At 64.0% G+C, this 709,397-nt stretch carries 598 protein-coding genes, 6 tRNA genes, 3 rRNA genes, 4 pseudogenes and 2 riboswitches (1 of these 613 only partly in view); of the genes and pseudogenes, 231 read left to right on the top strand and 380 right to left on the bottom strand.

The window, feature by feature from the left end:
• The 6 genes from AUR_RS18455 to AUR_RS18430 all read left to right on the top strand — a co-directional run.
• Positions 1-942: DUF6421 family protein (locus AUR_RS18455; RefSeq protein WP_128397230.1), on the top strand; the 942-nt coding region annotated here is incomplete at its 5' end.
• Between the two features lie 52 nt (positions 943-994).
• The gene (locus AUR_RS18450) at positions 995-2,095 is read left to right on the top strand and encodes a threonine aldolase family protein (RefSeq protein WP_241650948.1); all 1,101 of its coding nucleotides are present in this window, start codon (positions 995-997) and stop codon (positions 2,093-2,095) included.
• Positions 2,096-2,155: 60 nt separating this feature from the next.
• The gene (locus AUR_RS18445; RefSeq protein WP_021473089.1) at positions 2,156-2,815 is read left to right on the top strand and encodes a DUF3000 domain-containing protein; all 660 of its coding nucleotides are present in this window, start codon (positions 2,156-2,158) and stop codon (positions 2,813-2,815) included.
• A 59-nt stretch (positions 2,816-2,874) separates the two neighbouring features.
• Positions 2,875-4,200 (top strand): HRDC domain-containing protein, encoded by a 1,326-nt coding sequence (locus AUR_RS18440; RefSeq protein ID WP_062096194.1) that lies wholly within the window; start codon positions 2,875-2,877, stop codon positions 4,198-4,200.
• 157 nt (positions 4,201-4,357) lie between these two features.
• Positions 4,358-5,623 carry a thiolase family protein gene (locus AUR_RS18435; RefSeq protein WP_062096192.1) on the top strand — a complete coding sequence of 422 codons (1,266 nt, stop codon included), beginning with the start codon at positions 4,358-4,360 and terminating at the stop codon, positions 5,621-5,623.
• Positions 5,620-7,764, top strand: coding sequence for a 3-hydroxyacyl-CoA dehydrogenase NAD-binding domain-containing protein (locus tag AUR_RS18430; RefSeq protein ID WP_062096190.1), 2,145 nt, complete (start codon positions 5,620-5,622; stop codon positions 7,762-7,764). Before AUR_RS18435 ends, AUR_RS18430 begins: the two co-directional genes overlap by 4 nt.
• Before the next feature lie 77 nt (positions 7,765-7,841).
• Here AUR_RS18430 and AUR_RS18425 read toward each other — a convergent pair whose 3' ends face one another.
• The 8 genes from AUR_RS18425 to AUR_RS18390 form a co-directional block, all read right to left on the bottom strand.
• Positions 7,842-8,819, bottom strand: a complete 978-nt coding sequence (locus tag AUR_RS18425) for an aldo/keto reductase (protein WP_062096188.1) — start codon at positions 8,817-8,819, stop codon at positions 7,842-7,844.
• 43 nt (positions 8,820-8,862) lie between these two features.
• Positions 8,863-9,090, bottom strand: coding sequence for a helix-hairpin-helix domain-containing protein (locus tag AUR_RS18420; RefSeq protein ID WP_021473094.1), 228 nt, complete (start codon positions 9,088-9,090; stop codon positions 8,863-8,865).
• A gap of 32 nt (positions 9,091-9,122) precedes the next feature.
• Positions 9,123-9,683 carry a hypothetical protein gene (locus tag AUR_RS18415; RefSeq protein WP_021473095.1) on the bottom strand — a complete coding sequence of 187 codons (561 nt, stop codon included), beginning with the start codon at positions 9,681-9,683 and terminating at the stop codon, positions 9,123-9,125.
• Positions 9,680-10,225 carry a DUF402 domain-containing protein gene (locus tag AUR_RS18410; protein ID WP_375338553.1) on the bottom strand — a complete coding sequence of 182 codons (546 nt, stop codon included), beginning with the start codon at positions 10,223-10,225 and terminating at the stop codon, positions 9,680-9,682. The genes AUR_RS18415 and AUR_RS18410 overlap by 4 nt, the downstream gene beginning before the upstream one ends.
• Before the next feature lie 20 nt (positions 10,226-10,245).
• Complete coding sequence (dxs, locus tag AUR_RS18405) at positions 10,246-12,219, bottom strand: 1-deoxy-D-xylulose-5-phosphate synthase (protein ID WP_062096186.1); 1,974 nt, start codon at positions 12,217-12,219, stop codon at positions 10,246-10,248.
• A 186-nt stretch (positions 12,220-12,405) separates the two neighbouring features.
• On the bottom strand, positions 12,406-15,213 hold the full coding sequence (acnA, locus tag AUR_RS18400) for an aconitate hydratase AcnA (RefSeq protein ID WP_062096185.1): 2,808 nt from the start codon (positions 15,211-15,213) through the stop codon (positions 12,406-12,408).
• 218 nt (positions 15,214-15,431) lie between these two features.
• Positions 15,432-16,796: a class I SAM-dependent RNA methyltransferase gene (locus tag AUR_RS18395; protein ID WP_021473099.1), complete on the bottom strand. Its 1,365-nt coding sequence runs from the start codon at positions 16,794-16,796 to the stop codon at positions 15,432-15,434.
• Positions 16,793-18,769 carry an APC family permease gene (locus AUR_RS18390; RefSeq protein ID WP_128397229.1) on the bottom strand — a complete coding sequence of 659 codons (1,977 nt, stop codon included), beginning with the start codon at positions 18,767-18,769 and terminating at the stop codon, positions 16,793-16,795. The genes AUR_RS18395 and AUR_RS18390 overlap by 4 nt, the downstream gene beginning before the upstream one ends.
• A 137-nt stretch (positions 18,770-18,906) precedes the next feature.
• Between AUR_RS18390 and AUR_RS18385 the strand changes: the two genes are divergently transcribed.
• Positions 18,907-19,578: a potassium channel family protein gene (locus tag AUR_RS18385; RefSeq protein WP_021473101.1), complete on the top strand. Its 672-nt coding sequence runs from the start codon at positions 18,907-18,909 to the stop codon at positions 19,576-19,578.
• Positions 19,578-20,315, top strand: a complete 738-nt coding sequence (locus tag AUR_RS18380; RefSeq protein WP_062096184.1) for a potassium channel family protein — start codon at positions 19,578-19,580, stop codon at positions 20,313-20,315. The genes AUR_RS18385 and AUR_RS18380 overlap by 1 nt, the downstream gene beginning before the upstream one ends.
• On the opposite strand, the gene AUR_RS18375 is transcribed toward AUR_RS18380, so the two are convergent.
• The 4 genes from AUR_RS18375 to dut all read right to left on the bottom strand — a co-directional run bounded on the left by AUR_RS18375 (position 20,282) and on the right by dut (position 22,839).
• Positions 20,282-21,085 carry a DUF3159 domain-containing protein gene (locus AUR_RS18375; protein WP_021473103.1) on the bottom strand — a complete coding sequence of 268 codons (804 nt, stop codon included), beginning with the start codon at positions 21,083-21,085 and terminating at the stop codon, positions 20,282-20,284. The two genes, AUR_RS18380 and AUR_RS18375, sit on opposite strands and share 34 nt — an antisense overlap.
• Positions 21,082-21,462, bottom strand: coding sequence for a hypothetical protein (locus AUR_RS18370; protein WP_021473104.1), 381 nt, complete (start codon positions 21,460-21,462; stop codon positions 21,082-21,084). The genes AUR_RS18375 and AUR_RS18370 overlap by 4 nt, the downstream gene beginning before the upstream one ends.
• Entirely contained in the window at positions 21,455-22,177 is a 723-nt protein-coding gene (locus AUR_RS18365) for a DUF3710 domain-containing protein (RefSeq protein ID WP_021473105.1), read from the bottom strand. The genes AUR_RS18370 and AUR_RS18365 overlap by 8 nt, the downstream gene beginning before the upstream one ends.
• Positions 22,178-22,302: 125 nt before the next feature.
• Complete coding sequence (gene dut, locus AUR_RS18360) at positions 22,303-22,839, bottom strand: dUTP diphosphatase (protein WP_021473106.1); 537 nt, start codon at positions 22,837-22,839, stop codon at positions 22,303-22,305.
• A gap of 73 nt (positions 22,840-22,912) precedes the next feature.
• Between dut and AUR_RS18355 the strand changes: the two genes are divergently transcribed.
• Positions 22,913-23,410 carry a DUF3093 domain-containing protein gene (locus tag AUR_RS18355; protein ID WP_052474229.1) on the top strand — a complete coding sequence of 166 codons (498 nt, stop codon included), beginning with the start codon at positions 22,913-22,915 and terminating at the stop codon, positions 23,408-23,410.
• Here the strand turns inward: AUR_RS18355 and AUR_RS18350 are convergent.
• The gene (locus tag AUR_RS18350) at positions 23,407-23,706 is read right to left on the bottom strand and encodes a DUF4193 domain-containing protein (RefSeq protein ID WP_021473108.1); all 300 of its coding nucleotides are present in this window, start codon (positions 23,704-23,706) and stop codon (positions 23,407-23,409) included. The two genes, AUR_RS18355 and AUR_RS18350, sit on opposite strands and share 4 nt — an antisense overlap.
• 335 nt (positions 23,707-24,041) lie before the next feature.
• On the opposite strand from AUR_RS18350, the gene sepH reads away from it, so the two are divergent.
• A complete protein-coding gene (gene sepH / locus AUR_RS18345) occupies positions 24,042-25,409 on the top strand; it encodes a septation protein SepH (protein ID WP_062096182.1) in 1,368 nt (455 codons plus the stop codon).
• A gap of 9 nt (positions 25,410-25,418) precedes the next feature.
• On the opposite strand, the gene AUR_RS18340 is transcribed toward sepH, so the two are convergent.
• From AUR_RS18340 to AUR_RS18325, 4 genes are all read right to left on the bottom strand, one after another.
• On the bottom strand, positions 25,419-26,123 hold the full coding sequence (locus tag AUR_RS18340) for a thymidine kinase (RefSeq protein WP_021473111.1): 705 nt from the start codon (positions 26,121-26,123) through the stop codon (positions 25,419-25,421).
• On the bottom strand, positions 26,116-27,327 hold the full coding sequence (locus AUR_RS18335) for an alkaline phosphatase family protein (RefSeq protein ID WP_062096180.1): 1,212 nt from the start codon (positions 27,325-27,327) through the stop codon (positions 26,116-26,118). Before AUR_RS18335 ends, AUR_RS18340 begins: the two co-directional genes overlap by 8 nt.
• A complete protein-coding gene (locus tag AUR_RS18330) occupies positions 27,324-28,049 on the bottom strand; it encodes a DUF5998 family protein (protein ID WP_021473113.1) in 726 nt (241 codons plus the stop codon). Before AUR_RS18330 ends, AUR_RS18335 begins: the two co-directional genes overlap by 4 nt.
• Positions 28,050-28,139: 90 nt before the next feature.
• Positions 28,140-30,827: a bifunctional acetate--CoA ligase family protein/GNAT family N-acetyltransferase gene (locus AUR_RS18325; protein WP_128397228.1), complete on the bottom strand. Its 2,688-nt coding sequence runs from the start codon at positions 30,825-30,827 to the stop codon at positions 28,140-28,142.
• Between the two features lie 54 nt (positions 30,828-30,881).
• Between AUR_RS18325 and AUR_RS18320 the strand changes: the two genes are divergently transcribed.
• Complete coding sequence (locus tag AUR_RS18320) at positions 30,882-33,401, top strand: DNA gyrase/topoisomerase IV subunit A (protein WP_062096176.1); 2,520 nt, start codon at positions 30,882-30,884, stop codon at positions 33,399-33,401.
• A 59-nt stretch (positions 33,402-33,460) separates the two neighbouring features.
• Here AUR_RS18320 and AUR_RS18315 read toward each other — a convergent pair whose 3' ends face one another.
• Positions 33,461-33,844 carry a VOC family protein gene (locus tag AUR_RS18315; protein WP_021473116.1) on the bottom strand — a complete coding sequence of 128 codons (384 nt, stop codon included), beginning with the start codon at positions 33,842-33,844 and terminating at the stop codon, positions 33,461-33,463.
• A 128-nt stretch (positions 33,845-33,972) separates the two neighbouring features.
• On the opposite strand from AUR_RS18315, the gene AUR_RS18310 reads away from it, so the two are divergent.
• Positions 33,973-34,491 (top strand): DinB family protein, encoded by a 519-nt coding sequence (locus AUR_RS18310; RefSeq protein WP_021473117.1) that lies wholly within the window; start codon positions 33,973-33,975, stop codon positions 34,489-34,491.
• Positions 34,492-34,495: 4 nt separating this feature from the next.
• On the opposite strand, the gene AUR_RS18305 is transcribed toward AUR_RS18310, so the two are convergent.
• Genes AUR_RS18305 through AUR_RS18290 form a run of 4 tightly spaced genes read right to left on the bottom strand, consistent with a single transcriptional unit; the run spans position 34,496 to position 41,687 of the window.
• Positions 34,496-35,536: a GNAT family N-acetyltransferase gene (locus AUR_RS18305; RefSeq protein ID WP_062096175.1), complete on the bottom strand. Its 1,041-nt coding sequence runs from the start codon at positions 35,534-35,536 to the stop codon at positions 34,496-34,498.
• Positions 35,537-35,545: 9 nt separating this feature from the next.
• Entirely contained in the window at positions 35,546-38,983 is a 3,438-nt protein-coding gene (cydD, locus tag AUR_RS18300; protein ID WP_062096173.1) for a thiol reductant ABC exporter subunit CydD, read from the bottom strand.
• A gap of 7 nt (positions 38,984-38,990) precedes the next feature.
• Positions 38,991-40,067, bottom strand: a complete 1,077-nt coding sequence (cydB, locus tag AUR_RS18295) for a cytochrome d ubiquinol oxidase subunit II (protein WP_062096172.1) — start codon at positions 40,065-40,067, stop codon at positions 38,991-38,993.
• A 15-nt stretch (positions 40,068-40,082) separates the two neighbouring features.
• Entirely contained in the window at positions 40,083-41,687 is a 1,605-nt protein-coding gene (locus AUR_RS18290; RefSeq protein WP_062096171.1) for a cytochrome ubiquinol oxidase subunit I, read from the bottom strand.
• Positions 41,688-41,961: 274 nt separating this feature from the next.
• Between AUR_RS18290 and AUR_RS18285 the strand changes: the two genes are divergently transcribed.
• Together AUR_RS18285 and AUR_RS18280 are read left to right on the top strand one after the other, a co-directional pair.
• On the top strand, positions 41,962-42,342 hold the full coding sequence (locus AUR_RS18285; protein WP_031216740.1) for a BlaI/MecI/CopY family transcriptional regulator: 381 nt from the start codon (positions 41,962-41,964) through the stop codon (positions 42,340-42,342).
• 11 nt (positions 42,343-42,353) lie between these two features.
• Positions 42,354-43,352 (top strand): M56 family metallopeptidase, encoded by a 999-nt coding sequence (locus AUR_RS18280; RefSeq protein WP_021473123.1) that lies wholly within the window; start codon positions 42,354-42,356, stop codon positions 43,350-43,352.
• A gap of 18 nt (positions 43,353-43,370) precedes the next feature.
• On the opposite strand, the gene AUR_RS18275 is transcribed toward AUR_RS18280, so the two are convergent.
• Entirely contained in the window at positions 43,371-45,479 is a 2,109-nt protein-coding gene (locus tag AUR_RS18275; RefSeq protein WP_021473124.1) for a DNA gyrase/topoisomerase IV subunit B, read from the bottom strand.
• Between the two features lie 254 nt (positions 45,480-45,733).
• Here AUR_RS18275 and AUR_RS18270 point away from each other — a divergent pair, with 254 nt between their 5' ends.
• Positions 45,734-45,955, top strand: coding sequence for a DUF7455 domain-containing protein (locus AUR_RS18270; RefSeq protein WP_021473125.1), 222 nt, complete (start codon positions 45,734-45,736; stop codon positions 45,953-45,955).
• A gap of 329 nt (positions 45,956-46,284) precedes the next feature.
• Here AUR_RS18270 and AUR_RS18265 read toward each other — a convergent pair whose 3' ends face one another.
• From AUR_RS18265 to AUR_RS18250, 4 genes are all read right to left on the bottom strand, one after another.
• Positions 46,285-47,595 carry an RNA polymerase sigma factor gene (locus AUR_RS18265; RefSeq protein WP_021473126.1) on the bottom strand — a complete coding sequence of 437 codons (1,311 nt, stop codon included), beginning with the start codon at positions 47,593-47,595 and terminating at the stop codon, positions 46,285-46,287.
• A 267-nt stretch (positions 47,596-47,862) separates the two neighbouring features.
• On the bottom strand, positions 47,863-49,182 hold the full coding sequence (locus AUR_RS18260; protein ID WP_062096170.1) for a DUF4192 domain-containing protein: 1,320 nt from the start codon (positions 49,180-49,182) through the stop codon (positions 47,863-47,865).
• Between the two features lie 86 nt (positions 49,183-49,268).
• Positions 49,269-50,615: an MFS transporter gene (locus AUR_RS18255; RefSeq protein WP_062096168.1), complete on the bottom strand. Its 1,347-nt coding sequence runs from the start codon at positions 50,613-50,615 to the stop codon at positions 49,269-49,271.
• 36 nt (positions 50,616-50,651) lie between these two features.
• Complete coding sequence (locus tag AUR_RS18250) at positions 50,652-51,590, bottom strand: proteasome assembly chaperone family protein (RefSeq protein WP_128397227.1); 939 nt, start codon at positions 51,588-51,590, stop codon at positions 50,652-50,654.
• Positions 51,591-51,916: 326 nt separating this feature from the next.
• On the opposite strand from AUR_RS18250, the gene AUR_RS18245 reads away from it, so the two are divergent.
• The 5 genes from AUR_RS18245 to AUR_RS18225 all read left to right on the top strand — a co-directional run bounded on the left by AUR_RS18245 (position 51,917) and on the right by AUR_RS18225 (position 58,165).
• Positions 51,917-53,440: a leucyl aminopeptidase gene (locus AUR_RS18245; RefSeq protein ID WP_062096164.1), complete on the top strand. Its 1,524-nt coding sequence runs from the start codon at positions 51,917-51,919 to the stop codon at positions 53,438-53,440.
• 294 nt (positions 53,441-53,734) lie between these two features.
• The gene (gene lpdA / locus AUR_RS18240; protein WP_021473131.1) at positions 53,735-55,117 is read left to right on the top strand and encodes a dihydrolipoyl dehydrogenase; all 1,383 of its coding nucleotides are present in this window, start codon (positions 53,735-53,737) and stop codon (positions 55,115-55,117) included.
• 113 nt (positions 55,118-55,230) lie between these two features.
• The gene (gene sucB / locus AUR_RS18235) at positions 55,231-56,985 is read left to right on the top strand and encodes a 2-oxoglutarate dehydrogenase, E2 component, dihydrolipoamide succinyltransferase (RefSeq protein WP_062096162.1); all 1,755 of its coding nucleotides are present in this window, start codon (positions 55,231-55,233) and stop codon (positions 56,983-56,985) included.
• Positions 56,986-57,136: 151 nt separating this feature from the next.
• Positions 57,137-57,490 (top strand): hypothetical protein, encoded by a 354-nt coding sequence (locus AUR_RS18230; protein ID WP_021473133.1) that lies wholly within the window; start codon positions 57,137-57,139, stop codon positions 57,488-57,490.
• Between the two features lie 246 nt (positions 57,491-57,736).
• The gene (locus AUR_RS18225; RefSeq protein ID WP_021473134.1) at positions 57,737-58,165 is read left to right on the top strand and encodes an OsmC family protein; all 429 of its coding nucleotides are present in this window, start codon (positions 57,737-57,739) and stop codon (positions 58,163-58,165) included.
• A 115-nt stretch (positions 58,166-58,280) separates the two neighbouring features.
• On the opposite strand, the gene AUR_RS18220 is transcribed toward AUR_RS18225, so the two are convergent.
• Positions 58,281-61,829 (bottom strand): S41 family peptidase, encoded by a 3,549-nt coding sequence (locus AUR_RS18220; protein ID WP_062099124.1) that lies wholly within the window; start codon positions 61,827-61,829, stop codon positions 58,281-58,283.
• Between the two features lie 85 nt (positions 61,830-61,914).
• Between AUR_RS18220 and AUR_RS18215 the strand changes: the two genes are divergently transcribed.
• Positions 61,915-62,817 carry a TIGR01777 family oxidoreductase gene (locus tag AUR_RS18215; RefSeq protein WP_062096156.1) on the top strand — a complete coding sequence of 301 codons (903 nt, stop codon included), beginning with the start codon at positions 61,915-61,917 and terminating at the stop codon, positions 62,815-62,817.
• A gap of 44 nt (positions 62,818-62,861) precedes the next feature.
• Here AUR_RS18215 and AUR_RS18210 read toward each other — a convergent pair whose 3' ends face one another.
• On the bottom strand, positions 62,862-64,481 hold the full coding sequence (locus tag AUR_RS18210; protein WP_062096154.1) for a serine/threonine protein kinase: 1,620 nt from the start codon (positions 64,479-64,481) through the stop codon (positions 62,862-62,864).
• A 150-nt stretch (positions 64,482-64,631) separates the two neighbouring features.
• Here AUR_RS18210 and lipB point away from each other — a divergent pair, with 150 nt between their 5' ends.
• The 3 genes from lipB (at position 64,632) to AUR_RS18195 (ending at position 67,192) form a co-directional block, all read left to right on the top strand.
• A complete protein-coding gene (gene lipB, locus AUR_RS18205) occupies positions 64,632-65,300 on the top strand; it encodes a lipoyl(octanoyl) transferase LipB (protein ID WP_062096152.1) in 669 nt (222 codons plus the stop codon).
• Positions 65,297-66,304, top strand: coding sequence for a lipoyl synthase (gene lipA / locus AUR_RS18200; protein ID WP_062160001.1), 1,008 nt, complete (start codon positions 65,297-65,299; stop codon positions 66,302-66,304). The genes lipB and lipA overlap by 4 nt, the downstream gene beginning before the upstream one ends.
• Positions 66,305-66,430: 126 nt before the next feature.
• Positions 66,431-67,192: a DUF4191 domain-containing protein gene (locus tag AUR_RS18195; protein WP_021473339.1), complete on the top strand. Its 762-nt coding sequence runs from the start codon at positions 66,431-66,433 to the stop codon at positions 67,190-67,192.
• 128 nt (positions 67,193-67,320) lie between these two features.
• On the opposite strand, the gene AUR_RS18190 is transcribed toward AUR_RS18195, so the two are convergent.
• A complete protein-coding gene (locus AUR_RS18190) occupies positions 67,321-67,758 on the bottom strand; it encodes an RDD family protein (protein ID WP_021473340.1) in 438 nt (145 codons plus the stop codon).
• Positions 67,759-68,070: 312 nt separating this feature from the next.
• On the opposite strand from AUR_RS18190, the gene glnA (AUR_RS18185) reads away from it, so the two are divergent.
• A complete protein-coding gene (gene glnA, locus AUR_RS18185) occupies positions 68,071-69,495 on the top strand; it encodes a type I glutamate--ammonia ligase (protein ID WP_021473341.1) in 1,425 nt (474 codons plus the stop codon).
• Positions 69,496-69,575: 80 nt separating this feature from the next.
• Here glnA (AUR_RS18185) and AUR_RS18180 read toward each other — a convergent pair whose 3' ends face one another.
• The 4 genes from AUR_RS18180 to glnA (AUR_RS18165) all read right to left on the bottom strand — a co-directional run bounded on the left by AUR_RS18180 (position 69,576) and on the right by glnA (AUR_RS18165) (position 75,379).
• Entirely contained in the window at positions 69,576-69,929 is a 354-nt protein-coding gene (locus tag AUR_RS18180) for a hypothetical protein (protein WP_021473342.1), read from the bottom strand.
• Positions 69,930-70,491: 562 nt separating this feature from the next.
• Positions 70,492-71,028, bottom strand: a complete 537-nt coding sequence (locus AUR_RS18175; RefSeq protein ID WP_062096148.1) for a GNAT family N-acetyltransferase — start codon at positions 71,026-71,028, stop codon at positions 70,492-70,494.
• Positions 71,018-74,029, bottom strand: a complete 3,012-nt coding sequence (locus AUR_RS18170) for a bifunctional [glutamine synthetase] adenylyltransferase/[glutamine synthetase]-adenylyl-L-tyrosine phosphorylase (protein WP_062096146.1) — start codon at positions 74,027-74,029, stop codon at positions 71,018-71,020. The genes AUR_RS18175 and AUR_RS18170 overlap by 11 nt, the downstream gene beginning before the upstream one ends.
• A gap of 9 nt (positions 74,030-74,038) precedes the next feature.
• Positions 74,039-75,379 carry a type I glutamate--ammonia ligase gene (gene glnA / locus AUR_RS18165; RefSeq protein WP_021473345.1) on the bottom strand — a complete coding sequence of 447 codons (1,341 nt, stop codon included), beginning with the start codon at positions 75,377-75,379 and terminating at the stop codon, positions 74,039-74,041.
• 186 nt (positions 75,380-75,565) lie between these two features.
• On the opposite strand from glnA (AUR_RS18165), the gene panB reads away from it, so the two are divergent.
• Positions 75,566-76,468 carry a 3-methyl-2-oxobutanoate hydroxymethyltransferase gene (panB, locus tag AUR_RS18160; protein ID WP_062096144.1) on the top strand — a complete coding sequence of 301 codons (903 nt, stop codon included), beginning with the start codon at positions 75,566-75,568 and terminating at the stop codon, positions 76,466-76,468.
• Here panB and AUR_RS18155 read toward each other — a convergent pair.
• Entirely contained in the window at positions 76,465-76,629 is a 165-nt protein-coding gene (locus AUR_RS18155; protein WP_021473347.1) for a hypothetical protein, read from the bottom strand. The two genes, panB and AUR_RS18155, sit on opposite strands and share 4 nt — an antisense overlap.
• Positions 76,630-76,736: 107 nt before the next feature.
• On the opposite strand from AUR_RS18155, the gene map reads away from it, so the two are divergent.
• Positions 76,737-77,615 carry a type I methionyl aminopeptidase gene (gene map, locus AUR_RS18150; protein ID WP_062096142.1) on the top strand — a complete coding sequence of 293 codons (879 nt, stop codon included), beginning with the start codon at positions 76,737-76,739 and terminating at the stop codon, positions 77,613-77,615.
• Between the two features lie 72 nt (positions 77,616-77,687).
• On the top strand, positions 77,688-78,491 hold the full coding sequence (gene ppgK, locus AUR_RS18145) for a polyphosphate--glucose phosphotransferase (protein WP_062099121.1): 804 nt from the start codon (positions 77,688-77,690) through the stop codon (positions 78,489-78,491).
• Positions 78,492-78,545: 54 nt separating this feature from the next.
• On the opposite strand, the gene nrdR is transcribed toward ppgK, so the two are convergent.
• The 3 genes from nrdR to AUR_RS18130 all read right to left on the bottom strand — a co-directional run bounded on the left by nrdR (position 78,546) and on the right by AUR_RS18130 (position 81,142).
• The gene (gene nrdR / locus AUR_RS18140; protein WP_031216805.1) at positions 78,546-79,052 is read right to left on the bottom strand and encodes a transcriptional regulator NrdR; all 507 of its coding nucleotides are present in this window, start codon (positions 79,050-79,052) and stop codon (positions 78,546-78,548) included.
• Positions 79,053-79,214: 162 nt separating this feature from the next.
• Positions 79,215-80,588: a histidinol dehydrogenase gene (gene hisD, locus AUR_RS18135; protein WP_062096140.1), complete on the bottom strand. Its 1,374-nt coding sequence runs from the start codon at positions 80,586-80,588 to the stop codon at positions 79,215-79,217.
• Between the two features lie 5 nt (positions 80,589-80,593).
• A complete protein-coding gene (locus AUR_RS18130) occupies positions 80,594-81,142 on the bottom strand; it encodes a hypothetical protein (RefSeq protein ID WP_021473352.1) in 549 nt (182 codons plus the stop codon).
• A gap of 152 nt (positions 81,143-81,294) precedes the next feature.
• Here AUR_RS18130 and AUR_RS18125 point away from each other — a divergent pair, with 152 nt between their 5' ends.
• Positions 81,295-81,753 (top strand): flavin reductase family protein, encoded by a 459-nt coding sequence (locus tag AUR_RS18125; RefSeq protein ID WP_052474160.1) that lies wholly within the window; start codon positions 81,295-81,297, stop codon positions 81,751-81,753.
• Between the two features lie 21 nt (positions 81,754-81,774).
• On the opposite strand, the gene dnaE is transcribed toward AUR_RS18125, so the two are convergent.
• From dnaE to dinB, 23 genes are all read right to left on the bottom strand, one after another.
• On the bottom strand, positions 81,775-85,332 hold the full coding sequence (gene dnaE / locus AUR_RS18120; protein WP_062096138.1) for a DNA polymerase III subunit alpha: 3,558 nt from the start codon (positions 85,330-85,332) through the stop codon (positions 81,775-81,777).
• 56 nt (positions 85,333-85,388) lie between these two features.
• Positions 85,389-86,315: an RluA family pseudouridine synthase gene (locus tag AUR_RS18115; RefSeq protein ID WP_021473355.1), complete on the bottom strand. Its 927-nt coding sequence runs from the start codon at positions 86,313-86,315 to the stop codon at positions 85,389-85,391.
• Positions 86,308-86,898, bottom strand: coding sequence for a signal peptidase II (lspA, locus tag AUR_RS18110; RefSeq protein ID WP_021473356.1), 591 nt, complete (start codon positions 86,896-86,898; stop codon positions 86,308-86,310). The genes AUR_RS18115 and lspA overlap by 8 nt, the downstream gene beginning before the upstream one ends.
• Positions 86,899-86,994: 96 nt before the next feature.
• Positions 86,995-87,681 (bottom strand): DivIVA domain-containing protein, encoded by a 687-nt coding sequence (locus AUR_RS18105; protein WP_021473357.1) that lies wholly within the window; start codon positions 87,679-87,681, stop codon positions 86,995-86,997.
• Between the two features lie 148 nt (positions 87,682-87,829).
• Positions 87,830-88,117, bottom strand: coding sequence for a YggT family protein (locus tag AUR_RS18100; protein WP_021473358.1), 288 nt, complete (start codon positions 88,115-88,117; stop codon positions 87,830-87,832).
• Positions 88,118-88,225: 108 nt separating this feature from the next.
• On the bottom strand, positions 88,226-88,759 hold the full coding sequence (locus AUR_RS18095) for a cell division protein SepF (protein ID WP_021473359.1): 534 nt from the start codon (positions 88,757-88,759) through the stop codon (positions 88,226-88,228).
• Positions 88,760-88,844: 85 nt separating this feature from the next.
• Entirely contained in the window at positions 88,845-89,594 is a 750-nt protein-coding gene (locus AUR_RS18090) for a YggS family pyridoxal phosphate-dependent enzyme (RefSeq protein ID WP_021473360.1), read from the bottom strand.
• On the bottom strand, positions 89,587-90,312 hold the full coding sequence (locus AUR_RS18085; RefSeq protein WP_062096134.1) for a purine nucleoside phosphorylase YfiH/LACC1 family protein: 726 nt from the start codon (positions 90,310-90,312) through the stop codon (positions 89,587-89,589). The genes AUR_RS18090 and AUR_RS18085 overlap by 8 nt, the downstream gene beginning before the upstream one ends.
• A 25-nt stretch (positions 90,313-90,337) precedes the next feature.
• Positions 90,338-91,558, bottom strand: coding sequence for a cell division protein FtsZ (gene ftsZ / locus AUR_RS18080; RefSeq protein ID WP_031216808.1), 1,221 nt, complete (start codon positions 91,556-91,558; stop codon positions 90,338-90,340).
• 213 nt (positions 91,559-91,771) lie between these two features.
• Positions 91,772-92,743: a cell division protein FtsQ/DivIB gene (locus tag AUR_RS18075; protein ID WP_062096132.1), complete on the bottom strand. Its 972-nt coding sequence runs from the start codon at positions 92,741-92,743 to the stop codon at positions 91,772-91,774.
• Complete coding sequence (murC, locus tag AUR_RS18070) at positions 92,736-94,124, bottom strand: UDP-N-acetylmuramate--L-alanine ligase (protein WP_062096130.1); 1,389 nt, start codon at positions 94,122-94,124, stop codon at positions 92,736-92,738. Before murC ends, AUR_RS18075 begins: the two co-directional genes overlap by 8 nt.
• Positions 94,121-95,239, bottom strand: coding sequence for an undecaprenyldiphospho-muramoylpentapeptide beta-N-acetylglucosaminyltransferase (murG, locus tag AUR_RS18065; RefSeq protein ID WP_062096128.1), 1,119 nt, complete (start codon positions 95,237-95,239; stop codon positions 94,121-94,123). Before murG ends, murC begins: the two co-directional genes overlap by 4 nt.
• Complete coding sequence (gene ftsW / locus AUR_RS18060; RefSeq protein WP_021473366.1) at positions 95,236-96,561, bottom strand: putative lipid II flippase FtsW; 1,326 nt, start codon at positions 96,559-96,561, stop codon at positions 95,236-95,238. Before ftsW ends, murG begins: the two co-directional genes overlap by 4 nt.
• A 2-nt stretch (positions 96,562-96,563) precedes the next feature.
• A complete protein-coding gene (gene murD / locus AUR_RS18055) occupies positions 96,564-98,135 on the bottom strand; it encodes a UDP-N-acetylmuramoyl-L-alanine--D-glutamate ligase (protein ID WP_062096124.1) in 1,572 nt (523 codons plus the stop codon).
• Positions 98,117-99,226 carry a phospho-N-acetylmuramoyl-pentapeptide-transferase gene (mraY, locus tag AUR_RS18050; RefSeq protein WP_062096122.1) on the bottom strand — a complete coding sequence of 370 codons (1,110 nt, stop codon included), beginning with the start codon at positions 99,224-99,226 and terminating at the stop codon, positions 98,117-98,119. The genes murD and mraY overlap by 19 nt, the downstream gene beginning before the upstream one ends.
• Complete coding sequence (locus AUR_RS18045) at positions 99,223-100,713, bottom strand: UDP-N-acetylmuramoyl-tripeptide--D-alanyl-D-alanine ligase (protein WP_062096115.1); 1,491 nt, start codon at positions 100,711-100,713, stop codon at positions 99,223-99,225. Before AUR_RS18045 ends, mraY begins: the two co-directional genes overlap by 4 nt.
• A gap of 6 nt (positions 100,714-100,719) precedes the next feature.
• On the bottom strand, positions 100,720-102,357 hold the full coding sequence (locus tag AUR_RS18040) for a UDP-N-acetylmuramoyl-L-alanyl-D-glutamate--2,6-diaminopimelate ligase (protein ID WP_062099117.1): 1,638 nt from the start codon (positions 102,355-102,357) through the stop codon (positions 100,720-100,722).
• A gap of 103 nt (positions 102,358-102,460) precedes the next feature.
• On the bottom strand, positions 102,461-104,257 hold the full coding sequence (locus AUR_RS18035) for a peptidoglycan D,D-transpeptidase FtsI family protein (protein WP_128397226.1): 1,797 nt from the start codon (positions 104,255-104,257) through the stop codon (positions 102,461-102,463).
• A 41-nt stretch (positions 104,258-104,298) separates the two neighbouring features.
• Entirely contained in the window at positions 104,299-104,952 is a 654-nt protein-coding gene (ftsL, locus tag AUR_RS18030) for a cell division protein FtsL (protein ID WP_062096110.1), read from the bottom strand.
• Positions 104,949-105,947, bottom strand: coding sequence for a 16S rRNA (cytosine(1402)-N(4))-methyltransferase RsmH (rsmH, locus tag AUR_RS18025; protein WP_062096108.1), 999 nt, complete (start codon positions 105,945-105,947; stop codon positions 104,949-104,951). The genes ftsL and rsmH overlap by 4 nt, the downstream gene beginning before the upstream one ends.
• Before the next feature lie 164 nt (positions 105,948-106,111).
• Entirely contained in the window at positions 106,112-106,543 is a 432-nt protein-coding gene (gene mraZ, locus AUR_RS18020; protein ID WP_021473374.1) for a division/cell wall cluster transcriptional repressor MraZ, read from the bottom strand.
• Between the two features lie 710 nt (positions 106,544-107,253).
• Positions 107,254-107,622, bottom strand: a complete 369-nt coding sequence (locus AUR_RS18015; RefSeq protein WP_062096106.1) for a DUF3040 domain-containing protein — start codon at positions 107,620-107,622, stop codon at positions 107,254-107,256.
• 254 nt (positions 107,623-107,876) lie between these two features.
• Positions 107,877-109,061, bottom strand: coding sequence for a DNA polymerase IV (gene dinB / locus AUR_RS18010; RefSeq protein ID WP_062099115.1), 1,185 nt, complete (start codon positions 109,059-109,061; stop codon positions 107,877-107,879).
• 175 nt (positions 109,062-109,236) lie between these two features.
• On the opposite strand from dinB, the gene AUR_RS18005 reads away from it, so the two are divergent.
• Entirely contained in the window at positions 109,237-109,803 is a 567-nt protein-coding gene (locus AUR_RS18005; RefSeq protein ID WP_062096104.1) for a hypothetical protein, read from the top strand.
• The gene (locus AUR_RS18000) at positions 109,800-110,894 is read left to right on the top strand and encodes a polyprenyl synthetase family protein (RefSeq protein ID WP_062096102.1); all 1,095 of its coding nucleotides are present in this window, start codon (positions 109,800-109,802) and stop codon (positions 110,892-110,894) included. The genes AUR_RS18005 and AUR_RS18000 overlap by 4 nt, the downstream gene beginning before the upstream one ends.
• Positions 110,895-110,987: 93 nt before the next feature.
• On the opposite strand, the gene AUR_RS17995 is transcribed toward AUR_RS18000, so the two are convergent.
• On the bottom strand, positions 110,988-111,341 hold the full coding sequence (locus AUR_RS17995; RefSeq protein ID WP_062096100.1) for an Rv2175c family DNA-binding protein: 354 nt from the start codon (positions 111,339-111,341) through the stop codon (positions 110,988-110,990).
• 257 nt (positions 111,342-111,598) lie between these two features.
• On the opposite strand from AUR_RS17995, the gene AUR_RS17990 reads away from it, so the two are divergent.
• Both AUR_RS17990 and pknB read left to right on the top strand, forming a co-directional pair.
• A complete protein-coding gene (locus AUR_RS17990; protein WP_062096097.1) occupies positions 111,599-112,948 on the top strand; it encodes a lytic transglycosylase domain-containing protein in 1,350 nt (449 codons plus the stop codon).
• 78 nt (positions 112,949-113,026) lie between these two features.
• The gene (gene pknB / locus AUR_RS17985) at positions 113,027-115,078 is read left to right on the top strand and encodes a Stk1 family PASTA domain-containing Ser/Thr kinase (protein WP_062096095.1); all 2,052 of its coding nucleotides are present in this window, start codon (positions 113,027-113,029) and stop codon (positions 115,076-115,078) included.
• A 69-nt stretch (positions 115,079-115,147) separates the two neighbouring features.
• Here pknB and AUR_RS17980 read toward each other — a convergent pair whose 3' ends face one another.
• Positions 115,148-116,551, bottom strand: a complete 1,404-nt coding sequence (locus AUR_RS17980) for a class II 3-deoxy-7-phosphoheptulonate synthase (protein ID WP_021473383.1) — start codon at positions 116,549-116,551, stop codon at positions 115,148-115,150.
• Positions 116,552-116,617: 66 nt separating this feature from the next.
• Positions 116,618-117,421: a lysophospholipid acyltransferase family protein gene (locus AUR_RS17975; protein ID WP_031216821.1), complete on the bottom strand. Its 804-nt coding sequence runs from the start codon at positions 117,419-117,421 to the stop codon at positions 116,618-116,620.
• Between the two features lie 111 nt (positions 117,422-117,532).
• Between AUR_RS17975 and AUR_RS17970 the strand changes: the two genes are divergently transcribed.
• Genes AUR_RS17970 through AUR_RS17960 form a run of 3 tightly spaced genes read left to right on the top strand, consistent with a single transcriptional unit; the run spans position 117,533 to position 119,662 of the window.
• Positions 117,533-118,321: an alpha/beta hydrolase gene (locus AUR_RS17970; protein ID WP_021473385.1), complete on the top strand. Its 789-nt coding sequence runs from the start codon at positions 117,533-117,535 to the stop codon at positions 118,319-118,321.
• Positions 118,318-119,121: an alpha/beta hydrolase gene (locus tag AUR_RS17965; RefSeq protein ID WP_021473386.1), complete on the top strand. Its 804-nt coding sequence runs from the start codon at positions 118,318-118,320 to the stop codon at positions 119,119-119,121. The genes AUR_RS17970 and AUR_RS17965 overlap by 4 nt, the downstream gene beginning before the upstream one ends.
• Complete coding sequence (locus AUR_RS17960; protein ID WP_062096094.1) at positions 119,108-119,662, top strand: hypothetical protein; 555 nt, start codon at positions 119,108-119,110, stop codon at positions 119,660-119,662. The genes AUR_RS17965 and AUR_RS17960 overlap by 14 nt, the downstream gene beginning before the upstream one ends.
• A gap of 88 nt (positions 119,663-119,750) precedes the next feature.
• On the opposite strand, the gene AUR_RS17955 is transcribed toward AUR_RS17960, so the two are convergent.
• Positions 119,751-120,809, bottom strand: coding sequence for an ROK family protein (locus AUR_RS17955; RefSeq protein ID WP_062096092.1), 1,059 nt, complete (start codon positions 120,807-120,809; stop codon positions 119,751-119,753).
• Positions 120,810-121,006: 197 nt separating this feature from the next.
• On the opposite strand from AUR_RS17955, the gene AUR_RS17950 reads away from it, so the two are divergent.
• Complete coding sequence (locus AUR_RS17950) at positions 121,007-122,818, top strand: AMP-dependent synthetase/ligase (protein WP_128397225.1); 1,812 nt, start codon at positions 121,007-121,009, stop codon at positions 122,816-122,818.
• 115 nt (positions 122,819-122,933) lie between these two features.
• On the opposite strand, the gene AUR_RS17945 is transcribed toward AUR_RS17950, so the two are convergent.
• Entirely contained in the window at positions 122,934-126,329 is a 3,396-nt protein-coding gene (locus AUR_RS17945; protein ID WP_021473390.1) for a pyruvate carboxylase, read from the bottom strand.
• 302 nt (positions 126,330-126,631) lie between these two features.
• Between AUR_RS17945 and AUR_RS17940 the strand changes: the two genes are divergently transcribed.
• Positions 126,632-127,444, top strand: a complete 813-nt coding sequence (locus AUR_RS17940) for a ParA family protein (RefSeq protein WP_062096089.1) — start codon at positions 126,632-126,634, stop codon at positions 127,442-127,444.
• A gap of 69 nt (positions 127,445-127,513) precedes the next feature.
• Here AUR_RS17940 and AUR_RS17935 read toward each other — a convergent pair whose 3' ends face one another.
• The 6 genes from AUR_RS17935 to AUR_RS17910 all read right to left on the bottom strand — a co-directional run bounded on the left by AUR_RS17935 (position 127,514) and on the right by AUR_RS17910 (position 132,042).
• Positions 127,514-128,107: a MerR family transcriptional regulator gene (locus tag AUR_RS17935; protein WP_021473392.1), complete on the bottom strand. Its 594-nt coding sequence runs from the start codon at positions 128,105-128,107 to the stop codon at positions 127,514-127,516.
• A gap of 236 nt (positions 128,108-128,343) precedes the next feature.
• A complete protein-coding gene (locus AUR_RS17930) occupies positions 128,344-128,847 on the bottom strand; it encodes a bifunctional nuclease family protein (protein WP_021473393.1) in 504 nt (167 codons plus the stop codon).
• The gene (ftsR, locus tag AUR_RS17925) at positions 128,847-129,563 is read right to left on the bottom strand and encodes a transcriptional regulator FtsR (protein ID WP_062096087.1); all 717 of its coding nucleotides are present in this window, start codon (positions 129,561-129,563) and stop codon (positions 128,847-128,849) included. Before ftsR ends, AUR_RS17930 begins: the two co-directional genes overlap by 1 nt.
• Positions 129,564-129,586: 23 nt before the next feature.
• Positions 129,587-130,063: an FHA domain-containing protein gene (locus AUR_RS17920; RefSeq protein ID WP_069695341.1), complete on the bottom strand. Its 477-nt coding sequence runs from the start codon at positions 130,061-130,063 to the stop codon at positions 129,587-129,589.
• Between the two features lie 138 nt (positions 130,064-130,201).
• The gene (gene gcvH, locus AUR_RS17915) at positions 130,202-130,588 is read right to left on the bottom strand and encodes a glycine cleavage system protein GcvH (protein WP_021473396.1); all 387 of its coding nucleotides are present in this window, start codon (positions 130,586-130,588) and stop codon (positions 130,202-130,204) included.
• 185 nt (positions 130,589-130,773) lie between these two features.
• The gene (locus tag AUR_RS17910) at positions 130,774-132,042 is read right to left on the bottom strand and encodes an MFS transporter (RefSeq protein ID WP_021473397.1); all 1,269 of its coding nucleotides are present in this window, start codon (positions 132,040-132,042) and stop codon (positions 130,774-130,776) included.
• Between the two features lie 173 nt (positions 132,043-132,215).
• On the opposite strand from AUR_RS17910, the gene AUR_RS17905 reads away from it, so the two are divergent.
• Positions 132,216-132,662, top strand: coding sequence for a MarR family winged helix-turn-helix transcriptional regulator (locus AUR_RS17905; protein WP_021473398.1), 447 nt, complete (start codon positions 132,216-132,218; stop codon positions 132,660-132,662).
• A 53-nt stretch (positions 132,663-132,715) separates the two neighbouring features.
• Here the strand turns inward: AUR_RS17905 and AUR_RS17900 are convergent.
• The 10 genes from AUR_RS17900 to AUR_RS17855 all read right to left on the bottom strand — a co-directional run bounded on the left by AUR_RS17900 (position 132,716) and on the right by AUR_RS17855 (position 142,432).
• Positions 132,716-132,792, bottom strand: a tRNA-Pro gene (locus AUR_RS17900).
• A 141-nt stretch (positions 132,793-132,933) separates the two neighbouring features.
• Positions 132,934-134,484 carry a ribosome biogenesis GTPase Der gene (gene der, locus AUR_RS17895; RefSeq protein WP_128397224.1) on the bottom strand — a complete coding sequence of 517 codons (1,551 nt, stop codon included), beginning with the start codon at positions 134,482-134,484 and terminating at the stop codon, positions 132,934-132,936.
• A gap of 11 nt (positions 134,485-134,495) precedes the next feature.
• Positions 134,496-135,227: a lysophospholipid acyltransferase family protein gene (locus AUR_RS17890; RefSeq protein ID WP_062096083.1), complete on the bottom strand. Its 732-nt coding sequence runs from the start codon at positions 135,225-135,227 to the stop codon at positions 134,496-134,498.
• The gene (gene cmk, locus AUR_RS17885; protein ID WP_062096081.1) at positions 135,217-135,930 is read right to left on the bottom strand and encodes a (d)CMP kinase; all 714 of its coding nucleotides are present in this window, start codon (positions 135,928-135,930) and stop codon (positions 135,217-135,219) included. The genes AUR_RS17890 and cmk overlap by 11 nt, the downstream gene beginning before the upstream one ends.
• Entirely contained in the window at positions 135,930-137,036 is a 1,107-nt protein-coding gene (locus tag AUR_RS17880) for a prephenate dehydrogenase (protein WP_062096079.1), read from the bottom strand. The genes cmk and AUR_RS17880 overlap by 1 nt, the downstream gene beginning before the upstream one ends.
• Positions 137,037-137,039: 3 nt before the next feature.
• Positions 137,040-138,239 carry a pseudouridine synthase gene (locus tag AUR_RS17875; RefSeq protein ID WP_062096077.1) on the bottom strand — a complete coding sequence of 400 codons (1,200 nt, stop codon included), beginning with the start codon at positions 138,237-138,239 and terminating at the stop codon, positions 137,040-137,042.
• A gap of 151 nt (positions 138,240-138,390) precedes the next feature.
• Positions 138,391-139,044 carry an SMC-Scp complex subunit ScpB gene (gene scpB, locus AUR_RS17870; RefSeq protein WP_062096075.1) on the bottom strand — a complete coding sequence of 218 codons (654 nt, stop codon included), beginning with the start codon at positions 139,042-139,044 and terminating at the stop codon, positions 138,391-138,393.
• Complete coding sequence (locus tag AUR_RS17865; protein ID WP_241650968.1) at positions 139,037-139,840, bottom strand: segregation and condensation protein A; 804 nt, start codon at positions 139,838-139,840, stop codon at positions 139,037-139,039. Before AUR_RS17865 ends, scpB begins: the two co-directional genes overlap by 8 nt.
• A 116-nt stretch (positions 139,841-139,956) precedes the next feature.
• The gene (locus AUR_RS17860) at positions 139,957-140,856 is read right to left on the bottom strand and encodes a ParA family protein (protein WP_021473406.1); all 900 of its coding nucleotides are present in this window, start codon (positions 140,854-140,856) and stop codon (positions 139,957-139,959) included.
• Between the two features lie 238 nt (positions 140,857-141,094).
• Positions 141,095-142,432 carry a cation:dicarboxylate symporter family transporter gene (locus tag AUR_RS17855; RefSeq protein ID WP_021473407.1) on the bottom strand — a complete coding sequence of 446 codons (1,338 nt, stop codon included), beginning with the start codon at positions 142,430-142,432 and terminating at the stop codon, positions 141,095-141,097.
• Positions 142,433-142,572: 140 nt separating this feature from the next.
• Between AUR_RS17855 and AUR_RS17850 the strand changes: the two genes are divergently transcribed.
• From AUR_RS17850 to AUR_RS17825, 6 genes are all read left to right on the top strand, one after another.
• The gene (locus AUR_RS17850; protein ID WP_128397223.1) at positions 142,573-144,255 is read left to right on the top strand and encodes a sensor histidine kinase; all 1,683 of its coding nucleotides are present in this window, start codon (positions 142,573-142,575) and stop codon (positions 144,253-144,255) included.
• Positions 144,252-144,965, top strand: coding sequence for a response regulator (locus AUR_RS17845; protein ID WP_062096066.1), 714 nt, complete (start codon positions 144,252-144,254; stop codon positions 144,963-144,965). The genes AUR_RS17850 and AUR_RS17845 overlap by 4 nt, the downstream gene beginning before the upstream one ends.
• Positions 144,966-145,041: 76 nt before the next feature.
• Complete coding sequence (locus AUR_RS17840) at positions 145,042-145,683, top strand: GntR family transcriptional regulator (protein ID WP_062096064.1); 642 nt, start codon at positions 145,042-145,044, stop codon at positions 145,681-145,683.
• 23 nt (positions 145,684-145,706) lie between these two features.
• A complete protein-coding gene (locus tag AUR_RS17835; protein ID WP_021473411.1) occupies positions 145,707-147,227 on the top strand; it encodes an MmgE/PrpD family protein in 1,521 nt (506 codons plus the stop codon).
• Positions 147,228-148,133: a methylisocitrate lyase gene (gene prpB, locus AUR_RS17830; RefSeq protein WP_062096061.1), complete on the top strand. Its 906-nt coding sequence runs from the start codon at positions 147,228-147,230 to the stop codon at positions 148,131-148,133.
• A gap of 71 nt (positions 148,134-148,204) precedes the next feature.
• The gene (locus AUR_RS17825) at positions 148,205-149,344 is read left to right on the top strand and encodes a bifunctional 2-methylcitrate synthase/citrate synthase (RefSeq protein ID WP_062096060.1); all 1,140 of its coding nucleotides are present in this window, start codon (positions 148,205-148,207) and stop codon (positions 149,342-149,344) included.
• A gap of 122 nt (positions 149,345-149,466) precedes the next feature.
• Here the strand turns inward: AUR_RS17825 and AUR_RS17820 are convergent, their stop codons facing one another.
• Positions 149,467-149,958, bottom strand: coding sequence for an 8-oxo-dGTP diphosphatase (locus AUR_RS17820; protein WP_062096058.1), 492 nt, complete (start codon positions 149,956-149,958; stop codon positions 149,467-149,469).
• Positions 149,959-150,014: 56 nt separating this feature from the next.
• On the opposite strand from AUR_RS17820, the gene AUR_RS17815 reads away from it, so the two are divergent.
• Positions 150,015-150,812 carry a hypothetical protein gene (locus AUR_RS17815; protein ID WP_128397222.1) on the top strand — a complete coding sequence of 266 codons (798 nt, stop codon included), beginning with the start codon at positions 150,015-150,017 and terminating at the stop codon, positions 150,810-150,812.
• 20 nt (positions 150,813-150,832) lie between these two features.
• Here the strand turns inward: AUR_RS17815 and xerD are convergent, their stop codons facing one another.
• The 9 genes from xerD to AUR_RS20620 all read right to left on the bottom strand — a co-directional run bounded on the left by xerD (position 150,833) and on the right by AUR_RS20620 (position 160,143).
• Positions 150,833-151,840, bottom strand: coding sequence for a site-specific tyrosine recombinase XerD (xerD, locus tag AUR_RS17810; RefSeq protein ID WP_082694427.1), 1,008 nt, complete (start codon positions 151,838-151,840; stop codon positions 150,833-150,835).
• Positions 151,841-151,842: 2 nt separating this feature from the next.
• Positions 151,843-152,505 carry an NUDIX domain-containing protein gene (locus AUR_RS17805; protein ID WP_021473417.1) on the bottom strand — a complete coding sequence of 221 codons (663 nt, stop codon included), beginning with the start codon at positions 152,503-152,505 and terminating at the stop codon, positions 151,843-151,845.
• A gap of 26 nt (positions 152,506-152,531) precedes the next feature.
• Complete coding sequence (locus tag AUR_RS17800) at positions 152,532-154,277, bottom strand: CTP synthase (protein ID WP_062096054.1); 1,746 nt, start codon at positions 154,275-154,277, stop codon at positions 152,532-152,534.
• Positions 154,278-154,401: 124 nt separating this feature from the next.
• Positions 154,402-156,141, bottom strand: a complete 1,740-nt coding sequence (gene recN, locus AUR_RS17795) for a DNA repair protein RecN (RefSeq protein ID WP_128397221.1) — start codon at positions 156,139-156,141, stop codon at positions 154,402-154,404.
• Between the two features lie 3 nt (positions 156,142-156,144).
• The gene (locus AUR_RS17790; RefSeq protein WP_062096050.1) at positions 156,145-157,167 is read right to left on the bottom strand and encodes an NAD kinase; all 1,023 of its coding nucleotides are present in this window, start codon (positions 157,165-157,167) and stop codon (positions 156,145-156,147) included.
• A gap of 14 nt (positions 157,168-157,181) precedes the next feature.
• Positions 157,182-157,994 carry a TlyA family RNA methyltransferase gene (locus AUR_RS17785; RefSeq protein WP_062096048.1) on the bottom strand — a complete coding sequence of 271 codons (813 nt, stop codon included), beginning with the start codon at positions 157,992-157,994 and terminating at the stop codon, positions 157,182-157,184.
• 3 nt (positions 157,995-157,997) lie between these two features.
• The gene (locus AUR_RS17780; RefSeq protein ID WP_062096045.1) at positions 157,998-158,249 is read right to left on the bottom strand and encodes a hypothetical protein; all 252 of its coding nucleotides are present in this window, start codon (positions 158,247-158,249) and stop codon (positions 157,998-158,000) included.
• A gap of 9 nt (positions 158,250-158,258) precedes the next feature.
• Positions 158,259-159,245, bottom strand: a complete 987-nt coding sequence (locus tag AUR_RS17775; protein ID WP_062096043.1) for an HAD-IIA family hydrolase — start codon at positions 159,243-159,245, stop codon at positions 158,259-158,261.
• On the bottom strand, positions 159,238-160,143 hold the full coding sequence (locus AUR_RS20620) for a tetratricopeptide repeat protein (RefSeq protein WP_225740044.1): 906 nt from the start codon (positions 160,141-160,143) through the stop codon (positions 159,238-159,240). The genes AUR_RS17775 and AUR_RS20620 overlap by 8 nt, the downstream gene beginning before the upstream one ends.
• On the opposite strand from AUR_RS20620, the gene AUR_RS20615 reads away from it, so the two are divergent.
• Positions 160,123-160,731, top strand: a complete 609-nt coding sequence (locus tag AUR_RS20615; RefSeq protein WP_241650946.1) for a hypothetical protein — start codon at positions 160,123-160,125, stop codon at positions 160,729-160,731. The genes AUR_RS20620 and AUR_RS20615 overlap by 21 nt on opposite strands.
• Before the next feature lie 594 nt (positions 160,732-161,325).
• On the opposite strand, the gene rrf is transcribed toward AUR_RS20615, so the two are convergent.
• From rrf to AUR_RS17740, 6 genes are all read right to left on the bottom strand, one after another.
• A 5S ribosomal RNA gene (rrf, locus tag AUR_RS17765) occupies positions 161,326-161,442 on the bottom strand.
• A 148-nt stretch (positions 161,443-161,590) separates the two neighbouring features.
• A 23S ribosomal RNA gene (locus AUR_RS17760) occupies positions 161,591-164,752 on the bottom strand.
• A 560-nt stretch (positions 164,753-165,312) separates the two neighbouring features.
• Positions 165,313-166,841: ribosomal RNA gene (locus AUR_RS17755) — 16S ribosomal RNA — on the bottom strand.
• Together the 16S, 23S and 5S rRNA genes form the textbook arrangement of a ribosomal RNA operon.
• Before the next feature lie 702 nt (positions 166,842-167,543).
• A complete protein-coding gene (gene tyrS, locus AUR_RS17750) occupies positions 167,544-168,854 on the bottom strand; it encodes a tyrosine--tRNA ligase (RefSeq protein WP_062096039.1) in 1,311 nt (436 codons plus the stop codon).
• Positions 168,855-168,891: 37 nt separating this feature from the next.
• Positions 168,892-171,120 (bottom strand): helicase domain-containing protein, encoded by a 2,229-nt coding sequence (locus AUR_RS17745; protein ID WP_062096037.1) that lies wholly within the window; start codon positions 171,118-171,120, stop codon positions 168,892-168,894.
• Positions 171,121-171,239: 119 nt separating this feature from the next.
• Complete coding sequence (locus AUR_RS17740) at positions 171,240-171,899, bottom strand: DNA-3-methyladenine glycosylase (protein ID WP_062096035.1); 660 nt, start codon at positions 171,897-171,899, stop codon at positions 171,240-171,242.
• Positions 171,900-171,980: 81 nt separating this feature from the next.
• Between AUR_RS17740 and AUR_RS17735 the strand changes: the two genes are divergently transcribed.
• On the top strand, positions 171,981-173,474 hold the full coding sequence (locus AUR_RS17735; RefSeq protein ID WP_062096033.1) for an Ada metal-binding domain-containing protein: 1,494 nt from the start codon (positions 171,981-171,983) through the stop codon (positions 173,472-173,474).
• 155 nt (positions 173,475-173,629) lie between these two features.
• On the opposite strand, the gene AUR_RS17730 is transcribed toward AUR_RS17735, so the two are convergent.
• From AUR_RS17730 to argC, 9 genes are all read right to left on the bottom strand, one after another.
• Positions 173,630-174,373, bottom strand: coding sequence for a maleylpyruvate isomerase family mycothiol-dependent enzyme (locus AUR_RS17730; RefSeq protein ID WP_062096031.1), 744 nt, complete (start codon positions 174,371-174,373; stop codon positions 173,630-173,632).
• Positions 174,374-174,469: 96 nt separating this feature from the next.
• On the bottom strand, positions 174,470-175,945 hold the full coding sequence (argH, locus tag AUR_RS17725) for an argininosuccinate lyase (RefSeq protein ID WP_062096029.1): 1,476 nt from the start codon (positions 175,943-175,945) through the stop codon (positions 174,470-174,472).
• Positions 175,942-177,144: an argininosuccinate synthase gene (locus AUR_RS17720; RefSeq protein ID WP_062096026.1), complete on the bottom strand. Its 1,203-nt coding sequence runs from the start codon at positions 177,142-177,144 to the stop codon at positions 175,942-175,944. The genes argH and AUR_RS17720 overlap by 4 nt, the downstream gene beginning before the upstream one ends.
• A gap of 55 nt (positions 177,145-177,199) precedes the next feature.
• A complete protein-coding gene (locus AUR_RS17715; RefSeq protein WP_021474291.1) occupies positions 177,200-177,736 on the bottom strand; it encodes an arginine repressor in 537 nt (178 codons plus the stop codon).
• A complete protein-coding gene (gene argF / locus AUR_RS17710; protein ID WP_021474292.1) occupies positions 177,736-178,746 on the bottom strand; it encodes an ornithine carbamoyltransferase in 1,011 nt (336 codons plus the stop codon). Before argF ends, AUR_RS17715 begins: the two co-directional genes overlap by 1 nt.
• Complete coding sequence (locus AUR_RS17705) at positions 178,743-180,011, bottom strand: acetylornithine transaminase (RefSeq protein ID WP_062096024.1); 1,269 nt, start codon at positions 180,009-180,011, stop codon at positions 178,743-178,745. The genes argF and AUR_RS17705 overlap by 4 nt, the downstream gene beginning before the upstream one ends.
• On the bottom strand, positions 180,008-180,949 hold the full coding sequence (gene argB, locus AUR_RS17700; RefSeq protein WP_062099113.1) for an acetylglutamate kinase: 942 nt from the start codon (positions 180,947-180,949) through the stop codon (positions 180,008-180,010). The genes AUR_RS17705 and argB overlap by 4 nt, the downstream gene beginning before the upstream one ends.
• Positions 180,950-180,957: 8 nt before the next feature.
• Positions 180,958-182,124 (bottom strand): bifunctional glutamate N-acetyltransferase/amino-acid acetyltransferase ArgJ, encoded by a 1,167-nt coding sequence (argJ, locus tag AUR_RS17695; protein ID WP_021474295.1) that lies wholly within the window; start codon positions 182,122-182,124, stop codon positions 180,958-180,960.
• Positions 182,121-183,164, bottom strand: a complete 1,044-nt coding sequence (argC, locus tag AUR_RS17690; protein ID WP_062099111.1) for an N-acetyl-gamma-glutamyl-phosphate reductase — start codon at positions 183,162-183,164, stop codon at positions 182,121-182,123. The genes argJ and argC overlap by 4 nt, the downstream gene beginning before the upstream one ends.
• 164 nt (positions 183,165-183,328) lie before the next feature.
• On the opposite strand from argC, the gene AUR_RS17685 reads away from it, so the two are divergent.
• Positions 183,329-184,417: a fatty acid desaturase family protein gene (locus AUR_RS17685; protein WP_031217140.1), complete on the top strand. Its 1,089-nt coding sequence runs from the start codon at positions 183,329-183,331 to the stop codon at positions 184,415-184,417.
• An 85-nt stretch (positions 184,418-184,502) separates the two neighbouring features.
• Positions 184,503-185,468 (top strand): quinone oxidoreductase family protein, encoded by a 966-nt coding sequence (locus AUR_RS17680; protein ID WP_062096022.1) that lies wholly within the window; start codon positions 184,503-184,505, stop codon positions 185,466-185,468.
• 103 nt (positions 185,469-185,571) lie between these two features.
• Here AUR_RS17680 and pheT read toward each other — a convergent pair whose 3' ends face one another.
• A complete protein-coding gene (gene pheT, locus AUR_RS17675; RefSeq protein WP_062096015.1) occupies positions 185,572-188,115 on the bottom strand; it encodes a phenylalanine--tRNA ligase subunit beta in 2,544 nt (847 codons plus the stop codon).
• Between the two features lie 2 nt (positions 188,116-188,117).
• Positions 188,118-189,179 (bottom strand): phenylalanine--tRNA ligase subunit alpha, encoded by a 1,062-nt coding sequence (gene pheS / locus AUR_RS17670; protein ID WP_062096013.1) that lies wholly within the window; start codon positions 189,177-189,179, stop codon positions 188,118-188,120.
• Between the two features lie 163 nt (positions 189,180-189,342).
• On the opposite strand from pheS, the gene AUR_RS17665 reads away from it, so the two are divergent.
• Complete coding sequence (locus AUR_RS17665) at positions 189,343-189,786, top strand: hypothetical protein (RefSeq protein ID WP_021474302.1); 444 nt, start codon at positions 189,343-189,345, stop codon at positions 189,784-189,786.
• The gene (locus tag AUR_RS17660; protein WP_021474303.1) at positions 189,783-190,415 is read left to right on the top strand and encodes an SIMPL domain-containing protein; all 633 of its coding nucleotides are present in this window, start codon (positions 189,783-189,785) and stop codon (positions 190,413-190,415) included. The genes AUR_RS17665 and AUR_RS17660 overlap by 4 nt, the downstream gene beginning before the upstream one ends.
• A gap of 3 nt (positions 190,416-190,418) precedes the next feature.
• Here the strand turns inward: AUR_RS17660 and pcp are convergent, their stop codons facing one another.
• A complete protein-coding gene (pcp, locus tag AUR_RS17655; RefSeq protein WP_021474304.1) occupies positions 190,419-191,060 on the bottom strand; it encodes a pyroglutamyl-peptidase I in 642 nt (213 codons plus the stop codon).
• 75 nt (positions 191,061-191,135) lie between these two features.
• On the opposite strand from pcp, the gene AUR_RS17650 reads away from it, so the two are divergent.
• The gene (locus tag AUR_RS17650) at positions 191,136-192,227 is read left to right on the top strand and encodes an Rv2578c family radical SAM protein (RefSeq protein ID WP_043426296.1); all 1,092 of its coding nucleotides are present in this window, start codon (positions 191,136-191,138) and stop codon (positions 192,225-192,227) included.
• A gap of 38 nt (positions 192,228-192,265) precedes the next feature.
• On the opposite strand, the gene AUR_RS17645 is transcribed toward AUR_RS17650, so the two are convergent.
• Positions 192,266-192,700 carry a (deoxy)nucleoside triphosphate pyrophosphohydrolase gene (locus AUR_RS17645; protein WP_031217146.1) on the bottom strand — a complete coding sequence of 145 codons (435 nt, stop codon included), beginning with the start codon at positions 192,698-192,700 and terminating at the stop codon, positions 192,266-192,268.
• Positions 192,701-192,832: 132 nt separating this feature from the next.
• On the opposite strand from AUR_RS17645, the gene AUR_RS17640 reads away from it, so the two are divergent.
• Entirely contained in the window at positions 192,833-194,035 is a 1,203-nt protein-coding gene (locus AUR_RS17640; protein ID WP_062096011.1) for an MFS transporter, read from the top strand.
• 3 nt (positions 194,036-194,038) lie between these two features.
• On the opposite strand, the gene AUR_RS17635 is transcribed toward AUR_RS17640, so the two are convergent.
• The 4 genes from AUR_RS17635 to infC all read right to left on the bottom strand — a co-directional run bounded on the left by AUR_RS17635 (position 194,039) and on the right by infC (position 197,074).
• The gene (locus AUR_RS17635) at positions 194,039-194,950 is read right to left on the bottom strand and encodes a TrmH family RNA methyltransferase (RefSeq protein ID WP_021474308.1); all 912 of its coding nucleotides are present in this window, start codon (positions 194,948-194,950) and stop codon (positions 194,039-194,041) included.
• Positions 194,951-194,976: 26 nt separating this feature from the next.
• Complete coding sequence (gene rplT / locus AUR_RS17630) at positions 194,977-195,657, bottom strand: 50S ribosomal protein L20, sunset domain variant (protein ID WP_021474309.1); 681 nt, start codon at positions 195,655-195,657, stop codon at positions 194,977-194,979.
• 120 nt (positions 195,658-195,777) lie between these two features.
• A complete protein-coding gene (gene rpmI, locus AUR_RS17625) occupies positions 195,778-195,972 on the bottom strand; it encodes a 50S ribosomal protein L35 (protein WP_021474310.1) in 195 nt (64 codons plus the stop codon).
• 118 nt (positions 195,973-196,090) lie between these two features.
• On the bottom strand, positions 196,091-197,074 hold the full coding sequence (gene infC, locus AUR_RS17620; protein WP_021474311.1) for a translation initiation factor IF-3: 984 nt from the start codon (positions 197,072-197,074) through the stop codon (positions 196,091-196,093).
• A 363-nt stretch (positions 197,075-197,437) separates the two neighbouring features.
• Between infC and AUR_RS17615 the strand changes: the two genes are divergently transcribed.
• Complete coding sequence (locus tag AUR_RS17615) at positions 197,438-197,824, top strand: DUF1844 domain-containing protein (protein ID WP_031217149.1); 387 nt, start codon at positions 197,438-197,440, stop codon at positions 197,822-197,824.
• Positions 197,825-197,951: 127 nt separating this feature from the next.
• On the opposite strand, the gene AUR_RS17610 is transcribed toward AUR_RS17615, so the two are convergent.
• The 8 genes from AUR_RS17610 to AUR_RS17580 form a co-directional block, all read right to left on the bottom strand.
• Positions 197,952-199,262, bottom strand: a complete 1,311-nt coding sequence (locus tag AUR_RS17610) for an MFS transporter (RefSeq protein ID WP_062096007.1) — start codon at positions 199,260-199,262, stop codon at positions 197,952-197,954.
• 53 nt (positions 199,263-199,315) lie between these two features.
• On the bottom strand, positions 199,316-200,203 hold the full coding sequence (locus tag AUR_RS17605; protein WP_062096005.1) for an SseB family protein: 888 nt from the start codon (positions 200,201-200,203) through the stop codon (positions 199,316-199,318).
• On the bottom strand, positions 200,203-200,946 hold the full coding sequence (gene priA / locus AUR_RS17600) for a bifunctional 1-(5-phosphoribosyl)-5-((5-phosphoribosylamino)methylideneamino)imidazole-4-carboxamide isomerase/phosphoribosylanthranilate isomerase PriA (RefSeq protein WP_062096003.1): 744 nt from the start codon (positions 200,944-200,946) through the stop codon (positions 200,203-200,205). The genes AUR_RS17605 and priA overlap by 1 nt, the downstream gene beginning before the upstream one ends.
• A 31-nt stretch (positions 200,947-200,977) precedes the next feature.
• Entirely contained in the window at positions 200,978-201,136 is a 159-nt protein-coding gene (locus AUR_RS20350; RefSeq protein WP_021474316.1) for a hypothetical protein, read from the bottom strand.
• Positions 201,137-201,901, bottom strand: a complete 765-nt coding sequence (gene hisH, locus AUR_RS17595) for an imidazole glycerol phosphate synthase subunit HisH (RefSeq protein WP_021474317.1) — start codon at positions 201,899-201,901, stop codon at positions 201,137-201,139.
• Positions 201,898-202,524, bottom strand: a complete 627-nt coding sequence (gene hisB / locus AUR_RS17590; protein WP_021474318.1) for an imidazoleglycerol-phosphate dehydratase HisB — start codon at positions 202,522-202,524, stop codon at positions 201,898-201,900. The genes hisH and hisB overlap by 4 nt, the downstream gene beginning before the upstream one ends.
• A gap of 60 nt (positions 202,525-202,584) precedes the next feature.
• Positions 202,585-203,688: a histidinol-phosphate transaminase gene (locus tag AUR_RS17585; protein WP_031217151.1), complete on the bottom strand. Its 1,104-nt coding sequence runs from the start codon at positions 203,686-203,688 to the stop codon at positions 202,585-202,587.
• A 78-nt stretch (positions 203,689-203,766) separates the two neighbouring features.
• A complete protein-coding gene (locus AUR_RS17580; protein WP_062096001.1) occupies positions 203,767-204,123 on the bottom strand; it encodes a LysM peptidoglycan-binding domain-containing protein in 357 nt (118 codons plus the stop codon).
• 340 nt (positions 204,124-204,463) lie between these two features.
• Between AUR_RS17580 and lexA the strand changes: the two genes are divergently transcribed.
• Positions 204,464-205,210: a transcriptional repressor LexA gene (lexA, locus tag AUR_RS17575; RefSeq protein ID WP_062095999.1), complete on the top strand. Its 747-nt coding sequence runs from the start codon at positions 204,464-204,466 to the stop codon at positions 205,208-205,210.
• Here lexA and AUR_RS17570 read toward each other — a convergent pair.
• Together AUR_RS17570 and hflX are read right to left on the bottom strand one after the other, a co-directional pair.
• A complete protein-coding gene (locus AUR_RS17570) occupies positions 205,207-207,264 on the bottom strand; it encodes an ATP-dependent DNA helicase (protein ID WP_062095997.1) in 2,058 nt (685 codons plus the stop codon). The two genes, lexA and AUR_RS17570, sit on opposite strands and share 4 nt — an antisense overlap.
• On the bottom strand, positions 207,257-208,819 hold the full coding sequence (gene hflX, locus AUR_RS17565; protein WP_043426189.1) for a GTPase HflX: 1,563 nt from the start codon (positions 208,817-208,819) through the stop codon (positions 207,257-207,259). Before hflX ends, AUR_RS17570 begins: the two co-directional genes overlap by 8 nt.
• Positions 208,820-209,369: 550 nt before the next feature.
• On the opposite strand from hflX, the gene AUR_RS17560 reads away from it, so the two are divergent.
• Positions 209,370-209,984 carry a class I SAM-dependent methyltransferase gene (locus AUR_RS17560; protein WP_021472664.1) on the top strand — a complete coding sequence of 205 codons (615 nt, stop codon included), beginning with the start codon at positions 209,370-209,372 and terminating at the stop codon, positions 209,982-209,984.
• Here the strand turns inward: AUR_RS17560 and dapF are convergent.
• From dapF to AUR_RS17530, 6 genes are all read right to left on the bottom strand, one after another.
• Positions 209,965-210,933, bottom strand: a complete 969-nt coding sequence (gene dapF, locus AUR_RS17555; RefSeq protein ID WP_062095995.1) for a diaminopimelate epimerase — start codon at positions 210,931-210,933, stop codon at positions 209,965-209,967. The genes AUR_RS17560 and dapF overlap by 20 nt on opposite strands.
• Before the next feature lie 37 nt (positions 210,934-210,970).
• Complete coding sequence (gene miaA / locus AUR_RS17550) at positions 210,971-211,894, bottom strand: tRNA (adenosine(37)-N6)-dimethylallyltransferase MiaA (protein ID WP_062095993.1); 924 nt, start codon at positions 211,892-211,894, stop codon at positions 210,971-210,973.
• Between the two features lie 14 nt (positions 211,895-211,908).
• Positions 211,909-213,477, bottom strand: a complete 1,569-nt coding sequence (gene miaB, locus AUR_RS17545) for a tRNA (N6-isopentenyl adenosine(37)-C2)-methylthiotransferase MiaB (RefSeq protein WP_375338536.1) — start codon at positions 213,475-213,477, stop codon at positions 211,909-211,911.
• Positions 213,477-214,019 carry a regulatory protein RecX gene (locus AUR_RS17540; protein WP_062095992.1) on the bottom strand — a complete coding sequence of 181 codons (543 nt, stop codon included), beginning with the start codon at positions 214,017-214,019 and terminating at the stop codon, positions 213,477-213,479. The genes miaB and AUR_RS17540 overlap by 1 nt, the downstream gene beginning before the upstream one ends.
• The gene (gene recA, locus AUR_RS17535; protein ID WP_021472659.1) at positions 214,009-215,049 is read right to left on the bottom strand and encodes a recombinase RecA; all 1,041 of its coding nucleotides are present in this window, start codon (positions 215,047-215,049) and stop codon (positions 214,009-214,011) included. The genes AUR_RS17540 and recA overlap by 11 nt, the downstream gene beginning before the upstream one ends.
• A gap of 256 nt (positions 215,050-215,305) precedes the next feature.
• Positions 215,306-215,527, bottom strand: coding sequence for a DUF3046 domain-containing protein (locus AUR_RS17530; protein ID WP_043426191.1), 222 nt, complete (start codon positions 215,525-215,527; stop codon positions 215,306-215,308).
• Between the two features lie 41 nt (positions 215,528-215,568).
• Between AUR_RS17530 and AUR_RS17525 the strand changes: the two genes are divergently transcribed.
• On the top strand, positions 215,569-216,144 hold the full coding sequence (locus AUR_RS17525; RefSeq protein ID WP_052474103.1) for a MarR family winged helix-turn-helix transcriptional regulator: 576 nt from the start codon (positions 215,569-215,571) through the stop codon (positions 216,142-216,144).
• A gap of 85 nt (positions 216,145-216,229) precedes the next feature.
• Here the strand turns inward: AUR_RS17525 and AUR_RS17520 are convergent, their stop codons facing one another.
• The 7 genes from AUR_RS17520 to AUR_RS17490 all read right to left on the bottom strand — a co-directional run bounded on the left by AUR_RS17520 (position 216,230) and on the right by AUR_RS17490 (position 223,928).
• Positions 216,230-216,664, bottom strand: a complete 435-nt coding sequence (locus AUR_RS17520) for a helix-turn-helix domain-containing protein (RefSeq protein ID WP_021472656.1) — start codon at positions 216,662-216,664, stop codon at positions 216,230-216,232.
• A 137-nt stretch (positions 216,665-216,801) separates the two neighbouring features.
• The gene (locus tag AUR_RS17515; RefSeq protein WP_062095990.1) at positions 216,802-217,311 is read right to left on the bottom strand and encodes a CinA family protein; all 510 of its coding nucleotides are present in this window, start codon (positions 217,309-217,311) and stop codon (positions 216,802-216,804) included.
• Positions 217,308-217,910, bottom strand: coding sequence for a CDP-diacylglycerol--glycerol-3-phosphate 3-phosphatidyltransferase (gene pgsA / locus AUR_RS17510; RefSeq protein WP_031216628.1), 603 nt, complete (start codon positions 217,908-217,910; stop codon positions 217,308-217,310). The genes AUR_RS17515 and pgsA overlap by 4 nt, the downstream gene beginning before the upstream one ends.
• A 23-nt stretch (positions 217,911-217,933) precedes the next feature.
• Positions 217,934-220,801, bottom strand: coding sequence for an FtsK/SpoIIIE family DNA translocase (locus AUR_RS17505; protein WP_021472653.1), 2,868 nt, complete (start codon positions 220,799-220,801; stop codon positions 217,934-217,936).
• 90 nt (positions 220,802-220,891) lie between these two features.
• The gene (locus tag AUR_RS17500) at positions 220,892-222,583 is read right to left on the bottom strand and encodes a ribonuclease J (RefSeq protein ID WP_021472652.1); all 1,692 of its coding nucleotides are present in this window, start codon (positions 222,581-222,583) and stop codon (positions 220,892-220,894) included.
• A gap of 27 nt (positions 222,584-222,610) precedes the next feature.
• The gene (gene dapA, locus AUR_RS17495) at positions 222,611-223,522 is read right to left on the bottom strand and encodes a 4-hydroxy-tetrahydrodipicolinate synthase (protein WP_021472651.1); all 912 of its coding nucleotides are present in this window, start codon (positions 223,520-223,522) and stop codon (positions 222,611-222,613) included.
• Positions 223,523-223,583: 61 nt separating this feature from the next.
• Entirely contained in the window at positions 223,584-223,928 is a 345-nt protein-coding gene (locus AUR_RS17490) for a hypothetical protein (RefSeq protein ID WP_021472650.1), read from the bottom strand.
• Positions 223,929-224,046: 118 nt separating this feature from the next.
• On the opposite strand from AUR_RS17490, the gene AUR_RS17485 reads away from it, so the two are divergent.
• Entirely contained in the window at positions 224,047-225,282 is a 1,236-nt protein-coding gene (locus tag AUR_RS17485; RefSeq protein ID WP_062095988.1) for a heparan-alpha-glucosaminide N-acetyltransferase domain-containing protein, read from the top strand.
• On the opposite strand, the gene AUR_RS17480 is transcribed toward AUR_RS17485, so the two are convergent.
• The 9 genes from AUR_RS17480 to AUR_RS17440 form a co-directional block, all read right to left on the bottom strand.
• Positions 225,258-225,746, bottom strand: a complete 489-nt coding sequence (locus tag AUR_RS17480) for a hypothetical protein (protein WP_062095986.1) — start codon at positions 225,744-225,746, stop codon at positions 225,258-225,260. The genes AUR_RS17485 and AUR_RS17480 overlap by 25 nt on opposite strands.
• 4 nt (positions 225,747-225,750) lie before the next feature.
• Positions 225,751-226,509 carry a 4-hydroxy-tetrahydrodipicolinate reductase gene (gene dapB / locus AUR_RS17475; RefSeq protein WP_021472647.1) on the bottom strand — a complete coding sequence of 253 codons (759 nt, stop codon included), beginning with the start codon at positions 226,507-226,509 and terminating at the stop codon, positions 225,751-225,753.
• 79 nt (positions 226,510-226,588) lie between these two features.
• Complete coding sequence (locus AUR_RS17470) at positions 226,589-227,044, bottom strand: molybdenum cofactor biosynthesis protein MoaE (RefSeq protein ID WP_021472646.1); 456 nt, start codon at positions 227,042-227,044, stop codon at positions 226,589-226,591.
• A complete protein-coding gene (locus tag AUR_RS17465) occupies positions 227,034-227,537 on the bottom strand; it encodes a MogA/MoaB family molybdenum cofactor biosynthesis protein (RefSeq protein WP_021472645.1) in 504 nt (167 codons plus the stop codon). The genes AUR_RS17470 and AUR_RS17465 overlap by 11 nt, the downstream gene beginning before the upstream one ends.
• A complete protein-coding gene (gene moaC, locus AUR_RS17460) occupies positions 227,534-228,118 on the bottom strand; it encodes a cyclic pyranopterin monophosphate synthase MoaC (protein ID WP_021472644.1) in 585 nt (194 codons plus the stop codon). The genes AUR_RS17465 and moaC overlap by 4 nt, the downstream gene beginning before the upstream one ends.
• Positions 228,106-229,320, bottom strand: a complete 1,215-nt coding sequence (locus AUR_RS17455) for a molybdopterin molybdotransferase MoeA (protein ID WP_021472643.1) — start codon at positions 229,318-229,320, stop codon at positions 228,106-228,108. Before AUR_RS17455 ends, moaC begins: the two co-directional genes overlap by 13 nt.
• Positions 229,321-229,386: 66 nt before the next feature.
• Positions 229,387-231,000 carry a molybdopterin-dependent oxidoreductase gene (locus AUR_RS17450; protein WP_128397271.1) on the bottom strand — a complete coding sequence of 538 codons (1,614 nt, stop codon included), beginning with the start codon at positions 230,998-231,000 and terminating at the stop codon, positions 229,387-229,389.
• Positions 231,001-231,005: 5 nt separating this feature from the next.
• A complete protein-coding gene (locus AUR_RS17445; RefSeq protein WP_062095984.1) occupies positions 231,006-232,196 on the bottom strand; it encodes a sensor histidine kinase in 1,191 nt (396 codons plus the stop codon).
• A complete protein-coding gene (locus AUR_RS17440; RefSeq protein WP_021472640.1) occupies positions 232,183-232,917 on the bottom strand; it encodes a response regulator transcription factor in 735 nt (244 codons plus the stop codon). Before AUR_RS17440 ends, AUR_RS17445 begins: the two co-directional genes overlap by 14 nt.
• Before the next feature lie 165 nt (positions 232,918-233,082).
• On the opposite strand from AUR_RS17440, the gene moaA reads away from it, so the two are divergent.
• Complete coding sequence (gene moaA, locus AUR_RS17435) at positions 233,083-234,210, top strand: GTP 3',8-cyclase MoaA (protein WP_206616263.1); 1,128 nt, start codon at positions 233,083-233,085, stop codon at positions 234,208-234,210.
• A 4-nt stretch (positions 234,211-234,214) separates the two neighbouring features.
• Complete coding sequence (locus AUR_RS17430; protein WP_021472638.1) at positions 234,215-234,481, top strand: MoaD/ThiS family protein; 267 nt, start codon at positions 234,215-234,217, stop codon at positions 234,479-234,481.
• On the opposite strand, the gene AUR_RS17425 is transcribed toward AUR_RS17430, so the two are convergent.
• From AUR_RS17425 to truB, 8 genes are all read right to left on the bottom strand, one after another.
• Positions 234,478-234,933: a DUF1579 family protein gene (locus AUR_RS17425; protein ID WP_128397220.1), complete on the bottom strand. Its 456-nt coding sequence runs from the start codon at positions 234,931-234,933 to the stop codon at positions 234,478-234,480. The genes AUR_RS17430 and AUR_RS17425 overlap by 4 nt on opposite strands.
• A gap of 19 nt (positions 234,934-234,952) precedes the next feature.
• The gene (locus AUR_RS17420) at positions 234,953-236,296 is read right to left on the bottom strand and encodes a M16 family metallopeptidase (protein ID WP_128397219.1); all 1,344 of its coding nucleotides are present in this window, start codon (positions 236,294-236,296) and stop codon (positions 234,953-234,955) included.
• A 75-nt stretch (positions 236,297-236,371) separates the two neighbouring features.
• Positions 236,372-238,621, bottom strand: a complete 2,250-nt coding sequence (locus tag AUR_RS17415) for a polyribonucleotide nucleotidyltransferase (RefSeq protein WP_128397218.1) — start codon at positions 238,619-238,621, stop codon at positions 236,372-236,374.
• Between the two features lie 233 nt (positions 238,622-238,854).
• Positions 238,855-239,124, bottom strand: a complete 270-nt coding sequence (rpsO, locus tag AUR_RS17410) for a 30S ribosomal protein S15 (RefSeq protein ID WP_021472634.1) — start codon at positions 239,122-239,124, stop codon at positions 238,855-238,857.
• A gap of 156 nt (positions 239,125-239,280) precedes the next feature.
• Complete coding sequence (locus AUR_RS17405) at positions 239,281-240,264, bottom strand: bifunctional riboflavin kinase/FAD synthetase (protein WP_062095978.1); 984 nt, start codon at positions 240,262-240,264, stop codon at positions 239,281-239,283.
• Between the two features lie 83 nt (positions 240,265-240,347).
• Positions 240,348-240,812, bottom strand: a complete 465-nt coding sequence (locus AUR_RS17400) for a hypothetical protein (RefSeq protein ID WP_021472632.1) — start codon at positions 240,810-240,812, stop codon at positions 240,348-240,350.
• Position 240,813: 1 nt separating this feature from the next.
• On the bottom strand, positions 240,814-241,167 hold the full coding sequence (locus AUR_RS17395; protein WP_021472631.1) for a hypothetical protein: 354 nt from the start codon (positions 241,165-241,167) through the stop codon (positions 240,814-240,816).
• Positions 241,168-241,169: 2 nt separating this feature from the next.
• Complete coding sequence (gene truB, locus AUR_RS17390) at positions 241,170-242,135, bottom strand: tRNA pseudouridine(55) synthase TruB (protein WP_043426914.1); 966 nt, start codon at positions 242,133-242,135, stop codon at positions 241,170-241,172.
• Positions 242,136-242,169: 34 nt separating this feature from the next.
• Here truB and AUR_RS17385 point away from each other — a divergent pair, with 34 nt between their 5' ends.
• On the top strand, positions 242,170-243,324 hold the full coding sequence (locus AUR_RS17385; protein ID WP_021472629.1) for a pyridoxal phosphate-dependent aminotransferase: 1,155 nt from the start codon (positions 242,170-242,172) through the stop codon (positions 243,322-243,324).
• A gap of 31 nt (positions 243,325-243,355) precedes the next feature.
• Here the strand turns inward: AUR_RS17385 and AUR_RS17380 are convergent, their stop codons facing one another.
• From AUR_RS17380 to AUR_RS17365, 4 genes are all read right to left on the bottom strand, one after another.
• Positions 243,356-243,838 carry a nucleoside deaminase gene (locus AUR_RS17380; RefSeq protein ID WP_062095976.1) on the bottom strand — a complete coding sequence of 161 codons (483 nt, stop codon included), beginning with the start codon at positions 243,836-243,838 and terminating at the stop codon, positions 243,356-243,358.
• A gap of 78 nt (positions 243,839-243,916) precedes the next feature.
• Complete coding sequence (rbfA, locus tag AUR_RS17375; RefSeq protein WP_021472627.1) at positions 243,917-244,420, bottom strand: 30S ribosome-binding factor RbfA; 504 nt, start codon at positions 244,418-244,420, stop codon at positions 243,917-243,919.
• A gap of 78 nt (positions 244,421-244,498) precedes the next feature.
• Complete coding sequence (gene infB, locus AUR_RS17370; protein ID WP_128397217.1) at positions 244,499-247,381, bottom strand: translation initiation factor IF-2; 2,883 nt, start codon at positions 247,379-247,381, stop codon at positions 244,499-244,501.
• Between the two features lie 152 nt (positions 247,382-247,533).
• The gene (locus tag AUR_RS17365; protein ID WP_370583585.1) at positions 247,534-247,788 is read right to left on the bottom strand and encodes a YlxR family protein; all 255 of its coding nucleotides are present in this window, start codon (positions 247,786-247,788) and stop codon (positions 247,534-247,536) included.
• On the opposite strand from AUR_RS17365, the gene AUR_RS20860 reads away from it, so the two are divergent.
• Complete coding sequence (locus tag AUR_RS20860) at positions 247,708-247,926, top strand: hypothetical protein (protein WP_370583593.1); 219 nt, start codon at positions 247,708-247,710, stop codon at positions 247,924-247,926. The genes AUR_RS17365 and AUR_RS20860 overlap by 81 nt on opposite strands.
• Before the next feature lie 91 nt (positions 247,927-248,017).
• Here the strand turns inward: AUR_RS20860 and nusA are convergent, their stop codons facing one another.
• Positions 248,018-248,998, bottom strand: coding sequence for a transcription termination factor NusA (gene nusA, locus AUR_RS17360; protein ID WP_062095972.1), 981 nt, complete (start codon positions 248,996-248,998; stop codon positions 248,018-248,020).
• Complete coding sequence (locus AUR_RS17355) at positions 248,998-249,609, bottom strand: ribosome maturation factor RimP (protein ID WP_062095970.1); 612 nt, start codon at positions 249,607-249,609, stop codon at positions 248,998-249,000. The genes nusA and AUR_RS17355 overlap by 1 nt, the downstream gene beginning before the upstream one ends.
• A gap of 117 nt (positions 249,610-249,726) precedes the next feature.
• Between AUR_RS17355 and AUR_RS17350 the strand changes: the two genes are divergently transcribed.
• Positions 249,727-250,806, top strand: coding sequence for a DUF4439 domain-containing protein (locus AUR_RS17350; protein ID WP_164888697.1), 1,080 nt, complete (start codon positions 249,727-249,729; stop codon positions 250,804-250,806).
• Between the two features lie 58 nt (positions 250,807-250,864).
• Positions 250,865-251,872 (top strand): aminoglycoside phosphotransferase family protein, encoded by a 1,008-nt coding sequence (locus tag AUR_RS17345; protein WP_062095964.1) that lies wholly within the window; start codon positions 250,865-250,867, stop codon positions 251,870-251,872.
• On the opposite strand, the gene AUR_RS17340 is transcribed toward AUR_RS17345, so the two are convergent.
• Complete coding sequence (locus tag AUR_RS17340) at positions 251,869-252,663, bottom strand: sulfite exporter TauE/SafE family protein (protein ID WP_062095962.1); 795 nt, start codon at positions 252,661-252,663, stop codon at positions 251,869-251,871. The genes AUR_RS17345 and AUR_RS17340 overlap by 4 nt on opposite strands.
• Positions 252,660-254,471 (bottom strand): proline--tRNA ligase, encoded by a 1,812-nt coding sequence (locus AUR_RS17335; RefSeq protein ID WP_062095960.1) that lies wholly within the window; start codon positions 254,469-254,471, stop codon positions 252,660-252,662. Before AUR_RS17335 ends, AUR_RS17340 begins: the two co-directional genes overlap by 4 nt.
• Before the next feature lie 474 nt (positions 254,472-254,945).
• On the opposite strand from AUR_RS17335, the gene AUR_RS17330 reads away from it, so the two are divergent.
• Complete coding sequence (locus AUR_RS17330) at positions 254,946-255,707, top strand: ABC transporter ATP-binding protein (protein ID WP_062095958.1); 762 nt, start codon at positions 254,946-254,948, stop codon at positions 255,705-255,707.
• Positions 255,708-255,715: 8 nt separating this feature from the next.
• On the top strand, positions 255,716-256,459 hold the full coding sequence (locus tag AUR_RS17325) for an ABC transporter permease (protein ID WP_082694424.1): 744 nt from the start codon (positions 255,716-255,718) through the stop codon (positions 256,457-256,459).
• A 96-nt stretch (positions 256,460-256,555) separates the two neighbouring features.
• Here AUR_RS17325 and AUR_RS17320 read toward each other — a convergent pair whose 3' ends face one another.
• The 6 genes from AUR_RS17320 to dxr all read right to left on the bottom strand — a co-directional run bounded on the left by AUR_RS17320 (position 256,556) and on the right by dxr (position 262,346).
• The gene (locus AUR_RS17320; protein ID WP_021472616.1) at positions 256,556-257,296 is read right to left on the bottom strand and encodes a hypothetical protein; all 741 of its coding nucleotides are present in this window, start codon (positions 257,294-257,296) and stop codon (positions 256,556-256,558) included.
• Between the two features lie 89 nt (positions 257,297-257,385).
• The gene (locus tag AUR_RS17315) at positions 257,386-258,264 is read right to left on the bottom strand and encodes a GNAT family N-acetyltransferase (RefSeq protein WP_062099104.1); all 879 of its coding nucleotides are present in this window, start codon (positions 258,262-258,264) and stop codon (positions 257,386-257,388) included.
• Positions 258,227-259,393 carry a flavodoxin-dependent (E)-4-hydroxy-3-methylbut-2-enyl-diphosphate synthase gene (ispG, locus tag AUR_RS17310; protein ID WP_021472614.1) on the bottom strand — a complete coding sequence of 389 codons (1,167 nt, stop codon included), beginning with the start codon at positions 259,391-259,393 and terminating at the stop codon, positions 258,227-258,229. Before ispG ends, AUR_RS17315 begins: the two co-directional genes overlap by 38 nt.
• Before the next feature lie 43 nt (positions 259,394-259,436).
• On the bottom strand, positions 259,437-259,730 hold the full coding sequence (locus AUR_RS17305) for a YciI family protein (protein ID WP_021472613.1): 294 nt from the start codon (positions 259,728-259,730) through the stop codon (positions 259,437-259,439).
• A gap of 61 nt (positions 259,731-259,791) precedes the next feature.
• Positions 259,792-261,123, bottom strand: coding sequence for a M50 family metallopeptidase (locus tag AUR_RS17300; RefSeq protein ID WP_062095955.1), 1,332 nt, complete (start codon positions 261,121-261,123; stop codon positions 259,792-259,794).
• A 38-nt stretch (positions 261,124-261,161) separates the two neighbouring features.
• Positions 261,162-262,346: a 1-deoxy-D-xylulose-5-phosphate reductoisomerase gene (gene dxr / locus AUR_RS17295; protein WP_021472611.1), complete on the bottom strand. Its 1,185-nt coding sequence runs from the start codon at positions 262,344-262,346 to the stop codon at positions 261,162-261,164.
• A gap of 99 nt (positions 262,347-262,445) precedes the next feature.
• Here dxr and AUR_RS17290 point away from each other — a divergent pair, with 99 nt between their 5' ends.
• Positions 262,446-263,909: a lipase maturation factor family protein gene (locus AUR_RS17290; protein ID WP_062099102.1), complete on the top strand. Its 1,464-nt coding sequence runs from the start codon at positions 262,446-262,448 to the stop codon at positions 263,907-263,909.
• Here the strand turns inward: AUR_RS17290 and AUR_RS17285 are convergent.
• On the bottom strand, positions 263,869-264,999 hold the full coding sequence (locus AUR_RS17285; RefSeq protein WP_128397215.1) for a LacI family DNA-binding transcriptional regulator: 1,131 nt from the start codon (positions 264,997-264,999) through the stop codon (positions 263,869-263,871). The two genes, AUR_RS17290 and AUR_RS17285, sit on opposite strands and share 41 nt — an antisense overlap.
• A 209-nt stretch (positions 265,000-265,208) precedes the next feature.
• On the opposite strand from AUR_RS17285, the gene AUR_RS17280 reads away from it, so the two are divergent.
• From AUR_RS17280 to AUR_RS17250, 7 genes are read left to right on the top strand one after another with little or no spacing between them, the layout of a single operon-like run.
• Positions 265,209-266,537 (top strand): extracellular solute-binding protein, encoded by a 1,329-nt coding sequence (locus AUR_RS17280; RefSeq protein WP_062095953.1) that lies wholly within the window; start codon positions 265,209-265,211, stop codon positions 266,535-266,537.
• Positions 266,534-267,463, top strand: a complete 930-nt coding sequence (locus AUR_RS17275) for a carbohydrate ABC transporter permease (protein WP_062095951.1) — start codon at positions 266,534-266,536, stop codon at positions 267,461-267,463. The genes AUR_RS17280 and AUR_RS17275 overlap by 4 nt, the downstream gene beginning before the upstream one ends.
• A 1-nt stretch (position 267,464) precedes the next feature.
• Positions 267,465-268,370, top strand: coding sequence for a carbohydrate ABC transporter permease (locus AUR_RS17270; protein WP_062095949.1), 906 nt, complete (start codon positions 267,465-267,467; stop codon positions 268,368-268,370).
• Positions 268,371-268,400: 30 nt separating this feature from the next.
• Positions 268,401-269,603 (top strand): Gfo/Idh/MocA family protein, encoded by a 1,203-nt coding sequence (locus AUR_RS17265; RefSeq protein ID WP_062095947.1) that lies wholly within the window; start codon positions 268,401-268,403, stop codon positions 269,601-269,603.
• Positions 269,603-270,607 carry a sugar phosphate isomerase/epimerase family protein gene (locus AUR_RS17260; protein ID WP_062095945.1) on the top strand — a complete coding sequence of 335 codons (1,005 nt, stop codon included), beginning with the start codon at positions 269,603-269,605 and terminating at the stop codon, positions 270,605-270,607. The genes AUR_RS17265 and AUR_RS17260 overlap by 1 nt, the downstream gene beginning before the upstream one ends.
• A gap of 39 nt (positions 270,608-270,646) precedes the next feature.
• Positions 270,647-271,348 (top strand): ThuA domain-containing protein, encoded by a 702-nt coding sequence (locus tag AUR_RS17255; protein ID WP_062095943.1) that lies wholly within the window; start codon positions 270,647-270,649, stop codon positions 271,346-271,348.
• On the top strand, positions 271,333-272,454 hold the full coding sequence (locus AUR_RS17250; protein WP_062095941.1) for a Gfo/Idh/MocA family protein: 1,122 nt from the start codon (positions 271,333-271,335) through the stop codon (positions 272,452-272,454). Before AUR_RS17255 ends, AUR_RS17250 begins: the two co-directional genes overlap by 16 nt.
• Before the next feature lie 82 nt (positions 272,455-272,536).
• On the opposite strand, the gene AUR_RS17245 is transcribed toward AUR_RS17250, so the two are convergent.
• From AUR_RS17245 to AUR_RS17215, 7 genes are read right to left on the bottom strand one after another with little or no spacing between them, the layout of a single operon-like run.
• Positions 272,537-273,385, bottom strand: coding sequence for an HpcH/HpaI aldolase/citrate lyase family protein (locus AUR_RS17245; RefSeq protein ID WP_062095939.1), 849 nt, complete (start codon positions 273,383-273,385; stop codon positions 272,537-272,539).
• Between the two features lie 24 nt (positions 273,386-273,409).
• Positions 273,410-273,910: a MaoC family dehydratase gene (locus tag AUR_RS17240; RefSeq protein ID WP_021472600.1), complete on the bottom strand. Its 501-nt coding sequence runs from the start codon at positions 273,908-273,910 to the stop codon at positions 273,410-273,412.
• Positions 273,907-274,659 (bottom strand): CoA transferase subunit B, encoded by a 753-nt coding sequence (locus AUR_RS17235; RefSeq protein WP_062095937.1) that lies wholly within the window; start codon positions 274,657-274,659, stop codon positions 273,907-273,909. The genes AUR_RS17240 and AUR_RS17235 overlap by 4 nt, the downstream gene beginning before the upstream one ends.
• Before the next feature lie 2 nt (positions 274,660-274,661).
• On the bottom strand, positions 274,662-275,459 hold the full coding sequence (locus tag AUR_RS17230) for a CoA transferase subunit A (protein ID WP_062095935.1): 798 nt from the start codon (positions 275,457-275,459) through the stop codon (positions 274,662-274,664).
• A 20-nt stretch (positions 275,460-275,479) separates the two neighbouring features.
• Positions 275,480-276,643 carry an acyl-CoA dehydrogenase family protein gene (locus AUR_RS17225; RefSeq protein ID WP_021472597.1) on the bottom strand — a complete coding sequence of 388 codons (1,164 nt, stop codon included), beginning with the start codon at positions 276,641-276,643 and terminating at the stop codon, positions 275,480-275,482.
• Entirely contained in the window at positions 276,640-278,796 is a 2,157-nt protein-coding gene (locus tag AUR_RS17220; protein ID WP_062095933.1) for an acetyl/propionyl/methylcrotonyl-CoA carboxylase subunit alpha, read from the bottom strand. The genes AUR_RS17225 and AUR_RS17220 overlap by 4 nt, the downstream gene beginning before the upstream one ends.
• A 2-nt stretch (positions 278,797-278,798) precedes the next feature.
• Positions 278,799-280,409, bottom strand: coding sequence for a carboxyl transferase domain-containing protein (locus AUR_RS17215; protein WP_062095930.1), 1,611 nt, complete (start codon positions 280,407-280,409; stop codon positions 278,799-278,801).
• Positions 280,410-280,542: 133 nt separating this feature from the next.
• On the opposite strand from AUR_RS17215, the gene AUR_RS17210 reads away from it, so the two are divergent.
• Together AUR_RS17210 and AUR_RS17205 are read left to right on the top strand one after the other, a co-directional pair.
• Positions 280,543-281,178, top strand: coding sequence for an SACE_7040 family transcriptional regulator (locus AUR_RS17210; RefSeq protein WP_021472594.1), 636 nt, complete (start codon positions 280,543-280,545; stop codon positions 281,176-281,178).
• 218 nt (positions 281,179-281,396) lie between these two features.
• Positions 281,397-282,251: an NAD-dependent epimerase/dehydratase family protein gene (locus AUR_RS17205; protein WP_021472593.1), complete on the top strand. Its 855-nt coding sequence runs from the start codon at positions 281,397-281,399 to the stop codon at positions 282,249-282,251.
• Here the strand turns inward: AUR_RS17205 and AUR_RS17200 are convergent.
• The 3 genes from AUR_RS17200 to pdhA are packed head-to-tail and all read right to left on the bottom strand — an operon-like array spanning position 282,248 to position 285,722.
• Positions 282,248-283,549, bottom strand: coding sequence for a dihydrolipoamide acetyltransferase family protein (locus tag AUR_RS17200; protein WP_062095927.1), 1,302 nt, complete (start codon positions 283,547-283,549; stop codon positions 282,248-282,250). The genes AUR_RS17205 and AUR_RS17200 overlap by 4 nt on opposite strands.
• Entirely contained in the window at positions 283,546-284,556 is a 1,011-nt protein-coding gene (locus AUR_RS17195) for an alpha-ketoacid dehydrogenase subunit beta (protein ID WP_062095925.1), read from the bottom strand. The genes AUR_RS17200 and AUR_RS17195 overlap by 4 nt, the downstream gene beginning before the upstream one ends.
• Positions 284,556-285,722: a pyruvate dehydrogenase (acetyl-transferring) E1 component subunit alpha gene (pdhA, locus tag AUR_RS17190; protein ID WP_021472590.1), complete on the bottom strand. Its 1,167-nt coding sequence runs from the start codon at positions 285,720-285,722 to the stop codon at positions 284,556-284,558. Before pdhA ends, AUR_RS17195 begins: the two co-directional genes overlap by 1 nt.
• 195 nt (positions 285,723-285,917) lie before the next feature.
• Here pdhA and AUR_RS17185 point away from each other — a divergent pair, with 195 nt between their 5' ends.
• From AUR_RS17185 to AUR_RS17175, 3 genes are all read left to right on the top strand, one after another.
• Positions 285,918-286,388, top strand: coding sequence for an Lrp/AsnC family transcriptional regulator (locus AUR_RS17185; RefSeq protein WP_031216615.1), 471 nt, complete (start codon positions 285,918-285,920; stop codon positions 286,386-286,388).
• A 119-nt stretch (positions 286,389-286,507) separates the two neighbouring features.
• Positions 286,508-287,215, top strand: a complete 708-nt coding sequence (locus tag AUR_RS20610; RefSeq protein WP_225740047.1) for a hypothetical protein — start codon at positions 286,508-286,510, stop codon at positions 287,213-287,215.
• 19 nt (positions 287,216-287,234) lie between these two features.
• Positions 287,235-288,254 carry a PHP domain-containing protein gene (locus AUR_RS17175; RefSeq protein ID WP_021472587.1) on the top strand — a complete coding sequence of 340 codons (1,020 nt, stop codon included), beginning with the start codon at positions 287,235-287,237 and terminating at the stop codon, positions 288,252-288,254.
• 82 nt (positions 288,255-288,336) lie between these two features.
• On the opposite strand, the gene AUR_RS17170 is transcribed toward AUR_RS17175, so the two are convergent.
• Positions 288,337-289,944: a solute symporter family protein gene (locus AUR_RS17170; RefSeq protein ID WP_031216614.1), complete on the bottom strand. Its 1,608-nt coding sequence runs from the start codon at positions 289,942-289,944 to the stop codon at positions 288,337-288,339.
• A 5-nt stretch (positions 289,945-289,949) separates the two neighbouring features.
• Entirely contained in the window at positions 289,950-290,330 is a 381-nt protein-coding gene (locus tag AUR_RS17165; protein ID WP_021472585.1) for a DUF485 domain-containing protein, read from the bottom strand.
• A gap of 194 nt (positions 290,331-290,524) precedes the next feature.
• Between AUR_RS17165 and AUR_RS17160 the strand changes: the two genes are divergently transcribed.
• Genes AUR_RS17160 through AUR_RS17140 form a run of 5 tightly spaced genes read left to right on the top strand, consistent with a single transcriptional unit; the run spans position 290,525 to position 295,025 of the window.
• Positions 290,525-291,703: a histidine kinase gene (locus AUR_RS17160; protein ID WP_062095923.1), complete on the top strand. Its 1,179-nt coding sequence runs from the start codon at positions 290,525-290,527 to the stop codon at positions 291,701-291,703.
• A gap of 15 nt (positions 291,704-291,718) precedes the next feature.
• Positions 291,719-292,438 (top strand): LytR/AlgR family response regulator transcription factor, encoded by a 720-nt coding sequence (locus tag AUR_RS17155; protein WP_021472583.1) that lies wholly within the window; start codon positions 291,719-291,721, stop codon positions 292,436-292,438.
• Positions 292,435-292,794, top strand: coding sequence for a hypothetical protein (locus AUR_RS17150; protein WP_062095921.1), 360 nt, complete (start codon positions 292,435-292,437; stop codon positions 292,792-292,794). Before AUR_RS17155 ends, AUR_RS17150 begins: the two co-directional genes overlap by 4 nt.
• Entirely contained in the window at positions 292,791-294,266 is a 1,476-nt protein-coding gene (locus AUR_RS17145; RefSeq protein WP_062095919.1) for a sodium/solute symporter, read from the top strand. The genes AUR_RS17150 and AUR_RS17145 overlap by 4 nt, the downstream gene beginning before the upstream one ends.
• 39 nt (positions 294,267-294,305) lie before the next feature.
• On the top strand, positions 294,306-295,025 hold the full coding sequence (locus AUR_RS17140) for a hypothetical protein (protein ID WP_062095917.1): 720 nt from the start codon (positions 294,306-294,308) through the stop codon (positions 295,023-295,025).
• On the opposite strand, the gene AUR_RS17135 is transcribed toward AUR_RS17140, so the two are convergent.
• From AUR_RS17135 to rpsB, 6 genes are all read right to left on the bottom strand, one after another.
• Complete coding sequence (locus AUR_RS17135; protein ID WP_021472579.1) at positions 295,022-295,606, bottom strand: DivIVA domain-containing protein; 585 nt, start codon at positions 295,604-295,606, stop codon at positions 295,022-295,024. The two genes, AUR_RS17140 and AUR_RS17135, sit on opposite strands and share 4 nt — an antisense overlap.
• A gap of 22 nt (positions 295,607-295,628) precedes the next feature.
• The gene (locus tag AUR_RS17130; RefSeq protein ID WP_062095914.1) at positions 295,629-296,564 is read right to left on the bottom strand and encodes a phosphatidate cytidylyltransferase; all 936 of its coding nucleotides are present in this window, start codon (positions 296,562-296,564) and stop codon (positions 295,629-295,631) included.
• Positions 296,564-297,121 (bottom strand): ribosome recycling factor, encoded by a 558-nt coding sequence (gene frr / locus AUR_RS17125; protein WP_021472577.1) that lies wholly within the window; start codon positions 297,119-297,121, stop codon positions 296,564-296,566. The genes AUR_RS17130 and frr overlap by 1 nt, the downstream gene beginning before the upstream one ends.
• Positions 297,122-297,222: 101 nt before the next feature.
• Entirely contained in the window at positions 297,223-297,960 is a 738-nt protein-coding gene (pyrH, locus tag AUR_RS17120) for a UMP kinase (protein WP_021472576.1), read from the bottom strand.
• Positions 297,961-298,081: 121 nt separating this feature from the next.
• Positions 298,082-298,918: a translation elongation factor Ts gene (gene tsf, locus AUR_RS17115; protein ID WP_021472575.1), complete on the bottom strand. Its 837-nt coding sequence runs from the start codon at positions 298,916-298,918 to the stop codon at positions 298,082-298,084.
• A 123-nt stretch (positions 298,919-299,041) separates the two neighbouring features.
• Positions 299,042-299,881, bottom strand: coding sequence for a 30S ribosomal protein S2 (rpsB, locus tag AUR_RS17110; protein ID WP_062095912.1), 840 nt, complete (start codon positions 299,879-299,881; stop codon positions 299,042-299,044).
• Positions 299,882-300,291: 410 nt separating this feature from the next.
• Between rpsB and AUR_RS17105 the strand changes: the two genes are divergently transcribed.
• Positions 300,292-300,822, top strand: a complete 531-nt coding sequence (locus AUR_RS17105; RefSeq protein ID WP_062099099.1) for a M23 family metallopeptidase — start codon at positions 300,292-300,294, stop codon at positions 300,820-300,822.
• 70 nt (positions 300,823-300,892) lie between these two features.
• On the opposite strand, the gene AUR_RS17100 is transcribed toward AUR_RS17105, so the two are convergent.
• Positions 300,893-302,083 (bottom strand): acyl-CoA dehydrogenase family protein, encoded by a 1,191-nt coding sequence (locus AUR_RS17100; RefSeq protein WP_128397214.1) that lies wholly within the window; start codon positions 302,081-302,083, stop codon positions 300,893-300,895.
• 175 nt (positions 302,084-302,258) lie between these two features.
• Here AUR_RS17100 and AUR_RS17095 point away from each other — a divergent pair, with 175 nt between their 5' ends.
• On the top strand, positions 302,259-305,060 hold the full coding sequence (locus tag AUR_RS17095; protein WP_062095907.1) for an AAA domain-containing protein: 2,802 nt from the start codon (positions 302,259-302,261) through the stop codon (positions 305,058-305,060).
• Positions 305,061-305,147: 87 nt separating this feature from the next.
• Here AUR_RS17095 and AUR_RS17090 read toward each other — a convergent pair.
• The 5 genes from AUR_RS17090 to AUR_RS17070 all read right to left on the bottom strand — a co-directional run bounded on the left by AUR_RS17090 (position 305,148) and on the right by AUR_RS17070 (position 309,036).
• Positions 305,148-305,221: transfer RNA gene (locus AUR_RS17090), tRNA-Ile, on the bottom strand.
• An 83-nt stretch (positions 305,222-305,304) separates the two neighbouring features.
• The gene (locus tag AUR_RS17085; RefSeq protein ID WP_062095905.1) at positions 305,305-306,501 is read right to left on the bottom strand and encodes a glycosyltransferase; all 1,197 of its coding nucleotides are present in this window, start codon (positions 306,499-306,501) and stop codon (positions 305,305-305,307) included.
• 110 nt (positions 306,502-306,611) lie between these two features.
• A complete protein-coding gene (locus AUR_RS17080; RefSeq protein ID WP_021472569.1) occupies positions 306,612-307,514 on the bottom strand; it encodes a DMT family transporter in 903 nt (300 codons plus the stop codon).
• The gene (locus AUR_RS17075; protein ID WP_062095903.1) at positions 307,514-308,140 is read right to left on the bottom strand and encodes a CDP-alcohol phosphatidyltransferase family protein; all 627 of its coding nucleotides are present in this window, start codon (positions 308,138-308,140) and stop codon (positions 307,514-307,516) included. The genes AUR_RS17080 and AUR_RS17075 overlap by 1 nt, the downstream gene beginning before the upstream one ends.
• Positions 308,141-308,187: 47 nt before the next feature.
• Positions 308,188-309,036 (bottom strand): phage holin family protein, encoded by an 849-nt coding sequence (locus tag AUR_RS17070; protein ID WP_021472567.1) that lies wholly within the window; start codon positions 309,034-309,036, stop codon positions 308,188-308,190.
• Between the two features lie 172 nt (positions 309,037-309,208).
• Between AUR_RS17070 and AUR_RS17065 the strand changes: the two genes are divergently transcribed.
• The 5 genes from AUR_RS17065 (at position 309,209) to AUR_RS17045 (ending at position 315,023) form a co-directional block, all read left to right on the top strand.
• On the top strand, positions 309,209-310,438 hold the full coding sequence (locus tag AUR_RS17065; protein ID WP_031216611.1) for a multidrug effflux MFS transporter: 1,230 nt from the start codon (positions 309,209-309,211) through the stop codon (positions 310,436-310,438).
• Positions 310,439-310,473: 35 nt separating this feature from the next.
• Positions 310,474-310,653, top strand: coding sequence for a glycine zipper domain-containing protein (locus AUR_RS17060; RefSeq protein WP_021472565.1), 180 nt, complete (start codon positions 310,474-310,476; stop codon positions 310,651-310,653).
• An 83-nt stretch (positions 310,654-310,736) separates the two neighbouring features.
• Positions 310,737-313,265 (top strand): DUF2156 domain-containing protein, encoded by a 2,529-nt coding sequence (locus AUR_RS17055; protein ID WP_062095901.1) that lies wholly within the window; start codon positions 310,737-310,739, stop codon positions 313,263-313,265.
• Complete coding sequence (locus tag AUR_RS17050) at positions 313,262-314,545, top strand: alpha/beta hydrolase (protein ID WP_021472563.1); 1,284 nt, start codon at positions 313,262-313,264, stop codon at positions 314,543-314,545. Before AUR_RS17055 ends, AUR_RS17050 begins: the two co-directional genes overlap by 4 nt.
• A 70-nt stretch (positions 314,546-314,615) precedes the next feature.
• A complete protein-coding gene (locus tag AUR_RS17045; RefSeq protein WP_021472562.1) occupies positions 314,616-315,023 on the top strand; it encodes a hypothetical protein in 408 nt (135 codons plus the stop codon).
• Between the two features lie 46 nt (positions 315,024-315,069).
• On the opposite strand, the gene AUR_RS17040 is transcribed toward AUR_RS17045, so the two are convergent.
• From AUR_RS17040 to AUR_RS17000, 9 genes are all read right to left on the bottom strand, one after another.
• Positions 315,070-315,142: transfer RNA gene (locus AUR_RS17040), tRNA-Asn, on the bottom strand.
• Between the two features lie 115 nt (positions 315,143-315,257).
• A tRNA-Asn gene (locus tag AUR_RS17035) sits at positions 315,258-315,330 on the bottom strand.
• Positions 315,331-315,412: 82 nt separating this feature from the next.
• Positions 315,413-317,296 (bottom strand): DNA primase, encoded by a 1,884-nt coding sequence (dnaG, locus tag AUR_RS17030; RefSeq protein ID WP_062095899.1) that lies wholly within the window; start codon positions 317,294-317,296, stop codon positions 315,413-315,415.
• Between the two features lie 16 nt (positions 317,297-317,312).
• Positions 317,313-318,629: a deoxyguanosinetriphosphate triphosphohydrolase gene (locus tag AUR_RS17025; protein WP_062095897.1), complete on the bottom strand. Its 1,317-nt coding sequence runs from the start codon at positions 318,627-318,629 to the stop codon at positions 317,313-317,315.
• 62 nt (positions 318,630-318,691) lie between these two features.
• The gene (gene dusB, locus AUR_RS17020) at positions 318,692-319,873 is read right to left on the bottom strand and encodes a tRNA dihydrouridine synthase DusB (RefSeq protein WP_021472559.1); all 1,182 of its coding nucleotides are present in this window, start codon (positions 319,871-319,873) and stop codon (positions 318,692-318,694) included.
• 59 nt (positions 319,874-319,932) lie between these two features.
• Positions 319,933-321,399, bottom strand: coding sequence for a YibE/F family protein (locus AUR_RS17015; protein WP_021472558.1), 1,467 nt, complete (start codon positions 321,397-321,399; stop codon positions 319,933-319,935).
• Between the two features lie 19 nt (positions 321,400-321,418).
• Positions 321,419-322,381 (bottom strand): GNAT family N-acetyltransferase, encoded by a 963-nt coding sequence (locus AUR_RS17010; RefSeq protein WP_021472557.1) that lies wholly within the window; start codon positions 322,379-322,381, stop codon positions 321,419-321,421.
• Between the two features lie 2 nt (positions 322,382-322,383).
• Positions 322,384-323,769, bottom strand: coding sequence for a glycine--tRNA ligase (locus AUR_RS17005; protein WP_021472556.1), 1,386 nt, complete (start codon positions 323,767-323,769; stop codon positions 322,384-322,386).
• 70 nt (positions 323,770-323,839) lie between these two features.
• A complete protein-coding gene (locus tag AUR_RS17000; protein ID WP_052474257.1) occupies positions 323,840-324,844 on the bottom strand; it encodes a DMT family transporter in 1,005 nt (334 codons plus the stop codon).
• Positions 324,845-324,867: 23 nt separating this feature from the next.
• Here AUR_RS17000 and AUR_RS16995 point away from each other — a divergent pair, with 23 nt between their 5' ends.
• Entirely contained in the window at positions 324,868-325,098 is a 231-nt protein-coding gene (locus tag AUR_RS16995) for an RNA-binding S4 domain-containing protein (RefSeq protein ID WP_021472554.1), read from the top strand.
• On the opposite strand, the gene AUR_RS16990 is transcribed toward AUR_RS16995, so the two are convergent.
• On the bottom strand, positions 325,095-325,742 hold the full coding sequence (locus AUR_RS16990; RefSeq protein ID WP_021472553.1) for an alpha/beta hydrolase: 648 nt from the start codon (positions 325,740-325,742) through the stop codon (positions 325,095-325,097). The genes AUR_RS16995 and AUR_RS16990 overlap by 4 nt on opposite strands.
• Before the next feature lie 77 nt (positions 325,743-325,819).
• Here AUR_RS16990 and AUR_RS16985 point away from each other — a divergent pair, with 77 nt between their 5' ends.
• The 3 genes from AUR_RS16985 to AUR_RS16975 all read left to right on the top strand — a co-directional run bounded on the left by AUR_RS16985 (position 325,820) and on the right by AUR_RS16975 (position 328,844).
• Positions 325,820-326,635 (top strand): SGNH/GDSL hydrolase family protein, encoded by an 816-nt coding sequence (locus AUR_RS16985; RefSeq protein ID WP_062095895.1) that lies wholly within the window; start codon positions 325,820-325,822, stop codon positions 326,633-326,635.
• An 82-nt stretch (positions 326,636-326,717) separates the two neighbouring features.
• On the top strand, positions 326,718-327,818 hold the full coding sequence (locus tag AUR_RS16980) for an ATP-binding protein (protein WP_021472551.1): 1,101 nt from the start codon (positions 326,718-326,720) through the stop codon (positions 327,816-327,818).
• A 612-nt stretch (positions 327,819-328,430) separates the two neighbouring features.
• Entirely contained in the window at positions 328,431-328,844 is a 414-nt protein-coding gene (locus AUR_RS16975) for a hypothetical protein (protein WP_062095890.1), read from the top strand.
• Here the strand turns inward: AUR_RS16975 and metX are convergent.
• Together metX and AUR_RS16965 are read right to left on the bottom strand one after the other, a co-directional pair.
• Complete coding sequence (metX, locus tag AUR_RS16970; protein ID WP_021472549.1) at positions 328,831-329,970, bottom strand: homoserine O-acetyltransferase MetX; 1,140 nt, start codon at positions 329,968-329,970, stop codon at positions 328,831-328,833. The genes AUR_RS16975 and metX overlap by 14 nt on opposite strands.
• Before the next feature lie 15 nt (positions 329,971-329,985).
• A riboswitch (SAM riboswitch) is annotated at positions 329,986-330,101 on the bottom strand.
• A gap of 159 nt (positions 330,102-330,260) precedes the next feature.
• Positions 330,261-331,577 (bottom strand): bifunctional o-acetylhomoserine/o-acetylserine sulfhydrylase, encoded by a 1,317-nt coding sequence (locus AUR_RS16965; RefSeq protein WP_062095884.1) that lies wholly within the window; start codon positions 331,575-331,577, stop codon positions 330,261-330,263.
• A gap of 236 nt (positions 331,578-331,813) precedes the next feature.
• On the opposite strand from AUR_RS16965, the gene AUR_RS16960 reads away from it, so the two are divergent.
• Positions 331,814-332,452 (top strand): VOC family protein, encoded by a 639-nt coding sequence (locus tag AUR_RS16960; RefSeq protein ID WP_021472547.1) that lies wholly within the window; start codon positions 331,814-331,816, stop codon positions 332,450-332,452.
• A gap of 133 nt (positions 332,453-332,585) precedes the next feature.
• Here the strand turns inward: AUR_RS16960 and AUR_RS16955 are convergent, their stop codons facing one another.
• The 10 genes from AUR_RS16955 to tdh all read right to left on the bottom strand — a co-directional run bounded on the left by AUR_RS16955 (position 332,586) and on the right by tdh (position 342,942).
• Positions 332,586-333,341 carry a CPBP family intramembrane glutamic endopeptidase gene (locus AUR_RS16955; protein ID WP_062095882.1) on the bottom strand — a complete coding sequence of 252 codons (756 nt, stop codon included), beginning with the start codon at positions 333,339-333,341 and terminating at the stop codon, positions 332,586-332,588.
• Between the two features lie 43 nt (positions 333,342-333,384).
• Positions 333,385-334,185, bottom strand: coding sequence for a DeoR/GlpR family DNA-binding transcription regulator (locus tag AUR_RS16950; protein ID WP_062095880.1), 801 nt, complete (start codon positions 334,183-334,185; stop codon positions 333,385-333,387).
• 21 nt (positions 334,186-334,206) lie between these two features.
• Positions 334,207-335,061, bottom strand: a complete 855-nt coding sequence (locus AUR_RS16945) for a class II fructose-bisphosphate aldolase (RefSeq protein WP_062095878.1) — start codon at positions 335,059-335,061, stop codon at positions 334,207-334,209.
• Positions 335,043-336,011: a 1-phosphofructokinase family hexose kinase gene (locus AUR_RS16940; protein WP_062095876.1), complete on the bottom strand. Its 969-nt coding sequence runs from the start codon at positions 336,009-336,011 to the stop codon at positions 335,043-335,045. The genes AUR_RS16945 and AUR_RS16940 overlap by 19 nt, the downstream gene beginning before the upstream one ends.
• Positions 336,008-336,931: an ROK family protein gene (locus AUR_RS16935; protein ID WP_062095874.1), complete on the bottom strand. Its 924-nt coding sequence runs from the start codon at positions 336,929-336,931 to the stop codon at positions 336,008-336,010. The genes AUR_RS16940 and AUR_RS16935 overlap by 4 nt, the downstream gene beginning before the upstream one ends.
• Positions 336,932-336,941: 10 nt before the next feature.
• Positions 336,942-337,859, bottom strand: coding sequence for an SIS domain-containing protein (locus tag AUR_RS16930; protein ID WP_062095872.1), 918 nt, complete (start codon positions 337,857-337,859; stop codon positions 336,942-336,944).
• Between the two features lie 202 nt (positions 337,860-338,061).
• Complete coding sequence (gene hutI, locus AUR_RS16925) at positions 338,062-339,291, bottom strand: imidazolonepropionase (RefSeq protein ID WP_062095870.1); 1,230 nt, start codon at positions 339,289-339,291, stop codon at positions 338,062-338,064.
• An 11-nt stretch (positions 339,292-339,302) separates the two neighbouring features.
• Positions 339,303-340,388: an NAD(P)/FAD-dependent oxidoreductase gene (locus AUR_RS16920; RefSeq protein WP_062095869.1), complete on the bottom strand. Its 1,086-nt coding sequence runs from the start codon at positions 340,386-340,388 to the stop codon at positions 339,303-339,305.
• Positions 340,389-340,652: 264 nt separating this feature from the next.
• The gene (locus AUR_RS16915; RefSeq protein ID WP_062095867.1) at positions 340,653-341,852 is read right to left on the bottom strand and encodes a glycine C-acetyltransferase; all 1,200 of its coding nucleotides are present in this window, start codon (positions 341,850-341,852) and stop codon (positions 340,653-340,655) included.
• Positions 341,853-341,895: 43 nt separating this feature from the next.
• Positions 341,896-342,942, bottom strand: coding sequence for an L-threonine 3-dehydrogenase (gene tdh / locus AUR_RS16910; protein WP_021471366.1), 1,047 nt, complete (start codon positions 342,940-342,942; stop codon positions 341,896-341,898).
• Positions 342,943-343,050: 108 nt separating this feature from the next.
• Here tdh and AUR_RS16905 point away from each other — a divergent pair, with 108 nt between their 5' ends.
• Positions 343,051-343,983 carry a LysR family transcriptional regulator gene (locus AUR_RS16905; protein WP_062095866.1) on the top strand — a complete coding sequence of 311 codons (933 nt, stop codon included), beginning with the start codon at positions 343,051-343,053 and terminating at the stop codon, positions 343,981-343,983.
• On the opposite strand, the gene AUR_RS16900 is transcribed toward AUR_RS16905, so the two are convergent.
• The 9 genes from AUR_RS16900 to AUR_RS16860 form a co-directional block, all read right to left on the bottom strand.
• Complete coding sequence (locus AUR_RS16900; protein WP_021471368.1) at positions 343,972-345,174, bottom strand: Gfo/Idh/MocA family protein; 1,203 nt, start codon at positions 345,172-345,174, stop codon at positions 343,972-343,974. The genes AUR_RS16905 and AUR_RS16900 overlap by 12 nt on opposite strands.
• A gap of 26 nt (positions 345,175-345,200) precedes the next feature.
• A complete protein-coding gene (locus tag AUR_RS16895; RefSeq protein WP_062095864.1) occupies positions 345,201-346,244 on the bottom strand; it encodes a LacI family DNA-binding transcriptional regulator in 1,044 nt (347 codons plus the stop codon).
• A 53-nt stretch (positions 346,245-346,297) separates the two neighbouring features.
• Positions 346,298-347,956 carry a type 2 periplasmic-binding domain-containing protein gene (locus tag AUR_RS16890; RefSeq protein WP_062095862.1) on the bottom strand — a complete coding sequence of 553 codons (1,659 nt, stop codon included), beginning with the start codon at positions 347,954-347,956 and terminating at the stop codon, positions 346,298-346,300.
• Positions 347,957-348,038: 82 nt separating this feature from the next.
• Entirely contained in the window at positions 348,039-348,962 is a 924-nt protein-coding gene (locus tag AUR_RS16885) for a carbohydrate ABC transporter permease (RefSeq protein ID WP_062095860.1), read from the bottom strand.
• A 57-nt stretch (positions 348,963-349,019) separates the two neighbouring features.
• Positions 349,020-350,054: an ABC transporter permease gene (locus tag AUR_RS16880; protein WP_062095858.1), complete on the bottom strand. Its 1,035-nt coding sequence runs from the start codon at positions 350,052-350,054 to the stop codon at positions 349,020-349,022.
• A gap of 226 nt (positions 350,055-350,280) precedes the next feature.
• Complete coding sequence (gene gatB, locus AUR_RS16875) at positions 350,281-351,789, bottom strand: Asp-tRNA(Asn)/Glu-tRNA(Gln) amidotransferase subunit GatB (protein ID WP_021471373.1); 1,509 nt, start codon at positions 351,787-351,789, stop codon at positions 350,281-350,283.
• A complete protein-coding gene (gene gatA, locus AUR_RS16870) occupies positions 351,789-353,345 on the bottom strand; it encodes an Asp-tRNA(Asn)/Glu-tRNA(Gln) amidotransferase subunit GatA (protein WP_062095855.1) in 1,557 nt (518 codons plus the stop codon). The genes gatB and gatA overlap by 1 nt, the downstream gene beginning before the upstream one ends.
• Before the next feature lie 4 nt (positions 353,346-353,349).
• Entirely contained in the window at positions 353,350-353,646 is a 297-nt protein-coding gene (gene gatC, locus AUR_RS16865; RefSeq protein ID WP_021471375.1) for an Asp-tRNA(Asn)/Glu-tRNA(Gln) amidotransferase subunit GatC, read from the bottom strand.
• A 72-nt stretch (positions 353,647-353,718) separates the two neighbouring features.
• Positions 353,719-355,209: a CitMHS family transporter gene (locus AUR_RS16860; protein WP_062095853.1), complete on the bottom strand. Its 1,491-nt coding sequence runs from the start codon at positions 355,207-355,209 to the stop codon at positions 353,719-353,721.
• Positions 355,210-355,402: 193 nt separating this feature from the next.
• On the opposite strand from AUR_RS16860, the gene AUR_RS16855 reads away from it, so the two are divergent.
• Positions 355,403-357,130, top strand: a complete 1,728-nt coding sequence (locus AUR_RS16855; protein WP_128397268.1) for a sensor histidine kinase — start codon at positions 355,403-355,405, stop codon at positions 357,128-357,130.
• On the top strand, positions 357,123-357,782 hold the full coding sequence (locus AUR_RS16850) for a response regulator (protein WP_062095851.1): 660 nt from the start codon (positions 357,123-357,125) through the stop codon (positions 357,780-357,782). Before AUR_RS16855 ends, AUR_RS16850 begins: the two co-directional genes overlap by 8 nt.
• 70 nt (positions 357,783-357,852) lie before the next feature.
• Here the strand turns inward: AUR_RS16850 and AUR_RS16845 are convergent, their stop codons facing one another.
• Together AUR_RS16845 and AUR_RS16840 are read right to left on the bottom strand one after the other, a co-directional pair.
• Positions 357,853-358,245 carry a RidA family protein gene (locus tag AUR_RS16845; RefSeq protein WP_062095848.1) on the bottom strand — a complete coding sequence of 131 codons (393 nt, stop codon included), beginning with the start codon at positions 358,243-358,245 and terminating at the stop codon, positions 357,853-357,855.
• 54 nt (positions 358,246-358,299) lie between these two features.
• Positions 358,300-358,812, bottom strand: coding sequence for a GNAT family N-acetyltransferase (locus AUR_RS16840; protein ID WP_062095846.1), 513 nt, complete (start codon positions 358,810-358,812; stop codon positions 358,300-358,302).
• A 232-nt stretch (positions 358,813-359,044) separates the two neighbouring features.
• On the opposite strand from AUR_RS16840, the gene AUR_RS16835 reads away from it, so the two are divergent.
• Positions 359,045-360,412 carry an LLM class flavin-dependent oxidoreductase gene (locus AUR_RS16835; RefSeq protein ID WP_021471381.1) on the top strand — a complete coding sequence of 456 codons (1,368 nt, stop codon included), beginning with the start codon at positions 359,045-359,047 and terminating at the stop codon, positions 360,410-360,412.
• Between the two features lie 39 nt (positions 360,413-360,451).
• On the opposite strand, the gene AUR_RS16830 is transcribed toward AUR_RS16835, so the two are convergent.
• The 18 genes from AUR_RS16830 to AUR_RS16745 all read right to left on the bottom strand — a co-directional run bounded on the left by AUR_RS16830 (position 360,452) and on the right by AUR_RS16745 (position 396,781).
• Complete coding sequence (locus tag AUR_RS16830) at positions 360,452-361,294, bottom strand: inositol monophosphatase family protein (protein ID WP_021471382.1); 843 nt, start codon at positions 361,292-361,294, stop codon at positions 360,452-360,454.
• Positions 361,291-363,594: an NAD-dependent DNA ligase LigA gene (gene ligA / locus AUR_RS16825; RefSeq protein WP_031216190.1), complete on the bottom strand. Its 2,304-nt coding sequence runs from the start codon at positions 363,592-363,594 to the stop codon at positions 361,291-361,293. The genes AUR_RS16830 and ligA overlap by 4 nt, the downstream gene beginning before the upstream one ends.
• 44 nt (positions 363,595-363,638) lie before the next feature.
• Entirely contained in the window at positions 363,639-364,304 is a 666-nt protein-coding gene (locus AUR_RS16820; RefSeq protein ID WP_021471384.1) for a hypothetical protein, read from the bottom strand.
• Positions 364,305-364,403: 99 nt separating this feature from the next.
• Positions 364,404-368,852, bottom strand: coding sequence for an FtsK/SpoIIIE domain-containing protein (locus AUR_RS16815; RefSeq protein ID WP_128397213.1), 4,449 nt, complete (start codon positions 368,850-368,852; stop codon positions 364,404-364,406).
• The gene (locus tag AUR_RS16810) at positions 368,849-369,553 is read right to left on the bottom strand and encodes a hypothetical protein (RefSeq protein WP_021471386.1); all 705 of its coding nucleotides are present in this window, start codon (positions 369,551-369,553) and stop codon (positions 368,849-368,851) included. Before AUR_RS16810 ends, AUR_RS16815 begins: the two co-directional genes overlap by 4 nt.
• Positions 369,554-369,598: 45 nt before the next feature.
• The gene (locus tag AUR_RS16805) at positions 369,599-371,302 is read right to left on the bottom strand and encodes a serine/threonine-protein kinase (RefSeq protein WP_062095839.1); all 1,704 of its coding nucleotides are present in this window, start codon (positions 371,300-371,302) and stop codon (positions 369,599-369,601) included.
• On the bottom strand, positions 371,299-373,197 hold the full coding sequence (locus tag AUR_RS16800; protein WP_062095837.1) for an FHA domain-containing protein: 1,899 nt from the start codon (positions 373,195-373,197) through the stop codon (positions 371,299-371,301). The genes AUR_RS16805 and AUR_RS16800 overlap by 4 nt, the downstream gene beginning before the upstream one ends.
• Positions 373,187-374,083, bottom strand: a complete 897-nt coding sequence (locus AUR_RS16795; RefSeq protein ID WP_062095835.1) for a PP2C family protein-serine/threonine phosphatase — start codon at positions 374,081-374,083, stop codon at positions 373,187-373,189. Before AUR_RS16795 ends, AUR_RS16800 begins: the two co-directional genes overlap by 11 nt.
• Positions 374,080-375,576, bottom strand: a complete 1,497-nt coding sequence (locus AUR_RS16790) for an RDD family protein (RefSeq protein ID WP_062095833.1) — start codon at positions 375,574-375,576, stop codon at positions 374,080-374,082. The genes AUR_RS16795 and AUR_RS16790 overlap by 4 nt, the downstream gene beginning before the upstream one ends.
• Positions 375,566-378,061, bottom strand: coding sequence for a transglutaminase TgpA family protein (locus tag AUR_RS16785; RefSeq protein ID WP_082694425.1), 2,496 nt, complete (start codon positions 378,059-378,061; stop codon positions 375,566-375,568). Before AUR_RS16785 ends, AUR_RS16790 begins: the two co-directional genes overlap by 11 nt.
• The gene (locus AUR_RS16780) at positions 378,058-379,485 is read right to left on the bottom strand and encodes a DUF58 domain-containing protein (RefSeq protein ID WP_062095831.1); all 1,428 of its coding nucleotides are present in this window, start codon (positions 379,483-379,485) and stop codon (positions 378,058-378,060) included. The genes AUR_RS16785 and AUR_RS16780 overlap by 4 nt, the downstream gene beginning before the upstream one ends.
• Before the next feature lie 48 nt (positions 379,486-379,533).
• Positions 379,534-380,505 carry an AAA family ATPase gene (locus AUR_RS16775; protein WP_062095829.1) on the bottom strand — a complete coding sequence of 324 codons (972 nt, stop codon included), beginning with the start codon at positions 380,503-380,505 and terminating at the stop codon, positions 379,534-379,536.
• Between the two features lie 70 nt (positions 380,506-380,575).
• Positions 380,576-386,677 (bottom strand): Ig-like domain-containing protein, encoded by a 6,102-nt coding sequence (locus AUR_RS16770; protein WP_128397212.1) that lies wholly within the window; start codon positions 386,675-386,677, stop codon positions 380,576-380,578.
• A gap of 250 nt (positions 386,678-386,927) precedes the next feature.
• Positions 386,928-393,059 carry an Ig-like domain-containing protein gene (locus tag AUR_RS16765; RefSeq protein ID WP_062095825.1) on the bottom strand — a complete coding sequence of 2,044 codons (6,132 nt, stop codon included), beginning with the start codon at positions 393,057-393,059 and terminating at the stop codon, positions 386,928-386,930.
• Positions 393,060-393,188: 129 nt separating this feature from the next.
• Positions 393,189-394,361, bottom strand: coding sequence for an adenylate/guanylate cyclase domain-containing protein (locus AUR_RS16760; RefSeq protein ID WP_062095823.1), 1,173 nt, complete (start codon positions 394,359-394,361; stop codon positions 393,189-393,191).
• The gene (locus AUR_RS16755) at positions 394,351-394,950 is read right to left on the bottom strand and encodes a PH domain-containing protein (RefSeq protein WP_021471397.1); all 600 of its coding nucleotides are present in this window, start codon (positions 394,948-394,950) and stop codon (positions 394,351-394,353) included. Before AUR_RS16755 ends, AUR_RS16760 begins: the two co-directional genes overlap by 11 nt.
• Positions 394,943-395,857, bottom strand: coding sequence for a biotin--[acetyl-CoA-carboxylase] ligase (locus tag AUR_RS16750; protein ID WP_021471398.1), 915 nt, complete (start codon positions 395,855-395,857; stop codon positions 394,943-394,945). The genes AUR_RS16755 and AUR_RS16750 overlap by 8 nt, the downstream gene beginning before the upstream one ends.
• 57 nt (positions 395,858-395,914) lie before the next feature.
• Positions 395,915-396,781, bottom strand: coding sequence for an SDR family oxidoreductase (locus tag AUR_RS16745; protein ID WP_062095821.1), 867 nt, complete (start codon positions 396,779-396,781; stop codon positions 395,915-395,917).
• Positions 396,782-397,020: 239 nt separating this feature from the next.
• On the opposite strand from AUR_RS16745, the gene AUR_RS16740 reads away from it, so the two are divergent.
• The 5 genes from AUR_RS16740 to AUR_RS16720 all read left to right on the top strand — a co-directional run bounded on the left by AUR_RS16740 (position 397,021) and on the right by AUR_RS16720 (position 402,694).
• Positions 397,021-398,604, top strand: coding sequence for an acyl-CoA carboxylase subunit beta (locus AUR_RS16740; protein WP_062095819.1), 1,584 nt, complete (start codon positions 397,021-397,023; stop codon positions 398,602-398,604).
• 44 nt (positions 398,605-398,648) lie between these two features.
• On the top strand, positions 398,649-398,837 hold the full coding sequence (locus AUR_RS16735) for an acyl-CoA carboxylase epsilon subunit (RefSeq protein WP_082694426.1): 189 nt from the start codon (positions 398,649-398,651) through the stop codon (positions 398,835-398,837).
• A 50-nt stretch (positions 398,838-398,887) separates the two neighbouring features.
• Positions 398,888-400,570 carry a DUF885 domain-containing protein gene (locus tag AUR_RS16730; protein WP_062095815.1) on the top strand — a complete coding sequence of 561 codons (1,683 nt, stop codon included), beginning with the start codon at positions 398,888-398,890 and terminating at the stop codon, positions 400,568-400,570.
• Between the two features lie 113 nt (positions 400,571-400,683).
• Positions 400,684-402,117 (top strand): dicarboxylate/amino acid:cation symporter, encoded by a 1,434-nt coding sequence (locus tag AUR_RS16725; RefSeq protein ID WP_128397211.1) that lies wholly within the window; start codon positions 400,684-400,686, stop codon positions 402,115-402,117.
• 88 nt (positions 402,118-402,205) lie between these two features.
• Positions 402,206-402,694, top strand: coding sequence for a YbjQ family protein (locus AUR_RS16720; RefSeq protein ID WP_021471404.1), 489 nt, complete (start codon positions 402,206-402,208; stop codon positions 402,692-402,694).
• A gap of 22 nt (positions 402,695-402,716) precedes the next feature.
• Here AUR_RS16720 and AUR_RS16715 read toward each other — a convergent pair whose 3' ends face one another.
• Complete coding sequence (locus tag AUR_RS16715) at positions 402,717-404,060, bottom strand: HNH endonuclease (protein WP_062099095.1); 1,344 nt, start codon at positions 404,058-404,060, stop codon at positions 402,717-402,719.
• Between the two features lie 189 nt (positions 404,061-404,249).
• Between AUR_RS16715 and AUR_RS16710 the strand changes: the two genes are divergently transcribed.
• The 4 genes from AUR_RS16710 (at position 404,250) to AUR_RS16695 (ending at position 410,328) form a co-directional block, all read left to right on the top strand.
• Positions 404,250-404,969, top strand: a complete 720-nt coding sequence (locus AUR_RS16710; protein ID WP_021471406.1) for a TetR family transcriptional regulator — start codon at positions 404,250-404,252, stop codon at positions 404,967-404,969.
• Position 404,970: 1 nt separating this feature from the next.
• Positions 404,971-407,496 (top strand): MMPL family transporter, encoded by a 2,526-nt coding sequence (locus tag AUR_RS16705; RefSeq protein ID WP_062095810.1) that lies wholly within the window; start codon positions 404,971-404,973, stop codon positions 407,494-407,496.
• 228 nt (positions 407,497-407,724) lie between these two features.
• Positions 407,725-408,405, top strand: a complete 681-nt coding sequence (locus tag AUR_RS16700; protein WP_062095808.1) for a Maf family protein — start codon at positions 407,725-407,727, stop codon at positions 408,403-408,405.
• A 105-nt stretch (positions 408,406-408,510) separates the two neighbouring features.
• The gene (locus AUR_RS16695; RefSeq protein WP_062095806.1) at positions 408,511-410,328 is read left to right on the top strand and encodes an acetyl/propionyl/methylcrotonyl-CoA carboxylase subunit alpha; all 1,818 of its coding nucleotides are present in this window, start codon (positions 408,511-408,513) and stop codon (positions 410,326-410,328) included.
• 70 nt (positions 410,329-410,398) lie between these two features.
• On the opposite strand, the gene AUR_RS16690 is transcribed toward AUR_RS16695, so the two are convergent.
• Positions 410,399-411,808, bottom strand: a complete 1,410-nt coding sequence (locus AUR_RS16690; protein ID WP_021471410.1) for an MFS transporter — start codon at positions 411,806-411,808, stop codon at positions 410,399-410,401.
• A gap of 292 nt (positions 411,809-412,100) precedes the next feature.
• Between AUR_RS16690 and AUR_RS16685 the strand changes: the two genes are divergently transcribed.
• Genes AUR_RS16685 through AUR_RS16675 form a run of 3 tightly spaced genes read left to right on the top strand, consistent with a single transcriptional unit; the run spans position 412,101 to position 417,274 of the window.
• Positions 412,101-413,510 carry an MFS transporter gene (locus AUR_RS16685; RefSeq protein ID WP_021471411.1) on the top strand — a complete coding sequence of 470 codons (1,410 nt, stop codon included), beginning with the start codon at positions 412,101-412,103 and terminating at the stop codon, positions 413,508-413,510.
• The gene (locus tag AUR_RS16680) at positions 413,511-415,712 is read left to right on the top strand and encodes a molybdopterin oxidoreductase family protein (RefSeq protein ID WP_062095804.1); all 2,202 of its coding nucleotides are present in this window, start codon (positions 413,511-413,513) and stop codon (positions 415,710-415,712) included.
• Positions 415,709-417,274, top strand: coding sequence for an FAD-dependent oxidoreductase (locus tag AUR_RS16675; protein ID WP_021471413.1), 1,566 nt, complete (start codon positions 415,709-415,711; stop codon positions 417,272-417,274). Before AUR_RS16680 ends, AUR_RS16675 begins: the two co-directional genes overlap by 4 nt.
• 17 nt (positions 417,275-417,291) lie before the next feature.
• Here the strand turns inward: AUR_RS16675 and AUR_RS16670 are convergent, their stop codons facing one another.
• Complete coding sequence (locus AUR_RS16670) at positions 417,292-418,695, bottom strand: NAD(P)H-quinone dehydrogenase (protein ID WP_031216200.1); 1,404 nt, start codon at positions 418,693-418,695, stop codon at positions 417,292-417,294.
• Between the two features lie 144 nt (positions 418,696-418,839).
• Between AUR_RS16670 and AUR_RS16665 the strand changes: the two genes are divergently transcribed.
• From AUR_RS16665 to AUR_RS16640, 6 genes are all read left to right on the top strand, one after another.
• Positions 418,840-419,640, top strand: coding sequence for a purine-nucleoside phosphorylase (locus AUR_RS16665; protein ID WP_021471415.1), 801 nt, complete (start codon positions 418,840-418,842; stop codon positions 419,638-419,640).
• A 174-nt stretch (positions 419,641-419,814) separates the two neighbouring features.
• On the top strand, positions 419,815-421,101 hold the full coding sequence (locus AUR_RS16660; RefSeq protein WP_062095146.1) for a DDE-type integrase/transposase/recombinase: 1,287 nt from the start codon (positions 419,815-419,817) through the stop codon (positions 421,099-421,101).
• Positions 421,102-421,374: 273 nt separating this feature from the next.
• Positions 421,375-421,569 (top strand): hypothetical protein, encoded by a 195-nt coding sequence (locus AUR_RS16655; protein ID WP_071416641.1) that lies wholly within the window; start codon positions 421,375-421,377, stop codon positions 421,567-421,569.
• Positions 421,566-423,167, top strand: coding sequence for a glycoside hydrolase family 68 protein (locus tag AUR_RS16650; RefSeq protein WP_062095802.1), 1,602 nt, complete (start codon positions 421,566-421,568; stop codon positions 423,165-423,167). Before AUR_RS16655 ends, AUR_RS16650 begins: the two co-directional genes overlap by 4 nt.
• 101 nt (positions 423,168-423,268) lie before the next feature.
• Positions 423,269-424,894 carry a glycoside hydrolase family 32 protein gene (locus AUR_RS16645; protein ID WP_062095800.1) on the top strand — a complete coding sequence of 542 codons (1,626 nt, stop codon included), beginning with the start codon at positions 423,269-423,271 and terminating at the stop codon, positions 424,892-424,894.
• A 102-nt stretch (positions 424,895-424,996) separates the two neighbouring features.
• Entirely contained in the window at positions 424,997-426,778 is a 1,782-nt protein-coding gene (locus AUR_RS16640) for a phospho-sugar mutase (protein ID WP_062095797.1), read from the top strand.
• Here AUR_RS16640 and nirD read toward each other — a convergent pair.
• Positions 426,775-427,137: a nitrite reductase small subunit NirD gene (nirD, locus tag AUR_RS16635; protein WP_062095795.1), complete on the bottom strand. Its 363-nt coding sequence runs from the start codon at positions 427,135-427,137 to the stop codon at positions 426,775-426,777. The genes AUR_RS16640 and nirD overlap by 4 nt on opposite strands.
• 282 nt (positions 427,138-427,419) lie before the next feature.
• Between nirD and nirB the strand changes: the two genes are divergently transcribed.
• The 6 genes from nirB (at position 427,420) to AUR_RS16605 (ending at position 434,773) form a co-directional block, all read left to right on the top strand.
• On the top strand, positions 427,420-430,047 hold the full coding sequence (nirB, locus tag AUR_RS16630; RefSeq protein WP_062095793.1) for a nitrite reductase large subunit NirB: 2,628 nt from the start codon (positions 427,420-427,422) through the stop codon (positions 430,045-430,047).
• A gap of 9 nt (positions 430,048-430,056) precedes the next feature.
• On the top strand, positions 430,057-431,091 hold the full coding sequence (cobA, locus tag AUR_RS16625) for a uroporphyrinogen-III C-methyltransferase (RefSeq protein ID WP_062095791.1): 1,035 nt from the start codon (positions 430,057-430,059) through the stop codon (positions 431,089-431,091).
• Between the two features lie 10 nt (positions 431,092-431,101).
• Entirely contained in the window at positions 431,102-432,253 is a 1,152-nt protein-coding gene (locus AUR_RS16620) for a uroporphyrinogen-III synthase (RefSeq protein ID WP_062095790.1), read from the top strand.
• Between the two features lie 89 nt (positions 432,254-432,342).
• Positions 432,343-432,720: an ArsR/SmtB family transcription factor gene (locus AUR_RS16615; protein WP_021471424.1), complete on the top strand. Its 378-nt coding sequence runs from the start codon at positions 432,343-432,345 to the stop codon at positions 432,718-432,720.
• On the top strand, positions 432,717-434,423 hold the full coding sequence (locus AUR_RS16610; protein ID WP_021471425.1) for a SulP family inorganic anion transporter: 1,707 nt from the start codon (positions 432,717-432,719) through the stop codon (positions 434,421-434,423). The genes AUR_RS16615 and AUR_RS16610 overlap by 4 nt, the downstream gene beginning before the upstream one ends.
• Positions 434,420-434,773 (top strand): zinc ribbon domain-containing protein YjdM, encoded by a 354-nt coding sequence (locus AUR_RS16605; protein ID WP_062095788.1) that lies wholly within the window; start codon positions 434,420-434,422, stop codon positions 434,771-434,773. Before AUR_RS16610 ends, AUR_RS16605 begins: the two co-directional genes overlap by 4 nt.
• A gap of 4 nt (positions 434,774-434,777) precedes the next feature.
• Here AUR_RS16605 and AUR_RS16600 read toward each other — a convergent pair whose 3' ends face one another.
• Positions 434,778-436,226 (bottom strand): sugar porter family MFS transporter, encoded by a 1,449-nt coding sequence (locus AUR_RS16600; protein ID WP_021471427.1) that lies wholly within the window; start codon positions 436,224-436,226, stop codon positions 434,778-434,780.
• 138 nt (positions 436,227-436,364) lie between these two features.
• Between AUR_RS16600 and AUR_RS16595 the strand changes: the two genes are divergently transcribed.
• Entirely contained in the window at positions 436,365-437,372 is a 1,008-nt protein-coding gene (locus AUR_RS16595; RefSeq protein WP_062095786.1) for a LacI family DNA-binding transcriptional regulator, read from the top strand.
• 93 nt (positions 437,373-437,465) lie between these two features.
• On the opposite strand, the gene AUR_RS16590 is transcribed toward AUR_RS16595, so the two are convergent.
• Positions 437,466-438,242, bottom strand: a complete 777-nt coding sequence (locus tag AUR_RS16590) for an SDR family oxidoreductase (RefSeq protein WP_062095784.1) — start codon at positions 438,240-438,242, stop codon at positions 437,466-437,468.
• Between the two features lie 277 nt (positions 438,243-438,519).
• On the opposite strand from AUR_RS16590, the gene AUR_RS16585 reads away from it, so the two are divergent.
• The 10 genes from AUR_RS16585 to AUR_RS16540 all read left to right on the top strand — a co-directional run bounded on the left by AUR_RS16585 (position 438,520) and on the right by AUR_RS16540 (position 449,537).
• Positions 438,520-441,099: a GMC oxidoreductase gene (locus tag AUR_RS16585; RefSeq protein ID WP_062095782.1), complete on the top strand. Its 2,580-nt coding sequence runs from the start codon at positions 438,520-438,522 to the stop codon at positions 441,097-441,099.
• A gap of 7 nt (positions 441,100-441,106) precedes the next feature.
• Positions 441,107-443,113, top strand: coding sequence for a hypothetical protein (locus AUR_RS16580; protein ID WP_062095780.1), 2,007 nt, complete (start codon positions 441,107-441,109; stop codon positions 443,111-443,113).
• Positions 443,110-444,165 (top strand): alpha/beta hydrolase, encoded by a 1,056-nt coding sequence (locus tag AUR_RS16575; protein WP_021471432.1) that lies wholly within the window; start codon positions 443,110-443,112, stop codon positions 444,163-444,165. The genes AUR_RS16580 and AUR_RS16575 overlap by 4 nt, the downstream gene beginning before the upstream one ends.
• Complete coding sequence (locus AUR_RS16570) at positions 444,162-445,127, top strand: acetoacetate decarboxylase family protein (RefSeq protein ID WP_082694446.1); 966 nt, start codon at positions 444,162-444,164, stop codon at positions 445,125-445,127. Before AUR_RS16575 ends, AUR_RS16570 begins: the two co-directional genes overlap by 4 nt.
• Positions 445,124-445,606: a DUF1772 domain-containing protein gene (locus tag AUR_RS16565; protein WP_062095778.1), complete on the top strand. Its 483-nt coding sequence runs from the start codon at positions 445,124-445,126 to the stop codon at positions 445,604-445,606. The genes AUR_RS16570 and AUR_RS16565 overlap by 4 nt, the downstream gene beginning before the upstream one ends.
• A complete protein-coding gene (locus tag AUR_RS16560) occupies positions 445,603-446,058 on the top strand; it encodes a hypothetical protein (RefSeq protein ID WP_241650944.1) in 456 nt (151 codons plus the stop codon). Before AUR_RS16565 ends, AUR_RS16560 begins: the two co-directional genes overlap by 4 nt.
• A complete protein-coding gene (locus AUR_RS16555) occupies positions 446,055-447,401 on the top strand; it encodes a patatin-like phospholipase family protein (protein ID WP_062095776.1) in 1,347 nt (448 codons plus the stop codon). Before AUR_RS16560 ends, AUR_RS16555 begins: the two co-directional genes overlap by 4 nt.
• 179 nt (positions 447,402-447,580) lie before the next feature.
• Complete coding sequence (locus AUR_RS16550; RefSeq protein WP_021471438.1) at positions 447,581-448,456, top strand: FAD-dependent oxidoreductase; 876 nt, start codon at positions 447,581-447,583, stop codon at positions 448,454-448,456.
• 125 nt (positions 448,457-448,581) lie between these two features.
• On the top strand, positions 448,582-449,262 hold the full coding sequence (gene deoC, locus AUR_RS16545; RefSeq protein ID WP_021471439.1) for a deoxyribose-phosphate aldolase: 681 nt from the start codon (positions 448,582-448,584) through the stop codon (positions 449,260-449,262).
• 53 nt (positions 449,263-449,315) lie between these two features.
• Positions 449,316-449,537: a hypothetical protein gene (locus AUR_RS16540; protein WP_021471440.1), complete on the top strand. Its 222-nt coding sequence runs from the start codon at positions 449,316-449,318 to the stop codon at positions 449,535-449,537.
• 98 nt (positions 449,538-449,635) lie between these two features.
• On the opposite strand, the gene AUR_RS16535 is transcribed toward AUR_RS16540, so the two are convergent.
• From AUR_RS16535 to mfd, 7 genes are all read right to left on the bottom strand, one after another.
• Positions 449,636-450,451: a PIG-L deacetylase family protein gene (locus tag AUR_RS16535; RefSeq protein WP_241650943.1), complete on the bottom strand. Its 816-nt coding sequence runs from the start codon at positions 450,449-450,451 to the stop codon at positions 449,636-449,638.
• On the bottom strand, positions 450,452-451,591 hold the full coding sequence (locus tag AUR_RS16530; RefSeq protein ID WP_062095774.1) for a glycosyltransferase family 4 protein: 1,140 nt from the start codon (positions 451,589-451,591) through the stop codon (positions 450,452-450,454).
• Positions 451,592-451,593: 2 nt separating this feature from the next.
• Positions 451,594-454,677 (bottom strand): oligosaccharide flippase family protein, encoded by a 3,084-nt coding sequence (locus tag AUR_RS16525; protein WP_062095772.1) that lies wholly within the window; start codon positions 454,675-454,677, stop codon positions 451,594-451,596.
• Positions 454,667-456,112: a glycosyltransferase family 4 protein gene (locus AUR_RS16520; protein WP_062095766.1), complete on the bottom strand. Its 1,446-nt coding sequence runs from the start codon at positions 456,110-456,112 to the stop codon at positions 454,667-454,669. Before AUR_RS16520 ends, AUR_RS16525 begins: the two co-directional genes overlap by 11 nt.
• On the bottom strand, positions 456,109-456,903 hold the full coding sequence (locus AUR_RS16515; RefSeq protein WP_021471445.1) for a glycosyltransferase: 795 nt from the start codon (positions 456,901-456,903) through the stop codon (positions 456,109-456,111). Before AUR_RS16515 ends, AUR_RS16520 begins: the two co-directional genes overlap by 4 nt.
• A 125-nt stretch (positions 456,904-457,028) precedes the next feature.
• Positions 457,029-457,838 (bottom strand): metal-dependent hydrolase, encoded by an 810-nt coding sequence (locus tag AUR_RS16510; protein WP_082694444.1) that lies wholly within the window; start codon positions 457,836-457,838, stop codon positions 457,029-457,031.
• A gap of 5 nt (positions 457,839-457,843) precedes the next feature.
• Complete coding sequence (gene mfd, locus AUR_RS16505; RefSeq protein ID WP_062095763.1) at positions 457,844-461,467, bottom strand: transcription-repair coupling factor; 3,624 nt, start codon at positions 461,465-461,467, stop codon at positions 457,844-457,846.
• Positions 461,468-461,508: 41 nt separating this feature from the next.
• Between mfd and AUR_RS16500 the strand changes: the two genes are divergently transcribed.
• The 4 genes from AUR_RS16500 to nhaA all read left to right on the top strand — a co-directional run bounded on the left by AUR_RS16500 (position 461,509) and on the right by nhaA (position 465,366).
• Positions 461,509-463,146, top strand: a complete 1,638-nt coding sequence (locus AUR_RS16500; RefSeq protein WP_062095761.1) for an SDR family oxidoreductase — start codon at positions 461,509-461,511, stop codon at positions 463,144-463,146.
• A gap of 50 nt (positions 463,147-463,196) precedes the next feature.
• The gene (locus AUR_RS16495) at positions 463,197-463,694 is read left to right on the top strand and encodes a DUF2505 domain-containing protein (RefSeq protein ID WP_021471449.1); all 498 of its coding nucleotides are present in this window, start codon (positions 463,197-463,199) and stop codon (positions 463,692-463,694) included.
• A 1-nt stretch (position 463,695) separates the two neighbouring features.
• Positions 463,696-463,917, top strand: coding sequence for an SCO4848 family membrane protein (locus tag AUR_RS16490; protein ID WP_021471450.1), 222 nt, complete (start codon positions 463,696-463,698; stop codon positions 463,915-463,917).
• A gap of 156 nt (positions 463,918-464,073) precedes the next feature.
• On the top strand, positions 464,074-465,366 hold the full coding sequence (gene nhaA, locus AUR_RS16485) for a Na+/H+ antiporter NhaA (RefSeq protein WP_021471451.1): 1,293 nt from the start codon (positions 464,074-464,076) through the stop codon (positions 465,364-465,366).
• Here the strand turns inward: nhaA and sufU are convergent.
• The 10 genes from sufU to AUR_RS16435 form a co-directional block, all read right to left on the bottom strand.
• On the bottom strand, positions 465,363-465,818 hold the full coding sequence (gene sufU / locus AUR_RS16480; protein WP_062095758.1) for a Fe-S cluster assembly sulfur transfer protein SufU: 456 nt from the start codon (positions 465,816-465,818) through the stop codon (positions 465,363-465,365). The genes nhaA and sufU overlap by 4 nt on opposite strands.
• A gap of 37 nt (positions 465,819-465,855) precedes the next feature.
• Positions 465,856-467,181 carry a cysteine desulfurase gene (locus AUR_RS16475; RefSeq protein ID WP_062095756.1) on the bottom strand — a complete coding sequence of 442 codons (1,326 nt, stop codon included), beginning with the start codon at positions 467,179-467,181 and terminating at the stop codon, positions 465,856-465,858.
• A gap of 79 nt (positions 467,182-467,260) precedes the next feature.
• Entirely contained in the window at positions 467,261-469,684 is a 2,424-nt protein-coding gene (locus AUR_RS16470; RefSeq protein WP_062095754.1) for an ATP-binding protein, read from the bottom strand.
• Between the two features lie 469 nt (positions 469,685-470,153).
• A complete protein-coding gene (locus AUR_RS16465; protein ID WP_062095752.1) occupies positions 470,154-472,814 on the bottom strand; it encodes an AAA family ATPase in 2,661 nt (886 codons plus the stop codon).
• A gap of 41 nt (positions 472,815-472,855) precedes the next feature.
• The gene (locus AUR_RS16460; protein ID WP_031216216.1) at positions 472,856-475,594 is read right to left on the bottom strand and encodes a helix-turn-helix transcriptional regulator; all 2,739 of its coding nucleotides are present in this window, start codon (positions 475,592-475,594) and stop codon (positions 472,856-472,858) included.
• 127 nt (positions 475,595-475,721) lie between these two features.
• Positions 475,722-476,306, bottom strand: a complete 585-nt coding sequence (gene pth, locus AUR_RS16455) for an aminoacyl-tRNA hydrolase (RefSeq protein WP_062095746.1) — start codon at positions 476,304-476,306, stop codon at positions 475,722-475,724.
• A gap of 115 nt (positions 476,307-476,421) precedes the next feature.
• Positions 476,422-477,024 (bottom strand): 50S ribosomal protein L25/general stress protein Ctc, encoded by a 603-nt coding sequence (locus AUR_RS16450; protein ID WP_021471458.1) that lies wholly within the window; start codon positions 477,022-477,024, stop codon positions 476,422-476,424.
• 294 nt (positions 477,025-477,318) lie between these two features.
• Positions 477,319-478,299 (bottom strand): ribose-phosphate diphosphokinase, encoded by a 981-nt coding sequence (locus AUR_RS16445; protein ID WP_021471459.1) that lies wholly within the window; start codon positions 478,297-478,299, stop codon positions 477,319-477,321.
• Positions 478,300-478,301: 2 nt separating this feature from the next.
• On the bottom strand, positions 478,302-479,801 hold the full coding sequence (gene glmU, locus AUR_RS16440; RefSeq protein WP_062099085.1) for a bifunctional UDP-N-acetylglucosamine diphosphorylase/glucosamine-1-phosphate N-acetyltransferase GlmU: 1,500 nt from the start codon (positions 479,799-479,801) through the stop codon (positions 478,302-478,304).
• A 121-nt stretch (positions 479,802-479,922) separates the two neighbouring features.
• Positions 479,923-479,994: transfer RNA gene (locus AUR_RS16435), tRNA-Gln, on the bottom strand.
• A 287-nt stretch (positions 479,995-480,281) separates the two neighbouring features.
• Here AUR_RS16435 and AUR_RS16430 point away from each other — a divergent pair.
• Positions 480,282-480,881: a TetR/AcrR family transcriptional regulator gene (locus AUR_RS16430; RefSeq protein ID WP_031216219.1), complete on the top strand. Its 600-nt coding sequence runs from the start codon at positions 480,282-480,284 to the stop codon at positions 480,879-480,881.
• Between the two features lie 157 nt (positions 480,882-481,038).
• Positions 481,039-481,455 carry a VOC family protein gene (locus tag AUR_RS16425; protein WP_062095744.1) on the top strand — a complete coding sequence of 139 codons (417 nt, stop codon included), beginning with the start codon at positions 481,039-481,041 and terminating at the stop codon, positions 481,453-481,455.
• A 53-nt stretch (positions 481,456-481,508) separates the two neighbouring features.
• Here AUR_RS16425 and AUR_RS16420 read toward each other — a convergent pair whose 3' ends face one another.
• The 5 genes from AUR_RS16420 to AUR_RS16400 all read right to left on the bottom strand — a co-directional run bounded on the left by AUR_RS16420 (position 481,509) and on the right by AUR_RS16400 (position 487,623).
• Positions 481,509-483,338 carry an ABC-F family ATP-binding cassette domain-containing protein gene (locus tag AUR_RS16420; protein WP_062095742.1) on the bottom strand — a complete coding sequence of 610 codons (1,830 nt, stop codon included), beginning with the start codon at positions 483,336-483,338 and terminating at the stop codon, positions 481,509-481,511.
• Between the two features lie 54 nt (positions 483,339-483,392).
• The gene (locus AUR_RS16415; protein WP_021471464.1) at positions 483,393-484,385 is read right to left on the bottom strand and encodes a 4-(cytidine 5'-diphospho)-2-C-methyl-D-erythritol kinase; all 993 of its coding nucleotides are present in this window, start codon (positions 484,383-484,385) and stop codon (positions 483,393-483,395) included.
• Positions 484,382-485,263, bottom strand: a complete 882-nt coding sequence (gene rsmA, locus AUR_RS16410) for a 16S rRNA (adenine(1518)-N(6)/adenine(1519)-N(6))-dimethyltransferase RsmA (RefSeq protein WP_021471465.1) — start codon at positions 485,261-485,263, stop codon at positions 484,382-484,384. Before rsmA ends, AUR_RS16415 begins: the two co-directional genes overlap by 4 nt.
• Before the next feature lie 26 nt (positions 485,264-485,289).
• A complete protein-coding gene (locus tag AUR_RS16405) occupies positions 485,290-486,441 on the bottom strand; it encodes a resuscitation-promoting factor (RefSeq protein WP_021471466.1) in 1,152 nt (383 codons plus the stop codon).
• Positions 486,442-486,726: 285 nt separating this feature from the next.
• Entirely contained in the window at positions 486,727-487,623 is an 897-nt protein-coding gene (locus tag AUR_RS16400) for a TatD family hydrolase (protein WP_062095740.1), read from the bottom strand.
• 184 nt (positions 487,624-487,807) lie between these two features.
• Here AUR_RS16400 and AUR_RS16395 point away from each other — a divergent pair, with 184 nt between their 5' ends.
• Genes AUR_RS16395 through AUR_RS16385 form a run of 3 tightly spaced genes read left to right on the top strand, consistent with a single transcriptional unit; the run spans position 487,808 to position 492,906 of the window.
• A complete protein-coding gene (locus AUR_RS16395; RefSeq protein ID WP_062099083.1) occupies positions 487,808-488,929 on the top strand; it encodes an AAA family ATPase in 1,122 nt (373 codons plus the stop codon).
• Positions 488,930-488,938: 9 nt separating this feature from the next.
• The gene (locus tag AUR_RS16390) at positions 488,939-490,435 is read left to right on the top strand and encodes a DUF58 domain-containing protein (RefSeq protein WP_062095738.1); all 1,497 of its coding nucleotides are present in this window, start codon (positions 488,939-488,941) and stop codon (positions 490,433-490,435) included.
• Positions 490,432-492,906 carry a transglutaminase TgpA family protein gene (locus AUR_RS16385; protein WP_062095736.1) on the top strand — a complete coding sequence of 825 codons (2,475 nt, stop codon included), beginning with the start codon at positions 490,432-490,434 and terminating at the stop codon, positions 492,904-492,906. The genes AUR_RS16390 and AUR_RS16385 overlap by 4 nt, the downstream gene beginning before the upstream one ends.
• Positions 492,907-493,043: 137 nt before the next feature.
• Here AUR_RS16385 and AUR_RS16380 read toward each other — a convergent pair whose 3' ends face one another.
• Positions 493,044-494,525: an NAD-dependent succinate-semialdehyde dehydrogenase gene (locus AUR_RS16380; RefSeq protein ID WP_021471471.1), complete on the bottom strand. Its 1,482-nt coding sequence runs from the start codon at positions 494,523-494,525 to the stop codon at positions 493,044-493,046.
• 160 nt (positions 494,526-494,685) lie between these two features.
• The gene (gene rsmI / locus AUR_RS16375; RefSeq protein ID WP_062099081.1) at positions 494,686-495,516 is read right to left on the bottom strand and encodes a 16S rRNA (cytidine(1402)-2'-O)-methyltransferase; all 831 of its coding nucleotides are present in this window, start codon (positions 495,514-495,516) and stop codon (positions 494,686-494,688) included.
• Between the two features lie 175 nt (positions 495,517-495,691).
• Between rsmI and AUR_RS16370 the strand changes: the two genes are divergently transcribed.
• On the top strand, positions 495,692-497,488 hold the full coding sequence (locus AUR_RS16370; protein ID WP_062099079.1) for a dolichyl-phosphate-mannose--protein mannosyltransferase: 1,797 nt from the start codon (positions 495,692-495,694) through the stop codon (positions 497,486-497,488).
• A gap of 64 nt (positions 497,489-497,552) precedes the next feature.
• Positions 497,553-499,385: an AMP-dependent synthetase/ligase gene (locus AUR_RS16365; protein ID WP_062095734.1), complete on the top strand. Its 1,833-nt coding sequence runs from the start codon at positions 497,553-497,555 to the stop codon at positions 499,383-499,385.
• Between the two features lie 23 nt (positions 499,386-499,408).
• Here AUR_RS16365 and AUR_RS16360 read toward each other — a convergent pair whose 3' ends face one another.
• Together AUR_RS16360 and AUR_RS16355 are read right to left on the bottom strand one after the other, a co-directional pair.
• A complete protein-coding gene (locus tag AUR_RS16360; protein WP_062095732.1) occupies positions 499,409-500,599 on the bottom strand; it encodes a TIGR01906 family membrane protein in 1,191 nt (396 codons plus the stop codon).
• 139 nt (positions 500,600-500,738) lie between these two features.
• Entirely contained in the window at positions 500,739-501,734 is a 996-nt protein-coding gene (locus tag AUR_RS16355) for a stage II sporulation protein M (protein WP_170828525.1), read from the bottom strand.
• A 115-nt stretch (positions 501,735-501,849) separates the two neighbouring features.
• On the opposite strand from AUR_RS16355, the gene AUR_RS16350 reads away from it, so the two are divergent.
• The gene (locus tag AUR_RS16350; protein ID WP_021471477.1) at positions 501,850-502,653 is read left to right on the top strand and encodes an RDD family protein; all 804 of its coding nucleotides are present in this window, start codon (positions 501,850-501,852) and stop codon (positions 502,651-502,653) included.
• Positions 502,654-502,665: 12 nt separating this feature from the next.
• On the opposite strand, the gene AUR_RS16345 is transcribed toward AUR_RS16350, so the two are convergent.
• The 4 genes from AUR_RS16345 to AUR_RS16330 all read right to left on the bottom strand — a co-directional run bounded on the left by AUR_RS16345 (position 502,666) and on the right by AUR_RS16330 (position 506,211).
• Complete coding sequence (locus AUR_RS16345; RefSeq protein ID WP_021471478.1) at positions 502,666-503,883, bottom strand: L,D-transpeptidase; 1,218 nt, start codon at positions 503,881-503,883, stop codon at positions 502,666-502,668.
• A gap of 107 nt (positions 503,884-503,990) precedes the next feature.
• Entirely contained in the window at positions 503,991-505,469 is a 1,479-nt protein-coding gene (gene ahcY, locus AUR_RS16340; RefSeq protein WP_021471479.1) for an adenosylhomocysteinase, read from the bottom strand.
• A gap of 44 nt (positions 505,470-505,513) precedes the next feature.
• Positions 505,514-505,702 carry a Trm112 family protein gene (locus tag AUR_RS16335; RefSeq protein WP_062099075.1) on the bottom strand — a complete coding sequence of 63 codons (189 nt, stop codon included), beginning with the start codon at positions 505,700-505,702 and terminating at the stop codon, positions 505,514-505,516.
• Positions 505,703-505,833: 131 nt separating this feature from the next.
• Complete coding sequence (locus AUR_RS16330) at positions 505,834-506,211, bottom strand: DUF3499 domain-containing protein (RefSeq protein WP_228145582.1); 378 nt, start codon at positions 506,209-506,211, stop codon at positions 505,834-505,836.
• Positions 506,212-506,354: 143 nt separating this feature from the next.
• Between AUR_RS16330 and AUR_RS16325 the strand changes: the two genes are divergently transcribed.
• Positions 506,355-506,873: a metallopeptidase family protein gene (locus tag AUR_RS16325; protein WP_021471482.1), complete on the top strand. Its 519-nt coding sequence runs from the start codon at positions 506,355-506,357 to the stop codon at positions 506,871-506,873.
• 60 nt (positions 506,874-506,933) lie between these two features.
• Here AUR_RS16325 and AUR_RS16320 read toward each other — a convergent pair whose 3' ends face one another.
• Genes AUR_RS16320 through AUR_RS16310 form a run of 3 tightly spaced genes read right to left on the bottom strand, consistent with a single transcriptional unit; the run spans position 506,934 to position 512,450 of the window.
• Positions 506,934-508,565, bottom strand: coding sequence for a DUF5719 family protein (locus AUR_RS16320; protein ID WP_062095731.1), 1,632 nt, complete (start codon positions 508,563-508,565; stop codon positions 506,934-506,936).
• Positions 508,558-511,893 carry a glycosyltransferase family 2 protein gene (locus tag AUR_RS16315; protein ID WP_062095729.1) on the bottom strand — a complete coding sequence of 1,112 codons (3,336 nt, stop codon included), beginning with the start codon at positions 511,891-511,893 and terminating at the stop codon, positions 508,558-508,560. The genes AUR_RS16320 and AUR_RS16315 overlap by 8 nt, the downstream gene beginning before the upstream one ends.
• Positions 511,894-511,904: 11 nt before the next feature.
• Entirely contained in the window at positions 511,905-512,450 is a 546-nt protein-coding gene (locus AUR_RS16310; RefSeq protein ID WP_082694443.1) for a WhiB family transcriptional regulator, read from the bottom strand.
• Between the two features lie 368 nt (positions 512,451-512,818).
• Here AUR_RS16310 and AUR_RS16305 point away from each other — a divergent pair, with 368 nt between their 5' ends.
• On the top strand, positions 512,819-513,514 hold the full coding sequence (locus tag AUR_RS16305) for a TIGR03089 family protein (protein WP_062095727.1): 696 nt from the start codon (positions 512,819-512,821) through the stop codon (positions 513,512-513,514).
• A gap of 5 nt (positions 513,515-513,519) precedes the next feature.
• Here AUR_RS16305 and AUR_RS16300 read toward each other — a convergent pair whose 3' ends face one another.
• A complete protein-coding gene (locus AUR_RS16300) occupies positions 513,520-514,092 on the bottom strand; it encodes a GtrA family protein (protein WP_062095725.1) in 573 nt (190 codons plus the stop codon).
• Between the two features lie 237 nt (positions 514,093-514,329).
• Between AUR_RS16300 and AUR_RS16295 the strand changes: the two genes are divergently transcribed.
• Genes AUR_RS16295 through AUR_RS16275 form a run of 5 tightly spaced genes read left to right on the top strand, consistent with a single transcriptional unit; the run spans position 514,330 to position 520,017 of the window.
• Entirely contained in the window at positions 514,330-515,514 is a 1,185-nt protein-coding gene (locus tag AUR_RS16295; RefSeq protein ID WP_079941360.1) for a 5-(carboxyamino)imidazole ribonucleotide synthase, read from the top strand.
• A complete protein-coding gene (purE, locus tag AUR_RS16290) occupies positions 515,511-516,074 on the top strand; it encodes a 5-(carboxyamino)imidazole ribonucleotide mutase (protein WP_021471489.1) in 564 nt (187 codons plus the stop codon). The genes AUR_RS16295 and purE overlap by 4 nt, the downstream gene beginning before the upstream one ends.
• A gap of 11 nt (positions 516,075-516,085) precedes the next feature.
• Complete coding sequence (locus AUR_RS16285) at positions 516,086-517,756, top strand: LCP family protein (RefSeq protein ID WP_062095721.1); 1,671 nt, start codon at positions 516,086-516,088, stop codon at positions 517,754-517,756.
• A 45-nt stretch (positions 517,757-517,801) separates the two neighbouring features.
• The gene (gene manA, locus AUR_RS16280) at positions 517,802-519,052 is read left to right on the top strand and encodes a mannose-6-phosphate isomerase, class I (protein WP_062095719.1); all 1,251 of its coding nucleotides are present in this window, start codon (positions 517,802-517,804) and stop codon (positions 519,050-519,052) included.
• A 2-nt stretch (positions 519,053-519,054) separates the two neighbouring features.
• Complete coding sequence (locus AUR_RS16275; RefSeq protein ID WP_062095717.1) at positions 519,055-520,017, top strand: lipid II:glycine glycyltransferase FemX; 963 nt, start codon at positions 519,055-519,057, stop codon at positions 520,015-520,017.
• A 159-nt stretch (positions 520,018-520,176) separates the two neighbouring features.
• On the opposite strand, the gene glpX is transcribed toward AUR_RS16275, so the two are convergent.
• The gene (glpX, locus tag AUR_RS16270) at positions 520,177-521,199 is read right to left on the bottom strand and encodes a class II fructose-bisphosphatase (protein ID WP_021471493.1); all 1,023 of its coding nucleotides are present in this window, start codon (positions 521,197-521,199) and stop codon (positions 520,177-520,179) included.
• A gap of 200 nt (positions 521,200-521,399) precedes the next feature.
• Between glpX and AUR_RS16265 the strand changes: the two genes are divergently transcribed.
• From AUR_RS16265 to AUR_RS16255, 3 genes are all read left to right on the top strand, one after another.
• Entirely contained in the window at positions 521,400-522,086 is a 687-nt protein-coding gene (locus tag AUR_RS16265; protein WP_228145583.1) for a DUF4245 domain-containing protein, read from the top strand.
• A gap of 52 nt (positions 522,087-522,138) precedes the next feature.
• Complete coding sequence (locus tag AUR_RS16260; protein WP_031216233.1) at positions 522,139-522,753, top strand: carbonic anhydrase; 615 nt, start codon at positions 522,139-522,141, stop codon at positions 522,751-522,753.
• A gap of 87 nt (positions 522,754-522,840) precedes the next feature.
• Entirely contained in the window at positions 522,841-524,268 is a 1,428-nt protein-coding gene (locus tag AUR_RS16255; protein WP_062095713.1) for a class II fumarate hydratase, read from the top strand.
• A gap of 90 nt (positions 524,269-524,358) precedes the next feature.
• On the opposite strand, the gene AUR_RS16250 is transcribed toward AUR_RS16255, so the two are convergent.
• Complete coding sequence (locus AUR_RS16250; protein WP_062099069.1) at positions 524,359-524,904, bottom strand: prepilin peptidase; 546 nt, start codon at positions 524,902-524,904, stop codon at positions 524,359-524,361.
• Between the two features lie 61 nt (positions 524,905-524,965).
• Between AUR_RS16250 and AUR_RS16245 the strand changes: the two genes are divergently transcribed.
• Together AUR_RS16245 and AUR_RS16240 are read left to right on the top strand one after the other, a co-directional pair.
• Complete coding sequence (locus AUR_RS16245; RefSeq protein WP_062095711.1) at positions 524,966-525,685, top strand: hypothetical protein; 720 nt, start codon at positions 524,966-524,968, stop codon at positions 525,683-525,685.
• Positions 525,686-525,720: 35 nt separating this feature from the next.
• Positions 525,721-526,365, top strand: coding sequence for a GNAT family N-acetyltransferase (locus AUR_RS16240; protein WP_062095708.1), 645 nt, complete (start codon positions 525,721-525,723; stop codon positions 526,363-526,365).
• A gap of 109 nt (positions 526,366-526,474) precedes the next feature.
• Here the strand turns inward: AUR_RS16240 and AUR_RS16235 are convergent, their stop codons facing one another.
• Positions 526,475-528,064, bottom strand: a complete 1,590-nt coding sequence (locus AUR_RS16235; RefSeq protein ID WP_373325312.1) for a PhoH family protein — start codon at positions 528,062-528,064, stop codon at positions 526,475-526,477.
• Positions 528,065-528,138: 74 nt separating this feature from the next.
• Positions 528,139-528,900, bottom strand: a complete 762-nt coding sequence (locus AUR_RS16230; RefSeq protein ID WP_021471501.1) for an isoprenyl transferase — start codon at positions 528,898-528,900, stop codon at positions 528,139-528,141.
• Between the two features lie 191 nt (positions 528,901-529,091).
• Here AUR_RS16230 and trhA point away from each other — a divergent pair, with 191 nt between their 5' ends.
• Positions 529,092-529,733 carry a PAQR family membrane homeostasis protein TrhA gene (trhA, locus tag AUR_RS16225; RefSeq protein ID WP_062095705.1) on the top strand — a complete coding sequence of 214 codons (642 nt, stop codon included), beginning with the start codon at positions 529,092-529,094 and terminating at the stop codon, positions 529,731-529,733.
• Here trhA and AUR_RS16220 read toward each other — a convergent pair.
• The 3 genes from AUR_RS16220 to mca all read right to left on the bottom strand — a co-directional run bounded on the left by AUR_RS16220 (position 529,726) and on the right by mca (position 533,133).
• Positions 529,726-531,879 (bottom strand): thioredoxin domain-containing protein, encoded by a 2,154-nt coding sequence (locus AUR_RS16220; protein ID WP_062095703.1) that lies wholly within the window; start codon positions 531,877-531,879, stop codon positions 529,726-529,728. The two genes, trhA and AUR_RS16220, sit on opposite strands and share 8 nt — an antisense overlap.
• A complete protein-coding gene (locus tag AUR_RS16215; protein WP_062099066.1) occupies positions 531,857-532,129 on the bottom strand; it encodes a hypothetical protein in 273 nt (90 codons plus the stop codon). Before AUR_RS16215 ends, AUR_RS16220 begins: the two co-directional genes overlap by 23 nt.
• A gap of 101 nt (positions 532,130-532,230) precedes the next feature.
• Positions 532,231-533,133 carry a mycothiol conjugate amidase Mca gene (gene mca / locus AUR_RS16210; protein ID WP_062095700.1) on the bottom strand — a complete coding sequence of 301 codons (903 nt, stop codon included), beginning with the start codon at positions 533,131-533,133 and terminating at the stop codon, positions 532,231-532,233.
• 74 nt (positions 533,134-533,207) lie between these two features.
• On the opposite strand from mca, the gene AUR_RS16205 reads away from it, so the two are divergent.
• Together AUR_RS16205 and greA are read left to right on the top strand one after the other, a co-directional pair.
• Positions 533,208-533,666 (top strand): DUF4307 domain-containing protein, encoded by a 459-nt coding sequence (locus tag AUR_RS16205; RefSeq protein ID WP_021471506.1) that lies wholly within the window; start codon positions 533,208-533,210, stop codon positions 533,664-533,666.
• 152 nt (positions 533,667-533,818) lie between these two features.
• Entirely contained in the window at positions 533,819-534,313 is a 495-nt protein-coding gene (gene greA / locus AUR_RS16200; protein ID WP_021471507.1) for a transcription elongation factor GreA, read from the top strand.
• Positions 534,314-534,455: 142 nt separating this feature from the next.
• On the opposite strand, the gene AUR_RS16195 is transcribed toward greA, so the two are convergent.
• The 4 genes from AUR_RS16195 to AUR_RS16180 all read right to left on the bottom strand — a co-directional run bounded on the left by AUR_RS16195 (position 534,456) and on the right by AUR_RS16180 (position 538,638).
• Positions 534,456-535,091, bottom strand: a complete 636-nt coding sequence (locus AUR_RS16195; RefSeq protein ID WP_062095698.1) for a rhomboid family intramembrane serine protease — start codon at positions 535,089-535,091, stop codon at positions 534,456-534,458.
• Positions 535,092-535,100: 9 nt separating this feature from the next.
• Complete coding sequence (gene ilvA, locus AUR_RS16190; protein ID WP_062095695.1) at positions 535,101-536,339, bottom strand: threonine ammonia-lyase; 1,239 nt, start codon at positions 536,337-536,339, stop codon at positions 535,101-535,103.
• 3 nt (positions 536,340-536,342) lie between these two features.
• A complete protein-coding gene (locus tag AUR_RS16185) occupies positions 536,343-537,623 on the bottom strand; it encodes an AI-2E family transporter (protein WP_062095693.1) in 1,281 nt (426 codons plus the stop codon).
• A 64-nt stretch (positions 537,624-537,687) separates the two neighbouring features.
• Entirely contained in the window at positions 537,688-538,638 is a 951-nt protein-coding gene (locus tag AUR_RS16180) for an aldose 1-epimerase family protein (RefSeq protein ID WP_062095690.1), read from the bottom strand.
• Between the two features lie 94 nt (positions 538,639-538,732).
• Between AUR_RS16180 and galT the strand changes: the two genes are divergently transcribed.
• Genes galT through AUR_RS16165 form a run of 3 tightly spaced genes read left to right on the top strand, consistent with a single transcriptional unit; the run spans position 538,733 to position 542,319 of the window.
• The gene (gene galT / locus AUR_RS16175; protein ID WP_373325311.1) at positions 538,733-539,881 is read left to right on the top strand and encodes a galactose-1-phosphate uridylyltransferase; all 1,149 of its coding nucleotides are present in this window, start codon (positions 538,733-538,735) and stop codon (positions 539,879-539,881) included.
• Complete coding sequence (galK, locus tag AUR_RS16170) at positions 539,878-541,038, top strand: galactokinase (RefSeq protein ID WP_062095686.1); 1,161 nt, start codon at positions 539,878-539,880, stop codon at positions 541,036-541,038. Before galT ends, galK begins: the two co-directional genes overlap by 4 nt.
• 42 nt (positions 541,039-541,080) lie before the next feature.
• Complete coding sequence (locus tag AUR_RS16165; protein WP_062095684.1) at positions 541,081-542,319, top strand: acetyl-CoA C-acetyltransferase; 1,239 nt, start codon at positions 541,081-541,083, stop codon at positions 542,317-542,319.
• Between the two features lie 116 nt (positions 542,320-542,435).
• Here the strand turns inward: AUR_RS16165 and AUR_RS16160 are convergent, their stop codons facing one another.
• Complete coding sequence (locus AUR_RS16160) at positions 542,436-543,359, bottom strand: Bax inhibitor-1/YccA family protein (RefSeq protein WP_062095683.1); 924 nt, start codon at positions 543,357-543,359, stop codon at positions 542,436-542,438.
• A gap of 390 nt (positions 543,360-543,749) precedes the next feature.
• Here AUR_RS16160 and AUR_RS16155 point away from each other — a divergent pair, with 390 nt between their 5' ends.
• The 5 genes from AUR_RS16155 (at position 543,750) to AUR_RS16135 (ending at position 548,803) form a co-directional block, all read left to right on the top strand.
• Entirely contained in the window at positions 543,750-545,027 is a 1,278-nt protein-coding gene (locus tag AUR_RS16155) for a branched-chain amino acid ABC transporter permease (protein ID WP_021471516.1), read from the top strand.
• 9 nt (positions 545,028-545,036) lie between these two features.
• Positions 545,037-546,005: a branched-chain amino acid ABC transporter permease gene (locus AUR_RS16150; protein ID WP_021471517.1), complete on the top strand. Its 969-nt coding sequence runs from the start codon at positions 545,037-545,039 to the stop codon at positions 546,003-546,005.
• A 65-nt stretch (positions 546,006-546,070) separates the two neighbouring features.
• Positions 546,071-547,024: an ABC transporter ATP-binding protein gene (locus AUR_RS16145; protein ID WP_370583587.1), complete on the top strand. Its 954-nt coding sequence runs from the start codon at positions 546,071-546,073 to the stop codon at positions 547,022-547,024.
• A complete protein-coding gene (locus AUR_RS16140) occupies positions 547,021-547,791 on the top strand; it encodes an ABC transporter ATP-binding protein (RefSeq protein WP_021471519.1) in 771 nt (256 codons plus the stop codon). The genes AUR_RS16145 and AUR_RS16140 overlap by 4 nt, the downstream gene beginning before the upstream one ends.
• A 154-nt stretch (positions 547,792-547,945) precedes the next feature.
• The gene (locus AUR_RS16135) at positions 547,946-548,803 is read left to right on the top strand and encodes a phosphotransferase (protein WP_062095681.1); all 858 of its coding nucleotides are present in this window, start codon (positions 547,946-547,948) and stop codon (positions 548,801-548,803) included.
• 110 nt (positions 548,804-548,913) lie between these two features.
• Here AUR_RS16135 and AUR_RS16130 read toward each other — a convergent pair whose 3' ends face one another.
• The 25 genes from AUR_RS16130 to AUR_RS16015 all read right to left on the bottom strand — a co-directional run bounded on the left by AUR_RS16130 (position 548,914) and on the right by AUR_RS16015 (position 573,772).
• Entirely contained in the window at positions 548,914-550,275 is a 1,362-nt protein-coding gene (locus tag AUR_RS16130; RefSeq protein WP_021471521.1) for an ABC transporter substrate-binding protein, read from the bottom strand.
• A 220-nt stretch (positions 550,276-550,495) separates the two neighbouring features.
• Positions 550,496-550,569 (bottom strand) — tRNA-Leu (locus AUR_RS16125).
• A 37-nt stretch (positions 550,570-550,606) separates the two neighbouring features.
• The gene (locus tag AUR_RS20795; protein WP_338323862.1) at positions 550,607-550,969 is read right to left on the bottom strand and encodes a GNAT family N-acetyltransferase; all 363 of its coding nucleotides are present in this window, start codon (positions 550,967-550,969) and stop codon (positions 550,607-550,609) included.
• On the bottom strand, positions 550,947-551,528 hold the full coding sequence (locus tag AUR_RS20790) for an ACT domain-containing protein (RefSeq protein WP_321171940.1): 582 nt from the start codon (positions 551,526-551,528) through the stop codon (positions 550,947-550,949). The genes AUR_RS20795 and AUR_RS20790 overlap by 23 nt, the downstream gene beginning before the upstream one ends.
• 100 nt (positions 551,529-551,628) lie before the next feature.
• Entirely contained in the window at positions 551,629-553,080 is a 1,452-nt protein-coding gene (locus tag AUR_RS16115) for an NAD(P)/FAD-dependent oxidoreductase (protein ID WP_031216240.1), read from the bottom strand.
• A 34-nt stretch (positions 553,081-553,114) separates the two neighbouring features.
• Entirely contained in the window at positions 553,115-554,497 is a 1,383-nt protein-coding gene (locus AUR_RS16110; protein WP_031216241.1) for a S8 family serine peptidase, read from the bottom strand.
• Positions 554,494-555,447 (bottom strand): Ppx/GppA phosphatase family protein, encoded by a 954-nt coding sequence (locus tag AUR_RS16105; RefSeq protein ID WP_021471525.1) that lies wholly within the window; start codon positions 555,445-555,447, stop codon positions 554,494-554,496. Before AUR_RS16105 ends, AUR_RS16110 begins: the two co-directional genes overlap by 4 nt.
• Entirely contained in the window at positions 555,444-556,136 is a 693-nt protein-coding gene (locus AUR_RS16100) for a DUF501 domain-containing protein (RefSeq protein ID WP_021471526.1), read from the bottom strand. Before AUR_RS16100 ends, AUR_RS16105 begins: the two co-directional genes overlap by 4 nt.
• Before the next feature lie 69 nt (positions 556,137-556,205).
• On the bottom strand, positions 556,206-556,955 hold the full coding sequence (locus AUR_RS16095) for an FtsB family cell division protein (protein WP_062095679.1): 750 nt from the start codon (positions 556,953-556,955) through the stop codon (positions 556,206-556,208).
• Positions 556,956-557,123: 168 nt separating this feature from the next.
• Positions 557,124-558,404, bottom strand: a complete 1,281-nt coding sequence (gene eno / locus AUR_RS16090) for a phosphopyruvate hydratase (RefSeq protein WP_021471528.1) — start codon at positions 558,402-558,404, stop codon at positions 557,124-557,126.
• 120 nt (positions 558,405-558,524) lie between these two features.
• Positions 558,525-559,214 (bottom strand): MazG nucleotide pyrophosphohydrolase domain-containing protein, encoded by a 690-nt coding sequence (locus AUR_RS16085; protein ID WP_021471529.1) that lies wholly within the window; start codon positions 559,212-559,214, stop codon positions 558,525-558,527.
• Entirely contained in the window at positions 559,192-560,334 is a 1,143-nt protein-coding gene (locus tag AUR_RS16080) for an adenosine deaminase (protein ID WP_062095677.1), read from the bottom strand. The genes AUR_RS16085 and AUR_RS16080 overlap by 23 nt, the downstream gene beginning before the upstream one ends.
• Before the next feature lie 28 nt (positions 560,335-560,362).
• The gene (locus AUR_RS16075) at positions 560,363-561,049 is read right to left on the bottom strand and encodes a DedA family protein (protein WP_062099063.1); all 687 of its coding nucleotides are present in this window, start codon (positions 561,047-561,049) and stop codon (positions 560,363-560,365) included.
• A gap of 193 nt (positions 561,050-561,242) precedes the next feature.
• A complete protein-coding gene (locus tag AUR_RS16070) occupies positions 561,243-561,911 on the bottom strand; it encodes a DedA family protein (RefSeq protein ID WP_062095675.1) in 669 nt (222 codons plus the stop codon).
• Between the two features lie 11 nt (positions 561,912-561,922).
• Positions 561,923-563,233, bottom strand: coding sequence for a thymidine phosphorylase (locus AUR_RS16065; RefSeq protein ID WP_021471533.1), 1,311 nt, complete (start codon positions 563,231-563,233; stop codon positions 561,923-561,925).
• Positions 563,230-563,628, bottom strand: coding sequence for a cytidine deaminase (locus AUR_RS16060; protein WP_062095674.1), 399 nt, complete (start codon positions 563,626-563,628; stop codon positions 563,230-563,232). The genes AUR_RS16065 and AUR_RS16060 overlap by 4 nt, the downstream gene beginning before the upstream one ends.
• A 4-nt stretch (positions 563,629-563,632) precedes the next feature.
• On the bottom strand, positions 563,633-564,922 hold the full coding sequence (locus AUR_RS16055; protein WP_021471535.1) for an ABC transporter permease: 1,290 nt from the start codon (positions 564,920-564,922) through the stop codon (positions 563,633-563,635).
• The gene (locus AUR_RS16050; protein ID WP_021471536.1) at positions 564,919-566,286 is read right to left on the bottom strand and encodes an ABC transporter permease; all 1,368 of its coding nucleotides are present in this window, start codon (positions 566,284-566,286) and stop codon (positions 564,919-564,921) included. The genes AUR_RS16055 and AUR_RS16050 overlap by 4 nt, the downstream gene beginning before the upstream one ends.
• Positions 566,273-567,796: an ABC transporter ATP-binding protein gene (locus AUR_RS16045; protein WP_021471537.1), complete on the bottom strand. Its 1,524-nt coding sequence runs from the start codon at positions 567,794-567,796 to the stop codon at positions 566,273-566,275. Before AUR_RS16045 ends, AUR_RS16050 begins: the two co-directional genes overlap by 14 nt.
• A gap of 126 nt (positions 567,797-567,922) precedes the next feature.
• Entirely contained in the window at positions 567,923-569,029 is a 1,107-nt protein-coding gene (locus AUR_RS16040; RefSeq protein ID WP_021471538.1) for a BMP family lipoprotein, read from the bottom strand.
• Positions 569,030-569,255: 226 nt separating this feature from the next.
• Positions 569,256-570,278 (bottom strand): NADP-dependent oxidoreductase, encoded by a 1,023-nt coding sequence (locus tag AUR_RS16035; RefSeq protein WP_062095672.1) that lies wholly within the window; start codon positions 570,276-570,278, stop codon positions 569,256-569,258.
• On the bottom strand, positions 570,275-570,706 hold the full coding sequence (locus tag AUR_RS16030; protein ID WP_021471540.1) for an organic hydroperoxide resistance protein: 432 nt from the start codon (positions 570,704-570,706) through the stop codon (positions 570,275-570,277). The genes AUR_RS16035 and AUR_RS16030 overlap by 4 nt, the downstream gene beginning before the upstream one ends.
• A 48-nt stretch (positions 570,707-570,754) precedes the next feature.
• Positions 570,755-571,189 carry a MarR family winged helix-turn-helix transcriptional regulator gene (locus tag AUR_RS16025; RefSeq protein ID WP_031216243.1) on the bottom strand — a complete coding sequence of 145 codons (435 nt, stop codon included), beginning with the start codon at positions 571,187-571,189 and terminating at the stop codon, positions 570,755-570,757.
• 122 nt (positions 571,190-571,311) lie between these two features.
• The gene (locus tag AUR_RS16020; protein WP_031216244.1) at positions 571,312-572,517 is read right to left on the bottom strand and encodes an amidohydrolase; all 1,206 of its coding nucleotides are present in this window, start codon (positions 572,515-572,517) and stop codon (positions 571,312-571,314) included.
• Between the two features lie 121 nt (positions 572,518-572,638).
• Positions 572,639-573,772: a mannose-1-phosphate guanylyltransferase gene (locus AUR_RS16015; protein WP_062095670.1), complete on the bottom strand. Its 1,134-nt coding sequence runs from the start codon at positions 573,770-573,772 to the stop codon at positions 572,639-572,641.
• 252 nt (positions 573,773-574,024) lie between these two features.
• Between AUR_RS16015 and sdhC the strand changes: the two genes are divergently transcribed.
• The 5 genes from sdhC to AUR_RS15990 all read left to right on the top strand — a co-directional run bounded on the left by sdhC (position 574,025) and on the right by AUR_RS15990 (position 578,448).
• Positions 574,025-574,405 carry a succinate dehydrogenase, cytochrome b556 subunit gene (sdhC, locus tag AUR_RS16010; RefSeq protein ID WP_018777254.1) on the top strand — a complete coding sequence of 127 codons (381 nt, stop codon included), beginning with the start codon at positions 574,025-574,027 and terminating at the stop codon, positions 574,403-574,405.
• A 3-nt stretch (positions 574,406-574,408) separates the two neighbouring features.
• A complete protein-coding gene (locus AUR_RS16005) occupies positions 574,409-574,870 on the top strand; it encodes a succinate dehydrogenase hydrophobic membrane anchor subunit (protein ID WP_021471545.1) in 462 nt (153 codons plus the stop codon).
• A gap of 90 nt (positions 574,871-574,960) precedes the next feature.
• Positions 574,961-576,760 (top strand): succinate dehydrogenase flavoprotein subunit, encoded by a 1,800-nt coding sequence (gene sdhA / locus AUR_RS16000; protein ID WP_021471546.1) that lies wholly within the window; start codon positions 574,961-574,963, stop codon positions 576,758-576,760.
• Positions 576,760-577,542 (top strand): succinate dehydrogenase iron-sulfur subunit, encoded by a 783-nt coding sequence (locus tag AUR_RS15995; RefSeq protein ID WP_021471547.1) that lies wholly within the window; start codon positions 576,760-576,762, stop codon positions 577,540-577,542. Before sdhA ends, AUR_RS15995 begins: the two co-directional genes overlap by 1 nt.
• Before the next feature lie 120 nt (positions 577,543-577,662).
• Entirely contained in the window at positions 577,663-578,448 is a 786-nt protein-coding gene (locus AUR_RS15990; protein ID WP_021471548.1) for an alpha/beta hydrolase family protein, read from the top strand.
• Positions 578,449-578,522: 74 nt separating this feature from the next.
• Here AUR_RS15990 and AUR_RS15985 read toward each other — a convergent pair.
• A pseudogene (locus AUR_RS15985) lies at positions 578,523-579,826 on the bottom strand (ABC transporter substrate-binding protein).
• 113 nt (positions 579,827-579,939) lie between these two features.
• Here AUR_RS15985 and AUR_RS20855 point away from each other — a divergent pair.
• Positions 579,940-580,752: pseudogene (locus AUR_RS20855) on the top strand (glycoside hydrolase family 43 protein); the annotation flags it as partial.
• 102 nt (positions 580,753-580,854) lie between these two features.
• Complete coding sequence (locus AUR_RS15980; RefSeq protein WP_206616281.1) at positions 580,855-583,011, top strand: hypothetical protein; 2,157 nt, start codon at positions 580,855-580,857, stop codon at positions 583,009-583,011.
• A gap of 4 nt (positions 583,012-583,015) precedes the next feature.
• On the opposite strand, the gene AUR_RS20345 is transcribed toward AUR_RS15980, so the two are convergent.
• The 11 genes from AUR_RS20345 to glyA all read right to left on the bottom strand — a co-directional run bounded on the left by AUR_RS20345 (position 583,016) and on the right by glyA (position 592,474).
• On the bottom strand, positions 583,016-583,168 hold the full coding sequence (locus tag AUR_RS20345; protein WP_164888695.1) for a glycine zipper domain-containing protein: 153 nt from the start codon (positions 583,166-583,168) through the stop codon (positions 583,016-583,018).
• 19 nt (positions 583,169-583,187) lie between these two features.
• Positions 583,188-584,273, bottom strand: a complete 1,086-nt coding sequence (locus AUR_RS15975; RefSeq protein WP_031217093.1) for a YihY/virulence factor BrkB family protein — start codon at positions 584,271-584,273, stop codon at positions 583,188-583,190.
• Positions 584,200-584,877 carry a 2'-5' RNA ligase family protein gene (locus tag AUR_RS15970; protein ID WP_062095668.1) on the bottom strand — a complete coding sequence of 226 codons (678 nt, stop codon included), beginning with the start codon at positions 584,875-584,877 and terminating at the stop codon, positions 584,200-584,202. The genes AUR_RS15975 and AUR_RS15970 overlap by 74 nt, the downstream gene beginning before the upstream one ends.
• Before the next feature lie 4 nt (positions 584,878-584,881).
• Complete coding sequence (gene trpS, locus AUR_RS15965) at positions 584,882-585,991, bottom strand: tryptophan--tRNA ligase (protein ID WP_062095666.1); 1,110 nt, start codon at positions 585,989-585,991, stop codon at positions 584,882-584,884.
• A gap of 22 nt (positions 585,992-586,013) precedes the next feature.
• Positions 586,014-586,847 (bottom strand): exodeoxyribonuclease III, encoded by an 834-nt coding sequence (locus AUR_RS15960; RefSeq protein ID WP_062095664.1) that lies wholly within the window; start codon positions 586,845-586,847, stop codon positions 586,014-586,016.
• Between the two features lie 10 nt (positions 586,848-586,857).
• The gene (locus tag AUR_RS15955; RefSeq protein WP_062095662.1) at positions 586,858-587,424 is read right to left on the bottom strand and encodes a hypothetical protein; all 567 of its coding nucleotides are present in this window, start codon (positions 587,422-587,424) and stop codon (positions 586,858-586,860) included.
• 66 nt (positions 587,425-587,490) lie between these two features.
• A complete protein-coding gene (locus AUR_RS15950; RefSeq protein ID WP_021474135.1) occupies positions 587,491-588,324 on the bottom strand; it encodes an ABC transporter permease in 834 nt (277 codons plus the stop codon).
• Entirely contained in the window at positions 588,321-589,175 is an 855-nt protein-coding gene (locus tag AUR_RS15945) for an ABC transporter permease (protein ID WP_021474134.1), read from the bottom strand. Before AUR_RS15945 ends, AUR_RS15950 begins: the two co-directional genes overlap by 4 nt.
• A gap of 10 nt (positions 589,176-589,185) precedes the next feature.
• On the bottom strand, positions 589,186-590,115 hold the full coding sequence (locus AUR_RS15940) for an ABC transporter ATP-binding protein (protein ID WP_021474133.1): 930 nt from the start codon (positions 590,113-590,115) through the stop codon (positions 589,186-589,188).
• Between the two features lie 176 nt (positions 590,116-590,291).
• The gene (locus AUR_RS15935; protein ID WP_031217089.1) at positions 590,292-591,182 is read right to left on the bottom strand and encodes a bifunctional methylenetetrahydrofolate dehydrogenase/methenyltetrahydrofolate cyclohydrolase; all 891 of its coding nucleotides are present in this window, start codon (positions 591,180-591,182) and stop codon (positions 590,292-590,294) included.
• A complete protein-coding gene (gene glyA / locus AUR_RS15930; protein WP_206616262.1) occupies positions 591,176-592,474 on the bottom strand; it encodes a serine hydroxymethyltransferase in 1,299 nt (432 codons plus the stop codon). Before glyA ends, AUR_RS15935 begins: the two co-directional genes overlap by 7 nt.
• Positions 592,475-592,592: 118 nt before the next feature.
• A riboswitch (ZMP/ZTP riboswitch) is annotated at positions 592,593-592,678 on the bottom strand.
• Positions 592,679-592,713: 35 nt separating this feature from the next.
• Here glyA and purU point away from each other — a divergent pair.
• The 3 genes from purU to AUR_RS15915 all read left to right on the top strand — a co-directional run bounded on the left by purU (position 592,714) and on the right by AUR_RS15915 (position 594,917).
• A complete protein-coding gene (purU, locus tag AUR_RS15925) occupies positions 592,714-593,562 on the top strand; it encodes a formyltetrahydrofolate deformylase (protein ID WP_021474130.1) in 849 nt (282 codons plus the stop codon).
• A gap of 90 nt (positions 593,563-593,652) precedes the next feature.
• Positions 593,653-594,312: a class I SAM-dependent methyltransferase gene (locus tag AUR_RS15920; RefSeq protein ID WP_062095656.1), complete on the top strand. Its 660-nt coding sequence runs from the start codon at positions 593,653-593,655 to the stop codon at positions 594,310-594,312.
• Positions 594,313-594,395: 83 nt separating this feature from the next.
• On the top strand, positions 594,396-594,917 hold the full coding sequence (locus tag AUR_RS15915) for a gamma carbonic anhydrase family protein (RefSeq protein ID WP_021474128.1): 522 nt from the start codon (positions 594,396-594,398) through the stop codon (positions 594,915-594,917).
• A gap of 7 nt (positions 594,918-594,924) precedes the next feature.
• Here AUR_RS15915 and AUR_RS15910 read toward each other — a convergent pair whose 3' ends face one another.
• Positions 594,925-596,634, bottom strand: a complete 1,710-nt coding sequence (locus tag AUR_RS15910) for a flavin monoamine oxidase family protein (RefSeq protein WP_170828577.1) — start codon at positions 596,632-596,634, stop codon at positions 594,925-594,927.
• Positions 596,631-598,061: an amino acid permease gene (locus AUR_RS15905; RefSeq protein ID WP_241650965.1), complete on the bottom strand. Its 1,431-nt coding sequence runs from the start codon at positions 598,059-598,061 to the stop codon at positions 596,631-596,633. Before AUR_RS15905 ends, AUR_RS15910 begins: the two co-directional genes overlap by 4 nt.
• Before the next feature lie 195 nt (positions 598,062-598,256).
• Here AUR_RS15905 and alr point away from each other — a divergent pair, with 195 nt between their 5' ends.
• From alr to AUR_RS15890, 3 genes are all read left to right on the top strand, one after another.
• Positions 598,257-599,489, top strand: a complete 1,233-nt coding sequence (gene alr / locus AUR_RS15900) for an alanine racemase (RefSeq protein ID WP_205679725.1) — start codon at positions 598,257-598,259, stop codon at positions 599,487-599,489.
• On the top strand, positions 599,479-601,074 hold the full coding sequence (locus tag AUR_RS15895) for a PucR family transcriptional regulator (protein ID WP_062095650.1): 1,596 nt from the start codon (positions 599,479-599,481) through the stop codon (positions 601,072-601,074). Before alr ends, AUR_RS15895 begins: the two co-directional genes overlap by 11 nt.
• Positions 601,075-601,223: 149 nt before the next feature.
• On the top strand, positions 601,224-601,499 hold the full coding sequence (locus AUR_RS15890) for a hypothetical protein (protein ID WP_021474123.1): 276 nt from the start codon (positions 601,224-601,226) through the stop codon (positions 601,497-601,499).
• Here the strand turns inward: AUR_RS15890 and AUR_RS15885 are convergent.
• Positions 601,465-602,325: a nitrilase-related carbon-nitrogen hydrolase gene (locus AUR_RS15885; RefSeq protein ID WP_062095648.1), complete on the bottom strand. Its 861-nt coding sequence runs from the start codon at positions 602,323-602,325 to the stop codon at positions 601,465-601,467. The genes AUR_RS15890 and AUR_RS15885 overlap by 35 nt on opposite strands.
• Positions 602,326-602,555: 230 nt before the next feature.
• Between AUR_RS15885 and AUR_RS15880 the strand changes: the two genes are divergently transcribed.
• The 4 genes from AUR_RS15880 to AUR_RS15865 all read left to right on the top strand — a co-directional run bounded on the left by AUR_RS15880 (position 602,556) and on the right by AUR_RS15865 (position 607,921).
• Positions 602,556-603,743 (top strand): ROK family transcriptional regulator, encoded by a 1,188-nt coding sequence (locus AUR_RS15880; RefSeq protein ID WP_062095646.1) that lies wholly within the window; start codon positions 602,556-602,558, stop codon positions 603,741-603,743.
• A gap of 132 nt (positions 603,744-603,875) precedes the next feature.
• Positions 603,876-605,435, top strand: a complete 1,560-nt coding sequence (gene mmsA, locus AUR_RS15875; protein WP_062095644.1) for a multiple monosaccharide ABC transporter ATP-binding protein — start codon at positions 603,876-603,878, stop codon at positions 605,433-605,435.
• 47 nt (positions 605,436-605,482) lie between these two features.
• The gene (gene mmsB, locus AUR_RS15870; RefSeq protein WP_021474119.1) at positions 605,483-606,754 is read left to right on the top strand and encodes a multiple monosaccharide ABC transporter permease; all 1,272 of its coding nucleotides are present in this window, start codon (positions 605,483-605,485) and stop codon (positions 606,752-606,754) included.
• Positions 606,755-606,823: 69 nt separating this feature from the next.
• Complete coding sequence (locus tag AUR_RS15865) at positions 606,824-607,921, top strand: substrate-binding domain-containing protein (protein ID WP_043427207.1); 1,098 nt, start codon at positions 606,824-606,826, stop codon at positions 607,919-607,921.
• 96 nt (positions 607,922-608,017) lie between these two features.
• Here the strand turns inward: AUR_RS15865 and AUR_RS15860 are convergent, their stop codons facing one another.
• From AUR_RS15860 to AUR_RS15850, 3 genes are read right to left on the bottom strand one after another with little or no spacing between them, the layout of a single operon-like run.
• On the bottom strand, positions 608,018-609,199 hold the full coding sequence (locus AUR_RS15860) for an ABC transporter permease (protein ID WP_062095642.1): 1,182 nt from the start codon (positions 609,197-609,199) through the stop codon (positions 608,018-608,020).
• A complete protein-coding gene (locus tag AUR_RS15855) occupies positions 609,196-609,924 on the bottom strand; it encodes an ABC transporter ATP-binding protein (RefSeq protein ID WP_062095639.1) in 729 nt (242 codons plus the stop codon). Before AUR_RS15855 ends, AUR_RS15860 begins: the two co-directional genes overlap by 4 nt.
• 2 nt (positions 609,925-609,926) lie before the next feature.
• Positions 609,927-611,012, bottom strand: coding sequence for a permuted SH3 domain-containing protein (locus AUR_RS15850; RefSeq protein ID WP_062095638.1), 1,086 nt, complete (start codon positions 611,010-611,012; stop codon positions 609,927-609,929).
• Positions 611,013-611,208: 196 nt separating this feature from the next.
• Between AUR_RS15850 and AUR_RS15845 the strand changes: the two genes are divergently transcribed.
• The gene (locus AUR_RS15845) at positions 611,209-612,279 is read left to right on the top strand and encodes a Gfo/Idh/MocA family protein (RefSeq protein WP_062095636.1); all 1,071 of its coding nucleotides are present in this window, start codon (positions 611,209-611,211) and stop codon (positions 612,277-612,279) included.
• 157 nt (positions 612,280-612,436) lie between these two features.
• On the opposite strand, the gene AUR_RS15840 is transcribed toward AUR_RS15845, so the two are convergent.
• Positions 612,437-612,871, bottom strand: a complete 435-nt coding sequence (locus AUR_RS15840) for a DoxX family protein (protein ID WP_062095634.1) — start codon at positions 612,869-612,871, stop codon at positions 612,437-612,439.
• 223 nt (positions 612,872-613,094) lie between these two features.
• On the opposite strand from AUR_RS15840, the gene AUR_RS15835 reads away from it, so the two are divergent.
• Positions 613,095-614,204, top strand: coding sequence for an FAD-dependent oxidoreductase (locus AUR_RS15835; protein ID WP_062095632.1), 1,110 nt, complete (start codon positions 613,095-613,097; stop codon positions 614,202-614,204).
• A gap of 71 nt (positions 614,205-614,275) precedes the next feature.
• Here the strand turns inward: AUR_RS15835 and AUR_RS15830 are convergent, their stop codons facing one another.
• Positions 614,276-616,495 carry an NADP-dependent isocitrate dehydrogenase gene (locus AUR_RS15830; protein ID WP_062095630.1) on the bottom strand — a complete coding sequence of 740 codons (2,220 nt, stop codon included), beginning with the start codon at positions 616,493-616,495 and terminating at the stop codon, positions 614,276-614,278.
• A 345-nt stretch (positions 616,496-616,840) separates the two neighbouring features.
• Here AUR_RS15830 and AUR_RS15825 point away from each other — a divergent pair, with 345 nt between their 5' ends.
• Complete coding sequence (locus tag AUR_RS15825) at positions 616,841-617,839, top strand: trypsin-like serine peptidase (RefSeq protein ID WP_062095628.1); 999 nt, start codon at positions 616,841-616,843, stop codon at positions 617,837-617,839.
• A gap of 137 nt (positions 617,840-617,976) precedes the next feature.
• Here AUR_RS15825 and purH read toward each other — a convergent pair whose 3' ends face one another.
• The gene (gene purH / locus AUR_RS15820) at positions 617,977-619,647 is read right to left on the bottom strand and encodes a bifunctional phosphoribosylaminoimidazolecarboxamide formyltransferase/IMP cyclohydrolase (protein ID WP_062095626.1); all 1,671 of its coding nucleotides are present in this window, start codon (positions 619,645-619,647) and stop codon (positions 617,977-617,979) included.
• Positions 619,648-619,789: 142 nt separating this feature from the next.
• Between purH and AUR_RS15815 the strand changes: the two genes are divergently transcribed.
• The 3 genes from AUR_RS15815 to AUR_RS15805 are packed head-to-tail and all read left to right on the top strand — an operon-like array spanning position 619,790 to position 623,052.
• Positions 619,790-620,737 carry an N-acetylglucosamine kinase gene (locus AUR_RS15815; protein WP_062095624.1) on the top strand — a complete coding sequence of 316 codons (948 nt, stop codon included), beginning with the start codon at positions 619,790-619,792 and terminating at the stop codon, positions 620,735-620,737.
• Positions 620,712-621,662 (top strand): N-acetylmuramic acid 6-phosphate etherase, encoded by a 951-nt coding sequence (gene murQ / locus AUR_RS15810; RefSeq protein ID WP_062095622.1) that lies wholly within the window; start codon positions 620,712-620,714, stop codon positions 621,660-621,662. The genes AUR_RS15815 and murQ overlap by 26 nt, the downstream gene beginning before the upstream one ends.
• A gap of 37 nt (positions 621,663-621,699) precedes the next feature.
• Positions 621,700-623,052 (top strand): MFS transporter, encoded by a 1,353-nt coding sequence (locus AUR_RS15805; RefSeq protein WP_021474106.1) that lies wholly within the window; start codon positions 621,700-621,702, stop codon positions 623,050-623,052.
• 81 nt (positions 623,053-623,133) lie between these two features.
• Here the strand turns inward: AUR_RS15805 and AUR_RS15800 are convergent, their stop codons facing one another.
• Positions 623,134-623,835 carry an endonuclease domain-containing protein gene (locus AUR_RS15800; RefSeq protein WP_031217080.1) on the bottom strand — a complete coding sequence of 234 codons (702 nt, stop codon included), beginning with the start codon at positions 623,833-623,835 and terminating at the stop codon, positions 623,134-623,136.
• Positions 623,836-623,955: 120 nt separating this feature from the next.
• The gene (purN, locus tag AUR_RS15795) at positions 623,956-624,531 is read right to left on the bottom strand and encodes a phosphoribosylglycinamide formyltransferase (RefSeq protein ID WP_062095620.1); all 576 of its coding nucleotides are present in this window, start codon (positions 624,529-624,531) and stop codon (positions 623,956-623,958) included.
• Between the two features lie 11 nt (positions 624,532-624,542).
• Between purN and AUR_RS15790 the strand changes: the two genes are divergently transcribed.
• On the top strand, positions 624,543-624,992 hold the full coding sequence (locus AUR_RS15790; RefSeq protein ID WP_031217079.1) for a hypothetical protein: 450 nt from the start codon (positions 624,543-624,545) through the stop codon (positions 624,990-624,992).
• 30 nt (positions 624,993-625,022) lie between these two features.
• Here AUR_RS15790 and AUR_RS15785 read toward each other — a convergent pair whose 3' ends face one another.
• The 4 genes from AUR_RS15785 to AUR_RS15770 all read right to left on the bottom strand — a co-directional run bounded on the left by AUR_RS15785 (position 625,023) and on the right by AUR_RS15770 (position 628,321).
• The gene (locus AUR_RS15785) at positions 625,023-626,354 is read right to left on the bottom strand and encodes a cell division protein PerM (RefSeq protein WP_062095618.1); all 1,332 of its coding nucleotides are present in this window, start codon (positions 626,352-626,354) and stop codon (positions 625,023-625,025) included.
• A gap of 494 nt (positions 626,355-626,848) precedes the next feature.
• Positions 626,849-627,226 (bottom strand): hypothetical protein, encoded by a 378-nt coding sequence (locus AUR_RS15780; RefSeq protein ID WP_062095616.1) that lies wholly within the window; start codon positions 627,224-627,226, stop codon positions 626,849-626,851.
• Positions 627,223-627,663, bottom strand: coding sequence for a J domain-containing protein (locus AUR_RS15775; RefSeq protein WP_241650941.1), 441 nt, complete (start codon positions 627,661-627,663; stop codon positions 627,223-627,225). Before AUR_RS15775 ends, AUR_RS15780 begins: the two co-directional genes overlap by 4 nt.
• A gap of 232 nt (positions 627,664-627,895) precedes the next feature.
• The gene (locus tag AUR_RS15770) at positions 627,896-628,321 is read right to left on the bottom strand and encodes an Hsp20/alpha crystallin family protein (protein ID WP_062095613.1); all 426 of its coding nucleotides are present in this window, start codon (positions 628,319-628,321) and stop codon (positions 627,896-627,898) included.
• A 144-nt stretch (positions 628,322-628,465) separates the two neighbouring features.
• Here AUR_RS15770 and AUR_RS15765 point away from each other — a divergent pair, with 144 nt between their 5' ends.
• Positions 628,466-628,909 (top strand): MerR family transcriptional regulator, encoded by a 444-nt coding sequence (locus AUR_RS15765; RefSeq protein ID WP_241650940.1) that lies wholly within the window; start codon positions 628,466-628,468, stop codon positions 628,907-628,909.
• Between the two features lie 123 nt (positions 628,910-629,032).
• Positions 629,033-629,926 (top strand): hypothetical protein, encoded by an 894-nt coding sequence (locus tag AUR_RS15760; RefSeq protein WP_241650939.1) that lies wholly within the window; start codon positions 629,033-629,035, stop codon positions 629,924-629,926.
• A 158-nt stretch (positions 629,927-630,084) separates the two neighbouring features.
• Here the strand turns inward: AUR_RS15760 and AUR_RS15755 are convergent, their stop codons facing one another.
• The 5 genes from AUR_RS15755 to cspE form a co-directional block, all read right to left on the bottom strand.
• Positions 630,085-631,887 carry an FG-GAP-like repeat-containing protein gene (locus AUR_RS15755; protein ID WP_062095611.1) on the bottom strand — a complete coding sequence of 601 codons (1,803 nt, stop codon included), beginning with the start codon at positions 631,885-631,887 and terminating at the stop codon, positions 630,085-630,087.
• Positions 631,888-632,175: 288 nt separating this feature from the next.
• Entirely contained in the window at positions 632,176-633,435 is a 1,260-nt protein-coding gene (locus AUR_RS15750) for a plasmid pRiA4b ORF-3 family protein (protein ID WP_062095609.1), read from the bottom strand.
• Positions 633,436-633,771: 336 nt separating this feature from the next.
• Positions 633,772-635,022 carry an APC family permease gene (locus tag AUR_RS15745; RefSeq protein WP_062095607.1) on the bottom strand — a complete coding sequence of 417 codons (1,251 nt, stop codon included), beginning with the start codon at positions 635,020-635,022 and terminating at the stop codon, positions 633,772-633,774.
• 19 nt (positions 635,023-635,041) lie between these two features.
• A complete protein-coding gene (locus AUR_RS15740; protein WP_241650938.1) occupies positions 635,042-637,606 on the bottom strand; it encodes a LuxR C-terminal-related transcriptional regulator in 2,565 nt (854 codons plus the stop codon).
• Positions 637,607-638,005: 399 nt separating this feature from the next.
• Positions 638,006-638,209, bottom strand: a complete 204-nt coding sequence (gene cspE, locus AUR_RS15735; RefSeq protein WP_021472668.1) for a transcription antiterminator/RNA stability regulator CspE — start codon at positions 638,207-638,209, stop codon at positions 638,006-638,008.
• 288 nt (positions 638,210-638,497) lie between these two features.
• On the opposite strand from cspE, the gene AUR_RS15730 reads away from it, so the two are divergent.
• The 8 genes and pseudogenes from AUR_RS15730 (at position 638,498) to AUR_RS20600 (ending at position 646,569) form a co-directional block, all read left to right on the top strand.
• Positions 638,498-639,952, top strand: a complete 1,455-nt coding sequence (locus AUR_RS15730) for a DUF3375 domain-containing protein (protein ID WP_062095605.1) — start codon at positions 638,498-638,500, stop codon at positions 639,950-639,952.
• Positions 639,949-640,539, top strand: a complete 591-nt coding sequence (locus tag AUR_RS15725; protein WP_062095603.1) for a DUF4194 domain-containing protein — start codon at positions 639,949-639,951, stop codon at positions 640,537-640,539. Before AUR_RS15730 ends, AUR_RS15725 begins: the two co-directional genes overlap by 4 nt.
• Positions 640,540-640,541: 2 nt before the next feature.
• The gene (locus tag AUR_RS15720; protein ID WP_082694438.1) at positions 640,542-643,967 is read left to right on the top strand and encodes an ATP-binding protein; all 3,426 of its coding nucleotides are present in this window, start codon (positions 640,542-640,544) and stop codon (positions 643,965-643,967) included.
• Positions 643,957-645,213: a Wadjet anti-phage system protein JetD domain-containing protein gene (locus tag AUR_RS15715; protein WP_128397208.1), complete on the top strand. Its 1,257-nt coding sequence runs from the start codon at positions 643,957-643,959 to the stop codon at positions 645,211-645,213. Before AUR_RS15720 ends, AUR_RS15715 begins: the two co-directional genes overlap by 11 nt.
• A gap of 59 nt (positions 645,214-645,272) precedes the next feature.
• The gene (locus AUR_RS15710) at positions 645,273-645,644 is read left to right on the top strand and encodes a TfoX/Sxy family protein (RefSeq protein ID WP_062095598.1); all 372 of its coding nucleotides are present in this window, start codon (positions 645,273-645,275) and stop codon (positions 645,642-645,644) included.
• Positions 645,544-645,786: pseudogene (locus AUR_RS20785) on the top strand (hypothetical protein); the annotation flags it as partial. The gene AUR_RS15710 and the pseudogene AUR_RS20785, both read left to right, overlap by 101 nt.
• A 50-nt stretch (positions 645,787-645,836) precedes the next feature.
• The gene (locus AUR_RS20605; RefSeq protein WP_263885086.1) at positions 645,837-646,205 is read left to right on the top strand and encodes an SDR family NAD(P)-dependent oxidoreductase; all 369 of its coding nucleotides are present in this window, start codon (positions 645,837-645,839) and stop codon (positions 646,203-646,205) included.
• Positions 646,123-646,569: a Rossmann-fold NAD(P)-binding domain-containing protein gene (locus tag AUR_RS20600; protein ID WP_241650971.1), complete on the top strand. Its 447-nt coding sequence runs from the start codon at positions 646,123-646,125 to the stop codon at positions 646,567-646,569. The genes AUR_RS20605 and AUR_RS20600 overlap by 83 nt, the downstream gene beginning before the upstream one ends.
• A gap of 64 nt (positions 646,570-646,633) precedes the next feature.
• Here the strand turns inward: AUR_RS20600 and AUR_RS15700 are convergent, their stop codons facing one another.
• The 4 genes and pseudogenes from AUR_RS15700 to AUR_RS20595 form a co-directional block, all read right to left on the bottom strand.
• Entirely contained in the window at positions 646,634-647,311 is a 678-nt protein-coding gene (locus AUR_RS15700) for an ABC transporter ATP-binding protein (RefSeq protein WP_021472676.1), read from the bottom strand.
• A gap of 4 nt (positions 647,312-647,315) precedes the next feature.
• A complete protein-coding gene (locus tag AUR_RS15695) occupies positions 647,316-649,277 on the bottom strand; it encodes a hypothetical protein (RefSeq protein ID WP_062095595.1) in 1,962 nt (653 codons plus the stop codon).
• A 63-nt stretch (positions 649,278-649,340) separates the two neighbouring features.
• Positions 649,341-649,640, bottom strand: a complete 300-nt coding sequence (locus tag AUR_RS20850) for a lactococcin 972 family bacteriocin (protein ID WP_079941104.1) — start codon at positions 649,638-649,640, stop codon at positions 649,341-649,343.
• Between the two features lie 1,073 nt (positions 649,641-650,713).
• Positions 650,714-651,379, bottom strand: a pseudogene (locus tag AUR_RS20595) (transposase); the annotation flags it as partial.
• Between the two features lie 154 nt (positions 651,380-651,533).
• On the opposite strand from AUR_RS20595, the gene AUR_RS15675 reads away from it, so the two are divergent.
• The gene (locus tag AUR_RS15675) at positions 651,534-652,775 is read left to right on the top strand and encodes a flavin-containing monooxygenase (protein ID WP_062099051.1); all 1,242 of its coding nucleotides are present in this window, start codon (positions 651,534-651,536) and stop codon (positions 652,773-652,775) included.
• 17 nt (positions 652,776-652,792) lie between these two features.
• On the opposite strand, the gene AUR_RS15670 is transcribed toward AUR_RS15675, so the two are convergent.
• Complete coding sequence (locus tag AUR_RS15670; RefSeq protein ID WP_062095591.1) at positions 652,793-653,149, bottom strand: trypco2 family protein; 357 nt, start codon at positions 653,147-653,149, stop codon at positions 652,793-652,795.
• Between the two features lie 198 nt (positions 653,150-653,347).
• Here AUR_RS15670 and AUR_RS15665 point away from each other — a divergent pair, with 198 nt between their 5' ends.
• Both AUR_RS15665 and AUR_RS15660 read left to right on the top strand, forming a co-directional pair.
• Positions 653,348-653,968, top strand: a complete 621-nt coding sequence (locus AUR_RS15665; RefSeq protein WP_062159984.1) for a D-Ala-D-Ala carboxypeptidase family metallohydrolase — start codon at positions 653,348-653,350, stop codon at positions 653,966-653,968.
• Positions 653,969-653,994: 26 nt separating this feature from the next.
• Positions 653,995-658,290, top strand: a complete 4,296-nt coding sequence (locus tag AUR_RS15660) for a trypsin-like peptidase domain-containing protein (protein ID WP_128397206.1) — start codon at positions 653,995-653,997, stop codon at positions 658,288-658,290.
• Here the strand turns inward: AUR_RS15660 and AUR_RS15655 are convergent.
• On the bottom strand, positions 658,200-659,219 hold the full coding sequence (locus AUR_RS15655) for a GrpB family protein (RefSeq protein ID WP_082694433.1): 1,020 nt from the start codon (positions 659,217-659,219) through the stop codon (positions 658,200-658,202). The two genes, AUR_RS15660 and AUR_RS15655, sit on opposite strands and share 91 nt — an antisense overlap.
• 517 nt (positions 659,220-659,736) lie before the next feature.
• Here AUR_RS15655 and AUR_RS20750 point away from each other — a divergent pair.
• Positions 659,737-659,871, top strand: coding sequence for a hypothetical protein (locus AUR_RS20750; protein ID WP_277749649.1), 135 nt, complete (start codon positions 659,737-659,739; stop codon positions 659,869-659,871).
• Between the two features lie 123 nt (positions 659,872-659,994).
• On the opposite strand, the gene AUR_RS15645 is transcribed toward AUR_RS20750, so the two are convergent.
• The 3 genes from AUR_RS15645 to AUR_RS15635 form a co-directional block, all read right to left on the bottom strand.
• Positions 659,995-662,763 carry a PD-(D/E)XK nuclease family protein gene (locus tag AUR_RS15645; protein ID WP_062095581.1) on the bottom strand — a complete coding sequence of 923 codons (2,769 nt, stop codon included), beginning with the start codon at positions 662,761-662,763 and terminating at the stop codon, positions 659,995-659,997.
• A 4-nt stretch (positions 662,764-662,767) separates the two neighbouring features.
• Entirely contained in the window at positions 662,768-665,266 is a 2,499-nt protein-coding gene (locus AUR_RS15640; protein ID WP_164888693.1) for a UvrD-helicase domain-containing protein, read from the bottom strand.
• 844 nt (positions 665,267-666,110) lie between these two features.
• Positions 666,111-666,617, bottom strand: a complete 507-nt coding sequence (locus AUR_RS15635) for a hypothetical protein (RefSeq protein WP_062095577.1) — start codon at positions 666,615-666,617, stop codon at positions 666,111-666,113.
• Between the two features lie 454 nt (positions 666,618-667,071).
• Between AUR_RS15635 and AUR_RS15630 the strand changes: the two genes are divergently transcribed.
• Entirely contained in the window at positions 667,072-667,482 is a 411-nt protein-coding gene (locus AUR_RS15630) for a very short patch repair endonuclease (RefSeq protein ID WP_062095574.1), read from the top strand.
• Positions 667,483-667,489: 7 nt separating this feature from the next.
• Here the strand turns inward: AUR_RS15630 and AUR_RS15625 are convergent, their stop codons facing one another.
• The 4 genes from AUR_RS15625 to AUR_RS15610 all read right to left on the bottom strand — a co-directional run bounded on the left by AUR_RS15625 (position 667,490) and on the right by AUR_RS15610 (position 672,211).
• Positions 667,490-668,698, bottom strand: a complete 1,209-nt coding sequence (locus AUR_RS15625; protein WP_164888692.1) for an MvaI/BcnI family restriction endonuclease — start codon at positions 668,696-668,698, stop codon at positions 667,490-667,492.
• Positions 668,667-670,064 (bottom strand): DNA cytosine methyltransferase, encoded by a 1,398-nt coding sequence (locus AUR_RS15620; protein ID WP_062095572.1) that lies wholly within the window; start codon positions 670,062-670,064, stop codon positions 668,667-668,669. The genes AUR_RS15625 and AUR_RS15620 overlap by 32 nt, the downstream gene beginning before the upstream one ends.
• A gap of 534 nt (positions 670,065-670,598) precedes the next feature.
• Positions 670,599-671,636, bottom strand: a complete 1,038-nt coding sequence (locus tag AUR_RS15615; RefSeq protein ID WP_062095569.1) for a hypothetical protein — start codon at positions 671,634-671,636, stop codon at positions 670,599-670,601.
• Positions 671,633-672,211 (bottom strand): DUF6932 family protein, encoded by a 579-nt coding sequence (locus AUR_RS15610; RefSeq protein WP_062095567.1) that lies wholly within the window; start codon positions 672,209-672,211, stop codon positions 671,633-671,635. Before AUR_RS15610 ends, AUR_RS15615 begins: the two co-directional genes overlap by 4 nt.
• A gap of 903 nt (positions 672,212-673,114) precedes the next feature.
• On the opposite strand from AUR_RS15610, the gene AUR_RS15605 reads away from it, so the two are divergent.
• On the top strand, positions 673,115-673,354 hold the full coding sequence (locus tag AUR_RS15605; protein WP_241650937.1) for an SRPBCC family protein: 240 nt from the start codon (positions 673,115-673,117) through the stop codon (positions 673,352-673,354).
• Between the two features lie 30 nt (positions 673,355-673,384).
• Here the strand turns inward: AUR_RS15605 and AUR_RS15600 are convergent, their stop codons facing one another.
• Positions 673,385-674,281: an NYN domain-containing protein gene (locus AUR_RS15600; protein WP_062095564.1), complete on the bottom strand. Its 897-nt coding sequence runs from the start codon at positions 674,279-674,281 to the stop codon at positions 673,385-673,387.
• A gap of 510 nt (positions 674,282-674,791) precedes the next feature.
• Here AUR_RS15600 and AUR_RS15595 point away from each other — a divergent pair.
• Entirely contained in the window at positions 674,792-675,979 is a 1,188-nt protein-coding gene (locus AUR_RS15595; RefSeq protein ID WP_062095562.1) for a TerC family protein, read from the top strand.
• Positions 675,980-676,256: 277 nt separating this feature from the next.
• Here AUR_RS15595 and AUR_RS15590 read toward each other — a convergent pair whose 3' ends face one another.
• A complete protein-coding gene (locus AUR_RS15590) occupies positions 676,257-676,991 on the bottom strand; it encodes a hypothetical protein (protein ID WP_128397204.1) in 735 nt (244 codons plus the stop codon).
• 232 nt (positions 676,992-677,223) lie between these two features.
• Here AUR_RS15590 and AUR_RS15585 point away from each other — a divergent pair, with 232 nt between their 5' ends.
• The 4 genes from AUR_RS15585 to AUR_RS15570 all read left to right on the top strand — a co-directional run bounded on the left by AUR_RS15585 (position 677,224) and on the right by AUR_RS15570 (position 682,325).
• Positions 677,224-677,967 carry a DUF1648 domain-containing protein gene (locus AUR_RS15585; RefSeq protein WP_164888691.1) on the top strand — a complete coding sequence of 248 codons (744 nt, stop codon included), beginning with the start codon at positions 677,224-677,226 and terminating at the stop codon, positions 677,965-677,967.
• 235 nt (positions 677,968-678,202) lie between these two features.
• Positions 678,203-680,356, top strand: a complete 2,154-nt coding sequence (gene helR, locus AUR_RS15580; RefSeq protein WP_062095552.1) for an RNA polymerase recycling motor ATPase HelR — start codon at positions 678,203-678,205, stop codon at positions 680,354-680,356.
• A gap of 91 nt (positions 680,357-680,447) precedes the next feature.
• Complete coding sequence (locus tag AUR_RS15575) at positions 680,448-680,693, top strand: hypothetical protein (protein WP_062095549.1); 246 nt, start codon at positions 680,448-680,450, stop codon at positions 680,691-680,693.
• Positions 680,694-680,792: 99 nt separating this feature from the next.
• Entirely contained in the window at positions 680,793-682,325 is a 1,533-nt protein-coding gene (locus tag AUR_RS15570; RefSeq protein ID WP_148649968.1) for a SpaH/EbpB family LPXTG-anchored major pilin, read from the top strand.
• A 26-nt stretch (positions 682,326-682,351) separates the two neighbouring features.
• Here the strand turns inward: AUR_RS15570 and AUR_RS15565 are convergent, their stop codons facing one another.
• Complete coding sequence (locus AUR_RS15565) at positions 682,352-683,731, bottom strand: MFS transporter (RefSeq protein WP_062095545.1); 1,380 nt, start codon at positions 683,729-683,731, stop codon at positions 682,352-682,354.
• Positions 683,732-683,779: 48 nt separating this feature from the next.
• Complete coding sequence (locus AUR_RS15560; protein WP_062095542.1) at positions 683,780-684,517, bottom strand: ANTAR domain-containing response regulator; 738 nt, start codon at positions 684,515-684,517, stop codon at positions 683,780-683,782.
• Between the two features lie 267 nt (positions 684,518-684,784).
• Between AUR_RS15560 and AUR_RS15555 the strand changes: the two genes are divergently transcribed.
• On the top strand, positions 684,785-685,219 hold the full coding sequence (locus AUR_RS15555; protein WP_062095540.1) for a hypothetical protein: 435 nt from the start codon (positions 684,785-684,787) through the stop codon (positions 685,217-685,219).
• A gap of 118 nt (positions 685,220-685,337) precedes the next feature.
• Here AUR_RS15555 and AUR_RS15550 read toward each other — a convergent pair whose 3' ends face one another.
• Positions 685,338-686,027, bottom strand: a complete 690-nt coding sequence (locus tag AUR_RS15550) for a hypothetical protein (RefSeq protein WP_062095537.1) — start codon at positions 686,025-686,027, stop codon at positions 685,338-685,340.
• Between the two features lie 168 nt (positions 686,028-686,195).
• Between AUR_RS15550 and AUR_RS15545 the strand changes: the two genes are divergently transcribed.
• The 5 genes from AUR_RS15545 (at position 686,196) to AUR_RS20330 (ending at position 690,028) form a co-directional block, all read left to right on the top strand.
• Entirely contained in the window at positions 686,196-686,960 is a 765-nt protein-coding gene (locus AUR_RS15545; protein WP_062095534.1) for an SDR family oxidoreductase, read from the top strand.
• 36 nt (positions 686,961-686,996) lie between these two features.
• The gene (locus AUR_RS15540) at positions 686,997-687,428 is read left to right on the top strand and encodes a VOC family protein (protein WP_062095531.1); all 432 of its coding nucleotides are present in this window, start codon (positions 686,997-686,999) and stop codon (positions 687,426-687,428) included.
• Positions 687,429-687,564: 136 nt separating this feature from the next.
• Positions 687,565-688,902 carry an amidohydrolase family protein gene (locus tag AUR_RS15535; RefSeq protein WP_062095528.1) on the top strand — a complete coding sequence of 446 codons (1,338 nt, stop codon included), beginning with the start codon at positions 687,565-687,567 and terminating at the stop codon, positions 688,900-688,902.
• Positions 688,903-689,067: 165 nt separating this feature from the next.
• Complete coding sequence (locus tag AUR_RS15530) at positions 689,068-689,820, top strand: ArsR/SmtB family transcription factor (protein ID WP_062095525.1); 753 nt, start codon at positions 689,068-689,070, stop codon at positions 689,818-689,820.
• Between the two features lie 31 nt (positions 689,821-689,851).
• Positions 689,852-690,028: a hypothetical protein gene (locus tag AUR_RS20330; RefSeq protein WP_164888690.1), complete on the top strand. Its 177-nt coding sequence runs from the start codon at positions 689,852-689,854 to the stop codon at positions 690,026-690,028.
• 5 nt (positions 690,029-690,033) lie between these two features.
• Here the strand turns inward: AUR_RS20330 and AUR_RS15525 are convergent, their stop codons facing one another.
• The 3 genes from AUR_RS15525 to AUR_RS15515 all read right to left on the bottom strand — a co-directional run bounded on the left by AUR_RS15525 (position 690,034) and on the right by AUR_RS15515 (position 692,423).
• The gene (locus AUR_RS15525) at positions 690,034-690,318 is read right to left on the bottom strand and encodes an acylphosphatase (protein WP_062095523.1); all 285 of its coding nucleotides are present in this window, start codon (positions 690,316-690,318) and stop codon (positions 690,034-690,036) included.
• Positions 690,319-690,418: 100 nt separating this feature from the next.
• Complete coding sequence (locus tag AUR_RS15520; RefSeq protein WP_062095521.1) at positions 690,419-691,240, bottom strand: pullulanase X25 domain-containing protein; 822 nt, start codon at positions 691,238-691,240, stop codon at positions 690,419-690,421.
• 151 nt (positions 691,241-691,391) lie between these two features.
• Positions 691,392-692,423, bottom strand: a complete 1,032-nt coding sequence (locus AUR_RS15515; RefSeq protein ID WP_062095519.1) for an adenosine deaminase — start codon at positions 692,421-692,423, stop codon at positions 691,392-691,394.
• An 83-nt stretch (positions 692,424-692,506) separates the two neighbouring features.
• Here AUR_RS15515 and AUR_RS15510 point away from each other — a divergent pair, with 83 nt between their 5' ends.
• On the top strand, positions 692,507-693,412 hold the full coding sequence (locus tag AUR_RS15510; protein ID WP_062095517.1) for an MSMEG_6728 family protein: 906 nt from the start codon (positions 692,507-692,509) through the stop codon (positions 693,410-693,412).
• Positions 693,413-693,541: 129 nt separating this feature from the next.
• Here AUR_RS15510 and AUR_RS15505 read toward each other — a convergent pair whose 3' ends face one another.
• Positions 693,542-694,873, bottom strand: a complete 1,332-nt coding sequence (locus tag AUR_RS15505; protein ID WP_241650936.1) for a purine-cytosine permease family protein — start codon at positions 694,871-694,873, stop codon at positions 693,542-693,544.
• A gap of 190 nt (positions 694,874-695,063) precedes the next feature.
• A complete protein-coding gene (locus tag AUR_RS15500) occupies positions 695,064-696,536 on the bottom strand; it encodes a PucR family transcriptional regulator (protein WP_062095515.1) in 1,473 nt (490 codons plus the stop codon).
• A 91-nt stretch (positions 696,537-696,627) separates the two neighbouring features.
• Between AUR_RS15500 and pxpA the strand changes: the two genes are divergently transcribed.
• Genes pxpA through AUR_RS15475 form a run of 5 tightly spaced genes read left to right on the top strand, consistent with a single transcriptional unit; the run spans position 696,628 to position 700,914 of the window.
• Positions 696,628-697,392 carry a 5-oxoprolinase subunit PxpA gene (gene pxpA / locus AUR_RS15495; RefSeq protein ID WP_062095513.1) on the top strand — a complete coding sequence of 255 codons (765 nt, stop codon included), beginning with the start codon at positions 696,628-696,630 and terminating at the stop codon, positions 697,390-697,392.
• A gap of 48 nt (positions 697,393-697,440) precedes the next feature.
• A complete protein-coding gene (locus tag AUR_RS15490; protein WP_021472723.1) occupies positions 697,441-697,680 on the top strand; it encodes an acetyl-CoA carboxylase in 240 nt (79 codons plus the stop codon).
• A gap of 9 nt (positions 697,681-697,689) precedes the next feature.
• Entirely contained in the window at positions 697,690-699,042 is a 1,353-nt protein-coding gene (locus AUR_RS15485; protein WP_062095511.1) for an acetyl-CoA carboxylase biotin carboxylase subunit, read from the top strand.
• A complete protein-coding gene (locus AUR_RS15480) occupies positions 699,039-699,944 on the top strand; it encodes a 5-oxoprolinase subunit B family protein (protein ID WP_062095509.1) in 906 nt (301 codons plus the stop codon). Before AUR_RS15485 ends, AUR_RS15480 begins: the two co-directional genes overlap by 4 nt.
• Positions 699,934-700,914 (top strand): 5-oxoprolinase subunit C family protein, encoded by a 981-nt coding sequence (locus AUR_RS15475; protein WP_021472726.1) that lies wholly within the window; start codon positions 699,934-699,936, stop codon positions 700,912-700,914. Before AUR_RS15480 ends, AUR_RS15475 begins: the two co-directional genes overlap by 11 nt.
• A 102-nt stretch (positions 700,915-701,016) precedes the next feature.
• Here AUR_RS15475 and AUR_RS15470 read toward each other — a convergent pair whose 3' ends face one another.
• The gene (locus AUR_RS15470; RefSeq protein WP_062095507.1) at positions 701,017-703,413 is read right to left on the bottom strand and encodes a Tex family protein; all 2,397 of its coding nucleotides are present in this window, start codon (positions 703,411-703,413) and stop codon (positions 701,017-701,019) included.
• Positions 703,414-703,489: 76 nt separating this feature from the next.
• On the opposite strand from AUR_RS15470, the gene AUR_RS15465 reads away from it, so the two are divergent.
• The gene (locus tag AUR_RS15465) at positions 703,490-703,786 is read left to right on the top strand and encodes a hypothetical protein (RefSeq protein WP_062095505.1); all 297 of its coding nucleotides are present in this window, start codon (positions 703,490-703,492) and stop codon (positions 703,784-703,786) included.
• 77 nt (positions 703,787-703,863) lie between these two features.
• Here AUR_RS15465 and AUR_RS15460 read toward each other — a convergent pair whose 3' ends face one another.
• Positions 703,864-704,295, bottom strand: a complete 432-nt coding sequence (locus tag AUR_RS15460) for a CBS domain-containing protein (RefSeq protein ID WP_021472729.1) — start codon at positions 704,293-704,295, stop codon at positions 703,864-703,866.
• Positions 704,296-704,673: 378 nt separating this feature from the next.
• Here AUR_RS15460 and AUR_RS15455 point away from each other — a divergent pair, with 378 nt between their 5' ends.
• Positions 704,674-706,917 carry a hypothetical protein gene (locus AUR_RS15455; protein ID WP_062095503.1) on the top strand — a complete coding sequence of 748 codons (2,244 nt, stop codon included), beginning with the start codon at positions 704,674-704,676 and terminating at the stop codon, positions 706,915-706,917.
• A gap of 119 nt (positions 706,918-707,036) precedes the next feature.
• Here AUR_RS15455 and AUR_RS15450 read toward each other — a convergent pair whose 3' ends face one another.
• Complete coding sequence (locus AUR_RS15450) at positions 707,037-707,489, bottom strand: nucleoside deaminase (RefSeq protein WP_062095501.1); 453 nt, start codon at positions 707,487-707,489, stop codon at positions 707,037-707,039.
• A gap of 96 nt (positions 707,490-707,585) precedes the next feature.
• On the opposite strand from AUR_RS15450, the gene AUR_RS15445 reads away from it, so the two are divergent.
• Positions 707,586-709,397: the 5' portion of a TM0106 family RecB-like putative nuclease gene (locus tag AUR_RS15445; RefSeq protein WP_062095499.1), read on the top strand. It continues 1,767 nt past the right edge of the window; 1,812 of the gene's 3,579 nt are visible here — the first part of the coding sequence; its start codon is at positions 707,586-707,588; its stop codon lies off the right edge, out of view.

The following is a 709,397-nucleotide window of genomic DNA, read 5'->3' as shown; positions in this document are numbered from 1 at the left end:
GCCGGCCTGGAGGGCGGCGAGTACTCGAACAAACTGTTCGTCCCGATCCGTTTCGTCGATTTCACCGCGGGCTACGACACCAACTCCGCAGTCCTGTTCCCTGAGACAGTGGCAGTCCGCCAGACCCCGACGTTCACGTGGGGCGCCATCTTCGCCGACCGCGAGGCAGCACGCTTCCGCCGCGTGCTCAAGGCTGCCGCGGAAACGACGTCGCTGGAACTGCCGGAGGATGCCGCAGAGCTGCTGGAGGACCAGGAGCTGACCCAGCGCACGTTCGTGATGTGGGACCTGATCCATGACCGCACGCACATGCGCGGGGACCTTCCGTTCGACCCGTTCATGATCAAGCAGCGCATGCCCTTCTTCCTGTACTCCCTGGAGGAACTCCGCTGCGACCTGACGGCGTTCCGTGAAGCCGTCCGCATCGAAAAGGACGAGGAAGCAGACCCCGATGCCCGCCGGCACGCGAAGCTCGTGCAGTACGCGGTCATCTTCGACCGCATCTTCCGCTTCGCCATTACCGGCAGCCGCGTGCGCAACTACGACGGCCTCGGCGGCCAGCTGCTGTTCGCCTGGATGCACCAGCACCATGTCCTGCACTGGACCGACAGCAAACTCAGCATCGACTGGGCGGAAGCTGCCGACGTCGTGATTGAACTGGGCGCCCGCATCGAGGAACTGTACTGGCGTTCCATCGACCGCCCCAAGACGGCTCACTGGCTGGCCGCCTACCAGCTGATTTCCGAGACCGTCACTCCGCATCCGGCGTCGGTGTGGGCCAAGGGCCCCGAGGCCCTTCCGCTGGCGGGACCGCCGCGGGCGCTCACCGACCAGGTCCTGGACGACGAGTTCCCCCTGTCCATGTTCTATGAAGCCCTGGAGAAGAAGATGCGCCCCGTCATCGAGTCCACCACGGGCATCACCGGCGCGACCGCGGCCTGATGCCCCATACGCATCCTGCCGGCGAAATAGACTTGAAAGCGTGAATGAACAAGTGACGAGCACTACACAGGCTATCCACCTTGACGGCAGCACTACGGATCACAGCCGGCTGCATGACCCCTCCGTGCGTGGCTTCGCCTCGGACAACTACTCCGGCGTGCATCCCGAAATCCTTGCTGCCCTGGCCGCAGCCAATGGCGGCCACCAGGTTTCCTATGGCGAGGACATCTACACGGCCCGGCTCCAGGAAGTCCTTGAGCAGCAGTTCGGGACGGGGATCGAATGTTTCCCCGTGTTCAACGGCACGGGAGCCAACGTGCTGTCCCTCCAGTCCTTGCTCCCCCGCTGGGGCGCTGTCATCTGCGCTTCCACGGCCCACATCAACATGGACGAGAACGGTGCCCCCGAACGGATCGGCGGCATGAAGCTCCTGCAGGTGCCCACCGAAGGCGGCAAACTCACTCCCGCGTTGATCGACCGTGAGGCCTGGGGCTGGGGCGATGAACACAGGGCCCAGCCGCTGGTGGTCTCCATTACGCAGACCACGGAGCTTGGCACCTGCTATACCCCGGAGGAAGTCCGTGCGATCGCGGACCACGTGCATGCCAAGGGCATGAAGCTCCACATGGACGGGGCACGGCTTGCCAACGCAGCCGCCCACCTCGACCTTCCGCTCCGCGCCTTCACCCGCGACGCCGGCGTCGACATCCTCTCCTTCGGCGGCACCAAGAACGGCCTGCTTTTCGGTGAGGTAGTAGTGGCCTTGAACCCCGAGGCAGCCCACGGCCTGAAGTACCTCCGGAAAATGAACATGCAACTGGCCTCGAAGATGCGCTTCATCTCCGCCCAGTTCATAGCCCTGCTGGATGACGGCCTCTGGCTGCGGTCAGCCGCGCATGCCAACGCCATGGCAGCGCGGCTGCGGGCAGCCGTCGATCAGGTCGACGGCGTTGAACCCACCCAGGCAACCGAGTCCAACGGCGTCTTCGCCATCCTGCCCGAAGGTGTTGCCGACCGCCTCCGCTCACAGTTCGCTTTCTACGATTGGGACGCTGCACGGCGCGAGGTGCGGTGGATGTGTTCCTTTGACACCACTGAGGAAGACATCGACGCGTTCGTGGCAGCCATCAGACGGGAAGTGGCTGCGGGATAACGGCTGGGTTCCGGGGCGGCGAGCCTGCACAGAAACGCCGCCCCGGACGCATAATCTGCCATGGTGAACGCCCTCTCACAGGTTCCCGCGGACTTCCTTTCAGCCCTGGGAACGCTACGAAAAGCACAGTGCCGCAGCGAACTGCGACTGGATGAGATCCCCGCCCCGGCACGGCTCGCGCCGTACGCCGTGGCTTTGGGAGCCGAAGTCTTCCGGCCCACGGCAGCCACCCGCCGCGTGCCGGTGCACGGTCCCGTGGCCAAGGCCTTCATCGAGAAACAGGGACAGCACCCCGGCGACAACGAAGACGACGAACTCGCCACAGGCCGCTTCATCCTCCTCTACGATCCCGAAGGGTCGGCGGTCTGGGAAGGTGAGTTCCGGATCGTCACCTATATCCGGGCCCAACTGGACGCCGACATGGGCAACGACGCAATGCTCGGCTCAGTGGCGTGGACCTGGCTGGTGGAAGCCTTGGAAAACCACAACGCGCAGTACAAAGCGGCCGGTGGCACGGCCACGCGGATCCTTTCCGAGAGTTTTGGGACGCTGGCAGACCGGCCGGACACCATTGACATAGAACTGCGGGCCTCATGGACACCGGCCTCCTCCGATGTACAGGCACACCTGGAAGCCTGGTCGGACATGGTGTGCACCTTCGCCGGCCTCCCGCCCCTGCCGCCGGGAGTGACGGGACTGCCCAACAGGAGGCTCAACTGAAGCCGCACTGCACCCCCGATCCGGCCCCGGCGCGCCGGACTCGGTAAGCTTAAGCAATCATGACCCCTGAAAAACTGGAAAAAACCACAACCGGCGACCCGGTTGCTGATCCCACAACCCACATCAAGGTGGACGGCTTCGACAGCCACGTTCCCGAAATCATCGAACTGGATTCACCGCGCGAAGGCGTCCCTCCGGTCATCGACACCATGGCCGGACTGGAGCGCTGCGCCGCAGCGATTGCCGCCGGATCCGGGCCTGCAGGGGTCGATGCCGAACGCGCCTCGGGCTTCCGTTACGGCCAACGAGCTTTCCTCGTCCAGATCCGGCGGGAAGGATCCGGTACGTGGCTGATCGATCCTGAACCGTTTGAGAACCTGGCCATCATCAATGACGCCCTCCGCGGCGTCGAATGGATCCTCCATGCGGCAACGCAGGACCTCCCATGCCTGTCCGAGCTCGGCATGTGGCCGGACAAGCTGTTCGACACCGAACTTGCCGCCCGCCTCGCCGGATTGCCCCGGGTAGGCCTGGCAGCCGTCATCGAGCAATTGCTTGGCTTCGGCCTGGCCAAGGAACACTCCGCCGCCGACTGGTCCACCCGACCGCTCCCTGAACCGTGGTTGCGGTACGCAGCACTGGACGTCGAGGTCCTCGCAGAATTGCGCGAAGAACTCATCGAACTCCTGGAAGCCGACGGAAAGCTGGAATTCGCCGAACAGGAGTTCGCCGGTATCCTCGCCGCCGGGATCGCACTTCCCCGCGTGGATGCGTGGCGCAAGACGTCGGGCCTCCACCAGATCAGGGACCGGCGGCAACTCGCAGCCGTGCGCGAATTGTGGTTGGAGCGGGACCAGCTGGCGCGGAAGCGGGACGTGGCACCGGGACGGCTCATCCCCGATTCCGCACTGGTGGCCGCCGCAAAAGCCCTGCCCACCACGGTCCCCCAATTGTTGGCCACCAAGGGATTCCACGGCAGGTCGGCGCAGCGGGAAGCACCCAGATGGCTCCGCTGCATCACCGCGGCCCGTATGCTGACCGAGCTTCCCCCGCTGCATCTGCCCACCAACGCACCGCCGCCGCCCCGCGTTTGGGCAGACCGCGATGCTGAAGCAGCCGCCCGCCTCGCCACTGCCCGGCCTGCCCTCCAGGAAAAGGCGGACGAGCTGAAGCTGCCGGTGGAAAACCTGCTGACCCCGGACTACCTGCGGCGGGTACTGTGGCGGCCGCCGTCGGAAGTCTCGCACCAGACGGTCGCCGACGAACTGCGCGCCCTGGGAGCCCGCGAATGGCAGATTTCGTTCGCCGCCCCGATCATCGTCGAGGCATGCCTGAACCCACAGCCGCTCCCGGCCAAGGAGCCCAAGCCCAAAGATTCTCCGTAACCGCCTGAAGGCCCGCGTTCATGAACCCCGGTTCGTGGATGCGGGCCTTTGCCGTATACGGGCCTTGCACGCAAAGTTACTGGTGAGTAACATTGCAGCAATGCCCTCCGGATTCCGCCCAGCGGTTCCGGCACCGTGTCTCAGCGAGGAGTTTCACATGAGTCCATCACGCACTGCGCAAAGAACCGTCCGCGACGTCGTCTTCGTGGACGGCGTCCGCACTCCCTTCGGCAAGGCCGGAGACAAAGGCATCTACGCCGGAACGCGTGCAGATGACCTGGTGGTGAAGTGCATCAGGGAACTCATGCGCCGCAATCCTTCCCTCCCGGCCGAACGCGTTGACGAGGTAGCCATCGCAGCAACCACGCAGACCGGAGACCAGGGCCTCACCATCGGCCGTACAGCCGCGCTTCTGGCCGGGCTCCCCCGGACCGTGCCGGGCTTCGCGATCGACCGCATGTGCGCAGGTGCCATGACAGCAGTCACGACGACGGCGAGCGGCATCGGCTTCGGCGCCTACGACGTCGTGATCGCCGGTGGAGTGGAACACATGGGCAACCACCCCATGGGTGCCGGTGCTGATCCCAATCCGCGCTTCATGTCCGAACGCCTCGTCGATCCGGCCGCACTCAACATGGGCAACACGGCCGAGAACCTGCACGACCGGTTCCCCGCCATCACCAAGGAGCGCGCGGACGCCTACGCTGCGTCCTCCCAGGCGAAGCTTGCGGCGGCCTACGCCGACGGACAGATCCAGGGCGACCTTGTTCCGGTGGCCACCATGAAGCCGGGCCAGGGATGGACCGTGCACTCCGTAGACGAGCCTCCCCGCCCGGGAACCACCGTGGAGGATCTGGCCGGGCTCAAGACGCCCTTCCGGGCCCACGGCCGGGTCACCGCCGGCAACGCGGCAGGATTGAACGACGGCGCCACCGTAGCCCTGCTCGCGGCCGAAGACACAGCGGGCGAACTCGGCCTCCCCGTAAAGATGCGCATGGTGTCCTACGCCTTTGCCGGCGTGGAGCCGGAGGTCATGGGAATCGGACCGGTCCCTGCCACCGAAAAAGCGCTGAAGAATGCAGGCCTGGACATCTCGGACATCGGACTCTTTGAAATCAATGAGGCCTTCGCAGTCCAGGTCCTGAGCTTCCTCGACCACTTTGGCATCGCGGACGACGATCGCCGGGTGAACCGCTATGGCGGCGCGATCGCCGTCGGACATCCCCTCGCTTCTTCCGGTGTCCGGCTGATGACCCAGCTGGCGCGGCAGTTCGAACAGGACCCTTCCGTGCGGTACGGCATCACCACCATGTGCATCGGCCTTGGCATGGGCGCCACCGTGATCTGGGAGAACCCGCACCACGCAGACTATGGAGCCACTTCCACCACCGATTCCACCTCCGAAGAAGGAGCCGCCGCATGAGCGCCAACGATTTCCAGAAGCTTGCCGCCCTGTTTCCGGACGAAGTGGTGACGCACTCCTATGTGCAGGACATCGAGCTTCCCGACGGGGCCGGGACCTTCGCCCTCATCACCCTGGACAACAGACTGGACCATTCCAAGCCGACCACCCTGGGGCCCAATACCCTCGTCGAACTTGGCGGCGTCCTGGAAGCCCTAAGGGACCGGGCCGCCAAGGGCGAGATCGTGGGCGTAGGCGTCACCGGGAAACCCTACTTCCTGGTGGCGGGTGCAGACCTCTCCGCGGTCAAGACCCTCAAGGAGCGCGAACACGGCCTGTGGATGGCCCAACTCGGCCACGAGGTCTACGGCACGCTCGTCAACCTGGGTGTCCCCAGCTTCGCGTTCATCAACGGCCTCGCCCTCGGCGGCGGGCTGGAGATAGCGCTGCAGTCCACGTACCGGACGGTGTCCACCGGCGCAGGCGCCTTGGCGCTCCCCGAGGCGTTCCTGGGCCTGGTACCGGGTTGGGGCGGGGTTTATATCCTCCCCAGGCTGATCGGCCCGGAAAACGCCGTGCAGGTCATGATCGGGAACGCCCTCAACAACAACAAGACGCTGACGGGTCCCCAAGCCTTCGAGCTGGGAATTGCCGATGCCATGTTCGAACCCGCCGACTTCCTTGAGCAATCCCTGGCTTGGGCCGCCGGGGTGATCTCCGGCCGTACCGCCGCCGACCGGCAGAACGCCGTCGATCCTGCCGACCCCGCCGTGGCAGAGCGTTGGGCCGCCGCCGTTGCCGCAGGCAGGGACTTGGTGGAAGCAAAGATCTCCAACGCAGCGCCCGCCCCGGGCAAGGTGCTGGACATCATGGAGGCCAACCGGACCATGACCCAGGCGGAATCGGCTGCCCTTGAGTGCCGGACGCTGGCGGACCTGATGCAGTCGGACGAATTCCGCGCCACGGTCTACGCTTTCCTGGACCTCGTCCAGAAGCGGTCCAAGCGGCCGGCCGGTGCGCCGGACCGGAAGCTGGCCCGGCCGGTTACCAAAGTGGGAGTCGTCGGTGCAGGCCTCATGGCCAGCCAACTGGCGCTCCTCTTCGCACGGCAGCTGAAGGTCCCTGTGGTCATGACCGACATTGACCAGTCCCGCGTCGACAAGGGTGTGGCCTACGTCCACGCCGAAGTGGACAAGCTGCTCGGCAAGAAGCGCATCAGCCCCGATGCCGCGAACAGGACGAAGGCACTGGTCACCGGATCGGTGTCCAAGGAGGCCTTCAGCGACGCCGACTTTGTGATCGAGGCGGTCTTCGAAGAACTCAGCGTCAAGAAGCAAGTCTTCGCCGAAGTGGAGGCGATCGTCTCCCCCGAGTGCATCCTGGCAACGAACACGTCATCCCTGTCGGTGACAGCCATGGCCGAGGACCTCCGGCATCCCGAGCGCCTGGTGGGCTTCCACTTCTTCAACCCCGTGGCAGTCATGCCGCTGCTCGAAATAGTGCGGGCACCGAAGACCGATGACGCGGTCCTCGCCACGGCCTTCGAACTCGCCAAGGGGCTCAAGAAGACCGCAGTCCTCGTCAAGGACGCTGCGGCCTTCGTCGTGAACCGGATCCTCCTGAGGTTGATGGGCGAGGTCATTGCCGCGTTCGACGAGGGAACTCCCGCACAGGTGGCCGACACGGCGCTGCGCCCCATGGGCCTGCCCATGACGCCGTTCACCCTGAGTGCCATGGTGGGATTGCCCGTGGCACAGCATGTCCAGGAGTCACTCCACGCGGCCTTTGGCGACCGCTTCCCGGTGTCGCAGAACCTGCAGAAGCTGATCGACAACGGCGTGAAGTCCCTGTGGGTTGCAGGCCCCGATGGTGCGCCTGTCCTCCCCGAAGAGACACTCGCCATTCTGTCCTTCGGCCAGAGTCCGTCCACCGGGGAAGAGGTCCTGCGCCGGACCCAGGATGCCCTCGCCGAAGAGATCGGGCTCATGCTGGCCGAAAACGTCGTGGCAGGTCCTGAGGACATCGACCTCTGCATGATCCTCGGTGCCGGATGGCCCATGTTCCTCGGCGGAATCACTCCATACCTGGACCGGGTGGGGGCGTCGGAGCGGGTCAACGGGAAGCGTTTCCACGCACCGGGGGTCGCCTCAGCGGCGCTTTAACCGCAGCAACGTCAAAGGCCGTGGACCCGTGGTCCACGGCCTTTGGCGTAGGCATTGTCCTCTGGTCTACCCAAGAACTAGAAGAGTGCAACCTTCGGAGTTTTCGGGAAAATGTCATCGAGTTCGTCCCGGTCGCTCTGCGAGGGCACCCAGCGCACGGCCCCGGCGTTTTGGCGGATCTGTTCCGGCTTGGTGGCCCCTGCGATGACGCTGGCCACGCACGGCTGGGCGGCAAGCCACGAGAAGGCAAGCTCCACCTCTGTCAGGCCGCGCTCCTTGGCGAACTGTCCATACCGGCCCAGCTGGTCCCAATCCGCGTCATGGACCAGATGCGTGCGGGTGTGGCTCAAGCGGGATCCCTCCGGGGCCTTCCCCGCCGAGTACTTGCCAGTGAGGAGCCCGTTGGCCAGCGGGAAGTACGGCAGCACGCCCAAGGAGAAAGCTTCGGCCGCGGGAAGGATCTCCAGTTCCGCACGGCGGTCCAGCAGGTTGTAGTGGTTCTGGGTCGAGATGAAGCGGGATCCACCAAGCTGGCGTGCCACGTACTCTGCTTCCGCCACCTGCCATCCGGCAAAGTTGGAGTGCCCGATGTACCGGACTTTGCCGCTGGTCACCAGATCATCCAGGGCCGCGAGGGTCTCGTCCACCGGTGTTGCGTGGTCCGGGGTGTGGTACTGGTAAAGGTCGATCCATTCGGTGTCCAAACGGCGCAGGGAAGCTTCCACGGCCCGCACAATGTACCGCCGGGAACCCCGTGCCCCGAAGTCCTTGCCGTTGGCGCCCTTCATGTCCATGCCGAATTTGGTGCCAATGACCACGTCCCCCCGGTTTCCCTTGAGGGCTTTCCCCAGCATCGTCTCGCTGAGGCCGGCTTCCCGACCATACGCATCGGCAACATCGAAGAACGTCACCCCGGCGTCGAGGGCGGCGTGGACTACCGCGTCCGTGCCCTCCTGGGATTCCGTAGGCGTATTGGCGCGGCCTAGGTTGTTACAGCCCAGCCCCACGACGGAGACGGTCAGTCCGGAGCGGCCAAGGCGTCGATATTCAGTCATGGCCCCAGCCTAGTACGTGCGGCCGGGGCACCGGCGCGGGAACTCAGTCCCCCCGGACGGCTCCGTAGGAGATGCCGGATTCTTCCATCGCATCCTCCAACTGGGCTATGGCCACGGGGCCCAATCCATGCAGTTTCGAGGCCTCCAGCCCACCGAACGCTGCCAACTGTTCCAAGGTTTCGATGCCCTCGTGGGCCAACGCCCGCCTGGCCGGAGCTGCGAGGCCCTTTGGCAGCGGCGTATGTCCGGGCCAGTTGCTTTTCTGTGGCATGGAACGGTCCCTCCTGGTGCGGTCGCTAGTACTTAGAGCGTAAAGCCAGCACCCTTCCGGGGCGAGTGCTTCAACTTAAACCCGGTCGGTTCCCCATGCGGGGCCGCTGCGATGCTGAGCTTGGTGAAATCAAGGTCCTCATTGCGGATACAGACTTTGATGGCGTTGACAGCCTTATTGACGTCCGGGCAGAGGCAGAAGATGTTCAACCGCGAGTTCCCTACCTCTGAGCGTTCCACCGTCCCGAGGCCCCGCCAGGCGAGCTCCGTGGTGAGTGCAGCTTTGGCGTTCCGTTCCAAGTAGCGGTCGCGTTCGGTGCCGTCCTTGGTCTTCAACGCGAACTGCGCCACCACCCAGAACTGTTCGGATGGAGGAATCTCCGCGTAGCCGTCCTCTTCGCACTGCGCAGCGAACGCAGCCATCAGTCCGTCCACCGAGGTGTCCTCCCCGATTTCCGATTCTTCGGTCCGGCTTTGGTGGCCGACCACGCCGTGGTTGACCACAAAGTGCCGGTCCTCGTCGTCGAACCATGCTTCGCGGAAATGCAGGACTCCGTCCTCATCGCGCTTGTACATGCGGATGATTCCGCTCATGCCCGTCCTTTCGTCAACCATTCGGCGCTGACGCTTCCTGGTGAGGCAACATCAAAGGGTGCTTCCATGGTGCTGACTGCTGCCAGGAGAACCGCGCACTCAGCGCGCATGGCTGAGACGGTTTCCCCGGGATAGCCCATGTGTATGCGGTGCTCTTCGAACTCATCCTCATCGTCGACGAAGACGCCACGGACGCTTGACCTGATCACGTCAAGGTCCATGTCAATCAGGTGGAACTCCGTCACGCCCGGGCGGATGGTCTTCCATTCATGGGCGGTGGCAAGGTCCACATAGATCCGGAAGTCGCCGGGGTACGTGTCGTCGTAGAACGTAGCAACGTACTCCCCTGTTCGGGGCACCAGCAGCAAGGCATCCGAGGCTGTGTAGAAGGCAGCTCCCGGGCGGGCACAGAATTCACCCTTGCCTTGGAAGATCCACCATCCGTGAATATCCTCGCCGAGGTATCTTCCCGGTACTACCCAGTGGGCCCTCCCGTCCCACTTCCTGTTCCGTGCCACCACCAGGTCGCCAGGCTGCAGCACTCCGGGTTCGCGTCCCCCGCTCACAACGTGGGCAAGCTGCCGGTGGTGGGGTGGGCCTGGCCTGGCAAGGGCCGCGCAAAGGGGACCTTGGTGCCCAAAACCTGGGCAACGACGTCGTGGGTTATCTGTTGGGCCGTCAGGCCGACGCGCTCCAGCACTTGGCTGCGGGATCCGTGGACGAGGAACTCCACCGGCAACCCGACTTCGTTGAGGGCGGTGTCCACTCCAGCAGCACGCATTTCCTGCCGGATCCGCGAGCCCACACCGCCGGCACGGACTCCGTCCTCGATGCAGATCACCAAGCGATGCCGGGCAGCGAGGGCAATGATCGACTTCCGGACCGGCAGGACCCAGCGCGGATCCACCACCGTGGAGCTAATGCCTTGGGCACCCAAGCGGCCGGCCACGTCCAAGGCGAGTTCGGACATGGCTCCCACGCTGACGATCAGGACGTCGTTTTCCGTGGACCCTTCCGGACGGCGCGCCAGGACGTCGACGCCGTCCTTGAGCCGCTCGATCGCTTCGACCTCCTTGCCGACGCTGCCCTTGGAGAAGCGCACCACCGTTGGAGCGTCATTGATGGCCACGGCTTCCCTGAGTTCTTCGCGGAGCCGGGTTGCATCGCGGGGCGCAGCCAGATGCAGGCCCGGGACGATCTGCACCATTGCCATGTCCCACATGCCGTGGTGGCTGGGCCCGTCAGGACCGGTCACGCCGGCGCGGTCAAGGACCACCGTGACGCCGGCCTTATGAAGCGCCACGTCCATGAGCAACTGGTCGAAAGCGCGGTTCAGGAACGTGGCGTACACAGCCACCACGGGGTGGAGGCCGCCATAGGCCATTCCAGCTGCAGACGTCAGCGCGTGCTGTTCGGCGATACCGACGTCGATGACGCGTTCGGGGTGGCGCTCGGCGAACTTGTGCAGTCCCACGGGGATCAACATGGCCCCCGTGATCCCGACGATGTCCTGGCGTTCGTCCGCGATGTCCGCGATCTCCTCGGCAAAGACCGACGTCCATGAGCGCGCGCCGGGGGTCTCGGTGGACTCTCCGGTCTCCGGGTCGATGATCCCCACTGCGTGGAATTGGTCGGCCTCGTTGGCCAGTGCCGGGGCATACCCGTGGCCCTTCTCCGTCATGGCATGGACGATCACCGGACCGCCGTACGCCTTGGCGGTACTCAGGGCGTGTTCCAGCGCCTGGAGGTTATGGCCGTCAACAGGGCCGATGTACTTCATCCCAAGGTCCTCGAACATGCCCTGGGGCGCCCACCAGTCCTTGATGCCCTTCTTCATCGCGTGCAGGCTCTTGTACGTGAACTGCCCTACCGGACCGCCGTTCTGGAGGCGTTTCTTCCACCAGTCCAGCATGCCTTCATAGGCGGGAGCAGTGCGGAGGGAATCGATGGTGGGGCGCAGCGAGGCAAGGTAGTCTGCGAGGCCGCCAACGGTGGGTGCATAGGAGCGTCCGTTGTCGTTGACCACGATCACCACGCGCCGGCGCTTATCGGCAGCGATGTTGTTGATGGCTTCCCACGTCATGCCGCCCGTCAGCGCTCCGTCGCCGACGACGGCGACGACGAACCGGTCGCCCTCGCCCGTCAGCTGCCGGGCCCTGGAAATACCATCCGCCCATGACAGGGACGAGGATGCGTGGGAGCTTTCCACAATGTCATGCTCGGACTCGGCACGGTCCGGGTAGCCGGACAGACCGCCTTGCTGCCGCAGCGTGCTGAAATCCTGCCGGCCCGTCAGCAGTTTGTGCACGTAGGACTGGTGCCCTGTGTCAAAGACGATGCTGTCCCGTGGGGATTCGAAGGTCCGGTGCACGGCCATGGTCAGTTCCACAACGCCAAGGTTGGGCCCCAGGTGACCACCGGTTGCGGCTACGTTGGTGATCAGGAAGTCCCTGATCTCGCCGGCCAACTGATCCAATTCGGAGCTGGTCAGGCCGGCCAGGTCCTGCGGATCCTTGATGGTTTCCAAGAGTCCCAAAGGCCCTCCTTACGTGAATGACGTGCTTGTTAACTTTAGCGCGTTGCCCGCACCCTTGAAGCCCATGGACGCCACCGCCATGATCCGTGCGCGGCTGGACCGGCAATAAAAAGCAGGCAGCCCCTGCCGGTCGAGGACCAGCAGGGGCTGCCTGGCGGGTAATTCGGCGGTAGGCCGGCCGACTCCTTATGCGGAGATCTGGCGCAGCACGTACTGCAGGATACCGCCGTTGCGGTAGTAATCGGCTTCACCCGGGGTATCGATGCGAAGCACTGCGTCGAAGGACTTGGACGATCCGTCCTCGGCCGTTGCAGTGACCTTCAGCGTCTTGGGCGTGGTGCCGTTGTTGAGTTCGGTCACGCCCTCCACGGAGAAGGTCTCCGTACCGGTCAGGCCGAGGGTCGCAGCGGACTCCCCTGCGGGGAACTGCAACGGAAGGACGCCCATGCCGATCAGGTTGGAGCGGTGGATACGCTCGTAGCTTTCGGCGATGACTGCCTTGACACCCAGGAGCGCGGTGCCCTTGGCTGCCCAGTCACGGGACGAACCGGAACCGTATTCCTTGCCTGCCAGCACAACCAGCGGGGTGCCGGCTGCCTGGTAGTTCTGGGCTGCGTCGTAAACGTAGGCCTGGGGACCGCCGTCCTGGGTGAAGTCGCGGGTGAAGCCACCCTCGACGCCGTCCAGAAGCTGGTTCTTGATGCGGATGTTCGCAAACGTACCGCGGATCATGACCTCGTGGTTGCCACGGCGCGAGCCGTAGGAGTTGAAGTCCTTGCGCTCCACGCCGTTTGCCAGCAGGTACTGGCCGGCAGGCGTGTCCGACTTGAAGGAGCCGGCCGGGGAGATGTGGTCGGTGGTGACCGAATCGCCGAGCTTCAGCAGGACGCGGGCGCCAGTGATGTCCTGGACGGGGTCCGGCTGGGCCTTCATGCCTTCGAAGTACGGGGGCTTCCGCACATAGGTGGAGTCCTCTGCCCAAGCGAAGGTATCGCCGGCGGGGGTATCGAGGGCCTTCCAGCGCTCGTCACCTTCGAAGACACCCTCGTAACCCTTGGCGAACATGCCCTCGTCGATGGAGGAGTCGATGACTTCCTGCACCTCGGTGGGGTTCGGCCAGATGTCCTTGAGGAATACCTCGTTGCCTTCGGAGTCCGTGCCAAGGGCATCGGTTTCGAAGTCGAAGTCCATGGTGCCGGCCAGGGCGTACGCGATGACCAGCGGCGGGGAGGCCAAGTAGTTCATCTTGACGTCAGGGTTGATGCGGCCTTCGAAGTTGCGGTTACCCGACAGGACAGCCGTAACGGAGAGGTCGTTGGCCTGGATGGCCTCGGAGATTTCCGGCTCCAGCGGGCCGGAGTTACCGATGCAGGTGGCGCAGCCGTAACCGACGATGTAGAAGCCGAGCTTCTCCAGGTACGGGGTCAGGCCGGACTTCTCGTAGTAGTCCGTGACGACCTTGGAGCCGGGTGCGACGGAAGTCTTGACCCACGGCTTGGACGTCAGGCCCTTGTCCACGGCGTTGCGTGCCAGGAGCGCGGCAGCAAGCATGACCGAAGGGTTGGACGTGTTGGTGCAGGAGGTGATCGACGCGATCGAAACGGCGCCGTGGTCCAGCTCGAACTCGCGGCCATCGGCCGTCTTTACCTGGACGGGCGACGACGGGCGGCCGTTCGCACCGTTGGCCGCGGAGGCGGCGCGTGCGGTCTCGGTGGTGTGCGAGTCCGCGTGCGTGAAGGACGGAGCGTCCGAGGCCGGGAAGGACTCGTCAAGCGCCTCATCCACGCTGCCGTCTTCGATGGTGACGTAGTTGTGGATGTCCTTGCGGAACTGCTCCTTCGCATCGCTGAGCTCGATGCGGTCCTGGGGACGCTTCGGTCCGGAGATGGAGGGAACCACGGTGGAGAGGTCCAGTTCCAGGAACTCGGAGAAGCGGAGTTCGCGGGAAGGATCGTGCCAGAGGCCCTGTTCCTTGGCGTACGCCTCAACCAGTGCGATGTTCTCTTGGGAACGGCCGGTCAGGCGCAGGTAGTCGAGGGTGACGTCGTCGATCGGGAACATGGCTGCGGTGGAACCGAATTCCGGGCTCATGTTGCCGATAGTGGCGCGGTTGGCCAGCGGCACGGCGGCTACGCCTTCACCGTAGAACTCAACGAACTTGCCCACAACACCGTGCTTGCGAAGCATTTCGGTGATGGTCAGGACGACGTCGGTAGCGGTGGCACCGGCGGGGATGCTGCCGCTGAGCTTGAAGCCAACGACGCGCGGGATGAGCATGGAAACAGGCTGGCCGAGCATCGCTGCTTCGGCCTCGATGCCGCCGACGCCCCAACCCAGCACGCCCAGGCCGTTGACCATGGTGGTGTGCGAGTCGGTACCAACGCAGGTGTCCGGGTAAGCGCGGAGCGCGCCGTCCACTTCACGGGTCATGACGGTGCGTGCCAGGTATTCGATGTTGACCTGGTGGACGATTCCGGTTCCCGGGGGAACAACCTTGAAGTCGTCGAACGCGGTTTGTCCCCAGCGCAGGAACTGGTAACGCTCACCGTTGCGCTGGTATTCGATCTCCATGTTGCGCTCCAGCGCGCCGGCGTTGCCGAAGGCGTCGATCTGGACGGAGTGGTCGATGACCATTTCGGCAGGTGCCAGCGGGTTGACGCGCTTGGGGTCGCCGCCGAGTTCCTTCACGGCTTCACGCATGGTGGCAAGGTCCACTACGCAGGGCACGCCGGTGAAGTCCTGCATGATGACGCGGGCCGGGGTGAACTGGATTTCCGTGTCGGGCTCCGCATTGGGGTCCCAACCGGCCAGGGCGCGGACGTGGTCAGCCGTTATATTGGCGCCATCTTCGGTCCGCAGGAGGTTTTCAAGCAATACCTTGAGGCTGAACGGAAGGCTGTCTGCGCCCTCTACGGAGTTCAACCGGAAAATTTCATAATCGGTGCCGGCTACATTCAGTACGCCTTTGGAACCGAAGCTGTCCACAGTGCTCATGGCAGGACTCCTCTCGCAACAGTTTCATCTTTGTCGCGTGGTTGGCCGCAGGCCAGTTAGGCAGCCCTAACTTGGTCCCGCGGCACGTGCTCTTGATCACCCCGGCCCGAAGGCCGGGATCCAACCGCGGCACTGAACGGAGCGGGACTACTTAAAGGCAATCGTAGTGGCTCGAATCACTATTGCCCCACTACTGTGCGGGCCTGTTGCCCCCGGACCTATGCTCCGGGGATGAGCAAGCCCACGGTTTCCATGTGATGGGTGTGCGGGTACAGGTCGAACGCCCGCAGGTCCGACAGCTGCCAGCCACCCCGCTGGAAGTAACCCAAATCACGCGCAAACGATGCCGGATCGCATGACACATAGGCAATTGCACGGGGGCCGCTCTCCATGAGCTGCCGAACCACGGCCTTGCCCGCCCCTGCCCGGGGCGGGTCCAGGATGAGGGCATCAAAGTTCCTCTGCCGCTGGTGGAGTACGCGCTCAACGCGCCCCTGCACGATTTCGACCTGGCTTTGGCCATGGAGGTTCTTCTTCGCGTCGCGGCTCGTTCCCGGCGAACCCTCCACCGAAAGCACCGAACCGGTAATTCCCACGGCATCAGCGAGGGGTGCCGTGAACAGCCCGGCACCGGCATAGAGGTCCGCGACGACGGCACCGGGCTGGAGGTAGACCCCGCCCGAGAGGTAGTCGGTGACCGCATTGACCAACGTGGCGGGTGCATCCTTGTGGATTTGCCAGAACCCCTCCCCCGTCACCCGGTATTCGTGGCCCGCCGCCGATTCCTGCACCCAGGTCCTGCCGCGGAGCCGGACCACCTGTCCGTTGGGTTCGAAGCCGGCAACCGACACGTCCTCCGGCAAGGCGGACGCTATGGAGTGCAGGCGCTTGGGGCTTGTCCCTTCGCGGGGAGCCAAGAGCACCAGGGGCCTCGAACCGTTGGCAGGCGCGGCGACTTCCACGCGCTCGATCCCGGTCAGGTCCACCTCCCACAACCGCAGCTGATTGATGCCGGGGTGGGCAAGCGGCATCTCCCGCACCGGAACCACAACGTCCGAACGGTGGGCGTGCATACCCAGCCGGCCGTTGTCCGTGACCGCAAAGGCGGCACGCGTACGCCAGCCGAGGCCGCCGTCGTCGTCGTTTCCCACAGCCTCGACAGGCACGGACAGTTCCACTCCCGCCAACCGTTTCAACTGTTCGGCGAGAACCTCGGACTTAAGTGAGCGTTGCCGCTCCAAGGCAATGTGCCCGAGCTCAGCGCCGCCCACGGGCGGGCCACCGCGCCGCCAGGCGGAGGGTGAATCGGCGCTCTTCCAGATGTGCGGCACGCGGTCGGGTGAAGGTTCCAGGACGTCGACGACGTCGGCACGCCAGAAGCGCGATTCCGCACCGGAGTCGGTAAGCCGGATACGTGCCTTTTCGCCGGGTATTCCGTGGCGGACGAAGATGACCCGCCCTTCATGCCGTGCCACGAAGTGGCCCCCGTGGGCAATAGGACCGATGTCCACCACCAGTTCTGTGCCTGGAGCGCCCTGGCTGCCCGCTTCGTGGGACCGGGTGGAAGTTTCCTTGGGGGTCATTGGGTATCCTGCAGTGCCTTTGCTTCTTCGGAGGACTTCAGCTGCCACGGAACGCTGGCGACCATGACACCGGGTTCGAAGTGGAGCCGCGTCTTGATTCTCAGTTCGGTTTGGTTATGGACCAGCTGTTCCCACCATTTGCCCACCACGTATTCGGGGATGTACACCACGATCAGGTCCCGCGGAGAGTCTTTCCGCATGTTCTTGATGTATTCCATGATGGGCGTTACCGTCTCGCGGTAGGGACTGGCGAGGACAGTCAAGGGTACGGGAATTTCCAGCTTCTCCCAATCCCGGACCGTATGCTCAGTCTCTTCTGCGTTGATGTCCACCGTGATGGCGTCCAGGCGGGAAGGACGGGATGCACGGGCATAGGCAAGCGCACGAAGCACCGGTTTACGGACATGGGAGACCAGCAGGACTGCGTGCACCCGTGTGGGCAGTGCGCGGGGCGAAGAGTCTTCGTCGACGGCCAGTTCCTTGGCGACGTTGTCATAGTGGGCCCGGATGCTCCACATGATCAGGAACAGGATGAACATGGCCAGGAGGGCGATCCACGCGCCCTGTTCGAACTTGGTGATCAACACGATCACCAGCACCAGCGCAGTCATGCCGAAGCCCACCATGTTGATGGTGCGTGATTTGATCATCCTCCGCCGGAGGGCTTTGTCCCGGACGAGTTTCAACTCGCGGCCCCAGTGCCGCACCATGCCCAGCTGGCTCGCCGTGAACGAGATGAACACGCCCACGATGTACAACTGGATGAGCTTGGTGACATCGGCATCGAACGACAGGATCAGCACCAACGCGCCCGCGGCCAATGCCAGGACGCCGTTGCTGAACGCCAGCCTGTCGCCACGCGTGCGGAGCTGTCTGGGGAGGTATCCGTCCTGGGCGAGGATCGAACCGAGGACCGGAAAGCCGTTGAAGGCGGTATTGGAGGCAAACACCAGGATGATGCCGGTGGCTGCAACCACAATGTAGAAAGGAATCGACCCGGCGCCGAAGATCGTGTGTGCGATCTGGCTGATGGCAGGGTTCTGGATGTATCCCTCAGGGAGGGGCTTGCCGTCCACCAGGAACTCGGTTGCAGGGTCCAGGACGATGTGCACCTTGGTGGCATTGGCCAAATATAGGATGCCGGCCAGCATGGCTGCTGCGATGGCCCCCAGCAACAGCAGCGTCGTGGCTGCGTTCTTGCTCTTTGGCTTCTGGAAGTTGGGCACGCCGTTGCTGATGGCCTCGACGCCGGTCAGCGCAGCCGCACCGGAGGAGAACGCACGCAGGAGCAGGAAGGCGCCGGCGAGGCCCACCAGTCCTTCGTCGAATCCGGGCTGCGGAACAATGGTGAAGTTGGCTGAGGGAGCCTCGCCCAGCTGCCCGGTCAGCGCCTGGAAGATGCCAACCACCGTCATGCCCAGGATGGAGGCCATGAAGATGTAGGTCGGCACGGCAAAGACGCTGCCGGCCTCCTTGACGCCGCGCAGGTTCACCAGGGCAAGGACCACGACGCCGACACTGGCAATGAGGGCCTGCTGGCCGTGCAGTGAAGGGATGGCAGTCGTCAGATAAGTGGCCGCCGATGACATGGACACGGCAACCGTGAGGACGTAGTCCACCAACAGTGCCGACGCCACGGTGAGTCCCGCATACTTGCCCAGGTTCACATTGGCGATCTCGTAATCGCCGCCACCGGACGGGTAGGCGTGGACGTTCTGCCGGTAGGAAGCAACCACCGTGAGCAAGACCACCATGACGGCGAGTCCCACCAGCGGCGAAAAGGCAACGGCACTGACCCCGGCCAGGGCGAGGGTCAGAAGGATCTCATCCGGCGCGTAGGCCACGGAAGAAAGCGCATCCGAGGCGAAGACCGGCAGCGCAATGCGTTTGGGCAGCAGGGTATGGGACAAGCGGTCATTCCGGACCGGCCGACCCACCAATACCCGCTTGGCCGCATTCAGTATTGTCAGCACTCCGCAAAGCTACTCTGAATCCCCGGCGATGTCATGACGGCAAACCCCGGCGGTGTCATGACGGCGGTAACGTCAAGGCGACGTTCGCACCGGTAAAGTCATACGGAGCGGTTTGGATACATCAAAAAGGAGACACGGTGGCGCACTTCGTGATCATGGGTTGTGGCCGTGTTGGCGCAACCTTGGCACACACCTTGGAAGACTCCGGCCACTCGGTGGCCATCATTGACCAGGACGAGCGGGCCTTCCGCCGCCTCCGCAACACTTTTACCGGCCGCAAAGTAACGGGCGTCGGCTTCGACCGCGATACCCTCAAGCAAGCCGGCGTTGAAGAGGCCTACGCATTCGCGGCCGTTTCCAGCGGCGATAACTCCAACATCCTGGCCACCCGCGTGGCACGGGAAACGTTCCACGTCGCGCACGTTGTGGCCCGCATCTACGACCCCGGCCGCGCGGAAATCTACCAGCGCCTTGGCATCCCCACCGTGGCGGCGGTGCGGTGGAGCGCGGACCAGGTCCTGCGCCGCATCCTCCCCGAGCAACACCTTGCCGGTGACTACCGGGAACCGTCCGGCCGGCTGGTGCTGGCCGAAGTTGACCTCCACGACGGTTGGATAGGCCAGAACCTCGCCGCCATTGAGGCTGCAGCCGGCATCCGGATCGCGTTTCTCACCCGGTTCGGGGAAGGCCTCCTTCCCGGGCCCGGAACGTCCTACCAGGAGGGTGACACCGTCCACGCGATGATCAGCGTTGACAGGACAACCGAGATCAGCCGTGTCCTCGCCAAAGCACCTGCCAAGGAGTCGTAGTGAAAGTTGTCATCGTCGGCGCCGGCAGCGTTGGATCCTCCATTGCGCGCGAACTCCTGGCCCACAACCACCAAATACTCCTCATCGACCTGAAACCCGAGGTCATCGGCCGCAGCGGACTCCGCGGTGCCCGATGGCTGGTGGGTGATGCCTGTGAACTCAGCACCCTGCAGGACGCCAAACTGGAGGACGCCGACGTCGTGGTTTCCGCAACCGGCGACGACAAGGTGAACCTGGTGGTTTCCCTGCTAGCCAAGACCGAATTCGGCGTGGGACGAACCGTCGGCCGGGTCAACAATCCCAAGAACGACTGGATGTTCAACGACTCCTGGGGCGTGGACGTCGCAGTCAATACTCCGCAATTGATGACGGCGCTGGTTGAAGAGGCCGTCGAAATCGGGGACATCGTCCGGCTCCTGACGCTGCAGACGGGCGTGGCGTCGATCGTCGAGTTCACCGTGCCGCATGACTCGCACATCATCGGCAGCACGGTGGGAGACATCGAGTGGCCGGAGGATGCCACCCTGGTGGCCATTCTCCGTGATCAAGCCCCCATCACGCCGAGCCGCGACGACGTCCTGGACGGCGGCGACGAGCTCTTCTTCGTCACCACGATCGCGGCTGAAGACGGGCTGCGCGCACTGCTCTCCCCGGGATCAACGGACGGCAGCGACCATCGCGAGGGAGCAGTTCCGGTCCCGGATCAGTCCGTGGAGGACGACGGGTTCGACGGCTGAGGCGCAGGCTTGGTGACCAGCCAGGCAACCCATAGGCCCAAAATGTACAGCGGCGCGCCCATGAGGAGCCTCGTGGTGGCAAGCGCGGTCAGCCCTTCCTCACCCATGAGGTACAGCGGAACCTGCACTATAAGGCGCAGGGCCAGGACGGCCACCACAATCCATGTGCCCAGCTGATAGACCCGCAGGCGTTCGGGGTCCTTGCGCCAGTCCAGCCCTTCGTTCCGGACAAAGCCGAACAGCAGCCCGGCGAGGGGCCATTTGAGGATGATGGACAGGACCATGCCCGCTATGTAAGCGGCATTGGTCAGGAAACCCAGGACATAGAAGTCTTCGGCCTTCCCGGTGCTGTTGGCCAGCCACGCGGAAATACCGACGCCGACCACGCCGGCCAGCGCTTGGGTCAACGGCCGCTTTTGTACCAACCGCACCACCGTGAAGACGGCGGCAGCAGCCAGGGCGCCGACCAAGGAGAGGGGCAGGTCCCGGGTAATGGTAAAAGCCACCAGGAAGACCAGGCCGGGCAGGATACTTTCGGCAATTCCCTGGATTCCGCCGGCCGACTTCAGCATGTCAACATGGCCGGCGCTGTTGCGGTGCAGGCCCGCTTTTTGGGCGTAGCCCGCTGCAAGGTCCGCCACAGTAGGATTTGCGGTTCCGGATTCAGGGGCAACCCGCCGGTGATCGGCAGCCGGGCCGTCCGGAGTGCCTTCGGAGGGCGGCTGAGGCGGGTTGCCGTCTTTGGGATCGGATCCGTTGGCCACGGTCATTGGTTCTCCTGACGGGAAAGTATTTCGTACCGGGGGTTGAACATGGTGGGAAGCCCGCCGACCGGGGCCACCATGCCGTTCAAACGCAGCTGGACCCCGGCTTCGATGCCGGGCACCCGGGTGCGGCCCAACCACACGACGCGCAGCCGCTGGTAGGACTTCCGGGAACTGCCGCCCCTGCCCGCCAACAATGAGCCATGCTCCAACGCATCAACCACGATTGCGGAGAAGAACGGTTGCTCGCTGGGCGGCTGATGGGTGACGGACTCAATAAAACCCGTACAGGTGGCCCTGCCGCGGACCGGCAAGTCCTTAATGCCCTGACCGGAAGGCCCGGAGCGGCCTCCCCGGGCGGGCAGCCCTGGTGATTCAGCCAATCTGGGTGATCTCCGGGCCCCGTTCCGGACGCTGGACTCCGGGTCCACCCTGGGGCGCCGGCGGTTGGGCCGCGGCATCCTTGGGCAGGCGCAGCTGGAGCAGTTCCCTTGGCGGCATCGGGTTTCCACCGCGGACCACAACCACCTGGCGGAAGAGATCCTCCAGCGGGGCAGCAGCCTCGCGCTCCAGGGCCGCAGCTCCGCCAAGAACGCCCCGAAGGAACCAGCGCGGGCCGTCCACACCCATGAAGCGGGCAGCACGGTATCCGCGGCTGCCATCGGCGGCTTCGGCGGGAAGCTTGGCGACCAGTTCGATTCCGAAAGCGCCTTCGATCTCTTCCGATTCACCGCCCTGGCTGGCCACGGACTGGCTGATCTGCTCCCGGATCTCCTCCCAGAGGCCCTCGGAGCGTGGCGCGGCAAATGCCTGGAGCTGGAGGCTCGAACCGCCCAGGTCCATGGTGACTGCCACCACGCGCTGCGTGGCTTCCTCCACCTCGAGCCGCAACTGCAGGCCTTCGGTGGGAGCGATCAGGAGGGCGCCCAGGTCTACGTAGCCGTCGCGGTCCTCCACTTCGTCGATGTCCCACGGGCCCTTGCTCTGGCGGAGGTCGCCCTTGCCGGGTTCTCCCGCTGCGGAGCCGCCGGTGCTTTCCAGCTCGGAGTCTGCGGATTCAGGCCGGTCAGCCTTGGACTTCTTGCGCCCAAAAACCATGTGGGTTGTCTCCTTAGTAGTGGTCTATCCCCCAGTAAACCGCAACCGCGTCAAAGTACGGCAATGCCGGAGGGGCTGCTCTTTCACGCGTGAAATGTATGCCTTGGCGGGTCGCCTGCCCCGGATCAGGCGACGGGCGTGGCGAAGCCTCCGGTGGAACCGAAGCCACCGGCACCCCGTGCCGACCCGCTCAGTTCGTCGACGGCCACGAAGCGCGCGTACTCAACGCGCTGGATCACCATTTGGGCAATTCTATCGCCGCGCTTCAGTTCGATGGCCTTGTGCAGGTCCGTGTTCAGGAGCGTCACGGCGATTTCGCCACGGTAGCCTGCGTCCACGGTGCCGGGGGCGTTGACAACGGTCAGGCCGTGCTTGGTGGCCAATCCGGAACGGGGGTGGATCAGCGCCACGAAACCGTTGGGCAGGGCAATGGAAACGCCAGTGGGAACCAGCTTCCGTTCCCCCGGTGCAAGATAAACGTCTTCACGGGCGCGGAGGTCGGCGCCGGCATCACCGGGGTGGGCGTAGGACGGTGCTTCGAGTCCCTCGTCAAGCATCTTCAACCGGACCTCGAGCGTCGGAGCTCCATAGGTCCCATGGTTGTCGGTTCCCGCCCCGCTTGCGCCGGCGTCTGTGCTGAATACTGCGGTCTCGTTGCTCACAGTCGTCCATTCTACGTGGGTCCACGCCGACGGATAAGCTGGGTGCATGCCTACGCCTGACCAGTCCGCCTCCATGCCTGCCCGGAACGCTTCTTCGGCGCCGGAGTTCCTCTTCAAGGAAAAACTCTGGCCCTCGCCATGGATCTGGGTCATCTCCGTGGGGCTTTCGGGTGCGGGAATCCTGATGTTCTCCCCCATCAGCGCTGCCGCCGGCATCATCGCCGCACTGGTCCTGCTCACGATCATCGCCACGCTGCTGATCCTGTCGACACCCACTATCACCGTCTCCGGCACCAACCTGCGCGTCGGGCGGGCCAGCATCGAGCGCAAGTTCGTCGGGACCGTTGAATCCTTTCGGGGCGCCGAAGCCACCGCCGAGCGCGGCCCGCGCCTGAACGGACTCGCCTTTATGTGCTTCCGGGGCTGGATCGATCCCGTGGTGAAGATCCAGATCACCGATCCGGCCGACCGGACCCCCTATTGGCTCACGTCGTCACGCAGACCGGAAGAACTGGTGGCTGCCCTGACCGAAACCGGGGCCCTGACCGAAACCCGGGAACAGCGCCCTTAGCCCTCGCACTCCGTGCAGTAGAGGTGCCCGTTGCGCTCCGCAGCAATCTGTGAACGGTGCTTCACCAAGAAGCAGTTGAAGCACGTGAATTCGTCCGCCTGCGGCGGCATCACCTGGATGAGCAGTTCTTCGCCGGAAAGGTCCGCTCCGGGGAGTTCGAAGCCCTCGGCCAGTTCAGTCTCGTCGACATCCACCGCCGAGGATTGTTTTCCCGGCTGACGCGTCTTGAGCTCCTCGATGGAGTCCTCGCTGACGTCTTCCTCGGTCTTCCGAGGGGCATCGTAGTCCGTGGCCATGGTCCTTCTTCGTCCTTAATACAGGCAGTGGTTTTGGGCCGGGCAGTTCGCTGGGCGGCACGCCCGTATGTTCACATGTAACGCCGGGCACCGCGTTTTTGTGCCCGATTATCGGCCAGATTTTCCTCCTCCCGGCAGGCTTTGTCCATAGGGTCCGCAACCGGTCCGAGCACCCGGAAAAAACGGCGCACTTCGCCGCCAAGATCGACTCGATGGGCCGCCAATATCACCGCTTTGAGCGCCAATATCACGGCACGCCCTTTCTCCTAACAGGAAAAGGCCTGCTTGGGTGGCAGAGTTTCGAATGTCAGTTATGCCATGTGGTGGAGGGTGTTATGCAGGATCTACGGCTGGTAGGCGTCCACGACGACGGCGGGCATCTGCTCCTTAGCGGACCCGGCGGTGCGATGTTCCAGCTTCCGATCGACGAGGCCTTGCGTGCCGCGGCGAGCCGGACCCCTGCCCAGGTTGCCGCGCGGGCATCGATCACTCCCGTGGCCATGTCGCCCCGGGACATCCAGGCCCGGATCCGCAGCGGCGCCACTGCAGCAGAGGTCGCCGAACTTTCCGGCCTCCCCCTGGCCAACGTCCAGCGGTACGAAGGCCCTGTCCTCGCTGAGCGTGACTACGTGGCCCAGCAAGCCCGCAAGGTTGAAGTGGCTTCCCCGGTACCCGGCCACGACGCTTACCGCACTGCATTCGGGGACAACCCCGCCACCCTTGAAGAGATGGTCGGGCACCGGCTGTCGGCACACGGCATAGACCCCTCCACCGTTGAATGGGATTCCTGGCGCCGGGCAGACGGTTCGTGGACCGTCGTCGCGCGTTTCGAGGCCGTACCGGCCGCGGCCGGAAGCATCGGGGAGGAACCGCCGGCCATGTGGACTTTCAGTCCGCAACGGAAGGCACTGCAGAACGCCAACCGGTGGGCGCAGCAGCTCAGCGAACTCGAGCCCCTTGATGGCCCCGTCCCGGCCCGTCGCCTGACGGCGGTTTCGGACCGTCCGTTCGACTTCGAAGCCGATGCCCAGGCTGCCGGCCGCGCCGCGGCCAAGGATTCGGACAACCTCCTGGAAATGTTGCGCTCCCGCCGGGGGCAACGCCTGGGCGTGGACGAGGACGCGGACGACGCCCTGGCCGTGTTGCTCAGCAACGTGCCAGCGGCCCACCCGAGGCCCGAGGACGACGGGTCAGCCGAGGAAACCGGCCAGGACCCCGCCGTCGAAATCCCTGCCGAGTCTCCCCCTGCGCGCAAGGACAGCCGCCAGTCAATGTTGAGCAGGCTCAGCCTTGCGCCGCGGCATTCGGACGCGGACGACGCCGACGATTCCCTCCGGCTGCACGACGGCGTCAGTACGGAAACCCGCGAAATCACCGTGGTTGCCGGCCCCCTTCGTCCTGTGGCCCCTTTGGAGGGTCGCAAGGCCCCAAGCGAGCCGCACCCTGAAGAGGAAGCCAAGGACAGTGTCAAGCCTGCTGCTACGGTGAAGCGCCCCGGCCTGGATGAGCTGTTGGGTGGATCGGCCTCTGCGGAAAGCCGGACCTCACGCGTGCACACGGCAACAGAGCACCAGGACACCGAGGCGAAGGAACGCCCTGGAGCAAAAGGCGACGACGCACCCGTGGAACGGCAGCCCTCACGCCCCAAGCGCTCCAGCATCCCCAGCTGGGACGAGATCGTGTTTGGTGCCCGCGGCGACTAAGCGTGGCGACTAAGCCCGTATGTCGCCCGCGCCGGGCCACAGGCACGCGTCGACGTCGAACGGCAACGTCTGGTCCGAGCCGGCCATGAGGTTGGCACCATGGGCCGTAACCCTCCGCATGTAGTGCCGCCGGCACAGGGTCTCGTACCCCACCAGGCCAGCGGGTTCCACGTCGCTCCCGCTGGAAGCGACGTCACCTACCATCACCTGTTCGCCTTCCACCACCATGATGCCGTTGACTGTCCTGGCGTTCTGGGTAGCACGGCGGCCGCACCAGCAGAGAGCCTCTACCTGCAGGACCTGGACCCTGTCGGCAAGCTCGATCAGCCGCTGGGACCCGGGAAACAGCTTGGTCCGGAAATCGGCGGTGATGCCGAACGCGAAGACGTCCACGTCCATCTCGTCCACGAGGCGCGCCAATTGCTCCACTTGCGCGGGGGCATAGAACTGGGCTTCATCACAGATGAGGTAGTCGACGCGGAGCCCGCTGGTTCTGCGGATTACTACCTCGTCCCAGAAGTCTGTGCTGCCGTGCACTTCAACGGCATCCGTCTGCAGGCCGAGCCTGCTGGAGATGGTGGAGTCACCGGCGCGGTCATTGCAGCTGAACCTCACCCCTCCCCTGCCCCTGGCCCGGTGGTTGTAATCCATTTGCAGGGCGAGCGTGGATTTTCCGCAGTCCATCGTTCCGGAGAAGAAAACCAGCTCAGCCACGGGCGCCTTTTCTGCCCGTCGCCGTAAAGCAAAGGAACGGGATTTCCCTTTCGGCTTTGGTCAGGGAACCATGCTGGCCCACGACTTCCATGGCGGCAGGGCGCACGCGCCGGGCATCGTAAAGAGCGAGGGTGTCCCGGGCCGCGATCATGACATCACCGATCCGGGGAGCAACCTGGGCCTGGACCTCGCCGAAAAGCCCGGCCGCTATGGCCTGCTCGCGGGTGAAGACCCATACGCGCTCCCCGAAGCGCTTCCGCCAAGCAGCGATGAGCTCTTCCTTTACGGTGTTCCCGGCGTCCGGTTCGAGGTACAGATGGACCATGCGGGGTTCGCCGGCTGTGTGCCGGACACCTGCCACCAGCGCGGGCTCTGCCGAATAGTCCAGGCGCTGCGACTCCGGGACATCAAGCATCCCGTGGTCTCCCGTGACCACAATGGTGGTACCGGCCGGCAGGGACGCCGACAGCCGCTTCACGGTGGCGTCGAGTTCTTCGAGCTGATGCTCCCACCGTGCGGACTGGCAGCCGTAGCGGTGGCCTGCCTTGTCCAGTTCATTGACGTAGAAGTACATCAGGGACCGGGGGCTGCCGGCCATCGCCTCGCCTGCGGATGCGGTGCGTGCATGCAAGGTGGTCCCGCCGACGAAGCGGCTGCCCCGCAAAGCGGCCTGGGTCATGGGTGAATTGCCAAACTGGGGCAGGCTCACGGTAACGACGTCGACCTCGTTGGCCACTTGCTCAAAGACCGTGCGGTGCGGCTGCCAAACAGCGGGATCAACCAGGGCATCCCAGTTGCCCAGCAAATTGACAACCTTGTCCTGTGCCGGGTCCAGGACGTCGTACCCCACCATGCCGTGGTGGCCGGCCGGCCTGCCTGTGCCCAGGCTGGCGAGCGATGCTGCCGTGGTGCTGGGAAAGGCCGCGTCAATCCAGGTTGGGACGCTCCCTTGGCCGGCCGCCACGACTGAGCGGAGGAAGGGCGTGTGTGAAGCCTTCTGTTTCAGGAGCCCGCGGCCCAAGCCGTCCGCCAGGACCACGCAAACACGGTCCGCCGCGGGAAGCTTGAGGTGGTTGCTGAACCCCGGTAGGCCCAGGCTTGCCGCCGCGCTGGTGAAGACTTCCGCTATGGATTTACTGCCGAAAAGGGGCGGTGAGGGAAGATCGGGCGCCGCAAGGGGATCGGGTTGGGCAGCCACGCTCAACGCTGGTGCCCGCGGCTAAGCCGGTTGCTGAAGACACCTGAGCGTGGCCGCGGAGCGGGGATGCCGGCGTGCGGAACCGGTGTTTGCTGGCCTGTATTGACAGCGCGCAAAGCCCTCGCGAAAACTTTCGCGTCCTGGACTGCCTGGAGCCCGTCGGCCTCTGCACTGATGCGCAAGACAATGTCCTCCTGGGCGATGGTGCCCGTGTAGCCGTGGTCCGCTTCGCACTGCGGATCACCGCAACTGGCCGGCCCCATGTCCAATCGCTGTCCGCCGGACCAGGCGATGGACACGGTCAGTTCCCGCACGGGGTCCGACGGTTTGTAGTCCTGCGGCTGGGCGTAAATGTAGCTCAGCACCACGGACCGGATTTGCGCCACGGGCACGGACTCCGTGGAAATCTGCGCAACAATCTGCTCACCGGCTTCGTCCAGCTGCTGGTCGTCCACATGGGTGATGACCAGCATGTCCTCGGTGAGCACCAGAACGGTGATGTGGCGCCTGACCTCGGCACGGTCGAAATGGGTTTCCAGGTGCACCAGGTGTGACAGGCAGTCCCTGCCATCCAGGGCGTCGTTCACGACGTCGGCCACAAGGCGGGGGTAGAAGCCCGCCTGCTGCAGCGCCTGGTCCAGGCTTTGTCCCTGTGAGCTGTGGTTATGCCCGGAATGGTGGCCGGTGTTGGACGGACGGGACTGAGGCGTCGGGGACTGGGTGCTCATTCCCTTATTTTCACAGATCGCCTAAGGACTTCCTAACCGTTGTCCCCACCCCCCCTGGGCCCGCGCGTCTACCCGCGCATCAAGCAGCAGTCAGCCCCGCATCGCCCGGCGGGCACTGTCAGTGCGTTGGGCCGCGTTGGCGATCCACACATCGGCACCGAGGATGGTGGCACCTGTTGGGCCTGCAAGTACCGGGTTGAGCTCAACCAACGCGATCCCGGGATGGTCGTCCTTCAGCTTGGCCAGGCGGGCGGCGATGTCTTCCAGCGCGCCCACGTCCACGGGCGGCAGGCCTTGGTAGCCGAAGAGTTTCCGGGAGGCCCGCGGGGACCGGATGATGTCATGGAGGTCGGCGGCGGACAACGGGGGCACCCGGTGGGCCCAGTCTTCCAGGAGGTTCACCGCATCACCGGCCAATCCGAAAGACAGCACCGGACCAAGCAAGGGATCTTCCATGGCCCGGAAGGTGCACGCCTGGCCGACCGGCGCCATGGCCTGTAGTTCCAGGGACGGCGATCCGTAGGGCTTCAAAGCCCGGTGCATCTGGTCGATGTTCTGGCGGAGCGAGGCAGCGTCCTGAATGTCCAACCGGACGCCGCCGAGGTCCAGCCTGTGCCTTAGCGCCGGATCGGTCGTCTTGAGGACCACGGGCCAGCCGATCGATTCGGCTGCTGCCACGGCCTCCTCCGGCGTGCCAAACCCGAACGTGGGCACAACGTTGATGCCGTAGCCGGAAAGCAACGTTGCGGCAGCACCGGCGTCGAGCTTCCTCAGCTTTTCGCCTGTGACCCCTGACAGCATCGCGGCCAGTGTTTCCTGGGTCCCATCGGCATCGCACCCTTCGGGCTCGGCGAACAGGCCATGGTCCCTGCCCACCCACTGGGCATATTCGACGATGGCTGCCAGCGCTGCCACAGCCGAGCCCGAATTGGAGTAGCAAGGGAGCCGGGGCTTGCCGGGCCCGCCCACCAAGCCTTCCACATGGATGGAGGCGTCAAGGATTCCGGAGAACGCCGCGACCACAGGCTTGCCTGCCTCTTCGGCGCACTCCGCCAGGACACCGGCCAATGCTTCCACCGTCAATCCCCGCGCAGGCAGCAGCGCGGCCACCAGCGCATTGACGTGGTCGTCCGCCAGGACCTCCCGCACCCGCTCCCGGAAAGCCGGCAGCGCAACGGACATTCCGGCGTCGAGATCCACGTCCGTCACCGTCCGGACAATGTCCAGTCCGGCCGGAACGGCGGTATCGGCCACCACGGTGGCCAAGGCGACCGAATTGGAAAAGACCGCCACTCCGGGACCGTTGGGAAGGGGCTGCGTGGAGACCACTTGGGCAATGTCCATCAACTGTTCGATCGTGTCCACCCGGATGACGCCTGCCTGGCGCATCATGGCATCCAACGCGGCCGAGGGCGCCTGCGTAGTACGCACCTCATGACCCGGCGGGAGGCGGAGTCCGGTGACGTCCGACTTGGCGACGATCACCGGCTTGCTGCGGGACAACCGACGGGCCAGCCGGGAAAACTTGCGCGGATTGCCGATTGACTCGAGGTACAAGCCGACGGCGGAGGTATCGGGATCGTCTTCCCAGTACTGCATGGCGTCATTGCCGGAGACGTCGGCGCGGTTCCCCGCGGAAAGGAAGGAGGATATTCCGAGCCGCCTGCGGCTCGCCGCCGCGTACACGGCCACCCCGACTGCGGCCGACTGCGTGAACAGGCCCAAGCCGCCCCTTGGCGGCATGGACGGCGCCATGGACGCGTTGAGGGAAACATCCGGGTTCGTGTTGAGCATTCCGAGGGATTCCGGGCCGACCACGCGCATGCCGTTCGCCCTGGCCTGCCGGACCAGCTCGTGTTGCCGCGCGAGGCCCCGTTCGCCGTCGTCGGCGAAGCCTGCCGTGGCCACGACGAGCCCTTTGACGCCGGCGGCAGCGCAGTCCGCCACCACTGCGGGCACTTCCTCGTAGGGCACGGCGATGATGGCCAGCTGCACCGGATCGGGAATCTCGGACAGCTTGCCGAATGACAGCATGCCCGCCAGTTCGAATGCCTCCGGGTTCACCGCATAAACCGGGCCCTTGAAGCCGCCCTCGATGATGTGCTCCAGCAGTTGGTAGCCGACTGTTCCCCACTTGCGGCTGGCACCGACGACGGCCACCGACGACGGCGCCAGCAAGTCGCGTACGCTGCGCGCCTCCGCGCGGTGCTCACGGGACTCCATGACGGCCCGGGATTTTTCGGTCGGATCGATGTTGAATTCGACGCTGACCACGCCATCGTCGAACTGCCGCGTGAGGTCGTACCCGGCGTCGGCGAAGACCATGAGCATCTTCCGGTTTTCCGGGAGGACCTCGGCGGTGAACCGCCGGATGCCGTTCTCCCGCGCAGCCACGGCAAGGTGCTCCAGGAGGATGGATCCAATTCCCCGGCCTTGGTGCTTATCCGAGATATTGAAGGCCACCTCCGCTTCAGCGGGATCATCGAGCCGGTCGTAGCGGCCCACGCCCATGATTTCTCCACCGATGGTGATGACGAATGCCACACGATTGACGTGGTCGACTTCGGTGAACCGCCGGACTTCCTTGCCGGAGAGCTTGGGCTTGAAGGAGAAGAACCTCATATAGATGGAGGCCTGTGACTGGCCGGCGTGGAATGCCTGGAGTGCATCCGCGTCCTCGGGCCGAATAGGACGAAGGTGGGCGGTTCCGCCGTCACGCAGGACGACATCGGCCTCCCAATATTCCGGATAAATGCCGGCCCCGGGCTGATCCACCATAGGCTTAGCCTAGCTAAAACATCCGCAGTACACGTTTAAGGATCCACCTGCCCCATGGCCCGCAGCCAAACTTCCGCACGCAAAGGCGAGCCGCTCGGCGATTTCACCGAGACGATCGTCGACATTGACGTCACTTCCGAGATGGAGGGCTCCTTCCTGGAGTACGCCTACTCGGTCATCTACTCGCGGGCCCTTCCCGACGCCCGCGATGGACTCAAGCCCGTACAGCGGCGCATCCTCTACATGATGGCCGACATGGGCCTCCGCCCCGACCGCGGCCACGTCAAGAGCGCACGCGTGGTGGGCGAAGTCATGGGCAAGCTGCACCCGCACGGCGACGCGGCCATCTACGACGCCATGGTGCGCATGGCGCAGGACTTTTCGCTCCGGCTCCCCCTGATCGACGGCCACGGCAACTTTGGCTCGCTCGACGACGGCCCGGCGGCTCCCCGCTACACGGAAGCCCGGCTCGCGGCTGCGGCCCTGACGATGACCGACCACCTCGACGAGAACGTGGTGGATTTCGTTCCCAACTACGACAACCAGCTGACGCAGCCGGAAGTTCTTCCGGCGGCCTTCCCCAACCTGCTGGTGAACGGCACCACGGGCATCGCGGTGGGCATGGCCACCAACATGGCCCCGCACAACCTGGTGGAAGTGATCGCGGCTGCCCGCCACCTGATTGCCAATCCCGATGCCACCCTCGACGACATCATGCGGTTCATTCCCGGCCCGGACCTTCCCACAGGCGGCCGCATTGTTGGCCTGGACGGCATTCGTGATGCGTACGCCACCGGCCGCGGTTCCTTCAAGACGCGGGCCAAGGTGGAAGTGGAGCAACTCACGGCCCGCCGCACGGGCCTGGTGGTAACGGAGCTCCCCTACATGGTGGGCCCGGAGAAGGTGATCGAGCGGATCAAGGATGCCGTCAATGCCAAGAAGCTGACCGGCATCAGTGATGTGGTGGACCTGACCGACCGTAACCACGGGCTCCGCCTGGTTATCGAGTTGAAGAACGGATTCAACCCCAACGCCGTGCTGCAGCAGCTCTACCGCTACTCGCCGATGGAAGACTCGTTCGGCATCAACAACGTCACCCTCGTGGATGGTCAGCCCCAGACGCTGGGGTTGGTGCAGCTCCTCCAGGTCTACGTGGACCATCGCCTGGACGTCGTGCGGCGCCGGACCAGTTTCCGGCTCGGCAAGAAAAAGGACCGCCTCCACTTGGTGGAGGGCTTGCTCATTGCGATCGTGGACATCGACGAAGTCATCCAGGTCATCCGTTCTTCGGACGAAGCCGCGGCCGCGCGGGACCGTTTGATGTCCATTTACGACCTCACGGAAATCCAGGCCAACTACATCCTTGAACTGCGCCTGCGGCAGCTGACCAAGTACTCACGGATCGAGCTCGAAAAGGAACAGGAGGAGCTGCGCCGGGAGATCGAGGCCTTGGAAGCCATTCTTGGTTCCGACCAGCTCCTGCGTGAGCTCGTCTCGGGTGAGCTCGCCGACGTTGCCGAGAAGTACGGGACACCCCGCAGGACTGTGCTCTTGGAATCCGAGGCGGTCTCCCCCACGGTCGCGGCGTCGATGGCTGCGCCCGGCCCCAAGGGCAAGGCAGCAGCACTGCCCCTGGAGATACCGGATGATCCCTGCTGGGCGCTGCTCAGTGTCTCCGGGCAGATCGCCCGGACCTCCAACCAGGAACCCCTGGCCGAGGCCGGTCCGCGCACCAAGCATGATGTGTTCCGCTCAGTGGTCAAGACCACCGCCCGCGGTGAAATCGGTGCCGTCACGTCCCTTGGCCGCATGCTGCGCCTCCAGGTGATGGACATGCCCGTGCTGCCGCCTGTCAACGGGCTGCCCAACCTCGCCGGGGGCGTACCGGCCAAGGAATTCATTACCCTGCTCAAGGGCGAGACGCTCGTGGCGTTCGTCCCGCTGGATGCGGTCCTGGCCATCGGCACGGTGCAAGGCGTGGTCAAGCGCGTCCAGCCCGATTACCCGTTGAACCGGGAAGACTGGGACATCATTTCCCTCAAGGACAAAGATGCCGTCCTCGCCGTCGAGCCCGCGCCGGAGGACGACACCGACCTCGTCTTCATCACCAAGCAGGCCCAGCTCCTGCGCTTCAGTGCCGCCAACGTCCGGCCGCAGGGCAGGACTGCCGGTGGCATGGCAGGCATCAAGCTTGCCGCCGGGGACGAGGTCATCCACTTCGGCGCGGTCCGCGCCGGCGATCCTGCCGCCGTCGTGGTGACCATTGCCGGCACCAACGGCGCCCTGCCGGGAACCGCGCCGGGGACCGCCAAGGTGACGGCTTTTGAGGAATACCCGGTGAAGGGCCGGGCCACTGGTGGCGTCCGCGCGCACCGGTTCCTCAAGGGCGAGGACACCCTGCTGCTTGCGTGGGCCGGGCATGGTCCGGCGAAAGCTTCCTCGGCGGCAGGCGTAGCCAGGGCCTTGCCGGTGGAGCACGGACGCCGGGACGGTTCGGGAGTCCCGCTGTCCCAGCCGGTGGAAGCAATCGGGCCGAGCATGGCCGGGGCTGAATCAGGGGACGCCGCCCACTAGGGCCCGAAGGATGCATGACTGTGGGGCCGGCACATCGCCGGCCCCACAGTCATTTCCGGCTAGCCGGTTTGGTTGATGCTAAGGATGTTCCCCTCGCTGTCCAGGAACCAGGCCGCGGCGCTGCCGTCGGGCATGGTGGCTATGCCGTTTTCCGTTTTCAATCCCGGGAAATCGTAGTCTTCGAAGACCACTCCTTTATCACGCAACTCGGCCACTGTGGCCGCCACGTCGCTGACCATCCAGCCTATTTGCGTGTTCTTGGCCGTTCCGGCGTTCGGTGTTTGATAAACAAGGAAGCCGGTTCCGCCGCCGCACGTGTACTGAAGGTTGTCCTCCGCCTCCGGGTTGTCGGGGTCAAGACCGAGTTTCTCGCTGTAGAACGCGCGGGCCCGGTTCAGATCCTGTGCCGGGAGAACGGCAGCAACTTGTTGATCCTTGAGCATGGTTTTCTCTTTCCGGCTCTCCCCCCGGAACGAACTCTACTCCTGCGGCCACACGAAGCAATCGGCATTGGGCTTGAAATTTTCCGCACTGAAACACCCGGGGCGGGGAAGCCGCATAGACTGTCCGCATGCCGATCATTCCGGATGAAAAAGACTGGACCTGGGTAACGTCAAAGCCCTGCCCCGAGTGCGGCTTCGATCCCTCCACGGTCACCCCTGCCACCGTCCCGGGGAGCGTCCTGAACATGCTCCCCCGCTGGCGTGCCGTCCTCCGGCGAGGCGACGCCATGGTCCGTCCCGACGATCACACCTGGTCCCCGGTGGAATACGCCTGCCACGTGCGGGACGTTTTCAGCCTCTTTAGCCATCGCCTTGACCTCATGCTCACCCAGGATGGCGCGGCGTTCGACAATTGGGACCAGGATCAAGCGGCCCTCGACGGCGACTACGCCTCAGCCGACCCCGCGCAGGTTTCGGATGAACTCGTTTCGGAAGGGGAACAGGCGGCGGAGGCATTCGCCCGGGTCACCCAGGACGAATGGCAACGAACCGGAACCCGGAGCAACGGTTCCGTGTTCACGGTGCTGACGTTCTCCCAATACTTCCTGCACGACGTCGTCCATCACCTTCACGACGTGGACGGCTAGGCACCTACAACTGCTTTTCCCACGTCATGCTGCGGTTCACCGGGGCATAGCCCATCCCTGTGTACAAGGCGAGCGCACCCGTCGGATTGGCGGAGTCGACGTCAAGGGAGGCTACGTCCATTCCCGCCTCGGTGAAGCGGCGCATGGCTTCGGCCAGCAGAGCCTGGGCCAGTCCCTTGCCACGGTAGGCCCGCCGTACGCCCAAGAGCTCTGTATACCCTTCCTTGAAGCCGCGGTCCTTTGCGGCGTCGGGGTCGTAACTGGCCAACTGGTAGGCTGCCACCTCGCCCGTGGCGGCGTCCAGGATCACTCCGCTCCAGTCATGCCGTGCCGTGGGCTCGTGCATGGTGAAATGCCACGATTCCTCGTCCCGGGGCTCGCTCCCCCAGTGGTCCTGGAATGCCTCGTTATGGGCCAGTCGGACGGATTCGAAGAGCGATGGTTCCAAAACTTTGAACTCGAAACCGGGGGCAAGCCGGACGTCGGGCAGAGGCTGCGCCAGGGGTCTGTGCATCTCGTTGAACCAACGGATGGTGCCGTATCCCAGGCTCTCCAGGAGCCGCGCCTGATGGCTGTGCTGTTCCTCAGTCCGGATCCGCAACCGGGGGCGGCCAGTGGCGTGCCCGGCAGCCTTGTCCCGGTCAAAGCGTTTCCGCGTTTGCGCCTCCTGCCAGGCGATCACGGCCGTGCCGATTCCGCGGCGCTGCCACTCCGGGTCAACGCAGCCCATACCGGCTGCCTTGTCACCTTCCGGGTTTTTGGTGATGCGGCCATATGCCCTTGCCACGCCCTCGGTGTCGAGGCCGATCAAGGTATGGATCCTGGCCTCGTTGGTGGTGGACTCCAGGATGTGGACCAGGTCGCCGGGCTTTTCGAACCAGGAGGGATGCTCGACGGCGGCCGTCCGGGCGATGAGCGCGGCCCACGTCTCCAGATGCGCGGCGGAAGCAGGCTCCCAGCGCAGCCCGGTCGCGGCGGGGTCCGGAAAGGCATCGGCGGCAAGCTGTTGGTTGGGGACGGTCTGGGGCGAGGTCTCCTCGGGCATGGAAACAGGCTACTGACCAGTCGGGTGTCCCACCAGTTCCGCCGCGCTTTCACTGACGGTCTGCCGATCCGGCAGGTCAAGGCGGGCGTCGGCCGGATCGATGTCGGCCGGGTTATGGGTCACCAGAACCACGGTGATGTCCTTCAAACCCCGGCGCAGGGCAGTCATCATGGTTTCCGCGGACCCGGCGTCCAGGTGGGCCGTCGGCTCATCGAGCAGGAGGATCCTGGCACCGGTCAGGAGTGTCCGGGCCATGGCGAGCCGCTGCCGTTCGCCGCCGCTGAGGAACACGCCACCTGGCCCGATCCGCGTATCGAGTTTCCCGGGAAGGGTCTCCACGAGCGCATCCAGGCCAACATCCGCCAGCGCCCTGTACATTTCCGCTTCGCCGGGTTTGTTGGCGGCGGGCCTGCCGAGCATGAGGTTGCCGCGGATGGTGGAGTCGAAGAGATGTGCCTCTTGGGGGCACCATGCGACGGTCCCGGACAACCGGACAGTGCCTTCCGTGACAGGGAGGAAGCCGAGGAGCACGGACAGGAGCGTGGATTTGCCCGAACCCGACGGTCCGGTGACCGCAAGCCACCGTCCGGGCCTGGCCTCGGCCGAGACGTTGGAGAAGACCGTGGGCCCGTCGGGCCAACGGGCGGCAATGCCGTCCAACAGGAGTCCGGCGTGAGGAAGCAGGGCGGGCGCGACCGCGCTGCCGTCGTCGTGCGCTTTCCCTACTACTGGGCGCGGTTCCGTACCGGCCTCCGGCTCCTTGTCGAGTCCTCCCGCGGCGTCGAGTGCCCCCGCGGCACTGACCCGTTGAAGGACGGCTGCAAGTGCCGGGGCCTGCCGGACAGCCGTCACCACCCCGGCGTAGGGCTCAACAAGCGCCAACTGCATCAGGACGATCACAGCCACAAGTTCGGGCTGGACTGCTGTTCCGGCGGCAAGGGTTCCGGTCCACAGCGCGGCAAGGGAGCATCCAAGGACGGTGACCGCCTGTCCCAGCCCCTCGGCCCAGGCGGAGCGCTGCGCCGCTGTGGTGGCGGCCCGGTCCTTGTCGCGGAGAACCTTGAGCAGCGGTCCTGCTACGCGGTTGGCCGTCAGGTCTGCACGGGCGTCAAGGGCGGCGGCCACGCCACCAAGCACCTGTGACCGCAGCCTCTGCTCGGCTTTTGCTGCGTTCCTGTCAGCCAGAAGGGACAGGGCCGGGGCTGCCAACAGGCCGCAGAGCGCGGCAAGGATGGTGGCCGGCAGCGCACCCGGCAGCACTATGGAGGTTGCAATGACGGCGGCCGCGCCGACTCCGATTGCGGTCAGTGGCGGGAGGACCACGCGGGGCAGGAGGTCCCGCAGCGTGTCGACGTCGTCGACGATGGCGCCCAGGACGTTGCCTCCCTGCAGCAGGCGGCGGAGGGCAAGTGCCCGGCGGGACAGCGTTCCCCAGAGAGAACCCCGCAGCGTCGTCATGGCTGCGAAAATTGCGTCGTGGGTCAGCAAACGTTCACAGTAGCGAAGGACGGCCCTGCCGATGCCGAAGAACCGCACTCCCACAATGGCGCCCAGCAGGTAGAGGATGGGTGGCTGCTGGCTGGCCCTGATGATCAGCCAGCCGGAGAGGCCGGAGAGAGCCACGGCGAAGAGCGCGGCGAGGACACCTACCGCGGCCGCGGCGGTGAACTTCCAGCCGACCGGCTTCAGGACGGCTGCGAGCGCTGTGGTTGCGGCGAAGCGTCCGGAACCACCCGCGCCGAGAGCCGGGCTGGCCGGGGCGTCGTCGATGGCTGGGCGCGGAAACTCCGCCGGGGCAACCGGCAGGCCACCGGCGGGTGCGGCGGCGCCGATGTTCTCCGTCCCACGCTCACCGCCGGTTTGCCCGGACGGCCCCAGATGCACCGTGGTGTCTGCAAGTGCCTTGGTTGCTGCGTCGTGGGCAACAAGGATCACAGTCGCTGACCCGCGCAAGGACTCTATGGTGGTGCGCACCACCGAAGCGGTCAGGGGGTCAAGGTGGGCCGTTGGCTCGTCCAGCAGCAGGATGGAAGCGCCGGACCGGAGCCGGGCCAGTCCGCGCGCCAGCGCGACGCGCCGCAACTCACCGGGGCTGAGTTCGGCGGGATGCTTGGCCGCCAGATGGCCGGCGGCCACTGCTTCGAGGATCCGGGCGACGGCGTCGTCATCGTCGCTCGCGCCCAGGTACAGTTCGATTTCCTCCTGCACGGAATCGCAGGCGATCACCGGATGCTGTGGCACCAGGGCGACGTCGTCGGGACCTGCCCCGGCCAGTGTGCCCTGCACGCTGGCTGTGGCCCCATCCCCCACCAGTCCCGCGAGCACGCCCAGCACGGTGCTCTTTCCAGCACCGCTGGGACCGTCCAGGGCGGTCACCATCCGTGCAGGGGCGGTGAAGGACAAGGTCCCGACGGCGGCAGCGTTCCGTCCCGCGAAACGGACGGAGAGGTCTCTGACCACAACCTGGCCGGGTGCCGCGCTGTGGGCGGGGGCATCGGAAATTCGTGTGGACCGGGGCGCGGACAGGACTTCGGTGGTCGTTTGCAACGCCTCACGGCCGTCGTCGCTGGCGTGGTGCGCTGTTCCCAGTTCCCGGAGGGGCAGGTAGCAGTCGGGGGCCAGGATCAGGGCAAGGAGGCCTGCTTCGAGGGCCATGTCCCCGCCCACCAGGCGTACGCCGATGAAGACGGCTACCACGGCAACGGAAATGGTTGCGATGAGTTCAAGGGCGAGCGCGGAGAGGAACGCCGTCCGCAGCGTCACCATGGTCCGGTTGCGGTACTGTTCGGAGATTTCTTCCAGTGCTGCGCGTTGCTCGCTTGCCCGGCCCAGGCCAACCAGGACCGGCAGTCCCTTGGCGAGTTCGAGGATGTGCCCGGACAATCTGCGGAGCGTGCTTTGGGCGTCCTTGACATGGTCCTCGGTGTGCCGGCCGATGAGGACCATGAACAGCGGAACCAGGGGGACGGTCAGGACGATGACCGCTGCGCTGACCCAGTCCGCGAAGAGGATCCTGGTGCCCACCAGCAGGGGTATGGCTGCGCAGTTCACCAAGGCGGGCAGGTACTGCGTGTAGTAGTTGTCCAAGGCGTCCAGTCCCCTGGTCGCCAGGATGGCCAGGCCGCCGTCGTTGAGGCTGCCCGTGGTGGACCCGCCGTCGGACAGTGCCCGATCGATCAGCTGCGCCCGCAGTTCCTCTTTGACTCCCAGCGCCGCCCGGCGCGAGGCGATACCTTGGCCCCACACGGCGAGCGACCGGAGCACCGTGCCCGCCGCCCCCAGAGCCAAGCCACTCCTCCAGTCGGCACCGCCGCCGGCGATGCCGGCCAGCATCCCGGCCACAGCCTGGGCCATGAGGACCAACGCGAGGGCTTTGAGGGCGGCAAGCAGTCCTATGCCATACAGGGCTGACCGGGTTGCCTGGCCGGAGGGAAAAGCGGGTTTCATTGGCTTCCTACGCCCCGCTCCGCGGGGACTCGGGTCCCTTGTCTCCGGCAAGCACCTTTGAGGCGATGGCCGGAAGGAAACCGTGGGCTTCAGGGATGTGGGCGGCACTGACCCTGCGGCGGAAGACCCAATAGGTCCACGCCTGGTAGGCGATCACCAGCGGCAGTCCGAAGGCCGCAACGATGCTCATCAGCCCCAGGGTGTAGTCCGAGGACGAAGCGTTGGAAATGGTCAGATCGAAGGCAGGGTCGATCGTGGACGGGATGACCACCGGGAAGGCTGCCCCGAAGATCGACGCCGTGGCGCAGAGAACGAACGCACCTGTTGCCCCGAACGCCATGCCCTCCGAGCCGGCTTTCGCCGCACGCCACGCGATTCCGACGGCGACCGCAGCCGCTGCGACGAGGACCCACGTCCACGGCTTCCCGCTGAGGAACTGCACAGCCACCATCCAGCCCAGCATGGGCAGGACCGCGAAGGGAAGCAACCGCACAAACCAGCTGCGGGCACGGTGCCGCACATCGCCGTCGGTCTTCAACGCCAGGAACGCCAGGGCGTGGACGAGCGCAAAAGCGACTACCCCGAATCCGCCCAGCACGGCGTGCCAGCTGAACCAGGACAGCGGTCCGCCGCTCCTGTCGCCGTTGGCATCGATCGGCAGGCCGGTGGTGGTCAATGCCAGGGCGGCGCCGATGCCGAAGGCTGCAACGAAGGATCCTATGGCTATTGCCCAGTCCCAGTTATTGCGCCACTTCTCCGTATCCACCTTCCCGCGGTATTCGAAGGCCACGGCGCGGAAGATCAACGCCACCAGCACCAGGAGGAGCGGTACATAGAGCGTGGAGAACAGCGAGGCGTACCAGAGGGGGAAGGCCGCGAACGTAGCGCCCGCCGCCGTGAGCAGCCAGACCTCGTTCCCGTCCCAGACCGGCCCGATCGTGTTGAGCAGGACGCGGCGATCGGTGTTGTTGCGGGCGAAGAGCTTCATGAGCATGCCGACGCCAAGGTCGAATCCCTCGAGGAAGAGGTATCCGGTCCACAGGACCGCGATGGCCACGAACCAGATGGTGGGCAACAGTTCCATGTCAGGTCTCCCGTTCTAGTAGGCGAATGCCAGGACGTCGTCGGACGTGTCCGGACCGGAGCCGCCGTCGCCCTTGCCGGAGTCCGGATCGTTGTCCTTTGTCTTTGCGGCGTGCGTGAGCTCCGGCATGGCGGAGGCGACGCCGCCCCGGACGTACTTGACGAGCAGCTTGACCTCGACCACCAGCAGGACGGCGTAGATGGCAGTCAGGACCACCAGGGACGTCATCAGTTCGCCGGCTGTGACACCGGGTGAGACGGCCGCTGCGGTGAACATGAATACCTGGTCGATCCCGTTCATGTCCGGGTTGGGCGCCACGACGAAGGGTTGGCGTCCCATCTCGGTGAAGATCCATCCGGCGGCGTTCGCCCCGAAGGGTGCCAGGATCCCGAAGACCGCCAGGCGCATGAGCCACTTGGATTCGGGCACCACGCCCTTGCGGGTCACCCACAGGGCAAGGAGGGCAGCCAGTGCGGCAATACCGCCAAAGCCGATCATCATGCGGAAGCCCCAGTAGGTCACTTCCATGACCGGTACGTACTGGATTTCCTGGCCGGCCCGCTCGCCGTAGAGGGGGTTGTCCGGGAGGTGCGTTCCGTACTTCTCCTTGTACTCGCCAAGGAGGCTGTTGACGCCTTTGACTTCGGTGGTGAAATCGCCCTTGGCCAGGAAGGACAGGATGCCTGGAACTTCAATGACGGCAACAATGTCATCGCAGTTGCTGGCACCAAGGTTGCCGACGCTCAGCACCGAAAAACCGGTTCCGTCGTGGCAGGCAGCCTCCGCGGCCGCCATCTTCATGGGCTGCTGCTCAAACATCAGTTTTCCCTGCAGGTCACCGGTGATCGCGGTTCCCGCGAAGGACACCATGGCCACCACGGCGCCGATGCGGAGCGAACGCATCCATACCGTGTAGTCGGTCTTGTCGCGGCCGGCGATGGCGGCCTCTCCGGGAACCATGGTGCCGTCCGCGCGGACGACGTCGATGCCGTCGTGGCGGCGGCGCCAGAGGTGGTACCAGGCAATGCCCAGCAGGAACGCGCCGGCTACGCCTAGTGCGCCGAAGAGCGTGTGCGGGACCGCTACCAGCGCGGTGTTGTTGGTGAAGACGGCCCACGCGTCGGTCATGACGGGACGCCCGTCCACCATTTCCACGCCCACCGGGTGCTGCATCCACGAGTTGGCCACGATGATGAAGTAGGCCGAGAACACTGAACCGATCACCGCGATCCACAAGCAGGCCAGGTGTACGCCACGCTTGAGCTGCTTCCATCCGAAGATCCACAGGCCCAGGAAGGTGGATTCGACGAAGAAGGCAAGCAGGGCCTCGAGGGCCAACGGTGCGCCGAATACGTCTCCGACGAACCTGCTGTACTCGCTCCACGCCATGCCGAACTGGAATTCCTGAACGATTCCTGTGGCTACGCCCATGATGAAGTTGATCAGGAACAGCTTGCCCCAGAATTTGGTCATCCGGAGGTACTCCGGCTTGCCCGTGCGGTACCAGAGTGTCTGAATGATGGCCACCACCAGGCCGAGACCGATGGTGAGGGGCACCATCATGAAGTGGTAGACGGTGGTGATTCCGAATTGCCAGCGTGCAATTTCCAAAGCTTCCATGGCTGTCCTTCATACGGCGGCCCTTCGAGGGCCTGCATAGTTCTACATCTCGTAGAAAACTAACTTCTACAAAGTGTAGAACAACTGTGGGCGCGTCAGTCCAATTGTTCAAGTGGCGTTAGACACCCGCAAGGGGCCGGGTCGGCACGGTGGAACGCCGATAGTTCTACTTCGCGTAGAATGAAAGACTGAAAAGCGCTAAATTTATCGTGGAATGTTGGATCATCGCTCCCCGTCGAAAGATGAGCGGGGCGCGGAAGGTAGGGACGTACACATGGCGAGTCTTGGGGAACTGGAACGGGCAGTAATGGACCTGCTCTGGGCGGGCCAAGAGGCGGCTACCGCGAACACACTGCGTGATTTGCTTGCCAAGGACTCCGAAGCCGGCGACGGTTCGGCAGGCCACCAAGGCAAGGACCTGGCGGTCACCACCGTGCTGACCGTTCTCTCCCGCCTGGAAAAGAAGGGCCTCGTGGAGCGCGAACGCGGCACCCGCCCGCACCGCTACCAGGCCGTGTCCAGCCGTGCCGACCACACCGCGGAGCTGATGCACGAGGTTCTCGGTTCGGCACCGGACCGCGAAGCCGTCCTCGCCCGCTTCATCGGTTCCGTCTCGGAAAGCGAAGCTGCTGCCCTGCGCAAGATGCTCGGCTAAACTTAGCCACTATGTTCTGGACCTCATACTTCCTGGCGGTCCTGGCATTGATACTGGCGTGGCCTGTGCCCGTCCTGCTGTCGCGGGCGCACTGGCCGGCACGCTCGCCTTTCACGGCCATGGTGCTGTGGCAGGCCATCGCCCTGGCAGGTGGCCTGTCCATGATCGGCGCAATGCTGGTCTACGGCCTGGAACCCATCGGCAACAACCTCCTCGCCGGGCTCAAAAGCCTTGCCGGGATGGTCCTGAACGACGAGCCCACCACGGCGCTGGGATTTTGGCATCTGTTCGCTTTGTCCGCAGCTGCGCTGCTTACTGCCCATTTGGTCTTCACCCTGTTGCTGACCTATTACAAGATCGAACGGCAGCGCCGGCGCCACCGGGAACTCCTGGCGCTCCTTGCCTCACCGTCGTCCGACGGGTCAGCGACCATGGTCATCAACCACGACTCCCCCGTCGCGTACTGCCTTCCCGGCGGAGCCCGCTCGGTCACGGTACTTTCCGACGGGCTGATGGCGGCCTTGGAACCGGACGAACTCCGGGCCGTGGTCATTCACGAGAAGGCCCATCTTTCCCAGCGCCATGACCTGTTGCTGTGGGCGTTCGCCGCCTGGCGCCAGGCGCTTCCTTGGTTCCCCACCACCAAGCTCGCCCAAACAGCAGTGAACTCCCTGATCGAGATGCTCGCCGACGACGTCGCCCTGAGGACCGAAAGCAAAAGCACCCTCATCAAGGCCATCGCCATCGTCTCCAGCGGCTCAACCGCTCCGGCTCCAGGGTCCGCCCTCAATGCCTCCGCACTCCACACCGGAAGTGCCATCCTCGAGGGCGGCCGGGTCAGTGCCACCGGTGGAGCGGACTCGCCACGCACGACGGCGTCACGCGTCAGCCGCCTCCTCTCACCGGAGCCTCCCCTCAGCAAAGCACTGCGAAGCCTCGTCCTGGTGGCGTCCGCGCTTCTCCTGGCCGTCCCGACAGCCCTGCTGATCGTCCCCGGACTACTCGGCTAGCTCCGCCGACCCGGCTCCCTACGCGTCGATCCGCTCGCGGTCCAGCGTGGCAGCACCGGCGATGATGAACTCCTTGCGCGGCGCCACGTCCGATCCCATCAGGAGGTCGAACACTTCCTCGGCCCGCTGGGCGCTTTCGATCCCCACTTTGCGGAGGGTACGGTGCCTCGGATCCATGGTGGTCTCAGCCAACTGCTGGGCATCCATCTCACCGAGGCCCTTGTAACGCTGGATGGGCTCTTTGTAGCGTTTCCCTTCCTTGGCGAGCTTGGACAACAGCACATGGAGCTCCGCCTCGGAGTAGGTATAGATCATCTCGTTGGCCTTCTGGCCGGGGTTGATGACCTCCACGCGGTGAAGCGGCGGAACCGCGGCGAAGACCCTGCCGGCTTCAACCATCGGCCTCATGTAGCGGAAGAAGAGCGTCAGCAGCAGGGTACGGATGTGGGCGCCGTCGACGTCAGCGTCGGTCATGAGGATCACCTTGCCGTAGCGGGCAGCGTCCAGGTCGAAGCTGCGCCCCGAGCCCGCGCCCACCACCTGGATCAAGGCAGCACACTCGGCGTTGGACAGCATGTCTCCCACGGAGGCTTTCTGGACGTTCAGGATCTTTCCGCGGATCGGCAACAGGGCCTGGAAATCGGAGGAGCGTGCCAGCTTCGCGGTGCCCAGCGCGGAGTCGCCTTCCACGATGAAGAGTTCGGAACGGGCAACATCGTCGGTCCTGCAATCGGCGAGCTTGGTGGGCATCGACGACGTCTCCAGCGCATTCTTTCGCCGCTGCGTCTCCTTGTGGACGCGGGCCGAAATGCGCGACTTCATCTCGCTGACGATCTTTTCCAGCAGCAAAGCAGACTGCGCCTTGTCATTGCGGTTGGCCGAGCCGAGCTTCGCGGAGATTTCCTTCTCGACCACCTTGGCGACGATCGCGCGGACTGCCGAGGTGCCCAGGATTTCCTTGGTCTGGCCCTCGAATTGGGGCTCGGCCAACCTCACCGTCAGCACGGCAGTCAGTCCGGCAAGGACATCGTCCTTTTCGATCTTGTCATTGCCTGCCTTGAGCTTCCTTGCGTTCGCTTCCACGGTCTTGCGGAAGGTTTTCAGCAGGGCAGCCTCGAATCCGGCCTGGTGCGTCCCGCCCTTGGGCGTTGCGATGATGTTGACGAAGCTGCGGACAGTGGTCTCGTAGCCGATCCCCCAGCGCAGGGCGATGTCCACCTCGCAATCGCGCTCGACTTCGGCGATCTTGCTGTGGCCGTTCTCGTCCAGGACCGGAACGGTTTCCTTGAACTTGCCGGATCCGTGCAAACGCCAGACGTCCGTTACCCCGGAGTCCGAGGCGAGGAATTCAACGAACTCGGAGATACCGCCGTCGTGGTGGAAGACCTCCTCGTGCACGCCGTTCTCACCGGGTGTTCCTGCCAGCTTGCGTTCATCCCGGACGGTAATCCGCAGGCCCGGCACCAGGAAGGAGGTCTGCCGCGCCCGCGCCACGAGGTCGTCGTAGGAGAACTTCGCGTCCGGAGTGAAGATCTGGCGGTCCGCCCAATAACGCACGCGGGTTCCGGTCACCCCTCGTTTGGCCTTGCCGACGACATCAAGGACGGATCCTTCGACAAACGGTTCGAACGGCGAGTCGGGACCGGCCTTGCTGCCGGAGTCCTGGAAGCGTCCCGGCTCACCGCGCCTGAAGGACATCTGGTACGTCTTGCTGCCGCGGTCCACTTGCACGTCGAGGCGGCTCGAGAGTGCGTTGACAACGGAAGCGCCTACGCCATGGAGGCCGCCCGAGGCCGTGTAGGAACCGCCGCCGAACTTACCGCCGGCGTGCAGTTTGGTAAACACGACCTCGACGCCGGTCAGGCCCGTCTTCGGTTCAACGTCCACCGGAATGCCGCGGCCGTCGTCGTGGATCTCCACGGAGTTGTCCGCGTGCAGGATCACCTTGATGTCGTGGCCAAACCCGGCCAGTGCCTCATCCACCGCGTTGTCGATGATTTCCCAGAGGCAGTGCATGAGTCCCCGGGAGTCAGTGGAACCGATGTACATACCCGGACGCTTGCGGACCGCTTCCAGCCCTTCCAGGACGGAAAGATGCCGGGCGTTGTATTCAGAACTCGGTGCCACTCGCGGTGTGCTCCTTCGGGGTATAGCTCAGGGTGTTTCCAGCAGCTGTAAGCCAATGTGGTCAAGGCAAACACTGCCCATACTAGGTTAGTCGCGCGCGGCTGCCGGACCCGCCCGCCACACCCGAACGGGCGTCGAGGGCAAAGTTACGTTACGCACATGTGATACGCGGACAGCGAAAGTGACCCATCCTTGCCATGGTTCTGCCTCGAATGCTGGTTATATGGATGTACAGAACTACTAAGGAGGCCGACATGACAACAGCAGTTGCAGACCGCACGCTAAACGCAGCTGACCGATGCGATCGTTGCGGGGCTCAAGCATATGTCCGCGTTGTACTCGAGTCCTCCGGCGGTGAGCTGCTTTTCTGCGGCCACCACGCCCGCGCAGTCGAGGCCACGCTCCGGCCCCTGACCTCCGACTGGCATGACGAGACCGAGCGCCTCAACGAGAAGGCACCTGTTCCGGTCGACTGAGGGCACCACGCCTTGGTTGCGCAGATGAGTTGAGCAGATGAAAGAGCAAGGCCCCTCCCGGCGGGAGGGGCCTTGCTTCGTTAAGCACTCCCCGGTTCTTGGGCTCGGGGCCGGCACCGCACCCCTACCCGCCAACCGCACCCACTCCACGTCGACACCGCACCCCTACCCGCCAACCGCACCCACTCCACGTCGACACCGCACCCCTACGCGCCGACCGCACCCGTAGCCGGGGCGCCTGGGGCGGGTAGCGATGCGATGAGGCAGTGCCTGGAACGACATCAGCCCGGCAGGAAATTCCTGCCGGGCTGATCACCGTGCATACGGACTTAGTCCAGGTAGTCCCTGAGGACCTGCGAGCGGGAGGGGTGCCGCAGCTTGGACATCGTCTTGGATTCGATCTGGCGGATGCGTTCGCGCGTCACTCCGTAGACCTTGCCGATTTCGTCTAAAGTCTTCGGCTGGCCATCAGTGAGCCCGAATCGCATGGCGACCACGCCTGCTTCACGCTCGGAGAGCGTGTCAAGGACGGAGTGGAGCTGTTCCTGCAAGAGGGTGAAGCTCACGGCATCCGCGGGTACCACGGCTTCGGAGTCCTCAATGAGGTCACCGAACTCGGAGTCTCCATCCTCGCCCAACGGGGTGTGGAGGGAGATTGGCTCGCGACCGTACTTCTGGACTTCCACAACCTTCTCGGGAGTCATGTCCAGTTCGAGGGCGAGCTCTTCCGGCGTGGGTTCGCGGCCGAGGTCCTGCAACATCTGACGCTGGACACGTGCGAGCTTGTTGATGACTTCGACCATGTGCACCGGAATACGGATGGTACGGGCTTGGTCGGCCATGGCACGGGTAATGGCCTGGCGGATCCACCACGTGGCGTACGTGGAGAACTTGAAGCCCTTGGTGTAGTCGAACTTCTCGACTGCACGGATGAGGCCAAGGTTGCCTTCCTGGATGAGGTCCAGGAACAGCATGCCACGGCCCGTGTAGCGCTTGGCCAAGGAGACCACAAGGCGGAGGTTTGCCTCCAGCAGGTGGTTCTTGGCCCTCTTGCCATCGTGGATGATGAACTCAAGTTCGCGCTTGAGCTTGGGGTCCATGGAACCGTCGTCGGCAGCGATCTTTTCTTCGGCAAACAAGCCGGCTTCGATCCGCAGGGCGAGATCGACTTCCTGCTCGGCGTTGAGGAGCGCTACCTTGCCGATCTGCTTGAGGTAGTCCTTGACGGGGTCCGCAGTGGCACCGGCTGACATGACCTGCTGGACGGGGGCGTCGTCATCATCGGCGTCGGAGTAGACAAATCCGGAGCCTGAGGGCGCAGGCTTGTCCTTGGAAGAGGCGACCTCTTCCACGTCGTCGTCGCCGACTTCCACTTCTTCAGCAGCCGAGGGGTCGAATTCCTCGTCCTCAACCGACTCTTCGGCGTCCTCTTCGGTATCCGGGGACTTGCCGGCAGCCTCGGCCGCGGCCTTGCCACCGGGCTTGGGCCCGCGCTTCTTGGGGGCCGGCTTGCCGGAGTCACCCTCTGAAGCTTTGCTGGCAGCGCGTGTCGCCGCACGCTTGGCCGGTGCCGCCTTCTTTTCCTCAGCGGACAGTTCGGCCTGGGCGGCGGGTTCCTTCTCGACGGAAGACGGGGTCACAGAAAACCTTTCTAGCGGCGGTCTGTGGAATCACCATGTGGGCAACACCACTATGACCCTGTCAAGTCCGCGATTAATTTCAAACGCAATCGCCGCCTGCAGAGTCTCTAGGTACAACTGCCGGCGCCGCCGTATTGTTCCCTGATTAAGGGGGCAATACGGGCATTCAAACGCGGACCCAACCGGGTCTCGGCATCCATTGTCTCACGGATTTGCGAATCGTACGCCTTTGTGGAGAGCGAAAGCGTCAGCCACCGTACGGAGCGACTAGTTGCGCGAGGCTTTGTAGGTGCCCCATGCCGACTCAGGCCGCCGCGCCCAGCCGCAGATGGTGCCTTGCCCCAATACATCGTCCAGCAAGTCAGCCAATCGATAGCCCGGATGCGCCGCAGCGGCACGGAGCAGGCTGGCATGGGCCAACGACCCGTTTCCTTTGGCCCACGCGACCCATCCCTGGAGCGTGAGTGCCGCCGCGGCGAGGCCACCCTCCTCATCGTCGTAAGAAAGGGCGGACAGGATCCTTCCCAAGGAGTCCAGCAGGCGCCAGTCGGGTATTTCAGGTTCCTCGCCGAGCAGGACTCCGCCGTAAGAAGGCACCCCGGGCATCCCGTCCAACAAGGTATCTCCGGTCTCCTCGGGACTGCGGCCGTTTGAAGCGGCGCCCGCAGCGGCCGCCGGTGGCATGGCAAGCCCCAGGGCCAGGGGGTCGAAAGGAAGCGAGCTGGAGTTATCACCGGAGAAGAGATCGAAGGCACGTCCACCGGCCTTCGCGGAGGCCACGTCCGCGGCTGCCATGACAATAACGGCGTCCCGCCAGGCAGGAACGGCGAGTGTCGCCCGGAGGAACCCCATCAGTTCAGATCCGGCCGGTCCCCCGAAAACGGCCCCGGCAATGTCCGATGGACCCAGCCCATCAGCCCGGGGACATCTTTCAAGGACCTGGGCCCAAGCATCGAGTACGGCATCAAAACAGCACTCACTGCGCCCTGACTCCAACAGCTGGTCCTCGAATCGTTGCTCAGCTTCAAGGACATCAACGGCGGGCCTGCCGGGGAGGGCTAGTTTGGGCGGATCCACGGTGCTGTCCGGGGCGGCGCCCACTGTGCTTCCCCGGTACACCATCTCAGCGCTGATCCTGCTGTTGTGGATGCGCTCCAAAGGGAGACCGGGAACCGGGCAGCAAGAGAGATCGGTGCAGAATGCACTGCGCCAATAGTCGTCACCGATCAGCCAGGCGTCACGGACGGTCAAGTCCACCGGGGCCAGGGCCTCTTGCAGGATCCCCAGCAAGGGCATGGTCCAGTCCAGGACTGAACCGTCATCCCAACCTGCTGCCGAATACAGCACCAGCAGGACGCCGTCGGCGCGTTCGTCCGCCAGCAGCTGGTTCCGCACGTACGCGGCAAAATCGGCCTGGGCGTGGGGGTTGTCCGCCGGCGGCAAATCAACCCGCAGCGTTGCCCCCAGGGCCTTTCCCTGCAACGTGATTGCCACCAGGCTCTCCCGGGGCCAATAGCCCAGCAAGTGCGGGATATAGCCCAGGACGTCTTCGGGTTGATGGATGCTGAGTGTTTGCTTGATGGTCATGACTCAAGCTTGCTGTTGACCTGGAACGCCGGACAGTGGCTGTTGTGGCTATGTGGAAAAACCCCGGACTGCCAGGTGCGTGCGCGCTAGGTGCGCTCCTGGCGTGTAGCGCGCCTGCGCTCCATGCGTTCACGGCGTTGCTTGGCCAGGGTGACCACCAGCGGTGGCACATGCACTCCCTGGGCCGCCATTTGCGCCCGCACCTTGCGCCGCGTGGTGAGGATCATCAGCGTGCCAAATCCGAGCAGCACGAACTGCACACTGAGGGCTATCCGGAACGGTGCCAAACCATACAGGTTGCCTCCGGAGAATCCAGAGCCATTCAAGAGGTCCAGCACCAGGCCGATCAGATAGATGGCTACGAGTGCCGCAATGAAACCCCCAACGTTGACGATGCCGGTTGCCGTCCCGATCCGGTGCGAAGGGTTGAACGTCCGGGCGAAATCAAAACCGATCATGGAACCCGGACCGCCGACCGCCAGCACCACGACAAGCACCACCAGCAACCACAGCGGCGCCCGGTCCGGCAGCGACAATACGGCGACCCACACGATTGCGGTGGCAAGGACGATCAGCAGCACCATTGCCGAACGCCGCATCGGGTGCCTGGAGACAAAGCGTCCCACGCCGGGACCGGACACGATCGCAGTGGCAACAAACAGCGCCATGAGCCCGGATACTGTTGCCCCGTCAAGGCCTTGGGCAGAGAGCAGGAACGGATAGCCCCACGTCATGGCAAAGAGGTTGCCGCTGAATTGGACGGTGAAGTGGCTCCAGAGACCAAGCCGGGTCCCCGGCTGCTTCCAGGCACGCGACAGGGAGATGCCGGTCGCTTTAAGCCCCTGCGCCGCGTTTTGCGGGGAATGTCCCGGTGGGGCATCACGCAGGAGGGCAAGGACCAGGACGACGGCGAGGACGGACAGGCCTGCCAGGGACAGGAACGCCGGGGTCCATCCCGCGGATTGCAGCAACAACGCGAACGGGACGACGCTGAAGAGTTGGCCCAACTGGCCGCACATCCCCGTCAGTTGGGTCACGAGGGGCACCCGGGCGGGAGCGAACCACAGCGGTACAAGCCGGATGACGGAGATGAAGGTCATGGCGTCACCGGCGCCAACCAGCACCCTGCCCAGCACTCCCCCGGGGACACTGTCCGCGAAAGCCAGCTGTAACTGGCCCACCCCCATCAACACGGCCCCGCCTGCCACCATGACGCGTGAGCCGAAACGGTCCACCAGCACACCAACGGGTATCTGCAGTCCTGCGTAGACCAGCAACTGGAGGACCGTGAAGAAGGAAACAGCTGCGGCACTGGCGTGGAACCGCTCAGTGGCTTCAAGGCCCGCGACCCCGAATGATGTCCGCTGCGCCACGGCCACCAGGTAGGCGAACACGCCGATCGTCCAAATGAGCCAGGCGCGTGGAGAGTTCACCCTTTAAGTATGCCCGCCACAGGCATCAAAGCAGATTTATTGAGGCGCATCCTTGCGTGCGAGGTAGGCCTCCACGGCGGCACCGAGGTCCTCTGCATTGGGCAGCTCGTCATTCTCGTCGGCCAGCAGCGAGCGGCGGACCATGCCTTCGGACTTTTCGTCGTAGCGGGCTTCGAGGTTGGAAACTACCGCCTGCACTTCCTGGGAAGCTTCTATTTGTTCGGCGATCTGACGGACCACTTCCCGCCCGGACTCGCGCAGCCGGTCGGTCGGGAGCATGAGCGAGGTAGCAGCCCCGAGATATTCGAGCCCTGCCACCGCGGCCTGCGGATACTCGGCCTCGGAAAGGTAATGCGGAACGTGAATAACGTAGCCGGCAACATTGCGTCCGGCCTCTATGAGCCGGAGCTCCAGGATGTGCCCGATCGCGGCAGGCACTTCCACGGTAGGTTTCCAGCTCGAGATGCCGTCGATCAGTTCGGGCCTGTTTCCGTGGACGGTAACTCCCACCGGCCGCGTGTGCGGTACCGGCATGGGAATGGAATGGATCCATGTGACCAGGTTGACGTCCAGTTTCTCGACGATTCCGACGACGGCCCGCGAGAAACGTTCCCACTGCAGGTCCGGCTCAAAACCGGCGAGCAGGAGGAAAGGCTGGCCAAGCCCGTCCTTGAGCTTGTACAGCCCAAGCTGCGGGGGCTGGTAGTCCTGCAGGTGGTCCTCAACGAAGCTGATGTGCGGGCGGCGCGAACGGTAGTCGATGAGCTGGTCGGCGTCGAACATTGCCACCACCTCGGCGTCGAGCTGGTCCAGCAACTCCGCGTTGATCTGCCGCACTACTTGTCCGGCGTCGGCGAAACCGGTGAATCCCATCACCAGGTTCAAGCCCCGCAGTTCGGGGCTGTGGAAGATCTCGATGTTGCTGGCATAGAGCGCCTCGGGGTCCAGGAGGGAGCCGGATATCCGTTCAAACACGGCATGTTCCTTTCGCTGTGGCAAAGTTTCACGGGGTCGGCCGTGAGGGGAGACCCCAAGGCGGCCGAAGACCATTCCCCATGGTCCGTATTCATACAACGCCGCACGTCGGGCTGGCATTCCTGCCTGCCCGTGTGCCGCAGCTCTCATTTAATTGCCGTCCGCAGCCCGCAAGAGACTACGATCGAAACGGGCCGGCATCCTTTTCGTTAAGCTGGCCCTAGACCAAGGCCGCCGTCGCAAGAGGACGTCGGGCGCGTACCGGGGCAGGGCGCCAAACATGCGGTCCCGCCATGCAATGCAGAGAGAAGTGAGGAAACATCCTCGTGGTCAAGACTACTGACATCATCCTCGGCGTGATTGCCAAGGACCTCAAGAAGTCCCCCAGCGACGCCCTCGTGGTAGGCGTAGCGCAAGGTGCAGACGGTCCCGTGCTGCTCTCCAATCCCTTGAGCGCGAAGGCTGCCGAGTCCATCGCGGGTTCCTTGAAGGTCCTGGGCATTACGGGAGCAGCGGACCAGGTTCACCGCCTTCCGGGCCTGCCGGAGACGGGCTCGGAACTCCTCGTGCTCGCCGGGCTCGGCAAGCCGCAGGCAGACGGCAGCTTCACCGGCGAAGCACTGCGTCGTGCAGCCGGCTCCGCGGTCCGCCAGCTTGCGGGCCTGGCGTCGGTGACGTTGGCGTTCCCGACGACGGCCCTCGCCGACGTCGCTGCCGTGGCCGAAGGCGCAGCCTTGGGTGCCTACTCCTACACCGAGCACCGCTCCAGCAAGGACGGCTTGAAGGCGCCGGTAGCCAAGGTTTCGATCTTCACAGCCGTGGATGCAAAGGAAGCGCAACCGGCCCTTGACCGGGCGATCGTCCTCGCCCGGGCCGTCAACGCCACGCGCACGCTGGTCAACCAGCCGCCCAGCCACCTCTTCCCCGAATCATTCGCCGAAGCCGCGAAGGAACTTTCCAAGGGCCTCCCCGTCAAGGTCACGGTCTGGGACGAGAAGCGCCTGGAAAAGGAAGGATTCGGCGGCATCCTCGGCGTTGGCAAGGGATCCACCAGACAGCCGCGCCTCGTCAAGGTTGAATACGCCCCGGCCAAAGCTGCCCGCAAAATCGCACTCGTGGGCAAGGGCATCACTTTCGATACCGGCGGTATCTCCATCAAGCCGGCCCTCGGCATGGGCGACATGAAGAGCGACATGGCCGGTGCCGCCGTCGTACTTAATGCCGTCCTGGCCATCGCATCCCTTGGACTGCCCATCAAGGCAACCGCGTGGCTCTGCATAGCGGAGAACATGCCCTCCGGTGCGGCGCAGCGGCCCGCGGACGTCCTGACCGTCTACGGCGGGAAGACCGTGGAGGTCCTGAACACCGACGCCGAGGGCCGGCTGGTCATGGCCGACGGCATCGTGGCGGCCAGCGAAGAGAAGCCCGACGCGATCATCGACGTCGCCACCCTGACCGGTGCGCAATTGATCGCACTTGGCCTGCGCACAGCCGGCGTCATGGGGACCGATTCGGTCACCTCGGCACTGAAGTCCGCAGCCGACCGGGCCGGTGAATTGGTCTGGCCGATGCCGCTGCCCGAGGAACTGCGCCCGAGCCTGGACTCGCAGGTGGCAGACCTGGCAAACATTGGAGAGCGCAATGGCGGCATGATGACTGCAGCCGTCTTCCTGCGCGAATTCGTTGGCAAGAACGGCAACGGTGAACAGATCCCGTGGGCCCACGTGGACATCGCCGGGCCGTCGTTCAACAACGGCAGCCCGTACGGATACACCCCCAAGCAGGGAACCGGATGCACCGTCCGGACCCTCGTGGCGTACGCGGAAGACCTGCTGACCGCCTCCGCCTAGATCCGCTACCCGCTCCACCAAAGCTTCCGTGGGCCGGCCGGGAACACTCCGGCGGCCCGCGGAAGCCCGGAATCATGCGGCTGATAGCGCTGTGTCACACGCGAACGTGAGTCTCGACACAAGCGCTCCACATTCGCCCGCGGAGGGTGGAGCATGGGTAGGTGGTTCGCTAAGGTGAACTCGATAGTCACAAATGCAAGAGAACTTACGTGCTGGCATAATCGCGGCAGTACAAGTTCCAAAGACCAGATGGCACGCACACCCGTGTCATCATTCACGCGAGGGAGCGTTTTAGTGGCCGATCAGGCAACTGCGCAAGAATTCGACATCCTGGTACTCGGTGGCGGCAGCGGCGGCTACGCCACGGCCCTGCGGGCCGTACAGCTTGGGTTCACCGTTGGCCTTGTGGAAAAGGCAAAGCTCGGCGGAACCTGCCTGCACAACGGTTGTATCCCCACCAAGGCCCTCCTGCACTCTGCCGAACTGGCAGACCATGCACGTGATTCCGCCAAGTACGGCGTGAACGTGACGCTTGACGGCATCGACATGCCGGCCGTCAACGCCTACAAGGACGGCATCATCGCCGGTAAGTTCAAGGGCCTCCAGGGACTCATCAAGTCCAAGGGCATCACGGTCATCGAAGGCGAAGGCAAGCTCCAGGGCACCGACACCGTCGTGGTGAACGGTACCGCCTACAAGGGCAAGAACATCGTGCTGGCCACCGGCTCCTACTCGCGTTCACTGCCCGGCCTGGAAATCGGCGGCAAGGTCATCACCTCGGACCAGGCCCTCACCATGGACTACATCCCCAAGAGCGCCATCGTGCTCGGCGGCGGCGTTATCGGTGTCGAGTTCGCATCCGTCTGGAAGTCGTTCGGCGTGGACGTCACCATCGTCGAAGGCCTCCCCTCCCTCGTGCCGAACGAGGACGCCACGATCGTGAAGAACCTCGAGCGCGCTTTCAAGAAGCGCGGCATCAAGTTCAGCACCGGCATCTTCTTCCAGGGCGTCGAGCAGGACGAAAACGGCGTCAAGGTCACCTTGGTTGACGGCAAGACCTTCGAAGCCGACCTCCTCCTGGTAGCCGTCGGCCGTGGCCCTGTCACAGCAAACCTCGGCTACGAGGAAGCCGGCCTCACCATCGACCGTGGGTTCGTCATCACCAACGAGCGCCTCCACACCGGCGTGGGCAACATCTACGCCGTCGGTGACATCGTCCCGGGCGTGCAGCTCGCCCACCGCGGCTACCAGCAGGGCATCTTCGTCGCCGAAGAGATCGCCGGTTTGAACCCCGCAATCGTCGAAGACATCAACATCCCCAAGGTCACCTACTGCGAGCCCGAGATTGCCACCGTTGGTTACACGGAGAAGGCAGCCAAGGAAAAGTTCGGCGAAGACCAGGTCCAGACCCAGGAATACAACCTTGCCGGTAACGGCAAGAGCTCCATCCTGGGCACCGGCGGCATCGTCAAGCTCGTCCGCCAGAAGGACGGCCCCGTTGTGGGCGTCCACATGATCGGTTCCCGTATGGGTGAACAAATCGGAGAGGCCCAGCTCATTGTGAACTGGGAAGCCTACCCGGAAGACGTGGCCCAGCTGGTCCACGCCCACCCCACGCAGAACGAAGCCCTGGGCGAAGCCCACCTTGCCCTCGCGGGCAAGCCGCTCCACGGCTAAGTCCCCACCAAGACAAACGGAACGGGCGTCTGCGGCATCATTGGCCGCTCACGCCCGTTCCGGACCAGCAGAACTCATCCGCACAAAAGATCAATAAGGAGAACGGGGACGACATGTCTGAATCCGTTAACTTGCCCGCCCTCGGTGAGAGTGTCACCGAAGGAACCGTCACCCGCTGGCTCAAGCAGGTTGGTGACCGGGTAGAGATCGACGAGCCGTTGCTCGAGGTTTCCACCGACAAAGTAGACACCGAAATCCCTTCTCCGGTCGCTGGCGTTATCGAAGAAATCCTCGTCGCTGAAGACGAGACCGCGGAAGTCGGCGCCCCCTTGGTCCGCATCGGCGATGGCTCCGGTTCGGGCTCGACCGGGGAGGCACCTGCCCAGGAAGCTCCCGCTGCTGAAGCACCGGCTGAGCAGCCGGCCCAGGAAGCTCCCGCCGCTGAAGCACCGGCTGAGCAGCCGGCCCAGGAAGCTCCCGCTGCCGGCGGCGAAGGCCACGAGGTCACCCTCCCGGCCCTCGGCGAGAGCGTCACTGAAGGCACCGTTACCCGCTGGCTGAAGGCCATTGGCGACACCGTTGAAGTTGATGAGCCCCTGCTGGAGGTCTCCACCGACAAGGTCGATACCGAGATTCCTTCCCCCGTAGCTGGAACTTTGCAGGAAATCCGCGTCAGCGAGGACGAAACAGCTGAGGTCGGATCGGTCCTGGCCGTCATCGGTTCCGGCGCAGCCGCACCTGCTGCGGCTCCGGCACCCGCTGCGGAAACGCCTGCCGCAACCGAGGCTCCCGCCGCTCCTGCTGCCGAGGAAGCTCCGGCTCCCGCAGCGTCCCCGGCCCCGGAGGCACCGGCTGCCCCGGCTGCCCCGGCCCAGGAAGCTGCACCCGCTGCTTCTGCCCCTGCAGCAGCCCAGTCCGAGTCCGGCAGCTCCTCCGAGTCCGGCTACGTCACCCCGTTGGTGCGCAAGCTCGCAAACCAGCACGGCGTAGACATCGCCTCCGTCTCCGGCACCGGCGTCGGCGGCCGCATCCGCAAGCAGGATGTGCTCGCAGCTGCCGAAGCAAAGCAGGCTGCTGCAGCACCGGCACCGGCCGCTGCTCCTGCTGCCGCCCCCAAGGCTGCTGCTCCGGTTGTTGCTTCGTCCCTGCGCGGTACCACCGAGAAGGCACCCCGCATCCGTCAGGTCATCGCCCGCCGCATGCGCGAGTCGCTTGAGGTCTCCACGCAGCTGACGCAGGTGCACGAAGTGGACATGACCAAGATCGCCAAGCTTCGCCTCAAGGCCAAGAACAACTTCCAGGCCCAGAACGGCGTCAAGCTCACGTTCCTGCCGTTCATCGCCAAGGCTGTTGCCGAAGCCCTGAAGCAGCACCCCAAGCTCAACGCTGCCTACGACGAGTCCAAGCAGGAAATCACCTACCACAACGCCGAGCACCTCGCGATTGCCGTGGACACCGACAAGGGCCTCCTTGTTCCTGTCATCGCAGACGCGGGCAACCTGAACCTCGCCGGTCTTGCCAGCAAGATCGCCGACGTCGCAGGCCGCACCCGTGATGGCAAGATCGGTCCGGATGAACTGTCAGGCGGCACGTTCAGCATCACCAACATCGGTTCCGTCGGCGCGCTGTTCGACACTCCGATCATCAACCAGCCGCAGGTCGGCATCCTGGGAACGGGTGCGATCGTCAAGCGCGCTGTAGTGGTAGCTGACGAGAACGGCGACGATTCGATCGCCATCCGCTCCATGATGTACCTGTCGCTGACCTACGATCACCGCCTGGTGGACGGCGCCGACGCCGGCCGCTTCCTCCAGACCCTCAAGGCCCGCCTTGAGGAAGGTGCGTTCGAAGCGGACCTGGGCCTCTAAGCCCGGTCACAGCACACCATAGATAAGAAGAGGGGCAGGTTCTCCGGGTAGGCCCGGAAAACCTGCCCCTCTTCCGTGTTCCGGTCGCCACGCCCCCTGGACAAGCACGTTTCTGCTACGTGATGTAGAAGAAACTGGCTAAGCTTGGCTCATGAGTATCCTGTACAGCATTCTGGTGTTCCTGCACATCGTCGGCGCCGCCATGATCGTGGGCTACTGGATCGCCACCATGAAGACGCCCACTGTGCATCCCCGCCAGCGGGACGGTGCGTTCCTTCAGCTCCTCACCGGCATCGCCATGATGGGCCTTATTCCTTTCATGGATGACAAGGACCCGAACTACGTCAAGCTCGGTATCAAGTTCGCCATAGCGATTGTGGTGGCAGTCCTGGCAGTCATCGGCTCCCGCAAGGTCAAGAAGGGCGAGCCTGTCTCCACCGGCCTGGCTCACGGAGTCGGCGGGCTGGCGCTGGTCAACATCGCTCTAGCCACCCTCTGGAACTAAGGGTTCCGGAACCACCTACTGCGGAACCATCTACTGCACGTCCCAGTCGCGCCAAGCACCGACACCGGTCAACAGCCGTCCTGCCCATGGCAGGGCGGCTGTATTTTGTCCGGCGGCCTGCTGGCCGGGGGTCACAATCCACTGACAGCGGAATGTCCGTGCACGTCCTCCCCCGAATCCATAGGATTGGACACGGTGGCAACCCGCGAAGGCGGGTGCCGGCTCACAACTACCCAAGGAGTGGATATGGCAGCAGTACGCACCGCACACACCGTCTGGAACGGCAACCTGATGGAGGGCTCCGGCAACACCACGCTGGACAGCTCGGGACTCGGCACGTTCGACGTCACCTGGAAGGCCCGCACCGAACAGGCCGGCGGCAAGACCAGCCCCGAAGAACTTATTGCAGCGGCCCACTCTGCGTGCTTCTCCATGGCATTCAGCCACGCCTTGGCCGGAGCCGGTTACACTCCGGAAGAAGTCCAGACCAAAGCGGACGTGACCTTCGTTCCGGGTACCGGCATCACGGGCAGCCACCTGACCATGAGCGCCCGTATCCCCGGCATCTCCGAAGAAGAGTTCCGCCGTATCTCGGAGGAAGCCAAGACCGGCTGCCCCGTGTCCGGCGCGCTCTCGAGCATCGACATCACCCTGGATGCCACCCTCACCGCCTAAGCCGGCAAGTTTCCCCCACGGACTGTCCGCTTGAGGACATCCTTTCCGGAACAAACCATCCGGTAATACGGGAAAGGCCCTGCACTTGAAGAAGTGCAGGGCCTTTCCCGTATTCCTAGCGGGCCTGGGGGCGGGCCGGCAACGCGCCTGGCCGGACGCTCCTGTAGCCCTCCCGGAGCGGAGGCCGGTCCGTAGGCAACTCCTGGATCATTTCCTTGAGCGCGCCGATGCCGTACTCCAGCTGCGGATCAATGCCCGCTGCGTACGCGTGCGGAGGGAACAGTACCTCGATGTCCGGTTCCACGCCGCGGTTTTCCACGTCCCAGCCGATGCCTCCGCCGAACCATGTGGCGTACCGGGGCTGCGTAACGCCCGTCCCGTCAGCCAAGGCAAAGCGGTTGTCAATGCCGACCACCCCTCCCCAGGTCCTGGTGCCGATCACGGGACCGATGCCACGCAGCTTCGAAACCTGGGTGATGATGTCGCCGTCGGAACCGGCAAACTCATCGGCCAGGATGACCACCGGCCCCCGGGGTGCATGATGCGGATAGGTCCGCGGTTTTTCGCCCCGGGGCATGCTCCAGCCTGTGACTTTCCGGCCGATCAGCTCGGCCACCAACTGCGAGGTATGGCCGCCACGGTTCCGCCGAACGTCAACAATCAACCCGTCCAGGGCGGTTTCGGTATCCAAGTCACGGTGCAGCTGCGCCCATCCGTTGGCCATCATGTCCGGAACGTGCAGATAGCCGAACTTACCTCCGGACGCCTCGCGGACAGTGCGGCGGTTGCCGCGCACCCAGTCCTGGTACCGCAGCTGTTCCTCGTCCCGTACGGGCACCACGGCAACCCGCCGCTGGACCCCTGCTGCGATGCCATGGCCCGGGCCATTCACCAGGGTCAGCTCCACCGTGCGGCCTGCCGCACCGACCAACTGCATCGCCGGGGTCACGGCGGCAGAAAGCCCGACGCCGTCAATCGCCAGAAGCACGTCGCCCACCTTCGCGTCCGCTCCCGGACGTGTCAGGGGTGAGGTGGCGAGGGGATCGGAGGATTCGCCGGCCAGGATGGCGGTGATCTCCCAACCGTGTTCTCCCAGCTGGAACTCGGCTCCCAGCCGGCCCTGGCCGTTCCGGCCCGGCTCACTGACAGCAGCCGGCTTGACGTAAGCGTGCGAGGTCCCCAACTCCCCGTGGATCTCCCAGAGAAGATCCACCAGGTCATCATGCGAACCGAGCCGCTCCACGATCGGGCGATAGCGCCGATGCACGGACTCCCAATCCTGGCCTGCCATGTCCGGTGCCCAGAAGAAGTCCCGCTGGAGGCGCCAGGCCTCGTCGAAGGCCTGGCCCCACGCCGCGACGGGGTCCAGGATGACGCGGATCCTGTTGAGTTCAACCTTCACCAGGTCGCCGGACTCTTCGTCGACTTTCTTATCAGCCGGAACTGACGTCACCTGCTGGTCCAGCACGTAGACGATCCGTTGCCTGTCGCCGCTGAGCCGGTAACGGTCGGCGGCCTTGACCAAGGTGGTCTCCTGGCGCTTTGCAAGGTCGTAGCGGATCAGTGCCGGAGCGGGCTTCTTGTCCTGCAGCGTTCCTTTGCCCTCTCCCGTGACGCCGGACAACTCCGTGTCCAGCCAGAGGAGGGATCCCTCGCCCGCCGTCAACGCGGAGTAATTCCCTTGCGGCACAGGCACGGCAATGACGCGGTGGGCGAGTCCCTCCGCATCCACCCGCACGACGGGAGCGTCGCCGTCGTCGTTCTTCCCGGCGTCGGCGGGATCGTCTTCAAGGGTGTCGATGGAGGGCCCGAACGGCGACGGCGTATCCGCAGCCAACGCTACGAGGTACGGCTTGATGGGGCTTGGGAAGGACAGGTCAAAGGAGTGTCCGTCATAAACGGGGTCGAAGCTCCGGTTGGAAAGGAACGCAAGGAATTTGCCGTCCGGAGTGAAGTGCGGCGATTCGTCGCAGAACCGTCCGTCAGTGATGTCAATGATGTCGGTTGCATCCCCGTTGGGCTTGGCGATCCTCAGCTTGCTGCGCGTCCCGAACGACGTCACCGGCTCGGACCAGGCGAGCCACTGCGAATCCGCCGACCAGGCCAGCTGTTCGACGCTGCCTTCACCGATGCTGACCAGCCGGGACAAGGCTCCGGACGCCGCGTCCGCCACAAACACGTCACCGAACGCAGTTCCGATCGCCAACCAGCGGCCATCGGGGCTTGCTTCCAGCGCGCTGACCCTGGCAGGCGCCGGAAGTTCCACCCTGACTTCGCCGTGGTGCTTCGCTTCGGGGGCAGCAGTGGGCTCCGCCGCCGCAGCCGCCGTGTCCGGTGACGGAGCTCCGGTGTCCGCTTGCGCTGTTCCCGCGCTTGCCGACGCGGGGTCTCCGGCCTTGGGTTCCTGCGGGGCTCCCGCCGCTGATTCGGGTCGACCCACAACGCGGGATACGGCCACCGGCTTCGGGAGGACTCCGTCCGGCGCTTCGCTGGCTTCTTCCGGCGACGGCTCCGCGGCGGACTGGCCCGTCACGGCCTGTGCCGTCGCAGGCTTTGCGGGAGGGGCCAAGCGCGCGGCAATACGTTTGATGTAGAGGGCTTCGACGCCGTCGTGATCGGCTACGTAGGCAATCCTGCCGTCCGTCAGGGGACGCGGGAGGCGCGCACGCACGCCGGGCGTCGCTTCAACCACGCGCGACGGGCCGTCCTTATGGCGCAACCAATGGACCGTGCCGTGGGTTTCAACGGCGCTGGCGGTTCCGTTGATGTTGGGAACCACGTCACCGAGGTGGCCCGACACCTTCAAGGGGGCCGGGCGACGAGCCGGTGAAGCGGACCCGAGCGTGATCTCCAGTTTGGTGGCTACAGCCTCGGAATCCAGTGACGGAAGGATCCACAGCTCCCCCGCGGATTCAAACACCACCCTTGTACCGTCCGTGCTTGCGTGCCGGACGTAGAAGTCCTCGTGGTCGGTATGCCGGCGCAGATCGGAACCGTCCGGGCGGACCGAATACAGGTTGCCGTATCCCTCATGGTCGGAGAGGAAGGCAATGCGGTCCTTGATCCACAGGGGGTCGGTAAGGTTGCCGTCGAGCTCCGGGACCAACCGCTCGTACTCACCGTTGCCGTCAGCATCGATCCACAACTTCCCTGCCGTACCACCCCGGTACCGCTTCCACCACGCAGGTTCCCGGGACAGGACGCTCGCCAGGACAACCGGCCGCTCATCCCCAACCTCCGGGCCGAATGCGACACCCTCTACAGGTCCGAAAGGAAGTTCGACGGCGGCGCCGCCTTCCAGCGGCAGGCTATAGGCGTGGGTGTGCCGGCTTTCGGCCTTCTGGAAGGCGCTGGTCACCACGATGTGGCCCGATGGGTTGAACCCCTTGACTTTGGTAGTGCTGTGCCCGAAGTAGCTCAACTGTTTGTAACCGGCACCGTTGATATCGGCAGTCACCACTTCCGGCGCCGTTCCCACCACCGTTGTCCACACGAGTCGCTTGCCGTCCGGGGTGAACCTGGGATTCCGTGCCGGCAACTGCTGGGAGGAGACCCGCCAGGCGCGGCCGCCCGTGACGGGAGCAATCCAGATGTCGTCTTCGGCCACGAACGTGACAAGGTCGCCGTGCACATGCGGAAAGCGGAGGTAACTGGAAGAGGTCATTGTTCGATCATAGTCAGAAGGTGAAACACCGTCGCCGCTGTTCAGCGGCGTTTCCAGCATGCACCGGCCCATGGTGAGATGGGTCATGAGAATCGTGATGTCCGGAGCTTCCGGAATGATTGGCACCGCGTTGTCCAAGCTGCTGGAGTCCCGTGGGGATGAGGTGATCCGGTTGGTGCGCAGGCCTGCGGCCAACAACAAGGAGTGGTCCTGGGATCCGTCCGCAGGTGTCCTGGACGAAGCGGTCCTGGACGGTGCCGACGCCGTAGTGAACCTTTCCGGCGCGGGGATCGGTGACCGTCCCTGGACGAAGAACAGGATCCGGGTTCTGCACGATTCCAGGCTCCAACCTACCCGGACCCTGACGGCGGCAATGGGCAGGCTCGGTTCCCCGCCACGCACCTTCGTCAGCCAGTCGGCGTCGGGGTATTACGGAGCGTCCCGCCGGGAAGTCCTTCATGAGGACTCAGCCCCCGGCGAAGTCGGAGTGTTGGCGCCATTGTGCGTGCAGTGGGAGGAAGCGGCCAGGACGGCTCCCGACGGTGTCAGGGTGGTGACTCCCCGTACCGGCGTCGTGCTGAGCACCCAAGGCGGGGCGCTGGGTCCGTTGCTTCCACTCCTCAAAGTTGGCTTGGGCGGCCCCTTTGGCAACGGCCGGCAGTACTGGCCGTGGATCACCTTGGCCGACGAGGCCTCGGCGCTGGCGTTCCTTGTGGATTCGCAGCTTGAGGGCGCCGTGAACCTCTGCGCTCCGGGCCTCGCGGACGTCAACACAATCGTTGCCCGGCTGGCCGAGGGCTTCCACCGGCCGGCATTCCTGCGGGTACCCCGGCCGGCCCTCAGGCTTGTCCTGGGCGGACTTGCCGATGAGCTGGTTATGGCAGACCAAGCGATGTATCCAGGCAAGCTGGCCGGGGCGGGCTTTACGTGGCAGCATCCCGAACTGCGCCAGGCAGTGGCCTGGCTGACGAGCCGGCCTGGCCGGTAAGTTCAACAGCCTGCAAGCCCGACCCCCTCACCGGCCGGAAGCCCTCACTGGTCCGAAGCCAGGATTTCGACGATGCGCCATGCCCCTTCCGTCCGTTTCAAGACGAGCCGCAGGTCCTGGGGTTTGCCTGCCGGCTGCCGGTGCATGACCCGGCCCGCTGCGTCCCTCTCTTCGTAGTCGGAGGTGGTTGCTGTCAGTTCCACTTCGGCGCTGTTTCCATCCTTGCTTCGCAGGGAAACGTTGGCCACCTCGGTGGACAAGCCGCCCAGCCGGATGCCTTGCGAGGCGAGGTGCCCGGATAAGTCCTTATCTGCAGCCTCAGCCGGCGAGCCGGGACCATTGACCAGGGCCAGCAGCTCCGGTCGTCCTTCGCGCAATGCAAGGTCCCGCACTCGTGACAGGGCCGGGAGGGCGGCCTCGGGTTCGGTCGCCTTGAGAGCTTGGGCGAGGTCGGCCGGGAGGTCATGGCTGAATGGTGTGGTCCCGGCGACTGGAACAGCGGACCGCTCCCCCGTCGAAACAGCGGTGGCATCAGGGGTCTGCTGTGATGGGGATCCGTTGGGCCACAAGTAGGCCCCGGCCGCAAGGAGCGCCAGACCGGCTACGCCGATCGTTCCGGCCTTTATGATGCCTCCCCGAACGCCTTTGCCGGAGGACCGGCGGCCAGCGGCACGCAGGGTCCCGGAGGAGATTACATCACTTTCCCAAACCAATGGCGTGGCCCGCTTGCGGCGCCACGGGAGCCGCCGTCGTCGTGTATCCGCGTCCCGCCGGCGGGTCAACAGCTCTGGAATGACGGACGGGTGGACCGCCCCGGCAAGATCCACCGGATGCGCGGCCGCGCTTCGGTGCACGGCCGTACCGAACTCTTTGGCAGTGGGGCGGGCCTTCGGATCGGGATCGAGCCCGGCCTCGAGGGCCGCGGCAAGGCCGGAAGGAACCCCCGGAACCAACAACGGCAACGGGGGCCGTTCGGGGCCAGGCTCAGGAGCGTGGCCGGTGAGGCAAAACCAACCCAACGCAGCCAATGAGTACACATCGCGGGCAGGTTGGAGGATCCTCCTGCCCGCCCGGCCAGTGGAAAAACTGTCCGCGAAGCCTTCGGTCCCCGCCGGGTGGGAATCCTGGACTTCTCCCAGAAGGCTTGCCGTTCCCAGATCTGCCAGCAAGGGCTTGCCGTGGGAGGTGAAGAGGACGTTACCGGGCGAGATATCACCGTGCACAGTGCCCTCACCGTGCAGATAGGACAGTGCATGCGCCAGCGGAACCAGGACGGTCACCGCCTCGCCGATGCCGAGGCTGCCGCGTATCGCGACGAGGGCGGCCAGTGAGCCTCCGGCGGCGTAGTCGAGGACGAGTCCCACGCCGTCGGAACCGTTGCCACTGAACTGCACGACGTCGTGAACCCTCAGCAAGTGCCCGTGCCGGAGCGATGACATCACTGCCACCTCCCGGGACGCGCCGTCCACCATGGGTACGTTCCCGGCATCCTTCTCCGGGACGGCGATGCACTTGATGGCGAACCTTGAGCCGGCCCCGTGCCCCGGGCCGTGGTCCTTTTCAGCCAACCAGACTGTGGAGGATGCACCTCGACCCAGGAAACGGTGGACCCGATAGCCGGGAATGGCAGGCGGAGATGAAGGAGATTTATCCGGAGAACCCATGTCAAAGGTCTACCCCACGCCGGGTTTTCCTGCAGAAGTTATCCACAGGCTCCAAGGCCATCGCCCGATCCGCCCGACGCCGCACGGATGCGACTGAGAGGTTCACCACAAAACCATGGGCACCGTTCCACGGGGTCTAAGCTTGAAGTCATGACTCTTGAGTTCTCACAGCTGGGTCTTGCCCCTGATTTCGTTGACTACATGCAGGGCTGGGACCTGCAGCGCGAAATCCACAACAAAGTTGTTGCGGGCGAGAAACCCAGTACCGTCCTGCTTCTGGAGCACGCAGCCGTCTACACGGCCGGCAAACTCACCGAAGACCATGAGCGCCCCTTCGACGGTACCCCGGTGGTTCCAGTTGACCGGGGCGGCAAACTGACCTGGCACGGACCGGGACAGCTCATCGCCTACCCCATCCTCAAACTCAAGAACCGCGCAGGCATCCGCGACTACGTTGAGCGTCTGGAAGCCATCATGATCGCGGTCATGGAGGATTACGGGATCAAGGCCGTTCGGATCAAGGGCCGGGCCGGCGTCTGGGTCCTGGCGGATGACAAAGGACCGGACCGGAAGATCGCAGCGATCGGCATCCGCGTCCTGGATGGCGTCACCATGCACGGTGTTGCCATCAACTGCAGCAACGATCTCACCCCGTACGCACAGATCATCGCTTGCGGAATCACGGACGCCAGCGTCACCACCATGTCGCTGGAAACCGGCCGGACCATCAATCCGGCGGACATCGTTGACAGGTTTGTGGAAGAGTTCCGCAAGCATGAAGAAGCACTTGTTGCAACACCAGAAGGAGCACTCCAGTGACCCTGGCACCTGAAGGCCGTAAGTTGCTGCGCGTTGAGCAGCGTAACGCGGCGGTCCCGGTTGAGCGTAAGCCTGAGTGGATCAAAGCGAAGGTCCAGATGGGCCCTGAGTTTGTTGGGTTGAAGAACCTGGTGAAGAAGGAAGGCCTGCACACGGTGTGTGAGGAGGCCGGGTGCCCGAACATTTTCGAGTGCTGGGAAGACAAGGAAGCGACGTTCCTGATCGGCGGGTCCGAATGCACGCGGCGCTGTGATTTCTGCCAGATCGATACCGGCAAACCCTCCCCGCTGGACCGCTTCGAACCCACCAAAGTGGCCAGGAGTGTGCAGGCGATGCAGCTGCGCTACGCGACCGTGACCGGCGTGGCCCGTGATGACCTCGAGGACGAGGGTGTGTGGCTGTACGCCGAAACGGTCCGGAAGATCCACGAACTGAACCCCGGCACCGGGGTGGAACTGCTGATCCCGGACTTCTCCGGCAAACCCGAACACATCGCCGCGATCTGTGCGTCCAAGCCCGAGGTGTTCGCGCACAACGTCGAGACCGTGCCCCGGATTTTCAAGCGGATCCGTCCGGCGTTCCGGTACGAGCGTTCCCTGGACGTGATCACCCAAGGCCGGGATCTGGGCATGGTGACCAAGTCCAACCTGATCCTGGGCATGGGCGAGACCCGCGAGGAAATCTCCGAAGCCCTCCGGGACCTGCACGATGCCGGGTGTGACCTGATCACGATCACCCAGTACCTGCGCCCCTCCGAGCGGCACCTGCCCGTGGACCGGTGGGTCAAGCCCCAGGAATTCGTGGACCTCCAGCACGAGGCCGAAGAGATCGGCTTCCTCGGCGTCATGTCCGGGCCCTTGGTCCGCTCCTCCTACCGCGCCGGGCGCCTCTGGGCCACCGCGATGCGGAAGAAAGGCTGGGCCATCCCCGAAGCCCTGGCCCACATCGAATCCTCCGGCACCACCCGCCAGGAAGCCTCCACCATCCTCGCCGCCCACGGCTAAACCGGCCCCACAGCTAACCAACACAGAAGACGAACCAAACCATCGGAGCCTCCGGCGCCTGTAAGAACACTTACCGGTGCCGGAGGTTCCGGTGCTGGTGCATGCATCACGTAGAATTAAGGCACTATGGCGAAATCCCCTGACTCCAGCAACTCGACCCCTTCGGCCGACGCTCCCAAGCGTGGCCTGTTCCAGCGCAAGCCCAAAGAAGCCAAGGCCAAAAAGCCCAGCCAGCTGAAGCAGATCGCCGAAGTCTTCAAGATGACCCGGCGCAATGATCCACAGGTTGTATGGATCATGGTGTTGGCGTTCCTTGCCGTGGTAGCCGTTGCCTTCCTTATCGGCTTCCTTCTGGAAAACTGGGTCACCGGCCTCATTATCGGCATTCCGCTGGGACTGCTGGCCGCGGTCTTCATCCTTTCCCGTAGGGCTGAGCGCGCAGCCTTCGCCCAGATCGAGAACCAGCCGGGCGCCTCGGGTGCCGCATTGGGCACGCTTCGCCGCGGGTGGATCACTCAGGACCAGCCTGTTGCCGTGAACCCGCGCACCCAGGACGCCGTCTTCATGGCCATCGGTCGTCCCGGAGTTGTCTTGGTCAGCGAGGGACCCAGCCATCGCGTCAAGACCCTGGTGGACGGAGAGCGCAAGCGCCTGACCCGCATTCTCCCCAACGTCAGCGTCCACGTGATTGAGTCCGGCCGCGGCGAAGGCCAGGTGCCGCTGAACCAGATTGCCAAGACCATGGGCAAGATGAAGAAGGAACTGACCAAGGTGGAAGTGAACGCCGTGTCCAAGCGGATCAACTCCTTGGGTAACCGTCTTCCGATCCCCAAGGGCATTGATCCTTACAAGGCCCGTCCGGACCGCAAGGCTGCACGCGGCCGCTAAGATCCGAAACTAAAACGCCGCCCCGGCTCCGAGTGATCACGTCACGCGAAGCGCCGGGGCGGCTTTTTGTTGGGCAGGGTTTGGCTACATCCGGAGCAGGGTTTGGCTACATCCGGAGCAGGGCCTGACTACATCCGAATCAGGATGGTATTCATGGCTTTGTCATGGAGACCTCGCTGGTCCGGATCGAAGACCACCGCGGGAATAACCAGGCACAGCAGCACGGTGCGGACCAGTGCGGCCAAAGGGCCGGCCGGTTTCCCGCCGAGGCGTACAACATGGATTCCGGCCACCCTGTGGCCAATGCTGTATCCGAGGGTGCCGATAAGGAGTATCTGCTCTGCCGCGAAAACGGCCAGGGTGGCCCATTGGTTGCCACCGAACGCGAAGTTACTGATGACCAACGCTATGGTCCAGTCGATCACGATGCCCAAGATGCGCCGTCCGGCCCGGGCGATGGAGCCTGGCCCGGACTCAGGAAGTCCCAATCGTTCACCGGGATATTTGGAGATGCCGGATGTGTCCGGTCCACTGAGCCAGGAGCCTATGTCTTTGCGATCAACCACCCCATAAGCTTAACTGTTCAAACGTCCCCGGGATGCTCGCCGGCACCTGCACGGCGCTGTGGAATCCGTTGGCCGTGTTCAGCCAGCGGACCTGGTGGACCTGACACCCGCAAGCCGACTACCGTTTACACAACAGATGATTCTGTAACCTCCCGGAAACAATACTGACATTCCCGGGAAATCCCGTCTCCCTAAGGTGATAGGAGTTGCCAGCCACCGAGGCAAGGGGAGTTTCTGCGTCTCCAGATCCCCGGCCCGGGCTGCACCACGCGGCCTCCCCGGCCTGTTACTTGATATGCATAAGGAGCATAGATGTTCAAGACTGCGGACGAAGTCCTCAAGTTCATCAAAGAAGAAGACGTCAAATTCGTCGATATCCGCTTCACCGACCTCCCCGGTGTCCAGCAGCACTTCAACGTGCCGGCCAAGAGCGTCGACCTCGACTTCTTCGTGAACGGTCAGCTCTTCGACGGTTCCTCCATCCGCGGTTTCCAGGGCATCGCCGAATCCGACATGCAGCTCATCCCGGACGTGACCTCGGCCTTCGTTGACACGTTCCGCATCGAGAAGACCCTGGCTTTGAACTTCTCCATCGTCAACCCCCGTACGGGTGACCCCTACCACCGCGACCCCCGCGGCGTGGCGGAAAAGGCTGAGGCCTACCTGGCTTCCACCGGCATCGCCGACACCGCGTTCTTCGCACCCGAGGCTGAGTTCTTCGTTTTCGACAACATCCAGTACGAGTCCTCACCGCAGGGCAGCTTCTACAAGATCGACTCCGAAGAAGCACACTGGAACACCGGCCGCAAGGAAGAGGGCGGCAACCTCGGTTACAAGACCCCCGTCAAGGGTGGCTACTTCCCGGTCTCCCCCACCGACAAGCAGGCTGACCTCCGTGACGCCATGTGCGTTGAGCTGGACAAGGCAGGCCTCGAAGTTGAGCGTTCGCACCACGAAGTAGGTTCGGCGGGCCAGGCTGAAATCAACTACAAGTTCACCACGCTGACTGCTGCTGCCGATGACCTGCAGAAGTTCAAGTACGTCATCAAGAACACGGCTGATGCCTGGGGCAAGTCGGTAACCTTCATGCCGAAGCCGGTCTTCGGTGACAACGGTTCGGGCATGCACTGCCACCAGTCCCTGTGGAGCAACGGCGAGCCGCTGTTCTACGACGAGAAGGGCTACGCAGGCCTCTCCGACACCGCCCGCTGGTACATCGGCGGCCTGCTGAAGCACGCTTCGGCTGTCCTTGCCTTCACAAACCCGACCGTCAACTCCTACCGCCGCCTGGTCAAGGGCTTCGAAGCTCCGGTCAACATGGTCTACTCGCAGGGCAACCGCTCCGCCGGTATCCGTATCCCGATCACCGGTTCCAACCCGAAGGCAAAGCGCATCGAGTTCCGCGCGCCGGACCCCTCCTCCAACCCGTACCTGGCTTTCGCAGCCCAGCTGATGGCTGGCATTGACGGTATCCGCAACCGCATCGAACCCCCGGCTCCGATCGACAAGGACCTCTACGAGCTCCCCGCCGAGGAAGCCAAGGACATCCCCAAGGCTCCGGGTTCTCTGGAAGAAGCACTCGAAGCCCTTCGTGAGGACAACGAGTTCCTCCAGGCCGGCGGCGTCTTCACCCAGGACCTGATCGACACCTGGATCGAGTACAAGTACGAGAACGAGATCCGCCCGCTGTCCCTGCGCCCGAACCCCTACGAGTTCGAGCTCTACTACGGCGTGTAGTCTCTACGCAAACACGAAGGCCGCTCCCGGATAACCCGGGAGCGGCCTTGTGCTTGTTTCAGGAAGAATCCGGACGGAACCTACTCGGATTCCCTGTTCTGGTCCCGGTCACGGATGTTCCGGCCGAACTCGTCCAGTTTCTCCTTGACGGCTTTCGCAGCTTCGGCGAAGCCCTTCTCGGCGCTGCTCAGCGGATCCAGTTGCAGGTAGACCTCGTGATCGATCGTCAGATCGTACTCATCCTTCAAATGGGTGCCGCCGGACACCCCTGCCAGGGACAAGTACACCAAGGCCTCGGTCCGGGCAATGCCGGCAATGGTACCGAACACCACAGTGAAGTCATTCGGCTGGAAGCTCACCGATTGACCGACGTGGCGCCGATCGAGGTCACCCGCCCGCACGGCCCGCTCTGAAGGGCTTGCGTTGTAATCCATGTACTTCCCCTTTCCTTGAGAACATCTACCCGATGAGTCTATAAGGGGACTTATGAATTTGCCGCACTTCAGTGTTTGATGGTTGGCGACTTTCCCGGCTCTTCAGGGGCCGCACAGTCACTGCAGAACACCTTGTCCGTTTCCTCGCCGCAGCATTGGCAGCGGTGCACCAGGGCTGATGATTCGATCACGTAGGCTGTCATAGCCCTAATGCTGCCCAACGGCCACCAGCAGTGGCACGAGTAGCGTGTACTCGTTTTTTCAGCGGATCGGTGGTGCCGCTACTTGGTTTCGAAGACTTGCACGGGTTCCGGGACTGCGAGTCCCTGTCCAAGGACCGCGTGTTTGCTGCCCGCCGGTTCCACGTCCGCGAAGGTAGCAAAACAACGCCGGCAGGAATACTCCCCGGCAAGGGCGTGACCTGATTTCCAATGCGGCCCCGCCTGCGCGCAGCGGAAGCACAGGGCGTCGGAGTACCATGCTCCGTCCGGGTCTCGTCTGACCGTCACGGGATGAAGCATAGGGCAAAACGGGGCCGCCGAACAGCTGCTTCCGGCGTCGGTTATATCCTGCCCTCGTTCAGGAAATCTGCGTGCATGATCCTCTGCGGTCCGGCAGCTCCCCCGAGGTAGCGGCCGGAGTCAACAAAGCCGGCCCTGGCATACGCCGCCTGCGCTGCCGGGTTCCGTTCGTTGACGGAGAGTACGACGCCGGTTTGCCCGCCACGGTGCCGCAGCGTTAGTCTGCGCGCCTCCAGCAGGGCCGCTGCCGCCGCTTGGCGGCCAAGCCCCTTGCCCTGGCACCGTGAGTCTATGAGGAATCCCCTGAGCAGCCAGGCCGAATCCTCATCTTCCCACCCGGCAAGAGTGGCCGCTCCGGCCTGGAGGGTCAGGACCCCAACAGCTTTTCCGGCAGACTCGATGACATAGGGGAACCGCGAACCCTCATCCAGGGCGACGAGCATCATCCGCAGGGGATCCCCCACGAAGTCCTGTTGCTCCGGGAGGATGCGCAGCCCCGCTACTTCCGCCAACTGGATGGCCCGTGCGTCCTCATCCAGGAGTTTGAGGGGAATGAGCCATACAGAGCTAGTTGCCATAGAACTTTTTCTCGAAAACGCCGCGCGCCCTGCGGCTCAGGCGAAGGTAGTCCTCCTCGAACCGGCCCGCCGCTCCCGGCTCGTAACCGCACCACCGGGCCACGGCCTCAAGGTCCCGCCGCGAGGAGGGCAGCAGGTCGGAGGCGCGTCCGGTGACAATGACGTTGGCCGACCGGATCCGGCTGGCGAGCCGCCATGCCTGACGCAACAGTCCGGCGTCGTTCTTGTCAATGAAACCCAGCTGTTCAGCGGCGGCGAGTGCTTCCAGCGTGGACGTGGTCCGCAGTTCCGGATGCTTCCCGGCGTGCTGCAACTGGAGCAGCTGAACCAGCCATTCCACATCGCTCAACCCGCCACGGCCAAGCTTTACGTGCCGGGCCGGGTCTGCGCCGCGGGGAAGGCGCTCGGACTCCACCCGGGCCTTGATACGCCGGATTTCGCGCACGTCCGCGTCCGATAACTCCTCCGGGTACCGGATGGAATCGATCAAGCTCATGAAGTCGGCAGCCAACTCATCCGAGCCTGCCATGGGGCGTGCGCGCAGCAACGCCTGGGCCTCCCAGATCAAGGACCAACGGCGATAGTACTCGGCATAGGAGTCCAAGGAGCGCACCATGGCGCCATTCTTGCCCTCGGGACGCAGGTCGGCATCCACTTGGAGAACACGCTCGGCCATGATTGCCGGCTTCAGCGGCTGCGTCAGGAGGCTGGATATCCTTGCGACGATGGCGGCCGCCTGTTCCTGTGCCTCGACGTCGCTGAATCCGGGGCGGGCCCGGTGCACGTAGATGACATCCGCGTCCGACCCGTAGCCGATTTCGCGACCCCCCTGCCGCCCCATGGCCACCACCAGAACGTCGGTCTTCAACGGGCCGTCTTCCGCTATGGCGTTTTCGGCTACATGCAGGGCCCCCAGCACCGCAGCACGGTCCGCCTCTGCCAGCGCCAGCCCGACGGCGTCCTGGTCCAGCAATCCCGAACTGTCCGCAATGGCGGTTCGAAGGATCTCCCTGCGCCGGATGAGGCGGATCAGCCGCATGGCGCTGCCCGCGTCCGGGTGGCGGGACAGCTTGGACTTGATCTCCTGCCACTGCGCGGAGAACGGTACGGGCGCCAGATCCTTGTCGCTGCCCAACCACGCAACGGACTCCGGTGACACCTCCAGCAAATCCGAGATCAGGCGCGAATTGGCAAGGACGTGGCACAGCCTCTCCGCGGCGGCCTGCGAATCCCGCAGGAGTCCCAGATACCAGTGGGTGGTGCCCAACGCTTCGCTGACCCTGCGGAACGCAAGCAGGCCGGCATCGGGATCCACGCCGTCGGCAAGCCACCCCAACAAGATGGGCAGCAGCTGGCGCTGCAGGGCTGCCCGCCGACTGACCCCGGCGGTGAGCGCCTCGATGTGCCGCATGGCACCTTTGGGATCGAGATACCCGAGCGCGGCGAGTCTGCCCTCGGCTGCTTCCGGGCTAAGTTTTGCGTCCTCGGTGCTGAGCTTCGCCGCGGTGTTGAGCAGCGGCCGGTAGAAGATGCGCTCATGAAGTTCACGGACCGAGCGCTTGGTCTTCTGCCATGCGGCGATCAACTGGTCGGGGTGGGGCCGCCCATGCGAGAACGGCCCGAGGACGGCTTTGGCCAGGAACCGCTGCGCGTCCTCGGCTTCCGGCATCAAGTGGGTGCGCCTGAGTTGGAAAAGCTGGATGCGGTGCTCGAGCACGCGCAGGTAGCGGTAGGCGCTATCGAACGCTGCGGCGTCGGCGCGGCCAATGTAGCCGCCGGCAGAGAGTGCCGCGATGGCCGACGTCGTGTCCCGGCACCTTAAGGACTCGTCGGACCTGCCGTGGACCAACTGCAGAAGCTGGACGGTGAACTCAACGTCCCGGAGTCCGCCCCGCCCAAGCTTGATCTGGCGGTGTTCCTCGGCGGCGGGAATGTGCTCGGTCACCCGGCGCCGCATGGCCTGCACGGACTCCACGAAACCGTCCCGGCCGGCCGAAGCCCACACCAGCGGTTCGACGGCTTTTTCATAGCGCTGGCCCAGGTCCGTGTCCCCCGCGATGGTCCTCGCCTTCAACAGCGCCTGGAATTCCCAGCTTTCAGCCCAGCGGGCGTAATAGCTCAGGTGTGACTCCAACGTCCGCACGAGTGGACCGGACTTGCCTTCCGGGCGGAGGTTCGCATCCACTTCCCAGAGGCCCGGCTCGGGAGCCGGAGATGAAATCGCCCTGGAAATGCCTGATGCCAGCGCTGTGCCGATGGTCGAGGCGCGGGCGTCGTCAAGGTCCTGCGACTCGATCACGTAGATGACGTCGACGTCGGAAATGTAGTTGAGCTCCCGGGCTCCGCACTTGCCCATGCCAATAACTGACAACCCGACGTCGGCTACTTCCGCGGCGTCGAACTGGCCGGCCGCCTCTGCCCGGGACACGGCCAAAGCGGCCTCAACGGCAGCCCCGGCGAGGTCCGCCAGTTCAGCCCCGGCCATGGGCATGAAGTCCTGCGGCGAGGCGGCACACAGATCCTTGATAGCCAGCTCAGCCAATCCCCGGCGGTAGGCCGTACGCAGCGCCGTGTACGCCGGAACTCCTGTCAGCCCTGCAACGGGGCGATGCGCTCCGGGCTCCGCCTTGACCGAACGCAGCAGTGTTGCGCGCAGTTGCTCGCTGGAAGCCTGGAGGGGTTCCGGGCTGACTTTCCCTTGGAAGACATCCAAGTGCTCGGGCCGCCGCAGGAGGAATTCTCCAAGCGCTTCGGAGGCACCCAGCAACCGGTAGAGCGGCTCGCTGGTGTCCGGATCCGCAGCCGCCAACTCCTTGAGCCCGGGATTTTTCTCAATCAGGCGGACCAACGATTGCAGGGCAGTATCCGGACTCGCCGCCATCGACAGTCCGGCAAACAGTGCTTCCTGCTCGATGCCGTCCAGCTCCGGGGCAGAAAGGAACCGCTCGCCCTTTTCCAGGTCACTGAAGCCGGCCGAGATGAGCCGGCGCGCCAGGCTCACAGCGCCTCCCTAGAGAATGCCGAGGTTGCGCTGCAACTCGTACGGAGTGACTTGGAGGCGGTAGTCCTGCCACTCGGCACGCTTGTTCCGCAGGAAATGCTCGAAGACCTGCTCGCCCAGGATCTGGGCCACGAGTTCGGACTCCTCCATCGCGCGGATGGCGTCATGCAGGCTGGCCGGCAACGGAGCGTGGCCCATGGCCTTGCGTTCGGCCGTCGTCAACGACCACACATCGTCCTCAGCGGCTGCGGGAAGATCGTAGCCCTCCTCGATGCCCTTGAGTCCCGCGCCAAGCAGCACGGCGTAGGCGAGGTACGGGTTGGTGGCGGAGTCGATGCCGCGGTATTCGATCCGCGCCGACTGGCCCTTGCCCGGCTTGTACAACGGAACACGTACCAGGGCAGAGCGGTTGTTGTGGCCCCAGCTCAGGTAGCTGGGCGCCTCGCCGCCGCCCCAGAGCCGCTTGTAGGAGTTCACGAACTGGTTGGTCACTGCCGTGAATTCCGGGGCGTGCTTCAGGATGCCGGCAATGAATTGCCGGGCCGTCTTGGAAAGCTGGAACTCGGTGCCCGCTTCGAAGAACGCGTTGGTATCGCCCTCGAAGAGCGAGAAGTGGGTGTGCATGCCCGAGCCCGGGTGGTCCGTGAAGGGCTTGGGCATGAAGGTCGCGTACGTTCCCTGCTGCAGGGCAACTTCCTTGATCACGGTGCGGAACGTCATGATGTTGTCCGCGGTTTGCAGGGCATCGGCGTAACGGAGGTCGATTTCGTTTTGGCCCGGGCCGCCCTCGTGATGGCTGAATTCCACGGAAATTCCCACGGACTCGAGCATCGTCACGGCGGTCCGGCGGAAGTCCTGGGCAACGCCGCCGGGAACGTGGTCGAAGTACCCGCCCTCGTCAACGGGTACCGGGGCGCCGTTGGCACCCAGTTCCTGGGACTTGAGGAGATAGAACTCGATCTCGGGATGCGTGTAGCAGGTGAAGCCCATGTCGGCTGCTTTGGCAAGGGTGCGCTTGAGGACGTTGCGAGGATCGGCTGCGGACGGTTCACCGTCGGGAGTCAGGATGTCGCAGAACATCCGGGAGGTCTGTTCCGTCTCTCCGCGCCAGGGCAGGATCTGGAACGTGGAGGGATCCGGCTGCAGCAGCATGTCAGACTCGAAGACACGGGCCAGGCCCTCAATCGCCGAACCGTCGAACCCGAGGCCTTCTTCGAAGGCACCTTCAACCTCGGCAGGTGCCAGCGCAACAGACTTCAGGGAACCAACGACGTCGGTGAACCACAAGCGTACGAAGCGCACGTCACGCTCTTCGATTGTCCGCAGAACGAACTCTTGCTGGCGGTCCATGGGGCCTCTTTCCGTTCGGTATCCACGCAGCGCCTTCCACAGGAAGGAGCCGCAGCGTTCAGCCTTCACTCTACTAAGCAATCAGTGCGAATGCCGATGCTGCAGCGCCGCGTAACACAGCGTTTACAAATGGTGACGCTTGGCACACTGCTGGCAGCCGCTGTCGGCACGGCTTAGGCTCTAACCATGGCCCCAAGCAACCATCCCGAGTCCAGCATGCCCGCCGAAGTTCCCGCACCCTATGGTTCGGGGCCTGCCGATGCCGCGCACCTGCCGCCCACGGGAAAGAAACCGGCAGCCAAAGTCCGCATCCACCACTTGCAGCAGGCCAAGGAAGAAGGCCGGCGATTCGCTATGCTCACCGCGTATGAGCAATACAGCGCCGAGATCTTTGACCAGGCCGGAATCGAAGTCCTGCTGGTGGGCGATTCGGCGTCCAACAACGTCTTCGGCAACGAAACGAGCCTGCCCGTGACGGTTGATGAACTGTTGCCGTTGTGCAGGGCCGTCAGCCGCTCAGCCAAGCGTGCCCTGGTAGTGGCCGATCTGCCTTTCGGCAGCTACGAGGTCTCACCGGCCCAAGCGGTGGCATCAGGCGTCCGGTTCCTCAAGGAGGGCCTCGCCCACGCGGTCAAGATAGAAGGGAGCGCCTACTACGCCGAAACCGTCCGCGCGATGGTCCAGGCGGGCGTTCCGGTGATGGCCCATATCGGATTCACGCCCCAGAGCGAGCACGCGTTGGGCGGCTACCGCGTCCAGGGCCGCGGCGACGACGCCCAGCGGCTGATCGATGATGCGGTGGCCCTGCAGGACGCAGGGGCCTTCAGCGTCCTGATGGAAATGGTCCCTGCCGAGACCGCGGCCGCTGTTGACGCCGCCCTCCGCGTACCAACCGTGGGCATCGGCGCAGGCAACAGGACTACGGGCCAGGTTCTGGTCTGGCAGGACATGGCCGGGCTGCGTGGCGGCAAGATGGCCAAATTCGTCAAGCAGTACGCGGACTTGCGGTCAACGCTCACGGAAGCAGCCGCCGCCTACGGAGAGGACGTCAGGTCCGGGCAATTCCCCGGGCCTGAGCACTCGTTCTAGTCGTCGTCCTGGGCGTCCCAGGCTTCGTTGCGTTCCCGGACCTTCTCCAAAGCGTGTTCGGCCTCTTCGCGCGTCTTGTACGGTCCGATCAACTGGGTCCAGTCGGACATCGCGTCCTCTTCGATCTGGTGCGTCTTGACGTTGTACCAGTACTCCGTCACGTTTCCTCCTCCATCTGCGGACCGGTGGCACGTAACGTTTGGCAGGCTTGGCCGACGACCCCGGCCTCTGTTACGTGCGTCTCTTGCGTGCCTTATATGATCAATCTATGCCTTCTCCCGCTTTGACCGCACCCATCGGCACGCTCACTCCCGGAACCGTCAGCCCCGAACTGCCCGTACCGGCGTCGATTCCGCGTCCCGAGTACGTCGGCAAGAAGGCACCGGCCAAATTCACGGGCTCCGAGGTCAAGTCCGCGGAAACCATCGAAAAAATCAGGGTCGCAGCCAGGATCGCGGCGCAGGCTATCGTCGAAGTGGGGAAACACATCAAGCCCGGCGTCACCACGGATCTGCTGGACCGGGTAGGGCATGAATTCCTCCTGGACCACAAGGCCTATCCCTCAACGCTGGGGTACCGCGGATTTCCCAAGTCATTGTGTTCCTCGCTGAATGAGGTCATCTGCCATGGGATCCCGGATTCCACAGTGGTCCAGGACGGCGACATCCTCAACATAGACATCACCGCATACATCAATGGCGTCCATGGGGACACCAATTACACTTTCCTGGTGGGCGACGTGGATGAAGAGTCCCGTCTCCTGGTTGAGCGTACGCAGGAGTCGCTCAACCGGGCCATCAAGGCCGTGGCTCCAGGCCGCGAAATCAACGTCATAGGCCGCGCCATCCAGTCGTACGCAAAGCGTTTCGGCTACGGCGTGGTGAGGGACTTCACGGGGCATGGAGTCGGCGAGGCATTCCACACGGGCCTCATCATCCCCCACTATGACGCAGCCCCCGCTTACAACACCGTGATCGAACCCGGCATGGTCTTCACCATTGAACCCATGCTGACCCTCGGCACCATCGAATGGGACATGTGGGCCGACGACTGGACAGTCGTCACCAAGGACCGCAAACGCACAGCCCAGTTCGAGCACACCCTGCTGGTCACAGAGACCGGCGCGGAAATCCTTACCCTTCCCTGAGAACTTCCGGAAGGTCCACGCAGCTTTCGTGGCTGCGGCATGTCCAACCCTCCTGCCATGATCGGAATTGAATTGTCCAAAAAGGATGAGAAGACCTACAAGCACGCACCGCTGATCGGAATCGACATCGGTGGAACGGGAATCAAAGGCGGCACTGTCGACCTCAAGAAGGGCAAGCTGATCGGCGACCGGTTCCGCGTGCCGACCCCGCAGCCTGCTACGCCGGAGGCGGTCGCCGAGGTAGTTGCCGAAATCGTCGAAGAACTCTCCAAGCGTCCTGATGCTCCCGCCCCGGATTCGCCGGTGGGCGTGACCTTCCCGGGCATTATCCAGCACGGTGTGGTCCATTCCGCGGCTAACGTCGACAAGTCATGGCTCAACACCGACATCGACAAGCAGCTCACTGAGCGTCTGGGCCGCCCTGTGGAGGTCATCAATGACGCCGATGCTGCCGGTCTGGCGGAAGCCCGCTACGGGGCGGGCGAAGGAGTCGGCGGGACGGTCCTGGTCATCACGTTGGGCACGGGTATCGGATCGGCGTTCATCTTCAACGGCCAGTTGGTGCCGAACGCCGAGTTGGGCCACCTTGAGGTGGACGGCTTCGACGCCGAAACCAAGGCCTCAGCTGTTGCCCGGGAACGGGACGGGCTGAGCTGGGACGAATACGGAGTACTGCTTAACCGCTACCTCCAGCACGTGGAGTTCCTCTTCTCGCCCGAACTGTTCATCATCGGCGGTGGAATCTCCAAGCGGTCGGACGAATACTTCCCCCACCTGGACCTTCGCACGAGGATCGTCACGGCAAAGCTGAAGAATGACGCCGGCATCGTGGGTGCCGCACTGGAAGTCGCACTGCACCACAAGCTCGCCAAATAGTGCGGGTATGAAGATGGCGGCTGCGGCTTCCCCTCCGCAGCCGCCATCAAGCTCTTATAGCTGGCTCTTTTCCGCGCTCTTGGCATCCTTGAGGCCTGCGGCCTTGGCGTGCGCGCCGCCGTCGTGGCGCAGCAACGCGATGGCTGATTCGAAGTCTTCCAGCGACTCGAACGCCTGGTAGACACTGGCGAACCGCAGGTAGGCCACTTCATCGAGGTTGCGCAACGGGCCCAGAATGGCGAGTCCGACCTCGTGGGCATCAATTTCGGCTGCACCCGAGGAGCGGATGTTCTCTTCGACCTCCTGAGCGAGCATGGCGAGGTCGTCCTCCGTCACAGGGCGCCCCTGGCAAGCCTTGCGGACGCCGTTGATCACCTTGATGCGGCTGAACGGCTCCCCAACCCCTGAGCGTTTGATGACCGACAGGCTCGTGGTTTCCACAGTGGTGAAGCGACGGCCGCACTCAGGGCACTGGCGCCTACGGCGTATGGACGAACCGTCATCGGCCATGCGGCTGTCAACGACGCGCGAATCAGGATTCCGGCAGAACGGACAGTACACGCTGGGCCTCCCTGATGGTTCCGGCTGGGCTGTTCCGGCAGAGCCGCCGGATAAAAAATGGTGCCGGAAGTTTCGCTTCCGGCACCATTTTAGGGTCGCCCACAGGCTAATGACAAGCTTGTAATTACTATATGTAGTGGTGGCCGCCCGTATATATAGTGGTCAGGACCGTTCGGCGAACCGAATTTGCACAGCCTCCCCGTGCCCTGGAAGGTCCTCCGCGCCGGCCAGATTCACGATGTGCCCGCTGACCTGCTCAAGGGCCGCACGATCATAATTGATCACTTGGACTGCCCTGAGGAAGGTAGTGACGTTCAGTCCGGAGGAGAAGGCAGCCGTACCGCTGGTAGGAAGAACGTGGTTGGATCCTGCGCAGTAATCGCCCAGGCTGACCGGGCTGTAATCGCCCACGAAGATCGCGCCGGCGTTCCGGATCCGCCCCGCCACCGCCGGAGCATTGGCGGTCATGATTTCCAGGTGCTCAGCCGCATAGGCATTGCACACCGCGATCCCCTGTTCCAGGTCATCCACCAGGACAACACCGGACTGCGGGCCTGAAAGGGCCTCACGGACCCGGGCGCTGTGTTTGGTGGCCGCGGCCTGCCGGTTCAGTTCATCCACGACGGCGCCGGCCAGTTCCGCGGATTCGGTCACCAGGACCGATGCGGCCTTGGGGTCGTGTTCGGCTTGGCTGATCAGGTCGGCAGCTACCAGGGCGGGCTTGGCAGTGGCGTCCGCCAGGATCGCGATCTCGGTGGTGCCGGCTTCGGAGTCGATGCCAACGACGCCCTTGACCAGGCGTTTGGCCGTGGCCACGAAGATATTGCCCGGTCCTGTCACCACATCCACCGGTTCAATCGGCAGTTCGGTGCCGTCGCCCGGAACTCCGTAGGCGAAGGACACGATGGCCTGCGCGCCCCCGATGGCATAGACCTCGTCGATGCCGAGGAGCGCAGCAGCAGCAAGGATGGTGGGGTGCGGGAGTCCCCCGAAATCCTTCTGGGGCGGTGAAGCCAAAGCAATTGAATCAACCCCGGCCGCCACGGCGGGCACAACATTCATGATGACCGAGGACGCCAGGGGCGCGAGGCCGCCGGGCACATAAAGACCCACCCGCCCCACGGGAATCCAGTTCTGGCTCACCACGGCACCATCAGCCAGCTGCACATCGACATTTGCCGGCTTCTGCCGCTCGGCGAACTGCTTGGCGCGGGTGATGGATTCTTCCAGCGCAGCCCTCACGCCGGGATCCAGCTGCCGCAAGGCGTTGGCGATCTCTTCAGCCGGGACGCGCGGGTGGGACTGCTCAACGCCGTCGAACTTTGCTGCCAAGTCTGCCAGGGCGCCGAAGCCGCGGCTGCGGACATCGGCGATGATGTCCAGCACTTTCTGTTCCGCGTCCGCCATGGTCTGATGCTTGGCACGGGGCAAGGCGGACTTCAGCTCCGCCAGCGAAAGCCGGCGGCCGCGGAAATCGATGCTGCGGAAGTCCAAAGACGCGGTGACAGTTGCATTGAAATCAGAAGGAGAGCTCACCCGAGCTATTTTACGGGCTTCCGGGAAAGAACCCCGAACAGCGCCAGGGCGAACGTCACGAAGGCCGTGGCGGCCGGCCACAGCAAGAGCGCAGCATAGGATCGCAGCGTGAAGCCGTATTCCGGCCCCAATCCAGGCTCCGGCGCGGGACCCCACAGCAGCCCGGTCAGGAGCCCGACTCCCCACGCGGCCAAAGCGCCTGCTGCTCCTCCGCCCAAGGCGAATCCGAACCGCCTCCCGGCTCCCGGTCCGTCAAGCCTGCCGTCCAACGTCAGGCCGATGATGCAACCGGCCAGCACCATGAGGGCAGCCAGGGTCAGATCCCGCGGCAACCACGAGTCAGGGTTTGAAGGATTGGCCAGTTCGGGATTTCCGGACAGCACGTTTCCTCCTCCCGGGGCCAGCAACCACCACAGGAAACCGGCAATCACTCCGGCCGCCAATGGAGCGGCCACCCATGCGATGTCCTTGCGGAAACGGTCCGTGCGCACGGGCGGGGCGGACGGGCCGGTGTGCCGGGTTGCGGCAATGAGGTGCGGAGTGGGCTCGGTCATGGACTTCACATTAACAAACGTTCACCGCCGCTCAACACAAATGCGGATGGACGGCGCTGCCAGGCATACCCTGAAGGGAGAGACCCCGCTGACCCAGGAGACAGACCACCGTGGCAAATGCAGTACCCGGCTTCGAGCAGACCTTCAGGGAAATGTTCCGGCGCCATGCGGCCGGGGTGGCGATCATCACCGCCAACTTGAACGGAAAGCCGTTCGGCTTCACCGCGACGTCAGTGGCCTCCCTGTCAGCTGAGCCTCCGCGGTTCACTTTCAATATGGCCCGAAGCTCCAGCTCTTGGCCCGCGGTGGCAAACGCCAACTACATCGGGGTCCACATGCTGGGTCTCGAGAACCAGGCCCTCGCCGATCGCTTTGCCCGTACCCGTGACCGCTTCGAGGGCGACCACTGGGAACCCGGCCCCTACGAGGTTCCCATTCTGAAGGACGTCACAGGCTGGCTCGTCGGAAAAATCCAGATGCGGCTGTCCTTCGAGAACAACGCAGTAGTAGTGGTGGAAGTGGTCGACGGCCAGGTAGGCGACGGCGGCACTCCCCTGCTCTACCACAGCGGCAGTTACAGCAAGCCTGCGCCACTGGACTACGAGATTTAGCGCTGTCCGGCGCTGCAGGACTCAATTGTCCAGGCAGGCCGGTCCCAGCAACACCTTGAGATCCCCGAACAACGACGGGCTGGGGTTCACCCTCATATGCACCGGTAAGCCCATGACTTCCACTTTGGTGTCACCCATCAGTTTGAGCCGCACCTCGGAATTGCCGCGGTGCGTGCGCAGGACGTCGCGCAGGTCCGTCACCACCGCCTCGGTTGCCTTGAACGTGGGAATCGTGATCACCACTGGACCATTGACGCTCTCACTGAGGTCCGGGACAGACAGTTCCATGCAATTGAGCGTCACCGCTCCGTCATCGCGGCGCTGCAGCCTGCCCTTGACCACAACGATCAAGTCCTCGGCCAGTACCGATGCGATCGGACCATAGACCTGTCCGAAGAACATGACTTCCATTGAACCGCCAAGGTCCTCGATCTCGGCGCGGGCGTAGGCGTTGCCGCTCGCTTTGGCGATACGGCGGCTCAAGGAGGTGATCATGCCCGCGATAGTGACGATCGCGCCGTCGTGCGGTCCGTCCTCGGCGATGATCGACGTGATGGACTGTTCCGCGTGCTGGCTGAGCACACCTTCGAGACCCTGCAGTGGGTGGTCTGAGACATAGAGCCCCAGCATGTCCCTCTCGAAGGAGAGCTTGTCCTTCTTTTCCCATTCCGGAAGGTCGGGAATTTCAGTGGTCAGCGAGGCTTCCGGCTCTTGGTCCTCGAACCCGGCGAAAAGATCGAACTGGCCGATCGCTTCATTGCGCTTCAAAGTAATGACGGAGTCGATGGCTTCTTCGTGGATCATCGCCAAGGCCCGGCGATGGTGGCCCAGAGAGTCGAACGCGCCGGCCTTGATCAGCGACTCAATCGTGCGCTTGTTGCACACGATGGCCGGAACCTTCATGAGGAAGTCCTTGAAGGAGGTGTAGGCCCCTTCCGTGGCACGGGCGGAAACCATCGCCTCGACGACGTTCACGCCGACGTTGCGGATGGCGCCCATGCCGAAGCGGATGTCATTCCCCACAGGGGTGAAGTTCAGCGACGACTCGTTGACGTCCGGCGGCAGCACGGTGATGCCCATGCGCCGGCACTCATTGAGGTAGATGGCTGATTTGTCCTTGTCATCACCCACCGAGGTGAGGAGGGCAGCCATGTACTCGGGGGCGTAGTGGGCCTTGAGGTAGGCAGTCCAATAGGAAATGACGCCATACGCGGCTGAGTGGGCCTTGTTGAAGGCGTAGTCGGAGAACGGCAGCAGGATGTCCCACAGCGTCTTGACCGCGTCCATGGAGTACCCGTTGTCCTGCATGCCCTGGGAGAAGCCTGCGAACTGCTTGTCCAGTTCCGATTTCTTCTTCTTACCCATGGCGCGGCGCAGGATGTCGGCTTGGCCCAACGAGTATCCCGCAAGTTTCTGCGCCACGGCCATGACCTGTTCCTGATACACAATCAGGCCGAAGGTTCCACCGAGGATATCTTCCAGCGGCTCGGCAAGTTCAGGGTGGATCGGAATAACTTCCTGAATCCCGTTTTTGCGCAGGGCATAGTCCGTGTGGGCGTTAGCACCCATCGGACCGGGACGGTATAGCGCCAGGACGGCGGAAATGTCTTCGAAGTTATCCGGCTTCATGAGCTTGAGCAGCGACCGCATGGGTCCGCCGTCGAGCTGGAAAACGCCCAGGGTGTCGCCGCGCGCCAGCAGCTCATAGGAAGCCGCGTCATCCAATGCCAGGTTTTCAAGGTCGAGGTCGACGCCCCGGTTCATCTTGATGTTCTCGAGGGCATCGGAAATGATCGTCAGGTTCCGCAGGCCCAGGAAGTCCATCTTGATCAGGCCGAGGCCTTCGGACGTGGGATAGTCGAACTGCGTGATGACCTGGCCGTCCTGGAAACGGCGCATGATCGGGATGACGTCGATGATCGGGTCCGAGGACATGATGACGCCCGCGGCGTGGACGCCCCACTGCCTCTTCAACCCTTCGATGCCCAGTGCAGTTTCGAAAACCTTGGCGGCTTCGGGGTCGGTGGCAATGAGCTGGCGGAAATCGCCGGCCTCGCTGTAGCGCTTGGCCTCGGGGTTCTGGATGTCTGCCAGCGGGATGTCCTTGGCCATGACGGCCGGCGGAAGTGCCTTGGTCAGCTGTTCACCCATGCTGAACGGGTAGCCAAGGACGCGCGAGGAGTCCTTCAACGCCTGCTTGGTCTTGATGGTGCCGTAAGTAACGATCATCGCTACACGCTCATCCCCGTACTTCCGGGTGACGTAATCGATGACTTCGGAGCGGCGGCGATCGTCGAAGTCGACGTCAAAGTCGGGCATGGAGACGCGGTCCGGGTTCAGGAACCGCTCAAAGATCAAGCCATGCTGCAGCGGATCGAGGTCGGTGATACGCATGGCATAGGCCACCATGGAGCCTGCGCCGGAACCACGGCCCGGGCCGACCCGGATGCCGTTGTTCTTGGCCCAGTTGATGAAGTCGGCCACCACCAGGAAGTAGCCCGGGAAGCCCATGGAGGTAATGACCTCGAGCTCGTAATCCGCCTGCTTCCGGACCTTGTCCGGCACGCCTTGGGGGTAGCGGTAGGCCAGTCCCTTGTCCACTTCCTTGACCAGCCAGGACGTCTCGTCCTCGCCCGGCGGGCAGGGGAACCGCGGCATGTAGTTCGCGTTGGTGTTGAACGAAACCTCGCAACGCTCAGCGATGAGGAGGGTGTTGTCGCAGGCCTCGGGATGGTCGCGGAAGAGTTCCCGCATCTCCTGGGGGGACTTGAGGTAGTAGCCGCTGCCGGAAAAAGCGAACCGCGAGCCGCCGTTGTCATACGTGGGTTCCAGGAGCGTGGAGCCGGACTGGATCGCCAGGAGTGCTTCGTGGGCCTTGGCGTCGTGCTCGTGCGTGTAGTGGAGGTCGTTGGTCGCCACGAGCGGGAGGTTCAGTTCCTTGGCCAGGCGCAGGAGGTCGCCGGTAACGCGGCGTTCGATGTCCAGCCCGTGGTCCATCAGCTCGCAGAAATAGTTCTCGGCGCCAAAAATATCGCGGAATTCCGCAGCTGCTTCCAGGGCCTCCCTGTACTGGCCCAGCCGCAAACGGGTCTGGACTTCGCCGGAGGGGCACCCTGTGGTGGCGATCAAACCCTCCGAGTAGGTGTTGAGCAACTCGCGGTCGAGGCGGGGCCATTTGCCGAACACGGAATCCAGCGAGGCGATGGAGGAGGCCCGGAACAGGTTGCGCATGCCCACGTTGTTGTAGCTCAACAACGTCATGTGCGTGTACGAACCACCACCGGAGACGTCATCCTTGCGCTGGCTCTCATCACCCCAACGTACGCGTTCCTTGTCACCGCGGGCGGTTCCGGGAGTCACATAGGCTTCAACGCCGATGATGGGTTTGATGCCCTTGTCCGTGGCTTTCCGCCAGAAGTCGAAGGCGCCGAAGAGATAACCGTGGTCCGTCGTGGCCAGTGCAGGCATGCCCAGGCGCTCTGTCTCGTCGAAGAGCTCGCCGAGGCGCGCAGCTCCATCCAGCATGGAGTACTCGGTGTGGGTGTGCAGATGGACGAACGAATCATTGCTGGAACTCACCCCGATAGTCTACCGCCCGGGTCGGACAGAAACCGGACGGCAGGCCGCGTCAACGACTACGCTTCTCCACTGGCCAGCAAATCAAGGGCGTACTGCAGGTCTGCCGGGTATTCGCTGGTGACCTCTACCCACTCCCCTGTGCGCGGGTGGTTGAACCCGAGCTGACGGGCGTGCAGCCACTGCCGGGTCAACCCAAGATCCGCTGCCAGGCGGGGGTCCGCGCCGTAGGTGAGATCTCCAGCACACGGGTGGCGCAATGCCGAGAAGTGCACACGGATCTGATGGGTGCGCCCTGTCTCCAGGTGGACCTCCACCAGCGTTGCCTTGCCAAACGCCTCAAGGACTTCGTAGTGGGTCACCGAAGGGCGGCCGTCTTCGATCACGGCGAACCGCCAGTCATGGCCGGGGTGGCGTCCGATCGGGGCATCGATGGTTCCCTCCAGGGGATCCGGAAGGCCTTGGACCACGGCATGGTAGACCTTGTCCACCGTGCGCTCCTTGAAGGCCTTCTTCAAGACCGTGTAGGCATGCTCCGTCTTTGCCACCACCATCACTCCGGAGGTTCCGACGTCGAGCCTGTGGACTATGCCGGCACGTTCAGGCGCGCCGGAGGTCGAGATACGGTACCCGGCGCCCGCAAGGCCGCCCACAACCGTAGGACCCACCCAACCCGGCGAAGGGTGTGCAGCCACGCCGACCGGCTTGTCGATGACGACGAAATCCTCGTCATCCAACAGGATCTTCAGGCCTTCCACAACTTCCTCCACCACTTCCAAGGGGTCCGGGCGCTCCGGAACCGTCACGCTCAAAACGGCGCCCGCCACGAGTTTCGCTGATTTGCCCAGTACCGCTCCGCTGCTGGTCACATTTCCCTCGGCCAGCAGCAGGGCCGCGGCGGACCTGGAGATATCCAGCAGCTTGGCAAGCCCGGCGTCGGCCCGCGCACCCGCCAAATCCTCGGGGACTACAACGGACTCACTCACCGGGCTGCCCCTCTGTTGATTCCTTGGGGTGCTTCGAAGCGGGGACGTGGCGCTTCCCGTCCATGCCGATGCCCCGCAACGTCAGCAGGCAGATGATGACCACCCCCGACACCACTGCGGAATCGGCAATATTGAAGATGGCGAAGTTCGGAAGCTGAATGAAATCCACCACGTGTCCCATGGCAAACGACGGTTCACGGAACAGCCTGTCCGTCAGGTTGCCCAAGGCACCGCCGAGCAACAGGCCCAGGGACAACGCCCACCATGCTGAGCCAAGTTTCCGCAGTTGGAACAGGATCGCCACCGATACGGCGGCCATGACGATGGTGAAAATCCAGGTCACATTCTCACCAATGGAAAAAGCCGCGCCGGAGTTGCGGATGTAGTACCAGTGCAGCAACGGAGGAAGGACCGGAATCCTTTCACCCTCAACCATGGTGCTGGTCACCCAGAGTTTGGTCAGTTGGTCGAAGACGTAGGCAAATACCGCGAAACCCGCGAAGAGCCAGATCATGGCGGGACGCCACTTGCGTTGAGCAGTGCGGGCCGGCTGCGATGCGCCGTCGGTGAGGTCGTCGGTCATAAGGCTTTCATTCGTGAACCGTGATGGAGCGGGAGGGCTTTAACAGCAAAAGCCGGCGGCCGAGGAGTCCTCAGCCACCGGCTTTCAGAATACTTGCTAAACGTCAGCTGTTGCTTCGCCAACCTCAGGAGCGGCAACGGAGCCGCGGGCGTCGAGGTCGCGGAGCTGGCCTTCGATGTACGCCTTGAGGCGTGAACGGTAGTCACGCTCGAAGCCGCGGAGCTGCTCCACCTTGCGCTCGAGGACGGAGCGCTGCTGCTCGAGGGCCCCGAGGATCTTCCGGGACTTCTCCTGCGCGTCGTTGACCAGGCTCGAGGCCTCGATCTGCGCTTCCGCGATGATCTTTTCCTTCTGCTGTGCACCGTCAGCAACGTGCTTGTCGTGCATCTGCTGGGCCATGGCCAGCAGGCCTGCTGCGGACTCGGCGGACGGCGGCAAGGTGTTGCTTGCAGCAGGCGCCTTCGCGGCAGCTGCCTGCTCGGCTTCCTTCTTCTTGGCAGCTTCAGCAGCCTTGGCCTCGGCTTCTGCCTTGGCTTCAGCTTCCTTGTCCACCTTGACCGGCGCGGGGACCTTTTCGACCACAGGAGCAGCAGCAGTTGCCGCGGGCACGGCGGAACCGGCCTCGCCGAGCTTCTTGCGAAGTTCGTCATTCTCCTGGTTCAGACGGCGCAGTTCCACCACGATCTCGTCGAGGAAGTCATCCACCTCGTCCTGGTCGTAGCCTTCGCGGAACTTGGTCGGCTGAAAGCGCTTGTTGACAACGTCTTCTGGCGTCAAAGCCATCTGGTCACCTCGTTGGTCTAGTTAGTCAGTAGGCCTTCCGGCCGTCCAAAACTACGGTACCTAAATATCGTCTGGTTCCTCTAATTCAACACCATCGTGTTGATTTGGAGAATTTGCGGCTGCCCATCCGGAGCAGCACCGCAGGAAGCTATGCCAAGCCGCCAGTCACCGACATGCCTATGTAGACAGCGATGAAAAGGATTATGAAACCCAAATCCAGCGAAATGCCGCCCAGCCGCAGAGGCGGGATCAGCCTCCGCAAGGCCTTGAGGGGCGGATCGGTAAGCGAGTACACCACGTGGGCTGTTACCAACGCCACACCCCGGGGCCGCCACTGGCGGGCGAACATCTGCACCCATTCGTAGACCAACCTGATGATCAGAGCCACGAAGAACAGCAACAACACTATATAAATAAGGCCGAAAACAATGCCCACGAGTTAGCTCAGATCTCCCACTTGTTTCGGAATACCGATCGGTCCCTACTATTGCAACACAGATGCCAGGCGGGTCGGCCCGCCTGGCATCCGCAAAAAGGGAAGTGCTCAGCTCTGGTTGAAGAAGCTGGCCTGCGATTCGCTGGCTTTTTTGTCGTCCCCGATGACCTCTACGTACGACGGCGACAGCAGGAAGACCTTGTTGGTCACGCGCTCAATGCTGCCGTGGAGGCCGAAGACCAGCCCGGCAGAAAAGTCCACCAGGCGTTTGGCATCAGCTTCGCCCATATCCGTGACGTTCATGATGACCGGAATACCGTCCCGGAAACTTTCGCCGATGAGCTTGGCGTCATTGTAGGACCGTGGGTGGACGGTAGTAATTTGCCTCAGGCCAGAGGCGTCTTCGCGGCTCGAGGCCGCACGCTTGATGGGGGTCACGGGTGCGCGGTATTCCTCTTCGGCGTCAACAGTGGGCATTTCACGGACAACTTCCCGGACGGGTGCAGGAGCGCGCCGCTCTTCCCGTTCCTGCGACTGGGGGCGTTCTTCTTCGTGGGGCGCGACAGCCTGCTCAGATTCGTAGTGTTCATCGCCGTCGGCGAGCCCAAGATAGATCATTGTCTTGCGCAGAGCGCCAGCCATGGTGCACTCCTATCGTTTCTGCAGTAGGCGGGCCGCCATGACTTGACGTGTTGGAACCCCGGCCCGTCATTCCAATACTTTGACGCTACCCCACGGCCGGACGTGAACCGAGAATATCGGAGCCGATTCTCAGGTGTGTCGCCCCGAACTTAATCGCTGCTTCAAGGTCCTGGCTCATTCCTGCGGAAATCGCGGTTGCTCCGGGGTGCACCAACCTGAGTGCCTCCGAGATCCCTGCCAGTTTTTCGAAGGCCGACCCGGGATCGCCGCCCAGTGGAGCAACCGCCATGAGGCCGGCCAGCCGCAAGCCGGCCTGCCCCTCGATCCGGTCCGCAAGGCTCATCACATCAGCCGGGCGGGCTCCGCCACGGTGGTCACCGGCGTCGTCTTCCAGGCTCACCTGAATGAAGCAGTCTAGCCCCGCACGCCCGGAGGTATCCATGTGGCGGGCCACGGCTTTGCCAAGGGCATCCACCAACTGGATCCGGTCAACCGACTGCACCGACGATGCGTACTTGACCACGGACTTTGCCTTATTGCTCTGGAGCTGCCCGATGAAGTGCCAGCGGACCCGCGGATCGCCAACCTCGGCCGCCTTCGCGGCAGCCTCTTGGTCGCGGTTCTCGCCGACGTCCCGCACACCGAGGGCAGCCAGCCTGACGACATCTGCCGCAGGGTGGAACTTGGTGACAACGATCAAGTTCGGCTTGCTTGAACGACCCGCAGCCGTGGTTGCGTCGGCTATGCGCCGGTCCACTTCCGCCAAGCGGGCCGCGAGCTGGGCGGAACGGGGGTCCGCAGGGTCCGCCGGAACGCCGTGCTCCTGGTTAGTCATGGGTCCACACCAATCCTGCGAATCGACCGGTCCCCGGATCGCGCCGGTAGGAAAACAGTCCCTCGTCCTCCAGCGTGCATCCGCCCGAATACTCCACCTGCACACCGCCATCCGCGAGTTGCGAGCGGACGCCGGCTGGAAGATCCAGCGCCGGGCTCCCCCACGAGGTCTCCGATGCCGTGGCCGGCACGACGGCGGCAACGCCCGCCCGCATCTCGGCGGGCACCTCATAGCAGCGCCCGCAGATCGACGGGCCAAGCCACGCGCTGATGGTGAGCGCCCCGAGCCTGCGCATCCCAGCCACCGTAGCGGGAACGACTCCCGATGCCACACCGGGACGTCCGGCATGCGCCACCGCAAGAAGGGGCTGCCCTGCCGCGGTCTCGCCAACCAGGACAATGGGAACGCAGTCGGCCACCATGACAGCGAGGGGCTGCGCCGATCCCGCGCCCGAGGTCGAGGTCGAGGTCGAGGTCGAGACCATGGCATCCGCCGTCGGCCCGGGCCCGTAACGGGAGATGACGGCAACGTCGTTGCCATGCACCTGGTTCATGTACTGGAACCGGGCATCCCACAAACCAACGGTGGATTCGACGTCTCGGCGCCGTTCATCCACCTGCCGGGGGTCGTCCCCGACGTGCAGCGCCAGATTACCTGCGCGCATGTCAGTGAACGCTACGGAGATGCCTGGCCGCACTTCACTGCGCCATGAAAACACCGGCTACTGGGTCCTCCGCCTCGGCTTACTTCAGGAAATCAGGAACGTCGAGGTCGTCCGAACGGTTACCCGAAAGGTCCGGTTCCACGACGGCCGGCAGGTCAACGTCGAAACCCGAATCGGCCGGCAGGGCAGCGGGACGCTGCTGGCCCCAGTTGCTCAGCCCGGCTGCACCGATTCCTGCCGTGGCGTGCTGCGGTGCAGGTGCGCTGGCGGGGGCGGATGCGGGTGCCGCGGGACGCTCGGCCGGGACCGGGTTCTGGGCCGGACGTGACTGGTCCATGGACGGCGAGGTGGCCTTGACGTCGTCGAAGCCGGCAGCGATCACGGTGACGCGGGCTTCGTCGCCCAGGGCGTCATCGATCACGGCACCGAAGATGATGTTGGCTTCGGGGTGCGCGACTTCCTGGACCAGGCGGGCGGCCTCGTTGATCTCGAACAGGCCGAGGTCCGAACCGCCCTGAATGGACAGGAGGACGCCGTGTGCACCGTCGATGGATGCCTCCAGCAGCGGCGACGCAATGGCGAGCTCTGCGGCTTTGACGGCGCGGTCCTCGCCACGGGCGGAGCCGATGCCCATCAGTGCCGAGCCCGCACCCTGCATGACCGACTTGACGTCGGCGAAGTCGAGGTTGATCAAGCCGGGGGTGGTAATCAGGTCGGTGATTCCCTGGACACCGGAGAGAAGCACCTGGTCAGCGGAACGGAAGGCGTCAAGGACAGAGACGTTGCGATCGCTGATGGACAGCAGACGGTCGTTGGGAATGACGATCAGTGTGTCGACTTCGTCGCGCAGGGCGTCGATTCCGGCTTCAGCCGAACCTGCACGGCGACGGCCTTCGAACGTGAAGGGGCGGGTGACGACACCGATGGTCAGGGCGCCAAGCGAGCGGGCGATGCGTGCAACGACGGGCGCACCGCCTGTACCGGTACCACCACCTTCACCGGCGGTGACGAACACCATGTCGGCGCCGCGGAGCACTTCCTCGATCTCATCGGCATGGTCTTCGGCGGCCTGCTTGCCTACCTCGGGGTTGGCGCCGGCGCCGAGTCCCCTGGTGAGCTCACGTCCGACGTCGAGCTTGACGTCGGCATCGCTCATGAGCAGCGCCTGCGCGTCAGTGTTGATGGCAATGAACTCGACTCCGCGGAGGCCGACTTCAATCATCCGGTTGACTGCGTTCACGCCACCGCCGCCGATGCCGACGACCTTGATGACGGCCAAGTAATTCTGCGGTGCTGCCACGTTTCGTGCCCCTTGCTTGTGTCCTATTGCGAAACCGATCGAGTCCAACTTGAATCCTTGGACCTTAACCCTCTAGTTGAAGGTTATAGTTATGTCAAGTAACTCTACTGCGACGGTATTTCCTCTGGTTCCCTCATGCAATGACCGCTTGCGCGTGTCGCCTGAATGAGTTTCAACCGCGGCCCCGTCAGCGGCAGGTTACTTATGAAACAGCTATTTGGTGAATGGATGCCGTGGAACGCTCACGTCGTAGACGTTCACGGGAACCTTCGGATCAGCGGGCATTTTCAGCAACGCCTCAAGTGCTTTCGCCTTCAGTTCCCGGTCCTCGGCATTGCCCCACACTACCGTCTTTCCGTCCACCAATTTTAGCTCCACCGCGTCCGGCGAAGCAGCCGAGGCAGCGGACATTCTTGCCAGGACATCAGCCGGCAACGTGTCCAGCACGGCAGCGATGGCCTTGAAGAGCTGCGTGTTGCCCGCGCCGGCTCCCGCATCGATGAGCGGCAGAGCTACCGCCGACTGATCCGCGGTGGCTCCGAGCTGCACACCATCGACGTCCACCATGACAAAAGAATCGCCCTGCTTAAGCAGGGCTACCGGCACGCGCTCCTCCACGTGGACCAGGAGTTCCGACGGCGGACGGGCCTCGATGGTGGCCGACCGCACCTGCACGAGGGGCTTGAGCAGGTCATTGACGTCCTGCTCCGTCACTTGGGGAAGCGGCTTGCCCTCCATAGGCGCCAAGGCCTCCTGCACCGCATCCACGGTGAGCAGCTTGGTCCCGTCAACGGTGATGGCCCGTACCGCAAGGGCGGGCGAAAAAACGGCGCCCGCAATAATGGCCGCCACCACGGCAGCGGTCACCGCCGCCGTCCAAAGGATGTAGCGGCGGGTCCTGTGACGCTTCGGCTCCGGAAAAGCAATGACGTTGTCGTCGGGAGCGGACTGCCCGGCCGGGGGTCGCCCCGTTTTGGGCTTCCTGGCTGCTGTTGCCTTTGCAGCAGCAAGCTTGGAACCGGCCCCTTTTCTGGCAGGAACTTCCCCGGGTTCCACAATCCGCTCTGCGCTGATGACATCGCCCGGCGCCGCATTGCTCCGCGGGTCCGGGGCGGTTGAAGGCCGCGCGGCGCCCTTCGCAGTGTCTTTCGCAGGCTTGAATGTCGGCTTCCGGGTGCTAGCCATCCAGCTGCTCCACGATCAACGGCCCGTAAGCGGTGACATCTCCGGCCCCTACGGTCAGGACAACGTCGCCCTCCCCGGCAACACCGGCAACTGCGGCCACTGCTTCCGCCTGGCTCACCAAGCGCCCCTTGGAGAGCTTGTCAGCGATCAGGGCGCTGGTAACCCCGGGGATGGGATCCTCCCGCGCCGGGTAGATATCCAGGACCAGTGCGGTGTCCGCAAGATCGAGTGCCTCGGCAAACTCAGCTGCGAATTCGCGCGTCCTGGAGAAAAGGTGCGGCTGGAACAGGACATGGACTTTGTTCTGCCTTGCCACGGACCTGGCCGCTGAGAGCGCAGCCCTGACCTCCGTGGGATGGTGGGCGTAATCGTCATAGACCCGCACTCCCTTGGCCTGGCCCTTGAGTTCGAAACGCCGGGAGGCGCCGGTGAAATGGCCCAGGGCTGCAGCGGCCACCTCCGGATCAACGCCCAGTTCAAGAGCCACGCCAAAGGCAGCAGCCGCGTTCAGCGCGTTGTGCCGGCCCGGCACCTGCAGGTCCAGGCCATGATTGGCCCCGTCCACGGTGACCGAAACGCGCCCGGGACCGTCGTCGGAGAGCCGGATGTCGGCGTCATCGGCTGTTCCATACGTCAGCACCCTCGTGGTTCCCTTCGCGGCGGTGCGCCCGGCAAGCGCGCGCGCACCGGCGTCGTCGGCACACGCCAAAAGGACGCCGTCCGCGGGGAGGAGCGCGGCAAAACTGTCGAAGGAGGCAAAAACGGCTTCGGCCGTCCCGTAATGGTCCAGGTGGTCGGCCTCGACGTTGGTCACCACCGCGATCAACGGACGGTAGTTCAGGAACGAGCCATCGGACTCATCAGCTTCCGCCACGAAGATGTCCGAGGACCCGTGCGCTGCATTCACACCGAGCGCAGGGACGTTCGCCCCAATGGCGAACGTGGGATCGAGGCCCGCTTCCTTGAGCAGCACGGCAACCATGGAGGTGGTGGTCGATTTGCCGTGGGTGCCTGCCACGGTGACCACCCGGTGACCGGCCATGGTCGCAGCCAAAGCCTGGGAACGGTGCAGTACGGGGAGGCCTTGTGCACGCGCGGCGGCGAGCTCTGGATTGTCTTCCCTGATGGCCGATCCCGCGACGATGGTCTGGGCGTCCCCCAGGTTCGAGGCGTCATATCCGACACTGATTCCAGCCCCTGCCTTGGCAAGGTCATGCATCACCGGCAGGTCCTTGGCATCGCTTCCGCTGACAGGGACACCCCGCGAGACCATGATGCGGGCGACGGCTGACATGCCGACGCCGCCAATGCCGATGAAATGCACGCGGCCCAAGGACTGAAGGGACCCGGGCGATTCGAGGGACACAGGAGTGTGGGTCATGCGGATACCGCTTCCAGGACAAGATCAGCCATCCGCTGATCGGCGTTTCGGATACCAAGGCTTTCAGCTGCCCGTGCCATGGCGTTGAGGCGCTGCTGGTCGGACAGGAGCGGAATGAGCTCGCTCTCCAGCCACTGCGGAGTCAGGTCCTTGTCCGCAACGAGCAACGCACCTCCTGCCTTGACCAAGGCTGCGGCGTTCAAGGCCTGCTCCCCGTTGCCGATCGGCAAGGGAACGAACACCGCGGGCACGCCTACTGCTGCTATCTCGCTGACCGTGGCAGCTCCGGCCCGGGCGAGAAGCACGTCGGCGGCGGCATAGACAGTCTCCATGCCGTCGACGTACTCCACCTGGCGGTAGCCGTCTCCGGCGAGGAGCCCGCCGTCGTCATCCATGACAGCCTTGCCCACGCCTGTGATATGCAGCGTCTGGATCCCCGCAGCGGCGAGGGCGGGCAGCGCCGCGGCAACGGAGCGGTTGATGCTGGCAGCGCCGGAGGACCCCCCGGTCACAATCAACGCAGGGCGGTCCGGGTCCAGGCCAAGGGCAGTCTTGGCGGCGTGCGCCGCGGACGTCCGGTCCAGACTGGAAATGGCTTTGCGCATGGGCATGCCAACGTGGCGGGCACCGGGTAACTTGGCTCCCTCGAAGGCGACGGCGACGTGCCTGCTGAACCGGGCGCCCACACGGTTGGCCAGCCCGGCTTTCAGGTTCGCCTCATGGATCACGATGGGGATCCGGCGCTTGCGGGCGGCGAGGTACATGGGCGTGCAGACGTACCCGCCCACGCCTACCAGCACATCTGCTGCGGCATCATCGAGGATACGCCCGGCCTGTTTGACGGCTGCCGAGAGCCGTCCGGGCAACCGCACCAGGTCCATGGAGGGACGTCGAGGGAAAGGCACCCGGTCGATGGTGGCCAGTTCATAGCCGGCCGCCGGTATCAGCCTGGTTTCCATGCCCCACGGCGTGCCGACGGCCAGGATGGCGGCGTCGGGACGCTGTGAGCGGATCGCGTCGGCGATCGCGAGCAGCGGGCTGATATGGCCTGCCGTACCGCCGCCTGCCAGGACAACTGACAACGGCGTGATGGCTTGGTGTGAATCTGCAGTCATGAAGTGCGGGTACGCTTTCGTGCGGCTTTGGGAGATCGACCGGGAATGAATCCGGGGCGTTGCTGCGGGGGCAGTTGTCCCCGGGCCAGAGACAACACTACGCCGACGCCGCACAGTGACATCACCAGGGCTGAACCGCCATAGGAGATGAAGGGCAACGGGACGCCGATCACGGGCAGAAGCTGGGTGACAACACCCATATTCATGCTGGCCTGGCCGAGCAACCACACCATGATGCCGCCGGCCAGCGTGCGCTGGAACGGATCCGTTTGGCGGACCACAACCCGGAAAATGGCAATACCGAGGATTGCGAACAGGACCAACACCACAAGGGTGCCAACCAAGCCCAGCTCCTCCCCGATGATGGCGAAGATGAAGTCATTGTGTGCTTCCGGCAGCCAGTTGTATTTCTGCCGGCTTTGCCCGAGCCCCAAACCCGTCCAACTCCCCTGCGCCAGGCCGTACATGCCGTTGGTTGATTGGAAGTCGAAGTCGAACTGTTCGGTGCAGGTGGCCGAAGGATTACCGAGCCACGACGTGATCCGACAAATCCGGTTGGCACTGCTGAGGGTACCCGCTGTAGCCCCGGCGGCGCCGATGAGGCCGACGATGGCCAGCATGCGGGCCGGAACACCGGCAAAATACAATGCAGCCACCATGATCGCCGCAATCACAATGACCGTTCCGAGGTCGTTGCCGAGCATTACCAAAACAATGACAAGGCCCGCTCCCGGGATGACGGGGATAATCACATGCCACCAGCTGGTGAGGTACTTTTCCTTCCGCGCGAGCACGGCAGCGATCCACACGCACAAGGCCAGCTTCGCGATTTCGGAGGGCTGGATGGTGATGCCGCCTATGTCCACCCAGTTCCGGTTGCCGTTGACGCTGTTGCCGATGACCTGCACCAGGACCAGCAGGACAACGACGATGCCAAAGCCCCACCAGGACAGCCGTTTCATCCAGTTCACGTTTGTCCGCGAGATGACGTACATGGCGATGAGGCCCATGACGCCGAAAGCTGCCTGCTTGAGGGCGTCCGCATACGGTGACTTGCCCTCGGAGATCGCTTCGACGCTCGAGGCCGACAGCACCATCATGACGCCGATGGCTGTCAGCGCCATGGCACACCCGAGGATGAGGTAGTAGGTGGAACTGTTGGGCGCCTTGCTGCGGCCTTCCAGCGCTTCCCAAAACTTCCTCACGTGTCCGCGAAGCCGGACCGGCTGCTTGGCCTTGGTCCGCTGGACGCTGGTCCGCTGGGAACCGGAGTCACCGGCGTCGGGCTCTTTGCCGCGGCTACGCGTGGGCGTGCTGACCATTGCTACTCCTCGGTGGTCTGTGCCTGCCCTTCCACGAGCTCGCGGACTGCCTGGATGAAAGCGTCGCCACGGTGAGCGTAGGAAGAGAACTGATCCATGGAGGCCGCGGCCGGTGCCATGAGGACGGTGTCGCCCGGGGCTGCCACATCGGCGGCCGAAGCTACGGCCTGGGCCATGATGGTCTCACCGAAAATTGGTGAGGCAACTGCGGTCTCCACTTCCTCAGTTTCACCCTTGGGCTGGAGGATCACGGGGACATCGGGCGCGTGTCGCCGCAGCGAACCTTCCAGGGCACCGGTGTCCGCACCGATCAGGACAACCGCCTTGAGCCGGTGGGCATGCTCCTTGACGAGGTCGTCATAGTTGACGCCTTTGGAGAGGCCGCCGGCGATCCACACGACGTTGGAGAAGGCGGAGAGGGCTGCGGACGCCGCATGCGGATTGGTGGCTTTGGAGTCGTCGACCCAGAGCACGTCGTTCTGCTTGGCAACCAACTGGATCCGGTGTTCACCGGGAAGGAAGTTGACCAGGCCCTGTTTCACCGCTGCCGGTTCCACTCCGTAGGCGCGGACCAAGGCAGCGGCCGCCAAGGCATTGGCCACCATGTGCCGGGGCGCTACCGCGCCGAGGTCGGCCAGGGCGGCGAGCTCGGCCGCAGAATCCTTGCGTTCGGCGATGAAGGCGCGGTCCACGAGCAAACCGTCCACGATCCCCACCATGCTGATGGCCGGGGTGTTGGTGGTGAAGGCGACCGCGCGGCAGCCTTCGATGACGTCCGCGTTTTCCACCATGCGTTCGGTCTCGATCTGCTCGGCGTTGTAGATTGCCGCCTTCTGCGTGTTCTCGTACACCTTGGCCTTGTCCGCCAAGTACGACTCATAGGAGCCATGCCAGTCCACGTGGTCCTCTGCAACGTTGAGGCACACGCTGGCCACTGGAGACAATGAATGGCTCCAGTGAAGCTGGAAGCTGGAGAGTTCCACCGCGAAGGCGTCGTAATCCACCGGGTCACGCAGGGCGTCCAGGATGGGTGTGCCCACGTTGCCCACGGCGATGGCTTTCAGTCCGGCCGCTTGCAGCATGGATTCCGTCATGCCCACAGTGGTGGTCTTGCCGTTGGTTCCGGTGATGGCCAACCAGTCGGCCGTCTTACGGCCTTCGCGCACTCTTAGACGCCATGCCAGTTCAACGTCGCCCCACACGGGAATGTGCTTCCGTTTGGCGGCCGCGAGCAGGGCCTGGTCCGGACGCCACCCCGGCGAGGTGACAACGAGTTCGGGCTTTTCGCCTTCGATGAGCGGCAAGCTGTTCACGGCATCCTGCCCAAGGAGGACATCAACTGCACCCACGATCTTGAGGGTGTCGGCCTGCGCTTGTGCCTTGGCCGTGGTGGATGCGTCCACAACCACCACCTTCGCCCCAAGTTCGATGAGTGTGTCCGCGGCGGCAAAGCCGGAGACGCCGATCCCGGTGACCACGACGCGGAGCCCGCTCCAGTCGGAGTCCCAACTGGTGAGCCCCTCAAGACGGTCGGAGACTGTTTCCGGGCTTGCGTTCACAGCAGCACCACCCATTCAGCGTAGAAAATTCCAAGGCCGGCAGCGACAAACAGGCCGGCGAGGATCCAGAACCGCACAACGACAGTCACTTCGGCCCAGCCCTTGAGTTCGAAGTGGTGCTGCAGCGGCGCCATCTTGAAGACGCGCTTGCCGCCGCTCAGCTTGAAGAAGCCGACCTGGATGATGACGGACAGGGTGATGAGGACGAACAGGCCGCCGATGAAGGCCAGGAGCAGTTCGGTCCTGGAGAGGATCGCGAATGCTGCCACGGCGCCGCCAATGGCCAGGGAACCGGTGTCGCCCATGAAGATCTTGGCGGGAGATGTGTTCCACCACAGGAAGCCCACCAAGGCCGCACTCAGTATTGCGGCGAGAAGCGCGAGGTCCATGGGGTCGCGCACTTGGTAGCAGCCGCTGCCCGCCTCCCTGGGGGACCCGCAGGCTTGGTTGCTCTGCCAGATGCCCATGATCGTATAGGCCCCGAACACCATGATGGATGCCCCGGCCGCGAGCCCGTCCAGCCCGTCCGTGAGGTTCACGCCGTTGGTGGCTGCCGTGATGATCAGGTTGGACCACAGCACAAAGAGGATTGCCCCCAAAACGGTCCCGCCGAAGGCGAGGTCCAGCCAAGGGATGTCGCGGACCAGCGATATCTGCGTGGAGGCAGGGCGCAGTCCGTCTTCGTTGGGGAACTGAAGGACCAGGACAGCGAAGATGATGCCCACGGCGGCTTGGAGTATCAGTTTGGCCTTGGCGTTGAGGCCCAGGCTCCGTTTGTTCGAAATCTTGATGTAGTCGTCGAGGAAGCCTACAAAGCCCATACCCACCATGAGGAACAACAAAAGGAGGCCGGACGCCGATGGCCCGGGCGACCGCGGATTCATCAGCCACATGATGAGGTGGGTCACGAAGTAGCTGAGCAGCACGGCCGCCACCACCACGGTTCCGCCCATGGTCGGCGTGCCGCGTTTGGTGTGGTGCGATGTCGGTCCGTCATCGCGGATGAATTGCCCGTAGCTCTTGGCCACCAGGAACCGGATGAACAACGGGGTCCCGATGAGTGCCACCAGGAGGGCGACGCCTGCGCCGATCAAAAGTGCAATCACTGCAGCTCGTTCCCTTCGCTTGCGGCGCCGTTGGCCGCGCTTTCCCCGGTGGGCTCGGCCCGTGGGGGTAATGCTATCCGATCGCCCAAATGCCGCAGCCCAACACCGTTGGAGGACTTGAAGAGGACGAGGTCGCCGGGCCGGAGTTCGCTCTGCAGGATTTCATAGGCCTCTTCCACCGTCTCGGCGAATAGGCACTCGTCGCCCCAGGAGCCCTCTTGGATGGCGGATACGTACATGGCACGGGCTTCACGGCCCACCACCAGCAGGCGTGAGATGTTGAGCCGGACCACCTGCGTGCCCACTGCCGTGTGCTCGCGGATTGAATCGTCGCCGAGTTCCAGCATGGCACCGAGCACGGCCCACGTGCGGCGACCCTGTCCGAGGTCGGCAAGGGTCCGCAAAGCGGCCCGCATCGACTCGGGGTTGGCGTTGTAGGCGTCGTTGATGATGGTGACGCCGTCCGGCCGTTCGGTCCGTTCCATCCGCCAGCGGCTGGCTGCCGATTGGGAGCTCAGCGAGGCCGCGATGTCCGGTGCGGGGATGCCTGCCGCGAAAGCCGCTGAGGCTGCTGCCAGCAGGTTGGTCACGTGGTGACCGCCGATGAGCTTGCTGTGGACCGCAACGGAGGGCCCGCCGTCGGGCAATACCAGGTCAAAGTCCGGGTGGCCCTGGGCGTTCACCACCACGTTGCGGGCTTCCACTTCTTCGTTCGTTGCCGGGGAGGCCGTAAACCCAAGGACCTTGGCCCTGGTCCTGGTCCGCATCGCGGCCACCCTGCCGTCGTCGAGGTTGATGACAGCGGTACCCTCTTCGCCGAGCGCCTCCACCATTTCGCCTTTGGCCTTGGCAATGTTCTCGACGCCGCCGAATTCACCGGAATGCGCCGTCCCGACCACCAGGACCACGCCGATGTCCGGCTTGACCATGTCCGCGAGGTACTTGATGTGGCCGATCCCCGTCGCGCCCATCTCGATGACCAGGTAGCGGGTGTCTTCCGTTGCGGCAAAGACCGTCAGCGGGACGCCAACCTCTCCGTTGTAGGAGCCCTGCGGCGCTACCGTAGTTCCGGCCTGGGACAAGATGCCCGCCAGGAGGTCCTTGGTGGTGGTCTTTCCCGCGGAACCGGTAATCCCGATCACCGTGAAGTCTTCACCCCGCCCGGCACGCTTGGCCCGGATCCGGCGTACGGCCTCGGCAGCCAGTTCGCCCATGGCCAGGACTGCGTCATCAACGACGACGGCGGGATACGGCGTACCGCCGGCATCGGCGACTTCGCGTTCGATCAGCGCCAAGACGGCACCACGTTCGAATGCAGCGGCAACAAAGTCGTGGCCGTCGGCGTGTTCGCCGGGCTTGGCCACGTACAGCGCGCCGGGGGTCGCTTCCCGCGAATCGGTGACGACGGAGGCGGGCACGAGCTCCCCGCTGCCGGTCAGGCGGCCATGGGTAATGTCGGCGATTTCAGCCGCAGTAAATGCAATCATCTCGGTTTAGGACTCTATCCGCTGGTCCGTTGAAACGCTGAATCCCTTGGATGTCAAGGCGGCCCGCAGTTCCACCCTGTCGTCAAGTGCCAGATTGACGCCCTTGACCTCCTGCCACACTTCGTGACCACGGCCGGCCACAAGGATGGTGTCCTTGGAAGTGGCCAGTTCCACAGCAAGCCTGATGGCTTCGTCACGGGGGTGGGACTCGACAATTTCGCTGTCCAGTCCTTCTTTCTCAACGGCGGCACGTGCCCCGGCGAGGACATCCGCACGGATGGCGGCTGCGTCTTCGTCGTGGGGGTCATCGTCAGTGATGATGACTACGTCCGCGAGTCGCGCGGCGATCGCTCCCATGGTGGGCCGCTTGCCTTGGTCCCGCTGCCCGGTGGCTCCGAAGACCACAATGACCCGTGAACCCTCTTCGGCTGAGCGGACAGCCTTCAACGCGCGGGCAAGGGCATCGGGGTTGTGGGCAAAATCCACCACTGCCGCGGGCGCAGTGGAGATCAGCTGCATGCGGCCCGGCACGGAAACCGTGAAGGGATCGTGCTGGTCAAGTGCCGCTTGGAGCACTTCAAGGTCAACACCGGAAGCCGCCACCATGGCAGTCGCCAAAGCTGCGTTGGCCACGTTGAAATCACCGGGCAGGCCCGTGTGCACGCGCAGCGACCCGCCGTCCTTGTGCACGAGCTCGAATTCCGTCCCCAGTCCTCGGGAAGCAACCGAGGCAACGTGCCAGTCCGCCTCCACGTCATCAGGGGTGGTGGACAGCGTGGTGACCGGAATGTCCGCCATGCGTGCCAGTTGGCGGCCCCACCCGTCATCGACCGTCACCACGGCCTGCCGGGCACGGGCTGCCGTGAACAACTCGGCCTTGGTCCGGAAATACTCTTCCATGTCACCGTGGAGATCCAGGTGATCCTGCGTGAGGTTGGTGAAACCCGCGACGTCGAACATCACTCCGTCAACGCGATGGTACGAAATGGCGTGGGATGACACCTCCATCGACGCCGCCTCCAGGCCCCTTTCGCGCATGAGCGCCAAGAGGCCGTGGACATCGGTGGATTCGGGCGTCGTGAGCAGGCTTGGGATGGGATCGCCGCCGGCAAGGATCTCGATCGTCCCGATGAGGCCGGGCGTCTTGCCGAGCGCACGCAGCAAGGCATTGATGAAGTAGGTCGTGGTTGTCTTTCCGTTGGTTCCGGTGACACCGAAAAGGGTGGGGTGGCCACCTTCTGCGGGCTGGCTCCGGTAGATAAGGGCGGACAATCGCCCGACGGCGGTACGCGGCTCCTGGACAATCAGGACAGGAACGGGCTGCTCGCCTGCCAACGCAAGCTGGCGGGCACCGGCGTCGTCCGTCACCACCGCAACGGCACCGGACTCCACTGCCTGGGGCACGAAGTCGGCCCCGTGGCGCGAGGCTCCCGGCAACGCCATGTAGAGGTCCCCTGGCTCAACAGCCCGGGAATTAAGAGAAATACCCGTCACTCCCCCGCCCGAATCCTGCTCCGGAACGGTGACGCCGAGCACTTCGGCGATCTCCGACAACGGCACGGCCGCTACCGACCGGGGCCGGAACCCGGGCTCCCCGTCGTCGGGCGTCGTGGCGCTGGAATCTGCCTGATGGTGCTCTGACACGTGGTTCTCCAATGGTGCTCAGTGGAACGACCGGCTGGGGGCCAGCGGCGCCCGTTCGGTGGTGCGGGATCTGATCCTGGGCCGAAACAGGCGCCCAAGAAGCTTACTTGACGAACTGCGGCAAGCGCGCGGGTGTACCGGTGGACGGCGGGACGTTATAGGTCCGCAGCACTTGGGCCATCACGGACCGGAACACGGGACCGTTGGTGATGCCGTAGATGCTTCCCTTCGGGCGCTGCAGGACGACTTCCACAATGAACCTGGGATCGTCCATGGGTGCCATTCCGACCATCGATGCCGTGTAGCCGTCAAAACCAGGGAGCCCGTCTTCACGGGGAGCCTGGGACGTTCCCGTCTTCGCCCCCACCCGGTAGCCGTCGATCGCGGCGTCCTTGATCTGCCCTTCGGTCACGGCGCTTTCGAGGATATCCCGCACTTGCTGCGCCGTTTCCTTGGAGACCACCTGCCGGGGATCCTTGGCCGGCACCTTCTGTTCCACGCCGTCGGGATCGATGTAACTGTCAATGAGCCTCGGCTGGAGCATGACGCCGTCATTGGCGATGCTTTGGTAGGCGCGCACCGTCTGCAGCGTCGACTGCGAAACGCCTTGCCCGAACAGCACCGTGTACTGCTGGCGGTCGTCCCACTGCTCCGGTTTTGCGAGGATGCCCGTGGCTTCAGCCGGGAGGCCCACCTCGGTCTTCTCGCCGATGCCGAACTTCCTCAGCCAGTCATAGCGCTGTTCCTTGCTCAACCTGCTGCCGGCCATAACGGTGCCTGTGTTCATCGACCAGCCCAGGATGCCGGCCAGCGTGCGTTCCTCGGTCCCGTGCTCGAAAGCATCAGTGAAGGTCTGGCCATCGATCGTGTAGGACGACGGGATAGTGAAATGGTCCAGGGGGCTGGACTTGCCTTCTTCGATGACCGCTGCCGCCGTGATCATCTTCTCCACCGAACCGGGCTCGTAAGCGGCAGTCACTGCCCGCACGCCGCGGTCTTTGGCATCGACCTTCCCGGGATCGTTGGGGTCCGGGGCATTCGTATCGGCCAAAGCGATCAGGTTGCCGGTCTTGGCGTCCATCACCACAATGACGCCCCATTCGGCGTTGAGCTTGTTGACCTGGCTTTGGATTGCCTGCTGGGCAAAGTACTGGATGTCGGTGTTGAGGGTCAGCTTAACGTCGCTGCCGTCCACTGCCGGAGTCAGCTCGTCGGTGGCGACCGGGATCCGCAGGCCGTCGGCGCCGATCTCGAAGACACGCTTGCCTTCGGTGCCACGCAGGATCTCGTCCTGGGTTTGCTCGATTCCGGCTTGGCCCGTAGTTCCATCCTGCAGGAAGCCAACAACCCCCCCGGCCACGCTGCCGTTGGGATAGACCCGCTTGCTCACGCCCTCTGCCGAGACCCCCGGGATCCGAAGCTTGGTGATGCGGTCTTCGAGCTCCGGCTTGATGTCTTTGGCCACTACGGCGTACTTCTTGTCGCCGGTCAGTGAGTCCCGCACCTTCGCGACGTCGGAACCCAGGAGGGTAGCCAGTTCCGAGATGCCCTGGTCCCTGGTGATCGTCTCAACGGTCTCAGTGTCCTGGTTATACCGCTTGAAGTCGGAGGTAGCGGTATTGAGGACCTGATCCACCACGATGTTGTAACGGATCACGCTGCTCGCCAGGACTGTTCCGTTCGCGTCGACGATCTTGCCGCGCTCGGCCGGGAGCACCTGGGGCGTGAGCCTGCTGGCCAGGGCAGCTTCTGCCATTCCGCCCATGTCCAGTCCCTGGACCATGAACAGCTTGCCGCCAACCACCAGCAGCAAGGTCAGCATGATCCCCAAACCAACCCGGAGGCGCTTCCTGGCCACCGGCACTTTCGTCTTCTTGGTTTTGCCGGAGTTATGCGCCACGTTGGTTCCTTGCTGCTGGCGTTGAATCGGTGGACGGTTGGTTACTGGCCGGGCGCCTTCTGCTGCGGAGCCGGTACGGATCCGCCGTGAAGCTCAGCAGACGGCGCGGCCGGAGCCGTTGAGGCGGCCGGCGGAGTAGCTGCCGGTGCGCTTGCCGCAGGCGCGGACGGTTTCAGGTTCTCCAGCGGCTCCTTGGTAGTCACGGAGGGAACCACATCAAGCTGGCCGGCGATCGCCGGGGGTGCGATCAGGGCCGAGGGATTGTCTCCCTTGACCGCAGGAGTGGCTTTGCCTGTAACCGTCATGGTGTTCACATCAATCTGGCCTTTGACAGTGGACTGGACCATTCCCAATTCTGCCGCCTTGGCAGCCAGGTTCTGGGGAGCTTCGAAGTTCTGCTTCTTCTGTGTCAGGTCCTGGTTCTCTTTGGTGAGGGTCGCCGCCTCGGCCTTAAGCTGCACCAAGCGGTACTGCGCGGTGGACACGGAGATATTGAGGACCAGTACCGTCAGCAGGGCCGCAGCCAACGCCAGGACGCACAAAACAACCACGGGCGTGCGGCGTTTGCCGGGTGCACTGCGCACCACGGAAAGTGGCGTGCGCGGCTTCCGGGCGGTGTCCGGCTTGCCCGCGGGAAGGACGCGCGCCGTGTTGCCCACAACCGAGGGCATTGTCTTAGCTGCGGCGGTGCTCATACGACTCTCCTCGGTTTGATGCGCTCCACGGCCCGCAACCGGGCAGACGCCGCGCGTGGGTTCTCGGCAATTTCCGCTGGGGTAGGCACCTCAGTGCCTTTGGTAAGGGTTTTGAGTTCCGGCTTGTGCTCTTCCAATTCAACGGGGAAACCCAAGGGAGCCGAAGACTTGGAACCTGCTTGGAAGACGGACTTCACGATCTTGTCTTCGAGGGAGTGGTAGGACATCACCACGACCCGGCCCCCCAACGCCGTTGCCGCAACTGCTGCCGGAACGGCCCGCTCCAGGACATCCAGTTCCTCGTTGACTTCAATGCGCAAGGCCTGGAAGGTTCGCTTGGCTGGGTGGCCACCGCTCTTTGCAGCGGCAGCTGGGACTACGGCCCGGATCTCTTCGACCAGCTCACCGGTGGTCGCAAACGGCTTCTGTTCGCGGGCTCGAACGATCCTGTTGGCGATCCTTCCGGCGAACTTCTCCTCGCCCCACTTACGGATAATGCGCACCAGGTCTTCTTCGCTGTACGTATTGACTACGTCTGCCGCTGTCTGGCCCCGGCTAGTGTCCATGCGCATGTCCAGCGGAGCATCATAGGAGTAGGCGAAGCCCCGCTCCCGCTCGTCAAGCTGCAGGGAGGAAACACCCAGGTCCATGAGGACGCCGTGGACTTCGGGAATGCCGAGATCCTCCAGGACCTCGGCTATCTCGTCATAGACGGCATGAACCAGGTCCGTACGTGCGCTGAAGGGTTCAAGTCGCGCACCGGCAAGCGCCAAGGCCTCTTGGTCGCGATCGATTCCCACCAGATGCAGATCCCCGAAGCGCTGCAGCATGGCTTCGGAATGGCCGCCCATGCCAAGCGTGGCATCGATGACTACCGGCGTTTCCCCGCGTTTCCGTGCGGCTTCAAAACCGGGAGCCAAGAGATTGATGCAGCGGTCCTTCAAGACGGGCACGTGGCGTTCCGATGTCGGCTTCGCCGCGTCCTGCTCCTCCACGCTGCCTCCTCTTTCCTCACTAGCCCTGCTTGCGTCTTTCTTGGATCGGATCCCCATCCGCGCCTACCGTCCCGCCGGCCTGGCTCCGGGGAAGTTGAGCCAGGAAAGCAGAACGATGGGCGGCTGGAGATCCCATCCAAGAACAGGAGGACTCCCCCTACCGGCTAGAAGAAGCCCGGAAGATGGTCGTCATCCGTTTCTGAGAAGGCAGCTTCCTTCTCGGCGAGGTACTCATTCCAAGCCTCGGCGTCCCAGATCTCGGCCCGGGTACCGGCTCCAATAACAGCCAGCTCGCGGCCAAGCCCTGCGTATGCCCGAAGCGCCGGCGGAATCGTCACGCGCCCCTGCTTGTCAGGTACTTCGTCAGAGGCCCCGGACAGAAAGACCCGAATGTAATCACGAGCCTGCTTGGAGGACAGCGGTGCCTCCCGCATCGATTCGTGAATGCGTTCGAATTCCTTCTGACTGAAGACGTAAATGCATCGCTCCTGCCCCCGTGTGAGGACCAGGCCCGCCGCAAGCTCCTCACGGAACTTGGCGGGAAGTATGATCCGGCCCTTCTCATCGAGACGCGGCGAATGGGTGCCAAGAAACACCGGCCCACCGCCCCTCAACTAAGGTGCCCGCTCATACCCTGCTATGCCATTACCCTCTTATGCGCTCCACTTTACTCCACAAAGCACCACAGTCAACGTAGATGGACGCGTTTCTCCACCACTTTGGGTTTCCAGAGCGGCGCCGTGACGCGGAATTCCCGGCGATGGGGCGAGGTGGAGGCTCAGTCCCGCCCCGGGCGCGTTGTCCGGGGCGGGAGCAGCGCAGAACCAAGCGCATGCCGCCCTGGCCGGGGCCGCAGTGGGGACAAGTGGGGTAAGAACGTCCCCGAGGATGGAAGTGGAGGGCGCCGCGGGCCACAGGACCGGGCTGCGGGCCTGGACCGCAGAGCGGGCCATTCAACAGAGCGGGCGTTTATACGGGGCGGTCCGCTAAACAGAGCGGTCCGTTAAACAGAAAAAGGACCCGCAACGGGCCCGGCAATGATCGGCTTCGGGAATGCTCGGATTCAACAAAGCTGTGATTCCAGGATGTTGGGCGCTCCACAACTCCAGGGCGCCCCGCATCAATCGAGGACTCAAAGAAAAGAATCAAGGACCGGCAGGTCGCTGACTCAAGAATAGGGGCTGACTGAACAAGCTCATTGAAAATGCTGGCTGGCCACGCAGACTGAACAAGTCGCCCGGAAGCAAGTCGGCTTGGAGGAGGCTGTCAGGCAGCATCCATCAGCGCGTCGGCAAAAGGCGAACGGTCAGGAGTCGTCCCCGCGGCGTTCGTCCCAGCGCTCTTCGAGGCTGCTCATGAAGGAACTCTTCGACTTGGCCTTGCCCGGCTTGCCCTTCCGCCCCTTGGCGAATGCCGTACCGCGGAGTGTGGCGAAGTACACGCCGGCCCCCATGACAATGAAACCCAGAACTCCCACAAAGATTTGCTGGAGTGACACTCCAACGAGCAACAAAAGGATGCCTGCAATGGCGCCCAGCACACCTATGATGACGTGCCTGGTGGACCAGCTGCGGATGGGATCCGAACCCATGGTGTTGGCAAACTTTGGATCGTCCTCATGAAGCTGCTTCTCAAGTTGTTCGAGCAACTTCTGTTCGTGCTCCGACAGGGGCATCGCGACCTCCTTAAGTCAGCCGGCGTCTGGAAAAACCGTGGCTTGTGCGTCTGTGATTCAGAACGAACAAGCCTGAAAATTCGTTCCCCGTTACCCCCGCCGCCCTGGCGGATTTCCCGGGACCCGAACTTTCCGATCAGCAGTCCAGACGATCTGGATATTTGTACTCCTTAGGATAGTTTGTCCAGCGCTGTTCTGAAAGACGGCCTGAGCACACCTGACGGGGGCATTTCGGGCAATGCCGGGGGTCGGAGTCATTGGTCTTCCGCCTGCCTCGCCCGTTCCAGGAGAGCGGCCGGCAGGAGTGTCTTTGAACCAAAACGCTCAGCTACCCGGTCAAGGGCCTGCTCGGCAGCCCGCCAGTTGTCGTCCCTGCCATCCAGGCTCAATTGCATGGACGTCCGTGCGGCCGGTTCCAACTGTTCTGCCCTGACGCCCACCAAGCGCACGCTCTGGGCCCTCGGCCCCAGCGACTCAAGCAAACCAACTGCCACCTCATAGATCAACTGGGCACTGTCAACCGGCGTGTGCAGGGTCCGGCTTCTGGTAACGGTGGAGAAGTCCGCATACCGCAGCTTCAAGGCGATGGTACGGGCCAGCATGTCCGAGCTGCGGAGCCGGGTGGCGGTGCGATGGGAAAGCCTCAGCAACTCACGGTTGAGCAGTGCGGGATCAGTGGTGTCCGTGCTGAACGTCTCCTCCGCTCCGATGCTCTTTTCCAAGCGGGTGGGCGTCACGGGACGGGGATCGATTCCCAGGGAGAGCCTGTGCACGTGCTCGCCGGCGGCTCCGAGGACCTTCTTCAAGGACGCCACGGGAGTTGCTGCAGCGTCGGCAACGGTCCTGATACCGAGGCGGGCAAGGACTTCGCCTGTTCGGCCACCCACGCCCCACAAGGCATTCACCGGAAGGCTGTGAAGGTAGGACAGGGTATCTTCCGCATCGATCTGCAGGATGCCGTCCGGCTTACACCGCGTGGAAGCTATTTTGGCCACTAACTTGGTGCCGGCGATGCCCACTGAGGCCGTGATGCCAAGCTCGGACTGAACCCGGGCCCGGATCATGTGCCCGATGTCCAAGGGGGATCCCAGGCGTCGGATGGCTCCCTTGACATCAAGGAACGCCTCATCCACGCTCAGTGGCTCCACGAGGTCCGTGATGGACGAGAAGATATTCATGATCTGCCCGGAGACCTGGTAGTAGAGCTTGTGCCTCGGTTCGATGATGATGGCGGCCGGACACATCCGCATGGCGATGGCCATGGGCATTGCGGACTTGACGCCGGTCGCCCTAGCTTCGTAGGACGCTGAGAGCACCACCGATCGCTCAGCCGGGAAGCCGACGATCACGGGTTTGCCCCGCAGGTCAGGCCTGCTGCGCAATTCGACGGACACGAAGAAGGCATCCATGTCCACGTGCAGAATGCTTGTCCGACGCATCTGCTGCAGCAATTCTTCCGGGGTGCGGTGGGACTTCCGGCTATCTCCAGGGCCGGGTCCCGGTACATCGTGCCTCACAACGGCAATACTATGCCCGGCCACTGACTAAACTGGAGGCTCAGCCCGGCGTCAGCCCACGCCAAGCCCCGGTGTCACCCCAAGGAAGGACATCCCCGTGAAGCTCTCTGGAACTCCCCGAACGCGAGGGCTCGCCCTGCTCGCCGTTGGCGTTGCCATAACGGCCTCGGCTTGCACCCAGCCATCCGGCGGTTCTGCCGCCCCCTCCTCCGGAGCATCATCCAGCGCTCCCGTTTCGGCGTCACCTTCTGCGGGCAGTGCCTCTGCAACTGCAACGCCCTCCGGAAGCAGCACGGCCCCGGCACCGGCGCCGAGCGCAACCGCTACGGTCGGAGCGCTGGTTGAGGGTTTCCCCCAGCAGTTGATCCCCGTCATGCCCAAGACCTCGGTCCGGTCCAGCAGCTTCGATAAAGCAGCCTCCCCCGCCACGGTGGCACTGGTGGGCACCGTGAAGGCTCCGCCGGAGGGAGTGGTGGAGTTCTACAAGGCATCCTTGGAGGCCCAGGGCTTCAAGGTGGTTCCTGGTCCTGAAGCGGTGGGCAACGTCACGTCGATCGACTTCATCAGGGGCGATGGTGAAACCGTGAACCTGTCCGTGCGGCAGAAGGAAGGCGTTTCCACCTTCACTATTGGCGCCAACGTGGCGGCCGGTTCCGTTAAGTGAGTCCCGTGGAACAACTAGCCGAAGAGCAGTCAGCATTCATCGCAGGCGTTTCGGGAGAACTGACTTCCTTCTTGTCCGCCCAACAGGACCTTATGGCCCCCATTTCACCGGACGTTGCCCCGCTGCTGGACTCGATCTCCAACCTCGTGTCCGGAGGCAAGCGGATGCGCGCCCTGATGTGTTATTGGGGCTGGCGGGGGGCCGGCGGCGCAGCCGGGGATGACGAAATCCTCACAGCCGGCTGTGCCCTTGAACTGTTCCAGGCCGCCGCGTTGATCCACGACGACATTATTGACCGCTCCGACACCCGGCGGGGCGGCCCCAGCGTCCACAAGCGCTTCAGTCAACTGCATTCGGACAACGGCTGGGCCCTGGACGCTGAACGCTTCGGTCATGCGGCAGCAATACTCACCGGCGATCTTTGCCTGTCCTTCAGTGAAGAGGCCTTCACGCGCGTGGGACTTCGGGCCGCCGCAGGCACCGAAGCCCGCCGCATCTTCAACCTGATGCGCGCCGAGGTCATGGCAGGCCAATACCTGGACATCCTCGAAGAAGTGGCCGGACCCGTCCGGGACCGGTCCGGCTCGGTAGAGCGCGCCAAGGCGATCATCAGGTACAAATCGGCAAAATACTCCACTGAGCATCCACTCGCGCTGGGCGGGGCCTTGGCGGGAGCCTCAAAGGAACTGCTCGCGGGCTACTCGGACTTCTCGCTGCCCTTGGGTGAGGCCTTCCAAATGCGTGACGACGTTCTGGGGGTCTTTGGGGATCCGGAGACCACCGGAAAGCCAGCCGGGGATGACCTCCGCGAGGGCAAGCGCACTGTATTGGTTGGTTTCGCCATCAACATGGCTTCGGCGGATGACGCCGCCTACGTAGACCAAATGCTTGGAAAACCCGACCTGAACCAGGCTGAAGTTGACCGGATCCGTCACATTGTTGTCGAATGCGGTGCACTGGAAGCCACGGAGTCCCTCATTGCGGAACTTAGCAACACAGCTTTCGCGGCGCTGGAACAACTCCCCTTGGCAGAGTTGCCCTTGACGGCGCTCCGCCGCCTGGCGGAAGCCGCGGTCAGCCGAGCTGCTTAAAGAAGCTTTCCCGGGTTTCGATTTACTGAAGATGCACGACGGCGGCTGCTTGCCGCCGTCGGGCATCTTCAGTTGTGGCCTTGAACGGGCCAGCTACCACGCCAGGGACTGTGCACGCCGCCGGATTTCGGTCTTCCGGCCTTCCCGCAGCGCGTCGATGGGACGGCCACCCAGGGATTCGTCCGGGGTGAACAGCCAGATAATCAGTTCTTCGTCGTTGTAGCCGGCGTCCCCCAGGACGGCCACAGTGCCTTTGAGGCTGTCAACTACATGCCCGTCCTGGATGAACAAAGCAGGGATGGAACGAATTTTCCGTTCACCGCGTTTGATGGCCACCAGTGCGCGCTCATCAAGCAGTCCGTGCACTTTGGTGATGCTGACATCGAGCAGTTCGGCAACATCAGGCAAAGGCAACCAGTCGGAAACAAGGCTTTCTACATTACTCACGGAACAAGGTTGCCACGCCAACCCGCCGCTCGCCTAGCCGACAGTAAAAGGCCCCGCAGGAAAAGCATGCGGCCGGATCGCGGGAGGGCATTTCACTTTTTGTTTTCCGGAATCCAGCGGATTTCTTGTGCCACGGGAATAAGTGTGAGAGATTCACACTGATCACATTCGTATCACGTACAACATTAGTAACATTGGCAACACTGGTAACAGCGGTCACACTGACCATCTCCGCTGCCTAGACGAGGACACCATCCATGACCACGCCCCGCCCGACGAAACGAACCATGAGCATGCCGGTAATCGCGGCTACCACGGCTGCGCTTCCTGCCGTGGTCCTGTCCTCGCTCGCCGTGGCCCAGCCGGCCACCGCAGCGCCGGCTCCGCTACAGCGCAAGATCCCCGCTACCCTCGCTGCGGCCATGCAGGCCCAAGCGGCACAAAAGGCCGCTGTCATTCCGGCGCAGTCCGTCGCCTCCACGCTGCCTTCGGCGCTGCGACCGATGGCCCCTTCGACGCCGGACACCTACAAGATCGTCAGAGGCGACACCATCAGTGCCATCGCGTACCGGTTCAACCTGGATACGAACGATCTCCTGCGGCTGAACAACCTCACCGCCACCACGATCATTTACCCCGGGCAGACCATCAAGCTCACCGGCAGCGCCCCCAAGCCGGCGCAACCGGCACCTGCCCCGGCCGCCCCGGCACCGGCAACAAACGCCGCCGCGACCTACACCGTGGTTCCCGGTGACACCCTCAGCGCCATCGCGGCCAAGCACGGCGTCCCCCTGTCCAGCATCTTCAGCTGGAACAACCTGAGCGGAAGCTCCATCATCTACCCCGGCCAAAAGATCAAGGTCAGCGGGGGCGGTACCGCCCCGGCGCCGTCGGCCCCGGCACCCGCCACGCCGGCTGCGCCGTCGCCGGCCCTCGCCAACACCGGCAGCTACACGATCAAGGCAGGCGACACCCTGAGTGCCATTGCCTCACGCCTGGGAGTCTCCCTGTCCGCGCTCATGAGCGCGAACAACGTCACGGCCACCACCGTGATCTACCCCGGGCAGAAGCTGACGGTTCCGGGCAGCGGTGCCTTGCAGCCGGCCGGGGACACCAAGCCCCTGGTCCCAAGCACCTTCCTTGGCTTCACCTACCCGCCGGCCGTGGTCAGCTCCGCGAACGAAAACAAGGCGCTGTTGAATGCATCGCCGGTTCCCAGCAGGGCCGAGATGAAGACCATCGTTGCCGATACCGCCCGCCGCATGGGCGTCAGCCCGTCCCTGGCCCTGGCATTCGCTGAGCAGGAGTCCGGCTTCGACCAGCGCGCCGTCTCCCCTGCCAATGCCATCGGCACCATGCAGGTGATTCCGTCGTCCGGACAGTGGGCTTCCGACCTGGTGGGCCGGAAGCTCAACCTCCTGGATCCGTACGACAATGCCACGGCCGGTGTGGCCATCATCCGTGCACTCATCGCCACCAGCAAGGACCTGGACACTGCGATCGCAGGCTACTACCAGGGCCAGTACTCCGTCAGCAAGTACGGCATGTACGACGACACCAAACGCTACGTCGAGTCGATCAAGGCGCGTCAACGCACGTTTGGCTAGACCTGGCCATGCATCATGGACGGGGCCCGGATTCCGCAGGAATTCGGGCCTTTTCCTTGCCTCGATTAGGATCATAGGGTGCAAGAAGCTACGCAGGACCACCTGATCGGCACAACTGTGGACGGGCGCTACCAGGTACGCTCACGCCTGGCCAGCGGCGGAATGTCCACGGTCTATTTGGCGACGGACCAGCGGTTGGAACGCGACGTCGCCCTCAAGGTCCTCCACCCCCACCTGGCGAACGACCAGGTGTTCCTGGAACGGTTGAGCCGCGAGGCAAAGTCGGCCGCGCGCCTCTCGCACCCGCACGTCGTGGGTGTCCTGGACCAAGGGGAGGATGGCCACATTGCCTATCTGGTGATGGAGTACGTCCAAGGCCACACCCTCAGGGACGTCCTCAACCAACAGGGCGCCCTGCCCCCGCGCCTGGCGCTGGCACTGTTGGATCCTGTCATCGAAGGGCTTGCTGCGGCGCACAACTCCGGCCTCATCCACAGGGACGTGAAGCCGGAGAACGTGCTGATCGCCGACGACGGACGCATCAAAGTGGGCGACTTTGGGCTGTCCCGGGCTGTCACGGCCACCACCAGTACAGGGGCTTTGATCGGCACGGTCGCCTACCTTGCGCCGGAGCTGGTGATGGGCCAGGCCGCCGATGCCCGCAGTGACATTTATTCCGCGGGCATCATGCTCTACGAAATGCTCACCGGACAACAGCCTTACGCCGGGGACTCCCCCATCCAAGTGGCCTACCAGCACGTCAACTCGTCCGTGGGCAAACCCTCGCAGCTTGCTCCGGGCCTGGCCCAGGACCTCGACGAACTGGTGCAATGGTGCACCGCGGTGGATGCCGAGAACAGGCCGGTGGACGGTACTGCCCTGCTCACGGAGCTGCGGCACATTCGAACCACGCTGAGCGACGAACAGCTCGACCACCGCCAGCCCTCCTCCACACCCGGCGCGATGCCCGCCGTACCGGGCCGCGGGGACGCCATGGATCAGCGCACGGAGTCTATCCGCACCACCGCCGCCCCGACCGAGTTCATTGCACAACAGAGCAATCCCACCACCGTGATGGCTGCTTCCGTCCCGCCCCGGCCCCGGCCGGGCGGGATAGTCTCCGGGGTGGATACGAGTACCCCGCAGCCAGGTAAGCGCGAGCTAAAACGGATGCAACGGCAAGAGGTCAAGGACCGCGCCCGGGCCGCAGCTACTCCGGTCCGTCCGCTGCGCGAGGGCAACCCTCGCAGGCGGGGAGTCATCTGGACGGTTGTGGTGGTGATCCTCGCCGTTCTGGCCGCGTCTGCCGGGTGGTTCTTCGGAATGGGCCCGGGTTCACCAGGCACCGTGCCCGAAGTGAAGAGCAAGACCGTAGCGGAAGCACAGCAGCTCCTGCGGACCGCAGGGTTCCAGTCGGAACCACGGGACGTCTTCGACGACGACATCCCGCCGGGCATGGCGGTCGGAACCGAACCGCCGCCCGGGTCCCAGGTCCGGAAATTCCAGCCCATCACGCTCTTTGTCTCCAAGGGGGCCCAGCTCTTCGCGTTGCCGGGCCTGACGGGAGGGACGCTGGACGAGGCCAAAGCTACCCTGAACGCTGCGGAAATGGCACTGGGCAACGTCACCGAAGCCTACGACGACAAAGTACCGGCCGGCGTCGTGCTTTCCCAGGACCCTGCGAAGGGCACCGAGGTGCGGCACGGCACCCCTGTGGCGCTGGTCGTCTCCAAAGGACCCCAGCCCATCCCGGTCCCCGATGTCCGTGGCCAGCCGCAGGACGCGGCTGTCAAGGCTATTCAGGATGCCGGGCTGAAGGCTGTCATCGCGCCTGAGACGGTCAACGACAAGACGGTGCCGAAGGGCGCAATCGTCTCGCAGGCACCGGCCAATGGAAACCTGTTCAAGGGTGACACCGTGACGCTGACGGTTTCCAAGGGTCCAAAGATGGTGAAGGTGCCTAACTTCATCGGGAAGCAAGCCGGCGACGCCGAGCGGGAACTGAAGAAGCTGGGCTTCAAGGTTGACGTCAACAAGATTCTCGGAGGCTTCTTCGGGACGGTGCGCGACCAAAACCCGGTCAACAACGAAGTCCCCGAAGGGTCAACGGTCACCCTGACGGTGGTCTAGCCGAGGAGAAACGAAAGGCGCGGCCCGACGATTCGGACCGCGCCTTTCGCTGGTTTGCTGCCGGCGCACCTACCGCTTAGCGAGGGCCCCTGCCACCAGGAATGCCATCTCCAGCGACTGCATGTGGTTCAAACGCGGATCGCAAACGGATTCGTAACGGTCCAGGAAAGCGTCCTGGTCGATCGGATCGGCGCCGCCCAGGCACTCGGCAACGTCGTCACCGGTCATCTCGACGTGCAGGCCGCCGGGGACCGTGCCGAGGGAGTGGTGCACTTCGAAGAAGCCGCGGACTTCATCAATGACGTCGTCAAAGTTACGGGTCTTGTAGCCGTTGGGCGAGGTGACGGTATTGCCGTGCATCGGATCAGTCACCCAGAGCACCTGGGCGCCCGAGGCAGTCACGCGTTCGACGACGGCGGGCAGCTTCTCGCGGATGTTCTTGGCGCCCATGCGGGTGATGAATGTCAGGCGGCCGGGTTCGCGGTTCGGGTCCAGCTTGTCGATCAACCGCAGGGCGTCGTCGCCGGACGTGCCGGGGCCAAGCTTGACGCCAATGGGGTTGCGGACCCGGGACAGGAAGTCCACGTGGGCGTGATCGAGTTCGCGGGTCCGCTCGCCGATCCAAAGGAAATGCGCCGACGTGTCGTAGGGCAGGCCGGTGCGCGAGTCGATGCGGGTGAGGGCCCGCTCGTAGTCGAGCAGGAGGGCCTCGTGGCTGGCGAAGAACTCCACCCGCTTGAGGGCTTCGAAGTCAGCCCCGCAGGAATCCATGAATTTGATGGCACGGTCGATGTCGCGGGCCAGGGACTCGTAGCGTGCGTGTGCAGGGTTCTCGGTGAAGCCCTTGTTCCACTGGTGCACCAGGCGAAGGTCAGCAAAGCCGCCTTGCGTGAACGCACGGATGAGGTTGAGCGTGGAAGCAGACGTGCGGTAGGCCTGCAACATCCTTCCGGCGTCGTGCGCGCGTGACTCAGGGGTGAAGTCGTAGCCGTTGACGATGTCTCCCCGGTAAGCCGGGAGGGTCACGCCGTTTCGGGTCTCGTCGTTCGAGGACCTGGGCTTGGCGAACTGGCCGGCCATGCGGCCCATCTTGATGACGGGCATGGCGGCACCGTAGGTGAGGACAACGGCCATCTGCAGGATGGTCTTGACCCGGGCGCTGATCTTGTCAGCCGTGGCTGCCTCGAAAGTCTCCGCGCAGTCACCGCCCTGCAAGAGGAAGGCCTTGCCCTGCGCTGCCGCAGCCAAACGGTCCCGCAGGACGTCCACCTCGCCGGCAAAAACCAGCGGCGGCACGATCGAGAGTTCCTTGACCGTGGCCTTGAAGACTTCCTGGTCTGCCCATGAAGGCTGCTGGGAAATGGGCAGGTCCCGCCAGGCGTCGAGCCCGGGGTAGTCCGCCGCGCCGCTCTGGGCGGTGCTCGCAAGCGGATCTGCTGCTGATGGTGCGGGGTTCGCGGATAGCTCAGTCACCCTACAAGAGTAGTAGCCTTCGCCGGGGTTGGGGCACTGCTGCCGTAACCCACCCGGCGGGAGGCGTCACAGTTTCCCGGAACCCCCGGCAGTGTCATCGCCGGGCTCGGCTACGGGCTCATCGCGGTCTTCGGCAATATCACTCGGCGACTCCTCTGCGGCTTCAACCTTGTGCACCGGCTCGGGCCCCTTGCCCGCCAGCCGTGCTTTGACCACCGCAGCGTACTCGTCCACATATTCCTGGCCGGAAAGCCGCATCAGTTCGTACATGATCTGGTCTGTCACAGCGCGTTGGATGACCCTGTCATCTTCCATGCCGTAGTAGCGGCTGAAGTCCAGGGGCTGCCCGAAGATGATCCCGATCCGGCGGATGTTGGGCAGTCGCTTGCCGATCGGCTGCACTTTCTCGGTGCCGATCATCGCTACCGGTATGACGGGTACCCGCGACTGCAGGGCGAGCCTGGCTACGCCCACCTTGCCGCGGTACAACCGGGCGTCGGGACTGCGGGTCCCTTCCGGGTAGATGCCCAGCAGGCCCCCGGAGTTGAGTACGTCCTTTCCGGCTTGCAGGGACATCTCGGAGGCAGCGCCCCCGGAGCGGTCCATGGGCAGCTGGTTGCTGAGCCTGAAGAACAGCGCCGTCAGCCGGCCCTTGATTCCCTTGCCCGTGAAGTACTCCGACTTGGCCAGGAAGATCACGGGACGGTGAACCATCAACGGGAGGAAAATGGAGTCCGAAAAGGACAAGTGGTTGGAGGCGAGGATCGCGGCACCCGTGTCGGGGACATTGTCCAAACCCTTGACCCACGGCCTGAACAACAGTTTCAGGACGGGACCCAGGAAGATCCTCTTCATGACCCAATAGAACACGCTCGTCCTCTCACCACCGCCGGCTTGGCTGTTTCCGACCGCTTCACGGCCGGGATTCAACAGCAACCCTACTCCAGTGAGAAATGCGTGGAACAGTGACACGATGGTGCCATGACGGAACGCAACCAACCCGGCGCCCCGCTCGCTTTCCATCACCCGGGGCACGGTGAAAATGCTTCGACGGGCGTAGCCATCTGCCATGGATTCACCGGCAGCCCCCTCAGCATCCTGCCTTGGGCCGAATACCTCGCCCGGCAGGGTTTCGCCGTCTCAGTCCCCCTCCTTCCCGGGCATGGAACAAACTGGCGTGACCTGGCCACCACCACATGGCAGGACTGGTACCGGACGTTCGAATCCAGCTACCTCGACCTCGAGGCAAAGACGGATGCTTGCTTCGTGGCCGGCCTGTCCATGGGTGGAGCCGTGGCACTGCGGGCAGCTTCCAGGCACCCGGTGCCGGGCGTGGTCCTGGTCAACCCCGGCCTTAGCTTCTACGATCGCAGGGTCCGCTACATAGGTGCCCTCAAATACGTCATGCGCACCACCACGCCCATCGAAGAGGAAGCGCCAACGGCCGCAGTCACTGAGGACGGCGATTACTCGAAGACGCCGTTGGCGTCCGTCCACGAACTCAAGAAGCTTTTCGGCCAGGCCACACGCGCCCTCCCCCATGTCAAGGCGCCGGCTTTGGTCTTCAAGTCCGCCGTGGACGGTGTCATTCCGCCAAGCTCCCTCAAAGCCATCACCAAGCACATGGATCGGGAACAGCTGAAGGTGGTCCCGCTGCCAAGAAGCGGACATGTGGCCACCCTGGACGTCGATGCACCGACCATCTTCGAAGAATCAGCACGGTTTTTGCGTCAACATGCCAAGGACAGAGTAGCCTCGGAGACATCATGAAAGTGCTTCCCGATTTCTCGCCCTTCCGCAGCGCCTTCTCCGGTACCGGCCCAAGGGTGGGCGTCGTCATGTCCCACGGGTTCACGGGTTCCCCGCACAGCGTCCGGCCTTGGGCCGAGCACCTGGCGGCGGCCGGTTTTGCGGTTAACCTTCCGTTGCTGCCCGGCCACGGAACCACATGGCAGGACATGGCCACGCGGTCGTGGCGGGAATGGCACAGGGCGGTGGACGATGCTTACCTGGAAATGGCGTCCGAATGCGATTACGTCTTCGCCGCCGGCTTGTCTATGGGCGGCACGCTGGCCTTGCGCATAGCTGCCACCCGGCCCGTGGCAGGGACCATCGTGGTCAATCCGGGAATGGTGCTCGATGACCCGCGGGCCGCAGTCGTTGCGGCCCTGAAGTACGTGGTCAAAAGCACTCCGGCGATTGCCAACGATATCCTCAAGCCGGACCAGGACGAGGGCGCCTACGCCCGGACCCCCGTAGCCGCGGCCCACCAGTTGAAGAAGATGTACAAAGACACTGCGGGAATCCTCCCCCGCATAACGGCTCCTGTCAGGGTGTTCCGGTCCACGGTGGACAAGGTCGTCTCGAATGCCAGCCTGCAGTTCCTGCAGTCGCGGGTCCAGGCTCCCGTTGAAATCAGCTACCTCGACAACAGCTACCACGTGGCCACGCTGGACAACGACGCCCCGGCCATCTTTGCCGGCACGGTGGACTTCATGAACAAACGGCTTGGCGACCTCGCGTCCGGGGACCGCTCGCTGGATAGGGACAAAGCCAATGACCAGGCCTGATCCGGACCCTGCCGACCAGAGCGCCAATAAGGACGACGACGCCGTTTGGCTGGACTTGGTGGCGCGGCTGGAGTCTACGTCGTCCTCCTCCGGGGATTCCGCGGAGGAGCACGGGCGGCCGGATGCCGGGGCACCCGGGATCGTACCGCCGGCGCGGAAGCCCTTCAGCGCATTCGACCCCCTGGGGTTGGCGACGTCTGCGACACCGGCAGAAGACCCCAGCGAGGATCGCCCGGATCGCCGTAACGGCCAGGAAGAGTCTCCGGCAGGGCCACGGGATTACGAGGTCGACGACGCTGATGACGGCGATTTCGTCCCGGAAGAACCGCCCAGCCTTGCCGGAACCGAACCATTGACCATGCTGGCCTGGCTCGGTGCGGTGGGCGGTCCCATCGCACTCCTGTTCACTGCGATGTTCTGGCGGTCCGCCCCGCTGGCGGCCGTCCTGGGGATTGTTGCGGCGTTCGTCGCCTCGGTGGTGTACCTGATCATGCGGCTGCCGCATGAAAAAGACGAGTACGACGACGGCGCCCGCATCTAGGTGCCTCGGCGCCCGCATGCAAGTGCCTGCGCGGCGCTGCGTTGACCACCGGAGTTGGCCACCGGACTTGACCGTCGTGGCCGGGGCGTTAGCTGTAGGCCCGTCCGCTGACGCGGGAGAGATCCGCTGCGCCGATCATTCCCGCCCGCGGACCAAGCGCCGCGAGCTCGATCCGGGCCATGGGCCTGAAGCCCCTGCCCGTCAGGTTTTTGGCAAAAGCCGCCCTGGCTGGATCGGCGAGGAGGTCGCCGGCGTCGCACAACCCGCCGCCGATGACGAACATGCCGGGATCCAGCGCGGCAGCGAGGTTGGCCAAACCCAGCCCCAGCCACTCGCCCTGATCTGCGATGAGTTCCCTGGACGTGGCATCGCCGGCCAGCGCCAGCGCCGTGATGGTTGCCCCGGTGATGCTGTCCGCGTCACCACCGGCTTTCTCCAGGAGGGCGCGGCCTTCCGGGGAATTCGTCTTCACCAGTTGTCGTGCCTCGCGTCCCAGGGCATTGCCTGAGGCGTACTGTTCCCAGCAGCCACGGTTGCCGCATTCACAGCGGTGTCCGCCGGGGAAAATGATCTGGTGGCCGAATTCGCCGGCGACGCCATAGCGGCCGCGCTCTACGCGGCCGTCCATCACCATGGCGCCCCCGATTCCGGTACCCAGGGTGATGCAGACCAGCCGGCTCTCCCCCTGCCCCGCACCGAAGCGCCACTCCGCCCAGGCGGCGGCATCGGCGTCGTTCGTCAGCAGCACCGGGCGCCGCAGCAGGTTCTGCAGGCTGTCCCTCAGTGGCTCGTTGCGCCAGGCCAGATGGGGACTGAACAGCACCGTGCCGCCGTCGAGGTCCATCCAACCGGCTGCCCCGATTCCGACAGAAGAGATGCGATGCCCGGCGCTCAACTCATCAACGAGTTCCACGATGGTTCGCTCCACCGCGCGCGGGTCCGCTCCCGGAGTTGACCGGCGGGCTTCGGCCAGGACGCGGCCGTCGGCGTCCACGACGCCCGCTGCCACTTTTGTTCCGCCGATGTCGATGCCGATGGCAAGTCCCCTGCGGCCAAGATGGTTCCGCCGGGGTGCCCAGGGAACATCTTTGCGGGATCCGAAGGAGGGCCGGAGCCCGGGGCGCGAACTGGACCGGTGTTGGGGCATCCCATCATCCTATTCCGCGTGCCTCCGCGAGAAACGCTCCGAGGGCGCCGGAAGGCCCTTTATGGCGTGAAGTTGCCCAAAACGGCAGCGAATCCGTAAAGTTACTCGCCAGTAGGTGAAATCGGACACACTTCCTCGAGTCGGCATACTAGAGTGAAAAGTGCCCCTCGCGGCCCGTGGATATCAAAGGAGCTACCGTGCGCGAATTTAGTGTTCCTCCCCTTATTAATGTTTCCCCTGAAACCAACATCACGGACCTTGTTATCCGGGAGGCCGCAAAGGCGTCCAATCCAGCGCTTTTCGCCAAGCTGGACGGTGCAGGTCAGTGGCAGGACATCCGCGCAACGGAGTTCCTGGCCGACGTGAAGGTCCTCGCCAAAGGTCTCATCGCCAGCGGCGTGGGACCCGGAGACCGCGTTGGCATCATGTCCCGCACCCGCTACGAGTGGTCGCTGGTGGATTTCGCGATCTGGTTTGCCGGAGCCGTTTCGGTGCCGATCTACGAAACATCGTCTCCTTCGCAGGTGGCATGGAATCTTGGCGACTCCGCGGCCGTGGCGGCCTTCGGTGAAAGCGCCCACCATGAGAACGTCATCCGCCAGGCCGTAGCTGCGGAAGACATCAGTTCCGTGGCACACGTCTGGCAATTGGACGGAGCAGGACTCGACGTCCTGCGTGCTGCCGGTTCGGGGGTCTCCGACGAGCAACTGGAAGCCCGCCGTTCGGCAGCCGGCCTCAATGACCTGGCCACGATCATCTACACGTCCGGTACCACCGGCCGCCCCAAGGGGTGTGAACTGACCCACGGCAACTTCGTCGAGTTGTCCGAGAACGCCAGGCTTGCCATCCCGGAAGTGGTCAAGGAATCGGCCAAGACCATCATGTTCCTCCCCCTCGCCCACGTGTTCGCCCGGTTCATCTCCGTGCTTGCCGTGGCCGGCGGAGTCAAAGTGGCGCACACGCCGGACATCAAGAACCTGTTGGCCGACCTGCAAAGCTTCCAGCCAACGTTCATCCTCGCCGTTCCCAGGGTGTTCGAAAAGGTCTACAACTCCGCACTGACCAAAGCCGAAGACGGCGGCAAGGGCGCCATCTTCCACCGCGCTGCGGACACCGCGATTGCCTACTCGAAGGCCCGGGAATCCGGATCCGTGGGGCTGGGCCTCAAGCTCAAGCATGCCTTGTTCGACAAACTGGTCTACGGCAAGCTGCGGGCCGCCATGGGCGGCCAGGTGTCCCATGCCGTCTCCGGCGGAGGGCCGCTCGGAGTGCGCCTGGGCCACTTCTTCCAAGGGATCGGCCTGCAGATCCTGGAAGGATACGGCCTGACGGAGACCACTGCACCCATCTCCGTCAACCGCCCGTCCCGGATCAAGATCGGTACGGTGGGCGCTCCCCTGCCGGGCAACTCGGTGAAGATCGCCGACGACGGCGAGATTCTCGCCAAGGGAGTGTGCGTGATGCGCGGCTACCACGGGCGCGAGGACCTCACCGCCGAAACGTTCGACGACGGGTGGTTCCGTACCGGCGACATCGGACAGTTGGATGGCGACGGCTTCCTCAAGATCACCGGCCGCAAAAAGGAAATCATTGTCACTGCCGGCGGCAAGAACGTGGTGCCGGCATTGCTCGAAGACCAGATTCGGGCGGATGCGCTCGTCTCCCAGGTGCTGGTGGTCGGCGACAACCGCCCCTTCATCGGCGCACTGGTGACCCTGGACGAGGAAGCCCTGCCCGGATGGCTGGAGCGCCACGGCCTGCCCTCGACGACGTCACTGGCCGAAGCCGCCAACCACGCCGTGGTGAAAGCTGCCGTTCAGGAGCTCATCAGCAAGGCCAACCAGTCCGTGTCCCAGGCCGAGGCCATCAAGGCTTTCCGGATCGTCGCCTCCGACTTCACTGAAGCGTCCGGCCACCTCACCCCTTCCCTCAAGGTCAAGAGGGCCCAGGTCATGAAGGATTTCGACGCCGTGATTGAAGAGATGTACTCCGCTCCCCGCGCAGGCTGAGCAAGAAATACGCAAACCCTAAAAGGCGGCACATACACGGGAGCCCCGCCGGAACTGTTCTGAACAGTTCCGGCGGGGCTCTTTTGCGCTCCCTGGTTTTCCGGGTCCGATCGGGCTAGCCCACTACGAGGAGCAAGTCCCCGCCCTGGACCTGCTCGACCGAGGAGATGGCCAGGCGAGAGACCTTGCCGGCCACCGGCGTCGTGATGGACGCTTCCATCTTCATTGCCTCGATCGTGGCCACCGTATCGCCGGCCTTGACCTCGTCGCCCTCCTTCACCGTGACCGTGACGGCCCCCGCGAACGGTGCGGCAACCTGGCCCGGCTGGGCGGGGTCGGCCTTCTCTGCAGCCTTGACGTTGCTGACGACGGAACGGTCGCGGACAACCACGGGACGCGATTGGCCGTTGAGTGTGCACATCACCGTCCGCATGCCCTTCTCGTCCGGGTCGGAGACGGCTTCGAGCTGGGCGATCAGGCGGACACCCTTTTCCAACTCGATGACGTGCTCCTGGCCGCGCTGCAGGCCATACAGGTAGTCGCGGGTGTCAAGGACGGAGACATTGCCATAGGTTTCAAGGCTCTTGAGGTAGTCCTTGGTGGGCCCGGCGAAAAGCAGGCGGTTCAGCGTCTGCTGGCGCGTCTTCGAGTCGGCCTTGAGGGCGGCACTGTCTTCGGCGCTGATCTCTACATCGCGTACCTTGACGCTCCTGCCCTGGAGGGCCTTGGTGCGGAACGGCTCAGGCCAGCCTCCGGGAGGATCTCCAAGCTCGCCGGACAGGAAACCGATCACGGAATCCGGGATGTCGTAGTTCTGCGGGTTCTCGTTGAAGTCCGCAGGATCGGCGTTCAGGCCCACCAAGTGGAGGGCGAGGTCACCGACGACCTTCGATGACGGGGTCACCTTGACCAGGCGCCCGAGGATCCGGTCGGCGGCGGTGTACATGTCCTCAATGGCTTCGAACTGTTCACCGAGCCCCAGGGCAATGGCCTGCTGCCGAAGGTTGGACAGCTGGCCGCCCGGGATCTCGTGCTTGTAGACCCGGCCTGTGGGACCCGGAAGGCCCGACTCGAACGGTGCGTAGACGCGGCGCACTGCTTCCCAGTAGGGCTCCAGGGCGCCGACGTTTTCCAGGCTGAGGCCCGTATCCCGAGGGGTGTTGGCCAAAGCGGCAACCAACGCCGACGCAGCCGGCTGGCTGGTGGTGCCGGCCAGGGACGCCGCGGCGACGTCCACCGCGTCAACTCCGGCCTCGACGGCGGCGAGCAGGGTGGCGAGCTGTCCGCCTGCGGTGTCGTGCGTGTGCAGGTGGACCGGGAGGTCGAAGCGCTCGCGCAGGGCCGAAACCAGCTTGGCGGCGGCGGCCGGACGCAGGAGTCCCGCCATGTCCTTGATGGCCAGGATGTGGGCGCCGGCGTCGACGATCTTCTGGGCCAGGTCCAGGTAGTAGTCCAGGGTGTACAGGTCCTCTTCCGGATCCAGGAGGTTGCCGGTGTAGCAAAGTGCCACTTCGGCCACTGCCGTTCCTGTTGCCCGGACTGCGCGGATGGCCGGAGCCATCTGGTTCACGTCGTTCAGGGCATCGAAGATCCGGAAGATGTCGATGCCGGTCGCGGCGGCTTCGTTGACGAATGCCTCCGTGACCTCCTCGGGGTACGGCGTGTAGCCCACCGTGTTGCGTCCACGGAGCAACATCTGGATACACGTGTTGGGCAGCGCCTGCCGCAAAGCAGCCAAGCGGTCCCAGGGGTCCTCACCAAGGAAGCGGAGCGCGACGTCGTACGTTGCACCGCCCCAGGCCTCCACGGACAGAAGCTCGGGCAGCAATGCCGTCACCGCCGGCCCGGCGGCCACGAGGTCGCGGGTACGGACTCGGGTGGCCAACAGCGACTGGTGTGCATCACGGAACGTGGTGTCCGTAACCGCCAGGGCTTCCTGCTCGCGCAGCGCCTTCGCGAAGCCCTCCGGACCTAGTTCAAGCAGCCGCTGGCGGGAGCCCGACGTCGGCACAGGACCATCGATGACCGGCAGCTTGCTGGCGGGGTCCGACTGGACTTTCAGGTCGCCGTTGGGCTTGTTGACCGTGACATCGGCAAGCCAGGTGAGCAGCTTGGTGCCGCGGTCCGAAGGGATGTGCGACTTCAGCAATTCAGGGCGCTTGTCGATGAAGTCAGTAGCAACGTTCCCGGCGTTGAAGTCCGGATCTGCCAGCACTGCCTGGAGGAACGGAATGTTGGTGGATACGCCACGGATGCGGAACTCGGCCAGGCCACGGCGGGCACGGGCAACGGCAGTGGGATAATCGCGTCCGCGGCAGGTCAGCTTCACCAGCATCGAGTCGAAGTGCGGGCTGATTTCCGCGCCCGAGTAAACCGTCCCGCCGTCGAGCCGAACGCCGGCACCGCCGGCTGAGCGGTAGCCCGTGATCTTTCCGACGTCCGGGCGGAAACCGTTGGCAGGGTCCTCGGTGGTGATACGGCACTGGAGCGCAGCACCCTTGATGGACACGGTGTCCTGGCTCAGTCCGAGATCGGCCAGCGTCTCCCCCGAGGCAATACGCATCTGCGACTGCACCAGGTCCACGTCGGTGATTTCCTCGGTGACGGTGTGCTCCACCTGGATGCGGGGGTTCATTTCGATGAAGACGTGCTGGCCTGCGCGGGCACCTTCGGTGTCAACCAGGAACTCGACCGTTCCGGCGTTGACGTAGTTCAAGGCTTTCGCGAACGCGACGGCGTCGCGGTACAGGGCCTGGCGGATGTTGTCGTCCAGGTTCGGCGCCGGGGCGATTTCCACCACCTTCTGGTGGCGGCGCTGAAGCGAACAGTCACGCTCGAAGAGGTGCATGACGTTGCCCTCGGCGTCGGCCAGGATTTGGACCTCGATGTGGCGGGGGCGCAGCACGGCCTGCTCAAGGAACATCGTGGGATCACCGAACGCGGCGTCGGCTTCGCGCATCGCGGACTGCAATGCTTCCGGGAGCGCTTCGCGGGTTTCCACACGGCGCATGCCGCGACCACCGCCACCGGCCACCGCCTTGGCGAAAATGGGGAAACCGATCTCGTCCGCTGCGGCAATCAGCTCATCCAGGTCCTTGGACGGCTTGCTGGACTTGAGGACGGGAACACCTGCTTTGCGGGCGGCTTCCAAGGCGGCAACCTTGTTTCCGGCAAGTTCCAGCACTTCAGCCGGGGGGCCCACGAACGTGATGCCGGCAGCCTTTGCGGCGCGGGCGAGGTCCGGATTCTCGGACAGGAACCCGTAGCCCGGGTAAATAGCATCAGCGCCGGCTTCTTTGGCGACGCGGATGACTTCGTCTACGTCGAGGTAGGCGCGGACGGGATGGCCCACCTCGCCAATCAGGTACGCTTCGTCCGCTTTCTGCCGATGGATCGAGTTGCGATCCTCGTACGGAAAGACAGCCACGGTCTTGGCGCCCAGTTCATAACCAGCGCGAAAAGCCCTGATCGCGATCTCGCCGCGATTGGCCACCAGAATTTTCGAAAACATGCTTCTCCTGCATCATTGCGGTGGATCGGTCGGTGGTCACAGTGTGTAGTGCCGCCAGCATCAAACACAAATCTTTGTGGCAACCATCACAAAGGATTCGTCATCTGCACTGTATATACGTACGCGCGCGTCCGCTGCGTGATATATCGCAGCTTCCCGATGCGCCCCGTGGCGCGTAGAAATCGGGATTCCGGGAGCACGCAACATATGATGTTGAAGGGGCTTCGGCAAGCCCCGGCTCCGATTATCCCGGAGTTGAAAACAGCGCGATACGGCAACCGGCGTTAGGTTTTGGGTAACAAGTGCAAGTAGTCAGCATCAGCAGCCTCAAGGGCGGCGTGGGAAAGACCTCTGTGACCACCGGCCTCGCTTCTGCGGCCCTCGCGGCAGGGATCTCCACACTGGTAGTGGACCTTGACCCCCACGCTGATGCCACCACAGCCCTCGGCGTCCAACCCAACGGAAAGCTCGACGTTGGCCGAATGCTCAAGAGCCCCCGCAAGGCAAAGCTGGCAGAGAACGTCTCCCCCAGCAGCTGGATTGCCAACGGTTCCACTGACGGCACCTTGGACGTTGCGGTAGGTTCAGCGTTGACCGGAATCTATGATCGCCCCGACCTCGGCCGACGCGATCTCCGGAGGCTCTCCGGAGTTCTCGCCGGGACATCCAGCTACGACTTGGTGCTGGTTGACTGCCCGCCGTCCCTCAACGGGCTGACCCGCATGGCCTGGAGTGCCAGCGACCGCGTAGTACTCGTTGCCGAGCCGGGGCTCTTTTCCGTTGCGGGAACCGAGCGCACCATGCGTGCCATCCAACTGTTCCGGCAGGAGTTTGCCCCGAACCTCGCACCGGCGGGCATCGTCGCCAACCGTGTGCGGACGGGCTCCACCGAGCACACGTTCCGGCTTGCCGAGATGGAGTCAATGTTCGGTGATCTGCTGCTGACCCCGCACATTCCGGAACAGGCCAACTGGCAGCAGATTCAAGGCGCTGCACATTCCGTCCATCACTGGCCGGGCGACTCCGCCAAGAACGCCGCGAAGCTCTTCGACGCCCTGCTGGAGAGCCTCCTGAAGAACCAGACGAGTTTCAGGGACCGTCGGCAACGCCAGTAAAGAGGCAGAAGACAGAAGAAAGCCGCCCCCGACAAACGTCGGACGGGCGGCTTTCTTCTGAAATCGGAGTTATCCAATCCGACGCGCAACGCGCCGCTTGCTCAATTCGTCGTCGGGAAAGGACTGCTCCGCTGCATGCTCACTCGGCAGAGCGGCCAAACTTCCTTCAACTTCACGCCATACGCGTCCAACGGCGATGCCAAAGACGCCCTGGCCGCCCTGGACGAGGTCAATCACTTCATCCGCCGACGTACATTCGTAGACGCTCGCGCCGTCGCTCATCAGTGTGATCTGCGCAAGGTCCTCAACGCCCCGCTCGCGGAGGTGTTCAACGGCAGTACGGATCTGCTGGAGGGAAACGCCGGTGTCCAGAAGGCGTTTGACGACCTTGAGCACAAGGATGTCGCGGAAACCGTAGAGCCGCTGGGAGCCTGAACCCGCAGCTCCGCGGACTGCCGGCTCTACCAACCCGGTCCGCGCCCAGTAGTCGAGCTGGCGGTAGGTGATGCCGGCGGCTTTGCATGCTGTGGGGCCGCGGTAGCCGGCGTCCTCGTCCAGCACGGGAAGGTCCTCGGTGAAGAGCAGACCTTGGGCGCCGGCTGCGGGCGCAGCAATGCCGGACGGGGCCTGCTTCAACTCGCCTGCTTCGCCTTTCGGACTCACGTGACCTCCTTGTTGTCAGTTCCCCTGGGGATGGTGCGCACACTTAACACGAACGCCGAAATTCAGCCGTGTAATTCCCACAAGTCCGCACCTTCCAGTGTGACTTGCGTCGCGAGCGTATGCAACGGGAACTTGATACTTCGACGTTAGGCCCGCGAGGGCCCGAGGTCAAAGACGTTGGGCTCCAAAAGTGGTCGTGTCGAAAGTTTCACCCTCAACTTTAGGTTGAGGGTCAGTTAACCTTCGAAATCCTCGGGCTCAACGTCGTCAAGAAACTCCCGGAAGCGGCGCAGCTCCCGTTCCTCATCGACGCTGGGATCCGGCTCGGAGTCCTCGCCCTCATCATGTTCGGTGATACGGACCCCGGCCTCCTCCATCACGGCATCGGCGCACCAGATGCGGCACTTGGCGCGCAAGGCCAAGGCCAGGGCGTCCGACGCGCGTGAGCTGACCACCGTGCCGTCGTCGAACTGCAGCTGTCCGTAGAAGATGTTGTCCTCCACCGCCACAATATTGACGCTGATGATGGAATGACCGAGCGATTCAACGACGTCGATCAGGAGATCGTGGGTCATGGGCCGGGGCGGAACCACACCTTGCTGGGCGAGGGCGATCGCGCTGGCTTCGGGGGTGCCGATCCAGATGGGAACGTGGCGCTCACCCTTGAGTTCGCGCAGGAGGACCAACGGCTGATTGGAGGGCAATTCGATCCGAACACCCACGATTTCAACTTCGATCATCAGGAGTCCATCCTTGAGATGCGGTGGTGAACAAGCGCCCTGTGCAACGTCAGGCAAAGATCGCTGATTTCACGGGCTGCCTCGGCCGCCCTCGCCTGCGAGGCGGCGTCCCTGCGGGAAGTGAGCGGAGCAACGGCACGCTCCACCAAACCGAACTCGCGATCCGCAGCTGCCTGGAACGGCCTCAAGTGGCGAGGTTCCAAACCGTGCACTTCGAGTTGGACGCAGGCACGAGCAACCTGGAGGGCATGCTCGTCAAATTTACCGTCTTCGTGGCTGATCAAACCGAAACTCAGGAGCGACTCAAGCAGGCCGGCGCTGGCACCGGACTCCGTGCGGAGCTGCTCTTCGGTCAGGGTACGGGCACGTCCCTGGATGTCCGCGGCCATTTCAGCAGTGACCACCCTGGGCGAGACCGTCACACCGGGGGGCAGGTTGTCCGGGCGTTCCCCTCGATCGATCGCGTCAAGGTAATCCTTGATGACTTTCAAGGGCAGGTATTGATCGCGCTGCAGGGCGAGGACAAAACGAAGACGCTCAACATCGCTGTCCGCATACTGCCTGTATCCGGCAGGAGTCCGCTTGGGGTTGATCAGCCCCTTCTCCTCGAGGAAACGGATCTTGGACGCGGTCATTCCCGGGAAGTCGTCGCTCAGCTGCGCCAGGACTTCCCCGATGTTCAGGACCTGGGGTCCGCGACGTTCCGGCTGGGCCATTGCCACAGGCAGGTATCCCGGGGTCAGACGTGGCCCGCGGGGCGGCTGGGGCTCAGGTAGTAGGTCAGCCGGAACTTGCCGATCTGGACCTCGCTGCCCGTCTTGAGCTGCACACGGTCCACGCGGTCATGGTTGACGTAAGTACCGTTCAGGCTGCCCATGTCAACGAGCTCGAAGCCTGCTGCACTCCGGTGGAACTCAACATGCTTGCGCGACACCGTGACGTCGTCCAGGAAGATATCGGCATCCGGGTGCCGGCCCACCGTGGTGGTGTCGGCGTCGAGCAGGAAGCGCGCGCCCGCATTCGGTCCGCTATGGGCAATCAACAGCGCGGAGTTGGGCGGCAGGGCGTCTACAGAGGCCCGCTCCTCCGGCGCCAGCTTGGGAGCGATGCTTGGCTCGTCCCACGTTGGCGTGATGCTGATGGAGGTGGTCTCCGACGTCGGCTGTTCTTCCGCGCCGTTTCCGGCATTGGCTTGGTTCTTGTCGCCGCCAACCATGGAACTTCCTCCTCATCCGCCGGCAGTTCCAAAACCTGCCGGACACATCCACCTCCCGGTAACCGCCGGGCAAATCGGTTGCTGGCCCGCCGTCCCGCTTCCCACGAGGGAAAATGCAGCAGGGCGGGCCAGATAACTTTAGCCTACCTGTTGTTCGTACTCCGATGCACTGAGCAGGGATTCCACCGCGTCAGCTTCGGCCAGCTTTACTTCAAAAAGCCACCCCTCACCGTAGGGATCGGAGTTGATGAGTGCCGGATCCTGGTCCAAGGCGTCGTTGCGGTTGATGATTTCACCGCTGACGGGCGCATAAATATCGCTGACGCTCTTGGTGGATTCCACTTCCCCCACCACATCATTGGCGGTGATCTTGGTGCCTTCCTCCGGCATCTGCGCGTAGACGACATCGCCCAGGGCATCCTGCGCAAAGTCGGTGATGCCGACGCGGACTACGCCGTCAGCATCCGGCTCCGATACCCACTCATGTTCTGCGGTGTAGGAAAGATCGGCTGGAATATTACTCATGGGTCGCCTTTCATCGGGACGTTCATGAACCTCGACGGCGGGCCGGGCATCCGGCCACCGCTGAAAGTATAGGCATAATTGCCGCTTTTCCGATGAGCGCAGGGCAGTGGACCGGACGCCAAAAACCCGGCACGGAAACAGAACCGTGCCGGGCTTTGCCGTGCTTCGCCATGGGGCCGTCCGGCCTAGCGGGCTGCCGCCTCCCGGGATTCACTCCCGACGTCGGCCGTCCCGGCAGGTGCCGCCGACACAGGGTTCGGCTCGGCAACGTTCGGGTCAGCAGCGTGCTGGTCAGTTGCGTGAGGGGCAACAGTCCGCCGGGCAGCCGCGCCGGCGGCAACCATGACCGCCAGGGCCGTGATGGTGATTCCCGCACCGGCCCAGATGGGCGAGGTGTAGCCCAGCCCGGCGCTGATGGTCACTCCCCCGAGCCAGGCACCGAGTGCGTTACCGAGGTTGAAAGCCCCGATGTTGGCGCCGGAGGCGAGCGTGGGGGCCGACGAGGCGAAGTGCATGACCCGCATCTGCAGACCGGGCACAGTGGCGAATCCGAATCCGCCCATGAGTGCCAGTGACACCAGGGTGGCGACCGGGTTGGCGGCGGTCAGTGCGAAGAAGACCAGGACTGCAACCAGGCCCGAGAGGATGAGGATCAGGGACTTGTCCAGGGCTTTGTCTGCCGCTTTGCCACCCAGGAAGTTTCCAACGAACAGGCCTGCTCCGAAGAGCACCAGAAGCCATGGGACGGACGTCGAGGCAAAACCGGAAACTTCGGTCAGCGTGAAGGCGATGTAGGTGAAGGCGCCGAACATGCCGCCGAACCCGAGGATCGTGACCAGGATGGAGAGCCACACTTGGGTGGACTTGAACGCACCCAGTTCGCTGCGCAGGCTCTTGGCGGCCGCGGCGTCCTGCTTGGGAACCAGCAATGCGATTCCCGCCAGGGCCACGACGCCTATGAGGGTGATGGCCCAAAAGGTGGAGCGCCATCCGAAGTTCTGGCCAAGAAGCGTTCCAAAGGGAACACCCAGCACGTTGGCGGCAGTCAAGCCTGTGAACATGATGGCAATGGCGCCGGCCTTCCTGCTGGCCGGCACGAGGCTGGCCGCTACCACCGAACCGATGCCGAAGAAGGCGCCATGGCAGAGCGCGGCAATGATGCGGCCTATCAGCATCATCGAATAGCTCTCCGAAACAGCGGAGAGGAGGTTCCCTGCAATGAACAGCACCAGCAAGCCGATCAGCACGGGCTTGCGGGGAAGCTTGGTGACAGCTGCCGTGACCACCAGGGCTCCGACGGTGACGCTTAGTGCGTAACCGGAGATGAACCAGCCGGCCGACGCTTCGCTGACGCGGAAATCGGCCGCTACCTCGGGCAGGAGACCCATGATGACAAACTCAGTCAGCCCAATGCCGAATCCGCCGAGGGCAAGGGCAATCAACCCTGCGGGCATAAAACGCTCCTTAGATGGAATGGCCCCCTTGGAAGTGGAAGTGCGTCGCCGGGAGCCGTAGAATATTAGTTGCAGACGCTGTATAAATAGTTGCACACGCTAGGTATTTGCGCAAGCAACTACTTTGCCGTCTGCGCCGGATATTGCGAACATGAGGCAGGAGCACAGGAGACATGGGCATCAAGGATGACGCCGTAGAGGTACGGGCACAGGGATGGCGCACCCTCGCGGCCCTCCACGGAAGCATCGAAACCGAACTGGAGAAAGCCCTGCAGGCCTCCAGCGAGCTCTCGGTGGTGGAATACACAGTGCTCGATGCCCTGAGTCGCCAGGACGGCTGGCACATGCGCATGCAGCAGCTTGCGCGGGCCACAGCCCTTTCGAGCAGCGCTACCACACGCCTCGTGAACCGCCTCGAAGACCGCGGCTTGCTGACCCGGATCCTCTGCGCAGACGATCGGCGGGGAATCTACACGGAATTGACCGCGGCGGGACAGAAACTCCTGCAGAAGACCAAGCCTGTGCACGAAGACACTCTCGCAGCAGCTTTGCAGGCAGCGGAGGAGGTTCCAGAACTTGAACCGCTCGTCCGGGCGCTGGGGGCACTGCAGCACGCCTAGGGCGTTAACGGCCAAAGGCCGGAACTCCGCATTCTGCGTAGTTCCGGCCTTTTTGGTCGGGCTGACAGGATTTGAACCTGCGACCCCTTGACCCCCAGTCAAGTGCGCTACCAAGCTGCGCTACAGCCCGCTGGTTCTACCGTTCTCCGCCCAGGTTTTCCTCCGAAGAGTCCTTCCTAAGCAGTCCGGCCGAACCACCTCCAAAAGCTTACACGACGTTGGAGGGTGCTTGCGCCATCAGAGCCAAAGTCGCCTGTGATGCCCGTCTCATTTAGCGTTTGCGGCCCCGTTTTTCGCGGACGCGCATGCTGACCTCGATGGGTGTGCCCTCGAAGCCGAAGGTCTCACGGAGCCGACGCGTGATGAAGCGGCGGTATCCGGGATCCAGGAAGCCAGTAGTGAACAGGACGAACTTCGGCGGACGACTCGAGGCCTGCGTACCGAAGAGGATGCGCGGCTGCTTGCCACCGCGAACCGGGTGCGGATGGGCAGCCACCAGCTCGCCAAGGAACGCATTGAGGCGCCCCGTGGGGATACGGCGGTCCCAGCTTTCCAACGCGGTATCAAGGGCAGGAACAAGGCGGTCCTTGTGCCAGCCCGTCTTGGCGGAGATGTTCACGCGGGGCGCCCAGTCAACATGGGCCAGGTCCTGCTCGATCTCGCGTTCAAGGTAGCGGCGGCGTTCGTCGTCCAGCAGGTCCCACTTGTTGAATGCCAGGACCAGGGCCCGGCCGGATTCGATCGCCAGCTGCAGAATGCGGACATCCTGCTCGCTCAGCACTTCGTCAACGGCAAGAAGCACGACGGCGACCTCCGCCTTTTCCAGCGCGGCCTGCGTCCGCAGGGAGGCGTAAAAATCGGCCCCCTGCGCCATGTGCTGGCGTCGGCGGATACCGGCTGTATCCACGAAGCGCCAGGTACGTCCACCCAGTTCGATGAACTCATCCACGGGATCACGCGTGGTTCCGGCCAGCGGGTCCACCACCACGCGTTCCGAGCCTGCAAGCTTGTTCAGCAGCGAGGATTTGCCGACGTTGGGACGGCCGATGAGGGCAATGCGGCGGGGGCCGCCGGAACGGTCCACACCCTCTACCTGCGAGAACTCGGGAAGGGTGTCCATGACGTGGTCCAGGAGGTCGGCAACGCCCCGGCCATGCAGTGCTGAAACCGGGTACGGCTGGCCGAAGCCAAGTCCCCAAAGTGCTGCAGAGTCGGCCTCCTGCACAAAGTCGTCAACCTTGTTGGCCACCATGATGACCGGCTTCTTGGACTTGCGGAGCATCTTCATGACGCCTTCGTCGGTGGCAGTGGCGCCAACCGCGGAGTCAACAACGAACAACACTGCATCGGCCAGTTCCACGGCCATTTCGGCCTGGTCCGCCACCCGGGCGTGGATGCCCTTGGCATCGTGCTCCCACCCGCCGGTGTCCACCAAGGTGAAGTTGCGGCCGTTCCAGCGCGCGGAGTACATGACACGGTCGCGGGTCACGCCGGGGGTGTCCTCGACGACCGCTTCGCGACGGCCCAGGATGCGGTTCACCAAAGTCGACTTGCCCACGTTCGGCCGGCCGATGATGGCCAGGACGGGGTCAATCTTGAGGGGCCCCTCTTCGCCTTCGTCGTCGTAGTCACCGCTAAGCAGGGCGGCGTCGTCTTCGTCGAGATCGTAGTCGTCCAGTCCCGCCCGCAGTGTGGCTGCGCGAAGTTCGGCTTCCTCGTCATCCAGGGCAGCCAGGTTCTCGGCCACCTGATCGGTGCCGGTGGGCGTGTATTCGTCGTCGCCGGCGCCGTGGTGGCCGGATTTTTGAGTCGTATCGCTCATTGCACTTTTCCTTAGTGGTGGTCTGCCGGGGTTCCGGCTACTGCGGTGGGACGGTGGTCCGGATCAGGGGTGGCCCTTGGAGCTTCCGGGAGGGCCTGACCGGTGTTGCGGACTGCTTCCTGGACGTGTCCGGCCAGGGCACTGCGGATTACTGCCGCCGCCCTGTCCATTGAAGCACGCCCGGATTCGCCCTTCCGTCGCTGGACGGTGAGTGGTTCGCCGAAGCTGACATACAACGTGCGGCGCATGGCAGGTACATGGTCGCGGTGCTCCCGGCCCTGCCTGGTTCCCAGGATGGCGACGGGGATAACGGTGGCTCCCGAGTTCAACGCCAGCCACGCCACACCGTTGCTGATAGTTTCCGCGGCCCCGCTCCCCCGGGTACCTTCGGGCAGGATGCCAACGCACCGGCCGGCGTCGAGCAGTTGCCTGGCCAGCTGCAGGGTGGTGCGGTCACCGGTCCGGTCAACCGGAAGCTGCCCTGACCCCTTCAGCACCTTGCCGAGGAAACCCTTGAACATCTCCTTCTTGACCAGGATGTGCATGGGCCGCGGGGCAGCCCCGAACATCACCGGTCCGTCCAGGAAACTGATGTGGTTGCCGGCGAAGATCACGGGTCCCGCTGCCGGGATGTTGCTCTTTCCCGTGATGACCGTGCGGTAGAGGACGTGATCGAGGAACCAGCCCACGGGACGGCTCCAGGCCCGGCTCCACGTCGCGGGCAGATCGTTGCTAGTCGCCATAAATGACCTTGCTGACAATCGCCAGGGCGGTGTCCACGGTCTCTTCGAAGTCCAGGTCGGAGGAGTCCAGGGTCACCACGCCATCGGCGGCCTGGGTGAAGTTGACCACGGTGGAATCCTTGGCATCGCGCTGGATAACCTGGGCAGCCAACTGCTCTTTGGTCTGCGTACCGCCCAGCTGGATACCACGACGCCGGAGCCTGGCTTCCTCGCTGGCCGTCAGGAGCATGCGGACCTCCGCGGCGGGCGCGACGACGGTGGTGATGTCCCGCCCCTCCACCACCATGCGGTGGTGGTGCTGGTCGATGAGCTGGCGCTGCCGGCGGATCAGCTCCGTCCGCGCTCCCAAGGTGGTGGCGACTGCACTGACCGAAGAGGAGATCCGCGGATCCCTGATCTCCTCAGTGATGTCCGTACCGTCAACAGCCACGTATTCGGTGGCCGTACTGGTACTGATCTCCAAGGGCATGGCCTTGGACGCTTGCTCCACCGCGGCGCCGTCATGGAGGTCCACGCCGGTCTTCAGGCAGTACCAGGTCAACGCCCGGTACATGGCGCCGGTGTCGAGGTAAGCGAGCTTGAGGCGCCGGGCCACTTCCTTGCTTACACTCGATTTTCCGGACCCCGAGGGTCCGTCAATGGCAATCACCAAGGGCTTGCCGGGACGGGCAACCGTCTCCGGGCCAAAGAATTCGCGCGTCATTACTGCAGTACCCGCCATCCACGGTCGGTCAAAGCTTCAACAAGGAGGTCGTGTTTGTTGGGCAGGACGGAGAGCTCCACCATGCCCACGTTCTGCCCGGAGGAATGATCGAGCCGAAGGTCTTCGACGTTCACGCCGACTTCACCGATCTCCGTCAGGAGGCGGGCGATCTGGCCGGGTTTGTCGTCCACCAGGATCGTCATCCAGGAGTAGGCCTGGGGCGGTCCTCCATGCTTGCCAGGAATCCGGGCCTGCCCGGCGTTGCCTTCGCTGATGAGCTGGGCCAGGTCCAGGCGGGCACCGGGGGCCAGGGGGGACTCCAGGGTCCCGATCAACCGGTTGAGGTCCTCACGGACACCGTGCAGGATGTTGACCACTTTCTCAGCATTGCCACCCAGGATCTGAACCCACAGCGTGGGGTCGGACGCAGCAATCCGGGTAGTGTCCCGCAAGCCGTTTCCCGCCAAGGACAATGCGTGCAGCGGAGTCCCCTGCAACCGGCTCGCCAGCAGCGATGACATGATCTGGGGCAAATGCGACACCAGGGCCACGGCTTCGTCGTGTTCATCAGCGGTGAACTGGGAGACGATCGCGCCGAGGTCGCCGGCCAGCGAACGGGCAACCTGCAGCGCTGCCGCGCCGGTTTCTTCCGTGGGGCAGATGACCCACGGCATGGACGTGAACAATTCACCCCGCGCAGCCACAGGACCGGACTTCTCCCGGCCCGCCATGGGATGCGTGCCTACGTAACGGGAAAGGTCCACGCCGCGTTCGCGGAGTTCGGCCTGGATGCCTGCCTTGACGCTGGCGATGTCCACCACCACTGATTCCGGGTAATCGGCCAAGGCCTTCTCCACCACCTGCGCCGTGACGTCCGGCGGAGCAGCCACAACCACCAGCTGGGGTGGACCGTCCAGTTCCTCCAGTGGCCTGCCCGCACCAATATCCACGGCCACAGCCTGATTGGTAGGCGAGGTATCAAAGAGGAAAACCGGTACGCCGCGTCCACGCAGGCCGAGGCCAATGCTGGCGCCCAGCAAGCCCGTGCCGAGGATGACGACGGGCCCGTCCAAGTGGCCGCGGCCATGCGCGCGGAATGCCGACATAGCTTAGAGTCCCACCGCTGCCATGAGGTGGCCGATCTCCTGCTTGCCGAGGTTGCGGATGCTTCCCTGGCGCTGGTCGCCCAGGCCGATGGGTCCAACCTTGACGCGGACCAGCCGCTCAACCGGGAAGCCCACGGCGTCAAACATGCGGCGGACGATGCGGTTCTTGCCCGAGTGGAGGACAACCTCAATCAGGACGTGGCCGGGCGTGGAGTCAACCAGCCGGAAAGAATCCACCGCCGCGATGCCGTCTTCAAGCTCGACGCCGGACTTCAGCTGCGCGCCCACGCCCTGCGGGAACGGCCCCCGCACCTGGACCAAGTAGGTCTTGGGGACCTCGTAGGAAGGGTGGGTCAAGCGGTTGGCAAGTTCGCCGTCGTTGGTCAACAACAGCAGCCCCTCGGTGGCGACATCCAGGCGGCCGACGTGGAAAAGACGTTCGCCCTTGTTCTTGTTGGTCTTGAGGAAATCGCTGATGCAAGGCCGGCCCTCGGGGTCCTCCATGGTGGAAACTACGCCCTTGGGCTTGTTGAACACCATGTACACGAGGGTCTCGTCGAGCTGGATGCGGATCCCGTCAACGTGGATCACGGCGGATTTCGGGTCCACGCGGACGCCGAGCTCGGTAGTAACCTGCCCGTCGACCTCGACGCGTCCCTCGAGGATCATTTCCTCGCAGACGCGGCGCGATGCCACGCCGGCCTGTGCCATCACTTTCTGCAGGCGCACGCCGTCAGCATCGTGGACTTCGGACTGCGGGACTTCCTGCCGGGAACCCCGGTTGCCCGCAGGCTTGCGGACAGGGCCCAGGTTGCGGCCGAACCGCTCGCTGCCGAAAGCCTTGGAACCGTACTGCTTGGCGTTGCCGGGCTTCTTCTTGGGCTTCAAGGCCCCGGGCGTTCCGGGAGCCTTGCCGTAGCCCGGCTTGTTGGAACCCGGCTTGCGGAAGGGCTTGGCCGGCTTCGCGGCCCTGAAGCTATCCGCCGTCGTGGGGTTGTCGGGATCGAACGGCCGTTCTTCCCGGGGCTTCGCAGCCTTGAAGGGGCGGCCTTCGCCCTGATTGAAGGAGCGCTTACCCGCGCCGGCGTTGCCGCCTCGCTGGGTGAAGCCGGAACGGCCTGCGCCGCCCTGTGCTCCATTGCGTCCGGCGCTGTTGCGTCCCGAACCGTTACGTGGTGAACCCTGGCGTCCCGCCTGTGTCATGACCCGTCCTTGTGTTGTTATGGCCGGCATTGGGTGTTGGAACCAACACTAGCCAGCCGGGCAGGTGTAGTCTGCCCCTTGCTGCTCCGGCACGCGTCACGCGTGCCATGGAATTCCGTATTAAATTACTTCGTGCCGGCGGAGGATGTCCTCACATCCGGCTGGCGTCGTAGTACTCCTCGATCCCTTCCAAACCGGGAAGGTGCGGAGCCAGCTGGGGCAGTTCAGCCACCGAGCCGATTCCCATCCGCTCCAGGAAGTAGGAGGTGGTCCGGTACAGGATTGCGCCGGATTCGGGATCGTTCCCGGCGTCCTCGATCAACCCGCGCTGGGTCAGCGTCCTGACGACGGAATCGACGTTAACGCCGCGAATTGCCGAAACCCTCGCCCGGGAGACAGGCTGCCGGTAGGCAATCACCGCCAGCGTCTCCAGTGCTGCCTGCGTCAGCTTGGAAGTTTGCCCTTCAAGGACGAACTTCCCCACGATGTCAGCAAAGTCCGGCCGCGAATAGATGCGCCAGCCACCGGCGACGTTCCGCAATTCGAAACCCCGGGGTGCAGTGCTGGCAGCGGCAAAGCCGTCAACGTCCACGTCCGGGGCATTAACAGTATAGCCGCTATACTCCCGCTGCAGGTCCTGCAGCAAATCTTCGACGACGGCGACCGTCACGTTGAGGCCGGCGGCCAGCTCTTCGGACGTGGCCGGCTCATCAATGACCATCAGCACTGCTTCCAGGGCTGCCCGCGCCCCTCCCGGCAACGCTTCGAGTTCGGCGAGGCCGTCTTCGGCGTTCTGCTCAGTCATCGATGCCACCATCTCCTTCGTCCTGGTACTCTTCGCTGAGGTTGGAGCCGTCCCACCCGGCATCCTGACCTGTCCACCGCACGGTCAATCCACCCAGGGGTGCCGGCTGTTCAAAGGCCACGACGCGGTCCCGGAACATCTCCAGCAACGCCAGGAAGCGGGCCACCACCACCAAGGTGCTGTCGGCGTCGGCAACCAGGGCCTGGAAAGTCAGCGGTGCGCCGCGCTTCAGCCTGTCTCCGAGGATTACTGCCTGCTCCCTGACGCTCACGGGCGGCGCGTGCAGGTGCTCCAGTCCGACCTCGGTTGGCGGTGCTTCCTTTGGCTTGAGCGCCTTGGCAGCCAGCGCGGCGAACTGCTCCGGGGTGTGCCGCCATAGAAGCTCGGGCAACAACGCCGCGAAGTGTCCTTCAAGGGCCACCTGGCGCGGAAACCTGCGGGCTTCCTCTTCCAAGGTGCCGGCCAGTATCCCTGCCACCTGCTTGAAGGCCTTGTACTGCAGGAGACGGGCGAAGAGAAGGTCCCGCGCTTCCAGTAAGGCGATATCCTCGTCGTCCTCCACCTCGCCCGCCGGCAATAAGCGGGCGGCTTTCAGGTCCAGGAGGGTGGCGGCAATCACCAGGAACTCGCTGGCTTCGTCCAAGGCCCAATCCTCACCGAGGTCCTGCAGCCTGCGGATGTACTTGATGAATTCATCAGTCACCGTTGCCAGGGCAACCTCGGTGATGTCCATCTTGTGCTTGGCAATGAGGCCCAGCAGGAGGTCGAACGGCCCGGTGAAGTTGGCCAGCCGCACCTCGAAGCCACCCTTGCCGCCGGAGGAGGCAGCGGCGTCGGAGGAGGCCGCGGCGCCGGGCCCTTCTGGAGACGGGTCCAGTGCCTGCGGAACTACCGGAAGAGTCACGCCGTCGGTTAGGGCGCGCCGCCGCGCGAGATGAGTTCCTTGGCCAGCCGGCGGTAGGCGTCAGCGCCCACGTGATTGCCGGCGTAGCTGGTAATGGGCTCGGCAGCTACGGTGGCGTCGGCGAACTTGATGGAACGCTTGATGACGGTCTCGAACACCTTGTCTCCGAAAGCTTCCACGAGCCGGGAAATGACCTCGCGGCTGTGCAGTGTACGGGCGTCGTACATGGTTGCCAATACGCCGTCCACCTGGAGCCTGGGGTTCAGCCTGTCCTGGACTTTCTCGATCGTTTCCACGAGCAAGGCGACAGCGCGGAGCGCGAAGAACTCGCAAATGAGGGGAATGATGACGCCGTGGGCGGCGGTGAGCGCATTGACCGTGAGCAGCCCGAGGGAGGGCTGGCAGTCGATCAGGACGACGTCGTATTCGTCTTCGACGCTCTTCAACGCACGGTCCAGCACCTGCTCGCGGGCAACTTCATTGACAAGCTGCACTTCAGCCGCGGAGAGGTCGATGTTTGCCGGCAGGAGGTCCACTCCTTCGACGCCGGTCTGGTGGATGGCATCGCGAATGCTCACCTTGCGGTCCATGAGCACGTTGTAGACCGTCAGGTCCAGCTCATGCGGGTTGACCCCGAGTCCTGCCGACAACGCACCCTGGGGGTCGAAGTCCACCAACAGGACTTTGCGGCCGAACTCGGCGAGCGCAGCGGCCAGGTTGATGGTGGAGGTGGTCTTGCCGACGCCGCCTTTTTGGTTGACCATGGCGATAACCCGCGCAGGTCCGTGGGAGGCAAGCGGAGCCGGTTCCGGGAATTCGCGGTAAGGGCGGCCCGTAGGTCCCATGATGGCGTCTTCCAGATCGAGCTCGGTGCCTGCCAGGGTTGCTGTTCCCCGTTCGATGCTCACTAATCCAACCACTCTTTCGACGACGATCTTCCCTGCCGCTGATCCTTGAGGTTCAGCCCTGCTACCCCCTAGGCTACAGCCCCCGACACGGTATTTTTGGGAACTTGACTTTCCTTCATTCGTGAGCCTTTACCCTCTAGTTGAGGTGGAAGGTTGCTTGTCTTTCACGGCGGTCCATCCGGACACGGGAAAGGCCGGCACCCTTGCGGGTACCGGCCTTCCTTGGTGCAACAAGGAGCTAGACAGAAGCCTTTTCCCGTTCCTGGGGAGCTTCGGCCACCTCGTCGTGAGCCATCATTGTTTGCTCGTCGAACGGTGCATTTCCGCTGAGAACCTGGTTGACCTGGGTTGAGTCGATCTCCTTGACCCAAGTGCCGATCAGGACGGTGGCCACGGCGTTGCCCGTGAAGTTGGTCAGGGCCCGGGCCTCGGACATGAAGCGGTCGATGCCAACGATCATTCCCACGCCGCCGAGGAGTTCGGGCTTGTGGGCCTGGAGGCCGGCGGCCAGGGTGGCCAGGCCTGCTCCGGTGACGCCTGCCGCGCCCTTGGAAGCGATGATCATGAAGACCAGCAGGGAGATCTGCGCGCCGAGGTCAAGGGGTGTGCCCATGGCGTTGGCGACGAACAGCGAGGCCATTGTCAGGTAGATCGCAGTTCCGTCGAGGTTGAAGGAGTAACCGGTGGGAACCGTGACACCGACCACGGGCTTGGAGACACCGAGGTGTTCCATCTTGGCAATGAGGCGCGGAAGGGCAGCTTCGGAGGATGACGTGGAGAAGATGAGGAGGTACTCGCGGGCGAGGTACTTCATCAGCTTGAAGATATTGACGCCGGCTACCGTGCGGAGCAAGGTGCCGAGGATGACCACGATGAACAGTGCGCAGGTGATGTAGAAGGCGAGCATGAGCGTGAACATGCTCAGGATTGCCTGGGCGCCGGTTGCACCGACGACGGCGGCGATGGCGCCGAAGGCGCCTACCGGGGCGAGCCACATGATCATGATGAGGATGCGGAAGACCAATCGCTGGCCGTGGCCGATGGCGTTGAGGATCGGCTGGCCCTGCTTGCCCATCTTCTGGAGTGCGAAACCTACCAGGATAGCCGCGAGCAGCGTCGGCAGGACCGGGATATCGCCCGGGATGATCCCGAGGAGGAAGTCCACGGTGCTGTCCGTTGCGGCCTTCTTGTTGGGGTCATAGGGAGTGAGCTTCAGCCCTTCTCCGGGATGGATCAGGTTGCCCACTACCAGGCCGATGGCGAGGGCGAAGGTGGACATGGCCACGAAGTAGCCCAGGGCAAGTCCGCCGACTTTTCCGACGGTGGCTGCCTTGGCGATGGAGCCGATGCCCAGGACGATGGTGCAGAAGATCACGGGCGCGATCATCATCTTGATCAGCTTGATGAAGCCGTCGCCGAGCGGCTTAAGCGATTTCCCTGCTTCGGGGAACACGAGGCCCACCACGGCTCCAAGGACTACGGCCAGGATGACGGCGATGTAGAGGTAATGCGACTTGTCGAGCCCCTTACGCCCTCCTGCGGCGGCGACTGCCGACTCTCCTCGTTGAGAGGTCATTGGATTCTCCTTCTGGATACTGTGTAAGGCGCCGCGGTGCTGCTTGCCAGCCCACTCCGCTGTCCTTGTGTGATATCCATCATTCAGCCAGTGGTGACACGTATCACCGTTGCGGTCATATTGGTCATGGGAGGCCACACGTGTTTCACAGCTGGAGTATTGCCCGCCGCCTGTTCGTGGCGAACTTGCTGTTCGTCCTGGTCCTCACCGCGGTGTTCGGCGCCTTCTCGGTAGTGGAGGCCCGCGACCGGGCGTACGACGATGCAGGCATCCGGATGCGGGCCATCGCTACGTCCATAGCCAACAACCCCTTTGTGCTGCAGGCCGCCGCCGCACCTGATCCGACAGCTTCCCTGCAGCCCTACGCCATGGAGGTGATGGCCGACGCCGAGGCCGACTTCATCACCATCATGGCGCCGGACAGGACACGCTGGACCCACCCCCGGCCCGAGGAAATCGGAGGGGCGTACATCGGGACCATTGAGCCGGCGCTGCGGGGCGAAACGTTTACGGAAGTTACGGCCGGCACGCTTGGGCCTTCCGTCCGGACCATTGCCCCCGTCAAGGACCCGGAGGGCACCGTGAAGGCCTTGGTAGCCGCCGGTGTCACTGTCCGCACCGTGGACACGGACCTGGCCCAACGGCTGGGGGTCATTGGCGGCATCGCCATAGGTGTGCTGATCTTCGGTTCCTTCGCATCCTGGCTGCTGGGCCGCTACCTCCGTACGGTCACCCGCGGCTGGGGTCCTGAACAGCTTGCCCAGTTGTTCGCCTATTACGAATCAGTCCTGCATTCGGTCCGGGAGGGACTCATCCTCATCGACACGCAGGGCAAAGCGGTGATGTACAACGACCAGGCCGCAGAGCTGCTGGGACTCCAGCCCGCGGCTGCCGACCGCTCCCCCGACCAGGCTCCACGGCTCAGCGAGCTTCCGCTGGAAGGCAGCCTCAAAGCATTGTTTGAATCCGGTAGGACCGCCCATGACGAGATCCACTTGACGGGTTCACGCATCCTGGTGGTCAACCAGGCCCCTGCTGCCGGACCGACCTCCACGCGAAACCGGCAAAAGCCCGCCGTGTACGGCACCGTTGCCACCATCCGGGACCGTACGGAGATCGAGTCGCTCGGCACGGAACTGGAAACCATGAAGACACTGTCCGACGCGCTGCGGGCACAGACCCACGAACACGCCAACCGGCTTCACATGATCGTGTCCCTCCTGGAATTGGGCCGCACGCCGGAGGCCTTGGAATTCGCTACCAAGGATTTGGAGTTGAGCCAGCAATTGACCGACGACATGCTCGCTTCCGTCGACGAGCCGGTCATGAGTGCGCTGGTGATGGGCAAAGCCGCGGAAGCCCACGAACGTGGCGTGGAGCTTTCCGTCCGGACATCGGGCAACGCCGACGTGCGCGGCGTGGAAATCCAGGACCTGGTGACCATCCTCGGAAACCTGCTGGACAACGCGATCGACGCCGCGGCCGCCGGCGAGCCGCCCCGGAAGGTGGAGTTGGCCGTGGGCGCCGGGGACGCCGTCGTCGAACTTACGGTCCGGGACTCGGGCCCCGGGATCGACCCGACCTCCATTGACGACATCCTGCAGTACGGCTACAGCACCAAGTCCCCGCACGATCCCCGCGGCGGCCACGGCAGGGGCGTCGGGCTGGCCTTGGTCCGCCAGGCTGTCCGGCGGCTGAACGGTAGGATGTCCATCGACAACCGGGGGCTTACCGATGGTGGTGAGGGGTCGGTTGACGGCACCGGAGGCGCCCGCTTCCATGTTGTACTGCCCGCGCCCGTTCCCAAGGAAGAGAAGGCATGACGGACATCCGCGTTCTGGTGGTCGAGGACGAACCCATTGCCTCGGACGCACATTCCACTTACGTCGGCAGGGTTGAGGGCTTTACGCTGGTCGGCACTGCGGCGGATGGACAGTCGGCGCTCCGGATCCTGGGCGAGTTTTCCGCGTCCGGCGCGCCCGTGGACCTCGTGCTCCTGGATATGAACCTGCCGGACCTGCACGGCCTGGACGTCGCGCGGCGCATGCGTTCGGCCGGAATATTCGCTGACATCATCGCCATTACTGCGGTCCGCGAACTCAGCATCGTCCGGAGCGCGGTGTCGATCGGGGTCGTGCAGTACCTGATCAAACCCTTCACCTACGCCACCTTCGCCGACAAGCTCAACAGCTACCGCACCTTCCGGGACCAATTGGCCGGCCCCGCTGCAGGCCCGTCGAAAGCCGGCGCCTCCCAAAGCGACGTGGACCAGGCGTTCGCCAGCCTCCGGGCCCCCACGGAACTGCCCCTGCCAAAAGGGCTGTCCGGGTCTTCCCTTGACATGGTGAAGGAGTTCGTCCGGGGCAACCCGGGACCGGTGTCGGCGAGCGAAGTAATGGAATCGCTCGGGATGTCCCGGGTCACGGCGCGTCGCTACCTTGAGTACCTCGCCGACGCCGGAACTGTCACCCGGGCGCCCAGGTACGGCACGCCGGGGCGCCCGGAGAACGAGTACGGCTGGAACCGGAACTAGCACTCCTTTGTATACATTCAACCCGTGCAGAGCAGCGCACTAGCGCTTAGGGGGCCTCGATGTATACACTGGCGGCATGCGCGCTAGTGACCGGGCTTACGCCACCCTCCGGGAGGACATCGTTGAGTGGCGTCTTCGTCCGGGGGCGGTCCTGGCCGAAGTGGAGCAATCCGAGCGGCTTGGCGTGTCCCGCACTCCCCTTCGGGAGGCATTGGGCCGGCTGACCGCAGAAGGACTGACGACGGCGGCAGGCGGCCGCGGCGTCGTTGTCACCGACATCTCCCTCGACAGCATCGATGAACTTTTCGAACTGCGCGAAACCCTGGAGGTCCGCGCAGCAGCCCTCGCTGCCGTTCGCGGGGAACCCGCCGTGTTTGCGGACTTGCAGGCCCAACTCCTCAGGGCACCTGAACTGCTCAGCAGCGAAGACCCTGCGCGCCGCGACTACTACGCCCTGGTCAGCCGACTGGATGACGCCATGGACGCCGCCATCGCAAATTCCTACCTGGCCCAAGCCATGCGCAACCTGCGCGTGCACTTGGTCCGGGTGCGGCGCCTCGCGGCCGACGACACGGCGCGGCTAAAGGCGGCGTCCGCAGAGCACGCTGCCATCGCCGAGGCCATAGCTGCCGGAAACAGCCGGCTGGCTGAAGCGGCTACCACCGTTCACCTGCACCGCAGCCTTACCCATCTCAAAGCCACATACGCGGCACGCTGAAACGCCCTACCCGAAGGAGCACCATGGTCCGGAACCACCACGTTCGTGTTTACAAGTCCGAGGAGAACCTCCCGCGTGAGGAGCAGTTGGCCCACAAGATCGCGGTGGTTGCCGCTGACCCCGTAGACGTGACGCCGGAAGTGACGGAGATGGTGATCAACCGGATCATCGACAACGCCTCCGTGGCAATTGCTTCGCTGAACCGTGCACCGATCGTTGCCGCGAGGGCGCAGGCACTGGCCCACGGGCCCTCCGCCAACGGCAAGGGCGCCAAGGTGTTCGGCATCGATGAGCGGGTCTCCCCGGAGTGGGCCGCCTGGGCCAACGGCGTGGCGGTACGGGAACTGGATTACCACGACACCTTCCTGGCCGCCGATTACTCCCACCCCGGCGACAACATTCCCCCGATCCTGGCCGTTGCCCAGCACACCGGGGCCAACGGTGCCGACCTCGTCCGGGCGATCGCCACCGGCTATGAAATCCAGGTGAACCTGGTCAAGGCCATCTGCCTGCACAAGCACAAGATCGACCATGTAGCCCACCTCGGTCCCTCGGCCGCCGCCGGCATCGGAACCCTGCTTGGCCTGGACGTGGAGACCATCTTCCAGTCCGTGGGCCAGGCACTGCACACCACTACCGCCACCCGGCAGTCCCGCAAGGGCGAAATCTCCACCTGGAAAGCCCACGCCCCGGCCTTCGCCGGCAAGATGGCCATTGAATCCGCCGACCGTGCCATGCGCGGACAGACCTCCCCCGTGCCGATCTACGAGGGCGAAGACGGCGTGATCGCCTGGATGCTCGATGGCCCCGATGCCTCCTACGAAGTGCCGCTGCCGGAAAAGGGCGAGGCCAAGCGCGCCATCCTTGACACCTACACCAAGGAACATTCCGCCGAGTACCAGGCCCAGGCCTGGATCGATTTGGCCCGCAAGCTCAACCGCGAGCACCCCGAAACCATTGACCCTGCCAACGTGGACTCCGTGCTGATCAAGACCAGCCACCACACCCACTACGTCATCGGCTCCGGGGCCAACGACCCCCAGAAGTACTCCCCCACGGCGTCGCGGGAAACCTTGGACCACTCCATCCCGTACATCTTCACCGTCGCCCTGCAGGATGGCGCCTGGCACCACGTGGACTCCTACGCCCCCGAACGCGCCGCGCGCCCGGACACCGTGGAACTCTGGCACAAGGTCAGCACCGTGGAGGACCCCGAGTGGACCCGCCGCTACCACTCCCTTGACATCACGGAGAAAGCCTTCGGCGGCACCGTTGTCATCACACTCAAGGACGGCACGGTCATCACCGATGAAATCGCCGTCGCCGATGCCCACCCGCTCGGTGCCCGGCCGTTCGCCCGCGAGCAGTACGTCAACAAGTTCCGCACCCTCGCCGCCGGCCTGGTCGAGGAGGCCGAGATCGAACGGTTCCTCGCCGCCGTCGAACGCCTCACCGAACTCGGTGCCGGTGAGCTTGACCAGCTCAACATCACCGCCGCCCCCGGCGTGATCAACCTCGAAGCAGCTCCGAAGGGACTGTTCTAAATGCTCTACTCCACCACCACGCCCGAACAGAAACGGGTGAAATTGCGGGAGCTGCTGGGCTCCGGGACCGTGCAGCAATTCCCGGGCGCGTTCAACCCGCTCTCCGCCCGCCTCATCGAGGAAAAAGGCTTCGCCGGGGTCTACATCTCCGGGGCCGTCCTGGCCAACGACCTCGGCCTGCCCGACATCGGCCTGACCACCCTCACCGAAGTCGCCACCCGCGCAGGACAGATCGCCCGGATGACGGACCTGCCCTCCCTCGTGGACGCGGACACCGGCTTCGGTGAACCCATGAACGTGGCCCGCACCATCCAGGAACTCGAAAACGCCGGCCTGGCCGGCTGCCACATCGAGGACCAGTTCAACCCCAAACGCTGCGGCCACCTGGACGGCAAGAACGTGGTGGACCTCGACACCGCCACCAAGCGCATCCGCGCCGCAGCCGACGCACGCCGGGACCCGAACTTCCTCATCATGGCCCGCACGGACATCCGCGCCGTTGACGGTTTGGAGGCCGCGAAGGATCGTGCCAAAGCACTCGTGGACGCCGGCGCCGACGCGATCTTCCCCGAAGCCATGCGGGACCTACGCGAGTTCCAAGCCATCCGCGACGCCGTGGACGTGCCCATCCTGGCCAACATGACCGAGTTCGGAAAAAGCGAGCTCTTCACCGTCGAACAGCTCCAGGAGGTGGGCGTGAACATGGTCATCTACCCCGTCACCCTTCTCCGCATTGCCATGGGCGCAGCAGAGCGTACTCTGGAAACGATCAAGGCTGCGGGGACCCAAGAGGCGCAAGTAGAGAACATGCTCACGCGCGCTCGCCTCTACGAACTCGTGGACTACGAGGCATACAACCAGTTCGATACCGGCGTTTTCAATTTCCAGGTTCCTGGCATCCGCTAGGCCCGTACCAACAAGGGGACGCTGGCCACCGGAATCTTCCGGCGGCCGGCACTAGAACGAAGGAGTTCAACATGGCAGATGTTGACATCAAGAAGGGCCTCGCCGGAGTCGTGGTGGATTACACCGCAGTCTCCAAGGTCAACCCGGAGACGAACTCGCTGCTGTACCGCGGCTACCCGGTCCAGGAGCTGGCCGCCAAGTGCAGCTTCGAGGAGGTCGCCTACCTCCTCTGGAACGGTGAACTTCCGGACCAGGCCCAACTGGCTGAGTTCACAGCCCGCGAGCGCGCAGGCCGTGCCCTGGATCCCGTGGTCAAGACCGTGATCGACACGCTTCCCACTACCGCGCACCCCATGGACGTCTGCCGGACCGCGGCTTCAGTGCTTGGTGCACGCCACGAACTCGCCGAGGACTCGAGTCCCGAAGCCAACATGAAGAAGGCCATCGATCTGTGGGCTGCCATGCCTGCCGTGGTGGCCTACGATCAGCGCCGCCGCAGGGGCGAGGACGTCGTTGAACCCCGGGAGGACCTGGACTACTCAGCCAACTTCCTCTGGATGACATTCGGTGAGGAACCCGTTGACGAGGTGGTAGAGGCTTTCAACGTCTCGATGATCCTCTACGCGGAGCACTCGTTCAACGCCTCGACGTTCACCGCCCGCGTGGTGACCTCGACGTTGTCCGACCTGCACTCTGCCGTGACCGCAGCCATCGGGGCGCTCAAAGGACCCCTGCACGGCGGCGCCAACGAAGCTGTCATGCACACCTTCGACGAGATCGGCATCCGCAGCGAAGAAACACTCGAAGAAGCCGCGGCCAGGGCCCGGTCCTGGATGGAAGAAGCCCTCGCCCAAAAGAAGAAGATCATGGGTTTCGGTCACCGCGTCTACAAGCACGGCGACTCACGCGTTCCCACCATGAAGGCCGCCCTGGACAAGATGATTGCCCACTACGGCCGTCCGGAACTCCTGGGCCTGTACAACGGCCTTGAGCAGGCCATGGACGAGGCGAAGGCTATCAAGCCGAACCTCGACTACCCGGCCGGACCCACGTACCACCTGATGGGCTTTGACACCCAAACCTTCACGCCGTTGTTTGTGGCCAGCCGCATCACCGGGTGGACCGCCCACGTCATGGAGCAGCTGGCATCCAATTCCCTGATCCGGCCGCTCAGCGAATACAACGGCCCGGAGGAGCGCCACGTCCCCTAAGACCGGGGTTGGAGAGCAGTACCCGGGTGTGAAAGCACCACAAACGACGGCGGTCCTGCCACCTTAACGTGGCGGGGCCGCCGTCGTTCGCATGGACGAGTCCCCGCTTTGTTCCGGTGCCCTTAGCTGCCGGACCAGGCGACGGTGTAAACGCTCGCGACGCTCTGGTTGTCCGGCGCAAGGTCAACCTGCACTGCGATCCGTTGCCCCGCGATCATGGCAGGCAGCCAGTGTTCGGCGTCCGCCCACATGCGTTCCACGGGAAGCCGCGCCACCGGATACCAGTCAGGGGCGATCTCATCGCTTTCCGATGGCTCCCCTATCCAGGTACGCGTCAAATAGACGGTAGTGGCCATGTTCCATTCAGGCCGGGCAGGGAAGATGAAGTCGACCGTTCCCGCCTGGACGAGGTCCGCTGCCCTGACCACGACGTTGATCTCTTCCATGACCTCGCGGACGGCTGCTTCCACGGCTGTCTCGCCGGGCTCCACGTGCCCTCCGACGCCTACGACCTTCCCGCTTCCGAAGCCCGTTTTCTTGGTACCAAGCAGGACGTGCTCTCCCTCGGCGTCGTTTCGAAGAAGGAAGCAAAGAGTCACGTGGGCTGCTGTCATGCAGCCCACCTTAACCCGATATCCCCCGCTGGTGCCGCCATTGCTACAGTGAGCGCATGAACAACTCCGGGGGTGAAATGCGCGCGGCCACAGCCGCCGTCAGCGACAGCGGAACCATCGCGGAGCCGGGGGCAGCCGAAGCCCGGGAAACGTTGACCACTGAACCCGAAGCAACTAGGGCTCCGGGTAAGCCACAGCAAAAAGCTCCGCACCGTGATGTCCGGCTTCCCAAGTGGCTTGTAGCCCACCCCCTGTACGTCGGTTGGGCATGGACTGTTGTATGGGCCGGGCTGATCGTCGTGGACGAGGTGGTGGACCTGGCAGGCTGGACGTGGTATCTGCTGGTCTTCGCTGCCGCGCTGCCCACGATCGTCTCCACCCTGTTCGTCCTTCATGCAACGCCCCGCAGCCACCTGCGCGCAGTGGATTCCACGGTGCTGGGCCACTTCTTCGTCAGGTTCCTGGCACTCGTCGCGGCGTTCATGGTCTGGGCAGCTTCGGTGGTGATGAGTGCTTCCATCTCCACTACGGTCCAAACCCTCATCGGGGACTCGGAGAAAGAAGTCACTGCCCTGGGCTTCAACCTGATGCTGGCGGCCGTCCCGTTGGTGCTGTCCGTCCTGTGGATGGCTTTCATCATCCGCTGCGCATGGTTCCTGAGGCGGCTTCGTGGCTGGCGGGAAGTGCCGCTCAAGACCCGCGTCCCCAGGAAGTTCCTGCGCCGCCAGCCGGACCTGAAGAGGGTAGTTGTGGGTTTGGCCCATCCGGGACTGTTGCTGGTTGCCGGGCTGGGAACGTCGCTGCTGGCGGTCTTCGTGGATGCCGTGGAACTCACCATCAGCGTCCTGGAGTAGGGCGCCTGGATCCTGGACGGTCAGCCCAGGGCGCGGGGATGCGCCGCTGCGTAGACTTCCCGCAGAGTATCTGCCGTCACCAGGGTGTAGACCTGCGTCGTGGTAACTGACGCGTGGCCCAACAATTCCTGCACCACCCGGACGTCCGCTCCACCTTCCAGGAGGTGGGTTGCGAAGGAATGGCGCAGCGTGTGTGGTGACACGTCCTTGGTGATGTTCGCTTTCTCCGCGGCAGCCTTGAGGATAGTCCAGGCGCTCTGGCGGGAAATCCTTCCGCCGCGGGCATTGAGGAACAAGGCCGGGGTCCCCTTACCCTTGGAGGCCAGGAGGGGCCGTCCACGGACGACATAGGCGTTGATAGCCCGGGCACCGTAGGAACCGAGCGGCACCAGCCGCTCTTTGGAACCCTTTCCGAAGAGCCTGACGATCGCAGGATCGCCCACCGCACCGTCCGGTGCCACGCCGTCCGTTGTCGTACTCTCGGTTGACGTGCTGTCCAGCGAAACATCGTCCACATCCAGGCCGACCGCCTCGCTGATGCGCGCACCGGTGGAGTACAGGAATTCCAGGAGGGCCCGGTCCCGTAGTCCGGTGGCAGTGTCGGTGCCTGCTGCCTCCAGAATCCTCGTTACTTCGTCCACGGTGATGGCTTTCGGAAGCCTCCTGCCCGGCATCGGCGGGTGGACCTCGCTGGCGGGATCCGCCGTCGTGATTCCTTCCAGCGCCCAGAATTTATGCAATCCGCGGACCGCCACCACAGTGCGCGCTGCGGAGCGGACGTTCAGTGCCGACGCGCCGTCGGAACCGTCGGACAACGCCTGCACAAAGGCGGTGACGTGGTGTCTGGTGATGTCCCGGGGCCCGGATACTCCCTGGGCGGCCAGGAAGTTCGCGTAGCGGGCGAGGTCGCGTTTGTAGGCGGACAGGGTGTTGGCAGCCAACCCGCGTTCCACCCCCACGTGTTGGAGATAGTCAGTCATTGCGCGGTCAACACCGTTGACAGCGCGCGCCTCCCCGGGCCCGGGCATGCTCAGCGCTGGCTGGGGTGGGCCGGCCACGGGGCATCAGCAGGCCGCAGGCTGCTGAAGCCGTCCGCCTTGGCCGCCGCGGCAGCCAGGATGCCCAGCACTGCGGAGGGGTTATGCAGCCTGCCCTCCAGCACAGCGCGGACGGCATCTTCCAACGGAATCCAATGCAGTTCGATTTCGGCTTCTTCGTCCGTCCGGACGTGGCGGTCGGCCTCCGGCACGTCCGTGAGTCCCCGGGCAAGGTAGATACGGACCGCTTCGCTGGAGGAGCCCGGTGAGTTGAAGAAGTCAACCAGGACGTTCCACGTCGCAGCAACGAGGTCGGCTTCTTCGGCAAGTTCGCGGGCAGCACCGACGACGAAGTCCTCCCCCTCGATGTCCAACAGCCCGGCCGGGATCTCCCAGAGGTCCATGCCTACCGGGTGCCGGTACTGCTTGAGCAGCAGCACTTCACCGTCCACGTTCATGGGCAGGACTGCCACCGCGCCGGGATGGTCGATGTAGTCCCGGACCAGCGCGTCAGTATCCTCCGCAAGCTGGAATTCGTCGCTGACAACGTCCCAAATGCGGCCCTCGTAGACCTTGCTGGAAGACAAAAGACGGCGCGGGCTCGGCACGTCCGAAACCTGCCGTGTCGTGTTGGGGGTTTCAGAAGTACCGGGCATCGCGCCGTCCTTTGCTTATTCGGTTATTACTTGGCAGCTACCGTGCGGGCGCCGGTATCGATCCCGACGGCGGCACCTTCACGGCGCTCGAGCGCAGCCTTGACCAGTCCGGCGAACAGCGGGTGCGGACGGGTGGGACGTGAGCTGAGCTCCGGGTGGGCCTGCGTAGCAACGTAGTACGGGTGGACTTCGCGGGGAAGCTCAACGTACTCAACCAGCTTGCCGTCAGGTGAGGTACCGGAGAACACCAGGCCCTGGGCCGCAATCTGATCACGGTATTTGTTGTTGACCTCGTAGCGGTGCCGGTGGCGTTCGCTGACAGTGGTGGTGCCGTAGGTCTCGGCAACCACGGAGCCTTCGTCGAGCTTGGCCTCGTAGAGTCCCAGGCGCATGGTGCCGCCGAGGTCTCCCTTGCCTTCCACGATGTCCAGCTGCTCTTCCATGGTGGCAATGACCGGGTACTTGGAATCGGGCTCGAACTCACTCGAGGATGCACCTTCAAGGCCCACGACGTTGCGTGCGTATTCGATCACCATGCACTGCAGGCCAAGGCACAAGCCAAGAACGGGGAGCTTGGTTTCGCGGGCGAACTTCAGCGCACCCAGTTTGCCTTCAAGGCCGCGGATGCCGAAGCCTCCGGGCACGCAGATGGCATCAACGCCGGCCAGCGATTTGGTGGCCCCTTCCAGCGTTTCGCACTCATCCGAGGGCACCCAACGGATCTTGACCTTGGCTTCGTTGGCGAAACCGCCGGCACGGAGGGCTTCGGTCACCGAAAGGTAAGCATCAGGAAGGTCGATGTACTTACCCACCAGGGCGATCTCCACATGGTGCTTCGGGTTGTGGACGGCTTCGAGCAGCTTGTCCCACTTGCTCCAGTCGACGTCCTTGAACGGCAGGTCCAGGGCCCGGACGATGTAGGAATCCAGCCCCTGGGAGTGCAGGGTCTTGGGGATGTCATAGATGCTCGGCGCGTCGGCAGCGTTGACCACGGCGTCAATGTCGACGTCGCACATGCGGCCGATCTTCTCACGCATGGCCTCGGGCACCTCGCGGTCCGAACGGATCACGATCGCCTCGGGCTGGATGCCGATGGAGCGCAGTGCTGCCACGGAGTGCTGCGTCGGCTTGGTCTTCAGTTCCTGGGACGGACCGATGTACGGAACCAGCGAAACGTGCAGGAAGAACACGTTGTTCCGGCCGACGTCCTGGCGCACCTGGCGTGCGGACTCAAGGAACGGCTGGGACTCGATATCGCCCACCGTGCCACCGATTTCCGTGATGATGACGTCGGGAGCGTTCTTGCCCTCGGCGGGCAGGCGCATGCGGCGCTTGATTTCATCCGTGATGTGCGGGATGACCTGGACGGTGTCCCCGAGGTATTCGCCGCGACGTTCCTTGGCAATGACCGTGGAGTAGACCTGGCCCGTTGTGACGTTGGCCGAGCCTTCGAGGTTTTCGTCGAGGAAGCGTTCGTAGTGTCCGATGTCGAGGTCGGTCTCTGCGCCATCATCGGTGACAAAAACTTCGCCGTGCTGGAAGGGATTCATCGTGCCCGGATCCACGTTCAGATAGGGATCGAGCTTCTGCATAGTTACAGACAAACCGCGTGCCCGCAGCAGGTGGCCGAGGCTGGAAGCCGTCAGACCCTTACCGAGCGAGGACGCCACACCACCGGTGACGAAGATGTGTTTGGTCGTCTTGGACGAGCCCGGGAACCGGGAATTTACACGGGAATTTGATCGCTGCACCACGGAATTCGAGCTTATCATCAATTACGCCTTCCAAGCGTCCGGTTCGGGTTCCCCAAATGGTCCATGGTTGCCCGGTTCCCTGCCAGTAATCAAGGCCCCGGGGAACAAATCGGGCGGATGTGATTGTGCTCCCAGTTTGGCGCTAGGCCCCTTGGGGCAGGAGTTTTGCATCGTCCAGGAGCTCCTGCGCATGTGCCTGGGCGGACTCAGAGTCTTCCTGTCCGGCAAGCATGCGGGCCAGCTCCTTGACCCGCTCTTCCTCTGAAAGCAACTGCACATCGCTCGAGGTGAACCCGCTGGTGGTCTTCCCGTCAGCCCCGCGAACCGACGTTTTGGTGACCCGGATGTGCTGGTCGGCAAAAGCGGCAACCTGCGGCAAATGGGTCACCACCAGCACCTGGACGTGGCGGGCCAGCATGGCCAGCCTGCGGCCGATCTCGACGGCGGCCCGCCCGCCCACGCCAGCGTCCACTTCGTCGAAGACGAACGTCGGGACGGGATCGACGGCGGCAAGCACCACTTCGATAGCCAGCATCACACGTGAGAGTTCACCGCCCGAGGCGCCCTTCCCCAGCGGACGCTCCGGAGCTCCCGAGTGCGGGCGCAGCAGGAACGCAATCTCATCGGCTCCCCACGGGCCAAGGGATCCGGAGTCCTCCACCTTGATCACCAGCGTGGCGTCAGCCATGGCAAGCGCCTTCAACTCCGCACTGACCCGCGCCGAAAGATCCTTGGCTGCCTTGGTACGCGCCTTGGTGATCGCAGCTGCCAATTTCTTGAGCTTTTCCTCGGCGGCCACCACCTCGGCGTCCAATGACTCGATGCGGCTCGAGTCGTCTTGGAGCTCATCAAGCCTGATGCGCGCGGTGGCCGCCCACTCGAGCACTTCGTCAATGCTCGGCGCGTACTTGCGGATCAACTTCGCCAGCGCGGCCCGTCGTTCTTCAATCCCGGAAAGCCGCTCCGGCCCCTCTGTATCCAAGGTGGCCTGATAGCTGGAAAGTTCGGCGGCGATGTCGTTGAGGAGGAACCCTACCTCCGCGAGGCGGGCAGCGGCAGCCCCCAGCGCTTCATCGTGGTCCGCAACGTGTTCCAATGTTCGCTTCGCAGCATCCACCAAGGACGTCGCGTCCCCCGCGTCGCCGAACTCCTCAGCGATGAGCGACTCGTGCGCGGACGCGGCGGCCAGGCGCAGCTCCTCGACGTTGGCCAGTTTCACGGCTTCCGCTTTGAGGGCTTCGTCTTCTCCGGGCTGGGGATCAATCCCGTCAATTTCGCTCAGCGCCGCCTCCAGCGACTCGGCCTCACGGAGCCGCTCCCGCGCTTCGCTGCGCAGGGTCTCCAGTTCGCCTTGAATGGACTTCCAGTGCTGGTAGAGGTCCTGATACTCCCCCAGGGATTTGGCCAGGGCAGCCCCGGCGAAGCGATCCAGCGCATGGCGTTGGGCGGCTGCCCCCTTCAAGCGGATCTGGTCCGTTTGGCCATGGACCACCACCAGGCTCTCGCCCAGCTCCGCCAGGACGCTCACGGGTGCCGTCCGTCCGCCAACGTGGGCACGGCTGCGTCCGTCCGCGCCTACCGTGCGGGCCAGCAGCAACTCCGCGACGCCGTCGAACTCCTCCGCGTCCCCGCCGGCTTCGCGGGCACGTTCCACAGCGGCGTGCCCCGGGTCCAACTTGAGCACCGCTTCAGCGGAGGCTGACTTGGCCCCGCTGCGCACCGCACCGGCGTCCGAACGCGCGCCCAGGAGGAGCCCGACGGCGGTGACCACCATGGTCTTTCCGGCGCCGGTTTCACCGGTGACGACGCTGAGGCCCGGGCCAAGCGGAAGGGCGGCGTCAGTGATGACGCCGAGGTCACGGATTCGGAGTTCTTCAAGCATGCTTCACTTCGCATTCGTGGGATCGGAGGGTTCACCGGGCCCAAGCTCGTGCGGGCTCGGAAGGGGCGCCGGGGAGGGGGTACGGATGACGGGAATCGGCCCCGTATGGACCTCGCCGGTCCGTGGCGCGGGACCACGCCAGCCGTGGATGGGCAACTGGAACTTCCGCACCAACCGGGCGGAGAAGGGCGTCCTGTGCGTCCTGGCCAACCGTACCGGGGTTGCTGAACGCGTCACCTCCACGCGGGCTCCCGGAGGAAGGTCGACTGATCGCCGACCATCGCACCACAGCACGCCCAGCGCATCAGTCCGGTTCATGATTTCAACGGCGAGCTTGGAACTCGGCGAGACCACAAGGGGTTTGGCGAACAAGGCGTGCGCACTAATGGGCACGATCACCAAAGCCTCCACTTCCGGCCAGACCACCGGGCCCCCGGAGGAGAACGCATAAGCTGTGGAGCCGGTCGGAGTCGCCAGGACCACGCCGTCGCAGCCGAAGGACGTCAGCGGCCGCTCATCCACTTCCGTGACGACCTCCAGCATCCGTTCCCGGTTTGCCTTCTCTATCGCTGCCTCGTTCAACGCCCACGTGTGCCAGATCTTCTGACCTTTGATCCAGACCTGGACATCGATGGTCATGCGCTCTTCCACCGTGTACTGGCGGCTGGCGATCCACTCCACCGTCTGGGCAAGATCCGCCCGTTCGCTCTCTGCCAGGAAACCCACGTGGCCGAGGTTGACTCCCAGAAGGGGGACATCCACTTCCCGGACCAGCTCCGCGGCCCTCAGGATGGTGCCGTCGCCGCCAAGGACCATCACCAGTTCCACGTCCTCCAGGCTGACGTGGTCATGGAGGATCTCGATCGGCGTGTCCACGGCGCCGAAGAACCGCTCAACGTCCGCCAGTTCCGACTTCTGCAAGACGGGCACCAGCCCGGACGAATGCAGCTGCGTACACGCATCCCACGCCGCCCGGAGGGACTCCTCCCGTCCGGTGTGGGCAAGGACAAGTACGTGCCTGCTCATTCGGATTCTGCTTCCTAGTCGTTCGGCCAGAGTGTTCTCATCAACGCAGCAACATCCTCGTCCCGCTCTTCGATCTTAGGCACGGGCACGGACATCCTGCGTTTCATCCACAGAAAGTATTCAATGTTTCCGTCCTGCCCCGGCAACGGGCTGGCAGCCAATCCCCTCAGCTCCAGCCCCGCATCGACCGCAGCACCCGCCACCCGGGCAACCGCCCGCCGTCGTTCATGGTCCGAGGAAACGACGCCGGTACGGCTCAACCGCTCCTTGCCCACTTCGAACTGCGGCTTGACCATCAGCACCAAATCGCCACCCGGCTCCGTGCAGGCAGCCAACGGCTCCACGACGAGGGTCAGGGATATGAAGGAAAGATCCGCGACAGTCAACGCTGCAACCCCGCCGATCAGGTCCGGAGTCAAGTACCTGACATTCAGGCCCTCGTGGACGTCCACTCGCGGGTCCTCGCGGAGCGGTTGGACCAACTGCCCGTGCCCGACATCCACGGCAACGACTTCCGCCGCACCCTGCCGAAGCAGCACATCAGTGAACCCGCCCGTGGAGGCACCGGCGTCCAGACACCTGCGCCCAGCAACGGCGACCGCGGGAAAGGCCGCCAACGCGCCAGCGAGTTTATGGCCGGCCCGGCTGACGTACACGTCCTCCGGATGGGCCGCGACCTCCAGCCGTGCCTGCGCATCAACGTGGAGGGACGCCTTGGACAAGACCGCACCGCCTGAGCTCACCTTGCCGTCGCTGATCAGTTTCGCCGCATGCGTCCGGGACCTCGCGAGACCACGCGAGACGAGTTCCTGGTCAAGTCGTGCCATGCGTCAGCTGGTGCCTTCCGGGTTCAGGGATGTTTCCCGGGGAGCGGCCGGAGGCAACCCGGGTTCAGCGTCGAGTGCCTCGAGCAAGGAGTCGTGGACGGCGGCGTAGATGTCCACGTGGTCCGCCACGGGTGCATCCGGTATACCTGCCAGGAAGCCAAGAGCCCGGTCAACCGCGGGGTCATTGGTCTCTTCAGGAACACCCGGCCAGCGAACAACGGCCTCGGCTTCCCCGGGAACAGTGGGATCGCTCATCACGCCAGTTTAGTGAGCCTGCCAGACAAGCCGCGGCGACTGCGCCACCGGAGCGTCAGGAACCGCCGCCCACCACGCCGCGCAGGCAGCACGCCAGGCGTCGAGGCTATCCTTCGGGCCCGCCACGGTGACTTCCCCGTCCACGGCGGTCGCCCACGCAGCACCGCAGTAGTACGTGCCGCCGTCGTTTGTTAGACGGGGGTAGGGATCATACAGGTCCTGCAGGTTGGCCAGCAGGTAGGTGGGCCGCTCATCGGCGCGGGCGGACAGGATGCTGTGGGTGGTGTCGACGCCGGTGAGGACAGCCGCGGTGGCATAGCCGGCGCGGTTGCCGCCCAGGATATCCGTATCCAGCCGGTCGCCCACAACCAAGGGCCGGTCGGCGCCCAACCGCTTTGCGGCGGCGTGGAAAAGTGGCGCCTCGGGCTTGCCTGCCACCAGCGGTTTCTTTCCGGTGGCGGCCGCCACAGCCGCAACCAAAGTGCCGTTCCCGGGGGCGATGCCCCGGGCCTGCGGAATGGACATGTCCGTATTCGTTGCGAACCATTGGGCTCCGGCGGCCACCGCGTACGAGGCTTCCGCCAGGTCCTTCCAGCCCAGCTCCGGGCTGAACCCCTGTACTACCGCCACCGGATTCTCAGCGGCGCTGTGTACCGGTTTCAGGCCCACCAGTTCGATCTCGTGCGCCAAGGCCGCGCTTCCCGTAATGAGCACGCGTGCGCCCTGGGGCAACATGGACGCCAACAATTCGCCCGCCGCCTGGGATGAGCTGACCACTTGATGGTCCTCTGCAGGCGCGCCCAGTTCACGAAGGTGCGCCGCAACCTGAGCGGGAGTCCGGGACGCGTTGTTCGTCACGTAACCAAGACCCACACCCACGGTGGCGAGGCGCTGGAGCGACTCGATGGCACCCGGGATGGCATGCGGTCCGGCATAAACGACGCCGTCAAGGTCGGACAGGACGGCGTCGTACGCCGAGATCAGTGAATCAGCCATTCCGGTTGCCTTCTCCTGCTTCCTCTTGGCCTTCTTCCTGCTCTTCGTCGGCGTCCTCGTCCGCGTCTTCGTCAATGGAGTCGATGTCCGATTCCGGGTCATCGGACTCGAAGTAGTCCGCCTCGGCGTCGTCCACTTCAACGTCGTCGTGGGCGGCGTCCGCTGCCGCCGCTTCAGCAATGACGGTTTCCGGGTCAGCCTGCACGACGTCGGTACCGCCGTCGGTCTTCTGGAAACGCGGCTTACGCGCGGCTGCCTCTTCTTCCTCGTCCCAGCCCAAGTCCACAATCTCGGGCTCAGCGAACTCGCCGACGCCAAGGGCGTTCTCCGCAACGACAGCCTGGCGCTCCCACTTGGTGGCCTCCTCGGCACGACCTGCCGCCGTCAGAGCTTCCGCATAGGCACGGAACAGCCTCGGGCTGTAGGAGAACGCACGATTAATATCCAGCTGCGGAATCTCGAGCTCAGCGACGGCCGCATCCAGCTGGTTGAGGTCCGCGCGGGCACCCGACGCCACAATGGCCAATTCCACCTTGCCGGGAGCATCGAGGTCCTGGGCCTCAGGTGAACGGACCATATCCAGGGCACGGTCCGGGCGGCCCAGTCCACGCTCGCAGTCGGCCATGACCGGCAGGTGCGCGTTGGAGCCGCTGATCCGGCGGTAGGTGCGGAATTCCCGCAAAGCCTCGCCGTAGTGGCCGGCAGCATACGCCGTCAGCCCCACAGCTTCACGAACCGCCGACAAGCGACCCCCGCGGCGGCTGGCTGCCAGGGCGTGCTGGAAGGCAAGCTCGGGCTCAATATCGATCAGGCGGCCGGCCATGACCAAGTGCTTGGCAACCCAGCCGGCACTCTGGTCTTCAAGTGTGTTGATCTGATGGGCAGTTGCCCGGTCCAATTCGCGTCCCGTGACATCGGGATCGATTTCCGGCGAACGCTCGCGGTCAGGGCGGTTGGCACTGCGGATGTCCCGGGCATTCGGGACGCGGGCGGGACGGTCTTCCCTGGGGCCGCGGTCGCTGCCGAACGAACGACGGTCGCCGCTGTCACGGCGGGGACGGTCATCACCATCGCGACGGGGACGGTCAAAGTTCCGCGGTCCACGCTCCGGACGATCACCAAACGGCTTACGATCACGATCGCCACCAAAGGAACGACGATCATCACCATCACGACGGGGACGGTCATCACCATCGCGACGGGGACGGTCAAAGTTCCGCGGTCCACGCTCCGGACGATCACCAAACGGCTTACGATCACGATCCCCACCAAAGGAACGACGATCATCACCATCACGACGGGGACGGTCATCCCCATCACGGCGCGGACGGTCAAAGTTCCGCGGTCCACGCTCCGGACGATCACCAAACGGCTTACGATCACGATCCCCACCAAAGGAACGACGATCATCACCATCACGACGCGGCCCATCGAAGTTGCGGGGTCCGCGCTCGGACCGCTCGCCGTAGGGCCTGCGGTCGCCTGAGTCACGGCGGGGCCGATCTTCATTGTCGCGACGGGGGCGATCAAAATTCCGCTGACCGCGGTCGGGACGCTCGCCATAGGACCTGCGGTCGCCGTCGCCGAAAGGCCGCCGCTCTCCGTCACGGGCAGGACGGTCGCCGGAAGGCTTACGATCACCATAGGGGCGGCCGTTGTTATTGCCGTCCCGGTTATCGCGGGAACGGAAGCCCCGCGGGTCACCGCCGGAGTTGTTGTTGGCGCGGAACGACCCACGGTCACCGCGGTCTCCGCCAAAGTTTCCGCGATTACCGCCGCGATTGCCGCCGTTGTGCTCAGCCATTATGGATTCCTCCTGTTGCGAGCCGACCAGTGGCGCGTGCGTAGTCGCTCATAACCCGTATTTCGTTATCACGCGGCCAGCACCTTTAAAGCCCGGCCCGTATGTCTTATGCAATTCTAGGCGACCGCGTCGCAGCGACCGAACCCGGAGCCCGGCCCGAACCCCACTCGTGGTAAGACTCACAGCCGCGTCAGCGGCTTGTATGGCCAGGCGTCGAATGGGTTTTAAATGCAGTGAGCCCCGACCGTCGTGGTCGGGGCTCACTGTGTAATTTATGTCCGGCGGTGTCCTACTCTCCCACACCCTCCCGGGTGCAGTACCATCGGCGCTGTGGGTCTTAGCTTCCGGGTTCGGAATGGGACCGGGCGTTTCCCCCACGCTATGACCGCCGTAACCTTGTTACCCGTCCCCCCTGTGTGGGGGTGGGAAGTGTGTGTGGTTACAACTGTGGTGCTTGGTTGCTGTTTAGTTGTGTTGTTGTGTTAGTGTTCCCGGGTTGTTGGTTGGGAACCACATAGTGGACGCGTGCAGTGTGTTGTGTGTGGTGTAAGTTGTTGGCCTATTAGTACCGGTCAGCTTCACGAGTCTTTAGTCCTCGCTTCCACATCCGGCCTATCAACCCAGTGGTCTGGCTGGGGGCCTCTCACACATAAATGTGTTTGGAAATCTCATCTTGAAGCGAGCTTCCCGCTTAGATGCTTTCAGCGGTTATCCCATCCGAACGTAGCTAATCAGCGGTGCACTTGGCAGTACAACTGACACACCAGAGGTTCGTCCGTCCCGGTCCTCTCGTACTAAGGACAGCCCTTCTCAAATTTCCTGCGCGCGCAGCGGATAGGGACCGAACTGTCTCACGACGTTCTAAACCCAGCTCGCGTACCGCTTTAATGGGCGAACAGCCCAACCCTTGGGACCTACTCCAGCCCCAGGATGCGACGAGCCGACATCGAGGTGCCAAACCATGCCGTCGATATGGACTCTTGGGCAAGATCAGCCTGTTATCCCCGAGGTACCTTTTATCCGTTGAGCGACGGCCATTCCACAATGTACCGCCGGATCACTAGTCCCGACTTTCGTCCCTGCTTGAGATGTCTCTCTCACAGTCAAGCTCCCTTGTGCACTTACACTCGACACCTGATTGCCAACCAGGCTGAGGGAACCTTTGGGCGCCTCCGTTACTTTTTAGGAGGCAACCGCCCCAGTTAAACTACCCATCAGGCACTGTCCCTGACCCGGATCACGGGCCGAAGTTAGATGTCCAAAGTGACCAGAGTGGTATTTCAACGATGACTCCACCCGAACTGGCGTCCGGGTTTCAACGTCTCCCACCTATCCTACACAAGCCACTCCGAACACCAATACCAAACTATAGTAAAGGTCTCGGGGTCTTTCCGTCCTGCTGCGCGTAACGAGCATCTTTACTCGTACTGCAATTTCGCCGAGTTTATGGTTGAGACAGCGGGGAAGTCGTTACTCCATTCGTGCAGGTCGGAACTTACCCGACAAGGAATTTCGCTACCTTAGGATGGTTATAGTTACCACCGCCGTTTACTGGGGCTTAAATTCCCAGCTTCGCCCGCAAGGGGCTAACCGGTCCTCTTAACCTTCCAGCACCGGGCAGGAGTCAGTCCGTATACATCGTCTTGCGACTTCGCACGGACCTGTGTTTTTAGTAAACAGTCGCTTCCCCCTGGTCTCTGCGGCCCACACCCGCTCCACAAAGCAAGTCTGTATCACGGGGCAGGCCCCCCTTCTCCCGAAGTTACGGGGGCATTTTGCCGAGTTCCTTAACCATAATTCTCTCGATCGCCTTGGTATTCTCTACCTGATCACCTGTGTCGGTTTGGGGTACGGGCGGCTAAAACCTCGCGTCGATGCTTTTCTAGGCAGCATAGGATCACCGGATCCCCCCATGCGGGGGTCCCATCAGATCTCAGGATCGTGCTCGAAACACACAGGAACGGATTTGCCTATCCCTGACCCTACATCCTTGGACCGGGGCTACCATCGCCCGGCCCGGCTACCTTCCTGCGTCACACCTGTTAATACGCTTGCCTCCCGGGATCAGGTCCCAGCACCAGCCCAACCATCACACCACAAGTGGCGCAACAAGAAAGACCGGCGGTGGTTAGTATCCCCCGTTCAACATGGGCGGTTTTTCGCCGGTACGGGAATATCAACCCGTTGTCCATCGACTACGCCTGTCGGCCTCGCCTTAGGTCCCGACTTACCCAGGGCAGATTAGCTTGACCCTGGAACCCTTGATCATTCGGCGGACGGGTTTCTCACCCGTCTTTCGCTACTCATGCCTGCATTCTCACTCGTGTAGGCTCCACCGCTGGTTTACACCGCGACTTCACCGCCCACACGACGCTCCCCTACCCATCCACACCCCTGAACCACGAAGGCTAGGGTAATGCGTGAATGCCACAACTTCGGCGGTGTACTTGAGCCCCGCTACATTGTCGGCGCGGAATCACTTGACCAGTGAGCTATTACGCACTCTTTCAAGGATGGCTGCTTCTAAGCCAACCTCCTGGTTGTCTAAGCAACTCCACATCCTTTCCCACTTAGCACACGCTTAGGGGCCTTAGTTGGTGGTCTGGGCTGTTTCCCTCTCGACTATGAAGCTTATCCCCCACAGTCTCACTGCTGCGCTCTGACTTACCGGCATTCGGAGTTTGGCTGACGTCAGTAACCTTGTAGGGCCCATCGGCCATCCAGTAGCTCTACCTCCGGCAAGAAACACGCAACGCTGCACCTAAATGCATTTCGGGGAGAACCAGCTATCACGGAGTTTGATTGGCCTTTCACCCCTACCCACAGCTCATCCCCTCCATTTTCAACTGAAGTGGGTTCGGTCCTCCACGACGTCTTACCGTCGCTTCAACCTGGCCATGGGTAGATCACTCCGCTTCGGGTCTAGATCACGCCACTGAACACGCCCTGTTCAGACTCGCTTTCGCTACGGCTTCCCCACACGGGTTAACCTCGCGACGTAACACTAACTCGCAGGCTCATTCTTCAAAAGGCACGCCATCACACCCATACAACCCCGAAGGGCTGCAGATGCTCTGACGGATTGTAAGCACACGGTTTCAGGTACTGTTTCACTCCCCTCCCGGGGTACTTTTCACCTTTCCCTCACGGTACTGGTCCGCTATCGGTCATTAGGAAGTATTTAGGCTTATCAGGTGGTCCTGACAGATTCACACGGGATTTCTCGGGCCCCGTGCTACTTGGGATCCTCTCCAAAGGCGGTGCCACACATTACGGTTACGGGACTCACACCCTCTCTGGCCGGCCTTTCAAGACCGTTCACCTATACGCACACCCACACCCCACCGGTCCGGCAGAACCAGCACGGAAAGTCCCACAACCCCGCCCACGCAACGCCCGCCGGCTATCACACATGGAACGGTTTAGCCTCATCCGCGTTCGCTCGCCACTACTAACGGAATCACTCTTGTTTTCTCTTCCTGCGGGTACTGAGATGTTTCACTTCCCCGCGTTCCCCCCACGCACCCTATGAATTCAGGCACGGGTCACACAATCACCTTGCAGCGTTGTGCGGGGTTTCCCCATTCGGACATCCTGGGATCACCGCTCGGTTATCAACTCCCCCAGGCTTATCGCAGATTCCTACGTCCTTCTTCGGCTCCTAATGCCAAGGCATCCACCGTGCGCCCTTAAAAACTTGACCACACAAAACCACAACCCAAACAGGCTGCGGCTGATGCACTCAATCAATTCGAGAGAACCACGACCACAAAAGGGCCAGGTTCATTCATCAAAGAAATTGCTAGAACACACAACCCACACCCCCAAAAAGAGTGCAGGACCATGTGTCCAGATGCTCGCGTCCACTATGTAGTTCTCAAACAACAACCCCGTCAACCACACCCACCCCACACAAACACGAGGGGGTGCCGGCCGCAGGAACAACAAGAAACACCAAGGATTCCCTGCATTGCTGCAAAAAGGCCCTGTTGCCTCAGGACCCAACAGTGCGCCAAACACAACCCGGCAACCAACACCCCGGACCGCTTTCCCAACAACCCCCCCACACACAAAAGTGCGAAAAGAGGGCCGCCGTACTCACGCCAGGACACCACCACCAACAGGCCATGCCAAAAAACTTGATTTGCTGATATTCCACCCATGAGCACCCACCGCAGAACAGACGCCTGCGCAATGGGCAACACTGACAACCCCGGAACCCGCCCATGCAGGCAGACCCGGACGCCGTTAGCAGCTCCTTAGAAAGGAGGTGATCCAGCCGCACCTTCCGGTACGGCTACCTTGTTACGACTTAGTCCCAATCGCCGGTCCCACCTTCGACGGCTCCCCCCACAAGGGTTAGGCCACCGGCTTCGGGTGTTACCAACTTTCGTGACTTGACGGGCGGTGTGTACAAGGCCCGGGAACGTATTCACCGCAGCGTTGCTGATCTGCGATTACTAGCGACTCCGACTTCATGGGGTCGAGTTGCAGACCCCAATCCGAACTGAGACCGGCTTTTTGGGATTAGCTCCACCTCACAGTATCGCAACCCTTTGTACCGGCCATTGTAGCATGCGTGAAGCCCAAGACATAAGGGGCATGATGATTTGACGTCGTCCCCACCTTCCTCCGAGTTGACCCCGGCAGTCTCCTATGAGTCCCCGGCCGAACCGCTGGCAACATAGAACGAGGGTTGCGCTCGTTGCGGGACTTAACCCAACATCTCACGACACGAGCTGACGACAACCATGCACCACCTGTAAACCGGCCGCAAGCGGGGCACCTGTTTCCAGGTCTTTCCGGTCCATGTCAAGCCTTGGTAAGGTTCTTCGCGTTGCATCGAATTAATCCGCATGCTCCGCCGCTTGTGCGGGCCCCCGTCAATTCCTTTGAGTTTTAGCCTTGCGGCCGTACTCCCCAGGCGGGGCACTTAATGCGTTAGCTACGGCGCGGAAAACGTGGAATGTCCCCCACACCTAGTGCCCAACGTTTACGGCATGGACTACCAGGGTATCTAATCCTGTTCGCTCCCCATGCTTTCGCTCCTCAGCGTCAGTTACAGCCCAGAGACCTGCCTTCGCCATCGGTGTTCCTCCTGATATCTGCGCATTTCACCGCTACACCAGGAATTCCAGTCTCCCCTACTGCACTCTAGTCTGCCCGTACCCACTGCAGAACCGGAGTTGAGCCCCGGTCTTTCACAGCAGACGCGACAAACCGCCTACGAGCTCTTTACGCCCAATAATTCCGGATAACGCTTGCGCCCTACGTATTACCGCGGCTGCTGGCACGTAGTTAGCCGGCGCTTCTTCTGCAAGTACCGTCACCCCCAAAGAGGGCTTCTTCCCTACTGAAAGAGGTTTACAACCCGAAGGCCGTCATCCCTCACGCGGCGTCGCTGCATCAGGCTTGCGCCCATTGTGCAATATTCCCCACTGCTGCCTCCCGTAGGAGTCTGGGCCGTGTCTCAGTCCCAGTGTGGCCGGTCACCCTCTCAGGCCGGCTACCCGTCGTCGCCTTGGTAGGCCATTACCCCACCAACAAGCTGATAGGCCGCGAGTCCATCCAAAACCACAAAAAGCTTTCCACCCCCCACCATGCGATGAGGAGTCATATCCGGTATTAGACCCAGTTTCCCAGGCTTATCCCAGAGTCAAGGGCAGGTTACTCACGTGTTACTCACCCGTTCGCCACTAATCCCCGGCGCAAGCACCGGATCATCGTTCGACTTGCATGTGTTAAGCACGCCGCCAGCGTTCATCCTGAGCCAGGATCAAACTCTCCGTTCAAAAACAAAAAACGAAACACAACCACCCCCACCGGAAATCACGGCAAGAAGCAGCTGCAAATCTGAAACCAGCTGAAAACCAAACCACCACACACGGGGGTGCGCAATGGCCCGGCAAAATTCAACCAATCAAAAAAACAATCGGTATCAACAAACTTGGCACACTATTGAGTTCTCAAACAACAGGTCACTAATCCAAAGCAGTACCACCACCAACCACAACGGCCAGCAGATCACTCCGGAGCAACTTTTCAAACTTACCCGAACCAACTCGGTCTTGGCAAATCAGCGTTTCCGCGATTCAGACCGGGGTTTCGGCCCCGCCCGGCAAAGGTCGCGCATAAAAGCGAACCATTTTCAGGCTGTTATCAAGGGGTTTGTCCTCCGCGGTTTCCAGCCTCAGGCTGTCTCACTCGCGGCGACTCAGAAGACATTACACGCCTCTACCCCGACTTACAAATCGGCCTGGAACCCGCCCAAATGCCCTGAAACACAGGGGAGACGGCGCGAAGACAATCCCAGTCAGCGAAACTGCGCTTCCGTGAGCCCCATCACCTACCCCTTCCGGGCCTTGGACTCCCGGTGATAGAGCAACTCTGGAAGACCGACGGGAGGTGATAGAGCAACCGGGGTGGGCCGTGGGTATGCCGAAGGCCGGCAACCACGGGGGTTGCCAGCCTTAGGGATGATGCGGGACGGGTGCTTAGGCCGAGACTTCCACGGTGGCAAGGTTCTTCTTGCCACGCCGAAGCAACAGGTACCGGCCGTGAAGGAGCTGCTCCTGTGCCACCACGGCGTCGGGGTCCGAGACCTTGGCGTTGTTCACGTACGCACCCCCCTCCCCTACGGTCCGGCGGGCTGCTGACTTACTGTCGGACAAACCGGAAGCAACCAGGAGGTCGATGATTCCCAAGCCATCGGCACCGACGGTTGCCGACGGAAGTTCCGCCGTTGCGGCAGCAAGAGTCGGCTCGTCGAGCACGGAGAGATCGCCATTGCCGAACAGCGCAGCCGAGGCAGCAATCACCTTCTCGGTCGCTTCCACGCCATGGACCAGGGAGGTCACCTCGTACGCAAGCTTCTTCTGGCCTTCGCGGGCGAAGGGCCGTTCTGACACGGACTGCTGCAGCTCTTCGATCTCCGCACGGGTCAGGAACGTGAACACCTTGAGGCGATCAACGACGTCGGCATCGGCGGTGTTCAGCCAGAACTGGTAGAAGGTGTACGGGCTGCACATCTCCGCATCCAGCCACACGGCGTTGCCCTCGGACTTGCCGAACTTGGTGCCGTCGGAGTTGGTAATGAGCGGCGTGCCCAGGGCGTGGACGCTCTTGCCCTCCACCTTGCGGATCAGCTCGGTGCCGCTGGTCAGGTTCCCCCACTGGTCCGAGCCGCCGGTTTGAAGCGCACAACCGTACTCGCGGAAGAGCTCAAGGTAGTCCATGCCCTGGAGGATCTGGTAGCTGAACTCCGTGTAGCTGATGCCCTCATCGGAGTTCAGGCGGGACGCAACGGCATCCTTGCGCAACATGGTGCCCACGCGGTAGTGCTTGCCGATTTCCCGCAGGAAATCGATGGCACTCAGCGGCGCAGTCCAGTCCAGGTTGTTGACCATGCGGGCAGCGTTGTCACCGTCGAAACTCAGGAAGCGGCGTACCTGCCCCTGAAGCCTGCCGACCCATTCCGCAACGGTGTCCTTGGTGTTCAAGGTGCGTTCCGCCGTCGGACGCGGGTCCCCGATCAGGCCGGTCGAACCGCCGACCAGGCCCAGCGGCTTGTGGCCTGCCAGCTGCAGGCGACGCATCAAAAGCAACTGCACGAGGTTGCCCAGATGAAGCGACGGTGCGGTGGGGTCGAAGCCACAGTAATACGTGATCGGGTCCCCGGCGAGCAGCTTTTCCAGTTCCGTTTCATCGGTGGAAACGTGCACCAGGCCGCGCCATTTGAGCTCCTGCCAGATGTTGGCAAAGGCGGGATCGTTGTGTTGGGACTCGATGTTGTTTACGTGTGACACGAGATCTAAGTTAGCAGGATTGACCACCCCGGATTGCCTACCGTTCAATGCCGGCGGGCAGGGGTGCGGCCGTGATGAGGCGAAGGCGCTGCGTCGGCCGGGTCATGGCGACGTAAAGGTCCCCCACTTTGCCGTGCTCGTGGTTGAGCATCGCGGCCGGTTCCAGCACCACGACGCCGTCGAATTCCAGGCCCTTGGCCTCCTTGGGACTGATCACCACGATGTCCTGCTCGTAGCTGCCGGCACCTGTCCCGATGCGCTTGCCGTAGGCTTCCCGCAGTGCAGCGGCGGCTGCCGGCAGCAAGGGACCATCGGCAATAACGGCGAGCAAGCCGCCGTCGATCGCGTCGATTTCCTCCGGCAGGACTTCCACCAGCCGCTGAACGATGCCGTCCTCGTCGACACGGTCAACTATGGGTGACCATTTGCCTTCGCGGACGGCCTTCGGCGCGGAGACAACCAGGCCCGCGCGGTTCGCCATGCGGACGGCGGCCTCGGCGATCTGGGACGGCGTGCGGTAGTTGACCGTTAGTTCTTCCAACGTCCAGCGGTCACCGAACGACGGCGCCAAGGCACTTTGCCAGGAATTGGCACCTGCCGCGGCACTCGTTTGGGCGATGTCGCCGACGATGGTGAAGGATTTCAGCGGGCAGCGCCGGACAAGGAGGCGCCACTGCATGGGCGACAATTCCTGTGCTTCGTCAACCACGATGTGCCCAAAGGCCCACGACCGGTCGCTGTTGGCCCGTTCGGCGGCCGTCAGGCGGTTTTCGCGTTCCTGGTTTTGTTCAGCCAGTTCCTCGGCGGTCATGAGGACGTCGACGCCCATGGCCTCCATGTTGGCGAGGGTCTGCTTGGCGTTGGCAAGATCGCGGGCGCGGTCTGCTTCCTGTTGTGCCAGTCCCCTGCCAGCGGCCGGATCCAGTTCGCCCAGCAGCTCGGCTGCTTCATCGAGCAACGGAACGTCCGCTTCGGTCCACGGCGCATCTGCCGGCCGCTGGAGCAGGGCACGCTGTTCCGGGGTCAGGTGCGGCGTGCAGGCCTCCAGGATGGCGGGCTTGCTGAAAAGTTCGGAGATGAGCTTTTCAGGCGTCATGGGCATCCAGCACAGATTGAGCATGATGCGCACATCGCGGGCGGTCCGGACATCTTCGGCGAGGTAGGCGCGGTCCGCATTGTTGCCGATGTTGTCGGCTTCCACCTGCTCGGTCAGCTGCTCAGTGAGTTCGCGCAGGAGGATCTTGATGAACGTCAGCCGCGCCTCGTTATGGGGCTTACCGGTAGCGCGGGCTTTGTCCCGCGCCCGGCGTACCTGGCGCTCAGTGAGCGTGAGCTTGCGGGAATCGACTTCCAGGATCCGGTCCTTGCCGGGGGTCCGCTGCCTGTTGGCGACGGCGTTGGCCACCACTGCGGCCATGTCCAGCTTGCCCTTGAGCGCAGCGACGTCGGCGTCCTGCTCCGGCACCGCGTTGATGCCGGGCATGAGACGGCCCAGGCTGGCCATCACCACGCCGGTTTCGCCGAGCGATGGCAGCACACGTTCGATGTAGTGCATAAAGGATGAGGACGGGCCAACCAACAGTACACCGGCACTCTTGAGCCTGTCCCGGTGGGTGTACAGCAGGTATGCGGCACGGTGCAGGGCAACCGCGGTCTTGCCGGTGCCCGGGCCGCCTTGCACCACCAAAGCACCGGAAATGGAGGAGCGGATGATCCTGTCCTGCTCGGACTGGATGGTCCCGACGATGTCGGACATGCGCCCGGTACGCTTCGAGTTCAGCGCAGCCAGCAGGGCACCTTCGCCCTGCAGGGAGTCGTCATCGGCAAGCATGTCAGCATCCAGGACATCGTCCTCGATCGCCTTTACCTCACGCCCCTGCAGGATCAGGTGGCGACGGCGGCGCACACCCTGGCGATCGAACGCTGTTGCCTGGTAGAAGTGCCCGGCTTCTGGCGCGCGCCAGTCAACCATGAGCCGCTGGAGATCGGCCGTGGACAAACCGATGCGGCCGATGTACTGGGCCTCACCGTTGTCCAAATCGAGGCGGCCAAAGACCAAACGATCGTCGACTGCGTCGAGCTGGGCCAGGCGGTCCTCGTACAGTGCTGCGAAGGCGTCCCGTTCAGAAACGTTTTGCATGGTTCCCACGGCACCGGCTTTGCGCACCTGCGCCAGCTGGGCGCGCTTCTCTTCGCGCAGCTCATCGAGCCGGGCATACAACCCGGCAACGTATTCCTGCTCGTGAACCAAATCAGCGTCGTGCATCGAAACCGTAACCCCTATCGAAAAAGACAGACCGTCCATTCTACAGCGATTTTGTTAAATACGTCGGGCGCATGCCACATATCGGAAACGCCGGGCGCGGGACCACCCGGGGGTAGGCATCATGCCGGTTTGCGGGGGCTTTTGGGCCGTGCCGCCTTGTACCGGGAAACGGTGGGGTCATCCTCGATCCAGAACCGCCACGGATACTCCGTGGTTCCTCCGGGTCCGGCAACGCCGACGCGTGGACCGCTGGCCACGGCAGAGGCCGCGAACTCAGGCAACCGCACACTGAAAGGTGCGGCGAGCGCATCCCGCCCGGTGTCCGCCGTCGTAAGCCCCAATGCGGACGCGAGACGGGCCGGTCCGCTGGCCAAATCCTTGTGTGCCTTGGACGCAGGCCGGCGCTCGGCAGCGAGCTCCTGGCCGGCCACGATCTCGCCCGCCCGCAGGAGGAGCGCCGACGGCGAGCCATCCGGTCCGCACACGATGTTGGCGCAATAGTGCATCCCGTACGTGAAATAGACGTAGAGGAACCCTGCCGGACCAAACATTGGCGCGTTCCTGGCCGTGCGTCCGCCGTAGGTGTGCGAGCCCGGATCCGGATGGGCGGAATCCCGGGGGCCCAGGTAAGCCTCCACCTCTGTCAACCGCACTGACACCGGGCCTGCCTCCGACTCGTGCGTCAGGACCGCCCCAAGAAAATGCGGGGCGATGGTCCGTGGGTCTCCGCTGAGGAAATCACGGACAGCACGGGGGTCGCTGGCGGGGCTGGCTGTCATGGACCGACCATAGCAAGCCGCCTCGGAGTCCGCGTCCGATTTCCGCTAGCAGCGATGGTGCCGGGCTGGGAGGATGGGCCCATGGACTTCTGGCAGCGCTACCGGGCGATCGACACCCGCGACCCCCGGTTCGATGGCCAGTTCTACACCGCCGTGCGTTCCACCGGGATCTACTGCAGGCCCTCATGCCCCGCACGGACACCCAAGCCCGGGAACGTCACGTTCTACGAGACTTCGGCCGCTGCCCACGAGGCCGGCTACCGTGCGTGCAAGCGATGCCTGCCCGAAGCCGTGCCCGGCACCCCTGCATGGAATGTCCGGTCCGACGTTGTGGGCAGGGCAATGCGCCTGATCAACGACGGCGTGATCAACCGCGAAGGCGTTGACGGCCTCGCCCGCAGGCTCGGTTACTCGACGCGCCAACTCAACAGGATCCTGAGCCACGAACTCGGCGCCGGCCCCCTGTCGCTCGCCCGGGCAAGCCGCGCACAAACTGCCAGGACGCTGCTGGTATCCACGGACATGCTGTTCTCCGATGTGGCCTTCGCCTCGGGATTCAACAGCATCCGGCAGTTCAACGACACCATCGGCGAAGTCTTCGCCATGACCCCGACGGCGTTACGCGGCTCTGCCGCAAAGTCCCCGGCGCGCCGGGGGTCCGCCGGCCCGGCCCCGGCGCCGGCGTCGCTGACACTGAATCTCCCCTACCGGGAACCCTTCGACGCCGGAATCTTCGATTTCCTTGCGGCAAGGGCGACCCCCGGCATCGAGGCAGCCACCGTAGAGGAGGGGCGCAGGAGCTACTCCCGTTCGCTTCAGCTCCCCCGCGGCCAGGCATCTTTTACGGTGTCGTTTGGCCCAGCGGGTGCGGTCGACCGGGGCTCCGGCGGTTCGCGGCTGCAACTCCGGGCCACTTTGGCGGATCTTCATGACCTTCCGGCACTCCTGAGCCGGGCGCGGCGCCTGTTCGATCTCGACGCCGACCCCCTGGCCATAGATGAGGCACTGAGCGTCGATCGGCGGCTGCGCGGGAGCGTAGTGGCGCTGCCGGGTATCCGGTTGCCCGGGGCTGTTGATCCCGCGGAGCTACTCATCCGCGCCATGATCGGCCAACAGATCACGGTGGCGGCCGCCCGGACCGCGCTAACGCAACTATCCGTTCTTGGGACTCCCGTCGGCGGGGGCACAGCCGGACCCGATCGACTTTTCCCGACGGCGGCCCAGATCGCCGAAGGCGGGCGGGCGGTGCTCCGGGGGCCGCAGCGAAGAATCGACGCGTTGATTTCAGCGGCTACCGCACTGGCCAACGGCAGTGTTGACTTCGGTTACGGCGACGACGAAGCAGCCCTGGCCCGGAAACTGCTACCGCTTCCCGGGATCGGGCCGTGGACCGTGGGCTACGTGGCCATGCGGGTACTTGGCGCCCCCGACGTCTTCCTTGGCAACGACGCCGCTGTGCGCAACGGGCTGAAAGTTGTGGCTGACGGGTCAGGGCTGAGCGCCGATTTCCGTGAAGTGAGTCCGTGGCGTTCTTATGCAGTGATGCACCTGTGGCGCGCGGCGGTCAAGCCCTGACATGCCACGCGTCGCACTTTCACGCGCCCGACGGCGGCGGTCACACGCCGCCGTCGAGCCTTTCTGCGGGAAGTGACGGAAGAACACCCGAAAACCGGCGGGAAGTGATAGAAGAACACCCGAAACCCGGCGGGAAGTGATAGAGGAACGGGGGGTTAGCGGGCCGGTTGGGCGGGGACACCTGCGGGCCAGGGCAGCAGGTCCGGGAGGTCCACGCCGTCGGCGGCTGCGGTGGCGCGAAGGCTGCCAAGGCTCGGTTCCCGTCCGGCGAGCCAGGCCGCGATGTCCGTGAGCATCCCGGTGATGGCAATGGAGGTACCGCCATGGCCGAGGGTCAGCGGGGCCAGGCCCGTGGGCTGCAGGACGAACTTGTAGTCGGCCGGGACACGGGGTTCAAGGAAGCTGAACAAGTGCTCGCAGAAGGGACGGCTCCACGTCTCCGGCCCGTAGCCCATGCCCAGGTCCGAGGCATGGATGGTGAGTTCGCGCCAAAGCGCCAGACCGCCGTCGAACACCCTTCCGTCGCGGTAGCTGATGGGCGCCTGCCAGCCGTTCGGTTCCAAGCTGTCGAACGCCGCAACTGCGGCATTGACGGCGGTGGTCACTGAAGCGGTGTGGTCGGCGAGGCTGTGTCCGGCGGCAAGGTCGATCGCCTTCGTGCGGCCTTCCATGCCGCCGTCATACAGTTCTATCTTTTCGCCCCGCTGCGCGTATTCCAGTTGCCGGGCCATGGCATTGGAGATTCCAACGATGTGGGCCAGTACGTGTCCGCGTGTCCAGCCGGGGAGTTCAGATGGCCCGGTGACGGACGATTCGTCCATGGTGGAGAGAAGACGGGTGACGGTGCCGGCGGCTTTGTGAAGCTCTGCGGGCAGCGTCTCAGCTGTGATCGGGGTCATAGCGCCATGCTAACGCACCCCTGAATCAAGAGCGGGCCAGCTAAAGCAAGGACGGGACGGTGCCGGAAGGCACCGCCCCGTCCCGGGTCAAGCAGGCTATGACGCGTAGGAGCGTGTTGCGTCCAGTTCCGCTTCGAGAGCCTTGAGTTGGCGTTCGACGGCGGCCGGCGCGGTTCCGCCCTGCGAGTTACGGCTGTTGAGCGAACCTTCGGTGCTGAGGACGCTGCGGACCTCGGGAGTCAGGTGCTCCGAGATCGCGGCGTACTCGTCATCGCTCAGGTCCCAGAGCTCCACGTTGCGGCTTTCAGCCTGCTTCACTGCCGCCCCGGAGAGCTCGTGCGCTTCACGGAACGGCACGCCCTGGCGGACCAGCCATTCTGCGATGTCCGTGGCCAGGGCGAAGCCCTGCGGAGCCAGGGACTCCATGCGCTCAGTGTTGAACTTTAACGTGGCGATCATGCCGGACACGGCCGGAAGCAGGAGCTCCAGGGTGTCGGCGGCGTCGAAGACCGGTTCCTTGTCTTCCTGCAGGTCGCGGTTGTACGCGAGTGGCAGGCCCTTGAGCGTGGCCAGCAGGCCGGTGAGGTTGCCGATGAGGCGTCCCGCCTTGCCGCGCGCGAGCTCGGCAACGTCCGGGTTCTTCTTCTGCGGCATGATGGAGGACCCCGTGGAGTACGAGTCATGCAGGGTCACGAAGGAGAACTCCTTGGTGGCCCAGAAGATGACTTCCTCGGAAATCCGGGACAGGTCCACGCCGATCATCGAGCAAACCCAGGCGAACTCGGCGAAGACGTCGCGGGATGCGGTGCCGTCGATCGAGTTGTGCACGGCCGAGTAGAAACCCAGGTCCGCAGCAACCGCTTCGGGGTCCAGTCCCAGTGAGGACCCTGCCAGGGCTCCGGAGCCGTAGGGTGACACACCCGCGCGCTTGTCCCAGTCCTGGAGCCGCTGGACATCGCGCAGCAGCGCCCAGGCGTGGGCCAGGAGGTGGTGGCTCAGCAGGACCGGCTGGGCGTGCTGCAGGTGCGTACGGCCAGGCATGGCCACACCGGGGTGTGCCTTTGCCTGCTCCACCAGGGCATCGATCGTGGCGAGGACGCCCCGGGCAATGATCCGGGCGTGGTCACGCAGGAACATGCGCCCCAGCGTTGCCACTTGATCGTTGCGGGACCGGCCGGCGCGCAGTTTTCCGCCCAGCCGGGCACCTGCCCGCTCGATCAGGCCGCGCTCCAGGGAACCGTGGACATCCTCATCGCTCTCGGCCGGGAGGTAAGCGCCACTGGCGACGTCCTCGTCCAGCTGCGTGAGGGCAGCGAGCATGCCTTCGAGCTCTGCGTCGTCCAGCAGTCCGGCCTTGTGCAGCACGCGGGCGTGCGCCTTGGACCCGGCGATGTCGTAGCGGGCCAGCCGCCAGTCAAAGTGCGTGGACTTGCTCAGTGCGGCCAGGGCGTCTGCCGGGCCGCCGGCGAACCGGCCGCCCCACAGCGCGCCTTCGTTCGTCCCCGAACGCTCCCCAACCTCGCTGCGCTCGGCCGGGGACCCCGGCGTTCGTGGGCCCTGCTGAGGATTCACTCAGCAACCCGGAGGTCGCGGCCGGAGGCAACCTTGGAGGACATGCCCCACAGCTCGATGAAGCCGCGGGCCATGGACTGGTCGAAGGTGTCGCCGGTGTCGTAGGTGGCAAGGTCGAAGTCGTACAGCGATGTCTCGGAGCGACGTCCGTTGACGATTGCCTGGCCACCGTGGAGAACCATGCGGATGTCGCCGGAGACGTACTTCTGGGTGTCCTCGATAAAGGCGTCCAGGGAGCGCTTCAGCGGGGAGAACCACTGTCCGTCGTACACCAGTTCTGCCCAGCGCTGGCCAACGGTGGCCTTGAAGCGGGCCTGCTCGCGCTCGATGGTGATGTCCTCCAGGTGCTTGTGCGCGGTGATGAGCGCCATGGCACCGGGGGCTTCGTAGATCTCGCGGGACTTGATGCCGACGAGGCGGTCCTCGACGACGTCGATGCGGCCCACGCCCTGGGCGCCGGCGCGGCGGTTGAGTTCCTGGATGGCCTGCAGCGGGGTGACCTTCACGCCGTCGATCGCGACCGGGATGCCGGCCTGGAAGGAGATGGTGACTTCATCCGGTGCCGGCGGGAATTCCGGGGTCGCCGTGTAGTCGTAGATGTCCTTGGTGGGAGCGTTCCAGATGTCCTCGAGGTAGCCGGTCTCGACGGCGCGTCCCCAGACGTTCTGGTCGATCGAGTACGGGTTCTTCTTGGTGGTCTCGATCGGCAGGCCCTTGTCTTCGGCGAAGGCAATGGCCTTGTCGCGCGTCAAGGCAAGGTCGCGGACCGGTGCGATGCACTTCAGGTCCGGGCCGAGGGTCTGGATGCCGACTTCGAAGCGGACCTGGTCGTTGCCCTTGCCGGTGCAGCCGTGGGCAACGGTAGTGGCGCCGAATTCGCGGGCAGCCTTCACGAGGTGCTTGACGATCACGGGACGCGAGATAGCGGACACCAGCGGATAGTGGCCCTGGTAGAGGGCGTTGGCCTTCAGGGTGGGCATCGCGTATTCGTTGGCGAACTCGTCGCGGGCGTCCGCGACGTAGGCCTCGACGGCGCCGCAGCCCAAGGCGCGCTGGCGGATGGTCTCGAGGGACTCGCCGCCCTGTCCAACGTCAACTGCTACGGCGATGACCTCGGCGCCGGTAGCTTCACCGATCCAGCCGATGGCTACGGACGTATCGAGGCCACCGGAGTAGGCCAGAACAATGCGCTCAGTCACGAGAGTGCTCCTTTGGTTGTTGCTTGGTTGTATCTAATGCTTGAAGAAAAAGCGTTCAGTTGCCGGGTCCGGCTTCCTCGGCCAATTGCAGGAAACGGGCCGCCAGTTCCGCCCCGCCGTCAGGATCGCGTGCCACCAACATCACGGTGTCGTCGCCTGCGATCGTACCTAAAACGGACGGCATCACGGAGTGGTCGATGGCCAGGGCAAGGAAATTCGCCGCACCCGGCGGTGTTCGGAGGACCACGATGTTGCCCGATGCCTCGGCCGTCACCAGCAGTTCGCCGCAGAGGCGGCTGAGCCGGGCATCAAGGATCTCCTGTGTGACACCGCTCTTGGCGTGCCGCTCTCCCCCTTCACCCGGAACGGCGTAGACCAAGGCGCCGTCTTTGCCCCGCACCCGGACGGCACCAAGTTCCACGAGGTCCCGCGAGAGGGTCGCCTGGGTAACCTGGACGCCGTCGTCCGCGAGCAGGGCCGCGAGCTCTGCCTGCGAGCGCACCGACTCGCCCGTCAGGATCGCGGTGATGCGCGCCTGCCGGGCAGTCTTGGTGGCCGGGCTGGCGCCCGGAACGGTCGGGTTGACGGACACTAGAACGTGCTCTCGCCGGTTCCCTCGACGGGTGCGAGGCCGTCGACAAACGCGAGCCCGGAGCGGTGCATCAACCAGGCCATGAGTGCTTTCTGGGCGTGGAGGCGGTTCTCCGCTTCGTCCCACACGATGGACTGCGGTCCGTCGATGACGCCGGCGGAGATCTCGTAACCACGGTAGGCAGGGAGGCAATGCAGGACGACGGCGTCGGGAGCTGCCTGCGCCATGGCGGCCTCGTCCACGGAGTAGTCCCGGAACAGTTGCAGGCGGGCTTCCTTCTCCGCTTCCTGTCCCATGGAGACCCAAGTGTCGGTGGCCACGACGTCGGCTCCCTTGAGGGCCTCCTTGGCGTCCGTGGTGATGAGTACCGAACCTCCGGTCTCTGCGGCCCGCTGCTCTGCCGCAGCCACAATCTCCGCGGCGGGCAGGTAGCCATCGGGGCCGGAGATGCGCACATGCATCCCTGCGGTCACCCCGGCCAGCAGGTAGGAGTTGGCCATGTTGTTGGCGGCGTCACCCAGGTACGCCATGGTGAGTCCGGCCAGCTTTCCCTTGTGCTCCTTGACCGTCAGGAGGTCGGCCAGGAGCTGGCAGGGGTGGTAGTCGTCGCACAAGGCGTTGATGACGGGCACCTTGGAGTTTTCCGCCATCGCCACCAGGCCCGCGTGGGCGCCGGTGCGCCACACGATGGTGGACACCATGCGCTCCAGGACCTTGGCGGTGTCCTCGACGGACTCCTTATGCCCGATCTGTGCTTCGCCCGGATTGATGATGAGCGCGTTGCCGCCCATGTCCGCCACGCCGGTTGCGAAGGAAACACGCGTCCTGGTGGAGGTCTTGTCAAAGATCACGGCGACCGTCTTGCGTCCGCTTCCCTCCGCGGCATACGGCTGGACGCTGTAGGGGGCGGCTTTCATGCGGACGGCCAGTTCCAGGACTTCGGCTTGTTCGGCCGGCGTCAGGTCCGTGTCCTTGAGGAAGTGCCGGGTGCTGGTGGAAGGAGTAGTCACTGTGCGTCCTTAGCGGTGGTGGCGGTAGCCGTTGCGATCAAGGAAGGGAGGGCGGTAAGGAACCGGTCAGCCTGTTCGGTGGTCAGGATGAGCGGTGGTGCCAGGCGGATGGTCCGCGGGCCGGGGCTGTTGATGATGAACCCGGCGTCCAAGGCTGCCGTGACCATTGCGGGGGCAATGCCGGCTGTCAGGTCGAAGCCGATCAGCAGGCCTTCTCCGCGGACTTCGGTGACGCCTTCGACGGCGGCAATTCCGGTTCGCAGGTACTCCCCCACAGACTGCACGTTCTGCAGCACGCCCTGGCTTTCGATGGCGTGCAGCGTCGCGAGCGCCGCGGCGGTTGCCACCGGGTTCCCGCCGAAGGTGGTGCCGTGCTGCCCGGCGGTGAGCAGGGCCGACGTCGTACTTCCGAACGTCACCAGGGCGCCGATCGGGAAGCCGCCGCCCAGGCCCTTGGCGAGCGTGATGGCGTCCGGAACAATTCCGGCGTCTTCGCTGGCGAGCCATTTGCCGGTGCGGCCGATGCCCGTCTGGACTTCGTCCAGGATCAGGAGCGCGCCGGCTGCGGTGGTTGCCTCGCGGGCTGCCCGGAGGTAGTCGGCGCCGAGCGGACGCACGCCCGCCTCACCCTGGATGGGTTCCAGGAACACTGCGGCGGTGGAATCGTCGACGGCGGCACGCAGGGCCTCTATGTCGCCGAACGGGATGTGGACCACGCCGCCGGGCAGGGGTTCGAACGGTGCCCGGTACGCTTCCTTGGCGGTGAGGGCGAGGGCCCCCATGGTGCGGCCGTGGAAGGCGCCTTCGAGGGCAAGGATCTTGGTGCGTTTGCCGTCGCCGCTGTTCCGGCGGGCCAGCTTGAAGGCTGCCTCGTTGGCTTCGGTTCCGGAGTTGGCGAAGAACACCTTGGAACCGGCCGGTGCGTGGCTGATGGCCAGGAGCTTCTCCGCGAGCGCGATCTGCGTCGGGCTGGTGAAGAAGTTGGAAACGTGCCCGAGCGTGGACAGCTGGCTCGAGATCACGGACGTCACGAACGGGTGCGCGTGGCCGAGGGCGTTGACGGCGATGCCGCCGAGGAGGTCAAGGTATTCCTTGCCGTCCGCGTCCCAGACGAGGCAACCGGCGCCACGGACGAGCACCCGTTGCGGCGTGCCGAAGACGCCCATGAGCGAGGACGAGTAACGGGCCAGCCAGTCGGCGCCTGAACTTTGGGTGACAAGCGTCGACGCCGCGGCTTCCGCCAACTGTGTTTCGTTGCTGCTCATGCGTTTACTTCCTGGTCCGGTACTACCTGTGTGCCGATGCCCGCCGTCGTGAAGGTTTCCAGCAGCATCGAGTGGGCGAGCCGCCCGTCCACGATGTGGGCGCGTTCCACGCCCTCGTCGATTGCCTTCAGGCAGGCGGCCATCTTGGGAATCATTCCCGATTCCAGGCGCGGCAGCATGTCCCGGAGTTCGGACGCCGTCAGCGACGAGATCAGCGAGGACTTGTCCGGCCAGTTCGCGTAGAGCCCTTCAACGTCGGTGAGGATGACGAGCTTCGAGGCTCCCAGCGCCGAAGCAACAGCTGCTGCGGCGGTATCGGCGTTGACGTTGAGGACCTGCCCCGTGGTCTGGAAACCGGTGGCGTCGTCGATGATCTCCGGTGCGACCGTGGAGATCACGGGGATGCGTCCGGCGTCGAGGATGTCCTTGATCCCTGTGGGATCGACGCCGATCACCTCGCCCACCAGGCCCAGGTCCACTTCTTCACCGTCAACGACGGTTCCGGTCCGGACGGCACGGAGCAGGCCGCCGTCTTCCCCGGACATACCTACCGCATAGGGTCCGTGCGAGTTGATGAGCCCGACGAGTTCGCGTCCCACTTGGCCTGTGAGGACCATGCGGACTACGTCCATGGCCTCGGGCGTGGTGACCCGGAGGCCCCCTTTGAATTCGGATTCGATGCCGAGGCGTCCGAGCATGGAGTTGATCTGCGGACCGCCGCCGTGGACCACGACGGGGTGGATCCCGACGTGGTGGAGGAACACGATGTCCTCGGCGAAGGCACGGCGGAGTTCTTCGTTGACCATGGCGTTGCCGCCGTACTTGATGACCATGGTGGTTCCGGCGAAGCGCTGGATCCAGGGCAGGGCCTCAATGAGGGTCCCCGCTTTGTCCTGGGCGTCGGCCATGGACGTGGTGTCGCGCGTGTGTGCGGTCATGGTCATCCTTAGCTCGAGTACGCGCTGTTCTCATGCACGTAGTCGTGCGTGAGGTCGTTGGTCCAGATGGTGGCCTCGGCGTCGCCTGCCTGGAGGTCGATGTCCACCCGGACTTCACGCGGTTCGAGGTCCACGAGGTTGCGGTCATCACCAATGGCGCCGTTGCGGCAGATCTGGACGCCGTTCATGGACACGTTCAGCTGGTCTGCTTCGAAGACGGCATCGGTGGTGCCCACTGCTGACAAGACCCGCCCCCAGTTGGGGTCCTTCCCGAAAATGGCGGCCTTGAACAGGTTGGAGCGGGCTACTGCCCGGCTGACGATTTCAGCGTCGCGTTCGCTGGCTGCATTGAAAGTGCGGATGGCGATGTCGTGGCTGGCGCCTTCGGCATCCCCAATCAGCTTCCGGGCGAGATCGGCGCACACGTTGGTGACGGCTTCGCTGAGCTGCTCGGCGGAGGGCAGTGCTTCCGACGCTCCTGAGGCAAGCAACACCACGGTGTCGTTGGTGGACATGCAGCCATCGGAATCAGCACGGTCGAAGGTGACGCGCGTGGCGTCGCGGAGGACGACGTCGAGTTCGTTGGCCGGCACCTCGGCGTCGGTGGTGAGGACCACCAGCATGGTGGCGAGGCCCGGGGCGAGCATGCCTGCGCCCTTGGCGATGCCACCCACGGTGAAGGACTTGCCCTGTGCGTCCTTGCCCGTGAAGACAGCTTCCTTGGAGACGCTGTCCGTGGTCATGATTGCGGTGGCCGCGGCACTGCCGCCGTCCTCGCTCAGTTCCTTGGCTGCCGCTTCGACACCCGGGAGGATCTTGTCCATGGGGAGCTGCTCGCCGATCAGGCCGGTGGAACACACCACGACGTCGGAAGCTGAGACTCCCAGCACCTCGGCCACTTTCTCTGCGGTGGCGTGGGTGTTCTGGAAACCCTGCGGACCCGTGCAGGCGTTGGCGCCGCCCGAATTCAGGACGACGGCGTCAACGCGGCCGTCCGTGACAACCTGGCGCGACCAATGCACGGGAGCTGCGGCAACACGATTGGACGTGAAGACTGCGGCCGCTGCTTTCTGCGGGCCGTCATTGACAACGAGGGCCAGGTCCGGATTGCCTGATGCCTTGATGCCGGCTGTGATTCCAGAGGCGCGGAATCCCTTGGGGGCGGTAATGGTCACGGTGCAACTCCCTGCAGGTTCAGGCCGGCGGTTTCATCCAGGCCGAGGGCAATGTTCATTGACTGCACGGCACCGCCGGCAGTTCCCTTGGTGAGGTTATCGATGGCGCAGGTGACGATCACCCGGCCGGTGTGGGCATCGAAAGCCAACTGCATGACGGCGTGGTTGGAGCCCTGCACGGACTTGGTACTGGGCCACTGCCCCTCCGGCAGAAGGTGAACGAACGGCTCGTCGTCGTAGGCGTCGGCCCATGCCTGGCGCAGCTCGGAGGCTGTCACGCTGCGTCCTGCCTGCGGCCGCACTTTCGCGGTGGCCGTCGTCAGAATGCCGCGGCTCATGGGCGCCAGCGTGGGCGTGAAGGACACCGTTACGGGTTCGCCTGCGGCGTTGCTGAGTCCCTGTTCGATTTCCGGCGTGTGGCGGTGTCCGCCACCCACGCCGTACGGGCTCATGGAGCCCATGACCTCGGAACCAATGAGGTTCACCTTCGCTGCCTTGCCGGCACCGGAGGTTCCGGACGCGGAGACAATGACGACGTCGTCCGCCTGGAGGAGGTTGCTGGCGAAGCCCGGCGCCAACGCCAGCAGCGACGACGTCGGGTAGCAGCCGGGAACGGCGATCCGCGTTGCGCCCTTCAGCGCCTCGCGCTGGCCCGGGAGTTCGGGCAGGCCGTACGGCCAAGTACCTGCATGGGCGGATCCGTAGAACTTTTCCCACGCGGCGGCGTCCTGCAAACGGTGGTCCGCTCCGGCGTCGATGACCATTGTTCCTTCCGGCAGTTGCGCGGCAATCTCCGCGGAGGCACCGTGCGGAAGGGCGAGGAACACGACGTCATGCCCGGCCAGGTTCTCCACGGTGGTGTCTTCCAGGATCCGGCTGGCCAGCCCATGGAGATGCGGCTGTAACTCGCCTAGTCTGGAACCGGCGTTGCTGTGCGCCGTAATGGCGCCGATGGTGACGTTGGGATGGTTGGCCAGCAGGCGCAGCACTTCTCCCCCGGCATAGCCACTGGCACCGGAGACAGCAACAGAAATAGTCATGAGCCCCATAATACAGCAAAAGTATTCATCGGGGCCGATATTTATGCATGCCTACAGCATCGCGTTTGTTAGGACATTGCCGGTATGCTTAATGGAGGGTGATCCAGACCGTGCAGTCCGAACGTCGGCTGCAGCGTTGCCCGTTATCGATACGGGGCACATTCTTGGCACCCACTTCCACATCTGAGCGGCCCAAAGTTCGCGCAATCCAACCCAACCCGGTGGTCCAGAGCTATTCGGAACTCCTGAAGAGCGTCAAGAAAGCCGGGCTGCTCGAACGCCGCAGCGGCTTCTACATCTGGCTTTTCGTGGCCTTGATGCTCCTCATGGCAGGTACCTGGCTGGGCTTCGCACTCATCGGCGACTCCTGGTATCAACTGCTGATCGCCGCAGCCCTGGGGATCTTCTGTACGCAACTGAGCTTCCTGGCCCACGAGGCCGGCCACAAGCAGATTTTCGCATCCCGCCGCGCCAATGACTGGTCCGCCCGCCTGTTGGCTACTGGGGTGGCAGGCATCAGCTATTCGTGGTGGGAACAGAAACACGGAGCCCACCACAACCACCCGAACGTTATTTCCAAGGATCCGGACATCCGGAACAACGCCCTGGTGTTCTACGAAGAGGCCGCCGCGCAACGCAAAGGACCCTTGGCGTTCCTCACCCGGAAGCAAGGCTGGTTCTTCTTTCCGCTCCTCACACTGCTCGGCATCAGCCTCCAGTTCGATTCCCTTCGATACGTCTTCAGCCGGGGCAAAGTCCGTCACCGCTGGGTAGAGACCCCTATCCTCGTGGCCCGGCTTGCCGCATTGCCCGTTCTGGCCTTCACATTCCTGCCCATCGGCATGGCGTTCGCATTCCTCGGCGTGCAAATCATGGTGTACGGCTTCTATATGGGTGCCTCCTTCGCGCCCAACCACAAGGGGATGCCGGTCCTGCCGAAAGAGAGCCGGGTGGATTTCCTCAGCAGGCAAGTCCTGACCTCACGGAACATCGCCGGCGGCCGCTTCATGGACTTCCTCCTCGGCGGCCTCAACAGGCAGGTGGAGCACCACCTGTTCCCGGATATGGCCCGCCCGCACCTGCACCAGGCAGCCGGAATAGTGCGTGCATTCTGCGCCAAGCACTCCATCCCCTACACGGAAACGTCCCTGGCCGGGTCCTACGGAATAGTGGTCAGGTACCTGAACGAGGTAGGCCTGGCGGCCGGGCGCGGCTTCGATTGCCCGGTGGCCTCAACCCACGGACGACGCTAGGAATTTCGCGGTCGCGTCCAGTCCGTCCCTAGGATGGAACCTGGAACCGGGCACCGGAAGGACCGTCCCGGAGTGAGGAGCCACCATGTCGCACGCCATTGTTGCCAACAAACCGGGAGGACCTGAAGTCCTCGAGTACGCTTCAGTCGAACCTCCCGTCCCAGGCGCAGGCCAGCTGCTGATCAAGGTCGCGGCGGCCGGCGTCAACTTCATCGAGACCTACCAGCGCAGCGGGATCTACAAGGTTCAATACCCTTTCACTCCCGGCGCAGAAGCCGCCGGAACCATTGAAGCGGTGGGCGAAGGCGTCGAAGATTTTGCTGTTGGCGACAGGGTAGCCACCGCGGAAGCAACCAAGACCTACGCCGAGTACGCCGTAGTGGATGTCGATAAGGCCCTGCCTGTCCCGGCCGGGGTTGATGACCACACCGCAGCCGCTTTGCCGCTTCAAGGCATCACTGCCCACTACCTGATGAACTCGTCATTCCGGGTGGAACCGGGACACACCGTTTTGCTCCACGCAGGCGCCGGTGGCGTCGGGCTCTTGCTGACCCAGCTGCTGAAGGCACGCGGAGCCAGGGTCATCACCACCGTTTCTTCGGACGAAAAAGCCGAACTTTCCCGGCTTGCGGGAGCCGATGAGGTCCTGCGCTACGAGGGTTTTGCGGACAAGGTACGGGAACTCACCGACGGTGAGGGCGTGAATGTGGTGTACGACGGCGTCGGCAAGGACACTTTCGACGATTCCCTGAGAAGCCTGCGGATCCGCGGCGCCATGGTGCTGTTCGGAGCGGCTTCCGGGCCCGTTCCACCGTTCGATCCCCAGCGGCTCAACGCCGGAGGTTCGCTCTCCCTGACGCGTCCCACGATGGGCCACTTTGTCCAGAACGCCCACGAACGGCGCTGGCGGGCCGCAGAAATTTTCGACGCCGCCGCCAACGGCACGTTGTCCGTCCGGGTCGGCGCCACCTACCCGCTGGCAGAAGCAGCCCAGGCCCACAGGGACCTGGAAGGCCGGAAGACCACCGGCAAGGTGCTGCTCCTCCCCTAGCCGCGACCGGGACACCACCCAGGCCCTGAAGCGACAAAAGGCCCTGACAACCGAATCCATAACGGAACGGTTGTCAGGGCCTTTCACTTCCCTGACAGCACTGCTAGCGCTGGACGGCTCCACAGCGTTCGGCAGCAACAGCCACCGCAGCTGACCGGGCCTCTGAAGCTTCATCTGCCGTCAGGGTACGGTCATCAGCGCGGAAGCGCAGTCCGAAGGCCAAAGACTTCTTACCCTCTTCGATGCCCGGCCCCGAGTAGACATCGAACAGTGCCACGTCTTCCAGCAGCACTCCTGCGCCCTCCCGAAGCGCGGCAAGGACGTCATCGGCGGGCACATCCTGCGGGACCACCAAGGCCACATCCTGGGTGGCCACGGGGAAGCCCGAGATGTGCTTGGCGACGATCACGTCAGCAGCAGCCTCAAAGAGCGCTTCGACGTTGATCTCCATCGCCACGGAGCGCGCAGGCATGTCGTGGGCGGCCAAAAGCTTGGGGTGCAGTTCGCCGGCGTAGCCCACGACGTCACCGCTGCGCAGTGCCAGACGGGCAGCCCGGCCCGGGTGGAAGGCCTGGTGGCTGCCCTGGCTGACTACCAGCTCAACCCCAAGGACGTCGGCAATCAGCCGCGCAACATCCAAGGCATCGGCCCAGTCCCAGGCACGCGGCGTGTGCGTCGCGGCAGCCGGCGAATCATGGCCGGTCAGGACCGCCGCGATGTGCAGCGGCTGGTGGGGAACGCCGTCGAACAATCCCTCCAGAACCTCATCCGCAGGCCTGACGCCCAACGGCGGGATGCTTTCGGTACCGATTTTCCCTTCCGGCAAGAACACCGAACCGGCCTCGTACAACGCTACGTCGCGGAAGCCCCGCGAGTGGTTCCGGCGTGCGACCTCGATCAGTCCCGGCAGGATCGACGTGCGAAGGAAACCCTGCTCTTCGCTGATCGGGTTGGCGAGCTTCAGTGCCGGCCGTTCGGCGCCTTCCTCGGCTACCCCGAAGGTATCGTTGGCGGCCTTGGAGACGAACGGGTAGGACAGAACCTCAGTCAGGCCTGCATCTGCCAGGGCCTGCACCACGCGACGCTTCTGCTGCTGGGTCCGGCTCAGGCCACGGCCCGGAGGTGCCACCGGCAAGGTGGCGGGAATGTTGTCATAACCGACCAGACGGGCGACTTCCTCGGACAGGTCTTCCTTGGTTTCGAGGTCGTGGCGCCAGCTTGGAGCCGTAACCCGGTAGCCGCCGTCGTTCTTTTCCACGGTGGCGCCAAGGTCAACGAGGGAAGTGGTGACCTGCTCCTCCGTGAAATCGATGCCGATCCGCTTCGAGGCATAGTCGGCAGGCAGTTCGATGGTGACGGCGTCCGGCGCGGTTCCGACGTCCGTCCCGGTCGCGTCAGCGGTGCCGCCGGCCAGTTCCACCAGCAGGTCCACGACGCGCTGGGCGGCGACGTCGGCCACGTGCCAGTCCACGCCGCGTTCGAAGCGCTTGGAAGCCTCGGACGGCAGCTTGTGCCGGCGGCGGGAGCGGGCAATCGAAACCTCGTCGAAGTGTGCCGCTTCCACCAGGATGCTGGTGGTGGAATCCGACACCTCGGTGTGGGCGCCGCCCATGACACCGGCAATGCCGATCGCACCGGAATCGTCGGTGATCAGCAGATCCTCGGGGTGGAGGGTCCGCTCCTTGTCATCGAGCGTGGTGATCTTCTCACCGGCTACGGCACGCCGCACGACGATGTCACCGGACAGCTTGTCCAGGTCGTAGCAGTGGTTCGGCTGGCCGAGTTCCAACATGACGTAGTTGGAGATGTCCACCGGCAGGGAGATGCTCCGGATGCCGGCCAGACGAAGCCGGGATGCCATCCACGGCGGCGTGGGACGCGTGGGGTCCACACCCCGGACAGTCCGTGCCACGAACCGGTCGCAGCCGGGCTTGCCGTAGATTGGAGCGTCGTCGTTGAGCTTGACGCCGTATCCGCCTTGGAGCCCGGCAGGTGCGTTGACCCTGGATGCCGGATCCGTGAAGGCGGTACCCGTGGCGTGGGCGTATTCGCGGGCCACTCCACGGATGGAAAAGGCATAACCGCGGTCGGGAGTGACGTTGATTTCCGCTGCTTGGTCGTACAGGCCGAGCAGTTCCATTGCGTCGGTTCCGATTTCCGGGTCCAAACCGATCCGGGACAGCACCAGGATGCCGTCGTGGTCGTCGCCGATGCCCAGCTCGCGGACCGAAGCGATCATTCCAGCAGACATGTGACCGTAGGTCTTGCGGGCAGAGATGTGGAAGTCCCCGGGCAGCACGGCGCCCGGCAGGGTCACAACAACCTTGTCCCCCTCCACGAAATTGTGCGCGCCGCAAACAATGCCCTGGACGCCGGAGGGATCGATGCCCTTGCCGGTGAGGGTCTGTTCCTGCCCTTCGGGAACGACCCGGACCTGGCACCAGTTGATGGTCTTGCCGTTGCTCTGCGGTTCCTTGACCAGGCTGAGCACCTGCCCGACGACGACCGGCCCCTTCAGGGTGTCCGTGGGCCGGTGGACCTCTTCTTCTTCGAAGCCGACCCTCACCAGGTCAGCCATGACGTCTTCGGCCGTAGCATCGGCCGGTACCTGTGCGAACTCGCGCAACCAGGAAAGTGGGATACGCACTGTTAGATCTCCATCCCGAAGTGCTCGCTGAAACGTACGTCGCCTTCGATCATGTCGCGCATGTCGCCAACCTCGTTGCGGAACATGAGGGTGCGCTCGATGCCCATGCCGAAGGCAAAACCTGAATAGACTTCCGGGTCGATGCCTGCTGCCCGGAGGACGTTGGGATTGACCATGCCGCAGCCGCCCCACTCAATCCATTGCGGGCCACCCTTGGCGCCCGGGTGCCAGATGTCCAGCTCCGCCGAAGGCTCCGTGAAGGGGAAGTAGTTGGGGCGCAGGCGGATGGAAGCTTCGTCGCCGAACATCTGCCGGGCGAAGTGCTCCAACGTTCCGCGCAAGTCCGCCATGCTGAGGTTCTTGTCGATGGCCAGGCCCTCGAACTGGTGGAACACCGGCGTGTGGGTCGCATCGAGCTCGTCGGTCCGGAACACCTTTCCGGGGCAGAGCACGTAGATGGGAACCTCGCGCTCCAGCATGGAACGCACCTGCACCGGTGAGGTGTGGGTGCGCATGAGGAGATGCGCCTCCGGCGGCTCCACGAAGAACGTGTCCTGCATCTCGCGGGCAGGGTGGTCCGGCTTGAAGTTCAAGGCGTCGAAGTTGAACCACTCGGACTCCACCTCCGGGCCTTCGGCGATTTCCCAGCCCATCCCGACGAAGATGTCCGAGACGCGGTCCTGCAGCGTGGACAGAGGATGGCGGGCGCCTGCGCGACGGCGGCGCGGAGCGGCGGTGACGTCTACTGTCTCTTCCACCAGGATGCGGGCGTCATTCTCCGCTTCGAGGACCTCGTTGCGGGCTGCGAGCGCCTGGTTGACGCGACCCCGGGAGGAGCCCAGCAGCTTGCCGGCGGCCGCTTTGTGTTCCTTCGCCAAGCCGCCGATTTCGCGGTTGGCAAGGCTGAGCGGCGACTTCTCGCCGGTGTGCGCGAGGCGGACGGCCTTGAGTTCTTCGAGGGAGGTTGCGCCGGCAATGGCTGCTAGGGCGTCCTCAACGGCAGCGGTGATGGCGGCTTCGTCCAGAGGGTTCGGGACGGCGGCGCCTGGCAAAGTGTCAGTCATCTACTGTTCTTAGCTACGAGTCGGAAGCGGCCGGCGTGGCGGCTGCAGGACAAACGGTGGTGGACGCCACATGGCGAACACCGCCTTCCAGTCTAGTTGAACCGCTCCGCCTTGCCGGTCTTTGCCCTGCTGCCGGGCAAGGCCCGGGGGTTAGCATGGCTTCATGACTCCCGGGCAGCGCCTGCGCCAGATCGCGAACGTCGTCAATCTCAGCACGCCGCTGGGCCTGGTGATAGCGGTCGCGTCCAAGTCGCCGCGGCGTCCCGGTCCACGCGGACTGATCATCGCTTCCGACTATGCATGGAAACTTCCCAAGGCGGGGGCTTTCACCATGGGGAACGTCGTCCTCTACAGGGCTGGTCGCGACGTAGCCGGCCGCAACGAAGTGTTGCTTGGCCACGAGGAACGTCACAGCACCCAGTACGCCTACTGCCTGGGCCTGCCCTTCCTGGTCTTCTACGGGGCGGCTGCCTGCTGGTCCGTACTGCGTACGGGCAACCCGGGCTTGGCCAATATCTTCGAACGCCAGGCCGGACTTGAGGCCGGCGGCTACATCAGCCCTCCTGGCCAACACCGGCATGCCGGAGAAGGAATCGAGGCAGCATGAAACGCACCATGACGGTAACGGGAACGGGAAGTGCTTCGGCAACTCCGGACACCGTGACATTGACGCTCGGAGTCGAGACCCGCCGTGACACGGCGGAAAGGGCCTATTCCGACGCCGGAGCTGCCGCCACCGCTGTTGCCGCAGCGTTGCGCTCCGAGGGGGTACTGGAGGCCGATCTGCGCACGAGCGGACTCAATCTTCGCGCGGATTCGGTGTGGGCCGAAGGCCAGGGACAGAAGGTGACGGGCTACGTGGCCACGGCGGCCCTGCACGTGGGCCTCCGCTCACCATCAAGCGCTCCCGCCGTCATCGCTTCTGCGGTTGCCGCAGGCGGCGACGCCATCAGGATCAACGGCCTTGAACAGGGCTTCGCCGATGCGTCAGGCCTGATCGCTTCAGCGCAGCAAGCTGCCTGGTCCGATGCCTTGGCCAAAGCACAGCGCTACGCACGGCTGGCGGGAGCTGAGCTCGGCGGGGTCATCTCCGTTTCAGAGCAGGCACCGGCCGGCGCACCCGTCCCGGTGGGTGGGCTGGTACGTGCCTACGCTGCCGAGACACTGCCCGTGGAGGCCGGCACATCGTCGGTGTCCGCAAGTGTCAGGGTGGAATGGGACTTGGTAGCCGGCTAAGGCTTAGTGGATCGCCCCGGCAGCAAACTGCTCATCAACCGTAGTTTGAAGGGCAGTGCGGACAACCACGGAAATCCCCCGCACCATGTCATCCAGGGCCATGGTGGGGATGCTGCTGCCGTTAAGCACCTGCTCCGGCAGGTAGGGAACATGGATAAAGCCCGCCCGGATTCCGGTCTTCCCTGCCGCCGTCTTCATGAGCGAGTAGAACACGTGGTTGCAGACGTAGGTCCCGGCCGTCTGCGAGACCTCCGCCCTGATGCCCTCAATCTGCAGGTTCCGCAGGGCCGCTTTGATGGGCAAGGTGGTGAAGTATGCCGCCGGCCCGCCCCGGACTATGTCCTGGTCGATGGGCCTGTTGCCTTGGTTATCCGGTATTCGCGCGTCATCGACGTTGATGGCCACGCGTTCAAGGGACATCCGTGAACGGCCTCCGGCCAGTCCTACGGCCACGACAATCCGGGGGTGGATCGCATCAATGGTTGCCTCCAGGACGCGCGCCGATTCGCCGAACACGCACGGCAACTCCAGAGTCTCAACATCAAGGCCGTCGCCGCGCAGCAACGCAGCCGCGCCCCCTACTGCCTGCCAGGAAGGATTCACGGAATCGCCGCCAAAGGGTTCGAACCCGGTCAGGAGGATCATGGGGCAACAGTAGCAACCCGGGGATGCTCCTGCGGACGCTTGACTTAAATTCGAACATACCTTCGAATTTAACCCATGAGATGGAACGCACAAGCACTTTCACCTACCAGTGACGGCTTGTCCGGGAACAGTGACGGCGGAACTCCAGGCCCTGCCCCGGTCACGGATGCCCTGCTGCCACTGGCCGGGCTGGTGCGTTCCATCTCAACACCCGAGTTTTCCGGAGTCACCTTCCACGAGGTCACCGCCAAGTCAGTGCTCAACAAGGTGCCATCCGGTTCAAACATGCCCTTCGAATGGACCGTCAATCCTTACCGTGGCTGCAGCCATGCCTGCGTTTATTGCTTTGCCCGCAAGACCCACACCTACCTGGATTTCGACTCCGGCCGGGACTTTGATTCCCAAGTGGTGGTGAAGATCAACGCAGCAGAGGTGCTGCGCAAGGAGTTGGCGAAGCCGTCATGGCAGCGGCATCAGGTTGCGCTGGGGACCAACACCGACCCCTACCAGCGTGCCGAGGGCCGGTACGCGTTGATGCCGGGAATTATCCGTGCCCTGGCCGACTCCGGCACGCCGTTCTCGATTCTGACCAAGGGCACCCTCCTGGCAAGGGACATTCCCCTCCTCAAGCACGCAGCAGCCCAGGTTCCGGTGGACCTTGGGATCTCACTCGCAATGACCAACTCGGACCTCGCCGAACTGATGGAGCCTGGAACGCCGTCGCCCCGGGCACGCCTTAAGCTCATAGCAAGGCTGCGCGACGCCGGCCTGGGCTGCGGCGTCATGGCGATGCCGATCCTTCCATGGCTGACCGACTCCGATGAAGCACTCGACTCCCTTTTTTCGGAACTGGCGGCTGCCGGTGCCACCGGGGTCACAGCCGGCGCCCTCTACCTCAAGCCAGGCACCCGCGAGTGGTATCTGAAATGGCTCGCCGCCAACCATCCGGAGCTGGTGGGCCGCTACCGCCGCCTCTACGGTCAAGGCGCTTACGCCCCGAAAGACTACCGGGTGTGGTTGTCCGGTCGGATCAATTACTTCAAGGCGAAGTACGGATTCAAGGGCACGTCCGGATTCAGTCACCGGAACGCCAAACCGGCGGCTTCCAGCCGCACTGATGCCGAGCATCAGGCTGCACACACCCCGGACCAACAGCCGCTGTTCTAGAACGCCAGTTTTTGCAGACAACCCCGCCTGCGCCGTGGCTAGCCCGCCGCTGCGACCCGGTCCAGCAAGGCCCGGACAATGGGTAGATCCGCGGGGATCCATGGAAGCTCCATGACCTCCTCATGCCCGTCAAGACGCACCCAGCGGAGCTCGTCATGATCCTCGAGCGGTTGCGGCTCCCCCTCTGACACTTCCGCGAACCAGACCCGCATCACCGCCTGCTCGTTCAGTGGCCAGCCGGATGGACTTCCGGAGTCCACTTCACGGCCAAGACGCACGGTGATGCCCAGTTCCTCGCCCAGTTCGCGATGCAGGGCAGCCTCAGCGGATTCGCCCGCCTCGACTTTTCCGCCGGGGAACTCCCACATCCCGGCGAATTTAGGCGGCGCGGTACGCCGGGCGGCCAACAGCCTGGAGGGTTGTTCCAAGGAGTCGACGACGGCCGCCCCCACGACATTGATCATTGCAGTCACCGCACCAGTCTAGGGTGGCCGGGTCCATGGGGATTATCACATAACACGGCTGCGAACCCTCCGGAGCACTAAGCTTGACTCTGGACTTTCTCCACTTTCCCAGGCCCCAAGGCACCCTCAAGAAGCAGGCTCATGACTACAACCATGTCTCCACCCGTCCAGCGATCCGCCAAACACCACCTTGGTCTGGCCATACTGTCGCTGGCCATGGGCGGATTCGCCATCGGCACCACAGAGTTCGCCATGATGGGCCTGCTGAAGGAAGTTGAAGAAGGGCTTGCGATCAGCACCCCCGAGGCCGGCAACCTGATCTCCGCCTACGCCCTTGGCGTGGTCATAGGAGCGCCGGTCTTTGCGGCCTTCGGCGCCAAACTGCCAAGGAAGCACCTGGCCCTCGGTCTCATGCTGTTCCTCTCGGTGGCCAACCTGACGTCCTTCATCGCTCCCGACTACGGGCTGATGCTGGTGTCGCGCTTCGCCTCGGGACTACCCCACGGCGCCTTCTTCGGCGTCGCGGCCGTGATTGCAGCGAGCCTCGTGGCGCCCACCAAGCGCGGCTGGGCGATTTCCATGGTCATGGCCGGGCTGACCGTCTCCAACGTCATCGGCGTCCCGCTGGCCACGTGGGTTGGTCAGACGTTCGGGTGGCGGCTGCTGTTCGTCATCGTGGGGGCCATCGGCCTCGGCACGGTGGCAATGGTCTGGAAATTCGTGCCCTTCGAACCCGTACATCCGGAGGCGAGCATCCGTCGCGAACTCGGCGCCCTCAAGCGGCTGCAAGTCTGGCTGGCACTGCTGATCGGCATCATCGGCTTTGGCGGGTTCTTTGCCGTCTACACCTACATCGCCCACACCATGACCAGCGTCGCAGGCATACCGGAGAACTTCATACCCGCAGTCGTCGCCCTGTATGGCGTGGGTATGGTGGTGGGCAACATCATCGGCGGGCGCATCGCCGACCGGTCCGTCATGGGCACCATCTACTTCGTGATGCCGGGCATCGCTGTTGCCTTGGTGGTCTACGCGATTGCGGCCAACTGGGCCTGGTCCGCGTTCCTCATGGCCTTCGTCGTCGGTGGCATCGGCTCCATGCTGACTCCCGCCCTGCAGACGCGGCTCCTCGACGCCGCCCCCGGCGCGGCTTCCCTGGCGTCCTCTTTGAACCATTCCGCGCTCAACATCGCCAACGCCCTGGGAGCTTTCCTCGGCGGCACCGTCATCGCCTGGGGATGGGGCTACGTGGCACCGGCGCTGGTCGGTGCAGTGCTCGCCGTTCTCGGCCTGGGCGTAGCCGTGATCAGCGGGCTCGTGGAACGCAGGAAGCCCCTGGCCTGAGCCTTAGGGCCTCCGAACCCCGGCATCTTGCTGGGAGCGGGCGCTGGCGTAGAGGCAGACGGTAGCTGCAGTACCCAGGTTCAAGCTCTCTGCCGCCCCGTAGACCGGCACAGCAACCCTGTGGTCAGCCAAGGCCAGCTCGGCGTCGGAGAGTCCCTGTGCCTCATTCCCGAAGAGCCAGGCGGTGGGCGCTTCCAGCGCGTAGTCGGATGCTACGTCGGTATTGCCCAGGCGACGGGCTGCATTCTCATCCTGCAGCTTGTCCAGGTTGACGGTGCCGTAACCATCAGCGGCCAGGATGCCGATCCCCCGGGCCTTGCACAAGGCCACCACTTGCTCCACGTCAGCACCCAGCACCACCGGGAGGTGGAACAAAGACCCCGCGGTGGACCGGACGGCCTTGGGATTGTAGATGTCCACGCTTGATCCCGTGAGGATCACCGCGTCGGCCCCCGCAGCGTCTGCTGCGCGCAGTACTGTGCCGGCATTGCCGGGGTCCCGCACCTGGCACATCACGGCGAGGAGGCGTGGACCGGCGTCGAGCACTTCCTCAAGGGGCACGTCCACGAAGCTGCACACCGCAACGATCCCCTGGGGGTTCACGGTGTCCGCCATGGCGGACAGGACCTCATCGCTCGCGAGGCGAAGCAGGGTGCCCTTGGCAAGATCGGCAAGTTCCGGCAGCCGGTCCAGACACGCTTCACTGGCAAAGACCTCATGGACGACGGCGGCGCCCCCTGAGGCGAGCCGCTCACGGTGCAGCGTCAGAGCCTCCCGTACGGCCTGGGGACCCTCTGCGAGGAACCTCTTCCGCTTTAAACGCGCCGGGCGCCCGGCAAGCTTCGCGACATCCTTCACCCGATCGGCTCGGGGGTTGGTCATCGGAAAATCTTGCGGGCGCCCGGTTTCGTTCATATAAAGAACTTTAGTGGCAGTTGCGACTAGTTCTTGATCTGCTGGCGTGCTTCGCCACCGGCAGGCTCAAAGCCTGCAGCCTTTGCAGCTTCAACGGTGGAGAACCAGTACTCAGCAGCGGTGTTGTCGTACCAGGTGGAACCCGGAACGTGGTACTTCTTGGACTCGGCGTTGCCCTTGATGGCGTAACCCTCCGGAGCACCTTCGCCGTCAACGGCAGCAACAGCACCGTCGATGGCCGGCTTCTCGGAAACAACAGCCTTGACAGCCGTAGCGGTAGCGGCGGCCGGAGCAACCTTGGCTGCCTTGGGAGCAGCAACTTCAGCCTTGGCGGCCGGAGCGGAGGTGTCGGACGGCAGTGCAGCCTTGGCAACGTTCACCAGAGCGGTGAAAGCGTTGGCATCGGACACGGCAAGTTCTGCCAGCATGCGGCGGTCAACCTCAACCTCAGCGGCCTTGAGGCCCTGGATCAGGCGGTTGTAGGTGAGGCCGTTGGCGCGGGATGCAGCGTTGATGCGCTGGATCCAGAGGCGACGGAAGTCACCCTTGCGCTTGCGGCGGTCGCCGTAGCTGTAAACAAACGAGTGCAGCAGCTGCTCTTTTGCCTTACGGTAAAGGCGCGAACGCTGACCGCGGTAACCCTTGGCGCGTTCGAGGACAACCCGGCGCTTCTTGTGGGCGTTGACCGCCCGCTTCACACGTGCCACGTGCGTACTCCTTCAGAAATCTTTATCCCAAGCTGCTACTACCGGAATTCCCGGCGGGCCTGAGAAGGCTTTTGGTGTAGTTGGCAACTGCCGGTTGGCAGCCGCCGAAGAACTTGGAACTTAGACGCCGAGCATCTTCTTGATGACCTTGGCATCGCCCTTGAAGACGATCTTGTCGCCTGCAAGGCGACGGGTCAGCGTGGAAGCCTTGTGCTCAAGGTAGTGGCGGCGGTTGGCCTGCTGGCGCTTCAGCTTGCCGGTACCGGTCAGCTTGAAGCGCTTCTTAGCACCGCTGTGGGTCTTCATCTTCGGCATGGGAACCGATCTCCTTACGTCTCCGCGGACAGTATCCGCAGTTCTTTCGTGCAGCCGGCCTACGAGGGCCGGCGTGCTGGTTGCTTGCCCTTGGAAGCAAAGCTCCAAGGGCGTCGAACTAGTTGGTCTTGCGTGATGCAGGCTTCGGCGTGGCCTTGGGAGCCGCCGGGCGTGCTGCCGGCTTCGGAGCTGCAGGCTTGGCCATCGGCTTCGGCGCTGCCGGAACGGCAGGCTTCGGCGCCGCCGGAACAGCCGGCTTGGGTGCTTCCTGGGCCGGGGCCTCAGCTGCGGGAGCTTCCTCGGCCACAGCCGGGGCGGCTTCCTCAACGGGGGCTTCCGCTGCAGGTGCTTCTACTGCAGGGGCTTCCTCGACCGGGGCTTCAGCTGCGGGAGCTTCCTCGGCCACAGCCGGGGCGGCTTCCTCAACTGCCGGAGCCTCAACTACCGGAGCTTCGGTTTCCTGCACCGGCTCTTCACCGGCCGACCGGAGGCCTTCGGGCAGAAGGTCTCCGAGGGACTGGGTCATCGGAGCCTGGCCGCCGGAGGTATCCACGCGGGCAGCTGCCTTGGCTTCGTTCTGGGCCTTGGCCTCGGCACGCTGGGCAGCGCGCCGCGCTTCTGCCTTGGCTTCGGCCTTGTTCTTCAGCGGACCGATCACCATGACCATGTTGCGGCCATCGATGCGCGGGCTAGACTCCACAACGCCGACCTCGGCAACGTCTTCAGCGAAGCGCTGCAGGAGGCGGATGCCCATCTCGGGACGCTGCTGCTCGCGGCCACGGAACTGGATCATGGCCTTGACCTTGTCTCCGGCACCGAGGAAGCGGAGGGCATGCCCACGCTTGGTTTCGTAGTCGTGCTTGTCGATCTTCAGGCGGAAACGGATTTCCTTGAGAACCGTGTTGGTCTGGTTCTTGCGGGCCTCGCGCGCCTTCACTGCGGCCTCGTACTTGTACTTGCCGAAGTCCATCAACTTGCAAACAGGGGGCTTAGCCTGCGGGGCAACTTCAACGAGATCGAGATCGGACTCCGCAGCCAGACGCAGGGCGTCCTCGATACGGACAATTCCTACCTGTTCGCCGGCAGGGCCGACCAGCCGCACCTCGGGGACGCGGATACGCTCATTGATTCTTGGCTCGCTAATGTTAAAGCTCCTGTGGTTGTGGTGAGTTCGCCGGCAAAAAGAGAAGGCCTCCAATTGCCGGTGCAATCGAAGGCCTCGAAGATCGGGAGCAGTCCCCCACATAAGGGGGCTACGCATTTCAGGGCAGTGCCCGGAAATGTCCGACCAGGTACCCGGCAACCTCTGGTTCCCGAAGGAAAACGGCTGACGCGGGTGGGAGAGAACTCCGCTTGCAAACTGAAAGTCAATTCTACAGAAATAACCCGCCAAGCGCACATTCACGCGGCGGGAGGACTCATGCTGAATAACGACTTCCAGTCGGTCTGTGACAAGCTTACCAGTATGAGCACTGAAGACAGCAATTCCCGGAACTCCTTCGGCAGCGACGCCGCCGCCGGTGTTTCCCAGCAGATCCGAGACATCGCCGAGGTCCCCGCGGTGGAGGTCATCACCACGGGCGCGGTACACCTCATGAGCGCAGCCGCCGTGAAGGTGGGCCTGGCCGATGATCCACATGCCGAAGACCTCAAGGACCTCGATGAAGCACGCAAGCTCATCACCGCCCTTGCCGGGCTCGTGACCGCCGCCGCTCCCGAGATCGGATCCCAGCATGCCGGACCGTTGCGTGACGGCCTGCGTTCCCTTCAACTGGCCTTCCGTGAGGCCTCCCTCATTCCCGATGCCCCGGGCAAGGGCCCGGGCGAGAAGTTCACCGGACCGGTGAACTGACTCCCCCACAAGGTTGATCACGACGACGGCGACCCCACCTCGCAAGGTGGAGTCGCCGTCGTCGTTAACCCGGCTGCGCTGTCATCGGCAAACGCTGAACCTTCGGAAACGTCCTTCCGGCAGGCGCTCAGCGCGGTACGCGGGCAGCGCGCCGCCGCAGGGAGAGCAGCAGCAGTCCGGTCAGGCAGAGCACAACGCCGCCGATTCCGACGGCGGCGAAACCACCCCCTGGGCCGACAGTGTCAATAAAGATGCCCGCCATTGGTGCGCCCAAGGCAACACCACCGGTCAGTGCGGAGCCGTACCAGCCCATGGCCTCGCCACGCCGCTCCTCGTCCACGAGGTCGGCCACCTTTTCCGATGACGCAGACAACACCGGAGCACACAGCAGACCCGGCAGGATAGCCAGGAGTGCCAGCGACCACGTGTCCGTGGCGAAGCCCATGGGAATAGTCAACGCCGCCATCCCCAGCAGCAGGAGCATGGGCGGAATGGGGCGGTTCATGGCGCCGTACACCAGCCCGCCAACAACCGAGGCCGCGCACCAGAAGAAGAAGACAATGCCGATCTGGTTCTCGTGGCCGCCGCGTTCCAAGAGGCCGACGATGCTGACATCCGAACCACTCAGGACCATCCCGGCGCCGGCAGCTACGGCGAACAGTGCCGCCACGGAAACTGTGAACCACGCGAAGTTCCGCGCAACCCGACTCCGAAGTCCAGCGGTTCGGGACACCGCGGAGGCCATCTCCGATGCAGCCTCCTGGACGTGGCCGGGCGCCGAGGCAACCATTGCCGCCTCGGCGGCGGAAAGCTCATCAGCCGCACGCTCCGCCGACTCCTCAGGACTACATGCCGTGTCGCTGCGGGTGGGCGGGTTGAACCAGATCAGAAACAGTCCCGCGGCTGAGACGGACAGGCCTACCGCGGTCAGGCCCAGGGCCGAAAGGCCGCTCGTGGCGATGACGGCACCCACCGCGGGGCCAATCATGAACACCAGTTCCGTGGCGATGGAATCCAGGGCGAACGCTCCCCTGCGCTGCTCGCCGTCCACCATGACGCCCAGCGACTGCCGTACCACACTGAAGATCGGCAACGTGAAAAGGCCTCCGACAAACACCAGGGGCAACAGCCAGGCGTACGACACGTGCGGCACCAGCGACCAGATGACAGCTTCGGACACGATCGAAGGGATCAGGGCTTTGCGAAGGCCCACCATGTCCACGCGGCGTCCACGCCACGGTGCACCCAGGGCGATGCCGATGGTCATGATCGCCGCGGCAGCGCCCGCAGCCGCGTAGCCCTGGCCCAACGTGAGGACGATGTGAAGCGTCAACAGCACGCCCGCTGCCGAGTGCGGGATGCGGGCAATCATCCCTACCAGCAGGAGCCTCCGCACAGGGCGGTTGGCCAGCATCTCTTTGTAGAGAGCAAAGTTCACAGCTTGGTTCCTCGTGTTCCCCCGGGGCAGTCCCCGGAGAACGGGTACTGCCGTTAGTGCAGCCCGGGCTTCTGCGCCGCGCGCTGCAGTTTAACTTCTATGGAATCGACGCCTTCGGCGAATGATTCCAGGTTGGCCCACGCTTCGTTCAATCCGGCCACCAAGGACTGCACGGCCGCTGCGTCAAGTCCGTCCTCGAGGTACAGCACGACGCGAAGTTCGGGGCCGGCACCGCCGCCGGCAACCTGGCGTCCGTCCGCCGTGAATGAGGCGACTCCGGCACCGGGCCGGGTCTCCAGGCCCCGGACAGCCGGGAAAGCGGCCGCAGAAGAAGCGAGAGCCGACTCCAGTTGATCATCCTGGTACGACGGCGTCCAGTCCCGCTGCTGCGCCAACGCCCACACGGCCGGACGGCGGACCACGAACGTGAACTCCGACCCGGGATCCAGGACCAGCAACTGGGCATCCTCGGAAACTGCGGAAAGGGCAGCACGGGCAGCGTAGACAGCTACCGGCCGTGCCCCCGCATGCCACTTCTCGAGTGCAGCGGACGAGGTGAACACGGGCATTGCCGTGCGCCCGTCCGGCGCCCTGAGGGTGACCAACGCCATGTCGGCCTGCTTGTCGGCGTGGAGGCCATCCACCCCTTCAGCTTCCTCGGCGAGCGTGGCGACCACCGGAACGAAGACCCTCGCGGTCGCGAGCGATGCAACGACGGCCGCCTCGCTGCCCGAACCGTCAAGAAGGGACCGGACAGCGGCAAGGTAGCCGGCGTCGGCTGATCCGTCGTCGTCCTCGAAGTTGTGGATTTTCGCGGCGTCCCCGCTCAGGCTGCGCCCGGCCCACGGTTGCCCTGCGGAATCAGTCGCTCCCCCGGCACCTGCCAGTGCCGCGGCGATGTGGCCCGGCAGTTCGCGTCGGGGTGCTTGGTTTTCCGGCATCAGCGGCGGCCGGCAACGTCCAGGGCTTCGGGCAGGGTGAAGGCGCCGGCGTACAGAGCCTTACCCACGATCGCGCCCTCAACGCCCAGCGGGACCAATTCTCGGAGGACCCGGAGGTCCTCCAGGCTGGAAATGCCGCCCGAGGCAACCACCGGTTTGCCGGTCTTTTCCACCATTCGGCGCAGGAGGTCGACGTTGGGGCCCTGCAAGGTGCCGTCCTTGGTGACATCGGTCACTACGTAGCGCGCGCAGCCGGCATCTTCCAGTCGGCCCAGTACCTCCCAGAGGTCACCGCCCTCTTTGGTCCAGCCGCGGCCTGCAAGGGTGGTTCCGCGGACATCAAGTCCGACGGCGATCTTGTCGCCGAAGCGCTCAATGGCGCGGCGGGTCCACTCCGGGTTCTCAAGGGCGGCCGTGCCGAGGTTGACCCGGGCCACTCCGAGGCCGAGTGCCCGTTCCAGCGATTCGTCGTCACGCAGGCCGCCGGACAGTTCCACCTTTACCGTCAACTGCGAGACAACCTCGCTGATGAGGTCGGCGTTGTTCCCGCGTCCGAACGCGGCATCCAGGTCCACCATGTGAACCCATTCGGCGCCGGCTTCCTGCCAGTTCAGGGCAGCTTCCAGCGGCGTTCCGTAGCTGGTTTCGGATCCTGCTTCGCCTTGGAGGAGGCGGACCGCCTGGCCGTCGACGATGTCGACGGCGGGCAGGAGTTCCAGTACGGGCTGGGTGGAGGAAGTCATGAGTGTCCTTGCAGTTGGTGGGAGCGCGGGCTTATTTACCGGGGAGCGTCAGGAGATACGCAGCGAGCAGGGACATCCCGGCCAGCACGTAGAAAGATATGGAAACCCAGCGGGGCTTCTTCTGTTGGTGGAAGGAAATGCCGCCACCCACCAGAAGCCCGGCCAGGCCCATGAGGACTACGGACCACATTCAGGCGGCGCCTTCGGATCCGTCGCTGCCCGCGGGCGCGGTGCTTTCGGCCTGCGGCTTCCTCAGGCCGTCCACCCAGTTGCGCAGCAACCGTGCCCCGGCGTCGCCGGACTTCTCCGGGTGGAACTGCGTAGCGCACAGCGGCCCGTTCTCCACGGCGGCAATGAAGCGGGCACCGTGTTCGGCCCACGTCACCTTCGGTGGTGCCATCCGCGGCTGGACGACGTCGAAGTTCCATTCCTGGACGCCGTAGGAGTGGACGAAGTAGAAACGTTCGCCTTCCACGCCGTCAAAAAGCCTGGACCCCTCGGGCACATCCACAGTGTTCCATCCCATGTGCGGAACAACCGGGGCCGGGAGGAGTTCCACCTTGCCCGGCCACTCGCCCATGCCTTCGGATTCGGTGCCGTGCTCCACGCCTGCCTCGAACAGGACCTGGAGGCCAACGCAAATGCCCAGCACGGGACGTCCGCCTGCCACACGACGGCCGATCATGCGGATACCGTCAACGGCCTTCAATTCCTTCATGACGGTTTCGAAGGCACCCACACCGGGGACCACCAGGCCGTCGGCATTAAGGACATCTTCCGGCTTGGAGCTGAGGATCACATGCGCTCCGGCGCGTTCGAGTGCACGCACGGCCGAGCGCACGTTACCGGAACCGTAGTCCAGTACCGTAACTGTCGGTTTACCCTCGGGAGACTCCGGCTTGGCCGTAGCCGAGGCATCGGCTACGGCTCCGTCCTTGAGGATCTGGTTGCTCATAGTGCTCCCTTCGTGGAGGGTATGCCCTCCACGCGCGGATCGGACTCAACGGCGGCACGCAGCGCGCGGGCGAAGGCCTTGAACTGGGCCTCCACGATGTGGTGGGGATCCCGACCGGCCAGGACGTTCATGTGGAGGCAGATGCCGGCGTGGAGAGTGATGGCCTCGAAGACGTGACGTGTCAGGGATCCAGTGAAGTGTCCGCCGATCAAGTGGTATTCCTGCCCGGCCGGCTCGCCGCCGTGGACGAGGTAGGGCCTGCCGGACACATCCACGACCGCGTGCGCCAGCGCTTCATCGAGGGGAACGGTGGCTTCGCCGAAACGACGGATTCCGGCCTTGTTGCCCAAGGCCGTGCGCAGGACCTCTCCGAAAGTGATAGCCACGTCTTCCACCGTGTGGTGGGCATCAATGTGGGTATCGCCCGTAGCCTTCACGGTCATGTCGATGAGCGAGTGCTTGCACAACGCCGTTAGCATGTGGTCGTAGAACGGCACCGATGTGCTGATATCGGAGACGCCGGAGCCGTCGAGGTTGATCTCCACCAGCACGGAGGATTCGCTGGTGGTGCGCTCCATGCGCGCGGTACGGGCAGCGGACGGCGTTGAACCGGTTTCGCTCATGGGGGGAACGTCCTTCAAACAGAGGGGTGGATCTATGGACAAGTCTAGTTGGGCCAGGGACTACTTGGATTCCAGAAGGGACTCCAGCGCTTCCAGGAAGGCCGTGGTTTCCGCCTCGGTCCCGGCCGTGACGCGCAGGTGGCCGGGGATACCGACGTCCCGGATCAGCACGCCGGCATCAAGCAAGCCCTGCCATACCTCGTGCGGGTTCTCCAAGCCGCCGAAGAACACATAGTTGGAGTCCGACGCCGCGGGCTTGAGGCCCATTCGAAGGAGCTCTGTCACGATCCGGTCCCGCTGCACCTTGATATCCTCGACGTCGGCCATCAGGGCCTCGCGGTGACGCAGAGCGGCGAGGGCAGTAGCCTGCGTGACGGCAGAGAGGTGGTAGGGCAAGCGGACAAGCCTGATCGCATCGGTCACCTCGGGAGCAGCTGCCATGTAACCCAACCGGGCTCCGGCAAGAGCGAAAGCCTTGCTCATGGTCCGGGAGACGATCAAGCGCTCCCTCCCGGGCAACAGGGTCAAGGCGCTCGGGGTGTTGTCGTGGGCGAACTCGTGATAGGCCTCGTCCACGATCACGATTGCCTGGCTGGCTTCACCCGCTTCATAGACGGCCTCCACGACGTCCAGCCCAAGGCCGGTACCCGTCGGGTTGTTCGGGGAGCAAAGGAAGACGATGTTGGCGCCGGTTTCGGCGACCTGCCTGGCCGCTGAGGCTGCATCCAGACCGTAGTCATCCGCCCGGACACCGAGGACGTATTCGGTATCGGTTCCGCTGGCAAGCAACGGATACATGGAATACGTGGGCGGGAAGCCCAACGCTTTACGGCCGGGGCCCCCGAAGGCCTGGAGTATCTGCTGCAGAACTTCGTTTGAGCCGTTGGCCGCCCAGATGTTGCCGGGAGTAAGTCCATGGCCGAGGTACTCTGCCAGCGCTTCCCGGAGTTCGGTGAATTCACGGTCCGGGTAGCGATTGAGCCCGGTGGCCGCCGCCGCGACGGCTTCGGTGATGGCCGCCTGAACATCGGCAGGAACACCATGGGTGTTTTCGTTCACGTTGAGCAAAATCGGGACATCAAGCTGCGGAGCGCCATAGGGGCTTAGTCCACGCAGGTTGGTCCGGAGGGGAAGTCGGTCGAGTCGCTCAAGCTGGTCAGTCACTACAACAGTTTAAGGGTCCGGCCGAAGTGCCCTGTAACTGTGACACCGAGCCTGGCCCTTGGGAACCTTTCCGGTGGGCTAGCCGGCAGGGACGAACAGCTGCTGGCCGGGCTGGATACGGCCTCCGCGGAGATCATTGAGCTCGATGATTTCCGCAATCACGTCGCGGGGGTCACGTTCCGGCGCAGCAGCTCCCGCGATTCCCCAGAGGGACTGACCCGGCTGGACGGTCACGCTCACTGCGACAGGAGGCTGAAGCTGCGCCTGGCTGTCCGATGCCTTTGCCGGCGAGTTGAGGAAGCCCGCCAGGCTGAGGAGGGCGGCAACGAGGAGCATTGCGGGAATGCCGAAGAAGACCATCCTGCCGCGCCGCGTCAGCCTGATGCGCGCCGGGGCGGGGATGGAGCGGAAATCGTGGAACGTAACAGCGGACATGAGCCTGAGCCCTCCTGAAGGATTGCCTGCGCCGGCGGAACCGCGCAGGCTTGCCAATTCTCTGTGTGCACTCCGCGCCGGCGTTCGAACATCCTTCGAACATCGACAACGGCTTATAGAACACATATTCGAACCTTGCTATGACATTTTTAGCACTTATCAACGAATGGTGTCGAGACTCGCTAGAACAAATGTTTGATAAACGCCCGTGCCTGACCTACGTTTGAGTGAAGAAACAGGCACAGATTCAGTGCATCAGGAGGGTCTGACATTTTTGGGCCCGGCATCTTCGGGCAGCAACGGACCAGGCCCGGGGCGGAACGGAAGGGCATTGGCGAACATGGCAGCAAAAGCCACAGGAGGCAGGGCATCCCTGCGCAGCCAACAGGCCCCCAAAGCCCCCAAGAGCCTCACCGTCCGGCAGAAGAAAATCCTCGAGACCATCCAGCGGTCGGTCAATGACAACGGGTATCCACCCAGCATGCGCGAGATCGGGGATACCGTCGGCCTCGCCAGTCTCTCCAGCGTTACCCATCAGCTATCCCAGCTGGAGAAGCTTGGTTACCTCCGCCGTGATCCCAAGCGACCGCGTGCCATGGAAGTCCTCATGCCCCTGACGTTGGACAGCGGCGCCGGCATTCCCGGGGTGGAGGCTCCCGGCACACTGCTCAGCAGCGGCGGCATGGATGTCACCGCGCTGGCAACTGCCAGTGACACCGCCATGGTGCCCTTGGTAGGACGGATCGCGGCCGGCGGCCCTATCCTCGCCGATCAATCCGTCGAGGACGTCGTCCCGCTCCCCCGGCAATTGGTTGGCCACGGCGAACTGTTCATGCTCAAAGTCGCTGGTGACTCGATGATCGATGCCGCGATCTGCGACGGCGACTGGGTGGTGGTCCGCCGTCAGAACGACGCCGTCAACGGCGACATCGTGGCCGCCCTCCTTGATGACGAAGCGACCGTCAAGACCTTCCGCCAGCGCGACGGGCACACCTGGCTGCTCCCCCAAAACACCCAGTACGAACCCATCCTCGGCGATCAAGCCACCATCATGGGCAAGGTCGTTTCGGTGCTGCGCTCCCTCTAGGGGTCCTGCTTCGCCAACCGCCCCAAAGCTCCCTGCACTACCTTGCGGTCCGTCGTCGTCCAGAATGGCGGGAGTGCGGCACGCAGGAAGCCTCCGTACCTTTCCGTGGAGAGCCGGGAGTCAAGAACGGCAACCACGCCTTTGTCCCCTGTCGACCGGATAAGGCGCCCGGCGCCCTGCGCCAACCTAATGGCCGCATGCGTTGCTGAGACCGCCATGAATCCGTTACCACCGGACTGTGCCACCGCCCGGGAGCGTGCGGTCATGAGCGGATCGTCCGGCCGCGGGAAGGGGATGCGGTCGATGACAACCAGGCGGCAGGTACCACCCGGAACATCCACTCCCTGCCACAGGGACATGGTGCCGAAGAGACAGGTGTCCGGTTCATCGGAGAATTGCTTCACAAGCGCCGCCATGGTGGATTCTCCCTGGCACAGGATGTCCACATCCAAACGCGACCGCATGGCATCAGCCGCTTCTTCCGCCGCGCGCCGCGAGGAGAAAAGGCACAGCGCTCCCCCACCGGATGCCCGAATGAGGTCTTCGAGTTCGTCCAGGGCTTCCGGCGACGTGCCCCTGCCCGGCTTCGGCAGGTGCTGGGCGACATACAAGACACCCTGCTTGGGGTAGTCGAAGGGGGACCCGACGTCCAGCCCTGTCCAGCTGGGCGCGCCGTCACCCATCAGCCCCAATCCGCCGGCGGCCGGTTCGAAGGCCGAGCCGATGGCGAGCGTAGCGGACGTCAACACCACTGTGTGATCGGCAAACAGTCCTTCACGGAGACGCCCTGCGACGCTCAGCGGTGCGACGTTGATGAGCGCAGGTGCGGAGTCATCGGGCTGGGAGTAGCCCTGCTGCGGATCGAAAGCGGCGTTCCTGGAGAACCAGACCACTTCCCGGTTTTCCTTCGCCGTGAGCAGCCTCTCGCAGAGTTCCAGGATGAGCATCAGGCGCGACCGCGCAAGCTGCCGTCCGCCGTCGACGGCGTTGGAGGAGTCCGTTTTCGAATCGGACAGCGCGGCGCGCGTGGCGTCCCGCAGCTGGTCGAGGCAGTCGAGCAGCTCGTCGTTCAAGCCGTTCGGCTGCAAGCCGCTGGGAACCCCCACCAGCGCCAGATCCAAGCGGTCCGCAGCGGCATTCAAGGCGTCGACGGTAATGGCTGTGTGCTTGCGGGCACTGGACGCAGCGGCGTGGACCATGGCCACCGACAGCTGCCCGGATACTGCTCCCGTGACCCGGTCCTGCAGTTCGTGGGCCTCATCGACCACCACGACGTCATACTCGGGCAGCACGGCCAGGCCCTCGAAAGCACTGACGGCAAGCATCGCGTGATTGGTGACCACGACGTCCGCCTCCGCCGCCTTGGCCCGTGCCAACTCGCTGAAGCACTCCTCGGCGAGCGGACACTTCTGCGCCCCCAGGCATTCCATGGACGTGACCGAAACCTGTCTCCACGCCCTGTCCGTAACGCCGGGCATGAGCTCATCCCGGTCGCCTGTGGCCGTCTTGCCGGCCCACTCCCGCAGACGGAGGACTTCCTTGCCCAGCTGCGACGACGCTCCGCCCACCGAAGCCGCAAAGTGCGGCACGCTGGTGTCCTCTCCGAGCGAAAAAAGCTGGCCCTCGGAGGGTTCCTCGCTGGGGAACCCTCCCTCGAGCTTCTGCAGGCAAACGTAGTTCGCCCGGCCTTTGACGAGCGCCACGTTGACCGGGCGCGCCAAGGCGGGAGTGATAGTCTCCAGCAGGCGGGGCAAATCCCTGCCCACGATCTGGGTCTGGAGGGCCAAAGTGGCGGTGGAAACCAGGGTCGGCTTGTTGCTGTCCATGGAATGGGCAATCAACGGGATCAGGTAGGCCAGCGACTTGCCTGTGCCCGTCCCTGCCTGGACCAGCAGATGCTCGCCGGACTCGATGGCCCGGGTCACATGCTTTGCCATTTCCTGCTGCCCGGGACGGCTCTGGCCACCCAAACCGGCAACAGCCTTCTCCAGCAGTTCGAGGGTAAACCTCTCCCCTGCCGTTTCAGCGGTCTCCGCCGCCACCTGCTCAACCATTGGTGACGAATGACTCCAGCTCGGCGGCCAGGCCTTCGTGGACCATCGCCACCACCCGCGTCCCGTTTTCCTCGTGTTCGATGCTGAGGATATCGGCATCGGGGCTGTGCAGCCTGTTGATCAGTTCGCCGCGCTCATACGGAATGAGCAGCTCCAAACGCACCCCCGGCCGGGGGATGGCCTGGCTGATGGTTTCCAGAAGCTCCTGTATTCCCTGCCCCGTACGGGTGGAAACAACCGCGTGGCGTGGCTCCTTCTGCTTCAGGCGCTCCACCACGAACGGATCGGCTACGTCCACCTTGTTCAGGACGATGATTTCCGGAACCTTGCGGGCGTCGACCTCGCTGAACACGGCCCGAACGGCAGCGATCTGGCCTTCAGGATCCGGGTGTGATGCGTCGACGACGTGCAGGATCAAGTCCGCGTCCGCCACTTCTTCCAGCGTGGAACGGAACGCTTCCACCAACTGCGTCGGGAGGGAGCGGACGAACCCAACGGTGTCCGCCAAGGTGTACCCGATGCCGTCCGGGGTCTGCGCCTTCCGCACAGTGGGGTCAAGCGTGGCGAACAGCGCGTTCTCCACCAGGACGCCGGCGTCTGTCAGTCGGTTGAGCAGCGAGGACTTGCCGGCGTTCGTGTAGCCGGCAATTGCTACCGACGGCACGGAATTACGACGGCGGTTGGCGCGCTTGGTCTCGCGCGCCGGCTTCATCGCGGCGATTTCCCGCCGCAACTTGGCCATGCGTGTCCGGATCCGGCGGCGATCAAGTTCGATCTTGGTTTCACCGGGGCCGCGGGAGCCCATACCGGCCCCGGCGCCACCCACCTGGCCACCGGCCTGGCGGGACATCGATTCGCCCCAGCCACGAAGCCGCGGGAGCAGGTACTCCAGCTGGGCAAGCTCCACCTGTGCCTTGCCTTCACGGCTCTTGGCGTGCTGGGCGAAGATATCCAGGATCAGCGTCGTGCGGTCCACTACCTTGACCTTCACGATGTCTTCAAGGCCTCGGCGCTGTGATGGGGAGAGCTCGGTGTCTACCACAACGGTGTCTGCGCCCGTTGCCGCCACAATAGCTTTCAGTTCCTGGGCTTTTCCGGAGCCGAGGAACGTCCCGGGGTCCGGCTTGGTGCGGCGTTGGACGATTCCGTCGAGGACTTCCGAACCTGCCGTCTCTGCCAGCGCAGCCAGCTCACGGAGCGAGTTCTCGGCGTCGGCCAAGGTGCCTTCGGTCCACAGTCCGGCGAGGACCACCCGCTCGAGGCGCAACTGCCGGTATTCAACTTCGGTGACGTCTTCGAGTTCGGTTGAAAGGCCTGCTGTTCGACGCAGTGCCCGACGTTCGGCCAGGTCTTCCTGCTCACCGTCGTAAACGCTGTGCTCTTCCTCAAGCGCGGAGATCGCCTGGGCCTTGCCAAGGACGCCTTTGGCGTCGGTATCCCCGGATGCGCCTGCGGGTACATCCTTGGACAGAATCCGGTCGATGACGGCCTGGATTTCTTCAGGACTCATGTCCTGGGCGTCGGAATCGGATCCGGAGTGCTTCTGGGTGGTCATGGTCTCCTTAGACTGTTCGGCAATTCCAGAATAGTGCTGATTGGTGTCTTTCGCGTGGGTATTCGCGCTGGGCTGACGGGCCTGGGCCAAAAAGGGCCTCCTGTTGGTTCGTATGGCAGCGGTCACGTGCGCTGCCCGACTCTGTGATGGTCCGCTGTGGAGGGTCCGTCAGGTCCGTGTGAAGAAAGCCTGATACTCCGGCTTACCCGGCGTGGACATCCTGCACCCGTCCGGAGGAACCGGAAAGGCGGCACTGGAGCGCTGGAAAGCGGAGTTGAAGTGATCTTCCGAGGGCCGTGAAACCCGCCGGGCGGAATGGCCATGCGTGTCATGTGTACGCAGGCGGACGTCGCGGGGCGGTGCCGATGATTGGCCGGCTGTTCTGCCGGATAGGCGGCAGGCTACTCAAAGATCAAGAACATGCATCCAAGACTATCAGCCGTGTCAAATTGGCCCGGCCACGCTGGAGGCGACGGCAGGGGTAACGTCGGGCTTGGGCGCAGGCACCACAGTTTCCCATGCCGCCCAACGCCAACTAATCTGGCAAATTATGGAGTCTGCACACTATTTCAGCGCCCAACCGGCCGGACCGTTTACCCGCAAGCCCCTCACCGTGGAACTTGCAGGCGCACCCAGGCATCTGCAGACCTCCACAGGCATCTTCAGCCCGGACGGCATCGACAAAGGAACCGCTGTCCTCCTGGGCGAAGTGCCGGATCCTTCGCCCGAGGGGAACCTGCTGGATATCGGCTGCGGTTGGGGTCCCATTGCGCTGACCATGGCCCTGAAGTCGCCGTCGGCCCAAGTGCATGCGGTTGACGTCAATGAGCGCTGCATCGCGCTGACCAACGAGAACGCAGCATCGCTTGGCCTCGGGAACGTCAAGGCGAGCCTGCCGGAGGACGTGCCGTCCGACGTCGAATTCGACACCATCTGGTCCAACCCGCCGATCCGCATTGGCAAGGAAGAACTGCACCGGCTCCTGCTGACCTGGCTTCCGCGGTTGGCGCCGGGCGGCAACGCCTGGCTTGTGGTTCAAAAGAACCTTGGCTCGGATTCCCTGCAGCGCTGGCTGGCCGGCGAACTGGACGATTCCTTTGCGGTGTCCCGGGAAAGCACGTCCAAGTCCTTCAGGATCCTCAGGGTCAGGCGAGCGTCCCGCTAGCCACAATAACCGCGGGGCCGCTGAGCTCTACGTGCTCGCGGCCGTCCCCGCCCGGGAAGAACTTCACGTCAACCACGCCGCCTGGCACATTGACGTGCCAAGCGTTCGGTGCCGTGTTCCCGGCCCAGTGACGGATGGCGACGGCGGCGGCGCAGGCTCCGGTGCCGCATGACTGGGTTTCGCCCACGCCACGCTCGTGCACCCTCATGGTGATGGTGCCGAAGCCATCGTGAACCAGCGGCTCTGCCGGAACCACGAATTCGACGTTGGTCCCGTTGGCCGGCTTGGGGTCAACCACCGGGGCCTTGAAGAGTTGCGTTGCGGCGAGCTCGCTAAGCTCCGCCAAAGCGACCACCGTGTGGGGGTTGCCCATGCTCACCGAGAGTCCCGGTCGGGCTACTTCCAGGCCATCGGCGCTGACCAGCGCATCCATGGCCTTCGACGTGGCCTCAGTCGGGAAAATGAACTCCCACGGACCCATATCCACTGCGTAGCCGTTGTCCGAGCGTGCGATCTTCTTGATCCCGCCGCGGGTACCGATCGTCAGGGCCTCACCCGGTCCCAGGTCCACCAGGCCCTGGTCAATGAGGAAGTGCACAAATACACGCACTCCGTTGCCGCACATCTCGGACAGGGAACCGTCGCCGTTGCGGTAGTCCATGAACCATTCAGCGGAAGCGTCCTGCTCCAGCAGCGCCCGGCCTTCGGGAAGGTCGCGTGAAGGAACAGCGCGGATCAGCCCGTCCCCACCGATGCCGCGGTGCCTGTCGCACAGGGCGGCCACCTGCTCCGGGGTGATGTCGTGGACAGCACCGGGATCGGCGATCAGCACAAAGTCGTTTCCCGTGCCATGGCCCTTCGAAAACGCCACACCTGACAGGCTGGCGGCGGTCATGGTGAGCTCGGCAGCGGCGGACTGCCGGGCGGAAACTGCGGGGGTCTGATCCATGGGACTAGGCTACCTGCCACGGGTGGACGGCCAGAAATTATCCTGCCTCCGCAAGGGCCACAGCTTTGGCCACCAGGTCGGCGTCCTTCCAGTCAAGCCAGCTGATCCGGGGATCGGCGCGGAACCAAGTGAGCTGGCGACGCGCGAATTGCCGGGTAGCGATGATCGTGGCCTCTGCCGCCTCTGCTACGCTCCAGTCGCCGTCGAGCACTTTCAGGAACTGTGCGTAGCCCAGCGCGCGGGAAGCGGTCTTCCCCCGCCTCAATCCGGCAGCGTCAAGGCGTTCCACTTCCTCCAGGAGCCCCGCATCAACCATCCGGTGGACCCGCGCTGCCAAGCGCTCCCGCAGCTCTTCCCGATCCACGGAAAGCCCGATCTGGAGTGCCGGCTGGAAGTACTGGCGTTGCGGCATGAAGGAACTGAAGGGCCGGCCGGTCAGTTCATACACTTCCAGTGCCCTGATGACGCGCCGGGCATCCCCCAGCCGAGCGGCCGAGTCCGGATCCACCGCCTGGAGCCGTTCCCGTAATGGCATGAGTCCCTGTGCTTCGTATTCGCCTTCCAGGCGCTTGCGCAGCTCCGGATCGGTACCGGGGAACTCCAGTACGTCCAAGGCCGCACGGACGTAGAGACCGGAGCCGCCAACCATGATCGGCTGCTTTCCCCGGCTCCGGATGTCACGAATGGCAGCCCTGCATTCCTGCTGGAAGTCGGCCACGCTGGCTTCTTCAGTCACTTCCATGGTGTCCAGCAGGTGGTGGCGAATGCCTTTGCGTTCTTCCACCGTGATTTTGGCCGTGCCGATGTCCATGCCCCGGTAGAACTGGAGGGCATCAGCATTAATGACCTCCCCGTTTAAGGCCAAGGCAAGCTCCACACCCAGGTCCGACTTGCCCGAACCCGTGGGGCCCACGACGGCGATGACAGGCAAAGACGGCACATTACTGCCAGCAGCGGACATGGATCTACCCCTGGCTAGGCCCGGCGGGCCGGAATGGCGGGCATGCCCAGCGAAACACCGGCCTTCCCGGAACCGGCACCTGGCGCCGGTACACCGCAGGACTCGGCCTGCGAACGGTCCCAAGCGTCGCCTGCCCTGGACCGGCGCACGATGTAATCCTCGGGTCCGGCAGGGTCCGCAACCAGATGGAATGCCGCGGCCTCAGTAATGATGACCGTGACGAAATCGCCGGGACGGGGTGCTTCTGCGCCCTCCGGGACGGAGAAGTGCACCAAGCGTTGGTCCTTGGCGCGGCCGGACAGGCGGTGCGTCTCCCCTGCTTTCCGGCCCGACTGGGCGGTCACCAGGACCTCGACCCGCCTGCCAAGCTGCTTGGCATTCTCCTCGGCTGCAATGCGGTCCTGAAGCGCGGTCAAGCGTTCGTAACGTTCCTGGACCACGGCTTTGGGGAGCTGCGCGGGCAACTCGGCAGCGGGGGTTCCCGGACGCTTGGAGTACTGGAAGGTGAAGGCCGACGCGAAGCGGGACTTTTCCACGACATCCAGGGTGGCTTGGAAATCTTCTTCCGTCTCACCCGGGAAACCCACGATGATGTCCGTGGAGATGGCCGCCTGCGGAATCCGCTCCCTGACCTTGTCCAGGATGCCCAGGAACCTGCTGGAACGGTAGGAGCGCCTCATGTCCTTAAGGACCTTGTCGGAGCCGGACTGGAGCGGCATGTGCAGCTGTGGCATGACGTTGGGTGTCTCCGCCATGGCCTCAATAACGTCATCCGTGAAAGCGGCGGGGTGGGGACTCGTGAAACGGACGCGTTCCAGCCCGGCGATCTGGCCGCATGCACGCAACAGCTTGGAGAACGCCTGGCGGTCACCGAACTCCACGCCGTAGGAGTTCACGTTTTGGCCGAGAAGAGTTACTTCCACGGCGCCGTCGTCAACCAGTGCCTGGATCTCAGAAAGGATCTCGCCGGGGCGGCGGTCCTTCTCTTTGCCGCGGAGCGAAGGCACGATGCAAAACGTGCAGGTGTTGTTGCAGCCGACCGAGATGGAAACCCATCCCGAGTACACGGAATCACGCTTGGTGGGAAGCGTGGACGGGAACACATCCAGTGACTCGAGGATCTCGAGCTGGGCTTCATTGTTGTGCCGTGCCCTGTTCAGGAGGGCGGGAAGGGCGCCCACATTGTGCGTACCAAAAACGGCATCCACCCACGGTGCTTTGCGCACAATGGTTTCCCGGTCCTTCTGGGCCAGGCATCCACCCACCGCGATCTGCATTCCGGGGTTGGCTGCCTTGACCTGGCGAAGTTGTCCCAGGTTTCCGTAGAGCTTGTTGTCCGCATTCTCCCGCACCGCGCAGGTGTTGAACACGATGACGTCGGCAAACTCCCCGTCCGCCGGAACATAGCCGGCTTCTTCCAAGAGACCGGACATGCGCTCGGAATCATGGACGTTCATCTGGCAACCGAAGGTCCGGACCTGGTAGGTCCTGGGCTCCACGGAGGATGCCGCCTCCTGAAGCGTCCCAGGTACCAGGGAAGGCTGCGTGGATTCTTGTGCAGGGGATGGAATGGTCAAACTCACTACTCAAGGGTACCGGCTTCTGCCAGCACCTCACCGACGATCCTGAAGGCCAGTGAAGGGGAATAGCCCTTGCGCGCGAGCATGGAGGCCAACCGGCGTGTGTACTTGTCCCGCTCAGCCCGGTCGGTCAAATCCATGCCCGGCCTCAACTTCCGCTGGACAAGCTCGCGCGCTGCAAGTTCCTCGTCCTTGTCCGAGACCTGGGCCAAGGCTTCCTCGGCATCTTCGAGTTCGATGCCTTTGTCAGCCAGTTCCCGTCGCAGGGCGCCCTTGGCGAGCTTCTTGGTCTGCGATCGGCTTCGTACCCACATGCGGGCGAACTCGGCGTCGTCGATGAGCTGGACTTCCTCAAAGCGATCGAGAACAGCCTCGGCAACGTGCTCAGGCACTTTACGTTCGGCAAGCTTCCGTGCCAGTTGGAGCCGGCTCCGCGGCGCCATCGTCAATTGCCTCAAAACGATGGCGCGCGCAACAGATTCCGGGTCCGGTTCCGGATCGGCAGCAACCGGCGAATCCGGATCCGGCCCGTTCCTAACCGTCAACGGCCTTCAGCTTGGGCGATTCCTCTTCGGGCTTCACGCCTACGCCAAGCTTTTCCTTGATGAGGCGTTCCAACTCCTGGGCAAGCTCCGGGTTGTCCCGCAGGAAGCGGCGTGAGTTCTCCATGCCCTGACCGAGCTGATCGCCGTCGTAGGTGAACCAGGATCCCGACTTCTTGATGATGCCGTGTTCCACGCCCATGTCGATGATGCCGCCTTCGCGCGAGATCCCCTGGCCGTAGATGATGTCGAACTCGGCAATTTTAAAGGGCGGAGCCATCTTGTTCTTGACGATCTTTGCCTTGGTCCGGTTACCGACGGAATCGGCGCCTTCCTTCAGCGTCTGGATGCGGCGGACGTCAATACGCACTGAGGCATAGAACTTCAGTGCCTTACCACCGGTGGTGGTTTCCGGCGATCCGAAGAAGACGCCGATCTTCTCACGCAGCTGGTTGATGAAGATCGCGGTGGTCTTGGTCTGGCTCAAGCGACCGGTGATCTTTCGAAGGGCCTGGCTCATGAGGCGCGCCTGGAGGCCAACGTGGGAATCGCCCATCTCGCCCTCGATTTCAGCGCGGGGAACCAGCGCAGCCACGGAGTCAATGACGATGATGTCCAGCGAGCCGGAGCCCACCAGCATGTCCATGATTTCCAGAGCCTGTTCACCGGTGTCCGGCTGTGAAACCAGCAGGGCGTCCGTGTCTACGCCAAGCTTCGCGGCGTAATCGGGATCCAGGGCGTGTTCGGCGTCAATGAAGGCCGCGATGCCGCCGTTACGCTGTGCATTGGCTACAGCATGCAGGGCGACGGTGGTCTTACCGGAAGATTCCGGTCCATAGATTTCCACGACCCTGCCGCGCGGGAGTCCCCCGATGCCAAGGGCCACGTCCAAGGCAATGGAACCGGTGGGAATGACCTCGATCGGAGCGCGGGTGTCATCACCCAGGCGCATGATGGAGCCTTTGCCGAACTGCTTGTCGATCTGGGCAAGCGCTGCCTCGAGCGCCTTCTCACGATCCGGGGTTGCCGCCATGGTTCACACCTCTGATGCTTTCTCGCTGTGGAGTGGCCTGAACGGCCGCTTTCCTGTCACGTCTGACGCTAATGCGGCGCTCTGACATTTTTAGCTGCCCGCTTGGCCTATGTGGAAAACAAGGGCCGCCGGAGCGTGGAATGCGTCCTTCAGGATCAATTTTCCTCTCACAGGAGCATATCCAAATCCGAACAGATATTCGAACAACGCGACGGCGTGTCCCGGCCCGGCGTCGACCAGCTGGACCGGGTTACGGCTAACCGGTGGGTTTGATGTCCCGGCCAAGCCTGCGCTCGGGTGGCACGTCCTGCACGTCGCAAACTGCCAGCCAAACATCGCGGGGGTCGAAACCCGAGGCGAGGGCGTCCGTAGCGGTGCGGCCGCCAACTCCGGCGAGCACCAGGGATCCGGCAAGCACCCGGGAATAGCCCGCCCCGAATTCGTCGTCCATCAACCGCCAGAAATCACTTGCCCTCACGGATAGAGTCTCTCATGTCGCCGGACCCTAGAATGGTTGCCATGAGCAATCCTCTCCCCCATGCACCGGCCACTGCCGTCCAACGCGACGAAGTGGATGATGCCCTTCAGCAGGTTGAACACCAGCTGAGCTTGCTCTGGCGCCGCGCCCGTTCCATCTCGCACCAGCTTTCCCGCCAGGTCCATCCGGACATGGAACCCGCCGCCTATGGACTGCTGACCATCATCCGCCGCGAGGGCCCCATCCGCCTGACAGACCTGGCCTCCTGCGTTGGAGTCGGCAAGCCTTCCGTGAGCCGCCAAATCGCCTTCCTGGAGAGCCTCGGGCTTGTCTATAAGGAGGCAGATCCGCAGGACGGCAGGGCCCAGTCCATCCGGTTGACGGACAAGGGCGAAGAGAAGATGCACCAGGTGCAGGACGCCCGCCGGCAGGCTTTCCGCGAACGCCTGGGGACATGGCCGCTGGAGGACGTGCAGACCCTCGCCGAGTACATGGAAAGGCTCAACGCCGTGTACGGAGAGGGGCTGATCAAGGAGGCCCCAGCCAAAGACGACACCGCCGTAGAAGCCCCCGCCTCGGAAGACACTGCCAAAGACCCCGGGGACGCAGCGCAGTAGCAGATCCGGCGGAACCGCTGTCCGTGCCACCAACGCGAAAGGTCCCCAGCCAGTGGCTGGGGACCTTCGACGTACTAGGGGACGGTTACCGCGCTCCGGACAGCATGCCCTGGCCGAAGTCGTCGGTGAGATCGAGATCCCGACCGTAACGCTGGGAGAATTCCTGCGGAACCGTGTCCGGTACCGCAACTCCCTCTGCAACTGCGACGCGGTCGCTTACTTCGCGCAGCATGCTGGACAACGGTACGTCCAGTGCGGTGCAGATAGAAGACAGGAGCTCGGACGAAGCTTCCTTTTGGCCGCGTTCAACTTCACTCAAGTATCCGAGTGAAACGCGGGCGCTGTGCGAGACCTCGCGGAGGGTGCGGCCCTGACGCTGGCGGACATCGCGCAGTACATCACCGATTTCGTGGCGTAGTACGACCATTTTGCGCTCCTTCTGTTCGCTCTGTGCCTGATCAGCCAAGCCCACATCCTTCCAGCGGACAACGCCGTTCACGGATACGGGCTGCTTTACCATCTGTATCGCCTTGCTCCCTCGTTCTTCCGGTTCGCTGGTTGGCGGACCGGGTTGGTTTCTACATCCTAGGCGCCCCGACCATTCCGAAGCGACACAATGACACAACTATTGGCAATCAGTTTTTGTTCCCGACTACTTTACGAACGGTAACCATCCCCTTCCAACCCGCCAAGCAGCCTCGCCAACGCCGCAACACACGCTTGGTTCCTAATGGATTGCCTGTCCCCCTCGAAGGAGTATTCAAACGCCTTGGATCCGGATTCTGCGGCGATTCCGATGAAGACCGTCCCCACTGCCTTGCCGTCATGGGCGTCCGGCCCTGCGACTCCGGTAGTGGAAATGCCGATGTCCGCCCCGCAGGCCCGGCGGGCTCCCGTGGCCATTGCTGCCGCCACGTCTCCATCAACGGATCCAACGGCGTCAAGGAGATCCTGCGGGACGCCCAGGACCGACGCCTTCACGGAGTTCTGATAGGCGACTACACCGCCCTGCAGCATCCCCGACGCGCCGGGAGTATTCGCGAGGGCAGCGGCCACCATTCCGGCCGTCAGCGACTCTGCCGTGGCCACTGTCAGGTGCCGTTCGAGCGCCAGCCGGACAGCCGCCGTCGCGGTTTCCGCTGCGTCGGCACCTACGGCGGCGCTCATGCTTTCCGCCCGGCGGCCCGAAGCTTGAGAGCCTGGATGACGTATTCGACGCCGGTCCAGAGCGTGATGGCCAGCGCAGCCATCATCACCCAGAACGCGACGTCGACGAGCCATGGCGCAATGGCTTTCAGGGGCATGGTGTACAGGAAGATGGCCACGGTCTGCACAACCGTCTTGAGTTTGCCTCCGCGGGAAGCGGGCATCACGCCGTACCTGATGACGAAGAACCGCAGCGCGGTAATACCCCACTCCCTGACCAGGATCAGGATGGTCACCCACCAAGGCAGCTCCCCCAGGACGGAGAGCAGGACGAGCGCTGAACCGATCAGCAATTTATCCGCAATGGGATCGGCGATCTTGCCGAAATTGGTGATGAGGCCCCGCGCCCGGGCGATGTCGCCGTCGAGCTTGTCCGTGTAGATCGCCACAGCGAAAGCCACGACGGCGGCCCACCGCCAGAGACCGTGCCGGCCATCGTCCGCGAGCAGGAACCACACGAAAAAGGGCACCAGGACGATGCGGAGCATGGTGAGGATATTGGGCAGGTTCCACACTTCGGAACCCCTAGACGTGGCATTGTCGCCCTCGGCTGTAGTCACTTCTCTAGGCTACCGTCTGGACGTCAGCGGCCTGTGAGCGACCAAGCGTCTTCGCCGCCTTCGTCGTCATCGGAACCATCGGCCCCGTCGAAATAATCGATCGACTGGGTGCGGTTGTCGAGGTCCGCGGCAACGACGTCCTCGGCGTAGCCGCCGACCGCGATGTTGGCGTTGGCGTTATCGCTCAGGGCGGCGGTCTGGGCGTCGGGAGCCGCAGGGGCCTCCTGGCCCTTCATGGCAGCCAGCACGGCGGCGAGATCGTCCGGCTTCACCAGGACGTCCCTGGCCTTGGAGCCCTCGGAGGGGCCCACGACGCCGCGGGACTCCAGGAGGTCCATGAGGCGTCCCGCCTTGGCGAATCCGACGCGGAGCTTGCGCTGGAGCATGGACGTGGAACCGAACTGCGTGGTAACCACGAGTTCCGTGGCCTGCAGGAGGACTTCGAGATCGTCTCCGATGTCATCATCAATCTGCTTCTTGGGAGCCTCGGCGGCAACGTCGTCACGGTAGACGGCCTGCAGCTGTCCCTTGACGTGTTCCACCACCTTGTGGATTTCCGATTCGGATACCCAGGCACCTTGGACGCGCATGGCCTTGGAAGCGCCCATGGGCAGGAACAAGGCATCGCCTTGACCGATCAGCTTCTCTGCACCCGGCTGGTCCAGCACGACGCGGGAGTCGGTGACGGAGGACGTGGCAAAGGCCATTCGGGAGGGGACGTTGGCCTTGATGAGGCCGGTGACGACGTCCACGGAAGGACGCTGGGTTGCCAGCACCAAGTGGATACCGGCCGCACGGGCCAACTGCGTAATGCGGACGATCGAATCTTCGACGTCACGCGGGGCCACCATCATGAGGTCCGCGAGTTCGTCCACGATCACCAGCAGGTACGGGTAGGGCTTGATGATCCGCTTGGAATCGACCGGCGGCGTGACCTTGCCCGCACGGACCGCCTTGTTGAAATCGTCGATGTGCTTGTAGCCGTAGTTCGCGAGGTCGTCATAGCGGGCATCCATTTCACGCACTACCCACTGCAAAGCTTCCGCAGCCTTCTTGGGGTTGGTGATGATGGGCGTGATCAGGTGGGGAACGCCTTCATAGGCGGTAAGTTCCACGCGCTTGGGGTCCACCATGACCATGCGGACTTCATCGGGAGTTGCACGCATCAGGATGGACGTGATCATGGAGTTCACGAAACTCGACTTGCCGGCGCCCGTGGCACCGGCAACCAGGAGGTGGGGCATTTTGGCGAGGTTGGCAACCACGTAGCCACCCTCGACGTCCTTGCCGACGCCCATCACCATGGGATGGTCTGTCCGCCGCGCGTTCTGGCTCCGCAAAACGTCTCCCAGGGACACGGTTTCGCGGTCCGTGTTGGGGATTTCGATGCCAATGGCCGACTTGCCCGGAATGGGGCTCAGGATACGGACATCGCTGGAAGCAACGGCGTAGGAGATGTTCTTGGACAGCGCCGTAACGCGCTCCACTTTTGTTCCCGGGGACAGTTCGATCTCGTACCGGGTGACCGTGGGTCCACGGCTGAAACCCGTCACCGTGGCGTCGACATTGAACTGGGTCAGGGTGTCCGTCAGGGCAGCAACGACGGCGTCGTTCGCTTCCGTGCGTTCCTTCGGAATGGACCCCGGCGTGAGGTAGTCGGAGGCAGGAAGCGTATAGGTGACATCTCCGGCCAAGGACAACTGTTCCGTGCGCTGCGGGATGGGAGTTTGGGGCAGCGGGGCTCCGGCGGGCTTGGCCGGAACCTGTGCCACGGGAGTTGTCATCTCCGGACTCAGTACGGGGATGGCCTCCGTGGGATTGTCGGCACCCGGGGTGGCACCTGCGCCCGGCGCAGCGGCCAGGCCCTGTGCGGCCTTGATCTTTCCGACGGCGATTTCGGCCTGGGTGGGCCGCCGTACGCCCGGCGGGACGCGCGGAGCGGCATCGGCGGGAGATTCGTCGTCGTCCACGATGGCGTGCTCGAAGGCCTCGTCGCCCACGTAGCCTTCCAAGTGTGGATCGGCTTCCTGGTCCTTGCCAAAGAGGCGTGTGCGCTTCTTCTTGCCGGCCTTGGCCGGCTTGTCCTCTCCGTAGAGGTAGCTGCGGTCATGTGCTTCCTGGCTTGCCCGGGCTTCCTCCAGGTCCACGCCCATGAGGTGTTCGTAACCCGAGCGGATGCGGGCAGGAATGGCCCCGAAGGGAGTGGCGGTCACAATCAGCACCGACACAAACGCGAGGAGGCTGTAAAAGAGGACAGGTATGGCTACGTGGATGGCCGCCAGTGGTGAGGCAGCAAGGAAACCCAGCATTCCGCCTGCGCGACGGAGCCCGTCAAATCCTTCGCCCACGGAAGGCTGTCCTCCAATGACGTGCGCCAGGGCCGACCCCGCCAGCGCCATCACCAGGAAACCAATTCCCACGCGGTTGTTTCCGCGGCCGTCCTGCGGTTTCCGGAAAAGCCGGAACGCGCAAATGAAGAGCATCAGCGGCAGGAGCAGGGACATCCAGCCAAACGTGCCATTGACCACGCTGTAGACGATGTCCGGCAACCAGCCCGTCCATCCCCACCAGGCGAAGGTCGCAACAGCAATACCCAGCACCAGGTTGAACAGGGCAGCGCCGTCCCGCCGGTCCTCGGGGTCAAGGTCGCTGACATCCGAACCGATACGGCGCACTCCCGCGCCGACCACGTGTCCGATGCCCTGCCATGCACCGGACAGCATCCGAACCGGGAAAGGCGCTTGGGGTTCGACGGCGGACTGCTTGGTCCGCGTGGATCCACTGCGGCTGCTTTTGGCCGCCGCGCTGGATTTGGTTGCAGCTGAGCCCCGGCCGCTGCCGGTTTTACTGCTTGAGCTGCCTCGTGGCGTGGAGGAGGTACGGGTCGCCATATCTGCCACGCTACCGCAAGGGGGCCTGAAATCCGCGGATTTCAGGCCCCCTTGGGACTGCATGTTGCCTGCTGCTGGTTGCCTGGCAGCCTATGCCTCCAGGACCACGGGAATGATCATCGGGCGTCGGCGCAACTTGCGGTTCACCCACGTGCCGATAACCCTCCGGACCACCTGCTGCAGCTGGTGGTTGGTGTGGTCAGCGTGGTTCAGGACGGCTTCTTCCAGTGCGGCATTGATCTTCGGGATGATCTCGTCGAAGACGGAATCATCCTCAGCCACACCGCGTGCATGGATTTCGGGACCGGAAACGATTTTGCCGGTGGTCCGGTTGATGACGGTGATGACGGAGATGAAGCCTTCATCGCCAAGGATGCGCCGGTCTTTCAGATCGGCATCCGTGATCTCGCCGACGCTCGAGCCGTCGACGTAGACCAAGCCAACCTCCACTTGTCCTACGACTCGTGCCTTCTGGTTCCTCAGGTCGATGACGGTACCGTTGTCGCTCAGGATGACATTCTCCGCCGGCACGCCGGACGCGGCCGCAATGTTTCCGTTGGCGATCAGGTGCCGGGTTTCACCGTGGACGGGCATGGCGTTCAAGGGCTTGAGGATGTTGTAGCAGTACAGCAACTCCCCTGCTGCCGCGTGACCCGAGACGTGCACCTTCGCGGTTCCCTTATGGATGACCGCTGCACCGAGCTTCAGCAGGCCGTTGATGATGCGGAAGACGGCGTTCTCATTGCCCGGAATGAGGCTCGAAGCCAGGATGACCGTGTCGCCTTCGCCCACCACCACACGGTGGTCGCCGTTGGCCATGCGCGACAACGCCGCCATGGGCTCTCCTTGCGAGCCTGTGGACATGAGGACCACGCGGTTGTCCGGCAGGTCATCGATGTTCTTGATGTCCACGAGGATTCCCGGCGGGACGTCGAGGTATCCAAGCTTGGCGGCGATAGCCATGTTGCGGACCATGGAACGGCCAACAAAAGCCACGTTGCGCCCGTGCTTGGCAGCGGCGTCCAGGACCTGCTGCACCCGGTGGACGTGGGAGGAGAAGGACGCCACAATGATGCGCTTCTGCGCCTGCCCGAACAGCAGGTCCAGCGTTGGACCGATTTCCTTTTCGGCCGTGGTGAAGCCGGGAACATCGGCGTTGGTGGAGTCGGCCATGAAAAGGTCTACGCCTTCTTCACCCAAACGGGCAAAGTGACGCAGGTCGGTGATCCGGCCGTCCAGCGGCAACTGGTCCATCTTGAAGTCGCCGGTGTGGAGCACGGTTCCGCCCTCGGTGCGGATGAACACTGCCAGGGCGTCGGGAATGGAGTGGTTGACCGCCACGAACTCGCATTCGAACGGGCCGAACTGTTCCACCTGCCCCTCGGTGACGGTGAGGGTGTAAGGCTTGATCCGGTGCTCCTGCAGCTTCGCCTCAACCAGGGCAAGGGTCAGCTGGGAGCCAATGAGCGGGATATCGGCCTTGAGGCGGAGCAGATAGGGTACGGCGCCGATGTGGTCTTCATGTCCGTGCGTCAGGACAACACCGACGACGTCGTCCAAGCGGTCCTCGATGTAGGAAAAATCGGGCAGGATCAGGTCGACGCCGGGCTGTGTTTCTTCCGGGAAGAGTACTCCGCAGTCAACCACCAGCAATTTGCCACTGATTTCGAAGACCGCCATGTTGCGGCCAATCTCCCCCAGTCCACCGAGCGGAACAATCCGCAGCGTGCCGTGTGGCAGTTTGGGCGGAGTAACCAGTCCAGGAAGGGCGGTTTGGGTCATATTTTGCTTCTTTCCGGCGGAACCGTCCTAGACGTTGAAGTCCATTCCGGCCTCAGCCAAGTCCCCGCGGATGGTGTCGATCTCGGCCTGGTCCGGCTCCACGAGGGGCAAACGGACAACCGAGTTGGGCAGGACTCCCTGCCACTTGAGAATCTGCTTGGCGGCTACTGCGCCTTGGACCCGGGTCATGGTTGCGCGCACCACGGGCTCCAATTCAAAGTTAATGGTCCTCGCTGTCGCGAGGTCGTTCGCGTTCATGGCATCAATGAGCTCACGGAAGCGCCGGGTGGCCACATGCGTGGTGACGCCCACAAGGCCGGCAGCACCCATCGCCATCCACTGGAGGGTCAGGCCGTCATCACCCGAATAGAAGACGAGGTCCGTTTCAGCCATGACCCGCGTGGCGGCGGCGAAATCGGCCTTGGCGTCCTTCACGGCAACGATGTTCTGGTGCTGAGCCAGCGCGATCATGGTCTCGGGTGCGATGGCAATTGAGGATCGGCCCGGAATGTCATACAGCATGACGGGCAGGTCCGTGGAAGAAGCGATCGTCTCGAAATGCGCCCGCACGCCGGCCTGGCTGGGCTTGTTGTAGTAGGGAGTGACGATCAGAAGACCATCAACACCCAGCTGGGCGGCACGCTGCGACAAATGCACCGAGTGTGCGGTGTCGTTGGTGCCGGTTCCGGCGATGATGGCGGCCTTGCCGCCAACGGCTTCCTTGACGGCACGGAACATGCCGAGGTTTTCCTCATCAGTGAGGGTTGAGGTCTCCCCCGTGGTGCCGGTGACCACGAGGCCGTCGCAACCGTCCTGGACGAGCTTTTCTGCCAGCGCTGCGGCTTGGTCGTAGTCGACCTTGCCATCCTCGGTGAACGGGGTGACCATGGCGGTCAGCAGGGTACCAAGAGCGGGAATGCGCGCGCGGGAGTCAGACATAGGAAAAACGTTACCCTGTCCCGCGCCGGTTACGGGAATGCGGCCCGCGTGATGGTCGTCATCACCGGACGTTGGGACTCGCGGGGGTTCCCGCGGCCTCCTCCGAGCAGTAGCGCGATACGGCCAACTCCTTGAGGTGCTCAGCCCAGGTCACCAGCCGCTGGGTGGCCCGCACATATTCGAACAGCTCCAAGGGCGTCAGGGCGTCGAGGTCCGTCTCGGTCAGCCTGCGCGCGAGTTCGGCGCCGGGAGCCTGTTCACCGAGCACCACACCCTCGTGGCACCACTGCACATCCTCGGGCGGTTCGCCTGCCACGAGTTGCCTGAACAGGAAGTCCACCACTCCTGGACTCATGGCCTTCATGGGGCCGCGCATGCCGTCTGCTGATCGGGAAGCGTCGTTCATGCCGCCATATTATTCGAACATATGTTCGAAAACAAGGTCTCGGCGTGGGGAGGCGTCATGGCACGTCCGGGGAGCTTTCGATAATTCAGGCCGCCGTCGGCCGTGAGACGATCACTTCATGACTTCCCCGGGCACGACGCCGAACAGCATGGCTTCGCCGGGCCGCAACTTCTCTCCGCGCCTCACGGGCATCGACGCGGCACGCGGTGCCGCGCTTTTGGGCATGATGGCCACCCATCTCCTGCCGACCTTCGGACCTGCACCGGGTTGGGAACCAACATGGATCGGCTTGACCTTCTCCGGAAGGTCGTCAGCGTTGTTCGCGGTCCTCGCCGGAGTCGGTCTTGCCCTCGCCACGGGCAAACAGGCACCGCGCCGAGGGACTGAGCTGGGGGCCGACAAGAGTGGCGTAGCGCTGCGCGCGTTGGTGATCGCCGTCGTCGGGCTGGCGCTGGGCGGGCTGGAAGTCAACGTAGCCATCATCCTGGTGCACTATGCAGTCCTGTTCCTGTGCATCCTGCCCTTCCTTGGACTGGGCGTCCGGGCGCTGAGCGCGTGGGCGGCGGGATGGATACTGCTCTCCCCGGTCCTCGGCTACCTCGTCAGACCGGTGCTACTGGAGGCAAACCCGCCCTTGCAGCTAGGGCACAACCCCAACGTCGAAGACCTGCAGACCCCCGGGGCGCTCCTCGCAGACCTCTTCTTCACGGGTTACTACCCCGTGTGCCAGCGGATCTCGTACCTGCTGCTCGGTTTGCTGATCGGCAGGCTCGCGTTGTCCAAGCAGCGGGTGCAAGTCCTCCTGCTTGCCGTCGGAACAGCCGTGGCCATCGTGTCGAAAGTCCTGGGAATCCTGGCCATGGAAGCCTGGGGTGGGCGGGCTGCCTTGAGTACGCTGCCGGGCGTCCGCGGCTACCCCCTGGAGAGCATGCTCCAAGTGAACCTGACGGGCCTGCGCCAAACGGACTCATTGTGGTGGCTGGTCACCGCATCACCACACGCCGGAACCACGCTTGACCTGCTCCACACCGGCGGAACGGCCGCCGCGGCAATAGGTTTCTTCCTGCTGCTGGGCAGCTGGTCGGAAAGGATTGGCGTACGGTTCCTGCTGGTCCTCAGCGGTCCGGGAGCCATGACGCTGACGCTGTATTCGCTCCATGTGTGGGCGGTGTCCTGGTTTGTGGACCAGCCCCTTCCCAGCGGCTGGACGAACGAAACCATGTACTGGGCGCAGGCACTCACAGTGATCGCCGTAGGTGCCGTCTTTGCACTGCTCCGCCGCCGCGGACCCTTGGAGTGGCTGGCCCACCAGGCCTCACGCCTGGGGAGCTACCGCCCGGCGGCCGTCGACTGATCGCGGAACAGTTTCACGGCGTCGCGCATCGATGCCCGGGCACGCTTCCTGTCACCTGAAGCGTCATACGCACAACTGAGCCGGAACCATGAGCGCCAGTCCTCCGGGGCTGCCTCGGCCTCGGCCTTGTACTTTTCGAATTCAGCGTCCGCCGCGGAGCGGACGATCCTTCCGCCCGGAGTGCGCGGCAGGTTATCCACCGGAAGGCCGCCCTCGGCTTCGAGGACTTTGGCCATCTGTTCAGTCCGTGCACCGAAGAGCAGCTCGCGGATCAGCGCCCACGCACCAACCACAGGCAGGACGAGGTAGGCCGCACCGATCCCCTTGGCCACGGGGTTGGGGTCCCCCAGCAGCAACAACGAGCGTTGCAGGGAAACCACCAAGTACAGCACCAGCAGCAAGGTGATGGCGCCAACCCAGATCTTGGTCCTGTTGTTCTTGAGGGTGTGCCAGAAGTTCGACATGGTCCTAAAGCCCCAGGTCCAGGTACCCGTCAAGGCCCACAGTAAGGCCGGGGTGGGCAGCAACCTTGCGCAGGCCCAGCAGGACACCGGGCATGAAGGACGCACGGTCAAAGGAGTCGTGACGCAAAGTCAGCTGCTCGCCGGGGCCGCCCAGGAGCACCTCCTGATGTGCCACCAGGCCGCGCAGGCGGACGCTGTGCACGCGGACTCCGTCCACTTCGCATCCCCGGGCTCCCTCAAGGGCGGACTCCGTGGCGTCCGGGCTGGACGGCAGACCCGCTTCCTTGCGTGCCTCAGCGATCAACTGCGCTGTCCGTACTGCTGTTCCCGAGGGGGCATCCACCTTGTTGGGGTGGTGCAGCTCAATGATTTCCACCGATTCGAAGTACTTCGACGCCTTGGCGGCGAACGCAGATGCCAGCACCGATCCGAGGGCGAAGTTCGGAGCGATCAGGACGCCGGTGCCCTGCTGCTGCTCCAGCAATTCGCGCAGGGAGTCCAGGCGTGACGCGTCCCATCCCGTGGTTCCAACGACGGCGTGAATGCCGTGCTCGACGGCGAACCGGACGTTGGCTTCGGTGGTCTCGGGGACTGTCAGGTCCACGATGTACTGCGCTCCTGCCTCAAGCAGCGTCTCCAGGGAATCGCCGCGGCCAAGGGCGGCTACCAGCTTCATGTCCTCGGCTGCTTCAACAGCTTTGACGGCTTCGATTCCCATGCGCCCGCGGGCGCCAAGTACTGCTACGGCAAGTTGTTCGGTCATGGCATCAACACTACCGCCGGGGCCCGGACAGGACGGAACCGTTACCAGGCCGGCGAACCACTGCCAGGCAAAGCCCCGGCTACTCCCCCGCGCCGACCCATTCCACGGTGCCGTCGCTGAAGAACTGTTCCTTCCAGATGGGTACCTGGGCCTTGATCCGGTCAACCAGCTCGGCGCAGACGGCAAAGGCCTGCCCACGGTGCGCGGCAGCCACGGCGCACACCAAGGCGGGGTCTCCGACTTCCAAGGAACCCACGCGGTGCGCGGCCCAGATCCGGACGGGTTGTTGGGCCTCGCCGGAATGCTCGGCCACGAGCGCGGCCACTACCTCGGACATGGTGCGGTGGGCAGTGGGATGCGCACTGTAGCTCAAGCGGTCCACGGGTTTGCCGCCGTCGTGGTTGCGTACTACGCCGCTAAAGCTGACGACGGCCCCGGCCGTATCCGATTCGACGGCGGCTATAGCCTGGTCCACGGAGATCGGCTCGGCGCTGAGCACTGCACTGACAACTTCGAAGTCTGTTTCAGTGGCCATGGTTTCCTTCCAATTGTTCACAAAGGTGTCCGAGTAGCGGGTCCAGCACGGACAAACCGTCCATGACCCCTTTCGGCGAACCGGGGAGGTTGATGATGAAGGTCTTGCCGGCGGTCCCGGCATGGCCGCGGCTCAGCATGGCCATGGGTGTTTTTTCGCTGCCTGCACGCCTGATCCCTTCCATGATTCCCGGGATTTCGCGGTCCAGGAGTGGCAGGGTCATCTCGGGTGTGTGGTCGTCCGGGCTGAGTCCCGTCCCGCCGCTGGTGATAATGACCGAGGGCCCCTGGGTCAGGAGCGCACGCAGGGCCGCGCCCACCGGCTCACCGTCCGGCACCACCATGGTCGGAAATACATCGAAGCCGTGCTCCGCCAGCCAATCCTGGATGACCGGGCCGGTCCCGTCACGGTAGGTTCCGGCCGCCGCTCGCGTGGAGGCGATCACGACGCCGGCCTTCCGGGGCCCGTGCGCGCCAGGCTCGCAGGCGCTCATGCCTGTCCTCCAGCGGAAGGGTCGGCAACGGCCCCGGCGCCGGAGGTTGCAGCGTCGGAAGTTCCAGTGACTCCCGGTTGACCCCCAAGGCTCCAACTGCCGCTCTTGCCGCCGCTCTTGGCCAGCACATGGATGTCTGTGAGGACCGCGTGCTTGTCCACAGCCTTGATCATGTCGTAGACGCTCAACGCAGCCACCGAAGCAGCCGTCAGGGCTTCCATCTCGACTCCGGTGACGCCCCGGGTCTTGACCGTGGCGAGGATTTGGACAGCATCCCGCCCCAGTTCAAAGTCCACAGTGACTTTGGAGATGGGCAGTGGATGGCACAACGGAATGAGCTCGGGAGTCTTCTTGGCTGCCATGATTCCGGCGACGCGTGCCACCGCCAGGGCATCGCCCTTGGGCAGTTCGCCCGCACCAAGGAGGGCAAGAACCTCGGGCCTGCTCCGCACTGTTGCTGCTGCTGTGGCTTCGCGGGTGGTGACAGCTTTGTCAGAGACATCAACCATCTGGGCCGTACCGTCGTGGCGCAGGTGTGTCAGGCTACCGGATTCATGGGAAGTTTGGTTCACAGCACCCATACTTCCACTTCGTCTCCTGCTTGTAATTCCGTGACGTCGGCGGGCACCTGGATCAATGCGTTGGAGCGGGCCAGCGCATGGACGAGGTGCGAACCAGCGCCGCCTTCAAGGCGGACTACGCCGTTTTCGATGATCCCGCGCCGCACCTGGTGCTTTCCCTTGGGCGATGTCAACGGTTCGGCGAGCCGTGCCGGCAGCATCTGCCTGGGCCTCGGCGCACCGAGGACTTCCGATAGCGCAGGCCGGAGGAACATTTCGAACGACACGAGGCAACTGACGGGGTTCCCGGGAAAGCCAAGGAAAGGGACGTCGTTGAAGGTCCCGATTCCCTGCGGCCCGCCCGGCTGCATGGCCACGGGCACGAATTCGACGTCTTCGCCTGCCATTGCCTGGCGCACCACCTCGTACGCGCCTTTGCTGACCCCGCCGGTAGTGACCACAAGATCCACGGCACTTCCGTTGTCCGTGTGCTTCCGCAGGACATCGAGCAGCCCGGCAGGATCGTCGTCGGAGATTCCGTTCCGCACCACCTCAAGCCCCGCCTGGCGCATGGACGCCTCCAGAAGCGTTCCGTTGGAGTCGTAGATTTTGCCTGTCACCAGCGGGTTCCCGGGTTCGACGACCTCATCGCCGGTGGTGACCAGCAGTACCCGCAGTGGACTGCGCACTTCCACGCTCGTCAGACCGAGCGCCGCCAGCAAGCCCAGTTGCGCCGGCCCCAGTGATGTCCCGGCTGCCAACGCCAAGGCACCTTCGGCGATGTCGCTTCCGGCATCCCGGACGAAGGTTCCGGGAGCCGTGGCAGGAAGCCGGACCAGCGCATCTACGGCTCCGGCGGCAGGAAACACTGAAGGAACCGCCCGCTCGATCGGGACGACGGCGTCTGCCCCCTTGGGAAGCATGGCGCCGGTCATGATGGGAACGGCAAAGCCACGTTCCAGTGCCGCCGGCCGGGCACCGGCCGGAACCGGCGCCCCCACCCTGAGCTCCGCGCCGCCGTCGGGGATATCCGCCGAGAAAACGGCAAAACCGTCCATCTGCGAGTTGGCGAACGGCGGCAGCGACACCGGTGCCCGCAGGTCTGCTGCGAGCGCTCTTCCTATGGCATCCAGCAGCGGCAGTTCCTCGGTGCCTTTCCGGGCTGCTTGCCTGGTGAGCAGTTCCACGACGGCGCCGCGGTGGGCAGCAACGGATCTTGGCACGGGCGTCCTCCTGTGTTCAGGGTCATTCTCAGGTCCGTACGATCCGGACCTACCCAGCGTAGGGCCTCAGGCGACCTTCACGTTGATGGTGTGGTAACCCGTGGCGCCGTCGGGAGCTACGGGCGAGCGCTTCTCGACCTGCGGTTCGCCGGTGGAGTCCGTCGCCCGGACCTGCACCTCGTAGTCGCCGGGGGCGAGGTCCAGCGCCAACTGCCACTGGTACCAGGTGTCGGCGGAGATCCCGGGAGCAAGCTCAGCCACTTTCCAGTCCCCGCGGTTGACACGCAATTCCACCCGGCTGACGCCCCGGTGCTGGGCCCAGGCGACGCCGCCGAACTGTACAGTCCCTGCTGCGGCGGTCCGCCCGCTGCGTGGCACATCGATCCGCGACTGGGTTTTGATGGGACCCCGGTCGCTCCATCCGCGCGTTGTCCAATATGCTTTTTCGTCCCCGAAGCGTGTGACCTTCAATTCAGTGACCCACTTGGTGGCGGAGACGAATCCGTACAGGCCAGGGACCACCAGGCGAACCGGGAATCCGTGTTCAAGGGGCAGCGGTTCGCCGTTCATGCCCACGGCGAGGAGGGCGTCCCTGTCATCGGTGAGCGCTTCAAGCGGCGTGCCGGCAGTCCACCCGTCGTTGCTCGTGGACAAGACCACGTCCGCCCCTGGTTTGGGGACGGCGAGTGCAAGCAACTCCCTGACGGGCCAACCGAGCCAGAGCGCGTTGCCAATCAGGTCCCCGCCCACCTCGTTGGATACGCAGGCGATGGTGATGTGCCGCTCCGTCATGGGCTTGGCGAGGAGGGTCGCAAAGTCGATCTCGATCTCGCGTTCAACGAGCCCTGTGACTTTGAGCTTCCAGGACGGCGGGTCAATGGCCGGTATGGTCAGTGCGGTGTCGATCCGGTAGAAGTCGGCGTTCGGCGTCACCAAGGCACTGATGCCCTCCACCGGGAGCGAGGCCCCGGATGGAACCGTTTGCGGCGGTGTGGCCGGCCTCGGGAGGGTCATTGACCCGCGGAACCCGGACGCGACGGCGGTTGCCCGGGTAAGGACGGCCGTCACCGCTCCCGCGGCTACTGCGGCCATGGACCAGCCGCCCAAAGCGTTGAGGAAGCTGCGGCGGGCCAGGGATGTGCGGGGCACAGCCTCCACCGGCCGGTCCCACGCGTCCAAGCGGCGGATCAACGCCCGGAGCACCACCATGGTCACGACCGCCGCAAGCACAGGGGCGAAAGCCGCCGGCGGGGTGGACTGCGCCCGGGTCAGGACGGCCGTCAATCCGGCGACGCCGGCCAGCCCCGCCAGAGCGAGCCCCCACCCGGTCCGCCGGCGTTCGAGCACTCCGGCGGCAGCGGCCAGGATGGCAGCACACACAACGATGGACACCACCAGCACGATCTTGTCCGCCGTGCCGAAAAGCCGGATGACCACGTCTTTGACTACCGGCGGTACCGCGTCGATGACCGCTCCCCCGAGGGCCGTGACCGGTGAGACGAGCGGGCTGAGAAATGCTGCCGTCACCTCGCCGGCCGCGATGCCTGCTCCGCCGGAGACCACGCCGGCGCACGCGGCCCACCACGCACTGTTGCCGACGGCGGCCCGGCCCTTCACGGCGTCGCGCCCTTTCGTGGTGCCCGGCCCTTTCGTGGTGTCCGGCCCTTTCGTGGTGTCCATTCCTTTCATGGTGTCCCTCCCTGGTGGGCGCCGGCTCCAGCGGACTCTCCTGCCGGCAGTGCCAGCGCAAAGCGGCAACCGCCGTCGACGTTCTCCACCTGGACCGTTCCGCCGTGCGCCTTGACGATTCCGGCAACCATGCTCAGCCCGATCCCCGCGCCGCTGTACATACCCTGGAGCCCCGCCGGCGCGCCACGTGACGGGTCCCTCTGCCACCCGGTTTCGAAGAGGTGCGGGATGTCCTCCTCCGGAATTCCGCCGCATTGGTCCTGGACAGCCACTACGGCGTATCCGTCCTCGCGCCCTACCCAGACGTGGACCTCCGTGCCGCTGCCCGTGTAGATGACCGCGTTATGCAGCACGTTACGCAAGGCCCGGGCCAGGCTGGGACCGTCAGCCACTGCCATGCACTCCCGGTCGCCGCCGCCGTCGAGGGTCACACCGCGGCCGGCCGCCAGGGGCGCGAGATCGGAAAGTGCATCGCTCACGAGGTCGTACAGGTCCAGGGCTTCGGCCCGCAACCGGAGTGACCCTGCCTGGATTTTGGAAAGCTCCAGGAGGTCGTTGACCATCGCCGTCATTTGTTCGGTTTGTCCGATGATCTTCCGGTAGTAACCCGGTACGTCGGCGGCCATGCCATCCTCGAGTGCTTCGGTCATGGCACGGATACCTGCCAGCGGCGTCCGGAGGTCATGCGAAATCCAGGAAACCAGCTCCCGGCGCGCAGCTTCCACGGCCGCTTCCCGGTGCCGTGATTCGGCCAGGCTTCGGCTGCTCGCTTCCAGCTCTTGTGCCAACCGGGCGAGTTCGGAGGTCATGGCCGGAGCAGCGCGCTCCGCACCATCCCCGGCTTCCAACGTTTCACCCCGTCCAATCCTCCGCGCGGCCTCCACCAGGCGCGAGGCATTCCTGGAAACCCCCACTCCCAGCATCAAGGACAGCACCACCGCAACCACCGAGGCCATGGCCAGGATGTACCAAATGATTTCGAGGTCCCTTGCCGAGATGACCATGGCGTTGAACGCGCTGACCATGCCGGCCACCAGGACTGCCACGGTGCCCACCACCACCAGGCAGATCTGCGCCAGTACAGACGCACGGCGCAGGAGCCGGAGCAGGAAGAGCGTGAAGGCTCCAATAACCAACGCCCACAAGAGCACCCAGCCAAGGATGGTGGCAAGTTCAGTGCCCTGCATGCCCGTCTCCTGAATCGAACCGGTAGCCAACTCCCCATACAGTCTTCAAGAGTTCAGGCTTGGTGGGATTCTCCTCGACCTTCTCGCGCAACCGGCGAACATGGACCGTCACCGTGGAGAGGTCGCCGAAGTCCCAGCCCCACACCGCTTTGATGAGTTCCTCCCGGCTGAACACCTGGTTGGGTCGCCGCAGGAGGAACGCCAGGAGGTCGAACTCACGCACGGTCAAGGTCAAGGCCGCGCCGTGATGGGTGACTGTGCGGGACGCAGGATCCAGCACGAAGCCGGCCAGCTCCACGGTCGGCTCAGGAGAGTACTCCTTGATGCTGCGCCGCAGCACGGACTTGACCCGCAGCACCAGTTCGCGGGGTGAAAAGGGTTTCGTGACGTAGTCGTCGGCACCCATCTCCAGTCCCAGGATCCGATCGTCCTCGGTTCCCAAAGCGGTAAGCATGATCACCGGTACGCTCATGGCCACCCTCAGCCGGCGGCACACTTCCACGCCGTCCAGCCCGGGGAGCATTCGGTCCAGGAGCACCAGGTCGGGCTGACGCTCCGCCGCCAGCTTAAGGGCCGTGAACCCGTCAGCGGCGAGGTCCACCTGGAAGCCGGCCCGGGTCAGGTAATCCCGTACGACGCCGGCAATTGTTTCCTCGTCCTCGACCAGGAGGATCCGGCGGTTCCCGGGCTCCGCCGCCGGTGTTGCCGCATTTGTGCTCACGTTTTCAGCATAGGTTCGCCGGACCCGCCCGGCACGGGAAATGGCTCCCGGGAGCCAAAGCGTAGGGATTTTGTAAGAACTGGCAAGGTGGCTTGAGCGCTTCCGGAGAGTCCGCTGAGTGGAACTGGTGTCACGCATCACGTCCCGGTGGCGTAGCCTGAATTCATGAGTGTTCAGCTGGGCATGCCGCCGCTTCCCTCGGGCGGCACGGCAGGAACGGGACAGGTTCCGCCCCCACGGCCCGCCGATGTGCCGACGGGGTTGTGGGACCGTTACGGACGCCGCGCCACCGACATGCGGCTTTCCCTGACCGACAAATGCAATCTCCGGTGTACCTACTGCATGCCCGCCGAGGGGCTTGAGTGGCTCTCCAAGCAAGCCGTCATGACCAAGGACGAGATCGTACGGATCGTGCGTGTCGGCGTCGGGGCCCTGGGCGTCCGCGAACTGCGCCTGACCGGAGGCGAACCCTTGGTACGGGCCGACCTGGTGGACATCATCGCCGCCCTTCGCGCAGAACAACCGGACCTCCCTATCTCCATGACCACCAATGGCGTCGGACTGGACAAGAAAGCCGCTGCCCTGAAGGCGGCGGGCCTGACCCGCATCAACGTTTCCCTCGACTCCCTGCACGAGGAAACGTTCACCAAGCTCACCCGGCGGCCCTTCCTGGACCGTGTCCTTGCGGGCGTGGATGCGGCCTGGGAAGCAGGGCTGGGACCGGTCAAGCTGAACGCTGTCCTGATGCGCGGCATCAATGATGCCGAGTCGCCGCACCTGCTGGCATGGGCGTTGGGACGTGGTTACGAACTGCGGTTCATCGAGCAGATGCCGCTTGACGCGGACCACGGCTGGACGCGCCGCAACATGATTACGGCCGCCGAGATCCGGGAGATGTTGTCGACTGAGTTCGTGTTGAGCGCGGATCCGCGCGAACGCGACGGGGCTCCGGCGGAACGTTTTGAAGTACGACGCCGGGATGCGGCTACCGGTGAACCGGCAGGTGAGGTCCTCGGAACAGTCGGCATCATCGCGTCCGTCACCGAACCGTTCTGTGCCGATTGCCGCCGGACCCGGATCACCGCCGAAGGCAAGATCATGAGCTGCCTCTTCTCCCACGAAGAGTTTGACCTCCTGGGCCTCCTCCGCGCAGGAGCAACGGACCAGCAACTCGCCGAACGGTGGCAGGACGCGATGTGGGTCAAGCCCAAGGCCCACGGCATGGACCACACGGGACTGGGTGCACCTGACTTCGTGCAACCTGACCGCAGCATGAGCGCAATCGGAGGCTGATACCTTGCTCGTCCGCTACTTCGCTGCCGCGCGCGCCGCGGCAGGCGTTGAAGAAGAAATCCACCACCTTCCGGAAGGCACCAGCCTGGAAGCCTTGCTGGAAGCGGCGCTCGCCGTCGAACGTCCCCAGCCTCCCGAAGGCACCCCGGCGCTTGCGCGGATCGTGGCAAGGAGCAGTTTCCTGAGGAACGAGGTTGCCGTCAGGGACCACTCCGCGCCGCTGGGAGCGGAGGACGTCATCGACGTCCTGCCGCCGTTCGCCGGCGGTTAGGCCTTCCTGAAGACGCTCTTGAGCAGCGGGCTGAACGCGGTTCTGCCTTCCAGGCGCAGTTCCGCCGTGTGAACCAGGGTTCCTTCTTCCACGCGGAACGTGTGGCGGGCAACGCCGTCGGCCGTTCGCCGCTCGAAACCCAAGGTGCCCGATGTCCAGTGGCCCCGGACCGGCGCTGAGGGCGCCTGCCCATGGCTGTCCACGTAGTACCACAGGGTGCCGCCGTGCGTCGGATCCACCGAGAACATCCCGTGGCCCTCAAGGTGGGCGCCGCCCGATTCCTTGTGCCTGTAGCTCTGGACGACGGCATGCCCGCCGGCTGCAGCCGTGAACACAGCCTCGGCCTCGGCCGTACGTGCCGGTCCCCACGCCGAGGATGCTATCTCCGTGATGCCCCGCCAGCGCCCCAGGAAGGGGCGCAGGACCTCTGCTGCGTTCTTTGGTGTGTCCACGGCGACTCCAGCGGTTGCTTTAGAACCCGAACGTTTCGTTCTCTTCGAAGGGTCCCACGACGGTGATGGTTCGCGGCGCTGCGGCGAGCTCTTTGGCGAGTTCCTGGACTTCGTCCACCGTGACCGCCCGGATACGTTCCAGGGTCTCGTCGATATCCTGGAACTCTCCGGAAACCAGCTCGGCCCGGCCAAGACGGGACATCCGCGAACCGGTGTCCTCCAGAGCCAGGACGATGCCACCACTCAGTTGGCCCACTGCTTTGCGCAGTTCCTCCTCCGTGATGCCGTCGGCCGCGAGCTTGTCCAGCTCCACGCCCAGCAGTTCGAGGACCTGGCGGACCTTGGAGGGGGTGCAGCCTGCGTACATGCCGAAGTATCCGGCGTCGGCGTAGGCCGCTGAGAAGGAATACGTCGAATAGACGAGCCCGCGCTTCTCCCGGATTTCCTGGAACAGCCTGGAGGACATCCCGCCGCCGAGGACGGCGTTGAGCACGCTCATGACGAAGCGGCGGTCATCGGTGGCCACGATCGTAGGGCAGCCTACGATGATGTTGGCCTGCTCCACCGGGCGCTTCACGACATGCAGGCCCGCTGTGCCGGTAATGACGGCACGATCGGTGGGACGGCGGTCGACGGGAGCTGCCGCGGGGTCAAGATTCCACCCCGCGGCCTGCACCGACTTCAGGACAAGATCGCACACGACGTCGTGGTCCAGGCCTCCGGCAGCGGTAATCACCAGCTCCTCCGGACGGTAGTAGCGCTGGTAGTGCGCCCATACGGAGTCCCGGGCGACGGCCTTGATGGCATCGGGCGTACCCCCGATAGGGCGGGCCAGGGGGTGGCTCCCAAGAACTGCCGCCACGAATTTCTCGTGGGCGACGTCCGTTGGATCGTCACTGTCCATGGCGATCTCTTCGAGGATGACGTCGCGCTCCTGCTCCAGTTCCGCGGGGTCGAGCACGGCGCCGGTGATCATGTCGGCAATGACGTCGATGGCCATGGGCAGGTCTGAGTCCAGCACGCGCGCGAAGTAGCAGGTGCTCTCCTTCGCGGTCGCCGCGTTGGACTCGCCACCCACCTCGTCGAACGCCGAGGCAATTTCCAGTGCGGTCCTGCGCTTGGTTCCCTTGAACAACAAGTGCTCCAGGAAGTGCGTTGAACCATGCTGGCCCTCGGCCTCGTCGCGCGAACCAACTGCGACCCAGAACCCGATGGTGGCAGAACGCTGGCCCGGCATTGCCTCGGTGAGCACCCGGACGCCGCCTGGCAGGACGGAACGCCTCACGACGGAGCCGCCTTCGGCTCCGTGAATCAGTTCGCCGCCGGGAAGTGTTTGCTCCAAGGGCAAGGGTACGACAGTCATTAAAACCTTTCAGATAAGCCGGAAGGGCCGGTGGACTTTAAGGCCCACCGGCCCTTTCAGGGTACTGCTTGCAGACTACTCTGCGGACTCTTCAGCGGTCTCCGCCGGTGCGTCGCCGGAAGCTGCTTCTTCCTCGGCCACAACCGGGGAGAGGGAGAGCTTGCCGCGGTCGTCGATCTTGGTGATCTCAACCTGGACCTTCTGGCCCACGGAAACAACATCATCAACGTTGTCCACACGCTTGCCGTTGGCCAGCTTGCGGAGTTCGGAGATGTGCAGGAGGCCGTCCTTGCCCGGAGTCAAGGAGACAAAAGCGCCGAACGTGGTGGTCTTCACCACGGTGCCCAGGTAGCGTTCGCCGACCTCGGGAACCTGCGGGTTGGCGATGGCATTGATAGCCGAGCGTGCTGCGTCTGCAGACGGGCCGTTCGTCGCGCCGATGTAGACCGTGCCGTCGTCCTCGATGGAGATATCCGCGCCGGTGTCTTCCTGGATCTGGTTGATCATCTTGCCCTTGGGGCCGATGACTTCACCGATCTTGTCCACGGGGATCTTCACGGCGATGACGCGCGGTGCGAACTCGGAGAGCTCGTCCGGGGTGTCGATCGCGGCGTTGATGACCTCGAGGATGTGGAGGCGGGCTTCGCGGGCCTGCTTCAGGGCTGCTGCCAGGACCGATGCCGGGATACCGTCGAGCTTGGTGTCCAGCTGGATGGCCGTGACGAACTCGGAGGTACCGGCAACCTTGAAGTCCATGTCGCCGAAGGCGTCTTCGGCACCGAGGATATCGGTCAAGGCTGCGTAGCGGGTCTGGCCGTCAACCTGGTCCGAAACGAGGCCCATGGCAATGCCTGCCACGGGAGCCTTCAGCGGCACGCCGGCGTTCAGCATGGAGAGCGTCGAAGCACACACCGAGCCCATGGAGGTGGAACCGTTGGAGCCAAGGGCCTCGGATACCTGGCGGATGGCGTAGGGGAATTCCTCGCGGCTGGGCAGGACCGGAACCAGGGCGCGCTCAGCGAGTGCACCGTGGCCGATTTCGCGGCGCTTCGGGGAACCCACGCGGCCGGTTTCACCGGTGGAGTACGGCGGGAAGTTGTAGTTGTGCATGTAGCGCTTGCGCGTCACCGGCGACAACGAATCGATCTGCTGTTCCATCTTCAGCATGTTCAGCGTGGTGACACCCATGATCTGGGTCTCGCCGCGCTCGAAGATGGCCGAACCGTGCACGCGGGGCAGAACTTCAACCTCGGCGGTCAGCTGGCGGATGTCCGTCAGGCCACGGCCGTCGATGCGGATCTGGTCCTTCAGGGTGCGCTGGCGGACGACGTGCTTGGTGACCGAGCGGAATGCTGCGGACAGTTCCTTCTCGCGGCCTTCGAATTCGCCGGCGAGCGAGCCCAGGACTTCGTCCTTGAGTTCGTCGGAGGCGTTGTCGCGTTCCTGCTTGTCCGCGATCTGGAAGACGGCGGCGAGCTTCTCGGCCGCAGCGTCCTCGACAGCGGCGTAAGCGTCGTCCTGGTAGTCAAGGAAGACGGGGAACTCAACGGTCGGCTTGGCAGCGCGGGCTGCCAGGTCTGCCTGCGCATCGCACAGTGCCTTGATGAACGGCTTGGCAGCCTCAAGGCCCTCGGAGACAACCTCTTCGGTGGGAGCGGTAGCGCCCTGTTCCTTGATGAGGTCCCAGGAGTTGTCCGTGGCTTCTGCCTCGACCATCATGATGGCGACGTCGTCACCGGCTACGCGGCCGGCAACAACCATGTTGAAGACGGCGTTCTCAAGCTGGGAGTGCTTGGGGAAGGCCACCCACTGGGAACCCTGCTCGTCGGCGATGAGCGCAACGCGGACGCCGCCGATCGGACCGGAGAACGGCAGGCCGGACAGCTGCGTGGACATGGAAGAAGCGTTGATGGCAACGACGTCGTAGAGCTCGTCCGGGTTGATGGCCAGGACGGTAACGACGATCTGAACCTCGTTGCGGAGCCCCTTGACGAAGGCCGGGCGCAGCGGGCGGTCCATCAGGCGGCAGGCCAGGATGGCTTCCGTGGAAGGACGGCCTTCGCGGCGGAAGAACGAACCCGGGATGCGTCCGGCAGCGTACATGCGCTCTTCGACGTCAACGGTCAGCGGGAAGAAGTCGAAACCTTCGCGCGGCTGCTTGCCTGCGGTGGTTGCGGAGAGAAGCGCGGTGTCGTCGTCGATGTACACCATCGACGCGCCGGCAGCCTGCTTGGCGAGGCGGCCGGTTTCGAAGCGGATAACGCGCTTGCCGAAGCGGCCGTTGTCGATTGTGGCTTCTGAGAACTGGATTTCGGGACCCTCCATGGGTCACCTCCGTTTCTGTTGGCGGAAGTCGCCGCACCAACCCAGGCCTCTTCTTTATTACTGGCCTGTACGACACCCGGTCATCGATCGAGATCCACGGGCTGCAGCGTCAAACGACGCCCCTCCCGGGAATCACTACCGAGGACCGCGAATGCGCGATGCGGTTGATTCCTGTTTTTAATTGTGGTGAAGAAAGCGGCCCGCTCCGCGAAGGACCGGGCCGCCAAGGCAGACTAGCGGCGCAGGCCGAGACGCTCGATGAGCGAACGGTAGCGGGCGATGTCGGTGTCCTTCAGGTAGGAAAGCATGCGCTTGCGGCGACCAACCAGGGCGAGGAGACCGCGCTGGGTGTGGAAGTCGTGCTTGTGCTGCTTCATGTGCTCAGTCAGATCCTTGATCCGCTGAGTCAGGACCGCAACCTGTACCTCGGGCGAACCGGTGTCGCCTTCAGAGGTTGCGTATTCCTTGATGATGGACTGCTTTACAGCGGCGTCAAGTGCCACGTGAACTCCTAGAGTTGTGCCGTGCTTCCCGCCCAACACTTCGCTGGCGGGTTGTCTTGGGTGCGTCGCCGCACACAAAAACAGGTCCAGCTGCCACGGACTGCGGCCGGAACCACTCATCAGTTTACCGGCAGGTCAGTGTTGTTGTCGAAAGCGCTAACCCCGCACCAGCAACTCGTGCGCTTGGGCGACGTCGAGGTTCATTTGTTCCACCAGGGCTTCCGGCCCTTGGTAGGCCACCATGCCCCGCAGCCGCCGGGAGAATTCCACCGCCACCGTTTGCCCGTAAAGGTCGAAGTCCTCCACCGCTTCCCGGGGGCGGTCTATCACATGGGCCTCCACCTGGCGGCTCACACCGTCAAACGTGGGGTTGGAACCGACGGAGATCGCTGCGGGCCAACGGGTCCCGGACTCATCGATCAGCCAGCCGGCGTAGATGCCGTCGGCGGGAACGTATCCGGTGGAGTCATGGGACAGGTTCGCGGTAGGAAAACCGAGGTCGCGGCCCCGCGCGGCACCATGGACGACCTCGCCGCGCATACGGTGCGGGCGCCCCAGGACCGCTGCGGCGGTGACGACGTCGCCTTGCGACAATGCTTCGCGCACCCACGTCGAGGAGCACCGGCGGTCCGCGTCGCCGTCGTGATGGAGGGGGAAGCCGCCGGCTCCGAACTCGTTGACTACCTGGACGCTGAACCCCAGTTTCTCCCCCAGCTCTTGCATGGTGCCGACGTCTCCGCCGTTACCTGCACCGAAGCGGAGGTCGTGGCCCACCACCACATGTTCGGCATGAAGGCCTTCCACCAGCACGTCCCGCACGAATTCCAGCGGGGTCATGGCGGCGAGGTCCAAGGTGTACTTCATCACCAACACCGCATCCAAGCCGGTGGAGCCCAAAGCCTCAAGCTTGTCCTGCAGTCCCATGATCAGCTCGGGGGCAGACTCCGGACGGTGGACCTGCGCCGGGTGGGGATCGAACGTCACTGCCACTGCGGGGATATTGTGCCGCCGGGCGGTCTGCGTGACTTGCGCGAGGACATGCTGATGACCGCGATGAACGCCGTCAAAGTTGCCGATGGTAACGACTGTTGGGCCGAAGTCGCGCGGGACCTCGGTGGGATCGTTCCAAATGTGGACCATCAACCTCGCCTTTTACTGCTGATTTTCGTTGCACCCGGCAACCATCCGGCGCCGGAACAATCTAAGGTTACCCGCAATACGCCTCAGGCCCGGGACGGAGAATCCGACGGCCTGCGCCGGTTCAGCCACAGCAGTCCCAGGATGGGCAGCACGAGCGGCACGAAGCCGTAGCCGCGTCCGAAGACCGACCACACGGTGTCATGCGGGAAGGCCACGGGATCGAACAGGCTCATCGCGCCCACTACCAGCACCCCGATAAGTTCAACGAGGACAGCGGCCAGCGAAACCTTGAACCAGGTCCGTCCCGGCTTGGCGAGCGATACGGTGGCCACGATGTACACGACGGCGGCAAACGCCGACAACAGATGGGCCAGCGGAGCTTCGGCAAACTTGGTAGCGATCTGGTAGCCCGCACGCGCCGTCGCCGAGAGGGCAAAGACCCCGTACACGGCAATCAACAACCGTCCTGGGCCGGTGTTACGGGTGTCCTTCTGACCGGTTCCGGCGGTTTCGGACTCTACTCCAGCCACGATGTGTTCTTCCTTCATGTCAGTACCAGATCTGGTTCATGCGGGCAGCCATCACCAAAGCCGTGACGCCCACGGCGGCCAGGACAAAGTTGCTCCAGCGGGTGCGTTCCAGGATGGACCAGTACACAGCGCCTACGGGAACTATGAGGGCTGTTGCGAGGTAGCCCCAGAACTCCCAGGGCTCGCCCGCGATCTGTTCCCCCATGGCCACCCGCACGATGGAACCCACCAGGTAGACCAACAGGGCAAGCTCCACGGCGAGGACGGAGAAAATTGTGGCGTCGTTGGGCGCCTTTTTCATCAGGCCGGCCACAACACACATGATCGTGGAGATGAGGCCCACTATGAGGATGGAGTAAAAGTATCCGTCCATAGTCAGTTGTTGCTCTCCGTTCCCGCGTCAGGGGCAGCAGCCGGGGCCGCCGGGGCCGCCGCCCCGGTTCCCGGCGCGAAGACCAGCACCGGCTTGGCAAAGGCTCCCGTGTCCGCCAGGAGGGCAACCAGTTCGCCCGACGGCGCGAAGGCCGCGGCGGGATTCTCCACCGTGGCAGCCTCCGGGGTCCCCGCGCCAGGTCCGGCGGCGATGCGGCGACCGAAGGAAATCTCCGTTGCCTCGTCTTCGCTCAGGTCGCGGTTGGGCATCAGCGACCGTGCCGCGGCGGACATCTCCAGAACCTCAAGGTCTTCGGCAAGCTGTTCCAGTGTCCGTGCCTGGTCGATCGTGTACGGGCCAACCTGGGTCCGCCGAAGCTTCGTCAGGTGGCCCCCGACCCCGAGCGCATTTCCCAGGTCCCGCGCCAAGGCCCGGATGTACGTGCCGGACGAGCATTCGACCGTGACGTCGACGTCCACTACCCTGCCGCCGTCGATCCTTTCGATGCCGTGGACATCGAAGCGATGGATGGTCACCGGACGGGCGGCAAGCTTGACTTCCTCGCCGGAGCGGACGCGGGCGTAGGACCGTTCGCCGTTGACCTTAATGGCGCTGACGCTGCTGGGCACCTGCTGGATGGGGCCGGTCAGGGCCGAGACGCCGGCAGCGATGGCGGCATCGGTGACGTCGACGGCGGTCCGCGCCTCGGTAACGTCGCCCTCGGCGTCGTCGGTGATAGTGGTTTCGCCCAGTCGGATGGTGGCCGTGTAGGTCTTGGAGGTACCCACGATGTACGTCAGGAGCCGCGTGGCCTTATTGATGCCAAGGACAAGGACACCCGTGGCCATGGGATCGAGCGTGCCCGCGTGCCCCACTTTCCGGGTACCTGCCAGCCGCCGCATCCGGCCAACCACATCGTGGCTGGTCCATCCCTGCGGTTTGTCAACGATCACCAGTCCAGAAAGCACGCTTACCAGTATATCGGTGGCTAGGATGGCTCCCATGCCCCAGCTTGCCGAGCACGTCCGCGATGTCCCCGTCAACCAGATCCGCGAAATCACCGAGGCGGCCTGGGCCACTCCCGGGGCGGTGGTGCTGAGCATCGGCGAACCCGGTTTCCCGCTGGCAAGGCATGTGATCGAGGCGGGCATGGCGTGCCTGGATCGTGACGAGACCAACTACACGCCCAACGCAGGGATCCCCGCCCTGCGGGAGGCGTTTGCCGCACGTTTCCGCGAAACGCAGCACGTAGCCTTGGGATCCGAGCGGGTCTACGTCGTGGACGGGGCGCAGCAGGGCCTGCACTTCGTGATGAGCATGCTGCTCTCCCCCGGCGATGAAATCCTGATCCCGAATCCCGGGTACCCCACCTTCGCCATGACCAGCCGCCTCCTCCATGCCGTGCCGGTCGAATACCCGCTCTACCCGGAGAACGACTTCCAGCCGCACATCACGGATATCGAAGCGCTCATCACCCCGCGGACCAAAGTGCTGATGCTCAACTCGCCGTCGAATCCGCTGGGCGCCGTCATCCAGGAAGACACCATGCGCCAGCTGGTTGACCTGGCCGTACGGCACGATCTCTGGATTATTTCCGATGAGTGCTACGAAGCGTTCACCTTCGACGTCCCGCATGTCAGTCCCGCACGCTTCGATAGCGATGTCCCGGGCCAGGCACGCGTTTTCACGTCGCTGACGTTGTCCAAGACGTACGGACTGACAGGCCTGCGCATCGGCGCCTTGGTGTGTCCCCCGGGCATGGAGAAGCTGATGAACAACGTGATGGAGTCGATCGTCTCCTGCGTGGCGTCGCCATCCCAGTACGCGGCCCTCGCGGCGCTGACCGGGCCCCAGGACTACGTCGACACCGCCCGCGAACATTACCGTAGCAACCGTGACGCCGCCTCGGCCATCCTCGCAGCGAAGGGCATACCGTTCCTGGGGGCGCAGGGAGCTTTCTATCTCTGGGCGGATGTCTCGCACGTCAGCGGCGGGGACGTCCGGGCGTGGACCCGCGCTTTCCTGGCCTCATCCGGCGTGGCTTTCGCCCCGGGCACAGCCTTCGGGTCGATCGGCGAAGGCTGGATCCGCATCGCGCTGTGCGGCAAGCAACAGGACCTGCTCGACGGCGTCGGACGGCTTCCCGCCAAGGCCTGAGGCGGGTGCCCGACGGCGGAGCGCAGCGGCGTCAGTAGTCGACCCGCCCCGCGTAGTTCCGCCACGCCTCGAACGGGGAATCTGACGCCGTCAGCGGGGTGTGCTCCACCGGCAGCAGCTCGGGACGGGTACCGGCAAAGTATTCATAGAAGAGGGCATCGTCAAAGCCAGCACGCGCCGCGCCGTGGCGGTCCGCTGCGTAATAGACGTTCCCGATCCTCGCCCACAACGTCGCCGACAGGCACAGCGGACAGGGTTCGCAGCTTGCGTAGAGCACGGAACCGGTGAGGTCGAAATTCGCCGTATCAGCCGCCGCGCGACGGATGGCCACGACTTCGGCGTGCGCCGTGGGATCGTTGTCCAGGGTCACGCGGTTGACGCCTTCATGAACAGCCCCGTCCGGAGTGACCACCACGGCACCGAAAGGGCCACCGCCGTCGGAGACGTTCCTGATCGCCAACCGGATGGCCTGTTCAAGGTACTCGTTGCGTTGTTCTTCGCTGTGCGCTGGCATGCCTCGATCCTAGCGAGTGCAGAGCCGAAAAATGCCCCCGGGGTACAAGGTCCCGGAGGCATTTTCATTGAGACAGTCCTAGCGGTTGCCGTCTTCGTCCACGTCGTCATCGTCGGTGAGGTCAATGTCCTCTTCGTCGAAATCGTCTTCGTCAACGTCGTGCGCTGAATCGCTCTTGTACGGGTCTGCCTCGCCTGCGTGCTTGGCGCTGGCGCGCAATGCGGCAAGCTCAGCATCACGGCGCTTGGCTTCGCGCAGGAGCTCCTCGAGGTTCGAGGCGTTGACCGGGATCTGGTCGGCAACGAACTCGAGGGTAGGCGTCAGGCGCACGGTGATGTTGCGGCCGACTTCCTGCCGCAGTACGCCTTTGGCCTTCTCCAAGGCCTTTGCGGCATCGGACTGTGCAACCTCGTCGCCGAACACGGTGTAGTACACCGTGGCATGCTGCAGATCATTGGTGACGCGGGCGTCGGTGACGGTGACGGACTCGACGCGCGGATCCTTGACCCGACGCCCGAGGGCCTCGGCAACCACGACCTTAATCCGCTGTGCCAATTTGGCAGCGCGTGCCGGATCAGCCATGACTTCCTCCTGGAAAGTAGTAACGGGAACGGAACGGGTCCGCCGGGATAATCCCGGCGGACCCGCTCCAACGGAACCTTAGACGCGCGGCTTCTCGCGCATCTCGAAGGTCTCGATGATGTCGCCTTCGGCGATGTCGTTGTACGAGCCAAGACCGATACCACACTCGAAGTCGCTGCGGACTTCGGTGGCGTCGTCCTTGAACCGCTTGAGGGTCTCAACGGTGAGGTTGTCACCGATGACCTTGCCGTCACGGCTGACGCGTGCCTTGGCGTTACGGCGGATGATGCCCGTACGGACGATCGAGCCGGCGATGTTTCCGAACTTGGAAGAACGGAAGACTTCGCGAACCTCGGCGGTACCGAGCTGGACTTCCTCGTACTCCGGCTTGAGCATGCCCTTGAGGGCCATCTCGATGTCATCGATTGCTGCGTAGATGACGGAGTAGAAGCGCATGTCCACGCCTTCGCGGTCGGCCAGTTCGGCCACACGCTCGGCAGGCTTGACGTTGAAGCCGATGATGATGGCGTTGTCCACCGTCGCCAGGTTGACGTCATTCTGCGTGATGGCACCCACACCGCGGTGGATGACGCGGAGCTGAACGTCGTCGTCGCCGACGTCGATCTTGAGCAAGGCATCTTCGAGGGCTTCCACGGCACCGGAAACGTCACCCTTGAGGATGAGGTTGAGGGTGTCGATCTTGCCTTCGGCAACAGCCTGGTCGAAGTCTTCGAGGCTGATGCGCTTGCGGCGCTTGGCCAGTGCGGCGTTGCGGTCCGCGGCTTCCCGCTTCTCGGCGATCTGGCGGGCCGTACGCTCGTCCGGCGTCACCAGGAAGGTGTCACCTGCACGCGGTACGTTGGACAAACCGAGGACCTGGACCGGACGGGACGGCAGCGCAACGTCCAGTGCCTCGCCGTTCTCGTCGAACATGGCGCGGACGCGGCCGTGCGCGGTACCGGCGACGATCGTGTCTCCGACAGCCAAGGTTCCGGACTGCACCAGGACGGTGGCAACCGCACCGCGGCCCTTGTCCAGGTTCGCTTCGATGGCAATGCCTCGAGCGTCCTTGTCCGGGTTGGCACGCAGGTCCAAGGCGGCGTCGGCCGTCAGCAGGACAGCGTCGATCAGTTCGTCGATGTTCAGGTTCTGGCGTGCAGAGACCTCAACGAACATGGTGTCGCCACCGTATTCTTCGGGAACCAGGCCGTACTCGGTGAGCTGGCCCTTGACCTTGTCCGGGTTGGCGCCTTCCTTGTCGATCTTGTTCACGGCCACAACGATCGGCACACCGGCCGCCTGGGCGTGGTTGAGCGCTTCAACCGTCTGCGGCATGACGCCGTCATCGGCTGCGACAACCAGGATCGCGATGTCGGTGACCTTGGCACCACGGGCACGCATGGCCGTGAAGGCCTCGTGACCCGGGGTGTCAATGAACGTGATGTCGCGGGCAGTGCCCTCGTGGACGTGGCTGATCTGGTAAGCACCGATGTGCTGGGTGATGCCGCCGTGTTCGCCGGCCACAACATTGGAGTTGCGGATGGCGTCCAGGAGGCGGGTCTTACCGTGATCAACGTGGCCCATGACCGTAACAACGGGTGCACGCGGCTCAAGGACGTCGTCACCTTCGGCATCCAGTTCACCCTGGAGGTCGATGTCGAACGAGTCGAGGAGTTCGCGCTCCTCGTCTTCCGGAGAGACAACCTGCAGCTTGTAGCCGAGTTCCTCGCCGAGCAGGGCGAAGGTGTCCTCGTCCAAGGACTGCGTTGCCGTAGCCATCTCGCCGAGGTGGAACAGAACCGTCACCAGCGAGGCGGGGTTTGCATCAATCTTCTCTGCGAAGTCAGTGATGGAGGAACCACGACGCAAGCGGATGATCGTTTCGCCGTCGCCGCGGGGTACGGTGACGCCGCCCAGCGACGGAGCGCTCATCTGCTCCAGTTCCTGGCGCTTTGCGCGCTTCGACTTACGCTGCTTGCCACGGCCTGCGCCGCCCTTGCCGAACGCACCCTGGGTACCACCGCGACCGCGGCCACCCTTGCCGAAGCCACCGCCGGCGGGAGCTCCGCCACCGGTGCCGCCACCGGGTCCGCCGCCGGGACGGCCCGGACCACCCGGACGACCCGGACCACCCGGGCGACCCCCGGTGGGAGCCGGACGCTCAGTGCGGTTGGGCATCATGCCCGGAGTAGGACGGTTTCCGCCAGGGCCGCCGCCGGGACGGGGAGCACCGGGACGGGGAGCGCCGGGGCGCGGAGCACCCGGACGCGGACCGCCTGAGCCTGCAGCGGGACGGGGACCACCGGAACCGGCTGCCGGACGGGGACCGCCGGCGCCTGCTGCGGGGCGGGGACCGCCGGAACGCTCGCCGTCAGTGCGGCCACCCGGACGGGGCATGCCCTGGGACGTTGCAAAGGGGTTGTTGCCCGGACGCGGCGGACGTTCACCATCGCCACCACGGCCGCGGGGCATGCCCTGGGACGTAGCGAAGGGGTTGTTGCCCGGACGCGGACCGCCCGGACGGGGTGCCTGTCCACCCGGACGGGCAGAGGACGAGTCCGACTTTGGAGCAGGCCGGGCACCGGGCTTTGCCGCAGACGGAGCGGATGCAGCCGGAGTGGATGCAGCCGGAGCCGCGGGCGCCGCCGGAGCAGACGTGGAGGCAGCCGGAGCTGCCGGAGCCGGAGCAGCCGGAGCCTTCGGTGCTGCAGGTCCCGGAGTCGGCGCAGCCGGACGGGATGCTGCCGATGTTGAGGGACGTGCTGCAGGTGCAGCTGAGGGGGCGGCGGACTTTGCAGCGCCGGCACCCGGGAAAGCGTCGCGAAGCTTCTTCACGACGGGGGCCTCAATGGTGGAAGAGGCGGAGCGAACGAATTCGCCCAATTCCTGCAGTTTGGTTACTGCATCTTTGGAAGTAATACCGAGCTCTTTGGCGAGCTCATGTACGCGGACCTTGGCCACATTTCTCCTGTCTCGGTCCGCACCGAGCCAGGCACGAACCGTCTACTTCTTACTGCGGGCCCTTACCGCTTCCACGGCGGACAGGCCCATTGCAGAGCGCAACAAAGTTGTCATCGTTACGCACTCATCGCTGGGAACTCATCGGGTTTCCATCAGATTTCTGACCCGCTTTCAGGTTTGGACGGTTTTCCTGCGGAGGCCGGGGCCTCCGCAAGTGGCATACCCGGCATGAAATAGCGTTCGACGGCGGTCGTTTCGGCAGCGCCCGCAAGGGCCCTTCCGAAAGCGCGCCGCTTGATCGCCAATGCCAGGCACTTTTCGTCGGGGTGCAGCCACGCACCCCTGCCGGCCATCCGGCGTCGTTCATCCACTACGACAACGGACGAACCGTTGCCTTGGGCGACCAGCCGGAGGAGCTCGGACCGGGAGCCTTGCTTCCGGCATCCAATGCAGGTGCGGACAGGGCCAGGGCCATGTCCGGGCAGTTCAGCCACTATGTGTCCCAACCTGCCTTACGCACCTCTACGAACGGATACCGGACGTAAGCCCGGTTCCATCTATTCTAGCCCCCTGCTCCTGACAGCCGAAACCGGAGCCCCCGCCGGGAATGGCGGGGGCTCACGGCACAGGCCTTATTCAGTCAGTTTTAGTGCCGGCGGCGTCGGACACGATGTCGATCCGCCAGCCGGTCAGCTTGGCGGCGAGCCGCGCATTCTGGCCCTCCTTGCCGATGGCCAGTGACAGCTGGTAGTCCGGCACAACCACACGTGCCGAACGCGTGGCCTCATCAGTGATGGTGACCGAACTCACCCTCGACGGCGACAACGAGTTCGCAATGAACGTTGCGGGATCCTCGCTGTAGTCGACGATGTCGATTTTTTCGTCGTTCAGCTCGGTCATGACCGCGCGGACACGGGAGCCCATCTCGCCGATGCACGCACCCTTGGCGTTGACGCCGGGGGCGTTGGCCTTGACTGCAATCTTGGTCCGGTGCCCGGCTTCGCGGGCGAGTGCCACGATCTCCACGGAACGGTCAGCGATCTCCGGAACTTCCATTTCGAAGAGCTTGCGGACCAATCCGGGGTGCGAACGGGACAGGGTGATGGACGGACCCTTGGCGCCACGGTGGACATCGACGACGAAGGCACGCAAGCGGCTTCCGTGCAGGTACTTCTCCCCCGGAACCTGTTCGGGCGGCGGCAGCAAAGCCTCCACCGTGCCCAGGTTGACCTGGATCATGTGCGGGTTGTTGCCCTGCTGGATCATGCCGGCCACGAGTTCGCCCTCACGGCCCTTGAACTCACCAAGAACGTTGTCGTCCTCGACGTCGCGAAGGCGCTGGAGGATGATCTGGCGTGCGGTGCTGGCCGCAATACGGCCGAACCCGGCAGGGGTGTCCTCGAACTCGCCAACGGCCTCGCCGTCGTCGTCGATTTCGGTTGCCCAGATGGTCACGTGCCCGCTCTTGCGGTCAAGCTCTGCGCGGGCCCGTTCGAAGGCGCCGGGCGTCTTGTGGTAGGCCACCAGGAGCGCCTGCTCGATGGTGGGAATCAGGAGGTCCAGCGGGATTTCACGCTCACGCTCCAGAAGTCTCAGTGCGCTCATGTCAATATCCATTAGGCCTCCTCGGAAGGTCCATTGTGTTCGTCTGCCAGCCCGGCCTCCTGGAGGTGGCTGAATTCAATCTCGACTTTTCCTTGGCGGATCCTGTCGAAAGGAATAGTGATGGGGTCACCCTGCTTGGGCTTCATGCCCTTCTTGACCTCGTGCTCGGGGATAAGGGTCACACCCGAATCATCCACGGATGCGATGCGCCCGAGGATGTTTTCTCCCTGGATGACGTTGACCTTGACCATGCGGCCACGTGCGCGGTGCCAATGCCGCGGTTCGGTCAACGGGCGTCCGACGCCGGGCGAGGACACTTCGAGGTCATAGGGACGGCCGTCGTCGTGGGGATCGTTGTCAAGGATATCGGACAGCCCACGGGACACATCGGCGATCGCGTCAAGGCTGACGCCGCCGGTCTCCTCCTGGGGCAGGTCCACCACCACATGAACGGTCCGGTGCGAACCGGCGACATGGATGGAGACGTCCTCAAGGTAGAGCCTGTTGGCCAGGACAGCCGGCTCCAGCAGGGCCTTGAGCCTGCTTTCTTCCGGGTTGTGGACGGTGGCCGATGAGTCCGTGCCAGCACGGTCTGTTGAAGTAGTGGCTTCCGAGTCACTCACGCTGCCCGCCGCCTCCCGATAGATGTTGTTGTGACTACTAGCCTAACGATTTTCGCGGCAACATGGTGCACCGGCTTCACCCGCCGCATGACACCATGGTGATTTGTGAACAAGCTGATGAGCCCAAAAAAGACGCCGCGTCATTGGCCGCGCATCGTGCTCGTTGGCTTGGTTGCGCTGCTGGTGGCCGCTACCGGAATGGTCATCCTTCCGCGGGATTCCGGGGATCCTGAGCCGGTTCCGTTTTCTGAAAGTGCACGCGCGGCCGCCTACGAAGACGCGGTAGCCCTGCGGGAATCCGCCGGCCGGCTGGTGGACGCGCAAGGAAGCAACGCTGCGGATACCGCGCTGGCCGACGCTGTGACATTGCTGACAACCCATGCGCGGGCCCTGCTGAAGGCCGGGGACCGTCCACCCGTGGAATCCCCGACACGGGCCGGCGTTACGGACCCGGACACCCCGGCTGACGTGGTTACCCGCCTTTCCGCCAGCGGAGGACAGCGCCTCCGCGATGCAGAGAAGGCCGACGGCGGGACGTCCCGGCTGCTGGCCGCCGTCGGAACCGCCCAGGTCCTGGAAGCCGAAAGAATCGCAGCCCGGCTCAAGCTGCCCGCCCCCGCTCCTGCAGGACCCGCTGCTTCTCCAGTTCCCCCTGGTTCTCCAGTGCCCGCTGCTTCGGACTCCGGCGGACAGGACGCGGCCTGCGCATCGGCCGGCCCTGCGACGGATCCGGCCGCCGCGACCACGGCGTCGGCCTTGGCTGCTGCCGTGCGGTTGGAACACGAATCGGTCTACGTCTATCAGGTAGCACTGAAGCGGCTCCCGGAGGCGGAGGCAAGCGAAGCCGCGAAGTCCTTGGAGGCACATCAGCAACTGCTCAAGGAAGCCGAGCTGCTGACGCGTGCCAACTGCGCGGATGTTCCCCGGCGCGAGGCAGGCTACCGCCTCGGCGAGCACTTCACGGAGGACCCTGCCGCCGCCCTGGGCACGATGGAAATCGGCTCCCTGCCCGCGTTTGGTGACCTGATCGCCCTCTCCGACGGACGGACCCGGGCGTGGGCCGCCGAAGCCCTGATGGCAGCCACACGGCGCGCCCTGGCCTGGGGTGCTGCGGGGCCCGCGCTGCCGGGCCTGGCGGTGGACGTTGAGGACCTGCCTGCACTGCCGACGCCTGCTCCCACCGCGGCGGGCAATTAGCGGGGCGTGTCCCGGCCAGGAACGGCAACAACCCGGGTGCGGGAGCTAGGCTGAGGACGTGGGACCACACGCTGCGATTCCGATCCCGGGCGAGCTGCACGCCCGGTACAACCGCGACTCCGCCGGGCGGGATTGGCTGGCAAGCCTCCCCGGGCTCATCCGGGGCGCAGTGGACCGCTGGGACCTCCAAGTGGACCTAGGACCAGGGAACCAACCATGGAACGGCCACGGGGCAGTGGTGATCCCCGTTCTCCGCAACAGCAAGCCGGCAGCCCTGAAGATCGCCTACCCACACGACGAAGCCCTTGCCGAGCCCCTCGCCCTGGCACTCTGGAACGGAAACGGCGCGGTGCGGCTCCTCGAGGTGGACAGCCGGAACTGTTCAATGCTGCTGGACCGCTTGGACGCATCGGCGTCGCTGCAGGATGTACCGGTGGACCAGGCGCGCGAGGTCTGGGCCGACGTCGTCCGTCGATTGTCGATCACCCCGGACGACAGGCCGGAATGGCTGGCCATGGATCACATTGCAGCGACTGCCGAGCGATGGAGTGATGAGCTCCCGCAGGACTGGGCACTCCTGGGCATGCCCTTCCCCCGCTGGCTGCTGGAAGCGGCACTGGAGGTCTGCCAGACCCGCGGCGCAGTGGGCCGCCGCTCAGGCAAGGACGTCCTGGTCCACACTGACCTTCATTTCATGAACATTCTGGCCACAGAGGACGGAAAGGGCTACCTGGCCATCGATCCCCAACCGCAGATCGGCGAGGCCGAGTTTGCCGTGGCACCTGTTCTGTGGAACCGGCTCCCGGACCTGCCGCCCGCAGACCCGGAGACGGGATTACGTGAGCGGTGCCTGGAGTTCAGCATCGCAGCCGGACTCGATCCCGAGGCCGCCCGGCAGTGGAGCATCGCCCGCGAGGTCCAAAACGCCCTGTGGTATGCCCAAAAACACGGCCACAGCGGCGACGTGGCGCGTTCCCTGTGGGTGGCCAGCACGCTGGCAGGCAAGACCCTGGACGGTCTCCCCCGCGCCCACGAGCTTCCGGTTCCAGGAGCGGCCCGGAGCTAGGCGAAGTTCTCGTTCCACACGTCAATGCCAAGCTTGATGACCAGCGCGGCGACGACCACAAGGAAGACCAGCCGAACAAAACGGCTCCCCCTGGCTACGGCCGTGCGGGCTCCGAGGTAGCCGCCGGCCATGTTGGAGAACCCCAGGACGAGGCCCACGCCCCACATCAAGGAGCCGTGCGGGAGGAAGAAGAGCAGAGCACCGGCGTTGGTGGCCATGTTGACGATCTTCGACTTGGCGCTGGCTTCCAGGAACGCATAACCGAGCGCGGACACCAAGGCGATGACCAGGAACGATCCCGTCCCGGGTCCGATCAGGCCGTCATAGAAACCGATGACGCCGCCAATCAGGCAGGCAATGACGTAATGCCTGTGTCCGTCGTGGCGTAACGCCGTCAACTCACCTGCGTTCGGGCGCACGGCAGTAAAAACGGCGACGGCGATGAGCGCCAGCACAATGATGGGCTTGAACACGCTGGCCGGCAGCGACGAAGCAAGGACCGCCCCGCCGAAACTGCCTGCGAGGGCGATGACTGCCATGGGAACGGCCGTCCTGAGGTCAGGACCCACCCGTCGGTAATACGTGGCCGCGCTGGTGGCAGTACCAAAGATGGATCCCATCTTGTTGGTGGCCAGCGCCTGGACAGGGGTGATCCCCGGTACCAGGAGCAATGCGGGCAACTGGATCAGTCCGCCGCCGCCCACCACTGCGTCAACCCAGCCGGCTGCGAATCCAGCCACCACAATCAAGATGAGCGTGGTGAGCTGGATTCCTTCGAAGCCGGAGATCAACGGCTGCGGACAGCGTTGACCACGTAATCGACGGCCTTGTCCACCGGGACATTTTCAGCCTCGCCGCTGCGGCGGTCCTTGACCTCAACGACGCCGTCAACCAGGCCGCGGCCGACAGCGAGGATGGTGGGAACGCCCAGGAGCTCCGCGTCCCCGAACTTCACACCCGGAGAGACCTTGGGACGGTCGTCGAAGATGACGTCCAGCCCGGCGTCCTGCAGCTCGGCGGACAGCTTTCCGGCAGCCTCGAAGATCTCGTCACCGCGGCCTACAGCCACAACGTGGACGTCAGCCGGAGCAACCGAGCGCGGCCACACCAGGCCACGGTCGTCATGGTTGGCCTCGGCGAGGGCAGCCACGGCACGCGTGACGCCTACACCGTAGGAGCCCATGGTGACCACCACCTGCTTGCCGTTCTGGTCCAGTACCTTCAGGTCCAGGGCTTCGGCGTACTTGCGGCCGAGCTGGAAGATGTGGCCCATCTCGATGCCGCGGGCAGTTTCCAAGGGACCGGAGCCGTCCGGAGCGGGATCTCCCGCACGGACCTCCGTGCTTTCGATGACGCCGTCCCACGTGAAGTCGCGGCCGGCAACGAGTCCAAAGACGTGCTTGCCGTCCAGGTTGGCGCCGGTGATCCAGGTGGTACCGGAGACGACGCGCGGGTCCACCAGGTAGAGGAGCTTGGAGGAACCCTCGAGCCCCAGGACAGCTTCATCAAGGGAAAGGCCCGGACCAATGTAGCCCTTGACCAGCCACGGCAGCTTCTTGAGGTCTTCCTCGTTGGCAGCTTCGAGTCCCACCTCTCCGCCGATGGGCAGGAAGGCGCCGATATTGGCTTCAACGCGCTTGAGGTCAACCGCGCGGTCGCCGGGGACGCCGATGACTACGATCTGGCGCTCACCCGTGGGCAGGGTGACGGCAAGGACGACGTTCTTGAGCGTGTCAGCGGCAGTCCAGGCGCCGCCGTCGGACCCGCTCCGGGGAGCGAGCTGGTTGGCAGCGTCCACCAGGGTTTCGATGGTGGGCGTATTCGGGGTGTCCAGCACCTCGGCAGCCGGGGCGTTGGTGAAGTCGATCTCCGCCGGGACCACGGTGGTGACTGCTTCGACGTTGGCAGCATAACCGCCGGCCGACCGGACGAAGGTGTCCTCGCCGATCTCCGTGGGGAAGAGGAATTCTTCGCTCTTGGAGCCGCCCATGGCGCCGGCGGTGGCCGCTACCGGAACAACTTCCAGGCCCAGGCGCTCGAAGATCTTGAGGTAGGCGGCACGGTGGGCGGCGTAGCTGGCGTCCAGGCCGGCGTCGTCAACGTCGAAGGAGTAGGAGTCCTTCATGATGAACTCGCGCCCGCGCAGCAGGCCGGCCCGCGGACGTGCCTCGTCCCGGTACTTGTTCTGGATCTGGTAGAGGCTCAGCGGCAGGTCCTTGTAGGACGAGTACAGGTCCTTGACCAGCAACGTGAACATCTCTTCGTGCGTCGGCGCAAGCAGGTAGTCCGCGCCCTTGCGGTCCTGGAGGCGGAAGAGGCCTTCGCCGTACTCGGTCCAGCGGTTGGTGGCCTCATAGGGTTCCCGGGGCAGCAGGGCAGGGAAATGCACTTCCTGGGCGCCGATGGCGGCCATTTCCTGGCGGATGATCTCTTCCACCTTGCGCAGCACGCTCAACCCCAGCGGCAGCCAGGTGTAGATGCCGGGAGCAGCCCGTCGAATGTAGCCGGCGCGGACCAAAAGCTTGTGGCTGGCCACCTCGGCGTCGACGGGATCTTCGCGCAAAGTGCGCAGGAACAACTGGGAGAGGCGAAGGACCACGGGTACTTATCCGTTTCTATGGCAGCAGGGCAAAAAGAACTCCTACTAATCTACCGGCTGGCGGGAGCGCCTTTGGAACGTGGAAACAGATGAGCCACGCCTTCGCGTTTGGAAGCCCCTGGCCGAACCGGCTGGTCATCCTGCAATGGCGTGGCTCAACGGCCGGCCGGCCGCAGACTCCGTATGGAAACTAGACTCCTGTTCCCTCCAGCGGAAAAGGACCTCCTGCGACTGGGAAGCATTGGTCACTGCCGAGCTTACGGATGGACGGAGGGCACCACACACCCTGTGAGGTAAGTTCCATGGTTTCCCCCTTTGCCACCCTTGCCCCCAACGACACGGCTAGGGACGAATGTATGTGATTGGAGACACCTTTTCAAGGAACCAGCCGCCCCGGGGCATTGACGGGTGGCCTGTCCCGGCCTAGCTTCAATTCACCGGTTGGTGAATCAGCTATGCGTCGGGAGGCACGCAATGCCGCGCGGAACAGCCCCTTCCCAAGACCCGGACACTGCCGCAATCGCGGCCTCAGGGTTGCACGTCTCCAGGGGGCGGACCACAATCCTGCGCGGGTTGGAGTTCAGCATCATGCCGGGGGGGATTACGGGCTTGATTGGCCCCTCCGGCAGTGGCAAGACCACTCTCATGCGGGCGATCGTCGGCGTGCAGAAGATCAGCAGGGGAACCTTGAGCGTCCTTGGCCGCCCGGCGGGCAGCGCAGCGTTGAGGCACGACGTCGGATATGTCACCCAGGGTGCCAGCGTGTACGGAGACCTGAGCGTGGCAGCGAACGTCAAGTACTTCGGCGCCATGCACGGCGCGACGGCGGCGGACGTCGCCCAGGCGATTGCCGCCGTCGGGCTTGAATCCCACATGCGCCGGAAGGCCGCGGACCTCTCGGGCGGGCAGTTCAGCCGCGTGTCGCTGGCCTGTGCCTTGGTGTCGCATCCCGCGCTGTTGGTGCTCGATGAACCGACAGTGGGCCTGGACCCGGTGCTGCGGGCCGAGCTGTGGGGACGGTTCGCGGCAATGGCTGCTGCAGGAACCACGTTGCTGATCTCCTCCCACGTCATGGAGGAGGCGTCCCATTGTTCGTCGTTGCTGCTGCTGCGCGAGGGACAGTTGCTGGCACAGCTAACGCCGGAGGAACTGGCCCAACGCGGCCGGAACAAGGACCTGGAACGGGCGTTCCTGGCCATAATCACCGATACCCAACAGACTGGTGCCGCATCATGAACCCGCGCATGACCTTGGCCACCGCCGCACGCGTCCTGGGCCAGCTGCGGCACGATCACCGCAGTATTGCCCTCATCCTGGTGGTTCCGGCACTGCTGCTGGCAGCCGTCTATTTCCTGTTCGAAAACGAGACGTTGCCGCCAGGGATTCCAAGGACCTTCGACCGTGTGGGCCTGATGATGCTCGCCATCTTCCCGTTTGTAGTGATGTTCCTCGTCACGTCAATCACCATGCTCCGCGAACGGACCTCGGGAACGCTTGAGCGGCTGCTGACCACCCCCATCCACAAAGCGGACCTGCTGTTCGGCTACGCTCTGGCCTTCTCCCTCATGGCTGCCTTGCAATCCCTGGTGGCTACAGCCGTTGCCTACTGGATTTTCGACTTGGACATCAAAGGAAGCCCCGGCCTGGTGGTGATGATCGCCGTCATCAATGCCGTCCTCGGCGTGGCACTGGGGCTGCTGTGTTCGGCGTTTGCCCGGACCGAGTTCCAGGCCGTCCAGTTCATGCCGGTGGTCGTAGTGCCGCAGATCCTGCTGTGCGGACTCTTTGTGGCCCGGGAGAACATGAACGATGTCCTCGACGGCATCTCAGGCGCGCTCCCGTTGACTTTCTCGGTCGATGCCCTGAAGGAAATCGCAGCCCACACCGACGCCACGGAAGCCCTGTGGCAGGATACGGCCGTGATGGGTGGAATCGTGGTGGGAGTCCTGGTGCTCGCTTCCCTGACGCTGCGGAGGAAGACCACCTAAGCCAGGGGCGGAAGGTGCTTGCCGCAGCAGACACGCAGCGGGCAGTTGTGGCTGTCCCCGGCTTGGGAGCGACCACAACTGCCCGGTGGCTGCGTGCTACTTGATGAGTGCCGCGGCCTGGTCCATCAGGGCGCCTGCTGCGGCAACCCCTTCGCTCTCAGCGTTGGCACCGGAGGCGGTTGCCGAAATCAGCACGCCGTCCTTGATGGCAAAGCCCATGTACGTGGACTGGCTCCGGCCGTCGGGCAGGACCATTGCGGTCTTGAAACCCTTGGCCCCGGGCACGGAGCTGATGCCGTCGAACTTCTCGGTGCTGACCTTCAGGGTGGAACCGCCCATGGTCATGGTCATGTTCGCGCACTTGGCAGCCTGGTCCTCGTTGTCTTCCAGGCTCTTCGTCAGAACTTCCTTGTCAACGCCGGAAATGAGCGAGATGCCGGTGACCACCTGGGCATCCGTGTCAATCTTGGCTCCTGCTGCGGCCGTGGAGCCCTCGATCGACTGGGACGCACCCAGGGTGCTGAGCTCTTTGCACTCTGCCGGTTCGATGGTCATCTGGCCGATGAGTTCCTTGAGCGGGTTCTGCTGGCTGGCGGGATCGTCAATGGCAGAGACCGTAAGTTCGGACCCGTCGTCGGCCTTGATCTGCTTCACGAGGTCTACGAGCTCCTGCGTGGTGTACTGCTTTGCCTCGGTGGGAGTGGGTGTGGCGGACGGGGTTTCGCCGGCCGGAGCCGAGGACGCAGCGTCCGTCGATGCGCCGCCGCCGCCACATGCAGTAAGTCCCATGACCAAAAGTCCTGCTGCGGCAAATCCGCGCAGAGCGTTCCTCTTCATTTTTTCCCCAATGAGTTCGAGCGATGAGCCGACAGTTGTTGGCCGGGACAAGCCTACAAGCCCGAACAGGGGTTCTCCGGCACCCCGCGCTAGAAGAGCACCGTGGCAAACGTGCCCGCCTGCGTGAAGCCCACCCGCTCATAGGTTGCCCGGGCCTTGGCATTGAAGTCGTTGACGTAGAGGCTTGTGACGGGGGCGAAGGTCTTGGCGAGGTTGACGACGGCGGCCATGTAGCCGGCGCTCTCACCCCTGCCGCGGAGACCGGGGTTCATCCATACGCCCTGCACCTGGGTGACGTCCCGGGTGACCGCGCCGAGTTCGGCTTTGAACACCACGGTGCCGTCCGCATCGATGTGGACCAGGGAGTGGCCTTGCCGGATCAGGCCGGCAACGCGCCGGCTGTAGAAGTCCTGGCCGCCTAGGAACGGCGAATACCCTACTTCCTCTTCGAACATGGCAGCACACGCGGGAAGTATCCGATCGAAGTCCGCCATGGTGCCGAAGGTCAATGAAGGGTTGGCTGGAATGGCCGGTGCGCCCGAGATGGTGAGGAGGGGCTGCCGCTCACGGACTTCATGGGCAAAGTGCCCGAGTTGCTCAAACTTCGAGTAGAGGGCCAGGACGCTCTCGGCCGGGCCGAAGATGGAGGCGTAGCGACGGCCCGCTTGGTGTGCCGCTGCGGCTATGTGCTCCACCAGTGCGGGGTCCAGCTGAACAGGGACCATGTTGGCTCCTGCCCAGCAAGCCCCGATGAGCCGGTCGTCGTCGAAGACGCCGTAGACCTTCGCGCCGCCGCTGGTGGGCGCCGCTGTTCCCACGCTGTCCAAGTGCGCGAGGATGAAGACGTTCGCAACAGGATCTTCATTCGCAAGCGCGCGAAGGTTCAGGGTGTCGGCAGCGCCGAGCACCCTGACTCCCAGGCCGGCCTCGTTACGAGACGCTAACCACGGGGCTACCTTTGACAGCATCTTCGCCATCGGCCTCCCCCATCTCTTCGGCGATGCGCATCGCCTCTTCGATCAGTGTCTCAACAATTTGGCTTTCGGGCACGGTCTTGATGACTTCGCCCTTCACGAAGATCTGCCCCTTGCCGTTGCCGGAAGCGACGCCGAGGTCCGCTTCACGGGCCTCACCGGGTCCATTCACTACGCAACCCATCACCGCTACGCGAAGGGGAATCTCCATGCCTTCCAGCCCAGCCGTCACTTCCTCGGCGAGGGTGTAAACGTCCACCTGGGCACGGCCGCAGGACGGGCAGGACACGATTTCCAGCTTGCGCGGGCGAAGGTTGAGCGACTGCAGGATCTGGTTGCCCACCTTGATCTCCTCGACGGGAGGAGCGGACAGGGACACACGGATGGTGTCACCGATGCCGCGGGACAGGAGCGCGCCGAAAGCCGTGGCCGACTTGATGGTTCCCTGGAAGGCAGGGCCCGCTTCTGTGACGCCCAGGTGCAGGGGCCAGTCACCTTTTTCTGCGAGCATCTCGTAGGCGGCAACCATGACCACGGGGTCGTTGTGCTTCACGGAGATCTTGAAGTCGTGGAAGCCGTGTTCCTCAAAGAGCGAAGCTTCCCATACGGCTGATTCCACCAGGGCTTCTGGAGTGGCCTTGCCGTACTTCTTGAGGATGCCGGGCTCCAGCGAACCGGCGTTGACGCCGATGCGGATGGAAGTGCCGTGGTCCCTGGCAGCAGCGGCGATTTCCTTGACCTGGTCATCGAACTTCCGGATGTTGCCCGGGTTCACACGGACAGCGGCGCACCCTGCCTCAATGGCGGCGAAGACGTACTTGGGCTGGAAGTGGATGTCCGCGATCACCGGGATCTGCGACTTGCGGGCAATGATCGGCAAGGCCTCGGCGTCATCGGCAGAAGGGCACGCAACACGGACGATGTCGCAACCGGACGCGGTCAGCTCGGCGATCTGCTGGAGCGTGGCATTGATGTCCGTGGTGGGAGTGGTGGTCATTGACTGCACGCTGATGGGGTAATCAGAGCCAACACCTACCGAGCCGACCTTGATTTGCCGCGTTTTGCGGCGCGGAGCGAGGACGGGTGGAGGGGCGGCTGGCATTCCCAGGCTGACCGAGGTCACGTGGACTCCTTGGGTTGGGTGTATCTGGTGGTGGGTACCTGAATCAGGAGGCGTGCTCCGAAAGAAGCCCAATAATGGGCGACCATTCGGTAGTGCGGATTCCGGCGATGGCGCCGGCGTCAGCGAACGGATCCTGCTTCAGGAGGTCAGTGAGTTCAGCTTCGTCGCGGGATTTGAAGATCAGCAGCGCGCCTGCGCCGTCACCGTACGGACCGCTGGCAAGCAGCGCACCTTCGTCAGCGAGGTCGCTAAGCCAAGCGCGGTGTGCGGGACGGGTCTCGTCGCGGATGGCCCCGGAGTCGGCCGCGTAAACATACTCAACAGCGAAAACAGTCATGGTGTTAGCCTATCCCGCCGGGTGCGGATGCTCTGCCACCGGGAGGCCGCCGGAGACGCTCCTAGCCAAAGATGTTCACCGGCTTCACGATGTCCGCGTAGATCAGCAAAGCGCCCATGGCCATCAAGAGCGCAGCCACCACATACGTTGCGGGGAGGAGCTTGGCAATGTCGAAAGCGCCGGGGTCCGGCTTGCCGAGCAGCTTGGCCACCCGACGCCGGATTCCCTCGTACAGGGCACCGGCCACATGCCCGCCGTCAAGCGGGAGCAAGGGGATGAGGTTGAAAATCGCCAAGGCAAAGTTCAGGCCTGCCAGCAAGCCCACCAGCGTGCCGATTCTGGCCTCCAAGGGCACCTGCTCCATAGCGGCTACTTCACCGGCCACCCGGCCGACGCCCACCACGCTGATGGGGCCGTTGGGGTCGCGGGGCTCTTCGCTGAAGGCTGCCTTGGCCACGCCAACCACCCTGGCGGGCAGGTTGAAGATCACACCGGAGATCTGCTTGATGTTCTCCCCCGCCATGGGCAAAACGCTCGACGCCGGCTGCGGCACCAGGACGCTTTGGGCACCTATGCCCAGGAACCCGACTTCCTGGTACTTGAGGACGCCGTCGGCATCCTGTTCCTGCCGGCCATCGGAACCGATGACGGGCCGCGCAGAAAGTACAGGCGTGACGGTGGTGGACACGAGGGACCCGTTGCGCTCCACCGTGATAGGAACCTCACGCCCTGCGGATGCACGGATCCAGCTGGTCAATTCGTCCCACTCCGTGACCTGTTTTCCATCGAAGGACTTGATGGTGTCATTGGGCTGCAGGCCGGCAGCCGCGGCGGGGGTGGGCGTGCACTCCGCGGAATCGGGATCGACGGTCTGGCCGGCTGCCACTTGGCATTTGGAAACATCGGCGATCGTGGTGGTGGCCTGGGCTGTACCGAAGCCCATCAGCAGCACGGCCGTCAGCACGAGTCCGATGAGCATGTTCATGGCCGGACCACCCAGCATGACGATGATCTTCTTCCAGACCGGCAGTTTGTAGAACACACGGTTTGCGTCGTCCGGGCCCACTTCCTCGTGGGCTGCCGAGCGCGCCTCCGAGGCTAGCGTCTGGAACATACCCGTGCTGGAGGGACGGACGCCGCCGTCCTCCTTGTTCGGCGGGTACATGCCGATCATGGCGACGTAGCCGCCCAGCGGCAGGGCCTTGAACCCGTACTCGGTCTCACCCTTCTTGCGCGACCACAGCGTGGGACCAAAACCGATCATGTACTTGGTCACCCGCACCTTGAACAGCTTGGCAGGAACCAGGTGCCCCACCTCGTGAAGCGCGATGGAGACCGCGACGCCGATGGCGACGAAGATGACTCCGAGGATGAAGAGAAGGACGGGGCTCATTCGGGTGGTACTGCTTCCATCAGGTGGGGTGGGGTGGGCTACAGGCGGCTGGTGGCTAAACGATCGTGGGTACGGCTGCGTGCCCACGCTTCAGCATCCAACACGGATTCCAGCGTTAGCTCCGAAGAGCCTGTATGTTCGCTGAGGACGGACTCCACGGTATCGACGATGTCGGTGAAGCGGATGCGGCCGGCGTGGAACGCTTCAACAGCTTCCTCGTTCGCTGCGTTGAACACCGCGGGGAAGGTGCTCCCCTGCTTGGCTGCCTCCTTGGCGAGGTCCACGGCGGGAAACGCCTCCGAATCCAGCGGTTCGAAGGTCCAGCTTGTGGCTTGGCTCCAGTCACACGCCCGGGCAGCGCCGGGAACCCTGTCCGGCCAGCCGAGCCCCAGCGCGATCGGAAGGCGCATGTCCGGCGGGGAAGCTTGCGCGATGATTGAGCCGTCCACGAACTGCACCATTGAATGGACCACGGACTGGGGATGCACCACGACGTCGATCCGGTCCAGGGGCACGTCGAACAGCAAGTGCGCTTCGATCACTTCCAAGCCCTTGTTGACCAGGCTGGCGGAGTTCGTGGTGACCATCAGCCCCATGTCCCAGGTGGGGTGCGCCAACGCCTCCTGGGGGCTGACGTCCTGCAACTGTTCGCGCGTCCGACCCCGGAAAGGACCGCCCGAAGCCGTAAGTATCAGCTTGTGGACTTCCGCTGCCGCGCCTGAACGGAGGCACTGTGCAATTGCCGAATGTTCGGAGTCGACGGGAACAATCTGGCCTGGACCCGCGGCTGACTTAACCAGAGCGCCGCCGACGATCAGCGATTCCTTGTTGGCGAGCGCCAGGGTGGCCCCGGACTCCAGGGCCGCCAAGGTAGGAGCAAGACCGATGGATCCGGTGATGCCGTTGAGGACAACGTCACTGGGGATGCCCGCGACCCTGGCTGAGGCATCGGGCCCCACGAAGATTTCCGGAGCAAAGCCTTTCAGCCCGGCGGTTGCGGCAAAGCCGGCGATGAGCTGTTGCAGGGCAGCAGCGTCGCCCCGGGCAATTCCCACTGCCTGCGCGCGGGTGTGCACAGCCTGCTGCGCAATGAGTTCCGGATTTCCGCCTCCTGCGCTGAGTGCCACTACCTCGAAAAGGTGGGGAGCGGCATCGATCACCTCAATTGCTTGTGTGCCGATGGAACCGGTGGACCCGAGGATGACGATCTTGCGCGGCTGCATGAGTCAAGTATCCCAGCCGCCGCAGGGCAGGGCGAACACGGCGGACCCATATGTGCAAACGTCTGTTGGCCCCTCCGTCCCATGGTTAACGTGGAAATCGTGGAGTGGCTCTCTTGGTTCGACGCCCGGGACTACGAATTCGCCCGTCAGGTGCTGCAGCGCGGCACGGCTGCGCTCTACTGCCTTGCGTTCCTTTCGACGCTGAACCAGTTCCCGGCGCTCCTGGGCGAGCGGGGCCTGCTTCCCGTCCCGGATTTCCTTGGGGTCGTCCGGCGGATGGGGCGGCCTACGCTGTTCCGTTGGCGCTACTCGGACAGGCTGCTGCGGGCCGTCTGCATCTTTGGGCTGGCGGTGTCTGCGTTGTTGGTCCTCGGACTTCCGCAGACAGGGCCGCCGTGGTTGCCGATGATTGCTTTCCTGGCCCTCTGGTTCCTCTACATGTCCATTGTCAACGTGGGACAAACGTTTTACGGCTTCGGCTGGGAAGTGCTGCTCTTGGAAGCAGGGTTCACGGTAGCCTTCCTGGGATCCGACCAGACTCCCCCGCCCGCCACCATCCTGGTACTGGTCGTGTGGCTGGTGTTCCGGCTTGAGTTCGGCGCCGGCATGATCAAGATGCGCGGGGGCAGGGAATGGCGGGACATGACAGCGATGTTCTACCACCACGAGACCCAGCCGATGCCCGGTCCTCTCAGCCGCCAAGCCCACCTCCTCCCCCGGCCGCTGCACAAAGTCGAGGTGCTGGGGAACCATTTCGCCCAGCTGGTGGTCCCCTTCTTCCTGTTCGCACCCCAGCCCGTGGCCGGCATTGCCGCCGGCATCATCATCCTGACCCAGTTATGGCTTGTGGGCTCGGGCAATTTCGCGTGGCTGAACTGGGCCGCCATCATCCTTGCTTTCGCAGCGGTGAGCGATCCCGTGGCACACGCGGTCTTCCCGTTCATCCCGCTTGAGTGGCACTCCGGTGCCACCACACCGGTGTGGTGGCTCGTCGTCGTACTCGCCGTGACGTTGCTGTTGCTGGTGTTCAGCTACCGGCCATTGCTGAACCTGTTCTCGCGGGAGCAACTCATGAATGCAAGCTTCAACCGCTGGAGGCTGGTCAATGCGTATGGAGCTTTTGGCACGGTCACCAAGCAACGCATCGAAGTAGTGGTGGAAGGAACCTCCGACGAAGACCCCGACTCCCCGGACGAGGCCTGGCTGGAGTACGGGTTCAAGGGGAAACCGGGAGATGTCCGAAGAATGCCGCGTCAATGGGCGCCCTACCACCTTCGGCTGGATTGGATGATGTGGTTCCTGCCGCTGCGCACCGTGCACGAGGAATGGCTGTACCGCTTCCTGGACAAGCTCCTCGCAGCCGATCCGCCAACGCTTCGGCTGCTTGGCCATGACCCGTTCGACGGCGGCCGCCCCCGTTGGGTGCGCGTGCAGACGTACCTTTACCGTTTCGCCAGCCGCGCCGAGTTCAGGACGACGGGTGAGCGTTGGGTGAGGGTACCGCTGTACGAGGCCATTCCGCCTATGTCCCTCGATTCCCGGCGCCGGCTTCCTTGGCGGTGAAGCGGTGGGCAGCCGGCCTCGGGGCCGCCGTGGACTCCCGAACCACCAGGTGGGCAGCCGGCCTCGGGGCCGCCGTGGACTCCCGAACCACCAGGTGGGTGGCCAGCTCGACCCGCCGCGAATCAATGTCCTCCCCGTTCATTTGCCGGAGGATGAAGTTCACTGCGGACCGCCCCATGTCCTGCAGCGGTTGGGACACCGACGTGAGCGGAGGCACTGATTCCGCTGCCTGGTGGGTTCCGTCGAAGCCCACAAGGCTCAGCTCCTCGGGGATGCGCACATTCTGCCGCCGGGCCTCGGCCAGAACACCCAAAGCGATGCTGTCGCTGGCGGCGAAGATGGCCGTGGGCGGATCATCCAACGCCAGCAACGACTTCATCGCCTGAACTCCGTTGCTGGGGCGGAAGGGCCCGGCAAGGACGTATTCCTCTTGCACGCTGATGCCCTCGGCCATCAGCGCAGCCATGTAGCCGTGGAGCCGCGCCTGGCTGCACTCCGCCGACTCCGGCCCTCCAATGTAGGCGATCCTGCGGTGGCCGAGCGCCAGCAAGTGGGCAGCGGCAGCTTTGCCGCCGGCCCAGTTGCTGGCACCCACGCTGAAGACATCGCCGGGCGGCGGATTGAGCGGATCAACCACCACAATGGGGATCCTTCGGCGCTGGAAAGCGTTGAGCTGACCTGAGTTGAAGGCGGAGGTGACCACAATCATGCCGCTGCGCCCCTCATCGATCAGCCGTTGGGCGCGCTCTTCAGGCCCCAAAGGCGACCCTGATTGCCGGCTGGTCACGGAGAGGACCACCTCCATGTCGGCAATCGCTGCCTGTTCGAGCACGCCATTCAGCACCTCGACCGCGTACGCCGAGTTGAGGGAATCAAACACGGCCTCCACGGCGCGGCGGGAAGGGACACTCCTGCGCTGGGAAGGGGTTTTGTAACCGGTCCTCTGCAGTGCCGCGAGGACCCGGGCGCGCGTCTCATCGGCTACGTCTTCGCGGCCATTGATCACTTTGGAAACGGTCGGCGTTGAGACGCCGGCCTCTTGGGCCACTGCAGCCAGGGTTGGCTTGGACGGCTTTGTCCCGATAGTCATGTCCCCCACTTTCGAAATTGTTTCGGCAGTTTCGAGAATGCGCCGGTCCGCGAAAAAGTGCAAGTTCGGCTCAGGAACGAGTCAAAATGCGTCTTGACGAATCGACTATTTGGCTTTAGTTTAGACCGTGATCTTAATCACGGTTGCGAAATATTTCGGTTTTTTTCGGAACCTTCTTGTTCAACCTAGCGAAAACTCATGGAGAAGCAATGAAGCAATTCCAGTCCTCCCGGCGTTCCTTCCTGGCCCTCGCTGCACTCACACCCTTCGCAGCCATGGCAACGACCGCCTGCGGAACGTCAGGACCGGGCGGGAGCGGCGGTGGTGGCGGGGCCAGCATGTGGTTCCTCACCGGCGAGCCCAACCAGACCACCATGCAGAACGCCGTTGACGCATTTGTCGCCGCGAACCCGGACAACAAGATCAACGTCACTTACTTCCAGAACGACGCCTACAAGACCAAGATCAAGACGGCCATCGGTGCAGGCCAGGCCCCTACCATCGTCTACGGCTGGGGTGGCGGCGGATTGAAGACCTACGCCGAGGCCAACCAGGTAGAGGACCTGACCCCCTGGTTCGATGCCAACCCGGACGTGAAGAACAAGTTCTTCCCCTCCTCGTTCGGCGCTGCGACGGTTAACGGCAAGATCTACGCCCTGCCTAACCAGTACGTGGCTCCGATCGTGCTCTTCTACAACAAGGAACTCTTCGAGAAGGCCGGCGTCCAGCCTCCCAAGACCTGGGACGACATCATGTCCCTGGTCAAGACTTTCAACGACATGGGCGTGGCACCGTTCTCGCTCGGCGGCCAGTCCCGGTGGACTTCGATGATGTGGCTCGAGTACCTCCTGGACCGCATTGGCGGGGCCGAAGTCTTCAACGCCATCTTCGAAGGCAAGCCGGACGCCTGGATGCACCCGGCAGTCATCGAAACCGGCACCAAGATCCAGGAACTGGTTTCCGCTGACGGCTTCATCAAGGGTTTCTCCTCGATCACGGCAGACTCCAAGGCTGACCAGGCCCTCCTGTTCACCGGCAAGGCTGCGATGATGCTCCACGGATCCTGGACCTACGGTGCCATGAAGAAGGAAGGCCAGAACTTCGTCCAGGACGGAAAGCTCGGCTTCGTCCACTTCCCGACGGTCGCCGGCGGCAAGGGCGATCCGAAGAGCGGTGTCGGAAACCCCGCCCAGTACATGTCCATCTCCGCCAAGGCCACCGACCAGGAGAAGGAGATCGCCAAGAAGTTCTTCAAGGAGGGCATCCTGACGGACAAAGTCATCGATGCCTACATCAACTCCGGTTCTGTGCCGATCGTGAACGGCATCGAGGACAAGCTTGCATCCTCACCTGACAAGGACTTCCTGAACTTCGTTTACGACCTTGCCAAGAACGCACCAACGTTCCAGCAATCCTGGGACCAGGCGCTGAGCCCCACCGCTGCCGAGGCGCTCCTGAACAACATCGACCAGTTGTTCCTGAAGTCCATCACGCCCAAGCAGTTCGCCGAGAACATGAACGCAACGCTTGGCAAATGAGCAGCTCAACGTTGACCAGGACGGCCGCCCACCGGACTGGCGAGAAGACCAAGGGGCAGAAAAATTCCGCACTCGCATGGCTGACGGTTCCGGCGCTGCTGTTCTTTGTCCTGTTCGCCGTCGTTCCCCTGGCCGGGGTCCTGGTCCTCAGCTTCGCCGACTGGGACGGCATCGGCGCAATCGGCGTCGCCGGGATGGACAACTGGACTTCGGTCCTCGCCGATCCCGGACTGTACAACGCGCTGGGGCTGACCTTCGTGATCATGATCGTGTCCTGGCTGGTCCAGACTCCGATCAGCCTGCTGTTGGGAGTCTTCACTGCGGGTAGCCAAAAATACCGTGCGGCCCTGGCCGTGTTGTACTTCCTGCCCCTCCTCCTGTCATCGGCAGCGGTGGCCATCGCCTTCAAAGCCCTCCTGGATCCGAACTTCGGCCTGGCCATGGGCCTGGGGTTGCCTTTCCTGGCGCAGGACTGGCTGGGGGTTCCGCAGCTGGCACTGGGACTGGTCATCTTCGTCATCGCCTGGCAGTTCGTACCGTTCCACACGTTGATCTACCAAGGCGGGGTGCGCCAGATACCGAAGTCCCTGTATGAGGCGGCCCAGATCGACGGCGCCGGCACCATCAAACAGTTCTTCCACATCACGCTCCCGCAGTTGAAGTACACCATCATCACGTCCTCCACCTTGATGGTGGTGGGATCCCTGACCTACTTCGACCTGATTTTCGTGCTCACAGGCGGTGGCCCGGGCAACTCCACCCGGATCCTGGCCCTGGACATGTACCTCAGGGGCTTCCGGGCCAACCTCATGGGCCCGGCAAGCGTCATCGCCGTGATCCTGGTCGTCATCGGCCTCGCACTGGCCTTGTTCCTCCAGCGCCTTGGAGGCAAGGACAAGCAGGGCAGCCAATTGGAAGGTATGTAGGGTGAGCACCGTTCTGACGAACACAGAAGAGACACCGGCAACCGGCACCAAGGCCGACCCGCCCGTGGTCAAGCTGAGCCTGGCCACACGCATCCGCCGCCTCAACATCCCCGGCGGCCTGGGCGGATGGATCTGGCTGGCCATCATCATCATCCCCGTCTACTACATCGTGATCACCAGCCTGAAGACGGCGGAGGGCTACTTCGGGCAAAGTCCGCTGGCTCCGCCGACGTCTCCGACCCTGGAGAACTACCAGCTGGTCCTGGAATCGAACTTCGCGACGTACTTCATGAACAGCGCGATCGTGACGCTCGGTTCCGTCATCCCGACGGTCCTGATTTCCTTCATGGCGTCCTTCGCGATCGTCCGTGGACGTGGCAGGTTCTTGAAACTGGTCAACGGAATGTTCCTGATGGGCCTCGCCATTCCCCTGCAGGCGACCATCATCCCCATCTACCTGATGATCATCAGGCTGAACCTCTACGACAGCCTGCTGGCCGTCATGCTCCCGTCCATCGCCTTCGCAATCCCGCTGACCGTGCTCATCCTGTCCAACTTCATTCGGGACGTTCCCAATGAGCTGTTCGAATCCATGCGGCTTGACGGATGCAGCGAATGGCAAACCATGTGGCGCCTGGCGCTGCCCCTGACCCGTCCGGCGATCGTGACGGTCTCCATCTACAACGGCCTGCACGTGTGGAACGGGTTCCTGCTCCCGCTGGTGCTGACCCAGAACCCGGACCTTCGCGTCCTCCCCTTGGGACTCTGGACGTTCCAAGGCGAATTCAGCGTGAACATCCCGGCGGTCCTGGCCTCGGTGGTCCTGAGCACCCTGCCAATCCTGGTGCTGTACGTCGTAGGACGGCGCCAGCTCCTCAGCGGGCTAACCGCCGGATTCAGCAAGTAACCGGATCAGGCAGACAAGAAAGGATCAGTTGTGACTGAACCACGACCCCTGCGTGTAGGCATGGTGGGCTATTCCTTCATGGGCGCCGCCCACTCCCACGCGTGGCGTACCGCCCCCCGCTTCTTCGACCTGCCCCTCGCACCGCAGCTCACCGCGGTGGCCGGCCGCAACGAAGAAGGAGTCCGGGCGGCGGCAGCCAAGTACGGCTGGGACTCGGTGGAGACGGACTGGCGGCGGTTGATCGAGCGCGACGACATCGACCTCATCGATATTTGCACTCCCGGCAACACCCACGCCGAGATTGCGATCACCGCCCTGGAGGCAGGAAAACACGTCCTGTGCGAAAAGCCTCTGGCCAACTCCGTGGAGGAGGCCGAAAAAATGACGGCTGTGGCCAGGGCCGCGGCCGAACGCGGAGTCCTCTCCATGTGCGGCTTCAGCTACCGCCGTACGCCCGCGCTCGCCTTGGCCAAGCGGATGGTTGACGAAGGGCGCCTGGGCGATATCCGCCACGTCCGTGCCCAGTACCTTCAGGACTGGCTCTCGGATGCCGACGCTCCCCTCACGTGGCGCTTGGACAAGTCGAAATCAGGCTCCGGCTCCCTGGGCGACATCGGTGCCCACAGCATCGACGCGGCCCAGTGGATCACCGGACAAGCAATCACCGGGGTCTCCGCCCTGATGGAAACCTTCGTCAAGGAACGCCCGGTGGGTGGTGACTTCGTGGGACTCGGCGGCCACGGTGGCTCCGACGGCCCCAAGGGCCCGGTAACCGTTGACGACGCCGCCCTCTTCACTGCCCGGTTCAGCGGAAAGCACGACGGCGGCACTGGTCCCGTTGGCATCTTCGAGGCCACCCGCTTCGCGCTGGGCCGAAAGAACGCAATGCGACTGGAACTGAACGGCACCAAGGGTTCGCTGGCCTTCGACTTCGAAGACATGAATTCCCTGCAGTTCTACGATGCCTCGCTTGAACCCGATGCGGGCTTCCGCAAGATCATGGTCACCGAACCGTCCCACCCCTACACGGGCAACTGGTGGCCGACCGGACATGGCCTGGGGTATGAGCACGGCTTCACCCATCAGGTGGTGGACCTCGTGGATGCCATCGGCGCCGGTGAGCAGCCGTCGCCGTCGTTCGCTGATGCTTTGCAGGTCCAGAAGGTATTGGCCGCCGTAGAGGCGAGCGCTGCGGCGGAAAGCCGTTGGCAGAACGTTGACAAGGAGCACTGATGAACCGACCCATCACACTTTTTACCGGTCAGTGGGCAGACCTTCCCTTTGAGGAAGTTGCCCGGTTGGCAGGCGAATGGGGCTTCGACGGCCTGGAGATCGCCTGCTGGGGCGACCACCTCGATCCGGTACGGGCAGTGGAAGACGATGCCTACCTCCGGAACAAGCTGGAGGTCCTGGACAAGCACAACTTGTCGGTCCATGCCATCGCCAACCACCTCACGGGGCAGGCAGTCTGCGACGATCCCATCGACGAACGGCACCGGGATATCCTGTCCGCCGATGTCTGGGGTGATGGTGATGCGGAAGGCGTCCACCGGCGCGCAGCAGAGACCATGAAGGCTACGGCCCGCGCTGCGGCCAAGCTGGGGGTCAAGACCGTCACCGGATTCACGGGTTCCTCCATCTGGAAATGCGTTGCCATGTTCCCTCCCGCCTCTGATGCCATGATCGAGCGCGGCTACCAGGACTTCGCCAACCGCTGGAACCCCATCATGGACGTCTTCGACGAGGTGGGGGTCCGGTTCGCACTGGAAGTCCATCCCTCCGAGATTGCCTACGATTACTGGACTGCCAAGCGGACGCTCGAGGCCATCGGGCACCGGGAGAACTTCGGGTTGAACTTTGATCCGTCCCACTTCATATGGCAGGACCTGGACCCTGTCATGTTCCTGCAGGACTTCGCCGACCGGATCTTCCACGTCCACGTAAAGGAGTCTGTCCGGCAGTTGAACGGACGCAACGGACGCCTGGGCTCCCATTTGCCGTGGGCAGATCCCCGCCGCGGTTGGGACTTCGTCACGGCCGGCCACGGTGACGTGCAGTGGGAACCGATCTTCCGGACCCTCAACGCCATCGGCTACGCAGGACCCACCAGCATCGAGTGGGAAGACGCGGGCATGGACCGCCTGGTCGGTGCGCCGCAGGCACTGGCCATGGTCAAGGAACTTGCCACTATCCAGCCACCCGCAGCGGCCTTCGATGCCGCCTTCGCAACACGCTGAACGACTCAACGGATACGCCCCGAAAAAACTAAGGAAACCATGTCGAGCAATTACAAAACCGCCCTGGTGGTACGCGGGGGCTGGGACGGACACCAGCCTGTGGAGGCCACCGAACTCTTCATCCCGTACCTCAAAGCCCAAGGCTTCGAGGTACGGGTGGAGGAATCGCCCAAAATCTACGCAGACGCCGACTACATGGCAACTGTGGACCTGATCGTGCAGTGCATGACCATGTCCACCATCGAGAAGGACGAGTTCGAGGGACTTCGTGCCGCCGTCGAGAACGGTACGGGCCTGGCAGGCTGGCACGGCGGCATCGCCGACTCCTACCGCAACAACTCCGACTACCTCCACCTGATCGGGGGCCAGTTCGCCTGCCATCCCGGCAAGCACCCGGACGAAAGGATCGGCGAGCAGTCGGACAACTACGTTCCTTACACGGTGAACATGCTCCCTGCGGCCGCAGAACACCCCATCACTGCCGGCTTGTCCGACTTTGACCTGGTCACCGAGCAGTACTGGGTCCTGGCCGACGACTACATCGACGTCCTGGCCACCACCACCCAGAAGGTGCGCGACTGGGATCCCTGGAACCGGGAGGTCACTTCCCCTGCCATCTGGACGCGCCAGTGGGGCAAGGGCAGGATCTTCGTCTGCACCCCGGGACACCGTGTGGAAGTTCTCCAGGACTCCAACGTCCGCACCATCATCGAGAGGGGCATGCTGTGGGCAACCCGCTAGAAAACACCAAGCAGCTTAACGTCGGAATCATCGGCTGCGGCGCCATCATCGCCCAGTACCTGAGCAATTTCCGGCGCCTTGATCCGGTCAACCTCGTGGCCGTGGCGGACCTCGATCCGGCCCGTGCCCAGGCAGTGGCGGACTCCTACGAAGGCGTCCGGGCAGTGTCGGTGGAAGAGCTGTTGGCGGCGGACGACGTCGACCTGGTGCTCAACCTGACCATCCCGGCGGCGCACGCCGACGTGGCCCTCAAGGCCATCGCCAACGGCAAGTCCGTGTACGGGGAGAAGCCGCTCGCCGCTACCACCGAAGAGGCCCGGCAGGTCCTCGACGCTGCACGGGCCGCCGGAGTGGTGGTGGGCTGTGCGCCGGATACGGTCCTGGGCACCGGCATCCAAACGGCCCGCAAAGCGATCGACGACGGCCTGATCGGTGCCCCGATCTCGGCGACGGCCACCATGGCCACGCCCGGCCACGAACGCTGGCATCCGAACCCGGACTTCTACTACCAGCCCGGCGGCGGACCGCTGCTGGACATGGGCCCCTACTACGTCTCGGCATTGGTCACCCTCTTGGGTCCGGTCGTCTCCGTGGTGGGCGCCGCGAGCCACACGAGGAATGAGCGCACCATCGGTTCCGGTCCCCGCGAGGGCCAGAAAGTACCGGTGGACATCGACTCGCACGTGACCGGAGTATTGGTTCATGCCTCTGGTGCGCTGTCAACGCTCTTCATGAGCTTCGACGCCGTCAAGACCAAGAGCCCCAACCTGGAAATCCACGGCGAGAAGGGTTCCCTGGTGGTTCCGGATCCCAACCATTTCGACGGCGAGGTCCAGTTGTTCGCCCTCGGCGCCGAGGACTGGGAAACACTGCCCGTCTCGGCCGGCTATGTGGACTCGGGCCGGGGCTTTGGCATTGCCGACCTTGCGGCAACTCCAGCAGGCCAGGAACCGCGTGCCGGGGGCGGGCTCGCGTTCCACGCCCTTGAGGTGATGGAGTCGGTCCTTGAGTCTGCCAAGTCGGGGCAGTCGGTATCGATCAAGAGCACGGCACAACGGCCGCCGGCAGTTCCGCTGACTGAGCTGGCCACCAAGGTCTCAGCCTAAGACCCACACACGAGGTGGCATTTGATGACAGTGTTTCCGGGAAACATTGGCATTAAATGCCACCTCGCGCCTGTAACGGGCCTTAAAGGGCCCTCCGCAGCACCGATTCAGCGTGTTTGAGGATGGGGCCGTCGATCATCTTCCCTTTGAATTGGAACACACCGCTGCCCGCAGCGGAGGCGGCATCCAACAACTCGCGCGCTTCCTCCACGGCTTCAGGCACAGGCGCATAGGCTTCCCGCACCGCAGCCACTTGGGACGGATGGATGCAGGCTTTCGCCCCGAAACCGCTCGCCACGGCATCCCGCGATTCCACGGCCAGCCCGTCAAGGTCCGGAATGTTCACGTAGACAGCGTCGATGGCTTCCTTGCCCGCGGCTTTTGCGGCAAGCAGTACAGCGGAACGGGCGTGCAGGGCAACAGCCCGGTACCCGCCGTCGTCGTTCCTGCTGGAAAGCCCGCCCAGGGATGCCAGCAGGTCCTCCGCGCCCCACATGAGCGCCACCACATTCGGTTCCGCCGCGATGGCAGCGGCATTCAGCACACCGGCGGCCGTTTCGCAGAGGGCAATGACCCGGTAACCGTCAAGGGCCCGCATGTCCTCTGCGCTCTCCGCCTTGGCAACCATCACAGTGCGGTATGGCGTGTGGGCCAGGCTGTGGAGGTCCTTCCCGAACTCAGCCGAACCCACCGGGTTGACCCTCACGATGGTGCGGCCGGGTTCCAGCTCCGGCGTATCTCCCGCCGCGCCCAGCTGGGCCAGGATGGCACCCCGGGCACGCTGCTTGTCAGCAGGCGCAACGGCATCTTCCAGGTCCAGGATCACCGCATCGGAGCGGTCGGCCGCCTTGCTGTAGCGTTCCGGGCGGTCCGCAGGGCAGAACAGGAGGGCAGGACCCATGGTGAAGGGAAGGTCGGCAGGAGTGGGCATCGGGTTCCTTGCTGCTGGGCGTGACTAGTACTTGGAGACGTCGGTTTGGGAGGCGTGCGCTTCCTTGGTCCACATCAAACACGTCCGCGTTGCCAGCGCCACTTCCTTGCCGTCCTGGTTCCGGCCGATGTGTTGCATGGTCACCAACCCTTGGCCGGGACGGGACGATGAAAGCCTCTTCCCGGTGACCTCTGTCTCCGTGTACAGCGTATCGCCGTGGTAGAGCGGGTGCGGGAAAGCAACATCCGTCAGCCCCAACTGCGCCACGATGGTGCCCTGCGTCAGCTGGGTCACGGACTGGCCCACCATGACCGACAGCGTGAACATGGAGTTCATCAGGCGCTGGCCGAATGGCTGCGTCGAACTCCAGGCTGCGTCCAGATGAAGCGCCTGGGTGTTCATGGTCATAGTGGTGAAGAGGACGTTGTCCGCTTCGGTCACTGTGCGGCCGGGCCTGTGCGCATACACGACGCCCTCTTCCAGTTCGTCAAAATAGAGACCGCGCTGCACCACTACCCGGGTCATACGGTGAGTTCCTGGTCTTCTTCGAACAGTTCCGCGCCAGTTGCCGCCACGACGTCGTCCAAGGTGACGTTTGGCGCAAGTTCCCGCAGGACCAGCCGGGGTTCGCCTTCGTCCTTCACGACGTCGATCACGGCAAGGTCAGTGATGATGCGGTCCACGCATCCCTTGCCGGTCAGCGGAAGGGTGCAGTCCTTCACGATTTTCGGGCGGCCGTTACGGTCAACGTGTTCCATCATGACGATCACCTTCTTGGCGCCGAACACCAGGTCCATGGCCCCGCCCATGCCCTTGACCATCTTTCCCGGGATCATCCAGTTGGCGAGGTCGCCGTTGGAGGCCACCTCCATGGCGCCCAGGACGGCGACATCCACGTGGCCGCCGCGGATCATCCCGAACGACGACGCGGAATCGAAGAAAGCCGCACCGGCGTTCACTGTGACCGTCTCCTTGCCGGCATTGATCACATCGGGGTCGATTTTGTCCTCGGCCGGGTAGGGACCCACGCCCAGGATGCCGTTCTCCGAGTGCAGGATGACCTCTATCCCGTCAGGGATGTAGTTGGGAATCAGGGTTGGCATGCCGATCCCCAGGTTGACGTATTGCCCGTTCTCCAGTTCGCGGGCCACCCGGGCGGCCAGTTCGTTCCGCGTCCAGCCTTTGGCCTCGTGATGGTCGACGTCGGCCCTGCGGTATTCGTGCCGCACGGCTTCGGGACGTGGCGGCACATCGTGATACGTGTTCGATTCCATGGTTAGGCTCCTCCCGCCTGCTCCTCCGCCGTGCCTGCGCCGGATGTGTCCGTGACGGATACCGTGCGCTTCTCGATCCGTTTCTCCGGCGTCGGCGAAACCACCACGCGCTGGACGAAGATGCCCGGAGTGTGGATGTGTTCGGGATCGAGCTCCCCCGGCTCCACCAGTTCCTCCACTTCGGCGATGGTGGTCTTTGCTGCCATGGCACACAGCGGGTTGAAGTTCATTGCCGTTGCATGGAAGACGAGGTTGCCGTGGCGATCGCCCTTCCAGGCGTGGACAAGTCCAAAGTCCGGGGTCAGGGACTCCTCAAGGACAAAGTCGGCACCGTTGAAGGCGCGCACCTCCTTGGGCGCCGACGCTTTCTCAACATTCCCGTCGGCGTCGTACTTCTGCGGCAGCCCGCCTTCGGACACCTGGGTGCCCACGCCGGCTTTGGTATAAAAAGCGGGGATCCCGGCGCCGCCGGCACGCAGCTTCTCCGCCAGGGTTCCCTGCGGGGTGAGGACCACCTCCAGTTCACCGGCGAGGTACTGGCGGGCGAACTCCTTGTTCTCCCCCACGTAGGAACTGATGGTTCGCCGGATGCGGCCGTCCTTGAGGAGGATGCCAAGGCCCCAGTCGTCCACGCCGCAGTTGTTGCTGACCGTCTCCAGTCCAGTGGTGCCCTGTTGATGCAGGGCGTCTATCAGCGCAACCGGAATTCCGCACAGTCCGAACCCGCCGACGGCCAGCGAGGCACCGTCCGGGATGTCCTTCACCGCTTCCGCGGCGCTGGCAACAACCTTGTCAATCATCCTTGATCCTTCCCCTGCGGTTAAAGACCCAGCTCGCGGGCGATGAGCATCAATTGAACCTCCGTGGTGCCCTCCCCGACCTCGAGGATCTTGGAGTCCCGGTAATGCCGGGCCACGGTGAATTCGTTGATGAAGCCATACCCGCCGAATACCTGGGTGGCATCCCGCGCGTTGTCCATGGCAGCCTCGCCTGCGACCATCTTAGCGATGGCCGCCTCGGTCTTGAACGGCTTCCCCGCGAGCATCCTGGCCGCTGCGTCGTAGTAGGCAAGACGTGCCGTGTGGGCCCTGGCCTGCATCCGCGCGATCTTGAATTGGATGGCCTGGTACTTGGCGATGTTCTGCCCGAAGGCACTGCGTTCCTTGGCGTATTTCACGGACAGGTCCACGCATCCCTGGGCGGCTCCTGTACCCAAAGCCGCGATCGCGATGCGGCCTTCGTCAAGGATGGAAAGGAAGTTGGCGTAGCCGCGTCCGCGCTCGCCGAGCAGGTTGGATTCGGGAACCCGGACGTTGTCCAGTGTCAACGGGTGGGTGTCCGAAGCGTTCCAGCCCACCTTGTTGTAGGCCTTTTCCGCTTTAAAGCCGGGGGTTTCCGTGGGCACCAGGATGGTGGAGATCTCCTTCTTGATACTGCCGTCCGGGCGTTCTTCCTTGCCGGTGACCGCGGTGACCGTGACCAGCCGGGTGATATCCGTGCCGGAGTTGGTGATGAACTCCTTGTTACCGTTGATCACCCATTCGCCGGCTTCCAGGTGGGCGTGGGTCTTGGTGCCCCCGGCATCGGATCCGGCTTCGCGTTCGGTCAGCCCGAACCCGGCGAGCGCCTGCCCGGAGGCAAGGGGCGGAAGCCATTGTTCCTTCTGTTCTTCGGTCCCGAACCGGTAGACGGGCATCGCACCGAGGGACACTCCGGCTTCCAAGGTGATGGCTACCGACTGGTCCACGCGGCCCAGTTGTTCCAGGGCCAGTGCGAGCGCGAAGTAGTCCCCGCCCATGCCGCCGTGCTCTTCGGGGAAAGGCAGGCCGAAGAGTCCCATCTCCCCCATCTGCTTGATGACCTCGTAGGGGAAGCTGTGTTCTTCGTCGTGCTTGGCCGAGACTGGGGCCACTACTTCATCGGCGAACTCGCGGACGGAGTCACTGAGGTCCTGGTATTCCTCGGAAAGGTCGAAAGTGCTCACGGCTGGGTTTCCTTAGTGGTTGGGACGGCACTGGTTGGGGTGGCATGGATGCTGGCGAGTACCTGGTCTGCCTTGACGAGGTCGCCTGTTGCCACGGTGAGGTGGACTGTTCCATGGACGGAGGCCACCAGTTGGTGCTCCATTTTCATGGCCTCGACGGCGAGGAGTATCTGCCCTTCGGCGACCGTTTCGCCGTCGGAAACGGCCACGGAGACCACCGTTCCGGGCATGGGCGAGCGCACCTCGGGGTCCGCGGTTCCTTCCTCCTGCTGGATTCCTGCCAGCATGCGCTTGAGCTTTTCGGCGCGGTTCAAAACCTCCAGGCGGCAGGACCATCCGGCGTTTCCGAGGTGGATTCCCCGGTTGTCCCGGCCCAGCGCGTAGGTGAGGTTCACGCCGTCGACGTCCAGGCTGATCCGGTCGTCGGTCCGCTCCACCCCGGTCACTGTGACGGCCTGGCGCCCGACGCCGGGACCGCCGTCGAGCATTACTCTCACCTGGCCGCCGTGGTCAGCTATCGAGGCGGTAGCCACAGAGCCGTCCGGCAGCCCGAACGCGGCTGTCCAAGCCGCTGGCTGCCCTACGCGCCAGGAGTCCGGCAGCGCCCAGGCATCCCCGGCCCGCGGGAAACCGGTCCGCTCAAGCCAGAGCGCAACTCCGGCCGCCGCCACTTCCTCCGGTCCGATGTGGCGGAAGGTCATGCCCGGCAGTTTCCGCTCGATCAGTCCGGTGTCCAGGTGGCCCCCACGGACGTCGGGTTCGTTGATCAGCAGCCGCAGGTACTCCACATTGGTGTCCAGGCCGAGCAGCGTGTAGCGGCCCAACGCGGCATCCAGTTCGTCAAGGGCGGCCGCGCGGTCAGGGCCCCAGGCGATCACTTTGGCGAGCATCGGATCGTAGTCGCCCGTGATGTCGAGCCCTTGCCGCATGGCCGAATCGATCCGGACCGTTGCATCGTCCACCCGGGCTCCGGAGATCCGCCGATCCGGCAGTCCCCGCTCGGCCAGCTGCACAACCCGCCCCATGGACGGCATGAAGTTCCGTTCGGGGACCTCCGCGTAAACCCTCGCCTCTACTGCGTGCCCCTTAAGTACGACGTCGGACTGCGCCAGGGTGAGGACCTCACCTGCAGCGATCCGCACCTGCCATTCCACCAGGTCGATGCCCGTCACGAGTTCCGTCACGGGGTGTTCCACCTGCAGGCGCGTGTTCATCTCCATGAAAAAGAACTCGTCAGGATGGTCATCGGACACCAGGAATTCCACGGTGCCGGCGCCGCTGTAGTTGACTGACCGGGCCGCGTTGCAAGCGGCTTCTCCGATCCGTGCCCGTTGCGCTTCACCGTCCGGCATGGAACGGAAAAGTGCCGAGGGGGCTTCTTCGATCACCTTCTGGTGCCGGCGCTGCAAGGAACATTCGCGCTCGCCCACATGGATGACGTTCCCGTGGTTGTCTGCCAGGATCTGGACTTCGATGTGGCGGGGGGAACGGACCAAACGTTCCAGGAAAAGGGTGTCGTCGCCAAAGGCGGCCGCTGCAACGCGCCGGGCTGCGGCAAGGGCTGCAGGAAGGTCTTCGGGCCGTTCCACCGCCTGCATGCCTTTTCCGCCGCCACCGGCCGACGGTTTGATGAGCAGGGGGAAGCCCACCGATGGTGCGGCCTCAATCAGGTCCTGGTCCGTCAGCCCGGCCTTTGCGATGCCCGGCGTGCAGGGAACGCCGTAGGACATCACGTGGTTCTTGGAACGGATCTTGTCGCCCATCAGTTCGATCGCTTCGATCCCGGGCCCAATGAACACGATGCCGGCGGCATCCAGCGCCTTGGCGAACTCAACGTTTTCGGACAGGAAACCGTATCCCGGGTGCACGGCTTCGGCGCCTGTTTGGCGGCAGGCCTCAATGATCGCGTCGATCTTCAGGTAGCTCTCCGCCGGGGCCGTTCCACCAATGCCCACGGCAGCGTCTGCCATGGCCACGTGCTTGGCGTCCTTGTCCGCATCTGAGTAGACAGCCACGGCCCGGATGCCCATGTGCTGCAGCGTCCGGATGACCCTGCAGGCGATCTCTCCCCTGTTGGCCACCAGGACTGATGTGAAGGAATGCCGCTCGGCCGGCTCTGCCGGCGCATTCCGGGTTGTTGTGGGCACGGTCATGGTCACATCCTGAAAAGGCCGAAGGAAGTTTCGGGCAGCGGTTGGCGGGAAACGACGTCCAGGGCCATCCCAAGGACCCGGCGGGTGTCGGCGGGGTCGATGATGCCGTCGTCCCAGAGCCGCGCCGTTGAGTAGTAAGGGCTCCCCTGGTCCTCGTATTGCTTTTTGATGGGCGCCTTGAACGCTTCCTCGTCGTCGGCGGACCATTCCTGGCCCGCGGCCTCCAGCTGTTCGCGTTTGACGGTGGCAAGGACACTGGAAGCCTGGTTTCCGCCCATCACGGAGATACGGGCTGCCGGCCACATCCACAGGAACCGTGGCGAGTAGGCCCGGCCGCACATGGAGTAGTTGCCCGCCCCGAAGCTGCCGCCGATCACTACCGTCAGTTTCGGAACCCGGGCTGTGGCAACCGCGGTGACCATCTTGGCGCCGTTCTTCGCTATGCCGCCCTGTTCATAGTCCTTGCCCACCATGAACCCGGAAAGGTTCTGCAGGAAGATCAGGGGAATTCCACGTTGGTCACACAGTTCAATGAAGTGCGCCCCTTTGAGTGAGGACTCGCTGAACAGCACTCCGTTGTTGGCCACGATGCCCACGGGGTGTCCGTGCAGATGCGCAAAGCCCGTCACCAACGTTGTCCCGTAGTCCTTCTTGAACTCATGGAATTCGGAACCGTCCACGATCCTGGCAATGGCTTCGCGAACGTCGTACTGCGCGTTGACGTCGGTCGGAACCACGCCGTAGATACCGGACGGTTCGACGACGGGCGGCAGGACGACGTCGAGCACGTCCCAGGCCGGCGGGGCCGGCTGTGGCAACGTCGCCACGATGTCGCGGACAATTTCCAGCGCGTGCTGGTCGTTCTCGGCCAGGTGGTCCGCTACTCCGGATACCTTGGCGTGAACGTCGCCGCCACCGAGTTCCTCCGCCGTGACGATCTCTCCGATGGCTGCCTTCACCAGCGGCGGTCCGCCAAGGAAGATGGTGCCCTGGTTCCGCACAATGACCGTCTCATCGCTCATGGCCGGGACGTAGGCGCCACCGGCCGTGCAGGAACCCATCACTGAGGCGATCTGTGGAATCTTGGCAGCCGACATGCGCGCCTGGTTGTAGAAGATCCGGCCGAAGTGCTCCTTGTCGGGGAACACCTCGTCCTGCTTGGGAAGGAAGGCGCCCCCGGAGTCCACGAGGTAGATGCACGGCAGCTTGTTCTCCAAGGCAATCTCCTGCGCCCGGAGGTGCTTCTTCACCGTCATGGGATAGTAGGTTCCGCCTTTGACGGTGGCGTCGTTGGAGATGACCAGCACATGCCGGCCATGGACCAGCCCGATGCCTGCGATGACCCCGGCTCCAGGTGAATCGTCGCTGTACATGCCGTTGGCCGCCAGCGGCGCAATCTCCAGGAACGGGCTGCCCTCGTCCAACAGGTAGTCGATGCGCTCCCTGGGAAGGAGTTTTCCACGGGAAATGTGGCGCTCGCGGGACTTGGGCGGGCCGCCCAGCGCAGTGGTTGCGAGGCGCTCCTTAAGTTCATCCACCAGCTTGCGCTGGGCTTCCTCGTTGGCCGCAAAGGTGCTCGTGGCAGCCCCTGCAACGCTGGCTATCGTCTCCATCGACTACTGTCCCATTCCGGTCCGAACGGTGTCAGATCCACGTCATTTCGGTTAGTGCCTCATAACTGAAATTTAGGTTAGTCTTGATTAACTGTGATGTCCAGCACGTACAGCGGGTGGCGAGGAGGCAACTGTGACCCAGCATGCTCAAACAACCCAGCGCAGCCAGGCAACACAGCGCAGCCAGGCCAAGGAAGAGCGGCGCGTGGCGTTGCTTTCCGCCGCTGCCGGCCTCTTCGCGGAGAACGGATTCGCCAGGGTTTCCCTTGAGGACCTTGGCGCCGCCGCGGGCGTCAGCGGACCTGCCGTGTACCGGCACTTCCCCGGTAAGCAGGCCGTGTTGGGCGAGCTCCTCCTGAGCGTCAGCCGCGAGCTGCAGGACGGTGGGCTCAAGGTGGTGGCCGAGGCCGGGAATGCGCTTGCAGCCTTGGAGGGCCTGGTTGCTTTCCACGTGGACTTTGCCCTGCGGAATCCGGACGTCATCAGGGTCCAGGACCGCGACTTCGGAAGCCTCAGCGAAGCTGACCAGGCGGAGGTGCGGGCCCTCCAGCGTGGCTATGTGGAGACGTGGGTTGATGTCCTCAAGGAGGTGCATCCCGGCAGTGATCCCGCCGAGCTTCGGGTCCGCGCGCATGCCGCTTTCGGCCTGATCAACTCCACCCCGCATTCCGTCCGCCAGCATGGCAGGAAGATCGCCGTGAAGTCTGCCCGGCCGGTTCTTGAACGGATGGCACTGGCGGCCTTGACTGTTGGAACGCCGGCAGGCTGACGAACTGCCTTCCCGGGACCCGCCCTGCCTTCCCGGGACCCGCCCTGCCTTCCCGGGACCCGCCCTGCCTTCCCGGGACCCGCCCTGCCTTCCCGGGACCCGTCCTGCCTTTCCTAGGACTCACAGGGCCAGCTTGAAGTATGTCCCCGCCCATGGGCCGCCCCCTAGGGTTGGAAACAGCTTTGAAACGTCACACCTGATCATCGAAGGAGAACCCCATGAAGATTGCTGTCACCGGTGGAAGCGGAAAGTTGGGCAGGAGCGTCGTGCGGAGGCTGGCAGAGGATGGCCACCAAGTGTTCAACCTCGACCGGGACGGCGAGCGGGGCCCTGGATACGTCAGCGTCGACCTGCGCAACTACGGCCAGGTGGTGGACGTGATCCTTGGGCTCGACGACCGGCACGACGGTCTGGATGCGATCGTCCACCTAGGGGCCATCCCGGCCCCCGGGCTGGCCCCCGACTCCGCGATCTTCGAGAACAACATGCTCTCCACCTACAACGTGTTCCAGTCAGCACGCCGTGCAGGCATCAAGAAGGTCGTCTACGCCTCCAGCGAGACAGTGCTTGGCCTACCCTTCGATGCGCCGCCGCCCTACATCCCGGTGGATGAGGAATACGACGCACGGCCCGAAAGCACGTATTCGCTGGTCAAGCACCTGGAAGAGCAGATGGCCATCCAACTCACCCGATGGGACCCCGAGCTCAGCATCACGGCCCTGCGTTTTTCGAATGTCATGGATCCTGAAGACTACGGCGCGTTCCCGTCCTTCGACGCTGACGCGACCCGGCGTAAGTGGAACCTTTGGGGCTACATCGACGCCCGCGACGGCGCCCAGGCCGTGGCCCGCGCCCTCGAGGTTGCCCCGCCAGGGTTCGAACGGTTCATCATCGCCGCGGCAGACACCGTCATGAGCCGGAGCAGTGCCGAACTTGCCGCGGAAGTCTTTCCCGGCGTCGACGTCGTCAAGGAACTGCAGCAGCACGAAACGATGCTGTCCATCGACAAGGCCCGGAGGCTACTGGGATTCGAACCCGAACACAGCTGGCGGGACACCCGCCAGGCAAGCTAGACCATGGTCAGCACCATCGCCGGGTCGGAAAGGATCGCGCCGAGGTCGGCCAGGAACCGCGACCCCTGTTCCCCGTCCACCAGGCGGTGGTCGAAGGACAGGCTGAGCGACATCACCTGGCGGACCACCAGTTCGTCGTCCACCACCCACGGCGCTTTCCGCACCGCTCCCAACGCCACAATGGCAGCTTCGCCCGGGTTGAGGATGGGCGTCCCGGCGTCAATGCCGAAGACACCTATGTTGGTGATGGAGATCGTGCCGCCCGACAGGTCCGCCGGGGATGTCTTCCCTGCCCGGGCAGTGTCCGTCAGTTCGGACAACTGAACGGCGAGTTCTCGCAGCGGCAGCTGCTCCGCATCCTTGATGTTCGGCACCGTCAGGCCGCGTGGAGTAGCGGCCGCGATGCCGAGGTTGACGTAGTGGTACTGGACAATCTCCTGCTTTTCATCGTCCCAGTGCGTATTGAGGGTGGGGTTGTTCCGCAGCGCAATCAGCACGGCCTTTGCCGCGATGGTGAGCGGGGTCAACTTCACGCCGTCGAACGCTCTGTTGGTCTTTAGCCGGGCCAACAACTCCATGGTTGGAGTGACATCCACGGTAAGGAACTCCGTGACGTGCGGTGCGGTGAAGGCGCTTTGCACCATGGCAGCCGCGCTGAACTTGCGTACGCCCTTGACCGGGGTCCGGGTTTCCCGGCCAAGGGCGGCCGGCGCCGTGGGGGCCTGTGCGTCCGGTGCCGGTGCGCCCGCAAAGTTCTGTACATCCTCGCGGGTGATCAGCCCGTGCGGGCCGGTTCCGGTGACGCGCTCCAGATCGACGCCGAGGTCCCGGGCCAGTTTGCGGACGGGCGGCGTGGAACGCGGCCTCTCCCCGACGGCCGTTTCCTCTGCCCGGGGAGCAACCGCCGGGGCAGCAGCGCGGGCACGCCTCGCGGGCCGCCCTGAATGCTCGACGACGGCGCCGTAACCTACCAGGTTCGGCTCGCGTTTGGCGGGACCGGCCGGAGATTCGGCGTCCGTCGCCTCTGCGCCCTGGGCAGCTCCGGCGTCGTCCACTTCGAACGAGACAATCGGCTTGCCCACCTCAACCACCGTGCCGGGTTCCTCATGCAAAGCCGCTACCACTCCCGCAAACGGGGACGGAAGCTCCACCACTGCCTTGGCCGTCTCAACCTCGGCAATGACCTGGTTGAGGCTGACGGTATCCCCCACCGCCACTTTCCAGCTAAGGATCTCGGACTCAGTGAGGCCCTCGCCGAGGTCCGGAAGTTTGAATTCCTTGATCATGGTGGCGCTCATCCTTCCAGTCCACTCAACGAGTTGGGGCGGCCCAGCGCGCGATCAACGCCATCCAGGATCCGGTCCAAGTCCGGCAGATGGTGCATTTCGAGCTTGGAATAGGGGTAGGGAACGTCGAAGCCAGTGATCCGCACCGGCGCTGTTTCTAGGTAGTTGAAGCAGCGCTCCGTGATGCTGGCCGCGATCTCGGCACCCAGGCCGCCGGATTGGGCTGCCTCATGCGTGATGACCAGGCGGCCGGTCTTGCGGACCGACGCCTCGACCACGGGATAGTCCACCGGCGCCAAGGACCGAAGATCGATGACTTCCACCGAGGTTCCCTCGTCCGCCGCGGCCTGCGCGGCATCCCTGGCCGTCTTGACCAAGGGACCGTAGGCCACCAGAGTGACGTCCGTGCCGGCGTTCACCATGGCTGCCTTGTCCATGGGAAGTGCCGATGAGAGGTCCGCGGCCTCATCCACATCGCCCTTGTCGTGATAGCGGCGCTTGGGTTCGAAGTAGAGCACGGGGTCATCCGAGGCGATGGCCTGCTGGATCATGGTGTAGGCATCCTGCGGATTGGATACGGCCACCACCCGCAGCCCGGACGTGTGGGTGAAATAGGCCTCCGGGGACTCCGAATGGTGCTCCGGAGAGCCTATACCGCCACCGAAGGGAACCCGGATGGTGATGGGCATTTTGACCCGGCCCTGCGTCCGGTAGTGCATCTTGGCCACCTGGCTGACGATCTGGTCGAAAGCAGGGTAGATAAAACCGTCGAACTGGATCTCGCACACAGGGCGGTAGCCGCGGTAGGCAAGGCCGACTGCCGTGCCTACGATGCCTGACTCCGCCAGCGGGGAATCGATGACGCGGTGCCGCCCGAAGTCTTTCTGGAGTCCGTCGGTGACCCGGAAAACACCTCCGAGGGTACCGATGTCCTCGCCGATGAGAACTACCTTGGGATCGCTTTCCAATGACTTGCGGAGCCCTGCGTTGATGGCCCGGGCAAAAGTGAGCTTGGACATCAGCGGGCACCTTCCTCGACGGTGTTGAAGCTGTTCAGGTAGCGCGAATAGTGGTCCTTCTGCCGTTCAATCCAAGGATTGGGCGTGCTGTAGACGTGGTTGAACACATCCAGGGGTTGGGGATCCGGCATGGTGATGCAACTGGTCCTCAATTCGGTTCCCACGGCGTCGGCCTTCGCTTTGACCTGTGCTTCAAGTTCCTCCGTCAGCAGGCCTTTGGCATCGAGCAGCCTGCGAATGCGGAGGATGGGATCCTTCGCCGCCCAGTCTTCCAGTTCGTTGGCGTCCCGGTAACGGGTGGGGTCGTCCGCCGTCGTGTGCGGACCCATGCGGTACGTGACCGCTTCTATGAACGTCGGCCCACCGCCCTTGCGTGCCCTGTCCAGCGCCACCCGGGTGGCTGCCATGACGGCCAGGACGTCGTTGCCGTCAACCCGCATGCTGGGAATGCCGAAACCGGTGGGACGGTCCGCCAGCTGGACGTGGGACTGTACGCGCACGGGTTCGGAAATGGCCCAGTGGTTGTTCTGGCAGAAGAACACCACCGGGGCCTGGAAGCTGGCGGCGAAGACCATGGCCTCGTTGACGTCGCCTTCACTGGTAGCTCCGTCGCCGAAGTAGGCCATGACCGCGGAGCTGGCGCCGTCCAGTTGAACGCCCATCGCATAGCCGGTGGCGTGCAGGCTCTGGGACCCGATGATGATCTGGGGGGTGGCCATGTTGATCCGCTGCGGATCCCAGCTGTATAAAGCGTTGCCGCGCCAGACCTTGGCGATCTCGGACACGTGGGCGCCGCGTACGTACGCCACGCCGCTCTCGCGGTAGCTGGGAAAGACGAAATCTTCGTCACGAAGGGCCCGGCTGGAACCAATCTGCGATGCTTCCTGGCCGAGCAGGGGCGGCCACAGGGCCAGTTCACCTTGGCGTTGCAGGGCGGTGGCCTCGGCGTCGATGCGGCGGATGACAGTCATGTCCTCAAAGAGGGAACAAAGCTGTTCGTCTCCGATGTCCTTGATCCAGAGATCGAACTCGGGATGGCTTATCCGCTCCCCCTCCGGGGAGACCAATTGCAGCATCCCGCCGCCGGTCCGCAAGGGATTGTGTCCGCTGAGTCCCGGGTCCGGAGCAGTGGTGCCTGCGTCCGTTCCCGCCTTGTCCGTCAACATTGGTGATCGCGACCTTCCGGCTCGTATTCGTCGGCCCGCGCGGGACTTGTGATCCAGCCGCAGACCGGCCCCCGGGCTCCTTCGCCCGGGTTATTTGTGACCCTACTCACAAAGGGCATGGGGTACAACTACCCTGCTGGAAATTGAGCATCCTGCCATGTTTGTCCCTTCAAGCCCGTGCTAATCTTGCGCATTATGCAACCACTGGATGGCACCGATACCCGTCTCCTCTCGGCCATGGCGAAGGACCCGCGGGGAACAGTGGTCGCCCTGGCCCAAAAGCTCGGCCTCTCCAGAAACACCGTCCAGGCGCGCATGGCACAGCTTGAGAAGAAGCACGCCTTCCTGTCCTTCGAACGGCGGATCAATCCGGTCGCGCTGGGGTACCCGCTCACAGCCTTCATCAGTGTCCACGTGCAGCAGCAGAAACTGGCAACGTTGGCAAAGGACCTGGCCGATATCCCGGAAATCCTGGAAGGCTTCGGCCTGACCGGTTCGGCTGACCTGCTGTTGCGGGTGGTGGCCTTGGACGCGGAGGACCTCTTCAGGATCAACGGCAAGATCCTGGCCTGCGACGGCGTTGAGCGCACGGATACAGCGCTGGCCATGCGGGAGATGATTCCCTACCGGGTCCAGCCGCTTCTGGGAAGGCGCTCGGAAGGGTAGCAGTCACTCTTGCCCGGACTGTCAGGATGCTGTTTGATTCAAAGGAAAGCATCGGGGGCTGCCGGAAGTTCCCGGCCACAAAGGTGGCGCGGAAGCAGGCTGCTGAAAGGGGTCCGAGAGTGAGTAATCCACAAGAGCCCAACGGACAGGGCGATGTTCCACGCAATCCCGATCCGGCGGGTCCGTACCCGCCGCCGTCGGGCAACCCCGCACAGTCCGGGACGCCTCCGCAGTGGCAACAGCCGCCGTCGTACGCAGCTCCGCAGGGAAGTCCCGCGGGAGGCGCACCCAACTACGGCAGTCCAAACCCCTACCCCCAACAAGGGCAAGGGCAAGGGCAATACCCGCCCCAACCAGGCCAGTACCCGCCAGGGCAGTACGGGCAGCCGTCCACTCCTCCTGCCAAGAAGCGGAAGACGCTATGGATCGTCCTGGGCATCGTAGCCGGCGTGATCGTCCTCGCCGTGGTGGGGGTGTTGGTGCTCGTGAACGTCGTGGGCAACGCGACGTCCAAGGCGCGCGGGCTGGCCGACGAGTTCACCAAACTGGTTGTGGCCGGCGATACCGAGGAAGCCTACGACGACTACCTCCACCAGGCCCTCAAGGACGAACTGGACAAGCAGTCGTTCATTGACGGCATTGCAAGCCTGGAACTGGATAACTCCTGCAAGCCCAACTACAACTCCGTCAGCGTGAACAACAACAACGGAAACAACAAGGCCGATCTCTCCGGGACGCTGCAGTGCGACGGCAAGACGATCAACCTCCACTATGTCTTCGAGGGCACGAACGACCTCAAAATGAGCAGTATCCGCCTGCGCCCATAGCATCGGGGATCATGGAGCCATGGATCCCGTTGAGGCGCTCGATGAAATTTCCTTCTGGCTGGAACGCAGCCTCGCACCGACGTTCAAAGTGCAGGCCTTCAGGAAAGCGGCCGACGTCGTGCGGCAGCTGCCGCCCGGCGAGTTGCCGCGCCTGATCGCGTCCGGCCGGCTGACGAGCCTGAAGGGGGTTGGCAACCGCAGCGCGGAAGTCATTTCGCAGGCCATGGAAGACCGCGTTCCGGACTACTTGGCCGACCTCCGCGAGCGGGGCAGCGAACCGCTCGCCGCCGGTGGCCATGGGCTTGCTTCGGCCTTGCGCGGCGACCTGCACAGCCACAGCAACTGGTCCGACGGCGGATCGCCGATCGAAACGATGGTGGCGGCAGCCCGCACCCTGGGCCGCGAGTACCTCGCACTGACGGACCACTCCCCCAACCTCACGATTGCCAACGGCCTCAGCGCGGAACGCCTCGAGCAGCAATTGGGCATAGTGGAGGAGGTCAACGCCGGCCAGGACGGGTTCCGGCTGCTCAAGGGCATCGAAGTGGACATCCTGGAAGACGGAACCCTGGACCAGACGCCGGAAATGCTGGAACGGCTGAATGTGGTGGTGGCAAGCGTCCATTCCAAGCTGCGCTCCGATTCGAAGACCATGACACAGCGCATGCTCGGCGGCATCAGCGACCCCCACACCAACGTCCTGGGCCATTGCACCGGACGGCTGGTCCAGGGTTCGCGCGGCACCAGGCCCGAATCCGAGTTCGACGCCGCAAAGGTTTTCAAGGAATGTGCCGAATGGGGAGTAGCGGTGGAGATCAATTCCCGGCCGGAGCGACAGGACCCGCCCGAACGGCTCATCCAGATGGCCCTTGATGCAGGGTGCTTCTTCAGCATCGACAGTGACGCCCACGCTCCCGGCCAACTGGACTTCCTGCAATACGGTGCGGAGCGGGCAGAGGCCGCCGGTGTACCCCGGGAAAGGATCGTAACAACCTGGCCGCTGGCGCAGTTGCAGGAATGGCTGGCCCTCAAGAAGTAGCGACCCTCAAAGAAGCAGTGCCCCTCCGCCCGAAGGCATGAGGGGCACTGCTTCCACAGCGTGACCGCGATGGTTTAGCGGATCAGTGGTCTACCGCTTTCTCGGCTCCGACGCCGGTCAGCGAGCGCACCTCCATTTCGGCCTGCTTGGCAGCGTCTTCACGCCGCTTGTCCAGGACTGTACCCAACCAGCCCAGGAAGAAAGCCAACGGTATGGAGACGATACCGGGGTTGCTGAGCGGGAAGAACGCGAAGTTGGCTCCCTGGATCATGGAGGTCTTGGCACCGGACACCACCGGCGAGAAGGTGATCAGCAGGATGGCTGAGGCCAGGCCGCCGTACATGCTCCACACCGCACCTTGCGTGGTGAACTTCCGCCAGAACAGGGAGTAGACAATGGTGGGCAGGTTGGCCGAGGCCGCGACCGCGAAGGCCAGTGCCACCAGGAAGGCAACGTTCTGTCCGTTGGCAAAGATCCCGCCGAGGATTGCCAGGATGCCGATGACCACTACGGTGCGCCGTGCAACCTTCACTTCCGTAGTGGCGTCGGCTTTGCCCTTGGAGATGACGTTGGCGTAGATATCGTGGGCGAACGATGCCGCCGCGGTGATGGTGAGGCCGGCAACCACCGCGAGGATGGTGGCGAAGGCGACAGCCGAGATGAAGCCCAGCAGCAGCGGCCCGCCCAGGTGGAAGGCCAGCAGCGGAGCCGCGGAGTTCACGCCGCCCGGGGCAGACTTGATGGTCTCCGCGCCCACCAGGGCTGCGGCACCATACCCCAGTACCAGGGTGAAGAGGTAGAAGAGGCCGATCAACCAGATGGACCACACCACGGACTTGCGCGCTTCCTTGGCCGTGGGAACGGTGTAGAAGCGCATCAGGACGTGCGGCAGTGCTGCCGTGCCAAGGACCAACGCCAGGCCAAGGGACATGAAGTCGAGCTTGGAGGTGTCCGACTTGCCGTATTGCAGGCCCGGGTTCAGGATTGCGGGGTTGTTGGCGGCTTCCGCTGCCGATCCCAGGAGGTTGGACAGGTTGAAGCCGTAGATGGAAAGTACCCAGGCTGTCATGACGGCCGCGCCGGCGATGAGCAGGATGGCCTTGATGATCTGCACCCAAGTGGTGCCCTTCATGCCGCCGATCAGGACGTACATGATCATGAGGGCGCCGACGACGATGATCACCAGTGCCTGGCCGCCCCAGTCGCTGATGCCCAGCAACAGCGAAATCAGGCTGCCCGCTCCCGCCATCTGGGCCAGCAGGTAGAAGAAGCAGACCGCCAGCGTCGAGAGCGCAGCGGCAATCCGGACCGGCCGCTGCCGGAGGCGGAAGGACAGGACGTCGGCCATGGTGAACTTACCGGTGTTCCGCAGCAGCTCTGCCACAAGCAGCAGGGCAACCAGCCAGGCCACGAGGAACCCGATCGAGTAAAGGAATCCGTCATAGCCGTTGATGGCGATCGCGCCGGTGATGCCGAGGAACGAGGCCGCCGAAAGGTAGTCGCCGGCGATGGCAGTTCCGTTCTGGGAGCCCGTGAAGGAACGTCCGGCGGCGTAGTAGTCAGCCGCAGTCTTGTTGTTCCTGCTGGCACGGAAGACGATCACCATGGTGACCGCAACGAAGAGGGCGAAGATGCCCATGTTCAAGAGTGTGGTGTCTTTGAGTGCAGCAACTTCCACTGCAGGGACCATGGTGTTCACTGCGCTCCCCCACGGGTTAGGCTGCCGGACTTATCAAACTCATGGCCTTCGATTTCGTTCCGGATTTCGGCGGCGATGGGGTCGAGTTTCCTGTTGGAGTAGCTGACGTACCACGCGGTGATCCCGAAAGTGGTGACGAACTGGAGCAGCCCCAGGATCAGGCCGACGTTGATGTTTCCCCACACTTTGATGGACATGAAGCCGACCGCGTAGTCGGCCAAGAGAACGTAGGCGAAGTACCACAGCAGGAACGCTGCTGCCATGGGAAAGACGAAGCTCCTGTGCCGCTTGCGCAACTTCTTGAACCGCTCCGTCTGCTGGACTTCCTGGAAGTCCACGGACGCTGTCGCGTCCTGGGGTTGGGCATCATTACCCATGGTTCCTCCTGGTTGTTGTGCCCACATCGGCTCCACACAGCCGGCCAATGTGACTGCAATCACTATTGACGGGCCGGGGCGGTCATTCCAGCACATTGCCCGCCGTCGTCGCCCAACGGTCCCTATGCTGCGCCAAACGGCAAGCGGCGGACCGGCCGCCGTCGTCGTGCCCGCGCATTGGCTACTCTTGCTCCATGCCCGATTCCCCGCTTTTCACAGCAGCCGCGATCGCCGTGATCGTCCTGGCGGTGGCCGTCGTCGTGGGTGTCGGCCTGAAAGTGGTGCGCTCCTTCCGGGACCTCGGCACGGACGCCGAGCAGGCAACCTACAAGACGCTGCACGCCGCATCGCGGGCGGGACAGCACCTTCGCGGCGGTCTGGAACCCGCCGGGGCGGGGAAGGCCAGCAAGCAGTTGCGGGCGCTCCTTGGCTGCGAGGCCTTGGCGATCACGGACACTGAAGCAGTGGTGGCGTGGGACGGAACGGCCGAGGACACCAGGCCGGCGCTCATGGGCATTGTCCGCGGGGTGCTGGAAAGCGGACGCACCGCGGTGGTTCCCCACGCGACAGCCCAACCGGGCAGTTTCAGTGCCGTCATCGCCCCCATCCGCGCCGGTTCCAAGGTGGTGGGGACAGTTGCGGCCCTGGCGCCGTCGGCGGGCGCCGGGTTGGTCCGGGCCACCAGCGAAGTGGCCGATTGGATCGGCGCCCAGCTGGAACTCGCTGAGCTCGAGGCATCCCGGACCCTCCTGATGGAGGCCGAAGTCCGCGCCCTCAGGGCCCAGATCAGCCCGCACTTCATCTACAACTCCTTGAACGCCATCGCCTCCTTCATCAACACGGACCCCGCCCGGGCACGTGAACTGGTAGTGGAGTTTGCCGACTTCACCAGGTATTCCTTCCGGCGCCACGGCGACTTCACCACGCTCGCCGAGGAACTTCGCTGCATTGACCGCTACCTCCTGCTGGAACGGGCCCGGTTTGGCGAGCGTGTCCAGGTCAGCCTGCGGATCGCGCCGGAGGTGCTGAGTACTGTCATCCCGTTCCTCAGCCTCCAGCCGCTGGTTGAGAACGCGGTCCGTCACGGTCTCGAGGCGAAGGAAGGGCCCGGACACATCACCATTTGTGCCAATGATTCCGGCGCGTTTGCGGAGGTCACCATCGAGGACGACGGCGTGGGGATGGACCCGGAGCACCTGCGGCAAGTGCTCGCCGGGCACAGCGACGGCGACCACGTCGGCCTTCGCAACGTGGATGCACGGCTTCGGCAGGTCTACGGCGACGAGCACGGCCTGGTGATCGACACAGCCCCCGGTGAAGGCACCCTGATCACCATGCGCGTGCCCAAGTCCCAACCTCGCCACGACGCATAAGGCTAATCTGGAAGCATGATCAACGTGCTCGTCGCCGATGACGAACTGCCCGCAGTTGAGGAGCTCGCCTTCCTGCTGGGGCGGGACGGCCGCATTGGCACAATCCACCGCGCTTCCTCCGGCGGTGAGGCGCTGCGGACCCTGGAAACCGAGTCCGTAGATGCTGTCTTCCTCGACATTCACATGCCGGCCTTGTCCGGTTTGGACATCGCAAGGGCCATCTCCCGCAGCAGCAACCCTCCCGCCGTCGTCTTTGTAACGGCCGACGAGGACTGCGCTTTGGAGGCGTTCGACCTTGCCGCCGTCGATTATCTGCTGAAGCCGCTCCGGGCCGAACGGCTGGCCAGGTCCGTGGACCGGATCAGCGAGCTCATCAAGGACGGCGCCCCGGCGCCGGAGATGATCACCGTTGACCTCGGCGGCACCACCCGCATGATCCGCCGCGACGACGTCAGCTACGTCCAGGCCCAGGGCGACTATGCCCGGCTGCACACCGCCGAAGCGAGCTACCTCATCCGCGTTCCCCTCAGCGACCTTGAACAGCAGTGGGCGGAGGCGGGCTTCATCCGGATCCACCGCAGCTACCTGATTGCGCTCAACCACGTGGGACACCTTAAACTTTCGGCTTCGTCCCCCAGCGTCACCGTGGCCGGTGCCGAGCTGCCCATCAGCCGCCGCCACCTTCCCTCCGTCCGGGACCGGCTGGAAGCCACCCGTCCCCGGCCGCAAGGATGACGCGGGTCCGTGTCACCGCGCCGCGCCATTCGGTACCGGTACCCCGGGGCCGGCTTGCGTACGGTGACGTCAGCGAAGAGTCCGACGCCGGCAGGGTCTTTATCCGTTCACTCATCCGCTCGCAATTGCGCCTGGCGCTGGTGGTAGCCTGCGGTTTTCTGCTGATCCTCGCCGCTTTCGCGGCCTTCCTGGTGTTTGGACCCGGGGTTGCGGGGACAACTGTGCTGGGGATCCGTCTGGACTGGCTTCTGCTGGGCGTTGGGGTGTATCCGGTCATAGGGCTCAGCGCGTGGTTCTTCACCCGCGCGGCGGCCCGCAACGAGGCCCGCTACCGTGATTTGACGGAGGAGCGGTGAACCCGGCGGTCGGTCTGTTCGCTTTCGTCGCGGTCTCCCTCGCGACGGCGGCCATCGGTTTCTACGGCCTCCGCATTTCGCGGACCACCGGGGATTTCTACGTCGCGTCCCGGACCGTCCGGCCATGGTGGAACGCCTCGGCCATCGGGGGCGAATACCTGTCGGCCGCCAGCTTCCTGGGGGTTGCCGGCCTCATCCTCCTGTCCGGTACTGACGCCCTGTGGTTCCCGGTTGGCTACACGGCGGGCTACCTGATGCTGCTGCTATTCGTCGCGGCTCCCCTGCGCCGGTCCGGGGCCTACACGATTCCCGACTTCACCGAAGCCCGCCTGGACTCCAAGATGGTCCGGCGCGTCACGAGCCTGGTGGTAGTCGCCGTGGGGTGGCTGTACATCGTGCCGCAACTCCACGGTGCGGCACTCACCATCCGCATCACAACGGGCCTGCCGTCGTGGATAGGCTCGACGGCGGTGGTGCTGGTTGTGTGCCTGACGGTTGTGGCAGGCGGGATGCGTTCAATCACGTTTGTCCAGGCTTTCCAGTACTGGCTCAAACTCACGGCGCTGGCTGTTCCGGTGGTCTTTATCCTCCTCGCCTTGACGGCCAATGACACGGCTCCCGTGGCGGCGCTTCCCATCAACCCTTCGGAAACGGCCACCGCCGGCGTATACCACAACGTGTCCTTGCTGGTTGCCCTGCTGTTCGGGACGCTGGGCCTGCCCCACGTGCTCGTCCGGTTCTATACCAATCCCGATGGGCAATCGGCCCGGCGTACAACATTGATTGTGCTGGGCCTGCTATCGGTCTTCTACCTCTTCCCGACCCTGGCAGGTGCCCTCGGGCGGATCTACGCTCCGGAGCTGGCCCGATCCGGCCAGGCCGACGCCTTGGTATTGCTGCTTCCGGGCAAGCTTGTGGGTGGCCCGGCCGGCGACCTTCTCTCCGCGCTCGTCGTGGCAGGCGCGTTTGCGGCCTTCCTGTCCACCACCTCCGGGTTGGTGGTTTCGCTGTCGGGCGTCATCAGCCAGGACCTCTTCGGAGGCAGCGTCCGCGGCTTCCGGCTCGCGGCGCTGCTGGCCGCCGTCGTCCCTTTGGGTTTCGCCTTGACCACCGATTCCCTGGCGTTGGCAGGCAGCGTCGGTTTGGTCTTTGCCTTCACGGCATCCACCATCTGCCCGGTGCTGCTCCTGGGCATCTGGTGGCGGGGCTTGACGGACGCGGGCGCCATCGCAGGAATGGTCACGGGTGGCGTGTTGTGCGGCGGTGCGATGGTGGCTGGCACTGTCCTGGGCGCAAGTGCAGCCCCCTTCTGGTTGGCCCAGCCTGCAGCCTGGACGGTTCCGGCAGCGTTCGCCGTGACCGTTGGCGTGTCCGTGGCCACCAAAGGACGGGTACCTGCCTCGGTGAACCGCGTGATGTCCAGGCTGCACGTACCGGAACGGCCGGTAGTCACCGAACGCCAACTGCCCTGACCGGTTGTCCGCAGCTCCTGCGGGGTGGACAATGGCGCCATGTCCCACGAAGCGGGCCCTGCGGACATCCAGCCACCAGCTGATCCGGCAGCCGCCCCCGGTGTCCGGGCCCAGTTGCTGGCCACTGAGCATTGGAGCCTGCTCGCTTCACGAAGTACCACCCAGGGCGAGGTCCTCACCCGGATCAGCATGTTCCTGACGTTTACCTCGGCGAGCCTGCTCAGCGTGGCCTTGGTGGGCAACGCAACGCAGTTCTCGGATGCGTTCCGGGCTTTCGCGTTGACCATCCTCAGCATCGACGTGCTGGTAGGCCTGCTGACCCACGTCCGCGTCATGAGCGTCGGCATGGAAGACCTCATGTACGTCATAGCCATGAACAGGCTGAGGGCTGCCTACGTTGACCTGGATCCCGGTGTTGCCCCCTACCTCATGGCCGGCTTCACCGATGACGAGGAAGGCGCTAAACGGACGTACTACTTTTTCGGCGGTCGGCGGGACTTCAGCCAGGTGGCAGGCAGCAGCATGGTGTTCATGGGCACGGTCAACGCCGCACTGATCGGCCTGCTGGTGGGGTCGGCTTTGTTGGTGGCCGGGTTGGCAGCACCATTCGCCGTGGGCGCAGGAGTGATGGCCGGGCTGGCCTTCCTGGTGACGTCCTTGTTCCGCGGTAAACGCCGCTACGACGGCGTCTGGCGGAAGCTCACATCGATCTCCCCTGCCGGGGGCGGCCCTACCGGGGACAGCCGGAAGACCCCCTAATCGATGGCGGCCATCAACTCCACAACGCGGTCCAGGAAGACGTCCACCTGTGCTTCGTCGTAGCCTTCATCGCCCTTCGCCGCCCGGAAGACAGCCCTCCGGACCGTATCTACGCTGAGCGGCTGATCGTTTTCGAGGTAGTCGATCAACTGGACGCACAGTGCGTCTACGTCCTGGACGTTGTAGCTGCGGGTCCGCTTCCTGGCCGGCCGGCGGAACCGCTCGCCGTCGGGACGGTGAAGCCGGCCACGCAAAATGCCGGAGAGCTTACCGATCTGCCGAAGCCAGGCTTCCTCGCCCTGCTGGTTGATCAGGTCATCCCGCTCGCGGCGCGCAAAGGCATCCTCCAGCCTGTCCAAGGCGGCATCGACGCTTTGGGCGTCATACCCGCCCTTGACGGGATCGAAGGCCACATCCCTGACGTCGGCACTGGCCACGGGGTCGGCCGTGTTGCCCGGGTTCTCGAACGAGTTCCGTGCACGGCTGAGGAACGCGTCTACTTGCTTGGCGTTGTAGCCGTACTTGTTGCGCTCCACGCGCTCGAACGTTGCCGGGATCTGGCGTCGAATATCCAATGCCATCAACTATCCTTCGTCGGGGGTGTCAGACGCCGCTCAGCAGCGCGAACAGAACAAAAGCCACGGGGGCTGCGAACACGATTGAATCCAGGCGGTCCATGACGCCGCCGTGGCCGGGGAGGATGCTGCTCATATCCTTCACCCCGAGTTCACGCTTGACCATGGACTCGGCAAGATCGCCGGCAGTGGCTGCGGCAACCATGCCGGTGGCCAGGATCAGCCCGACCCACCAGGGCTTGTCCAGGAACAGCAGGCAGGCCAGCACGCCAATGACCATGGCACCGGCAACCGATCCGGCGAAACCCTCCCAGGACTTCTTGGGGCTGATTTTGGGCGCCATGGGGTGCTTGCCGAACGAGGCACCGACGATGTAGCCGAAGGTGTCGTTGGCCACCACCAGCAGGAGCATCGACGCGATCTGCCATGCCCCGGCGGGGATTCCGTTCGGCCACAGGCCCACGGGAGTCGCACCGCCCGCGGCATGGAGCGGCAACGCCGCGAAGCTGATCAGGAAGGGCACCCATGCCAGCGTGAACACCCCGGCAAAGACACTGCGGGGCGCCCCGGCGGCACTTTCGATGGAACGCCACAAGAGCACGGCAACACTGCTGGCCACCATGGTGAAGAGGAGCCCCTCAAGTCCGCCGAAGTAGGCGGATACGGGCATCGCCAGGGCTCCCACCATCACCGGGATCACCGGCATGCGGGTGCCTTGGGCCTCAAGGGCACGGAATACTTCCCACACACCCAGGACAGCGAAAGCGGTAACCAGCAGGACAAAGCCCAGCGGCAGGAAAAGCAGTCCGCCAAGGACGGCAAACAGCATGGCAAGCCCGACGCCGATGGCGGCGGGCAGATTGCGGCCCGCCTTCGGCGTCGGGTTACCTTGCAGGCGCCTGGCCAGTCTGCGCGCCCCTGACGTCGGGACCTGCCCGGCGGGCGCCGGCTCTGGCTGACTCATCAGACCTCGAGCAGCTCGGCTTCCTTGCGCTTCAGCAGGTCATCGATGCTGTCGACGTGCTGCTTGGTGATGGCGTCGAGTTCCTTTTCGGCGCGGGCACCCTCGTCTTCACCGGCTTCGCCGTCCTTGACCAGCTTGTCCAGGGCGTCCTTGGCCTTGCGGCGGATGCTGCGGACGGACACCTTGGCGTCCTCGCCTTTGCCCTTGACGATCTTGACGTATTCCTTGCGGCGTTCCTTGGTGAGCTCAGGAATGGTCACGCGGATGACGTTGCCGTCGTTGGAGGGGTTGGCACCCACCTCGGAGTCGCTCAGGGCCTTCTCAATGTCGCGGAGCGCGCTCTTGTCGTAGGGCGTGATGAGGATGGTGCGTGCGTCCGGAACGGCGAAGGAAGCAAGCTGCTGGAGCGGCGTGGGGGTGCCGTAGTACTCCACGATCACTTTGTTGTAGAGTCCGGGGTTCGCCCGGCCCGTACGGATCGAGGCGAAGTCTTCCTTGGCTACCTCAACCGCCTTGTCCATCTTCTCGCCGGCTTCGAGCAAGGTCTCTTCGATCACGGGGTTCTCCTCAGTAATAGTCGCTGCCCTGCTACGGGCGGCCATGCACAGTAAAGATCCGCCACTGCGGGCGGACGGTCCTAGAAATATCCTAGCCGCTGCTAGGGGGTAACCAGGGTTCCGAGGGTTTCACCGCGGATGGCGCGGGTTACGTTGCCTTCGCCCTCCATGCCGAAGACCACCATGGACAGGTTGTTGTCCTTGCACATGGTCATCGCCGTCTGGTCCATGACACGGATATCGCGGCGGAGGGCATCGTCGTAGCTGAGCACATCCAGCTTTTCCGCGGTGGGGTCCTTCTTGGGATCGGAGGTGTATACGCCATCCACGCCGCTCTTGGCCATCAGGACGACGTCGGCGTGCACTTCAAGGGCACGCTGCGCGGCTACGGTGTCGGTGGAGAAGTACGGCAAACCGGCGCCGGCACCGAAGATGACCACGCGGCCCTTCTCCATGTGGCGGATGGCGCGGCGCGGAATGTAAGCCTCGGCCACCTGGCCCATCGTGATCGCGCTCTGCACCCGCGTCTCCACACCGGCCTGCTCCAGGAAGTCCTGAAGGGCCAGGCAGTTCATGACCGTACCAAGCATGCCCATGTAGTCCGCACGGGAGCGGTCCATGCCGCTCTGGGAGAGTTCGGCGCCGCGGAAGAAGTTACCTCCACCCACCACGATCGCCACTTCAACGTCGGAGACAGCGGCAGCGATCTGCTTCGCGATCGCCCGGACGGTTTCAGGATCGACGCCGAGCTTGCCCCCGCCGATGACCTCGCCGGACAGCTTCAGCAGTACACGACGGCGGCTCTTCTCGGGCTGGATTGCAGTGTTGACGGTTTCCATGGTGCCTTCCCGTTGGTGGACTTGGGCTAGATTATCGTGCTGTTGGTCCGTCCAGGTACTACCCTGACGGATGCATGAAAAAGGGGCGGCCACCGAAGTGACCACCCCTCTTCATGACTTGCTAGTTTCCGACGCGGAAACGGGTAACTGCGGTTGCCTTGACGCCGGCTTCCTCGAGGACCTGGGCAACGGTCTTCTTGGAGTCCTTGGCGAATGCCTGGTCAACCAGAACTTCACCCTTGTAGAAGCCCGTCACGCGGCCTTCGACGATCTTGGGAAGTGCAGCTTCCGGCTTGCCTTCAGCCTTGGCGGTCTCTTCCGCAATGCGGCGCTCGGACTCGACCAGTTCGGCCGGAACGTCTTCGCGGGTCAGGTAGTTCGGAGCCATGGCGGCAACGTGGACGGCGATGTCGTGTGCTGCGGTGGCAGCGGCTTCGCCTTCGCCGTCAACAGCGAACAGAACGCCGACCTGGGCCGGGAGGTCCTTGGAGGTCTTGTGCAGGTAAGCGTCAACCGTGGTTCCCTCAACGCGGGAGATACGGCGGACAACAACCTTCTCGCCGAGGACTGCGCCCTCTTCGATGACGACGTCGGCAAGCTTCTTGCCGTCTACCTCGGTGGCGAGCAGGGTGTCGAGGTCGGCTGCGCCGGACTCGACTGCAACGTTGAGGACCTTGTCAGCCAGCTGGATGAACTTGTCAGCCTTGGCGACGAAGTCGGTCTCGCAGTTGACCTCGATCATTACGCCAACGCCGCCGGTGACCTTGGCAGCAACCAGGCCCTCGGCAGTGGAACGGCCTTCGCGCTTGGTAGCGCCCTTGAGGCCCTTGATGCGAATGATTTCGATGGCCTTCTCGGCGTCACCGTTGGCCTCGTCAAGAGCCTTCTTGACGTCCATCATGCCGGCGCCGGTGCGCTCGCGCAGGGCCTTGATGTCAGCAGCAGTGTAGTTCGCCATGGGAACCCCTCTGTCTAGAAATTTTTGGTGTTTACGTAACTAACAGGACGGCAACCCACAGTGTGGGCCGCCATCCTGTCAGTAGCCCCCGACGCGGTTTCCGGCGTCAGGGAAGGTACAGATTTACTTGGCTTCTTCAGCTTCGCCGGCTGCGGGAGCCTCGGTTGCTTCAGCGGCCTTGGCTTCTGCTTCTGCCTTGCTGCCTTCGAGGAGTTCGCGCTCCCACTCGGCAAGCGGCTCTTCCGGAGCTTCGGTGGTGCCGGAGGAGCGCTGGTTGCGGGCGATGAGGCCCTCAGCAACGGCGTCGGCAACAACGCGGGTGAGCAGGTTCACGGAGCGGATGGCGTCGTCGTTGCCCGGGATCGGGAAGTCGACTTCGTCCGGATCGCAGTTGGTGTCCAGGATGGCAACAACCGGGATGTTCAGCTTCTTGGCTTCGTCAACAGCAAGGTGTTCCTTCTTGGTGTCAACAACCCACAGAACCGAAGGAGCCTTGGTCAGGTTGCGGATACCACCGAGGTTGGCTTCAAGCTTGGTGAGTTCGCGCTTGAGGAGCAGGAGCTCCTTCTTGGTGTATGCCGAGCCTGCGACGTCGTCGAAGTTGATCTCTTCGAGTTCCTTCATGCGCTGGATACGCTTGGCGACAGTCTGGAAGTTGGTCAGCATACCGCCGAGCCAACGCTGGTTGACGTACGGTTGGCCAACGCGGGTAGCCTGCTCGGCAATTGCTTCCTGGGCCTGCTTCTTGGTGCCGACGAACAGGACGGTGCCGCCGTGGGCGACAGTAGCCTTGACGAACTCGTAGGCGCGGTCGATGTAGGACAGCGACTGCTGGAGGTCAATGATGTAGATGCCGTTGCGCTCCGTGAAGATGAAGCGCTTCATCTTCGGGTTCCAACGACGGGTCTGGTGTCCAAAGTGGACGCCGCTGTCAAGCAGCTGGCGCATGGTTACGACGGGCATGCCGACGCTCCTTCCGGCAGGTCATTCATGAGAGAGCCCCGAGGGCTGCTCTTACCCTGCCAATAGTTGACGGTTTTTTAGCCATGGCCCGGACGGGCACGGCTCCTGGCATCCATCGCACTTCCCATCCGGACAAGTCAGGCCGGACCGCAGGAGGCACAATCCTCCGCAGCGTGGAGCCACGAGGCTCCGCTGATGGAGGGCTGGATACGCGTAGTCAGGTTGAGCCCCTCGCGCACCTGAATGAGACGCGCTCCTGAATAAGCTTGAGGGCACAGCAAACTGCTCCATCAAGTGTACTACAGCAGGCCCGCATTTTTGACCGTCCGCCGGGGCAGGCCAAGGCGTGCTTATCCACATACGGAACCCGGGCCATGGCCCCGTGCAGCCACACGCTGGAGGCTGGTTCCATGACCCTGCCGAAGATCGCTCACCTCCTGCTGGCAGCCGCCGTGTTGGCAGGCTCCGCCCCTGCCGCGCCTGGCGCGGCACCGGCTCCTGCGCAGCCACGCTGGGACTGGCCGCTGTCCCCCAAACCCAAGGTGGCGCAACCGTTCGATCCTCCGGACAAGCCTTGGCTCAGCGGGCACCGCGGCGTGGATCTGGCGCCGGAGTCCTCCAGCACTCCCGGGAAGGCGGATTCGCAGGTCTTCGCCCCGGCCGACGGCGTGGTGACCTTCGCCGGCGTCGTTGTTGACAGGAAGGTCATCACCATCGACCACGGCGGCGGCCTGCGGAGCAGCTTCGAGCCGGCGGCCAGCGAACTTCAGCAGGGCGACCCCGTGGCGAAAGGGCAGGTGATCGGCACAATCGAGGACATTGCGGGGCATTGCCCGGCAGCGAAGTGCCTCCACTGGGGTGTCCGGCGCGGCGATGACTACGTCAATCCCTTGGCGTTTGTGCAGGACCTGCGTCCCTCAATACTGCTGCCGCTTGATTGAACAGACCGGCCCGCCCTTGAACCGGCCCATGCCGCGGCACCATTGTGCCCACCCCCGGCGCGCCCGATCCTTAGACGATCGCGGAGACTCCCGTGATGGCGCGCCCAGTGACCAGCGTGTTGATCTCGTGCGTGCCCTCATACGAATAGATGGCCTCGGCATCAGCGAAGACCTTGGCCATGCCGTAGTCGGTGACTATTCCGTTGCCGCCCAGGATGCTGCGTCCGAGCGCAACACTTTCGCGCATGCGGGCTGTAGTGAAGGCTTTCGCCAGCGCCGACTGTTCATCCTTGGCAGCTCCGGCGTCCTCCAACTGGGCCAAGCGGACCATCATGCCCATGGAAGCCACGGTATTGCCAAGGATCTGCACCAACTGGTTCTGCACCAACTGGAAGCGGGCCAATGGCCTGCCGAACTGCTGGCGCTCCACAGCGTAGCTGCGCGCCACATCGAAGGCTGCCAACTGCAGTCCCACGGCTTGCCATGCAACCGCAAGCCGGGTGACCTTCAGGACCTTGTTGGTGTCTCGGAAGCTGTTGGCGTGCTCCAGCTTGAAGAAGTCCGGCACCACCACGTCCTCCAGCGTAATGTCCGCGTTCTGCACGGTCCGGAGGGAAATCTTGTTCTCGATCTTGCTCGCAGAGAAACCGGGGAGGGAGGTGTCCACCAGGAACGCCTTGACCTGATTGTCCTCAACGTCCTTCGCGTAGATGACAACCCAGTCCGAGAACGTCGCGTTCCCGATCCACCGCTTGGCGCCATTAAGAATCCAGTTGTCACCGTCCCGCCGGGCGGTGGTTCGGGTTCCACCGGCCACGTCGGAACCTCCCAGCGGCTCGGTCAGCCCAAAGGCTCCGATCTTCTTCAAGGAGTAGATGTCCGGAAGCCACGCGTCCTTCTGCTCCTGGGAAGCCAGGGCTTCGATGGAACCTGTGAAGAGCCCGTCATGGACACCCATGAACGTGGCGATCGATGCGTCAGCCCGCGTCATCTCGGCATGCAGGATACCTGCGAACACATTGGAGTAGCCCTGCCGACGGACTGGGCTGACAAGGTCCAGTTCGGCAAGTTTGGGTATCAGGTCCGTGGGAAACTCGGCGCGGTTCCAGCAGTCCACGGCGATCGGCTTGACCTCGCGGGCCAGGAACTCACGAACTTCTGCCAGGCGGTCCTGTTCCTTTCCTGTCAGCAACTGCTCGAAAGCATAGAAGTCGCCGTCGGCGTAGGGCAGGGTGGCGGGATCGAAGGGGGCGTTCGACATGTTCTCTCCTCCTGGATTGGTCCACAGCGACCAAGACGGGTTCGGCAAGTTACCGACGGGTATGTTACTGGTCAGTAACATACCTCACTCCCCCGCTTCGGGCAATGTCTTCCCTCCGGAGTGGGACTCCTGCCAGTAGCCTCGGGGCTTAAGGGCAAGAATGATTGGGGCAGCCATGATCGATCCACGTCAGGAAGTAGTCCTCATCCGCAACAAGGAGCGGGGCGGGTTTGACGACAAGACAGCCCAGGTGCTGGCGTACCACGAAGCCGGAAACGTCATCAACGTGACCTTGGGTTCACGGAATGGCGGCAGGAGTTACCGCTATGCGGCGACGAACGTCGTCGTCCTTGGCAATCCGGAGGTCATCGTTATCCATCGCGCGGACGTGGTACAGATTCGGGGCGGCACCATTCAGGGCGTCACGGAGGTCCTCCGCTTTCCGGGCGGGCGCGAGTCCTGGTTTCGGGTCTTCTACAGCAGCGAGTCAGGCGACGGGTACACGACATGCCCTGAGACCCAATTGAGGGTGACCAGAAAGCCGGAAGAGGTCCAGGCAGCAGAAGCAGTACTGGACTATTGGCGGGACCTCGCCGCCAACCTGGCGCCGAACGATTTCCTTCGTCGTGAGTATTCGAACTTCAAGGACATCCCTGCTGACAGCGCCTTGCGGCTCTTACTTGAGGGCAGGCCCCCAATGTCCGTAGATCCCGCCGCCCCAGTACTGGAGCCGTTCTCATCCAATATCAGCCAGCGCGACGCCTTGGTCATGGCGCTCGGAAACCGGATCTCCGTTATTGACGGCCCTCCGGGGACAGGCAAGACACAGACGATTGTGAACCTGATAGCCAACCTGGTCAGCGTTCAAGGGAAGACCGTCGGAGTTGCCTCCTTGAACAACGCAGCGGTGGAGAACGTCCGCGACAAACTCATTGATCATGGTCTGGGACATATCGTGGCCGACCTCGGCCGCCAGGACAAAAGGGATGAGTTCTTCCTTCGCCAAGGTGAACGGAACTCCGACCTGGACGCCTGGCTCCGTGGTCCCATACCTGAAGAGATCCCGAATGAAGATCTGGAAAGTTCCACCCGGCAATTGCGGACGCTGCAGGAGACATCCCGGCAGCTGGCACTGTGGCAACAGGAGCTGGATGCTTTCCAGCTTGAACGGGATCACTTCCTGCTAAGCGTGGACCGGGCAGACTTGCCGGAGTTGGAGGGCCTTTCGCGTCTGCAAACCTCCGGCCAGGTACTGCGGTTCCTGGCTGAAACGGTCTCTGCACCGCCAGCCCCTGGCAGGCTGGGGAAGTTCATCCGCCGGCTCCGGCTTCGACTTCGATATGGACGTCTTAGCCAACTGGACCTGGGCGACAGCAACACAGTCCTTAGCCTCCACCAGGCCTTCTACGATCTCAAAGTCGCCGAGCTTGAGAAACAGGTGGAGAAGGCTTCCGGGCTGTTAGCTTCTTCGGAGTATGCCCACGTTCAGACGGAATATTGCAGCTCTTCCAAGCGGCGCTTGGAGGGACTGCTCCGCCGGCGGTACATGGCCATGCCACGGCGGATCTACGCCAAGGAAACCTATAACAAGCAGTTCGCAGACTTTACTGCCGACTACCCGGTACTTCTCAGCACATGCCACTCCCTCCGCCGGAACGTCCCAAGAGGGCAGTTGCTGGACTATCTGATTATCGATGAAGCCTCGCAGGTGGATCTGCTCGCTGCCGGGCTGGCATTGTCATGTGCCAGGAACGTAGTGATCGTTGGCGATCTGAAGCAACTTCAGCACATAGCCACCCCAATCAGGGCCGCCAAAACCCCTCCGGTCCCCCACTTCGATTACAAACGGCACAGCATCCTCTCCGCCGTCATCGCGGCGTACGGGCCATCACTCCCCCGCACCATGCTCCGGGAACACTATCGCTGCGACCCCGCCATCATCGACTTCTGCAACAAGAAGTTTTACGACGGTCAATTGATACCGGTCCCTCCAGCGGGTCCACGACACCACCCAGCCCTGGTAGTCGTCCGGACCACGGCCGGCAACCACATGCGGGCCCATAGCTCCGGAGGCCGCACGAATCAACGCGAAGCGGAGGTCATCGCGAAGGAGGTACTCCGCGACTTCTGCCAGGACGTGCGCCGGGAGAACATCGGCGTCATTAGTCCCTACCGCCGGCAGGTGGACAAGATAACGGACGCCCTCCTCGAGCGCATCCAGACGGACGATGCCTTGATCAATGACGTCCAGGCGGACACGGTCCACAAGTTCCAAGGCCGGGAGAAGGAAGTGGTCATCATGAGCACAGTCGTCGATGAAACCGCAGAGGGTCACCGCGGAATACAGTTCGTCGATGATCCCAACCTCGTCAACGTGGCTGTCTCGCGGGCCACGAAGCGGTTCGTGTTGGTCACCAATTACGACATGGTGCCCCAAAGCCGCAACCTCCGGGACCTCGTCCTGTTCATCCGCTACAGCAATCCGGGTGAAGGAGTGGTCGAGAGCACGGTCGTGTCGGTATTCGATTTGCTCTACAGGGAGTACTCGGCGGTGCTGCAACCCCTCGCGGACAGGCTCAAGAAGGATTCAGCGTTTGCTTCGGAGAACATCATTCACACGGTGTTGAGCGAAATACTCACAGAAGCCCCGTTCACCGACCTTGCGTTGGCGCCCCAGGTCCTCTTGAAGAGTTTGCTGCGGGCTACCACGGCGCTCACACCGGAGCACATCAGCTACATCAACAACGGAGCTACTTTCGACTTCGTGATTTACAACCGCATCACGCGGCAGGCAGTCCTGGCAGTAGAGGTCGATGGCTTCGAATTCCACGAGAACAATGCCGTCCAGCGGGTGCGTGACGCCCAAAAGAATGCCATCTGTGCGGCGCACGGGCTTCCTCTCATCCGCCTGGCTACTACGGGCAGCCGTGAGGAGGCACGGATCCGGCAGGCGTTGTCGCACGCCTTGGACAACTAAGCATCCGCTGCCCTGGCTCCGAATCACCAGGAGATACAAAAGGAGCCGTGGTTGACCTCCCGGACGTCAACCACGGCTCCCGTGATGTAGGGCTACTCGGACTTGAACCGAGGACCTTAGGATTATGAGTCCCGCGCTCTAACCAGCTGAGCTATAGCCCCGTGAAGCCCTTCAATCCGCCATGAAAGACGTTTGGAGGGCAAAGCACTCTAGCAATACTAATAGCTGGAAGGCAGTGCTCCGGTCACACCACCATGTCGTCATAGCTCGCGCCCCGGTACAGGTCCTCGAAAGTCTGCAGGGTGCTGTTGATGCTGTGCGGTTCCACCATCTCGCGGCTGACCTTGCCCATGGCACGCAACTGGTCCTCGGGAAGCTTCACCAGCTCGGTGATCTTCGCGGCCAGTTCGTTGCTGTCATTCGGGGTGAACAGGTAGCCGTTCTCCCCGTCGCGGACCAAGTGCGGCAGCGCCATGGCGTTCGCCAGCAACACAGGCGTGGACGCAGACATGGCTTCGAGCGTTACTAAGGACTGGAGCTCCGCGGTTCCAGGCATGCAGAAGACATCGGCCTTGATGTAGGCCTCCCGCAATTCTTCATCACTGGCCAGGCCCAGGAACTTCACGCGATCCTGCAATCCGAGCTTTGACACTTGCGCTTCCAGTGCCGGGCGGACTTCGCCACCTCCCACGATCTCAAGGTGCACGTTCAATTCGCGCGGGGTCTTGGAGACGGCGTCAATGAGCACGTCCACATGCTTTTCTTCGGCGAGGCGACCGACGAAGAGCACGGTGGGATGCGCAGGCCGCTCAACGGTCTCTCCGGGCTGCAGCTCATAGGCGGCCGAGTCGATGCCGTTGGACAACGGCAGGACCTTGCGAAGGAAGGCGTGCTGGTGCATCGCCTTTGCCGCGAGGGGCGTTGGCGTGGTGACGACGTCCGCCTTGCCCATCACCTTGCCCATGTCCTTCCACGAGATCCGTCCGACGATGTCCTTGAACCACTGTGGGAAGGGCAGGAACGGGTTCAGGTTTTCAGGCATGAAGTGGTTGGTGGCCACGATCCGCACACCGCGCTTTACAGCCTCATAGAGGACATGCTCGCCGATCATGTAGTGGCTCTGGATGTGGACGACGTCAGGCTGGACCTTGTCGAAAAGAAGGCTGATTTCCTTCTTGATCTCCCACGGGAAGCAGATGCGGAAGTATTCGTGCGTGGGAACGCTGTGCGAACGAAGCCGGTGCACCGTGGCTTCATCCCGGAACTCCGTGAAGCTCTTGCCCTTGTCCTGCCGGCACGCCAGGACGTGCACATTGTGTCCACGCGCCGTCATTCCCTTGGCCAGGCGGTACCCGAACTGGGCTGCTCCGTTGACGTGCGGGGGGTATGTGTCCGCCGCAATCAGGATGGTAAGGGGTTTATTGGTGTCGGGAATGGTCACGTGGAGAACTCCTGATGGTCACGGTGCGGACAGCATGGAAGGTGGCTATGCTGCGGTGTCGCCGGTTTTGCCGGACCGCCGAAGCGGTGGCACAAGGTACTGCTTACCCCCTAGGCCTTCCGGTGAGGTCCCTTGGCTTCTTTCTTGCGCTTGGTAACTTCCGGGTGATGGCGGCTCAGGGCGATTACCCCCACGATAGCAAGGACGGCCGCCGCAGCCATGGCGATTGCCATGACGGTGTGGACATCGGGACGAAGCTCACCCAGGATGATGATGCCGATGGCAATGCCCACCATGGGGTCGATGACGGTCAATCCTGCAATGACCAGGTCCGGCGGTCCGCTCGAGTAGGCGCTCTGCACAAACCAGGAACCGAGTCCGCCCGCGGCGGCGATGGCGATCAGCGTGTACCACTGGACGTTGAGCAGGAACAGCCCGTTGGGATCCAGCAGGTGCTTGCCGATGATCCGCGTCAGAACGGCGACAAAACCGAACAGGACACCTGCCCCAATAATGTAGATGAAGGCGCTCATCCTGTGCTTGAAAAGCACGGCCAGTGTCCCGAACAAACCGACGGCCAGGGCCAGCAGCAAGACGATGGTCAGCTCGTCCTCGGCGCTCACGTGGTGGTTTTCCTGCGTTACCGTCACCGCCAGCAGCACGAACAATGCCGATCCCGTGACGCACGCAGTGATGGCCACTACCGTGGCGCGGTTGATGCTGAGGCCTTGGTCCTTTGCGTTCACCACAGTGGTGATCACCAGCGCAATCGCGCCGATGGGCTGCACCACGGTCAAAGGCGCCGAGACGAGGGCCACCGCGTTCGCTGCCATGCCCAGCGCCAGCAGCAGGAGGCCGAACATCCACCGCGGGTTACGGAGCAGGCGCAGGAACCCGTTGGAGCTGAGGGCGAGGCCGCCGGTATCGGCTTTGACCGCACTGCCCTGCCGCTGGGCACCGATGGCGAGGAAAAATGCGCCAAGCACTGCCAGGACGACCGCAAGCCAGACCATCAGCCGTGCCCGCCGTCGTCTTCGCTTTGCAGGTCCTTGCCTTTCCGCAGGATGGCCCAGAAATAGTTGTAGGCGGCGATCCAGTGCCCCACCAGGCCAAGGCCAAGGAACGTCCACGCCGCCACGAAGTACACGTCAGTGAAGGGAATCTGGAGTTTGGAAAGCACCAACAACGGAGTGCCCAGCAGCAACAACGCCGTACGGATCTTACCGACGACGCTCACGGGGAGGTCCGGGTGGCTGCGGAAGTAGATCAGGGAGGCAGTGGCCAGGATGATGTCCGGAACCACCAGCGCGGCCAGGTACCACCACTGCACGACGCCGGCAACCGCCAGGGTGACGGCCACCGCTATGAGGGCTGCCCGGTCCGCCATCGGATCCAGTATCCGGCCAAGCTTGGAGGTCTGGTCGAAACGCCGGGCGATGTAGCCGTCCACCCAGTCGGTGCTGCCCATGACCACCAGGACCAGCACGGCAAAGCCGTACTCCCGCTGGGACAGGACAAGCCAGACGAAGAGCGGGACACCCATGAAGCGCAGGACCGTCAGGATGTTCGGGACGGTGACGATGAGGTCGTGGTCCACTTGGGGACGGTCGGGGCGTGACCCTGCACCGATCAGCCTCATGATGTCCCCCTCCTCTACTTCAGTGTGTGCGTTACTGCCGCAAGCTTTTACTTCTTGAGCAGCTTCCGTAGCGCAACCACGAAGACGGCGGCAGCGGCAGCAAACGCCACGAGGTCCTTCCAGCGGGCGGCAAGGCGCCCGGTGAAGTCCTCGGGAACCGATTCGCCGGCAGCGGCGAACTTGGCGGCCGCAAATTCACGGCCTTCCTGCAGTTTCTGGTTGGCAGTCTCCAGCAATGCCTGCCCCTGCTTCTTGACGTCAAGCTCCTCGCCAAGTTCGTCGCGGACACCGGTAAGGTGCTCGCGGCGCTTGTCCAGCCGGCGCCGCAGTTCAGCTTCGGTGGGTGCCTTGGCGGCATCGGCGTCCTTGGCGGCCTCCTTGGCCGCTTTCTCAGCCTTCGCTTTTTGCGCTTCAGCTTCCTTTTGGGCCTTGGCCGCCTTGGCTGCGGGGGAATTGGGATCAAGGATGGACTCATCGAAGGCCGAGCCTTCCTTGGCAATGCCCAGGTCATGCTTGATCCCGCGGATAGTATCCTCCGGAACCAGCGGCATGGCTGCCCTGAACTTGGCGGTGCCTATCAAGGCACCCAGGGCAACAATCAGCAGGAACACCGCAGCAACGATCAGGGCTGCGAGCCATCCGGGCATAATGGTGGCAAGGCCGAGGATGGCTGCCACCACCAGTGCAATGACCAGGAGCATCAGGAAGACGAGGGCAACGCCGAAGAACGCACCCGCCACACCTACCTGTGCGGCTTTGCGTTTCAGTTCGACCCTGGCCAGCGCCAGTTCGTCATTCAGTTGCCTGGGTGCCAAACGGGCAACGAGCTTGAGGGTCTTCGGCAAACTACGGATGGCTGGGCCTTTGCCGGTCCGACTGGTGTGACGTCCGCTCATGGGTTCCGCCTAACTGCTTCCTCTGGGCTTCGTGATGGGTGAAAGCGGCCAAACAGCACGCCGCAGGCACTTGTCCTCAAAACTATCATTCAGGTTCGTGCTGAACTTCAGCCATCGAGCCTGCGGCGCGCCCGCCATGGGCCCATAAATATGATGTTTCACCATAGGATGGATAATCGTGACCCATCACCTCACTCCGGGCGATTCCCTGAGCCGACGCGAAAAGCTTGTCTATATCCTGCTCCTCGGTGCATTGACGGCTTTGGGCCCCTTCACGGTAGACCTCTACCTGCCGGCGTTTCCCGCGCTTGAGGAGAGCTTCGACGTCTCCGCGGCCGCTATCCAGCTGACACTGACCGGCACCACGGTCGGGTTCGGCCTGGGACAACTGGTGGTGGGGCCCTTCAGCGACAAATTCGGTCGCAGGTTGCCGCTGATTCTTGCGACGGCGCTTCACATCGGTTCCTCTCTGGGCGCCGCCCTTTCCACGGACATCGGCGTCCTCTCCCTGTTCCGCGTGCTGATGGGCATCGGCGCGGCCGGCGGCGGCGTGGTGGCAATGGCGATGGTCCGTGACCTCTTCCACGGCTACGCCATGGTCCGGATGTTCTCGCGCATGTCGCTCGTGAACGGTTTGGCTCCCATCCTTGCCCCGATCATCGGGTCCCAATTGCTGCTGGTGCTCCCGTGGCCCGGCATCTTCTACTTCCTTGCCTGCTACGGCACGCTGGTGATCCTGGCGGCCATCTTCTTCATCAAGGAAACCCTTCCGGCCGAGCAGCGCGGAAAGTCCGACGTCACTGTCCGCCAGCGCTACAAGAAGGTGCTGACGGACCGTATCTTCGTGGGCATGCTGATGGTGGGAAGCCTGAACTTCGGCGGCCTGTTCGCATACTTGTCTGCCTCGACGTTCCTCTTCCAGGACATTTACGACTTCTCCGCCCAGGAGTACGGCCTGTTGTTCGGCGTCAATTCACTGGGCATCGTGGCAGGCGTGCAGATCAGTTCCCGGCTCATCAAGCGGGTGGCACCGCAGTGGATTGTTGCCGGAGCCACACTCTTCATGCTGGTGATGGCCGCGCTGATCATCGTCCTGGACCTGATGCAGGTGGGACTGTGGGGCATCCTGGTCCCGCTGTGGTTCTACATCTGCGCCACCGGCTTCATGTTCCCATGCGTCCAGGTCTTGTCCCTGGCCAATCACGGGGCCCAAGCCGGCACAGCGGCCTCCATGCTGGGCGCAGCCCAGTTCCTTATGGCAGGTGTGGTTCCCCCGGTGGTCGGTTGGCTCGGCGTCAGTTCGGCAGTGCCCATGGGCGCTGTCCAGGTCGTGTGCATCTCCGGAGCCATTTGTGCGCTGTGGCTGGTGGTCCGTCCCCGTTCGGTCCCGTCCATCCACTGAGGCGATTCACCCGTGGTGCGCATAGGCTGGAACCCATGGCGAAAAAACCGCACCGCAACGGCCGTGGCCTGTTCCTCGGAGCCTTGCTTGGCGCCGTCGTCGGAGCCTTGCTGGGCCGCCTCGCCGGCAGCGCGTTGTTCGGCGCCATCCTGGGCGCCGTCATTGGCTCGGCCCTGCTGTACCGCGTGAATCCCGGTCCCTGGAACAGGGAGTAGGAACGTCTCCCCTTCCAAGGGCCCGCAAGGCAGAATAGTGGCCAGCCGGGGTTACCCGCGCCTGCCTGTGGAGGGGACATCACATGAGTACGGCTGTGGAACAAAAGGGCAACTGGCGACGCTTGGCTGCCATGCGCAAGTTGCCGTTGACGCTGGGACTCATCGCAGTCCTCTGGATTGTGGGTGCAACCACCGGTAGCTTGCTCGCCGGCCCTCCTGAACCGCTTCTTGAACAGGTGGGAATCGGCTTGGCCGTGGAGCCCGGGCCTTGGTGGGCGGTCTTTACGTCAGGGTTCTTTGCCTCCTCCCTCCTGGACTATCTCGCCTGCACCGTGATGATCCTCATCGGGGTGGGCATCGCCGAGCGGACCATGGGCCCTTGGCTTGCCTTGGCCGCCTTTGTGGCGGGTTCAGCCCTGAGCGCGTTGGTGCTGGTGGCACTGGTGGAATACGGCACGGACAACAGCGATCAATGGCTCAGCTTCCTGGGCGGCGAGTATGTGGTGGGTGCTTACGGCGGTGCCGCTGCCGCCCTGGGATGCTCGACGGCGGCGCTTGAGTCCCTGTGGCGCCGGCGGCTGCGGACGTGGCTGGTGGCGGCGACGCTCATGTTTGCGCTCTTCGTGGGCGTGGCCCAGACCTTGCAGGCCCTCAGCGGAGCAGTCATCGGCATCCTGGCGGGTTGGGCCGCCCAATCGTGGATACTCCGGCGCCAGGCAGGGAAGCTGCACTCGTCGAGCCTTCGGGAGACCCGTTTCCTGGTGGGCACCGTGGTGGGCGTGTTCGCTGTGGGACCGCTGCTGACGCAGCTCACCGGCACTCTGGACGTCGGTCCCCTGTCGGTGGTGTCGCAGGTGATGCTGCAGGCCAGTCCGACGGCGGACGAGGTCCGCGAGGCCTGCGACGACGACCAAAGCTGCGTCACCCTGCAAGGCGTGGTGGGTGTCCAAAGCTTTGGTGCCACCATCCTGAGCTTGATACCGGTCTTGCTGCTGCTGGTGTGCGCCGAGGGCCTGCGCCGGGGACGCCGCCTTGCCTACCGGCTGACCCTCACCATCCAGTTGTACCTGGTGGCTGTCACTACCTTCGCCGTGCTCCAGTACGTCACCGACCCCGACGTGACGCTCGGCAACGACGACGTCGGCTACTTGCTGCTGTACGCCATCCCCGCCATTGTGGCCCCTTTGATCATCGTTTTCCTCCTCCTGGCCAACCGGCATAAGTTCAGGGTCGAATCCAGTGACGCCAGCTATCGCGTCCTCGGCCGGACCACGTTGATCATGGCTGGTGCGGCAGTAGCCCTCTATGCGCTTTTTTGGTTCCTTGGGGGAAATCCGGGACGCTCCACGGGGTGGGACCTTGCAGGGCAGCTGACGCACATCCTCGTACCGTTCCCGGTCCCGTTCGTCACCGAACTTCCCCAAGGTCTTCTCAGCACCGTCCTCTACGGCCTGGGCGGGGACGTCATCTGGCTGTGCATCCTGTTCCTGGTGCTGGGCAACTACCAAAAGTTCCGGGCCGTCGCGACCGACCCTGCAGCCGACCTTGGCCACGCCCGCGAGCTGATCCACGACGGCGGCGGGTCGTTGTCCTGGATGGCGCTGTGGGAGAACAACCAATACTGGTTCACGCCGGATCGCAAAGCAGGCGTCGCCTACCAGGTCCACAACGGCGTTGCCCTCACGGTGGCCGGGCCGTTCGGTGCCGCGGAACACCATGCGGACGCCGCCACGGGATTCCTGGCCCACTGCTCGGCCCTGGGCCTCACTCCCTGTTTCTATTCCGCAACGGACGAGCTGGATGGCCCGCTCCTCCCCCGCGGCTTCCGCAAGCTCGAGGTCGCCGAAGAGACCCTCCTGAACATCCAGACGATGACGTTCAAGGGCAAGGAATGGCAGAACGTCCGCACGGCCCTCAATCGCGCGGACAAACTTTCCATCACGGACCAGTGGCACCATTACCGGATGATGCCGCCGGGCATCCGGGCACAGTTGGCGGAGATCTCCGAGGAGTGGGTGGCGGACAAAGCCCTGCCGGAGATGGGTTTCACGCTGGGCGGCCTTGACGAACTCAAGGACCCCGAGGTCCTGTGTTGCGTGGCTGTGGACGATGACGGCCTGGTCCACGGTGTTACCAGTTGGCTGCCTGTTTTCACCGATGGGGCAGTGACCGGTTGGACACTGGACTTCATGCGGCGGCGCACAACCGGGTTCAAGGGAGTGATGGAATTCCTCATTGCTTCGGCGGTGAACCACTTCAAGGAGGACGTGCCGCAGATCTCGTTGTCCGGCTCCCCGCTCGCCAACACCGACAGCCGGAACACCACAGGCAGCGGCGACGGTACGGACCCGGGCGAAGGCGACCACAGCGCCTTGGACCGGGTGCTTGCCCTCCTGGGGAACGCCTTGGAACCCATGTATGGCTTCAAGTCGCTCGCGGCCTTCAAATCCCGTTTCCAGCCCGAACACCGGACCCTGTACATGTACTACCAGGATCCCCTGTCCCTTCCGTCAATCGGCCTGGCGGTGGGCTCGGCCTACCTGCCGGGATTGTCCCCTGCCCGGAGCGCCGGACTGCTGCGCCACATGGTGGCCCGGGAACCGGCGCAGTGAATGCCATCCTGAGGACCGACATCACCGGTCCCGTGGTGATGTCCATAGCCATTGCGATCGGCGTCGGCTTCTTTCTCCTGCTGCTCCTTCGTCCGTCGTGGCGGTGGCTCAGGACCGCACTCCTGGCGATCCTGGTGGCCGGCCTGCTGGGCTGGCTGACAGTATGGCTCGTGGAGGACGTCATGGATGTCTTCCATGTGGGCCTGACCCCATGGGTGTGGTTCTGGTCCATCGCTGCGTTCGCTGCCCTCGGACTGGCGACGGTGAGCTTCAGGAGCAGCTCAGTCCGGCGGAAGGTACTGGCGGCTTTCTCCATCCCTGTTTTCCTCGTGGTCCCGGCACTGGGCATCAACACCGAGTTCGGTCTGAACAACACCTTGGGATCGGCCTTTGGCATCTCAACCGAGGGCCAGATCCAGCTGGAGAAGCCCAATCCGGACTCCGCCATACCAACCGGACCGCTGTGGCAGAACTGGGAGCCCCCGGCTGACATGCCCACGGCGGGCAGGGTGGGCACCCAGGTCATCCCGGCCACGGCCTCGGGCTTCAATGCGCGCCCGGCGGGCATTTATCTGCCACCTGCCGCGCTGACGGAGAACCCGCCACGGCTTCCGCTTTATGTGCTGATGATGGGGCAGCCGGGGCTGCCCGATCCCCAGTACGTCTCGGCTGCCCTGGACGATTTCGCGGCGAAGAACAAGGGCTTGGCGCCCATCGCGATCGTGGCAGACCAGATCGGACCGGACCAGGACGACACGCTTTGCCTGGACACGGCCAAATACGGGAACGTCGAGAAGTACATCAACGTGGACGTCGTCACGTGGGCCAAGGAAAACCTGAACATCCTCCCGGACCGCAAATACTGGACCATTGCCGGGTACTCCAACGGTGGACAGTGCGCCATTTCCTTCGCGGTAAAGTACCCGCAGATGTGGGGCAACGTGGTTGACATCTCCGGCGAAGAATTCCCCGGCGCCGAAGATCCGTCCGGGAACCTCGCGGAGATCTTCCACGGCGACCAGGCAGCGTACGATGCCCTGAAACCCATCAACATGATGAAGGGCCGGCAGTTCCCGGACACCACCGCCATCTTCACGGTCGGGTCCGACGACGTCACTTACGTAGCTGCCGCCAAGGCCGTTTCCGCGGCGGCCCGGGAGTCCGGCATGGCGGTGACGTATTACGAGATACCCAACGGGGGCCACGTAGGCATCGCGCTGAACGCAGGATTGACCAAGGGATTCGACGTGCTCTATCCGCGGCTGGGGCTGGCTCCTTGAGCCGCAACAGGCCGTCCGGCAGGCAATCCGGCCCCTGTTGCGCACCCGTCCCGAACGATAAAGTTGATGTGTGCCTCACTGGCAAGAACTGCAGCCGCTTCCGGCACCGTGGCAGCGCAGGGATGAACGCATCCTGCCGCTGTGGTGGGACAGGCTGTGCTCCGTCACGAGTCCCCAATCGGCGGCGCTCTATGCCGCAGGGCTTTTCACGGATGATCGTCGCCGCCCCATAGCCCAGTGGTACAACCCGGATGCTGATGCCGCCCTTTTGGTGGCCCCCGAGACGTCCCCCGAATGGCCTGTGCAGCGCTTCGGAATTTTCTACGCCCCGCCCGGGGGCGGCTTCACGCGCGTCTACTCGGCTCCGCACGAATGGCATCCACGGGAACCCCGGACGCCGCCCACCGAGCACGAAGCTTTTGAGGCGGCCGTCGCGGAGGCGGCCCGCTTCCTCCAAGTGGAGATGGACTTCGTGTAAAAAAATGAACCCCGCACCAGGAAGATCCGGTGCGGGGTTCTGTACGCTCCTCCGACTGGACTTGAACCAGTAACCCTTCGATTAACAGTCGAATGCTCTGCCAATTGAGCTACGGAGGAATGAAGCGGTAATTAGCTTAACAGGGGCTGGCCGAAAAACGAAATCGGCCCCGCATACCTCCCGGGGGTATAAAAAAACCCCCGTTCCGGCTGACCGGAACGGGGGTTTTGCGCGCTCCTCCGACTGGACTTGAACCAGTAACCCTTCGATTAACAGTCGAATGCTCTGCCAATTGAGCTACGGAGGAATGAAGCGGTAATTAGCTTAACAGGGGCTGGCCGAAAAGCGAAATCGGCTCTTCCGCGGGCTGCGACGCCCTCGGGAGAGCCTCACGCCTCGGCCCGAAGCGCCCGCCGCTGCATCTCCAACTGCATCAGCTCACGGTTCAGGCGCTGGAATTCTTCCGGGTACGCAGCCGCATCCAAGCGCTGCAGCTGCCCCATCTTGTCCGCTTTGATGCGGGTGATCTGCAACTCGAACAACCGGGCCAGAATGTCCCGGCAATACCTTTGCATCGCTTCGGGCGTGCTGGCCGGCAGCGGGGTGACGGCGAGCTCCGAGACGAGGGGACGCAAGGGGTCCGGCACTTCCTGCCGCACCCTTTCCACCCAGGCCACGGGGTCCGCTGCCTGGGCAACACCGGTTGCCCTGATTCCCGCATGAACAGCGGCATAGGCCGGCGTCGAGAAATGCGATGCTTCGAAGCGTTCCCAGTTCCCCCCGCCCAGGACGGAGGGTTCCTGAAGCACCACCTCGAGCGCCTGCCGCTCCATGCCCGCCACGGGATCGCGCGGGTCCGGACGGTTGAATGCCGGAGCGTTCGACGGCGGTGCTGTCGCCGCCGTCGGCTGCTCCGGCTGGCCGTTGGGGGTGCCACCTGAGGCAGCACGCTTGGCGGCAGCCCCTACGTAGCGGCTGACTTCCTCGATGGGCATGCCAAGCCACCCGGCGAGTTCCCGGGTGTAGGCAGGCCGGATTCCGGTGTCGCGGATTTGTGCCACCACAGGAGCGGCTTCGCGCAGGGCAGCCACCCGGCCCTCCACGGTATCCAGGTTGTGCTTGCGAAGGGTGGCGCGGATGGCGAACTCGAACAGGGGCTTGCGGCTGCTGATCAGCTCACGCACAGCAGGATCACCTTTGAGCTGGCGCAGGTCGCAGGGATCGGCGCCCGTGGGTTCCACCGCGACGTACGTCTGGGCGACGAAGCGCTGGTCTTCCTCGAACGCCCGCAGCGCCGCCTTCTGGCCGGCTGCGTCGCCGTCAAAGGTAAACACCACCTCTCCCCCGGTGCCGTCGTCGGAAAGCAGGCGCCGGGCGATCTTGATGTGTTCGGTGCCGAACGCGGTTCCGCACGTGGCCACCGCCGTCGTGATTCCTGCCAGGTGGCAGGCCATGACATCCGTATATCCCTCCACCACCACCAGCTGCCGGTCCTTGGCGATACTGCGTTTGGCGAGGTCGATGCCGTAGAGGACCTGGGACTTCTTGTACAGCGTGGTCTCGGGCGTATTCAGGTACTTGGGGCCTTGGTCGTCCTCGTAGAGCTTCCTGGCGCCGAAGCCGATGGTATCCCCCGCGATGTCGCGGATAGGCCAGATGAGCCTGCCGCGAAAACGGTCGTAGATGCCCCTGTTGCCTTCGGAAAACATGCCCGTCAGCTTCAGCTCCGCGTCCGTGAAGCCGCGGCCGCGGAGGTGCTTCAGCAGCGCGTCCCAGCCCTGCGGCGCGTACCCCACCCCGAAGTGTTCTGCCGCGGCGCGGTCGAATCCGCGGCCGTCCAGGAAGCTGCGGGCTTCCCCTGCACCGGGGGTCAGGAGTTGGGCACGAAAGAACTCGTCGGCAATTTTGTGGGCATCAAGGAGGCGCTGCCGCTTGCCCACTTCTTCGCGGCTGGGACCCGTTCCGCCGTCCTCGTACCGGAGCTCGTAGCCGATCCGGGCGGCGAGCTTTTCCACGGCCTCATGGAAAGAGCTGTGGTCAATTTTCTGGATGAAGGAAATGGCATCGCCGTCCTCCCCGCAACCGAAGCAGTGGTAGCGGCCTACCTGCGGGCGGACGGTGAAGGACGGGGAACGCTCATCATGGAAGGGACACAATCCCTTGAAACTGCCCAGCCCGGCCGTCTTGAGGGTGACGTAGCCATCGACGATTTCCTTGATGTCCGTGCGCTGGCGTACTTCGTCGATATCTTCACGTTTGATCAAGCCAGCCACGTGACCATCCTAGTGCTTACCACAGCGACGGCAGGCTCCCTACCAAACGTTCGTACATGGCCAACGCCGAGCCGTCCGTCAGCGAGGCAACCTGGTCGATCACCACACGCAGCCTTGCGCCGTCGTCGACGGCGGCCCGCCAGTCAGCAGCGAACATGGGCTCCAGGTGACGGTCGCCGGTGGCATTAAGGACTCCGACCAAGGCGTGCAGGACTTCGCGCTGGCGCTCGTACACGGGTTGCCGGTGGTCAGTGGAGATGACGAACGTCGTTGCCAGCCCCTTGAGGACCGCAATTTCAGTGACGGTCTCCTCGGGCACCATGAGCTCGGCACCATACCGCGTGAGGTTGGCCGGGCCGAAGTGCGCCCGGGTGGTCTCCATGGCACTTTGGCAGAACCGGCCGATCAATTGGCTGGTCATGTCCTTCAACGCGGCCATGGACTTGCGGCTGCCATCGGCTTCCCGGACCCACACACGGGTGGCTTCCAGGCGTGCCAGGGCGGCATCGATCTCGGCGGGATCGTTATGCGGCAGGTACCACTGTTGGGTGTAGCCGACGACGCGTGCGCGGTGGTCCGGGTTGTCCATCCATTTGAGCTGGAAGTGTCCGGCCACGATGGCATCCTCCACGTCATGGACAGAGTAGGAAATATCGTCGGCCAGGTCCATCACCTGGGCTTCGATGCACGAACGGTTGCCTGGGGCGCCTTCGCGGAGCCACTCGAACACCGGAAGGTCGTCCTCGTAGGCGCCAAACTTGCTGGTGCGGTGGCCGTGGATGACGGGGGCATCCAACGCTGACCACGGGTACTTGGAGGCGGCATCGAGACTCGCACGGGTGAGGTTGAGCCCGGCAGGACGGCCGTCGTCGGTCAGGACTTTGGGCTCCAGCCGCGTGAGCAGGCGCAGGGTTTGCGCGTTCCCCTCGAATCCGCCGATTGCGTGGGCAACCTCGTTCAATGCCGATTCGCCGTTGTGGCCGAACGGCGGGTGGCCGAGATCGTGGCTCAGGCAGGCTGTGTCCACGATGTCGGGGTCGCACCCCAGCGAACGCCCGAGTTCCCGGCCCACCTGGGCGACTTCCAGGCTGTGGGTCAGCCTGGTCCGGACGAAGTCGTCCGTATCCGGGGCTACCACCTGGGTCTTCGCCCCCAGCCTCCGAAGGGCGGAGGAATGCAGGACCCTGGCGCGGTCACGTTCAAAGTCCGAGCGGTAGGTGGTCTTGCTCGGCTCTTCGACCCAACGCGCCGAGTCCGCCTCGGTGTAACCGGGGATCGCCTGGACATAGTTGCCTGCGTTGCCGGTGCGGCCGATTATCGCTTCGGTTCCCATGGGTCTCTGCCTCCTTCAAGCGCCGGGCGGGTGCCTCTTGAGCCAGTCTTTCACGCGGAAAGCTACCCGCCTGACACGTCCAGCTCGGCAGCGGCGATGTCGGCACTTTGTTCAGCGTTCAGCTGGCGGCTGTCCAGCCAGTCCTTGGGCAGGGCGGGCCGTTTGGGCGAGCCGGCACGCCCCCGGGGGCCTTCCGAATCGACGCCCGGGTACGGCAGGTCCAGGTCCAGCTGGTCCAGGAGTTCCCGCAAGACCGCCAGGGTGGGAACCGTGGCCAGCTTGGCGCGGAGCTCCCCGCCCACGACGTAGCCCTTGAAGTACCAGGCCATGTGCTTGCGGATCTCCCGCAGGGCCTTGTATTCGTCGTTGCCGAACGTCTCCACCATGAGCTCGGCGTGCCGGTAGACGCCCTCAGCCACTTGGCGCAGGCCAGGACGGTGCCGCTGGTCGCTGCCTTCGAACGCTGCCTGAAGGTCACCGAACAGCCACGGACGCCCTTGGCAGCCGCGTCCCACAACAACGCCGTCGACGCCGGTCTCCCGGACCATGCGGACAGCGTCCTCCGCGGACCAGATGTCGCCATTGCCCAGGACCGGGATGTCCGGGAGGGCCTCGCGCAGGCGCGCGATCGCGGACCAGTCAGCCTGGCCCGAGTAGAACTGCGCCGCAGTGCGGCCATGAAGTGCGACGGCGGCAACCCCGGAATCGCGGGCAATCCGACCGGCCTCGAGGTACGTCAGGTGGTCCTCGTCGATGCCCTTGCGCATCTTGATGGTCAGCGGCAGCCCGCCCTTGGAGGCTTCCTTGACTGCCGTTTGCACGATCGCGGTGAAAAGGTCGATCTTCCACGGCAGCGCGGATCCACCGCCGCGGCGCGTGACCTTGGGCACAGGGCACCCGAAGTTGAGGTCGATGTGGTCCGCACGGTCTTCCTCCACCAGCATCCGGACTGCTGCGCCCACGGTCTTGGGGTCAACGCCGTAGAGCTGAACCGACCGGACTTTTTCATCCTCATCGTGGGAAATGATGCGCAGCGATTCCGGAGTCCGCTCCACCAGGGCGCGGGAGGTCACCATCTCCGCTACGTAGAGCCCGCCTCCGTACTCACGGCACAGGCGGCGGAAGGCGGAGTTGGTGATTCCGGCCATGGGAGCAAGGATCACCGGGGTGTCCACGGTGATCCCGCCAAGCTGCAATGGCGGAAGTTCAAGCTTTGGGGTGGGGGGCGTTGCTACGACGGTCACTTATCCATTGTTGCAAATCAGGGCAAATCGGCCGATCCCGCTGATACCGCTGATCCCGATCAGTCCGATCCGGCCTCGCGGCGCTCGGCCTGGCGCCTGGCCCGCCTGCTGCCGGGGCTGGCCGGTGACCCGCCGTCGGCGGCTGTGCCGCCCTGGTGTGTCCCGGCGTCGTGCGTTCCGGCGTCGTGTGTGTCGTCCGGAGTGGAACCGACGACGGCGGCCGCGGCAGCCAGGGAACCGGCGTCGTTGACGTCGTCCGGGCCCACGGCAGACGTGCCGGCCAACCGCCGCATGCCCGTCGCCTTGACGACAAGCACTGCGATGAAAGTGGTGACCGGAATCGCGAGGACCAGGCCGATGGAGCCGACGAGCGTGCGGATGACTTCCTCCGAGAGTTCGGCGCTGGTGAGTGCCTCGGCGAGGGGGCGGTCGTACAGCATGACGATGATGAGGATGGGAAGTGCGGCACCGGCGTAGGCGAACGCGATGGTGTAAACGGTGGACGCGATGTGGTCCCGGCCGATCCTCATGGCGGAGGTGAAGAGTTTCCGTGCCGTGGTGTCCGGGGCGAGTTCGTAGAGCTCCCACACCGCCGAGGACTGGGTGATGGTCACGTCGTTAAGCACTCCAAGCCCGGAGATGATGAGGCCGCAAAGGATGATGCCGGAAATGGAGATGTTCCCGGACATGTTCACGAGCGTCGCGGCATCATGGTTGCCCACGCCCGCGAGGTTCGCGGCGTCGGTGGCCCACGCCGCCAGGAGCGCAGTGATTCCCAGCCCGAAAATCGTGCCCAGCAAGGCGGTGGATGTCCGGGCGGAGAAGCCGTGGGCGAAGTAGAGCACCCCGATCATGATCACCGTGGAACCCACCAACGCCAGCAGGAGTGGCGGCTTGCCCTCCACCAGGCCCGGAAGGATGAAGCTGACCAGGACGGCGTACGCGCCCACCAGGCCCAGCAGGGCCCGGAAGCCGCGCCACCGGGCGACGGCGATCACCACGACGGCGTACAGGACGGCCAGCAGGGTGATCGGGACGTCGCGGACAAAGTCCACAAAGACGAACGATGGCGAACCATTGCTTGCCGCCGCGCCCTGGACGCCGGAGAGATTCAGGTAGCGGATGGAGTCGCCCACGTCGACGCCGTGGGACTTGGCGACATCCGGGTTGATGACCACCTTGACGGGTTCACCGCCCTTGTCCGGCTCGGTGAAAGCAAAAGTGCATTCCGAGCCGCCGGACTGGCCGCCCGCTTCACCGGTGGCCTGCCCGGTCTGGGTGCAGCTCTCTTGGACCACCCTTTGAATCTTGCCGGTGTCGAACGTGACCCCCGGGGCTGCCTGGTAGGGACTCGCGAACGAGATCCCTTCCCGGCTGCCCGAGGGCCACATCAACACCATGGCCACGAGCGTCAACACGCCCAACGGAACCAGCACGGCCGCGAGGAGCCAGTTGGCCCGTTTGCGGGAGGCGACCGCTTCAGCGGTCGGAGCTGAAGTACCGGAGTGCGGGTGTCCGTGGCCCATCAGGAATACAACCTCGAGTTCAGTCGCTGACGATCAGTGTGTCCGCGCCGCGTACATGCGCTTTGCCGGATTCAAGCAACGGTTCCAGGACGGCGCCGAGGGCAGTCATGGATTCGTCCGCTTCCAGCAGCACCGGGTGCTGGTACGCAATGAGGGCCAGCAGGTCCCGGACGGCTGATTCGGCATCTTCCGCGGACAGCTCGGGATCGTGGCCGAGGAACACGTCCGAGGGCTCTTCCGAGTTCCCCTGGGCATAGCTGATGGCAAACGCCTGGAGCTTGCCCTTCTTCGAAGCGGGCACACCGGCTCCAAAGGCGCTGGCCTTCGGCGCACGGAGCACAATCGCACCGTGAGCCCCGGTCAGGTCATGCAGGAACAGGCGCTGGACGGTGGCGATACTGAGCTCTCCCGGGCTGTCCCAGTGGTGCACGGCAGAGTAGTACCGTCCTACGACGTCGCTCAGTTCCACCGAACCGGTGGCCAGGTCTTCCACGCGCTCGGACGCGGCTTCTTCCGAGCCGTCACCGAACCTTGGCAACTTCAGCGGCTCGGGATCCACCACCACAAGCCTGGAGCGCTGGATGGGGGCAAGCCCGGCCGCCTGCGCAAAGGCCGCACCCGGCGTTCCCGGCTCCACCTTGCTGCGGAGCTTGGAAACGCCCGACGGCGAGTTCGCGGCTTCGCGGCGCAGCATGGCCAGGAGCGTGGCGCCTATGCCCGAGTGACGGTGATCCTTGGCAACCTCGATGTAGGCCCACAGCCGTTCAGGATGCAAGGAAGCCTCATGGACCACGCCTGCTGCCACCGGAATGCCGACTCCGTCCACGACGTCCTCAGCCACGATGCACCGGCGCCACGGCTGGTTGCTTGACGGCGCCAGTGCAGCACGGAACTGCTCCGCGGGCAGGGTCTCAGGGTCTCCCCAGATCTCCAGGAGGGCGAGGTCGTCGCCCTCCTTCCATTCGCGGTACTCGATGGCCACTGCTAGGCGCCGATCAGGCGGGCTGCCAGGTAGGACTCCACCTTGTCCAAGGAGACGCGCTCCTGGCTCATGGTGTCGCGCTCACGGATGGTCACGGCCTGGTCTTCGAGGGTGTCGAAGTCAACGGTGATGCAGAACGGAGTGCCGATCTCATCCTGACGGCGGTAGCGGCGGCCGATGGCGCCGGCATCGTCGAAGTCAATGTTCCAGTTCTTCCGCAGCTGGGCGCCCAGGGCCTTGGCCTTCGGGGACAGGTCCTCGTTGCGGCTCAGCGGCAGGACAGCGGCCTTGACCGGCGCAAGGCGGGGGTCAAGCTTCAGGACCGTGCGGACATCGACGCCGCCCTTGGCGTTGGGTGCCTCGTCCTCGGTGTAGGCATCGATGAGGAACGCCATGAAGGAACGGGTCAGGCCTGCCGCGGGCTCAATCACGTACGGCGTGTAGCGTTCGTTGGTGGCCTGGTTGAAGTAGCTCAAGTCAGTGCCGGAGGCCTTGGCGTGGGTGGAGAGGTCAAAGTCGGTGCGGTTGGCGATACCTTCCAGCTCGCCCCACTCGGAGCCCTGGAAACCGAAACGGTATTCGATGTCCGTTGTGCCCTTGGAGTAGTGGCTCAGCTTCTCCTGCGGGTGCTCAAAGAAGCGGAGGTTTTCTTCGCGGATGCCCAGGCCCGTGTACCAGGCCATGCGCTCCTTCATCCAGTACTGGTGCCATTCCTCGTCCGTGCCGGGCTCGACGAAGAATTCCATCTCCATCTGCTCGAACTCGCGGGTACGGAAGATGAAGTTGCCGGGGGTGATCTCGTTGCGGAAGGACTTGCCGATCTGTCCGATGCCGAACGGCGGCTTCTTCCGGGACGTGGTGAGCACGTTGTTGAAGTTCACGAAGATGCCCTGCGCCGTCTCCGGGCGCAGGTAGTGCAGGCCTTCCTCGCTGGCCACCGGGCCAAGGAAGGTCTTCAGCAGGCCGGAGAACTCCTGGGGTTCGGTCCACTGCCCGCGGGTTCCGCAGTTGGCGCAGGCGATGTCCGCCAAGCCGTTTTCCGCGGGGCGGCCCTTCTTTTCCTCGTACTCTTCTTCGAGGTGGTCGGCCCGGTAGCGCTTGTGGCAGGAGAGGCACTCCACCAGGGGATCGGAGAAGACCTCCACGTGGCCGGATGCTTCCCATACCTGGCGGGGCAGGATCACCGAGGAATCCAGGCCCACCACGTCTTCACGGCCGCGGACAACACTCTGCCACCACTGGCGCTTGATGTTTTCCTTCAGCTCTGCACCGAGGGGACCGTAGTCCCACGCAGAGCGGGAGCCACCATAGATCTCACCGGCCTGGAACACGAAGCCCCTCCGCTTGGAGAGGGAAATGACCTGGTCGAGGACGGATTTTGCTGCCATGGGGTACTCCATATTTCTACAGGGCCGCTGGGTGCGGTCCGCGGTTGCTTGGGACAATGCCTGTTCTAGCCTACCGGCCTTTGGCGCCTGGCCTTCCGGGGAAGGATCCCCTGGGCCAGGGAAGGCTGGCCACGACGATCGCGGCCAGCGTCAAGAGCGTGCCCAGCACCGTGGGCAAGGCGACCACCGTGCCCGCAGTGGGGATCACGACGTCGAGCACCAAGGACCCCACCAGTTGCCCGGCGATCATGCCAAGCCCGGTGACCAGCACGCCAAGGCTCCGCACCAGCAGGGCCGCCAGGCCGATGGCGATGCATCCCAACGGTCCGCCGGCGTAGTACCACCACTCGGAGGGAAGGGAGTTCCCGGCCCCGGCTACCGCGAGCTTGATCAGCAAGGCCACCCAGAGGACAAGGGCACCGGCCAGGAAATTGACGAGCGTGGCCGCGATGGGGGTGCCGTAGTGGACGGTGGCGGTCCCGTTCATGGCCTGTTGGAAGCTCATGAGGAAACCCGCCACCAAAGGCAGGATGACCGGCAGCACCAAAGCGCCGACGTCGGCCGTTCCACCAAAGCGCGGGGACACGGCCCAGGCGACCGCGGCCACGGTGAGGACGCTTCCCAGGACCCGTACGCCCGTGATCGACCGCTTGCCGCCGGGAGCGATGCCCATGCGGTCCACCAGCAGGCCGCTGAGGGTCTGTCCGGTAACGGTGGCAACGGTGAACAGCGCGACGCCCAGCAAGCCGACCGTGAAGGATTGCGCAAAAACGAAAAGGGCGCCGACGGCCCCGGCCATGACGTAGTACGGCGGGAAGCTGCGGTTGCGGACGGCCGGGAGAATACTCTGCAGCCCCGACCTGCCTTTGGGCGTAGCGAGCGAGATAGCCGCAATCACCACCAGGCCTGTGGTGAAGCTCACCACGGAAGCGGTAATGCCGTCCTCGAGCTTGACGGCGAGCGCCCCGTTAATGCGGCCTTGGAGCGGCAGGACCAGGCCTGTCACCAGGGCAAGCGGCAGCCCGAGGGCAAGCGGAAAGGCGGGACGGTGGGAAGGATTCGGCACTGTCACCACACTACTTCAGGCATTATTGCTCTATGAGCAATCCCGAAATCGAAGAGATTCCCATCCGCGACGACATGATCCGCCTGGGCCAACTGTTGAAGCTTGCCAACCTGGTGGAGGACGGGGTCGAGGCGACGGAGCTCATCAAGAACGGACTGGTCAAGGTCAACAACGACATCGAAGAACGCCGCGGCCGCCAACTCCATCCCGGCGACACCGTCACAGTGAACGGCCAGACGGTCAGGATCGCCGGCCGTTCCTAGCCAAGTACCTTGTGGGTGAGGAATTCGCCCACGTGGCCGATTTCCTGCTGGTTGATGCCGTGCCACATTCCCGTGTAAAGCACCTTGGTGAGGTCCACATGCTTGCGGACCCAGCCCATGGTGTATTCGATCTTGTCCGGAGTGATCACCGGATCCTGCTGGTCGCGTCCCCAGAACATCGGCACCGAGCCGTCCAGTTCGTCGTCGCGGAAGTCCGCGTCAGCTCCGGCGTCGATCACGAAGCCTGAAAGCCCGACGACGGCAGCGAAGTCGGCGGGCCGGTACCGGAGCATGGTGGTTGCCATGGCCATGCCCATGGAGAACCCCAGCAACGTCACGGACGAGTGGTTCGCCTTGACGGTGTCCAACCATTCGAGGGCGTACTCTGCCGCCAGCTTCACGGCGTCCAGGGAGTAGTCGATCGAGGCAGTCAGCGGGAACCACGTGAACCCGGGGCCCATGGGCATGGGAGCCCGCAGGGAGGCCACGACGAAGTCGGCGGGCAGCAGGCCGGCGAGGCTGAAGAGATCGTCCTCGTTGGAGCCGTATCCATGAAGCAGGACCAGAAGGGGCTTGCCGGCCCGTTCGGCTTCGTCATGGGACCACAGGACAACGGGTGCGGGAAAAGCTACGGCTTCAGTCATGGGTCCATTCTTGCAGTTACCCGCGGGTAACAACTTACGGTCGCGTAGGTTCGCATGTACGGGGCAGGATATGAATCGTGAGTGAGAGCAATTCATTGGTGACGCCCGGAGGAACTGTCCAAAAGCATCCCTGGAGCCGGTACGTGGCGCTGGGAGATTCGTTTACCGAAGGCATCGGAGATCCTGAACCCGGAAGCCCGGGCGGGTTCCGCGGCTGGGCCGATCGCGTGGCCGAGGAACTCGGGCGAGGGCATGATGATTTTGCCTACGCCAACCTTGCCATCCGCGGGCGTTTGCTGCAGCAGATCCTGGACGAGCAGGTGGGCCCGTGCCTGGCACTCCAACCGGACCTGGTCTCCATCTCGGCCGGCGGCAACGATCTCATCCGCCCCGGCGGCGACCCCGACGTCCTGGCCAACAAGCTCGATGCCGCCGTCCAGGAACTCAGTTCCGGCGGCGCCACCGTGGTGCTGTTCAACGGCCCTGATACTGCGGCGTCGGTGCTGAGCCGGATCCGCGGCAAGGTGGCCATCTACAACGAGAACCTGCGAACCGTCGCCGCCCGGCACGACGCAGTGGTCGCCGACATGTGGTCCCTGCGGCAACTCGCTGATCCGCAGATGTGGGACGTGGACCGACTGCATTTCTCGCCGTTGGGCCACCACACGATCGCCACCATGGTGCTGGAGGCACTGAACGTGCCGCACACGCTGGAACCGATGGCACCCAAACCCCTCCCGCCGCGCACATGGCGCGAAGCCCGGTCCTCCGACCTCGTGTGGGCCCGCGAGTACTTCGTTCCGTGGGTCATCCGCAGGTTACGGCACCAATCTTCCGGGGACGGCATCACGCCAAAGCGCCCGACGCCGGGTCCCGTTTCAAGTGCTAACTGACCATGAGGATACTCACAAAACTCATAAGCCTCACCAGGAGCGCCAAACTCACAAAACTCACAACGACTCATAAGCTTGATACATGATCGAGAATCCATTCAGGCCCTCAGCAGGAGCAACTCCTCCGGAAATCATTGGACGGTCAGGCCTGCTTGATGAGTTCAAATACGGTTTGCGGCTTGGTTCCGGGGCACCGGGACTGCTCACGATCTTCACCGGAGCCCGCGGGATCGGCAAGACGGTGATGCTCGGGGAGGTCCATGACGCCGCCCGCCAAGAAGGCTGGGCAGTCATCGCGGAGACTGCAACGGAAGGCTTCATGGGTCGCGTCGGCGAGGAAATGCTCAGCCTGACCCAGGAACTTGGCAGCGGTCCGCAGAACCGGCGGATCACCGCCATCGGCGCCGCAGGATTCAGCATCACCACCCAGTTGGCACCCGAACGCCAAGTAGCATGGCGCAAGCTCGGCGAAGAACTTCTCCACATCCTCGACAACAAACACACCGGCCTGATCATCACGGTGGATGAAATCCACGCCGCCGACCGCAACGAACTCGCTCAATTGGCGGCCAGCGTCCAGCACTTCATCCAGGACCGGATGCCGATCGGCCTGGTATTCGCCGGACTGCCTGCAGCCGTATCCGACCTGCTCAATGAAGGCGTTGCCACGTTCCTGCGCCGGGCCGACAAAATCGACCTCCATGCGGCGGGCATCCGCGACGTTGAACGGTCTTTCGCCTCCATCTTCGCCACCGCCGGCTTCCGTGTCCCGCCCCACCTGGTCCAAAAGGCAGCCGAGTCGACCGGTGGCTACCCCTTCTTGATCCAGCTCGTCGGCTACTTCCTCTGGCGCGAAGCGGAAAATAACAACGGCACGCTGACAGATGCCGAGGCGGACCGCGCGGTACAGGCCGCCCACAGGCGCAATGCCCGCACGGTCATCGAAGCCGCACTCTCAACCGTGTCGGCAAAGGACCTCCAGTTCCTTCGCGCAATGGCGCAGGATGACGGTCCTTCGATCGCCGGAGACCTTGGAGAGAGGCTGAAGGCAAAGACCAATCTAGTCGCCAACTATCGCTCGCGCCTGCTCGCCGCCGGCCTGGTGGAACCTGCCGGCCACGGGAAGATCGATTTCGCGATACCGGGCCTTCGACAGTATTTGCGCAATCTGAACACAGACTAGTCATCTCACGGTACTAGTGCGCCGAGCCCGATCCCGTAGGCTGCCAAAACAAGTCATCGGTGTAGGCTCGGGGCAACATTTGCACCAAGCGATAGGTCGCGTTGCTGTTAGGAGCACCAATCAGAAGCCCACGACTCATGCGGCGGATCTTCACTGAGATTCCCCCGGTAGCCAGAGTATTTATGCTTGGTTTTCCTTCACTCTTCCTACTTTCACTGCTTATGGATGTGGCGAGGTTGCCATTCTGGGCTGTAGTGGCCCCTATCGTTCTGGCAGGCTGCTCCCTCGTTGCCTTGGGTCTGTTCATTTTCCGGGACATCGGCGGAACGGCCTCTATCTGGTCACGGGCGTATAGGGAAAGCAAAGGTATCGCGCCCGATGGTTTCACGTTCGCTGATGTTCCTACGATCAAGGGCCTGGGCTTCGTATACATCTTGATGGGATCATTTTTCGCGTTCGGAGCTCTCTGGACCCTACTCACGTCGGCAAAGTAGTTCTCTTTTTGGTTTGTCTGGCGCTCCCCAACCTGGAGGTTTGATGGTTGGGCTGCCGCGGCGGCGAAGCCCTGACGCGACGGGGCTAAGCTGGGATAGGACCTAGGAGGGCTCCACTGTGAACAATCTGATCTTCTGGATCATCGTCTGCTCATGGGTGATTCCAGTTGGAATCCGCATGTACAACCGGTCCAAGGCGCGCCGAATCCATAACGACGGCTTCCGTGGCTACCCGCCGCAGAACCTTCCCGGGCCAGGCTACCCGCCGCAGAACTACCCCGGCCAGGCCTATCCGCCGCAGAACTACCCCGGGTATCCGACGGGACCCGCCGACATCCGCCCGGCTGATGCAACGCCGCCGGAGGTACCGCCGTCGGGCGCTTCACCACAGGTGCCGCCCCCGGCAAGTGGAGGCTCTGCGCCGCAGGGCTACCGGGCGCGGAAGCTCGCAGAGCTGGACGCGAAGTTCAGCAACGGCGAGATCGCCATGGAGGACTACATGAAGCAGCGCGGCGAGATCATGAACGGCTGAAGTCTTCGGCAAAGAAGGCTGCGCCCAGCTGGCCCGCGAGCTGGCCGATCTCCGTGAGGAAGCCGTCGTGCCCGATGGGGGCTTCGATGATGTGGACCGGGACGTCGCCCGGCAAGGCTTCGGCGAGTTCGTGCGACTGTGCCGGGAAGTAGAGCCGGTCGGAGTTCACGGCCGCCACAAAAAACTGTGCCGTGGCCCGGGACAACGCTTCCTTGAGCGGGCCGCGTCCCCGCCTGACGTCGTGGGACATCAGGGCCTCGGTGATCGCGATGTAGCTGTTGGCATCGAAGCGGCGCACCAGCTTGGTGCCCTGGTGGTCCAAGTAACTCTCCACCTGGTAGCGCCCCCGCTCCCCCAGCACGGCGGCGGCCAGCGGTTTCTCCTGCGGCTGCGCTTCCCGGCCGAAGCGGAGGTCCAGCTCCAGCGCGGAACGATACGTGATGTGGGCAATCCGCCGCGCCAAGGCAAGGCCGGTTTCAGGTGCCGGGCCATGGTAGTAGTCACCGTTGTTGAAGTTCGGATCCTGGCGGATTGCGAGCGTCTGTGCCTGCGCAAACGCGATCTGCTCCGCGGTGCTGTAGGCACCGACGGAAATCACGGCGCAGCGCTCCACCCTGTTCGGGAAGGTCACTGCCCATTCCAAGGCGCGCGCCCCGCCCATCGAGCCGCCCAACACTGCATGCCACTGCCGGATCCCCAAGGCGTCGGCGAGCCGGGCTTCGGCCACTGTGCTGTCGCGCAGGGTCACCAGTGGGAAACGGGAGCCCCAGGGCTTGCCGTCCGGGGCTTGCGACGACGGCCCTGTGCTGCCGTAGCAGCCGCCCACGATGTTGATGGAAATGACAAAGAACCTGTTGGTGTCGATCGTTGCGCCCGGGCCAACGAGCTGCTCCCACCAGCCTTCCTCGTCCGAGGCGCCGCGTGCAACATGCGTACTACCCGTCAGGGCGTGCTCCACGAGGACGGCGTTTGAGGCGTCGGCATTGAGCTTGCCCCAGGTCTCATAGGCCAGGACAACGTCCGGGAGAAACCCGCCGGCTTCCAGCTCCAGGGAACCCACGCGGGCGTATTTGACGGTTCCGTCCTGTTCTTCCGACGTGGGAAGGGATGTAGCAGTAATGGTCATTCCTTTGACACCTAAACCTCGCGCTTGCCCGCCGCCGTTATTGCGGCAGGCCAGGTCCTCACCCGGGGCACCCCACCGCGGAGGAGGGTTGCCGGCCAGCAAGCCGGGGCTGATCGCTGGCACTCATGACCTAACACCTAGAGTTTAGGAAGAGAACGGCCGTTCTGGCGAAGAATGTGACAGCAGTATGACGGTTCAGGGCGTTTTAGTTCACGAACGCGCACGTGACGGGGCCGCCCGGCGAAGAATCCTCAATCCGGGCGGCCCGCCGCGACGCACGTCAGGCGGGTTCAGGCACCCTTTGCCGCGCGGAATCCGGCCTCGAGGTCGGCAATGATGTCATCGATGTGCTCGATTCCCACGGACAGGCGGACGAGGCCCGGGTTTACTCCGGCAACGGCCTGCTGTTCCGCAGTCAGCTGGCTGTGGGTGGTCGACGCCGGGTGGATGACCAGGGAACGGACATCACCGATGTTTGCCACATGGGAGTGCAGTTCCAAGGCATCGACGAAGCGCTTGCCGGCTTCGACGCCACCCTTGATGGTAAAAGCAACAACGGCCCCCGTGCCACGGGGACCGTACTTGCGGCCACGGTCGTACCAGGGGCTGGACGGCAGGCCCGCATAGGCGACCGCTTCGACGTCGTCACGGGCTTCAAGCCATTCGGCCACCTTGGTGGCGTTGGCCACGTGACGCTCCACCCGCAGGCTCAAGGTTTCCAGGCCTTGGGCAATAAGGAAGGCGTTGAACGGCGATACTGCAGAACCAAGGTCGCGCAGCAACTGGACGCGGGCCTTCAGGATGTAGGAAAGGTTGGCGCCGAGGGCGCCGTCCTTGCCGAGGTCGCGGGCGTAGACCAGGCCGTTGTAGCTGGGGTCGGGAGTGTTGAAGTTCGGGAAGCGCTCCGGGTCCTGGCTGAAGTCGAAGTTTCCGGAATCCACGATCACCCCGGCAATGGCAGCACCATGGCCACCCAGGTACTTGGTGGCCGAGTGGACCACAATGTCCGCACCCCACTCGATGGGACGGATCAGGTAGGGCGTGGAAAGCGTGTTGTCCACGATCAGCGGGACACCCGCTTCATGGGCAACCGCGGCGACGCCTTCGATGTCCAGCACGTCCTGGCGGGGGTTGGATACAACTTCGCCGAAGAACAGCTTGGTGTTGGGCTGCACGGCGTTGCGCCACTGCTCCAGGTTGTCCGGATCCTCGACGAAGGTCACGGAAATACCGAACTTCTTCAGGGTGTGCGCCAGGAGGTTGTAGGTTCCGCCGTACAGGCTGGGGCTGGCCACCACGTGGTCACCGGCCTCGGCGATGTTCAGGATCGCGAAGGTCTCCGCCGCCTGGCCCGAGCTGAGCAGCAGGGCCCCGAGCCCGCCCTCAAGGCTGGCAATGCGCTGTTCCACTGCGTCCTGGGTGGGGTTGCCAATGCGGGTGTAGATGGGAGCCAGCTCCGCCAGCGCAAACCGGTTGGCGGCACTCTCCGCACTGGGGAACACGAAGGAAGTGGTCTGGTAAATCGGCAGCGAGCGTGCACCGGTTGCAGCATCCGGCTCCTGGCCTGCGTGGATCTGGCGGGTTTCGAAAGACCATCCCTGGGACATGACGTGGCTCCTCTTCGTAGCGCATGGGTTTAGTAACGGGGAGTGCTTGGAACTGCGGCCAGTCTAGGAAGCCGGCACGGAATTACCCACCTTTATGACGAAGACAGTATTTTTCGGTCTTTCCGCGACGGGACAGGGCCGGGGTCGGTGCCCGGCCTCAGGGCACGCCGTAACATCCCACCTTAGTTAGGCAACACTTAGCTGAGACCCGAATCACAAAGTGCCAAGATGAAGCCATGCGCATGGATCACGTCTCTTACGCTTGTGAAAAAGATGGCCTCCTGGCCACTACCGAACGAATTTCCGCAGCACTGGGAGTGGACGCAGTCCGGGGCGGAGTGCACCCCCGCTTCGGCACCCGGAACATGATCATTCCCCTCGCGGACAGCAAATACCTTGAAGTCGTGGAGGTCCTGGACCACCCCGCTTCGGATAAGGCACCCTTTGGCCAGGCAGTCCGGGCACGCTCGGCAGCCGGCGGTGGATGGATGGGCTGGTGCGTCGCCGTTGACGACCTTGCCCCGTTCGAAGCACGCCTCGGCCGCTCCGCAGTACCGGGCAACCGCAAGTTCCCGGACGGCCGCGAACTCGTGTGGCAGCAGATCGGCATCCTCGGCTTGATCGCCGACCCGCAGGTGCCGTACATGCTCAAGTGGGAAGGCGACCCCTCCCTGCACCCGTCCAAGGTCTACGAGAGCGACGTCAAGATGTCCAGCCTCACCATCGCCGGTTCCGCAGAGCGCGTGACCGAGTGGTTGGGTGAACCCGTGGAGAAGCCGCTCGAGGACGTCGCCGTCCAGTGGATGGCACCGCACGGAACCCCCGGCATCATGTCCGTCACTTTCGAAACCGCCGCAGGAGCCGTCACCATCTGACGCTGTTCCACACAATACTTCGGCCGCCATCAGCGGGTGCCAATGACGTCACCCACCGATGGCGGCCGAATACCTTTAAGGGGCGGGTCCGGGCCTCCATGCCCACAGGCCTCCCGGCCCTACGCCTACCCGGTCAGCCCAGCCCCACGGCCTTCCCAAAGAGGCTGAAGCCGACGAATGCCACGATGTCCAGCAGCGCGTGGGCTATCACCAGCGGCATCACGCGCTTGGTCTTGGTATAAAGCCACGCGAACACCAGGCCCATGACCACGTTGCCGATGAACGGACCGAACCCTTGGTAGAGGTGGTAGCTGCCCCGCAGCAACGCGCTGACCACGATTGCCGCGGCTGTGCTCCACCCGAACTTGCCGAAACGGTCCAGCAGGTAGCCCACCACAATGACTTCTTCGACGATCCCGTGGCGGATGGCGGAGAGCACCAGCACAGGCACGGTCCACCAGTACGTGTCCAGGCCACTGGGAATAATTGCCGTGGTGATGCCCAATGCCCGGCCCGCGGCATACAGGCCAAGGGACGGAATGCCGATGGCCGCAGCCAGGCCGAGGCCTTGCAGCGCATCCTTGCCTGGCCGGGCGAAGTTGAAGCCAAGACGGGCAAATGCTGATCCTCCCGAGGCATGGAGGGACAGGAAGTAGAAAACCAGGACCACCGGCACCAGGGCGAACAGGATGTCCAGCAATTGGTAGGTGAGGTCGAAGTACTCGCGCGTGCTTTGGGACCTGTTGAGCGTCGAGGTTGCCTCCGACAACGGCGCCCTGGTCATCTTGTCCAGGAGCTGGACCACCGAATACACGGCAGACTGGCCCAGCGAAAGACCCAGGACAATGAGTACTTCGGCGCGCAGGCGGCGTCGTGAGGCTAGGAGCATGTTCCTATCTTGCCTTCAGATCCTGTTGCTTCCCCGGGAGCTGTCAGTCCGCAACGTGCGTGGCGGCGACGATGACCTCGGTCCCCTTGGCTTCAAACGCCGCGCGGTCTGCGGGCTTGATCCCGGAGTCCGTAATGAGGTGCCGGAACTCATAGCCGGCCATCGCGGCAAAGGCCCTGTGCCCCACCTTGGAGGAGTCAGCGAGCACGTAGGACTCCGTGGCCCTCCCCGCCATGACCGTATTCACCATGGCTTCGCCCTCATCGGTGATGGTGGGTCCCAGCTCCGGGTCCACGCCGTTGACGCCGATGAACGCGATGTCCAAGGCCACTTTCTGCATGATGACATCCGTGTAAGGTCCCACGAGTTCATAGGAACGCGGATTGAGGATCCCGCCGGTCACCATGATCTTGATGTGGGGCCGCACTGCCAGTTGCGCGGCGATGTTGATGGCGTTGGTGACCACCGTGAGGGTGGGCCGGTTGGAGGGGGCGTTGAGGTCCTCCCTGGTGGAGAGGATCTGGGCCAAGGCCGTGTTGGTTGTTCCCCCGCTGAGCCCGATGACGGCGCCGGGTCCGATCAGCTCGGAGGCCGCCTGGGCGATCGCCTGCTTGGCCTCGGCGTGGTCGTCACGGTTGTAACGGCCCGGAAGGTCATAGGCAACAGAGCCCGTGGTCGCCCCGCCCCTGGTCCGGCTCAGCAGGCGCTGCTTGGCCAGGCTGTCCAGGTCCCGTCGCGCCGTTGCCGGCGACACCCCGAGCCGGGTCACGATGTCCTCGACCTCGATCCGGCCGGACTCGGCCAGGAGGTCCAGGATGGCGGTCAACCGGTCGGTGCGGGTCATGACTAGCCTTTCACGGTCCGGCTATTTCGCCTTGGCGAACAGCGTGAGCATACGAGCAGATTCCAACACCAAGGCGTCCCGCCCTGCCTTGATGTACTTTCGGGAATCCACCACTGCTGGGTTGGCATCGAGGTACTCACGGACGGCGCGGGTAAAGAACCCGTTCAAATGTGTGGATACGTTGATCTTAGTCATACCAGCGGCAATAGCCGCTACGAGCGTCCCGTCTGTGACGCCGGAGGAGCCATGCAGTACCAAGGGCTTCCCGACGGCGGACTTCAGTTTGGTGATCAGGTCCAGGTCAAGGACGGCGCGGCGTTCGGTCATGGCATGTGAGGAGCCCACCGCCACGGCCAAGGCGTCGACGCCGGTCGCGGCCACGAACGCTTCGGCTTCGGCGGGGTCGGTGCGGACCCCCGGGGCGTGCGCGCCGTCCTTGCCTCCTACCTCACCCAGCTCTGCCTCTACGTAGACCCCGTGTTGGTGCGCGTAGGCGGCCACGCGCCTGGTTACTTCCACGTTCCAGTCGTAAGGGAGATGGGCGCCGTCGAACATCACCGAACCGAACCCAAGATCCACCGCTTCCAGCGCCAGGTCCTCGGATTCAGCGTGGTCGAGGTGGACCGCAACGGGAACCGCGGCAGTCCGGGCAATGGAAAGTGCTGCCAGGCCGATTGCTTCGAGCCCGCCGTGGTACTTGGCGCAGTTTTCTGAAATCTGCAGGATGAGCGGCACCCCCGCTGCCTCCGCACCTCCCACCAGCCCCTCGGCCGTCTCCACGTGGATGACGTTGAAGGCGCCTTGGCCGGTTCCTGTGGCGGTGGCCCTGTTCATGAGTTCCCGGGTGTTGACCAGGGTCACGGGACCTCCTTCCATGTCACGATGAGTTGGTCTTGGAGTTCCTGGTACCGCGGCGAGATTTCGCCAGCGGCGGGCATGAGCACGGCCGCGGCGGACCACGCGGTGGCCCGGCGGAGGATTTCCCGCGGTTCGGTGATGCCTTCGGCGAGCGCGACGGCGGCAGCGGCCACACCGGCGTCGCCCGCCCCTGTGGGGTTGCCGCTGAGCGCCTCCGGCAGGCGGGCGCTCCAGTATCCGCCCGGGGCGGCGTGGTCGAAGGCGAGCATGCCGTCCGCGCCGGCGCTGACGAGGACCGTGCGGGCACCCATGTCGATCAGGGCGAGGGCGGCAGCTTCGAGGCTGGGCTCCCCTGTCGCTTCGGCAAGTTCATGATGGTTGGGCTTAAGGATGTCGGCGCCGGCTTTCGCCGCGGCGATGATGCCGGGACCGGAGGTGTCGATGATTGCCGGGATGCCGGCGTCGTGGGCCAGTCGCACCAGCTCCGGGTAGAAATCCGCGGGAGCCCCCGGCGGCAGGCTTCCCGAACCGACCAGGACGGAGGCCGGCAGGTTGCGGTTGCCGCTCACGGCCTCAACGACGGCGACCCGCAGTGAACGCCACTCGTCCGGCAGAAGGGCCTGGCCTTCCTCGTTGAAGATGGACGTCTCCCCCGCGACCGTATCCACCAGCGCGATGCTGCGGCGGGTTTCGGCGGCGACTGCCACCAGAGTGTGCGGAACACCGCTGGTCCACAGTTCGGCCGCGAGTGTCTGCCCTGCCGCGCCACCTGTAGGTGCAATGGCGAGTACGGGGTATCCCAGCTGGTGGGCGACCCGGGCTACGTTGATGCCCTTGCCCCCAGCACGGCTCAAGGGCGTGGGAACCCGGTGGCTGGCACCCTCGGTGATCCCGTGCACGGTGTAGGTCATGTCGATGGCCGGATTGGCAGTCACCGTAATAATGCGGTTCACGCTGGCTCGTTTCATGGGGTGCCTCCCAGAAGGGCGCGGGCATTCAGTGCGGCACCGAGCAAACCGGCGTCCTGCCCCAGCTGGGCACGGATGAGTTGGGGCCTGCGCTGGAAGTCCAGGATGGCGTCCACCCGTTTCCGGAGTGGCTCGAGCAAGTCGTCGCCTGCTTCAGCCAGCCCTCCACCGACCACAACGGCTTCGGTTCCAATAATGTTCACGCATTGGCAGATAGTGAAGGCCAGGGCATCAACGGCATCAGCCCAGACACGGGCGGCAACTGCATCTCCGGCGTTTGCCCGGAGCAGCACGCCGCGTGCACCGTCCACACGGATTCCCGATTCCCGGTGGTAACGCTTGGCAATCGCCCCTGCCGAGCCCACTGCTTCCAGGATGGTGGAGCCTGCGGCGTCGGGGTCCGGAACCTGGGCGTGGCCGAGCTCGCCGGCGAAACCGCCTGCGGTGACAGCCTTGCCACCCGAGAACACTGCTGCCGCAATCCCTGTCCCGACCACCATCACTACAACGTCGTTGAATGCCTTGGATCCGCCAAAGCTGTGCTCAACCGCGGCCGCGGAGCGGACATCGTGATCGAACGCAACGGGGATGCCAAGCCTTTTTGTGGCTTCGGCCGTGAAAGGGAAGTTGCGCCATCCAAGGTTGGCGGAATAGATTCCCACCCCCGCTACGGAGTCCACGATTCCCGGGACGACGATGCCTGCTGCTTTGGCGGGCGCTTCAGGAAATTCCGATGCCAACTCGGCTTTTAGCTCAGCAAGCCTGTCCAGGACGGCTTCGCCGGGTCGGGCAGGGTCCAACGGCGTGGGGACGCGGCGCATGCCCAGGACCTGCCCCTTGGCATCCACCACGCCGGCCTTGATGTCCGTCCCGCCAACGTCGAAACACAAGACCGCTGATTCTGCGGTTCCGAGAACCATGACTGGTTGCCTAGGCCGGGGCGTCGAGAATAACGGAGCGCGTCAGGTTTCGCGGCAGGTCCGGATTCAAGCCACGAACGCGCGCACGTTCCAAAGTGACCTTATGGACACGGACCAGTTCAGCCAGCGGATGCTTGTCCGTGTGGATATAAAGGGCGCCGGTGACGGCCATGTCGCTGTCCAAGCCTTCCGGCTGGGCACCGAACAACCACGTGACGCGCCCCGGTGCCGCGATGGAGATGGGGCCATGGCGGTACTCCATGGCGGGGTAGGACTCGGTCCACCCCTGCACGGCTTCGCGCATCTTCAAGCCGGCCTCGTGGGCCAGCCCCACTGTCCAACCGGTGCCGAGGAAAGTGAATTGCTCTGCATCCAGAAGTTCCCGGGAGACCGGCGCTGCCACGGCGCCACAGGCGTCATCAATTGCTTGCTGAACGTCGATGCCAAGGCTGGTGAGCATGTAGACCAAGGCCGTGGTGGCGAAGCGGGTCTGCACCACCGAGCGTTCATCGGCGTAGTGGAGGTCCACCACGGTGTCTGCCAGCCCGACGATCGGCGAGGAGGTGTCGCCGATGATGGCTACGGTGGGGACATTCCCCTGCAACTCAGCCAGAATGCCGAGCACCTCCGTGGTGGTGCCGGAACGGGTGATGGCCACAACAGCGTCGTACTTCCGCCCGGGGCTGTTGCTGTTCAGGAATGCTTCCGACGCGGCGAACGCGTCCGTCACGCCTTTGCCCGCGCTTTCCCTGGCAGCGGCATAGCTCTGGGCCATGAACCATGACGTGCCGCAGCCGATGACTGCGACCCGTTTGCCGTCCTCCGGCAGCAAATGCTCGGTGCGGGCTTGTTCCATGGCACGCTGCCAGACCTCGGGCTGGGAAACCAGCTCTTCTTCCATGAAGGCGCCCAGCATGTTCTCGCTCATCGTAAGTTTCCGCCCCTGCTCATCTAATGACGTTTTCTGATCTATAGAAACACTAAACGATCATTTTCGATCTAACAAGGATCATTGGCGGGGATGGGACCGCCCCTTCGGTGCGCATCATCGGCCAGCAGTCCGGAAAGCAAAAGAGGGGCTGCGTTCCACCCGGAACACAGCCCCACTTTGTTGTACTTCTGAATCGTCCTCAAACAGCCTGCACGCCGGCCCGCCACACCGAATGCGTCAACGGAATCCCGGGACGGTACGCCAGATGCGTAGCCGAAGGAGCCTTCAGCATGTGCAAATCCGCGCGATGACCGACGGCGAGCGAACCCACCGCCCGCTGACCGTCTACGTCGTTCCCTGACTCCCTGCCAAGCGCCAAAGCGCCGCCGTAGGTCGCCGCCCGGACCGCTTCGTGGACGCTCAAGCGCATCTGAAGCACAGCCGTGGTGACGCAGAACGCCATGGACGTGGTGTAGGACGTGCCGGGGTTGCAGTTCGCCGCCAGCGCGATCTGCACGCCCGCGTCAACCAACTCACGGCCGGGCGCCAAGGGCTGTCGTGTGGAGAGATCGCAGGCGGGAAGGCAGGTAGCCACTGTGCCGCGCGTGCCGGTACCGGTGGACGGGTTCCAATGGGCCCACGTCTCGGCGAGCGCCAGGACATCCTTGTCCGAAAGGTAGTTCACGTGGTCCACGCTCGCGGCGCCGAACTCGACGGCCAGCGCCACCCCCGGCCCTTCGCCCAGCTGATTGCCATGGACGCGCAAGCCCAAGCCCGCATCCTTGGCGGCCTTGAGGACGCGCCGGGACTGGTCCTCGTTGAAAGCGCCCTGCTCACAGAAGACGTCCGCCCAACGGACATGCGGCAGGACGGCGTCGAGCATTGCTCCGCACACCAGGTCCGTATATTCCTCCGGATCCGCACCCGCCGGCACCAGGTGCGCGCCAAGATACGTGACCTCGTCCACCAGCTCCGCCGCGATGCGGGCACTGCGCTCCTCGTTCGCCACGTCCAGTCCATAGCCGGTCTTGCTTTCGAGGTACGTGGTCCCTTGGGAGAGGGCCTCGTGGACCCGCTCCCTGACCAGGCCCGCCAGCTCGGCATCGCTGACACTGCGCGTGGCGCCCGTGGTCACCGCAATCCCGCCCGCGGTGTAGCTCGCCCCCGACATCCGGGCTTCGAACTCCGCTGTGCGGTCCCCTGCGAAAACCAGATGGGAGTGCGAATCGACCCAGCCCGGCAGGACGGCGCGGCCACCGGCGTCGACCCTTTCATCTGCGGCGGGAGCAGCAGCGCTGGACCCGATCCAGGAAATCCGCTCGCCTTCGAACACCAGGGCTGCGTCCTTCAAGACCCGGTGTTCCAGGTCCTGGGTCATCAGCTCCCCGATGTTGGTGATGAGTGTGCTGGCTGGGGTTGTTCGGCTCATGTCCCTATTGTTCAGCGCCGGATGGACCAGCGGACGGCAGCCAACTGTTCAGCTGTCCGGGATTCCGGACTGTCCCCCATGATGATGGCGGCGGCCAGCTCGGCTATTGCCGAGGAGGTCTGGAAGCCGTACCCGCCCTGGCCGGCAAGCCAGAAGAAACCTTTGGCCTCGGCGTCGAACCCCACCACCGGGACGCCGTCAGCTGCTTCCGTCCGGAGGCCGGTCCATGATCGGTCCGTGCCCTGGATGCCCAGGGTGGTGACCGAATTCAGCACGCTGATGAGTCTGTCCACGTCGCCCGCGTAAGGTTTGGCATCTTCGGCACCGCTTGGCACATGCTCCGACGGCGAGATGAGAACCTGCTGACCTTCCGGGCGGAAGTAGAAAGAATCGTCCGCGGCGCACACCATAGGAGTTTGCGGCGCGAGCGGCGTCTGCACGTTGACGATCGCCGCGGTCCGGCGGTAGGGCTGCAAGCCCAGTTTTTCCACGCCGCTGATGACGGCCAGTTCGTCAGCCCATGCACCCGCGGCATTGACAACGACGGCGGACTGGAAGGCCTCGACGCCGGCGCCCACCTCCCAGCCGCTTCCCAGTCGCTGCGCGGAATGGACCCGCGCGCCGGTGATGATGTCGACGCCGGCAGCCTCGGCCTTTTGGCGGTGGTCCTCGAGCAACAGCGGGGCATTACAACCGAAGGAGCCGCTGTCCAGTCCGGCTGCAGTGAAGGAACCCGGCTTGAGGGCGGGACACAATTCGAGCGCCTCGGCGTGCGGAATCGGCGTCATGTTCCCGCTCGCTTCGGCCCGAACGGTTTCTTCATCGCCCACCAGCATGAAGCTGCGCGGCGTCAGGACGGGTTCCGGGGCGTCGTCGTCCCTGGCCTTCAAGAGTTCCAAGGTCCGCATGGTCAGTTCCTGCACCACGGGCGGGCCATAGCTGGGAATCAGCTGGCGGGCGGATCTGGAGGAGGTATGGAAGGCCAGCTCCTGTTCAGCTTCCAGAAGCGCCACCGAACACTTCCCGGCCAGCGCCGAAGCGAGGGACAAACCGGCGATTCCGCCGCCAACGATCACAACGTCATAAATCGAAGCCATGGGACCATCCTCTCTCACATCCCACCCCAAAACCCCCACCGCTCTATCACATCCCACCCCAAAACCCCCACCGCTCTATCACATCCCACCCCAAAACCCCCACCGCTCTATCACATCCCACCCCAAAACCCCCGTCGCTCTATCACTCTCCTGAAGAAAGTTGGGAGCGACGGGAAGTGACAGAGGGACGCCAAAAAGGGGGCGGGAAGTGATAGAGGAACGCCAAAAAGGGGGCGGGAAGTGATAGAGGGACGGGTGGGGCGTTTAGGCGACGGCGACCGCGGCGCGACTCTTGACGAACGCCTGAACGCAGGCCTCGACGTCGTCCGCGCTGTGGGCGGCAGAAAGCTGGACGCGGATGCGGGCGGCCCCCTTGGGCACCACGGGGTAACTGAAGGCAGTCACGAAAACGCCGTTGCTGAGCATCTCGTCGGCAATCCGGGCCGCGACCACGGCGTCGCCGAACATGACCGGGATAATGGCGTGTTCGCCGTCGAGCAGCTCGAAGCCTTCCTCGCTCATCCGGCGGCGGAACAGCGCGGCGTTTTCGAAGAGCTTGGTGCGCAGCTCCCCCGAGCCCTGGACGAGCTCGATCGCTTTGATGGTTGCCGCAACGATCGCCGGGGCAAGCGAGTTGGAGAACAGGTAGGGGCGTGCCTTTTGACGGAGCATCGCCACGATTTCGCCGCGGCCGGAAACGTAACCACCGGAGGCGCCACCCAGTGCCTTGCCGAACGTGCCCGTGTAGATATCCACGCGCCCGGAAACCCCGGCGTGCTCCGGCGTGCCGGCACCAGTGGGGCCCATGAAGCCGACTGCGTGGGAGTCATCCACCATGACCAGCGCGTCATGCTTCTCGGCGAGGTCGCAGATGGCCTCGAGAGGGGCGAGGTAGCCGTCCATGGAGAACACCCCGTCGGTGACGATGATCTTCCGTCGCGAACCGGAGGCTTCCAGCAGCTTGGCTTCGAGATCAGCCATGTCCCGGTTGGCGTAGCGGAAGCGCTTGGCCTTGCTGAGGCGGATGCCGTCGATGATGGACGCGTGGTTCAGGGAGTCGGAAATGATGGCATCGTCCGGCCCGAACAGGGACTCGAAGACGCCGCCGTTGGCGTCGAAGCAGCTGGAGAAGAGGATGGTGTCCTCGGTGCCCAGGAACTGCGAAACACGGGCCTCGAGTTCCAGGTGAAGGTCCTGGGTTCCGCAAATGAACCGTACGGAAGCCATGCCGAAGCCGCGCTCGTCCATTGCCGACTTGGCCGCGGCAATGATGTCCGGGTGGTCGGCCAGGCCCAGGTAGTTGTTGGCGCAGAAGTTCAGGACCTGGTTGGCCGGCTGCCCCAGCTGGCCCGCTGCGATGTGGCTGGCCTGCGACGAATCGATGTGGCGTTCGGTCTTGAAGAGTCCGGCACTCCGGATCTCGTCCAGTTCGGCCTGAAGTTGGTCTTTGATGGCTGAATACATGGTGCTCCTCAGTCTTTCCGGGGTCGAATGCGGTGCGGGGCGGTTACAGTTCAGTCCAGTCAAGGACCACTTTGCCGCCCACACCGTTGCGGGCGATCTCGAAGCCCTTCTCCCACTCAGTGGCGGGCAGCTTGTCCGTGACGACGGCGGAGATGCTGCGGTGAAGTACGGGGTTGGAAGAGAGCATGGCGCTCATCGCGTACCAGGTCTCGAACATTTCACGGCCGTAAATGCCCTTGAGGGTGAGCATGTGGGTGACAACCTTGCCCCAGTCGATGTCGATGGATTGGCTCGGAAGGCCAAGCATGGCGATGCGTCCGCCGTGGTTCATGTTGTCGATCATCTCAGGCAGTGCCGTGGGGTGTCCGGACATTTCGAGTCCGATGTCGAAGCCTTCGCGCATGCCCAGTTCCTGCTGCGCTTCACGGACGCGCATCTTGGAAACATCGACGGCGAGGTCCACGCCCATCCGGCGGGCCAGCTCAAGCCGCGGAGCGGACACGTCCGTGATGGCAATTTTCCGGGCGCCAGCGTGGCGGGCGACGGCGATGGCCATCAGGCCGATGGGCCCGGCACCGGTAATGAGGACGTCCTCGCCCACCAAGGGGAAGCTCAGCGCGGTGTGTACTGCGTTGCCGAAGGGGTCGAAGATGGCGCCGAGTTCAGGGGTAACGGACTCGTCGTGGTGGACCCAGACGTTGGTTTCCGGGATGACGACGTATTCGGCGAAGGCACCATCGCGCTGCACGCCGACGGAAACAGTATGAATGCACATCTGGCGGCGTCCGGCACGGCAGTTGCGGCAGATTCCGCACACCACGTGGCCTTCGCCGGAGACCCTGTCCCCTACTTTGACGTCGCGGACGGCCTCGCCGATTTCCACTACTTCGCCGTAGAACTCGTGGCCGGCGATGAGGGGCGTTTCGATGATGCCCTGCGCCCAGGCGTCCCAACTCTGGATGTGGAGGTCGGTGCCGCAGATGCCGGTGGTCATCACACGGATCTTGACATCGCCGGGACCCGCCTGGGGCTCTGGACGTTCGACGAGTTCGAACCCTGCGTGTGGTCCGGATTTGTAGAGAGCCTTCATGGAATTCCTCACTGCCAGGGCTGCTTCGCTGCTGCTGACTTCTATTAGAGCCTCGCCAACGATTTAGCACAATTAGAATCTTCTCAATCAACGATTTAGGATTTGCTAATGGAAATTCACCAGCTGCAGATGCTTCGCGAACTCGGCGACCTGGGCAGCGTCAAGGCCGTCGCAGACACGCTCATGGTGACGCCCTCAGCCGTATCCCAACAGCTCGCGCTGCTGCAGAAATCAGTCGACGTGCCGCTGACGCGCAAGGAGGGCCGCGCCCTGGTGCTGACCGACGCCGGCCGCGTCCTCGCCGAGGCGGGCGCCGCCGTCGTCAACGCCATGGCGGATGCGCGGGCGGCGATTGGCGCCTACCACGACGCCCCGGACGCGCCCGTCAGCGTCAGCGCCTTCCATAGCGCCGGGCAGGCGCTGTTCGCTCCCCTGGCAGCGCTGCTGGCTTCGAAAACAGAGTCCGACGGCGGGAAGTCACCCCGCCTGCGCCTCGCAGACGAGGACGTGGCCCAGGAGGATTTCCCGGGGTTGGCAGCGCGCTACGACCTGGTCCTCGCCCACCGCATGGACAACAGCCCGCCATGGCCCGAAGACAAAGTTGCTGTTATTCCGCTGGCCGATGAACCCCTGGATGTCGCTTTGCCGGCAGGACACCCGCTGGCTTCGCGGCGCCAACTGGGTCCGTCCGACGTCGTGGATGAACCGTGGGTGACCAGCCGCGATGGCTATTCGCCCGCGGACGTCCTTGCCGCCGTCGTTGCCGTGAGCGGGCGGCCTGCCGAGGTGCTGCATCGCATCAACGACTATTCGACCGTGGCGGCGCTGGTATCTGCCGGTGGCGCGATCGGTCTGCTGCCGCGGTTCACGGCACGGCGGGTGCTGGACGCCGGGGTGGTGGTGCTGCGTCCACTGTCGGGCGTGAATTCGGTCCGCAAAATCGACATCCTTGCACGGCCCGAAACGCTCAAACGGAAATCGGTCATGACGGTTTGCGAGTCACTTCAAACCGTCATGACCGGGCTCTCCTCACCCAAGTAGACCGCAGTTGACGGCGTGGTGAGCGGGCTGGCCGGCGTCGAAGTACGCCACCAAATCGGCCGGGAGCTCCGGTACCTCCCGGGCCGAGCCGTCACTGCGCAGCGATTCCGTGGCGAGGATGCCGGCCACTACTGCCTGCCGGGCGGCAACCGGGCTTGTCCGGGTCCGGCCGCCTTCGGAGGCGAAGCGCAGGAACTCCCCGATCAGGAGAGGGTCCGCACCGCCGTGGCCGCCTTCGCCGTCCTGAATGGGGATGACCTGGTCCGGCTCCGCGTAGCCGGAGGTCCGGCTGGTCCACACTTTGATGGTCTCCCCTGGCCCGTCGCCGAAGTTCTCGATCCGGCCTTTGGTGCCGATAACCGTGTAATTTCGCCAGTAATCAGGGGTGAAATGGCACTGCTGATAGCTGGCCAGGACGCCGTTGTCGAGCACCATGTTCATCATGGAGATGTCCTCGACATCAATGACCTTCGCCAGGTCTTTCTGCTCGGTGGGCGGCCAGTTGTCGATCGAGAACCAGTCCCCCATGCGCTTGCCGGTGTTATCACCGCGGTTGGCCACGTCACCATAGACTGCGAGGTCTCCGACGGCGGCAACCCGCTTGGTGTATCCGCCGGCCAGCCAGTGGATGACATCAATGTCGTGGGCACCTTTTTGGAGGAGAAGGGACGTGACGTTGGCGCGCTGGGCGTGCCAGTCCTTGAAGTAGAAGTCTCCCCCGTGGCCCACGAAGTGGCGGCACCAGACCGCTTTGACGTCGCCGATCCTGCCATCCTCGATCAGGTTGCGCATCTGGACCACCACAGGCATGTGGCGCATGTTGTGGCCTACGTACAAGCGGGTTCCGGTTTCAAAGGCCGTCTTCAGGATCAGGTCCGCAGCCTCCACCGTGATGTCCAGGGGTTTCTCGCAGAAAGTGGGGATGCCCGCCTTAAGCGTTCGGACGGCGACGGCCGCGTGCTGGTTGTCGGGGGTCAGGACGAGGACGGCGTCGATCCCGCTGTCCAGCAGTTCCTCCAGATCTCCGGTGATGCGGGCCGTCGGGATGCTGCCGGCGGCGTCTGCCCGGCCACGTTCACTGAGGTCGCAAACAACGGTGACTTCGGAGCCTTGGCCCGGCTTGTGGGCGTGCTTCCACAGCCCTGAACGCAAGCCGAAACCCACGATGCCGACCTTCAAATCCTTTTCCATGGCGTGTAATTTTTCCTTCTGCTGTTTTAGTTGAGTCTGGTTTCGGCATTTCGGTGCGGCGCCGATTCGCGCACGAACAAGTGCCAGGGGAAGTCGAGGACTCCGGGTGCCTCCGGGGCGGCGTGACCGGTTGCCCGCCGCAGGAGCAGCCGGGCGAGTTTGTCGAAGAAGTCAACGGGGCCCACAGTGCTCAGCGAGGGCGACATCCGTTCGCCTTCCACTGTGTTGCCCACACCGATGATGTCCACGTCTGTGCCCACGGCGAGGCCCAGGCGTTGGGCCGCGTTGATGGCGCTGACCGCGGCGTAATCCGTGGTGGCGTAAATGGCTGTGGGCCGGTCCGGCATGCTGAGCAGCCGTGTTGCCGCAGCGTAGGCTCCGGCGGTGGTGCCGTCGAACAGGCCGACGAAATCGTCTCTTTCCGGGATCTTCGCCGCAGCCAAAGCGGACGAGTAGGCCTGGTATCTGGTCCCGCCGGTCTTGCCTCCCGCTGATGCCGGGGTCAGGCAGGCAATCCGCCGATGGCCGTGGAGCAGATGCTCCACGGCCATGCGGCAGCCTGGTCCGGCGATGGAACGGATGACATCGAAGCCCTCCGCGGGCAACTCCTCGTCAAAGACCACCAGCGTGGTGCCGTGCCCGGCGAGCCGGAGCAGGGCTTCCCGCTGCTCAGGACGGACTGCGTCCACGAAGACCGCATCGGCATTGTGCGTGCCCAGAACCTTGACCCAGTCGGCGTCACCCAAGATCATCGGCGTGATGCCCAGTGGAGCTGACGCTTTCTGAACGGCCTCGATGACCGACAGCGACCAAGGGTCGGAGAGCATGGTCAGGGACAGGATCACCGTATTTGTCCGGCCCGTCCGAATGGCCCGGGCAGCCTGGTTGGGGCGGTAGCCGAGCCGCTCGGCTACCGCCTTGACCTTGTCCGCCGTCGCATCCGACACCCCGGGTCCGCCCTCACCGCGGCGACCGGACAGCACATAGGAAACCGTGGCTGTGGAAACGCCCGCGAGTTCGGCCACCATGCGGATGGTGGGCCTGACTCCTGTGGTGCCCGCTTTTGCCATGGTTCCCCTTGCTGTGTTCTTCGCGTCCGAGTGGTTTCGTTGTTGGTTTGAGGCTAGCTCCTGAAGACAGGCGCGTTGGGGTCCAACGCGGCCTGGTACTCATCGCGCATCTTGTCGCCCCCTTCGCTCTTCCAGCGCTTGACCGCGTCCTTGAGTTCGTCGATCTTTGCGCGGCCGGTGATGATATCCACCACCTTGTCGCGCAGCTGCTTGGTGATCTTGGCACCCACCTTCGCGTTGGTGTCCGAGTAGGAGCCGTTGGTGGGGTTGCGCCAGGCAAACTCGAGCAGTTTCTCTTCCTGCCGGCTGACGTACCGGGTGTCGTCGTCGAACCCGGGGTTGAAAATGACGTTCTCGGGGCTGGACATGATGTTCAACGCCGACACCAAACCGGGTGCATTGATAGCTCCTGCCTCCGTCAATGCAGGATTCCCTGAGGCATCAAGGGTGTAATCATGGCCAAGCTCGCCGAAGTTCTTCTGCATGTACTCCACCGTGCCGAACGGCGCCGACAGGTAGTTCATCAGCGCCAGCAACTCACGGATCTTTCCCTCCTCAGCCTTCTTGAACGGGGTGAAGCCCACCGTTCCATAGCCCATGTCGTAGACGGGCTTGACCTTGCCGTCGGCACTGAACGGGATCAGGATGTCGAATTTCGCGCTCTTGTTCAGGGCGCGGTAGCTGCGGATATCGTGCGGGCCCACCAGCACCTGCGCGGCAACGCTGCCGTTGGCCACCCGCGTGCGGATGTCCGAGGCCTTGGCATCCGGGTAGAAGACACCGGCCGCGAACATCTTGGCCGTGAACTCCACGCCCGCCATGTATTCGTCGGTTTCATACAGATGGGTCAGCGTGCGGTCTTTATTGACGGCCCAACTGTTCGGCGCACCAAACCACTCAGTGACCATGTGGAGGGCGTTAATGTAGGCAGGTTCCAGCGCGTATTTCTGTTCACCGGGACGGGTCAACTCCTTGGCCTTCTCCAGGAATTCCTCGGCGTTGGCAGCTTCGAAGCCACCCACCTGCGCCCACACGTCATGGTTGCCCGCGTAGACCTGCCCGAAGGGGGTACTCGGGATGGGAGCTCCCCAGATCTTGCCGTTCACGACGGCGGTCTTCCAGGAATCGGGCTTCAGTGCGGCAAGGTTGGGGTACTCAAGGACGGAGTCACCGGAAAGGTACGGGGTCAGGTCCTGGAACTTGGCCTCGAGCATCGGGCCAACGTTGGGGATACCCTGGTTCGGCGGAACCCACATCATGTCCGGAAGATCATTGCTGGCAAGCACCGTGGCGAACTTGGCCGGATAGCCGTCGCCAATGTCTTCGGCAATCTGAAGCTCCAGGTCGCCGCCGAGCTTGGCATTGAGCCGCTGCCAGAAGGGATTGTCCTTCAGGCCGGGGCTCATGGTTTCGAAGGTTTCCGTCAGGCCGGTGACTTTGCCTTTGAGCGGCGGCGCCTTCACGGACTGCACGGCGGTGGGCAGCTTGAAGTAGGCGGCTTGGAGGCCCTTTGCGTTACCGGCGATATCCGGAGTGACGCCGGTGAATTCCTTGTACGTGGGCAACGTGACCGACGCGGAGGCGGCGGCGCCTCCGTTGCCTGCGGCCCCGCCGCCACCGCAGGCGGACAAGCCTGCGGCGGTGACGGCCAGCCCGGCGAGGCCAAGGAAACCGCGGCGGCTGAATCCAGCCTGAGAGGTAGTGCTGGTCATGGCATAACCCTTTCTGGTTACTTGCTTCATAGCTGATATGCGTGATTGAAGTGCTTGGTGAACCCGTGTTCCCGGCGTGGCGCTAGCCCTTGACTGCGCCGGTGATCACGCCCTTGGCGAAGTGCTTTTGGAGGAACGGGTAGACCATCAGGATCGGGACAAGCGCTACCACCACCACTGCCATCTGGATGGACTGCGGTGGCGGTGAGGTGGTGATTCCCAACTGGTCCGCCGCACCGCTGCCCTGGACCACGAAATTGCGGAGCAGCAACTGGATGGGCCACTTGCTGTGGTCGTTGATGTAGAGCAAAGCGTTGAAGAACGAGTTCCAAAAGCCCACTGCGTAAAACAGCCCGACGACGGCGATCACGGCTTTGGACAGCGGCATCACGATGCGCCACAGGATTTGCCAGTCGTTGGCGCCGTCGATCCTGGCACTTTCGATGAGCTCGCCCGGGATATTCATGAAGAACGAACGCATGACCACAAAGTTGAAGGCCCCGAAAATGCCGGGAAGGATCAGCGACCACAACGAATCCAACAGGCCAAGCTGGCGGATCATCAGAAAGGACGGAATCAGGCCTGGTGCGAACAGGAGGGTCAGCAGGACCGCAAGGACCACCGGACGGCCAAACAGGACCGTGCGGCTGGTGGCGTAGGCCATGGTGATGGTTACGAACAGCGCCAGGATGGTACCCACCACGGTTACCAGCATGCTGACCCCGAGGGATTGGAGCACCATGGGGCCCTTGAAAATGGTGGCGTAGGCTTCCAAGGTTGGACGTTCGGGCCAGAGTACGAACCCGCCGGCCTTCACGAGTTGTTCGTTGTCAGCCAGGGACGTGGAGACGACCAGCAAAATGGGCGTCAGGATGGACACGCTGAAGGCAACCAGGACTACCGCTTTGACCGTTTGATACACGGCGGAAGGCTTCTCCTTCCACACGGGGCGCTTGGGGTCGTAGCTAAGCTCCCGGGGTTTCCTGGTGAAAAGTGTTGTTGCCATGGGGTTTCTCCTAATGCGGCGGGCGCAGCGCGGCAGGCGCGCGGGTCAGCGTGGCTGTCAGCGCACTCGTTGTGCGAAGATTCCGTCTTCGCCGAAGCGGTGGGCAAGTTTGTTGGCGCCATATATCAGCAGGGCGCTGACTATCCCCTTGGCCAGTCCGGCTGCCGCGCCCGAGCTCCAGCCGCCTCCCACCACGCCCGTGTAGTAGGTGAAGGTGTCGAGCACTTCCGCGGCGCCTGCTCCCACGGCGTCGCGCTGCAGGATGAACTGCTCGAAGCCCACGGAAAGAATGTCGCCGATGCGAAGGATGAGCAGGAGGACGATCACGGGCCTGAGGCCGGGCAGGGTGATGTGCCACATCCTGCGCCAGCGACCCGCACCGTCGGCCGCTGCCGCTTCGTAGAGCGAGGCATCAATGCTGGCAAGTGCCGCAAGGAAGATGATCATTGCCCAGCCGGCGTCCTTCCAGATCATCTGGACCACCACCAACACCGGGAACGTCTCCGGGTTGGTCATGAACGGGATCGGTTCCATGCCCCAGTCCCGGAGCACGTTGTTGACGAAACCTGCGCCGCCGAGCATCTGCTGGAAGAACGCGATGACCAAGACCCAGGAAAGAAAGTGCGGCAGGTAGGCGATGCTTTGGAAAATCCGGCGGACGCGGGTGCTGATCAGTGAATCCACGATCAATGCCAGTACCAGCGGCACCGGGAAGAGGAAGACCAACTGCCAGGCGGCCAGGTACAAGGTGTTCCAGAAAGCGTGGATGAAGTCCGGATTGCCGAAAAGGTCCACGAAGTTCTGCCAGCCCACCCACAGGCTGTCACCGATGCCCAGGTAGGGCTGGTAGTCCTGGAACGCGATGACGTTGCCCAGGATCGGTATGTAGAAAAAGAGCAGGAGAAAGGCCACTCCCGGGAGCATCATGAGCAGCATCTGCTTGTCGCGCCGCAGGCGGGCCCGGAAACTCTGCTTCGGGACGTTGCTCCTCTTCCGCTTCTTCGGACCGGAGCCGCGGACTGTTACGCCCGCCGGATCCGGGACTCGGCGAGCTTCCGGCGGTGCCGGAGCCCGTTCCGTCGTCGAGTTCATGCAGTCTCCTAAAGTGCTGAGCGAAACCATCGATGTGATTCAAGCCACGCTCGTTAACCGTTTAACAAACCATAAGTGACTCGCATCTCTTTTTGCAACATCGTGATCGAAACTGCGCTTAGAAATCACTTTTCGTCACAGCGCGCGGCTGAGACAAAAAAATAGCTGGCAGCAGTGGTTGTTTTGATCGCTCAAAACAACCCTTGCTGCCAGCTGGTTGGGCTAACTAGCCCCGGACACCGAGCTTCTCGAGGATCAGCTCACGGACGCGTCCGGCATCGGCTTGCCCGCGCGTGGCCTTCATGACCCCGCCCACGATGGCGCCGATGGCCTGGATCTTGCCGCCGCGGATCTTCTCGGCGACGTCCGGCTGGGCTGCCAGGGCTGCGTCAATGGCTTCCAGGAGGGGGCCGTCGTCGGAAACCACGGCCAGGCCGCGCTTGGCGATGATCTCCTCCGGCGTACCTTCTCCGGCGAGGACGCCGTCCAGTACCTGGGATGCCATTTTGTTGTTGATCTTGCCGCCCTCAACAAGCTTGTTGAGTTCAACAATCAGCTGCGGGGTGACGCCGAGTTCTGCCGGTTCCACGTCGGCAACCTTGGCGCGGCCAACAACCTCGCCCATCCACCACTTGCGGGCTACGTCGGCCGTGGCACCGGCAGCGACGGTTTCCTCGATGGAGTCCATGACCCCGGCGTTGACGACGTCGCGGAATTCGAGGTCGGAGTAGCCCCAGGCTTCCTTGAGGCGCTTCCTGCGCTCGGCCGGCGGCTCGGGGAGGGTGGCGCGAAGCTCCTCCACCCATTCACGCGAGGCAACCACGGGAACCAGGTCCGGCTCCGGGAAGTAGCGGTAGTCGTCGGCGTCGGACTTGGCCCGGCCCGACGTCGTCGAACGGGTGTCCTCGTGCCAGTGGCGCGTCTCCTGGACAACCGGCTGGCCGGAATCCAGCACCGCGGCGTGACGCTGGATTTCGTAGCGGACGGCGTGTTCTACGGCGCGCAGCGAGTTGACGTTCTTGGTCTCCGAGCGGATACCGAAGCGCTCCTGGCCGTGCGGGCGCAGGGACACGTTCGCATCGCAACGGACGTTGCCGCGTTCCATGCGGGCGTCGGACACGCCAAGGTTCTTCACGATCTCGCGGACGGCAGCCACATAGGCCTTCGCGAGTTCCGGTGCGCGGCTGCCCGCGCCCTCAATCGGCTTGGTGACGATTTCCACGAGGGGAACACCGGCGCGGTTGTAATCCACCAAGGAGTAGTCGGCGCCCTGGATGCGGCCTGCGGCGCCGCCCATGTGGGTCAGCTTTCCGGCGTCCTCTTCCATGTGGGCACGCTCGATCTCGACGCGGAAGACCGTGCCGTCCTCGAGCTCGATGTCCAGGTAGCCGTCGTAGGCAATGGGCTCGTCATACTGCGAGGTCTGGAAGTTCTTGGGCGTGTCCGGGTAGAAGTAGTTCTTCCGGGCAAAACGGCAGGACTCGGCGATCTTGCAGTTCAGGGCGAGGCCGATCTTGATGGATGACTCCACAGCCGCTTTATTCACGACGGGAAGGACACCCGGCATGCCCAGGTCCACCTCGTTGACATTGGTGTTCGGCTCGTCGCCGAAGACGTTCGGGGCGGAGGAGAACATCTTGGTCTTGGTGTTGAGCTCAACGTGGACCTCAAACCCCAGGACGGGATCGTACTTCTCCATGGCTTCCTCGAAGCTCAGGATTGCGTCGACGGACATTAGTTGGAACCTCCGGCGGTAGATGTAACAGTGCCGAGCCCGGCTTTATTCAACAGAGGTGCCTGCGCAAGCATCGGGCCGCCCCACTTCTCTTCGAGGGCGGATTCGAGCACCGCGCCCACGCGGTAGAGGCGTGCATCCTCGCGGGCCGGAGCCAGCAGCTGGATACCAACCGGCAGACCATCTTCATCGGCCAGGCCGCCCGGCAGCGAGAGGCCCGGAATGCCGGCCAGGTTCGCAGGAATCGTAGCGACGTCGTTCAGGTACATGGCCAGCGGATCGTCGAGCTTCTCCCCCAGCTTGAACGCCGTGGTGGGTGCCGTCGGGGAGATCAGGACGTCCGCCTGGGCGAACGCAGCATCGAAGTCGCGCTGGATGAGCGTGCGGACCTTCTGCGCGGAACCGTAGTAGGCGTCGTAGTAGCCGGCGCTCAAAGCATAGGTTCCAAGGATGATGCGGCGCTTGGCTTCGTCGCCGAAACCAGCGGCGCGCGTGGCTGCCATGACACGTTCAATGGTCATGGGACCGTCCTTGGGCAGTACCCGCAGACCGTACCGGACGCCGTCGAACTTGGCCAGGTTGCTGGAGACCTCGGAGGGCATGATGAGGTAGTAGGCACCCAGGGCGTACTTCAGGTTGGGGCAGGAGACCTCGACGATTTCCGCTCCGGCTTCCTTGAGCAGCTCGAGGGATTCGTTGAAACGGTTCTCGACGCCGGCCTGGTAGCCCTCGCCGTGCAGTTCCTTGATGATGCCGATCTTCATCCCGGCAACGTTGCCCAGGCGGGCAGCCTCAACCAGGTTGGTGAACGGATCGGTCAGTGACGTGGAGTCGAAAGGATCGTGGCCGCCAATGACTTCCTGCAGGAGTGCGGAGTCCAGCACCGTACGGGACACAGGACCGATCTGGTCCAGCGACGAAGCCATCGCAATGGCCCCGTAACGGGACACGGCACCATACGTCGGCTTCATGCCCACGGTTCCGGTGACGGCACCGGGCTGGCGGATGGATCCGCCGGTATCCGTGCCCAGGGCGAGCGGCGCTTCAAAAGCAGCGACGGCGGCAGCTGACCCGCCGCCTGAACCGCCGGGGATCCGGTCCAGGTCCCACGGGTTGCGGGTGGGCCCGAACGCGGAGTGCTCCGTGGAGGAACCCATGGCGAACTCGTCAAGGTTGGTCTTGCCGAGGATCGGCATCTTCGCGGCACGGAGCTTCTTGATCACCGTGGCGTCGTAGGGGCTGTGCCAGCCCTCGAGGATCTTGGAGCCCGCCGTGGTGGGCTGGCCGATGGTGACGATCAGGTCCTTCACCGCGATCGGCACACCGGCGAGTGCGTGCAGGTCCTCGCCGGCTGCACGGGCGGCGTCCACCTCGGCAGCGACGGCCAGGGCCTCTTCGGCGTTGACGTGCAGGAAGGCGTTGACCTGGCCGTCGACGTCCGCGATCCGGTCCAGGTGCGCCTGGGTGACCTCGACGGCGGAGACGTCGCCTGCGCCCAGCTTGGCGGCGAGGTCGGCAGCTGAGTGGCGAATGAGTTCGTTGTTCTGTTCAGTCATCGTGTTAGTCCTCATCCAGGATTGCCGGGACCTTGAAGCGGTTCTCGGCCGCATCCGGGGCTCCGGACAGCGCCTGGTCCGCCGTGAAGGTGTGGCCAACAACGTCCTCGCGGAACACGTTGGTCAACGGAATAGGGTGGGACGTGGCCGGTACATCATCCCCGGCGGCTTCACTCACGGACTTCACCGCGTCCACGATGACGGCCAGTTCGCCCGCCATCCTGTCCAGCTCTTCGTCACTCATCTCAATGTGAGCCAGACGCGCAAGATGCGCGACGTCGTCACGGTTGATCGCAGCCATGGATCTCCCCTGCAAAGTTCAAATGGTTTTCCGAACCAGTCTACTTGGCTTGGCTGCACGGACGTGCGACGGTCAGCCGATGCCGATGGCTCCGGTCAGCATGCCCACGGCGAGCATGACGAGCGAGATGACGGCGGTGCGCCACAGGACCTTCTTGTGGTGGTCGCCGAGGTCCACCTTGGCCAGGGAGACCAGCAGGAGGATTGCCGGAACCAGCGGGCTCTGCAGGTGGAACGGCTGGCCGGTGATGGAGGCCCGGGCCATGTCGACGGCATCGACGCCGTAGTGTGCCGCGGTTTCGCTGAGGACCGGGAGGACACCGAAGTAGAAGGCATCGTTGCTCATGAAGAACGTCATGGGAATGCTGAGCACGCCGGTGATGACGGCCATGAAGGGGCCCATTTCCGAGGGAATGATCTGAACGAGCCACTCGGACATCGCCTTGACCATGCCCGTGCCGTTGAGGACGCCGGTGAGGACTGCGGCTGCCATGACCATGCTGACCACTGCCACGATCGAGGGTGCGTGGGCGATCAGCTGTGCGCCTTGGTCCTTGACCTTGGGGAAGTTCACCAGCAGGGCGATTGCGGAACCGACCATGAAGACGAACGGCAGCGGGACGATGTTGGCAACCAGGGTGACCATGACGGCGACCGTCAGGCCGAGGTTGAACCAGAACAGCTTGGGACGAAGCGTTGAGCGGTTGGGGTCCAGTGCCGTATCCGCCATGGCGGTGTCATGCTCGTCCACCAATTCTTCGGTGCGTTCGAGGACTGCGACGCCGGTGCCTCCCCCGGTGCCCGGCTTGCCGGCGCCTGTGGCTGTGCCGGTACGGCCAAAGCGGGGTCCGCCGTTGCGCGAACCGCCGGCGACAGAACCGCCGCGGCCCTTGCCGCCGTCGAACGCGTCCGAACCGCCGGCGACGTCAGCCCAGATTTCCGGTGCGGTGGCGCGGAGGCGGTTGCGTTCCTGCAGGCCGAGCAGCCAGGCGAAGACCAGGACAACGATGAGGCCGACGATCAACGACGGGACCATGGGAACGAAGACGTCGTTGACGTCCAGGTGCAGTGCGGTGGCGGCGCGGGCGGTGGGGCCGCCCCACGGCAGGATGTTCATGGTGCCGTTGGCGAGGCCTGCCACGCAGGTGAGGACCACGGGGCTCATCTTGAGCCGCAGGTAGACAGGCAGCATCGCGGCCGTCGTGAGGATGAAGGTGGTGGAACCGTCGCCGTCAAGGGAAACCGCCGCAGCGAGGATCGCGGTGCCGAGGACCACCTTGGCGGGGTCGTTGCCGAGCTTCCGGAGGATGAACTTCACCAGCGGATCGAAGAGCCCGACGTCGATCATCAAGCCGAAGTAGATGATCGCGAACATGAGGAGCGCGGCCGTGGACGTCATGGACTTCATCGAATCGATGACCATGGGCCCGATTCCCAGCCCGGCGCCGGCGAAAAGTCCGAAAACGGTGGGGACGATGATCAACGCCAGGACTGGCGTCAGTTTTTTGGTCATGATCAGGACCATGAATACCGCAATCATTGCGAATCCAAGCAAAACCAGCACGGCCGGCTCCTTACTACTGTGAATGGCACACTTCGGTGTGATGCGCACTACAAACCTAGGGTGGTCCCGGTCACGTGCAGGGGTTTGTGGGAATTGATGGAAGTACTGCTCGTTGCGCACGTTTTGCGCATTGTGCTCAATGCTTCAATGGAGATGACGGAAAGGAGCGAAGGTGCGCAGCAGCAATGTCAGCATGCGGTTTTCCACCCAGACGCTCCTTCTCCAACTCGGCGTCGTGCTTCTGGTGGTGCTGCTCAGCGGCGCCGTTCACGCCTGGCTCGTCTATGACCGGATTGGCACTGAAGCCGAGAACCAAGCCCTTACGCTCGCCCGGACCGTCGCCGCCGACCCCGATGTACGGGCCGACGTCCAGGACATCAGCAAGGAGGAAGGCACCCCTCCCCCGCCGGTCCTTCTGCAGGGACCGCTCCAAGCCGCAGCCGAAGCGGCCCGGGTCCGTACCGGCGCCCTGTTTGTGGTGATCACCGACGAGACCGGCCTGCGACTGGCCCACCCTGAACCCGCCCGCCTTGGTGAACGGGTCAGCACGGATCCTTCCGTTGCCCTGGGCGGCGAAGAAATCACCACCCGCAACACCGGCACGTTGGGCCCCTCCGCAGGTGCGAAAGTTCCCGTCTATGCCCCCGGCCCCGCGGACCGGACCGGCACGATCGTGGGCGAAGTCAGCGTGGGGTACTCAGTGGAGTCACTGACCAGGAGCCTTGCCCGGGACATCGTGCCGATCGCCCTGACCGCCGGCGGCGCCCTGCTGGCCGGAGTCCTGGCATCGTTCCTGCTCCGCCACCGCCTGCAGCGCCTGACGTTGGGGCTGGAACCAGAGGAAATCAGCACCCTGGTCCACGATCAGGTGGCCGTGTTGCAGGGCGTGGACGACGGCGTGATCGGCATCGCTGCCGACGGTCGGATTTCGGTCTTCAATGCTGCCGCATCGCGGCTCCTCGACCTTCCGGACATCACCGGCCAGGACTGGGCATCCGCCAACGTTCCCGGCCAGCTCAAGCAACTCACCCGCCCTGCGGCCCAAGACGCCGAGGCCGTCGAGGTTGTGGCCGGTGGACGCGTCCTCGTGGCGAGTGCCCGCAAAGCCTGGCACCGCAAGGAGGACCTCGGTTGGGTGGTCATGCTGCGCGACCGCACCGAACTGCAGCAGCTCACCCGGCAGTTGGACGCGGTCGGAACCATGTCCACGGCCCTGCACGCCCAACGCCACGAGTTCGCCAACCAGCTCCACACGATTGCCGGCTTCATGAGCATCGGCCAGCACGAGCAGGCCAAGACATACCTGGAACGGCTCTCCGCCACGGGACCACTGAAGTTCCCTGTGGAACAGGCGGAGCTGCTCCAGGATCCCTACCTGCAGGCATTCGTCGGCGCCAAGAGCGTGGAAGCCTCCGAACGGGGCGTCAGCCTGCGCATCGGTCCGGAAACCCTGGTACGCGGCCACGTCGTGGATCCGCAGGACGTCACCACAGTCCTCGGCAACCTCATCGACAACGCAGTGAGTGCCGCCGTCGGGGGTTCCGCAGCCGAACGCTGGGTGGAAGTTGAACTGTTGGACGACGCCACCCACGGCGGGACCCTGCACATAGTGGTGGCAGACTCGGGAGATGGTTTGGCAGGTGCCGGACCCGAGGAGGTCTTCGCGGAAGGATTCACGACGGCGGCGCAACCGTCCGGCGCGGCAGCCGGGCAAGGTTTCGGGCTGGCGTTGGTCAGAAACCTGGCGCGTCGCCGGGGCGGCGAGGTCAGGGTTCTGGAGAGCGGCACGCCCGGCGGACCCGGGGCGGTCTTCATGGCCACCGTTCCGGGCGTCATGGGCGGCACGGGTGTGCGGGACGACGACATGGATGCACCGGAAACCGGGACGGGGCCAACGGCGAGGAAGGACAGCATTGGCTGAGGACTTGAGAGTGTTGATCGTGGACGACGACTTCCACGTGGCCAGGCTGCACGCGGCCTACGTCGATTCCGTGGCGGGATTCATGGCGTTGGCGCCCGTGGGCTCAGTGTCCCAGGCGTTGCAGGCGATCCACAGCCTGCGCCCGGACCTCGTGTTGCTGGACGTCTATCTGCCCGACGGTTCAGGGCTTGACCTGCTGGGCCAGCTCGACGTCGATGCCGTGATGCTGACGGCGGCCTCGGATGCGCAATCCATCCGCGTGGCTCTGCGCCGCGGTGCCCTCGGTTACATGCTCAAACCCTTCACCGCGGAATCCCTGTCCCAGCAGCTACGCTCCTACGCCCGGTACCGCCGCATCCTGGGGCAACAAACCAGCGTTGACCAGGCAAGCATCGAGCGGGCCAAGCGTGCCCTGATCCCCGGCGACGTCACGCCGTCGGCCAAACCCCGTTCGGCTACCGAGGCGGCAGTCCTGGAGTCCTTGGTGCCTGGCGAGCAGTATTCGGCGGCCGAAGTCGCAGACCGCGTGGGCGTGTCCCGGGCCACGGCGCAAAGGTACCTGTCCTCGCTCGCGGACGATGGCGCCGTCGACATCCAACTGCGCTACGGGACCACGGGCCGCCCGGAACACCGCTACGGCATCCCGGGCTGACCCATCTGAGTCGCAATTGTGCGCGTTTTGAGCACGCTAAACGCGCTTAACTGCGACCCAGTTGGGTGCGCTACGCGGACTTCTGTGCCACCAGTTCGATCTCCACCAGCATCTGCGGATCAAGGAACGGCAGAACGTGCACCAGGGAAAGTGTGGGCCGGATCTCGCCGAAAACTTCACCGTGTGCGCGGCCGGCGTCTTCCCACTTGCTGATGTCCGTCAGGTAGAGCTTGGACTGGACAACGTCCGCGTAGGAGAAGCCGGCTTCTTCCAGGACGGCGCCGAGCTTCTCGAGGATGTACTTGGTCTGCGAGTAGAAGTCATCGCCCACAATCGCTTGTTTGCCATCAACGGGTCCGCTGGCCGCCGTCGCGGAAATGTAAAGGGTGTTGTCCACCTGGACCGCACGGGAGTACCCAAGGGTCTGTTCCCACACCGAGCCTGAACCGTATGTCTTGCGCATGCCGCGCCTTCCTGTTCATCTCCCGGCCTGTTGCCGGGTTTTCCGAGGAAAACTCTAGGACCGGGAGAGCTCAAGCCTGTAAACGAACAACTTTATGTCGGTGCCGGGAACGAACCAGTCCCGTTCGGGGACCCGGTCGAAACCGGTCCGGTTGTAGAGGGCGTTGGCGCTCTCCCACGTGGCGCCGGTGGTGAGGCACACGGCATTGATGCCGTCGCTCGCCTTGGCCTGCTCGACGACGGCACTCACCAAGGCAGTGCCCGCGCCGGAGCGCTGCACCGCCGGATCCACCACGAGGGTCCGCAGCTCCAGCTCGCCGTCCAAGCCAATGTCGGAGAAACCGCCTCCGGCGGGAGCCGCGGTCACTGAGCCGATGATGGTCCCGTCCCGTTCGGCCACCAAGACGTCCGCATGCTGCGCCCGGCCTGCCACGTTCTTAAGCTCCTGCAGGTACGGGTGATCCGCGCTGCCGTAGTACCCCGCAGTGACGTATGAATCCTGCGTTATGCGGGCAACGGCGTCGTAGTCTTCGGGAAGGGCGGGACGGACAGTAATCGGCGAAAGCACCTGTCAATGGTATTTGTAACCGGGCGTTGCATTCGGCGAAACAGCGCTTTCCGTGACAGAACTATCACTCCTGTGTGTGTCACCCGGTATCGCGGGATTGAGTCCGATTGCGCGCCATGAAGCCCGGTTTCGCCCCGTTGCGGCCTTGTTTCGGAAGGCTGGCGCCCTGAGCCGCGGCCATGCTGAAGTGGGCAAACCTGACCACGCCACCCCAAAACCAAAGGAATCGACCATGCCCACACCACCGCGCCAGCTGCACCTCAACGCGTTCCTCATGAGCACCGGCCACCACGAGGCCTCCTGGCGGCTCCCGGAAAGCGACCCCTTGGCCTCCACCAGGATCGAGCATTACCAAAACCTGGCCCGCACCGCCGAACGCGGAAAGCTGGACTCGATTTTCTTCGCCGACTCCCCCGTGCTCTTCGGCGAGGTGGGGCGCCGCCCTGCCGGCAAGCTGGAACCCACCGTCCTGCTCACCGCCATCGCAGGAGCGACACAGAAGATCGGCCTGATCGCCACCGCCTCCACCACCTACAACGAGCCCTTCAACCTTGCACGCCGTTTCGCTTCGGTGGACTGGGTCAGCGGCGGGCGGGCCGGGTGGAACGTTGTCACGACGGCGGGACCGGACGCGGCGCGCAACTTCGGCGTCGACGACCAGCCGGCCCACGCCGTCCGCTATGAGCGCGCCGCCGAGTTCATCGACGTGGCCCAAAAACTCTGGGACAGCTGGGAGGACGACGCCGTGCCCGCGGACAAGGCCGCCGGCGTCTGGGGCGACTCCACCAGGATCCGGGCAATAGAACACGAAGGCAAGCACTTCCGGGTCCGCGGCCCGCTCAATGTCCCTCGTTCTCCGCAGGGCCACCCGCTGATCGTCCAGGCCGGCTCCTCCGATAACGGCAAGAAGCTCGCAGCCCACTACGCCGAAGCCGTGTTCACCGCCCACCAAACACTGGCAGACGGGCAAGCCTTCTATGCAGACCTCAAAGCACGGACCGTGGCGGCGGGCCGTGATCGTGACAGCATCAAGATCCTCCCGGGCATCGTTCCCGTGATCGGGTCCACCGAGGCCGAGGCCCTCCGGCTCGAGCGCGAACTCGATGAACTGATCAAACCCGAATACGCCCGCGAGCAGCTGGCCAAGACCCTCCGGCTCGCACCCGAAGACCTGCCATTGGACCGCCAACTCCCGGCCGATCTTCCATCGGAGGACGACATCGAGGGCGCCAAGAGCCGCTACACCCTGATCGTGGAATTGGCGCGGCGCGAGCATCTCACCGTCCGGCAGCTCATCGGTCGTTTGGGCGGCGGGCGCGGGCACCGGACATTCTCCGGCACCCCCGAACAAGTGGCGGACGCCATTCAGGACTGGTTCGACGCGGGAGCAGCGGACGGCTTCAACATCATGCCCCCGGTGCTTCCATCAGGTTTGGAAGTGTTCGTGGACCAGGTGGTGCCGATCCTTCAGCGGCGTGGACTGTTCCGTACCGAATACACGGCTTCCACCTTGCGGGGACACTATGGCCTGGAGCGGCCGGTCAACCGCTTCGCGGGCGCACCCGCACGGGAGCTGACCTCGATCGGATCCGGCTTCTAGCGGTAGTTGGCGATGGCCAGTGCGCGGATCATGGGAGCCCTACAGAGGGAACTTTCCGGAGAGCTCCAGCGTGGCCGCGCACGTCCAGGCCGCCAACCGGTCTTCGGTGCTTGGGCCGCCGTCGAGCGGGCTTGTCAGCTTTGGCCTGCGGACCCAGCAACCGGCCTCCTCGGCTATCAAGGCCCCGGCGGCGTAATCGTGTTCGTTGAGGCCCCGCTCGCCAAAGGCGTCCACGGTGCCGTCGGCGACGAAGCACAAGTCCAGTGCTGCCGAACCCAACCGCCGCACATCAGCGAAGCCCTCCATGAGCTCACCCAGCCCGTCCACCTGGTTGGCGCGGGTGGAGGGGTCATAGCTGAAGCCCGTTGCCAGGATCAGCCCTTTCCTCCCCGGGACCGGGCCCGTCAGCTGCGTTGATGTCCCGGCAACCTCAACCCATGCGCCGTGCCCGCGGGCCGCCGAGTAGACGCGGCCCAGCGCCGGCGCGTGGACCACGCCGGCAAGCCACACGCCGTCGGCATCTGCCACGGCAACGGACGTGGCGTAGTAAACAATGTTGCGGATGAAGTTGGTGGTGCCGTCCAGCGGATCGATGGACCAGCGATAGCCGGACGCCTGCTCCGGCCGGGTGGTTCCTTGTTCCTCGCCCGTGATCGTGTCGTGTGGCCGTGCCTGGGCGATGGCCCGGCTGACGGCGTTCTCCGCTGCGAGATCGAACTCCGTTACCCAGTCCCCGGCTTCGCCCTTGTTACTCATTCCGAGGCCGTCACCACCGCTTCCGGTGACCGAACGTTGGGCAAGCACTGAGGCTCCCGCTGCGGCCGCCGTTTTGGCGACCTCCAGCAATTCCAGGACGTCGGCGGGCGAATGCCCGGCGCTCATTCGGATTCCCCTTCCCGCGCGGCAGCTTCATCGACGTTCTCCTGGCCTTCAGACGTGGCGGGCTGACCTTCCGGCGCAGCTGGCCCATTGGCCAGGAGCTCACGGAATCCGTCCTCATCCAACACCGGGATCCCGAGCTGTTCCGCTTTGTCCAGCTTGGTACCAGCGCTTTCCCCGGCCACCAGATAGCTGGTGTTCTTCGATACCGAGCCTGCCGCCTTGCCACCACGGATGATGATGGCTTCCTTGGCCTCATCCCGGCTGAAGTTCGGCAGGGTTCCCGTGACCACCACGGTCAGTCCTTCAAGCGTGCGCGGAGTAGCCGTATCCCGGTCATCCTCCATCCGAACGCCGGCGGCAGCCCACCTGTCCACGATCTCGTTGTGCCAGTCAACCGCGAACCATTCCTTAAGGGCAGCCGCAATGGTCGGTCCGACGCCGTCCACATGGGCCAGTTGTTCCTCGGTCGCATTCCGAATGGCATCCATGCTTCCGAAGTTGGTTGCCAGTGCCCGCGAGGCGGTGGGACCGACGTGGCGGATGGACAACGCTACAAGCACCCGCCACAGGGGCTGCTTCTTGGCTTTCTCCAGCTCCGTGAAAAGCTTCTCCGTGGTGGCAGTGGGCTTTGACGGCGTCTTGGCCGTGGCTTTCGTATAGAAGTAGGGAACGAGTTCGTACTGGCCTGTGCCGACGCCCTTGGATTTCTTCTCGCGGCGGATCATCACGTTTGCCAGATCTTCGCGGGTCAAGTCAAACAGCGCGGCCTCGCTGGTCAGCGGGGGAATCTCCGGTTCTGCGGGCTGGGTCAAAGCGATAGCCGCTTCCCAGCCGAGGGCCTCGATATCGAAGGCGCCACGGCTGGCCACGTGGAAGACCCGCTCACGCAACTGGGAAGGGCAGGACTTTCCATTGGGGCAGCGGATGTCCACGTCGCCCTCCTTGGAAGGCGCGAGCGGAGTGCCGCAGGAAGGGCATTCGGTGGGCATGACGAATTCGCGGACGGGCGGATCCTGCTTATCGCGGAGCGCCAGTACCGGACCGACAATTTCGGGGATGACGTCACCGGCTTTGCGAAGAATCACGATGTCGCCGATCATCACGCCTTTGGCTTTGACGACGTCCTGGTTGTGCAGCGTAGCCATGCCCACGGTGGAGCCGGACACCTTGACGGGCTCCATCAACCCGAACGGAGTGACACGTCCGGTCCGGCCGACGTTGACCATGATGTCCAGCAGTTTGGTGTGGACCTCTTCCGGCGGGTACTTGTACGCGGCGGCCCACCTCGGCACGCGGGAGGTGTAGCCGAGTGCGCGTTGGGTGGCGAAGTCATCGATCTTCACCACGATGCCGTCGATCTCGTGCAGGAGGCCGTGGCGGTGTTCGCCGTAGTGGGCAATGAATTCCAGGACGCCGTCGTAAGAGTCCAGGACCTTCGAGTAGGGACTGACCGGGAGTCCCCATTCGCCCAGGAGCTTGTAGGTCTCCGACTGGCTGGCCGCATCCAGCCCTTCACGCGCCCCGATGCCGTGGACGAACATGCTGAGGGGACGCTTGGCGGTCTCCGCCGGATCTTTTTGCCGGAGCGAACCCGCGGCGGCGTTGCGGGGGTTGGCCAGCGGCGCCTTGCCCGCTGCCACCAACGAGTCGTTGAATTCCGCGAAAGCCTTGGACGGAATGAAGACCTCGCCGCGGATCTCAACTTCGGACGGATAGCCCGAGCCGCTGAGCTGCCGCGGGATCTCCTTGATGGTCAGGACGTTATGGGTGATGTCTTCACCCGTGGTGCCATCGCCGCGGGTAGCAGCGCGCACCAGCTTGCCGTCCCGGTACAGCAGGTTCACGGCCAGGCCATCGATCTTCAACTCGGTCAACCACGAGATCGGCGGGACCCTGTCCCCGAGCTTGGCCACCGACGCCTCGACCTTCCGCACCCAGGCCTCCAGCTCGTCGAGCGAGAACACGTCATCGAGGCTGTACATCCGTTGGAGGTGCTCGACGGCGGCAAAAGCCGCGGAGACCTCACCGCCCACTTCCTGGGTGGGTGAATCATTCGCGACGAGCTCCGGATGGAGGGCTTCCAATTCCTCCAGGCGCCGGTACAGGAGGTCATATTCAGCGTCGGAAACAGTGGGAGCGTCTTCTTGGTAATACGCGTACCGGTACTTCCGGACCAGGTCAACCAGTTCCTGGTACTCTTCCCGGAGGTTTTCCGACGGCGGCGCACCCTCCTCTACGGCGACGGCGGCTGTGGCCATGGATGTGGTGCTGACCCGATCTGGATTCTCTGGTGTGCTCACAGGTCTATCTTGCTATACACCCCGGACATTATGTGGCGGGCCGCTCAGTGCGACGACAGGCGGTTCTTGCTCCACAGCGCGAACGCAAGGCCGCCCAAACCAACAAGCAGTACCCCGCCCAGGATGCCGAAAAGCCCCAGCATGTTGGGCCCGGAGAAGTTGCCCGTGGCCAGGACTGCGGCCTGGGTTTCTTTGCCCTGATCGATCGGTGTGTCCCAATTGGAGGACTTCGAGGGACTCGGCGAGGCAGACCGCGTCGCACTCGCCGTGGCGGTGGCTGTAGCGGTGGGTGCCGCCGTCGGAGTTTCCGACGGCGTTTCGGCCACCTCAGGCTCTAGAGTCGCCGGGGCTTGGACTACGGCGGGCTGCGGCGCTTGGACGGCCGGCGCGGGAGCTGCCGGAGCCGGAGCAGGCGCGGGTTGCTTCCGGTCGTGGACGCGGGTTGGTTCAGGCGCGGGCTTCACGTCACGGTCCGGCGCCGGCTTGGTATTCGTTACTTCAGGTGCGAGGACCTGTTCGGTGGGAGTCGGATCTCCCGGGGCTTCCACGGAGGGACAACTTCCCGCCGTCTCCGGGATGCAGGGCGCTGCGTGGGCAGTGCCCTGCGGTGCCAGCCATACGGCGGCGGCGAGCAGTACGCCCGCCACAACGGCAGGGACGCGGCGCCGACTGGAGGCGGGCACGGCGGCAGGGAGAACGGTGGGTTGCATGGGGCATGACCTCGCTGGGGGCGTTGGGGCGCTTTGAGCGGTCCGGAAGTGCGGTACGTTTCCGGCATCCTCCTACACACACCAGCGAAGACGCAAATCCTAGCTCCGGTTTTCGGGCGGCATGGCAACCTGCAGTTTCCGTACTTTGCCGCGTCCCACGATGTACCCGCGGCCCGGGATGAAGTCCTTGCTGAGCCGTCCCAGTGACGTGTTGAGGAGGCTGTCCCCTTCCACGTCGCCGGGGTTGAGCAGCAGTCCTCTGCGCCCGGATTTGAAGGGCTGCGCCAAGGACCACGCCTGCGACCATGTGGAGGTTTCGGACTCGCCAACTACCCACTGGTCGGCCTTGATGGCGGCCGTCACCAGGCGACCGACGCCGGACTCGGCGAGGGTATCGGTGAACTCCGTGAGGCCCTCAATGAAGATCGCCATGGTTCCCGGGTTGTCGCTTGCCTTGTCCACCAGGTCATCCACCACATCGGACACCTCGTCCGGACCCACCAGGGCACGGCTCCAGATGTTCAAGGAGGCAACCGTGGAACGGCGCGAGCCGATGTAGATGAGGTCGGTCCGCGGGTTGGACCGGCGTAGCGCGTAGGCCAACGTGACAAGGGCGACCGTTCGCCCGGAACCCGGAGGCCCTGCCAGCAGCAAGGGGCCTTTCGCGGCAATGGCGGCGGAGCCGAGGGTCTCGTCGTCGACGCCGATGATGGGATTGTCCACGGCTCCCACGGGCAGGATGTCCAGGTCCACCAGTTCGGGGAGCCGTTGGATCTGTGGAGCCTGGCTGAGCCCCTGCCGGAGCATGGCCTGGCTGAGCTTGGACACTTCGCGCGCCTGCAGGGCCAGGTTGGAGTTGCCGCCCAGCACCGCCAACTGCACTTCCAATCCGTCCAGGAGCCCGCGCCCCGGAGGTGACGCTGCGTTCAGCACGTCCTTGGGGACGTCCAGCGTCATGTAATCGTCTTCCGAGCTCAAGCGAAGCACCAGCCGCTTCTGGATGGAGGCAAGGAGCGACGCCGGTACGGAGTTGGGTCGGTCGCCGCTCACCACGAGGTGGATACCGAGGGGACGGCCGTCCGTGGCGAGCTGCAGGAAGATATCCCACAGCGAAGAAAGGTTGCTGTATTCGTAGGATTCGCGGAAGGAGGACATGCCGTCCACCATGACGAAAATGCGCTTCTCATCCGGCCGGGCAGCCAATTGGCGGTATTCGACGATGGTGGAAGCCCGGACTTCGGCAAACCTCGTGGCCCTCTCATCCGCGATCTCCTTGAGCCAGCGCAGCAGGCGGCCGACGCGTTCGACGTCGTCGCCGTTGATGACCTCTCCCACGTGCGGTAGGCCCTCAAGCATCTTCAGGCCCGAAGATCCGCAGTCGATGCCGTAGACGTGTACGGGACCGCCGCGGGGCGTCACGGCAGCGGCAATGGCGATGCCGCGCAGTGCCGCCGACTTACCTGAACCACCCGTGCCGTAGACGGCCATGTTGCCGTCCTTGTCCGGCTCGTAGAACACCGTGGGCTGGTCCTGGTGGGCGGGATCGTCCGCAACGCCAAGAAGGAGCCGTTCATCGGTACGGGGGTTGGGCAGCTTGGAGAAGTCGTACGTGGTGGCCAGCTCGTTAAGCCAAGGCTTGCGCGGCGGCTCGATTGCCAGGACGTCAGCCGCCCTGATGATGTTGGCCGTCATCCGTGCGATGTCGTTCGGTCCGGCCGGTTCCTCGGCGATCTCCGTCGCAGGCGGCGGCTCCCAGGAAGGTCCGGAGCCGAAGGCCATCTCCACGATGTCGATGCGGGGCCGTTGCGGCTTCTCCGTGGTCCAGCCGCCGGCATAACCGGTCTGGAAACCCTGGATCCTCCCGGGCCCGGTCTTCGCCGCACCGCGGCCCGGGATGGAGGGATCGAAGTAGGCGGCTGTCGGAACACCAAGAATGTCCACGGCATCCACTTCATCGGCCATGCGCAGGGCGACGCGGAGGTTGGTGTTGGCGCGCAGGTTGTCCTTGATGACGCCGGCCGGCCGCTGCGTGGCAAGGATCAAGTGCAGGCCAAGGGAACGGCCACGCGCGGCCACGTCAACAACGCCGTCCACGAATTCGGGGACCTCGGTGGCCAGCGCGGCGAATTCGTCCACGATGATGATGAGGTAGGGCGGAGCCTCGGGGTCCGCTTCGCGCTGCAGGGCGAGCAGGTCCTTGGCCTTCTTCCGGTTCAGGAGCCGTTCGCGGTAGTGCAGCTCGGCACGGAGCGAGGTCAGGGCACGCCGGACAAGGTGCGGCGAGAGGTCGGTGACCAGGCCAACGGTATGCGGCAGGTGCAGGCAGTCCGCGAACGCAGCTCCACCTTTGTAATCGACAAAGAGGAAGCTCACCCGGTCCGGGCTGTACGCAGCAGCCATGCCCATGACCCAGGACTGGAGGAACTCCGACTTGCCTGCACCGGTGGTTCCACCCACCAGGGCGTGGGGGCCCTCGTTCTTCAGGTCCAGGTAGAACGGCTCAACACCCTTGGAACCAACCAAGGCCCGGAGGCTGCCGTTGTCCTTGCGGTTGGGCACGGCGGTGGCATGGACAGAGTTGTTTTCCTGCCAGCGCTCGGCCACGGCCTGTGGTTTGTCCATCAGGTCCTTGCCGATCAACGTGGCGTAGGAAACGGCGCGCGGCAGGTCCGAGTCGTCCTCGAGCGGGTTGCCGACGTCCACCAGCGGAGACATCATGCGGGCCAGTTGCGTGGCCAGCTCAACGTCGAGGCTTTCGCAGCTCACCGGATAGGTGTGCCGGCCCAGCCGGACCTGGCCCGTCGTGGTGCCGTGATCGCCGTCGACCGAGAGGAAGTCCCGGCATGCGGCAGGCAACGACTGCACGTTGGCGGCCACCCACATGACGTGGACGCCAAAATCCGGACCGCGTTCCACCAAACGGGTAAGGCGTCCACGGTCCACGGGTGCATCGTCTTCCACCACCACCAACACCGTGGGCACAACAGGTCCGGGAGTCTCTTCGTGCTCATTCTTCAGCCCGGGCCGGGGCTGTTGACCCGGTTCCTTGGCCTGGGCTTCACGCTGCTCAACCAGGTCTTCCAGCCGGGACAACAGCGCGGAGCCTGCACCCGGGCCGGCGGCAAGATGGTCGCCCGTGAGGGGGCTGTGGCCTGAGCCGACGTGGGGCAGCCATTGCAGCCAGTCCCAGCGTTCGCGGGACCGCGGGGACGTCAGTGCCGTGAGGACGAGTTCCGCGGGCGAGTGGAGGCCCACCAACTGAAGCACCATGCCGCGCGCGACGTCGTCCACCACGCTGCGGTCCCCGGCCACGCCGAAGGAGCCGGACGCGCGCAGCTGCGACACGATGGGCACGCCTTCGATCACCCGCACCTGCTGCAGGCATTCCTGGATTTCCCGCATGTACTTCGGCTCGGTTTCGTTGGCCCCCGGCTCGTCGAACTGGATGCGGGACGGCGCGGAGCCCAGGCCGAAGCGGACGCTCAGGAAGTGCTGGTGCTCGGGCCTGTTGGTCCACAGCAGCGGACCCAGCTTATAGATGGCATCCACCGTGTCGCTGACCGATGGCGCCTCTTGCAGGCGGACCGCTCGTTCGATGTTCTGCTGCCGGTCGATGTCTTCCCGGAACGCCAGCATGGCAGCGTTGAACTGCTTGTGCCCTTCCTTGGCCTGCCGCTTGCCCTGCATCTTGTGGTCCACGTAGTGCCCCACGATGAACAGCGGCATCATGGCCATGAAGATGACGGAGAGGATGTTTTGCGTCAGGGCGAACAGAACGCCGCCCATCAGCAGCGGCGTGACCAGCATGATGTACGGGAACGGCTGGTGTTCAGGGCGTTTGGGGCCCGCCGGCGGCACGCGCTTGGGCGACTCGAACCGGGGAACCACCCGCGGCGACCTGTTGAAGTCAACCAACGGCGAGGTGGGTCCTCCGGAGTGGTTGCGCGAGAGCGAAACGACGCCCACGGTGGTGTCGCCCAATGTCACGGTGTCCGAGGATTCCAGCGTGGCCCGCGTGACGGGCAGCCCGTCCATGAGGAGCCCGTTGGCGGAGTTCGTGTCGACGATTTCCACCGTCTCCCCCACCGTGATGCGGGCATGCCGCTTGGACGTCAGGGGGTCGGACAGCCTGACGTCGGCGTCCCGGTCCCGGCCGATGTAGCTGGTTCCGAACGGCAGCGAAAACTCGCGGCCGGCGTCGGGCCCTGCCATGACGCGCAGGGTAGCTGCCGCCGGTCCGCGGTTGGTGCCGGGCGCGTTCGAGGCGAATTGTTCGCTCACCTGGGTCAGGGACACCTTCGAACCGGGCCGCAGCCCGGATTCCAGCAGGTTGTCGGTCGGGCGCAGGACCTGGCCGGACAGCCCGCCGCCAACAAACGCCTCATCCACGCTGATGGAGAGGTTCGACGGCGGTTCGGTCCCCTTCCGCGCGGGGTCCGCGGCCCACAGTTCCGTGGCGATGTCGGCCACTGTGGCACGGCCATCCACCGTGACGGCCAGGTCCTTGGCTTCCGCGGGGTCCCGCCGCAGGGTCAGGCGAAACTTCATCCTTCGTCGACTCCACTCTCAGTCTCAAGCAAGTACAGGTCGGCCGGGGTGACCAGGTGTGAGGTCACGGCGTGCTCGACGAGCCGGGCACGCCGGTTGGTGGCGAGCTTCCCGGCGCCGCCGCGGAGCCCCACGACACCCACGCGGTCGAGTTTGTCGCACACGTTGTCCAGCTTCCGGTTGAACCGGGTCAGCGCCCATCCCAAGCGTTTGGCGGCCTCCGCGGACGACGGGATGGCACTGAATCCGGTGCCATCCCGACGCAGCATGGGTTCGGCCAGGGCCACGATGAGCGCCTTTTGCGAATCGGTGAAAACAACGGGCCCGATGGTGGTGTCCCCCGCCTGGTCCTCGTCCCGGGCTTCGTGCCGGAAGGACGGAGTCTTCAGGTGGACGGCGAATTCGTAGGTGGTGGGGCCCGCCGTGAAAATGACGTTCGTGTGGCTGAAGACCAGCGGGATCCGCGCGCCCGGAGCAAGCCAGGCCTGCATGCCGCCCGAGCCGTCGGCGATGGTTGCCGACAACATGCTCCCCACGTTGCTCAGCCACCAAATTCCGTCGTAACGGGCAATTTGCAGGAAGCGGCGGTGCAGGTAGGGATTGTCATCTACTTCAAGGTCGCCTTCGCGGCCGATGTCGAATACATCCTCATCTGACGGTTCGTACCATTCGCCACAGAAATCTATTGCTAGATCCCCCATGATCTGTGCCTCCTTGCAGGACTGTTTGTTACTTTCGGGAACGGGCTACTTTTCAAGGCAGCCGATGGATTCAGGACCTCCCGGCGACGCCGAGCCATCGGCCCGCACAACGATCACCTGGATGCACACCGGCAGCTGCGTGGTACCGGGGAGTACCACGTTGGAGGCCAACGTCGATTCGTACGGTCCGTCCGCCTTGGCCGACTTGGTCCGCCACTTGTAGGTGTCTCCGGAATTGAGCGCGACCGGGTCCCACCTGAAGACCACCAGTCCGGGGCCGCCGCCTTGCTGGACCTCGGCGCGGATGCCCGTCACGTCGGGCACATTGCCGTCGCTGATGGCGTCTGCGGGCGGTTTGCTCGCGGTCTCGCTGGGAGCCACTTTGGGCTGCGCGGAACCGCCCAGCACCACACCTACGACGACGGCGACAGCCAACACTGCTGCACCGCTCACGCCGAGCCACAGGTTCCGTTTGCTGTGGTCGGCTTCCGGGGCCCCGGCTTCTTCGGCTGCGGGGCCCGAACGATTGACCGTGGCGGCGAGGTCATCGTGCGCCGGCGGCTGCCAGCCGCGCAAGACCGTCGACTCGGCCGTTTCCGGTTCCGGGGCGGCGTTGGGCGCGTGGACACCCGGTGATTGGAACTGCGGAAGGTTGGTTTGCGGTGCCGGGAACTGCTGCTTTGGCCGCGTAGGGCTGGTGGAAGTGCCGGCGGTGCTGGACGTACCCGGCATGGTGGACGGGAACGTCCGCGCAGGAAACGTGGGGGCCGAACCGGTGGTTGCGGTTCCGGACGCATCCGGATCGATCGAAGCGATGCTCCGGACGCGGGTCTCTTCCACGTTGTCGTCCGGGTGCTGTTCATCCCCGTGCCCCGGGTCCGCCAGGACTTCGAACGGCGTCACCGACAGGTTCAGTTCCGCCTGGATGCGCTGCAATGCCAAGGCAAAGGCATGCGCCGACGAATACCGCGACTCCGGGGACTTGGCCATGGCAGTGGCAAGGACCAGTTCCAGCGATTCGGGAACATCCGCGCGGCCCAGGCGGGGCAACGGGGAGTTGGTGATGCGGGAAATCAGTTCCCGCTGCGAGTTGTCCTGCCCGGGCAACACGAACGGGGAACGTCCGGCCAGCAGCGTGTACAGGGTTGCACCCAGGGCCCAGATGTCCACGGGCACGCCGTCCACGGGCCCGCCGCGGAACTGCTCAGGGGGTGACCAGGGGATGGACATTCCGGCGTCGTCGTCGTTGTCCCCGCCGATGGTCCCGGAGATGCCGAAGTCGGTCAGGGCAGGCCGGTTGTAGTCGGTGACCAGGATGTTTGCCGGCTTGATGTCCCGGTGGACAATGCCGGCGCGGTGCGCGGTCTCGACGGCGGAAGCCACTTGGATCCCGACAGCCAGGACTTCGTCAACGCTGAACCGCTGGCGCCTGTACCGCACATCGAGGCTGGGCCGTGAGCAGTACTCCATGGCCAGGTAGGAGTGTCCGTCTTCTGTGGTCTCCGCTTCGAAGATGGTCACGATGTACGGGTGGGAGGAAAGTTGCGCCATCAGGTTTGCTTCGGACTCGAAGCGACGGCGCGCACCCTCGGTCTTCAGGTCGGACAACAGCACCTTGACCGCTACCTTGCGGCGCGGCCTGTCCTGTTCGAAGAGGAAGACGTCAGAGAAGCCGCCCGATCCCAGCAGGCTGACGTACTTGAAACCCGGGATATGGGGAGGCGGTGCAGGGGGCCTCTTGGAACTCAAAGAATCTCCTCGAAACGCAATGAAATGTCGTCACCTAACTCGGCAATGTCGCCGTCGAGCAGGATGGCCATCTCGTTTTGGGCGAGCCGGCGCGGTGCCTGGCCCTCCCGGATAAGAACGGTGCCGTTGGTCGCCTTCAGGTCGCACAGCATGACGTGCCATCCTTCCAGGCGGACCTCGACGTGCGACCGGGAGATGTCTCCCCCGGGGCTTTCCACCTGGACGAGGCGAGGCATGGTGCCGCCCTGGACCCTGGAGACGGACGGCTGCCTGCCGATGACCAACGACTTATCAAGGTCGATCAACTCGCCCGTGGAGATACGCATCCGGCCAAGCCTGGGGCGTGGCACCTGGACCGCGTCTCCGGACAGCGCGAGGCCACAGGAAGCGCACTGCGGATAGGTGGGCGGGTTTGCATGTCCCTGCCCGCACACCCGTGCTAAAACGCTGGGTCCCGTGGCGTGGTTGCCCGCGCCTTCCTGGCCGGTTGCGGTGCCGGTTGAGGAGCCACCTGCGGCCGTACCCTCAGGAACGTCCACTGCAACACTGCTCTTCATGATGGTCTGGCCATCATGGTCCGGATCATTTTCCTCGGGAGCCTGCACCGCGGGTGGACTGGAAGTGAACTGCCGGGCGGGCGCAGCCGGTTCAGGAGCCTCGGAGGAGGCACTGCTGCGCAGCCACGGGACGGAATCAATCAGGGCCGGTACACCAAGAGGGGCCTGGCCTGCGGACCCGTCGCCGGTACCCGGTACGGCTCCGGCCGGACCAGGTACGACGCCGGTCCCTCCTTCGGCGGCTCCGTCGCTTTCCGCGTCGGCCCGTTTCGGCGACGGCAGCGGCACTCCTTCGGGGATCGGCGGCGAGGGCACCTGGGCTGCAGGAACGTCGTGGTCGTCCTCGTCTCCCACGATCCTGACCGCTGCGTCCTCGATGTTCCGCATTACGGTCTTATCCCACAGGTGGTCATAGTTGGTGGTGGTTTCCAGCGTGGGAACCATGGGATCCGTGGTGCTGGTGTGGACCGGAACGCCACCGGAGTCCTCGGAAGCTTCGGCTGCCGCAGGAGTGTCCACGGACTCATCCGGCTGGAATTCGTCTGAAGGGTCCTCCCCTGGAACGACGTCTTCCGCGGGCCCGGGAGCGGTTTCCGGCGCAGACGCGGCGGCGGCCTCCGGACCGGCAACAACAGGCAGACCGTCCGTGTGCGGAGCGATCGTCAAGCCAAGGTCCACGTCGGTGTAGCCAAGCACAGTCTCATCCGAGACCCGTCCGCCGCCCGGTGCCGCCACGGGCCCAGCGTCCGCGGGTGCCACCACGGGCTCCGCGTCGGCTGCGGGTGTTTCAGTTCCGGGGGCCGGGGCAGCCGCCGGAACGCCGGCAAGGACGACCTCCAGCGCGGCAAGCCGCACTACTCCCTCAACCACCGGCAGGCCCAGCGGGACGGTACCAGCCGCCGTCGTGGTTCCGCCGGAAGGTCCTGCACCGCCGTTGGAGGCTGCCGCACTACCGCCGGAACCGATCCGCAGGCTGACGGAGTCCGGTGACTGCAGCCGCCGCTCCGTCCAAGTGGTCACGTCCCGGCCGGACAACTGCTCGCCGCCGGAGGCCGAGTGGACTTCAAGGTCGAGGTCGCCGCGAAGGAAGACCCTGAGCTGGTCTTTGGAATCAATGATGCCGAAGGGCGGAATCCTGGTCAGTGATACGCCGAACGCCTCCGTGACCTCATGGAGTACCTCGTGGGCCTCGGGCGCGGAGGCCAGGAGCTCCCACACGGACTCCACCAGCGATTCCGGAGTTTCCGGCCCGAGGAGGACGACTGTTCCCCGGCGCAGCACTCCAAACCAGTCGCCGTGACGGTAGCGGGCGACGGCAGGCACGCCATTACTTGCCATCAGCACCGTCCTCGGTTTCCGCGCCGTTGACCCAAGCCCGTGGCAGGGTGTCCTCTTCGACGTCGTTGCCCACTTCCGGGCGCGGCGCAGTGGTGGCAATGCCGGCGTCGTTCAGGACGTTCTTGGCGTCCACCACAATGACGCTCACGTTGTCCCGCCCGCCGCTGCGGAGGGCCGCCTGGATCAGGGCATCCACCGCGTCCTGCGGGTGGGCAACGGTGCTGAGGATGCGGAACAGGTGGTCGTCCCCGAGTTCCCCGTTAAGTCCATCGGAGCAGACCATGATCCGGTCGCCCTCCTGGATGGGGAGGAGCCAGAAGTCGGCCTCGGTCTCATCGCCGGTGCCCAGGGCCCGGGTGACCACGTGGCGGCGCGGATGGATGGCGGCCTGTTCGGCCGTGATGTCCCCCGAATCCACCAGTTCCTGCACTTCCGAATGGTCCACGCTGACCTGCGAGAACTGGCCCTGGCTCAGCAGGTACGTCCGGGAATCGCCGATGTTCATGACCAGCCAGTACGGCACGCCCATCTGCTCGACCACCACGACGCCGGACAACGTGGTCCCTGCGCGTCCACCGGTGGCATTGCGGATGGCCGCGTCCGCCTTCAACAGGCAGCCCTGCAGCTCACCGGCCGACGCCGTCCGCGTGCCCGTTGCCAGTTCCGGGGCGCTGCCCAGGGTGCGAACGCACATGCCGCTGGCGATCTCTCCCGCCTCGTGGCCCCCCATGCCGTCGGCCACGGCAAAGACAGGATCCGAGGCAATGAACGAATCCTCGTTCAACTCGCGGCGCAAACCGCGGTCCGTACCGTAGCCGTAGCTCAATTGGAAGCTGGAAGCGGCTGCGTTGGCGTCGGCATCGGGGGTTGCCGGCTGTGAATTCATGCTTGTCCTAGGTGGAAGGAACGGTCACCGAAGTGGACGGTGGAACCGGGGCGGACGAAAACTGCAACACCTGGCTGCAAACGGGTTTGGAGGCCGTCGGGGGTGGTGACCGCGCTGCCGTTGGTGGAGTTGCGGTCGGTGACCCAGACGCCGTCACCATCCACCCGCAGGTGCAGGTGCGTCTTGGAGATGGAGCGCCCCGGATCGGATACCGGCAACAGCTGCTGGGTAGCTTCGCCGGGCTGTGGTGCGGGGTTGCGGCCAAGGAGAACCGTGCCGCCGAGCTGGACATCCTGGCCGTCGTCAATGCGGATCCGCAGGACTGCCTCGGCCCGTGCAGCACCCGGCCGCATCCGGGTGCGGTCGAGGTCGTCATCAGGATGGGCAACGGCGGGCACGGATGCCTGCGGGACCGGACGCGGTGCGGAGGGCGGGCGCCACTGGTTGGGATCGTGCGAAGGCACGGAAACCTGCGAGGGCACCGCAGGCGGGGATTCCGACGCCGGTTCGGTCGCCGCCGGTGCGGGGACGGGTGCCGGGGCCTGAGCCGCAGAAGGGCTCGGAACCGGCGAGACAACGGGCTGCACCGGAGGCAAGTCCACCGGCGCGAAGCTGTACGGTCCTTGGATGCCGCCGGTGGCTACAGGGTTGCGGCCCGCGTGGACATCGAAGACCAGGGTCTTGGCTGCCTTGTCCTGCCATCCCTTCAGCTTGCCGTTCTTGTCCCAGGCGCTGGAGACCACCACGAGGATGGCCCAGATAGCGCCCAGCACCATCAGCGGGAGCGCGATGAAAAGAACCAGGCCAAGCTGCCCGATGGCGAGCAGCACAGCACCGACGATTGCCCCCAGCAACAGGCCGCCGCCGGTGACGATGCCCCGGACGAAGACGGCTCCAGCGCCGGGAGCGTAACCGTCGGCGTCCGAGCTCCGGATGCCCATGAGCTGGTTGCCGATGGTGTTGCCGGACTTGGCCTCGATGCCGAGCAACACGAACATGTAGGCCATGGTGACGGCCAGTCCGATGCTGCCGAGCAACACGAGCAGGCCGGTGTCATACACAATGAAACCGTTACGGCGCGTTTGCGTAATCCCGGCAATGCCGATGGCAAAAGTGGTGACCAGGACGGCAAGGGGAAGAAGCCAGTCGAGCACGGCGGCGCCCAAGCGCTTGCCCGCTGACGCCGGCACAAGTTCAAGCTTCGTCGACACCGTGGTCCCTCCCCCTGGATTCACCCCTGTGCCTGCCATGGTTGCAGGCATCGCCGCGGCTGTCCGCCCTGCAGCTTCCTGAGCGGACACTACCGAGATACTACCGGGACCGGGCCCGCCTTGATGGCTCGCTTGATCCTGGGCAGCCAGGTGCGCATGGTTCACGTTGCGTTCCCGACGCGCTCCGCGGTTGCTCAACGGAGAGCCGCAGAAGGTGCAGAAAGCAGCACCGGGCCGCACTCCATGGCGGCAGGCCGGGCACAGTTCAACGTCAGTGTTCACCCGATCGGCCCTTCTGGAAGAGGAATTTCAGCTTGGCAAATACACTCATGCCCGTCCGCGGCCCGCTGCCGGGAACGGTCTCCCGCTGTTCCCGTCGCCTCAGGGCGGCGCGTCCATCCGACAGCAGGGACCGCGGCGAGAACCGGGCCTGCTGCCGTTTCCAGAAGCCAACGCTTCCCGTGATGTCCTCCAGCGACGAGTCCACGATCTTCCAATACTCCTTGACTTCATCCTCACTCGGCTGCCCGGCTCCGAAGACGGCAGCGTCGGCACGGTGGGCAAGCACGGTGGTGATGCTGCCTGCCACGGGGAAGGCATCCGCAATCACCGAGGCCGATTCGCGCCGCGTCGACTTGTTGTCGATTGACGCGCCCATGTCAGTGGCAAGGCTCAGCACCTCGTTCCATCCTCCGCCGACCCGCTGGGCGGGGTGCCCGTCACGGAAACGCGCCTTCCGGCGTCGTGCCTTCAACAGAAGGATCAGCAACAGCGGGATGGCCAGGATCCCCAGCGGAATCAGGGCAACGCCGATGGCGGCCAGCAGCGGACCCCAGAAGAGCCAGGGGTTGTTCTTCTTCTCGTCAGCATCCAGGGCGTCCGGGGTGGAGTCCGGCGGCAGGTCCGCGGGCTCCTGCGGCGGGGGCGGCGGCTGCAGGACCTGCGGCTTGGGCTTGGATTTGCTCTCCGGGTCCGGCGGGATGGGCACGTTGTCCTTGGGCGGCGTGGGATCGAACGCCACCCAACCCACCCGGTCAAAGGCAACCTCCACCCAGGCGTGCACATCCTTGCCCGTGATCTTGATGTCGCCGGCACCGTTCTCCGGGCTCTTGGGGTCCGGGTAGAACCCCATGACCACACGGGAGGGGATGCCCAGGTGGCGCAGCATGAGGGACATGGCAACCGAATATTGCTCGTCGTCGCCCAGCATTTGCTTGGCGGAGAGCAGGTTACGGACGCGTGCGGCACTATGGCCGGGCAGGCTGGGCAGCTGGCCCTCGGCTACCAGGCCGTTACTGAACGCACCACTTTTCTGGAAGTGCGCCTCGATCTGGCGGACCCGGTCGATCGCCGTGGGAGCATCAGCCGACAGTTCGTTCGCTTGCGAAGCCACGATCGGCGGAACTTCCTGGGCGTCCGGCAGGGTGATCTTGGCGAAGTCGTACTGGGTGAGCTGACCGTGCTCCAGTTTCCCTGGGTCCGAGACCTGCACTGTATACGAGTCACCCTTGCCCAGGCCCTGCGTGGTCACCGCGGTGTCCGTCCCGGCGTTGAAGTACAGGCCCGATGCCGCACCCGCGGCCTCCGCAAAGCTCAGGCCGGTGGTGTGGCGCCCGCCGGGGACGAAGTACCCCTGATAATCCTCAATAGTGATGTCCAGCGAGTAATTGGTGCTGGCGACGGGGCTCCCCGTATCCGCCAGCGTGTTCAAGGACCGGGCGTCCCCCACCTTGCTGAAGTTGCCGGAGCTGTTCGGATCCATGGTGTAGTTCAGCCCGTTGAACGAATCCAGGGCCGCCAGCCTGACCCTGCCGTCCTTGGGCAGGCCCTTCACCGAGAAGAGCGTGCTGTCCTTCTGGTCCTTCACGAAGTTCCGGAAACTGGCCAGCGGCGTGACGTAGTCGCGTGGATCGAACGGCGGCACGATCGTGTTGCGCAGCACCTTCCGGTCATCGCTGGCGGTCACCAGCGGCGATGCGACGGCGGTAATGGCGACGGCGGCGGCAATGACCGCTGCCCCGGTCCCCAGGCGGCGGAGCTTGCCGCGGCGGGCCGCACCGGCGTCGTGGTCCGTCCGGTTGGCCGACACTGTCTTGGTGCTGGACTGGCGCAGGGCGTCGCGCCGGAAGGTTGCCCACACAATCGCGATGATGGTGAGGGAAACGCCGCGTTCGACGTTGAGGAAACCGGCGCTGGTGCTGAAGGCAATACCCGTCACAAAGAGCGCCAGGACCGGCAAGAGCGGCCAGTACGGGCTCTTGAGCCGCCAAGCCAACAGACCTGCCGCCAACGCGGTGATCAACGAACTGAGGAACGGCACAATCAGCATGCCGTTCGCGGTGCCCACCGGGACACCGACGGTGAGCATGTCCTTCCAGGCGAAGACAATTCCCAGAAGCAGGGTCCTGAGCGAATCGAGGCTTGGCAGGAACCCCAGCACTGCGGTGTCGGGGACCGCCAGGGCCGATCCAAAAAGCATGTAGGCGCCGAACGCCAGCGCCGTGGTAATCAGCAGCCCCAGGCGAAGGTGCGCATTCAGCACGGCAATTCCCAGGCCCAGCAGGATGCCGCCCAGCCCGGCAATGAGGTAGCGCGGGTCTCCCCCGAAGCTCAAGCTGAAACCAAGGACGCCCAGGAACAACAGGACAACCAAAGCGCCGCAGTCGATGGCGAAATGCCATGCCGGCCGGCCGTCGGCGAAGAAGGAAGGTAAAGGTTTGGCGCTCCGGCTGCGGTCGCGGGTGCGAAGATTCGGCCCGGTACTCATGCTGCCGCCTTTCGAAGGACAATCGCAAGGTCATCCAGGTCACCGACGGTCAGGACCGTGAGGTCCGCGATGTTCGCCCTCGACGGCGCCGCGCCAGGCTGGACGCGCACGGCAAGGCTCCGGACACCCGGCATGATGGAGGCTGCAGCGGAACGCAGCTCCGTCGCTGTCACTTGGCTGCCCACGACGAAGAACACCACGGAGGCGTTCGGGACGGTGTCCGCCAACGTACGGGCAAGGTCGACGGCGGTTTTCCGCATGGGTGCCCCGACGATCCTCGTCATGTCATCGAGCAGGTTGCGGCCGGTCTCGCAACGAAGCGGCCCTTTCTGCGTCAGAACGTCCAGTTCGCGCTGCTCGCGGATAGCTTGGCGGCCAATGGAACCAGCCACGGAGATGGCCATCTCGAACTCATGCTCGGAATCGTATTCGTCGGTATTGATGGACAGTGAGATGGCGAGGTGGGCCCGCCGGGTTTCCTCGAACTGGCGGACCATCAGCTTGTTGGTGCGTGCCGTGGTCTTCCAATGGATGTGCCTGCGGTCATCGCCCGGCACGTAATCCCGGAGGGCGTGGAAGGAGACGTCCGCGCTGGAAAGTTCGGTGGTGGGCATACCTTCCAGGTCACGGATGAAACCTGCGGCAGAACCACCCAACGGCACCGTCCGGGGATGGACGTACAGGTCCACAGGTTCAGTCCAGAGCACCCTTCGGCGCAGGAGGTGGAGGGGGTCGGCGCGCACGGAACGCACGGGACCCACCACGATCACGGCACGCCGGGCAGTGGGGATGGTGAAGAGATCCTCGTGGACCTGCGCGGGCTTCATCCGGGGCAAGTGGAAGACGGCGGTGTTCGCCCCCACCGGAAGCTCCAGTGATGCCGGGAGCAAAGGCCGTGCGGAGACGTTGGAGACGGCAATGCTGCCCACTGCGTCATCGCCCACTGCAACACGGGTACGGGCGAGGTCCAGCACCACACCGTAGGCCGAGCGGCCCACGATGAAAGCGATGGCGAACACGAACAGCAAAAAGGCCACCATCGCGGCGGACTTCGCTTCCTGCCAGCCCCAGGACTGCCCTGCGATCCACAAAGCAACGGCCGCTGCCAGCACTACCCAGCCCAGGACGCTCACCACGGAAAGAACCGGCCAGGCAAAACGCAACCAGTAGGTCCGGACCTTGGACCACACCGGGGCAAGCAACTCCCCTGCTGTCCCCGCGGCTTCAGCCCACACGGCCGCCGGGTGGAGCTTGCTCTGCTTGCCCCTGCCGTTTCCCGGGCGGGGCCGGTTACCGGGTTGGCCGACCGGTTGGCCGCCCGGGCGTTTGCCGGAACCGCCGACTGAGCGGATCTTGCTGCCAAGCGCCGATGTTGCACGCTTGAGCGAATCAGCAGCCCTGTTCAGGGGTGTGCTGGAGGACATGTGGAGACCTTTGTTCGTGCCGGGGATGCGGGTGTGAAGCTGCAGGAACTATGCGCTGGCGCGTTGCTGCGGCGCGGCTACGTCAGCCAGGACACGCGTCAGGACTACCTCTGGCGTGGCGCCGGAGAACTCAGCCTCCGGGTCCATGACCAAGCGGTGCGTCCACACGACGGGCGCCAGTTCCTTGACGTCATCCGGCAGGACGAAGTTGCGTCCCTGGCTTGCTGCCCACACCTTGGCGGCGCGAACCATCGCCAAGGCACCACGGACGGAGACGCCAAGGCGCGTCTCGGAAGCGTTGCGGGTCTCCTCGCAAAGGCGCGAGATGTACTCAAGCACTGCAGTGTCCACGTGGGTGGTAGCGGCGAGGTCGGCCATGTCGGCCACAGCCTGGGTGGTGATGATCGCCGAGAGATCCTTGGAGCGGTCCTTCAGGTTGCTCCCGCCCAACAGACGCACCGTGGAGGCATGGTCCGGGTAGCCGATGGAGGTCTTGATGAGGAAGCGGTCCAGCTGTGCTTCCGGCAGGCGGTAGGTGCCCGCCTGCTCGATCGGGTTCTGGGTCGCCAGGACCATGAACGGCCGCCCGGCGTCGTACGTGGTGCCATCCACGGTCACCCGGGACTCCTCCATGACTTCCAACAGGGCGGACTGGGTCTTCGGCGACGCTCGGTTGATTTCGTCAGCGAGCACGATGTTGCTGAACACCGGCCCCTTGTGGAACTCGAACTTCTGGGTCTTCTGGTCGTAGATCGTCACACCCGTGACGTCCGAGGGCAGGAGGTCAGGGGTGAACTGGATGCGGTTGTGGGAACCTTGCACCGTCGCCGCCAAGGCACGTGCCAGCGAGGTCTTACCGGTACCCGGCGCGTCCTCGAACAGCACGTGGCCCTCGGCCAGCATTGCGGTGAACGTCAACCGGATGACGTGTTCCTTGCCCAGGACTGCCTGGCCCACGTTGGCAACGAGCTTCTCGAACGTTTCTGCAAACCACGCGGCCTGCTCGTTTGTCATGGTCATTGCTTGGGAGTCCTTTTCTTCAGTCCGAAGTGTTCTTGTGGAGTTGAGTGCGGTGGTGCCACGCGGGTCATCAGCAACCCCCCGGCCGGGGTCCGTAGAGGTCCACGGTGGTGGACTTCACGTACCAGCCATCCTTGGGACTGCCCTTGAGGCGGTACCAGGCAGTACTACCGCCATAGATGTTCTTGGTGCAGTCGATGGTGATCTTGCCCCACGAGCGCTCTACCCAACCGACGCCGCATTTGGCCGGGCTACCGGGAGTGTAGGAGTCGGGCAGGCCCGGTTTACCCGGGCACGTCCGGACGCTGGCTGCTTCCACCTGGATCTGCGACGGCGTCGGCGGTGGTGGCGGTGGCGTGGGGTCTGCTCCGCTGGTGGCGGTCACGTTTCCGCTGGGCGGTCCTGCCACAACCGTGACGGCCCGGACGTTCAGCCTGCGGGTCTTCTCCCAACCTCCGGCGGAGACGTCGTAGCGGTTTGCCTTGCCAACGCTGGTCCAGCCGCCGCCGTCGAGCGAGACTTCGAAGTGATCCAAGGGGCGACCGTTGGTGGCCGGGTTGTTCCACGTCCAGTGCACCTGGCCGTCGCCCTTGGCCGATTTGCCACCGCTGACGTTGGGCGCGTTCGGCGGACCGTAGGGGTTGCCCGTTCCAACTGCTTTGGCGTCGCCGGCCATGTTGTTCTTCACGGAGGTGGCAATGATATTGACCACCACGTTGGTACCGTTCGGCTGTCCACCGATCACACCGCCACCGCGCGCGATGGGTCCGGAACCGGACGCCGTCTGCCAGCGGTAGGTGATCTCGTTGTCCTGGGAGCCGTTGCGTTCGGCCGCGGTCAGCGGGGTGAAGGTCACTTGCAGCTGGCCGCTGGTACCCGTTTCCTTGACCGACCCGCTGCCAACTGTCCCTGGCTTGCCCGCGGCACGGATCGCCGCCGATTGCTGGCTGACACCGCTGACTCCGGCCTTGTTGGTGGCGGAGACCGTGAACGTGTAGTCGGCCTCGGAGTTGGCGACGGTCACGTTCTGTGAGGTGGCCGCTACAGTCTGCGTCGTCACGACGGCGCCACCGCGGTAGGTGGTCAGTTTGTAGGCGGATACCGGGTCACCGTTATTGTTCGGAGCCGCCCAACTGACCTTCAGCTGGCTCTGGTTGCCCACGGACCCGGCGCCGGACACCGACGGTGCCGACGGCGTCGCCGGAACACCGGCAGGCGTTTCTGCCGCCGAATAGGGGCTCCATTCGGACGGTTCCTTGGCATCGTTCCTGGCAAGGACGCGCACCTTGTAGGCCACGCCGTTCGTCAAGCCCTTCCAGACGTAGCTGGCGCCGGTCAGGTTCTGGATCTGCGGGTTCTGCCCGGCAGGTGCAGGCGAGATCTCCAGATCGTAGGACTTCACCGGAGAGCCCTTGCTGGCCGGCGGTACCCAGGCGACAGACAACTGCTTGTCGCCGAACTTCAGGGTCGGAGCCAAGGGGGTGTCAGGTTTGACGTCGGGGCGAACCTCCGCGGACACCGGTGACCGCTCGGATTCATTGATGGCGTTGGTAGCCGTCACGGCAAAGTGGTACTTCACGTTGTTGGTCAGGCCCGTCAAGGTACACGTGTTGGCCGGGCAGTCCTGCTTGAATCCGCCCTCGCCGTACACGGTGTACTTGGTGATGGGTGAGCCCCGGTCTGCCGGCGCGGTCCAGGTCAGCAATGCCGTTTGATCGCCCACGCTCTGCGCCAACGGCGTGGTGGGGGCAGCCGGCTTGTCCTTCACCGTCAGGCGGATGCGGGCCGTCGAGTAGCGGGACAGCTCCCCGGTCTTATCGGACACGGTGTAGGCAACCACCATGGTGCCCGTGAAACCGCCGCCAGGGGTGACCGTCACACTGTCGCCGCCGGGTTCAGCCGCGCCCTCACCGGTTTCCACCACGGCAGAGACGATCTTCAAAGCCGTATCCGGGAACGGGTTGGAGTCATTGGCAAGGACATTGACGGTGACAGGCTTGCCTGCCTGTGCATCCGGCTCAACGTCGTCATTCGCCACCGGCTTGGGGCGGTTGGACGCCGTCAACGTCAGCTTGTAGCTCGCCAGGGCTTCGAGTCCGCGAGGGTCCTTGGCCTTGACCTGCACCGTGCCGCCCTGCCCGATCTGGACCGAATCGTTGGCTGATGCCTTCAGCGTCTTGCCGTCGAGCTGCACCCGGAAGCCGCCGGGCGCGGAACCCACCAGCTCATACTTCATGTTCCGGACATCGTCCGCGTCCGGGTCCGACGTCAGCTTTTCCAGGTCCAGGCTCGCGGAGTCACCCTTGGGCACTTCGAGGTCGCTGCCCAGCAACTCCGGCGGGTTGTTCTTGTTCGGGTCCGGCAGCACCTTGGTCCGGATGCTGAGCGTGGACTTCAAACCATTGGGATCATCGGGGCCTGAACCGTCAGTGACCTCGAAGCTGATGGAACCCGGGCCAACATACTCCACACCGGCGGTGTACTTGATGGCGGTTCCATTGCCGGCGATCGGATCGCTGCCGTCGGAACCGATGAGCTTGATGCGGTCGGCCTGGGTAAGCCGCGGTGACTTGCCCTCACGGACCTTCACCCACTCGGAGAGGTTAACAGTGACGGACTGTCCGGAGACCAGTTCCACTACCTCGTCCTTGGCGAGTGTGGGCACCTGCTGGCCGACGCCGGGGACCCAGATGATGGCCGTGGACTTCTGTCCGTCCACGTCCTCCACGGTGTAGGGCACCAGCTGCGGCTGCTCGGTGAGTTCCACAAAGACGTTCCCCTCGGCACCAGGCCGTGCGGTAGGCGAGTCGGTGGCGATCTTGAGGTTCTCGCCCACCCCGTCCGGGTCCTCGTCATTCTTGAGCACCGGAACATCCACGGCGGTCTTGCCGAGGGTCTGGGCGGACGTGACGCGGTCATCGCGGGCGATCGGCGCCTGGAGCGGGACGTCGTTCTTGACCACCACGCGAATGGTGGCCTGTCCTACGGCGTCGCGATCGTCAGCCACTGCGTAGCGGACGTTGACGGTGCCTTCGGCTGCCGGAGCGGTCAGGAGGATGCGGCCGCTGGTCTTGCTCACGTGGGCGTCCAGGACGGCGTCGGCCTCAATGCTGTCGGTCAGGATGCGGATCTGGTCGCCATCCGGGTCGGTGTCGTTGGCCGTCGCATCGACGGCGATCTGGCGGCCCGGGCGAACCTGGACCTCGTCGTCCACCGGGGTGGGCTTCTGGTTGTTTTCGCCCCGGGGTGCGACGCCGACCGTTACGGTTCCGGTGTTGACGGCACCCTGCCGGTCGATCACCTTGTAACGGAAGGTGTCCGTCCCTGCGCCGTCACCTGCGGCGACGAAGTCGATGAAGTTGCTTCCCGCCGTCGCTGTTCCCATGGTGGGCGTGCTGTCGATGCCGGTGAGCTGGACCGAGTCGCCGTCGGGATCGATGCCGTCCAGCGGGACGGGAATCCGGACGGTTCCACCGGCAACCACGCGGGCGGTCAGGTTCTGCGGCTGCGGCCGGGAGTTTTGCGCGCCTTCGAGCGGAAGGATGTGGATAGTCACCGCTGCGGCGCTCTTCTGGCCCTGGGGATCGACGGCGTTGTAAATGGCGCGCACGGTCTTGGGCGTGGGGCCCGCGATGAAGCGGAGCGTGTTCTCGGAGATGAAAGCCTTGCCGTCTTCCTCGGCAACGGTCTGGGCCAGCACCGGATCAACGGTAAGTTCCTGGCCCTGCGGGTGCGTGTCGTTGTCCAGGACCGGAACGGTCACGACGTCGTTCACGCGTACGTTGACCTCGTCCGGCTTGGGCTGGGGAGCCTCCACGACGGCGGGTGCAGGCACCGGGACGACGCCCACCGTGCCGGCGGCCGAGGCCCGGCCGTTGGACATCGTGTAACTGAAGACGAACGGTTCCTTGGCGCCGAGGACGTCGGTGATGCGCAGGACGCTGTGGTCGATCACGCTCACCGAAGCTGATGAGCCCTCCGGAACGGTGACCGACTGCAAAACGAGCACTCCCCCGGACGGATCGGAGTCGTTGGCCAAGGGATCCACCAGGACACTTCCGCCCACAGGCAGCAATGCCACGTCGTGAACGGCGACGGGTGCGCCAGTGTCCTTGCCGGATTCAACGTCCACCCGGATCAGCCCCTGGCTGCTCTGGGGTCCGTTGCTGGCGATATAGGTCAGGTACACCGGTCCGGGGGTGTTGCTGCGGAAGGTGAACGTCCCGCCGTCGGTGATGGGACCCAACTCCGCTTGGCCGGCTGCTTCCACGTGGGCAACACGCAAAGCGCCGCCGTTGGGGTCGACGTCGTTCTTCAGCGGAGAGATCACCAGGTCCTGGCCCACAACAGCCGTGACGTGGTCGGCGTTTACCACCGGCGCCAAAGCTCCCGGCGGCTGGACGTTGACCACAACGCGGCCCGTCGTCGTGTCCCGTCCGTCCCATACGGTAATGGTGACGTTCTTCTTGCCCGGGGCAGCGCCGGAATCCTGGTAAGTCAGCAGGCCGTCCCGCCGGACCTTCACCTGGTCCTGTTCGTTGTCGGCTTTGGCGTCGAGCAGAACGAGGTCGTCACCGTCGGGATCCATCCAGTCAGTCAGGATGTTCTGGCTGACGGACTTGCCCTGTTCCACCAGCATGGTGGTGGGCTCAGCGCGCTTGAAGAACGGCGGTTTGTTCTCTTCCGGACCGACGACCCGCAGCGTGACCCTGCCGGCAGCGGAGAGTCCACGCCCGTCGGAGGCGTTGTAGTCGAAGGTCTCCGTTCCGGGCTTCGCTTCGGCCGGGACCTTGATCTGGAACGCCGAACCTCCATAAATGTTCTCCAGCGCACCTGCCTTGGGTGCATTGGCGCCCACTGCGGCCGTGAGAACGTCTCCATCGGGGTCCGAGTCGTTGTCAAGGACACTCAGGATGGTCGTGCGTCCGGGCCGCACTCCGAACTCGTCGGGCTTAGTCTCGGGTGCCCGGTTGGGTTTGGTCCGGTCCGGAAGGACGTTGATGGTGTTGTTGTCCGCGGACTCCTGGTCCTGGTCGTCGGACTGGTTCTTGGGCGGGACAACGTCGTCCCAGTTGTTGACCAATTGCATGTTCTGGTTGACCAGCCACACGCTGCCCGAATTGATATCGTTCAGGACCACCAGGTCCCTGTTGACGCGGAACACGTAGTTGGGCGAAGCGCTTGCCTTGGGGACATCGTTCTTCTTGTCGTCTGCGTCATTCTCGCAGTCACGCACGTATTTGTTGGCTCCGGCCCACGCGGCATGGACGCACTTGCCCACCTGAACGGGCGCGGCGGGAACACCTTCGCCGTCGGCGCTGACCGTATCGGCAGTGGAGCCGTCCAGCGGCTGCTTCAGCAGGTTCTTGCGGGTGGAGATGGCCACGAAGCCGCTTTCCGCGCTGGTCTGCTGGAGCTTGGCCTCGCGGGCATCGGCCAGTTGCAGCTTGCGCCCACCCGGCAGGAACAGGTTGCCGGACGCGGCATCCAGCGCCACCGGCTTGTCTCCTACAACAGCCAGTTGCAAGTCCCCGGCGCCCTTGAGCTCATCGACTTTGGTGACTTCCGAGGCGGTCCGTTCCCCGTTGACGTCCACGGTGGTGACGGTGATCTCGCCCTTGCCCGGATCCGCGGTGTAAATACGGTTGTCATTGCCAACCGCGGACACGAGGCCTTGGGAACCGGTCAGGACGGGTTCGGTCCCTTCTTCATCGAACCCGTTGACGGTGGAGGGAGAAAGCGCCCAGACCTTGCCCTTGGCAGGATCAGTGACAGAGAGCACCGTAGAGCCGTAGCTGACCTGCGCCGACGACGGAAGCTGCTTATCGCCGCCAAGTTTCAGGTTCGCGGCGGACACCTGGTTGATGGTGGAGCCGGATTCGTCGTCGACAAACACGTTGCTGTCGTGCTGAAGCACATCGAAGGTGGTGCTGGCCGGAGTGACCGCCCCGTCCAGTACCCGTGAAGGGTAATTGAGCCGGCCCACGGCGTTCTTGGTCTTACTCACAACCCATACGCCGCCGTCGTTCAAGTCCACCTCGGTGGTCTTGAATCCCGGGTACAGCACAGCTGCCGCCACCAGCACGGCACCTGCTGCCGTTGCCGCGGTTGCGGACACCAATTTTCTGTTTCGACGCTTTTTCAGCCCCAGCTTGCCGAAGAAAGAAGTCACGACCCCAAAATTCCCTTTTTATAGCAGCCGCCCCGAGCAGCTTCCGAGCCCACCGGCAATCGCCGGCAGCCGTTCATTCCGCAGTACCCCCATACGGCGGCGGAATTTTCAGTCCCTAAGACTATCCCACTCACCACACGGCCCATCATGGAAAGCCGATACCGGACTCTCCAATGGCTTTGACAGCATACTGTCTTAGTCCCGGTCGCGGCGATGGGGACCTCTCCCCTGTTGGCGGCCTTGCGACGGGTCAGCATCGGGGCGCTCCGAGGCCTGCTGGATCACCCAGATAGGTGTGACCTGCAATGATGTACCGGCCCACGTTCCGGTAGGAGCCGGATTCAATCCGCCACCAGCGCTGCATGCCCACCCAGCCATCCGACTGATCGATGTAGCAACGGACAACAATCTTGCCTTGGTCCGAGGTGTACATCCATGGGGGCTGGTTGCCGCCCTTACCGTCGCACGTGAACTTGTTGGGATCGTAATTTGATCCACCAAGGGTGTAACTGCAGGAGCGCTCCACGGCACCCGGGTTCATGGTGGTGGTCCACTCCCCCTTCTTGCCCGACGTGGCACTGGCGCTGGCTACCGGCCCACCGGTACCCAGGGAGTTGAAGGTCTGCACGTCAATGGTCCGTGTTTGTTCGTAGCCGCCGGTATTGATAGTCCGGCTGCCGGATGCCGCGACCGTCTCCCACGCGCCGCCGTTGATCCTGATCTTGGTGGTCTTGACGTCATTGGTGGACGTCGACGGCGAGGACCAGTTGAGGGTGACCGAGGGATCGTTCATCGCCCCGTTGGTCCCCGATGCCGATGGCGTTCCGGGCGAACCATACGGCGTGGCCGTGGCGGGAGCACTCGCATCCGAGCTCGGTGCAACGGAAGATTGGGCAGTCACCGTGATGCTGCTGGCCTGGCCATTGGCGAAACCTCCAACGGTCTGCCCCGGTTGGATGGGGCCGGACTGGCCGGTGCTGGCGCGGTAGGTGTAACTGACTTCATTGGCGCTTGAACCGTTGCGTTGGGCTTGGTTCAACACTGTGAAGTTGATGGTGAGCTGGCCGCCTGCTCCCCCGGTGTTGGCCGGTGTGGCACTGACGTTGCCCACGGTTCCCAGCTTGCCGGTTGCCCGCCGTGGAGCAGAGGCCGCACTGACCGCACCCTTGCCGGCCTTGTTCCCGGCCTGCACAGTGAACGTGTAGCCGGATTCCGAGTTATTCGCCGTGAAGGTGGCCGTACGGGTATTGCCCGGAACGGTCTGCGTCTGCGTAGCGCCGCTGCCCCCGCTCATGGTGACGTAGTAGTTCTTGATGGGGTCGCCGTTGATGTCCGGTTCTGTCCAGTCAGCCCGGAGCTGGTTCTGCGAACCCACGGAAGACACGACGGCGGTGGTGGGCGCCGCCGGGGCGCCGGGAAGACCGGCCGGGTGGTCTTCGGCGGAGTACAGGCTCCAGCCGGAAGGTCCGAGCTCGTTGACCGCCTGGGCCCGAACCTTGTAGTTGACCCCGTTGGTGAGTCCGGTCCAGGTGTAGGAGAGTCCGGTGACCTCGTTCTTGACCGCCACTCCGTTGCCCGGGGGCGGGGAAATCTCCAGGTTGTAGTGCTTGACGGGTGAGCCCTCGGTCTTCGCGGGGGTCCACGTGATGGCCAGGTCCTTGTCCCCGGCTTTCACGGCGGGAGCGTCCGGCGGTGACGGCTTTTCGTCAGGCTTGATCTCGTTGGAAGCCGGCGACGCACCGGACTCCCCGACCTCGTTGGTGGCCGTCACGGTGAATACGTAGCTCACGTTGTTGGTCAGCCCCGTCAGGGTGCAGGTGGTGGTGGGGCATTCCTGTTGGAATCCCGCAGCCTTCACGGTGTATTTGGTGATGGCTGCGCCGTTGTCCGACGGCGGGGCCCACTTGAGCACGGCGGTGCGGCTCCGGACATCGGTGGCCGCGGGCGCGGAAGGAGCATCGGGCTTATCCCGGACAGTGATGCGGACGCGGCCCACTGCCTGGCGGCTCGGATCGTCAGTCTTGTCCTTGATGGTGTAGCGGACTACCAGCACGCCCTTTGAGCCCGCGGACGGCGTCACCGTGATGGAGTCGCCCGAGATTTCGGGCTGCCCGGCTGAACCCGTCTCCACCACCGCGGACACGATTCCCAACGGCTCGCTGAACGGATTGAAGTCGTTGCCGAGCACATTGACGGTTTGCGGCTTGCCGGCATCGGCCTTCTCCACGGCGTCATCGTTGGCCACCGGTTTGGGCCGGTTGGAGGAAACCACCGTGACGGTCACGGCCGCACGGACCGGATCGGACCGGCCGTCGGTCACCTTCAGCGGCACCACGCCGCGTGCGCCCGGGTTGAGGGATCCGCCGGGCGTGATTTTCAGGACCGTGCCGTCGATCCGGGCCGCGAACCCGCCGGGCTGCTGGCCGTCGAATTCGAACTTCAGTTTGCCCTGGTCCTGCTCATCCACGTCGCCGGCGAGGTTCGACAGGTCCAGTTCGGTGACATCGCCCTGCGGAGCGTCGATGACGGCACCGCTGAAGGTCGGCGGATGGTTGGCATTGGGATCCGGCAGGACCTTGGTCATGATGGTGAGCGTGGACTTCAGCCCCTCGGGATCGTCGGGACCGGAACCGTCCGTGACCTCGAACGTCACAGAGCCGGGACCCACGTAGTCCGCCTGCGCAGCGTAGCGGAGGGCACCGCCGTCGCCCGCAATGACATTCAGCGGGTCACCGCCCTGGACCTTGATCTTGTCCGCCACCGTGATCCGCGGGCTGCGGCCTTCACGGACCTTGACCCACTCCTTCAGTGACAGCGTCACTTCCTTGCCCGCGGTGACTTCCACGACGTCGGTCTTGGAAAGGGTCGGGTATTGGAGGCCCTGTCCGGGAATCCACATGACAGCCGTGGCCGTTTGGCCGTCAATGTCCGTCACCGTGTACGGAATGAGTTGGTCCTGGGGCACCAGCGTGACCACCACGTTTCCCGAGGTGCCCCCCCGGGCGTTGGGGTTGCCGTCAGGCAAGGAGATCTTGAGGTCTTCGGCTACCCCGTCAGGATCGGAATCATTCTTCAGGACGGGCACGTCCACCGCGGTCTTCCCCAACGTCTCCGCGAGGGTCACATGGTCATCAACGGCGATCGGTGCATGCAGCGGGGCCGACGGACTGGTCTGGACGCGGATCACGGCACTTGCTTCGGCCTTCTTGTCATCCTGGATCCGGTAGCTGATACTCTCCACGCCGGCGGTACCCGGCGCGGTCAACACCGCTTTACCGGCAACGGCTTCGACCTCCAGCCCGGGTTTGGCATCGAACGTCGGCACCAAGCCGATGGGGTCGCCGTCGGGGTCGGAATCGTTTTTGAGGACATCGACGGCGACGCGCCGCCCTGGACGCACGTCGATGGCGTCATCCACTGCTATTGGCTTTTGGTTGTCTGCTTCCGCCGGCGCGATACCGACAATGACGTTGCCGGTATTTTCCGCGCCGATGCGGTCCTTCACGCGGTAGCTGAAGGTGTCGGTCCCCGCCGATTTACCGCCGGCCGTGTACTCCAGGTAGCCGTCGCGGAGTACGGCGGTCCCCAGGGACGGGGCTTTGTCGATGCCGATCACCTGGACCGAGTCTCCGTCGGCGTCGATGCCATCCAGCGGAACAGGGATCTTGACTGTCATTCCCGCCACCGCACGGGCCGTCAGGTTCTTCGGCTCCGGCCGGTTGTTGGTGGCGTCGTCCCGGGCCCTGATCCGGATGGTGACCTGTTGGGAATCCGATTGGCCGGAAGCGTTGGTGACCTTGTAGATCGCGTAGACGGTCTTGGCCTCTTCTCCGGCAATAAAACGGAGGGTCTTGCCGGCCACGAACATCCGGCCGTCCGCCTCGTCCGGCTGCTGTGCGAGGACCGGGTCCAGGGTGAGTTCGCCCCCGTTGGGATCCGCATCATTTTCCAGGACCGGGATGGTCACCACGTCGCCTGCCCGCACCGTGACGTCGTCGGGCTTTGCCTGCGGCGCCTGAAGCTTGGTGGGCGCCGGCACCACCTGGACCGAGATGTCACCGGTTGCCGATGCCTTGCCGTTGGAGATGGTGTACTTCAACGACAACTGGCCTTCGGCGCGGATGTCAGTGATCTTCACGACCGAGTGGTCCAGCACCGCCACGCTGACGGGCAGGCCGTCCACTGCCGTCACCGACTGCACCACCAGAACGCCTCCGGCGGGGTCCGAGTCGTTGCCGAGGACGTCAACCACGGTGCTGCCTCCGCTGGGCAGCAGGGCAATATCCCGCACGGCAACTGGTGCATCATCGCTGTTGCCGGAGACGACGTCCACCCGGACCAACTGCTGGGCACTCGCCGGCCCGTTCGTCGCCATGTAGGTCACGTAGTGGGCGCCTACGGCACCGGAGTTGAACGTGAACGTCTGCTGGTCAGGCCCGATGACCGCCGTGGACTGCCCATCGGGTTGGGCCTGCGCCAGGCGGAGCGTTCCGCCCTGGGGGTCGGTGTCGTTCTTGAGCGGCGCAATCACGGTGTCCTGGCCGGCCACCGCAACGACGTGGTCAGCGTTGGCGATGGGCGGCAGGCCTCCGGGAGCGCGGACGTCCACGACGACCTGCCCATCGGTACTGTCGGTGCCGTCCGACACCGTCAACGTGATGGTCTTGCGGCCGGGACCGGCTCCGGAATCCTGGAACGTCAGCAGGCCGTCGGGCCTGATCCGGACCTGGTCGGCAGGATCGCTGCTCGAGGCCGCCACGGCAAAGATGTCATCGCCGTCGGGATCGATCCAATCCGTCAGGATGTACTGGTTGGCTATCTTGCCGGCCTGCACCACCAGCGTGTTGTTGCGGTTTGGCTTGGGTTGCGGGGCGTTGTTTTCCTCCGGCGGCACCACCCGCAGGTCCACCTCGGTGGCAGCGGTTCCTCCGCGGCCGTCGTCGACGGAGTATTTGAAGGTTTCGGTGCCTGTGGTGCCGGCCGGCACCGCAATCTGGAAGCCCGTCCCCCCGTAAACCGGGGACAACGCTCCCGATTTCAGCGGTTCGGCGGCACTGACGGTCAGGACGTCGCCGTCGGAATCGGCATCATTGTCCAGTACCGGCAGGATGGTGGTCTTCCCGGCGCGCACTCCGAAGGAATCGGGTTTGGCCACCGGCGGGGTGTTCGGCTTGCTGCGATCCGGAAGGACTGTTTGCTGGACTTCGTCAGCGGAGTCCTTGTCCGCATCGTCCGAGGTCTGCTGGGGCGGAATGACGTCATCCCAGTTGTTCACCAGCTGCATGTTCTGGTTGACCATCCAGACGTTGCCCGAGTTGACGTCGTTGAGGACCACGAGGTCGCGGTTGACCCGGAAAACGTACGACGGCGACGCACTCGCCTGGGGCACGTCGGCGCGGCGGTTGTCGGCTTCATTGCTGCACTCCCGGACGTACTTGTTGGCCCCGGACCACGCCCCGTAAGTGCACGTACCCACATGGACAGGCGCCGCCGGGGTCCCTTGCCCGTCGGCGCGAATGGTTTTGGCCGTGCCGCCGTCCAAGGGCTGCAGCAACAGGGCATCCTTCGTGGCGATGGCCACGGTGCCGGCCTCCGGACCGGCCTGCTGCAGCTTGGCGTCCCTGGCATCGGCGAGATGGACCACTGAACCGCCCGGCAGGATGATGTTGCCGTTGGCCTGGTTCAGCACAACCGCCTTGCCGCCAACGGCCGTGAGCTGCACGTCGCCGTCGGCTTTGAGGGAGTCATCGGAGCGGACCTGCGAGTCCACAACGTTGCCGTCCGCATCCACCGTGGTGGCGGTAAGCTTCCCTGCTTTGGGGTCGAGGGTATGGATGGTGTCGTCCGTCCCCACAACGGACGTGATGCCTTGGGACTGTTCGAACAATGGCGTGGATTCTTCACTGAAACCGCCCAGCGAGGTGGGCGAAACGGCCCACACTTTGCCCTTGGCTGGATCAGTGACGGCCAGGACCTTGCTGCCGAAGCTGACGTGCGCCGCTCCCGGAAGCTGCTGGTCCCCGCCCAGGCGCATGTTCGCGGCGCTGACCGGGTTGATCGTCGCCCCGCCGGCGTCGTCAATGAAGATGTCGCTTGCCTGTTGCAGGATCTCGAAGTCGTCGCTGGCCGGAGTGACGGCACCGTCGAGGGATTTCGAAGGGTAATTCAGCCGGCCGGCGGCGTTCTTCGATTTGCTGACAACCCAGACGCCGCCGTCGTTGAGGTCCACCTCGGTGGTTTTGAAACCCGGGTAGAGGATGGCTCCGGTAACAAGCACCGCCGCAGCTGCCGTGAAGGCGGTGACACCCAGGATCCTGGCGCGCCGCTTCCGTGATGGTTGCCGCTTGGGCGCTCGTTGGGCGGGCCTCCTGCTCGGAGCCATGGACTTCCCCCGGTTAAATAGGCAGCCGTCACCCTCCGCGCGGCTGGCTTGACGCGAACAGTCCCCAAGCCTACCGGGTTAATCCATCGATTTGCGAAGATGTGACCTGCACTACTGACGCCCCTCCACTCAGTCCAGGACGAGCCCTTTGCCCCGGCCGCGGGCCAGCATGACGGGGTGGATCTCCCCGAAGCCGCGGACGTTTTCCGAGGCCTGCGGGATCAACACAAAGCGTTCATCCTGGCCAAGGGCGGCCGCGGTCATGGCATCAACAAGCACAGTGCCGGGCTGCGCCAGGCTGGTGAGCCGCGCGGCGAGGTTGACCGTGGGCCCGTAGATGTCGCCAAGGCGGGAAAGGATGCGCCCCCAGACCATGGAGACCCTCGCCTGCGGGAGGATCTCATCCTCCGTGAAGGCCTGGGCCAGGGCAAGGGAGATCTCCGCACCGGCCGCAGGCGTCTCGGCAATGTACAGGACTTCGTCACCGACTGTCTTGACCAGCCGGCCGCCGCCAATGGAAATGATCTCGGCACACTTGTTCTCGAAACGCTGCACCATCTGCGCCAGCGTCTTCTCGTTCATGCGCCGGGAGAGGCTGGTGTAGGAGACCAGGTCCGCGAAGCCCACCGCACGGGCCAACGGCAAGGGCGAATCGTCTTCGTCGCCTTCGCGGCCCTCTTCGCTGGCCTGCAGTCCGGCTTCCGCCCTGACTGCCAGCCGCTGCACACCGGCATTGAGCTGGCGGCGGTAGGAGTAGACGAGGATCTCCTCCAACGAATCCACCAGGGCAGGCAGCTGGCCCACCAACTGCTTGCGCGCCACGGCATCGCTGATCCCTTGTTCCTGGACCATGTCCTCCACCAGGGCCTCGATCTGCCAGACCACCATGCGGTCCGTCATCTGGCCAATGGAACGGGTGATGGAGATCGCGGCTTCTTCCGTCAGGAGGCCGGCACGGACGAGGTCAAGGATGGTTGTCAGGGCAGCCTGGTCGCGCTCAGTGAAGGCAACGTCGTCGTCACCGAAGTTTGGAAATCCAAGAGCGCGCCACAGTTTTCGGGCAGAAAGCACCGACACGCCGGCACCGGCAGCAATCTCACGACGACGGAGCTTGCGTTCACCGCCCAGCAACCTGGCTTCCAGCGCTTTGATCGCGAGCCGCTCTGCGGACATGACACCGGTAGGGGGTCCGGTGGGTATGGCCTTGGCTGGTTCCGGTACCGCGTCTTCATCCTCTGAAGGTTCGGGTACGGCGTCGAACTCCTGGTCCAGGTCCTCGTCGGACTGATCCTCAACGCTCATCTCTTCCACCTTCTCTCACTTCCCACGGCAAACCACTCACATCGACATCCGGCAGAACTTCACCTTCAAGAACCTCGCCCCGGGGCAGCTGGTCCATGGCATCAAGAATGAAGCCCCGGAATTTCCCGACTTCCGGGACATCCTTCAACAGGTAAACTCCCGAGTGCCCGGTATCCAAGGATATATTCCCCGAGCGCAAGGACCGCTGGATCATGCCCTGTTCGATTCCCACATTCCGGACAGCCATCAAGGACACCTGCCACTCACCGCGGCGGAACATCCCGGACTTGGCCAGGACCCTGCGGCTGGTCAGGATGTAGCGAACGGAATGCCAGCGCAGCACCCGTTTGAGGCAATATGCGAGCAGGACCCACGCCGCCATGCCAAGGCAGGCTCCTACGAGCCAGGGAGTCCAGGCCGCCGTTATGAACGGGGCCAGGCGCTGCGGGTTCCCCTTGATAATCCAAGCACATGCGAAACCTGCCAGTGCCGGAACCAGGACGAAGACCAGCGCCGGTAAAACGAGTGAACGGGCCTGCTGGCGCGTGATGGTCAGGACCTGCTCCCCCGGAAGCAGTTCTTTACGCATAACCGCTTTCTGTGGCACGCAGGTGCACCACATCCCCCGCAGTCACCACGTGCTCCCGCCCGCCGTGGTCCACTACCAGCAACGATCCGTGGTCATCCAGGCGCGAGGCGTGTCCCACCAGCTCATGGTCTCCCGGCAGGTGGGCCCGCACTTCGCGGCCCAGGGTGATCATGGCCGATTCCACCCTCTTATGCAGCGACGGACCACCTGCAAGCCCGGCGTGCGGATCGCCTTCGGCATTGCAGAAGCTGCGGTACAGCCTGGTGAAGTGCGTCAGGTAACCCTTCAGCAGCGCCGTTCGATCCGTCGTCGTGCTTCCTTCGAGGGCAAGCGACGTGGCCGTCGGGACGGGCAGTTGGTCATCGGTCAGGGTGACATTCAGGCCGACACCCAGGATGACGGCAGGTACTGAGCCGTCGCCAAGCGCCGTTAGTTGCGCCAGGATGCCGGCGATCTTGCGCCCGTTGACCAGGACGTCGTTGGGCCATTTGATCTGAGCCTTCACGCCTGCCGTCTCCTGCAGCGCTTCCCGCAGCGCGACGGCAGCCAGGAGGGACAACCATGAATAGCTTTGGGTGGGGACCGGCATGCCGTCCGCCGTAACGGGCCGCAGCACCATGGAAACAGAGACTGCGGAGCGTTCCGGGGATTCCCAGTGCCGGTCCAACCGGCCTCGCGCAGCGGTCTGGTGCTCAGCGGTCAGGACGGCCAGGTCAGCCCATTTTTTGGGTTCCATGGTCACGGCGCGCACCAGGTCGGCATTGGTGGACCCGGTGGACTCCACGACGTCGAGGCGGGAGATGCCGGTGGCGGACAGGAAGTCAGGCGCCAACAGCGACCGCTGATCCAGTGCGGGGTTTTCCCCGGAACCGGGGCTTTCACGTGGGGCGGGCTGTTGGGCATCCATAGCTGAATCCTATCCAGTCAAGGAGCTCCAGGCTCTCCTCCGAGGGTATGAATCCGGTCAGAGGAAGATGTCCGGGACCAGGCGGTCCTCCGGCGCACCGAGGCTGTAGGGGGCGAAGTCGGACACCCCTGCCGCGCGCAGGACCTCTTCATCGGTGTAGAAGTTGCCGCTCTTGGAACCGCCCGCCGCAAGGTTGGCACCCGTCAGGATCGCATGGGCTGCATCGGCCATGATCTCCGGACCACGCGCAGCCCTGACCATCTGCCGGCCGCCGGGCATGTTCCGGATGGCCGCAGTGTCAATCAGCGTGCAGGGCCACAACGAATTGACGGAGACGGCGTCATCCTTGAGTTCCTCGGCCAGGCCCAGCGTGGTCAGGCTCATGCCGTACTTCGCCATGGTGTACGCCAAGTGCATCCCGGCCCACTTGGGATCCAGGTTGAGCGGCGGGGACAGCGTCAGGATGTGCGCGTCTTCCGACTCGCGCAGTGCCGGCAGCGCCAGCTTGGACAGCAGGAAAGTGCCCCGGACGTTGATGTCCTGCATCAGGTCGTAGCGCTTCATGTCGATCGCATCCGTGCGGGACAAGTCGATGGCCGAGGCATTGTTGACCACGATGTCCAAGCCCCCGAAACGCTCGACGGCGGCACTCACGGCAGCGGCGACGTCGTCATCATTCCGGACGTCCCCTACGATCGGCAGGGCCTGTCCGCCGGCGGCGACCAGCTGCTCCGCGGCGGTAAAAACCGTGCCCTCTAGCTTCGGGTGCGGTTCACCCGTCTTGGCCATCAGCACGATGTTGGCGCCGTCGCGGGCGGCCCGGGTGGCAATGGCAAGACCGATCCCCCGGCTCCCGCCGGACATGATAATGGTGCGGCCTTTGAGCGAGCCGGTGGCAACGTAAGCGGCATTGCTTTGAGTCATGAAGCCACTCTAACCCAAAGATGTTACTGACGGGTAACATCAGGAGTGCTGCGGCTTGAAGCACAGGCAGGGCTTCGGGCTTGGGCGCAGAAAATTGTAGGGTTTCTACAGCCGTTCGCGGCTATGGCGTCACTAGACTGGCCATCAGGGCCTGTTCTTTGTACGGAAGCTACTTAATCAGCTGTTTGCCGAACCAGAACCGCGCCAGCGAATATCAGCTACAGAGCCGGAGACACTTGATGAGCCACGATCTGACAACGACAGCGGGAAAGATTGCCGACTTCCGCGACCGCCAGGCCCGTGCCGAGCAGCCTTCCGGCCCGGAAGCGATAGAGAAGCAGCATGCGCGCGGCAAGAACACTGCCCGCGAGCGCATCGACCTGCTGGTTGATCCCGGATCGTTCGTCGAGTTCGACGCCCTGGCTGTCCACCGTTCCACCGCCTTCGGCATGGAAAAGAAGAAGCCGCTCGGCGACGGCGTCGTTTCCGGCTACGGCACCGTAGATGGCCGCCTCATCGCTATCTACAGCCAGGACTTCAGCGTCTACGGCGGCTCCTTGAGCCAGGTCAACGGCGAGAAGATCGTCAAGGTCCAGGAATTCGCCCTCCGCAACGGTTGCCCGGTGGTTGGCATCAACGACGGCGGCGGCGCACGGATCCAGGAGGGCGTCGCGTCCCTGGCAATGTTCGCGGACATCTTCCGCAACAACGTGCACGCATCCGGCGTGGTCCCCCAGATCTCCCTCATCATGGGTCCGTGCGCCGGCGGCGCCGCTTACTCCCCGGCGCTCACCGACTACGTGGTGATGGTGGACAAGACCTCGCACATGTTCATCACCGGCCCCGATGTGATCAAGACCGTCACGGGCGAGGACGTGGACATGGAGACCCTGGGCGGCGCCCGCCAGCACAACGCCACCACCGGTACCTCCACCTACCTCGCCTCCGATGAAGCCGACGCGATCGAGTTCGTCCGTGAACTGCTCGACTTCCTGCCGTCCAACAACCTCTCCGAAGCCCCCGTGGTGGAGCACGACCAGGAACTGGAACTGGACGAGGACGACCTCGCCTTGGACGGGCTCATCCCTGATTCCGCCAACCAGCCCTATGACATGCGCAAAGTGATCGAGCAGATCGTCGATGACGCGCACTTCCTGGAGATGCAGTCGCTCTACGCCCCGAACGTCATCATCGGTTACGGCCGGGTGGAGGGGCACACCGTGGGCATCGTGGCCAACCAGCCCATGCAGTTCGCCGGAACCCTGGACATCTCCGCCTCGGAGAAGGCTGCCCGCTTTGTCCGCCACTGCGACGCCTTCAACATCCCCATCATCACGCTGGTGGACGTCCCCGGCTTCCTCCCGGGCAAGGACCAGGAATTCCAAGGCATCATCCGCCGTGGCGCCAAGCTCCTGTATGCCTACGCCGAGGCAACTGTCCCGAAGCTCACTGTCATTACCCGCAAGGCGTACGGCGGGGCCTACATCGTGATGGGTTCCAAGAAGCTTGGAGCCGACCTTAACCTTGCCTGGCCCACCGCACAGATCGGCGTCATGGGGGCGCAGGGTGCGGTGAACATCCTCTACCGCCGCGACCTTGCCGCCGTTGCCGAGGCAGGGGGCGACGTTGAGGCCCGCCGTGCCGAGATCATCCAGGGCTACGAGGAAGAACTCCTCAACCCGTACCAGGCTGCTGAGCTTGGATACGTGGACGCCGTCATCGCGCCGTCGGACACCCGCCTGCAGATCATCCGGGGCCTCCGTGCGCTGCGGGACAAGCGGGCCAGCCTGCCCACCAAGAAGCACGGGAACATTCCCCTGTGAGCGCGGCAAAGAGCCCCCTGCCGGCCGAGGAGCCGGCACTGCCCATGTTTTCCGTGGTCAAAGGCGATCCCACGCCGGAAGAACTCGCGGCACTTGCCGCCGTCGTCGCGTCTGTGGGAGTACCCCCGACGCCGGAGGCAGCCCAGCCGAACGTGCGCCACTGGGTGCGCCGCCAGCAATTGCGGCTGGACCCGACCCCGGGTCCGGGCGCATGGCGCCGCAGCCGCGGCTAAAGCTTTCAACAACCCTTTCACGTGACGGAGGTGGCGGCTAGGCTCTGGGGGTGACTACTGCAAACACCCCCGTACGCGCCAAGACCGCCATCGACGCCGTAGCTGATGCGTACACAGAAAAGCTGATCGAACTCAACCCCAGCTTCGCCACCACCTTGGGGTTGCCGGGACACGAAACCGAGTACCAGGACTTCTCCCCGGCCGGAGCCGAAGCCCACGCCGAAGCCACCCGGAATGCCTTGGAAGCGCTGGCGGCCCTGGAGCCGCGCGACGATACGGACGCGGTAACCCTCGACGCCATGCGCGAGCGCCTGGGCTTGGAGCTGGAAATCCACGCGTCCGGTTGGGACGCCGCGGACCTGAACAACATCGCTTCCCCGGCGCAGGACATCCGGGCCGTCTTCGACCTCATGCCCACGGACACCGTGGAGCAATGGGAGCACATTGCCGGCCGTGCGGCCAACGTTCCGGAGGCCATTGCCGGTTACATCTCGTCCTTGCGCGCCGGCGCAGCCGCAGGGAAGGTTTCCGCAGCACGCCAGGTCCGGATCGTCATCGACCAGACCAGCCGCTACGCCGCCGCGGACGGTTTCTTCGCAAAACTCGCCTCCGATGCCCTCGCCGGCGGGGCGCCGTTGCCGGCGGACGTCCAGGCAAGGCTCGACGCCGGAGCCTCCGCGGCCCGCGAAGCGTACAGTTCGCTGGGTGATTTCCTGCGGGACGAACTGCTCCCCCAGGCCCCCGACAAGGACGCAGTCGGGAGGGAACGGTACGCCTTGGCGTCGCGGTCCTTCCTTGGCGCCGCCGTCGATCTCGAGGAGACCTACGCCTGGGGCGTGCAGGAGCTGGAACGGCTCATCTCCGAACAGGAGAAAGTGGCAGGGCAGATCAAGCCCGGGGCAAGCATTGAAGAAGCCAAGGAAATCCTCAACAACGATCCCTCGCGGCAGATCAAAGGCACCGATGCCCTGAAGGCCTGGATGCAGGAGCTGTCGGACCGGGCAGTCGCAGAGCTGGCCGACGTGCACTTCGACATCCCGGATGTCATGAAGACCCTGGAGTGCATGATCGCCCCCACCGACGAGGGCGGCATTTACTACACCGGCCCCTCCGATGATTTCTCCCGCCCAGGCCGCATGTGGTGGTCCGTCCCTGCCGGCGAAGACACGTTCGCCACGTGGAGCGAAACCACCACTGTGTTCCACGAAGGCGTGCCCGGTCACCACCTGCAAGTAGCTACGGCCACCTACCGCCGCGAACTCCTCAACAATTGGCGCCGAAACGTCTGCTGGGTCTCCGGACACGGCGAGGGCTGGGCACTTTACGCCGAGCAGCTCATGTTGGAACTGGGGTACCTCAAGGATCCCGGCGACCACATGGGCATGCTGGACGGCCAGCGCATGCGCGCCGCGCGCGTGGTGTTCGATATCGGCGTGCACTTGGAGCTGCCCGTTCCCGAACGCTGGGGCACCGGAACATGGACCCCGGAGAAGGGCTTCGACTTCCTCAAAGCCAACCTCGACATCAGCGAAGGCCAACTCCAGTTCGAATTCGCCCGCTACCTGGGCTGGCCGGGACAGGCTCCGTCGTACAAGGTAGGCCAGCGCTTGTGGGAACAGATCCGCGCCGAACTTGAGTCCCGCGAAGGCTTCGACCTCAAGTCCTTCCACAGCAAGGCCCTGAACATAGGCTCGGTCGGCCTGGATGTGCTGCGAAGGGCGTTGCTGGAGTGAGTATTGTCGGGGCCGAGAGCAACGTCACAAACGCACAGGGAATAACTTTTTCGCACGTAACATTTCTAAACGTCCGTTCGCTATGTTATTTGCGAAGCACCTACCGTGTTCCGGTGAGCACCTCAAACACCATCACTCCTGCATCCGGCAAGGCCGGTCCGCGGCTCCCCAAGTGGGCGAGCTCCTTCGGCGTCCAAATTATCGCCGCCCTCATCGTCGGCTTGGCCCTCGGCCTCATCGCCAAGTACACGGGCAGCACCAAGGCTGCTCCCAACGGCCTGGGCGCCACGCTCCAGACGATCGGTTCCAGCTACGTCTCACTGCTGCAAACCGCCGTCGTTCCGTTAATCTTCACCGCCGTCGTGAGCTCCATCGCGAACCTGCGGCAAGTGTCGAACGCCGCGCGCCTGGCCTGGAACACGCTGCTCTGGTTCGCCATCACGTCGTTTGTCTCGGTGCTCATCGGCATCGGTCTGGGCGTGCTGCTGCAGCCCGGCGCGGCAACGGGTATCACGCAGAAGGCCGAGTACGCCGGCAAGACCGGTGACTGGTGGGCCTTCCTCACCGGACTCTTCCCCAAGAACTTCCTTGGCCTGGGCGCAAGCTCCACCGTCACCGAAAGCGCCAACGCTGCCACGACTGTCAGCACGTCCGTTTCCTTCAACGTCCTGCAGATCCTGGTTGTGGCCATCGCCGTCGGTATTGCAGCACTGAAGGTGGGCAAGCAGGCTGAAGCCTTCCTCACCTTCAACGCCTCCGCCCTCGCAGTCATCCAGAAGGTCCTGTGGTGGATCATCCGCGTTGCTCCGATTGGTACCGTGGGCCTGATCGGCAACGCTGTAGCCATCTACGGCTGGGACACCATCGGTTCCCTCGGAAAGTTCACCGCGGCCATCTACATCGGCCTGGCCCTGGTGCTGTTCGTTCTCTACCCGGTGCTGGTCCGTGTCCACGGCCTGTCCATCAAGCAGTACTTCTCCGGTGTATGGCCGGCTGTGCAGCTCGCCTTCGTTTCGCGCTCTTCCATCGGAACGCTCCCGCTCACGCAGCGTGTCACCGAGCGCAACCTCGGCGTTCCTTCCGGCTACGCGTCGTTCGCCGTGCCGCTGGGTGCCACCACCAAGATGGACGGCTGCGCCGCGATCTACCCGGCCATTTCCGCCATTTTCGTGGCCCAGTTCTTCGGTATCAACCTGGACTTCAGCCAGTACCTGCTGATCGTCCTGGTCTCGGTCCTCGGTTCCGCGGCAACGGCAGGCACCACGGGCGCCGTCGTCATGCTGACGCTGACGCTCTCCACGCTGGGACTGCCGCTGGCCGGCGTCGGGCTCCTGTTGGCGATCGACCCCATCCTGGACATGGGCCGCACCGCCGTCAACGTCGCAGGCCAGGCCCTGGTGCCGACCCTCGTGGCCAAGCGCCAAGGCATCCTGGACCAGTCCTTGTACAACGCTCCCCGCAACGGTGCCGCGTTCAATGACGAGTTCGCTGCCGACAAGGCTGCAGCCGTTGCTGAAGAGCGCGAACTGGCTGACGCCAAGCGTTAAGGGCTTCCGCAATCCCCTCCGCAATCCCCTGGCGAGAAATCCCGGGGGATTGCGTCGTTTAAGGTCGGATCCTGAGTAGGCTCGGGGCATGCTGATTGTCACTTCCAATGAAATTCCGGGCCACCGCATCGACGCCGTCTTTGGCGAAGTGATGGGCCTGACCGTGCGTTCACGGGACATCGGGTCCCAGATGCTGGCCGGCTTCCGCTCCTTGGGCGGCGGCGAACTGCCCGAGATGACGCGCGCGCTGTACGAGAGCCGGCAGGAAGTCATGGCCCGCATGGTCAGCGAGGCCCAGCAGCGCGGAGCCAACGCCATTGTGGCCATGCGGTTCGACACCTCGGAGATGGGCACCAACTGGACCGAAGTGTGCGCCTACGGCACTGCCGTCTACGTGCTTCCCTTGGGCGAAGGAGAACCGGGCGCCACGGGGCAGTCGATCTACCTGACCAAGCAACCCCAGCAGGGAGCGGGCCAGCCTGCACCCCCGGCCCAGCCGGCTCCTCCCGTCCAGCCGCAAGCGGGCGCGCAGCAGCCGGGCCAGTCGCAGCCTTTCCCACGCCAGTCACAGTACTAAGCCGTCCGGGGCAGGGTCCAAGCTACACCCAGGCAGGACCATGCCCCGGCAACGGTGCCGCTCCCGGCAACGGTGGTGCTTTGGACCGGTACGTGTGGCCCGTGGGCGTGGTCAGGTCCAAGGCGTGCACCCCGGAGGCGTCTGCCAGTGGCTTCGCGGCCCACCCGGGGTTTTCCTTGGTGTGATTGCACTGTTCGCACAGCCCTGCGCCGTTGCCGAGGCTGGTGGGTCCACCGCCTTGCCATGGAACGATGTGGTCGATGTGCCGGATGGGCGCATCGCAGTAGGGTGTTCGGCATGAAGCATCGCGGGCCTCGATGAATCGCCGCATGCCGGGTGGGAAGAGCCTGGCTTTGGAATCCATGCCCACGAGTTCCCCGGTATTCGGTGCTGTGTACAGTCTTCGAAGCCAGACCACGAAGCCTGGGTCCGCTGGCGCCGGCTGTATTTGCCCGGGAAGCCCTTGAGCCTTGACGTGCCCGGAAGGGTTTTGAGCCCCGGCCAGCCCCACAAGCCCCCTGGCCCAGCCACCCGGCACTATGCCGTAGCCCTCAAGCCTTGCGGGTTCGCTGTCGCCCTGGAACAGGGTGCGATCCGTCAGGACCAGCTGCACTTCCACCTTGGAAATACCGCCCGGCGTCCCCGTGAGTCTCTCCACTAGCGTGTCCGCCATGACTTGGCCGCGGGAGCGTTCGTCACCGGAGCATCGGGCTGAGTCAGCAGCTTCTTTGAGAGCCTTATAAGCTGCGACGCCTTGGGCAACGGGCAGCAAGGCAGTCAGATACGTCATCGTGTCCGGCGCGGGCAGGATGCTGACGTGCCTCTCCTTGGCAGCATGTGCGGCCCGCCGGGTAACCGATCGCGGGTCACGTCGGTACGCAGCGGCTTTGGCAGCGGCGATGATCGCCCGATCCCCCATGCCGTCCAAAGTCCCGGTGTCCGGAGCCAACTCTTCATCCACGGCGCAGCGGTCCTCGGCGGACAGGCACGCCGTTTCCTTCACCAGAAGGGTGGCGCGCCACTCGTTGAGCAAACCGGAGTCGAGGGCGGCGAGGGTCCGTGGCATCTCCTTGACCAGTGCCTTGGCGAGCCCTAGGAGCCTCGATCCGCGATGGGGCGACTCGCGCCGGGCCAGGGCGATCTGCGCCGCAGCTCCCCCGCCCTGCTTCGGGGCGGGCACGCCTGCCGCCGCATCTGCCTGGCGTTGGGCGAGTTCGAAGGAGGCTGCGATCTTTGCCTGCAGCCCGGAGATGGCGGACTTCATATCTTCCAACACTCGAAGTTGTTCGATGAGTGCCCGGGCGGCCTCGGCGGGCTCCCGTGAAGCTTCCGCCACCACGGGCGCTGCGTTGGGGACAGGCAGCATCGGAGCCCGCGGTGCCGTCACTCGCGTGCCCATTGCCCGCGTGCCCGAGCTCAGCGCCTGTTTCCCTTCCATGAATCCATCCTGCCAAGGGGGTCGGACATTATTAGCCCGACCCGAACCTCCCCGGCCGGAAACGCAGATTCCCACAGCAAATTGCGCAGAGTGCAAGTTTGCACTTAGTGTAATTATGTGACCCAAACAAGCAGCCAGGAGGACACCTCCACGCAGCCTGCGAGCGAGTCGAGCACCCCTTCCCGGCGGGAGCTCAACAAGGCCGCCACCCGTAGTTCCATCGCCGCAGCAGCCCTTGAATTACTCCGGGCCAAGGGCTCGGGAAACTTCACGGTGGAGGACATTGCCGCCAGCGCCGGTGTCTCCCGCCGCACCTTCTTCAACTACTTCCCCAGCCTCGAGGCGGCCCTCGCGTCGGTGGCTGACGGGTTCATGGACCGCGCCCTCGAGCAGTTCCAGCTGCGTCCGGCCGACGAGACCATCCTCGAGTCGGCCCAGGCCGCGCTCATGGCCCTGGCAGACCCCATGTCGGTTGCTCCGATGGCCGAGTTGTTCAGCCTGACCCAGGACAACCGATCCCTGGCCCGGTCCGAACTCGAGGCCTGGGACCACTGCACCGAACAAATCATCGCCGCCGCACGCACAAGGCTCGGGCCGGACGTCAGTGAGCTCTACCTGCATGCCCTGGCCGGCTCGGTCATTTCCTGCGGCAAGGCTGCCATGAACGTCTGGTTCGCCGAATGCGGACCGGACCTCTCCCCCGAATCCCTGGCGGTGCTCCGCCAGCACCTCATCGACGCGATGGGGCTCCTCGGAGCCGGCTTCGCGCCGTCGTTGTCCCCGTCTTCGCGCACCGAAGGCACTTCCTCCGTTCCACCCACCACAGATCGGTTCTGACATGGCATCGTTCCTCTACCGACTCGGCCGGTTTTCCTACCGCCGCCGTTGGCTGGTCATCTCACTCTGGCTGGCCGTTTTGGTCGCTGTGGGCGGCTCTGCCGCCGCGTTCCACGGCACCATGTCCAACAACTTCACCATCCCGGGCACCGAAACCCAGCAGATGGCTGACAAGCTGAAGGAAGCACTCCCTGATGCGTCGGGCGGGTCCGCGAGCGTGGCGTTCGAGGCAGGCGCTTCAGGTTTCGACCAAGCGGGCAAGGACGCTGTGGCCGACGCCCTGGCCCAACTCGAAAAACTCCCCGACGTCCAGTCCGTGGTCAACCCCTTCACCACGCAGGAACGGTTGGACCAGGCAGCCGCCAAGATCTCCGAGGGCGAGGCCCAGGCTGCAGCGGGCAAGGCCCAATTGGACGCTTCCCGCGCACAGATTGCGGCCGGCGAAGAACAGCTGGCCGCGGCCGAACAGCAGCTTGTTGCGGCCGGATTGCCGCCGGCGCAGATCGAGGCACAGCTGGCTCCCCGGCGTGCCGAGCTCGCGGCAGGCAAGGAGAAGCTCGACGCCGGAGCCAAGGAAGCTGCCGACGGCGCCGCTGCGCTGGCCCTCGGCAAGCGGGAGGCGCAAGCCTCTGAAGGATTGCGCTTCGTTTCCAGCGACAACAAGGCAGCAATCGCGCAGATCCAGTTCAAGACGTCCATCAACGCCGTCCCGCCCGCCGTCCGGCAGGAAGTACAGGACATCGTCCACGGGGTCTCCTCAGCAGGCGTGACTGCCTATGCCAGCAAGGACATCACCGAAGACGTTTCGCAGATCTTCGGCGTGGCGGAAATCGTTGGTGTTGCGGTTGCCGCACTGGTCCTGATCCTGATGCTCGGCACGCTCATTGCTGCGGGCCTGCCCCTCATCATGGCGTTGATCGGCGTGGCCGTGGGCGTCGGTGGCACGTTCGCGCTGACCGGCGTGATCGACATGAGCTCCATCTCCCCCATGCTCGCACTCATGCTGGGCCTGGCCGTGGGCATTGACTACTCGCTGTTCATCGTCAACCGGCACCGCAACCAGCTGCTTGCCGGCATGGATGGCGAGGAATCCGTCGCTTTGGCCACAGGCACCTCGGGCAATGCCGTCATGTTTGCGGGCCTGACGGTCATCATCGCCCTCGCCGCCCTGGTCATTCCCGGGCTGCCGTTCCTGGCAATCCTCGGTGTGGCAGCAGCAGCGACTGTAGCCGTCGCCGTCGTCGTAGCCCTGACCCTGACACCGGCCGTCCTGAGCCTGATCGGCCGGCGGCTTATCTCCAAGCGGGCTTGGGCAAAGGCCGCCCGGCACAACGCCGAACCCGGCCATGAAGCTGCCGACCGCGAACTGGACGAGAAGCGCAGCACGCGCGGTTGGGGTGGCTTGGTCACCCGCCATCCGTGGGTGGCGCTGATTCTCAGCGTGGTACTGCTCGGGGCAGTTGCACTGCCCGCATCGCAGCTGAGGCTGGCACTGCCCGACGGCGGGTCCGAACCTGTGGACTCCCAGGCCTACAAGGCGTACGACCTGACGCGCGACAGTTTCGGCGAAGGCGTGACCGGCCCGATCATCGTGGTTGGCGAACTGCCCGCCGGGCTCAGCGAAAACGATGCCAAGAACAAGCAGTTCGATGTCGCGGAGCAGTTGCGCAGCGTCGAGAACGTGGTTGCTGCCGTGCCCTTTGCCCTGAGTGAGGACCGCAGCACCGCGGTTTACCAGGTCATTCCCAAGGAAGGCCCGGCAAGCGCCAGCACCGTGAAGGTGGTCTCGGACCTCCGCGAAAAGGGCGCCCAGATCCGCGAGGACACCGGGGTTTCCATCGGCTTGACCGGCCAGACTGCGGGCAACGTGGACGTTTCCGAGAAACTCGGCGCCGCCCTGCCGCCGTACCTGGCGATCGTCGTCGGGCTGTCCCTGATCCTCCTGCTGCTGGTCTTCCGCTCAATCGTGGTGCCGCTGCTGGCCACGGGCGGCTTCCTGTTGTCGCTGGCCGCAGCGTTTGGCGCCGTAGTAGCTGTTTACCAGTGGGGCTGGCTCGGTGGAATCTTCGACGTCGCCAATCCGGGTGCCGTGCTGAGCTTCCTGCCCATCATCCTGATCGGCGTGCTGTTCGGCCTGGCCATGGATTACCAGGTGTTCATCACCTCGGGCATGCGGGAATCCTACATGCACGGTGAAGACGCCCGGCACGCTGTCCGGACCGGTTTCAGCCACGCAGCTGCCGTGGTGACGGCCGCCGCGATCATCATGGTGAGCGTGTTCTCGGGCTTCATCTTCAGCCACCTCACCATGGTCCGCCCGCTCGGTTTCGCCATGGCCTTCGGTGTGCTGATTGACGCGTTCGTTGTCCGCATGACGATCGTGCCCGCGATCATGTACCTGCTCGGCGAGAAGGCCTGGTGGCTGCCGAAGTGGCTGGACCGCCTGCTGCCGGACGTCGACGTTGAGGGCGCCAAGCTGAACCGCAGCGACCGCCCGAAGGCCGGCTCGGCGGAGCTCGTCCACTAACCCTCTATCACGTCACCACCCACACCCCCGGTTCCTCTATCACATAACCACCGGATATCCCCGATGCTCTATCGCTTGCCTGAAGGAAGTGATAGAGCATCGGGCGTTTGGGGGCGGGACGTGATAGAGCATCGGGCGTTTGGGGGCGGGACGTGATAGAGCATCGGGCGTTTGGGGGCGGGAAGTGATAGAGCATCGGGGGGCGGTGGGGGTATTAGGCTTGGTGGGGTGACCCGATTGATCCTTGCCTCCCAGTCCCCTGCCCGCACCAAGCTCCTCGCCGAAGCGGGCATCCAGCACGACATCCTGGTGTCGGACGTGGATGAGGACGCGGTGCAGGCCAGGTACGGCGTCACTGATCCCCACGACACCGCACTGCTGCTCGCCCGGGCCAAAGCTGAGGCCGTAGCGGCGCTCCCCGAGGCGGACGGCGCCCTGGTGATCGGCTGCGACTCGGTCTTCGAGTTCGACGGCGAATCGCACGGCAAGCCGTACACCGCCGAGGTTGCCCGCGAACGGATGCTGCGCATGAGCGGATCCAAAGGGGTCCTCCACACGGGGCACTGGCTGGTGGACTGCCGGGAGACTGCCGCCGACGTCGACGACGTCGACGACGACGAGCCCGCCGCCGGGACCGGCGCCACTTTGGGTGCCGTCTCCAGCGCGGAAGTACACTTCGCCGAGATGTCCTACCAGGACATCGACGCCTACATTGCCACCGGTGAACCGCTCCACTGCGCGGGCTCATTCACCATCGACGGCCTTGGCGGGGCCTTCATCCGCAAGGTCGACGGCGACCCGCACGCCGTCGTCGGGCTTTCCATCTCCACGCTCCGCGAGCTGCTCAGCCACGCGAATGTGGGAATCACCGAACTGTGGGCTGTGCCCGGCGCGAACCCGGCTTTGTAGCAACCCTACAAAGGAACAGCGCTTCACACACGGAATCCGCCATCAATATGGGCGGAACCCTCACAATCGCGCTAGGCTCCCTGAAGGACAGAAGGAGTCAACAACTTGTCAGCTAACCCGGCGCAGCCCATTTCCAGCCCTCTTACCAAGGTCTTGATTGCCAACCGTGGCGAAATCGCGGTCCGCATCATCCGAGCAGCCCGGGACGAAGGCATTGCCTCCGTAGCCGTCTACGCAGACCCGGACCGCGATGCCCTGCACGTCCGCCTTGCCGACGAGGCGTATGCACTGGGTGGCAACACGGCTGCCGAGTCGTACCTGGTGATGGACAAGATCATCGACGTCGCAAAGCAGGCGGGCGCCGACGGCATCCACCCCGGCTACGGCTTCCTGGCCGAGAACGCCGAATTCGCCGCCAAGGTGATCGAGGCCGGCATCACGTGGATCGGCCCCTCCCCCGAGGCCATCTCTGCCCTGGGTGACAAGGTCCAGGCACGCCACATCGCGGAGAAGGTCGGAGCCCCGCTGGTCCCCGGCACGGCAGACCCCGTCAAGGATGCCGATGAGATCCTCAAGTTCGCAGAGGAGTTCGGCCTGCCCGTAGCCATCAAGGCAGCGTTCGGTGGCGGTGGCCGCGGCATCAAGGTAGCCCGAACCATGGAAGAGATTCCGGAACTCTACGAATCCGCCGTCCGTGAAGCCGTCGCAGCTTTCGGCCGCGGCGAATGCTTCATCGAGCGGTTCCTGGACGCGCCCCGCCACGTCGAAACCCAGTGCCTGGCCGATGCCTACGGCAACGTTGTTGTGGTCTCCACCCGCGACTGCTCCCTGCAGCGCCGCAACCAGAAGCTCGTGGAAGAGGCCCCGGCTCCGTATCTCACCGAAGAGCAGAACAAGCGCCTTTACGAATCCTCCAAGGCCATCCTGAAGGAAGCCCATTACCTGGGCGCCGGCACCTGCGAGTTCCTGGTGGGCCAGGACGGCACCATCTCCTTCCTCGAGGTGAACACCCGCCTCCAGGTTGAGCACTGCGTCTCCGAGGAAGTCACGGGCATCGACCTGGTCCGTGAGCAGTTCCGCATCGCCCGCGGCGAAGCCCTCGGTTACGAGGACCCCGAAGTCCGCGGCCACTCCTTCGAGTTCCGCATCACCGGCGAGGACCCGGGCCGCAACTTCATGCCCGCGCCCGGCACCATCAGCACGTTGAAGAACCCCACCGGCCCCGGCATCCGCGTGGATTCGGGCGTGGAAGAGGGTGATGTCATCAGCGGCAACTTCGACTCGATGCTGTCCAAGCTCATCGTCACCGGTTCCAGCCGCGAACAGGCACTCCAGCGCTCCCGCCGCGCCCTCGAGGAGATGGTGGTGGACGGCATTCCCACCGTCATTCCTTTCGACCTCGCGGTTGTGACCGACCCCGACTTCGCCCCGGCAGAAGGACCCTTCAAGGTCCACACCCGCTGGATCGAGACCGAGTTCGTCAACAACATTCCGGCGTGGCAGCCCACCGGCACGGATGCGGAAACCTCCGACGCCGGTGATCGCCAGCGCGTCGTCGTCGAGGTCGGCGGCAAGCGCCTTGAGGTCGTCCTGCCTTCGGGCCTCGGCGCCGGTATGGCCGCTGCTTCCGGAGCCGGAACCAAAACCAAGGCCGGCAAGTCGAAAAAGCGTTCACGCTCCGCCGGCGCTTCCGCCGCGGTAGCCGGCGGCACCGCGCTGACCTCCCCCATGCAGGGAACGATCGTCAAGATCGCCGCTGCCGAGGGCGACGTCGTGGCCGAGGGAGACCTGATCGTGGTCCTCGAAGCCATGAAGATGGAACAGCCCCTCACCGCCCACAAGGCCGGAACTGTCCGCGGCCTGACGGCTTCGGCGGGCGAGACCGTTTCAGCGGGTGCCGTCATCGCCACCATCGAGGACTAACGGCAGGTACCCCCATCACGACGCCGGCCCCGCACCAAACGGTGCGGGGCCGGCGTCGTTATTGGGCTGCTTAGGCGACGTTGTTTTCGTAGTCCGTGTCCCGCGTTTCCTTGGACAGGAAGAGCGCGATGAGGGTGAGGACGGACATGATGCTCAGGTAGACACCTACCCAGAACGTGCTGCCATCGCCGAGTTCCCAGAGCCACACGGCAATGAACGGGGCCACGGCCGCACCCAGGATGCTGGAGACGTTGTAGCTGACTGCCGAGCCCGTGTAACGGACGTTGGTGGGGAACAGTTCCGGCAGGAGCGCACCCATAGGTCCGAAGGTCAGGCCCATCAGGGTGAAGCCAATGATCAACAGTCCCATGGTTCCCACGAACCCTCCGCTGAAGAGCGGAACGAAGAGCAGGCCGAAGAGGAGGATGCCGGCCGTCACGGCCATGAGCATCTTGCGGCGGCCGAACTTTTCGGCGAGCGGTCCTGCCACGAGGGTGAAGATGCCGAAGAACACGACGCCGGCAATCAGCATCCACAGGAAGTCGTTGCGCGTGTAGCCGAGGCCCGGAATGAATGCCGCGGCTGCGGCTTCGGTCATGGGCTTGCCGGCCTTCTCCGCAGCCGCCTGGGCGCCTTCGAGGGTGGGCTTGGTGCCATAGGTAAGCGTGAACGTGGTCATCAGGTAGAAGAGCACGTAGGTGGCCAACATGATGAACGTGCCAAGGATCAGTTCGCGCCAGCTGCTCTTGAAAACGCGGCCGATGGGCAGCTTGGCCACCTCGTTGGACTCCACCACCTTGGTGAAAGCGGGAGTTTCAATGAGCTTGAGCCGGACGTAGAGTCCGATGATCACCATGACGGCGCTGAGCAGGAACGGCACGCGCCAGCCCCATGCCGCAAAGGCCTCCGGGGACAGGGTGTAGCTGAACACCAGGAAGATGACGTTGGCCAGGATGAAGCCGATGGGGGCTCCCAGCTGGGGGAAGGTGCCGTAGATGGCGCGCTTGTTGGCGGGTGCGTTCTCGGTGGCCAGCAGGGCGGCGCCGCTCCACTCTCCGCCCAGCGCAAGGCCTTGCGCGAAGCGCATGACCACCAGCAGCGCCGGAGCCAGGATGGTCCACCCGGGGACTTCGGCGGTGGGGAGGCAACCGATCAGGAACGTGGCGATGCCCATGGTGAGCAGGGACGCCACGAGTGTTCCCTTGCGGCCGAACTTGTCACCGAAGTGGCCGAACACGATGGAGCCGAGGGGACGCGCTACGAAGGCCACGCCAAAGACGGCAAAGGAGCTCAGGAGCTGAGTGGTGGCATTCAGGTTCGGGAAGAACAGGCTGGGGAAGACCAGCACTGCGGCTGTGGCGTAGACGTAGAAGTCGTAGAACTCGATGGTCGTGCCGATGAGGCTGGCAACGATCACCCGTCCCCGCGAGTTCACCGGTGCAGTGGACCCGCTTCCCTGGGATGTAGCGGTGGAAGACATGTAAATGCAGCTTTCGTTCACGCCGGCCACGCACCAGGCGGGCTGCCGGCGAAGGCGTATTTGAGAGTTCAATAATAGTTCCCGCAGTCCATCGACTGGACAATCACGTCCGCCATTCGGACAGGCAGGAAAATCTCACCCTGTGGGCCGCGCCACAACCTCACCATCGTCTCACGCATCCGTGATGCCGCAGATAGGGAAATGTCACAGCACGTTTACAAAGGGCGACGGTCCGCGAAATGCGCGAAACCTACCTTGGAAGTACAACGTCCCCCACCAAGGAGGCACTCCCGTGACTGTTGACCGCACCGCAGAACTGGCACCCCACCAGTCCACTGCTACCACCACCCCCGCCCTTGAACACCGCCCCGGCCGCTGGATCGCCAACTGGGATGCCGAGAACAAGGAGCAGTGGGAGGCCGCAGGCCGGTCCATCGCCAAGCGCAACCTGTACTGGTCCATCTTCGCCGAATTCCTCGGCTTTGTTGTCTGGCAGCTCTGGTCGATCGTGGTCGTCCAGCTTCCCGCCGCCGGCTTCGCTTTCGACACCAACCAGATCTTCTGGCTCATCTCCATCCCCAGCCTGGTAGGAGCCACCCTCCGCATCCCCTACACGTTCATGGTTCCCAAGTTCGGCGGACGGAACTGGACCATCGTTTCAGCCCTGCTCCTCCTCATCCCCGCCTCGGGCCTGGCCATGTGCGTCTCCAACCCGGAAACGCCGTTCGGAGTCATGCTCCTCGTGGCAGCCCTCGCAGGCTTCGGTGGCGGCAACTTCGCCAGCTCGATGGCGAACATCACCTTCTTCTACCCCGCCCGCGAGAAGGGCTGGGCGCTGGGCCTGAACGCCGCCGGCGGAAACCTGGGTGCCGCCGTCGCGCAGTTGGTTGTTCCCATCGCCGTCACGGTACTGGCCGCCGGAACCGTCAACCTCCCCATGGCCGGCCTCATCTGGATCCCGCTGATCCTGGTCGCGGCGTTCGGTGCATGGAAGTACATGGACAACCTCACCAGCGCCAAGGGGGACATCGCCGGATCCGTTGCGGCGCTGAAGGAACCGCATCTGTGGATCATGGCGTTCCTCTACATCGGCACCTTCGGTTCGTTCATCGGCTTCGCAGGCGTCTTCCCCAAGCTCATCAAGGACTACTTCCCGGAGTTTTCCTCCATCCACGTCGGAGCGGTGGCGCTCTCCCTGGCGTTCCTCGGCCCGCTGGTCGGTTCCCTGGCCCGTCCCTACGGCGGCCGGATGGCCGACCGGATGGGTGGAGCCCGGATGAGCATCACGGCCTTCGCATCCATGGCCGTCATCACGCTCACCATGATCTGGACGCTGCCGCTGAAGAACTTCTGGCTCTTCCTGGGCCTGTTCCTCCTGCTCTTCGTCTCCAGCGGTTTCGGAAACGGTGCCACCTACCGGATGATCCCGGTCATCTTCGCGACCTCCAGCCGGGCCGCCCGCTCCGGCGCCGGCAGCGCTGAAACCGCCCGGCTCGCGGCCTCGTCCCTGGGCCTGATCTCCGCGATCGGCGCCTACGGCGGATTCGTGATCCCCCAGGTGCTCAATGCCTCCAACACCGCCTCCGGTTCCTACACCCCGGCTTTCTACGGATTCGTCGCAGCGTACGTCCTGATGCTCACCGTGTGCTGGGCCTGCTACATCCGTCCCGCCCGGAAGCGCAACATGATCGGACACATCTAGATGCCCAACGGCGCCGATACCCACTGCCCCTACTGCGCGCTCCAGTGCGCCATGACGCTGACTCCTGCCCCGGACCACGGGGCGGGGGCAGCGCCCGCACCCGCCGCAGAGCCTGCCAAGCCCACCGCGCCCCTTGACGTTTCCGGACGCGACTTTCCCACCAACCGTGGGGGGCTGTGCCGCAAAGGCTGGACGTCGGCGTCGTTGTTGAACCACAACGGCAGGGTCACGGAACCGCTGCTGAAAGGGTCCGACGGCGTCCACCAGCCCATCTCCTGGGAGCAGGCCCTGGCGCTGACCGTGGCTGCCGTGAAGGATACGCAGCGGCAGTACGGGAACGACGCCGTAGGAGTCTTCGGCGGGGGCGGCCTCACCAACGAGAAGGCCTACATGCTGGGCAAGTTCGCCCGGCTGGCCCTCCGCACCTCACGGATCGACTACAACGGTCGGTTCTGCATGTCCTCCGCAGCGGCTGCCGGGAACCGCGCCTTCGGCGTAGACCGGGGGCTGCCGTTCCCGGTGGCCGACCTTGATTCCGCGTCGGTCATCCTGATGCTCGGCTCCAACGTCGCCGAAACCATGCCTCCGTTCGTCCAGCACCTCCAGGGTGCACGGGACGCGGGCGGCCTGATTGTGGTGGACCCCCGCCGCTCGGCGACTGCCGCGTTCACGTCCGACGGCGGCGGCCTCCATTTGCAGCCGACGCCCGGTACCGATTTGGCCCTCCTTTTGGGCATCAGCCACGTGGTGGTCCATGAAGGCCTGGTGGATTCGGCCTTTGTGGAGGAGAAGACCTCCGGCTACGCCTCCGTGGTGCGCAGCTTGAACGCTTTCTGGCCGGAGCGCGTCCAAACGATCACCGGAGTTCCGGCCAACCTCATCCGCGAAACCGCCCGGCGGCTGGCGCAGGGCGCACGTGCCGGGGGCAGCTACATCCTCAGCGGCCGGGGCGTGGAACAGCACGTCGACGGTACTGACACCGCCACGGCCGCCATCAACCTCAGCCTGCTGTTGGGCCTGCCCGGCTCGGCCCGCAGCGGCTACGGCACCCTCACCGGGCAGGGCAACGGCCAGGGGGGCCGGGAACACGGCCAGAAGGCAGACCAGCTCCCCGGCTACCGCAAAATCACCGACCCCGCCGCCCGCGCCCACGTCGCCCGGGTGTGGGGCATCGATGAGTCGCTGATCCCCGGACCCGGCCTGCCCGCCGTCGAACTTCTTAAATCGCTGGGAAAGCCCGACGGCGTCCGGTGCCTTTTTGTGCATGGCGCCAACGTGGTGGTTTCGGCGCCGGACACCAATGCCGTCACTGCCGGGCTGCGTGCCCTCGACTTCCTGGTAGTGTGCGATTTCTTCATGTCGGAGACGGCTTTGGAAGCCGATCTGGTGCTTCCCGTGACCCAGTGGGCGGAAGAAGAAGGCACCCTGACCAACCTCGAGGGGCGGGTCATCCGGCGCCGGCGCGCGCTGACCCCTCCCCCGGGCGTCCGCAGCGAGCTGTGGCTCATGGCAAGGCTCGCGGAATTGCTTCAGGCTCCTTCAACGTTCAGCGACGACCCCGGGACGGTGTTTAGCGAACTCCGCCAGGCCTCTGCCGGCGGGCTGGCCGACTACTCCGGGATCGACTACGCCATGCTGGACCGCGGCGAGGCTGCGTACTGGCCCTACCCCGTGGGCAGCAATGGCACGCCCCGGCTGTTCACCGACGGTTTTGCCCATGCGGATGGCCGGGCCGTGATGGTCCCGGTAACTCCGTCCAAACGGGCCGTTCGCTCGTTTGCTGATGACTCGCTGGCCCTGGCAACCGGCCGCCTCCTGGAGCACTACCAGTCCGGCGCCCAGACCCGCCGCGTTGCGGAGCTGTTGGCCGCCCAACCCCAGGTCCGGCTGCTGATCCATCCTGCTACGGCTGCTTCACGCGGGATCACCGACGGCGACTACGCCACCGTGACCAACGAGCGCGGCGAAGTGCTGTGCCGCGCCGAACTGAGCAACGCCGTGCGGCCCGACACCGTGTTCCTGCCGTTCCACTTCCCCGGCCAGGAGAACGCCAACCGGCTCACGGAGGCCGCGAGCGACCCCATCTCCGGCATGCCGGAATTCAAGACCAGCCGGGTATGGGTCCGGCGGGCAGCGTCCACCCCGGTTCCCGCGGTCCTTGCGGATGCGGGACTGCCCTTGCACTCCAAGGAGGCTTCATGAGCGAGCGCATTGTTGTTGTTGGATTCGGCCCCGTGGCCGCGAGGTTGGTGGAAGAACTGGTTCCTGCCGTCCGCTCCGGCCTGGTGCAACTGCTGGTTGTTGGGCAGGAGGCCGAAGCTGCCTACAACCGCGTGATGGTGGCTGAACTGGGCGTGGGGCGTACTTCAGTGGAGGCACTGGCAATGGCCGACGCCGCGGAGCTGGAGGCTGCCGGGGTTCAGGTCCGCCTGGGCACCAAGGTCCGCCGGATCGACCGGGCCCGGCAGCACGTCGTGCTGTCGGACGGCTCCGCCGAACACTATGACCGGTTGATCTTCGCGACAGGATCACGGCCCGTCATCCCCAACCTGACGGGCTTGAACCCGGATCCTGCCGGGCCGGTGCTGCCCCCGGGCGTGATCACCCTCCGGGACCTCAATGACGCCGCCGTCCTGCGCGAAGCTGTAGCCGGACGCAAGCGGGTGGTAGTCCTCGGCGGCGGCGTGCTCGGCCTGGAGACGGCCCTCGCTGCCTCGGAAGAAGGGGCGCAGGCCACGGTGGTGCACAACGGCCCCTTCCCCCTGGGCCGCAGCATCGACCGCGGCAGCGGATCGGTCCTGACCAACAGCCTGCGGGCCAGCGGCGTCCGCATGGCCGGCAATGCCCGCTCCACCGCAGTGGAAACGTCTGGTCCTGACGGTTCGTTCTCAGCCTTGCTCCTGGACGACGGCTCCGCGATCGACGGCGACCTCCTGGTTTTGTCCTGCGGCGTCCGTCCGCGCATCGGGCTGGCCGAGGGCTGCGGCCTTCCGGTCGGCACGGGAATCCTGGTTGACCACCACCTGCGCACGTATCACGAACCCCACATGTTCGCCATCGGCGACTGCGCGGAAGTGCGCTGCCCTGATGCTTCCTGCGTTGAGTGCCGGACAGCCGGCGGTCCTTCCGGCCTGGTGGGACCGGGGTGGCGCCAGGCCGAGTGGTTGGCCGACTACCTGCTGGTCCTGGCACGCGACGGCCAGGAGGCAGCCGATGCCCTTGAACCGCTCGCCACCGAGAAGCCGGGTGTTATTGTCCTGAAAGCCCGGGGCATCAACCTGGCCCTGGCCGGAGACAACCAGGCCGATCCCTGGGATGACGAACTCCTCGAAGCCGGGGCCGTGGCGGGACGCGCCCGCCGGCAAGTTTCCCAGTGGGCGGATCCCGAACACGGACGCTACGTCAAGATGACCACCCGCGGCGGAGTGCTGGAAGGGCTCGTCGCCGTCGGAATGCCCCGGACCGCGGCCGAGCTGGTGGTGCTTTTCGAGCGTGCCTCGGAACTCCCGGCGGACCGCTCGCTGCTGCTGCGCCTGGATGGACCTGACCAGCTGGACGCCGGGGCCACCACCAGCAACGACCCCCAACGCACGGTGTGCCGGTGTGCAGGAGTAAGCGCAGCCAGCATCGGGGATTCCGTGGAGGACGGGTGCTCCACCGTGGCCGAGGTTTCCAAGGCCACCCGTGCCGGAACCGGATGCGGCGGCTGCCACGATGACATCAAGGGACTCATCGAGAAGCACTTCCAGGCGGCGGCTGCCTGAGCCTGGCCCGCCGCCGGCTACATGTGTACGTGCAGGCGCCGGGCGGCTTCCGAGATGGATCCGGTCAGCGACGGGTACACCGTGAAAGTGCTGGCGACGTCGTCCACGTGGAGCTTCTGCGCCACGGCCACGGAGATCGGGAAAATCAGCTCGGAGGCGTTCGGCCCCACCACGACGCCGCCAATGACAGTGCCGGAACCCTTGCGGGCGATGATCTTGACGAAGCCATCCTTGGTGTTGCGCATCTTGGCACGTGCATTGCTCAGCAGGGACAACATCACAACATCGCCCTGGTACTTGCCGGACGCAAGATCCGCCTCGGACACACCCACGGAGGCGATCTCCGGGGACGTGAAGATGTTGGAAGCCACCTGGTTGAGTTTGAGGGGCTTCACGCCGTCACCCATGAAGTGGGCAATGGCGATCCTGCCCTGCATTGCGGCGACGGAAGCCAAAGCGAAAACACCCGTGCAGTCGCCGGCAGCGTAGATATTGGGGGCGGTGGTGCGGGAAACACCGTCAACCTTGATATGCCCGGACTCCGTCACGGCCACGCCGGCTTCTTCCAGACCGATCCCTGCGGTGTTTGGAATGGAACCAACACACACCAGGCAGTGGGAGCCTGTCACTTCCGATCCGTCACCCAAGGTGACCTTCACGCCGTCGTCCGTCCGCTCAACCGCGTTGGCGCGGGAACGGGACAGAACGCGCACGCCGCGACGTTCAAAAACACCTTCAAGGAGCTTGGCGGCATCGGTGTCCTCGCCCGGGAGGACCTGGTCGCGGCTGGAGATCAGCGTGACTTTGGAACCCAGGCCGTTGTAGGCAGACGCGAACTCGGCGCCCGTGACACCGGAACCCACCACGATCAGTTCCTCGGGGAGTTCGTCCAGGTTGTAGATCTGCGCCCAGTTCAGGATGCGCTCGCCGTCGGGCTTTGCCGTTGGAAGTTCGCGGGGGTGGGCGCCGACGGCCAGGAGGATGGCGTCTGCGTCGATAGTGCGCGTGCCCTCAAGGGTGAGGACCTCAATGGTGTTGTTGTCCAGCAGCTTTCCGGATCCGATGACGATGTCAACGCCCAGGCGCTCGAGGCCTGCGCGGATGTCGTTGGACTGGCCCCGCGCAAGGTTGAGGACGCGGTCATTGATGTGTTTGAGGTCTGCATGGGGCTTGGACGCGGAATCGTCAAACTTGACGCCCAGCTCATCGGCTTCGCTGACGCGCGTCATCAGGTCTGCGGTGGCGATGAGGGTCTTGGAGGGCACGACGTCGGTCAGCACCGCGGAGCCGCCGAGGCCGGCCCGCTCGATGATGGTGACTTTCGCACCGAGGGAGGCAGCCACCATGGCAGCTTCGTATCCGCCGGGACCACCTCCCAGGATCGCGATTCGGGGGGAACTGAAATCAACTTGGGTGGTCACAATTCCCAATTCTCGCGTATCCATGCCCATGCTGCCAGTCAGCCCTGCCTCACCCTCCATGGCAGCCCCGGATGAGGCCGGACGCGTCCCTACCGGATTGGCGCGCGCGCAAGGTAGCTTGTACCAGTGAGTAACACTGAGCTGATGAACACAGACCCCTTCGAAGCCGCCAAAGCCGCCGCCGACTACATCGCGTCCGAGACCGGCGTCGAGTCCCACGACGTCGCCCTGGTTTTGGGCTCCGGTTGGGCTGAGGCCGCCAACCTGATCGGCGAGACCACCGCCACGTTGAATGCCTCGGAGGTTCCGGGCTTCCACAAGCCCGCTGTGGTTGGCCATGTGGGCACCATCCGTTCGGTCCTCACCACCGAGGGCAAGCGCGCACTGGTCCTGGGCGCGCGGACGCACTATTACGAGGGCCGGGGCGTCCGTTCCGTCGTCCACGGCGTTCGGACAGCAGCAGCCGCGGGGTGCAAGACACTGGTCCTCACCAATGGTTGCGGGGGACTCAATGAGGACTGGAAGCCCGGCACACCCGTATTGATCAGCGACCACATCAACCTCACCGCCACATCTCCCCTGGAGGGCGCCACCTTCGTGGACCTCACTGACCTCTACTCCGCACGGCTCCGCGACCTGGCCCGTGAAGTGGACCCCTCCCTGCAGGAAGGCGTCTACGCACAGTTCACCGGACCGCACTACGAGACACCGGCCGAGGTCCAGTACGCCAAGCGCATCGGCGCCGACCTCGTGGGCATGTCCACGGCCTTGGAAGCCATCGCGGGACGGCACGCCGGGATGGAGGTCTTCGGCATCTCACTGGTGACCAACCTCGCCGCGGGCATCAGCCCCGTGCCCCTGAGCCACGCCGAAGTCCTGGAAGCGGGCGAAGCGGCAGGCAAGCGGATCTCGACCTTGCTGGCGGGAATCATCGCGAAGCTGTAGCGGACGACCAACAAATCTGCAGTACGCACCCAACTAGGTCGCAATAGTGCGCGTTTAGAACGTTCAAAACCCGTGTGGAGTCTCATGACTTAATAGACAGTTCTGTCTCATGACTTCGTAGACACTCTGTCTCAGGACATCGTGGACACTTAGCTTGCGGGTTTGCTGCTATGCATGAGCAAACCCCAACCGGACATCAAGATCCGGCATGCTGTGGCAACGTGGTCCGAGGATTCGCCCAGAGGCGCGGTTACTGCGTTCTGCAGGAAGCACAATGTCTCCCGGGCCTGGTTCTACCGGGTCCGGGCGGCGGCTGCCGAGGTGGGGCCGGTGAAGGCATTGGAGAAAAAGCCCACGATTCCAAGAACCATGCCGGCCCTGACCCCACAGGCGATGATCGAGTTGCTGCTCGGTACCCGGGCGGAACTGCAGGAGAGCGGGCAGGACCACGGTCCGCTTTCTGTCATCGCGAAGCTCTCACGACAAGGCTTCACACCGCCCTCGCGTGCCACCGTGGCCAGGATCTTTTCCCGGGCCGGTGTCGTGATGCCCGAACCGCGGAAGAAGCCTCGAAGCGCCTACAAAAGGTTCGTCTATCCGCAACCCAACGCGTGCTGGCAAATCGACTCGACCGAATGGCAGCTCGCCAGCGGCAAGAAGGTAGCCATCTTCCAACTCATCGATGATCATTCGCGTTTGGCGCTGGCGTCCCTGGTCGCACCCGGCGAAACCAGCGCCGCCGCAATCGCCGTCGTTACCCAGGCCATCGAACGCCACGGAGCACCGCAGAAGTTCCTTTCCGACAACGGCTCGGCACTGAATCCCACCCGCCGCGGCCGCACCGGGGCCCTCGTGGAGTTCCTCAAAGCCAAAGGCATCGAACCGATAACGGGCAAACCCTACAAACCCACCACCCAAGGCAAGAACGAACGCTTCCACCAAACCCTGCACCGATACCTGCACAGGCAACTCCCGGCCCCTTCAATGGCTGCCCTGCAACTGCAGGTCGACGCTTTCGATCTCTACTACAACAACGAACGCGAACATCAAGGCCTACCCGCGGGAACGACGCCCTATGAGGCCTGGAACGCCACCCCGAAAACGCCCCCGCCAACCGTTCCTGAGCAAGTCACGCCCGCAACGGACAGGCAAAGCGCGCACCGAACAGTGAACCGGAACGGGTCCGTGACGATCCTAGGAACCCACTTCAAAATGGGCAAAGAACACACCGGCACCACCGTGCACATCATCTACGACGACACCACCATCATGTTCTTCGGAGCACAAGGCACCGAGATCATCACTCACCCCAGACCTCCGCACGGAACCACCTACGTCGGCAACGGAAAACCCTCAGGAGTCGTCGCAGACCCACAAGGCACCCGCAAGAAACGAACAAAGTACCCGCCCCGCAGAGGCCGACAAACAAAGTCCCAAGACGAAGTGTCCACACAGTCGTGAGACAACAACCGTCCACGAAGTCATGAGACATGAAGTGTCTACAAGGTCATGAGACATGACAAACGTTCAAAACCCGCACTACTGCGACCTAGTTGGGTGATGGGGGTCAGGAGAGTCCCGGAATAAATCTGCTTTAAGACGCAACATTTGATTCCCCGCCTTCATCCGTGGCACGCGCGCGTGTTGGCAATGTAAGCGCTTGCACTACCAGCGCCACCGCCGCCTTTGGGAGGAAGAAACAGGCTTTGCACTCGCGCCTCACACGTGTTTAGCGTGGAGACAGTTCCGGTAAGTCGACGTGCCGGGACAACTCCGGCGGTCACCGAATCCGGCCCGCCGCACCTCGAAACGATGGCGTCCCTCGGTGACGCCACCAGCGGATCGACGGACGCCTCGGCTGAGGACTCCCTCATCAAGGGAATCCTTGCCTCCACGAAGTCCAACACTCCGCGAGAAGAGCAAGCATGAACACGCACCCAAGCCCGTTACGGCCGCGCCGCCGTTTGCGAAAGGCAGCCGCCGTCGCAGCGGCGGCAAGCGTTGCCGCCAGCATCCTGCTGGTAACGCCTGCCGCACAGGCCAACCTCCCTGCCGATCCGCCGTCGAGCACCATGCCGGCATCCACCCCCGGCTTCCCGCTGCCGACCGTCCACACGCAGCAGGCCTACGATCCGGCAGCCGACTTTACGTCCAAGTGGACCCGCGCCGACGCCAAGCAGATCATGGCGCAGAGCAACCCCAACGTTGCTCCGGGACAGAATTCCATGAGCCCCAACGTCACCATGCCGGAAATCCCCAAGGACTTCCCCGCCATGAACGACGACGTGTGGGTCTGGGACACCTGGTCCCTGACTGACGAGAATGCCAACCAGATCAGCTACAAGGGCTGGGACGTCATCTTCTCTCTGGTCGCTGACCGCCACGCCGGTTACGGTTTCGACCAGCGCCACTGGAACGCACGGATCGGTTACTTCTTCCGCAAGACCAACGCCGACCCCGCCAAGGACAAGTGGAACTACGGCGGACACCTGTTCCTGGACAACACGTCCATCGGCAACACGGAATGGTCGGGCTCCACGCGCCTGATGCAGGGCAACAAGATCAACGTCTTCTACACGGCCACCACCTTCTACGATGTGGCTGAGCGGAACGCCGGCGGCGGCGGAATTGCTCCCGACGCCGTCATCGCCAAGGCCCTGGGGAACATCCACGCCACCAAGGACGGCGTGACGTTCGACGGTTTCCAGCACACAAAGCTGCTTGAGCCGGATGGAAAGCTATACCAGAACAAAGCCCAGAACCCGGGGTTCGCCTTCCGTGATCCGTACACCTTCGCCGACCCGGCACACCCCGGCAAGACCTTCATGGTGTTCGAAGGCAACACCGGCGGAAACCGCGGCGCGTACAAGTGCAAGCAGGAAGACCTCGGCTACCGCCCGGGCGATCCCCACGCAGAAACCGTGGACCAGGTGAACAGCACCACCGGCGCCTGGTACCAGACCGCGAACGTCGGACTGGCTGTGGCGGACAACAAGGACCTCACCAAGTGGAGCTTCCTGCCGCCGATCCTGTCCGCCAACTGCGTCAACGACCAGACTGAGCGCCCGCAGATCTACATCCAGAACGAGAACGGCAAGAACAAGTACTACCTGTTCACCATCAGCCACCAGTTCACCTACGCGGACGGCATGCGGGGCCCCGATGGCGTCTACGGCTTCGTCGGCGACGGCGTCCGCTCCGACTACCAGCCGGTCAACAACAGCGGTTTGGCTTTGGGTTCCCCCACGGACCTGAACATGCCCGCGAACGCGCCCGAGGGTCCGGACCCGCGCCAGAACGGCCGGCAGTTCCAGGCGTACTCGCACTACGTCCAGCCCGGCGGCCTGGTGCAGTCGTTCATCGACAACGTGGACGGCGTCCGCGGCGGCTCCCTGTCCCCCACCGTGAAGATGAACTTCAAGGCCGGCGTGACACAGGTGGACCGCAGCTTCGGCAAGAACGGCCTCGGCCCGTTCGGCTACCTGCCCACCAACAAGCGCGTGGGCGGCGAAGGCCTCTACAAGTAACACCGGCCACCGGCCGGCAAGACCGGCCCTGAGCCACGGCTGGTGTGCCCGGACCATCACCTCCGGGCACACCAGCCACCCCCAACCCCAGGATCTTCCCCATGACTTCTCCCAGCCATCACCTGTCCCGCCGCAACCTGCTGGCGGCAAGCGCCGCCGTCGTGGTGTCCTTCGCGGCCGCCTCCTGCACGCCTCCGCGCGGCAGTGAAAGCCCGACGCCGGCCCCGGCCTCCCGAGGTCCCAGGCCGTCCGCTTCGGATCCGTGGCGCCCGGCGGTCCACCTGACAGCCGAAAAGAATTGGCTCAACGACCCCAACGGCCTGGTGTACCACGACGGCACCTACCACGCCTTCTACCAGTACAACCCGCGCGGAAACTCGTGGGGCAACATGTCCTGGGGCCACTCCACCAGCAAGGACCTGGTGCACTGGGAACAGCAGCCCGTGGCCATGGAGGCCAGCGTGGACGAGGAAATCTTCTCCGGCTGCATCGTGGTGGATACCAACAACGCCTCCGGCCTTGGCTCCGCACAGAACCCGCCCCTGGTGGCCCTCTACACCAGCGCCTACGGCAAGAACGGGGCGCTTCCCCAAGGAGCGCAGGCGCAGTCGGCCGCGTACAGCACCGACGGCGGAACCACCTGGCAAAAGCACCGCGGCAATCCCGTGTTGAACCTCGAGCCCACCAACAATAACTTCCGCGATCCCAAAGTCACCTGGTACGAGCCCGGCCGCTACTGGGTCATGACCACCGTGGTGGCCGACGCGCAGGTCGTCAAACTGTTCAAGTCCACCGACCTCCTGCACTGGGACTTCCTGAGCGACTTCTCCGGCGTCGGAGCACAGGGCGGGCTGTGGGAAGTGCCCGAACTCCTTCAGATGAGCGTCGAAGGCTCCACGGCCAGGAAGTGGGTCATGCTGCTCAGCATCAACCCCGGCGGCATTGCCGGAGGATCGGGCATGCAGTACTTCGTCGGCGAATTCGACGGCACACGGTTTATGGCCGAGGACGCCGCTGCGCCGGATGCTCCTTTGCAGGAATCGCAATGGCTGGACTACGGCGCCGACTACTACGCCGCGAACTCCGTTTCCGGAGCTCCCGGCGGCAAGCCGGTGCTGCTTGGCTGGATGGGCAATTGGGACTACGCCCAGCACGTCCCCACCACACCGTGGCGCGGTGCCATGGCGATCCCGCGTGAGTTGACCTTGGTGCGCGGTGAAGAACGGTTCGAACTGCGCTCCGGCATCGCCGCTGCAGCGCGGGAGGTCCTGGAGCGCGGTGAGGAAACGAGCAAGGACCTCACCGTGTCCTCCGGAAGTGAAGATCTTGGGACGGACTTCGCCGCGCGAACCCAGCTGATCGACCTCGAACTGGACCTCGGCACGGCCAGGGAAGCGGGGATCCTGCTCCGGCACTCGCCGGACGCCCAAGACGGCCTTCGGATCTCGTATGAGAAGGACTCCGGCACCCTCAAGGTGGACCGCTCAAACGCCGGAACCAGCAACTTCTCCGAGAAGTTCAGCCCCTATCACCAGGTGACGGGACGCCCTGCGGACGGGAAGGTGCGGCTGCGGATCCTCCTGGATACGTCCTCCGTGGAGGTCTTCGCCCAGGACGGCCAGGCCGTGGTCACCGATACCTTCTTCCCGGATTGGGACCACGTTGGCGCCTCCGTCTTCAGCATGGAGGGCGAGACCGCGTTCGCGGTGCGGTCGCGGGCTCTCTAGTGTGCGCTGAGGGGTGGGATCCCGGCATTTACGACTCCCCGTAATGCCGGGATCTCACCCCTCGTTGCCTGTCAGGGCCGGATTGAGGATAGTTTTGTGCTTATGACCTCGAGCGATGCCGCACTTGAACAGCTGATCCGCGACGCCCGCCAGTGGGCTGACGAGGACCCGGATCCAGCCACATCCGCGACGCTCCACGACCTGCTCACCCTTGCCTCCGAAGGTGACGCGGTGGCGGCACAAGAGCTCGGAGACAGCTTCAGCGGCACACTGCAGTTCGGCACGGCCGGGCTCCGTGCAGCGCTGGGGCCAGGACCGAACCGCATGAACCGGGTGGTGGTGCGCCGTGCCGCCGCAGGGTTGGCGGCTTTCCTGGTTGACGCGGTTGGTGCGGCTTCGCCGGGAACCCGGCCGCGCGCCGTCGTCGGTTTCGATGCCCGCCACAACTCCGACATCTTCGCCCGGGAAACGGCAGCCATCTTCGCTGCCGCCGGCATAGAAGCGTTCCTCATGCCGGCAGCGCTCCCGACGCCGATCCTCGCCTATGCGGTCCGCGCCCTGGATTGCGACGGCGGCGTGATGGTCACAGCCAGCCACAACCCTCCGCAGGACAACGGCTACAAGGTGTACCTGGGACGGCATGCAGTGCCGGAAAGCGGCCGGGGAGCACAGATCGTCGCGCCTTACGACGCTGAAATTGCCGCGAAAATCGATGCCGTGGGTCCGCTGTCCTCGATTGTCCTGGCCGGGGACGGCTGGACGGTGCTGCCGGAATCGATCGCTGCGGACTACGAAGCCGCCGTCGCCGGGCTGGTGGACAGGGAGCACTTCCCGGCCCGCGACCTCAAGATCGTCCTGACTCCCATGCATGGCGTGGGTGGTGATACTGCTGTTTCGGTCCTCAAGGCAGCAGGCTTCGATGACGTCACGCTCGTGGCAGAGCAGGCCCGCCCCGACCCCGACTTCCCCACTGTCGCGTTCCCCAACCCTGAGGAACCTGGCGCGTTGGACCTGGCGCTGGCTGCCGCCGAAGAGCTGGGCGCGGACATCGTGCTGGCCAACGACCCCGACGCCGACCGTGCCGCGGTAGCCGCGCTGGACCCTGCCACCGAGGCTTGGCGCATGCTGCGCGGCGATGAGGTGGGCGCCCTCCTGGGAGCGCACACGGTGGCCCGGCTTGCCGCCAAGGCCGGCGAGGCAGGCAAGACCGGCGAGACCGCAAAGGCCGGCGACGATGGAGTCGAGGGAGTCTTCGCCAACTCGATCGTTTCCTCCAGGCTGCTCTCCCGCATCGCCGCCACCGCCGGCTACGCCCACCAGGAAACACTGACCGGTTTCAAGTGGATCTCGCGTGTTCCGGGCCTGCTTTACGGGTACGAGGAAGCGCTCGGCTACTGCGTTGCGCCGGACCTGGTCCGGGACAAGGACGGAATCTCCGCGGCAGTGTTGATCGCGGAGATGGCCGCCGCTGCCAAGGCTGAAGGCAAGACCGTTTTTGACACCCTCGATGAGTTGTACCTTGTGCACGGCCTGCATGCGAGCGACCAGCTGAGCATCCGCGTGGCAGACCTCGGTTTGCTGGATGCCATGATGAACCGCTTGCGGGTCCACCCGCCTGAAGCGTTCGGGGGTTCCGCCGTCGAGGTCTTTATGGACCTTGCCGAAGGCAGCGAAGCCCTGCCGCCCACGGACGGGTTGCTGTACCTGACGCGGGACCAGAGCCGCGTGATCATCCGGCCCAGCGGCACGGAGCCAAAGCTGAAGTGTTACCTGGAGGTCATCCAGGCTGTGGAGTCGGCGGCGGAACTTCCTGCTGCCCGCCAGGCAGCGCGGACATCCCTGGATAACGTCCTCAGGGATGTCCGCGAAGCGCTGGGACTCTAGAGTTCAACCTCGATGTGACCGTCAACGACGCGCGTGGCGAAGGTTGCCAGTTTCAGTTCCGGGTTGGTGAAGCACTCGCCGGTTTCGAGGTCGTAGACCTCCTTGTGCAGCGGCGAGGCAATGGTGGGCCGGCTGCCCCGGGAACCGATGATGCCGCGTGCCATGACGTTGGCGAACGTGGCGGGGTCCTGCTGCACGACGGCGTAGACCTCACCGGGCGCCGTACGGAACAGCGCTACCTGGCGGCCGTCGATCAGTGCTGCCTCGCCCCACGCCGGCTCAAGCTCATCCAGCGGGCACACGCGGTGCCATGTGCCGGTGGTGGCCAGGTCCTCTGCACGGTCAAGAATTACGGTCATGTCAACCCCTCTCACAGTGTCCGGGTGCTGGCACTTTCCACCGTCACTCCCCCGGACCGGGCCACGCCTGCGGCCACTCTCCAAAGCTAGGACGCCACTGTTTCAGCTGGAGTCCCGCATTGTGTCCGATGGGTAAAAGAGACCTCACACCCTGCGAAATGCGTTCGTGATGCAGAAGTTAAGATCACGAAACAAAAGGGAAACTGAAGTGAAACTGCCCGTCCCTAGGCTGAATTCACAAGTTGCGGAGATCCGTCTGCGACATTTGCGAAAGGCCCACCAGTGACCGGACACACTTCAAGCACAGAGAACCCGCGCCGCATCGTCGTTGTCGGAGGCGGCCCTGCAGCCCACCGCTTTGCCGATGCCATGTACAACCGCGGTCTCGAAGGCTGGCAGGTTACCGTCCTCACCGAGGAAGCCCACCTCCCCTACGACCGCGTGGCGTTGAGCAAGGCACTGACCGAGACCGGCGTGGACCTTACCTTGGGCGAGGCGTCCATGTGGGACCACCCGGCCCTGACGCTCAAGACCGGCGAGCGCGCCGTCAAGATCGACGCTGAAGCCAAGAGCGTCCTTACCGCATCGGGCAACAAATACGAATACGACGAACTGGTGGTCGCTTCCGGCTCGGACGCAGCGCGGCTCCCCATCCCCGGCGCTGAGCACACCCACGTTTACCGCACCCTCGAGGACGTCTGGGCCATCAACAAGGCCATCGCGGACCTGGGCGTCAAGCTCGGCCGCAGGGTCAACGCCGTGACGATCGGCGGCGGCCTGTTGGGACTGGAATCCGCTGCCGGCACCGAGCAGCTGGGCGCCAACCCGATCGTCATCAACGGTTCCCCCTGGCTCATGAACACCCAGCTGGACGAAGGCGCCGGCCAGGCCCTCGGCAGGTTGATCGAGGCCAAGGGCTTTGAAGTCCACGGCGGCGTGTTCCCGTCCGAGGTACTGACCGACGACGACGGCCAGGTCACCGGGGTGCTGATGGCGGACGGCCGCACCATCCCTGCCGACCTGGTAATCGTGGCAATCGGCGTGAAGCCCCGCGACGACCTTTTCCGCGCAGCCGAAGGCGAAGAGCAGCTCTTCAGCCTGGGCCAGCGCGGCGGCGTGGTCATCAACGACTTCTGCGCCACCGAAGTGGACAACATCTGGGCCATCGGCGAGGTAGCGAACTTCGGCGGCATGTGCCTTGGCCTGGTAGCCCCGGCCAACACCATGGCGGAGATCGTGGCTGACCGGCTGCACGGCGGCGAGGCAACGTTCCCGGGCTTCGACACGGCCACCAAGCTCAAGCTCTCCGGCGTGGATGTGGCCAGCTTCGGTGATGCCTTCGCCAAGACCGAGCATGCCTTGGAAATCGTCTACGCCGATCCCGCCCGCGGCGTCTACCAGAAGATCGTGACCACCGATGATGCCAAGACCCTCCTGGGCGGCATCTTCGTGGGCGACGCCTCCCCGTACATGAGCCTGCGCCCCTTGCTCGGCCGGGAACTGCCCGCCGAGCCCGGCGCCTACTTGAGCGCAGCCGGCGGCGGCGAAGCTCCCGAGACCGAGCTGCCGGATGATGCGATCCTGTGCTCCTGCAACAACGTGGCCGCAGGTTCCATCCGTGACGCCATCAATGGCTGCGGCAGCTGCGAAGGGAATGCCCCCGTCCAGGAACTGGGCGGCTTGAAGGGCTGCACCCGCGCCGGTACCCAGTGCGGTTCCTGCGTGCCGATGCTCAAGAAACTCCTGGAAGGTGAACTGAAGAAGTCCGGCATTGAGGTCTCCAAGGCCTTGTGTGAGCACATCAGCCTTTCCCGCCAGGAACTGTTCGAAACCATCCGTGTCCTGGAGCTGACCTCCTTCGAGGACATCATGGCCAAGTACGGCACGGGTGAAGGCTGCGATATCTGCAAGCCGACCATCGCTTCCATCCTGGCCAGCCAGCACTCCGCCTACGTGCTCGATGCCGGCCGCGGCACTCTGCAGGACACCAATGACCGGGCCTTGGCCAACATGCAGAAGGACGGCACGTACTCGGTGGTTCCGCGCATCGCCGGCGGCGAGATCACCCCCAAGGGCCTCGGCGTCATCGCTGCTGTTGCCGAGAAGTACGGCCTGTACACGAAGATCACCGGCGGACAGCGCATCGACATGTTCGGTGCACGCCTGGAGCAGCTTCCCGATATCTGGAAGGAACTGGTGGACGCCGGCTTCGAGTCCGGCCAGGCGTACGGCAAGAGCCTGCGCACGGTGAAGTCCTGCGTCGGTTCCACCTGGTGCCGCTTCGGCGTGCAGGACTCCGTGCAGATGGCCATCGCGCTGGAACTGCGTTACCGCGGCCTCCGGAGCCCGCACAAGCTGAAGATGGGCGTCTCCGGCTGCGCCCGCGAATGCGCCGAGGCCCGGGGCAAGGACGTTGGCGTGATCGCCACCGCCGACGGCTGGAACCTGTATGTGGGCGGCAACGGCGGTGCCACCCCTGCCCACGCCCAGTTGCTGGCCAAGGACCTGGACGACGACACACTCATCAAGTACATCGACCGCTACCTCATGTACTACATCCGCACTGCGGACCGCCTCCAGCGCACCGCCCGGTGGCAGGAAGAGCTCGACGGCGGGCTGAAGCACGTTGAAGACGTGGTGGTTCACGATTCCCTTGGCATCGCCGCGGAGCTTGAGGCAGCCATGGCCAAGCACATCGACACCTACGAGGACGAATGGGCCGAGACCCTGAAGGATCCGGAGCGCCTCCGCCGTTTCCGTTCCTTCGTCAACGCCCCCAACCAGAAGGACGACTCCATCGCGTTCGTTCCCGAGCGCGGCCAGATCCGTCCGGCAACCCACGAGGAAAAGGGCGCCGTACTCATCGCCTCCACCATCCCGGTCCGCAGCACTGCCGGCGCAGAGAACTAGGGGAATTCCATGCAGCTCACCATCGACCTCACCGGCCGGGACGTCCTGGTCACCGGCTCGGACGTGACCGCCCGCCAGGCAGTGCGCCGCTACGAGCAGGCAGGTGCCACCGTGTACCGGCTCAGCGCTCCGGCCGGCACGGCATCCGACGGTCCCCTCCCCGAGCGTCCGTTCCTGGTGGCAGCAGTGGACGACGGCGACGACGGCTGGCTTCCGCTGCTGGAACGCTGCCGCGAGGCCGGCATCCCGGTGGCACACGAACCGGCCGCCGGTCCGGAGGGCCACGTCACCCTGGTCGGCGGCGGACCCGGCGCGCTGGATTTGTTGACCGTGGGCGCCGTCGCCGCCCTGCGCGATGCCGACGTCGTGTTCTACGACCGGCTGGCCCCTTACCAGGAACTGGCCGCTTTGACCTCTGCCGAGTTGGTGGACGTTGGAAAGCAGCCCGGGCACCACAAGGTGACGCAGCGTGACATCGAGAAGCTTATGGTGGAAGCGGCCCTGCTGGGCCGGAACGTGGTCCGGCTCAAGGGCGGCGACCCGTACGTGTTCGGCCGTGGCGGGGAAGAAGTGGCCGCATGCGTTGCCGCGGGCGTTCCGGTGCGGGTGATTTCCGGTGTCACCAGCGCCATCTCCGTCCCCGCGGCCGCCGGAATTCCGGTGACCCACAGGGAAGTAAGCCACATGTTCACCGTCGTCTCCGGCCATGCGCCGCTCACCGAGAAGGAGCACCTGCACCTGGCCGGGCTGGGCGGCACCATTGTGGTCCTCATGGGGATCGGCACCCTGCCCCAGCTCGCGGCAGGCCTTCGCCGTGCCGGCATGGAACCGGACATGCCCATGGCCGTTGTGGAGCGCGGGTACCGCCCCGGACAGCGCACCACCATCGCTGATCTGGGTACCATCGAAACGGCAGCTACGGGCTGCAGCAACCCGGCCGTGCTGGTCATCGGCGAGGTAGTCAGGGTTGCCGAGGCCAACCGTAGCCATGCCGATGCGTCCGCTGAACTGAGCCGCCTGGCGGCTTCGCTCCTTGAAGCCTGAAGGTAATTCCATGACTGTTGCACACGCCCTCGATTCCGTGACCCCGTCGGCAGAACCGTCCGAGGCTACGGATTCGCCCCTGGACGGGTTTCGCATCGGCGTCACCTCGCACCGCCGCTCACGGGACCTCATCGAAGCCTTGGAACGCCGCGGCGCCAGCGTGCTCCACGCCCCGGCGTTGAAGATAGCCCCCGTCCAGGAAGACCTGGTGCTCATCGAGGATACGCGCACCATCATCGAAGCGCGGCCGGACATCTGCATCGCGACCACCGCGTACGGCATGCGCCGCTGGTGCGAGGCCGCTGACTCGTTCGGCATCGGCGAGCAGCTCCTGGAAACCCTTGCGGCGTGCCGGATGTTCGTCCGGGGACCGAAAGCCCGCGGCGCCGTCCGCGCGGCCGGTCTTGCCGACGTCGGAATCAGCAGTGACGAAACCACCGCAACGCTGGTGGACATGCTCCTGGCCGAGGGTGTCCGCGGCAAGACCGTGGCGGTGCAGCTGCACGGCTACACGGATGTGCGGCAGCTGGAGCGGCTGCGCATGTCCGGCGCCACGGTCCTCACCGTCACCCCGTACCGGTGGGTCAAGCCCGACGGCGAGGACAAGCTGCCGCGCCTGATCGAGGCCGTGGTGGGCGGGAACCTTGACGTCCTCACCTTCACCAGCGCCCCTGCGGTGGATGCGATGTGGAGCACGGCCCACGAGATGGGCCTGTACCGCCAACTGATCGAGGCCCTGAAGGGACCGGTAACCGTGGCGGCAGTGGGTCCCGTGACCGCCCAGCCGCTCGTCGACGCCGGACTGTCGCCCCTGATCCCGGACCGCTACCGCATGGGTGCCTTGATCCGGTTGGTGACCGAGCATCTGTCCCTGAACCACGTCCGCCGCCTGGAAACGAAGAGTGCCACGATCGAGCTGCGGGGCCGCTGCCTGCGCATCAACGGCGAAGTGGTGGAGCTTGCCCCCGCCCCGCTCTTGCTGCTCCGCGCCCTTCTGGGTGCCGGCGGGGCCGTGCTCTCGCGTGAGGCGTTATCGGACCTCCTGGACCTCCGTGGTTCCGTCCACGCGCTGGACATGACAGTGAGCCGGCTGCGTTCGTCCCTTCCGGACCCCAAGCTCGTTGAAACGGTCGTGAAGCGCGGGTACCGGCTGCGCGCCTAGGTTCCGGGCTCATCCTTCTACCCGTCCCCGCGTACGCTTGGTACACTAATTGATGAATTCATCAATTAGTCAATCAGCGTGTATTGGAGATGAGCCTCGTGGCCTATTCGGATGCCCGGGCACCGCTGTATGAGGTCAAAGCCAACTTGTTCAAGGGCTTGGCGCACCCGGTGCGCATCCGGGTCCTTGAATTGCTGGCCGAAGCGCCCGAGGTATCCGTAACGGACCTGTTGTCCGCCACCGGCCTGGAGGCCTCCCATTTGTCGCAGCACCTCTCGGTCTTGCGGCGGTATCAGCTGGTGGTGTCCGAACGGCGCGCTTTGCAGATGTTCTACTCCCTGGCCTACCCGCAGGTGGCCGAGTTGTTGACGGTGGCCAGATCCTTGCTCGGAGAGATCCTGCGCACCACGCGGGACAACCTGGAATCCTCCGATGCTGCAGAGGCATTTCCGGGCGGCACGCCGTGAAAACCGTCCACGCCGGCTTGGCTGCCGCCCGGGCGTTATTGCCGGGCCGGGGCGATTATTCCGGGCTGCGTGCGTCCTGGCGTTCTGACCTTGTGGCCGGCCTGACAGTAGGAATCGTGGCATTGCCGTTGGCGTTGGCCTTCGGCGTCAGTTCAGGCGCCGGAGCGGCCAGTGGTTTGATTACGGCAGTGGTTGCCGGCCTGGTAGCGGCGGTGTTTGGCGGTTCGCATGTCCAGGTTTCGGGCCCCACCGGGGCGATGGTTGTTGTCCTCGCCCCGGTGATAGCCGCCCACGGACTGGGCGCCCTGGCCGCCGTTTCAGTGCTGGCCGGATTGATTGTCCTGGCTGCAGGGGCGTTGAAACTGGGCCGCGTGGTGACGTTCCTTCCCTGGCCCGTGATCGAGGGCTTCACGGTGGGCATTGCGGCCATTATCTTCCTCCAGCAAGTCCCTGCTGCCCTGGCAACTGACGGAGGGGACTCCACCAATGCCGTGCTGGCCGCAGTGCACGCGGCAGGTGCCGTGAACGCCGCCGGAGCCGGATGGGTTTCGACCGGCGCGTCCCTGGGGATCGTGGCCGTAGTGGCGGCAGTCATGGTGCTGGCCCCGAAAATCCATCCCCGCTTGCCCGGGTCCTTGGTGGCGATCGTGCTTGCCAGCGTTATTGCCGAGGTTTTCGCGCTTCCGGTGGCCAGGATTGGCGCACTGCCCACCAGCTTGCCGGCCCCGGCGCTTCCCGTGCTGAACATGGAGATCCTGTCCGCCTTGGTTGGTCCGGCGGCAACCATCGCTGCGCTTGCGGCCATCGAATCCTTGCTCTCGGCGAGGGTCGCGTCCTCGATCTCCGATACCGGCGCCTACGATGCCGACCGGGAATTGTTCGGCCAAGGCCTGGCCTCGATCGCGTCCGGGTTCTTTGGCGGCATGCCTGCCACCGGTGCCATCGCGCGGACCGCCGTGAATATCCGTTCCGGAGGCCGGACCAGGGCGGCAGCCATTACCCACGCCCTGGTGCTGTTGGCCGTCGTGTACCTGGCAACCAGCGTGGTGTCCCGCATCCCCTTGGCAGCGTTGGCCGGGGTCCTCATGGTGACGGCGGCCCGGATGGTCTCGCTGCCGACGCTGCGGGCGGTGATCGGCTCCACGCGGGCTGACACGATCGTCTTCTTCGTCACCGCCGTCATCACGGTCTCGTTCGACCTGATCGAGGCTGTGGAAATCGGCATCGTCGTTGCCGCCTTCTTCGCCTTGCGTTCCCTGGTGCGCTCCTCCGGTGTCCACCGGGAAGAAATCCCCGGCCCTATCATGGACGGCGATGAACACATTGCACTGTTCCGCCTTGACGGTGCCTTGTTTTTCGGCGCCGCCGAACGCGTGCTCGAACGCGTCACCGACATCCGGAACGTCGACGTCGTCATCCTCCGGATGTCCCAGTTGCAGATCCTGGACGCGACCGGGGCCCGCGTCATCACTGACATCATCCAGGCTTTGGAGCGGCGCGGGATCACCGTCCTGATCAAAGGCATCCAGGACAGGCACCTGCATTTGGCCACGAAGGTTGGCGTGATTGAGTCCCTTCGCCACCATAAACACCTGTTCAGCGACCTTCCAGCCGCCGTCGAACACGCACGCAGCCACGTCAGCCGGGCCGCTGCAGCACGAACGGCTCAAACAGCCACCGAGAGAAAGAAAACCGAACCATGAGTGAATCCCTGCCCCCGTGCCCTGAGTGTTCCAGCGAGTACACCTACCAAATGGGCGAGTTGCTTGTCTGCCCCGAATGCGCCCACGAATGGGAGCCCCAGAGCGAAGACCCCGACGCCGGTGCCGCGGAGAGGCTGATCAAGGACGCGGTTGGAAACGTCCTCAACGACGGCGACACCGTGACCGTCATCAAGGACCTGAAGGTCAAGGGCAGCCCGACCTCCATCAAAGTGGGCACCAAGGTGCGCAACATCCGCTTGGTGGATGGCGTGGGCGATCACGACATCGACTGCAAGGTGGACGGCTTCGGTCCGATGCAGCTGAAGTCGAGCGTCGTGAAGAAAGCCTGACAGGCTACTTCTTGTGCACCAGGTAGATGGCGCCCGTGGTGACATCTTCCTCAAGTGCTTCAAGCGTGCGGCCGCGGGTTTCCGGAACCTGCGTGTAGATGAAGATGAGGGCCGCGATGCCCACCACGCCGAACAGGAAGAACGTTCCCGTGATGCCTACTCCGGCCACGAGCGTGGGGAAGAACAGGCCCAGGAGCGCGTTGGCGATCCAGAGGCAGAACACCGAAAGTCCGATCGCAAAGCCGCGGACATGCAGCGGGAAGATCTCGGAGAGCATCACCCACACCGCGATGTTGAGGAAGGTCTGCATCGAACCGACGAACGCCACCACCAGGAAGAGGATCACGAACGGCCGCGCCTCGTTGCCGACCGGAAGGACGATCGACGCTATGCCAATCAGGAAGTGGCAGATGGTGGTGAGCGTGAAACCGAGCAACAGCGTGGTGCGGCGGTTGATGCGCTGCATCAACGTCAGGGCGATGACACCACCGACGACGGCGATCACGCCGGGCGCGATATTGGCGATCAGTGCGGCGCTGGAGTCGAAGCCGGCTTCCACGAGCACGGACTGTCCGTAGTACATGATCGAGTTGATACCGGTCAGCTGCTGTGCGACGCCCAGGCCGATGCCTACCAGGATGATGCGCAGGATCCACTTGTCCTTCAAGGCCGCCCACGAAGTGGCCTTCGAAGCCTTCTCTTCATCGGCCAGGTGCTTGACGTCGGCCATCTCGGCCTCGGCGCGGTCTTCGGAGCGGATGGTCTTCAGGACGGCAAGGGCCTCGGCGGACCGGCCCTTGGAGATGAGCCAGCGGGGCGATTCGGGCATCCGCAGCATGCCGAAGAACAAGGCAATGGCCGGCAGGGCGGCAACGGCGAGCATAATGCGCCACACCCCGCCGAATTCGCCCCAGATGTTGCCGATGATGGCGTTGACCACGAACGCGGCGAGCTGGCCGATGACGATCATGAGCTCGTTGCGGCCGGCCAGGGACCCGCGGATCTCGTACGGTGCCAGCTCGGCGAGGAACACGGGAACCACGGTGGACGCGCCGCCAACGGCGAGGCCAAGGATGATGCGGCCCAGGACCATGACTTCGAAGCTCGGAGCAAAGACGCACGCCAGCGTTCCGAGGAAGAAAAGGATGGCCAGCAGGATGATGGTCTTCCTGCGGCCCCAGCCGTCGGAAAGCCTTCCGCCCGCCACCGCTCCTGCGGCCGCGCCGAAGAGCAGCGAGCTGGTGACGATTCCTTCCGTCAGCGGCGTCAGGGAAAGGTCCACCGTCATTGGCCGGAGGGCGCCGTTGATCACGCCGGTGTCGTAACCGAACAGAAGGCCGCCGAACGTGGCGACCAGGGCTACCAGGCCCAACCGCTTACGGTGTGGGCCGTTCGTCAGCGGAGGCAACACCGCATTATGCGCACTCTCCCGCTGCGTTTGCGTAGCAGACATCAGGACTCCTTTGTCAGTGTGTTGCGGGTCATACCCACCCGCTCTGGAACAAGACTAACGCGCGAAAGGCCTAAATGTAAGGTCAAACTAACAAATGACTTTAATTGTTCGGTTTTGTGTCCATGGCAGGATGAAGCCATGGCTTCCGACCGTCCTCCACGTCCGGCCACGCAAAGCGATGTCGCACGCGAGGTTGGGGTATCCCGCACGCTCGTTTCATTTGCCTTCCGCGGCGCGCCCGGAGTGAGCGATGAAACCAAGCAGGCCATCTTCGCCGCCGCCAAACGTCTGGGGTACCGGCCCAACGCAGTGGCCGCCGACCTCGCGCGCAAACACCGCTCCGCCGTCGGGCTTTACCTCCTGGACATCCGCAATGAAATCTACGCCGATATCCTCAGCGGCGTCCGCACAGCGCTCTCCCAGGAGCCCAACCGGCTGATCCTCAGCGTCTCGCGCTCCGTTGACGGCGAGGACCGCGGTGCCGTGGAGTCGTTGATCGAAGCCCGGGTGGGAATCATCATCGCCGCCACACTGCTGGATCCGGACGAGGCCGTCCACGAAATGGCCGCCTCGGTGCCGCTGGTCAGCGTTACCCGCCCGGTGGCCGGCGTGGACAGTGTCTACTCCGATGACTCCTTCGGTGCACGCGCCGCGGTGGAGCATCTGTTGACGCTGGGACACACACGGATAGCCCACTTGGCGGGCCCCGCCCATGACGGGCACGTGGTTCGCCGCCGATCCTATGAGCAGGCAATGCGCCGGGCCGGCCTCGTGCCGCAAACACTGTGCGCGGACGATTTCACGCAGGAATCCGGGCACCGGGCCGCAGCACGCCTTTTGGGGCAGGCCGACCGGCCCACCGCGATTTTCTGCCACAACGACCAACTGGCACTCGGTACCCGGGAAGCTGCCTATGCCATGGGCCTGTCGATCCCCCGGGATTTGTCCCTCATTGGCTATGACAATTCACGGACCGCGGGGCTGCACGGCATCGACCTGACCTCCGTGGACCTCCACGCCGCCCGGCTCGGGGAAGCCGCAGGCCAGGTTGCCCTGGAACGCCTCCGCAACCCCGAGGCACCGGCTGCCGACCGCCGTTTCACTCCCCGCCTGGTGGTACGGAGCTCGACGGCGCGTCCCGCGTGAGCCTCGCCGACTTCGCCGACGTCGCTGGAACAGTGCCCGGTCGCAGGGAAGCCTACGGCGAACGGGCAGCGTTCCCGCGAATCCGACGGCGGATCAGGAGACGTTGAATCCGCCGTTGCTGTGCAGCACCTGCCCGTTGATCCACGAGCCAGCATCCGAGAAGAGGAACCGCACCAACGCCGCAGTGTCTGCAGACGTGCCGAGGCGCCCGGCCGGGGTGGCCGCCGTCGTCCAGGAGCGGACAGACTCGTCCATCCAGCCGGTATCGATGGGGCCGGGGTTGATGACGTTGGCCCGGACGCCGAGCCCGGAAAGCTCGACGGCGGCTGCCGTCACGATCCGGTCCAGCGCGCCTTTGCTCGCCCCGTACGGCAGGTTGTTGACGGTGTGGTCGCTGGTGAGCGCCACGATCCTGCCTCCTACCTCGCCCGGAGGGACGGCGGGCAGTTGCTCCGCGAGCGCCTTGATAAGGAGCCATGTGGCACGCGCGTTCACGGCGAAGTGGCGGTCCCAGCTCTCTACGGACGTCGTGAGGATGCTGCTGTCCACGGACTCGCAATGGGACATCACCAGGCCGCTCACCTGTCCAAGCGACCGCCCTGCCGCGATCAGTTCGGCGGGGAACCCGGGATCGCTGAGATCGCCGGGAACAAGTACGACGCCGGCGCCACGTTCGCGGCATTCGGCAGCTATAGCGTCGGCATCGTCCGGGGACGCTTCGAGGCCGAGCCGGTCGTCGTAAGGCTTCCAATGGTTAATGACCAGGTTCCAGCCGTCCATGGCAAGCCCCGTGGCCAAGGCAGCTCCGATGGAACGCCGTCTTCCGACGCCGGTGATGACGGCGACCTTTGCAGGATTGTCGGGGCTCATGATCCGACCCTACGTCCCTTGCGGGCTTTGTTCGGCCAACGGGACCGGTGCACAGGCAGAAAAACCGGGTTACTCCACAGCATGGACAGATACCCGGACCGGTGGGAACATAAGGGCCATAATCCGCGGAGGCATCACCCGGGGCACGTTCGGGTAACTCCAGGTCAGCTCTCGTTTGAGGGGAACGGCCATGGTTCGGCTGGGGAACACGAACACTGGGAACCCGGGTCCACAGCCCGCCGTCGATACACCACGGCGGGGTGCCCCACCGGAAACGGTGGACGCAGTAGTGGTCGGGTCCGGTTTCGGCGGTTCCGTGGCAGCCCTTCGCCTGGCCGAGGCCGGACAATCCGTGGTGCTCATGGAACGCGGCAAGCCCTACCCGCCGGGCAGCTTCGCGCGTTCGCCGTCGGAGATGGGCCGGAACTTCTGGGATCCGGACCGCGGCCTTTACGGCCTGTTCGACGCATGGACCTTCCGCGGCACGGAGGGGCTGGTATCCAGCGGGCTCGGCGGCGGCTCCCTGATTTACGCCAACGTGCTGCTGCGCAAGGACGAGAAATGGTTCGTCAACGAATCCCCCATTCCGGGCGGCGGCTACGAAAACTGGCCGTTCACGCGGGCGGACCTTGATCCTTACTACAAGCTCGCCGAGGACATGCTCCGCCCCGTGCCCTACCCCTACAACGACACCCTCAAGACACTCGCCATGGAAAAGACGGCGGCCAACCTCGGGTTGTCCATCAGCAGGCCTCCCATCGCCATCACCTTCGCCACCGGACCCAACGAGGAACCCCGGACCAACCGGCCGCTTCGCCTCCCGGAGTACGGAAGCATCCACGGCCCGGACACCGTCCGGACCACGTGCACCCTCAGCGGCGAGTGCGACATCGGCTGCAACTCCGGCGCCAAGAACACGTTGGACCACAACTACCTGTCGGCCGCGGCCGCGAAGGGCGCCGACGTCCGGACGTTCCACGACGTTCGGGGCATCAGGCCCTTGAACGGCGGAGGCTATGAAGTCCGCTATGTCATCCACCACCCGGACAACCAGGGAGGGCTGCTGGACGAACACATCATCCACTGCCGCAGGCTCCTGCTTGGTGCCGGCACGTTCGGCAGCAACTTCCTGCTCCTCCGCAACCGGGGTTCGCTGCCGGCCCTCAGCGACGCCCTGGGCACCCGGTTCAGCGGCAACGGCGACCTCCTGACGTTCGTTATGGGCGCGAAGACGCCCGGGGAAAACGGCATGCCTCCGGGCGTCCGCACCCTCACCGGCAGCCGGGGTCCGGTCATCACCACTGCGATCCGGGTGCCGGACAGCAATGACGACGACGGCGACGGCCGCGGTTACTACGTGGAAGACGCCGGGTATCCGGCATTCATCAACTGGCTCATGGAAACCGCGCAGCTTCGCACCACCGTCAAGCGCACGGCCAAAGTTGCCGCGCGATTGCTCACGGACCGGCTCTTTGACGCAGGGCGGTCCAACGTGTCGGCCGACCTGGCCGCTGCCCTCGGCGATGGAAGGTTGTCCTCGAGTTCGGTCCCGCTGCTGGGCATGGGCCGGGACGTTCCCGACGGCGTGCTGACGCTCCGGGACGGACGGCTCGCCGTGTCCTGGACCATGTCCACGTCTAAGGAGTACTTCGGCCGGGTGCGGGCCACGATGTCCGCCATTGCCGGGGACCTGGACGGGGACTTCGTGGACAACCCGCTCTGGTGGGCCAAACGGGTCATCACCGTCCATCCCATCGGCGGGGCCCCCGCGGGCAGGCACCCCGGAGAGGGCGTGTGCGATTCGTACGGGGAGGTCTTCGGCTACCCTGGCCTGTTCGTCGTGGACGGCGCCGCGATGCCCGGGCCCGTGGGCGCCAACCCGTCACTGACCATTGCCGCCTTCGCCGAGAGGGCGTGCGCCCGGATCGTGAACGCCCCGGCCCATCGGGGGATCGTGCCCTCTGATGCTGCCGGCGGCCCGGTGGATGCTGCCGGGAGCCCCGCAAACGCGACCGTCGGGCAGGAAGCCGCGGGCGCCGTCGTCGACGTCGATGCGCTGGCTCCACGCGCCCTGGCGCCGGACGCTACCAAGGGCAAGGGCGCGCGCCAGGAGCAACCGGCGGGCGCCGCCACTTCCCGGACGCGTAGCCGTGGGCTGACGCCGGGCGCAGCGAGTGCCGGGCTTTTCACGTCCGTGCGTTTCACCGAGCAGATGCACGGCTGGTTCAGCCCCGGCGTAACAGACCCGGAGAAAGGCCGGAGCCTGGGCCGGGACCGCAACCGCAGGATCATGTTCGAGCTAACCATTACCGCCGAGGACATTGACGCCTTCGTGGCCGATCCAAACCATCCGGCAAAAGCGGAGGGATATGTGCTGGCCGATTACTTCGGCGGCCGGATGCCGGTGGAAAAGGGCTGGTTCAACCTGTTCGTCGAGGATGGATCCACCGATGGGCGTCCGGCGCGCCGCATGCTGTACCGGCTGTGGCTGCGGGATCCCGGCGGTACGCCTTTCACCTTCACCGGGTACAAGCAGATCCATAACGAGGCCGGCTTCGATCTCTGGCCGGACACCACCATCCTCTATGCCACGATCCTCCGTGGCCACGTACCACCAGCGGACGGCACACAGGAGGCACCGGAACCCTCCGGTGCGGGCATCCTGTATATCCGCCCCCTGGACTTCGCCAAACAGCTCACCACGTTCCGGGCGGAAGGCCCCGCACCGGCCGCGGGCCTGGCAGCGTTCATGAAGCTCTTTGGGGGCGAGCTCTGGCGGGTGTACGGCCTCGGGATCAGGCGGGTGCCCTTCCCTTTCCGGGGCCAAACCGGCCCCTCGAAGCGGCCAGGACGATGACCCCGCGATGAAAAGCCGGGAGCTCGGGAAGCACCGGGCGCTGCTGGGATTTACCCCGCAGCCGGCTGTTCGCTGGCTCTCCCCCATGTCCCTGGCGCGGACGGCATTGAAGGTCATGGCGGCCACCGTGTTCGCGGACTTCGGCGACAAACGCGAGCTCGAAGGCAGCTTCCCGGACGATCCGCTGCGATTGGACAAGCTTCCCGTGCCGGGCCAACCGGCCCAGCCGCCTGTCACCAGCCGGGCTATACCGCCCCCCGGGATGGGCGCCGGCACCCCCACTGAGGGCCCGCGTTCCACGCCCGGTGAGCTCTGGCTCGACTTCACTGCCGACCTCGGCGACGGCTTCGACGCCACCTACACTGTGGCCTCGCTCCTGGCACAGGAATCACTCAGGGTGGACGGCCACGAGCTTCCCCGCGGCCGGGTGCTGGTGCTGGGCGGCGACGAGGTGTACCCCGTGGCATCCCCGTCAGCCTATGAGAACCGCATGGTGGGGCCGTACCGCACCGCGTTCCCGGCCTCGCGGTCCCCGGCGGGCACCCCTAACGGCGGCAACCCTACCCCGGGAGAAAGCGCGCAGATCCCTGTGATGCTCGCGCTCCCCGGCAACCACGACTGGTACGACGGCCTGACCTCGTTCATCCGGACGTTCACCCGGCAACGGAACATCGGCGCGTGGCGGACCATCCAAAGCCGAAGCTACTTCGCCGTCCGGCTGACAGGGGAAGGGCCCGGCCCCGGCCGTAAGGGCACCCCCGGCTGGTGGCTGCTGGGCCTGGACAGCCAGTTGGGCCAGTACATCGATGAGCCCCAGCTGGACTACTTCTACCGCAATGTCACCCTCCAACTGCAGCCCGGGGACGCGATCATCCTGTGCGTTGCCGCCCCCGTCTGGGTGGACGCCGACGCTGACCGCACCGGGGAAAAGCCGAACGAGTTCCGCCAGGCCGACTTCTTCGAACAGGACTACCTGCGGCGACGGTTCAACCCGGAGACGGGCTTGTTCGAACCCACCGGGGCCAGTGTCCGCTTGTGGCTCACGGGGGACCTCCACCACTACTCCCGCTACGAAGAAACCAACCCCGAGCCAAACACCCCCAACACCGGTGCCGCCATGACCCAGATGATCACGTGCGGCCTCGGCGGCGCCTACCTTTCGGACGCCCACTGGCTCCCGAAGGAGCTGCTCCTCCCCGCACCGGCAGGGGCAGGAGAAACCTCCGGCGCCAACCCTCCACCTGCCGTTCGCCGCTTCACCCGCGCCCCCACCATCTACCCCGACCAATCCGAGTCCCACCTCCTGGGCCCGCGGCTGGCCAACCCGTTCTCGCCGTCGTGGCTTCCCGTACGCAACCCCGGCTTCGGCGTTTCCATGGGAGCCGTGCACGTCGTGGCCGCACTCACCGCCTGGACCGTGTTCAGCGCGTTCCAAGGCGAGTCCTTCGTGGACGCCCTGCGCGGGGCAACCACCGGAAACCTGCCCCTGACCATCACCGTGCTGGTCCTCGCCATGCCGGCCCTCCTGCTGGTGATCTCCCTGCTGGCACGGGCACTGGGGATAGCCACAGCCGGCATCGTCGTTTTTGCCCGCGGCACGCTGTACCAACTGTCCGCGCTTGCGGTGGGTGCCGCCGTCGTGATCCTCATCCCGTGGCCGCGCCACTGGCCGGACATCCTGGTGGTCCTCGTGGCGCTGGCCCTGGTGCACGGCGGCGGGTGGGTGCTGGGGAGTGAGGCGTTCGCGCTGTTCATCCTGGCCACGTCCAGCGGCGAAGTGGACTCGTGGAAGATGTCCGGGCAGTCGATCGAGGACCACAAAGGCTTCCTCCGCATTCACCTGGGCACCGACGGCAACCTCACCGTCTACCCGCTGGTGGTGGACATCATCTGCCGCGACTGGCGGCTGGCAGACAACGACGACGGCGCGCGGCTGGTTCCGGAGTCCGGCTTGCCGGCCGTGCGGCTTCTTGAAGAACCAATCACCATCGCACGGAAGGGAACCACGCCATGACCATCACCCGCGCCGCGCACCGGACCGAGGTGATCCCGTTCCGCGCCCGGGACAACACTCCCCTGAGCCTGGTCCACGTCACGTCACCGGCCGAACCCGCCAAGGGCCCTGTGCTGCTGGTCCATGGTTCCGGCGTCAGGGCCGAACTTTTCCGGCCGCCCATCCGCACCACCATCGTTGACGTGCTCCTGGAGGACGGCTGGGATGTTTGGATGCTGAACTGGCGCGCCTCGATCGACCTGGAGCCGCTGTCCTGGACGCTCGCTGACGCCGCAGTCAATGACCACCCGGCCGCCGTCGAGTACGTGCTCCGGGAGACCGGCGCCGACACCATGAAGGCAGTGATCCACTGCCAGGGCTCCACGTCCTTCACGATGTCCGCGGTTGCCGGCTTGCTGCCGCAAGTGGACACGATTGTCTCCAACGCGGTCTCGCTGCACCCTGTGGTCCCCGCCTTCTCGCGCTTGAAGATCGACTACCTCACGCCCGTGGTGAAACTCTTCACCCCGTATCTTTCACCGGCTTGGGGCTACAAGTCGCAGGGCTACTTCACCCGGGCCATCCGCGGCCTGGTCAAGGCCACGCACCACGAGTGCGACAACACCGTGTGCAAGATGGTCAGCTTCACCTACGGCAGCGGACGCCCGGCCCTGTGGGCCCATGAAAACCTCGACGACGCAACGCACCAGTGGCTCAGCGGCGAGTTCGCCGAAGTGCCGGTGACGTTCTTCGAGGAGATGGGCCGCAGCATCCGGGCAGGGCACATGGTGGCGGCGGGCAACCATCCGGAACTGCCGAAGGACTACGTGGCCGAGGCCCCGCAGACGGATGCACGGTTCGCGTTCATCGCCGGACTGGACAACCTGTGTTTCCTGCCCGAGAGCCAGCAGCGCAGCTACGAGTTCTTCCGAAAGCACCGCCCGGGCAAGGACTCCCTGCACCTCATCCCCGGCTACGGGCACTTGGACGTCTTCTTCGGCGAACACGCCTGGCAGGACACTTTCCCCATCATCATCGACGAGCTGAACGGACACCAGGAGCTCAAGCCATGAAAACCCTCACCGAGCTGATCACCCCACTGCTCAAGGTCATGCCCTCCCCCGTACCGCGCCGCCAGGAGCGGTTGCGTGGCCAACACGCCCTGGCGGACGGTATCAAGTACGTCATGCCCGTCAACTCCGACGATTCACCGGTCCTCATGGCGGCTTTCCCCATCAACAAGAAGGCTGCAGCCGCCATCCTTCCCGGACCTGAGCTGCGGCCATTCAGCCTGGGCGGCAAGGGCTTGCTGGTGGTCACGGTGGTCAATTACAGGTCCACGGACATCGGCAAGTACATCGAGTATTCCCTGGCCATCGCCATTACCCACGGCCTGGGACCTGCGCCACCGCTGCTTCCCTTGCTCTTCCAGAAGACGTTCAAGCTTGGCCAGTTCGTGGTGGACCTTCCCGTCAGCACCGAAATCTCCGTCAAGGGCGGCAAGGGCATCTGGGGCATGCCCAAACACCAGGCGAACCTTGACTTCGTGGTGACCGATTCCACGGTCTCCGCCCAGTACGACAAGGACGGCAAGCTCGGTTGCTACATCGAAATCGACCGCCCGGACCCGCTGGGCATCCCGTTGAAACTCGCAGCGTCCAACTACTGCGCGTTCCGGAACATGCTCTGGAAATCGGACATCTACTTTGAAGCCACGGGCGACATCGCTTTGGGGGCACAAGCCAAGGCGCGCCTCATCCTTGGCGATGCGCCCGGCGTCGCACCTTTGAAGAACCTGGAGCCGGAGGCGAAACCGATCTTCACCGCATGGCTGCCCACGGCACACGGCGTCCTGGACGACCACTATGAGGCCTGGTTCCTGACGGCGCCCACCGAGGCCGGCGCTGCGGGCCTGCGGGGCGGAGAGATGCTGGACAGCGTGGTGAACCTCGGGCAGGGCCAGGAGTGGCTGGCACCGCCTGACCGCAGCCGGGTGCCGGGCGCTGCGGCCAACACCCAGGGCGGTACCCCATGAACTGGCTGCTGCTCATCAACGCCCTGTACTTCCTGTTCGGCGCCACCATGTACGTGGGCACCATGTGGGTCCTCAAGTTCTTCCTTTACCCCACGTGGCGTTCACTCGCGCGGGACAACGTGGACATGCACTTCGGGATTCCCACCCGTGCCGCCACCAAGTTCTTCACCGTGGTTGTGCCCGTCATGTTCATTTCCGGCGGCATCCTCGTCTGGTCCGAGTGGGGCACCATCCGGGTTGTTCCGGCCATCATCTGCCTGCTTGGCATCATCGTGTTGACCTGGGTGGGACAGGGAATCATCATTCCCATCAACGTCCGGATCCGCGGCGGCGACTTCAAGGACGACGCCGAACTGCGCTCGCTCCTCAAACGGTGGATGATGCTCAATGACATTCGTTTCTACGTCTCCACGCTGACGTGGGCTGCCATGGTGTGGCTCCTCGTTGACCGGGGCCGGCTGCTGGAGTCGTTCGGGTGAGCGCCCACGCTGAGTCCCGCAAGCCACACCCGCCGGGGACCGTGGCCTGGGCAACGGCCGATCCCCTCCGGGCCGTGCTGGCCCTCATCGCGATCATCACGGTGGTGACGGGCGTGGTGGAAGTGCCCTTCGGAGGCCCCCTGCTGCAGTTGCTCGGCGCGGACTCGACTCCGGAAACCCGGCAGCTCTTTGGCACGGTGGGCATGTTCATGGTGGTAGTGGGCGGGCTTCTCCTTCACACCCTGCTCAACACAGTGCCCTCTCCCGAGGTGGTCCTGTGGTCCGGCGTGCAGAAGACCGGGGCCTTCGGAGCCGTAGGGATCGGGGTCCTCAACGGCGTCTTCTCGCCCGTGGCCCTGCTGGTTGCCTTCTTCGACCTCGCGACGGCGGTGCTCCTCTTCATCTACTGGCGGCGGCTCGGTGCCGCGGCCCCGGCGGGACTCACGCCATGAAGCGGTCCTTGGTATTGGCGGGCGGCGGGATGCGCGTTGCATGGCAGGCCGGAGTGGTCAGGGCACTGGCCGAGGAAGGGATCGATTTCCATCACGTGGATGGAACGTCCGGGGGTATCCTCACTGCCGGGATGCTGCTCTCCGGCGTATCTCCGGAGGACATGTGCCGGCGGTGGCTGGACGTTGACGTCAAGGACTTCGGCTCCGCACTGCCCGTGGGCGACTACCTTAAGGGTCCGTGGTCGCTGCCCGCCATCGGCGACGCCGACGGCATCCTCAACAAAGTGTTCCCTGCCCTGGGCGTCGACGCCGATGCCGTGCGCCGGCACGCAACTGCGCCGGACGCCGTCGAGGGTTCCTTCAACGTTGTGGAATTCACCGAGAAGCGGTGCCACGCAATCGATGCCAAGGACATCGACGCCGAACTGATGGCTGCGGGCATGTCCCTGCCGATCTTCCTCACTCCCCTGCGCCGCGACGGCAGGATCTGGACCGACGCCGTCTGGGTCCGGGACGCAAACGTCGCCGAGGCACTCCGGCGGGGCGCCGATGAAGTGTGGCTCATCTGGTGCATCGGCAACTCCCCGTATTGGGGTGACGGTCCGCTGGAACAGTACGTCCACATGATCGAAATGAGTGCCATGGGCGCGCTGCTGGCGGACTTCGAGGCGGCCGCGGCGACGGGCCGGCACTTCGTGCTGCACGTCATCAAACCCGAACACCCGCTTCCCCTGGATCCCGAGTTCTACCTGAACCGGGTGGACGCCGGGACGTTGATCGGCATGGGGTACCGCGACGCCCGCAGCTACCTCGATTCCCTGCAACCGGAGGGCGTGGCCAAGGACGCCGGCTGTACTGCCATGACGGAACCGCCCCCCGGAGTCCGCTTCAACGACACCCTGCGGGGAGACATCGGCGGCAGCCCACTGACGTTCCGGGCCACCGTGGTACTCCCTACCGCTGCCGTCGCAGGGCCGCCCCGATTCACCGGCTACGTCGACCATGCGGGGGTTGGCGGCCGTGTGTTCGTGGCAGACGGGCGGGTGGAGTCCGACGGCGACCAGGTGACCTACCGCGGAAAGGTCCGGCTGGGCGGTTCCTGGCAGGAACTGAGCGTGACCCGGACCCTCCACGACGACCCCGGGCCGGACGCCTGGATGGACTCGCGCCGCGCAGAACTGGCCCTCGGGGATACGCGCACCGACGTGCGGATGACGTTGGCGGACGCGGCCGGACTCCTGGCCTCCGTTGAACCGGTAGGCGCCCACGGCTTTATTGACCGGGCCGGGGCCGCCGCGGGATTCGCCGCAAACGGACTCCGGGAACTGCTCCACCGCTACTGACCTGCAGCTTTGGTCACATCACCCCCGCAAGCGAGAGTGTGATCCAGCTTATTACCGGCTGGTAAACGCCGCGCTACAAACGCGCCTCCAATGGCAACAGCGGGGAAACACCCCCGAAAAACCCGGCTCCTAGGCTGATGTACACAAGCACCAGGCAGGTCACAGCGAAAGGGCCCACCATGTCCTCCTCTTCCCGGCACATCGTCATCGCAGGCGCAGGTCCGGCCGCCCAGGCTTTGGTTCGGCGGCTGGCGGGCAAAGGACCCCGGCCGCAGGGCCAACGCCTCTTCGACGGCACCATCACGGTCCTGAGCAACCGTGATGAATGCCCGCAGGAACTCCTTGAACTGGCCGGACTCCCCCGCGTGTCCGTCCGCTTCGGCCAGGCGGCAAGCTACATCGATGCTGAAGCCAAGGCAGTCACCACCGTGGACGGCATGGAGTTCGCCTACGACCAACTGGTCATCGCCACCGGCTCAGCTCCCTTGCTGCCGCCAGTCACGGGCGCCTACTGCGGCCTGAGCTACTCCACAATCGACGATGCCGGCCCCATCGGGGAAGCCATCAAGGACGCCACGCGCGTGGTCGGTCACCGGCCTTTGGGGATATTGGTAGGTACCGGACCCGCTGCCGGACAAGCCGAGGCGGTCCTCCGGGCCCGCGGAGTCCGTCCCGTCCGCACCACGCTGCGCCCGGCCGCCGTCGTACCTTCCCTGGCCGGTTCCCCGCTGCCGGCCGCCGGCATCCTGTTCGAGGACGGCAGCAGCATGAACGGCGACCTCGTGGTCCTTGCCGAAGACCGGATCGCCCGCACCGAACTCGCCCTGACGGCGGGCCTCCGGATAGCCTCCGACGGCGGCATCGCAGTCGGGCGCGACCTCGCCACCTCGGTTCCCGGCATTTGGGCGATCGGCGACGCAGCTTCCTGCGACGGCCTGCGGCTGGGGCTGCTCCTGTCGGCCGAATCCTCAGCAATGCTGTGTGCCGCGGGGATTCTTTCAGGTGCCCCGGCGGCCGCTTTCGGGAACGCGGAGGACACCCGGGAAGCAGCGTGAACAACCACTTGATCGGGCCGTGCAACCTCCGATCGGGCCACGGCACTTATGGCAAGATGGTCCTTTGACGGGCAGTGACAACCCTGCGGCCACCGGGCCGGCCACGCCCGGCACGGAAGGATCCCATGAGCACTGAAGCCGGCATTGCCTCCTACATCGACCACACGCTGCTGAAGCCCGAGGCCAGCGAGGCGGACGTCCTGAAGGTGTGCGCTGAGGCCGTCGAGTACAAATTCAAGTCCGTCTGCGTCAACCCGGTCTGGGTCAAGACCGTCAAGAACGCCCTCAAGGGTTCGGGAGTGCTGACATGCTCCGTGGTGGGCTTCCCGCTCGGTGCCACGCCCAGCGACGTCAAAGCGTTCGAAGCCCGCGGCGCGGTGCTGGACGGAGCGGACGAGGTGGACATGGTGATCAACATTGCCGCCGCGCGTGCCAATGACAAAGGCGCCCTGGTGGAAGACATCGCCAAGGTTGCCGAGGCCGTCCACGGAGGCGAGGCCATCCTGAAGGTCATTATTGAAACTTCCTTGCTGAGCGACGAGCAGAAGGTCATTGCCTGCGAGGCTGCCGTGGAGGCGGGCGCCGACTTCGTCAAGACGTCCACCGGTTTCAACGGCGGAGGCGCCACCGCAGAGGACGTCGCCCTGATGCGCAAGGCCGTGGGCCCGGATCTCGGCGTCAAGGCCTCGGGCGGAGTGCGCTCCCTGGCCGACGCACAGGCTATGATAGCTGCTGGTGCAACACGTATCGGAGCGAGCTCCGGGATTGCCATCGTCAAGGGTGAACAGGGTTCATCCGACTACTAAGGCTTCCGGAAGCCGCCACGGAATTTGAGCCCTGCGGGGCCGAGGAGGAATGAATGTCCAAGAACACTGCCCCGATTGAAAAAGAGAACAACCTGGGCACCAGCATTGTCCTGTTCCTGGTGATCATCGTCCTGTTCCTCGGCGCAATCTACTCGCTGTCCTTCCTGACGCTGGACAACCCGTGGCCGATGGCCGTGTGCCTGGGTCTCTTCGCCCTCGCGTTCTGGATCCCGCAGACCATCCTCGGCCGTTCGGACTCGGCAGGCGAAAACTAAACTTCGTACAACGGCAAGACGTACAACAGCAAGGCCCGGGCGGATTCGCCCGGGCTTTGCTGTTTCAGAATCCTTGCTGTTTCAGCGGCCCCACGGGATCAGTCCGCAGCGAAATACGTTTCCCCTTTGACGGGAATCACGCCGCTCGGGAACAGGGCATCTGCCTGGGTGGCATATTCCCGTATGCGCGAAAGCTTGGAGGCAGCGCCGGCCTCCCACGTCCAGGATCGGTAGCCCTGCCGCTCCAGCAAGGCCGCATCCGGTGGTGTTGCCACGTTATAAGGGAAGTCCGAGTACAGGACGACGTTGTCCGGGTGCCCTGCTGCCGCCTCCCGCGTGATCAGATGGTCAACGTGCCGTCCCACTCCCACCGGACAAAAAAGCAATTCAGCCTGGGTGCTGGCCATGAGCCCGGCAACTTTGTCCCTCAGTTTCCCAATGAGCGCTTGGTCGCCCGGCGCCACTCTTCCCAAAGCGATATCGAACCGGTAGGTCGGGTAGCGGTGCGTCAGTTCAGGAGGCAGCTTGCTCCAGACCTTGTCCACGAGCCCCTGCTTAAGGAACGGCCTGCGATGGCGGAGTGGTTCGCGCTTCCGGAAGAGGGCATCCACCTCTCCCAGGTGCAGGTACTGGACACCCATGGCAGCCAGCACGGCCCTGTCCTCGGCCTTGCGGGCTTCAAAGAGCTCCCCGGCGTCGGTGATGCAGCACTGGCTCAGGAACGATCGCGCCGCGCGAGTGTGCGGCGGGGAACCCTCCTCCGTGAACACGGTGGCCACCACGATGGTGCGCTTTTGCGCTTGGGCCTCGAGCAGCGCACCGCAGGAGAGCACTGCATCATCAAGATGGGGCGACAGCACAAGCCAAGGCGCGTTTCCTGCCATGGAGCGTTCAACCCGTTTTTGCTGTGTCATCTAATCCCTTTCAGCGGCACTGTCCTGCCGACCGGTTGTTGCGGAAAGTGCCTCCAAGGCGGCATGGTAAGCCTCGGCCTGGCGGTCCGCGAGCGCATCCCAGTTGTAGCCGGCCGCGAACTTCCGTCCTTCCTCAGCCACGGCTTCCAAGCCGGGTTGTGCGTACCGGCGCGTTATCTCGTCTGCGAACGCGCCGACGTCGAACGGCTCGACCAGCCACCCCACCCCTGGCGGGACGATCTCCCGCAGGCACGGGATGTCGAAGGCAATCACCGGCGTGCCCGTCGCCAGGGCATCGATGGCCACGAGTCCAAAGGTCTCGTGCCGCGAAGGCACCAACACCAGGCGCGCCTCGCTGAAAGCGCGGAACTTCTCCTCCCCGGAGAGCCACCCGAGCAACTGCACGCGCTCTGAGAGACCGGCGTCGCGGATGAGCGCACGCAGCTTTGCTTCGTCCGGGCCCGTGCCGGCAACGAGGAGCATCCCGTCCACGTCCGCGCAGCACTTGGCCCAGGCCGCCATCAGCAGGTCCAAACCTTTGTGGCCGAGTTCCAGGCGCCCGACGAAGAGGACATTTTGGCCCTTGTGGGGCGTTGCTTTCCACGCCGCAGGATCCACGCCGTTTCCGATCACGTCCACATGGATGGCCGGATTCAGTGCAGCAAGGTTGTCTGCGATTCCGCGGGACACTGCAATGAGCCTCCGGTGCTTGCGAACGCCCCACCTTTCCACCCAGTGCAGGGGCAGTTTGTATTGCCGTGCTTTGTCCCTGGCATGCAGCCATTGGACAACGCCGATAGTGGGAAGTTTGGTCCAGAGCGGCGCAGCCATGGTGGAGAAGGGTGCGAAAAAATCCTCCACCACCAGATCGGCCGCCACCCGGCGCCGCCGCACTTCGAAGGGCAACCGCAGCACGTACGCCACCAGCCTGGTGAGCCTGGTGCCACCACTGCCAAGGCCGATGGGCACATAGCGGACGCCGTCCTGGACCCGTTCCTGCCACCCGGGATACCGGGTGGTCAGCACAGTAACGTCGAATCCCCGGGCGGCAAGGCGCCGGTTGATTTCATGGGTCCTGACGGATCCGCCGCCTGCCCCGGGCATGCGGGGGTCCTCGAACCCCAGATGCAAAACTCTCATGATTACCTTTCTGTCCCGTAGCTCTTGGAGGGCACCCCTACGTTGGCAGCGGCTGCTGCCTGACGTTTGGCCGGATCCACGTACCAGACGGTGGTTTCGCCGTTGGTGGGGCCGGCCGTGGTGACCATGGGCGTTGCGTGTTCCTCCAACCAGGCGAGCATGGCGGGATTGGCGTATCCGTAGCCCTGCCTCGTTGGTTTCGATTGGGTGAGGACATAGCTCACGCCGTTCTGTTCCATCAACGGCGCATCCGGCCAGATGCCAAAACGGGGATCGTGCATGTAGGCGAAGTGCCCCGTGCTGTTGGTGACGCTGATCCGCGCGTCGACTGGGAGGTTGGCCTGGATCCACTCATCGGCGCGGACAAATCCGTTGTCCTGGGTCAGGGCGGTCCGCAGTCCCAGCGCCACCGTGAGCACCACGTGGATCACCGCGATCACGGCCAGCGCCTTGCGGGTGCCCGGAAACCTCTCCCTGAGCTCCACCACGAACAGGACGGCGCACAGTGCGCCAACCACCATGACGCCGTACCCGTACTGTTCCTCAAAGGTGCCGAACAAAGCGCTGTAGGTACCCGCGGCGCCAAGTGCCAGGCCCGCCAGCCCCATCAGCCGCCGTCCGGCGTGGATGCTGAAGCACAGCAGCAATCCAGCAACGGGGCACAACACCAGGAGGAGATAGCTGGTACCGAATTGCCCTACCTGCTCCACCAGCCGGGAGACAATGCTCGGTGACCCCTCCGCGGTGAACCCGGTGGACTTCTCCACCCCGGACATGCGCACAACTCCATGGCTCTTGGCCCACTGCCACGCAGGGAAGTGTCCATGGACAGTCACCACCAGCAGGTAGACGGCGTAGGGAACAATGCCGAAGCCAGTGACCACAAGCCCTTGACGCCATGGGAGCGTCTTCTTCCACGCCAGGGCCGCAAGCACGGTAGCGATAGTGCAAATGAGGAAGAAGTCCTTGCACACCACCGAGTACCCCAGCAGTAAGCCGGCCCCTGCCAACCTCGCACAGGAACGCAGACGGCCTTCCCCCTCCCGGCTGCCCACCAGGAGCACCATCCCGGCCAGCGCCGGCACCATGGCCGAGGTCTCCAGGAAAGCATGGCTGTTGTTGCGAAGGATAAACGGCTCGAAGGACAAAATCACCGCAGTCAGCCACGCGGCGGCCAAGCCGGCCAGTTTGCGGATCAGCAGGTAGCCCAAACCCACAGTGACGGCTCCCAGGACAGCGTTGAGCCAGCGAAGCTGGAGGGTCATCGGGATGATGTCTCCGGACAGGCCGAACACCTTGAGAACGCCGGCTTCGAGCAGGAAGTAGCCTGGAGGGTGCAGGAAGAACGGACCGTCAGGCAACGTCGGAAATTCTCCCGCGCCCACCGATTCGCCGAGCCTGACGTACAGCATTTCGTCAACCCAGAGTTCAAAGCCCCGCTCCAGGCCGAGGGCGCGCACGCCGAATCCTGCCGCGGTCACCAGCACGAACGAGGCGGCCGCGTTGGAGGAGAGGCGGGCTCCGATGCGGGCCAGCCGGCCAGGCGAAAGTGTCTGCGGCTTGGACCTCCGGCCCACGAGCTTGGACCGCCGGCCCACGAGCTTGGACCGCCGGCCCGCGGCCCGCCGCCGTCGTAATATCCGGAGGTCGTTGCGCGTGGGCAGAAGCCCCCGTTGATGGGCAAGGACTCCTGTTCCGCCGACGCCGGCCAGCAACAACCACACAACAGGCTGCAGCCAGGCGGCCACACCGAGGACCACCAGAAGGGCCAGGACGCCCGCCGCCCACGCGACGCCGGACCGCCCCGAACCGGAGGAGGCATGGACGGCCAGAACCGGCCGGGCAATGACAGCCAGCGCCAAAGCCGCAGCCACGGCACCTACGCCACAACCAATGGCCATGCCCCGCACGCCATCGAGCTCCCAGCCCGCCCACAAGCCACCCAGCACCAGGACGGAGGCAATGGCGAGGCCCAGTTGGCAGCGGCGGTAGGCGCGCAGGGCCAGGAGGACCGTGGTGAGGACCATCAGGACCGCATAGCCCAGGCCGGCCGCAGCCAGCCACGGCAGGAGCCCCAGGGATCCGTGGTATTTCTGCGGAACAATGAGCCCTGACATCATCGGTGGCGCCGTGGCAATGACGGCAAAAGCCACCGTCCCGAGCTGCCCGAAGGAGACAAAAGCTTCTGCAAGGACCTTGCGGACATTTGCTCCCGGACTGCGAAGCAAGGGAAAGGCAACCAGCGCGGTCCCCGCGGCCACATAAACAGGTCCTTTTGCGATGGTGGCCAACGCTTGGAAGCCTGCCGCTTCCGCGGAGCCGCCGCCCAGGAAACCGACCACGACGACGTCGATGCCCACCAGGACGGACACGACACACAGGACCGAGGCGATGTCGCTGGTTTCAGCCCAGCGCCACTTCTCCCGAAGCACTCCCGGACGCCACGTCAGATCCCGGTAGAAGGACCGCGGCACGGCAAACTGCACCAGGGAGCCCACCGCAAATCCAGCCACTGCTCCCCCCGCGCCCCAGGCAAGGGCGATGACCACCAGGCTGAAGAGCAGCCGAACAAACACCTCGACGATGGTGGTCAGGGAATACCACGGAAATCTCAGCTCGCCCTGAAGCCAGCCGGCATGCGCCGTGACGACGAAGATCCCCAAGGAGCCCAACGCCACAGCTGCCGCCAGGTCCGGACCTGCGAAAACGAGCGCCAACCCGCCTGTGAGCAGCGCCGAAGCCGCGCCCGCCGCCCACGAAACGAAAACCGCGAAGGCTATCCCGTCCCTGCGCTCCTCCGAACCCGCAGGATGGACCGCCACGATGTGGGACAGCGGCAACGGAACCAACGCCGAGGCCACAATTCCCACGATGCCCATGAGCATCGCGGCTGCGGCGAAGTGCGTGTAGTCGGTGGTCTCAAGCATGTTGGCCATGAGGAGCGTGCAGACGTAGCTCACTACCCCCACCAGTCCCGCCGAGACCGCCAGGATGCCGCTGTTCTCCGCTACTTTGCTTGCCTGGCCGGCTTTGGCACGGCTTCGGTTTGCCGGCGCGGTGCCGGAGCGTGTCCCGCTATAGGTCATGAACAGCGTCGGCAGGAGTGAACCCGTTGCCCGGTCCGGCGAGGAGGCTGCTCCTCCCTGCCGGCCGCACCTCCGCGGCAATCACACCCACGCTTTTCAAGGCAGCGAACGCCTCGAATTCATCGCGCCCTTTGATGAGCACTTCCACGTCGCCCTCGGTCTCCCGCACTTCATCCGTGGGCCTGAGGACGCTCCGTATGCTTCCGAGATCCACTCCCGCGGGAAGTTCGAAGCGTGCCACGGTGGACATGTCCGAAACGCTGGCATAGCCATCAACGCCCCGGCGGCGCAGGGTCTCCTCCAGCAGGACTCCGGCCAGCAATTCCGAGGAGCGGTCCCAGGTGAAGCACCGGGCCCACTCCTGGCACTGGGCAGATATGGCTTCTGCGATGTCCGCATCAGCCAAAGCCTCCAACGCGGAAACCATGGCAGCGCCAAGTTCCGTGGGTGTGTCCACGAACCAGCCCGTCCGCCCACCCACCACTGAGTCCCGGATTCCCGGGACCTGCAATGCCAGGCAGGGGACGCCCCACGCTGCGGCCTCCACTACCGAGCATCCCCAACCTTCGGAAGCGGAGGTCGATGTTGTGAGCCAGGCGCGGTTCAAGAGATCGTCGCGGACTTCGTTTGGCTGGTATCCGTGAAACGTCACTGCGTGGTCCAGTCCGAGGTCCATGGCCAACTGCTGCAAACGGGGCTTCTCCGGACCGTCTCCCACGATTTCCAGGCGCAGATTCGGAATACTCCGTGCCGCAACCGCGAACTGCCCCAGCAACAAGTCCAGCCGCTTGTGGGGAACCAACCGGCTGACGACGCCAATGGTTGGTTCCGGATCCCTGGGCCCCGGCCTTGCGGGCACGTCGATGGTGCCGTTCGGGACCACATGCACGGGACCGGTGAAGCCAAGCTTGCGCAGCTCCAGCCGCGTGGACACCGACACTGCCGCAATGGCCCTCTGACCGTAGACCGCCTTCGCACCGCTGTTCTCCAAGAAGCGGCCAAGGGCTGCCAGCGGAGGAGCGAACCTCGTGGCGAACTGCTCCTGATGGACGTGGTGGATCAGTTGGACGATCGGGGTATCAGCCGGTACGAACAACGGAGAGAAGAAGGGGATTCCGTTCTGGCAGTCAACAATTGCATCGAACGTTTCGCCTGACCTCAGAAGCTTGAGTGCTGACCGGGCATAGATGGCCAGGGGCCCGCCGGCACGCAGGACCCGGACGCCGTCGATGACGTCAGCTGCGGCCTGTCCGGTATCCCGGCCGGTGAACCAGGTGACCTTGATTCCGTGCTCAACCCACCTCCGGGAAATCTCGTGCATGTATTGCTCTGCCCCGCCGGCCTGTGAGTGCAACACGTCGCGCCAGTTGAGGACCAGCACGTGTTTTCCAGCGAGCCGCGCGACGGCGGTTTCGTGCGTCAGTACCGCGGTCACGGCGTTGACTTTGGGAGCTGGAAGACGGCGGCGAAACTGGCTACACCGTCATGGAGGGGCCGGAAGGACGACGATGCGCCATCCGTCCATGCGACCGGCAGTTCAACAATCGGTGCGTCCTGGAGTTGAAGCCTGAGAAGCAGCTCGACGTCGAAGGCGAAGCCTGTTGCCCGGCACTGCACCATGGCAGCGGTGAGCGCATCACGTTCGAAGAACTTGAAGCCGCACTGTGTGTCCGCGATGCCCTTGACCTTTGTCCTGGTCAACGCCCTGAACGCCCTGCCGCCAAGGCGCCGGCCCAACTGTTGGGGCCGGACAAGAGTGGCGCCGGGCGCATGCCGCGACGCGATCACGGCTGCGGCTCCATGCTGCAGGTGGGACATGGCAGCAGCCAGGGTCTCCACGGGAGTGGCCATGTCGGCGTCGAAGAAACCAGTGAACCGCGAGGTCCCGCTCAGGAGCCCCCGACGGACGGCAGCGCCCTTGCCACGGCGGGCACAGCCGATCACCGAGATCGGCACCGGGCTTCCCGCTTCCCTGGACAGTTTCCGGACCACCGGCCCCGTTTCGTCCACGCTGGCGTTGTCCACCACCACAATCCGCGAAGACCACGGCTGCGCGGCGAGGAAGTCGGCTGTCTGTCGCAGCGTGCCGGGCATCCTCGAAGCCTCGTTGTACGCCGGAATAATTACCTCAAGGTCAACGTGTGAGCGCCGCAACGATTGGGTGCGTCGCTGTGCCTCACTTTCCTTGCTGCCTGAATGGATGCCGTGCGAACGGAACAAATCCATGTGAACCTCCAAGTTCCCCAAACCAAAGTCTTACCGGGGCAAAGGCGCCCGTTTGGATGTGGAGGGAGGCCATGAGTCATGACGCGAATTTGATGGACGTTTCAAGCAATGGACCAACAGGGAGCTCAAGGAAGCTGCAGTGCACCGCCCAAAGCAGCCACCATTCCGGGCCAGTGCTGCCGGGCAAGGGTCCAGGCGGAGACGGCCATTCCCACCATGGCGTAGCCGCTCACCGGGATCAGCACCAGCCACTCGCGACGGGATCCCGCGCGGCCGAGCAAGGGCAGGGAAAACGCGCCGTTCGGCCGCCAGATCCCCTTGATGGCCGACTTGCGGAGGAACTTAGGCGGCTTGATGACGATGGGCCATAAGAGGGGCACACCGCCCACAGTGATCATGTCCCCCACGATGTGGACCACCACGCCCGTCAGCATGGACAAAGGAAGCCAACCCCACTGGTCCGGAGCGAACCACGTCACCAATCCGGCCATGACAAGGGCGAAGATCCAGTTGGTGATCCAGCCGGACTTGGGAAACAGCTTCAGGGCCTTGGCCGCGAGGTTGATCATGAACATGCACAGGAGTCCTGCGCCCACGGACAACTTCCCCACCGGCGTGACCATCTGGAACTGGGCGGCCATTGCGGCCAGCACCACGAAGGCGGAGGCTCCCAGCAGCGAGTGCGTCCCCTGGCGGTGCCCGCCGCTGGCCTTCTCGATGCCCACGGCGATCACGTTGGAGACCGGGGGCAGCGAGTTTGCAATGGTGCTGTGCCGGTGGTCCCAGTCGCACACGAGTGCTGTTCCCGCCGTCGCCATGGCCCCGATGAGGATGCCGGTGGAATCCAGCGGATACCAGCCCAGTGCGTACGGCCCGGTCGAGGCAATAGCGATCCACGCCGCGGCTCCCGACGCGGCGTGGTGTCCTCCCATCATTGAAGTCAGCCGGCTTTCACGGGTACATCGGCGAAGATCGCCTCGATGACGTTGTTGGCCCACTCCAGGATTTCGGCGTCCTGCAGGTCGCGTCCGCCGATCCGGGCGGTCTTGGGTTTGGGGATCAACACGGCATCCAGCGCAGGCTTCACCTGGGAACCGGGGTACATGCGGTTCAGGCGCATGACCTTGGATTCGGGCAGTTGCGCCGGCGAGAATCGGATGAAGTTTCCCTGGAGCGCGACGTCGGACAGGCCGGCTTCGCGGGCCCCCACACGGAAGCGCGCCACGGCGATCAGGTTTTGCACGGGCAGCGGGGGCTCGCCGTACCGGTCCACGAGTTCGGCCAGGACTTCCTCGATGGCCTCGTTGGTGACGGCGGCCGCCAACTTGCGGTAGGCCTCCAGGCGAAGCCGCTCTCCGGGCACGTAGTCATGCGGCAAGTGCGCATTGACGGGAAGCTCGATCTTCATCTCCGCGGCCTTCTCCTCCGCGTCTCCGCGGTACTCGGCCACGGCTTCGCCCACCAGGCGGATGTAGAGGTCGAAGCCCACGCCCTGGATGTGGCCGGACTGCTCGCCGCCCAGGAGGTTGCCGGCACCGCGGATTTCGAGGTCCTTCATGGCCAACTGCATGCCGGCGCCCAGCTCGTTGTGGGCAGCCACGGCCTTGAGGCGCTCCAACGCCACCTCACCCAGCGGCTTTTCCGAGGGGTACAGGAAGTAGGCGTAGGCGCGTTCGCGGCCACGGCCCACCCGGCCACGGAGCTGGTGGAGCTGGGACAGGCCATACTTGTCCGCGCCGTCCACAATCAGGGTATTGGCGTTGGAAATGTCCAGGCCGGTCTCAATGATGGTGGTACACACCAGCACGTCGAAGCGTTTCTCCCAGAAGTCCACAATGATCTTTTCCAGGCGGCTCTCGGACATTTGCCCGTGGGCCACTTCCACGCGGGCCTCAGGAACCAGTTCGCGGATCTGTGCCGCAACACGCTCAATGGAAGAGACGCGGTTGTGCACGAAGAACACCTGTCCTTCACGCATGAGCTCGCGGCGGATAGCAGCCGAGGTCTGCTTGTCCGTGTACGGGCCAACATACGTGAGCACCGGGTGGCGCTCTTCCGGCGAGGTGGCCAAGGTGGAGGTCTCCCGGATGCCTGTCAGGGACATCTCCAGGGTACGCGGAATCGGCGTGGCGCTCATGGCCAGGACGTCCACATTGGTGCGCATCTTCTTCAGCGCTTCCTTGTGCTCCACGCCAAACCGCTGCTCTTCGTCGACGATTACCAGGCCGAGGTCCTTGAACTCGAAATCCTTGGACAGAAGCCGGTGGGTTCCGATTACGACGTCCACGGAACCGTTCTTGACGCCCTCGGCGGTTTCCTTGGCTTCCTTCGAGGTCTGGAAGCGGGACAGGGGCTTAACGCGCAGGGGGAACCCGCTGAAGCGTTCCGTGAAAGTTTCATAATGCTGTTGTGCCAGGAGCGTGGTCGGCACCAGGACGGCCACCTGCTTCCCGTCCTGGACGGCCTTGAACGCGGCCCGGACTGCGATTTCGGTCTTTCCGTAGCCAACATCGCCGGACACCAGGCGGTCCATGGGAATCTCGCGTTCCATGTCCGCTTTGACCTCATTGATGGTGGTCAGCTGGTCCGGTGTTTCCACATACGGGAAGGCTTCTTCAAGCTCGCGCTGCCACGGGGTGTCCGGGGCGAAGGCGTGCCCCCGGCTGGCCATGCGCGCCGAGTAAAGGCGGATCAGCTCCCCGGCGATCTCCTTCACGGCCTTGCGCGCCTTGGACTTGGTGCTGGCCCAGTCGGCGCCGCCCATCTTGCTCAGGGCCGGAGCGTCGCCGCCTACATAGCGGGTCACCTGGTCCAGCTGGTCGGTGGGAACGAACAACCGGTCCCCCGGAGCCCCGCGCTTGGAGGGGGCATACTCCAGGACCAAATACTCCCGAAGGCCCGAATCGGAGGCCGACGTACCGGCAACCTTGCGCTGGATCAACTCAACGAACTTGCCGATTCCGTGCTGCTCATGGACCACGAAGTCGCCGGCATGCAGTTGCAGCGGGTCCACGGCATTGCGCCGCTTGGACGGCATGCGCCGCATGTCCTTCGTGGAACTTGCCGACGCCCGTCCCAGCAAATCGGCTTCCGTGAGGAGGCCCAGTTTGAGCCCGTCCAGCACAAAACCGCGTCCGACGGCGGCACAGGTCACCTCAATGATTCCGGGCTGCGGTTCCTTGTCCAGGGAGTCCACGCGGCTGCACGGAATCTCGGCGTCGTGGAACAGTTCGGCCAGGCGCTGGGCCGGACCCGGGCCGTCCGTGACCACCACGATCCGCCACTGGTCGCGGACGCGGGAGCCGATGAACTCCAGCATTTCAGCCACGTCACCTTGGTATCCGCGCGGTTCGCGGGCGTGCAGGTTGAGGACGTCGATGTCCAGGACCAGGTCCTCGTCGGAGGCAAGGGATGTGATGGACCACCAGGAAACGCCGTGTTCCAGTGCTGCGGTACGGGTGTCGGTGAGGGATCGGAAGCTTGCAGCATGCAGGTCCGTGGACGCCCGGGACAACAAGTCCAAAGGCGCGGCGCCGCCGTCGGACGCCGTCGACCAGGCAGCCTCCAGGAATTCCTCGTTGGTGGCCGCGAGGTCGTGGGCCCGGGTACGGACCTTCTCCGGCTCAATGACTACCGTCATGGAGCCTGCGGGCAGCTGGTCCACCAAAGGAACCATGGCGTCCACCAGCACGGGCGCCAGGGATTCCATGCCCTCCACGGCAATGCCGCCGGCGATCTTCTCCAGCATGTCGGCCGCGGCCGGCATGTCCGCCTTCAGTTTGGCCGCGCGGGACATGACCGCGGGGGTGATGAGGATTTCGCGGCACGGCGGGGCGTGGAGTTCCGTGGGGTGGTGGATGCCCGGGGCGGACAACGACCGTTGGTCGGCCACGGCGAACCAGCGCATCTGGTCGATTTCGTCGCCGAAGAACTCCACGCGGATGGGGTGGTCTTCCGTGGGCGGGAAGACGTCCAGGATGCCGCCACGCACCGCAAATTCACCGCGATGGGTCACCATGTCCACCCGGGCGTAGGCCGCGTCGGACAGCGCCCTCACCACGTCGGTGAAGGAGCGCTCCTGCCCTACCTTCAAGGTGACGGGGACGAGGTCGCCCAAGCCGGCCACAATCGGCTGGACCACGGCGCGAACGGGTGCCACCACTACCCGGAGCGGGGCCGCCGTCGAACTTTCCGGGTGGGCGAGCCTGCGCAGGACCGACAGGCGGCGTCCCACCGTGTCAGAGCGGGGCGAGAGGCGTTCGTGCGGGAGGGTTTCCCAGCTGGGGAAGGTGGCAACGGAGTCGGCGGGCAGGTAGGAGGCGAGCGCAGCGGTGAGGTCCTCGGCCTCGCGCCCGGTGGCTGTCACGGCCAGTACCACCGGATCACCGGCGGCACCGGTGGCCAGGGCGTCGGCCATTTCGGCGAGCAGGACGGACCGCATGCCGGTGGGCGCGCTGATTTGATAGTCGGTGCTTCGGGACTCGAAAGGCCGCCCAGCCTCTGTTCGAACGCGCGCAAAAGTCTTGTCTTCCGCCAGTGCGCGGCGCAGGCCGTTGAGGCTCATGGCTGAAACTCCTAGGGTGGGTCCAAGGGCAGGCAACACAAATGCCCGGAAATTCGAATGAATGCCGGGTTGATTCCAGCCTACCCCTCCCTCCAGCCCCAGGAGTTCCTTTGCAGCCAGCGCCTGAACAGCAACCGCTTGAAAAACAGCCTGATCCGCAACCTTCCCGCAAGACCGTCCTGGTAACGGGCGCCACCGGCTACATCGGCGGCCGCCTGGTTCCGCGGTTGCTCGAGGCCGGCCACCGGGTGAAAGTGCTGGTCCGCTCCCCGCAGAAGATCGCTGACGTCCCGTGGCACGGCGACGTGGACATCATCCAGGATTCGCTGGACAACCAGGACACCGCAGCGAAGGCCATGGAAGGCGTGGACGTGCTGTATTACCTGGTCCATTCCATGGCATCGGGCGGCGGCTACGAGGCGAAGGAAGAAGCGATGGCCCGCCTGGTGGCAGCTGCCGCGTCCGCCGCCAAGGTATCCAGGATCGTCTACCTCGGCGGGCTCCATCCTGACAATGCGCTGCTTTCAACCCACATGCGGTCCAGGGAGAAGGTGGGCCGGGTGTTCCTGGAGTCCGGGGTTGATTCCATCGTGTTCCAAGCGGGCGTGGTGATCGGCTCGGGCTCCGCGTCCTTCGAAATGATCCGTCATTTGGCTGACACGCTTCCCGTCATGCCGGCGCCCAGTTGGGTTAATAACCGGATCGAGGCGATCGCGGTCCGGGACGTGCTCCACTACCTTGTTGCGGCTGCCACCCTTCCGGACAAGCTCAACCGAACCTTCGACATCGGTTCCCGCGACGTCCTGAAGTACAAGGACATGATGAACCAGTACGCCGTGGAGCGTGGCCTCCCCCGGCGGCTGGTCATTGCCCTGCCGGTTCCCGCGCCGAAGCTGGCCGGGCTATGGGTTGCCCTGGTGACACCGATTCCGCTGTCCATGTCCTTTCCGCTGGTGCAGTCACTGCAGCACGACGCTGTGTCGCGGGAGCACGACGTCGACCGTTACATCCCCCTGCCCGACGGCGGCCTGACCCCGTACCGCCGCGCTGTTGCCCTGGCGCTGGGCAAGGAACGCGACGGGCAGGTGGAGACCACGTGGGCCAACGCCGGCGTGGACTCCGATCCCCTCCCGAGCGACCCCGACTGGGCCGGGTACAAGGTGTACGTGGACGAACGGAAGTTCCACAGTCCCGCCCGGCCGGAGCATGTGTGGACCATCATCGAAGGCATCGGCGGCAAGAACGGCTGGTACTCGTTGCCTTTGGCCTGGCGTATCCGCGGCTGGATGGACAAACTGCAGGGCGGGGCCGGCCTGCTGCGCGGGCGGCGCCATCCTAAAACTCTCAATAGTGGCGAGGTGGTGGATTGGTGGCGGGTGGAGGCCATTGACCGTGGCCACCTGCTGCGCCTGCGGGCGGAGATGCGGGCGCCCGGGCGCGCGTGGCTCGAGTTGGCGGTAGAGCCCGACGGCGACGGCAGCCTGTATCGCCAGCGCGCCATTTTCTTCCCGCGCGGCTTGGCAGGACGGTTGTATTGGCTGGGCGTTTACCCGTTCCACGGGGTGATCTTCCCGTCCATGGCGCGGAACATTTCCGCGGCTGCCACGGCCCTGCAGGAAGCATCCCGCGAGCAGGGTGCAGCCGGGGCCGGTTCGGGCGCGGCCAGCGACACCCCGTAGGATGTTGGGAGCTAAAAGAGCTTCAACACCACCACATCCACGGAGGACCCATGGCCCTGAGCGCATCCACCACCCTGCCGCATAGCGTTGACCGCGTCGCCGCTGTATTCGTCGACGAGGACTTCCTGCGTCACACGAGCGAACTGGTGGGCGGCTCCTTGGAATCGTTCACGATCGACGGTGACACCGCCGGCGCGTTCAGCACCACCACCGTCCGCACGCTGCCCACGACGCGACTGCCGGACATCGCCCGCAAGTTCGTCGGCGAGAGCCTCACGGTCACCCAGACCGAGCAGTGGGAGGCCCCGGCAGCTGACGGATCCCGCGCCAGCACCATCGCCTTGAAGGTGGCCGGTGCGCCCCTGGATGTCACCGCTGTCCAGCGCCTGGTGGCTGAAGGCGGCAGCACCCGGATCGAGCTGGAGGGCAACGTGAAGTCCTCGGTTCCGTTCCTCGGCGGCAAGATCGCCGACGCCGCGGAACCGATGGTCGGCAAGGCCCTGAACATCCAGTCCCAGCAGGCCCAGGCCTGGCTAGAAAGCCACTAGCGTGGAACTTCCCGCAATCCTGGCGGTTGTCCTGATCGTCGCGGGCGTTTGGTCACTGGTTGTGTGGCCGCAGTTCCTCAAACGCGTGATGAAGGATCCGCGTGCGCGGGACGCGTCGGGCAAGGCGACCCGGTTCCTGACCGTGCACGTGGTCCTGGTGACCATCTCCATGGTGCTGGGCCTCGCGACGGCGGCGATCGGCGTCGCGGTTTTGCTCCCCTAATTTCCCCCAACTGGGTCGCAGTTAAGCGCGTTATGACGTCTCTAAACGCGCACTACTGCGACCCAGTTGGGTAGGATGGACGTTGGTGTGCCGGGAAGTCTGGTCGGCGGAGTCATTGTGATACCCCGAATACCCCGAACCGGACAAGGAGCCCCTGTGGCTGACCGCTCGCCCACGATCTTCACCCGCTCCACCTACCCCGAGTACCGCCGGATCCTCGCAATCCTTCGCGCGGAAACCGTGGGCGGAGCACTCCTCCTCATCGCCACAGTCATCGCACTGCTCTGGGCCAACTCCCCCGCAGCCGATGCCTACTTCGCCCTCCGGGACTTCACCATCGGCTACGAGCCCTGGCACCTGAAGCTCAGCCTCGGCCATTGGGCGTCCGATGGCTTGCTGGCCGTTTTCTTCTTCCTCGCCGGCCTTGAACTCAAAAGGGAATTCGTGGCTGGAGAGCTGCGTTCTCCCGCCAAAGCAGTTGTTCCCGTCGCCGCAGCCTTTGGCGGGGTGGTCATACCGGCACTGATCTACGTGCTGGTGAACCTGGGCTCTGCCGGGGAAACCCTCAAAGGCTGGGCCATTCCCACCGCCACGGACATCGCTTTCGCCCTGGCCGTGCTGGCTGTGATCAACACCCACCTTCCGGCAGCCCTGCGGACCTTCCTGTTGACGCTCGCCGTGGTGGACGACCTGATCGCCATCGGCATCATCGCCTTCTTCTACTCAACCGGGCTGCAACCGCTCATGCTGTTGGCCGCACTCGTCCCTTTGGCGCTGTTCACCTTCCTCGTCCAGAAGCGGGTCCGCAGCTGGTACCTGCTGCTCCCGCTGGCCTTCGCCACGTGGGGCTTCGTGCACGCCTCCGGTATTCACGCCACGGTTGCCGGGGTGATCCTCGGCTTCGCCGTGCCGGTGGCCGCGAGCGGAAAGAAAGGGGAACCGGCGGAGGGACTGGCCGAAAGCTTCGAACACCGCCTTCGTCCCTTCTCGGCAGGCTTCGCTGTCCCCGTGTTCGCTTTCTTCTCCGCGGGCGTTGCGTTGGGAGGCTTTGACGGGATGGCCGCTGCGCTGCAGGATCCTGTGGCAGTGGGAGTCATCGCGGCGCTGGTCATCGGCAAGGCAGTCGGCGTCTTCGGTACCACGTTCCTGGTCACCAAGACGACGCGGGCCAGCCTGGATCCCAGCATTTCATGGATCGACCTCTTCGGCCTGGCGCTCCTCGCCGGCATCGGCTTCACGGTGTCGCTGCTGATCGGCGAGCTGAGTTTTGGGTCCGGGTCCGCCCACAACGACCACGCCAAGGTGGCCATCCTGGCAGGTTCGCTGATCTCGGCACTGCTTGCCGCGATAGTGCTCAAGGCCCGCAACCGGCGCTACCGTCTGGTGGCGGCGGAAGAAGCACGGGATGACGACGGCGACGGCGTACCGGACGTCTTCGCCCGCGGCTAGGCTGTTGTGGCCTGGTTGAGGGCGTCCTCGGCCGCCACCCAGGAAATCATGGCGCACTTGACGCGGGCCGCGTAGCGGGACACGCCTTCAAAAGCTGCGGCGTCCCCAAGGATCTCCGGGTCCGCCTGGACCTTGCCCCGGGACCGGAGGACCTCGCGGAAGTTGTCGATGACCTCGTGCAACTCCTCCACGGACAGCCCTTCCGCCAGTTCGCTCAACACCGAGGCCGAGGCCATGGAGATGGAGCAGCCGGCACCGTCCCAGCTCACTTGCTGCACCGTGCCATCGGCTACGGCAAGGCGCAGGGTGACCTCGTCACCGCACACCGGATTGAGCTGGTGTGATTGCCCTGTTGCTGCGCCTTCGGGTGCGGCGGTCCGGGCCAGGCCGCTGCCGTGGCGCTGCTTGGAGTGGTCCAGGATGATCTGCTGGTACAACTGGTCGAGACTCATGGTGCTTGCCTGTTCGTCGAAGGTTGAAGGACCGGTATCAGGCCTGGAAGTAGGCCCGCACGCCGGATACGGCATCGAGGAAAGCGTCGACGTCGTCGGTAGTGTTGTAGAGGTAGGTGCTGGCCCGCGTGGTGGCGGTGAGGCCGAGCCTGCGGTGCAGCGGCTGCGCGCAGTGGTGCCCCACGCGGACGGCGATGCCGCGGTCATCAAGGAACTGTCCGACGTCGTGCGCGTGCACGCCGGCGACGTCGAACGCGGCCAGGCCGATGCGTTCGGAACCGGAGGCCGGGCCCACCACCCTGACTCCGTCGATGGATTCCAGGCCCTTGACCAGCCGCTCGCCCAACTGGGCCTCCCACGCGTGGATGCGGTCGATGCCCGTTTCGGACAGGTAGTTCACGGCCGCAGCGAGGGCGACTGCCTGGGAAATCCGTTGGGTGCCGGCCTCGAAGCGCTGCGGTGCCGGCAAGTATTCTGCCCGGTCCATGGTGACCGTGGTGATCATGGAACCACCCGTCAGGAACGGCGGGAGCACATCCAGGAGCTCCTGCTTGCCGTAGAGCACCCCCACGCCGGTGGGTGCCAGCATCTTGTGGCCTGAGAACACCGCAAAGTCAACGTCCAGGTCCTTGACGTTGATAGGCATGTGCGGCACGGACTGGCAGGCGTCGAGGACCACCAGCGAGCCGGCACGGCGGGCAAGGGCGACCAGTTCACGCACGGGGTTGATGGTGCCCAGGACGTTGGAGGCGTGCGTGAAGGCCAGCACGCGGGTCCGCTCCCCCACGATTTCCGCCGCGGCATCCAGCCGCAGCGTTCCTTCGTCAGTGACGGGGATGTACTTGAGGGTGGCACCGGTGCGGAATGCCAGCTCCTGCCACGGGATCAGGTTGGCGTGGTGCTCCATTTCCGTCACCACGATCTGGTCCCCCGGACCAATGGCGAGGTCCTTCAAGGCCGAACTACCGCGCCCCTGGGCGGCCCACAGTGCAGCGTTGGACAGCGCATAGCTGATGAGGTTCAGGCCTTCGGTGGCGTTGGAGGTCCAGACCGTCTCTTCGTAACGGGCACCGATGAAGTCCGCCACGGTCTGCCGTGCGTCCTCGAACGCCTCCGTGGCTTCGACGGCCAAATGGTGGGCGCCGCGGTGCACTGCCGCGTTGCGCTGTTCGTAGAATTCCTGCTCGGCTTCGATCACGCTCAACGGATTTTGCGAGGTTGCGCCGGAATCCAGGTAGATCAGTGGCTTGCCGTTGACCTGCTGGTTCAGGACAGGGAAGTCGTTCCGGATCCTCAACACCTCGGCGTTGTCCATGGCTTGCACGGACTGCTGCAGCGATGCGGGAGTTGATACGACGGTCAAGGGTGACTCCTTGGAAAGCCTTCAGGGACACTCAATTATCCCACGGGTGGCCTCAACCGTTGATGTGCTTTCGGGCACGTCAGCGCCCCGCCGGTCCCGGAAGCCAGCCAAGCGGGGGAACATTCCCGCTGTCGATCACCGCACGCAGCCGCTCCGCCATCAGCGACGACCGGCGGCTCGCTGCGCCGCGTGAGCGCGCTTCATACCTGTCCGCCGCTGCGGCGCAGCAGAGCACAGCATGGGCGAACTGCCTGTTCCCGGACAGGCTGCGGGCCGCGGCCTCCAGGGCCCTGGGCTCCCCGTCGCACCAGGCCTGCACAAAAGTCCGCATGGAGACCCCGCCCGCGCCCTCCAGGTTTTCGGCAAGCCCGCCAAGGCGGTTCAACAGCGGCAGATCGTCGACGACGGCGGAACCGGCCTTCAGCGCAAGGAGGGAGAGGGCCTCGGCCGCGATCATGGAGTTCGTCGCCTGGAATTTCCCTGCGAGGGCAAGCAGGGCACCTGGACCAGCCACGTAGTCCTGGGCCGCGGCGATGAAGAGTGCACAGTACTCACGCAACAACCCGGAGTCCGTGGCGGCTGCCCCCGGACCCGCTTCGGCCAAGGCCGCCTCGCTTTGGACGATGCTGGACTGTGCTTCCCGCCCGGCGCCGTCCTGTGCTTCACAGAATGCCAGCATGGCTGCGCCGAGAGCCACGACCAACGGCAGGCCGGCATCGGCCATGTCGGCAACCACCGGTTCCAGCGTCCGGCGGGCAGCGCAGGGAAGTCCCTGGCTCAACTGTGCATAGCCCCGGGCAACCTCAAGACAGCCGGCCAGATGGGCGGGCATGGCATAGCTCGCCCGTGTGTGCAGCACCGTTTCCAAGAGCGCCCACGCGAGGTTGTGGCGCAGGCACATGGCGTGACGGAGCAGGACACCCGGCCGGAAGATTTCCGCATCCGGGTCTGCACCGATGGCCAGGACGGCCGCCGTCGACCTCGCCAGGGCTTCCGGGGCGTTTCCTGCCTTGAGCAACTGTCCGGACTCCCGGACGGCGTCGAGGATGGTCGTTGCCGGTTCGGAGACATCAGCAGCTGCCGGCACCGGGGCCGCGCCCATGAGGCTCAAGGCCGCCAGCCGGTTGGCCGCCGCGGACCTCACACCCGGCTGCCGATCCGCGGTGGCCAGTGCCCGCAGTTCGGGTGTGGCCGCCTGCAGTTGGCCTTCGGCAATGAGGGCCCGGGCCCTCAAGAGCTTGGCTTCAGGCACATTCCCGGGTTCTTTGACGGCTGCGGCGGCGCGGAGGGCCAGCTCTGCGGTGGACGGACTGTCCGCGGCAGGCGCAGCAGACAGGATCAGTTCATCGGACAAGCTCAGCCCGGAGTCCAGTGTCCAGGTCATCCAGCGCAGCATCGCCGGAGCGGACTCCTTGGTCAGCTTGGGACCCTCGACGCCGATCCGGAGGGCCGTGCTGCGCGAACGCGGAACGGACAGCCGGGTGCCCTCGCCCCAAAGCCAGGAACTGGTCCGGACCATGGGCGGGCTGCCGGGGATCAGCCGGATCCGGTTTGCCGCAAGCAGGTCGTCCATGGTCCGCTGCCCGAAGCTGCGTTCCACGGTCTCCAGTGCCACCGGCTCCCCCAGCGCGATGACCTCCAACGCCTGGCGTTCCTCGGGCGGGCAGAGGGCATTTTCTGCCGCCACGTGTTCCACCACGCCCGGCCACCGGCAGCGGGCACGCGGGTCCAGGGTCCAGAATCCGCGCCGATGCACCAGCAACTCCGCTCGCCGGGCGTCCTCGACGGCAAGGCACAACAGACCCACGTTGAAACCGCTGATGACCGCAAAGACGCTGCTGACCCGGCGCTGCATCCGTCCGCCCAGGAGGTCCTCGCACAGCGCCTGGGCTTCCTGGAAGGTGAAGGGCGGCAGGAGATACTGCTCAAGGAAGCCGTCTTCCCATAGCTGGTAGAGGTCCTGCGGCAAGGGCCTCCTGCTGTCCGCGGTAGCCACCAAGGTGGCACCGAACCCGGGCATCAACTGCAGCAATACAGCCAACGAGTCCGGGTCGACGTGATGGATGTCGTCCACCAACAGCACCAGCGGAGGACGCCGCTGCGCCGTCATGCTTTTCCGGCCGCGGCGGCGCGGCGCGGGCGTATACAAATAGTCGGCAGGACCGAGGGCTGCGGTGAGCGCCCGGAAAACATGCAGCCCCGGAAGACCGGAGTACTCCCCCGCAGCTTCAGCGCGCGATGTCAGGGCTCCAAAAGGTACGGCTTCAAGTTCAGGCGTGCCTGCAAATGTTCGGACATCCATCGATTCGGGCAATCCGGCCTGGATGGAGAGCAGCAGGTGGCTCTTGCCTGAGCCTTTGTCCCCCACCACCACTATGCCGTTGGTTGACGGTGACGCTATGGCTCCGACGATGAGTTCCAGGAGCTGCCGGCGGTCCGGAAGTGCCGATGGCCCCAACCCTGCTGCGACGGTGTCTTCGTCCAGCCAAGGGTCCGGCAACATGCGCACTCCAATAAGCAGCAAAAGTCCCTTGTTCGGGGAGAAGGTTGAGTTTCCGCGAGCGCGGATCCCTGGCCTAGAAGCCGGCGACGGCTGGGGGGAGAGTCTCGGTCTCAGAAGACTCTGTCGCCGCCGGCTTCGTCCAGGGCCGGACCGTCTTGCGACGGCCGGAGCACCGGCTCAAAGAGACCACCGATGCGACTGTTGCGACTGGAATTCCGGCGATGCTTGGGGCTAACCGTCCTTCCAAGAAACAGTTAACCGTCTGGCCGAAACCGGATCACCAGTAGTTGGTACTCGATTCCCTACGCTGTTTGCGGGCCCGGGTACTCCTTTGTACTCAGTCCTTTCGGGGTGCACTACTTGGTCCCGGCGCACCGCAAGCAGGTATTACTCCATTCATTGGTTAAATCCGCTGAGTGGCGCGGGCCAGTGGTCCCCACAGGGTTTGGACGGTACTCGGAACGCGCCTTCAGCTGCGGACCGCAGCACCCAGATCTTCACGACGCCGGATGCCCAGTTTTGCGTAGCTGCGGTAGAGGTGACCCTCCACCGTACGCACCGAGACCATGAGCTTCTCTGCGATTTGCCGGTCAGTGAGTCCGGAAACAGCGAGGGCTACAATGTCCTGTTCCCTGCGGGTCAGCGGGACGGACCGGTCGGTTTCCGTGTGCGGGTCATGGACCAGGGCACTGCCGAGGTTGGCTTCACTGGCATCACGCAGCACCGCCGCCTGCCGCGCTTCGGGACGCTTGCCCTCGGCGTCGAAGGCGTTGGCCGCCTTATCGAATGCCACAGCGGCCGGCCCGGGCATGCCTGCCGCGGCAAGGAGGTTGCCGGCGTTGACGAAGCCGTCCCCTGCACCGCCGAGCTGGGCCACCGCCAAGGACTCCCAGCCGTTGGCCCACGATCCACCCATGGGCGAAGCGGTATCCCGGATGACCTCCATGGCGGGAAGGTCGCCGAGCTCGGCACGGAGGACGACATTCTGCAGGAGGACTCCGGGCAACCGGTGCAGGGCGGATGACTCCGGCAGCTCGCGCAGCTTTTCCAGCCCCGTGCCCCTGTCCAGGTGTTCTTTGGCGGCCAGTACGAACAGTTCAGCCAGGGCTTCGATGTAGGCTCCGCCGGCCGCGGCCGTGTCCACTTCTCCGGCCAGGCGCCTGGCCAGATCCTTGTCGCCCGTCCGCGCCGCCGCATAGAAGGCCACCGCAACGCCCAGTCGCCGCAACCGCTGGGGGTCCCTGACCTTGAGGGCTTCCACAGCAGGCGTCAGCACCGCAGCGGCCTGCTCCAGCCGGCCTTGACGCAGCAGGGACAAGCCTTGGAGCGTCTGGATGTCTCCACCAAAGATGATCAGTCCCATGGCAGAACTTGCCGCGTAACGGTCCAGCGCAGATTCCGCGGCCGGCCATTCCCCGGCTTCCAGGGCTGCCAGCGCGTACCGGACCACGATGAAATCACTGAAGTAGAGGAGATCATCCTTGTGTTCGTCCAGGAGCACCAGGGCGTCCCGCCCCTTGTCCAAGGCCTGGACCGCCTGGCCCTCTACCATGAGGAGCTCGCACGTCATGGCAAGCAGGAAGAGTTGGTTCATGACGAAGTCAGGCTCATCGGCCGCCATGCCGGCCTCGAACTTTTCCAGCCCTTCGCGCAGTTCCGCATAAAGGCCCGAGTGGGCCAAGGCCGCAAGTTCCAAGGCGTCTGCGTGGCGGCGGATCTCGGCCACCTTAGCCGGATCCGCGCTGTGCCGCGCAGCCAGGCCCTCGGCCGCGGCCCGGGCGTCAGCGGCAATATCAGCCGACGAGTCGCCCAGTGCAGATCGGGCGGCCGCCCACAGGAGGCCTGCTCCCAAAGGACCGGACGGATCTGCGTCCAGGAAACCCGAGTCTTCCTCGAGCAGCCGGACGGCGGCGCGGTAGTCGCCGTCGTTATAGCTGACCATTGCCATGACCACGCGGGCCCGGGGGCGCAGCACCTCTGAACGCACTTTCGCGGCCGCCGCCATGGCCAGCTGGTTTTGCAGCAGTTTCGCTGCAAGGAAAGCGGCCTGCAGGAGCTGTTCGTCCTCGACGTCGGCACCGCAGTCCAGCGCCCAGCTCACCATCCGCAGCAAACCCTCAGCGGTGGCCGGTTCCGCGGCCAGGTGGTGGACCATCCGCTGGCGTATCTGGAGGCTGCGCGCCGGGGACACGATCTGGCGCAGGGCTTCCCCGTACATCGGGTGCCACATCTTCAGGGGACTTCCGATGCCGTTCGTGGACAGGACCAGCCGGTTGTCCATTAACGAGCGGACGGTCTCCCTGCCGACCAGTGAATCCAGCACGGCCGCCGGGACCGGCTCGGACAACGCCACCACGAACATCGCTTCGCGTTCTGCCTCGCTGGTCCGGAGGACTTTGTTCCGGACAACCTCTGCCAACCCTTCGCCGCTACCGGTCAGGGCGCGGGTCAGGAACCAGACTCCGTTGCGCCTGACGAGGTTCCCGTCAGCCTTGGCATCCTCCACCAAGGAACGGAGCAGGAGCGGGTTGCCCTCGGAGACCGTGTGCAGGACGTCGGCGGTGCTGGCCATGACGGTTCCGCCCAGCATCTTCTCTGCCAGTTCCGTGACGGTTTCCCGCTCCAAGGGGTGCAGCTCCAGGCGTTCGGCCAAGCCGTCGTACCAGAGCTGGAGCAGTGCGGGCGGGAGCCCGGGCCTCGGGCGGCTCGTAGCCACCAACCTGGCCCAACCCGCCGTCACCAACTCAGCGAGGATCTGCGTGCTCCCCTCATCCAGATCGTGGGCGTCGTCAACCACCAGCAACAGGCGGTTGCCTTCGCTGCCCCGCCTTTTTTCGAACTGGGACCAGAACTCCCGCAAGATGGCCACGGGAGAGGTGGCTTGGTCTACCGGCAGGTCCAGCAGGTACGGCGCCAGCACCCCGAACGGAACAGCGGACAATGCAGGACTGCCGTGGACGTGCATCACCACCATTTCGCCGGACAGGCGGGAGGCAAGCTCTGCCGCCATGGCCGTCTTGCCGATGCCCGGGTCAGCGATGAGCAGTACTGCCCCCGCGCCTTCCTGTGTCAAAATTTCCGTGGCCAGGTCCAACTCTGCTTCCCGGCCCACCAGGTACTCAGCCTGCATCGGCGAATCTCACCGAGTAGTCCGTCACCGGGTATGCCTGCTCAGAGGAGACCATTGAGCTCACCCCGCGACGACACCCCGAGCTTGGTAAACACCTGGTAGAGGTGGCCTTCCACTGTGCGCACAGACACCCCAATATCCATCGCGATTTCACGGTTGCTGACACCCTTTCCAGCGAGTTTGGCGATTTGCCGTTCGCGCTCGGTCAACACCGGCGCGTCACTGCGAGGTTGGATCGGCAGGGCCGACACGGATTGTTCGAGCCGTTCCAGGCGGAGCTGGGCCGTCCTGGCCGTGGTGGTCTCGCCGGCGTCGCGGGCGAAGTCCAGGGCCATGGCGACGCACCGGGCCTCCACCACCAGCAGGTCCAGCGCTGCCGCGGCATCGGCGGCGGCCAAAAGGGCTTTGGAGCTGCGGCCCAGGGAGCCCCTGGCCAGTTGTCCGGAGATTTCGGCCAGGGGACCCTGGCGGTGTCCGGCGATGTCCTCCAGCAGGCGGTATTCGGCGTCCGTACCTTCGACCGTCGCGCCGAAAAGGCAGATCCCCGCGGTCGTAAACCGCTGGTTGTCGAAGTCCTCGCGGACCTTCGCCAGGAGCCGCTGCTTGACGTCGGGGTCACCCATCCAGCGGCCGGCCATGTCCGCGCAGAAACCGGCCACGGATTCCGAGAAGTACGTGCCCGTCCCCCGGCAAGTCCGGTACAGGTCCAGGTAGCGTCCGGCTTCCAAGGAGTTGCCCAGTTGTGCGTAGGCGAAGGCCGTGGCGGCGTAGGCGACCTTAACCAGGTTCATGGCCGGGCGAAGCTCGAGTTGGGCAGCCGCGGAGCGCAGCGGTTCAATGGCGCTGGAGGGCTTTCCTGCATAGGCGTAGGCCAGGCCGATGCCCAGCTCAGTGATGGCGCCACGGAACTGGAGGCGGGAGGGCTTGGACGGGGCGCGGCGCATGAGCTCGATGCACTTACGCCACTGGCCGGACAACAACAGGGCCAGGAACGCATGCCGGGCCAGGGCCTCCTCCAACGGCGCGGGGCTCCCTGCCTCACGCAGAGCCTGGGACATGCTGCGGGCCAGTTGCTGGGCTTCCAGCTCCCGGCCCAGGATGCAGCGGGCTTCGATCAGGAAGAACCCGGACCGCAGCCAGTGCTCCCGGTCGAAGTCCGGGTCCTGCTGCAGCTCCGCTTCCAGGTCCTCGATGATCCGTGCGTACTCTCCCATGTAGGTCTGGTACTCGTAGTTGCACAAGCGCATGCGGTTTCTGGCAAGGCGGAAGGCACGCGCTCCGTGCCCGGCCCTGGCCTCCATGTCATCCAGGGCAGCGTTGGCCTCCGCAATGACGCCGGGAACCATACCGGAGCGGCCGTCGATCCACGTCATCGCCTGACACTTGGCCGCCATGATTTCCGCGAATTCAACGGGTTCCAATGCTGCCAACTGGTCCTCAGTGACCTCATCGAGGGCTTGCGCGGCATGCAGCGGCAAATCGAGCATCAGGTATGCGGCTGCTTTCACCCGTTGCCCCGGCACCCATTCAGGGTCCTTCGGGTCCAGGGAGAGGGTGCACTGGATGGCGAAGTTGGGATCGTAATCGTCCAAGGCTGCCCGACCCGCGGCAAGCGCGTGGGCAGGCGACGGCGACGGCTCATCCTCGCAGGCATGCATCCACGCCGCGTAGCTCAACAGGTCCTGCGATGCCAGGCCCTCGAGTTCGGGTTCCTTTGGCCCCAGCAGCATCAACCACAGTTCCCTCCGGCGCCTGGTGCTGAGCCAACCGCGGACCACTTCGCCGAGGTACGGATCACGGAGCGACACCCAGTGCTCGCCGGCGCGGTCGATTGTCAGGAAACCGGATTCCTCCATCTCCACCAGGGTCTCGGTGCTGAAAATCGCTGCGAGGTCCACCAGGGTTGCGCGCTGCGCACACGCCAGGATTTCAATGACGGTCCGGTTGGTTTGTGGTTCGCGCGCCAGCCTGGAACGGACAAAGTCCTCCACCACCGTGGCACCTTCGAGCTTGATCCGGTCGCGCAACGTCCACACCGAGTCATTGAGGACCAGGTTGCCGGAGTGCCGCTGTTCATCCAGCAGGGCGTGCAGCAGCATCGGGTTGCCGCCCACGGCCGAGTGCAGCGAGCCGACCAGTGTGGACGACACGTAATGTCCCAGCACGGAGCCGAGCACTTGCTTGGTCTGTTCCTCCGTCAAAGTGTTCAGATGGACCTCGCCCAACTGGCCCTCCAGGACCAGGCGATGGAAATCTGCAGGGAGGTCACTGGCGCGTTGCACGGTGGCAATGACCTTGGCCGTTCCAGTGGCCATGAGATTGAGCAGCACGCCGGTGCTCATGGGGTCCATGCCTCCGGCGTTATCCACGATGAACACCGTCTGGCGTCCCGCCGCTTCCGCCCGGATCAGGGACGTCACCGAGTGCAGGATCCCGGTGGGAGTACTCACTGCTTCCGAAGGGAGGCGGGCCAGGAGAAAGCCGAGGCACCCGTACGGGGTTTGTCCGCCGGCCAAAGTGTTGCGCAACTGCAGGCTGTGGATCTTCGGGCCGAGGGAAGCAACCACGGCGCGGGCCAGTCCGGATTTTCCGATGCCCCGGTCTCCGGTGAGTATCACGCCGTAGGAGTCCGGAGCTTCAAGGTGCTTGCCGGCCCTCGCCAAGTCATGGCTCCTGGCCAGGAGGGACCACGTTTGACGGTCGGATGGTCCGCCAACAAGATCGGGAGCCGCAGCCCTGGCCGCGCCTCCCCGGTTCCTGTTAAGCAACTCCGCCGACACCCGCACCCCTCGCTCAGTTCCCCCGTGCACCTGCGTACCATGCACACTACCGCCGGGGCGCGACACTTTATAGGGCCAAGGGTCCCATCGACCGTAAGGCTTTGATCAGGCTTTCCTCAAGATTTGCTCAAGATCGCGCGGCGTGGTGTTTTTGTTGGGCGGACAACAAGCCCTCAGTGATAAGGAGCTCCACGGCATCAGCCGCCTCATCGAGCAGGAACGGCAAGTCCTTCTTCTCCGGGGTGGCGAAGTCACGGAGCACGAAGTCGGCTGTATCCATGCGCCCCGGAGGACGTCCCACGCCCACGCGGACCCGGAGGTAATCCTTGGTGGCGAGGGCCTTGGTAATGTCGCGAAGACCGTTGTGGCCGCCTTCCCCGCCACCGATCTTCAGTTTCACCGTGTTGAACGGGATGTCGATCTCATCGTGGACGGCGATCACGTGGTCCGGAGCCACATCGAAAAACTTGGCCAACGCGGAGACAGGCCCGCCGGAAACATTCATGTATGTCATCGGCTTGGCAAGGACCACGCGCGGGCCGCCGATGCCCATACGGCCCTCCACCACTTGGGCGCGGGATTTGTGGACCTTGAACTTGCCGCCGATCCGGGATGCGAGTTCATCCAGCACCATCTGGCCCACGTTGTGGCGGTTGCCGCTGTATTCGCTGCCGGGGTTGCCGAGGCCAACAATGAGCCAGGTGTCAGTCATGGATTCAATCCTAGGGAATGGAAGAAGGTGCAGGTCAGGCGACAAAGGAAAGTGGCCGGACCCCCATGGGACCCGGCCACTCTCAAGGCAATAACAGCCTCAGGCAGTCAGAAGACTACTCAGCGGCTTCTTCGGCTGCAGGAGCCTCTTCGCCTTCAGCAGCTTCTTCGCCGGCCGCGGAAGCGGTGGCCTCGGAGATGTTGACCACCAGGGTGTCGGCTTCGGTCAGCAGGCTGACGCCCTTGGGGAGCACGACGTCGGAAGCGTGGACGTGCGCGCCGGCTTCGCGGCCTTCGATGTCAACCTCGAGGGCGGTCGGCAGGTGGGTTGCCTCGGCCTCAACGGAGATGGTGACGGCTTCCTGGTTGGCAACGGCGCCCGGAGCAACTTCACCGGTTACGTGAACGGGAACGTCCACGGTGACCTTCTCGCCCTGGCGGACGGTCAGGAGGTCCATGTGCTCGATGGTCTGCTTGATCGCGTTGCGCTGGATGTCCTTGACGATCGTCAGGTGGGCTTCACCGTTGATGTCCAGGTTCAGCAGGGCGTTGGCAACGCGGACTGCCAAGGTGGTCTCGCGGCCCGGGAGGGTTACGTGGACCGGCTCGGCACCGTGGCCGTAGATGACTGCGGGGATGCGGCCTGCGACGCGGGCACGGCGGGCGTAGCCCTTGCCGAATTCGGTGCGCAGTTCTGCTGCGAGCTTCTGCTCAGACATGTGTACTCCTTGATTACTGGTGTGCCGCTGAGGCGGCGTGGTGATCAGCAAGGGCGGAGGTCTGGAGTGACCTTCCACGCCCGCGGGCCCGGGCTTGAGCGCCGGCCCGCCTTCGTCGAAGGAGGTTACAGACCCAGTCGATGACGGAGACACTTTCCCGGTTGTGAAACCAGGGGTGCTCTCCCTCGCCAAGGTATCCCCGAAAGTTTACCAGCGGTGCCGGGCAAAAATGAAAACGGGCCATCGGCCGCCGCTGGGGTGGCCGATGGCCCGTCTACGTACAGCAGTCCGGCGTTACGCCTTGCCGTCAAAGAGGCTGGTGACCGAACCGTCGTCGAACACTTCACGGATGGCGCGGGCAATCAGCGGTGCGATGGACAGCACCGTCAGCTGCGGGAAGCGCTTCTCGGCCGGAATCGGCAGGGTGTTGGTGACCACCACTTCACGCGCACCCGACTCGGCCAGGCGCTGGGCTGCGGGATCGGAGAACACGGCGTGCGTGCATGCGATGATGACGTCCTTGGCCCCGGCGTTCTTCAGGACCTGGACGGCGCCGGAAATGGTTCCACCGGTATCGATCATGTCGTCGATCAGGACGCAGGTGCGGCCTTCGACCTGGCCCACGACGGTCTTGGACACGGCCTGGTTGGGCACGGTCAGGTCGCGGCTCTTGTGCACGAAAGCCAAGGGGGCGCCGCCAAGGCGTTCGGCCCACTGTTCGGCAACGCGGACGCGGCCGGTGTCAGGCGAAACGACAGTGATGTTGTCAGCTTCCACCTTGGTGCGGATGTAGTCGGCCAGGAGCGGAATGGCCATCAAGTGGTCAACGGGGCCGTCGAAGAAGCCCTGGATCTGCGAGGTGTGCAGGTCCACCGACATGATGCGGTCAGCGCCGGCCGTCTTGTAGAGATCAGCAACCAGGCGGGCGGAGATGGGCTCGCGGCCACGGCCCTTCTTGTCCTGGCGGGAGTAGGGGTAGAACGGCGAAACCACCGTAATGCGCTTGGCAGAGGCGCGCTTGAGGGAGTCGATCATGATCAACTGCTCCATCAGCCAGTTGTTCAGCGGTGCCGGGTGCGCCTGGATAACGAACGCATCCGTACCACGAACGCTCTCGGCCGACCGCACATAGATTTCCCCGTTGGCGAAGTCGTACGCGTCCACCGGAAGGAGTTCGGTTTCCAGTTCCTTTGCGATTTCCTGCGCCAGCTCCGGATGCGCCCGTCCGGAGGCGAGAACCAGTTTCTTCTCGCCGTGTGCGGTAATTTCGCTCATTCCTATTTGCCTTCTTCTGTGGTTGCCGGGGATGGTGAAGATGTGGGGGCGGCAGCCAGCCGCGGTTCCAGTGCCGCTTCGGCAAGGCGGGCGGAGACGGAGCCTTCACGGTTGGCCAGGACCCAGCCTTCGGCGTTCCGCTGGGCGGCGACGTTGAGGGCAAGGGCACCTGCGGGCACGTCCTTGCGGATCACGGCGCCGGCACCGCTGTAGGCGCCGTCACCTACGGTCACCGGGGCCACGAAGACCGTGTTCGAACCCGTGCGGACGCCCGAGCCGATCACCGTACGGTGCTTTTTCTCGCCGTCGTAATTGGCTGTGATGTTGCCGCAACCAATGTTGGTGTCCTCGCCGATTTCGGCGTCACCGGCGTACCCGAGGTGGGACAGCTTGGAGCCGCGGCCAATGGTGACGTTCTTTGTCTCATAGAAGGCGCCGATCTTGCCCGTCTCGCCAAGGACCGTGCCGGGGCGAAGGTAGGTGAACGGTCCAACGCTTGCCTTGGCGCCGATGGTGGAACCGGATCCGTGCGTGCGGACAACCTTGGCGCCCTCACCCACGTGCACGTCGGTGAGCGTCGTGTCAGGACCGACGACGGCGTCCCTCGCCACGGTGGTGGAACCGTGCAGTTGCGTATTGGGCAGCAGCCTGACGTCCTCGTCCAGGGTCACGGTGGAATCGATCCAGGTGGTCGCAGGGTCCACTACCGTCACTCCGGCGCGCATCCAGGATTCGATGATGCGGCGGTTGTGCTCGGCGCCCAGCGCGGACAACTGGATGCGGTCGTTGGCGCCTTCAACCTGCCAGCGGTCATTGGTGACGACGGCGGCAACCCGGCCACCGGCGTCGCGCGCCAGGCCAAGGACGTCGGTCAGGTACATCTCACCCTGGGCGTTGTCCGTGGTGACGCTTTCCAGGGAGGTGCGAAGGACGGCGGCATCGAAGGCGTAAATGCCGGAGTTGATCTCGCGGATGCTGCGTTCTTCCTCCGACGCATCCTTGTGCTCGCGGATACCCAGCACGGTTCCGTCTTCGGCACGAAGGATCCGGCCGTAGCCGGTGGCGTCGTCCAGGACCGCGGTCAGGACCGTCACTGCGTTGCCCTGGGATTCGTGGGTGGAGACCAGTTCACCCAACAATTCACCCGTGAGCAGGGGAACATCGCCGTAGGTGACAACCACGGTGCCGGTGACGTCGCCCTGGGCATCGAGGGCCTTCAGCGCCACTTCCACGGCGCGTCCCGTGCCGGGAACGTCGTCCTGGTCCACGATCAGGGCCTCGGGGTCCTGCGTTGAGATGTGCCCCGCCACGCGGTCACGCTCGTGGCGGACCACAAGGGCAAGCCTCTGCGGGTTAAGCGAACGGGCGGCGAGGATGGCGTGGCCAACCATGGAACGACCGCCGATTTCGTGGAGAATCTTGGGAGTCCGCGACTTCATTCGCGTTCCGGCACCTGCGGCCAGGACGATGACCGCTGCGGGACCGGTGGTTTCGGGGCTCACGTACTGGCTCTCCTTGCTCGGTTTGTCCCGGATGACCCGGCTTCGGAATACTGCCATCCAAGCCTTGGACCCAGACACCGCTCGAGCCGTTCCAGGTACAGAGTGGAGCGCATTCCGACCGTTCCGCCCATAGGATTCGAACCTATACTCCACGGCTCCAAAGGCCGGGGTGCTGCCGTTACACCAGAGCGGACCGTGCATGCCCGGCGAGCCCAAGTCCTGAGGCTTGGAAGCCTTCCCGGCTAACCGGGATGCACACACAAGAAACTAGTTTGCCATGACCTTTGCGTGCTTCGCGACTTGACCGGCACGGACCGGCCCGGAAATGCCCGTTCGGCACGGTATCAGCGGTCCTGTCCGGCTCGAATACCGCCGGTGGTGCATGATGGACAAGTGAGCAAGCGCACTGAATTTTCCCGGTCAATCCCGTCCCGCGGGCCCTCGGAACACGCCTCCGGCGGCACCACGGTCCGTGCCAGGATGACCGGCCAACAACGTCGCGAGCAGCTCATCGGGATTGGCCGGTCACTATTCGCTACCCGCGGGCTGGACGGCACCACCATCGAGGAAATCGCGGCGACTGCCGGGGTTTCCAAACCGGTCATCTACGAGCACTTCGGTTCCAAGGAGGGCCTCTACCGGCAGGTGGTCGATGCGGAATTCCGGATCCTGCTGGACTCCATCACCGAGGCCCTCAGCACCGAGGCCAAGCCCCGCGTCCTGGTGGAGCGGGCGGCCTTGGCACTGCTGGGCTACATCGAGGAACGCACCGACGGTTTCCGGATCCTCATGCGTGACGCACCGCCGTCGCAACCCGAAGGTGCCTTCTCCACCCTGCTCTCGCATGTCACCGCCAGGGTGGAACACCTGCTGTCCGACGAGTTCGCCCGCCGCGGTTTCAGCGCCGCGGACGGTGCCATGTACGCGCAAATGCTCGTGGGCATGGTGGCGATGACGGGCCAATGGTGGCTGGACAGCCGGCAGCCGGACAAGAGGGCCGTGGCGGCACACCTGGTGAACCTGGCGTGGAACGGCCTGACCGGCCTCCAAAAGGAGCCCGCCCTCCGCTCCGCCCCTTGATCCTCTATCACTTCCCGGCCGCTGACGGGCGTTCCTCTATCACATCCCGGCCGCCTACGGGCGTTCCTCTATCACATCCCGGCCGCCTACGGGCGTTCCTCTATCACATCCCGGCCGCCTACGGGCATTCCTCTATCACGGCGGATAGGATCCCGGAATGACTGCACTGCAGATTTACGCCCTCTTCCCCGGCACTGCGCGCGAGGCTCTTACCTTCTACGTGGGAGTCTTCGGCGGCACTCTTGCCCTCTACTCCTATGAGGAATTTGGACGCGTTGACGGACCGGCAGACGCAATCGCACACGGCGTCCTCGACGGACCAGTGAGCCTTGCTGGAGCCGACGCCTCGGAGGGTGGGCCAAGCGTCCGCATGGAGGGCCTCATGCTCTCGCTCCTTGGCACAGCTGCCCCGGCGGTTCTCCACCAGTGGTTCGACAAACTCGCCGACGGCGGCAAGGTAGTCGATCCCTTGGGCCCGAAGCCGTGGGGCGCATCTGATGGTCAGGTGATAGACCGCTACGGCCTGCACTGGCTCCTGGGGTACGAACCGGCCCCACAAACCGACGGGACGTGAAAGAGCAACCCCCGCAAACCGACGGGACGTGATAGAGCGTTGCTGGGGCGGGCTTACTCCCCTAGGACTTCAGCGGCTTCGAGCCACTCGAGCTCCAGGCCTTCCTTCTCCTCGAGCAGTTCCTGCAGCTTGGCGTTGAGTTCCCCGAGGGCGTCGAAGTTGCCGGATTCGGACTTGGCTGCCATCTGGGCGTGGAGCTTCTCCTCCTGCTGGGCCAACTTTCCGAGCTGACGGTCGATCCTGTTGAGGTCCTTCCGCGCTTCGCGTTTTTCGGCCTCGCTGGGTCCATCCGCCGACGTCGGAGCCGAACCTCCCGCAGAACCGGCGGTAGGTGCGGTGGAACCGGCAAGGGACCCGGAAGCCAGGGCGGCTTCGCGCAGTTCGAGGTACTGGTCCACGCCGCCGGGCAGCCCACGGAGCTTCCCGTCACCGAGCAAGGCCATTTGGTGGTCGGTGACGCGCTCCAGCAGGTACCGGTCGTGGCTGACAACCACCAGCGTTCCGGGCCAGCCGTCCAGGACGTCTTCCACGGCGGCCAGGGTGTCGGTGTCGAGGTCGTTGGTGGGCTCGTCCAGCATGAGGACGTTGGGCTCCCCCACCAGCAGGCGCAGGAGTTGGAGGCGGCGGCGCTCACCACCGGACAGGTCGGAGACCGGCGTCCACTGCTTTTCCTTGGTGAAGCCCAACTGCTCCACCAGTTGCCCGGCCGTGAACTCCTTGCCGCCAACGCTGAACGAGCGCTTCTCGCGTTCAATAACCTCAATGACACGGAGGTCCGAGACCTCGTCAAGTTCCTTCACGTCCTGTGTAAGGACAGCCGTGACCACGGTCTTACCGCGCTTGAGCCGACCCGACGTTGGTTGGATGTCGCCGTTCAGGAGCCGCAGCAGCGTGGACTTGCCGGCGCCGTTGACCCCCACCAGCCCCAGGCGCTCCCCCGGCGCCAACCGCAGCGTGATGTTGTTGAACAGCTTCTGCCCGGATTCGCCTCCCTCAAAATCGAGGGTGATGTTCTCAAGGTCCAGCACGTCCTTGCCCAGCCGGGCGGTGGCCATCTTGCTCAGCGCCACGGAGTCGCGGGGTTCGGGGACGTCGGAGATGAGCTCGTTGGCGGCTTCGATGCGGAACTTGGGCTTGGAGGTCCGGGCCGGTGCGCCACGCCTCAGCCAGGCGAGTTCCTTCTTGACCAGTTGCTGGCGCTTATTCTCGACGACGGCGGCCATGCGGTCGCGCTCGGCGCGCGCCAGGACGTAGGCGGCGTACCCGCCGTCGAACATGTCCACCATGGCGTCGTGGACTTCCCAGGTGTAGTTGCAGACCTCGTCGAGGAACCAGCGGTCGTGGGTGACCACCAGGAACGCGCCTTGGTTGGCGCGCCAGCGTGACTTGAGGTGCCGCGCCAGCCAGGCAACGCCTTCGACGTCGAGGTGGTTGGTCGGTTCGTCCAGCATGATGACGTCGTGGTCGCCGATCAGGAGCTTGGCCAGTGCCACCCGCCGCTTCTGGCCACCGGAGAGCGAGTGCACGTTGGCGTGCCAGTCAACGTCACCTACGAGGCCGCCCATGATTTCCCGGATCTTCGGGTTCGCAGCCCATTCGTGGTCCGCTTGGTCGCCGACGATCGCGGCACCCACCGTCAGGTCGCCGTCGAGCACGTCGCTTTGGTCCAGGTAGCCCACAGTGACGTCGTTGCGTTTGGTGACCCGGCTCGAGTCCGGAGTGGATCGCAGCGCAAGCAGCCGCATGAGGGTGGACTTTCCGTCGCCGTTACGGCCGACCATGCCAATCCGGTCGCCATCCTCCAAACCGAGGGTGACGCCGTCGAGCACGGTGCGGGTGCCATAGGTGACAGAGAGGTTTTCGCCGCCAAGCAGGTGGGCCAATGGGTACTACTTTCTGGAGCTGGTGTGCAGGGAGCTATTAAAGGCAGGGAGCTACTAAAGGAGGGTATCGGAGATGATCCGGGCGCCTGGCACGGGTCCGTGCACAGCGATGGCGTTGTGCCCCCGATGTGTCAGGTCTTCGGCCAGCACGGAGGCGGCGCCGGGATCCCTCGCCAGGAGGGCCACGGTGGGTCCGGAGCCTGAGACCATTCCGGCCAGGGCGCCTTGCGCCTCCCCAAGCCCGATTGTGTCGCGAAGCTGCGGGGCCAGGGCAATCGAGGCTCTTTGCAGATCGTTGACGAGGACCCGGCTCAGGGTTTCAGGATCGCCGTTCCGTAGGGCCTGGAGGATGGTCGGATCCACCTCCACGGGTTCCGGAACCTCCGCGCCTTCCGAATCCCGCAGCCCATCCAGCGTGCGGAATACGTCCGGGGTCGACAGTCCGTAGTCGGCGAAAACCAGCACCCAGTCCACCTGCGCTTTGGCCAGTGCCGGCGAGAGCTTGTCGCCTACCCCGAGCCCGACCGCGGTCCCCCCCAGGAGCGAGAACGGCACATCCGCACCAAGTTCGGCGGCCACGTGGGCAAGTTCCTCGCGGGAGAGGCCGCTGTTCCACAGGGCATCGCACGCCAACAGCGTGGCCGCGGCATCGGCGGACCCCCCGCCCATCCCGCCGGCGACGGGAACGCGCTTGGTGATCTCCAAGTGAACGCCGGTTGGCTTCTCCGACATCTCGGCCATCACAGCGGCTGCCTTGTAAGCCAGGTTGCGCTCATCCAGCGGGATATCGACGCCGTCCAGGTCCAAGGTGCTCGCCGGGCTGATGCTGACGGTGATCCCGGGGGCTTCAGTGCTGGTCGCAGCAACCTCCTCGTACAAGGACACTGCCAGGTAGACGCTGGCCACGGAGTGGTAGCCATCGGGTCGCAAGGGTCCAACGGCCAGCGAGACGTTGACTTTGCCGGGCGCTTTCACCCGGACCGTGCGTGCACGGAAGCGCTCCCCTTGGTAGGGCAGTTCCCCGGGCCTGCGGATTCCCGGGGTCATACTGCTGCCGGGTGGCGCGCTTCGGCGATCCGCACGTACGCGCCAATGTCCAGGACTTCGCCGCGTGCGGTGGGGTCCACCCCTGCAGCTACCAGGCACCGTTCGGCCTCCACGGCACCGCCTGCCCAACCCGCCAGCGCAGCCCTGAGCGTCTTGCGCCGCTGCGCAAACGCGGCGTCGATGACGGCGAAGACCTGGTCCCGCGTCACGTGGGTGGCGGGCGGCTCGTGGCGCGTGAATTCCACCAGGCCCGAATGGATCTTGGGTGCCGGCCAGAACACGTTCATGCCGATCACACCGGCCTTGCGCATGCGCCCGTACCAGGCGGCCTTGACGGACGGGACGCCGTAGATCTTGGAACCTGGCGACGCCGCGAGGCGGTCGGCCACCTCGTCCTGCACCATCACCAGGCCGTGGCGCAGGCCCGGGAAGTGCTGGAGCAGATGCAGCACCACCGGGACGGCCACGTTGTAGGGCAGGTTGGCCACCAAGGCAGTGGGCTCCACCGGCAGTTCGGTCACCTTCATGGCATCGGACAGCACCAGGTGGAAGCGCTCCTCGGCCTGGGGCCGCCAGGTACGGACGGTCTCCGGCAGCTTGCCGGCCAGCACGGGATCGATTTCGACGGCGACTACCTCGCGGGCCGCGTCCAGCAGGCCCAACGTCAGCGAGCCAAGGCCTGGTCCAACTTCCAGCACGGTCTCGTCCGGGTCGATGCCGGCCGCGGACACGATCCTGCGAATGGTGTTGCCGTCGATCACAAAGTTCTGCCCCAGGGTCTTGGTGGGGCGGACACCGATTTCCTCGGCTAACCGTCGGATGTCAGTTGCGCCCAGCAAAGGCGCGACGGCGGCGGGTTCGGAATTCGGTTCAGTCACCTAGGTATCGTATCGTCTGCGCCGGGCTAGGCTGCGTGCGCGCAGCCCCAGTCGCGGAGACCGTTCTTGGCGTAGAGGCGGTTGGCGATATCGATTTGCTGTGCCTTGGTGGCAAGGTTGGCCGTCGGAGCGTAGGCGCCACCACCGTTGGCGAGCCAGGTGGGGCTGGAGAACTGGAGGCCGCCGTAGTAGCCGTTGCCGGTGTTGATGGACCAGTTGCCGCCGGATTCACACTGGGCAATACGGTCCCACATTGCTTCGTTGGGAGCACCGGTGGGGCCGCTGGATACGGGAGCGGCCGCCTTCGCTGCTGCCACCGGACGTGCCTTGGTTCCAACAGCCACCTTCTCGGTGACGGGCTGGGTGGTCACGTTGCTGGAGACGAGGGTGCGGGAGGCTTCACGGCCATCCACGAGGACCAGCTTGAACGTCTTGACCACGGAGCCGGCAACGCCCTTCTGCGTTACCTTTTCCTCACCCTTGTAGAGCTCTGCGCTTTCGCTCTTGACGCTCTCGAACGGGACTTCCTCGGTGGTCTCGGCAGTCTTGCTGGTGTCCACGCGGGAGACCTTGATGACCATGTCCTGGACAATGGGGGCGTTGCTCGGCTGGGAGACGCGGTCATTGGCACCCACGGTGATCCCGGCGTCCTTGAGGACCTCGGCGACGTCGGAGGCCGTGGTGGTGGTGCTGGTGTCCTTGCCGTCGGCTACGAGGCTGATGGTCTTGGGCGTGGAGATGGACACGAAGGAACCCTGGACTTCGAGGGAAGCATCCTTGGGCTGGGAAATTTCGGAAGAACCGGCGACGCCGAGTTCGCTGACCAGGCCGGCCACATCGGGAGCGTTGGTGTTGACCGTCTTCCGGGCGCCGTCCAGTTCGATGGAGACGGCCTTGGCGAGGTTGACGTTCACCACGGAGCCGTTTTCCACCCGGGAATCCAGCGCGGGGGTCACCCGGTCATCGTTCTTCAGTTCAACCTTGGCTGCCTTGACCACCTGGTCGACGGTTCCGCCAAAGGTCTGGATGGAGCTCACTTTTCCGTCGACGTTCAAGGTGACCGTCTTGTTGTTGCCCACGAAGGCAACGACACCGGCTACGAGTGCTACTAACACCAGCACTTGCGCGCCCACTTTGAGGAAACTGAACTTGCCGTCCGTTGTGAAGAACTTGATCACGTTTGCCCATAACTCTCAGACCATCCGGGCACGGGGAAAAGCGCAAAGAAACACCAGCGGCAAAACAGAGGGGCTTGGCTCACGCCCGGTCCCACGCTTCACTGCCGGCTGCTGCGCCGTCACTACATTCAACTGGTGAGTCCGGATCTTGCCGAACCAGTTGTCCGAAGGCCTTCCCCGACCCCGGCTATTTGGTTCACAGTAACCGATTTGTTATAAACGAGCCAATCAAAATGCATACCGGGTATTCAGCATCACATCGAATACCTGCACGTCAGATGGCCCTTATGCCCATGATCCGTAGGCATTGACGGTGTTTTCCGCGAGGCGCGAACACAGCTCGGACAGGTCATCTCCAGTCACATCGGCCATGGAGCGGACAGTGTAGGGAACCATGTAGCTTGCGTTGGGACGTCCCCGGTAAGGGTGCGGGGTGAGGAACGGCGAATCGGTCTCCACCAGCACCCTGGATGGTTCCGCGATGGCCAGGGCGTCCCTGAGGTTCTGCGCGTTCTTGAACGTCATGGTCCCGGCGAAGGACATGTACCAGCCATTGTCATTGCAGATCCTCGCCAGATCCTCGTCGCCGGAAAAGCAATGGAAGACCACCCGCTCCGGAGCACCCTCTTCCTTGAGCACCTGCACCACGTCGTCGTGGGCATCGCGGTCGTGGATCTGCAGGGTGAGGTCAAGGCGCTTGGCCATATCAATGTGGCGCCGGAAGGAATGGCGCTGATGCGCCAGTCCCTCGCCGCGCGTACGGAAGAAGTCCAAGCCGGTCTCGCCGATGGCACGGATTCTGGGATGGCGGGCAAGGTCTTCGATCTCGGCGAGGGCCGATTCCAGCTCTCCGCGTCCGGCGTAAACGGGAGCATCGTTCGGATGGATCGCCACTGCACCCAGAAGCCGCGGGTCGGCTTCCACCGCTTGCACGGTGAACCTGGACGACTCGAGGTCGCACCCTACTTGGATGGCTCCATGAACACCGACGGCGGCGGCGGCATCCATGGCGTCGGCGACGCTTACCTCGATCAGGCCGTGCCGGAAGTCCAGGTGCGTGTGGTTGTCCATCACGGGGACGGGGAGCGGTTGGGGCGCGGGTGGATATTCCTTGCGCGATGCCTTGGCATCGTCTGGGTCTGCGGACGTGCGATAGGGAGCAGGGGCGAGGGAATTGCACATGCTCCCACCTTAATCGGACCGCGGTCCTCCCCCATCCCCGCGGCCCGTGGTGACGAACTCCAAGCAGCACACAAATTCCCCCTGCACTATGTCAGCGATGCCCAAAGTCTGGGTAGGCTGGAACGGACAAGGCGGCCAACGCCGGCACGTTGCCGGGCGGGCGGCCACGGCTGAAGGGCATTCCATGGAGTCCAAGCGACGCGCCACTGTTGAACCAGCTTCTTTTCAGGGCGAGGCGTACAGCGCTGTGCCCCTGGACGCTGCAGACAACGGGAATGCTTCGCGCAACCCGGACGCCGTGCACAACGGGCACAAGCCGCACGTGATGGATGCCGAACGCTTCCACGATTCCAGCGAACGGATCCTCGGTGCGATCAGCAAGGTGATCGATGGGAAGGCCGACGCTGCCAAGCTGGCCCTGACGGTCCTCCTGGCCCAGGGGCACCTGCTGCTTGAGGACGTGCCGGGGGTAGGAAAAACCCTACTGGCAAAGACACTTGCCAGAACCGTTGACTGCACGGTTTCCCGTATCCAGTTCACCCCGGACCTGCTGCCTTCGGATGTCACGGGCGTCTCCATCTATAACCAGTCCTCCCGGCAGTTCGAGTTCCGGCCCGGAGCTGTTTTCGCGAACATCGTGATTGGTGACGAGATTAACCGTGCTTCGGCCAAGACCCAGTCCGCACTGCTCGAGTGCATGGAGGAGCACCAGGTCACCGTGGACGGGCACTCCTATCCGTTGGCCCTGCCGTTCATGGTGGTCGCTACCCAGAACCCCATCGAGATGGAGGGCACCTACCCGCTCCCCGAGGCCCAGCGCGACCGTTTCATGGCGCGCATCTCCATGGGTTACCCGGACCGGGATGCGGAAATCGAAATGCTGGAGACCCACCAGGCTGTTTCGCCCTTGGCCAAGGTGACGCCGGTGGTCACCGCCAACGACGTCGCAGCCATGATTGCCACGGTCCAGCAGGTGTACGTGTCCCCCGCCATCAAGGAGTACACCGTAGCCATAGGCCGCGCCACCCGCGAAAGTGCCCGGTTGCGGCTGGGTGCCAGTCCGCGCTCCTTGCTCCAGTTGCTGCGCGCCGCGAAGGCAACCGCTGCCTTGGACGGCAGGGACTTCGTTCTCCCTGACGATGTGGTGGACGTCGCCGAGTCGGTCCTGGCGCATCGCATCATCCTGGACAGGAAAGCGGCGAGCGCCGGCGATACCCCCCAGACCGTCCTGCGCGGAATCCTTGCCTCGGTCCCGGTCGCCCAGGAACCGCCCGGCGCGTGGCGCAGGGATAAGCAAAGCGCCTAGGCGGTCCGGATGGCACTCGTGGATCGGCTTCCCAAGCATCTGTTCACCAACCGGGGTTGGGGTTTGCTGGCCGCAGGCGTGGTGTCCATCGTCTGTGCCCACATCATGGGCCGGCGCGATTTGCTCACCTTGGCAGTGTTCCTGATTTTGCTGCCCCTTGTGGCACTGGCGGGGGTCCGTATCCTCAAACCTAAATTCCAGGTGTACCGGGAGTTCAATCCCTCAAGTGTGGAAACCGCCATGGCAACCACCGTGCGGTTGGCCGTGGCCCGCACCTCGTACGGCACCGGCCAGGTGGTCATGGAGGAGCAGCTTCCGCCCCGTTTCGGAGATCCGCCCGCGTTCCGCTTCCCTGCCCGCTCCGCCACCGGCGGAACCAGCCGCTATGAGTACCATCTCCGTTCCGGGAAGCGCGGCCAATTCCGGATCGGTCCGGTCACCGCGGAGTTCAGCGATCCGTTTGGCCTGTCCTTGCGCCGCCATTCAATCGACGACGGCGACCTCCTTACCGTGACGCCCGCCGCCGTCGAACTTCCCGCGACGGGACTGGCCGGGGCCCGGGGAAATGACGGCGTCACGGCAACCCGGATCCGCGCCAACCCGAGCGATGACGACATCATGACCCGCGAGTACCGCCATGGTGATCCGATGCGCCGGGTTCACTGGCCGGCAACGGCGCGCCACGGGCAATTGATGGTGCGCCAGGAAGAGTCCGTGACCACTCCCGAGGCCACGATCGTCCTGGACCAGCGGCTGGCAGCCTTTGCTCCAAGCACCGGCTCGGTCTTCGGGAGCCATGACGAGGACACTGATCTGCTGACCACGCCCGGTTTCGAGTGGGTGGTGACCGCTGCAATGTCCATCAGCGCACACCTGTCCGAGCGGAACTATTCGCTGCGAATGTTGGACGCCTCGGGGCATCCCGCCTTCAGCCACTCAAAATCCGCTCCTGACGCCACCGCGGAGGAATTCAACGGGGCGGGCGGCCTGCACGCCATCGCCGAGGGCCTGGCAGCAATTGAGTTGTCCGGTCCCCGGCATCACCGGCCCGAGCACGCCCGTCAGGACGAAGAAGCGTCTGCGGACCGGCGCAACCCGGGCAGGACCCCTGCTGCCGTCAGAGGCCCCGGCCGCGCCGCCAGGAACCTCGATGAATCGCCGGAAGGCGGAGACTCGGCTTTCGATGACCTGCTCATGGACAAGCTCGCGGCCCATCGGCTGCGCGGCCCCCTCCTGGCGCTGCTCGGCAACCTGACCGTGCCCGAGGCCAAAGCCCTGGCTCCGGCTGCCGCATATGGGGCCAACGCTTTTGCGCTGCTGGTTACTGATTCCTCCCGCAACAACGAGCAAGTCCTGGAGATTCTGCGGCAGGGTGGATGGCGGGCCGTCGCCGTCACGTCAAGGACCCCGTTGGCGGCTGCCTGGGCGGCGTTTGATGAGGGCGGAATGGTTGCTGCGGCTGCGGCCGCCATGGACGTCCGACGGGGAGCGGCGGTGCCACGATGACCGTCACTTCGCGGCCGAGCGCAGATCCCCGGAGCAAAACTTCGACGCCGGGCACACGGCGCCGCATCTCGGGCCCGGGTCCGGGCGCGTTCCCCTGGGCGATGGCCGGGGCCATTTCCATGGGCGTACTGGGTGCCGCGCTTTCACTGAACGGGGTTTTCCGGGGCTGGGCGTGGTTCATGCCGCTGATCACCGCCGTGGTGGCCGTGGCGCTGACGCTGGCCGTGCTGCGCTCCTTGCGCGTGCAGCCCTTGCTGGCCACCATTGGCGCCTTGGCTTCCCTGATCGGGGTCCTGGCCTTCACGTTCTGCCGGCAGGAAAGCCTCCTGGGGTTCATCCCCACGCCGGAGACCCTCCAGGCAGTGGGAAGGCTCATCAAGCGTGCCGGGGAAACCGTGGTTTCCGAGAGCGCTCCAGTGGCTCCAAACGTCGGCATCGTCTTTGTCACGTGCGCTTGCCTTGGGCTTTTGGTGGTCTTGATCGATGCCTTGGCCGTCCCCCTTTCCATGCCCGCGGCGAGCGGCATCGGCCTGCTGGCCATCATGGTTGTTCCGGCCACCATCAAACCGCAAAGCGTCGGCGTGCCGGGCTTTATCGGCGCGACCATCGGGTTCCTGCTGATCCTCGGCTGCAGCCAATGGTTCGCTCCCGACTCGCGGCTGCAATCCGGGGCTCCGCGGGGCGCTGGCCAGTTCAAGCGCTTGGTGGTCACAGGGGTGCTGACCCTTGGCCTGGCGATGGTGGTGCCGCTGGCCATACCGGGTTTCGACAACGGTACCTTCCCGCAAGGCTCACGGCTCACGCCGTGGGGAACCTCGAACGGGCTCAACCCCATGATCACCCTGGGCAACAGCCTCCGCAGCCCCAGCGGGGCGGGCCGGATTACTTACGCCACCAGTTCCAGCGGGCCTTTGTACCTGCGCTCGGTCACCATTGACCACTTCGACGGCGAAACCTGGGCGCCGGATGATCGTGCCGGCTCGCGGCGGGCGGGGGCGGACCGGATCGAGGCCGGGTACTCCGTCCAGGGAGAGATAGTCAACGCCGTCACGTCCATCAACGCCGGACTGTTCACCAGCCCGTATCTACCCGCCCCCTTTGCACCGGTGTCAGTCAACGGGCTCAACGGACGCTGGACGTGGGACCCCGACACGCTGAGCATCATGAGCACGGAAACCAGCACTTTGGCCCAGCGGTACGTTGTGTTTTCCGCAGCGCCCAAGGTCACGGCCCAGGCTTTGTCCCAGGCGAACGCTGCGCCCCGCTCCATTTCCGAGGACTTCCTGCGCATCCCCGGAAACCTCCCGGGCATCGTCCGGGAAACAGCCCGGACGGTGACGGCATCGGCGGGCAACAATTACGCCAAGGCGCTGGCCATCCAGAAATACCTCCGCTCCGGCGAGTTCATCTACTCCCTGCAGGCTCCGGTCCAAAACGGGTATGACGGCAACGGCCTGTCAGTCCTGGCGGATTTCCTTTCCGTCAAGAGCGGCTACTGCGTCCATTTCGCATCGGCGATGGCTGTGATGGCGCGGGTTGAGGGCATCCCCAGCCGAATCGCCGTCGGATACGCACCGGGCCGGCTGACCGGCGAATCCGTGGCGTTGGTGGGCCAAGGTTCCTTCCCCGAGTATGAAGTGGACGCCCGTGACGCCCATGCCTGGCCGGAACTGTACTTCGAAGGCCTGGGGTGGGTTCCTTTTGAGCCGACGCCTTCCCGCGGCGTCGTTCCCGAATATGCCACCGAGGCTTCCACCACCGGAAACCTCAGCACGAACACCGATGAGAAGGACGTTCCCAGTACGGCGCCAACGCCTGTCCCCACCACAGCGCCGCTGCCCGGTATCGACACACCGGCCCAAGGGCCTGTTCAGGGCAACCCGCTTCCCGCTATTGCCGCCACATCTGCCGCCGTCATCCTCTTGGCTGCGTTCCTGGGTTCTCCGCGCCTTACCCGCTCCGTGCTTCGCCGCCGCCGGCTGAAGCGCCGCAAACCCGGGGACGATCAGTCACTCCCGGAGTACCCGTCCGCAGGATTGGCATGGGCCGAATTGCTGGACCTGGCCACGGACTTTGGCGTGCCCTCCACACCAAGCGAAACCCCACGGCACTTCTCGGCAAGGTTCCGCTCCAGCACGGTGCTTGGTGACTCTGGCGGGTTCGACGACGCCGCCCACCGGGCGGTTGCCTCCCTCACCGCCGACTTCGAACGGCAGCGCTATGGCCGCCCCTCGGATACCGCCGCCGCGTCCGCAGCGCCCAGGATCGCCGTCGTCCGGGAGTCGTTGCGCAACAATTCGGGCTGGTGGGTCCGTTTCCAGGCGGACTGGCTTCCGCCGTCGTTGATGCGACGGTGGCTCCACGCGCTCGGCGCGCCTTTCCGGGCGCTGGCCTCGGTCACGAGGCGGGCCGGTGCCGGGCTTGCCAGGTCATGGCGGGGGTTGCGGCAGCTGCTCCCTCAGCGCCGCTGACCCGCGCGGGGTCACAGCCGGACCCACACAGGGCCGCACAGTAAAAAGACCCTGCCCCTCGGAACGTGTAGTTCCAGGGGCAGGGTCTTTCTTGCATCTACCGGCTTGTTGCGGGAGCGGTGGACACGGAAGGGATGCTAGTCGGCGTACGGATCCGCGATACCTACGTACTGGGTGTAGAGGTACTCTTCGATGCCCTCTGCGCCGCCTTCGCGGCCCAGGCCGGACTGCTTGACGCCGCCGAACGGCGCAGCGGCGTTGGAGATGACTCCGGCGTTCAGGCCGAGCATGCCGGTCTCGAGCTTCTCGCTGACGCGCAGGCCGCGGTTGAGGTCCTTGGTGAAGACGTAGGCAACCAGGCCGTACTCGGTGTTGTTGGCCAAGCGGACTGCGTCGTCTTCGGTGGAGAACGTGATGATCGGGGCAACCGGACCGAAGATTTCTTCCTTGAGGATGCGGGCACCCTCGGCCACGTTCTTGAGCACCGTGGGCTGGTAGAAGTAGCCGGGACCGTCGACGGCGGCACCACCGGTGACTGCCTCGGCGCCGCCTGCGACTGCCTCGCTGACCAGGGCGTGGACGCCGTCGCGGGCTTTGCCGTCGATCAGCGGGCCGACCTTGGATTCGGGCTCGGTGCCGCGGGCGGTGGTGAGGGAACCGATCTTCGCTGCGAACTTCTCAGCGAAAGCGTCGGCGACGGACTCGTGGACGATGAAGCGGTTGGCTGCTGTGCAGGCCTCGCCCATGTTGCGCATCTTGGCAGCGATGGCGCCTTCGACGGCCTTGTCCAGGTCGGCGTCTTCGAAGACGACGAACGGGGCGTTGCCCCCCAGTTCCATGGAGGTGCGCAGGACCTTGTCCGCGGCCTCACGGATGAGGGCCTGGCCCACCGGGGTGGAACCGGTGAAGGAGATCTTGCGGAGGCGGTCATCCTTGATCAGCGGGCCGGTGACGGCACCTGCGGTGGAGGTCTGGATGACGTTCAGGACACCTGCGGGAAGGCCGGCTTCCTGCATGACCTGTGCAAAGAGGAGGCTCGTCAGCGGGGTCAGGTTGGCGGGCTTGAGCACCATGGTGCAACCGGCGGCAACGGCGGGGGCAATCTTGCGGGTGGCCATGGCCAGCGGGAAGTTCCACGGAGTGATCAACAGGCAGGGACCCACGGGCTTCTTCTGGACCAGGAGGCGGTTCTTGCCGTCCGGGGCTGCCGAGTAGCGGCCGGAGACACGGACTGCTTCTTCGGAGAACCAGCGCAGGAACTCAGCGCCGTAGGTTACTTCACCGCGGGCTTCGGCCAGGGGCTTGCCCATTTCGAGGGTCATCAGCAGTGCGAAGTCTTCGGCGCGCTCGGTCACCATGTCGAACGCCCGGCGCAGGATTTCGCCGCGTTCGCGCGGTGCCGTGCGGGCCCAGTCGGCCTGGGCAGCAGCAGCTGCGTCCAGGGCAGCGGCGCCGTCTTCCGGACCGGCGTCGGAGATGCTGAGCAGCACCTTGCCCGTGGCAGGGTCCTCAACATCAAAGGTCTTTCCGGATCCCGCGGGGCGCCACTGACCGTTGATCAGCAGGCCAGTAGGGACGGAAGCCAGCAGTTCGCTTTCGCGTTCAACCGTGACAGTCATGGCGACTCCTTCGTCTTGGGTGCTTTGGAGTGTTGCACCACTAGGGTTCCTTGCCAGAAGTGGCTTGAATTACTGCCACGGTACTGCCCGGCCGGAAGGAGTGTCTACGCCTGTGCGCACTGCACGGCGCCCCCGTAATTGTGCAGCTGCACAGCACTTCCTAGCGCGCCGCGAGGACCGCCGCGTAGAGTTCGCGCTTGCTGATGCGTGCGTCTTCGGCAACTGCGGCCACGGCCTCTTTCAGGCGGATGCCTTGGGTTACCAGCTCATTGACAGCCGCCACGTGGTCTTCCGGTTTTCCGGGCGCCTGTTCAGGTGCACCGCCCACCACAACGGCAATTTCCCCACGGACCTCGTTGTTCTCGGCCCATTCCAGGAGTTCGCGCAAGGACCCGCGGATGACTTCCTCGTAGGTTTTTGTCAGTTCACGGCACACCGCTCCACGCCGCTCCGGGCCAAACCGCTCGTGGAGGGCACGCAACATCACTTCGAGCCGGTGCGGGGCCTCGAAGAACACCATGGTGCGGCGTTCGTCGGCCAGCTCGCCCAGCCGGGAATTCCGCTCCCCGGGTTTTCGGGGCAGGAAGCCTTCAAAACAGAAGCGGTCTGTCGGGAGGCCGGACAACGCCAGGGCAGTCAGCACAGCCGAGGGGCCGGGAACAGCGGTGACGGTCAGGCCCGCGGCAACAGCGCCTTCGACCAGACGGAAGCCGGGGTCGGAAACCGCCGGCATGCCCGCGTCACTGACCATGAGGATGCTCTTGCCCTCGCGCACCTGGTCCAGGAGTTCGCCGGTCTTGGCCACCTCATTGTGCTCGTGGTAGCTGATCACGCGGCCGGATACCTCAACGCCAAGGGCCTGGACCAGGCGATGGAGCCGGCGGGTGTCCTCCGCAGCGATGATGTCCGATGTGCCCAGGAGCTCGATCAGCCGCGAGGATGCGTCGCCCACATTTCCGATCGGTGTGGCGGCCAGGACGATCCTGCCAATACCGGGGGTGCCCCGCTCCGGAGACTGCACGGTTTCCCCTGCGGAAAATTCGTCATCCAAGGGGTTCTCAACAGGGGTGCTGCGTTCTTCGTCCACTTGCCAAGCCTACTGCCCCGGCCAGCCGTTCAAAGGCAGTTCCGGTTTCTCCCAAGGACGGAAAGGTAGCATGGGGCGGGTGAACCAGTCGTCCGTTCCTGCCACCGATTCCGGAACTGCCGAGACGCCGGTCCCCTCCCGGGACACCGACGGAACGGCGGCCGCTGACACAAAAGAACCGGTAAGGGAACTGACTACTTGGGAGCTCCCGCAAAACCACCGAAAGGACGCCCGCCTTAAGCCGCGCGGGCTGGAGCGGCAATCCTGGATTGCACGGCCGGCTGAAGCCTTCACCTCAAAGAGCCTCCGGAACCGCCTCATTGGCGGCATTCACAGCTGGCGGGACTACCCGCCGTCGTTGCGTCTCTGGTTCTGGCTCATCCCTGCCCTGACCGCCGTCCTGGCCGGCGTACTCCGCTTCGTCCGCCTTGAGGTTCCGCACAGCCTCGTGTTCGATGAGACCTACTACGTCAAGGACGCCTACTCCTACCTGGTGAGTGGCTACGAACGGAGCTGGCCGGCCAAGGCCAATGATTCCTTCAACGCGGGTAACCCCGACGTCCTCCTGAACAGTCCTGAGTATGTAGTCCACCCGCCTGTGGGCAAGTGGATGATTGCGTTCGGCATGTGGCTGTTCGGAGCAGACAACCCCTTAGGGTGGCGCTTCGGGGCGGCTCTCATCGGAACACTGACGGTTTTCCTGGTGTCCCTGATCGCGCTCAAGCTCTTCCGCTCCCACACCCTCGGTTTGGTTGCCGGAGTGCTGCTTGCAGTGGACGGCCACCACCTGGTGCTCTCCAGGACATCCTTGCTGGATATTTTCCTGGCCTTCTGGATCCTGGCGGCGTTCGGCGCCTTGCTGTTGGACCGCGACGACGGCCGCCGTCGTCTGGCTTCCCGGCTCGCCGCGCAAGCGGCTGCTTCGCCCGGCGGGGTGCCATCCCCGCTTCAGCTCCTCTCCGGTCCATGGCTGGGAATGCGTTGGTGGCGCCTGGTGGCGGGCCTTTGCCTCGGCTTGGCGGTGGGCACCAAGTGGTCCGCGCTCTCCTTCGTGGCCGTGTTCGGTCTGATGACGGTCTTTTGGGACATGAGTGCCCGCAGGATTGCAGGAATCCGGAGCTGGGCCAGCGCGGCGATCATCAAGGACGGCATCGCGGCGTTCTTCACCCTCATCCCCGTCGCGTGCGTGACGTACGTGGCCACCTGGACCGGGTGGTTCCTGTCCAAGGACGCCTATTACCGCCAATGGGCTGCCACCAACCCGTCGCCCGGCTGGGACTGGCTGCCCAACCCGATTCGCTCCCTGGCGCACTACCACCTGGAGGCGTACAAGTTCCATCAGGGCCTCAGCTCGGACCACCCTTACGAATCGAGTCCCTGGACGTGGCTGGTGATGGGCCGGCCCACGTCCTTCTACTACCAGGCCCCCAAGCAGGGCACGTCCGGTTGCGTCGTTGAAACGTGCTCCTCGGCGATCCTTCCAGTCGGAAACCCCGTCGTGTGGTGGGGCGGAACCATTGCCCTGGTCATCCTTCTTTTTTGGTGGGCGGGCCGGCGTGACTGGCGTGCCGGAGCCATCCTGGCCGGGGTTGCCGCAGGCTATCTCCCGTGGTTCATGTATCCGGAACGCACCATGTTCGTCTTCTATGCAGTGTCCTTCGAGCCCTTCCTGGTCCTTGCCCTCACCTACGTCCTCGGCCTGGCGCTGGGGCGGAGCAACGATCCACCCTGGCGGCGCCGCTCAGGGCTGTACGTCGTGGGTCTCGTGGTGATGCTCGCTGTGATTGCCACGGCATTCTTCTACCCCGTCCTGACCGCAGAGGTCATCAGTTACCAGGACTGGCGGATGAGGATGTGGATGCCTTCATGGATTTAGGCTGATCCATGGAAGAAATGCGCGGGCAACGGCACACAGCCAAGCCCAGGAAGCGAGGAGGGTCGTGAGGGAAGCAAGCACAGAGCTTCTGGTGGAGGCCGATGAGGACAGCAACGTCACGGACCTCCTCCTGGAACGGTGCACCAAAGATCCCTTCGGCATCCTCTATGCCCACAAGACACCCAACGGCTGGTTGAACGTCACGGCATCCCGGTTCCTGGCCGACGTCAGCGCACTCGCCAAGGGCTTGATTGCAGGAGGGCTCAACCCCGGAGATCCGGTGGCTGTCCTCTCCCGCTCCAGCTTTGAGTGGACGCTGGTGGATTTCGCCATTTGGATGGCCGGCGGGGTCACCGTTCCTATTTACGAGACGTCATCGGCAGGCCAGATCGAATGGATCCTGGTGGACTCCGGAGCCCGCCGCGTCTTCGTCGAGGACACAGCCAAGGCTGAACTGGTCCGGTCTGTGGTGGACAAGTCGGCCGCCCTGGGTGATGACCTGGTCACCATCATCCGCATGGAACACGAAGGTGAGGCACCGCACCTGACCAGCGTATCCGCCGTCGGGACCGGCATCACCGACACTGAGCTGGAACGGCAACGCAGCGCCGCGAACCTTGCCGATGTCGCATCGATTGTCTACACCTCCGGCACCACGGGCAGGCCAAAGGGTTGCGAAATCACCCATGGCAACTTTGTCCGCATCACCCGCAACGTCATTCCCTTCCTGCCTGAACTGCTCATGCAGCCGGGGGCAAGAACCCTGATGTTCCTGCCGTTGGCCCATGTCCTGGCGCGGGCAGTGCAGGTGGTCTCAATGACCGGCGGGATCACCATGGGCCACAGCGCAGGAGCGAGCGGGTTGATGGATGACCTCGGCGCCTTCAAACCGACGTTCCTGCTGGCTGTCCCCCGCATCTTCGAAAAGGTCTACGCAGGAGCCGGGCACAAGGCTGCCATGAGCGGCAAAGGACGGCTCTTCGCCGCGGCGTCGTCAACGGCTGTGGAGTATTCGACGGCGGCGGACCTCGCCTCGCGCGGGCAGGGCACCGGGCCCGGCTGGACGTTGCGCGCCAAGCATGCAGTGTTCAACAAGCTCCTCTACCCCAAGGTCCGCGAGGTCTTTGGCGGGGCCGTAGGCTACACGGTCTCCGGTGCAAGCCCGCTCAGCCTTCGGGAGAACCATTTCTTCCATGGTGCCGGCGTTCCCGTCCTGGAAGGCTACGGGCTGACCGAAACCACTGCCCCCTGCACGGTCAACACACCCAGCATGTTCCGCATCGGCACCGTAGGCATTCCACTCCCCGGGACCACCATCCGGATAGCCTCCGACGGAGAAATCCTGGTGAAGGGCATCGGCGTCTTCAAGGGTTACCACAACAACCCGGCCGCCACGGAGGCAGCGTTCGTCGACGGGTTCTTCCGCACGGGAGACCTCGGCGAGCTCGACCAGGACGGGTTCCTCACCATCACCGGCCGCAAGAAGGACCTGCTGGTCACTGCCGGTGGCAAGAACATCGCCCCGGCACCGCTGGAGGAGAAGCTCCGTGAACACCAACTGGTGGGCCAGGCAGTGGTCGTCGGCGATGGAAAGCCGTTCGTTGCCGCATTGATCGCCCTCGATCCTGAAGGACTTGCGGATTGGTGCGCGGAGAACAAGCTCGGTGCGCTGTCCCTCCAGGAAGCATCCACAGACCCGCGGGTCCGCGCTGAAGTGCAGTCCGCCGTTGATGAAGCCAACAGGCTGGTGTCCGCCGCAGAGTCCATCCGGAAGTTCGACTTCATCACCAGCGAACTCACCGAAGAATCAGGCCACCTCACGCCGTCGCTGAAGCTGAAGCGCGATGTGGTGACGAACGACTTCGCCAAGCTGGTGGAGAAGCTCTACGCAAAGTAGCGCCACCTGCGCTGAACGCAGTCTTACCGCTTGGTGGTTGCTGAATCCTTGGTGGGGTCTGCAGCCTCGGCCTCAACATCGGCAGATTCGTTGGCATCCGCCGATTTGGCTCCCAGACCGCGACGACGGCGTGTGGGCCACGTCAGGATGAAGGTCACCGTGGCTGCCAGGAACACCAGGGCGCCGATGACGATTCCGGCGTCAACCCAGAACTGGCCGGGGAAGAGGCGGATGAGCGTATCCTCGAGCGAGAAAGTCCACGTGCCGCTGGCGAAGAAGATGCGGTGGAACTCGGTGAAGAACTGCTGCCAGCTCAGGACAGCCAACACGGCAAGACCGATGATGATCACCAGCGTGACGATCGAGCCGGCGAACAGGCCGCGGCGGACACCGCCGTCGCTCTTCTTCCGGAGGTACATGATGGCGATGAAGCTCAGGATGATCAGCAGGAGGCCGGCCCCGAAGGAAGACAGGATGACCAGCTTGACGTCGGCCATGTGTGAAACTTCGGAGTCCTTGAACAGCTGGTTGCCGTCCTCATGGACCAGGCCGCCCAGGTACCGCGGACCCGCCCAGTTGCTGAGGTAGTCCACTGCATAGGAGCCGTAGGTCATGCGGTCTTCGGTGCTGAACCCGTAGCCGTCCCCGGGGAAACCCGGCCGGTTGTACTCGATCCAGAGGAACAGGGGGCTGGCTACTGCACGGACGGCAAGCACCAGCAAGATGATGGGGAAGAAAATCGCGAGCAGCACTTGGAAGATGCGGGGCGCCAGCGGCTTCACCTTGGCCGCTTGCTCGCGCTCTGCGTTGCGGCGGGCAACTTCCTCTTCGGGCGGACGGACCTGAAGGGCCGACGTCGGTAACGGCTCCGAGTGCGACGCGCCGCCGGTTGGTTTGCCGGCAGGGGAAGAACCTGCGAACAGCGGGGGCTCGGGCTCGGTTTCTGCAGCTTCGGCCGCCTTGCGGCCGGCGCGGCTTTCGGGCTGGGTTCCAGTCGGGGCCGCGGGCTGGGATCCAGTGCGGCTTTCGGGTTGGGATCCAGTCGGGGCCGAGGACGCCGGCTGGGCTTTAGTAGCTGCATCGGCTGGGGCGGAGTTCCCCGCAGCCGACGTGGCGCCGGACGATGCGGGCTTCATCCATTCGAAGGCCGGTTCATCGGGATCGTCGTGGACGTCCGTGTCCGGTTCTTGTGGTTTCGGGCTCTTGTCGCTCACAGCGGTTTCACTTCCGTAGGCATCGACCGGCCACTGCGTGCTGCCGGATTCTTGTCTGCATTCGAGCCTACAGTCCGCCCTTGCACCGAAACAGGAGCCACCCCGCCGTCGGCAAGATTGAAACGTAACTGTAAGGTGCCTACGCAGCTATGCCCCGGTATCCGGCGTCGTTCGTTTCCAGGTCTCCCGTTTCCCCGGCGCGGAAGGCACGTCCGCCCAGCAGCAGTGCGTACACCCAGTAGGCGGCGAGGACCATCGCCCCAATGGTGATCTTCGCCCACACCGGCAAAGGGCTGGGCGTCACGAATGCTTCTACGACGCCGGAGACAAGCAGCACCAGAACCAGTCCCAGCGCAACGGTCACCAAGGAGCGGCCTTCCTCCGCAACAGCCTGGAGCCGGGTTCTCGGGCCCGGCTGGACCATGGCCCAGAAGATCCTTAATCCGGCTGCGCATGCAATGAAGACGGCCGTCAGTTCCATCAGGCCATGCGGAAGGATGTAGCTGAAGAAGATGTCCAGCTTCCCGGTCGCCACGAAGACTCCGGCCGCGGCTCCTACCGCCTGGGCGTTGAGGAAGAGGATCATGGGCACCCAGAATCCGGTGATGCCGAAGGCAACAGCCTGCGCGGAGATCCAGGCGTTGTTGGTCCACACGGCGCCGGCGAATGATGCTGCGGGGTTTTCGGAATAGTAGTCGATGAAGTCGTCCTCGACGTACCGGCGGATATTGTCGTCGCTGCCGAATACCGCCCGCAAGGCCTCCGGCGAGGTACCGATCCACAACGCATACGCCCCACCCACCGCCAGGAAGAAAAGTCCGCACCACACGGTCAGCCAGCGGATCCGGTAGAAAGCCGCAGGCAACGCGATCACAAAGAAGCGGGCCAGGTCTTCCATGAAGTTGGACCTGGCCCCTGTAAACCGGGTACGTGCCTGGGCCAAGGCTGCGGACAGGGACGACGACAAGGCCGATTCCGGCGCCACGGAACGGATCAGCGACAGGTGCGCTGACACGGTTTGGTACAGCCGCAGCAACTCGTCGGCCTCTTCCCCGGTCAGCCGCCGTTTATGGGCCAGGTAAGTAAGCCTGGACCATTTGCTCCCGTTCACGGCTGAGAAGGCATCGATGTCCACGGCTCCACCCTAGTCCCTGACGCGCGCGCGGCAGCGGGGACGCGGTTAGACTCAGTGCAGCAAAGGCAGGTCATGCCTTTCGCAGGGCAAAAGCTACGAGAGAGGCGGCGCCCGGTTGAGTTCAATCGTCACAGGCGAGGCAGTGGTCCTTGAACTGCGCCCAGCATCATTCGCCGCCCGCGCCCTGGGCCTGGTCCTGGACGTCATCGCGAACGTCGTACTGCTCATCCTGCTGATCATCCTCGTCGGCTTCGCCGCCCCGGACCTGGACGCGGCCGCAACGCGGGCCATCATTCTGGCCTGCGTCGTTTTCTCGTTCGTCATCGTCCCGGTCACGGTGGAAACCCTCACCCGTGGTCGTTCCCTGGGCAAGCTTGCCGCAGGACTCCGCATTGTCCGCGACGACGGCGGTTCCATCCGGTTCCGGCATGCGGTTATCCGCGGGCTGCTCGGGTTCCTCGAAATCTACGTGACGTTTGGTGGACTCGCCATTGGTGTGGCGCTGTTCAGCGAGAAGTCCAAACGGTTGGGTGACATCGTGGCCGGAACATACTCCCTTCGCCAGAGGGTTCCTGTGGAACCGCGTATCCTGCCTGCCGCGCCACCGTATCTTCAAGGGTGGGTGGCCATGGCCGACATTGGGCGTATCCCGGACAATACCGCGCGCCGTGCGGCGACCTTCGTCCAACAGGCTTATCGGATGGCGCCGGCATCGCGAACCAACATGGCCATTGCCTTGGCTTCCGAACTTGCCAGCTATGTGGCTCCGCCCCCGCCGGCAGGAACCATGCCCGGAGACTACATCGGGGCAGTCCTGGGCGAACGCCGGAACCGGGAGTACGAGCGGCTCAAGCGTGCCGAGCAGCGCAATCTGGCCACCGGTGAAAGGCTCCGCAAGCTGCCGTTCACGGAGCGCTGACTTTGCCTGGTCCTACCTTTGGGCGTAGCTTGCCCATGGAATATTCCAGTCACCGAAGCCTTCGAGCGGCTCGACGGCGGGGGCGCCGGTGTTGAGGATCTGCACGACGTCGCCGGTCTTCATGTTGTTGAAGAACCAGGCGGCATCCTCAGGCAAGAGACCCACGCAACCGTGCGACACATTGGCGCGTCCAATGGCACCCCAGGCGGCTTCCAAAGCCTGGTGAACATAGACGCCGGACCACGTCAGCCGGTTGGCGTACTCCACCACCAGCGGCGGATAATAGCCCTTGTCCCCCGGCTTCAGCCCGATGGTCCCGGCGTTGAAGTTGGAGTGGCGTTCCTGCTCCATGATCACCGCATAGCCCGTGGGCGAGAGCCAGTCCTCCCCGCCCAGGGACACCGGCGCTGTGTGTGCCAGCTTGCCGTCGATGTACACGTTCATGGTCTTGGTGGTGTCGTCAACCACGGCTATGCGCTGCGGACCGGTGGTGAAGGTGGACGTGACATCCCCGTTGCCGATCATTCCGTTGCCGAAGTCGACGCCCAGGAGCTTCATGTCCACGGTGACAGTGGTTCCCGCGGCCCAGAAGGCTTCGGGCCGGATGCGCACTTTCTTGTCCGAGTACCAGTGCCACGCCACCGGCTGTCCCGAGGAGACAGTGATGGCAACGCGCTTTTCCATGGCGGCCTTGTCCAGGACCGGTTCACTGAAGTTGATCTCGATCGGTTGCCCTGAACCTGCCACGGTGCCGTTGCGGGGGTAGATGGACGCATCCGCTTCATAGGCTGCCGAGACGGTGGTGAAAGTCTGGTTTCTGGTGGTTTCCTTGCCGGCAGAGTCAGCCACCGTGAAGGAGTAGTTGTATTGGGTCTTGAACTTCAGGACCTCCAGCGTTGTCCAGGTGCTGCCGTCCGGACTGATCTTCCCTTGCACGGGAGCGCCCCCGTCGGCAGGAACCAGGCGGACATCCTTGATTTTCCCGTTGACGGCTTTCACCTGCGGGCCGACCACCGGATTCCACTCCACTGCGCCATCGAGCGGAGTGACGCCCAGTTCAACGGGCTTGGCCTCGGGAGCGGCCGACTGCACCGTTCCGGCGTCGTTGGAGGCGGAGCCCGGCAGGAGGCCGGGGACGGTGGCCACACCGATTCCGCCGGCGGCGATGGCCGCGCAGATCCCGATGATGGCAACGACCTTGCCTGTTTTCCGCTTTGCGACTTCGGTCATGGTTCCCGTCTTCCTGTCCCCCGGCAGCTTTACTGAACAGTCAATTTTAGCCGAAAGGCCGGCCACGCAGGTTCGCGTGTCCGGCCTTCCAGTTCTTGTCACAAGGCTTAGTAGCGGTAATGCTCCGGCTTGTAGGGCCCGGCGACGTCGAGGCCCAGGTATTCGGCCTGTTCCTTGCTCAGTTCGGTCAGCTCTACGCCAAGCGCGTCAAGGTGGAGGCGTGCCACCTTCTCGTCAAGGATCTTCGGCAGGACGTAAACCTGCTTCTCGTACTCCCGCTCGCCGGCAGGCTGGTCGTGCTTGGTCCAGAGTTCGATCTGCGCGATGGTCTGGTTGGCGAAGGAGTTGCTCATCACGAACGACGGGTGGCCCGTGGCGTTGCCGAGGTTCAGGAGGCGGCCTTCGGAGAGCACGATGATGGAGCGCTCGTTGTCCGTTCCGGAGTCGAAGACCCATTCGTGGACCTGCGGCTTGATTTCGACCTTCTTGACGCCGGGAAGCTTGGCAAGGCCGGCGATGTCGATCTCGTTGTCGAAGTGGCCGATGTTGCCCACGATCGCCTTGTTCTTCATGCCCACCATGTGCTCGGCCAAGATGACGTCCTTGTTGCCGGTGGTGGTGATGAAGATGTCACCCTGCGCCAGAACCGTCTCCAGCTTGGCCACTTGGTATCCGTCCATGGCGGCCTGCAGGGCACAGATGGGGTCGATCTCGGTGACCACTACGCGGGAACCCTGGCCCCGGAGCGCCTCGGCCGCACCCTTGCCGACGTCGCCATAGCCACAAACGACGGCGACCTTGCCGCCCATGAGGACGTCGGTGGCGCGGTTGATGCCATCAGGGAGGGAGTGGCGGATGCCGTATTTGTTGTCGAACTTGCTCTTGGTCACGGAGTCGTTGACGTTGATGGCCGGGAAGAGGAGCTTGCCCTGCTCGGCGAGCTGGTACAGGCGGTGGACACCCGTGGTGGTCTCCTCGGTGACGCCCTGGATGCGGGCCGCGGTCCGCGTCCACTTCTGCGGGTCCTCGGCAAGCGTGCGGCGAAGGACGTCCAGGATGATGCCGTATTCCTCGGGGTCCTCTTCCGTTGTGGCCGGGACAGCCCCGGCGGCTTCGAACTCAACGCCCTTATGCAGCAGGAGCGTTGCGTCGCCGCCGTCGTCGAGGATCATGTTGGGGCCCAGCTCCGGGTTGCTGTCGGCACCCGGCCAGGTGAGGATCTGCTCTGCGGTCCACCAGTACTCTTCCAGGGTTTCGCCCTTCCAGGCGAACACGGGAACACCCTGCGGGTCTTCCGGAGTTCCCTTGCCAACCACGACGGCGGCCGCGGCCTCGTCCTGGGTGGAGAAAATGTTGCACGATGCCCAGCGGACTTCGGCGCCCAAAGCGGTGAGGGTCTCGATCAGCACGGCAGTCTGCACGGTCATGTGCAGCGAGCCGGCAATCCGGGCACCCTTCAGGGGCTGGGAGGCGCCGAATTCTGCGCGCAGCGACATCAGGCCCGGCATTTCGTGTTCGGCGAGGCGGATCTGGTGGCGTCCGGCCTCGGCCAGGGAGATGTCGGCTACTTTGTAGTCAAAAGTCATGGGTGTCCTTCGATGTACCTTGTGGAATTCGTGTCTTGGGAGAATCAGGCGTCGGCGGCCGGAAGAAGGTCCGGCGGCAGGAGCAGGGGAATTCCGTCTTCGATTCCGTAACGGACCTTGTTGCCGGCGGCGTCCGCCTCGGTGGAGACGAGCTCCTCGCCTTCCTGCACCAGCGCGGACCCTGTCACCGGGCAACGCAGGATGGACAACAGTTCAGGACTTACCTTTGGCATGGTGAATGCTCCCTGGATGGCGCCGGGCATGGCGCCACGGGCTGATTATTCTGCAGGTTCCAGCCTACCGCGCGGGACTAAGCGTCACGGAGCCGGCGAAATATTGCTCCGGACCCGGGCCGCCCGCCGGGTCAGGAAGGTTCGCGCAGGACCCTCAGGTGTCCCCGTCGGGTGCCCTCAACAGCGGCAGGCGGTTCCACCGGGGTGCGCGGGGTACGGGACGGGCTTTCCGGTGCTGCGGATGCGGCTTCCCGCACTGCGTTCGCAAGGGCCAGCAGATCATCCGGGCCCGGCTGCGGCGGGGTGCCCGGCATGGCCAGGCGAAGCACTTCCCATCCCCGCGGGACGGTCAGCGTTTCCGCATGCTGGGCACAGAGGTCATAGGCGTGGGGTTCGGCGTACGTTGCCAACGGGCCCAGAACGGCGGTCGACTCGGCATAGACGTACGTCAAAGTAGCTACCGCTGACTGGCGGCAGGCTGATCTTGAACACTGGCGAATAGCACCCACAACATCCCAGATTAGCCGCAGTTGGCCCCTGGAGCGTGCATTGACGGGCACAGCAGGCCGCATTTCGGCTCCGAAGCAGGGCCCGACGGCGGCGCCGGCCCCATGATGTCGCGCTGGCGGTTGGGCGGGACTACAGTCGTTGTATGCAGTCACAGCCACAGGTTCCTGGCTTCACCATCCAGTGGAATGAGGCCAACGGCAGTCAGGCCACTGACCCTGCTGCGCAAGCCCCCCGCGGGTTCCGGCGGCGCCGTCGCAACCGTCATGGGCGGGGCCTGCGGGGCGAGCTGATGCTCCCCAACCTTCCGGGCTTCCGGTCCCGCTCCGAGCGCTTCGATGACATGGTGCTCGACTCGGCCGAACGGCTGCAGGAGATGTGGGGCCAGCAACTCGATGGCGTGCTCTTTGCCGTGGATGAGATCCCGCCCCGGTTGGAGCAGCTGGTCGCCGAACGCACGGCAGCGCCCATGGGGGCATACACGCCGGCCCGCGGAGGCGAACCTCCCATGATCACGGTGTACCGGCGGGTTGTTGAACAGGCTGCGGGCACCCGCGAGGAACTCCAGGACCTGGTCCATGACGTTGTGGTGGAGTACACGGCCGAGATGCTCGGAGTGCCACCTGAGACGCTCGACCCCGTGTACCGCCGTCGTTATCAGTAGCACGGTGTGCCGGCAGCCTCAAGCCGGACTGCACCGCGTACCGAACCGGCTGCAGGCCGCTCAGTAACCGACCGTGACGGGCACCTTCCGCAGGCCGTCCGCGGCGTCCTGAATGGCCAGCACGGCCACGTCGGGACGGTCTTTGTTTCCCAGGACCACGGAACCGTAGACGGGATCACCTTCAGCTGAAACCACGTAACCCGCTACCGCAGCACCGCCCGACGTGGCCGGGAGCTCGATCAGGGACGTCGTGCCGCCGGACATATCGACGTCCACGGACTTCCCGACCTTGCCATCGGCGGTCACCGGGGCATAGCTCACGGTTGCCCGCCCTTCCGGCACCCCGAAACTGAAGAAGCTCTGGCCCGCGCGCGGAGCAGCTACCAAGTGCTGGCTGCCCAGGCGGGAAGCGGAAGGGGACCAGGCAAAGTCGGCCGGCGAGTCAGCCTTGGCTCCCCGGACAACGCGGGTGGAGGCCACGAACGCCACGTCCGAGCTCGCCGTGACGGTGTAACTGCCGGAAGGAAGTCCGTCCAGTTTCAACGACGCAACAGTGCCGCCCTTCACGGTCACCACTCCTCCGTCGGGGATTTGCCGTTCTCCGTTGGCGCCGTAGACCTTCACCTGCACCACGGCGTCACTGGAGCCCGGAACGGCCAGTTGGAGCGACGGGACAGCATCGGTGAAATCTGGCTTCCCGCCGAGTGCCTGAACAGCTGCGGCATCCTGGATATCGACGCCGGACATCACCTGAAGCGTGGACGGCGCCGTGCCGGGTGAGAGGAAGTCAACGCCGCCGGGGACAAGCCCCCGCAGGGCGCTCTGCTGGATGGTTCCGGCCACGGGCCCGCCGGTACTGCGGACGTGCACCGCCAGTTCCGACTCGTTCGGGGCCAATCCGGCCAGGTTCACCGAGCGTGTGGTCCCGGGCGCGACCAGGAGGCCCCTGGCGCCGGGGGCTTGGATCTGCCCCTGGGCACCAAAGAGGTCCAGGCTGACCGTGGCAGGGGTCTCGGATGCATTGCTGAGATTGAGCACCGCAGTCCGCCCCAAAGCCGTGTTGGCGCCGAGCAACCATGAGTCGTTTCCGGGTTGCTGGCACTGCGCGGCTGCCATGCCCCGCAGGTCACCGTCCGTGGCCGAATAGCTGAGGTTTGCAGACAAGGAGGCCTGTTCGTTGCCGATCGGATCCGCGCCCACCACTGCCGGGGACGTCACGGATGTGATGGAAGCAACGGCTGCGGCCAGCACGGGCGGACCCGGCGTGGGCGAGGGCGTGCTGGCGGGAGCCTGGGCGATCCTGGCTATGCCCTTGCCGTCCAGGGACGTGACGTTGCTGCCGGGGACCGTTCCGGCCGGATTGCTGAGGACGACGGCGTTGAGCGCACTCGTCGCGGTTGTCGATACCGGGCTGAAGTCGGCATCGGTATCCACATCGGTTCCAGTGACCAACCGGGCAGGCTCAGGGCAGACGCCAAGCGACCGCCCGGCAGGGACATCGGCTTGCTTCACTTCGACGTTGCTGCTGCCCGTTGGCCCGGGAACCATTCCGGATGCTGCCACCGCGCCTCCCCCGGCGGCCAGGATCACCATCGCGGACACCACCCCGCCGACAACGCCCTTGTTGGAACCGCGCCGGCTCTTGGAATTGCGCCGGTTGTCCCGGCCCGCTTTCTCCTGTTCGTCAGACACTGCTGTACTCCTTACGGAGGGAAACTTCGTCCCTTGTCATGCCGGTCCGGGAACGGCGGGCGGGTACGGGTACGGCCAGGAGTGCCGTGAGCCCGAATACCACTACCTGCAGGATTCCCAGCCATAGGGCCCAGGGGTTGGTGTGGCGAATTTCAAGGTGCCCGCCGGTGGCGGGAAGTTCGAAGGCCTGGGACCAGCCGGACGTCGTGGCAGGGAGCTCCTTGCCGTCCAACCACGCCTTCCAGCCGGTGTCGAAGCGCTCAGCGAGTACTACCTTGCGTCCCGGGTCGCCTGGAGGCACGTCCCCGGCCACGCTCACGTCCTCGGAAGGCAGGGCACCGATCACGGTGTCCTTGGCATCAATGATCCTTGCGCGGACTGCGGTGTCCGAGACCGTGGTGGCCGCCGCTCCGCGCGGAGTGACGCGCCACAGCCATCCCGCTTCGGTTTGCCCCACAGCAACAAGTCCGGGGACTGCGTCGATCCGGCTGGCGGTCAGTTGCGCGGCGCTGTCCGCAGTCTTGAGGACCACGAAACCTGCGCCGAGTTGTTCCAGATCAGCACGTGGATCCACCCCCGTACTCGCGACGATCGTCGCTACGGCCCTGCGGAGCGAGGCGGTTGCGGCGTCGTCGGTGTTCATTTCCTCCCGGCCCGGCGCACCGCTGATGGTGCGGGCCGAGGCGATCGTGGAAAGGCTGTCCAGAGTGGTGCCGGCGCCCCGCATCAATGACGACGTGAACTCGCCCTGCTCGCCGCTGGTGATAACCAGCGTCCTGGTGCGCTCGGGTCCCACGCCGCGGTCGACGGCGGTGGCCGGCAGGGTGGCGGTCTCCACCGCCCGGACCTGTCGTGAAGCGCCGAGTGAGGCGGCCGCACCGGCCTCCGCACGTTGGGTCGTCGGGGCATCCGATTGCAGGACATTCTGGGCTACCCAAGCGCCCATGCCGGCCAACGGGCCGGACAACAGGACGGCGACGGTGACGCCCGAGACGGCTCCGCGCAGCGATGGCTTCCAACGCCCTGCACCCGCGGACCGGGACGTGCCGAAGATGCGGTCGGCGCCGATCATCGCAGCACCCAACAGCAGTACCCCGGCCGCCGAAACAGCCGGTCCTGTGAAGGGGCCGGCCAGTACGTTGTTGTTCACGCCCGTAGCCACATGCCCGAACAACCAGCTGCAGGCAAGAGTGGCCAAGGCGGCCAGCCAGAAAATACGGGCCAGGACCATGCGCTCACCGGGCAGGAACAAGGCGACGACAGCAAGCACCAGCACCGGGACGCCGATCAGCAATGCAAGGATCAGGGCCCAGGGAACCGACCCCGGTCCAAAGAGCCCCAGACCGGTTAGTCCGCCGTCGACGTCGAACGCCAGCGGCTGCCCAAGGAGTTGCTGCCAAAGCGGTGCCGCTTCAAAGAACCGGGGCACGCCGGGATCGGCGAGCAAGGAGCGGGGACGGTCCGCGGCGGAAATCGCATACGGGATGAAGAGCGCGGCGCTGGGCAGAAGCGACCACCACAGCGTTTTTCCCCGACGCCCCAAAACAACGGCAGCCAGGATGATCGCTACGGTGATGGGCCCCAGCAACGAGGGAGCTGATGCCGTAATGGCAGCCATGACCAGGCCCGCTGCAGCAGCTGCTGTCCATGAGGGCACTCCGTTGACCCCGGGCTTGCTTCGGCCCGGGACGGAACGGCGGGCGGGGAGTTGGTGCCGGCCACCGTTGGCCAGTGCTGAACCGGACGCCCGCAACAGCGCCAAGAGCAGCAAGGGCATCAGGACATGTGCCACGAGGGCACCAAGACGGCCCTCGTTGACGGCAATCAAAAGTGCAGGCGCGCTTCCCCAGACAAGGGCCGCTACCATCCTGAAACGGCGGAGCCTGGTCAACGCACCAACGGCGAACCAAGCGCCCAGTGCGGACAGGGGCAGGGCCAGGACCAACAGCCAGCTCATCGCTGCGTTGCCGTCGCCACCGCCCAGGATGGAGATCGCCCACAGAACGTATCCGAACGGATCACCATGGCCGGGCAATCCGGCGCCCAACGAAATCCACCACGTGGAGGCGTTGTCCCACATGGCTCCCGGAGTCGCGGACACCGGCAGTAGGCTTCCTCCTGTAACTGCTCCCGTGCGGAGAAGCCCGAGAAGTCCCACCATCGCTGCGGCAAGGGTGACGAGGACCGCTGCCACCGCTCCCGTTCCCACCCAACCGCGCTCGTTCGTGGCCAGTGCCGCGAAGTCGTCCGTGGAGTCTCCGCTGGGTTCCGGTGCCAGGAGATCGGAGACCTCTTGGCGCTCTTCAGGGGGTCGGATGGCTTCCAGCAGCGAACGCCGGTGCGCGCGGACCTCGCGCGAGGAGCGTTGGAGTCCCCGGACCACGGTCCGGTGCAGGCTCCGCGTCCGGGCGGCTGAGCGTCGGCTTCGCACCACTGCCATTGGACGGGCAAGGGCGGAAACCGTGGAGGTGAATTGCGAGAAGCCGTAGCCGGGTTCCTTCACCAGGATGCTGAGGACCAGGCGCAGCAAAGAGCCCAGCAGCGCGCCCACAGCGTGGAACGGCACTTTCCACCAGGCAGTGTGTTTGAGGCGGAGGTGGATCTGGGCCTTACGGGCAGCCGCGGAGGTTCCCAGGCCGTTGGGGCGGTGCTCCACGTGGAACATCCGTGCGCTGGGAACAACAACCACGCGGTTGCCTGCAAGCCAGTTCCGCCAGCAGAAGTCGACGTCATCGCCGCTCCCGGGCAGTGCGGGGTCGAAGCCGCCAAACTGCTCCCAGACGTCGCGTCGGATCAGCATGCCTGCCGAATTGACTGCGAAGGTGTCCGTGCGGGCATCGTATTGGCCCTGATCCACCTCGTCAGCGTCGATCAGCGTCAGGCGTTCTGCCCATCGGCTCGTGGACAAGCCCACATCAACCAAGTGCCGCTCGTCGTCCCAGCCCAACTGCTTGCAACCGGCAACTGTGACCGACGTAGTCCGCTCAACGGCGTGGAGGAGTTCCGCCAGCGCATCCGGGGCCGGGGCCGCGTCATCATGAAGCAGCCAGATCCATTCCGTTGTTTCCGACGACGCTGATCCGGCGGGAGCCAACTGCTCCAATCCGGACCGGACGGCAGAACCAAACCCGGCTTTTGCGTGGTGGTGAAGTTCCACCACGTTGGCATCGCCGAGCACATTACGGAGCAGTTCCGCCGAATGGTCGGTCGATCCCGCATCAACGCCAATGGCGGCATCTGCCGAACGCGTCTGGTTCGACAATGCCGCCAATGTCCTGGGGAGATAGTTCCCGCCGTCGTGGGCAACCACGACGGCGGTAACGTGCACTTCCTTAAGAATTAGACCGCTCGCTTCCTTAGCCGACGACGCTCACGCTCGGAGAGGCCGCCCCAAATGCCGAATCGTTCGTCGTTCGCGAGGGCGTACTCGAGGCACTGCGAGCGGACGTTGCACGCTCCGCAGACCTTCTTGGCGTCCCTGGTGGAACCGCCCTTTTCAGGGAAGAAGGCTTCGGGATCGGTCTGTGCGCACAGCGCATCCGTCTGCCAGCCAAGCTCACCTTCATCATCGAAGTCAGCCTGCGTAGGCAACCCGATCCAGACAGGCTGCACCGGGCTTTCAAGCGGACGGCGCAACTCCATGGGTGGATCGTCAAGTTCGTCCTCGGCCGCGGCGGGGTCGTCCCCGATCAAGGCCTCGTGGGCTGCGAGGAGCGCCGTTGCCTGCTCCTCCAGCGATTGCTGCACGTTCTGGTTGTATTTCTCTGCCGCTTCGGGATCCGCCGGATCCACATACCAATCCCCGGGTACTTCCCGCGACCGGTATTTTACCGACGCGTGTTCTGCGACGACTGCATCTTCCTGGATACGCAACGCTTGCCCCATGGCGTCCCTCCTGATTTTGCAGCTGCTGCTTGGATGTTTTCCGATTCCCGGTGTTCGTTCCGGTCCTCTGTGCAGCGGCGTTTGATTACTAATTACACGTGTGTAACTAGCTGCCAGTCAAGCCGCGCCGGGATAATAATCAAGAATCTGTAGAAACGTGGGCTGCGCCACGCCCAACGTTTTGGTACTGGTCCCCGGGCGTGGCGGAACCAAAACGAAAGCGTCGTCCTGCTTGCCGACCGCGTACCCCGGCTTTCCGCGGATTCCCGCCATGGCTGCCGGCCCCGCCAGCGAATGGACTAATCCCGGTGTGCGGCATTTCACACAGGGCATCCCGCTGCCAGTGCAGCGCGTGCCAAGATGGACCCATGAGTATCCCGGCAGCCAACTTGATGTCCGCCCTGCGATCCGGCCACTCCACCTCGCCGAGGCTCACGTGGTACGGCCCCGACTCCGAACGGGTGGAATTGTCCGGCCGGGTCCTGGACAACTGGGTGGCCAAAACCAGCAACCTGCTGCAGGACGAACTCGACGCCGAACCGGGCACGGCCATCAGGATCGACCTCCCTGCGCACTGGAAGTCCTTTGTGTGGGCGCTGGCCGCTTGGCAGCTCGGCATGGAAGTTGTTCTGGACGGCTCAGCCGCAGATCTGCTGGTGACCAATGATCCCTCTGACCACACGGGCGCGGCATACGACGCTGTCGTGGCGGTACCCCTCGCGGCGCTGGCCATGAGCTGGCCGGGCGAGCTGCCCCCCGGCGTCGTTGACTACGCTGCCGAAGTGCGTTCCCACGGTGACGTGTTCATGGTGCACAACGAGCCCACCCCGGAACTCGCAGCCGTACGTGGCAACGCCGGCTATGCCCACGCGGATCTTATGGAACAGTTTGCGGAAGCCGCCGAGCCCGGCGTCCGCCTGCTGGTGCGGGCCTCCGAGGGACTGGAGTCCGGACTGTCGGCAGCTCTTGGCGCCTGGCAGGGGGACGGTTCAGTGGTGTTGGTGCACGAGGATGTGGATGTGACCGAACATCTGCTCGAGAACGAGCGCGTTAGCCGTTCGTAGGCCCGTCAACCGTTCTTTATACGGGGAAACTCGCCCGTGGGAGGTCCGGCGTGGCCGGCATCGGCGGTTCCGCTCTGGGCCTTGTGGTGGACCTCGAGGATCTCGTGGTCGTGCGAGAACTCGGGCTCTGCATCGAGTTCTTCGTTGAAGACCCAGAAACGGTAGGCGAAGAACCGGAAGATCGTCCCGAGGATCAAGCCCACTACGCTGCCGGCAATGAACAGTGATGGTTTGTCATTGAGGTTGAGGATGTACTTGGCAACCCACACGCAGCCCGACGCGATGAGGAGCCCGACGAAGTTCATCACGGCAAAGAGAATGGCCTCACGGACAACGTTCGCTTGCTTCCGGTGACGGAAGGTCCAGAACCTGTTGGCAATCCAGGAAAAAATACTCGCAACGATCGTCGCGATCGCCTTGGCCCAGACCTCGCTGCCGTGCATGGGACCCGAAAAGAGCCAAATGAAAACGGCAGAGTCAATGACGAAAGCTACACCTCCAACGGCGCCGAACTTGGCTACTTCGCGCCAGAAGAGCGAGGCAAGTCCGCGGATGCGATCTGCAAGTGTGGTGATCATGACCCTCCATGGCCGTTGAAAATTAGGGCCGGTGGGCCTCATCCATTTTAGCGCCGATTTTTTCGCGTTGCCTTGGAGCAGCCTGTGCAGACGCTGTTTGACGGTACTTCCCGGGTCCTCCGCGGCCGTTGAAACACAGGTGGCTAGGCTCCTGAACACAGGTGGCTACGCTCCTGCGCACAGTTGACTACGCTGGAGAATCCGTGATCGAGCCGCTGGTTCGGTAGGCTGAACCTTGTGACTTTTCCTGTTATTGGCGTTGTTGGCGGAGGCCAACTCGCACGCATGATGGCCCCGCCCGCTACTGCACTGGGCTTTGAACTCCGCGTACTGGCCGAAGGTGAGGACGTTTCAGCGGTAGCCGCCGTGGCCACAGCGCCTGTTGGCGATTACAAGGACCTGGACACCCTCCTTGAGTTTGCCAAGGGCGTGGATGTCCTGACCTTTGATCACGAACACGTTCCCACGGACCACTTGCACGCCCTGCTTGACGCCGGTGTGAACGTCCAACCCGGGCCGGAGTCACTGGTGAACGCCCAGGACAAACTGGTGATGCGTGCCGCGATCGACCGCCTCGGACTTCCCAACCCCGAGTGGGCTGCCGTGAACACGGTGGAGGAGCTGGTGGCGTTCGGAGACAAGATCGGCTGGCCGGTGGTCCTGAAGACACCCCGCGGCGGTTACGACGGTAAGGGCGTGCGCATCGTCGACTCCCCCGAAGATGCCGCAGACACCGCCAGCTGGTTCCAGGCCATGAGTCCCCTCCTTGCCGAAGCCAAAGTGGACTTCAGCCGCGAGCTCTCCGCCCTGGTTGCGCGGACACCCAGCGGCGAGGCCCGTGCGTGGCCTGTGGTGCACACCATCCAAGTGGACGGAGTGTGCGATGAAGTCATTGCCCCCGCCCAGAACATCTCAGTGGAAGTAGCTGCCGCAGCCGAGGATGCTGCCCTGCGCATCGCCACCGAGCTTGGCGTCACGGGCGTCATGGCGGCTGAACTCTTTGAAACCCCGGGCGTCGGCGCCGGCTTCCTCATCAACGAGCTCGCCATGCGCCCGCACAACACCGGCCACTGGACCCAGGACGGTTCCATCACGAGCCAATTCGAACAGCACTTGCGAGCGGTCCTGGACCTTCCGCTGGGTGCCACGGACGCCCTGGCACCCGTGGCCGTCATGAAGAACTTCCTGGGCGGGGAAAACCAGGATCTTTTTGCTGCCTTCCCCCTGGCCCTGGCCTTTGAACCGGCTGCCAAGGTGCACTGCTACGGCAAGTCCGTGCGCCCCGGCCGCAAGATCGGCCACGTCAACCTGTTGGGCACAACCGCCTCCGACGTGGATTCCGTCCGTTCCCGCGCAACGGCAGTCGCAAACACCATCCGGGACGGCCGCGTCCCGTCGGAATCCTCTGAGGAGAACGCATGACAAACCCCACCGTCGCTCCCTTGGTAGGCCTCGTGATGGGTTCGGATTCGGACTGGCCGGTCATGGAGGCCGCGGCCGATGCTTTGGCGGAGTTCGGCATTCCGTTCGAGGCAGACGTCGTTTCCGCCCACCGGATGCCCACGGAGATGATCCGGTACGGCCAGACCGCCCATGAGCGCGGACTTCGCGTCATCATCGCCGGCGCCGGCGGAGCGGCACACCTGCCGGGCATGCTGGCCTCCGTCACGCCCCTTCCCGTGATTGGTGTTCCCGTTCCCTTGAAGACCCTGGATGGCATGGACTCGTTGTTGTCCATCGTCCAGATGCCTGCCGGCGTTCCGGTGGCCACCGTCTCGATCGCCGGTGCCCGGAACGCAGGCTTGCTGGCCGTCCGGATGCTGGCATCAGGAACTGACGACCTCGCTGTCCGCCTCCGCGACGACCTCCTCACCTTCGCCCGGGAGCTGAACGATACCGCCACCAGGAAGGGCGAAAACCTGCGGCAGAAAGTCAGCGAGGTCTTCGCTTCCGCAAACACTTCCGAGGGGAGCACCCGCTAGGAAGGCCGCGGATGACCACCATGAACCAGAACACCCGTCAGCCAGGCGGAGCCCTGACTGATCCCGTCAGATATCCGTCCGGGGCCAGCGCCCCGGTGCGGACCAAACGCGCGTTCGTGCTGGTCCTCCTCACCTTGTTCGTCCCCGGCAGCGCCCAGATCGTAGCCGGCGACCGGAAACTCGGCCGCCTTGCCCTGCGCGTAACCCTCGCAGTCTGGGCGGTAGCGATCCTGGCTTTACTGATCGCCGCCCTGAACCGCAGCCTCCTGCTGGGCATAGTGACGCACCCCGTCGGCTCCCTTGTGATCATCGTGGTGCTCATTGCCTTGGCCCTTGGCTGGGCCTTCCTGTTCCTCAACACCCTCCGGATCATCCGTCCGGTTTTGCTGGCCCCGGGCATGCGGCCCATCATCGCCGTCATGCTGGTCGCTGCCACTGTCCTGGGGAGCGGTTCACTCGGCTACCTCGCCTACGTCCTGAATGTCAGCAGGAACGCGATCAGCAGCATCTTCAATGCCGGGCCCGCCATTGACCCGGTGGACGGACGCTACAACTTCCTCATGATGGGCGGCGACGCCGGAGATGACCGCACCGGCCGCCGTCCGGACAGCCTCTCCGTCATCAGCGTGGACGCCAGGACCGGCGAAAGCGCCATCATCTCGGTGCCCCGAAACCTCCAGAACGCGCAGTTCAGCGAAGATTCGCCGATGCGCAAGATCTACCCCGACGGGTACAACTGCGGCGACGAGTGCCTCATCAACGCCGTCAACACGGAAGTCACCAACAACTACCAGGACCTGTACCCCGGTGTGGCAGACCCCGGGGCCCAAGCCACCCTTGAGGCTGTGTCCGGAACACTTGGCATCACGGTCCAGGCCTATGTCCTGGTGGACATGGATGGTTTCGCAAAATTGATCGATGCCATGGGCGGCATCCGCATCAAGGCCGGCGGCTGGGTTCCCATCAGCGGTCCCGTCACCGACGAAGCCAACGGAATCCACGGCATGCCTGACGGTTGGATCCCGGCCGGCGACCAGCACCTGGATGGCTTCCACGCCCTGTGGTACGGACGGTCCCGCGAGTTCGTGGACGACTACGCCCGCATCGCCCGCCAGCAGTGCGTGCAGCAGGCCATGCTGAAGCAGTTGGATCCGGCAACCCTGCTGACGAAGTTCGAGGACATCGCCAACGCAGGAACCAAGGTGGTGGATTCGAACATCTCGTCCTCCCAGCTGGGCAGCTTCGTCGACCTCGCTTTGAAATCGAAGAACCAGCCGGTCAAGCGCCTCACCATCGGCCCGCCGGACTTCGACGCCTCCTTCTCCACGGTGCCCGATTTCGACCTGATCCATTCAAGGGTCCAGCAACTGCTGACGCCTTCCAACGGACCCAAGGCCAACGACTCCATGGTGTCCAACACCGTGCAGGGAGCGGGCCCAATAGCCGCCTCCGGTCCGGTTCAACCGCAGCTCTCCCTCCAACAGCAGGCAGCCGTCCAGCCAGTGGCACTCAAGCCTGCCGGCCAGCAGCCCTCGCCGTCGTCGCCGGACTTCACTCCGGTCACTACCACCCCTGACGGCACCCCGATCACCGAGGAACTGCTCAACGGCCTCAAAGCGCAGGGCGACGAACAGGGTATCCGTAACCTCGTGGCCACCAATGGCCAGTGCGCCCCGCTCTAACCGCCCCTTTTCATCCCATTCCGAGCAACATAAGGACTTCTTTCCGTGTATCAGATTGAGAATGTTTTGCGGCCCTACGTGTGGGGTTCGACGACGGCGATCGCGGACTTGCTGGGGCGGCCCGCTTCGGGCGGTCCGGAAGCGGAGCTTTGGATCGGGGCCCATCCGGATTCGCCGTCCACCGCCATCCACCCCAACGGCGTGACGCAGTCCCTGGATGAATTGATCGCCTCGAACCCGCTGCACCATCTGGGCGCAGAGAGCCTGGCGGAGTTCGGCCCCCGGCTGCCCTTCCTGACCAAGGTCCTCGCAGCTGAGCAGCCGCTGTCCCTGCAGGTACACCCGAGCCTGGAACAGGCGCGCGAGGGTTTCGCGCGGGAGAATGCTACGGGGTTGCCCGCCGATGCCGCCGAGCGGAACTACCGCGATGACAACCACAAGCCGGAGATGATCTTCGCACTGACGCCGTTCCGGGCCCTGTGCGGTTTCCGGTCCGCCGCAGCCGCGAAGAGCATCTTCGTACACCTTGCGACGATCCTGGATTCGGCAGCCATGGATGTCCCGGACACCATTACGGGCGTCATCGCCGATCTTGGCCAGCCTGACGAGTCCGCAGCGCTCCGGGCCGCTTTTACCCGGCTGATTGAAGGTGGACGCACGGTTTCCGGAGCCGTGGTCGCCGTGGAATCCGTGCTCCGCGCAGGTGCGCCGCGGGAACCGCACCAGGAAGCGCTGACCACCCTGCTGGACATCAACGACGCCTTCCCCGGCGATCCCGGCGTCCTCATTTCGCTGCTGCTGAACCTTGTGTCCTTGGAGCCGGGGCAGGCAATCTACCTCCCTGCCGGGAACATCCACGCCTACATCCGGGGCTTGGGCATTGAGGTCATGGCGTCCTCGGACAACGTGCTCCGCGGCGGGCTCACGCCAAAGCATGTGGATGTGGCCGAACTGCTCAAGACCGTCCGCTTCGAGTCTTTGGGCGTGCCCAGGGTGTTGGCCGAGGGCACGGAATTCGGGCAGGAACTGTACCGTCCGCCTTTCAAGGAATTCCAGCTCCAACGGATCGAACTGGGTCCGGACGCAGCCCCGGTGCCGTTGGCACAAACCGGTCCGGCCGTCGTCGTGGTTATTGCCGGAGCAGTGGTCCTCGACTCCCCCAGGAGCGATCTCCGCGTGCAGCGCGGTGGCGCCGCGTTCATCCCGGAGATTGAGAACCCGGTCAACGTACACCCTGTCCAGGGTGCCACGGGGACCAGCGTGGCCTTCGCCGTGACCACCGGACTGGGGAAATAAGCATGGACCATTTCCTGCAGACGCCCGCGTGGGCCGATGTCCAGCGTGCCCTCGGCCGCCGGGTCCATGAGAAATCGGGACCAGGCTGGAGCTTCCTCGCGATCGAGGAAAAAAACCCCGCCGGCAAGGTTCTCTACTCCCCCTACGGACCCGTGGCGGATTCCGTGGAAGCGTTCGACGCCGCCACGGCGGCTCTGGTGACCCTGGCCAAGGAGGTCCATGCTGTCTTCGTGCGCATGGAGCCCGTCGCGGCAGGATTCACAACGTCCGACGCCGGACCCCTCCTGCGAGCCCGCGGGCTGCGGCCGGCGCCGGTCAACCAGCAGCCGGAGCTGAGCTGGGTGGTTGACCTTGAAGGGGACTTCAAGGAGGTGCTGGCCGGGATGAAGCCGACCAACCGCAACCTTTACCGCAACATCCACAAGAAGGGTGTGACGTTCCGGACGTCGCAGGACCCCGCCGACATTTCCGTCCTGCTGCACTTCCTGCACCTCACCGCGGCCCGGAACGGATTCAAGCCGCAGAGTGACGGATACCTGACCACCGTTGCGCAGTCGCTGCTTCCCTCCGGCGCGGGCACGTTGTTCATCGCCGAGCTTGAGGGCGAGCCGATCGCGGCGGCCTTCGCCTACGACTCCACCGATACCCGCGTCTATGCCCATGCAGCCCTGGACGACGCCCACCGGAAGCTCAGCGCGGGCATCCCTTTGCTGGTCAACCTCATGGCCGATGCCAAGGAGAAGGGCCTCAAGCACGTGGACCTGTGGGGCGTGGCCCCGGAAGGCGAACCGGACCACAAGTGGGCGGGCTTCACGGCCTTCAAGAAGTCCTTCGGCGGACGCGGGGTGTCCTACCCCGGCACCTGGGACCTCCCGGTCAACAAAGCCCGCTACGGCGCCTACCAACTGGCCAGGAAACTCCGCGACACAGCAAAAACCCTCCGCAACAAACTCCCCCGCCCCTAATCACCCCAAGAAGCGCCAAGGATTAACCGCGGCACCAAACGCACCAGGATAGCGAAAGGCGCCCCATCGCGTCAGCGGCATCAAATCGACGAGGAACGAGGAGATGGCCGCAGAGCGGTGGGGCGCCTTTCGCGCCCAGGGCGCGATGAGCCGGGGGTACTAAGCCTTGCGCGCGTACGTCTCCCACTTGGACGCCAGGTGCTCTGCGTCCACGAAGCGCACGGTTCCGGACTTGGAGCGCATGACGATCGACTGGGTGACCACGCGGTCCTTGGTGTAGCGGACGCCGCGCAGGAGGTCGCCGTCGGTGATGCCCGTTGCTGCGAAGTAGCAGTTGTCCGAGGTGACGAGGTCGTTGGTGGACAGCACGCGGTCGAGGTCGTGGCCGGCGTCGATGGCCTTCTGCTTCTCGTCATCGGAGGTGGGCCAGAGACGGCCCTGGATCACGCCGCCCAAGGACTTGATGGCGCAGGCTGCAACGATGCCTTCGGGGGTGCCGCCGATGCCCATGAGGGCGTCGACGCCGGTGCCGGTACGGGCGGCGGCAATGGCGCCGGCTACGTCGCCGTCCATGATGAACTTGGTGCGCGCACCTGCTTCGCGGATTTCCTCCACGAGCGGGCGGTGGCGGTCGCGGTCAAGGATCATGACGTTGAGCTGGTTGACCTTGACGCCCTTTGCCTTGGCAATGAGGTGCAGGTTCTGCTTGACCGGGAGGCGGAGGTCCACCATGTCGGCGGCTTCGGGGCCCGTGACGAGCTTCTCCATGTAGAAGACGGCCGAGGGGTCGAACATTGATCCGCGCTCGGCAACCGCCAGGACTGCAAGGGCGTTGTTGATGCCAAGGGCGGTCAGGCGGGTTCCGTCGATGGGGTCGACGGCGACGTCGCATTCGGGGCCGGTGCCGTCGCCAACCTGCTCACCGTTGAACAGCATGGGGGCTTCGTCTTTTTCGCCTTCACCAATCACCACGACGCCGTTGAAGTGGACGGTGTGAAGGAACGAACGCATGGCATCCACGGCGGCGCCGTCTGCCTTGTTCTTGTCGCCGAAACCAACCCAGTGGCCACCGGCAATAGCCGCGGCCTCGGTGACACGGACGAGTTCCAGCGCGAGGTTGCGGTCGGGTTCGTCGGTGCCGACGGCGAGCGACGGCGAAATCGTGGAATACTGCTGGGTCATTGGTGCAGGAGACACTTGAACCTCTTCTTCGAGTGACGATTCACGGGGCCGGACACGGTTGCACTGGGGCTAACCCGGGGTCCCTACCAACGATCATAGTCGCCGGAGCGGCTTGGAGCCTCTGGATGACCACCGCCCGCAATACCCGCGGTGAGGTTCCCGGTTGTGTGTTAGGTGCGGCGATAAGGGACTATGGAAGGGTGAGTGAAACGCAGGACAAGCCCGTCGCCGGCAATGGCCAGACCGCCCCGGAGCCCCATTCGACCAACGCCCCGGACGCCTCGGAAGCCCCGTACAAACCCGTCATTGCGGCGAAGGCGGCAAAACGCGCCAATGCTTCGGTCATCGGCATGGTTATTGCCCTGGTCCTCTGCGTCCTCGCATTCCTTCCTGTGGTCTTGATGAATCCGGCCCCCAAGGGCGAGAACTTCCGGCCCGCCGTCGACGTCCCTGCGATCGCCCGGAACGCTGCGGATGTGGCCGGATTCACACCCGTAACTCCGGATACCGGTGACACATTCCGGCCCAACTACGCCCGTTGGGAAAGCGGCACGGGTACAGGCGTCCCCACGTGGGAAGTCGGCTACCTGACGCCGAAGGAAGCATTCATCGGCCTGACCCAGACGCGGGAAGCGAACCCCACCTGGGTCCTCCAGCAGACCGGCAACCTGCCCGTGACGGGTACCCGGAACGCCGGCGGACAGGACTGGGAGCTTCGCGATTCCGGCAAGGAAAAGCGCAGCATGACCCTCGAGTACAAAGGCACCACCATCATCCTCAGCGGCACAGCGAACCTTGAGGAATTCGCGGCCCTGGCTGCCGCCGTCGTGAAGTCCGCAGACGAGGCTCCTGAGGCCGGTGCGCCGGCCACGACTCCGGCTCCCTGACGCCGGACGCAACACTTCGTGACCTAAGGGTCGCGCGCCGTAAAGTAATAAGGTGCCTACTTATTTGACTCCAGCCCTTGCCTGGCGCCGGCTGCGCGAGGGTAATGAACGCTTTGTTTCCGGCGAATCCCGCCACCCCAACCAGGATGCGGCCCGTCGTTCGTCGCTTCTTGAGGGCCAGAATCCTTTCGCGGTCATCTTTGGCTGCGCGGATTCGCGCCTCGCGGCAGAGATCATCTTCGACCTCGGACTGGGCGACGCCTTCGTGGTGCGGACAGCAGGCCAGGTGATCGATGACGCGGTTCTGGGCTCGCTGGAGTACAGCATCAGCGAACTCAAAGTTCCGCTGATCGCCATCCTGGGCCACGACAGCTGCGGGGCAGTCACCGCCACCAAGGGCGCCGTGGAAACCGGTGAAATGCCCCCGGGCTTCATCAGGGACCTCGTCGAACGCATTACCCCGTCGGTGCTCACGGCCAAGCGCAATGGCCAGGAAGAGGTCAACGACATGGTGGTGGAGCACGTCAAGCAGACCGCGCAGCGCCTCGCGGACAGCTCCCGTGTGATTTCCGACGCCATTGAAGAAGGCCGCGTAGCCGTCATCGGCCTTTCCTACAAGCTCGGCGAGGGCCAGGCGGCCCTTGTTTCCGCGATCGGCGACGTTTAAGGGCTCGTGCCCCGGCCTTCCAGCCGGGGCACGTAGCACTGACCTCCTGGTTTTCGATGGAGCCTGAAGTCGCCCTAAGCTAGCCCCATGACTTCCACCACTGAGTTCCGTATTGAACATGACACCATGGGCGAAGTTCGCGTCCCCGTGAACGCCCTGTACCGCGCCCAGACGCAGCGCGCCGTGGAGAACTTCCCGATTTCCGGCAAGACCCTGGAACGTGCGCACATTGAGGCCCTTGCCCGCGTCAAGAAGGCTGCTGCACTCGCGAACGCCGAACTGGGGGTGCTCGATGGCGAGCTCGCCGAGGCTATCGCGGCTGCAGCCGATGAGGTTGCCACCGGCAAGTACGACGGCGACTTCCCGATTGATGTTTTCCAGACCGGTTCGGGCACGTCGTCCAACATGAACACCAACGAGGTCATCGCCGAACTCGCTTCTCGTGCTCTCTCCGCTGCCGGCAGCGACAAGGTGGTCCACCCCAACGACCACGTCAACGCTTCCCAGTCCTCCAACGACGTCTTCCCGACCTCCGTGCACGTTGCCGCCACCTCCGCCCTGATGAACGACCTGATCCCGGCGTTGGAGTACCTGGCAGCATCGCTTGAGCGCAAAGCCGCTGAATTCCAGGACGTCGTCAAGTCCGGCCGTACGCACCTCATGGACGCCACCCCGGTCACGCTCGGCCAGGAGTTCGGCGGCTACGCAGCCCAGGTCCGCTACGGCATTGAGCGCATCAACGCCGCACTCCCCCGCGTTGCCGAGGTTCCCCTGGGCGGCACGGCCGTGGGCACCGGCATCAACACTCCGGCAGGCTTCCCGGAACGCGTCATTGAACTCCTCGCAGCCGACACGGGCCTGCCCCTCACCGAGGCCCGCGACCACTTCGAAGCCCAGGCCAACCGCGACGGCCTCATCGAGGGCTCCAGCCAGCTGCGCAACATTGCGATCTCCTTCATGAAGATCAACAATGACCTCCGCTGGATGGGATCCGGCCCCAACACCGGCCTCGGCGAAATCGCGATTCCGGACCTGCAGCCGGGCTCCTCGATCATGCCGGGCAAGGTCAACCCGGTGATCTGCGAGGCGTCCATCATGGTGTGCGCCCAGGTCATCGGCAACGACACCGCCATTGCATGGTCCGGCACCAACGGCGCTTTCGAGCTCAACGTCGGCATCCCCGTCATGGCCGCCAACCTGCTTGAGTCCATCCGCTTGCTGGCCAACACCAGCCGCGTCATGGCCGACAAGATGATCGACGGCATCACCGCCAACGTCGAGCGCGCACGCTTCCTGGCCGAGGCCTCCCCCTCGATCGTGACCCCGCTGAACAAGTACATCGGTTACGAGAACGCCGCGAAGATCGCCAAGCTCGCCGTCAAGGACGGCTTGACCGTCCGCCAGGCCACGGAACAGCTTGGCTTCGTGGGTGAGGGCGAAGGCAAGGTCTCCGAGGAGGACCTGGACAAGGCCCTGGATGTCACCACCATGACCGCCCCGGCGCACAAGGCATAGTCCCCGCCGCCTCCGGCGAGGCATGAGTACGACGACGGCCGGTTGCCTTCCCGCACGGGAGGTGGCCGGCCGTCGTCGTTCTGTGTGGGATCAAGCCGGCAAAACCACCATGGCGGCGGCCGCGCCGGCCAGCATGAACGGACCGAACGGAATAGCGGAGCCAAGATTGGCCCGGCGCGCCACCAGGACTACCAATCCCCACAGTCCGCCCAGGAGGAACGCCGCGAACGTGCCCGCGAAGACGTGCCCCCATCCCAGGTACCCCAGGTACAGGCCGAGCACCCCTGCAAGCTTGACGTCCCCGAACCCCATGCCCGGCGGGTAGACGGTGCGCAGCAGGAAGTAGAACAGCCACAGAGCCGCACCTCCGGCAAGGACATTGAGGCCAGGCACGCCGAAGAGGGGTGCGCCGAGGTCCCTGTCCGCACCCCCTATGGCGGCGACTACCGCAGCGCCCGGAAGCAGAACCCCTGCCACTCCGTAGGAGGGAAAGACGATGCGGTTGGGCAAAAGGTGGCTTCGGATATCGATCACGGTCAGCCGCGCTGCCATGACCAGGAAGAACAGGCATGCCAGCAGCACCAGCCAGAATCCAAAAGGGCTGGCGGTCCAGAGCTCGGCAAGTCGTCGAATCACCATCGGATGCTACCGCGGATTGGGCCCGGGACCGGATTGCACCACTGGGTACACTGTGGATATGGGGTTCCGGAACCTGTGCCGCTCTTCACCGTGGAGATGGACAAGCCTGCGTTTCGAATATCTCGAACTGCCGGGAACGGGCGCTGCCATGGTCCGTGCCTGGTTGAGGCGTCCGGGGGCACTGAGGCTGGAGAGCCCCGACGGCAAGCTGCTCTACAGCACCACCGGCATCAACGACTCCAAGGATGAGTTCTACGTCAGCTCCACACGCCGTTCATGGCTCCTGCCTCCGCATCTGGTGACCCCTGTCTATGACAGCGCCGGCCTGGTGCAGCGGCGGCCGGAAGCGGCCTACGGTGAACCGTCGTTCGGCAACGGCAGGCTGGCGGCGGCGCTGGACCCCGTGGAGTTGGCGGGCAATGCCCCCGTGCCCTTGGAGTTTCCCGAGTCCAACCCGGTCTCCTTTCCGGAGCCGCGCGAGGTGGACCATGAGGGCCGCCCGGCTTTGGAGGCCATTGTCACCCGCGGCCGGACATACCGCCCCTTGGACCCGGACCAGCCTTTGGCGCATCCGGGCCGCACGCTCATCCTCATGGATATCCAGACGGGCGTTTGCGTCGCGAGCCGGTCGCTCGACGGCGATTCGGCAGGAAAAGGTCATTGGCTCAAGATCCTGGGCGTTGACGAGTACATGCTGGACGACCTTTTCCTGGCCGAGTCCATGAACCTCACTGACGTCCGCCGGCACATCCCTTGGGACATCGGCCCCGCAGCCTGACCACGCCGAACGCGAAGCTTGGCTAGACTACGGCGATGACCTGGTTGGCAGACATCTGGCCCCCTTTCGCCCTCACATTGGCCACACCGCGGCTGACTTTGCGGCCAATTCTCGACGCCGACATCCCGGCTGCCGTCGCGGCTGCCCGTTCCGGCGTCCACCAGCCGGGCAAGAGCCCGTTCAGCACCCCGTGGGCGGAGCTACCGGAGGACGAGCTGGCACCGAACATGGCCCAGTGGTACTGGCGCTGCCGTGCCGGCTTCACCCGCGATTCATGGACGCTCCTGCTGGGCGTTTGGCAGGACGGTGAATTCCTTGGCGTCCAGGACCTTGGGGCCAGGAACCTCGCCGTCCTCAAAACGGTCAGCACCGGGTCCTGGCTCAAGCAAGCGGCTCAGGGCCGCGGCATCGGCAAGGAGATGCGCGCCGCCGTCGTGAGCTTCGCGTTCGATTACCTGGGCGCCGACGTCGCCGAATCCGAAGCTGCCGCCTGGAACAAACAGTCCCTGGGCGTCTCCACCAGTCTCGGCTACGAACCCAACGGTCTCTTCCGGGACTCCTGGGGCACCGAGGTAGAGGAAGTCCAAAGGGTCCGCCTCACCCCACCCACCTTCAAACGCCCCGACTGGCCCCTCAAAGTCCAAGGCCACGAAGGGCTGAAAACCTACCTGGGTCTCTGACGGCGAGGCGAAGGCCAGGCATCCGGCAGCGTGCGTCAAAAGCGAGGTACGAGCTAGCACGCAGAGGATGTCTGGCCTTCGCCATCATGGGGTCACAGCGTCGATGGGGTTAGATTTCTGCCCCTTCGAGCAAGTCCGTTACGAGCGCCGCGATCGGTGAACGCTCGGAGCGGGTGAGGGTGATGTGGCCGAACAGCGGATGGCCCTTGAACGTTTCGACGACGGCGGCCACACCGTCGTGCCTGCCGACGCGGAGGTTGTCGCGCTGGGCAACGTCGTGCGTGAGGACAATCTTGGAGTTCTGCCCTATGCGGCTCATGACCGTCAGGAGCACGTTCTTCTCCAAGGACTGGGCCTCATCAACGATCACGAAGGCGTCGTGCAGCGAGCGGCCACGGATGTGCGTGAGGGGAAGTACCTCGAGCATCCCGCGGTCCATGACTTCTTCGACGACCTCTTCGCTGACCAAGGCGCCGAGGGTGTCGAACACGGCCTGGGCCCACGGGTTCATCTTTTCCGACTCGGAGCCCGGGAGGTAGCCCAGCTCCTGGCCGCCCACCGCGTAGAGCGGGCGGAAGACGACGACTTTGCGGTGCTCACGGCGTTCCAGGACTGCTTCCAGGCCGGCACACAGTGCCAAAGCCGACTTGCCCGTGCCGGCGCGTCCGCCGATCGACACGATGCCGACGGAGGGGTCCATGAGGAGGTCGATGGCCAGCCGCTGTTCGGCGGAGCGGCCGTGCAATCCGAAGACGTCGCGATCGCCCTTGACGAGCCGCACCTGCTTGTCGTGGCCAACCCTGCCGAGGGCCGAGCCACGGTTGGAGAGGAGCACCAGCCCGGTGTTGACGGGCAATTCCGCGGCCGCCGGGATGAAGACGGGTTCGTGGCCGTAGAGGGTGCTGATCTCCTGCTCGTTGGCCTCGATCTCGGCCATGCCGGTCCAGCCTGAGTCCTTGACCAGTTCGTTGCGGTACTCGTCAGCCTGGAGGCCCATGGCTGATGCCTTGACCCGCATCGGCAGGTCTTTGGAAACGACTGTGACGTTGCGTCCTTCATTGGCCAGGTTCTTGGCCACGGCCAGGATCCGGCTGTCGTTGTCGCCGCCGCGGAAACCCGCGGGGAGCACGTCCGGGGAGATGTGGTTCAGTTCGACGCGCAGCATCCCGCCCTCCGAGCCTATGGGGATGGCGTGGTCCAGGCCGCCGTGCTCGATCCGGAGGTCATCGAGGAGCCTCAATGCCTTGCGGGCAAAGTACCCCAGCTCGGGATCGTGGCGTTTGCCTTCCAACTCGCTGATGACCACGATCGGAACGATCACCTCGTGCTCGGCGAAGCGCAGCAGGGCGTGCGGATCGGAGAGAAGCACGGAAGTGTCGATGACGTAGCTGTGGCCAGTGGGTGACGCGGCGCTTATTGTCCCTTTGGTGGCGCGCTTGGCGCGGGAGGTAGCTGCACTTTCCCCGTCGGAAACCATTGCGGGCAGTTGCTCTGAAATAGCCACATCGACTCCAGCCCCGGGCGTTTGCCCGGCCTTATGGTGAAAGCGGCTCGGCCGGAAGGCCGGGCATGGCCTCCCCTGTAACTGGTGCGATGTTCCGCTCCATCTACTGGCCTCCCCGATCAGCGGGCGGTTTTGCCTGCTGATGGGAATAACGTAATCCCGCCCACAATCATTTCCGTGGTCCTCCCCCGGCAAGTCGCGGGTCGGGAGGATGAATTTTTCGTAAACCGGATGTCCCGGCTACCGAGGACCAGGCCTGCAGTGTGGTGCTAGGAACCGAAACGCCGCTGGCGGCCTGCGTAATCGCGGAGGGCGCGCAGGAAGTCGACCTTGCGGAAGGCGGGCCACAGGGCTTCACAGAAGTAGAACTCGCTGTAGGCGCTCTGCCACATCAGGAAGCCGGAGAGCCTCTGTTCGCCCGAGGTCCGGATGACCAGGTCCGGGTCCGGCTGGCCACGGGTGTAAAGGAAGCGGGAGATGTCGTCCACCGACAGCTCGTCCGCCACGTCGGCCATGTTCCGGCCCTTGGCGACGGCGTCGTGCAAAAGTTCGCGGACGGCGTCGACGATTTCGCGGCGGCCCCCGTAGCCCACAGCGACATTGACGTGGATCTTCTCGTGGACAGGCGTCCTGGCTGTCAGCTTGTTGAGGCGTTCAGCGAGGTAATCGGGCAGGAGCTCCGGTGCGCCCATGGCATGGACGGAGATGTCGGCGTTTTCATCCAGCCGGTCCATGGTGTTGGCGATGATGCCCATCAGGAGGTCGAGTTCCTCCCCCGAGCGGTTCATGTTGTCCGTGGACAGCATGTAGAGGGTGACTACCTTGACTCCGAGTTCCTGGCACCAGCCAAGGAACTCGTGGATTTTGTCCGCGCCCGCTTGGTGGCCCTGGCTTGTTGGGGCGTTGAACTGCCTGGCCCACCTGCGGTTGCCGTCGACCATGACGCCTATGTGACGCGGAATTCTTTCATGGTCCAGGGATTTGAGGAGGCGGCGCTCATAGAAGCCATAGAGGAAACCGGGCAGTTCCACCGGACTCTCACCTGACTTCCTTGCTGTTTTCGATCAACCGCCTGTTTCGATCAACCGCCTGTTTTCGATCAACCGCGCACAGTCAAGGCTACCTGCCCGGACAGCCCGGCCAGTGCAGGCAGCACTCCGGAGTGAAGCCATGGATCTGTTACCGGCCAGTAACTTACCGAAGCGTAAGTTATGCTGGAAAGATGGTCGAACTGCTCAATGACAAGCCGCTGTGGCGCGGTTGGATCCACGCCGTAGCCACGCCTTTTGCCTTGGCCGCGGGAATCGTTTTGGTGGTACTGGCCCCTACCGTGGACCGCAAAATCACCTCCGGTATCTACGCCCTGACGGGGGTCCTCCTGTTTGGCGTGAGCGCGGTCTACCACCGCGGCAACTGGGCCCCGACTGCCAGGATGGTCCTCAAAAGGCTGGACCACACCAACATCATGCTGGTGATTGCCGGCAGCTACACGCCGCTCGCCTGGTCCCTGCTGGAACGCTCCCAAGCCGTAACGCTCCTGTGGATTATTTGGTTCGCCGCCATCGCAGGCGTCCTCTTCCGGGTCATCTGGACCCATGCCCCGAGGTGGCTTTACGTCCCTGTCTACATTGCACTCGGCTGTGGGGCCTTGTTCTACCTTCCGCAGTTCTTCACCGCGAATGCCGCAGCAGCGATTCTGATATGCGTGGGCGGGACCTTCTACATCGCCGGAGCAGTGTTCTACGGCCTTAAGAAACCCAATTTCAGCGCCACCCACTTCGGTTTCCATGAGCTGTTCCACGCCTTCACGGTGTTTGGCTTCGCCTCCCACTTCATCGCGATCATGATTGCCGTGCTCAGCTAGTCATCGCCGCCAGCCGGACTTCCACCTCAGCCGCCGTTTGCAGGGGGCGCTCACACACCATGTCCCGGCAGAGATACACCCGGGGAGAGCCGTCTGCAGCCCCTGAACGGTGCTGTAACAAAGGCACCTCGACGCCGGCAGCCGGGGACCCCCCGTCGTCATCGGACTGCAGCGCCACCACCATGCCCGGGCTTGGCGAGCCCAGCAGCGAGGCGTGCAGTTCCGCCCGTGCCGGCGAAGCGGGACCAACGACGGCGGCTTCCACCGGCCCGGCAAGTGCGGCTTGCGCCGTGGCCAGGAGCCACCCTGCCACGCGGGGTGCACGAACGGCCAGCGGTGGGAGCAACCCGAGGATGTTGCCTGCCATCAGCCGGTGGGCATGGGAGCCGGAGTACGCCGCGTAGCTCAGCAGCGCCCCTGCAAAGGCCGAAGCTCCGCTTGGGGCGGCGTTGTCGAACGGATCCAAGGACGTTTGCTGCCCTTGGGCGTTGAATACCTGGGCGGACTCCCCTGCCGAATCAGCCAGCTTCCCGTCCTCCACAAAGTGGTCTGCCGCTGCCAGCACCAGGCTTTCGGCGAGCGCGTACCACCGCGTCCTGCCCGTGACTGCGTAGAGCGCGAAGAGTCCCTCGGCGCAGAAGGCGTAGTCCTCCAGCAAGCCTCCGATTCCCCGGGCCACGGATTCATGCGAGACCCTGGTGAGGAGCCGGTCCGGAGCGTTCCAGTGCACGCGCTCCAGATACGTGGCGATGTTTTCTGCCGCGTCCACGTAGTCCGTCCTGCCCATCACAGCACCGGCTTCCGCCAGGGCCGCTACCGCCAAGCCATTCCAGCCTGCCACCACCTTGTTGTCGCGGGCGGGCTGATTCCGCTGATTCCGCGCTGCCAGGAGTGCCGGCCGGACGCGTTCCCACAAGGCCTGCTCCACTTCGCCGAACGCGCGTCCGGGATGCAGCGGCGAACCCAAACCGGACACCGTGCCCTCAGGGGACACGTTCATCAGGGCACCTACTGCGGCTGCATCCCCGGGGCCCAGGACCCCACTCAAGGTCTCCGGCGTCCACAGGTACGCCGCGCCCTCGTGGTGCACGCCGTCAACCACCGTGTCGGCGTCCAACGACGACGCCAGCGCGCCACCTTCCAGTGCCAGGGAGTCGAGCATCCAGTCGGCGCAGCCGGTGGCAACCTCAGCGGCCTCCGCAGCGCCGATAACCGGGTTCCCGCCCAGTCGCACCCAGTGGGTGTACACGCGCAGGAGCTGGGCGTTGTCGTACAGCATCTTTTCAAAGTGCGGCACGGACCAGTCCGCCGTCACCGAATACCGGGCAAAACCGCCGTCGAGCTGGTCCCGCAGGGCGGACCGCGCCATGGCGGCCAAGGCCCGGCCGGCCATGTCGCGGGCGGCTTCGGCGGTATCCGAGGGCACCGCGGCATGGCGGATCAGGAATTCAAGGACGGCCGACGGCGGGAATTTGGGGGCGGTGCCGAACCCGCCGGCGTCGGGGTCTTCCGACCTCGCCAACGCGCCGACAGCCTCGGACAGCAGCCCGGCGTCGAGCGTTTCGGGCGGGCCGTCCAGCCTCACGGCAGCACTCAGCTGGGCGCTGCCCATACTGGCGGCGAGCCCCCTGGCGTTCTGCTCGACGGCATCGCGACGCTCCACCCAGGCTTCATGGACGGCCTCCAGGACGTTCCTGAAGGAGGGCCTGCCCGGCAGCGGCACGGGCGGGAAGTATGTGCCGGCATGGAAGGCCAAACCATCCGGGGTGAGGAAGACCGACATCGGCCAGCCGCCCTCCCCGCTGATTGCCTGGGTGGCGGCCATGTACACCGAATCGACGTCGGGACGCTCTTCGCGGTCCACCTTGACCGGGACGAAGTGCGCGTTCAGGTAGTCGGCAGTGTCCTGGTCTTCGAACGACTCGTGGGCCATGACATGGCACCAGTGGCAGGCCGCATATCCGATGGAAAGGAAGACGGGAACATCCCGGGAGGCGGCCAAGGCGAAGGCTTCGTCACCAAAGGGACGCCAAAACACCGGATTGCCGGCATGCTGGCGCAGATAGGCAGAGGGCTCGGAGCCCAGCGCGTTGGATGCGCCGGGCCATGGTGCTTCCGGGCGGTCAGCGTGACCCGGGAGCGTCATTGCCGTTCTCGTTGCTCGAAGGTCCTGCCTCCGCGGCCAAGCGGGCCTCTTCCACCTGTGCCCGGTAACGCACGCGGCGGATCCGGCGGACCATGTCCACGATCAGGAAGGTGGTGAGGATGACGATGAATGCCGTGAGGACGAAACCCCACGTTCCCGGCGTCACCTGGTCCTCGGACAGGCCCGGGCGCAGCGTGCCGGTGGGATCGGGCGACGGGCTGACGGTCAGGGCGAGGAGCAAGTGGTGCACGTTCAAACCTTCTATGGGAGTTGATGCATACCGGTCCGGGCGGAACTGGAAGCCTGGGGGCGTCCGGGCAACTTCTACAAACGATAGAAAGCCGGCTCTCCCTATCTTATCCCCGCGAAGAGATCCTTTTCCGGCAGTTCCGATTCCACCTTTGACTGGATGAGCGTGTAGTCCTCCCACGGCCACACCGTGCGTTGGAAGTCCGAAGACACCGCGAAGAAGAAACCCACGGGGTCGATCTGGGTCTTGTGGGCCTTCAGTGCCTCATCCCGCTTCCCGAAGAAGTCCCCGCAGTCGATCTGGGTGGTGGTCTGATGGGCCGCAGCCGGCGGAGTGTGGCCTTCGGCGTCGGCTTCCAACCACGCTGCGAGCCTTTCCGCGTACGGCGACTGCAGGCCGGCCTCTTCCAAAGCGAAGTGCAGGGCGCGGAAACGCTCGGGGCTGAAAGCGCGATCGTAGTACAGCTTGCTTGGCTGCCACGGTTCGCCGATGCCCGGATACCTGGCGGGGTCACCTGCTGCTTCGAAGGCCTCAACTGCGACCTTGTGGGCCATGATGTGGTCCGGGTGGGGGTACCCGCCGTTCTCGTCGTAGCTGATGATCACGTGCGGCTTGAAGTCCCGGACCAACCGGACCAATGGCGCAGTGGCCCGCTCCAGCGGCTGCAACGCGAAGCATCCCGGCGGAAGCGCGGGAAGCGGATCGCCTTCCGGCAGCCCGGAGTCGACGAAACCGAGCCACCGTTGGCGGATGCCCAGGACGGCGGCCGCGTTGGCCATTTCCAGCCGGCGCGCCCCTGCCATATCCCGCTTGGGATGCGGAGCGTCCTCCATGGCGGGGTTCTGGATATCACCGCGTGAGCCGTCCGTGCACGTGGCTACCATGACCTCGACGCCGTTGGCGGCATACATTGCCATGGTCGCCGCACCTTTGCTGGACTCATCGTCCGGGTGTGCGTGGACGGCGAGCAACCGAAGCTGCTCCGAAGTGCTGGACGCGGTCACGGGACGGCTCCTCTTCCATGGTGTTGCGATGCAGGCTGTGCCGGCGGTGCCGGGATCGGCACTAAACTGGATGGGTGACTTCTGAGGATCCATCGGCCACCGAATTTCCGGCAAGCAACAGCCTAGCCAATCGCTACGGCGGTCAAAAGCGCGGCCTGAGCCGGAAGGCCAAGCGAAACATCGTCATTGGCGCCCTGGTGGTGGGCATCGGCTTCGCCGCCTACGTTGCCACCGGATCCGCCACTGCCCCTGTGACGTTCAAGGACATCGGCTACAGCACTGTGGACGGGACGCAGGCCGAGGTGGACTACCAGGTCAGCAAGTCCCCTTCAGCAACCGCCAAGTGTGCCATCAAGGCCATGGATTCCAAGTTTGCCGTGGTGGGTTGGAAGGTCGTGGAAATTGGTCCCAACAATCCGGAGCAGGACGCGGACGGCGGGCGGACCACTGCCCAGCGGACGGTCCTGGCCACGGAATCCCCGGCAGTTTCCGGCGTAGTGGATAACTGCTGGATCGTGGATAGCGGTAAATAACAAAAATGTGACCCGCGACGCAACCAGTTTGGGTTCATCCAAAGGATTTACTACAATGGATGAAACCTTCAACCCCGTTAAGTTGGTTACTGAGTTTCACGAGTGGCCACCTCGGCGGGGTCTTTGCTTTGTCAGATCAAAAGGAGAAATCCGTGTCTACCACCAACAGCGCCACAGCAGCTTGGCTTACCCAGGAAGCTTTCGACCGCTTGAAGGCTGAGCTGGACCACCTTTCCGGCGCTGGCCGGGCGGAAATCGTCCAGAAGATCGAAGCCGCACGCCAGGAAGGCGACCTTAAGGAAAACGGCGGCTACCACGCAGCCAAGGAAGAGCAGGGCAAGATCGAAGCCCGCATCCGCCAGCTCACGGTGCTCCTGCGCGACGCCCAGGTCGGCGAGGCTCCCGCAGACGACGGAATCGTCGAGCCCGGCATGCTGGTTGTCGCCAAGATCGCCGGTGACGAAGAGCGGTTCCTGCTCGGTTCCCGCGAAATCGCCGGCGACTCCGATATTGACGTCTTCAGCGAGAAGTCCCCGCTGGGCGCCGCCATCATCGGCCACAAGGAAGGCGACAAGCTCAGCTACACCGCCCCCAACGGCAAGGAAATCACGGTGGAGATCGTTTCCGCCAAGCCGTACTCGGCCTGAAGTACCAAACGCTTAAAGCACGACGCCGGCCCTTCCCCTTTGCGTGGGAGGGCCGGCGTTTTGCGTCCCCGACTCCCCCAACCAGGTCGCATTAGTGCGCGTTTTCAGCCCTCAAAACGCGCACTAATGCGACTCAGTTGGGTCAGACGGGGAAGCGGGAGCTGCTTGGAGTGTCCCGGGGCTTGCGGCGAAGGAGGATGGCAGCAACGACGCCGCCGATCGCGCCGCCAAGGTGGGCCTGCCAGGAGATGAAACCCATGACAGTGGGCAACACTCCGAAGAGGATGCCGCCGTACGCCATGAACAGCACAACGGACAGCAGGATCTGCCACCAGTTGCGGTTGAAGAACCCGCGGACCAACAAGAACGCGAACAGGCCGAACACCAGGCCGGAGGCGCCCACTGTGACGCTTCCCCCGCCAATCAGCCACACGGTCAGGCCCGAACCCAGCCAGCTGAACGCCAAGGCAGTGATAAAAACACGCAGGCCGGCCAGGAACACCAGGAACCCGAAGATCAGCAAGGGCAGGGTGTTGGACAACAGATGGTTCAGGTTGGCGTGCAGCAAAGGAAACGTCAGGATGTCCAGGACGCCGTCAAAGGTGCGGGACCGCAGGCCGAAAGTGCGGTTCAGTCCATGCAGCATCAGGGTGTTCACGAACTCGATGGCGTAGAGCAGTGCCACGAAGCCGCCCATGAACAGCAGGCCGCCCCTGGCCCTGGCCGCCAGCGACTCCCGGGTCTCTGCACTGGAGCCGTCAGGTCTTCCAAGCACCATGCCGCCCCCTTAATGCACCACGATCGGCTGGAAGCCCTCGGCCCGTAGCGCGCCAAGGACCTGTTCGCCGTGTTCGTGTCCCTTGGTTTCCAGGTTGATGGTGATGGACACATCGCCCATGCTGATCGAGCCGCCCAGGCGGGTGTGGTCCAGCCCGGTGACGTTGGCGTCGTTTTCGGCGATGATCCGGGCGATGGTGGCCAGCGAGCCCGGACGGTCGTCAAGCATCATTCGGACAGTCATGAACCTTCCGGCCGCGGACAAGCCGCGCTGGATGACTTTCAGCATCAGCATGGGATCGATGTTGCCGCCGGAAAGTACGACGGCGGTGTTCCCCGGGTTCTCGATCTTGCCGTCCAGCAGTGCGGCTACGCCCACGGCACCGGCCGGTTCCACAACCATCTTGGCGCGTTCTAGCAGGAAGATCAGTGCCCGGGCCAGGGAGTCCTCGCTGACCGTCACTACATCGTCCACCAGCTCGCGGATGATGCTGAACGGCAACTGTCCCGGCCGTCCCACGGCAATGCCGTCCGCCATGGTGGAAACCTTCTTCAGCGGCACCAAGGCATCGGCGGCCAGGGACGGCGGATAGGCGGCAGCGTTCTCCGCCTGCACGCCGATGACGCGGATTTCCCGGCCGAGCTCCTTGGCCTTCGCCTTGATGGCCACGGCCACGCCGGCCAGCAGTCCGCCACCGCCGACGCCCATGAGGACAGTGTCAACGTTGGGGATCTGCTCCAGGATCTCCAGGCCGATGGTGCCCTGTCCCGCTACGACGTCCACGTTGTCGAAGGGATGGACGAAGACCGCTCCGGTCTCGTTGGCGTAGCGTTCGGCTTCGGCGAGTGCCTCGTCCACGTTGTGGCCGTGCAGCACCACCTCTGCGCCGTGGCTTCGCGTGGCGGCCAGCTTGGGCAGTGCCACGCCCAACGGCATGTAGATCCGGGCTTTGATTCCAAGGCTTTTCGCAGCAACCGCTACGCCTTGGGCATGGTTACCGGCCGAGGCCGCAACCACACCGCGCTTTTTCTCTTCCTCGGACAAACGTGCCATCCGGACATAGGCGCCGCGGACCTTGAACGATCCTGCGCGCTGGAGGTTTTCACACTTGAAGAAGACGTTCCCGCCCACGAGGCTTCCCAAGGCACGGGACGACTCCACGGGAGTCTTGGTAATAATGCCCTCGAGCAGCTCCTGCGCCTTAAGGACATCGTCCAGGGTGACGGGCAGGGTTTCGAGGGTATTCACTGACTATTCTCCTTTTGTGGTGTCGGCTCCGGGTCGCTCCTCGGGGATGCTTCCTGAAGCCCTGGCCTTGCTTTCGGTACCGGTGGCGCCGCGTGATTGACCTACGGGCAACTCCGCGTCCTTGAGGTTGGAGTCACCGTCCGGTCCCGGCGAACCTTCAGCCGTTGGAGCCCCCACGGCACCCGGTCCCCCATCATGTTCCCACGATCGGCCGGCAATGTACCGAACGGCCGTGTTTACTACGGCGAGGATGGGGACTGCGAAGAGCGCTCCGGGAATGCCTGCGAGGTAGGAACCAGCAGCCACAGTGAGGATGACGGCCACCGGATGCAGTGCCACGGCCTTGCCCATGACCAGGGGCTGGAGGATGTGGCTTTCCAGCTGCTGGACCAGCAGGACGATCGCCAACATGATCAGCGCGTTGACCGGACCGTTGGCCACCAGGGCAAGCAGCACGGCGATGGCACCGGTAACCAGGGCACCGACCACGGGGATGAATGAACCGATGAAAACCAGCACGGCCAAGGGCAGAGCCAGTGGTACCTGGATGATGGCGGCACCGACGCCGATGCCCACGGCGTCGACGAAGGCGACGAACATCTGGATGCGTACGTAGTTGACCATGGAGGTCCAACCGCGCCGCCCGGCTCCGTCAGTGGCAGCACGGGCCTTCTTCGGCAGGAGCCGGACCAGAAAAGCCCAGATCCGCTGGCCCTCGAGGAGGAAGAAGATCAGGATGAACAGCGCCAGGACCAGGCCTGCGGCGAAATGCCCGGCGGTGCTGCCGAAGGACAGGGCACCACTGAGGATGCTGCTGCTGTTGTTCTGCAGGGCGTTGGCAGCATCGGCAATGTACTGGTCGATCTGGTCCGCGGTCAGGTGCAGCGGTCCGTCAGCAAGCCATGTCTGGATCTGTTGAATGCCGGCGAGCGCTTCCTGCCACAATTCCCCGAACCCGGAAACAAGCTGACGGCCCACCAAAGCCAGCGAACCGGAGATCAGCCCAATGAAGCCGAGGACCGTGATGGCGACAGCCAGGCCGTTGGGTACCTTCCGCTTGCGGAGCCACACCACCACCGGGTACAGCAGACCCGCCAGGAGGGAGGCCACCATGACGGGAATGATGAGGAAGCTGACCTTGCCGAGCAACCACACCAGGATGCCGATCATGACCAGGATCAGGCCTACCCGCCATGACCAGGCTGCTGCTATGCGCACGCCGTACGGGATATCTTCGGCAATTTGGCGGTCACTACGGGTTTTGGCGTCCGGTGTTGGCGTCATGAACCCATAATTCCGTAGCCCGGGCCGTATGGGAAACTGAGCGGCCCGGACGGGGAAAGTCCTGCTAAAGCGCCGCCGTGATTCCCCAGGACATGGTGAACGAACCGCCCGGCGGCAACCAGCGCAGCCCGTCTCCGCTGTTGAAGGCGTTGGCAGGACCGGTCATGGGCTCCATGGCCACCGATTTGGGACGTCCGGGGTACTTGTCGGTCACGAAGACGTGGACGTATCCGGCGCTCTGGTCATGGACCAGGCTGACGCTGCGTCCGTCCGGTGCCGACAACGTGTGCCGCGCGATGCCGCCGTCGAACTCCAGGTCCGTGTAGGAGGCATCGATGTCCAGCCCGCCAACGGTTCTGCCTGCCGATAGGTCGAACTCCCCGTCCACCGCAGCTGCGCTGCGGGGTATTAGCCGCTCATCGGCTACCAGGCGCGTACCGGCCTTGACGGTGAGGGTGAGGTCCTCGCTCGCAACCTCGCCGATCCGGAGATAGGGGTGGGCGCCGAGGACGAAGGGGGCGTCCGCCGTCGAGTCGTTCACCAGGGTTTGCCGGACGCGAAGGTCCATGTCCGCGTCCAGTTCGTAACGGACGCGGTGCCGTACCAGGAACGGGTACCCGTGCTGTGGGAAGACGGCGGCTTCGAGCGTGACGGAGAATTCAGATTCGTCCACCAGGGCGTACCCGGTGTTCCTGAGCAGTCCGTGGCTGGCGTTGTTGCGGGCAACTTCGGTGATGTCCAGCTGCTGCTTCTCGCCGTCGAGGTACCACGCACCGTCCTCGATGCGGTTTGCCCACGGTGCGAGCGTGATTCCCGTGCCGCCCGGCGGGATGTCCGCGTCGCCGTACGTTTCGGTCAGGTGCACGCCCGCCCGCGCATAGAGCCGCAGTCCGGCAGCCAACTCGGTAACGACGGCGACGGCGTCACCTCGCCGGAGTTCGAACTGGCGGCCGGTGGCGTATCGGCGCGGTGCGGTTTCGGGAGTGGATGCTGGGGGCGCGGAAGAATCGGGCATGGCAATACCGTACTCGTCCGGCCTGCAGCATCGGCCGATGTTAAGTTTTGTTAGTAATTATGCGTTTTTGGGCGATTGTGGAATCATGGTCCACATGAGCCGTCGCGTTACCAGCACCCGCCTCTCGGACAACCGCGAGTTGATCTACTTCGATGACCCGGAAACCCCCTCGCGCCCGCCAGGGGCTTTGGTGGACCACCGCGACCTTCCGCCCCGCGGGGAACCCGGCGAAGTCCGGTTCGACGCGTTGTCCGGAGAATGGGTGGCCATCGCGGCCCACCGCCAAAGCCGCACCCATCTGCCGCCGGCCGACCAATGTCCCATTTGCCCCACCACGGCGGCGAATCCGTCGGAGATCCCGGCACCTGATTACGACGTCGTGGTGTTCGAGAACCGCTTCCCGTCCCTGGGACCGGTTGCGGGCGACATCCCTCCGGCGCCTTCCACCGGGGGCCATGGACTCAAGGGACCGGCATTGGGCCGCTGCGAGGTGGTCGCCTTCACCCCGCAGCACACAGGATCCTTCGCGGAGCTGGGGGAAACCCGCGCCCGGACCGTCATCGAAGCCTGGGCTCAACGGACTGAAGCCCTCAGCGCCCTGCCCGGCGTCAAACAGGTGTTCCCGTTCGAGAACCGTGGTGCGGACATCGGGGTGACACTCCACCACCCCCACGGCCAGATTTACGCCTACCCGTACGTGACGCCGCGGGCAGCGAACCTGGGTGCGGTCGCCCGCCGCTACTATGACGATGTCGGCGCGAAAGAAACGCTGGCGGCATCCCTTCTGCGGGCGGAAAGGGAGGACGGCAGCCGCATGGTCCTCGAAGGCAAGCACTTCAGTGCCTACGTTCCCTTCGCGGCGCGGTGGCCCCTGGAAGTGCACCTTGTCCCCCACCGCCATGTGGCCGATCTGGCGGGCCTCAGGGGCGAGGAAAAGGAAGAGTTGGCACACGTCTACCTTGACCTTCTCAAGCGCCTGGATGCCCTCTACCCAACGCCCATGCCCTACATCTCAGCGTGGCACCAGGCCCCGCTGGACCCGGTGCTCCGGCCGTCCGGGCAGCTGCACCTCCAACTGACCTCACCGCGGCGGGCGGCGGATAAGCTGAAGTACCTTGCCGGATCGGAGGCCGCCATGGGCGCATTCATCAACGACACCACCCCGGAGGCAGTGGCTGACCGCCTGCGCAGCGTTGCCGTGGCACCAGCCTCCGCCAAGACCATGGAGGACTCCCCCGCATGACCACCAGCACCGATGTCTTCACCCTGACCGCGGCGTTCCATGAAGCATTCGGAACAGTCCCGGACGGCGTCTGGCAAGCACCGGGGAGGGTCAACCTCATCGGGGAACACACCGACTACAACGAGGGCTTCGTTCTGCCGTTCGCCATCGACAAGACAGCCAAGGTGGCTGTGCGGGTCCGCGACGATTCAACGGTCCGCTTGCTGTCCACCTTCGGCGGGCACGGTTTGGTCGAAGCCAGCCTCGACGGCCTTGAACCCGGTTCCGGGGAAGGGTGGTCGCGCTACCCCTTGGGCGTCGCCTGGGCACTGAAGGAGCGCGGCGTCAGCGTCCCCGGCTTCGAGCTCCTGCTGGACTCCGACGTTCCCCTCGGCGCCGGCCTGTCCTCCTCGCACGCGATCGAGTGCGCCGTCATCACCGCCCTCAACGAGCTCACCGGAGCCAACCTTCCGGCCGAGGAACTGGTACTCGCTACGCAGCGGGCCGAAAACATCTTTGTGGGCGCCCCCACAGGCATCATGGACCAGTCCGCTTCGCTCCGCGGCGCCAAGGGACAGGCCGTGTTCCTTGACTGCAGGGACCAGCACGTGGAACTCGTTCCGTTCGACGCCGAGGCTTCCGGACTGGTCCTCCTGGTGATCGACACGAAGGTCTCGCACTCCCACGCCGACGGCGGATACGCCTCCCGGAGGGCTTCCTGTGAACTCGGCGCCCAGGTGCTGGGAGTCACGGCGCTACGGGATGTTGGCGTGGAAGACCTGGAAGCGGCCTCCGGGCTGCTGGATGAGGTAACCATGCGGCGGGTCCGGCATGTGGTGACCGAAAACGACCGGGTGCTGCAAACGGTGGAATTGCTTGGCGCCCAAGGACCGGCCAGCATCGGGCCGCTGCTGGATGCCAGCCATGCGTCCATGCGGGACGACTTCGAAATCTCTTGCCCGGAACTCGATCTTGCGGTGGACACCGCCCGTGCCAACGGGGCCATCGGGACCCGCATGACCGGCGGCGGCTTCGGCGGCTCGGCCATCGCCCTGACACCGGTGGGCGAGGAACACAAGGTGCGCGACGCCGTCGTGCGTTCCTTCGCCGAAGCCGGCTACACCGCACCGGACATCTTCACTGTGACGCCGGCCGAAGGGGCTTTTCGTCTCGCCTAGGCGCCTGCAGCCCGGCCCGCACCGCGGGCGTAAGCTGGGGCAATGACTGAGGCTGTGATTGTTTCCACCGCCAGGAGCCCCATCGGGCGGGCCTTCAAGGGCTCCCTGAAGGACGAGCGCCCGGACGATCTTGCCACCGCCATGGTGGAAGCCGCCCTGGCCAAACTGCCCGGATTCGATCCCGGCGCCGAGGATGGCCATGGCTTGGACGATCTCCTGCTGGGCTGCGCAGAACCGAGCGGTGAGGCCGGCTCCAACATGGCCCGCGTCGTCGGCGTCCTCGCCGGGCTTGACCATGTTCCGGGCGCCACCATCAACCGCTTCTGCGCGTCCAGCCTGCAGACCCTGCGGATGGCCTTCCATGCCATCAAGGCCGGCGAAGCGCACGCGATCGTGTCCGCTGGCGTAGAAGCTGTATCCCGTTACCGGGACTGGGCCGGGGCCGGGGAAACGGACGCAGCCAACCACAACCCGGCCTTTGAATCTGCCGCCCAGCGGACCGCCGCCCGCGCGGCGTCGAACATTCCGTGGACCGACCCCCGCCTCGGCGGACGGCTGCCCGACGTGTACATTTCCATGGGCCAAACGGCCGAGAACGTGGCGACGTCGTACGGCATCAGCAGGGCCGAACAGGACGAATGGGGCGTGCTGAGCCAGAACCGGGCAGAGGCTGCCATCGCTTCGGGCTTCTATGCCCGCGAAATCACTCCGTACACCCGCAAGGACGGATCAGTGGTGGATCGCGACGATTCGCCCCGGCCCGGCGTGACGCTGGAGGCGGTCTCGGCCCTGCAACCGGTCTTCCGGACCGAAGGCACAGTGACCGCGGGCAATGCGTGCCCGCTGAATGACGGAGCCGCGGCCATGGTGGTCATGAGCGATGCCAGGGCCCGCGAGTTGGAACTTGAACCCCTGGCGCGGGTGGTCTCCACGGGCGTCAGCGCACTCTCCCCCGAACTCATGGGCATGGGCCCCGTTGAATCCACGCGCCGCGCGCTGGCCACAGCCGGGCTCACTATGGCGGACATCGACCTGGTGGAACTCAATGAAGCCTTCGCAGTGCAGGTGATCGCGAGCGCGAGGGAGCTCGGCATCGATCCGGAAAAGCTCAACGTCCACGGCGGAGCCATTGCCTTGGGCCACCCCTTCGGCATGACCGGGGCCCGGATGGCTACCACCCTGATCAACGGCCTGCAGGAACGCGACAAAACCCTGGGCCTGGCCACACTGTGCGTGGGCGGCGGACAAGGAATGGCCGTGGTGCTGGAACGCCTGCGCTAGCCGCGAGGAGCTGGCTCCCGGCCCCCCAAGCGCCGTCAGGCCGGCTCTCAGCCGCGTGCTGGTACAACAATGCCCCCGAAGACTCTTCGGGGGCATTGCGTTGCTTGGGACCGGGGCTAGTCGTCGCCGCGCAGGATTGCCAAAAGCCGGATGATTTCGACGTACAGCCACACCAGGGTGACCGTCAGGCCGAAGGCAGCCGTCCAGGAGTAGCGTTCCGGAGCGCCTGCACGAACGCCCTCCTCGATGCTGGTGAAGTCCATGATCAAGGAGAAGGCTGCAAGGCCGATCGCAAGGATGCCGATGAAGACGCCCAGCGGAATGCCGAAGATTTCAACGCTGGTGCGCAGGCCGAACGGCTCCTGCACGGCGCCGGTCCACATCATCACCAGGTTGATCAGGGCGAATACTGCGTAGCCGATGGTGGCGATCATGAAGAAGCGGACCATCTTGGGGGTCGCACGGACCTTGCCGCTCTTGAAGAGGGCCAGGGTCACGCCGAAGACGGCCAAGGTGCCGATGACTGCCTGCAGGCCAACGCCCGGGTACATGGCGTCAAGGAAGCGGGTTAGGCCACCCAGGAAGAGACCTTCGAGGCCGGCATACGCGAGGATCAGCGCGGGCGAAGGCTGCTTCTTGAAGGTGTTGACCAGGGCCAGGACGAAACCGCCCAGGGCGCCGACGATCATGAGCATGGTGGCCATGGCCGGTGCCACGAAGAGCGTGACTCCGGCACCAAGCACCAGGACAACAAGGCACATGACGGTCTTCATGATGACGTCGTCGTACGTCATCCGTCCGGTGTCGGCCGGGCCTGCCGCAGGCTGGTTGTACATCTGCTGCAGTTGCTCGTTGGTCATGTTCTGCTGCTGCGCAGACCAAGCGGCGTGGCCGTCCATGACCTGGCTCGGAGCACGTCCGGGGGCCTGGTTGAACTGCTGACCGTAGGAGTTGCCATACGGATTCTGCGGTACAGGCGGGGCCTGCTTCGCTCCACGGAAATTCTTTCCGTTGAAGATCGGGTTTCCGCCAAGGGCCATTGCGGGTGTCCTCCTGAGAAAGGGCTAAGTGATAATTTACGGTACCAATTACCACGACCGGACGGCAGGGATAGTTCCCTGCCGTCCCCAGCCGCAACCGAAACGTGATCCGCACCCTTGTTGCCCGTGGCGGCACAGTTGTTATCCGATCGCGATCTTCGCGCGCCTGACGTGGACCTTTTTCAATCCCACCGGGCGGTAACATAGGCCACACGCGGGTGACTTGGATCACATTCGAGGCAACTAAGTATGACCGTTTTCCGAGCCCCCTAACCGTTCGCACCGGCCGCAATGGCGCAGCCGGGACCACCCCCACTGTGGAGGTTTTCCATTTTGAGAAGCACACTGCGCGACCCGTCTACCAGACGGTCCAGAGGACTGCAGAGATCCGTGGGGGCGTTCTTTGCCGCCCTCATTGCCGTTCTGCTGATCGCCGCCCCCGCGGCGCAGGCAACTACCCCTTCGCCTTCGCCGTCAGCCACCAATTTCCAAAACAGCATCAGCGGCTTCCTCCGCGATGACAGCCGGAATCCCCTGTCGGGCGTCAAAATCAAGGCAACCGGCAACGGATTCGAAGGCGAGGCCACCTCAAGCGAGAACGGATCCTGGCGCATCGGTGTTCCGGTCCAGGGCACCTACAAGGTCGAACTGGACGAATCCACCCTTCCGGACGGCATCAAGCTTGCGGACGGTCAAGAGAATCCCCGCGATGTCACCTTCAGCCAGACGTCCAACCTGTCCGTGATCTTCGCCTTCGGCGAAGGCATCGTGGTCCAGCAACAGGACTTCGGACAAAACCTGCTCAACCGCCTTGTGGCGGGCTTGAGCTTCGGCCTCCTGCTTGCCTTGGCGTCCGTGGGGCTTTCCCTCATCTTCGGCACCACGGGCCTGACCAACTTCGCCCACGGCGAGATGGTAACCCTGGGCGCCGTGCTCGTGTTCCTTTTCAATGGACTCGGATTCCCCTTCTGGCTCGCCATCCTCCTGGCGCTGCTGGGCGGCGGCCTCTTCGGTTACGCCCAGGACGCGGGCCTCTGGCGTCCGCTGCGGCGCCGCGGTACGGGCCTCGTTCCCATGATGATCGTGAGCATCGGCCTGGCGTTGGCCGTCCGCTACGTCATCCAGTTCTTCTTTGGCGGCGCCACGCAGCAGCTGCCGGGGGCACAGAGCGCGGAGATCCAGATCGGCCCCGTCTCCATTTCCCCCAACAACCTGTGGTCCCTCATCATCAGCGCCGTCGTCATTGCCGTGATCGGCATCGTTCTTTTGAAGACGAGGCTCGGCAAGGCAACCCGTGCTGTCGCTGACAATCCGGCACTGGCCGCAGCCTCGGGCATCGACGTCGACTCCGTCATCCGCATCGTATGGGTAACGGGCGGCATCCTCGCCTCCCTCGGCGGCATCCTCTGGGCCTACTACCGCCCCGGCGTCACGTTCGACATGGGCTCCCAGATCCTGCTGCTCATCTTCGCCGGCGTTACCCTCGGTGGCCTTGGAACCGTCTTCGGTGCCCTGATCGGTTCCATCGTGGTGGGAATCTTCGTGGAGCTGACAACAGTGTTCGGCCTTCCCGCCGACCTCAAGTACGTTGGCGCCCTGTTCATCATGATCGTTGTCCTTTTGTTCCGACCGCAGGGCATCCTCGGCCGGCGTGAGCGTGTGGGTTAGGAGCGGGCCATGGATTTCGGATTCATTTTTTCCAGCGCCCTTGGCGAAATTTACAGTCCGACGACGGCGGCCTACGCACTTGCCGCTTTGGGCCTTGCGGTCCACTTCGGCTACTCGGGCCTGCTGAACTTCGGCCAGGCAGGCTTCATGGCCGTAGGTGCCTACGGCTTCGCGATCTCAACCCTGACGTTCAAGGCTCCGTTCTTCGTAGCACTGCTGATCGCCATTCTCTGCTCGGTCATCTTCGCCTTCATCCTCGGCATACCCACACTGCGCCTCCGGGCCGACTACCTGGCTATCGTGACCATCGCATCGGCGGAAATCGTCCGCTACGTGGTGACCACCAACCAGCTGACCAGCGTGACAGGTTCAGCCAATGGCCTGGCAGCCTTCGAAGGCGACTTCTACTCAATGAACCCCTTCCCGGAGGGGTCCTACCTGGGCATGAACAACAGGGACTTCTTCATCCGCGTCGTCGGATGGACCCTGGTGATCATCTGCTGCCTCCTCGTCTGGCTCCTGATGCGCAGCCCTTGGGGCCGCGTGCTTAAGGGCATCCGCGAGGACGAGAATGCGGTGCGCTCGCTCGGCAAGAACGTCTACGCCTACAAGATGCAAGCGCTCGTCATCGGCGGTGTCCTTGGCGCCCTGGCCGGCATGATTTTCACGCTCCCCCGCGGCGCCGTCCAGCCGTCCAACTATGGAACCGAACTGACGTTCTTCCTGTGGACCTGCCTCCTGCTCGGCGGCATGGCTACGGTGCTCGGGCCGGTGATCGGCGCCATGATCTTCTGGGTTGTCCTGTCCCTGACCCAGAGCATCCTGTACGGCCTCATCGAGTCGGGTGCCATCACGTGGCTGACCACTGTCCAAGCAGGCCAGTTGCGGTACATCCTTGTAGGTGTAGCCCTGATGCTCCTGATGATCTTCCGCCCGCAAGGCGTCTTCGGCAATAAGAAGGAGCTTGCATTCGCATGAGTGAAAGCAACAACCAAACCAGCCCCGGAATCGGCGGCTCCGGAACAACGGAGAACGTCGACTACATGACCGACACCCGCCCGATCGCCGTCGGCGAGAACACTCCCGGGTGCAAGAAACGCGATCCTATTGTGGTGGCGGAGAATGTCACGCGATCCTTCGGCGGCATTAACGCCGTCGACGTCGAGTACCTCGAGATTCCCCGGCACAAGATCACTGCTTTGATCGGCCCCAACGGCGCGGGCAAAACCACGCTGTTCAACCTGTTGACCGGCTTCGACACCCCCAACTCCGGTCAGTGGCAGTTCGAGGGCAACAGCCTGGCGGGCGTCTCCTCCTACAAGGTGGCGCGCATGGGCATGGTCCGGACCTTCCAGCTCACCAAAGTGATGGGCAAGCTGACGGTCATGGAAAACATGCGCCTGGGCGCTGCCAACCAGCCCGGAGAACGGTTGTCCAAGGCCCTCTTCAAGGGTATGTGGGGCGGCCGTGAGAAGGAGATCACCGCGCAGGCCAACGTCCTGCTGGAGAAGTTCAAGCTGGACGCCAAGAAGGACGACTACGCCGCTTCCCTGTCCGGTGGCCAGAGGAAGCTCCTGGAAATGGCACGCTCCCTCATGGTCCGTCCCAAGCTGGTCATGCTGGACGAGCCCATGGCCGGCGTCAATCCTGCCCTGACCCAGTCGCTGCTGGACCACATCAAGAACCTCAAGGCCGAGGGCATGACCGTGCTCTTCGTGGAGCACGACATGAACATGGTGCGCCACATCGCCGACTGGGTGGTGGTCATGGCCGAAGGCAAGGTGGTGGCTGAGGGCCCTCCAGGGGAAGTCATGAAGAACCCCGCCGTGATCGACGCCTACCTCGGCGCCCACCACGACGTCGACCTGGGCGACGCCCAAGGTATCAAGGAACTCGAAGCCGAACTCGTTGCCGATGACGAGTCGGTAGTGGGAACCGAGGACGCCGGCATCCTGTCCACCGACGTCACCGAAACCAAACAGGAGGAGGGCAAGTGAGCGCCACCAGTGCCATGCCTGCCGCCGCAGGCAGTCCCACGGAAGAAGCCGTCGTCAAGGTTACCGACCTCGTGGCTGGCTACCTGCCGGGCGTCAATATCCTCAACGGATGCAGCATTGAAGCCCGGAAGGGCGAATTGATCGGAATCATCGGTCCCAACGGTGCCGGCAAGTCCACTCTTCTGAAGGCGATGTTCGGGCTGGTCAAGGTCCACTCAGGCACTGTCGTGGTGCGTGGCAAGGACCTTACGGGCCTCAAAGCCAACAAACTGGTGACGCAGGGTGTGGGCTTCGTACCGCAGACCAACAACGTCTTCTCCACCCTCACCATCGAGGAGAACCTCCAGATGGGCCTGTTCCAGAGGCCCAAGGTATTCAACGAGCGCTTCGACTTTGTCACCAGCCTCTTCCCCGAACTCGGCAAGCGGCGTGCGCAGCGTGCAGGCTCGCTGTCCGGCGGTGAACGGCAGATGGTGGCCATGGGCCGTGCCCTCATGATGGACCCGGCCGTGCTGCTCCTGGACGAGCCCTCGGCCGGCCTCTCCCCCGTCAAGCAGGACGAGACATTCCTGCGCGTCCACGAGATCAACCGTGCCGGCGTCTCGGTGATCATGGTGGAACAGAACGCACGCCGCTGCCTGCAGATCTGCGACCGCGGATACGTCCTGGACCAGGGCAGGGACGCCTACACGGGCACCGGACGCGAACTGATGAAGGACCCGAAGGTCATCCAGCTCTACCTAGGCACCTTGGCCGACGAGGTCTAGCAAAGGCATCGCTCCACAGCCAAAGGAGGGGTTCCGGAATGACTCCCGGAACCCTTCCTTTCTGCGTTTGCGGGCTCTTGGCCCCCGAGAACCAATTGGCGGGTTCACAGTTCCCCACAACACCTCATCAACCGCGGGATGGCATGCTGGACCGATGACTGACGCAATTTCCAGCCGACAGTTGGAACTCTTGACGTCCTGGCTTGGTCACTTCACTGTGATCCAGGACCACTCCTGGCCGCTCCAGGACACTACCGTCCTGCAGTTGGAAACCGAGGATGGCCGGCACGTTACGGTGAAGGCCAGCCTGACCAGCCACCACATCCGCCGTGAAATCAAGGCGTACGCCCGTGGGCTGCCCGGCCTTCGCGGCAGGATTCCTGACCTTTTGCACTCCGCACCGGATGCCGGCCTGTTGGTCACCGGATTCCTGCCCGGCACGCTGGTAGCCGGGACCGCTGCAGAACATGAATCGGATACCTATTACCAAGCCGGCAAGCTCCTTGCACGGCTGCATCGGCCGGCGGGAACATCCGCGAGTTACTTGCGCTCGATGGCGCTCAGGACTTCTGCGATCATCGAGCGCCTGGACGGCCTTGTGACCGCACCCGTGCTGCGCCGCGTGGCTGAGGAGCTTGCCGCCGTCGAGGTTTACCCTGTTGAGTTGGTGACCACCCACGGTGATTTCCAACCCAGGAACTGGCTGTACGACGACGGCGCGGTGAAAGTAATCGACTTTGGCCGCGCGGACCTGCGCCCGTGGGTCCACGACGTGGTCCGCCTCAGCCACCAGCAGTTCCGGACAAACCCGGAACTTGAGGCGGCTTTTCATCACGGGTTCGGGCGGCTCGTCAGGACCCCGGAAGAGGCCGGCGTGTGGCGCCTCGAGAACCTGAACCAAGCCGTCGGAACCGTGGTCTGGGCACATCAGGTGGGAGACCAGGCCTTCGAACAGCAAGGTGTCCTCATGCTTGAAAGGGTGTTGGAAGGCTTCGAACCGTTCGCTTCCTGAACCGGCCGCGTACCGCCACGACCCACTTTGCAGACGTCAGCGCCCAACACGCCCAACGGGTCCCCCTCCGGCTGGAAGGGGACCCGTGTGGTTACTGAGGAGCGTGCGGCTTAGAGCTTGCCGAACTCTTCACGAACCGGCTTGTAGGTGTTGTCATCCTGGTATTCGTAGATACCGATGTACGCCTCGGTGGGGTCACCGGCGTCGGAGAAGGTCACAGGACCGGACTGGCCGTCGTAGTCGATGTCCTTGCCTTCGCGAAGGAGCGTCACGCAAGCAGCGTAGCTGTTGCACTTTTCGCCGCCCTCGGAGACTTCCTTCAGCTTGGCTGCGATGTCCGGACCCTTGGTGCTCTTGGCAGCCTCGGCGGCCAGGGAGATCAGGTTCACGGCGTCGTAGGACTCACCTGCGTAGCTGTAATCCTTCAGGGCGGGATCGATGGCCAGGAGCTTCTGCTTGAAGGCGTCCTTGGCGAAGGTACCCGGGATGGTGCCCTGGGCGCCCTTCAAGGTGCCTGCCTGGAAGTCCTTGCTGTAGTCGGAAGTGTTTCCGTCAACCATGAACAGCTGCGTCGGCTTGATGCCCTTGCCGGTGATCAGCGGAACGATGCTCTTGGCCTGGTCGAAGGTGATCAGGGCAATGGCATCCGGCTTGGCTGCGAGGACCTTGTCCACCTGGCTGCTGAACTGCGAGTCGCCTTCGTTGAACAGTTCCTCAGCCACAACCTTGCCGCCGGCAGCCTCGAAGGCTTCCTTGACGTTCTTCTGCAGGCCGGTTCCGTAAGCGTCGTTAAGCACGATCATGCCAACGGTCTGGGCTCCACAGGTGGCCATGTAGTTGCCGAGGACCTTGCCCTGCAGGACGTCGGAAGGCGCAGTACGCCAGTACAGCCCCTTGTCATCCCACGTAGTGAAGTCCGGCGAGGTGTTGGCCGGCGAGAACTGGATGACACCGGCACCCGTGATCTGGTTGATGACGGTCTTGGAGACACCCGAGGAGGCTGCACCGATGATGGCGCTGACTCCCTGGCCCAGGAGGGCGGTGGTGGACTGCGTAGCGATATCGGTCTTGGTATCACCGGAGTCACGGTGGATTACCTCGACGGGAGCACCGAGCACGCCGCCTGCATCATTGACTTCCTTGATGCCGAGGTTTACACCGGCAATTTCGGGCGGGCCAAGGAACGCCAGCGACCCCGTTGTCGGCAGGAGCGATCCAATCTTGAGCGGAGTGGAGGTAGTGGTGGTCGAGGGAGGTACGGGGCCAGAGTTGGTAGCGGCCTGGCTGTTGCCTGCACCCGCCCCTCCACTGGGTGCCGGGCAGGAAATGCCTGCTGCGGCGGCCGAGCTGGAGCCGGTATTGGACTGGCTCGGCGTTGAAGACCCGCCACAGGCTGTGGCGAGCAGAGCGACCCCAATGCCAAGCGCTGTCAGCTTGGCGGCCCGGGGCGCCGCTTGGGAAAGATCAAACATTCGTTGTCTCCTCGATCGAAAGGTGCGAACCGCCTTTGATGCGATAACTCAGGTATTCCTGATTAAGACTCAAACTAGTGCAATTGATCAGGGAAAATAAGTGATTGAGGTCACATCCCTATAACACTCGTTGCCTGTGGGGAATCTACGAGCCAGCTGGGAAAACTCTTCAAAAAGAAAGCGGGAAAGGGAAGCGGATTTCCGCTTCCCTTTCCCGTTGTGCCCCAGGTGGGACTCGAACCCACAACACGCGGATTTTAAGTCCGCTGCCTCTGCCAATTGGGCTACTGGGGCGCCCGGACCATGTTATCCCAGCTGAAGATGTCCTGCGCTAAAGGCGCTCAAACGGCGCCGCGTAGCGGAAGGTTCCCCGCACGCCGTCGGGCCATGCCGGAAGCCGCAACAACTGGAAGTGGTCGCCCCACGCGGCGTCCGGCGGAGCGACGCCAACGGTTGCCGCCGGGACGTAGCCGAAGCGCGGGTAGTAGCTGGTACTTCCCAGCAAAGCGATTCCGCGCTCCCCTGCCGCTGTGGCCCGCAGCGTGGTCTCGCGCATCAGCGCAGAACCGATCCCCCGCCGCTGGAGCGTGGGCTCCACCGCTATCGGCCCGAGGCCAAGGAGTTCCAGGTCCCCCACCCATGCCCGGGTACTGATGACGTGCCCCACGATCTCACCGGCGATTTCCGCCACGATGCTCAGGTTCGGAATGTATTCGTCGCACTCGAAGAGCTCCCGCAGCAGGCCCCCCCTCCACTGGCGTACCTTGGACGGGTTCCCCCGTGACCGGCGAAACGGAGAACGCCTTCGCGGCGAGTTCCAGGATGGCCGCACGATCCTCCAGGCGTTCGTCCCTCAGCACTATTCCGCGTCCCAGCAGGCGGAGCACATCAAGGGCGCGTCCGGCCTCGGCAGCCGGCACCAGCAGGTGGTCGTGGTGGAAGCCGGCCAGGACGTTGCAGCTGATGCCGGCATGGGTGAGGGCCGAACTGACCGCAGCAGTCAGTCCAACAGCTTCCAGGGCCGAATGGATCTGCAAGGTGATCCATGCAGCCACGAAGTCATAGTGCAGGCCAAGCCGGTCCGCTTCGTCGCGCCGCAGAACCACGGTCAGGCCCTCCGCTTCCCGGACCGCAGCCTCGATGTCGCCTTCCAGCGGCTTTCCGTGCGGCCACAGTGCGTAGACGTAGTCGCCCTCGCGGACAACGGGTTGCATGGATTCGAGAAGTGTTTCCAAGTCAGTTTCGCCGGGCATGCGTACAGTCTAGGCGCGCCCGCCACGGTGTGACGGCGAGGCGTTAAACGTCGACGGCGGCCACTCCCCCTCAGGGGAGCAGCCGCCGTCGTGCTTCTTGCTACTTGGCGTCAGCCGTTACCGGGGTCTTGACCTCGGCGGGCTTGGCTTCAGCAGGTGCGGGAGCGGCAGCAGCCGGCTTCGGGGCCGGGGTCGCCGCGGCCACGAACGCACCGCGCGGGTTGTCCAGGTCCATCAGCTGCGTGGTGTCGCGGCCGGCGAAGAAGGCCAGGATCCAGCCGAAGACCACGCGGAACTTGCGCTCAACAGTGGGCATGGCCATGCCGTGGTAGCCACGGTGTGCCAACCAGGCGAGTCCGCCCTTGAGGCCGATGCGGCCCAGCAGGTTGATGTTCGCAACACCCTTCCACTCGCCGAAGCCGGCTACAGCACCAAGGTTCTTGTGCTTGTAATCGTGCAACGGCTTGTCCCAGCGGGAAGCCCAGAGGTTCTTGGCGAGCTTCTTGGCCTGGCGAAGTGCGTGCTGTGCGTTCGGTACGCAGGTACCGTCCGGGAGGCCCTTGCCGGTCAGGTCCGGAACAGCGGCGATGTCGCCGGCAGCCCAGGCGTTCTCGATGATGCCTTCGTCGCCTGCAATGCGCAGGTCCGGGAGGACGCGGACGCGGCCACGGGGTTCGAGCGGGAAGTCGGTGGAGCGGATCATCGGGTTGGCCTGCACGCCTGCAGCCCAGACCAGGGTGTCTGCTTCGATTTCACCGGCGGAGGTCTTGTCCGGGAGGTTGATGAGCTTGAGGTTGCCTTCGGCGCTGTCCAGCGAGGTGTTCAGCAGGACCTCGATGCCGCGGCTGCGGAGGTGTTCCACAACCCACTCGGCCTGGGAAGCGGTGACCTCGGGCATGATGCGGCCCATGGCTTCGACCAGGATGAAGCGGACTTCCTCCTGGCGGATGCGCGGGTTGTTGCGCACAGCTGCGCGGGCGAGGTCTTCCATTTCGGTGAGGCACTCGATGCCGGCGAAGCCGCCGCCAACAACCACGAACGTCAGGGCCTTGGCACGTGCGGCCGGGTCCGTCATGGTGGATGCGGCTTCGATGCGCTCAAGGAGCTTGTTGCGCAGTGCAACTGCTTCCTCGATGGTCTTCAGGCCGATGCCCTTGTCCGCGAGGCCCTTGATGGGGAAGGTACGGGTGATGGCACCAGCGGCCATGACGACGTCGAAGTACGGGATCTCAAACGGAGCGCCGCCGTCCGAGGGCGCAACCACAGCGGTGCGGTTGGCGTGGTCGATGCTGGTGACGCGGCCCTGGATGAGCTCAGTCTGCTTCAGGTGCTGACGGTGGGAGACAACGGCGTGGCGTGCCTCGATGTTGCCGCCGGCTACCTCGGGGAGGAACGGCTGGTAGGTCATGTAGGGCAGTGGATCCACGACGGTGACGATGCCACCTGCATTCGCGATCTTCTTCTGCAGTTTGAGTGCTACGTACAGGCCGACGTAGCCGCCGCCGACGACGAGAACCCGGGGACGGTCAATGAGCTCTGGGGTGGTTGCCATGACACCAGAGTACATTACTTTGTGAAAATCTTCACTAACTACGTTTGGTAGGTGGATCCACCGCTTCCATGACGCCGGTATCGGCCTCCTCCGGCGTCGCCGGCGGGTTTTTATAAGCCCGGCGCAACTGGATTGCGGCACCGGCAATGATGGCGATGAACAAGGCGCCGAAACCAAGCACGACGGCGGCCGGCAGAGCATCGTCGACCGTCGCCGGAGCCTGCGCCACGGGAACGGTGGGGTCCGCCAAGGTGGGAGGCGCGCTGGTGGGACTCTCGACCGGAGCCTGGGTCGGAGCGCTGAGGTCGCCGCGTCGATGGACCCTGATCCAATCGCCGATGGAGCCCAACGGGTTGGTGCTGGTTGTGGGGACGGTTCCCTTCAAAGCAGCCTCGGCATCAAGGATCCCGTAGCCGTACAACGGGTCCTTGCCCGGGGCGCCTGCATCCTTGGCGGTGCTCACGATCCGGTTGATGACCTGCGCTGCACTCATCTCCGGCCACTTGGACCGGATCAGGGCGGCGACCCCGGAAACGATGGGCGCTGCACCCGAGGTTCCGGCCCACTCGGCGTAGCCGCCGCCGGGGATGCCGCCCACGAGGTCTTCAGCGGGGGCTGCTACACCGATGCTGATGCCCTGGGAGGAGGAATCCACGCTGGCTTTGCCGTCGCCGTCCAGGCCTGCGACCGTGAGGACCCCGGGGATGGTGGCGGGTGCGCCCACCTGGACGTTGCCGCCAACCCGGTTCCCGGCGGCAGCAACGATGACGACGTCCTTTTGTTCGGCGTAAAGGAAGGCCGCGTCCCAACTCTGAGGCCAGTCCGGAGACGTGCTGCCCAAGGAAATGTTGATGACCTTCGCACCGTTGTCCACGGCCCAGCGGACGGCATCCGGGATTTGTTCCTGGTCCGTTTTTCCGCCGGGGTTCGGCGAGCCAAGCCACGTTGAGACGGACAGAAGTTCGGCTTCCGGCGCTACGCCCACTATCCCGTCAGGCCCTCCCGCAGGTGGCGTCGTGGGGGCCGCTGACGGCGAGGCGGACGGGGAAGCCGTAGGCGTTGTGTGTCCGCGGCCGGCCAGCATGGTGGCCACCAATGTGCCGTGCTCCGGTTTGGCGCCGATGCTCTTCTGGCCGTTCGGCGCTCCCGCTTTCGAGGCATCAGCGCCGCCGGTGACAACTCCCTTGAGGTCCGGGTGGTTGCCGTCAACACCGCTGTCGATGATGGCTACCTTGACGCCGGCCCCTTTCGAGACCTGCCAGGCGTTGGTGATTCCCGATTCCTTGAGCCAGTGCTCTTTGTCCCGCCACGAGTCGGCCATCGCCGCCGGTGCGGTCGCCAGCGAGCCCACCAGCGCTCCCCCGGCCAGGAAGGCCGCGAGCGAGGCGGAAAGGCTGCGCCGGAACCGCATACTCATGCAGAACCCCGGATGCTTAGCGCAATGCCGTCCAGAATGTCGTGCTCGCTGGCCAACGCGCCATTGATGCGGCCGTTGCCCGTTTCGACCAATCGGGCGACGATGCGTCGCCACACCAGCGCGCCGGCTCCGATAACATCCACCCGGCCGGGGTGCATGTAGGGCAGGGCGGCACGATCGGCACGGCCCATGTTCAGCAGGTTGGTCGCAGCATCGCTGATGGTGGCGGAATCGAGGTAGGCGCCATGGATCCGGTTCGGCTGGTACTCGCTCAGGCCCAGGGCGTGGGCCGTGATGGTGGTAATGGAACCGGCAACACCCACGACGGCGGTGGCACGGTGGAAGGGAACGGTTTCCGCTGCGAGGTTGATGGCTGCGTCGACGTCGGCTTCTGCTGCTGCGATCTCTTCCGCGGTGGGAGGATCGCCCTTGAGGTGCCGTTCCGTAAGGCGCACGCAGCCGATGTCCACCGAACGGGCAGCGATGACGCCGTTGGAATCACCCAGGACGAACTCCGTGCTGCCGCCGCCAAGGTCCACCACCAGGACGGCGTCGTCGTCTTTGACAGGCAGCACGCTGCTGGCACCGGCGAAGGACAGGGAAGCTTCCTCCTCGCCGGAGATGACCTCGGGTTCCACACCAAGCAACCCGCGGATGCCATCGACGAAGACGTCCCGGTTCCGGGCGTCCCGCGTCGCCGACGTGGCGACGAAACGGACCTTGCCGGCGTCGTGCTTGTTGATGAGTTCCGCGTAATCCTTGGCGGCAGCGAAGGTCCGTTCAAGGGCCTCGGGAGCGAGCTCCCCGGTGGCGTCAACGCCTTGTCCCAGGCGGACCACGCGCATTTCGCGGACAACGTCAGCCAACGGCCCGGATCCCCCGTTGGGGGAATCGGCGATCAGCAGGCGGATCGAGTTGGTTCCACAGTCGATGGCGGCCACACGGCTCATGGATGCTCTTCCGTCGTTTCGGCAGTGGTGTCCTCAGGGGTCTTTGACTTGCGCACCGGGGCCGGCCGGCCAACGATGCCAGGCAAGCCCTGCGGGCCATGGCGGCTGAGATCCCTCGACGGGGCCTCACCCTCGGTGTCCCATGCGCCGTCGCAATAGCAGCGGTCCTTGGTCCACCACTCCGAGATGGCTTCCAGCGCTTCATCACCCAACGGGTTCACGCCGGGACCGGCCGCCAGGGAGTGGCCCACCAGGACATGCAGGCATTTCACGCGGGTGGGCATGCCGCCTGCCGAGACTCCGGCAATCTCCGGAACCGCACCCGTGCCGGAACGTTCGGCGATCTGGTCCCGGGCCTGGAGGTAGGATTCGTGGGCGCCGCGGTAAGACTCGGCGAGATCCGGCTCGGCGGACAGGCGGTCATTCATCCGGTTCATGAGCCCGGCTGCTTCCAGACGGGACACCGCCGACGTAATGACCGGGTGGGTCAGGTAGAACGTCGTGGGGAACGGGGTTCCGTTACTCAGCCGGGGTGCCGTGGCCGCAACCAGCGGATTGCCGCACACGCAACGGGCGGGGATCTCCACGACGTCACGGACGGGACGGCCGAGCTGGCGGCTCAGGACATCCAGGTCGTGTTCTGATGGCTGGCGGGATTCCTGCGGCAAGGCTGCCGTGTTTGCTTCCACTTGTGCTGCCAACCTTCCTGCCCTTTGTGGTCGCCTCCCCGGAGGGCACGACGGCGGCGGGCACCGCGTCTAGTCTGTTGCCGATCGTCTGATGGACTCCCAAAGCGCATCCACCCAGGGCAAGTTGGCCGGGTTTTCGGATGTGCCGGAGCCGGTGCGGCCCCCAGGCGTTCCGGCGGCATCTTCCCCGCCAAACACCCAGTATCCCGTTTCACCCGGCATAACCATGTTAATGCGGTCGCGGGCCTGCTGTTTCACGTAGTTGGGGTCCTGCCACCGCGATAGCTGCTTGTTCAGGTCCTCCTGCTCGGCTTCCTGCGCCGCGATTTCCGCTTCCAGGGCCGAGATTTCGGAGCGTTTCTCGAGGAACACCTTGACCGTGGGGGCCAGCATGACCGTGATGGCAATCATGACCACTGCAAAGGCCAACAGGCGTCCCGAGAAGGCCTTGGCCGGTACCGGATCGATGCTTTCATGATCACCGGGGACCTGTTTGGCGCCTCCTGACTTACTGTCCGGAGCGGAGGCCCCGCGGAGGGAAGGAGCGGATTTCGACGGCGTGCCGGTACGCGCGGACGGCTTCCTCACGGCAGTCGCGGCGCCGGCACCGTTTGGCCCGCCCGTTGCTTTTCCCTTGATGGCGCTACCGGTCGTTCCTGCCGGCGTGGTCGAGGGGCTGCTGCCGAATGAGGCCTCGATGATCTCCCCGGCCGTTTCATCGGCGGGGCCGCCGGCCTGGTGGCGTTCGGAGGCGGGCGGGGAGCCGGACTGCCTGCCGAGGGCGTCGGCCCTGGGTACCTTTGGACGACGGGTGGCCATGACACTCCTGTAATGCCCGGTGCTTGCCTGGCGGGTTGCTGCGCTTGCCCTCGCGCCTGACATTCTTGCGTTGGTTCCTTGGCCCGCGGTCCAGCAGGCAAGCGTTAAACAGAACCGGCGGCTATGGTCTTTCCACCATAGCCACCGGTCAGCTGTTTTCGCGGAAGGCTAGCCCTTGAAACGCGGGAAGGCGCTGCGTCCGGCGTAGCGTGCGGCGTCGTCCAGTTCTTCTTCGATGCGCAGCAGCTGGTTGTACTTGGCTACGCGCTCGGAACGGGCCGGGGCACCGGTCTTGATCTGGCCGGCGTTGGTGGCAACGGCGATGTCGGCAATGGTGGTGTCCTCGGTCTCGCCTGAGCGGTGCGAGGTGATGGTGGTGTAGCCGGCGCGCTGTGCCAGGGACACGGCGTCGAGCGTCTCGGTCAGGGAACCGATCTGGTTGACCTTGACCAGCAGCGAGTTGGCCGTGGCGGCGTCGATGCCCTGCTGCAGGCGGACCGGGTTGGTCACGAAGAGGTCGTCGCCAACCAGCTGGACCTTGTCGCCGATCGTGTCGGTGAGGGTCTTCCAGCCTTCCCAGTCGTTCTCGTCCAGCGGGTCTTCGATGGAGACCAGCGGGTAGTCGGCAACCAGCTCGGCGTAGTAGGCGCTCATCTCGGTGGAGTTCAGGGCCTTGCCTTCGAACTGGTAGGCGCCGTCCTTGTAGAACTCGGAGGAAGCGACGTCCAGGGCCAGCGCGATGTCCGTGCCCGGGGTGTAGCCGGCGTTCTTGATGGCTTCCTGGATCAGGTCCAGTGCAGCGCGGTTGGACGGCAGGTTCGGAGCGAAGCCGCCCTCGTCGCCGAGGCCCGTCGAGAGGCCCTTTTCCTTCAGGACGGACTTGAGGTTGTGGTAGACCTCAACGCCCCAGCGGAGACCCTCGGAGAAGGTCTCGGCGCCGATCGGAGCGATCATGAATTCCTGGATGTCAACGTCGGAGTCTGCGTGCGAACCGCCATTGAGGATGTTCATCAGCGGGACCGGAAGAACGTGGGCGTTCGGGCCGCCCAGGTACTTGTACAGCGGCAGGTCAGCCGAAGCTGCGGCGGCGTTGGCGACAGCGAGGGACACGCCGAGGATGGCGTTGGCGCCGAGCTTGCCCTTGTTGGACGTGCCATCGAGGTCGATCATCGCCTGGTCGATGCTGCGCTGGTCCGTGGCGTCGAAGCCGATCAGGGCCGGGGAGATCTCGTCGATCACAGCGTCGACGGCCTTCTGGACACCCTTGCCGAGGTAACGGCCCTTGTCGCCGTCGCGGAGCTCAACGGCCTCGTGCTCGCCGGTGGAGGCACCGGAGGGAACTGCTGCGCGGCCGATCTGGCCGTCGGAGAGCAGGACCTCTACTTCTACGGTCGGGTTTCCGCGGGAATCAAGGATCTCGCGGGCGTGGATGGCATCGATAAGCGCCATGGATGTGCTCCTTATGGTGAAGCGATTTACAGGAATCTAGAGGGGAATTCTCGACGTCCTCGTCGCTACTAGCGTAGTCGAGAGTGGCTTAGGTTACGGAACGGTTTCCTCGGGAGCACGTCACGAATGCCGTTCGTGACCATCGTGGAAGGCGCGCACGGCCTTCCGGAGTGCACGTTCGGCGTCGAGTCCCTGCCGGTGGGCGCCGGCGACGACGGCGAGCAGCAGCTCGCCCAGCCCCTTTTCGGAGTCCGGCACCGCAACAGGCCCGACGGCGGCCCGCGCACCTTGCTGATCGATGGCCAGGCCGGCGCGCGCGGCCCTGTCCAGCGATTTCTGCGCCGCCGCCAAGGCAGGCAGGTGCGGCGGGATTCCCTCAAACGGATCAGCGCGCTCCGGTTTCTCGGCGCGTTTGGCCGCATCCCACCGGACGATGATTTCCTCGACGCTGGCCGGGAAACTCTCCTGCAGGGAGCCGTCGGCCTTGAAGACGTGCTGGTTCCGCCGGATCATCTTGGCGTTGATGCCCTCTGCAACGGCTTCGAAGTCGAAACTGCCGCGCTCCTCGGCGAGCCGGGCGTGCAGCACCACTTGAAGCAGTACGTCGCCCAGCTCACCGCGGAGTTCCTCATCAACGGAACCGGCTTCGATCGAATCCACTACCTCGTAGGCTTCCTCGATCAGGTATTCCACCAGCGATTCATGCGTGAGCGCACCCATCCAGGGGCAGTGCTCACGCAGGGCACCGATTGTTTCGATAAGCCGGTCGATGCTGTTGGCGGGCTCCTTAGCCGAGGTTGGCGTAGGCATCGTTGATGTACTCCACCAAAGCCTCGCGCTCATCCAGCGGCAGGAAAGCCGCCTCGGCAGCATTGAGCGTCAGTTCCAGGAGTTCATCGAGGTCGTAATCGAAGGTTTCCACCAGGAGTTCGAACTCGTCCGTCAGGGTCACCCCGCTCATGAGCCGGTTGTCCGTGTTGATGGTGACGTTGAAACCGAGCTGGAAGAGCATGTCCAACGGGTGGCTTTCGATGCCTTCGCCGAAGTTGGCGATCGCACCCGTCTGCAGGTTGGACGAAGGGCAGATCTCCAAGGGAATTCCCCGGTCCCGGACCCAGCCGGCCACGTTGCCCAAGGTGACCAGGCCGACGGTGCCCTCGCCGTCGTCGTCGGCGTTGTCTTCGAACTCAACCGTGATGTCCTCCGCGATGCGGACGCCATGGCCCAGACGCAGCGCGCGGCCATCCACCAGGGCTGACTGGATGCTCTCCAGGCCGGCGGCCTCACCCGCGTGGACTGTCGCCGGGAAGTTGTTGGCCGCCAGGTACGTGAAAGCGTCCTTGAACCGGGAGGGCAGGAAGCCGTCTTCTGCTCCGGCGATGTCGAATCCGACGGCGCCCCGGGTCCGGTGGCGGACGGCGAGTTCGGCGATCTCCTGGCCACGGTCAGCGTGGCGCATGGCGGTGATCAGCTGTCCCACCTGGATCTGCCGGCCGCTTTCGTCGGCTGCGTCCACGCCCGCTTCGAGTCCGGCCTGGACGGCTTCCACGGCCTCGTCAAGCGTCAGGCCTTTCCGGAGGTGCTGCTCGGGAGCCCAACGGACTTCGCCGTAGACCACGCCATCCTCGGCGAGGTCTTCCACGAACTCCTTGGCAACCCGGAAGAGACCTTCCTTGGTCTGCATCACGGCAATGGTGTGGTCGAACGTTTCGAGGTATCGCACCAAGGAACCGGAATCCGCCGATTCGCGGAACCATTCACCCAGTGCCACCGGATCCGTCGAAGGAAGGGTGTGGCCCACGGCTTCGGCCAGTTCGATGATGGTGGCAGGGCGCAGGCCGCCGTCCAGATGGTCGTGCAGGGAAATCTTGGGAAGACTCTTCAGATCAAAGTCGAGGGCAGGGGCAGCGTCAACAATTGGCTCAGTCACAGACCAACTCTAGGGGGATGACAGGTCCTTAGCCAGCAGGCTTGGAGAGGTCAGCGCCCACAACCGGCTTGCGGTCCACAGCGGGCGCGGCAGATTCAGAGGCTTCCCGGGCGGCTGCGCGCGCAGCGTCCTTACGCTCCAGGTACTTGTGCCACCAGCGCAGGGCGTGGTCTACGACGATGCCAAGAAGCACGGCGAACGCCACGGCGATGCCAACGCCCAGCAAAGGATTGTTGTGCACCCACTGGCCAGCGAGGAGTCCGATGCCGATCGAGTAGCCCACCCACGTGATACATGCGAAGGCATCAAGGATGAAGAAGGTGCGGTGGCGGAAGCCGGTCTGGCCGGCCACGTAGTTCACGGCCACGCGACCCCACGGGATGTAGCGGGCGGTGAAGATGAGCACGGCTCCGCGCTTGTCCAGTTCGTATTGCGCCCACGCGAACATTTTCTGAACCTTGGGCCGGCGCATCCACCTCCACCGGGTGAGCCCGATCTTCCTGCCGAGCATGTACGCCATGTTGTCCCCCGCCATGGCACCGATGAGGGCCGTGAAACCCAGGATCCAGAGGTTCGGCTGGCCGCTGTGGAGGGACAGTGCCGACAGGCCTACGATCGCTGTTTCGCTGGGGAGGATGGTGGCGAATCCGTCGATGAAGAAGAACACCAGCAGTACCGGGTAAATCCAGGGCTGCCCGGCTGCATGCTCGAGCATTTCGTTCAAAAACTCCACGCGGCGGTAGCTCCTAGATGAATGTGACTTGACACTGTGACGTAGATCGCTCTTAGTGTCCCATGGCCGGGACGTCGTTCGCTACGCCCCAGCCTCGGGATCACACGTTTAACGCTAGCTGCGCGGCGGAGGTTCCGGCGTCACCCGACGGGGTGATCTTGGGCTACCTGCAGGCTCATACCGTAGGTGGAGCCCCGGTGCCTTCTTCCGTTGGTTTCTGGTCCTCAAGAAGGTTCTTCCCGTCCAAGGGAGCGGCCCCGCGCACTTTGCTGATGATGCGGTCAATGATGATGCCCAGGATGACGGCCACCACGATCGCGATCACAGCTCCGAGCAGATGGTTGTCTTCGAACCAAACACCGAAGAAATACCCGAGGACCACCGAATAGCTGGCCCACAAGACGGCCGACAAAGAAGTGAGGGCAACAAACCGGCCGTGATGGAAGTGCGTGGCACCGGCCGTGAGGTTCACTGCCACCCTGCCGATCGGAATGAACCGGGCCACCATGATCAGCGAGGCCGACCGCCGTCGAAGTTCTTTCCCGGCCCAGCGGAAGGCGCCCTGCATGCGCTGGGTGCGCATCCAGCGCCACCGCCGGATCCCGATGCGGGCGCCGATGATGTAGGCGATGTTGTCCCCGGAGAATGCCCCGATGGCCGCCACCACCCCCAGCAGCCAGACGTTCGGTGAGCCGCTGCTGCCGGAGACAGCACTCAAGCCAACCACCACCGATTCGCTGGGAATCGGCGGGAAGAAACCATCGATCAGGCAACAGGCCAGCACCAGGAACAACACCCACGGCTGTTCGGCCGCGGCGAGGATGAAATCATTGATGGCCTGCACGGTAATTAAGCCTAGGCGATCCTGTCGATGATGAGCCGGTGAGCGGGACGGGATCCCTCCGGCGCGATCACCACCGCGTTAGCCAGGGCTTCCTTGGCACGATCGAACTTCTCCGGAGTGTCCGTCAGCAGTGTCATGAGGGGCTCCCCTGCACGGACCAGGGCGCCCGGCTTCGCGTGGAGGCGGACGCCCGCCGCTGCCTGGACGGTGTCTTCCTTCCTGGCCCTGCCCGCGCCCAGGCGCCAGGCAGCCACGCCCACCGAGAGGGCATCCAGCTCCACAAGGACGCCGTCCGCCGGGGCGTACACCACTTCCGATTCCTTGGCCACGGGCAAGGCAGCGCGCGGATCTCCGCCCTGGGCCTCGATCATCCGGTTCCACACATCCATGGCCCGGCCGTCCTTCAGGGCCGCGGCAGGATCGGCGTCGTGGATGCCGGCACCGGCCAACATTTCTTCAGCGAGCCGTACCGTCAGGTCGACGACGTCTTCCGGGCCGCCGCCTGCCAGGACCTCCACGGACTCCTCCACCTCAATGGCGTTGCCCGCGGTCAGCCCCAGCGGCGTGGACATATCGGTCATCAGCGCAACAGTGTGCACCCCGGCGTCCTTGCCCAACGCCACCATGGTTTCCGCGAGTTCCCGGGCCCGGGCCTCGTCCTTCATGAACGCACCCGAACCCACCTTCACGTCCAGCACCAGCGACCCCGTGCCCTCGGCGATCTTCTTGCTCATGATCGACGACGCAATCAGCGGGATGGCTTCGACGGTGCCCGTAACATCGCGGAGGGCGTACAGCTTCTTGTCAGCCGGGGCCAACCCGGAGCCTGCCGCGCAGATCACTGCTCCGACATCCTGGAGTTGGGCCATGATTTCCGCGTTGCTGAGGTTCGCGCGCCACCCGGGAATGGCTTCCAGTTTGTCCAGCGTGCCTCCGGTGTGACCCAATCCGCGGCCGGACAGCTGCGGCACTGCCACTCCGAAAACGGCCACCAACGGAGCCAGGGGAAGAGTGATCTTGTCCCCTACCCCACCGGTGGAGTGCTTGTCGCTGGTAGGTTTCCTGCCGCCGTCGGGCGTTGTCAGCGACGAAAAGTCCATCCGCTCCCCGGAGGCGATCATCGCGGCCGTCCAGCGGGAGATCTCGGCCCTGTCCATGCCGTTGAGCAGGATGGCCATGTTCAGTGCCGCCATCTGCTCTTCGGCAATGACCCCGCGGGTGTAGGCGTCAATGGTCCAGTCGATCTGCTCCGGCGTCAGGGTGCCTTTGTCCCGCTTGATGGTGATGATCTGGACGGCGTCGAAGGCTTCAGTGCTGGTCACGGGGTTTCCTCCAGATGTTCCGGACCGAAGGCGTCAGGCAGCACCTGGTCCATGGTTTTGACGCCTTGGCTGGTCATGAGTTGCATGCCGGGCGCCCGGAATTCGTAGAGCAGCTGCCGGCAGCGTCCGCACGGCATCAGGATGCCGCCGTCGCCGTCCACGCAGTAAAACGCCACCAGCCGTCCGCCGCCGCCCATGTGCAACTGGCCAATCAACGTGCACTCGGCGCAGAGGGTGAGCCCGTAGCTGGCGTTCTCCACATTGCAGCCGCTGATGATCCGGCCGTCGTCAGTGAGGGCTGCGGCCCCCACCGGGAACTTGGAGTAGGGCGCGTAGGCCCGGTCCATGGCGTCTTTCGCCGCGGCTTCCAGCGCTTGCCAATCGATGTGGCTCATCACGTCACCCCTTCACGTACGGTATGCCGCTGGCCGCGGGCGGCCTGGACCTGCCCACCAAACCGGCGACGGCGAAGATGGTCACCAGGTACGGCAGCATGGCCATGAACTGGCTGGGCACCGGAGTACCAATAATGCCCAGAATCGACTGCAGGTTGTAGGCGAAACCGAACAGCAAGGATGCCAGGAAAGCGCCGATCGGGTTCCAGCGGCCGAAAATGAGAGCAGCCAGGGCAATGAAGCCGCGGCCTCCGGAGATGTCCTTGGTGAAGGAGTCGATGGTCACCAACGTAAACACCGCTCCGCCGATGCCTGCGATGGCCCCGCCCAGGGTGACGTTCCAGAAGCGGGTGGCGTTTACATTGATGCCCAGGGTGTCGGCGGCCTGCGGGTGCTCACCAACGGCCCGGACCCGGAGACCCCACCGCGTCTTGAACAACCCGAACCACACAACAGCCACTGCGATGTACATCAGGTAGCCGGCCACGGACTGCTCAAAAAGAACCGGCCCGATGATGGGGATATCGGAGAGCAGCGGGATCGGCAGGATGTCCAGGCGGCCCGGGGTGTTGAACTGCTCTTTGTTCGGTGCCATGACCGTGCCGAACAGGAAGCCGGTGAGGCCTGATACCAGCACGTTCAGGACCACGCCCACAATGATCTGGTTCACGAGGTACTTGATGCTGAAGACCGCCAGCACCATGGAGACGGCGGCGCCCGCGGCAGCAGCGGCGAGCAGCCCGATGTAGGGGCTGCCGGTCACGGTGGCCACGAGGGCAGCGGTGAAAGCCCCGCCCAGCAGCTGGCCCTCAATGGCGATGTTGACCACGCCTACCCGCTCACAGAGCACACCGGACAGGGACCCGAAGACGAGGGGAACCGCCAGCGTCACCGAGCCTGCCACCAGGCCGGCCAACGAGATGGACGGTTGCCGGGCGCCGGCCACAATCCACACGAGCACGGCAAAGACGAAGACCACGGCGAAAGCAATGGGCAACCACTTCGGTGAACGTTCTCCGCGCGTCCAGAGGTAGATCGAGTAGGCGGCCATGGCCAGGAGCAAAACGGCCAGCACAATGCCGCCGGCCTGGCCGGGAATCATCAGCGCAGGGATCTGGACCGCGTCGCCGGGATCGCTGACCTTCATCTCGGCCGTTTGCCCGGACCCCAGCAATCCGAAGAAGACCAGTGCAACAAGGGCCAGGACGCTGAGGGAAACAGGGACTTTCAACGAGGGGCGGAAGCCCGGAAGGGACGGAGCTCCGGCCCGGGGGGCGGTTGCTGTTGCGCTCATTTGGCACCTCCGGTGGCGTTGGCGAGGGCGGCCTTCCGGGCTACCTTTTTCTTCTTCTTGGTGCTGTCCAACCGGAAGATGGACTTGATGAGCGGCGGGGCTGCGATGAACAGGACGATCAGCGACTGCACCACCAAAACTATGTCGATGGGTGTTCCCGTCTGGATCTGCATCTGCACGGCTCCCGCGCGGAATGCGCCGAACAGGAGGCCGGCAAAGAACGTGCCCCACGGTGTACTGCGCCCCAGCAGGGCCACGGTGATGGAGTCGAAGCCAATCTGTGCCGCGACCCCGCCGGTCAGGACCTTCTCGGTACCGGCTACCTGCGCCACGCCGCCGAAGGCTGCGAGGGCTCCGGCGAACGCCATGACGAGGATGGTGGCCCGCGGAACCTTGACCCCGGCCGTGCGGGCAGCAGCGGGATTTGCGCCGACAGCACGGAATTCGAAGCCAATGGTGGAACGGTTGAGCATCCACCAGACACCTGCCGTCAGCGCAACGGCCACCAGGAAGCCCAGGTGCAGCCGCGAGCCGGGTATGAGCACGGGGTAGGTAGCCGATTCATCCAGCCGGGGCGAAATGGGGCTGTTGTCCCCCGGACGCCGGAACGCCGCGGTGTTCAGGAGGAAGTCGAGCAGGAACAGGGCCACGTAGTTCAACATGATGGTCACAATGACCTCGTGGGCGCCCGTCCTGGCCTTGAGGAGGCCCACAACGCCTCCCCAGACCGCTCCACCCAGGACCCCCATAATGATGACCACCAGCAGGTGCAAGCCGAAGGGAAGGTCCCAGGCGAAGCCGACATAGGCGGCCAGGGTGGCGCTGATGATGATCTGGCCCTGGGCACCGATATTGAACAAACCTGCCCGGAAAGCCAGGGCCACGCCCAGGCCGGCGCAGATCAGCGGGGTGGCTACGGTCATGGTCTCCAGCAAGGGCATGAGGCCCTGCCGGGGGTTGAAAACCGCTCCTTGGAAGAGGGCAACGTAGCTCTTGGTCATGGCGCCCCAGAGCGCCGAAAGGAAGTCGGTGGGGCGGGCAAAGAAGTACCCTGCGGTCCTGGCGACTCTGTCGTCGGTGCTGGCGATCAACAGGCCGCCGAGGATTAAGGCAACAAGGACGGCCAGGACGGAAACGAATCCATTCCCCATGACGATCCGGCGGAACAGGCTGCCTTGCTGGCGTCCGACGTCTCCGCTCTGGGAGGACACCGGAACAATGGACGGTTCCAGGGTGCCGCCCGCAGTGTCCAGCGCGACGTCGGCGGCCTGGACATCGGTGGTGGATTCCTGCCGTGCCGCTTCCGCGGCCGGTTCATTCTTCTTCTGATCGCCAGGGTTGCCGGTCGGTTCACTGGGTGTCATCGGAGCCCCCTTCCGGGCTGACGCCGGCCATCATCAGGCCGAGGGTGTCGCGGGATGTACCCGAGGGAACGATGCCCACGAGCTTGCCTTTGTAAATCACCGCAATGCGGTCTGCGAGCTCCATGACTTCGTCGAGTTCCGTGGAGACGATCATCACCGGCGTTCCCACATCCCTCTCCGCGACGATTCGCTTATGCAGGAATTCGATGGAACCGACGTCCACGCCGCGGGTGGGTTGGCTTGCAATGAAGAGCCGCAGGGGGCGGGACAACTCACGGGCCATGACAACCTTTTGTTGGTTGCCGCCCGACAACGTCCCTGCCGCAGCGCCCGCGGACGGGGTGCGGATATCGAACTCCTCGATCTTGGCCTTGGCGTTCTCGGCCACTTTGCCCGGGTTCATGCTGACGCCGCGGGCAAAGGGAGCTTGGTCGTAAAGGTCCAGCACCAGATTCTCGGCCACGGAGAACGGACCCACCAGGCCATCTACGGTGCGGTCCTCCGGAACGAAGCCGACGCCGGAACGCAGGACGTCTTTCACCGGCAGTCCCAGCAACTGCTTTCCGTCGAGGGTGACCGATCCGGTCACGTGTTCCTGGACACCAAGGATCGCTTCGGTCAGCTCGGTCTGGCCATTGCCCTGGACACCTGCGATCGCAAGGATCTCGCCTTGGGCGATGTCGAAGCTGATTCCGTCCACGATGTTGGTGCCGTTTGGCGCCCGCACCGTCAGGTTCTCCACCTTGAAAGTGGTCTCCTTCGGTTGGGCCACGGCTTTATGCAGACTCAGGCTGACAGGCCGGCCAACCATCATGGACGCAAGCTCTGCCGCAGAAGCAGTCGGCGGGGCATCGCCGACTACTTTTCCACGGCGGACCACGGTGATGACGTCCGAGACAGCCTTGACCTCACGCAGCTTGTGCGAGATGAACACGATCGATGTTCCGCCGGCCTTAAGCTGCCTCATGATGTCCAGGAGCTCATCGGTTTCCTGCGGCGTGAGCACGGCGGTGGGCTCATCCAGGATCAGCACCTTCGCCTCCCGGACCAGCGCCTTGATGATTTCCACGCGCTGCTGGACCCCAACCGGGAGGTCTTCCACCAAAGCATCGGGATCGACGTCGAAGCCGTACTTTTCGGAGATATCGCGGATCTTCCGGCGGGTTTCGTCCATGCTGAGGACGCCGCCTACGGACGTTGGCTCCGCGCCGAGCGCAACGTTCTCCGCGACGGTGAACACCGGGACGAGCATGAAGTGCTGGTGCACCATGCCGATCCCTGCAGCCATGGCGTCCCCCGGTCCCCGGAAAGCTACCGGTTGGTCGTCAACGAGGATTTGTCCGGCCGTAGGCTCATAGAGCCCATACAACACGTTCATGAGGGTTGATTTTCCGGCACCATTCTCGCCGAGGAGGCAATGGATCTGTCCGGATTCGACCACAAGGTCGATGTCTTGGTTGGCGTAGAAGCTCCCGAATGCCTTCGAGATCCCCTTCAATTCGAGTTTCACAACTCCCACCGTTCTGTGAGTCCGAGGGACGGCTGTATTGCTCACTACCTGTAGGCAGCAGCGTAGTCAGGGCAAAAACGTGCCGCCAGTACCGGGGCCCGGTACTGGCGGCTTGTTCGAGGGTTGTTACTTCTTCGGGCTGGCCGCCGATTCAACAACCAGCTTGCCCGAAATGATGTCTGCCTTGAGGGCGTCGAGTTCGGACTTGGTTTCGGCCGAAACTACGGAGTCAAGGTCGTGGAACGGTGCGAGGGCGACGCCGTCGTTCTCCAGCGTGCCAACGTAGGCTTCGTTGCTGAACTTGCCGTCCTTGTCATCCTTCACCACGGACTCCACGGCTTCACCCATCTGCTTGACCACGGAGGTCAGCATGAGGTCCTTGTACTCCGGAGCGGTGAGGTAGCCGTCGGAGTCGACCCAAATGAGCTTGACGTCCTTGCCGGCAGCCTTTGCTTCCTTCAGGGCAGCGCCTGCACCCTTGCCAACCGGACCTGCAACGGGCATCACGATGTCCGCGCCCTGGTCCAGGAGGTTGATGGTGATCTGCTTGCCGGTGTCCTGCTTCTCGAAGTCACCCGTGAAGGAGCCGTCCTGGGTAGCCTTGTCCCAGCCCACCACCTGTACGGACTTGCCCTTGGCCTTGTTGTAGGCCTGGACGCCGTCATAGAAACCGTCCATGAAGATGGTGACCGTGGGGAGCTTGATGCCGCCGAAGGTGCCCACCTTGCCGGTCTTGGTCGTGGCAGCGGCCGCGTAGCCGGCCAGGTATGCAGCCTGCGCGGTGTCGTAGACAACGGGCTTGACGTTGGCGATCGGCGTTTCGTAAGCGAAGTCGATGATCGCGAAGTGCTTGTCCGTGTTCTTCTCCGCAGCAGCCTTGGTGGCGTCGCCCAGGAGGAAGCCGACCGTGACGGTCAGGTTGCAGCCGGCCGAGATCATGCCGTTGAGGTTGGTCTCGAAGTCGCTGTTGGCCTTGGACTCGGCCGACTTCGTGGTGATCCCCAGATCCTTCTCTGCCTTCTTGAGGCCCTCGAAGGAGGACTGGTTGAAGGACTGGTCATCGAAGCCACCGGAGTCGGAGACAATGCAGCCCGTGTAGTCGCTTGCGGCGTTGGTGCTGGAACCGGCATCGGGTGCCTGTCCACAGCCACTGAGCAGGAGCGCTGCCGCGCCCATGGTGGCGACTCCGGCCATCGAACCGCGCTTCAGGGTGGCACGCAGTGGTTTCTTCAATGTTCCTCCAGGAAGAAAGTGTTTGGCGCTACGACTGGTGGTCAATGAGTGTCCGTTTCCAAAACCCCGGGGCAGAAATTCTGTTTTCACTGATGCTTCGCAGCACTGCGCCGAAGCGCACTGATGCAACCAGACTAGTGGCGAAAAACACATGGAGGTAGCACAAAAGCAGCCTGCGGCACAGATCGTTGACTTTTTGTTACCAAGCAGTAGGGCGCCCCGCAAGTCACAGGCGGACGAGCATCTTCCCGGTGTTCGCACCCTCGAGCAGATCGATGAATGCCCCGGCCGCATTTTCCAGGCCGTCCACGATTGTCTCGTCGTAGCGGACAGTGCCGTCCGCCAGCCATGCCGCCATCTTTTCCCGGAACTCCGCCGCGTGTGCGCGCTGTCCCCCAACAAGGAAACCCCGGAGCGTCAGCTGCTTGCCGATGGCAACGGCCAGGTTCCGCGGTGCGGCAGGCGGCTCGGTTGAGTTGTACTGGGCAATGGCCCCGCACATGGCAACCCGGCCACCGACGTTCAACATTTCCAGGGCCGCTTCCAGATGGTCGCCGCCCACGTTGTCGAAGTACACATCGATACCGCGCTCCCCCGCCGCGTCGCGCAACTGATCCACCACGGGAGCGTCGTTGTAGTTGAAAGCCGCGTCGAAGCCCAATTCCAGCAGCCGCGCCACCTTCTCCGGCGATCCCGCGCTGCCGATCACCTTGCCGGCGCCCATCGCCTTGGCGATCTGCCCCACCATGGAGCCAACGGCCCCGGCAGCACCGGAGACAAAAACGACGTCGCCTTCCTTGAATTCGGCCACCTTGAGCAACCCCGCATAGGCGGTGAGGCCCGTCATGCCCAAAGCACCAAGGAACGCCGAGTCAGGCGCCAGGCCGGCAGGCACCGTGCTGGCGGCCGAGCCGTCCACCACCGCATGCTCGCGCCAACCCAGTTGATGCACGACGACGTCACCCACCTTGTGCGCGCCCGACCTGGACGCGATCACCTCACCGACCGCACCGCCGTCGAGCGCTGCATCAAGGCGGAAGGGGGCCGAGTAGGATTTCCGGTCATTCATCCTGCCGCGCATGTACGGATCCACCGACATGATCCGGTTCTCCACCAAAATCTGCCCGTCCTTGAGTTCGGGCAGGTCTGAATGGACCATCCGGAAGTTCTCCGGAGCGGGCCGGCCCTCCGGACGGGAGGCAAGGTGGATTTCCCGGGTCTGCACAGGAGCGCTTGTGGAAGTGCTCATGCGGCGAACTCCACGAGCTTGAGGTCGACCGCCATGTTGCCGCGCGTGGCATTCGAGTACGGGCAGACCTGGTGGGCCTTGGCCATGAGTTCTTCCGCCGTGGCCCGGTCCAGCGCAGGAAGTGCGATCTCGAGTTCAGCGGCGAGCCCGAACCCGTCTCCCTCGGCGAGGGGGCCGATGTGGATCCTGGCCGCCACCGCCGAATCAGTGAGGTCGGCGCGTTCCTTGCGTCCTACCAAGCGCAGGGCCGAGTGGAAGCAAGCGGCGTAGCCTGCAGCGAATAGTTGTTCAGGGTTGGTTCCCTGTCCGTTTCCGCCCAGTTCGACGGGGCTGGCGAGGGTGACATCAAGCTTGCCGTCCTTGGTGCGGGCATTGCCGTCGCGGCCTTCTCCCGAGGCCAGCGCCTCGGCTGTGTAGAGGGTCTTCATGGGTGTCTGCCTTTCTGGTTGTGGCAAATCTTTTCTTGCGAGGAAAATTCAGAGCGATTTCTGCAATGCGGCGGTGAGCTTGCCCAGGGTGGCGTGCAGCTGCCCGATTTCTGCAGGCGTGAGCCCCGCCGCGTCCGCCAGCCTTCGTGGCACATCCCCGGCCCGTTCGCTGAGCTTGGTGCCGGCGTCGGTCAGCACCACGTCCACCCGGCGCTCGTCCTCGGACGATCTGCGCCGTTCGACGAGCCCCAGGGCTTCGAGCCGCTTCAGCAGCGGCGACAGCGTGCCCGAATCCAGCCCGAGCTCGGCGCCAAGTTCGCGCACGCTGCGGGGATCGTTTTCCCACAGCACCAGCATCACGAGGTATTGCGGATAGGTCAGCCCCATTTCATCCAACACAGGGCGGTAGACCGCCGTCGCAGCCTTGGACGCCGAGTACAGCGCAAAGCAAACCTGATGACGGAGCCGGGGTGCATCACTCATGCTGAAAACGATAGTCCACAATTAAGTTGTGCACAACTCAATCTCCCCCACTTCACCCAACTGGGTCGCGTTAGTGCGCGTTTTCAGCGTTCAAAACGCGCACTACTGCTACCCAGTTGGGTCTATTGCTGCTGGTCGCGGATGGTCCGCAAGGCGGCCGCGCTCAGGACGCGGATCGCGTAGCCCAATGCCCGTTCGTCGACGATGAAATCGCCACGGTGAAGGTCATACACTTCGCCGCCCGGAGTATGCGTGCCGAGGCGCATCATGGCGCCCGGCAGGTCCGCCAGGAACCAGGCGAAATCCTCGCCACCCATGGATTGCGGGGTCAGGACCACGGCGCTCTCGCCAAGCTCTGCACGTGCAGCGGCCTCGATCAGCGCCGTCTCGTGTTCGGAGTTCACTACGGGCGGGACGCCGCGGGTGTGCTCCAAATGGACGTCAACTCCGTAAGGGGCGGCAACCTGCTTGACCACTTCGTCCAGCAGCTCGCCGGCGTCGTGCCAGGCATCGCGGTCCAGGCACCGCATGGTCCCGGCCATGTAGCCGGTACCGGGAATGGCGTTCGGGGCGGAGCCTGCCGAGATTTGGCCCCACACCACGGACACGCCGCTGCGGACGTCGACGCGGCGCGACAGGACCGCGGGGACGTTGACCGCAATTTGGGCCAGGGCGAAGACCAGGTCTTCGGTCAGGTGCGGGCGCGAAGTGTGGCCGCCGCGGCCCGTCAACTCGATCTTGATGGTGTCCGACGCCGAGGTAATGGCACCGATGCGGGTACCGATCTGCCCCACGTTGATGCGCGGATCACAGTGCAGCGCGAGGATCCTCGGCACGCCCTCCAGGACGCCTTGCTCAATACAGGACAACGCCCCGCCCGGCATGGTTTCCTCGGCAGGCTGGAAGATGATGCGCACCGATCCGCCCAGCGGGGTGTTCTTGTGCATGCGCTGCAGGACCAACGCGATGCCCAGCATGGTGGTGGTGTGGACATCGTGCCCGCAGGCATGCGTCACGCCATGGTTCTTGGAGGCGAACGGAAGCCCCGTCTCCTCGATGATCGGCAGGGCGTCGATGTCGCCGCGCAGGGCCGTTGCGATGGGCCCCTCCCCCACGTCCACGGTCAACCCCGTGCCCTCGAGCCGGCGGGGTTTCAGGCCTGCGGCCTCCAGCCGCTCGACGAGCTTGTCCGTGGTGCGGAATTCCTTGAAGGACAGTTCCGGGTGCGCGTGGAGGTCACGCCTGAATTCGATGAGTCCGGGCAGGAGCTCATCCACCCAAGGACTCACGACGGGTGTTGGCTCGGTTTCAGTCGTGTAATTGCGCACGAAACAACTCTAGCCATCCACGGCCCCCGAAGACCGAAAGCCACCTCTTGGTTACGCTGCGTTCAGTCGCAGGCAACCAAGGGTGGCTTCCGCTACGGGGTTCAAACCCCAGGAATCGGACCTAGAGGACGTCGGTATCTCCGCTGGCCTTGAGCGCATCCACTGCGCCCTTGACCCGCTGGGCGTGCTCCTTGGTGGTCACCAACAGCGCGTCCGGCGTGTCCACGATGACCACGTCCTTGATGCCGATGAGGGCGATCACCCGCTTGGTGTCGGTAACCACCACACCGCTTGCGTTCTCCGCGAAAACGCGTGCGCCTTCACCCAGGACGGTCACTTCGTCGACGTCGCCCGCGTTGTTGAGGCGGCCAATCGCGGCGAAGTCGCCGACGTCGTCCCACCGGAAGGTACCGGGCACGACGGCGACATCCCCGGCTGCCGCTGCCGGCTCAGCAACGGCGTAGTCGATGGCGATCTTGGGCAGGGTTGGCCACACACGGGACGTGACTTCCGCCCGGCGCGGTGTATCCCAAGCCTCCGCGATCTCCTGGACGCCTGCGAAGAGTTCGGGCTGGTTGGCTTCGAGGTGCTTGAGCATGAGGGCTACTGGTGCAACGAACATGCCCGCGTTCCAGACGTAGTCCCCTGCTTCCACGTATTTGCGGGCGACGTCTTCGCTGGGCTTCTCCACGAACTCGGCTACGGCCAATGCGTTCGGAGCGCCGTCCACCTTCAGGGCTTTTCCGGAGCGGATATACCCGAAGCCGGTGGAAGGGTGGGTCGGCTTGATGCCGATGGTCACGATCTTGCCCGTTGCGGCCGTGAAGATCGCTTCGCGCACGGTGTCCTGGAAGAGGTCGTCCGGGCTGATCACCTGGTCTGCGGCAAAGGAGCCCATGATGGTCTCCGGATCGCGGCGGTGCAGGATGGCGGCGGCAAGGCCGATCGCGGCACCGGAATCCTTGGGCTCGCTTTCCAGCACGAGCTCGTCATCCCCTACCTCGGGGAGTTGGCGGCACACGGCTGTACGGTGGGCTTCGCCGGTCACCACGAGGACCCGCTCACCGGCCAACGGCTCCAGGCGGTCGTACGTGGACCTCAGCAACGTGCTGCCGGATCCGGTCAGGTCATGGAGGAATTTGGGCGCGGCGGCCCGCGAAAGCGGCCACAGCCGGGTCCCCACACCGCCGGCTGGAATTACCGCATGAAAGCGGTCCAATGGCGATTCCGGAATTGTCGCGTCTTCTGTACTCACCTCAACACTTTATCCGACACGGTGCCTTGCACCCGGGCACGACGCAGATGTGGCTTTCGTCTCATGTTGTCCAAAAATCGGCGGAAATACAGGCAGGAAACGCCGGACGGCCAAGCAATGCAGCCGGTCCTGAATTGAATAAGCTGTGAGCGAAGCCTAGATTTAGGCGTGAGCTACGAGTGCTCTCGCAGCAGGCGTTCCCCCCGCGTGGATCCCATGCCAGCGCCGCTGTGTTGCAGGAAGGTTTATTCAGTGCCGACAAAACCAGCTGGCACCTTGTACCGCGGCCGTGAAGGCATGTGGTCCTGGGTTGGACACCGTATTACCGGTGTAGTGATCTTTTTCTTCTTGTTGGTCCACGTGCTGGACACCTCATTGGTGCGTGTGTCCCCGGAGGCCTACACCGCCGTCATTGGCGCTTACAAGAACCCCCTCATGGCCCTGGGTGAAACGGGCCTGGTCGCTGCGATCATCTTCCACGCCTTCAACGGCCTGCGCGTGATCGCCATCGACTTCTGGAAGAAGGGCGCAAAGTACCAGCGCCAAATGCTGTGGGTCGTACTTGCACTGTGGCTGGTTACGTTCGCAGGTTTCGCTATCCGCCACCTTTCCCTCGCGCTGGGAGGCCACTAAGCCATGACTACTATCCAGGCCCCGCGTTCGGGCAAGATCGCCCCCAAGTACAACCGCTCCGGCTCCAGCCGCGGCAACTTCGAGATGATCGCATGGCTCTTCATGCGCCTGTCCGGCGTCGTGCTGGTGGTCCTCATCTTCGGTCACCTCTTCGTGAACCTGCTGGTGGGCGAAGGCATCCATGCCATCGACTTCGGCTTCGTGGCCGGCAAGTGGGCCGATCCGTTCTGGCAGTTCTGGGATCTCGCCATGCTCTGGCTCGCGATGCTCCACGGCACCAACGGCGTCCGCACCATCATCAACGACTACGCGGAAAAGGACTCCACGCGCTTCTGGCTCAAGGGTGTCCTGTATGCCGCCACGTTCGTCATCGTCATCCTCGGCACCCTGGTGATCTTCACCTTCGACCCGTGCCCCGTAGTCGACGGTGTCCAGCTGCCGGGTGGATTCTGCCCGGCACCGTAGCGGTTCCGGCGGGCCGGTTCCAACCGGCCACCCGACCAGCGGAACAGACTCCGCCGACCATCTGAATTTTTGAAAGAGAGAGCATCTGGTATGCAGGTCCATAAGTACGACGTCGTTATTGTCGGTGCAGGTGGCGCCGGCATGCGCGCCGCGATCGAATCCGGTCAGCGTGCACGCACCGCGGTACTGACCAAGCTCTACCCCACCCGCTCGCACACAGGTGCAGCCCAGGGTGGCATGTGTGCAGCACTGGCCAACGTCGAGGAAGACAACTGGGAGTGGCACACCTTCGACACCATCAAGGGTGGCGACTACCTGGTTGACCAGGACGCAGCCGAGGTCATGGCCAAGGAAGCCATCGACGCCGTGCTGGACCTGGAAAAGATGGGCCTGCCCTTCAACCGCACGCCCGAAGGCCGGATCGACCAGCGCCGCTTCGGTGGCCACACCCGCGACCACGGCAAGGCTCCTGTCCGCCGCGCCTGCTACGCAGCAGACCGTACGGGCCACATGATCCTGCAGACGCTGTACCAAAACTGCGTCAAGCACAACGTTGAGTTCTACAACGAGTACTACGTCCTTGACCTGCTGCTGGTTGAGGAAGATGCCGTTCGCGAAGACGGCACGCCCTACAAGCAGAAGCGCGTTGCCGGCGTCGTCTCCTACGATCTCGCTTCCGGTGAGCTGCACGTCTTCCAGGCCAAGTCCGTGGTGTTCGCCTCCGGCGGCGCGGGCAAGGTCTTCAAGACCACGTCCAACGCACACACCCTGACCGGTGACGGCATGGGCATCGCATTCCGCCGCGGTATCCCCCTGGAAGACATGGAGTTCTTCCAGTTCCACCCGACCGGCCTCGCCGGCTTGGGCATCCTCCTCACCGAAGGTGCCCGCGGTGAGGGTGCCATCCTGCGTAACTCCGAGGGTGAGCGCTTCATGGAGCGTTACGCCCCCACCATCAAGGACCTTGCGCCCCGCGACATCGTGGCCCGCGCCATGGCCAACGAAGTCCGTGAAGGCCGCGGCTGCGGCCCGAACAAGGACTACGTCCTCCTTGACCTGACGCACCTTGAGCCCGCGCACATCGAAGCGAAGCTGCCGGACATTACCGAGTTCGCCCGCACCTACCTTGGTGTTGAACCGTTCACGGATCCCGTGCCGGTGTTCCCCACGGCCCACTACGCCATGGGCGGCATCCCCACGAACATCACCACCGAGGTCCTGCAGGACAACGACACCACTGTTCCCGGCCTGTACGCCGCCGGTGAAGTGGCCTGCGTTTCGGTCCACGGCTCCAACCGCCTTGGCACCAACTCGCTCCTGGACATCAACGTGTTCGGCAAGCGTGCAGGCATTGCGGCCGCGGAGTACTCCAAGACCGCGGACTTTGTTGAACTCCCGGAGAACCCGGAAGCAATGACCCGCGGAATCCTGGACAGCCTGCTCAGCGGTACCGGCACCGAGCGTGTGGCCCAGATCCGCAAGGAACTGCAGGACACCATGGATGCCAACATGCAGGTGTTCCGTACCAAGGAATCCCTGGAGCAGGTCCTCCGCGACATCGCTTCCTTCGAGGAGCGGTACAAGAACGTCACCGTTCAGGACAAGGGCAAGCGCTTCAACCTGGACCTCCTGGAAGCCGTTGAACTTGGCTTCCTGCTCGACATGGCCAAGGTCATGACTGTCGGTGCCCTGCACCGTGAGGAATCCCGTGGCGGCCACTACCGCGAGGACTTCCCGGACCGCGACGACGAGAAGTTCATGAAGCACTCCATGGCTTACCTGGACAACACCGTCACCGCCGACTCGTCTGCCGAGTCCGTTGCGGGCATCCGTCTTGAGACCAAGCCCGTTGTCTTCACCCGTTACGAGCCAATGGAGCGTAAGTACTAATGACCACCGAAATGGCGGAACCCGCTTCCAAGATCGAGCTGCCCGCAAGCGTTGCCGGCGAGGGTGAGATCCCCACGTTCCACATCACCTTGAAGGTGCGCCGCTTCGACCCCGAGATTTCGGACGAAGCCCGCTGGGACGAGTACAAGCTGACCATGTACGGCACGGACCGCGTCCTGGATGCCCTGCACAAGGTCAAGTGGGACATTGACGGAAGCCTTTCCTTCCGCCGCTCCTGCGCCCACGGTGTTTGCGGATCCGATGCCATGCGCATCAACGGCCGTAACCGCCTGGCCTGCAAGACCCTGCTGAAGGACCTGGACACGTCCAAGCCCATCATCGTGGAACCGATCAAGGGCCTTCCCGTGGAGAAGGACCTGATCGTGGACATGGAACCCTTCTTCCAGTCCTACCGCGAAGTCATGCCGTTCCTCATCAACAAGGGCCACGAACCCACCAAGGAACGCCTGCAGACCGTTGAAGACCGTGAGCGCTTCGACGACACCACCAAGTGCATCCTCTGCGCCGCCTGCACCTCCTCCTGCCCGGTCTTCTGGACCGACGGCCAGTACTTTGGTCCGGCAGCAATCGTCAACGCACACCGCTTCATCTTCGATTCCCGTGATGACGCCGGCGACATGCGCTTGGAGATCCTCAACGACAAGGAAGGCGTGTGGCGCTGCCGCACCACCTTCAACTGCTCCGAGGCATGCCCCCGCGGCATCCAGGTGACCAAGGCCATCGCCGAGGTCAAGCAGGCCATCCTGTCCCGCAAGATCTGATCCACGGTTCCCCAAGGAACACAGCGAAGAACGGCGCCGCCCACCTCCAGGTGAGCGGCGCCGTCGTCGTTAATCATCAACCGGCCACAGCGTGCCGGATCCAATCACCAAGGAGGCCGCATGTCGCGCCCAGAGAAAATCACCTTTACGGGCAGCACCGGGGACGCTTTGGCGGGCATCATCGATGTTCCGGAAGGTCCCGTCCGCGGGTGGGGCGTCTACTCCCACGGGCTGACGCTGGGCAAGGACAGCCCCGCCGCCTCCCGGATCTGCAAGGGCCTCGCGGAGCAGGGAATCGGGATGCTGCGTTTCGACAACCTCGGGTTGGGCGGCTCCGCCGGAGAGTGGTCGGCCGGTTCCTTCAGCGTGAAGGTGGCGGACACCATCCTGGCCGCTAAGTTCATGCGCGAGCAGGGCCGGGGAATCTCCCTGCTGGTGGGGCACTCCTTTGGTGGTGCGGCCGTTCTTGCCGTCGCCCGCGACGTTCCCGAGGCAAATGCGGTGGTGACGGTCGGCGCACCTTACGAGCCCAGGCACGTTGAGCACATGTTCGACGCCGAGATCGAGGCCATCCGCCGCGACGGCAGCGCAGTGGTGGACCTCGGAGGTCGTCCGATGGAGATCCGCAGGCACTTCGTGGAGGATGTGGAACGGGCCGACCTGCGCGATTGCATCCGCACCTTGCACAGGCCCCTCATGGTGATGCACTCCCCTACGGACAACACCGTGGGGATCGACAACGCCAGCGAGATTTTCCGCACGGCCCGGCATCCGCGGAGCTTCGTTTCCCTTGAAGGCAGTGAGCACCTGCTCACCGGCAAGGGCCAGGCTGCCCGGGTGGCACGGATCATCGGCGCGTGGGCGGATCCCTACGTGGAGCTGCGCGAAGAGGACCCAGCGTCCTAGGCCCCCCCCAACTGGGTCGCAGCAGAGCGCGTTCCGGACGTCCAGAACGCGCTCTGCTGCGACTTAGTTGGGTGCTACTTGCCGATGGCCGCCTTGCTTTCGGCCAGCCACTGTTCTGCGCCCTTCTCCGGGCTCAGCCGCTTGAACAGGACCTCGGTATTGATGCGGGCCGTGATCTCGGAAACGGCGGTGGAGCCTGTAGGGCCGATGTAGGTGGGTGCGAATTCCATCTTGCCGATCTGGTCGATGTAGGCCGCCTCGACCTTGCCCTGCGGCGTGAGCTGCTCCTGGATCGCGCTGCGAATGGCCGAGTTGCCGGGGACGCCCCGGTCGCTCTGGATGATCTTGCCCGCGGCCTCGTTGTTGACCAGGAAGTTCACCAGCTTGGCTGCGGCGTCGGTGTGCTTGCTGCGGGCGGAGATGGTGTAGAACTGCGAGGACTGGAGCCAGATGCCCGGCGTGGGGGTTTCGCCCGGGAGTTTGAGCAGCTTCAGTTCGGCACCGGAGGCCTTGCTGAGGGCAGAGAGCGAATTGCTCCAAGTCAGCATCATGCCGGCCTTGCCCATGCCCATAAGGGTCTGCTCGGTGCTGACGTTCAGTTTTTCCACTGTCTCGGAGGCGCTGGGGGCAGCGCCCGATTCGCTGAGCTTCAGTGAGTAGTCGAAGTAGGCCTGCACTGTGTCCTTTTCCAGGCCCAGCTGACCGTCCTGCGTATACAGGGACTGACCGCGCTGGCGTGCGAAGGCGTCCAGGGAGTCATGGGTCAGAACGGTCGCAGTGCCGTACGTTCCCTTGGGACTCTTTTCAGTAACTTCCTTGGCGATTTTGGCGAAGTCGTCCCAGCTCCAGGTGTTGTCGTCCGGCATTTCGACGCCGGCGGCCTGGAAGACAGCAGGGTTGACCACGATCGCCAGGGCGTTGGCGCCCGTGGACACACCGTATTGGGTACCCTTCACCTGACCGTTTTCCACGGCGCCCTGGTCCAGCTTGGAGAGATCAAGCGACCCGCTGACTTTCGACAGGTCCAGGAGGGCGCCGCGGTTGGCGTACTCGGCGGGGTAGGCTCCACCCATGGTAATGACGTCCGGAGCGTCATTGGCTGCGACTTGGGTGGCCAGCTTGTCGAAGTAGCCGTTGATGTCGCCATACTCGGGTTTTACTTTGATGTTCGGGTTGGCGGCCTCGAACTCCGCGATTGCCTTGTTGGTCAGCTCGGCCCTTGATGCGTTGCCCCCCAGGAGAACCTGATCTCCACCGGACCATCCTCGGGCTGGTTGTTGCTGCCGCCGCCGGCACAGCCCGTGGCCAGGCCGGCAAGGCCCATGGCCACGACAAAGGCCATTGTTTTTCGGACACTCAGTACAGGTTTACGCACCATTGGGTAAGCTTCCTTTACGCTCAGAAAACGGTTCCTGAAACGTATCAACTACGATAGAGTGCGTCAATAGTTCCCGCTGTTAACTATTTCGCCGACGCCCCGGAGGCTCTCCCTTGACCAAGCTGGCAGACATCCAAATCCGTGACCCGTTCCTCCTCACACTGCCCGACGACGCCGGGTATTTGCTCTTCGGCAGCACGGACAAGAACATCTGGTCCGGTCCTGCCACAGGGTTCGACTGCTACCGCAGCAGCGACCTTGAGGATTGGGAGGGGCCCATCCCCGCGTTCCGGCCCTCCCCCGGATTCTGGAGCAAGGAGCAATACTGGGCCCCTGAAGTGCATGGCTACCAAGGCCGCTACTTCATGTTCGCCACGTTCACCGCACCTGGACACTGCCGCGGGACCCAGATCCTTTCCGCCGAGTCACCGGAAGGTCCCTACACTCCCTGGAGCGACGGACCCGTGACTCCCCGGGACTGGGAATGCCTGGACGGAACCCTGCATATCGACGCGGGAGGAACGCCCTGGTTGGTCTTCTGCCATGAATGGAAGCAGGTCAATGACGGCACCATTGTTGCCCATCAGTTGAGCCACGATCTGCGGACAACCGTGGGTGAACCGACTGTCCTGTTCGCCGCCTCCGAGGCCCCTTGGTCCCGCGCGCTGGATGTGCCCGCAGTAGCTGACCGGGAAGCCCCCGTCTACGTGACCGACGGTCCTTTCCTCCACCGGATGGCCAATGGCAAGCTGATCATGTTGTGGTCCGGTTTCGGGGATCACGGTTACGCCATGGGAATCGCACGCAGTGCATCAGGCACCGTCCTGGGTCCGTGGGTACAGGAGCCCGAACCTATCTGGGGCAGGGACGGCGGCCACGGCATGATTGCCCGGAAACTCGATGGCGGGCTCATCCTGACGCTCCACCAGCCCAACCAGAGTCCCCACGAGCGGGCCGCATTCTTCGCCCTCCGGGAGACCGAGGACTCGGTGGTCCTGGACGTTCCCTGCCCGGGCGCAGGGAATCTCATCGACCGTGAGGACCTGGTACGCCGCCACAACGTCACGCAGCAGGAGCTCGATCCACGCAGCCCCGTTTCCGTTGGCAATGGCGAGTTCGCGTTCACCATGGACTTGACGGGCCTCCAGACGTTGCCCGGCTGCTACCCCGTGGGAGCCCGCGGCGAGCTTCCAGCAGGCACCCTGCTGGGCACGCAAGCCCAGTGGGGATGGCATTCCGTCCCACCTGCATCACCCCACGATTTGGCCGGATCCACCGTGCTCTATGACTCCCCGCGGGGCCCGGTGCCCTACGTCGACATGGTGGGAGACATCGTCAATGACCGGGAAACCGGGACGTCCGCCGCGGAGACATGGCTCCGGGCAAACCCGCACCGGCTGGACCTGGGACGCATCGGATTCCGGATGGTCCGTGACGGGCTGGATCGCGGCATCACCCCCGAGGACATCACGCAGGCCACGCAAACGCTGGACCTGTGGTCCGGAACTGTGACCAGCACCTTCACGCTGGCAGGCCAGCAGGTCAAAGTCACGACGGCGTGCCACCCCTCCCGCGACGAGCTCGGCTTCCGCGTCGAGTCACCCGCGTTGGGCTCAGGCCTGGTGGTGGGCATCGACTTTCCTTACGGGTCTGAATCATGGCATGACGCCGCGGACTGGTCCAAGCCCGGGGCACACAGCACGGTGTTGGACGGACAGTGGGTAGCGCACAGGGAACTGGACGATTCGCGCTACGACGTCGCCATCGCCGGAGAAGAACTGGTGGTGGAGCAGACCGGGCTGCACTCGCTTCGTATCGCGCCGCAAAGCCAGAGCACGGTCCTCGATTTTTCCCTCACTTTCACCCCGGGTGAAGGCGGTGACTGCACCCCGCGGGGCAACAACCATCACAGCGGCGCAGCACCCGCTGAAGGCTTCGACGCCGACCCGGCCTCCGGCGTCGTACCTTCTTCCGACGGCGCCGGAAGTCGGGTAGCGGCGGCTGCGGCCGCCCATTGGCCCCGCTTCTGGACGTCCGGCGGGGCAATCGAACTGAACGCCACGAACGATCCGAGCGCGAAGGAGCTGGAACGGCGGATTGTCCTTTCCCAGTACGTGACCGCCATCAACTGTGCGGGCTCGTTGCCGCCGCAGGAAACCGGGCTGGTCTGTAACTCCTGGCGGGGCCGCTTCCATCTGGAGATGCACTGGTGGCATGCTGCGCATTTTGCGCTCTGGAACCGCACGGAACTGCTGCTGCCGTCGTTGAGATGGTATTCGTCCATCCTGGAGGCCTCGCGGCAGACAGCCAAACAACAAGGCTTTGAGGGTGTCCGCTGGCCGAAGCAGGTGGGACCGGACGGGCGCGAGAGCCCCAGCACGATCGGCACCTTCCTGATCTGGCAGCAACCACATCCCATCTACCTGGCCGAACTCGCCTACCGCGCCACTCCGGATCGTGAGGTTCTGGAGGAATTCGCCGGGATTGTGTTCGAGTCCGCGGCATTCATGGCCAGCTTCGCCCACCCCACGGGGCGAGGCTTCGAGCTGGGTCCGCCGCTGGTTCCGGCGCAGGAAAGCTATGGGTTCATGCGCGGTGAGGTCAGCAACCCCACTTTCGAGCTCGCCTACTGGCAATGGGCGCTGCGAGTCGCTGCCCAATGGCGGGAAAGGCTGGGCATTGACCCGGTTCCCCTATGGGAAGAAGTGGCTGACAATTTGGTCACGCCGCACGTGACCGACGGCGTCTATGCAGCCATTGACGTGGAACCCTTCACCATCCGGACCGACCATCCCTCGATGCTCTGCGCCCTGGGCGTACTGCCCCGCACCGGGCTCATCGATCCGGCCATCATGAAAGCCACCCTCGCCGACGTCCTGGCGGAATGGGACTGGGCCAGCACCTGGGGTTGGGACTACCCGGTGATGGCGATGACGGCAGCGCGGCTCGAAGACCCCGAGGCCGCCGTCGACGCACTCCTCATGACCGCCGGCAAAAACACTGTCCTGGCCAACGGACACAACCGCCAGACCGATTCCTTGCCCTTGTACCTTCCCGGCAACGGCGGCCTGTTGGCGGCAGTGGCGCTCATGGCTGCGGGGTGGGACAACGGTCCGGCCCGGCATGCGCCAGGTTTCCCTGCGGACTGGACCGTAAAGTGGGAGGGACTGGTGCAGGCACCGTAGGCACTTACTCCCGCTTGGACCCGAGCGAGGCGCCCACCAAAGCCCCCAAGCCCACCCCGACCAGGATGCCCACGAACGGGGAATTGAACACGAGCTGGCCAATCACCAGCCCGGCCGCAGCTCCGATCAGGCAAGCAATCCACAACTGGTTGTTCATGGCGGGGCTCCGGGCTCGGTCAGGTCTGGGGAGTTGCGCGCCGGGCACCGAGGAACCGCTTGCGTGGCTCCTCCCCGGCCTGGGCGTCGGCTTCGCGGACGGCTGACCAGGACGCGGAGATGAGATACACCTGGCTGACCAGGTTGAACCAGATCAACAAGCCGATGATGATGGCGAACGATGCAAGGACGGGGTTGTTTCCGGCACGCGCAAGGAGTTCGGTGCTGAAGAGCTGGAGCACCGTAGTACCGGCGCCTGCCAGGAGCACCCCTTCCACGAACGCGCGGCGCCCCAGCTCAAGGCCGCCCGCGACCCGGAACAGGACTGCCGCCGTCGTGCAGTTCAACAGCAGCGGAACAACGATCTTGACCACTGCGGCAATGGGACCGGCCACCGCCTCATCCAGGCGCAACAGTTCGAAGAACCAGTCCGCCGCAGTGCCGAAGACGAGCGACGCTCCGGCGCTGACCACCAGGATGACTCCGAGAAGCAACAGCGTTCCGGCATCGACGAGCTTCTGCAGGAGGGCATTGCGCTGCAACGGGCCTTCCTCCATGACCCCGCGCAGCCCTTCCCGGACGCTGGCGATCCAGCCGAGCGAGGTGAAGATGGTGACCACCGCGGCGATCAGGGCAGTCCAGCCGAGGCCGGAGGGATTCAGGAGGGTCTGCGGATCCACCAGGCCCTCCCCGCCGTTCACTTGAAGGAGGCCGGGAGCAGCGGAGGCGACGCTGCGGATGACTGCGTCCTCAAGCACGGGATTGCCGCCCAGTACGATGCCGGCAACCGCGAAGCCGGTGGTCAGGAGGCCCGTGACGGAGAAGAACATGTTGAAACCGATGCCTGCACTGAGCAACGGCCCATGCTGCCGCGTGTAGTGCTGAAAGGAACGCATGCCGCGGTTGGTGTTCAGGCGGGCCAGGACGAGGGCGAAGAATGCGCCGGCCTTCCGGGGCAGGCCGTCCCCGGCCCGTTTGCTTTTGCCCCAGTCCTGACGCTTGTGGAGAAGTTCGAGCCTTAGCTTGGCGAGCTCAGTTGGAAGCGGCGGACTGTCCGCTTGAGGACGAGGGTTCCGCCTGCTGTGCTTCGTCAGTGTCGCCGCCAAAGTCGAGCTCTTCCCGTAGCTGCCATATTCCGTTGGTGTCGTGCTCGTAAAGTCCCATGCTAACCACAGGGAAGGTGGCCCGGTAATCACTGAGGACCGTTTCGGCCTCATCAAGATTTTCCTGGGCTACATCGTGAGCCACCGTGACATGCGGGTGGTAGGGGAAGGGGAGGCGCCGTTCAAGGGGGCCGCTCTGGAGCTTCTCGTGCAACTGCACGCACTCCTCAAAACCCTGTTCCACGTTGACGAACACTACCGGCGACACCGGACGGAACGAGCCGGTTCCGGAGATTGTGATGGTGAAGGGCGCTTGGGTGCGGGCGACTTCACGGACATGGTCCCTCGTGGCTTCCCAGTCGGAAGTAGGGGTGGTGGTGATGAGGGTGATGTGGGCGGGAATCACCTCGGCCATGGGATCGCCGAAGGAAGCCCGCCATTCCTGGAGCTCCTTGGCGATCTCCGGCGGGAAGCCAAGGATGACGCCAACACACATGGCGCCACCGGCACCGCAATCGGTGCCGGTGACTTCCGGCTGGCGGGCATCGTCCGGACCGTCGCCCTGCTGGGGGTCGGTCGTGACGTTGAGCTGGCCGGCGGCGCACATGGACTTAGCGGACTCCCTGCTCGCTGAGGTTTGCGGTGCCGCGGTACGGGAGGAATCCGACCTTGGAGTAGACATCTGCCAGGGTGACCGAGGCGATCTCGCGTGCCTTGTCCGCCCCGTGGGCCAGCAGGCGGTCAAGCTCGGCAGGATCGGCCAGGAGCTCGCTGGCGCGTTCGCGAATGGGAGCCAGGTGGCCGGAAACCAGTTCCGCGAGGTCCACCTTCAGGTGCCCGTACATCTTGCCCTGGTAGTCCGCCACGATCTTCTCCACCGGGGTACCGCTGATGGCTGAGTAGATGGTCAGGAGGTTGGAAACGCCCGGCTTGTTCTCCCGGTCATAGCGGATCTCGGTCTCGGCGTCCGTCACCGCGGACTTGATCCGCTTGGCCACGGTCTTGGGGTCATCCAGGAGGTTGATGAGCCCGGCAGGCGACTCGGCCGACTTGGACATCTTGGCGGTGGGGTTCTGGAGATCGTAGATCTTGGCCGATTCTTTCTGGATGAAGGCCTCGGGCACCTGGAAAGTCAGGCCGAACCGGCTGTTGAAGCGGTTGGCCAGGTCACGGCTGAGCTCTACGTGCTGCCGCTGGTCTTCGCCCACCGGAACGCCGTGCGGTTGGTACAAGAGGATGTCGGCAGCCTGGAGGATGGGGTAGGTGAACAGGCCGACGCTCGCGTGGTCAGAGCCCTGCTTCTGTGCCTTGTCCTTGAACTGCGTCATCCGGCCGGCCTCGCCCATACCGGTGATGCAGTTCAGCACCCAGGCGAGCTGGGCGTGTTCGGGAACCTGCGACTGGACAAAGAGGGTGCATTTCTCCACGTCCACTCCCCCGGCGATGTACTGGGCAGCGGTGACGCGGGTGCGGTGCGCAAGCTCTGCGGGGTCCTGCGGGACCGTGATGGCGTGGAGGTCCGGAATGAAGAAGACGGCGTCGTACTCATCCTGCATCCGGACCCAGTTGACCAGCGCGCCCAAGTAGTTGCCGAGGTGCAGCGAATCGGCCGAAGGCTGCATGCCGGAAAGGACGCGGTGCTTGGCGCCTGTGGCAGGCTGGGCGGGGTTTGCGGGGCTGCCGGCCGGGAGGACGGCAGCGTCTGTTTCAGCAGTAGTCATGGGGTAGGAACTTTCGTCAAGCTTAGAGCCGGTAGTCAACAACCAGCGGTGCGTGGTCAGAGAAGCGGGTGTCCCACGAGGGTGCCCGGTCCACTACTGCCGAGAAAGCGGCTGCAGCGAGGGCCGGGGTAGCCAGGTGGTAGTCGATGCGCCAGCCTGTGTCAGTGTCAAAGGCTTTTCCGCGCTGGGACCACCACGTGTAGGGGCCGGCGACATCTCCTGCCAGGCCCCTGTGAACATCCCTCCATCCGATCTCTTCACCGAAGAAGCGGTCAAAGTAGGCCCGTTCCTCCGGGAGGAAGCCGGCACGCTTGACGTTGCCCTTCCAGTTCTTGATGTCCAGCTCGGTGTGGCCGACGTTGAGGTCACCGACAACCAGCGCGTGATCGCTGTGCTTTGCCAGCTCGGGCAGGCGGGTGGTCATTGCGTCCAGGAAGCGGTACTTGTCATCCTGCTTGGGCGTTCCGGCCTCACCGGAATGCACGTAGGCGCTGACGGCCGTGAGCGTGGTGGCTTGACCGGCGGCATTTGTCAGGAGGAAGTCCGCTTCGACCCATCGCCCGGATTGGTCGAAGTACTCATCGCCGTTGCCGACGCGCGTGGCTGTGGGCTCCTGGCGGGAAGCGATGGCGACGCCCGCCCGGCCCTTGGCCTCGGCTTCCGCGTGCAGGATGTGCCAGCCTTCACCGATCAACGAATTGACGATCTGGTCAGGAGCACGGACTTCCTGCAAGCAAAGGATGTCCACGTCGCGCGGCTCCAGCCACTCCGCCATGCCCTTTTTGTAGGCAGCCCTGAGGCCATTGACGTTGACCGATGCGATGCGAAGGAAATCCTTCTTCAATGCCGTACTCACCCGCTCTACTCTAGTCGATGATGGTTCCGGCCACCGGTTCGTCCGAGTCTCCGGAGGACTTGATCATGTCCCGTGCATTGGTGGACGTAATGGCGATGGATTCGAGTGCGCGGTTGATGGTGTCCTGGTTCGCGGCAGCACCCTTGGCGCGCTCCTCTTCCACTACCCGGACCTGCACCTGGACAATCTTGAACGAGTGGTCCAGCTTCAAGTCGCGGACATCATCGGCCTGCGAGCGTTCAGCCACCACCCGGGTGCCGCCGTTGTCTGCAACGGACGACGACGGCGCGCGGCCGGTTGCCGCGGCGAACGCATTCTGGGCCTCCGTCAGCTTGGCCCCGGCGCGCTTCGCGGCGCGCTGGATGCTGAAGACCACGAATGTTGCGAGCGCCAACCATCCAGCGGAGACCACGGCAACGACCCAGCCCACGACGTCATTCTGGTTGGCCGCGAAAAGCACAGCCACCAGGAAGGCGATGATGACGACGGTCATTCCCAGGCCGCCTATGCGGAAGCCCTTGAAGGGTCCCCGGGCGGATGCGGACGTGGTTGGGTGGGGGTCACCGAGAGATTGCATGGTGCAATTGTCTCAAATGCCCGGAGGTGCCTGCGCCGCCTTCCACGCACGGCGAACATCGACGGGTTATTTGAGGAACAGTTGGCGCAGCCGTCCCGTGGTGAGCATGATGCCGAGGACGATCATCACCAGGTAGTACGCCACGTGGATGGCCGTGGCCGGGCTGAAGGATCCCGCGCTGATCTGGCGCAGCAGCTCAACCCCGTGCCACAGGGGCATGGCCTGGATAAACCACTGGATGGGCTGCGGGTAGACGCTCAACGGGTAGAACGTGGCGCTGAAGAGGAACATGGGCAGGAGGAAGAAGTTGATCCAGTCCATCTGCTGGAAGGTCTTCATGAAGCTGGTGATCCCCATGCCGAAGCTCGCGAAGCCGAACGCAATCAGTACCGATGCCGGGATCACCAGGATTGCCCACCACGTAGTCAGCAGTCCCATGACGCCCATGACCGCGGTGAAGCCCGTGGCGTAGAGGAGTCCGCGCAGCAAAGCCAGGAAAATCTCGCCCATGGCAACATCCAGCGGACCGAGGGAGGTGTAGAGCATGCCCTGGTACAGCTTGGCGAAGTTCATCTTGAAGAACACGTTCCACGTGGAATCGTAGATCGCTCCGTTCATGGCCGAGACCGCCAGGAGCGCCGGGGCGATGTAGGCCGCATAGCTGATTTCCGTACCGCCGGGGCCCTCGACCGTGCCGACGATCGACCCCATCCCCACGCCCATGGCCAGCAGGAACAGGACGGGTTCGAAGAATCCGGAGAGCAGGACCAGCCAGGTGCTGGATTTCGCGGCCATGAGTCCCCTGGCCACAACGGCCTTGGCGTTGCGCGAATACAGGGGCCCGAACTTGCGTTCGCGGGCGAGGTCCGTAGCGCTGTGCCCGCCGGTGAGGATGCTCATGAGCCCATCCTTTTGACGAAGCGGCGCCGGGTCAGGATGAAGCCCGCCGTCGCCGTGGCCAGGAGGTACAGAACGTGCACGAGTGTCAGCAAGGGATTTTCCTCCATGCCATAGGTGAAGACGCGCCCCAGTTCCGTCCCGTGCCATACCGGGGAAATCCAGCCGATCCACCGTACTGCCAAGGGCAAGGTATCCAGCGGGAAGAACGTTCCGGAGAAGAGGAACAGCGGCATGACGATGAACCTCTGCACCAGGGCGAACTGCCCCTTGTCCTGCGTGATGCTGGCGGCATAGGCCATCAGCGGGAGTCCGAACGACAACGCGGCCAGTGTGGCTACCAGTGCCGACACCCACCCCCACGCTCCCGGGGATGCGCCGAACATCGCAACCACGGCAAAGTACACCACCGATTGCAGCAGGAACCTGAGGCTGCTGGCTATGATGTGGCCCGTGGCGATCTGCTCCGGGACCAGCGGCGAGGCATGCGGGCCGAAAAAGACCCGCCGCCACTTGAAGCCATCCATGATCGGGTAGGAGAACTCCCCGGACGCCGTCATCACAGCGGCTGACACCAGGAGCGCCGGCGCCACGAACTGCAGGTAGCTGACGCCGCCGAACACGGAATCGCTGTTGGCATCCACCAGGCTGGCCAAGCCAACACCCATCGCGAAGAGATAGGCCACGGGTTGCCCCACGCTGTACAAGACAACTGACCAGCCATAGTTCCGCATGACGCGGAGCACCTGTTCGGCGTAGAAGAACGAACCCCACTTCCGCGCCCTGGCCGCCGAGACGGCAGGCGGGTGAGCCCGCAGCGGAGGAACCGGCGTCGTTGGTTTGCTTCCCGCCATCCCGTCCCCGCTAGTCAACGAGGCTCCGGCCCGTCAGCCGAAGGAACACGTCCTCCAGGGACGAGCGGCGTACCAGCGATGTCAACGGGCGCAGCCCCCGTGCCGACACCTGTTCCAGCGCGGCCTCGCCGTCGTGGGTGTAGATGAGCACGCGGTCCGGCAGCGTTTCCAGCCGGTCGCCGATGCCTTCAAGCTCGACGCCGATTGTCCCGTTGCGCTCGGACCCGAACCTGAGCTCGAGTACTTCGCGGGAGGAATGTTCGCGGATGAGGGTTGCCGGGGACCCTTCGGCCATGATCCGCCCCTTGTCCACAACGATCAGCCGATCGCACAACTGTTCGGCCTCGTCCATGTAATGGGTGGTGAGGATCAGGGTGACGCCGCTTTCCTTGAGCCGGAACAGCCGGTCCCACAGGATGTGGCGCGCTTGCGGGTCGAGTCCTGTGGTGGGCTCATCCAGCAGCAGGATGCGCGGTTCGTTGATGAGCGAACGCGCGATGGTGAGCCTGCGCTTCATCCCGCCGGACAGCGCATCCACCTTGGAGTTGGCTTTGTCCGTCAGCTGGGCGAACTCCAGGAGCTCATCGGCTTTGGGCCTGAGGTAGCTGAGCGGGAGTCCGAAGTACCGCCCGTAAACGATCAGGTTCTCGCGGACCTTCAGCTCTTCGTCAAGGTTGTCCTGTTGCGGAACCACGCCCAGGTGCGCCCGGACCTCCGGGCCGTGTGTCTCCGGGTCCAGGCCCATGATGTCCAGCGCGCCGGAAGTCCGCTGCGAGACCCCGCCGATCATCTTCATGGTGGTGGACTTGCCTGCACCGTTGGGGCCCAGCAGGCCGAAGGACTCCCCCGCGGGCACATCAAAGGAGATGTTGTCCACGGCAATCAGCTCACCGTAGGTCTTGGTGAGGTTGCGGGCGCTGATGACTGTTGGCGGATTCATGTCTGGACGGGCCTGCGACGGCGCAGGACGCGTGGCTTCATTGTGCACCCTCAGCAGACTAGTAGCGCCGGGGAATATGTGAAAGAGATGTTCCGCAAATCGTGGGATCAAATTCTCTTTAACGAACAAGGCGCCCACTCCACAGGGAGCAGGCGCCTTGCTGCGCTTGGTTTCGGCTACGCCAGTCCGGCTTGGCGTTCGGCGCTCTCCACCACGTTGGCCAGCAACATGGCACGGGTCATCGGACCCACGCCGCCGGGGTTCGGGGACAGCCATGCGGCGACGTCCGCCGCAGCCGGGTCCACGTCTCCGGTGACAACAGCCTTGCCGTTGCCGTCCTCCACGCGGCTGACGCCGACATCGAGCACCACGGCGCCCGGCTTGAGGTCCTCAGCCTTGATCATGTGCGGCACGCCGGCAGCAGCAATCACGACGTCGGCCTGCTTCAGTTCCGCAGGCAGATCCACCGTCCCGGTGTGGGCCAGGATCACCGTGGCGTTGACATCCTTGCGGGTCAGCAGGAGGCCTACGGGACGGCCAATGGTGACACCACGGCCGACCACCAGGACACGCTTGCCGTTGAGCTCGATGCCGTGCCGGCGCATCAACTCCACGCAGCCCTTGGGCGTGCAGGGCAGCGGGGACTTCATCTCGCCGCTCACGTTGGCCACCAGGCGGCCAAGGTTCATGGGGTGCAGGCCGTCGGCGTCCTTGTCCGGATCCATGGCCTCCAGGATGACGTCCTGGTCGATGTGCTTGGGCAGCGGGAGCTGGACGATGTACCCGGTGCACTCCGGGTTCTCGTTGAGCTCCCGGACAACTTTGAGCAGCTCGTCCTGGGTGATGTCCTCGGGAAGGTCCCGGCGGATGGACTGGATGCCCACCTCGGCGCAGTCCTTGTGCTTACCGCCGACGTACCAGGTGCTGCCCGGATCCGAGCCCACCAGGATGGTGCCCAGGCCCGGAACGATGCCCTTGGATGCGAGGACGGCAACCCGTTCTGTCAGTTCTGCCTTGATGGCCGCGGCGGTTGCCTTGCCGTCAAGGATCTGTGCTGCGTTCACCACTGCTCATGCTGCGGGTAGAGCGGGAAGTCGGCGGCGAGCTTGTCCACGCGTGCCTGCAGGGCTTCTGCATCAACGCTGCCCGTGGCGCCCTTTACGAGCGCGGTGGCGATGATGTCGGCAACCTCGGTGAACTCCGCGGCGCCGAATCCGCGGGTAGCCAGTGCGGGCGTACCGATGCGAAGGCCGGAGGTGACCATCGGCGGGCGGGGATCGAACGGAACGGCATTGCGGTTCACGGTGATGCCCACGGAGTGCAGGAGGTCTTCGGCCTGCTGGCCGTCCAACTGGGAGTTCCGCAGGTCAACGAGGACCAGGTGCACATCGGTGCCGCCGGTGAGGACGGAAACGCCTGCCTCGGCAACGTCGGACTGGTTGAGGCGGTCGGCGATGATCTTGGCACCCTCGAGCACGCGCTCCTGGCGTTCCTTGAATTCCTCGCTGCCGGCGATCTTGAAGGCAACAGCCTTGGCCGCGATGACGTGCATCAGCGGCCCGCCCTGCTGGCCGGGGAAGACGTTGGAGTTGATCTTTTTGCCGTACTGTTCCTTCGCCAATATCACGCCGGAACGCGGGCCTGCGAGGGTCTTGTGCACGGTGGAGGTGACGACGTCGGAGTGCGGCACCGGGCTCGGGTGCAGTCCTGCTGCAACCAGGCCGGCGAAGTGCGCCATGTCCGTCCAGAGGAGGGCGCCTACCTCGTCCGCGATGGAGCGGAAGGCAGCGAAATTAAGGTGGCGGGGGTACGCGGACCAGCCGGCAATGATGACCTGCGGCTTCTCGGCGATGGCCTGCTCGCGCAGCTTGTCCATGTCCACGCGGAAGGTATCTTCTTCCACCTGGTAGGCAGCAACCTGGTAGAGCTTGCCGGAGAAGTTGAGCTTCATGCCGTGGGTCAGGTGGCCGCCGTGTGCCAGGGAAAGGCCGAGGATCTTGTCGCCGGGGGTGATCATGGCGGACAGTGCGGCGGCGTTGGCCTGGGCACCTGAATGGGGCTGGACGTTGGCGTACTCCGCACCGAAGAGGGCCTTGACGCGATCGATGGCGAGCTGCTCGGCAACGTCAACGTACTCGCAGCCGCCGTAGTAGCGCTTGCCCGGGTAACCCTCGGCGTACTTGTTGGTCAGGACAGAGCCCTGGGCTTCCATGACTGCGCGCGGCGCGAAGTTCTCGGAGGCGATCATTTCCAGGGTGCCGCGCTGGCGGCCGAGTTCCTGGTCGAGGACTGCTGCGATCTCGGGATCGAGTTCGGCGAGCGGCTGGTTACTGACAGACGCTGAAGTGGTGGTAGTCACGGAGATCTCCTGGCTAGGGAATGGGAGGTGCTACAGGTCAGGCTACCGGCAGCAGCATTCCCGCGTCCCCTCAATGACAAGAGGCATCGGTCACGCTGCATGCATCCGGTAAAACATGACCCTCGGCCCAGGCGTACGATCCGTGGTCTTCGTGATTGCCGCTCCCTGGTGGTTGTCCACCTCACGCCAGTTGCGACCCGTTAACAATACAACAGGGCCCCGCGGGTAGGCTTGTCCGCGTGACTGACTCCGCTTTCGTTGTAACCCTGTCCTGCCCCGACCGTCCCGGCATCGTCCACGCTGTTGCCGGCGCCCTCCTTGAGGCCGGTTGCAACATCGCCGACTCCCAGCAGTACGGAAGCCCCAGCACCGGCAACTTCTTCATGCGCGTGGAGGTTACGACGTCGAGCCCCCAGGCGGAACTGGCGGAAGCCCTGCGGCCGGTTGCCGAGTCCTTCGGGATGACGTGGCAGATCAATCCGGTAGGCCGCAAGGTCCGGACCATCATCATGTGCTCCAAGGACGCCCACTGCCTCAACGACCTCCTCTTCCAGCAGCGTGCCGGGACCTTGCCCATCGAGGTGCCCGCCATCGTTTCCAACCACCGGGACCTGGAGTCGCTGGCCGAGTTCTACGGCATCCCGTTCCACCACATCCCTGTCACGGCCGACACCAAGCCACAGGCCGAGGCCGAGCTCCTGAAGCTGATCAAGGAACACGATGTTGAACTGACGGTCCTGGCGCGCTACATGCAGGTCCTCTCCAACGATCTGTGCAGGGAGTTGAACGGCAAGGCCATCAACATCCACCACTCCTTCCTTCCGTCGTTCAAGGGCGCCAAGCCCTACCACCAGGCCCATGCCCGCGGGGTGAAGCTCATCGGCGCTACAGCCCACTACGTCACCGCAGACCTGGACGAGGGTCCCATCATCGAGCAGGAAGTGATCCGTGTTGACCACGCCCGCACTGCTGCCCAATTCGTCCAGATGGGGCGGGACGTGGAGGGCCGTACCCTGGTCCAGGCAGTCCAGTGGCACGCCGAACACCGGGTACTCCTGGACGGCACCCGGACCGTGGTGTTCAACTAACTCCTTTCCCAACTGACTGGCAGCAGGGGTTGTTCTGAGCGCTCAGAACAACCCCTACTGCCAGTCACTTTGGCGATCTACGCTGGGGCTATGCAGGGCATGCCCGATCCCGACGCCGACTTGGCCACCTACTACGACCGCCACGCCGCGCTCCGCAATACCCGTTCCCTGACGCCGCACCGTGTTGAAGCCCGGGAGTGGTTTGTTCGGCTGCTGAAACGTGAACACCGGCACTCCTTGATGGAGCTGGGCTGCGGCACGGGCGTAGAAGGACTGGCTTTTGTCCAGGCCGGGCTGCACTACACCGGGGTCGACCTATCCCCGGAGAGTATCCATGTGGCGCGAGCCCACGGACTCGACTGTTCCGTGGCGAACGGCCGCAGCCTGCCCTTTCCCGACGCTGCCTTCGATGCGGCATGGAGCATGAGCACGCTTCTGCATGTGCCGAACAGCAGCATCCACGACGTCGTCCGCGAACTCGTGCGGGTCACAGCGGCAGGTGCCCCGATCGGCGTCGGGCTCTGGTCCGGGGAGGACGAAGAGGTGCTCAACCCCGAAGACCTCGACGAGCCCCGCCGCTTCTTCAGCCGCCGCAGCGACCAGACCTTGCAGTGGATCTTCGGTGAGCACGGCAGCGTAGAGCATTTCCAGACGTGGCCCGAGGGAACCGGGGAGGAATCCGGGCCCGGCGCAGGCAACTGGGCCCAGCACTACCAGTTCCTGGTTCTGCGCACCCCCTCCCCCAAGTAGGTCGCATTTGTGCGCGTTCTGAGCCCTCATAACGTGCTCTGCTGCTACCCAGTTGGGGAAGGGCGTGACTTAAGCTGGGAGGCATGGCTCCCTCTTACACCTTTGCCGGGGACACCCCGGACATCCATGAAACTGCCTTTGTGGCCCCCACAGCGTCGATCATCGGCAAGGCAACGCTGGCCGAAGATTCCAGCGCCTTCTACGGCGTCTCCGTTCGCGCGGACACTGCCGCGATCAGCGTCGGCGCAGGCTCCAACCTCCAGGACAATGTGGTCCTGCACGCGGACCCGGGCTTTCCCTGCACGGTCGGCGAGCGCGTGTCAGTCGGCCACAGCGCAGTGGTCCATGGCTGCACCGTGGAGGACGACTGCCTCATCGGCATGAGTGCCACCATCCTCAACGGAGCTGTGATCGGTACGGGTTCGCTGGTGGCCGCCGGCGCCGTGGTCCTTGAAGGCACGGTCATTCCCCCGCGGTCGCTGGTTGCCGGGGTGCCTGCGAAGGTCCGTCGCGAACTGACCGACGACGAGTTCGACGGCGTGAAGCACAACGCCGCCCACTACCGGGAGCTCGCTGCGGCGCACCGCCAGATGCACGGCGCCTAGGCCCCAACTAGTCCAGGCTGATTGGCCCGAGCTCGTCCAGTAGCTCACCCGGCCCCGGGTTGGCAGCTGCGGAGGAACCGCCCAAGTGGTTGACCACGCCCCATACGGCGTTCAGGCCCGTGGTCACGGCGCCTTCGGCCCATCCGGCGGTGAAGGACACGTCATCCCCGGCAAGGAAGATCCCGCGCTGGCTCTCCGGAAGCTTGTCCTGCTTGAAGTGCGTGAACAGCCGCTGCTGGTAGCGGTAGTGGCCGGGGAGGTTGGCCTTGAACGCTCCCATGAAGTTGGGGTCGGCTTCCCAGGACACGGTGATGGGCTGGCCCACGATGTGGCTGGCGATGTCCACGCCAGGGTAGATCTGCTCCAACGAGTGCAGCATGAGCTTGACGCGCTCTTCGGCGGTGAGGGCGAGCCATTTCAGGGCGTCGTCGTTCCATGTGTAGGACAGGAGGATGACCGCGGGCTTGTCCGGGCCGTCGTCGAGCAGGTACGTTGCCCGGTTGAGGCGGTCGGTGAGGGTCATGGAGAGGACTTCGCGGCCGGTTTCGGGATCGATGTCCTTCCAGAACGGCCGGTCCACCATCACGAACGTCTTGGACGACTGCATGTAGTGCGAGCGTTCAATGGCAGTCCACAGCTCGGACGGGAACAGGGCTTCTTCGGTGTGGATACGCGTGGAAAGCAGCCACGACTGGCACGTTGTCACCACTGCCGGATACGTCGCCTCGCGGCCCCAGCTTTCCCGGACCACCAGGTCGCCGTTGGCTGCGCGCCGGATGTTGTCCACCGCGCCGCGCGGCGAACCTGAGTGCAGGGACGCCAGCGAGGTGCCCTGCGGCCAATGCTTGATGTCCGACGGCGCGTGGTTCCAGAGTGCCTCGGGGAGCCTTTGCGCTCCGCCCCGGATCAGCCGGTGCTGGTCGTCGGCGTCCGTGTACACGACGCGGAGGATTTCGAGGATGGAGTTGGGGAAATCCGTGTCCCAGCCTCCCGTGCCGAAGCCCACCTGGCCGAACGCTTCACGGTGCGCGAAGCCGGCGTCTTTGAAGGACTTGCTCGCGGCGATAAACCCGTAGAAGGTCTGCTCGTCGAGTTCGGGCAGGAGTTCGTTCCAGAGTTCCTTGATGCGCGTGGTGTCCCGGGCCTTGATGGCTTCCTGCATTTCCGTGAAGGCGGCACCATCCTTGATGGCGTCTCTCCAGGCGTCGGCTACCTCATGGAAGAAAGCGGGCAGGTCATCAGGTGTGGCGGCGTAGTGCTTCTTGCCTGCCAGTTCGATCACAGTGCTGGACGTGACCGGGGCCAACGGGTTGGGGAACTCCTGCGTTTCCAGGCCGAGCAAGTCTATGTAGTGGTAGAAGGCCTTGCCGGAGACGGGGAAACGCATGCCGCCAAGGTCGGCCGTGACGCCGGGTGCCGACGGGAAGCTGGCCGTCCGGAGGCGGCCGCCGATCTGGTCGGCCTCGTAGATCACGGGCCGGAGTCCCAGCTTCATCAGTTCATAGGCGGTGACAATGCCGGACAGTCCGGCGCCGATGACGGCTACCTCGGTGCCGTAACGCTCTTCGGGAACCGAGCCAAGGCCGGCCGGGTGGGCGAGGTAGTGGTCGTAGCTGAACGGGAAGTCCGGGTTCAGCATGGTGATGGGCGCTTCGGGTGCGCGGTCGGCTGCTCCGGCGGCGCCGTCGGCTGTGGGAAATTCGGTGGCGATGGTCATGCGTTCTCTGCTTTCACAGTTTCCGGGCTCACGGCCCTGGTGGTCAGTTCACGGTAGTCCTGCTCGCTGAGCGCGGCTACCTTGGAATTCCGGCGTCCATAGCCGAAGTAGATCGCGATGCCTACACACATCCAGGCACCGAAAACGAGCCACGTATCGGCGCCGAGGTTGGCCATGAGGTAGGCGCACATGAGTGTTCCCAGCACGGGAGTAACCGGGTACAGCAGGACCCGGAAGCTGCGCTTGAGGTCCGGACGGTTGCGGCGCAGGTAGATCACCGCAACGTTGACCAAGGCGAACGCGAAGAGGGTTCCGATGCTGGTGGCTTCTGCCAGTGCACCCAGCGGAACCAGGCCGGCGGCGAGCGCGACGGCGACGCCCACGATCAGCGTTCCCGTCACCGGAGTGCCGGTGCGGCGGGAGACGCGGCCGAAGACCTTTGGCACCATGCCGTCGCGGGACATGGACAGGAGGATGCGGGTCTGGCCGTAGAGGACGGTGAGCACAATGCTGGCGATCGCGAGGACCGCGCCGACGGAGAAGACGAGGGCAATCCAGGGCTGACCCGTGATTTCGTGCAGGATCTGCACCAACGCAGCTTCTGTACCGTCGAACCATCCCCAGGGCCTGGCTCCGATGGCTGCAACGGCCACCAGGACGTAGATGCTGGTGACGATCACCATGGAGAGCATGATGGCGCGGGGCATGTCCCGCTTGGGGTTCCGGGCTTCTTCGCCGGCAGTGGATGCTGCATCGAAGCCGATGTAGGAGAAGAAGACGCTCGAGGCAGCTGCGGAGACTCCGGCTGCGCCCATGGGAAGGAGGGGTTCGAAGTTGCCGGCATTGAAAGCAGTGAAGGCAACGGCGCAGAAGAACAGCAGGATGCCCACCTTGACGGCGACGATCGCGGTGTTGATCCAGGCGCTCTCCCGGGCTCCCCGGACCAGCAGGGCCATGGCCAGGAGCACGATGACCATCGCGGGAATGTTCACGACGCCGCCGTCCCCCGGCGGCTGGCTCATCGCGTCAGGCAGGACCTGCCCAAAAGCGGCGAGTGTCTCGTTGACGTACTGTCCTGCACCGACGGCGACCGCCGCCACGGACACGGCATATTCCAGCACGAGGCACCAGCCACAGATCCAGGCCATGCCTTCGCCCATGGTGGCGTAGGAGTAGGAGTAGCTGGAACCGGCGACGGGCACCAGCCCGGCCATCTCCGCGTAGGAGACCGCCGAGAGCAATGCCGCGAGGCCTGCAATGACGAACGAGATCCAGATGGCCGGACCGGCCAGCGGGACGGATTCGCCGAGGATGACCAAAATGCCGGTGCCGAGCGTGGCGCCTACGCTGATCATGGTCAGCTGCAGGACGCCGAAGCTGCGGACCAGGGGCGTGCCGCTTTCGCTGCTTCCGGCTTCCCCGGCCATCTGCGCGATGGGCTTCCGGCGCAGCAATTGGGCGCCGAGGCCAAGCCGGGTGAGGCTTGCCGGGGTTGGGTCTTGGGTGTTCACAGGCACAGTCACCGTTGACGTCCCTTCTGAGTAGTTGTCGGTTTCCCCTCATCAAGACTGGCATGTGAGCCAACTCTCAGGCTGGTGCAAAATGACCTATAGTGATCCACCATGAGACGTAATGCACATCAATTATCGCCCCTCGCGGCGACTCTTTCCGGCCAGGTCAGCGTGGACCTGTCTGCTATTTCAGACAACGTCAAAGCTTTGAAGAAACGGGCCAAGGCGCCCTTCTTCATGGCCGTCGTCAAAGGCAATGCGTACGGTCACGGCCTGGTGGAAGTGGCCCGCACGGCAATCGAAGCGGGGGCTCACTGGCTTGGCACCGCGCAGCTGTCGGAAGCCATCGAATTGCGGAAAGCCGGTATCACCGAACCCATCCTTTCCTGGTTGTATCTGGCATCACAGACGAGCGACACCATCCGCGAAGCCCTCGAAAACTCCATCGATGTCTCACTCGGAAGCGTCCACCAACTGGAGGTGCTGGCAGGCATCGCGAAGGACTTGGGCCGTCCCGCCGTCGTACATCTGGAACTGGACAGCGGCCTCAGTCGCGGCGGCGCGCGCAAGGAGGACTGGGCCGCACTGGTGGCGCGGGCGCGCCAGGCCGAACTCGAAGGGACCCTGCGCGTGCGCGGCGTGTGGACGCACCTGGCCTGGGCAGACGTCCCCGCCCACCCCGGCAACGCAGCAGCCGTGGCCGGGTTCGAGGACGCCGTCAGCGCGGCGCGGGAAGCCGGGCTGACGCCGGAACTGAGGCATGTTTCCAGCTCGGCCAACATCCTGGAACGGCCCGAATTCCACTTCGACATGGTGCGCGCCGGCCTCGCCATCTATGGCCTGGCGCCGGCGGACCACCTGGATCCGGCTGACTTCGGACTCCGCCCGGCCCTCAGCGTCACAGCTCCCTTGGTGATGGTCAAGAAGGTCCCGGCGGGAACCGGGGTCAGCTACGAACACCAAGCCATCACCTACGAACCCCGCTACCTTGGCCTCATCCCCTTGGGGTACGCGGACGGCATTCCGAAGGGCATCAGCGGACGTTCCGTCGTAAACATCGCAGGGCGGAGGGTGCCGGTGATCGGCAAAGTCTGCATGGACCAGTTCATGGTGGACCTGGGACCGGATGCCACGGGAATCGACGTCGGGAACACTGCAGTCCTGTTCGGCGACCCCGCGGAGGGAGCCGCGAGCGCGGATGACTGGGGTGCCGCGATCGGCAGCCATGGAGATGAAATCATCAACCGGATCGCGCCGCGGCTGCCGCGTGCCTACCGGAGCAGCGCATACCAGTGCCCGGACTACCAGGAGCCGGCCGCCGCCGGGCAGGGCAATGTTGCCTGAACCCGCCGCCGCCCGCCTGAGTTTCGTCACGCTTGAGCAGTTCCTCGAGCAGCTGCCGCCGGAGTTGAAGATGCTTCACGACGGCGGCAGCGGCGCCTCGCTGCTGCGCTGGGTGGAACCGAGCGAGCTCGAGGATCCGACGCCGTACCTGCCCGAGGGCGAGTTCCTGCTTACCTCCGGGTTGCCGTTCCTGGGCGAGGGCGGCTCGGCGGACAAAGTGGACGCGTATGTCCGAAGGTTGGTCGATGCGAAGGTGGCCGCGCTCGGGTTCGGTATCAGGCCCTATTTCGACGCCGTTCCCGACGTCCTGCTTGACGCTTGCCGAACGCACAACCTCACCTTGTTCGAAGTGCCCGAGTCCCTGCCGTTCGCCGCGATCGGGCTGGAATTTTCGCAGTTGTTGGAGTCGGACAATGCACGGGTTTTCCGGCAGCTCGCGGAAACGAACCGCCAACTGATGCGGGCGGTCCTCTCCCCCAGGCCCGAGCACGAACTCCTCGCCGCCCTGGTTCAGCGGGTGCCGGTGTGGGCGGTGCTGTTCGGCGCGGACGGGCGCGTCCGAGCCCGCGGCCACAGCACCGGCGGCAGCACCGGCGTCGACCATTCCCTACTGGCACCCATGCTGGAACGGCTGCTGTCCGGCAGCGGCCCGCGGGTGGAGATGGACGGGTTCGAACAGCCCGGGTCGGCCCTGGTGGTGGGGCATCCGCTGCGCAGCACCAAGGACGCAAACCTCGGGGCGCTCATCTTGGGTTCGGACGTTGCGCTGACACCGGCCCAGAACAACGTGGTGCAGTCGGCCGTGGGGTTGCTGGAGTTGCTGGTGCGGCAGCGGACCAGCGGTTCACTGGCACCAAGCCAACTGGCCACGGCCATGCTGCTTCACCCGGAAACGCTGGTCTCGGGCGGGACCAAACAACTCAACGGACTCAAGGACCTCTTGGCACAAAGCCTGTCCTCTACCCGGTCAGGCCAGATGCGGGTCATCCAGGGCGTCAGGGTTGGCGGTTCCGTGGATGACGGACCAGTGCGTGAACTGCTGCAATGGCGTCGCCTGTTCGACACCAAGCTCGTGGAGATCACGGACTACGGATTCGCCGCTATCACCCGCCTGCGTGTTGATGATTCCCTGCTGGCAGATGTCGAGAAACTCGGCTGGCGACTGGTGATCGGCGAACCCACCGAGCTGGGCGGTTTATCGGCGGCCTACCAGCGCGTGGGCTCGTTAAGGCCGCGCGTGCTGTCCACCGGCGTGAGCGCCCGCGTCGATGAGGTGAACTGGTCCGTGACAGGACTGCTGGGCCGGGAGGCAGGGACCATGCTCGCCGAGCGCCTGCTGGGGCCCCTGCTTTCCTTGGAGCCCGAGCGCCGCGATCCGCTGCTGTCCGTCCTGCGTGGGTGGCTCACCGAAAACGGAAGCTGGGACGCGTCCGCCAAGCTGCTGGGCCTGCACCGCAACAGCGTCCGGCGGCAGATCGGCGTGATCGCGGAACTACTGGACATGGACCTCAACGCTGCGCAGGTGCGGGCGGAGCTGTGGATCGCCCTGCAGTATGTGGAGGAGCAGGCACCGGGCACCACCTAGATTTCCTCGCGGAAGTCTGTGCAAGGGCTTTTCAGCGCCTAATTTGGGCGGATTCGGCACCTAATTTTGCGCAGACCAGTCATGAGCCCGCATAGGTCACATAGCATGCCAAGCAAGCCGACACAGGTCATTCCAGCGAGGAGAAAACCGTGCCCATATTGCGTCGTCCAACCTTTGCCGTCCGAATCGCCGTCATAGTGGCCCTGGCTGCGGCCGTGATCGGGACCATCGTAACCAGCGTCGTATCGGCGCAAGGGGTTTCGGGTACGGTTCACCTCGACGGATCCGAAGTCTCCCAGGGCGGCTTTCGCTTCGAACTCGGTGCTTCTTATCCCGCCCTTCTTGCCATCATCCTGACGGCAGCGCTCATGGCTGCTGTGGGTTCCGCGCTCAAGGCGCGCCGGCGAAGCCTCGACGCGGACTAGCTTCCCATGTCGCGTAGAGGTCCGGGCGGCGTTCCTTCAAGTAAGGGACCTCGGCACGGGCCGCTTTGACAGCTTCCGTTCCAACCTCGGCGAAAAGCAACGCAGCCCCCTCCCCCGCCGCGGCGAGCAATGAACCATCGGGACCGGCTACGACGCTTCCGCCAAGGAAGTTGTAGATGTCCTCGTGCCCGGAGTGGTTGGCGTAGGCCACATGCAGTTGGCTCTCCAGCGCCCGCGCGCGGATGAGGACCTGGGGCACGTTGTCGAAGCCGGCGGATAACGCCGTGGGTACCAGCAACAGTTCCGCACCGCGGCCCGCTGCCGCGCGCACGGCTTCCGGGAACTCGACGTCGTAGCAGATCAGCATCGATGTGCGGATGCCGTTGAAATCCACGACGGCGGGAGGTTCCTGGGAGCCGACGAACGCCTTGTGCTCTTCCTCGCCGAAGAGGTGGACCTTGTTGTACGTCAGGATTTCTTTCCCGGAGGCGTCCAACAAAGTAGCCGAGATATGCCAGCGCCCCTCCGCGGATGCTGGCTCGGCGCCGTCGTCGTGCGCTTCTTTGGCCGATGCCGGGAGGCTATACACCAGGCCGATGCCATGAGTCCTAGCGATCCGGGCAAGCCGCTCGCGGATCCCGGGCAACGTCGCCGAATCCATCCCGGCGTGGATCCGGAGCGGTGCATAGCCCACCGGGAAGAGCTCGGGCGTCAGCAATAACGCAGCCCCTGCCTTCGATGCCCGCTGTGCGGCGTCGTCAATAGTCCGAAGGTTTGCGTCCACGTCCAGGACGGAGGCGTTGGCCTGCAGGACTGAGAGCAGCATCGTTACCACCTTGGTTCTCCGGGGCCCGGCGCTGGTAGGTCCGGGGGTACTTGGTTCCAGCCTAGGCGCGCCGGGCCATCGCAGGCTGGGACATTTGGACCCGGATGCTTGGCAGGCAGGGCACATCGCCCGGCCCTACTGGCGTCCCTGCGTTGGAGTATGTCGCTCAAGATTTACTCGTTGTGTTCACTTCTTGACTACAAGGCTCTTTGTGGGGCACTCTTCTTGTCATGCCCGCTACGCAGCGCTCAACGAAGAGCCATCCGAGAAAACCCGGCTCACAGTCCGCACTTCGCCACCTCAACCAGCAGCGGATCATCGAGTGCCTACTGAGCGGGCCATCCACCCAGGCCGAGCTTTCCCGGCAGACCGGCCTGTCAACGGCCACCGTTTCCAACATCGTGAAAATCATGCAGGATGCGGGCCTCGTCTCCACGGAGCCGACCACCAGTTCAGGCCGCCGCGCCACGAACGTGAGGCTCAACAGCAACGGGGCTGTCGCCGTCGGAATCGACTTCGGCAGGCGCCACTTGCGGGTAGTGCTGGCCTCCCTCGGCTACCACGTGATCGCCGAGGAGTACATCGAGCTGCCGCTCGGCCACAAAGCAGAAGAAGGCATCGCCGCAGCTGTCCGACTCCTGGGGAGGCTCCTAGAGGAAAACAGCATCGACCCCAGCGCGGTAGTCGGGGCCGGAGCCGGCATCCCTGGGCCCATCGACCGCCGCAGCGGCACCGTAGCGCAAGGGGCAATCCTCCCCGAATGGGTGGGCATCGACATCCTCCACAGACTCGAAGAAGCGCTCCAATGCCCCGTCTTCGTTGACAACGACGCCAATCTGGGCGCCCTGTCCGAGGTCACCTGGGGACCGCACAGCGGTGTGTCCAACCTGATGTTCCTCAAGATCGGTTCGGGCATCGGTGCCGGCTTGATCCTGAACGGCGCGCCCTATTACGGCAACGTCGGAATCACCGGAGAAATCGGCCACGCCACCATCCACGAACACGGCCTTGTCTGCCGCTGCGGGAACCGCGGATGCCTCGAAACCATAGCGTCCACCACCACCATGATCGAGCTGCTGAGCCGGGGGCAGGACGCCCTCCTGACACCCCAGGACATAGTGCGCAACTGCCTCGCAGGGGACTCCGCCACCCAGCGCGTGGTGGACGATGCCGGGCTTGCCGTGGGACGCGCCTTGGGCAACGTTTCCAACCTGATCAACCCTGAAGTCATCGTGGTGGGCGGCCCCCTCGCCGGCCTCGGGGACCTGTTGCTGGACCCCATCCGAAGGGGCCTTGTACGCCACGCGGTGCCCGTCGTCGGGGAGACGACGCATCTCGCCATGTCCTCGCTCGGCGCGCGCGCAGAGGCCTTGGGCGCAGCCGCATTGGTGTTCCAACACGCCGGCATTACCGGCTAGTAACCAAATCGTTAGCACCATCTTGTGTTCAAGTCTTGACGACAAGATGGTGTTTACAGTTTACTTTTTCATCAGACAGCTCCGCCGCCGCGGGGCCGACAACGAAGTCAGACATTGGAGGCGCAAGGGCTGATGACAACCCTCGACACGCAAGGTGATCCCATCCTTTTGGAGATGCGCTCGATCACGAAGGAATTCCCCGGCGTGAAGGCCTTGTCGAACGTGAGCCTGCGGGTGAAAGCCGGTGAGATCCACGCAATCTGTGGAGAAAACGGTGCAGGCAAGTCGACCCTCATGAAGGTCCTGTCAGGTGTTTACCCCTACGGCAGCTACACCGGGGACATTGTTTACCAAGCCGAAGTCCAGCAGTTCAAGGACATCCGGGCAAGCGAAGCCGCCGGCATCGTGATCATCCACCAAGAGCTGGCACTGATCCCGGAACTCTCCATCATGGAGAACATCTTCCTCGGCAACGAGCCCACCAAGTGGGGCGTCATCGACTGGGCCGAGGCCCGGCGTCGTTCCGTAGAACTCCTGGCCCGCGTAGGCCTGCGCGAAGACCCGGATACCCCCATCAAGGAAATCGGCGTCGGCAAGCAGCAGCTGGTGGAAATCGCCAAGGCACTGAACAAGTCCGTGAAGCTCCTGATCCTCGATGAGCCCACGGCCGCGCTGAACGAATCCGATTCGCAGCACCTGCTGGACCTGATCCTCGGCCTCAAGGGCCGCGGCATCACGTCCATCATCATTTCCCACAAGCTCAACGAGATCGAGCAGATCGCCGACGAGATCACGATCATCCGCGACGGCAAGTCCATCGAGACCCTCAACGTCAAGCGCGACGGCGTGGATGAAGACCGGATCATCAAGGGCATGGTGGGACGCACCCTGGAATCCCGCTTCCCGGACCACGAACCGAAGATCGGCGAGGTCTTCTTCGAGGTCAAGAACTGGACGGTTGGCCACCCGATCATCCAGGACAGGCTCATCTGCAAGGGTTCCAACTTCTTTGTACGCCGCGGCGAGATCGTCGGCTTCGCCGGTCTGATGGGCGCAGGACGCACCGAGCTTGCACGGTCGCTCTTCGGCCACTCCTACGGAAAGTTCATCTCCGGCGAGGTCTACAAGGACGGCAAGCGGGTCAACCTCCGCACGGTCAAGGCAGCGATCGACGCCGGCCTCGGCTACGTGACCGAAGACCGCAAGTCCCTGGGCCTGAACCTGCTCGATGACATCAAGACCACCACCGTCGCTGCGGCACTGGACAAGATCAGCAAGTACTCAGTGGTGGACACCCGCAAGGAATTCCAGGTCGCAGAGGAATACCGGAAGTCCCTTCGGACCAAGACTCCCTCCGTGGAAGAGGGCGTGGCAAAGCTCTCCGGCGGAAACCAGCAGAAAGTAGTGCTGGCCAAATGGATGTTCACCGATCCCGATCTGCTGATCCTTGACGAACCGACCCGAGGCATCGACGTCGGCGCCAAGTACGAGATCTACGGCATCATCCAGCGCCTGGCAGATCAGGGCAAGGGAGTAATCGTCATTTCCTCGGAGCTCCCCGAGCTCCTGGGCCTCTCCGACCGGATCTACACCATCTTTGAAGGCGCCATCACAGGTGTCCTTAATAAGGACGAAGCCAGCCAGGAAAGCCTGATGAAGCTCATGACGTCCAACCGCAAGACCGCAGCCTGACCCCCAGTCGCCCCGAAACGCCCCTTCCTGACTCAAGGACCAAAACAATGAACGCGCTCAAGAAGCTATTTGGTGGCAATACCCGCCAGTTCGGCATGATTTTCGCCCTGGTGGCACTCATCATCTTCTTCCAGATCTTTACCGAGGGCCGCACTCTGACCCCCGGCAACGTGATCAACCTGTTCAACGGCAACTCCTACATCCTGATCCTGGCCATCGGCATGGTGCTGGTCATCATTGCCGGCCACATCGACCTTTCGGTAGGTTCGGTGGCCGCGTTCGTCGGTGTTTCCGTGGCCCTCGCCATCCGTGACTGGGGAATCCCTTGGTACATGGGCGTGCTTTTCGGACTCGCGCTGGGAGCCCTGATCGGTGCCTGGCAAGGTTTCTGGACAGCCTACGTAGGCATCCCGGCCTTCATCGTGACGCTGGCAGGCATGCTCCTGTTCCGTGGTTTCAACCAGTTCGTCGGCAAGTCCAACACCATCCCGGTTCCCAACGACTTCCAGTACCTCGGCTCCGGCTACCTCCCGGAAATCGGTCCTGACACAGGATTCAACAACCTGACCCTCCTGATCGGCCTCGTTGCCGCCGCGTTCGTCGTCGTCATGTCCCTGCGGGCCCGGGCTGCCAGCAAAGCCCTGGGCGCCGACGTTCCCGAACTGTGGGTCGAGGTCACCAAGCTGGTCCTGATCTGCGGTGCCATCCTCTACGCCACGTACCTGTTCGCAACCGGCCGTCCCGGAACCTCCTTCCCCATCCCCGGCCTGATCCTCGCCGTCCTGGTCCTCATCTACGGCTTCATTGCGGACAAGACCGTCATCGGCCGCCACGTCTACGCCGTGGGTGGCAACCGCCACGCAGCTGAACTGTCCGGCGTCCAGTCCAAGAAGGTCAACTTCCTGGTCATGCTCAACATGTCCGTCCTGGCCGGGCTTGCAGGCATGATCTTCGTCGGCCGCTCCACCGCTTCGGGTCCGTTCGACGGCGTCGGCTGGGAACTCGATGCAATCGCGGCCGTCTTCATCGGTGGCGCAGCCGTCACCGGTGGTGTGGGTACCGTGATCGGCTCGATCGTCGGTGGCCTCGTCATGGCTGTCCTGAACAACGGCCTGCAGTTGCTGGGTGTCGGCGCCGACCTCACCCAGATCATCAAGGGCCTGGTGCTCCTGGCAGCAGTCGCCTTCGACGTCTACAACAAGTCCCAGGGCAAGCGCTCCATCACGGGCATGTTGATGAAGAACTTCCAGCGCAACAACAACGACATCAAGCCGGACGAGACCACCTCCACCAAGGAAGTCATCTCCAAGGAAGCCTGAGCTTCATACACGAACTTCATTACCCAGAAGACTCGCTCCACCCCACCAAAACAGAAAGTGAACCAAGATATGCGAATGTTTGGTAAAGCAGGAAAGGCAGCAGCAGTCGCTGCCATCGCGGCACTGGCGCTGACAGCCTGCGGCCGCTCCGACAGCGGCTCAAGCAGCAGCACAGCTGGCGGGGAAGCGTTCCCCAAGGACTCGCTGATCGGCGTCGCACTTCCGCAGAAGACCAGTGAGAACTGGGTCCTCGCGGAGAAGCTGTTCAACGATGGCCTCAACGAAGCCGGCTTCAAGCCGGACGTTCAGTTCGCCAACGGCGGCGTTTCCGAGCAGCAGAACCAGATCAGCGCCATGGTCACCAAGGGTGCCAAGGTGATCGTTGTGGGTGCCATCGACGGCGCCCAGCTGGGTACCCAGCTCAAGCAGGCCAAGGATGCCGGCGCAACCGTCATCGCCTACGACCGTCTGCTCCTCAATACCGAGAACGTGGACTACTACGTGGCCTACGACAACTTCAAGGTTGGCGAGCTGCAGGGACAGGCACTGCTGGACGGACTGAAGGCCAAGAAGCCCTCCGGCCCGTACAACATCGAACTGTTTGCCGGTTCTCCTGACGATGCCAACGCCAAGGTCTTCTTCGACGGCGCCATGAGCGTCCTGAAGCCGAAGATCGACGACGGCACCCTCAAGGTACTCTCGGGCCAAACCGCTTTCGAGCAGGCTGTTACCCAGGGTTGGAAGGCTGAAAACGCCCAGCGTCGCGCCGACACCCTGCTGACCGGCAGCTACGGCTCCGCTTCGCTCGACGGTGTTCTCTCCCCGAACGACACCCTGGCCCGCGCAGTCCTGACCTCCGTCAAGGCTGCCGGCAAGCCGCTCCCCGTTGTGACCGGCCAGGACTCCGAGGTTGAGTCCGTCAAGTCGATCATGGCCGGCGAGCAGTACTCCACCATCAACAAGGACACCCGCAAGCTGGTTGAGCACGCCATCACCATGGTGAAGGACCTGCAGGCCGGCAAGGAACTGGAGATCAACGACAAGGATTCGTACAAGAACGGCGTCAAGACCGTTCCGGCGTACCTCCTGCCTCCGCAGATCGTTACTGCTGAGAACGTCAAGACGGCTTACGTCGACGATCCGGTACTCGGCCCGATCACCAAGTAGTCGCGTTACCCCTTAGCAAGGAGCCCCGGCCCGCCAGAACAGGCGGACCGGGGCTTTTGCGTTCCGCGGTTTTGGGGTTCGCCGCCGTTGAAGAGGTCAGAACCGGATCGCATCAATGACTTTGACCCGCACTGCCACGAGTGCAGGAATCGCTCCGGCGAGCGCTCCGACGAGGACGGCTGCACCGAACCCGAGCAGGGCGGCGTCGATCGGGAACGGCGGATACTCTGTCAGGCTCGGCGCCACCTTCGACTGGATCCAGGGATTCTTCACCACGGCAACTGCCACCATGACCCCCAGCAGTCCGGCGCAGGCAGTGGCCACCACGGACTCCATCATGACCCCGAAGAAGATCCGACCGGAGGTAGCACCGAAACTCCGGCGGATGCCGATCTCCCGGACCCTGTAGCGCACGGTGACCATGGAGATGTTGAGCATACCCACGGCACCGAGGAGGAGAACCAGTCCAGCGACGCCGACGATCACCAGTTGGGCCGGCCCGAGCGGATCCCCGTGCGCCGCATAGTCCATGCGGTTGGCCTGCGCGGAGAACCCCGGAAACTGACTCTGGAGATCGGCGGTGATGGCGGCCGTCAGGGCCTCAGCCTGCTCCTCCCCCACCCAGATCTTGAATTCGGACATCTCCGACCTCATGCCCGCCATGGCCGCGCCTTCGGTGAGAATGAACGCGGCCGGCGGCGTATCGGGCCACACGTCGGGAACGACGCCGATGATCACCACGGTTGCCGGGTGATCACCCGGGACGGTAACCGTGGGGTTGTTGGACAGGTTGGGCCTGCCAGCCCTGTTATAGAAGGCTTCGGAGACCACGACGGCGGGCGCCAACCTCCGGTGGTCATCGGAGGCAAACCACGTTCCTTGCGTCAAGGGAACACGGTGGATCACGCCATATCCGACGTCCACGATGGTTGTGTCCACCTTCGTGACGCCACGCGGAAGCTGGAACTCGGCCTGCGTGCGCCCCACATGGGTGGATGTGGTGATCCCATAGCGTTGCTGGACGCCCTGATAGGCCTTTTCCAGGGTGGCCGGGTCCGGAGAGGAAGGCCCGTACACACCGAGGGATAACGTTGCCACCCGGCCGCCGTTCCGTTCGGATTGCTCTTTGTAGCCTTCCCTGGCCAGGTTTCCGACCCCCACCACGGACGTCAAGGCAGCAACGGACAATGCCACGCCCAGCAGGGCCAGAAGTATGCGCACCTTGTTGATGCGCAGTTCCTGCCATGCCTCTACCAACGATGACACGAAGCCGATCATACTGGCGCTCCTGCTTCTTCAAGGCTCATAGGACCCAGGACACCGGAATCGAGCCGATAGCAGGCGCGGGCGAGCGCAGCCACGTTGACGTCGTGTGTGATCGTCACAAGGGCGGCGGCAGTTTCAGTGGCCACTGTATCCAGAAGGGCCATAACGGATTGTCCGGTTTCGACGTCGAGAGCGCCGGTTGGTTCGTCCGCGAGAATGAGACGTGGCCCGCGGACCAGGGCACGTGCGATGGCCACGCGCTGTTGTTCACCACCGGAGAGCATGTTCGGCATAGTGTGGGCGCGGTCGGCCAAACCAACCCGGTCCAGCATGTTCATGGCGAGCTCCCTGCGACGCCAGAATTCCCTGCCCTTGGCGTAGAGCAGCGGCGTGATGACGTTGTCCAAGGCGCTGCGTCCAGGCAAGAGGTTGAACTGCTGAAACACAAACCCCACCGTTGAGCCGCGTAACCGGGCCCGGGCGTTACTGCCGAGCCGCTCCGCGGGCTGCCCAAGGAACTCCAGCTCGCCGGATGTTGGAACGTCCAGGAGACCGAGGAGATTGAGCAAGGTTGATTTGCCGCAGCCGGACCTTCCAACGATTGCTGTGTGGTCGCCGCTGAGCACCTCCAGGTCAATGCCTCGAAGGATGTGGAGATGCTGGGCATCGGGCAGCGTCACAGAGCGTGTCACCGCGCGGAGGCTGACCAGGGTTTCGCTAGGGCTTAGTGACGTCATGACTAGCCCGCCGGAATGTAAGTGCCTTGGGCAGGTCCCATCATCGGGTCTTGCGCAGCCGGAGCACCCGGAACGAACTCAAGGACCTGCTCGCCCTCCGACAAGCCGGACACCACCTCAACAGCGGAGCCATCGTTCAAGCCGAGCTGCACCTGGCGCTGCTCCGGTGCTCCTCCGCTTGAACCCGCGATCCAGACAACACCGTCCTTTACGCTGCCCTTCACCGAGGTCAACGGCACGGTGACAACATCCGTGGCTACTCCCGCGCTGACCGTCAAGGTGGCACCGAGGCCGGCGAACACCTGCTGGTCCGACGGCACGGCGCAACTTAACGTGCCCGTGGGGGTGCTGCCGCCGTCCTGCTGTCCCCCGCCGCCCCCTGGGCCAGCCATGGCAAATCCGACGCCCATGCCGGGACCCCCGCCCGAGCCGGACATGCCCACTGAGCCGCTTCCGCCGTCGTCGGATGCGTTGTTCTTGAGTGTCACCTCGCCGCACTGGAAGGGCGCCGGGCCTCCTACCAGTTCGATCTCCGCGGGACCGGGCTTGCCAAGCAGCCGATACTGCTGCGCGGCGGTGACGGATCCGGCAACAGTGTACGTGCCGGGGTCGATCTTTCCGACAGTCTCGCCGACACTGACTTGCTGGTCGATCAGCGTACTGAGTGACTGCAGCGTCCCGGTGCCGGGGGCCAGGACGTTGAAATAGTCATAGACCGGCTTCGGCGGTGTTCCGTCCTTGGACACTTGCGGGTTGGTCACGGCCCGTTCGGCCTTGACCTGGAACAGGGGGTCGCCTTGGGACACTGTGGCCCCCTGTTCAACGAAGACCTTATTGACGCTGCCGGCTGACGTACTGCGCACGGATTCCGCGGCATCGCTCTGCACCGTGCCTTTGATCTGCACTGTATTGGTGATCGTGGCCCGCGTGGCTGGAACGGTCGGAATGGCTACTTCCGCCAGTGGCGCCGGCTCTGAAGCTGTGGACTTAAGTCCGTCAATGAAAGCGATCTTGACCAATGCCACTGCGATGATGGCGAACACCAATAACCAGGCAACCGGCAAAATAACACGCCGAAAAACACCCATCCCTGCTCCGTTTCGGTAACTCCCCACAGAACCTCTGCGAGGGATGATTGCTCCAGCCTAAGCGAAGCCTTGGCCGCGCCTCGTCATCCGGAATGATGAACAGGATGCTTACCGTGTCGGGAGATTTGAAGCCTTTGGAACCCCGGACCCGCGAATTACCCCGGGACTGCTGGACAGCAGTGAGAGACTGTGAGGCATGACTCTCCCTATCGCCAAACCATGGCTGTCCACCCAGATCAACCAGGACCCCCGAGCTGCCACCGGGCGGCGCCTGCGGTGGGGCGTAGTGTCAACGGGGAACATCGCCGGCAGCGTCTCGCAGGACCTGTCGCTCCTTGAGGATGCCGAGCTCTACGCGGTCAGTTCCCGCACGCAGGAAGCGGCGGACGCCTTTGCCCAAACCGTCGGTTTCAGTAAAGGGTACGGAGACGACGGCGGGGTGCCCGGCTACCAGCGCATGTTCGACGATCCCGCCGTCGACGTCGTTTACGTCGCCACTCCCCATGCCCAACACTTCCACATAGCATCCGCCGCGTTGCGCGCCGGCAAGCATGTGCTGTGCGAGAAGGCCCTGACCATCAACGCCCGGGAAGCCACAGAGCTGGTCAGGCTGGCCAGGGAACAGAAGGTCTTCTTCATGGAGGCCGTATGGAGCCGCTTCCTTCCGAGCATGCAACGCGCTTTCGCTATTGCCGCCTCCGGAGAGATAGGTCAGGTCCAGTGGGTTTCGGCCGACCTCGGATTCCCTGCCCCGTACGACCCCACGGCCCGGCTTTGGGCCCTCAACGACGGCGGCGGCGCACTTTTGGATATCACCGTGTACCCGTTGCTGTGGGCCCTCGGCACACTGGGCTTTCCGCAGTCCGTGACCGCCATCGCATCATTGAACGAGGACGGAGTGGACAGCCAGAATGCACTTACCCTCGGCTACGACACCGGCGCGCAGGCCCAACTGACCTCGTCCCTGACGGCACACGGACCCCGCAACGCCACTGTCGCCGGCGGACTCGGTTATGTGCAGACGATCGGATCCGTGAACAACCCGCGTGAGCTGGTGGTTCGGGTGGGTTGGGACGAGCCACGCCATGAACGGTTCGACGTCGTTGGCATCGGTTACACCTACGAACTCCGGGAGGTGACCCGCTGCATCCAGCAGGGGCTGACCGAAAGCCCGACCATGCCATTTGAGGATTCCATCAACGTCATGCGGCTTTTCGACGGTGTTCGGTCCCAGTTGGGCATCCGGTACCCGAACGACGCCCGGTAGGCCGTCGGCGGGATGTGCCAGAGGAACCTCCCATATGCCTCGGGATGTGATAGAGGAACCGCCTGAAGGGGGCGGGATGTGATAGAGGAACGGGGGGTTTGTGCCGGGGCGCTGAAGGCGCGCTCCGCCGTCGTCGTCGTGCTTTAACCCAGGTGAGTTAACGGCGGACGGGTTGCTTCGCCAGCTTCCGGTCCAGGGACAGTGCGCCGGGGCCGAGAAAAATCAGGGACACTGCGATCGCGAAGTAGATGATCAGCAGCTCCGCGGTAACGCCCGACGCGTCGGTCAGCAGGGGCTTGCCCGCTTCCGTGACGAACCAGATAGAACCGATAAGGATGGCCGCGAGGAAGCCGGCCACCCGGGTCAATGCGCCCAGAACCAACAGCAACCCGAGGCCCAACTCGCCGGCTATCACCAGCCACGCAATGATGTCCGGCTTCTGCACGCCCATAGCGGCCACGGAGGCGGCGAACGCTGCGTGTCCCGCCATGAACTTTTGCACGCCGTGGACCAGCAGGAGTGCACCGAACGCGATGCGCAGGATGGTGATACCTCGGGAAGAGGACTTGGGAGACGGGTGAAGGAATTTCACGCATCCCAATCTTCCATGCCCAAGCGCGGCTCACCAAACCGGCCCAGCGCCGCCCCGCAACCCGCGCAACCCACCCAACCCGCTGCGCGCCCCACCCAAGTAGGTCGCAATTGTGCGCGTTTAGCGACGTCAAAACGCGCACAATTGCGACCTACTTGGGTGAGTGGGGGCAGAATGAGAGGTGGCCCCCGGATGCAGGAGCCGCGCGAGGAATGGAGCGGGTATGCAGGTTGATGTGGTGGTAGTCGGCGGCGGAGCCATGGGATCGGCTGCCGCATGGCAATTATCCCGGGCCGGCAAATCCGTGATCCTCCTGGAACAGTTCGAAGCCGGGCACCACATCGGTGCTTCCCACGGGGCCACCCGCAACTTCAACACCGCTTACGCGGAGGCCGATTACCTGGACCTCCTGGCGGAGTCCAAGATCCTTTGGGATGAGCTTGCGGCCGAACACGGCGCTCCGCTCCTGGACCTGGTGGGGCTGGCCAACCACGGCAACACCCCTAAGCTGCAGCAAATCCACGCGGCTCACCAGGAACGCGGAATCGAAAGCTACTTCATCTCCCCCACCGAGGCCGCCGACCGCTGGAAGGGCATGAACTTCGCCACGGACGTGCTCTTCGTCCCGGGTTCAGGCCGGGTCCGCTCAGCTGACGCGCTCAAAGCACTGCGGACATCCGCCGAATCCAAGGGCGCAGTCTTCAAATACTCGACGCCGGTCCGCGACATCCGCGTGGACGGTCCCGATTCGGTGGTGGTAGTGACGGAGGAAGAGGATTACACGGCCCGACGGGTCGTGATCACGGCAGGTGCCTGGACCGCCAAAGTGCTCGACGGACTGGCGGAACTGCCGGCTTTGGTGGTCACCCAGGAGCAGCCTGCGCACTTCACCCCGGTGGACAACACGTTGGTGTGGCCGAGCTTCAACCACAACCCGGACCCCGATCCAAACAACGAACTCTACGAATACTGGTACAGCCCCGTTTACGGCATGCTCACCCCTGGCGAGGGGGTCAAGGCGGGCTGGCACGGCGTGGGTCCCGTCATGGATCCCGACGAGCGCACGTTCCAGCCCATCCCCCAGCAGCTCGAAGCCTTGGTGCGCTACGCCGAAGAGTGGCTTCCCGGCGTCGACCCTTCCACGGCGGTTCCCATCAGCTGCACCTACACCACTACGCCCAACGAGGACTTCATCCTGGACCGGTTCGGCCCGCTGGTGGTGGGCGCGGGCTTCTCAGGCCACGGTTTCAAGTTCACCCCGGCGATCGGCCGGGTGCTGAAGGACATCGTCGACGGCGGCACGGCCCCCGCACGGTTCGCAGCGGACCGTTAAACGCAAACTGACTCGCAGTCGGGGTTGTTCTGAGTTCTCAAAACAACCGCAACTGCGAGTCAGTTGGGAGCTTACTTCAGGGTCGCGAGGACCTTGTTGAAGGTTGCCGACGGGCGCATGACCTCAGCGGCCTTGGCAGCGTCCGGACGGTAGTAACCGCCAAGATCGACGGCGGGGCCCTGGACTGCGTTCAGCTCGCCGACGATTGCGTCCTCGTTGGAGGTCAGTTCCTCGGCGATCGGTGCGAAGGCTGCTGCCAGCTCCGCGTCGGAGGACTGCTTCGCCAGTTCCTGCGCCCAGTACATGGCGAGGTAGAAGTGGCTTCCGCGGTTGTCCAGCTCGCCAACGCTGCGGCGCGGGGACTTGTTCTCCAGCAGGAACGTGCCGGTGGCTCGGTCGAGGGTGTCGGCCAGGACCTGGGCACGGGCGTTGCCGGTGGTGGTGGCAAGGTGCTCGAAGCTCACGGCCAGGGCGAGGAATTCACCCAGGCTGTCCCAGCGGAGGTGGTTTTCCTTGACCAGTTGCTGGACGTGCTTCGGGGCGGAGCCACCGGCACCGGTCTCGAACAGGCCGCCGCCGTTGATCAGCGGAACGATGGAGAGCATCTTGGCGCTGGTGCCGAGTTCGAGGATCGGGAACAGGTCCGTGAGGTAGTCGCGGAGCACGTTGCCGGTAACGGAGATGGTGTCCTGGCCCTTGCGGATGCGCTCCAAGGTGAAGGCGGTGGCCTCTTCCGGGGAGAGGATCTCGATCTGCAGGCCCTCGGTGTCGTGGTCCTTGAGGTACTCGTTGACCTTGGCGATCAGGTTGGCGTCGTGGGCGCGGCCCTTGTCCAGCCAGAAGACGGCCGGGGTCTCCGAAGCGCGGGCGCGGGTGACAGCCAGCTTGACCCAGTCACGGATCGGCACGTCCTTGGTCTGGCAAGCGCGCCAGATATCGCCCGGGGAAACCTGGTGTTCGATCAGTACGGTGCCTGCGCGGTTCACGAGCTGGACGGTTCCGGCTGCTTCGATCTCGAACGTCTTGTCGTGGCTACCGTATTCTTCAGCGGCCTGGGCCATGAGGCCGACGTTGGGGACGGTGCCCATGGTGGTGGGATCGAACGCACCGTTGGCGCGGCAGTCGTCAATAACAACCTGGTACACACCGGCGTAGGAGCTGTCCGGGAGGACTGCCAGTGTGTCGGCTTCCTTGCCGTCCGGGCCCCACATGTGGCCGGAGGAACGGATCATGGCGGGCATGGAAGCGTCCACGATGATGTCGGAAGGAACGTGCAGGCTGGTGATGCCCTTGTCCGAGTCGACCATTGCCAGGGCGGGACCTTCTTCGAGGCCCTTGGTGATGGCCGTCTTGACGCCTTCGCGGACATCCTCGGGCAGTTCGTCGAGACCATTGAGGATGGCGGCGAGGCCGTTGTTCGGGTTGATGCCTGCGGCAGCCAGCTGCTTGCCGTAGGTGTCGAACAGCTCAGAGAAGTAGGCCTTCACGACGTGGCCGAAAATGATGGGGTCGGAGACCTTCATCATGGTGGCCTTCAGGTGTGCGGAGAAGAGGATGCCCTCTTCCTTGGCACGGGCAACCTGGGCCTTGAGGAATTCGTCCAGGGCTTCGGCGCGGAGGACGGTACCGTCCACAACCTCGCCGGCCAGAACGGGGAAGTCCTTCTTGAGGACCTTGACGGAGCCGTCTTCACGGACCAGCTGGATGGAGAGGGCATCATCGGCTTCGATGACAACGGACTTCTCGTTGGAGCGGAAGTCGTTCTGGCCCATGGTGGCAACGTTGGTCTTGGAGTCCGCGGTCCAGGCGCCCATGGAGTGCGGGTTCTGGCGGGCGTAGTTCTTCACCGACAGCGGCGCGCGGCGGTCCGAGTTGCCCTCACGCAGGACCGGGTTCACGGCGGAGCCCTTGATCTTGTCGTACCGGGAACGGATGTCCGTCTCAGTGTCGGAAGAGGGGTTGTCCGGGTAGTCCGGGAGGGCGTAACCCTGGGCCTGGAGCTCGGCGATGGCGGCCTTGAGCTGCGGGACGGAAGCACTGATGTTGGGCAGCTTGATGATGTTGGCTTCCGGCTGCTTTGCCAGTTCGCCAAGTTCAGCCAGGGCATTGCCCGTGCGCTGCTCCTCAGTCAGGAAATCGCCGAATACGGCGATGATGCGGCCGGCCAGCGAGATATCGCGGGTCTCGACCTCCACACCTGCGGTCGAGGCATACGCTTCCACAATCGGCAGGAATGAGTAGGTAGCCAGCATCGGCGCTTCGTCTGTGTGGGTATAGATAATCTTGGCCATTGGCGGGGTTCTCCCTGAAAGTCTGCAGATTTCAACATCTCTAACTTACCCGAGCGCACCTGTTTGAGGGCCGTTCGTGTCCGGGATCACGCCTTGCGTTACCGCTTTCACAAGCACCTTGCCCGTGCCTCCGGACCGTCGAAAAGCGCGACGGCAGGCCTAACAACGGTGGCGACTCCCCGCCGTCGTACCTCCCCGCCAGCCGTCCCGGTCCAAGTGACAGCAAAATATCACAAAATCTGAAACATCTCTTTACAAAGTTGTCACACGGCGGGTAGCTTCGATTCCGTCAGTCGGCGGTCGCCATCACTGGCCGCCTCACTCGCTCGATTAGGTAGGAACAACGTGACAAAAACCAAGACCCTGGCCACAAGCCTTCTGAGTCTGTCCGCCGCCGCGATCCTCGCCCTGGTTGGAACAACCAGCGCAAACGCGGCCCCCGCGAAGGACACCGACTCGAACGGCGCTGCGGTCAGCCGCCACGTAGCCTCAGACAACGGCGCTGCAGACTACTGGACCCCGGAGCGGATGAAGTCCGCCAAGAGCGGCGATGTCCTCGCCAGCAAAGCCCTGCAGCGCAGCGGGCTCTTGAACCTCGGCAAGGCTCCGGTGGCCGAAGCTCCGGGCGCCGTCACCAGCATCGAAGGCCAGCAGGCCGCCGCCGACAAGAACATCAACCTCAAGGTCAACCAGTCCGAGACGCCGGTCAAGCACATCGGCAAGATCTTCTTCACCCTCGGCGGCTCCAACTACGTCTGCTCCGGCAACTCCGTCACGGCAGCGAACAAGAGCACCGTGTCCACCGCCGGCCACTGCGTCAACGAGGGGCCCGGAGCGTACGCCACCAACCTGGTCTTCGTTCCCGCCTACCTGAACGGCTCCGCACCGTACGGCAAGTGGACGGCGAAAGCCCTGTACTCCCCCACCCAGTGGGCGTCCAACGGCAACATGCAGTACGATACCGCCTTCGCAGTGGTGAACACGCTCAACGGCAAGAGGCTCGCCGACGTCGTGGGCTCCTCCGGTGTCCAGTTCAACGCCGCCCGCGGCCTGAGCTACAAGTCCTTCGGCTACCCGGCAGCTGCACCCTTCAATGGCGAATCCCTTAAGAGCTGCTCCGGCACCGCCACCAACGATCCTTACAACCCGCAGTTCCTCACCCAGGGCATCCCGTGCAACATGACCGGTGGATCCTCGGGCGGTCCGTGGTTCATCGGCAACAGCTCCAGCGGTTACCAGAACTCCGTGAACTCCTACGGCTACGGCAGCAACTCCAGCACCATGTACGGCCCGTACTGGGGCTCCGTGATCCAGTCCACCTACACGGCGGCTGCGGCTTCGTAACCGGTCCTTTGTAGCAGGCCCCTGTTAAGTACGACGGCGGCCGTCCCCTTTCGGGGGCGGCCGCCGTTGCGCTGTATGGGCCCACGCCGCCCGGGTTCCCTGGCCGAAGCGCAGCGAGGTCAGGGAGGCGGTGGGGATTAGTGGAAGAAGTGGCGTGCGCCGGTGAAGTACATCGTGATGCCTGCAGCGTTCGCGGCAGCGATGACTTCCTCGTCGCGGACCGATCCACCGGGCTGGACGACTGCGCGGACACCGGCGTCGATCAGGATCTGCAGTCCGTCAGCGAAGGGGAAGAAGGCATCCGAAGCTGCCACGGCACCGCGTGCCCGCTCAGGAGCGTTGGCACCGCTGGCGTTGGAGGCACCGCCGGCACCTTCGACGTCGGACTCCACCTGGACGCCCAGCGTGTTGGCGCGCTCCACAGCCAGTTTGCAGGAGTCGAGGCGGTTGACCTGTCCCATGCCGATGCCCACTGCTGCGCCGTTGTCCGCGAGCAGGATGGCGTTCGACTTGGCCGCCCGGCAGGCAGTCCACGCGAAAGCGAGGTCGGCGAGGGTCTTGTCGTCAGCGGCTTCGCCGGCGGCGAGGGTCCAGTTGGCGGGGTTGTCGCCGTCGGCGTCCACCTTGTCCGTCATCTGGACCAGGACGCCGCCGGAAACCTGGCGCATCTCGGAGGGGTAGCGGCCGTAGCCCTCGGGCAGAGCGAGGAGGCGGATGTTCTTCTTCTTGGAGAGGATCTCCACGGCTTCCGGTTCGAAATCCGGCGCAATGACCACCTCGGTGAAGATGTCCGCGACCGTGCGGGCCATGCCTGCAGTGACGGTGCGGTTCGCTGCGATGACGCCACCGAAAGCGGATACGGGATCGCAGGCGTGGGCCTTGGCGTGGGCGTCGGCGATCGGGTCGGCAGCATCAGCGGAGCCAACTGCAACACCGCACGGGTTGGCGTGCTTGATGATCGCTACGGCGGGCTCAGCGAAGTCGAAAGCAGCGCGCAGGGCGGCATCGGCGTCGACGAAGTTGTTGTAGCTCATGGCCTTGCCGTGGAGCTGGTCAGCCTGGGCGATGCCAGCCGGAGCGGCCTTGTCCACATAGAGGGCAGCCTGCTGATGCGGGTTTTCGCCGTAGCGGAGGACCTCGGAACGCTCCAAGGCCAGGCCGGCGTAGGCGGGCCAGTCAATGACGCCGTCGCCGTCTTCGTCCAGGAACTGGCTGGCAGTCCAGGAAGCAACAGCGTTGTCGTAGCTCGCAGTGTGGGCGAAGGCCTTCGCTGCCAGGCGGCGGCGGGTCTTGAGGTCGAATCCACCATGTGCGGCGGCTTCAACAACGGCACCGTAGAAGTTGGGGTCCGTGACGATGGCGACGGCGGCGTGGTTCTTTGCGGCCGAGCGCACCATGGCGGGGCCTCCGATGTCGATCTGCTCAACAACGTCGTCCTGTGCGGCGCCGGACTTCACGGTCTCGACGAACGGGTACAGGTTCACCACCACGAGGTCGAAGGTCTCGATTTCCATGGAGGTGAGGGTTTCCATGTGCGCCGGGACGCGGCGGTCGGCGAGGATGCCGCCGTGCACGCGCGGGTGCAGGGTCTTGACGCGGCCGTCCAGCATTTCCGGGGAGCCGGTGACTTCTTCGACTTCCTTCACCGGAATGCCGGCTGCGGCGATCTTCTTGGCCGTGGAGCCGGTGGACACGATCGCGACGCCGGCTGCGTGCAGGCCCTTTGCGAGCTCCTCCAGTCCCGTCTTGTCGTAAACCGAGATCAGTGCACGGCGGATGGGAACACGGTCAAGCTGCGTCAAGCTCACAAAAGTCTCCGTCTTAGGTCGCGTAGATAGCGCGGGTGGTGTCGCGTTGAGTGGGGATAGGGGCAGTTTATCGTGTTTCGATGGCGGCCTCATTTTGCGTCTCCGGCCCCACAAGGAGTGGCGTGCATCATAGGGTTGACCCATGGATGCCACGGACGTCGTTCTTGTTGCCGACATAGGGAAGAGCCGCTGCCGCGTTGAGCTTCGCGCCGGCGACGAATTGTTGGGCGCGGCAGACCAGCACGGATTCCCCGGAGTCCACGTCGCGAACGGTCCCACCTTGGCGTTCGACCTCGTCTTGGAGACCACCACCCTGCTCCCGCCCGGCCTGCCCATCAGCACCCTCACCGGCGTCGGAGCTGCCGTGGCCGGCGTCGAGGCTTCGGAGGCAAAGTCCCGGGAGCTGGCCACCATGTTGTCGCGGCATTTCGGTGTTCCTGCGGCGGTTCTCTCCGATGCCACTGCTGCCCATCTGGGCGCGTTGCAGGGCGGACCGGGCACCACGCTGATCGTGGGAACGGGTGCGGTGGCATTCCGCTTTGATGAGGCGGGCGTCCTGCACCGGGCCGACGGTTGGGGCCCGTACCTCGGCGATTTCGGCAGCGGACGCTGGATCGGCCAGCAAGGACTCCAGGCCGTTTTGTTGGCGTTGGACGGCGGCCCCGCCACTTCCCTCTCAGCGGCGGCGGGGGCACTCGTTGAATCCCCGACCATGCTGCCCGCCTGGTTGGCCGACATGGACAACCCCTACCGGGCGATGGCTCGCTTCGCACCTTTGGTGCTGCACGCAGCGGAGGCGGGTGACGCCGTCGCGCAGGGCATCGTCAGCGAGGCGTGCCGGGGCCTGACCCGCACCGTACTCCTGGCCGCCAGCGGCGATCCGAGCGGGACGCCGCGCGTGGCCATCCTGGGCGGCGTGGCCAACTCGGAGTTCTTCGAGGGACTCTTGCAGAAGTCCCTGGCTTCGGCTGGGATTGAAGTGGTGGCCCCGCTCGGGGACGGCCTGGACGGCGCCGCCCTCGCAGCGCAGCGCCGCGGGCTCCTCCAGGAAAGGTACATCCACCGTGACGGAACAAACTGGCCCGACTGACGCTGACAAACTCGCAGGTCTCCGCACCGAACTCTCCGGGCTCCAAACCGAGGCTGCAACGGACAGTCTCAAAGACCTGGACATCCTGGGCACGGACGAACTCGTCACTGCCATGCTCGCCCACAGCTCCGGCGTGCATGCCGCCGTTTCCGGGGCGAGTTCCGCGATCGCGCAAACCGTCGACGCCGTTGCGGAGCGACTCCAGCGCGGGGGGCGCCTTTTGTACGTGGGCGCCGGGACCGCTGGGCGCCTGGGCGTGCTGGACGCGAGCGAGTGCCCGCCGACGTTCGGCACCCCGCCGGGACTCGTCGTCGGGCTCATCGCGGGAGGCCCTGAGGCGATCCGGAAACCCGTGGAGTACGCCGAGGACAACGCCACCGCTGGCGCGCGGGACCTGCACCATATCAACGTGACGGAAGCGGACGCCGTCGTGGGTATTACCGCCTCCGGGAGGACGCCCTACGTGATCGGCGCGTTGGAGGAGGCGCGGAAAAGGGGTGCCTTCACGGCGTCGCTGGCCTGCAACAAGGGCTCGGCGGTGAGTCATCTGGCCGACGTGGCGATCGAGGTGCCCGTGGGGCCGGAGTTCATCGCGGGTTCCACCAGGCTCAATTCCGGGACGGCCCAGAAGCTGGTCTTGAACATGATCAGCACGTTGGTCATGGTGAAACTCGGCAAGACCTACGGGAACCTGATGGTCGATCTTCGCGCGACCAACCACAAGTTGCAGGCCCGCTCGCAGCGGACCGTGCAGCACGCCACCGGTGTCTCCGCCTCGGAAGCTGCGACGGCGTTGGACTCGGTTGGGGGTTCGGTGAAGGCCGCGATTCTGGTGTTGCTGACCGGGATGGATCCTGCCGACGCAAAGCCCGCGCTGGAGGAAGCCGGCGGTTTCCTGCGGAGGGCCATCGAAACCCGAAAGTAATGGTGCTGAGGGCCTAAAGTTGCATGCAGGAGGCCTCATGAATACGTACACGACCGTGCCCAGCGGCGAACAAGTGGTGCAGGAACTGCCTTGGCGGTGGAAGGTCCAGGGCAAGATCTTCCTCATTGGCGGCCTCGGCTTCATGTTCGACGCCTGGGATGTGACGCTCAACGGCATCCTCATTCCCCTGCTGTCCAAACATTGGTCCCTGCAACCGGCCGACGCCGCGTGGATCGGCACCTCGAACCTGATCGGCATGGCCGTGGGCGCGTTCGCGTGGGGCACCATTGCGGACACGATCGGCCGGAAGAAGGCCTTCACCGCCACGCTCCTGATCTTCAGCCTCTTCACGGTGCTGGGTGCCTTGGCGCCGGACATCGTGTGGTTCTGCATTTTCCGGTTCATGGCCGGTTTCGGCTTGGGCGGCTGCATCCCGGTGGACTATGCCCTGGTTGGGGAATTCACACCCCGAAAACAGCGGGGCAAAGTCCTCACGGCCATGGACGGTTGGTGGCCCGTGGGCGCGGCCCTGTGCGGATTCGTCTCCGCCGGCCTTGTGGCTTTGTACGGCGATTGGCGCCTGACGATGGTTGTCATGGTGATCCCTGCCCTGCTGGTGTTCTGGGTGCGGCGGTCAGTTCCCGAATCTCCCCTGTTCCTGATCCGGAAGGGTCGTCGCGTTGAAGCGGCTGCGGTGATCGACGGCCTCGTGGAAGCAACCGGCGCCACGCCGCGTGCCTACAGCCTGCCCGAACCAAAGGATGCGCCGCGCCTCTCCCCCGGCAGCGCGTGGCTCCAGCTCCGAAACATTTGGACATTCAACTGGAAGATCACCACTGCGGCCTGGGCGCTGTTCTTCTCCGTGCTGTTGGTCTACTACCTGTCCCTCACGTGGATGCCCCGAATCCTCATTGGCGCCGGGTTCGAGGAGTACAAGGCCTTCGTGACCACGGCGGGGATGGCCGCCGTCGGGCTTTTGGGCGTTATTGTCGCAGCGCTCCTGGTGGAGCGCGTGGGGCGCAAGTGGATCCTGGCCATCACTGGTCCGCTGTCCGCAGTGACGCTGGTGATCGTGGCGTTCGTGGTGGATGTGCCTTCGGCCGCGGTGGCCTGGCTGCTGGTGTTCGGGTTCGTGGTCCAGGTGGCCATTCCCGTCCTGTACGCCTACGTGTCCGAGCTGTATCCCACCGAGCTCCGTGGTTCCGGCTTCGGCTGGGCGTCGACGTTCTCCCGGATCGGCGCCGGCTTCGGGCCCCTAGTGTTTGCCTCCTACTTCTGGCCGGAGTTCGGCTTGGCGACGTCTTTCGCCCTCGCTGGCGGGCTTGTCCTGCTGTCCGTGTTGTGGATGGCGTTCTTCGCCCCGGAGACGAAGCAGCGCGAGCTATCGTAACTGCGCTCTCCCCCTCCCTCCCTTCCCAACTAGGTCGCATTTGTGCGCGTTTAGAGCTCTCTAAACGCGCACTGCTGCGACCTAGATGGGTGACCAGCCGTGTTGCTCGAGCGCGCGCCTGACCTTCCGAACAGCGGTTGTCGCGTCAGTGGTCATGTGGCGCTTTGAGATGCGGACGAGGATCCACCCTGCTCGGGCGAAGTCTTCCTGCTTCTCGATATCCCGCACGATTTGTTCCGGCTCGGAATGGCCTTCCCCCTCATAGTCGACTGCCACGCGCCACTCGCGGAAACTCAGGTCCGGTTGACGTTCGACGCCTGGACTCAGTTCCGTGCGCACGTTGGCTTCCGCTGTGGGCAGCCCAGCCCGCCCCAGGGCCAGCCTCAGTCGCGTTTCCGGCGCGGAGTCGGCACCGATGGTGATTTCGTCGTCGAAGAACTGGCCCCGATGCCCCACAACACCTCGACGGCGAGGGATCGCCATCGGCTCCGGTCGGGAGATGTGGATGACAGGCTCATTGCTGCCCGGCAGGAAGCCCGGGAACTCCCACAGCAGGAAGGCCGTGGCGTGTGAAGCTGCGGAGAATGCCGTGACCTGGGTGAGGGGCCGGGCCATGTCTGCCAACGAGTGGTCGGCTCCGGATCCGGGCACTCGAACCGCCCTGCTGGGTGAGGCCAGGCTGTGGTGACTGAGCCGCCGTCGTGATACTCCCGCCCGGGCGGCTTCTTGCCACGTGAACGGTGTTGATGACAGCGGATCGGGCAGGGCACTTGGTGTCTTCATGCCCCATGCTGACAAATATCAGAGTGCCGCCGCCCGGTTATCCACAGCCCGTGGCCCTTAGGCGAAATGTAGGTCGCAGCACAGCGCGTTCTGGGCGTTCAAAACGCGCACAAATGCGACCTAGTTGGGGGAAGGGGCGGCGGCCAGGTCTGCGAGGGTCTGGACCAGGAGGCGGCGTTCCACTACCTTGATGCGTTCGTGCAGGGTTTCCTCGGTGTCATCCGTCTGGATCACCACGGCTTCCTGGGCAATGATCGGGCCCGTATCCACCCCGGCGTCGGCCCAGTGCACAGTGCAGCCCGTGACCTTCACGCCGTAAGCCATGGCGTCGCGGACCCCGTGGGCGCCCGGGAAGGACGGCAGCAGCGCGGGGTGGGTGTTGACGTATTTGCCGTCGAAGGCGTCGATGAAGTCGGCACTCACAATGCGCATGAAGCCCGAGGACACCACGACGTCCGGTTTGTAGGAAAGGACCTTGTCGCGCAGGGCGGCGTCCCACTCCTCGCGGGTTTCGAAGGAATTGAAGTTCACCACGAACGTCTCGATCCCGGCCTCGTCGGAGCGTTCCACGCCGTAGGTGTCCGGACGGTCAGCGCCGACGGCAGCGATCTCCACGTCCAGTTCACCCGACTTCACGGCGTCGATGACAGCCTGGAGGTTGGAGCCAGTACCGGACACGAGGACAACAATGCGCATTGCACTAGCTTATGGGCGGCTCGCGTAGGCTGGAAAACATGAATCCCGACGTCGGTCCCCGGCCGAGCCCGCAGCCCGGCCCCGAGGCGCAAAAGTCCGCACTTGGCGTGACGCAGATCCTGTTCCGCGCGTTCCTGTTGTCGGCCCTGGGATCGTTCTTTGTGTTCTCGCTGAACGTCAATTACGTGTGGCTCAGTGCCATCCTGACCCTCGCCGGCATTGTCCTGGGGATCGTCGTCCTGGTCCGTGCCGTGAAGTACAAGCATTCCAAGTTGGTGTTGTTCGGGACCATTTCCGGGTTGGTTGTCTCGGCGATCATGTGCCTGCTGATCCTGACTACTGCCCTGTTCTTCAAGCACGTCACAACGTACCAGGACTGCACGCGGTCGGCGCTGACGGAGACCGCGAAGTCGCAGTGCTTGTCCGAGTTGGAAAAGTCGATGCCGGGCGCGTTGCGCTAGCTTCCATCCGCTGAGCGGACGCCGGGCGGCTTAGGCGTGTTCGTCGTCGAGCGCTGGCTCGTCCAGGTTCGCTTCGCGAAGCTTCTGGCTGCGTTCCAGCCACGGCCCCACTGCGTAGCCGATCACGACGCCGATGCCCACCTCGGCTGCCACCCAGACTGCCGTCCACAGCGGGTTGGGGCCAATTTCCGTGAGCCGGCCAATCCCGGCCGAGCCGCGGGCGATCCACGCCAGCGCACCGCTGAGCGCCCCCGCAACTACGCCGATGAACGCACCAAGGAACAGGGTTGAAGCGGCGGCCGTGAACCACCGGGCTTTGATCTTGATGGACAGCCACTCGTCAAAGTGGTTCTCGCCCTCACGGAGGAACCACCAGCCGGCCAGGATGCCGGCCACCACGGGGAGGGCGAGGGCCATGCCGCCGAGGTCGAGCTGGCCCGCGGGAAGCGCACCGAAGATGGGTACAGCAGGCAGGGGTCCGACGGCGGATCCCAAAGGTCCGACGGTGGAGCCCACGCCGAGCGAGAAGCCTGCGCCGGAGGACCATGCGAGGGTGAAGATCACCAGGTTCGGCAGGAACCCGAGCTGCGCAATGGTCAATACGGCGCCGCCCAGGGCACCGGCTTTCAGTCCTTCATAAACGGCGATGATGTCCGTCCAATGCCACACGATGTCCACGGCAAGGAGCAGGGCTGCCAAGGAGACAGCGGCCATGGTGGCCACGAACCCGGCCTTCAACGCAGAGCCGACGTACGACCCTGCCCAGCGTGAATGCTGGCTGGTCTTGGCCAGCCACGCGACGGCGTCGACGCCGATGAGGCGGCTCCACGAACCGGCCTCACGCCGGGCGCCGAGCACCATGCCCAGGCCGAAGGAAATCAACGGGATGGTCATCGCCAACCACAGGTTGATGACCACGTCCGGGGTGCGGCACACGAAGCCCGTTGCGGTCCCGAAGGCGGCATAAACCACGGACGCGCCAAGGAACGCCTGCCAGAGCTGGTCGGTGTAGGAGGCGCGGGCAAGCCTGCGGCCGGCACGCCATGCCAGAAGAAAAGGAATGAGCGTCAACCCGAGCGGGATCAGGGACAGCATTCCCGAACCCGGCTGGGCCGCAGTCCCAAGGTTCACCTGCGCCAGATGCAGCGGAACCCCGTGGATCAGGAGCCAGGCTTGCCCGGCCAGGCGAGCCAAAGCATCGACGTTCCGGTTCTGGAATCCGTCCGTGGCCCACACTCCCACCAAGGGAAGCACCACAACGATGGCCGAGAGGATTGCTGCCTGCCCCGCTTCCAGACCACCCTGCAGCCAAAGAGGCATCGGGAGGCCACGGTTTCCGGTCTGATCAGCGCGCAGTTTCATCGTGATCTATCGTGCCACGGGGCTCCCCGCTCCCCCGGCAGGCACTCGGCGGAACCCCCATTTTCCGTGCAATTTGGGCATCAAGGCCGTAAAATTGGAAAAGGCGTCACAGACTTCAGAAGGCCCGGAAAAAGTCGGAGCCGGGAACTAGGAGCGGCCAATGAATAAGTGTCACAACTGATAACAGAACGTCGTACTAGCAGCTGGTGCAACCACCTACGGATACTCTCCAGGTTGCACCAGCCTTCTTTTTGGCTTCTTACCCTCGCCGCGAGGGGTTAGATCTCGGCACTTAGACGGGCGCTAAGCCCCGAGAACTCACCCCTCGGTGAGCAAAGTACGACGGCGGCGACCTGGTTCCGGCGCCACGGCACCCCACCTTCCCCGAGGGGTTAGATCTCGCCACTTAGACGGGCGCTAAGCCCCGAGAACTCACCCCTCGGTGAGCAAAGCACGACGGCGGCGAACTGGTTCCGGCGCCACGGCACCGAGCGTCACGGCTGGGGTCCGTAGATGAACTCCTTCGCGTGGTTCACTGCCTTCTTGAACGCATCGTTTCGCAGCGAGACCTGCTCCCGTGAAGCGCCGGCAACCGGCTCAACGAACGTGGTGGGCCCGGGGCGGAGGATCCAGATGTCCCCGGAGGGCGGCAAATAGAAGACTCCGAACGAACGGTGTTGGGGGTCGTCCGTCCAGATGGGGACCACGGCCACCGCGGCTCCCGTGTCCACGTTGATCCATTGCGCACGTGGCATGGGTTGCTCGTGGACCTCGGGATCCAGGAAGGGTGCCGTCCCTTTCCCCCAGCGTTGCTCGAAGCGCTCGTAGAACGCTGGGATCAGGTGGCTGTCGTACGAACGCCAAGCACTCATGTGCGTCTCCTTGGTGTTGAATGGCCGCGAAGGGGTGCCCATCGGGTGGGGCCGAAGATCAGGGGCTCGCTGCGATCGGGGCCACTTGCAGGCGGAGCATGCCTGGCGCCCTCCCCCGCCGCGTCCGGTTCCTTTGCCGCCGTCGTGCGGTGAATCCGTACCTTGACCGGCGTTCCGGCGCCGATGCCGGGCGACCCGGAACGTGCGCGGTCGTACTCGTGCTTCCGTGTTGCGTCCGACAACACGACGTATGCCTGCATGATGGCGTGCAGGCGGTGGAGGTCGGACGCCTCGGATGCACCGCCGTCGTGGTCCGCCTGCCGGGTGTCCGGGTGGTGCCGGCGCAGCAGTGAGCGGTAAGCATGGGTGATCTCGCGCGCCGTCGCGGTTGGCGCGACACCGAGGATCGCGTAGTAGTCAGGTTGGCTGTTCCCCAAGGCCGGTTCCATGAAGTTGCTGTGGACTGGGCGATGGCCCCCGGGCGAACTTCGCAGTTCGGACGGGGGCCATCTTTTCGGGAGGCAACGTCGGGGGCCGCGTTTCCTCTGCGCAACAAGCGCTATGGCGTGGCGCGAAGCCTGCGCCCATTCTTCCGATGCGGCCGGTCTGATGCTCCCGCATGAGCGCTCCGCCGGTGACACCCCGGGCATCCCGGCGGAGCAGGCTCGACTATGCGTTGATCTCTTGGCGCTGCTGTCCGTTGGCCGTGATCTCGATGCGCCGCGGCTTAGCCTTCTCGGCCACAGGGATACGGAGCGTCAGGACGCCGGCGTCGTAGCTGGCCTTGACGCCGTCGGTGTCCAGGGTGTCGCCGAGAATGAGCTGCCTGCTGAAGACGCCTTGGGGGCGTTCAGCCGCAAGCATCTCGGTATCCTCGCCGGCGAGTGACTTCCGCTCGGCCTTGACGGTCAGGACGTTGCGTTCGACGTCCAGCTCAATCGACTCGGGGCTTACACCTGGCAGGTCGAGAGCGACGATGAATTCTTCACCCTCTTGCCATGCATCCATTGGCATGCCGGCCGGGCGTGCTGTTGTGCCAAAAACCTGTTGTGCGAGCCTGTCGAATTCGCGGAACGGGTCAGTGCGCATCAGCATTGTGGTTCTCACTCCTTCAGATCTTGATGCGATTCTGTTGTGTTTCCAACCCTTCCAGATCTGTGGTGGTTGGTATAGATTTTTTATAGCACCGGCATGAGAGTGGTGCAAGTGGTTTTTGAAGAGATTTTTGGGAGAGGTTACGTGGCTGGTTTACAGGGGCCTTCGGGGGAGTACGACGGCGGTGGGCCGGCTACCGGGGGCACTTCGGGCGGGGATTCCGCACCGGACGGCAGCCCGGGTTCGCGGGACGACCAGGGTGTCTATGCCATCTCCGTAGCGGCCGAGTTGGTGGGCACAGGGCATCAGAACCTGCGGCTGTATGAGCGCAAGGGCCTTCTCACGCCGGAACGGACCGACGGCGGCACCCGGCGCTACAGCGAACGGAACCTGAAGACGCTGCGGCGGATCGGGGCGCTCCTTGATGAGGGACTGAACCTGGCCGGCGTGAAGCTGGTGCTGGAACTCGAGGAAGAGAACCGCGGATTGGTGGAAGACAACCGTGGGCTCTCGGAAGACAACCGCGAGCTGCGGGCTGACAACAAAGGGCTGCGTGCGGATCTAAAGAAGGCGCGCGGCGGGGACTAAATGCGCTGGAGTCCAGTCAGTACCACAAAAGAATAAACTCTCCGGGGTGTCATAAATGTGCCGGGATGTTGGGGCTTCGTGTCTAAAAACCCTGGAAACGTTGTGCTCTGTCATAGTTATGCCATGACAACTCCAGAGCTCCCGGGGGACGGCGCTCAGCATCCCTCGCCCCACCCTTATCAACCGCCCTATCAGCAGGCCGGTAACGCCCCTGCATATACAATGCCGGCGCCGCCTGTTGCACCAAAAAAGCAACTCAATGTTCTTGGACTGATCGCACTCATAACCGCAGTGCTGGGATTCATCTTTGCGTGTGTTCCTGGCGCTCTTATAATCGGCTGGGTCCTGCTTCCCATCGCCTTCATCCTGGCTATCGTCTCCCTTTTCCTCAAAGACAAAGCCAAATGGATGGGAATCGCGGCCCTCATCACCTCCGTTGTGGGCACCATCGTAGGGTTCATCGTCTTCACCGCAGTGGTCGCTACCTCCTTTGACAACGCCTTCGGCAGCGGAGATACCACTGTGGTGGCGCCTTCCAACGAGGCGGGAGCCACCACAGGCGCTCAAACCAACACAAACGCCGGTGCTGGAACCCGAGAGAATCCATACCCAATCGGCTCGGTCATCGAGTCTGACGAATGGCGCGTGGTAGTCAACTCGGTGACGCTCGCCGCTACCGACGCCGTGGTAGCTGCTAACTCGTTCAACGACCCGCCCGCTGCGGGGTCGGAGTATATTCTGGTTAATTACTCCGTCACTTATAAAGGGGACGACCCTAACGGCCAGACCCCCATGTTCGTCTCAGTTGATTACGTAACCGCAGATGGCACAACGGTGGACGGGACCAAGAAGATGGTCGTGGCACCCGATTCCATCAACAACTTGAGCACGCTGTACAAGGGTGGCACAGCCACTGGTAACGATGCCTTTGAAGTTCCGAGCGCGACAGCCGGAGACGGCGTTCTTGCAATTCGAGCAGGCATGTTAAGCGACAAGGTATTCGTAGCCGTTAAGTAGGCTCCCTCAGCAAGATATAGGAATGCCCCGGCGAGAAATTGGTTCTTCGTCACTAAACCCACATTGGGTAGTGGTCTCTAGTATCCAACTCTTGCCGGGGCATTCGTCGTCCTAATAGTCGTGTCTCAATTCCTCGAATCATTGAGACAATGTTCGTCTTACAGAATCGCCGTCATTCCGTTCCACCCCGTGCCCACCCGGGTCGCTGACGGCCATGCCGTTCCCCCGGCGCCGGAGTACAGCCACAACTCGCCAGAAGGGTTGCGTGCAAGGATGTCGGCCCGTCCGTCGCCGTCGAAATCACCGGGTCCAGTCAAAGAGTTCATGACGTTCCAGCCCTGGCCGATCGTCTGACGTGGAAGCCATCCGCCGATACCGTTCGGCGGGTAGAGCCACAGAGCGCCGGAGCTGTCGCGGGCAGCGAGGTCAGTGACGCCGTCGCCGTTGAAGTCCGCTACGCCGGTGAGTTCGGACATGCCGTTCCAGCCCGACCCAATCCACATCCGCGGAAGCCAGCCGCCACGCCCGTCTCCCCGGTACAGCCACAAAGTCCCGCTAGCGTTCCGCGCTGCTACGTCAGCGAAACCGCCACCGTAGAACGAACCGATGCCGACAATCTCGGTCATGGCATTCCACCCCTGACCTACGGCAACCCGCGGAAGCCACCCACCCGATCCGTTGCCCGGATACAACCAAAGCACCCCGGCACTGTCACCAGCCAGGACGTCGGGCAGAGCGTCACCGTCGAAGTCACCCGGCGACACCAGTGCCGTCATCACGTTCCAGCCCACGCCAACCTGAATACGGGGAAGCCAGCCACCGGATCCGTTGCCCGGATACAACCAAAGCGCTCCGGCAGCATCCCGGGCCAGGACGTCCGAGTGGGCGTCGCCATTGAAGTCGTTCTTCACAGGAGCGGCGACGTCAGGATCGATGATGGACACCGACGAACTGTTGTTGTTAGCCACATACACCTGACCCGTGGCTGCGTTCACGGCAGCGTCAATCGGCTCCTGGCCCGTAAAGACCGAACTCACCCGAAGCGTGTCGCCGTCCACCACCATCACTCCCCTGCCGGACAGGCTCGCGTACGCCTTGTTATTGGCCGGGTTAATCACGATGTCCCGAATGCGCGATGCCGTCCGGAGTTGGGCGACCTGCTTCTTCGTCGCGCCATCAATGACTTGGACAAAGCCATCGATGGAGGTGCTGTCACCGGCCACGTAGACCGTGTTCGTCACTGGGTTCACGGCGAGCTGACCGACCAAGTTGGCGGAAGGCATGGTATCCGTGACCGTGTCTGCGGTGCCGTCGATCACGCGGACCCCGGCACCATAGCGGCCCAGAGTTGTGAAGTAGATCTTGTTTGTCCCGGGGTTTACCGCGAGCGCAAGAATGCCGCCGGCTCCGATGTTGACGGAGGCAGTTACCGTTCCGCCAGCCCCCAGAACCTGGATTGTTCCGCCGGACAGGACATACACCTTGCCGGTGGCCGGGTTCACGACGATGTCCTGCGCTCCCCCTGCGAGCGACACTGACGACGTAGCCAAGGTGGAACCATCAATGATGGTCACCCCGCTTTTCACGCCAACGTAGATCTTGTTCGTCACCGGATTGACCGCGACAACACCCGGCGACGAGCCAACAGGCACGGATGCGACTGCTCGGGAAACGCCGTCCACCACCGCAACTGACCCGTCGGTCTCACTGACGTAGATCTTGTTCGTTGCCTCATTCACGGCAACGTCCATGGGTCGGTCTCCCTGGTACAGAATTCCCGCTGACGCCACACCGTCCAGCACGGAAACTCCATAGTCCGTGGCTACATAGGCCTTACCAGTCACGGAGTTCACGGCCACTGCTGATGGCTTAGTGCCGACGGGAACTACGTCAGTAACCGCGTCCGCGATGGCCGGCGAACCAACCAGCGCCAGCCCAAGCCCGACGGCGACAGTCCTCACCGCCGCTGGGCGCCGCCGTCGTCCGTGACTAAGCGCGCGTAATCCAGCCCCGACTGCACTCATTGAATAGACCCCCAGCATAAGGAACGCCCCAGCGCGTCCGTAGACCGTGAGTCTATCGCCGGCCTGTGACAAAAAGGAGAACCTGCTGTTTACCTACTCTTCCCTTTCAGGGCACCTGCTCGAAGACAGCCGGCCAACCGTCGGGACGAGCGTTGAAGCCGTGGGGACGGGCAGCACGTTGGGCGGTGAATCGGGTCAAGCAGAATCCTTGCCGATTCAGCCGCGTCAGCGTTGGCTGGCGTCCAAGCGTCGCTGTACGTCCAACAAGAACTTGATCCCGGCGTCGGAAAGCTTCGGCTCTGGACCTCGCCGCATGCGGGAGCCCCAGAGAGCCAACAAGCCCAGGGGCCGCCGTACGTCCAAATAGAGATCGCGGGCCAGGTTCAACGGGATACCGCCGTTGCCCTCCGTCATGACAAAGCCGCGAAAAGTAAGCTCGGAGCGGACTACCTCGTCGATCATCATCCAGCCTGGTTCTGTTCCAGTGAGCTCCCAATGAACAAGGAGCCTCATAACCACCTCGTCCGCAGGTGTGTCCGGGGACGCAAGCCTGTCCGCAAGGAATTCCCAAAGCGCCGCGGGTTCCTCGACCACACGACGGCCCAGAGGCGTAAGCAGCAACTTACCCTTGTACTTCCGCAGCAGCTTCCAGCGTTGCAGCTGTTCCCGGAGGTCCATGACATGGGGAATGTTGACCTCGTTGCGGCCAGTTCCGAACCAGTCGTCGTCCCACTTGAGGTCTGTCATCATCCGCTTGATGATGCCTGGTTTAAGCCATCCCGCCGATGTGAGGTCCAGCCCGTCCGGATCGGATTCCCGCAACAGCCAGAGGAGGGGTTCAAGGACCTCGTTCATGTCTTCGGGCGAAGGCGGCTTGGCCCAAAGCCTGCGCGCGAGTCGATCCAACGCCGTATTCACGCCCTCCAGGTCGAAGGCGGATGGATCAAACCCGGTGGCCTTCTCCCCGGTCACCGTTTCGAACCAGAAAACGGCATCCCGATGTTCCGGATGGTTCGGATCTCCTATTACGCGGGCTACGTTGGCGTATCCGTGCACACCGCCGGAGTCTTCCACCGGCCCGCGCATTGAACCGCCAGTGCAGAGAATGGTAACTGCAGTAAGCTCCACTGTGCCGATGACATCGATCTGGTGAGTCCAGCTGTCACCGAAATCGTACTCGTACTCGAATGCCGACTCACCAGGCGAAGCCGGGTTGAACAGCTCAATTAGCCCGACCTCTCCCGCGGATTCAGCACCTTCCGGGGAGTCATCGTCGAGCACCCCTATGGCTCGCCGCCTTCCGCTGGGCTCCGTTCCGTAAAAGACGTAAAGGTGTGCGTTGTTCCAGCCGAACGCCGCTTGGATCGCCTCGTGCAGATCTTCAAGGGTTGCGCTCTCCGGGAGTACCAGCTGCCGCCAGATAGCCGGTTCAGTGTCGCTGATTGTGATGCGCAGTTCGACGGCGGGTACCGGGGTGTCAGTCATACGGCCATTCTGCCAGCCGGGTCCAATCAGGCCGCCAAAACATAGCCGCACCACCACCTAGGAAACATCCTCAAGCACCTATTTTTGCCGACAGCCAAGGAGAAATGGCCCAAATAGCTATAGTTCCACCCCAAAAAGCCATAGTTCCACCACCTAGGAAAATCGAACCGACACCTAGGCCCAAAAACTGCCCTTACTCTCGGAGTGTGCTTCCGGAACGGGAGACCCGGTGTCCGGCGGGAACCCCCATCCGTTCCAGGCGTAGGGAGCACAAAGCACGGCTCCATCGTTCCTAACCCCACGGTGGAGCCGTGCCCCACCTAACGCGTGCCCCACCTACCGAGTCCGCAGCCGCACCGTCCGGTACACGATGCCGACGACGAACATGGCCACGCCCAGCGCCACAGACAGCGGCGGCAGCGTAGCAACCAGAGCGACGCACGCAGCCGCACCCAAAACCTGCAGCACCTTCGGATACCGTCGGTCCGCGTAGGGCTGCGTAAACGCGGCAATGTTAGCCACCAGGTAATACAGCAGCACCCCGAACGACGAGAACCCGATGGCCCCTCGAAGATCCGCCACGACTATGACCAGGCAGATCACGACGGCGATGGTGAGTTCGGCCCGGTGAGGAACCTTATACCGGGGATGAACGGCGGCGAGGGCGTGCGGAAGATCGTACTCGCGTGCCATGGCAAGACTCGTTCGCCCCAAGCCGGCAATGAGTGCCAACAGCGCGCCGAGCGACGCAACGGCAGCCCCGATGCGCACCACCGGCGATGCCCACGCCAAGGTCCCGCTCTCGACGGCGGCCGCCAACGGCGTCGGGTTACCGGCAACGCCGTCGGGCCCCAGTGCTGAAAGCACGGTCACGGCGATCACCGCGTAAACAACAACGGTAATGCCCAGCGCAATGATGATCGCCCGTGGGATGGTCCGGCGCGGCTCCATGACTTCCTCGCCCATGGTCGCGATCCGCGCGTACCCGGCGAAAGCGAAGAAAAGCAGACCTGCCGACTGCAGTATCCCGTACCAACCGTTCGCTAGCAGCCCCTCCCCCAGCACGTTGTCGAGCGCCGGCCCGGCCCCGCCCCAGCACGCCGCAACTGCAACTGCCAAGGCAGCCAGCACGGCAATGACAAGGATCCGTGTCAGGCCCGCCGTCCGCGTCACCCCATGATAGTTCACGGCCGTAAGAAGAACGACGGCGGCAATCGCCACCGGCCGCTCCCAACCGTGAGGCGCGGCGTAGGCAGCAAAGGTCATTGCCATGGCGGCGGCGCTGGCGGTCTTGCCGATGACGAATCCCCACCCTGCCAGAAAACCCGGCCATGGACCGAGCCGCTCGCGGCCGTAGACGTAGGTGCCACCGGAAGTGGGATAGGCGGCAGCCAGCTGGGCTGACGACGTCGCGTTGCAGAAGGCCACGAACGCGGCCACTACCAACCCCACCAGCAATCCTGATCCGGCCGCTGCGGCCGCGGGCGTAAAGGCCGCGAAGACTCCGGCTCCGATCATGGAACCGAGGCCAATGAGGGAAGCGTCGAATGTACCGAGTCTGCGGGCCAGGGCGGGAGGGTTGTTCACCCAGCCAGCCTATCGATGATCACTTGGGCGGAAACGTATTGCCCACCAGGATGAACAAACTTGTCCTTGACGAGGCTCCGGTCTTCCGGAGGGCATTGGAGATGTGGTTCTCCACCGTCCGTGCGCTGATCCTGAGCCTCTCCCCGATCTCCACGTTGGACAGGTAGCCGGCAAGCGCTGCCACCTCGACCTCCCGTTCAGTCAGCGAGCTGGCCTCGAACGTGTTGAATGCCAGCTGCTCGTTGGCACTGGGGAATCTGGCGGCAAAGGACGAAGATGCCTTTGCCAATGCTTCGGCTGCGGCATTGTCCCCTTCCACCACGCGTCGTTTGAGGGCACTCCTGAGGAGCATGCCGATTTGGTACACGTCCGTGTCCGGTTCGTAGTGCTTCAGGAGAAGGCCAAGAAGCTGATGGTCTGCCTCCACCACGGCAGTGGCGATGGCCGTGAACTGCTCGTGGACGGTGACGCCGCTTTCCCGGAGTATCCGCTGCAGCAGATCCAGCACTTGACGCCCGGGGACGAGGCAGGTGAACAGCATTGCGGCCATCATCGCTTCCAGGGTGTAGCCGCTTCTCAACTGCTGTTTGATGAGCCTGCTGGCCTGCCGGTCGAAGCCGGCGGGCTTTTGGTTCTCCTTGGCAATGAGCACGTAGACGCCCTTGCCCACCCCAGGCAACGGCCCGACGTCGGGCACTCCCGCCCGCGCCTGCGCGGCAATGGACACTGTGGCCGTGGTTGTGGTGGTCGCCTGCCGCAGGCCGGCGAGGCGGAGCATGGCGTCATAGAGAATGTCCACCACGAAGCCCGGTCGCCCCATGGCAAAGACGCTGCTCATAAGGTATTCCGCCTCGTCGAAGTGTCCGCTGTACAGCAGCCCGTGGGCGGCGACGTAGCTGCTGGTCACCACGCCGAACTGGTCCAGGTTCTTCCGGGCCTCGGCGCGCCAGTCGAGCGCGAAGACCAGCGATTCATCCACCCTGCCCGCTGCGAACAGTCCGAAGCCTTTGATGAACGGCCGCAGGTGTGGGAAGAGTTCGTCATCCTCTGCTTCATCAACAATTCGGAGTGCTTCCAGTGGCCTGCACCTGTACAGCTCCACCAACGCCTGGGTGAGGACCTCGAGTGTTCCGGGCTTCTCCTCGGAACTTTCCGCATATGGCGAGCTTCCCGCGTCCGGCTGCGGCACACGGCCGTGGGAGGCGCTGAGGAACTGGATGGCCGCGTTGGCTTCTGCTTTCTGCTCCGGATGCGCTTCGGCAAACTGCTGCAAAACCTCGACGGCGGCACTCAACCCGCCCGCCTGGATCGCTAGGAGGGCCTTCGTGATGGTGAGGAAGAGCAGGTCCGAGGGGTCGGCGTCGTGCGTTGATGTTTCTTCGAGGACGCGCGCGGCGCGAACCGGGTCCACCGGGGCGCCCCAGTAAACACGGAGCAGGGCTGCTGCATTCGCGGCGGTCTTGTTGATTTCCCATCGTTCGAAGCGCGACCGTTCGCGGACGGCGCTGTGATCGTGGAAGTGCCTTGCCGTGACGGCGTCGTCGTTGCCACGTTCCGAGCGCAACGCCGAAAGCACCCGAGTGAGGCAGTCCGCGGTGGTGGCTTCGATTCCAGGTACCTGTGGTGTGGAGTCGAGCATGCCCGCGATCTTGGTTCTCAACATGTGCCGGTCTCGAAGAGTGCGCCTGCCCCGGAAGTAGTCCACGATCACCGGTGGGCTGATGGCCGCAATAGTGCCGTTATGGTGGTCGTCCATGATGGAGAGGAAGCCCTGGCGCTCAAGGCTGTCCAAAGCATCCGCGGACACGATCTTCTGCAGGACATCGAAGCGGGCCGTTCCGAGGATAGCCATGCTGTGCAGGGCGTTGACGTCCTCGGGCGGGAGCTCTGCCAAAAGCGCTTCGACAGTTCCGCGAAGGTGGTCGTTCCACAGTGACGTCCCGGACATCTGCCACGACCCATCGCGCCGGACAAGCAGGTTGCTCAGGGATGCTGTTTCCGCGATCCGCACGACGAGCCTCGGGTTGCCGCCCGACTTGGTGAGGATTCTCGCGGTGGTGTCGATATCGGCGGGACCTCCAAGCACGCGCGCTACGAGCGCGTGGACCTGCTCGTAATGCAGCGGATCCAGTTGAAGGATTGCTTCCCGACCTTGGTTGAGGACCGCCAGCTCTCCGCGAGTGAAGGCGTGCGTTTCCGGTGCCGTGGCGATCATCGGGGCGGCCGATTGTTGCCGGACTGCTTCCAGGACGGCTAATGACTCGTTGTCCAGTAAGTGAATGTCGTCCACAAGCAGCAGATGTTTGCCGGCTTTCGCGAGCTGGCTTGCCAAAACATCCGCGAGGTCCAGCACTCCGCTCCGGCCAGGTCGCATCTCCATCCCGAGACCTTTGACCGCGGCGTACGGAATGGCCCGGTGGGTCCTCAAGCCCGTGACCGCGTGGATGGTGAACCCGGTCTTCTCCAAGTTGAACACCGCACTGGAGGCCACTGTTGTTTTCCCGCTGCCCGGGGCACCTACGATGCGTACGCCGATGCCATGCCCCACGTAGTCGAGGATGCGCTGAACTTCTGTATCGAACACCCGATCCAACCTTCTGTTTCCCACCATCACCGGCACGCGGCTCACCCCGGAGACTAAGCCCGAAAATCGGGACTAGGGGTCCAAAAGAACCCTGCACAGGCCGATTGGGCCGCAAACACGGTCTGTTTGAGCCGAATTAGGTGGTGGTTGGAATCCTCTAGGTGGTGGAAGCGTGGCTTCAGTTGGCTGTTGTGAGTGTTCGGGCAGATCATCAGTACCCCTTGCGTATCGGCTTGTGGCTACCAACGCTATGGGGTTCCGGAAACGAATTACATGTATGTAATTCACTATGTGGATATGTGTTCTAGCTGGTTAAGGCACAGTAGTACATATATACGATGAGGACGACAAAAAGCAGGGCCGGTCATGAGACCGGCCCTGCTTTGAGTTATCCGAAGACTAGATAGCCTGGATGTTCACTGCCTGGGGACCCTTGGGGCCCTGCTCGACGTCGAAGGAAACCTTCTGGTTCTCTTCGAGGGAGCGGTAGCCCGAGGAGTTGATTGCAGAGTAGTGAGCGAAAACGTCCTGGCTGCCATCTTCCGGGGAGATGAAGCCGAAGCCCTTTTCAGCGTTAAACCACTTGACGGTACCTGTAGCCATAATTTCAGTCCTTACTGAAGGTGGAGATGCTTCCCGACTTTCGGGTCTCCGGGTGTGGGGTGTTCTCCACCGTTACTTCAGTAGACCGCGATCCAAAGGACCCCGGGGACTGCCTGAACTACGAAATGCCAAACACAACAACACCGTCAAGTCTACAGACTTCTGTGGGGATAGCTAGTGCTGGAGCAGATTAATCAATCCGATGGGGGTTGGAGCAAGAAGAAACTGTCAGTGATCTGGCTTAGCCTTTGAAGCAGGAACCCTGTCCAAGGCAAGAAGGACCAACTATTGAAGGGCCAGATGGACTACTACGCGATCAACGCGCTGCGCGAAAAGCATGCAGGCTGGGCATTGCTTCGAGCCCAAAACGCGCCCCTCGCCCTGCACTTCTTCATGTCCGCCTTCACGGACCCCAATCAGCGGAACGTCGGGCGCCAACAGCTGATTGACGTTCTGGACGATGTCTTGTTCGGCGTACGGGAAACCTATGGGGAGGAGAAGTTTCCCCGCAACGCCTCGGAGTACCTGGATGACTGGGCCGCGTCTGAGCGCGCTTGGCTGCGAAAATACTACGTCCAAGGCGAAGACGAACCGCATTACGACCTTACTCCGGCGGCTGAAGATGTGGTGCGCTGGGTTGAGAGCCTCAAAGGCCGCGAGTTTGTGGCCACCCAATCGAGGCTGACAAGCATCTTTGCCGTGTTGAAGACCCTCGTACAGCAGTCAGAGACAGACCCGGACGTGCGATGGGCTGAACTTCAACAGCAACGGAACCAGATTGATGCCGAGATGCACCGGATTCGTGAGGGAGACCTCAAAGTCATGACTGCACCGGAGGCCCTGGACCACTTCCAACAGCTCACCACCCTGGCAAAGGACCTGCTCTCCGACTTCCGCGAAGTCGAGCAGAACTTCCGGAAACTGGACAGACAGGTCCGTGAGCAGATTGCTACGTGGGACGGCAGCCAAGGAGAACTCCTGGACTCAATCTTCGCCAACCAGCAAGACATCGGAAGCTCGCTCCAAGGCCGCACTTTCCAGGGTTTCTGGGACTACCTCATGTCTCCGCAGCTGAGGAGAGAACTCAACGACCTCCTCCACAGGGCTACCCGGATCGAAGCTTTGGCCCGGATGGATAACCTCCACACCATCACCAACCTCCACCAGGATTGGCTACCCGCAGTGGAGCAAACACAGGCCACGGTTAGACAGCTCTCACAACAGATGAGACGCCTCCTGGACGACAAAGTCTTCCTCGAGAACAAACGCATCATGCAACTTATCCGAAGCATCGAGGCGAACGCGCTGGACCAACGGGACCAGCCGCCGTCGAACTTTGCCATGGAGATTGAAGCGTCCTCCGTGGACGTCGCCTTACCGTTCGAGCGGCCTCTTTACGAGCCGGGCAGCCGCGTGATGGTGATGGATGATGTTGTTACCGCAGATGATCAGGATCTGGATGCGAGCGCGCTGTTCAGTCAGTTTCATGTGGACCGTGAGCGCCTGAAGTCCAATATCGAAAGTGTCCTCGAGGAGGAGAACCAGGCGACGCTGGCGGACATCACGGCGGCCCATCCGTTGTCCCAAGGGCTCGCGGAGATTGTGGCGTACTACCAGCTCGCTGCGGAGTCGGACTGGGCCAGCATCAACCCCGAAACTACGCAGCGCCTCCATTGGACTTTGGAGGATGGCAGCGTCCGGGCAGCAGTCATCGATCAGATCATTTTTGTGAGGCCGGCATGAATACTGCAAGCGAAACGTCCAGTCCGGAAGAGTTGCCGGGAATCGTGACCAAGCTGTTCAAGGGTGTGGTCTACGCGGAGACTGACGAGAAGGTCTGGCAATCGTTGCTCGCCTTGACGTCCCACGTGCGCGATTATGTGGCAGTACTGGGGCTGAACCTGATTCTGGACGAATCCGAGGGCTACGCTTTTCTGAGGTCCCGGGAGGATCCCGAAGGCACGCTCCCCCGGCTTATTCCGCGCAGGCAGCTTACTTTCGATGTGAGCTTGCTGCTTGTTCTACTCAGGAAACGGTTGTTGGAGTTCGATACCAACAGCAGTGAACTCCGGTTGATCATGACGGAGGAGGAGCTAAAGGACATGGTCGCAGTGTTCCTGCCGGAGTCCAGTAACGAGGCCAGGATTCTGGACCGGCTAAGCACCAACATCAAGAAGGTGGTGGAGCTCGGCTTCTTGAGGAAGCTCCGCGGCGAAACGGGGACTTACGAGGTAGCGCGTATCTTGAAGGCGTACGTTGATGCTCAGTGGCTGGAAGAGTTCGACGCGCGGCTGGCCGACTACCGTGAATCACTCACCGGAAGCAAATAACCATGAGCACTGACGTTCAGGACAGCCTCTTTACTCTCGAGGAGCCCGACGAGGAACCCTCCGACGAACAAGCGAACGACGGCGGCCTTCCGCCCGGGTTCCGACTCCACCGTTTGGAGCTGCTCAACTGGGGCACCTTCCACGGCGGTGTGCGCACGTTCCGTCTGGACGGGGCCAACAGCCTTCTGACAGGCGACATTGGCTCCGGAAAGTCAACGGTAGTCGATGCAATCACCACGCTCCTGCTTCCTGCCAACCGGATTGAGTACAACAAGGCGGCAGGGGCTCAGAAGCGTGAACGGACCCTAATGTCTTATGTGCGGGGCTTCCATAAAAGCACGCGCAGTACGGGCGGCGAGTACTCGAAGCCGGTTGCCTTGCGAGCGCCCGGCACGCTCACTGTTGTCCTTGGGGTCTTCCATAACGCCGTCATGGACAAGACCATCACGCTGGGCATCACCCTCTGGACCATGCAGGAGGCTGGACAGCCCACACGCTTCTATTCCCTTGCCGAGGGCGAGCAATCCATCGCGGAAGACTTCTCCAACTTCGGGCAGGACCCCGCCAAGTTGAAGAAGAAGCTCCGCGCCGCGGGCGTCTCTGTCTACGACACTTTTGATCCCTATGCCGCGGCTTTTAAACGCCACTTTGGCATCAGCGGCAACCAGGCAATGGAGCTGTTCCACCGCACTGTTTCCATGAAGCAGGTGGAGAACATCACCCACTTCGTGCGCACCAACATGCTGGAAGACGATGACGTCCAGACACGTATCAACAAGCTGATCAGCCATTTTGACGATCTGAAGAAAGCGCACGAGGCTGTGGTCCGGGCTAGAGACCAGATCGAGCTTTTGAAACCGATCCGCGATGGCGCCGCCACCCACCGGAAGCTCAGTTCTGAAGAAAACCAGGCCCGCCGGCAACGCGACCAGCTGCATCCCTGGTTCACCGACCAGCAACTTACGTTAATCCTCGAACATCAGGAGGAGCTGGAGCGGACTGGTCAGAAGCTTCGCGAAGACAGCGCCCAGCTGGCCTCGGACATGGCCCGGCTCCGGCACGAGCTCGCGATTGTCCAGGAGGACATCCGTACAAGCGGTGGTGGCAGGCTCGCCGCGATTGACGCGGAGGTCTCCCGACTTGAGGAGTCGGCCAAGAAGCAACGCAACCGTTTCGAGGATTACGCGGCTGCCGCCGTCGAGCTTGGACTCCATGCCCCCGAAGACCGCGTGCTCTTCGACGCGAACCGGGCCCGGCTGGGCGAGGTGGAGGGAAACCTCGCGTCCAAGGCGGCCAAGCTGCAGGAGCAGCGCACGGCGTTGCATTCAGAGCTCAACGCGCTCGCCGCCCGACGGGACGATCTGGATGCCGAGCTTGCCAGCCTTGGCTCCCGCCCCACCTTGCTGGAACGCCCGCAACTTGAGCTCCGGCGTCGTATCTGTGAGGGCACTGGCATTGCCGAGGCCGCGCTCCCCTACGCAGCGGAGCTGCTGCGTGTCCGCGAAGGCGAAGCCGAGTGGGAGGGTGCTGCCGAACGCACGCTGCGGAGCTTTGCGCTGTCCCTGTTGGTGTCAACGGAACACTACGCGGCTGTTAGCTCGTGGGTGGATGCCAATGATCTCAAAGGCAGACTGGTGTACCGGAAGGTGGGTAACTCCTATTCATCGCGTCCGCCCGCACCTGGGACATTAGGGGCGAAGATCGCGATCAAGCAGGGCACGCCCTTCCGGGACTTCCTGTTGGACGAGCTCAGCGCACGGTTCGATTACATGTGCTGCGACACCATGGATGAGTTCCGTCGGTATCCCAAGGCCCTGACGATCAACGGTCAGATAAAGGGCGCCCGGGGGCGGCATGAGAAGGACGACCGCAAGGGCCTCATGGACCGGCGCACCTTCGTGCTCGGCTGGGACAACCACGACAAGATCGTCCGCATCAGGGCCGAGCGTGACCACATCGATGGCAAGCACCGCAGTGTCGGCACCCAGTTGGCGAAGGTGGACGCCGGACTCGGTGACATGGGACGGATGCGGCAGTTGCTGGGCAACGTCGGGTCCGTGGCTGAGTTTTCCGACATCGCCTGGCAGCTGACCGCCCGCAGGGTTCAGGAGCTCAAGGATGAGAAGCTCGAGCTTCAGTCGGCTAGCAGTGTGTTGCAGCAACTGACTGTTAAGGAATCGGAGGTGTCCGTCCGCATCGAGCGATTGCAGGAGCGCTCGGATAGGGTTCAGCAGAGGCTCGGTGGCAATGAAAATGCTGCCCGGGAAATCGCTGCAGCTATTGAGGAATGCCGCCTGACGCTCACGGAACAACCGCTAACGGACGACGGCGATGTGCTGGCGGCGGTAGCGCGGCTCACCGCCGAGGCCTTGGGTGATAAAGCGCTGACCTACCGCAACACTGGCCCGGCCGAGAGCTCGGTCCGGTCCAGTCTGACCGCAAGGATCGATGCTCTGACGAAACGGATCGCGACAGCGAGTGCCACCACGATCCGGCTCATGGCTGATTTCCGTAACAAGTACCCCAACGAAACAACGGACATCGACGCGACGTTGGAGGCGGCCGAAGAGTTCAATCGGCTGCTTGGGCAGCTGGAGCGTGATGACCTGCCGAGATTCGAGGCACGGTTCAAGGACTCGCTGACGCAGAACACCATCCACGAGGTGGTTGCGTTCAACGCGTTCCTGGACAGCCGGCGGCAGGACATCGTGAACCGCATCAGCGAGATCAACCAGTCGCTTGCGGAGATCCAATACAACCCGGGCCGTCATATCCAACTGGAGCACCAAAGCTCTTTAGATCTTGATGTGAGGCAGTTCGGGATTGACTTGCGTGCCTGCTCCGAGGGCACCATCGGCGACGACGAGCAGTACTCGGAGCAGAAGTATCTGCAGGTTGAACGTCTGATCGAACGCTTCCGGGGTCGCGAGGGATTCACCAGTCTTGACGAACGCTGGACGGCCAAGGTTACTGACGTGCGGAACTGGTTTACCTTTTCAGCTTCCGAAAGGTGGACGGAGACCGGCGAGGAATTTGAGCACTTCACCGATTCGGGCGGCAAGTCCGGTGGCCAGAAGGAAAAGCTCGCGTACACCATCCTGGCGGCGGCGTTGGCGTTCCAGTTTGGGCTCGCGGCCGGGAAGGGAGCTGCGCGGGGAGGCGGTTCCGGGAAGGGCCGGAGTTTCCGGTTCGTGGTGATCGACGAGGCTTTCGGTCGTGGCTCCGACGAGTCCGCACGGTACGGCATGGAGCTGTTCCAACGCATGAAGCTCCAGCTGCTGATCGTGACCCCACTGCAGAAGATCAATGTCATCGAGCCGTTTGTGGCACACGTGGGCTTTGTTGCAAACACCAACGGCAACGATTCCCAACTTCGGAACATGACCATCACTGAGTACCGTGAGGAACGGGAGCGGCGTGCCGGGTAAGTCAGCTGCTTCCCGGTGGACCTCGTTGGCTGACTTGCGAGCGCTGTCTGCAACCGCGTGGGATCGGGGGCAGCTCCTGCGGGAAGCTATTGATCCAAGCGGGGTTTATCCACGCCGCCGGGTGTTGAAGCGCCCATCGGCTACCGAACTGCGCGATGACTACGCGGCCGCCCGCGACTGGGCAGCCAGGCTCTTCGCCGCAGAGGGTCCGTTCAGTTTGGAAACCGCCGACGTCGGCCGCACCACTATCGGTTCAAACCGCCTTCCCGCTGTGGCTGTGTTTGCTTCTGTGGAGGACGAGATTGAGTTCGCCGGCAAACAGCGGGAAACGAAGCAGTTTCTGTCCTTGGCCGCCGAGCTGGGCGGCTTGGACCCGGCGCTCCAGGCCTGGGCGGCGAAACGTCCGAAGCACTTGCTGGTTCTAGGTCAAGACGCTTTGCTCGCTGCCCGGGTGGCGCTCTGGCTTAGGGATCACCCCTCCCCCTCCGTTTATGTGAGGCAGTTGCGTCTGCCCGGCGTGCACACCAAATTCATCGAGGCCCACCGCAGGACAATTGACGAGATGGTGGAGGCGCTGAGGCCCGTCCTGGCAGAAACATTGCCTTTGGACGGCGATTCAGATGCGGCAGACCCGGGCCTTGACGACTCTGTCCTTGGCACGCCGATAGCCCGCACTCCCGCAGCTCGTTTCGCGGAGCGCCACGGCTTCCTCCATCAGCCTGAGCAGGTGCGTTTCCGGCTATTGGACCCGTCCATACCGCTGCTCGGTGATGCGCGGGACATTACGGTGACAGCCTCGGCCTTTGAATCGCTCCGGCTCCCGGTCACCCATGTGATCATCACTGAGAACCTCGTAAACTTCCTTGCTTTGCAAGAGCGGCACGGGACACTCGCCATCTTCGGTAAGGGCTACGGTTTCTCATCATTGAGGGACGCTGCCTGGTTGCAGTCCTGTCAGGTTCTCTACTGGGGTGACTTGGACACTCACGGCTTCCGCATCTTGGACCAGCTCAGATCCGTGCACCCGCATGTGGCGAGCGTGCTCATGGACGAAGCGACTCTCCTGGCGCACCGGGACGCGTGGAGCATGGAGGCGTCGCCTTCGCGTGCTGCGTTGACACGCCTGACCCCTGACGAAGCCCTCGTGTATGAGGCGCTCCAGGCCGGGACTTATGGGGACAGGGTCCGCTTGGAACAGGAGCTGATTGCGTGGGAGTGGGCGCTGACGCGGCTCGAGTCTGACTGACTTATCCTGGCCGTAATTGCCGCACCCCATTAGTTCCTCACGACGCAGGAGTTCAAATTATGCAGATGCCCGAGCCCTCAGAGGAAGACAAGGAGCGCTTCCGCTCCGTACTGCCAGATCATCCGGATGTTGTGGTCAAACCGATGTTCGGCAACCTGGGTGCGTTCGTGAACGGCAACATGTTCTCAGGCCTATTCGGCCCCACAATCGGCGTGAAGCTTTCCGACGCTGACAGGGCCGCACTGGAAGCTGAAGAAGTAACCCAACCCTTCGGGCCGGAGGAACGGCCCATGGGCGGCTACGTCGGCTGGCCCGAAGCATGGAACAGCGATGCTGCACAGGCTGAGCCGTGGGTGGCACGTGCCTTCGCCCATGTGGCAGAGTTCCCGCCCAAGGCGCCTAAAGCCAAGGCGAACAAGCCAAAAAAGTAGGCTCCCCCACCAACGCACTCTCGCCAAACACGTCCGGAAGTGCTGTGATCGAGCTATGTCCTCCATGACCGGACGAACAGCACTTATGACCGGTTCCACCAGCGGCCTTGGCAAGGCCATCGCGACTGCGCTGGCCCGAGAAGGAGGGACCGTCGTCGTGGTTGGCCGTACGGCTGCCCGGCAGAAGGCGCGATGCGCGACATTCGTGGCAAAGTTCCGAACGCCGCGCTGGAGCCGCTGGCCTGTGACCTCTCAAGCCAGGCCTCGATCCGGCAAGCAGTGGACGAGTTCCTGTCCCGGCACCAGAAGCTCAATGTGCTGGTCAACGCCGCCGGTGTTTTCCGGAAGGAGCGTGAGGTGACGCCGGACGGTTTGGAGGTCACGTTCGCCACCAACGTGATGGGGCTACTTCCTGCTGACCAATCAGCTCACGGACGCGCTCAAGCTCGGGAGCGCCGAGGATGGGTGGACGTCGCGGGTGGTCAATATTGCGTCGAAGTATTCGGGTGGCCCACAAGTCACCAAGATCGACTTCGAGGATCTGCAAAGCGCCAAGGGTAAATACAGTTTCACCCGCTCCACGCCGCCAACCATGCTCGGCCGGGTTCTGTTGACGCAGGAGTTCGCCGAGCGCCTTCGCGGGTCCAACGTAGTGGTGAATGCCGTGCACCCGGACCTTATCAAAAACACGGGCCTGCTGCAGGACGTGCGCGGCCCCTTCCGCTGGTTGACAAACACATTCGGCAAACCGGCTGAGGAAGCCGCAGATACGCCCGTGTGGCTGGCGACGTCGCCGGAGACTGCTGCGGTGACGGGCAAACTCTGGGCGAAGCGCAAGGAATTGCCAACTCCAGGCATGGGTTCCGACCTGGCCGCGCGGAAGCGGCTGTGGGTGGAGTGCACGCGGCTGGCGAAGATCCTCTAGTTCAACAGGGGCGAGTTATCGCTTGCTCTCCGCTGTATCGGAGGAAGATCTTGAGCCGCCTCAGTCATAGCAGGAGATGAGAATCCCGCTGGCTCGGGGTTGGCTCTCCACCGAGCAGGATAAGATCGTCGCCAGCGGCCATGAGGTCCTCATCGTGTGTGGCTACGACGACGGTCGCGCCCCGACGGGCCTCCTCTATGAGGAAGTTGATAACTAGTTCACGGTTTCTTCGATCGAGCGACGCAGTCGGTTCATCTGCGAGCACGACATCGGCGCCGCGGAACATCGCCCTTGCCAAGCCGACGCGTTGTTTCTCGCCGCCACTGAGCCGAGCAGTCTGTTCCTTCCCACGACCCGACAGCAAAACGTGGCTGAGGACCTGGTCAGCACGTTCGCGGTCAGGCTGCCGTAGACCAAATAGTCCGCGTCGGCCGACCGTTACGTTGTACTCCACGCTTGATTCATCTATAAGTCCGTAGTCTTGGAACACGAATGCAACATGGTCTCGCCAAAAACGGCGACGGCGGGCGTCATTCCATTTTGTGGCGTCCTGTCCACCGACTACAACGGTGCCAGCATCCGTGCGACTCAACAGTCCAAGAACGTTCAGGAGAGTTGTCTTTCCACTGCCGCTCTTACCTGCCAGAACGAGCATTCGTCCTGGTTCGGCCTGTGCGGTAGCAGACTTCAGGACGGGCTTGCCGTCAATGACAATCGAAACTCCATCGGCACGTAATTGCATATGACTATCCTCTCCGTGCGAGTGTAGTGCGGAATGTTGTGGTCGCAGCCCATTGATGAATGAGCCATACAACGGTCAAATATGCGAACGGGGCGATGCCGGAGATCCAGATATTAGACGGAGAGGCCGCCCCAAACGACATAGCCATCGCCGCGCCGAATAGAAGAGCGGAACCTGCTTCCCATAACATTCTTGGCTGAAGAATGGACCTCCACGATAATCCCGCGGTGCGTTGAACGAACCACCGATGACGTCTCAGAAGTGCGAAGATCCAAGCCGTTACGCTGAGGCACATAACGAGCGCTAATACTGCAATGGCAATTGCTGCGGCACCGAGTTGAGCGTTTCGCTGTTTCGTCTGCGCATCGTACAGGCCCAGGTCTGCGATCCGGTCGATTGATAGGATGTCCGAGCTTATTCCCCGCTGCTCTACTAGCGCTTTTAACTGTTCCGGATCAGTGAACACAATATTTCCCCTGCTCATGGCTGAAGCCAGGAAGGCGTCGTCGAACTGGGTGAGATCATTTACTGAGATGATCAGAGGGAGCTGATTCGTGTCCAGCGTTCCCGCCCTGCCTCCTGACACAGCGATTGGGGCCTCACCGGTGCTGCCGTAGAAGCGAACATCCGGTGCTTTTCTCGACGTGGTCCACAGCTCCAGATTCGGTAGAAGTTGACCCCGGATCGAATCAGGCAGCTCTTGAACTGAATGGACAGCACTGACAAGTTCCCAGGTGGCTCCGCCCGCACGATTGACGGTATCAAGGAAGGGTTCCCCTGTAAGGACGACGCTGTCGAAGCCGAGATCTTCAAGATCTTTTCCAGCCGCTTCATCTACTAAGTTGACCGTGTCGGAGCTCAATGACATGGAGAACATTGCGGCGTCCCGCCTCACAAGATCCCTGATGAGACCGGCGAACGCCGCATTTTCGGCGTCCCCCAAGCGGTTCGCCACACGGACAGTTACGCTGTCCCCCATAGATTCCCATAGCGCGCCCTGAGCGGTAGCAGCGGAAGCATTTGTCACCACACCCGACGCTGTGGGCACGATTGCGGCCACGATGACTACGGCAGCTACTTTCAGGACTTCGCTGATCACCCACGAACCTCGCTCAGAAGGTCTTCTGGCCGCAATATCACGCACAGTGGGCAGGGAGAGCATCCCCATGATCAGGGCAACAGCGACGGCGAAGGCTGTGACCGCACCAGTAAACAGCATGAGTGTCGAGATGAAGAATCCCGCTCGACCAAACCCGGTGACTATTATGCCTAGGACGGAAATCGCGAAGGTTGCCACAACAGGCACGGCTAACGCTCCGAATAGCGAACGAAGGTCCGTTAAGACGACGGTTGATAGGCGCATACCGGCCAAGACCCGCAACTCTCGGCCGTGAGCACGCAGAACGTACCAGGACATGACGATCGCTCCCAGCAACAGTATTGCTGCTGACATCGGCACCCATGCTCCAACTGTCAGGAGTGCATACGTGAGCAAGCCAACTGTTGTTTTTTCCTTCAGGGCAGCGTCGGCTCCTAGCTCGCTCTTCGCCCAAGTTTGGAAGGATTTCGCTTGAGAATCGCTCCCCTTTATTGCGTATACGCCGTTCAGGGATGTGAAGCCAAGCTCGCTGGACTTGGCGACTGTTCCGCTCATCGTTGGGGAGAACCAATCAATCTCCGTATCTCGGATTCCTCCGGAGCCGAACACAAATGCAAGTCGTTTGTCCAAAAAGTCATCTGGGGCGCTTGCCACTCTAATTATGCCGACGCCAGCAGAGTCAGCGTATTGGTCCAGTGAGGCAATGACTTCACCACGCGGCATTGGACTGTTGTCGAAACGCATTGACGCCACATAGTCAGCGTCCGGCAAACCGTCCAGATCCGCCGCAGCCGAATAGACACCGGCAACCAAAGCAATCAGTGCTGCGATTGCCACAGCGGCAAAACGGACAAGTATTTTCAACATTTTTCATCCTATAACCTTTGCACTGCACCGCTTCGAAGCGGTGCAGCGCAAAGGTCTGTTCAATTAGCAAAGACGGTAGTAGGCGCGGTTGTCCTGGAAACTCGTGGTAGGTTGCGCGTTGTTCGCCCACGAGTTCGCAGCCATGTTTGGCGAGGACGAGTAGCCCCAGTCATTTTGCGTCGACGATGCGTGACAAACGTTTTGATTGAAATAGTCGGAGTACAGGTGCACTCCAGCTGTTACCCCATAGTTCCAGGTGCCACCTTCGGCTGGAGACACTGTCGCGGCTATCGCCGCTGCACCTCCGGCTGCCGACAACCCCACCGCGAGAGCCGCTGCTGCAATGGTACGTCGAATATTCATCTCTATTCCCCCTCGAAACTAATTTCTACTTTCATTGCCTTTAGCATGCCCATGACGGGTACTGCCTGTGCGACGAAATGATTAAAACTGCAAAAGATTATTGTCCTGTTTTAGCTAGTTCTTCACCTCCTCTGCTGGAGTCGCAAACTGCAGTGCAACTCTGGATAAGCAGTCCAAATGGCATCGCTAGTTGTAGTCTAAACGCGCAAAGGTCAATCTGGACCATGCTATTTGTCAAATTTGGGAATAACTTCAAGCTAAGTCCAGAGAGTCTTGATTGCCCTGGATCAGAGCCATCCGGCTATGCGGCGTTCCTAGACGGTGACCCGGGAGATACGAAATGAAGAGCTGCGGAATGTTCTTTCAATAAATTCATTGTTCCCCCAAAAACAAGAATCGAAGCGAATCGGGATGCCGCTTGTCGCTGGCGCACTTCTCATCGATTCGTGATAGCCGTATGAGAACAGGCAACTACGGCGATTGGACTTTGTCAATGAATTAGTCAAATCCCACTCTTTCATTTACCCCGAGCCGTGAAATATTGCGTCTTCTAAGAGGGTCAGCGTCACGTTCCCAAACCTGTCGACACTTCTTAAGGGGATCTCCGTTTCCTGGGAGCCGATTCGTCCCCCAGGGCATAAGGAGGCATCCCTCTATCTCGACATGCGCCCCGGAATCACGTCACCGTTTGATGCCAATGCACCCCGAAAGAATGCCCAACAGCATTTGTTCGGGAGAATTGTGGAGCTGGACAGGCCGCTGTTCGATCCGGTGCTGCCAGGGTCGCGGCATAGGCAGCCGAAAGCCGCCCACCAGTCCGCTCCACAACGATGCCGTAGGTGCTGGAGATCGCCAGCGGCACCATGTAGACCAAGCCCAGCAAGACCAGAGACGGAACGCGGAGGACACGGCTCCAACCTTGGGAAGGAGGGACGGCCCCGGGATTCGTTGACTCTCGGGGTCGATAGTTTTCAGGCGGCTTGGAGGCCGCTTTCGATTGTCGCACGATGGCCAAGCGTAGTTCCTGTCGTGAGGTCCAGCGTTCTCGGTCCAGCACGTTTTTCTGCAGCAGGGAGCCATAGCCGGTCCGGTGCCGCGGCGGTAAAGTCCCGGCCGACGAGGTCGTCATGGACTGGTGGGCCCGCCTTACGGTTCAAGCCCCGCTTCTTGGCGAAAACAGACCAAATCCGCTGGCTGCGGCACAGCCGCTGCACCCGGTTCTCCCCGGCACTGATGCCGTAGGCCGGCAGTTCATCGGCGGTGAACCGGTACCCGAAGGCCGGGTCGTCGCGTTGGATGTCAAGAGCCGCATTGATCACTGCGCATCAGCCCTGTCCCGGTCGGAAACGGGGTTGGCCTTCCATTTGTAGAACGCCTGCTTGGAGAAGCCAAGCACCCGGCAGGTCACCGCCACGGACATCCCGTCGGCGGCACGGTCAAGGACCAGCGGGAAGCTCATTTGGGGGCAGTTCCCTGGCGAAGAACGCCGCGGCCCGGCGCAGGATCTCGTTCTCCTGTTCAAGAAGCCGGATCCGCGTCTTTGCCTCCCGTGACTGGGCGGTTTCCTTCTCGGTCATGCCGGGACTGACGCCGTCCTCGACGTCGGCTTTCTTCAGCCAGCTATGGAGAGTGGCTTCGGAGATCCCGATGTCCTCGGCGATTTACGCCAGCGGGGCTTCATGCTTCGGAGCAACGGCTACGACGTCGAGGCGGAACTCGACGGGGTAGGGCTCAGGCACAGGAACATCCTTCCTTGGAAGGACAGAATCCTCACAGGTTAGGAGTCAACCAAACCGGGGGCAGTCCCTACAGGTAGTCACTTGAAAGATGGCCGTATCGGTCGAATGCCGAAACCCATCCCCAATCGCCGCCTCCGGGCGTACAATCCACGCCATGGGATCTGCCCCAGATACCGTGATCATCGGAGCCGGCCAGGCCGGCCTCGCCACCAGTTACTGGCTCACCCAGGCCGGCGTCGAGCACCAAATCCTCGAACGGCGCGAGTCCCTCGGGGGCGCCTACCAGGACCGTTGGGACGGTTTCTTCATGAACACCCCCAACTTCACGCTGGACCTCCCTGGCATGCCCTACACCGGCGATGCCCCGGACGACTTCCTGCCGCGGACCGCCGTCGTCAATCTACTCAGGCGCTACGCCGATGTAATCAACGCCCCTGTCCTGACTGGCGTGGACGTCACCCGCCTTTCCGCCTCAAACGGCACCTTCAGCCTCGAAACTTCGCAAGGCAGGCTCGCGGCCAAGAAGGTGGTCCTCGCGACCGGCGCCTACCAGGTGCCCAGGCTGCCCGCCATGGCCGCCAAGCTCCCCAAGGAAGTCACGCAACTCCACACGCACCACTACCGCAGTCCACAGCAGCTGCCCGAGGGCGCCGTCTTGATTGTCGGTACCGGCCAGTCGGGCGGACAGATCGCCGAGGAACTGCACGACGCCGGACGCGAAGTCCACCTTGCCGTGTCCACCTGCCCCGAAGCTCCCCGCCGATACCGCGGCCACGACATCCTCTACTGGCTCCTCGAAACCGCCAAACACGGCCCCGAATACGGCGTGAACGCCCTCACCCGCGAGGCACTCCCCTCCCCCGCCGCGCGCCTCGCCTGCAACCCGCTGCTCTCCGGCACCGGCGGTGGCCACGACATCCACCTCCGTGAACTCGGCCGCCGCGGCATGCACCTGCACGGCCGCTTGGAAACAATCGACGACGGCGACCTCACCTTCACCGACGACCTCCCCGAACGCCTCGCAACAGTCGAGGCCGGGTTCAACAACCGGATGCGGAAAGCCATCGACGGATATATCGCAGCAGCCGGCATTGACGCACCCGAGCAGCCGACCGTGCCCTACGACGACTGGCTACCGTCCGAGCCGGCTACCGTGAACCTGGCCGATGCCGGTATCACGTCCGTGTTGTGGGCGACGGGGTACGGACTGGACTTCTCTTTTCTGAACATGCCGCTGCTTGATGAGTGGGGGTATCCGAGGCACACAGCAGGCGTCACCGAGCAGGCCGGGTTGTACGCTGTGGGGCTTCCGTGGCTGACGCGGCACTACTCGTCGATCCTGGGCGGGGTGGGCATGGACGCGAAGCTGCTTGCCGACAACCTGGCGCACGCCTGAGGACGTTCACCACAGGATTACCCCGCGTCCCCGTCAGCTGAACTGTCGTCAAAGCTGCGCCCGTCCGGCGCGGCGTCGTCCTCCACAAGCAGTTCCTCCGAGCCATGAAGTGGGCTCAAAGACAACTTCAGAGTCTGCGTCGAGGCAGCTCCCCTGGACGCTTCTGCTCCCGCTTCCACAAGCCACCACTTGATGCCGGCTTTACCACCGACGGCCTTGGTTACCGCGGTTTCCAAGGTCAGCTCAATGCTGTCTACGCGGAACCTGACCTCGCTCCCGGTGCCGGCCACCATGGCCTCCCAAAGCTCCTGCCTTAACGATTGGATAGCCTCTGCCAACCCGATGCCGGGAGAAGCCTTTTCCATTTCAGTCATCTGCACCGCTCCTAAACCTGATGAAATGCCAATAATCAGGGACTTGGGTTTTCCCGTCAAGGTATGTCCAATGCGGAGCCAAAAAGAATAATGAATTTGAAATCCTGCAATACCAGCGGCGGCATCGGTGCACTAGAATCGCACCACGGTGGCTTGCCTGGGGGTTCAAGTACTCCGGATCGGACGACGAGGAGTGTCATGGAGAATCAACGAGGATCCGCCATGCAAGGCGACGAAAATGTTAACGGGAAATCCCTTAGCGCAAGCCCCGTAGTCTACCCGTCCGGGGCGTCCTTCGCGGCTGTAGCCGAAGAAGAAGCGGGAATCACCTACTCGGATCCGGTCGACGACGGGCGGGTTCCGCTCATCAGGCTCGAGGACAATCTCCGGACTCACTTATCGCCTAATTTCACGGTCGGGAGCTTCGTGGGCAAAGTAGGACGCGACTACCAGTATGCCCGGATCTCCGTAGATTTAGTGCGAACAATTCAGGCAATTCAGGAGCGTGCCCAAGCCCCTTTGTTGATCGTTTCGGGGTATCGGCCTCCAGCAGTAAATGAGCTTATTAAGGGCGCGGATCAAAGTCCCCATATTGCGGGACGAGCGGCAGACTTCAAGATTAGCGGGATCGAACCCCTGGAAGTGGCCGCGTTGGCGCTTGACGAGATGGGGCCACACGTCGGGATCGGGTTGGGCGCCGGAACCATCCACATAGAGCTGCGGGACAGCCTGAAGTCGTGGGTGTATACGGGCGCCAAGCTCAGCCACGAAGAATTTTCTGCCTGGGTGCAGGAAAGGACAAAAAGAGCGTCACTCTAGGCCCGGAGCGAAAGCGGTACACCTCAATGGCACTCCTTGAAACCGGACGTGTAGTCAACATTGCCTACAACTTCAACGGCAAGCCACGGGTTGGCTCCGGCCTCGTGGTCGGCGGTTCCGTGGTGCTCACTGCAGACCACGTCGCCAAGGGTTCTGGTCACGAAGTTCTAGGGCTGGAGGGTACGTTTCCTGCCAAGGTCTTGATACGTTCCGGATCGGCCACCGTGGACATAGCTCTATTGTCAGTCGATGGGGCGGTGGACTTCCCCCTACTAACGTTCGGACGAGTCGATCGGCAGAATCTCGACGTCCTTCACGATTGCATGGCCGTGGGTTTCCCACGGTTCAAGGCTGTCAGCGGAGGCCGCATCGCCGTTCACACCTACGGGAGCATCCCCACCGCGGAGGGACTCCGCGCAGTCACTGGTAAGGGTCTTGTCCCCGGGTACCTGGCTCTGAAAGTGGACAACACACCCAGGGACTGGCCACCTATCCTGCCGGGAGACTTGGAAACTTCCCAATGGGCGGGAATGTCCGGTTCCGGGGTTTTGTCCGCCACGAATGACGTCATCGGAGTGATCCGGCATCACAATCCAAGCGAAGGGCCGGGAAGTCTTGCATTAACCCCGATCGACGCCATAGAAACACTACCCGCGGCCACAAGAGAGGTCTTCTGGAGCCATCTGGGCCTGAACGGACTCCAGGACTTCAAGCTCCTCCCCCGCCAGGAAGCCAAGCCCGACCTCAGCAGGGCCTTTACCCCCCTGTTTAGGAGCAGGCGAACTGAAGGCTTTGTCGGGCGGCGGGAGGAAATTGCCGCTCTGTCCGCTTTTGCAAACGGGCCGGGCGGCGTGTTGGCCATCACCGGCCGTCCCGGGTTCGGAAAGACTTCGCTGCTGGCTGAGTTTGCCCAACAACTTGGTGCCCGGGCCGCCTTCCACTTCTTTACGAGCAGGTATGACCCGTACTGGTTGGACGAAGTATTTTTCCTCAGGAATGTCCTGCAGCAACTGTCTGCGGACCCAACAGCTGATGACTATCCGAACTTGGACCGGTTGTCTCTTCAGTCCATGCTGCACCAGCGCCTGGGCGAGGCAAGCCATAGCAATGGAACCCCCGATGTGCTCATATTGGATGGCATCGACGAGATTCAAGGCTGGTCGATTGCCAATTACGTGGCAGGCGCATCTCCCAAGCACCTTCACGTCATAGTTTCCATCCGCGACACAGGACAGGAATGGCGGAGCAAGTACCGCTTGCAAGGACCGGACGTCAAGGAATTGCGGCTCGACGGCTTCGGTGAGGAGTCCGTCGTCGAACTCTTCTCGGCGACCGGTCCGCACACCGCAGCGCTCATCCAAAAGCCGGGAGCTCTGGCCGCAGTCATGAAGGCAGCTGTTATCGGCCCTGTGGACGCAAACACCAACAGGGCAGCAACACATGCCGACCCCCTGTACATCGGCCTCCTGGCCAAGGAAGCTCTGGAAAAGGAGTTTGACGTGGCAGATCTCGAGCAGCAGCCCGAGGGGTTGGCAGCGTACTTGGACGTTTGGTGGAAAGAGCTCCTGGATGTGGCCGGAGAGCGTCCAGCGCTGTTGCTCTTCGCCACGTTGGCTGCTGCCCACGGACCCCTTGCGCGAAGTGACCTTGAAGCCCTGGTTCCGGAGGCCTTTGCCGACCCCACAGGAATGCTCCGCGACCACTTTGACCGCAACATCCTCCCCAAAATCCGCCGACTGATCATGGGAAACGATGCCGTTGGCTACACGTTGGCGCACCCAAGGTTCGGGCAGCATCTGTCCACAAAGTTCACAGAGGACCTCTTGCAGTCAGTTCAGGAGCGGCTGCTGGAATACAGCCGAAACTGGTCTGACAACGCAAGCGGGTATGCACTGACACACCTCCCCGTCCATATGGCGAAAGTGCGGCCGAATGAGCTTGCCGCTCTCTACCAAGACGCGCACTATCTGGCGAAGGCAATTGGCACTCTCGGAGTGGACCGGGTCATCGGCACGCTTCGCCGCGTACAGTCCGAGGCGCAGCTGAGCCGCGAGGATGAGAAGACGCTGCATAGGAGCCGCATGGTCCTTGAGCACGAGGCCCACAATTTCCGCGCCGAAGCCGATGCGGCGGCAGCAACCTCCGAGGCGTACGCCGCCGGACAGCTGGCCTTGCAAGCCCTGGTGATGAACGACCGCGAACTCTATGAATCCGCGCGAACGTACCTCGCCCTGATCGTTCCGCACGGAATTTACCCCGCGTGGACTACCAACACCAGCAGTGACGCCCTTCTGCGAACGTTGTCCGGCCACACCTCCGTGGTGGAGCGGGCTACGATAACCGGCGGGGGTTCGCGGGTTTTCACGCTCAGCCTGGACGGATCGGCCAAGCTTTGGGACCTCCAAACAGGCGCTCTCTTGCAGACTCTGCAAGATTCAGACAGTCCCATTTCCGCCGGTGCCATAACGTCCGACGGCGACATTGCCGTGACGGCCAACGGCCAGGAAGAGTCGGCGAAGGTTTGGGACGTTGAAAGCGGAAACCTCCTGTTCGTTCTGGAGGGACATACCGAAGAAGTCACGGACGTCGCCATCGCACCGAACAAAACTTTCGCCGTCACCACAAGCAGGGACGGAGCCTATGTTTGGGACCTTGCTTCCGGGAAACGGGGCCATTTCCTGAATGGCCACCAAAATTGGCTGACCTCGGTGGCCATCAGTCCGGACGGGCAAAAGGCCTTGACCACCAGCTGGGACAGCACAGCGTGTTTGTGGAACTTGGCCGACGGAAAGCTACTCTTCCGCCTCGAAGGTCACAGGGCCGGGGTGTCAAAGGGCTTGTTTTCGAGTGATTCCAAGCGGGCCCTCACCATCAGCAAAGATTCCACGGCGAGGTTGTGGGACCTTGAAACCCTGGAGCTTCTGCACGAACTTTCCGGCCACGAATCAGAGCTGACCGCCGCCGTCTTCGTTCCCGAGCGGGACGAGGCAGCTACGGCAGGACAGGACGGGACCATCCGCGTGTGGAATCTTTCTACCGGCCAAGCCACAGCGGTACTGCAGGACCATGGCGAGTGGGTAAACGACGTCGTTCCTTTCGGTCGGAACGGAAATATCGCTTCGGTCAGGCGGGACGGAACCATTGCTGTCTGGGATATCGCTGCGGCGGAGATGATCAAGTCGTGGAAGGGTCATCCCGGCCCGGTGAAGAGCATTGCTATTTCCGAGTTGGGTGACCTAGCCGTCACAGCGGGCGATGACGGGTCTGCACGAGTGTGGGATTTGGCCGCCGCCATCACCGCACCAGCGCCCCACGGGCATCAGGAAGCCGTAACCTCGCTGACGTACCACAGTGAGAAGGAGGAGCTGATGTCTGCCAGCCGGGACGCAACCGTGATGGTGTGGGACTCCGGGTCAGGAGATCGGCGTCTGGTACTGGACGACGGCGGCGGGCCGGTCACCGCGCTGGCACTAGCACCGGGAACCGGAGTGTTGGCGACCGGAAGCGAAGACCGTTCGGGAAGGCTGTGGGACCTCACCGGCGGCGGGCTGCTGAGCAGGCTCACGGGGCACAAAGCCGGGGTCACGGCTGTTGCGGCCAGCGAACCTTCCGCCCGGGTGGTCACCGGTGCGCAAGACGGCTCGATGCTCGTCTGGGACCTCGAAGAGGGCACGCACGTGTTGGAGTTGGTGGGCCACACCAAGCGGATTGCCAGCATCCGAGTCACTACGGATGGGGCTCAAGCGGTGTCAACCAGCTGGGATGGCACCGCACGGATCTGGGATCTTGAGACCGGCGTCTGCACGAACGTCTTGGAAGCGCATCCGGGACCAGTGACTGACGCCGCCCTCGCTAAAGACGGCCGGCTGGTGACGATCGGACACGACGACAAGCCCCGCGTATGGAATCTGGCCGACGGATCCCTGCTGGGTTGCTTGGAAGGGCACACTGGGCCGCTGTCCACGCTCGCCCTATCCTTGGACGGCGCCGCAGCCCTCACTGGCGGCTGGGACGGCAGCATCTGCCTCTGGGATCTGGAGGCGAGAGCCTCCCGGCTGGTCATCGCCCCGTCGGAATCGGGAAAGATAGTAGCCGTCGCGTTCCTCGCCGACGGCGAGCATTGTTTATCTGTGAATGTCAGTGGTCTTGTTGCGCTGAGGGCTCCTTCTACAGGAGAGCTTGTTCAGAAGCTTCAGCTTCCTTCCCAACCCACGGCGGCAATTATCTGCGGTCAGGAAAGCAATCTTGTAGCAGCGGGTGAAAACTCCGGTGCCGTGACGGTGTTCGGATTCACTGCGACATTGGAACACTCCATGAAATGAGGCTCTTCCCGCTTCTCCGGACGCCAGCCGTTTGAATCCACCCATGCATAGAGTTGCGGCTCGACGTAGTCGCGAAACCACAACTTCTTTTCCGCCGCGTAGTTCAAGGCGTTGACATCGTTCGCGTACTTGCTGGCAATCCGTTGTTTCTCCGCCGCGTAACGGCGGACATGACCTGCGTCCGCCCGCATCCAGTCGCGAAAGCTGAGCGTGAAGAACCACCCGGCCGACCCTACGACCCGCACATGGATATTGACGTGCTGAGCCGGGTCGGAATTTACGTGAAGGTGCTTGGCCCACTGCTCGGGTTCGGGTTGATAGCTGGTTGGCGCGTCCCACCACTTGCCCGGTACAGCCCGGTAGCCTGCAGCGTCCAGATGTGCGGACACCTGATCCAGGTGGCTGACGTTCGCGACGCCGACTTGCAGGTCAATGACGTTCTTGGCAGGGAGCCCCGGGATCGACGTGGAGCCGATGTGGTCCACCCGAACGATCAGAGGGCTGGTCCTCAGGATCCTCTCTGCGGTCCGTGACGCAGTAGCCGGCCAAGCCGGATCCGGCGGACTCATCACTGCCGGCCCTTTCCGATGCTTCGGCCTGGGAGCTGCCTTGTTGCGGCTAAAGGGAAGGAGACGGTTCTCCCACAGCTGGTCCACCGCGTTGCGGAGGAGAGCCGGGTCCGTCTCCGTGAGAACCACATCCGGGCTGTGCCGGGGGCAGCACTGTTCAGAACCGTCCGCTACCGAAAGTACGAGGTCGAATTTGGAAGTCGGAAGAGATCTATCAGCGCAGCTCAGCATAATCGGGCTGTCCCGTTCCTGGCTCAGCTCCGGCGCTGAACGTGCCTGGATGACCGCACCATGCTCAGTCAGCCGCTCCACGACCAGGGGCGAGAGCTCGTTCCCTGATACCACTCCAACGTTCAGCATGGGAACAGCATAGGTCCGGGGCGGTGGTGGGTGGGTAAGCAACCCGCGTAAGGGACCGACGGCGGCCGCGATGTCCACCTCCTATTGCCTGTCGGGCGGTCCTGGGCCCAGCGCGCGGACGATGCTTTAACCTATTTCGGTCATATCCCCCACCCCAGGCGTCCCCTCAACCAAGGCATAGCGCTGCATCACCGCGCCCTTTGGTGAGGCAACCACCGGCTCGATAAGTTGAAGGCTCGTCGGGACCACCCCCGCTTGCGGCTGTGAGAATGTGCGCGCCGAGCGCCATGCCTCCGCCCCCCCCGGCGACGCAGGGTCCGCCACCGAAGAGTGCCAGTAATGCCCTATCTCGTGCTGCCCCGTGGAGCGCCCTTTTCGCAGCGCCCGTGCCAGCGTTTCCTACCCGGATTCCAACGGTACGGAGAACATCCGGCGTTGCGACACCGACCGCTGCTGAGCTGATGAGTCCCTGAACCCATCCCACGACGCTTGGGTCTAGCTTGTCCAGACTCGCGATTTGAACACCCGTTCCATCCATCCCGTCGAGAACGGTGTGCTCATCCGCCCGTACCTGCGTACCGAGCCGCACAAGGAAATCTTCCATTCTAGAAATGACGTCGCGCTGGGTATAAACGCACCGCCGCAGAAGTGAGCTCGGGTGAAATGCCGGTACGGGAGCCATAAACGCATCCGAAAAGCTCCTCCGACTCCCGGGCGGGTAACAACCTGATGGCCGGACTGGCAAGGCCCCGCAGCGCCTGACTATCTTCCAGGCTCAGTGGGTCTCCTCCATCTCCGATGCCGCACAAGTGGATCGGACCGGACAGTGTCGGCACACCTCGTAGTTGTTGATACCGGCAGGTAAATACATGGCATCTTCGGGTGCAACGGCATCTACGTCAGGATTACTAGATGCAATTGCCGCCTTGTAGGCCCGGTCATGAGGCCCCGCGCCTGCCTTGCTGCCAGTAAGAGTGAGAGTCCAAACCGAGTCTGCCGACAATCCACCGCCTTTCACCCTTCGCTTCGAAAGACTGCTTTGCCGTTGGCCTGGCGTGAGGTGCCGCCATAGATCGTCGGCCACCTGCTCGGCACGTTCTCTCGTAAAACCGTTGCCTCGCATGAGCGCGCCCAAGACATTCCCATAAAGCATGGATTGGTGATGCTCAGATCGAAAGGCATGTGACTCACCCAGAAGCCATTGAAGAGCAAATCTGCGAGCACATGCCAATCCAGAGGCGGCTGCACGTGGGTCGATGCCGGCCACTGCGTCGGCTAGGTCCTTCATGGATACTGTGCTGTTCGCTGGCATTGGCGGCGCCGAGCTTACAGACAAGCCGTTTGCGCTCTCTACGTGCTCCACCGTTACGCCTCCCGCCCTTTGAGAAATAGGCGAATCTTGAGTGGATGGACGAGTGAGTAGCGATATTAGAGAAGAAGGACTACGCCGTTCTCCATCCAACTCAGATACCCAGCTAAGCGTCACTCGTGCCCCTTCTTCCACGCCGTCCAGTGCAAGCCACAGCAGATAAAGGTCGCTTAGCGACGCATTGTCGGCTCGAGCCTTCAGGATCTCAACCGTCACCGTATCAACATGAGACCGGTCGTCTGTCATGTCTTCCATCTGGAAGGGCCAGCCCACGATCCGGGGCGCAGTCGGGAAAGTTCCCTCCGTGAGGTTAGTCAGGTGCAAGTTTCTAGAAGATTTGCGTAAGCCCAGCGCATCGAGGCCTCTGAGATCATTAACCGTTGTTTGGGCAGCTACTACATCACCGAAGGCGTCAAACTCCGCAGTTCTCCCCAATAACATTGCAACAATATCGACAATCCCTTCGACATCGATCTCTTCGTCCAGCCCAATAGAGAACCCTTGGACCTTAGAGGCAATGATCTGTCTTTCCTCCTCCCGCAACGCGGCCATACCACTTTTGAGGGAATCCTTAAGAAACTGGACGTGGTCTTTTAATACAATTCTTTCGCGTGCTGCGATCCTCTCGACTAATTTCACTGTCGAAGAGATGATGTTAAGGACCCCACTGGCCTCGTCCTGACTCAAATCTGCCCACGGGACCAATCGCAAAGGGTTTTCGGCTGCTTTCCTCATTCGCTTCAAGTCCGTATCGGACAAGTCCTTTGCGCCCAACGGTTCGATCTCTGCGATAGTAAGGCGCAAGAGGTGGTGTGCCCGAGTCTGCCATTCCTCACCGGTTACGCACCCATTGAAAAATGGTAACGCCCTCCTGAGGGCACTTACATATGCCGTCGATTTCGGACCGCTGCTGTCTGCCTCGAGATAACCACTGGATGCAATATCAACAATTGCCTCACCCTCGAGAGCGACTTCCGCTCGGCCTGTCGGAAGCGGCCTGATGCAATCGTGAATGGCCAGAAGAAAAGAACCGATGGGAAGCTGTGCCAAATCAATGCTGCCCTCGCTTTCCCGGCCAAGACGCCGCATGTAACGTTCTACCGATTTAGAATCAGCTGCGTACCAACGGGGCTGCTGCCCGTCAGCGCCTACCTTTTCCAATCGCCATTGACGCACAAGCTCCGCAGGACTGCGGCACTCCAAGACGGTAAGATCATCCGCCAATCCCTCAACGGCAACCGACTCTCCGACCAGAGCCTTGCGCAATGCCACAGCAGCTGGTTGGCCCTCCTGAATACCGCTTGTCTCCGTCGAACTGACTGTTCCCTTAGGCCGAGGCATATCCCATTTGTCAACAAAGAAACGTCGCCAGGTTTCAAAGGCTGGATTTGATCCGTCATCGTGGACGATGAAGAGCTGGTCTATATCGGGAATCGCACGCAACAGCTGAAATAGGGCCCACTGTGGCGGGGTAAAAAAGTAAAACCCGTGATGGACAAGAACTCGCCGACCCCGATTAGCCCCAAATACTTGCTCCAGCGCTTGTTCAACCCTGTCGCGCAACTGCCGCGCCCGAGGAGTACTCTGATTCTTAAACTCGTGAAAATCCATCCAAAGATCCTCGCGAGGAGCCGTTATCGCAGGAAGGTCTCCCTCCAACCAAGTCCAAGCTTTGATGGCCGCCTTGCCGAGGTCGTCGTCACTCGATAGGTCCTGAGGGCGCACACCAGCGGAGATTAAGGACTGAACGGTCCTTGCAAACTCGCGCTTAGACCTTACTAGAAGCCTGATGAGCCGCGATTCCTCTTCCTGCCTCGCGAACCGCCTCAATGATTCGTCGAACTGGATTCCCAAACGCAATCGCCGCCCGCTCGCAAGCATTTGCCAACTACGAAGCTGAAGGTCATAAGTTTCCTTGCCATTGCGGCCCAGGATGTCTGGGCCGGGGAATCCGTCAACGGTCAACCCAATATTGGGCACTCCGGGCCACACAATAAGGTCAACCAATGTTGCGATAGGAACACCCGGAACTTTCGTCTCCCGTATAGCCCTGGCAAGAGAAGCAGTTGCGGTGATGTGCCCTGCGGCCTCCCAGCTGATGTTGCGTTCCTGCAGTACGGTGCGAATCTGGGTCTCGTCGACTCCGGGAGTCGCGATGGCCGTCCAAAGTCCCATCTTGCTAATCCTGTCCGTTTAAGAGATCGGTCCAGCTGGAAGCAGCGCTTCCGGCTCTGGTGCGCTGGCTTGATCGATAAACGATTACTCGTTCTCGAGCGCGTGTCAGGGCCACATAGAGGAGCCTCGTCTCCTCACGAGCGGTCTCTTCGTCGTCCTGTGCCCACATGCCTTGCGCATCAGCCGACACATTGGAAAAGTTTTTCGAGTCGCTCCCCGGGTTCCACTGCCACAGAACCCGTGGCTCGCGTTGCGCGTTCCGTAGGATCGCTACTCTGCTCTTAGCAGACCCTCTTGTGTCGAATTTGGTCCATGTGTATGGCACAAGAACACGATCAAACTCAAGGCCTTTCGCCTTGTGAACCGTTAGAGCAGTCGTCCTGCCTTCTAAATCGCTCCATTCCACTGGCTCATCCTCCGTGTGGTTAGTGGCAATCTGGAGCTGCAGCCAGGAGATAACTCTATGAAGACTGACGGAACCATCTTTGAAGTTCGAGTCCAAAAGAGTAATCAGGTGGTCTAAACACCGGGCGTACCTCCTCTGTTCGGATTCCTCTGCAGCGGAACTCGCAAACGCAGCTTCGGGAGCCAACGCTCGCATACACTCGACCACCCACGCGACCACGGGCACATGATTGAGTAGCGAGCCTAAAGACGAAACGCGCGCCCGCAGGGGGTCTAGGTCAGACCGAATATAGTTTCCCTGTCGAAGGCCGACAATCCTGTCCCGCCAGTTCAGTAAGGGTTGAACGTCTGACAACCAGCCAGAAACGGGAATACCTTGAGGGGGTGTCCCAGCAAGGAGGCCAAGGGACCAACGGGTTTCACAAAGCTGCAGAAGCGTAGCATCGTCGTTGGGTTCAGCAACGGCCGCAAGAAGGATCGCCAGTTCTCTGACGGCTGGTGATGTATAGAAGCTACCACCCACTAGGAGCTCGCAAGGCAGACCTGCCTTCTGGACAGCATCTCGCACGTCCCGGGCCTGCCAATTTTGGCGACATAATACGGCGATCGTCGCTTCAGGAGCTTGGCCCCTCCAAGTCTCTACATCCCGCGCCGACTCGTCAGCGAAGTCGAGGCGTTTGACTTCGGAAAACATGACGCGCTGGCTATCGTCAGAGGGCTTGATCTGAGGTCGAAGTTTTTCCGCTGGTTTATAGCTGAGCAAGCCTGCTGATCCCCATCGTTCAAAATACGGATGCAATGATTCGAGAAGAGCCGCACCAGAACGAAAATTACGTGTTAACGTGTATTCTCTAAATCGCGTTAGACCGCGCTCCTCAATACGAAATGTAAGTTCATCAAACGCATTTCCCTCGGCTCCACGAAACCTATATATACCCTGCTTGATATCGCCGACAACGAACAAGTTGGCACTTAGACGTGTTCTAACCTCTAGAATCAAATCCATTTGTAGCGGATCCGTGTCCTGAAATTCGTCAACAAATAGATATCGCGGCCTTTTAACTCGAGGATTATCTTGTGACCTTATAGCCGCCAGCGCAAACGGAACAAGGTGTGCAGTCCGGATGGACTGGTTATCTAGACAATGGTCCCGCAACCGGGGCGCAATCTCACTTACTATTTTTCGAGTTGCTTCTTCAATTTCAGCAGTGAGCTCCGGAGTGCCATTAGAGCTCCATTCCACAAGTGGGAGTATCGCCATTTCGTCCGTGAGGCTCATCAGCTCGACACCATTGTCTTCCAATGATGACCAAATTCGCTCGATATGCTCCTGCCAAGCATGGAACGCAGGGATCCGTCCAGGGAATTTGTTCATCAAGCGCACCAAATGGGGCGAAAGGACACCCCGAAGGATTTCTCGAAACGCCATCGTCTGCTTGCCAACAGTTACTTCTGGAGCCAGACCCAGTGCACCGCCACCGGTCTGGACAAGGTGTTTGGCGTAAGAGTGTATGGTTGCAACCTCGGCATTGCCAAGCTGAGTCATCCAGGCAAGGGTCGGTAGCACTGATCGTCGGCATAGGCGCTGACGGAGCATTATCGCTCGGCCGATTCTCTCCCGCATCTGCCGGGAGGCTTCCCGGCTAAACGTGACAAACACGATTTCATCGAGGCGAAGGTCAAATGGATGCTTTGAACCCGCCTCACTGCCTGACTCAGCACCGCCACAGGTAGCTAATAGAAAAACTACCCGCTCAGACATCGTTTCTGTCTTGCCTGTGCCTGCTCCTGCCGTAACCAAGAGATCCGACCCGAACGGGGCGTGCACGATGTTGTATTGACCTAGATTGATTCCTCCAGAATCGTCCGCCATCGCTAGGACGGCTCTCATGTCTGAAGACAATTCAGAGGGAAGATTGCCGTCAATTACCCAGGTTCCACGTTGCGATTCCGGCACGTGGTTAATGACGGCCCACTCCAACATTCTTGCGTCCCGGAAGGCACTCAATTCCGTTGGATCGACTGTGCTATTAGCAGTGTGGTCAGAAATTAGGAAGACGCGAATACCGTATTGAAGAAGTCCGAACAGGTCATCCAAATCAGTTCCGCCCAGTCCTATACGTAGTACAGAGTAGCGTGGAACAGATGGCAAGCCGAGGGACCTGCTGAGTATGTCAAGCCCGACAGCGGGATCAGAGGCCACGAATCTGGCTCCAGACGGAATGGAGGGCTGTGACTCAGATTCGTTCGTAGCGTCGCTCCGTGGTCTTCTGAGTTCTCGTTCATAGGGCTTGAGGTCCGGAGTATCAAGGTGCTTGTCCCCGCCTTCGACAGGAAAGGGCGATGGAGTGGCGCCAGTGATGTCGACGATCGGGCCCGGCACTATTTCCATTGAAGAGGAGGGCCATGTCCATACAAGAAGTTCGTCCCCCTGTTGGTCATACCTTGTTACAGTCCGCCCGGGGCCCACCAACTCCCGTACCTCCGCCCGAAGCCACCTACCAGCTGAAGATGCTGTAGGCGCTTCATAGACCATGATCCAGACCTTGCACCCGGTGTCTTTGGCAATGGCCAGATAATCGTCAAACGCAGCATGTGTTGTCCAGTGAATCCTCTCACCGGTGAGTGGGTCGATGTCGGCGCGCGTTCGGAATTTGATCTCCCAGAATTCACTCTTACCGGACTTCTGGGATTGAAGGTCTGGCGCCCGTCGCCGTCTACCTCCCGCAGAATACAAGGGAGCCATGGTTCCCGGAACGTTCCCTGTTGCTTCACTGAGATGCATCACGTAGTAGTTGTCCGATTGAAGCCAGCCAGACCATGCATCTTCACAAATGCGCCACGCCGCAAGCGGATCATCAAATTTCGGATTCATCGCTCTCCTCATCCTTGCGTGAGCGGGTTCCTATCTCCGCACCTGATACTCGATCCCAATGATTCCATCAAATGCCTCGAGCTTTACGTTCCAGTGCAATTCGCTCTCGGTCCGCCAACAATCTTTCAGGAGTCCTGATCAGGCTGTCCATCGAACCCATCAGCCTCCCTTCCCAAGCATCGAACACCTGAATCTGCAAATCTGCGGGAAGTAGCGGCGTCATGCCCCAGCGCGCCAGTATCTCAGCCTCAAGCGTGAAAGTTGCTCGCAGCGTCTCGTACTTTCTCTTCAACGACTCGTAGTCCTGAGAGGGACCAGAATCATTGTTCCCATCCGGGCCTCCAACGCGCCCCTCCTGCCGCAGCACTGAATCAAGAGCCGCGCCGACCTCCGCAGCTTCTCCATATTCCGCTGGAGAGGCTTCCACCGTCCGCAGAAGTTTCTGGGCCCGTAGCGTCTTCCGAAGGCGTAGTTCAGCGGCAAGCCGCCGTAATACCACATCGTCCTCCCGGCTGGCGAGAGCTAGCTCCTCGAGCTGCGATATCTTCAACGAAGCGTATGGCCGACCGCTCACGCTGGCTCCTCCGAGAACCTGACGCTCCGAGCACACATTCCAGCAGCGCCCCGCCGTCTGGGCTCTATAATCGCCGTATACTGCAAATTCAGTTACCTCTGTGATCATTCATTTGGCAGACCACTTTTCCGCCTTCGCTCGGCAGGTCAGGTGCCAAGAGCAACATCCTATATAGACCCTCATGTTGAGAAGCGTCGACACACTGGGAGCACGGGGCAAGTGGGGCCATTGCACCTACAGTAAAGGCCGACCGCGGAGGTTAGGCTCCTCAGAACATCACTTGCGTGGAATATGGTGACGCAAAACCGCCAACCCCGAACATACTGGGTGTAAAACAGTAGACCGAACAGTGCCTTATCAAATGAGAGCAGCCGGTGCTCTACCCCGGAGATTGCAGTGCCGTGAGGTCGTTCAACGGGGAGCAACTTGAGTTTGGAAGTGGGAGGAGCAACCGGTGACGGACTTCATGACCCCAGAACAGCGAAGCCAGCACATGGCAAAGATTCGTTCAAAGGACACGAAACCAGAGCTTCGTGTACGGCGCACTCTCCACCGCGAAGGATATCGATACCTCGTTCACGATAAGAGGCTGCCAGGAAGCCCCGATTTGGTTTTTCCTTCACGAAGAAAAGCAATATTTGTCCACGGATGCTTCTGGCACGCCCATGACTGTCCGGTAGGCCTACGCCTGCCCAAGTCAAACCCAGACTTTTGGGCAGAAAAACGCGCTCGTAATCAAGAGCGAGATCGTGAACAGGTCCTAAACTTAATGGAGCAGGGCTGGAATGTGCTGATTATTTGGGAATGCCAAACGAAGGACAGTGAAGTCATCCTCGCGATCGCACAAAATTTTCTGGAAGACTAGGCGTCCATTAGGGTTTAGACATCAAACTATGAATAATTGGCTCTGGAAACAGCTCGGTAAACCGCTGTTCCTTTATTTTGAATAGGGGACCTGCTTCGCGAGGAGCTGAGACACCTGCCCCCGCCTTCAAATTGATAACGTGGTCTACAGTTACTCCGCCGCTCGCGAGCATGGGCGAAAGCTGCTGAACTATAGGCATACTCGTTTGCACCGCGGAATGGTAGTGAATCAATTCCACGCCTCCTTCGCGACGTGAATTCGCCTTCACCCAGAACGTATCAGCATGCTTCTGAGCTAACGCATCCTGCAAGACTTCCAACCGCCACGAAACTGGATATGGCACCTCGGGATTTCGCGATGCCTCACGCAGGATGCCTGCGTTGTCGTCGACACTCAACTTAAGACCCTGCGAGTTCCAGGTCGTTCCGCTAACGGTACAATTTAACCTTCGCCCTTTACCATCGGCGCGGTCATATCCAAACTCCTCCCACAACCGTCGCACTGATGGAAGTTGACTAATGCTCCAATCAGGTACTCTGGCAAATAAGGTTAGACTACGCCTCTGCTTACCTCGCGTTGACTTTATTTCAACGCCTTTGTAATCAGGCGCTTTCGACGAGTTAGCCTGTATACCGAGCTCAGTTTCGAGAAGATGACCAACTCCTGTGTCGCCGTGGCGAATGGCTGGAATGAAACCGCGAGCAGATATGTCACGTAGCATCTCCAACAGCTCTTCGAACACGCTCTCTCGCGCCGAGATTCTCGGCTTCAGAAGGGTCCTGTAATTCGCGTTGATTTCAACGGCCTTGCTTAGATCAACACGACTCAAGTTGAGCAGCCATATGCAACTACCGTTCCATACACTGGCTAGAATATCCCCTGCTATACAGTGTCTCTTTAGTTGAGAGAACCAGACACGTGGGTCACCCTTCTTGGTCATGGGGCGATAGAGCGAAGCAGCGACTTCTAAGACATCACCATCCAGCGTCATTATCCTCGCAGGGATAATGGACTTATTTTGCGTACCCTGCGCTTGCAACGAATAGTCATGAATCCCTTGACGAGATAAAAACGAGCGATATTCAAAGGTTGCATCCATGATGCTCTTACCCAGTCCAGTTGCCGTGGGCTCAAGAAGTCCGAAATCAATGCTAAAACGTGTTAGAAACGCTGCGTTAGCAAGTTCAGTCTCGTTTAACTGACGCAATCCGTTCATCCCCCAAAAGATTTGCAATGCGCTCCCCGACGGCCAATGATAGCCAGGGAGAGACCGCATTTCCCACCTGCGAATACTGTGGCACTTCCACTCTGCGTCTATGGGCGCCCGTCGTTTCCTTACCGAGGAACTCGAATCGGTCGGGGAAGCCCTGAAAGCGCGCCATTTCTCGGACTGTGAAAATCCGAGGCTCTGATGGGTGAACGTAGTCGTCTGGCAGGGTTACAACTGTACGAGCTGGCTTTGTCCATCCCAGCACCTTCTGAGAGTGCTTCTTGGTGGCGAGACTGAGGACAACCCCACACAGCTCATCAAGGGTCGAAGCTAACTCCACTCCGTCCGGGGCAACCGCGGGAAGCTTCGCGTCCACCAGTTGATTCTTGACGTAAAGGACGGCATCTGATTCTGTCAAAGATGCTGCCCTGCTTATGATTCTTTGATCCAAACCTGCTCCCGCGAGATACTGATACAAGCGGAAACGCTGAGTGGTTTTCTCGTTGTGCCTTCGGGGCACATGATTTGTCTGCGGGCCCCCAGGCCTTGTCCGCATCTTCCATTTTGGACTTCGCAGGCTACGAATGTAAGACCCGTTTCGACCTTGCAGTTCGTTTGGAGCGTGAGGCGAGAGATCGGCAACCGCGTCAGACACTGTTCGCACTTCGTGGCTGGAAACGGTTGGAATCGGCGCTAATGGTGGCAGCGCTGATTTCAGGGCATCTTTGAACTCTGATTTCCATAGTTCACCCGTGGACTCAACGTCCAAGGCCTGAGCCACGTCCGAACGCAAAGCGATGATCATTAGTCGAGGTCGGTGTTGGGGTGCTCCGTAGTGCATAGCGTTCACATGAACGCCCTGCACCACGTACCCGGGCTCCGTCTCCCTCAATGCCTGCTGTAGTTGCGTAAACGACGACTCTTCTTGTGTCGTAAAGCGTTGATTCATTCCAACTACGTTTTCTATGACCACAGCTTTGGGCTGGGTTCGAGCTACAAACTCCAGATATTCCCATGGAAGTTTGTTGCGAACATCGTCAAACTTCCGCCGACCCGCAAGCGAGAACCCTTGACACGGAGGTCCGCCCACGACCAAGTCCAGATTGGCCTCGGTCAAGCCTTGCATCACGTTATCGTCGTTGAGTAGGACGTTTAGTTCCTTGACCAGCACCCGACCCTCCGCCTGCTCCTTCACTGGCAAGGCGATGTAGTCGTTCCACTTCCGAGCGTCCGAGGCGTCAGCCACAAGGTTGTGGTAGAAGGTTCGGGCTGCCATGTCCGATTTCTCAACCGCCACGACAAGTTCACCCCCTGCGCGCTCGACACCCAAGGACAGGCCACCACAGCCAGCAAACAGATCTACGTATTTCATCACCGTCCCATTGTCGCCTACGGCACTGACATTTTCAGGCGAGTACTGTTGACACCTCGGGTTTTTGTCTTGCGATGGTGATCACATGCAACGACAACGCACCTCATCTCCTCGTATGCAAGGCGGGATGCTGCTGTGCGCGTCGGGGCTGCTAGCGGATCCTTGAGATCACGCCTGCGAACATTTTGCGTCTCGTTCACCGCTCAAGTGGCCTCAGACGTACGGCAGGTCCAAAGTATTCTCAATCAGTCGTTTCTCTGCAGCCGTTAAGCATCGACCTCAAGTCCGGGCTTGGCTCGACTAACTTCCGCTCCGGCTCGGCAACTCTGCTTACGAGTTGGGAAATCGCCGGGTAGACCACCTAGTCGCCGCCTCGCGGCAGGGCCCGTTGCTGTGGGATTGCTGGCAGGCCCCTGGCGCGCCGCTCCGCTGATTGACGGGTAGTGACTCGCGAACGATCGGGGAGGCTCCTTAGTCAACAGAACGACACCGGAAAACAAGGCTGCGAGCCACCACGCCGTAGGGAGTCAGACCTTAGCGAGGTGCGTCCTCGTCTGGGGAGACATCTTCATCGGGGAGAACGACTTCATCCTTGTTTCTCCAGAGTTCAGTCCGCCCTTCCTGAGCAGCTATCCGTACATTCCAAGCATCTTTCTCGTCCAACTGAAACGCGTCCTCTTGATGCAGGCCGGAATCACCGTCGAACTCATAGCGCGTCGATCGCAGGCGTCCCAGCTTATCCTTCGTTGAGACCATAGAAACACGCCAGTTAACGTACTGCCCCAAAACCAGCCGCATGTCCGTCAGGGACTGGGAATCGAATTGCACGTCAAAGGCCGTAGCATTCCGTGTGGTGCCTCGCTTAACCTTGGCATGCCCCGATTCGCGCAACTCAGTCACGCGTCCGCTAACAAATATCTGCGTTGTGAATTCCTCAGCTTCACTCAGTGATTTCATGTAGTCCAGTCCGCGTTCGCTCAGCGTTGCCCGGCGAAGGTCGCCACTCCGTGCGTAAAAACGGAAGTCTGCAACGAGGCCAAGCCTTTCAAGTTCTTCCGAAAGTTTGGCCACGCCGCTGAGCATTGGCGAATTGGAATACATACGCACGTCCTCCTCGTGCTCAACTGCATCCACGAACTCAATGAATCGGCGAACCGGAGCTGCCAGAGGCGTTTCCCGCATAGGCACATCGTCATCCGCCAAAAATTCAACTGGTTCCCGCTTCACGGCTCGGAAGTGGAGGACGCTACTGCCCTTTGAGAACCCCGAAAGTTCCAAATTCACATTCCCGTCAGCGGCAGCGGCGACCGCATCCTGAATAGGCCGCAGAAGGCCCTCCCATTCCAAGCGCAAGGCGGAATTGGTGGCGGTTTCTCCGATAAGGCGAACCAAAAGTTCCTCCATCAGAGTTGCTCCAGGGTCGAAGGCCTGGGCCGCCTCCAGCCACTGTTTGCGCTCCAATTGCTCCCAACCCACATCATCGAGGCTTGGGGCGTCTGTCTCTTCGAAGCTCTCACGGTGTTGAGACAAGAGACGGTTACGCCACTCGAAATGTGACCTCGGAGCGTTCATGACATCACCACCTCTACATAACCCCGTCTTGGCAGGCAGGTCCCTTCCGACAGGCCCCGATCATCCTCCGCACGTACACGCTGCCACCAGTCATCCCACGTGCCGCGAGTCGCCAAATATGTCCTATGCGACTCTTCCAAACCGTCCAAACGGAAAACATGCACGACAGGCTCGTAGTACAAGAATAATGGCGAAACGCCGAATTCATCCTTGACCGAGTCCCGGGAGCGTGCGAAAAGTCCCGTCCCCGCCTTCCCTCGGAGCGCATCCTTGGCTCCTCGGTTAATGATCAGCGTCGCATCCACGTTATTAGGATCTAGTTTGGCACTGACAAAACTCCCACCGAGCCATACCCTGTCCAAGACTGGAGCCGTCAGGATGTCCTGATACTTTTCCTCAAGAGCGAAGAACTTCGCGATATACCTTTCGAAGTTCAGCCAGAGGTCCACGCGGGTAGAAGAATTCTTGAACCCCGGATCATGAACCAGCCTCTGCTGTGCCTCCTCCGGCGTGCAGCTGTATCGGCCCACCGGTAGGTGCCCGGTCTGCACGTCAAACGGTGGCATCATCGCCATTCCCCCACTTCTCCAGAACTAAATCCGCGCCATAGGCACTGGCGTGTACCGAATATAACGCTTGCTTGCCCAGCTGGCGACACATGTATTAGGTGGAACTGCTGACTATCGAACATGGCGCACGCGAGGACGAATTCCTTCCGTACAGAGGGCCGCGTGATGCACGAACACTTAGGCCGCAATCCCCCGGCCAGGACGCACTGCAGCAGCGGGGCTTGGAGGAGCAATTAGTCCTGATTCCGACCTCCTTAGACCGGTTTCCGGTCCAAGGGGATTTCTCATTTTCTCTTTGCAACCCCAACGGCAGTCAGAATTTAACTCCTTCGGCAGAGAAAGAGTAACCTGCCGGGTCTGCCCGTTGGTGAAGTGCACGGTCGCGACATCCGAGGACACGTTCCCCTTGGAGAACGCCGTCAACAGCAAAGTCCGCCCCTTGCCCGAAACAGCAACTTCCTGCCCAGCTGCCTTTAAAATATCCGGAGTCCCCACCGCCGTCGGATGCCAAACGCACGAGACCCCAAATGCAGAGTACGGCTTCCCAGTCACCAAACCCAGCCGCCGCAAGTGCCTCCTCCGAGAACGTCCGCCGACCAGCCGTAACAGCCCCATTGCGCGGATTGGCCGCGTTCGCCACTGACCTCTGGTTCACCAAAGAACCGAAAGGCAGCGCCGCAGGCGCAATTCCAGGCCCCTGATAGGCACCGATGTTCGGAGCCCCAACGGAGCCGGCACCAGAGGCGGGATTCCCGAAGAAGTCTCTGCCGCCGTCGTCGTTAACTGAAACGCCAGCACCCAACAAAGGCGACGCGGAAAACTCCTCGCACAGTGGTGGGCTCCCGGCGACGTTGCGCCAACTGTCGGTCACCGCTTCACGATGGATAGGGGCAACTGGGGCCAGCAGCAGTGGGCGAAGTCACGGCAGTCGAGCCGGGCAAATTGATCACGTTCATCTTCGCCGAAGGCATGCTGGACACAGCCATCACATGGGAACTGGAAACGACCGCCAACGGCACGGTCCTGCACTTCGAGCACGCGGGCTTCAAGTTGGACACCCCGTTGGGCCGCCAAGCCCTCGAAGGCATGGGCAACGGCTGGCCCGGTTTGCTCGCGCGGATTGATCAGGTACTGGTCAAAGTGAACTAGTCGGACGTCAGGCCTTCCCTGGTTGTCCGGCTAGCCCTCCCCGGCCCAGGCTCGGAGCTTTGCCGCTTCGCCCTTGTCGAGTTGGAGCCCAGACACCCGGCACATACCTTCCACGTGCCCCACCCAGGCCCGGGTAAGCTCGGCTGACGACAAGCCACTGGCGAGCGTGACCTTGGCATAGATCAATCCCTGAATGACGTAATTCACGGAGGAACGGGCCACAGGAACATCCGAAGCTAAGCACTCATCCCGGACCAGTTTTGCGAGCTCACTCCGATTGGTGGTCTCGGCCAGTTTGTCTGCCAGAGTGACCAGAATCTGCCTGTATTGCACCGCCGACAAAGCCGGGATATCCGTGACCCGTGCAATCTGATTTTGGAATGAAGCGTCTGGATCTTCCACCGTAGGGAGATCTCCCTGCGAGAACCGTTTTGCATCCCAAACCCACCCCGGGGAGGGAATAGGCGCAAACTGTATTCCGTCGTCGATGCGGGTTATCCAAGTACCGAATTTGCCTTGGCCGCCCCAGTCGCTGCTGAGCGTCGGATCCACAGGCAATGCTCGCTGGGCAACTACCGCGGATTTGATCGGCCCCTCAGCGGCCTTGACCATCTCGCGTACCGCAACTGCTGCACTTGAAGCTAACGAGGCCTTCTTGGCCGCAGGCTTAGCAGTATCCCCAGCCCGTGGCCGGGCCGGCTCCACCGCGAGGGCGCTGCTCGCCACCCCACTCAGTAGCGCAAGGAAGTCGTGCGACTGGATAACCGTGTCCGCCATCTGTCTGTATGCAGCAGCAACTGGTCCAGCGACTATCACGGTCGTTCGGCGATCAGCAGCCCGGAACCGCTGAACGAGCGACGTAAAATCTGCGTCATCCGAGGCGATAAAGAATTCCTCCACATGCGCAACACCAGCCAAGACATCCACTGCGTCCAGAACCAGATTGATGTCCTACTGCTCTTTCCTTGCTGAGTAAGGGAAGGACAGTCGATGACCCTGAAGCCTGCTCGGGTCCAATAGGTCCGGTACTTCGCGTAAACGGTCGGGTTGAGGTAGCAATTGCGAATGAGGAATCGCACGTGTTTCCCACCCGCTTCGTCCGCCTGTGTAATCGCTGGCCGGGATCAGTGGCGAACCGCTCCGCGGCAGACGGATCAAGTGATTTGAGCCCGATATAGACGTTGTCGAAATCAACAAATATGGCTGCACGGACTCTGTTGGACGAGGTGGCCCCCAGGAAAGGTACGGTCATCGCCCCATTATGGCCTTCACCATTCGTCGAATCCGGCAAAGCCACCCACCAAAGCCAACCACCCGCCGTCGTACGCCACTCCCAACCCGCGACGCCGTAACACGGGACCTAACCCGGTAAGTTGGAGGAAGAAGTTACACGACCCTCGCTGAGTTCCACGCCCCGCCTCACGAAAGCAGGATCCAATGACTGTCTCTCCCCTGATCTGGGGCATCACCATCGTCGTCATTCTGGCGCTTCTGGCGTTCGACTACTTCTTTCATATCCGCAAAGCCCACGTCCCCACGCTGAAAGAGGCAGCGGTCTGGTCGTCCATCTACGTGGGCCTGGCTGTGGTGTTCGGCATCCTGGTCCTCGTGTTCGGCGGGGCGCAGATGGGGTCGGAGTACTTCGCCGGCTACATCACGGAGAAGGCCCTGTCCGTGGACAACCTCTTCGTCTTCCTGATCATCATGGCGAGCTTCCGGGTTCCGCGTGAGGACCAGCAAAAGGTACTGCTCTTCGGCATCGTGTTCTCGCTGATCGCCCGGACGGGCTTCATCTTCCTGGGCGCGGCTCTGATCAACTCGTTCGCGTGGGTGTTCTACCTGTTCGGCCTGATCCTCTTGCTGACCGCCGGCAACCTCCTCAAGCCCGACTCCCACGGCGACGATCAGGCGAACAACTTCATGATTCGGCTCGCCAAAAAGCTCTTCCACACCACGGATAAGTACGACGGCGACAAGCTCTTCACGGTGGTTAACGGCAAGCGTGCGCTAACCCCGATGCTCTTGGTGATGGTGGCGATCGGCGGAACGGACATCCTGTTCGCGCTCGACTCCATTCCGGCCATTTTCGGCCTGACGCAAAACGTGTTCATTGTGTTCACGGCCACTGCCTTCTCACTGATGGGGCTGCGGCAGCTGTACTTCCTGATCGACGGCCTCCTGGACCGCCTCATCTACCTTTCCTATGGCCTTGCCGCGATCCTGGCGTTCATTGGCGTGAAGCTGATCCTCCACGCTCTCCACGAGAACAACCTCCCGTTCATCAACGACGGCGAGCACGTGAACGTCGTCGAGATCTCCACCGGCCTGTCGCTCAGCGTGATCTGTGGAACGCTCATCGTGACGGTGGTTCTGTCCCTCCTCAGCCCCGCCGGCAAAGCCCAGACAGCCATCAACAACGCGCGCCGCCACGCCGTCGACTACCTCGACCTCGACTACACCGCCGACGCCGCCGAACGCGAACGCATCTACCGCGCCCTGACCGCGGAAGAGATGCAGATCGCGCAGATGCCGTTGAAGTACCGGAACAAGGCCAAGGACGTGGACAAGATCCGTGAGCAGGTTGCAGAAGCGCATCGCCAGCACGAGGAATTCCTGCGGCGGTAGTGCCTGGCCCGTACCACGCTCTACGCAACGTCCTCCGCATTGTGAACTGCTCGCTGACGAACGGCTTTACGGTCATCCCAGAACCTGGAGGCAAACCATGCGCCACTCAGGGCACCTACGCCGGCCAAAAGGATCAACGAGATCAGGCCGGGTCTCTCTGTGCCCAGCATTCGAAGCGTCACACAAGCGGTGGCGGCAGCAATCGACGCTGCCACCGCCGCGCTGAGAATGACGAACACCAACTTCTTCAAGAGTCGCCCGGCCCGGTTGGTATCCGTTACTTAATAAGGTCCGCGGCTTGGTCCAGCATTGCCTCCAGTTTCGGAAGGTCTGAATCAGCAACGGCCGTACCTGTGGACTGGCCCATGAGCACAACGCCGCCCTTGGCTGCCATTACCACCACTTGATCCTGGCTGCCGGCTCCCGGAGCTGTTGCTGACGACTTGTACGCCAGGGCTCCATCTGTCTTGGCGGATGTCTGGAGGACGCTGGTCACCGCTTCTACACTCTGCCCGAGAATCGTGGCCTGGCTGGCTCCACAAGATTTCACGTTTGCAGCCCTGCCCGCCATGAGTTCGTTTACTCGGTCCTCGGACACTCCGGAAACCAAGGTCAACAAGACTACCGATTCAGCGTTCGAACTGGGTGACGCACCGATGCTGACAACGGCTCCATCCTCCAATTGGGCTCCACCTCCGGCAACGAACTCAGCGCAGGCGGCCGGTTCAACAGTGCTATTGGATACGATGTCCTTCGCCTGCTTAAGGGCATCCTTCAACCGATCATCCGGCATCACCAGCAGACGAGTGTCGTTGGAATCCCTGACGCTTTCAAGGATCTTCCCAAGCTCAACCCTCGAGTAGGTCTTGAACGGCACTTCGGTCGGGGTAGCGGACTCGCTGACCGGAGAAGGCTCCGCCTCGGCAGAAGAGGCCCCTCCTCCAGAGCACGACGTGAGGCTAATGGCCAAGAGAGCGGATACGGCAAGGCCGCGCAGAGCATTGATATTCAATTTTTCCCCGGGAAAAGTGCGTGCGATGAGCTGAAAGACATCAGCCTGGACAAGGATACAAGTCCGCATCACACCCGCCCGACAATGACGCGTGGAGCCCGATTCGATGACTTGCTGCGTGTTAGACGCTTCCTACCGTCTAACATGCAGCGAGCGGTCGAAATGGGCGGGCCTGGTCACGCCACTGGATTATCCGACCGTCTCACGCCGGACTAGGCTGACGTTTGTGACGGTGGCTACTGAAACTCGGATCACTCGTGGTCGCGGCCTGGGCTGGCTGCTGCATCTCCTAGCACTGCTAATCTGCGGAGCCTGCTTCGCCTATGGAGCCACCCTTTACGAGTCGCTTCCCGATCCCGTCCCAACGCACTGGGGACCAGACGGGCGCCCGGACGACTGGTCTCCAAAGTCCTTCGGCTCGGTGTTCCTTGCCCCGGTGATGGGCGCCGGGGTCAGCATCTTCCTGGCGCTGGTCACTGCAGCGGTGTCGAGGATGGATCAGCCGGACAAGGATGCCAGCCCCTGGAAGCTCTATAGCCGGGAAGCAGTGATCCGCGGCACCGTGGCAGCCATGGGCGGCACGTCAATCCTGCTGGCGGCTTTGTTCGGCTTTCTGGCAGTAGCGGGGTGGGTAAATCCGGATCGAGTTCCTCTGTGGCCGGCGATCGTACTCACCGCTTTGATTCTTGCCGTCATTCCGGTTTCCTATGCAACGGCATCCCGTTGGGCGCACCGGACGGCCCACCACCAAGGAATCCGCCCCACGGAAGCAGAAGAGCAGGAAAGCAGGCTGTGGGTTGCAGGCGTCATCTACAACAATCCAGAGGACCCACACGTTCTGGTCCCTAAGCGGGCTGGCACGGGTGTCGGTTGGACGGTCAATGTGGGTAGCCGCAAGGGACGTGTTGTGATGGGCTTTTTCCTTGGTGTCTTTGTGGTTCTTCCGATCGTTCTCGGCGTGGTCTTAGCGCTGTAACGCGCTCCGGCCAGTCGATGCGGCGTCCCGATTCGATGACTCGCTGCGCATTCGATGGTTGGCACGGCATAGTGCGCAGCAAGCCATCGAAACGGGCGCGCAGCCAACCCCAAAAGCGCACAAAAAAGAGGAGAACGCCTCTCCTCACTTTCAATCTATACGGCACAGGGGGCCTTGCCGCAAGGGCCGGGGCCTGCCGCACAATGGGGAGCTGAATCCGGACCAAGGAGCTCCCATGCCTCTCGCAACCAGTGCCTTCAACCTGCCTGAGCACCTATCCCCCAAAGCCACTCCCTCCCTTATCGCCGGCGATGAGCAGCACTTCGCAGCCATCGCCGCGAGCCTGGAGCAAACGATCGCGGACCTCGAAGGTCAGCTCGAAGCCATCAGGAAATCCCCCAGCCGCTTCGGCCAGGAAGCAGTGGAGAAGGACGTCGAAACGCGTCGCCTCACGGGCAGGCTCAAAGCACTGAAAGCGTACGGCCTGGACCTCTGCCTCGGCCGGGTCGTCACCGCAGAAGACGAGGAAACCCTCTACATCGGCCGCCTCGGACTCACGGACAGCGACGGCCAACGGCTCCTGATCGACTGGCGCTCCCCCGCTGCCGAACCTTTCTTCGGTGCAACCCACGCGAACCCCATGGGCCTGGCCGGCCGCCGTCGCTACCGCTGGACGCGCGGCCGGATCACCGACTACTGGGACGAGTCCTTCACCAGCGACAGCGAAGAGAACCCGGCCTTGGAGGATCTCTCCGCCTTCATCGCCAGCCTGGGCAGCAGCCGCTCCGCGAAAATGCGCGACGTCCTCGGCACCATCCAAGCGGACCAGGACGCCATCATCCGGGCATCGTCCCGCGGTGCTTTGGTAGTCGACGGCGGACCGGGTACCGGCAAGACAGTGGTCGCCTTGCACCGGGCAGCGTACCTGCTCTACTCCGATCCCAGGCTCGGGCACAGGCGTGGCGGCGTCCTCTTCGTCGGTCCGCATCGGCCCTACCTCAACTACGTCGCGGACGTTCTTCCCAGCCTCGGCGAAGAGGGCGTGCAAACCTGCACCATCAGGGACCTGGTTCCCGAAGGAGCCGCCGCGGCACCCGAGCCGAGTGCCGCCGTCGTACGCCTCAAAAGCGCAGCGGATATGGTCCGGACCGTTGAAAAAGCCGTCCGGTTCTACGAAGAACCGCCCACGGACGGCCTTGAGGTTGAGACGCCGTGGGCGGACGTGTGGCTCAGCGCGGACGACTGGGCCGAGGCGTTCAACGCACCGTCGCCGGGCACACCGCATAACGAGGCGCGCGAGGACGTGTGGGAGGAGCTCGTCACCATCCTGCTGGACAAGTTCGATACCGACGAGATCCCCGAGGACCTCCTCAGAAGAGCATTCGCCCAAAACACCGAGCTGACGGAGGCCTTCAACAAGTCTTGGCCGCTGCTGGACTACGCCGAGCTGGTCGCTGACCTTTGGCGCGTTCCGGCGTACCTCCGGCTGAGCGCGCCGTGGCTCACTCCGGAAGAAGTGGCCACCTTGCAACGAAAGGAACCAAACGCCTGGACCGTGCCCGACCTCCCGCTCCTGGACGCTGCCCGCCAACGCCTCGGCGACCCCCGCGCGGCCCAACGCAAGCGGCGTCGGAACACCGAAGCGGCTGCCGAGAAGGAACTCATGGACCGCGTGGTGGAGGATCTCATCGCCGCCGACGACTCCGAACTCCAGGTCATGTCCATGCTGCGCGGAGAGGACATGCAGGAAAAACTGGCCGACGATGACGTGCCCATCGCGGACCCCGACGTCCTTGCCGGGCCCTTCGCGCACGTCGTGGTGGACGAGGCACAGGAACTCACCGACGCCGAATGGCAGATGCTCCTCCAGCGCTGCCCCTCGCGCAGTTTCACGGTGGTCGGCGACCGCGCTCAGGCCCGTCACGGATTCACCGAATCATGGGAGGAACGTCTGGAGCGGGTGGGATTGGGCGCCGTTAATCTCACCAGCCTCAGCATCAATTACCGCACGCCCCAGGAAGTCATGGCCGAGGCCCAACCCATCATCCGCGCCGCCCTCCCCGACGCCAACGTGCCCACCTCCATCCGGACCGGTGGCCTGCCGGTGGTGCACAGTTCAGTCGGCGAGCTGGGAACTGTGCTCACTGACTGGCTTGAAGCGCACCCTGAGGGGACGGCTTGCGTGATCGCCAAGTACGACGCCGGAACGGGTTCGCTACCAGCGTCGCCGCGCATCCGGGTGCTGGCGCCGGAACTGGTGAAGGGCCTTGAGTTCGATCTGGTTGTCCTGGTTGATCCGGACTCATTCGGTGAAGGGATCGAAGGAGCCGTGGACCGCTACGTTGCCATGACCAGGGCGACGCAGCAATTGATGATTCTTAAATTCTGACCGCTTTTCGCGTCACATCCCGTCCCGTTGTGCCACTGAGTCTGAAAAGTATTCGCGGTTGAAAGACCCGTGCGCACAAGAGGGATGACTCATGAACCAAACCAAGGACCCCGGGGACGCCGTGCAAGCAGATGCTGGCTGGATTGTAGCCACCGACTGGACCGGGGTGCGGGGACGCAACGTCGAGGTCTATGAACACGGCGAATTCATGGACCGCGGCAAGGTGGACACCGTCACCTCCGATGGCCGCATCCTCTGGTTGTCCTTTCAAGGCAACATCCCGCGACGAATCATAGAGAAGTCACCCGAAACCACCATCCGGGTCCTGCCGGATTAACTGGATCGCTCCTCAAATCCCGTCGTCGTTTCCCGCAACCCTATAGACACCGCCGGCACCAGCATTGAGCACCATCACACTGAGAGAAACGAGCATGCAGTGAAAACTTCATACCCCCGGCGGTTATGGCGAGCAGCCGCCGCGTCGTTGGCCGGTGCAGCATTGGCGCTGTGTTCCACAGTCGGCCCCGCCGCAGCTGCCCCGGTGGTCGACGGTGACCAAACGGGCTCAATTACGGTGCACAAGTTTGAAAAGCCCGTGAAAACGGGCGGCGGCGGCAACAACGGCAGTGGCCACAACGGCGGCGGCAACCACCGCGGCGATGGCAACGGCTTCACCACGTTCGCGGTTCCGGACACGTCGGGCTTTACTCCCTTGGCAGGGGTCGAGTTCACCATCCAGCAGGTCAACACCCTGGACTTATCCACCAACGCGGGATGGGAGGCCGCCAACAACCTGAGCCATGTGTTCGATCCCCAGAACCCCACGGGCTCGATCACAGGAGCGGGATACACGCTGGGAACGGCCATCTCGCAGACAACAGCCGCCGACGGAACGGCCGTTTTCGCCAACCTTCCCATCGGCTTGTATTTGGTCACGGAGACGAATGTCCCGGCGGGAGTCACACCGGCCGCGCCGTTCCTGGTAACCATCCCCACCACGGATCCGGACAACCAGAACAACTGGCTGTATGACGTTGATGTCTATCCCAAGAACTCAGTCTCCACTGCAGAAAAGACCGTCACGGATGCCGCTGACGTGAAGCTTGGGGACCTAATCGACTTCACCATCCTCGGTGACATCCCCAACGAATCGGTGATCGACGGCTACAGGATTGTGGACCATCTGGATACCAAGCTCACCTACGTCGGAACAGATGTGACCCTGGTCGACGGGACAGTGTTGGATGCGAGCGACTACGACGTCGTTTTCGATGCGGGCACGAATACTGTCTCAGTGATCTTCACAGAAGGTGGCCGTCAGCTGCTGGCGGTACGTCAGGCCACCCGGGTCCAAGTGGTCATTACCGTAGCTGTCAACGCAGTAGGCGAGATCGAGAACGACGCCCTGCTCTACCCCAACGCGGCTAGCCTCGACGTTACCCCCGGACAACCCGGCGGACCTGTGGTGACCCCTCCGGTGGTCACCAAGTGGGGTGCCATCACAGTGGAGAAGATCAACGAATATGGCGAAGCATTGTCGGGTGCTTCGTTCTCTGTCTTTACCTCCGAGGCAGACGCCAAGGCCGGCACCAACCCGGTGGTCATCGGTGGGCAAACGAGCTTCGCCGTTGCCGGTGACGGAACTTTGACCATTTCAGGTCTCCGGTACTCGGATTGGGCTGACGGCAGTGCCGTTGCGCCAGGAAGCCCTGACTTCCGAACCTACTACCTAGTGGAAAACACCGCGCCCGCCGGTTACGAGTTGCTCTCTGAACCTATCCCCTTCCTGGTCACCGCAGCCACCACCGCGGTAGGTGTAGACCTGCAGGTCAAGAACATTCCCTCCAACGGCGGGTTCCAACTGCCTTTCACCGGTGGCACGGGAACCGGCCTCATCTACACAGCCGGTGTTCTGCTGCTGCTTGGCGCTGTCATTGGGTTCCTCCGATCCCGCAGGTCCAGAAAATGACCGCTGGCAGTCCGCAGGCGGTGAAGCTACAGGCGGCGGGACCCGGCCTCCGGCTTCTTCCACATCGCGGAGAGCACAATCACCACCAGGCTCAGCGCGAGCATCACCCAAACCATGAGCCCCCAGTTCGCCTGATTGACGCCCGGGCCGTACAAAACACCAATCAGCACAGTGGCCGTGATGGCGCCGAGGTAACGGCACGTCTGGAAGATACCGGCGGCAACACCGCGTTCCTCGGGACGGGCAGAGACGTAGAGGGCTTGGTTCGAAGCGGTGCTCACCGCACCGTACGGCACACCCATGACGGCGGTAACCACCAGCACCAGCGGCGGCCACAGGGACAGGGTCAGCAACCCGAGCGCACCCGAGGCTGCCGTCAGGACGCAGACCCCGGTGATCAGTACGGCCCGCACGCCGAACCGCTCAATCAACCGAACAGTAAAGGGCGTCACCACAACCGACAACGACGCAAGGGGAAGCATCAGCAAGCCCACCAGCCCGGCGTCGTAATTTCCTGCTTCCTGCAGCAACTGCGGAACGCCGAAGAACGCAAAGTAGTAGACCCCGCTGAACACAATGAAGACGAGGTAAATCAGCAGCAGCGGACGGTTCCCGCCCAGGAGCCGGAGGTCCAGGAACGGCGGGCTGAAGCGCAGCTCACGCCACGCGAACAAGGCACCGATCACGACGGCGGCAGCCAGCAGGTGCCAGCGGAACCCAGGCAGGACGTTGAGCAGGGCCATCATAGCGAGCATCAAAGAGACGACGAAGGCGAGGATGCCCGGGATGTCCGAGTCTCGGATGAGCTTGCCGAGGGATCCTGTTTCCTGCCCGGTGTCGGCGGGCGCGGCGCGCTGGACAACCAGCAAGGCGGCCAGCGCCAGTGGGACGTTGATGACGAAGAGCGCCTGCCAGTCGAAGAGGCTCACCAGCAACCCTCCCACCACGGGGCCTACGGCGGCGGCGGAAGTGTTGGCCATTTGGATACGCCCCAGCGGACGTGTGGTGGGTTCGTTGGCCAAGCGGCTGAGTTCGGTGACCATGACCACCGCGCAGGGGTACGCGGTCGCAGTGCCCACGGCCATCAAGGCCCGGGCCACACAGACGAGCGCGAAGCTTGGAAGGAACGGGGCGATCGCGCAGGTGACCGCGACGAGCGCCATCCCGAAGGTGAACAAACGGCGTGGTCCGAAGCGGTCGGCCAGCCTGCCCATGAGCGGTTGCCCGGCGGCAGACGCGAGATAGAAGGCTGTGATGACCCAGGTGACGGTTGCGACGTCCAACGCGAAGTCCTCCCGCAGCACCACCAGTGCCACCGCAATCATGGACGAGTTCAGCGGGTTGAGGGCGGTACCTATGCTCAGCGCCGCGACGGCCAAACCGGGGCGGGGGTTCTTGTTCGTCACGTACCCCAGTCTGGTCCATGGTTGCCCCGGGTCACGAAACGCCGGGCGCTACTCCTCGAAGTGCGTCGTGACCTTGCCAGAGGACACGGCCGCGATGATCGACTGGGCCAGATGGCGGAGCTTGATGTTCCGGTTGCTGGAGGCCGTCCGCAGAATGGTGAAGGCCTCCTCCTGGCTGCAGTGGTTCTGGGCCATGATGGCGCCCACGGCAAGATCGATCACGGTGCGCGACTGCATCGCCGCAGCGAGGTCGTTGCGGGCGTCGCTCAGCTGGGCAATCTTCAGGGCCAGCCGAAGTGACTTGGAAGCGTGGGACGCGAAAACCTCGGCCCGTTCGATGTCGGCTTCGGTGAAGTCATTGGCGCGCTCCGAGTAAAGGTTGAGCGCTGCCCGTGTATCTCCCTCAACGAGGAGCGGAACACTCAGGATGCAGCGCACACCTTGGCTTGATGCAGCAGCCACATACTCCGGCCAGCGGTATTCACGCGCGAGATCCGGCACCAGGACTGAACCCATCTGATCCATGGCAGTGCGGCATGGACTATCGAAGTCGTTCTGGAGGTCATCCATCACCCGGGCGCGATCGTGGCTGGTGGCAACTGTGGCGGCGCGCTTTTTTCGCAGGACGGTGATGCCGCAAAAAACCGGCGAGTCGGGGTGGGAGAGACTCTCTGCCGAGAAAATTGCCAAGTCCGTTAGGAACGCCTCGACATCTTCACTACCGAGGACAAGATCCAGAAAGTATCCATTCTGGAGAGCTTCCTGCTCGGGGTGGGGGTTGACCATGTGACGTATTTCCTACTGACTGAAAGCGTCCCTGGCCTACAGCAAAGGAGCGAAAAAAGCCGCCCTCTGCAAAACGGTCTGGGAACACCTTATCGTCCAACGATCAACGGTACAAAGTGCGCCACGGTCTGGTTGACCTGCGGCTTCGCACCCTCCCCGGACCGCATCGGACGACGCCTTCCACCTGTCGCATTGCATTAGAACTAAGTATGCTTACTATTACAGTTCGCATCGAGTGCAGGACCACCAGCGCAAAGGAGTTATTTCATGGGCATCGAAGAGAGCATCACTAAGGCCGCCGAGAATGCGATGGAAGACTTGGCCGGCACGTCGGATCCCGTAAAGGGCGACCAAGTGCCGGAACCAAACCAGAAAGCAGACGACATCCAGGTGCACTCCTCGCTCAGCGAAGGATCCAACGCCATGGATTCCGACACCCCGGAAGAACAGGCCCACGCAACGTCCGGCCGCGCGGGCTCTTCCGACTCACGGGTGCCGGCCACTGGCGATGGCGGTGTTGAGCAGGACACCGGAATCACGGACAGCGACATCAACCAGGACCGCGAAGGAGACCGGGACATTCCTACGGCGGCAGGCGACGTCCCGGGACCGGCAGGCCTTCCCGACGGCGATCCGGACGCGCTCAGGGCAGATCCGTCCGAGGGCGGCGAGGACCCGTCGACAAATATGGGTCGAGGCTAGGGCCGGGCGTACCGCCACGACCCGCTTTCACAGGCGAACGGCCACTTTGCAACCGGCTGCAGTTGCGGAGTGGCCGTTCTTTGTCCAAAGAAGGTCGTGGAGGCCCGCCGGAGCGGCCCTACGCCATCTGAGCGTCCGCCTCCGGATCGCGCCTGGCGTCGATCATCCCGGCCACCTTTGCTTCGAGCGCAGCCAGGGTAACGTCGGGCAGTACGATCAGGCCATCAAGCTCTTTACGGGCACGCTTGTAGGCCGTCTGACGTTCGGCGGGCGTCGCGGCAACGTCCTCGGCGATCCTCAACAGCTTCCGCGCAGTGGCCAGTCGATCGCGTTCGGGGCCGGTGAAGTTGGCGTCCTTGATGCGCTTGGCTTCGTGTTCGGCAATTTCGAAGGCGATCTCGTAGCTGCGGACCGCCGACCGGTATTCGGCGAGCCTTGCCGCCGTCGTGATGTCCGCAGCCGCCGCTGGACGCAGGCCGTCGGCTTCTTTTTTGGCTCGCAGGAAAGCTACGGTCAGCGGCTCCCGCACATCACTCATCAGCGGATAGTCGATGAGCTTTCCAACGTCCAGTTCATAGTCGAGCCACTTGTGGTTCACGGCGTCGTGAGCGGCCATGAGCACTGCAACCTCGGCTTGGCTTGCCTGCTCCGCAACCACCTGCTGGTTCTTCAACCTGTACAGCTCCACCTTGCGACGGTGGCGGCGCTCGTTGGCCTTGGAGATCGACTTGGCCCATCCACCGGCCATGCCGCCAAAGACGAAAACCAGCCACCAATAATTGCCGAGGAAGTTGAAAAGGGGTTCCACAGAGCCATCCTCCCACCTGCTCTCAACACCCAACAACCCGCAGCCTCAGGGCGGCAAGCACGTTTCCAAGCAGGAGTTCTTCTTATGCTCAGCACGTCAGAGCGTTAGTTTGACTGGTTGCTCGGTACGCTTCGTAGAACATCGTCACCCGCATGGAAGGACACCATCGTGCCCAACACGAACGACCACAACGACGTGGCAACCTCTGCAACCGCCCCGCAGCTCAACGTAGTCGTGGCCGGTTCCACAAGCGCTGCAGGGCAAACGGTGGTCAAGGCGCTCGTCGCGCTGGGAGCGCGGGTGGCCGCCGTCGATCTCGACGCCGCACGCCTTGAAGCGCTTGCGGAAAACCTCGACGGCGTGACGCCCTACACCTGCAATCTCGCCAACCGCGAGGCAGTGGAAAAGCTTGCGGCCTCGGTCCGAAATGACCTTGGGCACGTGGACGGACTCATCCACCTGGTGGGCGGCTGGCGTGGCGGCGAAGGCATCACGGGCCAGAAAGATGAGGACTGGGACGTCCTCCACACCAGCATCATGACCACGTTGCGCAACACTTCGCGCGCTTTCTACGCCGACCTGGAAGCTTCCCCGCGAGGCAGGCTGGCAATCGTGTCGGCCACGAGCGCGGCCAAGCCCACGGCGGGCGGCGCTGCGTACTCGGCCATCAAGGCAGCCTCGGAAGCGTGGGTCCTGGGAGTTGCAGACGGTTTCAACGCAGCACAGTCCGGCCACAAAACCGAGCCCAAGGAACAGACCTCGGCGGCAACCGTCTTCGTGGTGAAGGCACTGCTGGATGACGCCATGAAGGAAGCGGCCCCGCACCGCAAATTCCCCGGCTACACGCACGTCAACGCTCTCGCCGAACACATCGCGGCGCTCTTCGCCGCTCCCGCGGCGGACATCAACGGCACCCGCCAGCACCTCAGCTAGCCTCCGCAGCGGGACCTGCGGACTAGCATTGCCCGCATGGACCAGCGACTGCACTTCATCACGTTTGCCACGCAGGACCTCAACCGGGCCCGGACCTTCTACCAGGACGGGCTCGGTTGGGAGCCCCTCCTGGATGTGCCCGGGGAGATCATCTTCTTCCAGGTTGCACCCGGCCAGGTACTGGGCCTCTTCGACGCCGGGAAATTCGACCAGGACCTCGCCTCAGGCGCAACAACCGCCGGTGTCAGCGGGGTGACCCTTTCACACAACGTCGGAAGCCAGGAAGAAGTGGTCGCCACCATCGAGGAGCTCGTCGCAGCCGGCGGCACCGTGCTGAAGCCCGCGCAGGCAGGGGCATTCGGCGGCATCTTCCACGGGCACGTCCAGGATCCGAACGGCATCGTGTGGGAAATCGGCTACAACCCCGGCTGGAGGATCGAGGAGGACGGTACGGTAGTCTTCGGCTGATTGGCATACCAAATCATCCTTGCGCTTCCGGGTTTCATCTAAAAGCTTGCATTTCCGCATCGACTTCCTGCAATCTGGAATACCAAAGTAGAACCAATGGCCATTGCGTTCCGGCATTTCCTCCAGGAGTACAACGATGTGCAACCACGACCACACCTCAGCACCCACGCCAAAAAGTGAGCTGCCCCGCCGCGGAGTCCTCGCCGGAGCTGCCGCGCTGGCAGGAATCTCGGTAGCCGGGCTCGCCGCCCAGATGGTCTCGGCTCCCCCGGCCCTGGCCGACAACCCCAATTCAGGCCCGAACTACCCGGGCAAGGCCCTCACCACCCAGGCCCTGATCATCGAAGGCGGAACGGTGGTCGACCCCAAGACCGGCGACGCCGTGGCTGACGGCGTCGTGGTTCTCGACGGCGGCAAAGTGGCTGCCGTCGGTAGCCGCGACGAAACGCGCAAGGCCGTTGCCGCCGTCGTACAGCGTGCCCGTGTCCTCAACGCAACGGGTCGGTGGGTCCTTCCCGGCCTTGTGGACGCGCACGTCCATGCCAACGCGCTGGCCGATGCCCGACTCCTGCTCCAAAGCGGCGCCACCAGCGTCCGCAGCGGTTCAAGCTCCTTCTACCAGGACATCGCTTTGGCTGCCGTACCGTCCTGGTCTCCGGGCATCTCGCCACGGATGACAGCCGCCGGCCTCTTCATTTCACCGGACCAGGGCGACTCGCTGTTGGCCGACCCGGACCTGGCCCCCTTGGCGATGCTCAAGAACGGCGTGACGGAGACCCAGGATCTGGCCTACCTGACCCGGGTCAACATTAAACGCGGCGCTGAAGTGATCAAGACCCGGGCCAACCCGCGGGCGGGCCTTCCCGAACAGGACCCCCGCGAACTGGTGTACGACGTGGAGCAGATCGGGGCAATCGTCAAAGCCGCCAAGGGCGCCGGAGTGCTATGCCACGCGTACAGTGCTGAAGGCATCGACGGCGCCGTCCGGGCCGGCGTGCGCAGCATCGAACACGGTGTGTTCGTCAGCGAAGCAACCATCCACGACATGGCCCGCCGCGGAACATACTTCACGCCCACCATGGATGCGATCACCAGCATGGCCACGTCCGCCAACCCGATCCTCGCCGCCCGGGGCAAGGAATACACGCCCATCCTCCAAGCTGCCGTCCGCGCCGCCAAGGACGCGGGCGTGACGATCATTGCCGGCACCGACTCGTTCGGTACCGACGTCACTCCGATCGGCACCGAGGTCCGGTTGCTGTCGGAGGCCGGCCTGACCCCGCTGGAAGCCTTGCAGGCCGCCACCACCAACGCCGCACGGCTGCTTGGCCGTGGCGACGCCGTCGGCCGCCTTGTACGGGGCTCGCTCGCCGACGTCGTCATTGTCGACGCCGATCCCCTGACCGACGGTTCGGCGCTCGAGAAGGTGAGCACCGTCGTCGCACAAGGCGCAGTGGTGCGTACCAACCTCTAGTCGACGGCCTCCCCTTCCCGAGTTCGCCGGAAACGTGCCAGGACCTACGAAGGGACCAGCGTCCACGCACGCTTCCAGCGACCTCGGCCCCGCGAAGAGAACGCGGAGGGGAACCCGAAGAGAAACCGTTGACATGTGACTAAATGGTCACCTATCGTAGGGCTCATGGACCTAGTGTTCAAAGCCCTCGCTGATCCAACCCGTCGGGAATTGCTCGACGAGTTGTTCCGCGAGGACGGGCAGACCCTCTCTGCCTTGGGAGCCCGGTTCGAGATGACCCGTTTCGGCATCGCCAAGCACCTCAAGCTGCTGGAAGAGGCAGGCCTTGTGGTGACCCGCCGTCGGGGGCGTGAAAAACTGCACTTCCTGAATCCGGTACCCATCCGGCTCATCCACGATCGTTGGGTGAGCAAATATGCGGAGCCATGGGCCGCTGCCCTCAGCGACCTCAAATCCAGATTGGAAAGTCCCATGGAAAAGATCTTCGAGATTTACATCAAGACCACCCCGGAGCGGCTCTGGGAGGCCATCACCACCAGCGAGATCCGCAGCAAGTACCAGTTCGGAAACACGTTCACCTCGGACTGGACCCCTGGCGGGAAGTTCCAGATGCACAACGTGAAAGCGGATGCCCCCCTCGGCGAGGGTGAGAACATCGAGGTGGATCCCCCGCGTCGGCTGGTTCAGACCATGACCGCACTGTGGGGCGAGGACGTGAAGGCTGAAGGCACGTCGCGCATCACGTGGGAGATCGAGCCGGTGGGCGACTCGTGCCATCTCACCGTGACCCACGATCAACTCCGCGAAGGCGCCAACGACCAACTGTACGGCGGCTGGCCCATGATTCTCTCCGGCTTGAAGACCTGGCTGGAAACCGGTGAAACCCTGACTACCCCGGGCTCGTTGATGTACGCCTGACCAGCCCGTGAACAATCGCTAGGATTGCTAAATGACCCACGATAGCGAAGTTGAGGTTCCGGCAACCACAACACCGTTCCAGCAATTGCTGCAATCGGGAAGTGTGCGACCCGCAGCGGCAGCCGCTGTGGATTTCGCCAACATTAATCGCGTGAAGTTGACGACGGACACAGCCACGATCCTGGCTGAAGAACGAAACAACTCGTAGGGGACCTAGCCGGCTATCCCAAACCCTGCGAATTCGCCCGTGGCCTCGGACAACTCCGAGTCCACGCGCTCCACACGGCCGGGCGCGTGGGAAGAATCCAGCCAGTCCAGGAGCCGTTGGACGTCGTGGCGCGGGCCCTCGGCAACAACTTCCACTGTGCCGTCGGAGAGGTTGCGGACCGTGCCCGTGAGCAGCAGCTCGTCGGCCTTACGGGCCGTCCGGTAGCGAAAACCAACCCCCTGGACCACGCCGGAAACACGCGCGGTGAGCCTCACTGCATCTGCTGCCATGGACCCACCTTAACGAACCCAGCCCTTGCCCGCTGCTCCACCCACAAGGGAAGGATCAGCGGACAAGGGCCGGATTCGTGAGTCTTACTGCGGTTGGAGGCTACGCCACCACGATATCGTGCGTTGCGTGGCTGTACGTGATGGTGACCGGGCCGCCGTCGTGGTTCAACTCATGGTTGGCACCGTCGCGGACTCCGAAGGCACCGTAGTTCTCGTTCCACGAACGGTTCAGCGCGATCTTGTACGTGTAGAAACCTGCCGGGAGCTCGGCGGACAGGGACCAGACCTGCACCAGCGGGTTGAACTCCATCTGGGTTTCGTCGTACTGGGGAGCCCAATCCTCGGGGGCACCGAGGATCTTGTTGAAGTCCCCGGCAACCGCAACGGCTTCTGGCTGAGGCAAGGTCTCGACGGCGGATGCAGCTTCAGCCTTGGCCGGTGCCTTGCGCGTCGTCTTCTTGGCAGCCGTGGCCTTGGGCGCGGCTTCCTTCGCGGCAGCGGCCTTGGGGGCAGCTTTCTTGCCGGCAGCACGCTTGGTCTTCGGCTTCGCAGGCGGGGCAGTCGGGACGGCGACATCGTCCGGAATGGGGGTTCCGGCGTCGAGCGCTGCCGCGAAAGCCGCAGCGTCCGGGAAGGCGACGGTCGCGCGCAAGCCCTCTTCCGGGATGGTCCAGCCGGAACGTCCCTTGACCAGCCAGCCCGCCTTGACCAGCTTGGCCGAAGCGGATGTCAGGGTCTTGTGGCCGCGCGGAATCCCGCCGCTCAGCAGTTCAGCCTCGTGGGCGTTGAACGGAACGCGGGCGGTTGCTTCGGCCAGGACTTCACCGGCATTCAGCTTCTCCTCGGACCAGACATTCTCGGCGAGGATGTCCAGTACGGCCTTCAAACGATGATTGATGTTCTCGGCGGTGTTCGCGCCCATGCTTCTCCTTCAATGGGTGAATACTCACCCAGCAGTTTGCCAATGATTTGTTAATTCCCGCGACTGCGAAAGGTAAACACCGTGTGTCGTGACCGAGTGTGACATTCACGACGCCCCAAGTGATGGAGGAGTCTCGGCTACAGCGGCGAAATCACTGCGGCGGCAGCGACTCCTTGACCCACTGGGTGACTTCCTCCAGCAACTCCGCTTTGCGCTGATCGCTCGCGAACGAACTCCGGATGGAGTTCGCCGCCAGAGTCGCCTGCTCCGGTACGGAGAAGCCGTGGACTTTCACCAGTTGCTGGTAGTTGTCGTCCACGTAGCCGCCGAAGTACGCGGGATCATCGGAGTTAACACTAACGTTCAGGCCGATGGCGAGCATTTCCGGCAAGGGATGGTCTTCGAGTTTGTCCACAGCCCGGAGCCGGACGTTTGACAAGGGGCACACGGTCAACGGCACCTGTTCGGCAACCAGCCGCTGCACGACCTCAGTGTCCTCCATGCACCGGATGCCGTGGTCGATCCGCTCGACGTGCAGGAGGTCCAAGGCCTCGGTGATGTACGACGCCGGACCCTCCTCACCCGCGTGCGCGATCCTCCGCAGGCCCGCCTCGCCGGCGCGCTGGTAGAGTCGCTCAAATTTCGACGGCGGATTGCCCACCTCTGCGGAGTCCAGCCCGATGCCGGCGATCGGTGCGTTCATGTCAAGGAGCTGCTCCAGCACGTCCAACGCGGAGTCCTCGGGCATGTCCCTCAGGAAGGCGGCAATGAGCATCGTAGAAACGCCGAAATCCTCCTTGGACGTTGCCAGCGCTTTGGCCACGCCGTTCACGCAGGTCTCCAAAGCCACACCACGGGACACGTGTGCCTGAGGGTCCATCATGATCTCCGCATGGCGTACGCCACCGGCCGCGGCCCGCTTCAAGTAGTCACAGGTCATGTCCGTGAAATCCTGCTCGGTCTGCAGGACAGCCATGTTTGCGTAGTAGAGGTCCAGGAAGGACTGGAGGTCCCTGAACTCGTACTTCTCGCGCAGTTCGTCGATGTCCTGGTACGGAAGGTCGATCCCGTTGCGTTCAGCCAGGGAGAAGATCAGCTCGGGCTGGAGAGTCCCTTCGATGTGCAGGTGCAGTTCGGCAACCGGGGGCGCCGTCGTCGTCGTTTTCTCGCCAATAGTTTCCACTCGACAACTCTAGGCCGAATCGTCTTCGCGTGTCCCCGGACACTCAACTTGGTTCTGCGGCGATGCACCCCCAAACTGAAAGGATGCAGACTTTCCTCCCCTTCGCCGATTTCCGTGAGAGCGCCGCCGCGCTGGACACCTCAAGGCTCGGCAAGCAGCGCGTCGAAGCCCTCCAAGTGCTCCGCGCATTGGTCATCCCTGAGTACGGCTGGCAGAACCACCCCGCTGTGCGCATGTGGATGGGCCACGTTCCCGCCCTCACCATGTACGGGCTGGCGATGGTGGATGAATGGGTCAAGCGTGGGCACCCGGACAACACCCGTGACAACATCGCGGAGTTCGCGCCGCAGGCTGCGCACCCTGACTATGCCGCCAAGATCCCCATGCCGTGGTGGCTTGGCGAGGAAGAACTGCACCTCAGCCACCGGTCCAAGCTGGCGGGCAAGGACCCCAAGCACTACCGCGAACTCTTCCCGGGGATCGAGGAACGGCTGGATTACGTCTGGCCCGAGCCGCGGCACGAATTCCACCCCGAGGACCCCGAAGAGGACCGGCTCTGGATCGTCCGCGCACCCGTGGGTGAGCTCCGGCCGGAGCAACTGGAGACCGTGAGCCTGCCCCCGCACGGGAAGGCGCGCCCCGTCGCCAGCCCGGACGAGTACCAGTTCGTGTACGAGGAAGAGAAGTCCCGCCGCAACCTCGGCGCGCCGAAGAAGCGTCCGGTGCAGCGGGAGAAGAAGCCCACGCGTAAGCGCGCCGCCCAGGACCAGGCCTTCAGCACGCTCCCCGGTAAAACGGAGGTCGCAGTCCCGTTCGACGGTGGACAGACGTTCGCTGTCGGGCTCATCCAAGGCCGGCCCATCACGGTTGAGGGCCGTTTCGCCCGCAACTTCGAGGTCACCAACGTGATCAAGCGCTCCGACTTCGACTACCCCGCACTGCTGCAGGACCCCCGCGTGTTCTTCCCGGTTCCCGCACCCGCGCAGTAACTTCGGTTTCTGCGGCGCCTTTACATAACCCACGACGGCGGCAGCATAACGCACGACGGCGGCAGCCGGGTTCTGTTTCTAAGGAACCCGGCTGCCGCCGTCGTTTGCTTGTCGCAGTTTGTTTGCTGCCTAGACGAGTTGCTCCTCATCCAGATGGACGTCTTCCGAGATATCCATGGCGGGCGGCTTCCTCAGGCGGTAGGCCACCACATAGCTGCCTGCCGCAAGGGCCACTGTGATGAGCGGCGCCAGCTGCGCCAACACGGGTGCCGCTGTTTGTTCGGTCAGGTAGATGCCGACTCCGGACGCAAGGATCCATGCCACGGTTCCCGGGCTGAAGGCGGACAACCGTTCCCGGCGGATCTCCGGGACTTCGTTGATCTTGTGCCGGTTCAGGGCGATGTAGACCAAGGCGATAGCTACCCAGGCGGTGACGAAAACACCCTGCCATGCCAATGCTTTGAGCAGGTACGACAACACGTTGGTGAGCATCAACAGGTAGGCAATGGCGCCGGCAACGATTACCCACACCCACCGGGGAAGGGCCAGGCGGAACACGCGGGTGGCAAAGGCATCCAGGTTGGACGAGGCCAGATAGTAGTTGGCCGTGTTGATGCGGGTTTGCGAAATGAAGATGACGAGGACCCCGAAAATTCCCAGGGATGAGATGAAGGCGTCCACCACCCCGGTCTCGGTCCCTTCCAGCCCCCACGCGCTCATGATGTAGATGCCCACCAGGCCGTTGATGCCGAACGTGAAGGCGTAGAAGACCCAGCCAAAAGTGATTCGGCCGTGGAACTTCTCGTCCTGCTTGCGGGCCATGCGGGCGTAGTCGAACGTGTACATCATCATGATCCACACACCCATGTAGATCAGATAGGACGTCAGCCAGCCCGGAACGGGACCGTCGGCGATGCCCTCGGGGAAACCGACCGGAACACCGCGGATCGCCGTGGCCGCGACCACCACGGCCACCAGCCCGGCGAAGTACAGCGGCAGCAACCAACCGTTGAGCCGGTCAAGCCAGTTCTGCACCCCACCTGCCACCAGGGGAAGGGCGTAGATCACCACGATGGCGTACCACATGGTGATCTCACCGCCGAAGAACTTCTGGAACGCCACCGCGATGATGGATCCCTCGAACACTGCGTAGTAGATGGCCGTAGCCGCGAAGATCAGGGAAGCCAGCGCTGAGCCGACGATTCCAAACAGCGTCCGGGAGAGGAGCTCCACTGTGAGCCCCGTCCTGGCCGCATACCTGGAAAGGACCAGGTTGATGATGCCGTAGGTGGCGATGGTGAGGACCATGCCGATGATGGTGTTGACGGTGCCGACCGCGTTTGCGGAGGCAACGGCCACATAGATCCAGAACATGGCCGAGAAAAGAGCCCACCAGGCCATGGTCAGGGACCAGCGCGGAGCACGGCGTGCTTCCGGCATGACGTAATTTGCGTAGGACAAAGCAACCCCTAGGGTTCGGTCGAACGGAGAGGGCCTGGATTCCTGCCGCCGTGAGCGATGTTCCAAGAGGTTCACGTATCGTGGCGGGCAATTATGGCCCGCATCTGAGGCTAGTGATGGCCACCACAGGCAGGCATCGGGATTTTCGCCCAATTTTGGGGTCTCCCGTTATGCAGCCTGCACATTTACCTCACGCATTGGCGGCGACGATACTCAGCGCGAGCAGGCACGTCGCCCTGACTTCTCCGTCGGACAGGTCCAGCCCCAGCAGGTCCTCGATCTTACGGAGCCGGTAGCTCAGGGTGTTCCGATGGATGAACAGTTCCTCGCAGATTTCGCGGGAACTCCCGCTGTGCCGCAAGTAGCAGGCGAGGGTTTCACGCAGGGCACTGCCGCCGTCGGCCGCCAAAGGCGCCAGCAGGCGTTCGGACATCGAGACCAGTCCCGCGCTCGGCAGCCCTTGGACGATCCCGGCAAGGTCTGCGAGCGGGGCGGTCCGGACACCGGGCTTACCAACGTGCCGTCGGGCGAGGCTGAGGGCCAGCGGAAGCTCGTTCAGCGTCGAGCTTTCCGTGACGAGTACGGAAAGTTCAGGCGCGTCCTTGAAGAAGTCCTTGACCATGTCGAACAGCGGTGGCGTGGCTCGCTTCTGCTGCACCAACAGGGTGGTGAGGCCTTTCTCCTCCATGAAACGAACAATGCCGAAATTGCTTTCGAGCCCTACCCTGGCCCGCCACGCGATGGCCCGCAATTTCAGGCGCGGAATGTCCTTGGAGGCCCCGATGAGCACGGAACCCCAGGAATCGTCGGGATCAAACCCGGTTTCCGCAGCGAGCTTCTTCAGCTGCCCGGGCCGGACGCCGCCGTCGTACAGTGCTTCCATGAAGCGGGCCGCCTCCCTCGAGTGGAGAGGCGACCGCGAGCCCAGGGTGTAGCTCAGCTGCATCGCGATCACGGCCGCCACGGGACCAAGGATCGGCTGCAAAACCACAGTGCTCTTGATGCCCTCAATCATCAGCCGGAACCGTTGCGACTCTCCGCTGGGGATGCGCAGGGTTGTGCGCGCAGTACCTCCCGCTGCGTCCCCGGCCCCGATAAGTTCGAAGCCGACGTCGTCCACCACCGTCACCCGCGCGTCGACGAAAGCGGCAACGCGCTCCAGGACCGTTGCCAGCGAGCGGCCCTCGGCAGCGAGCCGGGTACATTCATCCGCCAACTCCCACCCGGACCGCAGTTCCTCATACCGTTCGGTGGCAATGACGTGCTCCACGTGCCGCATGACCAGCACGAACGGCACCTCGGGTGGCAGCTCCAGCAGAGGCAGTCCGTGAACTTCGCAGGCCTCCACCAGGCCGGCAGGAAGCTCGCTGTGCGCTGCCCCCAGCCCGAAGACAAGCCCGGAAACCGGCACCGCCATCAGCCGCTCCACATAAGCGTCCCAGATCCGGTAGTCCTTCACGTTGAGGCCCATGCCGTTGGTCAGCACCAAGGCGTTGACGCTCAGGAACGGTGTGGGGTCCATGTGCTCGGTGGGGGCGCACCAGACGATGGGCCTGGCAAGGCGGCCCGGGTTCCCCGGGACACGAAGGGCGATCTTGAGGTCGGGGTCGTCCACCAAGTCCGAAACACGCATTTGGGCCTCCGTCAGTTGCAGGCGGATCATCGCCCGATAGTGCAGACATCATAATCCGTTGCGCGAGATTCAGCAGCCTGCACAATTACTATCCGAAGTTCACTTGGATAGCGTTGCCCCCATGCAAACGAATGTGACCTCAAGCACTTCTGCGCCCAGCCCTGCGAAGACCGTGCTCCTGAACTCGGACATGGGCGAAGGCGTGGGCCTCCACGAGTTTGGCAATGACGAGCAGCTGATGAGCATCATCGATGTTGCCAACGTGGCCTGCGGCTACCACGCCGGCGATCCGGACGTCATGAACCGGACCGTGGAGCTTGCCGCGGAACACGGCGTGGCCGTGGGCGCCCACCCCGGGCTCCCTGACCCTGTGGGATTCGGCCGTCGCCGAATGGTGCTGCGTCCGGAGGAAGTCGAATCCATCATCCTCTACCAGACAGGCGCACTGACGGCCTTCCTGGCGAAGCACGGCCTGCCGCTGAACCACATCAAACCGCACGGCGCGCTGTACGGCATGCTGGCCGGCGACGAGGAACTCATGGCTGCGGCCGCCGGCACTGCCAAGCTGTTCGGCGTCCCGTTTTTCGGACTCGCCGGGACCGCCCACGAGTCCGTCTGCAAGGCCATGGGCGTGGACTTCGTCCCCGAGTTGTACGTAGACCTCAACTACGGACCCGCCGGTGAGCTCTTGATCCAGCGCCGCCCCGAGCCGACCGACCCGGACGCCGCTGCCCACCGCGTGCAAAAAGCGCTCGACGGCGGTCCTGTCCTCGCCGTCGACGGCACCGAACTGGACATCACCTTCGGCAGCATCTGCGTCCACTCCGATGCTCCCAACTCCGTTGCCGTTGCCTCTGCCGTGCGCGCAGTGCTCAACGCCCGCTGAACCTTTCCCCCTTTTCCGACCCCACTTTTCTGAAAGCGAGAACACCCCATGGGAACCATCGTCTCCCCGCTCCCCGGCATCTTCTACCGAAAGCCCGGCCCAGGAAAACCGCCGTTCGCCAACGAGGGCGACACGATTGAGGTGGGACAGACACTGGGCATCGTGGAAATCATGAAGCAATTCACCGAAATCCAGTCCGACGTGGCCGGCATCCTCGAATCGTTCGAGGTGGCCGAAGGCGACATGGTCAACCCCGGCGACCCCATCGTCGTCGTACGCGAAGGATAGGCACCCATCATGAAGAAACTGCTGATCGCCAATCGCGGCGAAATCGCCGTACGCATCATCCGCACGGCTCGGGACATGGGCCTCGGCACGGTGGTTGTTGTCAGCGAGCCTGACTCAACCTCCCTCGCCGCACGGACCGCAGACGAATCCGTGGTGGTGGGCCCCGCCCCCGCCCCCGCCAGCTACCTCAACCAGGACGCGATCATTGCCGCAGCCTTGGACACCGGCTGCGACGCAATACACCCCGGCTACGGCTTCCTCTCGGAGAACACTTCCTTCGCCCGCAAAGTAGCGGACGCCGGGCTCATCTGGGTGGGCCCCGACGCCGACGCCATCGAAATGATGGGCAACAAGTCACTGGCCCGCGAGTCAGCACATAAAGCCGGGGTCCCCGTGCTCCGGGGTACCGACGGTCCGCTGGACCCGGACGCGGACGCCGTAGCCATTGCCTCCGGCATCGGTTACCCCTTGGTGGTCAAAGCATCCGCAGGCGGCGGTGGCCGTGGCATCAGGTTCGTCAGCGCTGAAGACGAACTGCTGGAAACCATCGAGATGGCCCGCGGCGAGGCAGCCTCCGTGTTCGGTGACCCCACGGTGTACCTGGAACGCTTCGTGGAGCACGCCCGCCACGTGGAAGTCCAAATCCTGGGCGACGGCACCAATTTCATCCACCTGGGCGACCGGGATTGCTCCATGCAACGCCGATCGCAGAAGGTCATCGAAGAGGCTCCCGCACCGGACCTCCCCGACTCCGTGCGCCGGACCATCCGCGAGTCCTCCGTGGAGCTTGCCCGGCAGTGCGGGTACCAAGGCGCAGGCACCGTGGAGTTCCTGTACGACCCCCTGAACCATGAGGCTGCGTTCATCGAGATGAACACCCGTATCCAGGTGGAACACCCCATCACGGAGCAGATCACCGGGGTGGACCTGGTCCGCGAGCAACTGCTGATCGCAGGAACCGGTTCCATGTCCCTGAGCCAGGAGGACATCACGTTCACCGGGCACGCCATCGAGTGCCGGATCAACGCCGAGGACCCGGGCAACAACTTCTTCCCGAGCCCCGGGCGCCTGGACTCCCTTGAATGGCCCACCGGCGAAGGAATCCGCGTGGACACGGGTGTGGACACCGGATCCGTGGTGAGTCCGTTCTACGACTCCATGCTGGCCAAGTTGATTGTCCACGCGGCCGATCGGGACTCCGCCATCGCCGCCACCCTCGCTGCTTTGGACCACGTCCACGTCGAAGGCGTCAAAACCACGGTACCTGTGCACAAGATGCTGCTGGCCCGCCCCGAATTCGCGACGGTCACCCACCACTCCAAGTTCATCGAGTCCGCTCCCGATCTGTTGGAGGCGAAATGACAAGCCCAAGCCCGGTCCTGAAGGAAGCACGGTACACATGGGGCGGCGACGAGTTCCTGTTCGTTGAGGTCGACGAATCCATGAGCCTGGCGGCCAACTTCAAGGTGATGTCCATCGCCAGGAAACTGTCGGACGCTGCGCTGCCCGGCGTCGTCGACATCTGCCCGGCCAATGCGTCACTGCTGGTGAGGTTCAATCCCGACGTCCTGCCGCCGTCGAGCCTTGAATCAACGGTCCGGAACATCGAACTGGAACTGTTGAACCACAACGAACAGGTGCTGGAGACCCGGATCATCGAGGTGCCCGTCTGGTACGACGATCCCTTCACAGCGGAAGTAGCGCAGCGCTTCCGGGAAGGATTCCATCAGGAGCCGGACGGTACCGATCTGGATTACGCCGCGAAGGTCAACGGTTTGCAGGACGCCGCAGAGTTCATCCGGCGCCACCACGAACAGCCGTGGCTCGTCTCCATGGTGGGTTTCGTGGCCGGGCTGCCGTTCCTGTTCCAACTGGTGGAGCGGGACAAGCAACTGCAGGTTCCCAAGTACCTCAGCCCGCGCACTGACACACCGAAACTCACTGTTGGGCACGGCGGTTGCTTCGCAGCCATCTACTCCGTGCGCGGCGCCGGCGGCTACCAGATGTTCGGGGTTGCAGCGGCTCCGATTTACGATCCTGCGCAGTCTCTGGCCGACTTTAAGGACTTCATGGTCTTCTTCAGGCCCGGCGACATCGTCAAGTTCAAGCCAGTCACCGAAGACGAGTACAACGCAATCCAGGCGCAGGTCGACGACGGAACGTACCGCTACCGCCAAGTCCCCGTCACCTTCGACGCGTCCAAGGCTTTGGCTGATCCGCAGGCTTACAACCATGAACTCATGGAGGCCCTCAATGGCATTTGATATCAAGAATCCTGGCCTCGCCACCACCGTCCAGGATCAAGGACGCGTGGGCTACTATAACGTGGGTATTCCGCAAAGCGGCTCCATGGACCAGTACTCGGCGGAACTTGGCAATGCCTTGGTAGGAAACAGTGCAGGAGACGCCGTCCTCGAATGCACCTATCTGGGACCTGTTCTGGTGACAGACACCGATGCCACCATCGCCGTTACCGGCGCTCCCGTTGAGGTCAAGATCAACGGACAAGCCCAGCCGCAGTGGACGCAACTCCAGCTCAAGGCCGGCGACGAACTCAGCTTCGGCGTCATCCAGGGTGGCACGCGCTACTACATCGCGGTCCGCGGCGGAATCGACGTCCCCGTAGTCCTCGGGAGCCGGTCCACCTATGTCCTTGGCGGCATTGGCGGGCTCAACGGCAGGAAGCTCGAAGCCGGGGACCTGGTGCCGGTGGGCGAGCCGACCGGTGACCTTCCAGCAGTCCAAGCCATGCCTGAGCACTTCCGGCCGTCCTACGACAAAGAGCAAACCGTGCGGATTGTCCTGGGCCTCTACGACCACCGGCTCACGGACACCGGAAAGGAGAACCTCCTGAACGGCGAATGGAAAGTCACCCCCGTGGCCGACCGGATGGGCCTCCGCTACTCCGGGCCGGGGGTCGAATGGAAAGAACGCGAGCAACCGTTCGGCGCCGGATCAGACCCCTCCAACATCGTCGATGCCGGCTACGCGGTGGGATCCATCCAGATTCCCGGCGGCACCCAGCCCATCATCCTGCACCGGGATGCTGTTTCCGGCGGCGGCTACGCGATGGTCGCCACCGTCATCAGCGCGGACATGGACCTTGTGGCCCGTGCAGCCCCCGGCACGGTCACCACGTTTGTTGCCGTCAGCCAGGACGAAGCAATCGTGGCACGCAAGGAGCGTTCGGAGCTGAAGAGCAAAGCCTGGGAGGCCTTGGCGGCAAAGGCGTAGTCCGGCACCCAACTGGGTCGCAGTTAAGCGCGTTTAGAGCGGTCAAAACGCGCAGTACTGCGACCCAGTTGGGTGACTTTTTGTGCCCGGTTACTTGCCTGGTTACTTGCCCAGGCCGGCGCGTCGGAGGGCTTCCGCCATGGCCGTGTCTGCGGGCGCGGCACTGCCCTGCCGAGGGTTGGCGTTGCGGGGATTGCCCTGCCGCTGACCGCTTTCCTGCCGGCGATCGCGCTGCCCTTGTCCTTGCCCTCCGGCACCGCCGCGCTGGCCTCCGGCGCGTCCGCGGCCGCCCGAAGCGCCCGGCTCATCATCCAGCCGAAGCGTGAGGGAGATCCGTTTCCGCTCGGGATCGGCTTCGAGCACCTTGACCCTGACAACCTGCCCGGACTTCACGATCTCGCGGGGATCGGACACGAACTTGTTGGACAGCGCAGAGACGTGAACCAGCCCGTCCTGGTGCACTCCAACATCCACGAACGCACCGAATGCCGCAACGTTGGTGACGGTGCCTTCAAGGATCATGCCGGGCTTGAGGTCCGAGATCTTCTCGATGCCCTCGGAGAAGGAAGCCGCCTCGAACGCGGGGCGCGGGTCACGGCCCGGCTTTTCCAGTTCGGACATGATGTCCTTCACGGTGGGCAAACCGAATGTGCCGTCAACAAAGGCTTGCGGGTCCAGTGCAGTAGCAGGACCTCCACCGGCCGCCGCGAGGATTTTGCGGGCAACCGAGTAGGCCTCGGGGTGCACGCTGGAGGCGTCCAGTGGTTCCACTCCCCCGGTGATCCGAAGGAAGCCGGCGCACTGTTCAAAGGCCTTGGCTCCCAGCCGGGGCACCTTCTTCAGATCGCTGCGCTTGGCGAACGGGCCGTTCTGGTTCCGGTAGGCCACAATGTTTTCGCTGAGCAGCGGTCCAACACCGGCCACCCGGCTCAGGAGGGCCGGTGAGGCCGTGTTCACGTCCACACCCACGGCATTCACACAGTCCTCCACCACGGCATCCAGGGAGCGGTCCAGCTTGGATGCAGTGACATCATGCTGGTACTGGCCCACGCCGATCGACTTGGGCTCGATCTTCACCAGCTCCGCCAACGGGTCTTGGAGGCGACGGGCGATGGACACGGCACCGCGGAGCGAGACGTCCATTCCCGGCAGCTCGGACGCTGCCAACGCCGAGGCCGAGTACACGGACGCGCCGGCCTCGGACACCACCAGCTTCTGGACGCCTTTCACACCGGCGGCATCGAGGGACTTGATGAGCTCCGTGGCGAGCTTGTCCGTCTCCCGGGAAGCCGTGCCGTTGCCGATGGCCACCAGCTCGATGTTGTGCTGCTTGGCGAGCCGTCCCAAGGTGGCCAGGGCCTCGTTCCATTTCTTGGCGGGGGCGTGGGGGTAGATAGTGTCCGTTGCCACTACCTTGCCGGTACCGTCAACAACGGCCACTTTCACGCCCGTTCGGAGTCCCGGGTCCAGACCCAGCGTGGCCCGGTTGCCGGCAGGCGCCGCGAGCAGGACGTCGCGCAGGTTGGCTGCGAAGACGCGGACGGCCTCGTCCTCGGCGTCGGCGAACATACGCCCGCGAAGGTCCGTCGTGAGCCGGTCAAGGATGCGTCCGCGCCACGCCAGCTGCGCCGTTTGGGTGAGCCACAGGTCAGCGGGCCGGCCCTGGTTGGCGACCCCGAGGGACTTGGCCACAGCGTTCTCGTACCGCGTACGGGCGGCGGCAAGGGCGTCGTCGTCGGCGGGGTCCGCTTCGGCGAGATCCAACTCCAGGACGCCGTCCTTCTCACCGCGCAACAGCGCGAGCACACGGTGCGAGGGCATGCCCGATGGCACCTGCGTGAACTCGAAGTAGTCTTTGAACTTCTGGCCCTCGGCTTCCTTGCCCTTCTTCACGCGGGAAACCATGCGGCCTTGGGTCCACAACCGTTCGCGGAGGTCCTCGGCAAGGTCCGGATCCTGTGCCACCCGCTCCACAAGGATGGCCCGCGCCCCGGCGAGCGCAGCAGCGGCATCTTCGATGGAGTGCCCGGCGTTGAGGTACTTGGCGGCCTCGGCCTCGGGACTGAGTTGCGGGTTGGCCAGCAGGGAGTGGGCGAGCGGCTCGAGTCCGGCTTCGCGGGCGATCTGCGCCTTGGTGCGCCGCTTGGATTTGAAGGGGAGGTAGATGTCCTCCAGCCGCGCCTTGGTATCGGCCCCGACGACGGCGGCCTCGAGTTCGGGGGTCAACTTTCCTTGCGCTGCGATCGCCTCGAGCACTGCCTTCCGGCGATCCTCCAGTTCGCGCAGGTAGCGGAGGCGTTCTTCGAGGTCGCGCAACTGGGTGTCATCCAGCGTCCCGGTGGCTTCCTTGCGGTAGCGGGCGATGAAGGGGACCGTTGATCCGGCGTCGAGCAGTTCCACCGCGGCCTTGACCTGCCAGGCCTGGACGCCCAATTCCTTGGCGATGAGCTGGTGGATGGCAGAGTCGGCTGACTGGTGTTGGAGAAGTTGAGTCACCATGACAGTTTGCCTCACCCGGCCGACACTTTCAGGTCCGGCCCTATCCCGAGGGCCGCGTTAGTGCTGTAGTTGGACCATGCAGGAACTGCTGATTATCCTCCAGGACGGCTTCGAATCCGATGACGTGACAGTTACCGTCAACGGCAAGGAAGCTGCGTCGGAGCGGGAGGTGTCCACCAAAATGTTGCTGGGCATGGCCGGTGAAATGACGGTGGAACTTCCCGCGAAGGGCGCCACCGTGGGGGTGGAAGTCAGGAGTCGGAATCTCAGCGCAAGCAGGAAGCTGGCAGGTAAGCCCAAGAGCCTGATCGTCTCTATCGAGGAGGGCGAGCTGGTGCTGCGCGAAGGAACGGGCCGCGAGGCGTTCCTCTAGGGAGCGCTTCGCGGCGGCTGGATTGGTAACGCCGGGCCGCGCCTCCGGAAGGGCGGCACGCGCGGCCCGCGCGGCGGCTAGTGGGCCATGTGCTCCTTGGCGGAAATGTGCTCCACCAGTTCACCGACGCGCTGCTCGCTGTAGTTGCGGGCGATGTCCCCTTGGCTGATGATGCCCACCATGGCGCGGTTGCTGATGACAGGTAGCCGGCGCACCTGGTGTTCTTCCATCATGCGGATGGCTTCGTCAACGTTGGCATCAGCGTCGATCCAGTACGGCTTGCCTTGGGCGAGTTCGCTGGCAAGGACCTGACGGGGATCCTTTCCTTCGGCGATGCACTTGACCACAATGTCGCGGTCGGTGATGACGCCGGTCAGTTTGCCGTCGTTGCCGCAGATGGGAAGCGAACCGCAGTCCATGTCCCGCATCATGCGGGCGGCCACTTCAAGAGTCTGGTCCTCGACGACGCACTTGGCATCTGTGGTCATGAATTCACGTACGACACTCATGGGTCCTCCTTCATCGAATGGGTTCTCGACGCGGGAGCTACGGGGTCCTCGGGGGTATTGCAGATGGGGTCCTCGGCACCGACGCCGATGATGCCAGACTACGCCGGGCGGCTACTACTGGCTAGGCGCGCAGGCGGTCCCCGCAACGAATTTTCCCACCAGGTCTATTCAAATAATCCATTCGCTGGAGTATCATCCGTTGTGGGTTATTCACGGCTTCCGGGCACGGCCCTCAACCTCCTCAGGACTCCCCACTCGCACCGCCTGCCCCCGAGCCGTCACGCCGTCACCGTCCGCCCCGGACCGGCCCACAGGCCGCGTTAGCCGCGAACGGCTTGGGCAAATATTGATTGCTTGCAGCGCGAGAAAGATCCTCCCATGGACACCCCCAACGTCCCCAGCACCCTCCTTGACCCTGTCCCCCACCACCCCTCAGCCATTCCGTTCCCTCCCGCACCCGGGCCGTCTCCCGCCTCGTTCCCCTGGCCATCGGAGGACTGGTGGCGCTGTTGGCGGACCGCCGCCATCAGCGGCAGGTATGAAGGCAACCAGGCCGTCACCGGGCCTGTTGGCAGCGCAGTTGAACTAAGGCTCGACGTCGATCCCCGCCAAGGCGTCGAATCTCCCGTATTGAACAAAGTCAGCGGGGACTTCTTCAGTACCCGGACTGTGAAAGTCGGCGGGCTCACCCAGGTAGTGAAGACGTACGTCGAATCATGGATCGTCGATGCTCCGGTGGTGACCATCAACAAGTCCGATGCCCACATCACCGGCACTGTGCGCTTCTGGAAAGGCACGCACCCGGTGACCTCAGTGGAGGTTATTGTCTCCTGGTCGAACGGCGCCATCACCGGCGCGGTTGCCACGTTCACGGGCGGGGGCGTCGCGGGGGCACCGTATGCCTGCAAGTACCGCTCTGATTGCTTCAGGGACGTGAACCTTGAACTGGACTATTGCCAGTCGGTGGATATCGAACCGAAAGTGCCCGTCTATAACAGCCACGGGCACAACAACAGGCCGGCCGATCTGGCCGAACGGACGCTGACGATCGAGTCCTCCTATAAAGACGCCGGAATTGCGGTCACCATCGACGCCGTCCATACCGTGATTGACGACAGCGCTCCCGGTTTCGCTTCGTGGAGCGTCGGTGAGCTGCATGATGCCATGGAGACCTCCTTCGGCAAGTACAACTCCGGCTGGCCCGCGTGGAACCTCTGGGGCGTCCAGGCAGGACTGTTCGACTCCGCAGGCGTGGGCGGCATCATGTTCGACGCCGCTGCCGGGTTTGGCGGCGCAGGCCGGGGACCCGATCGCCAGGGTTTCGCGGTTTTCCGCAACCACACCTGGTTCACCAACCTCGTCAGCAACCCCGCCACCCAGGACGAGGCGTGGGCCATGCGCCACTTCCTCTATACCTGGGTCCATGAGGCCGGACACGCCTTCAATTTCCTGCACGCGTGGGATAAAGCCCGCCCGGATTCCCTGTCCTGGATGAACTACGACTGGAAATACGATCAGCGCAACGGCGCCGATGCGTTCTGGGGCAACTTCCGGTTCCGTTTCGACGACGACGAACTGCTCCACATCCGCCACGGCGACCGCGCCGCCGTCATCATGGGCGGTGACCCTTGGGCCTCCGGTGGCCACCTGGAATCTCCACCGGGCGCCATGACCGTGTCCGGGCCGGGAAGCGACATCGAGCTGACTCTTTCGGCCAAGGACTACTTCGACTACATGGAACCTGTAGCCGTCGAGTTCCGGTTGCGGAACACGGGCGACGCCCCGGTGCTGGTGGACTCGCGGTTGGATCCCCGGTACGGGAACACCAGCGTCTACGTCCAGAAACCTGACGGGACCGTAGTGCTGCACGAATCGGTTGTCTGCTTCTATGGCCTACCGGAACTGGTGACCCTCGCGCCGGCACCGACCGATGGCGGAAGCGACGGCAGCGACCGTTACAGCGAGTTGGTACAGCTGGCCTATGGGACGGTCGGCTTTGTCTTCGACCAGCCGGGCCAGTATTTGGTCCGGGCCGTGTACAGCACCGACGGCGTCGTCCAAGCCTCCAACACCTTGCCTTTGCGGGTCGGTTTCCCCGTCTCCAAGGAGGAAGACCGCTTTGCTCCGGAGTTCTTCACCCGCGAGGTTGGGCTCACCCTCGCGTTCGAGGGTTCCATGTCGCCTTACCTGAGCCGGGGCCTGGATGCCTTGACCGAGGCAGCCGAGCGCTTCAGCGGCGCGCCTTTGGGCGTAAAGGCGGCCACCGCCGTCGCGCAGTCCGTGGGCGATGACTTCTACCGCAGGCAAAAGGACAAGATGGTGAAGCATCACAGCGCGGACCCGCAGAGGGCACTCAGCCTGACCGAACCGGTCCTTGCCAGTTACCAGCAGGAGGGCGGCCGGAGCAGCAACCTGGCCTACCGGAAGCTGGTGGAGTTGCGCACTGACCTGCACGCGAAGTCCGATGACGCCGCAGCTGCAAAGTCGGAGGTGGAAACCCTCGCCAAGGACCTGGGAAGCCGCGGCGCACATGCCTCCGTAGTGGCTCAGGTCAAGGAACTCATCCCTTCAACCCCGGCGGCCCGTTCCCGCCGGTCGGCTCCGAGGAAGCCCGCCAAATAGCCTTCGGATGGCTTTTTGAGCCGCGGTTCCCAGCAGCCGGCGACGGCGGCACCCCGCCCTTGGTGCCGCCGTCGCTCCTTCTTTGCGCTTTTGTTGAACTCCTCTTGGCCGCCGGTGACCTATTCGGCGATGTCCTCGGCCCAGAGCTCGGCATGCTCTTCCTGGAACGTGCGCATCATGTCGACGCAGCGGGGATCATCCAACACCACCACCTCCACGCCGCGGGAACGGAGGAGGTCGAATTCGCCCGGAAAGGTTTCCGCCTCGCCCACCACCACGCGCGGAATCTTGAACTGGATGATGGTTCCGGTGCACATCGCGCACGGTGCCAGGGTGGTGTAGAGCGTGGTATCCCGGTAGCTCTTCTGACGGCCCGCGGCCCTGAGGGCCGACATCTCGCCGTGGGCGATCGGATCGCCGTTTTGCACCCGTTCGTTGTGGCCGCTGGCAATGACCTTCCCGTCACGGGCCAACGCTGCGCCGATGGGAATGCCGCCTTCGCTCAGGCTCTTCTGCGCGGCTTGGTAGGCAGCTTCGAAGGCTGCATCTGTGGCGTGGGTCGATTCAGTCATGGGGGCAGTCTAGAACGGCGGCACGCTAAATTGTCCGAGCCCGCTGGTAGCTTGGCTGCAAGGGTTTCAGCTTTGCTCGGCGTTAGGAGTAGTACCGTGTTCTTCCTCGATCCGGAGGCAGCGGGCGCACCGCAGGACCTGGTCTTCTCCGCCAGCGACCTCGTCATTGCTGCAACCTGCGAGTACCAGCTGCTCCGCAAACTCGACGAGAAACTCGGGCGCTCCCCCGTTGCTTCCTTTACCCCGGACGCCATGCTGGAAAGGACCGCCAAGCTGGGGGATGTCCACGAGCACAGGGTTTTGGACGACTTCATTGCGGAGTACGGACCTTGGGACGCGGAGACGGGAAGAGGCGTTTACGACGTCGAACCCGCCACCGCGATGGACCGCGCCACCCTGACTGCCAAGCATGCGGAATCAATCACGGCGCTCCGCTCCGGTGCGGACGTCGTTTTTCAGGCGGCGTTCTTCGACGGTACGTTCCACGGCAGATCGGACTTCCTCGTCCGGAAACCCGGCGGCGAGTACGCGGTTTTTGACACCAAGCTGGCCCGTCATGCCAAAGTCACTGCGCTCCTTCAGCTGGCGGCGTACGGGGACCAGCTCCTTCAGGCCGGCATCACCCCCGATCCCGTGGTCACGCTGGTCCTGGGCAACCGCGAGCACAGTGACCACCCCTTGTCACAGATCCTGCCGGTCTTCAAAGAACGCCGCCGCCGATTCCTGAATCTGACCGCTACCCACATCGCGGAGTCCGGGCCTGTGGCGTGGGGCGACTCCCGCTTCACAGCATGCGGGCGGTGCGATTACTGTGCGGAGCAGGTCCAGCTTCACCGGGACCTGCTGATGGTGGCAGGCATGAGGATCAGCCGCCGGAAGAAACTGATCGAATCAGGCGTCACCACCATCGACCAACTGGCCGTCCTGCCTGTCGAAGACGACCACACCCTGCTGCGGCTGCGCGAGCAGGCCCGGCTCCAGACCGGCGTCGGATCCCCTGACGGAACGGTCAATTACACGGACAAAGCAGGCGAGGCCAGGTCCGTCAGCTACAACATCCTGCCGGACAACACGCTCGCCAGGCTCCCTGCACCTGATCCGGGCGACATCTTCTTCGACTTCGAGGGCGATCCCCTGTGGCAGGATCCAGTGTCCGGCAAGTGGGGGCTGGAGTACCTTTTCGGCGTCATCGAGAACCCCCAGGAGCCGGGAGCCACGCCGGTATTTAGACCCTTCTGGGCGCATTCACGGTCCGAAGAGGGACAGGCATTCGTTGACTTCCTGGATTACGTGGCCAAGCGCCGCGCCCAGTTCCCGGGCATGCACATCTACCACTACGCGGCCTACGAGAAAACGGCCCTCCGCAATCTCTCCCTTACTCACGTGCTGGGAGAATCCGCCGTCGACGATCTCCTGCGGCAAGGCGTGCTGGTGGACCTGTACGACACCGTCCGCCACAGCATCCGGGTGTCCGAGAACTCCTACAGCATCAAGAAACTGGAGCCCTTGTACATGGGCCGGCACCTCCGCTCCGGAGAGGTCACCGACGCCGGTGCATCGGTGGTGGCCTATGCGGATTACTGCACGGCAAGGGATACGGGCCAAGTCGACCAAGCCGCGGCCATCCTTGAAAGCATCCGTGACTACAACGAATACGACTGCCTCTCCACGCTGGAGCTACGGAACTGGTTGCTGGCACGTGGTGCGGAGCGGGGCATTGTTCCCGGTGCTTTTGATGCCGCGGCCGGGGAGGCGCCGGCAGGAGAGGCCCAGCCCGCGTCGGACCCGGAAAAGTATCAAGCGGCGCCGGAGGAACAGGCGCTGTTCGACTACCTGGACGGTTTGCCCGAGGACCAGCGTGCTTCGGCGGATGCAAAGGCCATTGGCATCGTGGCGGCAGGAGTCGGG

It is taken from the genome of Paenarthrobacter ureafaciens (assembly GCF_004028095.1).
GTDB lineage: Bacteria > Actinomycetota > Actinomycetes > Actinomycetales > Micrococcaceae > Arthrobacter > Arthrobacter ureafaciens.
Note: the sequence above shows the minus strand (reverse complement) of the source record. Positions and strands in the feature narration are given on the sequence as shown.

Coding starts and splice junctions, on each gene's coding strand:
- AUR_RS17275 (WP_062095951.1), top strand. CDS start 266,534: ATGAGCAGCTCAACGTTGACCAGGACGGCCGCCCACCGGACTGGCGAG.
- AUR_RS17235 (WP_062095937.1), bottom strand. CDS start 274,659: ATGGAATCGAACACGTATCACGATGTGCCGCCACGTCCCGAAGCCGTG.
- AUR_RS20345 (WP_164888695.1), bottom strand. CDS start 583,168: ATGAACAACCAGTTGTGGATTGCTTGCCTGATCGGAGCTGCGGCCGGG.
- AUR_RS18270 (WP_021473125.1), top strand. CDS start 45,734: ATGACAACAGCAGTTGCAGACCGCACGCTAAACGCAGCTGACCGATGC.
- trhA (WP_062095705.1), top strand. CDS start 529,092: ATGGTCGAACTGCTCAATGACAAGCCGCTGTGGCGCGGTTGGATCCAC.
- AUR_RS17705 (WP_062096024.1), bottom strand. CDS start 180,011: ATGAGCAGCAACGAAACACAGTTGGCGGAAGCCGCGGCGTCGACGCTT.
- AUR_RS15595 (WP_062095562.1), top strand. CDS start 674,792: ATGACTGTCTCTCCCCTGATCTGGGGCATCACCATCGTCGTCATTCTG.
- AUR_RS17485 (WP_062095988.1), top strand. CDS start 224,047: ATGACTTCCCCGGGCACGACGCCGAACAGCATGGCTTCGCCGGGCCGC.
- AUR_RS18420 (WP_021473094.1), bottom strand. CDS start 9,090: ATGCCACAGAAAAGCAACTGGCCCGGACATACGCCGCTGCCAAAGGGC.
- AUR_RS17385 (WP_021472629.1), top strand. CDS start 242,170: ATGCCCCAGCTTGCCGAGCACGTCCGCGATGTCCCCGTCAACCAGATC.
- purN (WP_062095620.1), bottom strand. CDS start 624,531: ATGCGCATTGTTGTCCTCGTGTCCGGTACTGGCTCCAACCTCCAGGCT.
- AUR_RS18355 (WP_052474229.1), top strand. CDS start 22,913: ATGCCTGCCCGGAACGCTTCTTCGGCGCCGGAGTTCCTCTTCAAGGAA.
- AUR_RS16780 (WP_062095831.1), bottom strand. CDS start 379,485: ATGTCCTCCAGCACACCCCTGAACAGGGCTGCTGATTCGCTCAAGCGT.
- AUR_RS16415 (WP_021471464.1), bottom strand. CDS start 484,385: ATGACCCCGGGAATCCGCAGGCCCGGGGAACTGCCCTACCAAGGGGAG.
- glnA (WP_021473341.1), top strand. CDS start 68,071: ATGTTCAAGACTGCGGACGAAGTCCTCAAGTTCATCAAAGAAGAAGAC.
- AUR_RS17220 (WP_062095933.1), bottom strand. CDS start 278,796: ATGACCGTGCCCACAACAACCCGGAATGCGCCGGCAGAGCCGGCCGAG.
- AUR_RS17450 (WP_128397271.1), bottom strand. CDS start 231,000: ATGGACACCACGAAAGGGCCGGACACCACGAAAGGGCCGGGCACCACG.
- alr (WP_205679725.1), top strand. CDS start 598,257: ATGAGACGTAATGCACATCAATTATCGCCCCTCGCGGCGACTCTTTCC.
- AUR_RS16835 (WP_021471381.1), top strand. CDS start 359,045: ATGCCCACACCACCGCGCCAGCTGCACCTCAACGCGTTCCTCATGAGC.
- rpmI (WP_021474310.1), bottom strand. CDS start 195,972: ATGCCGAAGATGAAGACCCACAGCGGTGCTAAGAAGCGCTTCAAGCTG.
- AUR_RS15615 (WP_062095569.1), bottom strand. CDS start 671,636: ATGAACGCTCCGAGGTCACATTTCGAGTGGCGTAACCGTCTCTTGTCT.
- AUR_RS18105 (WP_021473357.1), bottom strand. CDS start 87,681: ATGGCTTTGACGCCAGAAGACGTTGTCAACAAGCGCTTTCAGCCGACC.
- AUR_RS20605 (WP_263885086.1), top strand. CDS start 645,837: ATGCGCGACATTCGTGGCAAAGTTCCGAACGCCGCGCTGGAGCCGCTG.
- AUR_RS15665 (WP_062159984.1), top strand. CDS start 653,348: ATGGAGAATCAACGAGGATCCGCCATGCAAGGCGACGAAAATGTTAAC.
- AUR_RS17325 (WP_082694424.1), top strand. CDS start 255,716: ATGACCTTGGCCACCGCCGCACGCGTCCTGGGCCAGCTGCGGCACGAT.
- AUR_RS16450 (WP_021471458.1), bottom strand. CDS start 477,024: ATGTCTGAGCAGAAGCTCGCAGCAGAACTGCGCACCGAATTCGGCAAG.
- AUR_RS16980 (WP_021472551.1), top strand. CDS start 326,718: ATGATCGAGAATCCATTCAGGCCCTCAGCAGGAGCAACTCCTCCGGAA.
- AUR_RS17855 (WP_021473407.1), bottom strand. CDS start 142,432: ATGACCTCTCAACGAGGAGAGTCGGCAGTCGCCGCCGCAGGAGGGCGT.
- dapF (WP_062095995.1), bottom strand. CDS start 210,933: ATGGATCAGACCCCCGCAGTTTCCGCCCGGCAGTCCGCCGCTGCCGAG.
- AUR_RS16620 (WP_062095790.1), top strand. CDS start 431,102: ATGACTGTTGCACACGCCCTCGATTCCGTGACCCCGTCGGCAGAACCG.
- AUR_RS17580 (WP_062096001.1), bottom strand. CDS start 204,123: ATGTCCGCTGTTACGTTCCACGATTTCCGCTCCATCCCCGCCCCGGCG.
- AUR_RS17930 (WP_021473393.1), bottom strand. CDS start 128,847: ATGATCGAAGTTGAAATCGTGGGTGTTCGGATCGAATTGCCCTCCAAT.
- AUR_RS17380 (WP_062095976.1), bottom strand. CDS start 243,838: ATGCCAGCGCACAGCGAAGAACAACGCAACGAGTACCTTGAACAGGCC.
- AUR_RS15920 (WP_062095656.1), top strand. CDS start 593,653: ATGCAGGGCATGCCCGATCCCGACGCCGACTTGGCCACCTACTACGAC.
- AUR_RS18285 (WP_031216740.1), top strand. CDS start 41,962: ATGGCGAGTCTTGGGGAACTGGAACGGGCAGTAATGGACCTGCTCTGG.
- AUR_RS16385 (WP_062095736.1), top strand. CDS start 490,432: ATGACCGTCACTTCGCGGCCGAGCGCAGATCCCCGGAGCAAAACTTCG.
- AUR_RS17515 (WP_062095990.1), bottom strand. CDS start 217,311: ATGAGCGCCGCCGTAGGTGCCGACGCAGCGGAAACCGCGACGGCGGCT.
- AUR_RS17285 (WP_128397215.1), bottom strand. CDS start 264,999: ATGACTATCGGGACAAAGCCGTCCAAGCCAACCCTGGCTGCAGTGGCC.
- AUR_RS18195 (WP_021473339.1), top strand. CDS start 66,431: ATGGCGAAATCCCCTGACTCCAGCAACTCGACCCCTTCGGCCGACGCT.
- AUR_RS18315 (WP_021473116.1), bottom strand. CDS start 33,844: ATGCTCAAGGATCAACAAGTTGCTGCCGTTCTCCCGGCACAGGATCTG.
- AUR_RS16245 (WP_062095711.1), top strand. CDS start 524,966: ATGGGGTTCCGGAACCTGTGCCGCTCTTCACCGTGGAGATGGACAAGC.
- AUR_RS15725 (WP_062095603.1), top strand. CDS start 639,949: ATGAATACTGCAAGCGAAACGTCCAGTCCGGAAGAGTTGCCGGGAATC.
- AUR_RS16645 (WP_062095800.1), top strand. CDS start 423,269: ATGACTTCTCCCAGCCATCACCTGTCCCGCCGCAACCTGCTGGCGGCA.
- AUR_RS15865 (WP_043427207.1), top strand. CDS start 606,824: ATGCGAATGTTTGGTAAAGCAGGAAAGGCAGCAGCAGTCGCTGCCATC.
- AUR_RS15720 (WP_082694438.1), top strand. CDS start 640,542: ATGAGCACTGACGTTCAGGACAGCCTCTTTACTCTCGAGGAGCCCGAC.
- AUR_RS16765 (WP_062095825.1), bottom strand. CDS start 393,059: ATGGCTCCGAGCAGGAGGCCCGCCCAACGAGCGCCCAAGCGGCAACCA.
- AUR_RS16705 (WP_062095810.1), top strand. CDS start 404,971: ATGGCATCGTTCCTCTACCGACTCGGCCGGTTTTCCTACCGCCGCCGT.
- AUR_RS17105 (WP_062099099.1), top strand. CDS start 300,292: ATGACCCTGCCGAAGATCGCTCACCTCCTGCTGGCAGCCGCCGTGTTG.
- AUR_RS18395 (WP_021473099.1), bottom strand. CDS start 16,796: ATGACCCCCAAGGAAACTTCCACCCGGTCCCACGAAGCGGGCAGCCAG.
- AUR_RS16935 (WP_062095874.1), bottom strand. CDS start 336,931: ATGGTTCTCGGAACCGCAGAATCAGCGGTCTTGTGTTTCGACGTTGGC.
- AUR_RS16815 (WP_128397213.1), bottom strand. CDS start 368,852: ATGAAGTTTCGCCTGACCCTGCGGCGGGACCCCGCGGAAGCCAAGGAC.
- AUR_RS15490 (WP_021472723.1), top strand. CDS start 697,441: ATGGGAACCATCGTCTCCCCGCTCCCCGGCATCTTCTACCGAAAGCCC.
- AUR_RS15945 (WP_021474134.1), bottom strand. CDS start 589,175: ATGGCGGGAAGCAAACCAACGACGCCGGTTCCTCCGCTGCGGGCTCAC.
- rpsB (WP_062095912.1), bottom strand. CDS start 299,881: ATGCCCGTCGTAACCATGCGCCAGCTGCTTGACAGCGGCGTCCACTTT.
- AUR_RS18375 (WP_021473103.1), bottom strand. CDS start 21,085: ATGACCGTGGCCAACGGATCCGATCCCAAAGACGGCAACCCGCCTCAG.
- AUR_RS17875 (WP_062096077.1), bottom strand. CDS start 138,239: ATGACACAGGCGGGACGCCAGGGTTCACCACGTAACGGTTCGGGACGC.
- AUR_RS16285 (WP_062095721.1), top strand. CDS start 516,086: ATGACCACCATGAACCAGAACACCCGTCAGCCAGGCGGAGCCCTGACT.
- AUR_RS16590 (WP_062095784.1), bottom strand. CDS start 438,242: ATGAGCCCCGACAATCCTGCAAAGGTCGCCGTCATCACCGGCGTCGGA.
- AUR_RS16275 (WP_062095717.1), top strand. CDS start 519,055: ATGGACCATTTCCTGCAGACGCCCGCGTGGGCCGATGTCCAGCGTGCC.
- AUR_RS16305 (WP_062095727.1), top strand. CDS start 512,819: ATGAGTATCCCGGCAGCCAACTTGATGTCCGCCCTGCGATCCGGCCAC.
- AUR_RS16075 (WP_062099063.1), bottom strand. CDS start 561,049: ATGCTCGAGCATGCAGCCGGGCAGCCCTGGATTTACCCGGTACTGCTG.
- AUR_RS16890 (WP_062095862.1), bottom strand. CDS start 347,956: ATGACCAGCACTACCTCTCAGGCTGGATTCAGCCGCCGCGGTTTCCTT.
- AUR_RS16680 (WP_062095804.1), top strand. CDS start 413,511: ATGCCCAACGGCGCCGATACCCACTGCCCCTACTGCGCGCTCCAGTGC.
- AUR_RS17680 (WP_062096022.1), top strand. CDS start 184,503: ATGTCGCACGCCATTGTTGCCAACAAACCGGGAGGACCTGAAGTCCTC.
- AUR_RS20615 (WP_241650946.1), top strand. CDS start 160,123: ATGGGCAGTTGCCCGGTCCAATTCGCGTCCCGTGACATCGGGATCGAT.
- AUR_RS16795 (WP_062095835.1), bottom strand. CDS start 374,083: ATGAATTCACAGCCGGCAACCCCCGATGCCGACGCCAACGCAGCCGCT.
- mfd (WP_062095763.1), bottom strand. CDS start 461,467: ATGAGCCTCAACGGCCTGCGCCGCGCACTGGCGGAAGACAAGACTTTT.
- AUR_RS16755 (WP_021471397.1), bottom strand. CDS start 394,950: ATGCGTAAAGAACTGCTTCCGGGGGAGCAGGTCCTGACCATCACGCGC.
- AUR_RS17945 (WP_021473390.1), bottom strand. CDS start 126,329: ATGTTTTCGAAAATTCTGGTGGCCAATCGCGGCGAGATCGCGATCAGG.
- AUR_RS15790 (WP_031217079.1), top strand. CDS start 624,543: ATGGGCGGCTCGCGTAGGCTGGAAAACATGAATCCCGACGTCGGTCCC.
- AUR_RS18305 (WP_062096175.1), bottom strand. CDS start 35,536: ATGCCCGAGGAGACCTCGCCCCAGACCGTCCCCAACCAACAGCTTGCC.
- AUR_RS16555 (WP_062095776.1), top strand. CDS start 446,055: ATGAAGCGGTCCTTGGTATTGGCGGGCGGCGGGATGCGCGTTGCATGG.
- AUR_RS16185 (WP_062095693.1), bottom strand. CDS start 537,623: ATGACGCCAACACCGGACGCCAAAACCCGTAGTGACCGCCAAATTGCC.
- AUR_RS18365 (WP_021473105.1), bottom strand. CDS start 22,177: ATGGTTTTTGGGCGCAAGAAGTCCAAGGCTGACCGGCCTGAATCCGCA.
- AUR_RS17255 (WP_062095943.1), top strand. CDS start 270,647: ATGTCGAGCAATTACAAAACCGCCCTGGTGGTACGCGGGGGCTGGGAC.
- AUR_RS16310 (WP_082694443.1), bottom strand. CDS start 512,450: ATGGGGCAAGCGTTGCGTATCCAGGAAGATGCAGTCGTCGCAGAACAC.
- AUR_RS16400 (WP_062095740.1), bottom strand. CDS start 487,623: ATGTGCAATTCCCTCGCCCCTGCTCCCTATCGCACGTCCGCAGACCCA.
- AUR_RS17965 (WP_021473386.1), top strand. CDS start 118,318: ATGAAAGTGCTTCCCGATTTCTCGCCCTTCCGCAGCGCCTTCTCCGGT.
- lspA (WP_021473356.1), bottom strand. CDS start 86,898: ATGACCGACGACCTCACCGACGGCGCATCGCAGCCGGCCCGCACTGCT.
- AUR_RS17500 (WP_021472652.1), bottom strand. CDS start 222,583: ATGACCCAAACCGCCCTTCCTGGACTGGTTACTCCGCCCAAACTGCCA.
- AUR_RS17445 (WP_062095984.1), bottom strand. CDS start 232,196: ATGCAGGGCACTGAACTTGCCACCATCCTTGGCTGGGTGCTCTTGTGG.
- AUR_RS16885 (WP_062095860.1), bottom strand. CDS start 348,962: ATGGCAACAACACTTTTCACCAGGAAACCCCGGGAGCTTAGCTACGAC.
- AUR_RS17305 (WP_021472613.1), bottom strand. CDS start 259,730: ATGACTGTTTTCGCTGTTGAGTATGTTTACGCGGCCGACTCCGGGGCC.
- AUR_RS18320 (WP_062096176.1), top strand. CDS start 30,882: ATGGCCCGCAGCCAAACTTCCGCACGCAAAGGCGAGCCGCTCGGCGAT.
- AUR_RS15830 (WP_062095630.1), bottom strand. CDS start 616,495: ATGGCCAAGATTATCTATACCCACACAGACGAAGCGCCGATGCTGGCT.
- hisB (WP_021474318.1), bottom strand. CDS start 202,524: ATGAGCGAAACCGGTTCAACGCCGTCCGCTGCCCGTACCGCGCGCATG.
- AUR_RS15760 (WP_241650939.1), top strand. CDS start 629,033: ATGACAACTCCAGAGCTCCCGGGGGACGGCGCTCAGCATCCCTCGCCC.
- AUR_RS16430 (WP_031216219.1), top strand. CDS start 480,282: ATGACCGGCCAACAACGTCGCGAGCAGCTCATCGGGATTGGCCGGTCA.
- AUR_RS16425 (WP_062095744.1), top strand. CDS start 481,039: ATGACTGCACTGCAGATTTACGCCCTCTTCCCCGGCACTGCGCGCGAG.
- AUR_RS16720 (WP_021471404.1), top strand. CDS start 402,206: ATGCTGATTGTCACTTCCAATGAAATTCCGGGCCACCGCATCGACGCC.
- AUR_RS16600 (WP_021471427.1), bottom strand. CDS start 436,226: ATGTCTGCTACGCAAACGCAGCGGGAGAGTGCGCATAATGCGGTGTTG.
- AUR_RS16565 (WP_062095778.1), top strand. CDS start 445,124: ATGAACTGGCTGCTGCTCATCAACGCCCTGTACTTCCTGTTCGGCGCC.
- AUR_RS16735 (WP_082694426.1), top strand. CDS start 398,649: ATGTTTTCCGTGGTCAAAGGCGATCCCACGCCGGAAGAACTCGCGGCA.
- AUR_RS18045 (WP_062096115.1), bottom strand. CDS start 100,713: ATGATTGCATTTACTGCGGCTGAAATCGCCGACATTACCCATGGCCGC.
- AUR_RS17635 (WP_021474308.1), bottom strand. CDS start 194,950: ATGAACGAAACCGGGCGCCCGCAAGATTTTCCGATGACCAACCCCCGA.
- AUR_RS16085 (WP_021471529.1), bottom strand. CDS start 559,214: ATGCCTACGCCAACCTCGGCTAAGGAGCCCGCCAACAGCATCGACCGG.
- AUR_RS16165 (WP_062095684.1), top strand. CDS start 541,081: ATGACTGAGGCTGTGATTGTTTCCACCGCCAGGAGCCCCATCGGGCGG.
- AUR_RS17405 (WP_062095978.1), bottom strand. CDS start 240,264: ATGGTCCACATTTGGAACGATCCCACCGAGGTCCCGCGCGACTTCGGC.
- AUR_RS17790 (WP_062096050.1), bottom strand. CDS start 157,167: ATGAGCAGGCACGTACTTGTCCTTGCCCACACCGGACGGGAGGAGTCC.
- AUR_RS17955 (WP_062096092.1), bottom strand. CDS start 120,809: ATGCCCCAACACCGGTCCAGTTCGCGCCCCGGGCTCCGGCCCTCCTTC.
- AUR_RS16345 (WP_021471478.1), bottom strand. CDS start 503,883: ATGACCGAAGTCGCAAAGCGGAAAACAGGCAAGGTCGTTGCCATCATC.
- AUR_RS16950 (WP_062095880.1), bottom strand. CDS start 334,185: ATGACCCGCACCGACCGGTTGACCGCCATCCTGGACCTCCTGGCCGAG.
- AUR_RS15475 (WP_021472726.1), top strand. CDS start 699,934: ATGGCATTTGATATCAAGAATCCTGGCCTCGCCACCACCGTCCAGGAT.
- AUR_RS16110 (WP_031216241.1), bottom strand. CDS start 554,497: ATGAGTATGCGGTTCCGGCGCAGCCTTTCCGCCTCGCTCGCGGCCTTC.
- AUR_RS16990 (WP_021472553.1), bottom strand. CDS start 325,742: ATGACTGAAGCCGTAGCTTTTCCCGCACCCGTTGTCCTGTGGTCCCAT.
- hflX (WP_043426189.1), bottom strand. CDS start 208,819: ATGACCACCCAGAAGCACTCCGGATCCGATTCCGACGCCCAGGACATG.
- gcvH (WP_021473396.1), bottom strand. CDS start 130,588: ATGAGTAATATTCCAGCCGATCTTTCCTACACCGCAGAACATGAGTGG.
- AUR_RS17005 (WP_021472556.1), bottom strand. CDS start 323,769: ATGGCAGCAAAATCCGTCCTCGACCAGGTCATTTCCCTCTCCAAGCGG.
- AUR_RS15520 (WP_062095521.1), bottom strand. CDS start 691,240: ATGGGCGCGAACACCGCCGAGAACATCAATCATCGTTTGAAGGCCGTA.
- AUR_RS15465 (WP_062095505.1), top strand. CDS start 703,490: ATGCAGGAACTGCTGATTATCCTCCAGGACGGCTTCGAATCCGATGAC.
- AUR_RS15470 (WP_062095507.1), bottom strand. CDS start 703,413: ATGGTGACTCAACTTCTCCAACACCAGTCAGCCGACTCTGCCATCCAC.
- AUR_RS17025 (WP_062095897.1), bottom strand. CDS start 318,629: ATGGGAACCGAAGCGATAATCGGCCGCACCGGCAACGCAGGCAACTAT.
- AUR_RS17315 (WP_062099104.1), bottom strand. CDS start 258,264: ATGCTGTCAAAGGTAGCCCCGTGGTTAGCGTCTCGTAACGAGGCCGGC.
- AUR_RS16675 (WP_021471413.1), top strand. CDS start 415,709: ATGAGCGAGCGCATTGTTGTTGTTGGATTCGGCCCCGTGGCCGCGAGG.
- AUR_RS16745 (WP_062095821.1), bottom strand. CDS start 396,781: ATGACTCAAAGCAATGCCGCTTACGTTGCCACCGGCTCGCTCAAAGGC.
- AUR_RS17735 (WP_062096033.1), top strand. CDS start 171,981: ATGGACTTCTGGCAGCGCTACCGGGCGATCGACACCCGCGACCCCCGG.
- AUR_RS15700 (WP_021472676.1), bottom strand. CDS start 647,311: ATGCAATTACGTGCCGATGGAGTTTCGATTGTCATTGACGGCAAGCCC.
- AUR_RS17805 (WP_021473417.1), bottom strand. CDS start 152,505: ATGCCCGGTACTTCTGAAACCCCCAACACGACACGGCAGGTTTCGGAC.
- AUR_RS17140 (WP_062095917.1), top strand. CDS start 294,306: ATGTCCCACGAAGCGGGCCCTGCGGACATCCAGCCACCAGCTGATCCG.
- AUR_RS17080 (WP_021472569.1), bottom strand. CDS start 307,514: ATGGTCTGGCTTGCGGTCGTCCTGGCAGTGCTTGGCGCATTTTTCCTC.
- AUR_RS16900 (WP_021471368.1), bottom strand. CDS start 345,174: ATGGAAAAGGATTTGAAGGTCGGCATCGTGGGTTTCGGCTTGCGTTCA.
- AUR_RS17970 (WP_021473385.1), top strand. CDS start 117,533: ATGACGGAACGCAACCAACCCGGCGCCCCGCTCGCTTTCCATCACCCG.
- AUR_RS15480 (WP_062095509.1), top strand. CDS start 699,039: ATGACAAGCCCAAGCCCGGTCCTGAAGGAAGCACGGTACACATGGGGC.
- AUR_RS17350 (WP_164888697.1), top strand. CDS start 249,727: ATGAGCCCAAAAAAGACGCCGCGTCATTGGCCGCGCATCGTGCTCGTT.
- mmsB (WP_021474119.1), top strand. CDS start 605,483: ATGAACGCGCTCAAGAAGCTATTTGGTGGCAATACCCGCCAGTTCGGC.
- nirD (WP_062095795.1), bottom strand. CDS start 427,137: ATGACCGTAATTCTTGACCGTGCAGAGGACCTGGCCACCACCGGCACA.
- AUR_RS16760 (WP_062095823.1), bottom strand. CDS start 394,361: ATGAGCGTTGAGGATCAGTCCGACGAGGACCTGGACCAGGAGTTCGAC.
- AUR_RS17505 (WP_021472653.1), bottom strand. CDS start 220,801: ATGGCGACCCGTACCTCCTCCACGCCACGAGGCAGCTCAAGCAGTAAA.
- AUR_RS15770 (WP_062095613.1), bottom strand. CDS start 628,321: ATGCTGATGCGCACTGACCCGTTCCGCGAATTCGACAGGCTCGCACAA.
- AUR_RS16220 (WP_062095703.1), bottom strand. CDS start 531,879: ATGACGCTCCCGGGTCACGCTGACCGCCCGGAAGCACCATGGCCCGGC.
- AUR_RS17745 (WP_062096037.1), bottom strand. CDS start 171,120: ATGCACGACGCTGATTTGGTTCACGAGCAGGAATACGTTGCCGGGTTG.
- AUR_RS16445 (WP_021471459.1), bottom strand. CDS start 478,299: ATGAGCGAAATTACCGCACACGGCGAGAAGAAACTGGTTCTCGCCTCC.
- AUR_RS16300 (WP_062095725.1), bottom strand. CDS start 514,092: ATGATCACCACACTTGCAGATCGCATCCGCGGACTTGCCTCGCTCTTC.
- galK (WP_062095686.1), top strand. CDS start 539,878: ATGACCACCAGCACCGATGTCTTCACCCTGACCGCGGCGTTCCATGAA.
- murD (WP_062096124.1), bottom strand. CDS start 98,135: ATGGGTGGTGCTGCTGTGAACGCAAGCCCGGAAACAGTCTCCGACCGT.
- AUR_RS17880 (WP_062096079.1), bottom strand. CDS start 137,036: ATGTCGGCATTCCGCGCGCATGGCCGCGGCCACTTGGACGGGCCCGTC.
- AUR_RS16855 (WP_128397268.1), top strand. CDS start 355,403: ATGCGGTTTTCCACCCAGACGCTCCTTCTCCAACTCGGCGTCGTGCTT.
- AUR_RS16105 (WP_021471525.1), bottom strand. CDS start 555,447: ATGAGCCGTGTGGCCGCCATCGACTGTGGAACCAACTCGATCCGCCTG.
- AUR_RS15880 (WP_062095646.1), top strand. CDS start 602,556: ATGCCCGCTACGCAGCGCTCAACGAAGAGCCATCCGAGAAAACCCGGC.
- AUR_RS16540 (WP_021471440.1), top strand. CDS start 449,316: ATGTCCAAGAACACTGCCCCGATTGAAAAAGAGAACAACCTGGGCACC.
- AUR_RS17070 (WP_021472567.1), bottom strand. CDS start 309,036: ATGAGCGGACGTCACACCAGTCGGACCGGCAAAGGCCCAGCCATCCGT.
- AUR_RS16115 (WP_031216240.1), bottom strand. CDS start 553,080: ATGGCAACCACCCCAGAGCTCATTGACCGTCCCCGGGTTCTCGTCGTC.
- AUR_RS18225 (WP_021473134.1), top strand. CDS start 57,737: ATGGCAGCAGTACGCACCGCACACACCGTCTGGAACGGCAACCTGATG.
- AUR_RS17820 (WP_062096058.1), bottom strand. CDS start 149,958: ATGACAGCAGCCCACGTGACTCTTTGCTTCCTTCTTCGAAACGACGCC.
- purE (WP_021471489.1), top strand. CDS start 515,511: ATGACAAACCCCACCGTCGCTCCCTTGGTAGGCCTCGTGATGGGTTCG.
- AUR_RS15530 (WP_062095525.1), top strand. CDS start 689,068: ATGGACCTAGTGTTCAAAGCCCTCGCTGATCCAACCCGTCGGGAATTG.
- AUR_RS16495 (WP_021471449.1), top strand. CDS start 463,197: ATGGCCCTGAGCGCATCCACCACCCTGCCGCATAGCGTTGACCGCGTC.
- AUR_RS17615 (WP_031217149.1), top strand. CDS start 197,438: ATGAGCACTGAAGACAGCAATTCCCGGAACTCCTTCGGCAGCGACGCC.
- AUR_RS17605 (WP_062096005.1), bottom strand. CDS start 200,203: ATGCCGGAAAACCAAGCACCCCGACGCGAACTGCCGGGCCACATCGCC.
- AUR_RS18430 (WP_062096190.1), top strand. CDS start 5,620: ATGAGCGCCAACGATTTCCAGAAGCTTGCCGCCCTGTTTCCGGACGAA.
- AUR_RS17095 (WP_062095907.1), top strand. CDS start 302,259: ATGATCGATCCACGTCAGGAAGTAGTCCTCATCCGCAACAAGGAGCGG.
- AUR_RS18310 (WP_021473117.1), top strand. CDS start 33,973: ATGCCGATCATTCCGGATGAAAAAGACTGGACCTGGGTAACGTCAAAG.
- AUR_RS18130 (WP_021473352.1), bottom strand. CDS start 81,142: ATGACCGAGCCCACTCCGCACCTCATTGCCGCAACCCGGCACACCGGC.
- AUR_RS17330 (WP_062095958.1), top strand. CDS start 254,946: ATGCCGCGCGGAACAGCCCCTTCCCAAGACCCGGACACTGCCGCAATC.
- AUR_RS16895 (WP_062095864.1), bottom strand. CDS start 346,244: ATGGCAAAAGCGGGCACCACAGGAGTCAGGCCCACCATCCGCATGGTG.
- AUR_RS20350 (WP_021474316.1), bottom strand. CDS start 201,136: ATGTGGTCCGTAGTCCTCATGGGCCTGGCCGGGCTTCTGGTGGGTGGC.
- AUR_RS15575 (WP_062095549.1), top strand. CDS start 680,448: ATGAACCAAACCAAGGACCCCGGGGACGCCGTGCAAGCAGATGCTGGC.
- AUR_RS17135 (WP_021472579.1), bottom strand. CDS start 295,606: ATGGCATTGGATATTCGACGCCAGATCCCGGCAACGTTCGAGCGCGTG.
- AUR_RS17055 (WP_062095901.1), top strand. CDS start 310,737: ATGAGTACGGCTGTGGAACAAAAGGGCAACTGGCGACGCTTGGCTGCC.
- eno (WP_021471528.1), bottom strand. CDS start 558,404: ATGGCGCTTATCGATGCCATCCACGCCCGCGAGATCCTTGATTCCCGC.
- AUR_RS16530 (WP_062095774.1), bottom strand. CDS start 451,591: ATGAGAGTTTTGCATCTGGGGTTCGAGGACCCCCGCATGCCCGGGGCA.
- nusA (WP_062095972.1), bottom strand. CDS start 248,998: ATGGATATTGACATGAGCGCACTGAGACTTCTGGAGCGTGAGCGTGAA.
- moaA (WP_206616263.1), top strand. CDS start 233,083: ATGAGTGTTCAGCTGGGCATGCCGCCGCTTCCCTCGGGCGGCACGGCA.
- AUR_RS16940 (WP_062095876.1), bottom strand. CDS start 336,011: ATGAAACGAGCCAGCGTGAACCGCATTATTACGGTGACTGCCAATCCG.
- xerD (WP_082694427.1), bottom strand. CDS start 151,840: ATGCCCGGGCCCGGGGAGGCGCGCGCTGTCAACGGTGTTGACCGCGCA.
- pdhA (WP_021472590.1), bottom strand. CDS start 285,722: ATGTTGACGGACAAGGCGGGAACGGACGCAGGCACCACTGCTCCGGAC.
- AUR_RS17260 (WP_062095945.1), top strand. CDS start 269,603: ATGAACCGACCCATCACACTTTTTACCGGTCAGTGGGCAGACCTTCCC.
- sufU (WP_062095758.1), bottom strand. CDS start 465,818: ATGAGTCTCGACCAGTTGTACCAGCAGATCATCCTGGACCACTCCAAG.
- AUR_RS15860 (WP_062095642.1), bottom strand. CDS start 609,199: ATGATCGGCTTCGTGTCATCGTTGGTAGAGGCATGGCAGGAACTGCGC.
- AUR_RS16030 (WP_021471540.1), bottom strand. CDS start 570,706: ATGAAGACCCTCTACACAGCCGAGGCGCTGGCCTCGGGAGAAGGCCGC.
- AUR_RS16945 (WP_062095878.1), bottom strand. CDS start 335,061: ATGGAAGGAGGTCCCGTGACCCTGGTCAACACCCGGGAACTCATGAAC.
- glnA (WP_021473345.1), bottom strand. CDS start 75,379: ATGGACCGCCAGCAAGAGTTCGTTCTGCGGACAATCGAAGAGCGTGAC.
- AUR_RS16095 (WP_062095679.1), bottom strand. CDS start 556,955: ATGGCCACCCGTCGTCCAAAGGTACCCAGGGCCGACGCCCTCGGCAGG.
- deoC (WP_021471439.1), top strand. CDS start 448,582: ATGAGCACTGAAGCCGGCATTGCCTCCTACATCGACCACACGCTGCTG.
- prpB (WP_062096061.1), top strand. CDS start 147,228: ATGCTCTACTCCACCACCACGCCCGAACAGAAACGGGTGAAATTGCGG.
- AUR_RS16180 (WP_062095690.1), bottom strand. CDS start 538,638: ATGCCCGATTCTTCCGCGCCCCCAGCATCCACTCCCGAAACCGCACCG.
- AUR_RS15500 (WP_062095515.1), bottom strand. CDS start 696,536: ATGATCCGCCTGCAACTGACGGAGGCCCAAATGCGTGTTTCGGACTTG.
- AUR_RS16775 (WP_062095829.1), bottom strand. CDS start 380,505: ATGACCATGACAAACGAGCAGGCCGCGTGGTTTGCAGAAACGTTCGAG.
- AUR_RS17200 (WP_062095927.1), bottom strand. CDS start 283,549: ATGAGCGCCACCATGATCAAGGAATTCAAACTTCCGGACCTCGGCGAG.
- AUR_RS18125 (WP_052474160.1), top strand. CDS start 81,295: ATGTTCCGGCGCCATGCGGCCGGGGTGGCGATCATCACCGCCAACTTG.
- miaA (WP_062095993.1), bottom strand. CDS start 211,894: ATGTCCGCTGCTGGCAGTAATGTGCCGTCTTTGCCTGTCATCGCCGTC.
- cspE (WP_021472668.1), bottom strand. CDS start 638,209: ATGGCTACAGGTACCGTCAAGTGGTTTAACGCTGAAAAGGGCTTCGGC.
- dapA (WP_021472651.1), bottom strand. CDS start 223,522: ATGTCTGACTCCCGCGCGCGCATTCCCGCTCTTGGTACCCTGCTGACC.
- AUR_RS15910 (WP_170828577.1), bottom strand. CDS start 596,634: ATGACCATCGCCACCGAATTTCCCACAGCCGACGGCGCCGCCGGAGCA.
- scpB (WP_062096075.1), bottom strand. CDS start 139,044: ATGACTGAGCAGAACGCCGAAGACGGCCTCGCCGAACTCGAAGCGTTG.
- AUR_RS16845 (WP_062095848.1), bottom strand. CDS start 358,245: ATGCGCAAGACATACGGTTCAGGCTCGGTGTGGGAACAGACCCTTGGG.
- AUR_RS16750 (WP_021471398.1), bottom strand. CDS start 395,857: ATGGATGCCCAACAGCCCGCCCCACGTGAAAGCCCCGGTTCCGGGGAA.
- AUR_RS16595 (WP_062095786.1), top strand. CDS start 436,365: ATGGCTTCCGACCGTCCTCCACGTCCGGCCACGCAAAGCGATGTCGCA.
- AUR_RS16515 (WP_021471445.1), bottom strand. CDS start 456,903: ATGGATTTGTTCCGTTCGCACGGCATCCATTCAGGCAGCAAGGAAAGT.
- argB (WP_062099113.1), bottom strand. CDS start 180,949: ATGACCGCACACACGCGCGACACCACGTCCATGGCCGACGCCCAGGAC.
- AUR_RS17845 (WP_062096066.1), top strand. CDS start 144,252: ATGACGGACATCCGCGTTCTGGTGGTCGAGGACGAACCCATTGCCTCG.
- AUR_RS17415 (WP_128397218.1), bottom strand. CDS start 238,621: ATGGAGGGTCCCGAAATCCAGTTCTCAGAAGCCACAATCGACAACGGC.
- AUR_RS17660 (WP_021474303.1), top strand. CDS start 189,783: ATGAAACGCACCATGACGGTAACGGGAACGGGAAGTGCTTCGGCAACT.
- AUR_RS18290 (WP_062096171.1), bottom strand. CDS start 41,687: ATGGAAGCTTTGGAAATTGCACGCTGGCAATTCGGAATCACCACCGTC.
- AUR_RS15955 (WP_062095662.1), bottom strand. CDS start 587,424: ATGCAATCTCTCGGTGACCCCCACCCAACCACGTCCGCATCCGCCCGG.
- AUR_RS16965 (WP_062095884.1), bottom strand. CDS start 331,577: ATGTCCCAGGGATGGTCTTTCGAAACCCGCCAGATCCACGCAGGCCAG.
- dxr (WP_021472611.1), bottom strand. CDS start 262,346: ATGCAGCCGCGCAAGATCGTCATCCTCGGGTCCACCGGTTCCATCGGC.
- AUR_RS17825 (WP_062096060.1), top strand. CDS start 148,205: ATGGCAGATGTTGACATCAAGAAGGGCCTCGCCGGAGTCGTGGTGGAT.
- AUR_RS20790 (WP_321171940.1), bottom strand. CDS start 551,528: ATGCCCGGCGAAACTGACTTGGAAACACTTCTCGAATCCATGCAACCC.
- AUR_RS17245 (WP_062095939.1), bottom strand. CDS start 273,385: ATGCCCACTCCTGCCGACCTTCCCTTCACCATGGGTCCTGCCCTCCTG.
- sepH (WP_062096182.1), top strand. CDS start 24,042: ATGCAGGATCTACGGCTGGTAGGCGTCCACGACGACGGCGGGCATCTG.
- AUR_RS16575 (WP_021471432.1), top strand. CDS start 443,110: ATGACCATCACCCGCGCCGCGCACCGGACCGAGGTGATCCCGTTCCGC.
- AUR_RS15995 (WP_021471547.1), top strand. CDS start 576,760: ATGACCACCGAAATGGCGGAACCCGCTTCCAAGATCGAGCTGCCCGCA.
- AUR_RS17480 (WP_062095986.1), bottom strand. CDS start 225,746: ATGTCGAACTTCTGGCACACCCTCAAGAACAACAGGACCAAGATCTGG.
- AUR_RS17470 (WP_021472646.1), bottom strand. CDS start 227,044: ATGGCCACTGAAACAGACTTCGAAGTTGTCAGTGCAGTGCTCAGCGCC.
- AUR_RS17280 (WP_062095953.1), top strand. CDS start 265,209: ATGAAGCAATTCCAGTCCTCCCGGCGTTCCTTCCTGGCCCTCGCTGCA.
- AUR_RS15460 (WP_021472729.1), bottom strand. CDS start 704,295: ATGAGTGTCGTACGTGAATTCATGACCACAGATGCCAAGTGCGTCGTC.
- AUR_RS17175 (WP_021472587.1), top strand. CDS start 287,235: ATGGATCCCGTTGAGGCGCTCGATGAAATTTCCTTCTGGCTGGAACGC.
- lexA (WP_062095999.1), top strand. CDS start 204,464: ATGGCAGCAAAAGCCACAGGAGGCAGGGCATCCCTGCGCAGCCAACAG.
- hisH (WP_021474317.1), bottom strand. CDS start 201,901: ATGAGCAACCAGATCCTCAAGGACGGAGCCGTAGCCGATGCCTCGGCT.
- AUR_RS16335 (WP_062099075.1), bottom strand. CDS start 505,702: ATGCCAAAGGTAAGTCCTGAACTGTTGTCCATCCTGCGTTGCCCGGTG.
- AUR_RS16005 (WP_021471545.1), top strand. CDS start 574,409: ATGACTACTATCCAGGCCCCGCGTTCGGGCAAGATCGCCCCCAAGTAC.
- AUR_RS17395 (WP_021472631.1), bottom strand. CDS start 241,167: ATGGACGGATACTTTTACTCCATCCTCATAGTGGGCCTCATCTCCACG.
- AUR_RS16060 (WP_062095674.1), bottom strand. CDS start 563,628: ATGAGCCACATCGATTGGCAAGCGCTGGAAGCCGCGGCGAAAGACGCC.
- murC (WP_062096130.1), bottom strand. CDS start 94,124: ATGACCCACACTCCTGTGTCCCTCGAATCGCCCGGGTCCCTTCAGTCC.
- AUR_RS16690 (WP_021471410.1), bottom strand. CDS start 411,808: ATGTCTTCCACCGCTACATCCCAGGGAAGCGGGTCCACTGCACCGGTG.
- AUR_RS15450 (WP_062095501.1), bottom strand. CDS start 707,489: ATGACTGAATCGACCCACGCCACAGATGCAGCCTTCGAAGCTGCCTAC.
- tsf (WP_021472575.1), bottom strand. CDS start 298,918: ATGGCGAACTACACTGCTGCTGACATCAAGGCCCTGCGCGAGCGCACC.
- AUR_RS16930 (WP_062095872.1), bottom strand. CDS start 337,859: ATGAGCGAGAACATGCTGGGCGCCTTCATGGAAGAAGAGCTGGTTTCC.
- AUR_RS16915 (WP_062095867.1), bottom strand. CDS start 341,852: ATGTATTCAGCCATCAAAGACCAACTTCAGGCCGAACTGGACGAGATC.
- ftsL (WP_062096110.1), bottom strand. CDS start 104,952: ATGAGCACCGCCGCAGCTAAGACAATGCCCTCGGTTGTGGGCAACACG.
- AUR_RS17525 (WP_052474103.1), top strand. CDS start 215,569: ATGAGCAATCCTCTCCCCCATGCACCGGCCACTGCCGTCCAACGCGAC.
- AUR_RS17215 (WP_062095930.1), bottom strand. CDS start 280,409: ATGGAGACGATAGCCAGCGTTGCAGGGGCTGCCACGAGCACCTTTGCG.
- sdhA (WP_021471546.1), top strand. CDS start 574,961: ATGCAGGTCCATAAGTACGACGTCGTTATTGTCGGTGCAGGTGGCGCC.
- AUR_RS17240 (WP_021472600.1), bottom strand. CDS start 273,910: ATGACCCGGGTAGTGGTGCAGCGCGGTCTCTATTTTGACGAACTGGAA.
- AUR_RS16615 (WP_021471424.1), top strand. CDS start 432,343: ATGAGCCTCGTGGCCTATTCGGATGCCCGGGCACCGCTGTATGAGGTC.
- AUR_RS16025 (WP_031216243.1), bottom strand. CDS start 571,189: ATGAGTGATGCACCCCGGCTCCGTCATCAGGTTTGCTTTGCGCTGTAC.
- AUR_RS17780 (WP_062096045.1), bottom strand. CDS start 158,249: ATGAGCGATCCCACTGTTCCCGGGGAAGCCGAGGCCGTTGTTCGCTGG.
- cydD (WP_062096173.1), bottom strand. CDS start 38,983: ATGAAACCCGCTTTTCCCTCCGGCCAGGCAACCCGGTCAGCCCTGTAT.
- AUR_RS18180 (WP_021473342.1), bottom strand. CDS start 69,929: ATGGATTACAACGCAAGCCCTTCAGAGCGGGCCGTGCGGGCGGGTGAC.
- AUR_RS16395 (WP_062099083.1), top strand. CDS start 487,808: ATGGAGTCCAAGCGACGCGCCACTGTTGAACCAGCTTCTTTTCAGGGC.
- AUR_RS20850 (WP_079941104.1), bottom strand. CDS start 649,640: ATGAATATTCGACGTACCATTGCAGCAGCGGCTCTCGCGGTGGGGTTG.
- AUR_RS15525 (WP_062095523.1), bottom strand. CDS start 690,318: ATGGCAGCAGATGCAGTGAGGCTCACCGCGCGTGTTTCCGGCGTGGTC.
- AUR_RS18095 (WP_021473359.1), bottom strand. CDS start 88,759: ATGGCTGGCGCTCTGCGCAAGACAATGATCTATCTTGGGCTCGCCGAC.
- AUR_RS15815 (WP_062095624.1), top strand. CDS start 619,790: ATGGATGCCACGGACGTCGTTCTTGTTGCCGACATAGGGAAGAGCCGC.
- AUR_RS18280 (WP_021473123.1), top strand. CDS start 42,354: ATGTTCTGGACCTCATACTTCCTGGCGGTCCTGGCATTGATACTGGCG.
- AUR_RS15620 (WP_062095572.1), bottom strand. CDS start 670,064: ATGAAATACGTAGATCTGTTTGCTGGCTGTGGTGGCCTGTCCTTGGGT.
- AUR_RS15780 (WP_062095616.1), bottom strand. CDS start 627,226: ATGAGTGCTTGGCGTTCGTACGACAGCCACCTGATCCCAGCGTTCTAC.
- AUR_RS15850 (WP_062095638.1), bottom strand. CDS start 611,012: ATGGGTGTTTTTCGGCGTGTTATTTTGCCGGTTGCCTGGTTATTGGTG.
- AUR_RS17815 (WP_128397222.1), top strand. CDS start 150,015: ATGAACAACTCCGGGGGTGAAATGCGCGCGGCCACAGCCGCCGTCAGC.
- AUR_RS16380 (WP_021471471.1), bottom strand. CDS start 494,525: ATGACTGTCACGGTTGAACGCGAAAGCGAACTGCTGGCTTCCGTCCCT.
- gatA (WP_062095855.1), bottom strand. CDS start 353,345: ATGACTGAACAGAACAACGAACTCATTCGCCACTCAGCTGCCGACCTC.
- AUR_RS18260 (WP_062096170.1), bottom strand. CDS start 49,182: ATGACCATCAAGCAAACACTCAGCATCCATCAACCCGAAGACGTCCTG.
- AUR_RS17320 (WP_021472616.1), bottom strand. CDS start 257,296: ATGAAGAGGAACGCTCTGCGCGGATTTGCCGCAGCAGGACTTTTGGTC.
- AUR_RS18175 (WP_062096148.1), bottom strand. CDS start 71,028: ATGGCAACTAGCTCTGTATGGCTCATTCCCCTCAAACTCCTGGATGAG.
- gatC (WP_021471375.1), bottom strand. CDS start 353,646: ATGGCTGCGATCAACCGTGACGACGTCGCGCATCTTGCGCGTCTGGCT.
- AUR_RS15645 (WP_062095581.1), bottom strand. CDS start 662,763: ATGGGACTTTGGACGGCCATCGCGACTCCCGGAGTCGACGAGACCCAG.
- glpX (WP_021471493.1), bottom strand. CDS start 521,199: ATGACCCAGCAGTATTCCACGATTTCGCCGTCGCTCGCCGTCGGCACC.
- AUR_RS16955 (WP_062095882.1), bottom strand. CDS start 333,341: ATGCTCCTAGCCTCACGACGCCGCCTGCGCGCCGAAGTACTCATTGTC.
- pheS (WP_062096013.1), bottom strand. CDS start 189,179: ATGACTGACACTTTGCCAGGCGCCGCCGTCCCGAACCCTCTGGACGAA.
- AUR_RS16240 (WP_062095708.1), top strand. CDS start 525,721: ATGACCTGGTTGGCAGACATCTGGCCCCCTTTCGCCCTCACATTGGCC.
- AUR_RS17785 (WP_062096048.1), bottom strand. CDS start 157,994: ATGGCACGACTTGACCAGGAACTCGTCTCGCGTGGTCTCGCGAGGTCC.
- AUR_RS15675 (WP_062099051.1), top strand. CDS start 651,534: ATGGGATCTGCCCCAGATACCGTGATCATCGGAGCCGGCCAGGCCGGC.
- AUR_RS18415 (WP_021473095.1), bottom strand. CDS start 9,683: ATGAGCGGAATCATCCGCATGTACAAGCGCGATGAGGACGGAGTCCTG.
- moaC (WP_021472644.1), bottom strand. CDS start 228,118: ATGGGTGCTGTGAACCAAACTTCCCATGAATCCGGTAGCCTGACACAC.
- AUR_RS17165 (WP_021472585.1), bottom strand. CDS start 290,330: ATGGGTAATGATGCCCAACCCCAGGACGCGACAGCGTCCGTGGACTTC.
- AUR_RS17910 (WP_021473397.1), bottom strand. CDS start 132,042: ATGCCCGCAGGGTTGATTGCCCTTGCCCTCGGCGGATTCGGCATTGGG.
- AUR_RS16810 (WP_021471386.1), bottom strand. CDS start 369,553: ATGGGGGATCTAGCAATAGATTTCTGTGGCGAATGGTACGAACCGTCA.
- priA (WP_062096003.1), bottom strand. CDS start 200,946: ATGACTTCCTCCACCCAGCCCGTACTGGAACTCCTGCCCGCCGTCGAC.
- AUR_RS16640 (WP_062095797.1), top strand. CDS start 424,997: ATGACCTCGAGCGATGCCGCACTTGAACAGCTGATCCGCGACGCCCGC.
- AUR_RS17800 (WP_062096054.1), bottom strand. CDS start 154,277: ATGATAAGCTCGAATTCCGTGGTGCAGCGATCAAATTCCCGTGTAAAT.
- AUR_RS16160 (WP_062095683.1), bottom strand. CDS start 543,359: ATGGCCCTTGGCGGAAACCCGATCTTCAACGGAAAGAATTTCCGTGGA.
- AUR_RS16880 (WP_062095858.1), bottom strand. CDS start 350,054: ATGAACTCGACGACGGAACGGGCTCCGGCACCGCCGGAAGCTCGCCGA.
- AUR_RS16325 (WP_021471482.1), top strand. CDS start 506,355: ATGCAGTCACAGCCACAGGTTCCTGGCTTCACCATCCAGTGGAATGAG.
- AUR_RS20330 (WP_164888690.1), top strand. CDS start 689,852: ATGACCCACGATAGCGAAGTTGAGGTTCCGGCAACCACAACACCGTTC.
- AUR_RS15895 (WP_062095650.1), top strand. CDS start 599,479: ATGTTGCCTGAACCCGCCGCCGCCCGCCTGAGTTTCGTCACGCTTGAG.
- gatB (WP_021471373.1), bottom strand. CDS start 351,789: ATGTCCGTCGACGCAATCCTGAGCTTCGAGGAAGCCATGGAGAAGTAC.
- trpS (WP_062095666.1), bottom strand. CDS start 585,991: ATGACTACTGCTGAAACAGACGCTGCCGTCCTCCCGGCCGGCAGCCCC.
- AUR_RS15855 (WP_062095639.1), bottom strand. CDS start 609,924: ATGACGTCACTAAGCCCTAGCGAAACCCTGGTCAGCCTCCGCGCGGTG.
- AUR_RS16605 (WP_062095788.1), top strand. CDS start 434,420: ATGAGTGAATCCCTGCCCCCGTGCCCTGAGTGTTCCAGCGAGTACACC.
- AUR_RS17560 (WP_021472664.1), top strand. CDS start 209,370: ATGGAGTCTGCACACTATTTCAGCGCCCAACCGGCCGGACCGTTTACC.
- galT (WP_373325311.1), top strand. CDS start 538,733: ATGAGCCGTCGCGTTACCAGCACCCGCCTCTCGGACAACCGCGAGTTG.
- AUR_RS15990 (WP_021471548.1), top strand. CDS start 577,663: ATGTCGCGCCCAGAGAAAATCACCTTTACGGGCAGCACCGGGGACGCT.
- AUR_RS16580 (WP_062095780.1), top strand. CDS start 441,107: ATGAAAAGCCGGGAGCTCGGGAAGCACCGGGCGCTGCTGGGATTTACC.
- AUR_RS17130 (WP_062095914.1), bottom strand. CDS start 296,564: ATGAGTCAGCCAGAGCCGGCGCCCGCCGGGCAGGTCCCGACGTCAGGG.
- map (WP_062096142.1), top strand. CDS start 76,737: ATGCCTTCTCCCGCTTTGACCGCACCCATCGGCACGCTCACTCCCGGA.
- AUR_RS18440 (WP_062096194.1), top strand. CDS start 2,875: ATGACCCCTGAAAAACTGGAAAAAACCACAACCGGCGACCCGGTTGCT.
- AUR_RS17665 (WP_021474302.1), top strand. CDS start 189,343: ATGACTCCCGGGCAGCGCCTGCGCCAGATCGCGAACGTCGTCAATCTC.
- AUR_RS17570 (WP_062095997.1), bottom strand. CDS start 207,264: ATGGTTGAGCAGGTGGCGGCGGAGACCGCTGAAACGGCAGGGGAGAGG.
- AUR_RS15695 (WP_062095595.1), bottom strand. CDS start 649,277: ATGTTGAAAATACTTGTCCGTTTTGCCGCTGTGGCAATCGCAGCACTG.
- panB (WP_062096144.1), top strand. CDS start 75,566: ATGGCCCCAAGCAACCATCCCGAGTCCAGCATGCCCGCCGAAGTTCCC.
- AUR_RS17650 (WP_043426296.1), top strand. CDS start 191,136: ATGAGATGGAACGCACAAGCACTTTCACCTACCAGTGACGGCTTGTCC.
- AUR_RS17160 (WP_062095923.1), top strand. CDS start 290,525: ATGCCCGATTCCCCGCTTTTCACAGCAGCCGCGATCGCCGTGATCGTC.
- AUR_RS15660 (WP_128397206.1), top strand. CDS start 653,995: ATGGCACTCCTTGAAACCGGACGTGTAGTCAACATTGCCTACAACTTC.
- AUR_RS18330 (WP_021473113.1), bottom strand. CDS start 28,049: ATGAGCACCCAGTCCCCGACGCCTCAGTCCCGTCCGTCCAACACCGGC.
- AUR_RS17075 (WP_062095903.1), bottom strand. CDS start 308,140: ATGAGGCTGATCGGTGCAGGGTCACGCCCCGACCGTCCCCAAGTGGAC.
- AUR_RS15940 (WP_021474133.1), bottom strand. CDS start 590,115: ATGAATCCGCCAACAGTCATCAGCGCCCGCAACCTCACCAAGACCTAC.
- pcp (WP_021474304.1), bottom strand. CDS start 191,060: ATGATCCTCCTGACCGGGTTCGAACCCTTTGGCGGCGATTCCGTGAAT.
- AUR_RS18425 (WP_062096188.1), bottom strand. CDS start 8,819: ATGACTGAATATCGACGCCTTGGCCGCTCCGGACTGACCGTCTCCGTC.
- AUR_RS18230 (WP_021473133.1), top strand. CDS start 57,137: ATGAGTATCCTGTACAGCATTCTGGTGTTCCTGCACATCGTCGGCGCC.
- AUR_RS17990 (WP_062096097.1), top strand. CDS start 111,599: ATGACCACGCCCCGCCCGACGAAACGAACCATGAGCATGCCGGTAATC.
- AUR_RS17170 (WP_031216614.1), bottom strand. CDS start 289,944: ATGGTCCCTGCAGTGGAAGTTGCTGCACTCAAAGACACCACACTCTTG.
- AUR_RS16665 (WP_021471415.1), top strand. CDS start 418,840: ATGAACACAGACCCCTTCGAAGCCGCCAAAGCCGCCGCCGACTACATC.
- pxpA (WP_062095513.1), top strand. CDS start 696,628: ATGCAAACGAATGTGACCTCAAGCACTTCTGCGCCCAGCCCTGCGAAG.
- AUR_RS17150 (WP_062095921.1), top strand. CDS start 292,435: ATGACGCGGGTCCGTGTCACCGCGCCGCGCCATTCGGTACCGGTACCC.
- AUR_RS17300 (WP_062095955.1), bottom strand. CDS start 261,123: ATGAGCCCCGTCCTTCTCTTCATCCTCGGAGTCATCTTCGTCGCCATC.
- AUR_RS17520 (WP_021472656.1), bottom strand. CDS start 216,664: ATGGTAAAGCAGCCCGTATCCGTGAACGGCGTTGTCCGCTGGAAGGAT.
- AUR_RS15950 (WP_021474135.1), bottom strand. CDS start 588,324: ATGAGCATCCTCACCGGCGGGCACAGCGCTACGGACCTCGCCCGCGAA.
- AUR_RS17465 (WP_021472645.1), bottom strand. CDS start 227,537: ATGAGCGCCTGCGAGCCTGGCGCGCACGGGCCCCGGAAGGCCGGCGTC.
- AUR_RS18325 (WP_128397228.1), bottom strand. CDS start 30,827: ATGGTGGATCAGCCCGGGGCCGGCATTTATCCGGAATATTGGGAGGCC.
- AUR_RS16145 (WP_370583587.1), top strand. CDS start 546,071: ATGACCGACACCCGCCCGATCGCCGTCGGCGAGAACACTCCCGGGTGC.
- AUR_RS15610 (WP_062095567.1), bottom strand. CDS start 672,211: ATGGCGATGATGCCACCGTTTGACGTGCAGACCGGGCACCTACCGGTG.
- AUR_RS17920 (WP_069695341.1), bottom strand. CDS start 130,063: ATGGTTGGCGGCGACAAGAACCAAGCCAATGCCGGAAACGGCGCGGAA.
- AUR_RS17100 (WP_128397214.1), bottom strand. CDS start 302,083: ATGTCGAACGCCCCCTTCGATCCCGCCACCCTGCCCTACGCCGACGGC.
- AUR_RS18220 (WP_062099124.1), bottom strand. CDS start 61,829: ATGACCTCTTCCAGTTACCTCCGCTTTCCGCATGTGCACGGCGACCTT.
- AUR_RS15540 (WP_062095531.1), top strand. CDS start 686,997: ATGGACCAGCGACTGCACTTCATCACGTTTGCCACGCAGGACCTCAAC.
- AUR_RS16820 (WP_021471384.1), bottom strand. CDS start 364,304: ATGCAACCCACCGTTCTCCCTGCCGCCGTGCCCGCCTCCAGTCGGCGC.
- lipB (WP_062096152.1), top strand. CDS start 64,632: ATGACTCTTGAGTTCTCACAGCTGGGTCTTGCCCCTGATTTCGTTGAC.
- AUR_RS15805 (WP_021474106.1), top strand. CDS start 621,700: ATGAATACGTACACGACCGTGCCCAGCGGCGAACAAGTGGTGCAGGAA.
- AUR_RS15455 (WP_062095503.1), top strand. CDS start 704,674: ATGGACACCCCCAACGTCCCCAGCACCCTCCTTGACCCTGTCCCCCAC.
- mmsA (WP_062095644.1), top strand. CDS start 603,876: ATGACAACCCTCGACACGCAAGGTGATCCCATCCTTTTGGAGATGCGC.
- pth (WP_062095746.1), bottom strand. CDS start 476,306: ATGACTGACACCTGGCTCATTGTTGGCCTCGGCAACCCCGGCAGCGAA.
- AUR_RS17400 (WP_021472632.1), bottom strand. CDS start 240,812: ATGAAGGAAGAACACATCGTGGCTGGAGTAGAGTCCGAAACCGCCGGA.
- AUR_RS16740 (WP_062095819.1), top strand. CDS start 397,021: ATGAGCCACGATCTGACAACGACAGCGGGAAAGATTGCCGACTTCCGC.
- tdh (WP_021471366.1), bottom strand. CDS start 342,942: ATGAAGGCTCTCTACAAATCCGGACCACACGCAGGGTTCGAACTCGTC.
- AUR_RS17730 (WP_062096031.1), bottom strand. CDS start 174,373: ATGACCCCGATCACAGCTGAGACGCTGCCCGCAGAGCTTCACAAAGCC.
- AUR_RS15750 (WP_062095609.1), bottom strand. CDS start 633,435: ATGACTGACACCCCGGTACCCGCCGTCGAACTGCGCATCACAATCAGC.
- AUR_RS17185 (WP_031216615.1), top strand. CDS start 285,918: ATGCAACCACTGGATGGCACCGATACCCGTCTCCTCTCGGCCATGGCG.
- cmk (WP_062096081.1), bottom strand. CDS start 135,930: ATGACGCGCGAATTCTTTGGCCCGGAGACGGTTGCCCGTCCCGGCAAG.
- AUR_RS17960 (WP_062096094.1), top strand. CDS start 119,108: ATGACCAGGCCTGATCCGGACCCTGCCGACCAGAGCGCCAATAAGGAC.
- argC (WP_062099111.1), bottom strand. CDS start 183,164: ATGACTATTTCTGTTGCTGTCTCCGGTGCCAGTGGCTATGCCGGGGGA.
- AUR_RS18015 (WP_062096106.1), bottom strand. CDS start 107,622: ATGCCCCTGTCGGAGCACGAACAGAAGTTGCTCGAACAACTTGAGAAG.
- AUR_RS16830 (WP_021471382.1), bottom strand. CDS start 361,294: ATGAGCGCCGGGCATTCGCCCGCCGACGTCCTGGAATTGCTGGAGGTC.
- AUR_RS18435 (WP_062096192.1), top strand. CDS start 4,358: ATGAGTCCATCACGCACTGCGCAAAGAACCGTCCGCGACGTCGTCTTC.
- AUR_RS16785 (WP_082694425.1), bottom strand. CDS start 378,061: ATGAGTACCGGGCCGAATCTTCGCACCCGCGACCGCAGCCGGAGCGCC.
- AUR_RS15625 (WP_164888692.1), bottom strand. CDS start 668,698: ATGAACGGATTGCGTCAGTTAAACGAGACTGAACTTGCTAACGCAGCG.
- AUR_RS18210 (WP_062096154.1), bottom strand. CDS start 64,481: ATGGGTTCTCCGGATAAATCTCCTTCATCTCCGCCTGCCATTCCCGGC.
- AUR_RS16465 (WP_062095752.1), bottom strand. CDS start 472,814: ATGCAGGCTGAGTACCTGGTGGGCCGGGAAGCAGAGTTGGACCTGGCC.
- AUR_RS17205 (WP_021472593.1), top strand. CDS start 281,397: ATGAAGATTGCTGTCACCGGTGGAAGCGGAAAGTTGGGCAGGAGCGTC.
- AUR_RS16510 (WP_082694444.1), bottom strand. CDS start 457,838: ATGATGGGAGGACACCACGCCGCGTCGGGAGCCGCGGCGTGGATCGCT.
- AUR_RS17060 (WP_021472565.1), top strand. CDS start 310,474: ATGGCGAAAAAACCGCACCGCAACGGCCGTGGCCTGTTCCTCGGAGCC.
- AUR_RS17740 (WP_062096035.1), bottom strand. CDS start 171,899: ATGACAGCCAGCCCCGCCAGCGACCCCCGTGCTGTCCGTGATTTCCTC.
- dapB (WP_021472647.1), bottom strand. CDS start 226,509: ATGACCGAACAACTTGCCGTAGCAGTACTTGGCGCCCGCGGGCGCATG.
- AUR_RS18075 (WP_062096132.1), bottom strand. CDS start 92,743: ATGGCTAGCACCCGGAAGCCGACATTCAAGCCTGCGAAAGACACTGCG.
- AUR_RS17840 (WP_062096064.1), top strand. CDS start 145,042: ATGCGCGCTAGTGACCGGGCTTACGCCACCCTCCGGGAGGACATCGTT.
- AUR_RS15800 (WP_031217080.1), bottom strand. CDS start 623,835: ATGAAGACACCAAGTGCCCTGCCCGATCCGCTGTCATCAACACCGTTC.
- AUR_RS16905 (WP_062095866.1), top strand. CDS start 343,051: ATGGAAATTCACCAGCTGCAGATGCTTCGCGAACTCGGCGACCTGGGC.
- AUR_RS16500 (WP_062095761.1), top strand. CDS start 461,509: ATGCCCGGAAATTCGAATGAATGCCGGGTTGATTCCAGCCTACCCCTC.
- AUR_RS18090 (WP_021473360.1), bottom strand. CDS start 89,594: ATGACTAACCAGGAGCACGGCGTTCCGGCGGACCCTGCGGACCCCCGT.
- AUR_RS15655 (WP_082694433.1), bottom strand. CDS start 659,219: ATGCTGAACGTTGGAGTGGTATCAGGGAACGAGCTCTCGCCCCTGGTC.
- AUR_RS18445 (WP_021473089.1), top strand. CDS start 2,156: ATGGTGAACGCCCTCTCACAGGTTCCCGCGGACTTCCTTTCAGCCCTG.
- AUR_RS16035 (WP_062095672.1), bottom strand. CDS start 570,278: ATGAGCACTTCCACAAGCGCTCCTGTGCAGACCCGGGAAATCCACCTT.
- AUR_RS16550 (WP_021471438.1), top strand. CDS start 447,581: ATGTCCTCCTCTTCCCGGCACATCGTCATCGCAGGCGCAGGTCCGGCC.
- AUR_RS16715 (WP_062099095.1), bottom strand. CDS start 404,060: ATGCTGCCTGTCCCCAACGCAGCGCCCGTGGTGGCGGAAGCTTCACGG.
- hutI (WP_062095870.1), bottom strand. CDS start 339,291: ATGAGCCGAACAACCCCAGCCAGCACACTCATCACCAACATCGGGGAG.
- acnA (WP_062096185.1), bottom strand. CDS start 15,213: ATGAGCACTGTGGACAGCTTCGGTTCCAAAGGCGTACTGAATGTAGCC.
- ftsR (WP_062096087.1), bottom strand. CDS start 129,563: ATGGCCCAGCCGGAACGTCGCGGACCCCAGGTCCTGAACATCGGGGAA.
- AUR_RS16130 (WP_021471521.1), bottom strand. CDS start 550,275: ATGTTTGATCTTTCCCAAGCGGCGCCCCGGGCCGCCAAGCTGACAGCG.
- AUR_RS17420 (WP_128397219.1), bottom strand. CDS start 236,296: ATGACTGTCGTACCCTTGCCCTTGGAGCAAACACTTCCCGGCGGCGAA.
- AUR_RS16525 (WP_062095772.1), bottom strand. CDS start 454,677: ATGACCTATAGCGGGACACGCTCCGGCACCGCGCCGGCAAACCGAAGC.
- recA (WP_021472659.1), bottom strand. CDS start 215,049: ATGGCGGCAACCCCGGATCGTGAGAAGGCGCTCGAGGCAGCGCTTGCC.
- murG (WP_062096128.1), bottom strand. CDS start 95,239: ATGACTGCAGATTCACACCAAGCCATCACGCCGTTGTCAGTTGTCCTG.
- AUR_RS17640 (WP_062096011.1), top strand. CDS start 192,833: ATGACTACAACCATGTCTCCACCCGTCCAGCGATCCGCCAAACACCAC.
- AUR_RS16390 (WP_062095738.1), top strand. CDS start 488,939: ATGGCACTCGTGGATCGGCTTCCCAAGCATCTGTTCACCAACCGGGGT.
- AUR_RS18215 (WP_062096156.1), top strand. CDS start 61,915: ATGAGAATCGTGATGTCCGGAGCTTCCGGAATGATTGGCACCGCGTTG.
- pyrH (WP_021472576.1), bottom strand. CDS start 297,960: ATGGAAACCGTCAACACTGCAATCCAGCCCGAGAAGAGCCGCCGTCGT.
- AUR_RS17015 (WP_021472558.1), bottom strand. CDS start 321,399: ATGGGCCACGGACACCCGCACTCCGGTACTTCAGCTCCGACCGCTGAA.
- helR (WP_062095552.1), top strand. CDS start 678,203: ATGCCTCTCGCAACCAGTGCCTTCAACCTGCCTGAGCACCTATCCCCC.
- AUR_RS15710 (WP_062095598.1), top strand. CDS start 645,273: ATGCAGATGCCCGAGCCCTCAGAGGAAGACAAGGAGCGCTTCCGCTCC.
- AUR_RS16055 (WP_021471535.1), bottom strand. CDS start 564,922: ATGAGCGCAACAGCAACCGCCCCCCGGGCCGGAGCTCCGTCCCTTCCG.
- AUR_RS15915 (WP_021474128.1), top strand. CDS start 594,396: ATGGCTCCCTCTTACACCTTTGCCGGGGACACCCCGGACATCCATGAA.
- AUR_RS15510 (WP_062095517.1), top strand. CDS start 692,507: ATGCAGACTTTCCTCCCCTTCGCCGATTTCCGTGAGAGCGCCGCCGCG.
- AUR_RS15835 (WP_062095632.1), top strand. CDS start 613,095: ATGCAGGTTGATGTGGTGGTAGTCGGCGGCGGAGCCATGGGATCGGCT.
- AUR_RS16800 (WP_062095837.1), bottom strand. CDS start 373,197: ATGGCAAGTAATGGCGTGCCTGCCGTCGCCCGCTACCGTCACGGCGAC.
- AUR_RS16050 (WP_021471536.1), bottom strand. CDS start 566,286: ATGACACCCAGTGAACCGACCGGCAACCCTGGCGATCAGAAGAAGAAT.
- dinB (WP_062099115.1), bottom strand. CDS start 109,061: ATGCGTCGGACAAGCATTCTGCACGTGGACATGGATGCCTTCTTCGTG.
- cobA (WP_062095791.1), top strand. CDS start 430,057: ATGCAGCTCACCATCGACCTCACCGGCCGGGACGTCCTGGTCACCGGC.
- AUR_RS15485 (WP_062095511.1), top strand. CDS start 697,690: ATGAAGAAACTGCTGATCGCCAATCGCGGCGAAATCGCCGTACGCATC.
- AUR_RS17155 (WP_021472583.1), top strand. CDS start 291,719: ATGATCAACGTGCTCGTCGCCGATGACGAACTGCCCGCAGTTGAGGAG.
- AUR_RS15785 (WP_062095618.1), bottom strand. CDS start 626,354: ATGAAACTGCGCGCTGATCAGACCGGAAACCGTGGCCTCCCGATGCCT.
- AUR_RS17905 (WP_021473398.1), top strand. CDS start 132,216: ATGGGCATCAAGGATGACGCCGTAGAGGTACGGGCACAGGGATGGCGC.
- AUR_RS16255 (WP_062095713.1), top strand. CDS start 522,841: ATGACTTCCACCACTGAGTTCCGTATTGAACATGACACCATGGGCGAA.
- AUR_RS17195 (WP_062095925.1), bottom strand. CDS start 284,556: ATGTCCAAGCTCACTTTTGCCCGGGCCATCAACGCAGGGCTCCGCAAG.
- sucB (WP_062096162.1), top strand. CDS start 55,231: ATGTCTGAATCCGTTAACTTGCCCGCCCTCGGTGAGAGTGTCACCGAA.
- AUR_RS16570 (WP_082694446.1), top strand. CDS start 444,162: ATGAAAACCCTCACCGAGCTGATCACCCCACTGCTCAAGGTCATGCCC.
- ftsW (WP_021473366.1), bottom strand. CDS start 96,561: ATGGTCAGCACGCCCACGCGTAGCCGCGGCAAAGAGCCCGACGCCGGT.
- AUR_RS17775 (WP_062096043.1), bottom strand. CDS start 159,245: ATGGCTGATTCACTGATCTCGGCGTACGACGCCGTCCTGTCCGACCTT.
- AUR_RS17490 (WP_021472650.1), bottom strand. CDS start 223,928: ATGAACGACGCTTCCCGATCAGCAGACGGCATGCGCGGCCCCATGAAG.
- AUR_RS16650 (WP_062095802.1), top strand. CDS start 421,566: ATGAACACGCACCCAAGCCCGTTACGGCCGCGCCGCCGTTTGCGAAAG.
- AUR_RS15905 (WP_241650965.1), bottom strand. CDS start 598,061: ATGGCCGGGGAAGCCGGAAGCAGCGAAAGCGGCACGCCCCTGGTCCGC.
- AUR_RS16920 (WP_062095869.1), bottom strand. CDS start 340,388: ATGGCTTCGATTTATGACGTTGTGATCGTTGGCGGCGGAATCGCCGGT.
- AUR_RS16535 (WP_241650943.1), bottom strand. CDS start 450,451: ATGACACAGCAAAAACGGGTTGAACGCTCCATGGCAGGAAACGCGCCT.
- AUR_RS15560 (WP_062095542.1), bottom strand. CDS start 684,517: ATGGTCAACCCCCACCCCGAGCAGGAAGCTCTCCAGAATGGATACTTT.
- recN (WP_128397221.1), bottom strand. CDS start 156,141: ATGCTTGAAGAACTCCGAATCCGTGACCTCGGCGTCATCACTGACGCC.
- AUR_RS16470 (WP_062095754.1), bottom strand. CDS start 469,684: ATGTTGCCGGACCCTTGGCTGGACGAAGACACCGTCGCAGCAGGGTTG.
- AUR_RS15845 (WP_062095636.1), top strand. CDS start 611,209: ATGACTCTCCCTATCGCCAAACCATGGCTGTCCACCCAGATCAACCAG.
- AUR_RS17230 (WP_062095935.1), bottom strand. CDS start 275,459: ATGATTGACAAGGTTGTTGCCAGCGCCGCGGAAGCGGTGAAGGACATC.
- AUR_RS16995 (WP_021472554.1), top strand. CDS start 324,868: ATGAGCAATCCCGAAATCGAAGAGATTCCCATCCGCGACGACATGATC.
- AUR_RS16135 (WP_062095681.1), top strand. CDS start 547,946: ATGACTGACGCAATTTCCAGCCGACAGTTGGAACTCTTGACGTCCTGG.
- AUR_RS17835 (WP_021473411.1), top strand. CDS start 145,707: ATGGTCCGGAACCACCACGTTCGTGTTTACAAGTCCGAGGAGAACCTC.
- AUR_RS17890 (WP_062096083.1), bottom strand. CDS start 135,227: ATGGCGACTAGCAACGATCTGCCCGCGACGTGGAGCCGGGCCTGGAGC.
- AUR_RS15555 (WP_062095540.1), top strand. CDS start 684,785: ATGGGCATCGAAGAGAGCATCACTAAGGCCGCCGAGAATGCGATGGAA.
- cydB (WP_062096172.1), bottom strand. CDS start 40,067: ATGGAACTGTTGCCCACCATCTGGTTCGTGGCCATCGCGGTCCTGTGG.
- AUR_RS15535 (WP_062095528.1), top strand. CDS start 687,565: ATGTGCAACCACGACCACACCTCAGCACCCACGCCAAAAAGTGAGCTG.
- metX (WP_021472549.1), bottom strand. CDS start 329,970: ATGACCATTACTGCTACATCCCTTCCCACGTCGGAAGAACAGGACGGA.
- ahcY (WP_021471479.1), bottom strand. CDS start 505,469: ATGACTTTTGACTACAAAGTAGCCGACATCTCCCTGGCCGAGGCCGGA.
- AUR_RS15885 (WP_062095648.1), bottom strand. CDS start 602,325: ATGCTGCTCTCAGTCCTGCAGGCCAACGCCTCCGTCCTGGACGTGGAC.
- AUR_RS16195 (WP_062095698.1), bottom strand. CDS start 535,091: ATGGTGCTTGGAAGACCTGACGGCTCCAGTGCAGAGACCCGGGAGTCG.
- AUR_RS15670 (WP_062095591.1), bottom strand. CDS start 653,149: ATGACTGAAATGGAAAAGGCTTCTCCCGGCATCGGGTTGGCAGAGGCT.
- der (WP_128397224.1), bottom strand. CDS start 134,484: ATGAGCGATACGACTCAAAAATCCGGCCACCACGGCGCCGGCGACGAC.
- AUR_RS18350 (WP_021473108.1), bottom strand. CDS start 23,706: ATGGCCACGGACTACGATGCCCCTCGGAAGACCGAGGAAGACGTCAGC.
- rbfA (WP_021472627.1), bottom strand. CDS start 244,420: ATGGCTGATCCGGCACGCGCTGCCAAATTGGCACAGCGGATTAAGGTC.
- AUR_RS16960 (WP_021472547.1), top strand. CDS start 331,814: ATGCGCATGGATCACGTCTCTTACGCTTGTGAAAAAGATGGCCTCCTG.
- AUR_RS16150 (WP_021471517.1), top strand. CDS start 545,037: ATGGATTTCGGATTCATTTTTTCCAGCGCCCTTGGCGAAATTTACAGT.
- AUR_RS15970 (WP_062095668.1), bottom strand. CDS start 584,877: ATGTGCGCCGCCGGCCAGCTCAACGTCACGACCGACCCCCAGCAGGGC.
- AUR_RS16660 (WP_062095146.1), top strand. CDS start 419,815: ATGAGCAAACCCCAACCGGACATCAAGATCCGGCATGCTGTGGCAACG.